The 904,274-nt window shown below is 63.7% G+C and carries 845 protein-coding genes, 11 tRNA genes, 3 rRNA genes, 2 other RNA genes, 4 pseudogenes and 2 riboswitches (1 of these 867 only partly in view); of the genes and pseudogenes, 474 read left to right on the forward strand and 391 right to left on the reverse strand.

Features of this window, described 5'->3' with window-relative positions; translation table 11 throughout:
- Positions 1–68: 68 nt before the first annotated feature.
- Positions 69–2,174, reverse strand: a complete 2,106-nt coding sequence (locus DK842_RS15015) for a TonB-dependent receptor domain-containing protein (protein WP_114062169.1) — start codon at positions 2,172–2,174, stop codon at positions 69–71.
- Positions 2,175–2,658: 484 nt separating this feature from the next.
- Here DK842_RS15015 and DK842_RS15020 point away from each other — a divergent pair, with 484 nt between their 5' ends.
- The 13 genes from DK842_RS15020 (at position 2,659) to DK842_RS15080 (ending at position 20,049) form a co-directional block, all read left to right on the forward strand.
- A complete protein-coding gene (locus DK842_RS15020) occupies positions 2,659–5,295 on the forward strand; it encodes a family 20 glycosylhydrolase (RefSeq protein ID WP_114063751.1) in 2,637 nt (878 codons plus the stop codon).
- A 492-nt stretch (positions 5,296–5,787) separates the two neighbouring features.
- Positions 5,788–6,519 (forward strand): substrate-binding periplasmic protein, encoded by a 732-nt coding sequence (locus tag DK842_RS15025; protein ID WP_168194893.1) that lies wholly within the window; start codon positions 5,788–5,790, stop codon positions 6,517–6,519.
- 874 nt (positions 6,520–7,393) lie between these two features.
- Positions 7,394–8,608 carry an aspartate aminotransferase family protein gene (locus tag DK842_RS15030; protein WP_114062171.1) on the forward strand — a complete coding sequence of 405 codons (1,215 nt, stop codon included), beginning with the start codon at positions 7,394–7,396 and terminating at the stop codon, positions 8,606–8,608.
- Positions 8,609–8,750: 142 nt separating this feature from the next.
- A complete protein-coding gene (aruF, locus tag DK842_RS15035; protein WP_114062172.1) occupies positions 8,751–9,770 on the forward strand; it encodes an arginine/ornithine succinyltransferase subunit alpha in 1,020 nt (339 codons plus the stop codon).
- 12 nt (positions 9,771–9,782) lie between these two features.
- The gene (gene astA / locus DK842_RS15040; RefSeq protein WP_114062173.1) at positions 9,783–10,826 is read left to right on the forward strand and encodes an arginine N-succinyltransferase; all 1,044 of its coding nucleotides are present in this window, start codon (positions 9,783–9,785) and stop codon (positions 10,824–10,826) included.
- Positions 10,826–12,286, forward strand: coding sequence for a succinylglutamate-semialdehyde dehydrogenase (gene astD / locus DK842_RS15045; protein ID WP_114062174.1), 1,461 nt, complete (start codon positions 10,826–10,828; stop codon positions 12,284–12,286). The genes astA and astD overlap by 1 nt, the downstream gene beginning before the upstream one ends.
- 11 nt (positions 12,287–12,297) lie before the next feature.
- Positions 12,298–13,644, forward strand: coding sequence for an N-succinylarginine dihydrolase (gene astB / locus DK842_RS15050; protein ID WP_114062175.1), 1,347 nt, complete (start codon positions 12,298–12,300; stop codon positions 13,642–13,644).
- A gap of 712 nt (positions 13,645–14,356) precedes the next feature.
- Entirely contained in the window at positions 14,357–15,286 is a 930-nt protein-coding gene (locus DK842_RS15055) for a branched-chain amino acid ABC transporter permease (protein ID WP_114062176.1), read from the forward strand.
- Positions 15,287–15,302: 16 nt separating this feature from the next.
- Positions 15,303–16,394 (forward strand): ABC transporter permease subunit, encoded by a 1,092-nt coding sequence (locus DK842_RS15060; protein ID WP_114062177.1) that lies wholly within the window; start codon positions 15,303–15,305, stop codon positions 16,392–16,394.
- A 2-nt stretch (positions 16,395–16,396) separates the two neighbouring features.
- The gene (locus DK842_RS15065) at positions 16,397–17,167 is read left to right on the forward strand and encodes an ABC transporter ATP-binding protein (protein ID WP_114062178.1); all 771 of its coding nucleotides are present in this window, start codon (positions 16,397–16,399) and stop codon (positions 17,165–17,167) included.
- Positions 17,164–17,874, forward strand: a complete 711-nt coding sequence (locus DK842_RS15070; protein WP_114062179.1) for an ABC transporter ATP-binding protein — start codon at positions 17,164–17,166, stop codon at positions 17,872–17,874. Before DK842_RS15065 ends, DK842_RS15070 begins: the two co-directional genes overlap by 4 nt.
- A gap of 555 nt (positions 17,875–18,429) precedes the next feature.
- A complete protein-coding gene (locus DK842_RS15075; protein ID WP_145964048.1) occupies positions 18,430–19,233 on the forward strand; it encodes a substrate-binding periplasmic protein in 804 nt (267 codons plus the stop codon).
- A gap of 57 nt (positions 19,234–19,290) precedes the next feature.
- Positions 19,291–20,049: a YdcF family protein gene (locus DK842_RS15080; protein ID WP_114062181.1), complete on the forward strand. Its 759-nt coding sequence runs from the start codon at positions 19,291–19,293 to the stop codon at positions 20,047–20,049.
- A gap of 66 nt (positions 20,050–20,115) precedes the next feature.
- On the opposite strand, the gene DK842_RS15085 is transcribed toward DK842_RS15080, so the two are convergent.
- The gene (locus tag DK842_RS15085) at positions 20,116–21,240 is read right to left on the reverse strand and encodes a multidrug effflux MFS transporter (RefSeq protein WP_114062182.1); all 1,125 of its coding nucleotides are present in this window, start codon (positions 21,238–21,240) and stop codon (positions 20,116–20,118) included.
- Between the two features lie 94 nt (positions 21,241–21,334).
- On the opposite strand from DK842_RS15085, the gene DK842_RS15090 reads away from it, so the two are divergent.
- A complete protein-coding gene (locus DK842_RS15090; RefSeq protein WP_114062183.1) occupies positions 21,335–22,123 on the forward strand; it encodes an AraC family transcriptional regulator in 789 nt (262 codons plus the stop codon).
- On the opposite strand, the gene DK842_RS15095 is transcribed toward DK842_RS15090, so the two are convergent.
- From DK842_RS15095 to pdxR, 6 genes are all read right to left on the reverse strand, one after another.
- Complete coding sequence (locus DK842_RS15095; protein WP_114062184.1) at positions 22,102–22,743, reverse strand: hypothetical protein; 642 nt, start codon at positions 22,741–22,743, stop codon at positions 22,102–22,104. The two genes, DK842_RS15090 and DK842_RS15095, sit on opposite strands and share 22 nt — an antisense overlap.
- Positions 22,744–22,794: 51 nt before the next feature.
- Positions 22,795–24,153 carry an alkaline phosphatase gene (locus tag DK842_RS15100; protein ID WP_232538493.1) on the reverse strand — a complete coding sequence of 453 codons (1,359 nt, stop codon included), beginning with the start codon at positions 24,151–24,153 and terminating at the stop codon, positions 22,795–22,797.
- Positions 24,154–24,167: 14 nt separating this feature from the next.
- Positions 24,168–25,625 carry an alkaline phosphatase gene (locus tag DK842_RS15105; RefSeq protein ID WP_114063752.1) on the reverse strand — a complete coding sequence of 486 codons (1,458 nt, stop codon included), beginning with the start codon at positions 25,623–25,625 and terminating at the stop codon, positions 24,168–24,170.
- Positions 25,626–25,725: 100 nt separating this feature from the next.
- A complete protein-coding gene (locus DK842_RS15110) occupies positions 25,726–26,865 on the reverse strand; it encodes an HD-GYP domain-containing protein (protein ID WP_168194894.1) in 1,140 nt (379 codons plus the stop codon).
- 73 nt (positions 26,866–26,938) lie between these two features.
- Positions 26,939–30,874, reverse strand: coding sequence for an ATP-dependent RNA helicase HrpA (gene hrpA, locus DK842_RS15115; RefSeq protein ID WP_114062187.1), 3,936 nt, complete (start codon positions 30,872–30,874; stop codon positions 26,939–26,941).
- Positions 30,875–30,941: 67 nt separating this feature from the next.
- Complete coding sequence (pdxR, locus tag DK842_RS15120; RefSeq protein ID WP_114062188.1) at positions 30,942–32,375, reverse strand: MocR-like pyridoxine biosynthesis transcription factor PdxR; 1,434 nt, start codon at positions 32,373–32,375, stop codon at positions 30,942–30,944.
- A 95-nt stretch (positions 32,376–32,470) separates the two neighbouring features.
- Between pdxR and DK842_RS15125 the strand changes: the two genes are divergently transcribed.
- Positions 32,471–33,319, forward strand: a complete 849-nt coding sequence (locus DK842_RS15125; RefSeq protein WP_198414554.1) for an isocitrate lyase/PEP mutase family protein — start codon at positions 32,471–32,473, stop codon at positions 33,317–33,319.
- 38 nt (positions 33,320–33,357) lie between these two features.
- Positions 33,358–33,822, forward strand: a complete 465-nt coding sequence (locus DK842_RS15130; RefSeq protein ID WP_114062190.1) for a carboxymuconolactone decarboxylase family protein — start codon at positions 33,358–33,360, stop codon at positions 33,820–33,822.
- A gap of 58 nt (positions 33,823–33,880) precedes the next feature.
- Here the strand turns inward: DK842_RS15130 and DK842_RS15135 are convergent, their stop codons facing one another.
- On the reverse strand, positions 33,881–34,540 hold the full coding sequence (locus DK842_RS15135; RefSeq protein ID WP_145964049.1) for a hypothetical protein: 660 nt from the start codon (positions 34,538–34,540) through the stop codon (positions 33,881–33,883).
- A gap of 169 nt (positions 34,541–34,709) precedes the next feature.
- On the opposite strand from DK842_RS15135, the gene DK842_RS15140 reads away from it, so the two are divergent.
- The 3 genes from DK842_RS15140 to DK842_RS15150 are packed head-to-tail and all read left to right on the forward strand — an operon-like array spanning position 34,710 to position 37,905.
- A complete protein-coding gene (locus DK842_RS15140; protein ID WP_114062192.1) occupies positions 34,710–36,143 on the forward strand; it encodes a sensor histidine kinase in 1,434 nt (477 codons plus the stop codon).
- Entirely contained in the window at positions 36,140–37,267 is a 1,128-nt protein-coding gene (locus tag DK842_RS15145; protein ID WP_114062193.1) for a histidine kinase dimerization/phosphoacceptor domain-containing protein, read from the forward strand. The genes DK842_RS15140 and DK842_RS15145 overlap by 4 nt, the downstream gene beginning before the upstream one ends.
- A complete protein-coding gene (locus DK842_RS15150; RefSeq protein WP_232538494.1) occupies positions 37,234–37,905 on the forward strand; it encodes a response regulator in 672 nt (223 codons plus the stop codon). Before DK842_RS15145 ends, DK842_RS15150 begins: the two co-directional genes overlap by 34 nt.
- A gap of 14 nt (positions 37,906–37,919) precedes the next feature.
- Here DK842_RS15150 and DK842_RS15155 read toward each other — a convergent pair whose 3' ends face one another.
- Positions 37,920–39,437, reverse strand: coding sequence for a methyl-accepting chemotaxis protein (locus DK842_RS15155; RefSeq protein ID WP_168194895.1), 1,518 nt, complete (start codon positions 39,435–39,437; stop codon positions 37,920–37,922).
- A gap of 127 nt (positions 39,438–39,564) precedes the next feature.
- On the reverse strand, positions 39,565–40,347 hold the full coding sequence (locus DK842_RS15160; RefSeq protein ID WP_232538495.1) for a DeoR/GlpR family DNA-binding transcription regulator: 783 nt from the start codon (positions 40,345–40,347) through the stop codon (positions 39,565–39,567).
- 154 nt (positions 40,348–40,501) lie between these two features.
- Here DK842_RS15160 and DK842_RS15165 point away from each other — a divergent pair, with 154 nt between their 5' ends.
- Positions 40,502–41,299 carry a Cof-type HAD-IIB family hydrolase gene (locus DK842_RS15165; RefSeq protein WP_114062194.1) on the forward strand — a complete coding sequence of 266 codons (798 nt, stop codon included), beginning with the start codon at positions 40,502–40,504 and terminating at the stop codon, positions 41,297–41,299.
- A gap of 60 nt (positions 41,300–41,359) precedes the next feature.
- Here DK842_RS15165 and pta read toward each other — a convergent pair whose 3' ends face one another.
- Positions 41,360–43,441 (reverse strand): phosphate acetyltransferase, encoded by a 2,082-nt coding sequence (pta, locus tag DK842_RS15170; RefSeq protein ID WP_114062195.1) that lies wholly within the window; start codon positions 43,439–43,441, stop codon positions 41,360–41,362.
- 19 nt (positions 43,442–43,460) lie between these two features.
- Entirely contained in the window at positions 43,461–44,654 is a 1,194-nt protein-coding gene (locus tag DK842_RS15175; protein ID WP_114063756.1) for an acetate kinase, read from the reverse strand.
- Between the two features lie 623 nt (positions 44,655–45,277).
- Between DK842_RS15175 and DK842_RS15180 the strand changes: the two genes are divergently transcribed.
- The 13 genes from DK842_RS15180 (at position 45,278) to DK842_RS15240 (ending at position 60,414) form a co-directional block, all read left to right on the forward strand.
- On the forward strand, positions 45,278–46,387 hold the full coding sequence (locus tag DK842_RS15180) for an aromatic ring-hydroxylating oxygenase subunit alpha (RefSeq protein ID WP_114062196.1): 1,110 nt from the start codon (positions 45,278–45,280) through the stop codon (positions 46,385–46,387).
- A 75-nt stretch (positions 46,388–46,462) separates the two neighbouring features.
- Entirely contained in the window at positions 46,463–46,987 is a 525-nt protein-coding gene (locus DK842_RS15185) for a hypothetical protein (RefSeq protein ID WP_114063757.1), read from the forward strand.
- Positions 46,972–47,826: a DMT family transporter gene (locus DK842_RS15190; RefSeq protein WP_114062197.1), complete on the forward strand. Its 855-nt coding sequence runs from the start codon at positions 46,972–46,974 to the stop codon at positions 47,824–47,826. Before DK842_RS15185 ends, DK842_RS15190 begins: the two co-directional genes overlap by 16 nt.
- Positions 47,827–47,958: 132 nt before the next feature.
- Positions 47,959–48,807 carry a DMT family transporter gene (locus DK842_RS15195; RefSeq protein ID WP_114062198.1) on the forward strand — a complete coding sequence of 283 codons (849 nt, stop codon included), beginning with the start codon at positions 47,959–47,961 and terminating at the stop codon, positions 48,805–48,807.
- Positions 48,808–48,842: 35 nt separating this feature from the next.
- Complete coding sequence (locus DK842_RS15200) at positions 48,843–49,385, forward strand: ClbS/DfsB family four-helix bundle protein (RefSeq protein ID WP_114062199.1); 543 nt, start codon at positions 48,843–48,845, stop codon at positions 49,383–49,385.
- Positions 49,382–49,738, forward strand: a complete 357-nt coding sequence (locus DK842_RS15205; protein ID WP_114062200.1) for a SpoIIAA family protein — start codon at positions 49,382–49,384, stop codon at positions 49,736–49,738. Before DK842_RS15200 ends, DK842_RS15205 begins: the two co-directional genes overlap by 4 nt.
- Positions 49,739–49,797: 59 nt before the next feature.
- On the forward strand, positions 49,798–52,110 hold the full coding sequence (locus tag DK842_RS15210) for a Tex family protein (protein WP_114062201.1): 2,313 nt from the start codon (positions 49,798–49,800) through the stop codon (positions 52,108–52,110).
- Between the two features lie 430 nt (positions 52,111–52,540).
- A 16S ribosomal RNA gene (locus DK842_RS15215) occupies positions 52,541–54,078 on the forward strand.
- 182 nt (positions 54,079–54,260) lie between these two features.
- A tRNA-Ile gene (locus DK842_RS15220) sits at positions 54,261–54,337 on the forward strand.
- 86 nt (positions 54,338–54,423) lie between these two features.
- Positions 54,424–54,499 (forward strand) — tRNA-Ala (locus DK842_RS15225).
- A gap of 255 nt (positions 54,500–54,754) precedes the next feature.
- Positions 54,755–57,644, forward strand: a 23S ribosomal RNA gene (locus DK842_RS15230).
- 125 nt (positions 57,645–57,769) lie between these two features.
- A 5S ribosomal RNA gene (gene rrf, locus DK842_RS15235) occupies positions 57,770–57,884 on the forward strand.
- The 16S, 23S and 5S rRNA genes sit together here with 2 tRNA genes alongside, the layout of an rRNA operon.
- Before the next feature lie 217 nt (positions 57,885–58,101).
- Complete coding sequence (locus DK842_RS15240) at positions 58,102–60,414, forward strand: ATP-binding protein (RefSeq protein ID WP_232538496.1); 2,313 nt, start codon at positions 58,102–58,104, stop codon at positions 60,412–60,414.
- Between the two features lie 3 nt (positions 60,415–60,417).
- Here the strand turns inward: DK842_RS15240 and DK842_RS15245 are convergent, their stop codons facing one another.
- The 4 genes from DK842_RS15245 to DK842_RS15260 form a co-directional block, all read right to left on the reverse strand.
- Entirely contained in the window at positions 60,418–61,425 is a 1,008-nt protein-coding gene (locus DK842_RS15245; protein WP_114062202.1) for a GlxA family transcriptional regulator, read from the reverse strand.
- Positions 61,426–61,556: 131 nt separating this feature from the next.
- Positions 61,557–62,273 carry an ABC transporter permease gene (locus DK842_RS15250; protein ID WP_232538497.1) on the reverse strand — a complete coding sequence of 239 codons (717 nt, stop codon included), beginning with the start codon at positions 62,271–62,273 and terminating at the stop codon, positions 61,557–61,559.
- An 11-nt stretch (positions 62,274–62,284) separates the two neighbouring features.
- Complete coding sequence (locus DK842_RS15255; protein WP_114062204.1) at positions 62,285–62,974, reverse strand: ABC transporter permease; 690 nt, start codon at positions 62,972–62,974, stop codon at positions 62,285–62,287.
- A gap of 83 nt (positions 62,975–63,057) precedes the next feature.
- Positions 63,058–63,822: an ABC transporter substrate-binding protein gene (locus DK842_RS15260; RefSeq protein WP_114062205.1), complete on the reverse strand. Its 765-nt coding sequence runs from the start codon at positions 63,820–63,822 to the stop codon at positions 63,058–63,060.
- A 477-nt stretch (positions 63,823–64,299) separates the two neighbouring features.
- On the opposite strand from DK842_RS15260, the gene DK842_RS15265 reads away from it, so the two are divergent.
- Positions 64,300–69,108: an NAD-glutamate dehydrogenase gene (locus DK842_RS15265; RefSeq protein ID WP_114062206.1), complete on the forward strand. Its 4,809-nt coding sequence runs from the start codon at positions 64,300–64,302 to the stop codon at positions 69,106–69,108.
- A 219-nt stretch (positions 69,109–69,327) separates the two neighbouring features.
- Positions 69,328–71,028, forward strand: coding sequence for a bifunctional metallophosphatase/5'-nucleotidase (locus tag DK842_RS15270; RefSeq protein WP_114062207.1), 1,701 nt, complete (start codon positions 69,328–69,330; stop codon positions 71,026–71,028).
- Positions 71,029–71,035: 7 nt separating this feature from the next.
- On the opposite strand, the gene DK842_RS15275 is transcribed toward DK842_RS15270, so the two are convergent.
- From DK842_RS15275 to coaBC, 3 genes are read right to left on the reverse strand one after another with little or no spacing between them, the layout of a single operon-like run.
- The gene (locus DK842_RS15275) at positions 71,036–72,106 is read right to left on the reverse strand and encodes a GGDEF domain-containing protein (RefSeq protein ID WP_114062208.1); all 1,071 of its coding nucleotides are present in this window, start codon (positions 72,104–72,106) and stop codon (positions 71,036–71,038) included.
- A gap of 46 nt (positions 72,107–72,152) precedes the next feature.
- Entirely contained in the window at positions 72,153–72,605 is a 453-nt protein-coding gene (gene dut / locus DK842_RS15280) for a dUTP diphosphatase (RefSeq protein ID WP_114062209.1), read from the reverse strand.
- Between the two features lie 52 nt (positions 72,606–72,657).
- Positions 72,658–73,839 (reverse strand): bifunctional phosphopantothenoylcysteine decarboxylase/phosphopantothenate--cysteine ligase CoaBC, encoded by a 1,182-nt coding sequence (gene coaBC, locus DK842_RS15285; protein ID WP_114062210.1) that lies wholly within the window; start codon positions 73,837–73,839, stop codon positions 72,658–72,660.
- A 162-nt stretch (positions 73,840–74,001) separates the two neighbouring features.
- Here coaBC and radC point away from each other — a divergent pair, with 162 nt between their 5' ends.
- The 7 genes from radC (at position 74,002) to DK842_RS15320 (ending at position 78,549) form a co-directional block, all read left to right on the forward strand.
- Positions 74,002–74,676 carry a RadC family protein gene (gene radC / locus DK842_RS15290; RefSeq protein ID WP_114062211.1) on the forward strand — a complete coding sequence of 225 codons (675 nt, stop codon included), beginning with the start codon at positions 74,002–74,004 and terminating at the stop codon, positions 74,674–74,676.
- A gap of 123 nt (positions 74,677–74,799) precedes the next feature.
- A complete protein-coding gene (locus DK842_RS15295; protein WP_114063759.1) occupies positions 74,800–75,051 on the forward strand; it encodes a hypothetical protein in 252 nt (83 codons plus the stop codon).
- A 153-nt stretch (positions 75,052–75,204) separates the two neighbouring features.
- A complete protein-coding gene (locus DK842_RS15300) occupies positions 75,205–75,579 on the forward strand; it encodes an oxidoreductase (RefSeq protein WP_114062212.1) in 375 nt (124 codons plus the stop codon).
- Between the two features lie 198 nt (positions 75,580–75,777).
- Positions 75,778–76,221: a DUF2844 domain-containing protein gene (locus DK842_RS15305; RefSeq protein WP_114062213.1), complete on the forward strand. Its 444-nt coding sequence runs from the start codon at positions 75,778–75,780 to the stop codon at positions 76,219–76,221.
- Positions 76,218–77,453, forward strand: a complete 1,236-nt coding sequence (locus DK842_RS15310; protein WP_114062214.1) for a DUF3443 domain-containing protein — start codon at positions 76,218–76,220, stop codon at positions 77,451–77,453. The genes DK842_RS15305 and DK842_RS15310 overlap by 4 nt, the downstream gene beginning before the upstream one ends.
- Before the next feature lie 209 nt (positions 77,454–77,662).
- On the forward strand, positions 77,663–77,950 hold the full coding sequence (locus DK842_RS15315) for a hypothetical protein (protein WP_145964050.1): 288 nt from the start codon (positions 77,663–77,665) through the stop codon (positions 77,948–77,950).
- A gap of 44 nt (positions 77,951–77,994) precedes the next feature.
- A complete protein-coding gene (locus DK842_RS15320) occupies positions 77,995–78,549 on the forward strand; it encodes a flavin reductase family protein (protein ID WP_114062216.1) in 555 nt (184 codons plus the stop codon).
- Positions 78,550–78,612: 63 nt separating this feature from the next.
- Here DK842_RS15320 and lolA read toward each other — a convergent pair whose 3' ends face one another.
- The 3 genes from lolA to DK842_RS15335 form a co-directional block, all read right to left on the reverse strand.
- Entirely contained in the window at positions 78,613–79,233 is a 621-nt protein-coding gene (gene lolA / locus DK842_RS15325; RefSeq protein ID WP_114062217.1) for an outer membrane lipoprotein chaperone LolA, read from the reverse strand.
- A 99-nt stretch (positions 79,234–79,332) separates the two neighbouring features.
- Positions 79,333–80,463, reverse strand: a complete 1,131-nt coding sequence (locus DK842_RS15330) for a hypothetical protein (protein ID WP_114062218.1) — start codon at positions 80,461–80,463, stop codon at positions 79,333–79,335.
- Positions 80,464–80,596: 133 nt separating this feature from the next.
- On the reverse strand, positions 80,597–82,189 hold the full coding sequence (locus tag DK842_RS15335) for an NAD+ synthase (RefSeq protein WP_114062219.1): 1,593 nt from the start codon (positions 82,187–82,189) through the stop codon (positions 80,597–80,599).
- Between the two features lie 68 nt (positions 82,190–82,257).
- Between DK842_RS15335 and DK842_RS15340 the strand changes: the two genes are divergently transcribed.
- From DK842_RS15340 to DK842_RS15350, 3 genes are all read left to right on the forward strand, one after another.
- On the forward strand, positions 82,258–83,385 hold the full coding sequence (locus DK842_RS15340) for a GNAT family N-acetyltransferase (RefSeq protein ID WP_114062220.1): 1,128 nt from the start codon (positions 82,258–82,260) through the stop codon (positions 83,383–83,385).
- 59 nt (positions 83,386–83,444) lie between these two features.
- A tRNA-Ser gene (locus DK842_RS15345) sits at positions 83,445–83,535 on the forward strand.
- Positions 83,536–83,586: 51 nt separating this feature from the next.
- A tRNA-Ser gene (locus DK842_RS15350) sits at positions 83,587–83,677 on the forward strand.
- Between the two features lie 103 nt (positions 83,678–83,780).
- On the opposite strand, the gene DK842_RS15355 is transcribed toward DK842_RS15350, so the two are convergent.
- Complete coding sequence (locus tag DK842_RS15355) at positions 83,781–83,984, reverse strand: hypothetical protein (protein ID WP_114062221.1); 204 nt, start codon at positions 83,982–83,984, stop codon at positions 83,781–83,783.
- Between the two features lie 24 nt (positions 83,985–84,008).
- A complete protein-coding gene (locus DK842_RS15360; RefSeq protein WP_114062222.1) occupies positions 84,009–84,260 on the reverse strand; it encodes a hypothetical protein in 252 nt (83 codons plus the stop codon).
- Positions 84,261–84,657: 397 nt separating this feature from the next.
- Between DK842_RS15360 and DK842_RS15365 the strand changes: the two genes are divergently transcribed.
- Both DK842_RS15365 and DK842_RS15370 read left to right on the forward strand, forming a co-directional pair.
- Positions 84,658–87,144, forward strand: a complete 2,487-nt coding sequence (locus tag DK842_RS15365) for a two-component system response regulator (protein ID WP_114062223.1) — start codon at positions 84,658–84,660, stop codon at positions 87,142–87,144.
- Positions 87,145–87,404: 260 nt separating this feature from the next.
- Positions 87,405–92,648 carry a PAS domain S-box protein gene (locus DK842_RS15370; RefSeq protein ID WP_145964051.1) on the forward strand — a complete coding sequence of 1,748 codons (5,244 nt, stop codon included), beginning with the start codon at positions 87,405–87,407 and terminating at the stop codon, positions 92,646–92,648.
- A 33-nt stretch (positions 92,649–92,681) separates the two neighbouring features.
- Here the strand turns inward: DK842_RS15370 and DK842_RS15375 are convergent, their stop codons facing one another.
- Positions 92,682–94,982, reverse strand: coding sequence for an FdhF/YdeP family oxidoreductase (locus tag DK842_RS15375; protein WP_114062225.1), 2,301 nt, complete (start codon positions 94,980–94,982; stop codon positions 92,682–92,684).
- Positions 94,983–95,237: 255 nt separating this feature from the next.
- Positions 95,238–95,519 (reverse strand): ArsR family transcriptional regulator, encoded by a 282-nt coding sequence (locus DK842_RS15380; protein ID WP_114062226.1) that lies wholly within the window; start codon positions 95,517–95,519, stop codon positions 95,238–95,240.
- A gap of 79 nt (positions 95,520–95,598) precedes the next feature.
- Between DK842_RS15380 and fdhD the strand changes: the two genes are divergently transcribed.
- Together fdhD and DK842_RS15390 are read left to right on the forward strand one after the other, a co-directional pair.
- A complete protein-coding gene (fdhD, locus tag DK842_RS15385; RefSeq protein ID WP_114062227.1) occupies positions 95,599–96,423 on the forward strand; it encodes a formate dehydrogenase accessory sulfurtransferase FdhD in 825 nt (274 codons plus the stop codon).
- A gap of 181 nt (positions 96,424–96,604) precedes the next feature.
- Positions 96,605–97,261 carry a methyltransferase domain-containing protein gene (locus DK842_RS15390; protein WP_114062228.1) on the forward strand — a complete coding sequence of 219 codons (657 nt, stop codon included), beginning with the start codon at positions 96,605–96,607 and terminating at the stop codon, positions 97,259–97,261.
- Between the two features lie 167 nt (positions 97,262–97,428).
- Here DK842_RS15390 and mobA read toward each other — a convergent pair whose 3' ends face one another.
- The 6 genes from mobA to DK842_RS15420 form a co-directional block, all read right to left on the reverse strand.
- A complete protein-coding gene (mobA, locus tag DK842_RS15395) occupies positions 97,429–98,034 on the reverse strand; it encodes a molybdenum cofactor guanylyltransferase MobA (protein WP_114062229.1) in 606 nt (201 codons plus the stop codon).
- A 74-nt stretch (positions 98,035–98,108) separates the two neighbouring features.
- A complete protein-coding gene (locus tag DK842_RS15400) occupies positions 98,109–101,159 on the reverse strand; it encodes an efflux RND transporter permease subunit (RefSeq protein ID WP_114062230.1) in 3,051 nt (1,016 codons plus the stop codon).
- Between the two features lie 9 nt (positions 101,160–101,168).
- Entirely contained in the window at positions 101,169–102,275 is a 1,107-nt protein-coding gene (locus DK842_RS15405) for an efflux RND transporter periplasmic adaptor subunit (RefSeq protein ID WP_114062231.1), read from the reverse strand.
- Positions 102,276–102,354: 79 nt separating this feature from the next.
- Complete coding sequence (locus DK842_RS15410) at positions 102,355–103,875, reverse strand: efflux transporter outer membrane subunit (RefSeq protein WP_114062232.1); 1,521 nt, start codon at positions 103,873–103,875, stop codon at positions 102,355–102,357.
- Between the two features lie 207 nt (positions 103,876–104,082).
- Positions 104,083–104,871, reverse strand: coding sequence for a glycine betaine ABC transporter substrate-binding protein (locus DK842_RS15415; RefSeq protein ID WP_114062233.1), 789 nt, complete (start codon positions 104,869–104,871; stop codon positions 104,083–104,085).
- A 55-nt stretch (positions 104,872–104,926) separates the two neighbouring features.
- Complete coding sequence (locus DK842_RS15420) at positions 104,927–105,940, reverse strand: zinc-binding alcohol dehydrogenase family protein (RefSeq protein WP_114062234.1); 1,014 nt, start codon at positions 105,938–105,940, stop codon at positions 104,927–104,929.
- A gap of 128 nt (positions 105,941–106,068) precedes the next feature.
- Here DK842_RS15420 and DK842_RS15425 point away from each other — a divergent pair, with 128 nt between their 5' ends.
- The 7 genes from DK842_RS15425 (at position 106,069) to panD (ending at position 111,718) form a co-directional block, all read left to right on the forward strand.
- On the forward strand, positions 106,069–107,007 hold the full coding sequence (locus DK842_RS15425; protein WP_114062235.1) for a LysR family transcriptional regulator: 939 nt from the start codon (positions 106,069–106,071) through the stop codon (positions 107,005–107,007).
- 115 nt (positions 107,008–107,122) lie between these two features.
- The gene (pcnB, locus tag DK842_RS15430) at positions 107,123–108,481 is read left to right on the forward strand and encodes a polynucleotide adenylyltransferase PcnB (protein WP_114062236.1); all 1,359 of its coding nucleotides are present in this window, start codon (positions 107,123–107,125) and stop codon (positions 108,479–108,481) included.
- Positions 108,478–108,990, forward strand: a complete 513-nt coding sequence (gene folK / locus DK842_RS15435) for a 2-amino-4-hydroxy-6-hydroxymethyldihydropteridine diphosphokinase (protein WP_114062237.1) — start codon at positions 108,478–108,480, stop codon at positions 108,988–108,990. The genes pcnB and folK overlap by 4 nt, the downstream gene beginning before the upstream one ends.
- On the forward strand, positions 108,987–109,622 hold the full coding sequence (locus DK842_RS15440) for a deoxynucleoside kinase (protein WP_114062238.1): 636 nt from the start codon (positions 108,987–108,989) through the stop codon (positions 109,620–109,622). The genes folK and DK842_RS15440 overlap by 4 nt, the downstream gene beginning before the upstream one ends.
- Before the next feature lie 49 nt (positions 109,623–109,671).
- Positions 109,672–110,460, forward strand: a complete 789-nt coding sequence (panB, locus tag DK842_RS15445) for a 3-methyl-2-oxobutanoate hydroxymethyltransferase (protein ID WP_114062239.1) — start codon at positions 109,672–109,674, stop codon at positions 110,458–110,460.
- A 19-nt stretch (positions 110,461–110,479) separates the two neighbouring features.
- On the forward strand, positions 110,480–111,313 hold the full coding sequence (panC, locus tag DK842_RS15450; protein WP_114062240.1) for a pantoate--beta-alanine ligase: 834 nt from the start codon (positions 110,480–110,482) through the stop codon (positions 111,311–111,313).
- Between the two features lie 24 nt (positions 111,314–111,337).
- A complete protein-coding gene (gene panD, locus DK842_RS15455; protein WP_043573938.1) occupies positions 111,338–111,718 on the forward strand; it encodes an aspartate 1-decarboxylase in 381 nt (126 codons plus the stop codon).
- A 59-nt stretch (positions 111,719–111,777) separates the two neighbouring features.
- Here the strand turns inward: panD and DK842_RS15460 are convergent, their stop codons facing one another.
- The gene (locus DK842_RS15460; protein ID WP_168194896.1) at positions 111,778–112,569 is read right to left on the reverse strand and encodes a substrate-binding periplasmic protein; all 792 of its coding nucleotides are present in this window, start codon (positions 112,567–112,569) and stop codon (positions 111,778–111,780) included.
- A gap of 152 nt (positions 112,570–112,721) precedes the next feature.
- Between DK842_RS15460 and DK842_RS15465 the strand changes: the two genes are divergently transcribed.
- On the forward strand, positions 112,722–113,129 hold the full coding sequence (locus DK842_RS15465) for a GFA family protein (protein WP_232538498.1): 408 nt from the start codon (positions 112,722–112,724) through the stop codon (positions 113,127–113,129).
- Here DK842_RS15465 and rraA read toward each other — a convergent pair.
- Both rraA and aceA read right to left on the reverse strand, forming a co-directional pair.
- Entirely contained in the window at positions 113,126–113,605 is a 480-nt protein-coding gene (gene rraA / locus DK842_RS15470) for a ribonuclease E activity regulator RraA (RefSeq protein ID WP_114062242.1), read from the reverse strand. The genes DK842_RS15465 and rraA overlap by 4 nt on opposite strands.
- Positions 113,606–113,700: 95 nt before the next feature.
- The gene (gene aceA / locus DK842_RS15475) at positions 113,701–114,999 is read right to left on the reverse strand and encodes an isocitrate lyase (protein ID WP_114062243.1); all 1,299 of its coding nucleotides are present in this window, start codon (positions 114,997–114,999) and stop codon (positions 113,701–113,703) included.
- 443 nt (positions 115,000–115,442) lie between these two features.
- Here aceA and grpE point away from each other — a divergent pair, with 443 nt between their 5' ends.
- The 4 genes from grpE (at position 115,443) to dnaJ (ending at position 120,394) form a co-directional block, all read left to right on the forward strand.
- On the forward strand, positions 115,443–115,988 hold the full coding sequence (grpE, locus tag DK842_RS15480; protein ID WP_114062244.1) for a nucleotide exchange factor GrpE: 546 nt from the start codon (positions 115,443–115,445) through the stop codon (positions 115,986–115,988).
- Positions 115,989–116,102: 114 nt separating this feature from the next.
- Positions 116,103–118,031 (forward strand): molecular chaperone DnaK, encoded by a 1,929-nt coding sequence (gene dnaK / locus DK842_RS15485; RefSeq protein WP_114062245.1) that lies wholly within the window; start codon positions 116,103–116,105, stop codon positions 118,029–118,031.
- A gap of 119 nt (positions 118,032–118,150) precedes the next feature.
- Positions 118,151–119,227 (forward strand): fatty acid desaturase family protein, encoded by a 1,077-nt coding sequence (locus DK842_RS15490; protein WP_114062246.1) that lies wholly within the window; start codon positions 118,151–118,153, stop codon positions 119,225–119,227.
- A gap of 45 nt (positions 119,228–119,272) precedes the next feature.
- Positions 119,273–120,394: a molecular chaperone DnaJ gene (gene dnaJ, locus DK842_RS15495; protein ID WP_114062247.1), complete on the forward strand. Its 1,122-nt coding sequence runs from the start codon at positions 119,273–119,275 to the stop codon at positions 120,392–120,394.
- Positions 120,395–120,515: 121 nt separating this feature from the next.
- Here the strand turns inward: dnaJ and DK842_RS15500 are convergent, their stop codons facing one another.
- Positions 120,516–121,601 carry a porin gene (locus DK842_RS15500; RefSeq protein ID WP_114062248.1) on the reverse strand — a complete coding sequence of 362 codons (1,086 nt, stop codon included), beginning with the start codon at positions 121,599–121,601 and terminating at the stop codon, positions 120,516–120,518.
- Positions 121,602–122,351: 750 nt separating this feature from the next.
- On the opposite strand from DK842_RS15500, the gene hemB reads away from it, so the two are divergent.
- The 4 genes from hemB to tdh all read left to right on the forward strand — a co-directional run bounded on the left by hemB (position 122,352) and on the right by tdh (position 126,041).
- Positions 122,352–123,359: a porphobilinogen synthase gene (gene hemB, locus DK842_RS15505; RefSeq protein WP_114062249.1), complete on the forward strand. Its 1,008-nt coding sequence runs from the start codon at positions 122,352–122,354 to the stop codon at positions 123,357–123,359.
- A 75-nt stretch (positions 123,360–123,434) separates the two neighbouring features.
- Entirely contained in the window at positions 123,435–123,632 is a 198-nt protein-coding gene (locus tag DK842_RS15510) for a hypothetical protein (RefSeq protein WP_114062250.1), read from the forward strand.
- A gap of 131 nt (positions 123,633–123,763) precedes the next feature.
- On the forward strand, positions 123,764–124,963 hold the full coding sequence (locus DK842_RS15515) for a glycine C-acetyltransferase (RefSeq protein WP_114062251.1): 1,200 nt from the start codon (positions 123,764–123,766) through the stop codon (positions 124,961–124,963).
- A gap of 52 nt (positions 124,964–125,015) precedes the next feature.
- The gene (tdh, locus tag DK842_RS15520) at positions 125,016–126,041 is read left to right on the forward strand and encodes an L-threonine 3-dehydrogenase (RefSeq protein ID WP_114062252.1); all 1,026 of its coding nucleotides are present in this window, start codon (positions 125,016–125,018) and stop codon (positions 126,039–126,041) included.
- A 52-nt stretch (positions 126,042–126,093) separates the two neighbouring features.
- On the opposite strand, the gene DK842_RS23930 is transcribed toward tdh, so the two are convergent.
- The gene (locus DK842_RS23930) at positions 126,094–127,623 is read right to left on the reverse strand and encodes a methyl-accepting chemotaxis protein (protein ID WP_232538499.1); all 1,530 of its coding nucleotides are present in this window, start codon (positions 127,621–127,623) and stop codon (positions 126,094–126,096) included.
- A gap of 171 nt (positions 127,624–127,794) precedes the next feature.
- Here DK842_RS23930 and hemG point away from each other — a divergent pair, with 171 nt between their 5' ends.
- The 9 genes from hemG to DK842_RS15570 all read left to right on the forward strand — a co-directional run bounded on the left by hemG (position 127,795) and on the right by DK842_RS15570 (position 136,682).
- Positions 127,795–129,102: a protoporphyrinogen oxidase gene (gene hemG / locus DK842_RS15530; protein ID WP_168191928.1), complete on the forward strand. Its 1,308-nt coding sequence runs from the start codon at positions 127,795–127,797 to the stop codon at positions 129,100–129,102.
- 57 nt (positions 129,103–129,159) lie between these two features.
- Positions 129,160–130,050, forward strand: a complete 891-nt coding sequence (gene glyQ, locus DK842_RS15535) for a glycine--tRNA ligase subunit alpha (RefSeq protein WP_114062254.1) — start codon at positions 129,160–129,162, stop codon at positions 130,048–130,050.
- Between the two features lie 61 nt (positions 130,051–130,111).
- Positions 130,112–130,540, forward strand: coding sequence for a surface-adhesin E family protein (locus DK842_RS15540; RefSeq protein ID WP_114063762.1), 429 nt, complete (start codon positions 130,112–130,114; stop codon positions 130,538–130,540).
- Positions 130,541–130,555: 15 nt separating this feature from the next.
- A complete protein-coding gene (glyS, locus tag DK842_RS15545; RefSeq protein WP_114062255.1) occupies positions 130,556–132,616 on the forward strand; it encodes a glycine--tRNA ligase subunit beta in 2,061 nt (686 codons plus the stop codon).
- Positions 132,617–132,709: 93 nt separating this feature from the next.
- Positions 132,710–133,249, forward strand: coding sequence for a D-glycero-beta-D-manno-heptose 1,7-bisphosphate 7-phosphatase (gene gmhB, locus DK842_RS15550; RefSeq protein ID WP_114062256.1), 540 nt, complete (start codon positions 132,710–132,712; stop codon positions 133,247–133,249).
- Positions 133,250–133,265: 16 nt separating this feature from the next.
- Positions 133,266–134,042, forward strand: coding sequence for a lysophospholipid acyltransferase family protein (locus DK842_RS15555; protein WP_114062257.1), 777 nt, complete (start codon positions 133,266–133,268; stop codon positions 134,040–134,042).
- A complete protein-coding gene (locus DK842_RS15560; RefSeq protein WP_114062258.1) occupies positions 134,002–134,712 on the forward strand; it encodes a M48 family metallopeptidase in 711 nt (236 codons plus the stop codon). The genes DK842_RS15555 and DK842_RS15560 overlap by 41 nt, the downstream gene beginning before the upstream one ends.
- 19 nt (positions 134,713–134,731) lie before the next feature.
- Entirely contained in the window at positions 134,732–135,121 is a 390-nt protein-coding gene (gene gloA / locus DK842_RS15565) for a lactoylglutathione lyase (protein WP_114062259.1), read from the forward strand.
- Between the two features lie 145 nt (positions 135,122–135,266).
- Positions 135,267–136,682 (forward strand): sodium:proton antiporter, encoded by a 1,416-nt coding sequence (locus tag DK842_RS15570; RefSeq protein WP_114062260.1) that lies wholly within the window; start codon positions 135,267–135,269, stop codon positions 136,680–136,682.
- A 72-nt stretch (positions 136,683–136,754) separates the two neighbouring features.
- Here the strand turns inward: DK842_RS15570 and DK842_RS15575 are convergent, their stop codons facing one another.
- From DK842_RS15575 to DK842_RS15590, 4 genes are all read right to left on the reverse strand, one after another.
- Positions 136,755–138,563: a carbon starvation CstA family protein gene (locus DK842_RS15575; protein WP_114062261.1), complete on the reverse strand. Its 1,809-nt coding sequence runs from the start codon at positions 138,561–138,563 to the stop codon at positions 136,755–136,757.
- A gap of 133 nt (positions 138,564–138,696) precedes the next feature.
- Positions 138,697–139,467, reverse strand: coding sequence for a type 2 periplasmic-binding domain-containing protein (locus DK842_RS15580; protein ID WP_145964053.1), 771 nt, complete (start codon positions 139,465–139,467; stop codon positions 138,697–138,699).
- A gap of 90 nt (positions 139,468–139,557) precedes the next feature.
- Complete coding sequence (gene btsR, locus DK842_RS15585; protein WP_114062263.1) at positions 139,558–140,277, reverse strand: two-component system response regulator BtsR; 720 nt, start codon at positions 140,275–140,277, stop codon at positions 139,558–139,560.
- Positions 140,271–141,971, reverse strand: coding sequence for a sensor histidine kinase (locus DK842_RS15590; RefSeq protein ID WP_114062264.1), 1,701 nt, complete (start codon positions 141,969–141,971; stop codon positions 140,271–140,273). The genes btsR and DK842_RS15590 overlap by 7 nt, the downstream gene beginning before the upstream one ends.
- A gap of 208 nt (positions 141,972–142,179) precedes the next feature.
- On the opposite strand from DK842_RS15590, the gene mpl reads away from it, so the two are divergent.
- Entirely contained in the window at positions 142,180–143,550 is a 1,371-nt protein-coding gene (mpl, locus tag DK842_RS15595) for a UDP-N-acetylmuramate:L-alanyl-gamma-D-glutamyl-meso-diaminopimelate ligase (protein WP_114062265.1), read from the forward strand.
- 9 nt (positions 143,551–143,559) lie between these two features.
- On the opposite strand, the gene DK842_RS15600 is transcribed toward mpl, so the two are convergent.
- A complete protein-coding gene (locus DK842_RS15600) occupies positions 143,560–144,495 on the reverse strand; it encodes a sensor domain-containing diguanylate cyclase (protein WP_114062266.1) in 936 nt (311 codons plus the stop codon).
- Positions 144,496–145,029: 534 nt separating this feature from the next.
- Between DK842_RS15600 and DK842_RS15605 the strand changes: the two genes are divergently transcribed.
- The 9 genes from DK842_RS15605 (at position 145,030) to DK842_RS15645 (ending at position 155,265) form a co-directional block, all read left to right on the forward strand.
- Complete coding sequence (locus tag DK842_RS15605; protein ID WP_114062267.1) at positions 145,030–146,349, forward strand: sodium-dependent transporter; 1,320 nt, start codon at positions 145,030–145,032, stop codon at positions 146,347–146,349.
- A gap of 77 nt (positions 146,350–146,426) precedes the next feature.
- Positions 146,427–147,137, forward strand: a complete 711-nt coding sequence (locus tag DK842_RS15610; protein ID WP_168191929.1) for a substrate-binding periplasmic protein — start codon at positions 146,427–146,429, stop codon at positions 147,135–147,137.
- 195 nt (positions 147,138–147,332) lie between these two features.
- Entirely contained in the window at positions 147,333–148,427 is a 1,095-nt protein-coding gene (locus DK842_RS15615) for a DUF1615 domain-containing protein (RefSeq protein ID WP_232538500.1), read from the forward strand.
- Positions 148,428–148,570: 143 nt separating this feature from the next.
- Positions 148,571–149,023 (forward strand): (2Fe-2S)-binding protein, encoded by a 453-nt coding sequence (locus DK842_RS15620; RefSeq protein WP_114062268.1) that lies wholly within the window; start codon positions 148,571–148,573, stop codon positions 149,021–149,023.
- An 11-nt stretch (positions 149,024–149,034) separates the two neighbouring features.
- Positions 149,035–151,206 carry a xanthine dehydrogenase family protein molybdopterin-binding subunit gene (locus DK842_RS15625; protein ID WP_114062269.1) on the forward strand — a complete coding sequence of 724 codons (2,172 nt, stop codon included), beginning with the start codon at positions 149,035–149,037 and terminating at the stop codon, positions 151,204–151,206.
- 12 nt (positions 151,207–151,218) lie between these two features.
- Positions 151,219–151,764, forward strand: coding sequence for a hypothetical protein (locus DK842_RS15630; RefSeq protein WP_114062270.1), 546 nt, complete (start codon positions 151,219–151,221; stop codon positions 151,762–151,764).
- An 8-nt stretch (positions 151,765–151,772) separates the two neighbouring features.
- A complete protein-coding gene (locus DK842_RS15635; RefSeq protein ID WP_168194897.1) occupies positions 151,773–152,765 on the forward strand; it encodes an XdhC family protein in 993 nt (330 codons plus the stop codon).
- Entirely contained in the window at positions 152,762–153,331 is a 570-nt protein-coding gene (locus DK842_RS15640) for a nucleotidyltransferase family protein (RefSeq protein WP_114062272.1), read from the forward strand. Before DK842_RS15635 ends, DK842_RS15640 begins: the two co-directional genes overlap by 4 nt.
- 80 nt (positions 153,332–153,411) lie before the next feature.
- Entirely contained in the window at positions 153,412–155,265 is a 1,854-nt protein-coding gene (locus DK842_RS15645; protein WP_168194898.1) for a methyl-accepting chemotaxis protein, read from the forward strand.
- Between the two features lie 3 nt (positions 155,266–155,268).
- Here the strand turns inward: DK842_RS15645 and DK842_RS15650 are convergent, their stop codons facing one another.
- The 7 genes from DK842_RS15650 to hcnA form a co-directional block, all read right to left on the reverse strand.
- Positions 155,269–156,273: an ABC transporter ATP-binding protein gene (locus DK842_RS15650; RefSeq protein WP_114062274.1), complete on the reverse strand. Its 1,005-nt coding sequence runs from the start codon at positions 156,271–156,273 to the stop codon at positions 155,269–155,271.
- A gap of 13 nt (positions 156,274–156,286) precedes the next feature.
- The gene (locus tag DK842_RS15655; protein WP_114062275.1) at positions 156,287–157,087 is read right to left on the reverse strand and encodes an ABC transporter permease; all 801 of its coding nucleotides are present in this window, start codon (positions 157,085–157,087) and stop codon (positions 156,287–156,289) included.
- Positions 157,084–157,995 (reverse strand): ABC transporter permease, encoded by a 912-nt coding sequence (locus DK842_RS15660; protein ID WP_114062276.1) that lies wholly within the window; start codon positions 157,993–157,995, stop codon positions 157,084–157,086. The genes DK842_RS15655 and DK842_RS15660 overlap by 4 nt, the downstream gene beginning before the upstream one ends.
- A 63-nt stretch (positions 157,996–158,058) precedes the next feature.
- A complete protein-coding gene (locus DK842_RS15665; protein ID WP_232538501.1) occupies positions 158,059–159,156 on the reverse strand; it encodes an ABC transporter substrate-binding protein in 1,098 nt (365 codons plus the stop codon).
- 184 nt (positions 159,157–159,340) lie between these two features.
- Complete coding sequence (hcnC, locus tag DK842_RS15670; RefSeq protein ID WP_114062278.1) at positions 159,341–160,600, reverse strand: cyanide-forming glycine dehydrogenase subunit HcnC; 1,260 nt, start codon at positions 160,598–160,600, stop codon at positions 159,341–159,343.
- Position 160,601: 1 nt separating this feature from the next.
- Positions 160,602–162,011 carry an FAD/NAD(P)-dependent oxidoreductase gene (locus DK842_RS15675; protein ID WP_114062279.1) on the reverse strand — a complete coding sequence of 470 codons (1,410 nt, stop codon included), beginning with the start codon at positions 162,009–162,011 and terminating at the stop codon, positions 160,602–160,604.
- The gene (gene hcnA, locus DK842_RS15680; RefSeq protein ID WP_114062280.1) at positions 162,008–162,319 is read right to left on the reverse strand and encodes a cyanide-forming glycine dehydrogenase subunit HcnA; all 312 of its coding nucleotides are present in this window, start codon (positions 162,317–162,319) and stop codon (positions 162,008–162,010) included. The genes DK842_RS15675 and hcnA overlap by 4 nt, the downstream gene beginning before the upstream one ends.
- A gap of 774 nt (positions 162,320–163,093) precedes the next feature.
- Here hcnA and DK842_RS15685 point away from each other — a divergent pair.
- Positions 163,094–164,089, forward strand: a complete 996-nt coding sequence (locus tag DK842_RS15685; RefSeq protein ID WP_114062281.1) for an asparaginase — start codon at positions 163,094–163,096, stop codon at positions 164,087–164,089.
- Between the two features lie 532 nt (positions 164,090–164,621).
- Here DK842_RS15685 and DK842_RS15690 read toward each other — a convergent pair.
- Genes DK842_RS15690 through DK842_RS15700 form a run of 3 tightly spaced genes read right to left on the reverse strand, consistent with a single transcriptional unit; the run spans position 164,622 to position 167,672 of the window.
- Positions 164,622–165,989, reverse strand: a complete 1,368-nt coding sequence (locus tag DK842_RS15690) for an efflux transporter outer membrane subunit (RefSeq protein WP_168194899.1) — start codon at positions 165,987–165,989, stop codon at positions 164,622–164,624.
- Positions 165,990–166,000: 11 nt separating this feature from the next.
- Entirely contained in the window at positions 166,001–167,152 is a 1,152-nt protein-coding gene (locus tag DK842_RS15695) for an HlyD family secretion protein (RefSeq protein WP_114062283.1), read from the reverse strand.
- The gene (locus DK842_RS15700; protein ID WP_198414558.1) at positions 167,145–167,672 is read right to left on the reverse strand and encodes a DUF3302 domain-containing protein; all 528 of its coding nucleotides are present in this window, start codon (positions 167,670–167,672) and stop codon (positions 167,145–167,147) included. Before DK842_RS15700 ends, DK842_RS15695 begins: the two co-directional genes overlap by 8 nt.
- A gap of 185 nt (positions 167,673–167,857) precedes the next feature.
- Between DK842_RS15700 and DK842_RS15705 the strand changes: the two genes are divergently transcribed.
- The 8 genes from DK842_RS15705 (at position 167,858) to DK842_RS15740 (ending at position 173,157) form a co-directional block, all read left to right on the forward strand.
- Positions 167,858–168,412 (forward strand): AAA family ATPase, encoded by a 555-nt coding sequence (locus DK842_RS15705; RefSeq protein WP_114062285.1) that lies wholly within the window; start codon positions 167,858–167,860, stop codon positions 168,410–168,412.
- 207 nt (positions 168,413–168,619) lie between these two features.
- Complete coding sequence (locus DK842_RS15710; RefSeq protein ID WP_114062286.1) at positions 168,620–168,835, forward strand: RNA-binding S4 domain-containing protein; 216 nt, start codon at positions 168,620–168,622, stop codon at positions 168,833–168,835.
- A gap of 1 nt (position 168,836) precedes the next feature.
- Complete coding sequence (locus DK842_RS15715; protein ID WP_114062287.1) at positions 168,837–169,025, forward strand: oxidoreductase-like domain-containing protein; 189 nt, start codon at positions 168,837–168,839, stop codon at positions 169,023–169,025.
- Positions 169,018–169,875, forward strand: coding sequence for a 3',5'-nucleoside bisphosphate phosphatase (locus tag DK842_RS15720; RefSeq protein WP_114062288.1), 858 nt, complete (start codon positions 169,018–169,020; stop codon positions 169,873–169,875). Before DK842_RS15715 ends, DK842_RS15720 begins: the two co-directional genes overlap by 8 nt.
- 18 nt (positions 169,876–169,893) lie before the next feature.
- A complete protein-coding gene (locus DK842_RS15725) occupies positions 169,894–170,517 on the forward strand; it encodes an L-threonylcarbamoyladenylate synthase (protein ID WP_114062289.1) in 624 nt (207 codons plus the stop codon).
- A gap of 25 nt (positions 170,518–170,542) precedes the next feature.
- Positions 170,543–171,184 carry a site-2 protease family protein gene (locus DK842_RS15730; RefSeq protein WP_114062290.1) on the forward strand — a complete coding sequence of 214 codons (642 nt, stop codon included), beginning with the start codon at positions 170,543–170,545 and terminating at the stop codon, positions 171,182–171,184.
- A gap of 61 nt (positions 171,185–171,245) precedes the next feature.
- Positions 171,246–171,887, forward strand: coding sequence for a site-2 protease family protein (locus DK842_RS15735; protein ID WP_114062291.1), 642 nt, complete (start codon positions 171,246–171,248; stop codon positions 171,885–171,887).
- A gap of 73 nt (positions 171,888–171,960) precedes the next feature.
- Positions 171,961–173,157, forward strand: coding sequence for a tryptophan--tRNA ligase (locus DK842_RS15740; protein WP_114063765.1), 1,197 nt, complete (start codon positions 171,961–171,963; stop codon positions 173,155–173,157).
- Between the two features lie 72 nt (positions 173,158–173,229).
- Here DK842_RS15740 and DK842_RS24265 read toward each other — a convergent pair whose 3' ends face one another.
- The 3 genes and pseudogenes from DK842_RS24265 to flgA form a co-directional block, all read right to left on the reverse strand.
- Complete coding sequence (locus DK842_RS24265; protein WP_406850483.1) at positions 173,230–173,778, reverse strand: methyl-accepting chemotaxis protein; 549 nt, start codon at positions 173,776–173,778, stop codon at positions 173,230–173,232.
- A 12-nt stretch (positions 173,779–173,790) separates the two neighbouring features.
- Positions 173,791–174,555: pseudogene (locus DK842_RS24270) on the reverse strand (PAS domain-containing protein); the annotation flags it as partial.
- A 149-nt stretch (positions 174,556–174,704) separates the two neighbouring features.
- Entirely contained in the window at positions 174,705–175,409 is a 705-nt protein-coding gene (gene flgA, locus DK842_RS15750; RefSeq protein ID WP_114062293.1) for a flagellar basal body P-ring formation chaperone FlgA, read from the reverse strand.
- 130 nt (positions 175,410–175,539) lie between these two features.
- Between flgA and flgB the strand changes: the two genes are divergently transcribed.
- The 13 genes from flgB to asnB all read left to right on the forward strand — a co-directional run bounded on the left by flgB (position 175,540) and on the right by asnB (position 187,272).
- Positions 175,540–175,893, forward strand: coding sequence for a flagellar basal body rod protein FlgB (flgB, locus tag DK842_RS15755; RefSeq protein ID WP_011135253.1), 354 nt, complete (start codon positions 175,540–175,542; stop codon positions 175,891–175,893).
- Between the two features lie 3 nt (positions 175,894–175,896).
- Positions 175,897–176,301, forward strand: coding sequence for a flagellar basal body rod protein FlgC (gene flgC, locus DK842_RS15760; protein ID WP_114062294.1), 405 nt, complete (start codon positions 175,897–175,899; stop codon positions 176,299–176,301).
- The gene (locus DK842_RS15765; protein ID WP_114062295.1) at positions 176,298–176,963 is read left to right on the forward strand and encodes a flagellar hook capping FlgD N-terminal domain-containing protein; all 666 of its coding nucleotides are present in this window, start codon (positions 176,298–176,300) and stop codon (positions 176,961–176,963) included. The genes flgC and DK842_RS15765 overlap by 4 nt, the downstream gene beginning before the upstream one ends.
- An 18-nt stretch (positions 176,964–176,981) precedes the next feature.
- A complete protein-coding gene (locus DK842_RS15770; protein WP_114062296.1) occupies positions 176,982–178,163 on the forward strand; it encodes a flagellar hook protein FlgE in 1,182 nt (393 codons plus the stop codon).
- 4 nt (positions 178,164–178,167) lie between these two features.
- Entirely contained in the window at positions 178,168–178,899 is a 732-nt protein-coding gene (locus DK842_RS15775) for a flagellar basal body rod protein FlgF (protein WP_114062297.1), read from the forward strand.
- A gap of 12 nt (positions 178,900–178,911) precedes the next feature.
- Complete coding sequence (gene flgG, locus DK842_RS15780) at positions 178,912–179,700, forward strand: flagellar basal-body rod protein FlgG (RefSeq protein ID WP_114062298.1); 789 nt, start codon at positions 178,912–178,914, stop codon at positions 179,698–179,700.
- Positions 179,697–180,350 carry a flagellar basal body L-ring protein FlgH gene (flgH, locus tag DK842_RS15785; protein ID WP_114062299.1) on the forward strand — a complete coding sequence of 218 codons (654 nt, stop codon included), beginning with the start codon at positions 179,697–179,699 and terminating at the stop codon, positions 180,348–180,350. The genes flgG and flgH overlap by 4 nt, the downstream gene beginning before the upstream one ends.
- An 8-nt stretch (positions 180,351–180,358) precedes the next feature.
- Positions 180,359–181,465, forward strand: a complete 1,107-nt coding sequence (locus DK842_RS15790) for a flagellar basal body P-ring protein FlgI (RefSeq protein WP_114062300.1) — start codon at positions 180,359–180,361, stop codon at positions 181,463–181,465.
- 9 nt (positions 181,466–181,474) lie between these two features.
- Positions 181,475–181,897, forward strand: coding sequence for a rod-binding protein (locus tag DK842_RS15795; RefSeq protein WP_114062301.1), 423 nt, complete (start codon positions 181,475–181,477; stop codon positions 181,895–181,897).
- Between the two features lie 12 nt (positions 181,898–181,909).
- On the forward strand, positions 181,910–183,277 hold the full coding sequence (flgK, locus tag DK842_RS15800) for a flagellar hook-associated protein FlgK (RefSeq protein ID WP_114062302.1): 1,368 nt from the start codon (positions 181,910–181,912) through the stop codon (positions 183,275–183,277).
- A gap of 8 nt (positions 183,278–183,285) precedes the next feature.
- Positions 183,286–184,194, forward strand: a complete 909-nt coding sequence (gene flgL / locus DK842_RS15805) for a flagellar hook-associated protein FlgL (RefSeq protein ID WP_114062303.1) — start codon at positions 183,286–183,288, stop codon at positions 184,192–184,194.
- Positions 184,195–184,197: 3 nt separating this feature from the next.
- The gene (locus DK842_RS15810) at positions 184,198–185,235 is read left to right on the forward strand and encodes a hypothetical protein (RefSeq protein WP_114062304.1); all 1,038 of its coding nucleotides are present in this window, start codon (positions 184,198–184,200) and stop codon (positions 185,233–185,235) included.
- Positions 185,236–185,421: 186 nt separating this feature from the next.
- Complete coding sequence (gene asnB, locus DK842_RS15815) at positions 185,422–187,272, forward strand: asparagine synthase (glutamine-hydrolyzing) (protein ID WP_114062305.1); 1,851 nt, start codon at positions 185,422–185,424, stop codon at positions 187,270–187,272.
- Between the two features lie 6 nt (positions 187,273–187,278).
- Here the strand turns inward: asnB and DK842_RS15820 are convergent, their stop codons facing one another.
- Positions 187,279–187,722 carry an Lrp/AsnC family transcriptional regulator gene (locus DK842_RS15820; protein WP_114062306.1) on the reverse strand — a complete coding sequence of 148 codons (444 nt, stop codon included), beginning with the start codon at positions 187,720–187,722 and terminating at the stop codon, positions 187,279–187,281.
- Between the two features lie 126 nt (positions 187,723–187,848).
- On the opposite strand from DK842_RS15820, the gene DK842_RS15825 reads away from it, so the two are divergent.
- The gene (locus DK842_RS15825; RefSeq protein ID WP_114062307.1) at positions 187,849–188,454 is read left to right on the forward strand and encodes a LysE/ArgO family amino acid transporter; all 606 of its coding nucleotides are present in this window, start codon (positions 187,849–187,851) and stop codon (positions 188,452–188,454) included.
- Between the two features lie 40 nt (positions 188,455–188,494).
- Here the strand turns inward: DK842_RS15825 and DK842_RS15830 are convergent, their stop codons facing one another.
- The 6 genes from DK842_RS15830 to ppk2 all read right to left on the reverse strand — a co-directional run bounded on the left by DK842_RS15830 (position 188,495) and on the right by ppk2 (position 194,900).
- Positions 188,495–190,576, reverse strand: a complete 2,082-nt coding sequence (locus DK842_RS15830) for a methyl-accepting chemotaxis protein (protein ID WP_114062308.1) — start codon at positions 190,574–190,576, stop codon at positions 188,495–188,497.
- Positions 190,577–190,749: 173 nt separating this feature from the next.
- Complete coding sequence (locus DK842_RS24275; protein WP_114062309.1) at positions 190,750–191,067, reverse strand: HepT-like ribonuclease domain-containing protein; 318 nt, start codon at positions 191,065–191,067, stop codon at positions 190,750–190,752.
- 41 nt (positions 191,068–191,108) lie between these two features.
- The gene (locus DK842_RS15840) at positions 191,109–191,387 is read right to left on the reverse strand and encodes a hypothetical protein (RefSeq protein ID WP_070981345.1); all 279 of its coding nucleotides are present in this window, start codon (positions 191,385–191,387) and stop codon (positions 191,109–191,111) included.
- A gap of 210 nt (positions 191,388–191,597) precedes the next feature.
- Positions 191,598–193,358: an ATP-binding response regulator gene (locus DK842_RS15845; RefSeq protein ID WP_114062310.1), complete on the reverse strand. Its 1,761-nt coding sequence runs from the start codon at positions 193,356–193,358 to the stop codon at positions 191,598–191,600.
- Positions 193,355–193,870, reverse strand: a complete 516-nt coding sequence (locus DK842_RS15850) for a molybdopterin-dependent oxidoreductase (RefSeq protein WP_114062311.1) — start codon at positions 193,868–193,870, stop codon at positions 193,355–193,357. Before DK842_RS15850 ends, DK842_RS15845 begins: the two co-directional genes overlap by 4 nt.
- Positions 193,871–194,042: 172 nt before the next feature.
- Positions 194,043–194,900: a polyphosphate kinase 2 gene (gene ppk2 / locus DK842_RS15855; RefSeq protein ID WP_232538684.1), complete on the reverse strand. Its 858-nt coding sequence runs from the start codon at positions 194,898–194,900 to the stop codon at positions 194,043–194,045.
- Positions 194,901–195,267: 367 nt separating this feature from the next.
- On the opposite strand from ppk2, the gene DK842_RS15860 reads away from it, so the two are divergent.
- Positions 195,268–196,935, forward strand: coding sequence for a SulP family inorganic anion transporter (locus DK842_RS15860; RefSeq protein ID WP_114062313.1), 1,668 nt, complete (start codon positions 195,268–195,270; stop codon positions 196,933–196,935).
- Positions 196,936–196,964: 29 nt separating this feature from the next.
- Here DK842_RS15860 and DK842_RS15865 read toward each other — a convergent pair whose 3' ends face one another.
- Both DK842_RS15865 and DK842_RS15870 read right to left on the reverse strand, forming a co-directional pair.
- Complete coding sequence (locus DK842_RS15865; protein ID WP_114074278.1) at positions 196,965–197,717, reverse strand: hypothetical protein; 753 nt, start codon at positions 197,715–197,717, stop codon at positions 196,965–196,967.
- 220 nt (positions 197,718–197,937) lie between these two features.
- Positions 197,938–198,864, reverse strand: coding sequence for a 2-hydroxyacid dehydrogenase (locus DK842_RS15870; protein ID WP_114062315.1), 927 nt, complete (start codon positions 198,862–198,864; stop codon positions 197,938–197,940).
- 186 nt (positions 198,865–199,050) lie between these two features.
- Between DK842_RS15870 and DK842_RS15875 the strand changes: the two genes are divergently transcribed.
- Positions 199,051–200,259 (forward strand): hypothetical protein, encoded by a 1,209-nt coding sequence (locus DK842_RS15875; RefSeq protein ID WP_145964054.1) that lies wholly within the window; start codon positions 199,051–199,053, stop codon positions 200,257–200,259.
- Between the two features lie 58 nt (positions 200,260–200,317).
- Positions 200,318–201,115: an EamA family transporter gene (locus tag DK842_RS15880; RefSeq protein ID WP_145964055.1), complete on the forward strand. Its 798-nt coding sequence runs from the start codon at positions 200,318–200,320 to the stop codon at positions 201,113–201,115.
- A gap of 96 nt (positions 201,116–201,211) precedes the next feature.
- Here DK842_RS15880 and DK842_RS15885 read toward each other — a convergent pair whose 3' ends face one another.
- The gene (locus tag DK842_RS15885) at positions 201,212–201,988 is read right to left on the reverse strand and encodes an HAD-IIB family hydrolase (protein ID WP_114062318.1); all 777 of its coding nucleotides are present in this window, start codon (positions 201,986–201,988) and stop codon (positions 201,212–201,214) included.
- Positions 201,989–202,117: 129 nt separating this feature from the next.
- On the opposite strand from DK842_RS15885, the gene DK842_RS15890 reads away from it, so the two are divergent.
- The gene (locus DK842_RS15890; protein WP_114062319.1) at positions 202,118–203,725 is read left to right on the forward strand and encodes a hypothetical protein; all 1,608 of its coding nucleotides are present in this window, start codon (positions 202,118–202,120) and stop codon (positions 203,723–203,725) included.
- 128 nt (positions 203,726–203,853) lie between these two features.
- Here DK842_RS15890 and DK842_RS15895 read toward each other — a convergent pair whose 3' ends face one another.
- The 3 genes from DK842_RS15895 to DK842_RS15905 are packed head-to-tail and all read right to left on the reverse strand — an operon-like array spanning position 203,854 to position 206,202.
- Complete coding sequence (locus DK842_RS15895) at positions 203,854–204,327, reverse strand: GNAT family N-acetyltransferase (protein ID WP_168194900.1); 474 nt, start codon at positions 204,325–204,327, stop codon at positions 203,854–203,856.
- Positions 204,328–204,368: 41 nt separating this feature from the next.
- Positions 204,369–204,830, reverse strand: coding sequence for a hypothetical protein (locus tag DK842_RS15900; protein ID WP_114062321.1), 462 nt, complete (start codon positions 204,828–204,830; stop codon positions 204,369–204,371).
- Positions 204,831–204,834: 4 nt separating this feature from the next.
- Positions 204,835–206,202, reverse strand: coding sequence for an HD-GYP domain-containing protein (locus tag DK842_RS15905; protein ID WP_114062322.1), 1,368 nt, complete (start codon positions 206,200–206,202; stop codon positions 204,835–204,837).
- A gap of 175 nt (positions 206,203–206,377) precedes the next feature.
- Between DK842_RS15905 and DK842_RS15910 the strand changes: the two genes are divergently transcribed.
- Positions 206,378–206,890, forward strand: a complete 513-nt coding sequence (locus tag DK842_RS15910; protein WP_114062323.1) for a GNAT family N-acetyltransferase — start codon at positions 206,378–206,380, stop codon at positions 206,888–206,890.
- A 2-nt stretch (positions 206,891–206,892) separates the two neighbouring features.
- Here DK842_RS15910 and DK842_RS15915 read toward each other — a convergent pair whose 3' ends face one another.
- From DK842_RS15915 to DK842_RS15925, 3 genes are all read right to left on the reverse strand, one after another.
- On the reverse strand, positions 206,893–207,657 hold the full coding sequence (locus DK842_RS15915) for an FRG domain-containing protein (protein ID WP_114062324.1): 765 nt from the start codon (positions 207,655–207,657) through the stop codon (positions 206,893–206,895).
- Positions 207,658–207,728: 71 nt separating this feature from the next.
- A complete protein-coding gene (locus tag DK842_RS15920) occupies positions 207,729–209,204 on the reverse strand; it encodes a protein adenylyltransferase SelO (RefSeq protein ID WP_114062325.1) in 1,476 nt (491 codons plus the stop codon).
- Positions 209,205–209,462: 258 nt separating this feature from the next.
- Positions 209,463–211,730 carry a YgiQ family radical SAM protein gene (locus DK842_RS15925; RefSeq protein WP_114062326.1) on the reverse strand — a complete coding sequence of 756 codons (2,268 nt, stop codon included), beginning with the start codon at positions 211,728–211,730 and terminating at the stop codon, positions 209,463–209,465.
- Positions 211,731–211,991: 261 nt separating this feature from the next.
- Here DK842_RS15925 and DK842_RS15930 point away from each other — a divergent pair, with 261 nt between their 5' ends.
- From DK842_RS15930 to DK842_RS15980, 11 genes are all read left to right on the forward strand, one after another.
- Positions 211,992–212,840 carry a Kdo hydroxylase family protein gene (locus tag DK842_RS15930; RefSeq protein WP_114062327.1) on the forward strand — a complete coding sequence of 283 codons (849 nt, stop codon included), beginning with the start codon at positions 211,992–211,994 and terminating at the stop codon, positions 212,838–212,840.
- 142 nt (positions 212,841–212,982) lie between these two features.
- Positions 212,983–213,702, forward strand: coding sequence for a GNAT family N-acetyltransferase (locus DK842_RS15935; RefSeq protein ID WP_114062328.1), 720 nt, complete (start codon positions 212,983–212,985; stop codon positions 213,700–213,702).
- Positions 213,689–214,303 (forward strand): class I SAM-dependent methyltransferase, encoded by a 615-nt coding sequence (locus tag DK842_RS15940; protein ID WP_232538502.1) that lies wholly within the window; start codon positions 213,689–213,691, stop codon positions 214,301–214,303. The genes DK842_RS15935 and DK842_RS15940 overlap by 14 nt, the downstream gene beginning before the upstream one ends.
- A 122-nt stretch (positions 214,304–214,425) precedes the next feature.
- Positions 214,426–216,108, forward strand: coding sequence for a glutamine--tRNA ligase/YqeY domain fusion protein (locus DK842_RS15945; RefSeq protein ID WP_114063766.1), 1,683 nt, complete (start codon positions 214,426–214,428; stop codon positions 216,106–216,108).
- A 105-nt stretch (positions 216,109–216,213) separates the two neighbouring features.
- Positions 216,214–217,860 (forward strand): bifunctional UDP-sugar hydrolase/5'-nucleotidase UshA, encoded by a 1,647-nt coding sequence (ushA, locus tag DK842_RS15950; protein ID WP_114062330.1) that lies wholly within the window; start codon positions 216,214–216,216, stop codon positions 217,858–217,860.
- A 267-nt stretch (positions 217,861–218,127) separates the two neighbouring features.
- Positions 218,128–219,345 (forward strand): 6-phosphofructokinase, encoded by a 1,218-nt coding sequence (locus tag DK842_RS15955; protein ID WP_114062331.1) that lies wholly within the window; start codon positions 218,128–218,130, stop codon positions 219,343–219,345.
- A 221-nt stretch (positions 219,346–219,566) separates the two neighbouring features.
- Entirely contained in the window at positions 219,567–221,651 is a 2,085-nt protein-coding gene (locus tag DK842_RS15960) for an acyltransferase family protein (RefSeq protein ID WP_168194901.1), read from the forward strand.
- Between the two features lie 92 nt (positions 221,652–221,743).
- A complete protein-coding gene (cysS, locus tag DK842_RS15965) occupies positions 221,744–223,117 on the forward strand; it encodes a cysteine--tRNA ligase (protein ID WP_114062333.1) in 1,374 nt (457 codons plus the stop codon).
- A gap of 108 nt (positions 223,118–223,225) precedes the next feature.
- Entirely contained in the window at positions 223,226–223,441 is a 216-nt protein-coding gene (rpmE, locus tag DK842_RS15970) for a 50S ribosomal protein L31 (RefSeq protein ID WP_114062334.1), read from the forward strand.
- Positions 223,442–223,532: 91 nt separating this feature from the next.
- On the forward strand, positions 223,533–224,468 hold the full coding sequence (locus tag DK842_RS15975; RefSeq protein WP_114062335.1) for a hypothetical protein: 936 nt from the start codon (positions 223,533–223,535) through the stop codon (positions 224,466–224,468).
- A gap of 6 nt (positions 224,469–224,474) precedes the next feature.
- Positions 224,475–226,133, forward strand: a complete 1,659-nt coding sequence (locus DK842_RS15980; RefSeq protein ID WP_114062336.1) for an ArnT family glycosyltransferase — start codon at positions 224,475–224,477, stop codon at positions 226,131–226,133.
- Positions 226,134–226,228: 95 nt separating this feature from the next.
- On the opposite strand, the gene DK842_RS15985 is transcribed toward DK842_RS15980, so the two are convergent.
- Entirely contained in the window at positions 226,229–227,119 is an 891-nt protein-coding gene (locus DK842_RS15985; protein WP_114062337.1) for a LysR family transcriptional regulator, read from the reverse strand.
- Between the two features lie 96 nt (positions 227,120–227,215).
- Here DK842_RS15985 and DK842_RS15990 point away from each other — a divergent pair, with 96 nt between their 5' ends.
- Positions 227,216–228,184, forward strand: coding sequence for an NAD-dependent epimerase/dehydratase family protein (locus DK842_RS15990; RefSeq protein WP_114062338.1), 969 nt, complete (start codon positions 227,216–227,218; stop codon positions 228,182–228,184).
- Between the two features lie 74 nt (positions 228,185–228,258).
- Here the strand turns inward: DK842_RS15990 and DK842_RS15995 are convergent, their stop codons facing one another.
- From DK842_RS15995 to DK842_RS16045, 12 genes are all read right to left on the reverse strand, one after another.
- Positions 228,259–229,380, reverse strand: coding sequence for an HDOD domain-containing protein (locus DK842_RS15995; protein WP_145964056.1), 1,122 nt, complete (start codon positions 229,378–229,380; stop codon positions 228,259–228,261).
- An 88-nt stretch (positions 229,381–229,468) separates the two neighbouring features.
- Positions 229,469–231,430, reverse strand: coding sequence for an acetoacetate--CoA ligase (locus DK842_RS16000; RefSeq protein WP_114062340.1), 1,962 nt, complete (start codon positions 231,428–231,430; stop codon positions 229,469–229,471).
- A 66-nt stretch (positions 231,431–231,496) separates the two neighbouring features.
- Positions 231,497–232,390, reverse strand: coding sequence for a hydroxymethylglutaryl-CoA lyase (locus DK842_RS16005; protein WP_114062341.1), 894 nt, complete (start codon positions 232,388–232,390; stop codon positions 231,497–231,499).
- 10 nt (positions 232,391–232,400) lie between these two features.
- Positions 232,401–232,910 carry a GyrI-like domain-containing protein gene (locus tag DK842_RS16010; protein WP_114062342.1) on the reverse strand — a complete coding sequence of 170 codons (510 nt, stop codon included), beginning with the start codon at positions 232,908–232,910 and terminating at the stop codon, positions 232,401–232,403.
- An 11-nt stretch (positions 232,911–232,921) separates the two neighbouring features.
- Positions 232,922–233,404, reverse strand: coding sequence for a tetratricopeptide repeat protein (locus DK842_RS16015; protein ID WP_114062343.1), 483 nt, complete (start codon positions 233,402–233,404; stop codon positions 232,922–232,924).
- A 34-nt stretch (positions 233,405–233,438) separates the two neighbouring features.
- Positions 233,439–235,394, reverse strand: a complete 1,956-nt coding sequence (locus DK842_RS16020; RefSeq protein ID WP_114062344.1) for an acetyl/propionyl/methylcrotonyl-CoA carboxylase subunit alpha — start codon at positions 235,392–235,394, stop codon at positions 233,439–233,441.
- Positions 235,384–235,515 carry a hypothetical protein gene (locus tag DK842_RS24120; protein WP_268877713.1) on the reverse strand — a complete coding sequence of 44 codons (132 nt, stop codon included), beginning with the start codon at positions 235,513–235,515 and terminating at the stop codon, positions 235,384–235,386. Before DK842_RS24120 ends, DK842_RS16020 begins: the two co-directional genes overlap by 11 nt.
- A 13-nt stretch (positions 235,516–235,528) precedes the next feature.
- The gene (locus DK842_RS16025; protein ID WP_114062345.1) at positions 235,529–236,317 is read right to left on the reverse strand and encodes an enoyl-CoA hydratase/isomerase family protein; all 789 of its coding nucleotides are present in this window, start codon (positions 236,315–236,317) and stop codon (positions 235,529–235,531) included.
- Positions 236,318–236,327: 10 nt separating this feature from the next.
- The gene (locus DK842_RS16030) at positions 236,328–237,926 is read right to left on the reverse strand and encodes a carboxyl transferase domain-containing protein (protein WP_114062346.1); all 1,599 of its coding nucleotides are present in this window, start codon (positions 237,924–237,926) and stop codon (positions 236,328–236,330) included.
- A gap of 13 nt (positions 237,927–237,939) precedes the next feature.
- Complete coding sequence (locus tag DK842_RS16035) at positions 237,940–238,284, reverse strand: nuclear transport factor 2 family protein (RefSeq protein WP_114062347.1); 345 nt, start codon at positions 238,282–238,284, stop codon at positions 237,940–237,942.
- Between the two features lie 103 nt (positions 238,285–238,387).
- On the reverse strand, positions 238,388–239,557 hold the full coding sequence (locus DK842_RS16040) for an isovaleryl-CoA dehydrogenase (RefSeq protein ID WP_114062348.1): 1,170 nt from the start codon (positions 239,555–239,557) through the stop codon (positions 238,388–238,390).
- Between the two features lie 119 nt (positions 239,558–239,676).
- The gene (locus tag DK842_RS16045) at positions 239,677–240,147 is read right to left on the reverse strand and encodes an NUDIX hydrolase (RefSeq protein ID WP_168194902.1); all 471 of its coding nucleotides are present in this window, start codon (positions 240,145–240,147) and stop codon (positions 239,677–239,679) included.
- A gap of 106 nt (positions 240,148–240,253) precedes the next feature.
- Here DK842_RS16045 and DK842_RS16050 point away from each other — a divergent pair, with 106 nt between their 5' ends.
- Entirely contained in the window at positions 240,254–240,697 is a 444-nt protein-coding gene (locus DK842_RS16050) for a YaiI/YqxD family protein (protein ID WP_114062350.1), read from the forward strand.
- Between the two features lie 406 nt (positions 240,698–241,103).
- Here DK842_RS16050 and DK842_RS16055 read toward each other — a convergent pair whose 3' ends face one another.
- Positions 241,104–242,327, reverse strand: a complete 1,224-nt coding sequence (locus tag DK842_RS16055; protein WP_114062351.1) for an L-lactate MFS transporter — start codon at positions 242,325–242,327, stop codon at positions 241,104–241,106.
- Between the two features lie 403 nt (positions 242,328–242,730).
- Between DK842_RS16055 and DK842_RS16060 the strand changes: the two genes are divergently transcribed.
- Together DK842_RS16060 and DK842_RS16065 are read left to right on the forward strand one after the other, a co-directional pair.
- Positions 242,731–244,008: a lipase family protein gene (locus DK842_RS16060; RefSeq protein WP_114062352.1), complete on the forward strand. Its 1,278-nt coding sequence runs from the start codon at positions 242,731–242,733 to the stop codon at positions 244,006–244,008.
- Between the two features lie 15 nt (positions 244,009–244,023).
- Positions 244,024–244,941: an ankyrin repeat domain-containing protein gene (locus DK842_RS16065; RefSeq protein ID WP_114062353.1), complete on the forward strand. Its 918-nt coding sequence runs from the start codon at positions 244,024–244,026 to the stop codon at positions 244,939–244,941.
- A 74-nt stretch (positions 244,942–245,015) separates the two neighbouring features.
- Here DK842_RS16065 and DK842_RS16070 read toward each other — a convergent pair whose 3' ends face one another.
- The 3 genes from DK842_RS16070 to DK842_RS16080 form a co-directional block, all read right to left on the reverse strand.
- Positions 245,016–245,756: a LytR/AlgR family response regulator transcription factor gene (locus tag DK842_RS16070; protein ID WP_114062354.1), complete on the reverse strand. Its 741-nt coding sequence runs from the start codon at positions 245,754–245,756 to the stop codon at positions 245,016–245,018.
- The gene (locus tag DK842_RS16075) at positions 245,753–247,423 is read right to left on the reverse strand and encodes a sensor histidine kinase (protein WP_114062355.1); all 1,671 of its coding nucleotides are present in this window, start codon (positions 247,421–247,423) and stop codon (positions 245,753–245,755) included. Before DK842_RS16075 ends, DK842_RS16070 begins: the two co-directional genes overlap by 4 nt.
- 148 nt (positions 247,424–247,571) lie before the next feature.
- Positions 247,572–248,114 (reverse strand): carboxymuconolactone decarboxylase family protein, encoded by a 543-nt coding sequence (locus DK842_RS16080; RefSeq protein WP_114062356.1) that lies wholly within the window; start codon positions 248,112–248,114, stop codon positions 247,572–247,574.
- Positions 248,115–248,231: 117 nt separating this feature from the next.
- Here DK842_RS16080 and DK842_RS16085 point away from each other — a divergent pair, with 117 nt between their 5' ends.
- A complete protein-coding gene (locus DK842_RS16085; RefSeq protein WP_114062357.1) occupies positions 248,232–249,131 on the forward strand; it encodes a LysR family transcriptional regulator in 900 nt (299 codons plus the stop codon).
- Here DK842_RS16085 and DK842_RS16090 read toward each other — a convergent pair.
- The 3 genes from DK842_RS16090 to DK842_RS16100 form a co-directional block, all read right to left on the reverse strand.
- Positions 249,121–251,106, reverse strand: coding sequence for a pyridoxamine 5'-phosphate oxidase family protein (locus tag DK842_RS16090; protein WP_114062358.1), 1,986 nt, complete (start codon positions 251,104–251,106; stop codon positions 249,121–249,123). The two genes, DK842_RS16085 and DK842_RS16090, sit on opposite strands and share 11 nt — an antisense overlap.
- Positions 251,107–251,120: 14 nt before the next feature.
- Positions 251,121–251,735, reverse strand: coding sequence for a glutathione S-transferase family protein (locus tag DK842_RS16095; RefSeq protein ID WP_114062359.1), 615 nt, complete (start codon positions 251,733–251,735; stop codon positions 251,121–251,123).
- Between the two features lie 114 nt (positions 251,736–251,849).
- A complete protein-coding gene (locus DK842_RS16100) occupies positions 251,850–252,362 on the reverse strand; it encodes a MarR family winged helix-turn-helix transcriptional regulator (RefSeq protein WP_114062360.1) in 513 nt (170 codons plus the stop codon).
- A gap of 112 nt (positions 252,363–252,474) precedes the next feature.
- Between DK842_RS16100 and DK842_RS16105 the strand changes: the two genes are divergently transcribed.
- Positions 252,475–253,353, forward strand: coding sequence for an EamA family transporter (locus DK842_RS16105; RefSeq protein WP_114062361.1), 879 nt, complete (start codon positions 252,475–252,477; stop codon positions 253,351–253,353).
- Positions 253,354–253,444: 91 nt separating this feature from the next.
- Here DK842_RS16105 and DK842_RS16110 read toward each other — a convergent pair whose 3' ends face one another.
- Together DK842_RS16110 and DK842_RS16115 are read right to left on the reverse strand one after the other, a co-directional pair.
- Positions 253,445–253,966: a GNAT family N-acetyltransferase gene (locus DK842_RS16110; protein WP_114063767.1), complete on the reverse strand. Its 522-nt coding sequence runs from the start codon at positions 253,964–253,966 to the stop codon at positions 253,445–253,447.
- Between the two features lie 66 nt (positions 253,967–254,032).
- Positions 254,033–254,425, reverse strand: a complete 393-nt coding sequence (locus DK842_RS16115) for a MerR family transcriptional regulator (protein WP_114062362.1) — start codon at positions 254,423–254,425, stop codon at positions 254,033–254,035.
- 113 nt (positions 254,426–254,538) lie between these two features.
- On the opposite strand from DK842_RS16115, the gene DK842_RS16120 reads away from it, so the two are divergent.
- The 3 genes from DK842_RS16120 to DK842_RS16130 all read left to right on the forward strand — a co-directional run bounded on the left by DK842_RS16120 (position 254,539) and on the right by DK842_RS16130 (position 258,126).
- On the forward strand, positions 254,539–256,227 hold the full coding sequence (locus DK842_RS16120) for an AMP-binding protein (protein WP_114062363.1): 1,689 nt from the start codon (positions 254,539–254,541) through the stop codon (positions 256,225–256,227).
- 93 nt (positions 256,228–256,320) lie between these two features.
- On the forward strand, positions 256,321–257,001 hold the full coding sequence (locus DK842_RS16125; protein WP_114062364.1) for a UPF0149 family protein: 681 nt from the start codon (positions 256,321–256,323) through the stop codon (positions 256,999–257,001).
- A gap of 150 nt (positions 257,002–257,151) precedes the next feature.
- Positions 257,152–258,126 (forward strand): alpha/beta hydrolase family esterase, encoded by a 975-nt coding sequence (locus DK842_RS16130; protein WP_114062365.1) that lies wholly within the window; start codon positions 257,152–257,154, stop codon positions 258,124–258,126.
- On the opposite strand, the gene DK842_RS16135 is transcribed toward DK842_RS16130, so the two are convergent.
- The 3 genes from DK842_RS16135 to DK842_RS16145 form a co-directional block, all read right to left on the reverse strand.
- Positions 258,123–258,641 (reverse strand): DUF5610 domain-containing protein, encoded by a 519-nt coding sequence (locus DK842_RS16135; RefSeq protein WP_114062366.1) that lies wholly within the window; start codon positions 258,639–258,641, stop codon positions 258,123–258,125. The genes DK842_RS16130 and DK842_RS16135 overlap by 4 nt on opposite strands.
- Positions 258,642–258,658: 17 nt before the next feature.
- Positions 258,659–259,297 (reverse strand): DUF5610 domain-containing protein, encoded by a 639-nt coding sequence (locus DK842_RS16140; RefSeq protein WP_114062367.1) that lies wholly within the window; start codon positions 259,295–259,297, stop codon positions 258,659–258,661.
- Positions 259,298–259,491: 194 nt separating this feature from the next.
- The gene (locus DK842_RS16145) at positions 259,492–261,276 is read right to left on the reverse strand and encodes an acyl-CoA dehydrogenase C-terminal domain-containing protein (protein WP_114062368.1); all 1,785 of its coding nucleotides are present in this window, start codon (positions 261,274–261,276) and stop codon (positions 259,492–259,494) included.
- Between the two features lie 186 nt (positions 261,277–261,462).
- Between DK842_RS16145 and DK842_RS16150 the strand changes: the two genes are divergently transcribed.
- From DK842_RS16150 to DK842_RS16175, 6 genes are all read left to right on the forward strand, one after another.
- Positions 261,463–262,020, forward strand: a complete 558-nt coding sequence (locus tag DK842_RS16150; protein ID WP_114062369.1) for a DUF2062 domain-containing protein — start codon at positions 261,463–261,465, stop codon at positions 262,018–262,020.
- Positions 262,007–262,564, forward strand: coding sequence for an NUDIX domain-containing protein (locus DK842_RS16155; RefSeq protein WP_114062370.1), 558 nt, complete (start codon positions 262,007–262,009; stop codon positions 262,562–262,564). The genes DK842_RS16150 and DK842_RS16155 overlap by 14 nt, the downstream gene beginning before the upstream one ends.
- Positions 262,551–262,868 (forward strand): PilZ domain-containing protein, encoded by a 318-nt coding sequence (locus tag DK842_RS16160; RefSeq protein WP_114062371.1) that lies wholly within the window; start codon positions 262,551–262,553, stop codon positions 262,866–262,868. Before DK842_RS16155 ends, DK842_RS16160 begins: the two co-directional genes overlap by 14 nt.
- Positions 262,869–263,167: 299 nt before the next feature.
- Positions 263,168–265,096: a PrkA family serine protein kinase gene (locus DK842_RS16165; RefSeq protein WP_114062372.1), complete on the forward strand. Its 1,929-nt coding sequence runs from the start codon at positions 263,168–263,170 to the stop codon at positions 265,094–265,096.
- A 154-nt stretch (positions 265,097–265,250) separates the two neighbouring features.
- Positions 265,251–266,531, forward strand: a complete 1,281-nt coding sequence (locus DK842_RS16170) for a YeaH/YhbH family protein (RefSeq protein WP_114062373.1) — start codon at positions 265,251–265,253, stop codon at positions 266,529–266,531.
- On the forward strand, positions 266,528–268,069 hold the full coding sequence (locus tag DK842_RS16175) for a SpoVR family protein (RefSeq protein ID WP_232538503.1): 1,542 nt from the start codon (positions 266,528–266,530) through the stop codon (positions 268,067–268,069). The genes DK842_RS16170 and DK842_RS16175 overlap by 4 nt, the downstream gene beginning before the upstream one ends.
- A gap of 112 nt (positions 268,070–268,181) precedes the next feature.
- Here the strand turns inward: DK842_RS16175 and DK842_RS16180 are convergent, their stop codons facing one another.
- From DK842_RS16180 to DK842_RS16200, 5 genes and pseudogenes are all read right to left on the reverse strand, one after another.
- Positions 268,182–268,649, reverse strand: a complete 468-nt coding sequence (locus DK842_RS16180; protein WP_114062375.1) for a hypothetical protein — start codon at positions 268,647–268,649, stop codon at positions 268,182–268,184.
- Positions 268,650–268,719: 70 nt separating this feature from the next.
- Positions 268,720–269,484 (reverse strand): annotated as a pseudogene (locus DK842_RS16185) (ATP-binding cassette domain-containing protein); the annotation flags it as partial.
- 28 nt (positions 269,485–269,512) lie between these two features.
- Positions 269,513–270,478: a FecCD family ABC transporter permease gene (locus DK842_RS16190; protein WP_114062377.1), complete on the reverse strand. Its 966-nt coding sequence runs from the start codon at positions 270,476–270,478 to the stop codon at positions 269,513–269,515.
- 36 nt (positions 270,479–270,514) lie between these two features.
- A complete protein-coding gene (dapB, locus tag DK842_RS16195; protein WP_114062378.1) occupies positions 270,515–271,321 on the reverse strand; it encodes a 4-hydroxy-tetrahydrodipicolinate reductase in 807 nt (268 codons plus the stop codon).
- A 2-nt stretch (positions 271,322–271,323) separates the two neighbouring features.
- Positions 271,324–271,701 (reverse strand): outer membrane protein assembly factor BamE, encoded by a 378-nt coding sequence (locus tag DK842_RS16200; protein WP_114062379.1) that lies wholly within the window; start codon positions 271,699–271,701, stop codon positions 271,324–271,326.
- A gap of 97 nt (positions 271,702–271,798) precedes the next feature.
- Here DK842_RS16200 and fur point away from each other — a divergent pair, with 97 nt between their 5' ends.
- From fur to DK842_RS16215, 3 genes are read left to right on the forward strand one after another with little or no spacing between them, the layout of a single operon-like run.
- Positions 271,799–272,230 (forward strand): ferric iron uptake transcriptional regulator, encoded by a 432-nt coding sequence (gene fur / locus DK842_RS16205; RefSeq protein ID WP_011135349.1) that lies wholly within the window; start codon positions 271,799–271,801, stop codon positions 272,228–272,230.
- The gene (gene aat / locus DK842_RS16210; protein WP_114062380.1) at positions 272,227–272,928 is read left to right on the forward strand and encodes a leucyl/phenylalanyl-tRNA--protein transferase; all 702 of its coding nucleotides are present in this window, start codon (positions 272,227–272,229) and stop codon (positions 272,926–272,928) included. The genes fur and aat overlap by 4 nt, the downstream gene beginning before the upstream one ends.
- Positions 272,915–273,646, forward strand: coding sequence for an arginyltransferase (locus tag DK842_RS16215; RefSeq protein ID WP_114062381.1), 732 nt, complete (start codon positions 272,915–272,917; stop codon positions 273,644–273,646). Before aat ends, DK842_RS16215 begins: the two co-directional genes overlap by 14 nt.
- Before the next feature lie 63 nt (positions 273,647–273,709).
- Here the strand turns inward: DK842_RS16215 and DK842_RS16220 are convergent, their stop codons facing one another.
- From DK842_RS16220 to DK842_RS16255, 8 genes are all read right to left on the reverse strand, one after another.
- Positions 273,710–274,171 carry an outer membrane lipoprotein gene (locus DK842_RS16220; protein WP_114062382.1) on the reverse strand — a complete coding sequence of 154 codons (462 nt, stop codon included), beginning with the start codon at positions 274,169–274,171 and terminating at the stop codon, positions 273,710–273,712.
- A 22-nt stretch (positions 274,172–274,193) separates the two neighbouring features.
- Positions 274,194–275,228 carry a quinone-dependent dihydroorotate dehydrogenase gene (locus tag DK842_RS16225; protein WP_114062383.1) on the reverse strand — a complete coding sequence of 345 codons (1,035 nt, stop codon included), beginning with the start codon at positions 275,226–275,228 and terminating at the stop codon, positions 274,194–274,196.
- Positions 275,229–275,300: 72 nt separating this feature from the next.
- A complete protein-coding gene (locus tag DK842_RS16230; RefSeq protein ID WP_114062384.1) occupies positions 275,301–275,891 on the reverse strand; it encodes a malonic semialdehyde reductase in 591 nt (196 codons plus the stop codon).
- Positions 275,888–276,721: a flagellar motor protein MotD gene (gene motD / locus DK842_RS16235; protein ID WP_114062385.1), complete on the reverse strand. Its 834-nt coding sequence runs from the start codon at positions 276,719–276,721 to the stop codon at positions 275,888–275,890. Before motD ends, DK842_RS16230 begins: the two co-directional genes overlap by 4 nt.
- Before the next feature lie 16 nt (positions 276,722–276,737).
- A complete protein-coding gene (locus tag DK842_RS16240) occupies positions 276,738–277,670 on the reverse strand; it encodes a S49 family peptidase (protein WP_114062386.1) in 933 nt (310 codons plus the stop codon).
- Between the two features lie 43 nt (positions 277,671–277,713).
- The gene (locus DK842_RS16245) at positions 277,714–278,073 is read right to left on the reverse strand and encodes a Rieske (2Fe-2S) protein (protein WP_114062387.1); all 360 of its coding nucleotides are present in this window, start codon (positions 278,071–278,073) and stop codon (positions 277,714–277,716) included.
- The gene (locus DK842_RS16250) at positions 278,049–278,705 is read right to left on the reverse strand and encodes an HAD family hydrolase (RefSeq protein WP_114062388.1); all 657 of its coding nucleotides are present in this window, start codon (positions 278,703–278,705) and stop codon (positions 278,049–278,051) included. Before DK842_RS16250 ends, DK842_RS16245 begins: the two co-directional genes overlap by 25 nt.
- On the reverse strand, positions 278,705–279,643 hold the full coding sequence (locus tag DK842_RS16255) for an RluA family pseudouridine synthase (RefSeq protein ID WP_114062389.1): 939 nt from the start codon (positions 279,641–279,643) through the stop codon (positions 278,705–278,707). The genes DK842_RS16250 and DK842_RS16255 overlap by 1 nt, the downstream gene beginning before the upstream one ends.
- A 525-nt stretch (positions 279,644–280,168) precedes the next feature.
- On the opposite strand from DK842_RS16255, the gene DK842_RS16265 reads away from it, so the two are divergent.
- Positions 280,169–283,030, forward strand: coding sequence for an Rne/Rng family ribonuclease (locus DK842_RS16265; protein WP_114062391.1), 2,862 nt, complete (start codon positions 280,169–280,171; stop codon positions 283,028–283,030).
- A gap of 95 nt (positions 283,031–283,125) precedes the next feature.
- Positions 283,126–283,201 (forward strand) — tRNA-Asn (locus DK842_RS16270).
- A gap of 6 nt (positions 283,202–283,207) precedes the next feature.
- Here the strand turns inward: DK842_RS16270 and DK842_RS16275 are convergent.
- Positions 283,208–284,134, reverse strand: a complete 927-nt coding sequence (locus tag DK842_RS16275; RefSeq protein ID WP_114062392.1) for a ferritin-like domain-containing protein — start codon at positions 284,132–284,134, stop codon at positions 283,208–283,210.
- 233 nt (positions 284,135–284,367) lie between these two features.
- Between DK842_RS16275 and DK842_RS16280 the strand changes: the two genes are divergently transcribed.
- The 3 genes from DK842_RS16280 (at position 284,368) to DK842_RS16290 (ending at position 287,715) form a co-directional block, all read left to right on the forward strand.
- Complete coding sequence (locus tag DK842_RS16280; protein ID WP_114062393.1) at positions 284,368–284,967, forward strand: phosphatase PAP2 family protein; 600 nt, start codon at positions 284,368–284,370, stop codon at positions 284,965–284,967.
- 137 nt (positions 284,968–285,104) lie between these two features.
- Positions 285,105–286,295 (forward strand): MFS transporter, encoded by a 1,191-nt coding sequence (locus tag DK842_RS16285; RefSeq protein ID WP_114062394.1) that lies wholly within the window; start codon positions 285,105–285,107, stop codon positions 286,293–286,295.
- A gap of 121 nt (positions 286,296–286,416) precedes the next feature.
- On the forward strand, positions 286,417–287,715 hold the full coding sequence (locus DK842_RS16290) for an L-cysteine desulfidase family protein (protein ID WP_114062395.1): 1,299 nt from the start codon (positions 286,417–286,419) through the stop codon (positions 287,713–287,715).
- 9 nt (positions 287,716–287,724) lie between these two features.
- On the opposite strand, the gene DK842_RS16295 is transcribed toward DK842_RS16290, so the two are convergent.
- The 5 genes from DK842_RS16295 to DK842_RS16315 form a co-directional block, all read right to left on the reverse strand.
- On the reverse strand, positions 287,725–288,729 hold the full coding sequence (locus tag DK842_RS16295; RefSeq protein WP_114062396.1) for a response regulator: 1,005 nt from the start codon (positions 288,727–288,729) through the stop codon (positions 287,725–287,727).
- 4 nt (positions 288,730–288,733) lie between these two features.
- Positions 288,734–292,165 (reverse strand): response regulator, encoded by a 3,432-nt coding sequence (locus DK842_RS16300; protein WP_114062397.1) that lies wholly within the window; start codon positions 292,163–292,165, stop codon positions 288,734–288,736.
- A 4-nt stretch (positions 292,166–292,169) separates the two neighbouring features.
- A complete protein-coding gene (locus DK842_RS16305) occupies positions 292,170–292,730 on the reverse strand; it encodes a YfiR family protein (RefSeq protein ID WP_168191939.1) in 561 nt (186 codons plus the stop codon).
- Positions 292,730–294,643: a TonB-dependent receptor plug domain-containing protein gene (locus tag DK842_RS16310; RefSeq protein ID WP_114062399.1), complete on the reverse strand. Its 1,914-nt coding sequence runs from the start codon at positions 294,641–294,643 to the stop codon at positions 292,730–292,732. Before DK842_RS16310 ends, DK842_RS16305 begins: the two co-directional genes overlap by 1 nt.
- Before the next feature lie 189 nt (positions 294,644–294,832).
- The gene (locus DK842_RS16315) at positions 294,833–295,639 is read right to left on the reverse strand and encodes an AraC family transcriptional regulator (RefSeq protein ID WP_232538504.1); all 807 of its coding nucleotides are present in this window, start codon (positions 295,637–295,639) and stop codon (positions 294,833–294,835) included.
- Positions 295,640–295,778: 139 nt separating this feature from the next.
- Here DK842_RS16315 and DK842_RS16320 point away from each other — a divergent pair, with 139 nt between their 5' ends.
- On the forward strand, positions 295,779–296,942 hold the full coding sequence (locus DK842_RS16320) for an FAD-dependent oxidoreductase (RefSeq protein ID WP_114062401.1): 1,164 nt from the start codon (positions 295,779–295,781) through the stop codon (positions 296,940–296,942).
- 12 nt (positions 296,943–296,954) lie between these two features.
- Here DK842_RS16320 and DK842_RS16325 read toward each other — a convergent pair whose 3' ends face one another.
- From DK842_RS16325 to DK842_RS16345, 5 genes are all read right to left on the reverse strand, one after another.
- Complete coding sequence (locus DK842_RS16325; protein ID WP_114062402.1) at positions 296,955–297,884, reverse strand: CysB family HTH-type transcriptional regulator; 930 nt, start codon at positions 297,882–297,884, stop codon at positions 296,955–296,957.
- The gene (locus DK842_RS16330) at positions 297,881–298,960 is read right to left on the reverse strand and encodes a sulfate/molybdate ABC transporter ATP-binding protein (RefSeq protein ID WP_114062403.1); all 1,080 of its coding nucleotides are present in this window, start codon (positions 298,958–298,960) and stop codon (positions 297,881–297,883) included. The genes DK842_RS16325 and DK842_RS16330 overlap by 4 nt, the downstream gene beginning before the upstream one ends.
- A 1-nt stretch (position 298,961) precedes the next feature.
- A complete protein-coding gene (gene cysW / locus DK842_RS16335; protein ID WP_114062404.1) occupies positions 298,962–299,840 on the reverse strand; it encodes a sulfate ABC transporter permease subunit CysW in 879 nt (292 codons plus the stop codon).
- On the reverse strand, positions 299,837–300,697 hold the full coding sequence (gene cysT / locus DK842_RS16340; protein WP_114062405.1) for a sulfate ABC transporter permease subunit CysT: 861 nt from the start codon (positions 300,695–300,697) through the stop codon (positions 299,837–299,839). Before cysT ends, cysW begins: the two co-directional genes overlap by 4 nt.
- Positions 300,698–301,247: 550 nt before the next feature.
- Complete coding sequence (locus DK842_RS16345) at positions 301,248–302,255, reverse strand: sulfate ABC transporter substrate-binding protein (protein ID WP_114062406.1); 1,008 nt, start codon at positions 302,253–302,255, stop codon at positions 301,248–301,250.
- A gap of 197 nt (positions 302,256–302,452) precedes the next feature.
- Here DK842_RS16345 and DK842_RS16350 point away from each other — a divergent pair, with 197 nt between their 5' ends.
- On the forward strand, positions 302,453–303,373 hold the full coding sequence (locus DK842_RS16350) for an EAL domain-containing protein (RefSeq protein WP_168194903.1): 921 nt from the start codon (positions 302,453–302,455) through the stop codon (positions 303,371–303,373).
- Between the two features lie 131 nt (positions 303,374–303,504).
- A complete protein-coding gene (locus DK842_RS16355; protein ID WP_114063768.1) occupies positions 303,505–303,915 on the forward strand; it encodes a GNAT family N-acetyltransferase in 411 nt (136 codons plus the stop codon).
- Positions 303,916–304,132: 217 nt separating this feature from the next.
- On the opposite strand, the gene DK842_RS16360 is transcribed toward DK842_RS16355, so the two are convergent.
- A complete protein-coding gene (locus DK842_RS16360) occupies positions 304,133–304,801 on the reverse strand; it encodes a TetR/AcrR family transcriptional regulator (RefSeq protein ID WP_114062408.1) in 669 nt (222 codons plus the stop codon).
- A gap of 95 nt (positions 304,802–304,896) precedes the next feature.
- On the opposite strand from DK842_RS16360, the gene DK842_RS16365 reads away from it, so the two are divergent.
- Positions 304,897–305,568 (forward strand): DAPG hydrolase family protein, encoded by a 672-nt coding sequence (locus tag DK842_RS16365; protein ID WP_114062409.1) that lies wholly within the window; start codon positions 304,897–304,899, stop codon positions 305,566–305,568.
- Positions 305,569–305,582: 14 nt separating this feature from the next.
- On the opposite strand, the gene DK842_RS16370 is transcribed toward DK842_RS16365, so the two are convergent.
- Genes DK842_RS16370 through phnG form a run of 8 tightly spaced genes read right to left on the reverse strand, consistent with a single transcriptional unit; the run spans position 305,583 to position 311,695 of the window.
- Positions 305,583–306,146, reverse strand: a complete 564-nt coding sequence (locus tag DK842_RS16370; protein ID WP_114062410.1) for a phosphonate degradation HD-domain oxygenase — start codon at positions 306,144–306,146, stop codon at positions 305,583–305,585.
- Entirely contained in the window at positions 306,146–307,282 is a 1,137-nt protein-coding gene (locus tag DK842_RS16375) for an alpha-D-ribose 1-methylphosphonate 5-triphosphate diphosphatase (RefSeq protein ID WP_114062411.1), read from the reverse strand. Before DK842_RS16375 ends, DK842_RS16370 begins: the two co-directional genes overlap by 1 nt.
- A complete protein-coding gene (phnL, locus tag DK842_RS16380; RefSeq protein WP_114062412.1) occupies positions 307,279–307,986 on the reverse strand; it encodes a phosphonate C-P lyase system protein PhnL in 708 nt (235 codons plus the stop codon). Before phnL ends, DK842_RS16375 begins: the two co-directional genes overlap by 4 nt.
- Before the next feature lie 4 nt (positions 307,987–307,990).
- Positions 307,991–308,764 carry a phosphonate C-P lyase system protein PhnK gene (gene phnK / locus DK842_RS16385; RefSeq protein ID WP_114062413.1) on the reverse strand — a complete coding sequence of 258 codons (774 nt, stop codon included), beginning with the start codon at positions 308,762–308,764 and terminating at the stop codon, positions 307,991–307,993.
- A complete protein-coding gene (locus DK842_RS16390; RefSeq protein ID WP_114062414.1) occupies positions 308,761–309,603 on the reverse strand; it encodes an alpha-D-ribose 1-methylphosphonate 5-phosphate C-P-lyase PhnJ in 843 nt (280 codons plus the stop codon). Before DK842_RS16390 ends, phnK begins: the two co-directional genes overlap by 4 nt.
- Complete coding sequence (locus tag DK842_RS16395; protein WP_114062415.1) at positions 309,596–310,684, reverse strand: carbon-phosphorus lyase complex subunit PhnI; 1,089 nt, start codon at positions 310,682–310,684, stop codon at positions 309,596–309,598. Before DK842_RS16395 ends, DK842_RS16390 begins: the two co-directional genes overlap by 8 nt.
- A gap of 1 nt (position 310,685) precedes the next feature.
- Entirely contained in the window at positions 310,686–311,258 is a 573-nt protein-coding gene (phnH, locus tag DK842_RS16400; RefSeq protein WP_168191942.1) for a phosphonate C-P lyase system protein PhnH, read from the reverse strand.
- Positions 311,259–311,260: 2 nt separating this feature from the next.
- Positions 311,261–311,695 carry a phosphonate C-P lyase system protein PhnG gene (phnG, locus tag DK842_RS16405; protein ID WP_114062417.1) on the reverse strand — a complete coding sequence of 145 codons (435 nt, stop codon included), beginning with the start codon at positions 311,693–311,695 and terminating at the stop codon, positions 311,261–311,263.
- A 655-nt stretch (positions 311,696–312,350) separates the two neighbouring features.
- Between phnG and phnF the strand changes: the two genes are divergently transcribed.
- The 4 genes from phnF (at position 312,351) to DK842_RS16425 (ending at position 315,237) form a co-directional block, all read left to right on the forward strand.
- Positions 312,351–313,073 carry a phosphonate metabolism transcriptional regulator PhnF gene (gene phnF / locus DK842_RS16410; protein WP_114062418.1) on the forward strand — a complete coding sequence of 241 codons (723 nt, stop codon included), beginning with the start codon at positions 312,351–312,353 and terminating at the stop codon, positions 313,071–313,073.
- Positions 313,070–313,768, forward strand: coding sequence for a DUF1045 domain-containing protein (locus tag DK842_RS16415; protein ID WP_114062419.1), 699 nt, complete (start codon positions 313,070–313,072; stop codon positions 313,766–313,768). Before phnF ends, DK842_RS16415 begins: the two co-directional genes overlap by 4 nt.
- Entirely contained in the window at positions 313,758–314,315 is a 558-nt protein-coding gene (phnN, locus tag DK842_RS16420) for a phosphonate metabolism protein/1,5-bisphosphokinase (PRPP-forming) PhnN (protein WP_114062420.1), read from the forward strand. The genes DK842_RS16415 and phnN overlap by 11 nt, the downstream gene beginning before the upstream one ends.
- A 379-nt stretch (positions 314,316–314,694) precedes the next feature.
- Positions 314,695–315,237, forward strand: a complete 543-nt coding sequence (locus tag DK842_RS16425; protein ID WP_114062421.1) for a beta/gamma crystallin-related protein — start codon at positions 314,695–314,697, stop codon at positions 315,235–315,237.
- Positions 315,238–315,348: 111 nt separating this feature from the next.
- Here the strand turns inward: DK842_RS16425 and DK842_RS16430 are convergent, their stop codons facing one another.
- The 6 genes from DK842_RS16430 to DK842_RS16455 all read right to left on the reverse strand — a co-directional run bounded on the left by DK842_RS16430 (position 315,349) and on the right by DK842_RS16455 (position 324,893).
- A complete protein-coding gene (locus tag DK842_RS16430) occupies positions 315,349–316,983 on the reverse strand; it encodes a methyl-accepting chemotaxis protein (RefSeq protein WP_114062422.1) in 1,635 nt (544 codons plus the stop codon).
- A gap of 94 nt (positions 316,984–317,077) precedes the next feature.
- On the reverse strand, positions 317,078–317,665 hold the full coding sequence (locus DK842_RS16435) for an SRPBCC family protein (protein WP_145964058.1): 588 nt from the start codon (positions 317,663–317,665) through the stop codon (positions 317,078–317,080).
- 303 nt (positions 317,666–317,968) lie between these two features.
- On the reverse strand, positions 317,969–319,024 hold the full coding sequence (locus DK842_RS16440) for an ATP-grasp domain-containing protein (protein WP_198414559.1): 1,056 nt from the start codon (positions 319,022–319,024) through the stop codon (positions 317,969–317,971).
- Positions 319,025–319,261: 237 nt separating this feature from the next.
- On the reverse strand, positions 319,262–320,878 hold the full coding sequence (locus DK842_RS16445) for a diguanylate cyclase domain-containing protein (RefSeq protein ID WP_114062425.1): 1,617 nt from the start codon (positions 320,876–320,878) through the stop codon (positions 319,262–319,264).
- Positions 320,879–320,880: 2 nt separating this feature from the next.
- On the reverse strand, positions 320,881–324,039 hold the full coding sequence (locus DK842_RS16450; RefSeq protein ID WP_114062426.1) for an ATP-binding protein: 3,159 nt from the start codon (positions 324,037–324,039) through the stop codon (positions 320,881–320,883).
- Between the two features lie 2 nt (positions 324,040–324,041).
- Entirely contained in the window at positions 324,042–324,893 is an 852-nt protein-coding gene (locus DK842_RS16455) for a phosphate/phosphite/phosphonate ABC transporter substrate-binding protein (protein ID WP_232538505.1), read from the reverse strand.
- Positions 324,894–325,120: 227 nt separating this feature from the next.
- Here DK842_RS16455 and DK842_RS16460 point away from each other — a divergent pair, with 227 nt between their 5' ends.
- The 7 genes from DK842_RS16460 to DK842_RS16490 all read left to right on the forward strand — a co-directional run bounded on the left by DK842_RS16460 (position 325,121) and on the right by DK842_RS16490 (position 335,182).
- Positions 325,121–326,143: a putative 2-aminoethylphosphonate ABC transporter substrate-binding protein gene (locus DK842_RS16460; RefSeq protein ID WP_114062427.1), complete on the forward strand. Its 1,023-nt coding sequence runs from the start codon at positions 325,121–325,123 to the stop codon at positions 326,141–326,143.
- Positions 326,144–326,202: 59 nt separating this feature from the next.
- Positions 326,203–327,303 carry a putative 2-aminoethylphosphonate ABC transporter ATP-binding protein gene (locus DK842_RS16465; protein WP_114062428.1) on the forward strand — a complete coding sequence of 367 codons (1,101 nt, stop codon included), beginning with the start codon at positions 326,203–326,205 and terminating at the stop codon, positions 327,301–327,303.
- Positions 327,297–328,991, forward strand: coding sequence for a putative 2-aminoethylphosphonate ABC transporter permease subunit (locus DK842_RS16470; protein WP_114062429.1), 1,695 nt, complete (start codon positions 327,297–327,299; stop codon positions 328,989–328,991). Before DK842_RS16465 ends, DK842_RS16470 begins: the two co-directional genes overlap by 7 nt.
- Positions 328,992–329,160: 169 nt before the next feature.
- Positions 329,161–330,033 carry a hypothetical protein gene (locus tag DK842_RS16475; protein ID WP_114062430.1) on the forward strand — a complete coding sequence of 291 codons (873 nt, stop codon included), beginning with the start codon at positions 329,161–329,163 and terminating at the stop codon, positions 330,031–330,033.
- 15 nt (positions 330,034–330,048) lie between these two features.
- Entirely contained in the window at positions 330,049–330,378 is a 330-nt protein-coding gene (locus tag DK842_RS16480; protein ID WP_114062431.1) for a hypothetical protein, read from the forward strand.
- A 202-nt stretch (positions 330,379–330,580) separates the two neighbouring features.
- A complete protein-coding gene (locus DK842_RS16485; protein ID WP_114074551.1) occupies positions 330,581–333,706 on the forward strand; it encodes a transglycosylase domain-containing protein in 3,126 nt (1,041 codons plus the stop codon).
- A 285-nt stretch (positions 333,707–333,991) separates the two neighbouring features.
- Positions 333,992–335,182, forward strand: coding sequence for an MFS transporter (locus tag DK842_RS16490; RefSeq protein WP_114062433.1), 1,191 nt, complete (start codon positions 333,992–333,994; stop codon positions 335,180–335,182).
- Between the two features lie 16 nt (positions 335,183–335,198).
- Here the strand turns inward: DK842_RS16490 and cynS are convergent, their stop codons facing one another.
- Both cynS and DK842_RS16500 read right to left on the reverse strand, forming a co-directional pair.
- Entirely contained in the window at positions 335,199–335,666 is a 468-nt protein-coding gene (cynS, locus tag DK842_RS16495) for a cyanase (protein ID WP_114062434.1), read from the reverse strand.
- Between the two features lie 56 nt (positions 335,667–335,722).
- The gene (locus DK842_RS16500) at positions 335,723–336,370 is read right to left on the reverse strand and encodes a carbonic anhydrase (protein WP_114062435.1); all 648 of its coding nucleotides are present in this window, start codon (positions 336,368–336,370) and stop codon (positions 335,723–335,725) included.
- A gap of 107 nt (positions 336,371–336,477) precedes the next feature.
- On the opposite strand from DK842_RS16500, the gene cynR reads away from it, so the two are divergent.
- Positions 336,478–337,365, forward strand: coding sequence for a transcriptional regulator CynR (cynR, locus tag DK842_RS16505; RefSeq protein ID WP_114062436.1), 888 nt, complete (start codon positions 336,478–336,480; stop codon positions 337,363–337,365).
- On the opposite strand, the gene DK842_RS16510 is transcribed toward cynR, so the two are convergent.
- The gene (locus DK842_RS16510) at positions 337,355–338,275 is read right to left on the reverse strand and encodes a LysR family transcriptional regulator (RefSeq protein ID WP_114062437.1); all 921 of its coding nucleotides are present in this window, start codon (positions 338,273–338,275) and stop codon (positions 337,355–337,357) included. The genes cynR and DK842_RS16510 overlap by 11 nt on opposite strands.
- A 169-nt stretch (positions 338,276–338,444) precedes the next feature.
- On the opposite strand from DK842_RS16510, the gene DK842_RS16515 reads away from it, so the two are divergent.
- Positions 338,445–339,659, forward strand: coding sequence for a M20 aminoacylase family protein (locus tag DK842_RS16515; protein ID WP_114062438.1), 1,215 nt, complete (start codon positions 338,445–338,447; stop codon positions 339,657–339,659).
- Positions 339,660–339,675: 16 nt separating this feature from the next.
- Positions 339,676–341,028 carry a DUF3100 domain-containing protein gene (locus DK842_RS16520; RefSeq protein ID WP_114062439.1) on the forward strand — a complete coding sequence of 451 codons (1,353 nt, stop codon included), beginning with the start codon at positions 339,676–339,678 and terminating at the stop codon, positions 341,026–341,028.
- 407 nt (positions 341,029–341,435) lie between these two features.
- Here DK842_RS16520 and DK842_RS16525 read toward each other — a convergent pair whose 3' ends face one another.
- Positions 341,436–341,825: a hypothetical protein gene (locus DK842_RS16525; protein WP_114062440.1), complete on the reverse strand. Its 390-nt coding sequence runs from the start codon at positions 341,823–341,825 to the stop codon at positions 341,436–341,438.
- A 99-nt stretch (positions 341,826–341,924) separates the two neighbouring features.
- Complete coding sequence (locus tag DK842_RS16530; RefSeq protein WP_232538506.1) at positions 341,925–342,728, reverse strand: AraC family transcriptional regulator; 804 nt, start codon at positions 342,726–342,728, stop codon at positions 341,925–341,927.
- 288 nt (positions 342,729–343,016) lie between these two features.
- Between DK842_RS16530 and DK842_RS16535 the strand changes: the two genes are divergently transcribed.
- The 5 genes from DK842_RS16535 to DK842_RS16555 all read left to right on the forward strand — a co-directional run bounded on the left by DK842_RS16535 (position 343,017) and on the right by DK842_RS16555 (position 349,050).
- Entirely contained in the window at positions 343,017–343,943 is a 927-nt protein-coding gene (locus tag DK842_RS16535) for a 4-hydroxyproline epimerase (RefSeq protein ID WP_114062441.1), read from the forward strand.
- 55 nt (positions 343,944–343,998) lie between these two features.
- Complete coding sequence (locus DK842_RS16540; protein ID WP_114062442.1) at positions 343,999–344,946, forward strand: dihydrodipicolinate synthase family protein; 948 nt, start codon at positions 343,999–344,001, stop codon at positions 344,944–344,946.
- 23 nt (positions 344,947–344,969) lie between these two features.
- Positions 344,970–346,541, forward strand: a complete 1,572-nt coding sequence (locus DK842_RS16545; protein WP_114062443.1) for an aldehyde dehydrogenase (NADP(+)) — start codon at positions 344,970–344,972, stop codon at positions 346,539–346,541.
- Positions 346,542–346,544: 3 nt separating this feature from the next.
- Positions 346,545–347,801 carry an NAD(P)/FAD-dependent oxidoreductase gene (locus DK842_RS16550; protein ID WP_114062444.1) on the forward strand — a complete coding sequence of 419 codons (1,257 nt, stop codon included), beginning with the start codon at positions 346,545–346,547 and terminating at the stop codon, positions 347,799–347,801.
- A gap of 100 nt (positions 347,802–347,901) precedes the next feature.
- Positions 347,902–349,050, forward strand: coding sequence for a branched-chain amino acid ABC transporter substrate-binding protein (locus tag DK842_RS16555; RefSeq protein ID WP_114062445.1), 1,149 nt, complete (start codon positions 347,902–347,904; stop codon positions 349,048–349,050).
- Positions 349,051–349,380: 330 nt separating this feature from the next.
- On the opposite strand, the gene DK842_RS23065 is transcribed toward DK842_RS16555, so the two are convergent.
- Positions 349,381–349,650: a hypothetical protein gene (locus tag DK842_RS23065; RefSeq protein WP_145964059.1), complete on the reverse strand. Its 270-nt coding sequence runs from the start codon at positions 349,648–349,650 to the stop codon at positions 349,381–349,383.
- 34 nt (positions 349,651–349,684) lie between these two features.
- Between DK842_RS23065 and DK842_RS16560 the strand changes: the two genes are divergently transcribed.
- From DK842_RS16560 to DK842_RS16565, 3 genes are all read left to right on the forward strand, one after another.
- Positions 349,685–350,617, forward strand: a complete 933-nt coding sequence (locus DK842_RS16560) for an IS5 family transposase (RefSeq protein WP_114062446.1) — start codon at positions 349,685–349,687, stop codon at positions 350,615–350,617.
- A gap of 223 nt (positions 350,618–350,840) precedes the next feature.
- Positions 350,841–351,077: a hypothetical protein gene (locus DK842_RS23070; protein WP_145964060.1), complete on the forward strand. Its 237-nt coding sequence runs from the start codon at positions 350,841–350,843 to the stop codon at positions 351,075–351,077.
- 423 nt (positions 351,078–351,500) lie between these two features.
- The gene (locus tag DK842_RS16565) at positions 351,501–352,274 is read left to right on the forward strand and encodes a hypothetical protein (RefSeq protein WP_114063771.1); all 774 of its coding nucleotides are present in this window, start codon (positions 351,501–351,503) and stop codon (positions 352,272–352,274) included.
- A 474-nt stretch (positions 352,275–352,748) separates the two neighbouring features.
- Here DK842_RS16565 and DK842_RS16570 read toward each other — a convergent pair whose 3' ends face one another.
- Positions 352,749–353,219, reverse strand: a complete 471-nt coding sequence (locus DK842_RS16570; protein WP_021475777.1) for a single-stranded DNA-binding protein — start codon at positions 353,217–353,219, stop codon at positions 352,749–352,751.
- Positions 353,220–353,578: 359 nt separating this feature from the next.
- Here DK842_RS16570 and DK842_RS16575 point away from each other — a divergent pair, with 359 nt between their 5' ends.
- Complete coding sequence (locus tag DK842_RS16575) at positions 353,579–354,247, forward strand: OmpA family protein (protein WP_114062447.1); 669 nt, start codon at positions 353,579–353,581, stop codon at positions 354,245–354,247.
- Between the two features lie 71 nt (positions 354,248–354,318).
- Here DK842_RS16575 and DK842_RS16580 read toward each other — a convergent pair whose 3' ends face one another.
- Complete coding sequence (locus DK842_RS16580) at positions 354,319–355,680, reverse strand: MFS transporter (protein ID WP_114062448.1); 1,362 nt, start codon at positions 355,678–355,680, stop codon at positions 354,319–354,321.
- A gap of 155 nt (positions 355,681–355,835) precedes the next feature.
- Here DK842_RS16580 and uvrA point away from each other — a divergent pair, with 155 nt between their 5' ends.
- The 4 genes from uvrA to DK842_RS16600 all read left to right on the forward strand — a co-directional run bounded on the left by uvrA (position 355,836) and on the right by DK842_RS16600 (position 360,061).
- A complete protein-coding gene (gene uvrA / locus DK842_RS16585; RefSeq protein ID WP_114062449.1) occupies positions 355,836–358,667 on the forward strand; it encodes an excinuclease ABC subunit UvrA in 2,832 nt (943 codons plus the stop codon).
- 61 nt (positions 358,668–358,728) lie between these two features.
- Positions 358,729–359,175, forward strand: a complete 447-nt coding sequence (locus DK842_RS16590) for a VOC family protein (RefSeq protein WP_114062450.1) — start codon at positions 358,729–358,731, stop codon at positions 359,173–359,175.
- Between the two features lie 55 nt (positions 359,176–359,230).
- Positions 359,231–359,542, forward strand: a complete 312-nt coding sequence (locus DK842_RS16595) for a thioredoxin family protein (protein ID WP_114062451.1) — start codon at positions 359,231–359,233, stop codon at positions 359,540–359,542.
- Between the two features lie 138 nt (positions 359,543–359,680).
- Positions 359,681–360,061 (forward strand): hypothetical protein, encoded by a 381-nt coding sequence (locus tag DK842_RS16600; protein ID WP_114062452.1) that lies wholly within the window; start codon positions 359,681–359,683, stop codon positions 360,059–360,061.
- An 87-nt stretch (positions 360,062–360,148) separates the two neighbouring features.
- On the opposite strand, the gene DK842_RS16605 is transcribed toward DK842_RS16600, so the two are convergent.
- The 3 genes from DK842_RS16605 to DK842_RS16615 form a co-directional block, all read right to left on the reverse strand.
- On the reverse strand, positions 360,149–361,468 hold the full coding sequence (locus DK842_RS16605; RefSeq protein WP_114062453.1) for a glycoside hydrolase family 19 protein: 1,320 nt from the start codon (positions 361,466–361,468) through the stop codon (positions 360,149–360,151).
- Between the two features lie 153 nt (positions 361,469–361,621).
- The gene (gene infA / locus DK842_RS16610) at positions 361,622–361,891 is read right to left on the reverse strand and encodes a translation initiation factor IF-1 (RefSeq protein WP_114062454.1); all 270 of its coding nucleotides are present in this window, start codon (positions 361,889–361,891) and stop codon (positions 361,622–361,624) included.
- A gap of 205 nt (positions 361,892–362,096) precedes the next feature.
- The gene (locus DK842_RS16615; RefSeq protein WP_114063772.1) at positions 362,097–363,560 is read right to left on the reverse strand and encodes an aminotransferase-like domain-containing protein; all 1,464 of its coding nucleotides are present in this window, start codon (positions 363,558–363,560) and stop codon (positions 362,097–362,099) included.
- A gap of 183 nt (positions 363,561–363,743) precedes the next feature.
- On the opposite strand from DK842_RS16615, the gene DK842_RS16620 reads away from it, so the two are divergent.
- The 10 genes from DK842_RS16620 (at position 363,744) to DK842_RS16665 (ending at position 373,053) form a co-directional block, all read left to right on the forward strand.
- Complete coding sequence (locus DK842_RS16620; protein ID WP_114062455.1) at positions 363,744–364,364, forward strand: LysE family translocator; 621 nt, start codon at positions 363,744–363,746, stop codon at positions 364,362–364,364.
- A gap of 98 nt (positions 364,365–364,462) precedes the next feature.
- Positions 364,463–365,017: an isochorismatase family protein gene (locus DK842_RS16625; protein WP_114062456.1), complete on the forward strand. Its 555-nt coding sequence runs from the start codon at positions 364,463–364,465 to the stop codon at positions 365,015–365,017.
- Positions 365,018–365,096: 79 nt separating this feature from the next.
- A complete protein-coding gene (locus DK842_RS16630) occupies positions 365,097–365,309 on the forward strand; it encodes a DUF1737 domain-containing protein (protein WP_114062457.1) in 213 nt (70 codons plus the stop codon).
- Complete coding sequence (locus DK842_RS16635; RefSeq protein WP_114062458.1) at positions 365,296–366,198, forward strand: EamA family transporter; 903 nt, start codon at positions 365,296–365,298, stop codon at positions 366,196–366,198. The genes DK842_RS16630 and DK842_RS16635 overlap by 14 nt, the downstream gene beginning before the upstream one ends.
- Positions 366,191–367,105, forward strand: coding sequence for a GlxA family transcriptional regulator (locus DK842_RS16640; protein ID WP_114062459.1), 915 nt, complete (start codon positions 366,191–366,193; stop codon positions 367,103–367,105). Before DK842_RS16635 ends, DK842_RS16640 begins: the two co-directional genes overlap by 8 nt.
- Before the next feature lie 113 nt (positions 367,106–367,218).
- The gene (locus DK842_RS16645; protein ID WP_232538507.1) at positions 367,219–367,929 is read left to right on the forward strand and encodes an LPP20 family lipoprotein; all 711 of its coding nucleotides are present in this window, start codon (positions 367,219–367,221) and stop codon (positions 367,927–367,929) included.
- Complete coding sequence (locus tag DK842_RS16650) at positions 367,929–369,212, forward strand: flagellar assembly protein T N-terminal domain-containing protein (RefSeq protein WP_114062460.1); 1,284 nt, start codon at positions 367,929–367,931, stop codon at positions 369,210–369,212. The genes DK842_RS16645 and DK842_RS16650 overlap by 1 nt, the downstream gene beginning before the upstream one ends.
- A 125-nt stretch (positions 369,213–369,337) precedes the next feature.
- On the forward strand, positions 369,338–370,330 hold the full coding sequence (locus tag DK842_RS16655) for an extracellular solute-binding protein (RefSeq protein ID WP_114062461.1): 993 nt from the start codon (positions 369,338–369,340) through the stop codon (positions 370,328–370,330).
- 73 nt (positions 370,331–370,403) lie between these two features.
- Positions 370,404–372,008, forward strand: coding sequence for an ABC transporter permease (locus DK842_RS16660; protein ID WP_114062462.1), 1,605 nt, complete (start codon positions 370,404–370,406; stop codon positions 372,006–372,008).
- Position 372,009: 1 nt separating this feature from the next.
- Positions 372,010–373,053, forward strand: a complete 1,044-nt coding sequence (locus DK842_RS16665; RefSeq protein WP_114062463.1) for an ABC transporter ATP-binding protein — start codon at positions 372,010–372,012, stop codon at positions 373,051–373,053.
- Between the two features lie 4 nt (positions 373,054–373,057).
- On the opposite strand, the gene DK842_RS16670 is transcribed toward DK842_RS16665, so the two are convergent.
- The 3 genes from DK842_RS16670 to DK842_RS16680 form a co-directional block, all read right to left on the reverse strand.
- Positions 373,058–373,525 carry a YbaK/EbsC family protein gene (locus DK842_RS16670; RefSeq protein WP_114062464.1) on the reverse strand — a complete coding sequence of 156 codons (468 nt, stop codon included), beginning with the start codon at positions 373,523–373,525 and terminating at the stop codon, positions 373,058–373,060.
- Positions 373,526–373,625: 100 nt separating this feature from the next.
- A complete protein-coding gene (locus tag DK842_RS24125; protein ID WP_114062465.1) occupies positions 373,626–374,753 on the reverse strand; it encodes a methyl-accepting chemotaxis protein in 1,128 nt (375 codons plus the stop codon).
- A gap of 137 nt (positions 374,754–374,890) precedes the next feature.
- Entirely contained in the window at positions 374,891–375,379 is a 489-nt protein-coding gene (locus DK842_RS16680; protein WP_114062466.1) for a winged helix-turn-helix transcriptional regulator, read from the reverse strand.
- 138 nt (positions 375,380–375,517) lie between these two features.
- Here DK842_RS16680 and DK842_RS16685 point away from each other — a divergent pair, with 138 nt between their 5' ends.
- Positions 375,518–376,825 carry a D-amino acid dehydrogenase gene (locus DK842_RS16685; RefSeq protein WP_114062467.1) on the forward strand — a complete coding sequence of 436 codons (1,308 nt, stop codon included), beginning with the start codon at positions 375,518–375,520 and terminating at the stop codon, positions 376,823–376,825.
- A 4-nt stretch (positions 376,826–376,829) separates the two neighbouring features.
- Positions 376,830–377,900: an alanine racemase gene (gene alr / locus DK842_RS16690; RefSeq protein ID WP_114062468.1), complete on the forward strand. Its 1,071-nt coding sequence runs from the start codon at positions 376,830–376,832 to the stop codon at positions 377,898–377,900.
- A gap of 70 nt (positions 377,901–377,970) precedes the next feature.
- Here the strand turns inward: alr and DK842_RS24130 are convergent, their stop codons facing one another.
- Entirely contained in the window at positions 377,971–379,290 is a 1,320-nt protein-coding gene (locus tag DK842_RS24130; protein WP_114062469.1) for a methyl-accepting chemotaxis protein, read from the reverse strand.
- 198 nt (positions 379,291–379,488) lie between these two features.
- Between DK842_RS24130 and DK842_RS16700 the strand changes: the two genes are divergently transcribed.
- From DK842_RS16700 to DK842_RS16710, 3 genes are all read left to right on the forward strand, one after another.
- Positions 379,489–381,168: a ShlB/FhaC/HecB family hemolysin secretion/activation protein gene (locus tag DK842_RS16700; RefSeq protein WP_168194904.1), complete on the forward strand. Its 1,680-nt coding sequence runs from the start codon at positions 379,489–379,491 to the stop codon at positions 381,166–381,168.
- A gap of 161 nt (positions 381,169–381,329) precedes the next feature.
- On the forward strand, positions 381,330–386,219 hold the full coding sequence (locus DK842_RS16705) for a hemagglutinin repeat-containing protein (protein ID WP_168194905.1): 4,890 nt from the start codon (positions 381,330–381,332) through the stop codon (positions 386,217–386,219).
- A 138-nt stretch (positions 386,220–386,357) separates the two neighbouring features.
- The gene (locus DK842_RS16710; RefSeq protein ID WP_168194906.1) at positions 386,358–386,708 is read left to right on the forward strand and encodes a response regulator; all 351 of its coding nucleotides are present in this window, start codon (positions 386,358–386,360) and stop codon (positions 386,706–386,708) included.
- 42 nt (positions 386,709–386,750) lie between these two features.
- Here DK842_RS16710 and DK842_RS16715 read toward each other — a convergent pair whose 3' ends face one another.
- Positions 386,751–387,590, reverse strand: a complete 840-nt coding sequence (locus DK842_RS16715; RefSeq protein ID WP_114062473.1) for a pirin family protein — start codon at positions 387,588–387,590, stop codon at positions 386,751–386,753.
- 102 nt (positions 387,591–387,692) lie between these two features.
- Between DK842_RS16715 and DK842_RS16720 the strand changes: the two genes are divergently transcribed.
- A complete protein-coding gene (locus DK842_RS16720) occupies positions 387,693–388,595 on the forward strand; it encodes a LysR family transcriptional regulator (protein WP_232538508.1) in 903 nt (300 codons plus the stop codon).
- On the opposite strand, the gene DK842_RS16725 is transcribed toward DK842_RS16720, so the two are convergent.
- From DK842_RS16725 to DK842_RS16750, 6 genes are all read right to left on the reverse strand, one after another.
- Positions 388,589–389,263: a GntR family transcriptional regulator gene (locus DK842_RS16725; RefSeq protein ID WP_114062474.1), complete on the reverse strand. Its 675-nt coding sequence runs from the start codon at positions 389,261–389,263 to the stop codon at positions 388,589–388,591. The genes DK842_RS16720 and DK842_RS16725 overlap by 7 nt on opposite strands.
- A gap of 168 nt (positions 389,264–389,431) precedes the next feature.
- Positions 389,432–389,507, reverse strand: a tRNA-His gene (locus DK842_RS16730).
- 28 nt (positions 389,508–389,535) lie between these two features.
- Positions 389,536–389,611, reverse strand: a tRNA-His gene (locus tag DK842_RS16735).
- Positions 389,612–389,656: 45 nt separating this feature from the next.
- Positions 389,657–389,732 (reverse strand) — tRNA-His (locus DK842_RS16740).
- Positions 389,733–389,760: 28 nt separating this feature from the next.
- Positions 389,761–389,837: transfer RNA gene (locus DK842_RS16745), tRNA-Arg, on the reverse strand.
- A 21-nt stretch (positions 389,838–389,858) separates the two neighbouring features.
- A tRNA-Pro gene (locus DK842_RS16750) sits at positions 389,859–389,935 on the reverse strand.
- A gap of 225 nt (positions 389,936–390,160) precedes the next feature.
- Here DK842_RS16750 and folD point away from each other — a divergent pair.
- From folD to DK842_RS16765, 3 genes are all read left to right on the forward strand, one after another.
- Positions 390,161–391,012: a bifunctional methylenetetrahydrofolate dehydrogenase/methenyltetrahydrofolate cyclohydrolase FolD gene (gene folD, locus DK842_RS16755; RefSeq protein ID WP_114062475.1), complete on the forward strand. Its 852-nt coding sequence runs from the start codon at positions 390,161–390,163 to the stop codon at positions 391,010–391,012.
- A 191-nt stretch (positions 391,013–391,203) separates the two neighbouring features.
- Positions 391,204–392,067, forward strand: coding sequence for a formyltetrahydrofolate deformylase (purU, locus tag DK842_RS16760; RefSeq protein ID WP_114062476.1), 864 nt, complete (start codon positions 391,204–391,206; stop codon positions 392,065–392,067).
- 7 nt (positions 392,068–392,074) lie between these two features.
- Complete coding sequence (locus DK842_RS16765; protein ID WP_114062477.1) at positions 392,075–392,662, forward strand: hypothetical protein; 588 nt, start codon at positions 392,075–392,077, stop codon at positions 392,660–392,662.
- A 76-nt stretch (positions 392,663–392,738) separates the two neighbouring features.
- Here DK842_RS16765 and DK842_RS16770 read toward each other — a convergent pair whose 3' ends face one another.
- The 5 genes from DK842_RS16770 to rlmD form a co-directional block, all read right to left on the reverse strand.
- Positions 392,739–393,209 carry an NUDIX hydrolase gene (locus tag DK842_RS16770; protein WP_114062478.1) on the reverse strand — a complete coding sequence of 157 codons (471 nt, stop codon included), beginning with the start codon at positions 393,207–393,209 and terminating at the stop codon, positions 392,739–392,741.
- A 155-nt stretch (positions 393,210–393,364) separates the two neighbouring features.
- Entirely contained in the window at positions 393,365–394,195 is an 831-nt protein-coding gene (locus DK842_RS16775) for an undecaprenyl-diphosphate phosphatase (RefSeq protein ID WP_114062479.1), read from the reverse strand.
- A 112-nt stretch (positions 394,196–394,307) separates the two neighbouring features.
- Positions 394,308–394,943: a YecA/YgfB family protein gene (locus DK842_RS16780; protein ID WP_114062480.1), complete on the reverse strand. Its 636-nt coding sequence runs from the start codon at positions 394,941–394,943 to the stop codon at positions 394,308–394,310.
- 105 nt (positions 394,944–395,048) lie between these two features.
- A complete protein-coding gene (locus DK842_RS16785) occupies positions 395,049–396,239 on the reverse strand; it encodes a NupC/NupG family nucleoside CNT transporter (RefSeq protein WP_114062481.1) in 1,191 nt (396 codons plus the stop codon).
- Between the two features lie 269 nt (positions 396,240–396,508).
- Entirely contained in the window at positions 396,509–398,053 is a 1,545-nt protein-coding gene (gene rlmD / locus DK842_RS16790; RefSeq protein ID WP_114062482.1) for a 23S rRNA (uracil(1939)-C(5))-methyltransferase RlmD, read from the reverse strand.
- Between the two features lie 139 nt (positions 398,054–398,192).
- On the opposite strand from rlmD, the gene DK842_RS16795 reads away from it, so the two are divergent.
- Complete coding sequence (locus tag DK842_RS16795) at positions 398,193–399,107, forward strand: L,D-transpeptidase (RefSeq protein WP_114062483.1); 915 nt, start codon at positions 398,193–398,195, stop codon at positions 399,105–399,107.
- 59 nt (positions 399,108–399,166) lie between these two features.
- On the opposite strand, the gene DK842_RS16800 is transcribed toward DK842_RS16795, so the two are convergent.
- Together DK842_RS16800 and DK842_RS16805 are read right to left on the reverse strand one after the other, a co-directional pair.
- A complete protein-coding gene (locus DK842_RS16800) occupies positions 399,167–400,444 on the reverse strand; it encodes an O-acetylhomoserine aminocarboxypropyltransferase/cysteine synthase family protein (RefSeq protein ID WP_114062484.1) in 1,278 nt (425 codons plus the stop codon).
- Positions 400,445–400,544: 100 nt separating this feature from the next.
- Positions 400,545–401,972 carry an aminotransferase-like domain-containing protein gene (locus DK842_RS16805; protein ID WP_114062485.1) on the reverse strand — a complete coding sequence of 476 codons (1,428 nt, stop codon included), beginning with the start codon at positions 401,970–401,972 and terminating at the stop codon, positions 400,545–400,547.
- Positions 401,973–402,194: 222 nt separating this feature from the next.
- Between DK842_RS16805 and DK842_RS16810 the strand changes: the two genes are divergently transcribed.
- Both DK842_RS16810 and gltX read left to right on the forward strand, forming a co-directional pair.
- A complete protein-coding gene (locus DK842_RS16810) occupies positions 402,195–402,818 on the forward strand; it encodes a LysE family translocator (RefSeq protein ID WP_114062486.1) in 624 nt (207 codons plus the stop codon).
- 87 nt (positions 402,819–402,905) lie between these two features.
- Positions 402,906–404,294, forward strand: a complete 1,389-nt coding sequence (gene gltX, locus DK842_RS16815) for a glutamate--tRNA ligase (protein WP_198414734.1) — start codon at positions 402,906–402,908, stop codon at positions 404,292–404,294.
- An 80-nt stretch (positions 404,295–404,374) separates the two neighbouring features.
- Here the strand turns inward: gltX and DK842_RS16820 are convergent, their stop codons facing one another.
- The 4 genes from DK842_RS16820 to crcB form a co-directional block, all read right to left on the reverse strand.
- Positions 404,375–405,148 carry an ABC transporter permease gene (locus DK842_RS16820; RefSeq protein WP_198414560.1) on the reverse strand — a complete coding sequence of 258 codons (774 nt, stop codon included), beginning with the start codon at positions 405,146–405,148 and terminating at the stop codon, positions 404,375–404,377.
- The gene (locus tag DK842_RS16825) at positions 405,145–405,924 is read right to left on the reverse strand and encodes an ABC transporter ATP-binding protein (protein WP_232538509.1); all 780 of its coding nucleotides are present in this window, start codon (positions 405,922–405,924) and stop codon (positions 405,145–405,147) included. Before DK842_RS16825 ends, DK842_RS16820 begins: the two co-directional genes overlap by 4 nt.
- The gene (locus tag DK842_RS16830; protein ID WP_114062490.1) at positions 405,924–406,961 is read right to left on the reverse strand and encodes an ABC transporter substrate-binding protein; all 1,038 of its coding nucleotides are present in this window, start codon (positions 406,959–406,961) and stop codon (positions 405,924–405,926) included. The genes DK842_RS16825 and DK842_RS16830 overlap by 1 nt, the downstream gene beginning before the upstream one ends.
- A 373-nt stretch (positions 406,962–407,334) precedes the next feature.
- Positions 407,335–407,715 (reverse strand): fluoride efflux transporter CrcB, encoded by a 381-nt coding sequence (gene crcB, locus DK842_RS16835; RefSeq protein ID WP_114062491.1) that lies wholly within the window; start codon positions 407,713–407,715, stop codon positions 407,335–407,337.
- Positions 407,716–408,094: 379 nt separating this feature from the next.
- Here crcB and DK842_RS16840 point away from each other — a divergent pair, with 379 nt between their 5' ends.
- The gene (locus DK842_RS16840; RefSeq protein WP_232538510.1) at positions 408,095–408,520 is read left to right on the forward strand and encodes an acyl-CoA thioesterase; all 426 of its coding nucleotides are present in this window, start codon (positions 408,095–408,097) and stop codon (positions 408,518–408,520) included.
- A 6-nt stretch (positions 408,521–408,526) separates the two neighbouring features.
- Here DK842_RS16840 and mnmC read toward each other — a convergent pair whose 3' ends face one another.
- Both mnmC and DK842_RS16850 read right to left on the reverse strand, forming a co-directional pair.
- Positions 408,527–410,509 carry a bifunctional tRNA (5-methylaminomethyl-2-thiouridine)(34)-methyltransferase MnmD/FAD-dependent 5-carboxymethylaminomethyl-2-thiouridine(34) oxidoreductase MnmC gene (gene mnmC, locus DK842_RS16845; protein ID WP_114062492.1) on the reverse strand — a complete coding sequence of 661 codons (1,983 nt, stop codon included), beginning with the start codon at positions 410,507–410,509 and terminating at the stop codon, positions 408,527–408,529.
- A gap of 112 nt (positions 410,510–410,621) precedes the next feature.
- Positions 410,622–411,095, reverse strand: coding sequence for a hypothetical protein (locus DK842_RS16850; protein WP_114063776.1), 474 nt, complete (start codon positions 411,093–411,095; stop codon positions 410,622–410,624).
- Between the two features lie 160 nt (positions 411,096–411,255).
- Here DK842_RS16850 and clpB point away from each other — a divergent pair, with 160 nt between their 5' ends.
- Positions 411,256–413,835 (forward strand): ATP-dependent chaperone ClpB, encoded by a 2,580-nt coding sequence (gene clpB, locus DK842_RS16855; protein WP_114062493.1) that lies wholly within the window; start codon positions 411,256–411,258, stop codon positions 413,833–413,835.
- Positions 413,836–413,916: 81 nt separating this feature from the next.
- Here the strand turns inward: clpB and DK842_RS16860 are convergent, their stop codons facing one another.
- Entirely contained in the window at positions 413,917–414,480 is a 564-nt protein-coding gene (locus tag DK842_RS16860) for a DNA-3-methyladenine glycosylase I (RefSeq protein ID WP_114062494.1), read from the reverse strand.
- 270 nt (positions 414,481–414,750) lie between these two features.
- On the opposite strand from DK842_RS16860, the gene DK842_RS16865 reads away from it, so the two are divergent.
- The 12 genes from DK842_RS16865 to argS all read left to right on the forward strand — a co-directional run bounded on the left by DK842_RS16865 (position 414,751) and on the right by argS (position 430,531).
- Positions 414,751–415,968 (forward strand): EAL domain-containing response regulator, encoded by a 1,218-nt coding sequence (locus DK842_RS16865; RefSeq protein ID WP_114062495.1) that lies wholly within the window; start codon positions 414,751–414,753, stop codon positions 415,966–415,968.
- Between the two features lie 9 nt (positions 415,969–415,977).
- On the forward strand, positions 415,978–416,712 hold the full coding sequence (locus tag DK842_RS16870) for a response regulator (RefSeq protein WP_198414561.1): 735 nt from the start codon (positions 415,978–415,980) through the stop codon (positions 416,710–416,712).
- Positions 416,713–416,715: 3 nt separating this feature from the next.
- Complete coding sequence (locus DK842_RS16875; RefSeq protein WP_114062496.1) at positions 416,716–420,624, forward strand: ATP-binding protein; 3,909 nt, start codon at positions 416,716–416,718, stop codon at positions 420,622–420,624.
- A 68-nt stretch (positions 420,625–420,692) separates the two neighbouring features.
- The gene (locus tag DK842_RS16880; protein ID WP_114062497.1) at positions 420,693–421,520 is read left to right on the forward strand and encodes a ferritin-like domain-containing protein; all 828 of its coding nucleotides are present in this window, start codon (positions 420,693–420,695) and stop codon (positions 421,518–421,520) included.
- A gap of 23 nt (positions 421,521–421,543) precedes the next feature.
- A complete protein-coding gene (locus DK842_RS16885) occupies positions 421,544–421,759 on the forward strand; it encodes a hypothetical protein (RefSeq protein WP_114062498.1) in 216 nt (71 codons plus the stop codon).
- 156 nt (positions 421,760–421,915) lie between these two features.
- A complete protein-coding gene (locus DK842_RS16890) occupies positions 421,916–422,335 on the forward strand; it encodes a hypothetical protein (RefSeq protein WP_114062499.1) in 420 nt (139 codons plus the stop codon).
- A 26-nt stretch (positions 422,336–422,361) separates the two neighbouring features.
- On the forward strand, positions 422,362–423,708 hold the full coding sequence (trhP, locus tag DK842_RS16895) for a prephenate-dependent tRNA uridine(34) hydroxylase TrhP (protein ID WP_114063778.1): 1,347 nt from the start codon (positions 422,362–422,364) through the stop codon (positions 423,706–423,708).
- Positions 423,709–424,374: 666 nt separating this feature from the next.
- Positions 424,375–425,475, forward strand: a complete 1,101-nt coding sequence (locus DK842_RS16900; RefSeq protein WP_114062500.1) for a polyamine ABC transporter substrate-binding protein — start codon at positions 424,375–424,377, stop codon at positions 425,473–425,475.
- Positions 425,476–425,656: 181 nt separating this feature from the next.
- The gene (locus DK842_RS16905; RefSeq protein WP_114062501.1) at positions 425,657–426,565 is read left to right on the forward strand and encodes an ABC transporter permease subunit; all 909 of its coding nucleotides are present in this window, start codon (positions 425,657–425,659) and stop codon (positions 426,563–426,565) included.
- Positions 426,562–427,401, forward strand: coding sequence for an ABC transporter permease subunit (locus tag DK842_RS16910; RefSeq protein WP_114062502.1), 840 nt, complete (start codon positions 426,562–426,564; stop codon positions 427,399–427,401). Before DK842_RS16905 ends, DK842_RS16910 begins: the two co-directional genes overlap by 4 nt.
- Before the next feature lie 221 nt (positions 427,402–427,622).
- A complete protein-coding gene (locus DK842_RS16915; protein WP_168194907.1) occupies positions 427,623–428,681 on the forward strand; it encodes an MBL fold metallo-hydrolase in 1,059 nt (352 codons plus the stop codon).
- A 131-nt stretch (positions 428,682–428,812) separates the two neighbouring features.
- On the forward strand, positions 428,813–430,531 hold the full coding sequence (argS, locus tag DK842_RS16920) for an arginine--tRNA ligase (RefSeq protein ID WP_114062504.1): 1,719 nt from the start codon (positions 428,813–428,815) through the stop codon (positions 430,529–430,531).
- A gap of 48 nt (positions 430,532–430,579) precedes the next feature.
- On the opposite strand, the gene DK842_RS16925 is transcribed toward argS, so the two are convergent.
- On the reverse strand, positions 430,580–431,230 hold the full coding sequence (locus DK842_RS16925) for a HugZ family pyridoxamine 5'-phosphate oxidase (protein WP_114062505.1): 651 nt from the start codon (positions 431,228–431,230) through the stop codon (positions 430,580–430,582).
- A 136-nt stretch (positions 431,231–431,366) separates the two neighbouring features.
- Positions 431,367–433,022, reverse strand: coding sequence for a S53 family peptidase (locus DK842_RS16930; protein WP_168194908.1), 1,656 nt, complete (start codon positions 433,020–433,022; stop codon positions 431,367–431,369).
- 386 nt (positions 433,023–433,408) lie between these two features.
- Here DK842_RS16930 and DK842_RS23465 point away from each other — a divergent pair, with 386 nt between their 5' ends.
- From DK842_RS23465 to DK842_RS16965, 8 genes are all read left to right on the forward strand, one after another.
- Positions 433,409–433,567, forward strand: coding sequence for a hypothetical protein (locus DK842_RS23465; RefSeq protein WP_168194909.1), 159 nt, complete (start codon positions 433,409–433,411; stop codon positions 433,565–433,567).
- Between the two features lie 183 nt (positions 433,568–433,750).
- The gene (locus DK842_RS16935; protein ID WP_114062507.1) at positions 433,751–436,327 is read left to right on the forward strand and encodes a TonB-dependent receptor; all 2,577 of its coding nucleotides are present in this window, start codon (positions 433,751–433,753) and stop codon (positions 436,325–436,327) included.
- Between the two features lie 149 nt (positions 436,328–436,476).
- Entirely contained in the window at positions 436,477–437,130 is a 654-nt protein-coding gene (locus DK842_RS16940) for an energy transducer TonB (protein WP_114062508.1), read from the forward strand.
- A gap of 36 nt (positions 437,131–437,166) precedes the next feature.
- Positions 437,167–437,913 carry a MotA/TolQ/ExbB proton channel family protein gene (locus DK842_RS16945; protein ID WP_114062509.1) on the forward strand — a complete coding sequence of 249 codons (747 nt, stop codon included), beginning with the start codon at positions 437,167–437,169 and terminating at the stop codon, positions 437,911–437,913.
- Positions 437,914–437,919: 6 nt separating this feature from the next.
- A complete protein-coding gene (locus tag DK842_RS16950) occupies positions 437,920–438,363 on the forward strand; it encodes an ExbD/TolR family protein (RefSeq protein ID WP_114062510.1) in 444 nt (147 codons plus the stop codon).
- 10 nt (positions 438,364–438,373) lie between these two features.
- Positions 438,374–438,796 (forward strand): ExbD/TolR family protein, encoded by a 423-nt coding sequence (locus DK842_RS16955; protein WP_114062511.1) that lies wholly within the window; start codon positions 438,374–438,376, stop codon positions 438,794–438,796.
- Positions 438,797–438,914: 118 nt separating this feature from the next.
- Positions 438,915–440,021 (forward strand): efflux RND transporter periplasmic adaptor subunit, encoded by a 1,107-nt coding sequence (locus DK842_RS16960; protein WP_232538511.1) that lies wholly within the window; start codon positions 438,915–438,917, stop codon positions 440,019–440,021.
- Positions 440,022–440,031: 10 nt separating this feature from the next.
- Positions 440,032–443,151, forward strand: a complete 3,120-nt coding sequence (locus tag DK842_RS16965; protein ID WP_114062513.1) for an efflux RND transporter permease subunit — start codon at positions 440,032–440,034, stop codon at positions 443,149–443,151.
- A gap of 43 nt (positions 443,152–443,194) precedes the next feature.
- On the opposite strand, the gene DK842_RS16970 is transcribed toward DK842_RS16965, so the two are convergent.
- Complete coding sequence (locus tag DK842_RS16970) at positions 443,195–443,557, reverse strand: hypothetical protein (protein WP_114062514.1); 363 nt, start codon at positions 443,555–443,557, stop codon at positions 443,195–443,197.
- A 259-nt stretch (positions 443,558–443,816) separates the two neighbouring features.
- On the opposite strand from DK842_RS16970, the gene DK842_RS16975 reads away from it, so the two are divergent.
- The 11 genes from DK842_RS16975 to DK842_RS17025 all read left to right on the forward strand — a co-directional run bounded on the left by DK842_RS16975 (position 443,817) and on the right by DK842_RS17025 (position 458,089).
- A complete protein-coding gene (locus DK842_RS16975) occupies positions 443,817–445,574 on the forward strand; it encodes an ABC transporter substrate-binding protein (protein ID WP_232538512.1) in 1,758 nt (585 codons plus the stop codon).
- A 20-nt stretch (positions 445,575–445,594) separates the two neighbouring features.
- On the forward strand, positions 445,595–446,533 hold the full coding sequence (locus DK842_RS16980) for an ABC transporter permease (protein ID WP_114062516.1): 939 nt from the start codon (positions 445,595–445,597) through the stop codon (positions 446,531–446,533).
- Positions 446,534–446,549: 16 nt separating this feature from the next.
- Positions 446,550–447,614: an ABC transporter permease gene (locus tag DK842_RS16985; protein WP_114062517.1), complete on the forward strand. Its 1,065-nt coding sequence runs from the start codon at positions 446,550–446,552 to the stop codon at positions 447,612–447,614.
- 21 nt (positions 447,615–447,635) lie between these two features.
- Positions 447,636–449,339: an ABC transporter ATP-binding protein gene (locus DK842_RS16990; RefSeq protein WP_114062518.1), complete on the forward strand. Its 1,704-nt coding sequence runs from the start codon at positions 447,636–447,638 to the stop codon at positions 449,337–449,339.
- 535 nt (positions 449,340–449,874) lie between these two features.
- Positions 449,875–452,481 carry a TonB-dependent receptor plug domain-containing protein gene (locus tag DK842_RS24135; protein ID WP_168191704.1) on the forward strand — a complete coding sequence of 869 codons (2,607 nt, stop codon included), beginning with the start codon at positions 449,875–449,877 and terminating at the stop codon, positions 452,479–452,481.
- Positions 452,482–452,668: 187 nt separating this feature from the next.
- A complete protein-coding gene (locus DK842_RS17000) occupies positions 452,669–453,322 on the forward strand; it encodes a hypothetical protein (RefSeq protein ID WP_114062519.1) in 654 nt (217 codons plus the stop codon).
- Between the two features lie 36 nt (positions 453,323–453,358).
- Entirely contained in the window at positions 453,359–454,105 is a 747-nt protein-coding gene (locus DK842_RS17005; protein ID WP_114062509.1) for a MotA/TolQ/ExbB proton channel family protein, read from the forward strand.
- A gap of 6 nt (positions 454,106–454,111) precedes the next feature.
- Entirely contained in the window at positions 454,112–454,555 is a 444-nt protein-coding gene (locus tag DK842_RS17010; RefSeq protein ID WP_114062510.1) for an ExbD/TolR family protein, read from the forward strand.
- Between the two features lie 10 nt (positions 454,556–454,565).
- Complete coding sequence (locus DK842_RS17015) at positions 454,566–454,988, forward strand: ExbD/TolR family protein (RefSeq protein ID WP_114062520.1); 423 nt, start codon at positions 454,566–454,568, stop codon at positions 454,986–454,988.
- A gap of 76 nt (positions 454,989–455,064) precedes the next feature.
- Positions 455,065–457,068, forward strand: coding sequence for a M13 family metallopeptidase (locus DK842_RS17020; RefSeq protein WP_114062521.1), 2,004 nt, complete (start codon positions 455,065–455,067; stop codon positions 457,066–457,068).
- Positions 457,069–457,351: 283 nt separating this feature from the next.
- Entirely contained in the window at positions 457,352–458,089 is a 738-nt protein-coding gene (locus tag DK842_RS17025) for an endonuclease (protein ID WP_232538513.1), read from the forward strand.
- 65 nt (positions 458,090–458,154) lie between these two features.
- Here the strand turns inward: DK842_RS17025 and DK842_RS17030 are convergent, their stop codons facing one another.
- The 3 genes and pseudogenes from DK842_RS17030 to dinG form a co-directional block, all read right to left on the reverse strand.
- Entirely contained in the window at positions 458,155–459,300 is a 1,146-nt protein-coding gene (locus tag DK842_RS17030; protein WP_114062522.1) for a porin, read from the reverse strand.
- Between the two features lie 204 nt (positions 459,301–459,504).
- Positions 459,505–459,792, reverse strand: a pseudogene (locus DK842_RS17035) (DUF3579 domain-containing protein); the annotation flags it as partial.
- A gap of 117 nt (positions 459,793–459,909) precedes the next feature.
- Positions 459,910–462,033: an ATP-dependent DNA helicase DinG gene (gene dinG, locus DK842_RS17040; RefSeq protein WP_114062524.1), complete on the reverse strand. Its 2,124-nt coding sequence runs from the start codon at positions 462,031–462,033 to the stop codon at positions 459,910–459,912.
- A 158-nt stretch (positions 462,034–462,191) separates the two neighbouring features.
- Here dinG and DK842_RS17045 point away from each other — a divergent pair, with 158 nt between their 5' ends.
- The 5 genes from DK842_RS17045 (at position 462,192) to DK842_RS17065 (ending at position 467,753) form a co-directional block, all read left to right on the forward strand.
- Positions 462,192–464,150, forward strand: a complete 1,959-nt coding sequence (locus tag DK842_RS17045; RefSeq protein WP_114062525.1) for an aminotransferase class I/II-fold pyridoxal phosphate-dependent enzyme — start codon at positions 462,192–462,194, stop codon at positions 464,148–464,150.
- Positions 464,151–464,352: 202 nt separating this feature from the next.
- Positions 464,353–465,276, forward strand: a complete 924-nt coding sequence (argF, locus tag DK842_RS17050) for an ornithine carbamoyltransferase (protein ID WP_114062526.1) — start codon at positions 464,353–464,355, stop codon at positions 465,274–465,276.
- A 47-nt stretch (positions 465,277–465,323) separates the two neighbouring features.
- The gene (locus DK842_RS17055) at positions 465,324–466,550 is read left to right on the forward strand and encodes an argininosuccinate synthase (protein WP_114062527.1); all 1,227 of its coding nucleotides are present in this window, start codon (positions 465,324–465,326) and stop codon (positions 466,548–466,550) included.
- A gap of 80 nt (positions 466,551–466,630) precedes the next feature.
- Complete coding sequence (locus DK842_RS17060; protein WP_114062528.1) at positions 466,631–467,533, forward strand: DMT family transporter; 903 nt, start codon at positions 466,631–466,633, stop codon at positions 467,531–467,533.
- Positions 467,534–467,549: 16 nt separating this feature from the next.
- The gene (locus DK842_RS17065; protein ID WP_114063781.1) at positions 467,550–467,753 is read left to right on the forward strand and encodes a DUF2788 domain-containing protein; all 204 of its coding nucleotides are present in this window, start codon (positions 467,550–467,552) and stop codon (positions 467,751–467,753) included.
- A 76-nt stretch (positions 467,754–467,829) separates the two neighbouring features.
- On the opposite strand, the gene DK842_RS17070 is transcribed toward DK842_RS17065, so the two are convergent.
- Complete coding sequence (locus tag DK842_RS17070) at positions 467,830–468,090, reverse strand: hypothetical protein (protein WP_114062529.1); 261 nt, start codon at positions 468,088–468,090, stop codon at positions 467,830–467,832.
- Positions 468,091–468,254: 164 nt separating this feature from the next.
- Between DK842_RS17070 and DK842_RS17075 the strand changes: the two genes are divergently transcribed.
- From DK842_RS17075 to DK842_RS17090, 4 genes are all read left to right on the forward strand, one after another.
- Positions 468,255–468,557, forward strand: a complete 303-nt coding sequence (locus DK842_RS17075) for a hypothetical protein (protein WP_145964062.1) — start codon at positions 468,255–468,257, stop codon at positions 468,555–468,557.
- 154 nt (positions 468,558–468,711) lie between these two features.
- Positions 468,712–469,302 (forward strand): Ntn hydrolase family protein, encoded by a 591-nt coding sequence (locus tag DK842_RS17080; protein WP_114062531.1) that lies wholly within the window; start codon positions 468,712–468,714, stop codon positions 469,300–469,302.
- Entirely contained in the window at positions 469,299–470,183 is an 885-nt protein-coding gene (hslO, locus tag DK842_RS17085; protein WP_114062532.1) for an Hsp33 family molecular chaperone HslO, read from the forward strand. The genes DK842_RS17080 and hslO overlap by 4 nt, the downstream gene beginning before the upstream one ends.
- Before the next feature lie 263 nt (positions 470,184–470,446).
- Complete coding sequence (locus DK842_RS17090; protein ID WP_232538686.1) at positions 470,447–473,068, forward strand: M9 family metallopeptidase N-terminal domain-containing protein; 2,622 nt, start codon at positions 470,447–470,449, stop codon at positions 473,066–473,068.
- 73 nt (positions 473,069–473,141) lie between these two features.
- Here the strand turns inward: DK842_RS17090 and DK842_RS17095 are convergent, their stop codons facing one another.
- Positions 473,142–474,215, reverse strand: a complete 1,074-nt coding sequence (locus DK842_RS17095; protein WP_114062534.1) for a hypothetical protein — start codon at positions 474,213–474,215, stop codon at positions 473,142–473,144.
- Between the two features lie 101 nt (positions 474,216–474,316).
- Between DK842_RS17095 and DK842_RS17100 the strand changes: the two genes are divergently transcribed.
- The 5 genes from DK842_RS17100 (at position 474,317) to DK842_RS24280 (ending at position 476,791) form a co-directional block, all read left to right on the forward strand.
- Positions 474,317–475,039 carry a GAF domain-containing protein gene (locus tag DK842_RS17100; protein ID WP_114063782.1) on the forward strand — a complete coding sequence of 241 codons (723 nt, stop codon included), beginning with the start codon at positions 474,317–474,319 and terminating at the stop codon, positions 475,037–475,039.
- 60 nt (positions 475,040–475,099) lie between these two features.
- A complete protein-coding gene (gene ribA, locus DK842_RS17105) occupies positions 475,100–475,717 on the forward strand; it encodes a GTP cyclohydrolase II (protein ID WP_114062535.1) in 618 nt (205 codons plus the stop codon).
- 69 nt (positions 475,718–475,786) lie between these two features.
- Positions 475,787–476,152: a transfer-messenger RNA gene (gene ssrA / locus DK842_RS17110) on the forward strand.
- A 256-nt stretch (positions 476,153–476,408) separates the two neighbouring features.
- Complete coding sequence (locus DK842_RS23705) at positions 476,409–476,642, forward strand: S24/S26 family peptidase (RefSeq protein ID WP_198414562.1); 234 nt, start codon at positions 476,409–476,411, stop codon at positions 476,640–476,642.
- Positions 476,642–476,791 carry a DUF4113 domain-containing protein gene (locus DK842_RS24280; protein ID WP_114062536.1) on the forward strand — a complete coding sequence of 50 codons (150 nt, stop codon included), beginning with the start codon at positions 476,642–476,644 and terminating at the stop codon, positions 476,789–476,791. Before DK842_RS23705 ends, DK842_RS24280 begins: the two co-directional genes overlap by 1 nt.
- Before the next feature lie 81 nt (positions 476,792–476,872).
- Here the strand turns inward: DK842_RS24280 and DK842_RS17125 are convergent, their stop codons facing one another.
- Together DK842_RS17125 and DK842_RS23075 are read right to left on the reverse strand one after the other, a co-directional pair.
- A complete protein-coding gene (locus DK842_RS17125; protein ID WP_114062537.1) occupies positions 476,873–477,667 on the reverse strand; it encodes a nitrilase-related carbon-nitrogen hydrolase in 795 nt (264 codons plus the stop codon).
- Positions 477,668–478,014: 347 nt separating this feature from the next.
- On the reverse strand, positions 478,015–478,332 hold the full coding sequence (locus tag DK842_RS23075) for a hypothetical protein (RefSeq protein ID WP_145964063.1): 318 nt from the start codon (positions 478,330–478,332) through the stop codon (positions 478,015–478,017).
- Positions 478,333–478,360: 28 nt separating this feature from the next.
- Here DK842_RS23075 and DK842_RS24140 point away from each other — a divergent pair, with 28 nt between their 5' ends.
- Positions 478,361–478,618: a type 2 periplasmic-binding domain-containing protein gene (locus DK842_RS24140; RefSeq protein ID WP_198414563.1), complete on the forward strand. Its 258-nt coding sequence runs from the start codon at positions 478,361–478,363 to the stop codon at positions 478,616–478,618.
- An 8-nt stretch (positions 478,619–478,626) separates the two neighbouring features.
- On the opposite strand, the gene DK842_RS24285 is transcribed toward DK842_RS24140, so the two are convergent.
- Together DK842_RS24285 and DK842_RS17145 are read right to left on the reverse strand one after the other, a co-directional pair.
- Complete coding sequence (locus tag DK842_RS24285; protein WP_114063783.1) at positions 478,627–478,899, reverse strand: DUF2459 domain-containing protein; 273 nt, start codon at positions 478,897–478,899, stop codon at positions 478,627–478,629.
- Positions 478,817–479,320 carry a TIGR02117 family protein gene (locus tag DK842_RS17145; RefSeq protein ID WP_114062540.1) on the reverse strand — a complete coding sequence of 168 codons (504 nt, stop codon included), beginning with the start codon at positions 479,318–479,320 and terminating at the stop codon, positions 478,817–478,819. The genes DK842_RS24285 and DK842_RS17145 overlap by 83 nt, the downstream gene beginning before the upstream one ends.
- Positions 479,321–479,767: 447 nt before the next feature.
- On the opposite strand from DK842_RS17145, the gene DK842_RS23470 reads away from it, so the two are divergent.
- Complete coding sequence (locus DK842_RS23470) at positions 479,768–480,181, forward strand: restriction endonuclease (protein ID WP_168194912.1); 414 nt, start codon at positions 479,768–479,770, stop codon at positions 480,179–480,181.
- A gap of 57 nt (positions 480,182–480,238) precedes the next feature.
- On the opposite strand, the gene DK842_RS17155 is transcribed toward DK842_RS23470, so the two are convergent.
- The 4 genes from DK842_RS17155 to DK842_RS17170 form a co-directional block, all read right to left on the reverse strand.
- Positions 480,239–480,853, reverse strand: coding sequence for a trimeric intracellular cation channel family protein (locus tag DK842_RS17155; protein WP_114062542.1), 615 nt, complete (start codon positions 480,851–480,853; stop codon positions 480,239–480,241).
- A 142-nt stretch (positions 480,854–480,995) separates the two neighbouring features.
- Positions 480,996–481,093, reverse strand: a riboswitch (glycine riboswitch).
- Between the two features lie 4 nt (positions 481,094–481,097).
- A riboswitch (glycine riboswitch) is annotated at positions 481,098–481,183 on the reverse strand.
- A 65-nt stretch (positions 481,184–481,248) separates the two neighbouring features.
- Positions 481,249–483,645 (reverse strand): DUF3141 domain-containing protein, encoded by a 2,397-nt coding sequence (locus DK842_RS17160; protein WP_232538514.1) that lies wholly within the window; start codon positions 483,643–483,645, stop codon positions 481,249–481,251.
- A 181-nt stretch (positions 483,646–483,826) separates the two neighbouring features.
- Positions 483,827–484,372 carry a GNAT family N-acetyltransferase gene (locus DK842_RS17165; protein WP_114062544.1) on the reverse strand — a complete coding sequence of 182 codons (546 nt, stop codon included), beginning with the start codon at positions 484,370–484,372 and terminating at the stop codon, positions 483,827–483,829.
- A gap of 41 nt (positions 484,373–484,413) precedes the next feature.
- A complete protein-coding gene (locus tag DK842_RS17170; RefSeq protein ID WP_114062545.1) occupies positions 484,414–485,355 on the reverse strand; it encodes a LysR substrate-binding domain-containing protein in 942 nt (313 codons plus the stop codon).
- Between the two features lie 107 nt (positions 485,356–485,462).
- Between DK842_RS17170 and DK842_RS17175 the strand changes: the two genes are divergently transcribed.
- Complete coding sequence (locus DK842_RS17175) at positions 485,463–486,071, forward strand: FMN-dependent NADH-azoreductase (protein WP_114062546.1); 609 nt, start codon at positions 485,463–485,465, stop codon at positions 486,069–486,071.
- Positions 486,072–486,124: 53 nt separating this feature from the next.
- On the opposite strand, the gene DK842_RS17180 is transcribed toward DK842_RS17175, so the two are convergent.
- The 6 genes from DK842_RS17180 to DK842_RS17205 all read right to left on the reverse strand — a co-directional run bounded on the left by DK842_RS17180 (position 486,125) and on the right by DK842_RS17205 (position 491,391).
- Positions 486,125–486,919, reverse strand: a complete 795-nt coding sequence (locus DK842_RS17180; RefSeq protein WP_114062547.1) for a substrate-binding periplasmic protein — start codon at positions 486,917–486,919, stop codon at positions 486,125–486,127.
- Between the two features lie 12 nt (positions 486,920–486,931).
- The gene (locus DK842_RS17185; RefSeq protein ID WP_232538515.1) at positions 486,932–487,729 is read right to left on the reverse strand and encodes a substrate-binding periplasmic protein; all 798 of its coding nucleotides are present in this window, start codon (positions 487,727–487,729) and stop codon (positions 486,932–486,934) included.
- A gap of 185 nt (positions 487,730–487,914) precedes the next feature.
- Entirely contained in the window at positions 487,915–488,757 is an 843-nt protein-coding gene (locus DK842_RS17190) for a substrate-binding periplasmic protein (RefSeq protein WP_114062549.1), read from the reverse strand.
- A 162-nt stretch (positions 488,758–488,919) separates the two neighbouring features.
- Positions 488,920–490,407, reverse strand: coding sequence for an aldehyde dehydrogenase (locus DK842_RS17195; RefSeq protein ID WP_114062550.1), 1,488 nt, complete (start codon positions 490,405–490,407; stop codon positions 488,920–488,922).
- A gap of 32 nt (positions 490,408–490,439) precedes the next feature.
- Positions 490,440–490,832 (reverse strand): VOC family protein, encoded by a 393-nt coding sequence (locus DK842_RS17200; protein WP_114062551.1) that lies wholly within the window; start codon positions 490,830–490,832, stop codon positions 490,440–490,442.
- Between the two features lie 13 nt (positions 490,833–490,845).
- Positions 490,846–491,391 (reverse strand): cupin domain-containing protein, encoded by a 546-nt coding sequence (locus tag DK842_RS17205; RefSeq protein WP_114062552.1) that lies wholly within the window; start codon positions 491,389–491,391, stop codon positions 490,846–490,848.
- Between the two features lie 213 nt (positions 491,392–491,604).
- Between DK842_RS17205 and ald the strand changes: the two genes are divergently transcribed.
- The 9 genes from ald (at position 491,605) to DK842_RS17250 (ending at position 501,387) form a co-directional block, all read left to right on the forward strand.
- Positions 491,605–492,729, forward strand: coding sequence for an alanine dehydrogenase (gene ald / locus DK842_RS17210; protein WP_114062553.1), 1,125 nt, complete (start codon positions 491,605–491,607; stop codon positions 492,727–492,729).
- Positions 492,730–492,746: 17 nt separating this feature from the next.
- Positions 492,747–493,502 (forward strand): gamma-glutamyl-gamma-aminobutyrate hydrolase family protein, encoded by a 756-nt coding sequence (locus tag DK842_RS17215; protein WP_114062554.1) that lies wholly within the window; start codon positions 492,747–492,749, stop codon positions 493,500–493,502.
- A gap of 111 nt (positions 493,503–493,613) precedes the next feature.
- Positions 493,614–494,948: a glutamine synthetase family protein gene (locus DK842_RS17220; RefSeq protein WP_114062555.1), complete on the forward strand. Its 1,335-nt coding sequence runs from the start codon at positions 493,614–493,616 to the stop codon at positions 494,946–494,948.
- A 124-nt stretch (positions 494,949–495,072) separates the two neighbouring features.
- Positions 495,073–496,452, forward strand: coding sequence for an aspartate aminotransferase family protein (locus DK842_RS17225; RefSeq protein WP_114062556.1), 1,380 nt, complete (start codon positions 495,073–495,075; stop codon positions 496,450–496,452).
- A gap of 171 nt (positions 496,453–496,623) precedes the next feature.
- Entirely contained in the window at positions 496,624–497,478 is an 855-nt protein-coding gene (gene motA, locus DK842_RS17230; RefSeq protein ID WP_114062557.1) for a flagellar motor stator protein MotA, read from the forward strand.
- An 18-nt stretch (positions 497,479–497,496) separates the two neighbouring features.
- A complete protein-coding gene (motB, locus tag DK842_RS17235; RefSeq protein ID WP_114062558.1) occupies positions 497,497–498,408 on the forward strand; it encodes a flagellar motor protein MotB in 912 nt (303 codons plus the stop codon).
- A gap of 10 nt (positions 498,409–498,418) precedes the next feature.
- Positions 498,419–499,159: a methyltransferase domain-containing protein gene (locus DK842_RS17240; RefSeq protein ID WP_114062559.1), complete on the forward strand. Its 741-nt coding sequence runs from the start codon at positions 498,419–498,421 to the stop codon at positions 499,157–499,159.
- Positions 499,146–500,465, forward strand: a complete 1,320-nt coding sequence (locus tag DK842_RS17245) for an HDOD domain-containing protein (protein WP_114062560.1) — start codon at positions 499,146–499,148, stop codon at positions 500,463–500,465. The genes DK842_RS17240 and DK842_RS17245 overlap by 14 nt, the downstream gene beginning before the upstream one ends.
- A gap of 109 nt (positions 500,466–500,574) precedes the next feature.
- Positions 500,575–501,387, forward strand: coding sequence for a TrmH family RNA methyltransferase (locus tag DK842_RS17250; protein WP_114063784.1), 813 nt, complete (start codon positions 500,575–500,577; stop codon positions 501,385–501,387).
- A 43-nt stretch (positions 501,388–501,430) separates the two neighbouring features.
- Here the strand turns inward: DK842_RS17250 and DK842_RS17255 are convergent, their stop codons facing one another.
- The 8 genes from DK842_RS17255 to DK842_RS17285 form a co-directional block, all read right to left on the reverse strand.
- Positions 501,431–502,540 carry a 2-methylaconitate cis-trans isomerase PrpF family protein gene (locus DK842_RS17255; protein ID WP_114063785.1) on the reverse strand — a complete coding sequence of 370 codons (1,110 nt, stop codon included), beginning with the start codon at positions 502,538–502,540 and terminating at the stop codon, positions 501,431–501,433.
- On the reverse strand, positions 502,540–503,763 hold the full coding sequence (locus DK842_RS17260; RefSeq protein ID WP_114062561.1) for a multifunctional CCA addition/repair protein: 1,224 nt from the start codon (positions 503,761–503,763) through the stop codon (positions 502,540–502,542). Before DK842_RS17260 ends, DK842_RS17255 begins: the two co-directional genes overlap by 1 nt.
- A gap of 1 nt (position 503,764) precedes the next feature.
- A complete protein-coding gene (locus DK842_RS17265) occupies positions 503,765–504,706 on the reverse strand; it encodes a complex I NDUFA9 subunit family protein (protein WP_114062562.1) in 942 nt (313 codons plus the stop codon).
- Between the two features lie 9 nt (positions 504,707–504,715).
- Positions 504,716–506,605, reverse strand: coding sequence for a lytic transglycosylase domain-containing protein (locus DK842_RS17270; RefSeq protein WP_114062563.1), 1,890 nt, complete (start codon positions 506,603–506,605; stop codon positions 504,716–504,718).
- Between the two features lies 1 nt (position 506,606).
- Positions 506,607–506,948: a hypothetical protein gene (locus tag DK842_RS23080; RefSeq protein ID WP_145964064.1), complete on the reverse strand. Its 342-nt coding sequence runs from the start codon at positions 506,946–506,948 to the stop codon at positions 506,607–506,609.
- 305 nt (positions 506,949–507,253) lie between these two features.
- Positions 507,254–508,651: an efflux transporter outer membrane subunit gene (locus DK842_RS17275; RefSeq protein ID WP_114062564.1), complete on the reverse strand. Its 1,398-nt coding sequence runs from the start codon at positions 508,649–508,651 to the stop codon at positions 507,254–507,256.
- On the reverse strand, positions 508,644–511,784 hold the full coding sequence (locus DK842_RS17280; RefSeq protein WP_114062565.1) for an efflux RND transporter permease subunit: 3,141 nt from the start codon (positions 511,782–511,784) through the stop codon (positions 508,644–508,646). Before DK842_RS17280 ends, DK842_RS17275 begins: the two co-directional genes overlap by 8 nt.
- A 6-nt stretch (positions 511,785–511,790) precedes the next feature.
- Positions 511,791–512,921, reverse strand: coding sequence for an efflux RND transporter periplasmic adaptor subunit (locus tag DK842_RS17285; protein WP_114062566.1), 1,131 nt, complete (start codon positions 512,919–512,921; stop codon positions 511,791–511,793).
- Positions 512,922–513,232: 311 nt separating this feature from the next.
- Between DK842_RS17285 and DK842_RS17290 the strand changes: the two genes are divergently transcribed.
- Entirely contained in the window at positions 513,233–514,150 is a 918-nt protein-coding gene (locus DK842_RS17290; protein ID WP_114062567.1) for a LysR substrate-binding domain-containing protein, read from the forward strand.
- On the opposite strand, the gene gloA2 is transcribed toward DK842_RS17290, so the two are convergent.
- Complete coding sequence (gene gloA2 / locus DK842_RS17295) at positions 514,138–514,527, reverse strand: SMU1112c/YaeR family gloxylase I-like metalloprotein (RefSeq protein WP_114062568.1); 390 nt, start codon at positions 514,525–514,527, stop codon at positions 514,138–514,140. The genes DK842_RS17290 and gloA2 overlap by 13 nt on opposite strands.
- A gap of 188 nt (positions 514,528–514,715) precedes the next feature.
- On the opposite strand from gloA2, the gene DK842_RS17300 reads away from it, so the two are divergent.
- Together DK842_RS17300 and DK842_RS17305 are read left to right on the forward strand one after the other, a co-directional pair.
- Entirely contained in the window at positions 514,716–515,447 is a 732-nt protein-coding gene (locus DK842_RS17300; protein ID WP_114062569.1) for a glutathione peroxidase, read from the forward strand.
- A gap of 150 nt (positions 515,448–515,597) precedes the next feature.
- Complete coding sequence (locus DK842_RS17305) at positions 515,598–516,986, forward strand: dihydrolipoyl dehydrogenase (protein WP_114062570.1); 1,389 nt, start codon at positions 515,598–515,600, stop codon at positions 516,984–516,986.
- 39 nt (positions 516,987–517,025) lie between these two features.
- On the opposite strand, the gene DK842_RS17310 is transcribed toward DK842_RS17305, so the two are convergent.
- The 5 genes from DK842_RS17310 to DK842_RS17330 form a co-directional block, all read right to left on the reverse strand.
- Positions 517,026–518,339 carry an MFS transporter gene (locus DK842_RS17310; RefSeq protein ID WP_114062571.1) on the reverse strand — a complete coding sequence of 438 codons (1,314 nt, stop codon included), beginning with the start codon at positions 518,337–518,339 and terminating at the stop codon, positions 517,026–517,028.
- A 74-nt stretch (positions 518,340–518,413) separates the two neighbouring features.
- Entirely contained in the window at positions 518,414–519,715 is a 1,302-nt protein-coding gene (locus tag DK842_RS17315) for a NupC/NupG family nucleoside CNT transporter (protein WP_114062572.1), read from the reverse strand.
- Between the two features lie 166 nt (positions 519,716–519,881).
- Positions 519,882–521,138, reverse strand: a complete 1,257-nt coding sequence (locus DK842_RS17320) for a methyl-accepting chemotaxis protein (protein ID WP_114062573.1) — start codon at positions 521,136–521,138, stop codon at positions 519,882–519,884.
- A 43-nt stretch (positions 521,139–521,181) separates the two neighbouring features.
- Positions 521,182–521,382 carry a cbb3-type cytochrome oxidase assembly protein CcoS gene (ccoS, locus tag DK842_RS17325; protein ID WP_114062574.1) on the reverse strand — a complete coding sequence of 67 codons (201 nt, stop codon included), beginning with the start codon at positions 521,380–521,382 and terminating at the stop codon, positions 521,182–521,184.
- Positions 521,382–523,808: a heavy metal translocating P-type ATPase gene (locus DK842_RS17330; protein ID WP_114062575.1), complete on the reverse strand. Its 2,427-nt coding sequence runs from the start codon at positions 523,806–523,808 to the stop codon at positions 521,382–521,384. Before DK842_RS17330 ends, ccoS begins: the two co-directional genes overlap by 1 nt.
- 147 nt (positions 523,809–523,955) lie before the next feature.
- Here DK842_RS17330 and DK842_RS17335 point away from each other — a divergent pair, with 147 nt between their 5' ends.
- Positions 523,956–524,954, forward strand: a complete 999-nt coding sequence (locus DK842_RS17335; protein WP_114062576.1) for an NAD(P)H-quinone oxidoreductase — start codon at positions 523,956–523,958, stop codon at positions 524,952–524,954.
- A 77-nt stretch (positions 524,955–525,031) separates the two neighbouring features.
- Here the strand turns inward: DK842_RS17335 and DK842_RS17340 are convergent, their stop codons facing one another.
- Both DK842_RS17340 and purL read right to left on the reverse strand, forming a co-directional pair.
- Complete coding sequence (locus tag DK842_RS17340) at positions 525,032–525,691, reverse strand: hypothetical protein (RefSeq protein WP_145964065.1); 660 nt, start codon at positions 525,689–525,691, stop codon at positions 525,032–525,034.
- Entirely contained in the window at positions 525,631–529,590 is a 3,960-nt protein-coding gene (gene purL, locus DK842_RS17345; RefSeq protein WP_114062578.1) for a phosphoribosylformylglycinamidine synthase, read from the reverse strand. The genes DK842_RS17340 and purL overlap by 61 nt, the downstream gene beginning before the upstream one ends.
- Before the next feature lie 146 nt (positions 529,591–529,736).
- Between purL and DK842_RS17350 the strand changes: the two genes are divergently transcribed.
- Positions 529,737–530,075, forward strand: a complete 339-nt coding sequence (locus tag DK842_RS17350) for a P-II family nitrogen regulator (protein ID WP_114062579.1) — start codon at positions 529,737–529,739, stop codon at positions 530,073–530,075.
- Positions 530,076–530,128: 53 nt separating this feature from the next.
- Here the strand turns inward: DK842_RS17350 and DK842_RS17355 are convergent, their stop codons facing one another.
- Complete coding sequence (locus tag DK842_RS17355; protein ID WP_114062580.1) at positions 530,129–530,764, reverse strand: LysE family translocator; 636 nt, start codon at positions 530,762–530,764, stop codon at positions 530,129–530,131.
- Positions 530,765–530,894: 130 nt separating this feature from the next.
- Between DK842_RS17355 and DK842_RS17360 the strand changes: the two genes are divergently transcribed.
- Positions 530,895–531,395, forward strand: coding sequence for a YajQ family cyclic di-GMP-binding protein (locus DK842_RS17360; RefSeq protein ID WP_011135595.1), 501 nt, complete (start codon positions 530,895–530,897; stop codon positions 531,393–531,395).
- A gap of 68 nt (positions 531,396–531,463) precedes the next feature.
- Here the strand turns inward: DK842_RS17360 and DK842_RS17365 are convergent, their stop codons facing one another.
- The 4 genes from DK842_RS17365 to DK842_RS17380 all read right to left on the reverse strand — a co-directional run bounded on the left by DK842_RS17365 (position 531,464) and on the right by DK842_RS17380 (position 534,752).
- Positions 531,464–532,378 (reverse strand): pyridoxal-phosphate dependent enzyme, encoded by a 915-nt coding sequence (locus DK842_RS17365; protein ID WP_114062581.1) that lies wholly within the window; start codon positions 532,376–532,378, stop codon positions 531,464–531,466.
- Between the two features lie 65 nt (positions 532,379–532,443).
- Positions 532,444–533,346: a 4-hydroxy-tetrahydrodipicolinate synthase gene (dapA, locus tag DK842_RS17370; RefSeq protein ID WP_114062582.1), complete on the reverse strand. Its 903-nt coding sequence runs from the start codon at positions 533,344–533,346 to the stop codon at positions 532,444–532,446.
- A gap of 77 nt (positions 533,347–533,423) precedes the next feature.
- The gene (locus DK842_RS17375; RefSeq protein ID WP_168191708.1) at positions 533,424–533,816 is read right to left on the reverse strand and encodes a lysozyme inhibitor LprI family protein; all 393 of its coding nucleotides are present in this window, start codon (positions 533,814–533,816) and stop codon (positions 533,424–533,426) included.
- Between the two features lie 78 nt (positions 533,817–533,894).
- Positions 533,895–534,752, reverse strand: coding sequence for a DMT family transporter (locus tag DK842_RS17380; RefSeq protein ID WP_114062584.1), 858 nt, complete (start codon positions 534,750–534,752; stop codon positions 533,895–533,897).
- A gap of 285 nt (positions 534,753–535,037) precedes the next feature.
- On the opposite strand from DK842_RS17380, the gene DK842_RS17385 reads away from it, so the two are divergent.
- On the forward strand, positions 535,038–536,114 hold the full coding sequence (locus DK842_RS17385; protein ID WP_114062585.1) for an NAD(P)-dependent alcohol dehydrogenase: 1,077 nt from the start codon (positions 535,038–535,040) through the stop codon (positions 536,112–536,114).
- 21 nt (positions 536,115–536,135) lie between these two features.
- Here DK842_RS17385 and DK842_RS17390 read toward each other — a convergent pair whose 3' ends face one another.
- The 6 genes from DK842_RS17390 to prpB all read right to left on the reverse strand — a co-directional run bounded on the left by DK842_RS17390 (position 536,136) and on the right by prpB (position 543,249).
- On the reverse strand, positions 536,136–536,576 hold the full coding sequence (locus tag DK842_RS17390; RefSeq protein WP_114062586.1) for a cupin domain-containing protein: 441 nt from the start codon (positions 536,574–536,576) through the stop codon (positions 536,136–536,138).
- A gap of 109 nt (positions 536,577–536,685) precedes the next feature.
- Positions 536,686–537,876, reverse strand: a complete 1,191-nt coding sequence (gene prpF / locus DK842_RS17395; protein WP_114062587.1) for a 2-methylaconitate cis-trans isomerase PrpF — start codon at positions 537,874–537,876, stop codon at positions 536,686–536,688.
- A 56-nt stretch (positions 537,877–537,932) separates the two neighbouring features.
- Positions 537,933–540,536: a Fe/S-dependent 2-methylisocitrate dehydratase AcnD gene (gene acnD / locus DK842_RS17400; RefSeq protein WP_114062588.1), complete on the reverse strand. Its 2,604-nt coding sequence runs from the start codon at positions 540,534–540,536 to the stop codon at positions 537,933–537,935.
- Between the two features lie 13 nt (positions 540,537–540,549).
- Positions 540,550–541,116, reverse strand: a complete 567-nt coding sequence (locus DK842_RS17405) for a putative glycolipid-binding domain-containing protein (protein WP_114062589.1) — start codon at positions 541,114–541,116, stop codon at positions 540,550–540,552.
- 56 nt (positions 541,117–541,172) lie between these two features.
- Positions 541,173–542,321, reverse strand: coding sequence for a bifunctional 2-methylcitrate synthase/citrate synthase (gene prpC, locus DK842_RS17410; RefSeq protein ID WP_114062590.1), 1,149 nt, complete (start codon positions 542,319–542,321; stop codon positions 541,173–541,175).
- A gap of 49 nt (positions 542,322–542,370) precedes the next feature.
- Positions 542,371–543,249: a methylisocitrate lyase gene (prpB, locus tag DK842_RS17415; protein WP_114062591.1), complete on the reverse strand. Its 879-nt coding sequence runs from the start codon at positions 543,247–543,249 to the stop codon at positions 542,371–542,373.
- A gap of 244 nt (positions 543,250–543,493) precedes the next feature.
- On the opposite strand from prpB, the gene rpoE reads away from it, so the two are divergent.
- From rpoE to DK842_RS17510, 19 genes are all read left to right on the forward strand, one after another.
- Positions 543,494–544,093 carry an RNA polymerase sigma factor RpoE gene (gene rpoE, locus DK842_RS17420; RefSeq protein WP_011135606.1) on the forward strand — a complete coding sequence of 200 codons (600 nt, stop codon included), beginning with the start codon at positions 543,494–543,496 and terminating at the stop codon, positions 544,091–544,093.
- Between the two features lie 2 nt (positions 544,094–544,095).
- Positions 544,096–544,578, forward strand: coding sequence for a sigma-E factor negative regulatory protein (locus DK842_RS17425; RefSeq protein WP_114062592.1), 483 nt, complete (start codon positions 544,096–544,098; stop codon positions 544,576–544,578).
- Positions 544,579–544,646: 68 nt separating this feature from the next.
- The gene (locus tag DK842_RS17430) at positions 544,647–545,543 is read left to right on the forward strand and encodes a MucB/RseB C-terminal domain-containing protein (protein WP_232538516.1); all 897 of its coding nucleotides are present in this window, start codon (positions 544,647–544,649) and stop codon (positions 545,541–545,543) included.
- A 244-nt stretch (positions 545,544–545,787) separates the two neighbouring features.
- Positions 545,788–547,203: a DegQ family serine endoprotease gene (locus tag DK842_RS17435; protein WP_114062594.1), complete on the forward strand. Its 1,416-nt coding sequence runs from the start codon at positions 545,788–545,790 to the stop codon at positions 547,201–547,203.
- Complete coding sequence (locus DK842_RS17440) at positions 547,200–547,439, forward strand: glutaredoxin family protein (protein WP_114062595.1); 240 nt, start codon at positions 547,200–547,202, stop codon at positions 547,437–547,439. The genes DK842_RS17435 and DK842_RS17440 overlap by 4 nt, the downstream gene beginning before the upstream one ends.
- Positions 547,440–547,593: 154 nt before the next feature.
- Positions 547,594–549,387, forward strand: coding sequence for a translation elongation factor 4 (lepA, locus tag DK842_RS17445; protein ID WP_076225499.1), 1,794 nt, complete (start codon positions 547,594–547,596; stop codon positions 549,385–549,387).
- A complete protein-coding gene (gene lepB, locus DK842_RS17450) occupies positions 549,388–550,359 on the forward strand; it encodes a signal peptidase I (RefSeq protein ID WP_076225498.1) in 972 nt (323 codons plus the stop codon).
- A gap of 40 nt (positions 550,360–550,399) precedes the next feature.
- Positions 550,400–550,759 carry a DUF4845 domain-containing protein gene (locus DK842_RS17455; protein ID WP_114062596.1) on the forward strand — a complete coding sequence of 120 codons (360 nt, stop codon included), beginning with the start codon at positions 550,400–550,402 and terminating at the stop codon, positions 550,757–550,759.
- Between the two features lie 7 nt (positions 550,760–550,766).
- Positions 550,767–551,477: a ribonuclease III gene (gene rnc, locus DK842_RS17460; RefSeq protein WP_181902530.1), complete on the forward strand. Its 711-nt coding sequence runs from the start codon at positions 550,767–550,769 to the stop codon at positions 551,475–551,477.
- Positions 551,474–552,364 (forward strand): GTPase Era, encoded by an 891-nt coding sequence (gene era, locus DK842_RS17465; RefSeq protein ID WP_114062598.1) that lies wholly within the window; start codon positions 551,474–551,476, stop codon positions 552,362–552,364. The genes rnc and era overlap by 4 nt, the downstream gene beginning before the upstream one ends.
- Positions 552,364–552,651 (forward strand): antibiotic biosynthesis monooxygenase family protein, encoded by a 288-nt coding sequence (locus DK842_RS17470; protein ID WP_114062599.1) that lies wholly within the window; start codon positions 552,364–552,366, stop codon positions 552,649–552,651. Before era ends, DK842_RS17470 begins: the two co-directional genes overlap by 1 nt.
- Positions 552,648–553,385 (forward strand): DNA repair protein RecO, encoded by a 738-nt coding sequence (recO, locus tag DK842_RS17475; protein ID WP_114062600.1) that lies wholly within the window; start codon positions 552,648–552,650, stop codon positions 553,383–553,385. Before DK842_RS17470 ends, recO begins: the two co-directional genes overlap by 4 nt.
- A 35-nt stretch (positions 553,386–553,420) precedes the next feature.
- Positions 553,421–554,152 carry a pyridoxine 5'-phosphate synthase gene (gene pdxJ / locus DK842_RS17480; RefSeq protein WP_114063786.1) on the forward strand — a complete coding sequence of 244 codons (732 nt, stop codon included), beginning with the start codon at positions 553,421–553,423 and terminating at the stop codon, positions 554,150–554,152.
- Positions 554,152–554,529: a holo-ACP synthase gene (gene acpS, locus DK842_RS17485; protein ID WP_114062601.1), complete on the forward strand. Its 378-nt coding sequence runs from the start codon at positions 554,152–554,154 to the stop codon at positions 554,527–554,529. Before pdxJ ends, acpS begins: the two co-directional genes overlap by 1 nt.
- 108 nt (positions 554,530–554,637) lie before the next feature.
- On the forward strand, positions 554,638–555,726 hold the full coding sequence (gene nagZ / locus DK842_RS17490; protein WP_168194913.1) for a beta-N-acetylhexosaminidase: 1,089 nt from the start codon (positions 554,638–554,640) through the stop codon (positions 555,724–555,726).
- Position 555,727: 1 nt separating this feature from the next.
- Positions 555,728–556,207 (forward strand): hypothetical protein, encoded by a 480-nt coding sequence (locus DK842_RS17495; protein ID WP_114062602.1) that lies wholly within the window; start codon positions 555,728–555,730, stop codon positions 556,205–556,207.
- 17 nt (positions 556,208–556,224) lie between these two features.
- Positions 556,225–556,533, forward strand: a complete 309-nt coding sequence (locus DK842_RS17500) for a hypothetical protein (RefSeq protein WP_114062603.1) — start codon at positions 556,225–556,227, stop codon at positions 556,531–556,533.
- Positions 556,534–556,591: 58 nt separating this feature from the next.
- Entirely contained in the window at positions 556,592–557,356 is a 765-nt protein-coding gene (locus tag DK842_RS17505; RefSeq protein ID WP_114062604.1) for a competence/damage-inducible protein A, read from the forward strand.
- 198 nt (positions 557,357–557,554) lie between these two features.
- The gene (locus DK842_RS17510; RefSeq protein WP_114062605.1) at positions 557,555–558,022 is read left to right on the forward strand and encodes a GNAT family N-acetyltransferase; all 468 of its coding nucleotides are present in this window, start codon (positions 557,555–557,557) and stop codon (positions 558,020–558,022) included.
- A 134-nt stretch (positions 558,023–558,156) separates the two neighbouring features.
- On the opposite strand, the gene DK842_RS17515 is transcribed toward DK842_RS17510, so the two are convergent.
- Complete coding sequence (locus tag DK842_RS17515; protein WP_114062606.1) at positions 558,157–558,522, reverse strand: hypothetical protein; 366 nt, start codon at positions 558,520–558,522, stop codon at positions 558,157–558,159.
- 422 nt (positions 558,523–558,944) lie between these two features.
- Between DK842_RS17515 and rsgA (DK842_RS17520) the strand changes: the two genes are divergently transcribed.
- Complete coding sequence (gene rsgA, locus DK842_RS17520; RefSeq protein WP_114062607.1) at positions 558,945–559,970, forward strand: ribosome small subunit-dependent GTPase A; 1,026 nt, start codon at positions 558,945–558,947, stop codon at positions 559,968–559,970.
- 95 nt (positions 559,971–560,065) lie between these two features.
- Here the strand turns inward: rsgA (DK842_RS17520) and DK842_RS17525 are convergent, their stop codons facing one another.
- The 7 genes from DK842_RS17525 to DK842_RS17555 form a co-directional block, all read right to left on the reverse strand.
- Positions 560,066–562,585, reverse strand: coding sequence for a S9 family peptidase (locus DK842_RS17525; RefSeq protein ID WP_114062608.1), 2,520 nt, complete (start codon positions 562,583–562,585; stop codon positions 560,066–560,068).
- Positions 562,586–562,745: 160 nt separating this feature from the next.
- Positions 562,746–563,636 carry a 3-hydroxyisobutyrate dehydrogenase gene (gene mmsB / locus DK842_RS17530; protein WP_114062609.1) on the reverse strand — a complete coding sequence of 297 codons (891 nt, stop codon included), beginning with the start codon at positions 563,634–563,636 and terminating at the stop codon, positions 562,746–562,748.
- A gap of 28 nt (positions 563,637–563,664) precedes the next feature.
- Positions 563,665–564,780: an enoyl-CoA hydratase/isomerase family protein gene (locus DK842_RS17535; RefSeq protein ID WP_114062610.1), complete on the reverse strand. Its 1,116-nt coding sequence runs from the start codon at positions 564,778–564,780 to the stop codon at positions 563,665–563,667.
- Positions 564,781–564,815: 35 nt separating this feature from the next.
- The gene (locus DK842_RS17540; RefSeq protein ID WP_114062611.1) at positions 564,816–565,598 is read right to left on the reverse strand and encodes an enoyl-CoA hydratase; all 783 of its coding nucleotides are present in this window, start codon (positions 565,596–565,598) and stop codon (positions 564,816–564,818) included.
- A gap of 82 nt (positions 565,599–565,680) precedes the next feature.
- Entirely contained in the window at positions 565,681–566,841 is a 1,161-nt protein-coding gene (locus DK842_RS17545; protein WP_114062612.1) for an acyl-CoA dehydrogenase family protein, read from the reverse strand.
- Positions 566,842–566,909: 68 nt separating this feature from the next.
- On the reverse strand, positions 566,910–568,412 hold the full coding sequence (locus DK842_RS17550) for a CoA-acylating methylmalonate-semialdehyde dehydrogenase (RefSeq protein ID WP_114062613.1): 1,503 nt from the start codon (positions 568,410–568,412) through the stop codon (positions 566,910–566,912).
- Between the two features lie 37 nt (positions 568,413–568,449).
- Positions 568,450–569,298, reverse strand: coding sequence for a 3-hydroxybutyryl-CoA dehydrogenase (locus DK842_RS17555; RefSeq protein ID WP_114062614.1), 849 nt, complete (start codon positions 569,296–569,298; stop codon positions 568,450–568,452).
- 135 nt (positions 569,299–569,433) lie between these two features.
- Here DK842_RS17555 and DK842_RS17560 point away from each other — a divergent pair, with 135 nt between their 5' ends.
- From DK842_RS17560 to DK842_RS17570, 3 genes are all read left to right on the forward strand, one after another.
- Positions 569,434–569,841 (forward strand): MerR family transcriptional regulator, encoded by a 408-nt coding sequence (locus tag DK842_RS17560; RefSeq protein ID WP_114062615.1) that lies wholly within the window; start codon positions 569,434–569,436, stop codon positions 569,839–569,841.
- Positions 569,841–571,025: an acetyl-CoA C-acyltransferase gene (locus DK842_RS17565; RefSeq protein WP_114062616.1), complete on the forward strand. Its 1,185-nt coding sequence runs from the start codon at positions 569,841–569,843 to the stop codon at positions 571,023–571,025. The genes DK842_RS17560 and DK842_RS17565 overlap by 1 nt, the downstream gene beginning before the upstream one ends.
- Positions 571,026–571,193: 168 nt before the next feature.
- Positions 571,194–573,155 (forward strand): helicase-related protein, encoded by a 1,962-nt coding sequence (locus DK842_RS17570; protein WP_114062617.1) that lies wholly within the window; start codon positions 571,194–571,196, stop codon positions 573,153–573,155.
- A gap of 79 nt (positions 573,156–573,234) precedes the next feature.
- On the opposite strand, the gene DK842_RS17575 is transcribed toward DK842_RS17570, so the two are convergent.
- The 6 genes from DK842_RS17575 to glnE all read right to left on the reverse strand — a co-directional run bounded on the left by DK842_RS17575 (position 573,235) and on the right by glnE (position 579,729).
- Positions 573,235–573,888, reverse strand: a complete 654-nt coding sequence (locus tag DK842_RS17575; RefSeq protein ID WP_145964066.1) for a hypothetical protein — start codon at positions 573,886–573,888, stop codon at positions 573,235–573,237.
- A gap of 72 nt (positions 573,889–573,960) precedes the next feature.
- Positions 573,961–574,551 carry a TetR/AcrR family transcriptional regulator gene (locus tag DK842_RS17580; RefSeq protein WP_114062619.1) on the reverse strand — a complete coding sequence of 197 codons (591 nt, stop codon included), beginning with the start codon at positions 574,549–574,551 and terminating at the stop codon, positions 573,961–573,963.
- Position 574,552: 1 nt separating this feature from the next.
- Complete coding sequence (gene waaF / locus DK842_RS17585; RefSeq protein ID WP_114062620.1) at positions 574,553–575,590, reverse strand: lipopolysaccharide heptosyltransferase II; 1,038 nt, start codon at positions 575,588–575,590, stop codon at positions 574,553–574,555.
- 121 nt (positions 575,591–575,711) lie between these two features.
- Entirely contained in the window at positions 575,712–575,912 is a 201-nt protein-coding gene (locus tag DK842_RS17590; RefSeq protein ID WP_114062621.1) for a zinc-finger domain-containing protein, read from the reverse strand.
- Positions 575,913–576,011: 99 nt separating this feature from the next.
- Entirely contained in the window at positions 576,012–576,935 is a 924-nt protein-coding gene (locus DK842_RS17595) for a branched-chain amino acid transaminase (RefSeq protein WP_114063788.1), read from the reverse strand.
- Positions 576,936–577,044: 109 nt separating this feature from the next.
- Positions 577,045–579,729 (reverse strand): bifunctional [glutamate--ammonia ligase]-adenylyl-L-tyrosine phosphorylase/[glutamate--ammonia-ligase] adenylyltransferase, encoded by a 2,685-nt coding sequence (gene glnE, locus DK842_RS17600; RefSeq protein WP_114062622.1) that lies wholly within the window; start codon positions 579,727–579,729, stop codon positions 577,045–577,047.
- A gap of 100 nt (positions 579,730–579,829) precedes the next feature.
- Here glnE and DK842_RS17605 point away from each other — a divergent pair, with 100 nt between their 5' ends.
- Genes DK842_RS17605 through tldD form a run of 3 tightly spaced genes read left to right on the forward strand, consistent with a single transcriptional unit; the run spans position 579,830 to position 585,928 of the window.
- On the forward strand, positions 579,830–583,669 hold the full coding sequence (locus DK842_RS17605; protein ID WP_145964067.1) for a YhdP family protein: 3,840 nt from the start codon (positions 579,830–579,832) through the stop codon (positions 583,667–583,669).
- Positions 583,666–584,475: a carbon-nitrogen hydrolase family protein gene (locus DK842_RS17610; RefSeq protein WP_114062624.1), complete on the forward strand. Its 810-nt coding sequence runs from the start codon at positions 583,666–583,668 to the stop codon at positions 584,473–584,475. The genes DK842_RS17605 and DK842_RS17610 overlap by 4 nt, the downstream gene beginning before the upstream one ends.
- A 10-nt stretch (positions 584,476–584,485) precedes the next feature.
- On the forward strand, positions 584,486–585,928 hold the full coding sequence (gene tldD, locus DK842_RS17615; RefSeq protein WP_114062625.1) for a metalloprotease TldD: 1,443 nt from the start codon (positions 584,486–584,488) through the stop codon (positions 585,926–585,928).
- Positions 585,929–585,973: 45 nt separating this feature from the next.
- Here the strand turns inward: tldD and DK842_RS17620 are convergent, their stop codons facing one another.
- The gene (locus DK842_RS17620) at positions 585,974–586,531 is read right to left on the reverse strand and encodes an ATP phosphoribosyltransferase regulatory subunit (RefSeq protein WP_114062626.1); all 558 of its coding nucleotides are present in this window, start codon (positions 586,529–586,531) and stop codon (positions 585,974–585,976) included.
- A 461-nt stretch (positions 586,532–586,992) separates the two neighbouring features.
- Here DK842_RS17620 and DK842_RS17625 point away from each other — a divergent pair, with 461 nt between their 5' ends.
- Entirely contained in the window at positions 586,993–587,508 is a 516-nt protein-coding gene (locus DK842_RS17625) for a hypothetical protein (protein WP_114062627.1), read from the forward strand.
- Positions 587,509–587,535: 27 nt separating this feature from the next.
- On the opposite strand, the gene DK842_RS17630 is transcribed toward DK842_RS17625, so the two are convergent.
- Complete coding sequence (locus tag DK842_RS17630) at positions 587,536–588,582, reverse strand: GlxA family transcriptional regulator (protein ID WP_114062628.1); 1,047 nt, start codon at positions 588,580–588,582, stop codon at positions 587,536–587,538.
- A gap of 286 nt (positions 588,583–588,868) precedes the next feature.
- Here DK842_RS17630 and DK842_RS17635 point away from each other — a divergent pair, with 286 nt between their 5' ends.
- The 10 genes from DK842_RS17635 to DK842_RS17680 all read left to right on the forward strand — a co-directional run bounded on the left by DK842_RS17635 (position 588,869) and on the right by DK842_RS17680 (position 596,948).
- Positions 588,869–590,047, forward strand: a complete 1,179-nt coding sequence (locus tag DK842_RS17635; protein WP_114062629.1) for a M20 aminoacylase family protein — start codon at positions 588,869–588,871, stop codon at positions 590,045–590,047.
- A 63-nt stretch (positions 590,048–590,110) separates the two neighbouring features.
- Positions 590,111–591,928, forward strand: coding sequence for a DUF1302 domain-containing protein (locus tag DK842_RS17640; protein WP_114062630.1), 1,818 nt, complete (start codon positions 590,111–590,113; stop codon positions 591,926–591,928).
- A gap of 182 nt (positions 591,929–592,110) precedes the next feature.
- Positions 592,111–592,767 carry an adenylyl-sulfate kinase gene (cysC, locus tag DK842_RS17645; RefSeq protein ID WP_114062631.1) on the forward strand — a complete coding sequence of 219 codons (657 nt, stop codon included), beginning with the start codon at positions 592,111–592,113 and terminating at the stop codon, positions 592,765–592,767.
- A complete protein-coding gene (locus DK842_RS17650) occupies positions 592,751–593,827 on the forward strand; it encodes a sulfotransferase family protein (protein ID WP_114062632.1) in 1,077 nt (358 codons plus the stop codon). The genes cysC and DK842_RS17650 overlap by 17 nt, the downstream gene beginning before the upstream one ends.
- A gap of 116 nt (positions 593,828–593,943) precedes the next feature.
- Complete coding sequence (locus DK842_RS17655; RefSeq protein WP_114062633.1) at positions 593,944–594,489, forward strand: GbsR/MarR family transcriptional regulator; 546 nt, start codon at positions 593,944–593,946, stop codon at positions 594,487–594,489.
- A complete protein-coding gene (locus DK842_RS17660) occupies positions 594,486–594,872 on the forward strand; it encodes a thiol-disulfide oxidoreductase DCC family protein (RefSeq protein ID WP_114062634.1) in 387 nt (128 codons plus the stop codon). Before DK842_RS17655 ends, DK842_RS17660 begins: the two co-directional genes overlap by 4 nt.
- A 54-nt stretch (positions 594,873–594,926) precedes the next feature.
- Complete coding sequence (locus tag DK842_RS17665; RefSeq protein WP_114062635.1) at positions 594,927–595,283, forward strand: hypothetical protein; 357 nt, start codon at positions 594,927–594,929, stop codon at positions 595,281–595,283.
- On the forward strand, positions 595,280–596,113 hold the full coding sequence (locus DK842_RS17670; RefSeq protein ID WP_328589930.1) for an NAD-dependent epimerase/dehydratase family protein: 834 nt from the start codon (positions 595,280–595,282) through the stop codon (positions 596,111–596,113). Before DK842_RS17665 ends, DK842_RS17670 begins: the two co-directional genes overlap by 4 nt.
- Complete coding sequence (locus tag DK842_RS17675; protein ID WP_114062637.1) at positions 596,110–596,478, forward strand: DoxX-like family protein; 369 nt, start codon at positions 596,110–596,112, stop codon at positions 596,476–596,478. The genes DK842_RS17670 and DK842_RS17675 overlap by 4 nt, the downstream gene beginning before the upstream one ends.
- Positions 596,475–596,948 carry a DUF2269 family protein gene (locus DK842_RS17680; protein WP_114062638.1) on the forward strand — a complete coding sequence of 158 codons (474 nt, stop codon included), beginning with the start codon at positions 596,475–596,477 and terminating at the stop codon, positions 596,946–596,948. The genes DK842_RS17675 and DK842_RS17680 overlap by 4 nt, the downstream gene beginning before the upstream one ends.
- Positions 596,949–597,036: 88 nt before the next feature.
- On the opposite strand, the gene DK842_RS24195 is transcribed toward DK842_RS17680, so the two are convergent.
- The 9 genes from DK842_RS24195 to DK842_RS17720 all read right to left on the reverse strand — a co-directional run bounded on the left by DK842_RS24195 (position 597,037) and on the right by DK842_RS17720 (position 604,619).
- Complete coding sequence (locus DK842_RS24195) at positions 597,037–597,354, reverse strand: hypothetical protein (RefSeq protein ID WP_168194914.1); 318 nt, start codon at positions 597,352–597,354, stop codon at positions 597,037–597,039.
- On the reverse strand, positions 597,347–598,909 hold the full coding sequence (locus DK842_RS24200; RefSeq protein ID WP_148667777.1) for a methyl-accepting chemotaxis protein: 1,563 nt from the start codon (positions 598,907–598,909) through the stop codon (positions 597,347–597,349). The genes DK842_RS24195 and DK842_RS24200 overlap by 8 nt, the downstream gene beginning before the upstream one ends.
- Before the next feature lie 219 nt (positions 598,910–599,128).
- Positions 599,129–600,031 (reverse strand): 50S ribosomal protein L3 N(5)-glutamine methyltransferase, encoded by a 903-nt coding sequence (prmB, locus tag DK842_RS17690; RefSeq protein WP_114062639.1) that lies wholly within the window; start codon positions 600,029–600,031, stop codon positions 599,129–599,131.
- A gap of 81 nt (positions 600,032–600,112) precedes the next feature.
- Entirely contained in the window at positions 600,113–601,489 is a 1,377-nt protein-coding gene (locus DK842_RS17695) for a phosphomannomutase/phosphoglucomutase (RefSeq protein WP_114062640.1), read from the reverse strand.
- Positions 601,490–601,546: 57 nt separating this feature from the next.
- Positions 601,547–602,575 carry an anthranilate phosphoribosyltransferase gene (gene trpD / locus DK842_RS17700; RefSeq protein ID WP_114062641.1) on the reverse strand — a complete coding sequence of 343 codons (1,029 nt, stop codon included), beginning with the start codon at positions 602,573–602,575 and terminating at the stop codon, positions 601,547–601,549.
- A 13-nt stretch (positions 602,576–602,588) separates the two neighbouring features.
- Entirely contained in the window at positions 602,589–602,975 is a 387-nt protein-coding gene (locus DK842_RS17705) for a lysozyme inhibitor LprI family protein (RefSeq protein ID WP_114062642.1), read from the reverse strand.
- Positions 602,975–603,544, reverse strand: coding sequence for an aminodeoxychorismate/anthranilate synthase component II (locus DK842_RS17710; RefSeq protein WP_114062643.1), 570 nt, complete (start codon positions 603,542–603,544; stop codon positions 602,975–602,977). The genes DK842_RS17705 and DK842_RS17710 overlap by 1 nt, the downstream gene beginning before the upstream one ends.
- A 65-nt stretch (positions 603,545–603,609) precedes the next feature.
- Positions 603,610–603,798 (reverse strand): helix-turn-helix transcriptional regulator, encoded by a 189-nt coding sequence (locus tag DK842_RS24290; RefSeq protein ID WP_198414565.1) that lies wholly within the window; start codon positions 603,796–603,798, stop codon positions 603,610–603,612.
- A 191-nt stretch (positions 603,799–603,989) separates the two neighbouring features.
- A complete protein-coding gene (locus DK842_RS17720) occupies positions 603,990–604,619 on the reverse strand; it encodes a deoxynucleotide monophosphate kinase family protein (protein WP_114062644.1) in 630 nt (209 codons plus the stop codon).
- Between the two features lie 41 nt (positions 604,620–604,660).
- Between DK842_RS17720 and DK842_RS17725 the strand changes: the two genes are divergently transcribed.
- Entirely contained in the window at positions 604,661–605,080 is a 420-nt protein-coding gene (locus tag DK842_RS17725; RefSeq protein ID WP_114062645.1) for a hypothetical protein, read from the forward strand.
- On the opposite strand, the gene DK842_RS17730 is transcribed toward DK842_RS17725, so the two are convergent.
- From DK842_RS17730 to DK842_RS17855, 26 genes are all read right to left on the reverse strand, one after another.
- The gene (locus tag DK842_RS17730) at positions 605,059–605,577 is read right to left on the reverse strand and encodes an ead/Ea22-like family protein (protein WP_114062646.1); all 519 of its coding nucleotides are present in this window, start codon (positions 605,575–605,577) and stop codon (positions 605,059–605,061) included. The two genes, DK842_RS17725 and DK842_RS17730, sit on opposite strands and share 22 nt — an antisense overlap.
- A complete protein-coding gene (locus DK842_RS17735) occupies positions 605,577–606,020 on the reverse strand; it encodes a hypothetical protein (RefSeq protein WP_114062647.1) in 444 nt (147 codons plus the stop codon). The genes DK842_RS17730 and DK842_RS17735 overlap by 1 nt, the downstream gene beginning before the upstream one ends.
- On the reverse strand, positions 606,020–606,991 hold the full coding sequence (locus tag DK842_RS17740) for a hypothetical protein (protein WP_114062648.1): 972 nt from the start codon (positions 606,989–606,991) through the stop codon (positions 606,020–606,022). The genes DK842_RS17735 and DK842_RS17740 overlap by 1 nt, the downstream gene beginning before the upstream one ends.
- Positions 606,988–607,305: a hypothetical protein gene (locus DK842_RS17745; protein WP_198414566.1), complete on the reverse strand. Its 318-nt coding sequence runs from the start codon at positions 607,303–607,305 to the stop codon at positions 606,988–606,990. The genes DK842_RS17740 and DK842_RS17745 overlap by 4 nt, the downstream gene beginning before the upstream one ends.
- A gap of 58 nt (positions 607,306–607,363) precedes the next feature.
- Positions 607,364–607,732: a hypothetical protein gene (locus DK842_RS17750; protein WP_114062649.1), complete on the reverse strand. Its 369-nt coding sequence runs from the start codon at positions 607,730–607,732 to the stop codon at positions 607,364–607,366.
- 4 nt (positions 607,733–607,736) lie between these two features.
- Positions 607,737–608,747, reverse strand: a complete 1,011-nt coding sequence (locus DK842_RS17755) for a hypothetical protein (protein WP_114062650.1) — start codon at positions 608,745–608,747, stop codon at positions 607,737–607,739.
- Positions 608,744–609,532, reverse strand: coding sequence for a hypothetical protein (locus DK842_RS17760; protein ID WP_114062651.1), 789 nt, complete (start codon positions 609,530–609,532; stop codon positions 608,744–608,746). The genes DK842_RS17755 and DK842_RS17760 overlap by 4 nt, the downstream gene beginning before the upstream one ends.
- A gap of 2 nt (positions 609,533–609,534) precedes the next feature.
- Positions 609,535–609,777 (reverse strand): hypothetical protein, encoded by a 243-nt coding sequence (locus tag DK842_RS17765; protein WP_114062652.1) that lies wholly within the window; start codon positions 609,775–609,777, stop codon positions 609,535–609,537.
- Positions 609,778–609,847: 70 nt separating this feature from the next.
- Positions 609,848–610,189 carry a hypothetical protein gene (locus DK842_RS17770; protein WP_114062653.1) on the reverse strand — a complete coding sequence of 114 codons (342 nt, stop codon included), beginning with the start codon at positions 610,187–610,189 and terminating at the stop codon, positions 609,848–609,850.
- A 2-nt stretch (positions 610,190–610,191) separates the two neighbouring features.
- Positions 610,192–610,701 (reverse strand): hypothetical protein, encoded by a 510-nt coding sequence (locus tag DK842_RS17775; RefSeq protein WP_145964069.1) that lies wholly within the window; start codon positions 610,699–610,701, stop codon positions 610,192–610,194.
- Between the two features lie 344 nt (positions 610,702–611,045).
- The gene (locus DK842_RS17785; RefSeq protein ID WP_114062655.1) at positions 611,046–611,525 is read right to left on the reverse strand and encodes a hypothetical protein; all 480 of its coding nucleotides are present in this window, start codon (positions 611,523–611,525) and stop codon (positions 611,046–611,048) included.
- On the reverse strand, positions 611,522–611,794 hold the full coding sequence (locus DK842_RS17790; RefSeq protein WP_114062656.1) for a hypothetical protein: 273 nt from the start codon (positions 611,792–611,794) through the stop codon (positions 611,522–611,524). Before DK842_RS17790 ends, DK842_RS17785 begins: the two co-directional genes overlap by 4 nt.
- Positions 611,795–611,866: 72 nt before the next feature.
- The gene (locus tag DK842_RS17795) at positions 611,867–612,361 is read right to left on the reverse strand and encodes a hypothetical protein (RefSeq protein ID WP_114062657.1); all 495 of its coding nucleotides are present in this window, start codon (positions 612,359–612,361) and stop codon (positions 611,867–611,869) included.
- Complete coding sequence (locus DK842_RS17800; RefSeq protein ID WP_114062658.1) at positions 612,358–612,684, reverse strand: hypothetical protein; 327 nt, start codon at positions 612,682–612,684, stop codon at positions 612,358–612,360. The genes DK842_RS17795 and DK842_RS17800 overlap by 4 nt, the downstream gene beginning before the upstream one ends.
- A complete protein-coding gene (locus DK842_RS17805) occupies positions 612,681–613,595 on the reverse strand; it encodes a recombination-associated protein RdgC (protein WP_114062659.1) in 915 nt (304 codons plus the stop codon). Before DK842_RS17805 ends, DK842_RS17800 begins: the two co-directional genes overlap by 4 nt.
- Positions 613,592–613,939: a helix-turn-helix domain-containing protein gene (locus tag DK842_RS17810; protein ID WP_198414567.1), complete on the reverse strand. Its 348-nt coding sequence runs from the start codon at positions 613,937–613,939 to the stop codon at positions 613,592–613,594. Before DK842_RS17810 ends, DK842_RS17805 begins: the two co-directional genes overlap by 4 nt.
- Positions 613,940–614,036: 97 nt before the next feature.
- Complete coding sequence (locus tag DK842_RS17815; protein ID WP_114062660.1) at positions 614,037–614,450, reverse strand: single-stranded DNA-binding protein; 414 nt, start codon at positions 614,448–614,450, stop codon at positions 614,037–614,039.
- Positions 614,451–614,457: 7 nt separating this feature from the next.
- On the reverse strand, positions 614,458–615,432 hold the full coding sequence (locus DK842_RS17820) for a coiled-coil domain-containing protein (protein ID WP_114062661.1): 975 nt from the start codon (positions 615,430–615,432) through the stop codon (positions 614,458–614,460).
- A gap of 1 nt (position 615,433) precedes the next feature.
- Positions 615,434–616,048 (reverse strand): lambda exonuclease family protein, encoded by a 615-nt coding sequence (locus DK842_RS17825; RefSeq protein WP_114062662.1) that lies wholly within the window; start codon positions 616,046–616,048, stop codon positions 615,434–615,436.
- 3 nt (positions 616,049–616,051) lie between these two features.
- Positions 616,052–616,825, reverse strand: a complete 774-nt coding sequence (gene bet / locus DK842_RS17830; protein WP_114062663.1) for a phage recombination protein Bet — start codon at positions 616,823–616,825, stop codon at positions 616,052–616,054.
- 46 nt (positions 616,826–616,871) lie between these two features.
- Positions 616,872–617,042, reverse strand: a complete 171-nt coding sequence (locus DK842_RS23475) for a hypothetical protein (RefSeq protein ID WP_168194915.1) — start codon at positions 617,040–617,042, stop codon at positions 616,872–616,874.
- Positions 617,039–617,332 (reverse strand): hypothetical protein, encoded by a 294-nt coding sequence (locus DK842_RS17835; RefSeq protein WP_114062664.1) that lies wholly within the window; start codon positions 617,330–617,332, stop codon positions 617,039–617,041. The genes DK842_RS23475 and DK842_RS17835 overlap by 4 nt, the downstream gene beginning before the upstream one ends.
- A gap of 91 nt (positions 617,333–617,423) precedes the next feature.
- Positions 617,424–617,672 carry a hypothetical protein gene (locus DK842_RS17840; protein WP_114062665.1) on the reverse strand — a complete coding sequence of 83 codons (249 nt, stop codon included), beginning with the start codon at positions 617,670–617,672 and terminating at the stop codon, positions 617,424–617,426.
- Positions 617,669–617,848 carry a hypothetical protein gene (locus DK842_RS17845; RefSeq protein ID WP_114062666.1) on the reverse strand — a complete coding sequence of 60 codons (180 nt, stop codon included), beginning with the start codon at positions 617,846–617,848 and terminating at the stop codon, positions 617,669–617,671. Before DK842_RS17845 ends, DK842_RS17840 begins: the two co-directional genes overlap by 4 nt.
- Before the next feature lie 24 nt (positions 617,849–617,872).
- The gene (locus DK842_RS23085; protein ID WP_145964070.1) at positions 617,873–618,397 is read right to left on the reverse strand and encodes a transcription elongation factor SPT4; all 525 of its coding nucleotides are present in this window, start codon (positions 618,395–618,397) and stop codon (positions 617,873–617,875) included.
- 327 nt (positions 618,398–618,724) lie between these two features.
- On the reverse strand, positions 618,725–618,904 hold the full coding sequence (locus DK842_RS17855) for a hypothetical protein (RefSeq protein WP_114062668.1): 180 nt from the start codon (positions 618,902–618,904) through the stop codon (positions 618,725–618,727).
- A gap of 979 nt (positions 618,905–619,883) precedes the next feature.
- On the opposite strand from DK842_RS17855, the gene DK842_RS17860 reads away from it, so the two are divergent.
- The 7 genes from DK842_RS17860 to DK842_RS17880 all read left to right on the forward strand — a co-directional run bounded on the left by DK842_RS17860 (position 619,884) and on the right by DK842_RS17880 (position 624,085).
- The gene (locus DK842_RS17860) at positions 619,884–620,327 is read left to right on the forward strand and encodes a hypothetical protein (protein ID WP_114062669.1); all 444 of its coding nucleotides are present in this window, start codon (positions 619,884–619,886) and stop codon (positions 620,325–620,327) included.
- 90 nt (positions 620,328–620,417) lie between these two features.
- On the forward strand, positions 620,418–620,612 hold the full coding sequence (locus DK842_RS17865) for a Sec-independent protein translocase family protein (RefSeq protein WP_081542574.1): 195 nt from the start codon (positions 620,418–620,420) through the stop codon (positions 620,610–620,612).
- 685 nt (positions 620,613–621,297) lie between these two features.
- Entirely contained in the window at positions 621,298–621,510 is a 213-nt protein-coding gene (locus DK842_RS17870; RefSeq protein WP_114062670.1) for a hypothetical protein, read from the forward strand.
- Positions 621,470–621,886 carry a hypothetical protein gene (locus DK842_RS23090; RefSeq protein WP_145964071.1) on the forward strand — a complete coding sequence of 139 codons (417 nt, stop codon included), beginning with the start codon at positions 621,470–621,472 and terminating at the stop codon, positions 621,884–621,886. The genes DK842_RS17870 and DK842_RS23090 overlap by 41 nt, the downstream gene beginning before the upstream one ends.
- A gap of 121 nt (positions 621,887–622,007) precedes the next feature.
- Positions 622,008–622,742, forward strand: a complete 735-nt coding sequence (locus DK842_RS23095) for a hypothetical protein (protein WP_145964072.1) — start codon at positions 622,008–622,010, stop codon at positions 622,740–622,742.
- A gap of 190 nt (positions 622,743–622,932) precedes the next feature.
- Positions 622,933–623,268: a helix-turn-helix domain-containing protein gene (locus tag DK842_RS17875; protein WP_114062671.1), complete on the forward strand. Its 336-nt coding sequence runs from the start codon at positions 622,933–622,935 to the stop codon at positions 623,266–623,268.
- A 64-nt stretch (positions 623,269–623,332) separates the two neighbouring features.
- On the forward strand, positions 623,333–624,085 hold the full coding sequence (locus tag DK842_RS17880; RefSeq protein ID WP_114062672.1) for an autoinducer binding domain-containing protein: 753 nt from the start codon (positions 623,333–623,335) through the stop codon (positions 624,083–624,085).
- A 396-nt stretch (positions 624,086–624,481) separates the two neighbouring features.
- Here the strand turns inward: DK842_RS17880 and DK842_RS17885 are convergent, their stop codons facing one another.
- Positions 624,482–624,844 carry a hypothetical protein gene (locus DK842_RS17885; RefSeq protein WP_114062673.1) on the reverse strand — a complete coding sequence of 121 codons (363 nt, stop codon included), beginning with the start codon at positions 624,842–624,844 and terminating at the stop codon, positions 624,482–624,484.
- A gap of 272 nt (positions 624,845–625,116) precedes the next feature.
- On the opposite strand from DK842_RS17885, the gene DK842_RS17890 reads away from it, so the two are divergent.
- Genes DK842_RS17890 through DK842_RS17900 form a run of 3 tightly spaced genes read left to right on the forward strand, consistent with a single transcriptional unit; the run spans position 625,117 to position 626,104 of the window.
- On the forward strand, positions 625,117–625,386 hold the full coding sequence (locus tag DK842_RS17890) for a phage regulatory CII family protein (protein WP_114062674.1): 270 nt from the start codon (positions 625,117–625,119) through the stop codon (positions 625,384–625,386).
- On the forward strand, positions 625,386–625,898 hold the full coding sequence (locus tag DK842_RS17895; protein WP_114062675.1) for a DNA N-6-adenine-methyltransferase: 513 nt from the start codon (positions 625,386–625,388) through the stop codon (positions 625,896–625,898). The genes DK842_RS17890 and DK842_RS17895 overlap by 1 nt, the downstream gene beginning before the upstream one ends.
- The gene (locus tag DK842_RS17900; RefSeq protein WP_114062676.1) at positions 625,898–626,104 is read left to right on the forward strand and encodes a hypothetical protein; all 207 of its coding nucleotides are present in this window, start codon (positions 625,898–625,900) and stop codon (positions 626,102–626,104) included. The genes DK842_RS17895 and DK842_RS17900 overlap by 1 nt, the downstream gene beginning before the upstream one ends.
- Positions 626,105–626,132: 28 nt before the next feature.
- Here the strand turns inward: DK842_RS17900 and DK842_RS23480 are convergent, their stop codons facing one another.
- Positions 626,133–626,273, reverse strand: a complete 141-nt coding sequence (locus tag DK842_RS23480) for a hypothetical protein (protein ID WP_168194916.1) — start codon at positions 626,271–626,273, stop codon at positions 626,133–626,135.
- 160 nt (positions 626,274–626,433) lie between these two features.
- Between DK842_RS23480 and DK842_RS17905 the strand changes: the two genes are divergently transcribed.
- The 9 genes from DK842_RS17905 (at position 626,434) to DK842_RS17945 (ending at position 631,792) form a co-directional block, all read left to right on the forward strand.
- Positions 626,434–627,216 (forward strand): hypothetical protein, encoded by a 783-nt coding sequence (locus tag DK842_RS17905; protein ID WP_114062677.1) that lies wholly within the window; start codon positions 626,434–626,436, stop codon positions 627,214–627,216.
- Complete coding sequence (locus DK842_RS17910) at positions 627,216–628,025, forward strand: ATP-binding protein (RefSeq protein ID WP_114062678.1); 810 nt, start codon at positions 627,216–627,218, stop codon at positions 628,023–628,025. The genes DK842_RS17905 and DK842_RS17910 overlap by 1 nt, the downstream gene beginning before the upstream one ends.
- Positions 628,022–628,459, forward strand: a complete 438-nt coding sequence (locus DK842_RS17915; RefSeq protein ID WP_198414568.1) for a recombination protein NinB — start codon at positions 628,022–628,024, stop codon at positions 628,457–628,459. The genes DK842_RS17910 and DK842_RS17915 overlap by 4 nt, the downstream gene beginning before the upstream one ends.
- A 94-nt stretch (positions 628,460–628,553) precedes the next feature.
- Entirely contained in the window at positions 628,554–628,940 is a 387-nt protein-coding gene (locus DK842_RS17920) for a nuclease domain-containing protein (protein ID WP_114062679.1), read from the forward strand.
- Positions 628,937–629,125, forward strand: coding sequence for a hypothetical protein (locus DK842_RS17925; protein ID WP_114062680.1), 189 nt, complete (start codon positions 628,937–628,939; stop codon positions 629,123–629,125). Before DK842_RS17920 ends, DK842_RS17925 begins: the two co-directional genes overlap by 4 nt.
- Positions 629,115–630,611 carry a transposase-like zinc-binding domain-containing protein gene (locus tag DK842_RS17930; protein ID WP_145964073.1) on the forward strand — a complete coding sequence of 499 codons (1,497 nt, stop codon included), beginning with the start codon at positions 629,115–629,117 and terminating at the stop codon, positions 630,609–630,611. Before DK842_RS17925 ends, DK842_RS17930 begins: the two co-directional genes overlap by 11 nt.
- Entirely contained in the window at positions 630,608–630,943 is a 336-nt protein-coding gene (locus DK842_RS17935) for a DUF7768 domain-containing protein (protein WP_114063792.1), read from the forward strand. Before DK842_RS17930 ends, DK842_RS17935 begins: the two co-directional genes overlap by 4 nt.
- Positions 630,940–631,284, forward strand: coding sequence for a DUF1064 domain-containing protein (locus tag DK842_RS17940; protein WP_114063791.1), 345 nt, complete (start codon positions 630,940–630,942; stop codon positions 631,282–631,284). The genes DK842_RS17935 and DK842_RS17940 overlap by 4 nt, the downstream gene beginning before the upstream one ends.
- Before the next feature lie 22 nt (positions 631,285–631,306).
- Entirely contained in the window at positions 631,307–631,792 is a 486-nt protein-coding gene (locus DK842_RS17945) for a hypothetical protein (protein WP_145964074.1), read from the forward strand.
- A gap of 146 nt (positions 631,793–631,938) precedes the next feature.
- On the opposite strand, the gene DK842_RS17950 is transcribed toward DK842_RS17945, so the two are convergent.
- The 3 genes from DK842_RS17950 to DK842_RS17965 all read right to left on the reverse strand — a co-directional run bounded on the left by DK842_RS17950 (position 631,939) and on the right by DK842_RS17965 (position 633,818).
- Positions 631,939–632,160, reverse strand: coding sequence for a sigma factor-like helix-turn-helix DNA-binding protein (locus DK842_RS17950; protein ID WP_168194917.1), 222 nt, complete (start codon positions 632,158–632,160; stop codon positions 631,939–631,941).
- Positions 632,161–633,048: 888 nt separating this feature from the next.
- Positions 633,049–633,483 carry a hypothetical protein gene (locus DK842_RS17960; RefSeq protein WP_114063793.1) on the reverse strand — a complete coding sequence of 145 codons (435 nt, stop codon included), beginning with the start codon at positions 633,481–633,483 and terminating at the stop codon, positions 633,049–633,051.
- Positions 633,484–633,521: 38 nt separating this feature from the next.
- Positions 633,522–633,818: a hypothetical protein gene (locus DK842_RS17965; RefSeq protein ID WP_114062685.1), complete on the reverse strand. Its 297-nt coding sequence runs from the start codon at positions 633,816–633,818 to the stop codon at positions 633,522–633,524.
- Positions 633,819–634,001: 183 nt separating this feature from the next.
- Between DK842_RS17965 and DK842_RS17970 the strand changes: the two genes are divergently transcribed.
- Both DK842_RS17970 and DK842_RS17975 read left to right on the forward strand, forming a co-directional pair.
- A complete protein-coding gene (locus DK842_RS17970; RefSeq protein ID WP_114062686.1) occupies positions 634,002–634,193 on the forward strand; it encodes a hypothetical protein in 192 nt (63 codons plus the stop codon).
- 2 nt (positions 634,194–634,195) lie between these two features.
- Positions 634,196–634,405, forward strand: a complete 210-nt coding sequence (locus DK842_RS17975; RefSeq protein WP_114062687.1) for a hypothetical protein — start codon at positions 634,196–634,198, stop codon at positions 634,403–634,405.
- Here DK842_RS17975 and DK842_RS17980 read toward each other — a convergent pair.
- The 4 genes from DK842_RS17980 to DK842_RS23720 all read right to left on the reverse strand — a co-directional run bounded on the left by DK842_RS17980 (position 634,391) and on the right by DK842_RS23720 (position 635,949).
- Positions 634,391–634,630, reverse strand: coding sequence for a hypothetical protein (locus DK842_RS17980; RefSeq protein ID WP_114062688.1), 240 nt, complete (start codon positions 634,628–634,630; stop codon positions 634,391–634,393). The two genes, DK842_RS17975 and DK842_RS17980, sit on opposite strands and share 15 nt — an antisense overlap.
- Positions 634,631–634,880: 250 nt before the next feature.
- The gene (locus DK842_RS17985) at positions 634,881–635,132 is read right to left on the reverse strand and encodes a hypothetical protein (RefSeq protein WP_114062689.1); all 252 of its coding nucleotides are present in this window, start codon (positions 635,130–635,132) and stop codon (positions 634,881–634,883) included.
- 9 nt (positions 635,133–635,141) lie between these two features.
- Positions 635,142–635,501 (reverse strand): hypothetical protein, encoded by a 360-nt coding sequence (locus DK842_RS17990; RefSeq protein ID WP_114062690.1) that lies wholly within the window; start codon positions 635,499–635,501, stop codon positions 635,142–635,144.
- Between the two features lie 7 nt (positions 635,502–635,508).
- Positions 635,509–635,949 (reverse strand): hypothetical protein, encoded by a 441-nt coding sequence (locus tag DK842_RS23720; protein ID WP_198414569.1) that lies wholly within the window; start codon positions 635,947–635,949, stop codon positions 635,509–635,511.
- Between the two features lie 190 nt (positions 635,950–636,139).
- Here DK842_RS23720 and DK842_RS18000 point away from each other — a divergent pair, with 190 nt between their 5' ends.
- From DK842_RS18000 to DK842_RS24335, 16 genes are all read left to right on the forward strand, one after another.
- Positions 636,140–636,571, forward strand: a complete 432-nt coding sequence (locus DK842_RS18000; protein ID WP_114062691.1) for an Ntn hydrolase family protein — start codon at positions 636,140–636,142, stop codon at positions 636,569–636,571.
- Between the two features lie 20 nt (positions 636,572–636,591).
- Positions 636,592–637,185, forward strand: coding sequence for an HGGxSTG domain-containing protein (locus DK842_RS18005; RefSeq protein ID WP_114062692.1), 594 nt, complete (start codon positions 636,592–636,594; stop codon positions 637,183–637,185).
- Positions 637,172–638,446, forward strand: a complete 1,275-nt coding sequence (locus DK842_RS18010) for a terminase large subunit domain-containing protein (RefSeq protein WP_114062693.1) — start codon at positions 637,172–637,174, stop codon at positions 638,444–638,446. The genes DK842_RS18005 and DK842_RS18010 overlap by 14 nt, the downstream gene beginning before the upstream one ends.
- Positions 638,447–638,487: 41 nt before the next feature.
- Entirely contained in the window at positions 638,488–639,864 is a 1,377-nt protein-coding gene (locus tag DK842_RS18015) for a DUF4055 domain-containing protein (protein ID WP_114062694.1), read from the forward strand.
- Entirely contained in the window at positions 639,864–640,937 is a 1,074-nt protein-coding gene (locus tag DK842_RS18020; protein WP_114062695.1) for a minor capsid protein, read from the forward strand. The genes DK842_RS18015 and DK842_RS18020 overlap by 1 nt, the downstream gene beginning before the upstream one ends.
- A gap of 29 nt (positions 640,938–640,966) precedes the next feature.
- Positions 640,967–641,548 carry a hypothetical protein gene (locus DK842_RS18025; RefSeq protein ID WP_145964076.1) on the forward strand — a complete coding sequence of 194 codons (582 nt, stop codon included), beginning with the start codon at positions 640,967–640,969 and terminating at the stop codon, positions 641,546–641,548.
- Between the two features lie 706 nt (positions 641,549–642,254).
- A complete protein-coding gene (locus DK842_RS18030) occupies positions 642,255–642,995 on the forward strand; it encodes a DUF6651 domain-containing protein (RefSeq protein ID WP_114062697.1) in 741 nt (246 codons plus the stop codon).
- A gap of 9 nt (positions 642,996–643,004) precedes the next feature.
- Positions 643,005–643,967, forward strand: coding sequence for a major capsid protein (locus DK842_RS18035; protein ID WP_114062698.1), 963 nt, complete (start codon positions 643,005–643,007; stop codon positions 643,965–643,967).
- Positions 643,968–644,000: 33 nt separating this feature from the next.
- The gene (locus DK842_RS18040) at positions 644,001–644,309 is read left to right on the forward strand and encodes a hypothetical protein (protein WP_114062699.1); all 309 of its coding nucleotides are present in this window, start codon (positions 644,001–644,003) and stop codon (positions 644,307–644,309) included.
- 18 nt (positions 644,310–644,327) lie between these two features.
- Positions 644,328–644,780: a DnaT-like ssDNA-binding protein gene (locus DK842_RS18045; protein WP_114062700.1), complete on the forward strand. Its 453-nt coding sequence runs from the start codon at positions 644,328–644,330 to the stop codon at positions 644,778–644,780.
- Entirely contained in the window at positions 644,780–645,136 is a 357-nt protein-coding gene (locus DK842_RS18050) for a hypothetical protein (RefSeq protein WP_114062701.1), read from the forward strand. Before DK842_RS18045 ends, DK842_RS18050 begins: the two co-directional genes overlap by 1 nt.
- Positions 645,136–645,516 (forward strand): HK97 gp10 family phage protein, encoded by a 381-nt coding sequence (locus DK842_RS23100; RefSeq protein ID WP_145964077.1) that lies wholly within the window; start codon positions 645,136–645,138, stop codon positions 645,514–645,516. The genes DK842_RS18050 and DK842_RS23100 overlap by 1 nt, the downstream gene beginning before the upstream one ends.
- Before the next feature lie 2 nt (positions 645,517–645,518).
- Complete coding sequence (locus DK842_RS18055; protein WP_168194918.1) at positions 645,519–645,908, forward strand: phage tail terminator-like protein; 390 nt, start codon at positions 645,519–645,521, stop codon at positions 645,906–645,908.
- Positions 645,909–645,946: 38 nt separating this feature from the next.
- Positions 645,947–646,360: a phage tail tube protein gene (locus tag DK842_RS18060; RefSeq protein ID WP_081542540.1), complete on the forward strand. Its 414-nt coding sequence runs from the start codon at positions 645,947–645,949 to the stop codon at positions 646,358–646,360.
- A gap of 9 nt (positions 646,361–646,369) precedes the next feature.
- Positions 646,370–646,837 carry a hypothetical protein gene (locus DK842_RS18065; RefSeq protein WP_114062703.1) on the forward strand — a complete coding sequence of 156 codons (468 nt, stop codon included), beginning with the start codon at positions 646,370–646,372 and terminating at the stop codon, positions 646,835–646,837.
- Between the two features lie 47 nt (positions 646,838–646,884).
- Complete coding sequence (locus DK842_RS24335) at positions 646,885–647,166, forward strand: phage tail assembly chaperone (RefSeq protein ID WP_456297828.1); 282 nt, start codon at positions 646,885–646,887, stop codon at positions 647,164–647,166.
- Between the two features lie 3 nt (positions 647,167–647,169).
- Here the strand turns inward: DK842_RS24335 and DK842_RS23105 are convergent, their stop codons facing one another.
- Positions 647,170–647,643 (reverse strand): hypothetical protein, encoded by a 474-nt coding sequence (locus DK842_RS23105; protein WP_145964078.1) that lies wholly within the window; start codon positions 647,641–647,643, stop codon positions 647,170–647,172.
- A 45-nt stretch (positions 647,644–647,688) separates the two neighbouring features.
- Complete coding sequence (locus DK842_RS18075) at positions 647,689–648,009, reverse strand: hypothetical protein (RefSeq protein WP_232538518.1); 321 nt, start codon at positions 648,007–648,009, stop codon at positions 647,689–647,691.
- A gap of 62 nt (positions 648,010–648,071) precedes the next feature.
- On the opposite strand from DK842_RS18075, the gene DK842_RS23485 reads away from it, so the two are divergent.
- From DK842_RS23485 to DK842_RS18130, 13 genes are all read left to right on the forward strand, one after another.
- The gene (locus tag DK842_RS23485; RefSeq protein ID WP_168194919.1) at positions 648,072–648,239 is read left to right on the forward strand and encodes a hypothetical protein; all 168 of its coding nucleotides are present in this window, start codon (positions 648,072–648,074) and stop codon (positions 648,237–648,239) included.
- A 180-nt stretch (positions 648,240–648,419) separates the two neighbouring features.
- Positions 648,420–648,737 (forward strand): hypothetical protein, encoded by a 318-nt coding sequence (locus tag DK842_RS23110; RefSeq protein ID WP_145964079.1) that lies wholly within the window; start codon positions 648,420–648,422, stop codon positions 648,735–648,737.
- Positions 648,738–648,801: 64 nt separating this feature from the next.
- A complete protein-coding gene (locus DK842_RS18080) occupies positions 648,802–652,515 on the forward strand; it encodes a tape measure protein (protein ID WP_114062705.1) in 3,714 nt (1,237 codons plus the stop codon).
- Positions 652,516–652,529: 14 nt separating this feature from the next.
- Complete coding sequence (locus DK842_RS18085; RefSeq protein WP_114062706.1) at positions 652,530–652,874, forward strand: phage tail protein; 345 nt, start codon at positions 652,530–652,532, stop codon at positions 652,872–652,874.
- Between the two features lies 1 nt (position 652,875).
- A complete protein-coding gene (locus DK842_RS18090) occupies positions 652,876–653,574 on the forward strand; it encodes a phage minor tail protein L (RefSeq protein WP_114062707.1) in 699 nt (232 codons plus the stop codon).
- A 57-nt stretch (positions 653,575–653,631) separates the two neighbouring features.
- Positions 653,632–654,315 carry a C40 family peptidase gene (locus tag DK842_RS18095; RefSeq protein WP_114062708.1) on the forward strand — a complete coding sequence of 228 codons (684 nt, stop codon included), beginning with the start codon at positions 653,632–653,634 and terminating at the stop codon, positions 654,313–654,315.
- Positions 654,308–654,940 carry a tail assembly protein gene (locus DK842_RS18100; RefSeq protein WP_114062709.1) on the forward strand — a complete coding sequence of 211 codons (633 nt, stop codon included), beginning with the start codon at positions 654,308–654,310 and terminating at the stop codon, positions 654,938–654,940. Before DK842_RS18095 ends, DK842_RS18100 begins: the two co-directional genes overlap by 8 nt.
- Positions 654,941–654,976: 36 nt before the next feature.
- Positions 654,977–658,636: a host specificity protein J gene (locus DK842_RS18105; protein WP_114062710.1), complete on the forward strand. Its 3,660-nt coding sequence runs from the start codon at positions 654,977–654,979 to the stop codon at positions 658,634–658,636.
- Between the two features lie 3 nt (positions 658,637–658,639).
- On the forward strand, positions 658,640–659,002 hold the full coding sequence (locus tag DK842_RS18110; RefSeq protein ID WP_114062711.1) for a hypothetical protein: 363 nt from the start codon (positions 658,640–658,642) through the stop codon (positions 659,000–659,002).
- The gene (locus tag DK842_RS18115) at positions 658,999–659,220 is read left to right on the forward strand and encodes a hypothetical protein (protein WP_114062712.1); all 222 of its coding nucleotides are present in this window, start codon (positions 658,999–659,001) and stop codon (positions 659,218–659,220) included. Before DK842_RS18110 ends, DK842_RS18115 begins: the two co-directional genes overlap by 4 nt.
- A complete protein-coding gene (locus DK842_RS18120; protein ID WP_114062713.1) occupies positions 659,220–659,885 on the forward strand; it encodes a hypothetical protein in 666 nt (221 codons plus the stop codon). Before DK842_RS18115 ends, DK842_RS18120 begins: the two co-directional genes overlap by 1 nt.
- Before the next feature lie 8 nt (positions 659,886–659,893).
- Positions 659,894–660,184 (forward strand): hypothetical protein, encoded by a 291-nt coding sequence (locus DK842_RS18125; protein ID WP_114062714.1) that lies wholly within the window; start codon positions 659,894–659,896, stop codon positions 660,182–660,184.
- 18 nt (positions 660,185–660,202) lie between these two features.
- Positions 660,203–660,481 carry a phage holin family protein gene (locus DK842_RS18130; RefSeq protein WP_114062715.1) on the forward strand — a complete coding sequence of 93 codons (279 nt, stop codon included), beginning with the start codon at positions 660,203–660,205 and terminating at the stop codon, positions 660,479–660,481.
- Here DK842_RS18130 and DK842_RS18135 read toward each other — a convergent pair.
- Positions 660,478–660,660, reverse strand: coding sequence for a hypothetical protein (locus DK842_RS18135; RefSeq protein WP_114062716.1), 183 nt, complete (start codon positions 660,658–660,660; stop codon positions 660,478–660,480). The two genes, DK842_RS18130 and DK842_RS18135, sit on opposite strands and share 4 nt — an antisense overlap.
- A 103-nt stretch (positions 660,661–660,763) precedes the next feature.
- Here DK842_RS18135 and DK842_RS18140 point away from each other — a divergent pair, with 103 nt between their 5' ends.
- The 4 genes from DK842_RS18140 to DK842_RS18155 all read left to right on the forward strand — a co-directional run bounded on the left by DK842_RS18140 (position 660,764) and on the right by DK842_RS18155 (position 662,768).
- Positions 660,764–661,204 (forward strand): lysozyme, encoded by a 441-nt coding sequence (locus DK842_RS18140; protein WP_114062717.1) that lies wholly within the window; start codon positions 660,764–660,766, stop codon positions 661,202–661,204.
- Positions 661,204–661,737: a hypothetical protein gene (locus tag DK842_RS18145; protein WP_198414570.1), complete on the forward strand. Its 534-nt coding sequence runs from the start codon at positions 661,204–661,206 to the stop codon at positions 661,735–661,737. The genes DK842_RS18140 and DK842_RS18145 overlap by 1 nt, the downstream gene beginning before the upstream one ends.
- A gap of 114 nt (positions 661,738–661,851) precedes the next feature.
- On the forward strand, positions 661,852–662,457 hold the full coding sequence (locus DK842_RS18150) for an SOS response-associated peptidase (RefSeq protein WP_232538519.1): 606 nt from the start codon (positions 661,852–661,854) through the stop codon (positions 662,455–662,457).
- A complete protein-coding gene (locus DK842_RS18155) occupies positions 662,457–662,768 on the forward strand; it encodes a hypothetical protein (protein ID WP_114062719.1) in 312 nt (103 codons plus the stop codon). Before DK842_RS18150 ends, DK842_RS18155 begins: the two co-directional genes overlap by 1 nt.
- Here DK842_RS18155 and DK842_RS18160 read toward each other — a convergent pair.
- The 9 genes from DK842_RS18160 to DK842_RS18200 all read right to left on the reverse strand — a co-directional run bounded on the left by DK842_RS18160 (position 662,765) and on the right by DK842_RS18200 (position 668,956).
- A complete protein-coding gene (locus DK842_RS18160; RefSeq protein WP_114062720.1) occupies positions 662,765–664,039 on the reverse strand; it encodes a Y-family DNA polymerase in 1,275 nt (424 codons plus the stop codon). The two genes, DK842_RS18155 and DK842_RS18160, sit on opposite strands and share 4 nt — an antisense overlap.
- Positions 664,036–664,464: a LexA family protein gene (locus DK842_RS18165; RefSeq protein WP_114062721.1), complete on the reverse strand. Its 429-nt coding sequence runs from the start codon at positions 664,462–664,464 to the stop codon at positions 664,036–664,038. Before DK842_RS18165 ends, DK842_RS18160 begins: the two co-directional genes overlap by 4 nt.
- 67 nt (positions 664,465–664,531) lie before the next feature.
- The gene (locus tag DK842_RS18170; RefSeq protein ID WP_114062722.1) at positions 664,532–665,062 is read right to left on the reverse strand and encodes a phospholipase D family nuclease; all 531 of its coding nucleotides are present in this window, start codon (positions 665,060–665,062) and stop codon (positions 664,532–664,534) included.
- Entirely contained in the window at positions 665,062–665,265 is a 204-nt protein-coding gene (locus tag DK842_RS18175; protein WP_114062723.1) for a hypothetical protein, read from the reverse strand. The genes DK842_RS18170 and DK842_RS18175 overlap by 1 nt, the downstream gene beginning before the upstream one ends.
- 85 nt (positions 665,266–665,350) lie before the next feature.
- On the reverse strand, positions 665,351–665,920 hold the full coding sequence (locus tag DK842_RS18180) for a hypothetical protein (RefSeq protein WP_114062724.1): 570 nt from the start codon (positions 665,918–665,920) through the stop codon (positions 665,351–665,353).
- 128 nt (positions 665,921–666,048) lie between these two features.
- On the reverse strand, positions 666,049–666,294 hold the full coding sequence (locus DK842_RS18185; protein WP_114062725.1) for a hypothetical protein: 246 nt from the start codon (positions 666,292–666,294) through the stop codon (positions 666,049–666,051).
- The gene (locus DK842_RS18190) at positions 666,291–666,908 is read right to left on the reverse strand and encodes an AAA family ATPase (RefSeq protein ID WP_114062726.1); all 618 of its coding nucleotides are present in this window, start codon (positions 666,906–666,908) and stop codon (positions 666,291–666,293) included. The genes DK842_RS18185 and DK842_RS18190 overlap by 4 nt, the downstream gene beginning before the upstream one ends.
- 45 nt (positions 666,909–666,953) lie before the next feature.
- On the reverse strand, positions 666,954–668,129 hold the full coding sequence (locus DK842_RS18195; RefSeq protein ID WP_114062727.1) for a tyrosine-type recombinase/integrase: 1,176 nt from the start codon (positions 668,127–668,129) through the stop codon (positions 666,954–666,956).
- A gap of 332 nt (positions 668,130–668,461) precedes the next feature.
- A complete protein-coding gene (locus DK842_RS18200; protein WP_114062728.1) occupies positions 668,462–668,956 on the reverse strand; it encodes an RrF2 family transcriptional regulator in 495 nt (164 codons plus the stop codon).
- A gap of 283 nt (positions 668,957–669,239) precedes the next feature.
- Here DK842_RS18200 and norV point away from each other — a divergent pair, with 283 nt between their 5' ends.
- Together norV and DK842_RS18210 are read left to right on the forward strand one after the other, a co-directional pair.
- Positions 669,240–670,628: an anaerobic nitric oxide reductase flavorubredoxin gene (norV, locus tag DK842_RS18205; protein WP_114062729.1), complete on the forward strand. Its 1,389-nt coding sequence runs from the start codon at positions 669,240–669,242 to the stop codon at positions 670,626–670,628.
- 10 nt (positions 670,629–670,638) lie between these two features.
- A complete protein-coding gene (locus DK842_RS18210) occupies positions 670,639–671,757 on the forward strand; it encodes an FAD-dependent oxidoreductase (RefSeq protein ID WP_114062730.1) in 1,119 nt (372 codons plus the stop codon).
- Positions 671,758–671,874: 117 nt separating this feature from the next.
- On the opposite strand, the gene trpE is transcribed toward DK842_RS18210, so the two are convergent.
- From trpE to rpe, 4 genes are all read right to left on the reverse strand, one after another.
- The gene (gene trpE / locus DK842_RS18215; protein ID WP_114062731.1) at positions 671,875–673,341 is read right to left on the reverse strand and encodes an anthranilate synthase component I; all 1,467 of its coding nucleotides are present in this window, start codon (positions 673,339–673,341) and stop codon (positions 671,875–671,877) included.
- Between the two features lie 129 nt (positions 673,342–673,470).
- A complete protein-coding gene (locus tag DK842_RS18220) occupies positions 673,471–674,139 on the reverse strand; it encodes a phosphoglycolate phosphatase (RefSeq protein ID WP_114062732.1) in 669 nt (222 codons plus the stop codon).
- Between the two features lie 57 nt (positions 674,140–674,196).
- Positions 674,197–674,949, reverse strand: coding sequence for an SDR family oxidoreductase (locus tag DK842_RS18225; RefSeq protein ID WP_114062733.1), 753 nt, complete (start codon positions 674,947–674,949; stop codon positions 674,197–674,199).
- Between the two features lie 42 nt (positions 674,950–674,991).
- Complete coding sequence (rpe, locus tag DK842_RS18230) at positions 674,992–675,675, reverse strand: ribulose-phosphate 3-epimerase (protein WP_114062734.1); 684 nt, start codon at positions 675,673–675,675, stop codon at positions 674,992–674,994.
- Between the two features lie 106 nt (positions 675,676–675,781).
- On the opposite strand from rpe, the gene apaG reads away from it, so the two are divergent.
- Positions 675,782–676,162: a Co2+/Mg2+ efflux protein ApaG gene (gene apaG / locus DK842_RS18235; protein WP_114062735.1), complete on the forward strand. Its 381-nt coding sequence runs from the start codon at positions 675,782–675,784 to the stop codon at positions 676,160–676,162.
- Between the two features lie 173 nt (positions 676,163–676,335).
- Positions 676,336–678,123: an ABCB family ABC transporter ATP-binding protein/permease gene (locus DK842_RS18240; RefSeq protein WP_114062736.1), complete on the forward strand. Its 1,788-nt coding sequence runs from the start codon at positions 676,336–676,338 to the stop codon at positions 678,121–678,123.
- Positions 678,124–678,133: 10 nt separating this feature from the next.
- On the opposite strand, the gene DK842_RS18245 is transcribed toward DK842_RS18240, so the two are convergent.
- On the reverse strand, positions 678,134–679,060 hold the full coding sequence (locus DK842_RS18245; RefSeq protein WP_114062737.1) for a DMT family transporter: 927 nt from the start codon (positions 679,058–679,060) through the stop codon (positions 678,134–678,136).
- Positions 679,061–679,454: 394 nt separating this feature from the next.
- Between DK842_RS18245 and DK842_RS18250 the strand changes: the two genes are divergently transcribed.
- Complete coding sequence (locus DK842_RS18250; RefSeq protein WP_145964080.1) at positions 679,455–680,132, forward strand: substrate-binding periplasmic protein; 678 nt, start codon at positions 679,455–679,457, stop codon at positions 680,130–680,132.
- A 37-nt stretch (positions 680,133–680,169) separates the two neighbouring features.
- On the opposite strand, the gene DK842_RS18255 is transcribed toward DK842_RS18250, so the two are convergent.
- The 8 genes from DK842_RS18255 to rluD form a co-directional block, all read right to left on the reverse strand.
- Positions 680,170–680,601, reverse strand: coding sequence for a VOC family protein (locus DK842_RS18255; RefSeq protein WP_232538520.1), 432 nt, complete (start codon positions 680,599–680,601; stop codon positions 680,170–680,172).
- Between the two features lie 20 nt (positions 680,602–680,621).
- Positions 680,622–681,026 carry a hypothetical protein gene (locus DK842_RS18260; protein ID WP_114062740.1) on the reverse strand — a complete coding sequence of 135 codons (405 nt, stop codon included), beginning with the start codon at positions 681,024–681,026 and terminating at the stop codon, positions 680,622–680,624.
- Positions 681,027–681,078: 52 nt separating this feature from the next.
- Positions 681,079–681,801, reverse strand: a complete 723-nt coding sequence (locus tag DK842_RS18265; protein WP_114062741.1) for a metallophosphoesterase — start codon at positions 681,799–681,801, stop codon at positions 681,079–681,081.
- A gap of 27 nt (positions 681,802–681,828) precedes the next feature.
- Positions 681,829–682,482 (reverse strand): HD domain-containing protein, encoded by a 654-nt coding sequence (locus tag DK842_RS18270; protein ID WP_114062742.1) that lies wholly within the window; start codon positions 682,480–682,482, stop codon positions 681,829–681,831.
- Between the two features lie 154 nt (positions 682,483–682,636).
- On the reverse strand, positions 682,637–683,485 hold the full coding sequence (locus DK842_RS18275) for a GNAT family N-acetyltransferase (protein WP_114062743.1): 849 nt from the start codon (positions 683,483–683,485) through the stop codon (positions 682,637–682,639).
- Complete coding sequence (locus DK842_RS18280) at positions 683,482–684,093, reverse strand: type 1 glutamine amidotransferase family protein (protein WP_114062744.1); 612 nt, start codon at positions 684,091–684,093, stop codon at positions 683,482–683,484. The genes DK842_RS18275 and DK842_RS18280 overlap by 4 nt, the downstream gene beginning before the upstream one ends.
- 112 nt (positions 684,094–684,205) lie before the next feature.
- A complete protein-coding gene (pgeF, locus tag DK842_RS18285) occupies positions 684,206–684,943 on the reverse strand; it encodes a peptidoglycan editing factor PgeF (RefSeq protein WP_114062745.1) in 738 nt (245 codons plus the stop codon).
- Positions 684,933–686,030, reverse strand: coding sequence for a 23S rRNA pseudouridine(1911/1915/1917) synthase RluD (gene rluD, locus DK842_RS18290; protein ID WP_114062746.1), 1,098 nt, complete (start codon positions 686,028–686,030; stop codon positions 684,933–684,935). Before rluD ends, pgeF begins: the two co-directional genes overlap by 11 nt.
- Here rluD and DK842_RS18295 point away from each other — a divergent pair.
- The gene (locus DK842_RS18295; RefSeq protein WP_114062747.1) at positions 686,029–686,823 is read left to right on the forward strand and encodes an outer membrane protein assembly factor BamD; all 795 of its coding nucleotides are present in this window, start codon (positions 686,029–686,031) and stop codon (positions 686,821–686,823) included. The genes rluD and DK842_RS18295 overlap by 2 nt on opposite strands.
- Positions 686,824–686,890: 67 nt before the next feature.
- Here the strand turns inward: DK842_RS18295 and DK842_RS18300 are convergent, their stop codons facing one another.
- A complete protein-coding gene (locus DK842_RS18300) occupies positions 686,891–687,982 on the reverse strand; it encodes an NAD(P)H-dependent flavin oxidoreductase (protein WP_332835409.1) in 1,092 nt (363 codons plus the stop codon).
- Positions 687,983–688,001: 19 nt separating this feature from the next.
- Between DK842_RS18300 and DK842_RS18305 the strand changes: the two genes are divergently transcribed.
- The 18 genes from DK842_RS18305 (at position 688,002) to DK842_RS18390 (ending at position 703,224) form a co-directional block, all read left to right on the forward strand.
- The gene (locus tag DK842_RS18305; RefSeq protein WP_114062749.1) at positions 688,002–688,193 is read left to right on the forward strand and encodes a hypothetical protein; all 192 of its coding nucleotides are present in this window, start codon (positions 688,002–688,004) and stop codon (positions 688,191–688,193) included.
- Positions 688,194–688,352: 159 nt separating this feature from the next.
- Positions 688,353–689,081 carry a 30S ribosomal protein S2 gene (gene rpsB / locus DK842_RS18310; protein WP_114062750.1) on the forward strand — a complete coding sequence of 243 codons (729 nt, stop codon included), beginning with the start codon at positions 688,353–688,355 and terminating at the stop codon, positions 689,079–689,081.
- A gap of 73 nt (positions 689,082–689,154) precedes the next feature.
- Positions 689,155–690,021 carry a translation elongation factor Ts gene (tsf, locus tag DK842_RS18315; RefSeq protein ID WP_104947082.1) on the forward strand — a complete coding sequence of 289 codons (867 nt, stop codon included), beginning with the start codon at positions 689,155–689,157 and terminating at the stop codon, positions 690,019–690,021.
- A 90-nt stretch (positions 690,022–690,111) separates the two neighbouring features.
- Positions 690,112–690,831, forward strand: coding sequence for a UMP kinase (pyrH, locus tag DK842_RS18320; protein WP_021477858.1), 720 nt, complete (start codon positions 690,112–690,114; stop codon positions 690,829–690,831).
- A 78-nt stretch (positions 690,832–690,909) separates the two neighbouring features.
- Positions 690,910–691,467: a ribosome recycling factor gene (gene frr / locus DK842_RS18325; RefSeq protein ID WP_114063795.1), complete on the forward strand. Its 558-nt coding sequence runs from the start codon at positions 690,910–690,912 to the stop codon at positions 691,465–691,467.
- Between the two features lie 34 nt (positions 691,468–691,501).
- The gene (locus tag DK842_RS18330; protein ID WP_114062751.1) at positions 691,502–692,233 is read left to right on the forward strand and encodes an isoprenyl transferase; all 732 of its coding nucleotides are present in this window, start codon (positions 691,502–691,504) and stop codon (positions 692,231–692,233) included.
- A gap of 4 nt (positions 692,234–692,237) precedes the next feature.
- Positions 692,238–693,044 carry a phosphatidate cytidylyltransferase gene (locus DK842_RS18335; protein WP_114062752.1) on the forward strand — a complete coding sequence of 269 codons (807 nt, stop codon included), beginning with the start codon at positions 692,238–692,240 and terminating at the stop codon, positions 693,042–693,044.
- A gap of 17 nt (positions 693,045–693,061) precedes the next feature.
- Positions 693,062–694,246: a 1-deoxy-D-xylulose-5-phosphate reductoisomerase gene (ispC, locus tag DK842_RS18340; RefSeq protein WP_114062753.1), complete on the forward strand. Its 1,185-nt coding sequence runs from the start codon at positions 693,062–693,064 to the stop codon at positions 694,244–694,246.
- The gene (gene rseP, locus DK842_RS18345; protein WP_114062754.1) at positions 694,240–695,583 is read left to right on the forward strand and encodes an RIP metalloprotease RseP; all 1,344 of its coding nucleotides are present in this window, start codon (positions 694,240–694,242) and stop codon (positions 695,581–695,583) included. The genes ispC and rseP overlap by 7 nt, the downstream gene beginning before the upstream one ends.
- Before the next feature lie 9 nt (positions 695,584–695,592).
- Positions 695,593–697,887 (forward strand): outer membrane protein assembly factor BamA, encoded by a 2,295-nt coding sequence (gene bamA / locus DK842_RS18350; protein WP_114062755.1) that lies wholly within the window; start codon positions 695,593–695,595, stop codon positions 697,885–697,887.
- Positions 697,888–697,904: 17 nt separating this feature from the next.
- Positions 697,905–698,390 carry an OmpH family outer membrane protein gene (locus DK842_RS18355; protein WP_114062756.1) on the forward strand — a complete coding sequence of 162 codons (486 nt, stop codon included), beginning with the start codon at positions 697,905–697,907 and terminating at the stop codon, positions 698,388–698,390.
- A gap of 49 nt (positions 698,391–698,439) precedes the next feature.
- Positions 698,440–699,486 (forward strand): UDP-3-O-(3-hydroxymyristoyl)glucosamine N-acyltransferase, encoded by a 1,047-nt coding sequence (gene lpxD, locus DK842_RS18360; protein ID WP_114063796.1) that lies wholly within the window; start codon positions 698,440–698,442, stop codon positions 699,484–699,486.
- The gene (fabZ, locus tag DK842_RS18365) at positions 699,479–699,931 is read left to right on the forward strand and encodes a 3-hydroxyacyl-ACP dehydratase FabZ (RefSeq protein ID WP_114062757.1); all 453 of its coding nucleotides are present in this window, start codon (positions 699,479–699,481) and stop codon (positions 699,929–699,931) included. Before lpxD ends, fabZ begins: the two co-directional genes overlap by 8 nt.
- A gap of 2 nt (positions 699,932–699,933) precedes the next feature.
- Positions 699,934–700,710 (forward strand): acyl-ACP--UDP-N-acetylglucosamine O-acyltransferase, encoded by a 777-nt coding sequence (lpxA, locus tag DK842_RS18370; protein WP_114062758.1) that lies wholly within the window; start codon positions 699,934–699,936, stop codon positions 700,708–700,710.
- 4 nt (positions 700,711–700,714) lie between these two features.
- Positions 700,715–701,887 carry a lipid-A-disaccharide synthase gene (lpxB, locus tag DK842_RS18375; RefSeq protein WP_114062759.1) on the forward strand — a complete coding sequence of 391 codons (1,173 nt, stop codon included), beginning with the start codon at positions 700,715–700,717 and terminating at the stop codon, positions 701,885–701,887.
- The gene (gene rnhB / locus DK842_RS18380) at positions 701,878–702,477 is read left to right on the forward strand and encodes a ribonuclease HII (RefSeq protein WP_114062760.1); all 600 of its coding nucleotides are present in this window, start codon (positions 701,878–701,880) and stop codon (positions 702,475–702,477) included. Before lpxB ends, rnhB begins: the two co-directional genes overlap by 10 nt.
- A gap of 1 nt (position 702,478) precedes the next feature.
- Positions 702,479–702,982 carry a DNA-deoxyinosine glycosylase gene (locus tag DK842_RS18385; protein WP_114062761.1) on the forward strand — a complete coding sequence of 168 codons (504 nt, stop codon included), beginning with the start codon at positions 702,479–702,481 and terminating at the stop codon, positions 702,980–702,982.
- Between the two features lie 26 nt (positions 702,983–703,008).
- Positions 703,009–703,224: a hypothetical protein gene (locus DK842_RS18390; protein WP_021477844.1), complete on the forward strand. Its 216-nt coding sequence runs from the start codon at positions 703,009–703,011 to the stop codon at positions 703,222–703,224.
- A gap of 73 nt (positions 703,225–703,297) precedes the next feature.
- On the opposite strand, the gene DK842_RS18395 is transcribed toward DK842_RS18390, so the two are convergent.
- From DK842_RS18395 to DK842_RS18410, 4 genes are all read right to left on the reverse strand, one after another.
- On the reverse strand, positions 703,298–705,502 hold the full coding sequence (locus tag DK842_RS18395; protein ID WP_114062762.1) for an ATP-binding protein: 2,205 nt from the start codon (positions 705,500–705,502) through the stop codon (positions 703,298–703,300).
- Between the two features lie 4 nt (positions 705,503–705,506).
- Positions 705,507–706,016 (reverse strand): molybdopterin-dependent oxidoreductase, encoded by a 510-nt coding sequence (locus tag DK842_RS18400; protein ID WP_114062763.1) that lies wholly within the window; start codon positions 706,014–706,016, stop codon positions 705,507–705,509.
- Between the two features lie 24 nt (positions 706,017–706,040).
- Positions 706,041–707,252 carry an EAL domain-containing response regulator gene (locus tag DK842_RS18405; protein ID WP_168194920.1) on the reverse strand — a complete coding sequence of 404 codons (1,212 nt, stop codon included), beginning with the start codon at positions 707,250–707,252 and terminating at the stop codon, positions 706,041–706,043.
- Between the two features lie 91 nt (positions 707,253–707,343).
- Positions 707,344–707,664 (reverse strand): hypothetical protein, encoded by a 321-nt coding sequence (locus DK842_RS18410; RefSeq protein ID WP_114062765.1) that lies wholly within the window; start codon positions 707,662–707,664, stop codon positions 707,344–707,346.
- Between the two features lie 341 nt (positions 707,665–708,005).
- Here DK842_RS18410 and DK842_RS18420 point away from each other — a divergent pair, with 341 nt between their 5' ends.
- The 6 genes from DK842_RS18420 to DK842_RS18445 all read left to right on the forward strand — a co-directional run bounded on the left by DK842_RS18420 (position 708,006) and on the right by DK842_RS18445 (position 719,802).
- The gene (locus tag DK842_RS18420; protein ID WP_114062767.1) at positions 708,006–709,607 is read left to right on the forward strand and encodes an NAD(P)/FAD-dependent oxidoreductase; all 1,602 of its coding nucleotides are present in this window, start codon (positions 708,006–708,008) and stop codon (positions 709,605–709,607) included.
- Between the two features lie 111 nt (positions 709,608–709,718).
- On the forward strand, positions 709,719–711,281 hold the full coding sequence (locus DK842_RS18425; RefSeq protein ID WP_114062768.1) for an alkaline phosphatase D family protein: 1,563 nt from the start codon (positions 709,719–709,721) through the stop codon (positions 711,279–711,281).
- 264 nt (positions 711,282–711,545) lie between these two features.
- Complete coding sequence (locus DK842_RS18430) at positions 711,546–712,859, forward strand: aerolysin family beta-barrel pore-forming toxin (protein ID WP_114062769.1); 1,314 nt, start codon at positions 711,546–711,548, stop codon at positions 712,857–712,859.
- A gap of 303 nt (positions 712,860–713,162) precedes the next feature.
- Positions 713,163–716,618, forward strand: a complete 3,456-nt coding sequence (locus tag DK842_RS18435; protein ID WP_114062770.1) for a GMC family oxidoreductase N-terminal domain-containing protein — start codon at positions 713,163–713,165, stop codon at positions 716,616–716,618.
- A gap of 75 nt (positions 716,619–716,693) precedes the next feature.
- Positions 716,694–718,580 (forward strand): c-type cytochrome, encoded by a 1,887-nt coding sequence (locus tag DK842_RS18440; RefSeq protein WP_114062771.1) that lies wholly within the window; start codon positions 716,694–716,696, stop codon positions 718,578–718,580.
- Positions 718,581–718,614: 34 nt separating this feature from the next.
- The gene (locus DK842_RS18445; RefSeq protein ID WP_114062772.1) at positions 718,615–719,802 is read left to right on the forward strand and encodes a metallophosphoesterase family protein; all 1,188 of its coding nucleotides are present in this window, start codon (positions 718,615–718,617) and stop codon (positions 719,800–719,802) included.
- A 130-nt stretch (positions 719,803–719,932) separates the two neighbouring features.
- On the opposite strand, the gene DK842_RS18450 is transcribed toward DK842_RS18445, so the two are convergent.
- The 4 genes from DK842_RS18450 to DK842_RS18465 all read right to left on the reverse strand — a co-directional run bounded on the left by DK842_RS18450 (position 719,933) and on the right by DK842_RS18465 (position 726,864).
- Positions 719,933–721,174, reverse strand: a complete 1,242-nt coding sequence (locus DK842_RS18450) for a hypothetical protein (RefSeq protein ID WP_145964081.1) — start codon at positions 721,172–721,174, stop codon at positions 719,933–719,935.
- A gap of 55 nt (positions 721,175–721,229) precedes the next feature.
- Positions 721,230–724,736, reverse strand: coding sequence for a pyruvate formate lyase family protein (locus DK842_RS18455; protein WP_114062774.1), 3,507 nt, complete (start codon positions 724,734–724,736; stop codon positions 721,230–721,232).
- Positions 724,737–724,800: 64 nt separating this feature from the next.
- Positions 724,801–726,246 (reverse strand): alkaline phosphatase family protein, encoded by a 1,446-nt coding sequence (locus DK842_RS18460; RefSeq protein ID WP_114062775.1) that lies wholly within the window; start codon positions 726,244–726,246, stop codon positions 724,801–724,803.
- A 291-nt stretch (positions 726,247–726,537) separates the two neighbouring features.
- Positions 726,538–726,864, reverse strand: a complete 327-nt coding sequence (locus DK842_RS18465) for a hypothetical protein (protein WP_114062776.1) — start codon at positions 726,862–726,864, stop codon at positions 726,538–726,540.
- Between the two features lie 273 nt (positions 726,865–727,137).
- Here DK842_RS18465 and DK842_RS18470 point away from each other — a divergent pair, with 273 nt between their 5' ends.
- The 8 genes from DK842_RS18470 (at position 727,138) to DK842_RS18505 (ending at position 739,178) form a co-directional block, all read left to right on the forward strand.
- On the forward strand, positions 727,138–728,640 hold the full coding sequence (locus tag DK842_RS18470; RefSeq protein ID WP_114062777.1) for an alanine/glycine:cation symporter family protein: 1,503 nt from the start codon (positions 727,138–727,140) through the stop codon (positions 728,638–728,640).
- 99 nt (positions 728,641–728,739) lie between these two features.
- Complete coding sequence (locus tag DK842_RS18475) at positions 728,740–729,330, forward strand: ANTAR domain-containing response regulator (protein ID WP_114063797.1); 591 nt, start codon at positions 728,740–728,742, stop codon at positions 729,328–729,330.
- A 9-nt stretch (positions 729,331–729,339) separates the two neighbouring features.
- Positions 729,340–730,464 (forward strand): CmpA/NrtA family ABC transporter substrate-binding protein, encoded by a 1,125-nt coding sequence (locus DK842_RS18480; RefSeq protein WP_114063798.1) that lies wholly within the window; start codon positions 729,340–729,342, stop codon positions 730,462–730,464.
- Positions 730,465–730,697: 233 nt separating this feature from the next.
- A complete protein-coding gene (locus DK842_RS18485) occupies positions 730,698–731,900 on the forward strand; it encodes a nitrate/nitrite transporter (RefSeq protein WP_114062778.1) in 1,203 nt (400 codons plus the stop codon).
- Positions 731,901–731,921: 21 nt separating this feature from the next.
- The gene (nirB, locus tag DK842_RS18490) at positions 731,922–734,378 is read left to right on the forward strand and encodes a nitrite reductase large subunit NirB (protein ID WP_232538521.1); all 2,457 of its coding nucleotides are present in this window, start codon (positions 731,922–731,924) and stop codon (positions 734,376–734,378) included.
- Positions 734,379–734,387: 9 nt separating this feature from the next.
- Positions 734,388–734,702 (forward strand): nitrite reductase small subunit NirD, encoded by a 315-nt coding sequence (nirD, locus tag DK842_RS18495; protein ID WP_114062779.1) that lies wholly within the window; start codon positions 734,388–734,390, stop codon positions 734,700–734,702.
- A gap of 15 nt (positions 734,703–734,717) precedes the next feature.
- Positions 734,718–737,426: a nitrate reductase gene (locus DK842_RS18500; protein ID WP_114062780.1), complete on the forward strand. Its 2,709-nt coding sequence runs from the start codon at positions 734,718–734,720 to the stop codon at positions 737,424–737,426.
- 141 nt (positions 737,427–737,567) lie between these two features.
- On the forward strand, positions 737,568–739,178 hold the full coding sequence (locus tag DK842_RS18505; protein WP_168194921.1) for an MAC/perforin domain-containing protein: 1,611 nt from the start codon (positions 737,568–737,570) through the stop codon (positions 739,176–739,178).
- A gap of 80 nt (positions 739,179–739,258) precedes the next feature.
- Here the strand turns inward: DK842_RS18505 and DK842_RS18510 are convergent, their stop codons facing one another.
- Positions 739,259–741,304 (reverse strand): TonB-dependent receptor, encoded by a 2,046-nt coding sequence (locus tag DK842_RS18510; protein WP_168194922.1) that lies wholly within the window; start codon positions 741,302–741,304, stop codon positions 739,259–739,261.
- A 249-nt stretch (positions 741,305–741,553) separates the two neighbouring features.
- Between DK842_RS18510 and fes the strand changes: the two genes are divergently transcribed.
- From fes to DK842_RS18530, 4 genes are all read left to right on the forward strand, one after another.
- On the forward strand, positions 741,554–742,873 hold the full coding sequence (gene fes, locus DK842_RS18515) for an enterochelin esterase (protein WP_232538522.1): 1,320 nt from the start codon (positions 741,554–741,556) through the stop codon (positions 742,871–742,873).
- Between the two features lie 70 nt (positions 742,874–742,943).
- Positions 742,944–743,156: an MbtH family protein gene (locus tag DK842_RS18520; protein ID WP_114062783.1), complete on the forward strand. Its 213-nt coding sequence runs from the start codon at positions 742,944–742,946 to the stop codon at positions 743,154–743,156.
- Between the two features lie 103 nt (positions 743,157–743,259).
- On the forward strand, positions 743,260–751,746 hold the full coding sequence (locus DK842_RS18525) for an amino acid adenylation domain-containing protein (protein ID WP_232538523.1): 8,487 nt from the start codon (positions 743,260–743,262) through the stop codon (positions 751,744–751,746).
- 634 nt (positions 751,747–752,380) lie between these two features.
- Positions 752,381–753,073, forward strand: a complete 693-nt coding sequence (locus DK842_RS18530) for a GPW/gp25 family protein (protein ID WP_114062784.1) — start codon at positions 752,381–752,383, stop codon at positions 753,071–753,073.
- A gap of 195 nt (positions 753,074–753,268) precedes the next feature.
- On the opposite strand, the gene DK842_RS18535 is transcribed toward DK842_RS18530, so the two are convergent.
- The 4 genes from DK842_RS18535 to fepD form a co-directional block, all read right to left on the reverse strand.
- A protein-coding gene (locus DK842_RS18535; RefSeq protein ID WP_114060661.1) for an IS5 family transposase occupies positions 753,269–754,071 on the reverse strand; the annotation gives its coding sequence in 2 pieces (ribosomal slippage) (positions 753,269–753,744 and positions 753,744–754,071; 804 coding nt in all).
- A gap of 206 nt (positions 754,072–754,277) precedes the next feature.
- Positions 754,278–755,117, reverse strand: coding sequence for an ABC transporter ATP-binding protein (locus DK842_RS18540; RefSeq protein ID WP_269779780.1), 840 nt, complete (start codon positions 755,115–755,117; stop codon positions 754,278–754,280).
- Positions 755,114–756,157, reverse strand: a complete 1,044-nt coding sequence (gene fepG / locus DK842_RS18545; protein ID WP_114062785.1) for an iron-enterobactin ABC transporter permease — start codon at positions 756,155–756,157, stop codon at positions 755,114–755,116. Before fepG ends, DK842_RS18540 begins: the two co-directional genes overlap by 4 nt.
- Positions 756,154–757,167 carry a Fe(3+)-siderophore ABC transporter permease gene (fepD, locus tag DK842_RS18550; RefSeq protein WP_114062786.1) on the reverse strand — a complete coding sequence of 338 codons (1,014 nt, stop codon included), beginning with the start codon at positions 757,165–757,167 and terminating at the stop codon, positions 756,154–756,156. The genes fepG and fepD overlap by 4 nt, the downstream gene beginning before the upstream one ends.
- Before the next feature lie 129 nt (positions 757,168–757,296).
- On the opposite strand from fepD, the gene entS reads away from it, so the two are divergent.
- Complete coding sequence (entS, locus tag DK842_RS18555; RefSeq protein WP_114062787.1) at positions 757,297–758,571, forward strand: enterobactin transporter EntS; 1,275 nt, start codon at positions 757,297–757,299, stop codon at positions 758,569–758,571.
- Between the two features lie 65 nt (positions 758,572–758,636).
- Here entS and DK842_RS18560 read toward each other — a convergent pair whose 3' ends face one another.
- A complete protein-coding gene (locus tag DK842_RS18560) occupies positions 758,637–759,236 on the reverse strand; it encodes a hypothetical protein (RefSeq protein ID WP_145964082.1) in 600 nt (199 codons plus the stop codon).
- A 384-nt stretch (positions 759,237–759,620) separates the two neighbouring features.
- A complete protein-coding gene (fepB, locus tag DK842_RS18565) occupies positions 759,621–760,622 on the reverse strand; it encodes a Fe2+-enterobactin ABC transporter substrate-binding protein (protein ID WP_232538524.1) in 1,002 nt (333 codons plus the stop codon).
- Positions 760,623–760,922: 300 nt separating this feature from the next.
- Between fepB and DK842_RS18570 the strand changes: the two genes are divergently transcribed.
- From DK842_RS18570 to DK842_RS18580, 3 genes are read left to right on the forward strand one after another with little or no spacing between them, the layout of a single operon-like run.
- Complete coding sequence (locus DK842_RS18570; protein ID WP_232538525.1) at positions 760,923–762,047, forward strand: efflux RND transporter periplasmic adaptor subunit; 1,125 nt, start codon at positions 760,923–760,925, stop codon at positions 762,045–762,047.
- Between the two features lie 3 nt (positions 762,048–762,050).
- Positions 762,051–765,179 (forward strand): efflux RND transporter permease subunit, encoded by a 3,129-nt coding sequence (locus DK842_RS18575; protein WP_114062789.1) that lies wholly within the window; start codon positions 762,051–762,053, stop codon positions 765,177–765,179.
- A complete protein-coding gene (locus tag DK842_RS18580) occupies positions 765,176–766,555 on the forward strand; it encodes an efflux transporter outer membrane subunit (protein ID WP_114062790.1) in 1,380 nt (459 codons plus the stop codon). Before DK842_RS18575 ends, DK842_RS18580 begins: the two co-directional genes overlap by 4 nt.
- Positions 766,556–766,558: 3 nt before the next feature.
- Here the strand turns inward: DK842_RS18580 and DK842_RS18585 are convergent, their stop codons facing one another.
- The 6 genes from DK842_RS18585 to DK842_RS18610 all read right to left on the reverse strand — a co-directional run bounded on the left by DK842_RS18585 (position 766,559) and on the right by DK842_RS18610 (position 770,700).
- Positions 766,559–766,804 (reverse strand): response regulator, encoded by a 246-nt coding sequence (locus tag DK842_RS18585; protein WP_114062791.1) that lies wholly within the window; start codon positions 766,802–766,804, stop codon positions 766,559–766,561.
- A 244-nt stretch (positions 766,805–767,048) separates the two neighbouring features.
- Positions 767,049–767,471 (reverse strand): hypothetical protein, encoded by a 423-nt coding sequence (locus tag DK842_RS23725; protein ID WP_198414572.1) that lies wholly within the window; start codon positions 767,469–767,471, stop codon positions 767,049–767,051.
- A gap of 154 nt (positions 767,472–767,625) precedes the next feature.
- Positions 767,626–768,081, reverse strand: a complete 456-nt coding sequence (locus tag DK842_RS18595; protein WP_114062792.1) for a VOC family protein — start codon at positions 768,079–768,081, stop codon at positions 767,626–767,628.
- 40 nt (positions 768,082–768,121) lie between these two features.
- Positions 768,122–768,775 carry an oxygen-insensitive NAD(P)H nitroreductase gene (gene nfsB / locus DK842_RS18600; RefSeq protein ID WP_114062793.1) on the reverse strand — a complete coding sequence of 218 codons (654 nt, stop codon included), beginning with the start codon at positions 768,773–768,775 and terminating at the stop codon, positions 768,122–768,124.
- A gap of 20 nt (positions 768,776–768,795) precedes the next feature.
- The gene (locus tag DK842_RS18605) at positions 768,796–769,908 is read right to left on the reverse strand and encodes an alkene reductase (RefSeq protein WP_114062794.1); all 1,113 of its coding nucleotides are present in this window, start codon (positions 769,906–769,908) and stop codon (positions 768,796–768,798) included.
- An 84-nt stretch (positions 769,909–769,992) separates the two neighbouring features.
- On the reverse strand, positions 769,993–770,700 hold the full coding sequence (locus tag DK842_RS18610) for an RBBP9/YdeN family alpha/beta hydrolase (protein ID WP_114062795.1): 708 nt from the start codon (positions 770,698–770,700) through the stop codon (positions 769,993–769,995).
- Positions 770,701–771,133: 433 nt separating this feature from the next.
- Between DK842_RS18610 and DK842_RS18615 the strand changes: the two genes are divergently transcribed.
- The 7 genes from DK842_RS18615 (at position 771,134) to DK842_RS18645 (ending at position 778,393) form a co-directional block, all read left to right on the forward strand.
- A complete protein-coding gene (locus DK842_RS18615; protein WP_168194923.1) occupies positions 771,134–772,000 on the forward strand; it encodes a helix-turn-helix transcriptional regulator in 867 nt (288 codons plus the stop codon).
- Positions 771,997–772,671 (forward strand): transaldolase family protein, encoded by a 675-nt coding sequence (locus tag DK842_RS18620; RefSeq protein WP_114062797.1) that lies wholly within the window; start codon positions 771,997–771,999, stop codon positions 772,669–772,671. Before DK842_RS18615 ends, DK842_RS18620 begins: the two co-directional genes overlap by 4 nt.
- A gap of 3 nt (positions 772,672–772,674) precedes the next feature.
- Positions 772,675–773,910 carry a sugar MFS transporter gene (locus DK842_RS18625; protein WP_232538526.1) on the forward strand — a complete coding sequence of 412 codons (1,236 nt, stop codon included), beginning with the start codon at positions 772,675–772,677 and terminating at the stop codon, positions 773,908–773,910.
- A gap of 732 nt (positions 773,911–774,642) precedes the next feature.
- Complete coding sequence (locus DK842_RS18630; RefSeq protein ID WP_114062798.1) at positions 774,643–775,854, forward strand: 8-amino-7-oxononanoate synthase family protein; 1,212 nt, start codon at positions 774,643–774,645, stop codon at positions 775,852–775,854.
- Positions 775,847–776,377: an MFS transporter gene (locus DK842_RS18635; RefSeq protein WP_198414574.1), complete on the forward strand. Its 531-nt coding sequence runs from the start codon at positions 775,847–775,849 to the stop codon at positions 776,375–776,377. The genes DK842_RS18630 and DK842_RS18635 overlap by 8 nt, the downstream gene beginning before the upstream one ends.
- 15 nt (positions 776,378–776,392) lie before the next feature.
- Positions 776,393–777,688, forward strand: a complete 1,296-nt coding sequence (locus DK842_RS24150) for a carboxyl transferase domain-containing protein (protein ID WP_114062799.1) — start codon at positions 776,393–776,395, stop codon at positions 777,686–777,688.
- Positions 777,689–778,168: 480 nt separating this feature from the next.
- Positions 778,169–778,393 carry a hypothetical protein gene (locus DK842_RS18645; RefSeq protein ID WP_114062800.1) on the forward strand — a complete coding sequence of 75 codons (225 nt, stop codon included), beginning with the start codon at positions 778,169–778,171 and terminating at the stop codon, positions 778,391–778,393.
- 40 nt (positions 778,394–778,433) lie between these two features.
- Here the strand turns inward: DK842_RS18645 and DK842_RS18650 are convergent, their stop codons facing one another.
- Positions 778,434–779,513, reverse strand: a complete 1,080-nt coding sequence (locus DK842_RS18650) for a PepSY-associated TM helix domain-containing protein (RefSeq protein ID WP_114063807.1) — start codon at positions 779,511–779,513, stop codon at positions 778,434–778,436.
- A gap of 109 nt (positions 779,514–779,622) precedes the next feature.
- Here DK842_RS18650 and DK842_RS18655 point away from each other — a divergent pair, with 109 nt between their 5' ends.
- Positions 779,623–781,689 carry a TonB-dependent siderophore receptor gene (locus DK842_RS18655; RefSeq protein WP_114062801.1) on the forward strand — a complete coding sequence of 689 codons (2,067 nt, stop codon included), beginning with the start codon at positions 779,623–779,625 and terminating at the stop codon, positions 781,687–781,689.
- A 213-nt stretch (positions 781,690–781,902) separates the two neighbouring features.
- A complete protein-coding gene (locus DK842_RS18660) occupies positions 781,903–782,607 on the forward strand; it encodes a zinc-ribbon domain-containing protein (protein ID WP_145964083.1) in 705 nt (234 codons plus the stop codon).
- 37 nt (positions 782,608–782,644) lie between these two features.
- Here DK842_RS18660 and DK842_RS18665 read toward each other — a convergent pair whose 3' ends face one another.
- Positions 782,645–783,715, reverse strand: a complete 1,071-nt coding sequence (locus tag DK842_RS18665) for an RNA methyltransferase (protein ID WP_114062803.1) — start codon at positions 783,713–783,715, stop codon at positions 782,645–782,647.
- A gap of 812 nt (positions 783,716–784,527) precedes the next feature.
- Here DK842_RS18665 and DK842_RS18670 point away from each other — a divergent pair.
- From DK842_RS18670 to DK842_RS18720, 12 genes are all read left to right on the forward strand, one after another.
- On the forward strand, positions 784,528–785,106 hold the full coding sequence (locus DK842_RS18670) for a sugar O-acetyltransferase (protein WP_114062804.1): 579 nt from the start codon (positions 784,528–784,530) through the stop codon (positions 785,104–785,106).
- 103 nt (positions 785,107–785,209) lie between these two features.
- Positions 785,210–786,346, forward strand: coding sequence for an aminotransferase class III-fold pyridoxal phosphate-dependent enzyme (locus DK842_RS18675; protein WP_232538527.1), 1,137 nt, complete (start codon positions 785,210–785,212; stop codon positions 786,344–786,346).
- Positions 786,324–788,090, forward strand: coding sequence for a 1-deoxy-D-xylulose-5-phosphate synthase N-terminal domain-containing protein (locus DK842_RS18680; RefSeq protein ID WP_232538528.1), 1,767 nt, complete (start codon positions 786,324–786,326; stop codon positions 788,088–788,090). The genes DK842_RS18675 and DK842_RS18680 overlap by 23 nt, the downstream gene beginning before the upstream one ends.
- Before the next feature lie 95 nt (positions 788,091–788,185).
- Positions 788,186–789,031: an SDR family NAD(P)-dependent oxidoreductase gene (locus DK842_RS18685; protein WP_114062806.1), complete on the forward strand. Its 846-nt coding sequence runs from the start codon at positions 788,186–788,188 to the stop codon at positions 789,029–789,031.
- The gene (locus DK842_RS18690; RefSeq protein ID WP_232538529.1) at positions 789,024–789,644 is read left to right on the forward strand and encodes a DUF1349 domain-containing protein; all 621 of its coding nucleotides are present in this window, start codon (positions 789,024–789,026) and stop codon (positions 789,642–789,644) included. The genes DK842_RS18685 and DK842_RS18690 overlap by 8 nt, the downstream gene beginning before the upstream one ends.
- Positions 789,645–789,648: 4 nt before the next feature.
- A complete protein-coding gene (locus DK842_RS18695; RefSeq protein ID WP_114062807.1) occupies positions 789,649–790,434 on the forward strand; it encodes an HAD family hydrolase in 786 nt (261 codons plus the stop codon).
- Between the two features lie 12 nt (positions 790,435–790,446).
- The gene (locus DK842_RS18700; RefSeq protein ID WP_114062808.1) at positions 790,447–791,478 is read left to right on the forward strand and encodes a methyltransferase; all 1,032 of its coding nucleotides are present in this window, start codon (positions 790,447–790,449) and stop codon (positions 791,476–791,478) included.
- A gap of 100 nt (positions 791,479–791,578) precedes the next feature.
- Positions 791,579–792,775: an MFS transporter gene (locus DK842_RS18705; protein WP_168191716.1), complete on the forward strand. Its 1,197-nt coding sequence runs from the start codon at positions 791,579–791,581 to the stop codon at positions 792,773–792,775.
- Between the two features lie 146 nt (positions 792,776–792,921).
- Positions 792,922–793,245 carry a hypothetical protein gene (locus tag DK842_RS23115; protein ID WP_145964084.1) on the forward strand — a complete coding sequence of 108 codons (324 nt, stop codon included), beginning with the start codon at positions 792,922–792,924 and terminating at the stop codon, positions 793,243–793,245.
- 119 nt (positions 793,246–793,364) lie between these two features.
- Positions 793,365–794,651 carry a CitMHS family transporter gene (locus DK842_RS18710; protein WP_114062810.1) on the forward strand — a complete coding sequence of 429 codons (1,287 nt, stop codon included), beginning with the start codon at positions 793,365–793,367 and terminating at the stop codon, positions 794,649–794,651.
- Between the two features lie 150 nt (positions 794,652–794,801).
- Positions 794,802–795,452 carry a carbonic anhydrase gene (locus tag DK842_RS18715; protein ID WP_114062811.1) on the forward strand — a complete coding sequence of 217 codons (651 nt, stop codon included), beginning with the start codon at positions 794,802–794,804 and terminating at the stop codon, positions 795,450–795,452.
- 40 nt (positions 795,453–795,492) lie between these two features.
- Positions 795,493–797,115 (forward strand): SulP family inorganic anion transporter, encoded by a 1,623-nt coding sequence (locus DK842_RS18720; RefSeq protein WP_114062812.1) that lies wholly within the window; start codon positions 795,493–795,495, stop codon positions 797,113–797,115.
- Positions 797,116–797,149: 34 nt separating this feature from the next.
- Here the strand turns inward: DK842_RS18720 and DK842_RS18725 are convergent, their stop codons facing one another.
- Positions 797,150–797,608, reverse strand: a complete 459-nt coding sequence (locus DK842_RS18725; protein ID WP_114063810.1) for a hypothetical protein — start codon at positions 797,606–797,608, stop codon at positions 797,150–797,152.
- Positions 797,609–797,762: 154 nt separating this feature from the next.
- On the opposite strand from DK842_RS18725, the gene DK842_RS18730 reads away from it, so the two are divergent.
- The gene (locus DK842_RS18730) at positions 797,763–798,227 is read left to right on the forward strand and encodes a MarR family winged helix-turn-helix transcriptional regulator (protein WP_114062813.1); all 465 of its coding nucleotides are present in this window, start codon (positions 797,763–797,765) and stop codon (positions 798,225–798,227) included.
- A 131-nt stretch (positions 798,228–798,358) separates the two neighbouring features.
- A complete protein-coding gene (locus DK842_RS18735) occupies positions 798,359–798,547 on the forward strand; it encodes a hypothetical protein (protein ID WP_145964085.1) in 189 nt (62 codons plus the stop codon).
- A 297-nt stretch (positions 798,548–798,844) separates the two neighbouring features.
- On the opposite strand, the gene DK842_RS18740 is transcribed toward DK842_RS18735, so the two are convergent.
- From DK842_RS18740 to DK842_RS18795, 14 genes are all read right to left on the reverse strand, one after another.
- On the reverse strand, positions 798,845–800,269 hold the full coding sequence (locus DK842_RS18740; RefSeq protein WP_114062815.1) for a hypothetical protein: 1,425 nt from the start codon (positions 800,267–800,269) through the stop codon (positions 798,845–798,847).
- Between the two features lie 534 nt (positions 800,270–800,803).
- Positions 800,804–801,472, reverse strand: coding sequence for a BRO-N domain-containing protein (locus tag DK842_RS18745; RefSeq protein ID WP_114062816.1), 669 nt, complete (start codon positions 801,470–801,472; stop codon positions 800,804–800,806).
- 528 nt (positions 801,473–802,000) lie between these two features.
- Positions 802,001–802,803, reverse strand: a protein-coding gene (locus tag DK842_RS18750) for an IS5 family transposase (RefSeq protein WP_114060661.1) whose coding sequence is annotated in 2 segments (ribosomal slippage) — positions 802,001–802,476 and positions 802,476–802,803 — 804 coding nt in all. Because the reading frame shifts where the segments join, the coding sequence is not laid out codon by codon here.
- 300 nt (positions 802,804–803,103) lie between these two features.
- The gene (locus DK842_RS23120) at positions 803,104–803,940 is read right to left on the reverse strand and encodes a hypothetical protein (protein ID WP_145964086.1); all 837 of its coding nucleotides are present in this window, start codon (positions 803,938–803,940) and stop codon (positions 803,104–803,106) included.
- A 735-nt stretch (positions 803,941–804,675) separates the two neighbouring features.
- A protein-coding gene (locus DK842_RS18755) for an IS5 family transposase (RefSeq protein ID WP_114062817.1) occupies positions 804,676–805,478 on the reverse strand; the annotation gives its coding sequence in 2 pieces (ribosomal slippage) (positions 804,676–805,151 and positions 805,151–805,478; 804 coding nt in all).
- Between the two features lie 228 nt (positions 805,479–805,706).
- Complete coding sequence (locus DK842_RS23125) at positions 805,707–806,150, reverse strand: hypothetical protein (protein ID WP_145964087.1); 444 nt, start codon at positions 806,148–806,150, stop codon at positions 805,707–805,709.
- Between the two features lie 3 nt (positions 806,151–806,153).
- The gene (locus tag DK842_RS18760; protein ID WP_114062818.1) at positions 806,154–807,305 is read right to left on the reverse strand and encodes an AAA family ATPase; all 1,152 of its coding nucleotides are present in this window, start codon (positions 807,303–807,305) and stop codon (positions 806,154–806,156) included.
- A 97-nt stretch (positions 807,306–807,402) separates the two neighbouring features.
- Entirely contained in the window at positions 807,403–808,485 is a 1,083-nt protein-coding gene (locus DK842_RS18765) for a ribonucleotide-diphosphate reductase subunit beta (protein WP_114062819.1), read from the reverse strand.
- Between the two features lie 48 nt (positions 808,486–808,533).
- Positions 808,534–808,749, reverse strand: a complete 216-nt coding sequence (locus tag DK842_RS18770) for a hypothetical protein (RefSeq protein ID WP_114062820.1) — start codon at positions 808,747–808,749, stop codon at positions 808,534–808,536.
- A gap of 16 nt (positions 808,750–808,765) precedes the next feature.
- Positions 808,766–809,161, reverse strand: a complete 396-nt coding sequence (locus DK842_RS18775; RefSeq protein WP_114062821.1) for a hypothetical protein — start codon at positions 809,159–809,161, stop codon at positions 808,766–808,768.
- 61 nt (positions 809,162–809,222) lie between these two features.
- Positions 809,223–809,648: a nuclear transport factor 2 family protein gene (locus tag DK842_RS18780; protein WP_114062822.1), complete on the reverse strand. Its 426-nt coding sequence runs from the start codon at positions 809,646–809,648 to the stop codon at positions 809,223–809,225.
- 215 nt (positions 809,649–809,863) lie between these two features.
- Positions 809,864–812,710: a ribonucleoside-diphosphate reductase subunit alpha gene (locus tag DK842_RS18785; protein ID WP_114062823.1), complete on the reverse strand. Its 2,847-nt coding sequence runs from the start codon at positions 812,708–812,710 to the stop codon at positions 809,864–809,866.
- A gap of 482 nt (positions 812,711–813,192) precedes the next feature.
- Entirely contained in the window at positions 813,193–813,618 is a 426-nt protein-coding gene (locus tag DK842_RS18790; protein ID WP_145964088.1) for a hypothetical protein, read from the reverse strand.
- A 204-nt stretch (positions 813,619–813,822) separates the two neighbouring features.
- Positions 813,823–814,284, reverse strand: a complete 462-nt coding sequence (locus DK842_RS18795) for an RICIN domain-containing protein (protein ID WP_114062825.1) — start codon at positions 814,282–814,284, stop codon at positions 813,823–813,825.
- A 970-nt stretch (positions 814,285–815,254) separates the two neighbouring features.
- On the opposite strand from DK842_RS18795, the gene DK842_RS18800 reads away from it, so the two are divergent.
- The 8 genes from DK842_RS18800 (at position 815,255) to serC (ending at position 823,646) form a co-directional block, all read left to right on the forward strand.
- Positions 815,255–816,016: an endonuclease/exonuclease/phosphatase family protein gene (locus DK842_RS18800; protein WP_114062826.1), complete on the forward strand. Its 762-nt coding sequence runs from the start codon at positions 815,255–815,257 to the stop codon at positions 816,014–816,016.
- Positions 816,017–816,313: 297 nt separating this feature from the next.
- Positions 816,314–817,051 (forward strand): methionine ABC transporter ATP-binding protein, encoded by a 738-nt coding sequence (locus DK842_RS18805; protein ID WP_114062827.1) that lies wholly within the window; start codon positions 816,314–816,316, stop codon positions 817,049–817,051.
- Positions 817,052–817,738 (forward strand): methionine ABC transporter permease, encoded by a 687-nt coding sequence (locus DK842_RS18810; protein ID WP_114062828.1) that lies wholly within the window; start codon positions 817,052–817,054, stop codon positions 817,736–817,738.
- Positions 817,739–817,762: 24 nt separating this feature from the next.
- Positions 817,763–818,572 carry a MetQ/NlpA family ABC transporter substrate-binding protein gene (locus DK842_RS18815; RefSeq protein WP_114062829.1) on the forward strand — a complete coding sequence of 270 codons (810 nt, stop codon included), beginning with the start codon at positions 817,763–817,765 and terminating at the stop codon, positions 818,570–818,572.
- Between the two features lie 244 nt (positions 818,573–818,816).
- A complete protein-coding gene (gyrA, locus tag DK842_RS18820) occupies positions 818,817–821,522 on the forward strand; it encodes a DNA gyrase subunit A (protein ID WP_114062830.1) in 2,706 nt (901 codons plus the stop codon).
- On the forward strand, positions 821,522–821,989 hold the full coding sequence (locus tag DK842_RS18825) for a PaaI family thioesterase (protein ID WP_114063811.1): 468 nt from the start codon (positions 821,522–821,524) through the stop codon (positions 821,987–821,989). The genes gyrA and DK842_RS18825 overlap by 1 nt, the downstream gene beginning before the upstream one ends.
- The gene (locus tag DK842_RS18830; protein ID WP_114062831.1) at positions 821,986–822,426 is read left to right on the forward strand and encodes a PaaI family thioesterase; all 441 of its coding nucleotides are present in this window, start codon (positions 821,986–821,988) and stop codon (positions 822,424–822,426) included. The genes DK842_RS18825 and DK842_RS18830 overlap by 4 nt, the downstream gene beginning before the upstream one ends.
- Positions 822,427–822,557: 131 nt before the next feature.
- Complete coding sequence (gene serC, locus DK842_RS18835; RefSeq protein ID WP_114062832.1) at positions 822,558–823,646, forward strand: 3-phosphoserine/phosphohydroxythreonine transaminase; 1,089 nt, start codon at positions 822,558–822,560, stop codon at positions 823,644–823,646.
- Positions 823,647–823,683: 37 nt separating this feature from the next.
- Here the strand turns inward: serC and DK842_RS18840 are convergent, their stop codons facing one another.
- The 4 genes from DK842_RS18840 to fliD all read right to left on the reverse strand — a co-directional run bounded on the left by DK842_RS18840 (position 823,684) and on the right by fliD (position 829,381).
- The gene (locus tag DK842_RS18840) at positions 823,684–824,085 is read right to left on the reverse strand and encodes a hypothetical protein (RefSeq protein WP_114062833.1); all 402 of its coding nucleotides are present in this window, start codon (positions 824,083–824,085) and stop codon (positions 823,684–823,686) included.
- 186 nt (positions 824,086–824,271) lie between these two features.
- Complete coding sequence (locus DK842_RS18845; RefSeq protein WP_114062834.1) at positions 824,272–826,719, reverse strand: alpha/beta hydrolase family protein; 2,448 nt, start codon at positions 826,717–826,719, stop codon at positions 824,272–824,274.
- A gap of 79 nt (positions 826,720–826,798) precedes the next feature.
- Positions 826,799–827,782, reverse strand: coding sequence for an LD-carboxypeptidase (locus tag DK842_RS18850; RefSeq protein WP_232538531.1), 984 nt, complete (start codon positions 827,780–827,782; stop codon positions 826,799–826,801).
- Between the two features lie 216 nt (positions 827,783–827,998).
- Complete coding sequence (fliD, locus tag DK842_RS18855; protein WP_114062836.1) at positions 827,999–829,381, reverse strand: flagellar filament capping protein FliD; 1,383 nt, start codon at positions 829,379–829,381, stop codon at positions 827,999–828,001.
- 337 nt (positions 829,382–829,718) lie between these two features.
- Between fliD and cysD the strand changes: the two genes are divergently transcribed.
- Entirely contained in the window at positions 829,719–830,645 is a 927-nt protein-coding gene (cysD, locus tag DK842_RS18860) for a sulfate adenylyltransferase subunit CysD (protein ID WP_114062837.1), read from the forward strand.
- Complete coding sequence (gene cysN, locus DK842_RS18865) at positions 830,645–832,081, forward strand: sulfate adenylyltransferase subunit CysN (RefSeq protein WP_114062838.1); 1,437 nt, start codon at positions 830,645–830,647, stop codon at positions 832,079–832,081. Before cysD ends, cysN begins: the two co-directional genes overlap by 1 nt.
- 5 nt (positions 832,082–832,086) lie before the next feature.
- On the opposite strand, the gene DK842_RS18870 is transcribed toward cysN, so the two are convergent.
- Complete coding sequence (locus DK842_RS18870) at positions 832,087–834,198, reverse strand: putative bifunctional diguanylate cyclase/phosphodiesterase (RefSeq protein WP_114062839.1); 2,112 nt, start codon at positions 834,196–834,198, stop codon at positions 832,087–832,089.
- A gap of 225 nt (positions 834,199–834,423) precedes the next feature.
- Between DK842_RS18870 and DK842_RS18875 the strand changes: the two genes are divergently transcribed.
- Genes DK842_RS18875 through DK842_RS18895 form a run of 5 tightly spaced genes read left to right on the forward strand, consistent with a single transcriptional unit; the run spans position 834,424 to position 840,375 of the window.
- Positions 834,424–835,461, forward strand: a complete 1,038-nt coding sequence (locus DK842_RS18875; RefSeq protein WP_114062840.1) for a PTS fructose transporter subunit IIC — start codon at positions 834,424–834,426, stop codon at positions 835,459–835,461.
- A 32-nt stretch (positions 835,462–835,493) separates the two neighbouring features.
- On the forward strand, positions 835,494–835,787 hold the full coding sequence (locus DK842_RS18880; RefSeq protein WP_114062841.1) for a PTS fructose transporter subunit IIB: 294 nt from the start codon (positions 835,494–835,496) through the stop codon (positions 835,785–835,787).
- Between the two features lie 45 nt (positions 835,788–835,832).
- On the forward strand, positions 835,833–838,325 hold the full coding sequence (gene ptsP / locus DK842_RS18885) for a phosphoenolpyruvate--protein phosphotransferase (protein ID WP_114062842.1): 2,493 nt from the start codon (positions 835,833–835,835) through the stop codon (positions 838,323–838,325).
- Entirely contained in the window at positions 838,322–839,518 is a 1,197-nt protein-coding gene (gene manA / locus DK842_RS18890) for a mannose-6-phosphate isomerase, class I (RefSeq protein ID WP_114062843.1), read from the forward strand. Before ptsP ends, manA begins: the two co-directional genes overlap by 4 nt.
- A 38-nt stretch (positions 839,519–839,556) precedes the next feature.
- Entirely contained in the window at positions 839,557–840,375 is an 819-nt protein-coding gene (locus tag DK842_RS18895; protein ID WP_114062844.1) for an AraC family transcriptional regulator, read from the forward strand.
- 37 nt (positions 840,376–840,412) lie between these two features.
- Here DK842_RS18895 and DK842_RS18900 read toward each other — a convergent pair whose 3' ends face one another.
- The 11 genes from DK842_RS18900 to DK842_RS18950 form a co-directional block, all read right to left on the reverse strand.
- Positions 840,413–840,934 carry an Lcl C-terminal domain-containing protein gene (locus DK842_RS18900; protein WP_168194924.1) on the reverse strand — a complete coding sequence of 174 codons (522 nt, stop codon included), beginning with the start codon at positions 840,932–840,934 and terminating at the stop codon, positions 840,413–840,415.
- Between the two features lie 37 nt (positions 840,935–840,971).
- Complete coding sequence (locus DK842_RS18905; protein ID WP_232538532.1) at positions 840,972–842,612, reverse strand: peptidoglycan D,D-transpeptidase FtsI family protein; 1,641 nt, start codon at positions 842,610–842,612, stop codon at positions 840,972–840,974.
- Positions 842,613–843,170: 558 nt separating this feature from the next.
- Positions 843,171–843,258, reverse strand: a tRNA-Ser gene (locus DK842_RS18910).
- A gap of 110 nt (positions 843,259–843,368) precedes the next feature.
- Positions 843,369–845,039, reverse strand: coding sequence for a DNA repair protein RecN (gene recN / locus DK842_RS18915; RefSeq protein ID WP_114062847.1), 1,671 nt, complete (start codon positions 845,037–845,039; stop codon positions 843,369–843,371).
- A gap of 19 nt (positions 845,040–845,058) precedes the next feature.
- A complete protein-coding gene (locus DK842_RS18920) occupies positions 845,059–845,934 on the reverse strand; it encodes an NAD kinase (protein WP_114062848.1) in 876 nt (291 codons plus the stop codon).
- Positions 845,935–845,943: 9 nt separating this feature from the next.
- Positions 845,944–846,621, reverse strand: coding sequence for a response regulator transcription factor (locus tag DK842_RS18925; RefSeq protein WP_232538533.1), 678 nt, complete (start codon positions 846,619–846,621; stop codon positions 845,944–845,946).
- Positions 846,618–848,774: an ATP-binding protein gene (locus DK842_RS18930; RefSeq protein WP_168194925.1), complete on the reverse strand. Its 2,157-nt coding sequence runs from the start codon at positions 848,772–848,774 to the stop codon at positions 846,618–846,620. Before DK842_RS18930 ends, DK842_RS18925 begins: the two co-directional genes overlap by 4 nt.
- 226 nt (positions 848,775–849,000) lie before the next feature.
- Entirely contained in the window at positions 849,001–849,531 is a 531-nt protein-coding gene (gene msrA, locus DK842_RS18935) for a peptide-methionine (S)-S-oxide reductase MsrA (RefSeq protein ID WP_114062851.1), read from the reverse strand.
- Positions 849,532–849,591: 60 nt separating this feature from the next.
- Positions 849,592–850,509 (reverse strand): histone deacetylase family protein, encoded by a 918-nt coding sequence (locus DK842_RS18940; protein WP_114062852.1) that lies wholly within the window; start codon positions 850,507–850,509, stop codon positions 849,592–849,594.
- An 8-nt stretch (positions 850,510–850,517) separates the two neighbouring features.
- Entirely contained in the window at positions 850,518–850,733 is a 216-nt protein-coding gene (locus tag DK842_RS18945) for a DUF1653 domain-containing protein (RefSeq protein ID WP_114062853.1), read from the reverse strand.
- 59 nt (positions 850,734–850,792) lie between these two features.
- Positions 850,793–851,248, reverse strand: coding sequence for a GNAT family N-acetyltransferase (locus DK842_RS18950; protein ID WP_114062854.1), 456 nt, complete (start codon positions 851,246–851,248; stop codon positions 850,793–850,795).
- A gap of 67 nt (positions 851,249–851,315) precedes the next feature.
- Here DK842_RS18950 and DK842_RS18955 point away from each other — a divergent pair, with 67 nt between their 5' ends.
- Complete coding sequence (locus DK842_RS18955; RefSeq protein WP_114062855.1) at positions 851,316–852,263, forward strand: tRNA dihydrouridine synthase; 948 nt, start codon at positions 851,316–851,318, stop codon at positions 852,261–852,263.
- 203 nt (positions 852,264–852,466) lie between these two features.
- Entirely contained in the window at positions 852,467–853,999 is a 1,533-nt protein-coding gene (locus DK842_RS18960) for a mechanosensitive ion channel family protein (RefSeq protein WP_114062856.1), read from the forward strand.
- Between the two features lie 241 nt (positions 854,000–854,240).
- On the opposite strand, the gene DK842_RS23490 is transcribed toward DK842_RS18960, so the two are convergent.
- The 3 genes from DK842_RS23490 to DK842_RS23740 are packed head-to-tail and all read right to left on the reverse strand — an operon-like array spanning position 854,241 to position 855,734.
- The gene (locus tag DK842_RS23490; protein WP_168191695.1) at positions 854,241–854,387 is read right to left on the reverse strand and encodes a hypothetical protein; all 147 of its coding nucleotides are present in this window, start codon (positions 854,385–854,387) and stop codon (positions 854,241–854,243) included.
- 16 nt (positions 854,388–854,403) lie between these two features.
- Positions 854,404–855,000, reverse strand: coding sequence for a LexA family protein (locus DK842_RS18965; RefSeq protein WP_114062857.1), 597 nt, complete (start codon positions 854,998–855,000; stop codon positions 854,404–854,406).
- 38 nt (positions 855,001–855,038) lie between these two features.
- The gene (locus DK842_RS23740) at positions 855,039–855,734 is read right to left on the reverse strand and encodes an ATP-binding cassette domain-containing protein (RefSeq protein WP_198414576.1); all 696 of its coding nucleotides are present in this window, start codon (positions 855,732–855,734) and stop codon (positions 855,039–855,041) included.
- Between DK842_RS23740 and DK842_RS23745 the strand changes: the two genes are divergently transcribed.
- Entirely contained in the window at positions 855,718–855,963 is a 246-nt protein-coding gene (locus tag DK842_RS23745; protein ID WP_198414577.1) for a hypothetical protein, read from the forward strand. The genes DK842_RS23740 and DK842_RS23745 overlap by 17 nt on opposite strands.
- A gap of 171 nt (positions 855,964–856,134) precedes the next feature.
- Here the strand turns inward: DK842_RS23745 and DK842_RS24295 are convergent.
- Positions 856,135–856,695: pseudogene (locus DK842_RS24295) on the reverse strand (ATP-binding cassette domain-containing protein); the annotation flags it as partial.
- A gap of 177 nt (positions 856,696–856,872) precedes the next feature.
- On the opposite strand from DK842_RS24295, the gene DK842_RS18975 reads away from it, so the two are divergent.
- Genes DK842_RS18975 through DK842_RS18985 form a run of 3 tightly spaced genes read left to right on the forward strand, consistent with a single transcriptional unit; the run spans position 856,873 to position 858,581 of the window.
- Positions 856,873–857,100: a ParD-like family protein gene (locus DK842_RS18975; protein ID WP_114062858.1), complete on the forward strand. Its 228-nt coding sequence runs from the start codon at positions 856,873–856,875 to the stop codon at positions 857,098–857,100.
- Positions 857,097–857,888 (forward strand): type I methionyl aminopeptidase, encoded by a 792-nt coding sequence (map, locus tag DK842_RS18980; RefSeq protein WP_114062859.1) that lies wholly within the window; start codon positions 857,097–857,099, stop codon positions 857,886–857,888. Before DK842_RS18975 ends, map begins: the two co-directional genes overlap by 4 nt.
- Positions 857,889–857,891: 3 nt before the next feature.
- Positions 857,892–858,581, forward strand: coding sequence for a helix-turn-helix transcriptional regulator (locus DK842_RS18985; protein WP_114062860.1), 690 nt, complete (start codon positions 857,892–857,894; stop codon positions 858,579–858,581).
- Here the strand turns inward: DK842_RS18985 and DK842_RS18990 are convergent.
- The 5 genes from DK842_RS18990 to DK842_RS19010 form a co-directional block, all read right to left on the reverse strand.
- Positions 858,578–859,150 (reverse strand): type 1 glutamine amidotransferase family protein, encoded by a 573-nt coding sequence (locus DK842_RS18990; RefSeq protein WP_114062861.1) that lies wholly within the window; start codon positions 859,148–859,150, stop codon positions 858,578–858,580. The two genes, DK842_RS18985 and DK842_RS18990, sit on opposite strands and share 4 nt — an antisense overlap.
- A gap of 137 nt (positions 859,151–859,287) precedes the next feature.
- Complete coding sequence (locus tag DK842_RS18995) at positions 859,288–859,854, reverse strand: GrpB family protein (RefSeq protein WP_114062862.1); 567 nt, start codon at positions 859,852–859,854, stop codon at positions 859,288–859,290.
- Positions 859,847–860,272: a GNAT family N-acetyltransferase gene (locus DK842_RS19000; RefSeq protein WP_114062863.1), complete on the reverse strand. Its 426-nt coding sequence runs from the start codon at positions 860,270–860,272 to the stop codon at positions 859,847–859,849. The genes DK842_RS18995 and DK842_RS19000 overlap by 8 nt, the downstream gene beginning before the upstream one ends.
- 63 nt (positions 860,273–860,335) lie before the next feature.
- Positions 860,336–860,704, reverse strand: coding sequence for a GNAT family N-acetyltransferase (locus DK842_RS19005; RefSeq protein WP_198414578.1), 369 nt, complete (start codon positions 860,702–860,704; stop codon positions 860,336–860,338).
- Positions 860,705–860,707: 3 nt separating this feature from the next.
- Positions 860,708–861,190: a GNAT family N-acetyltransferase gene (locus DK842_RS19010; RefSeq protein ID WP_145964089.1), complete on the reverse strand. Its 483-nt coding sequence runs from the start codon at positions 861,188–861,190 to the stop codon at positions 860,708–860,710.
- A 361-nt stretch (positions 861,191–861,551) separates the two neighbouring features.
- On the opposite strand from DK842_RS19010, the gene DK842_RS19015 reads away from it, so the two are divergent.
- Positions 861,552–861,920: a VOC family protein gene (locus DK842_RS19015; RefSeq protein ID WP_114062865.1), complete on the forward strand. Its 369-nt coding sequence runs from the start codon at positions 861,552–861,554 to the stop codon at positions 861,918–861,920.
- 39 nt (positions 861,921–861,959) lie between these two features.
- On the opposite strand, the gene DK842_RS19020 is transcribed toward DK842_RS19015, so the two are convergent.
- From DK842_RS19020 to DK842_RS19035, 4 genes are all read right to left on the reverse strand, one after another.
- A complete protein-coding gene (locus tag DK842_RS19020; RefSeq protein WP_114063813.1) occupies positions 861,960–862,514 on the reverse strand; it encodes a thymidine kinase in 555 nt (184 codons plus the stop codon).
- Positions 862,515–862,569: 55 nt separating this feature from the next.
- The gene (locus DK842_RS19025; RefSeq protein WP_114062866.1) at positions 862,570–863,259 is read right to left on the reverse strand and encodes a nitroreductase family protein; all 690 of its coding nucleotides are present in this window, start codon (positions 863,257–863,259) and stop codon (positions 862,570–862,572) included.
- Positions 863,260–863,573: 314 nt separating this feature from the next.
- Positions 863,574–864,422 carry a 23S rRNA (adenine(2030)-N(6))-methyltransferase RlmJ gene (locus DK842_RS19030; protein WP_114062867.1) on the reverse strand — a complete coding sequence of 283 codons (849 nt, stop codon included), beginning with the start codon at positions 864,420–864,422 and terminating at the stop codon, positions 863,574–863,576.
- Positions 864,423–864,434: 12 nt separating this feature from the next.
- Positions 864,435–865,184: a tRNA pseudouridine(65) synthase TruC gene (locus DK842_RS19035; RefSeq protein WP_114062868.1), complete on the reverse strand. Its 750-nt coding sequence runs from the start codon at positions 865,182–865,184 to the stop codon at positions 864,435–864,437.
- A 466-nt stretch (positions 865,185–865,650) separates the two neighbouring features.
- On the opposite strand from DK842_RS19035, the gene DK842_RS19040 reads away from it, so the two are divergent.
- From DK842_RS19040 to DK842_RS19070, 7 genes are all read left to right on the forward strand, one after another.
- A complete protein-coding gene (locus DK842_RS19040) occupies positions 865,651–866,655 on the forward strand; it encodes a BMP family lipoprotein (protein ID WP_168191720.1) in 1,005 nt (334 codons plus the stop codon).
- 111 nt (positions 866,656–866,766) lie between these two features.
- Positions 866,767–868,296: an ABC transporter ATP-binding protein gene (locus DK842_RS19045; RefSeq protein ID WP_114062869.1), complete on the forward strand. Its 1,530-nt coding sequence runs from the start codon at positions 866,767–866,769 to the stop codon at positions 868,294–868,296.
- Positions 868,293–869,384 carry an ABC transporter permease gene (locus tag DK842_RS19050; protein ID WP_168194926.1) on the forward strand — a complete coding sequence of 364 codons (1,092 nt, stop codon included), beginning with the start codon at positions 868,293–868,295 and terminating at the stop codon, positions 869,382–869,384. The genes DK842_RS19045 and DK842_RS19050 overlap by 4 nt, the downstream gene beginning before the upstream one ends.
- 1 nt (position 869,385) lies before the next feature.
- Entirely contained in the window at positions 869,386–870,351 is a 966-nt protein-coding gene (locus DK842_RS19055) for an ABC transporter permease (protein ID WP_114062870.1), read from the forward strand.
- 126 nt (positions 870,352–870,477) lie between these two features.
- A complete protein-coding gene (locus DK842_RS19060; protein WP_114062871.1) occupies positions 870,478–871,653 on the forward strand; it encodes a molybdopterin molybdotransferase MoeA in 1,176 nt (391 codons plus the stop codon).
- Entirely contained in the window at positions 871,650–871,988 is a 339-nt protein-coding gene (locus DK842_RS19065; protein WP_114062872.1) for a 2Fe-2S iron-sulfur cluster-binding protein, read from the forward strand. Before DK842_RS19060 ends, DK842_RS19065 begins: the two co-directional genes overlap by 4 nt.
- An 83-nt stretch (positions 871,989–872,071) precedes the next feature.
- A complete protein-coding gene (locus DK842_RS19070; RefSeq protein ID WP_145964090.1) occupies positions 872,072–872,413 on the forward strand; it encodes a hypothetical protein in 342 nt (113 codons plus the stop codon).
- 61 nt (positions 872,414–872,474) lie between these two features.
- Here DK842_RS19070 and DK842_RS19075 read toward each other — a convergent pair whose 3' ends face one another.
- Both DK842_RS19075 and DK842_RS19080 read right to left on the reverse strand, forming a co-directional pair.
- Positions 872,475–873,566, reverse strand: coding sequence for an AI-2E family transporter (locus tag DK842_RS19075; protein ID WP_114062874.1), 1,092 nt, complete (start codon positions 873,564–873,566; stop codon positions 872,475–872,477).
- Between the two features lie 64 nt (positions 873,567–873,630).
- On the reverse strand, positions 873,631–875,421 hold the full coding sequence (locus DK842_RS19080; RefSeq protein WP_114062875.1) for a protein-disulfide reductase DsbD: 1,791 nt from the start codon (positions 875,419–875,421) through the stop codon (positions 873,631–873,633).
- Between the two features lie 218 nt (positions 875,422–875,639).
- On the opposite strand from DK842_RS19080, the gene DK842_RS19085 reads away from it, so the two are divergent.
- From DK842_RS19085 to DK842_RS19125, 9 genes are all read left to right on the forward strand, one after another.
- Positions 875,640–876,443 carry an alpha/beta fold hydrolase gene (locus DK842_RS19085; protein WP_114062876.1) on the forward strand — a complete coding sequence of 268 codons (804 nt, stop codon included), beginning with the start codon at positions 875,640–875,642 and terminating at the stop codon, positions 876,441–876,443.
- A gap of 123 nt (positions 876,444–876,566) precedes the next feature.
- Positions 876,567–877,640, forward strand: a complete 1,074-nt coding sequence (gene pheA, locus DK842_RS19090) for a prephenate dehydratase (RefSeq protein WP_114062877.1) — start codon at positions 876,567–876,569, stop codon at positions 877,638–877,640.
- Positions 877,641–877,708: 68 nt separating this feature from the next.
- The gene (locus DK842_RS19095) at positions 877,709–878,290 is read left to right on the forward strand and encodes an LOG family protein (protein ID WP_114062878.1); all 582 of its coding nucleotides are present in this window, start codon (positions 877,709–877,711) and stop codon (positions 878,288–878,290) included.
- Between the two features lie 6 nt (positions 878,291–878,296).
- Positions 878,297–878,878 carry a hypothetical protein gene (locus tag DK842_RS19100; protein WP_198414579.1) on the forward strand — a complete coding sequence of 194 codons (582 nt, stop codon included), beginning with the start codon at positions 878,297–878,299 and terminating at the stop codon, positions 878,876–878,878.
- Between the two features lie 12 nt (positions 878,879–878,890).
- Positions 878,891–879,838, forward strand: a complete 948-nt coding sequence (locus tag DK842_RS19105; RefSeq protein WP_114062879.1) for a 3-deoxy-7-phosphoheptulonate synthase — start codon at positions 878,891–878,893, stop codon at positions 879,836–879,838.
- Positions 879,835–880,416 carry a uracil-DNA glycosylase family protein gene (locus DK842_RS19110; protein WP_114062880.1) on the forward strand — a complete coding sequence of 194 codons (582 nt, stop codon included), beginning with the start codon at positions 879,835–879,837 and terminating at the stop codon, positions 880,414–880,416. Before DK842_RS19105 ends, DK842_RS19110 begins: the two co-directional genes overlap by 4 nt.
- A gap of 103 nt (positions 880,417–880,519) precedes the next feature.
- Positions 880,520–881,788 carry a nitronate monooxygenase gene (locus tag DK842_RS19115; protein WP_114062881.1) on the forward strand — a complete coding sequence of 423 codons (1,269 nt, stop codon included), beginning with the start codon at positions 880,520–880,522 and terminating at the stop codon, positions 881,786–881,788.
- 286 nt (positions 881,789–882,074) lie between these two features.
- The gene (folE, locus tag DK842_RS19120; protein ID WP_114062882.1) at positions 882,075–882,770 is read left to right on the forward strand and encodes a GTP cyclohydrolase I; all 696 of its coding nucleotides are present in this window, start codon (positions 882,075–882,077) and stop codon (positions 882,768–882,770) included.
- A 71-nt stretch (positions 882,771–882,841) separates the two neighbouring features.
- The gene (locus tag DK842_RS19125) at positions 882,842–883,249 is read left to right on the forward strand and encodes an FKBP-type peptidyl-prolyl cis-trans isomerase (protein ID WP_114062883.1); all 408 of its coding nucleotides are present in this window, start codon (positions 882,842–882,844) and stop codon (positions 883,247–883,249) included.
- A gap of 63 nt (positions 883,250–883,312) precedes the next feature.
- Here the strand turns inward: DK842_RS19125 and DK842_RS19130 are convergent, their stop codons facing one another.
- The 5 genes from DK842_RS19130 to DK842_RS19150 form a co-directional block, all read right to left on the reverse strand.
- Positions 883,313–883,807 carry a GAF domain-containing protein gene (locus DK842_RS19130; protein WP_114062884.1) on the reverse strand — a complete coding sequence of 165 codons (495 nt, stop codon included), beginning with the start codon at positions 883,805–883,807 and terminating at the stop codon, positions 883,313–883,315.
- Positions 883,808–883,917: 110 nt separating this feature from the next.
- Complete coding sequence (gene phbB, locus DK842_RS19135) at positions 883,918–884,658, reverse strand: acetoacetyl-CoA reductase (RefSeq protein ID WP_114062885.1); 741 nt, start codon at positions 884,656–884,658, stop codon at positions 883,918–883,920.
- A 127-nt stretch (positions 884,659–884,785) separates the two neighbouring features.
- Positions 884,786–885,649 (reverse strand): ribosome small subunit-dependent GTPase A, encoded by an 864-nt coding sequence (rsgA, locus tag DK842_RS19140; RefSeq protein WP_114062886.1) that lies wholly within the window; start codon positions 885,647–885,649, stop codon positions 884,786–884,788.
- A complete protein-coding gene (locus tag DK842_RS19145) occupies positions 885,646–885,972 on the reverse strand; it encodes a 4a-hydroxytetrahydrobiopterin dehydratase (RefSeq protein WP_114062887.1) in 327 nt (108 codons plus the stop codon). The genes rsgA (DK842_RS19140) and DK842_RS19145 overlap by 4 nt, the downstream gene beginning before the upstream one ends.
- Positions 885,969–887,216: a M48 family metallopeptidase gene (locus DK842_RS19150; RefSeq protein ID WP_114063816.1), complete on the reverse strand. Its 1,248-nt coding sequence runs from the start codon at positions 887,214–887,216 to the stop codon at positions 885,969–885,971. The genes DK842_RS19145 and DK842_RS19150 overlap by 4 nt, the downstream gene beginning before the upstream one ends.
- A gap of 73 nt (positions 887,217–887,289) precedes the next feature.
- Between DK842_RS19150 and orn the strand changes: the two genes are divergently transcribed.
- The 4 genes from orn to DK842_RS19170 all read left to right on the forward strand — a co-directional run bounded on the left by orn (position 887,290) and on the right by DK842_RS19170 (position 890,799).
- A complete protein-coding gene (gene orn, locus DK842_RS19155) occupies positions 887,290–887,835 on the forward strand; it encodes an oligoribonuclease (protein ID WP_114062888.1) in 546 nt (181 codons plus the stop codon).
- Positions 887,836–887,905: 70 nt separating this feature from the next.
- The gene (pgi, locus tag DK842_RS19160) at positions 887,906–889,558 is read left to right on the forward strand and encodes a glucose-6-phosphate isomerase (protein ID WP_114062889.1); all 1,653 of its coding nucleotides are present in this window, start codon (positions 887,906–887,908) and stop codon (positions 889,556–889,558) included.
- Positions 889,548–890,048 (forward strand): CinA family protein, encoded by a 501-nt coding sequence (locus DK842_RS19165; RefSeq protein ID WP_114062890.1) that lies wholly within the window; start codon positions 889,548–889,550, stop codon positions 890,046–890,048. The genes pgi and DK842_RS19165 overlap by 11 nt, the downstream gene beginning before the upstream one ends.
- Positions 890,049–890,064: 16 nt before the next feature.
- Positions 890,065–890,799 (forward strand): sterol desaturase family protein, encoded by a 735-nt coding sequence (locus tag DK842_RS19170; RefSeq protein WP_114062891.1) that lies wholly within the window; start codon positions 890,065–890,067, stop codon positions 890,797–890,799.
- Positions 890,800–890,803: 4 nt separating this feature from the next.
- Here the strand turns inward: DK842_RS19170 and xerC are convergent, their stop codons facing one another.
- The 4 genes from xerC to DK842_RS19190 form a co-directional block, all read right to left on the reverse strand.
- Complete coding sequence (gene xerC / locus DK842_RS19175; protein WP_114062892.1) at positions 890,804–891,697, reverse strand: tyrosine recombinase XerC; 894 nt, start codon at positions 891,695–891,697, stop codon at positions 890,804–890,806.
- Position 891,698: 1 nt separating this feature from the next.
- Positions 891,699–892,550 carry an AAA family ATPase gene (locus DK842_RS19180; protein ID WP_114062893.1) on the reverse strand — a complete coding sequence of 284 codons (852 nt, stop codon included), beginning with the start codon at positions 892,548–892,550 and terminating at the stop codon, positions 891,699–891,701.
- Positions 892,551–892,615: 65 nt separating this feature from the next.
- Positions 892,616–893,029, reverse strand: a complete 414-nt coding sequence (locus tag DK842_RS19185; protein ID WP_114062894.1) for a TerB family tellurite resistance protein — start codon at positions 893,027–893,029, stop codon at positions 892,616–892,618.
- A gap of 17 nt (positions 893,030–893,046) precedes the next feature.
- Positions 893,047–893,475, reverse strand: a complete 429-nt coding sequence (locus DK842_RS19190) for a thioesterase family protein (protein WP_114062895.1) — start codon at positions 893,473–893,475, stop codon at positions 893,047–893,049.
- A 131-nt stretch (positions 893,476–893,606) separates the two neighbouring features.
- On the opposite strand from DK842_RS19190, the gene DK842_RS19195 reads away from it, so the two are divergent.
- Positions 893,607–894,056, forward strand: a complete 450-nt coding sequence (locus tag DK842_RS19195) for a universal stress protein (protein WP_114062896.1) — start codon at positions 893,607–893,609, stop codon at positions 894,054–894,056.
- 83 nt (positions 894,057–894,139) lie between these two features.
- Here the strand turns inward: DK842_RS19195 and DK842_RS19200 are convergent, their stop codons facing one another.
- Positions 894,140–894,463 (reverse strand): helix-turn-helix domain-containing protein, encoded by a 324-nt coding sequence (locus DK842_RS19200; protein ID WP_021476219.1) that lies wholly within the window; start codon positions 894,461–894,463, stop codon positions 894,140–894,142.
- Between the two features lie 266 nt (positions 894,464–894,729).
- An RNA gene (ffs, locus tag DK842_RS19205) (signal recognition particle sRNA small type) lies at positions 894,730–894,828 on the reverse strand.
- Positions 894,829–894,994: 166 nt separating this feature from the next.
- Between ffs and argE the strand changes: the two genes are divergently transcribed.
- Together argE and DK842_RS19215 are read left to right on the forward strand one after the other, a co-directional pair.
- Complete coding sequence (gene argE, locus DK842_RS19210; RefSeq protein ID WP_198414580.1) at positions 894,995–896,158, forward strand: acetylornithine deacetylase; 1,164 nt, start codon at positions 894,995–894,997, stop codon at positions 896,156–896,158.
- Positions 896,159–896,281: 123 nt separating this feature from the next.
- The gene (locus DK842_RS19215; protein WP_114062897.1) at positions 896,282–897,664 is read left to right on the forward strand and encodes a sodium-dependent transporter; all 1,383 of its coding nucleotides are present in this window, start codon (positions 896,282–896,284) and stop codon (positions 897,662–897,664) included.
- Positions 897,665–897,714: 50 nt separating this feature from the next.
- Here DK842_RS19215 and DK842_RS19220 read toward each other — a convergent pair whose 3' ends face one another.
- Positions 897,715–897,993 carry a hypothetical protein gene (locus DK842_RS19220; protein WP_114062898.1) on the reverse strand — a complete coding sequence of 93 codons (279 nt, stop codon included), beginning with the start codon at positions 897,991–897,993 and terminating at the stop codon, positions 897,715–897,717.
- 316 nt (positions 897,994–898,309) lie between these two features.
- On the opposite strand from DK842_RS19220, the gene DK842_RS19225 reads away from it, so the two are divergent.
- Positions 898,310–899,512 carry an amino acid aminotransferase gene (locus tag DK842_RS19225; protein WP_114062899.1) on the forward strand — a complete coding sequence of 401 codons (1,203 nt, stop codon included), beginning with the start codon at positions 898,310–898,312 and terminating at the stop codon, positions 899,510–899,512.
- Between the two features lie 350 nt (positions 899,513–899,862).
- The gene (locus DK842_RS19230) at positions 899,863–900,216 is read left to right on the forward strand and encodes a hypothetical protein (protein WP_114062900.1); all 354 of its coding nucleotides are present in this window, start codon (positions 899,863–899,865) and stop codon (positions 900,214–900,216) included.
- A gap of 78 nt (positions 900,217–900,294) precedes the next feature.
- Here the strand turns inward: DK842_RS19230 and DK842_RS19235 are convergent, their stop codons facing one another.
- The 3 genes from DK842_RS19235 to DK842_RS19245 form a co-directional block, all read right to left on the reverse strand.
- Positions 900,295–900,939, reverse strand: a complete 645-nt coding sequence (locus DK842_RS19235; protein WP_114062901.1) for a TetR/AcrR family transcriptional regulator — start codon at positions 900,937–900,939, stop codon at positions 900,295–900,297.
- 69 nt (positions 900,940–901,008) lie between these two features.
- Positions 901,009–901,854, reverse strand: coding sequence for a mechanosensitive ion channel domain-containing protein (locus DK842_RS19240; RefSeq protein WP_114062902.1), 846 nt, complete (start codon positions 901,852–901,854; stop codon positions 901,009–901,011).
- Positions 901,855–901,857: 3 nt separating this feature from the next.
- Positions 901,858–903,468 carry a peptide chain release factor 3 gene (locus DK842_RS19245; RefSeq protein WP_114062903.1) on the reverse strand — a complete coding sequence of 537 codons (1,611 nt, stop codon included), beginning with the start codon at positions 903,466–903,468 and terminating at the stop codon, positions 901,858–901,860.
- Between the two features lie 109 nt (positions 903,469–903,577).
- Here DK842_RS19245 and DK842_RS19250 point away from each other — a divergent pair, with 109 nt between their 5' ends.
- Positions 903,578–904,274: the start of a TonB-dependent receptor domain-containing protein gene (locus DK842_RS19250; protein WP_114062904.1), read on the forward strand. The gene runs 1,532 nt beyond the window's last position; only the first 697 of its 2,229 coding nucleotides appear in the window; its start codon is at positions 903,578–903,580; the stop codon falls past the right edge of the window.

The following is a 904,274-nucleotide window of genomic DNA, read 5'->3' on the forward strand; positions in this document are numbered from 1 at the left end:
ATGGGGTCCGGCAACTGCCTTGCGAGGCTTCCCGCCCGCTTTTTCGAAGCGGACGGGGAGCGCGGGGTTTAGAACTTGCCGGTCAGGGTCAGCCAATAGCGGCGGCCCTCATCGACCATCCAGTTGCCGTTGAGCGGACCCTTGCCGGTTTTATCTCGATTGCCAGGACGGTCGTCGATGGCGACTGTGCGGTCTCCGATGTTGTATACGGCAAAGTTAACGTCGAAGGTCTTGTTGATGTGGTAGGTGCCGCCCAGGTCCCAGGTGCTGGAACCGCCTCGGGTGCGTACGCCAAGGGCGCCGTTGCGGTATGCTGCGTAGTATTGTTTGCCCTCGAAATTCAGGCGGGTGTACAGGTCCAGTTTCTCTACCGGATTCCAAGCCAGCTTGACGTTGCCGGCGTGCTCGGGCGTCTTGTCCAGCGGCATGCCTTCCAGCGACTGGCCGGAGAAGGTGGTTTCCTTGCCGCCGTGGCGTTTGGATTTGGTGTAGGTGTAGTTGCCGGACAGAGTCCAGCGCGGCGCGAATGTCCAGCTGCTAGAGAACTCCAGACCATGGATGTTCACAGAGTCAACATTGTCGTAGACATACACTTCAGCCATCTGGCCTGCTTTGGTGACTAGCTGGCTTGTGGACTGGCCGGTGCCATAACTGACGACTTTATTTTTAAACTGGTTGTAAAAGAGCGTAGCGTTGGCTTGTAGGTCTCGATTGTTGTCGAAGTGCAGGCTGGCTTCGTAGGAGGTACTTTCCTCCGGCTTCAGTTTCCCATTGCCGCACAAAAGCCCGGCGCCTTTATTGGTGCTGATGCAATAGCCCTCAGTGCTTTGGCGTATGGTTGGCGCTTTAAAGCCCTTGCCAATGCCTCCTTTTAGCGTCCAATTCGTGTTCAGTTGATCTACCAGATACAGGCGTGGCGTGAAGTGGCTGCCAAATACGTTGTGATGGTCAAGTCGACCGCCGCCGGTCAGCTTCAGGCTGTCGGTGATGTCATAGGTGTCTTCGGCAAACAGCGCCCAAGTGTTGACGGTGACTTTGTTTGGGTTGGCGGGACCATTGAGACCGGGGATGTTGTCCTGCGCGCGCATATTGTCGCCAACCTGCTTGCCGATTTGAGTGCCGAGCTTCAGTGTGTGCCTGTCGAACAGGAAGGAGAGCTGACCATCCAGCGTGGTATTGGTCAGTTTCATGCCTTTGCCGTCATCGACATTGTTGGCGCTGTGGCTCGGTTTCTCGATTTCCTGATATAGCGCGACATTGGAACGGATGATGCCGTACTTGCCGTTATGGCTCAGGCTCCAGTGGTCTCGAGTGTCGAAATAGTCGTCCTTACTACCACTAGGTGCAACGCTTTTGCCAGGAGTGGTGGTTTTACGCAGCTCGTTATGGCCTGCCTCAAACGTGATTTCATGATCCTTGCTTGGAGTGAAGCTAAGTTTGGCATTGATGTCGCCGACGTGGGCGGCATCCTTCCCGCCATCTAAGCTTTTCGAGTAGTAAATATTGTCTTCGGCCTGATTGCTCAGCGCGCCGTACAGTTGCAGCGACAGCAGGTCTTTCACTAGCGGGCCGCCGACCCAGAAGCTGCTCTGGCCGGTATTGCCTTCAGCGGAATGCTCGGTGATGGTGCCGCCCAGCGTCATCGAACCGTGCCATTCCTTGGGCGACTTGCGGGTGATGATGTTGACCACGCCGCCCATCGCGTCGGAGCCGTATAGCGATGACATCGGGCCGCGGACCACTTCGATGCGCTCGATCGCCTCCATCGGCGGAATTTGGTATTGCTGGAAACCGCCGGTGCCGCGGCTGCGGGACTCGCGGGTGTTCTGCCGTCGGCCATCCACCAGAAGCAACGTGTATTCGCCGGGCATGCCGCGGATGGAAATGTCCTTGTCCCCCGGGCCGGAGCCGTTGATGCTGACGCCTTCCAGGTCCTGGATCGCGTCGGCCAGGTTGGTGAACGGCTTTTTCGCCAGTTCTTCGCGGGTGATCACCGAAATGCTGGCCGGGGCTTCCTTGATTTTCTGCTCGTAGCCGGTGGCGGTCACCACCACCGAGGGCAGCACGGTTTCTGCGGCGTGCGCGGCAGGCAGGTAAAGACCGCCTACGGCGGCGGACAGCATGGCCAGGCGGAAGGCCGGGCGGGCGAGGCGCGAGGAGCGTTGATTTTTCATCGTCTAGTCATACCCAGAGTGTTCATCACGGAACGCATATCCCTTGACGGCGGCGAGCTTGGTAAGCCGCTTCCGGTCGTGGCGCCGGATTGTGATTTGCGCAGTGAATGTCAATTGAGCGGACCATTATTACATCGACTTAATGCGAACACAAATAGGAATCGTTTTTATTGCTGGCGGACTTGAGATAGAGCAAGCGCGGGCCTGCGCCTGAGAGGCGCGCCGGCCGTATTCTGTCTCCCGCTTGGCTTTAAGTTTCAACAGCTTGCAACTATTCGTGTTTCGCTTCATGTCCCTGTTCTTTTTCCGCAAGCCTGTTGCGCAAAGTTTGCATTGCAGCAGTCCTAATAGTCAGTACCTCTTGCACACCACTTGAAATACCAATTAAATACCAATGCTGTCCGCATTGTCAGTTTCGGGCAGCGTCACCCCGCCGGAAGCGCGCTTCCGGCCCATGGTTTTGTGGATAGCGAGGGAGCGGATGATGAGAACGATGCGAATGCTGGGCGCGGCCGTGCTGGCGGCGCTGTCGGCAGCGGCGTGGTCGGCGCCGGATGCGGCGGAACTGGGGCGCGGCCTGGCGCTCAAGGTGGCGGTGGACAGCAATAAGGGAGCGGCTGCCGGCGCGCCATGCGCGGACCTGGGGGCGGACTGGGCGTCTTGCCTGAAGGGCCGGCTGATATTGGAAAACCACGGCGGCCAGGCGGTTCCGGCCGGCGGCGGCTGGAGCCTGTACCTGCACAGCATTCGCCGCATTCTGAAGCTGGATACGCCGCAGTTCGCCATTCGCCATCTCACCGGCGACCTCTACCAGATCACTCCGACCGCGGCATTCCAGGGATTGGCGCCGGGACAGAAGCTGGAATTGCCGCTGGTGGACGAATACTGGATTTTGCAGGACAGCGACGTTTTGCCGCGTCCCTACGTGGTGGTGGATGGCCAGTCGCCGGCCGTGCTGAGCCGCAATCAGGACGATGACGCCAGCTATCTGCTGCCGCTGCGGGGCGACGACTGGAAGAATCCGGCCGGCGAGCTGCGCCCGCTGGCGACGCCGGAGCAGCGCTACCAAACTTTCAGCCAGCGCGGCGAGCCGTTGTCGGCGGCGCAGGTGGCGAATCGCGTGATCCCTTCGGCGCTGCGGCAGACGCTTGGCGACGGCAAGCTGGAGGTGCGCGGGCTGGCGTTCAACCTGGCTGGCCTGAGTCCGGCGCAGCGGCAGGCGCTGTCGCAGCGGGCGACGCAGCTTGGCTTGCGCGGCGGCGGCGTGACGCTGGCGGGGCGGGTGGTCGGCGCCGGCTTGCCGGCCGACATCGCCGTGCCGGGCGGCTATCGGCTGAAAATCGCCGCCCGCGGCGTTGAGGTGGAAGGCTTTGACGCCGCCGGCGTGTTCTACGGCGCGCAGACCTTGCTGGGCTTGCTGCCGCTGAACGGCGGCCGGGTGAGCTGGATGACGGTGGAGGATGCGCCGCGCTATCCGCACCGCGGCTTCATGATAGATGTGGCGCGCAATGACAAGCAGCCCGCCACGGTGCGCCGTCTGATAGACCAGATGGCAGCCTACAAGCTCAACAAGCTGCACCTGCACCTGTCCGACGACGAAGGCTGGCGGCTGCAGATTCCGGGCCTGCCGGAGCTGACCGACATCGGCGCGCGCCGCTGCCACGATCTGGCGGAAACCCGCTGCCTGCTGCCGCAGCTGGGCTCCGGTCCGGCCAACCAGTCCGGCGGCGGTTACCTGAGCCGCGAACAGTATGTGGAACTGGTGCGTTACGCCCAGTCTCGTTTCATCGAGGTGATACCGGAGTTCGACATGCCGGCCCACGCCCGCGCGGCGGTGGTGGCCATGGAGGCGCGTTACCGTCGGCTGGCCGCGGCGGGCAAGCCGCAGGCGGCGGCCGAGTACCGCTTGCTCGATCCCCTGGATCAGTCCAACACCACGTCGGTGCAGTTTTATGACCGCCGCACCTATCTGAACCCTTGCGTGCCTGGCAGCGAACGCTTCCTGGCCAAGCTGGTGGCCGAAGTGGCCCAGATGCATCGCGAGGCCGGCCAGCCGCTGCAGACCTGGCACTTCGGCGGCGACGAAGCCAAGAACATCCTGTTGGGCGGCGGCTTCCAGGATTTGAAGGGGGCCGATCCGGGCAAGGGAAGGATAGACCTGGCCAAACAGGATAAACCCTGGGGCCGGTCGCCGGCTTGCCAGGTATTGATCGCCCAGGGCCGGATACAGAACGTGGACGAGTTGCCGCTGAAGTTCGCGCAAACCGCCAGTCGCATCGTCGCCGGCCAGGGCATCTCCACCATGGCGGCTTGGCAGGACGGCGTGCACGGCGCCGCAGGCGCATCCGATTTCGCTACCGCCCATACCCTGGTCACCGAATGGGACACGCTGTACTGGGGCGCGGCGCAGGCGGCCAGCGACTTCGCCAATAAGGGTTTCAAGACCGTGCTGGCATCGCCTGATTATCTGTATTTCGATTTTCCATATGAGTTGAATCCGCATGAGCGCGGCTATTACTGGGCCTCGCGCGACACCGACAGCTACAAGGTGTTCAGCTTCGCGCCGGACAATCTGCCGCAAAACGCCGAGGTGATGCCGGATCGCCAGGGCAAGCCCTTCTCCGTCACCAGCTCGGCCGCGCCGGCGCGCTTCGCCGGCATCCAGGGCCAGGCCTGGGGCGAGATCCAGCGCAACGATAGCCAGTTCGAATACATGGCCTATCCGCGGCTGTTGGCGCTGGCTGAACGGGCGTGGCACAAGGCGGCGTGGGAGCGGCCGTACAAGGCGGGAGAAACGTATCAGCTGGGCGTGACGCATCTGGTGGACAAGGCGGCGCTGAACGCCGACTGGCAGCGCTTCGCCGCGGTGCTGGGCTGGCGCGAGGCGGCGAAGCTGGAGAAGGCTGGCGTGGGTTACCGTCTGCCGATGCCGGCAGTGCTGGCTGGCGCCAACGGCGCGCGGGCGGCTGCCGAGTGGCCGGGCGCAAGGCTGCAGTACTCGCAGGATGGCCGCGGATGGCGCGATTACCATCCCGGCGAGCAAGTGCAGGCGCGCTACTGGCGCGGCCTGAGTCAGGACGGCCGCCGCGCGGGCAGGGCGGAGGCCTTGTCCGGGCAGTGAGGGGCATCGAATGCGGGCCTGATGTTTGCTCGCGTTTGAACGCTGTGGCATTCCGCGAGCGTAGGGTTTGAATGTTTGATGTGGTTGGCGAAGAGACGGCGGGCCTGCTGGCCCGCTGTTTTCATGGCGAGGCCTTGAATAACAGCTGACGCCGTTCCGCTTCGCGCCCGAGGCAAGGCGCGCCAACACGGTCAGCGCCAGCCGGGTGGCGAGTCGGCGCAATGCAGGATCAGATGTCTTGAAGTCTAAAAGCAGTAGCTTGGCTGGGCTGCGGAGCCCGCTCCGGCGCATGTCGCCGGTTATGCTTTTGCGCAGGCATCAGGGATGGCTCATCAGAGAGGCGGGGACATTGCCCAGGCCAGAGTTTGGACGTTTGTTCTACAGTAAATAAGCGAAAGCCAAGCGCTAAACAGGCAGGCTGGCACGTGCTGTTTCAATGCAAATATTATTGCGTGGTGCAATATGAAATCAATACCAATAGCGGTTTTTTGCATGATGCTCACCGGCATGGCTGCTGCGAAATCTTTCGTCATAGGCGTTGAGGAGATTGACTATTACCCGTTGCATCGTTGTGTCAATGGAAGATTTTCCGGGTATGGCAGGGATTTGCTTGATGCGTTTGCAAAGCAGTCTGGCTATTCATTTACTTACCTGCCGCTTCCGGTTTCAAGGTTGTTTCATACGTTCTTGAATGACAATTCGATTGATTTCAAATATCCAGACAATCCTCGCTGGCAAGTTGACCTGAAAAAAGGGAAAGACATCCTTTATAGTAGCCCTGTCATAAATGTCGTTGAAGGGTTGCTGGTGAGGCCGGAGAGTGTAGACCAACTCTCCGAGGCTTCCCTTAAGAGTATTGTGATCATGCGAGGATTTACGCCTTGGCCTTTTGATCAAGACATGCGGCAAAAAATTAATGATGGAACCATTCGAGTCTATCAGGAGGATTCGTTTGGAAGTGTCATCGCCTTGGGGATGACTGGGCACTACGATGCCATTTATGCTAGCTCGGTGGTAATCAATTACTACCTTGATGTGGTTGTTCGCAAGCCTGGCGCTCTGGTTTTTGATAAAAAGCTTCCCTTTGAAAGTAATGATTTTTTCCTCTCCACTATCCGGCAAGGCGGTGTGGTCAAGCAATTTAATGAATTTCTTGCCAAAAACCAGCCTTTGATCATGGCGCTCAAGAGAAAATACAGGCTAACTGACAAGGCGGCTCAGTAAGTCAAGGGCAGTGGGTTGGACTGAGCTTGCAAATCTCAATGTTAACAGTGGTATTCGAGATGGCGTTTCAAAGGGTATTCTTGGCAAGCATTGCGCGTCATCGAATTTTTTGTCATATTGAATTCCGGCGGGCTGGCATCTGTCTCATGCGCAGCAGCCACCGTGGCTGTAAATGGGGAGAGCCAAAATGATGAGCGCTATCAAGCCCGGTCCCAAGCCGAAGAAGGAAGATGGGACGGATGATCGCCGTCGGCATGTGGATCCGCCGAACGCACCCAAGCATCCGACACTGCCCATCCACCAACCAACAAAGAAGTCACCAAGCACGTGAAGTCGTAGTGTGGCGCCTGTGGCGACCAGGATAAAAAAGCCTTCCCAAAAATGGGGAGGTTTTTTTATGGGCGCAGAGCTTCGCCCCCCGTGGAGAATAAAGCCGCATCCTGCCTGCGAAAATCGTGGCGTGCTGTGCTGCGATCGGGTAGCCGCAATCCCGTTGTTGAGGCCTCCGTCTGGCAGGGGGGCGAGCTGGCGATGTTGGCGAAGGCGCGCGGCGTTTCCCACGGTGGGTTGCGCTCCGCGTCGATGTGGCGGCGGTTGCTTGGGGTGGCCGGTGAGGGGCGCCCAATGGCGGGATGTGGTTCCAATGCTTTTCCCATCCGCCAGCAGACAGGGGCGAGCGGGCTGGGCGGCATGGAATATGGATATTGCTGATTGTCGAACATGAAACCGTGTTTTGGCGGATGCTTTTTGTACGGCGGTGTCGCAAACAGGATAGTGACTTCTCGTCCGCTTCCTTTAGAATCGATTGAGCATGTAAAAACAGCCGCGCGGAAAAAGCGCTGGCGCACGACAGAACAAGGAAGGAAAACCATCAATGAGCAATTCGGTAACCCGCGCTGATTTCGACCAGGTCATGGTCCCCAACTACGGCCCGGCCGGCTTCATCCCGGTCCGCGGCGAAGGCTCCCGCGTTTGGGATCAGGACGGCCGCGAATTCGTCGACCTGGCCGGCGGCATCGCCGTCAACTCGCTGGGACACTGCCATCCGGAGCTGGTGGCCGCGCTGACCGAGCAGGCGAACAAACTGTGGCATGTGTCCAATGTGTTCACCAACGAGCCGGCGCTGAAGCTGGCCAGCCTGCTGGTGGAGAAGACCTTCGCCGAGCGCGTGTTCTTCTGCAACTCCGGCGCCGAGGCCAACGAGGCCGCGTTCAAGCTGGCGCGCAAATACGCTCATGACAACTTCGGCGCGGACAAGAACCAGATCCTGTCCTGCGTCAACTCCTTCCACGGCCGCACGCTGTTCACCGTCAGCGTCGGCGGCCAGCCCAAGTACACTGAAGGCTTTGGTCCGGTGCCGGGCGGCATCGATCATTTCGAGTTCAACGACATCGAATCGCTGAAGGCGGCCATCTCCGACAAGACCTGCGCGGTGGTGATCGAGCCCATTCAGGGCGAGAGCGGCGTGCTGCCGGCCGATCCGGCTTTCCTGCAAGCCGCGCGCGAGCTGTGCGACCAGCACAACGCCTTGCTGATCTTTGACGAAGTGCAAAGCGGCATGGGCCGCACCGGCGCGCTGTACGCCTACCAGCAATACGGCGTGACCCCGGACATCCTGTCGTCCGCCAAGGGCATCGGCGGCGGCTTCCCGATCGGCGCGATGCTGACCACCGAGAAAGTGGCCAAGAGCTTCGGCATCGGCAGCCACGGCTCCACTTACGGCGGCAATCCGCTGGCCTGTGCGGTGGCGCACAAGGTGGTGTCCATCGTCAGCTCTCCCGAAGTGCTCGCCGGCGTCGAGGCGCGCCACAACCGCCTGGCGGCCGGCCTGGAGGCGATCAACGCCAAGTACAAGGTGTTCAAGCTGGTGCGAGGCAAGGGCCTGCTGATCGGTTGCGTGCTGACCGACGAATACAACGGCCGCGCGCGCGAGTTCCTGAAGGCTGCCGAGAAGCAGCAACTGATGATTCTGGTGGCGGGCCTGAGCGTGCTGCGTTTGGCGCCGTCGCTGGTGATCAGCGATGCCGACATCGACGAGGGCCTGAAGCGCCTCGACGCCGCCATCGCCGATCTGCTGTCCGCCAAGTAAGCCAGGCAAGTCCGGCCGCGCGGGCTGTCCGCGCGGCTTCCAGAGATCCAGACTCAAACGCCACGACCCCGCTTCGGCAGGGCCGCGGCTGCGGCTGCGCCCGAATCCGGCGCGGCTTGCGCGAAACCAGGGAGGATGTCCCATGTTAACCGTGCGTCCCGTCCGCACTTCGGACTTGCCGGCGATCGAGCGGCTGGCCCAGGCCAGCGGCATCGGCGTCACCAGCCTGCCCAACAACCGCGAAAAGCTGTTCGAGCGCATCCAGCAATCGGCCAGCGCCTTCGAGCACGAGGCCACCGGCGACGCCGGCAGCGAATACTATATGTTCGTGCTGGAGCAGGGCGGCGCGGTGGTGGGCACCGCCTCCATCTGCGCGTCGGCGGGCTTCGACGAGCCTTTCTACAGCTACCGCAGCGAAACCGCCGTCCACGCGTCCCGCGCGTTGCGAGTCAACAACCGCATCCACGTGCTCAACATCTGCCATGACCTGACCGGCATGGCCCAGCTGTGCGGCTTCTACGTCGACAGCGGGCTGGAGGAGGCAGCGGCCGAGCTGATGTCCCGCGCCCGGCTGCTGTTCATCGCCAGCGAGCGGGAGCGCTTCGGCCGCCACATCATCGCCGAGATGCAGGGCGTGCACGACGACGCCGGCCAGTCGCCGTTCTGGAACGCCATCGGCCGCCGCTTCTTCAACCTGGATTTCTTGCAAGTGGAGCAGGCCTTCGTCAGCCACAGCAAAACCTTCATCGCCGAGCTGATGCCAAGCTACCCCATCTACGTGCCCTTGCTGCCGGATGAGGCGCAGCAGGCCATCGGCCAGATCCACCCGCATTTCGAGCGCGTGTGCCGGTTGTTGTGCAACGAGGGTTTCGAGGCCGACAACTATTTGGACATCTTCGACGGCGGCGCGGTGCTGACCGCGGAGATAGACCGCCTGAAGACAGTGGAGCATAGCCGGACTTATCCGGTGGAGATCCAGGCCGCGCTGCCGGCCCAGGCCAGCCTGCAGCTGGTGAGCAACCAGCGCCTGGCAGGCTTCGCCGCCACCGCCGCCCGCGTGGCCGTGGTGGACGGCGTCGCCTTCATCAATCCGGATGCGGCCAAGGCGCTGGGCGTGTCCAGCGGCGACGCGGTGCGCATCGCCGGTCCGCAGCAAGCGTAAGGAGAGCAGGCCATGATGTTTATCCGTCCCGTAGAGCACAAGGACCTGCCGGGCTTGATGGATCTGGCGAAGAGCGCCGCCAGCGGCGGCGTCGGCCTCACTTCGCTGCCCATCAACGAAGACCGGCTGCAGAAGCGCATCGCCCGCTCGGTGCTGTCCTTCGGCGGCGAGCTGGACCGCGCCGACCATGGCTACGTATTCGTGCTGGAAGATAGCGAAACCGGCAAGGTGGCCGGCATCTGCGCCATCGAAGCCGCCGTGGGCCTGAAGGAGCCCTGGTACAACTACCGCATCGGCACCATCGTCCACGCCTCGGAAGAGCTGGGCGTGTATTCGCGCCACGAGACGCTGTTCCTGTCCAACGATCACACCGGCTATTCCGAACTGTGCACGCTGTATCTGCATCCGGACTACCGCGTCAAGCGCAACGGCGGCCTGCTGTCCAAGAGCCGTTTCCTGTTCCTGGCGCAGTTTCCGCAGCTGTTCGGCAAGATGGTGGTGGCCGAGATGCGCGGCGTATCCGACGAGAACGGCCGCTCGCCGTTCTGGGAGGCGTTGGGCCGCCACTTCTTCTCCATCGACTTCGCCGAGGCCGACTATCTGACCGGCATCGGCCAGAAAGCCTTTGTCGCCGAACTGATGCCCAAGCATCCGGTATACGTGGACTTCCTGGAGCCGGAAGCGCAGGCGGTGATCGGCCTGACCCACGAGGCGACTCGACCGGCGGTGGCGATGCTGGAGTCGGAAGGCTTCCGCTACGAGGGCTATGTCGACATCTTCGACGCCGGCCCGACGGTGCAGGCTTACAGCGGCGACATCCGCGCGGTGAAGGAAAGCCAGCGCTTGCCGGCGCGCATCGTCGACCCGCTGCCCGATGGCGACAAAGAGTGCTATCTGGTGTGCAACGACGCGCTGGAAGGCTATCGCGCCGTCTTGGTGGAGTGCGCGGCGCCGCGCGGCGAATTCTGCCTGACGCCGGAACTGGCGCAGGCGCTCAAGGTAAAGGATGGCGATCACGTCCGCTGCGTGACGCTGACGCCGAAGGAGACAGTGTGATGAGCAGTCTGTTCATTGATGGCGCATGGCTGGCCGGGGAAGGCGAAGCCATGTCCAAGACCAATCCAGCCGACAACGCTCCGCTGTGGCTGGGCGGCGCGGCCAGCGCCGACCAGGTGGACGACGCGGTGCGGGCCGCCCGCGCGGCCTTCCCGGCCTGGGCCCGGATGGGCCTGGACGCGCGCGCCGCGGTGGCGCGCCGCTTCGGCGAGTTGCTGACCGAGCGCAAGGCCCAGCTGGCCCGCGTCATCGCCCAGGAAACCGGCAAGCCGCTGTGGGAAGCGACCACCGAAGTGACGACCATGGTCGGCAAGATCGACATCTCGCTGAAGGCGCTGGCCGAACGCGCCGGCGAGCGCGCCGCGGCGATGGGCGACGCTCAGGCGGTGCTGCGCCACAAGCCGCACGGCGTGGTGGCGGTGTTCGGCCCGTACAACTTCCCCGGCCACCTGCCCAACGGGCATATCGTGCCGGCGCTGCTGGCCGGCAACGCGGTGATCTTCAAACCATCCGAGCTGACGCCGTGGACGGCTGAGGAAACCGTCAAGCTGTGGGCCGAAGCCGGCTTGCCGGCCGGCGTGCTCGGCTTGCTGCAAGGCGCCAAGGAGACCGGCGTGGCCCTGGCCGGCCATGAGGGCATAGACGGCCTGTTTTTCACCGGCAGCTCCGCTACCGGCGCGCTGCTGCACAAGCAGTTTTCCGGCCGACCAGACAAGATTCTGGCGTTGGAAATGGGCGGCAATAACCCGCTGATCGTCGGGCCGGTGGCCGATGTGGACGGCGCCGTGCATCACGTGATCCAGTCCGCTTTCGTCTCCGCGGGCCAGCGCTGCACCTGCGCGCGCCGCCTGCTGGCGCCGCAAGGCGAGTGGGGCGACCGTTTCGTCGCCCGCCTGGTGGAGGTGGCCGGCAAGCTGCGCGTGGGCAAGTACGACGCCGAGCCGGCGCCGTTCCTGGGCGCGGTGATCTCCAATGGCGCGGCCGACGCGCTGCTCAAGGCGCAGGAGGCGTTGATCGCCGCCGGCGGCAAGCCGCTGCTGACGATGCGCCGCGTGGAAGAGGGCGCGGCGATGCTGACCCCGGGCATCGTCGACACCACGGCCGTCGTCCGCCCGGATGAGGAATTCTTCGGCCCACTGTTGCAGGTGATCCGCTACGCCGATTTCGACCAAGCCATCGCCATCGCCAACGACACCCGCTTCGGCCTGGCAGGCGGCGTGTTGTCGGACAGCCGCGAGCTGTATGACCGCTATTGGGTGGAATCGCGCGCCGGGGTGGTCAACTGGAACAAGCCTTTGACCGGCGCTTCCAGCGCCGCGCCGTTCGGCGGCATCGGCGCGTCCGGCAACCATCGCCCCAGCGCCTACTATGCGGCCGACTACTGCGCCTACCCGGTGGCCTCGCTGGAGTGCGACAGCCTGGCGCTGCCGGCGCAGCTGTCGCCCGGCATCGTGTTGTGAGGGGGGAGACGATGAACGCTTATGAAGTGAATTTCGACGGACTGGTGGGCCCGACGCACAACTACAGCGGCCTGTCATTCGGCAACGTCGCCTCCACCAGCAACGTCAGCGCGGCGTCCAACCCCAGGCTGGCGGCCAAGCAGGGCCTGCAGAAGATGAAGGCGCTGCATGATTTGGGCTTCAAGCAGGGCGTGCTGGCGCCGCAGGAGCGGCCGGACGCGGCGGCCTTGCGCCGGTTGGGATTCGGCGGCAGCGACGCCGAGGCGATCGCCCGCGCCGCCAAGGAGGCGCCCGCCATTCTGGCGGCGGCGACGTCGGCGTCCTGCATGTGGACCGCCAATGCGGCCACGGTCAGCCCGTCTGCCGACACCGCCGATGGCCGCGTGCATTTCACGCCGGCCAATCTGAACAACAAGTTCCATCGTTCGATCGAGCATCCCACCACACGCCGCGTGTTGCAGGCCATGTTCGCCGACGAGGCGCGCTTCGCGGTGCATGAGGCGCTGCCGGCGCAGATGCACTTCGGCGACGAGGGCGCGGCCAACCATACCCGCTTCTGCGCCGGCTACGGCCAGCCTGGCGTGGAATTCTTCGTATTCGGCGCGGCGGCTTTCGACGGCCGCTACCCCAAGCCAGCCAAGTTCCCGGCCAGGCAGACGCTGGAGGCCAGCCAGGCCGTGGCGCGGCTGCACGGCTTGACGGAAGCCGGCGTGGTCTACGCCCAGCAGGACCCGGACACCATCGATGCCGGCGTGTTCCACAATGACGTGATCTCGGTCGGCAACGGCGAGGTGCTGTTCCACCATCAGCAAGCCTTCCTGAATCAAGCGGCGGTGTTGGACGAGCTGGCGCGCAAGCTGGCCTCCCGCGGCGGCCGCTTCTCCGCCATCGAAGTGCCCCGCGCGGAGGTGACGGTGGAGGAGGCCGTCAAAACTTACCTTTTCAACAGCCAGCTGCTGACCAAGCCGAACGGCAAGATGCTGATCGTGGTGCCGGAGGAGTGCCGCAACAACGAGAGGGTGTGGAGCTATCTGCAAAAGCTTGTCGCCAGCGGCGGGCCGATAGACGAGGTCAAGGTGTTCGACCTGAAGCAGAGCATGCAGAACGGCGGCGGACCGGCTTGCTTGCGCTTGCGCGTGGACTTGACCGAGACCGAGCTGGCGGCGGCGAACCAGCGGGTATTGATGAGCGACGAGTTGTTCGCGGCGCTCAATGGTTGGGTAGACCGCCATTACCGCGACCGGCTGGCGCCGGCAGACCTGGCCGATCCGCAATTGTTGAACGAGTGTCGGGCCGCGCTGGACGAGCTGACGCGCATTTTGGGGCTGGGAATGGTGTATCCCTTCCAATTGGCTTAAGCGCGCGGCGATGGGTTGAGGCCGGCATAAGCCCGGCTGGCCTGCGCTTGTCCGTCATTTGCCGACTCCAAACCCGCCAGGCGCAGCCTGAGCGGGTTTTTTCATGCGGTCCGCGATTAGCGGCCGTTAACAAATTGGCTGCCCGCCATTCAAAACGCAGGGCTATGGTGAAAATTGGCATGGTTGTTGCATAAGTTGGCGGGTGTCGGCATGAAGTCGCAGCCGGCATGGAAATGGCCGCAAGAATTTTTCAATTGCGTGAGCGGCGTGGAAATTGGATAGCAATTGGTACTGTAGATTGTATGCAAATGAACGATGCTCATGCGTGTTTGTTCGCAATGAGCGCAAGCATGGCGCGGGAGCGGTTCGAATGTGAATAAAAAGAATGCCAATTATGACCGAAATGTAAAACCGGATGAAAAAGGGAAAGAGTTTTGCCAAGTATCGAAGATGGAAAAATTCGACATGAAGAAGTTGTGTGTTTTTCATTTAAAATCAAATGGATAGTTTGATTTAAATGCGGGTTCCGCCAGGGGTTTTTGAGATGGCTGTTCGCAATTGACAGTCGATTGGATACATGGTGATAATCGGTTCGCCTGTCGGACAGAAGCCAGTCAAATGGCCAGTCCCGGGCGGATAAAACAGGCAGCAGTCAATAAGAGGATGCATCCCGCAAAGCTGCCGGGTAGACAATCAGAGGAGATCTCCAAACGTGGACATTTTTCTGCAGCAAATCCTGAACGGCCTTGTTCTGGGAAGCATTTACGCGCTGATCGCGCTGGGCTACACCATGGTGTACGGGATCATGGGCCTGATCAACTTCGCCCACGGCGAAGTGGTGATGTTCGGCGCCATGGTCACCATCACCGTCATCACCACCCTGATGGGCATGGGCATCAACCTTCCGGGCCCGGCGCTGGTGCTGATCGGCCTGCTGGTGGCCATTCCCGCCTGCATGCTGCTCGGCTTCACCATCGAGCGCATCGCTTATCGTCCGTTGCGGGGCAAGCAGCGCCTGGCGCCGCTGATCACCGCCATCGGCTTATCCATCGTGTTGCAGCAGGTCGCCATCCTGATCTGGGGCCGCAATTACATTCCTTTCCCGCAGATTCTGGACCATGACGTGGTGACCATCTTCGGCGCCAGCATCACCAAGCTGCAGATCGTCATCATCGCGCTGTGCCTGGCGATCATGGCCGGGCTGTTGCTGATGGTGGAGAAGACCAAGCTGGGCCGCGCGATGCGCGCCACCAGCCAGAACCCGGCCGTAGCCGGCCTGATGGGGGTCAACGTCAACACCATCATCTCCGCCACCTTCGTCATCGGCTCCGGCCTGGGCGCCATCGCCGGCGTGATGGTGGCCACCAACTACGAGCAGGCCCACTACTACATGGGCTTCATGATCGGCCTGAAGGCGTTCACCGCCGCGGTGCTGGGCGGCATCGGCAACCTGGGCGGCGCGGTGGCCGGCGGCATCTTGCTGGGCATCATCGAAAGCCTGGGCGCCGGTTACATCGGCACGCTGACCGGCGGCTTCCTGGGCTCCAATTACCAGGACATCATCGCCTTCATGGTGCTGATCCTGGTGCTGATCTTCCGTCCGTCCGGCCTGCTGGGCGAAAAAATGGCCGACCGCGCCTGATCCGGGGGAGAGAGACATGGATCTGAACCATCTGAGCACCGGCAAGAAAATGGCGGTTTTCGCCGCCTGCGCCGTCCTTCTCGCCGTGCTGCCATTCCTGGTGGGCGGCACGCTGGGCAATTCCTGGGTGCGCATCATCGACTTCGCGCTGCTGTACGTGATGCTGGCGCTGGGCCTGAACATCGTGGTGGGCTTCGCCGGCCTGCTGGACCTGGGCTTCATCGCCTTCTACGCCATCGGCGCCTATGCCTACGCGCTGCTGAGCTCGCCGCACTTCGACATCCACTGGCTGTTCTTCTTCACCATCCCGCTGGGGGCGGTCCTCGCCTCGTTGGGCGGCGTGTTGCTGGGCACGCCGGTGCTGAAGCTGAAAGGCGACTATCTGGCCATCGTGACCCTGGGTTTCGGCGAAATCGTGCGCATCTTCATGAACAACCTGAACGCGCCGATCAACATCACCAATGGGCCGCAGGGCGTCAATCTGATCGATCCCATCCACATCGGCGGCGCGTCGCTGGGGCAGAGCATCGAACTGTTCGGCCTGAGCTTCCACAGCGTTTACCTGTATTACTACCTGTTCCTGGCATTGACTGTGGGCGTGGTGATCATGGCCTGGCGCCTGCAGCATTCCCGCATCGGCCGAGCCTGGGTGGCGCTGCGCGAGGACGACATCGCCGCCGCGGCCATGGGCATCAACATCCGCAACATCAAGCTGTTGGCCTTCGGCCTGGGCGCGCTGTCCGGCGGCGTGGCCGGCGGCCTGTTCGCTTCCTTCCAGGGCTTCGTGTCGCCGGAATCGTTCAGCCTGCTTGAGTCCATCATGATCCTGGCCATGATCGTGCTGGGCGGCATGGGCCATATCCCGGGCGTGATCCTGGGGGCCGTGGTGCTGACCATCGCGCCGGAAATCCTGCGCGATGTGATCGGACCGCTGCAGATGAAAACCTTCGGCCGGATGCTGATCGATCCGGAGAATGCCCGCATGCTGCTGTTCGGCCTGGCGATGGTGGTGATGATGCTGGTCCGTCCGGAGGGGATGTGGCCGTCCAAGCGTCGCAAGGCGGAATTCCGCCACGACCGTGAAGACGCAGCGGTGCAGAAAGGTTAATCATGGCTGAAGCTTTGCTGAAAATCGAAGGCATACACAAGCGATTCGGCGGCCTGCACGCGTTGAGCGATGTCGGCCTGACCATCAACAAGGGCGAGATCTACGGCCTGATCGGCCCCAACGGCGCCGGCAAGACCACGCTGTTCAACGTGCTGACCGGCCTTTACGTGCCGGACGAGGGCAAGTTCGAGTTCGACGGACACAATCTGTTCCAGCAGAAGCCGCACATCGTAGTGGCGGCCGGCATTGCCCGCACCTTCCAGAACATCCGCCTGTTCGCCGAGATGACGGCGCTGGAAAACGTGATGGTGGGCCGCCATATTCGCTCCAAGGCGGGGGCGCTGGGCGCGGTGCTGCGCGACAAGGGCACGATGGCGGAGGAGCGGTCGATCGAGGCCAAGGCCTGGGAGCTGCTGGAGTATGTGGGCATCGCCGACGTGGCGGAGGAGCGCGCGCGCAACCTGTCCTACGGCCACCAGCGCCGGCTGGAGATCGCCCGCGCGCTGGCCACCGAGCCCAAGCTGCTGGCGCTGGACGAGCCGGCGGCCGGCATGAACCCGCGCGAAACCGAAGAGTTGAAGGCCTTGATGAGCAAGATCCGCGACGGCGGCGTCACCGTGCTGCTGATCGAGCACGACGTCAAGCTGATGATGGGTCTGTGCGACCGCATCGCGGTGCTGGATTACGGCAAGAAAATCGCCGAAGGCGTGCCGGAAGACGTGCGCCGCAATCCGAAAGTGATCGAAGCCTATCTGGGAGCGGCCCACGCATGAGCATTCTGGAAGTCAAAAACCTGCAAGTGGCCTATGGCGGCATTCAGGCGGTAAAAGGGATCGATTTTCATATCGAGCAGGGCGAGCTGGTCACGCTGATCGGCGCCAACGGCGCCGGCAAGACCACCACGCTGAAGACGCTGGTGGGCATGGTCAAGAAATCCGGCGGCAGCATACAGTTCGACGGCAAGGATGCGGCGAGCATTCCTTCGCACGATTTCGTTCGCCACGGTCTCGCCATGGTGCCGGAAGGCCGCGGCGTGTTCGCCAAGCTGACGGTGGAGGAAAACCTGCAGATGGGCGCCTACTATCGCAATGACAAGGCGGCCATCCAGAGCGAGATCGAACACGTTTACGAACTGTTCCCGCGTCTGAAGGAGCGCCGCCTGCAGCTGGCCGGCACCCTGTCGGGCGGCGAGCAGCAGATGGTGGCGATGGGCCGGGCGATGCTGTCCAAGCCCAAGCTGCTGTTGCTGGACGAGCCGTCGATGGGCCTCGCGCCCATCATCGTGGAGAAGATCTTCGAGATCATTCAGATGGTGTCCAAGCAGGGCGTGACCATGCTGCTGGTGGAGCAGAACGCCAAGCTGGCGCTGGAAGTGTCGCAGCGGGGCTACGTGATGGAGAGCGGCCGCATTTCCATGAGCGGCGACGCCAAGGAGCTGCTCAACGACGAGCGCGTGCGCAACGCCTACCTGGGCGAATAAGCTCGGGATTGTCCTTGCCAACCCCCTGCCGGCTTCAAGCCGGCAGGGGGTTTTTGTCTGGGTTGCGCCGGCCTGCTTCAGCCGGACAGGCGCGCGCAAGTTCCAGGGTGTCGTTGCCGCCGCCAACAAGTGTGTCAGTCTGATCGGGCGGGCGAGCGTCTAGCTGGACGCGGCTGAGCGGCAACAGCAGGGCGTGGCCGGAAATCACGCGCTGGTTCTTGGCGCGCTAGTCAGCGGTGGCATTGGCGGGGTTTGGCATGGCATTAATATTGAAGTGTGATCCATTGTTTCTCATGCCGTGGCCATGCAAATCGAGCGGCGCGCCGCGCGCAGCCGCCGCGGACAATAGCGAAAGATGCCTTGCCGGCGCTTCGCATCTGGCCGGGAGCAGAAATGGATGCCGCGTGTTTGCTACTTTTGGGGGGCAGGCGGTTCGCCGCCACTGGACCAGAGTCGAAGCACTCCGGTTCGCCAGGGCGATGCCTCGAGTGATGTGGCGGCTCATGCGGCATGATCTGATTTGCCGAGCCGGCGCGTCGGGAACGAGGATGGAAGTTGAGCGGCACGGCCTTCGGCGCTACAGTCAAAAAATGGCAGCCTGCGGAGAAGGTCGCGATGATTCGTGGATTGTGGCTTCTGATGCTGGTTGCGACGACCAGCGTGGCGGCTAGCCTGCCGCCGCTTGTCCTGTTGACAGAGGACGACCCCCCTTTGACTTATTCCGCCAGCGGCAAGCCGGCGGGCATGGTGGTGGAGATCGTTCGCGAGATACAGCGTCGCGTCGGCAGCCGTGACGCGATCGAAGTGATGCCCTGGGCCCGGGCATACCGTCTGGCGCAGAGCAAGGCCGATACGGCGTTGTTCAATACCAACCGCATTCGAGAGCGGGAGGGCATGTTCAAGTGGGTAGGACCGGTGACGATGACCTCGGGCAGCCTTTTCGTGCGTCAGGACAGCCATGCCCGCGCGGACTCTCTGGACGAGGCCAAGCGCTTGAGCCAGATACTGGTGGTGCGGGATTGGTACCTGCAGCAAGTGTTGATCGACGAGGGGTTTTCTAATCTGGGCACCGTCGCGACGCCGAATCAGATGATAACGATGCTGATGCTGGGCCGGACCGAGGTCATCGCCAGCGAGAACACCACGCTGCCCATCCAGTTGCGACAACAGGGCTATCGTGGCAATGAAGTGCGCAAGCTGCTGACCTTCACGCATACCTACGGTTACATCGCTTTCTCGAAAATCACCTCAGACCAAGTGGTGCGAACCTGGCAGCGGGCGCTGGAGGATATGAAGAGAGACGGCAGCTTCGCGGCGATTTATCATCGCTGGCTGCCCGGCGAGCAGGTGCCGGATTAATCGGGGTGCCCTGGCGCAAACAGCGTATTGATGGGCGCATTTGCATAAAGGAAAGCGATGGCGAGTCTGACGGTTGTATCGCATGCGTTGCTGGGGGCACTGCTGTTGCCGCCGCTGCTCAATCTGCTGCCCATCGTCGCGGGCGCGGCGGTGATCCGCCGCTGGCCGCGCGCGGGAAGGCTGCTTCTGGCTTTCGGCGTGACATTGACGTATTTGTTGTCGATTCCGCAGACGGCGATATGGCTGGCGCAGGGCGTGGAGCGCTATCCGACGATACGGCCGGCGGACTTGAGTTCGGTGGACGCCATCGTGGTGCTGGGCGGAGGCAAGCGCCAGGCCAGCGAATACGAGGCCATCGTTCCAGGCGACGACACCCTGGCGCGGCTGCGCTACGGCGCTTATCTGGCGCGGCACAGCCACAAGCCGCTGCTGGTGACCGGCGGCGCGCCGCTGGGCGGCGTGCCGGAGGGCGAAGTCATGGCTCGAACCCTGCAGCAGGATTACGGCTTTACCGCGCGTTGGGTGGAAAGCCGCTCCAGCACTACGTTGGAAAACGCGCAGCTGTCCGCGCCCATGCTCAAGGCCGCCGGCGCGACCCGCATCGCGTTGGTCAGCCAGGGTTGGCACCTGGCCCGGGCGGTGCCGTTTTTCCAACGCCAGGGATTACAGGTGCTGCCGGCGCCGACCGGACTGATCCGCTACGAAGGCCCCGCTTTCATGCGATACGTGCCCAGCGGCGGCGCGATGCGCAATTGCCACGTGCTGCTGCGAGAGTACATCGGCCTGTTGTACTACCGCTTGCGGCCGGGCGCTTGAGCGCAGCTCAAACCGTGAGCCGACGCGAAAACGCCCCCGGCCGGCGTGGCGAGGGGCGTGGAATGCTCAGGCTTTGGCGCGGCACAGCAGCGCGGCGGCGGCGCAGACGCTCAGCGCGAGGCCGAGATTTTGCGCCAGACCGGCCAGGCCCAGCATCACGCTCAGCAGCAGATAGTAGCTGAGGCCGAACAAGGCGCCGGCGGCGCCGGCCTGTTCGCGGTAGTGGCGCAGCGCCTGGCTCAGCACATTGGGTATGGCGATGCCGAAGGCGACCACCACCCCGGTCACGGGCAGCAGTATCCAGGCCGAATCGCCAAGCAGCCAGGCGGCCAGGCTGGACAGCATGGCCAGCCGGCAGGCGGCCCGCACCAGTTGCGCCGGCTGCCACCCCCGTCCCAGCAGCCTGCGGTTCAGCAGGCTGCCGGTCAAAGAGGCCGCGGCCAGCGCGGCGCCGGACCAGCCGAACTGGCTTGGCGTCCACCCCTGGCGCTCGAACAGAAACGGCGCCAGGCTGTAATAGCTGAACAGCATGGTGTTGAACAGCGCCACCAGCATCGCGTCGCGCCACAGTCCGGCATCGCGCAACATTCGTTTGGCGAGCGGAGCCATATCGGGCCGGGCCGTGCCGATGGGGCGGGTTTCCGGCAGCCGCAGCGCCGCCAGCGCAAACAGCGCGAAGGCGAGGACAAGCAGGGCGGCGAACACGCCGCGATGACCGAAACGGCCGGCCAGCCAGCCGCCGCTGAACAGGCCCAGCACCGGGCTCAGCGCCAGCGCCGCGCCCAGCAGCGAGAATACGCGCGCCAGCCGGATCGAGTCGTAGCTGTCGCGCAGCATGGTCTGCACCACCACCGAGCCGGCCGCCGCGCCGAGCGCGGAAATCATCCGCGCCAGCAGCAGCGTTTCGAAATCGGGCGCGGCCAGCGCCAGCGCGGAGCCCGCGCCGTAGCAAGCCAGGCCCAGCAGCATCGCCGGGCGGCGGCCCAGCGCGTCGCTGAGCCAGCCCCACAGCGCGACGCCGGCGGCGAAGGCCAGGAAGTAGACGGACAGCGTCTGCGACGCGCGGGCATGGCTGACGCCGAAGGTCGCGGCGATGTCGGTCAGCGCCGGGCTGTAGATGGTTTCCACCAGTTGCGGAAACATGATCAGCGCCGTCAACAGCCACAGCGGCGCTCGAGTCATTGTGTTCATGGGTCTTTCCTCAAATCTTGAAGACCGACAGTCTAGTGGCGGCGGAAAAGTCTGATTACAATAATCAGGACTATATATGTAAAAAATCGGACAAATGGCCAAGATAGCGCCTGGACAGGCATTCCATGCCGACGCCTTCGACGCGCCGGTGATCGGCATCGCGGCCGACATGGGCGAGCACGACTCCGGCCGCCATTGCCATCGCCGGCATCAATTGCTGTTCGCAGCCGGCGGCTGCATCACCATCGAACTGGCGGACACGCTGTGTCTGTTGCCGCCAAGCCGAGCGGCCTGGATTCCGGCCGGCACCCTCCATCGCGCGTTGATGCGCGGCGTGGTCGCCTACCGTTCGCTGTATTTCCGCGCCGACTTGCCGTTTCCGGCCCCGCCGCTGCAGGTGTTCGAGGTCAATCCGCTGCTGCGCGAGGCGATAGAGCGGATGGCGTTCTGGCCATGGGAGATGGCGGAGGAGAGGCAGGCCAGCCTGCTGGCGGTGTTCGGCGAGGAGCTGCTGGCGGCGCGCGGAGAAAACTGGCGGCTGCCGTTTCCGACCGATCCGCGGCTGGCATCATGGCTGAACTCGCTGCGGCATGGCGGGTTGCCGCCCAGGTTGGGCCCGCTGGCGGACAAGGCAGGCGCGTGCGAGCGCACGCTGAGCCGGATTTTCGTCAAGGAAACCGGGATGAGCTACCAGGCCTGGCGGCAGCAATGGCGGTTATTGAAGGCGATGGAGCTGTTGGCGGAGGGGGCGAGCGCGGGCGAGGCGGCGCAGCGGCTGGAGTTCGCCAGCGACAGCGCCTTCATCGCTTTTTTCCGCCAGCATGCGGGCGAAACGCCGGCGCGCTACGCCAGGGACCGGGATCAGTCCAGCGTGTCCAGGTAGTCGCGCGCGGGCCAGGCCGCGCTGCGCCGCCAGGGCGGGACGGCGCCGGCAGGCAGCGCTTGCGGCGCTACGGTGATGGTTTCGCGCTGGCGGCCATCGACCGAACGCAAGGTCACTTGCAACGGCATCTGCCAGCGCTCGCTCCAGCGCAGCGTCTTGCCGGCCTTGCGGTAGATGGCGACGTCCGCGCTTTCATGCTTTTTGGCGAAGCCGCGCAGTTGCGAGGCATCGACCAACTGGCTGGCGCGCGCCCAGGAGCCGTCGAAGCCGGCGTCGTTCCATTCCCGCTTTTCCACCACGATTCTTTCCCGTTTGGCGGCGTGGACGAATTCCACTCGCAGTTCGCCCTTGGCATTGCGCCAGACATGGCGCGGCGCGGCGGCGAAGTCCAGGTGCTGGTGGCCGTCGTCGTCGTGGCGGTGCGGCGCGGCCGCGTTCAGCCGTTCGCGCCAGACATGGCCGTTCTGGCGCACCCATCGTTCGCTGTAGCGAACGGTTTTCTCGACGCCGTCGGCGCCCTGGCTGACGGTTTCGTAGCGGACGACGGCCTGCAGGTCGGGCGAAGCGGCTAGCGCCTGCTGGGCGACAAGAGCCAGCGCGGCGAGAGACAAGACTTTCATCGATATCTTCCAAAGCGAAGCGCGCGGCCGGTCGGCCGCGCGCGGGAGGGGTTACAGGCCGAGCGCGGATTTCACCAGGCCGAACACCTTGGTGTTGTCCATCACGCCCTTGAAGCCCTTGCTGCCGGCGCCGCCGGACATCAGCATCACATCGCCGCCGCCGTGGGTTTCGCTGGACAGGCGGATGCCGGTTTCCTGCTGGTAGTCGTCGGCGGTGGCGGTAGCCGAATCCACCGACACGCGGGTGGGCTTGCGGTTGGGGCCGTTGCCGAACACCAGCGTGGTGTAGACCGCGCCGTCGGCGTCCTTGGACGGCTGGCCATCCGCGTAGCCGCGGGAGATGTCGTGGATGGGGTTGCCGCGCTTGGAATAGCCATTGATGGTCATGGTGTGGTCGTGGTCGGCGGTAACGACCACGAGGGTATTGTTCAGATCCACCTTGGCCAATGCGGTCTTGATCGCGTCGTCGAAAGCGACGGCGTCCGCCAGCGCGCGCTTGGCGTTGGTGCCGTGCAGCGCGTGGTCGATGCGGCCGCCTTCCACCATCAGCACGTAGCCATTGCCGTTCTTGGCCAGCACGTCTATCGCCGCCGCGGTCATCTGCGCCAGGCTGGGCTGGTCCGCCTTGTTCTTGACGCGGTCCAGCTCGTATTCCAGGTGGTCCTTGCCGAAGATGCCCACCACGCGGCTAGCCGACTTGGCGTCGAAGGCGGCCAGGTCGGCGCCGGTCTGCAGCACCGGATAGCCCTTGGCGGCGAATTCCTGCAGCAAGTTGCGGCCGTCGCCGCGTTTGCCGCCGCTGGCCTTGGGCAGCAGGAATTTGCCGCCGCCGCCCATCAGCACGTCGAGGCCGTTGCCCAGCTTGGCGTTGTAGCCGGCGCCGCCGGGCACCGCCTGGGCGATGATGTCGGATTCGGCGTCGCGGTGGCAGACGTGGGCATAGGTGGCGGCCGGCGTGGCGTGGGTGACGCGGGTGGTGGTGACCGCGCCGATGGCCTTGCCCTTGGCCTTGGCCAGTTCCAGCAGCGTGGCGGCGGGCGAACCGTTATTGCTGCCGCAGTTGCCGGTGCCGTCGCTGTTGGGCTCGATGGCGCGGGTGTCGGACGACATCGAGATCACCTCGTTGTTCATCTTCACGCCGGTCATATAGGCCGACATCGACGGCGCGCTGTCGGTGGTCTGGGCGTCGTTGGAGAAGGTCTTGATGCGCGCGGTGCGGTCAAGCTTCTCCATAGCGAGCTTGCCGCTCTCGCCGTATTGGTAGATGCGGGCAGCGGTGACGGTGGCCGGCCCCATGCCGTCGCCGAGAAAGAAGATCACGTTCTTGGCCTCGCCGGCGGCGTGGGCGGGGATGGCGGGCAGCGCGGCCAGCACGGCGGCGGCCAGCAGGGTTTTCATCGCGGTTTGCATTTTATTGTTCTCCATCACAGGCCGGCGGCCTTCTTGACCAGTCCGAACACTTCTATGTTTTCCAGGAAGCCGTGGATGCTGTCGGCGCCCTGGCCGATGGCGCCGATGTAGACGTCGGTGCCGCCGTGGGTTTCGCCTCCGGCCGGCATCCGTATCGCCGCTTCCTGGTGATAGTTGTCGGCCGAGACCGCGTCGTCGGTCAGCGCGGCCGCCGCGTTGCGGTTGCCGGCGACGCGGTTTTCGCCGTTGCCGAAACCGATGATGGAATAGGGCATGCCGTCGGCATCGGTCAGGTTTTTGCCGCTGACGTAGTCCTTGGCCAAGCCCAGCACGCCCGGATTCCCCGGCGCCGTCTTGCCGGTGCGCTTGGCGTAGCCGTTCAGCACCAGGGTGTGGTCGTGGTCGGCGGTGACGACGATCAGCGTGTTCTTCAGACCGGGATCTTTCTGCTGCATCGCGCTTATCGCGGCCTGGATGGCCTGGTCGAAGGCCACGGTGTCCTGCAGCGCTTTCTTGGCAGTGGTTTCATGCAGAGCATGGTCGATGCGGCCGCCTTCCACCATCAGGAACATGCCTTGCTTGCCGCTGCGGTTCGTCAGCAGGTCGATGGCTTTGGCGGTCATCTCCGCCAGGCTGGGCTCCTTGTTCGAGTCGCGGTCCAGGTCGTAGCTCATGTGGCTGCTGGTGAACAGGCCGACGGCGCGTTGGGTCTTGGCCGGATCGATGGCGCTGAACGCGGTTTTGTCGGCGGCGTAGCCATAGCCCTTGGCCTTCAGCTCCGCCACCAGGTCGCGGCCGTCGGCGCGTTTGCCGCCGGCGGTTTTGGGCAAGAAGAACTGGCGGCCGCCGCCGAACACCACGTCCACGCCGTCCTGCAGCGATGCGTTGTACAGCGCGCCGCCCGGCACCAGTTGGGCGGCGATGTCGGCTTCGGCGTCGCGGTGGCAGACGTGGGCGTAGGTAGCGGCCGGCGTGGCATGGGTGACGCGGGTGGTGGTGACCACGCCGGTGGCCCAGTTCTTGGCCTTGGCCAGCTCGAGCAGCGTGGGGACGGATTTGCCGTTGCCTGCGCCGCAGTTTGACGTCAGGTCGGCGGTGGGGGCCTTGGCCTGGGTGTCGCTGGACATGGAGATGACTTCATTGTTCATCTTGACGCCGGTCATATAGGCCGACATCGACGGCGCGCTGTCGGTCACCTGGGCATCGTTGGAGAAGGTTTTGACGAAGCCGGACTCCGGCAGCGTGTCCATCGTCAATTCGCCGTCTTCGCCGACGGCGTAAATGCGGGCGGCGGTGGTGGTGGCGATGCCCATGCCGTCGCCGAGGAAAAAGATGACGTTCTTGGCGGAAGCCGCCGCGGGGGGCTGGCTTTCAGCGTTGTCTTGAGAGCGGGAGGACGTTCCGCCGCCGCTGCCGCAGGCGGCCAGGGCCAGCGCTGCCAGCAGGCCGGCGCCGAGGGTGAAAGTGCGCATCATGGAATACCTTGTTTTAGTAAAAATGCGCACAGATGATATTTATGGCGTATTTCTGCCCAAATACCGGAGTGTTAAGATTGGATGAAGCCGACGATGCTCAGCATTTCCACAGGTGTGCGAGGAAGGAAACGCGCACCTTGGCCTCGCGGGCGTGGCAGGGCGCCACCACCTTGTATGCGGGCTTGCTGGTGTCGCGTAGCAGCGGCTCGCCGTACGGGGGGCCGTCGGCGCGGCGTATCGCCGCCGTCAGCGGTTCGCTGGGCTTGGCGCCGGCGGAAATCACCACGCAGATTTCCTCGCTGGCGATGCGCACGAAGCTGCCAGGCGGATAGATGCCAAGTTCCTTGACCAGCATGGTGGTGAAGGATTGATCGAATTCGTTGTCCTTGCGCTGGAAGATCTGGCCCAGCGCGGTGGCCGGCAGCAGGGCGGCGCGATAACGGCGCGGCAGCAGTTTGGCGCAGGTGATGTCGGCGAGATGCAGCATGTGGGCCGGCGGCAGGATCTGTTCCTTGGGCAGGCCGAACGGGTAGCCGTTTCCGTGCCAGGACTCGTGGTGGGTTTGCACCAGCGTATGCCACAACTGGTTGTCCACGCCGGCTTCGCGCAGGATGGCCGAGCTCATGAGCGGGTGGTCAAGCACCGCTTGGCGCTGCTCGTCGTCAAGGCGGGCTGCCTGGCCGAACAGCTCGTTTTGCAATTCCACTTGCGCGATGTTCATCGTCAGCGCCGCGCAGATCAGCGTTTCGCGATGCTTCGGCGGCAATGCGATGTGCCGGGTGAGGATGGAAAGCAGCGCCGCGGTATGCAGCGAATGGGCGACGCTGTATTCGGAGAACGGCACCAGGAAGATGGAGGCGATCAGCGCGTCCGGGTGCTGCTCGGCCAATTGGATCAGCGTTTGGGCGATCTCCATCACCTTGTCTTCGACATTGCGGGTGACCATCGCGTGATGCAGCACGCTGCGCACCCGCTGCTGCAGGAAGGCGATGTCCTCGAACTGAGACTGCTTGTTGCTGTCGTTGAGGTTGGGCTTGTCCGCCGGCTTGGTCTCGGCCTTGGCTTCGGCGAAGCCCAGGCTGACCAGCTTTTGCTTCTGCTCCGGCGTCAGCACGTAATGGCCGCGTTTAAGCAACAGGAAGCCGCTCTTGGAATAGACGTCCACCGCCAATTCCTTGCCGATGGACACCATGGATGAGTAAACCTTGGTCTGTTTTTTGGTAGAGTCCACTGTCATGTCGAGGCCGGATGCGATGTGAAAATTTACAACATGATAATCCATTGTCATCGCAAGCTGGCGGTCGACGCATTTATCTCGGCAGCTCGCTCCAGACTTTCTGCAACCGCTTCACCGAAACCGGGTAAGGGGTCTTCAATTCCTGAGCGAAAAGACTGACTCGCAATTCTTCCAGCATCCAGCGGTAATCCAGCACCGCCTGGGCCGGTTCTCCCTGTTCTTGCTGCTCCGCCACCCGCTGTTCCCACTGTTGCCACAAGCCGCGGATCTCGGCGCCGCGCTGGCCGTCGCGCTGCGGGTTGGACGGCTGCTTGTCCATCCGCATGCTCATCGCCTTCATGTAGCGCGGCAGATGGGGCAACTGGCTCCACGGCGTGCTGTCCAGAAAGCCCTTGAAGACCAGCTTATCCATTTGTTGTTTTAGCTCATAACCCAGCTTGTGCTTCTGCATTTTGTTGCATAGCGGCACGTATTCGGCGGCGATTTGCTGCAGGTACTGCGCCACGGCCTGGATCACCGCCGGCAGGCGGGTGCGGGCGCGGTTCTTTTGGTCGTTGAAGGCTTTTTCATTGCGCGGCAGCGCGTCCTCGCCGATGAAGGCGCGGTCGCAGATGGCGGCGATGGCGTCGGCCAGCAAGTCGTCGGCATTGGCCACCGCGCGCAGCTGCAGCGCGATCTGCGTCATGCCGGGCAGGCCCTTGCCCAGCTGCTTCATCTGTTCCTTCAACTGCAGCTGCAGCAGACGGATCACGCCCTTGCGGTGATGCTTTTCCGCCACGTCCTGGGTGTCGAACAGGCGGATGGCGATGCGTTCTTCTTCCAGCGTCAGCGCCGGGTAGCCGGTCAGCTGCTGGCGGCCGCGGGCGAACTGTATGCTCTCCGGCAGCTCGCCGAAGTCCCAGGCCTTGACGTCGTCGCGCTCGAATTCGGCGCTGGTGTCGCGGAAGGTCAGCTGCGCCGCTTGGCCGAACTGCTTTTGCAGCGCGATCAAATCGCGGCCCATGCCGATTTCCTGCTTGCCGTCGTCTATCACGCGGAAGTTGAACAGCATGTGTTCCGGCAGTTCCTGCTGGTTGAACGCGTCGATGTCCACCTTGACGCCGCCGGTCTCGCGCAGGATGAAGCGCGCCAGTTGCGGCGCGATGGGCTGTTGCTGATCGGGATTGGCCAGCAGGAAGCGGGTGATGAAGTCCGGCACCGGCACGCAGCAGCGGCGGATCTGCTTGGGCAGGCCCTTGATCAGCTGCTGCAGCTTGTCGCGGATCATGCCCGGCACCAGCCATTCGAACGCCGCCGGCTGCAGGCGGTTCAGGATGGCCAGCGGCACATCGATGGTGACGCCGTCCAGCGGGTGTTTGGGTTCGAAGCGGTAGCGCAGCTTGAGCTTGCCGTCTTCCAGTTCCAGCCATTCCGGGAACTGGTTTTCGGTCACGTGCTGGGCGGCGTGGCGCATCAACTCTTCGCGGGTCAGGTGCAGCAGCTTGGGTTCGGCCTTTTCCGCCTCCTTGCGCCAGGCTTCGAAGCTGGCGGCGTCCACCACTTCCGCCGGCACGCGCTCGCTGTAGAAGGCGTACAACGCTTCCTCGTCCACCAGCACGTCCTGGCGGCGCGCCTTGTGCTCCAGTTGCTCCACCTCGCGGATCAACTGCTGGTTGCGTTGGAAGAAGGGTGCGTTGCTGACGTATTCCATATTCACCAGCGCGCCGCGGATGAACAGTTCACGCGCCTCTTCCGGCGCGATGCGACCGTAGCTGACGGCGCGGCGCGGGATCAGCGTCAGGCCGTACAGCGTGACGCGCTCGCTGGCCACCACTTCGCCGCGGCTCTTTTCCCAGTGCGGTTCGAAGTAGTGGTACTTCACCAGGTGCGGCGCCAGCTTCTCCACCCACTCCGGCTCGATCTTGGCCACGCAGCGGGCGTAGAGGCGGGTGGTTTCCACCAGTTCGGCCGCCACCAGCCACTTGGGCTTGGCCTTTTTCAGGCCGGAGCCGGGGAAGACATGGAAGGCCACGCCGCGCGCGCCCTGGTAGTCGTCGCCTTCCTGGTTCTTCATGCCGATATTGCCGATCAGGCCGGTCACCAGCGCCTTGTGCAGGTTCTCGTAGGCGACGGCGTCCACTTGCTGGCGCTTCTTGGCCGACATCTGCGCGTCCGGCTGTTCGGCGTCGGCATGGGCCTGGTCGCGGGTGATCAGGCCCAGCTCGCTGGCGATCTCGGCCAACTGCGCGTGCAGCTCGCGCCACTCGCGCATCCGCATATACGACAGGAAGTGGTCGTGGCAGGCGTTGACCAGCTGGCGGTTGGATTTCTTGTGCTTGAGCGCGTCGGCGAAGAAGTCCCACAGATGCAGGAAGGACAGGAAGTCCGACTTCTCGTCGTTGAAGCGCGCTTGGGCTTTCTCCGCCGCGTCGCGCGCCTCGAACGGCCGCTCGCGCGGGTCTTGTATGCTCAAGGCCGCTGCGATGATCAGCACCTCGCGCGCGCAGTGGTAGTCGCGGCCGGCCAACAGCAGGCGGCCCACTTTCGGGTCCACCGGGATGCGCGCCAGCTCCTTGCCCACCGGGGTGAGCTCGCCCAGCTCATTGACTGCGCCCAGCTCGGTCAGCACCTGGTAGCCATCGGCCACCAGGCGGCTGGACGGCGCTTCCAGGAAGGGGAATTCGTCCACCTTGCCCAGCCGCAGCGCGGCCATGCGTAGGATGACCGCCGCCAAGTTGGAGCGGACGATTTCCGGATCGGTGAAGGCCGGGCGGGCGTTGAAGTCGTCCTCGGCGTACAGGCGCACGCAGATGCCGGACTCGACGCGGCCGCAACGGCCGGCGCGCTGGCGGGCGGCCGCCTGCGACACCTTCTCCACCTGCAATTGCTCCACCTTGGCGCGCGGGCTGTAGCGGTTGATGCGCGCCAGGCCGGTGTCGATCACGTATTTGATGCCGGGCACCGTCAGCGAGGTTTCCGCCACATTGGTGGCCAGCACGATGCGGCGGCCGCCGGACGGCTTGAAGATCTTCTGCTGGTCCTCGTTGGACAGCCGGGCGAACAGCGGCAGGATCTCGTAGCCGCGGATGCCGGACTTGCGCAGCTTCTCCGCCGTCTCGCGGATTTCGCGCTCGCCGGGCAGGAAGACCAGCATGTCGCCGGGGCCCTGGCGCGACAACTCGTCCGCCGCGTCGACGATGGCGTCCTCCATCTCCATCTCGCGCTCATCCTCATCGCGCTGCTTCAGCGGGCGGTAGCGCACTTCCACCGGGTAGGTGCGGCCGGACACCTCGATCACCGGCGCGCCGTCGAAGTGCTTGGAGAAGCGGTCGGCGTCGATGGTGGCGGAGGTGATGATGATCTTCAGGTCCGGCCGGCGCGGCAGCAGCTGCTTCAGGTAGCCCAGCAGGAAGTCGATGTTCAGGCTGCGCTCGTGCGCCTCGTCGATGATGATGGTGTCGTACGCTTCCAGGTAACGGTCGGTCTGAGTCTCCGCCAGCATGATGCCGTCGGTCATAAGCTTGATCACCGATTTTTCCGACAGCTTGTCGGTGAAGCGCACCTTGAAGCCGACATGCTCGCCCAATTGAGAACCCAGCTCTTGCGCAATCCGCGTCGCCACCGAGCGCGCGGCCAGCCGGCGCGGCTGGGTGTGGCCGATCAGGCCGAACACGCCGCGGCCCAGCTCCAGGCAGATCTTGGGCAGCTGGGTGGTTTTGCCGGAGCCGGTCTCGCCGCAGATGATCACCACCTGGTGCTTGTCTATCGCCGTTTTGATGTCGGCCAGCTTCTGGTTGACCGGCAGCGCGTCGTCGAACTGGGGCTTGGGCAAGTGCGCGCGTCGCGCGTCGGCGCGGCTGCGCGAGCGTTCCACCTGGCCGGCGATGTCAGCCAGCAGCTTGTCGGCGGGCTGGTTCTTCTTCAGCCGGTCGGCGGCGTCGGCGAGCTTGCGGCGCAGGAGGTGGCGGTCGCGGATCAGGCAGGAGGACAGGGCGGATTTCAGGTCGGCGAGGATGGCGGCAGGTGTCATCGGCTAAAGAACGGAGGATTGCGTAAGCCGCGGATTATAACAGAGCGGACCTCAAACGCCGGGGCGCTTATTTCGGCAGCGGGGCGTCCAGCGCCTCCCGCAGCCGCCGCGCCAGCGCGGGCGCCTGCTCGGCCGGCACATTGGCGAAGCCCAGCAGCAGCGCCGGAGGATGGCCGCACTCCAGGCTGAAGGCGGACAGCGGCTGGCCCGCCAATCCGCAGGCGCTCAGGCGCGCCGCCGCCGCGCGGTCGTCTTCGCCGTCGGGCAGCCAGGCGGTCAGTTGCAGGCCGACCGCCTGGCCGTCCAGCCGCAGCCGCGCGCCGCATTCGGCTTGCAAGGCGGCGGCCAGCGCGGCGCGGCGCTGGGCGTAGAGCGCGCGCATCCGCTTGATGTGGCGAGCGAAGTGGCCCTGATCCAGGAAGTCGGCGGTTGTCGCCTGATCCAGGATGGACGGCGCGGGGGAGAGCAAATTGCAGGCTTCGGCGAAACGCGCCGCCACGTCGGGCGGCGCCACCAGATAGCCCAGGCGCAGCCCGGGAAACAGGGTTTTGCTGAAGCTGCCGATGTAGAGCGCCCGGCCGGAGCGGTCCAGGCTGCTGAGCGCGGGAAGCGGCGGGCCGTCGTAGCGGAATTCGCCGTCGTAGTCGTCTTCGACGATCCAGGCCTGCCGCCGCGCGGCCCAGTCCAGCAGTTCCAGCCGGCGCGGCAGCGATAGCGTGACCCCCAGCGGCGAATGGTGGGAGGGCGTGCAGTAGGCCATTCGCGCGTCGGGTTCGCGTCGGATGGCCTCATCCACGCGCAATCCATCCTGATCCACAGGCGCAGGCGCAAGCCTGGCGCCGGCCAGCCGCAGCGCGCCGCTGGCGCGGAAGTAGCCGGGGTCTTCCATCCAGACCGGGTCGCCGGGCCGCAGCAGCACGCGGGCTGCAAGGCCCAGCGCGCTCTGGAAGCCGCTGGTGATGAACACCTGGCTGGCGGTGCAATGGATGCCGCGGAACAAGGCCAGATGGCGGACGATGGCCTCGCGCAGCGGCGGATAGCCGGCCGGGTCCGGGTAGTTCAGCCCCGCCAGAGACAAGGCCCGGGCGCGGCGGCCGGCCAGCCGCGCCCACAGCTTGCGGGGGAAGGCGTCCAGCGCGGGCAGGCCAAGCTGGAAGGGCCTCGGCGGCGCGGGCTCGCTCGAATCCGTCGGGTTTGGCTTCGGAGCCGTTGCCGCGGGCGGCGGCGGGGCGGGGCGGCGCATCTCCAGCAAGGGATGGACCACGGTGCCGGCGGCGGCGCGGCTGAGCAGAAAACCTTCCGCCAGCAATTGGCCGTAGGCCTGGTCGACGGTGCCGCGCGAGATGCCTAGGGCGGCGGCCAGCACCCGCGTGGCCGGCAGGCGGGCACCCGGCGGCAGTTGGCCGGCCAGGATGGCCTCGCGGATGCGCAGATAGAGCTGGCGATGCAGCGGCGACGCGTGGCCGCGCAGCAATTCGAACTGGAAGGTGGCAGGAATCATGGCCTATGGGTTTTGACGGGTTTTGGCACTCACCATTGTGCCATGACGACAGTATCTTGTCGGGAAGCCAACATGCCGACCGACAAGGAATGACAATGAATCATCAAGACGCCGCATCCCGCGCCCGGGCGTTCCGCCGCCTGCATCAAGGCCAGCGGCCGCTGCTGCTGCCCAATGTCTGGGACGCCTTGAGCGCCCGCGTGTTCGAACAGGCCGGCTTTTCCGCCTTGGCCACCAGCAGCGCGGCGGTGGCGTGGTCGCTAGGCTATCGAGACGGCGGCGAACTGCCGCGCGAGGAGTTGCTGGCCGCCGTCGCCCGCATCGCCAGGGTGCTGAAGGCGCCGCTGAGCGTGGACCTCGAAGACGGTTTCGGCGATACGCCGGACAAGGTGGCGGAGACTGTCACGGCAGTGATCCGCGCCGGCGCGGCCGGCATTAATTTGGAGGATGGCCGCTGCGACGCCGCAGGCCGCTTCTCCCTGCGCGGCGCGGACGAGATGCGCGAACGCCTGCAGGCCGCCCGCGCCGCGGCGGACGCGCTGGACGTCCCCATCTTCATCAATGCCCGCAGCGATCTGTTCCTGCATGGCGAAGGCCCGGCTGACGCCCGTTTCGACGAGACGCTGGCGCGGGCGCGGCTGTATCTGGACAGCGGGGCCGACGGCGTCTTCCCCATCGGGCTGTCCGATCCCGCACTGCTGGCGAAGCTGTGCGCGGCGGTGCCGGCGCCGGTGAACGCTGCCGCGATGCCGGGCCTGCCCGGTCTGGCCGAGCTGTCGGCGTTGGGCGTGGCGCGGGTCAGCACCGCCATCGGCCCGGCGCTGGCAGCGATGCAGACGTTGCAGCAAGTCGCGCAAGCGCTGCGCGACGCGGGCGACCTGTCGGTCTTGAGCGCTCCGCTTTCCTATGCCGACGCCCAGGCGCTGTTCGCGCCGCGCGGCTGAGCCGAATCCTTTCAAGAATCTCATTAGGAGCATTGAATATGTCCCGTTTCATCGACTACCCGACGCTCGCGCCGCAAGGCTACCAGGCGCAAATGGCGCTGGAGCGCTACATCCGCGGCAGCGGCCTCGATCACGCGCTGCTGGAACTGGTGAAGACCCGCGTGTCGCAGCTGAACGGCTGCGCCTTCTGCATCGACATGCACACCAAGGACGCGCGCGCCGCCGGCGAAACCGAGCAGCGCTTGTACCTGCTTTCGGCCTGGCGCGAGGCGTCGTGCTACACCGAGCGCGAGCGCGCCGCGCTGGCCTGGGCCGAAGCGCTGACGCGGGTGGCATCGGGTCATCCGGAAGAGGCGCTGCGGACTGAGCTGGCGCGGCATTTCGACGACAAGGAAGCCGTCGATCTGACCTGGGCCATCGTCGCGATCAACGGCTGGAACCGCGTGTCCATCGGCTGCAACACGCCAGCGGGAGGGTATCAGCCGGGCCAATACGCGCTCTGAAGCCCGGCTGGCCGGAGTAAAGAGGCCTGCGCCATCGGCGGCGCAGGCCATTTCCGCGTCAGAACGCGTAGCTCAAGCCCACGCCCGCGCTGAGCCGGAACCGAGTGCCGCCCAGGTCGTGGTCCAGTTTCTGCCGCGCCGCGGCCAGGTCTGCCGCGGCGATGCCGCCGGCCGGATTCAGCGTGGCTTTGCCGCCGAAACGCAGTTGCGCCCCCAGATCGGCGGTGACGCGCCAGCGGGACGCTTCCGGCAGCGTGAAATCCCAGCCCGCGCCCAGATACGCGCCCAATTGCCGGTACTCTACCTTGCCGTTCAACGGACCCGCGGCCGATGCGGCGTAGGTGTTGCCGTTGAGAGTGTAGTTGCCCGCGCCGTCGGCCGAAAACGCCAAGTCGTCCCGGGGCTTGCCGGACAGCAGCAGCCCGCCGGTCAGGCGGAAGCCGCTGCCGCGCGCCGGACGCCAGTCCAGGCTCGCGGCCAGCCCGGGGTTGGCCTGTGATTTCAGCTGGTAGGGCGAGCCATCCAGGCTCTTGTCCTGCCGGTAGCGGAAGGTGTCGGCGATGCCGACGCGCAGGTCCAGAGCGTCGTTCAGCGCGTAGCCGACGCCCAGCTCGGCGCCGGTGCCTATCTTGCCGTAGCCGAAACTGTCCGCGGCGCGGGCGGCGGGAAGATGCAGCGACAGCAGGGCCAAGGCGGCCAGGGCGGAATGCCGTTTCATTTTGTCGTCCTTTCTCGGGTGGATGGCCGTGGGGCCGGATGCCGCATTGTCGGCGGGCCGGGGCGGCGCGCGCATGTGCCGGAAGATAGAGGCCGCGGACATGACTAACGGCACTGTCGGGCCGATCGGCGTGGCGGCATGCTTGGCCGGGTGAAGAAGGGAGGCCCGCATGCAGGATGGCTTGAGATGGGCGGCGCGCCCGCTGGCGCGCGCCGGCTGGGAAATAGGGAGGAATGCCGGCGGCATCGAGCCGGCCTTGTGCTACGCTGTCGGCTGCTGCGCGGTTCTGGCCGCGCTGGTTCCTTTCATGCGCCGGAATGCCGATTCGATGTCCGTCTTGCTCAATGCCGCCGCGCTCCGTCCCGGCCTGTTTCGCCGCGCCCTGCTGCTGGCTTGCTTGTTGATGTTGGCGGCCGGCGCGATCGACCTCGCGCAAGCGCCCGCGCCGCTGTTGAACGCCCAGGCCGATTCCTGGCTATGGCCGGCGCGGCTGGCGCGCGCCTTCTCAGGCAGTCTGACCTTGCCGGACGCGGCGGCGCTGGTGCTCGCGGGGTTGATCGCGCTGTTCATGCTGGCGCTTTGGCGCTGCCTGCGCGACGGGGGGCCGCCGGCGCGCTTGTGGCCGTGGCTGGCGGCGCAGATGCTGATCGCCGCGGCGCTGGAAACGTGGACCGAGCCCGGCCTCGGCTACCTGGTGGCGGCGGAGCTGGCTTTTCTGCTGCCGTGGCGCGCGGCGGCGGCGGGGGCCTTGCTGCAGGCCGCGCTGATCGATGCGGCGCTGCTGCCTTATCTGGCGCGGGTGGGAGACGGCCATCCGGCCTGCAATCTGCCCGGGGCCTTGCCGCCGCCGTTCTGGTCCATGGCGGCGCTGGATTGGCTGCAAGGGCTGGTGTTCCAGGCCTTCGCCTTTTGCGTCGGCTACGGCTGGGCCGAGGCGAGGCGCGGCAGTCGGCGGCAGGAAGCCGCCAACGCCGAGCTGCAGGCCACCCAGCTGTTGCTGACCGAGGCGGTGCGCGGCGCCGAGCGCGCCCGGATCGCCGATGGCCTGAGGCTGCTGGCGGCGGATCAGCTGGCGGGCTTGCAGCTGCAATTGCGCCTGGTCCGGGCGAAGCCGGGAGACGCGGCGGACGGCGACATCGAGGCCGCCAGCGAAGCGGCGCGGCTGCTGGACGAGGAGTTGCGCGCCGCCGGCCGGCCGGAAGCGGCCGGCCCGTTCGACTTGCCCGGCGCGCTGGCCACGCTGTGCCGCGGCATTCCGTCGCCGGCGGTCAGGCTGGACATCGCCGACGGGCTGCTCCTGGACGAGCCGGCGCTGGCCCATGCGGTTTTCCGTTGCGTGCAGGAGGCCTTGAGCAATGCCTTGCGCCATTCCGGCGCGGCGCGCGCCGCAGTGAGGCTGGAGCCGGCGCGCGGCGGCGTAGCGGTCACGGTCAGCGACAACGGCCGCGGGCTGGACGCCGCTGCGGCGGAACGGAGCGGCCATGGCCTGGCCGGCATGCGCGAGCGGGTGGAGGCAAGGGGCGGCACGCTGGACATCCTGTCGCCGCAGGCGGGCGGCTGCTGCCTGCGCGTCTGGCTGCCGCTGGCGGGAGGCGAGCGATGAGAGGGGACGCGCCGCCATCGCCGCTGGCATGGTTTCGAGCGGTCGCGCTGCTGTCCTGCCTGGCGCTGTGGCTGCGGCAAGCGCTGCCGCTGGCATGGCTGGGCCAGGGGGGCCTGTCCCATCTGCGCCAGCGCTTGCTGTTGCTGCTGGGGCCGACGGCGGAGCTGTGGCTGGCGCAGGCGGCCTACGGGCTGGGCTTCGCCGGGTTCGGCTGGATGTTGTGGCGCTGCGCCGCCGCGGGCGGGAAAGCGCCGCTGCCGGCGGCGAGGGCCGCCTTGCTGGCGGGCCAGGTCGCGCTGGCGCTGCTGATCGACGACAAGCTGTTGTACTTGACGGCGGCGGAGCTGGCGCTGCTGCTGCCCTGGCGGGCAGCCTGGACGGCGCTGGGCGCGCAACTGGCCTTGATGGCGCTGGCTTGCGCGTGGCAGGCGCAGCGCCTGGACGGGCGCGAGTTGACCTGCAATGTCAGCGGCTCCGAGGTTCAGGCGCCGACGCTGCAGCGGCAGCGGGGGCAGTTGTGGCTGGACGCGGCGCTGGGGGGCGGCTTTCAGTTGCTGACGTTCGGCGTGGGCTGCCTGGGCGCGGCCGAGCGGCGGCGGCGTGAGCGGCTGGAGGCCACCCACGCCAGCCTGCTGGCCGCGCGGCAATTGCTGGCCGGCGCCGCGGGCAATGGCGAACGCTTGCGCGTGGCGCGCGAGCTGCACGACGGCATGGGGCATCACCTTTCCGCTCTGAATCTGCAACTGGAGCTGATGCTGAGGCGCGGCGCGGGCGAGGCGGCGCCTCCGCTGCGGGAAGCGCGGCAGGCGGCGCGGCAACTGCTGGCCGAGGTGAGGTCCATGGTCGGCGCGGAGCGCAGCGGCCGGGCCGCGCCCTTGCAGGCCGCGCTGCGCCGCCTGTGCGAGGGGAGGCGGATAGCGGCCGACATCGCGCCGCTGGCGGCGTCGGACGAGCTGGCCTGGCGGGTGTTCGCGGCGGCGAGGGACGGATTGGACGCGCTGGGCGATCGCCCGGGCAGGCTGAGCCTGTTCGTCACGGAAGACGGCGGCGCGGCGCTGAGCCTGGGCCGTCTGGATGGAAAGGACGAGGGATGGACCAAGGTATTCCGGGAGGCCGGAGCGTGATCCGCGTCGGCGTGGTGGACGATCAGGCTCTGGTTCGCAGCGGCGTTCGCGGTCTGCTGGAATTGACCAGCGACATCCAGGTGATGCTGGAAGCCGCCGACGGCGCCGAGGCGCTGGAGCGGCTGACGGTGGCTCGGCCCGATGTGCTGTTGCTGGATGTGAGGATGCCCGGCATGTCGGGCATAGATGTGCTGCGCGCGTTGAACGGCAGGGAATGCCTGCCGCCCACCATCCTGTTGACCACCTTCGACGACGACGAGGCGCTGCTGGCCGGCATGCGCGCCGGCGCGCGTGGCTTTCTGTTGAAGGATATCTCGCTGGAGCGGCTGGCGGAGGCGATACGCCGGGTGGCGGCGGGGGAGACGCTGTTTCGTCCGGCGCTGACCGAGCGGGTGCTGGAGGGCGTGCGCGGCGGCGCGGCCGATTTCCCGGCGCTGGACTTGCCGGAGCGGCTGACCGGCAGAGAGCTCGAAGTGCTGGCGCTGATGGCCGGCGGCTTCAACAACCGCGAGATCGCCGACGCGCTGGGGCCGAGCGAGGGCACGATCAAAAATCACGTCTCCAGCATCCTGTCCAAGCTCGGCGTGCGCGACCGGGTGCGCGCGGTGCTGCGCGGGCTGGAGCTCGGTTGCATCTGAGCTCCCGTCCGGTTTCAGGCCCAGTGAGGCTCGCGCCTGTCCGCAGCATCTGTGAGCCGGCTGGAATGCTGCGGCTGGCTGACAGCCTGGTGCAGCTTGTCCATTTGCGCGTCCAGCCGGCGGATGGCTTCGGCGATGTTGCCGGTTTCGCCTGACAGGCTGCGCGTCGCCTCGCCGACGGCGACGATGTCGCCGGCGAACTGGGCGAAGCCCTGATTCTGGCTGGCCTCGGCTTGCGACACTTGCTGCAGCAGGCCGGCCAGTTCGCCGGCGCCGTCTATGATGCCGGACAGCTGGCGCTGAGCTTCCCGGGCATGCTCGCGGCCGGCGCGCATCTGCTGGTTGCCGTCGCGCATCGCCACCAGCGCCTCGTTGGTGCCGTCGACAATTACCCGGATCTTGCCTTCGATGTCCTGGGTGGCGTTCTGGGTGCGTTCGGCCAGTTTTCTCACCTCATCGGCCACCACCGCGAAGCCGCGGCCGGTTTCGCCGGCGCGGGCCGCTTCGATGGCGGCGTTCAGCGCCAGCAGGTTGGTCTGGTCGGCGATGTCGCGGATCATCTGCACGATGCCGCTGACCTCGGCGCTGCGCTGGCCCAGCGCTTCCAGCTTGCCGGCGGCGTGGCCTATCACTTCGCCGGCGCGGCCCAGCTGCGACACCGCCTGGTCCATCGCCTTGCCGCCTTCGCGCGCGGCCTCGCCCGAGTCCTGCGCCAGCTGGGTGGCGGAGGTGGATTGCTCGGCGTTTTGGCTGGTGACCACCGCCATCTGTTGGGCGATCACCACCATGTCGTCTGCTCGGCCGCGCTGGTCGGCCATGGTTTTGGCCATGCTGCCGGTGCTGGAGGCGATCTGGCGGCTGGCGCCGGAGGCGTCGCGGATCGAATGGCTGATTTGCTCCATCATCCGCGCCAGCGCCTCGCCGGCTTGCTCGGCTTCCCGGCGCGCGCCTTCCAGCTTCTCGAAGCTCTTGCTCTTGGCCTTGTCGAAGGCCAGCGCCAAGACCAGCACCACCAGCGACAGGCCGGCCAGCGACTTGGCCTGCAGCTTGGGCAGCTCTTCGCGGGGCAGCGGGCTCTTGGGCAGGGCATCGATGCCGGACAGCCACATCACGACGCCGACGGCGGCCAGCGACATCGCCAGCCAGAACATGCCGGAGCGGCGGGTGGCGATGAATACGGCGGTGAACGGGATGGCGGCGAACCACATCAGGCTGGTGGAAAGGATGCCGCCGTTGACGCACACCATCCAGCACACCATCGCGTACATGCAGCTGGTGATGAATTCGGCGGTGAAGCGCACCGCGCCGCTCAGCTTCAGCAGAAAGGGGCCGAACAGCAGGCCCAGTCCGCCCAGCGCGATGCCCTCGGCCATAGGGTAGTGGCCCAGCATCAGGTATTCGGCGGCGAACAAGGGCGCCATCAGGCCGGCCAGCAGGCCGACCCCTACCACAGTGCGCGCCCGTATCGTTTGTTCCGGGATTTGCCGGACGCCGTCCGGGATGAACCATTCGGTGATGGCCTGTATCGACATGGATTCCCCTCCAAGATTGTTCCGTTTGCTGAGCACGCTGATTTGTAATGGTTTTCTCGAGGCCGCGCGCCGTGCAGAACTTTAAAACAAATGTTTGATTGGAGGCAATATGCCGATGGGGTTGAGGCTAGCCGGCAACCAGCAGCGGCACGCCGCTGGCTGCCAAATGGGCGCGCCTGGCGGGATCAGCGTCCGGCTCCACGATCAGGGTGCCGATGTCGGACAGCGGCGCGACGATGAAGGGAGACGCGGTTTCCAGCTTTTCATTGGTGACCGCCAGCACGGTATGGCCGCATTGCTCCACCAGCTGGCGCTTGAACGAGGCTTCATCGGCCAGCACCGTGCCCACGCCCAGTTCACAGTCCACCGAGCAGGTGCCGAGAAAACAGATGTCCGGCCGCATGGTGTCCAGCATCCGGGTGGCGACGGTGCCCAGCGCGTCGCCGCTCTGGTGGTTGAGGCTGCCGCCCAGCACCAGCACTGACAGCTGCTTCTGGCCGAACAGCGCGGCGGCGATGGGGATGGAATTGGTGGCCACCGTCAGCGCCAGTTGTTCCGGCAAGGCGCGCGCGATTTCCAGATTGGTGGTGCCGCCGTCCAGGAACACGAATTGGCCGGGCCTGAGCAAGCGCACCGCGGCGGCGGCCAGCCTGGCCTTGCGCTCGGTGTTTTCGTGGCGGCGCTGCTGAAAGCCGTGGCGGTTGGGCGTCAGCGCGATGGCGCCGCCGTAGACGCGCTGGCAGGCGCCGTCCGCGGCCAGCTCGCGCAGGTCGCGGCGTATCGAGTCCTCGGATACGCCCAGGGTGGCGGCCAGCTCGCCGGCATAGACCCGGCCGTGCAGCCGCAGTTGCTGGCGTATGTATTGATGCCGGTCGGAGGGCTGGCTGGCGCCGCTGCGTTCTTTGCTCATGATGCGGATGGGAAAATAGTGTGCCGGAAGTCTTGCACGATCTGGCGCGTCAGGTCAAAAATCAGGCATGTTTTTCACTTATTCTTGCATGATTGTTTGCCTGTTTGTGCATGATCGTGCAAAATCAGGATAATGCACACATGGAGGTTCTGCTATGCGATTCATCGTTTCCGATCTGGACGGCACCTTGCTGGACAAGAACGCGCAATTGGCCGGCGAGACGCGCGAGGCGTTGCGGGAAGCGCTGCGCCGCGGCATGGGCATCGCCATCGCCACCGGTCGGCATGAGCGCCAGGTGCGGAAACTATGGCCGGAAGACCTGCCGCCGGTGCCGGTGATCAGCGCCAACGGGGCTCGCATCCACCTGGCGGATGGTTCGCTGCTGCATCAAAGCCGGCTGGCGCAGCCGCTGCTGGCCAGGCTGCTGCGGCCGGAACTGATCCGGGAAACCGAGCTGGGCGTCTACCGCGACGACTGCATCATGGCCTACCACAGCAAGCGCGAGTTCAGCCATTACACCGGCGAGGTCACGGAAATCGAGGATCTGGCGGGTTTTCAGGCCGACGACGTGTCCAAGGTGATCTTCTGCGGCACGCCGGAGCAACTGAAGGAAGTGGAGGCGGACATCGCGCGCGAGCTGGGCGACGAGGTGTCCATGACCTATTCCCACATCTGCTATCTGGAAGTGATGGCGCCGGGCGTGCACAAGGGCAGCGCGCTAGCCTTGCTGCTGGCGCATCTGGGCGTCGAGGCGCGGGAGTGCGCGGCCTTCGGCGACAATCTGAACGATGCCGAGATGCTGGCCTTGGCCGGCCTGCCGCACGTGATGGCCAACGCGCATCCGGAATTGAAGCGCCGCCTGCCGGACGCGCCGGTGATAGGTGATCATGACCAGGCAGGGGTGGCGAGGCAGCTGGCGCGGCTGCTGCAACGGGAAAACAGTTTGGCTTGATTGGACGCAAGCCATGAAAAACGGCCCGGAAGGGCCGTTTTTCATGGGGCGTGACGCCGCTTACCTGGCGGGAGTCTGCTCCGCCTGCAAGGCGGTCAGGGCGATGGTGTAGACGATGTCGTCCACCAGCGCGCCGCGCGACAGATCGTTGACCGGCTTGCGCAGGCCTTGCAGCATCGGGCCAACCGACACCACGTTGGCGGAGCGCTGCACCGCCTTGTAGGTGGTGTTGCCGGTGTTCAGGTCCGGGAACACGAACACGGTGGCGCGGCCGGCGACCTGGCTGTCCGGGGCCTTCTGGCGGCCGACGGATTCCACCGAGGCGGCGTCGTACTGCATCGGGCCGTCGATCAGCAGGTCCGGGCGCTTTTCCTGGGCGATGCGGGTGGCTTCGCGCACCTTCTCCACGTCGCTGCCGCTGCCGGAAGATCCGGTGGAGTAGGAAATCATCGCCACGCGCGGGGTGATGCCGAAGGCGACGGCGGAGTCGGCGGACTGGATGGCGATGTCGGCCAGCTGTTCCGCGGTCGGGTCAGGATTCACCGCGCAGTCGCCGTACACGTACACCTGTTCCGGCATCAGCATGAAGAACACCGAGGACACGATGCTGGAGCCCGGCGCGGTCTTGATCAGCTGCAGCGCCGGACGGATGGTGTTGGCGGTGGTGTGCACGGCGCCGGAAACCAGGCCGTCCACTTCGTTCATCGCCAGCATCATGGTGCCCAGCACCACGGTGTCTTCCAGCTGCGCCAGCGCCATCGGTTCGTTCAGGCCCTTGCCCTTGCGCAGCTCGACCATCGGCGCCACGTATTGGCCGCGGATTTCGTTCGGATCCAGAATCTCGACCGATTCCGGCAGCGTCACGCCTTGGGCTTCGGCCACTTGCAGGATTTCGGCGCGGTTGCCCAGCAGCACGCAGCGGGCGATGCCTTTTTCCTGGCAGATGGCGGCGGCCTGGATGGTGCGGGGCTCGTTGCCTTCCGGCAGCACGATGCGCTTGTTGGCCTTGCGGGCCTTCTCCATCAGCTGGAAGCGGAAGGCCGGCGGCGGCAGGCGGATTTCGCGCGGCTCGCCCACGCTTTGCTTCAGCGTGGAGACGTCCAGGAACTCGGCGACGTGGTCGATCACCTTGCCCATGCGTTCCAAGTCGTCGGACGGCACCTGGTGGCTCATCGCGTTCAGCGCGCTGGCGGTTTCCATCGAGTTCAGCTTGGTGGCCAGCACCGGCAGGCCGCCGGCGAAAGCCTGCTGGCACAGTTGCTGGATGCGCGGATCCGGCTCGGAGTCGCAGGTCAGCAGCAGGCCGGCCAGCGGCACGCCGTTCATGGCGGCCATCGAGGTGGCCATCACCACGTCCTCGCGCTCGCCCGGGGTGATGATCAGCGCGCCCGGCTTCAGCAGGTTGACGATATTGGGCGCGGTGCGGGCGGCCACCACCATGCTGCGCACGCGGCGGCTGGCTTGCTGGCCGGCATGCACCATGCTGGCGTTCAGGTGGCGGGCCACGTCCTGGGTGCGCGGCGCCAGCAATTCGGGCTGGTACGGAATCACGCCCAGCAGCGGCAGGCCGGCTTTCTTCAGGCTGCCGCTGTCCTGCACGTCGCGCGCCAACTGGGCGCGGTCGGCGCCCGGCAGCACGTGGTTCAGGATGTAGCCGGCGATGGATTGGTTGCCGAAGGCCTGGATGTTCATTTCCAGCTGCTCGGCCACTTCGGCCGCGCCCAGCTCCTTGACCGAGCTGACCAGGATGGTTTCAGCCTGCAGGTTGCGGGCGATCTTGGTGTTCAGATAGGTGGAGAACACCTGCTTCTGATCCGGCACCAGGCCTTCCACGATCACCACGTCCACATTTTGCGCGGCTTGCTGGTAGAGGCTGACCACCTCTTCCATCAGTTGGTCCACCTGGCCTTGCGACAGCAGGTGCTCGACGCGCTCCATGCTGATCGGTTGCGGCGGGTTCAGGCGGCAGATGGCCTGGGCGAAGTGGGTGGAGCGCTCGGCTTCGCCGTCGCGGGCATCCTGGGCGATGGGCTTGACGAAGCCCACGCGCAGGCCGGCCTGCTCCAGCGAGCGGATGGCGCCCAAGGTGACCGAGGTCAGGCCGGCGTTGAAGCCGGTGGGGGCGAGGAAAAAGGTTTGCATGATGCTGTCCTCGTCCCGATCAGTGCGCCAGGCCCGCCAGTTCGGCGGTGTCCATGGCGATCATCAGTTCTTCGTTGGTGTTGATCACCAGCGCCGGCACGGAGTCGGCGGTAGTGATGCGGCCGGCGTTGCCGCGGGTGCAGGCTTCGTTGGCGGCGGCATCGAGCTTCAGGCCCAGGAAGCCCAGTTGCTTGATGACTTCGCCGCGCAGGAAGGATGAGTTCTCGCCGATGCCGCCGGTGAACACCACGGCGTCCAGGCGGCCGGCGCCCACGGTCATGGAGGCCACGTACTTGGCCAGGCGGTAGGCGAACACTTCCAGCGCGCGTTTGGCGCCTTCGTGGCCCTTGGAGGCGGCCTCTTCCAGCTCGCGGCAGTCGTTGGACAGCTCGGACAGGCCCAGCAGGCCGGATTCCTTGTTCAGCATATTGGTGACGGCCTGGATGTCCATGTCGCGCTCGGCCGCCAGGTAGCTGAATACGCTGGGGTCGATGTCGCCGGAGCGGGTGCCCATCACCAGGCCTTCCAGCGGGGTCAGGCCCATGGAGGTGTCGGCGCACTTGCCGTCGCGGATGGCGGCGATGGACGCGCCGTTGCCCAGGTGGGCGATCACCAGGCAGGTTTCCTCAGCCGGCTTGCCCAGCATCTTGGCGGCTTCTTCGGCCACGAAGCGGTAGCTGGTGCCGTGCATGCCGTAGCGGCGCAGGCTGTTTTCGCGGTACAGCTTCATCGGCACGGCGTACAGGTACGCCTTTTCCGGCATGGTTTGATGGAAGGAGGTATCGAACACGGCCACCTGCGGCAGGCTCGGGAACTCCTTGATCGCGGTGCGCATGCCCAGGATGTGGGCCGGGTTGTGCAGCGGCGCCAGCTTGATGCAGCGTTCGATCTCGCTGATGGCGGCTTCGTCCAGCAGCGCGGATTGCTTGAAGTGCTCGCCGCCGTGAACCACGCGGTGGCCGATGGCCTTCACGGTATCCAGCAGCGACACTTGCTGCAGCTTCTCGATGATGGCGTGCATGGCGGCGGCGTGATCCGGAGCGGACAGCTGCGCGGTTTGCTTGCCGCCGTCGTGCTTGAAGGTGATGCAAGCGTCGGACAGGCCAAGCTTTTCCGCCAGGCCGGTCATGACTGCTTCGTGGCTGATGCTGTCGATCAGCGCGAATTTCAGGGAGGAACTGCCGCAATTGATGACGAGGATGCTGGAATTCATAGCTTTGAACATGTAATTTGAAAAAAAAGGACTAAATCAGTGAAAAAATCCACGGCGATGCGTTTGCAGCCAAATTGCTGCCAGTAAGCCGGGCCGGAGCGCGGGGCTTGCCGGGGCGGTTTCCTTGCCGTGTGGTAGCGCATGGCGGCCGGTTTGGCCAGCTTGTCGTTGCGCCCGGCCAGGCCGGGCGGAGACGAATGTGCTTGCCGTCAGATCAAAGCCTTACGCGCGGCGCTTGGACGTTGGTCCGAGGGGCGCGCGGCTGATTGGCGTGAGCGGGACATTCGGCTTGGCAACGAAGTCGAGGCTAGTATACCACTATAAATTAACGACTTCTAATGTTGCGCCGCAGTAAAAGTGGCAAGTCTTTGATTTTAATTAACCGCCATGCAGATTGTTTGTCTTGGGTGGGGGCAGGGCGCATATCGTCGAGCAAGTCCTTGTCTGGACGGAATTGTCACAAAGAATTAACGCTTGCCCCGGGGGTGGGGCGAGGGCATAATTCCGCCCTCGTGACGCAAGGTTCCCCCTTGTTTTGATTGATTGTTTTTGATAGTCCCGCAAACTCGTCCCGAGCGAGATTCGGCTGGTCTTATATCTTCTACCACGGAGGTGTGGGAATAATGTCTGATCTGGCTTCTGCTCAACTGCTTCAAGCATCCGCAGCCCAGTTACCCATCCATGTCTATTTCGATCCCGCGTTTTACGCCAGGGAACAGGAGCTGCTGTTCGCCGACGCGCCTCAGTACTATGGCCACGAGCTGATGACGCCCAATGCCGGCGATTATCACACGCTGGAATGGCTGGGCCATGGCAAGATGCTCAAGAACGTGGACGGCGAGATCAAGCTGATCTCCAATGTTTGCCGCCATCGCCAGGCGGTCATCTATAAAGGCCGCGGCAACGGCAACCACATCGTCTGCAATCTGCATGGCTGGACCTACGACGCTGGCGGCAAACTGGTGGGCGCGCCGCACTTCCCTGAGACGCCGTGCTTGAACCTGGGCCAGACCGAGCTGACGCGCTGGAACGGCCTGCTGTTCGACGCGCGCCGCAATGTGGCGGCGGACCTGGCCTTGCTGGGCGTGGCCAAGCACATGACCTTCGACGGTTACGCCTTCCACTCGACGCACAGCGCCGATTACGACTTCAACTGGAAAACCTTCATCGAAGTCTATTCTGAGGACTATCACGTCGACCCCTTCCATCCCGGTCTCGGCAATTTCGTCGATTGCGGCGATTTGAAATGGGAGTGGGGCGACAGCTACCACGTGCAGACCGTGGGCGTGAAGAACCGCCTGGCGCGCGCCGGGTCCAAGGTGTACGGCAAGTGGCACGAGGAAGTGCGCCGCCGCTATGAGGCGCAGCAACCCGAGTTCGGCGCCATCTGGCTGACCTACTACCCCAACATCATGGTGGAATGGTATCCGCACGTGCTGGTTGTCAGCGTGGTGATTCCGCGCGGCCCCGAGAAGTGCACGGTGATCACCGAGTTCTATTACCCGGAGGATGTGGTCTGGTTCGAGCCGGAGTTTGTCGAGGCCGAGCAGGCGGCCTATTTTGAGACCGCCAAGGAGGACGACGAGATCTGCATCCGCATGCACGAGGGCCGCAAGGCGCTATGGATGGCCGGCGTCAGCGAGGTGGGGCCGTACCAGTCGCCGACGGAAGAGGGCATGCTGCACTTCCACGAGTACTATCGCCGGATGATGGGCTCGGCATTGGCTGGCTGAATGGGCAAGTTGAATGCCATAATGCAGGGGCGCGGAGGATTCCGCGCCTTTTTTATTGACTCTTCGGCCAAGACCATGTCCGCAATTTCCCGCGTTCTGCTGCTGGGCGCGCTGCTGGCCAGCCCGCTGGCGCTGGCTGCCAATTATGTCGATCCCGCGAGCAAGGTGCGCTTCACCTTGCCCCCGGGATGGAAGGTGCGCGCCAGCGTGGTCGATCGGGTGAGGGTGCTGAAGGTGATCCCCCCCAAGGCGGACCAACGCGAGCGCGCCGCGATATCGGTGCAGATAGGGCTGCGCAAGCCGGGGCGAAACGATACCTTGCTCCGATTGGCGGCGATGTTCCGCCAGGAAGACGGAGACCGCGAGGCGGCAAATTTTGTCCGCGTCAATCAAAAGGCCGGCAGGCTGGTCACCGAGTACCGCGACGGCCGCTTCGTCTCCAACCGGCTGTGGATCGTGCGCCATAATCTGCACGTGATCCAGTTGCTGGACAAGAATCGGCTGCTGGAGGCGCGCTGCACCGCCAACGCGTCGGAGTTCAAGACTTACCGCCGGCAGATGGAAGCCATCTGCCTGTCCGCGCAATGGTCCCGGCGCTGAATCGCCTCGGCGCCGGCTGGATGGTTCTGGCCGCCGCCTGTTTCGCGTTGATGAGCGCCTGCGCCAAATTGGGCGCGGCGGATTTCAACTCGGTGGAGCTGCTGTTTTGGCGCACCAGCATCGGCGCGGTTTTGCTGGGCATGCCGATGATGCTGCGCGGCCATTCGCCGGCTACGCCGCATTGGCGCGCCCACATTCATCGCGGCTTTGTCGGCTACGCGTCGATGGCCGCGCTGTTTTACGCGCTGACCCGTTTGTCCCTGCCCACCGCGGTGACGCTGAATTACACCTCCTCGCTGTTTTTCTCGGCGCTGTGCATCGTCAAATTGAAAGACAGGCCGCGGCCGCATGTCTGGCTGGCTTTGTTGCTGGGCTTTGTCGGCGTGGTCTTGCTGCTGCGGCCCACATTCACTCCGCAGCAGTGGCTGCCGGGCCTGATTGGGCTGGTTTCCGGCATCAGCGCCGGCTTCGCGGTGTTTCAGGTGCGAGAGCTTGGGCAGATGGGCGAGCAACCCTGGCGGGTGGTGTTCTGGTTTTTCTGCCTATCCAGCTTGATAGGACTGATCTGGCTGCTGCTGGGGCCGGGTTTCTCCACTGTCACGCCCGCCAATATGTGGCCGCTGCTCGGCGTCGGCGTATTCGGCATGCTGGGGCAGTTGGCGATGACGCGCGCCTATAAGGATGGCCGGCGTTATCTGGTGGCGAGTTTCGCCTATCTGACCGTGGTGTTCTCCGCGTTGCTGGGCGTGGCGTTGTGGAATGATGCTTTGAGTTTCGCCAGTTTGCTGGCGATGGGGTTGATCGTGTCCGCCGGGGTGCTGGCGGCGAGGAATGGGTGAGCGCCGCTGACCAAACCCGGCGAAGCGTTTGAGGCAAGGCGCGCCGACGCAGGCGGTGCAAGCGTGCCGCCTGCTGGCGCAACGCAGCATCCGTGTGGGTGTTGGCGGCTTTAAGTAAGCGAAGGTGATGGGATGCGGTACAAGCAGTGGCGGCTCGGTTCGGGCTGGATGGTGGTGGCGGCGGTTTTCTTCTCGCTGATGGGATTATTTGTCAAATTGGGCGCCGAGCATTTTTCGTCCACCGAGCTGGTGTTCTGGCGCACCTTGATCGGCGTGCTCGCCTTGGGCGGCGCGGCCTTGTGGCGGCGGGAGCGCTTCGCCACGCCCCTGCTGCGCTATCACCTGCAGCGCGGCGTGATCGGTTATGCCTCGTTGCTGATGTCGTTTTACGCCATCGCCCACTTGCCGCTGGCGACAGCGTCCACGCTGACTTATACCTCGCCGATGTTTCTGGCGCTGCTGTCGGTGGTGTTGTTGAAGGAAAAGCTGCCGCGGCAGGCAATGGCGGGCCTGGGGCTGGGCTTTGTCGGCGTGGTGCTCCTGCTCAAGCCCACGCTGTCCGGCGATGCCTGGTTCGCTGGCCTGTTGGGGCTGGTTTCCGGCTTTCTGGCCGGCTGGTCCTATCTGCATGTGCGGGAGCTGGGACGGCAGGGCGAGGCCGAGTGGCGGGTGGTGTTTTATTTCGCGCTGATCTCCACCCTGGGCGGCCTGTTGCTGATGCTGCTAGACAGCTGGCGCCCGGTCACGCTGGAGAACGCCTGGCTGCTGCTGGGCGTGGGCGCCACCGCTACATTGGCGCAACTGGCGATGACCCGGGCTTACAAGGTGGGCCGCAAGCTGACCGCGGCCAATCTGTCCTATCTGACCGTGGTGTTTTCCTGCTTGCTGGGCGCGCTGGTGTGGGGCGATGCGTTGACGGCGGACTCGCTGCTGGCGATGGGTTTGATCATCGTCAGCGGCATGTTGGCGGGAAGGCGCTAGCATGATGCCATTGGTATCTAGTCGATGGTGGCGCCATGGCTGTTCCGCAAAACAAGGATGAATTGCTGACGGCGATGCGAGTCTCGTACGCCGCATTGAGCAAGGCGCTGGATCGCGTGGCTGGAGAAAATTTCTTCGAGCCATCGTTGGAAGGGCATGCCAAGGGAAGCCGCATGAGCGTGGCGGATCTGGTGTCCTACTTGATAGGTTGGAACACGCTGGTGCTGAAATGGCACGAGCGCGAGGCAGCGGGGCTGGCGATAGATTTCCCGGAGGCCGGCTATCGCTGGAACCAGCTTGGTTTGTTGGCGGGAAAGTTTTATCTTGATTACCGCGGACTGAGCGCGGCGCAATTGCGGGCGCTGCTGGAAGATCGCCATCAGGCGTTGATCCGTTTGGTGGAGAGTCTGTCGGATGACGATTTGTATGGCGCAAGCTGGTGCGGGAAATGGACCCGCGGCAGGATGATACAGTTCAATAGCGCGTCGCCGTATCGCAACGCCCGCGGCCGCATCGCGGCCTGGCTGCGGCGCGGCCTGGCGCCGATCAGTGCTCAAGAAAAAGGAGAAGGCGAATGATTTCGATCCGAGAACAGGATTACGGCCTGGATGTGGCCTTGTTCAATGAATTTACGCTGGCCGATTTCCAGTTGCTGGAGCAGGCGGTGCTCAAGCGGCTGGAGGAGCGCGAGAAACCGGACATGCTGCTGGACCTGTCCGAGCTGAAGGACTTCACGCTGGACATGGCCTTGGAAGAGGTCAAGTTCATGCGCGCGCATGAGGAAAAGATGGGCCGCGTGGCCATCGTCGTCGGCGACGTCTGGATCAAGCTGGCCACCCATATCGCGGGCCTGTTGTCGCATACCCATGTCCAGTATTTCGATCTGGTGGAAGAAGCCCAGGCCTGGCTGGCGCGGCCGGTCGCGGCTTGATTTTGCGGCGGATGGCGGTACAGTAGCGGTTTTTGTTCGACGCGAAAGAATAAAAACCGATGCTGAAGAGCCTTTCCAGCCGCCTGGCGGCTGAGCTTGCCGTCCGCGAATCCCAAGTGGCCGCCACCATCGAGCTGATCGACGGCGGCGCCACCGTTCCCTTCATCGCCCGTTACCGCAAGGAAGTCACCGGCGGTCTGGACGACACCCAGTTGCGAACGCTGGCCGAGCGCCTGGTGTATTTGCGCGAGATGGACGATCGCCGTGACAGCATCCTCAAGAGCATCGCCGAGCAAGGCAAGCTCACCCCCGAGCTGGAAGCCGCCATTTACGCCAGCGACAACAAGACCACGCTGGAAGACCTTTACCTCCCTTACAAGCCCAAGCGCCGGACCAAGGCGCAGATCGCCCGCGAAGCCGGCCTGGAGCCGCTGGCCGATAGCCTGCTGGCCGATCCGTCGCAAGATCCGAACGCGCTGGCCGAAACCTTCCTGAATGCAGAAGCCGGCATCGCCGATGCCAAGGCGGCATTGGATGGCGCGCGCGCCATCCTGATCGAGCGCTTCGCCGAAGACGCGGAGTTGCTGGGCCAATTGCGCGAAAAACTGTGGAGCGAAGGCGAATTGGCCGCCGCTGTGGTGGCGGGCAAGGAAACCGAAGGCGCCAAGTTCTCCGATTATTTCGACCACCGCGAACCTATCAAGGCCATTCCGTCGCACCGCGCGCTGGCGCTTTTGCGCGGCCGCAACGAGGGCGTGCTGACTGTCGCGCTGAAATACCAAGCGGACGAAACGCCGATCACCGAGCGCTCGGCCTATGAACAACTGATCGCCGCCCGTTTCGGCGTCAAGGACGCCGGCCGCGCTGCCGACAAATGGCTGCTGGACGGCGTGCGACTGTGCTGGCGCGCCAAGATTTTTCTGTCGTTGGAACTGGAGCTGGTGTCGCGCTTGAAGGACGCCGCCGACGCCGAAGCGATCAAAGTCTTCGCCGCCAACCTGCATGATCTGCTGCTGGCAGCGCCGGCCGGCCGCCGCGCGACGCTGGGCCTGGACCCGGGCCTGCGCACCGGCTGCAAAGTGGCCGTGGTCGACGATACCGGCAAGGTGCTGGACGCCACCGCCATCTACCCGCACGAGCCGCGCCGCGAATGGGACAAGTCCATCGCCATCCTCGGCGCGCTGTGCGTGCGCCACAAGGTGGACCTGATTTCCATCGGCAACGGCACCGCCAGCCGCGAAACCGACAAGCTGGCCCAGGACCTGATCAAGGCCTTCCCGCAATTGGGCATGACCAAGATCGTGGTGTCGGAAGCCGGCGCCTCGGTGTATTCGGCATCCGAACTGGCGGCCAAGGAATTCCCGGACATGGACGTGTCGCTGCGCGGCGCGGTGTCTATCGCCCGCCGGCTGCAAGATCCGCTGGCCGAACTGGTGAAGATCGATCCCAAGTCCATCGGCGTCGGCCAGTACCAGCACGATGTCAACCAGAGCCAGCTGGCGCGCGCGCTGGACGGCGTGGTGGAGGATTGTGTGAACGCGGTGGGCGTTGATGTCAACACCGCCTCGGTTCCGTTGCTGACCCGCATTTCCGGCCTCAACGCGACTTTGGCATCCAATATCGTGTCCTACCGCGACCAAAACGGTGCCTTCCGCACCCGCAAGGAACTGCTGAAAGTGCCGCGGCTTGGCGACAAGACCTTCGAGCAGGCGGCTGGCTTCCTGCGCATCGCGGGCGGCGACAACCCGTTGGATGCGTCATCGGTGCACCCGGAGGCTTATCCGGTGGTGGAGAAGATCGTGGTCAAGGCCGGCCGCGACGTGAAGACCCTGATCGGCGATTCTTCTTTCCTTAAGTCGGTGCGCGCCACCGATTACACCGACGAGCGCTTCGGCCTGCCGACAGTGATGGATATCTTGAAAGAACTCGACAAACCGGGCCGCGATCCGCGTCCGGAATTCAAGACCGCCACCTTCCAGGACGGCGTAGAGGACATCAAGCATCTGCAGCCGGGGATGGTGCTGGAGGGCGTAGTGACCAACGTCGCCAACTTCGGCGCCTTTGTCGACATCGGCGTGCACCAGGACGGCCTGGTCCACATCTCGGCGCTGTCCAACAAGTTCATCGACGATCCGCGCAAGGTGGTCAAAGCCGGCGACGTGGTCAAGGTCAAAGTGCTGGAAGTGGACGTGGCGCGCAAGCGCATTGCGTTGACCATGCGCCTGGATGACGAGGTCGGTTCCGGCAATAGCCGCGGCAACCGCAGCGACAGCCGTTCCGACAATCGTCCTCGCCAGTCTCGCGGCCAGCAATCGGCGCCGCAGGGCGATACCGCGATGGCTGCCGCCTTCGCCAAGCTGCGCAAGGGCTGATTTGTCTATATAGAAGTGTCTGGACAGGCCGGCGGCAACGCCGGCCTGTTTGTTTTTGAGCCTTTCGTCAGGTGGAGAGGCAGGGCGGGCGCGCCTGGTTGCGGGGCGCGTGAAATCCCCTCTTCTTTGCTTTTCTTGCAAATCAATGCCTTGCGTGGGCGGGTCGAAGAAAGTTCGTTTTTTCTCGCAAAAGGTGTTGACGGGTTCGGGGCCCGGGCGTATAGTTCGCCTCCTCAGCTGACGCAGCGAACGAAACAGCGGAAACGAAACGGTTCTCCGGTGTGACGAAAGCAGCGAAGGCACTGCTCTTTAACAGAACGAATAACCGATAGGTGTAAGTGCTTGGCGAAAGCCGACACTTGCACTGCAAGAGACAAGAGATACTTGTTTATTTCTTTGAACTTGCGTGCCAGAAAATTTGCTTGAGATTGAACTGAAGAGTTTGATCCTGGCTCAGATTGAACGCTGGCGGCATGCTTTACACATGCAAGTCGAACGGCAGCACGGGAGCTTGCTCCTGGTGGCGAGTGGCGAACGGGTGAGTAATGCATCGGAATGTACCGTGTAATGGGGGATAGCTCGGCGAAAGCCGGATTAATACCGCATACGCCCTGAGGGGGAAAGCGGGGGATCGAAAGACCTCGCGTTATACGAGCAGCCGATGTCTGATTAGCTAGTTGGTGGGGTAAGAGCCCACCAAGGCGACGATCAGTAGCGGGTCTGAGAGGATGATCCGCCACACTGGGACTGAGACACGGCCCAGACTCCTACGGGAGGCAGCAGTGGGGAATTTTGGACAATGGGCGCAAGCCTGATCCAGCCATGCCGCGTGTCTGAAGAAGGCCTTCGGGTTGTAAAGGACTTTTGTCAGGGAGGAAATCCCGCTGGTTAATACCTGGCGGGGATGACAGTACCTGAAGAATAAGCACCGGCTAACTACGTGCCAGCAGCCGCGGTAATACGTAGGGTGCAAGCGTTAATCGGAATTACTGGGCGTAAAGCGTGCGCAGGCGGTTGTGCAAGTCTGATGTGAAAGCCCCGGGCTCAACCTGGGAACGGCATTGGAGACTGCACGACTAGAGTGCGTCAGAGGGGGGTAGAATTCCACGTGTAGCAGTGAAATGCGTAGAGATGTGGAGGAATACCGATGGCGAAGGCAGCCCCCTGGGATGACACTGACGCTCATGCACGAAAGCGTGGGGAGCAAACAGGATTAGATACCCTGGTAGTCCACGCCCTAAACGATGTCAACTAGCTGTTGGGGGTTTGAATCCTTGGTAGCGTAGCTAACGCGTGAAGTTGACCGCCTGGGGAGTACGGCCGCAAGGTTAAAACTCAAAGGAATTGACGGGGACCCGCACAAGCGGTGGATGATGTGGATTAATTCGATGCAACGCGAAAAACCTTACCTGCTCTTGACATGTACGGAACTTGGTAGAGATATCTTGGTGCCCGAAAGGGAGCCGTAACACAGGTGCTGCATGGCTGTCGTCAGCTCGTGTCGTGAGATGTTGGGTTAAGTCCCGCAACGAGCGCAACCCTTGTCATTAGTTGCCATCATTAAGTTGGGCACTCTAATGAGACTGCCGGTGACAAACCGGAGGAAGGTGGGGATGACGTCAAGTCCTCATGGCCCTTATGAGCAGGGCTTCACACGTCATACAATGGTCGGTACAGAGGGTTGCCAAGCCGCGAGGTGGAGCTAATCTCAGAAAACCGATCGTAGTCCGGATCGCACTCTGCAACTCGAGTGCGTGAAGTCGGAATCGCTAGTAATCGCAGATCAGCATGCTGCGGTGAATACGTTCCCGGGTCTTGTACACACCGCCCGTCACACCATGGGAGTGAGTTTCACCAGAAGTGGGTAGGCTAACCGTAAGGAGGCCGCTTACCACGGTGGGATTCATGACTGGGGTGAAGTCGTAACAAGGTAGCCGTAGGGGAACCTGCGGCTGGATCACCTCCTTTCTAGAGAATGGCGATTGCCAAGTACTTACAGCCTATCGGTTATTCAAGTTAAGGGCATTTTCGATGAAAATCGGCGCAGCTCTGCGTTGAAAGCTTCCTCGTGTACTCGATGTACACGTCGTCAGCTTTCGCCTGGATCTGCTGGATTTTGATCGAAAAGGATGTGGTATCAAACGACTACTGGGTTTGTAGCTCAGCTGGTTAGAGCACTGTGTTGATAACGCAGGGGTCGTAGGTTCGAGTCCTACCAGACCCACCAGTATTTTTTGGGTCAGGCAAGGCGCGAAGGAGCGGCATGTGCTTATGCACATGAGCGACTGAGCAACGCAGCATCACCCAAAAAGAGGGGGATTAGCTCAGTTGGGAGAGCACCTGCTTTGCAAGCAGGGGGTCGTCGGTTCGATCCCGTCATCCTCCACCATCGCAAACAAAATCGAATTCGGAAGAGTTGGATTCTGTTTGCGTTGTATAAACGCCCGATCTTTAACAAACTGAAGAAGCCGAATATATAAAGACGGCAAGACAAACGACATGGAGTTAATTCTGCATGTTGAATGAATCGTCATCTTGGGTATTTGATTGTATCTAAGGCTGCGTCGCCATATCAAAAGGGGCGGTGCAGTCGTCGCACAAACACTCTCTGTTGTTGCGGTAATTTAGGTTACTGAAATGATAGGGTCAAGCGACTAAGTGCATCTGGTGGATGCCTTGGCGATCATAGGCGATGAAGGACGTGTAAGCCTGCGAAAAGCGCGGGGGAGCTGGCAATAGAGCTTTGATCCCGCGATGTCCGAATGGGGAAACCCCTCCGCAAGGAGATCCCTGACTGAATCCATAGGTCAGAGGAGGCGAACTCAGCGAACTGAAACATCTAAGTAGCTGAAGGAAAAGAAATCAACCGAGATTCCGTAAGTAGTGGCGAGCGAACGCGGAACAGCCTGACTGTGTTATGAGTTGCGTTAGTGGAAGGTTCATGGAAAGGACCGCCATAGTGGGTGATAGCCCCGTACACGAAAACGCATCGCAAGAACTAGGCAGTCGACAAGTAGGGCGGGACACGAGAAATCCTGTCTGAAGATGGGGGGACCATCCTCCAAGGCTAAATACTCATGATCGACCGATAGTGAACCAGTACCGTGAGGGAAAGGCGAAAAGAACCCCGGGAGGGGAGTGAAATAGAACCTGAAACCGGATGCATACAAACAGTGGGAGCGGACTTGTTCCGTGACTGCGTACCTTTTGTATAATGGGTCAGCGACTTACGTTCAGTAGCAAGCTTAACCGAATAGGGGAGGCGTAGGGAAACCGAGTCCGAATAGGGCGCTTTAGTTGCTGGGCGTAGACCCGAAACCGAGTGATCTATCCATGGCCAGGATGAAGGTGCGGTAACACGCACTGGAGGTCCGAACCCACTAGTGTTGCAAAACTAGGGGATGAGCTGTGGATAGGGGTGAAAGGCTAAACAAACTCGGAGATAGCTGGTTCTCCCCGAAAACTATTTAGGTAGTGCGTCAAGTATCACTTCCGGGGGTAAAGCACTGTTATGGCTAGGGGGTCATTGCGATTTACCAAACCATGGCAAACTCTGAATACCGGAAAGTGCGAGCTTGGCAGACAGACAGTGGGTGCTAACGTCCATTGTCAAGAGGGAAACAACCCAGACCGCCAGCTAAGGTCCCAAATGATCAGTTAAGTGGTAAACGAAGTGGGAAGGCCTAGACAGCCAGGATGTTGGCTTAGAAGCAGCCATCATTTAAAGAAAGCGTAATAGCTCACTGGTCGAGTCGTCCTGCGCGGAAGATGTAACGGGGCTCAAACTGATAACCGAAGCTGCGGATGCACAGTTTACTGTGCGTGGTAGGGGAGCGTTCTGTAGGTCTGTGAAGGTGTCTCGTAAGGGATGCTGGAGATATCAGAAGTGCGAATGCTGACATGAGTAGCGATAAAGCGGGTGAAAAGCCCGCTCGCCGAAAGCCCAAGGTTTCCTACGCAACGTTCATCGGCGTAGGGTGAGTCGGCCCCTAAGGCGAGGCTGAAAAGCGTAGTCGATGGGAAACGGGTTAAAATTCCCGTACTTTTGTGTAGTGCGATGTGGGGACGGAGAAGGTTAGGTCATCAGACTGTTGGAATAGTCTGTTTAAGCCGGTAGGCGTGAAGGGTAGGCAAATCCGCTCTTCTTTAACGCCGAGAAGTGATGACGAGGGTCTACGGACCTGAAGTGACTGATACCACGCTTCCAGGAAAAGCCACTAAGCTTCAGCTACACAAGAACCGTACCGCAAACCGACACAGGTGGGCAGGATGAGAATTCTAAGGCGCTTGAGAGAACTCAGGAGAAGGAACTCGGCAAATTGATACCGTAACTTCGGGAGAAGGTATGCCTGTTGAGGTGTAGTCCCTTGCGGATGAAGCTTTGACAGGTCGCAGAGAATCGGTGGCTGCGACTGTTTAACAAAAACACAGCACTGTGCCAACACGAAAGTGGACGTATACGGTGTGACGCCTGCCCGGTGCCGGAAGGTTAAGTGATGGGGTGCAAGCTCTTGATCGAAGCCCCGGTAAACGGCGGCCGTAACTATAACGGTCCTAAGGTAGCGAAATTCCTTGTCGGGTAAGTTCCGACCCGCACGAATGGCGTAACGATGGCCACACTGTCTCCTCCTGAGACTCAGCGAAGTTGAAGTGTTTGTGAAGATGCAATCTCCCCGCTGCTAGACGGAAAGACCCCGTGAACCTTTACTGTAGCTTTGCATTGGACTTTGAACAGACTTGTGTAGGATAGGTGGGAGGCTTTGAAGCCAGGACGCTAGTTCTGGTGGAGCCGTCCTTGAAATACCACCCTGGTGTGTTTGAGGTTCTAACCTTGGTCCGTGATCCGGATTGGGGACAGTGCATGGTAGGCAGTTTGACTGGGGCGGTCTCCTCCCAAAGTGTAACGGAGGAGTTCGAAGGTTACCTAGGTACGGTCGGAAATCGTGCTGATAGTGCAATGGCAAAAGGTAGCTTAACTGCGAGACCGACAAGTCGAGCAGGTGCGAAAGCAGGACATAGTGATCCGGTGGTTCTGAATGGAAGGGCCATCGCTCAACGGATAAAAGGTACTCCGGGGATAACAGGCTGATACCGCCCAAGAGTTCACATCGACGGCGGTGTTTGGCACCTCGATGTCGGCTCATCACATCCTGGGGCTGTAGCCGGTCCCAAGGGTATGGCTGTTCGCCATTTAAAGTGGTACGTGAGCTGGGTTCAAAACGTCGTGAGACAGTTTGGTCCCTATCTGCAGTGGGCGTTGGAAGTTTGACGGGGGCTGCTCCTAGTACGAGAGGACCGGAGTGGACGAACCTCTGGTGTACCGGTTGTGACGCCAGTCGCATTGCCGGGTAGCTAAGTTCGGAAGAGATAACCGCTGAAAGCATCTAAGCGGGAAACTTGCCTGAAGATGAGACTTCCCTGGAGGCTTGACCTCCCTGAAGAGTCGTTCGAGACCAGGACGTTGATAGGTCGGGTGTGGAAGCGCTGTGAGGCGTGAAGCTAACCGATACTAATTGCTCGTGAGGCTTGATCCTATCATTTGAGTGACTTAGAGAGCTAAGTGACGAAGATAGAGTGTGTGCGACACGATCAGATACCGAATATTCAGAATCAGAGAACATCTCTGGTTCAGGCTTCTTTCAGTTTGTGCCAGTTTATGTCTGGTGGCCATAGCGAGATGGTCCCACGCCTTCCCATCCCGAACAGGACCGTGAAACATCTTAGCGCCGATGATAGTGTGGCATTCGCCATGTGAAAGTAGGACACCGCCAGATGCCTCATACACAAGCCCAGCTCTATCGAGCTGGGCTTTGTGCTTTGCGGCCCCGGCTCAATGAGCCGGGGCTTCTGTATTGGCGCGTTCGTTTCTGCGCCAACCTTCCGATGTCGCCGGCCCTCTTCGCGGGTTTTCTTTGGGTGGAGATATCATCTAAACATTATTTTTAAGAAATTTAAATTAGTTTAATGCCATTGCAATGACTATCTAAGACTGTGAATTCTTGGAAAGTCTATTGTCTTGGTTTCATTGCAGAGGTGAGACATTTTTGCAAAAATGCGCGGCAGATATTTTATGCAGCACATATTATTCAAAATGTCGAATATACCCCTGGGACAGATGTCTTGAGCAAATTCAAGTGCGGCGAGTGGCTGCTGTTTGGCGCAGTTTGGTTCGCTTGCGTGCTTCTGGTCGCCATCCAGTGGGGCGTGGGTGAGTACCGCCGGCTGCAAGATGGGTTCGAGCTTGCCGCTCATCAGGCCTATGCCGGCGTGGCGCGCAGGCTGGATCAGAACGAGTCGGTGCTGTCCGCCATCGATGCCTTGCTGCTGTCTCGGGAGTCGTTCGATGCCGGGGCGGTGGGGGCGTTCTCACGCGAGATGCTGCCCCGCTATCAGCAGCTGTATGCTATTCAGTTCCTTCGCAATGTGACAACTGAAAACCGCTCGGCTTTTTTGGCGGAGATGGAGTTGCGTTTCGGGGAGACTTTCTATATCCGCGACTTCGACATGGCAGGAAAGCGGAGTTGGCAACCTGCTCCCGCACGGCCTCAGTCTTTGGTCGTTTCCATGATTGAGCCGGATCTCCCATCCTCCAGTCCCGTGTATGGCTACGATATGCTCGGCGATGGCTATTTCGCCCCAGTCCTGAAGCGGGCGCTGGCGAGCGGGCAAAGGGTCTCTTCACGCCCGTTCGAGTTGTACGATGGTGGCGGGCGAGCTTATATGCTGCTGCAGCCCTTGTATCGAGGAGTGGCAGGAGAAGTCGGCAGGAAGCGATTGTCGGGCATGGTGGCGCTAGTGGTCTTTTGTGATCGGCTATTGCAATTGCCGGCCGATGGAGGCTTGTCGGGCAGCCTTGACCTGGCGCTGCTATCCAGGGACGGAGAGCACGAGTTGCTATATGAGCGTGTCCACCGCGTGGGCGAGCATGATTGGTGGCCTGTGGTGACGCGTCTGGAAGTTCGTCTTCCGCTGAACAGCGAGGCGCAACCCTTCGTGCTGGGTGTGGGCCAGGACATCCGTATCAGCGATTTGGCCTTGTTTCCCTTGTTGCTGCGAGAGCTGATGTTGACGCTGTTGCTGGCGGCGGGAGGTTTGATTTACTCGCAGAGAATGGCCTTGCGCAGGCAGCGCAGCCTAGCCGACGAGGAATTGTTTCTGCAAAGCGAGCGAGCGTCAGTCACGTTGAACGCGATCCATGACGGGGTGGTGATTCTGCGGCAGGACCGCTGTATCGAAATGGCGAATCCTATGGCGCTCAGTCTGGTGGATATGCCCGCTGAGGAGGTGTTGGGCCAACCTTGTCACGAGGTGTTTCGCTTGCTGGGCGAGCTGGCGTCTGAATTTTCGGAGGATCCCATCAGCGAATGCTTCCGCACAGGCCTGCCTGTGGAGCTGTCGGAGCGAATGCAACTGACTACCGCGCGTGGCAAGGTGCATTTTGTCGAGGGCGGCGTTGCGCCGCTGTTGTCGCGAGATGGCGCACTGATCGGCGTGGTGTGCGCGCTGCGGGACATGGGGCCGTTGCGGCAGCGAACGGCGGAGGCGTTGGAGGCCAGCGAATCCCGGGTGAAGGAGCATCTGGAGAAGCTGTCGCATGTCGCCAGGCTGCATACGATGGGCGAGATGGCATCCGGCATCGCGCATGAATTGAATCAGCCGTTGACGGCGATTTCCAATTACTGCCAGGCTGCGATGCAGATGCTGGAAGGCGTGGACGAGACGCCGCCGCAAGTGCATTCCGCGTTGAAGCTGGCGGTGGCGCAGGCCGGGCGGGCGGGAGAGATCATCAAGCGGTTGCGCGCCCTTGTCAGCAAGCGGGCGATAGAGACGCGGCTGGTTGACGTCAACCAAGTGGTCGGCAATTGCATGTTCCTGGCGGAGTATGATCTGAAGGAGCGGGGCATCGAAGTGGTGCAGCTGCTGTCCGGCTATTCGATTCCGGTGATGGCTGACAGCATCCAGCTGGAGCAGGTGGTATTGAACCTGTTGTCCAATGCGATGGATGCGCTGAAGGACGAGCCGCCATTGAAGCGGCATGTGATCGTGCATACCAGGCGCGAAGGCAAGAAGGGGATATTGGAGGTGCGGGATACCGGCCGCGGCATCACGCCGGACCTGCTTGAGGTGCTGTTCCACCCCTTTTTCTCCACCAAACCGCATGGGATGGGGCTTGGCTTGTCCATCTGCCAGACCATAGTCGAACAATACGGGGGCCTGATTTCGGCGGAGAATATTCCGGCCAGCGGCGCTTGCTTCCGGATAGAGCTGCCGCTAGCGCTGCAGGCCGAGCGGCAGCTGATTTAACGCTTAGCGCGGAACCTCCGCCGAGCGGAGTTGGCTCCCGGGCTGGGCGCGCTGAGCGCGTTCTTCGCGCGGCGTGATATTGAAGTGGTTGCGGTAGGTGCTGGAGAAGTGCGGGCCGCTGGAGAAGCCGCAGGCCAGTCCGATCTGCACGATGGATTTGCTGGTTTGCTGCAGCAGCTGGCGGGCGCGGCCGAGACGCAGCTCCAGATAGTATTTGGACGGCACGGTGCCCAGGTATTGCTTGAACAGCCGCTCCAGCTGGCGTCGGGAGACGCCGACGTAGAAGGCGATGTCATCGGTGGACAGCGGTTCTTCGATATTGGCTTCCATCAGGCTGACCGCCTCGGTCAGCTTGGGTTGGCTGCCGCCGATGCGGGTGGCCAGCGGGATGCGCTGGCGCTCGTTGCCGGGGCGGATCCGCTCCATGCTGAATAGCTCGGACAACTGGGCGATGAATTCGTGGCCTTGCTGCTTGCCCACCAGGTCCAGCATGAAGTCAAAGGTGGCGGCGCCGCCGGCGCAGCTGAGATAGCGGCCTTCGCTCTCGTACAGATTGGATGTGACGATGACGTCGGCGAACTCCTCGGTCAGCCGCGCGATCTCGCGCCAGTGGATGGTGGCGCGCTGGCCGGCCAGCAGGCCGGCTCGGGCCAGCCAGTAACTGCCGCAGCCTATCCCGCCCAGCGTGATCTTGTCGGTGTTGCTGGCGGCGATGCCTTTGCTCAGCTCGTCCAGCGCGAAATCATTGCCGATCTCGTCGGCCAGTATCAGCAGGTAATCCAGCTTGGGCGCGTAGGACAGCGGCAGATCGACGCTCAGCTTGACGCCGTTGGACAGCTGCACCGGCGCGCCGTCCAGCGACAGCAGCAGGGTTTCGTACAGGCGTTTTTCCGCCAGTAGATTGGCATGCGTCAAGACCTCGGATGCGCTGGCGAAATCGGCCATCGAGGCGTGGGGCAGGAGCAGGAAGCCAAAGCGCAGCGCTTTGCCGGATTGGGGCGGATGACCCATGGTTTGGATGTCTGTGTCGGGTGGCAAAAATGCCGCCATGTCAGGAGGCCTGGCATGGCGGCGTTATCTTGCCCTGCATTGTACGATTTATTTCGGCGGGCTGGCATAAATTGTTGCCGCCCGACGCCGACTCAGGATTTTCGGGGCGCGAGGAAGGCCAGGTAGCGGCGTTCGGCGCGCTTCATCAGCCAGACCAGGGCGAAGGTCAGCGCCAGATAGATCAGCGCGGCGGTGAGGAAGGGTTCGAACGGCATGTAGCTTTCGCTGTAGATGCGGCGAGCCACGCCTGTCAGGTCCGCCAGCGTCACCAGGCCGGCGATGGCGGTGCTCTGCAGCATCATGATCACCTCGTTGCTGTATGCGGGCAGCGCGCGGCGCAGCGCCGACGGCAGCACGATGCGGCGCAACATCAGCCAGCGGCTCATGCCCACCGAGCGGGCGGCCTCGATCTCGCCCCAGTGGGTGGCGCGGATCTGGCCGGCGATGATCTCGGTGGTGTAGGCGGCGGTGTTCAGCGTGAAGGCCAGGATCGCGCAGATGTAAGCGCTTTGCAGGTAGTCCCAGGCCCAGCTGTCGCGAACCCAGTCGAACTGGGCGAGGCCGTAATAGATGATGAATAGCTGCACCAGAAGCGGCGTGCCGCGGAACACGTAGCCGAACAGCCAGACGGCGCCCGACAGCGCGCGGTTGCCGGATACGCGCGCCACCGCCAGCGGGACGGCCATGGCCAGGCCCAGCAGCAGGGACAGGCCCAGCAGCTCCAGCGTCAGGATCAGGCCGTCGGTGCTGGACAGCATCGGTCCGCCGTCGCGGGCGCCGAGAAATTCAGGCAGTCTTTCGCTAATCAATTGAAAGTCGATCACAATCCGCTCTCCTTGGTGCCCATCGAGTAGCGTTTCTCCAGCCAGTAGAGGAGCAGGTTGGATACGCCGGTGACGACGAGGAATAGCGCGCCGACGACGACGTAGACGTCGAATGGCTGTTGGGTGGCGGATTTGGCGGCGTCGGCGCGGTACATCACGTCATTGAGGCCGATCACCGACACCAGTGCCGTCGATTTGACCAGCACCAGCCAGTTGTTGGAAAAGCTGGGCAGCGCGTAGCGGACCATTTGCGGCAGCTGGATGCGGAAGAATACGCGCAGCGGCGACATGCCATAGGCGAGGCCGGCCTCCATCTGGCCCTTGTGGACGGCCATCATCGCGCCGCGGAAAGTTTCCGTCATGTAGGCGCCGAAGATGAAGCCCAGCGTGGCCACGCCAGCGATGAAGGGGTCGATGTCGGGGCTTTGCCAGCCCAGGAAATCGCAGATGTCGTTGAGCGCCATCTGGGCGCCGAAAAACAGCAGGAACATCCACACCAGGTCCGGAATGCCGCGGACCACGGTGGAATAGAATTCGGCCAGCATTGTCAGCGGGCGCGAATGGCTGGACTTGAACAGCGCGCCGACCAGGCCGAGCGCGACGGAAACGACCAGCGCGGTGCCGGCCAGTTTCAGGGTCAGCACACCGCCTTCAAGAATGCTGGGAAGGTAGCCTTGCAGAAGCATGAAGCCATCTCGGGAAAAGGGAATCGGCGACGCCGGCGCGAGAGGTGCGCGCCGGCGTCGTGTCGGGTGGGGTCAGTTCAGGCTCAGCCGCCGTAGATGTCGAAGCTGAAGTACTTGTCCTGCGCCTTTTTGTAACTGCCGTCCTTGCGGATTTGGTCGATGGCCTTGTTCAGACGCTCGACCAGCGCCTTGTTGCCCTTCTTGACGGCGATGCCGCAGCCCGGGCCGAAATACTTGACGTCGGAGTAGTTGGGGCCGACGAAGGCGTAGCCTTTTGCCTGGGCGGTTTTCAGGAATTCCTGTTCGCCCACGGCGCTGTCCACGAACACGGCGTCCACGCGGCCGGACTTCAGGTCGAGGAAAGATTCCGGCGACTTGGCATAGGGCACGATGGCGGCGCCGCTCTTGCCCCAGTAGTCTTTGGCGAACTTTTCCTGGGTGGAGGCGCGCAGCACGCCGATTTTCTTGCCCTTCAGGCTGGACTGGTCAACCTTGGTGCCGTCCTTGGCCACCATGCGGCTGGCGATGTTGTAGTACTTGTGGGAGAAGTCCACCGCCTTCTGGCGTTCCGGGGTGATCTGCATCGAGGAGATGATGGCGTCGAACTTGTTGGCGTTCAGCGCAGGGATCAGGCCATCCCAGTCTTGCGGGACGATCTGGCAGGTGACTTTCATCGCCGCGCACAGCGCGTTGGCGACATCGATGTCGAAGCCTTGCGGCTTGCCGTCGGCGCCTTGCTTGGAAAACGGCGGGTAGTTGAGATCCACGCCCACGCGCAGGGTTTCAGCCTGGGCGGACAGGGTGGCGAACAGAGCGAGGCTGGCGCTTGCGATCAGGGCTTTTTTCATGATGTTGCTTCTACTTCTCTCTCGTTGGCCGTCCGGCGCGATGCGCTGGCGGCCGGCTTGTAAACCCCGCACCGGAGGCAACGTTAATGTTCCGATCCGGGCCGTCTTGTGTTCTGAATTGACCAACGGTTTTTGCGATAGCCAACAATAAGCGCGGCGATTGGTCAATCCCCGCAAGCAAGTGCGCACATTCTACCTTACTTTTGCGAACAAATGGAAATATCATAAAAATCAATAGCTTAGATATTGATTCGTCTATGAACTACAATGCCTGCTGCCGCTGTCTTTGTGTAATTGTCCGTCGCTTTGCTGTAAGGTGTCGGCTGGGTTTTCCGGAGGCTTATGCGCCTGCGTTGTTGCCTATGGGATGGCGGTCGCGCGTTTTGTATAAGTCCATGTCGCATTAAGGAAATCCGGCCGGGGTGGCGCTATCTACAATGCCCCGACAACCTCCCTGCTCACAACAAGAGAAGCTAAATGTCGCTTACCAACAAGACCGAACTGGCCAGCCTGATCGCTGATATTCAGGCAGTGGCCGAGAGCAAGCTTTCTACCAAGGAGACCCCACGACTCGCCGCCTTCTTCCCGATCTACTTCGAAGAGACCGAACACGCCGACCTGCGGCAGTTCTCCTCGCTCGATCTGTTCGGCGCAGCGATGGCGCATTACGAGTTCGCCGGCAAACGCTCTGCCGGACAGGTCAAGTGCCGCATCTACAACCCCGATTTCGAACGCGACGGCTGGCAAAGCACCCACACCGTGATCGAAGTGGTGAACGACGACATGCCGTTCCTGATCGACTCGATCTCCATGCTGCTGTCGCGCTACAACCTGAACCTGCACCTTCTGGTGCATCCGGTGCTGGCGGTCGGCCGCGACAAGAGCGGCGCGCTGCAAGAGGTGAAGCGCACCGAGGACCGCAGCCTGCCGCTGGAATCCTTCATCCACGTGCAGATCGACCGCATCAGCGACGCTGCGCTGCTGGCCAAGCTGGAGGCCGAACTCAAGCGCGTGCTGGCCGACATCCGCCTGGTGGTAAGCGACGAGCCGAAAATGCGCGAAGTGCTGGCCGGCATCGGCAAGGACCTGGCCAAGCTGAAGGGGGAGCGCGCCGCCGAGGCCAAGGAGGCGGTGGCCTTCCTGGAGTGGATGGCCGATCGAAACTTCCTGTTCATGGGCTATTGCGATTACGATCTGGTGAAGCGCGACGGCAAGGACAGCCTGCGCATCGTCAAGGACGCCGGCCTGGGCATCCTGAAGGATCAGGGCGGCAAGGAATACTCCAACAGTTTCGAGCAGCTGCCGCAGGAGCTGCGCGAGCTGGCACACCTGCCGCAGCTGATCATCCTGAACAAGTCCCAGACCCGCTCCATCATCCATCGCCCGGCCTATGTCGACTTTGTCGGCATCAAGCGCTTTAACGACAAGGGCCAGGTCATCGGCGAGCGACGCTTCCTCGGCCTCTATACCGCCAGCGCCTACCAGGCTTCGCCCAAGGACGTGCCCATCCTGCGCCAGAAAGTGGCGTCGGTGGTGTCCGGCTGCGATTTCGTCGACGACAGTTACAAGGCCAAGACCCTGGGCTTCGTGTTGGAAAGCTACCCGCGCGACGAGCTGTTCGAGATTCCGGCCGAGGCGCTGGGGCCGATCGCCGAAGGCATCGTCAGCCTGCAGGAGCGCCCGCGCGTGCGCCTGTTCGTGCGCGCCGACCGTTACCACCGCTACGTCAGCAGCCTGGCCTACGTGCCGCGCGACAGCTTCAGCACCGAAGTGCGGCTGAAGATCGAAAAGGTGCTGATGAACGCCTTCAACGGCAATAGCGCCGAATTCAGCGTGCAGATCGGCGACGGCACCCTGGCTCGAGTGCACTACATCATCCGCACCAACGCTTCCAAACTGCCCGAATTCCACGTGGCCGACATTGAGGCCGAGATCGCCCGCCTGGTGCGCGGCTGGACCGAGGAGCTGCATCAGCAACTGGTGGAGGCCCATGGCGAAGAGCAGGGCAACGGCCTGTTCAACCGCTACAAGAACGGTTTCCCGGTGGCTTACCGCGAGGAATTCGCGGTGCGCAACGCGGTGCTGGACATCCAGCACCTGCAGGCGATCTGCGCCGAGCAGCCGCTGGCGATGAAGCTGTACCGCCCCTTCCACCGCGACGGCGCGTCGTTCAACCTCAAGCTGTTCCGCGAGAGCGAGCCGCTGGGCTTGTCCGCCAGCCTGCCGATTCTGGAAAACATGGGCGTCAAGGTTCGCGACGAGCATCCGTACTGCGTGAAGCGCGATGACGGCAGCCAGGTGTGGATCAGCGATTTCGGCCTCGACGTCGGCGGTTTCGGCGAGCAGATGGCGCAGGAGCAGGTGCAGCAGGACTTCCAGGAGCTGCTGGCCCAGGCGTTCGCCAAGCGCTGCGAGAACGACGGCTTCAATCGTCTGGCGCTGGTGGCCGGACTGGATTGGCGCGAGATTTCGCTGGTGCGCGCGCTGGCCAAGTACCTGCGCCAGGGCGGCCTGACTTTCAGCCAGGCCTATATCGAGCAGTGCGTGGCCAACTACCCGGCCATCACCCGCAGCCTGGTCGAACTGTTCTACGCGCGTCTCGATCCGGTGAGCTTCTCCGAGGAAAAGGCCGAGCTGCTGCTGGCCGCCGTGCGCGGCATGCTGGACGGCGTGGCCAACCTGGATGAAGACCGCATCCTGAACGGCTTCCTGGCCGTGATCCTGGCTACCCGCCGCACCAACTTCTGGCAGAAGGCGGAAGACGGCCACTTCAAGTCCTACATCTCGTTCAAGTTGGAATCCAACCTGATTCCGTTCCTGCCGCAGCCGCGGCCGATGTTCGAAATCTGGGTGTACAGCCCGCGCGTGGAAGGCGTGCACCTGCGCGGCTCCAAGGTCGCCCGGGGCGGCCTGCGCTGGTCCGACCGGATGGAGGACTTCCGCACCGAAGTGCTGGGCCTGGTCAAGGCGCAGATGGTGAAGAACTCGGTGATCGTGCCGATGGGTTCCAAGGGCGGCTTCGTCGGCAAGCAACTGCCGGCGCCTAGCGACCGCGAGGCCTTCCTGGCCGAGGGCATCGCCTGCTACAAGATCTTCATTTCCGCCTTGCTGGACGTCACCGACAATCTGGTGACCGGCGAGATCATTCCGCCCAAGGACGTGCGCCGCCTGGATCCGGATGATCCGTACCTGGTGGTGGCTGCCGACAAGGGCACGGCCACCTTCTCCGACATCGCCAACGGCATTTCCGAATCCTACGGCTTCTGGCTGGGCGACGCCTTCGCCTCCGGCGGCTCCGCCGGCTACGACCACAAGGGCATGGGCATCACCGCCCGCGGCGCCTGGGAGTCGGTGAAGCGCCACTTCCGCCATCTGGGCGTCAACACCCAGGAGCAGGATTTCAGCGTGATCGGCATCGGCGACATGGCCGGCGACGTGTTCGGCAACGGCATGCTGTTGTCCGAGCACATCTGCCTGAAAGCCGCGTTCAACCACCTGCATATCTTCCTGGACCCGACGCCGGACGCGAAGAAGAGCTTCGCCGAGCGCGCGCGCCTGTTCAATCTGCCGCGCTCCAGCTGGGCGGACTACAACCGCGAGCTGATCTCCAAGGGCGGCGGCATTTTCGAGCGCAGCGCCAAGTCCATCCCGTTGTCGCCGGAAGTGAAGGCGTGGCTGGAAACCAGCAAGGACAGCATGGCGCCGAACGAGCTGATCCATGAGATCCTCAAGGCCAAGATCGACCTGCTGTACAACGGCGGCATCGGCACCTACGTCAAGGCATCGACGCAGAGCCACGCCGACGCCCGCGACCGCGCCTGCGATCCGGTGCGCGTCAACGGCAACCAGCTGCAAGCCCGCGTGGTGGCCGAAGGCGGCAACCTGACATGCACCCAGCTGGGCCGCGTCGAGTTCGCGCTGGCTGGCGGCCGCATCGCCACCGACGCCATCGACAACTCCGCCGGCGTGGATTGCTCCGACCACGAGGTCAACATCAAGATCCTGCTGGGCGCGGTGATGCAGTCCGGCGACATGACCTTGAAGCAGCGCAACGAGTTGCTGGCCGAGATGACCGAGGAGGTGGGCCATCTGGTGCTGCGCAACAACGTGCTGCAGACCCAGGTGCTGGCGATCAAGCGCCTGGAAGCCGCCTCCATGCTGTCCACCCATGCGCGGATGATTTCGCATATGGAAAAGACCGGCGAGCTGAACCGCGAGATCGAGTACCTGCCGTCCGAAACCCAGATCAACGAGCGCCGTCTGGCCCGCCAGGGCCTGACCGTGCCGGAAATCGCGGTGTTGCTGGCCTACAGCAAGATTTCTCTGGATCAGGCCATCCTGGCCACCGACGTGCCGGACGACAAGGACTTCCTGCCGGTGCTGGTCAACTACTTCCCGAAACCGCTGCAGCAGCGCTTCGGCAAGCAGATGGAGCAGCACCAGCTGCGCCGCGAGATCATCGCCAACCAGTTGGCCAACCAGATCATCAACCGCATGGGCACCACCTTCGTGTTCCGCCTGCAGGAGGAGTCGCCGTTCTCCGCGGCCGACATCGCCCGCGCCTGGTGGATCGCCAACCGCGTGTTCGACGCGGAAAGCCTGTGGGGCCAGATTGAGGCGCTGGACAACAAGGTGCCGGCCGACCAGCAAATGCAGCTGATGGTGCTGGTGCGCACCTTGGTGGAGCGCGTGACCCGCTGGGTGCTGCGAAACAAGCGTCCGTTCGCCTCCGTCAACGCGGTGATCGAACAGTACGCGGCGAAGGTGCAGAGCCTGCTGGCCCAGCTGCCGAAGCTGATTCCGTCCGAGCAGTATCCGGCGGTGGCCGAGCTGGAGGCGCGCATCGCCCACGCCAATCTGCCGAAGGCGCTGACGCAGGTGCTGGCGCGTCTGGAGTTCGCCGTGCCGCTGATGGACATCATCGAGATCGGCGAGGGCAGCAAGCTCAAGCTGGAGCAATTGGCCGCCAACTACTTCCAGCTGGGCAGCGCGCTGCAGCTGGATTGGCTGCGCGACGCCATCACCGGCCTGCCGCGCGACAATCGCTGGCAGTCGCTGGCCCGCTCCGCGCTGCGCGACGATCTGTACCGCGTGCACCGCAAGCTGGCCAAGCAGGCGCTGCAGGATGGCGACGCCGCGGCCTTCGCCCAGCAGTGGCTGGAGAAGCAGCACGCCGCCGTCGAGGTGTGCGGCCAGATGTTCGCCGAGCTGCAATCGTTCAGCGCGCTGGATCTGGCGATGCTGTCCGCCGGCATGCGCGAGCTGAACAACCACCTGCTGGCTTGATGATGACGGCTTGAAATCTTTCCGTCTTTAGGCGGAATATCAGACGCCGCGAGGGTTCCTCGCGGCGTTTTTGTTTGTGAGTCGCCTGTTTTGATTTTAATTTTCCCAAGGCCGCCGCTTTGTAGCGGAAATGTCATCCAACTTGCGTATCTTGGCCGCTCCCGACGCCGTGGCGTGGCAGCGTGGGCGTCGGAGTCAAAATAAACAGGGAGCAAGTCTATGAAACGGATTCCGCTGGGCATGGTCCTGAGCGTCTCGCTGGCGCTGGGCGGCTGCATGTCCGACTCTTCTTCCGTGAGCGCGTCGCGCGGCGCGGGAAACAATGAGCAGCAGCCGGGCCAGGTGGCGGTCAAGGTGATCGCTTTCAATGATTTTCACGGCAATCTGGAGTCGCCGGGCACGCTGGCGATTCCCGATCCCAATGATCCGGGCAAGACCATCAAGACGCCGGCCGGCGGCGTGGATTATCTGGCGGCCTGGATCAAGCAGCTGCGCGCGCAGTCGCCCAACACGGTGGTGGTGTCGGCCGGCGACCTGATCGGAGCCAGCCCCTTGGTGTCGGGCTTGTTCCACGACGAGCCGACGATAGAGGCGATGAACCTGCTGGGTCTGGATATCAACGCGGTGGGCAACCACGAGTTCGACGACGGCCAGGACGAGCTGCTGCGGATGCAGAACGGCGGCTGCAAGCCGGGAGCGGGCGACACCACTTGCCAGTACGGCGGCAGCTTCGCCGGCGCCAAGTTCAAGTTTCTGGCGGCCAATGTGCAGAAGGCGGACGGCAGCACGCTGTTTCCGGCTTACGAGATCAAAAAGTACGGCAATATTCCGGTCGCCTTCATCGGCATGACGCTGAAGGGCACGCCCGACATCGTGTCGCCCACTGGCATCCAGGGGCTGAGCTTCAAAGACGAGGCCGACACCGTCAACGCGCTGATTCCCAAGCTGAAGGCGCAGGGCGTGGCCGCGGTGGTGGCGGTGGTGCACGAGGGCGGCTATCAAACCGGAAGCTACAACGAGTGCAAGGGCATTTCCGGCCCCATCGTCGACATCGTCAAGAAGCTGGACAAGGCGGTGGGGCTGGTGGTCACCGGCCATACCCACCAGGCCTACAACTGCCAGATCGATGGCCGCACCGTCACCAGCGCCAAGAATTACGGCCAGCTGTTCACCGAGATCAATTTCAAGCTGGACCCGGCGACCCGCGGCTTCGTGCCCGGCTCTATCCAGGCGGTCAATCGGCCGGTGACCCAGGGCATCGCGCCGCTGGCCAATATCGGCAGCCTGGTTCAGTTCTACCTGAACAAGGCCGCGCCCATCGCCAACCGACCGGTAGGCACGCTGGCCGGCGCCTTGACCCGAACCGCCAGCGCGGCGGGGGAGTCGACGCTGGGCGACGTGATCGCCGATTCGCAGCTGGAGGCCGGCAAGGCCCAGGGCGCGGTGGCCGCTTTCATGAACCCGGGCGGCATCCGCGCCGACCTGGCGCCCGACGCGGGCGGCAATGTCACCTACAAGCAGATCTACACGGTACAGCCGTTCGGCAACACCATGATGACGATGACGCTGACCGGCGAGCAGATCGACCGCCTGCTGGAGCAGCAATGGAGCAACCCGAGCCAGGCCAAGATCCTGCAGGTATCGTCCGGATTCAGCTACAACTGGAGCCAGTCGGCGCCGGCCGGCAGCAAGGTGGACATCAACAGCATCGCGATCAACGGCGTGAAGATCGATCCCAAAGCCAGCTACACGGTGCAGGTGAACAATTTCATCGCCGGCGGAGGCGACGGTTTCACCGTGTTGACCGAGGGCGTCAACCGGGTGGGCGGCAAAGTGGACGTGGACGTGCTGGAGAGTTATCTGGGCGCGCATCCGGGGCTGCCGGTGCCGACGGGGAGCCGCATCGTCCAACTGCCGTGAGCTTGAGTCAGAACAGGTCCACCTGACCGTCTACGCGCAGCGGTTCCAGCTTGTTTTCTGCCACCAGCCGCTCGTAGCTGCAAACCTGATTGCGACCGTTGGTCTTGGCGTAGTAGAGCGCCCGGTCGGCTTGCTCCACCAGCAGGCCGGGCAGCAGCATCGGGTTTACCAGGGTATAGCCTACGCTGATGGTCAGGCCCTTGATCTGGGGGAAGGGGAAGCGGGATACCGTGGCGCGGAAGCGGTCCAGCGCCATTTCGGTCTGCTCGATGTCGGAGCCTTGCAACAGCAGCGCGAACTCCTCCCCGCCGTAGCGGAACAAGCCGTCTTCTTCGCGGAAGCTTTGCTGCATCAGCTGCGCCATCAGCAGCAGCACTTCGTCGCCCACGATATGGCCGTACTGGTCGTTGACGTGCTTGAACATGTCGATGTCGAGCAGGGCCAGGATGTAGGGAGGAGGAGACGTTTGCTGCTGCAGCGAGGTGAGCAGGCTGTAGATGTATTGGTCGAATTTGCGGCGGTTGTTCAGCGCGGTGAGCATGTCCCGGTCCGCCTCCAGCAGCAGGCGCAGGAAATTCTCGTGTATCCGCGCCATCGCTTTCAGCATCGAGCGGTTGGTTTTGGCCTCGTTGCTGTGGTGGATGAAGAGCAGGGAGATGATGTTGCCCATGCAGCGCAAGGGCAGGCACAGGCCGCCGGGAATGCGGTGGATGCCGTCGCTCCGGTCCAGGCCGTCCAGCTGGTTCAGCAGGTTGTAGAGAAAAACCGGCGGCGGCAGCCAGCCATCGCAGGGCGTGGCCCGGATGGTGGGCTTGCCGTGGCCGGCGTGGGCTTCCAGCCGGCGCCGGATATAGGGCGCGTTGTTGATCCAGCGGCAGGCGAAAAGCTCGATCCGGTCGACATTCATCACCTCCACCAGCGTGGACAGCAGGCTGGACTCCAGCATTTCCTGCTCGCGCTGCGAAGTCAGTTCGACCAGATTATCCAGAATCAGAGTGCTCTCGTTCCGGTCCGGCGGCGGCGTCTGCATCATCATCGGTGGCTCCTGGCGCTGGCTGGCCAGGCTCGGCCTCGCCATGGCTTCTCCCGATTATAGGCAAGCGCCCGCCGGCAGCGGGCCCGTCTCAGCCGCGGCCGGTGCTGCCGAAGCCGCCGACGCCGCGGGCGGAGGCGTCGAAGTCGTCGACGATGTTGAAGCCCACCTGCACCACCGGCACGATCACCATCTGGGCGATGCGCTCCATCGGCTCCAGTTTGAACGGCTGCTGGCCGCGGTTCCATACCGAGACGAACATCTGGCCCTGATAGTCGGAATCGATCAAGCCCACCAGATTGCCCAGCACGATGCCGTGCTTGTGGCCCAAGCCGGAGCGGGGCAGCAGCATGGCTGCCAGGCCCGGATTCTTCAGGTGGATGGCGACGCCGGTCGGAACCAGCTGGGTTTCGCCCGGCAGGATGGTCATCGTTTCTTCGGTGGCGGCGCGCAGATCCAGGCCGGCCGAGCCGGAGGTGGCGTAGGCGGGCAGATTGTCGCGCAGACGCGCGTCCAGGATCTTGACGTCGATAACGGCTTGCATGGTGTTTCCTTGTGTCGCGTAGGCGGCCGCGGGGCCGCCGGATGGTGAATTGTCAGCGTTGGGTCAGCAGGGCGGCCAGGTGGCGGACGATGGCCGCGGCCACCTCGGCTTTGGGCATGGCGGGCAGCGGGTGTTCGCCCGCGTCGTCCAGCAGCACCACCTGGTTGTCGTCGGCGCCCATCGCCTGCTGGGCGAGGTTGGCCGCCAGCAGCGGCAGCTTCTTGCGTTTGCGCTTGGCTTCGGCGAATTCCAGCAGGTTCTGGCTTTCGGCGGCGAAGCCGACGCAGAACGGCGCGGCGGGCAGCGATGCCACTGTCGCCAGGATGTCCGGGTTTTCTTCCAGCGCGATGGTCGGGACCGACGCGCCTTTCTTGATTTTGTGCTCGCTGCGGTTCGTCACCCGGTAGTCGGCGACGGCGGCGACGGCGATGAACACGTCGCTGCGGCCCACTTCGGCCAGCACCGCCTGCTGCATCTCCTGCGCGCTTTGCACGTCTATGCGGCGCACGTTCATCGGCGCGTCCATGCCGGTGGGGCCGGAGACCAGCGTCACCTCCGCGCCGGCGTCGCGGCAGGCGCGCGCCAGCGCGTAACCCATCTTGCCGGAGCTGATGTTGGTGATGCCGCGCACCGTGTCGATGGCCTCATAGGTGGGCCCGGCCGTCAGCAGCACTTTCTTGCCGGCCAAGAGCTTGTCGGCGAAGAAACCGTGCAGCAGCTCGACGATCTCGTGCGGCTCCAGCATGCGGCCGTCGCCGGTCTCGCCGCAGGCCTGGAAGCCGTTGCCGGGACCGAACACGGTTACGCCGTCCGCTTCCAGCTGGGCGATGTTGCGCTGATTGGGCGGGTTTTGCCACATCTGCAGATTCATCGCCGGCGCCACGATCAGCGGGCAGGTCCGCGCGGCGGCCATGGTGGACAGCAGATCGTCGCAGGCGCCGTGCGCCAGCTTGAACAGCAGGTTGGCGGTGGCCGGCGCGATCAAAAACGCGTCGGCGCGCCGGGACAGCTCGATGTGGGCCATCGCGTTGCTGGGGCGCGGGTCCCACAGATCGGTGTAGACGGTGTGGCCGGTCAGCGCCTGGAAGGTGGCGGGCGCGATGAAGCGGGTGGCGGATTCAGTCATCACCACCTCCACCTCGTGGCCGGCCTTGATCAGCTGCCGAGCCAGTTCGGCGGATTTGTAGGCGGCAATGCCGCCGCTGATGCCGAGGAGAATGCGTTTGGCGGTCATCTCTATGGGTTCGAAAGCAACCGTAAACTGGCCATTCTAGCGGATTTGTCCTTTAGGGTGGCCACTAAGTCCGCAGTTTGTGCCAATGTTAATGTCATTGCCTGTTGCTATCTTGTTGGCCGGACCCCACAAACAATGCTATAGCCAGAAGGAGGATGCGCGATGTCTATCGCCAGTTGGCCGGAATCCGAGCGCCCGCGGGAGAAATTGTTGAGCCAGGGCGCGGCGACGCTGAACGACTCCGAGCTGCTGGCCATCTTCCTGCGCACCGGCATCAAGGGCGTCAACGCGGTGGAGCTGGCGCGACGGCTGTTGCAGGAATTCGGTTCCCTGTCGTCCCTGTTGTCCGCCACGCTGCCGGCGTTCAAGGCGACGCCGGGCTTGGGCGAGGCCAAGTATGCGCAACTGATGGCCTGCACCGAGCTGGCGCGCCGCGCGCTGTCCGAGCAACTGAAGCTGGGCGACGCGCTGTCCAGCCCGCAGCAGGTGCGCGATTATCTGCGGTTGAGCATAGGCAGGCGCGAGGTCGAAACATTTGTTGTGATATTTCTGTCGGCACAAAACCGGCTGATAGAAGTCGAAGAAGTATTCAGAGGAACCTTGACCGAGACCAGGGTGTATCCGCGCGAGGTGTTGCGCAGGGCGCTGCGGCACAACGCGGCGGCATTGATCGTCGCGCACAACCACCCCTCCGGCGTCAGCGAACCGTCCAGCGCCGACCGGGTGCTGACCGATACGCTCAAGCGGGCGCTGGAACTGGTCGATATCAGGTTACTTGACCATTTTGTCGTGACCGGCGGGCATGCGGAGTCGTTCGCCGAGCGTGGTTGGCTGTAGCGGTAGCGTGAGAACGCGGTTTCCGGTGCGGCGGCGGTTCGACAGTGCCGTCGCCGGTGACGGGGCCGCCAACAAGAAACTGTCTGCTTGACCTTGTCTCCACCGCATTTGAAGGAGGTCATCATGAACATCATGCGTTTGCTGAATGAGTCGGATTACATTCAGGTCAACAACCAGTTCGTCAAGCCGGACTTCCACGCGGTTTCCGAAGAGTTTTCCGACGATGATGACGTAGTGCTGGAGGCCACGCTGGATGGCCAGGAGCTAGTGTTGACTGTGGCGGACCTGACGGATGCCACGCCGTTGGCCGATGGCGGTTTCTGGCTGGAGGGACTGGGTTATCTTCGCTTTCTGTCCCAGCAGAATCTGCACTGACCTTCTCTCCATCGCATTTCAATGATGGCCCGGCGTCGCCGGGCCATTTCCATTTGGCGCGGTGGTTTGATTTGCCTCAATTCCAGTCAAGTTGCGATGTTTTAGAGTGGCGACAGTTATTTGTCAGTCATAAATGGAGCGCGCGGAGCGGATATGCGGAAATTCAGGATAGGCATGGTGGGAGTCGGAGAAACGGGCACGCCTTTGCTGAAGCAGTTGCTGGATGCGCCTTTTGTCGAGCTGGTCGGCGTGGCGGATCTGGATCTGCAGCTGCCTGGCGTGCTTCTGGCCAAGGAGCGCGGCGTGGCGGTGACCGACAACTTCATCGAGATCGCCGAGCAGGGCGATAGGGTCGACATCATCATCGACGTTACCGGCTCGCGCAAGGTGAGAGAGGATTTGCGCCGCTACATGCAGTTTTCCGGCAACACGCACACGGTGATCGTGCATGAAAGAGTGGCGCTTTTGATGTTGTCGCTGGGCGCGGGACGCTGGGTGGAAACGCGGCATGACGAGTTAAGCTACTGATTTTAAATGTGAGGCTGCCCGGGTTGCATGGGGAGGCCGAACGAGGGGATGCGGGAGGCCTTGGCCTCCCGCTTTTTTATTGTCGGATCGAGAGTTGGGGCGGCCAGTGTTCTTGTATGCTGAAGGAAGGCGCTCGTGAGGCTCGCCATCGCAGGAAGGCAGGAAGGTCTTCATGGCCATGCAAGAGGGAGGTAGTGTATGTTCAAGCCATTCAAGAGCGCTTGGGCGCTGGCGCTGATGCCAGGATTGGCCTGCGCGGCGCTCGGGCAGAAAATCGATCTGTCGCCATCCGCTCCAGTCGCAGGCCGGCAGATGACGGCGGCGCCAAACGGCGCGCCGTATCGCGTGGTGCAGGATCAGGATGCGGCGGGGCGCGTGATCCGGCAATACGTGGCGGCCGATGGCACGGTATTCGCCGTTGCCTGGAGCGGCGCCACCCTGCCGAACCTGCAGCAGTTGCTGGGCAGCTATTTCCAGGCGTATCGCCAGGCGCAGCAAGCCAATCGCCATGGCTTGAACGTGATGAGAGGGACCATAGGTGGCATGGTGGTGCAAACGCGTGGGCGCGTCGGCGATTTTGCCGGTTTCGCCTATGACGCTGCGCTGGTGCCGGCCGGGGTGAGTCCGGAGCAGTTGCCATGAGGAGCGGCGCGATAGTTGGAGCGCTGCTATGTGTCGCCTTGCTGCTGAGCGGCTGCGGCGGCGGGGGCGGAGGAGGGGGGAATCTTTCCGATGGCAGCAATAACGGCTCGACCAGCACTTCCGCCAACAGCGTGGCGATGACGGTGGACGCCGGGCCGGTGTCTTCCATTGTGGAATTGAATCTGCCCTATGTGTCGGTGACGGTGTGCGCGCCTGGCAGCGCCGGCAATTGCCAGACCATAGATCATGTGCTGGTGGATACCGGCTCCAGCGGCCTGCGCATATTGTCATCGGCGATGAGCGCCTCGCTGCGTTCCGCGCTGGGCAGCCAGCTGGTGGCCGGACGGCAGGTGGTGGAGTGCATGCAGTTCGCCGACGGCATCACTTGGGGGGCGGTCAGTCTTGCCGACGTCAAGATGGCGGGCAAGACGGCGAGCTCCCTGCCTGTCCAGGTGATTTCCGATCCGGTCTATACCACGATTCCGGCGGCCTGCTCCTCGTTGGGCAGCAACGAAGGCAGCCTGAGCGGGCTGGGCGCCAACGGCATCATAGGCGTGGGTCTCAATCTGCAGGATTGCGGCGACAGCTGCGCCACTAATTCAGCCAATTCGCTGTATTACCTCTGTGCTGGCGCTTCCAGCTGCGTGCAGGGGGCCGTGCCGACCGCGCAGCAGGTGGCCAATCCGGTGGGCGCGTTCAGCGGCGACAACAACGGCGTGTTGCTGCAATTGCCCAGCCTGGCGACGACGGGAGCGGCGACGGCGACGGGATCGCTGATCTTCGGCATCGGCACCCAGAGCAACAATGCGATTTCGTCCGCCGCGCAGGCGTTTCCGGTTTCATCCGACGGCTATACCATCAACACGCTGTACAAAGGGGCCAACTACCGGAGCTTCCTCGACAGCGGCTCGAATATCCTGTTTTTCCCAGACGCGGGCATCGCCACTTGCGCGCTGTATGGCGCGACTTGGTTCTGTCCGGCGTCGCAGCAAAATTTGAGCGCAGTGCTTTCCAGCGGCGCCAGCAACAGCACGGTCAACTTCAGCGTGATCAGCGCCCAGTACCTGGCGACCAATAACTATGCGGCGATACCCGGCATCGCCGCGCCCAGCGGCGGCGTGTTTTCCAGCTATTTCGACTGGGGACTGCCTTTCTTCTATGGCCGCAACGTGTACATCGGCTTCGCCGGCAGAAGCAACCCCAAGGGCAGCGGCGCGATGTATATTTTCTGAACTAGTTTGATCTTGCGGTGCAACAATCTCTGTTCTATAACGCAATCGTCATCACGATGACATCTCCTCTGTCTTTGTGCTTGAGGATCATGGCAAACAGGCCCGGCGCGTTCCGGGCCTTTTTTTGTTATATGGCCAGCACAAAATGTCAGTTAAGCTAGCATTCGTCTCATGCTACATTTGAATGTCATTTTTATTTCGGGATGATTGTGAACGCGGCTAAGAAATTGCGCCAGTTGCTGGAACAAAGCGAAGACCCGGAGCAAGTGGCGGTGTTGTTGCGGATGGCGGCGGGCTTGCAGCTCGGTCTGCCGTTTGATTTAAGGCGCTTGTGCGGTTTGGATTCGGCTTATTTCGAATTGGGCGTGTCGTTGTTGAAGGATTGGCGCGCCGACCACCATATCGCCTCCCGCAGCAAGCTGATCGAATCCATTCTGGCCAGGGACCGCGGTTTGCAGCAGCTGTTGTGCCATCTCGGCGCCGGGGCGCTGAACTGACGCTTGCTGCTAGAATGGTCGTTTTTAGCGCGACAGAGGCAATCATGCTGGCGGATGTGGAACTGGCCAAATCCTATCGTTTGTTGAATCACGGTCCGACGGTGCTGGTGAGCAGCGCGGCAGGCGGCAAGCGCAACGTGATGGCCGCGGCCTGGGCGATGCCGCTGGATTTCGATCCGCCCAAGGTGCTGGTGGTGGTGGACAAGTCCACTTGCACCCGCGAGCTGATCGAGGCCAGCGGCGAATTCGTGCTCAACATCCCGTGCCGCGCCCAGGCGGCTCAGGTGGTGCGAGCGGGCAGCGAGAGCGGCCATGGACGGGACAAGTTCGCTTCCTGCGGTCTTGAGCCTCTGCCGGCGCAGAAAGTGGGCGCGCCCAGGGTGGGCGGCTGCATCGCCTACCTCGAGTGCAAGGTGGTGCCGGAACCGCATAACCAGCGGCAGTACGATCTATTCATCGGGGAGGTCATCGCAGCCCAGGCCGACGACGAGGTCTATCGCGATGGCCGCTGGACTTTTTCCGACGCCGCCAAGCGCAGTCTGCACTATATTTCGGGCGGCGCATTTTTCGCCACCGGCGAGTCATTCCAGGCAGGTTGAGTCGCGCGGCCTGGGGGCAGGGCGCGGCCGTCGGTCTGAATTCTAGGCAGGCCCTGCGCCGAGTCAGTCGCCGCTTACCACGTCCACGCCCTTGGGCGGGGTGAAGGCGAAGCGGTTGGCCGGCAGCGCGGCGTTCTGTTGCTGCCGGCTGAAAACGATGCGGGTGTCGTTGCCGAAGCTGTCGGTCAGCTGCATTTCCGCCAGCGTATTGTTCTTGAAGCCCATGCGGATGGCGCTGAAGGTGTTGTCCTGCTTCTTGGGGCTGGCGGCCAGCCATTCCAGATCGCCTTGCTTGCCGGCTTCGTTGAGCTTGTAGCTGCGTTCGATTTCATTGTTGCCGGCCAAGAGGGCGGCCGGGCTGGAGCCCAGCGCCGCGCCTTGCGCCTTGCGCGTCACCTGGGCCAGGTCCTGGTCATAGATCCACAGCGTCTTGCCGTCGCCGACGATCAGTTGCGAATACGGTTTGGTGTATTCCCAGCGGAATTTTCCGGGGCGGGCGATTTCCAGCCGGCCGCTTGCCTCCTCGCGCTTGCCTTTGTTGGTCACGGTTTGGGTAAAGTCGGCGGTCAGCGTTTTGCTGCCGGAGACGAAAGCCTTGAGCTGGGCGACGGCGGAGGCTTGCGCCGGCGCGGCGAGGCAAACGGCGATGACGGCGGCGCCCAGCGCCGGGAATAACGGTTTCATGCGTGAAGGTCCTCGCGGAAAGCCCGGACGGGGATGAAAAGGATGGGACAGAAAAGCGGCGGCCCGGTTCTGCCCCCGGGCCTGGCAAAATGTCAGCGATTATTGCGCGCGACGAGCCTTGCGCTGCTTTTTCTTTTTGGATTTGATCTGAGGCTGAACGTACGGCTCGGCGGGCGCGGCAGCGGCAACTTCGTCCGAGGCCTCGTCGTGTTCGCCTGACACCAGCTTGTCCGCGCCTTTCAGCCATTTAGGCAGCTCCAGCTTGTCGTAGTCGACGATGTCGCTTTCGCCCAGTTGGTAAACGAATTGGGGCTTGCCGTAATGGCTGTAGCGGGTATGGACGTAGGCATCGCCATTGAATTCCGGCGTTTCGATGTGTATCTGCTGGCGCATGGCGAGCAAATCGCCGCCGCGGCTGACATAGATGTCGCTGACGGTGAGGTTTTTGCCGAAACTCGCCGGCGCCGCGCTGACGAAGCCCTGCACCAGCCTGATCATCGCCTCGGCGCTGAGTTTGTCATTCGGCTGCTTGGCTTGCTCACGCGCCACTTTGGCCAAGCCATCCAGCATCTGCAGGGTCAGTTTTTGTTCCTGTTCGTGGTTCAGCGTCATGCGCAACTTGTAGCGTGCCCCGACTTCGCCGGCGTAGGCGTCCAGCGGTTGGAAGCTGAATGCCTGCTTGTCCACGGCGGCATAGGCCTGATCGATGACCTGCGGCATTGCCTGGTACATTTCCTTTAGCGGCATCTTGGCGGCCATGTCGGCGGGCAGTTTGGCGCGGATGAACTTGCCGGACTGTTTGCGCAGCGAGGGCAGGAACAGGTCGACGGCGGAAGGGTCCACCAGCAGCGACATGTCTTGGGCGTGGAACTGCAGCGGCACCTTGACGCTGGCCAGCAGGTTGCGGCGTTCGAAGCGCAGCTCGGGTATGGCCTCCAGGCGGCCGGTGGGGGCGTCCAGCGCGCCGCTGACCTGGATGCGGATCGAGCGGCCGACTTGGTCTATGGTGTCGGCGATTTCGGGTTCGGCGAGCTTGGAATCTTTGCCGGAGAAGGCGAGTTTGTCGAAGCCGATCTGGGCGTCGAAGTTGTAGCTGGCGTTTTGCCAGTTTTGCACCATCACCTTGCGGGCGGCTTCGTCCGGCGTTTTTCCGGCCAGCGGCGTGGCGCAGCCTGCGAGCAGGGCGAGGGAAGAGAGGGCGGCGGCGGCCGCCAGTTTCATGCGGATCATCGGTATCAAGGTCCTGTGAATGTCCAAGGTGGGCGATCTTGGCGGATCGTCTGTCTATTCCGTGATTGTATCTCGATTGGAATGGTTATGCTCTTGACCTTTTGCGGCGGTCGAGAGGCCGCCCAAAATCGGTTCAGCTGAACTTGTTGGTGATCGGGTAGCGCCAGTCTTTGCCGAAGCCGCGCGGGGTGACGCGAGGACCCACCGGCGCCTGGCGGCGCTTGTATTCGTTGATCTTCAGCAGCCGCACCACGCGGTTCACGTCCGCCTCGGCGTAGCCGGCGGCGATGATGTCGGCGGCCGACTGGTTATCCTCGACGTAGCGCGCCATGATGGCGTCCAGAATTTCGTACGGTGGCAGACTGTCTTGATCCTTCTGGTCCGGACGCAGCTCGGCCGATGGCGGGCGGGTGATGATGCGTTCCGGAATCACGTCGGACACGGTGTTGCGCCAGCGGCACAGCTCGAACACCAGGGTCTTGGCCACGTCCTTCAGCACGGCGAAGCCGCCGGCCATGTCGCCGTACAGCGTGCAGTAGCCGGTGGTCATCTCGGACTTGTTGCCGGTGGTCAGCACCAGCTTGCCGCTCTTGTTGGACAGCGCCATCAGCAGGGTGCCGCGGATGCGGGCCTGCAGATTCTCCTCGGTGGTGTCCATTTCCAGGCCGGCGAACGACGGGGCGAGCCCAGCCATGAAGCTTTCGTACATCGGCCAGATTTCGATTTCGTCGTACTTCACGCCCAGGCGGGCGATCATGTCGCGGCTGTCGGTCACGGAAATGTCGGCGGTGTAACGCGAGGGCATCATCACCGCATGCACCTTGTCCGCGCCCAGCGCGTCCACCGCCACCGCCAGCGTCAGCGCGGAGTCGATGCCGCCGGACAGGCCCAAGAGCGCGCCGGGGAAGCCGTTCTTGCCGATGTAGTCGCGCACGCCGACCACCAGCGCGCGGTAGACGCTCTCCAGCGCGTCCGGCAGCGCGGCGCGCTTGCCGGGCAGGAAGTCGCCGTCGGCGTAGTCGACCAGCAGCAGCTCGTCGTCGTAGGCTGCTGCCTGGGCGACCACGTCGCCCGACTTGTTGAGCGCGAACGACGCGCCATCGAACACCAGCTCGTCCTGGCCGCCCACCATCTGGACATAGGCCATCGGCAGGCCGGTCTCCTCGACGCGGAAGCGCGCCATCTGCTGGCGGGTTTCAACCTTGTCGCGGTGGAAGGGGGAGGCGTTCAGCGCCACGATCAGCTCGGCGCCGGCGTCGGCGGTTTCCGCGGCCGGTTCCAGATGCCAGATGTCCTCGCAAATCAGCACGCCCACCTTGACGCCGTTCTGCTCGAACACCAGCGGCGCGGCGCCCGGGGTGAAGTAGCGGCACTCGTCGAACACCTCGTTATTGGGCAGCTGCATCTTGTGATACTGGCCCAGCCGGTGGCCGTCGCGCAGCACGGTGGCGGCGTTGAAGCGCTCGTTGCCTATCTTGGCCGGATGGCCGACGATCACGGTGATGTCGTCCAGTTGCTCGATCCTATCCAGGCCGCGCGCCACTTCTCGGTAAAAACTGTCGCGCAGCAGCAGGTCTTCCGGGCTATAGCCAGTCAGCGCCAGCTCCGGCGTCAGCAGGATGTCCGCGCCCTGGGCCATGGCCGCGTGGGCGAGATCGACGATTTTTTGGGCATTGCCGGCGATGTCGCCGACCACGGGGTTGAACTGGGCGAGTGCGATACGCATCTTGAGAGAGCACCGATGATTCTTGATCGTCCGATTTTACCTGAACAGGCTCTCAGAAAGGAAAAGCATTGCAGCTGCAACTGTATGACGGCGTGTCCGCCATCGAGCACCCTGCGTGGCCGGCCGGCGGGGGCGCGGGCGTGTTCGTCGGCCGCCAGTGGCTGGCGGCGCTGGAGGAAACCGGCTGCGTCGGCGGCGAGACGGGCTGGCGGCCGTTGCCGCTGGGGGTGGCGCGCGATGGGCGGACAGTGGGACTGGCGCCGGCCTATCTGAAACGGCACAACCGCGGCGAGTACGTGTTCGACTGGTCTTGGTCCGAGGCTTACGCCCGCGCCGGTCTGGACTATTACCCGAAACTGGTGGTGGCTTCGCCGTTCACCCCGGTGACCGGCAGCCGGCTGCTGGGCGGCGCGGAGGAGCAGGCGAAGTTGATCGCCGGGCTGCGGCAATTGGCGGACGATAACGGCCTGTCGTCGGCCCACGTGCTGTTTCCGACGGAGGACGAGGCGAGCCGGCTGCGGGAGGCGGGGTGGTTGCTGCGCGAGGGCGTGCAGTTTCACTGGCGCAATCGGGGCTATGGCGACTTCGAGGATTTCCTGTCCTCGCTGAGCCGCGACAAACGCAAGAAGATACGCCAGGAGCGGCGCAAGGTGGCGGATGCCGGCGTGACGGTGCGCGCGCTGGATGGCGGCGATATTGCCGGGGAGGATTGGGCGCTGTTCTACCGCTGCTACCGGCAGACCTATCTGGCGCACGGTTCATTGCCTTACCTGAGCCTGGACTTCTTCCGGCGGATAGGCGAAAGGCTGCCCGGGCATTGCGCGATGTTCATCGCCAGCAGGGAAGGGAGAGACATTGCCGCCAGCCTGTGCATCCGGGACGGCGACGCGCTGTATGGCCGCTACTGGGGCGCGCTGGAGGAAGTGCCTTGCCTGCACTTCGAGCTGTGCTACTACCAAGGGCTGGGGTATGCCATCCGTCAGGGGCTGGGGAGATTCGAGGGCGGCGCCCAGGGCGAGCACAAGCAAGCCCGCGGCTTCGAGCCGGAGCGGACGGTTTCCGCGCATTATATCGCCGATCCGCGGTTCCGTTCCGCCATCGCCGATTGGCTGCGGCGAGAGCGCGCCGGCGTGGTGGATTATGTCGATCAGTTATTTTCCCATTCGGCTTATAAAACACTTGCGCGGGATGAGTAGGGCTTATATACTGCGCAGCCTCTGTGAGCGAAACGCCCAGCGTATCGGTCCAGGGTTCTGGAGAGGTGGATGAGTGGTTTAAGTCGCACGCCTGGAAAGCGTGTTTAGGTTAATAGCCTAACGGGGGTTCGAATCCCCCCCTCTCCGCCAGAATTCATTACGGAATCGCCTGGCGGTTTCGGCAATTAGCAAGACACCTCCGGAGAGGTGGATGAGTGGTTTAAGTCGCACGCCTGGAAAGCGTGTTTAGGTTAATAGCCTAACGGGGGTTCGAATCCCCCCCTCTCCGCCAAATTGAAAAGCCTCGGCCTATGCCGGGGCTTTTCGCATTTCCGATTCATTTTCCATTCCCGCGTGAAACTGAGAGAAAAACGCGCACCTCTATTTCTGTCGTTTCAATCCGCCCGCGGGAAAAATCCGGTTTGCGGCATGGCGCCATTGCCGGCGACCTGAAGCGGGTGCGGCGAGATGGACTGGTGGTCCGCGGTATCGGGCATGGATGGATTGCCGGCATTGATCACCAGATAGATATGGCTGCGCTGGCGATCCAGCAGCACGCCGATGTCGCCGCAACTGATCGAATCGTCGCCTGGCTCCATGGTGTCCGGCGTGCGCGCTACGCTCTAGCCGCGCGGTTTCAACTCGCAGGACAGGTCGGCGGCATCATCTATCACGCCGACGTCGATTCGAGCCATGTCCAGCAATAGGCTCAGCGTGGCGGCGCACAAGCGGTAGCCCTCTTTGTGCCGGTGACTGACGATGCCGGAGGCCGCCAGCCTGGCGCGTCCAGGCAAGTGGGATCGCAGGCGTAATTGAGCAATGGCGGAATAGGGTTTCGGTCCATGGCGCAGCTCCTGGATGCTGGCCTTTTCCATGCGGGGCCATTCGGAGGGATAAAAAGCCCATATGCCGCTTTCAGGATGGGCGTGGAGCCGGGCGGTTCCTTGGGGGCAATGGAATGACGCGGCAGGCAGAATGGGCGGCAGCTTATTGAGGACTGCCGCGCATGTGTTCAAAGGCGCTTGCAATCAATTTTGTTTGCATCTGAATTAAATGCAGCCTAGTGCAAATACTTACCCTCGTTTTTCCGCGCCGCGCTGGGCGCGGTTTTCGCGGGCGCAGGCCTGGCGTAGGCGGCATTTCCCCTAAAAATGGCCTGATCGCCTCGCTACAATGGATGGCAGACAACGGCATATTTGAACAGCGTTCCGGCATGCCGGAGGCCGAGATGCGAAAAGCCTCGCTGCCGGACGGCAGTCACAAGGAAGCCAGATGTTCAACGATTTGCGGCGCGAGCAGGCGAGAATCTTGATCGTCGACGATGTGGCGAGCAATATCCACGTGATCCGGGAGGCTGTCCGCGATCTGGGAGAGGTGCGTTTCGCCACCAGCGGCAAGGCCGCGCTGGACATCATGCAGAAAAGCTCTCCCGATGTCATCTTGCTGGACATAGAGATGCCGGGCATGGATGGCTACGCGGTGTGCAAGGCGATCAAAGAGTCCCCGCGGCTGCGGGACATTCCGGTCATCTTCGTCACTTCGCATGACCAGCGAGAGCATGAGTTGCAGGCATTGAGCCTGGGGGGCGTCGACTTCCTCCATAAGCCGCTGAACGTGCCGGTGGCGCGCGCGCGCATCCAGACCCATCTGGCATTGCAGATGAAGACACGGCAGTTGGCGCTGGCCAAGAAAGACCTGGCCGACGTGCTGCAGCATCTGCCTGCTTTCGTCGCCCACTGGGGTGGAAACCTGTGCAATCAGTTTTGCAACGACGCCGTCGGCCACTGGTTCGGCATCGCCGCCGCCACCATGCGCGGGATGCATGTGCGCAAGGTGCTGGGCGAGGCCAATTACGCTGCCATCGAGGAGCATCTGAAGGATGTGCTGCGCGGCAACTGCCCATCGTTCGATCTGACTTTCATCAGGCGCGAGGGCAGTTTGCTGTACGGCCAGGTATCGCTGGTGTTCCGGCCGGATGAGAACGGGCGTCCCGGCTTCCTGATGCTGATCACCGACGTGACCGAGCGCAGGTGCGCGGAGCAGGCGCTGTATGACGAGAAGGAGCGTATCCGCATCACATTGAACTCGATAGGCGACGCGGTGATCGCCACCGACACCAACGGCAACATCACCTTTCTCAATCCAATCGCCGAGGATATGACCGGTTGGCTGTCCAGAGAGGCGGTGGGGGAGCCGGTGGAGCGAGTGATGCCGCTCCGGGAGAGCAACCAGGGGCATGGGATGTTCAATCCCATCCGTCTGGTGCTGTCCGAAAAGCGTACCGTGGGCATGGCGATGAACTGCGCGCTGCAGCGGCGGGACGGCCAGTTGCTGGAGGTGGAGGATTCCGCCGCGCCCATTCTGGATTACGCGGGCAACCTGACCGGGGCCATCATCGTGTTCCACGATGTCAGCGAGGCGCGGGCGATGGCGGTCAAGATGACCCATCTGGCCCATCACGACGCGCTGACGAATCTGCCCAACCGGATGCTGCTGCAGGACCGGACCCAGCAGGCTTTGCAGCAGGCGGTGCACAATGGCGAGCGGCTGGGGCTCTACATCATCGATCTGGACCACTTCAAGGTGATCAACGACTCGATGGGACACTCGGTGGGCGATTTGCTGCTGAAGCAGGTCGCGCGCCGGCTGATGGGCGTCGTGAGGCCTTGCGACACCGTCAGCCGGCAGGGCGGCGACGAATTCATCGTTCTGGTGCCGGATATGGGGGCCATCGAGCAGGCGGGCGTGCTGGCCGGCAAAATGCTCAAGTTGATTTCCGAACCCTACAAACTGGACGGAAACGTGTACGACTTGTCGGGCAGCATAGGCGTCAGCCTGTATCCGGACGACAGCGTCAACCAGGAAGAGTTGTACCGCCACGCCGACGCCGCGATGTACCGCGCGAAACAGGAAGGCCGCAACCGGTATCGCTTTTTCTCCGCCGAGATCGAAGAGGCGCTGCTGACGCGGCAGGCGCTGGAGCGACACATCCGGATGGGGGCGGAGCAGGGCGGGTTCCTGGTGTATTACCAGCCCAAGGTCGATGCGCGGGATAGCAGCGTGGTGGGTCTGGAGGCCTTGCTGCGCTGGCGCAATGACAAAGAGGAAATTGTCTCGCCATCCAGTTTCATTCCGCTGGCGGAGGAAACCGGCTTGATCGTGCCGCTTGGCCTGTTTGTATTGCGACAGGCCTGCCAGGACGGCAAGCGTTGGGGGGGGCTGGGGCATCGTTTGCGCATCGCGGTCAACGTGTCCGCGGTGCAAATGATGGGGTCCGATTTCTGCGATTCGGTACGAACCGTGCTGAAGGAAACCGGTTTTCCCGCCGAGCTGCTGGAACTGGAGATTACCGAGGGGGTGCTGGCCCAGGATGTGGAACGCACGATGAACGTGTTGGCGGATTTGAAAAGCCTTGGCGTTTCGATCGCCATCGACGACTTCGGAACCGGTTATTCCAGCCTGTCTTACTTGAAGCTGTTTCCCCTGGATGTGCTGAAGATAGACCAAAGTTTCGTGCATGACATGCTGGCGGACCGCCACAACGCCGCCATCGTCGCCGCTATCGTCAGCATGGCTCAGGGAATGGATCTGCGGCTGGTGGCTGAGGGCGTGGAAGAGGAGGGGCAGGCAAGTGAGCTGTTGAAGCTGGGCTGCCACATCATGCAGGGCTATCACTACGGCAAGCCTGCGCCGGCCGACGAGATAGACGCTTTGCTGAACATCGACCCCAGATTGGCCATCGCGGGGGAGGCGCAATAGAGGAACCCTCTGGCCGCGGCGAGGCATGGATGTCGGCATGCGATAACGATGGTCATGCAACATCGACCGGCACCGCCTCCAGCGCGCGGCGCGCGCCCATCCGGGCCGGGAGGCCGAGTTTGAAAGTCATGAAAGCCGCTAGCAAAAACCGGTAGGGCATCTGGGTTCGGAGGCGCCGACGCGGGCAGGACAAGCCGCACGGGAACAGGCACCATGCAGGCTCAGCGGTTTTGTCGGCGGCGCGAAACGGGGAGCCTGCCTTGAACGGACATTTCGATCTGTCTGTCTGGATGAAGAAGCCTTTCTTGCCCGCGCCGTTGGCGGCCTTGTCCTTGCTGCTGCTTGGCGCGGTGCTGAGCCTGGTGCTGGCGTGGGAGGTGGCATTTGACAATCGCCAGCGAGTGGATGCCGAGTTGCGGAGGGCGGGCAGGCAACTCGCGCAGAGTGTGGCGGCGAGGATCCAGCATTACCAGTTCGGCCTGAACGGCGCGCGCGGCGTCATCGTCAGCAATGGCGACGCTGGCATCAGCCGGGCGCGGTTTCGCGCGTATGGCTTGAGTCAGGACATCGCCACCGAGTTTCCCGGCTCGCTGGGCATAGGCTACATCAAGCGGGTTCGGGAGCGGGACGTCCCGGATTTCGAGCAGCGAGCCCGGCGAGATGGCGCGCCCGGCTTCACGGTTCATCAGTTGCGTCCGCACGCGGGGGAACGAGCGGTCATCCTGTACCTTGAGCCGGAAAGCGGCAATCGGCCAGCCATCGGTCTGGACATCGCTTCCGATGCCGCGCGCCGGCAGGCCGCGGAGGGCGCCATGCGTTCCGGGATGGCCAGGCTGACCGAGCCCATCGTACTGGTGCAGCATCCGGAAGAGCGGGCCCAGGCCTTTTTGTTGATGTTGCCGGTCTATCATGGCGGCTCGATGCCAGCCAGCGAGGCTGGGAGGGCGGAGGCTTGCTTTGGCTGGGTTTACGTTCCTGTCCGCTCGCGTGAAGCGTTCCGCGGGTTGCTGAATGATTTGCCCGGAGTCCATGTCGAGTTGACCGACGTTGGCGGGCCGGCGCCGGTTCCTTTTTTTCGGAGCGGGCCTGCCGTTAGCGGCAGGCCGGCGGCCAGCGTCGTGGCAAGCCAGAACCTGTTCGGCCGGGAATGGCGATTGCGGCTGGATGCTGGGCCGGGCTTTGTCGACAGCTTGCGGCTGCCCAGCGCCACGCTGGTGGCGCTGATCGGTTTGGGCGTCAGCGCGATGGCCAGTCTGCTGGTGTTGGTGATAGGCAGAAACCGGCAGCGGCGCCGAGAGCTGGCTGCGGCGCAGAGCCGGCTGGCCGCCATTGTCGAGGGATCGGTCGACGCCATCATCAGCAAGACGCTTAGCGGCGTGGTCACCAGCTGGAACTTCGGCGCGGAGAGGATTTTCGGCTATGAAGCCGACGAAGCCATAGGCAGGTCCTTGTCCGAACTGATCGTGCCTGAGGACAAGCGGCGGGAGGAAGCCGACATTCTGGAAAAGATCGCGAGAGGAGAGCGGATTTCCCATTTCGAGACCACGCGCCAGAGAAGGGATGGCGGCTTGTTCGCGGTGTCGGTGTCGATCTCTCCGGTATGGAGCGATGAGGGGCAGGTGGTCGGCGCCTCCAAGGTGGTGCGCGACATCAGCGAACAGCGTCGGGCGCAGGAAGAATTGAAGGCCTTGAACGACAGCCTGGAGCAACAGGTGGCCGGCCGCACCGCAGAGCTGGAAAAAGCGAGGCGCACGCTGCAGACGGTGCTGGACGCGGTGCCGTCGATGATCGGCTATTGGGACCGGCAGCAAGTCAACCGGGTCGCTAACCGAGCCTTCCACACATGGTTCGGCGTGGATCACGAGAAGCTGCCGGGGAAGCGTCTGCGAGAGTTGCTGGGCGAAGAGCTGTACCAGGCCAACCTGTCTCATGTCGAGGCGGTGTTCGGCGGCGAAGCGCAGACTTTCGTGCGTCAGATTCCCGGTCCGGACGGCGTGGTTCGCCATTCGTTGGTGCATTATTTGCCTGATGAGGTGGAAGGGGAAGTGGTCGGCTTCTACTCGATCGTGCATGACGTGTCGGAATTGGTGGAAAGCCGCGGTCAGCTGGATGCGGCGTTGAAGGAGAAGGAGCTGCTGCTGGCCACCATCAACCAGCAGTTGCTGTATTCGGTCACCGATGTCGACGGACGCATCCTGGAAGCCAACGATCTGTTTTGCCTGGCGCATGGCTATGGAAGGGATGAGCTGGTGGGCCTGGACCACCGTTGCCTGAATGCCGGCGTGCATCCGGTGTCGTTCTGGCAGTCGCTGTGGAACGCCATCGCTTCGGGCCGGGCCTGGCGCGGGGAGATTTGCAACCGGACCCGGGACGGCAGGCTGCGCTGGTTCGACACCGTGATCGTGCCGCATGTCGGCGACAGCGGCCGCATCGAGCGTTACGTCGCGCTGCGGATCGACATCACCGAGCGCCGGTTGGCGGACGCCGAACTGGCGCGGTTGCACCGATTGCTCACCAACGTGCTGCGCGCGGCTTCCGAGGTAGCCATCATTGCGACCGATGTCCATGGCGTCATCTCTCTGTTCAATAGCGGCGCCCAGCGGATGCTGGGGTACCAGGATGGCGAAATGGTAGGCCAGGCGACGCTGGCGCACTTCCATCTGCGCGACGAGCTGGAGACTAGGGGCGTCGAGCTCAGCGCCGAATACGAACGCCAGATAGAGGGTTTCCGCGCGCTGGTGCACGAGCCGGAAGCCAGCGGCGCCGAGACGCGGGACTGGACCTATGTCCGCAAGGATGGTTCGAAACTGCAGGTTTCCCTGACCGTGACGGCGATGCGGGACAGCGACGAGCTGGTCGTCGGCTATCTGGGCATCGCCACCGACATCACATCGCGCCTGAAGCAGCAGCGGGAATTGATGGCGACCCGGGATCAACTACAGATGGCGTCCGAGGTAGCCCGGCTGGGCGTATGGAGCTGGTCCCCCGCGGAGCGGCGGCTGAGCTGGAACCCGAGAATGTTCGAAATCTACGGCCAGCCGGGCGAGTTGGCGCAGCGGGGGCTGGAGTACCGCCACTGGCTGGAGCGGGTGCACCCCGACGACGCGGCGGGGGTGGAGGCGGAGCTGAGGGCGGTGACCGAGCACGGCGACCTGATGGATCAGGTGTTCCGCGTCGTGCATCCGGACGGCACGCTCCGTTACGTTCAGGCCAGCGCCCGACTGGAGTGCAGCGGCGAAAACGCGCGCGTCACCGGCATCAATCTGGACGTCACCGAGCAGCGGGCCTATGAGCAGAACCTGCTGGCCGCCAAGCAGCAGGCGGAGCAGGCCAGCGTGGTGAAGAGCCAATTCCTGGCCAATATGAGCCATGAGATCCGCACGCCGATGAACGCGGTGCTGGGGCTGCTGCAATTGCTGCTGCATACCCGGCTGGACGACCGCCAGCTCGATTACGTGGGCAAAACCCAGGCCGCGGCCAAGTCGCTGCTGGGCCTGCTCAACGATATTCTGGACTTCTCCAAGATGGAGGCAGGCAAGCTGCAACTGGAGCAGCACCCGTTCGATCTGGAAAGCCTGATGCGGGACCTGGCAGTGGTGCTGTCGGGCAATACCAGCGACAAGGATGTGGAAGTGCTGTTCCGCATGGACCCGACGCTGCCGTCCATGCTGCGTGGGGACCGGCTGCGGCTGCAGCAGATTTTGATCAACCTGGCCGGCAACGCGCTAAAGTTCACCACCCAGGGCCAGGTGGTGATCACGGTGAGCGAGCGCGGGCGCGAAGAGAGCGGCGTCTTGCTGCACTTCGAGGTCAGCGATACCGGGATAGGCATCGCGCCGGAACAGCTGGCGCGCATTTTCGAAGGCTTCACCCAGGCGGAAGCCTCCACCACCCGCCGCTTCGGCGGCACCGGGCTGGGGCTGGTGATCAGCAAGCGCCTGATCGAATTGATGGGCGGCCAGCTGCGGGTGGAGAGCCAGTTGGGCTGCGGCAGCCGCTTTTGGTTCGAGGTGCCGCTGGGCCTGGCCGGCGAAGGGGTGCTGGCGCAAACGCCGGCGGTGGTGCCTCGCCAGCTGGACATTCTGGTGGTGGACGACAATCCGCTGGCCGGCGAAATCCTGGTGGACACCATCGCCACGGTGGGGTGGCGCGCCGAATACGCCGATGGTGGCGATGAGGCGTTGGAAAAGGTGGGCGAGGCCAGCGCCGCCGGCCGGCGCTACGATGTGGTGCTGATGGACTGGCGCATGCCGGGGCTGGACGGCGTGGGCGTGGCCGAGATGCTCAGGCAGCAGCTGGCGCACGACAAGCCGCCGGTCATCATCATGGTCACCGCTTTCGGCCGCGAAGTGCTGGCCGAGGTGGCTGACGGACCAAACCCGCCGTTCAACGATTTCCTGACCAAGCCGATCACGCCGCAGCAATTGGTGGATGCCGTTACCCGTTCGGTGATAGGCGGCGGCCGCACGCGGCCGGCCCGGGCTCCCATCGCGTTAAAGCGCCTGCTAGGCCTGCGCGTGTTGCTGGTGGAGGATAACGCGCTCAACCGCCAGGTGGCGTCGGAATTGCTGCTGGACGAGGGCGCGCAGGTCAGCATGGCCGAAGGCGGCTTGTCCGGCGTCGACCAAGCGATAGCGGCGGACCCTCCGTTCGACATCGTGATCATGGATGTGCAGATGCCGGACATCGATGGACTGGAGGCGACGCGCCGCATCCGGGCGGATGAAAACTGCCGCGCGCTGCCCATTCTGGCGATGACGGCCAACGCTTCGCAGGCGGACCGCGCCGATTGCCTGGCGGCGGGAATGAGCGACCATGTCGGCAAGCCGATAGACATAGACGAACTGGTGCCCAAACTGCTGGAGCTGACCGGGCGCAAGCCGGCGCGTCAGGAGGGCGGGCAGCTCAAGCCGGCCCCGGAGGCGGACGACGACGATGCGCTGATCGAGCCTTTGTCGTCGCGACTGAGACGTTTCGGCGACAAGCGACGGGTTTATCGCACCGCCCTGTCCACATTCCGGCCGGAGTGCGAGGACTTGCTCGCCGCCATCGCTTTGCACCGACAGTTGGGCGCGGTGTCCGAGCAGGCTGCCGCGCTGCACACGCTGAAAGGCCTGGCCGCCACCATGGGGGCGCGGGCGTTGAGCAAGCTTGCCGCGCAGCTGGACAAGCGGGTGAGGGCGGGAGGAGAGGTGGCCGACGAGCAGGTCCGGCAATTGAGCGCGCTGTTGGACGAAAGCGTCGAGCAGTTGCAGGCCAATCTGCCGGATGAACTGGCGGAGCCTTCGCGTGGATTGTCGGTCCGCGACTGGCAGACGCAACTGTGGGATATTCTGGATTTGCTGGAGGACAGCAATCTGGCGGCGATCGATTTGGTGGACGAGCTGCTTGGCTGGGAGCTGGGCGAGCGGCAGGATTCGGTGCTGGAGGTGGCGTCCTGCGTGCAGCGGCTCCAGTTCGAACAGGCGATCTCCATCGTCAAGGGCTTGCTGACGGCGGCGTGAGAGCCGGTGGCGGCGCCGCCACCGGCATTCGTCTTAGGCCGCCGATCGGCGCAACAGGACCGGCACCGACTTCGAAGTCGGCGTGTTGGATATGTCGGCCACGCTGTCCAGCGGGATCAGCGGATTGGTTTCCGGGAAGTAGGCGCCCAGGCAGCCGGGCGGAATGTCGTACTCCACCAGCCGGAAGCCGTCGGCGCGCCGCTCCACGCCGTCATGCCAGACCGTGAAGATGTCCACCCGCTCGTCGGGCGCGAAGCCCAGCCGCGCCATGTCGTCTCGATGCATCAGCAGCACCCGCCGCTGGCCGTAGACGCCGCGGTAGCGGTCGTCCAGCGCGTAAATGGTGGTGTTGTACTGGTCGTGCGAGCGGGCCGTCATCAGCACCAGCAATTGGTCGCCGTGCAGCGCGCGGGCGCGGGCGATGGGCGTGTCCTTCTCCAGCGCGTTGACGATGAACTGCGCCTTGCCGCTTCGCGTCAGCCAGCGGCGCTCGCGCGAGGCCGGCGTCAGGTGGAAGCCGCCGGGTTTGGCGACGCGGGCGTTGAAGTCATGGAAGGCGTCGAACACTTTCGCGATTTCGTCGCGGATCCGCGCGTAATCGTCGACGAAGCTTAGCCAGTCCAGCTTGCCGCCGCCCAGCGTCGCATCGGCGATGCGGGCGACGATGTCGGTTTCCGAACGCAATTGGCCGGAGGCCGGCGGGTTGATGCCGTAAGACAGATGCACCATGCACATCGAGTCTTCCACCGTCACGCCCTGCGGGCCGGTTTGCTGGGCGTCGATCTCGGTGCGGCCCAGCGTCGGCAGGATGATCGCGTCCTTGCCGTGAACCAGATGGCTGCGATTGAGCTTGGTGGATATCTGCACCGTCAGCTCGCAGTTGCGCAGCGCCTCGAAAGTGCGCGGCGTGTCCGGCGTGGCCATCGCGAAATTGCCGCCCAGGCCGACGAACACCTTGACTCGGCCATCCAGCATCGCCCTGATGGTGTCCACCGCGTCCAGGCCGTGCTCCCGCGGCGGCTCGAAGCCGTAGACGTCGCGCAGCCGGTCCAGAAACGCCTGGCTGGGCTTGTCCTCGATGCCCATGGTGCGGTCGCCCTGCACGTTGGAATGGCCGCGCACCGGACACAGGCCGGCGCCGCGGCGGCCGATCTGGCCGCGCATCATCATCAGGTTGGACAACATCTGGATCGCCGCCACCGAGTCGCGGTGCTGGGTCAGGCCCATGCCCCAGGTCGCGATCGCCGCGCGGCTTCTCGCGTAGACACGGGACAGCGCGTCGATGTCATGGAACGGCACGCCGGAGGCCGCGACCAGGTCCGGCCAGCTTTCGGCGCGCAGATCGGCGGCGAAGGCATCGAAGCCGTGGCAGTGCTCGGCGAGGAAGTCGGCGTCCAGCACCCGCTCGCCGCCAGCTGCGACGGCTTCGTCGTCCAGCTCCAGCACCCGTTTTGCCAAGCCCTTGATCAGCGCGAAGTCGCCGCCCAGCGTCGGACGGATGAACAGCGAGCTGATCTCGGCGCCGCCGGTGACCAGGTCCAGCGGGTGCTGCGGGCTGGAGAAGCGGTCCAGGCCTTTTTCCTTCAGCGGATTGATCGACACGATGGTCGCGCCGCGCTTGGCGGCCGCGCGCAGCTCGTTCAGCATCCGCGGGTGGTTGGTGGCCGGGTTCTGGCCGAACACCATGATGGTGTCCGCATGCTCGAAGTCGTCCAGCACCACCGTCGCCTTGCCCATGCCCACGGTTTCCGGCAGCGCGCGGCTGGAGGATTCATGGCACAGATTGGAGCAGTCCGGGAAATTGTTGGTGCCGTACATGCGCACGAACAGCTGGAACAGGAAGGCGGTTTCATTGCTGGTGCGGCCGGAGGTGTAGAACGAGGCCTGGTCCGGGCGCGGCAGCGCCCGCAGATGATGGGCGATGCGCGCGAAAGCATCGTCCCAGGAGATCGGCAGGTAGCGGTCGCTGGCGGCGTCGTAGGCCAGCGGCTCGGTCAGCCGGCCGTGCTGCTCCAGTTCGTAATCGCTTTGCTCCAGCAACTGCGCGACGGTGCGTTCGGAGAAGAAATCGGCGCCGATGCGCTTGGAAGTGGCTTCGGCGGCCACCGCCTTGACGCCGTTCTCGCAGAACTCGAAGGTGGAGGTGTGCTCCCGGTCCGGCCAGGCGCAGCCGGGGCAGTCGAAGCCGTCCGGCTGGTTCTGGCGGAACAGCGTCTTGTAGCGGCTGCCGGGCACTTTTTCCTTCAGCAGCGTGACAGTGGTGCTTTTCAGCGAGTCCAGGCCGCCGGCGGGCTGGCGGTAAGGTTCGATGCGTTCCTTGCGGGAATGATCCATGAGGAGCTCCGGAGGCGATGTGCGGTAAAACTCGGACCGCCGGGCGGAATCGCGGGCGGAGCGGGCGGGAAACGTAAAGGATAAATCCGCCGGTCGGGGCGGCGTCAAGGTTTTATTGCGCCGGCATGGCCTTGCCGCGCGGCGAGGGGGATAATGCGGGTTTGGCGAGTTTCGCCTTGGCGCCGGCGACAGAGTCTCGCGGAGAGGCTGAGCCAAGGCGCGGCGACGCAGGATCCGGGGCTGGGGCGGCGGCGCTTACTCCGTCCGAGCGAACAGCTGTCGGCACAGGTCTTGTCCGGTTTCGGTGAGGCTGGCGTCGCCCAGTCCGGATTCGTCCAGCCGCAGGCAGGCCAGCTCCAGTTCGGCCAGCAGCGCCAGGCAGCGGCGCAGCGTGCTCATGCGCAGGCCGGATTGCTTGCACAGCCGGGGCAGCGACCACGCGCGGCCTCCCGCTTGATCGGCGCGCCATAGTTGAGCCAGCAGAGCGGCGACGGCGGGGTCGAGTTGTTCCAATGCGGGCGCGGCGTGGCGGGACATGGGTTTTTCCGAATGAATGGGCGACGCGTAGTGTAGCGCATGGCGGACCGACAGGCGGCGCCCCGAGAAGGTGACAGGCATGCAAGTGGAAGCGATCAGCGAAGAGGCCGGCGCGCGGCGGCTGGCGGTGAGGCGCCACCGGGACGGCGCGTCCGGCGACGCGGTGGACTGGGTAGCGGAGGAAACGCCGGTGGCGCTGGTGTTCAACGGCATCTCCCACGCGGTGATGATGGCGACGCCGCAGCATCTGGAGCAACTGGCGGTCGGTTTCGCGCTGAGCGAGGGCATCGTCGCGCGGCGCGAGGAGATTTTCGATGTCGAGGCCGGCTTCGTCTGCGGCGGCACTGAGGTGAGGCTGGAGATCGCCCAGTCCGCGTTTCTGGAGATGAAGAGGCGACGGCGCGCGCTGGCGGGCCGCACCGGCTGCGGCGTATGCGGCGTGGAAAGCCTGGCCATGCTGGACTTGGCCCCGGAGCCCATCCGGAAACCGGCCGAGCCGGCGACGCCCCGGGCGGCGGCGATCGCGCGCGCGGCGGCGGAGCTGCCCGGCCATCAGCGGCTGATGCAGGCCACCGGCTGCGCGCATGCGGCGGCCTGGTGCGGCCGCGACGGCGAGGTGAGGATGGCGTTCGAGGATGTGGGCCGGCATAACGCCCTGGACAAGCTGATAGGCTGGCTGTCGCTGGACGACATCTCGGTGGGCGACGGTTTCGTCTTCCTGTCCAGCCGCGCCAGCTATGAGCTGGTGCGCAAGGCGGCGCGGGTCAACATTCCCATGCTGGCCACCATTTCCGCGCCCACCGCGCTGGCGGTGGAGATCGCGCGCCGCGCCGGCGTGACGCTGGCTAGTTTTTGCCGACGGGATGGTTTTGTAGAATACACCGCGGACAATGCGCGGGCTTGATTGGATGGGCCTGTGGATTCCTGCCTCAACGGTAGAGGGGGGCATTCATGGACCCAGATAGCTTCGGGCGATCTTGGGAGCGCGCTGGCGACGAGGCTCCATCTTTGATGGATGATTCTAGCGCAGGGCGATTTTCTCCAAGGCTGAGTCTACTGTGCAACATTATTTTGGGACACCATCCATGCACTACAACGATGAAACAGTCGATACGTTTGATCGCGGTGCGGCGCGCTACGCTGAAAAATACGGCGACTTGCGGCTCTATGACGCTTATTTCGATGTGTTGTTGAGCGCCTTGCCCTGTGGACCGATCAAGTTTCTGGATCTCGCCAGCGGTCCCGGCGGCGTTGCCGCCTATGTGCGCAATCGTCGTCCTGATGCGATGATCGTTTGCGCGGACCGTTCTGCCGCGATGTTGTCCGAGGCGGCAAAGCGCGTATCCGGGGCTTTGATCGCTGAAGTGGATTGTCGGGATCTTGGCTCTATCGATGCGCGGTTTGATGGCGCAGCCTTCTTTTTTGGTCTTAGCTACCTCGATGATATGGATGCGGCTGTCGCCTTGCGGCAGGCACGTAAAAAACTCCTTGATGAGGGGGTGTTGCTGCTGGCATCCGTCACGGGGGACCCGGGTCTTTCTGGCGCGCAATCCAATCATGCAGGCGACCGTGTCTTCAATTTCTACAGAACGCCTGAGAGGGTAGTCGAAATGGTTTTGACTGCCGGTTTCGAGGTGCTGGAGTCTCATATCATTCCCAGTCCATCTAACGCCACTCATCCAAGCTCGGATCTGGTGCTTTTGGCGCGGCGGAGTCCGGGAATCGGGGCGGTTGACATGTGATGCGTCGGCCCCTTTACTGCCGATTCATCGTGCTTTCGCCCGGGCAGGGAATGACCATGTGGCGGCCGAAACGCCTAGATGCATCGCAAACGCAGCCCGGAGCCGCCATTCAGCAATTCAATAGCTAACGTAGATGTTCGTGGGATCTTGCCGAGTTGGATGAGATGTCAGGCTTGGCTCCGCCATTCCTCTTCCAGCCTGGCCAGGTCTTCCGGGGAGTTGAGATTGCTGAACGCGAGCGGCGCGTCGTCGAAGGCCACGGCCAGCGCGCCGTTGGCGGCCTGCCATTCGCGCACGCGGCGCCCGCCGCCTGCCAGATAGGCGCGCAAGGAGGGCAGCAGCGCGCGCGACAACGCCATGCAGACGGGCTGCGGCAGGCCGGCGCAATGCGCGACGCTGATCTGAGCCTCGCCCAGCCGCAGCGGCGCCATCAGCCGCGCGGCCAGGTTGTCCGGCAGCAAAGGCAGATCGCATGGCGCCGTAATCAGCCACTCGGTGTGGCAGGCGGCTAAACCGGCTTCCAGTCCCGCCAGCGGCCCGCCGCCGGCGTAGGCCGGATCGTCAGTCACCACTTCGCCCAGCGCGGCATATCGTTCCAGATTGCGGTTGGCGCTGATCAGCAGCGCGTCGGCCTGCGGCCGCAGCCGCGCCGCCGCCCGCTCGGCCAGCGCCACGCCGTTCAGTTCCAGCCAACCCTTGTCCACGCCGCCCATGCGCGAACTCTGGCCGCCGGCGAGCAGGAGGGCGGTGACGGCGGCGGAATGGGTTGGCATGGCGGCTCCTGTGGCGGCGGAAAACAAAACAGGCGGCCGGAGCCGCCTGTCGGATGATAGCGCAGGATGCGGGTTCAGTGCGGCTGGGCCGCTTCCGCCAGCGTCTTCTCCTCGCGGCGCGAGGCGATGAACATGTACATCGCCGGCACCACGAACAGCGTGAACAGCGTGCCGATGGACAGGCCGGTGAAGATCACCAGGCCCATCGCGTAGCGGCCGGCCGCGCCGGCGCCGGAGGCGATCACCAGCGGAATCACGCCGAACACCATGGCCGCGGTGGTCATCAGGATGGGGCGCAGCCGGATGGAGGCCGCCTGCTCGATCGCTTCCCGCTTGGACAGGCCGGTCTTGCGCAGCTCGTTGGCCACTTCCACGATCAGAATGCCGTGTTTGCTGATCAGGCCCATCAGCGTCACCAGGCCCACCTCGGTGTAGATGTTGAGCGAGGAGAAGCCGAGGAAGATGAAAATCATCGCGCCGAACAGCGCCAGCGGCACCGACACCAGGATCACTACTGGGTCGCGGAAGCTCTCGAACAGCGCCGACAGCGCCAGGAACACGATGATCACCGCGAACAGCATGGTCACCAGGAAGCCGCCGGACTCCTGCATGAACTGGCGCGATTGGCCGGCGTAGTCCACCGAGTAGCCGCTGGGCGCCACCTCCTGCACGATGTCGCGCAGCGTTTGCAGCACCTCGCCCTGGGACGCGCCGGCCACGCCGGAGATGGTCACCGAATTGAGTTGCTGGAAGCGGGTGATGGACTGCGGCACCACGTCGTATTTCAGCGTGGCGACGGTGCCCAGCGGGATCATGCCGTTGGCCGGCGTCTTGATGTAGTAATCCAGCAGTTGGGACGGATTGAGGCGGTCCACTTGCAGCACCTGCGGAATCACCTTGTAGGAGCGGCCGTCGATGGAGAAGTAGTTGACGTAGCCGCCGCCCAGCGCCGCGGTCATCGCGTTGCCCACGTCTTGCTGGGTCAGGCCCAGCGCGGTGATCTTGTCGCGGTCCACCACCAGCGAGGCTTGCGGCTTGTCGATCTTCAGGTCTGCGTCCAGGAAGTAGAACTTGCCGGAGGCGCGCGCCTTGTCCAGCACTTGCTGCGCCACCTGGTTCAGGTTTTCGAACGGCTCTGTGGTGTTGACCACGAACTGCACCGGCAGGCCGGAGGCGCCCGGCAGCGGGGGGAACTGGAAGGCCGCCACCCGCGCGCCGGCGATCTTGTTCCAGCGCGCCTGCAGGTCCATCTGGATCTGGTGCGCGCTGCGCGAGCGCTGGTCCCAGGGCTTGAACAGCACGCCGCCTATGCCGGCGTTGATGGTGGGCACACCGGTGATCTGGAACATCTGCGTGTATTCCGGCGTGTCCTTGGCCACCTGGAACACCTGGTTGGCGTAGGTCTGCATCTGCTCGGAGGTGGCCGTGGGCGCGCCCACCACCTGGGACAGCACGATGCCCTGGTCCTCTTCCGGCGCCAGCTCGGATTTGGACATCTTGAACATCACGGCCAGCAGCGCGATCAGGATGGCGCCCATCACGATCAGCACCGGCCAGGTGTGCAGCAGGCTGTGCAGCAGACGCTGGTAGCCGTGGCGCACGCGCTCGAAAGTCCGGTCGATGGCGTGGACGAAGGGGCTGTTGTCCATGTCGGCGTTGAAGAAGCGCGAACACATCATCGGCGACAAGGTCAGCGCCACCACGCCGGACACTGTCACCGCCGCCGCCAGCGTGAAGGCGAATTCGGTGAACAGCGCGCCGGTGAGGCCGCCCTGGAAGCCGATCGGCACGTACACCGCCACCAGCACCACCGTCATCGCCAGGATGGGGCCGCCCAGCTCGCGCGCGGCGATGATGGAGGCCTCGAACGGCGACTTGCCCTCGCGCATGTGCCGGTCGACGTTTTCCACCACGATGATGGCGTCGTCCACCACCAGGCCGATGGCCAGCACCAGCGCCAGCAGGGTCAGCAGGTTGATCGAGTAACCCAGCATCAGCATGATGAAGAAGGTGCCGACCAGCGACAGCGGCATCGCGATCACCGGCACCACCACCGCGCGGAAGCTGCCCAGGAACAGGAAGATCACCACGGTCACGATCACCAGCGCTTCCAGCAGGGTTTTCACCACCTCGTGGATGGAGGTGTTGATGAACTCGGTGGAGTCGTAGACGATCTGGCCGGTCAGCCCGGTGGGCAACTGCTGCTGGACGGCGGGGAAGGCCTTGCGCACCCGCGCCGCCACGTCGAGGATGTTGGCTTCCGGCGCCACCTTGATGCCGATGAACACCGAGCGCACGCCGCTGAAGGCGACGTTGAAGTCGTAGTTTTCCGAGCCCAGCGTCACCGTGGCCACGTCTTCCAGCCGCACGATGGAGTCGCCGCTGCGCTTGACCGCCAGCTGTTTGAATTCTGCCACCGTGTGCAGGTCGGTGCCGGCGGTCAGCGGGATAGTCACCATCTGGCCCTTGCTGGAGCCCAGCGCGGTCAGCGTGTTGTTGCTGGCCAGCGCGGCGCTGACGTCGGCGGCGGTGACGCCGTAGGCCGCCATCTTGGCCGAATCCAGCCAGGCGCGCAGCGCGAACTGGCGCGCGCCCAGGATTTCGGCGGTCTGCACGCCGGGCACCGAGTCCAGCTTGGGCTTGACCACCCGCACCAGGTAGTCGGTGACGTTGTTGGTGGGCAGCGTGTCGCTGTAGAAGCCCATGTACATCGCGTCGGTGGTCTGGCCGGTCTGCACCGTCAGCACCGGCTGCTGCGCTTGCGGCGGCAGCTGGTTCTTCACCGAGTTGACCTGGGTGGTGATCTCGGTCAGCGCGCGGTTGGCGTCGTAGTTCAGCCGCAGCGTGGCGGTGATGGTGGACACGCCGCTGGAACTGGTGGACGACAGGTAGTCGATGCCCTGGGCTTGGGCGATGGCGGACTCCAGCGGCTGGGTGATGAAGCCCGCTACCGTTTTGGCGTCCGCGCCGTAGTAAGCGGTGGAGATGGTCACCACCGCGTTCTGCGTCTGCGGATACTGGTTGATCGGCAGGCCGAACAGCGAGCGCAGGCCCAGCACCACGATCAGCAGGCTGACCGTGGTGGCCAGCACCGGCCGCTTGATGAAGATGTCGGTGAAATTCATGGCTCGGCCTCAGTGCTCTTGCGGCGTCGGGTTCGGATTGTCGGACGGCTGCACCGAATTGTTGACCGCGATCGGCGTGCCGGTCTTCAGTTTCAGCTGGCCGCTGGTCACCACTTCCTGGCCTTCCTTCAGGCCGCTGGTGATCGCCACCTGGTTGCCGCGGGTGTCGCCGGTGGTGACGAAGACCTGCTGCGCCTCGGGGCCGTTCTTGCCTGGTTTGACGATGAACACGGTGGAACCGTACGGGTTGTAGGTGACGGCAGTCTGCGGCAGCGTCAGGCGGCTTTGCCGGCTGCCGATGTCGACGGCGGCGTTGGCGAACATGCCGGGCATCAGCTGGCGCTTGGGATTGGCGATGGTGGCCTGCACCTGCACATTGCGGGTGGCAGGGTCCACTTTGGGGTTGATCGCGCTGATGCGGCCGCGGAAGGTCTGGTCGCCGAAGGCGTCGCTCTTCACGTTGACCGGCTGGCCCAGGCGGATCTGGGCGATCTGGCGTTGCGGCAGGAAGAAGTCGATGTAGACCGGGTCTATGGTCTGCAGGGTGACGATCTTCTCGCCGGCGTTCAGGTACTGGCCGGGATTGACGGCGGTGATGCCGACGCGGCCGGCGAACGGCGCGCGTATCGTCTTCTTGGCCACTAGCGCCTCCTGCTGCGCCACCTGGGCCTTCTTGCTCTTCAGATCGGCCTCGTCGGCGTCGACCTGGGCCTGGCTGACGCCCTGGACCGCCAGCTGCGCGCGGTCGCGCTTCAGCGTGGTGGCCGCCAGCTCGGCGGCGGCTTGCAGCGCGCGCAGCTGGGCGACGTCGGCGTCGGCGTTCAGCTGCACCAGCACCTCGCCGGCCTTGACGTCCTGGCCGGATTTGAAGTGCAGGCTGCGCGCCTGGCCGGCCACCTCGCTGCTGATGTCCACGCCGTGGACGGCGGACAGCGTGCCCACCGACCCCAGCTGCGGCTGCCATTCCTGCATTTTGGCGACGGCGGTGGACACCGTCTGCGGCCCCGGCTTGGGCGAGCTGGCGATCAGCTTCTGGATGTGGAGGAAAAAGCCCACGCCCAGCGCCAGCACCAGCAGCAGCACGCAGCCCAGCATGATCAACATTCGCTTGGTCATGATTTGTCTTCTCTATATGGCGATTCGAAATTGGCGCGCCCGCCGCGTGCGGCGGCGAACGATGTGTGTGTTCTGGGGGTCAGTTGGCCGCCGGTTGTTTCCACCAGCCGCCGCCCAGAGCCAGGAACAGCGCCGCGGTGTCGTTGTAGCGGGCGGCCTGGGCCTGGATCAGGCCGATGCGGGCCTGCTGGTAGCCGCGCTCGGCGTCCAGCAGCGCGAGATAGCTGATGCCGCCCAGCTTGTACTGCCGCGAGTGGACGTCCAGTGATTCTCGCGCCTGGGCCTCCGCTTCCGCCTGCGCCTTCAGCGCCTGGGCGTCCGAATCCACCGCCCGCAGGCTGTCGGCCACGTTCTGGAAGGCTTTCAGTACCGTGGCGCGGTATTGCGCCTCGGCCTGGCGGTAGGCGGCTTCGGCGGCGCGGCGCTTGGCGCTGAGCGCGCCGGCGTTGAACAGCGGCTGCAGCAGGCCGCCGGAGACGCCCCACAGCGTGTTGCCGACATCCATGCCGTTCATCACGGTGTGCTGGGTGCCGTAATTGCCGCTGAGCGTGATCTGCGGGTATTGGTTGGCGGCGGCCACGCCGACCTGGGCGCTGGCCTGGTGCAACAGCGCTTCGCTGGCGCGGATGTCCGGGCGCTGGCGGGCGAGGTCGGACGGCAGCGACACCGGCAGCTCGTCCGGCAGCTTCATCGACTCCAGCCGGAACTCCGGCAGTCCGCCTTCGCCGGGGAAACGCCCCGCCAGCGCCGCCAGCAGGTTGCGGGTCTGCGCCTGCGCCTTTTCCAATGGGGGGATCTGGGCGCGGGTCTGCGCCGCCAGCGTGCCCTGGCTCAGCGCCGCGGCGCGGGGCTGGGCGCCCAGCGCGACCTGCTTGTCGACGATGGCCAGCTGGGCCTCCTGCGCCTTCAGCAATTCGCGGGTGGCTTCCAGTTGGCCGCGCAGCGCCGCCTCCTGGACGGCGGCGGTCACCACGTTGGCGATCAGCGTCTGGTAGGCGGCCTCGGTCTGGAAGCGCTGGTAGTCCGCCGCCGCCATCAGGCCTTCCAGCTGGCGGCGGGAGCCGCCGAACACATCCAGGGTGTAGGACACGTTGATGGTGGCGTTGTAGACGTTGAATTCGCTGGGGCTGCCGCCGCTGAGGATGGCGCGCTGGCGGCCGCCGCCCAGCTGGGCGTTGACGCTGGGGAACAGCAGGTTGCCGGAGGCGGCGTTGTAGTTTTCCCGCGCCTGGGCAAGAGCCGCCTGGGCGGCTTCCAGCGTGGGATTGCGCTCCAGCGCCGCTCGGATCAGCTGGTCCAGCTCCGGCGAGCGGAACAGTGTCCACCATTGCTCGGGCAGGTCGCCGCCGGACACCAACCGCTGGCTGGCGCCGGCCGGGCCGGCCTTGGCCGCGGCGGTGGCGTCTGGCAATGGCGTTTCGGCGTAGCCGTGTTTGGCGGCGTCGGGCAGCGCGGGGGACTTGAAGTCCGGGCCCACCGCGCAGCCCGCCTGGATCAGGATCAGGGACAGCAGGGCGAGGCGCATGCGCGCGCGGGGAGAACGCCCGCCGCGGGCCATCGGCCGCGGCATGGCGGAAGAAGGATTGGATCTGGAATACACGGCGTGCTCCTGAATGTGCAGGAACGCCGCGCGGCCATCAGCCGGTATCGCGGCCTTCCCTGATTTCTTCCCTTGCGACGGCTCGCGTTGACGGTGCAAGGGAATGAACTTCGTATGCTCTATGGATTTTGCGCATATGTCTACTGGGTTGATGGTGTGGTTTTGTGAATGTCGTCTTGTTGAACATAATCGTCGCGCCGCGCGAGCTCACCCGGCTTGGGTTGCGGATGAAGACAGCCATTGCCTGGCCGCCTCGTCGGGCGACAAGCCCTGCTTGCAGATCAGGTGGTCGAGCCGGGTCATGGCTTGATTGCCCAGCCGCAACGCGCGCAAGTCGGCGATGGCCGCGGCGGAAAGACGGCGCAGCGCGTCCTTGCGGACGATGAGCGTCGCCTCGTCGCGGCCGCGCAGCAGGCCATCCGGATCGGCCAGTTCGCGGATGCGGTGGCGCCAGTGCAGATATTGTGGTTGCCACAGCGGCACCACCGCCCAGTCGCGGCGCGCGACGGCTTGTTCGAAGGCCGAGACGCAATCGTCCAGCGCGCCGTGGAGGAAGCGGTAGCCGGCCTCATGCAGCCGGTAGCGGTCCATGATCTCCAGCGAGAAGCGGCTGATGCCGGCGCCGGGATTGATGCCCTGTATGGTCTTGACCATGCGGGCCGCCACATCGGGCTTTGCCAGGTCAGCGATCTCGGCCACCGCATCGGCCGGCACGTAGTCCGGCACGCCCCACAGCGCGTAGGGCGCATACAACGCGGACATTTTTTCGATCTCGTCTTCGATGGGCGCGAGATAGCGGCCGTGGCTGCCGGGCAGCCAGGCGCTGCACAGCATGTCGCCCTGGCCGCTGGCCAGCAGTTCGAACGCGCGCTCGTGCGGCGCGCGCCATTGGCTGACGGCCACGCCATGTTTTTCCAGGACGGCGGCGATCACGGCGGCGCTGGCGGCGTGGAAGGACAGGTCTATCGTGACCAGCGTGATGTGGGGCGCGTTCATGCGGCTCCTGTCGGGAAAGGCCGCGAGGAGCGGCCGGGTTGAGCGTCGGGCGCGATCAGAAGCCGCTGAGCACGATCTTGCCGCGAGCGGCGTTGCTTTCCAGCAGGGCGTGGGCGCGCTTGAGGTTGGCGGCGCTGATCGCGCCGAAGCGTTCGGTGGCGGTGCTTGCCACGATGCCGGCGTCCACCAGCTTCGCCAGTTCGGTCAGCAGCCTGTGCTGTTCGATCCGGTCGTCGGTGGCGAACATCGAGCGGGTGTACATGAACTCCCAGTGCAGCGAGATGCTTTTCGTTTTCAACGGCCGCGCGTCCAGCGTCGCCGGGTCGTCGATCAGCGCGAGCTTGCCTTGCGGCGCCAGCGCGGCGACGATCTCGTCGAAATGCTGGTCGGTTTGGTTCAGGCTGGCCACGTATTCCACCTGCTCGATGCCTATCCGCTTCAGTTCCTGGCTCAAGGGCTGGTGGTGGTCGATCACGTGATGCGCGCCCAGTTCTTTGACCCAGGCCTGGGTTTCCGGCCGCGAGGCGGTGCCGATCACGGTGAGGCCGGTCAGGCGGCGGGCCAGCTGGACCAGGATGGAGCCGACGCCGCCGGCTGCGCCTACCACCAGCAGCCTCTTGCCGGATGGCTGGCTGTCGGCCAGAACTTGCAAGCGGTCGAACAGCAGTTCCCAAGCGGTGATGGCGGTCAGCGGCAGCGCGGCGGCGGTTTCGAAATCCAGGCTGTCCGGCATGCGGCCGACGATGTGCTCGTCCACCGCGTGCAGCTCGCTGTTGGCGCCGGGCCGGTGCAGCGCGCCGGCGTACCAGACGCGGTCGCCGGGGCGGAACAGCCTGGCCTTGTCGCCGACGGCGCGCACCACGCCGGCGACGTCCCAGCCCAGCACCTTGGCCTGGCCGGCTTCCGGCGCCATATGGGCGCGCACTTTCACATCGACCGGATTGACGGATATGGCCCGCACTTCCACCAACAGGTCATGCTCGCCGACTGCGGGGTCGGGCAACTGCACGTCCTGCAGCGCTTCGGGGTGGGAAATCGGCAGGCTCTGGTAATAGGCGACGGCTTTCATTTTGCTTTCCTCTGTTTCGCAAATGGGCGGCGGGAGGCCGCTTGCAGGATGCCTTGCATGGTATTGCTGTTTTGTTTTGAGAAAATCAGGCTAATATACAAATCAGTTTCAAAATTCATTTGATAAACATGGTCAGACCGGACGATTTGCAGATTTTCATCCGCGCGGCGGACAACGGCAGCCTGTCGGCCGCGGCGCGGCAACTGGACTTGAGTCCTGCGGTGGCCAGCGCCGGACTCAAGCGGCTGGAGGGCGAGCTGGGCGCGCAGCTGCTGGCGCGCTCTACCCGCAGCCTGAGGCTGACGCTGGCGGGGGAGCGCTATCTGGAGCACGCGCGGGCCGCGCTGGACGCGCTGCGCGCCGGCAGCCTGGCGCTGGAGCAGGATCGGCGCGAGTTGTCCGGCAGCATGTCGTTGTCCATGCCGTCCGATCTGGGGCGCAATCTGTTGCGGCCGTGGCTGGACGATTTTCTGCTGCAGCATCCCGGTTTGAGCTTGCAATTGCAGATCAGCGACCGCGTCGCCGACCTCTATCGCCAGCCGGTGGACGTGGCGCTGCGCTACGGCGTGCCGGAGGACTCCAGCCTGGTGGCGCTGCCGCTGGCGCCGGACAATCGCCGCGTGTTGTGCGCGTCGCCGGACTACCTGGCCCGCCATGGCGAGCCGCAAACGCCGCAGGCGCTGCGCGGGCACGCTTGCTTGCGGCTGGTGCTGGGCGAGGCGGTGCACGAACGCTGGAGTTTCGAGCGCGGCGGCGAGCGGCAGACGGTGGCGGTATCCGGCCGTTGGCTAAGCGACGACGGCGAGATCGTCAGGCGCTGGGCGGTGGCGGGGCTGGGCATCGCCTACAAGTCCAGGCTGGACGTGCTGGACGACTTGCGGGCGGGGCGGCTGCGCCCCCTGCTGACCGCTTGCCAGACGGAGCCGACGCCGCTGTGCCTGGTGACGCCGCACCGGCTGATGCTGTCGCCGGCGGTGGCGGCGCTGCGCGCGCATCTGCAACATTGCCTAGAACGGTATCTGGCGGAGCCGGCGGACGAGGCGGTCCGGCAGGGCGGTTCCGATTGAAACAAGTTTCCGGTGAGGAAAGGCGCGATGTGTATTTTCCGCAAGGATTCGGGCTATAATCGCGGCCTTGAATCCCTAACCTTGCGAATCCAGCATTCCAAGCCACAATTTCCACATGATCCGCAAGCTAATCCGTAAAGTCCTGGAATTGCCGATGGGCAAGCGCCGTGGCAGCAAGCCGCGCGTCTATCCGCTGCCGCAGCACGGCGTCCGCCGCGACCAGCTGAGCTCCGCCGCGCTGCGGGTGACCAACCGCCTGCAGGAAGCGGGCTACGCCGCCTACGTGGTGGGCGGCGCCGTGCGCGACCTGATGCTGGGCGTGTCGCCCAAGGATTTCGACGTGGCCACCAACGCCACGCCGGAGCAGGTGCATCATCTGTTCCGCCGCTCCCGCATCATCGGCCGCCGTTTCCGCATCGTCCACGTGATGATGGGCCCGGAAACCATAGAGGTGACCACCTTCCGCGGCGGCAGCGTGGACGACACCAATGAAACCGGCCGCATCATGGCCGACAACAGTTTCGGCAGCCAGGAAGAGGACGCGCACCGCCGCGACTTCACCGTCAACGCGTTGTTCTACGATCCGTCCGACGAAACCGTCATCGACTACCACCACGGGGTCAAGGACCTGCACGCCAAGAAACTGGTGATGATAGGCCAGCCCGCCCGCCGTTATCAGGAAGATCCGGTGCGCATGCTGCGCGCGGTGCGCCTGGCGGCCAAGCTGGGTTTCGAGATCGACGAAGACACCAAGAAGCCGATCCGCGCCCACGCCCATCTGTTGAAGAAGGAGCCGCCGGCCCGCTTGTTCGACGAGTTGCTCAAGCTCTTGATGTCCGGCCACGCTTACGCCTGCCTGAAAAAACTGCGCGAAGAAGGGTTGGCGCGCGGCGTCTTCCCGTTGCTGGACGCGGTGATGGACGACAAGGGCGGCGAAGACGCCTTCCTGAAGCTGAGCCTGGACAGCACCGACGCCCGCTTGCGCGCCGACAAGCCGATCTCCGTCGGCTTCCTGCTGGCCACGCTGCTGTGGCGGCAGGTGGACCAGGGCTGGCAACGCCGCCGCGAGGCCGGCGAAAAAAGCCTGCCGGCGCTGCTGGACGCCATATCCGATGTTGAGAATGAACAGGACAACGATTTCGCCATTCCGCGCCGCTTCAGCGTGACCATGCGCGAAATCTGGACGCTGCAAGCGCGTTTCGACAGCCGCACCGGCGGCCGGCCGTTCCGCTTCCTGGAGCAGCCGCGCTTCCGAGCCGCCTACGATTTCCTGGCGCTGCGCAGCGAGGCCGGCGACGTGCCGCGCGAGCTGGTGCGCTGGTGGGACGAATTCCAGCGCGGCGATGAAGGCGACCGCGAGCGTCTGGTTTCCGAGGCCAAGGACAGCGGGGCGGACGAGCCCGCCAAGAAGCGCCGGCGCAGGCGCAGCGGCGGCCGCCGCAAGCCGGAGGGCGCCGGGGAGAGCGCCGAGTGACGCTGGCCTACGTGGCTCTGGGCAGCAATCTGGAGCAGCCGCAACAGCAGGTCAGGGCCGCTCTCGCGGCCCTTGGCCATTTGGCCGGGACCGAGATGGTCCGCCATTCCTCGCTGTATCGCACCGCGCCGGTCGGCTACGCCGATCAACCCGATTTCATCAACGCGGTGGCGCTGCTGGACACCGCGCTGCCTCCCCATGGCTTGCTGGACGAGTTGTTGGCGCTGGAGCAACGCTTCGGCCGCCTGCGCAGCTTCCGCAACGCGCCAAGGGTACTAGATCTTGACTTGCTGTATTACGATGGCATCTTTCTGCAAGATTCGCGGCTGATCCTGCCCCATCCGCGGATGCATGAGCGCGCCTTCGTGATGGCGCCGCTGGCCGAAGTGGCCGGCGATGTGGAGCTGCCCGGCGTCGGCAAGGTCGCGGCACTGGCCGCGGGGCTGGCCGGCGACGGCATCCGGCGGCTGGGCGGGGACGATCAATCGAACGAACAGGAACGAGCATGAGTCAATTGCGATACGTGGTGGTGGAAGGGCCGATAGGCTCGGGCAAGTCCTCGCTGGCGCGCCGGCTGTCTGAATACTGGGATGTGCAGCTGAAGGCCGAGGACCCTGCCGCCAATCCCTTCCTGCCGCGGTTTTATCGCAATATGCCGGCCCACGCGCTGTCCACCCAGCTGAGCTTCCTGTTGCAGCGCGCCGACATCGCGCGCGAAATGCTGCAGGGCGAGTTGCAGGCGGCGCCGCTGGTGTCGGATTTCCTGTTCGAAAAGGACGAGCTGTTCGCCCGAATCAACCTGGATGAGCATGAGCTGGCGATTTACCAGCGGCTGGCGCGGCTGGCGTTGACCGAATATCCGGTGCCAGATCTGGTGATTTATCTGCAGGCGTCCGAGGACATCCTGCTGCAGCGGGTGGCGGCGCGGGCGATCGATTACGAGGTGAACTTCCCCGAGGGCTACCTCAAGCGCGTGCATGCCGGCTACAGCGAATTTTTCCACCAGTACGAGGCGGCGCCGTTGCTGATCGTCAACACCGACCATTTGAATCTGGTGGACGGCGACGAGGACTTCGAGTTATTGATCCGCTGCATCGCCGAGATGCGCGGCCAGCGCAGTTATTTCAACAAGAGCGTCTGACCGGGCATCGTCCCGCGCGGCGCCGTAGATGGAACGCGAGGAAGTCGAGATGAAAATAACCGTCAATACCCTGCACAAGCTGGCCGAGGAAGGCCGGAAGATCACCATGCTCACCTGCTACGACGCCAGCTTCGCCAGCCTGCTGGACGAGGCCGGCGTGGAAATCCTGCTGGTCGGCGATTCGCTGGGGCCGGTGATGCAGGGCGTGGACTCCACGCTGCCGGTCAGCGAAGAGGACATGCTCTACCACATCCGCTGCGTGGCCCGCGGCGCCAAGAACGCGCTGATCCTGGGCGACATGACTTTCGGCGCCTACCAGGAAAGCCCGCAGCAGGCCTTTGCCCATGCCGCGCGCCTGCTGCAGGCCGGCGCCCACATGGTGAAGCTGGAAGGCGGCGCCTACATGGCCGAGACCACCCGCTTCCTGGTGGAGCGCGGCATTCCGGTGTGCTCCCACATCGGCCTGACGCCGCAATACGTCAACATGTTCGGCGGCTACCGCGTGCAGGGCAGGGGCGAAGACGCGCAGCGCATCCTGAACGACGCCAAGGTCCTGGCCGAGGCCGGCGCCAGCCTGGTGCTGATGGAGTGCGTGCCGGCGCCGCTGGCCAAGGAGATCACCGAAACCGTCAAGGCGCCGACCATAGGCATCGGCGCGGGCGCGGACACGTCCGGCCAGGTGCTGGTGCTGCACGACATGCTGGGCGTGTATCCGGGTAAGAAGGCCAAGTTCGTCAAGAACTTCATGGAAGAGGCCGGCAGCATCCAGGGCGCTGTCCAGGCTTACATCAAGGCGGTGAAGGACAAGACCTTCCCGACCGAAGAGCACACTTACTAAGCCCGGAAGAGAACGAGAGATGGAAATCATCCGTACCGTGGCCGAGATGCGCGCCTGGCGCAAGCAGGCCGGCAAGCTGGCTTTCGTGCCTACCATGGGCAATCTGCACGAGGGGCACCTGAAGCTGGTGGCCGCCGCCCGCGAGCGCGCCGACAAAGTGGCGGTCAGCATCTTCGTCAACCGGCTGCAGTTCGGCCAGGGAGAGGACTTCGACGCCTATCCGCGCACTTTTGAGGCGGACTGCGACAAGCTGCGCGCCGCCGGCGTGGACGCGCTGTTTTTTCCGACCGAGCGCGAGTTGTACCCGCGCGTGAGGCAGGACTTCAACATCGAGCCGCCGCACATCCAGAACGAGCTGTGCGGCGCTTTCCGTCCCGGCCATTTCCGCGGCGTGGCCACGGTGGTGACCAAGCTGTTTAACATCGTGCAGCCGGACCTGGCCTGCTTCGGCAAGAAGGATTACCAGCAGCTGCACGTGATCCAGGCGATGCTCGCCGATCTCAATTCGCCGATCGAGATCGTGCCGGTGGACACCGGCCGCGCCGATGACGGCCTGGCGCTGTCGTCGCGCAATGGTTACCTCGCGATTGAAGAGCGCGCCGAGGCGCCGCGTCTATATCGCAACCTGAGCGCGATTCGCGATGGGCTGCTCGCCGGCAGCCAGGATTACGCGGGTCTGGAGCAGGCTGCGCGAGACGACCTGTCCGCCGCCGGCTGGACCGTGGATTATGTCGAGGTGCGACAGGCCGACACGCTGGAAATCGCCCATGCCGGCGAGAAGCGGCTGGTGGTGCTGGCCGCGGCGCGCCTGGGCAAGACCCGGTTGATCGACAATATCGAAGTGTTCCGTTAAACCGGGACGAGAGGGAAAGCTGTCATGCAACGCAATATGCTCAAGTCCAAGCTCCATCGCGTGACCACCACGCACGCGGAGCTGCATTACATCGGCTCTTGCGCCATCGATGAGAATCTGCTGGAAGCGGCGGACATCCTCGAGTACGAAGAAGTGCAGATCTGGAACGTCACCAACGGCGAGCGCTTCGCCACTTACGCAATCAAGGCGGAGCGCGGCTCCGGCGTGATTTCGGTGAATGGCTCGGCCGCGCGCCGCGCCGCGCCGGGCGACCTGCTGATCATCGCCTCCTTCGCTCAGTATGAAGACGCGGAGTTGAAGAACCATTCGCCCAAGCTGGTGTTCGTCGATGGCGACAATCGCCTGACCGAGGTGAAGGGCGCCACGCCGACGCAGCCGGCCTGATCCGTCCGCGCCGCCCATCGCCGCCGGCCGCCTTGATGGCTGCCGGCGGCGTTTCTTTGTCAGCGCTTCACGTATTTGGCCAGCAAGCGCGCCAGCTGGCCGGAGCGGCGCATGGTTTCGAGCTCGGCGTCCACCAGTTGGCGCAGCGCTTCGCCGCGCGGGTTTTTGCGGCTGAATATCATGTGAAAGGGATTGGCGTTGGCGCCGGGGAGCGGCAGCCGCCCGACAGCGGGATCATCGATCACATCCAGCGCGCCGATGCTGGCGAGGCCAGCCATCACCTCGACATCCTCGGCGAACAGATCCAGCCTGCCGGCCTTCATCATCTTCACCAGCTCCGGATAGCTGGCCGCGCGCGTCATCTTGTCCTTGTCCACGGCGGCGAGATTGGAGTAGGCGTAGCCCTTGATGCCGCCTAGCCGGTAGCGATTGAGGTCGGCCTGGCTGTCCAAGCGCAGCCCCTGCGGAAAGCGGCTCTTGGCATAGAACACGTAGTAATGGGTCTGGTAATAGGGCTGGGAGAACAGGAAGCGCCGTTCGCGGTCGGGATTCTTGCTGGCGCTGAGCGCCATCACGTAACTCTCGCCGGCTTCTATCGATCCCAGGCAGCGTTTCCACGGCGGGAGGTTTATCTGGAATGGAATCCCATGCTTGTTCAGAATGGCCGAAATCACTTCCACGGAGTAGCCGGCGATCTCCTGTGTGGGTTTGCCATCGACGCGGCGGTAGTAGGTGAATGGCGGCCATTCGTCGCCGTCGTCGCAGATGCGCACCAGGGATCGGTCTTGCTGCATCGCGGCATGGCTGGATAGGGAGAGGACGCATACGAAGGCGGCAAGCAGGCGGCGCATGGCGATCTCCCTGTCTGGATGCATTGATTTTATGTCCTGTTGTTTGCGTTTGCCCCAGTCCGCGGAGGTTTTTTTGCGCTTGCAGCATGGCTGAGGCATAGTGAAGCGAGAGCGCGGCTGGCGCCGCGCTTCCATTCCGCGAAGGAGGGCCGATGAGCGTAGGTCTGACCGGAGGTTGCTTGTGCGGCGCAGTGCGCTATCGATTGCGCGGCACGCCGTTCCACATTACCCATTGTCATTGCCGCAGCTGCCGACGCGCCAGCGGCGCCGCTTTCGTCACTTGGTTCACCGTACGCGTGCACGAGCTGGAGTGGCGGGGGGAGCGGCCGGTGCAGTACCACTCGTCGGCGGCGGTGTCGCGCGGCTTCTGTCCGCACTGCGGCTCCACGCTCACCTATTTTCACGAGTCGGATCCGGAGGAGATCGACGTCACCGCCGCTTCGTTGGACGCGCCGGAGGTATTGGCGCCCGAGCATCATTCCTGGTGGGAGCAGCGGCTGGAGTGGGGTACCGCCAGCGCGCAGGGCGCGCTGCCGGTGCATCAGCGCGGCGGGGGCTAGCCCAGTTCGCGCGTGGAGACGATCACGCCGTCTTCGTCGGCGTATAGCCACTGGCCGGGCTGGAGGTCGCAGCCGGCGATGCGCACGATCAGATTCTTCTGGCCGCTGTTCGACTTCACCGACTTGCGCGGATGCGCCGCCAGCGCCTTGACCCCCAGCGGCAGTTTGGCCAGCGCGGCGCTGTCGCGCACGCAGCCGTCCATCACCAGCCCGGCCCAGCCGTTTCTCACCGCGAGCTCGCCCAGTTGATCGCCTAGCAGCGCGCAGCGTCGCGAGCCGCCGCCATCCACCACCAGCACGCGTCCATTCCCATTCTCGCCCAGTGTTTCACGCACCAGGCTGTTGTCTTCGAACAACTTCAGCGTGGCGATGGGGCCGTGAAAGCGGATATTGCCGCCGAACGATTGAAAGATCGGCTCCAGAACTTGGATTTCCGCATCGAAGGCATCGCACAGATCGGTGGTGGCCAAGCTCATGTCGTTCTCCCGGATATGAAAATGCCGCCCACCGGCAAAGGTGGGCGGCATCGCCCGCGGGGTACGCGGGCTTTGGGTGCGCCGCTTGTGGCGGCTTAATGGAACTGTTCTTCCTCGGTGGAGCCGGTCAGCGCGGTGACGCTGGAGGCGCCGCCCTGGATCACGGTGGTCACGTCGTCGAAGTAGCCGGTGCCCACTTCTTGCTGGTGGGACACGAAGCTGTAGCCGCGGTCGCGGGCGGCGAACTCGGGCTCCTGCACCTTCTCGACGTAGGCGGACATGCCGCGCGCCACGTAGTCCTGCGCCAGGTCGTACATGTTGAACCACATGCTGTGGATGCCGGCCAGGGTGATGAACTGGTACTTGTAGCCCATCGCGCCCAGCTCGCGCTGGAACTTGGCGATGGTGGCGTCGTCCAGGTTCTTTCTCCAGTTGAACGACGGCGAGCAGTTGTAGGCCAGCAGCTTGCCCGGATGCTTGGCGTGCACGGCTTCGGCGAATTTGCGCGCGAATTCGAGATCCGGGGTGCCGGTTTCGCACCACACCAGGTCGGCGTAGTCGGCGTAGGCCACCGCGCGGCTGATGGCTTGCTCCAGGCCCTTCTTGGTCTTGTAGAAGCCTTCGGCGGTGCGCTCGCCGGTCAGGAAGGGCTCGTCGTTGGGGTCCACGTCGCTGGTCAGAAGGTCGGCCGCTTCGGCGTCGGTGCGGGCGATCACCAGCGTCGGCACGCCGTAGACGTCGGCCGCCAGGCGGGCGGCTATCAGCTTCTGGATCGCTTCCTGGGTCGGCACCAGCACCTTGCCGCCCATGTGGCCGCACTTCTTCACCGAGGCCAGCTGGTCTTCGAAGTGCACGCCTGCGGCGCCGGCGCGGATCATCGACTTCATCAGCTCATAGGCGTTCAGCACGCCGCCGAAGCCGGCTTCGGCGTCGGCGACGATGGGCGCGAAGTAGTCGACATAGCCCTTGTCGCCGGCTTCTACGCCCTTGGCGTGCTGGATTTCATCGGCGCGGGTGAAGGTGTTGTTGATGCGTTCCACCACCTTGGGCACCGAGTCCACCGGATACAAGGACTGATCCGGGTACATGGCCGAGTACTCGTTGTTGTCGGCGGCCACTTGCCAGCCGGACAGATAGATGGCCTTGACGCCTGCCTTCACCTGCTGCATCGCCTGGCCGCCGGTCAGCGCGCCCAGACAGTTGATGTAAGGCTCGTTGTTCACCAGTTGCCACAGTTTTTCCGCGCCGTGGCGGGCCAGGCTGTGCTCCACCTGCAGCGATCCGCGCAGGCGTTCGACGTCGGCGGCGCTGTAGCCACGCTTGATGCCTTTCCAGCGCGGGTTTTCGTCCCAGTCTTTCTGGATGGCTGCAATGCGTTGTTCGCGAGTCGTCATGTTGAAACCCTTCTCGAAACGTTTCTGTGCTCGCCGGCGTGGCCGGCGTCCTCGATAGCGGTACCACTGTTCCGGTGTTCCGGATTTTTGTCAAAACCGGGCTGGATCGGCCTGATTTATCTTGTCCGCGCGCGGCAGCGGTTTTTCGGCTGCGGCAGCGGTTTCTTCCTTGGTGTGCGGCCATTATAAGCACAAAAAATCCGAGATGTGTGCAGTGCAGCAAAGAAAAATTCCAGTGTTTTCATAAGCTAACAATCTGCTGCGTTAAACGAATATTTGCCGATATCAAAAGTGTAGTTTGCGAAAAAATGCCGGTAAAAATACGCACATTGACTATTTTTTGCTTGCGATGGAGATGTGCACTGAAGGGCTTGAAATCGCCGGGAAAGTCCCTACCTAGCATCTGGACATCAATTTAGCCGGTGCAATTCCGAGGAAACGTCATGCAAGAGAACCAAAATCAAACGGCCGAAGCCGTGGAAAACGAAATGACCGATACCGCCAGCGCGGCGCATACCGAGCTGGAGCAGACTCCCGAGCAGCACATCGCCGGGCTGGAAGCCGAAATCGCCGAACTGAACGACACCCTGCTGCGCGCCCGAGCCGAGCTGGAAAACCAGCGCCGCCGCGCGCAGGATGAGGTGGCCGCCGCGCACAAGTACGCGATCGGCAAGTTCGCGGCCGAGCTGGTGACGGTCAAGGATTACCTGGAAATGGCGCTGCTGGACCAGAGCGGCCAGATCGACGCGCTGAAGATGGGCGTGGACATGACGCTGAAACAGCTGGTGTCCGCCTTCGACAAGGCGCAGATCAAGGACATCGCGCCCAAGCTCGGCGACAAGCTGGATCCGCACCAGCACCAGGCCATGAGCGCGGAAGAGTCCGATGCCGAACCGAACACCGTGGTGCGCGTGATGCAGAAGGGTTATCTGCTGGCCGACCGCGTGCTGCGCCCGGCCATGGTGGTGGTATCCAAGGCCAAGGCATAAAAAAGGCGCTGGCCGGGCTCTTGAAAAGTTCGGCATAGCCAATATTTATTGAGACAACAGGCTCTGGCTATCAGAAATGGCCAGGCCGGAACGAATAGAGAAAAGGAATACATCATGGGTAAAATCATCGGTATCGACCTGGGCACCACCAACTCCTGCGTAGCGGTCGTAGAAGGCGGCAACCCGAAAGTCATCGAAAACGCCGAAGGCAACCGCACCACCCCGTCCATCATCGCCTACGTCGAAGACGGCGAAATCCTGGTGGGCGCGCCGGCCAAGCGCCAGGCCGTGACCAACCCGAAGAACACGATTTACGCCGCCAAGCGCCTGATCGGCCGCCGGTTTGAAGACAAGGAAGTGCAGAAGGATATCGATCTGATGCCTTTTGAAATCCTGAAGGCCAAGAACGGCGACGCCTGGGTGAAGGCGCGCGATCAGGAACTGGCTCCGCCGCAAATCTCCGCGGAAGTGCTGCGCAAGATGAAGAAGGCCGCCGAAGACTACCTGGGCGAAGAAGTGACCGAAGCCGTGATCACCGTGCCGGCCTACTTCAACGACAGCCAGCGCCAGGCCACCAAGGACGCCGGCCGCATCGCCGGCCTGGAAGTGAAGCGCATCATCAACGAGCCGACCGCGGCCGCGCTGGCCTTCGGCCTGGCCAAGCAGGAAGGCGACCGCAAGATCGCGGTATACGACCTGGGCGGCGGCACCTTCGACGTGTCCATCATTGAAATCGCCGACGTGGACGGCGAGCACCAGTTCGAAGTGCTGTCGACCAACGGCGACACCTTCCTGGGCGGCGAAGACTTCGACCAGCGCCTGATCGACTACATCGTCACCGAATTCAAGAAAGAGCAAGGCGTCGATCTGAAGCAGGACGTGATGGCGCTGCAACGCCTGAAAGAGGCCGCTGAAAAGGCCAAGATCGAGCTGTCCAGCGCCACCCAGACCGAAGTGAACCTGCCGTACATCACCATGGACGCCACCGGTCCGAAGCACTTGGCGATGAAGATCACCCGCGCCAAGTTCGAAAGCCTGGTGGATGACCTGATCGCCCGCTCCATCGAGCCGTGCCGCGTGGCGCTGAAGGACGCAGGCGTATCGCTGTCCGACATCACCGACGTGATCCTGGTCGGCGGCCAGAGCCGCATGCCCAAGGTGCAGGACGCGGTGAAGGAATTCTTCGGCAAGGAACCGCGCAAGGACGTGAACCCTGACGAAGCCGTGGCCGTCGGCGCCGCCATCCAGGGCTCCGTGCTGTCGGGCGACCGCAAGGACGTGCTGCTGCTGGACGTGACCCCGCTGTCGCTGGGCATCGAAACCCTGGGCGGCGTGATGACCAAGCTGATCCAGAAGAACACCACGATCCCGACCAAGGCGTCGCAGACTTTCTCCACTGCCGACGACAACCAGACCGCGGTGACCATCCACGTGCTGCAGGGCGAGCGCGAGAAGGCCGCCGCCAACAAATCGCTGGGCCAGTTCAATCTGGGCGACATCCCGCCGGCGCCGCGCGGCATTCCGCAGATCGAGGTCGAGTTCAACATCGACGCCAACGGCATCCTGCACGTGTCCGCCAAGGACAAGGCCACCGGCAAGCAAGCCAACATCACCATCCAGGCTTCCTCCGGCCTGTCCGAAGCCGAGATCGAGCGCATGGTAAAGGATGCCGAGGCCAACGCCGAGGAAGACAAGAAGCTGCATGAGCTGGTGACCGCGCGCAACCACGCCGAAGGCCTGATCCACAGCATCAAGAAATCGCTGGGCGAACATGGCGACAAGATCGGCGCAGACGAAAAGGCCAAGATCGAATCCGCGCTGAAGGAGGCCGAGGAAGTGGTGAAGGGCGAGGACAAGGAAGCCATCGAAGCCAAGGCCGAAGAACTGGCCAAGGCCAGCCAGAAGCTGGGCGAGATCATGTACGCCCAGGCCCAGGCGGAAGCCGGCGCCCAGGAAGGCGCCGAGCAGGCCGACGCCGGCAAGAAGGACGAAGGCAATGTGGTGGACGCCGAGTTCGAGGAAGTGAAGAAAGACAAGGCTTGATAGCCGCCTTGTTCTGATGGCGCCAGATGACCGGGCCAAGCCCACCGGGAGGTCCCGGGGCTTGTTCCGGTCATCGGCGTTTGGATGGCCGCCTGGCGGCCAGGTCTTCTGGAGAGTGAATGTCGTCCCGTATCACCTTTTCGGCTCGCGGGCCGTTTTTCGAAACGCTGAAGTCCCGGGTTGACGCCTATTTTCAGCAAACCGGGCAGCGCCACACCGGCAACCGGCTGTTGCATTTCAAAACCGTGTTCGCCTATGCGCTGGCAGGCTTCAGTTACGCGATGCTGGTATGGGGCGTCGAGCACTGGTGGTCGGCGCTATTGGCCGGATTCGGACTGGCGCAGGGCTTGGTGTTGATCGCTTTCAACGTGATGCACGACGGCGCGCATGGCAGTTATTCCCGCAAGCGCTGGGTGAACTGGCTGATGGGTTCCAGCATGGAGGTGCTGGGCGGCAGCCAGAGCATGTGGCAGCAGAAGCACAATGTGCTGCACCACACTTACACCAATGTGGACGGCAAGGACGACGACATCGCGCTGGGCAGCCTGATGCGCCTGTCGCCGGCCACGCCGTGGCGGCCCTGGCACCGGCTGCAGCACTGGTACGCGGTATTCCTGTATAGCCTGTTGACGCTGTTCTGGTTGCTGTTCAGCGACTGGCACAAGATGATACGCGGCAAAATCGGCGATACCCCGCTGCCCAGGCGCGCCTGGTGGGAGTGGCCGTATTTCGTGGCCACCAAGCTGTTGTATGTCGGCTATACGCTGGCGCTGCCGGCGATGTATCACCCGCTTTCGCATGTGCTGCTGGCCTTCCTCTGCGTGCATCTGCTGTTCGGCCTGACGCTGTCGGTGGTGTTCCAGCTGGCGCACACGGTGGAGGGGGCGGCGTTCCCGCTGCCTGGGGAGGACGGCAAAATGGCCGATGAATGGGCGGTGCACCAGTTGAAGACCACGGCCAATTTCGCCTGCGGCAATCGCCTGGTGACGTTTTACATGGGCGGGTTGAATTTCCAGGTGGAGCATCACCTGTTCCGCAAGACCAGCCATGTCCATTATCCGGCCTTGAGCCGGATCGTGGCGGAAGCCTGCCGCGAGCATGGCATGCCTTATCAGTCGTTCCGCTCGGTATCGGCGGCAATGAGGGCGCATTTCCGATTTTTGAAACAGATGGGTAGACAACCGGCCGCGCTGTGAGCGGGTCCCGTTCCTGCGGCAACCAGAATTTGAGAGTGACAGCAGATGTCCAAAAAAGACTACTACGACGTGCTGGGCGTCAACCGCGACGCCTCCGACGATGACATCAAGAAGGCTTACCGCAAGCTGGCGATGAAGTACCACCCGGACCGCAATCCGGACAGCAAGGAAGCCGAGGACAAGTTCAAGGAGGTGAAGGAAGCCTACGAGATTCTGTCCGACAGCCAGAAACGCGGCGCATACGACCAATTCGGCCACGCCGGCGTCGATCCGCAGGCAGGCGCCGGCGGCCAGGGTTTCGGCGGTTTCGGCGATTTCGCCGACATCTTCAGCGACATCTTCGGCGGCGGCCGCGGCGGCCAGGGCGGCGGGCGTTCCAATGTCTATCGCGGCGCGGATCTGCGTTACAACATGGAGATCTCGCTGGAGGAGGCGGCGCGCGGCTGCGAGAAGCAGATCCGCATTCCGTCGCACGAGTCATGCTCCACATGCAGCGGCACCGGCGCCAAGCCGGGCACCCAACCCAAGACCTGCTCCACCTGCGGCGGCCACGGCCAGGTACGGATGAGCCAGGGCTTCTTCTCGATCCAGCAGACTTGTCCGACTTGCCATGGCACGGGCAAGCAGATCACCGATCCCTGCACCAGCTGCCACGGCGCCGGCCAGAAGAAGACCACCAAGACGCTGAACGTGAAGATTCCGGCCGGCGTGGACGAGGGCGACCGCATCCGCTTGGGCGGCGAGGGCGAACCGGGCCAGAACGGCGGCCCGGCGGGCGACCTGTACGTGGTCACCCATATCAAGCAGCACGCGGTGTTCCAGCGCGACGGCATGGACTTGCACTGCGAGATGCCGATCTCCTTCTCCACCGCGGCATTGGGCGGCGAGGTGGAAATACCGACGCTGGACGGCATGGCCAAGGTGAAGATTTCGCCGGAAACCCAGAGCGGGCGCGTCTACCGTCTGCGCGGCAAGGGCGTGAAGGCAGTGCGCGGCAGCGAGTTCGGCGACCTGCATTGCCACGTGGTGGTGGAGACGCCGGTCAAGCTGACCGAGCGCCAGAAGGAGCTGCTGCGCGAGTTCGAGGCGATCAGCCAGGGCGATGTGGCCACTCATAACCCGCGCTCCAAGTCTTTCATGGACAAGCTGCGCGATTTCTTCGAATAAGCCGCGCGCCCTGCCGGATCCAACGCGCCAGCCAGCGGGCTGGCGTTTTTGTTTGGATGCCGCCAAGCAAAACAGCCGCCCATCAAGGCGGCTGTTGGCTGACTCCAGAAACCGGAGCGGCTTAGAAGTTGTGCTTGATCATGGCCCAGTAAATCGAGGATGTGTCCTTGGCGTGGCCATTGATGGTTTGCGCGTCGCGGTTTTCTTTCACCTGGCCGTAGCCGGCCTCCAGCAAGGTGCTCTTGCTGAGGGTGTAATCCAGGCCCAGCGCCCACTGCGAAGCGCCCAGCGTGTAGCGGGTGCCGTCCACCTTGGCGTTGTCGCGCTTGGAGTAGACGATGGAGGGCTTGAACTTGCCGATGGTGTAGGCGGCATTCAGGGCCCAGGCGGTGTTTTCCAGCTTGTTGACGCCGGTATTGATGACTGGGCTCAGGTTAGCGGTGCCGGGCAGCGCGCTTGCATTGCCGTAGAGAGTCACCCATTGGTAGGTTGCCGCCAGATACAGGCTGTCGCTGGTGTAACCGCCTTCGATGCGGTTGATGGTGCTGTTCTTGTTGGCGCCGGTATTCAGCTGGCTGCTGTAAACCCAGGCGCCGAAGAAGCCGGAGTTTTGGTAGCCGAGGCGCACGCCGTATTTTTCGCCTTGCTTCATTTGGCCGGCGGCGCGGCTTTCACCCGCGCCGTATTGAGCGGAGGCGTTGAAGCCGTAGAAATCGGGGGAGTCGTAGCGGATGCTGTTCTTGAAGCGGGAGTCGCCGTAGGCGCCGAACACATCAGTCGCTTCGTAGAGCGGGAAGCCTGCGCCCATGCTGTCGCGACGGGGCCCGTACAGGTTGTCGGTGGCTTCCGTGTCGCCGATCACGTCATTGATGTAGCCGACGCGCACGGTGCCGAAACCGCCTTCCAGTCCGACGAAGCTCTGACGGTTGGCCAAGGTGCCGGAGGCTGTCCCGGTGCCGCCCGCGCCATCGACGGTAAAGCCGGTTTCTACTTGCCAAATAGTTTTCAGGCCATTGCCCAGATCTTCTTTGCCGCGGAAGCCGATGCGGCTGCCGAAGTCGTCGACGCCGAAGGTCGAGCCGTAGTTGTTGTCGCTGTTCTTGGTGACGGAAACGCCGGCGCGCAGAGAGCCGTAGATATTGACATCGGCTTGCGCGAATGCCGGGATGGCCGCTGCGATGGCGGCGACGAGTGCGATTTTCTTCATTTTCTCTAAAACCCTTTGTTTCGATTTCTGCCCGAAGGCGCCTGCCAGCGGTGTTGTTTTTATTCCGCCGTACTAGGTTCGGCAGTGTGTCCGAGCGATGAGTTTTTCGTCAAGACATACTTCTTAACAGATAGGAACAAATTGCTGACATGACTATGTTGTAATTTTCTGCTGAACATCTATTCATTTTCATATTTTATTTTTTATCAAGTAGTTATTGTTAAAATTTGCTATTTTCTTCATTGTTAATGTTCCATGCCATGCCATTGGAATTATTTTAATATTGTAAATATTGATATCTTGTGTTGCATTTTGGCAATTTGCTGCAAATGCACATTTCATGACAAATGTTTTTTTCTCATGCAGAAAATAGCCGGATGAATGCTTGGCGGTCGACTTGACGCTGCGGGCGCGGGTTTGAGCGTGTGTTTGGCCATCGCCCAGTAGCCGCTGGCCGCGCTTTGACTCCCATCTGGCCTCCTGAGGGCAGTGCCGTCTTGTCGAGTTCTTCCGAGCGGGTTTCCTGAAGCGCAGGTTTGCGGCAGGCGGCCAGGGCTTTGCCGAGAAGCGGGCAGTCTCCTGAAAACGCCATTCATTTCATGTTTTGGGCATGGTGGGCCGGATCAGGCGATATCGGATCATGGTTGAGCAGGAGCGGCATCCATGCATGGGGCGGATGTGTCATGGCTGCTGCCGCATGCTCTGGATTGGGCGTACAATTGTCATTGTCTTTTTTAAGGGGCTGTCGTCATGATTTTTGCCAATCGCTATTTCCCGGTGACCCGCATGCGCAGAATGCGCAAGGCTGATTTCAGCCGCCGGTTGATGCGCGAGAACGTGCTGACCACCAACGACCTCATCTATCCGGTATTCGTGATGGAGGGCAGCAATCAGGTGGTGGACGTGCCGTCGATGCCGGGCGCGCCGCGCCTGACGCTGGACAAGCTGCTGCCGGTGGCCGAAGAGGCGCTGGAGCTGGGCATCCCGATGCTGTCGTTGTTTCCGGTGATCACCGGCAACAAGGACAATGAAGGCAGCGAGGCCTATAACCCGGACGGTTTGGTGCCGCGCGCGGTGCGCGAGCTGAAAAAACGCTTTCCGGAGCTGGGGGTGATGACCGACGGCGCGCTGGATCCATACACCATCCACGGCCAGGACGGCGTGATCGACGCCAACGGCTACGTGCTGAACGATGAAACCACCGAGATCCTGATCAAGCAGGGCCTGTGCCATGCCGAGGCCGGCGTCGACGTGTTCGGCCCGTCCGACATGATGGACGGCCGCATCGGCGCCATCCGCGAGGCGTTCGAAGAAGAGGGCTTCATCCACACCAAGATCCTGGCGTACTCCGCCAAGTATTCGTCCGGCTTCTACGGTCCGTTCCGCGACGCGCTGGGCTCGTCCGCCAACTTGGGCAAGGCCGACAAGAACAGCTACCAGATGGACCCGGCCAATATCGAAGAGGCGATCCAGGAAGTGGCGCAGGACCTGGAGGAGGGCGCCGACATGGTGATGATCAAGCCGGGCATGCCTTACCTGGACGTGATCCGCCGGGTCAAGGATACCTTCCATGTGCCCACCTTCGCCTATCAGGTGTCCGGCGAGTACGCGATGCTGAAGGCGGCGTTCCAGAACGGCTGGCTCAACGAAGAGAAGTGCATGATGGAAAGCCTGCTCGCCTTCAAGCGCGCCGGCGCCGACGGCATTCTCACCTATTTCGCGATGGACGCCGCCCGCCTGCTGCGCCAGCGCGGATAGGCGATAATATGAAGTGACGGACCGCACCCCTTGCCGCGAGCGCGGCAAGGGGTGTTCGTTTTGCGGAGACGAAGAATGGACGTGCTGCATTCCACCTGGTTCTGGCTGGCGGTGATCGCCGCGCCGGCCATCACCGCCGTTGGCGTGCTGGCCAGGCTGGCGCGGCGGGAGCCTCCCATCGAGCTGCCGCCAGGCGCGCGGCCGCTGCGTTGGGAGGGCGAGGACGAGCCGGAAATATGGCGGCAGGGTGACAGAGAGCCGCCAAAACGCTGACAACTGTCACTGCTAGCCCGCATGCGGCTGGGCTAGAATGGCGGCAGTTTTCGGCGCGCGTCCCAGAAGCGGCGCGCGATGCCCGCGGACGCGGCTTCGGTTCCCGCGTCCGGCCTATGCAAAGGACTGCCATGAATCACACTTATCTCGCTCACCTGCAAGCCACGCTGGCCCAGATCAAGGCCGACGGTTTCGAAAAACCGGAGCGCGTGATCGCCACGCCGCAAAGCGCCGATATCGCGCTGGCCGGCGGCGAGCATGTGCTGAACTTCTGCGCCAACAACTACCTGGGCCTGGCTGACGACAAGCGGCTGGTGCTGGCGGCCAAGGCCGGCATGGACCAGTATGGCTACGGCTGCGCCTCGGTGCGTTTCATCTGCGGCACCCAGTCTGTCCACAAGCAGCTGGAAAAATCGATCTCCGGTTTCCTCGGCGCCGACGACACCATCCTGTATTCCAGCTGTTTCGACGCCAACGGCGGCGTATTCGAAACCCTGCTGTCCGAAGAGGACGCGGTGATCTCGGACGAGCTGAACCACGCGTCCATCATCGACGGCGTGCGCCTGTCCAAGGCCAAGCGCTTCCGCTACAAGAACAACGACATGGCCGATCTGGAGGCGCAGCTGGTGGCCGCCGAAGCCGCCGGCGCCCGCTTCAAGCTGATCGTCACCGACGGCGTGTTCTCGATGGACGGCATCATCGCCGACCTGAAGGGCATCTGCGATCTGGCCGAACGCCACGACGCGCTGGTGATGGTGGACGATTCGCACGCGGTCGGCTTCATCGGCGAAACCGGCGCCGGCACGCCGGAATACTGCGGCGTGTCCGACCGCGTCGACATCTACACCGGCACGCTGGGCAAGGCGCTGGGCGGCGCCTCCGGCGGCTACGTCGCCGCGCACCAGCCCATCGTCGACTTGCTGCGCCAGCGCTCGCGCCCTTATCTGTTCTCCAATACGCTGGCCCCGGCCATCGCCGCCGCCAGCGTGGAAGTGCTGAACATCCTGAAGAGCGGCGAGGGCGCCGAGCTGCGCGCCAAGGTGCGCCGCAACGCCGAGCTGTTCCGAAAGGAAATGTCCGCCGCCGGCTTCACCCTGGTACCGGGCGAGCACCCGATCATCCCGGTGATGCTGGGCGATGCCCGCCTGGCCGGCGAAATGGCCGCCAAGCTGCTGGCCGAAGGCGTGTACGTGATCGGCTTCTCCTACCCGGTGGTGCCCAAGGGCAAGGCGCGCATCCGTACCCAGATGTCCGCCGCGCACAGCGAAGAGCAGGTGAAAAAAGCCGTGGCCGCGTTCATCAAGGTGGGCCGCGAGCTGGGCGTGATCTGATTTGACCGCATGACAAGCCGCGCGGGGTCCGCGCGGCCGCAAGGATAGAGACATGAAGGCGCTAGCCAAGCTGAAGGCCGCTCCCGGCCTGGAAATGACCGATGTTCCGCTGCCGGAAGTCGGCCACAACGATCTGTTGATCAAGATCGTCAAGACCGCGATCTGCGGCACCGACATCCATATCTGGAACTGGGACGAATGGTCGCAGAAGACCATCCCGGTGCCGATGCATGTCGGCCACGAGTACGTCGGCGTCGTCGCCGGCATGGGTTCGGAAGTGCAGGGCTTCCAGATCGGCCAGCGGGTGTCCGGCGAGGGCCACATCACCTGCGGACATTGCCGCAACTGCCGCGCCGGCCGCCGCCACCTGTGCCGCAACACCACCGGCGTGGGCGTCAACCGCGAAGGCGCGTTCGCCGAATACCTGGTGATTCCGGCCTTCAACGCCTTCCCGATCCCGGACGACATCTCCGACGATCTGGCCTCCATCTTCGACCCGTTCGGCAATGCCGTGCACACCGCGCTGAGCTTCAATCTGGTGGGCGAGGACGTATTGATCACCGGCGCCGGCCCGATCGGCATCATGGCGGTGGCCATCGCCAAGCACGTAGGCGCGCGCCACGTGGTCATCACCGACGTCAACGACTACCGGCTGGAGCTGGCGAAGAAGATGGGCGCCACCCGCGCCGTCAACGTCGCCAAGGAAGACCTGAAGGCGGTGATGCAGGAATTGCACATGACCGAAGGCTTCGACGTGGGGCTGGAAATGTCCGGCAACCCGCAGGCTTTCCGCCAGATGCTGGAAACGATGAACCACGGCGGCAAGGTGGCGCTGCTGGGCATCCCGCCGTCCAATACCGCCATCGACTGGAACCAGGTGATTTTCAAGGGTCTGGAAATCAAGGGCATTTACGGCCGCGAGATGTTCGAGACCTGGTACAAGATGGTGGCCTTGATCCAGTCCGGACTGGATATCCGCCCCATCATCACCCACCACTTCAAGGTGGACGAGTTCGAGCAGGGCTTCGCCGCCATGTTGTCCGGCCAGAGCGGCAAGGTGATCCTGGACTGGCGCTGAGCCGTCCGTTTTCTGTCGACAGCCCCGCAGGCGCGAGCTTGCGGGGCTATTTTCATTCCGGCGCGCCGGTTCCGGTGCGGAAAAAAGCCATCATGCGCCGCAGGTGGTCGGCCTGGGTGTTGAGTTGGTCGGAGGCGGCGGATAGCTGCTCCGAGGTGGAAGCGTTCATCTGGGTGGCCAGCGACAGGTGGCTGACCGCGGTATTGATCTGCTGCAGTCCTTCGCTTTGTTCCTGCGACGCCAGCGCGATTTCCTGCACCAGGTGCGCGGTGTTGCGGATGGCCGGCAGCATGTCGTTCAGCGCCGCTCCGGCCTGCTCCGCCGTCCGCACGCTGTCCTGGGCCAGCGAGCAGATGTCCCGGGCAGCTTGCTGGCTGTGCTCGGCCAGCTTGCGCACCTGGGCCGCCACCACGGTGAAGCCGCGGCCGTGGCTGCCGGCGTGGGCGGCTTCGATGGCGGCGTTCAGCGCCAGCAGATTGGTCTGGTAGGCGATATCGCCGATGACGTCGATGCGGCCGGCGATGTCGCGGATGGCGGCCACCGTGCGGTCGACCGCCTGGCTGCCGTCGCCGGCGCTGGCGGCGGATTGGCCGGCCATCGTGTCGGTGAGGTTGGCGTTTTCGGAATTCTGCGCCACGGTGGCGGCGATTTCTTCCACTGAGGCGCTGGTTTCTTCCAGGCTGGCCGCCTGTTGCGACGCGCTCTGGCTGAGCGCCTGCGCCGACGCGGCCACCTCGGACGAGGTGGCGTTCAACTGCTCGGCGTTGAGGCGCAGCTGCTCGATCACTTCGGTCAGCTTGTCCACCATCTGCCGCATCGCCGCCAGCACGCTGTGCTGGTCTCCGTCCCGCAGGCGGACGCTGACGGTCAGGTCGCCGCCGGCTACGCGACGGGCGATGGCGGCGACTTCGGCGGGCTCTCCGCCCACCTGGCGGAACAGGCCGCGGCCGATGTGGGCGATGGCCCCGGCCAGCAGCAGCAGGCTGACGCCGGCGATGGCGATGAACAGATCGCGGGTCTGGCGATAGGCGCCGCCGGCTTCGGCGATCTGTTCATCCAGCAGGCGTTCGAAGCCTTGCTGCATCGCATCGCTTTCACGCAGCAGGCGGTCAGTCATGTCGCGGTCGATGCCGCGCACCAGTTTGTCCACGGTTTGCCCTGCCTGAGGGTCCGTTTGGAGGAATGACGACAGCGCGGCGCGGTAGCGCTGGTTCAGTCTGCGATGCTCTTCTCTTGCCGCGTCTATCTTCCCGCTGGCTTGCCTGGCGTTTTTCATCGCGTCGGCGGCTTCGGCCAGCGAGCGGTCGACAATATCGCTTTCCTGATCAAAGGACGATAGGTAGCGCTGGTAGTCGCCGGGATCGTTGCCGCGCAGCAGGATGTCCTTCCAGTCCTGCACCTGTACTTTGAAATGCAGATTGGCCAACTGCATCGCATGATTGATCTTGCTGCCCCTGCTCACCTGCTCCAATTCGTCGCGGGTGCCCGTCGCCATGCTGTGGAGCTGGAAGAGGCCGGCGATGGCGAGGGCGAATAGAACGGCCAGATTGATCAGGGCCAGCAGCCAGAGGCGTTTTTTCATGCTGAGGGCTTGTCGCATAGGTGTTTCTTCGCATTGGAAAGCTTGCTCTCGGTATAGCCTGCTTGCGGTGTTTTCACGCGCGCGGCGGCGGTTGATCGCTGTCAATGAGCGCGCCGGCCGCATGCGGATAATCGTGATTGAACAAAATTGGCTTTGAAGATGGGAGCAATCATGATCGCGGTAATCGGCGCCGGCGTGTCCGGGCTATCCTGTGCTTGGTGGCTGCAGCGGCAGGGAGTGCCGGTGCGGGTGTATGAATCGGCCGGACGAGTGGGAGGCAAGGTGAGCACGCTGAAAGCGGAGGCGCTGTGCGAAATGGGGCCCAACACCCTGATGCTGGACGATGAGCTGCGGCAGTGGCTGGCCGAGCTGGGTTTGTCGCCGCTGTGGCCGGAGCAGGGGGCCGGGCTGCGCCACGTGCTGCAGCGCGGCCGCTACCGGCCGCTGCCGGCCGGCCCCTGGCAATTGATGGCGGGCGGTTTTCTCAGCTGGCCGGCCAAGTGGCAGCTATTGAAGGGTTTGCTGCGGCCGGGCAGCCCAGCCGAGGCCGAGGCCAGCCTGGCGGCATTCTGCCGCGGCCGCTTTGGCCAGGAGGTGCTGGACAAATTGCTGGAGCCGTTCGCCGGCGGAGTCTTCGCCGGCGATCCAGAGGAGTTGTCGCTGGCGGAGACCCTGCCCAAGCTGGCGCAGGCGGCCGGCCAGCCGGCGCCTTTGTGGCGGGGGCTGTGGCGGCAGCGCGGCGCGCGCGCGCGGATGTGCACGCTGCAGGGCGGCCTGCAGCAATTGCCGCAGCGGCTGGCGCAGGATCTGGACGTGAGGCTGGGCGCTCCGGTGACCGCGCTGCGTCGCGACGGCGCCGGTTGGCGGCTGCGGGCCGGCAGCGGCTGGGAGTGGGCGGACAAGGTGGTGTTGGCGCTGCCGGCGGGCGAGGCGGCGGAGCTGTTGCATCCGCTGGCGCCGGAGATGGCCGACGTATGCCGCCGCATCCCGTACGCGCCGCTGGCTGTGGTATCCACGCTGCTGGACGGCGATGCGGTAGAGCGGCCGCTGCCGGGCTACGGCGCGCTGCATCCTGGCGGGGAGGGAGCGTTGACGCTGGGGCATTTGACGGTCAGCAACATCTATCCGCACGTGTGTCCGGACGGCACGCGGCTGGTGACCAGCTTCATCGGCGGCCGCCGTCGGCGCGGGGTGCTGAACCAGAGCGACGACGCGCTGCTGGCAGGTCTGAACGAAGAGCTGGAGCGCCTGTTCGGCGCGCGCGGCAAGCCATTGGCGCAGCACCTGGTTCGCTGGCCGCAGGCGCTGCCGCAGGGCACCGCGCTGCAGCGCCGGCTGCGGCGGGCGGCCGAGCCCTGGAGCGGCAGGGGGCTATACCTGTGCGCCAACTGGTTGGACGGCGCATCGCTGCCGGACTGCCTTAGAAAGGGGCGCCGGCTGGCCCGCCAGCTGGCCGGGCGGGAGCCCGGCTTTGCGTGAGCGGCGTCAGGCGGTAGAATCGACCCTTGTTTCTTAATTTCGCCAACAGCAACCTTTATGCTTACCTTCCAGGAAATCATCCTCACGCTCCAGCATTACTGGAACCGCCAGGGCTGCGCGCTCTTGCAGCCGTACGACACCGAAGTGGGCGCCGGCACCTCCCATACCGCCACCTTCCTGCGCGCGCTGGGGCCTGAGCCCTGGAACGCCGCCTATGTGCAGCCGAGCCGCCGCCCCAAGGACGGCCGCTACGGCGAGAACCCGAACCGCCTGTTCCAGCACCACCAGTTCCAGGTGGTGCTGAAGCCGTCGCCGTCCAATATCCAGGAGTTGTACCTGGGCTCGCTGCAGGAGCTGGGACTGGACCCGACGGTGCAGGACATCCGCTTTGTGGAGGACAACTGGGAAAACCCGACGCTGGGCGCCTGGGGCCTGGGTTGGGAAGTGTGGCTGAACGGCATGGAGGTGACCCAGTTCACCTACTTCCAGCAAGTGGGCGGCCTGGACTGCAAGCCGGTGCTGGGCGAGATCACCTACGGTCTGGAGCGCCTGGCGATGTATCTGCAGGGCGTGGAAAACGTTTACGACCTGATCTGGACCCACTTGCCGGACGGCCAGCCGGTCACCTACGGCAATGTGTTCTATCAGAACGAAGTGGAGCAGTCGAAGTACGCGTTCGAGCACAGCAACGTCGAGTTGTTGTTCCGCCAGTTCAACGACTACGAAGCCGAAGCCAAGACGTTGCTGGAGGCCAGCCTGCCGCTGCCGGCCTACGAGATGATCCTGAAGGCGGGCCATACCTTCAATCTGCTGGACGCCCGCGGCTCCATTTCGGTGACCGAGCGCGCGGCCTACATCGGACGCATCCGCAATCTGTCGCGCGGCGTGGCGCAGGCGTATTACGACGCCCGCGAGGCGCTGGGCTTCCCGATGTGTCGCAAGGACTGACCTGTTTGCCTATGCTGTTAGGACCGGCGGCCGGGGCCGCCAGGCCTGACAGGGGATGGATATGAGAATCAAAGCCGCGCTCTGGCTGATGTTGGCGCTGCCGGCATGGGTCCAGCCCCAGCCCGCCGCAGACTGGGTGGTGTATCAGGACGGCGCCCAGCTGCAGTTGGCGATAGACGGCAACGCGTTGTGGCTGGGCAAGGACGGGCTGGTGCATTTCATCAACCAGGAACGCTTCGCCAAGCAGCGCTACGAGAAATCGTACCGGCTTCATTTTTATATCCGACGCACCACCGGTTACGCCGATTGCAAGCAGTACCAGTACGTGTTTGTCGGTTCCGAGTATTTCGACAAGAACAACAAGCACCTGTTTTCCACCATGTTCCCGGTGCCGCGCCATGCGTGGAAGTGGCAGCCGGTGAGCCAGGATTCGGTCGCCCACACCATGATGAAGGTGATTTGCGACGCGGCCGGATCCGCGAACCAATAATCGAAACCGAAGAGAATGAACGCCACCCTGTTGATAGAACTCCTGACCGAGGAGCTGCCGCCCAAGGCCCTGCCGCGTCTGGCCGCGAGTTTTGCCCAGACCATCGCCGAAGAATTGAAGAAGGCGCAATTCGCCGCCGCCGACGCCGAGGCGGTGGTGTATGCGTCGCCGCGCCGCCTGGCGGTGCAACTGCCCGGCGTGCTCGCCGTGCAACCCGACCAGCACGTCACCCGCCAGGGTCCGGCCGTGGCCGCCGGCATGAAGGACGGCCAGCCGACGCCGGCGCTGGCTGGCTTCGCCCGCTCCTGCGGCGTGGAGGTGTCCGCGCTGTCCATCGTCAACAACGGCAAGCAGGACGTCTACGCCTATTCCAGCGCCAAGGCCGGCGAAGCGTTGTCTACGGCGCTGGCCGATGTGGTGACGCTGGCGCTGAAGAAGCTGCCGGTGCCCAAGTTGATGCGCTGGGGCGACTCCGACGTGCAGTTCGTCCGTCCGGTGCACGGCCTGATCATGCTGCACGGCGACAAGGTGATTGACGGCGAGGTGCTGGGCCTGAAGAGCGGCAACGCCACCCGCGGCCACCGTTTCCTGTCGCAGGGCGAAGTGAGCATCGCCAACGCCGACGCCTACGCCCGCGCCATGCATGAGCAGGGCAAGGTGATCGCCAGCTTCGACGCGCGCCGCGAGCTGATCCGCCACAAGCTGGCCGAGGCCGCCGCCAAGCTCGGCGCCACCATCGCCGCGCCGGACGAGCTGTTCGATGAAGTGGCCGCGCTGGTGGAGTGGCCGGTGGTGCTGGAGGCCGGCTTCGAGGCCGAATTCCTGAATGTGCCGCAAGAGTGCCTGATCCTGACCATGCAGCAGAATCAGAAGTACTTCCCGCTATTGGACCAGAACGGCAAGTTGATGAACCGTTTCCTGCTGGTGTCCAATATCGCGCCGCAAGATCCGTCCTTCGTCGTCGGCGGCAACGAGCGCGTCTTGCGCGCCCGCCTGTCCGACGCCAAGTTCTTCTTCGAGCAGGACAAGAAGCATCGTCTGGACAGCCGGCTGCCGCGTCTGGCAAATGTGGTGTACCACAACAAGATCGGCAGCCAGCTGGAACGCGTCGAGCGTCTGCAAAGCATCGCCGGCGCCATCGCCCATTTGCTGGGCGCCGACGCCGCGCTGGCCGCCCGCGCCGCTTATCTCGCCAAGGCCGATCTGGTGACCGACATGGTCGGCGAGTTCCCGGAGCTGCAGGGCATCATGGGCATGTATTACGCCCAGCATGACGGCGAGCACGCCGAAGTGGCCGCCGCCATCGAGGGCCATTACCACCCGCGCTTCGCCGGCGACACGTTGCCGGAAGGCAAGATCGCCACCGCCGCGGCGCTGGCCGACAAGCTGGAAGCCATCGTCGGCATCTGGGGCATCGGCCTGATTCCGACCGGCGACAAGGACCCGTTCGCGCTGCGCCGCGCCGCGCTGGGCGTGGTGCGCATGGCGCTGGAGGCCGATCTGGACCTGAAGGCGCTGCTGGCTGCGGTGGCTGAGGCCTTCCCGGCCGGCAAGCTGTCCGCCAATGTCGCCGACGAGGTATTCGGCTTCATGATGGACCGCCTGAAGAACTATCTGGCAGCCGACTACAAGGGCGACGAGATCGACGCCGTGCTGGCGCTGCAGCCCAGCCGCATTCATGAAGTGCGCGCGGTGCTGGCCGCCGTGGCCGGCTTCAAGGCGTTGCCGGAAGCGGCTGCATTGGCCGCCGCCAACAAGCGCGTCAACAACATCCTGAAGAAGGCCGAGGGCGAAGTCGGCGTGGTGGACGCCGCGCTGCTGCAGGAAGCCGCCGAGCAGGCGCTGTACGCCGCGGTGCAGGAACTGGCCCCGGCGGTGGAGGCCAAGTTCGCCGCCCACGATTTCTCAGGCGCCCTGTCGCAGCTGGCCAGCCTGAAGGCGCCGGTGGACGCGTTCTTCGACGGCGTGATGGTGATGGCCGAAGACGCCAAGGTGCGGGCCAACCGCATCGCGCTGCTGGCCAGCCTGGCCGCGCTGTTCAATCGCGTGGCCGATATTTCGCTGCTGGCGGAATAAGCGGCGGGAAACATCGTACCTGGATGGGAGGCGGCCGCGGCGACGCGGCCGGCCTCCCGTTTTGACAAGAAGCCTGCGAGAAAGGATTATCGGGTGAAGCTAGTCATTCTCGACCGCGACGGCGTGATCAACGAGGATCGCGACGATTACGTGAAAAACAGCCTGGAGTGGGTGCCGCTGGAGCACAGCCTGGAGGCGATCGCCAACCTGACCCAGTCCGGCTGGCGCGTGGTGGTGGCCACCAACCAGTCCGGCATCGCCCGCGGCCTGTTCGACATGCACGCGCTGAACGCGATGCACGAGAAGATGCACCGGCTGGTGGGCCAGGCCGGCGGCCGCATCGACGCGGTGGTGTTCTGTCCGCACGGGCCGGACCATGGCTGCGAATGCCGCAAGCCGCTGCCGGGCATGGTGCTGGAGATCGCCGAGCGCTTCAACGTCAAGCTGGAGGGGTTGCCGATGATAGGCGACAGCCTGCGCGACCTGGAGTCCATCGCCGCCGTCGGCGGCCTGCCCATCCTGGTGAAGACCGGCAAAGGCGCCAAGACGCTGGCCAAGGGCGGCCTGCCGGAAAGCGCGCTGGTGTTCAACGACCTGTACGATGCCGCCGAGCATCTGATCAACCATCATTGAGGTAGAGACTGCAAGCATGATTGGTTTGTGGATACGCAATCTATTGTACTGGGTGGTGCTGATCGTCATCACGCCGGTGTTCTTTTTCCTGCTGATGCTGGCCGCGCCGTTGCCGCGCCGCCGCCGCCACGTGCTGGGCGTCAGCTGGGCGATGACGCTGTTCTGGATGCTGGAGCACGTGATCGGCCTGAAATACAAGGTGGTCGGACGGGAGAACATTCCGGCGGTGCCGTCGGTGATCGCGTCCAAGCACCAGTCCGGCTGGGAAACCCTGGCGCTGCAGAAGATCTTCCCGTGGCAGGTGTACGTGGCCAAGCGCGAGCTGACCTGGATCCCCATCTTCGGTTGGGGCCTTGTGTTGATGAATCCCATCATCATCAATCGCTCCGATCGCGCGCGCGCCAACCAGCGCCTGCTGGACCAGGGCCTGGAACGCAAGCGCCACGGCTTCTGGATCACCGTGTTCCCGGAAGGCACCCGCACCAAGCCTGGCGTGGGCGGCAAGTACAAGCTGGGCGCGGCGCGGATGGCCAAGCAGTTCGACATGCCGATGGTGCCGGTGGCGCACAACGCCGGCGAGTTCTGGCCGCGCAACGCCTTCCTGAAATATCCGGGCGAGATCACCGTGGTGGTCGGTCCCGCCATTTACCCCGGCGCGGATACGGGACCCGAAGCGATGACCGCCGAGGCCGAAGCCTGGATCGAGGCACGCCAGCGCGAAATCGGCGGCGTCGGCCCGTTCGCCCATCCCGATGAAAAACGACAGCGTCTGGCACCGCCTGCCTCTGCCTGACGGCGAGGCGCCGGTGTTGCTGACCCGGCGGCCCCGCCAGAGCATAGGCATCAAGGTGAGCGGCGGGGTGGTGGAACTGATCGCCGCGCCGGGTGTCAGTCAACAGCGCCTGCATCAGGTGCTGCGGCAGCGCTACGACTGGATCGTCGGCCATGTGCTGCGCCAGCGCAGCCAGCTGGCGGCGGGCGAGGACCTGAGTCGGCTGTGCGTGCTGGGCGAGCCGCTGGCCTTGCGGCTGATGGGCGGCGCGCGCAAAACGGCGCGCCGCGAGGGAGGCGAGCTGCTGGTGTCCGGCGTGGCCGCCGGCGATGCCGCCGGCCTGAAGGCCATATTGGCCACATTCCTGAAACGCGAGGCGGCTGCGCTGTTTCCCGGCCGCCTTTCCTCATTGGCGGCGAATTGTCGCCGCAAACCAAGCGGGTTGCAATTGTCGTCGGCGCGCACGCGCTGGGGCAGTTGCAGCGCCGACGGCCGAATCCGCCTCAATTGGAGGCTGATGCAGGCGCCGCTGGCGGTGGTCGATTACGTGATCGCCCACGAACTGGCCCACCTCGAACACATGAATCACTCGCCGGCGTTCTGGGCCGAGACCGAGCGTCTTTGCCCGGGCTGGCGAGATGCCCGCCGTTGGTTGCGACAGCACGGCGGCGGCCTGTTTGTCTTGGATTGATCTTTAAAAGGAAAACGCCATGAGAATGCTCCATACCATGCTGCGCGTCGGCAACCTCGAGCGCTCGATCGCCTTCTACCAGGAAGTGCTGGGCATGAAGCTGCTGCGCCGCAATGATTTCCCGGAGGGCCGCTTCACCCTGGCTTTCGTCGGTTACGGCGACGAAGCGGACCACACTGTGCTGGAGCTGACCCACAACTGGGATACCGAGTCCTACGACCTGGGCAACGGCTACGGCCACATCGCCATCGAGGTGGAGGACGCCTATGCCGCCTGTGACATGGCGCGCGCCCAAGGCGGCAAAGTCACCCGCGAAGCCGGCCCGATGAAGCACGGCATCACCGTGATCGCCTTTATCGAGGACCCGGACGGCTACAAGATCGAATTCATCCAGAAGGGCAGCCATTAAGCGGCTCCGATGAAAGGCGGGAGGGGCCGCCCAGGCGGACCGGCACCCGGAGCCGGTTCGCCTTCCGCAACAACAACCGGGACGTTCTGGCGGCCGACCGGCCGCATTCGGGATACCAGGGCATCTGCCCGCTCAGGAAGGACTGATGAATAAAAAACTGATCGCACTGGCGGGAGGGCTGCTGCTCCCCGCGCTCGCTTTTGCCGGCGACCTTGACGGCGCCGCCCTCGGCCTAAGCTGGGGCGTGCCGTTCGCCGGCATCCTGTTGTCCATCGCGCTGTTCCCGATGCTGGCGCCCGGCATCTGGCACCACCATTTCGGCAAGATCACCGCGGTGTGGACCGCGCTGTTCCTGCTGCCGTTCGCCGCCGCCTTCGGGTTGGGGCAAACCGGCGAGCTGGTTTTGCACGCGCTGTTCACCGAATACATACCGTTCATCGTGCTGCTGTTCGCGCTGTACACCGTGTCCGGCGGCATCCTGGTGTGGGGCTCGCTGCACGGCTCGCCCAAGCTGAACACCGGCATCCTGGCGATAGGCACGCTGCTGGCCTCGATCATGGGGACCACCGGCGCCGCCATGCTGCTGATCCGTCCGCTGCTGAAGGCCAATGAGGGCCGCAAGCGCAATGTGCACGTGGTGGTGTTCTTCATCTTCCTGGTGGCCAACGTCGGCGGCGGCCTGACGCCGCTGGGTGATCCGCCGTTGTTCCTGGGCTTTCTCAAGGGCGTGACTTTCGGCTGGACTTTCGAGCACATGCTGGCGCCGGTGGCGCTGCTGGCCGCGATGCTGCTGGTCATCTTTTACTTCCTGGACCGCCACCTGTACGCCAAGGAGGCGAAGGAGGGCACGCTGAAGCCGGTGGACACCAGCCGCGACAAGCCGCTCAAGCTCTACGGCAAGCGCAACTTCTGGCTGCTGGCCGGGGTGGTGGGCGCGGTGTTGATGTCCGGCTTTTGGAAGCCCGGCATCGAAATCCATCTGCCCGGCGCGCATCTGGAGCTGCAGAACCTGCTGCGCGACCTGACATTGGTGCTGCTGGCCTTCGCCTCGCTGTGGATCACGCCCAAGCAAGTGCGCGCCGGCAATGAATTCAACTGGCTGCCGATTCTGGAGGTGGGCAAGCTGTTCGCCGGTATTTTCATCACCATCGCGCCGGTGATCGCCATCTTGCGCGCGGGCGACCACGGCGCGCTGGCCAGCCTGGTGCAGGCGGTGTCCGGTCCCGACGGCAAGCCGCTGGACGGCATGTATTTCTGGATGACCGGCATTCTGTCTAGTTTCCTCGACAACGCGCCGACCTATCTAGTGTTCTTCAACCTGGCCTCCGGCGACGCCGCCGAGCTGATGGGGCCGCTGGCCAGCACCTTGCTCGCCATCTCCATGGGCGCGGTGTTCATGGGCGCGATGACTTATATCGGCAACGCGCCCAACTTCATGGTCAAGGCCATCGCCGAGCACCGCCACGTCAAGATGCCGGGCTTCTTCGGCTACATGATGTGGTCCGGCGCGGTGCTGCTGCCTTGCTTCGTGCTGCTGACGCTGGCGTTTTTTCATTTCTGAGTTCGATAGCGCTCGCCGTAAAGAAAAGCCCATCGCATCCGCGATGGGCTTTTTTGTCGGCGAGGAGAGGCGTCAGGCTTCGGCGGCGGCCGTCTTCAGGCCATTCCGCGGCTCGGGGCGTCCCAGCAGCGCCTTCCAGCGGCGGCAGGCCGAGATCAGGATCACCAGACCCAGCGCCAGCATCACGATGGAGATGCCGGCGTTGAACACGTTGTAGCCCTTGGCGGCAGGATTCAGGTAGACGTTCTTCACCATCCAGTAGCCGGCGTAATTGACCGTGACGTACAGATAGGCCAGCGGCACCAGGCAGGTCAGCATGTAGCCGCGGTTGTGCGACAGCCGCAGGATGATGGTGGCGCCGATGATCAGGCCGATGGAGGCCATCAACTGGTTGGACACGCCGAACAGCGCCCACACCGAATTGATGTCGCCGGAGTTCAGCAGGTAGCCCCACATCGCGCAGGCGATGATGGACGCGCCGATGGCGCCGGGCATCCAGTCGGTGCGCTTCAGCGGCGCCCACAGGTCGCCGACGAAGTCCTGGATCAGGTAGCGGGCGACGCGGGTGCCGGAGTCGATGGCGGTGAGGATGAATACGGCTTCGAACATCACCATGAACTGGAAGAAGTAGGACGCCAGATGGCTGAACCAGGGGATGCGGGTGAAGATGTCCGCCATGCCCACCGCCAGCGTCACCGCGCCGCCGGTGCGGCCGTACAGGTCCAGGCCGATGGCTTCGGACAGCTTGGGCAGATTGACCACATCCATGCCCAGAGTCTGGAACACGGCCGGTGCGGAGTTGATGGCGAAGTAGTCGGCCGGGTGCAGGGCGGTGGCGGCGATCAAGGCCATCACGCCCACCACGCATTCGGCCAGCATCGCGCCGAAGCCCACCGGCAGGATGTCGCTCCACTTGTCGATCTGTTTGGGCGTGGTGCCGGAGCCGATGAAGGCGTGGAAGCCGGAAATGGCGCCGCAGGCGATGGTGATGGAGATGAACGGCCATACAGGGCCGGACAGCACCGGACCGCCGCCATGGATGAACTGGGTCACCGCCGGAAACTGGATTTGCGGGTTGATGAACACCACGCCGGCTACCAGCAGGCCGAACACGCCGATTTTCATGAAGCTGGACAGGCAGGCGCGCGGGGTCAGCAGCATCCACACCGGCAGCGCGGTGGCGAAGAAGGCGTAGATGGGCAGCAGCAGCGACACGGTGGATGCCTTCAGCGATAGCCATTCGCCCAGCGCGGTGTGCTGGATGTAAGGGCCGGCGAACACGCAGGCCATGATGGCGGCGATACCGACGTAGCTGGCGTTCTTCATGCTGCCGGTCACGCGCTCCCACAGGCCCACGGCTATGGCGATGGGGATGGTCATGAACACGGCGAAGGCGCCCCACGGATTGCGCTCCAGCGCATGCACCACCACCATGGACAGGCCGGCCATGGTGATGGTGATGATGAACAGCATGGCGAGGCCGGTGCACCAGCCGGCCAGCGGGCCGAGCTCGGACTTGGCCACTTCGGACAGCGACTTGCCGTGGTGTTTCATCGATGCGAACAGCACCACGGTATCGTGTACCGCGCCGCCGATGACACAGCCTATCAGCAGCCAGATCATGCTGGGCAGGTAGCCGTACTGGGCGGCCAGCACCGGGCCCACCAGCGGGCCGGCGGCGGCGATGGCGGCGAAATGGCCGCCGAACGCCACCCACTTGCTGGTGGGCACGTAGTCCTTGCCGTCTTTCAGTTCATGAGAAGGGGTGACAGCGCTGTCGTCGACGCCCAGCACCTTGCGCGTGAAAAACACCCCGTACAGGCGGTAGCAGATGGCAAGAATGCATAGGGTGCCGATCACAAAGCTCAATGCGTGATCCATGATCGCGGCTCCAGTGAGATAGTGGTCTCACCTTACGCCTCAAAGGAGCGTGGCCGGCGCGCGAAGTCGGCGAGCGGCAGCCGGCGGCCGCGAGCGGCGGCGTGGCGGGGGCGAGCGGCGGCGGGCAGGGGCGCTACGGCTGCCAGTTCTGATAGGGCAGATGGACTCTGGCGTAGGCTTTCTGCAGTTCGCCGCTGGCGCGGGCGGCGCGTATCGCGCGGCTGAGCGCCTGGTTGACGAAGTCGCCGCGACGGTTGCAGGACATGAACAGCACATCCGGGTAGTCATCGAAATGCTCGCGGCGGATGCGGCTGAGCTGGTTCTTGCGCACCAGATAATCGGCCTCTTCCTGAGCCCACAGCACGGCGTCCACGCGGCCCAGATTCAGCTGCTTCAGCGACAGTTCCAGGTTGACCACGCTTTTGGTGGGGAAGCCCCAATTCACCGGCGGGGCCTCCACCACGTATTTGGCGAGATTGGCGACGCGCAGGATGTCCAGCTTGGCGAGCGGCTTGGCCTGGTTGGTGTAGAGCACGAAGGTGACTTTGCCCATCATTTCATGCGAAAACTGATAGGGCGTGGCGCTGTCGGCGTTGTCGCGGATTTTCATGATGGGGAAACGGAAGTCGGCGTCGCGGTCGTCGGTATCGAAGTAGACGCGTTTGACCGGCTTGATCTCGAAGCTGATCTTGCCTTCCGGGTAGTGGCGGGCGATGGTTTTCAGCAGGTCGGCGAAAGGGCCGGACGTATTGTTTTCCAGTACTTGCGGCAGGAATACGGCGATGCCGTGCAGGTCTGGCGCGTCAACCCGGGAGGCGGTTCCCTGCGAGATGGTGCCGTTGCAGGACCAAGCCTGGGCGGCGATCAGGGCCAGCGGCAGGCAAATCATTTTCGGCGGGTTCATGGCCATCCCCTTGCATCCATCCAGCTTGTTCCTCGCCTTGTCTGGAGCGGCGCTTGCTGATTTGGGTGTAGCACAGGGGAGGGCGGCGCGTCAGCAGGGAATGCCCAGCGCCTCTTTCAGCGGTTTGAGGAAGCGCCGGCTGACCGGCAGGCTGCGCCCGCCCAGGGTCACGATATCGGCCGCGCCGTTGTCGCCGAGCCGGATTTCGCGGATGGCGCGCAAATTGACCAAGTGCTGGCGATGGCAGCGAAACAGGCCGCTGCGCGCCTCGAAGGTGCGCAGCGTCAACTCGGTGAAGTGCTCGCGCCCATCGACGGCCTGCACGAACACGCCGCTGACGCGAGAGGAGACAAACTCCACCTCGACCAGCGGCAGCAGCGCGATGCGGTTGACGCCGTGGCAGGGCACCACTTCCAGCGGGGCCAGCGCCTGGGCGGGCAGCGGCTGCGGCGAAGCGTCGCGGCGCAGCCGCTCCAGCGTTTTGGCCAGGCGCTGCGGGTCCACCGGCTTGAGCAGGTAGTCGAAGGCGTGTTCCTCGAAGGCCTGGATGGCGTAGTCGTCGAAGGCGGTGACGAACACCACGCGCGGCATCTTGTCAGGGTCCAGCATGGCCAGCATTTCCAGGCCGCTGACGCGCGGCATCTGGATGTCCAGGAACACCACGTCCGGTTGCTGGCGGTGGATGAGGGAAATGGCTTCGATGGCGTTGCCGCATTCGCCGATGATGTCGAAGCCGGCGTGGCTGGCCAGTTGCTGGCGCAATTCGTCGCGGGCCAGCGGCTCGTCGTCCACCAGCAGGGTTTTCAGCATGAAGGTTCTCCATTGGCGGGGCAGGGCACGCTGAGCGTGACGCGGGTGTAGGACTCGGGCTCGCATTGCACCGACACGCCGTAGTCTTCGCCGTGGCGGGCGCGGATGCGGCGGTCCACCAGCGACATGCCCAGTCCGTCGCCGGGGCCGGATGGCGCGTAGAGGCCGGCGTTGTCCTCCACCGTCACCTGCAGCGCGCCGTCGCGGCATTGCGCGCCGATGCGGATGCGGCCGCTTTCCAGCAACTGCGAGGTGCCGTGCTTGATCGCGTTCTCGACGATGGGCTGCAGCGAGAACGCCGGCAGCCGCACCTGGCGCGCGGCCTCGTCCAGCGCGATCTCCACGTCCAGCCGGCCGGCGAAGCGGGCCTCCTCGATGCGCAGATAGGCGCTGACGTGTTCGATTTCCTCCTCCAGCGTCGCCACTTCGCTGGAGCGTTTCAGGTTCTTGCGGAAGAAAGTGGACAGGTATTGCACCAGCTGGCGGGCGTGTTCGGGATCGCGCCGGATCACCGCCGACAGCGTGTTCAGCGCGTTGAACAGAAAGTGCGGATTCACCTGGGCGTGCAGCAGCTTGATCTCGGTTTGCGCCAGCAGCTGCTTTTGTCTGTCGTACTGGCCTTGCAGAATCTGGCTGGACAGCAGCCGCGCGATGCCCTGGCCCAGCGTCAGGTTGATGCGGGAAAACAGCTTGTTGCGCGGCTCGTACAGCTTGATGGTGCCGATCACGCGTTCGTCCTCGCCGCGCAGCGGAATCACCAGCGAGGACGCCAGCCGGCAGCCGGGGTGGATGGAGCAGCGGTACGGCGTTTCGTTGCCGTCGGCGTAGACCACCTCGTTGCGCTCGATCGCGCGGTGGGTATGCGGCGAGGTGATGGGCGTGCCGGGCAGGTGGTGGTCCGATCCGATGCCGATGAAGGCCAGCAGCCGCTCGCGGTCGGTGATGGCCACCGCGCCCACGCCCAGCTCCTCGTACAGGATGCGCGCCACCGTCAGGCTGTTTTCCGGATCGAAGCCCTGGCGCAGCACGCCTTCGGCGCGGGCGGCGATCTGCAGCGCCTTGCCGGAGAAGGCGGTGGAGTATTTTTCCGCCAGCACCCGGCGGTCCAGCAGGATGCGCATGAACATCGCCGCGCCCAGCGTGTTGGCCACCATCATCGGCAGCGCGATGCTGGCCACCAGCTGCTGCGCCGCGTGGAAGGGGCGCACCAGCGCCAGCAGGATCAGCATCTGGCCCACCTCGGCGGCGCAGGCCACCGCCGCCACCGCCAGCGGGTCGAACAGCCGCGCGCGCTGGCCGCGCCGCACCAGCCACAGGTGGACCAGGCCGCCCAGCAAGCCCTCCATCATCGTCGACACCATGCAGGCGCCGGCGGTGATGCCGCCCAGCGAATAGCGGTGCAGGCCGCCGGTGAAGCCCACCGCCAGCCCTACCCAGGGGCCGCCCAGCATGCCGCCCAGCACCGCGCCGATGGCGCGGGTATTGGCGATGGAGTCCTGGATGTGGAGCCCGAAATAGGTGCCCATGATGCAAAACATCGAGAACACCAAGTAGCAGACCAGCTTGTGCGGCAGCTGCAGCGTGACCTGGGTCAACGGGATGAACAGCGGCGTCTTGGACAGCAGATAGGCGATCACCAGATAGACGCACATTTGCTGCAACAGCGACAGCACCAGGGTCAATTCGACGAGCATGGATGGCTGGTTTGGTTTGAATGCGGATAGTTTAGCGGGCGCGCCCTCGACGCGGCCTTGTCCTGGCGCAAGGGTGGACGGTTCCGCCAGGCGCGACGCGGCGATTCCCATCATGCGCGGGCCTGAGGCCGCCGCCCCGCGGCGTCGCCGGGCGGCCGGCTTTCCGGTATCCTTGCGGTTTCGTTGTTTTCAGCTGCGTTGAACCGATATGCACATCCACATCCTGGGTATTTGCGGTACCTTCATGGGCGGCATCGCCGCCATCGCCAAACAGGCCGGCCACAAGGTGACCGGCTGCGACGCCAACGTCTATCCGCCGATGAGCACCCAGCTGGAGGCGATGGGCATAGAACTGACCCAGGGCTTCGGCGCCGAGCAGACGGCGCTGAACCCGGACGTGTACGTGATCGGCAATGTGGTGACGCGCGGCAAGCCCTTGATGGAGGAAATCCTCAACCGCGGCCTGCCTTATATTTCCGGCCCGCAGTGGCTGGCGGAGAACGTGCTGCGCGATAAATGGGTGCTGGCGGTGGCCGGCACCCACGGCAAGACCACCACCAGCTCCATGCTGGCGTGGATACTGGAAGACGCCGGACTGGCGCCGGGCTTTTTGATCGGCGGCATTCCGGAGAATTTCGGCGTGTCGGCGCGGCTGCCGGGCAAACCGGCGCTGGACCCGGCCAGCGACAGCCCCTTCTTCGTGATCGAGGCCGACGAATACGACACCGCCTTCTTCGACAAGCGCTCCAAATTCGTCCACTACCGGCCGCGCACCGCCATTCTCAATAACCTGGAATTCGACCACGCCGACATCTTCGCCGACTTGGCCGCCATCGAAACCCAGTTCCACCATCTGGTGCGCACCATTCCCGGCAACGGCCGCATCGTCAGCAACGGCCGCGAAGCCAATCTGGACCGCGTGCTGGCGCGCGGCTGCTGGACGCCGGTGGAGCGTTTCGGCGCGGACGCGGGCTGGCAGCTGGGCGCGCTGCACGAGGACGGCGGTTTCGACGTGTTGCTGGAAGGCAAGCCGCAAGGCACCGTGCACTGGAGCCTGATGGGCGAGCACAACCGGCTGAACGCCGTGGCCGCCATCGCCGCCGCGCGCCACGCCGGCGTGGCGGTGAAGGATGCGATAGACGCGCTGTCCCGCTTCGCCAACGTCAAGCGCCGCATGGAAGTGAAGGGCGTGGCGAACGGCGTCACCGTCTACGACGACTTCGCCCACCACCCGACGGCCATCGCCACCACCCTGGAGGGCCTGCGCCGCAAGGTGGGATCGGCGCGCATCCTGGCGGTGCTGGAGCCGCGCTCCAACACCATGAAGCTGGGCACGATGAAGGACGCGCTGCCCGGCTCGCTGGCATTGGCCGACCAGGTGTTCTGCTCGGCCGCCGGCTTAGGCTGGAACCCGGCAGAGGCCTTGGAGTCCATGGGCGGCAAGGCGAAGACCTTCGACGATTTCGATGCGCTGGTGGAGGCCATCGTCGCCGAGGCCCGTTCGGGCGACCATGTGCTGGTGATGAGCAACGGCGGCTTCGGCGGCATCCACCAGAAGCTGCTGGACCGGCTGGCCTGAGGCGGGTTCTCAGGGCAGCTTGATGATGTAGTTGGCGCCGCCTTCGCGCGCCTTGGTCAGCGCCTCTTCCAGGCGCTCCAGCATCGGCATGGGGCTGGATTCTTCGCTGCGCAGCGAACTGATGCCGACACAGGCGGCGGCTTGATGCTCCGCGCCCTGATACAGGAAGGTGAGCTGGCGCAGCGATTTGATCAGCCGCCGGCCCATTTCATTGGCCCCGCCGATCGGGGTGTGCGGCAGCAGGATGACGAATGTGTTGGCGCTGCGGCGCGCCACCAGGTCGCTGTCGCGGCTGCTTTGCAGGCATAGGCTGCTCGCCAGCCGGATCAGGTGGTTGTAGGCGGAGCCGTCGTCCTCTTGCGGCACCATCTCCGGAATGTTGACCAGTTCCAGCGCCAGTCCGGACAGCGAGTTGCCGTAGCGCCGCGCGCGGCTGGTTTCGGCATGGGCGCTGGACATCAGCCTGTGCATGCCCACCACGCCGGTCAGTTTATCTTCGTCGTCGCTTTGTCCGCCTTCTTCTTTCAGCGTCTTGACGATGTTCAACGAGCGTTCCACCAATTGGCGCTCGAAATCCAGCAGCTGGCTCAGCACCTTGGTCTCGGTGCGGTCGGAAAAGCTGCAGACCAGCAGCGGGATCTGGTCCAGCAGGATGCGGCGGGCCGACAGCTGAACCTCGAACGTTCGACCGGCGCTGGTGCTCAGCTGCATGCCGCGGTTGTAGATCATGTTGTTGCCAGCCAGCTCGCGGCAGAGGTTGTAGGCTTCGTTCTTGTCGGGCAGGAAATCGTAGATCGAGCACTTGAGCAGGTCGCTTTGCGGGCAGGCTAGCAGGATGCAGGCCAGCTGGTTGGCGCAGTAGATGCGGCCGTTCTCGGGAGAGGCCAGCAGCAAGCTGCCCTGCACGGTGTCGATCAAAGGCTGGAACGCCTGCAATGTGACCATCTATCCGCCTCCCTGGCTGCCGAAGGTAATGACGCTGCTGGGGCACCTGGCTGAGGCGTCGCTGCACACTACGTTCTTCTACTTAGTTTATTCATAGACTGTGATGTTTTCACGTTGCTTGATAATGATTTTGACAGTCATGTTCAATGCGGAATGGGTAATTTTGGCCGAGTCCGCTTTTTTTGTTAGATATCAACCGCAATCGTGTTACATTTTGAAACGTATCGCCTGGATACCTAGCGAGGACCAGCAGACTTCACTACCCCGAAGCGCCGGTAGCCGCCGTCCAACAGACGGCTTCCTCTCCCCGTACGCCGCGCAGGCGACCGCAGCCCGATTAAAGAGGTGCGGCGCGCGCGGCGGACATCTTAGACTCCGCGGCCGGCAGCATCGGCGGGCGCGGGCGTTCGGCGATGCCGCGGCATCGCGCGGTTCCCGTTTACGTTTTCGGCTCCGTTCTGGCGGCGCCGGCCTGCGTGCGGGCGGCGCGCCGCGGCGCAAATAAAACCTATACACGACAAAGATTTACAGGACATGGCTAGATCTCAATGGGGCTCGCGCCTCGGTTTCATTCTCGCGGCAGCCGGCTCGGCCATCGGGCTGGGTGCCATTTGGAAATTCCCCTATGTCGCCGCTACCAATGGCGGCGGGGCGTTCTTGTTCATATACCTCGGCATCTGCCTGACGCTGGGCCTGGTGCTGATGCTGTCCGAAATGGCGCTGGGACGCGCCACGGGCGCCGGCGCGGTGGGCGCCTTCCGCAAGCTGGCCGGCGGCTTCTGGCCCATCATCGGCTACATGGGCGTGCTGGTGTGTTTCCTGATACTGTCCTTCTACAGCGTGGTGGGCGGCTGGACCATCGCCTATATCGTCAAGTCGCTGCAGGGCAGCATCATGACCTCCGATCCCAAGGCGCTGGGCGCGATATTCGGCGGCTTCATCAGCGATCCGGTGCAGCCGCTGCTGTACCATGGCGGCTTCGCGCTGCTGACGCTGGCGGTGGTGGTCGGCGGCGTGCAGAAGGGTATTGAAACCCTTTCCAAATTCCTGATGCCGGCGCTGTTCGTGCTGATGCTGGTGTTGATCGTCCGCGGCCTGACGCTGCCGGGCGCGCTGGAAGGCGTCAGCTACTTCGTGACGCCGGACTTCTCCAAGGTGAGCGCCGGCATGCTGGTGGACGCGCTGGGGCTGGCCTTCTTCTCGCTGTCGCTGGGCCTGGGCATCATGATCACCTATGGCTCCTACGTCGGTCGCGAATCCAAGCTGCTGGGCTCGGCGCTGTGGGTGATCCTGCTGACGGTGGCCACCTGCTTCCTGGCCGGCCTGATGGTGCTGCCGGCGGTGTTCGCCTTCGGCTTCGACCCGTCCGCCGGCCCCGGGCTTACCTTCATCACCATGCCGGCGGTGTTCGCCCACCTGCCGCTGGGCCAGCTGTTCGCGGTGATGTTCTTCTGCCTGCTGTTGCTGGCGGCGCTGACTTCGTCGGTGTCGCTGCTGGAGGTGGTGACCAGCTTCGCCATCGACGAAATGCGGATGTCGCGGCGCGGCGCGGCCATCCTGATGGCGGCCGGCACCTTCCTGCTGGGCATCCCGGCTTCGCTGTCGCTGGGCATCTGGGGAGATTTCCAGCTGGGCGGCATGAACTTCTTCGATCTGCTGGACTTTGTCACCTCCAAGCTGCTGATGCCCGCCGGCGAGCTGCTGCTGGCATTGTTTGTCGGCTGGAAGGCCTGGCCGGTGGTGCGCGACGAGCTGTCGACCGGACGCTCGCGCAAGGCGATGCAATGCATGCGCGGCTTCTGCATGGCGCTGGCGCCGGCGCTGATAGGCTGGATCATGGTGGTCAATATCTGATCGCCAGACTGAGAAACGGGGAGCGATCGCTCCCCGTTTTGCTATGGTTCAGACAGCACGACGCGGCGGGAGGAGTCATGGGACAACCACGATGGGCGGCGATGCTGCTGGGCATGGGGCTGGCCATGGGCGCTCGGGGCGAGGCGTTGACCGTCATGTTGCCCGCCATGCCGGGTCTGGCGGAGCCGCCCGCCGGCGGGCAGGAAGCGCATGGCGTCGTCGTCGATATCGTCCGTGAGATGGGCCGCCGCGCCAACATCAATTTCCGGATCGTGTTTTATCCGCAGGCGCGGAGCCGGCTCCTGGCGGAGCGACAGGCCGATGCCTGCTTTCCCGGCGCCCACTTGCCGGAGTTGAGCGATAAGTACAAATGGAGCGCGCCTGTCGGCCAGATGCGGATGGTGATGCTGGCCCGCGACGACGATGTTCGGGATGTGCGCGGACTGGAGCAGGCCAAGGCCTTGAGAGTGGGAGCGATGCGGGGCACCATGGTCGCCGCGCGCTTGAAGGAGATGGGCCTGGCGCTGGACGAAAGCGCCGACTCTCAAAGCGGGATGGAGAAGTTGAAGCTGGGCAGGCTGGATTTGTGGGCGATGCTGGACGTGGGCGTCGCCTCGCTGGCCGGGCGGCTTGCTATGCCCAAGCCCAGGGTGGCTTGGGTGATAGGCACGCTGGATGTGTCGTTGGCCTGCAATCTCAAAGTGGACGACTCGTTGCTGGCGCGTGTCGACAAGGCGATCGCCGAGATGCGCGCGGACGGTAGCATGGGCCGCTTCGACTTGCGCTGATCCCGGCGCATGCCAAGCGTAAAGGCTTTTGGGCTACACTGCCGTTTTTCCGTTTGCGAGATACCGTTGAAAGCTCGTTTCCCCCTGCTGGCAGGCTGCTTGCTGCTGGCGGCCTGCGCGACGCCGCCGCGACAGGCATCCGCCCCCGTCGCGGCCCCCGAGTCGATAGCCCCCGCCCCCGTGGCGGCAACGACGATGCCATCTCAGCCGGCGTCAGCGCCCGCGTCGGCGGCGTCCCGTCCGGTTGCCAAGCCGGTCCAGCCGCCGGCGGCGATCTCCGAAAGCCAGGGGCGCGCCTTGCTGGACCGGCTGCTGCCGCCCGGCATCCCGGACCGCAAGGGCTGGAGCAGCGACGTGATGGGCGCGTTCAGCCATCTGAAGATTCCGTACTCGCCGCAGTATTTCTGCGCGGTGCTGGCGGTGGCGGAGCAGGAGTCCGGCTTCAGTCCGGACCCGGTGGTGCCCGGGCTGTCCAGGATCGTCTGGGGCGAAATCGAGCAGCGCCGGCAGAAATACCTGATTCCGCAGTTCGTCGTCGATGCGGCGATGAGCAAGAAGTCGCCGGACGGCCGCACCTTCAAGCAGCGGGTGGACGCTTTGCGCACCAAGCGCGAGATGAACGCGCTGTACGAGGACATGGTGCGCGAGCTGCCGTTCGGCCAAACCATCTTCGAGCATAAAAATCCGATCCGCGATGGCGGGCCGATGCAGGTCAGCGTGGCTTTCGCCGAGACCCATGTCCGAGCCTGGCCGTATCCGTACAGCTATTCCAGCCTGCGCGACGAGGTGTTCGGCCGCCGCGGCAGCGTCTACTTCGGCACCGCCATCCTGCTGCAGTACCCGGCGCCGTACCCCGAGATGGTGTACCGCTTCGCCGACTACAACGCCGGCCGCTACGCCAGCCGCAACGCCGCCTTCCAGCAGGCGGTGGCGCGCCTATCCGGCCGCAAGCTGGCGCTGGACGGCGACATCATGCTCTACAGCGACAAGATGAACCGCGTGCTGTCCGGCGAAACCAGCGAGACCCAGCGCGCGCTGCAGTCCATCGCCGGCCGGCTGGGCATCAGCGACGCCGACATGATGCGCGACCTGCGGTTGGAGAAGCTGTCCGGCTTCGGCCAGAGTCCGCTGTACCAGAAGGTGTTCGCGCTGGCCGGCCCCAAGGCTCCGCGCGAGATCATTCCGCAGATCGTGCTGGTCAGCCCCAAGTTCACCCGCCAGCTCACCACCGAGTGGTTCGCCCGCCGGGTGGACGGACGCTACCAGCGCTGCCTGGCGCGCGGCGGCTGACCCGGCCGGACCGCCGCCTGCCGCCTTGTGCGGCGGACAAATGCGCCTATAGTGATTGCAGCGGCGCGCTGACGCCGCCACGCATCCGGACGGCGGCCATTTCCTGGCCGTCGTCTTCCGTTTCTCGGCGCGGGAGGCAAGGCATGAAGGTTTCCATCAACGGCAAGGCGGTGGAGCTAGGCTCCTCCCCTGACACTCCCCTGTTGTGGGCATTGCGCGACGAACTGGGGCTGACCGGAACCAAGTTCGGCTGCGGCGCGGCGCTGTGCGGCGCCTGTACGGTGCTGAAGAACGGCCTGCCCGTCCGTTCCTGCGTGACGCCGATCTCCACGCTGGCACCGGACGACAGCATCACCACGGTGGAAGGCAACGCCGACAAGGTGGCCCTGGCGGTCAAGCAAGCCTGGCACGAACTGGATGTGGTGCAGTGCGGTTACTGCCAGAGCGGCCAACTGCTGGCCGCCACCGCCCTGCTCAGCGCCAACCCCCATCCCAGCGATCAGGACATCGACCTGGCGATGAGCGGCAACCTGTGCCGCTGCGGCACCTACCCCCGCATCCGCGCGGCCATCCACGCCGCCGCCAAGCTGTTGTAAGGAGAACCGCGATGACCGCAAACGGTATGTCCCGCCGAGACTTCATCAAGGCGGGCGGCGTGGCGGGCGGCGCGCTGTGCCTGAGCTTCGTGCTGCCGGATGGCGGCAAGTTCGCCAGCGCCGCCGAAGCCAAGCCCGCCATTCCCGCGCCCAACGCCTTTGTCCGCATCGAACGCGATGGCGGCGTCACCATCGTCAGCAACAAGTCCGAGATGGGACAGGGCATCTACACCTCGCTGGCGATGCTGATCGCCGAGGAGCTGGAGTGCGACTGGAGCCGGGTGAAGGTGGTGTCGGCCCCGGTGGCCGCCATCTACGGCCACACCGTGTTTCATCTGCAGATCACCGGCGGCAGCACCAGCACGCTGTCCAGCTACGCGCAGTACCGCAAGATAGGCGCGGCGGCGCGCGACATGCTGATCGCCGCCGCCGCCAAGCGTTGGAAGGTGCCGGCTGGCCAGTGCCGGGCGGAGAACAGCCGGGTGGTCAACAACGCCAACGGCGTCAGCCTGAGCTACGGGGAGTTGACCGAGGCCGCGTCCAGGTTGCCGGTGCCGGACTCGGTGGAACTGAAGCCGCGCCACCGCTGGCAGCTTCTGGGCACCCGCGTGCATCGGGTGGACGGCGACGAGAAACTGGATGGCAGCGCGCAGTTTTCCATCGACGTGCGCCTGCCCGGCATGCTGACCGCGCTGGTCGCGCGCTGTCCCAGCTACGGCGGCAAGCCCAAGAGCTTCAAGGCCGACGCGGCCAAGGCGGTGCCGGGGGTCAAGGACGTGTTCGCGATCAGCAACGGCGTCGCCGTGGTGGCCGACGGCTTCTGGCCGGCCAAGAAGGCGCGAGACTTGCTGGAGGTGGAATGGGACCGCGGCGCCAACGCCGGGCTGGATTCGTCCCGGCTGCGAGACGACTACCGCGCGCTGGGGGCCAAGCCGGGCCAGTCCTACAAACAGTCCGGCGACGCGGAAGCGGCGCTGGCCGGCGCGGCGAAGCGGCTGGAAGCCTGGTATGAGCTGCCTTACCTGTCGCATTCGCCGATGGAGCCGCTCAACTGCGTGGTGTGGCTGAAGCCGGGCGGCTGCGAAATCTGGAGCGGCACCCAGTCGCAGACCATAGACGCCGGCATGGCTGCCGCGATGGCGGGGCTGAAGCCGGAGCAGGTCTCGCTGCATACCACGTTGCTGGGCGGCGGCTTCGGCCGGCGCGCGGTGCCGGCGGGCGCCGACTGGCTGAAGGAAGCGATGGAGGTGGCCAAGCGCCATGGCCAGGGCGCGCCGATCAAGCTGGTGTGGACCCGCGACGACGACCTGGCCGGCGCCTACTACCGGCCGATGTGGCTGGACCGGGTGCGCGGCGGCATCGGCAAGGACGGCAAGCCCGTGGCGTGGCTGCAGACCGGAGTGGGCCAATCCATCATCTCAGGCACGCCGTTCGCGCCGATGATGGTCAAGAACGGCATCGACGCGGTCTCGGTGGAGGGCACGGACGACATGCCCTATGCGCTGCCGGCGGTGGCGCTGGACCTGCACACCTCGCAGACGCCGTTGCCGGTATTGTGGTGGCGTTCGGTTGGCCATTCTCACAGCGCGTTCAGCAAAGAGTGTTTCATCGACGAGCTGGCGCGGCTGGCCCGACAGGACCCGGTCGCCTACCGGCTGGCGCTGCTGGGCAAGGCTCCGCGCGAGCAGGGCGTGCTGCGCGAGGCGGCCAAGATGGCCGGCTGGGGCCGCAAGCTGCCCAAGGGGCATGGCTTGGGCGCGGCGGTGCACAGCTCCTTCGGCTCCCATGTCGCTCAGGTGATGGAGGTGGCGGTCAAGGGCAAGGAGCTGAAGGTGGTCCATGTCTGGTGCGCGGTGGATTGCGGGGTGGTGGTCAATCCCGATCAGGTCGCGGCGCAAATGGAAGGGTCCGTGATGTTCGGGCTGTCGGCGGCGCTGTTCGGCGAGATCACCTTCAAGGACGGCGAGGTGGAGCAGAAGAATTTCGACGGTTATCCCATCGTCCGGATGTTCCAGGCGCCCAAGGTGGATGTTTCCATCATCGCCAGCGAGGAAGCGCCCGGCGGCACCGGCGAGCCGGCGGTGCCGCCGGCGGCGCCCGCGCTGGCCAACGCGCTTCACGCGGCAACCGGTACGCGCTTGCGGGCGTTGCCGCTCAGCCGCCATGGCTATCAGGTTGTGTGAGAGGGGGCCGGGATGAAAGCCTTGCTTGCAGTGTGCTGGACGCTGGCCGCCGCCTTGCCGGCGGCGCGCGCGGCCAATGACCCGGCGGCTTCGCGCCAGGCCTTCGGCGAAGCGGCCAGGGTGCTGCAGTCGCCGCGCTGCCTGAATTGCCATACCGTCACCGATTTTCCGCGCCAGGGAGACGACCGTCATCCGCACGCGCAGATGATCAAGCGAGGTCCGGCCGGCATGGGGCATCCGTCGCTGATGTGCCTGGCTTGCCACCAGGCGGCCAACTCCGCCGACGGCGCGGTGCCGGGCGCGCCCAATTGGCACCTGGCGCCCTTGAGCATGGGCTGGGAGGGACTGAGCGCGGGCCAGATGTGCCGCAAGCTGCTGGACAGGAGCCAGAACGGCAATCGCGGCGTGCCGGAACTGGTGGCCCACATGACGACAGATCCCCTGGTGCAATGGGCCTGGCATCCTGGCGGCAAGCGCGAGACGCCGCCGCTGTCGCAGCGCGATTTCCACGACGCGGTGAGGCGCTGGGCGGACGCCGGCGCCTATTGCCCGAAATGAGCTCGGCGATGCGAGGCAATGACGAGACGGTGCTGGCGCAGGCGCTGGTCTGGCTGCGCGCGGGCCATCGCGTCGCGCTGCTGACGGTGTTGGGCACCCATGGCGCCAGCCCCCGGCCGCCCGGCGCGCTGGCGGCGATTCGCGGCGATGGCGCGGTCTGCGGCTCGGTGTCCGGCGGCTGCGTGGAGGATGACCTGAGGCGGGAAATAGCCGAGGGCGGCGTGTTCGGTCCGGAACCCACCGCCTGGGTGCGCAGCTTCGGCGTCAGCGTGGAGGAGCGGCAGCGCTATCGGCTGCCCTGCGGCAACAGTCTGCGGGTGGCGGTGGAAACGATGCCGGACCCGGCGCAGCTGGAGGCGCTGCTGGCCGCGGTGCGGCAGCGCCGTTGCCTGTGGCGGCGGGTCGACTACCGGGACGGCGCGGCCTATCTTCTGAATGACGGGCCGGCGGGTGCCTTCGCCGAGGACGAGGCGGGTTTTGCCGCGCTGCACGGCCCGCGCTGGCGGCTGTTGATCATCGGCGGCGCCGAGCTGGGCCATTACCTGGCGCAAATCGCGCTGACGCTGGATTACGCGGTGACGGTGTGCGAGCCGCGCGAAGAGTACGCGGCGGAGTGGGCGCTGGACGGCGTCGCGCTGTCGGCCGAGATGCCGGACGACCTGGTGCTGGCTTTCGGCTGCGACGGCCGCACCGCGGTGGTGGCGGTGACCCATGATCCCAAGCTGGACGACCTGGCGCTGATGGAGGCGCTCAGGCTGCCTTGCCATTATGTCGGCGCGCTGGGCTCGGCCACCACCACCATGAAACGAAAGGCGAGGCTGGCCGAGCACTTCGGCCTGACGCCCGCCGAGCTGGACAGGCTGCACGGGCCGGTGGGGCTGGCGATAGGCTCGCGCACCCCGGCCGAAATCGCGGTCTCCATCGCCGCGGATCTGATTGCCTGCCGCAGCGCTTGCCATCGGGAGGGGGTTCATGAGGGGGAAAGGAGCTGCCGGGCATGATGGCCGGCGCCCTGCTGGCGGCGGGACAGGCTCGCCGCTTCGGCTCGGACAAGCGGCAGGCGCGCCTGCCGGACGGGCGTCCGCTGCTGGAGGCCAGCGTCGCCGCCTACATCGGCCGGCTGGAGCCGTTGGCGCTGGTGCTGCCTGCGGACGACGCCTACGGCCTGGCGCTGTGCCGGCGACTGGGGCTGCATCCGCTCGCCTGCGAGCTCAGTCGCGCCGGCATCGGCCACTCACTGGCTTGCGCCGCGGCCTGGGCGCTCGGACTGCCCGATTGCCAGGGCCTGGTGCTGGGGCTGGCCGACATGCCCGCGCTGCTGCCTCATACGGTCAGCCAGGTGGCGGCCGCGTTGGCGCACGGCCGCTTGGTGCTGCCGTGCTATCAAGGCCAGGGAGGTCATCCGCGCGGCCTGCCTGCCTCATCTTTGCCTGCCTTGCTCGATCTGGGCGGAGACGCCGGCGCGCGCGACATCCTGGACTGGAGCGGCGCGCTGAGGCTGGAACTGGACGATCCGGGCGTGTTGCTGGACATCGATATCCCGGAGGATCTGAAGCGGTTGGCGTGAATCGGTCAACTCGGTATTTATGCTTAGCGTCCGGGCTTTTCTATAGTGGGAAGTGTTCAGGCGCGGGATGGATGGGAAATATGCGAGTGCGCTTCAAGGTTGCCCACAAGTTGGTCTTGCTGATCGCGCCGTTGGTGTTGGCCCTGTTCTGCGTGGCGATAGGCTATGCGTGGCATCAGTGGCGGCTGTTGCAGACACTGGGCCGCGACCAGGTGTTGAGCGCCAATATCGAGATGGTGGGGGACTTGATCCAGCAGTTGCAGGCGGAGCGCGGGCTCAGTTACGGCTACCTGAACCGGCATCAGGCCTTGCCGGCAGAACTGACGCAAGCGCGCGCGACGGCGGACGAGGTCTTGCGCAAGATGCGCGGCCAGTCGGGCGCGGACATGTCGGACAGGCTGGAAGGGTATCTGGCGCACAGCGTGCCGACGCAGGATCAGCTGGCGCAGCTGCGCCGGGATGTCGATGTCCGCCATATTTCTCCAGCGCCAGCCTTCAACCGCTATGCGGACATGATCGAGCAGCTGTCGGGCATCATCACGCTGTTCAACGCGCAAACGCCCGAGGTGCAGGCCTTGCTGCTGCAATGGTCTGCGGTGAATTGCCAGAAGGAGTTCACCGGGCGCACCCGCGGGTTGGTGACCGGGGTGCTGACCGTAGGCAGTTTCAGCATCACCAACTTCCGGCTGGTCAGCGGCGTGGTGTCGCAGGAGGAACTGTGCCGTTCCCAGTATCGCCAGTACGGCGGAGACGAGGCGTTGCTGAAGGCCGCGATGGACCGAAGCCGGCAGTTCGAGTCGGCGCGGGACGCGGTGCTGGCGCGCGGCGCCGGCGCGATGCAGAGCGAGAAGCCGGACGACTGGTTCCGCACCGCCAGTCTGAGGATGACCGAGTTGTACCAACTGCAGCGCCAGCTGTTGTCGCAAATCCGCCAGCAGCTGGACGCGCAGGCCAGCCGCGCCCGCATGCAGGGGTATCTGGTCTTGCTGGGCTTGCTGCTGCTGATGTTGCCCATCGGGCTGGCGGCGCTGATCGGGCGCAACATCATCCATACGCTGGGGGCGGAGCCGGACGAGGTGGCGAAAGGCATGCGCGAGTTGTCTGCCGGCCGGCTGGATTTCTTTTTGCCGCTTCGGCGCGGCGACAGCCACAGCCTGGCCGCCCACATCCGACAGATGGGGGAGCGGCTGACCGGCGTGATCTTGCAGGTGAAGGAGGATGCCGACGCAGTGGCCAACGCCTCCACCGAGCTCAATTCCGCGTCCCAGGGGCTGTCGCAGGGCGCGGCGCGCACATCGTCCGATGTGGAGGAAAGCAGCAGCGCGATAGACGATATCGCCAGCCGCATGTTTCATATGGCCGGCGACGCCAACGACGCAGGCTGCATGGCCGACACCGCCAGCGGGCAGGCGGCGGAGGGCAATCGGGTGGTGCAGCAGACGATCGCGGCGATGCACCAGATCGCCAAGCGCACCGACATCATCGACGACATCGCCTACCAGACCAATTTGCTGGCCCTGAACGCGGCGATAGAGGCGGCGCGTGCCGGAGAACATGGGCGAGGGTTCGCGGTGGTGGCGGACGAGGTGCGCAAGCTGGCGATGCGCAGCCAGAGCGCGGCCAAGGAAATCGGCAAGGTGGCGATCAGCAGCGTGGAGCTGGCGGAGAGCGCCGGCCAGCAATTGAGCGACATCGTCGATTCCAGCCGCAAGACGCTGGAACTGGTGAAGGGCATTTCCAGCGAGGCGACGGTGCAGGCGCAGCGGGTGGGCAACATCAACCAGGCGATGCAGCGGCTGAACCAGTTGTCGCAGGACAACGCCGCCGCCAGCGAGCAGCTGTCGGCGGCGGCGCAGGAGGTGGCGATGCGCGCCGACAGCCTGCGCCAGCAAATGCACTACTTCCAGCAAGGGGAGCGCCCGCGCGCGGACTGACGTTCAGCGCACCTCGCGCAGAGTGTCGCGGTCGAAGCGCAGCCGCACCGGCGCGCCGGCCGGCAACAGGTCGGCCGCATGGCGGTTGAGCCGGTCCACTTGCAGCGTCGCGCCTTGCGCCTCCACCTGATAGCGGATGATGTTGCCCAGCAGCTGGTGCTGGCGGATCACCGCCGGCAGCGCGTCTTCCGATGCGTCGTCGTGGCCCAGCAGTTGCACCGACTCAGGCCGGATAGCCAGGTGGCCGTTGATTTCCAGACCCAGCAGGGCGCGGCTCTGCTGCGCGGTCAGCAGGTTGTAGTTGCCCATGAAACGGGCGACGAACTTGGTGGCCGGTTGGGTGTAGATGGTTTCGGCCGCGCCTTCCTGTTCCACCTTGCCCTGGTTCATCACGAAGATGCGGTCGGACAGAGTCAACGCCTCTTCCTGGTCGTGGGTGACGAAGACCGTGGTCAGGCCCAGGCGGCGCTGGATGTCGCGGATCTGCTCGCGCAGGTTTTTGCGGATGCGCGCGTCCAGCGCGGACAGGGGCTCGTCCAGCAGCAAGAGACGCGGCTCCACCACCAGCGCCCGGGCCAGGGCCACGCGTTGGCGCTGGCCGCCGGACAACTGGTGCGGGAAGTGTTTCTCGCGGCCGTTCAGCTCCACCAGGGCGATCACTTCCCCGACCTTGCGGCGGATTTCGTCGCCACCGCGCTTCTGCATTTTCAGGCCGAAGGCGATATTGTCGGCCACGTTCATGTTCGGGAACAGCGCGTAGCTCTGGAACACCATGCCGATGCCGCGTTTTTGCGGCGACTGGTGGGTGATGTCGTCGCCGGCCAGGCGGATGGCGCCGCCGCTGGGCGTTTCGAAGCCGGCGATCATGCGCAGCACGGTGGTCTTGCCGCAGCCGGACGGGCCGAGGAAGGTGACGAACTCGCCAGCCTCCACCTGCATATTGAAATCATGGACCACGGCCTGCTGGCCGAAGCGCTTGTTCAGATGGTCGAGTTGCAGAAATGCCATGTTGAATTCCGTTTCAATGTTCGTCGGCGCCGAAGGCGGCGCGGTTGCGGCTGACTACTTGCATCAGCCCCATCGCGGCCCAGGTGACCAGGAAGGCGATGACGGCGAGCGCGGCCGGCTCATAGGCGCGGTTGGCGCCGATCAGCTGCAAATAAGGTCCGAAGGCCGGGCGGGCCAGCAGGCTGGCCAGCGTGAACTCGCCGATGACGATGGCGAAGGTCAGGAAGGCGCCGGACAGGATGGCGGTTTTCAGATTCGGGAAGATCACCAGGCGCAGGATGTCGAACCAGCCGCTGCCCAGGCTTTGCGCCGCCTCGGTCAGCGAGCGCACGTCTATCGCCGACAGGCCGGTGTCCACCGAGCGGTACAGATAGGGCAGGGCCAGCGTCACGTAGCCGAACACCAGCAGCAGATCCGTGCCGCGCTCGCTGCCGGTGAAGGGCAGCCAGCCCGCGCTGCCGTACAGGCGCAGGTAGCCGAATACCAGCACGATGGCCGGGATCACCAGCGGCAGCAGGGTGATGAACTCGATCAGCGGACGCAGCCTGGGCAGCTTCAGCTGCACCCAGAAGGCGGTGGGGACGACCAGCACGATGCCGACGGCGATGGTCAGCAGCGCCAGCAGCGCGGAGTAGCCGAAGCTCGCCTGGAAGCCGGGGTCGGACAGCACCACCCTGTAGGCCTCGAGGCTGTAGCCTTCGCGCTTCATTTTCAGGCTGAACTCGAAGGTGGCGATCAGCGGCAGCAGGAAGTAGCCGCTGCCCAGCAGGATGGCGAGCCAGGCGCCCAGGCGCGATGTGGCTTTGGTTTTCATGCGGCCTCCTGGTGGCTGCGCTTGCGCAGCCAGATATAACCGGCGTTGGCGCTGCCGGTGATCAGCACCATGCCCAGCGCCAGCGCGTAGCCCAGGTTCTGGTCATGCAGCACGTCGCCGTGGATTTGCGCGTACAACAGGATGGTCACGATATTGAGCGAGCTGCCGGTCAGCGCGTAAGCGGTGGCCACGGCGCCGAAGGCGTTGGCGAACAGCAAGAGAGCCGCGCCGGCCAGGCTGGGCCACAATACCGGCAGCGCGATGTGGCGCCAGTAGGCGAAGCCGGAGCCGCCCAGGCTCTCGCAGGCTTCGCGCCATTCGTCCTTCAGGCCTTCCACGGCCGGTGCGATGATCAGCACCATCAATGGAATCTGGAAGTACAGATAGGTCAGGGTCAGGCCGGCGAAGCTGAGGATGGAAAAGCCGCCGGCGTACAGGTCGACATCCAGATACTTGCGCAGCAGCATGGTCACCAGGCCCATGCGGCCGAGCGTGGCCAGGAAGGCGAAGGCCAGCGGAATGCCGGCGAAGTTGGACGCGACGCCGGAGAAGGTGGTCAGGGTCGGCCGTATCCAGGCCGGCAAGCCGCCGCGGATGGCCGCCAGCGCCAGCAGCAGGCCCAGCGCGGTGCCCAGCGCGGCGGAGGCGGCGCTGATCTGCAGGCTGACCTTGTAGGCGCTGAGGATATTGTCGTCGAACAGGCGGATGATATTGGCCAGCGTGAAATGGCCTTGCGCGTCCTGGAAGGCCCCGGCCATCAGAAAGGCGGTAGGCAGGATCAGGAACAGTAGCGCGAACAGCAGGAAGGGCGCGACGCCCACCCATGACAGCAGCGAGGCGCGGGCGGCGCTTGGGGGGCTGGCTGTGCGGGAAGAGGGCGTCGGCATGGATTCTGAGGATGCGGACATCGGTATTTCTCTAGGTGAACGGGCCGCCAGCGGCGGCCCGGAGATGAGGCTAGGCGCAGTGTGTTACTTCACATTGCTGCCGACCACGCTGTCCCACTGCTTGGTGATGCCGGCCTTGTAGCTTTCCTGTTGCTCAATGCTCGGAAATACCGCCTTCTTGTAGGCGGCGGCATCCGGCAGCTTGTTCAGCAGCTCGGCCGGAATCTTCTTCTTGGTGGTCAGGTCATTGAAGCGGATCGGGTGGCAGTAGCCCTTCAGCCAGGCCACCTGGCCTTCGTCGGAGAACAGGTATTCCATCCACAGCTTGGCGGCGTTCGGGTGCGGCGCGTAGGCGCTGATGGCCTGGGCGTAGACGCCGGCCACCACGCCGGACTTCGGCACGATCACGTCGACCTTGGGGTTGCCCTTCAGGGTGTCGCGGTCGGCCAGCGCGTTGTAGTCCCAGCGCACAATGATGGGGGTGGTGCCTTGGGCCAGCGAGGCGGCCTTGCCGATCACCGGCACGAAGTTGCCGTTCTTGTTCAGTTGCGAGAAGAATTTCAGGCCGGCGTCGGCGGCCTTGCCCACATCGCCCTTGGCGTGGGACAGGCCGGCGGCGAATACGCCCTGGATGGCCTGGTTGGCGGCGCGCGGGTCGCCGGCCAGGGCCACCGCGTTCTTGTATTCCGGCTTCAAGAGGTCGGACCAGTCGGCCGGCGCCTTGCTGATCAGGTCGCGGTTGACCTGGAAGGTCAGCACGCCGTAGTAGTCGCCGTACCAGTAGCCGTCCTTGTCCTTGACGTTGTCGGGAATGCTTTTCCAGGCGGACACCTTGTACGGCTGCAGCAGGCCCTGGGCCTTGGCTTGCGGGCCGAAGGACAGGCCGACGTCGATCACGTCCGGCGCCTGCGGCCCCTTGTTGTTCTTGTTGGCCTTGATGGCTTCCAGCTCGTCGGCGGAGCCGGCGTCCGGGTTCAGCTCGTTCACCTTGATGCCGTACTTGGCCTTGAAGCCGGCGATCACGTTGCCGTAGCCGCACCAGTCATGCGGCAGGGCGATGGTGTTCAGTTCGCCTTCTTTCTTGGCGGCTTGGATCAGCGCGTCCAGATTGGCGGCGAAAGCGGCGTTGGCGATCAGTCCCAAGGCGCCGGCGACGGCGATGCATCCCAATTTTTGCTTCATCATTGCTCCCCATTTCGGCCTGTGGCCTATTGATTGAAAAACTGATGCGATGGTATGAGGGATTGATGACAAAACAACGTCATTAATATGACAAGACGGTTTCATTGGCGGATGCGGCTAGGGCGTCCAAAAAAAAAGCCGCCAGCCCGTGGGGCTTGGCGGCAATGAGAGGAACTCGGTTGGCTCAGGCGTGCAGCGCGAAATCCAGCGCCTTTTCAGTGCGGTTGGAGAAGCGGCTGGCCAGGAAGGGGGTGACGTCCAGCGGCAGCGGCTCGCCGCGCACCAGGCCGTTCAGCATCACGCCGGTGATGGCCGAGGTGAGGATGCCGGTGCGGAAATGGCCGCAAGCGTTCAGGTAGCCTTCTATGCCGTCCTCCGGCCCCAGTATCGGCAGTTCGTCCGGCGTGCCGGGACGCAGGCCGGCCCAGCAACGCTTGATGTTGATGTTGGCCAGCTCCGGCAGGCAGCGCACCGCGCCCTGCACCAAGCCATTGATTTCCGGATAGGTGATGGTGGTGTCGTAGCCCTTGTCCTCGGTGGTGCTGCCGATCAGGATTTCGCCGTTGTCCTTCTGCGCGATGTAGCAGTCGCTGGTGGTGATGCAGCCGCGCAAGAGCTTGGGCATTTTCTCCGATAGCACGATCTGCCCCTTGACCGGCTTGACCGGGATGGTGCGGTCGGTGGCCCAGCGGCACAGTTCGGCCGCCCAGGAGCCGCCGGCGTTGATCAGCGTATGGCAGGAGAAATCGCCGGCCTCGGCGGTGCGCACGCCGGTGACGCGGCTGCCCTGGCGGGTGACGCCGGTGACGTTGACGTTGAAGAATACGTCCACTCCGTTCTGCCGCGCCGCCTCGGTGTAGGCGTCGGTCAGGCGGAAGGGGCTGACCTGGTGGTCGCACAGGAATTCCAGCGCGCCCTGAGCCTCGCTGCTGACGAAGGGTTCGCTCTCGCGCAGCTGCGCGCGGTCCTGCCAGCGCACTTGGCTGGACAGATGGGGGATCTGCGCGGCGATGTGCTCGGCGTACAGCTGGTCTTCCTCGTCGTAAATGATGTACTTGAGTCCGGTTTCCTCGAACTTGAAATCCATGCCGTGGTTTTCCATCAGCTCCTGGTGCAGCGTCGGGTACAAGGCGTTGGAGGCCAGCGCGAAATCGAAGAAGCACTGCGGCAGGATGTGCGGCGTGCTGGCGTCCACCGCGACGGCGGCGCCGGCGGCTTCGCGCTTGCGCTTGGCCGAGGTCATGCGGAAGAAGATCACGCCGCAGCCCAGGCCCACCGATTCGCCTATCGCCCACAGGCCGCCGGCCGACGCCCGAGACGCGTTGCCGGGGCGCTTGCTGTCTATCAGCGCGATCTTCAGATCGCGGCGCTTGGACAACTGGTAGGCGCAGGAGGCGCCGATCACGCCGCCGCCGGCGATCACGATGTCGTATTGCTTGCTCATGTCAAATCTCTTCTTCAGTCTGTTGGGCGTCGATGGCGGAGAAGGCCGAGAACGGCAGCGGGTCCAGCGGGAAACGCGGGCGTATCCAGCCCACGTCGCGCTTGCCGGTATGCTCGCGCAGGCGGTCGCTGCAATAGCCGACGCACATCTTGCCCTGGCAGTCGCCCATGCTGACGCGGGTGCGCATTTTCAGGCTGATCAGGTCGTTGACGCCCTGTTCCAGCGCGGTGTCGATGTCCTGGCGCGTGGCGTGCTCGCAGCGGCAGATCACGGTGTCGCGCGCCGGCAGCGCCAGTTGGCCGCGGCCGCGGCGGGTGAAACTGTCGATGCCCTTGCGGAAGCGCAGGATGGAGGCCAACTCGTCCAGCAGGCGCTGGCGCTGGCTCAAGGCTTGCCGTTCGTCCAGCTTGCCCAGTTGCAGCAGCATGGACAGCGCGGCGATGCGGCCGCTGATCATTGCCGCTTCCCCGCCGCGCAGGCCGCCGATGTCGCCGGCCAAGTGGATGTTGTCGCGGCTGCTGCGCTGCCAGTCGTCGCTGGCCGGCTTCAGGAAGCCGTCGTCGGCGTAATGGTGCTCCAGGCCCATCTGTTGGGTCAGCTGGGTGCGGGGGATGAAGCCGTAGCCGACGGCCAGCGTCTGCGCCGGGAAGCGGCGGGTCCGCGTCAGGTCGGCGTTCCAGTCGGCGTCGTAAGGCGCCACGGTCACCTCGCTCAATTCCGCCTCGCCGTGCGCCTCGACCACGCCCCAGCCGTAGTGCAAGGGAATGCCGTGGCGCTTCAGGTAGGCGACCATGCTCAGGCCATCCAGGAACAGCTGCGGCTGGTTGAGCAGGGCGATGGCCTCCTTGGCCAGACGGCCGAAAGCGCTGGCCTCGTAGACGCCCGCCACCTCGGCGCCGGCGCGGTGCAGCTGGCAAGCGACCAGCGGCAACAGCGGCCCGGTTCCCACCAGCACGGTGCGGCCCAGCGGCTTGACCACGCCGCTCTTGATCTGCAGTTGCAGGCCGCCCAGCATGATCACGCCTGGCGTGGTCCAGCCCGGAAAGGGCACGCTGCGCTCATGGCAGCCGGCCGCCAGCAACAGCTGGGAGTAGGGGATGGGCGCGACCTGGTCATCCTGCGACAGCGCGAACAACTCGTTGTCGCTGCCTCCTACGATGCGAGTGTTCAGACGGATGTCGACGCGGGCGCGGTGCTGCTCGAATTCGCGATGCAGCGCCTGCATATTGTCGCGGTAGCGTTCGCCCAGGTAGTCGAGCACCACGCCTTCGCGCAGCGGACCGCGGTATACCACGCCGCCGACGCGGGAGGCTTCGTCCAGCAGCACGCATTCCACGCCGTGGCGGGCGAGCTCCATGGCGGCCGACATGCCGGCTGGGCCGCCGCCTACGATCACGGGCTTGGCGTTCATCGCAGGCCCTCCGAGTCGATGCGGTTGCTGGCGGTTTCCACCTTCATGCCGGGGCGGACCACGGTCTGGCAGGCGCGGCGTTTGTGGCGGCCGTCTATCTTGACCAGGCAGCAGTGGCATACGCCCATGCCGCAATAGGAGCCGGCGACCTGCTTGCTGTCATTGCGGCTCACCTGGCGCAGGCCGACGGCGCTGAGCACGCTGAGCACGGTTTCGCCGCTGGCGGCGGCAACCGGTTGGTCGTTGATGTGTATGGTCAGGGTCGGCCCCTGCAATGTCTGGATGTCGTGACTGCGATGTAAGGACATGGTGCACCTTGCTTGTTTTGACTGACGGGCAGTTTTTTTGCAGCGAAGCCGGAGCCCTGCCTTGGCTCTGGATCGCGATCGCGGCGTGGATTTTTCACGGAACGATCATTTACTTTTCAAAACAAAATGCAAATTGGCATGCCATTTGCAAATAAAGTTCGTTTTAGCATTATGAAACTTCCATTTGTTTAACTCATGTCAATTTTCGAATCTAAACTCTATAAAAATGACAAACAGCGAATCTGTCTGTTACTTTTTTGCCGACTGTATACATCCAGAATCAGCGCGCTTCATTCCCCTCCCCTCATGGATTTCTTTTCGGTCGGCATCGCCGCGCAAAATCGCCGTTTCTGTGACAGGCATTCGTTACCAGCGCTTGCCCAACTGGAGTCGGCGCGGGAAGAGGAGGACAAGCGGCAATCGGATTTGGAGGGAGCCTGATCGCAGAGGAGCGACGGCTGCGCCGTTTTGGCCTGGATATCAAGGAGATGAATGGTGAAAAGCGGAGATTGCCGGTGTCGTCCGGTTGACGCCGCGGCTGGCGGCGGGCGGGTCGCTTCCGCCAAGAGGCTGCTGCTGAGCGAGGCCCGGCAGGATGCCGTCCGCCGCGAGGGCGGTCCACCTGTGTTCGCTGCAGAGCGACATCGTCCTGCACATCGATGAGGCGCGGCGGTGTCAGACGTCTTGCGCGGACCCCGCCTGCCCCGCCGGCGTGTGACGCCGGATGAGGCTTGCGCTACCATCGTTCGCAGACCAAGTGCGATGGAGTATGCAATGAGCCGAATCCTGGTGCTCTACACCGGTGGTACCATAGGCATGGACCACACCCCCGAAGGCCTGGCTCCCGTGCCGGGCCTGCTGCCGCGCCTGCTGCAGCGTTTCGCCCGCCCGGGCCTAGAGTTCGACATCGTCGAATTCGAACAACTGATCGACTCTTCCGCGCTGACGCCGCGTCAGTGGAACCAGATCCTGGACGCGCTGGTTTCCCGCTATCAAGACTACGACGGTTTCGTCGTCATCCACGGCACCGACACCATGGCCTACACCGCCGGCGTGCTGGCGTTCGCGCTGCGCGGACTGGCCAAGCCGGTGGTGCTGACCGGCGCCCAGCTGCCGCTGGTGCATCCGCGCTCCGACGGCTGGAGCAATCTGGCCGACGCGCTGGAGGCGGCCTGCCAGCCCGACCTCAATGAAGTGGCCGTCGCTTTCGACCGCCTGCTGCTGCGCGGCAGCCGCGCCCGTAAGATGGACGTCGAACGCTTCGCCGGCTTCAACAGCCCCAACGCCGAGCCGCTGGCCGAGTTCGCCATCCACGCGCATTGGCGCAAGGAGCGCTGGCTGCAGCCGGACGGCGAGTGGCGGCCGTTGCGGATAAGCGAGGACCTGAAGCTGGCGGCCTTGATGTTGACGCCGGGCCACGGCAGCGCGCTGGCGGGGCAGATCTTGCGCGACGGCGGCTTGGATGGCGCCATTCTGCTCGCCTACGGCAGCGGCAACGCGCCGGCCGATCCCGCTCTGCTGCAGGGCATTGCCGCGATGGCGGCGCGGGGCGCGCCGGTGCTGACGTTGACCCAGGCGCCCAGCGGCGCGGTGGAGGTGGGCGCGTACGCCGCCAGCCAGCCGCTGGCCCGCGCCGGCGCGCTGCCGGGCGCGGACCTGACGCCTGAGGCGGCGCTGGCCAAGCTGCAGGCGCTGCTGTCGGCAGGCATGTCCGGCGATGAGCTGCGCAAGCAGCTGGTTCTGCCGCTGAGAGGCGAAATGACTGTGTGAGTTTCGCTTGCCGGAATCAGAGGGGGCTGCCTAAAAAACGGGCGGCCTTTTTTCATGCTTGCCGCTCAATGACTTGCATGGCTTGTCCACAACGCTTCCACACGGCTTTGCACCGCGGATGTGGGAAAATGCCGATTCCGACGGTGGATGGCTGCGGGGCGTGGATGGATGGTTTTTGCTTAAAAAATAGTCAGCGATGGGGCTGTCTTGGAAAATCAGCCACTTGCGGCGTTTGTCCACATCTCGCGCACAGCTTTGTATACCGAGGCGGGGGATGGCTGGCGCGCGTGGCGGCGCGAAATCGCCTAAAAAACAGGCGGCGTCGATTTTTCCTTTTCGTACAGGAGTTTGGCGGCGCTATCCACAGTCGCCCCACATGACTCTGCACCGACAGTGGGGAAAAAATGCGTGGATGCTTAAAAAATGGTCAGCTTCGCTAAAGGCTTGGCCATTCAAGGCGTTGGGCGCGTTGTCCACAGCCGGCTCACAGGGCTGTCCCCGGCAGGTGTTGGCAAGCGTCGCGGCGAAGCGCTCAGGTCGGGAAACGGCCGCCTAGCGCCAGGTGCAGCGCGACCCGATTATCCAGCCTCTGGCCGCGCAGGCGCAGCAAGCCGGCTTGCGCGGCGGCGAGATTCAACTCTTGCTGCAGCAATTGGTATTGGCTGATTTTGCCTATCCGTTTTTGTCGGCGGGCGTGGGCGACCGATCGCGCCAGCGCGTCGGTTTGCGTTTGCAGCGCCTGCTGTCGCAGGCGCAGCAGCCGCTCTCCGGCCAGCCCGTTCTCCACCTCGGTCAGCGCGTTCAGCGCGGCGCGGTTGTAAGCCGCCACCGTTTCGCGTTGCCTGGCGTCCTGGGCTTCCACCTGCGCCTGCAATTGACCGCCGGTGAAAATGGGGGCCAGCAGCTGGCCGGTGGCCGCCCATGCCGGATTGTCTATCCCGGACTTGAGCAGGACGGCGGTGTCGGCAAGGTAGGCGACGCCGCCGCTCAGCTTGAGAGATGGCAAGCGAGCTCGCTTGGCGGCCTCCGCGCCGTAGAAGGCGGCTTCGAAGCGTTGCCGCGCGGCGCGCAGGTCAGGGCGGCGGCTCAGCAGCTCCGAGGGGATGCCGGCCGGCAGCGTGTCGGACAGCGAAGGCCATCCCGCCGCGGCCAGCTGAGCCGCGGGGTAGCGCCCCAATAGCGCCTCCAACGCCCGCCGCGCTTGTTGCTGCGCCTGTTGGCCGGCTTGCAGCTGCTGGCGTTGCGCCTCCACGGCGGCTTGCTGCAGGGCGACGTCCTGATCGGTGTCCCGTCCCACGCTGCGGGCGTGTTCGACCAGGGTCAGCTGTTGCTGCGACAGGCTCAGCATGCGTTGCGATATTTCCACTTGCCTCGCGCTTTCCCCCAGAGCGATCCAGCCGCGGACCACGCCGGCGGCGATGGACTCCCTGGCGTAGGCCAGGTCGAGCGCCGATGCCTGCCAGCGGGCGCCGGCGGCGCTTCTCTCCGCGGCCAGGCGGCCCCATAGATCGATCTCCCAGGCCGCGACCAGGCCCGCGCCGGATGTGCCCATGCTGGAAGTGGGCAGGGTGGAGGTGCCGGCCTGGCCGCCGATGGCGACCGTGGGCAGCATGGCGCCGCCGGCGGCCTTCAGCGCGGCTTGCGCCTGCTCCATCCTGGCGGCGGACTGGCGCAGGTCGGCGTTGTAGCGCAGGGCCTCTGCTATCAGGGACCGCAGTTCGCCATCGATGGGAAAGCCAAGCAGGTCGGCGTCGAACTGGCCGGCGGCCTGGCCGGCGCGCCAGCTGTCCGGCAGCTGCGCGTTTTCCAATGCCAGCGCCCGGGTGTCCGGCGGCGGCACCGCGCAACCGATCAGCCACAGGCTGGCGGCCAGGGGCGGCAGGAGGCGCGCTTTGCTCATCGGCGTTCCCATCAGTGCAGCTTCAGCACAAGGTAGTTGAGCAGCGATTGGGCGCGGATCATCACCATGCGCAGCAGGTGCAGCGGCGCCAGCTTGTCGGTGTAGACGGCGCCGCCGCCGCGCGCGCCCATCGGGATGAAGATGGGGCCGCCGCCGTCTTGCCGCATCGGCAGCAGCCTGACGGCGTATTTCTGCGCCAGCGGCGGCGGGGCCATTTCAGGCGGCGCGTTCGGAACTTGGCCCGACTGCAGCAGCTGGCCCTGGCCATTGGCCCAGACGATGGACTCCACTTTGGCGTAGACTAATTTGCCGGGCAGCGTTTTGAACGCGATCTCGGCCTTGTCGCCGGGCTGCACGTAGCGCAGCTCGTTCTGATCGAAGAAGGCCAGGATGCGCTGCTCCTGCTCGACAAAGCTCAGGGCGGGGCGGAACGGCATGGAAACCAGGTAATTTCCCGGGCGCACCGCGACATTGACGGCGTAGCCGTCGGACGGCGCGAGGATGATGGTGGAGTCCAGGTCGTATTGCGCGGCGTCAAGCTGGGCTTTGATCTGGGCCACGCTGGCCAGGTCCGGGCCGACCTTGGCCTCCAGCCGGATTTGCGCTTTGGCCTGGCTGCTTTGCGCGGTGGCGAGCGAGGATTCGGCCTTCTTCACCTCGGCGCGGAAGTTTTCGACGTCGTACTGGTTGCCGGCCCCGGTCCTGGCCAGCGCCTGGGCCTCGCTCAGGCGCTTCTTCATCAGGTCCAGCTGCGCCTGCGCGGCGATGGCGCCGCTCTTGGCGCTGTCCAGATCCTGCCACAGCGTTTTGGCGGAGGCGGTGGCGTCAGCCAGCTTGGCTTTCAGCTCCCTGACCCGCAAGCGGTAGGGCGTGTCGTCGATTTCTAGCAGCACCTCGCCCTTCTTGACCGGGGCGTTGCCTTCCACCGCTACCCGGGTGACCGTGCCGGAGACGCGCGGCACGATTTCCGACACGTAGTTGATGGCGCGCACGTCGTTGGAGGAGGGGGTCACCACATTGATGGTGAAAATGATGCTGGCGGCCAGCGCCAGCGCGCCGGTGGCGGCGCCGACCTGGGTTTGGATGTTCCAAGGCAGCCACTTGAGCTTGATGAAAATCAGCCAGACCAGGAAGGCGTAGCCGCCGAGGATGATTTCAAGCATGGTCCTGCTCCCGGTCCCCGGCGGGCGCGGCGCTGGCGGCCTGTTTGGAGGCGATCAGCGCGCGCTTCTGCGACAGGCCGGCCAGCTTTTCCTTCAGCAGCATGATCTCGTCGTCGACGATGGCGAGATCCAGCGGCGTGTCCGCATGCCCGCCATCCGGCTTGAGAAAGAAGTCGTCATGTTTGTCGGTGCCGTAGGCGGCTTTGTAGGATGTGGGCTTGGTGAAGGCCCACAGCCAGGCAAGCGGCCACAGCAGGCCGCCGAAAGCCAGCGACAGCAGGCACAGCACCTGGATGGCGCGTTTCTGCGGATGGTGGTGCTTTTCCGCGAAGACTTCGGGCAAGACGTGCACTTTCCAGAACAGGTAGATGGCGGCCGCCGGCACCAGCAGCACGACGACCCACACCATCACGTCGGCGACTTTTTCCTCCATGCCGGCGGGCATGGCCAAGGCCGGTTGGGACAGCAGCGCGCCGCAGCAGGCGGCGAGCATGGCGGATGTGGGGCCAAGGACTCGCATGGGAGCCTCCCTTGCCAGGGCGCGTAGAAATGGCGCGCCGTGATTTTCATGGGTGTTATGGTCAAATCATAGATTGTTTGCATTCTCCGGCAACTTCCAGACGGCTTGGGCGGCGAAATCGTTGAAAATCAGGGAAGGCGCGGCCTGGCGGGGGTATAATGGCGGGCTTGTTCCGAGGATCGACAATGACGCAGCAGCAAGCCGGCCGGCCGATCCGGGTGGCGATAGTGGGGCCGGAATCCAGCGGCAAGAGCACGCTGGCGCGCGAGTGGGCCAGCCGCTTGCGCGGCCAGGGGCGCGCGGCGGTTTGGGTGGAGGAGTATTCTCGAGCCTATTACGCCGGCCGCGACTATGTTTCCACCATGGGCGACATCGAAGCCATCGCCGCCGGCCAGTTGCGGGCGGAGGCGCTCGCGGCGGAGGGCGGCGCCGGGATATTGCTGTGCGACACCACGGTGCTGACCTGCAAGATCTGGGCCGAGGTGGCGCATGGCGGCGCCTCGGCAACGCTGCAGGCGCTGTACCGGCCGCATGATTACGCGTTGACGGTGTTGGCGTGCCCGGACATCCCGTGGGAGCCGGACCCGCTGCGCAGCCATCCCACGCAGCGAGACTGGCTGCTGGAACTCAATCGGCGAGAGCTTGAGCGGCAGGGGATCGCGGCGCTGGAGGTGTCCGGCGCGCGCGAGGCGCGGCTGGCGCGGGCGATGGCGGCCCTGTCGCCGCTGCTGGCTGATTAAAAAATAATCAGCTCTGGAATGGCGTGGAGAAACAGCGGCTTGCCGCGCTTGTCCACAGCGCTTCCACAATATTGTACGCGACGGGGGTGGATAGTCCGACGCGGCTGCCTAAAAAACAGGCGGCAGGAAAAAACCGATACCGATTAATGGCTTGGCGGCCTTGTCCACAGTCCGCTCACAAGCCTGTCCAGAACGAGTGTGCAAAACATGAAGGAAACTTACCAACTCTCCGGCGAGTACATCGCGCTGTGCGACCTGCTCAAGGCTTGCAACGTCTGCCACTCCGGCGGCGCGGCCAAGCATTTCATCGCCGAGGGCAATGTGTCGGTGGACGGCCAGGTGGAGCTGCGCAAGACCTGCAAGATCCGCGCCGGCCAGCAGGTCAGCGGCGACGGCTTTTCGATCGCGGTCGAGGCGGCCTGACATGGAAAAACCCGCCGACGGCATGCCGGAGCCGCCGTTCGAGGTGGACGACGGCATGTGCTGCGGCAGCGGCTGCGAGCCGTGCATCCTGGACATCCACCAGCAGGAGCTGCGCGCCTACCGCGCGCGGCTGGCCGACTGGCAGGCGCGCCGGGCGCAGCGGCTGGCCGCGGGAGGCGACAATGGCTGACATCGATCTGCATTTTCATTCCCGCACCTCGGACGGCGCGCTGACGCCGACCGAGGTGATAGACCGCGCCGCCGCGCGCGCGCCCTCGCTGCTGGCGCTGACCGACCACGACTGCACCGCCGGCTTGGCGGAAGCGGCGGAGGCGGCTTCGCGCCACGGCATTCCCTTCCTCAACGGCGTGGAAGTGTCGGTAAGCTGGGGGCGCCATACCGTGCATATCGTCGGCCTGGGCATCGACCCGGCGGAGCCGGCGCTGGCCGCCGGATTGCGTTCGATACGCGACGGCCGGCTGGAGCGGGCGAGGCAAATGGGCGACTCGCTGGCCGCGGCCGGCATCGCCGGCTGCTTCGAAGGCGCGCTGCGCTGGTGCGACAATCCGGAAATGATCAGCCGCACCCATTTCGCCCGCCATCTGGTTGACAGCGGCGCGGTCAAGGATGTGCGCACCGTGTTCCGCAAGTTTCTGACGCCGGGCAAGCCGGGCTATGTCGCGCACGAGTGGGCCAGCCTGGCGGACGCGGTAGGCTGGATCGTCGGCGCCGGCGGCATGGCGGCGATCGCCCACCCCGGCCGCTACGACATGGGACGGACGCTGATCGAGCGGCTGATCCTGGATTTCAAGGAGGCCGGCGGGCAGGGCATCGAGGTGGCCAGCGGCAGCCACAGCCTGGACGACATGCACAAATTCGCGCTGCATGCCGACCGGCACGGACTGTACGCCAGCAGCGGCAGCGACTTCCACGCGCCGGGCGAGGGCGGCCGCGACGTCGGCCACACCGAGGACTTGCCGCCCATCTGCAAGCCGATCTGGCGCGAATTGGAAGCGCGCATCCTGCGGCCGGCAGGCTGACATAACAAGGACAATAACATGGCGCAATTCTTCATGATCCATCCCGACAATCCCCAGGCCAGGCTGATCCGCGAGGCGGTGAAGATCCTGCGCGAGGGCGGGGTGGTCGCTTATCCCACCGATTCCTGTTACGCGCTGGGCTGCATGCTGGGCGACAAGGACGCGATGGAGCGGATATTGGAGATCCGAGGGGTGGACCTGAAGCAGCGGCTGATGACGCTGGTGTGCCATGACCTGTCCGAGCTGGCCAACTACGCCAAGGTGGACAACAGCCAGTACCGGCTGCTGAAGAGCACTACCCCCGGCAGCTATACCTTCATCCTGCAGGCGACGCGCGAAGTGCCGCGCCGCACGCTGCATCCCAAACGCGCCACCATCGGCCTGCGGGTGCCGGACCACAAAGTGACGCTGGCCTTGTTGGAAGAGCTGGGCGAACCCATATTGTCCTGTACCCTGATGCTGCCCGGCGACGAGGAGCCCTTGTCCGATCCCTATGAGATCCGCGAGCGGCTGGAGCATCAGGTGGATGCCGTCATCGACGGCGGCTGGTGCGGCACCGAGCCGACCACCGTGGTGGACATGACCGACGGCGTGAATCTGGTGCGGGAAGGCAAGGGCGCGCTGGCTCCGTTCGGTTTTTGATTGATATTTTGTCTGTTAGGAAATCATGCAGGAACTCTCTTTGATCCAGACGCTGGCAGTATCGATACTGCCGGTGCTGTTCGCCATCACCATGCCCGCCGGCGCCCAGGCCTACATGGCCGACCGCTTGGGCGACCGCACCGCCTACATGACCGGGCGGCGCACCTTCAGCCCCTTCGCCCACATCGATCCCATCGGCTCCATCGTGCTGCCGATGATAGGCGTCGCGATGGGCGGCTTCATCATCGGCTGGCCCAAATCGCTGCAGCTGAATCCTGACGCGATGCGCAAGCCGCGCACCGCGCTGGCCAAGGTGGCGCTGGTCACCCCGCTGGCCAATCTGGCCATGGCGCTGCTTTGGGCCGGCGCGATCGCCGCCTCCGGCTACGCGCCGGACTATTTCCGCGAGCCGATGCAGTGGATGGGGCTGATCGGCATCAAGGTCAACGTGGCGCTGATGATCTTCACGCTGATTCCGCTGCCGCCGCTGCCGGGCGGCGTCATCCTGCAGTCGCTGCTGCCGTCGCGTGCGGCCTGGCAGTTTTCCAAGGTGGAGCCCTACAGTTTCTGGATTCTGCTGCTGTTGATGTTCAGCGGCGTGCTGGGCGGCTTGTTGATGCCGTTGCTCAAGCTGCTCAATATGTTGATCCTGAGCCTGGCGCTGTAGGATTTGCCAAAACCGCGCCGGGCTGTCATGTTCTAAACATGACGGCGAGCGGAGCGCGGAGATGTTCGATCTCGATCAGCTGGTGCGGCAGGCGACGATTTTCGCGTTGCCGGTGTTGTTGGCCATTACCTTGCACGAAGCGGCGCATGCCTACGCGGCGCGACGTTTCGGCGACGACACCGCCTTTCTGCAGGGACGGATGACGCTGAATCCTCTCAAGCACATCGACCCGATAGGCACGGTGCTGCTGCCCTTGCTCACCATCTGGCTGGGCAGCTTCGTGTTCGGCTGGGCCAAGCCGGTGCCGGTGAACTTCAACGCGCTGCGCAAGCCGCGCCAGCACATGCGCTGGGTGGCGGCCGCCGGGCCGCTGGCCAATCTGGCGATGATGGCGGGCTGGGCTGTCCTGCTGAAGCTGGGCTTGGGCATGGATGGCGCCTACCGCGATCCCTTGTTGCTGATGAGCCGGGCCGGCATCAGCATCAACATCTCGCTGATGCTGCTCAACCTGTTGCCGATACTGCCGCTGGACGGCGGCCGCATCCTCTATAGTCTGCTGCCGCCGGGCCTGGCCTGGCGCTACGCGCAGACCGAAAGCTGGGGCATGTGGCTGCTGCTCATCCTGGTGGCCAGCGGCTTGCTGGGCGTCATTCTGCAGCCCTTGTACGTCTTGATGTATCATCTGCTGGAATTGTTTTTCTAGAACCCTGAGCGGGTCTGGCCGCCGGATGGTGCCGGCGGCTTTTTATTTCCCGCGCAATCGTGAGCATAACAATATGTCCGCCAACCGCATTCTTTCCGGCATGCGCCCCACCGGCAGCCTGCATCTGGGCCATTACCACGGCGTGATCCGAAACTGGGTGGAGTTGCAACACAGTCATGAATGCTTCTTCATGGTGGCCGACTGGCACGCGCTGACCACCAATTTCGACGATGTGTCCATCATCGGCAAGTCCATCAACGAGATGGTGATCGACTGGCTGGCTTCCGGCGTCGATCCGGAAAAATCCACCGTTTTCGTCCAGTCCAAGGTGCCGCAGCATGCCGAATTGCACCTGGCGCTGTCGATGGTGACGCCGTTGGGCTGGCTGGAGCGGGTGCCGACCTACAAGGACCAGATGGAGAAGCTGAGCCACAAGGACCTGGCCACCTACGGCTTTCTCGGCTACCCGCTGCTGCAGGCTGCCGACATTCTGGTGTACAAGGCCGGGCTGGTGCCGGTGGGCGAGGACCAGGTGCCGCACATCGAGCTGACCCGCGAAGTAGCGCGCCGCTTCAACCACATGTTCGGCCGCGAGCCCAATTTCGAAGAATTGGCCCGCGCCGCGGTCAAGAAGATAGGCAAGGCCGGCAAGGATTTCGATCGCTTGCGCACCGCCTATCTGCAAAACGGCGACGGCGAAGCGCTGGCGAAGGCGCGCGACATCCTGGCCGCCAGCCAGAATCTGGGCGCGGCCGACCGCGAGCGGCTGCACGGCTGGCTGGAGAACAAGGGCAAGACCATCCTGCCCGAGTGCGAGGCCAAGCTGACCGCCGCCTCCAAGATGCCCGGCCTGGACGGCCAGAAGATGTCCAAGTCCTACGGCAACACCATCACCATGCGCGAAGCGCCGGAGACGGTGAGCAAGAAGATCCGCGGCATGCCGACCGATCCGGCCCGCGTGCGCCGCACCGATCCGGGCACGCCGTCCAAGTGCCCGGTGTGGCAGCTGCACGAGGTGTACAGCGACGGCGAGACCAAGGAGTGGGTGAAGGCGGGCTGTACCACCGCCGGCATCGGCTGTCTTGACTGCAAGCAGCCGGTGATCGACGCCGTGGTGCGCGAGCAGCAGCCGATGTTCGAGCGCGCGGAGAAATACCTGAGCAATCCGAAGCTGGTGTCCGAAATCCTCGCCGACGGCAATGCCCGCGCCGAGAAAGTGGCGCGCGAGACGATGGGCGACGTGCGCGCGGCGCTGGGTTTGGGCTACTGACAGTAGGCTGTCCAAGAGAGAAGGCCGGCCGCTGTTTCCAGCGCCCGGCCTTTTTTGCTTCTTGCTTGGGGCTCAGCTTTGTTGCAGCAGCTCCGACACTTCTTTCACCACCAGCACCACGTCGCGGGCGCCGCTGCGGATTTCCTGGATCGCGTCGCGGGCCTGGTCGGCCAGCTGCAAGCTGTTGCTGGCCAGCGTTTGCATCTGCTGCATCGCCTCGATCGCCGATATCGAATCGTCCTGTATGCTCTTGACGATGCCGGAAATCTCGCCGGTGGACTGGCTGGTGCGTTCGGCCAGTTTGCGCACCTCGTCGGCCACCACGGCGAAGCCCCGGCCCATCTCGCCGGCGCGCGCCGCTTCGATGGCGGCGTTCAGCGCCAGCAGATTGGTCTGGTCGGCGATGTCGCTGATGGTGCTGACGATGCTGCCAATTTGCTTGGAACTGTCGCCCAGCTTGGACAGAATGGAGGATGAGGTTTCCACGCTGCCGGCGACGCGATTGATCTCGGTGGTGGCCTGCTCCAGCACCGAGCTGCCCTGTATCGACAGCTGCTCGGTGTTTTCCGAGGCGTGCACCGCCGATTGCGCGTTTTCCGCCTGCTGGCGCAGGCGGCTCATCTGGTCGCTGATGTCGCTGGCGAACTTCACCACCCGCACGGGCTTGCCGTTGGGGTCCAGCACCGGGTTGTAGGTGGCTTGCAGCCAGACGGCCTCGCCGTTCTTGCGCATCCGCCGGAATTGGCCTTCCAGAAAGCGGCCTTGCCGCAGCTGCTGCCACAGCTGGCCGTATTCCGGACTTTGCGCGTAGCTGTCTTCGCACAGCATGCGGTGATGCCGTCCGGCGATCTCGCCCGGCAGATATCCGAAGACTTTCAGGAAGTTTTCGTTGGCGTCCAGGATGTTGCCGTCCAGATCGAATTCGATGCGCGCCATCGAGTGGTCTATCGCCTGGCGCAGCGCTCGGCTGTCTTCTTCGTCGCGGACTTGCTGGGTGATGTCGCTGGCGATCTTGACCACGCCGGTCACGCGGCCCTGTTCGTCGAGGATCGGAGAGTAACTGGCTTCCAGCCAGATGTCGGAGCCATCCTTGCGCAGCCGCAGAAAGCGGCCGGACTGGAACTCTCCCCGGCCCAGCTTCTGCCAGAAGTCGCGGTACGCGGGGCTGTTCGCATGGCTTTCCGGGCAGAACATCTGATGGTGTTTGCCCTGGATTTCTTCAGCCCGGTAGCCCATCGCGCGCAGGAAATTGTCGTTGGCGTGCAGGATGTCGCCGCTGGGGGAGAACTCGATCACCGCCATCGAGCGTTCGATGGCTTCCAGCTGGCTGCGGGCCTGGCGCAGCTGCCGCTTGGCTTGTTCCAGTTCGTCGGCGAGTTTGCGGTTGAAAAAGACCATGATGCATCTCCGGCGCTATCGGGTTGGGTGCGGGCTGTCTGTTTTGGGGCGGATTCTATTATGAAAACCTTACGTTGAAGGTTAATACATCGCAGGTATTTCTACGTAGTATTTTGTCGCGAACAGCAGCGCGGCCTTGCCGGGAGGCATCACTCCAGCGGGGTGACTTCGCCCTCGGCGCTGACGCGGGCGCGGAGGATCTTGCCGCTGGCAGGGCTGCGGACGCGTATGGTCTCTCCTTCGCGGCCGTTGGCCAGCGCCTCTCCGGCGTTGCTGACCTCGATGCCGTTCTGACGGATCGTGATATTGACGATGTCGCCGCGCTTCACCCATTGAGGCGGCTGCAGTTGCCGGCGCCGCAGCGCTTGATCTTGGCGAATCGCGCCTCGCGGTGCCAGGCCGATCGGCGGCGCGGAAGAGCCGAACAGGTCGGCGGAGTCGGTTACCGGGCGCCGGGCCCAGCTTATATCCTCGGCGGACAGCGCGGCGCCGGAGGGCAGGTCGCGCGCGGCCACCGCCACCCGGGCGCTGACGGCGGCGCGGACGATGAAGACGCCGCGCCAGCCGCTGGCCGGGCAGGCGATGTCGAAACGCATGCGGCTGAAGGCTCGGCTGTCGCTGGCCTCGGCCAGCCAGGGGGCGGCGCAGGCGGAGGGCAGGTCGCGAGGCGGCAGCGACTGCAGTTTGATGTCTGGCTGCTCGAGGCCGGCGTCGGCCAGTCGCTGGCGGATCAGTTTGTCGGCTTGCGCTTCCACCGCCTGCGGGGCGGAGGGGGCGGCGTGGGCGGCGGTCGAGGAGAGGCTGGCCAGCAGCCAAGCTGCGGCCGCATAACGGTTTTTGCTGAACATTGCCATTAGAAAGTGTTTGGTAATTGTTGCGTATACGGTGGCCAGTGCGCTTATTAGTATCGCTTTCCAATTGAATAGCTATTCCTAGCAAATAGCTTGAACATGGTAGTGAACTGATAGGGTCAAGGCAATGGGCATGCATCTGGACAAGGCCCTGAGCATCCATCCCGAGGCCTTGCGGCTGCGGGCGGATCGGACCCGGGTGCTGGCGTCGAACATCGCCAATGAGAACACCCCGGGTTATCAGGCGCGTGACATCGATTTCAAGGCGGCGCTGGCTTCGGCGGCCGCCGATTCGCCGTTGGCATTCGACGATGGCGGCGGCGACCTGCTTTACCGTCTTCCCAATCATCCTTCGCGGGACGGCAATACCGTCGAGCTCAGCGTCGAGCAGGCCGAGTTCTCCCAGAACGTTTCCGAATTCCAGACCAGCCTCACCTTCATCAACATGAAGCTGCATGGGCTGGCCAAAGTGATAGCGGGGCAATAAACCATGTCATTCCGCGACATCTCGCGCATCGCCGGTTCCGCCATGACTGCGCAGACGGTGCGACTCAATACCGTGGCCAGCAATATCGCCAACGCCGACACCTCGGCCGGCACCGAGCAGGCCGCCTACCGCGGCCGCAAGCCGGTGTTCAGCAGCCAGATGCAGGGCGAGGGCATGGGCGTGCAGGTGCTGGACGTGGTGCAGAACCAGGAGCCGGTGCGCAAGGCGCACGAGCCGGGCAATCCGCTGGCCGACGCCGATGGCAACGTTTTCTACAGCAATGTCAACGCGGTGGAAGAGATGACCGACATGCTGTCCGCGACCCGCGCCTTCCAAACCAATGTCGAGGTGCTGGCCAAAGTGAAAACCATGCAGCAAGACCTGCTGAAACTGGGAGATACCGCATGAGCGTGGAGCAATCGCAGGCGCGGCAGTTCAGCGCCGGCAATCAACAGGGCGGCGCGCAGAACGTGGCGAAGAACGGCGCCCAGCCAACCAACGACATGTTCATGACCTTGCTGCTGGCGCAAATCCGCAACCAGAGTCCGCTGGATCCGGCCGACCCCTCGCAGTTCGTCAGCCAGCTGGCGCAGATGAGCCAGATGCAGAGCACGCAGGAGATGCTCAAGCAATTCCAGAGCCAGGGCGCGATGATGCGCGAGCTGCAGGGCGTGGCGCTGGGCGCGCAGGTGGGCAAGCCGGTGCTGGTGCAGACCGACCGCATCCGCAGCGATGGCCAGGGCGAGTTGAACGGCCGCGTGACGCTGGCCGGCGAGGAGGGCAGCGTCGCGCTGACCCTGATCGACGACGCCGGCAAGCGCACCCGCATCGAGCTGGGCAAGCGCGCGGCGGGCGGCTCCGACTTCAAGATCAAGCTTGCCGACCATGGCCTGGCCGCCGGCAATTACCAGCTGGAACTGTCCACCGCGTCCGGCGATAAAGGCCTGTTCGAATTGAAGGCCGATGTCAGCGGCGTGCGCCTGCCGGTCAACGGCGGCGAGCCGGTGTTGAGTCTGGCCGGTCTCGGCGACTTCCCCGCCTCTTCCATATCCGCCCTGCTTTCCGCTTAAGACACCCCGGAGATAACCATGAGCTTCGAGATCGCCCTTTCCGGCATCAACGCCGTCAACAACCAGCTGGGCAGCGTCAGCGACAACATCGCCAACTCCGGCACCTACGGCTTCAAGTCCGGCCGGGTGACTTTCGCTTCTGCCTATGCGGGCAGCCAGGCGATGGGCGTCAACGCCAACCCCAACAGCCAGAACATCGGACGCAACGGCGGCCTGGTCAACACCGGCCGCGCGCTGGACGCCGCCATCGACGGCCGCGGCTTCTACGTGTCGCGCAGCCCCGCCGGCGCAGTGAGCTACAGCCGGGTGGGCATTTTCGATACCGACAAGGATGGTTATCTGATCGACGTCAACAAGGGGCGGGTGCAGGGCTATGCCCAATCCGAGGACGGGGCGCTGGGCGGCCTGGGCGACATCCAGATCCCGACCGGCAACATCCCGGCCAAACCCAGCGACCAGCTGAAGTACGCCGGCAACATGTCGGCAGGCTGGGCGGTGCAGACGGTGGCGTTCGACAAGGGCGTGTCGAAAAGCTTCAACCATTCCACGGTGTCCACCGTGTACGACTCCCTGGGCAACAAGCACAACCTGACCCAGTACTTCTGCAAGAGCGCCGACAGCACCATCACCGTCCACTACCAGCTGGACGACAAGATGCTGGCCGCCACCACCGATCTCAAGTTCGACACCGCCGGCAAGATGACGCAGCCCTCGGGTGCGGTGAGCCTGGACCTGGGCGCGCCGGCCGGCGCCGACGCGCTGAAAGTGTCGCTGGACTACAGCGGCACCACCCAGTTCGCCGGCGAGCCCAGCACCGTCCGCAACGCGGCCAACGGCTATCCGCCGGGCGCGCGCACCGGCGTCAGCCTGGGCGAGAACGGCGAAGTCATCGTCAGCTACAGCAACGATCAAAAGCAGGTGGTGGCGCGGCTGGCCATCGCCAACTTCGCCAATCAGGGCGCGCTGACCGCCACGTCGCAGACCAGCTGGCAGGAGTCTTCGGAGTCCGGTCCGGCGCTGTTGTCGCCGGCGGGCAGCAATATGGCCGGCAAGCTGGTTTCCAGCTCGCTGGAACAGTCAAACGTCGACGTCACCTCGGAGCTGGTGACCCTGATGACCGCGCAGCGCAACTACCAGGCCAACACCAAGGTGATCTCCACCGAGAATCAGGTGATGCAGGCGCTGATGCAGGCGGTGTAAGGCGATGGACAAGCTGATCTACACCGCGATGAGCGGAGCGGGGCGGATGCTGCGCGCGCAGCAGATCCACGCCAATAACCTGGCCAACGCCGAAACCGGGGGCTTTCGCGCCGATGTCGACACCGCCGTCAGCCAGGAAGTGCCCGGCTACGGCTACGACGCCCGCTTGCTGAGCCTGAACGCGGCCACCGCCTTGTCCGACCGTAACGGCGTGGTGGTGGAAACCGGCCGCGATCTGGACATCGCGTTGCAGGGCGATGGCTTCATCGCCGTGGCCGCGCCGGATGGCGGAGAGGCCTACACCCGCGCCGGCAACATGGTGGTGGGCGCCGACGGCGCGCTGAGCGTCAACGGCCACCCGGTGCTGGGCGACGGCGGCGCCATCCGTCTGCCCGAGGGTTTTCTCAAGGCGAGCGTGGCGCCGGATGGCACCCTTTCCGTGCTGAATCCGGATGACGCCGAGATGCAACCGGTGGACAAGCTGAAGCTGGTGAAGGCAGACGCGCGCGAAGTGGGCAAGCGGCCGGACGGCTTGATCGCCTCGCGCCAGGGCGGCCCGCTTCCCGCGGACGACAGCGTTCGCGTGCAGAGCGGCCATCTGGAGCGCAGCAATGTATCCGCGGTGGAGGAAATGGTGGCAACCATGACGCTCAACCGCAATTTCGAAATGCAGATGAAACTGTTCAACGCCGCCAGCGACATGAACGAGGCGGGCAACCGCCTGGTGCGCGGCTGATAGGGGAGCTCGATGAATCCGGCACTGTGGATCAGCAAAACCGGCATCCAGGCGCAGGACGCGCGCCTGACCGCCATCGCCAACAATCTGGCCAACGTCAACACCACCGGCTTCAAGCGCGACCGGATGATGTTCGAAGACCTGTTCTACCAGGTGGAAAAGCAACCTGGCAGCAAGGTGGACGACAACAACGCCTCGCCGTCCGGTGTGCAGATGGGCAACGGCACCCGCTTGGTGGGCAGCCAGAAGGTGTTCACCGAGGGCAACATCACCACCACCAATCAAAGCCTGGATCTGGCCATCATCGGCCAGGGCTTTTTCCAGGTGAAGATGGGCAACGGAGAAACCGGCTACACTCGCGCCGGCCAACTGAGCCTGAACAAGGATGGCGTGTTGGTGACCGCTCAGGGGCTGCCGCTGGAGCCGGAGATCCGCATTCCGGCGGAGGCTTCCAAGATAGCGATCAGCGAAACCGGCGAAGTGGCGGTGACGCGCGGCGACGGCGCCTCGCCGGAAACGGTGGACCGCATCCAGCTGGCCAACTTCATCAATCCGGCCGGTCTGCTGGCGCTGGGCGACAACCTGTTCCAGAAGACCGACGCCAGCGGCGAGGCCAGCGCCAACGCGCCCGGCAGCGGCGCATTGGGCAAGCTGAAGCAGGGCAGCCTGGAGGGCTCCAATGTGCAGGTGGTGGAAGAAATGGTGGATATGATCGCCGCGCAGCGCACTTACGAGATGAACACCAAGGTGCTGTCCGCCGCCGACAACATGCTGCAGCAACTGGGCCAGTCGGTGCGATGAGGAGAGTTCTTCCGCTCGCGCTCTGCGCGTTGTCTCTGGCCGGCTGCGCGCAGTTCCAGCCGCCGCCGGTCGAGCCGGACCCATTGCCGGACCTGGTGTGGCAGCAGAACGCGCAGCCGCAGGGTGGGGGCGTGTTCACGCCCGGCGGCGCGCTGTCGCTGACCTCGGACAACCGCGCTTACCGTCCGGGGGACATCCTGACCGTGGTGCTGGAGGAAACCACCCAGGCCAGCAAGCAGGCAGGCACCAGTTTCGGCAAGAAGTCGGGCGCCAAGGTGGCGCCGTCGCTGATCGGCAACACCACTTTCAACGCGCAGCTGGGCATCGACGCCAATCGCGACTTCAACGGTTCGTCCAGCTCCACTCAGCAGAACGCGCTGTCCGGCGCGCTGACCGTAGTGGTGCACAAGGTGCTGCCCAACGGCATGCTGCAGGTCAAGGGCGAGAAGCGGCTGACGCTGAACCAGGGCGAGGAGATGGTCCGCCTGGCCGGCTATGTGCGGGTGGAGGACATCGACACCGACAACCGCGTGTCCTCGCTGCGCATCGCCAACGCCCGCATCGGCTATTCCGGCAGCGGCGCGCTGGCCGACGCCAACAGCCCGGGCTGGCTGATGCGCTTCTTCACCAGTCCGCTGATGCCTTTCTAAGGTTTTTCATGAGATTCCAATCAATACGAAGCCTGATCGCCGCCGCCGCCCTGGCGGCGTCGTCGCTGCCGGCGCTGGCGCAGCCGCTGCGCCAGCTGGTCAATGTGGAAGGCATACGCGACAACCAGCTGATAGGCTACGGCATCGTGGTGGGCCTGGACGGCACCGGCGACAATTCCCAGGTGAAGTTCTCCGGCCAGTCCGTGGCCAACATGCTCAAGCAATTCGGCCTGAAGATGCCGGAAAAGACCGACACCCGGGTCAAGAACGTGGCCGCGGTGATGGTCAGCGCCAGCCTGCCGCCGGGTTACAGCCGGGGCCAGACCATAGACGTGACGGTGTCGTCGCTGGGCGACGCCAAGAGTCTGCGCGGCGGCACGCTGCTGCTGACCCAGCTGAAGGCGGCCAACGGCGAGATTTACGCGCTGGCGCAAGGCAGCGTGGTGATCGGCGGCCTGTCCGCCCAGGGCAAGAGCGGCTCCAGCGTCACCGTCAATACGCCGACGGCGGGCCGCATTCCCAACGGCGCGTCGATCGAGCGCGAGATTCCCAGTGATTTCGAGCAGGGCGACACCATCCGCCTGAGCCTGCGCCGTCCCAGCTTCGAGACCGCCACCAATGTGGTGCGCGCCATCAACCGCAGCTACGGCAAGATCGCCGGCACCCGCAACGCCACCACCATCGAGGTGAGGGCGCCGAATGATCCCACCGAACGCGTCGCCTTCGTCGCCCGGCTGGAAAAGCTGAACGTGGACGTGGGGGCGGAAATCCCGCGCGTGGTGTTCAATTCGCGCACCGGCACGGTGGTGATCAGCGAAGGCGTCACCGTGCGCCCGGCGGCGGTATCGCACGGCAGTCTGCGGGTGGTGATCTCGGAATCGTCCCAGGTCAGCCAGCCCGGCCCGTTCAGCAACGGCACCACCAAGGTGGTGCCCGATTCCCGGGTGCAGGTGGAGCAGGGCCAGGGCCGGATGTTCAAGTGGCCGGCCGGCGCCAGCCTGCGCGCCATCATCGATACGGTCAACCGCACCGGCGCCACGCCGGACGACGTGATGGCGATATTGCAGGCGCTGGACCAGGCCGGCGCGATAGACGGCGAATTGGTGGTGATTTAAGGAGGCGGCATGCTGAACAACGATTTGCAGAACTCGTCAGCCGGAGCGGGCGGCGACGCTCCGGTGGCGGCGGCCAGTCCGGAGTACCGCAAGAAGGCGGAAAAGGCGGCGGAAATGTTCGAAGCCCAGTTCGTGCGCGAGATGTTCAAGCAAATGCGCAAGACCACCCGGGAGGTGGCGGGCGAGGACAGCATTTTCGCCAACTCTGTGAACGCCGACATGCTGGATATCGCCGACGGCGCGCTGGCCGACCAGTTGGCCAGCCAGCGCACCTTCGGCATCGCCAAGGTCATTTTGGCGCAGCTGCTGCCGGGAAATGGGAATATTCCCGTTAAGGATGCGGACGCCGCCGTCGCCAGTCTGAAGCAGGGCCGGGATGCCGGCCAGGGCCTGGCGGCCTTCGCCCCGGCCATGTTTCCCCTCACCAAGTGATGACAGCCAATCATGCGCATGATCAATAACGCGCTGTCCGGCGCCCAGGCGGCGCAGGTCGCGCTGAATACCGCCAGCCAGAACATCGCCAATCTGCAGACGCCCGGCTATTCCCGCCAAGGCGTGGTGCTGGCCACCCAGGCGCCGGGCGCCGGCGATCCCACCAGCGCCGGCTATGGCGTCAACGTCAGCGCGGTGCGCCGCTTCAGCGACGATTACAAGAACTTGCTGCAATGGCAGGCCGGTTCCAATGTCGGGGCGATGTCGGCCTCGCGGCCGTATTTCAGCCAGCTGGAGCAGGTGATGGGCAGCAAGGGCAGCAGCCTGTCCGAGGGCTTCGACCAATTCTTCGCCGCGCTCAACGCCGCCAGCCTGGACTCCAACACCATGCGCGACCAGGTGATTCGTTCGGCGGGCGCGCTGGCGCAGCGCTTCAACAACCTGGACGGCGTGCTGAGCTCGCAGCTGGCCGCCATTTCCGAGCAGCGCAACGCCACGCTGACGCAAATCAACAGCGCTACGGCCAATCTGGCGACGCTGAATGAGAAGCTGATGTCGGCCAAGGCGCAGGGCATCAATACCTCCGGGCTGGAGGACGAGCGCGACCGCCAGATCGACGCGCTGTCCTCGCTGATCGAGGTGAGGGTGGTGGCGCAGCCGGACGGCAGCAAATCCGTATCCTTGAAGAACGGCCTGCCGCTGGTGGCCGGCGACAGCGCCGCCACCTTGAGCAGCGAGGCCCAGCCTGATGGCAGCCAGCAACTGAAGCTCGTTTTCGGCACCGAGAAATACGCGATGCCGGGCGGCGATCTTGGCGGCCAGCTGGGCGGCCTCAACCAGTTCGAGACCGAGAACCTGCGGCCAGTCCAGGCTCAGGTCCGCACCTTGGCCGGCGAACTGGCCACCCGGATCAACGACCAGTTGGCCAAGGGCTACGACATGAATGGCCAGCCGGGCAAGCCGCTGTTCGTCTACGACGCCGGCGCGGCGCACGGCTTGCTGCAAAGCACGGGCATCCTCTCCGCCGAGCTGGGTTTCTCCAGCGATCCGGCCAAGCCCGGCAACAACGACAACCTGCGCGAAGTGCTGAAGGTCAAGCAGCAAGCCTTCCCGCTGGCCGGCGTAGGCAATGTGACGCTGGGCGACGCCTACTCGCAGATGATCGGCCACCTCGCCATCTCCAGCCAGCAGAACAAGGCAGGCCTCGATACCGCCAATGTGATCCGCGCCGAGGCGGAAAAGAGCTGGCAGAGCACCTCGGGCGTGCAGCGCGACGAGGAGGCGGTCAATCTGATCGAATTCCAGAAGATGTACCAGGCCAACATGAAGGTGATCTCGGTGGCCAACCAGCTATTCGAAAGCACCCTGGCCATCCTGTAAGGACTAGCATGCGTATCTCCAGCAACCAGTATCAATCCGTCGTGCTGCTGGCCATGCAGAACAGCAGTTCCGGCATGTCCGAGCTTTTGCAGAAGATGTCCAGCAACCAGAGCATGTTGGCGGCCTCGGACAACCCCATCGCCAGCGTGCGCCTGCTGCGCCTGCAGCGCGAGGAGGCGTCTCTGGCGCAGTTCAAGGACAATATCGGCGCCCTCAAGTCGCAGCTGACCAAGAACGAAACGTTGCTGAGCGGCATCAGCGCCAATATGCGCGACGCGCGCGACATCCTGGTGGCGGCCGCCAACCAGCCGCCGAGCGACGATCTGAAAGCGATGGCTTCGCCGTTGGCCAGCCTGCGCGACAGCATCCTGTACGCGGCCAACACCAAGGACAGCGAAGGCCGCTACATGTTTTCCGGCAGCGCCGTCAATAGCGCCGCCATCGCCTATGACGCGAGCAAGCCGGCCGGCAGCCGCTACAGCTACAACGGCAACGGCGACCGCCAGCTGGTGACGGTGGGCGAGGGCGTGACCCAGGCGTCCAATGTCACGCTGGAGTCGATGGCGCCGCTGTTGAACCACCTGGACAAGGCGATAGAGACGCTGCAAAGCCCGACGCTGGACAGCAAGGACCCGGCGGTGGGCGCCGCCATCCGCGAGGTGATGAATGGCGTGGACACGGCCCTGGATCGCGTCGGCGGCACCATTTCCGAACTGGGCGGCGCCCAGAACGTGCTGAAGACGCTGGACGGCAACCACGAAAGCCTGAGCCTGGCCAACCAGCAGAGCATCATGGAGCTGGGCGATCTGGACTACGGCTCGGCCTTCATCAGCCTGAACAATTTCTCCATGGCGCTGCAGGCCAGCCAGAAAGCCTATGGCAAGGTAAGCCAGCTGACCTTGTTCGATGTGATTTAAGCCATGTCCACCACTTTCAGCGGCATCAATCAGACTAGCGGCGACAAGCGCTGGAGCAAGGACGGCGCGGCTGTCGCGCCTGCCAGCGCGCGCGCGTCGTCGCCGGCAAGCCGTCCCGCGCCGGAGAGCCCTAGGCCATCTGCCGGCGCCGCCAGCGGCTGGCGTTACAGCACGCAGCTCAACGAGCAACTGAGCGCCGCGCAATGCGCGCTGGGCTATGTCGACGATATGCTGCGGCAATTGGAAAGTTTCAAAAGCAGCCTCAGCCAGCAATTGGCCCAGCGCCGGCTGGACAGCGCGGACCTCAAGCAGCAGCAAGGAGAGCTGGCGCGGAGCTGGCAGCGTCGGCAAGCGGACAGCGCGGGCAGCCTGGACAGCCAGCTGCGTTTGTCGCTGGGGGCTCCCGCCAGGCAGAATTTCACCGCGCAGGGTCTGGATCTGGACAGCCTGACCGGCGGCCAGCCTGAGACTCTGGTGTTCGCCCTGGATGGCCAGGCCGCGCCCGCATCGGTGCGGGTCGGGGACGGCATCAGCCGCGAAGCGGCGCTGCGCAGGCTGAATCAGGCGCTGGGTCCGCTGGGCGTGCGCTGCGAACTGGACGACCGAGGCCGGCTGGGTTTCAGCTGCGGCGAGCAGCAATGGGACAAGCTGCGGAGCAGCCTGACCGTGCGCGGCGGCGGCGTGCGGTTTCCCGGCGGCATGCCCCAGCCTTTGCCGGTTCAGGCGGAGCCGCCGGCATTGGACGTTAGCCGGTGGCAACTGGACGATCACGCCCAGGTGCGGCAGGCGCTGCAAGGGGCGGTGCGTTCCATCGCCCAGCTGCAGCAAACCCGGGCGGCGATCGGCAACGCGATCGCCGAGGCTCGGCAATCCATCAGCCAACTGACCCGTACCGACGAGCAGAGCTGGGCTGACGGTTTCGTCAGCGATTTCAACGCCCGCCTCAATCAAACCGCCGACTTCAACCATCTGCAGCAACTGGTGCCGGCTGTGCTGGGCATCAGCCGCTACCGGGTGATCTCGCTGCTTTCGCTTCGTTGACGGAGAGGCGCTCGCATTGAAAAAGGCTGCCGAAAGGCAGCCTTTTTCACGCCGACGCATCGTTATAGGTCAGTATTCCATACTTATTGCCAGTTTCTGGTTTGCGCTGCCTCCCGCTTGAATGTCGATGCATTTTGCATGATTCGAGCCGGGTTTTCCGGCCGTCAACGAGAGGAGTGCCAAGCCATGTGCGGAATTGCAGGATGGGTGAGTTTCGAGCGCGATCTGCGGGAACAGCGCGCGATCGCGGAGGCGATGACGGAAACCATGGCCTTGCGCGGGCCGGACGCCGGGGGGCTTTGGCTGGACCAGCATGTCGCGCTGGGGCACAGGCGCTTGTCCATCATCGACCTGGAGGGCGGCAGCCAGCCCATGGCCGCCGAGCGCGACGGGCGGAGCGTAGCCTGCCTGGTCTACACCGGCGAGGTGTACAACTTTCGCGAGCTGCGGGCAGAGCTGCAGGGCCTGGGCCATGCCTTCCGCACCCGCAGCGACACCGAGGTGGTGCTGCATGCCTATCTGCAGTGGGGAGAGGCCATGGTGGACAGGCTGAACGGCATGTATGCGTTCGCCATCTGGGACACGCGAGAGGAACGGCTGCTGCTGGTGCGCGACCGCATGGGCGTGAAGCCGCTGTATTACTACCCGCTGCCGGATGGCGCGCTGTTCGGCTCCGAGCCCAAAGCCATCCTGGCGCATCCGCAAGCCAAGCGCCGCGTGACGGCAGACGGCCTGCGCGAAATGCTGGACCTGGTGAAGACGCCGGAAGCGGCCGTGTTCGCCGGCATGCATGAGGTGCGGCCGGGCCAGGCGGTGAGCGTGGACCGCCGAGGTCTGCGCAAACGCCGTTACTGGCAACTGGAGGCGCGCGAGCACGCGGACGATTTGCCCGCCACCATACGCAGGGTGCGCGAACTGCTGGACGACATCGTCGAACGCCAGATCGTCGCCGACGTGCCGCTGTGCTCGCTGTTGTCCGGGGGCCTGGATTCATCCGCCATCACCGCGCTGGCCGCGATCAGCATGCGGCGGCAGGGCAAGGGCGCGGTGCGTTCGTTCTCGGTGGACTTCGTCAAGCATGGAACGGATTTCGAGGCGGATTTCCTGCGCGGCTCGCCGGACGCGCCCTTCGTGCGCGACCTGGCGGCGCACGCCGGCACCGAGCATCGCGAGATCCTGCTGCAAAGCCGCGAGCTGGCCGATCCGGCGCTGCGCGCGGCAGTGCTGGGCGCGCAGGATCTGCCGCCGGCCTATTGGGGCGACATGCTGCCCTCGCTGTACAAGCTGTTCGAGGCGATCCGCGCCCAGTCCACCGTGGCCTTGTCCGGGGAGTCGGCGGACGAGCTGTTCGGCGGCTATCGCTGGTTCCACGACGACTCCGCCATCGCGGCCGACACCTTCCCCTGGCTGGCCGGGACCTCTGGATCGTTTTTCGACGGCCGGTCCCTGCTGGCGCCGGAGCTGCTGAACCGGCTGGACATGGCCGGCTTCCGTCGGGATAGCTACGCCCAGGCCTTGGCCGAGACGCCCAGGCTGGCTTCGGACACGCCCAAGGAAAGGCGCATGCGCGAGATCAGCCACATGCACCTGACGCGCTTGGTGCAGGCCTTGCTGGACCGCAAGGACAGGATGAGCATGGCGGTGGGGCTGGAGGTGCGGGTGCCGTTCTGCGACCACCGGCTGGTGGAGTACGTGTTCAACGCGCCGTGGAGCATGAAGCACTTCGACGGCCGCGAAAAGAGCCTGCTGCGCGCGGCCTGCCGCGACGCGCTGCCGGAGTCCATCCTTCAGCGCGTCAAGAGCCCGTATCCGGCGACGCAGGACCCTGCGTATGAAAAGGCCCTGCGCGAAGGGCTGATCCGGGTGCTGGACGATGCGCGTTCGCCGGCCTTGCCGCTGCTGGACAAGACGGCGGCGTGGAAGCTGTTGGATCGGCCCTTCGGCAAGACCAGCGCGCCTCCCGAGCGAGCCGGCCTGGAAATGGCGCTGGGCCTGGACGAGTGGCTGCGCCATCACCAGGCGGCGCTGGACTTGTAAGCGGGCTCAGCGGGGCGGCCGCACCGGTCGCCCTTGTATCGGGGTGGACAGGATGATGGCGGTTCGCGTTTCGCCAAGATCGTTCAACTGCGCCACCAGCATTTCCAAATGAGACACGTCGCGCGCCAGCAGCCGGAATACGTAGGAATCGACGCCGGTCACGTGATGGCACTCCATCACTTCCGGCATCGCCTCCAGCCTCGCGAGCAGAGTCTTCTTGTCCGGTTGCGGCACGGTGATGCCCACCAGGGCCGACAGCGCGTAGCCGGCGCGCAACGGCGCCACCCGCGCATGGTAGCCCTGGATCACGCCGGCCTCCTCCAGCCGCTTCACCCGCTCCGACGTCGCCGGCACCGACAGGCCCACGGTCTGAGCCAACTCGGTCAGCGACTGCCGGGCATTGGCCTGCAAGGCGGTCAAGATCGCCCAGGACTTGGCGTCAACTTCCATTCATAAGCTCTTTTCTCGATTTGCTCGTTTTTCTGAAGGTTAGCATGGCTGCCAGCCGAAAAAACGGCATGTCCCTGGCCGCGCGAGGCAGGCAGACTGTGATCATGGAAATCAGAGGGGGCAATCATGTTCTGGCAAGCGATGGGAATCGGTCTGGCGATAGCGGCGCCGGTGGGGCCGATAGGTTTGCTGTGCATCAGCCGGACTTTGCGCGGCGGGCCGCGGCTGGGTCTGGCCACGGGCTTGGGCGCGGCCAGCGCCGACGGTTTGTACGCGCTGGCAGGCGTGTGCGGCGGCAGCGCGCTATTGGCCTTCGCCGGCGTTTTGGCCAAGCCGCTGGCCTGGGCGGGCTGTTTGCTGCTGGCCTGGCTGGGGTGGAGCGCGCTGCGGGGCGCCGCCGCCGGCGATGTCCCGGCGGATGGGGAAGACCGCCTGGGCCGGGCGTATCTCGGCACGCTGGCGCTGACGCTGAGCAACCCGATGACCATCGCCTCCTTCGCCGCCGTGGCGGCGGGGTTGTCCGGCGGCGCGCCGCTCGCCGCGGCGGGGCAGGCTCAGGTGGTGCTGGGCGTGTTCTGCGGTTCCGCACTGTGGTGGCTGCTGCTGGCCTATGGCGGAGGCGCGCTGCTGTCGCGTCTCGGGGCGGGAGGCCGGAGAGGCGTCAATGCCGCTTGCGGCGCGCTGTTGCTGGCGCTGGCGGCGGCGCTGGCATGGAAGGCGGCTGTCGGCTGAGCAAACGCGGCCGGCCGCGGAGGCGCGGCCGGCGATCCGTTTACAGCTTGAAGTGGCCGACCAACTGCTCCAGGCCATTGGCCAGTTCGCGCAGCTGGCTCACCGCGGCGCTGACTTCCCGCACCACGACATTATTGCTTTGGGCCATGCTGCTGATGCGCTCCACGTTCTGCGCGATCTCCAGGCTGGCGCTGGACTGCTCGCGGGTGGCGTCGGCGATGTCGACGATGCTGGTCACCAGCTGTCCGTTGTAGTCCTGGACTTCGCGCATCGCCTGATTGGCTTCCGCCGCGATGCCGACGCTGACATCCACCTGCTGGCTGCTGTGGCGCACGTCGCTGACCGCTTGCCTGGTTTCGCTGTCTATCGCCTCCACGATGCGGGTGATCTGCACCGTGGCTTCCGCGGTGCGTCCGGCCAGATTGCGCACTTCATCGGCCACCACGGCGAAGCCGCGTCCCAGTTCGCCGGCGCGCGCAGCCTCGATGGCGGCGTTCAACGCCAGCAGGTTGGTCTGGTCGGCGATATCCTTGATCACGCCGACGATGGTGGTCACCTCGCTGGAGCGCTCGCCCAGCCCATTCATCCTCTCTGCCAGCGCGTGCATGCTGTCGGTCATGCGCTGAATCTCGCCGGTTACGCGGTTGACCTTGGCCACGCTCTGTTCGGTCAGCGTTCCGGTCTGGCGGGCGATGTCGCCGGCTTGCTGGGCGGTGCCGGCGATATGCTGCGCTCCGACTGTCACTTGCTCCACGCTGGCTGCGCTGGCGGTGGCGGCGTCCGACTGCTGCGCCGACGCGTCATGCACCTGGCCGGCGGAGTGGCTGAGCTGGACGGCGGCGGCGGATACCTGGCGGCTTTGGTCGCGCACGCGGACGAACATGTCGCGCAGGCTGTCCAGCAGACGGTTGAAAGCGTCGGCGGTGCGGCCTATCTCGTCGCGGTTGGCGATGTTTATCCGCACGGTCAGGTCGCCTCCGCCGCTGGCGAGCTGTTCCATGGTGTCGGCCAGCCGGTTCAGCGGGCGGGTCTGGCTGCGTATCGCCGCGGCGAGCAACAGCAGGATCAGCGCCAGCGCCACCAGGCCGATGGCGATGGCGCTGAGCATGGCCTTGCGCGCGTCCGCCGTGAGCGCGGTGGTGGGAATGCTGATGCCCAGCGACCAGAATTGCCCGGTTTCGCCTATCCGGATCGGATGGAAAAAGTGGGTGAAGCCGCCGCTCTCGTAGACGAAGTCCTCGCCCTTCTTGACATCGGCGAGGTGGGGGAACAGCGGGTCCTCCTTGGGCACGGGCTTGCCCAATTGCTCGGCTTGCGGGCTGACGACATAGAGTCCGCCTTCGGAGACGATGCGGATGAAGCCGGTTTCGTCAGGATGAATCTGGCCGAAGCGTTTTTGCAACTGGTCCAGCGCCACGTCGGTGGCGGATACGCCCAGCATTTTGCCGGCGGCGTCCTTGATCACGACGGCCAGCGAGCTTTCCAGCACCATTTTGCCTTGCACTTCATAGGGGAAGGGCTCGGTGATGGTGTCGCGGCCGCGCTGCTTGGGCACGTAGTAGAAATCGCCCCAGCCCGGCTTTTCGTAATCGGGCTGATAGGTCTCCGGATGCTCTTTGAACTTGGGGAAGTCCTTGATGCGGTCGGCCGACATCATGACATCCATCTGCGCCTTGCCCTGTGCGTTGCGGGTGATGTAGGGCTGGTAGCGGCCTGTGGGGTCGTGGCGCGGCCAGTCGAAGCGGAAGGCGTTATCGTCGCCATCTAATGCGTTGGGCTCCCATAGCATCCACAAGCCAATCGATTGCGGCGCATGGTCCAGCATTTCCAGGATGATGTTGTCGGTCTGCTTGCGGTCCGGCTTGCCGACGCGCTTGACGCCCATCACCGAGTCGGCGAGATGGCGCGGCAGCAGGAAACCCTGCGACAGCAGGTTTTCGGCATCCTTGGCATAGCTGACCGCCTGCTCGGAGGACAGTTGATAGCCGGTATCCAGCGCTGAAGTGTAATTGAGGCGGGCGATCAGCGCGATCATCGCCGCGAAAGCCAGGGAGATGGCGGCGGCGGCCACCAGCGTGATGCGGGTACTCAGGCGTCCCCATTTCGCGTGCGCTTGACTCATGACGGTTTCCTGCGTGGGTAGCGGGTATGGCTCAGGCAGACTAAGTAAAATTTCTTAGTTGAATTGAATATAACGGGTAGAGATCGATACAGGCAATGCGATTGTGCGTATGTCGATACGCAGGAATGGAGGCAATGCCGGGACCGGCGGAAAGCTTGAGCAGGGTAGCCGGGTCACAGATAAGGCCGCAACCGGGCCAAATCCTGGAGCAGGACGGGAGCGTTACCCCGGATGGTGTTCCATATCATGCGCTGGTCAAGCTGGCGATAATCGTGGACCAACTTGCACCTGAGCTTGTTGGCATGGCTGAACTGTCGAACAAGGCCGGGAGCATGCCGCGAAATCTGCGGGGTGGCCAAGCGCGCCAAGTCCTTGGCCGCCTCTCCCAGGATCACGAATGGGTAGCAGCAACTATCCCGCAGCATCCCATTCGCCAGATACGAGGCGAGGTTGGCGCCCTGGGTATATTGAAGGACGCGTCTGCAACGCATCCAGCATGTGCTGGCATCGTTCGGCCGGCGTGGGCATGCGGCTAGATTTCCTGGGCGATTTCCAGCAGTTGCCGGCGTTCCTGTCCGCTGAGTCCGTTCTCGCTGATCAGCTGCACGCTGACGCCCAGCTGCTGCGCCAGCCGCTCCTCCATCTCGAACATGTCGAAGTACGACGTGTCCGGCGCGGGGGAGATCAGCAACACCACTTCCGCGTCGCCGGCGCACACTTCCGGCACGTAGCGCAGATGATGCGGATGAAAGGGCTTGAGCGCGTGATTGATCAGGCTCTTGTGTTCGCGGATGAATTGAAGGTCATGCATGCGTTTCTCCCCGGATGAACGGGCGGATCCCGAATATCTGCATTAGGGGAATGCGGCTCGACTCAGTATGTGCCGCTTGAACGGGGTGAGCAAGATGTGATTGAAAATCAATGGTTTCAGGCGAGGTTTGCCGCAGCATCTTGTGGCCGTTCAGGCGGCGGAGAGGCAGGTCGTGTGTGGGGTTGCGGCAACAATGCCGGCCTCCTGGCTTCAGGCTGGCGCGCCGGCATCGCTGCGCGGCAGATGCATTTGCAAAAGTTGTTCCAGCTGGGAAAAGCTGAACGGCTTTTCCAGCTTGCCGGCGAGAAGCTCGCCGCGCGTGTCGCTGAATTCCTGGCGGAACGCGGTCATGCCGATGATGGGCGTACTCCGGTTAGGGCCGAAGCGACGCGCAGCCTCCGCCACTTCATAGCCGCTGGCCGAGCCGACCTGCAGGTCCAGCAGCAAGATGTCGAAGCGATGGCGAACCACTTGGGCGGCGGCCTCGTCGACAGTGGAGAAGCTGGCCACGCTGTAGCCGTTTTCCTGCAGCAGAGCGCTGTAGGACTCGCGTATCGGCTCATCGTCGTCCAGCAGCATGATGCGCCGCTGGCCGCTGCAGGCTGCTTCGAGGTCTTCCGGCAGCGTCGCTTCCTGAACCGGCAATCGGAGCGTGAAAACACTGCCTTGGCCTTCAAGGCTGTCCACCTCGATTTGCCCGCCGAACAGGGTGACCAGCTCGTGGACGATGGCAAGGCCCAGCCCGCTGCTTCCTGGACGACGGGTTTTGCCGCGGGTAAAGGGGCGGAATAGCTGAACCCGGATGTCTTCGGCTATGCCTACGCCGGTATCCGCCACCCGCATGAGCAGGCTGCGGGGCTCGTATTCCACTTCCAGACGAATCTGCCCATGATCGGTGTAGCGAATGGCATTGGACAGGAGATTCCAGACGATCTGGCGCAGGCGGTTGCCGTCCAGCCACAACAGCGGCATCGGCGAGACCGACACCTTGAGTCCCAGCCCCTTGGCTTCGGCGTTGCCGCGATGCACCGAGACCACGCAAGCGATCAGTTCCGCGATGTCGGTTGTCGAGGCCTCCAGCGCCAATTGGTGGTTTTTCAGCGCCGATATGTCCATGATGTCCCGTACTTGAGCGAGCAGGTAGGCGTTGCTCTGTTTGAGTCGGACCAGGTAGCCGTAGCCGGGGTTGTCCGGCGGAATGCTGTATTCCAGCAGCTCGGTGCAGGTTTGTATGCTTTGCAGCGGCGAACGGATCTCGTGGCTGATGGTGGCGAGGAAGGTATCGCGAGCCAGCTCGGTTTGCACCAGTGCGGCTCTGGCGGCTTGCTCTCGCTCCAGAATCTGTTGCTGTTGCTGCGAATGGCGGCGGATTTCCGCCAGGCGATGCAGCACGAACCAGAAGATGCCCAAGAATACCAGCCAGCTCATCAGGCCCAGCAGATACATGGTCTGGTGTCTTTCCACCATCCGCAGTTGCTGCACCACCATGCTGTTCTCCTCGTAGCGGGCCTGCACGCCGTAATCGGCCAGCAGAGGGCGCAGCATTTCCATTTCGCGCGACAGTTCCAGCGCGTCCTGCTGCGACCACTGGCGCGGCGGATGCTCGAAGATCCGGAGCAGTTGGGCTTTGACTTCGGGAAAGTCCTCGATCCGCTCCAGTTCGGCATTGGCTGCGGACGGCGCGATGAACAGCTGATATTTGCTGTAGGCGATGGCGTAGCTTCTGTCGGTTTCCTCGCGCGGGATCTGCCCGGCCCGATAACGCCAAGCATCCATTTCCAGGCGGTTGAACGACAGCTGCATCTGGGCCACCATCCAGTACAGGTCCGACGCCTTATTGGTGATGGGGCGTTTGATCACTGCGCCGTACAGCGTGCAGGAGATGATCACGGTCGCGGCCAGGGCCAAGGCCAGAAAAGCGCGCTCCAGGCCGCCCACGCTGCTGAATACCTGGCGGAGGTAGCGAGTCATTTGACCTCGATGCGGGTGACTTGCCAGGCAAGCTTGGCGATGAAGATGCCGCTGGTCTCCGAGGTGGACATGGATGGCAGAGGGTACATCACCCAGAACGGGCCGAAGGAGTTGAGTTGCAGCGGCTTGTTGTTCCAGGTGCGCGCCAGAATGGCGTCGTACTTGCTGAAGTCGCTGGCGGGAATGGTGACGTTGTAATTGTCCTCGCCGAGGAACTTGATCCTTGTGCCGCGCGCGCCCACCTTGGCCAGCAAGTCTCGCAACAGGGGGCCGCGGAACGTGCCCTTGGGCGTCCAGTCCGTCGCGGTGGTGATCTCACGCATCGGCAGCTTATCGAGCTCCGCCTCGCTGAAGACGTAGCTGCGTTTGGCGGGGTCGTTGAATCGGTCTATGTTGCCGCTGATGGTCAGCGTGGCGCCTGCGGCCTGGGCCGCTCCTGTCAGCGACAAACCGCCTGCCAGCAGCAGGACGGCTGCGCGGGCGCGTAGAGAGGGGCGAGCGGTTGGATTCATTTCTGCCTGCTGTTTATTGCCTGACTGGGGGCCGAGAAGGAGGCGATGCCGAAATTGGCCGCCAATTATGTATTTGATCTAGTTTGCCGCAAGGACCGCACGCCTGCCTTAGTTCGAAAGGACAGGTGTGGATAGTTTGCGGCCGCCCAATCGACGCATCCCGCGAGCGAGTTCAGAACTTGAGCGCGTTCTGTTCCTCGCCGGCGAGGAGGGAGGAGGGGTCGCCGACGATAAGCGGGTCCGGCGCGTGGGCGACCCGCAAATCCTTCCCCGGATAGTCAAGATGAGACAGGAAATGGCGGATGCAGTTGAGGCGCGCCCGTTTCTTGTCGTCGGATTTCACGACTGTCCATGGCGCGTCGCCGGTATGGGTGTGGAAGAACATCGCCTGTTTGGCCGAAGTGTAGCCATCCCATTTGTCCAGCGACTGTATGTCTATCGGCGACAGCTTCCAGTGCTTGAGCGGATCGTCGCGGCGCGAGATGAAGCGCCGCAGCTGCTCTTCCCGGCTGACGGAGAACCAGAACTTGAACAGGCGGATGCCGCTGTTGACCAGCATGCGCTCCAGTTGCGGCGTCTGGCGCATGAACTCCAGATATTCGTGCGGCGAGCAGAAGCCCATCACTCGTTCCACGCCGGCCCGGTTGTACCAGGAGCGGTCGAAGAACACGATCTCGCCGGCGCTGGGCAGGTGGGCGATGTAGCGCTGGAAATACCATTGGCCGCGCTCCAGGTCGGACGGCTTTTCCAGCGCCACCACGCGCGCGCCGCGCGGGTTCAGGTGTTCCATGTAGCGCTTGATGGTGCCGCCCTTGCCGGCGGCGTCGCGCCCTTCGAACAGGATGACGATTTTCTGCCCGGTTTCCTTGACCCAGTTCTGCACTTTCAATAGCTCGATCTGCAGCTCTTGCTTCAGCCGCTCGTACTCGGCTCGGCGCATCCGGGCGCGGTAGGGATAGTCGGTGGGGAGCTCCGCGCTGGCGCTGTCCTCGTCGCTGCCGTGCGGAGCCAGCGCCACCTGCAGCGCCATCGGCTGCTGGCTGGTCTGCTCGATGACCAGCACCGATTCGTCATGCGCGCGTTGGACATTGCGCTGGCGCGCGGACTGGCGGCGGGGTTTGGCCGGCGCCGCCGGGGCATCGATTTCCGCGGGCGCGGCGGGGAGGTCTTTATCTTGCGTCATGGCGACACGCTTCCATGATTATGACGTGGTTTTATCCTACGCCGACTGGGCTGGCGTGTCGATAGCGTGAGCCGGCGCCAGCATGCCGCCGGTTTGCGGCGGGTGTCGCCGCGGCGGCGAATCGCCATCGGGGCCGGCTTGTTCCTATGATTAGACAAATCGCATGTTTCGCGTTTCGGCCCGCCTGGCCGCACCCTGTCAATGAAAGCGCCACATGTCCGCGATTGTGTTTCGTCCCCGCCTGCTAGACACCTTGCGCGGCTACAACCGCGCCCTGCTGCGCGCCGACCTGATGGCCGGCGTCACCGTCGGCATTGTCGCCTTGCCGCTGGCCATGGCTTTCGCCATCGCCAGCGGCGTGCCGCCGCAGGCAGGCATTTTCACCTCAGTCATCGCCGGCGCGCTGGCGGCCATGCTGGGCGGCACCCGGTTGTGCGTCACCGGCCCCACTGGCGCCTTCATCGTCATCCTGTACGGCATTGTCAGCAAGTACGGCGTGGCCAATCTGCTGATCTGCACCTTCATGGCAGGGGCGATGCTGGTCCTGATGGGCGTGTTCCGGCTGGGACAGGTGATACGCTTCTTTCCGATGCCGCTGATCACCGGCTTCACCAACGGCATCGCGGTGCTGATTTTCCTCACTCAGCTCAAGGATTTTTTCGGTCTGCCCATCGTCAAGATGCCGTCCGGCTTCTTCGCGGTGATGGCGGCTTTGCGCGAGCACTTCGCCGGCCTGCACTGGCCCACCGCGCTCCTGTCGTCGGCGCTGCTGCTGCTGATTCTGCTGTGGCCCAAGCGGCTCAACCGCATCGTGCCGTCGCCGTTCGCGGCGCTGGTGCTGGCGACGCTGGCTGTCGTCCTGTTCGACCTGCCGGTGGCGACGCTGGGCAGCCGCTTCGGCGGCATCCCCCAAGGCCTGCCGTCGCCTTCGGGGCTGGACCTGAGTCCTGCCCACCTGTCCGACCTGCTGGCGCCGGCCTTTACCATCGCCTTGCTGGGAGCGGTGGAGTCCTTGCTGTGCGCGGTGGTGGTGGACAGCCTCACCGCCGACCGCCACGACGCCAACCAGGAGTTGATAGGCCAGGGCATCGCCAATATGGTGGTGCCGTTTTTCGGCGGGATTCCCGCCACCGGCGCGGTGGTGCGCTCGGTCACCAATATCGGCAACGGCGCGCGTACGCCGCTGGCGGCGATTTTCCACGCTGCGTTGCTGCTGCTGGTGCTGCTGCTGGCCGCGCCGCTGGCGTCCCATGTGCCGCTGGCTGCGCTGGCGGCCATCCTGGTGGCGGTGGCGCTGAAAATGGGCGATTGGGACATCCGCAAGGCGCGGCAGTTTCCGCCGCACGATACCTTGATTCTGGCCGTGACCTTCGCGCTGACGGTGATGTTCGACCTGACCGTGGCGGTGGAGATCGGGCTGTTGCTGGCGGCGGTGTTCTTCATTCGCAGCATGGCCAGCCATACTGGCATCCATAAGTTGTCGCCGGAGCATGCCCAGTTGTTCGAGCGCCACAGCATCGCCGGCAAGAGCGTGCCGGACGGCTGCGCCGCGTTTCGCGTCGAGGGCGCGCTGTTTTTCGGTGCGGCGGACAGCGTGGATGTCATCCAGAAGGAAGCGCCGCGCGCGCGCGCGGTGATTCTGCAGCTGCACCGGCTGGTGTTGCTCGATACCACCGGCCTGTTGGCGCTTGAGGCCTTGCGCTCGCGGCTGGCCGAACAGGGCAAGACGTTGATCCTGTGCGGCGCGGCTGACGAAGTGATGGACATGCTGGAGGGCTCGCGGCTGATGGCCAGACTGGGCGAGGATAATTTGCAGCCGGACTTGGTCAGCGCGCTGCGGCGCGCGGAGCGGGTGCTGACCGAGGGCGTGGTGTGGGCTTGAGCGCCCGCCGGAAGGCGGGCGCAGGCGGCTCAGCGCGCGCGCTTTTGCTTGCGCATTTTCAGCCAGCGCACCAGCGCGTGGCCGACGGCCAGCGGCGACAGCGGCACCAGGGCCAATAAGCCGTCTCCCTGGCGATAGCCGGGATTGACGCTGAGGAAGAAGCGGTCGGACGGCTTGGTGGAGTTTTGCCAGAACTGCTGATCGTCTTTGTTCTCGCGGGTGAGGATGCCCAGGTTGGCGATGAATGGCCGGTCCGGCGACACCGGGGTGATATTGAAGCTGGCGAACAGCTCGTAAGCTTTGGCCGCCAGAGGATGGCGCTCGTCCTGGCCGGGGGCGGGCCAGAAGTGGTGGGAGAAACGATGCAGCACCGCATAGCTGGACGGATGCAGCATCAAGCCGAAGAAATACAAGGGCCGCAGCGGATGCTGCAGCCAATGGAACATCACCTGGCGCATCAGGAAGGTGATGTTGCTGTTCTTGCCGCGGAACGCCTTGTACAGGCCGGACTGGGCGCGCAGCACGCTGCAAGTGCGGCCGCCGATCTGCCGGCGGAAGCGGTGCATGGTGCAATAGCCGACCAGGCGGCCATTTTCGTCCCGATGCAGCAGCAGGCTGCTGCGTTCTGCGGGCGGAGCCATGACCAGATTGGTGAAAGTGGCGAGATCCGTGCCGGCGAAGATGGCGTCGTGAACTTGAAACAGTTCCTCGGCCAACTGCGCCTTGGCTGAAGCGGACATCCTGGCGGGGTCCAGTTGAATCGATTGAGCGATGCGTGCCATTTTGCGCCTCTTTGTGCATTGCAGCAGAGAAATGGCGGCATCTTAGAAATTGGGTCGAATAGTCGCTACTGTACTTTATCACTATGCAATTGACATTTTATTTTAATCAATAAAATGCTTTTTTTATTCAACCCTTTACAAGACGAGAGATTGGCTCGCGAAAAGATCAACTGTTCTGTTCGGACAGGTAGCGGGCGGAGCTGAAGGGCAACCGCCGCCGTCAATAGCCTTGCGCGCGCTCCACCCGGCCTTCCGCTTGCAGGCCGGCGGCCAGCTTGCGCAGGTTGCCGACGATCTGCTCCACCGCCTGCTGCCGCAAGGTGATCGCGGCGACATGCGGGGTGATGGTGACGGAGGGATGGTGCCAAAGCGGGTGGCCATGCGGCAGCGGCTCTTCCGCGAACACGTCCAGCTGCGCGCAGCGGATATGGCCGTTGTTGAGCAGGGCCAGCAGGGCGTCCTGGTCCAGCAGGTCGCCGCGTCCGGCATTGATCAGCATGGAGCCGGGCTGCATCAGCGATAGCCTCGCGCCGTTCAGCAAGCCCTGGGTTTGCGGCGTGGAAGGCAGCACGCTGGCGATCACGTCGCTGGTCTCGAGCAGCTTTTCCAGGCCGGCTTCGCCATGCAGGCTGTGCACGTGGTGGATGTGCTTGGGACCGCGGCTCCAGCCGCTGACCGGGTAGCCGTCCCGCGCTAGCGCCTTGGCCACCGCCGAGCCGATCTCTCCCAGCCCCAGTATGCCGACGCGGACGTCTTCCGGCAGCCGGGGAGCCAGCATCCGCCACTGTCCCGTCGCCTGTTGCCGCCGATAGACGTCCATATTGCGCTGGTAGCCCAGCACGCCGTAGCGGATGTACTCGGTCATCTGGTTGGCCATGCCGCTGTCCAGCAGCCGATAGAGCGGCAGGTTCACCGGCAAATCCTGTCTCGACAGCAGCTTGTCCACGCCGGCACCCAGCGCGAACATCGCTTGGAGCCGCGGCAGGCGGGCGATGATGCCGTCGGGGAGTCCCCAGGCGATCAGATAACGCACTTCGTCGGGGGTGGCTTGCTCCAGGCTGACGAAGGCCTGCTCAGGCATGGCGGCCTGAAACAATTCTAGGTAGGCGGAAACTTCCTTGGGGCTGGGCGTGTGTACGAGGATCATGGCGGGACAGTTCGTTGGGTTTATGCCTTCAGTATACATCGGTGTCCGGTTGATAAAGCCTTGCGATATGCCTGAGTGCGAAGGCGGAGGAGCCCAGTTACCGTTGTAAGGGTAAACCGCAGACTATTGCGAGACGAATTTCATCTCCCTATACCGACGGCAGAATAGTGGATGGCGGAGGGCGGCATGGAACGTTTCGGAGTGGGCTGCGGCTTGATGGGGAGGCGCGTGGAGGCGGAATGCCGCAAAGGCGGCTGGCTGTTGGCCAGCGACGTGGAAGGGCCGCTGTTTCTGGGCGATTTCATCGCCGAGGCGCTGTCGTCGGCCTTGAAGCCAGAGGACGGAGGGACGGACGCCTTGCCGTCTTACGGCCAGATACTGTACGGAGAGGGCTATGCCGCGTTCAGCGCGGATACGACGCCGTTGCGCAGGCCGGAGGGGGGGCGCGGCCCACCGCCCGCCGGCGGCTACACGCTGGCGCAGGAGGGCACCGACACCATATTCGCGCTGCCGCTATTGCTGGCCGCCGGCGTCGATTACGGCCGGCTGGAAACGTTGGCGTTGAATTCGAGCGCCACGCCGGGCGCGCCGGCGATGGCCGAATCCTTGAGGGAAATGGATTGGCAGCTGGCCGGCATCACTACGGCGCCCGAGCGGCCGTACCGGACGCTGGCGGAACGCCAGGGCTGGTTGGAGAGCGGCTGGGTGCTGGGCTCGCCCTTTCCGCTGGACGACGCTGAAGCCTGCCTGCGCCGGATGGGATGTTGGGAAAGAGAGATGGCTCTGGTTCAGGCTTATCTGCGCGACGCTTACGCGCTGGTGGACGGTCATTCGGAAGTCTGGATGGATGGCGCGACGCGGCGGCGGCATGTTTCCGACGCCGGCCGAAGGGGGCTGCGAGCCCGCTTCCGGCGCTTTTATCGGGAAGAGCTGGGCATTTCCTATTCTCTGGGAGAGAGGCGGGCGCGGAGGCCGGCCACGATGCTGGGACGCATCGTGGAGGATTGCGCGATGGTCGGCGATCGCGCCAAGGCGGCATTGGCGCTGAGCCTGGCGCGGCGGACGGGTGGCCTGGAGCGGTTGGTGGCCATGGGCGACGGCGCCAACGACGCGGCCATGTTGCGCCGCGCGCGCTGGTCGATAGGCGTGAACGGGCCCGACGCGGCGCGCGCCGCCGTCATCGGCCTGGTCACCGACGACATGTGCTGCTTGCCGGTGTTGTTGCGGCTGATCGAGCGGAGCGGGGATGATGTCGATGCGGTGATTGGCCGGGCGCAGGCGGAGTTGCGCGGCGCGGCGCTGGTGCACCGCGGCGGAGCGGGATTGTCGGCGGAGTGGGCGGACAGGCATAGGATGATGAAGAGGAAGCTGCGTGGCGAGTTCGTCACCTATTGACTCCGCGGGCCCCCGCCGGGGCGGGTTAGCGCGCGGCCGCGCCTGGTCGGGCGCAGCGTTGGCTTTGGCATCGATGTGCTGCGCGCAGTTCGGCGCGGCCTTGTCTCTGCCAGCGGCCCAAGAGGTGGGGAGTTTGCGCGCCACCTCGCTCCGGCTGGTGTTCGCGGCTGCGCTTTTATTGGCGTGGCGGCGTCCGCCCCTGCTGCGCGCGCTGCGCGGCGAGCCATGGCTGGCGTGGCTGGGGCTGGCGATGGCCGGCATGTCGCTCGGCTTTTTCGCCGCGTTGCGGACATTGCCGCAAGGATTGGCGGTGGCGGTCACGCTGCTGGGTCCATTGGGGCTGGCCTGGAGGGACGATCGGAGCCGCTGGCCATGCCCGCTGATGGCTTTGGCCGGCATCCTGCTGCTAGCCAGGGGGGAGGGACGCTGGCTGATCGATGCGGCGGGGCTGGCCTGGGCGGTCTTGTCCGCCGCGTGTTGGGCCGTCTACATTGTTTTGCTGAGACGAGCGGGCAAGATTTGTCTGGGCGGAGACGCCGTCGCGCTGGCTTTGCCGGTGGCAGCGCTGGCGGCCATGCCCTGGATCTGGCTGGAGGGCGGCCCCAGGGCCGAAGCCGCCATGCTGGCGCAGCTGGCGGGCTTGTCGTTGTTGACGCCGATTCTGCCTTACCTGCTTGAACTGGAGGCCTTGCGCCGCATGCCGGCCGCTCCGTTCGGCGTGCTGATGAGCCTGGAGCCCGCGCTCGCGGTGTTGGCGGGCGCCTTGCTGTTGGGACAAACGGCGACGGCGGCGCAGCTGACCGGCGTGGCGCTGGTGGTGGCTGCCAGCTTGGGCGCGCTATCCCGCCCCGCTTGAGCGGCGCTGACGAAAACGGACCCTGCCTTGGCCTCCCTCCGGTGCGACGAGCGCCGCGCGGCGTCAGTTACGCTAGGCCGGCCGCCTTGCGTTCAATCAATGTCCAAGGCCGGCGTATTGCTCGCCTAGGCGGAGGATGGCCGAGATCAGCTCCCGCTCCACATGTTGGTCGCGGGCGATGCTCTCCTTGGCGTGGGGCCGCAGTTGAGGGTGGTCGCCCACCCGCACCGCATGTCTGGCGACGGCGAACATAGACAGGTCGTTGCTGTCGTTGCCGAAGCACACCATCTCGTCGGCGGCGATGCCGTGGCGGGCCAGCGCGCCCGCCTTGTCCACGCCGCCTGCGGTGATGTCCACGATCTGCTGGTCCGAGTGGTGATGGATGCGGATATCTTCCCGTCGTTCCAGCGCCCGCTTGAGCCCTTCGGGGTCTTCGCACTCGGTGACCAGAAGCTTGACTGCCCGGCTGATTTCGCCGCGCGCCACCGGGCGCGCCAGCCTGCCCGGGTCCACCATGCTCATGAAGGGATGGGCCGGGTCACCGTGGTAGTGGTAATGCCATTCCAGGTCGACCAGGCAGGAGGCGGCGTGGCGCTCTGCCAGCTCGAACAGCTGCGTCAGCGCTTCTTCGTCCAGCGGCGTCAAAGCGGTCAACTGGCGGCGGTGCCAGGTCACAGCGCCGTTGGCGCCGACGAACAGGCCGTCGTGGAAGCGTTCGTCCAATAGCGGCAGGATGTCGCGATACGGTCGGGCGGAGGCGAAACCGATGCGGTGCCCGCGCCGCTCCAGTCCGCAAAGCGCGTCCTGAATGGCGGGGCTGACGCTGCGGCCGTCGAAGCAGATGGTGCCGTCTATGTCGAAGATGAAGTGCATGATTTATTTTGGATTGTGCTGTTTTTTGGAAAAAGAAGGAATGGAGTTGCGATTTTTATTTTAATTTTAACTAAATATTGCACCGTTGCGGCCGATATGAAAAAGGGATGTCATTTGAGGGGAAAGGTCGTGAATGTGAATATCGGGCACGCCATCGCTTTTCGTCCGCAGCTTGGCGCCGCATCCGGCGCGGCGCGGGTGGCGGGGGCTGCGCCGGAGGATGGCGGCAAGGCGGAGCCGCTGCGCGATGTCAATGGCCGCATGGTGGGGACGCCGGAATCGCGCTATGGGATGAGCATGCGGACGCTGCAGCTGCTGAAGCAGTACGACGTGCGCAATATGTCCGGCAAGGACTTGGACGCGTTGGCCGAGGTGCTGGCCGAGAACGGCGAGATGGATGGCGATGTGGCCATGTCGATACGCGGTGATATCGAAGGCAACAGCTGGAAAGGCTCCGACGAGCGCAACGCGCTGGAGATCTTCGCCAAGCGCCGCGACGACACCATAGCCAGCGTCAAGGCGGGAGAAGCGTCGTTACGATTCGCCAACTATTCCATCAAGGGTTACGAGCGGACGCAGCAAGCGTTGGAGAAGCTGGCCGCCATCCATGACGCGCTGCAGAGCGAGGACGATGTCCGCGCCGCCGCCAACGGGAGCGCGGCGCAGGCCCGGGACCTGATGCATCTAGAGCGCTGGATGCGCTCCGCGGAACAGGCCGACGCCAAGGGCGAGCCGCTGGCTGTGGGCAAGGAGACCGCGGAGGCCATCAGCCGGACGATGCTGAGAGCCGGGGTGGAGCTGCCGCCGGCCGACGATCTTCAACATGGCGACTGGGCGCGCCAGGCGCTGCAAGCGTACCGAGGCTGGACGGCGCGTCATCCGAACGACAAGCTGGATATCGATCTGAAACCAGCCGAGGAAGAGGACAAGAAGGTTTTCAAAGAGAAGCCGCCCGCTCCGGCTGGCAAGGCCCAGGGCACGCAACTGTCGCTGCAGCCGCCGTCCAGCGCGGCCAAGCTGGCCAGGGAGATGCAGGACAAGCTGCAAACCGAAGCGCGATACGGCATTGGGATGCCGATGCTGCAGCTGATCAAGAGCACCGACATCAGCGGTTTGTCCATAGACCAGCTCAAGCAGTACAGCCAACTGCTGCGAGACAACGGCGTGCTCTCCCTGGACGATGTCGAGTCCCTGCTGCCCTTGACTCAGCGAGCGATGGCGGACCCGATGAACTACTACAAGCGGGACCTGAACTGGCTGACCAGCATGCAGCAGCAGGGGCGGACGCCTCAGTACTCGACGCCTGGCGGCATGGCGGACTTGTCCGATGTGGCGGGCAGGATGCGGAATGACCAGCAAGGGCAAGCGGTGCTGGAAAGGCTGCAGAACCTGCACCAGACATTGCAGGGCGACGACAAGGAGCAGACCGCGGCTGCGAACGGTTTGCAGCAGAGCGGGGACCTGGCGGCCTTTGATAACTGGGCGAGGGTGGAGAGCAAGGGCGCGCGCAACGCCGATAGCGCGGAGTTGGAGTTTCGCGGCAAGCAAGATGTGGAGGGCATTTTCCGGGTGCTGCAGCGGCTGGGCGTGGAGCTGACGCCGTTGGAGGGAGACAGCAGCCCCAGCCAGCGGCTGGAGCAGGCATGGAAGGATTATCAGCGTTGGCGCGACAGTCATCCGGGAGAGCGTCCAAGCATCGCGCTGCCGCCCAAGCGCGGCGTGGACGTATACGCCTGACCCACCCGCCGGGCCAAGAGTGGCTAACGAAAATCCTGATGCTGCGTTGCGCCGACTTGGCGTACGCCTTGTACTGTCTGCGTCGGCGCGCCTTGCCTCGGACGTAAAACTGAATTCTGTTAGCCGCTTTAAGCTTGCGACGTGGCCAGAAGCAGTTGCGGCCTGACGCGCTCCGGCTGGCCTTCTATTGGCGCGGAAACGACGCTTTGTCGCCGCGCGCCGAAGGATTGGTAAAAGCCCAACGCGTTGGGATCGGCGTCTATCGCGATATCCGTCTGCCCGGCGGCGCGGGCGATGTCCAGCGCCCGTCCCAGCAGCGCCTTGCCCAAGCCGCGGCCCATGCATTCCGGCAGCACCCACAGCGACGCCAGGCTCCAGGGCGAGGCGCAGGGGTCCAGCTGGACAAAGCCCACGACTCTGCCGCCGACTTCCGCGACGAAGGTGGGATGGCTGGCCAGCGTGTGCGACGGGGTCATCAAGTCATCGCGCCAGGCTTCCAGCTGGCGAATGGTATAAGCCCAGTGCGCCTTGGATTCGAACGCTACTCGGTTCATCTGCGTCAGATCGGCGAGGGTGGCTCTGCGTATCAGGTGTGGATGCATGTTGCTGCGTTCTGGCGGCGAAGGATCATAAGGCCATATTGTTAGCCGATTTTCATCGCCTCCGCCAGTTCGGCCAGGCAGGCGGCCTGCCATTCGAATTCCGGGGCAAAGGCTTCCCGCTCCATCGCCGCGCCGTAGCCGCCCTCTCCATACACCGCGGCATAGGCCGCGTATTCCGCCGCCTGCAGCGCTTGGCCGGCCAGCGCCTTGGCTGCCGCGTAGCTGGCCGAAACCGCGGCGTGGCCGCAGCCGTCCAGCGAATGGGAGCCGGGGTGCGAGTTGGCCAGCCGGGCGGCGGTTTCCGCCGCTTGCTGCAGCGCCGCGCGGTCTATTCCGCCGGCCAGATAGCGCTCCAGCGCGTCCAGGCCATGCCGCGCCTGCTCGTCTTCTAGCAAGCGCTCCACACGCCGGGCGCAGGCCAGGCCGAAATGAAGCCGTAGCGTTTCCCGCTCCGGCGAATCCAGATTGAGCGCGGCGGCGAGGCGCTCCAACGTGTCGTTCATGGGCTCAAGTCAGGCAGATGACGTCGCTTTCCAGCGCGTCTTCTTCGCGCAGCACCGCCTCCAGCGCGGCGAAGCAGGCGGGGTCCAGCGCGCTGCCCAGGCTGCGCCGCATGATGTCCAGCGTTTCCGGCACCGGGTTTTCCGGGTGATAGGGGCGGGCGGCGTGAATGGCATCGAAGATGTCGGCGGTGGTGATGACGCGGGTTTCCAGCGCGATCTCGCTGGCCGCGAGGCCGCGCGGATAGCCTTTGCCGTCCAGCCGCTCGTGGTGGGCGCCCGCCACCTTGGCCAGCTCGGCGAAGGACTCGATGCGGCCGAGTATGGTTTCGGTATGGACAGGATGGCGGCGTATCGCCGCCCATTCCGCGTCATCCAGCGGGCCGGGCTTGTCCAGTATGGTGTTGCTGACGCCCAGCTTGCCCACGTCGTGCAGCAGCGCGCCGCGCTTCAGCCAGCGCCTGCGTTGCGGATTCAGGCCCAGCTCTTCGCCGATGCGGTCGGCGTAGTGGCCGACCCGATGGCTGTGGCCGGCGGTGAACGGGCTCTTGGAGTCCACCACCTGGCCGAAGCCCTCGGCGATCTCGTCCATATAGTCCTCGTCCAGCGGCACCGCGCACTGGGCTGGCTCCAGCTCCAGCACCGCGCGCTCGATGTCGTCGGACTCCAGCCGCTGCCAGAACGCCGTGTCGCGGCCGGCGTCGCGGAAGGCGGCCACCAACTCCGGGTCGAACCAGCCGCCGCCGCGCTTCACCGCCTCGTCCAGCGCCGCGTGGCGGCCATGGGTGACGTGGAACACGTCTATCACCTGGGCCAGCAGCGCGATGCGCGCGTTCAGCGGGATGGCGTCGCGCTGCAGGCCCAGCGGGCGGCCGGAGCCGTCCCAGTGCTCGTCCAGGTACTGGATGCCGTTGGCCACGTTTTCGTTGAAGCGCAGCTGGCGGGCGATGTCCGCGCCGCGGTGGCAGCGGGTGTTGATCAGCTCGTCCGCCATTTCCTTGCCGCGGCGCAGCACGTTGACGATGGAGGCGGCGCGCTCGCGCCAGCCGGCGGCGTGGGTGCCGGTGTTGCTGAACACGAAGCCCAGCATCTGCGGCAGGCTGACGCCCACCTGCTTGAAGTCCTGCTTGAAGCTGCGGTCGTCGGTCAGGTAGAGCTCGCAGATGCGGGCGGCGTTGCTGCTGCAGCCCAGGTCTTTCAGCAGGATGGCGTAGTAGAGGTCCCACAGCTCCTGCGGCGCCAGGCCCAGCGCGCGGCCGATATGCATGCCTATCCAGCAGCTGCGGACGCAATGGCCTTCGGGCTGGCCTTCGGTGATGTCCAGCGCGTAGCTGAGTGCGCTGATCAGTTGCGACAGTTTCAGGGTGGCGGCCATGGGCGCTCCTTGCCGGAGGGCAGGTTGGCGATGTTTTGTTTATGCGCGGCGAAAGAAGTTTTCGCAATGACAGTTGGCGGCGCCAAGGGGGCGCTGGACAGGGCGGGAAGATTTGCGTGATCATGCTTTTGTCATTCATTGGCGGGCGTTGTTCACCCACGCTTCAGGAGCGCGCATGTCGGCAACTATCACTCTGGATTTTCTCGCGGAAGAAGATTTCTCCATCATCGCTGCATTGGGCGCCGAAATCTGGCGCAAGCACTTCATCGGCATGATCAGCCGAGAGCAGATCGACTACATGGTGTCCGGCCGCTACACGCCGGAAAAGCTCAGCCGCTATCTGGACGCGCCGGACCGCTGGTTTCGCCTGCTGCGGGCGGAGGGCCGGCCGGTAGGCTATTGCAGCTACGCGCTGGCCGAGCCTCCCGGCGAGATGAAACTGGAGCAGCTGTATCTATTGGAAGAACTGCGCGGCCAGGGCCTGGGCGGCCGGATGATGGACGAAGTGGAGGCCGCGGCCCGCGCGATGGACTGCGCCACGCTGATGTTGACCGTCAACCGCCACAACGCCGAGGCCATCGCTGTATACGAAAAACGCGGCTTCCGCGTGCGAGGGGAGGTGGCGGCCGATATCGGCAATGGATTTGTGATGGATGATTATGTGATGGCGAAAAAAATGATTGAATAATATTAGATATTTTCTTTTTGTATCATTTGGATGAGTTCAGTTTCATCGGATGGAGGTGAGAATTCCCATGTTATTTGTTTGGCTAGACCATCAAGGCCTGGAAAGATTGAGGCGGAATTTATTCCGCAGCGATTAATGTCTTCTCTAAGTACGCAGAATGCTTTTCCAGGGATAACTAGCTTGATGAGTCTTTCTTTATAGGCCTTATTCTTCTCTAGTGGAGTAAATTGATCTGATTTCCCAATTCGTTTGTGAATGGTGAACCAGCCAGATTGTGCAATGATACGTGTGGATGCATGTCTGGGGCGATAAATTAGTGTTTTATTGATTGAGAATGGGTTTGGTAGTGATTGGCTATCTGCATAGTCATTAGGTTCGTTGAAGAAAATCCAAATTGAACCATCCTGTCCGGATTTGGGTGGGTTTTCGATGGTAAACCAGAAGGCAACTAGTGCGTTGGTTGTCCAGTCTAGTAACCTAGTTGGTAGGCCATGGTGTTGTGCTAGTGCCAGCCAGTCCCAATCGCTGGTTACATCTCTTGGGGCGAGAGAAGATGCGCGGCGTTTAAACTCGGATAATATCTCGATCTCTGCTTGTGTCGATCTTAATGCGGGTCTGAGTGGAATGCGTGCTAATTTTGGTTCAAGTCTCCATGAGGAGTCAGCATGGCCACGAAATAAGACGTTTCGATGGCCTGTGCAATTTTCTTCAATAAATTGAAGGTAGTCTGGCAGGGAGTGGATCTTTTTTGTTCTGATATATTTCATTTCTTATAGTGAAATAGTTTATTTGTAGTTATGGGCTATGGCTCAGAGTTGATGTGGGTTTGAATTAATTTTTACGTCCCGCAAAACGTCCTGTACCCCTCGGCCAGTTCCGGCTCCGCCGGCAGCGCGTAGCGTTCCAGGCCCTCGCGCTCGGTGAACGGCTGGCGCAGCACTTCCAATAGCTTCAGCGCCGGCTTCATGTCGCCGCGTTCGCTGGCGGCGTCCAATGCTTCTTCCACCAGATGGTTGCGCGGGATGTAGAGCGGGCTTTCGCGGCGCATCGCGGCGGCGATGTCGGGCGGGCGGCGGGTGCGCGGCACGTGGCGGGCATGCCATTGCTTGAGCCATGGTGCCAGCGTGTCCGGCGATGGGAACAGGGACGTCAGCCGTTCGGGCTTGCCTTCCGCTTCGTCGGCCAGATAGCGCCAGGCCAGGGTGTGGTCGACGCCGTGGGCGGCCAGCAGCACCAGCCAGTCGTCGGCCAGCGCCTGATCGCCGTCGCGCTCGCCCTCCAGGCCCAGCTTGCGGCGCGCCTGCTCCAGCCAGCGGCGCTGATATTGTTCCTCGAAGCCTTCGACGATTTCGGTGGCGGCCGGCACGGCGGCGGCCGGATCTGCCGGGGAGATCAACGGCAGCAGGGTTTCGGCGAAGCGGGCCAGGTTCCATTGGGCGATGGCGGGCTGGTTGCCGTAAGAATAGCGGCCCTGATGGTCTATCGAGCTGAACACGGTGCCGGGGTAGTGGGCGTCCATGAAGGCGCAGGGGCCGTAGTCTATGGTTTCGCCGGACAGCGCCATGTTGTCGGTGTTCATCACGCCGTGGATGAAGCCGGCGTGCATCCAGCGGGCGATCAGCGCCGCCTGGCGCTCCGCCACGGCGGCCAGCAGCGCCAGGTGGCGGCCGTCCTGGCCGGCCAGCTCCGGATAGTGGCGGGCGATGGTGTAGTCGGCCAGCTTTTCCAGCATGCCGGTTTCGCCGCGGATGGCGAAGTACTGGAAGGTGCCGACGCGCAGATGGCTGGCCGCGACGCGGGCCAGCACCGCGCCGGGAAGGGGGCGCTCGCGATGAACGGACTCACCGGTGGCCGTCACCGCCAGCGCGCGGGTGGTGGGGATGCCCAGCGCCTGCATCGCCTCGCCGACGATCAACTCCCTCAGCATCGGACCGACGGCGGCCTTGCCGTCGCCGCGGCGCGAGAACGGCGTCTGGCCGCTGCCCTTGAGGGCGATGTCGCGCCGCTGGCCGTTGTTGTCCATGATTTCGCCCAAGAGCAGCGCGCGCCCGTCGCCCAGCGACGGCGACAGGCCGCCGAACTGGTGGCCGGCATAGGCCTGGGCGATCGGTTGCGCGCCTTCGGGGATGTCCGCGCCGGAGAACAGCCGCGCCAGTTCGTTCTCGTCGGCCTGGCTCGCGTCCAGTCCCAGTTCGTCGGCCAGCTCGGCGTTCCAATACAGCAGCTCCGGCGCCGGCGGCGTGTCCGGCCGCACCGGCGCCCAGGCGTCGGGCAGGTCGCGGGCGTAGCTGTGGTCGAAGGCGATGCGGATCATGGCGGTCTCGTGAGCGGAGGGGTGGAGTGAGGTTTGTCTGCCCCGTTCCCCAACCGCGCGCCCGGAGGCGAGCGGTTTGGCGATGGGGAGGGGGCGCCATTGCTGCGGCATTCAGTTTCGCGGCGGAGTGTTACCGTTTATGGCATGCCGTCGGCGATATTGTGCGCTTAGTCCGGATGGGATGCCAGCGCATTGTCATGAACGGAGGGCCGGAGCGAAAAACGCCGCGGTTTCGCGGCGTTTTCTGGCGGGGCGGCGTCAGCGGCTGCGGCCGGTCTTGCCGCCGGGTTTGGCCGGCGAGCGGCCTGCCTGGGGTTTGCCGGATGCCGGCCGGCCGCCCTGGCCGCGCGAGCCGACGGCTGCGGCCGGCTTGGCGCGCTGCCCCTGTTGCGGCTGGCGGGCGCCGGCGGGCTTGCCGCGGCTCATCGGCGCGCCCATCTTGTGGCGCACCGCGGCGGCCTTGTCGCCGGGCGGCGTCGGCGGGATCAGGCAGTGCTTGCTGTGGCCGATCAGGTCGCTGCGGCCCATCTGGATCAGCGCGTCGTGGAGGATCTGCCAGTTGTCCGGATGGTGGTAGCGCAGGAAAGCCTTGTGCAGCTTGCGGCGATAGCCGTCGCGCACCACGTCCACCTTTTCCGAGCTGCGCGACAGGCGCTTCAGCGGATTGCGGCGGGTGTGCCACATGGTGGTGGCCATCGCCATCGGCGTCGGCGTGAAGGTCTGCACCTGGTCCAGGCGGAAGTTGTTCTTCTTCAGCCACAGCGCCAGATTCATCATGTCCTCATCGCTGGTGCCTGGGTGGGCGGCGATGAAGTAGGGGATCAGGTACTGTTCCTTGCCGGCCTGGCGGCTGAAGCGCTCGAACAGCTCCTTGAACTTGTCGTAGGCGCCCATGCCCGGCTTCATCATCTTGGACAGCGGGCCGTCCTCGGTGTGCTCCGGGGCGATCTTCAGATAGCCGCCGACGTGGTGCTGCACCAGTTCCTTGATGTATTCGGGCGAGCGCACGGCCAGGTCGTAGCGCAGGCCGGACTGGATGTTGATCTTCTTCACGCCCGGCAGCGCGCGCGCCTTGCGGTACAGCTGGATCAGGTGGCTGTGGTCGGTGTTGAGGTTTTCGCAGATGTCCGGAAACACGCAGGACAGCTTTCTACAGGACGACTCGATCTTCGGGTCCTTGCAGCTCAAGCGGTACATGTTCGCGGTCGGGCCGCCCAGGTCGGAGATGTGGCCGGTGAAGCCCGGGGTTTTGTCGCGGATTTCCTCGATCTCGTGCAGGATGGATTCTTCCGAGCGGCTCTGGATGATGCGGCCTTCGTGCTCGGTGATCGAGCAGAAGGTGCAGCCGCCGAAACAGCCGCGCATGATGTTGACCGAGTACTTGATCATCTCCCAGGCCGGGATATGCGCGTCGCCGTAGGCCGGGTGCGGATTACGGGCGTAGGGCAGGCCGTAGACGAAGTCCATTTCCTCGGTGACCAGCGGAATCGGCGGCGGCGTCAGCCACACGTCGCGCTCGCCGTGCATCTGCACCAGCGCGCGGGCGTTGCCGGGATTGGATTCCAGGTGCAGCGTGCGGCTGGCGTGGGCGTACAGCACCGGGTCGTGGGCCACGGCTTCGTAGGCCGGGATGCGGATCACGGTCTTGGCGCGCTCGGCGCGGCGCTTGGCCAGGCGTTCCTCGCGCGATTCGATGCGTATCACCTGCGGCTTGGACGGATCGATGCCCTTGGTGGCTTCGGCCGCCTGCTCCGGGATTTCCTGATACGGGTTCAGGTGCGGGTCGACGCGGCCCGGCGTGTCCACCACGCTGGAGTCCATCTCCTGCCATTCGTCGTCCGGACGCCAGCCGTGCGGCACGATGAAGGCGGTGCCGCGGATGTCGCGCATCTCGGACAGCTTTTCGCCCTTGGCCGCGCGGTGGGCGATCTCCACCAGCGCGCGCTCGGCGTTGCCGTACAGCAGGATGTCGGCCTTGGAGTTGACCAGCACCGACGGGCGCACCTTGTCGCTCCAGTAGTCGAAGTGGGCGATGCGGCGCAAGCTGGCCTCGATGCTGCCTATCATCACGCCGACGCCGGGGTAGGCCTCGCGGCAGCGCTGGGCGTAGACGGTGACCGCGCGGTCCGGGCGTTTGTTGGGCTCGGCGTTCGGCGTGTAGGCGTCGTCGGAGCGCGCGCGGCGGTCGGCGGTGTAGCGGTTGATCATCGAATCCATATTGCCGGCGGTGACGCCGAAGAACAGGTTCGGCTTGCCCAGTTCGCGGAACGCGTCCGCGCTGTGCCAGTCCGGCTGGGCGATGATGCCGACGCGAAAGCCCTGCGCCTCCAGCAAACGGCCCACCAGCGCCATGCCGAAGCTCGGGTGGTCGATGTAGCAGTCCCCTGTGATCAGGATGATGTCGCAGGAGTCCCAACCCAGCTCGTCCATTTCGGCGCGGGTCATCGGCAGGAACGGGGCGGTGCCGAAACGGCTGGCCCAGTACTTGCGGTAGGAATCGATTGGTTTGGCTTGCGGAGTAGTCATGCGTTCACGTCGAATTCAGGCAGCCGGCCATTATGCCGCATTCTGGCAAAAAAATCAGCATAAACAACTGTTTATTCCCGCGAATCGCCCGGTTGGCGATAGGGGCTTTGCCTGGCGTGTTTTTCCAGCCAAATCAAGATGCTGGCTGGCCTGGCCTTTGGCGGGGCTGCCTCGGCCGGCGCTTTGGGTGTACCCTTGCCGGCCTGCGCGGCGCGGAGTGCGCGGCGGAACGAACATTACCGGGTGGTGGAGAGGGGCGAAATGGAGCGCATTGTCAACGTGGCGCAAGGGGCGAGCGGTTTGGTGGGCAAGCTGGAGGCGGGCTCGGTGCTGCATGTGCCGGACTTCGGGTTTTCGCTCAGCGCCGCGGAGCAGGCTTTGCTCAACCCCGCGATTGCCGATCCCAAGCGCAAGAACATCAGCCTTGAGCCGGGCAACGGCGCGCTGCACGGCGTATTGGGCGGCGACGATGCCCAGCGGGCGGTGCGGGCGCTGATTTCTCGCTATCAGCAGGCGGCGGCCGACCTGCTGGCCCGCGTGCTGCCGGAGTACCAGGGCAAGACTCGCGCCGCGCCCACCAGCCTGCGCCTGGTGCGGGTGGAGGACCGCAAGACATCGTGGCGCAAGGACGACAGCCGGTTGCACGTGGACGCCTTTCCGTCGCGGCCTACCTATGGCGAGCGCATTCTGCGCGTGTTCTGCAACATCAATCCGGCAGGCGAGCCGCGCGTATGGCGCGTCGGCGAGCCGTTCGAGGACATGGCTGAAAAGATGCTGCCGCGCGTGCCGCGGCAATGGCCCGGCTCGGCCGCGCTGCTGGCGGGGCTGAAGATCACCAAGCGCAAGCGCAGCGGCTACGACCACATCATGCTGCACCTGCACGACGCGATGAAGGCGGATCTGGAGTATCAGGAACGCTGTCCGCAGCAGACGGTGCCGTTCGCGCCGGGCGGCGCCTGGATCTGCTTCTCCGACCATGCCTCCCACGCGGTGATGTCCGGCCAGTTCATGCTGGAGCAGACGCTGTGGCTGCCGCTGGAGAGCATGGATGATCCGGCCAAGTCGCCGCTGCGGCAGCTGGAGCGTCTGACTGGAAGAGCGCTGGTGTAAAGCTGTGCCTGACCCAAAGGACTGGTTTCTTGGTTTGTCATTTGCGGCTTCTGTTGCAAAATGACGCCATTCTCGCTGGCTGCGCCTGGTTCGGCCGCCGGCGGGAGTCTCCATTGAAAATCAGACGAAATGGCTGCCCCGCATGAATTCTCCGCAAGTTTCCGCGCATTCCCTTTCCCCCGTCCTGCCGCTCCCGGACTGGCGTTCCGCCGGCAAGCCGCCCGTCGCGGCCATTCAGGGCGAAGTGGCGACGCTGTTGCCGCTGGACGCCCCCCGGCACGGCGCGGCGCTGTTCCGCCTGTTCGCCGGCGACGACGCGCATTGGGAACACCTGCCTTACGGTCCCTTCTCCGATGAGGACGCGTTCATGACCTGGCTGGCGCTGACGGTGGCGCCGGCGGATGTTTCGCTCTACGTCGTCTTCGCCAAGGGCCAGGACCAGCCGCTGGGCTTTCTGGGATTCAGGCAGACGGTGCAGGCGCATGGCGCGGTGGAGATCGGCCACGTCAATTTCTCGGTCGGGCTGAGGCGAACCCGCCTGGCGACCGAGGCGGTGTATCTGCTGTTGCGGACCGCGTTCCAGTTGGGCTATCGCCGTTGCGAGTGGCGCTGCGACTCGCGCAATGCCGCGTCCGAGTCCGCCGCCCGCCGTCTGGGCTTCCGGTTTGAAGGCACGTTGCGCCAGGCGATGGTGGTCAAGCGCCGCAACCGCGACACCCATGTGTTTTCCATGCTGGATAGCGAGTGGCATGTGCTGCGTTCGGCTTACGAAGCCTATCTGGCCGATGGCAATTTCAGCGCCGATGGACGTCAGCTGCGTCCGTTGAGCGATTTTCTGTCCGCCGCCAGTGAAATCGCCTGAGGTCATGCCGGCGGCGGTGGAAGCGCCGCGCGACCCCTGGCTGGAGCGCTGGCTGCCGCTGCTGCGCGAGGCGGGGAGGGCGGGGCCGGTGCTGGAGATAGGCTGCGGCGGCGGCGAGGACACCGAACGGCTGGCTGCGGCCGGCCTGGAGCTGGTGGCTTTTGATGTGTCCGCCGCCGCGGCGGCTATCGCCGCTAGCCGGGCGCCGGCCGCCCGCGTGCTCTGCCGGGACGCGCGCCAGCCGTTTCCGCTGGATGGCCGGCAAGCGGGAGCGGTGGTGGCCAGCCTGTCGCTGCACTACTTCCCCTGGGACGAAACCTTGGACATCGTGTCGCGCATCCGACAGTGCCTGGCGCCCGGCGGCAAGCTACTGTGCAGGCTCAACGCCACTGATGATCACCATTACGGCGCCAGCGGGCACCCCGAGATCGGGCCCGATTATTATCTGGTGGATGGCGCGCCCAAGCGTTTCTTCAACGAGCGAGCGGTGCGGGGCTTGTTCGCCGACGGCTGGCGGATGCTGTCGCTGGAGCATCATGTCACCGGCAAATACGGCCTGCCCAAGGCCTTGTGGGAAGCGGCGCTGGCGCGCGAGGCCTGAGCCCGCGGTTGGGGATTCGACGACACTGTTTCAAGCGGGCGCCAGGAATGCGCGCGCGCTCGAAACGCGCCGCCAAAATCGGTTACAATGGCCGATTCGCTATCCAGACCCACAGCCAGAACATGAGCACGGAAAACAACGCGCCGGTTGTCAACAACTTCATTCGCAGCATCATCGACGAGGATCTGGCCGCAGGCCGCCGCAGCTCGGTGGTGACCCGCTTCCCGCCGGAGCCGAACGGCTTCGCCCACATCGGCCACGCCAAGGCGATTTGCATCAACTTCGGCCTGGCCGAAGACTACAACGGCCAGTGCAATCTGCGCATGGACGATACCAATCCGGAGAAGGAGTCGGACGAGTTCGTCGAGGCGTTCAAGCAGGACATCAGCTGGCTGGGCTTCAAGTGGAATGGCGAGGTGCGCTACGCATCGGACTATTTCGACCGCCTGTACGGCTACGCCGTCGAACTGATCCAGGCCGGCAAGGCCTATGTGGACGACCTGTCCGCCGAGGAAATGCGCCAGTACCGCGGCAATCTGACGGAGCCGGGCAAGAACAGCCCCTACCGCGACCGCAGTCCGGAAGAGAACCTGGACCTGTTCACCCGGATGAAGAACGGCGAGTTCGCCGACGGCAGCAAGACGCTGCGCCTGAAGATCGACATGGCCTCCGGCAACATCAATCTGCGCGATCCGGCCATCTACCGCATCCGCCGCGTGCATCATCACCGCACCGGCGACAAGTGGTGCATCTACCCGATGTACGACTACACCCATTGCATTTCCGACGCCATCGAGGGCATCACCCATTCGCTGTGCTCGCTGGAGTTTGAAGACCACCGCCCGTTGTACGACTGGGTGCTGGACAACATCAGCATCGGCCACCATCCGCAGCAGATCGAGTTCTCGCGGCTGGAGCTGCTGTACGCGCTGACTTCCAAGCGCAAGCTGCAGGCGCTGGTCAACGACGGCTTCGTCACCGGCTGGGACGATCCGCGCATGCCCACCATCGCCGGCATGCGCCGCCGCGGCTACAGCCCGGCCGGCATCAAGCTGTTCGCCCAGCGCATCGGCGTGTCGAAGAGCGAAAACATCATCGACATGGCCATCCTGGAAGGCGCGGTGCGCGAGACGCTGGAAAACGACTCGCCGCGCGTGATGGCCGTGGTCAATCCGCTGAAAGTGACGCTGACCAACTACGATGCCGCCGTCACCGCCAGCCGCAGCGCGCCGTTCCATCCGCACCATCCGGAGTTCGGCGAGCGCGATGTGCCCATCGCCCGCGAAATCTGGATCGAGCGCGACGACTTCGCCGAAACGCCGCCGCCGAAGTGGCAGCGGCTGACCGCCGGCGGCGAAGTGCGGCTGCGCTACTCCTACGTGATCAAGTGCGACGAAGTGGTGAAGGACGCCGATGGCGAAATCGTCGAGCTGAAGTGCTCGATCGACCACGACACGCTGGGCAAGAACCCGGAAGGCCGCAAGGTCAAGGGCGTGATCCACTGGGTGTCGGCCGAGCACGCGATCCAGGCCGACGTGCGCTGGTACGACCGCCTGTTCACTGAGCAGCGTCCGGACGCGGTGCGCGGCGAAGACGGCGAATACGTCGACTTCCGCCAGTTCTTGAGCCAGGAATCGTTGAAGCTGGTGCCGGCCTATGTGGAAGCTTCGGTGTTGCAGGCGGAGCCGGAAACCCGCTTCCAGTTCGAGCGCCTGGGTTACTTCGTCACCGACCGCTACGAACACCGGCAGGGCGACAAGGCCGTGTTCAACCGCACCGTCGGTTTGAAGGACAGCTGGAAATAAGAGTTAGCCGTACCGCCGATGGCGAACCCCAGGGTTCGCCATTTTTGCGTGTGGAGCGGTTCCGCGCGCAAGCCGGCTTGGCAAGCCGGACAATAAGGAGAAAAAATGCACACCAAGCTCACATCCATCGCGCTATCCCTGTTGGCCGCCGGCCTGTTGTCCGCTTGCGCGACGCCGCCGGGCAAAGGTAATTACGATAGCGGCAAGACCTACAAGATCACCATCTTGCACACCAACGACCATCACGGCCGCTTCTGGCCCAATAGCGATGGCGAATACGGCCTCGCCGCCCAGAAAACGGTGGTGGACAAGGTGCGCGCCGAGGTGAAGGCCGAAGGCGGCTACACGCTGCTGCTGTCCGGCGGCGACGTCAACACCGGGGTGCCGGAGTCCGATCTGCAAAACGCCGAGCCGGATTTCCGCGGCATGGACCGCATCGGCTACGACGCGATGGCGGTGGGCAACCACGAGTTTGACAAGCCGGTGCCAGTGCTGATGCAGCAGCGCAAGTGGATCAGCTTCCCGATGCTGTCCGCCAACATCTACCAGGACGGCAAGCGGATGTTCGATCCCTACGCCATGTTCAACCTGGGCGGCGTCAAAGTGGCGGTGATGGGCCTGACCACCGACGACACCGCCAAGATGGTGAATCCGGCGCAGATCAAGGGCATTGAATTCAAGAGCCCGGTCGCCGAGGCCGCCACCCTGGTGCCGGAGCTTCGCCGGAAGGCCGACATCGTCATCGCCGCTACCCACATGGGCCATTACGCGGACGGCAATCACGGCGTCAACGCGCCGGGCGATGTGGAGATGGCGCGCGCGGTGAAGGGCCTGGACCTGATCGTCGGCGGCCATAGCCAGAACCCGGTGTGCATGAAGGCGGAGAACGTTCGCGACGACGCCTACGTGCCGGGCGCGGCTTGCGCGCCGGACCGCCAGAACGGCGCCTGGATCGTGCAGGCGCACGAATGGGGCAAGTATGTCGGCCGCGCCGATTTCGAATTCCGCAACGGCAATCTCAAGCTGGTGAAATACCAGCTGATTCCGGTCAACCTGAAAAAGACGGTGAAAACGGCCGACGGCAAGACCGAGAAAGCGCCGTACGCCGAGCTGATTCCAGAGGACAGCAAGCTGAGAAGCTTCCTCAAGGCTTATCAGGACAGGGGGCAGGCCGAGTTGGGCGTCAAGGTGGGCGAGTTGTCGGCCAAGCTGGAGGGCGACCGCTCCGTGGTGCGCGGCCAGCCCACCAATCTGGGCGTGTTCGTCGGCGAGGCGATGATGGCCAAGACCCAGGCCGATTTCGCGGTGATCAACTCCGGCGGCATCCGCGACTCGCTGCCGGCGGGCGTGGTCAGCTACAAGGATGTGCTCAAGGTGTTCCCCTTCGGCAGCACGCTGGCCTATGTCGACATGAGCGGGGCCGAGGCGCTGGATTACCTGAAGGCCGCGGCGCGGATGACGCCGGGGGCCGGGGCTTACGCCCAGTTCGCCGGCGTGAAGCTGCGCATCGTCGGCGGCGAGCTGCAGCAGGCGCTGGTAGGAGGCAAGCCCGTCGATCCGGCCAGGCGTTACCGCGTGGCGATCAACAGTTTCATGGCTGCGGGCGGCGACGGCTATCCCAAGATGGCTCAACATGCGGGTTACGTGAACACCGGCTTCGTCGACGCCGAGGTGCTGAAAGACTACGTGGCCAAGCATTCCCCGGTTAAGGCGGAGCGTTACGCGCCGGCAGAAGCGGTGCTGCGCCAGTAAGTCCAGGGCGAGGCAAGGAAAGGCCGCGTCGGCAGACGCGGCTTTTTTCATTTCCGAAGCTGGCGGATTATCTGGGGGAGGATGGTTGGCATGTAGTCTGGCAGCTACATTGTTTTGTGTTTGCCGACGGTCAAGGAAGCCCGTTTTGCCAGCCGCGGCCCGCTTGAGGCGGCTGTCGCGGCAATGGTATGGTGGTGGTGTTAGCAGCGTAGGCCAGCTGTCCAGCCCAGGCGCTGCCCAGACAGTCCACACTATCAGGTTGCGATCATGACCAAGCCAAGAGCCGTATATCTGCAATCCGGCGGACCCACCGCCGTTCTGAACGCCTCCGCCCAGGGCGCGATTGAAACCGCGCGCCGCCTGGGGCTTTCCCTTTATGCCGCTTACGATGGGCTGGCCGGCCTGCTCGATGGCCGGCTGTGCGATACCGACGCGGTATCCGATACCGCCATCGCCCAGCTCGCCTTCATGCCCGGCGGCAGCTTCGGCGTCAGCCGCCGCATGATAGGCACTTACGAGGAGGCGCCGGAAGACTGGCTGCGCCTGCGCGACGTGCTGGCCAAGCACGACATCCGCTATCTGCTGATCAACGGCGGCAACGGCTCGCTGGGCTGCGCCGAGCGGCTGGTGGATTTTGAAAAGCACACGGGCTACAAGCTGGGCGTGATCGGCATCCCCAAGACCATAGACAACGACCTGGTGGGTACCGACAACAGCCCCGGCTACGGCTCCTCCGCCAAGTTCCTGGCCAGCGCCATGCGCGAGGTGGGCCTGGACATGACCAGCATGGGCTGGGGCCGCGTCTTCATCATGGAAACCATGGGCCGCCATACCGGCTGGCTGGCCGCCGCCTGCGCCGCCTCCTCACGCAGCCCGCAGGAAGCGCCGCACCTGCTGCTGCTGCCGGAAGTGCCGTTCGATCAGGAACGCTTCCTGGCCGCGCTGGACGGCTGCCTGGCCAAGTACGGCCAGTGCGCGATCGCGGTGGCCGAGGGCATTACCGGCAAGGATGGCCGCTTCGTCGCCGAGGCGAAGAAGTCCGAAACCTACGGCCACGAGCAACTCGGCGGCGCCGGCCACTGGCTGGCCCAACTGATTCTGCGCGAGCGCGGCATCTCCGCCCATGTCGCCCAGGTGGACTATCTGCAGCGCGCCGGCGGCCACCTGGCGTCCGCCACCGATGTGCGCCAAGCCTATGTGATGGGCGAGAAGGCGGTGGAGTGGCTGCTGGCAGGCAAGACAGGCCTGATGGCTGGCATCCGGCGCTTGAACGACCATCCTTACTGTTGGAACGTGGACGAAGTGCCGCTGTCGGCGGTGGGCGACAAGGAAAAATCGCTGCCGCCGGAATTCATCGGCGAGGATGGCTTCAGCGTCACCCAGGCTTTCCTCGATTACGTGAAGCCGTTGATGGAAGGCGAACGCATCCCGCCGTTCAAGGATGGTTTGCCCGACTACCGACCCATCGCCTGGCCGCGCGTCTGATTGTGTTTGGGGAATGGCCGCCGCTTGCCGGCGGTTTTTCTTTGCCCGGCGCTGGTGCGCGCTGTCCGGGGGTGTGTAAAATGCCGGCTTCTCTGTTGGATTGAAAGCGCAACACGGGTTTGCGGCTGGGTCGGGGCGTTTTGCTGTCGCGTGCTTGGAATGGCGTCATGCGGGCGCGGCGGCGACGGGACCCTTCTTGCCGGTGCCTGGATGTCATCTCCATGTCTTTGAATATCACACCCAGTGTCGGCGCGGATAGTTATCGTCCCGACATAGACGGCCTGCGGGCCTTTGCCGTGCTCAGCGTCGTCGCGTTTCACATCGGGTTGCCGGGCTTGCCTGGCGGCTTTATCGGGGTCGACATCTTCTTTGTCATCTCCGGCTACCTGATCAGCGGCCTCCTGAAAAAGGAACTGGTCGAGCGGGGGCGGATAGATTTCAAGGCCTTTTACGCGCGCCGCATCCGGCGGTTGGCGCCGGCCCTGGTGCTGGTGGTGCTGGCCACTTTGCTCGCCGCCTATTTCGTCATGCTGCCAGACGACCAGAACAAGTTGGGCCGGGAGGTGCGCGGCGTCGCGCTGCTGTCGGCCAACCATCACTTTCTGCAGCACGCTTTCGACTACTTTGATTCCGATTCCGATCTGAAGCCGATGCTCCACATCTGGTCTCTGGCGGTGGAGGAGCAGTATTACCTGGTGTGGCCGCTGTTGATGTGGCTGGTGTTCCGCCGCTGGGGCAGCGGAAGCTCTGGCAGGGAGCGCCCGGTGCGCGGGCTGCTATCCCTGGTCTGGCTGCTGTCGTTCGGCCTGTGCCTGTGGCTGTCGCTGCATGACACGCCCAGAGCGTTTTACCTGATGCCGGCTCGCGCCTGGGAGTTTGCTTCCGGCGCGCTGCTGGCGATGGCGCCGCAGCGAGCGATGGGCCGCGGGCGGGCGGCGTCGCTGGCCGGGGCGGGCTTGCTGTTGCTGGCCGGCTCGGTTTTGTTCCTGAACGATAAGATGCTGTTCCCGGGGTGGATCGCCCTGCTGCCGGTGCTGGGTACGGTATTGCTGATCTGGGGCGGAGCGGCGAACCGGGACAATCCGGTCAGCAGGCTGATGTCCTGGCGGCCCTGGGTGGTGGTCGGCATTCTTTCTTACGGTTTTTACCTGTGGCATTGGCCTCTGTTGGTGCTCGGGCGCTATTGGGGATTGGGAGAGCGCGCGCTTGAGCGCGACTTCCTGCTGGGCGGCGTGCTGGCCTTGGGCCTGGCCTGGCTCAGCTATCGCTATGTCGAGCAGCCGTTGCGCCAGCGCCGCCTGCCCTGCCTGGGCGCGGTCAAGCCGACGCTGAAAACCGGCCTGTGGCTGACTCTGTCGATGTGGTTGCTGGGCACGGTGTCCATGTACGCGCCCAAGCATTTTCCGTGGCTGGGGCAGCAGGCCATTCTTCAGGCCAAGCATGACGCGATGTCGTTCAACGACGCGTGCAATATGCCGGGCGACGGCTTGCCGCTCCCGCCTCGAGCGGCCTGCATGATAGGGCAGCCGAATGCGCCTCTGCGCCTGCTGGCCTGGGGGGATTCCCATACCGACCACCTGATGCCGATGTATGAGCAGTTGGCCAAACAGCATGGCGTGTCCATTCTGAGGCGGGTCTACCATGGCTGCCCTCCGCTGCCGGATGTCACGCCGGTGGGCGAGGGCAAGATGCGGACCTGGTGCACCCGCTTCGCGCGCGCAGTGCGCGAGGAGTTGCCGGATTTGAAAGCCAAGGGCGTGACCGGGGTGTTGATGAACGCCCGCTGGATAGGCTACGCCGCGGAGGTGCTGCCTGGCAGGCCAGCGCAGACTGGGGTGGTGGAGGCGGGCCTGCAGGGCGTGCCGAAACTGCCGGGCAATATGATCGCCGGCGTGCCGCCGCTGGATCACGCCAGCTCGATGCGCGTGCTGGAAGCGGCGCTGGGCAGGCAGGCGGCTTATCTGCAATCGCTTGGCTTGAAGCTGGTGTTGGTATCGCCTGAGCCGGAGATGCGCTATTCCCCGGCAGAGTGCGTCGCGCGGAAGGGCGCGCAGGCTTGTAATGTGCCGCGCCAAAACGTGGAGTCGGAGCGCGCCGAAGTGGCGGCCATGCTGGGGCGCCTAACGGCTGCGCATGCGAATGTCCGCCTGTGGGACCCGATAAACCGCTTCTGCGACGCGGACACCTGCTACGCCAGCAAGAACGGCCTGATCCGCTACCAGGACCGCGATCATATCGGCGCCACCATGGCGCGCAGCTTGGGCGCGGATTTCGACGTCGATTTTCGTTGGGCTCTGGCACCGTGACGCGCCGGGCCCCGGTTGCGGTTTTCTGCACAGCCGGGAAGCCCACTCTGATACAATCCGAACTTTTGACTGTCCAACCATAGGTTTCAATCATGCTTAGCCTGTACAACACACTGACCCGCCAGAAGGAAGCGTTCAAACCCATCGAACCCGGCAAAGTGAGCATGTACGTCTGCGGCATGACCGTTTACGACCTCTGTCACATCGGCCACGCGCGCATGCTGGCCGCCTTCGACGTGATCTACCGCTGGCTGAAGACGTCGGGCTACGACGTGACCTATGTCCGCAACATCACCGACATCGAGGACAAGATCATCAAGCGCGCGCTGGAGCGCGGCATCACGCCGGATCAACTGGTGGAGGATACCATCGCCGACATGCGCCAGGACGCCGCCGCGCTGGGCCTGCTGCCGCCGACGCACGAGCCGCGCGCCACCCACCACGTGGGCGGCATGATAGCGCTGATCGAACAGCTGATCGCCAACGGCAAGGCCTATCCGGCCGCCAACGGCGACGTCTACTACGCGGTGCGCGAGTTCGAGGGCTACGGCAAGCTGTCCGGCCGCACGCTGGACAAGCTGCGCGCCGGCGAGCGGGTGGAAGTGGACCCGAACAAGCGCGATCCGCTGGATTTCGTGCTGTGGAAGGCCGCCAAGCCGGGCGAGCCGTCCTGGGACAGCCCGTGGGGCAAGGGCCGTCCGGGCTGGCATATCGAGTGCTCGGTGATGAGCTGCCACCATCTGGGCGAGCATTTCGACATCCACGGCGGCGGCGAGGACCTGCAGTTCCCGCACCATGAGAACGAAATCGCCCAGTCCGAGGGCGCGCACGGCCATCAGTATGTCAATTACTGGCTGCACAACGGCTTCATCAATGTCGACGGCGAGAAAATGTCCAAAAGCCTGGGCAACTTCTTCACCATCCGCGACGTGCTGCAGCACTTCGACGGCGAGGTGATCCGCTTCTTCATCGTGCGCAGCCACTACCGCAGCCCGGTGAACTACACCGACGGCATCCTCAACGACGCCAAGCACGGCCTGACCCGACTGTACACCGCCCTGCGCGGCATCGAGCTGCCGGCGTCCGCGGGCATCGATTGGAACAACGCTTACGCCGCCCGCTTCAAGGCGGCGATGGACGACGACTTCAATTCGTCCGAGGCGGTGGCGGTGCTGTTCGAGCTGGCCGGCGAAGTGAACAAGAGCCGCGACCCGCAGCTGGCCCGCCTGTTGAAGGATCTGGCCGGCGCGCTGGGCCTGCTGGAGCGCGATCCCGAGGCCTTCCTGAAGGGCGGCGCCGGCGAGGGAGAGTTGTCCGCCGAGCAAGTGGAAGGGCTGATCCAGGCGCGCAAGGACGCGCGCGCCGCCAAGAATTGGGCCGAGTCCGACCGCATCCGCGACGAGCTGACCGCCAAAGGCATCGTGCTGGAAGACGGCGCCGGCGGCACCATCTGGCGCCGCGCCTGACGCGGTTTGGCCGCCAGCGCTTGTCAACGGCGGCCAAACGGCGGATAATGCCGTGTTTCGTAAAGCAGTGCAGGCAAAACCCCTGCACCCGATTTGAAAGGTAGAGAGATGAAAACCGATATTCACCCGAACTACAAAGAACTGTCCGTCACCTGCTCCTGCGGTCAACAGTTCGTGACCAAGTCCACCATGTCCAAGGACGCCTTCTCCATCGAAGTGTGCTCCAGCTGCCACCCGTTCTACACCGGCAAGCAAAAGATCGTGGACACCGCCGGCCGCGTGGACAAGTTCAACCAGAAGTTCGGCAGCTTCTTCAAGCGCTAAGCGCTACGCCGGATTCCGGAAGAAAAAAAAGGCAGCTTTATGGCTGCCTTTTTTTGTTCTGCGGCGTAGGAAATTGCAATGCGAGATAAATATGGCCCTGCATATTGTTTACTTGTCACACGGCGGCAAGAAATACCACGATCAAACCCGATTTTCCATTCTGACGCTGCTGCACCTGCTGATCGCCGAGCGCCGAGATGACATCCAAGTCGCGGTTTACACCGACGATCCCGCCAGCGTGCCGCAGCATGAACTGATTAAGATTTTCCCCCTCACCGCGCAGCAGCTGCGCAGTTATCGCGGCCAATTCGACTACGTGCACCGCATCAAGCTGATGGTGATGCAATGGGCGAACGCCGAACTGGGCTCCGCGTTGATGTACGTGGATTGCGATACCCGTTGGTTGTCGCTGCCGCATTCGGTGTTCCAGGCGCTGGAGCAGGGCGGCGTTTGTTGCATGCATGTGAAGGAAGGCAGTTTGGGACCAGGCTTCTTCCCGGAATATCAAGCGGCTGTCCGCAAGCATGAGGCTCCATTGCGAAGTTTGGGTCTGGCTGATGGTTTGGCGCTGGAAATGTGGAATTCCGGCGTGATCGGCACGCCGGCCGGCGCGGATGCGTTCTACGCCAGCGCGTTGGCCATCAACGATTATCTGCTGCCGCGGATGCGCCCGCGGAATTGGACTGAGCAATTCGCGCTGTCACTGGTCGCCTGCAGCCAATACAGGATGCTGGCGCTGGGCGATGCCTTGCACCACTATTGGAATTACAGCTACGAAGCCCCCATTTATCTTCAGGAAGTGTTCTCGGCAATGGATGCCAGCTGGGATGTGGAGCGGCAAGCCCGTTATTGCGCCGAGCTGGAATGGGACGAGGCCAGGTTGAAGGCGATTCAGGCCGCGCCGGAACACAAGCATCGCCGTCGCAGCAATAAGTGGCGCGCGTCCATCGCCAAGCGCAAGATAGACCTGCGGGCTTGGCTGGCCCTGTTGACCGGTGGGCTGAGTCAACCCCCTCATCAAGTCTGATCCGACATGCTGACTTACTCCGCTCAGGCCAACGCATTGGCCAAGCCGACCGAAAAACCCTGGATGCTGTTGCTGCTGTGCTTCATCTGGCTGTGGCCCGGCATTCTGGGGCACGATCCCTGGAAGCCGGACGAGCCTTTCGTGTTGGCTGTCGCGCAGGGCATGCTGGACAGCGGCAACTGGCTGTTGCCCATGCTCAACGGCGCGCCTTATCTCGATAATGCGCCCTTGTATTACTGGTTGGCAGCCGGCTGCATCAAGCTGTTCTCGCCCTGGCTGCTGCCGGCGCATGACGCGGCCAGGCTGGCGACGCCGCTATTGATGTCGCTGTCGCTGTTGCTGGCTGGCATGGCCGGGCGCGACTTGATAGGCCGCCGCCATGGCCGCAGCGTGGTGATGATCCTGATCGGCTGCATCGGCCTGGTGGAGTCCGGGCATCAGCTGACGCCGAATGTCGCCGCCTTCGCCGGCCTGTCCGCCGCGTTCTATGCGCTGGCGCTGGCGCTGCGTTCGCCTGGCCTTGCCGGCGCGGTCCTGGGCGCGGCCAGCGTGGCCACCTTCCTGGGAGGCAGTCTGCTGGACCTGGCCCTGATCTGGCTGGTGGCGCTGATGTTGCCGGCGTTCAGCGGCTGGCGGCGCAAGAATTACGCGATCACCTTGTTGCTGGCCTTGCTGCTGGCGCTGCCAGCCATCTTGGTGTGGCCGATGCTGTTGCATAGGCTGTATCCGGCAGTGTACGCAGAGTGGTGGGGCGGCTATGCACTGGGCCAGACCAGCGGTTTCCATCATGTCCGGCTGTTCCATGATTTCGGCTATTACAGCCTCAACATCCTGTGGTTCGCCTTCCCGGCCTGGCCGCTGGCGCTGTGGACGCTGTATCGGAATCGCCAGCTGCAATCGGCCAGGTTGCAGCTGCCCTTGTTGTTCGGCTTGATGATGGCGGTGCTGCTCACGTTGTCCGACCGAACCAACATCACCGACGCGATGCCGCTGCTGTTGCCGCTGGCGGTGCTGGCCGCGGTGGAGCTGGACAATCTGCGGCGCGGCGCGGCCGCCTTCCTCAACTGGTTCGCGCTGATGACCTTTGGATTGTTCGGCCTGCTGGTATGGCTGGGCTGGGCGGCGATGAACTACGGCTGGCCGGAAGGGCTGGCCGGAAGGGCGCAGTATTTCAGCCCGTTCTACCAGCCGCACGTATCCTGGCCGCAGGCCGCCGGCGGCCTGATCGCCACGCTGGTATGGCTGTGGGCGCTGACCCGGCCCCATCTGCGCGGACGGCAGGCGATCACCAACTGGACGGCTGGGCTGACGTTGCTGTGGGGGCTGGGCATGTCGCTGTGGCTGCCTTGGTTCGATGCGGCGAAGAGCTACCGCCCAGTGGTGGAGAGCATGCTGCGCAAGTTGCCGGCCACCGCCACCTGCATCGCCACCGAAAACCGCAACAGCCTGGCCCAGATCAGTTGGCGCTACTACGCCGGCATCGACTTGCTCTCGTTCCCGGCGGGCGAGGCGCCGCCCTGCGAGTACTGGCTGGTGGTGCGCAACAGCGAGGAGGGCGTGGCAGAACCCGGCTGGCAGGTGTTGTGGACCGGCAACCGGCCGCGCGAGCAGAACATGACTTTCGCGCTGCTGCAGCGGCTGCCGCCGCCCAAAGCCGCCAAGTAGGGACGCTCATGGAAAGGGAGCCGCGCCGGACGCATGCCGGCGCGGCTCTTTTCATGGCGGGGCGGCGAAAGGCTTTCGGGCGGCAGGCTTTCCGGCTAGGCGCGCTCGATGTAGTCCAGCATGCCCGCCACCAGCGCGTCGAACGCCGTCTTGCAGGCGGGACTGTGCCGCAGGTCCTCGTGCATGGTGATCCAGGTGTCCAAACGCAGCGCGTAGCGATCAGGCAGAATGCGCCGCAAGCCATCCCGCCGCGCCAGGGGCAACTGGCAGAAGCCGATGCCGGCGCCGGCGCGCAACAGCGCGAGCTGGGCCAGATCGCTGTCGCTGCGCAAGGCAAAACGCTCGCGGTCCAAGCCGGGCATCCATTTGGCCGCTTCCCGTTGGAAGGCGCTGGGCTGGTCGAAGCCGATCAGGCTGTGTCGGCCCAGATCTTCAACTTCGAAAGGCTCGCCGCGCTCGGCCAAGTAGGCGGGGGCGGCGAACAGGCCGATCTCGATGTCGCCGATGGGGCGGGCGATCAATTGCGACTGTCGCGGACGCGTCATGCGCACAGCGATATCCGCCTCGCGTTGCAATAGGTCTTGCGCGCGGTTGCTTGGAACCAATTCTATCGTGATTCCCGGATGGCTGCGGCGCAGCGCCGCCAGCATGGGTGGCAGCACTTCCGCGCCGACTACTTCGCTGGCTGTGATTCGCACCACGCCGCTTGGATCGTTGCCTTGGCAGGACGCCATCCTCTCCAGCGCCGCCGCGTGGCTGGCCATGGCCTCCGCATGCGGGCGCAGCGTCTGCGCCGCGTTTGTCGGCAGCAGCCCGCCAGGAAAGCGGGTAAACAGAGAAATGCCCAGCGCGGCTTCCAGCGCGTCGATATGCCTGCCTAGCGTCGGCTGGGTCTGGCCCAGCGTCCGCGCCGCGGCGGACAGCGACCCCTCCCGCAGCACGGCGAGAAAGGAACGGTATAGTTGCCAGTCTATCGTGTTGTCCATGCATAAATGTATGGGTGATATGCCATTTTAGTCAATTCCGTATTGATGGACTCCGCCATAGCATGGCTGCACCGATACAAATCAAGGAGCAGAACCATGATCACAAGAGAAACGGCATTGGTGGTGGGCGCGGCAGGCGGCATAGGCGGAGAGGCGGCGCGCCAGTTGCGCGACGCGGGCTGGGAAGTGCGCGGTCTGGCGCGAGGGCTGGAGCAGCCGGTCCAGATTCGCGACGGCATCGTCTGGATACGAGGCGACGCGATGCGGCCGGACGATGTGGCCAAGGCGGCGGAGGGCTGCGCGGCCATCGTCCATGCGGTGAATCCGCCCGGCTACCGCAACTGGTCGGAACGGGTGCTGCCCATGCTGGACAACACCATCGCCGCGGCGAAGCGCGAGGGCGCCATCGCCGTGCTGCCTGGCACCGTGTACAACTACGGACCGGATGCGTTTCCCCTCATCAGAGAGGAGGCGCCACAGCGCCCGATGACTCGCAAGGGCGCGATACGGGTGGAAATGGAAGCCCGCCTCCGCGCTTATGCGGCCGACGGCGGCAAGGCGCTGATCGTGCGCGCCGGCGACTTCTTCGGCCCCAGAGCGGGCAATAACTGGTTTTCGCAAGGCCTGGTCAAACCCGGCAAGCCGATACGCCGCATCCAGAATCCGGCTGCGCCCGGCGTTGGGCATCAATGGGCTTATCTGCCGGATGTGGCGCGCAACATCGTCGCGTTGCTGGAGCGGCGCGAATCGCTAGAGCCATTCGCCTCTTTCCATTTGGGCGGTCATTGGGATGCGGACGGCGAGCAGATGGCGCAGGCCATCTGTCGCGCATTGCGACGGCACGGGGTGGACGCCAAGGTGAGCGCCTTTCCATGGCGGCTGATCCGGCTGATCTCGCCGTTCAACGCCACGCTGCGGGAAATGATGGAAATGCGCTACCTGTGGCGCCAGCCGGTGCGGATGGATAACGGCAAGCTGCTCGGCGTGCTGGGGCGAGAATGGGTGACGCCGCTGGACGAGGCGGTGGAAGCGACGTTGAAGGGCTTGGGTTGCTTGCCGGAGTGATTTTATTGGGGAGACTGGCGGCATTTCGCACAAAAAGGAATCATGGGAGCGGCGGATAAATGGGAGGCAGGCGTTTACTTCTCACTCAATCCTGCGAGAATATGAGTCTTCTGCTCATCGGAAATCGGCAAGACCGAAATCAGTTTCTCTTTGGCTACGCCCGGAATGTGCTGGGAGATATTGCCGATGTCGGATGGCAGCGCCGGATTGTCCGGGTTTTGCATCAAGTGACGGGCGCAGTCTATGGCGATCTGCGCGATATGGGTGCGGGGCCGATCTACGCCGCGGATCAACTGGCTGATCATTTGTGGCAATTGCCAGACATCGGCCAAGACCAGCGTCAATTGCCGGAAGGTGAATCCGGCGGAATTCAATTGGGCGAGGCCGGTTCGATTGGCTCGCCCGGATTCGAATTCCGCGATGGCTCCGGTCGGCAATTCCGGCGCGAAATGCCACAGCAGCAATTCGCCGGTTTCGGAAAGCAGGGTGGCCAGCGAGATTTCCTCCGGCGAGGCGTCGGAACGGAAATTGGACCAGGCGCGGGCGATGCTGGAGGCCAAGACCGCGGTGGAAACGGCGGCTTGCCAGCCCGGGTGGTCGACATGGACAACCGGGCTTCCCGCTATCAGCGAATACAATTCATCGCTGCCCAGCTGGAGTATGGTGGCGAGTTGGGTGGTGGTTTCCTTGCCCAGGCGCCGGGAGCGGTGCCTTTCGGCCTCTATCAGCAGCTTGACGGCCAGATAAGGGTCGTCATGCACGAATTCGGCTAGTTCTCTCGGCGAAAACTCCGGGGCGTCCTTGCCTTGCGACTTCAGCGACTGGAACATGTCCCGGGTCGCCAACAGAACAGGTATTTCCTTGTCTTTCAGGTAAGCCGCCCACTGTTCAACACCCCAGCTTTGCTGGTGCCGACTCAACATACTTGCTCCGCTCAGAAAACGCCGCTTGCCGTCTTTGCGAAGACGCTCAAACGATATTCGCGCGCGGTCCGCGGCGTGGAAGACCTTTGCCTCTTCGCTTAATAATAAGCCAGTTTTCCGTACTCGGCGATTAAAAACGGATGGCGGCCTCAATGGATATCCGATGCCAGGCCCAGGCTGGGGATGGGCGTCTGAATCCTCGCGGTATGGGAATGGCCAAGCGAGTCGCCTAAACGGATGCCGGGCGGCGTTTGCCCGCATGGTTTTCGGCAACGTGATTCTTTCCGCTATGGCCGGCTGGCGATTTCGGCGCGCGCCAATGAAAAACGAGGACGGCGGCCCTCGTTTTTCATGGATGGATTCATTCGCCCAATTCGCTCAGGTTCTCAAAAAGTTTCAGCGCTTCCGGATTGGCCAGCGCGCTGACATTGTTGACCGGGCGGCCGTGGATCACGTTTTTCACCGCCAGCTCCACGATCTTGCCGCTGACCGTGCGCGGGATGTCGGCCACCGCGATGATGCGCGCCGGCACGTGGCGGGGGCTGGCGCCGCTCTTGATCTGCGCCTTGATCCGATTGACCAGCTCTTCGTCCAGCGCCGCGTCCTCGCGCAGCTTGACGAACAGCACCACGCGCTCGTCGTCCTGCCAGGTCTGGCCGACGGCCAGGCTTTCCAGGATTTCCGGGAACGCTTCCACCTGGCGGTAGATCTCGGCGGTGCCGATGCGCACGCCGCCGGGGTTGAGCACCGCGTCGGAACGGCCGTAGATGATTACGCCGTCGTGCTCGGTGACTTCGGCGTAGTCGCCGTGGCACCAGATGTTGGGGAAGCGGCCGAAGTAGGCCTGGCGGTATTTCTCGCCGTCCGGATCGTTCCAGAAGCCTATCGGCATCGATGGGAACGGCTTCTTGCAGATCAACTCGCCTTTTTCGCGATACAGCGGGCGGCCCATCTCGTCGTAGATGTCCACCGCCATCCCAAGGCCGCGGCATTGCAGTTCGCCGCGGTACACCGGCAGCGTGGGCGCGCCCAGCGCGAAGCAGGACACGATGTCGGTGCCGCCGGAGATGGAGGCCAGGTTGAGGTCGGCCTTGATGTTCTCGTATACCCAGTCGTAGCTTTCCGCCACCAGAGGGGAACCCGTGGAGAACAGGCTGCGAAGCTTGGCCAGCTGCCAGTCGCGGGCGGGGACGATGGGGGTCTTTCTCAGGCTGTCGATGTATTTGGCCGAGGTGCCGAAGTGGGTGAAGCCGTGCTCGGCGGCGTAATCCCACAGCACGCGGCCTTCATCGGCGAACGGCGAGCCGTCGTACAGCATCAGCGCCGCGCCGGAGGCGAGGCCGCTTACCAGCCAGTTCCACATCATCCAGCCGCAGGTGGTGAAGTAGAACAGGTGGTCGCCGGCGTGGACGTCGGCGTGAAGCTGGTGTTCTTTCAGGTGCTGCAGCAGTGTGCCGCCGGCGCCGTGGACGATGCACTTGGGCTTGCCGGTGGTGCCGCTGGAGTACAGGATGTACAGCGGGTGGTTGAACGGCAGGCGGAGGTATTCCACCGGGCGCGCGTCGAAGCCGGCCAGGAACGCGTCCAGCGTCTGCGCGCGCGGCACGGCGGCGGCGAAGTCGGCGCCGTCGCCCAGATAGGGAACCACCACGAAGCGCTCCACGCTGGGGAGTTTTTCCGCCAGGTGGATCATCTTGGCGCGGATGTCCACCGCTTTGCCGTTGTACCAGTAGCCGTCGGGGCAGAACAGAATCCTGGGCTCGGTCTGGCCGAAACGGTCCAGCGCGCCATCGGTGCCGAAGTCGGGCGAGCCGCTGGTCCATACCGCGCCCAGGCTGCTGGCGGCCAGCATCGCCGCCAGCGCGGCCGGCATATTGGGCATGAAGCCGGCCACGCGATCGCCCGGCTGGATGCCGGCGGCGCGCATCGCCTGCTGCAGGCGGGAAACCAGCTGGTTCAACTCATGCCAGCTCAGCTTCTGCTCGATCTTGTCTTCGCCGCGGAACACCACGGCCAGGCTGTCGTCGTCCCGGCGCAGCAGGTTTTCCGCGAAATTGAGCCGCGCTTCGGGGAAGAAGCGGGCGGCCAGCATGTCGTCGCCGTTCTCCAACGCCACGCCGCCCTTGTCGCCGATCACGCCGCAATAGTCCCAGACCAGCGACCAGAAGCGGCCCGGGTCTTCCACGCTGGCGCGCCACAGGCGGTGGTAGTCGGGCAACTCCTTGCCGCAAACGGTTTCGGCCAGGCGGGCGAAGGCGGTGAGATGGCAGCCGGCCAGCCGCTCGGCGGACGGGCTCCAGATCGGGGTATTGCGTGCTTGCATGGTTTCTCCTGTGCGCGGCCCGCGGTATGGCTTTGGCTTGACGGGGCGGGCCGGCTGGTATGGTTTTCAGCTCTGGCGGCCGAGCGCGTGCGCCAGCTTGGAGGCGGGGGGCTTGCCCAGCGCGTCGGCGATGAACCAGGCGACGTCCACCAGTTTAGTGAGATCTATGCCGCTGTGGTAGCCCTCGCCGGCCAGCAGGTAGGCCACGTCTTCGGTGGCGACGTTGCCGGACGCGCCGCGCGCGTACGGGCAGCCGCCCAATCCGGCGACCGATGCATCGAACACGCGCAGCCCCGCATCAAGCGCCGCGCGGATGTTGGCGACGGCCATGCCGTAGGTGTCGTGGAAGTGTCCCGCCAGTTGCTTGGCCGGCAGCGCGTCCAGCACCGCGTCCAGCATTTCCCGCACCGACGCCGGCGTGCCCACGCCTATGGTGTCGCCCAGCGAGATTTCATAGCAGCCCATGTCGGCCAGCGCCCTGGCCACTTCGGCCACTTTGCCGGGCGCGATCTTGCCTTCGTAGGGGCAGCCGGCCACGCAGGACACATAGCCGCGCACCTTGACGCCGGCGTCCCGCGCGCGGCGGGCCACGCTCTCGAAGCGGCGCAGGCTTTCTGCGATGCTGGCGTTGATGTTTTTCTGGCTGAAGCTCTCGCTGGCCGCGCCGAACACGGCGATCTCGCGCGCGCCGGCCGCCAGCGCCGCGTCCAGCCCCCGGTCGTTGGGCACCAGCACCGGATAGGCGATGGGGCCGGAGGCGTCCAGCGCGGCCAGCACCTCGGCGCTGCCGGCCATTTGCGGCACCCACTTGGGCGAGACGAAGGCGCCGGCCTCGATAGCGGACAGGCCGGTTTCGGACAACCTGCGGATCAGCTCCAGCTTGATTTCCGCGCTCAGCGGCAGTTTCTCGTTTTGCAGCCCGTCGCGCGGACCGACTTCCACAATCTTGACGCTTTGCATGGCTTGGCTTTCAACGCTTGGGCTGAACGGGGATGTAAATGTCCATTTGCAGGCTGGGCTGGCCAGGGGCGCAGCGGCCGTCGTAGCGCTCGAAGGAGGCGCCGATGGCGTGCTCCCATTTGGCGGACGCGGGCAGCCACTGCCCGTAGATGTGCTGCCAGGTTGCGACGATGGCTTCGCCGAACCGGGCCGGATCGGCCGCCGGCGGCGTGGTGAACACCGCGTATTTGGCCGGCGGCAGGGCGCGGCGCTCGCTGTCGGCGGGCGGCTCGCCATCGGCCGGGCATTCCATGGCGATCAGGTAGCGGAAACTGCCGTCCGCCGGGTTGAAGTCGCAGGTGACGCCGTATTCCGGAGCGTGCGGCCTGCCCAGCGACTCCAGCAGCGGTTGTCGCAGCCGCTGGGCGTAATCGTTCCAGAAGGCCGGAATCTGGCGCAGGTTGTCGCCGTTTTCCAGCCGGGTATCGATGCCGTAGCCGGCCAGGGCCAGGCCGGGGTGATTGATGATGACGGGGTCCATGGCGGGTCTCGTTACCAGGTTCGGTCAAGGTCTTCCGCGTAAAAGCGGATGGCGCGGCGGTAGGCTCGGATGCCGTGATCGGCGCTGCCGTCCGCCAACAGGGTGAGCAAGCTTTGCGTGGCTTCCTTGTGCTGGCCGCGGTTGTACAGCGCCATCGCCAGAAAGGCGCGCAGCGCGTGGTGTTGCGGAAACAGCCCGCTTCCTTCGCGCAGCGCGGCTTCAGCCGCGTCGAAGCGGCCCAGCGCGCGGTGGCTGCTGCCCAGGCCCAGCCAGGCCTCGGCCGCCGCGTCGCCGCTCAGGCCCAACTCCAGCGCCTGCTGGTAGTGGGGGATGGCTTCGGCTTCCAGGCCCAGGCTGTCGTGGATGCAAGCGCAGAGATAATGCAGCTCGGCATGCTGCGGCTGTTGCCGCAGCAGTTCCAGCGTCTGCCGGCGCGCGGCTTCATGCTCGCCGCGCTGGCGCAGCTGTTGGATGGCTTCCAGGGCGATATGCATATCCTTGTCTTTGCTTGTTATTGAAATGACTTCGTCATTCTGCGGCAAAGTCTACCAGTTCGTCACCATCATTGACCTGCTCGCCGGCGGAGAAGTAGAAATCCTGCACCACGCCGTCGCCCGGCGCGGTGATGGTGTGCTCCATCTTCATCGCCTCCAGAATCAACAACGGCGAGCCTTTGGCCACCCATTTGCCTATCTTGGCCAAGAGCGCCACCACGCGGCCCGGCATCGGCGCCTTGAGGTGGGTTTCGCCGTGAACGCCCAGCTCGGTGTAGGCGTAGGGGTCCACCCATTCCACAGCCAGGCGTTCGCCGTTTTCGAACAGCACGCGCTGCGCGCCGTGGCGCGCCACCGCGGCCTTGATGGCCGCGCCATCCAGCACGGCATGCAGCTGGCAACCATTCAACTGCGCGCTGGCGGAGAACGATTGTCCCTCCACGGAAATGGCGAAGCCGTTGGTTTGGTGGCGCAGCGCCGCGCGGTATTCTTCCTCATCCTGGCGGAAGGCGAAGTGGCGCGTCTGCTCGCCGTTCAAGCGCCAGCCGGCGGCCGCCGGGTAGGGCGCTTGCTGCGCCAGCGCCTCGGCCAGCGCCAGCAGGGCCAGTTGTCGGGCCGTCGGCGCGGCCGGCGGCGGCAACAGTTCGTCGTGGTGGCGGGCGATCAGCCCGGTATCGACGTAGCCGCCGGCAAAGCTGTGATGGTTCACGATGCGGCGCAGGAATGACACATTACTGGACAGGCCGACGATCTGGTATTGCGCCAGCGCGGCGTCCATCTGCCTGAGCGCCGCTTCGCGGGTTTCGCCCCACACGATGAGCTTGGCGATCATCGGGTCGTAGAACGGCGAGATGGCGTCGCCTTGCTCCACCCCGGTGTCGATGCGCACATGGGCGGACTCTACAGGCGTCGCCAAGTGGAGCAAGGCGCCGGTGGAGGGCAGAAAGCCCTTGTCTGGATCTTCGGCGTAGATGCGGGCCTCGATGGCGTGGCCGCGAATGGCCAGTTGGTCTTGCTTCATCGGCAGCGCGCCGCCGGCGGCGACGGCCAGTTGCCAGGCCACCAGGTCCTGGCCGGTGATCATCTCGGTTACCGGGTGCTCCACCTGCAGCCGGGTGTTCATCTCCATGAAGTAGAACTTGCCCGTGTCCACGTCCATGATGAACTCGACCGTGCCGGCGCCGACATAGCCGACGGCGCGCGCGGCGGCGACGGCGGCTTCGCCCATCGCTTCGCGGGTGGCCTGCGGCAAGTGCGGGGCCGGCGCTTCTTCCAGCACTTTTTGATGGCGGCGCTGCACCGAGCAGTCGCGCTCGAACAGGTAGACGCAGCCGCCCAGTTTGTCGGCGAACACCTGAATCTCCACGTGGCGCGGGCGGGTCAGGTATTTCTCCACCAGCACCTTGTCGTCGCCGAAGCTGGCGCGGGCTTCACGCTGGCAGGAGGCGAGGGCGGCGGCGAAGTCGTCACTCTTTTCCACGATGCGCATGCCCTTGCCGCCGCCGCCGGCGCTGGCCTTGATCAATACCGGATAGCCGATGGCGTCGGCCTGGCTTTGCAGCAACGCCGGATTTTGATCATCGCCGTGGTAGCCGGGCACCAGCGGCACGCCGGCTTTTTCCATCAGCGCCTTGGCGGCGGATTTGCTGCCCATCGCGGCGATGGCGGAGGCCGGCGGGCCGATGAAGGCGATGCCGGCGGCCTCGCAGGCGGCGGCGAAGTCTTCATTCTCGGACAGGAAGCCGTAGCCGGGATGCACCGCCTGCGCGCCGCATTGTTGGGCGATGGCCAGGATCCGGTCGGCGCGCAGATAGGATTCGGCGGCCGGGGCCGGGCCGAGACGGTAGGCCTCGTCGGCCAGCTTGACGAAGCGGGCGTTCGCGTCGGCGTCGGAATAGACGGCGACGGTGGCGATGCCCAGGGCCTTGGCGGTTTGGATGACGCGGCAGGCGATTTCGCCGCGGTTGGCGATCAGGATCTTATTGAACATGGCGGTCTCCCGCGGCGAAACCGCCCCGGCGCTTGCGCGCCGGCAGGCGATTTTGCTGCGCAGCTGCGCAGCCCTGCGGCTGCTGGTCACCGCGGTTGGCGATCAGGATTTTATTGAACATGGCTTTGTCCGGGTTATTCCTGCCATTTCGGCGCGCGTTTTTCGAAGAATGAAGCCAGGCCTTCGCGCGCTTCGTCGCCGGCGCGGATGGACGCGATGCGCATGGCGGTGCGTTCGAGCAATTGGTCGTCCCAGGGCGAGCCTTCGCGCAGCTCCGCCAACAGCAGCTTGGCCTCGCGCAGCGCGCCGGGCGCGCCCTTGGCCAGCTCCTCGGCGACCTCGGCCACCCGCTCGTCCAGCAGCGCCTCGCTGACCAGTTCGTGTATCAGGCCCAGCTTCAGCGCGGTGCCGGCGGTGATGCGCTCGGCGGACAGGAAATAACGCCTGGCCTGGCGCCAGCCTATCGCGTCGGCGACATAGGGGCCGATGGTGGCCGGGATCAGGCCCAGCCGCACTTCGGTCAACGCGAACTTGGCGGCGTCGGTGGCGATGGCTACATCGCAGGCGGCCGCCAATCCGGTGCCGCCGGCCATGGCCGCGCCGTGGATGCGGGCGATCACCGGCTTGGCGCTGCGGTAGACGCTTTTCAGCATGGCGGCCAGCTTTTGCGCGTCGGCCAGGTTTTCCTCTTCCGTGTAGCCGGCGGCTCGGCGCATCCAGTCCAGGTCCGCGCCGGCGCAGAAGCTCTTGCCGCGGCCTGCCAGCACGATGACGCGGATGGATTCGTCACGGTTCAGTTGCCGCATCGCCTCGCTCAGTTCGGCGATCAACACTTCGTTCAACGCGTTGTGCAGCTCCGGCCGGTTCAGCCAGACGGTGGCGATCTTGCCGCTGTGTTCGATTTGCAGCGTGGTGTAGCTCATCATCCGCTCCTTACATCCGGAACACGCCGAAGCGGGTCTGTTCAATCGGCGCAGACAGCGCGGCCTCAATCGCCAGCGCCAGCACGTCGCGGGTCTGGGCCGGGTCGATCACGCCGTCGTCCCACAGCCGCGCGCTGGCGTAGTAGGGGTGGCCCTGTTCCTCGTACTGCTGGCGTACCGGCGCTTTCAGCGCTTCTTCCTGTTCCGGGGTGAAGGCGTCGCCCAGCTGTTCTTTTTTCACCTGGGCCAGCACGCCGGCGGCCTGCTCGCCGCCCATCACCGAGATGCGGCTGTTCGGCCACATCCACAGGAAGCGCGGCGAGTAGGCGCGGCCGCACATGCCGTAGTTGCCCGCGCCGAAGCTGCCGCCTATCAGCACGGTGAACTTGGGCACCTTGGCGCAGGCCACCGCCGTCACCAGTTTGGCGCCGTCCTTGGCGATGCCGCCGTTTTCGTATTTCTTGCCCACCATGAAGCCAGTGATGTTCTGCAGGAAGATCAGCGGAATGCCGCGTTGGCAGCACAGCTCGACGAAGTGCGCGCCTTTCAGCGCGGATTCGGAGAACAGGATGCCGTTGTTGGCCAGGATGCCGACGCGGTAGCCGTTGAGGCGGGCGAAGCCCGTGACTAAAGTCGTCCCGTAGTTTTGCTTGAATTCGTCGAAGTCGGAATCGTCCACCAGGCGGGCGATGATCTCGCGCACGTCGAACGGCTTTTTCGGATCGGCCGGGATCACGCCATAGATTTCCTCCGCGGCGTAGCGCGGCGGCTTGGGCTCGGCGCGGTCCAGCTCGCCCTGCTTTTTCCAGTTCAGGTCGGACACGATGCGGCGGGCGATGGACAGCGCGTGGGCATCGTTCTGGGCCAAGTGGTCGGCCACGCCGGAGATTTTGGCGTGCACGTCGCCGCCGCCCAGCTCCTCGGCGCTGACCACTTCGCCGGTGGCCGCGCGCACCAAGGGCGGGCCGCCCAGGAAGATGGTGCCCTGTTCCTTGACGATGACGGTTTCGTCGCTCATCGCCGGCACGTAGGCGCCGCCGGCGGTGCAGCTGCCCATCACCACGGCGATCTGCGGAATGCCCATGGCCGACAGATTGGCCTGGTTGTAGAAGATGCGGCCGAAGTGTTCCTTGTCCGGAAACACCTCGTCCTGCAGCGGCAGGAAGGCACCGCCGGAATCCACCAGGTAGACGCAGGGCAGGCGGTTGTCGCGGGCGATCTCCTGCGCGCGAAGATGCTTCTTCACCGTCATCGGGTAATAGGTGCCGCCCTTGACAGTGGCGTCGTTGGCGATGATCAGGCAGTCGATGCCGGAAACGCGGCCGATGCCGGCGATCATGCCCGCGCCGGGCGCGTCGCCGCCATACATGCCGTAGGCGGCCAGCTGGGACAGCTCCAGAAACGGCGCGCCGGGGTCCAGCAACAGGTCGATGCGCTCGCGCGGCAGCAGCTTGCCGCGCGCGGTGTGTTTGGCGCGGGCTTTCTCGCCGCCGCCCAGCGCCGCTTGGGCGACTTTCTGTTTCAGATCGTCCACCAGCGCGCGCATCTTGTCGGCGTTGGCGACGAAGTCCGCGGCGCGCGGCGACAGCTTGGATTCAAGAATAGGCATATGGTTTACCTTGTCATTCGGCGTCGACGAACCACACCGCGGCGATCAATCCATCGGCGTTGACGTCGTAGATGGCGACGGCGCGAAAGCGGTTTTCGCCGTCCAGCGTCACGTCTTCATGGTCGATGACGCGGCTGCCCTGCACGATGCGATGCAGCAGCGCGGCGTGCAGCTTGGGCAAGTTGAAGCGCTTGTTGGCGTAGTGGTCGGCCAGCGCGGCGCGGCCATGCAGGCTCAGCGTCATGGCCGGCAGGCGGTAAACCTTGACGTCCTCGGCGTAGCAGGCGGCGAAGGCTTCAAGGTTGCGGGCGTTGTAGGCGTCCAGCTGGGCCTGGACGATGTGTTCGGCGGCGGTCATGTTCGAGTTTCCTGAGCGTTGCCGGAAAGTAGTGGGAGGCGGCAGGAGAAAAGGCCTGAGGCAAGGCTGCGCAACGCGGCATCAGGCATTTTATCCGCCGCGCTCAGCGGGTTTCGGCCATCAGCTCGCGGCCTATCAGCCACCGGCGGATCTCGCTGGTGCCGGCGCCGATCTCGTACAGCTTGGCATCGCGCAGCAGACGGCCGGTGGCGTACTCATTGATGTAGCCGTTGCCGCCCAGGCACTGGATGGCGTCCAGCGCCAGCTGGGTGGCGTTCTCGGCCGCGTACAGAATGGCGCCGGCGGCGTCCTTGCGCGTCTGGCGGCCGGTCTCGCCGCGGTCCAGCGCCTGGCCCACAGCGTAGACATAGGCGCGGCTGGCGGACAGCTTGACGTACATGTCGGCCAGCTTGCCCTGCATCAGCTGGAAGTCGCCGATGGGCTGGCCGAACTGGCTGCGGTCGTTCAGGTAGGGCACCACGATGTCCAGGCTGGCTTGCATGATGCCCAAGGGGCCGGCCGCCAGCACCGAGCGCTCGTAATCCAGGCCGCTCATCAGCACTTTCACGCCGTTGCCTTCGCCGCCCAGCACGTTTTCTTCCGGCACGAAACAGTTGTCGAAGAAGATGGGGTAGGTGTTGGAGCCGCGCATGCCCAGCTTGTCCAGCTTGCTGCCGTGGCTGAAGCCGCCAAAGCTCTTCTCGACGATGAAGGCGGTGATGCCCTTGGGGCCGGCGTTGACGTCGGTTTTGGCGTACACCACCAGGGTGTCGGCGTCGCCGCCGTTGGTGATCCACATCTTGCTGCCGTTGAGCAGGTAGCCGCCGTCGGTCTTGTCGGCCTTCAGCTTCATGCTGACCACGTCGGAGCCGGCGTTGGGCTCGGACATCGCCAGCGCGCCGACGTGCTCGCCGGAGATCAGTTTGGGCAGGTATTTCGCGCGCTGCGCGTCGTTGCCATTCTTGTAGATCTGGTTGACGCACAGGTTGGAGTGCGCGCCGTACGACAGGCCCACCGAGGCGCTGGCGCGGCTGATTTCCTCCATCGCGATCATGTGGGCGAGGTAGCCCATGTCCACGCCGCCGTATTGCTCGCTGACGGTGATGCCGAGCAAGCCCAGCTCGCCGAACTTGCGCCACAGGTCGGCCGGGAACAGATTGTCCTGGTCGATGGAGGCGGCGCGCGGGGCGATCTCGCGTTCGGCGAAGTCGCGCACCGATTCGCGCAGGAGGTCGTAAGTCTCGCCGAAGGCGAAGCGCAGGCTGCTGTACATGGGTTCTCCTCGTTGGGCGTGCGGCGCGGCTGGCGGCGCCTGATGAGCACATCATCGCTTACGTTTACGTAAGCGTCAATATGTCGACATGATGGCCGCCGCAAAGGGCGGCCGGGCGCTTATTCGCGGTTGACTACGTGGCGCAGGCTGCGGTCTTCGCTGATCAGCATGTCTTTCATGGGCAGCGGCAGGATGCGCAGCTTGCTGAGCTGCTGGCGGCTGAACCAGTCGAATTCCAGACGCGAGCCGCCGTCTTCGATAATGAACGGCGCGGCGCGGTTAGGCAGCGCGGAGTCGGCGGCCAGATAGGTCTGGAAATACAGGCCCAGCTCATGGTTGCGCTGGCCATTGGCGGAGAAGAAGTTTTCAATAAGCATGACCATCTCGCCGCAACGCACGGCTTCGCCCAGCTCTTCAAGCATTTCCCGCTCAACCGTTTTGGGCGCTTCCTCGTCGGGGTCTACACGGCCGCCGGGCAAGGTCCAGAAGTCGTCGCGGATCAAACGGTGCAGCAAGACCTTACCCCCATGTTCGATGATGGCGGCGGCGCGCAGATTGAAGCGGGTGCCGGCTATGTCGACGTTGATCATGTTATATCTCTTTGGCATTTTTGGCGGGCGCGCAGCATAGCGGATTCTCATGTCATGGGCAAGGGCGGGTATCATGGCCTGCTATGTAAATGAAGAAAGAAATGCGATGACGATCTGGGTAGACGCCGACGCCTGTCCCAAGGTGATACGGGAAGTGTTGTTCCGCGCGGCACAGCGCACCGGCGTGGAGCTGGTGTTGGTCGCCAACCAGCTGCTGACGGTGCCGAAGGCGCCGAATATCCGCGCGCTGCAGGTGCCCAAGGGTTTCGACGTGGCCGACAACGAGATCGCCCGCCGCATCGAGCCAACAGACTTGTTGATCACCGGCGACATTCCGCTGGCGTCCGAGGCGCTGGCCAAGGGCGCGCAGGCGCTGAACTGGCGCGGCGACGCGTTTTCCAAGGAGACCATCGCCGCCCAGCTGACCATGCGGGACTTCATGGACAATCTGCGGGCCAGCGGCATCCAGACCGAAGGCCCGCCGCCGCTGAGCCAGGCGGACCGGCAGGCTTTCGCCCGGCAGTTGGACATTTGGCTGGCGCGAAAGTAGGGCGGAAGCCCGGCTTGAGCCGGGCGTTCCGCCATCCAATGCCGGTTGTGCGGACGATTTGGGCTCTGAGTCCGCCCGGCAGGCGGGTCAGGGGGCTGCGCGGCCAGCCCCCCGACACCCCCAGGCCGCCCCGACAGCGCGTCGAAACACCGTCTTCAAAGCCATTTCCAAGGAGCCGCCGGAACTAGCCGCGCGCTACCGTCGCGCGGCGTCGAACAACCGGCGTCTTAAAACCTCGGAAATGGCTTCGAAGCCGGCTAGCGCTGATGGGGATGGCGCACATCGGTTCGGTTTCACAGCATTTGTATAAGTTGTCGCCAAATTGATTGACCGTCAAAGCGGTATCCGCCATTCATGCAAAAGCCCCCGAATCCGGGGGCTTTGTCTTATTTGGAAGAGGAGAGGCTCAGGCCTTGCCCAGCTGCGGCTCGGCGTCGAAGTCTTCCCGCTTGGTCTGGGCCGCGCCCGGCTGGCGCATGGTCAGCGAGAACAGCAGGGCGACGATCAACAGCGCCAGGATCAGGTGGAAGGTGGCGAGGAAGCCGCCGAACAGCGAGGCGACGATGGAGCCGACGATGCTGCCGATGCCGAAGCCCAGGTAGATCACGCCGTAGTTCTTGGTCAGGTTGTTCAGGCCGAAGAAATCGCTGACCAGCGACGGGTAGACGGTGATGGTGCCGCCGAAACTGAAGGCGATGCAGGCGATGGCTGCGAAGAACAGGCCGGCGTTCAGCGGCGCGAACAGCAGGGTCAGCATGCCGGCCAGCGCGGCGATCTGGGCGAGGGTGATGACGCGGATGCGCGGCATCTTGTCTGACAGCACGCCCAGCACCAGGCGGCCGGACAGATTGGCCACGGCGATCACGGCCACGGCGTTGGCGGCGGTGGCGGCCGACAGGTGGACGAAGCTCTCGCCGATGTCCTTGGCCACGCCGATCACGTACAGGCCGCTCATGCACACGGTCAGGAACATCAGCGCCAGCATCCAGTATTGCGGCTGGCGCATCGCCTCGGCCAGGGTGTAGTCGCGGCTGCCGCCGGTTTGCGCGGTGTCGGACTGCTGCGGCGCGTCACTCATCAGCAGCGCGCCGGCCACCACCATGGCCATGGCGATCAGGCCCCACAGCTGGAAGGTGGCTTCCAGGCTGAAGCGCGACAGCAGCGCCAGGTTGATGAACTTGAAGCCCAGGCTGCCCAGCCCGTAAGCGCCGATGGCGCAGGCGGAGATCAGGCCCTTGCGCTCCGGGAACCACTTTACGCAGTTGGACAACGACATCAAATAACCGGCGCCGTCGGCGAAGCCCACCAGCAGGCCTGCGCACAGGTAGAGCATGATCAGGTTATTGGCTTGCGAGGTCAGGTAGAAGCCCAGGCCCAGCATCAGGCCGGAGGCGATGGCCACCTTGCGCACGCCGAAGCGTTCCTGCAGCTTGCCGGCCATCGATGACGCCACCGCCAGCGCCAGACTGAGCAGGCCGAAGGCGAAGGCCACCTGGCTGACCGGCTCGGAGAGCTTGTGGGACAACTGGGCGTTGAACAGGCTCCAGGTGTAGACGGAGCCCAGCGCGAACTGGGAGAGGACGGTGCCCGCGAGGGTGCGGTAGCGGATGGCGTTGGATGCGGCAGTCATGGCGCGCTCCTATCAAAGTCATTACTGTTGGCATGACTATAAGTCCATGCTTATGGATGCGGCGCGACCGTGGCATGAAATGCAGGCTGAGCGGAATGAAATGCAGATGGAGGAGAACCAGCTGCGTCCATGAAGAATGCCGGGTGCGAGTTTCAGGATGCATGTCCGTATGATTTTCATGTATTGTTATGATATAGTACATACCATAATAAACATTTATATGAATTTGACGGTGTCGGGAGGCGCATCGGCATCCGCCGGCAGGCATGGCGGATGTTTGCAACGGGATGGATGGATGGATGGATGGATGGCTGGCTGGCTGGCTGGGTGGGTGGGCTGCGCGCCGATGTGGCGGAGGATGCGGGACCGCAGGGCGCGGGTTAGTCCGCGGCAATGACACAGGATGAAAGGCAAGCAATATATGGAACGAAGGCCGGAAATCGCAGGAGGACATGCCGGGGCGGGGGAAAGCATGCCCCAGGTTCGGCAAGAGCGGGCGGATGAGGACGTGCTGAATGTGGATGACTGGAACAGTTTCCTGCAGCAAGCCAAGGCGGCGGAGGCCGCGCTACCCCTGGACAGTCGGCAGAAGCCGGCATTGCCGGCCCGAGAGGCGGATGCCGAGCGGCCGAACGAGGATGGCGACGGCAGAAAGGGCGTGCCCGCATACCGCCGGATCAACGAAAAGACGCAGGAGCTTGTCCGCCTGCTGGAGAACCCGGCGTCCAGGTTGCTGGTGGTTCAGCGGCTGGGCGGCGAGGACAAGTTGCAGCAGGTATTGGCGGCCTACAAGGACAATCTGAAAGCCGAGGACGTGTATCTGCACCGCAACGATGCGTCGCCGGATAATCAGAAGTCTATCTCGCTGATGGAGCAGGCGATGGCGGCCATGGGCATCCGCCGGGTGAGGGATGAGGAAATGCAGGCGGCGGGATTCAACCCCAAACGACTGGATGACCGGGAGGATAGCGGCATGAGCGCGGCGCTGTACCGGGATGAAAAAACGGGGAACTATACGCTGGCTTTCCGTGGCACGGAGCCGAACTGGAAGGATATCCGCACGGATATCGGAAATGCTGCTGGATTGTCAACCGATCAATATCGCCGTGCTTCAGAACTAGCGACGTCTTTAGGAGAAATCCAAGAATATAAGACTGGACTGTCTTTTACCGGCCACTCTTTGGGTGGTGGGTTGGCGACGATGGCCGCGGCCGTCACGAGGCTTCATGCAAGGACATTCAACCCAGCTGGTGTAGATTCTCTTGTGGCAGAAAAGCTTGGTGGTAGCTTGCAGAATATCGATCGGCGAGTAGATGGTTATTATCTGAAAGGCGAAGTATTGCATAGGGTTCAGAGCAGCGTGCTGGTGGACGCGGCGGCCAATGTCGCCTTCCTGCCGTTCACCCGTCACGTGCGGGGCCCGGGCGGCGTGCTGGACCGGGTGCCCAGCGCCAGCGGCAGGCAGATTGCGCTGAATGCCTGGCTGGAAGACAAACCGGTGGAAGGGATGATGGGGCGGCTGTATCATTCGTTTTCCCTGCACTCGAATCAGAATGTGCAGAACACCTTGTACCGGATGTTGCGCGGCGACGCCGATATCGACGGCAAGCCGGCGGCGCCATCGGCGCCTCAGGCGGCCAAAGAGATGCGAAAAGCCGACATGGCATTATTGACGCGCTGAGGAAACGGAGCGGCCATGGGAAACTGGCTCAGAATGTTTGGCAGATTATTATTGGGGGGAGTAGTCATGACGGGATTGAGTTCTGCAGCGGCGGCCTGGGGCAATGTCAGGTGCGCCGGCCGTTCCTTGTCCGAGGCCTACGCGAATCCGCAGGCGCTGGAGCTGGCGCGCGCGGCGGTGAAGGGCGATGCGGCGCGGATCCGCGAGCTGGTGGCGCAAGGCGCCGACGTCAACCACCAGGAGGAGGGGGCTGCACCGCTATTGATGTGGCCGATATGCGCCAACAATGTGGATGGATTCCACGCGCTGCTGGAGGTCGGTGCCAACCCGAATCTGTTAACGCGCGGACATGGCAAAGGTAGTGGAGTGGGGCTGGATTTGAAAGAGGATGGCAGCGAAGTCCGCACCGGCTTTACCACTATGACTCTAGCTGCTGCGACTGCTAATTCAGAATTTTTGAAGCTGGCGTTGCAGTATGGTGGCGATCCCAATTTCCCGACGGAGATAAGCGGTGCGCTTCCTGCGCCACCGTTGTTTAGTGCTGCTTACTATGGGCTTCTTGAAAATGTAAAAATATTGGTTGCTGGAGGGGCTGATATTAATCGACAAGATCGAATTGAGAAAACATTGACAGCGGCTAGTTTGGCGATTGCGGCTCAACGACGATATGATATTGCATATTGGATGTTGGACAATGGATTTGTCAATGACCTACAAGTGCTGGGTAGTTTTGCCGAGAGTTCATTTCCCAATGAAAAATGGCAGCCGTGGAAAGAAAAGTTGATCAATGCCTTGCGCGAGAAAGGTGTTCATTTTCCTGCTACATCGCGCTTGAAAGATGCGATTAAAAATCGCGTTATTCCAGATGGTGATGTTGAGGATTTGATCATGGGCCGAAAGGATTTCGCAGACTACCCGCTGCGATCTCATTAAGTTCGCTTAAAGTTTTGAAAAAATATCGCCCGCAATTAAATGAATTACGGGCGATATTTTTATTGAAAAGCGGATCAAAGGTGCATCAACTGCCTGAACGCCTTGATATTGCTGCGGCTGACCGGGATTTCCGCCTTCAGGTCGTACAGTTTGATGAGGTAGGTGCTGTTTTGCCACGGCGCGATTTCGCGGATCTTGTGGATGTTGACGCAGAAGGATCGGTGGCAGCGGAAGAAACTGTCGGCCGGCAGCCGCGACACGAATTCGCTGATGCTCATCGCCATCACGTAGCGGTCGCGCGCGGTGTAGACCAGGGTGACTTTCTCGTCGGCCTCGACATAGTAGATGTCGTCGCACGGGGTGACGATGATGCTGTCGCCCTTGGCCAGATTGACCGTGCGGCTGGCCGGCGCGGCGTCGGCTGCCGGGGCGGCGGGCGCGGAGGAGGGGGGCGGCTCCAGCGTCTCCAGCTTGTGCAGCACGTGGGCGATGCGGGTTTCGTTATACGGTTTGAGGATGTAGTCGAAGGCTTCCAGCTCGAAGGCGTCCACCGCGAATTCCTTGTAGGCGGTGACGAAGACGATGCGCGGCGGCCGCGCGGCTTTGTGCAGGTTTTTGGCCAGCAGCAGGCCGTCTATCGACGGGATGTTGATGTCCAGAAACACCACGTCCACCTCGTTTTCCTGCAAAAACTTGAACGCCTCCAGTCCATCCTCCACGCTGGCGGCGATCTCTATCCGGCTGTGTTCCCGGATCAGATAGGCCAGCTCCTCGCGCGCCAGGTATTCGTCTTCGACTATCAGCGCCTTCATCATGCCTTTTCCTCCAGCGGCAGCTCGAAACTCACTTCGGTGCCCGGCTCCAGCCGGGCGAGGCGCAGGCCCTCGCCGTACAAGAGCTTGATGCGTTCGTTGACGTTGGACAGGCCTATGCTGCGGCTCTCCACCTTGCCATTGGCGATGCCGTCCATCACTTCCTGGCTGATGCCGTAGCCGGTGTCGCGCACCGACACCCGGATGCGGTCGGCCAGTTTCTTCACCGCGATGCGCACTTCGCCAGGCTCCTTGCGCGGCTGGATGCCGTGCAGGATGGCGTTCTCCACCAGCGGCTGCAACAGCAGGCTGGGCACGCGGGCGTGGACTTCGTCGACATCGAACACGATCGACAGCTTGCTGCCGAAGCGGGCCTGCTCGATGGCGACATAGTCGCGGACCTGCTTCAGCTCCTCCTGGATGTCGATCAAGGTATCGCCCAGGGACAGGTTGTAGCGCAGATAGTCCGCCAGCTTGGCGATCAGTTGCCGCGCCTCGGACGGCTGGATGCGGATCAAGGAGGAGATCGCGTTGAGCGCGTTGAACAGGAAGTGCGGGTTGATCTTGCTTTGCAGCGCGGCGAACTCGGCCTTGCGCGCCATCTCCTGAAGTTGCTTGATGCGCGAGGCTTCCATCTGGGTGGAGATCAGCTGCGACAGGCCCAGCGCCAGTTCGCGCAGCGAGCCGGTGATGCCGCCGCTCTGGCGGAAGAAGATTTTCAGGGTGCCGGCGACGCGGCCGCTTTCGCGCAGCGGAATGATGATCACCGAGTGGAAATCCGCCACCCGGTATTGGCGCAAATCGTTCTCGATGATGATCTGGTCCTGCTCCACCGCGCGGCGGGTGATTTCGCCGATGGCGGAGTGGGCGGCCGGCTCGTAGTAATCCTTGCCCAGGCCGACGTAAGCCTGCACGTCGCGGGTGTCGGTGATGGCCACCGCGTCGGCGCCGATGTGGTTGCGGATCACGGTGCAGACTTCCACCAGCGCGTCGCGGTCCACGCTCTGGAAGTATGGCAGGGTGCGGTTGGCGATGGTCAGCGCCAGCTTGGCCTGGCGCGCCGCCAGCAGCTCCTTCTCGTCGTCCAGGTCCTGCACCAGCTTGATGATCAGGCCGATGCAGACGGTGCCGGTGATCATCGGGTAGGCGATGTGGCCGACGATGGCCTGGCCGATGGCGGGCTCGGTAAACCACAGGATCAGCGCCATGGTCAGGCTTTCGCAGGCGACGCCGGCGGCGATGCCGTACAGCCACAGCCGCTGGCGGCCGGCGCGGTAGTGGATGGCGGTGGCCAACAGGCCGGCGCAGATGCTGGAGAGCAGGCAGGGCAGCGAGGTATAGCCGTGGATATCTATCAGGTAGCGGTGCAGGCCGGAGACGATGCCGGCCGGGATGCCTACCCAGGGGCCGAACAATATGCCGCCGGCCAGGATGGCGATGGTGCGGACGTTGATCAGCGAGCCGTCCACCGGAATGCCGGTATAGGTGCTGAACACGGCGAACAGGCAGAACAGCAGCGACACGCCGGCCAGCTCGGCGGGCGTGTGCCGCTGCTGGCGCAGCAAGTCCTGGAACGGCCGGACGCGGGTGAGGAAGAACAGCGCCATCAGCATCAGCGCCGCGCGCTCGAACACCGCCAGCAGCAGCATGTTGGGATTGTTTTCTATCATCGGAGGCAAAGCCGCGGCGGCGGCTGGGGAAAACGGAACAGTTGCCGCTATTTTAAGGCATGGGGGCGGGCAGAGCAGCCGGGCGGGCGATAAAAGACCAAAGGCATGAAGAGGCCGGGAGCCCGACGGGCTCCCGGCGGCGGCGGGATTAGCCGCGGGCCTGGACCAGCGGGAAGTCCACCGCGGTGGCGGCGGCGTTGTTGACGTAGTTGGTCAGGATGTTCAGCGCCACCACCGTCACGATTTCCAGCGTTTCCGCCTCATCGAAGCCGGCGCCGCGCAGGGCGGCCAGTTCGGCGTCGGCCACGCGGCCGCGCTGTTCCGCCACCTTCAGCGCGAAGCGCAGCGCGGCGGCCTGTTTGGCGTCGGCGCTGGCGAAGTCTCGGGCGGCGGCGATTTCGTCATCGCCGAGCTTGGCCACGTGTTTGGCCAGATAGCTGTGGGCAGACAAGCAGTAGTCGCAGCCGTTGAATTCGGCCACCGCCAGCGCGATGCGCTCGCGCAGCGCGGCGCTCAGCTTGCCCTTGCCCAGCGCGCCGTTCAGCGACAGATAGCCTTCCAGCGCGGCAGGGCTGTGGGCCAGCAGCTTCATCAGATTGGGCACCATGCCCAGTTGTTGTTGCACGGCGGCCAGCAGCGGCTGGCTGGCGGCGGGGATGTGCTCGGCGGCGGGGATGGCGATGCGGTTCATGGCAAGACTCCTGGGTGGATGCGGAACGTTTCCGCGATGGGTGTACTTTGCCAAATTCTTTATTTTGGAAGAATATCTATTTTATAAAATGAATTATTTCAATATGGGGAATAATAGATGGACCGATTCCACCTGATGACCGTTTTCGTCGCCGTGGCGGAGGAAGAGGGTTTCGCCGGCGCGGCGCGCAGGCTCAAGCTGTCGCCGCCGGCGGTGACGCGCGCGGTGGCGGCTCTGGAGGAAAATCTGGGCGTGCGCCTGCTGAACCGCACCACGCGCTATGTCAGGGTGACGGAGGCCGGCGCGCGCTATCTGGACGACGCGCGCCGCATCCTGGCGGCGGTGGATGAGGCGGAAGAGGTGGCGGCCGGCGGCAACGCCGAGCCGCGCGGCCTGATCCAGCTGACCGCGCCGGTCTTGTTCGGCCGGCTGTACGTGATGCCCATCGTGCTGGATTTTTTGCGCCAGCACCCGTTGGTGGAGGTATCGGCGCAGCTGCGCGACAACGTGGTGAACCTGATGGAGGAAGGGTTGGACGCGGCGGTGCGCATCGGCCCTTTGCCGGATTCTTCGCTGCGCGCGGTCAAGGTGGGCGAGGTGAGGCGGCTGGTGTGCGCGGCGCCGGACTATTTGGCGCGGCATGGCGCGCCGCAAGCGCCGGAAGACTTGCTGAGCCACACCGTGATCGCGTCCACCGCCGCCTCGGCCTCGCTGGAGTGGAAGTTCGGCGCGGACGGCGAACGGCGGGTGCGGGTGAGGCCGCGGCTGACGGTCAGCGGCAACGACGTGGCGATAGACGCGGCGCAGGGCGGATTCGGCCTGATCCGGGTGATGTCCTACCAGGTGGCGGAGGCGTTGGCTGCGGGCAAGCTGGAGCGGGTGCTGACGGCTTACGAGAGTGCGCCGCTGCCAATACACATCGTCCACGCCGAAAGCCGCTACGGCTCGACGCGGATGCGCCGCTTCATCGATTTCCTGGCCGAGCGGCTGCGCGCCGATCCGCGGCTTACAGGTTGATTTCCAGCCTGTCCGCGCCGGCGGCCGGGTAGGCGCAGCACAGCAGAATCTCGCCGGGCTGGGTGCCGTATTCCGGCGCTTGCAGATAGGTGGCCTGGCCGGCCAGAAGCGCGGCGCGGCAGCTGCCGCAGGTGCCGCCGCGGCAGCTGAAATCCGGATTCAGGCCGCAGGATTCGGCCAATTCCAGCAGGCTCTGGCCGGGTTGCCATTCGGCGTTGACGGCGGAGGCGGCGAAGCGCACCGGCACCGCGCCGTCGGCCGGCGCCGGCAAGGCTTGGACTGGATGGCCGACGCGTCGCAGCCCGGCCGGACCAAAGGCTTCGGCATGGATGCGCGCGTCCTCCACGCCGGCATCGATCAACTGCTCGTACAGCGTTTGCATGAAGCCGGCCGGGCCGCACAGATAGACGTCTCCATCCAGGCTGAGACCGTAGCCGCGCAGCAGCTTGATGTCCAGGTGGCCGGCATGCTGGTAATCGATGCCCAGCCGGCGGCCGGTTTCCGGCTGGCTGACGATTTTCACCACCCGCAGCCTGCCGGCTGCCCGGACTTGCAAGGCCTCCAGCTCGGCGTCGAAGGCGCGTTCGGCCACATTGCGCGTGGCGTAGGCCAGCAGCGTGGGCGGCATGGCGGCCGGGTTTCCCGTCAACTGATGCAGGAAGGCCTGCATGGGCGTGATGCCGATGCCGCCGGCCAACAGCGCGATGGGGCGGTCGGCGCGCGCCAGGGTGAAATCGCCGCGCGGCGGCAGCGCCTCCACGATGTCGCCCGGCGCCAGCTGGTGCAGTCGGGCCGAGGCCTTGCCCTGGCGTTTGACGCTGATGCGGTAGCCGCCGGTTTGCGACAGCGTGTAGTTGCGCATGCGCGCGCCGTCCACGCCCATCACTTTCATGCTCAGGTGCTGGCCGGGAGAAAAGTCCGGCGGCGCGGAGCCATCGGCCGGTTCCAGATAGATGGATCTGACGGTGTCGCTTTCGTCTTCCACGCGGCTCACGCGCAGCGGCAGCCATCGCCGCTCCGGAGCGGCATGGGGCCAGGCGCCGGTGGCCAGGGCGAAGGGCGAGTATTCCCGCAAGGTCCAGCGCAGCGCCAGCGCGTTGCGGCGGCGCACCACGCGCTCCACGCGGAAGGTCCACAGCCGCTCCGCGCCATCGAAAACGGCGGCCGCCTCGGCATCCAGCACCTCGGCCTGGCCGGCCAGCTGCAGCGTGTCGCCGCTGGCGAAGTCGACGAATAGCAGGCCGGCGCGCGGATGCAGCAGCAAATTGCCCAGGGTGTTGAAATAGCCGTTGCCGGAAAAATCCGGGATGGTCAGCGTGTCGCCATCTATTTTGACGAAACCGGGTTTGCCGCCGCGGTGCGATACGTCGGCCTGCCAGCCACCGGCCTCGTCCCGGCAGGCGCTGGCGACGAAGAAGGTATCGGCTGCGGCGATGGCGGCGCGCGCGTCTTCGTCTAGCTCGCCCATCCACTCCACCGATCCCAAAATGCGAGGGGCGGGTCCGCGCGCGAACTCGAATTCGCGCTGCTGTATGTATTTGGGGCAGTTGCCGAAAGATTGCCTGACGGCGACGGCGCAGCCAGCATCATCCAGCTCGATTAACTCGCCGTTCATGCGGTTGCGGCGGCGCGTGTGCAGCTCGATGCCGAGCAGGGCCACCGCCGCGCCGGGGCGCAGGCAGTCGCGCAGCGGGTCGGCCGGGCTGGGCAGGGCGGCGATGCTCAGCGCGCGAGGCTCGGGCGAATCGACAAAGCCGGGCAGGCCTTCGACGATGCCCGCCCAAGGCCGCCCGGCCTCGTCCAGCGCCGCCATCGCCAGGAAAGGCAGCTGGCGGAAAAACTCGCGGTGCTGTTCCGGCATATGGTCGCGCACCACGCGCGGGCCGACCGCGGCCAGCGCGTCCAGGCTGCCGGCGCGGCGCTGCATTTCTTGCTCGCCGGCGTGCCAGGGCGAGGCGGGGCGGGTGTCTGACATGATGTTTTCCTGATTCAGCTTTGGGCGGCGGGCATGGCCACGAAGCCGGGAAGCGCTTCGACGCGGGCCAGCCAGGCGCGGACATGCGGATAGGGCTGCAGCGAGATGTCGCCTTCCGGCGCGCGGGCGGTGTAGCTGTACAGCGCGACGTCGGCGATGGTGGCGGCGGCGCCGGCCAGGAAGGGGCGCTCGGCCAGCTCCTCATCCATCACCTGCAGCAGCGCGCGGGCCCGGTTGGCGGCCAGCTCGTAATCCAGCGGCACGCCGCGCCATTTGTGCAGCCGCGCCTGAGCGGCGCCGAAGGCGAGCGGGCCGGCGGCGGCGGACAGCCAGCGCTGCACGCGCGCCTCGCCCAGCGGGTCGGCCGGCAGCCAGTCGCCATGCCCGTAGCGGCGCGCAAGATAGACCAGGATGGCGTTTGAATCCGGCACCACCGACTCGCCGTCCACCAATACCGGCACCTGGCCGAAGCGGTTCAGCTTGAGGAAGGCCGGCTGCTTTTGCTCGCCATCGGCCAGCTTCACCGGGACGGTTTCGTACTCCAGGCCCAGCAGCGACAGCATCAGCCGCGCGCGGTGGCTGTGGCCGGACAGCGGGAAGTCGTACAACTGGATGGCGGTGCGGGTCATGCGAGTCTCCTTGCGATGGCGTCTGGTTGGGAGCCTAGACTGTGCCTGACGGCGCGGCGGCCATGAATAGCCGCCGCGCGCAATGGATTATTTCGGCATATGGAATAAATCACGTCATGTCGACGGTTTTTCCAATGCGGCCAGCAATTCCGCCAGCCGTTTCTCCAAGGCGTCCAGGCTGCGGGCAGGGAGGGCGGACAGGATGGCGCGCTCGTTGGCGACATGGGCCTCCAGAGCGCGCTCCACCAGCGCGAAGCCTTCGCCGCTCAGGCGCACTAGCGTGCTGCGCGCGTCCAGGCTGCTGGCTTGCCGCTCAATCCAACCCTTGCCCTCCAGCACTTTAAGCCTATGGGTCATGGTGCCGGATGTCACCATCAGCGAGGAAAACAGTTCGGTCGGGGCCAGGCAGTAGGGCGCGCCGGCGCGGCGCAGCGTGGCCAGCACATCGAACTCCCAGCCGCTGAGGCCGTATTCGGCGAACACGCTGTCCAGCCGTTGCGACAGCAACGCCGCGCAGCGGCTGAGCCGGCCGATCACCCCCATCGGGCTGACGTCCAGATCCGGTCTTTCTCTTGCCCATTGCGCCAGGATGCAGTCCACCGCGTCGGCGGGCTTGTCGGTCGGCATGTGGAGTCCTTATCTTGAATTCAATATTTATTTGCCTTGAATTCAAGGTGAATGTTATCTTGATTTCAAGTTAATAGTGCTGCAATGATACGCGAAAGCGAAAGGACTGACCATGTCTGCGAATACGAGAACAGGCCACTGGAGGGATGTGCTGCTGACCGCGCTGACCCCAATGATCTGGGGCTCCACTTATATCGTCACCACCCAGCTGTTGCCGCCGGATCGGCCATTCACCGCCGCGCTGCTGCGGGTGCTGCCGGCAGGCCTGTTGCTGGTGCTGATGGGCGGCTGGCGGCCGCGTCCGGCAGAGTGGGGCAAGCTGTTGATGTTGTCGGCGCTGAATATCGGCGCGTTCCAGGCCTTGCTGTTCGTCGCCGCTTACCGCTTGCCGGGTGGGCTGGCAGCCGTGGTGGGAGCCTGCCAGCCTTTGATGGTGATGGCGCTCGCCTGGCGTTTGGACAGCCGCCAGCCGGCGGCGATGGCCTTATGGGGCAGCTTGGCCGGGGTGGCGGGGATGGCCGCGCTGCTGTTGTCGCCAGGCGCTGGTTGGGATGGTCTGGGCATGCTGGCGGCTTTCGGCGGCGCGGTATCCATGGCGTGCGGCACGTATCTGACCCGGCGCTGGAAGATATCGGCGCCGGTGACGGCGTTGACCGGCTGGCAGCTGACTCTGGGGGGGCTGATGCTGCTGCCTTTGGCGGCGGCGATAGATCCGCCGCTGCCCAGCCTGAGCGGAACGCAGATCGGCGGTTACGTCTATCTGGCGCTGTTCGGCGCGCTGTTGGCCTATTTGCTGTGGTTTCGCGGCATCGCGCGGCTGTCGCCGGTGGCGGTGTCGTCGCTGGGTCTGCTCAGCCCCTTGACCGCGGTGATCCTGGGTTGGGCGCTGCTCGGCCAGTCGCTGTCGCCCCAGGCGCTGCTGGGCATGGCTGTGGTGCTGGCCAGCGTGTTGGCGGTGCAGTGGGGCATGATGAGTGCCGCGCCAAAGTAGCCGCGCTCGCGCTTGGCCCTGCAGGCGACGCGGCGGGTATTTTCGGGGGCGCGCCTTGGCTCTGGCCTTCCGCGAGGGTCTTTAACGGCTCTCAGCGCGACTCGTGCGGGGTGAGCCGCGCCATCATCAAGACATCCAGGCAGCGGCCATCGATGGTGATGGCGCGGCGTTTGCGGCCTTCCAGCAGGAAACCGTGTTTTTCGTAGAGCTTGATCGCGTTCAGATTATCTTCATGCACGGTCAGCTCCAGGCGGCGGAAACCGCGCTGTTCCGCTAACCGCAGGGTGTTTTCCATCAGCCATCCGCCCAGTCCCATGCCGCGGTAGCGTGGGAGCAGGCCCATGCCCAGTGTGCCGCCGTGCTGATAAATGGGAAGACGATTGGGTGTGACGTCGCACCAGCCTACGACTTGCTCGCCATCGAGCAGCAACAGGTGCGGCGCTTGGCTGGCAAGCTGGCTGCGCGCATATTCCGCGGAGGCCGCTTGCGGGATTTCCAGAAAGGCCAGATAGCGGCGTTCTCTGGCCACGCTGTCGGTGACGCGCCAGAAATCCTCGGCGCGCTCCGCGCTGAGATGTTGCAGGGAAAATGCTGCCGTGTAGGGGCTGGGCATGTCGATGGCCTCCATGGAGGAGGACATTGTGCGGAATGTGAAATGCTATTGCAATATTGCTGCCGCTCAGGCTGCCGAGCTTTGGCTGCCGATCACGTTGCGGCAATGGCTTTCCAGCGCGCCGATCTCCTCCAGCACCGCGTCGATGTCGCGCCGCTGCGCTTCCAATTGGCGGCGACGCGCCAGCAGCAGGTCCAGCAGTTTTTGCGATTGGCTGGCTTCGTCGTGGGCCAGTTGGTACATGTCTATGATTTCGCGGATCTCCGCCAAGGACAAACCAATGCGCTTGCCGCGCAGGATCAGCCTCAGCCGGGCGCGATCGCGGCGGTTGAACAGGCGCTGGCGGCCGTCGCGCTGCGGCTCGATCAGTCCTTGTTCTTCGTAGAAGCGGATGGTGCGCAGGGTGACGTCGAATTCGCGCGCCAGGTCGGAGATGGTGAATAGTTCGGTTTGCGTCATACAGTTTCCTTCAGGCGCGATTGTAGCGTTTTTCCCACGCGTTTTGCTGAAAGCTTGATTTACGTTTACGTAATCGTCAATCTGTTCTTTCGCGCACAAACGGAGAAAAACGGATGCCGCAGGCCAGTTACGCTCAGGGCGCCAGCAGCCAGCCGCTGCTGGGACAGACGATAGGACGCTTTTTCGACGAGGCTTGCGCGCGCTATGGCGAGCGGCTGGCATTGCGGGTGCGGCATCAGGACATAAGTTGGAGCTATGCCGAGCTGCGGCGGCAGGTGGATCGGGTGGCTTGCGGCCTGCTGCGGCTGGGCCTGAAAGCGGGCGAGAGGGTGGGCATCTGGTCGCAGAATCGGGCGGAGTGGGTGCTGATGCAGTTCGCCGCGGCCAAGGCCGGGTTGGTGCTGGTCAACATCAACCCCGGCTACCGCCGCGCGGAGCTCGAGTACGCGCTGAACAAAGTAGGGTGCCGCGCGCTGGTGTTGTCGCCCAGCTTCAAGAGCAGCGATTACGTGGAGATGATCCGGGATCTGGCGCCGGAGCTGGATGTCTGTCGTCCGGGCGAATTGCGAGCGGCCAGGCTGCCGGATTTGCGCTGGATCGTGCGCATCGGCCAGCAAGCCTTGCCCGGCATGTCGGCGTTTTCCGAGCTGCTGGCGGAGCCGTCCCCGGACGAACTTGGGGCGTTGCTGGCGCTGGGCGAGACGCTGCAGTTCGACGAGGCGGTCAACATTCAGTTCACCTCCGGCACCACCGGCCATCCCAAGGGCGCCACGCTGTCACACCACAATATATTGAACAACGCCTGGTTTGTTGGGGCGGCGATGAAGCTGGGGCCGGACGACAGGCTGTGCATTCCGGTGCCGCTGTACCACTGCTTCGGCATGGTGATGGGCACGCTGTGCTGCCTGTGCCATGGCGCGGCGATGGTGTTCCCGGGCGAGGGCTTCGACGCGCTGGCGGTGCTGGAGACGGTGCAGGAGGAGCGCTGCACCGCGCTGCACGGCGTGCCGACCATGTTCATCGCCATGCTCGACCATCCTCGTTTCTCCGAGTTCGATCTAGCCAGCCTGCGCACCGGCATCATGGCCGGCAGCCCCTGCCCGGTGGAGGTGATGCGCAAGGTGATAGACAGGATGCGCATGGGCGAGGTGACCATCTGCTACGGCATGACGGAAACCAGCCCGGTCAGCTTGCAAAGCGCTACCGACACGCCGCTGGCGCAGCGCGTCGCTACCGTCGGCTTCGCTCATCCGCACGTGGAGGTGAAGATCATCGACGCCGAGGGCCGGGTGGCGCCGCGGGGACAGAGCGGCGAACTGTGCGCGCGCGGCTACTCCGTGATGCTGGGATATTGGGACGACGCGGAGATGACGCGCGCCGCCATCGACGCCGCCGGCTGGATGCATACCGGCGACCTGGCGGCGATGAACGAGGACGGCTCGGTCAACATCGTCGGCAGGGTCAAGGACATGGTGATACGCGGCGGCGAGAACGTGTATCCGCGCGAAGTGGAAGAATTCTTGTACCGCCACCCCAAGATCCAGGACGTGCAGGTGATAGGCGTGCCGGATGTCCGCTACGGCGAGGAACTGTGCGCCTGGGTCCGGCTGCGGGATGGAGAGACGGCGACTGAGGACGAAATCCGTTCTTTCTGCCAGGGGCAGATCGCCCATTACAAGGTCCCGCGCTACATCGAGTTCGTCGACAGCTTTCCGATGACCGTCACCGGCAAGGTGCAGAAGTATTTGATGCGGCGGCAGATGGCGGAAAAATTGGGCCTGGATGGCGACGGAACCGCCTGATCCCGGACAAGAACGGCGGGCAAAATGCGAGGCCGCCGCTCCGCTTTTGGCTTACAATGCCGCCAGACCAGATACATCCAGAGGAATGACACCATGACCGCAACCGTTTTCAACGATGCAGACCTGACCCGTCTCGAAACCCTGCTGACCCCGCTGTCGGCCAGCGGCAGCACCATGCGCCCGGACGAGGTGCAGGGTTTCTTCGCCGCCTTGGTCAGCGGTCCGGACGCGGTGGATGCCGACTTCTGGCTGCCGGAAGTGCTGGGCGACGCGCCGGCCTTCGAAAACCCGTCGGACGAATCCGAACTGAAGGCGCTGCTGCAGAAGCTTTTCGACAGCATCCGCGACACGCTGGCGGCCGGCGAAGAACTGGACCTGATCCTGTACGCGGAAGAGGACAGCGAAGAAGAGGGCGAGCCGGACTTCTGGCCGTGGTCCAACGCCTACCTGTACGCGCTGGATCTGGTCGATACCGACTGGTTCGAAGTGGCGGAGGAGGATGAGGGCTTCGAGACCCTGATGATGCCGATGCTGGTGCTGGGCGGCGCTTTCGAGGACGAGGAAGGCGGCGAGGACCTGCTGACCTTCACCGATGAAGAAGTGGATGGCTACAAGGCAGAGCTGGGCGGGGCGTTGGCCGCCGTCTATGGCTACTGGCGCGCCAAGGCGCAAGCCCCGACCACCATGCGCCGCGAAGGCGACAAAGTGGGCCGCAACGATATGTGCCCGTGCGGCAGCGGCAAGAAGTACAAGGCTTGCTGCGGCGCGAACTGACGATAGCCCGGCCCGTCGCCGGCATGTGTTTGGAAGAGCGGCCTTTGGGCCGCTCTTTTCATTTGCGGGACGCTGGACCGGATGGCGCTGGCCTGGCGGCCCGACGGATGATAGAACGAATCATCGGCGATCCGATGCGGGGAGGGCGGAATGGACTGGAAAGGCTGGTGTTGCGGTTGCGCGGCGGCATTGAACGCCCTCTCCGCCATGGCTGCGGAGGTCGAACCGGCTACGATTTCGCGTCCAGAGGGCGCGCGCAGCTACTTGCGGGTGACGCCTCAGCCCTTGCCGGCGGGCAAACGGCCTTTGGTGATCCTTCTGCATGGCCATGGCGGGTCGGCCCGACAGCTGCTGGGCTTGGGCACCGGAGCCGCGCCCTTGTCGGAGTGGATGGCCATTTCCGATCGGGAGGGCGTGCTGCTGGCGGCTCCGGATGGCGCGCGCGGCGCGGACGGCAAGCCTGGCTGGCGCGATTGCCGAGCCGACGCGGCGGGCAATCCCCAAACCGACGACGTCGGCTTGATCGCCGCCATCATCCGGCGCGAAGTGGCCGAGGGCGGCGCGGACCCGTACCGTGTCTACGCGATGGGCATGTCGAACGGCGGCATGATGGTTTTCCGGCTAGCCAGCGAGATGGGGGAGCAACTGGCGGCATTCTCCACGGTGGGCGCCGCGATGGCTCGCCATACTGGCTGCGCCGCGCCCAGCCGGCCGCTTTCCGCGCTGATCATCGCCGGCACCGCCGATCCGGTGGTGCCTTATGCCGGCGGTGAGGTCAGCCTGTTCGGCGTCAAGGCGAGGGGAGAGGTCATTGGGGTGGCGGACAGCGCCGCCTTCTGGCGGCGGCTGGACGGCCTGGCCGACATTCCGCATGCCAGCGTCCAGTTGGCGCATCGAATTCCCGGCGATCCGACCCGCGCCACGTTGACTCAATGGGGGGGAGACGGCGCCGCGCGGCGGGTGCAGTTGCTGACCATCAGCGGCGGCGGACATGTCGAGCCCAGCGCCGCGCATCGGGTAGGAGCGCTGTACACCCATGTGCTGGGTCATCAGAGCCACGACGCGGAGGCAGCGGAGCTCGCGTGGAAACTGTTTCAGAGCCAGCGAAGGCTCGATGTCCGCTAGCTGGTTTGCAGCCGTTCGCGAAACAACTGCTGGGAGAGCAGGAACAGGCCTTGCAGCTGTTCGGCGATGGTGACGCTATAGACGTTGAGTTGCAACAGCACTTGGCAGGTTTCCAGATAGCCGCGCTCCAGGCCTGTCAGCGCCAGTGGCGCGAAAGCTTGCCGCGCCTCGGTTTCAGTCTGTTCGGGCCGTCGTTGGCGATAGCGTTCCAGCAAGGCCTCCATTCCCAGCAGCAAGCGCTGGCTGTGGCTTTCGCCAGCCAGCGCGATTTCGGGCAGATGCGCCGGATCGACGTCCAGGACGGCCAGGCGGGCGATCTGGTCCATCGCGGCGCTGAACAGCAACTCAGCCGCCTGCTTGCCGTCGCTGAGGCCGATGTCGGCGCTGTCTTCGTCCTGGGACCGCTTGCCGTGCGAGCCGGAACGGTGAACGATGGCGAATGGCTCGTGGCTGCCGCTTGGCCGGGGCTGGACGCCTCGCACCGGCTGGACGGAGAGATCGTCATCCACAGTCATCGCCGCCTCCCGCTAGCTCAGCCGGCGCTGGCCTGGGGCGTGCCGGAGCCGGAGGAGGCATTGCTCTGCGCGCTGGAGGACAGGTTCTTGCTGAGGAAGTCGTCGAAACCCTTCAGCACCAGGTCGTAGGTTTTCTCCACGCCGCTTTGCACGTCGCCGTTGAACACCTTCAGACTCTTAAGGATGTCGGTCGCTTCTTTGTAGCCTTGCTCGAAGCCCTGGCGGATCAGATTGACGAAGTTTTTCGCCTGATCATCCGAGCCGAGTTCAGGGTGTTGCTGCTGGTAGAGCGCGAACATGCTGGTGGCGCCGTCCAGAATGCGCTTGGAGGTGGCCTCCGGCGAGTTGTCCTGATCCTGGCCATCCTGCTGGATGGAAATGCTCAGCTGGGTGCTGTTGATCTGCAGCGAGGCATTGCCTTGATCGCCGCCTTGGCCGCTGAAATCGCCGTTCAGCACTTGGGTGATATTGGTGATGGACGCTCGGAACAGCAGAGTTTGCGATTGTTTCCCGCTGCTGATCGAGACATCCAGCGATTGCACCAGCATGGCGTTCAACTGGTTGCGGGCGGTTTGCGGAGCGTACGTCGCCTGGTTGCTGTTTTTGGCGCTTGAGGCTGCGCTGGTCTGGTTGCTGTTCAAGGAAGGGATCGACATCACGGACTCCTGTCGGCGCGTCGTTCTTTGCGTCGGCGCACACATATTGATGGTTGCGGGAACAACTTCAGTATGCCCCGTTATCGGCCATGTCGCGGAAAACTTGGGGGCGAGGGGAGTAACTAAGTGATTTCGCTGATCAAAATGACACAGGCCGCGGCTGGGCGCGGCCTGTGTTGTTAGGGAGAGCGGATTCAGAAAGCGAAATGCGCTTCTTCCAATGCCATCAGTGGCTTGGCTCCGGTCTTGATGCTGGCCTTCAGCGCTTCGGCCTCCGGCAGCAGCTTGGCGTAGTAGAAGCGGGCGGTGGCGATCTTGGCGTGGTAGAACGCGTCGTCGCCGTGGCCCAGCCGGGCGTAGGATACCTCCGCCATCCGCGCCCACAGCCAGGCGTAGGTCAGGTGGCCGATCAGGCGCAGGTAGTCGGAGGCGGCCGCGCCGGCCTCATCCTTGTCCTGCAGGCTGGCCATGCCCACGCCCATGGTCAGTTCGCCCACTTCCTTCATCAGTTTGGACAGCGGATTGACGAATTCTCCCAATTGCGGATGTCCTTCGTGCTGCTGGCAGAACTTGTGGATCAGCTTGGTGAACTTGCGCAGCTTGGCGCCCTGGTCCAACAAGACCTTGCGGCCAAGCAAGTCGATCGCCTGGATGCCGTTGGTGCCTTCGTATATCTGGGAGATGCGCGCGTCGCGCACCAGTTGCTCCATGCCCCATTCGCGGATGTAGCCATGGCCGCCGAGCACCTGCACGCCGTGGTTGGCGGCGGCGAAGCCGTTGTCGGTCATGAAGGCCTTGGCCACCGGGGTCAGCAGCGCCACCAGATCGGCGGCGTCGGCGCGGACGGATGCGTCGGGATGCTTGTCCTCGATGTCCAGTTGCAGCGCCAGCAGGCCGGCCAGCGCGCGGCCGGCTTCGGTATAGGCCTTCTGCGTCAGCAACATGCGGCGCACGTCGGGGTGGACGATGATGGGGTCGGCTGCTTTGTCCGGGCACTTGGCGCCGTTCAGCGCGCGCATCTGCAGACGTTCGCGGGCGTAGGCCAGCGCGCCCTGGAACGAGGCCTCGCCCAGGCCCAGTCCCTGCATGCCGCAGCCCAGGCGGGCGGCGTTCATCATGGTGAACATGCAGGACAGGCCCTTGTTGGCTTCGCCGATCAGCCAGCCTTGCGCGCCGTCCAGATTGATCACCGCGGTGGCGTTGGCCTTGATGCCCATCTTGTGCTCCAGGCTACCGCAGGCGACGGCGTTTCGGCTGCCGTCGGCCAGGTATTTGGGCACGATGAACAGCGAGATGCCCTTCACGTCTTTGGGGGCGTCCGGCAAGCGGGCCAGTACCAGGTGGATGATGTTTTCCGACAGGTCGTGCTCGCCGGCGGAGATGAAGATCTTGGTGCCGCTGATACGGAAGCTGCCGTCACCCTGCGGTTCCGCCTTGGATTTGAGTAGGCCGAGGTCGGTGCCGCAGTGGGGCTCGGTCAGGCACATGGTGCCGGTCCAGCTGCCGTCCACCAATCTGGGCAAGTAAAACGCTTTCTGTTCTTCTGTGCCGTGGGCGTGGATGGCCGAGTAGGCGCCGTGGGACAGGCCGGGATACATCGACCAGGCGACGTTGGCCGAGCACTGCATTTCCATGATGGGAAAGCCGAGACTCTTGGGCAAGCCCTGGCCGCCGTAGGCCGGGTCGCAGTCCAGCGTGGGGAAGCCCAGCTCGCAATATTGCTTGTACGCTTCCTTGAAACCGGCTGGGGTGGTGACGGACTTGGTAGCGCTGTCGTAATGACAGCCTTCCTCATCGCCCTGGCGGTTGAGCGGCGCGAGTTCGGACTCGCAGAACTGGGCGGCCTGTTCCAGATAGGCGCTGAAGATATCCTGTGTCGCCTCTTCATAACCCGGCAACATGGGGATGATGTCCTGTACCTTGATCAGCTCGTTGAGAACGAAGTCAAAATCGCGCAGCGGGGCTTTGTAAGCAGGCATTCGGTTTCTCCAGTCGGTTGGCGGCCTGGTGCGTGCCAGGGCGATACGTTGTTATGATGGTCCTTGGTTGAGTCCAAGAATTCATTCAAACGCTTGTTTAAATTATTCCCGGGCTTTTGACAACTAAATCGCGCCTGTCGTTCCGCAACGTTGCGGTTTCACGACAGCGCGGCGGCATGAAATGGAATGACCTGGCTTAAACGCAAGATGCGCCGCTTTTCCGCGGCGCGGCACGACTGGTTCGCCCGTCCGGGCATGAGGCAGCTGGCCCCGTATCTGGATCGGCCGGCTTATTGGTCCTTCAACCGTCGCAAGGTGGCGATGGGGGTGGCGGTGGGCTTGTATTCGGGAGTCATGCCCGGCTTTACCCAAAAGGCCACCGCGCTGGTCCTGGCGCTCATGCTGCGAGTCAATCTTCCGGCGGCGATGGTGGTGTCGCTATACAGCAATCCATTGACCGTGCTGCCGCTTTACTACCTGGCCTATTGCTATGGAAGATGGTTACTGGGCTCGGATGCCGGGGCTACAATGACGGCGCCTCCGGGGCTTCTCGCGCTGGGTCCTGCCGCCTGGGCCCGGCAAACGCTGGGCTGGCTGATGGAGCTGGGCTGGCCGCTGCTGGTGGGCATGCCGGCGCTGGGCGTCACGTTGGGCGCGGCGGGATATCTGGCGACCCGGGTGCTGTGGCGTTGGGCGGTGGTCAGCGCGTGGAAAAACAGAAAGGCGAAGTGTGGATCTCATTGAAAAGCGGTTGGCGACGCAACTGGTCTATGAAGGCGGTTTCATCAAGGTGAACAAGGACAGGGTAGTCTTGCCGGACGGCAACGAATCGTCCCGCGAATACATTCTGCATCCCGGCGCGGTGGCGGTGCTGGCGGTCACGTCTGCAGGCGAACTGGTGCTGGAGCGGCAATACCGCTATCCGGCGGGCCGCGAATTCATTGAAATTCCGGCGGGGAAAATAGACCCGGACGAAGAGCCGGAGGCGACCGCCAAGAGAGAGTTGCTGGAGGAAACCGGTTATCAGGCAGACCGCTGGACATATCTGGGCACGGCTCATCCCTGCATCGGTTACTCCAACGAAAAAATCAGTTATTACCTCGCGCAAGATCTTATGCTTAGCGAAAGGCAGCTGGACGCGGGCGAATTTCTGGAGGTGCTGACCGTGCCCCTGGACACCGCGATGAATATGGCGCTGACCGGCGAGATCTGCGACAGCAAGTCCATCGTCGGCCTGCACTGGCTGAGCGCCTACCTGAGCGGGAGGATGCGGGGTGTCGAGATTTGACGCGTATTACGATCGGCGGCGGGGCCGCAGGGTCAGCATGGGGTGCAAGGCCCGCATCAAGTCGCTGTTGAGCGGGCAGACCTTTTACGGGGAGTGCGTGGATCTGTCCGTGGATGGCATGGCGCTTCGCTCGGCCTTTGTGCCGCAGTATGGCGAGCGTCTGAATGTGATCGTGCTGGTGCCTGGCGTAGGCGCCGCCTCAGGGAAGCCGTTCGAGGCGGAGGTGGAGGTCAAGCGCTGCAATGAAGTGCAGCGCGGTTTGATATATGAAATCGGCGTCCGAATCGTGCAGCGGAAAAGTTGAGAGTAAAGATATTTGGTCGGGTTTGCACTAAATTCGGTAGCCATTACAAGAATTTACTAAGCTTCATCAATTGTTACAAAAATCAGAATTCAAAAAAATCCATTGATTCAATAGCTTCCCTCGCACAATGTTCTCGACGCTGACTGAATCCGGTTCTTCATGGTTGCGCCTAATGGATTGGCGCTATGCTATACCCAAAAAAGAACCGGAGACACAGTTCAGCACTCTAATTCAGCAAGGGGAAAGGCCGATTGCGACTCGCAGCGCGCCCAGCCCCTGCTACCAGCCAGGAGAGAGTCATGCACCCGGATATCTTCAGTCACTACGCAGTGCGATACGACAAGACCCGCGAGGAGGAGTACACGATCCAGGAGTATCTGGAGCTGTGCAAGAAAGATCCGGGTGCCTATGCCACCGCGGCTGAGCGCATGCTGACCGCCATCGGCGAGCCGGAGCTGGTGGATACCCGCCACGACTCGCGCCTGTCCCGCATTTTCTCCAACAAAGTCATCAAGGTTTACCCGGCGTTCCGCGATTTTTACGGCACCGAGGAGGTGATCGAGCAGGTGGTTGCCTATTTCCGCCATGCGGCTCAAGGGCTGGAAGAGAAGAAACAAATCCTCTATCTGCTGGGGCCTGTGGGCGGCGGCAAGTCGTCCATCGCGGAGAAATTGAAGGAGTTGATGGAGCTGGTTCCGTTCTATTGCCTGAAGGGCAGCCCGGTCAACGAGTCTCCGCTGTCCTTGTTCAACTACGAGGAGGATGGCGCCATTCTGGAGGAGCAGTTCGGCATTCCGCGACGCTACTTGAAGTCCATTCCCAGCCCTTGGGCGGTGAAGCGGCTGCATGAATTCAATGGCGACATAGGCCAGTTCCGAGTGGTCAAGCGTTATCCGTCGGTGCTCAGGCAAGTGGCGGTGGCAAAGACCGAGCCGGGCGACGAAAACAATCAGGACATCAGTTCGCTGGTGGGCAAGGTGGACATTCGCAAGCTGGAAAAGTACGCGCAAGACGATCCGGACGCGTACAGCTATTCCGGCGGTCTGTGCCTGGCCAATCAGGGCCTGCTTGAGTTCGTGGAAATGTTCAAGGCTCCGATCAAGGTGTTGCACCCGCTGCTGACCGCCACCCAGGAAGGCAACTTCAAGGGCACCGAGGGTTTCGGCGCGATTCCCTTTGACGGCATCATCCTGGCCCACTCCAACGAGAGCGAGTGGAAGCAGTTTCGCAACAACAAGAACAACGAGGCCTTCCTCGACCGGATTTACATCGTCAAGGTGCCGTACTGCCTGCGCGTGGCCGAGGAAATCAAGATTTACGACAAGCTGATCCGCAACTCCTCGCTGGGCAAGGCCCCGTGCGCGCCGGGCACGCTGAAGATGATGGCTCAATTCGCGGTGCTGTCGCGGCTGAAGGAGCCAGAAAATTCCAGTTTGTACAGCAAGATGCAGGTGTACGACGGCGACAATCTGAAGGATACCGATCCCAAGGCTAAGTCGTTGCAGGAATACCGCGACTACGCAGGCGTCGACGAAGGCATGGCAGGACTGTCCACCCGCTTCGCCTACAAGATCCTGTCCAAGGTGTTCAATTTCGATCACAGCGAGGTTGCGGCCAACCCGGTGCATCTGCTGTACGTAATCGAGCAGCAGGTGGAGCGCGAGCAGTTCCCGGCGGAAACAGAACAGAAATACCTGACTTTCCTGAAGGAGTATCTGGCACCGAAATACGTTGAATTCATCGGCAAGGAAATCCAGACCGCTTATCTGGAAAGTTATTCCGAATATGGCCAGAACATTTTCGATCGTTACGTCACTTTCGCCGATTATTGGATCCAGGATCAGGAGTATCGCGATCAGGATACTGGCGAAATATTCGATCGCACTTCGTTGAATGCCGAGCTGGAAAAGATTGAGAAACCCGCGGGGATTTCCAATCCCAAGGATTTCCGCAACGAGATCGTCAACTTCGTGTTGCGGGCCCGGGCTAACAACGGCGGCAAGAATCCGACCTGGACCAGCTACGAGAAGCTGCGCACGGTGATAGAGAAGAAGATGTTCTCCAACACCGAAGAACTGCTGCCGGTGATCTCCTTCAACGCCAAGGCCAGCGCCGAGGATGCCAAGAAGCATGAAGACTTTGTCAACCGCATGGTGGAGAAGGGATATACCGCCAAGCAGGTGCGACTGCTGTGCGAATGGTATCTGCGAGTGCGCAAGTCCTCATAAGCCGCCGCGACCGGCCCGGCGCGGCAAGCCGGGCCGGAGGGCGGCGCCGGGCCCGGGAGGCTCGGCGACAAGGAGACACAACCGCGCGCGGCATCTGGCCGCGGGCTCCAGGACAGGAGCCCGTTGAGGTGTGCCGCGCGCCAGAGAGGTGGCTATGTCCCACATCATAGACAGACGCCTCAACGGCAAGAATAAGTCGGCGGTCAATCGCGAACGCTTTCTTCGCCGTTTCAAGGCGCAAATCAAGGAAGCCGTCTCCAAGGCGATCAAGGGACGGAGCATCACCGATATCGAAAGCGGGGAAAAGGTTTCCATTCCGGTGAAGGACATTTCCGAACCCAACTTCCATCACGGCAAGGGCGGGGTATGGGAGAACGTTCATCCCGGCAACGAGGAGTTCATCAAGGGCGACCGCATCCCCCGGCCTCAAGGGGGCGGGGGCGGGGGCGGCAGCAAGGCCAGCCAGGACGGAGAAGGCGAAGACGACTTCGTGTTCCAGCTGTCGCGCGAGGAGTTCATGAACGTGTTCTTCGACGATCTGGCTCTGCCTAACTTGGTCAAAACCCAGTTGATGGGAATCGAGGAACTGAAAACGGTGCGCGCGGGCTATACCAACGACGGCACGCCGACCAACATCAACATCGTGCGTTCGCTGCGCGGGGCGCTGGCCCGTCGGGTGGCGATGTCCGCGCCGACGCTCAGCAGCATCGACGAGGCCGAGGAAGAGCTCGACACGTTGATCGAGTCGGACGACGACAATGCGCGCGAAGTGCGGGAGAAGCGACAACGAATCCACCAGATGAAGGAGCGGCTGGCCAGCATTCCGTGGATAGACCCGTTCGACCTGCGCTACAACAATCGCGTCAAGCAGCCCAAGCCGACCAGCCAAGCGGTGATGTTCTGCATCATGGACGTGTCCGGCTCGATGGACGAGCAGAAGAAAGACATGGCCAAGCGATTCTTCATCCTGCTGTACATGTTTTTGCAGCGCAATTATGAAAAAATCGAGGTGGTGTTCATCCGCCACCATACCAGCGCGGTGGAGGTCAACGAGCAGGACTTCTTCCACTCTCGCGAAAGCGGCGGCACCGTGGTGTCGTCGGCCCTTAACCTGATGAGCGATATCGTCCGCAAGCGCTACGCCAGCAGCGAGTGGAACATCTATGCCGCCCAGGCGTCGGATGGCGACAACTGGGACAGCGATTCCGCCAACTGCGGCCGCATTCTGGAGGAGAGCCTGCTGCCGTATTGCCAGTATTTCGCCTACATCGAAATCACCGAGGGTGAGCCGCAGAACCTGTGGTACGAGTACCTGAAGGTCAAGGCTCAATGTCCGCAGTTCGCGATGCAGAAAATACGCTCCGCTTCGGATATCTATCCGGTTTTCCGCGAACTGTTCAAGCGCCAGCCGGCGAATGGGAGGGTGTCGGCATGAAACGGACGCGCAAGGGGGAGGGCATGGCGCCGATTTCCACCGGGTCGGAATGGACTTTCGATCTGATCGGCGAATACGACCGCGCCATCCGCGCGATCGCAGTAGACGAATTCAAACTGGACGTTTACCCCAACCAGTTGGAAATCATCACCGCCGAACAGATGATGGATGCCTACGCCTCGGTAGGCATGCCGGTCAATTACCACCACTGGAGCTATGGCAAGCATTTCGTTTCCACCGAGAAAAGCTACAAGCGCGGCCAGATGGGCCTGGCTTACGAAATCGTGATCAACTCCAATCCGTGCATCGCCTATTTGATGGAGGAAAACTCCATGATGATGCAGGCGTTGGTGATCGCCCACGCCGCCTATGGCCACAACAGCTTCTTCAAGGGCAACTACCTGTTCCGCTCCTGGACCGACGCTTCAGCCATCATCGATTATCTGGTGTTCGCCAAGAGCTACATCATGAAATGCGAGGAGCGCTACGGCATAGATGAAGTAGAGGAGCTGCTGGACTCCTGCCACGCGCTGATGAATTACGGGGTGGATCGCTACAAGCGTCCACAGAAGCTTTCCCTGGCCAAGGAGCAGGCCCGCCAGGAGGAGCGGGAGCAATACCTGCAGATGCAGGTGAACGATCTGTGGCGCACCATACCGAAGCGAGACAAGGATGGCGGCGACAAGCTTCCGCCGCGCTTCCCTGCTGAACCGCAGGAGAACATTCTCTACTTCATCGAGAAATCCGCGCCCTTGCTTGAGCCCTGGCAGCGAGAGGTGGTGCGGATCGTGCGCAAGGTGGCGCAGTATTTCTATCCGCAGCGGCAGACCCAGGTGATGAATGAGGGGTGGGCCACCTTCTGGCACTACACCATCATGAACCGCTTGTACGACAAGGGCCTGATCACCGACGGCTACATGCTGGAGTTTCTGCAAAGCCATACCAATGTTGTATCGCAGCCGCCGGTCACTGCGCGCTGGTACAGCGGCATCAATCCTTATGCGCTGGGATTTTCGATGTACCAGGACATCAAGCGCATTTGCGAGGAGCCCACCGACGAGGATCGCGCCTGGTTTCCGGACCTGGCGGGCAGCAATTGGCGCGAGTCGCTGGAATTCGCGATGCGGAATTTCAAGGATGAGAGCTTCATCTCGCAATACCTGTCGCCCAAGCTGATCCGAGATTTCCGTTTCTTCTCGATTTGCGACGATGATCGCGACGACAAGCTGGAGATTTCCAGCATTCACGACGAGGAAGGGTATCGAGACATCCGCGGCAAGCTGGCCGAGCAGTACAATCTGGGCTCGCGCGAACCCAATATCCAGGTGTGGTCGGTCAATATGCGCGGCGACCGCAGCCTGACGTTGCGCCACACCATGCACAACCGCCGGCCGTTGGAGGAGCAGAGCGCCCAGGAGGTGTTGAAGCACGTATGCCGGCTGTGGGGCTTCGACGTCAGGCTGGAGAGCGTAGATGGCAATGGAGAGGTGAAGCAGGTGTACGAGGTGCAGGCGATTCGGGAGCCTGAAACCGCTTGAGGCGCAGGCGTCTCAAGGAAAACGGACGACACGGGGTGTCGTCCGTTTTTTATTCGCGGCGCATTCTCGCCGTCGCGCCGCCTTTCTGCCGAGCGGGAGCTTTGAATTCAGCTCAGGCAGTGCCGGCAACCGGCGACAGCCGGCAATAGGAACGGTCTTCGAAGCTGCCGTTGGGCTCGCCCCAGGCGTGGGCATACAATAGCTGGCCATTGGCTTCGATGCGTAGGGTGACTTCCTGGCGGAAGTGCTCGGAGAGGCTGCGCGGACCGCTGGCGAAGACCACCTCGAGCACGCCATGGCCGCCTTCCGCCTGGCGTATCGCCGGGTGGGCCAGCACGTAGGGCAGCTCGTCCATCACCGGCCACAGGCAGAGGGTGCCGTCCGGCAGGTAGCCGAGCAGGGTGGTTTCCCGATGCAGGATCTCGCCGTCGGTGCCGCTGGCGGTGTAGTGCAGCAGCAGCGCGCGCTGGCCGGGCAGCGCCTGCCAGTGCAGGCAGCCGGTGAAGGTCTGGTCCTCGTGGTTGATGCCTTCGCCACAGAACTGGTTGGGAAGCGATTGCAGGGCGGCTAGCAGCGGCATGTCTACTCTCTTCCGATCACGGATGCGAGATAGTCAGGATCGCAGGTTTGCCCCGCGAATGCAATATGGATCAGGCTTTGGGCGAATGGGTGGCGGACAGGGGAACGAAGGCGCGCAATGATTGTTCGGGGTGGCTGAGCTCAGCCAGGCGAATGCCGTAAACCGTTTCCAGCCGGTCCAGCCGCATCATGTCGTCGACCACTCCGCAGCCGGCTGAGCGGCCATCATTCAGCAGCAGAACCCGGTCGCCATGACGCAAGGCCAAGTTGAGATCGTGCACCACGGCCAGGGCGCCGATGTTCAGCCGCCGGGCGAGCTCCCTGGTTCGGGCCATCAGGGTGTCCGCCATCGCGAAATCTTGCGCCGCGGTGGGCTCATCCAGCAGCAGATAGCGTTCAGGGCGGGGAGAAAGCAACAATTGGCAGAGCGCCCGAGCCAATTGCAGGCGCTGCCTCTGGCCGCCGGACAGCTCTGTCAGCCGCAGGGAGGCCAGTTCCTCCGCTTCGGTCAGGCGCAGCGCATCCGCGACGGTATTTCTGACGAGCGAGGGAGGGGATGCGGGGTAGAGATACGCGCCGGCGGCGACCAGCTCTTCGCCGCGCCAGCCGGCGGGCGTGACGGAGTGTTGCTCGACGACGGCGCGCCAGCCCGCAAGCTCGGCGCCGCGCATGGCGGCCAGCGGATGGCCGGAGAGGAGGATGTCGCCGGCATCGGCGCGCCACAGGCCGGACAGCAGTTTGAGCAAGGTGCTCTTGCCCGCGCCGTTGGGGCCCAGCACGATCAGCAGTTCGCCGGGACTGAGCGTCAAGGAGACGTTGTCCAGCAGCCGCCGGCCGCGCTTGCTCAGCGACAGTCTACGCGCCTCAAGCATGGCGCGGCCTTTGGCTGCGCAGCAGCCACAGGAAAAACGGCGCCCCCAGCAGGCTGGTGATCACGCCGACGGGCAACTCCGCCGGCGCCAGCAGCGATCGGGACAGCCAGTCGGCGCTAACGGTGAGCCAGGCGCCCAGCAGCGGGGACACGGCCAGCAGGCGGCGCGAGTCGCTGCCGACCAACTGGCGCGCCAGATGCGGCGCCATCAGGCCGACGAAGCCTATCATGCCGCAGCCGGACACCACCAAGCCTGCCGCCAGCGCGGCCAGCAGCACGATGCGCCATTCCTGTCCGCGCACGGAAAAGCCCAGGTAAAAGGCCGCGTCTTCTCCCAGCTGCAGCGCGTTCAGGAAACGCCAGTGGCGGAATAGCGCCAGCCAGATCAGCGGCGCGGCAAGCGCCAGCGTCAGCGCCAGCGGCCATTCCGCCCCGGCGAAACTGCCCATCAGCCAGAACGTGACCGCCCGCAGCGATCCGTCAGGCAACAAGGTGATCAGCAGGGTCAACAGGCTGCCGAGCAGGGTGCTGACGGCGAGTCCGCTAAGGATGAGCCGATTGCCGTCCTGATCTTCCCCCAGCAGCTTGATCAGCAACAAGGCGCCGAGCCCGCCGAAAAAGCCGGCGACGGCGACGCCGTACAGGCCGGCACCAAGGCTCAGCGCCAGCGCGGCGGCCAGCGCCGCGCCGCTGTTTATGCCGATGAGGCCTGGTTCCGCTAGCGGGTTGCGGAAGCGGGCCTGCACGGCGCAGCCGGCGCTGGAGAGCAGCGCGCCGGCGGAGGCGGCGGCAAGCAGTCGCGGCAGGCGAAGCTCTAGCAGCAGTTGCCACTCCAGTGGCGGTTGAGGGCTCAGCGATAGAAGGCTGGCGGTTTGCAGATGGCTGTGGTGCAGCAGGGAGGCGAGCGCCGTGAGTCCTAGCAGCGGGAGCAGAATGAGGAGGAGAGTGCGGACGCGCATCGGGAAAGGGGAAGGGCTGGGCCCTTCCCGTCTGGCTTAGCGCAGGCCAAGCACGTCCTGCATGTCGAACAGGCCGTGGGGTCGCATGGACAGCCAGCGCGCGGCGCGCACCGCGCCGTTGGCGAAGGTGGCGCGGCTGGACGCTTTGTGGCTGATTTCCACTCGCTCGCCCAACGCGGCGAACAGCGCGGTATGGTCGCCCACCACGTCGCCGCCGCGCACGGTGGCGAAGCCTATGGTTTGCGGGTCGCGCTCGCCGGTCACGCCCTCGCGGCCATAGACTGCGCATTGCTTCAGATCGCGGCCCAGCGCGTCGGCGATGACTTCGCCCATGCGCAGCGCGGTGCCGGACGGCGCGTCCACTTTGAAGCGGTGGTGGGCCTCGATGATTTCAATGTCGTAGCCTTCGTCCAGCACCCGCGCGGCCATGTCCAGCAGCTTGAAGGTCAGGTTGACGCCTACGCTGAAGTTGGCGGCGAATACGATGCCGATCTTGTCCGACGCCTCTCGGATGGCGGTTTTGCCGGCGTCGTCGAAGCCGGTGGTGCCGATCACCATGCGCACGCCGCGCTCCACGCAGGCCAGCATATGCTCCAGCGTGCCTTCCGGGCGGGTGAAGTCGATGACCGCGTCGGCGCCGTCAAGCGCGGAGATGAAGTCGGAGCTGATGGAAACGCCGCTGCCGCGGCCGCAGAACAGGCCCGCGTCCTGGCCGATAAAGCCAGAATCGGCGCGGTCGATCGCGGCGTGCAGCCGCACGCCCTCGGTATTCAGCACGGATTCGATCAGCGCGCGGCCCATGCGGCCCGACGCGCCGACGATGACGATATTCTGCGGGCGCATGGTCACTTGGCCTCTTGCGCAGGAGCGGAGGCGTCAAGCTGCTTGGCTGGCGGCGCGGCTTGGGCATTGCCCTCGACGCGGTCCAGAATGTCGCCGTTGAAGTAGACGGTCAGCAGCTTGTTGCTGGATGGATTCACCTTGCCGCCCTTGGCGTCGCTATACTTGTAGTCCCAGCGATTGGCGTGGAAGGGATCGGTGAGCAGCGGGGTGCCAAGCAAGAAGCGCACCTGGGAGCGCGTCATGCCGGGCTTGAGCTTGGCGACCGCGTCCTGGGTTACGTAATTGCCTTGCTGGACTTCCACGCGGTGGCTCCAGTCGAGCGGATTCATCGAACTGCAGCCGGCGACTGCGATGACGGCGGCGAAAATCAGGGCGCGCATGGTACTCCGATTGACTCAAACGTTTATGAGGCTGTAATTAGGCAAAGCCGTCAAAAGGCTTTATCATGATTCGAAAACCGACACACTTTATATCACGATGAGCAAAGCCAGTCACCTCAAAGATATCGGCCTGAAAGCCACCGGCCCGCGCCTGAAAATCCTCGATCTGTTCGAGCAGGGCGATGCCGGCCACATGTCCGCCGAAGACGTGTATCGCAAGCTGCTTGCGGAAAACATCGACATCGGTCTGGCCACCATTTATCGCGTGCTGACCCAATTCGAGCAGGCCGGCATCCTGGTGCGCCACCATTTCGAAACCGGCAAGGCGGTGTACGAGCTGAACCAGGGCGGCCACCATGACCACATGGTGTGTGTCAGCTGCGGCAAGGTGGTCGAGTTCTTCGATCCCGAGATCGAAGCGCTGCAGGATCGCATCGCCGAGCAGCATGGTTTCCGCATCGTCGAGCACGCGCTGTACATGTACGGCGAGTGTCCGGACTGCCTGGGCAAGAGCGGCCGACGCGGATGATTCCCTGGCTCGGTCCCGAGCCTGTCTTCCCGCCGGTGTCGCAGGCCCTCGGTCATCCCAACGGTTTGCTGGCCGCTGGCGGCGATTTGTCTTCACGGCGCATTCTCACTGCCTATTCCGAAGGCATTTTCCCCTGGTTTTCCGAAGGCGAGCCCATCCTGTGGTGGTCGCCGGCGCCGCGGATGGCGCTGCTGACCGATGAGGTCAAGATCAGCCGCTCGCTGGCCAAGGCTTTGCGCAATCTCGACTACGAAATCCGCGTGGACACCGCTTTTGAAGAGGTGATGCGCGCCTGTTCCCAGCCGCGCGACGGCCAGGATGGCACCTGGATCGTGCCGGAAATGGTGGCCGCCTATTGTCGATTGCATCAGCTGGGGTACGCGCACAGCTTCGAAACCTGGATGGATGGCGTTCTGGTTGGCGGCTTGTACGGCGTCTCCATCGGCCAGATGTTCTACGGCGAATCGATGTTTTCTCGCCGGCGCGACGCGTCCAAGCTGGCTTTTGTTCACATGGCCCGCCATCTGCGCGCCCAGGGTGTGGAAATGGTGGATTGCCAGATGTATACCGAGCACTTGGCAAGCCTGGGCGCGAGGTTGATAGCGCGCGATGTTTTTCTTGCTACTCTGAAAGAGAAGATCCGGCAGCCTCAGCCGGATCAGATGTGGGACTACCATTACCGCCATGAGTCATCGTGAAGCCGGCCAGGTCGCGGCCATCCATTTCTACGCCACGGCGCCGTATCCTTGCAGCTATCTGTCTGGACGGCAGGCGCGCTCCCAAGTGGCGATTCCGGCCGAAGCGATAGATAGCGGCGTTTACAGCCAGTTGGTCCGGTTGGGTTTCCGCCGCAGCGGACTCTATACCTATCGGCCTTACTGCGACGCTTGCCAAGCCTGCATTCCGGTGCGATTGCCGGTAGACCAGTTCCGGCCCAACCGTACCCAGCGGCGTGTATGGCGACGCGGAGCGGAAATGAGCGCGCGTTGGTTGCCTCTTGGTTTCGACGCCGAGCATTACGCCCTCTACCGGTGGTACCAGCAAAGCCGCCATGCGGGCGGCGGCATGTCGGACGACGATGCCCAGCAGTACTCTGAATTCATCCTGAAAAGCGGAGTGGATAGCCATCTCGCGGAATTCCGCCTCAATGGCGAGTTGAAGATGGTCAGCCTGGTGGACCGGCTGATGGATGGTCTGTCCGCTGTCTACACATTTTACGATCCCGAGGACACGCAAGCCAGTCTGGGGGTCTACAACGTGTTGTGGCAGGTGGAGCAGGCGCGCATGCTGGGGCTGAGCTATGTCTATCTGGGTTACTGGATCGCCGATTGCCGCAAGATGGCGTACAAGTCCGGCTACCGTCCGCTGCAGATGCTGTACGGCGGGAGATGGCAGGCCATGCAGGAACCGGATTGAGTTAAGCCGGCGCATGAAAAAACAGGCCCGATTGGGCCTGTTTCGTTATGGGCGGCGGGGCGCTCAGTAGGGAACGACGCGGTCGTTGCCGCCGCCGCTCAGCAGCTTGACGCGCTGATTGACCACGAAGGGGATGTCGGCTTCCTGAACGATGGAGACGGTGCGGCCGGAATCCAGCTTGACGGTGATTTCAAGCGCGTTTTTTGTCATTCCTCGTTGAGCGGCCTGGGCGCCGAAGCCGCCGGCCAGCGCGCCGACGATGCCGCCGGCGATTTGGCCCTTGCCGCCGCCGATGTTGCTGCCGGCCAGGCCGCCCAGCGCGGCGCCGCCCAGCGTCAGCAGTTCATTGTTCTGGCCTTCCATCTTCACATTCTGCACCGACAGAACGGTGCCGAACTGGACGGTCTGCGCTTGGCGCATCTGGCCCTTGGAGTAAACGGCTGCCGAATCGGACGTCGCGCAGCCGGTGAGCGCGCCTGCGCTCAGCAGGCCGATCAGGGTGATGCGGCTGAGGGAAGAAATCATTTTTCCTGCTCCATTCTTGACTTTAGTTGCGAGCTTGTAGATGTTGCGCCGCCGCCCGCGCGCATTCGCCGATCAGCTCCGGTCCGCGATAGATCAGGCCGCTGTACAGCTGCACCAGGCTGGCGCCGGCATCCAGTTTTTCCACGGCGTCGCTGCCGGAAAGGATGCCGCCAACTCCTATGATAGGCAGAGCGCCGCCAAGTTCCTTGTACAGTTTGCGTATGACTTCTGTGGAGCGGCTGCGCACCGGCGCGCCGGACAGGCCGCCGGCCTCGTTTCCCAGGGGATGGCCGGCGACTTCCCGGCGCGACAGCGTGGTGTTGGTGGCGATGATGCCGTCTATGCCGTTTCCGGTCAGCAGGCGGGCGATTTCGGCGATCTGTTCGTCGTCGAGATCCGGGGCGATCTTCACCGCCAGCGGCACGTAGCGGCCGTGCTTGTCGGCCAGGGCTTGTTGCCGCTGCTTCAGCGCGGCCAGCAGCTTGCCCAGCTCGTCGCCTTGCTGCAGTTGGCGCAGGTTCTTGGTGTTGGGCGAGGAGATGTTGACGGCGACGTAGCTGGCGGCGGCGTAAACCTGATCCAGGCAGGCCAGATAGTCATCCACGGCGTTCTCTATCGGCGTGATCGCGTTCTTGCCGATATTGATGCCCAGCACGCCCTTGAATTCGCAGTGGCGGACATGGTCCAGCAGCGCGGCTACGCCGAGATTGTTGAAGCCCATGCGGTTGATGATGGCTTCGTGTTCCGGCAGGCGGAACAGGCGCGGCTTGGGGTTGCCGTCCTGGGGACGGGGGGTGACGGTGCCGATCTCTATGAAGCCGAAACCCAGCGCCGCCAGCGCGTCGATGTGGGCGCCGTTCTTGTCCAGGCCGGCGGCGAGGCCCACCGGGTTGGGAAAGGTCAAGCCCATCGCCTGCACCGGCTGATGGATGGCGGGCGAGGCGGCCAGCGGAGTCAGATGCAGCCGATGCGCGCGGTCGAGCATCTTCAGCGTGTGCTCGTGGGCGGTTTCCGCGTCGAGTTTAAACAGCAGCGGGCGCAGCAGCGGGTACAGCATGGCATTCTCCGGGCAGACAAATGCCCGGCATTATAACCGGGCATCGCGATCAGGCCAGCGTCAATTGTCGGCTCAGAGAATCTGGCAGGCTTGCTCGAACGAGAAGCGGGGCGAGCGCGGGAACAGCTTGTCGGCCGCGCCGTAGCCCAGATTGATCAGGAAGTTGGACTTGAAGCGGCCATCCGGGAAGAAGGCGGCGTCCACGGCGGCGTTGTCGAAGCCGGACATCGGGCCGCAATCCAGGCCCAGCGAGCGGGCGGCCAGGATCAGGTAAGCGCCCTGCAGCGTGCCGTTGCGGAAGGCGGTGGTGTCGATCAGCGGCTGATTGCCTTCGAACCAGCTTTTGGCGTCGGCGTGGGGGAACAGCTGCGGGAGGTGCTCATAGAAGCGCGGATCGTGGGCGACGATCACGCATACCGGCGCGGCCATGGTCTTGTCGACGTTGCCTTCGGCCAGGCAGGGCTTCAACTTGGCCTTGGCCTCGGCGCTCTTGACGAAGACAAAGCGGGCCGGGGAACAGTTGGCGCTGGTGGGCGCCTGCTTCAGCAGATCGTGCAGTTGGCGCAGCAGCTCATCGCCTACCGGACGCGGTTGCCAGTGGCTGTGGGTGCGGGCGTTGAGGAACAGCTGTTCCAGCGTGGCGTGGGGGAGGGGGGTGCTCATGGTCTTACCTCGGTTGGGGTGGGGGTGTTGTGGCTGGGCGATGCGGCGACGGGGGCTGAGTTTTCGGCGGCCGGTTCGGCGAAAGTGTCGGCCTGCACGGAGATGGTGACGCGCCGGTTGCGGGCGCGGCCTTCCGCGGTGGCGTTGTCGGCGACCGCCAGGTTGGCGCCGTGGCCGACCGCTACCATGCGCTGGGGGTTGATGCCGTTTTCCTGGAACAGCCTCACCACGCCGCCGGCGCGGGCGGCGGACAGCTCCCAGTTGGAGGGGAAGACCGGCGTGCGGATGGGCACATCGTCGGTGAAGCCCTCCACCTTGATGGCGTTGTCCACGCCGGCCAGCAGCTTGGCCATATTGGACATCAGCGGCAGCGATTGCTGGTTGGGCACGGCTTGGCCGACGGCGAACAGTGCGCTGTCGCGGATGTCGATGTTGATGCCCTGATTGCTCTGGGTGATGGTCACCTCGCCGCTTTGCACCAGCGGGCTCAGCGCCTTGGCCAGGTTCTGCGTCAACTGGCCCAGCTTGGCGGCTTCCTCTGCCTTGCGGTTGCGGGAGGCGGTCTTGGCGATGGGCTTGGTCTGGGGAATCTCCACCATGGTGTTGGCGCCGCCGGTGGGCGGCGTGGTCTGCACCGTGATCGTGGTTCCGCTGCGGAAGGCGTCCATGATGGCGGAAGACATCACCCGGTATTTGCCCTCGTTCAGAGAGGAAATGGCGTACATCACCACGAAGAAGGCGAACAGCAGAGTGATGAAGTCGGCGTAGGAAACCAGCCAGCGCTCATGGTTCTCGTGCTCTTCTTCCTGCTTCCTGCGTCGCGACGCCATATCCGCCTCCGCGTGCTCAGAACAGCTTGGTGTCGAACAGCGACTTCACGCCGCCGGCGAATTGCACGCCGATGCGGCGCGCCACCCGGCTGGAGAAGTCGTCCTGCTGGGTGAAGTCCACGGTCTTGTCCGCCTTCACCACGTCGCGGGCCACCGAGGCCACAGTGCCGTAGCCGTCGGCCAGGCCCAGCGGAACGGCTTTTTCGCCCAGCCACACCATGCCGCTGAACAGTTGCGGGTCTTTCTTCAGCCGTTGGCCGCGGCCGGTTTCCACCGCCTGGATGAATTGCGCGTGGATATCGTCCAGCAGCAGCTGGCGGATGGCGTCATGCTTGGGGTTGACGGGGGAGAAGGGGTCGCCCATCGCCTTGTTTTCGCCGGCGGTCTTCAGCCGGCGGTCTATGCCCAGCTTTTCCATCGCGCCGGTGAAGCCGAAGCCATCGGACAGCACGCCGATGGAGCCGACGATGCTGGCTTTGTCAACATAGATCTTGTCCGCGGCGGCGGCGATGTAGTAACAGCCCGACGCGCAGACTTCGCTGACCACCACGTAGACCGGCACATTGGCGTGCAGCTTCTTCAGGCGCCGGATTTCATCGTAGACCATGCCGGACAGCACCGGGCTGCCGCCGGGGCTGTTGGCGTCTATGATCACGCCCTTGGTGCCGCTGTCGCGGAAAGCCTGGTCCAGCGCCTTGATCATCTTGTTGCCGGTGTCGCTCTCGCTGGTGATCGCGCCGTCCAGCTCGATCACCGCGGTGTGGCCGCCGCTCAGGCCGCCGGCTTTCTCTTCGCCGCGCATGAACAGGCTGGCGGCGATCAGGCCGATGATGGCCAGCCAGGCCAGGCGGAAGAAGATTTTCCATTGCCGGCTGCGGCGTTGTTCCGCCAGGGCGGCGGAGGCCAGTTTTTCCAGCAGTTGCCGTTCCCAGTTCTGGGTGTCGCTCATTTTCGATGTCTGCTCCGGGATAATCCCGTGAGTCTAGCAAAAATCAGGCGGGCATGACATTCAGCCAGACCTGGCCGTCGCGTTCGAACACGTCGAGCGCGGCCAGAAATTGGCCTCGGCAGGGTCCCCAGGTGCAGTAGCCGGTGTCGGGGCGATAGCGAGCGCCGTGCATGCTGCAGATCAGGTAGTGGCCAGAGAGGTCGAACAGATTGCCATCCTGCAGGTCCAGCTCCACCGGGATGTGGCGGCAGCGGTTCAGATAAGCGCGCGGCTGCCCCTGATAGCGCACCACGAAGGCGGGCAGGCGGCTGCCGTCCGCCTGTTCGATTTCAAAGCGGTGGCCGCGGCCGCCGTCGAGCAGGAGGCTGGAGGCGCAGATCAGCCTAGCCTGGGGAGCAGCCATGAGGACAGTTCGGGCAGGGAGTGGACGATGGAGCGCGGCTGGCAGCGGGTAAGCTCCGCGCAGTCGTGTGCGCCGTGGCTGATGCCGACGCCGTGGCAGCCGGCATGGCTGGCCATCAGCAGGTCGTGGCTGGTGTCGCCCACCATTACGGCGCGCTCGGCGGCCACGCCGAAGAAGTCGGTCAGTTGCAGCAGCATGTCCGGGTGCGGCTTGGAGTGGCATTCGTCGACGGTGCGGGTGGCGTCGAACAGCTCGGCTATGCCGGCGGCGGCCAGCGCGCGCTCCAAGCCGGCGCGGCTGCTGCCGGTGGCGATGGCGACGAAGACGCCCTTGGCGCGGATGGCGTCCAGCGTGCCGCGGGCGGCGTCGAACAGCGTGACGCGGTCCAGGTCGGCCTGGTAGTGGCGGCGGAAGGCGTCGACCAGCGCGGGCAGCTTGCCGGCGTGTTCGCCAGGGCAGAATTGCCCCATCGCCTCCGCCAGGCGCAGGCCGATCACGTGGCTGGCGGCCTCGCGGCCCGGAACGGGCAGCGCCAGTTCCCGGCAGGCCTGCTGAATGGCGTTCACGATGTGGGCGGTGGAATCCATCAGCGTGCCGTCCCAGTCGAATACTACCAGGTCGAATTCTCGCATCAGCGCGGCTCCAGAGTTTTCAGGAACTTCTGCAGCTCCGCCGGCAGCGGCGCCTCCAGCTTCAGCGGCGCGCCGGTCAGCGGATGCGGCAGGGTCAGGCTTTTCGCGTGCAGGAACATCCGTTTCAGGCCGCGGCGGGCCAGCTCTTTGTTGAGCGCGAAATCGCCGTACTTTTCGTCGCCGGCGATGGCGCAGCCGTTGGCCTGCATGTGCACCCGGATCTGGTGGGTGCGGCCGGTGCGAAGGTGCGCTTCCATCAGCGTGAATTCAGTGTAGCGCTGCTGGATGGCGAAGTTGGTGTGGGCGTACTGGCCGTCGTCGCCTTCAGCGATCTTCACCCGCCGTTCGCCGTCTGGCGTATGAAACTTGAAGAGTGGCAGCTTCACCTGCTTGACGTTTTCAGGCCACAGGCCGGCGGCCAGCGCCAGATAGCGCTTGTCCGGCACGTTGTCGCGCATCATGTCGTGCAGCTTGGTCAGCGCGGAGCGTTTCTTGGCCAGCATCAACAAGCCGGAGGTCTCGCGGTCCAGCCGGTGCACCAGTTCCAGGTAGCGCCAGTCCGGGTGGGCGCGGCGCAGTTGTTCGATCACGCCGAAGGATACGCCGCTGCCGCCATGCACGGCGACGCCGGCGGGCTTGTTGATCACCAGCAGCGCATCGTCCTCATAGACTACCGGGAAGGTGGCGGCGGGCACGTTTTTTTCCGCGCGCTCGGCGATGCGGATCGGCGGGATGCGCAGGGTGTCGCCCTCCGCCACGCGGTAGCTGGCGTCGACGCGGCCCTTGTTCACTCTGACCTCTCCGGAGCGCAGGATGCGGTAGATGTGGCTCTTGGGCACGCCCTTGAGCAGGCGCTGCAGATAATTGTCCAGCCGTTGGCCGGCGTCTTCCGCGCCCACTTCGAGGAAGGTTACGGAATCTTTGCGAATGTCTGTCATATTGCTTATACTTGTGGGGCTGTCCGCGGTGCGTGGCACCCCGTGCGGGCGGCAGTCGGAAAACCAAGATCACGGCTAGTTTCGCGTGATGCTGCCGCGGCAATCCGGAATGGCCGGCAGGAGCCAACTCCTGGCCTGATGCCATTCACAGCAGCCGCGGCCAAGGTTAACTCGCTCACCGAAAAGTAGCGATGGTAATGCATTTATACGCATAACGCACTCACGAGTATTCCCTCTCTCGATGCCAAGCCAGTCGGGAGATTTCGCAGCGAAGTTTGACCCGGCATGCCAGCCGTCCTGCAATGTTTGTCCCGCCGTGTCGGCGGGATCGGCGACAACGCCGATGCGCCGGTTGCGCACAGAATCGCGGGGCTGCATGTGACCCAAATCAGGAAGTCGGCTTTCATAGCAAACCTGTTTTTCTCGATCTTTACCTCGACACTTCTTTCGGAAAGCGCCCATCTTAGTCACTGGGCCGTCAAATACTGGCTGCGTCCTTGCGTGAGTGCTGCGCAAGGAATGTAAATGAAACGTATGTTGTTCAACGCGACGCAGGCTGAAGAGCTGCGCGTCGCCATCGTCGATGGGCAGAAGCTTGTCGACCTCGATATCGAGACCGTAGGCAAGGAGCAGCGCAAGGGCAACATCTACAAGGGCGTGATCACCCGCATCGAGCCCTCGCTGGAAGCCTGCTTTGTCGATTACGGCACCGAACGCCACGGCTTCTTGCCGTTCAAGGAGGTGTCACGCTCCTATTTCCAGGGCTATGAAGGCGGCCGTCCGCGCATTCAGGATGTGTTGCGCGAAGGCATGGAAGTGGTGGTGCAGGTGGAGAAGGACGAGCGCGGCAACAAGGGCGCGGCGCTGACCACCTACATCAGCCTGGCCGGCCGTTACCTGGTGCTGATGCCGAACAACCCGCGCGGCGGCGGCGTATCGCGCCGCATCGAGGGCGAAGAGCGCCAGGAACTGAAGGATCTGTTGGGCCAGCTGGAAGTGCCGCACGGCATGAGCCTGATCGCGCGCACCGCCGGCATCGGCCGCAATCTGGAAGAGCTGCAGTGGGACCTCGGCTACCTGATGCAGCTGTGGCGCGCCATCGAGGGCGCCGCCGGCGCGCAGTCCGCGCCGTTCCTGATCCTGCAGGAAGGCAGCCTGGTGATCCGCGCGATTCGCGACTATTTCCATCCGGACATCGGCGAAGTGCTGATCGACACCGAGGAAATCCACGATCAGGCCCGCCAGTTCATGAGCCATGTGATGCCGAACATGCTGTCGCGTGTGAAGGTGTACAAGGATCATGTGCCGCTGTTCTCCCGTTTCCAGATCGAACACCAGATCGAAACCGCCTTCTCGCGCAGTGTGCAGCTGCCGTCCGGCGGCGCCATCGTGATCGACCACACCGAAGCGCTGGTCTCCATCGACGTGAACTCGGCTCGCGCCACCAAGGGCGCCGACATCGAGGAAACCGCGGTCAAGACCAACCTGGAAGCGGCGGAAGAAATCGCCCGCCAGCTGCGCCTGCGCGACCTGGGCGGCCTGGTGGTGATCGACTTCATCGACATGGAGAACCCGAAGAACCAGCGCGACGTGGAAAACCGCCTGCGCGACGTTCTGAAGCACGACCGCGCCCGCGTGCAGATGGGCAAGCTTTCCCGCTTCGGCCTGCTGGAGCTGTCCCGCCAGCGTCTGCAGCCGTCTTTGGGCGAGACCAGCCACGAGCCATGTCCGCGTTGCCACGGCATCGGTTTCATCCGCGGCACCGAATCGTCGGCGCTGCACATCCTGCGCATCATTCAGGAAGAGGCGATGAAGGAAAATACCGGCGCGGTCCACGCGCAGGTGCCGGTGGATGTGGCCACCTTCCTGCTGAACGAGAAGCGCGCCGAGATCCACTCGATCGAAGAGCGTCTGGATGTCGACGTCGTGCTGATTCCGAACATCCACCTGGAAACCCCGCACTACAAGATCGTGCGCGTGCGCCACGACGATGTGGCCGAACTGGGCGAAGCGCCGAGCTACACCCGAGTCGAAGTGCAGGAGGAAGATGTGATCACCAACTTCGGCCAGGAAAAGCCGAAGGTGGAGCGTCAAGAGGCCGCAGTCAAGGGCATCACGCCGCAGCAGCCGGCGCCGAGCGTCAGCGCCGCGGCGGCTAAGCCGGCGGTCCAGACGGGCTTGTTCGCAGGCATCGCTTCCTGGTTCAAGGGTCTGTTCGCCGAGCCGGAGCAAGCGCCGGCCCAGGACGCCAAGAAGAAGCCGGCCCAATCCTCCTCCCGCGGCAACGAGCAGCGCGGCAATCGCCAGCGTCAGCAAGAGCGCCGCGCCGGCGGCCAGGCCCGCCGCGAGCACGAGCAGCGCCGCCATGTCCAGCAGGACGAGGTCAAGCCGCGCCGCCAGGACGAACGCAAGGACGGCGAGCGCGCCGAACGAAAGGAGGCGCCGAGCCGCGACCGCGAAGAGCGCAATGAGCAGCCGCGCGAGCCGCGCGGCAACCGCCGCCGCGAACGCGAGGCCCGCGAGCCGCGCGAGGCCAAGGAAGTTCGCGAGCAGGCGCCGCGCGAGGAGCGCGTAGTCGCTGACAAGCAGGACAAGCCGCAGCAGGAGCCGCGCCGTCGTCAGCAACCGCCGGCGGCAGCCACGCCGGTCGAGGCTGAAAAGCCGACGGTTCAGGACGAATGGCGAGCGGAAGGGCTGGAGGGCGAGCAGGCCGAGCAGCAGGAGCGCGGCGAACGCCGCCGCCGCCGCAGCCGCCGCGATCGCCGCCGCGATGCGCCGGACGCTCAACAGGAAGGCATCGCCGAGGCTTCCTCGGAGCCGGCAGCGGCAGCGGCCGCCGCCGTGGCGGTGGAGACTGCGGTGGAGGCGGCGGAGTCCAAGCCGCAGCTGGCCGATGTCGCGCCAGTCCAGGCGGAGGTCGTAGCCGAGGCGGTCGTGGAGGCGCCTGTTGCCGCGGTTGAGCCCATGAGGGAAGCGGAAGCTGTCGTCCCTGCGGCGGTCGAGCAGGAACAGGTTCCGGCGCAGGTTCAAGTTGCCGAAACGGAGCCGGTCGTCGCCGAGCTCGCGCCTCAAGCCGAGGCTGTGGTCGTGGCCGTGGCCGAGCCGGTCGAAGCGGTTGTCGAGGCAGTTGCGGTGCAAGCGCCGGCGGCCGAGGTTGAAGCCGAGGCGATCATAGTTCCGGTCGAGACCAAGCCTGCCGCCGAAGAGAGCAAGCAGCTGGATCTGGGCGGCCTGGTGATGGTGGCTACCAAGCCGGCATCCAATCAGGTTGAACCTGCCGCTGAACCGATGGTGCCGCATGGCCCGCGCCGCCGCGACGTGGCGGCAGCGGCGGTGGAGGCCGCAGCGCCGGCGCAACTGGTGCAGGTGGAAACCCGCAACGGTTGATCCGTGGGGAGAGAGGGATAGGGCGGGGAGCCCTTTCCCTGTTTCTTGGTGTTGACGCCGCGGGAAAATAGATTTATCATCGCTTTCTCTGATGTTCCCTGATAGCTCAGTTGGTAGAGCGACGGACTGTTAATCCGCAGGTCGCAGGTTCGAGCCCTGCTCGGGGAGCCAGGAATTTTAGAAAAGCCCGCATGTTCGCATGCGGGCTTTTTGCGTTGCCCTGAAGGCTTCAGGTTTTGGGCGGACAAAGCACAAGCCTAGAGGCGGGGAGTTGGATCCAGACACCGGCGAGAATGCCGCGGGGTTCATCAGGCCGGCGGCCAGCAGTCTGAGGTCGAACAGCGGCCCCTCTGCCTGCTCCAGCAGCAGGCGGCTGTCGCCGAGGACTGGTTCCAGCGCGCTCAGCATGCGGGCGTAGCAAGCCGCGAACCGGGTCAGCAATTTGCGCTCCGCGCTGGAGGCGGAATGGTGCAGGATGCTTGCGTTTGCGGGCATCGCCCACACGCCGTCATGATCGAAATCCCGGTCCTGCTGATGGCTGGCGAAGTCAGAGAGCTCATCGGCCAGAAGAGCGTCTCGTCCGCTAGGCCGCTCCAGCGCGGCCAGCGCCTGATTGCCGCTCGCGGCCAGGACGATGGCGGCGTCGCCGCTTTCCAGCCGGCGGCGCAGCGAGCGGTAAGGTCCGGGCGCGCCATCGGGGGGCGATAGATGCGGCAACAGCGTTTCGCGCAACAGTCTGGGCGCGAAGCGCTCTATGCCCAGCGGAGGAGCGTGCGCTGCGGACAGCGGCAGCGATTCGGGGTAGTCGGGCAGAAAGCCGCGATCCGTCAGGCATGGGCTCTCTCCGGCGGAGCGAAGCAGGCAGGCCGCCAGGCTCATGCGGCGGAATTGGGCCGCGACAGCCGCCTCCAGCAGCGCGGCCGCCGGACGATGGGCGCCAGGCTTCAGCGAGAAGCGGGCGGCGAGCAGGGGAGGAATCAAACCATGCTCCCGTCGCAGCGCTTGGCGCAAGGTGGCGCGGAACCCGTCGGCGCCGAGGATCTGGCGCGAGGGCGGGGCGGGCGCGCAATGCGGCTTGTCAAGGTAGGCGGGCGACTCACTCATGTCGGCATCTCCAGGTTCTCGGCGCCGATATCGACGCCAATCGGGATGGAAGCACGAGCAGGCATCCTGGCAGGCGCGGCGCTGTTCTTTGGGATGGCCGGCAAGCGTCGCTGGGAGGGCAATGCCGTCAGTATTTTTTGCGCAATGGGAACAAAAGGCGCCGGCATGGTTTTAATATGTCAGACCTATTGATAAGTTATCGCGCCTTGTCCGGCGCTCATGATTGCTAGCCGATGCCTCAAGTCGAACTCCTGAATCAAACGCTGTTTCTGTTGATCAACGCCACGCCGGAAACTCCCGCCCTTGCCCTCAAGCTGGCCACCTTCATCGCCCAGGATCTGCTGCGTCTGCTGCCACTGTGGTTGGCGGCGCTGTGGCTGTGGCGGCCCGAGCTGCGCGACAGCGCGCTGAAATCGGTGGCGCTGACAGGCGCGGCCTTGCTGGGAAATTGGCTGATCGGCCTGGCCTGGCCCCATCCTCGCCCATTCGCCATTCCGCTGGGCCATGTGTTCCTGGTCCATGACGCCACGCCTTCTTTTCCAAGCAATCACGGCACCATCTTCGCGATGATGGCGCTGTGCTGGCATTTCAGCCCGGCGCGCGGCTGGGGATGGCTGCTGGCCGCCGCCGGGGCGGCGGTGGCGTGGTCCCGCGTATTTCTCGGCGTGCATTTCCCGCTGGATATGCTGGGCGCGTTGCTGGTCGCCATCGGTTGGTTCGCGGTCTTGTCGCCGGCATGGAACAGGCTGGGGCGAAATTGGACCTCCGGCCTGGAGGCGTTGTATCGCCGATTGCTGGCGAGGCCCATCGCGGCAGGCTGGATACGCGGCTAGGCCTGCGGGACGCTCGGCGTTTTGCCGTCGAGGTTCGGCCGTTCTACACTCGATTGACGAGCCGTCGCGGACAGGATTTTGCGGCGGGAGCCTTTCGCCGCCCGTTTTGGGCGGCGTTCGCGCGAGTGGGGGATCGCATGCCGCCGTTTTCCGCTTCCGCCGCCATCCCGCGCGGCGTTTGGGTCCTGGGCGCGGTCAGCCTGCTGATGGATGTGTCATCCGAGCTTGCGCACTGTCTGTTGCCCTTGTTCCTGGTCGGCGCCTTGGCCGCGCCGGTCTGGCTGATCGGGGCGATTGAAGGCGTGGCCGAAGCCACGGCGCTGATCTGCAAAGTGTTTTCCGGTCCGCTAAGCGATTGGCTCGGGCGGCGCAAACCCTTGCTGATGCTGGGGTATGGCCTGGCGGCTCTGTCCAAGCCCCTGTTTCCACTAGCGTACTCCGCGTCAGCCGTATTGCTTGCCCGCGTTGTCGATCGCATCGGCAAAGGCGTGCGCGGCGCGCCGCGCGACGCCTTGATCGCCGACATCGCGCCGGCCGAAATACGCGGCGCGGCTTTCGGTTTGCGCCAGAGCATGGACACAGTGGGCGCAGTGTTGGGGCCTTTGTTCGCGATGGCGCTGCTGGCGTTGCATCGCGACGATATCCGCGGAGCATTGTGGTGGTCGCTGCCGCCGGCGGCGCTGGCGGTGGCGGCCATCGCGCTCTGGGTGCGGGAGCCGGCCGTGCGTGTGGAAGCGCGCGCGCGGCGGGCGGCATTCACGCGCGATGCCTTGTCCTGCTTCGAGCCGGCGTTCTGGAGCGCGCTGGCGTTGGGAGCGGTGTTCACGCTGGCGCGTTTCAGCGAGGCTTTTCTGGTGTTGCGCGCCGCGCAGCTTGGCCTGCCGCTGTCCTGGGGGCCGCTGACGATGGCGGCGATGTCGGCCAGCTATGCGCTCAGCGCCTATCCGCTTGGCCGCTTGTCAGATGGCTTCAGCCGTTCCCGCTTGCTGCGGATGTCGTTGCTGTTGCTGATCGCCGCCGACGTTTGCCTGGGGCGGGCGACCGGCGCGTTCTGGCTGTTGGCGGGCGCCGGCCTGTGGGGCCTGCATATGGGCTGCAGCCAGGGTTTGCTGTCGTCTCTGGTGGCCGAACGCGCGCCGGAGGGGCTGGCGGGAACGGCGTTTGGCCTGTTCAATCTGGCTTGCGGCGCGGCCGCCTTGCTGGCCAGCGCGCTGGCCGGCGCGCTGTGGCAAACCTGGGGCGCGGCGGCGACCTTTTACGGCGGCGCGGCGTTGGCTGCGCTGGCCTGGCTGTTGAGCGCGCGGATGCCGGCAGCTAGACAGTTTTGACCACGAGCGCTTGACTGTGCGCAGATTGCCTGTTTTTTAAGCGCACAAGCTGGCAAGTTGATGGTAAAGTAAATGTAAAGTTATTTGCTTATATCAATTTGTTATGTGTGGCGGAGTGAGCATGTCTGAACGTGAAGTTAGGTTGTGGCCGGAATTCGTCAAGGCCTTGAAGCAGGAAGTGGTGCCGGCCTTGGGCTGTACCGAACCGATCTCGCTGGCGCTGGCGTCCGCGCTGGCCACTCGCCATCTGGGCAAGACGCCGGAGCGCATCGACGCGCAGGTATCGGCCAACCTGATGAAGAACGGCATGGGCGTGACGGTGCCCGGCACCGGCACTGTGGGACTGCCCATCGCCGCGGCCGTCGGCGCGCTGGGCGGCGATCCGGACGCCAAGCTTGAAGTGCTGAAAAGCCTGACGGTGCAGCAGGTGGCCGAGGGCAAGCGCATGCTGGCCGACGGCAGGGTGAAGCTGGGCGTGGCCGCCGTGCCCAACATCCTGTACGCCGAGGCCTGCGTCCGCAGCGGCGACGACTATGTCCGCGTCGCCATCGCTGACGCGCATACCAACGTGGTGCTGATCGAGCGCAATGGCGAGACCTTGCTCAAGCGCGACGCCGCCGACGCCAAGCCGGTGGAAACTTACGAGTTGGGCGATGCCACCGCGCGCGACGTCTACGATTTCGCGATGCGCGCGCCATTGGAGATGATCGCCTTCATTCATGATGCGGCGGTGCTGAACAGCGCGTTGGCCGACGAGGGAATGAGCGGCAAGTACGGCCTGCATATCGGCGCCACGCTGCAGCGGCAGATCGAGGCGGGTCTGCTGTCGGAAGGCCTGTTGTCCCGGATCCTCACCCGCACCACCGCGGCATCCGACGCGCGCATGGGCGGCGCCAAGCTGCCGGCGATGAGCAATTCCGGCTCCGGCAACCAGGGCATCGCCGCCACCATGCCGGTGGTGGTGGTGGCGGAGCATGTCAAGGCGGACCGGGAAGCCCTGACCCGCGCGCTGGCGCTGTCGCACCTGATCGCCGTCTATATCCATACCCGCTTGCCCAAGCTGTCCGCGCTGTGCGCGGTGACCACCGCGTCGATGGGCGCGGCCGCCGGCATGGCGCAGCTGTTGAATGGCGGCTATCCGGCGGTCAGCATGGCGATCTCCAGCATGATAGGCGACTTGGCCGGCATGATTTGCGACGGCGCGTCCAACAGCTGCGCGATGAAGGTGTCCACCTCGGCCGGTTCCGGCTACAAGGCGGTGCTGATGGCGCTGGACGGCACCCGAGTCACCGGCAATGAGGGCATCGTCGCCAATGACGTGGACGTGTCCATCGCCAACCTGGGCCAACTGGCGACCCAGGGCATGGCGCAGACCGACACCCAGATTCTGCAGATCATGATGCACAAGCAGAAACCCTGATCCGCGCGCTCAGTGGATGATGGCGGCAGGCTGCTCGCTTTGCCGCCAATGGGTTTGAATCTGCAGGATTTCCGGCAGGATGGTCTTGAAATGGTCGACCAGCCGGGGTTCGAAGTGGTTGCCCCGGCCTTGCTCCAGCGCGTCCACCACTTGCTCTAGCGGCCACGGCTCCTTGTAGGGCCGTTTCATCGACAGCGAGTCGAACACATCAGCCACCGCGACGATGCGGGCGGCTTCCGGTATCGCGTCGCCGGCCAATCCGTCCGGGTAGCCGCCGCCGTCCCATTTCTCGTGATGGCGCAGCGCGATGACGGCGGCGAGCTGGAACAGCGGCGCATCGCTCTTGTTCAGGATTTCGTAGCCGATGCGGGTATGTTGCCGCATGACTTTCCATTCTTCGTTCGTCAGCGGGCCAGGCTTGCGCAGCACTGAGTCCGGAATGCCTATCTTGCCGGTGTCGTGCATCGGCGCCGCCAATTCCAGCAAATTGCACTGTTCGTCTTCCCAACCCACCTCCTTCGCCAGCGCCTTGGCGTAGGCGGCCATTCGCCAGATGTGGACGCCGGTGTCGGTGTCGTTGTAATGGCCGGCGGCGCCAAGCATGTGGATGGCGTCGCGGTGGCTCTTCATCAGCGAGGTGGCGCGCACCAGCGACAGGTGGTTGCGCACCCGGGCGCGGACGATGGCGGCCGACACCGGCTTGACGATGTAGTCGACGCAGCCGGCGGCGAAGCCTTCGGCTTCGTTGCCGGTTTCGTTCAGCCCGGTGATGAAGATGACGGAGATGCCCTCGGTATCGGGGTTGGCCTTCAGCCGGCGGCATACCGCGTAGCCGTCCAGATCCGGCATCTGCACGTCCAGCAGCAACAGCGCCGGTTTGTGTTTTTCCGCGGCGGCCAGCGCTTCCAGACCGCTCTTGGCGAAGATCAGCCGGTATTCGCCTTCCAGTATCTGCTTGAGCGCCAGCAGATTGGTGGATTCGTCGTCGACGATGAGGATGGAGGCAGTCGCCATGGGCTTATCCTTTCAGCGTCAGGCCGTAGCCGGCCGCCAGCTGGTGCAGCAGATTCTCGGCGATGCGGAAACTGAAGTCTTCTATCGCCTGCCGCATGCCTTGCAAGGATTCAACAGGGAGGATGAAGGTCAATTGAGCGAAGGCGGGTTCGATTTCCTCCAGGCTGTCGGAGTCCAGCGCTTGGAGCATCTGGCGCAGCAGCGGCAGCAGGTTGGCGGGGCGGATTTCATCTTGTCCGGCTTGGCGAATCGCGTCGTCCGTGCGGCCGCACAACTCTTCTATGCTCTTGCGCGCCACGTCCAGCGTGACCTGCAGTTGCAGCAGGATATCCTGAGGATCGTGCTGGTTCAGGAAAGCCAGCTCGATTTCCCCGGCCAGCCTGGCCACATCGGTCAGCGCCAGGTTGCCGGCGGCGCCCTTGATTTTGTGGGCCAGCGCGGCGGCGGCGGCATCGTCATGCTCCCTGTTCAGCTCGTTGAATTGCTGGATGCAGTCGCCGTATTTGGCTTCGAACTTGCTCAGCACGCGGTGAAACGACTCCTGGTCCAGCCAGATTTGCGACGCCTGGGTCAGGTCTATGCCGGGCAGTGTGCCGAAGGCGGCCGCGGGAGGCGGCGATGGCGCGGGCGGGACGTCGTCCTTGGCTCCGGCGAGCTGCTGGATGGTGCGGATCAGCACGCCGACGTCGAAAGGCTTGGCGACGAAGTCGTCCATGCCGGCGGCGCGGGCGGCGTCCTGCTCGGCCTTGAAGGCGCCGGCGGTCAGCGCCACCACAGGCAGGCCGGCGATGGACGGGATGGCGCGTATCGCCCGCGTCGCCTCGTAGCCGTCCATGCCGGGCATCTGCACGTCCATCAGCACAATGTCGACGCCGTCCGGGTGGGCTCGCAGCCACTCCACCGCGTCCTTGCCGTCCGAGGCGAGCTCCACGCTGGCGCCGGCGGTGTGCAGGATGCGCTGGGCGACCTCGCGGTTGATTTCGCTGTCGTCCACCACCAGCACCCGCACGCCGGGAATGGTGGGGCGGCCGATGGCGGGCACCGCCTGGCTTTGCTCCGGCGCGCGGCGATGCATGATCTCGGCCACCGCGTCGTACAGGTTGGAGCTGGTCACCGGCTTGCACAGCACCGCGTCGACCAGGCGGATGTCGGTTTGCTTGAGCAGCTCCTCGCGAGAGAAGGCGGTGACCATGATGATGATGGGCCAGTTTTTCTGATGCAGCAGCTCCCGGATCTTTTTTGTGGTATCCATGCCGTCCATGCCGGGCATGCGCCAATCCACCAGCACTAGGTCGTAGGCCTCGTCGCGCTCCAGCCGGCTCAGCACCTGGGCGACGGCCTTGTCGCCGGATTCCACGGTGGTGGTTTTCCAGCCTATCGATTCCGCAGTCTGGTTCAAGCTTTCGCGCGCCACTTCGCTGTCGTCCACCACCAGAATATCAAGCTCTGCGGTGGCCGGCAGCGCGTGGTCGGCCACGGGCGCATGCTCCAGCGGCAGCGTGAACCAGAACTCGCTGCCTTCGCCCGGGGTGCTGATCACGCCGATTTCGCCGCCCATGCGGCTGACCAGGTGGCGGCAGATGGTCAGGCCCAGACCGGTGCCGCCGAAGCGGCGGGTGGTGGAACTATCGGCCTGGGAGAAGGCGTTGAAGATCTGCGCCTGCTTCTCCGGCGGGATGCCGATGCCGGTGTCGCGCACAGAGAAACGCATCAGCGAGCGCTTGGGCTCGCGCGAAATCTCGTCCACCCGCACCTGCACGGAGCCGCGCTCGGTGAACTTGATCGCGTTGCCGGCCAGATTGATCAGCACCTGTTCCAGCCGCAGCGCGTCGCCCACCAAATGGCGGATCAGATGCGGCGCGGTGGCCACCGCCACTTCCAGGTCCTTGTTGCCGACATTGGTGCCCATGATGGTGGCCAGGTTGTTCAGCACCTCGTCCAGGGTGAACGGCGCGTGCTCTATCTCCAGCCGGTTGGCCTCTATCTTGGAGAAATCCAGAATGTCGTTGATGATGGATTGCAGCGAGCGGCCGGCGCCGCGTATCTTGCGCACCAGATCCAGCGAATCATGGTCCAGCGGCCCCTGCTCCAGCAGGTAGGCCAGTCCCAGCACAGCGTTCATCGGCGTGCGGATTTCATGGCTCATATTGGCCAGGAAGTCCGCCTTGGCGCGGTTGGCGGATTCCGCCTCTTCGGTGCGGGCCACCAGTTCGCCGTTGGCTTGCTCCAGCTGCGCGGTGCGCTCCTGCACTCTTTGCTCGAGCGCTTCGTTCAGCTGCATCACCTCTCGCTCTGCCGCGCGGCGGTCGTCGACGTCGCGCATCGCGCCCACCCATTCGCTGGCATGGCCGTCGTCGCTGGTCAGCGGCACCATGCGGATGATGACGACCCGGTAGCGGTCGTAGGCGGCATGCCACAGCCGCAGCTCCAGCTCGAAGGATTCGGGGCGATTGATCGCCAGCGACCAGGAGCGGTCCAGCGTAGGCTGGTCGTCCGGATGAAAGGCCTGGCGCCAGCCCACGCCCAGATACGCCTCTTTGTTCTGGCCGGTATAGGACTGCCAGGACGGCTGTTCATTGACGAAGCCGCCGCCCGGGCCGCAGTTGAGGATGACGGTGGACATGGCGCTGACCAGCGAGCGGTTGCGCAGCTCGCTCATCTGCAGCGATTTCTGGATGTCGCGGCGTTCGGATATCTCCCGCTCCAGATCGAGCTTGGACGCTTCCAGGTCGTCGGTGCGGCGGCCAATTTCGGCCAGCATGTCGTTGAACGCGTCCACCAGATAGCCGACCTCGTCGTCGGTGTATTTGTCCGCCCGCAGCGTGAAATTGCGCTCCTCCATCACTTGGCGCGCCACATCGGTCATGGAAAGCAGCGGCTTGGTGATCCACTGTTGCAAGCGAGAGGCGATGGCCAGCGCCAGCGCCATGCTGCCCAGCACCGCCGCGCACAGCACCAGGAAGTAGTCCCACATGCGCTGGGAGATATTGTTGCGGGCAACCAGATACACCCAGCCCAGCACTTCGTGGTTGGATACGATGCGCTTGGTCTGGTAGGCCAGTGCCCCATCCAGCCGCACGCCCTCAGCGTCCGGCATCGGCGGCACTGCCTTGGCATGCTCGCCGGGACGCTGGTAACGCGCGAATAGCGCGCCCTTGCTGGTATAGACGGCGGCTTCAAGAATGCTGGGCTCGGCGCCCAGCAAGGCCAGATTCTCGGTGGCGGCGCGGTTGTCGCCGAATTGCAGCGCGGCGACGATGCTGCGGCCCACGATGTCGGCCTGGGTCTGCAGGGCGTTGGCCAGCGTTTCCTTCGACTCCTGGGCCTCGTCGTACATCAGCGCGCCGCCCGCCAGCAGCAGCGCGCAGCAGTTGGCGACCAGAACCATCAACATCATCTTGCTGCGTATGCTGTGAAAACCCTCGAACAGCTTCATAAAGCTAGCCTCCCTCTACCCGCATCGCCACGCTCAGCAGACGGGAGCTCAGCTTCAGGTTGACGCGGCGGGCATTGGCCAGCGAAATCACGAAGCCGACGCGGTTATCTGTCTTGACGAAATTGATCACGCTGCCGGGCGGCATGTCGCCGGCCGCCTCGGTGATGGTGAGCACCGGTTTGTCGTCCAGTCCGCCGGCTATCCGATGGAAGGCGGATTGGGCCTGCTGGCTGACAAACAACATTTGCACGCCGTCCAGGTTGTCGCCGGGCTTGACCGTTCGGATCCTGAAGGCGTGCTGGTGATAACTGCGGCCGGCCAGCAGCTGGCCCAGCGTCTGGGCGAAACGGTCCGATCCCAATACGGCGATGACCAGCGGCGTGTCCGCCTGCGGAAACGACGCGGCCGGCCATTCCACGTAGTCGGTGAAGCGCAGCAGGTAGGCGGCTTTGACCGGATATTCGATGGAGGGGTCGTCGGCAGAGGCGAATAGCGGCGCGAACAGCAACGAGAACGCGATGAGCAAGCGTCGGAGCGCGGGGCGAAAGGAGAAGGCCGCGGCCATCAGAACGCCACTTTCAGCCGCATGGTGCCGGCGCGGCCGATTTCCACCGGGGCGGCGGAGGCGGAGCTGGCGTATTCGACGTGGCGGCGGTCGAACAGATTGTCCAGCGCCAGCGTCAGGGTGACGGCGCGGGTGGCCTGCCAGTTGTAGCTGGCATCGACCACGGTATAGCCATCCACTTTGACGCCGCTGCCGAAGGTTTGCAGCGCGCCGACGTGGCGCAGCGCGGCGCTCAATTGCCTGTGTTCGGAAATTTGCCAGCTTGGCCGCAGCGACCATTGCGCGCGCGGATCATTGCCGGGGGGCGATTGCGCGGTGCTGCCGGTGAAGGATTCGTGCATCAGCGCCAAGCCGGCGGCGAGCCGCCAGGCAGGATTGAAGCGATAGCTGGCCCAGCTTTCCAGACCCATCGTCCGGCCGTTGATGCTGTTGCCCAGCGTGTAACCGCCGGTTATCGGGTCTACGCTGCGCAGCTTGTCGTACAGGCTGTTGAACGCGGTGACGGAATAGCTGCCGCCGGCGCCGATTTGCGAGCGGTAGCCCAGTTCCAGCGTGCGCGCGATTTCGGATTGGAAGCCGCCGCTGACGATATGGTAGCCGGGGGCATCGATGTAGAAATTGTCGTCCAGCCGGGAGGGCACGCGCGCGGAGCGGGTCAAGGCCGCCCAGACCAACCGGTCGCCAGCGGGCTTCCAGCTCAGCCGCAGATTGGGCATGAACTCGAAGCCGGTGAAATTGTTGTGCTCCAGCCGCGCGCCGGCGATCAGCTTCCAGTCGCTGGAGAAGGGCTTCTCCCATTGCGCGAACAGATTGCCCCAGTGCAGCTTGGCGCGGGAGGGGAGAAAGGCGAGTTGCGTCGACAGATTGCTGACCTTGTCGTCGGCGTAGCGGTAGCCGCCGCCCCAGACCAGCTGCCGGCCGTCGCTCCAGGGCAGGGAGTGCTGCGCCTCCAGGTTGATGGTGTCCAAAACCTCGCCGAACACGCCGGGGTTCAGCCTTTCGGTATGGTCCAGATAGCCTTGCAGCTGCAGCGTCGCGCCGCCATCGCCAAGCGGCTGCTGCCAGCGGCCCAGCAGGTTGGCGCCGGAGTGGCGCTGGTCGGCGGGGCCCGCCTGATCCACCTTTTCCCGGTACAAGTCGCCCTGGACGGTGGCCGCGCGGCCGCCGCGGTTGAAATCGGCGCGAAAGCCAGCCTGGTCGCGTCTCCAGGCGTCCTGCGCCGATTGCCCGTTGACCAGGTCGGTGTGGGGGAAGTCCTGAGTCTTGGCGTAAACACGGAACGCGCTGTCTTCGCCCAGCTTGGCGCCGTAGCGGACGCCGCCGCCGCGCTCCCGGTTGCCGGCGTCGAGGCTGGCGAGGCCGCCTTGGGTATCGCCCGCTTTCTTGGTGATCACATTGATCGCGCCGTTGACCGCGTTGCCGCCCCACAGCGTGCTGGCGGGGCCGCTGATCACCTCGATGCGCTCCACGTCGTCCAGCGGCATGTCCTGGGCGTCCCAGAACACGCCGGAGTAAAGCGGGGTGTAGACCACGCGGCCGTCTATCAAGACTTGCAGCTTGTTGGAGGTGATGGAATTGAAGCCGCGCGAAGAAATGGCGTACTGGCTGGCGTTGATCTGGGCCACCTGCAGATTGGGCGCCAGCCGCAGCGCTTCCGGCAAGGTGGCGACCCCGGCGCGGCGGATGTCGTCGGCGGTGATGACGTAAACGGACGCCGGCGCATCCGACAACCGTTCGGAGGCGCGGGAAACCGAGGTGATCTGGAGATTGGCCAGTTGCTCCAGCGACATTCCTGCCAACTCGTTGAATCCCGGCTCATCGGCGCGGGCCGAGGCCGACGCCAGCAATCCTCCAGCCAGCACGAAAGACAGCGTCCGCCGGCGATATCCGGCGGCGGCATGGTATCCACGCATGACCCCGCTTCTCCTGTGACGCCCGCGGCGGGCGCATCGGGAAAACGCTCAGACTGGCGGCTTGCCTCTTTGGGGGCCAAGCCGCTGTCGGGCTTGGCGCTTTTCGCCAGCGCGTGTCCGCTCGACCGGCCGGACTGTTTACAGCATAGCAGTCCTTTCCGGAGTCACAGGATGAGTTGGGCGCGGCGTTCATTTCCGCGCGAGGGACAGGTATTGGGCGGGCGTGGCGCCCATGGCGCGCCGGAACATGGCGATGAAATTGCTCGGCGACGCGTAGCCCAGCGCATCGGACGCTTGGGCGACGGACATCCCCGCGGCCAGTTTCTCCATCGCCCAGATCAGTTGCGCCTGCTGGCGCCAGCGCGAGAAGCTCATGCCGGCATCGTCCCGCATCAGCCGGCGCAGGCTGCGGCCGGACAATGCGCCTATCCGGGCCCATTCCTCTATCGAGCGCTGGCCGGCGGGGTCGGCCAGAATCGCCTGGGCGATCCGTCGCAGGCGCGGATCGGAGGGCATGGGCAGATGCAGGTCTTCATGCCGCGCCTGGCGGATTTCATCGAGCGTCACCGCGGCGATGCGTTGCTGCTCCGGCGAGCGCGGCGCGGATGGCGGCCACGAGGCGGCCCGCCGCACCAACGCCTGCAGCAGCGGCGAGATGGCCAGCACGCAAGGACGGGGAGGCAAGCCGCCGCAGCAGCCAGGCAGCAAGTAGACGCTCCAGCCGCTGAGCGCGCCATTGATGCGGACGCGGTGCGGCGTGCCCGGCGGCAGATAGCCGGCGCGCTGGGGCGGCAGCAGCCATGATCCGTCCGGGGTCTCGACATGGATCAGTCCATTTTCCACGCACATCAGTTGGGCGCGCGCGTGCTGGTGCCAGCCGTATTCCCGGCTGCCCAGCCGGAATTCGCTGTTGGCTTCGTCTCGGCCGCCCAGCGCGATCAGGTCCGGGCCTGCCAGCCATTCGCTGTGGTCCATGGAGGAGGCGGTCGCTTTCATGATGGCCATTATTCACTATTTTTTGTCCATATGCCGTTATTGAGGCTTGGCCGGCTCATTGGACAATGATGGGCGCGGCTGGAGCGGCATCTGCCGTTTCAGAAGATTGCGCGATTCTCATCGATAGGGAGTGTGTGGAATGAGCCGAATCATTATCGTGGGCGCAGGCGTCGGCGGCTTGTGCCTGGCGCAGGGCTTGGCCAGGGCCGGCATCGCGTTCGAGGTGCTGGAAGCGGATGCCGGGCCATGGATAAGGGGGCAAGGCTATCGCTTGCGGATAGACGCCATGGGGCAACAGGCCTTGCGCGACTGCCTGCCGACAGGCAGCTTCGCCTTGTTTCAGGCCAGCTGCGCGGTGAGCGGCTCTGGGCGCTTCGTCGATGCGCAGTTGCGGCCGTTGCGGGAGCGCCGGCCGGACAGCTGGCGGGAAAACGCCGTCGAAGGAGAGCCGGATGGCGATATGAGCGCGGACCGGCAAGTGTTGCGCGATATCTTGAGCCATGGACTGGCGCCGCAGATCCGCTGGGGATGCCGGGCGACGCGCTGCGAGCGGGAAGGAGACGGCATTGCCGTCCATTGCGAGGATGGACGCGTTTTCCGCGGCGATCTCGCGGTGGCGGCCGATGGCCTGCGCTCGGCCTTGCGCCGGCAGTGGCTGCCGCAGGCGGAGCCGGAGTCGATCGGCGCGCTGAACATCTATGGCAAGGTCCCTCTGGCGGATGCCGGCGCGCTGGAGCCTGTCATGTTGGCGGGGCCGACCGTGGCGTTCGCCGATGGTTGCACCCTGGTGGTCGAGCCCATGCGGTTTCGCGCGGGGATGGCCGAACTGGCCGACCGGCACGCGCCGGGCTGCCGGCTCAGCGAGCCCGGGGACTATCTGTATTGGGCCTTGTTCGGGCGGACGGAACGCCTTGGCGGTCCATTGGGGCCGGATGGGGACGAGGAGGGTTTGCGCCAGCGGCTCCAGGCCGTGTGCAGAGACTGGCATCCCAGCTTGTCGGGCTTGCTGGCGCGCTCCGCGCCGGCTTCCATCCTGGGGCGGGAGGCGCGGATGGCGGCCGGCGTGCCGGTTTGGCGCGCGGGGAGGCTGACGGCGCTGGGCGACGCCATACATGCGATGAGCCCGGCCGGCGGGGTGGGCGCCAACACCGCCTTGGCCGACGCCGCCATGCTGGCGAGATGCTTGGCGGAGGATGGCGTCGAGCCGGCGGTGGCCCGCTACGAGGCGGGCATGCGGATGCGGGCCGAGCAGGCGCTGGCGCAGACGCGCGCCGGCACCGAGCGCCTGTTGCGGCTGGAGTGAGGCGAGGGCGGGCTATTCCTGCGTCGCCGGGCTCAGCGCCTGGCGCACGCTGGCTTCGCTCAGCGCCGGCGCGCACAGCTCCAGGAAACGGTAGGCGTAACTGCGCAGGTAATGGCCGCGGCGGATGGCGATGCGGCTGGTCTGGCGGCCGAACAGCGGCGGGCCTTCCACTACCTTGACGCCGGCGTCGCGGCGCGGGTCTACCGCCATCGAGGCGACGATGCCCACGCCCAGCTCCAGCTCGACATAGGTCTTGATCACGTCGGCGTCCAGCGCCGCCATCACGATGTCGGGCGCCAGGCCGGCCTCGGCGAAGGCGTCATCGATATTGGCGCGGCCGGTGAAGCCGTGGTGGTAGGTGACGATGGGGTGCTCGGCCAAGGCGTCCAGCGTCAGCGGCTCGCGGTGCAGCGGATGTTCGGGCGGGGCGATCACGCAGTGGTGCCAGCTGTAGTAGGGGAAGGAGACCAGATCGGCCACCTCCGCCACCGCCTCGGTGGCGATGCCGATGTCGGCCTCGCCCTCCAGCAGCAATTTGACCAGCTCGGCCGGGCTGGCCTGGTGCAACACCAGGTGCACGCGCGGGAAGGCGCGCTTGAACGCGGTCACCACCTGCGGCAGCGCGTAGCGCGCCTGGGTGTGGGTGGTGGCGATGGTCAGCTGGCCTTCGTCGCGCAGGCTGAACTGCTGGGCCAGCCGCTTGATGTTGCCGGCGTCCAGCAGCATGCGCTCGACGATGGTCAGCAGCTCCTTGCCGGGGTCGGTCAGGCCCAGGAAGCGCTTGCCCTTGCGGATGAACAGCTCCACGCCCAATTCGTCCTCCAGGTCTTTTATATGTTTGCTGACGCCGGACTGGGAGGTGAACAGCGCGTTGGCCACCTCGGTCAGGTTGAAGCCCTGGCGCACGGTTTCGCGGATGATGCGCAGTTGTTGGAAATTCATGCCCCGCCTCCTTGCGCGTCCGCGGCGAATACGCGGGCGGCGCGCGCGCGCAGCCGCACGTCCTGGCCGGCGGCCAGCGTTTCCAGCAGCGGCGCGTCGGCGGGCAGCTCGGCGTCGAAAGCCAGTCCGGCCAGCTCGCCGCGGCCTTCCAGCTCGATGCGGGACAGGCCGCCCAAGGTCAGTACCCGCAGCACCCGCGCGGGCAGGCCGGCGCCGTCCTGATCCGGCTCGATGGACAGGTCGTGTGGGCGGATGAAGGCCTCCACCGTCTGGCCGAGCGGCAGCTGGTGTTCGGCGTCCAGCATATGGCCGTCCACCGCGATGGCGCCGTCGCGGCTGACGCCGCGGATGCGGTTGGCGCTGCCCAGGAAACCGTAGACGAAGGCGCTGGCGGGGCGGGCGTAGACTTCGGCCGGCGAACCGATCTGTTCCACCTTGCCGTGGTTCATCAGCACTACCCGGTCCGCCACTTCCAGCGCTTCCTCCTGGTCGTGGGTGACGAAGATCGAGGTGATGTGCAGCTCGTCGTGTAGCTTGCGCAGCCAGCGGCGCAATTCCTTGCGAACCTTGGCGTCCAGCGCGCCGAAGGGTTCGTCCAGCAGCAACACGCGCGGCTCCACCGCCAGCGCGCGGGCCAGGGCGATGCGCTGGCGCTGTCCGCCGGACAACTGGGCCGGCAGGCGGTCGGCCAGCCAGTCCAGCTGCACCAGGTCCAGCAGCGCGTGCACCTTGCGCGCGATCTCGGCCTCGGACGGGCGCTCGCGGCGTGGCTTCATCCTGAGGCCGAAGGCGACGTTGTCGAACACGCTCATGTGGCGGAACAGCGCGTAGTGCTGGAACACGAAGCCCACCTGGCGCTCGCGCACGTGGGTGGCGGAGGCGTCCTGTCCGTCCAGCAGCACGCGGCCGGCGTCGGCCTGCTCCAGGCCGGCGATGATGCGCAGCAGCGTGGTTTTGCCGCAGCCGGACGGGCCCAGCAGCGCCACCAGCTCGCCGCCGGGGAAGTTCAGGCTGACGTCGTCCAGCGCGGCGAAGTCGCCGAAGGCCTTGCGGATGTTTTCTACTTGTATGCTCATCTCAGTTTTCCTTGACGCTGCGCCATTCCACCCAGCTCTTCAGCGCCAGCGTGACCAGGGCCAGCAAGGCCAGCAGGGACGCCACGGCGAAGGCCGCGGCGAAATTGTACTCGTTGTAGAGGATTTCCACGTGCAAAGGCAGGGTATTGGTCTCGCCTCGGATGTGGCCGGACACCACCGACACCGCGCCGAACTCGCCCATCGCCCGCGCGTTGCTGAGAATCACGCCGTACAGCAGCGCCCAGCGCACATTGGGCAGAGTGATGTGCCACAGCACCTGCCAGCCGCGCGCGCCCAGCACCACCGCGGCCTCTTCTTCCTCTCGGCCCTGGGCTTCCATCAGCGGGATCAGCTCGCGGGCGACAAAGGGCACGGTGACGAACAGCGTGGCCAGCACGATGCCGGGCACGGAGAAAATGATCTTGATCCCGTATTCCGCCAGCCATGGCCCCAGCCAGCCCTGCTGGCCGAACACCAGCACGAAGATCAGGCCGGCGACGACCGGCGACACCGAGAACGGCAGGTCGATCAGCGTGATCAGCAGCTGCTTGCCGCGGAAGTCGAAGCGGGTGACCGCCCAGGCGGCGGCGATGCCGAAGGCCAGGTTCAGCGGCACCGATACCGCCGCCGCCAGCAGCGTCAGCCTCACCGCCGCCAGCGCGTCGGGCTCGGCCAGCGCGGTCAGATAGGTGCGCCAGCCTTTGGCCAGCGCCTCGGCGAACACGACGATTAGCGGCAGGAGCAGGAATACGGCGAAGAAGCCCAGCGACAGCGTCAGGATGGTCCATTTGACGGCGCGCGACTCGCGGGTGGCGGCGCGGGATTCCAGCTGAGCGGTCTTGTCCGCCGCCGGGCGCGGATGGGTGAGGGCGGCGCTCATCGGGCGGCTCCCGCGCGGCCGTGGCGGCGCGCGCTCCAGAACTGCAGGCCGTTGATCGCCAGCAACAAGAGGAAGGACGCGGCCAGCATCACGCTGGCGATGGCGGCGGCGCCGGCGTAGTCGAACTGCTCCAGTTTGCTGATGATCATCAGCGGGGTGATTTCCGACACCATGGGCACATTGCCGGCGATGAAGATCACCGAGCCGTACTCGCCGACCGCGCGGGCGAAGGCCAGCGCGAAGCCGGTCAGCAGCGCCGGCTGCAGCGTGGGCAGGATCACGTGGCGGAAAATCTGCCAGCGGCGCGCGCCCAGGCTGGCGGCGGCTTCTTCCAGCTCCGACTCCAGATCTTCTAGCACCGGCTGCACGGTGCGCACCACGAAGGGCAAGCCGATGAACACCAGCGCCACCAGCACGCCCAACGGGCCGAAGGCCACCTTGACGCCCAGCGGCTCCAGGTATTGCCCCAGCCAGCCGTTGCCGGCGTACAGCGCGGTCAGCGCGATGCCGGCGACGGCGGTGGGCAGCGCGAAGGGCAAGTCCACCAGCGCGTCCACCAGGCGCTTGCCGGGAAAGCGGTAGCGCGCTAGCGACCAGGCCAGCAGCAGGCCGAACACCGTGTTGATGGCGGCGGCGGCCAGCGCCATGCCGAAGCTGAGCCGGTAGGACGCGAGCACATGGGGCGAGGCGGCGGCCTGCCAGAAGCTTTCCAGCGGCTGGCCGGCGGCGCGCAAGGCCACCGCGGCCAGCGGGATCAGCACCAGCAGCGATAGATAGCTGACGGTGAAGCCCAGCGATAGATTGAAGCCGGGCAGGACGCGCGGAGGGCGGGGCGGCGGAGCGAGTGTCGCGGACATCGTGGATTCCAATTCATATAATCGAATAAACGATATCTGTATGGACGTTATTCCAAAAATAAGCATTTCTTCGTTGCTTATTCGAAATTATGCAAAGTGGGCGAGGAATAAAAGAGAACCGCCCGCGGTGGGGCGGGCGGTCTGGGTGTTATGGAAACCCTGGTGTTTTTCACGATCTTTCTGGTTTTGAATCCGCTGCGCGGATGATGTTTGGTGTGGCCGGGGCTGCCTGGCTGGCAGGGAGGGGGTATTGGCGTGGCTGTCCCGCCTAAGCAGATATCCCGGCCACCCTCAAGCCTGGCCTTCGGCTTCCCGCCGGGCCCCGTCAGGCCCGAGGCGCGGCTGAGCGCTCTGCGTGCGAATCCATCACTGGGCGGGGCAAGACCTCGCACGTAGGGATTCGCTCCGCGATGCGCGCCAACGTCGCGGGGCTCGAACAAGCAGCCGCTTAAAACCTCGGGCCTGCCGCCCGGCGGCAGGCTATAAGGGTCCAGGGGCGCGTCGGGTACGTGCAAGTCCAAGAAGCTATCTGGCTAGCAAGAGCAGTGCCTCAGCGCGCCACGATCTGGTCGAACACCCCGCCGTCGGCGAAGTGGGTTTTCTGCGCCTTCTGCCAGCCGCCGAAGGTCTGGTCGATGGTGAACAGCTTCACCTTGCTGAATTGGCCGGCGTACTTGGCCGCCACCTTGGCGTCGCGCGGGCGGTAGTAGTGCTTGGCGGCCAGCTCCTGGCCTTCCGGGCTGTACAGGTAGTGCAGATAAGCCTCCGCCGTCTTGCGGGTGCCGCGCTTGTCTACGACCTTGTCCACCACGCTGACTGGCGGCTCGGCCAGGATGGAGACGGACGGGGTGACGATGTCGAACTTGTCGGGCCCCAGCTCCTTGGCGGCGAGGAAGGCTTCGTTTTCCCACGACAGCAGCACGTCGCCGATGCCGCGCTGGGTAAAGGTGATCAGCGAGCCGCGCGCGCCGGAGTCCAGCACCTTGACGTTGCCGTACAGCTTCTTGACGAAGTCCTTGGCCTTGGCGTCGTTGCCGCCGGGCTGCTTCAGCGCGTAGCCCCAGGCCGCGAGGTAGTTCCAGCGGGCGCCGCCGCCGGTTTTCGGGTTCGGCGTCACCACTTCCACGCCGGGCTTGGCCAGATCGTTCCAGTCCTTGATGCGCTTGGGATTGCCCTTGCGCACCAGAAACACGATGGTGGACGAGTAGGGCGACGCGTTGTGGGGCAGCCGCTGCTGCCAGTTGGGCGCGATGGACTTGGCCTGGCTGGAGATTTCGTCGATATCGTAGGCCAGCGCCAGCGTCACCACGTCGGCGTCCAGGCCGTCTATCACCGAGCGCGCCTGCTTGCCGGAGCCGCCGTGGGACTGCTTGACGGTGACGGTTTCGCCGGTCTTGGCCTTCCAGTATTTGGCGAAGGCGGCATTGTAGTCCTGGTAGAGCTCGCGCGTCGGGTCGTAGGAGACGTTGAGCAGGGCGACGTCGGCGAAGGCGGAGGCGCTGCCGGCGAGCAGCAGGGCGATGGCGAGGCGGTGCAACGGACGCATAGTGGTTCCCATGATGATTTCTTGAGTGACGGCAAACACTGTAGGCGGCGCGGCGGCGGCGCCGGAAGCAAGAAATTCAGCAAACGATATGCAAAGGATGGCAAAAGCCGCCATTTCGAGAATGTGGATAGGCTTATCGGCAAATCGTATATGACCTTGTCACGCCCGGAGCTATAGTGGCGCCAGTTTTCTCCAACCGGATGCCGCTCATGAAACGATTCAAGCCCGTCAAGGCGCTGCCCGCCGGTTTCGCTCCCGCGATGCTCGCCGCTTGCCAGCAGTTGCTGCGGCAAGAAGGCGTGCAGGCGAAGCTGCAATGGAACACGCAGGAGGTATTCGCCAATTTCGACGGCTGGTGGCTGTGCAGCGGCTTCATTCCGCAGGCTAGGGTGCGCGACGATCGTTGCCAGTTGTTGCAGTACGCGGCCCGCTTGCGCATCTATGGCCAGTTTGGCCAGGTCTTGCCCGCCAATTGGCTGTTCGCGATGAATTACGGCGAGACTAAGGCGGTGGCGTTGCTCAAGCTGATCCGCGTGCTGCACGTGCTCAACCATTTGGGGCGCAATGGCCGCCATCTGCCGCTGCGGATAGACGTCGACCCGCGCATCTGCCACGCCTACAGCGACCGCATCGTCGATTTCACCTCAAGGCTGCTGGAGGTGTTGGAGTTTCCGGCGCATCAGGCGCAGATGCTGCTGTTCCTGGACGAGCGGACCGCTGAGCTTGGGCTGTCGCTGCTGCGGCGCTACCGCCAGCACGGCCACAGGCTGGCGCTGGGCGATTTCGGCGCCGGCACCCAGGATTTGCTGCGCTTGTGGCGGCTGGAGCCGGACGGGCTGGCGCTGGCGCCGAGTTTCATGAGCCGCGCCATCATGTATCCGCGCGTGCGCGAACAGCTGCTGGCGCTGATGCCGCAACTGGCGGAGCAGGGTTTCGCATTGGCCGTCGAGGATATCGTCTGCGACAACATGCTGGCGGTGGCCAGGCGGATGCGAGCGGATTACTGTTCCGGTCCGCTGCTGTCGGAGCGGCTGAGAAGGCTGCCAGGGGATAAGGCGCGGGACGCGGCTGTCGGTGCTTGGAGCGTTGACAAAAAACCTGACCGGGAGCCGCGCCTTTTTATCGTATGACAGGGGATGCCGGCGTCGGCGCGCCTTGGCTCGGTCGCTGGCTGGGTTTTCTCCGCGGCGTCCAGTATCATGTCATTTCCATTGTCCAAATGATGGGACCGCGCCGCGCGCCTGTCTTCATCCGAGCCGCCATGTCCGAATACCAGCTGCTGCAACGCACTCCCGATATTGAAACCTACCGCCGCCTGCGGGCCGAATCCGGCCTGAGTCCCAAAACCGAAGAAGCCGCCAGGCGCGGTCTGGCAGGCACCCTGTTCGCCGCGCAAATTGTCCATGATGGGCAAACCGTGGGCATGGGCCGGGTGATAGGCGACGGCGGCTGTTTTTACCAAGTGGTGGACATCGCCGTGCTGCCGGCGCATCAGGGCCGGGGGCTGGGCAAGCGCATCATGGCGGCGATATGCGGCTATATCGATCGGGAAGCGCCGGCAAGCGCCTATGTCAGCCTGATCGCCGACGGCGACGCCAGGCATCTGTACGCCCAGTTCGGTTTCGAGCCGACCGCGCCGCGGTCGGAAGGCATGGCGCTGTTCAAGCGCTGATCCAGCCGTCTGCCGGCAGCATTGTTCGGGTAATTGGATGACGCCATTGCATCTGGTATTCGGTCCGCAAGGGGCCGGCCGATATTCGCCGCCTCCGCGTGATGGCGCGTAATGAATATCAAGGCGAAACTTTCGCTTTCAAGGTGACGCCGGCGATGTTCGAAGCGATGGCGGCCCCGTTCGAGCCGGCCGCGGCTGAGGCGCTGGCCTTGGCCGCCTAGCCCGCCGGCCGGATTCCCTCGCAGCACAGTCGGACCGCGGCCCGAATCCAGCCATGCAAGGGCGCGTCGACGCCCGGCGCGGCCAAGCCTAGCGCTCTTTGTCGCAATGGCTCGGCAATGGCCATGGCCAACAGCAGCTCGGCGCAGGTTTCCGGGTCGTCCACTTTCAGCAGGCCGAGGCGCTGGCGTTCGGCCAGCCAGCTTGCCAGCAGGCCCGCGCTGCGGCGGATGCCGTGCCGGGTATAGGATGCCAGCGCCTGCTCGCGGCCAGGGAAATCATTGCCCAGCAGCTTGAACATGCCTACAGCCTCCGCCGACAGCACCCGCTCGGCGATCGCCAGCAGCAAAGCCTCCAACGCCTGGGGGAGGTTTTCATCGTCTGCGAACGGCGTTTCCACCGCGCGGGCCAGCCCATCCGTCCAGCCATCCACGATGGCTTCCAAGAGTTGTTCCCGATTGTCCGCGAAACGATACACCGTCTTCTTGGCCACGCCGGCGCGCTTGGCCACCGCCTCCATGCTCAATGCTGGGAACCCCTCTTCCAGCAGCAGGCCGCTGGCGGCTTGCAGCACTTGGCCGCGCAAGGTTGCCTCCGGCACGGGGGGGCGGCCGCGCGCGCGCGCGGCGATGGTGGCGGATGAGGAAGAATCAGGCGGACTTGACATGGTTTCTCGTATTGCTTGAATATGGAAACGTATTTCGTTTCTTAAATTGCCGGCGCGTTAGCCGGCTGCGATGGCTTAACCGCGAGGAGTCTACCGTGAATGCTCAAGATCGGATATGCAACCATGACGAACTGCTGTCGCCGCGCCCCTTGCCGCTGGAAACCGGCATCCGCCGGCTGGATGACGGCCGGCTGCTGGTGGCGGTGAGAACCGAATTGCCGGGCTGCGCCGGCCGGATGGTCGAATGGTGGTTCAAGTTCTTCGAAACCACCCAGCACATCCGCTGGTGGCATCCGCACGACCATCACCGGATGCATGGCTGGGATAGCCGCTGGAAACGCGGCGAGTCTTTCATCGGCGCCAGCGTGCGCGCGGAAGAGTCGCTGGGCGATTTCCCGCCGGTGGCGGCGGCGCTGAAGTTTCACGAGCCGGCGGATTTCTTCTCGGCCGACGCGCTGGCGCAGGCGAGGCGCGAGCAGGCGGTGTCCGGACTTGTGTGCGCGCGCATCGCTTTCGGCGACGAGCCCAGGCTGGCGGCCGACGGCGACCCGCTGGACGGCGAAATGATCCACCTGGCGCGCGACAAGCCGCAGGGCGCGGTGCTGCGCAGCCGCTTCGTGCTGGGCGGCGAATCGCCGGTGCCGGACGAACTGGGCCTGGGCCTGATGCAGCATTGCTACAACGAGTTCAGCAGCCTGGCGCGTTTCCTGCCGTCGCTGTACTACGGCGAGCACGCCAACGGCGAGAAGGGGCCGCTGGCGTGGTGAGCGCGTAGCGGGGGCTACGCGCCAGGGCGCTGCTTGGCCAGGTGGCCGGCCATCAGCGGCCACACCCAGTCGGCCGCGTCCAGGCTCCAGCCGCCGTCCTTGGCCGCCTCGTCCAGCTTCCGCAGCGCCAGGATGTCGGCCAGGTCCGGCTGGCGCGAGAAGGCGTCAGCCTCGTCCGCGCGCATCGGCCCGCCCTGGTAGCCCAGCGTGGCGGCGCTGGCCGACGACAGCGCCGCCAGATACGCGGGGTCGACCGCGCACAAATAGCGTTTGGCTTCGACGTGCATGCCTACCAGCCGCGCCAGCCTAGGCGAGCAACCCAGTTGCAGCAGGTAGTCGCGCGCCCGCTTGTCGTGGGCCATCACGCCGTAGTCGCCCATGGCTGCCGCGCCGTCGTGCTCCAGCAGGTGGCCGACGTCGTGCAGGAAGGCTGCCAGCGTCAGTTCGTCGTCGCAGCCGGCGTCGAGCGCCAGCGTGGCGGCCTGGATCGCATGGTCGAACTGGGATACCGCCTCGCCGTAGCGGCGCGCGCCGTGTTCGCGGTACAACTGCCGCAGCGCGGCGATGGCGTCGCCCATCAGAATACCCTCACGCCCAGCTTCCACACGCTCCGCGCCAACGGCACATCGCCGGGCGCCGTCATGGCCACCAGATCGGCGCGCTGGCCGACGGCGATGTTTCCGCGGTCGGCGAGGCCCACCGCGCGCGCCGGATTCAGGCTGACGGCGGCGACGGCGCGCGGCAGGCTCCAGCCCGCCTGCGCGTGCAGCAGCCAGGCGCCGTGCAGCAGGCTGGCCGGCACGTAGTCGGAGGACAGGATGTCCAGCAAGTCATGGCGGGCCAGCTCCAACGCCGCCACATTGCCGGAGTGGGAGCCGCCGCGCACCACATTGGGCGCGCCCATCACCGTTTGCAGTCCATGCGCACGGGCGGCTTGGGCCGCTTCCAATGTGGTGGGAAATTCCGAGATCGCCACGCCGTCGCGCAGCGCTTCCGCGATGTGCGCCTCGTCGGTGTCGTCGTGGCTGGCCAGCGCGATGCCGCGCGTCCGGGCCATCTCCACCACCGCCTGCTTGTGGCGGCCGGCGAACTCAGCCTGCTTGGCCTTGCGCTCTTCCACGGCGGCGAGGAAGGTGTCTTGGTTCCAGCCTACTTTCTTCTTGCCGTAGTACTTCTTGTATTGCTCCAGGTCGCGGTACTGGCGCTGGCCCGGCGTGTGGTCCATCACCGACACCAGCTTCACCGCCGGATGGGCGATCAGCGGCTCCAGTTCGGCCAGCAGGCCCGGATAGGCCAGCTCGCAGCGCAGGTGGAACAAATGGTCGGCCCGCAGCGCGTCTTCGCGCATGCCCTGGTCTATCGCCTGGAAGGAACTGTGCAGGGTATCCAGCCGCACGCTTTCGCCTTCCAGATCGCCCACCGCCAGCGCGTCCAGCACAGTGGTGATGCCGGCGGCCACGCATTGGGCGTCATGGGTGATCACCGCCGGCAAAATCGGCCACAGCACGCCGTTGCGCGGCATCAGGTGTTTTTCCAGATTGTCGGTGTGGATTTCCACCAGTCCGGGCAGCAGCAGCGCGCCGGCCAGGTCTTCGCCTTCGGTCAGCGGCTGCTCGTGGATGGCGGCGATCCGGCCATTCTCGATTTCCAGCGCGCCGTTTTCGATCACGCGGTCGGACAGCACGATGCGGGCGTGGTTCAGAATCTGTTTCATGCTGCGATTTCCGTTTGTTGCGCCAGCGGTACCTGGAAGACGCGGCTGGCGATGGCGTCGCGGGTGGGGGCGTCGTGGAAAATGCCGATCAGCGCCGCGCCGCGCGTCAGCGCCTCGCACATCAGTTGTACCACCACGTCGCGGTTGGCGGCGTCGAGGGATGCTGTCGGCTCGTCCAGCAGCAGTATCGGCCGCGGCGCGATCATGCCGCGCGCGATGTTGACGCGCTGCTGCTCGCCGCCGGAAAAAGTCGCCGGCGGCAGGCTCCACAGTCGCTCGGCGATGTTCAGCCGCGCCAGCCATTCGCCGGCCGCCAGCCGCGCCTCGGCGTCGGCGGCGCCCCATTCGCGCAGCGGCTCGGCGACGATGTCCAGCGCCGACACCCGCGGGATGACGCGCAGAAACTGGCTGACATAACCCAGCGTGTGGCGGCGCACGGCGGCGATTTCATGCGGCAGCGCGCGGGCCATGTCGATCCATGCGCCTTGGTGCAACACGCCGATGCGGCCGCTTTCCACCAGGTAGTTGGCGTACAGCGCCTTCAACAGCGTGCTCTTGCCGGCGCCGGACGGGCCGGCCAGCGCCACGCATTCGCCGGCGGCCGCCTGCAGCGAAACATCGGTCAGCACCGGCAGCCGCAAGCCGCCCTGTTGGTGCAGGGTGAAGGTCTTGCTCAGGTTTTGCGCGTCGATCAATAGATTCATGATTTCAGGCCTGCAGGATGGAGGACACCAGCAACTGGCTGTACGGGTGTTGCGGGTCGTCGAGGATCTGGTCGGTCAGGCCGGCTTCCACCACGCGCCCCCTCTGCATTACCAGCGTGCGCTGCGCCAGCAGCCGCGCCACGCCCAGATCATGCGTCACCATGATGACGGCGATGCCGGCGTCGCGCACCAGGCGGCGGGTCAGGTCGAGGAAACGCGCCTGCACCGACACGTCCAGGCCGCCGGTGGGTTCGTCCATGAACACCAGCCGCGGCTGTGTCACCAGATTGCGGGCGATCTGCAGCCGCTGCTGCATGCCGCCGGAGAAGGCGGACGGCTTGTCGTCCAGCCGCGCGCGGTCTATCTCCACTTTTTCCAGCCAGTCGCCGGCGGTCTGCCGCAGCCGGCCGTAATGGCGTTGGCCCAGCGCCATCAGCCGCTCGCTGACGTTGGCGCCGGCGGAAACGCCCATGCGCAGGCCGTCGCGGGCGTGCTGGGTGACGAAGCCCCATTCGCTGCGCGCCAGCCGGCGCCGTTCGGCCTCCGGCAGGCAGGTGAGCTCATGCGCCGCGCCGTCGCGGTCGGCGAAGCGGACGCTGCCGGCGTCGGCGGCCAGGCGGCCGGCCAGGGTGGATAGCAGCGTCGATTTGCCGGAGCCGGATTCGCCGACGATGCACAGCACCTCGCCCGGATACAACTCGAAATGGACGTCGAAGCAGCCCTGGCCGTTGCCATAGTCCTTGCACAGCCCGCTCACGGTGAGGATGGGCGCCATCATGCTTGTCTCTCCCGCTGGCAGTAGTCGGTATCCGAGCAGACGAACATTCGGCTGCCGGCGTCGTCGGTGACGATTTCGTCCAGATAGCTCACGCGCGAACCGCACAGCGCGCAGCCTTGCTCCCAGGTTTGAGCCGTAAACGGATGGTCGTCGAAGGCCAGGCTTTCCACCTTGGTGTAGGGCGGGATCGCGTACAGCCGCTTTTCGCGGCCGGCGCCGAACAAGAGCAGCGCCGGGCTCCTGTCCAGCTTGGGATTGTCGAATTTCGGAATCGGCGACGGCGAAGCCAGGTAGCGGCCATTCACCATCACCGGGTAGTCGTAGCTGGTGGCGATGTGGCCGAAGCGGGCGATGTCCTCGTACAGCTTGACGTGCATCAGCCCGTATTCCTGGTGCGCGTGCAGCTTGCGCGTTTCCACCTCGCTGGCTTCCAGCGTGCGCAGCGGCTCAGGCTCCGGCACCTGAAAGATCATGATCTGGCCGGGTTTGAGCGGTGTTTCAGGAATGCGGTGACGGGTCTGGATCAGCGTCGCGTCGCGGGTGGCCGTGGTGCTGGCGACGCCGGCGACGCGGCCGAAGAAGCGGCGGATGTTGACGGCGTTGGTGGTGTCGTCCGCGCCCTGGTCTATCACCTTGAGCACGTCGTCGCGGCCGATCACGCTGGCCGTCACCTGGATGCCGCCGGTGCCCCAGCCGTAGGGCAGCGGCATTTCGCGGCTGCCGAACGGCACCTGGTAGCCGGGAATCGCCACCGCCTTCAGCAGGCCGCGGCGCAGCATGCGCTTGGTGTTCTCGTCGAGGAAGCCGAAGTTGTAGCGGTCGTCGCGGGCCTTAGTCATCGGTCTTCTCCTGGTCGGCGGCGGCGGCGCGCAGCTGGCGGATCAGCGCCAGCTCGGCCTGGAAGTCCACGTAATGCGGCAGTTTCAGGTGTTGAACGAAGCCGGAGGCCTCGACATTGTCGCTGTGGCATAGCGCGAACTCGGCTTGCTGCGCCGGCGCGTGGGCGGTTTCGCCCAGCTCCTCGGCGCGCAGGCTGCGGTCCACCAGCGCCATCGCCATCGCCTTGCGCTCCGCCTCGCCGAAGCTCAGGCCGTAACCGCGGGTGAACTGCGGCGGCGCGGTCTTGCTGCCGGCGAACTGGTTGATCATCTGGCATTCGGTCAGCGTGATCTCGCCGATGTCGATCTCGAAGCCCAGCTCTTCCGGGCAGATCGTCACGCTGACTTCGCCCATGCGGATCTCTCCGGCGAAAGGGTGGCTCTCGGCGTAGCCGCGTTGGGTGGAGTAGGCGAGGCCGAGCAGCCAGCCTTCGTCGCCGCGGGCCAGGTTTTGCAGCCGCGCGGGCCGGCCGGCCGGGAACATCAGCGGCTCGCGGGTCAGGTCCACCGGCTCCGGGTCGCCCTCGGGCGGCAGGTCGGCTTCGATCAAGCCCTCGCGGTCCAGCAGCTGCAGCACGCCAGGCAAGGCGTCCGGCAGCGGCGCGGCGGCCTGCTCCAGTTTGCTCTTTGGCGCGGCTTCCGTCAGGCCGAAGTCCAGCAGGCGCTGGGTGTAGTCGGCGGTGGGGCCGAGGATCTGGCCGCCCGGCACGTCCTTGAAGGTGCCGGACACGCGGCGGCGCACCCGCATCGCGGCGGTGTTGAGCGGCAGCGTCTGGCCGAAGCGCGGCAGCGTGGTGCGGAAGGCGCGCAACAGGAACACGGCCTCGATGCTGTCGCCGCTGGCCTGTTTCAGCGCCAGCGCGGCCAGCTCTTCGTCGTACAGCGAGCCTTCCTGCATCACGCGGGCCACGGAGAGGCGCAGCTGCTGTCGGATCTGATCGATGCTGAGCTCCGGCGCGGCCTCGTCGCCGCGGCGCGCGGCGGCCTGCAAATCCCAGGAGCGGGCGATGGCGGTTTCCCCGCCTTTCACGGCTACATACATCTCAACCCTCCCGGATGCGGACGCTGCGCGGCAGGCCGGCGATGTGGGTATCGGTAATCAGCACGGCGTCCACGCCCAGCGGGAAGCGGGTGTGATTGCGCTGCCATTCGCGCCAGAAGTTTTTGGGCAGGCCGGCGGCGCCGAAACGGCGCGGCGCGGCGAAGCCGGGGCCGCAGCCTTCCACCTGGTCCGCGCCGAAACCATCCACTTCGATCAACAGCGTGGCGGAACGGTCCGGATATTCGGCGCTGCCGGCTTTCAGGCTCATCAGGTCCGGCAGCGGCATGCCGGCGGCGATGACGATGAAGTCGGCGTCCTCAGGCAAATCAGCCAGCCGCATGCCGGTGTGGAAGCGCAGGCTGGCGATGGTTTCGTCCGGCAGTGCAGGCAGCCAGACGCGCGTGTCCTGGTCTGCCAAGGTGTATAGCAACGCGGCGGTGGAGGCTTTCAAGCCGAGCAGGGCCGGCGGCAATACCGGCAGCGCGCGCGGCGACAAGGGTTCGGCCATCGAGCTCAATACGGCGCGGAAAGTCTGTTGGGAATCGTCCACCGGATGGGCAAAAGCGCTGCGCATGGTCATTCCCCCCGCACCATGGTGAAGAATTCGACCTTGCTGGCGGCGGCTTCGCGAGAACGGGCGGCGCGGCGCTCGGCCAGCTCGCTTTCCAGCGGCACAATCCACGCCAGCATCAGCTCGCCGTGGCGGGCCGGGTCTTGCAGCAGCGCGTCGGCCTGGGCGATCAGCTCGGCGTGGCGGCCATCGCCGCCCCGCACCCAGCCGTGGCCGACATGGCCGTCGATCTCGCAACTGGCGCGGCTGACGCTGATTTCGCCCAGGTTGAAGCGCGCGCCGGCGCCGCCGCTGCGGCCTTGCAGCATCATCAGGCCGGTTTCGGCGCGGCGCAGCCAGCGCGGCTCGGCGGGCAGAGCCGGCGGCAGCAGAGCCAGCAGCCGTTCGATGGGGCTGTTGGCCAGCGCGGAAAGCCAGCGCTGTCGGGTGGAGGTGTCCATCGTGTGCCTCATGGTTCAAGAAAGATTCATATAAACGTATAGATGTATGCATGATAATGGCAGGCATCGAAGGACAAACAGCACGCGGCGATGAAGGTTTTGTGACGTTTTGAAGGCGGGCATGGATCTTTGGACTGTTTAGTGCGGGACGCTGTTTAGACCCGCTAACAAAACCTATATTTTGCGCAGTGGCGCACATGGAAGATCAGCGACTTACAAGCGACCGCCTGAGGTTTTGTTAGCCACTCTTAGGAAGGACTGTTAGGACTTCGGGGGCGGGTCATCCACCACGTTTCCGACGCGGCCAAGTCCCTTCAAGCCTGCCGTAGGGTGGCAGGCCCGAGGTTTTAAGCGGCTGCCTGTTTGAGTCCCGCGACGGTAGCGCGCATCGCTGAGCGAATCTCTACGTGCGAGGCCTCGCCTCGCTCAGCGAGAGATTCGCACGCAGAGAGTTCAGCCGCGCCTCGGGCCTGACGGGTCCCTGCGGGGAGCCGCAGGCCAGGCTTGCAGGGTGGCTTTTAGGGGTGGAGGGGATATTTGGCCAAGCAAATATCCCCTCCCTGCCCGCCGGGCAGCCCCGGCAATGAAAATCATCATCCGCGCAGCGGATTCAAAGCCATCAAGGCTGCGAACATGATAAAGACTGGGAGGTAGCATGATAGAGAGGGGCTCCGGCGTCGCCGTGTGGCGGCAGATCGAGGAGGCATTGGCGGCCGACATCGCCGGCGGCGCATTGCAGGCGGGCCAGCAACTGCCCACCGAGCTGCAGCTGGCGGACCGGTTCGGCGTCAACCGCCACACCATACGCCGCGCGGTGGCCACGCTGGTGGAGCGCGGCCTGCTGCGAGTGGAGCAGGGGCGCGGCACCTTTGTGCAGGACAATGCGATCGATTACGCCATCAGCAAGCGCACGCGCTTCACGCAGAACATGGCCAAGCAGAACCTCAGCTCGGACATCGACATCCTGAACAGCGACACCGTGCCGGCCAACGCCGAGCTGGCGGAATTGCTGCAGGTGGCCGCGGGCGACACGCTGTACCGCATCAAGACCCTGAGCAAGGTAGAGGGACGGGTGGTGGATTACGCGACCCTGTTCTTTCCCGCTTTCCGGTTCCCAGGCTTGCCGGAAGCTTATCTGAGGTATCGCTCGGTGACGCGCGCGCTGGCCGAGTGCGGCGTGGCCGATTACACCCGCCGCTTCACCCGCGTCACCGCCCGCTTGCCGGACGCGGAGACGGTCGATTATCTGGGCATTCCCAAGAACCGTCCGGTGCTGCATGTGAAATCGCTGAACGTCGACGCGGCCGGCGCGCCGGTGCAGTACGGCGTCACCTGCTTCAACGGTGACCTGGTGCAATTAGTGATGGAGCAGGAATGACGCGCTACGCCGTTTACTACGCCCCCCGGCCGGATAGCGATTTCTGGCGCGCCGGCTGTGAATGGCTGGGCATGGATGCCGTCAGCGGGGAGACGGCGGAACAACCTCCGCTGGATGGCATGGACGCGGAGACGCAAGCCGACCTGACCCGCGCAGCTGCCCGCTACGGCTGGCACGCCACCTTGAAGGCGCCGTTTGCGCTGCGGCCGGATGTCGATCAGGAAGCTTTGCTTGGTGGAACGGCTGCGCTGGCTCAGACATTCCGGCCCTTCGCCTTGCCGCTGCAAGTGGACTGGCTGGGCGATTTCCTGGCCTTGCGGCCACAGAGGGTATCGCCTGAGCTGGACGAACTGGCCGCCGCCTGCGTGGCGACATTGGCGCCGCTGGCGGATCGCGCCGCGCCGTTGAAGGCCAGGGCCGGTTTGAATGACAGGCAGCAGGCTTTGTACCGGCGCTGGGGCTATCCCTATGTGTTCGAGCAGTTTCGCTTTCACATGACGCTCAGCGACAGCCTGGCTCGCGGTTCGCAAATGGCCGATGCGCTGGAGCAGGGCGCGCGGACACACTTTACCGGACAATTGGGTGCGGTGGAGATCGCCGGCATCGCGCTGTTCCTTGAGCGCGAGCAGGACAGGCCGTTCCGCTATCTGGCCTACTGCGGTTTTGACGGCGAGGTGGCGCGCTATGAGCGTTGAACCGGGAACCTTGTGGTATGTGATCGGCCCGTCCGGCGCAGGCAAGGACAGCCTGCTGGCGTATGTCCGGCAGAGGCTGCCCGGCGGCGTGGTGTTCGCCCACCGCTACATCACACGGCCGGCCGGAGCCGGCGGCGAGAACCATGTGGCGCTGAGCGAGGAGGAGTTCGCCGCGCGCGAGGCCAGCGGCTGCTTCGCGCTTTGTTGGCGGCGTCATGGCCTGGCTTACGGCCTGGGCGTGGAGGTGGATTTTTGGTTGGCGCAAGGGCTGGATGTGGTGGTGAACGGCTCGCGTTCCAGCCTGCCGCTGGCGGCGCAGCATTTCCCCATGCTGAGGCCATTGTGGGTCACCGCCAGTCCTGAGATATTGGCGGCGCGGCTGAGGAGGCGCGGTCGGGAGGGCGAAGCGGCGATCGAGCGCCGGTTGGCGGAGGCGGCGTCTTTTGTGCCGTCTGCAGGCTGCGTGGTGCTGGTCAACGACGGCGAGTTGGCGCAGGCAGGCGATGCCTTGCTGGGTTGGTTGCAGGGAGAACGATGTATCGCTTAGCGCGGTTGGCAGAATTCAGTTTTACGTCCAAGGCAAGGCGCGCCGACGCAGACAGTACAAGGCGTACGCCAAGTCCGCGCAACGCAGCATCAGGATTTTTGTTAGCCACTCTTAGACCCGCTAACAAAACCTATATTTTGCGCAGTGGCGCACATGGAAGATCAGCGACTTACAAGCGACCGCCTGAGGTTTTGTTAGCCACTCTTAGTCCAAAAGTGGAAGAGAAACCAGTGTTTGTCTTCCTGTCTGAGCCAAAGTACGGTTTTACGGGTTCGGAGTAGCAGCTTCCCAGCGCTTCTCTACAGTGGTAGGGGCCGTCCGCGCCTCGGCGCGCATATTACCCATAAAGTCGACTCCTCTCTGAATAAGGAAACTGTTCATGGCTGAAATCATCCTGTACCAGAACTCGAATTTTGGTGGGCGCAGTGTCGATTTGACAAGCAACTCCGCCAATCTGGGGACCGATTACAACTTCAACGATCAGACCTCCTCGATTCGCGTTGTCAGCGGAACTTGGCTGTTGTACAAGGATGCCGGATTTGCCAGCACGTGCTGGATTCTGACGCCGGGGGAATATTCCAGCCCGGGCACCTGGGGCGGCAGCAACGATTCCATTTCTTCGTTACGCGCGTTGCCGGGCAACTATGGCGATCACTACGCCATCTTGTTCCGCGACAGCAATTATGGCGGCCAGATGGTGTCGTTTACCCAGTCCCAAGCCAATTTCAACGATATCGGCTTCAATGACGCGGCGTCCTCCGCGATCGTTCTGGGAGGCAGCTGGTCTTTGTATAAGGATGTCAATTTTTCGGGCCAGAGCTGGATCATCGCATCCAACAAAGGCCCTAACAACGATGGCCGCTACCCGAGTTATTCCGGTTTCTGGGCCAACGACAGCGTATCGTCGATCCAGCCCTTGTAAGGCGGGAGTCGCGGAGCGGGCTGAACCGCAATGAAACAGGGCGGCAACCTAAAGGTTGCCGCCCTGTTCCGTTTTCGCGGCGTCCGACATTCCCTGGCCGCCAGGGTTGGCTTAATTGTCCACCGCGAAGCGCCGCATCTGCGCCTGCAGCGCGGCGCTGACTTCCTGCAGCCTGCCGCTGTCGCGGCTGGCGTCCTGGCTGGCCCTGAGGCTTTCGTCGGCGCTGCGGGCGATGGCGGACACGCTGTCGGCGATGGCCTGGCTTTCCCGCACCTGTTCGGCGATGTCGGACGTCAGCCGGTCCAGCTCGCCCACGGTAGCGCCGGCGCCGAGTTTCAGTTCGGTCAACGGCGCCACGATTTCGCCTATCAATGCCACGCCGCGCGCCATCTCGCGCTGGCCTTGTTCGATGCGGCTCATCGCGTCCGAGGTTTGCGCGTCCATCGCGCTGATCACGTCGTTGATTTCGCGGGTGGCCTGGGCGGTGCGGGCGGCCAGGTTGCGCACCTCGTCCGCCACCACGGCGAAGCCCCGGCCCATCTCGCCGGCGCGGGCGGCTTCTATCGCCGCGTTCAGCGCCAGCATATTGGTTTGCTCGGCGATGTCGGTGACCGCTTCTATCATGTCGTGCATCGAGTTGGCGCGCTGGCGCAACGCGTCCACCGATTCGGCGCTGCCCCGGATCTGTCCGGCGATCAGGCCTATTTCGCGCGAGGCGGTCTCGATCAGCCGTTGGCCGCGGTCAGCCAGCTCGGCGGCGCTTCTGGCCTGCTGCTGGGCTTGGCCGGCTGTGGCGGCGGCGCGGTCAAGCTTGGCGGAAAAGGCGCCCACCACGCCGTTGATCTGGTGGATTTCCGCTTGTTGCCGCTCCACGCCGCCGGCCACCTCATCCGCGCTGCCGCGGGTGGAGGCGGCGGAGTCTGCCACCACGTCGGCGCTGGCGCGCAGTTCCCGCACCAACGCGGCCAGTTCGGCTTGCATCGTCTCCATCCGCCGCAGCATCTGCGCGGTTTCATCCCGGCCGGCGGCGCGGACCCGGTTGCGCAGATCGCCGCGCGCCATCGCGCCCAGCACCGCCACGCTGTGCTCCAGCGGCCCGGTGATGCTGCGGGTGACGCGCCAGGCCAGCAACAGGCCGGTCAGCACTGCTGCGGCGCTGCAGAAGAGCAGCAGGCCGCGCGTGGTCGCCATCAGCGCCAGCACGTCGGCCATTTCCTGATTCATGTGTTTTTGCTGGACGGCGGACAATTCGGCGGTGGCGGCCAGCAGCGCCTGCAGCGCAGGCCGGGTCTGGCCGCCGTATTGCTGGGCCAGCGCGGCGGGGTCGTTGGCCTCGACCAGGTCCACGGTGTCGGAAAAGGCCTTGGCGTAAGCGTTTCTCAGCTCGGCCAGCTTTTGCAGCGAACCCGCCTGTTCGGCGCTCCAGGGCAGGGTTTTCATCCGCAGCAGCGTGTCGCTGGCGCGTCGGTTGGCTTCATCCATCGCGGCGTACAGCGGTTCGCGCTGCGCTCGCTCCGGCGTGGAGATGATCTGCAACAGCAATAGCGCCGCGTTTTGCGAATGGCGGTCCAGATCGGCCGCCGCCTGCTGCTTGCTGGCGTCGTCGTTGACGATGGCCTGCGCCGACTGCTCGATGCGCGCGAGCCCGCTCCAGACGCTGGCGGAGATGGCGAGCAGGATGGCCAGCAGCGCGGCGAAGGACACGCTCAAGCGCGGGCCGACTTTGATCGTTTGCAATAGGCTCATGGGGCGTCTCGCGATGCGGAAAACCGTTGGTCGGGGCTGCGTGGGCGATATGTCAGCATAGCGCAGCGCTTCGCTAGGAGTCACAGCAAACAGATCACCTCTTTTTCAATCGTCGCCGGGAGCGTTTCTCCAGCCAGCAGCAGGCGGATGGCCGGGGCCAGCAGGTCCAAGGGGCTGTCCAGATGGGGGCCGCCATCCCCAGCTGTTCGAAACGCCGGGCATTGGCGCGAACGCCTTCCAGCATGTCTTTGTCCTGCCGCAGGATGACGGCGAACAGCCTGCGCAGCAGCCAGCGTTTGAGCCAGGCCGGCGCGCGTCCTTTCCGGGTGGTCACGCGGGCATGAATGCGCAAGGTGGCGTCGTCTTCCGGCGTCATCCAGGTGGTGACCAGCAAGGAGAGGCCATCTCTGCCGCGGTATTCGATTTCGGCGAGGCCAGACAGCCGGAAACGGCCGTAGCTTTCGCTGCGGTCGCTTTCCAGCAGGCGCGAGATCAGGCCGGATTGCCGCTTTTCGTCTTCGTAGCGCGCTTCCACGCCGCCCGGCAATGCCCGCACGGAGGCGCGCACCCGCTGGCGAGGCCCATCGCGCCGTATCCAGCCGGCGTGCACGAATTGGGTATGGAAGCCGTCCAGGAAGTTTTCCGCGGCCTCGGCCAATGTGCAGCGCGCGACTGCGCTCATCAGGAATGCGTCGACCATCCTGGATGGCGGCGGGGTCGGCGGGGGGCGCCATTTCGAGGCTTCCGTCGCAAACCCAGACTAGGCGGTGCCTGGCCTGGCAGGCCAGCGGGCGCAACAGCGGCCAGCTTCTGGCGGGAGGCTTGTCCAGGCCGGGAAAAGCGACGCAGCGCCCACGGCGAGCGGCATGCGGGGGCCGCCCATGTCCAGAAACCAGGGCGGTGGTGGAAACGTTGCCCACCAGACCCGCTGCGCGCGCGGCGCAGCGATGGGCGAGGCATGCGCCGTCGCCGGGGAGGCTCAGCTTCACCGCGCTTCGCCCATCGGGTCGCCATCCCACTCGATGTCGGCGGTGGCCGCGGCCAGCAATCCTCTCCGGCGCAGCAGCGCGCGGGAGGCGATTTCCAGCAGGGCGATGAGCTGCGCCGGCAACGGGCCGGGATCGCCTTTGCGCAACAGCACGTCCCGCGCGGCGGCAAAATCTTTCCAGAAGGCGCGGCTCAGTCCGCGGCGAGGCGCGGCAAACAGCAGCATCGCCAGTCCGACCATGCTTGGCCCGCCTGTCGGCGACAAGGGGGCGCATTCCGGCGCGTTTCCCAGCAAGGCGTCAATCAGTTGCAAAGGCTGATCCGAGAACAGATGCACGCCGCTGGTGGCGCGGGGATTGCACTCCAGCACCCGGCAGCAGCCATCCTGCGTCTCGATGAAGTCGAAGCCGACCTGGCCGTTATAGCCTGTGGCCGCGCCGAATTGTTCGACGAAGGCCCGGATGGGCGTGGGATCGGTCGGCTCAAACCAGATGTCCGAGCCTCGGCCCGCCCGATGGCGAGGGTGATAGCAGGCGTGGGCGGTCAGCCGGCCGTCGACAAGCAAGCTGTAGCTGCAATGCTCCTTGCCCGGTACATAGCGTTGGGCAACCCAGGGATGCGATGGGGTGGGATGGACGCGCTTCAGCTGTGCGGCCGATGGGCGCAGCAGCGCCCGGCTGGCGAAACGGGAATACACGGGTTTGAATACCCAGCCAGGCGCGGCATGGCTCATGCGCATCACCGCGGCCTGAGACTCCAGCAGCCGGGTCTCCGGCGCCGGCGCGGCCCAGCCGGCGCTCATCCGGGCGAATTGGTATTTATGATGCAGGCGATGCATCAGATCGAAGTCGGAGGTCAATACCCGGCATGGCAAACCGCCACGGCCGCAGGCGAGATAAAAGGCTTCCTCGCAGGTCGGCAGCACCAAGTCGATTTTGCGGTCGAGAATCAGGCCGCGCAGCGCATCCAGCCAACGCGCCGGATTGAGCCGAGGCTCCGGCAGGCGCGCGTAACGATGGGCTGAGCGGCTGGCGCGGGACACCGGCCAAGACAAAGAGTCGGCAATCGTGACTTGCCAGCCGGCGGCGTGAAAGCACCTGGCCCATTCCAGGCAGGCGGGCGCGCGGGCGCCCAGGATCAAAACATGACGTGCGGCGGCAGACCGCGTGTCGCAAGGTAAGGGCATGAAGAAGAGTGACGCGTTGTTTTTAGTTGTGATGGCGATATTCTAATGTAAATGCCCTTAACATGCCGGGGGCGTGTTGAAGGCATTGGGCGGTATGCGCGCGCATCACAGGCAAATGATGGCGCTGCCGCTGCATCCGCTTTTCTTCACCTGATACATCGCCTGGTCCGCCGCTTGCAGCAGATTGTCCGCGCTGCTGAGGCCGTCGCCGATGGCGATGCCTATGGAGACGCCGAGCTGGCAATCGTGGCCCGAGATCGGGAAGGGAGCGTTGAAGGCTTCCAGGCACTTTTGGGCGACGGTGCGCGCGACCTCTTCGGCGCTGTCGTCCAGATCGCCGATCAGCAGCACGAACTCATCGCCGCCTATCCGCGCCAAAGTGTCGGTCTGGCGGACGATGGCTGTCAGGCGCTGGGCCGCCTGCCACAGCACTTTGTCGCCGGCCTTGTGTCCCAGGGTGTCGTTGATGAGCTTGAAGCTGTCCAGGTCCATGAACAGCAGCGCCAGCCGGGTGCCGCGGCGTTGGCATTGCGCCAGCGCCACGTGCAGCCGGTCGGACAGCAGCAGCCGGTTGGGCAGGCCGGTCAGGGCATCGTGGTGGGCTATGCGGGCGAGCTCTGCCTGTTTCTCCTCCAGCTTGCGCAGCAGACGGTTGAAGGCGGCGATCAGGTAGCCGACTTCATCCTGGCTATGCACCGGCATCGGTTCCAGCGGCGTTTCGCCGCGGGTCATCCTGTCCGCGTGGCGAGCCGCCAGTGACAGCGGCCGCAGCACGATGTAGAGGCCGCCGCTGGCCAGCAGCGAAAATACGGCGAAAGCGAGCAGCGCGTGGCGCAGGGTGAAGCGCTTCACCCGGGAAACGGTGGCGAAAGCTTCGCGCCCAGGCAGGCGGGCCACCACGAACCAGCCAGTGCTGGGAACGGGTACGATGGCGCGGACTTCCTCGCCGCCCTGGCCGTCTTCGCCGATCGCGGCGCCGCGAAAACCCGCCATCGCGCGGTCATGCAGCGCATCCTGGCCCGGAGCGGGGACGGGCTGCAACGTCAGCTCGCTTTGCGAGGCGGCGATGATCTGGCGATCGCGCGGCGACACCAGCTGGAAGCTGTTGCGGTGGTCGCCGATCCTGGATTGCAGCAGCAGATCGAGAAACCCCGGCGCGGCGATGGCTGTGACGCCCACCAGCACGGCCTGCACATCGCCGCCCGCGCGGATGGGGGCGGACATCGGCAGCGCCGGCACGCCCGAGGCGCGGCCGACGTAGAAGCGGCCGCGCAGCGACTGCTGGATGTAGTCTCGGTCGCTGTAGTCCATTCCCATTCGATGGGGAACGGCGGGATAGTCGGCGATCGCGCGGCCGTCGGGGCGAACCACGAACAGTCCGATGGAGAAGAGCGGCTGATATTGGTAACGCTCCCTGAGCCAGGCGCGCAGCGCGTCGGGCTGGTCCAGCAGTTCGGGCGGCAGCGCGGCGGCTAGCCGCGATAGCAGCGCCTCGCGTTGATGGATCTTGTCGTCGATGTCGTGGGCGACGTAGCCGGCCAGCGCCAGTTGCTGTTCCGACGTGACCCGGCCCAGGTCTTCCCGTAGAAAGTTCCCCAGCATGTAATAGCGCGAGAGCACGCCGAAAAGCATGATGGCGAAAGCCAGCGCCAGCAGGCGGAGAATGATGCTGTTCCGCAATTTTCCGGGCGAGAGCGCGAGTTGGAACAGGCTGCGCCGCATGTTCAACTCGGACTCAGATGGCTGGCGGCGTCGCGTTGGGCCAGCCATTGCTCCAGTTCGCGGCAGCAGCCCTCCAGCAGCAACAGCAGGCGCGGGGCGCTATCCATCTGCGCTTCTTCCACGACTTGGGCCATCAGCGCCGCCATGGTGGAGATCAGCCCGGCTCCGATCCGGCTGGACGCTTCGCGCAGGTTGTCGGCGGCGGCCTGGAGCTGGCGCTGATTGTCGCCGGCGATGGCGGATCGCATCCTGGCGATGTCGTGGCGGGCGCTGACGACGAACTCGGACAGCAGGAGATTTTCCAATCGGACGTCGCCATCGCTGTGCGTGCGCAGGGCGGTTAGGTCTACCGGCGCGGCATGAAGATGGGAGGGGCGATCGCGGCTTCGCTCAACGACGGGGTGCAGCCGGCTCTCTAGCATGTCGGCCAGTTCGGACAGCGCCAGCGGCTTGAGCAGATAGCCGTCCATGCCCGCCTCCATCACCTTTTGCAATTCGTCCTCGCCCGAGTTGGCGGTGCAGGCGACGATGGGAATGCGCGGCCTGTGGCTGTTGCCCGCCTCATAGGAGCGAACCAGTCTGGCCAACTGGTAGCCATCCACATTGGGCATCTGGCAGTCGGTCAACAACAGCTGGTAGCGGCCATGCTGCCATTTTTCGAAGCCCTGGGCGCCGTCTTCCGCCGTGTCCACGCGATATCCCAGCTTTTCCAGCTGCAGCTTGGCCAGCTTGAGGTTGGTGGGGTTGTCCTCCACCAACAGCACGACGGGCGAGGCCTCGCCGGCCGCGGCCGTGGGCGGAGAGGCGGGAACGACGGGCTGGACCTCGGCCGGGTCTGCGATGTCCGCGGTCAGCAGCAAGGAGGCGCAGGTGCCGACGCCGATTTCGCTTTGCACCTCCACCGAGCCGCCCATCAGCTCCGCCAGGCGCCTGCTGATGCTGAGCCCCAGGCCGGCGCCGCCGAAGCGGCGCGCGGTGTCGGATTCTCCCTGGGTGAAGGGCTGGAACAGCTTGGCCAATTGTTCGCGGCCGATGCCGATGCCGGTGTCGGCGACGTCGAAGCGCAGCCGCTGGCGGCGGCCGTCGTCGGCCAGCACGGAGACGCTCAGCCGCACGTTGCCGGTGGCGGTGAATTTGACCGCGTTGCTGAGGAAGTTCTGCAGGATCTGACGCAGGCGCAGCGGGTCCAGCCGCAGCTCCGGCGCCAGCGCCGGGTCGGTTTCCAGCGATATCTGCAGGCCTTTGCGCTCGGCGCCGGACGCGTACAGGCTGTGCACCTGTTGCAGCAGCGGCCGCATCGGCGTGGCGGCGCGCACCACCTCCAGCCGGTTGGCCTCTATCTTGGTGAAGTCCAGGATGTCGTCTATCAGCCGCAGCAGCAGTTGAGCCGACTCGCGCGCGGTGGCCAGCGTGTCCTGCTGTTCGGCGTCCAGGCGGGTCATCTGCAGCAGCTCCAGCATGCCCAGCACGCCGTTCATCGGCGTGCGGATTTCGTGGCTGATGGTGGTGAGGAAGGCGGTCTTGGCCTGGTTGGCGGCATTGGCCTGGTCGCGGGCGTTGCGCAGTTCCCGCTCCGCGGCCTGGCGGACCGAGATGTCCCGCAGCGACATGTTGTAGCAGGCGCCGTCCATTTCCGGCATGCGCACGATGGCCATTTCCAGCGGAAACTCCTCGCCGTCGCCGCGCAGCGCGGCGACCTGGCGCAGGCCGTCCAGCGTATCGCCGTCGGCTTCAGCGTCGCCGAGGAAAATGGCCATCAGCGGGTCGTGGTCGGCGGGGGCGATCAGGTCTAACACCGACTGTCCCGCCAGCTGGCCGCTCTCACAGCCGAATATCCGCTCGGCCACCGCGTTGGCGGTGACGATGCCGCCGGTGGCGTCCAGCGTGGCGATGCCGTCGGCCGAGGTGTCGATCACCGAGGCCAGGTAGGCCTGCTGGTTGGCGAGGCGCTGATGGGCGCGCCGCAACTCCTGCTGGTCGCGGTGGGCCAGGATCAGTTGGCCCAGCGTGTTCATCAGCGTGGCGGGGATGGCCTCGCCGCAGGCCGGACGCTCGTCGGGATGCAGGAACAGCGTGAACGAGCCTATCACCCGGCTGGCGTGCAGGATGGGCAGGGTGAGGAAGTCGAAGTCGTTGCGGAACGCGCCGCGCACGCCTTGCTGCAAGTGCAGCAGCCGCTCCTGGATCTCCAGCGCGCAGATGCGGTGGATGTCGTCGCGGGGCAGCTCCACCGGCGGAGATTGCGGCGGCGTCAGCGGCCGCAGCGCGGGCTCGCCTTGTGGATCCCGCACCTCGCACAAAAAGCCGTGCTCGGCTTCGAATTGCAGCAGCAGGATGTCGCGGGCGTAGCCGAACAGCATGTCGGCCGGCAGTTGGCTGATGAACAGGCTTTGCAGGTAGTTGATCGCGTCCAGCAGCTTTTCGTTGCGGCGCAGGCTGGCGCCGGCCGCGGCGGCCTGCGCCAGCGCGTCCTGCATCCGCGCGTGATTCTCGGCCAGCCGCTCCGACATCTGGTTGAACATGCGGGCGGTTTGCGCCAGCTCGTCCCGTCCGCGCACCGGGATCTGGTAGCCGATTTCGCCGCCGGCCATCTTGCGCGACGCCTGCTGCAGCGCGTTGAGCTGCCGGGTCAGGTAAACGGCGAGGGCGATGGAAAACAGCGCGGAGAGCAGCAGCTCTGCCAGGGCGAGCAGCAGACCGTTCTGCCGCGCCTGCGCCATCAGTTGCTGGTGGGCGCCGGCGGAGTTGCCCAGTTCGACTTGGCCGTAGCGTATGCCTCCGATGGTGATGTCGTGCGTGGACGCGAATAGCCGGCCGCTCTCCAGCTTGCCTGGCGCGGCGGCGGGCGGCCGCGCGAGCGCCAGGGCCTGGGGATCCCCGGCTTCGGCCAGCACACGTCCTCGGCTGTCGCGTATCCGGGCGTAAACCACGCTGCGGGAAGCCACCATCTGCTGCGCCGAGCTGCGCAACGTGGCCAGGTCGGTGCTGAGAACGGCGTTTTGATTGGCCTGGGCGAACAGTTCGGCCGCGATTGCTCCGCGCTGGATCAGCGCGCGCTCGCTGGTGTCGCGCAGCAATTGAAGGCCGAAGTGGAGCAGCAGCCCCAGCATGAGCATTTCGATCACCGCGATGCCGAGTATGGTCTTGAGCCGGAACGACATGCTCAGCGCCCCGCAGGCGGTTGATAACGCAGCTTGAGCTTGCGGATGTCGTCCCAGTCGCTGTCCTTGGCCTCGGCCAGCGGCGTCAGCTGCACCTGCTGCAGCAGGCGTTCGCCATCCGGCTTGCCGGCCATCCCCGCCAGCGCCCGCTGCAGGCATTGTCGCTGCTGCGCCGGCAGGCGGGGATGGGCGGCGAAGGCGTGAGGCGTGTGCGGCGGGGTTTGCCACAGGATGCGCAGCTTGTCGCGCAGCGCCGGCTGCTGCTGTTGCCAGGTGCGGTTGATGCCGCCGCCGGCGGCGAACAGGCCTTGGGCGACGCCGAGATAGACCGAGTCATGGGAGCCGACGTAATGGATCTTGACGCGCACCCCCATGCTTTCCAGCTCGGCGCGCGGCAGCACGCTGGCGGCGAAGGCTTCAGGCGCAGGCAAGGCCAGGTCCTTGCCATCCAGCTGGCCGACTTCGGTCACGGGGCTGTCGCTGCGCACCACGATCAAACCGACCAGCTTGCGGCTTTTCTCCCGCGCCAGCGGCAGATAGCCCGGATTGTCATGGAATTCCACATAGTGCAGCGGGTTGAAATAGACCAAGTCGTAGCTGCCGGCGGCGACGCGGCGCTCGAAAGAGGGGATGTCGGGCGCGGTTTCGAATTTCAGCTCCAGCGAGCATTGCGCGCCCAGGTTTTGCAGCAGCGGCCCCCAGTTTTGCGCCAGGCTGAGCGCAGATTGCTGCGGCACCACGCCGAAGCTCAGCTGCGGCGCGGCGCCGGCGGGAAGGGAGAGCGCCATGGCGAGCGCGGCTGCGCTTGCCGGGAGCAGGCGCGGCCTGCGCGCCAGTCGGTTCTGCGGGTTCATATCCATCCGTCGTCGCCTGTGTCCTGCAATCACTATAGGTAAGAGCTGTCGCGACACGCGAGCCAAGCCGCTCTTCTCGTCGAGCGAAGAGGTCTAGCCGGGCAAAACAAGCTTCACTCCGAGGTCACCGCCCTGTCATGGATGGCCGCTATCGTTGCCGCAGTTTGTCTCAAGCCGTCCGCTATGCGGATGTTGTTGTCTATACGTCTAAACCGAGGAGCCTCGTCATGAAGAAGCAGATGGCTGTCGCAAGCGTTCTGGCCGTGTCCGGCTTGCTGTCCCCGCTGGCGCAGGCCAGCACCACCCTGACTGTGTACACCGCGCTGGAGGCGGACCAGCTCCGGGATTACAAGGCGGCGTTCGAGAGGGCGAACCCGGAGATAGACATCCGCTGGGTGCGCGAGTCCACCGGTGTGATCACCGCCAGGCTGCTGGCGGAGAAAAACCATCCCCAGGCCGATGCGGTGTGGGGACTGGCCGCCACCAGCCTGATGATCCTGGACCAGCAGGGCATGCTGCAGCCCTACGCGCCCAAGGGCGTGGAGAAGCTGAGCCCGCAGTTCGTCGACAAGGCCAAGCCGCCGAAATGGACCGGCATGGACGTATGGGCCGCCGCCATCTGTTTCAACACCGTGGAGGCGGCGAAAAAGAATCTGCCTAAGCCGGAGAGTTGGGCTGATTTGACCAAGCCTGTCTACAAGGGCCAGATCGCGATGCCGCACCCGGCCTCGTCCGGCACCGGCTATCTGGATGTGTCAGCCTGGCTGCAAACCATGGGCGAGAAAAAGGGCTGGGAATACATGGACAAGCTGCACGCCAATATGGCGCAGTACGTCCATTCCGGCTCCAAGCCCTGCAAGATGGCCGCCGCCGGCGAGTATTCGATCGGCATTTCCTTCGAATATCGCGGCGCGCAGCTGAAGGAGAAGGGCGCGCCGATCGACCTGATCTATCCGAAGGAAGGCTTGGGCTGGGATCTGGAAGCCACCGCCATCATCAAGGGCGCCAAGAACCTGGAAGCCGCGAGGAAGCTGGCCGACTTCTCGGTCAGCCTGCCGGCGATGAAGCTGTACGAGCAGAACTACGCGGTGCTGGCGATGCCGGGCGTGGCCAGGCAAAACCCCTTCATTCCGGTCGACTACTCGCAGCGGCTGTCCAAAAACAACTTCGGCTGGGCGGCCAAGAATCGCGACGCCATCTTGAAAGAGTGGTCGCGCCGCTATGAAAGCAAGGCCGCGCCGAAGGAGTAAACCTTTCCATGGCTGCCCGAACGGGGCGGCCTGTTTTCGTTTCAGGCACTGGAGTCCCGATGAAACCGGCCGATCACTTGTCCGGCTTGTCCGAACATTTGTCCGTCCATGGGTTGAGCCGCCGTTTCGGCGCGTTCACTGCCCTGGATCAGGCGTCCCTTTCCATCCGCAAGGGCGAGTTTGTCTGCCTGCTTGGCCCCTCTGGCTGCGGCAAGACCACGTTGCTGCGGCTGATCGCCGGGCTGGATCTGCCGGATGCCGGCACGATCCGCCTGTCCGGCCGCGACATCACCCGCGCGGCGCCGGCCAAGCGCGACTACGGCATCGTGTTCCAGAGTTACGCGCTGTTTCCCAATCTGACCGTGGCCGACAACATCGCCTACGGCCTGGCGCCGCGCCGGGACAAGGCCGGCCACGCCCGCCGCGTGCGCGAGCTGCTGGACATCGTCGGCTTGCCGGGCTCGGAAGGCAAATACCCGTCCCAGTTGTCGGGCGGCCAGCAGCAGCGGGTGGCGCTGGCGCGGGCCTTGGCCTCCTCGCCCGGCCTGCTGTTGCTGGACGAGCCGCTGTCGGCGCTGGACGCGCGGGTGCGCGTCAGGCTGCGCGACGAATTGAAGGGATTGCAGAAGCGTCTGGGCGTCACCACGCTGATGGTGACGCATGACCAAGAGGAGGCTTTGGCCATCGCCGACCGGGTGGCGGTGATGAACGCCGGCCGGATCGAGCAGGTCGGCGCGCCGGCCGAGATCTACCGCAGTCCGGCCAGCCGCTTCGTCGCCGAATTCGTCGGCGAGGCCAACTGGCTGCCGGCGGAGCGGCGCGGGGAACGGGAGGCGGCGGTGGGGCATTGCGTGTTCCAGTTGTCGCGGGATGCGCCGGCCGCGGGGCCGTTGACCTTGTTCATCCGGCCCGAGGACGTGATTATCAAGCCGCGTTGGGAGCCCGCGGCCAATACCTTTCTGGCCCGAGTGGAAGATGTCGCCTTCGGCGGCCCGATGACGCGCGTGCGGCTTCGGCCGGAGGGCATGCCCGGCCTGGCGCTGCGGGCCGAGGTGTGCCCGTCCATGCTCAACCGTCAGCCTCTGCTTCCGGGCGAGATCGTGCCGGTGGCGCTGCCGGCGGCGCAGTTGCGCGCTTATTCCGGGGAGGCGGCATGCTGAGCCTGGTCAAACGATGGAACCGTTGGGGGAGTCCGGACGGCGAGCGTCTGGCCGCCGCCGCGTTGTCCTGGGCCTTGCCGGCCGCGATGATTGTCGCGTTGGGATTGCCTCTGCTGTTCATTCTGGGCAAGGCTTTTCTTCGCCCGGAGGGCGGTTACGCGGGTCTCGCCAGCTTTGCCGAAGTGTTGGCCGCGCCCGGGTTGATGCGGGCGGCCGGCAACAGTTTCCTGCTGGCGCTTACGGTGACGGCGCTGGTGGTGCCCTCCGCGTTCGCCTTCGCCTGGGCGCTTTGCCGCAGCCGGGCATGGGGCAGGGGCGCGTTCCGCCAAGTCGCGCTGTCGCCGTTGCTGGCGCCGTCGCTGTTGCCGGCGATTTCCCTGGTTTATCTATTCGGCAACCAGGGTCTGCTGAAGTCCTGGTTGGGAGGCGGGTCCGTTTATGGTTTTTGGGGCATTGTCGCGGGTGAAGCGTTCTACACCTTTCCCCATGCGCTGATGTTGCTGTGCGCCGCCTTGTCCGCAGCCGACGCCCGCTTGTACGAGGCGGGCCGGGCGATGGGCGCCGGCGCGTGGCGCCGTTTCGCCACCATTACGCTGCCGGGCGCGCGCTATGGGCTGGCATCGTCGGCGCTGGTCGTGTTCATGCTGGCGATCACTGACTTCGGCGTGCCCAAGGTGGTGGGAGGCGACTGCGATGTGCTGGCGGTCGAGGTATTCAAGCAGGTGGTGGGGCAACAGAACTTTCCGCGCGGCGCGGTGATAGGCTTGATGTTGTTGCTGCCTGCCGTTTTCGCTTGTCTGGCGGAGAGGGCGATGTCCCGCCGCCAACGCGCGGCGCTGTCCGCCAGATCGTCTCCTTACGCGGCGGGGCCGTCGATGGCGCGGGACGCCGCCGCGTTCGCGTTGCTGGCGTTGCTCGGCGCGCTTTTGCTGGCGTTGCTGGGCGCTGGCGTGGCGGCTTCGTTCATCCGGTACTGGCCGTATGATTTGAGTCTGACGCTGGCGCATTATCGCTTCGATCAGGTGGATGGCGGGGGCTGGGACGCCTATTTCAACAGTTTGGCCATGGCGGCCTCGGTGGCTGTCATCGGCGCCGCGCTGGCTTTTTTGGGCGCCTATTGCTGTGAAAAGCTGCCGGCGGCGAAGCTGGCGCGGGCCGTCTTGTCCAGCTTCGCGATGCTGCCGATGGCGGTGCCGGGCCTGGTGCTGGGCCTGGGCTACGCTTTTTTCTTCAATCATCCGGACAATCCGCTCAATGTCTGGTACGGCGGGCTGGCGTTGATGACGGTCTGCACCATCGCGCACTTTTACACGACGGCCCACCTGACCATCGCTACCGCGCTCAAGCAGATGGACGGCGAGTTCGAGGCCGCCGCCGCCGCGATGAAAGTGCCGTTCTGGACCACGATGCGTCGGGTGACGCTGCCTGTCTGCCGGCCAGCCTTGCTGGATGTGTTCCGTTTCCTGTTCGTGTCGGCGATGACCACGCTGTCTGCTCTGGTGTTCATCGCCGGACCGGAGCGCAGCTTGGCGGCGCTGGCCATCGTGGCTATGGACGATGCCGGCGACACGGCCGCCGCCGCGGCGATGGCGACGCTGATCGCGTTCAGTTCCGCGCTGGCCTCCCTGGCCGTGTCTGTCGCGGAGTGGCGGCTGGCCGGGCGCGAACGGGCGTGGCGGCCGCGCTGAATGGTTCACGCCGGCCCCCGGCGCGCGTTGTATGGGCAAGCCCTAGGACGATTACTTAATCGGCTTGCAATGCCTTTGCCTTGATTCGATGGCGAACTATATCTGGGAGACATGTCAATCCGGCCCCGCCGCGCGGCGCGGGCCGCCATCGTTGATGAGGGCCCGCGCCATGTCTGTTTCTTCATCCTGCCTCCCCAGCGCGCTGGCGCTGTTCTTGTTGGCCGGTTGCGCCGGCAGCGTGGATGGCGGCAAGTTCTCCGCGCTTAGGGATGCGGCGTCGCAGGTCAACCGGGGCGGCCAGGCCAGCTTCGCGCAGCTGCGGCGCGAGGCCCGGGACAGCGCGGTGCTGAGCTATGCGGACCGCAAGGTGGGCGTTCAAGGCTTTCCCTTGGTGAATGCCCAGGGGGAAAGCTACGACCTGGCGGCTCCGCTGTCGCGGGTGGCGGCGTCGCTGGACGCGCTCGATTGCTACGCGCAGGCGCTGGCCAAACTGGCAGGAGGCGGCAAGACCGAGGACATCGACCACGCCTCGCAAAATCTGGCGGCCAGCCTGAGAGGACTGCAGGCGAGCGGCATGGATGCCAGGGCGGCCAACGGCGTGGCCATCGCGGTGGACGCGCTGGGGCAGGCCATGCTGGCGGCGCAGCGCCGCGAAGGTTTGCGCGGCGTGATGGATCGGGCGCAGCCGGGCCTGGATGCGCTGGCGCAAATGATAGAGCGTGTGGATGCAGACCTGAAGCTTTACCTGCTCAACATTCGCCTGCGCTATCTGAATCTGGTCAACCGAGATGGGGTGCGTCCTCCATACCACAGTTGGGAGCGTTACCGTTTCGACCAGGCGGTGGCCGAGCAGTTGGCGAGCTACGACAGGCTGGATCAGGCCCTGGCCGCCACCGACAAGGCCGTGCGCGACTTTCCCGAACTGCACCGCCAGTTGCGGGCAAGCCTAGATCAACCGGGCAGACCGGTGGACCGCCTGCACGATTTCATCGCCGAGGCTCGCCGTTTGCGAGCCTTGTACCGCGAGATGCCGGATAGCTGACCTGACGGAGGAGGGATGATGGATAGCCATGAATTGGCCGAGACGCTGACGGGATTGGCGTCGAGGCTGAATAATCTGATGGTGGACACCACCGGCTCGATCAGCCGCGAGTGCTCGGACCTGGAAGACACGTTGACGGGACAGGCGATGGCAGCCATCGCGCGCGATCTGGACCACACCACGTCGCAGTACCTGTCCGCGGTTAACGCCTTGAACGAGGCCGCGCTGGAAGCGGATGCGGCCGCGGCGTCTCTGGATCGCACCGCGCGCTCGATCGAGGCGGTCGCCAAGGTCGTGAAGCTGGCCGGACAGGCATCGATGCTGGCCGGGAAGGTGCTGGCCTGAGGCCGCCTCTCTAGTGGAGGACGGCAAGGGGAAAAGGGCGGGAATCGTGTTTGGAGTCGTCCAGGGCTTGTAAAGCCGCAAGGCTATCCGATAGTGAGATAAAGCCAGTCGGACGCGAGGCGGTGGCGCGCGGTCCGGATGGCGAACGGCGGCGACATTCTCCAGTTCCTGCAAGGGGGGCGGCCCTGTGGGCCGACTGATCATGATAGATACTTCGGAAGCCAAACTCGGATTGGGCAAGGGCAAACCGTTTTCTTCGATCTGGTGGGTGCTGGCGGGCCTGCTCATCGCCCTGCTGGGTTTGGGCGTCTCTTTGCTGCTGAATGAAATCCGCACCTCTCATTTCCAGTCCAGCTTCTTCGGGCGGGCGGGCCGGCATGCCACCTTCATGATGGAGGATGGGCCTAGCAAGACCATGCGCTTCCCGTCTCCCGGCGGTCCCTACGACCTGCGCATGGGATACACCGGGCTGCCAGGCTATCTGCAGCGGCTGCAGCAGCGCGGATTCGTGATCGACGCGCAGGCTAGGCAGTCGTCGGACCTGATCAAGCTGATGGATAGCGGCGTCACCGGTCCGATGCTTCCGCTGGGCCTGTTCCCGCCGTACCAGGAGAAAGACCAGGCCGGTTTGCTGGTGCGAGACGGCTTCGGCAAGGCCATCTATCAGTCTCAATATCCGCAGCGGGTGTACGAGAATTTCGACTCGCTGCCGCGCTTGCTGGTGTCGGCGCTGTTGTACATCGAAAACCACACGCTGCTGGAGGAGGGCAACGCCCAGCAGAACCCGGCCATCGAGTGGTCCCGCTTCGGCAAGGCGCTGGCAGACGAGAGCCTGCACCTGTTCCGTTCTGGCTACCATTCCGCCGGCGCCAGCACGCTGGCCACGCAAATCGAGAAGTTCCGGCACTCCCCAGGAGGGCGCACCGGCTCTCCCAAGGAAAAGCTGCGCCAGATGCTGTCGGCGTCGGTGCGGGCTTACCGCAACGGCGATGACACCACGTCATTTCGTCGGCAATTGGTGGTGCAATATCTGAACAATGTGCCGCTGGCCGCGCGCGCCGGCTTCGGCGAAATATCCGGCATGGGCGACGGCATGTGGGCCTGGTACGGCCGTTCCTTCGACGAGGTCAACCGCACGCTGGGCAACGAAAACCCGCCCTCGGTTGACGAACAGGCGATCGTGTTCAAGGAGGCGCTCAGCCTGATGATCTCGCAGCGCGGACCATCCGCCTATCTCAATGGCGACATGCGGGTGCTGGAGGATATGACCGACTCCTACCTGCGGCTGATGGCGCGGGACAAGGTGATCTCCCAGGAGTTATGCGACGCCGCGCTCAAGGTGTCGCTGCGGCAGCAGAAGGAGAAGGTTCTGCCTGTGGCCAAGTCGCTGGTGGAGCGCAAGGGCGCCAACGCGGTGCGGATCAAGCTGGCCGGCATGATGGGCATTCACCGGCTGTACGATCTGGACCATACCGATGTCTCCGTCAACAGCACGCTGGATTCCCAGTTGCAGCAGGCGGTCACCGATCATCTGATGAGGCTGCGGGGGCCGGATTACGCGAAGGCGGAGGGCTTGGGCGACAAATTCCTGCTGCAGCAGGGCTCGCCCGAGGGCGTCACTTACAGCTTCACGCTGATCGAGCGCACGCCGTTCGGCAACAAGGTCAGGGTGCAGGCCGATAATTTCGACCAGCCCTTCGACATCAACGAGGGGACCAAGCTGGATCTGGGCTCCACCTCCAAGCTGCGCACGCTGGTCACCTATCTGGAGGTGATCGCGGACCTGCATCAGCAGTATTCGGGCATGAGCAAGGAGGACTTGGGCAAGATCAAATCCGGCGAGCATGAGTCGGTGCTGCGGCGCTGGGCGATAGACTATCTGCGCCAGAACGACGACCGCAGCCTGCCCGCGATGCTGGCCGCCTCGCTGGAGCGCCAGTACAGCGCCAATCCCGGCGAGAGCTTTTTCACCGGCGGCGGCCGGCACACGTTCGAGAATTTCGACAAGAACGACAATGGCCGCACCCTGACCCTGCGCGAGGCGACTCAGCGCTCGGTGAATCTGGTCTACATCCGGGTGATGCGGGACATCGTCCGCTATTACATGTATCCGGCCGGCTACGACGACACGCTGATGGGCGACAAGGAGGACCCGCGCCGGCAAGAGTATCTGCAGCGCTTCGCCGACAAGGAAGGCAAAACCTTCATGGCCGGCTTCTATCACAAATACCATGGCAAGAGCGCGGAGCAGATAGACGCGCTGCTGGTGGAGAAGGCGAGGCGCAGCCCCAAGCGGCTGGCGGTGATTTTCCGCAGCCTGCGGCCCGCCGAGGACCAGGCGGCGATGGCGGCCTTCATCGCCAAGCACGCCAATCCGCCCGCCAAGCTCGAGCCCAAGACCGTGGCCAAGCTGTACGACGAACTGGGGCCGGATCGCTTCAACCTCGCCGACCGCGGCTACCTGGCCGGCGTGCATCCGCTGGAATTGTGGATGGCGGCCTATCTGCACGCCCATCCGGACGCCGGCTGGAGCGATATGGTGCAGGCCAGCGTGGAACAGCGCCAGGAGGTGTACCAATGGCTGTTCAGCAGCAAGCACAAAAGCGGGCAGGATAGCCGCATCCGCCAGATCCAGGAGGCGGACGCCTTCCGCAAGATACACGAGGACTGGAAGAAAATGGGCTATCCCTTCGACTCGCTGGTTCCGTCTTACGCCACCGCTCTGGGCGCATCGGCGGACCGGCCGGCCGCTCTGGCCGAGCTGATGGGCATTCTGTCCAACGACGGCGTGCGCTTGCCCACCGTCTACATCGACAAGGTGCGCTTCGCGGAGGGCACGCCGTATGAAACCTCCTTGTCGCAAGCGCCGGTGCGAGGGGTAAGGGTGTTGCCGCCCGAGATTCCGCAGTTGGTCAGGCAGGTGTTGTCCGAAGTGGTGGAAAAAGGCACCGCGCACCGGGTGGCAGGCGCGTTCGACCTCAAGAAAGGCGAGCATACGCTGATAGGCGGCAAGACCGGAACCGGCGACAACCGCTTCAAGACCTTCTCGCGCGGGGGGGGCTTGGCTTCGGCCCGAGTGGTCAGCCGCTCCGGCGCTTTCGTGTTCTATATCGGCGACCATTACTTCGGCACCATCGTCGCTTACGTAGCCGGACCCAAGGCGGCAGACTACAGATTCACCAGCGCTTTGCCGGTGCAGGTGCTGAAAGTGCTGGCGCCCACCTTGCTTCCCAGGCTGGATCTGGCGCCGCGTGACGCCGGCCAAGGCACCGGCCGGACGGCGGCAGGCGTCGCCGATGCGAGGGTGTCGTCAAATTCGCCGTTGTGACGGGTCCCCAGTCTGGACAGCAATGTGCGGGTTGTCGCAGCCGATGGGGCCCGCGCCTTTGCCCTTCGGGCCCAAAAGCAGGATGCGGGCCGTTCTGGAGGCGGACTTGCGTGAACGCGAGGTTGGTGGTAAGGTAGGCAAACTATTTTAGCCGTCAGATTCCGTCTGCGGTCGTAAGCGTTTACGTCAAGCAACGCACCCTAGCCACCTGGCCGTGGCGCGGTGCGTTTCGCCTGTTGAAGGCGGCATCCGCGCAGGCCTGGACTTGTGTGGAGATCGCCGTTCATGTCCGAAGTCCTGTCTTTTTCCCAAGCCTATCGCCGCCTGCTGGCGAAGACGGCCGCCTTGTTCTTGTCCTATCTCGCGGTGGCGATGTCGCTGCCGGTCAGTTCCATCTACGTGATCGATCAGTTGCATTACGGCAACGCGCTGGGCGGCCTGGCGGTCGGCATCACGTTCTTTTCCACCATCCTGACTCGCGGCCTTGCTGGCCGCCTGTGCGATCAGCAAGGCGGCAAGGCCTGCATGAGCCGCGGCCTCTATTTGTACGCCATCGCCGGCGTCGTTTGCCTGGCCTCGTCCTGGCTGGCTGGGCAGCCGTCGCTGGCGCTGGGCGTTCTGCTGGCCGGGCGCCTGCTGCTTGGCCTGGGCGAGAGCCTGGCCATCGTCGGCATGGCGGCGTGGAGCATTGGACTGATGGGACCGGCCCACTCCGGCAAGGTGATGTCGCTGGTGGGGATGGGCATGTACGGAGCCTTCGCCGCCGGCGGGCCGCTGGGCTTGCTGCTGTTCCAGTACGCCGGTTTCCAGACGCTGATGCTGGCTTGCGCGCTGTTGCCGTTGGCGGGTCTGTTGCTGATCCGCCGCTTTCCGGGGATTGAGCCCCATGCCGGCCGGCGCGAATCCTTTCTGCGGATACTGGGCCGCATCGGCAAGCCCGGCGCCGCGGTGTTCCTGCAGGGTGTGGGTTTCGCAGGCCTGGGCGCATTCTTCGCGCTGTACTTTTCCAGTCGTGGCTGGGCCTGGGGCAGTTTGGGCCTGACCGGCTTCGGCGTCGGTTTCGTGCTGGTGCGGGTGATGTGCGGCCATCTGCCGGACCGCGTCGGCGGCGCTCGCGTGGCATTGGCTTCACTGGCGATAGAGGCGGCCGGACAATGGCTGATCTGGAGCGCGGCCGCGCCGGGCGTTGCCTTGCTGGGCGCCGCGCTGACCGGCATCGGCTGCTCGATGGTGTTTCCGTCCATGGGCGTCGAGGTGGTCAAGCGGGTGCCGGCGCATCTGCGCGGCACCGCGCTGGGCGGCTTTGCCGCCTTTCAGGATCTGGCCTACGCCATGACCGGCCCGGTGGCCGGCCTGTTCGCCGATGGCTTCGGCTATGGCGCGGTGTTCCTGATCGGGTCCGTGTCCGCGGCATTGGGCATGGCCACCGTGGGCCTGATGCTGGCCGAACGCGCGCCGGCGCTTGAGGGGAGTTGAGGCGCGCGTTGTCGGGTCAGAATGGTTTGGTGGGCAGGTACTTGCCGTCCAGCGTGATCACTGCGCGGTGCCCGCCGTCCGGGTCATCCACCTTCTGGATGTCGAGCTTGAAATTGATCGCGCTGATCACGCCGTCGCCGAACTTCTCATGCACCAGCGATTTCAGCGTGGTGCCGTAGATCTGGACCATCTCGTAGAAGCGGTAGATGGTCGGGTCGGTCGGCACGCCGCCGGGAATGCTGCCGCGCAGCGGAATGGATTGCAGCTGCGCCGCGGCTTCGTCTCCCAGTTCCAGCCGATCCGCCACCAGCCTCGCGGCGGCCTCGGGCAGCGCGTGCTGGCCCAGCAACGCGGCGGTGGTATAGGCCAGGGACAGGCCGGTGTCCTGGTTCAGCGCTTCGAAGCTCATGCCCTTGCGCGCCTTGGCGGCGAGGATGGCGTCGGTCAGGGTTTGGCGGGCGTCTTGCCGGCAATGGCTTTGCATATCGGTATCTCCTTGGTTTGATGTCAGGCCGGATGGCCTGGATGGGGCGCGGCGACTCAGTCGCCGGCCAGGATGTCCGCCACCTGCGGACAGTCGCGCAGCGGCACGAAGCGGCGCCGCTGTTGATCCAGCGCCAGGATGTCGCCGCTGGCGATGTCGTATATCCAGCCGTGCAGGCGCAGTCGTTCTTGCTGCAGCGCCAGCGCCACCGAGGGATGGGTGCGCAGGTTGGCCAGCTGGGCGATGACGTTTTCCCTCACCATGTCCGCCACTTTGCCGTCCGCGTCGGCGTGCGGCCGGCCGGCGTGGATGGCCTTGGCGCAATCGGCGTGGCGCAGCCAGCCGGCGACGGCCGGCATGCCGCTCAGGTCCTTGTCGTGGGCGATGGCCGTCATCGCGCCGCAGTCGGAATGGCCGCAGACCACGATGTCCTCCACGCCCAGCGCGGCGACGGCGTATTCCACGCTGGCGGACACGCCGCCGGGCTCCTTGCCGTAGCCGGGCACGATGTTGCCGGCGTTGCGGATGACGAACAGCTCGCCCGGCTCGCGCTGGGTGAGGAGCTCAGGCACCACCCGGCTATCGGAGCAGGCGATGAACAGCGCGCGCGGCGCTTGCTGGCCGGCCAAGCGGCGGAACAGATCGGCGCGTTCGGGGTAGGCTTCGCGCTGGAATTTGAGGATGCCGGCGAGGATGTCCTGCATGGCGGTTCTCCGTGAGATGAAGCGATGGGCCGATGATGCGCCTGGCTTACAATTGGGTCCAAGACTGATAAATTATCCTTTCTATTGGTTTTTCTAATGGTTGCGGCATGCTGCTGAGACATATCCGTTATTTCCTGGCGGTGGCCGAACACCGCAATTTCACCCGCGCCGCCGAGGCGCTGTTCGTCTCCCAACCCACGCTGTCGCAACAGATCCGCCAGTTGGAGGAGGGACTGGGCGCGGAGCTGTTCGATCGCGGGGGCCGCCAGCTGCGCCTTACCGACGCCGGCGAGGCGTATCGGGAATACGCTCGCCGCGCGTTGCGCGAGCTGGAGGCCGGTCGCCGCGCGCTGCATGACGTGGCGTCGCTGCGAAGCGGCGAACTGCGGCTGGCGATGACGCCCACCTTCACCGCCTGGCTGGCCGGGCCGCTGCTGGCCGGCTTTCACGCGCGCCACCCGGGAATTGCGCTGAATGTGCGGGAGATGTCGCAAGAGGCGATGGAAGCTGGCTTGGCCGACGACGCGCTGGACATCGGCATCGCTTTCGCGCCGGCGCGGACGCTGGATGTGGAGGCGGAACCATGGCTGGAGGAAGAACTGGCGTTGGTGGCCGGCGAGGGGCACCCGGCGGCGCTGGCCGCGCGCGCGCTGTCGGCGGCGGATCTCGCCGCGCTGCCTCTGGCGTTGCTGAGCGCCGATTTCGTCACCCGCGGCCACATCGACGATTACTGCCTGCGCCATGGTGTCCGCCCGCGGGTGGCGATGGAGGTGAACAGCATAGGCGCGGCAGTGGAGATCATCCGCCATGGCGTCTTGGCCGGCATCTTGCCGTCCGCCGCGGCGTTCTGCCAGCCTGGTTTGCGGCGGCTGTCGCTGCTGCCGCCCTTGCCCTCCCGCCGCGCGGCGCTGCTGCTCAAGCGGGATGGTTATCGCAGCGCGGCGGCTCGCGCCTTCGCCGGTTTCGCGCGCGGTTTCGATCCGGCTACAGGTTGAGCGGAGCGTCGCGGAAGGCGGGCATCGAGCCCGCCAGCATTTCCAGCAGCCTGGAGGCGGCCGAGCTCAGCCTGCGGCCCTGGTGGGTGATCAGGTGCAGCTCTGCCTGCTGCAGATTGCGTTGCTCGATGGGGATGGCCAGCAATTGGCCGCTTTCCAGCTCGCGCCGCACCGAAAAGCGCGGCTGCACCGTCACCGCCTGGCCTGTCAGCGCGTATTCCACCATCACCCGGAAGGAGTTGGTGACGATGGCCGGTTCCAGCTGGCATTGCTCCGCTTTTTCCGCGTCGCGCAGAATCTGGCGCACGCCGAAGCTCACGTCCGGCAGCGCCAGCTTGTGCCGGGCCAGTTCGGCCAGGCTGATGGGGCGCGGCGCGCGCGCAAGCGGGTGATCCGGCGCGGCCACCGCGTACAGGGGTTGCACCGAGCTGCGGTGCACGCGCAGCAGCGGATTGGGCAAGGTATAAAACACCACGCCGACGTGGGCCCGATCTTCCAGCACCGCGCGGACGATGTCGTTGGTGCCCTGGATGTCGATGCCCACCGTGATCTGCGGATAGCGTTGCGAGAAGGGATGGATGGCGTCGATCAGATCGTTGATCACGCCGCCGCCGGTCACCACCGCCACATGGCCTCGGTGTATGCCCTTCAGTTCGCGCAAGGCGGTCAGCACCGCTTCTTGCTCGCTCAGCTGCTTGCGGTGGTAGTCCAGCAGCAGGTGGCCGGCCTCGGTGGGTTGGAAGCCGCGGCGGTGGCGTTCGAACAGAACGGTTCCCAATTCCTCTTCCAGCTGGCGGATCTGCCGGCTGACGGCAGACGCCGCGATATCCATCCTGTCCGCCGCCGCGCGCACGCCGCCCAGCCTGGCGGCTTCGAAGAAGTAGCGCACGCGCTGATCGTTGAACTCCATGTTTCATCCTGATTAGTTGTGTTGCCTTAAAGGCAACAAAGAAACCATTTTATGATGTTGGAGAATTGTTTGTCATTTGCTTAAAATCGCCGCTCATAATGACAAGGTATTTTCTCTGTGTGGTTATTCACGCCAACGCGATGATGCCGCGGAGAATCGGGAGAAGGGTATGCACGCAGACAGGCAAGGCCGGCTGGATGGATACGCGATGCTGTCCGCCGCCGCCGTCCAGGAAATGGCGTCGTGGCGGCAGGACTTGCACCGCCATCCGGAGACCGCGTTCGATGAACATCGCACCGCCGGCAAGATCGCAGGACTGCTGCGAAGCTTTGGCCTGGAAGTGGCCACCGGCATAGGCCGCACCGGCGTGGTGGGCACGCTGCGCGCGGGTGAAGGCAAGCGGGCGATAGGCTTGCGCGCCGACATGGACGCGCTGCATCTGCATGAGCAGGGCGATGTGCCCCATCGCTCTCGGCACGACGGCCGCATGCACGCCTGCGGCCACGACGGCCATTGCGCGATGCTGCTGGGCGCGGCCAAGCATCTGGCCGAGAGCCGGTCGTTCGACGGCGCCATCCAGTTCATTTTCCAACCGGCCGAGGAAAACGAGGGCGGCGGCCAGGAGATGATGGAAGACGGTCTGTTCGAACGCTTCCCGGTTGACGGCGTGTACGGCATGCACAACTGGCCGGGCCTGCCGCTGGGACAGATGGCCATGCATCCGGGGCCGATGATGATGGCTTTCGACCTGTTCGAAATCCGCTTGTGCGGCAAGGGCGGCCATGCGGCGATGCCCGAGCGCGTCCGCGACGTGGTGGTCGCGCAGGCGCAACTGGTCACCGCGCTGCAGAGCATCGTCAGCCGCAACGTCGATCCGCTCGACTGCGCGGTGCTGTCCGTCACCCAGGTGGAGGCGGGCTCCACCTGGAACATCATTCCCGAACAAGCCCTGTTGCGCGGCACCGTCCGCTATGTCAATCCCGCCGCGCAGGCGGTGATAGAAAGCCGCATGCGCGCGCTGGTGGACAGCATCTCGCTGGCGATGGGCGTGGAGGCGGAAATGGACTATTGGTACCGCTATCCCGCCACCATCAACGCCGAGGCCGAAACCAGCCTGGCCGCCGACGTCGCCGCGAGCCTGCTGGGTGTGGCAAATGTTCGCACCAATATGCGGCCGTCGATGGCGTCCGAGGACTTCGCCTTCATGCTGCAGGCGCGGCCAGGCTGCTACGCCTGGCTGGGCGTGGACGGGCCGGCGCCGGGAGCCGGGCTGCACAGTCCCCATTACGATTTCAACGATCAGGCGCTGGCGATAGGCGCGGCGTACTGGATCAAACTGGCGGAAACCGCGCTGGCCCCGGCGGCCAAGGCGGCAGAACAATAAAGAAGGAAGAGAGACGATGGCTCACGCGGGAGTAGGACAATTGCAGGGCGGCGGCGCTTCCGCCGCCACAAGCTTCAACCGCCTGGCGCACTTGGCGGCGATAGGCATCGTGATTGTCGCCGAACTGGTTTACGTGCAGAAATTCTCGGTGGGCAAGGGCAGCATCATTCTGCTGCCGCTGCTGTACGCCTTCGTGCTGGGCATGGCGTGCAATCCCAGCGTCAACCCGCTGGCCGGGCGCTGGGTGCGCCGCGACATCGGCGCCACGCTCAGCCAGGTGATCATCATCGCGGTGCTGCCGCTGGTGACCAAGCTGGCCACGCTGCTGGGGCCGCAGTTCGGCGCCATCGTCGCGGCCGGGCCGGTGCTGATCTTCCACGAGCTGGGCAATGTCGCCACCGCGCTGGTGGCGATGCCGGTGGCGGTGCTGTTGTTCCGCATGGGTCGAGAGGCTGTCGGCGCGACGTTTTCCATCGACCGCGAACCCAATATCGCCGTGATTTCCGAGCGCTACGGCCTGCGCAGCCCGGAGGGCATGGGCGCGCTCAGCGTCTACGCCATCGGCACCATGTTCGGCACCATCTTCTTCTCGCTGATCGTGCCCATCGTCCACTCCTGGAACTTGTTCAGCGACAAGGCGCTGGCCATCGCCTGCGGCGTGGGCAGCGGCAGCATGATGGCGGCCTGCGCCGGCACCCTGATCACCGCCTTGCCGGAACAAAAGGACACGCTGATGGCGCTGGCCGCGGCCAGCAATCTGCTGACCACCACGACCGGCGTGTTGTTCGGCATCTATGTGGCGCTGCCGTTCGCCAACAAGCTGTACGCGCTGCTGAGCCGGCTGCGCGCGCCCAGGCCGCAAGCCGCCATCCGGATGGACGCCGCCGACGCCGAGCTGCTGAAGTCGGAAGAGCCGGCGCTGGGGTTGGGCGGTTTTGTCGCCAACCTATTGATGGCGGGCGCCATCATCGTGCTCAGCCACCTGATCGGCCCCAAGAAGGAACTGGCCATGGTGTTGCCGGGCGTGGCGATGGTGCTGGGGATTTGCCTGGCCAGCTATCTGCTCAACCGTTGGCTGCCGTTGAAGATCCCCACGCTGATCTGGCTGTCCATCCTGGGCGTGCTGGCCAGCCTGCCGGGCCTGCCTGGCGGCGAATGGCGCAACCAATGCTTCAGCCAGGTGGACGTGCTGGCCTGCGCGACGCTGGTGCTGGCTTACGCAGGCCTGGCGGTGACCCGCCGCGAGGCCGCCATTTTCAAGCGCGACGGGCTGCGCCTGCTGGTGATCGCCATCCTGGTGTTCAGCGGCACCTTCCTAGGCTCGGCGCTGGTCAGCGATATACTTTTTACGCTGAAGTTGGGGCATTAATATTGTAGAAATTGGCAATAAAGTCAGATAGATTGCCAGATTTTATTGTATTTGCTTTGTAAAAAAACAAGCGAAACTTAATAAAAATTAAGTCAAGTTCGCTTGCTGACTGATGCTGATGTGCTAAATTGTCATTAATTGAATGATCGATTTGGCGACATTCAACCATCTACCCCCTTTGCGGCCGCCTTGCGCGGCCTTTTTTCTTTTCGCCACAGCGGCTAGCGCGCCGGCCCAGTTATCCAGCACCCGCTCCAAACCATACGCAAAGCCGGCATACACGCCCATGCCTGCCCGTTCGCCAAACACCTCAGGCGCTTTGCGCAACCGGGCAGGCGCTATGGGTTGGGCGCGGATGGGGCTGCCTGGGGTGGGGCTGTGGCGAGTTTTCGCCGCGGCTTGAGGGGTCAGCGCGGAGCCGGGGTCTCCCGGATGCAGGTGGTTTCCAGCAGCGTGGGCAACAGCTGGGCGGCGGCGTCGCGTCCCAGGGCGAATTGAACCTTGCCAGTGTTGATCACGGTCCGGACTACCGGAGCGCTGACGGGCACGTCGTTGATCACCACCACCATGCTTTGATTCAGGAAGTCGCCGGTGGCCTGCTGCAGGCGCGCCGCGGCTAGCTTGTTGAGCGTGGCGCTCAGGGAGAGGTTGTCGCGCTGGATGTTCAGGCTGCTTTCGGTGAAATCGCAGGCGGAATCCAGACGCAGGATGTTGCCGGTGATGACGGGCTTGGCCGGCGTTGCGGCCATGGCGGCGGTGGAGATCAGCAGCGCGGCGGCGGACAGGAGAAACTTCATCAAACGCTCCGTGTTCAGAAATGGGTCATCGCATTGTGACAGCGTTTGCTGCCGGAGGTTGCGTTTGGCGCCGGCTTGCTTCCTGGGGGCTGGGCTTGCTTATTCTCCGGCTGGGCCAAGCCTGAGGCCTCGCAGGCCCAGCTCCTGGCGGTATTGGCGCGGCGTCATGCCTGTCAGCGCCTTGAACTGGCGGCTGAAGGCGCTGTGATCGGTATAGCCGCAGCGCAGGGCGATGTCCGTGATGGCCATGTCCTGATGCAACAAGCGATGCGCATGCTCAAGCCTGGCCTTGAGTATCATTTGCCGCGGCGACAGGTGGAACACTTTCTTGCAGTAGCGCTCCAGCTGGGCGGTGGACAGGCCGGCGATGGCGGTGAGCTCCGCCATGGTGACCGGCTGGCTGAAGTGGCGGCGGATGAACTCGTCCACCGCGGCCAGGCGCGTGTAGGCCGGGTGGGTCTTGCTGGCCGCTTGCAGGTCCAGCGAGATGCCTATCAGGCCGATGATTTCGTCTTGCCGGTCGCGCAAGGGCCATTTGTAGGTCAGGCACCAGCCCGGCTCCCGGTTCTTGAACAGATGCAGTTCCAGCTGGCTTTCCAGCACCTGGCCGTCTTGCAGCACTTTGACGTCCTGCGCGGTGTAGACCAGTCCCAGCTGGGCGGGGAAGACTTCCGCGCTGGTCCTGCCTAGCAGCGGCTCCAGGCTTTTCAACCCGCAGCGCTGCGCCAGCGTCTGATTGGCGCTGAGATAGCGCGCCTGGCTGTCCTTGACGAAGATGGCCGCGTTGGGGATCAGGTCCAGCACCGGCATCAGCGGGGCGATGCCGATCAGCAGCTCGTCCATTGTCGCCGGGCGGATGCCGTTCCGCCAGCGGGCGATCCTTTCCACGGTTTCGTTCGTCACTCCTCCCGCCTTTCTAGACGCGCCAAGCGCCGCGCCGTTTTCGCGAATCCCTTCTCCTCCGGCCTGGCATCAGGCCTATCCCGTTCGCCAGACCCGCGGAAACGCGAACTATGCCGATTTCGTCATCGCCACTGATGATAGCCATCAAGATCGCGGGCGGCAACGCGGCCATGCTAGCGGGGTGGCATTGAACAGGGATGCGGCGCGGAGAGGCAATGGAATCAACGCGCTGCGAGACAACGGCGCGGGCGGCCGGGGACTGGACGGGTTTTCTGCATGGACAAGCGAATGAAACAGATAGAGATCATCGACTCCCACACCGGGGGCGAACCCACCCGGCTGGTGTTGAGCGGCTTCCCCGCGCTGCCGGGCGGCAGCATGGCGGACAAGCGCGACGCGCTGCGAGAGCGGCATGACCCATGGCGCCGCGCCTGCCTGCTGGAGCCGCGCGGCAATGATGTGCTGGTGGGCGCGCTGTATTGCGAGCCGGTTTCGCCCGACGCCGTCTGCGGCGTGATCTTCTTCAACAACACGGGCTACATCGGCATGTGCGGCCACGGCACCATAGGCCTGATCGCTTCCTTGCATTATCTGGGCTGGATAAGGCCCGGCCCGCACAAGATCGACACCCCGGTGGGGACGGTCGGCGCCGTCTTGCATGAAGACGGCTCGGTGACCTTGCGCAATGTGCCGGCTTACCGCTACCGCCGGCAGGCGGCGGTGGAGGTGCCCGGCCATGGAATGGTGATCGGCGACATTGCCTGGGGCGGCAACTGGTTTTTCCTGGTGGCCGAGCATGGCCTGAGCGTGCGCTTGGACAATGTCGAGGCGCTGAGCGCTTTTACCTGGGCCGTGCAGCAGGCGCTGGCAGCGCAGGGCGTCACCGGCGCCGACGGCGCGCGCATCGATCATGTGGAGTTGTTCGCCGACGACGAACACGCCGACAGTCGCAACTTCGTCATGTGCCCCGGCAAGGCCTACGACCGCTCCCCCTGCGGCACCGGCACCAGCGCCAAGCTGGCCTGCCTGGCCGCCGACGGCAAGCTGGCCGAAGGCGAAGAGTGGGTGCAGGCCGGCATCACCGGCAGCCGCTTCATCGGCCATTACCAGCGGGAAGGCGACTTCATCCGCCCCTACATCACCGGCCGCGCCCACATCACGGCGCGCGCCACATTGCTGATCGACGAGCAAGACCCCTTCGCGTGGGGCATCTGAGCCCGCGCCTCTCGTTACCTTTACCACCTGAATGAATGCCGCAAGGAGCAAAACTATGAGCGATAACATTTTCACCGGCTGCATCCCGGCCCTGATGACCCCGTGCACCGCCGATCGCCAGCCGGATTTCGACGCGCTGGTGGCCAAGGGCAAGGAACTGGTTTCCTTGGGCATGAGCGCGGTGGTGTACTGCGGCTCGATGGGCGACTGGCCGCTGCTGAGCGAGGCCCAGCGTCAGGAGGGCGTGGCGCGGCTGGCGGCCGCCGGGGTGCCGACCATCGTGGGCACCGGCGCCGTCAACACCCGCGAGGCGGTTTCCCACGCCGCCCACGCCGCCAGGGTGGGGGCGCATGGCTTGATGGTGATCCCGCGCGTGTTGTCGCGCGGCGCGTCGCCGGCCGCGCAAAAGGCGCATTTCTCGGCCATTCTGGCCGCCGCGCCCAAGCTGCCGGCGGTGATCTACAACAGCCCCTACTACGGCTTCGCCACCCGCGCCGACCTGTTCTTCGAGCTGCGCCGCGCCTATCCCAATCTGATCGGCTTCAAGGAGTTCGGCGGCGCCGCCGACCTGCGCTACGCCGCCGAGCATATCACTTCCCAGGATGACGAAGTCACGCTGATGGTGGGGGTGGACACCCAGGTGGTGCACGGCTTCGTCAATTGCAACGCCACCGGCGCCATCACCGGCATCGGCAACGCGCTGCCGCGCGAAGTGCTGCATCTGGTGGCGCTGGGCAAGGCCGCGGCCAGAGGCGACGCGGTTGCCCGCCGCCGAGCCGGCGAGCTGGAATCGGCGCTGGCCGTGTTGTCCTCCTTCGACGAGGGCTGCGACCTGGTGCTGTATTACAAGCACCTGATGGTGCTGAACGGCGACAAGGAATACGCGCTGCATTTCAACGAGAGCGACACGCTGAGCGCCGCCCAGCGCCGCTATGCCGAAACCCAGTACGCGTTGTTCCGCGAGTGGTACCGCCACTGGTCGGCCGAGCAGAACGTCGCCTGACGCTTAATCACACAGGAAACATGATGAATCTGACAGGCATGATGCTTATCGGCGGGCAGGCTGTTGCCGGCCGCCGCGAGAGGATACGGGCGATAGACCCGTCCACCGATCAGCCGCTGGAGCCGGGCTACCCCGGCGCGGACCGCGAACAGGTGGAGCAGGCCTGCGCCTTGGCCTGGGAGGCGTTTGACGCCTACCGCGAAACCGCGCTGGAAACGCGGGCGCGCTTTCTCGAAACCATCGCCGACGAGTTGGAAGCGTTGGGTGATGCGCTGATAGAACGCGCCATGGCCGAAACTGGCCTGCCGCGCGCCCGCTTGCAAGGGGAGCGCGGCCGCACCTGCGGCCAGCTGCGGCTGTTCGCCCGCACGCTGCGGGCCGGTGAGTGGCTGGACGCGCGGGTAGACCCGGCCATGCCGCAGCGCCAGCCGCTGCCGCGCGCCGATCTGCGCCAGCGCCAGGTGGCATTGGGGCCGGTGGCGGTGTTCGGCGCCAGCAATTTCCCCCTGGCCTTCTCGGTGGCCGGCGGCGACACCGCTTCCGCGCTGGCGGCCGGCTGCCCGGTCATCGTCAAGGCCCACAGCGCTCATCCCGGCGTCAGCGAGCTGGCGGGGCGGGCCATCGCACGGGCGGCGGAGAAATGCGGGCTGCCGGCCGGCGTGTTCGCGCTGCTGTTCGGCGACGGCCGCGAAGCGGGGCAGGCGCTGGTGGCCGATCCGCGCATCAAGGCGGTGGGCTTCACCGGCTCGCGCGGCGGCGGCCTGGCCTTGTGCCGGCTGGCGCAAAGCCGGCCGGAGCCAATTCCGGTGTTCGCGGAAATGAGCTCCACCAATCCGGTGTTTCTGCTGCCGGCTGCGCTGCGGGCGCGCGGTGAGGCGCTGGCGCAGGGCTTCATCGGCTCGCTGACGCTGGGCGCGGGGCAGTTCTGCACCAATCCCGGCTTGATCATCGCCGAGCAGGGCCCGGCGCTGGACGGTTTCATCGCCGCCGCGTCCGCGCTGCTGCGGCAGAGCCCGGCGCAGACCATGCTGACGCCCGGCATCTTCCGCGCTTACCAGGCCGGTGTGGACGCGCTGTCCGGCCATGCTCGCCTGGTGGCCGCCGGCTTGCCAGCCACCGGGCCGAACCAGTGCCAGGCCCAGCTGTGGCTGGCCGACGCGCGGGATTACCTGGCCAATCCGGTGTTGCGGGCCGAGGTGTTCGGCGCGGCCGCCCTGATCGTGCGATGCCGGGACGCGGGTGAATTCCGCCAACTTGCCGAGCAACTGGAAGGCCAGCTCACCGCCACGTTGCAGCTGGACGACGGCGATCTGGACCTGGCCCACGCGTTGCTGCCCACGCTGGAGCGCAAGGCCGGCCGCATTCTGGTCAACGGCTGGCCCACCGGCGTGGATGTGTGCGACGCCATGGTGCATGGCGGGCCGTACCCGGCCACCTCGGACGCGCGGGCCACCTCGGTGGGTACCGCGGCTATCCAGCGCTTCCTGCGGCCGGTGTGCTACCAGGACTTGCCGGACGCGCTGCTGCCGCAGGCATTGAAACACGCCAATCCGCTGGCGCTACGCCGCCTGCTGGACGGCGGGCGGGAGGGCTGAGCCATGGCGCCCGCTCTTGCGCCCGGCGCGGCTGTCATCGTGGTGGGCGCCGGCGTGGTCGGCATCGCCGCCGCCTTGCAGCTGCGCCTGGCCGGTTTCGAGGTGACGCTGCTGGACCGCGGCGAGCCGGCGATGGAAACCAGCTACGGCAATGCCGGCGCTTTCGCCGTCAGCGACGTGATTCCGCTGGCCGAGCCCGGCGTGCTGCGCAAGGTGCCCGGCTGGATGCTGGACCCGCTGGGGCCGCTGGCCCTGCGCTGGCGCTACCTGCCCACGCTGGCGCCCTGGCTGCTGCGCTTTCTGGCCGCCAGCCGGCCGCGCCGCGTGGCCGAGCTGACGCAGGCGCTGGCCGCGCTGCTGGGGCGGGTCAACGACGACTACGCCGCGCTGATAGCGCGGGCCGGCCTCGGCCATCTGTGGCGGCGGCACGGCAACCTGACGCTGTATCGCAGCCGGGAGGAGTTCGACGCCGCCGCGCCGGCTTGGGAGGCCAAGCGCCGCCATGGCGTGCGATGGCAGGCGCTGGACCGAGAGGCGCTGGTGGGAGAAGAGGGCGTTGTGGGCGAGGAATGGCGCTATGCGGTCAAGGTGCCGGCGTGGTCCCACGTGGACGACCCCTATGTCTTCAGCCGCGGCCTGTTCGACGCCTTTGTTCGCGAGGGCGGCCGCTTTGTGCGGGACGAGGCGCTGGCCACGGCGACGGAAGCCGGCCGCGTGGCCGGCGTGGAAACGGCCGGCGGCCGCCTGCGCGCCGACGCGGTTGTGATCGCCTGCGGCGTGTGGAGCGACCGCTTCGTCAAACAACATCAATACCGCGTGCCGCTGGAAAGCGAGCGCGGCTACCACGTCAACCTGCCCAAGGCCGGCGTGGCGCTGCGCCACTTCATCCAGTGCGCCAGCGAGAGCTTCGTCATCCTGCCGATGGTCAACGGCGGCCTGCGCCTGGCCGGCACGGTGGAGCTGGCGCATCGAGACGCGCCGCCGGACTGGCGCCGCGCCCACATCCTGCTGGACAAGGCCAGGCGCATCGTCGGCGATTTCTCAACCGAAGACATGACGGTGTGGATGGGCAACCGCCCGTCGCTGCCGGACACCCTGCCCATCATCGGCCCGGCGCCGCAGCCGGGGTTGTGGTTCGCCACCGGCCACGGCCATCTGGGCCTGACCCTGGCGGCCACCACCGGCGCGCTGCTGCGCGACATGTTGCAGGGGCGGCCTCCGGCGCTGGATATGCGGCCGTATCGGCTATCTCGTTTTTGACCCCGCCTCAGGCTGGCAGAGACCGGCCGCGGCGGGGGAGCGGTAGCAGGGCGGGCCGGGTGGCTTGCCCTGGTCAATGCAGCAATAAAGGAGACATTTCATGGCTTGGAACAAACTGTTTGCGGAAGTGAACTGGGTGGTGGCATTGGGCGGCATGATGGCGCCGTTCGCCATGGCGGCGGCCCATGCCGATACCGTGGTCAAGATAGGCTTCGCCTCGCCGATGTCCGGCCCGCAGGCCCACTATGGCAAGGACAATGAAAACGCCGCCAAGATGGCGGTGGACGATGTCAACGCCAAGGGCCTGGTGGTGGGCGGGCAGAAGATCCAGTTCGAGCTGGTGTCCGAGGACGACCAGGCCGATCCGCGCATCGGCACCCAGGCGGCGCAGCGGCTGGTGGACGCCGGGGTGAAGGCTGTCATCGGCCATTTCAACTCCGGTGTGTCCATCCCCGCCTCGCGCATTTACTTCGAAGCCGGCATCCCGCAATTGTCAGTGGCCACCAATCCGGCCTACACCCAGCAAGGCTACAAAACCACCTTCCGTCTGGTGGGCAGCGACAGCCAGATAGGCGGCGCGCTGGGGCAGTTCGCCGTCAAGACGATGAAGGCCAAGACCATCGTCGCCATCGACGACCGCACCGCCTACGGCCAGGGCATCGCCGACGAATTCGTCAAAGCGGTGGCGGCCAATGGCGGCAAGGTGACCCGCCGCGAATTCACCACCGACAAAGCCACCGACTTCACCGCCATCCTCACCTCGCTGAAGGCCGTCAATCCGGACGTGGTGTTTTACGGCGGCGCCGACGCCCAGGCCGCGCCCATGGTCAAGCAGATGAAACGGCTGGGCCTCAAGGCCAAGCTGATGGGCGGGGACATGCTCAACACCCCCACCTTCATCCAGCTGGCCGGCGCGGATGCGGCCGGCCATTACTCGGCGGTGGCCGGCGGCGTGCTGAACGCCCGTCCGGCAGGCAAAGAGTTCGAGCGCCGCTATAAAGCACGCTTCCATCAAGACGTGGTGCTGCTGGGGCCGCAGTTCTACGACGGCGTGATGCTGGTGGCCACGGCCATGAAGCAGGCGGGATCGGTGGAGCCGGCCAAATACCTGCCCAAGCTGGCCGCCATCCGCTACAGCGGCGTCACCGCCGACTTCGCCTTCGCGCCTAATGGCAATCTGTTGAAAGCGCCGGTCACGCTGTCCACGGTGAAAAACAACGCCTGGGCGGTGGAGACAGTGGTCCGCTGAGCGCGACGGTTTAAAACAATATTTCCCTGGCGTACTCCTCTGAGCCGGCTCTCTTGATTGGGGGCTGGCTTCTTTTTTATTTGGAGCGTTGGTTTGGCGTAGGAGGGGGGATGTCGCTGCAACTAATCGAGTCAGATTGGCTGCTTATCGGCCTTTACGGTCGTTCGCGCGGTCGGTTCGCTGAGTCTGCTCAGATACCAAAACCGGACATTCACCTATCTACGGGGAAATGTCCGGTTTTATATTTCGGCAACGGCCGGAATCGACCCAGAGCAGTCATTATGCTATGAACGGTTCGTTCAATGACTGTCGGTAAGCTTTAGTGGAACTTTATTGGGGTTTCTTATTTTTCCACCCGAGCACAGGGGCTTTGAACACACCACCGGTGGCTACTATGGCTTCCATTGCAGCCTGCGAGGGAAAATGCTCTGCATATTGACACCATTTTGTTGCCAGGACGTGCTCTTCCCACCATTTTTTTGGGTCATGCTGATTAACCTTGCTGTTGAAGACTGTTTTGAATTCGTAACCTTCTGAGCGAATAAGCCCGACTGCTTTGAGCAGTGCATTTTCATAGTTTTCAGCGGCTTTGTTGCACAAATCACCCTCCCTGTAGGCGGGGTAGAATGACGGCATGAGTAAGCCCGCCCCGCCCAAGTACAAGACCACTAACTGGAAGACCTACAATGCTGCGCTCAAGGCGCGTGGGTCGCTGATGATCTGGTTGGACCGTGACATGCGTTGGCATGCTTCTGCGCACGGCAAACGTGGACGGACACCGACCTTCAGCGATGCCGCCATTCAGTTCTGCCTGACGATCAAATGCCTGTTCAATCTTGCGCTCCGACAGGCCGTGGGTATGGTGCAAAGCCTGCTCAAACTGGAGGGGATGGACTGGCTGACGCCGGACTACAGCACCGTGTGCCGACGGCAAAAGCATTTGCAGGTGGCCATTTCTTGCCATCCAAGCACGACCGGGCTGCACCTGTTGATCGACAGCACCGGCATCAAGATGCTGGGTGAAGGCGAATGGAAAATGAAGAAACACGGCGCGGAGTACCGCCGTCAGTGGTGCAAGGTGCACTTGGGCATTGATGCGCAGACGCTGGAAATCCGGGCGATTGAAGTGACCGACAATACGGTGGGCGATGCGCCAATGTTGCCGGAGTTGCTGGACCAGATTCCCGCGGGGGAAAGGATTGCTGCAGTAGGTGGCGATGGTGCCTATGACACCAAAGGCTGCCATGAAGCGATTGCCAAGCGAAAAGCCGAGGCGTTGATTCCTACCCGAAAGAATGCCAAGCCGTGGAAGGAAAATCGGTTGGGCGCCCATGTCCGAAACGAGATACTGCGTGCTACCCGGCTCCTGGGGCGAGCGATCTGGAGGAAATGGAGCGGTTACCATCGCCGCAGCCTAGTGGAAACCAAGATGCGCTGTTTCAAGCGGCTGGGCGAGCGGGTGATGGCAAGGGACTTCGACCGTCAAGTCGCAGAGCTCCAAGTGCGAGCGGCGATCTTGAACCGCTTCACGCGGCTCGGGACGCCGATGACGGTGCGCATGCCATAAATCCGTCTGGGGAAAGGGGGCTCTGCATGCCGAAGCCTATTTATGCAACAAAGCCTCTGACCAACGTCAGCGGTCGTGCATATTTTTGCAAATGGCCGTTTCTGCTGTCATGTTGTACGCGTACAATCGGCCAGAAGCCGCCCTTCTGGCCTGTACCCGAAAACAGCCACTCCATCTGTTATATGGGCCTCAGTGTCGGTGTAAAAACTGTTAGCGATTTTTCATGACAAATCTTTCTATCGGCATGACTCTCCAAGTAATCGCAATAGATCAGTCCAAGATTGTTTGTGCCGATTGGCTGAACGAGCGTGGGCCATGTAAAGGCGATGTGGTTCTAGTTGAAAACGTTTCTGACATGGATGGAGAAAAAATAATTCGCTTACTTTGCGAGCCCCGGGTGGGCTTTCTTGAGTGGCGTATCGATGTTTGCGAATCAGGGCTTCAGTTTGAGGCGATTTGAGCCGTTTCCCGATGCATTAGGCCACTCCCTCCTGTCGCTGGATGCTGCGCGATAAAGCACTACACAGTGTCCTTTTCCTTTTAGGTTCCTGAACGTCCGCGTCTACAGGTCAGTAACAGCCGATTTAGGTTGCCTGCAGCCACTAGCTTTAGACTGCTCCCGGCCAGCAGCAGTCATTCCTAGGGTTTGTAAAGCTACCATTTGGATGGCGGCTTTACGAGGAGTCCTGCCGAACAACCTACTCGGGCAACTCGGCTGAAGCAGGCGTCCGTAGCCGACTACTAAACGGCGGCCTCCGTCCCGAAGCTGAAGTTTGCCGTACTTTCGCTCTTTGATAGAAGTATAATATTTTACGTTTTATCTCAGTACTTGCCCCGCATGAGAGTGCACTTTAATTTTTTTTGAAATTTTTTGGAGTTCACAGTGAGCATTGCTGACAGCCGTCAATTTATAAAATCAGTTAAATCAAAGCCAGAAAATTTCTTTCTTGTTCATTACTCATGCCAAAATCTTAATGATGAAAATGAAGCACTGTCACCTCGTATAACTTCTATTGCTATAAACCACTATGCCACAGGCCAATCAGTTAGCTTTTCGACACATTCGATTGCGGCAGAGTTGAAAATTCCACGTGATGAAGTGCTTCAAAGATTTGACGAAGTTGAATTTGAATTATTGAGCCAGTTCTACAAGTTTATCCGAGACCGCCGCGATAAATACTGGGTACACTGGAACATGCGAAATCTTACCTTTGGATTCGAGCATTTGGAGCATCGCTATCGCGTGCTGGGCGGAAAGGACGCATGTGTCATCGCTGTGGAGCAAAGATTGAATTTGAATGACCTGATAGCTGACCGTTATGGGGCGGACTATGCTAGGCATCCGAAAATGCTGTCACTAATGGAGAGAAATGGCGGTAGGCACCGAGATTTTCTCGAAGGGAAAGAGGAGGCTGAGGCCTTTTCGAACAAAGAATTTTTGCGTATGCATAATTCTACACTTTCGAAAATTGGGTTCTTTAGTTCCGCGATGCGCAAGCTGGTCAATGGCAAGCTGAATACTGTATCAAAAGGATATGGTGTAGCACTGGACAAGCTCTTTGAAAGCCGTGCAGCGAAAACGGTAGGACTATTTGCGACGTTCCTTACTATATGTGTGGGTCTTTGGCAGACAATTCTGTGGTTCAATGGAAAATAAATTATTTTCTGACCATTGAGTAGACTTCGCTTTCAAAGACAATAATTGAGAATGGCCGCTACCTGACCGATAGTAGTTTTTTATCGAATTGGCTGGCTTCTGCTTTGGCCGACGTGTTGTCGGTCAAAAATGGTGAGACGAGACCGCTCTACTCTGAAAGCGGCCATTGGGCCATCGATATTAGGAACGCCAGCTCAGGGTCGATTCCGGCCGTTGGCAAAAGATAAAACCGGACATTTGCCCAACAGATGGGTGAAAGTCCGGTTTTGGTATCTGAGCAGACTCTCTGAGTCCACCACGCCAACGACCGCAAAGGCCGAAGAACGGCCACAGTGACCCATCAGGGTGTGTCTATTGCTCTAGAGGTCATCCAGTGATCAGCTAGAATCGCTGTTAAGCCAGTCCGCCAGCAATGAAAAAGCCCGCGCTCATTAAGAGACGCGGGCTTTTGTCTGTGCAAGACAATACCGTGGATCAGAACGGAATGTCGTCGTCCATATCGTCCATGCGCGGAGCGGCTTTCGGCTCCTGGCGGCGCGGGGCGGCAGGGGCTTCCTGGCGCGGGGCCGGGGCGCTGTAGCCGTAACCGTCGTCCATGCCGCCACCCATGCCGCCGCCGGACGAGGCGCCCATTTCGCTGCGGCCGCCTTGCAGGCTCAGCTCGTTGACGCGCACGTCCGGGGAGACGCGCTTGTTGCCGTCCTTGTCCTGCCATTCGCGCAGGGTCAGTTGGCCGTACACGGTCACTTGTTGGCCTTTGGCCAGGTAGTTCTTCAGCGATTCACCGCGCTTGCCCCATACCTGGCAGCTGAACCAGTTGGTGCTCTTGCGCTCGCCGAAGCCGATGTCGCTGGCCACGCGGAACGACAGGACGGGTTCGCCGCTCGGGGTGTAGCGCAGTTCGGCGTCGGCGGCCAGGCGGCCGTCAAAGGTGATGCTGTTCATTCAATTCTCCGGATAAGTTCAAACTGCTCGGCCTGCGCCGCGCGGCCCTGGCGGCGCGTCTGGCGCGCCCTTGCGGCGGCGGTCCGGGGCGGGACGGCGTCGCCGACAGCCATCATACCGTGAAGGCGGGTTCGCTGGCTGCGCGCGTGTCCAAAGTCCAGCCGCCGCGCATGCGGCGGCGGCGGGGCAAGGGCAGGCCTGATGATTGGGCGGTATTATACACGGCTCTCGCCTTTTCTTTGGTCGATATAAGGTGCAAGCTGAAATGTCCGCCTGGGCCGGAGTTTTCGCCAGGGACAGGGAACCACCGCGGGTTGCGGCGGTCTGTTCGAGATTTGCATGAAAAGGATGGACGCATCATGAAGAACGCGATGATATCGATGTTGGTTGCCGCCAGCGTGGCGGGCCTTTCCGGCTGCGCCAACATGAGCGACACGCAGAAGGGCGTGGGCGGCGGCGCGGCGATCGGCGCCACGGTGGGCGCGGCGATCGGCGCGTTGACCGCGGGCGGCCACGGCGGCCGCAGCGCGGCTACTGGCGCGGCGATTGGCGGCTTGCTGGGCGCGGGCGGCGGCTATCTGTGGTCACAACACATGCAGAAGCAGAAGGAAGCGATGGAGCAGGCCACCAAGGGCACCGGCATCGGCGTGAGCCAGACTGCCGACAACCGGCTGAAGATCAACATCCCCAGCGACGCTTCGTTCGCCACCAACAGCTACGCCTTGCGTCCCAGCCTGAAGCCGGTGCTGGACAAGCTGGCGTCCACGCTGCAGCAGAATCCGGTGACCACGGTCAACATCATCGGCCACACCGACAACACCGGCAGCGACGCGATCAACAACCCGCTGTCGGTCAACCGCGCCAAGGCGACGCAAAGCTACATCGCGTCGCGCGGCGTGGACATCAACCGCATCGGCGTGGACGGCCGCGGCTCGCGCGAGCCGGTGGCGGACAACGGCACCGTGTCCGGCCGCGCGATGAACCGCCGCGTGGAGATCTTCGTGGCCGAACCGGCGCAGCAGAAGTAAGCGCCGGCGCGCGGCAAAGCAAAAGGGCGGCTCCCTGCGGGGCCGCCCTTGTCGCGTCCGGCGTCGCCGGCTCAGAACGTGGCGTCTATCAGCCGGCGCACTTCGGCTTCGTCCCATTGGCGCTGCGAAACCTTGAGATAGGCCACGCGGTCGGCCAGCACCACGGCGGCTTCGTGCACGCCGGCCACGCCGGCCAGCTCGCGCGACAGCGCCTCGGCGTCGCCCTGCCACGATTCGCCGATATGCAGCATCACCGAGCGCACCGCCTTGGGCGGCTGCATGCCCAGCGACCAGACCAGCCACGACAGCATCAGCAGGGTGGTGAAGCCGAACACGCCGGCCGGGCCGTAATGGCTGTACAGCCAGCCGCCTGCGGCCGCGCCCAGGAACAGGCCGAACGACTGTGAGGTGTTGTAGACGCCGATGGCGGTGCCCTTGGCGTCGGCTGGGGCGATCTTGGAGATCAGCGAGGGCAGGGTGGCTTCTAGGATGTTGAAGGCGATGAAGTACAGCGACAGCCAGGTGACGATCTGCCAGAAGCTGTCCAGCGCCAGCGCCATGCCCAACTGGGCGGCGGTCATCAGCGCGATGGCGCCGATGAAAACCGGTTTCAGCCTGGCTTTCTTCTCGCCGTAGATGATGGCCGGCACCATCAGGAGGAAGCCGATCACCGTCACCGGCAGATACACCTGCCAGTGCTGGGATTTGTCCAGATGGGCGGTTTTGATCAGCGCGAAGGGCACGGTGACGAACATGGCCATCTGCGCCGCATGCAGCGCGAAGATGCCGTAATTGAGGCGCAGTAGCTGGCCGTCTTTCAGCACCGCCGGGAGCCGTTTGGCGTTGGCCTCGGTGTCGGAGTGGAAGCGGGATTGCGCCGGGTCCGGGATGATCAGCCATACGCCCACCAGCGCGGCCAGCGACAGCAGGCCGGTGAGAGCGAAGATGCCGTTGACGCCGATGTATTTGGCCAGGATGGGCCCCAGCACCAGGCTGGCGGCGAAGGTGGTGCCGATGGACATGCCTATCATCGCCATCGCCTTGGTGCGGTTTTCTTCACGGGTGAGGTCGGCCAGCAGCGCGGTGATGGCGGCGGAGATGGCGCCGGAGCCCTGGATCACGCGGCCTATGGTCAGGGTGGCGATGTCGTGCGCGCCGGCGGCGACGAAGCTGCCGATGGCGAACAACAGCAGGCCGCCGTAAATCACCTTCTTGCGGCCGATGCGGTCGGACAGCATGCCCAGCGGCAGCTGCAGGATGGCCTGGGTCAGGCCGTAGCTGCCCAGCGCGATGCCGATCAGCGTGTGGTTGTCGGCGCCTTGCAGGGTTTTGGCGTAGATCGCGAACACGGGCAGGATCAGGAACATGCCCAGCATGCGCAGGGCGTAGATACCGGCCAGCCCCAGGCTGGCCCGCAATTCTGTTGCATTCATGCGGTGAGTGTTTTGTTTGTGCGTGTCTGGATTTAACGGCTCGACGGGCAATTGGATGACGCGTCGGTACGGTCTTTGCACGGACGAGTGGAGCCGTCCCGGCCAAGTCGGGTATATTAACAGGTTCCCTGACCGACGGTGAGTAACAGCTTCTTATGGACAGCATCCGAATCCGTGGCGCCCGCACCCACAATCTGAAGAACGTCAACCTGGATTTGCCGCGCAACCAGTTGATCGTGATTACCGGCCTGTCCGGCTCCGGCAAGTCCTCGCTGGCCTTCGACACCCTGTACGCAGAGGGGCAGCGCCGCTACGTGGAAAGCCTGTCGGCCTACGCGCGGCAGTTCCTGCAATTGATGGAAAAGCCGGACGTGGACCTGATCGAGGGCCTGTCGCCTGCCATTTCCATCGAGCAGAAGGCCACCAGCCATAACCCGCGCTCCACTGTCGGCACTGTCACCGAAATCCACGACTACCTGCGCCTGCTGTTCGCCCGCGTCGGCGACCCGCATTGCCCGGAGCACAACGTGCCGCTGTCCAGCCAGACCGTCAGCCAGATGGTGGACCATGTGCTGGCGCTGCCGGAAGATACGCGGATGATGATCCTGGCGCCGGTCATCGTCGGCCGCAAGGGCGAAAACCTGGACCTGTTCGACGACCTGCGCGCGCAGGGCTTCGTCCGCGTGCGGGTGGACGGCGAGGTGTACGAGCTGGACGCGGTGCCCAAGCTGGACAAGAACAAGAAGCATACCGTCGAGGTGGTGATAGACCGCTTGAAAGTGCGCGCGGACATGCAGCAGCGGCTGGCCGAGAGCTTCGAGACCGCGCTGCGCCACGCCGAGGGCCGCGCCATCGCCGTGGAAATGGATAGCGGCAAGGAGCACTGGTTCTCCGCCAAGTTCGCCTGCCCGGTATGCAGCTACAGCCTGCCGGAGCTGGAGCCGCGGCTGTTCTCGTTCAACAACCCGATGGGCGCCTGCCCCAAGTGCGACGGCCTGGGCGAGATCACCTTCTTCGACCCCAAGCGCGTGGTCGCGCACCCGGAGCTTTCCCTCGCTTCCGGCGCGATCAAGGGCTGGGACAAGCGCAACCAGTTCTACTACCAGATGCTGCTGGCGCTGGGCGAGCACTATGGTTTCTCGGTCAATGACCTGGCTTTCGACGACTTGCCGGAGAAGGTCAAGCACGTGGTGCTGCACGGCTCCGGCCGCGACAGCATAGAATTCAGCTATATGTCGGAGAAGGGCACCAAGTTCAGCCGCGCCCATCCGTTCGAGGGCATCATTCCCAATCTGGAGCGCCGCTACCGCGAAACCGACTCCATGGCGGTGCGCGAGGAGCTGGCCAAGTACCAGAACAACCAGGCCTGCCCGCATTGCAGCGGCTCCCGGCTGCGGCTGGAGGCGCGCCACGTGTTCATCGGCACGCGCACGCTGCATGAAATCAATCAACTGCCGCTGAAGGAAACGGCGGACTTCTTCGAGGGATTGGAATTCACCGGCCAGAAGCAGGCGGTGGCGGAGAAGATCGTCAAGGAAATCCGCGAGCGGGTGTCCTTCCTCAACAATGTGGGCCTGGATTACCTGAACCTGTCCCGCTCCGCCGACACCCTGTCCGGCGGCGAGGCGCAGCGCATCCGGCTGGCCAGCCAGATCGGCTCCGGCCTGACCGGCGTGATGTATGTGCTGGACGAGCCGTCCATCGGCCTGCACCAGCGCGACAACGACCGCCTGCTGGGCACGCTGAAGCGCCTGCGCGACCTAGGCAACAGCGTGATCGTGGTCGAGCATGACGAAGATGCGATCCGCGAGGCTGACTACCTGGTGGACATGGGCCCCGGCGCTGGCGAGCACGGCGGCGAAGTGCTGGTCGCCGGCACGCCGGCCGACGTGGCCGCTAGCGAGAACTCGGTCACCGGCGCCTTCCTGTCCGGCCGCCGCAAGATCGCGCTGCCGGGGGGCCGCCGCGAGCTGGGCGAAGAGCGCATGCTGCAGCTGATCGGCGCCACCGGCAACAACCTGAAGGACGTGACGCTGAACCTGCCGCTGGGCGGCCTGGTGTGCATCACCGGCGTGTCCGGCTCCGGCAAGTCCACGCTGATCAACGACACGCTGTACAAGATCGCCGCGCGCGATCTGAACGGCGCCAGCGAGGAGCCGTCCCCGTATCGCGAGATCAAGGGGCTGGACCAGCTGGACAAGGTGATCAACGTCGACCAGAGCCCGATCGGCCGCACGCCGCGGTCCAACCCGGCCACCTACACCGGCCTGTTCACGCCGATACGCGAGCTGTTCTCCGGCGTGCCGCTGGCGCGCGAGCGCGGCTACGGCCCGGGCCGCTTCTCGTTCAACGTCAAGGGCGGCCGCTGCGAGGCCTGCCAGGGCGACGGCGTGATCAAGGTGGAGATGCACTTCCTGCCGGACATCTACGTGCCCTGCGACGTCTGCCACGGCAAGCGCTACAACCGCGAGACGCTGGAAGTGCAGTACAAGGGCAAGAGCATCCAGGAAGTGCTGGAGATGACGGTGGAGCAGGCGCTGGAGTTCTTCGCCGTGGTGCCGCCGGTGGCGCGCAAGCTCAAAACCTTGATGGACGTGGGTCTGGGCTACATCCGCCTGGGCCAGAGCGCCACCACGCTGTCCGGCGGCGAGGCGCAGCGGGTGAAGCTGGGCCTGGAACTCTCCAAGCGCGACACCGGCCGAACGCTGTATATTCTGGACGAACCGACCACCGGCCTGCACTTCCACGACATAGACCTCTTGCTGCAGGTGCTGCACCGCCTGCGCGAGAGCGGCAACACCGTGGTGGTGATCGAGCACAATCTGGACGTGGTGAAAACCGCGGACTGGCTGATCGATCTGGGGCCGGAAGGCGGCGCCGGCGGCGGCCAGATCATCGCCAGCGGCACGCCGGAACAGGTGGCGGCCCATCCGGCCAGCCACACCGGCCGTTATCTGGCGCCGCTGCTGGCGCGGGACCAGGGCTGATAGACTCAAACGATGCGCCGGCCGAGGCCGGCGCCAGACACACCGCATACAAGAGGCAGGCATGCTGAGCTTAGGCAAGATCGATCACATTCATATCCGCGTCAAGGACGTGGCCGTCGCCCTGAAATGGTACCAGCGCGTGCTGGGCCTGGCTCCGGACGCGCGCTACAAGACCGACGGCGCGCACAACAACGCCATGTTGGCCAACGCCAGCGGCAATGTGCGGCTGGCCATCAGCGAAGACGCGGACGCCGCGCCTTCCGACGCGCAGGGGGCGGTGGCCTTCGTGGTGGGCGGGCAGGATTTTCTGGAGTGGATAGACCGCCTGGCGGTGGAGCGCGTTACCAACCGCGAAGGTCAGACCATCGCCCGCGATTCGGTGCATGATCACCGTTTCTTCTGCGCGCTGTCCTTCGTCGATCCGTTCGGCAATCCGTATGAGATCGTCAGCTACGATCACACCTGGCTGGTCGGCAAGCTGAAGCTGGGCGGCCAGTTGGCCGTTTGATCCGCATCGTTCAAGACACCCGCCGCGAGCGGGTGTTTTTTCATTGGAGCAGGCCATGACGCACTATCTGGTCGATAACCCTTCCCCGGAGGAGGTGGCGGCGCTGCCGGGGCTGACGCTGCTGGAGTTCGGCGTGGACTGGTGCCCGCATTGCCAGGGCGCGCAGCCGCTGCTGGCGCAATATCTGTCCGCGCATCCGCGGCTGCGCCATCTGGCGGTGGAGGACGGCAAGGGCAGGCGGCTGGGGCGCGTGTACGGCGTCAAGCTTTGGCCCAGCTTCATTCTGCTGCGCGACGGCGTCGAAGTGGGCCGCGCGGTTAGGCCGCAAAGCCTGGGCGATCTGGAGGCGCTACCGGCTGGCGCGTAAACGGTTTTGATGCCGGCTTTGCGCGGAAGGGCTCCGGTTTTAGCCGTTTTTTAAGCGCGACTGGATATCTTTCTTGTCCGCTCAGCCAGAGGGCGCCGCAATGGGCGGCGTCCGGCTTGGGCAATGTCGGAGATATCCATGTTTGAAAAAGGCAAGAGCTACAGCCGCGAGGAAATCCACGCCGTGGTCGGCGGCAACAAGCACTCCTACCTGCCGCGCAAGAAAGGCAAGGTGGTGGCCGCCTGCCTGCGGCCGGACCTGAATCCGGACGCGCCCCATATCATCCTGTGCAACTCCTGCCCGCCGGAGCGCGCGGCCGGCGAGCAGCTGGCGCGCCAGGGCGGCGCGATTCCGGTGTTTTTGAAGGAAGGCGCCGGCAGTTGGACATACCAGGGCCTGTTCCGCGTGGTGGGCAGCGACACGCATCCGGACGTTTGCGCCCCGCACGCCGCGCGCAGCGCGTGGACCCGCGGCCAGATCAAGCGGGTGCTGAGGCTGGAGAAGCAGGTTCAGTTTTGACTGAACGGCGACCGGGCTGATCCCAGGGCGCTTGAGCTCGTTGGCAGGCCGGCCTCTCTCTGGGATGCCGGCCTTCGCTTTGGGCGGCTACTTCAGCTTGACGCCCCAGTTGTCTTCCACGCAGCGCTGGTAGTTGCCGGCCTGCAGCGCGCTGTAGGGCGTCTGGTAGCTGACCAGCTGGCATTGGTAGTCGTGCTGCCATTGCCAATCTTTTTCCCAGTAGATGTTGTAAGAGGCGGAGCTGGCCGAGGTGAAGCGCTGCATATTGGCGCAGGACAACTGCTCGTTGCCGTAGTCCCAGCCCAGGTCGTGGGCGAACTGTTTGTAGTAGTCGATGCGGTTTTGCGCCGCCTGGCGCTCGGTGCCGCCGCCGCACTCCGCGTTGATGATCATGATGGTGGTGGCGAAGTTGTTGCCCGCGCCGGCGGCCTTGTCGGCGGCGTTGGGTATCCAGGTGCCGTCCAGCACGTGCAGCATCGAGGGCTTGGGCGGCTGCGGATAGACGAAGAAGAAGGTGGCGGAGGCCAGGTTGAGCCAGGTGCTGGCCACCAGGTCCGGGTTTTTCAACAGCACGGACTGGTCGCCGTTGTTCATCGCTTGGGAGAACGGGCCGTAGTTGTAGTTGTACGACAGCTGCTTGGCGCCGCGGCCGAAGTACTTCTTCCAGCTGCCGTCGGCGTTTTTGCCGCAGGTCCATACCTTGTTGAACACCGGGTCGTCGCATTCGGTGTTGTAGCCGCAGCCGGGGCCGGTTTCCGCGCAGCCCATCTCGCGCAGGTAGGCCAGGCCTTGCCGCCACTGCGGGATGGTGTCGCTGGCGTCGTGGTTGCCGGTTTCTTGGCCGAAGTGGGCGAACATGGTGGCCAGGCTGTGGCGGCAGATGGCGTCGGCGTCGCGGCCATCGTTATAGTCGTCGCAGACGGCGGGGAATTTGGCCACCGCCTGCAGGAAGCGGGCATAGGTGTAGCTGGCGTCGCGGCGGGCGAAGTAATAGTCCCATTTTGCCGCAGGCAACAGCCGTTCCACGCGGCGCACGTTGAGCGGATTGGCGGCGCGTCCAGGCGCGACTTGTTCCACTTGGTCGTTGGGGAGCGTGCGTATCGACGCCTTCACTTTGCGGAAGAAGTCGTTGTTGGTCAGCTCCGCCTCATGCTGCAAGGCTTGCTGAAGCGTGGGAATGGGGGGCGCGGCATCGTCAAGCGCGCGCAGGGCGCCGTCGACATGAGCGGTCCAGGAGCCTTTGGGATTGGCACCGGGCGTCTCGCCGCGGCTGGGCCACTTGGCTTGCCAGTCCCGGCCTTGCCACTGCGCGACCTGGCCCTTCTGGTAGGCGATGCCTGCCTGCCATGGCGCGGCCAGGGCGGGTAGGGATGACAAGAGCAGGACGATGAAGGCTGACAGTTTCATATCGGTTCCTCATGGTGGGCGCGCCGAACGACGCTTAATACCACTATGGAACCAATACGAAGTATGTCAAATGCAAATCGATGTGGCTAGTTCAATCCGCAGCGGAAATGCCGGCCGAGCCGGCCAAATTCCGCGCCAAGGTCCGAAGAGGCGTTAGCGGCGGTTGTTGGACGGGCGCGGGCGCGGAGCGGCGCCGGGGTTGGCGGTCGGGTGGCGGAAATTGATGCGGCCCTTGGTCAGGTCGTACGGGGACATTTCCACGGTCACGCGGTCGCCCAGCAGCACGCGGATGCGGTGCATCTTCATCTTGCCGGAGCCGTAGGCCAGGATTTCCATATTGTTGTCCAGTCGCACGCGAAAGCGGGACTCGGGCAGCATTTCGATGACGACGCCTTCCAGTTCAATCATGTCTTCCTTGGACATAGCGTTTCCTTTCTCAATACGTATTGAATGGCTCCGCGCGACGGTCAAGCGACTGCCGCGGCGAGGCATTTAAGCTTCAGTTCGGTGACCCGGCGGGATGGGCGCGTCAGTGGCCCAAGAGGCAAGGCTGAGCGTCTGGCCGCTCGCGGCCGGACGGTTGAAATTCAGAGGCAAACCCTATTGTACCGCCAAGCGGGGGGTTCGGTCAGCTGTTTTGTTCGCTAGGCCCATGCGGCGGGGCGGCTTGCTCGCAAGCCAGCTGTCCGACGCGCACCAGCGCGGCCAGATAGCGTTCGTCCAGCGGATAGCAGCAGGACAGCCGCATCGCGTTGCGGTAGCGCCCGCCAGGCGAACTGAGCGGGCCGGGGATCAGGCTGATTTTCTCCGCCATCGCGGCATGGAACAGCGCCACGCTGTCGCAGCCTTCCGGCAACTCCAGCCAGATCAGGAAGCCGCCCTGGGGCTGGGTGGCGCGGGTGCCGGCCGGGAAGCGGCGGGCGATCAGGCCGCGGACTTTTTCCACGTGGGCGGCGTAGCGGCGCTTCAGCGAGCGCAGGTGGTGGTCGTAGCCGCCTGACTCCAGGAAGGCGCCCAGCGTTTCGGCCAGCACCGCCGGCTGCGCCACGGACGATGCGAACTTCAGCTTGCGCAGCGTCGCGCCGAAGCGGCCGCCCTCCATCCAGCCGATGCGGAAATCCGGCGCCAGCGTCTTGGTGTAGCTGGCGCAGACGATGATCCAGCCGTCCTCGTCGAAAGCCTTGACCGCCGGCGCCAGCGTATCGGCGAATTGCAGTTCGGCGTACAACGCGTCCTCGATCAGCGGCACCTTGTGCCGGTTCACCAGACGGGCCAGCCGCTTTTTGTTCTCCAACGGCATGCAGCAACCCAGCGGATTGTGGACGTTGGGCATGGCCACCAGCGCCTGGATGCGCTTCTCCGCCAGCAGCACCTCCACCGCGTCTATCGACAGTCCGGTTTGCGGATCAGTGGGGATTTCCACCGCCTTCAGCCCCAGGCTGGCAAGCAGGGGCAGGAGGTTGAAGTAAGTGGGGGATTCCAGCCCCACCGCGTCGCCGTGGCGGGTGACGGCGCGCAGCGCCAGCTGCAGCGCTTCCATGCAGCCGTGGGTGAGGATGATGTTGTCCGGCTCCAGCGTCATGCCCAGGTCCATGCCGCGGCGGGCGATCTGGGTGCGCAGCCGCTCCGACCCGGGCGGCAGCGCGTAAGTGCTGACCATGCCGGGCTGGCGCCGCAGGATCTGCCCCATCAGCCGCGCCAGCTTGTTGCCGGGGTAGAAGTCGCCGCCGCGCGGGCAGGCCAGCGCCAGGTCGATGAAGCCCTCGCTCTGTTGCGCCTGCAGCACGGTGCCGATCAGGTCCAGCACCGCGTGCTTGGTGGGGGAGGCGGGGCCGCTTTCGGTGCCTGCCTGGCGCGCAGGCGACGGCAACCTGGCGCGAACGTAGTAGCCGGACTGCGGCCGCGCCTCGATCAGCCCCCGGTCTTCCAGCACGCGGTAGGCGCTGACCACGGTGTTCAGGCTGAGCTGGCGGCTGTGCGCGGCGCGGCGCACCGAAGGCAGCCGGGAGCCGGGCGGCAGCGTGCCGCGGCTGATGGCCAGCGACAGGTCGTCGGCCAATTGCTGGTACAGGGTGGCGGCGCTGTTCTGCATGATCAGAGGTCCGGGGCGGTAAGGCACAGCGCCCATCATAGAGGATGGTGACAGTTGCTGAAAAGATTAATCTGTAACCAGATCAATAATGGATTTGTGAATCTGTATCCATTGAAACAGTCCGCATAGCATATTGGGGAGGCAAGGGCCTGTCGCCGCTTGCCAGCATGCCGGAGAACCAAGATGCCTGAATTCGCTTTGCTGTCCTATATCGCCCTGATGTCGATCACGCCGGGGCCCAATAACCTGATGCTGGCTTCGTCCGGCGTCAATTTCGGTTTCCGCCGCACGGTGCCGCACATGCTGGGCATCAGCCTGGGCTGCGCGCTGCAGTCGTTCATCGTCGCCATGCTGCTGGCCCAGGCGCTGGGGTGGCTCGCGTCATGGCGCTTGCCGCTGGCGGTAGCCGGCTGCGTGTATCTGTTGTGGCTGTCGTGGAAGATCGCCCGCGCCGGCCAGCCGGAGGCGCGCGAACAGGCGCGTCCGCTGGGCTTTGTCGGCGCGGCGCTGTTTCAATGGCTGAATCCCAAGGCCTGGGTGATGGTGTTGAACGCTTCCATTCTGTTCATGCCGACGGGGGAGGCCGGCCGCTGGCTGGCGGCGTCGCTGCTGGCTCTGGCTTTCGCCGTGGTCAACCTGCCTTGCATCAGCGTGTGGGCCTGGGGCGGCGATAAGCTGCGCCGCTGGCTGGCCGCGCCTTCGGCCTTGCTGGCCTACAACCTGGCCATGGGAGGCTTGATGGCCGTCACCGCCTTGTGGCTGTTGTACGACGAGCTGGCGCCGGCGCTTGCCCTGTCGGCATGATGTCCGTTTTTGACCTGTCCTTGTCCGGCCGCGGCCTTAAGCCCGGCTCTCCGGCGGCTTAATATGGCGTCCATATCAACACCGCCGGGAGAGGCGAAATGAAAAAGACCGCATTGCTGGTGATCGACGTTCAGGAGTCCTTCCGCCATCGTCCGTTCTGGACGGAAGAAGAGCTGCCGGCCTACCGCGAGGCGCAGCAAAGGCTGATCGCCGGCGCCCAGGCGCGCGGCGTGCCAGTGGTCAACATCCTGCATGAGGCTGGCGCGGAGGGGCCCTTCTCCGCCGGCTCCGGGCTGGTCAAGCCGCTGGCATGGCTGGACCACCAGCCGGCGGCCACCTTCGTCAAGCATGTGCACAACGCGCTGACCGATTCCGGCCTGCAAAGCTGGCTGATCAAGCAGGGGATTCAGAAGCTGGCGATTTCCGGCATCCGCACCGAGCAGTGCTGCGAAACCACCACCCGGGTGGCGTCGGACCTGGGTTATGAGGTGGATTTCGTCACCGAGGCGACGCTGACTTTTCCGATGACCCATGCCGGCAGCGACGTCACCTACAGCGCCGCCGATATCCGGGCCCGCACCGAGCTGGTGCTGGCCGGGCGCTTCGCCGCCATCGTCACGGTGGACGAGGCGCTGGCCCGGATGGAAGGCTGAGCCGGCGAGTCGAGCCGCGCTTGCGGCTCGGCATGTCCATGGAATAGAGTGGCGCGAACAGTCATAACAAGGTGAAAGCATGTCCGCAGATACGAGCAATACTCCTCCGAACGGCTTGCCTGCCTATCGGCTGCTGACCGGGCCTGACGATTCGGCCTTCTGCAAACGGGTCAGCGAGGCGCTGGAACTGGGCTATCGGCTGTACGGCTCGCCAGCGGCTACTTTCAACGGCGAGCGCGTGATCGTCGCGCAGGCGGTGGTGTGGCCGGGAGCGAGCGATGCCGCTGGCTGACGTGGCGCAGGCGCTGGCCATCGTGCTGGCCTGGGGCGTGAACTTCGTGGTGATCAAGTGGGGCGTGGCCGGCGTGCCGCCGTTGCTGCTGGGCGCGCTGCGCTTCATGCTGGTGGCGCTGCCGGCGGTGTTCATCGTCAAGCGGCCGGCCTTGCCCTGGCGCTATCTGGCGCTGTATGGGTTGACGGTGGGGGTGGGGCAGTTCGGCTGCCTGTTCACCGCGATCAAGCTGGGCATGCCGGCGGGGCTCGCCTCGGTGGTGCTGCAGTCGCAGGCGTTCTTCACCTTGCTGCTGGCGCGCGCGTTTCTCGGCGAGCGCTGGCAGGCCAGCCAGTTGGCGGGCGTGGCCTTGGCGCTGGGCGGCCTGGCGCTGATCGGCATGGGCAAGGGCGGCGACATGAGCGCGCTGGGTTTTGGCCTCACCATCGCCGCGGCCACCAGTTGGGCGGCGTCCAATATCGTGGTGCGGGCCATCGGCCGCGCTGGCTGCAAGGTGGAGCCGCTGGGACTGGTGGTGTGGTCCAGCCTGGTGCCGCCGCTTCCTTTCCTGCTGCTGTCCTGGCGGCTGGAGGGGGGCGACGCGATGCTGGCGGCGCTGCGCGGCTTGGATGTGCAATCATTGTTCGCCGTCGCCTACCTTGCCTTTATCGCCTCCATGTTCGGTTACGGCTTGTGGAGCCGGCTGCTGGCCCGCCACGCGGCGGCCAAGGTGGCGCCGTTTTCCTTGCTGGTGCCGGTGGTGGGGTTGTTGGCCTCGCACTGGCTGCTTGGCGAGAGCCTGACGCCGGCGCAGCTGGCAGGCAGCGGATTGCTTATGGCGGGCCTGCTGGCCGCGGTGTTCGGCGGCCGGCTGTTGGCGATGGCGTCGGGGAGGGCCAGCCGTGCGTGACATCTATTTCGTGCTGTCTCCCAGCCTGCTGTTGCTGGATCTGGCCGGCCCGGCCGACGCTTTCCGCCTGGCCGGGCAATTGGGCGGCGAGTTCCGCCTGCATTACGTGGGCGCGTCGGCCGAAGTGGGCACTTCGCTGGGATTGCCGTTGGGCGGGCTGGCGCCCTTGCCCGACGCGTTGCCCGAAGGGGCGGTGGTGGTCGCCACCGGCGCCACCCGCTCGATAGACGCCTACGCCACGCCGGAAGCCCGCCGCATCGTGCGCTGGCTGGCCGGACAGCGCGGCGGGGCGGGGCTGCGCTGGGTCGGCATCTGTTCCGGCAGCCTGCTGTTGGCGGAGGCCGGCTTGTTCGACGGGCGCGCTTGCACCAGCCATCACACGTTGTTGGGCCGGCTGCGCGAGCTGGCGCCGGCGGCGAGGGTGCAGGAGAACCGGGTATTCGTTTCCGACGGGCCATGCCACAGCAGCGCCGGCATCACCGCCGGCATCGATCTGGCGCTGCATCTGATAGCGGAGCTGGCCGATCCCGCCGTTGCCCGCGAGGTGGCGCGCCACATGGTGGTGTATTTCCGACGCTCGCCGCAGGACCCGGAACTGTCGCCTTGGCTGGCCTGGCGCAATCATTTGCATCCGGCGCTGCACAAGGCGCAGGACCTGATCTGCGCCGACCCGGTGCGCGATTGGCCGCTGGACGAGTTGGCCGGTAAAGTTCACGTCAGCGCCCGCCACCTGTCCCGTCTGTTCCGCGACCAGGCGGGCATTTCCGCGCATGACTACCACCGGGCGTTGCGCCTGGCCTTGGCCGATCAATGGCGGTCTGCGGGATTGAGCAAGGAAAAGGCGGCGTTGTCCGCCGGTTTTTCCTCGGCCAGGCAGATGAGCCGCGCCTCCGCCGCGCATGATTGAAGGGCGGCGCATGCCGTGCGTTTCTCAAGTTTCATCAGTTATTGCCGATGTTTCAGGTTGACGAGCTCCGGGAATGGTTCATACCATTCCATCAACACCTATCGGTAATAGCCATGAATACAGTACGCCGCATGCCTCGCCTCGCCTTACTCGCCCTCGCCGCCGGGCTGACCGCCTGCGCCGCGCCCGCTCCGCAAAACCACGCGATGAACGCGCCGATGAAGGAAAGCGGCATGGTGCCGTCTGGCGTCGGCTATGTAGGGAGCGGCGACGAGGCGAGCGGCGGCGAAGAAGTGAAAGTGGTGGTCAAGGAGGTCAGCCCCTTCCAGCCCATCATCGTCCGCGTCACCGGCTCCGGCGCGGCGCCGTACACCAATAGCCTGACGCCGTCGCAGCGCAAGCTGCTGGCGATGCGAGCCGCCAGGCTGGACGCTTTCCGCGGGATAGCGGAACAAGTGCAGGGCATGAAGCTGGTCGGCAACAGCTCGGTGTCCAACATGATCGCCAACAGCGATAGCTTCCGCACCTATGTGGACGCCTATCTGCGCGGGGTCACCATCGTCTCCACCACGATGAAGCCGGACGGCACCAGCGAGGCGGTGGCCGAAATCACGCTGGATCAGGAGTTCTACCGCCAGTTTCGCCATTCCCTGGAAAAGACCGGCAGCGTGATGCAGTCATCCAGGGAAACCGGCACCGCCGGCGCGCTCTGTCCGGAAGGCAATTGCGGCGCGACCAAGGTGGTGCCGCCGCCCGCGGCCGCGCCGGCGACGATGACCGTGACGCCGGCCCGCTACAGCAGCAATTTCTATGTGAACCAGTGATGAAGCGATACGCTATCCATCTTGCCGCCCTTGTGGCGGCATTTGTTTTGCCGGCCCCGTCCCGGGCGGAAGTCCTGACCGCGGAAGGCGTCGCGCCGCTGGACAACGGCCCGGTGGCGGCGAGAGAAATGGCGATACAGGATGCCTTGAAGCTGATCTCCATCCGCCAGGGCGCGCGCATCGAATCTACGCAGATCATGGAGAGCGGCGGCCAGGGCGAGTCCGGCACGCTCACCGCCGCCGCGCCGGTGCGGGGCGCGGTCAAGGTGCTGAACGAGTACGCGCAGGGCAAGCTCTATCACGTCAAGGTGGCGGTGGATGTCGACCAGGCGGCGATGCGGGAGGCGGCGCCGGAGCGCCGCGAGGCATCCTGCCCGATGCCGGTGGGGCGCTCGCTGCGGCGCAAGCTGGTGACCACCTATTTCGACGTCGCGCGTCCGGCGGAGGCGTCGGACATGCCTGATCTGGCGACGGCGCTGCCTACCGAGTTGTCGCGCCGGCTGTCGCGCAACGGCATGCTGATGGTCAAGGACGCCAATGCCGTGTCGGTGCTGGCCGACAATCGCGTGGCCGAGCCTGATGCCGGCTGGCAGGCCGCCAGCCAGCTGGGCCAGCGCGAGAACGCGCAGTTCGTGGTGTCGGGGCGGGTGTTGTCTACCTCGGTGACCGGCAAGGGCGTGCGGCCCTCGTTTTTCGAATCCAACAACACCAGCCAGCAGGGCGTGTTCTACAACGGGCCTTTCGCCGGCATGTTCGGAAACGGCGTCAAATACGTGCCCACCCGGCGCCAGTTCGATCTTGAATTCTGGGTCTATGACGGCCTGACCGGCTCGTTGATCGCGCGCGAGCGCGTCAACGGGGAGGCCAGCGGCGGCCAGGTGCAGCCGACGCCGCCGCAGCCGTTCGCCTCGGCGGCCTTCTGGCAGAGCGATTACGGGCGCGTGGTGAACCAGGCGCTGGACCGCGCGACCCGCCGCATCGACGACATCATTTCCTGCATCCCGTTCTCCGCCCGGGTGGTGAGGCTCGATGGCAAGCGCGTTTACATCAATGCCGGCCTGCTGGACGGCATGGCGGTGGGGGACAAGCTGCTGCTGTACAAGCGCTCGTCCGGCCAGCCGCTGCGCGACCTGATTTCCGGCCGCGAGCTGGGCATGGCGGAATCGCTGAACGGCGACGTGGCCCTGGTCCAGGTGCAGCCGAATTTCTCGATAGGCGTGGTGCAGGGCGGGGCCCGGCCGCCGGCCGAGGGCGATTATGTCCGCTTCGGGACGGCGCATTGAGCGCGGGCGGTTTCTTCCGAAAGTTCCGTTGTTTGCAATTTATTTTTGTATTGATAAGTATTATCACTTGATGTTACGGTGCGCCCCTGCACTTCGCGTTTCATTCATCGAACAGGGGACACACCTTGAAACAGCAAATGATGTTGGCCGCCGCGCTGGCGGCCGCCGCCGGTTCTGCCATGGCGGAAGACGTCGTGGTCTACAGCGCGCGCGGCGAACAATTGGTCAAGCCCATCGTAGAGGCTTACAAGAAGGAAACCGGCGTCAACGTCAAGCTGGTGTCCGACAAGGAAGGCCCGCTGATGGAGCGCCTGCGCGCCGAGGGCCGCAATTCGCCGGCCGACCTGCTGCTGACGGTGGACGCCGGCAATTTGTGGCAGGCCGAGCGCATGGGCCTGCTGAAAGCGGTCAAGTCGCCGGTGTTGGACGCCAACATCCCGGCCCACCTGCGCGATCCGGCCAACCAGTGGTACGGCCTGTCCATCCGCGCCCGCACCATCTTCTACAACACCCAGAGAGTGAAGCCGGCCCAGCTGTCCAGTTATGCCGACCTGGCGGACGCCAAGTGGAAGGGCAAGCTGTGCCTGCGCACCTCGAAGAAGGTGTACAACCAATCGCTGGTGGCGATGATGCTGGCGGAAATGGGCCCGGTGAAGGCCGAGCAAGTGGTCAAGGGGTGGGTGAACAATCTGGCGGTCGCCGAATTCCCGGACGACACCAAGATGCTGGAGGCCATCGCCGCCGGCCAGTGCGAGGTGGGCATCGCCAACACCTATTACTACGGCCGCCTGATGGAAAAATCGCCCAAGCTGCCGGTGGGCATCTTCTGGGCCGATCAGGCCGGCAAGGGCACCCACGTCAACATCTCCGGCGCCGGCGTGACCCGCCACGCCAAGAATGAAAAGGGCGCGCTGAAATTCCTGGAGTGGCTGAGCTCGGAGAAGGCGCAGAACATGTTCGCCGACGTCAACATGGAATTCCCGGTCAATCCCAAGGTGAAGCCTGACGCGCGCGTCGCCGCCTGGGGCGACTTCAAGCACAACTACATCAACGTTTCCAACGCCGGCTCCCGCCAGGCGGAGGCGGTCAAGCTGATGGACCGCGCCGGCTACAAGTAAGCCGTCGAGACATGTTTCAAACCGGGCCTGCCGTCGCTGCGACTGCGGGCCCGCCGCCGTTGGACCGCATCGAATGCCGTTTTCCTTCACCCGCTGGCGCGCCCTGGCCGCCGCCGCCAGCCTGCTTACCCTGATCCCGTTGGCGGTGATCGCCATGGGGCTGCTGGCGCCGGACGCCGTGGTGTGGCGCCACCTGGCCGAGCACGCCTTGCCTGAACTGCTGCGCAACACGGTCATCCTGTTGCTGGGCGTGGGGGCGGGCGTGCTGCTGCTGGGCGTGCCGCTGGCCTGGCTGACCGCAGTGCATGATTTCCCGGGCCGGCGCGTCTTTTCCTGGGCGCTGATGCTGCCGCTGGCCATGCCGGCGTATGTGATGGCGTTTTCCCAGTTGGGGCTGTTCGACTTCACCGGCCCGTTGCAGACCTGGTTGCGCGAAACCTGGGGCAGCTCGGCCTGGGTGCCCAATATCCGTTCCACGCCCGGCGTGGTGATGGTGTTGTCGCTGGCCTTCTATCCCTATGTCTACCTGCTGGCCCGCAACGCCTTCGCCGGCATGGGGCGGCGCGCGCTGGAGGCGGGGCAGTCGCTGGGCCTGTCGCCGCTGGCGGGCTTTTTCAGAGTGGCCTTGCCCATGGCCAGGCCCTGGATCGTGGGCGGGCTCAGCCTGGCGCTGATGGAGACGCTGGCCGACTTCGGCACTGTCGCCATCTTCAATTTCGACGCTTTCACTTCCGCCATCTACAAGGCGTGGTTCAGCCTGTTTTCGCTGCCGGCCGCCAAGCAGCTGGCATCGTTGCTGGTGCTGTTGGTGTTCGCCCTGCTGTGGCTGGAGCAGCGCGCCCGCGGCCAGCGCGGCTATGGCCAGGCGGGCAGGGCGGCGCCGTTGCCGCGCGCGCGGCTGGCCGGCGCGCGAGGCTGGCTGGCTTGCGCCTTCTGCGCGCTGACGCTGTTTTTGGCTTTCGCGCTGCCTTTCGGCCAGATTCTGATCTGGGCGGCCGAGCACGTCGCCAGCGATCTGGACGCCGACCTGCTCGACTATCTGAAAAATTCCCTGCTGCTGGCGGCGATGGCGGCCTTGCTGGTGCCGGCCATCGCGCTGCTGCTGGTTTTCGCCGTCCGGCGCGATCCGGGCAGCCGGATGTGGGCGCGGCTGGCCACGCTGGGCTACGCGGTGCCGGGCACCGTGCTGGCGGTGGGCGTGTTCGCGCCGGTGGCGGCGCTGGACAACTTCCTGCTGGAACGCTTCGCCGGCTGGCTGCCGGAAGGCGGCTCGGCCGTGTTCAAGGGCACGTTGTTGGTGCTGATGCTGGCCTACGCTTCCCGCTTCCTGGCGGTGGCCCATTCGGCGCTCGACGCGGCGATGCAGCGGATCAGCCGCAGCCAGGAGGAGGCGGCGCAAAGCCTGGGCGTTTGCGGCGCGCGCCTGTTGGGCCGGCTTTACCTGCCGCTGCTGCGAGGCGGCGCGTTCACCGCGATGCTGATGGTGTTCGTCGACGTGATGAAGGAAATGCCGATCACGCTGATGACGCGACCCTTCGGCTGGGACACCCTGGCGGTGCGCATTTTCAATCTGACCAGCGAGGGCGAATGGCAGCGCGCGGCGTTGCCGTCGGTGGCTATCGTGCTGGCCGGCCTGCTGCCGGTATTGCTGCTGTCGCGGCAGAAGCCTGGAGTGTGAGATGGACAAGACGCTTGAATTCGATTCGGTCAGCCTGGCTTACGGCGGGCGGCCGGTGCTGGACGGGATGAGCTTCGCGCTGGAGGCGGGAGAGATCGCTTGCCTGCTGGGCAGCTCCGGCTGCGGCAAGACCACGGCGCTGCGCTGCATCGCCGGTTTCGAGACGCCGGCGGAGGGCAATATCCGGCTGGAGGGGGAAATGGTGAGCGGCGGCCTGGCCGAGGTGGCGGCTCATCGCCGCCGCGTGGGCATGGTGTTTCAGGATCATGCGCTGTTTCCCCATCTGACCGTGGCCGGCAACGTGGCTTTCGGCCTGTCCGCGCTGGGGCGCGGCGAGCGCAAGGCCAGAGTGGAGGAGACGCTGCGGCTGGTGGGGCTGGCCGAGGAGGCGGCGCGGTATCCGCACCAGCTGTCCGGCGGCCAGCAGCAGCGAGTGGCGTTGGCGCGCGCGCTGGCGCCCCGGCCCCGGCTGTTGTTGCTGGACGAGCCCTTTTCCAATCTGGACGCGGAGCTGCGCGAGCGGCTGGCGCGCGAGGTGAGGGCGATCTTGAAATCGCAGGGCATCGCCGCCTTGATGGTCACCCACGATCAGCATGAGGCCTTCGCCATCGCCGACAAGGTGGGCGTGCTGCACCAGGGCCGGCTGCAGCAGTGGGACACGCCGGACGCGCTCTACCATGGCCCGGTCAACCGCTATGTGGCGGGCTTCATCGGCCAGGGCGTGTTTCTGCCGGGACGGGTGAGCGGGCGGGCGGTGGCGCTGGAGACCGGCGAACTGCGTAGCGAGGGCGAGCTGCGCTTCGGCGACGGCGCCGAAGTGGAGGTGTTGCTGCGGCCGGACGCGGTGCGGCCGGAGCCGGGCAGCCCGCTGCGCGCGCGGGTGGTGGACAAGGTGTTGCGCGGCACGGTCTGCCACTATTCGCTGGAACTGCTTTCCGGCCGCCGCTTGCTGGCGGAGCTGGGCCATGAGGAGGCGCTGGCGGTGGGCGAGACGGTGGGCATCCGGCTGCAGCCGCGCAAGCTGCTGGCTTTCGCCAGGGATTGAATCCTCAGGCGAAAGCCTGGCAAACGTCCACCCACTGGCCGGCGGTGATTTCTCCCAGCCGCTCCGGGCTGATGCGCACCGCGCTGTGCACCGCGCCGGCGGCGGGCAGCACTTCGTCGTAGGCCTGCATCGACACGTCCAGATAGATGGGCAGCTCGCTGGCCAGGCCGAACGGGCAGACTCCGCCCACCGGATGGCCGGTGATGGCCTCCACTTCGTCCGGCGGCAGCATCTTGCCTTTGCCGAAGGCATCCTTGAATTTGCGGTTGTCGATGCGGGCGTCGCCGCGTGCGACCAGTATCACGTCGCGGCCGTCGTTCAGGCGGAAGGCCAGCGTCTTGGCGATGCGGCCGGGTTCCACGCCGTGAGCGGCGGCGGCTTCGGCGACGGTGGCGGTGCTGACGTCCAGCTCGATGATGGCGATGTCCGCTTGGCGGGCGGCGAAGAAGGCTTTGACCGATTCCAGGCTCATGAATGGCTCTCGTCGGGAATGATGGGTGGCCCATTATTCCCGATGCGAACCAACGACGCCAGGCTGTCGGGGCCGAGGCCTGAGCCTGGGCCGGCAGGCGTTAAGGCTGGCTCACGATTTCGGCCAGCTTGTCGGCGATGTCCTGCGAGGTGGCGGCCTGCTCCTCGGCGGCATTGGCGATCTGCACCACGAAATCGCGCATATTGTTGATTTCGCCGACGATGGTGGCCAGCGCCTGCTCTGCGCGCTGGAAATCGCTCTCAGTGGCGTCCACCTGTTGCCGGCCTTGTTCGATCGCATCCACGTTTTGCTTCACCTCGCGCTGGATGTCGCGGATCATGTCGCCGATTTCCTGGGTGGCCTTGGTGGTGCGTTCGGCCAGCTTGCGCACTTCGTCCGCCACCACGGCGAAGCCGCGGCCCATCTCGCCGGCGCGGGCGGCCTCGATCGCCGCGTTCAGGGCCAGCAGGTTGGTCTGGTCGGCGATGTCCTTGATCACGCCGATGATCTGGCCGATGGTTTCCGAGCGCTGGCCCAGCGATTCCAGGCTGTCGGCGGTATTGCGCACCATGCCGCCCACGTTCTTCATGCCGCCGCTGGTTTCGGTGACGATGCCGGCGCCCTTGCGGCCCTCGGTCAGCATCAGTTCGGCGGATTCCGATGCCGACGCGGTTTGCACCGCCACGTTCTGTATCGTGGCGCTCATCGCCTGCATGTTCTCGGACAATTCATTGACCCGCGCCTCCAGGAATTCGCGGCGGCGGTTGGCCTCTTCCTGGATCTTGCGCGCCTTTTCCTCGGCGGAGACGTCCTGGAAGCTGGCCATGAAGCAGCACAGCTTGTTGGGGTCGCGCGCGTCCCAGATCGGGAATATCTTGGTGCGGAAGACGATCTCGCCGACGGGAATGGTGGCGATGTGCTCCTGAATCCGCTTGTGGGCGAGGTCGTCCAGGATGCGGCGGATGCGGTCGGGGTCGGGGTGGAATTGATGGATGGTGTGCGCGTGGGCGTTGGCCACGTCGGCGCCGTTGCGCAAGCGCTGGTTCAGCGTCGAGCGGTGGCGGGCCAGCGTGTCGCGCGCGGTCTTGTTCATGTAGAAGATGGTGTTGTCGTGGCTGGTGTCGCACAGCAGGATCAGGTTGTCGGAATGATCCAGCATGCTTTCCAGGCGATGGACGGTCTGCTGCAGTTCGGCCGAGCGGTCGGCCTTGTTGGCGAATCCAAACATGTTCTTTCCCCAATGCCTTCATATCGTTTGTGTTTTGACCACATTTGCGGTTTGGTACAGGGGAGGGGCAATTGCAAGCGCTTATGTCCATGGAAAGCGGCGCGGCCTCGCTTCGCCAATCCGTCATGCGCCGAGCCTTAATCGCCTAGCGGCAGCAGCAGGGTCTCCTTCACTTCCTCCATCACCACGTAGCTTTTGGATTCCTTGGCGGACGGCAACTGCAGCAGGATGTCGCCCAGCAGCTTGCGGTACATCGACATGTCGGCGATGCGGGCTTTGATCAGGTAGTCGAAGTCGCCGGACACCAAGTGGCATTCCAGGATTTCCGGGATGCTCATGATCTCGCGGCGGAAGGCGTCGAAAATGTTGCCGGACTTGGCTTCCAGCTTGATCTCGACGAACACCAGCAGCGAGCCGCCCAGCGCGTGCGGATTGAGGCGGGCGTAATAGCCGTCGATGATGCCGTCGCGTTCCATCCGCCGGACCCGTTCGGTGCAGGGCGTGGTGGACAGGCCCACTTTCTCCGCCAGCTCCGTCATCGAGATGCGGCCGTTTTTCTGCAGGATGCGCAGGATCTTGCGGTCCATTTTGTCCAGCGTCTTGGCAGGGATGGAAATAGACTTCATGTTTTCACTGTTTATGCGAGAAAGATTTGAGAATGATCATTTGATTCTCGTCAATTTCAGTGAAAAAAACCAGATAGCAATGAATATACTAGCGGAATTCACTATTGGTAGTGGCAAGACTACAAACGGAGACAAGCAATGAAGGTAATCGTGCTGGGCGGCGGCGTTCTGGGCGTATCCACCGCGTGGTATCTGGCCAAGGCGGGCTGTCAGGTGACGGTGCTGGAGCGCCAGGAAGGCGTGGCGCTGGAAACCAGTTTCGGCAACGCCGGCCAGATTTCACCCGGCTACTCCGCGCCTTGGGCCGCGCCCGGCATTCCGCTGAAGGGGCTGAAGTGGATGTTCCAGCGCCACGCGCCGCTGGCCATCCGCCCGGACGGCAGCCTGTACCAGCTGCAGTGGATCGCCAAGATGCTGGCCAACTGCAACGAGAAAGCCTACGCGGTCAACAAGAGCCGCATGATGAGGCTGGCCGAGTACAGCCGCGACAAGATCAAGGAGCTGCGCGCCGAGACCGGCCTGCAGTACGAAGGCCGCCAGGGCGGCACGCTGCAGCTGTTGCGCAGCCAGGCCCAGGTGGAAGGCATGGCCAAGGATATCGCTGTGCTGCGCGAATGCGGGGTGGATTTCAACGTGCTGGACCCGGACGGCTGCGCCCGCGTGGAGCCGGCGCTGGCAGCGGTCAAGCACAAGCTGGCCGGCGGCCTGCAGCTGCCCAATGACGAAACCGGCGACTGCAACCTGTTCACCAGCCGGCTGGCCGAACTGGCCCGAGCCAAGGGCGTGGCGTTCCGCTTCGGCGCGACCGTGGACGACATCGAGAACGACGGCAAGCGCATCACCGGCATCCGCGTCGGCGACGAACTGCTGCGCGCCGACCATTATGTGGTGGCGATGGGCAGCTACTCCCGCGACATGGTGAAGGAGCTGGGCATCGACATCCCGGTGTACCCGGTCAAGGGCTACTCGCTGACCGTGCCGATCACCAATCCGGCCGGCGCGCCGACCTCCACCATCCTGGACGAAACCTACAAGGTGGCGATCACCCGTTTCGACGACCGCATCCGCGTCGGCGGCATGGCCGAGCTGTCCGGCTACAACCTGGAGCTGAATCCGCGCCGCCGCGAGACGCTGGAAATGGTAGTGGGCGATTTGTATCCGAACGGCGGAGACATTCCGGCGGCCAGCTTCTGGACCGGCCTGCGGCCGATGACGCCGGACGGCACGCCCATCATCGGCGGCACCCGCTTCTCCAATCTGTCGCTGAACACCGGCCACGGCACGCTGGGCTGGACCATGTGCGCCGGCTCCGGCAAGGTGTTGGCCGACATGATCACCGGCGCCAAGCCGGAAATCAGCGTCGACGGCTTGTCCATGCAGCGTTACGCCAAACAGGGCGAGACCCTGGTGGTGCCAGTGATCCGCCCGGCCGTCCAAGGGGCTTGAAGCCATGCGCCCGTTGACCGCGACGATACGGCTGGACCATCTGCGGCATAACTACCAGCAAGCGCGCGCCGCCCATGGCGACAAAACGCTGGCGGTGCTGAAGGCCAACGCTTACGGCCACGGCGCGGTTCGCTGCGCGCAGGCGCTGGCGGACATCGCCGACGGTTTCGCCGTCGCTTGCCTGGAGGAGGCGCAGGAGCTGCGCGCCGCCGGCATCGCCAATCCCATCCTGTTGCTGGAGGGCGTGTTCGAGGCGGGGGAGCTGCAGGCGGTGGACGCGCTGGATCTATGGATGGCGGTGGCCAGCGAAGAGCAACTGGCCATGGTGGAGGTGGCTGCGCCCGCCAAGCCGTTCAATATTTGGCTGATGCTGGATTCCGGCATGCACCGCGAGGGTTTTCTGCCGCAGGACTATCAAGCGGCCTGGCGCCGGCTGGAGGCCAGCGGCAAGGCGGGCAAGATCACCAAGATGACCCACTTCGCCCGCGCCGACGAGCCGGACGTGCCGATGACGTTCTCCCAGCTCGAGATGTTCGACGCCGCCATGCGCGGCTTGCCGGCGGGGGAGGAGTCCGTGGCCAATTCGGCCGGCATCCTGTGTCATCCGCGCGCGCAGCGCAACTGGGGCCGCGTCGGCATCGCCCTCTATGGCGTGACGCCGCTGCCGGCGGGCGTCGGGCAAGACGCCGATCTGCGCCCGGTGATGCGCTTCGCCAGCAAGGTGTTCGGCGTGCGCGAGCTCGGCATTGGCGAGCCGATAGGCTATGGCGACAACTTCGTCACCCATAGGCCGACCCGGGTCGGCCTGGTGGCCTGCGGCTATGCCGACGGCTACCCGCGGCGCGCTTCCAGCGGCAGCCCGGTACGGGTCGACGGCGCGCGTTCGCGGCTGATAGGCCGGGTATCGATGGACATGTTGACCGTGGATTTGACCGATCTGCCGGATGCCGGCATCGGCAGCGAGGTGGAGCTGTGGGGAGACGCCGTGTCGGTCAACGAGGTGGCGGCGGAGGCCGGCACCATTGGCTACGAGGCGCTGTGCAACGTCAAGCGCGCGCGCTTCGTTTACGTCTGAGCCGGCTCCCGGTCAAATGTTCAAAGCCCGGCGGGCCGCGCCGGGCTTTTTCGCGCTTGGCGCGGCGGGATCAGCCGCGCTGCACCACCAGCCGCTCCACGCGCTGGGTGGCGTCGCGGGTGCGCTCGGCCAGTTTGCGCACCTCGTCCGCCACCACGGCGAAGCCGCGGCCGGTTTCGCCGGCGCGGGCGGCCTCGATGGCGGCGTTCAGGGCCAGCAGGTTGGTCTGGTCGGCGATGGACTGGATGGTGCTGACGATGGTGGCGATCTCGGACAGGCTTTTTTCCAGTTGTTGGCGCTGCAGGCTTTCGCTGCTCAGCGCCTCCGAACGTTTTTCCGCGTCGATGTCGATCAGCGCGCCCACCACCCGCTGCGGCGTGCCGTCCGGCGCGCGCCGGGTCTGGCCGCGGGCATGGAACCACCGATATTCGCCGTTCTTGCATTGCAGCCGGTATTCCAGATCATAGGGCGTTTGGCCGCTGTGGTCGGTCAGGTGGGCGGAGAAGGCGGCCAGCGCCTGCGGCTTGTCCTCCGGGTGCAGCCGGCTGGCCCAGCTGTCCAGCACATTGGGGAAATCCTGTTCGCTGTCGAAGCCGAGCAAGCGGCGGAACTGGGGAGACCACCAGAAGGCGTGGTCGCCGCTGACTGGATTCTTGGGGTCGACCTCCATATCCCACAAACCCTCGGCCAGCATTTCGCTGCTCAGCTCGAAACGGGTCATCGTCCGATCCAGCTGCTGCTGCTGTTTCCGATGGGCGGTGATGTCGGCCAGCGAGCCCGCCGCCCGCAGCGGCACCCCCTTGCCGTCTCGAAGCGTCGCGCCTCGGGCGCGGAACCAGCGATAGTCGCCGTTCTTGCATTGCAGCCGGTATTCGATGTCGTAGGGCGTCGTGCCGCTGCGGTCGTTCAGGTGGGCGGCAAAGGCGTCCAGCACCCTTTGCTTGTCGTCCGGGTGCAGCCGCCCGGCCCAGCTGCCGAGCACGTCCGGAAATTCGCGCTTGTCGTGGAAGCCCAGCAGCGCGCGGAATGTCTGCGACCACCAGAACTCATTGGAGGGGTTGACCGGATCGCCGGCCACCACAGACATGTCCCACAGCCCCTCGCTGGCTGCGTGGTTGACCAGGTCGAAGCGGGTGTTCAGCAGCTCAAGCTGTCGCTCCGCCTGGCGCAGCTGCTCCTGCAACTGCTGCAACCGGCCGTCGGCTTGCTCGCGTTCGCGATCCGCCTGGCTGACCTGGCGATCGCGCTGCTCCCACACTTGGGACAGCTTGTCGCCCAGCGCCCGCCAGCGGTCGCTGCCGTGGATTTGCCAGCTGGCGGACTCGCCGCGCAGCACGGCTTCCGCCGCGTCTTCCAGTTGGTTGATCATCTTGTTGCCGGCGAACCACATGGCGGGGCTCCCTGGAGGAAGGTCAGGCTTCAAGCATAGTTGCGCCATATGGTCATGAAATATGTATAAATACGGACGTGGGGACTGGTGAATAATCCGCGCGGCCGCCTGGCCCATTTATGGTTTAATGGGCGGCTTTTATTTGTCATCCCATCATCTTGAATCGCCGCGATGCCTGTCCGCGGCAGGAATGCCGCCGTGAGCAAATCCCTTTCCTTCGCCATCGCCGCCAGCCTGGCGTGCTGCCAGGCGGCGCAAGCCGCGCCGTTGCCGGCAGAACTTCCCAGCGATGGTTCCGACGCGCGGCGCTTGCTGCAGGACAGCGAGCGCCGTTTCGACCAGCTGATCCAGCAGCAGCGCATGCGGCAGCTGAACAGCGGCGGCAGCAATCTGGAGGCGGAGCCGGCGCCGCAACTGGATGAAGGGCGGTGCCTGCCGGTCAGCGGGGTGAGGCTCGCCGGCATCAGCCTGTTGTCGCGCGAGGATGTCGAGGCGCTGGGCCTGCCGCGCGGCGAATGCCTGGATACGGCGGAGCTGAACCGGTTCAGCCGCGCGTTGACCGCGCTTTATCTGCGGCACGGTTTCATCGCCGCGCGCGTGGGCGCCTCTGGACCCGATGCGGCCGGGGTGCTGACGTTGCGGGTGCGGGAGGGGCGAGTGGCGGCGATACGCGGCGACGAGGGCGCGCCCAGGCCCGGCAATCTGTTTCCCGGCATGCTGGGCAAGCCGTTGAACGTGCATGATCTGGATCAGGGGCTGGACCAGGCCAATCGCTTGCGCTCCAACAAGGTGACGGTGGACGTGGAGCCGGGGGCGTCGGCGGGGGAGTCGGTGTTGAGGCTGCGCAATCAACCGTCCGCCCGGCTGTCGGGCGCGCTGACGCTGGACAACGCCGGCCGCGACACCACCGGCCGGATGCAGGCCGGCGCCAGCCTGAGTTGGGACAATCCATTCGGCTGGAGCGATTTGCTCAATCTGTCGGCGCAGGCGACGACGCAAAGGCAGGAAATCCGCCACAGCCGCAGCGAGTCGCTGTTCTACTCGCTGCCCTACGGCTACTGGACGTTCAGCGCCTTCGCGAGCCATGCCGATTACCTGATTCCCAGCACCTTGGCGTCAGGGCTGACGGCGCAGCTGTCCGGCACCACTCAGCAGCACGGCCTGCGGCTGGACCGGGTGTTGTCGCGGGACCAGGGCCATGTGTTGACCATGGACGCGCAGCTGACGCAGAAACGGGTGCGCAATTTTTTCCAGGATGCCAAGTTCAGCAACAGCAGTCCCAATCTGACCGTGCTGGAGCTGGGCGTGTCGCAGTTGTGGGTGCAGCCGGGGGGACTATTGCAACTGGATGGCAGCATGCAGCGCGGCGTGGGCTGGCTGGGCGCGGACGAGCCGGATCGCGCGCATCCCGGCGCGCCGGACCCGCGTTTTTCCAAACTGAGGCTGGGACTGAACTGGTACCGGGGCTTGGCGCTGCCGGGAGGACCTTACCAGCTGCAGCTGAGCGGGTCCGGGCAGGCCAGCCGCGACGAGCTGCCCGGCGTGGAGCGGCTGGACATCGCCGATTCCAGCGCGGTGCGCGGTTTTCGCAATAACGCCTTGGTGTCCGAAACCGGCTGGTACTGGCGAAATACACTGTCCCGACATTTCCAGGCGGGCGGCTGGAGCCTGACGCCGAGAGTGGGGGTGGATGGCGGCAGGGTGTTGCAGCGCGACGCCGCCGAAACCTGGCAAGACATTGCCGGCGTTTCGGCCGGAATGGCTTTGGCGAGGGGCGGGCTGAGCCTGGATTTGGATTACAGCCGGCCGCTGCGCAAGCCGCAGGGCTGGGCGGCGGAGGGGCATATCTTGTTCGCGCGGCTCAACTGGCAATGGTGAGCGGGCTGTGTTGTAAATGAAACGGAAAAAATATTCACATCATTGTAAAGAAGTATTTCAATTGAATTGATTTAAAAAAACACATAGATTGCAAATCAAACACTTGTTTCATCGAGCGGACCTCATGCGGGTCCGTTTCTTGTCTTGGTATCGAGGGGATGATGATGAAAAAAATAAAGTTTGATTTGTCCGCAACCGGCAGGGTCGCAGCCGCGCTGACCTTGGCTTTCGTGCTTGCCGACAACGGCATGGCCGCCGGCATCGTGGCGGGCGGCGCCAGCCAGCCGCAAGTCGGCACCGCCGCCAATGGCGCGCAGGTGATCAATATCGTCGCGCCCACTGCGGCCGGCGTGTCGCACAACCAGTATCAGGACTTCAACGTCGGCAAGCCCGGCGCGGTATTCAACAACTCGCTGCAAGGCGGCAACTCCCAGCTCGCCGGCCAGCTTGCCGGCAACGCGCTGCTGGGCGGCAATCAAGCCAGCGTGATCCTGAACGAGGTGGTCAGCCGCAATCCGTCCTTGCTGCTGGGCAGGCAGGAGGTATTCGGCAAGGCCGCCGACTACGTGCTGGCCAACCCCAACGGCATCACGTGCAACGGCTGCGGCTTCATCAATATCCCTCGGGCTTCGCTGTTGGTCGGCACCGCCAATCTGCAGGACGGCGCCATCGCCTCGCTGCAGGCGGCCAATAACGGCAACGCCCTCAGCCTCTCCGGGGCCGGCGCGTCCGGCGTCAATGTGCTGGATCTGATCGCGCCGCGGCTGGATATCCGCGGCAGCGTCGCCGCGGCCGACGCCATCCGCGTCCGCGCCGGCTTCAATACCGTCGACTACGCCAGCGGCCAGGTGACAGCCACCGCCAAAACGCCGGAAGGCGTGGGCAAGCTGGACAGCTATTTCCTGGGCGCGATGCAGGCGGGCCGCATCAATATCGTCAGTACCGACGCCGGCGCCGGCGTCAATGTGGGCGGCAATCTGTCCGGCGGCGACGAGCTGTCGGTCAGCTCGGCCGGCGCGCTGGCGGTGCAGGCCGCCCAGCTGAAGGGCAAGCAGTTGGCGCTGAACGGCGCCAGCGTGGATATTTCCGGCCGCGTGGACAGCGAAACCGGCCAGGACAGCAAGCACGACGAAAGCTGGTTCATCTGGAAGACCGGCGAGAGCAACAGCGCGTCCAGCAAGACCGACGCCAGTGTCAAGCGCGCGTCGCTGCAGGGCGACAGCGTCACGGTCAGTGCCGCGGGCGGCGCTCACGTCGGCGCGGCCGACATCCAGGGCCAGGACGTGAAGTTGTCCGGCACCAGCGTCAATCTGGATGGCCAACTGGCCGAAAGCAGCGCCCAGAGCAGCGATCATGCCTGGAAGAATTCCTGGTCCTTCAATCAGGACAAGAGCAGCGCCAGCCAGCAGCAATCGGTGGCTCGCATCAAGGCCGGCCATGACGTGGAAATCGCCGCGGCCGGCACCGATATCGCCATCGCCGGCGCCAGCGTGCAGGCCGGCAACAACGTCAAGCTGTCGGCGGCGGGCGGGGTCAAGCTGTCGGCGTTGACCGAAACCGACACCAGCAGCGATGTCGGCAACCGCAAGAACGATGGCGCCGCGCTGGAAACCGGCAGTTGGAACAACAGCAGCAGCCAACAGCGGCTGGTGCAGGCGCAATTGCGCGCCGGCAACGCGCTGGGCGTGACGGCCGGCGGCGACATCGACGCGCAGGCCGCAGCGCTGCAAGCCGGCGGCGACGCCATCCTGTCTTCGCAGGCCAAGATCAAGCTGGCCGCGCAGACCAGCGCCAACAGCCGCAGCACGCAGAACGGCAAGACCTATTGGGGCGGCATCGGCGGCGGCGGCAACCAGAACAACAGCAGCAGCGCCGCCGTCAACACCGGCAGCGCGGTCAGCGCCGGCGGCAAGCTGTTCATCAACGGCGACGCCGGCATCGCCATCAACGGCAGCCAGGCGAAGGGCGCGCAGGGCGCGTACGCCAAGACCCAGTCCGGCGGCGTCGTCATCGACAGCGTGCTGGATCTGAGCCAGACCCGCACCGACCAGCGCACCGGCACCGCGTTCAACATCACCAGCAGCTCCAGCAAGGGCAGCACCAGCAAGCAGGACGCGGTGGCCTCGTCGCTGAAGTCCGACGCCGACCTGCAACTGATCTCCGCCGGCGACGTGGCGGTGACCGGCAGCCTGGTCAAGGTCGCCCAGGCGCTGAACATCCAGGCGGTGGGCGACATCAAGATAGCCAGCCAGGCGGTGGAGACTCGCAATCAGTCTCAGGACACCCAGCTGGCGCTGCGCGGCGTCGGCGCCGAAACCGGCGACCAGCAATACCGCGGCGGCGTGCGCATCGAGCACACCGCCAGCAGCCAGCGGCTGGACAAGACCGACCAGGCCGGCTCGCTGCTGTCCGGCGGCAGCGTCAAGCTGGCGGCGGGCAACGATCTGGCAGTCAACGGTTCCAAGCTTGAGGCCAATGGCGGCGACGCCAGCTTGTCCGGCCAGAACGTCAGCCTGACCGCGGCGCAGAACAGTAGCCATAGCGATAAGGCCAGCACCGTCACCGGCGGCGGATTGTATCTGACCGGAGGCCTGGACAAGACCGGCGCCGGGCTGGAGTTCGGCCAGAACAGCAGCCGCGCGGTGAGCGACGGCAGCGCGGCCCAGGTCAGCGAAGTGAAAGTGGGCGGCAAGCTGGACATCGTCGCCGGCAACGGCATGGGCCAGTTGCAGAACCAGGGCGCGCAGATTCAGGCGGGCGGCGCGGTGAGCATCGCCGCCGGCGATATCCATAACCAGGCTGCCGTCAATCAGCAATCCACGCAGCAGACCTCCAGCCATTGGGGCGCGGATGTCGGCGTCAACGTCGACTACAGCGGCATCACCCGCCCCATCGTCAAGGCCGGCGGCAGCGTGGCCAAGGGCGACGTGGCCGGCGCGGCGGGCCAGGCCAGCCAGCTGGGCGCCGCCAACTTGGGCGTCGATGTCAGCGCCACTGGCGGCAGCGCCCAGTCTCAAAGCCAGAGCAGCGTCGCGGTGGGCTCCAGCATCGCCGGCTCGTCGGTCAGCGTGACCGCGGGCGGCGCGCTGAAGGATCAGGCTACCCAGTACCAGGCCACCCAAGGCCAGGTGAGCATCAGCGCTGATAGCCACCAGATGACTGCGGCGGTCAATACCCAGAGCCAGAGCAGCCAGGCTAGCGAAGGCGGCGCCAGCGTGCGCGTCTACACCACCACCGGTGAGGACGTGAACGTCAAGGGCAGCGGCCAAGGCAGCTACAGCAGCGGCCAGAGCGCGGCGAGCCAGGCGGTCACGGGCTCCATCCAGTCCGCCGGCGGCGTCCACATCCAGGTGAACAACGACGCCAGCTATCAGGGCGCGGCGATCAACGGCGGCAGCGGCCAGGTAGGCATCCAGGCCGGCGGCAAGCTGGCGTTGACCCAGGCGAACAACACCAGCAGCAGCCAGCAGCGCGAGGTGAAGGTCGACGCGGGCCTGGGCATCAGCACCAGCCCGATCGACGGCGGCAACAAGATGGGCGGCAGCGGCAAGCTGGGCGTGGACAGTTCGCAAAGCCAGAGCGCTTCCAGCGCGGCGGCGACCGGCAGCGTGCAAGCGGCCGGCGGCATCGCGCTGAGTTCTGGCAACGGCCTGACCGTGCAAGGCGGCAGCCTGCAGAGCGGCGGCGACGTCAAGCTGCAGTCCGACGGCAAGGTGAGCCTGCAGGCCGCCACTGGCAGCGACAGCAAGACCGGCAGCGGCTGGGGCTTCAACGTCAACGCCGGCGGCAGCCAGAGCGATGGCAAGGACGCGGCGAGCAAGGGCTTCAACGTTGGCGGCGGCGCGCAGCTGTCCAGCCAGAGCGAGACCTCCTCCAGCCAGGCCGGGACCCAGGTGAAAGCCGGCGGCCAGCTGACCGTCGCTTCCGGCGCCATGGGCAAGGACGCGATCTCGCTGCAGGGCAGCCAGCTGTCCGGTCAGGCGGTGAAGCTCGACGCCGAAAACGGCGGCATCAGCCTGCAGTCGGCGCAGAACGCCAGCCAGAAGAATGACTGGAGCGCCAACGCCAACCTGGGCGGCGGCAATACCGCCAAGACCGCCAAGGAAAACGGGGAGGCCAAGGCCGACGGCGTGAGCAACACCTATCAGGTGGGCGGGGGCTTCGGCGTCAAGGTGGATCAGCAGGACAAGCTGGCCAATGCCAACGCCACGGTCAGCGGCGGCCAGGTTGACATCCATGCGGACGGCCAGCTGTCGTTGTCCGGCGCCAACATCCATGGCGACAAGGTGGGCGGCAGCGTGGGCGGCAATGTCGTGGCGGAGAGCCGCCAGGACCGGGACAACAGCACTTCGGTGAATGTCGGTCTGAAGGTGGATCGCTCCAACGGCAAGAACCCCAGCCTGGTCGATCAAGCGGCGGCCGCGGCCGGACCGTTGTCCGGCCAAGTGAAGGACAAGGTGGCCGGCGCGGTGAACAAAGCTGCCGATAAGGTTGAGGATGCGTACAACAGCGCGGCTTTCGCCAACGGCAAGGACAGCACCAATCCGGTGAGCTTCACCAAAGACGCGGAGGGCGGCAGCGTCAAGCTGCCGGAGCAGCCGATCAGCGGCGAGGCCAAGTCCGGCATGGTGGACGGCGCGCTGCGCAAGGGCGGCCAAACCCTGAAGGACAAATTGCTCAACCCGCAGGACAAGGGTACCCAGGTGTCCGGCGTGATCGATGTCAGCGTCAAGCGCGACGACGGCGTGGGCTCGGTCAGCGGCATTCGCGGCGACGGCGGCGTGGACTTGGCGGTGGGCGGCAAGGTTCAGTTGAACGGCGGCCAGGTTTCGTCCGGCGGGCAGGTGAGCCTGGGCGACGCCAAGGTGGAAACGAGCAATATCCAAACCAGCGGTTACACCGGCGCCGGCGGCGTCAAGCTGGACGGCACGCCGGCGGCCATCGTGCAGCAGGCGGTCAAGGATGTGACCTCCGGCAAGGCGCCGCTGATCCATGTCGAGCACGGCAGCCAGAGCCAGACCGTGGCGGGCGAGGTCAGGTCCGGCAGCTGAGCGGCCGGCGGGCCGGAACGGAGGTCTTGAGTCCGTTCTGGCTTGAACTACTCTTGAAAGACAACGGCGACGCCGCCCGGCGCCGCCGTTGTTTTGTCATCGGGGGTAGGGCAGGTGCAGTCCGGCAAGATTCTTTTGGTGGAAGACCATTCTCTCAATCTGGTTCTGTTGGAGCAGATGCTGGAATGGCTGGGGCTGGAGGCTGACGTGGCGGAGGACGGCGAGCGGGCGGTGGAAATGGCCTGCGGCGGCGTTTACCGCCTAGTGTTGATGGACATCCAGCTGCCGGGCATGGACGGGGTGGAGGCGGCGCGGCAGATACGGGGCCGCGCCAGCATCATTCAGCCCGTGATCGTGGCGATGACGGCCAGCGCCTATCTGGAAGAGCGCCGCCGCTGTCTGGAGGCCGGCATGGAGGATGTGCTGATCAAGCCTTTCAAGCTGGTGGATATCAAGCGGGTGATCGACGCTTATCTCGAACCAGACTGAGGCTGGCGGTTTGCCGCCGGCCCCATCGCAGGCAAGATTGGCTCAGAAGCGGCCTTCGCTGTAGTCGGACATGGCGGTTTCGATTTCCTCCCTGTTGTTCATCACGAATGGCCCCCATTGCGCGATAGGCTCGTTCAACGGCTTGGCCGCCAGCAGCAGCAGCCGGCTTTCTTCGCCGCCATTCTCCAGAAACACGCCGTCGCCGGCATCGCCCAGCACCGCCATCTGCCGCGCCTTGATCGGCGCGCCGGCCAGGCTCAGGCTGCCCTGGTAGGGGTAGGCGAAGGCGTGGTGGCCGGCAGGCAGCGGCAGCCACAGGCTGGCGCCGGGCGCGAGCGCGATGTCCAGGTACAGCGGCTCGGTGGCGGGCCGCTCCACTGGTCCGCGCCGTTCGCCCAGCCGGCCGGCCAGCAGTTTGAGAACGTTGCCGCTTTCATCCCGCCATTGCGGTATCGCGTCGGCCTGGATGTCGCGGTAGCCGGGCGCGGTCATCTTGTCCTTGGCCGGCAGGTTGATCCACAGCTGGAAACCGTGCATCAAGCCATCCTGTTGCTCGGGGATTTCCGAGTGGACGATGCCGCGGCCGGCGGTCATCCATTGCATGCCGCCCGGACCGAGCAGGCCCTCGTTGCCGGCGTTGTCGCGGTGGCGCATGCGGCCGTCCAGCATATAGGTCACGGTTTCGAAGCCGCGATGGGGGTGGCTGGGGAAACCGGCGATGTAGTCGTCCGGATTGTCGGAGCGGAATTCATCCAGCATCAGGAACGGGTCCAGCCGGCGCTGCTGCGGCTGGTTCAATACCCGCAACAGGCGCACGCCGGCGCCGTCCGACACTTCGCGGCCGTTGACGATTTGCTCCACTGCTCGGCTGACCTTGCTCATCTCGTTCTCCTCCCTAGGATGCATGCCGTCATTCTTGCAGTGAAAAATCAGATAAAAAAGCGCAAAATTCAGCTGATATTTATCTAAAAAATGGATGAATTGATGGTGAAAACAACATTGGAGCAATGGCAGGTTTTGCAGGCCATCGTGGAGGCTGGCGGTTTCGCCCAGGCGGCGGAAAAGCTGCACCGCAGCCAGTCGGCGGTCAGTTACGCGGTGGCCAGGCTGCAGGAGCAGCTGGGCGTGGCCCTGCTGCGGCAGGAGGGGAGGAGGATGCGGCTGACGGCGGAGGGCGAGGTGCTGCTGCGCGAGGCGGAGGAGCTGCTGCGCCACGCCGATAGGCTGGAGCGGCGCGCGGGCAGCCTTGCGCGGGGCTGGGAGCCGGAGTTGACGGTGGCGCTGGACAGCCTGTTGCCGGCCGAGGTGGTGCTGGCGGCCTGCGGCGATTTCGCGGATCACTGCCATGGGACGCGGCTGCAGCTGCACGAGGTGGTGATGTCGGGCGCCGACGACGCGCTGTACCAAGGCAAAGCCGCGCTGGCGGTGGCCAGCCGCGTGCCGCAGGGTTTTCTGGGCGATTGGCTGCTCGACGCGGAGTTCATCGCCTGCGCCGCGCCTGGGCACCGCCTGCACGCGTCGAATGGAGAACTGGACGGCGAGCGGCTGAAGGGGGAGGTGCAAGTGGTGTTGCGCGATTCCGGCATCCGTCAGCCGCGGGACGAGGGCTGGCTGGGCGCGCATCAACGCTGGACGGTGTCGCAGCCGGAAACGGGCATCGCGATGGTGGAGGCGGGACTGGCCTTCGGCTGGCTGGCGCGCCACCGCATCCGGCGGCAGCTGGCCGATGGCAGTTTGAAGCCGCTGCCGCTGAAGAGCGGCGCGGTGCGCAGGGCCTCGCTGTACCTGGTGCAGGCGGAGCCTTCATCCGCCGGCCCGGCCTGCCTGTATCTGGCCGACGCGTTGAGAGGAGCCGCCGCCGAGTGGCGGAGCGGCTGCGCTCAGTGATTGGCCTGCTGGCCCTTCAGGTAGCTTTCCAGCGCGTGGCCGGCTGACAGGATGTGGAAGCGCAGGAATTCCGCCGCCTCGTCCGCCTTGCCCTGGCGGCACAGCTCCAGCAGACGGGTGTGCTCCTCGTGGGCGCGCTCCATGGTGCGGGTGAACAGAATCTGCATCCGGGTGTAGCGGTCGGTCTTGTTGTGCAGCTGCTCGATCAGCGCCAGCGTGTTCGGGCGCTTGGCGGCGCGGTACAGCGCCAGGTGAAAGCGGGAGTTGATTTCGCCCCAGTGGCGCACGTCGTTGTTGTTGAGAGCCACCTCGAATTCCCGCAGCGTCTGCTGCGCGGCCTCGTGGTCGGCCGCGCTCTGACAGGGAATGGCCGCCTTCAGCAGCGAGCACTCTAGCATCGCCCGCACTTCCAGCAATTCCAGTATGTCTTCCAGCGACAGCTTGGACACCAGGGCGCCCTTGTGGTCGATGATCTGGATCAGGCCCTCGGCCTCCAGCTGCCGCAGCGCCTCGCGCACCGGCACCCGGCTGACGCCGTATTCGTTGGACAGCGCTTCTTGGCGCAATTGTTGGCCATCGGCGAACTCGCCGGACAGGATGCGTCGGCGCAGGGATTCGGTGACGGCGCTGGTAAGCGTTTGGCGCTTGATCGGCTGCAGGGTGGTCATGGTGGCTGTGCTTATCTGTCAGTCAATCGGATACATGCAAATGTATTCGATTATACGGAGCTTCACTGTACTGGCAAGCGGCAAAACTGAACATTTTCGTCGCCAATCTGTAAGAGCCTGCGCCGAAAAAAATAAAGCCCGACGCTGAGGTCGGGCTTTGCTGTTTCTTGGGGTGGATGATGGGACTCGAACCCACGACAACCGGAATCACAATCCGGGACTCTACCAACTGAGCTACATCCACCGCAGACGACGCGATGGTCTTGAAACCTTGGGGTGGATGATGGGACTCGAACCCACGACAACCGGAATCACAATCCGGGACTCTACCAACTGAGCTACATCCACCGCCGAAACAGTGTGACCGCGGCGAAGCCGCAATCATGCAAATTGTGGGGTGGATAATGGGACTCGAACCCACGACAACCGGAATCACAATCCGGGACTCTACCAACTGAGCTATATCCACCACTGTTTTTCGCCGCCGCCTTCGCGACTGGCGCGCCCGACAGGAATCGAACCTGTAACCCCCGGCTTAGAAGGCCGGTGCTCTATCCGGTTGAGCTACGGGCGCTCTATCGGGCAATCTGTTTTCTGGTCGGGGCGGCGGGATTCGAACTCGCGACCCCCTGATCCCAAATCAGGTGCGCTACCAGGCTGCGCTACGCCCCGAACAGAGACCGCAACTATACGGAGGAGGCATGGGGCTGTCAACGGCTTTGTGCAAATATTTTGGCTGTTTCCCAGGGTGGTTTTAAGCGTCCAGAATGGGGTGGATGTTTTTTCTTTATTTATCTTGATCTTAAGAAAAATAATCCGCCGCGCGCCCTTACTGCACTGCGCAATTAGTGCGAGAATAGCGGCCGTTATTTATCTGCATCAATATGGGAATCAGGCATGTCGGCACAATTGATCGATGGCAAGGCGGTAGCGGAGAAACTGCTGGAGAAGGTGCGCGCGGGCGTGGAGGCGCGTTTGGCGCAAGGCAAGCGCGCGCCGGCGCTGGCCGTGATCCTGGTCGGCGACAATCCGGCTTCCGCGGTGTACGTGGGCAGCAAGAAAAAAGGCTGCGAAAAAGCGGGCATCCGTTCCGTGGCTTACGATCTGCCGGCGAGCACCAGCCAGCAGCAGCTGCTGGAAATCATCGACGGCCTGAATGCCGACGCCGGGGTGGACGGCATTCTGGTGCAATTGCCGCTGCCGGCGCAGATCGATCCGCAGGCGGTGATCGAGCGCATTGATCCGAAAAAGGACGTGGACGGCTTCCATCCGTATAATGTGGGCCGCCTGGCGATCAAGATGCCGCTGCTGCGCCCGTGCACTCCGCGCGGCGTGATGACGTTGCTGGAAGAGTACGGCATCGATCCCAAGGGCAAGAAGGTGGTGATCGTCGGCGCGTCCAATATCGTCGGCCGCCCGCAGGCGCTGGAAATGCTGCTGGCGCGCGCCACGGTGACGGTTTGCCATAGCGCCACGCAAAACCTGGCGGACGAAGTGGCCGGCGCGGACATCGTGGTGGCTGCGGTGGGCATTCCCAACTTCGTCAAGGGCGAGTGGGTGAAGCCGGGCGCGGTGGTGATCGATGTCGGCATCAATCGCCTGGAAACCGGCAAGCTGTGCGGCGACGTGGAGTTCGACGCCGCGCGCGAGCGCGCCGGCTTCATCACTCCGGTGCCGGGCGGCGTGGGGCCGATGACGGTGGCGACGCTGTTGCAGAACACGCTGGATTCCGCCAATCTGAACGCCTGAGCCTGGATCGCCGCTCGCGCGGCGATCGCACGCCAAGCTCGCCACAGCGGCCGCGCGCCGGGCTGTGGCGATTTTGTTTTCGTATGCGCCGGCTTGCCCGCGTGATGACGCGTTCGAATGTGCAGACAGCCGCGCGCGGCTGTTTTAGTATCAGATTTAGTATCAAGTAAAACTAATTTACGGATTTACCGATGAGTCACGAAAAACACTCGGCCACGCTGTTGATCAGCGCGCCGGACAAGAAGGGCCTGGTAGCGGCCATCGCCAATTTCCTGATGACCTACAACGCCAACATCATGCACGCGGACCAGCATCAGGACACCAGCGAAAACCTGTTCCTGATGCGGGTGCAGTGGGATCTGGACGGCTTCACGCTGCCGATGGACAGCTTTGCCGCCGCGTTCCAGCCCATCGCCGACGAGCACGGCATGAACTGGAAAGTGTCGTTGTCGGCGCGCAAGCCGCGGATGGCCATTTTCGTGTCCCAATACGAGCATTGCCTGGTGGACCTGATGCACCGCTGGCGCATCGGCGAGCTGGATTGCGACATTCCGCTGGTGATCTCCAATCATGAAACCTGCCGCCGCCTGGTGGAGTTCAACGGCATTCCTTTCCATGTGATCAAGGTCACCAAGGACAACAAGGCCGAAGCCGAGGCCGAGCAGTTCCGCCTGCTGGAAGAGGCTGGAGTGGATTTCATCGTGCTGGCCCGTTACATGCAGATCCTGTCCAGCGAGTTCGTCACTCGCTATCCGGACCGCGTGATCAACATCCACCACAGCTTCCTGCCGGCTTTCGACGGCGCCAAGCCCTATCATCGCGCCTTCGCCCGCGGCGTGAAGCTGATCGGCGCGACCAGCCACTACGTGACCGAAGACCTGGACGAAGGTCCGATCATCGAGCAGGAGGTCACCCGCATCTCGCACCGCGATACGGTGGAAGACCTGGTGGAGAAGGGCCGCGATCTGGAGAAGGTGGTGTTGTCGCGCGCCGTGCGCTGGCATCTTGACAATCGTGTGCTGTCCTACAGCAACAAGACCGTGGTTTTCGACTGAGGACGCCATGCGCCTGTTGATAGACGATGCGATCGATTTGCTGCGGCTGCGGGTCAAGCCGCTGGCCGCCTACCAGTACCCATGGTGGCAGACGGCGCTGTTCCTGACGCTGATGGGGGCGGTTTCCAGCGGCGATACCGCCGAGCTGGGCGACAATATCGCCGGCCGCGTCGCCTTCATGGTGTTGTTCACCTGGCTGCAGACCCTGCTGTTCGCCCGTTTCATGGCGGTGTGGCTGAGGTGGAGCAAGGGCGAGCTGGCCGGATCGCTGTTCGGCCTGGTGGTGGCGGCGAACGGTCTGCAGCTGATTTCACCGCTGACCAGTTGGCTGCCTGCGGATGTGGCCCGGGTGGCCGATCTGATGCTGTCGCTGGCGGGCTTGGTGGTGCTGATCAACGCGCTGGCCAAGGTTTCGCAGGTGTCGGTGTTGCGCACGCTGCTCGGCGCGCTGCTGTTCGCGCCGTTGTCGCTGGTGCTGCTGGCGGCGGCGCTGTCGTTCGCCAAGACGGCGGGATGGGTGGAGCTGCCGCCGGACATGGTGGAGATGATGCGGCAGGGCGCTGCCAGCGCGCCTGCGGCGGCGGTGAAGCCGTAGGCAAGCCGGCGTTTTGCGTCAGCCAAGAAAAAGGACACGCGCGCGCGTGTCCTTTTTGTTTTGGGGCACGGGGGCCTCAATCCACTTTGGCGATGTAGCGGGCCAGGCCCAGCAGGGCGCGCAGCGCCTCGCCTTTGGCGGTTTCCTCGTTGCGCAGCCTGGCGTAACGGCGCAGGATGGCGCGGCCTTCGACGAACAAGTCCATGTCGGTATCCGGCGACGACACCAGCGCGATGCGCTCGATCTCGTTCTGCGGCTTGGGCTGTCCCTGAGCGATGCACAGGTAGACCTTGTGGGCGTTGAACGGGGTGATGTGGTCGAACAGGTACAGCATGGAGTTGATGCGCAGGCCGGTTTCCTCGCGAATTTCGCGGATCAGCGCCTGGGAGCGCAGTTCGCCGCGATTGGCCTTGCCGCCGGGCAGGTTGTAGCGTCCGCCGCGGGCGGCCGTCACCAGCACGCCGTCTGGCATCTCGATGATGGCGGTTGCGCGCCTGGCCAGATCGCTGGGCAGGCGCTCGTTCTTACGGTCTTCCAATACGCTCATTCTTCCAAAAAATCATTATCTGACGAGGTCTGACGCCTCGGGGCCAGCATTCCAAATGCAGATGGCGCCCTTAGTCGAGCGCCGTCTGTACTTCAATAAGTAGAATTACTGGTTACATGCCATTTTATATCAAGGGCTAGGCAAGTCCAACGCATTTACGCGAGCTTGATCAACAAACCGACAACGCCCATCAGCAGGCAGTAAAAACCGAAGGGCCTCAGCGATTCGATCTCGGTTTTTCTGAAGTAGCGCATCAGAAACCAGGTGCTGGCATAGGCGCACAATCCGGCCACGGCGCCACAGGCCAGCAACAGCGCCCATTGTTGCGAACCGTTGCCGTGATGGGCCAGCTTGGGGATTTCCAGCAGGCCGGCGGCGGTGATGATGGGGGTGGCCAGCAGGAAGGAAAAGCGGGCGGAGGAGGCGTAGTCCAAACCATGCGCCAGGCCAGCCACCAGCGTGGCGCCGGAGCGCGAAAAGCCCGGCAGCAGCGCCAACGCCTGTCCGGCGCCGATCTTGAACGCGCCGGCGAAGCTCAGCTCGGACAGCTCATGCGAGGCGGTCTTCTTCTTCAGCCGGTCGCCCAGCAGCAGCAGGAGGCCGTTCAGCGCGAGAAAGATCAGTACGGCGGTGGTGCTGGCGAACAGCGCGCGCAGCTGTTTTTCCAGCAACAGGCCCAGCAGGCCGGCTGGGATGGTGCCGGCGATCACCAGCCACATCAAGCGCGCCTCCGGGGTGTTGGCGCGGCCGCCGGCCTTCAGCCAGCCGCCGGTCAGCTTTATCCAGTCGCGGCGGAAATACAGCAGCAGCGCGGCGGCGGTGCCCAGATGCAGCATCACCATGAAGGGCAAAAAATCGGGGTGGGAGCGGTTGATCGACCAGTGCAGCCAGTCGGGTATCAGCACGCCGTGGCCCAGGCTGCTGATGGGAAACAGTTCGCTGACGCCCTGGATGACGGCGAACAGCAAGGCTTCGGTCGCGTTCATGGCTTCCCCTTGGATAGGACGCGGAAGAAACGGGCGGCGGGCGCGCCGCGCCCGTTTTGGAAGAATGACCGCTTCTTAACGCGCAAGCCAGCTGTCCGGTTTACCGGATCGTTCAGTGCGGGCGGCGCGGCTCTTCCCGCTCCCGCTCCAGCTCCTGCTCTTCCTGCTCCAGTTGACGGCGGATGGCGGCGAAGAAGTCGTGGATGCCGTGGACCGACGGCGACAGCGCGGACAGCAGCTCTTCGCGCAGCGCCGGGTCGATGCCGTCGGCCAAGGGGCGCATCTCCGGATCGGGGTGGCGCTCGAAAGCCAGCAGCATGATGGGCTCCAGCAAGGGGGCCTCGTCCGGCGCGTCGAACAGCAGGCTCCAGTCGTCGTTCAGCAGCTCCATGCCGGCGGAAAACCCCTCGGCCCAGTCATTGCCTGTGGCGAGGCCGTCGGCGCCGGCTTCCAGCCAGGGTTGGAATTCGCCGTGCTTCAGCGCTTCGGCGATGTCCTGCCAATGGCCGCGCAGCAACGCGACGAACTGCTCCAGCGATTTTTCGCTGGGGAAGGCGGCCTCGTCGTCGAAGGCGTCGCCCAGGATCAGCGGCAGGCACTCGGCGGGGCGAATGGCTTCCGGACCGGCCAGCAATGCGGCGAAAAAGCCATCCAGCTTTTCCAGGCTCATGCAGCCGTGGGCGGCGAAACGGGCGAGGATGGAGGATAGGCGTTGGTAATCTTGCTCGCTGAGCGGCTTGTGCGACATGGCGAATCTCGAGTAGGTCAGGCGGCCATTATGCGGCCGCGCGGGATAAAACAAAACCGCCCGCGGGGCGCGGGCGGTCGGGATGGGCGGCGTTTGGCTGGCAGCTTAGTAGGTAGCCAGCACCAGGCCGGCGATCAGCGCGGACAGGATGCTCACCAGCGAGGAGCCGTAGACCAGTTTCAGGCCGAAGCGGGACACCATGTTGCCGCGCTCCTCGTCCAGGCCCTTCACCGCGCCGGCGATGATGCCGATCGAGCTGAAGTTGGCGAAGGACACCAGGAAGATGGACAGCACGCCGCGGGTGTAGTCGGACAGGTGGGCGGCCTGGTTCTTCAGTTCCAGCATGGCGACGAATTCGTTGGTCACCAGCTTGGTGGCCATGATGCTGCTGGCGGTCAGCGCCTCGTGCGCCGGCACGCCCATCAGCCAGGCGAACGGCCAGAACACGTAGCCCAGCATGGTCTGGAAGTTGATGCCGAAGATGGCGGTGAAGATGAAGTTGACGCAGGCGATCAGCGCGATGAAGCCCACCAGCATGGCGGCCACGATCACGGCGATCTTGAAGCCGGTCAGGATGTACTCGCCCAGCATTTCGAAGAAAGACACGCGGTGCGCGTCGCTGCTGATCAGCTCGTCCTCGCCCAGCGCACTGTCGTAGGGGTTGATCAGCGACAGCACGACGAAGGTGCTGAACAGATTGAGCACCAGCGCGGTCACCACGAAGCGCGGCTCGATCATCTGCATGTAGGAGCCGACGATGGACATCGACACGGTGGACATCGCGGTGGCGGCCAGCGTGTACATGCGCTTCTCGTCGAAGGTGTGGATGATGTTCTTGTAGGCGATGAAGTTCTCGGACTGTCCCACCATCATCGAGCTGATGGCGTTGAAGGACTCGATCTTGCCCATGCCGCTGATCTTGGACAGCACGAAGCCGATCGCGCGGATCACCACCGGCAGCACGCGGATGTGCTGCAGGATGCCGATCAGCACCGAGATGAACACGATGGGCATCAGCACGTTGAGGAAGAAGCTGAACTCGTCTTTGTTCTGGATGCCGCCGAAGGCGAACTTGGTGCCTTCTCCGGCGAAGTCCATCAGCTTGGTGAAGACGCTGGAGATGCTGCCGACGATGGCGAGGCCGTAGCTGGTGTTGAGGAGGAAGAACGCCAGGGCGATCTCGATGACCAGCAGCTGGATCACGGAGCGGATCTTGATGTTCTTGCGGTCGCGGGCGACCAACTGGGTGAGGGCCAGCACCACGATCAGGCCGATGATGAATTGAACGATATGCATGATGAATGTCGCTTTGTGGGTTTCCCCCTGCCGGGGCAGGTATCGAGCATGGTTCCGGTCCCGCCTGATGCCGCGGGCCGTGCGCCGGTTTTTATAAAAATGCGGTCAGCGCCGCGCCGGGAGGCATGCGCTTGGAGCGAATGCCATCGGCGTGAGCACAATGCGCTGAAGCGAAGAATAATACTTGTCTTTAGATCAAACAATCTGTCTTTATATAAAGATAAACGGTCCGCCCCGGCGAAATCGCCGAAACGGACCGTTCTTGATGTCTATTGATCCGCAGCGGTTTCCTCGGCGTCGCGGCGCGCCTTCTCGGCGAAATAATGCGCGCGGCGGGCTTCCTTGGCCGCGGCTTTCTCCGCCAGCTCGGCGGCTTTCTTCGCTTTTTCCGCGTTTTCCTCCGCCAGGCGCGCCGCCTTGGCGGCCTCGCGTTCGGCGGCTTCGATCGCCTCGATCTCCTCGACTTCCTTGCGCGACTTGCATGGGCTGGTCTTTTCGAACCAGGCCACGGACTCGACGTGCGCGGTGTGCGGGAACATATTGATGATGCCGGCCGCCTTCAGCGTGTAACCCTTGGTGTTGACCAGGATGCCGGCGTCGCGCGCCAGCGTGGCCGGGTTACAGGACACGTAGACGATGCGCTTGGGCGCGGTGTCTTCGGTGATGGCTTTCAGCAGCTGCACCGCGCCGTCGCGCGGCGGGTCCACCAGCATCTTGTCGAACTGGCCGAGGGCCGCGAACGATTCCTCGGTCACTTCGAACAGGTTGGCCATCTCGTACGTCACGCGGTCCTGCAGCTGGTTGTGGGTGGCGTTCTCCACCGCGCGCCTCACCAGCGGCTGGCTGCCTTCCATGCCATGCACCACGGCGCCGGAGCGGGCGATGGGCAGGGTGAAGTTGCCGATGCCGCAGAACATGTCGGCGATGCGCTCGCCCGGCTGCGGGTCCAGGAACTTCAGCGCGCGGGCCACCATCACCGCGTTGATCTGCGGGTTCACCTGGGTGAATTCGGTGGGGTAGTAGGGCATTTCCACCGCGTACTCGGGCATGCTGTAGGTCAGCTTGGGCGCGTCCAGCGGGTAGATCGGATAGCAGGTGTCCGGGCCCTTGGGCTGCAGCCAGATCTGCAGCGGGCGCTCCGTCGAGCCGTGCTGGTCGGAGAAGGCCTTCAGGACGGCGAAGTCGGCATCGGTGATGGCGTCCATGTTGCGGAATACCAGGATGTCGATCTTGTCGCCGACCGCCACTTCCACCTGCGGCATGCGCTGGCTGATGGACAGCGTGGCGATCATCGCGCGCAGCGGCATGATCAGGTCGGAGATGTGCTTGGGCAGGATGTGGCACTCGCGCATCTCGGCGATGTAGCTGGAGCTTTTTTCATGGAAGCCCACCAGCACGCCGCCCTTCTTGGCCACCATGCGGGCGGACAGGCGGGCGCGGTGGCGATAGTGCCAGGCCGGACCCGCGATGGGGGTGAGCACGCGTTCCGCCTTGACCTTGCCGATGCGCTTGAGGTTGTCTTCCAGCACGCGCTGCTTGATCGCCACCTGGGCGGTGAACTCCACATGCTGCATCGAACAGCCGCCGCAGACGCCGAAGTGCGGGCAGCGGGGATCGGCGCGCATGAAGCTTTCCTTCAGCACTTGGCTGGTGTTGGCGTTTTCGTAGCTGGGTTTCTTGCGGTAGCTGCTGTAGACAACTTTCTCGTACGGCAGGGCGCCATCGATGAAGATGGTCTTGCCGTCAACGTGGGCGACCCCCCGGCCTTCGTGGTCCAGCGACTCGACCAGGGCGATAGTCTGTTGGTGCGTCATCGTCTTGCTTGCAAAATCAATCGGTAAAACGCGGATTTTCTCAAAAACCGGGGATTCTTGCTGGTTTTTTTACGATCCCGGAATTCCTGGCCTTTCTGTTAGAATTCGGATTATGAGTCATGGTTACAGAAGGTGCGGTATGTTGAAGCGGTTATCGGTGCTGGCGCTGGGATGGTGGCTGGCGGTTCCCGGCTATGCTGCGGTGATGCCGGCGCCGGACGTTTCGGTCAATCCGATCGGCCGGCATCTGGTGTTGAATCTGCCGCAGGCCAGGCTGTTCTTGTATCAGGACGGCAAGCTGGCGCGGATTTTTCCGGTGGCGGTGGGCAAGATGCTGACCCAGACGCCGACCGGCAGCTTCGACATCACCGGCATTTATCGGGCGCCAAGCTGGCATGTGCCCAAGTCCATCCAGGAGGAAATGCGGCGCAACGGCAAGGAGGTGCAGACCGTGGTGCCGCCGGGGCCCAACAATCCGCTGGGCCCGGTCTTCGTCCGCTTCGGCGAGAGTAGCCTGGGCTTGGGCTTCCACGGCACCAACGCGCCTTCGTCGGTGCCGGGTTTCCGCAGCCATGGCTGCGTGAGAATGCGCAACAACGACGCGTTGGAGCTGGCCGGCACGGTTAGCCGAGGCGACGCGGTCACCGTCGCTTATCAGACCATCATCTTGAGCGAGGACGAGGCCGGCCAGTTGTGGCTGACGGTCTACCGCAACCATTACCGGCAAAGCGATCCTTCCTTGCCCTACCTGGCGGATACCTTGCTTGCCTGGCAGCGGCAGCATCAGGTGGCGCTGTTCGGCCAGCGGGTGGACGACGCGCTGAAACAGCGCAAGGGCGAACCGGTGTGCCTGAGCTGCAAGAGCGGCAAGGCGGCGGTCAGCGGCGGCCTGAACCCCTTGCCGTGGTTGTCGAAAATGACGCCTTCGGTGCCGGTGCCGGTGCCGCCCCCGGCCCCCGCGGCCAGCCAGCCGCAGAACGAGCGCGAGCCGGCATCGCCATTGCCTTCGGCGCGAGCCGGCCAGCGGCCCAAGGCGGCAGCCAGGGCGGGTTGAGCGGGAAGAGCAAAGGGCCGCCGCGGCGGCCCTTCGCCATGCCTGTAGGCAAGGCTCGCCTATTGCGCCGCAGCCTTCAGCGCCTGGCCGATATCGGCCAGGATGTCGTCGATGTGCTCGATGCCGATCGACAGCCGCACCAGCTCAGGCCGCACGCCGGCCTGCAACTGTTCCTCCGGCGACAGCTGGCGGTGGGTGGTGGTGGCCGGGTGGCAGGCGAGCGATTTGGCGTCGCCGATATTCACCAGCCGCGTCACCAGCTGCAGCGCGTCGATGAAGCGGCCGCCGGCTGCGGCGCCGCCCTTGATGCCGAAGGATAGGATGCCGGAGGCGCGGCCGCCAAGGTAGCGGTCGGCCAGGGGCTTGCTGGGGTGGTCCGGCAGGGCGGCGTATTCCACCCATTCCACCGCCGGGCTTTCCTTCAGGAAGCGCGCCGCTTTCAAGGCGTTGTCGCAGATGCGGTCCATCCGCAGCGCCAGCGTCTCTATGCCCTGCAGGATCAGAAAGGCGTTGAACGGCGACAGCGCCGCGCCCATATTGCGCAGCGGCACCACCCGGGCGCGGGCGATGTAGGCGGCCTCGCCCAGCGCTTCCACGTAGTTGACGCCGTGGTAGCTGACGTCCGGCTCGTTCAGCCGCTTGAAGCGCGCCTGGTGTTGTCCCCATGGAAACTTGCCGGAATCGACGATGGCGCCGCCTATGCTGTTGCCGTGGCCGCCCAGGTATTTGGTCAGGCTGTGGACCACGATGTCGGCGCCATGCTCGAACGGCCGGCACAGATAGGGCGAAGGCACGGTGTTGTCGACGATCAGCGGCAGGCCGTGTTTGTGCGCTTCTTCTGCGAAGGCGGCGAAGTCCACCACATTGCCCAGCGGGTTGCCGATCGACTCGCAGAACACGGCTTTGGTGCGCGCGTCCACCAGCGAGGCGATCGCCGCCGGGTTCTTGTAATCGACGAAGCGGACTTCGATGCCCAACTGCGGGAAGGTGTGGGCGAACAGGTTGTAGGTGCCGCCGTACAGCGTGCGGGTGGCGATGATGTTGTCGCCGGATTCGGCGATGGTCTGGATCGAATAGCTGACCGCCGCCATGCCGGACGCCACCGCCAGCGCGCCGATGCCGCCCTCAAGCGCCGCTATCCGCTTTTCCAGCACGTCGGTGGTGGGGTTCATGATGCGGGTGTAGATATTGCCCTGCACCTTGAGGTCGAACAGGTCGGCGCCGTGCTGGGTGCTGTCGAAGGCGTAGCTGGTGGTCTGGTACAGCGGCACCGCCACCGCCTTGGTGGTCGGGTCCGGGCTGTAGCCGGCATGGACGGCTAGGGTTTCCAGTTTCATCGAGCGGCTCCTGTCAGGCGTTTGTCATGGCTGTTCACCTTATCGCCGGCCTGATCGAATCGCAAGAACATAAAAATCATACTGAATATGATTGTCCGTTCTAATGAACCTGGGACAGCTCTTCCGCCAGTTCGCCCACCCGGGCCAAGGCGCGCTGGTAGGCTTCGTTCCACGGGTAGCAGCAGGACAGCCGCAGGCAGTTGCGGTAACGGTCCTTGGCCGAATACATGGCGCCGGGGCCGATGGTGATCCGTTCCGCCAGCGCGGCCTGGAACAGCCGCATGGCGTCGGCGTGGCTGGGCAGTTCCACCCACAGCAGGCAGCCGCCAGAGGGCAGGGTGGCGCGGGTGCCGGCGGGGAAATGCTGCGCCACCGCGCCGCGCAGCTTTTCCATCTGGCTGATGAAGTGGCGCCGCAGCAGCCGCAGGTGGTGGTCGTAGCCGCCGTTTTCCAGGTATTCGGCCAGCGTTTCCTCCAAGAGCGCCGGCTGGCCCAGGCTGCTGGAAAACTTCAGCCTCCGCACCTGGCTGAGGAAGCGGCCCGGCGCGATCCAGCCGATGCGAAAGCCCGGCGCCAGCGTCTTGCTGTAGCCGGAGCACAGCAGCACCCAGCCGTCGCGGTCGTAAGCCTTGACCGCGTCCGGCGTGGCGTGGCCGTAAAACAGCTCGGCATGAGGCGCGTCCTCGATCAGCGGCACCTGGTAGTCGTTGACCAGTTTGGCCAGTCTTTGCTTGGCTTCCGGCGGCATGGTGCTGCCCAGCGGGTTGTGCACGGTGGGCATGGCGACGACGGCGTTGAGCCGTTTTTCCGACAGCAGCAGCTCCAGCGCGTCCAGCGCCAGGCCGCTAGTGGGGTGGGTGGGGATCTCGATCACCGTGAGGCCCAGATCCTTCAGCAGCGGCAGCAGCGCGAAATAGGTGGGCGATTCCACGCCCACGGTATCGCCCGGTTTGCAGGTGGCGCGCAGCGCCAGTTGCAGCGCTTCGGTGCAACCGTTGCTGATCACCAAGTCGTCGGCCGCCAGCACGCAGCCCCAGCTGACCGCGCGCTGGGCGATCTGCCGCCGCAGCCGCTCCGAGCCTGGCGGGAAAGGGTAGTCGGTGGTCAGTTCCGGATGCTGGCGCAGCAGCCGGCCCATGATGTGCTTGAAGCGGGTGGTGGGGTAGAAGTCGCTGCCCCGCGGGCTGGCCAGCGACAGGTCGATGAAGTCGGCCTGGTTTTGCGCGCCCACCACCGCCTCGATCAGGTCCACCACTTCTCCGGTATGGTGGGCAGCGCTTTGGCGGCGCATCCGCGGCAGCGGCAGGGTGGCGGCCGATTTGACGTAGAAGCCGGACTGCGGCCGCGCCTCGATCAGGCCGCGGTCTTCCAGCGTGCGGTAGGTCAGCAGGATGGTGGAGGGGCTGACCTTGTGCATCTCGCAGGCCTTGCGTACCGAGGGCAGGCGCTCGCCGGGGCGAACGGTGCCGTTCTGGATCAAGGTTGTCCATTCGTTGACCAGTTGCTGATACAGCGGTTCGCCGCTCATGCGGGCCTCCTTGGCGAGGTGGTGAGTACAGAAAATCCGGCGGGCGGCACAGTTTTGCCTGAAACCAACCATAACAGTTGCTGATTGATCAAACTGTTATGGTCTCAATTCTATTTTTCTGAATCTGTAATTGTCTAGTCCAAACGCCTATCATGACCGCCTTGAGTCGGGGCATGCCCCGTGTGGCCCGGCGGCACGCCGGTTGCGGTTTCAGGAGTGGTCATGAATCTGGTTGCGCTCGTTACATATCTGCTGGTGATGTCCATCACCCCCGGTCCCAACAATCTGGTGCTGGCCTCTGCCAGCGTCAATTTCGGCTTCTCCCGCACTTTGCCCATGTTGCTGGGCATGGCGCTGGGCCTATCGTTGCAGCTTGGCGCGCTGACCCTGTTCCTGGGCGCGGTGATGTCGCTGATGGCGTCGCTGCAGCTCTACCTTGCCATCGCCGGCTGCGGCTATTTGTTGTGGCTGTCCTGGAACCTGGCTCGAGCCGGCAAGGCGGGCGGCGGCGCGGCGGCGCGGCCGATGGGCTTTTTCGGCGGGCTGATGTTCAACTGGCTGAACCCCAAGGTATGGCTGATGGGCTTCAATCTGGTGATGGTGTTCCTGCCGACGCAGATGGACCCCTGGCGCGCGGCCATCGTGTTCGCGCTGGCAGCGTTCTTCACCAGTCTGCCTTGCGTGATCGTCTGGGCCGGCTCCGGCGTCGCCATCGGCCGCTTTCTGGACTCTCCGCTGCGTTTGCGCGCTTTCAACTGCAGCATGGCCGCCATGCTGGCGGCGACCGCCATCTGGCTGCTGGCGGAGATGATGCCGGCCCATTCGCTGGGCGCGCTGATGGCGTAAGGCTGTTTTTTCCAAGCCCGCGTTTGCGGGCTTTTTTATTGGCGGCGTACAATAGCCGCTTTCCCGATTTTCCGCAGAGTCCTACTCATCATGATCCGTACCCGTTTCGCCCCCAGTCCCACCGGCTATCTCCATATCGGCGGCGTGCGCACCGCGCTGTTTTCCTGGGCGTACGCCCGCAAGAACAACGGCGTGTTCGTGCTGCGCATCGAAGACACCGACCTGGAGCGCTCCACGCCGGAGTCTGTGAAGGCGATCCTGGACGGCATGCACTGGGTGGGCCTGGATTACGACGAAGGCCCGATCTACCAGACGCAGCGTTTCGACCGCTACAAGGAAGTGATCCGGCAACTGCTGGCCTCCGGCCACGCCTACCATTGCTATTGCAGCAAGGAAGAGCTGGAGGCGATGCGCGCCGAGCAGGAAGCCCGCGGCGACAAGCCGCGCTACGACCGCCGCTGGCGTCCGGAAGCCGGCAAGACGCTGCCGGCCATGCCGGAAGGCGTGCAGCCGGTGGTGCGCTTCAAGACTCCGCTGGACGGCGTCGTCGCTTGGGACGACGCGGTCAAGGGCCGCATCGAGATTTCCAATGAAGAACTGGACGACCTGATCATCGCCCGTCCGGACGGCAGCCCCACCTATAACTTCTGCGTGGTGGTGGACGACTGGGACATGCAGATCACCCACGTGATCCGCGGCGACGACCACGTCAACAACACCCCGCGCCAGATCAACATCCTGAAGGCGCTGAACGCGCCGCTGCCGGTGTACGGCCACCTGCCGATGATCCTGAATGAAGACGGCCAGAAGATGTCCAAGCGCCGCGACGCGGTCAGCGTGGTGGACTACGCCGACAAGGGCATTCTGCCGGAGGCGCTGCTGAACTACCTGGCGCGTCTGGGCTGGGGCCACGGCGACGACGAATTCTTCTCCATGGAGCAGTTCGTCGAATGGTTCAGCCTGGAGGCGGTGAGTCCGTCGGCCAGCCGCTTCAACCATGAAAAATTCATGTGGCTGAACGCGCAGCACATCAAGGCGGCCGACAACGCGCGCCTGGCCGAGCTGATCGCGCCGCGCCTGGCCGCCGCCCAGGTCGATATGGCTAGCGGCCCGGCCATAGTCGACGTGCTGGCGCTGGTGAAGGAGCGCGTGCAGGATCTGAACGCGCTGGCGCTGGAAGTGGATTACTTCTACAAGAAGCGCGAGCCGGCCGCCGCCGACGTGGAAAAGCACCTGGCCGGCGACGCCGTGGCGCGGATGGGCCGTTTCGCCGATCGTCTGGCCGCGCTGGAGGCCTGGACCGCCGAGTCCATCCATGAGCTGTTCAAGCCCTTCTGCGCCGACGAGGGCATCAAGATGGGCCAGCTGGGCATGCCGCTGCGCGTGCTGGTGTGCGGCACCACGCAGACGCCGTCGGTGGACGCCGTGCTGGCCTTGATCGGCAAGGACGAAGTGTTGCGCCGCATCCGCGGCTGATCGACCGCTCTTTCAATGAGAACGCCCCGCGGTTTGCGGGGCGTTTTGTTTGGGCTGCCGTCTGCTCCGGGATTTGCCGCTCAGGCCCCGGCCTTGGCGGAAGGATGCCAGTGCAACACGCGGCGCTCCGCCCTGCCAACCAGCCAGTCCAGTCCCAGCGCGCAACCGGTCAGCACCACGATGCCGGCGATGACGGCATTGATGTCGAATGCGCCTTCCGCCTGCAGGATCAGATAACCCATCCCTTGCGCCGAGCCAAGATACTCTCCCACCACGGCGCCGACGAATGCCATGCCGACGGCGTTGTGCATGCTGGAAAACAGCCAGCCCGCGGCAGACGGCAAGTAGACATGCCGCATCAGTTGCCGGCGGCTGGCGCCCAGCATGCGGGTGTTGGCCAGCAGCCGAGGATCGACTTCGCGCACGCCCTGATAGACATTGAAGAACACCACGAAAAACACCAGCGTGAAGCCCAGCGCCACTTTCGACGCCATGCCCAGTCCGAACCAGACTGCGAAAATCGGCGCGAGCACCACGCGCGGCATCGCGTTGGCCGCTTTGATGTAGGGGTCGAGCAGCAGGGCGGACAATGGCGAAAGCGCCAGCCACAAGCCCATGCCGGCGCCGGCGACGGAACCGATCAGCAAGGCCAGAAAGGTCTCCAGCAGGGTCACGCCCAGGTGGGCGAATACGCTGCCGCTGGCGAACCAGTCGTATAGCTGCTGGGCGACCTTGGCGGGTTCGCCAAAGAAAAAGGGCGGCAGTATCTCGCTCGCGGTCAGCCACCACCACGCGGCCAGCACGCTGATGAACAGCCCGGCCCTCAGGCCCAGCAGGGCGGTTGTCTGTTTCATAGGCATGCACTTACCGGCCTGGCCTGTTGTTTCAACACTTGCCAGAGCGCCGCGTGATAATCCATGAACTGAGGCTCCTGCAGCATGTTTTCCACATTGCGGGGATGGGGCAAGCGGATGGCGAGGTTTTCCACCACCCGGCAGGACGGGCCCGCCGACAGCACCGCCACCCGGTCCGCCAGCGCGATGGCTTCCTGCAGATCATGGGTGATCAGCAGCACGGAGCGGCTTCGATTCTGCATCAGGCGCACCAGTTCGGCGCCCATTTCCTGCCTGAGCTGCGCGTCCAGCGCCGAAAACGGCTCGTCCAGCAGCAGAATGGGCGGCTCGGTGATCAGCATCTGGGCGAGCGCCGCCCGTTTTTTCATTCCGCCGGACAATTGCGCGGGGTGGCGGTCGGCATCGGCCGCCAGCCCTACGGTTTGCAGCCAGTGCCGCGCCCGGCGCTGGGCTTCCTCTTTCTTCACGCCGCGCAATGCCAGGCCCAACGCCACGTTGTCGAGCACGGATTTCCACGGCAGCAGGGTGTCGACTTGCTGCATGTAGCCGGCGTCACGGTTCAGGCCGGCCAATGGCCGGCCGTTGACCGTTACCTGTCCCGAGTCCGGCGTCTGCAGGCCGGCGGCGAGGTTCAACAGCGTGGACTTGCCGCAGCCGGACGGCCCGACCAGCGCCAGAAACTCGCCTGGCATCAGCTGCAGGTCGAATCGTTCGACGACGGGCCGGCCCGGAAGATAGCCAGCCGTCACTTTTTCAAATGCCAGCGCCGGCTGCATCACGGCTTCGCGATCTGTTTGGCCGCCTTCAGCGCGAAACGATTGTCGTAGCTATGTTCCGGCTGCACTCGCCTCAATGCCGGATTGCTGGCGAGCAGGGACTGGTAGACATTCCGCGCCGCTTCGGCCGTCATCACCCCGTCCGCGGTGTAGGAAGGCATGCTCTTGACCAGCGCTTGCTGATAAATGGCGGGGTTCTTGCCGTAAAAGGAAGGAGGAACGGCGGCGACGATCTGTTGCGGGGTCGCCTGCTTCAGCCAGGCTAACGCGCGCACCATCGCATTGGCCACCGCCTGCGCGGTTTTCGGATTTTTCTGGATGAAATCGGTCTTGGCGTAAATCGATCCCGCGGCATAGCTGCCGCCGTAGACCGCTTTGGTGTCGCTAAGCTTTCGGGTGTCGACCACCGCGACGCCGGTGCCGTTCCTCTCCAGCACGCTGAGGCTGGGATCCACGCTGACCAGCGCGTCGATCTGGCCGCTTTCCAGCGCGGCGATGGCGGTGGCGCCGGTGCCCACCCCGATCGCCGAGACGGCGTCCGGCTTGAGATTCGCCTTGGCCAGCAAGGCGTTCAGAAATAGATGCGTGCCGGAGCCCGGCGCGCTGACGCCCACTTTCAGGCCTTTCAGATCGGCTGGCGATCGCCAGGAAGCCGCTTTGTCGCGCGGCACCATCAGGGCCAGTCCCGGTATTTCGCCTTGGGTCACGATGGATTGGATCGGCTGGCCTTTGGCCTGCATCTGCAACACGTGTTCAAACGAACCCGACACCAGATCGGCGCTGCCGCCTACCAAGGCTTGCAAGGCTTTGGCCCCGCCGGGGAAGTCGACGATCTTGACGTTCAGGCCCTCGTCGCGGAAATAGCCCCGCCGCTCGGCGATCGCGAATGGGAGGTAATACAGCACCCCGATGCCGCCCACCGCCATGGTGATGTCCCGTTTTTCCAATGCCGGGGCCGGCGCGGAGAAAGACAAAGGGGTAGCCAGCAGGCTGGCGAAACCCAGCCATAAAATCGTGCGACGCGAATGACGATTCATATTCCGCTTTTCCTGTAGGGGGAATCGAGCTGACTTTGACTTTTCGCGAAAGTTTCATGGTTCGGCGCTGCGGGCGCGTCACAGGCGCTGGCCAAGGAGGCGGGACGCGCTGGGCCGCATCCGGGCTGGTGTTTCGATGGTTGCATGCTGAGTGCCTGGCTGCAGCTTGGTGGCGGCGCGGGCCAGCAGCAGGGCGGGCTTGGCGCTTAGTGCCGGCTTCGGTGAGGGCGGCATGCCGCTGGGCTTGGTTTTCCTTCGCGAAGGGTTTGCTGGAGTTCGGAACATGGAAAGCGGACTGTTTGCTTGACCTGGCGCTGAAGAGGCAGCGTTTGAAATCATGGCCGCTTGTGGCGGTCCATCGTCTCTTCGAGCGTTAGCGTCGAAGCCAATGCCAACTGGCGATGCCGGCCATGGTCATCAACAACGATCCGCTGACATGGACGGCGATGGCGGAGAATGCCGGCTGCAACTGGCCCTGGCGCAGCAGGTCCACGACTTCGGCCGAGAATGTGGAGAAGGTGGTCAGTCCGCCGCAAAAGCCGGTGATGATCAGCAGCCGCCACATTGGCGACAGCGAGGGCATGTCGGCGAAAAAGGCCACGGCCAGTCCGATGATGTAGCCGCCTATCAAGTTGGCGGCCAATGTGCCGGGCGGCAGCGAGGGAAGCAGGCTGTTCAGGCGCAGGCCCAGAAACCAGCGCAGCACGGCGCCGCAGGATGCGCCGACGGCGATGGCGAGTATGGATTTCCACATGGGAGAGCTTGCAAGCGGTCAATGGCGGCCATTGTGCACCGCCGGCGAGTTTCCGGCTAGCGGGGCCGGCGCAGAGGGGGTAAAAAAAAGAGCCCCAGTGGGGCTCTGAATTGCACCTTCGCTCAGGTGATCGAGACATGGTCGGGACCCTGCTTCGATCGCGTCCCGCTCGTGTTCTCCTGGGTGGAGCCCGCGAACCAGACAGGCACATTATCCAGATCGGACCCGCCGGGCAGTAGCATGATTGTTGAGCGCTTGTGTGACGGGATGTAATCAAAACCGTCTTGGCTTAACACTTTCGCAAAAGAATCGGTAGATAAGGCTGACGGCATGATTTTGCCGTTATCATGGCGATTTGCCTGACGATTGGGAGCCAACCTTGACGACGCCGTTGCCGGTGCTGGATACGCGTTCCATCAGCATGCGCTGGGGAGACATGGACGCGGTGGGACATCTGAACAATACCTATTATTTCCGCTATCTGGAGCAGATCCGCATCGAGTGGCTGCAGGCGCTGGGGTTCGGCATCGAGCCTGACGGCATCGGCCCTGTGCTGGCCAGCACCAGTTGCGTCTATCGCAAGCAACTGACCTATCCCGCCTTGCTGGACATCACCATCGAACTGGAAAAGCTGGGGCGCAGCAGCTTGAAGCTGCGCCACCATTTTTACCGGCGGGACGATCCCGGCGTGGTTTACGCCAGTGCCGAGGTGCTGCTGGTGTGGGTGGATTACCAGGCGGAGAAATCGGTGCCGATTCCCGAGGCGATCCGAGAGGCGATAGCGCGTTCCGTGGAGACGGCCTGAGTCTGCTTAGGGCGCGTCTGGGTCCACTTTGCGGCGAATCAGGTCGCGCAACAGGAAGCGGGACGGATGGACGGCCCGCATCAGGTCGGCCGGCAATGGAGCGGGCTCTCCCTCCAGCAGCGATGCCAGGATTTCCCCTGACAGCGGCGCGGTGATCAGTCCGCGCGAGCCATGGGCGGCGTTGACGTATAGGCCATCCGCCCAGGGGCAGGCCGTTGCGGGCCGCAAGGTAGCGTCCCGCGCCAGTTCTCGGTAGGCGGCGAAGAAATCGCGCGCGGCCACCGCCGGGCCGATCAGCGGCAGATAGTCAGGGCTGGTGCAGCGGAAGGCGGCGCGCCCGCCCAGCTGTTCCGGCGCGTCTTCGGTCAGGCTGGCGCGCAGGTCCGGCGCCAGCGCGGCCAGCATGGCCAGATTTTCCGCGTGCTCGTCGTCGCGGACGGCGAGATCGTCGGCGTCGAATTTGAACGTCGCGCCCAGGCAGTGGCGGCCGCCGCGGGCGGGGGAGAGGTAGCCCTCGCCGCACAGCACCGCGCGCAGGCGAAGGCTTTCCTCGCTGGCGGCGATGCTGGTGATCTGTCCGCGTATTTTCTTCAGTGGCAGGTGGCGGGTGCTGTCGAATTGCGCGGTCTCCGCGGCGCCGGCCAGCACCACCGCGGAGGCGGTCGCCAATGGTCCGCTCTCATCGCTGACTGTCCAGCTGCGCTGCGCTGGGTTGTAGTCCAATTCCAGCGCGGTATGGCCGGTTTTGACCAGGATATTCGGATGGTCGGCCAGTTTCTCCACCAGCGCTGGCGGATGCGCCCAGCCGCCTTGAGGGAAGTGCAGGCCACCAGTCGGCAGCGGCGTGCCGGCCAGTTCGCTGGCGCTTTCCCGGTCCAGTAGACGCATCACGGTTTCCGGCAGCCTCAGCGCGTCCAGCGCCCGTTGTTTCTCCGCTTCCTTCTCGTTGTGAGCCAGTTGCAGCACGCCGCATGCCTGCCAGTCGTCGCCCTCGGGCAGCAAGCCGCGCAGCGCGCGCAGGCTGTAGGCGTAGCCGGACAGCACCAGCCGGGTCAGCGGCGTCAGGTGCGGCGACAGCTTGGCGTAGAGCACGCCCTGAGGGTTGCCTGAGGCTGCGCCGGCCAAGCCCGGCATGCGTTCGACGATAGTCACCTGCCAGCCCCTCAGGGCCAGGCTGCGCGCGCTTGCCGCGCCGGCCAGCCCGCCGCCGATGACGACGGCGCTGCGTTCGCGCCAGCGCGGCTCCGGGCGGGCGAACCAAGGCGCTTGCCAGTCCGGCGCGGGCGGCGTGGCGATCCAGCCGTGGCTGATGTGGCGCTTTTTGCCGTGGCCAGGCGCTTTTTTGACTTCGAATCCGGACGCCGCCAGGCCGCGGCGCACCTCTCCGGCGCTGGTGAACGTCGCGAAGCTGGCTCCGGGGGCGGATAGGCGCGCCATCCGGTCGAATAGGGCTTGCTGCCACATGCCGGGATTCTTGGCGGGCGCGAAACCATCCAGAAACCAGGCGTCGACGCGGGCGTCCAGTTGCGGCAGCGTCTCCAGCACGTCGCCTATCATCAGCGTCAGCGTCACTCTGCCGTCGGCCAATACGAAGCGGTGCCAGCCTGGCGTCAGTACGTCGTACTGCGCCAGCAATTGGCCGGAGAGGTCGGCGAGCTCCGGCCACAAGGCCAGCGCCTGGGCCAGATCGACCGGGGTCAGCGGGTATTTTTCGGCGCTGACGAAATGCAGCCGCGCGCCGGCCGGCGCGCGCGCATCGAAGCACTGCCAAGCGCACAGGAAATTCAAGCCGGTGCCGAAACCGGTTTCCGCGATGGTGAAGCCATCATGAGGCAGCAGCGCGGCGAAGCGCTCTGCCAGTTGATTGTGGCGCAGGAAGACGTGGCGGGTTTCCTCCAGGCCGGACGCGCGCGAGAAATAGACGTCGCCGAAAACGGCGGACATGGGTTGGCCGTCTTGCCAGGACAGTTGGGCGTGGGAGTGGGTCATCGATATCAGGCGCCGCCGCCCGACGCGGGCGGCGGAAAGGAATTCGGATGGCGGTATTGTCTCACGCCCGCCTCCGGCGTTCCAGGCATGCGCCCGGGCCATGCGCGGGCGGTTAGAAGGTCCATCGCAGATTGAAGGTGGTGACCGAAGTCTTGGGGTGGTGGCTCCCTACGTTGACTCTGGGCAGATAGCCTACTTCGAGCGCGAACGATTTCGTGCCCAGGCTGAGGGTGGGCAGCGCGGCCGGGCCGTTGTGGCCGGAACCGTGCAGGTAGCCGGCCTGCAGGCCGATGCCGGCGATGACAGGTCCGAACATCTCCCACTCCCGCCTCCAGCCCAGCGTGGCGTAGTTGGCGTTTTTGCGGAATGAGTCCCGGTAGGCGCCGGCGCGGGCGAACCAGCGGCCGCGATCCTGATCGCCGGAAAACGCCCACTCGGCGCCTGCGCCGGGATTGTCCTGATTGAGATTGCAAGTGGAGCAGCCATGGTGGACGGAGGCGCCGAACAGCAGCAAGGAAAAATCGTCGGCTTGGGCGCGGCAGGCGAGAAGGGTCAAGCCGACAACGAGCAAGGCGTTGCGTTTCATGGACATCCCCCTTGTTTTGACAATGGATTTAAAATCGACAGCTATTTATGCCATGTTGTGATTTGAGCGTAGTCAATCGCCGGCGTTTGACAACTCTTGAAATGGCCGCGTCCCTCCCCAAAATGGAAGTCATCGACAGATTTTCCGGGGAGCCGACAACATGCGATTCGACAAGCTGACCACCAAGTTCCAGCAAGCGCTGGGGGATGCCCAGAGCTTGGCCGTGGCGGGCGACAACGCTTACATCGAGCCGCAGCATCTGCTGCTGGCGATGATGGACGACGCAGAGGCCGGCGTCGGAGGCCTGCTGGCGCGCGCCGGCGTCAATGTGCCGGCCTTGAAGGCCAGCCTGAAGCTGGCCATCGAGCGCCTGCCGCGCGTGCAGGGCCATGGCGGCGAGATCACCGTGTCGCGCGATCTGGCCAATCTGCTCAACGTCACCGACAAGATCGCGATGAAGCTGGGCGACGAATTCATCGCCAGCGAGCTATTCCTGTCCGCCTTGTCCCAGGACAAGGGCGAGACCGGCCGCCTGCTGAAAGAGCACGGCGGCAACCACGCCTCCATCCAGGCGGCGATAGACGCGGTGCGCGGCGGCGAGAACGTCAACAGCGCCGATGCCGAAGATCAGCGCGAAGCCTTGAAGAAATACACGATGGACCTGACCGAGCGCGCGCGGCAGGGCAAGCTCGATCCGGTGATAGGCCGCGACGATGAAATCCGCCGCGCCATCCAGGTGCTGCAGCGCCGCACCAAGAACAATCCGGTGCTGATCGGCGAGCCGGGCGTGGGCAAAACCGCCATCGTCGAAGGCCTGGCGCAGCGCATCGTCAACGGCGAAGTGCCGGAAAGCCTGAAGGGCAAGCGCCTGTTGGTGCTGGACCTGGCGGCCCTGATCGCCGGCGCCAAATATCGAGGAGAGTTCGAGGAGCGGCTGAAAGCGGTATTGAATGATCTGTCCAAGGACGACGGCCGCACCCTGATCTTCATCGACGAAATCCATACCCTGGTCGGCGCCGGCAAAGCCGATGGCGCGATGGACGCCGGCAATATGCTGAAACCGGCGCTGGCGCGCGGCGAATTGCACTGCATCGGCGCCACCACGCTGGACGAATACCGCAAGTACATCGAGAAGGATGCCGCGCTGGAGCGCCGCTTCCAAAAGGTGCTGGTGGGCGAGCCGTCGGTAGAAGACACCATCGCCATCCTGCGCGGCCTGCAGGAAAAGTACGAGATTCACCATGGCGTGGACATCACCGATCCAGCCATCGTCGCCGCCGCCGAGCTTTCCCAGCGCTACATCACCGACCGCTTTCTGCCGGACAAGGCCATCGACCTGATCGACGAGGCCGCCAGCCGCATCAAGATGGAGCTGGACTCCAAGCCCGAAGCGATGGACAAGCTGGACCGCCGGCTGATCCAGCTGAAGATCGAGCGCGAGGCTGTGAACAAGGAAAGCGACGAGGCTTCTCAAAAGCGGTTGAAGCTGATTGAGGACGAGATCGCCGAACTGTCGCGCGAATACGCCGACCTGGAGGAAATCTGGAAAGCGGAAAAAGCCGCGCAACAGGGTTCGCAGAGCATCAAGGAGGAAATCGACCGCCTCAAGGTGGATATGGAGGAGCTCAAGCGCAAGGGCGACTGGCAGAAGCTGGCCGAACTGCAATACGGCAAACTGCCGCAGCTGGAGGCCAGGCTGAAAGAGGCCGAGGCCGCCGGCGGCCAGGACGAGGCCAAGCCCAATCGTTTGCTGCGCACCCAGGTGGGCGCCGAGGAGATCGCCGAGGTGATCAGCCGCGCCACCGGCATCCCGGTGTCCAAGATGTTGACGGGCGAGCGCGAAAAGCTGCTGAAAATGGAGGACGTGCTGCATCAGCGCGTGGTGGGGCAGGACGAGGCGGTGACCGCGGTCGCGGACGCCATCCGCCGTTCGCGCTCCGGCCTGGCCGACCCGAACAAGCCCTACGGTTCCTTTCTGTTCCTGGGGCCGACCGGCGTCGGCAAGACCGAGCTGTGCAAGACCTTGGCCAGCTTCCTGTTCGACAGCGAGGACCACCTGATCCGCATCGACATGTCCGAGTATATGGAGAAGCATTCGGTGGCGCGGCTGATCGGCGCGCCTCCGGGCTATGTCGGCTACGAGGAAGGCGGCTATTTGACCGAGCAGGTGCGCCGCAAGCCGTACAGCGTGATCTTGCTGGACGAGGTGGAGAAGGCGCATCCGGACGTGTTCAACGTGCTGTTGCAAGTGCTGGACGACGGCCGGCTGACCGACGGCCAGGGCCGCACCGTGGACTTCAAGAACACGGTGATCGTGATGACGTCCAATATCGGCAGCCAGCAGATCCAGGCGATGGCTACTGACGATTACCAGGTGATCAAGCTTGCCGTGATGGCCGAGGTGAAGACGCAGTTCCGTCCGGAGTTCATCAACCGCATCGACGAAGTGGTGGTGTTCCACGGACTGGACGAGAAACACATCCAGTCCATCGCCCGCATCCAGTTGAAGAGCCTGGAGAGCCGGCTGGCCAAGCTGGACCTGAACCTGCAGATCAGCGATGAAGCGCTGGCGTTGCTGTCCGAGGCCGGTTTCGATCCGGTATACGGCGCGCGTCCGCTGAAGCGCGCGATCCAGGCCGAACTGGAAAATCCGCTGGCCAAGGCCATTCTGGCCGGAAAGTATCCGCCCAAGTCGACGGTGATGGTGGAGGCGCGCAACGAGCAGTTGGCGTTCGACTGAGTCGGCCGCCGCCGGGAGTCAAAGAAACGGCCGCTTCGTTTGACGCGGCCGTTTTTCATGTACAGGCCAGAGACGCCAAGCTTAGCCGGCAGGATGCAGGTAACAATCCGGCAAGTGGTCGTTGACCACGCCGCAGGCCTGCAGATAGGCATAGATGACCGTGCTGCCGACGAAATTCATGCCCGCCTTCTTCAATTCCTTGCTGATGCGGTCGGACAGTTCGGTGCTGGCGGGCACGCGCTCGTCATCGCGCTGGCGCACGATGGGCTGGCCATCCACATGCGCCCACAGCCAGTCGGCGAAGCTGCCGTGTTCACGCTGCATCCTCATAAACACCTTGGCGTTGCGGATGGCGCTGTGGATTTTCAGCCGGTTGCGCACGATGCCGGGGTTCTGCATCAAGCGCTCGGCGTCGTTGTCGCTCATGGCCGCCACCTTGGCCGGGTCAAAGTTGTGGAAGGCCGCGCGGTAGCCTTCGCGTTTTCTCAATATGGTGATCCAGGACAGGCCGGCCTGGGCGCCCTCCAGCACCAGCATCTCGAACAATTTGCGGTCGTCCCGTTCCGGGCGGCCCCATTCCGTGTCGTGGTAGTCGACATAGAGCGGATCATCTCCGCACCATGGGCAGCGTGGCGCATCAGTCATGCAATGATTTCTCCAGGTTTTTCGGGCGGAGCGAGTTCTCGGGCAGGGTTTCGGCCGCTCCGAGGCCTTCGTGTCGGCACGGTCTTGTGCTGCCATATTTGTCAGCCTATACATGGTATTACGCAATGCCTGCTTACGCGAATGTCTTAGCGAGATGATGGCGCGGGCATCGCGTATCCATTTGGTTTTCCGCAGCTCTCACTCTCCCGGGCGATTACGGCCATCCCGCCCAGGGTCGACCTCGCCGCGCATGGAAAGGGGCAATCTGGCATGGAGCTGAAACCCAAGCGTTTCCTGGTTCTGGACGATCAGCTGGTTTTGCGCAAGCTGATTTCGCGCCAAGCCAGCTTCTTCAGCCGCTTCGCGGTGGACATTGACGAGTTCAGCGATCCGGCAGAAGCGCTGCGCAGCATTGCCGAGGGCGGCTACCATCTGATCATCACGGATATCGGCATGCCGGGCATGAATGGCATCGACTTCATCAAGAATGTCGCCAGACTGGGCTACCGCTCGGCCTTGCTCATCATCTCCGGCTATGACGGAAAAACGCTGCAGACCATAGCCGACATGTCGGCCAATCTGGGCATCGCCTGTGCCCGCTTCCTGTCCAAACCCTATTCGGCGGAGGCCTTCGTCGCCTCGCTCAACGGCATCTTCAACGAAATGGAGCGGCGCGCCGCGCCCGCGGCGAGCGATGTCGAGTCGTTGCTGGCGGAGTTGAGCGCCGAGAGCTTTCGTTTGGAGTTCGCGCCTGTCCGAGCGCTGTCCAGCCGCAAGCTGGTCGCCTTTTCATTGACGGCGCTGCTGCTGCGGGATGGCGGGCGGCTGCCGCTGGAAAAATTGTTGGAATTGTTGTCAGGAAGGCGAGGCGCGTCCCCTGCCGCGCTGGAGATGCTGGTGGAGCGGGTGGCCCGTCTGTTGCAGGATACGCGTTCTGCTTGCGGGGCGGAGGAGTGTCGGGTGGATATCCGCATCGACGAGGCTTGCCTGTCCGCCGACAATGTGTTCGATCATTGCTTCGTCGCGCTGCAGCAGTATCAGGTATCGCCTGCCAGTCTCGGCTTCGAACTCGCAGATGGGCTCAATCGCCGTTCGGATGGATTGTGCTTCGAGAATATCGCCAAGATCAAGTATCTGGGTTTCCGTCTGCTGGCAGGCGGCTTTGGCCAGGGCTCGTTGACGGTCAGCAATCTCTTTCGCCTGCCGTTCGACCAGGTGAGCGTTCCGATGGAGACGTTGCAGTGGATGCGCGCGTTGAGGGGGGAGGAGCCAGCGGCTTTCCAGATGCTGCGGTCCTTCGGATTGGGACAGGCTGAGGTGTGCGCCACCGAGCTTGACGACGATGACGCCGTTTCGGTCGCGCGGGCCATGGGCTGTACGCAAGGCCGAGGCGATGCGGTGTCGTTGGTGGTGCCGGAGGAGGAGTTGCTGCAGGAGATCGCCGCCGTGCCGAATGGCAGCCCAGCTTCAAGCGAAACCCCTGTGTAAGGAGATGCGATGATTTCGGTCGACCTGGCCCGCCTGCGCATCATGATAGTCGACGACCAGACGCTGGTCAGAACGCTGATTTCGCAGGCTTTGCAGAGCATGGGCATCAAGCAGGAGCATATTTTCCAGGCGGCGGACGGCACGGCGGCCATGCGGCTGCTGGATATCCGCATGGTGGACATCGTGTTGTGCGATGTGCAGATGCAGCCGATGAACGGTATGGATCTGCTCAAGGAGCTGCGCTGCGGCCATACCGCCAACGTGTCCAATCTGCCCTTCGTCTTCTTGTCCGGCCACGCGGACCGGACCAATGTGGTGCTGGCCAGCCAGCTGCATGCCGACGGCTTTGTGGTGAAGCCGCCCAAGCCGGCGGATGTGGAAAAGGCGATACAGGTGGCGATGAGCCGCGAGCGCCCGGAGATTGATCCGTTCAGCTATTACAACGTGGCCACAGGCACCGAGTACGACAAGAAGGTATTCGGCCGGTTGTTCGAAACCCGGTCGCCAGTCAGCCAGGAAGAGCCTGAGGAGCGCTGTCTGACGCTGGACAAGATCAAACCCGGCTCGCTGCTGACCCGGGACCTGCGCAGCAGAGCGGGGCATCTGCTTTTGCCGCGGGGCGCCACCATCTCCGCCAACCAGCTTACCGTGCTGCGGGATTACAGCGAACGCTACGGCGTCGCGCACATCTATGTGTCGGAAGGCGACGAGGTGGCCGCAAACCCTTCGGTGGCGAGGCACTAAGCCATGCAGCTGGGCGGACGCAGCCGCAGCCAGGCGATGTCGATAGGGCGAAGCGTGCTCGCTATCGTGTTTCTGCTGGGCGCCGCCCAGGCAGGGGTGATGGTGCTGTTGCAGTTGTCGGCCTGGAGAGCCTATCAGCAGTCCGAGCTATTGGTGCATTTGAATCAGGATGTGGTCCAACTGAGCGGTTTTTCCGATCTGCAATTGCGGGAAAGCGGGATGCTGATGTCCGGCCTGCTGACGGGAGCGTCAACGTCCGATGAGCTGGCGCGACAGGCTCGGCAGGTGGATGAGCGCTTCCTTACGCTGGTTACCGCCTGGCATGGCCATGAGGACGCCAGAACCGCGGAGCGCATCGCCAAGCTGCGGGAACTGGTTCGCCAGTACCAACAGCTGCGGATTGACGCCAGGCAGGCGATGCAGTCGGGAGGCGGTACGAACGAGGCGCTGCTGCGCCGCCTGTATGAGCAGACCCGGGATGTGCAAGGACAAATCCAGTTGCTGCTGGATGCCGCCGTCGCCGACATGGCCTCGGGCGGCGACTCCCGAGTGGGAAACCTGGCCTGGCTGAGGCAGGATGCCGTGGCGCTGGACTATTGGTTCCGTTCTGGCGCGCAGGCGCTGGTGGTGCGTGCGGGGCTCAAGCATAGGCTGGACCGCCGGGCGGAGGAGGAGCTGGCGCGAGGCGTGGGGGCCGGCATGCTGATGCTGAAGCGGCTGCAGTCTCGGCTGGACAGCATTGGCGACGCGGGCCTGTCGAGCCAACTACCCGACATCGCCATGCAGGGAAATCGCCTGCAGCTGTTGACGCAGATACAACTGGAGCAAATGGATGGGCGGCTGCAGTTCAGCCAGGCGACGGACTATCGGCAAAACCAGCGGCAACTGGAGGTTGTGCTGGAGCGAGCCCAGGCGTTGATTGCCGCCAAGGCGGAGCAGAGGTTGCGGGAGAACCGTTCCCACTATCTTGGCATCTTGTTGCGAGAGGGCGTGTTCGGGCTGGCCATGCTAGCCTTGCTGGCTTTCCTGTCTTATGTGGTGGTGCGCAAGGTGCTCAAGCCGCTGGACTTCCTGCAGCGGATGCTGGATGTATCCGGCGATGCGATGCTGGTGGTTGACCAGAATGGCGTGATCGACATGGCCAACGAGGGCGCCGGGCGCATGTTCGGATATCCGATGAGCGCCTTGGTGGGCATGCCGGCGCGGCAGCTGTTCGTGGTGGACGACGAGTTGCTGTCGGTGCTGGCCGCGCTGGAGGTGCAAACCGGGCGCTCCATGCCGGTGGAGGGCATGGGCAGCGGCGGCGAGCGCTTCCACGCGATGCTGAGCGTGGGGCGATTCCAGGAGGACGCGAACCGGCCGCTGGACATCCTCATCGTGCGCGACGAGCACAAGCGGCGCTTGGCGGAAAGCTCGCTGGAGCGAAGCGTGGCCCTGCTGTCGGTGATTTCGGAAATCGAGGCCATGTTGCTGTCCCGGGCGGAGCGCGGAGCGGTGTTCCAGAGGCTGCACAACACTTTTCTCGATTTCACCAGCTCGGAGCAATGCCTGCTGGTCGCATGGGCGGTGAGCGAGGAGGGAGAAGAGGGCCTGGTGCCCCAGGCCGGCTCCTGGCCTGATTTCCTTCCCTTGCCGCAGCAGCTGTCGCAAGCGGAAATGCCGCTGGCGGCGCTATTCCGCAGCTTGACGGCGCAGCCGTCCTGGGTCTCGCTGCCGGTGATGCTGGGCGGCGAGGCGGCGGCCGGCGTGTGCCTGCTGCGGCCCACGCTGTCGCAACTGGGCATCAGCATCCTGCCCTTGCTGGGCGCTTACGCCAACATCCTGGGTTTCTATGCGGAAGAGGATCGGCGCAAACTGTCCGAGGCGCAGTTGCGCGCGGTGCTGCAGGAAGAGGAGGCGGTGTATTCGGCGTCGCCTGTGGGCCTATTGCGCTTGAACGAGCACTTCCAGATCACCCGCGCCAACCTCACCGCAGAAAGCATATTCGATGTCGGCGACGAATACGGCCTGTCCGGCATGCACTTGATGGAGCTGCTGGCGTCGGAGCATGGCTGGTACGAACTGGCCGAACAGATGTCCAAGATGCAGCAGGACAACGCGCGCATCCACTGCGAGCTGGAGTGCCTGACCGGCACTGGCAGGCCGATCTGGGTGTTGTTCGAGGGGCAGCTGCTGTTCCCGGACGCCAGCGAGTCGGTGATCATCCTGGCCTGCCTCGACATCACCGAGCGCAAGATGGCCGAGTTCGAATTGCGGATGGCGCGCGACCAGGCCAACGCGGCCAACCGCGCCAAGAGCGCCTTCCTGGCCACCATGAGCCACGAAATCCGCACGCCGATGAACGGCGTGCTGGGCATGCTGGAGCTGCTGGCGATGACCAAGCTGGATGCCGAGCAGCAGGATACCGTGGGCACGATACAGGACTCGGCCAACACGCTGCTGCGGCTGATAGACGACATCCTGGACTTCTCGAAGATCGAGGCGGATCGTCTGGAAATCGTGCCTACCCGCACCGCGATCCGGCCGTTCATGGACAGCGTGCGCAGCCTTTACCACGAAAACGCCAGCAAGAAGGGCCTGGAACTGTCGCTGACGCTGGATGGGAAGCTGGCGCCTACCTTGATCATCGACCCGTTGAGGGTCCGTCAGATTCTGCAGAACTTCATCAGCAACGCCATTAAGTTCACCTCTAGCGGCCGGGTGGACATCCGAGTCAAGGTGATGGACACGGTAGCCAATTACCAGGTGCTGTCCTTCGAAGTGGAAGACACCGGCATCGGCATGTCGCAGGAGCAATTGAGCAAGCTGTTCCAGCCCTTCACTCAGGCGGATTCGGAAACCACCCGCCGCTTTGGCGGCACTGGCCTGGGCCTGGCCATCTGCCGCCGCTTGGCCGGGCTGATGGGCGGGCACGTGGAGATGGAGAGCGAGCAGGGCAAGGGCAGCTGCGCACGCCTGCTGATGGAGGTGGAGTGGCTGGCCGAACAGGTGGAGCCGGTGATGCTGCCAGAGCAGAGGGTGCCGCTGGAGTCCGTCGCGACGGGCATGCCCGCCGGCAGCGCCGGCGGCGCGGGCAGCGGATTGTTTCCCATCCTGTTCGCGGAGGACAACCCTACCAACCGCAAGCTGACGCTGAAGCAGCTGGAAAAGCTGGGTTACCCTGCGGACTGGGCCGAGGATGGCGACCGCGCCTTCAGCAAATGGCTGTCCGGGCGCTACTCGCTGATACTTACCGACTGCCACATGCCCGGCATTGACGGCTATCAGCTGGCGCGGCTGGTGCGGGCGCATGAGGAGTCGCATCCGGAACGCGGCCGCATCCCCATCGTCGCTTGCACAGCCAACGCGGCCAAGGAAGAGGTGGACAAGACGAGGGACGCGGGCATGGATGACTTTCTGACCAAGCCCCTGTCCATCCTGGCGCTGGAAGCGACGTTGAGAAAGTGGATGGGGGCGATGGCGGGCGAACCTTCCATCGAGCGGGACATGGCGCCGGAGCCTAGCGGGGATGCCGCGTCTGCGCCGGAGCAAGAGGCGGCGAAGCAAGATGGCGTCGAGGGCGGAGAGTCTCCGATAGACCGCAGCGTGCTGGAGGTGTACAGCAATGGCGACCTGAGCGTGGAGCTGGAAATCTTGAGGGAATTCCAGACCGGCAACAGCGAGGATGTGGCCGAGCTGCGGGCGGCGATGGAGGCGGAGGACGCCGAGCGGATTGGTTTTTCCGCGCACCGGATCAAGGGCGCCAGCCGCATGGTGGGCGCCAATGGCATGGGAGACGCCGCCGAGACGGTGGAAAAGGCCGGCAAAGCGCATGATCTGGACCTCGCCAAGCGGAAAATGGTCTTTTTCGAAGAGCAACTGAAAGTCTTCGAGGGATGGCTGGCGAGCCAGGGCGAGACCGTTGAGGAGTAGCGGCGCAGCCCCACGTCCGCAGCGGACGCGCTTGGCCTGTAGCCCCCGCAAGCTTAAAATCCGCTCTCATGAGCCAAGCACAATCGCTGTATCCCCTGATCGAGCGCGCGCTGCTGTGTCCGGTGGTTGAGGACAAAATGGCATGGACGGAAAGCCTGTTCCGCGATTGGCGGACGGGCAGGCTGGCCAGGCGGGACGCGCCGCCGGCCTATGCCTTGCCCGAGCCGGGGCGCCCGGAACGGCCGGAGCTGGTCCACCCCGCGCGCGTGCCCAAGCGCAGTCTGTCCACCCGCCATGGCCACGGAGCCCTGTTGCATGCGATCGTTCATATCGAATTCAACGCAGTCAATCTGGCGCTGGATGCCGCCTGGCGTTTCCGTCAACTGCCGGACGCTTTCGTCGACGATTGGCTGAAGGTGGCCGCAGAGGAGGCAGGCCATTTTCGTCTGCTGCAGGGCAGGCTGAGCGAGCTGGGTTTCGCTTATGGCGATTTCCCGGCCCATGACGGCCTGTGGGCGATGTGCCGCAAGACTGATCACGACGCGATGGTCCGCATGGCGCTGGTGCCGCGCGTGCTGGAGGCACGCGGCTTGGACGTCACGCCGGGCATCCAGCGGCGTCTGGCGGGAATCGGCGATCACGCCAGCGTCGCGGCGCTGGACATCATCCTGCGCGACGAAGTGGGCCACGTGCTGATAGGCAATCGCTGGTTCATCACGCTGTGCCGCGAAAGGGGCCTGGAACCGCAGGCCACTTTCCGCGGTCTGCTAGAGGAGCACGGGATGCGGCAGCATCCCGGCGAATACAATCTCTCCGCCCGCGCCGCTGCCGGTTTTTTCGCCGACGAACTGGAGGCATTGTCCCGGATGGCTGATTTCGTGGCCGGCGGACGTTGATTTTCAAGAGGAAACGGAAGTTCATGATCAAACTGATTCAACGCCTGCGCGACAACCGCAGACTGGCCGTCGCCACTCTGGCGCTGTCGACGCTGATTTTCATGCTGTCGTCCGCGCTGTGGCGCGCAGGGACGACGGAAAGCGCGCTGGCGGCCTTGCTGTGCCCGCTTTTGCTGTTGCTTGCGCTGGGTGGGCAACTCGGCGCCTTGTGGGCGCTGTTGCAAAAACCGCGCAAGTAAAACGGCTTTTAAAACATGAGCTTAAAGATTCGTCAAGAATCAATCCGGGCTTGACGCTGTCCTTGCAGCCGCGCATAATCGCGGCCGGATAGAACTCAAACAGGCTCCGCTATGGTGTGGAGCCTGTCGTTTTTTGCACTGCGGAGTGTCTGCAACATGGAGCACCAGGTATTCCTGCGTCAGCTGGAAACCAATGCGCTGCCTGCATCGGATTTCAATCATCAAGCCCACCTGTACGCGGCCTGGGGCTATCGCCGGGAATACCCGGCGCCCGAGGCGGCCGCGCGCTGCGCGCACGCGCTGTCGCGGTTCGCGATGGCGAACGGCGCGGCGACAAAGTACAACCATACGCTGACGATGGCCCTGCTCGCCATCGCCTATAGCCGCGTCGCGTCCAAGCCCGAGCTGATCGAGGACTGGCCTGCTTTCCTCGACAGCTGCGGCGATCTGGTCCGGGACGCCCGCGGCGTGCTGGAGCAATACTATTCCGCGGAGCGACTCCTGACCGACTCCGCGCGCAAGGCCTTCGTCAAGCCGGACAAGGAGCCGCTGCCGGTTTCCTGTCTGCTCAACTGAACACATCGAGAATTTCTCAAGCAATGATCAAAGCACCCGAACTCTTGCTGCCGGCCGGCACGCTGGACAAGATGCGCGCCGCCTATGATTTTGGCGCCGACGCCGTCTATGCCGGCCAGCCGCGCTACAGCCTGCGCGCCCGCAACAACGACTTCAAGCTGGAAGAGCTGAAACAGGGCATAGACGAGGCCCACGCGCGCGGCAAACTGTTCTTCGTCGCCAGCAACATCCTGCCGCACAACAGCAAGATCAAGACCTATATGGCCGACATGGAGCCGGTGATCGCGATGAAGCCGGACGCGCTGATCATGGCCGATCCGGGCCTGATCATGATGGTGCGCGAAAAATGGCCGGAAGTGCCGATCCACCTGTCGGTGCAGGCGAATACCGTCAATTACATGGGCGTCAAGTTCTGGCAAAAGCTGGGCGTGTCGCGCATCATCCTGTCGCGCGAGCTGAGCCTGGACGAGATCGCCGAGATCCGCCAGGAGTGCCCGGACATGGAGCTGGAAGTGTTCGTGCACGGCGCCTTGTGCATCGCCTATTCCGGCCGTTGCCTGCTGTCCGGCTACTTCAACCATCGCGATCCGAATCAAGGCACCTGTACCAATGCCTGCCGCTGGGATTACAAGGTGCACGACACCGAGGGCGACGCCGCCGGCGACGTGCAGGTGATCCAGTTCGACTTCAACAAGGCGATGGAAGAGGCCAACCAGAACTTCTCGTCCTGCGGCAGTCAGCAGCGCCATCCGCTGGCCGACAAGACCTATCTGATCGAGGAGGGCAGCCGTCCGGGCGAGCTGATGCCCATCATCGAGGACGAGCACGGCACCTACATCATGAACTCCAAGGACCTGCGCGCCGTCGAGCAGGTGGAGAAGCTGGTCAAGATCGGGGTGGATTCGCTGAAGATCGAGGGCCGCACCAAGAGCCTGTATTACGTGGCGCGCGCCGCCCAGGTATACCGCAAGGCCATTGACGACGCCGTTGCCGGCCGACCGTTCGATCTTGGCTTGCTGGCTGATCTAGACGGCTTGGCCAACCGCGGCTACACGCCCGGATTCCTGGAGCGCCATCAAAGCCAGGATTACCAGAACTACCTGACCGGCCACTCGAAAGCCAAGCAGAGCCAGTACGTGGGCGACGTGATCGAGGTGGATGGCGAAGGCTGGGCGCTGATCGAGGTGAAGAATCGTTTCGCTGTCGGCGACAAGCTGGAAATCATCCATCCGTCCGGCAACCGCGTGATCGAACTAGCCGAGATGATCCGCAACGGCGAGGCGGTGCAGGTCGCTCCGGGCAACGGGATGCAGGTCCGCGTCCCCGGTTTCGCCGGTTACGATGACAAGGCCCTGGTCACGCGCTTGTTTTGATTCTCCGCACGCGCCGTGCCGGAAAGGCCGCCTTTGGCGGCCTTTTTGTTTGGCAGCGCGAATCTGCGCCCGCGCGGCAGGCATGTTGCGCGTTTCCCACGCCTTGGCCGCGTGAATAAATCGGATAATTTTTCATGCCATTGTTATTTGCCTTGAATTGGCGAGGTTCGTGGCGCGGGTGGGAGGCGATGGCGCGTTCCGCGGGGCGTTCCGGAAAGCGCAGCGTGGCGCCGACTGCGGGATCCGCGTCATGCCCTGCTTGCGTGTTTCAAGGAATGTGGTTAAAAAGTGATGACATAAATATGAGTGCGTTAATTTAATTAAACGCATCGGCAGTATGGAGATCCCGAGAGGAAACGATGATGTCAGCCGCATGTCGCTGTCCGGCAGGTTTCGCATTCTTCAGACTTCCCGCCCGCGTTTTCGCGAAGGCGCCGCGCGCCGGCCCGCCTTGCCATTCCTTCCCGCGCCGTTGAATCCAATTCGCTTATCGTTTTACATGCCGTAACGCCAAGAGCACTTGCGGCGATGGCCGCAGAGTATATGTTGGCAGTACGCCGGGGCGCGCATGCGCCGGATCGGCGACAGCATGGAATGCAGTGACTCGAGCCCCGCGGGCAGGAAGCGGAGGCGTTTATGGTTGTGCTACTTTTTAGGAAGCCTGTCATGAAGAAGAAACTGGTTCGCAAAGCGCTGTGCTCCCTGTTGCTATTGCTGCCGGCCACCGGCGCGCTGGCCGCGGGCAAGGTCTTGAACGTCTACAACTGGTCCGACTACATCGCCAAGAGCACCATTCCGGGATTCGAGAAGCAATCCGGAGTCAAGGTGAAATACGATGTCTACGACAGCGACGATACCCTGCAGGCCAAGATGCTGACCGGGCATTCGGGTTACGATATCGTGGTGCCGACCTCCAATTTCATGGCCAAGCAGATCGAAGCCGGCATCTATCAGAAGCTGGATAAGTCAAAGCTGCCGAACCTGGCTAATCTGGACAAGACGCTGATGGCCAAGATCGCGGACGCCGATCCCGGCAACGCGCACGGCGTGCCATGGGCTTACGGCACGGATGGTTTCGGCTACAACCTGACCAAGGTCAAGGCTGCGCTGGGCGACAAGGCTCCGTTGGAGAGCTGGGAGATGCTGTTCAATCCGCAATACCTGTCCAAGCTGAAAGGCTGCGGGGTCTCGGTGCTGGATCAGCCCAGCGACGTATTCGCGGCGGCGCTGCATTACCTGGGCAAGGATCCGAACAGCAAGAACCCGGCGGACTATCAAGCGGCCTTCAACATGATGAAGAAGATCCGTCCCTACATCACCCAGTTCAATTCTTCCGGCTATATCAATGACCTGGCCAATGGCGATATCTGCTTCGCCTATGGGTTCTCTGGCGATGTCCATATCGCCAAGCGCAGGGCCGCGGAAGCTAAGAGGCCCTACCAGATCGCCTATGTCCTGCCCAAGGGCGGCGCGCCGGTCTGGTTCGATGTGATGGTGATTCCCAAGGATGCGCCGCACCCTGAGGAGGCGCATAAATGGATCAATTACGTCAGTCTTCCCGAGGTGAATGCCGAAATCACCAATACGGTGTTCTATCCCACTGTCAATGTCGCGGCGCGCAAGTACGTGAAGCCGGAAATCGCCAATGATCCCACGGTGTACCCGCCGGAGTCGGTCATGAAAAGCTTGTTCCTGCTCAAGCCCTTGCCGCCGGAAATCATGCGCGTGCAAAACCGTTTGTGGACCCAGTTGAAGACGGGCCACTAAGCCCGAATCCGGCCGGACGATCCTGTCCGGCCGCCTATTCCCAAGAACAGTCCGTCGCCTGTTTTCACAGCCGGCAGGACGTCTGCAGGACATCGGCCGCCATCCAGGCGGATTAGGGTATCGGCGGCGCGTCGCCGATGGGGAAGCAACGCTTTGACGCCTGGCGCGTCGTGGTGCCGCCATGAAACTACCGGATCTGAAACGCTGTCTGCCTACGGGCCGTGGGGCCGTGATCGGCGTGCCCTTCCTGTTCCTGTTCGTATTCTTCCTGCTGCCTTTCCTGCTGGTGGTGGGCATCAGTTTTTCCCAGCAGCAGTTGGGGATTCCGCCTTACACGCCGCTTGCCAAACTTGAAAACGGCGTGCTCAGCATCGCGCTGAATCTGGGCCATTACCAGTTCATGCTCAGCGATGATCTATATTTCGCCACGTATCTCAGTTCGGTGAAGATGGCCTTTGTCTCCACCGTATTCTGCCTGTTGATCGGCTATCCAATGGCCTATTACATCGCCAGGGCCGGGGAAGCGGCGCGCAACACGCTGATGATGATGGTGATGCTGCCGTTCTGGACATCCTATCTGATTCGCGTCTATGCCTGGATCGGCATCCTGAAGAACGACGGCTTCCTCAACCAGTTCCTGTTGTGGCTCGGGGTGATCGACAGTCCGCTGCACCTGTACCACACCAACTGGGGCGTCTACATCGGCATGGTGTTTTCCTATCTGCCATTCATGATCATGCCCTTGTACGCGCACCTGGTGAAAATGGATCTGACACTGCTGGAGGCGGCCTACGATCTGGGAGCCAGGCCGTGGCGCGCGTTCTGGCAGGTGACCTTGCCCCTGTCCAAGAACGGCATCATCGCTGGCAGTCTGTTGGTGTTCATACCCGCGGTGGGCGAGTACGTGATCCCGGAGCTGTTGGGCGGCGCCGACACCTTGATGATAGGCCGGGTGATGTGGGACGAATTCTTCAACAATATGGATTGGCCGATGGCGGCTACCGTCACCTGCTGCATGGTGCTGCTGCTGTTGGTCCCGATGGCGCTGTTCCAGCACTATCAGGTCAAGAACATGGAGGAGGCGAAATGATCAAGCCGAGCAAACCCTTGTCCTTCCTGGTATTGGGCTTGGGCTACGCTTTCCTGTACCTGCCCATCGCGCTGCTGGTGGTTTACTCCTTCAACGAATCCAAGCTGGTGACGGTGTGGTCCGGCTTCTCCACAAAGTGGTACGTGGCGCTGCTGGATGATGACGAGCTGATCAGCGCCGCCTGGCTCAGTCTGAAGATCGCGCTGATGACGGCGACGGCATCGGTGGTGATGGGCACCTGGGCCGGTTTCGTGCTGGGCCGTTGCGGCCGCTTCCGCCTGTTCACGCTGTTCACCGGCATGGTCAACGCGCCGCTGGTGATTCCCGAGGTGATTCAGGGCATCTCGCTGCTGCTCTTGTTCGTGGCGATGGAGCAAAGCTTCGGCTGGCCGGAGGGACGGGGCGTGTTCACCATCTGGATCGGCCACGTGATGCTGTGCGTGTCCTACGTCACCATCGTGGTGCAGTCGCGGGTGAGGGAGCTCAATCTGTCGCTGGAGGAGGCGGCGATGGATCTGGGCGCAAGGCCGCTGAAGGTGTTCTTCGTGATCACGCTGCCCTTGATCTCGCAGGCGCTGGTGTCAGGCTGGCTGCTGTCGTTCACGCTGTCGCTGGACGATCTGGTGCTGACCGCCTTCCTGTCCGGGCCAGGCTCCACCACGCTGCCGCTGGTGATCTTTTCCCGGGTGCGGCTGGGCCTGAGTCCGGAGATGAACGCGTTGGCCACGCTGGTGATCGTCGCGGTGTCTGTGGGGGTCGTCGCCGCGAATATCTATGCTCGGGCGTTGTCGCGCCGACGGGAGAGGGAGGCCAGGCTGGCTTATGCCAATGGGTGAAAGCATGGGGCTCGGCAGGCAGCAGTCGCGCGGCGCAAGGCGATGAGGCGTTCTGCCGGTTCGATGACGGCCGTTTGAGAAGCGATCATGCGTGGCGCGCGCCCGCCGTTTGCATATTCGGCATGCCGGCGGGTGGCGAGCGGCGGTTGGGGAGCCGCCGCTTCTTAATTTGGACGTTTTGCGTCAGAATGCCGGGGTCATTGGTTTTTGCGTCCATCCCCATGTCGTTGAATCTGCTGCGCTGGCCCTCGCCGCGCTACCGCCGCGATCCAAGCCGCGTTCACCACGGCGAGACCGGCTACCGCAATCTTTATCCATTCAAGCAGCCTAGGCTCATCGATCTGCTGCGCTGGAACTGGGAGCGCCGGCGCTTGAAAGTGGAGCACCGCTTGCAGGACATCCGCCGGGTCGAGCCAGACGTCGCCGCTCTGGCCGCCAACCGCGGGCGTCCGTCCTATACCTGGATCGGCCATGCCAGCGGGTTGATCCAGCTGGCCGGGATGAATCTGCTGCTGGACCCGGTATGGTCGCAGCGGGCATCGCCAATGCAGTGGGCCGGGCCGAAGCGGCTGTCGCCGCCGGCCATCGCGTTGGACGATTTGCCGCATATCGATGCGGTCATGGTGACGCACAACCATTACGACCATCTGGATTTCCTTACCTTGCAAAGACTGGCGCGGCAGAGCGGCGGATCGCCGCTGTTCGTGGTGCCGCTGGGCGTGGGGCGGACGCTGGCGCGCGCCGGCGCGCCGGCTGACCGCATCGTGGAGCTGGATTGGTGGCAGCGCCATCGACACGGCGAGGTGGAGATGACGCTGACGCCGGCGCAGCATTGGAGCAAGCGCTGGGCTTTGGGAGACCGCAATCGCGCGCTGTGGGGCGGCTTCGCGGCTAAGGGCGGCGGCGCGCAACTTTGGTATCCGGGCGATACCGGGTATCATCCCGAGCTTTTCGCGCGGATCGCCGAGCATCTGGGCAAGGTCGACGTCGCCCTGTTGCCGATAGGCGCGTATCGGCCGCGCTGGTTTCTGCAGGCGCAGCACATCGATCCCGCCGAGGCCGTGGAAATCTACCGTATTTTGCGCCCCCGGCGCGCGTTGGCGGTGCATTGGGGGACCTTCGTGCTGACCGACGAGCCGTTGCACCAGCCGCCGCTGGATCTGGCCGATGCGCTGAGCCGGCATGGCATCGCCCCGGCCGACTTCAGCGTGCCGGCGATCGGGGAGACATTGTGGCTGGATGCCGGTGCCGGCGGCGAACGCGGTGATGGATCAAACTAAGGCAGATTGGCGCGGCTTGAGTCGGGATCAAGCATTGCCCGCTCAAGCGGGGGCGCATACAATCAAACATCAATGATTTTTCAGAAGCGAAGGCAAATTTTCGTTTTCGCGGCAATTCGTGGGGCTATCCAATGACTATTCATCAGTTGATCAACGAGCGGGTACAGGCGGCGCTGGCAGCGGCGGGCGCACCTGACGCGCCCGCCGTGGTCCAGCCGGCTTCCAAGCCGGAATTCGGCGACTACCAGGCCAACGGCGTGATGGGCGCCGCCAAAGCCCTGAAAACCAACCCGCGCGCGCTGGCCGAAAAGGTCGTCGCCGCGCTGGATCTTGCCGGCATCGCCGACAAGGTGGAAATCGCCGGACCGGGTTTCATCAATATTCATCTAGCCCCTGAATATCTGGCCCGACGAAGCGAAGCCGCCCTGAAAGACGACAAGCTGGGCATCGCGCCGGTCAAGCCGCTGCGCGTGATGGTGGAATATTCCTCGCCGAATCTGGCCAAGGAAATGCACGTCGGCCACCTTCGCTCGTCCATCATCGGCGACGCCTTGGCGCGCGTGATGGAATACGTCGGCCACGACGTGGTGCGCGCCAACCACGTGGGCGACTGGGGCACCCAGTTCGGCATGCTGGTGGCTTATCTGGTGGAAACCAGCCACGCCGGCGACGCCGATCTGCAGCTGTCCGACCTGGAAACCTTCTACCGCAACGCCAAGATCCGTTTCGACGAGAGCGAGGACTTCGCCAACCGCGCCCGCGACTACGTGGTGAAGCTGCAAGGCGGCGACGAGGAGGTGCTGAAGCTGTGGCGCCGCTTCGTCGACGTGTCGCTGAAGCACTGCGAGGACGTGTACGAAAAGCTGAACGTTGGTTTGAAACGCGAACACGTGCGCGGCGAATCGTCGTACAACGACGACCTGCCGGTGATCGTGCGCGAGTTGCGCGCGGCCGGCCTGCTGACCGAGAGCGACGGCGCCCAGGTCGTGTTCTTGGAGGAGTTCCGCACCCAGGAAGACCAGCCGATGGGGGTGATCGTCCAAAAGAAGGACGGCGGCTTCATCTATACCACCACCGACATCGGCGCGGTGCGCTACCGCCATCGCGAACTGAAGCTGGACCGCGTGATTTACGTGGTGGACGCGCGCCAGAGCCAGCACTTCGCCCAGATGTTCACCATCTGCCGCAAGGCCGGCTTCGCGCCGGAAGGCATGTCGCTGGAGCATGTCGGTTTCGGCGTGATGATGGGCGATGACGGCAAGCCGTTCAAGACCCGCTCCGGCGGCACGGTCAAGCTGATCGAACTGCTGCACGAGGCCGAAGAGCGCGCTTACGCGCTGGTGTCCGAGAAGAATCCGGATCTGCCGGAAGCGCAGAAGCATGAAATCGCCAACGCGGTGGGCATCGGCGCGGTGAAATACGCCGACCTGTCCAAGAACCGCATGAGCGATTACATCTTCAACTGGGACACCATGCTGGCCTTCGAGGGCAATACCGCGCCGTACCTGCAATACGCGTACACCCGCGTGCAGAGCGTGTTCCGCAAGGCGGAAGACTACGACGCGAGCGCCAAGATCGTGATCACGGAGCCGGCCGAGAAGCAACTGGCCGCCGCGCTGGCGCAGTTCGAAGACACGCTGAACGCCGTGGTGGAGGGCTGCTACCCGCATTATCTGTCGCAGTATCTGTACCACATCGCCACGTTGTTCTCGCGCTTCTACGAAGCCTGCCCGATCCTGAAGAGCGAGGGCGAAGTCCGCGCCAGCCGCCTGCAATTGGCCGCGCTGACCGCGCGGACACTGCGCACCGGCCTGGACCTGCTGGGCATCAAGGTGCTGGAGTCGATGTAAGCCCGACGGGGCCCGACGCGAAAACCCTGCCGTTGCCGGCGGGGTTTTTTATTTTCTGTCCCGGGATGGCGTCAACTGCAGCAAGCGTTCGCGGAGCGCCGCCGCCTCGGTTGTCGGCTCGCTCCAGTCCGTTCGGCGGTAATCTCCCTTTTCCATCCAGTCCGCGCCGAAGCCGTCGCACCCCAGCAAGCGTATCGATGGCGGCAGCGCCGACTGCGCGTCCCGCAGCAGTCTGGCTTCCGTGTCCAGATTCAGAATGGGCAGCGAATCCCATGCGTTGCCATCCAGCCAGCCCATTGTGCCCAGGCCGGCTATCAGCCGCGCGCGCTTGGGGTGCAGCCGGAAGAACAGGAAATCCAGCATCAGCCAATCCTCCGCCTCAGGCAGGTAGCGGAGCAGGCGGCGCCGCAGCGCATCGGGAGCGTCGATGCGCTCGGCGTCGGCCAGCAGCGTCATGCGGCTTGCCGATTGGGCGGCATCGGCGCCGGGCGTCAGCAGGGACAGGCTGACGCGCCCATCGGTCAGCAGATTCTTGCTGTGTTCGGCAAGCGTACTGGCGACGAAAATCGGCCGGTGTCGTTCGTCGCAGACAAATTGGATGGCGGTGGCGTAGGGATAGCCCGGGCATGGCTGCGACTGGGTGGCGAGGGCCGCGTGGCGGCACTGATGCAGCAAGCGGATGGCGAGATCGGGTTTCACGGCGTGTCCTGATATCGGTGCGTGCCGTCATTTTATGCCGCGCCGCGCGATGGGCAAGCGGCTTTCCACAAGCGGCGGCGCGGGGATGAAAAAGCCCCGGCGCGAGCCGGGGCCTTCATCGACAAGACGGCCTGAATCAGAAGCCGCTGTGGCTGTTGATGAAGCTGTTCAGATTGGCCACGTTCAGGCTGCCCCAGCCGGTGGTGTAGTCCCAGCCGGAGGTGGCCTTGTAAGCGCCGTTGCTGCCGGAGGTGACGTCGTGGTACAGCGACGGGTTGGCCTTGAAGTACTGATAGATGGCCGGATTCGGCGAGACCAGGCTGTTGCCGTGGGCGGACTGGATGCGGGCCCAGAAGCCGGTGAACAACGGGGCGGCCAGGCTGGTGCCGCCGATCTGCTGGGTTTGGCCGCTGACCAGAACCAATGCGCCGCTGTTCGGATCGGCGTCGAAGGAGACATCCGGCACGCCGCGCTGGGTCTTGGAGGTGGTCAGCACGCCGGCGGCGGTTTGCCACGACGGCGCCTTCTCGGTGGAGCTGACGCCGCCGCCCGTGCCGTTCCACACGGTTTCCGACGAGTACTTGGTGGCGCCGCTGGTGTTCACCGTGGTGCCGCCGACTGCGATCACGTACGGGGAAACCGCCGGATAGCTTTGGCGCGCGGTGCGGCCGCCGCACTCGTAAGAGCCGGAATCGCCGGTGGACACCGAGAAGGTTTGGCCCTGCGCCACCGCGGTCTGGAAGATCTGGTCATCGGAGGCGGTCATGCCGTCGCTTTGGGCCGAGGTTTCGCATTCGCCCAGCGAGACGTTGATCACCTTGGCGGTGTTGTCGCTGACCGCGGAGTTGAAGGCGGCGGTGATGTCGGCGTTGGTCATCGAGGTGGCGACGTAGAAGTTCATCTGCTGAACTTGGCCGCCGGCCGCGGCCAGGATGTCCTGGCTGTCCAGGTTCCATTCGCCCACGCCGTCGGTATCGTTGCCTTGATCGCCGGCATAGATGGTGTTGGTGCTGACATCCGGGTAGCCGGCGCCGTCGGTGAAGTCCTGCAGGTCGGACAGCGTTTGGCTGATGTCGCCTTCGGCGATGATGCCGACGGTGGTGTTGCTGGCAGGCGGCAGGCTGCTGGCGTTGTAGATCAGCGGGAAGTCGGTGGGGTTGTGGCCAATGACGCTGGCGGTCTTGGCCGAGCCCATGGTCTTCATGGCGGCCTTTTGCATCATGGTGTGGAAGGTGCTGACGTTCTGCAGGCCGTGCACGGCCAGCACGATGCCGCCCAGCGATTGCGGCACCTGGGCGGCGGTCACGTTGGCGAAGGCGGCGCGGCCATTGTTGTTGACATGGTGCATGGTCACGTTGAACGCGGTCTTGGCAGTGGCGGCGCTGCCGTCCGCGGTGATCAGCATGCGGTTGGACGCCACCTTGATGTTGCGGAAGCCGCTCTTTTGCAGATGAGCCACGACTTTCTGCGCTTGGGCCTGGGTCGGGGCGTACTGGGCCATGAACTCGGCGTGGCTCAGCGTTTTGTGGCTGGTGCCGGCCATCAGGCTGCCGGTCAGCGCGTCTAGTTGCGCCTTGTTGCGGACTTTCAGCATCACGGCGACGTGCACCGATTGGCCTGCGGCGACTTCGCCAGCGCTTTGCACTGCGGCGATCGATGCGTTCGCCGCGTTCGTCGCCGTGGCGATCGGATGCGCCTGGGTCGCGGTATTGACCCAGGCTTCGCCGGCTTGGGCGCCGATGGCGAATGCTCCGGCGACGATCAGTGCGATGGCGTGTTGTTTTGCAAACATGCAATTTCTCCTCTTGCGGTTTAAGTGCAGGAGCCGGCGGTATGCCTTTTCCTGATAATGGCCGGGTTTGTTTTGCGAATTGTGTTCGTCCCCTTGGCCTGTAATTGCCCTCAGTTCCCTTTAGGCATGTCGTAATTGCATACGACTATTTCGCAATAGTGCACGGCAAAACAAAATGCCAAATGAATTTAATATATATTCACACTTGTGCATTTAATTTAATCAAAAATACAAACAAATAGTTACTTTGAAAGGCAATGGCATCACCACGATGACATTGTTGAGCATTTGCACTATTTGTTTGATTTTTTACTGGGATAATTCCTCATGTCTGGCATGAGCTTTTATGTTTATCCAATTCAGCAGGTTGGCGAGGAAAGTTGTGAATGATGAAACAAAAAAATGGATTTACTGCGGGAATGCAACAAAATCATCATCATGATTCGGCCTTGAAAAGTATTTATTACTTTTTCTTTGTGACGGTTGATGACGCGGGCTTTGCGACGTCATTGGAATTATTGGGCATGACGCAATTTTTTTTATGACAATTTGTGACCAAGCTGAATGAATTTGTTTGCTCTCTTTTTGAATCGCTTGGCAAAAGTAAATGGCTGTTGACGTTAGTCATTACAAACTTTCACACTCGAATCGCCTTCAATCGGCACGACAAATAGATAAGATCGCTCGCCCACGAGGCGGCGCCGTACTTCTACAAGGGATTTGGAGAAATGATGAATCACAAGAGAAAAACGCTGGCGATAGCGCTGTCTCTGATGGGCGGCATCGGCTACGCGCAGATGGCTCATGCGGACGACACGGATAGCAGCGCTTTGCAGCGCGTGGATGTGATTGGCTCCCACATCAAGCGTTTGAAGAGTGAGAAGGCCACCGAAGTCACCACGGTCAAAGTGGAGGATTTGACCAAGCAGGGCCTGAGCACGGTCGAGCAAGTCGTCAACGCGCTGGCGGCCAATCAGTCCAACATCGGCGCAACTTCCAGCGTGGGAGCCTCCACCGGTGGTGCGGCGTTCGCCAATCTGCGCGGCTTGGGCCGCCAGTACACCTTGGTGTTACTGGATGGGCGTCGCGTTTCGCTGCATCCTTTCGATGGTTATGCCGCCGACCTGAATGCCATTCCGCTTACCGCAATCGAGCGCGTCGACGTTCTGCCGGACGGCGCGACTGCGATTTACGGCAGCGACGCCATTGGCGGCGTAATCAACTTCATCACCAAGAAAACCAGCCAAGGCCTTAGCTTGGGCGGCGATTTTCTGACGCCGCAGCGATCCGGGGGCAACGAGAAGAACCTTAACATCTCGTATGGTTATGGCAATCTGGGCAAGGATGGCTTCAACATCTATGCCGACGCTTCGTATCATAAAACCGATAAGATCATGGCCAGCCAGCGCGATTTTGCTTCCGCGATCACTGCTGCCTCCAAGCCAAGTTCGAATAGCTATCCGGGAAACTATGATGTCGATCTGAGAGATCAACCGATCTCTCCGTCCTCCGCTTACCCGAACTGTCCCGCGCCGACGGTGGCCAAGGGGGGCGTGTGCAAGACCTACCCCAGCACCATGATCGGCATTCAGCCGGAAGTGGAAACGTGGTCTGGCTTCGCCAAGGCGACCATGAGGCTGGGCGAGAATCACGACCTGTCGATCAGCTACAACATCACTCGCAATAAAAACATGACCATCGCCGCGCCGACTCCCACCGGCGGCGACGTGATGCTGCCAAGCGGCACGCAGGGCATCGTTACGCCCACGGGCGGGGCGACGCTGACGCCGTTCCTTCGCACCATGCCTTTGGGCAACCGTCTCACTCAGGCGGTGAATGTCCAACAGAAACTGCAATTTAATCTGGAAGGCCAGCTGGCAGGCTGGGATTACAGAACAGGCGCAGGTTATGCCCAAACCTATGCCACGGAGGAGCTGGTTAGCGGTTTCACAGGCATTAATGAAGTGAAAAACGCGTATCTGAACAATCAGATCAGTCTGGTCACCGGTTTGGCGACCGATCCCAATGTATGGAATCAGATCGGAATCCGCGGCCATCTGGACGATGGCACCTATAACATCGCCAGCGCCGACTTCAGCATGAGCAAGGAAGTGATGGCTTTGCCGGCGGGTCCTCTGGCAGTCGCCTTCGGCGGCGAAGCTCGCCACGAGTACTTGGAGCACAATTTTAATTATTCGATCTCCAAGGATGCGCTTGGCCCCGGCATGCTGCAGTCACTGAACACCAAAGGCAGTCGTAGCGTGTCGGCGTTGTTCGCCGAGGCGGATATTCCCATCATCAAGCATCTGGATGGGAAAGTCGCGGCGCGGTTCGACCACTATAACGACGTCGGCAACTCTTTCAGCCCGCAGTTCTCGCTGCGCTATGAGCTGTCGCCGCAAGTTCTGTTGAGGACTTCCGCTAGCACGGGCTTCCGGGCGCCGGCTTTGCTGGACATGTATCAGCCCAACCAGAGCCAGCTAACCGGCGATTACTACATCGATCCTTTGAGTTGCCCGTCGATGGCGGACAGCTGTCCGTCTCAGCAGCGCTATATCAAAGTGGGCGGCAATACCAAGCTGCAGCCGGAAAAGTCGTCCTCCTTGTCTATGGGCATTGTGCTGGAGCCGGTGAAGAACATCACTGCCAGCGCCGACTTGTGGTGGGTGATGGTCAAACATCAGGTCAACACTTTGTCCGAGGCCGTGCTGTTTGATGGCAGCCACAATTCCCTGTTGTATTACGACGCGAGCAATGGCGGCAATCTGACCGGCACCGCCATCACGCAGAATATGGGGAATACCAGTTCGTCCGGTGTCGACCTCGACTTCCGTTGGGCATTCCCCAAAACCGCGATCGGCGATTTCAGCGCAGAACTGTCCGGCACCTATCTGGCGAAGAGCGTGTACCAGTTGGAAGAAGGCGGCAACTATTACACCAATTTGGGCCAATACGTCGCCACGCAAACCCAGCCGACTTTCCGCTGGCAGCATAATCTGACTCTGAATTGGCATCGCGGCTCGTGGAGCGGATTGTTGTCGCAGAATTACAAGTCCGGTTACACCGATCAGAATTCCGGCGCGTTCGCCTCCACCAATCATATGGTCAAACCGTATTCCACATGGAATATGTCCGGAAGCTACGAGCTGAACAAGCATCTGACCCTGACCGCCGGCGTGCGCAATCTGTTTGATCAACTGCCGCCGTGGAGCAATCAGCAGTATCTGTTCCAGGGCAACTACGATGCGCGCTTCGCAGATCAGGTGGGCCGCGCATATTTCGCCAAGTTCAACTACAAGATGTAAGCCGCGAGGCATGCGACCCGGACGCCGAAAGGCGTCTGGGGGCAACTACGAATTGCGAGGCATCCCTTACAAGCGTTCACTACGTGTCACGGGATAAGGGCGGCGAGTTCCTATCCAGTCCGCGAGCGCATGCAGGAAAGGCAGTGGCCATGAACAGCATCTCTATCAAACGCAGCAACGGAACCTTCAGCCGGCGCTCGGCCGGCCTGGCTGGAGTTGTCATATTTCATGCCCTATTGATCTACGCGCTGGTGACGGGCCTGGCCCAGGGGGTGGTCAAGGTGATCCAGCAGAAGGTGGAAGTGTCGGTGATCAGCGAGCCGCCGCCGCCCCCACCGCCGCCGCCGCCGAAGATCGAGAAGGTGGTGCAGCAGCCGGCGACGCCGAAGCCGCAGGCCTACGTGCCGCCGGTGGTGAATCCGCCGCCGGTCGTCCAGTCGGCCAACGCGATCCAGTCAGTGACCTCCGATCCCGCCCCGCAACCTGCGCCGACGCCGGCGCCGGTGGCGGAAGCGCCGAAAGGCCCGGTTTCGGCCAAAGGCAATTGCAGCGGCAGCGCGGTTCCCGACTACCCGGCCAAGGCGCTGGAAGATGAAGTCCAGGGCGTCGTCAGCGTGGTCTTCACCGTCGGCGCGGATGGCAAGTTCAACGGATTCAGCAACGTGGGCTTCGACGGCGGCATTCCGCCGCGCTATCGCAGCAGTTTCAAGTCGGCGATCTCCGCCGCCCTGCAGGGATATACCTGCCGCGGCAGCACATCGTTGACGCAGGAATTCAGCTTCAAACTCGACTCTGGCTCCTAAGACCAGGGCATCTCAAGACACAAAGGAGCAAATACCATGACCAAGATCACTCGCGCACTGCTGGGCCAAGTCCTGGGCGCCGCCGGCCTGCTGACCGCACTGCCGGCGCTGGCGGCGGAAACCGTCAGCACCTCCAACCCGTACGGCATCGACGCCCTGTGGTCGCAAGGCGACTTCGTGGCCAAGGGCACGCTGATCATTCTGCTGATCATGTCGGCCTCCACCTGGTACGTCGGCATCGTCAAGCTGCTGGAGCAACGCCGCCTGATCAAGCAGGGGCAAGAACTGCTGGGCCACCACGGCGCCGGGCTGCAGAAAGCCGCCAGCGAGCTGGCCGACGAAGGCATGTACAGCGCGGTGGCGCAAGCCGGCATCGAAGCCGCCGCCGAACACAAGGGCGAACTGGCCAACCGCGTGGACCTGAACACCTGGGTGGCGATGGCGATAGAAGACGCGGTGGACTCCGCCAGCCACCACATGCAGAACGGCCTGTCGGTGATCGCCACCGTCGGCTCCACCGCGCCGTTCGTCGGCCTGTTCGGCACCGTCTGGGGCATCTACCACGCGCTGGTGAAGATCGGCACCTCCGGCCAGGCCTCCATCGACAAGGTGGCCGGCCCGGTGGGCGAAGCGCTGATCATGACCGCCATCGGCCTGGCCGTCGCGGTGCCGGCGGTGCTGGGCTACAACTGGCTGGTTCGCCGCAACAAGCTGGTGCTGGACAACGTGCGGGTGGTGTCCGGCCGGCTGCACGCCAGCCTGCTGAACACCCCGAGCCGGTAAGCCGCCATGGCCCGATACAAGCGAATTGGCCACGGCAAGGGCGACGAGGACCAGGTGCTGTCGGCGATCAACACCACGCCGCTGGTGGACGTGATGCTGGTGCTGCTGATCATCTTCCTGATCACGGTGCCGGTGGTGACGCAGACAGTGAAGATGACGCTGCCGAAAGAGCAGAACATCCCGACGCAGACCAAGCCGGAGAACGTGGTGCTGGGGGTGGGGCCGGACAGCCGCATCTACTGGAACATGTCGCCGGTGAAAGACCAGCGGGAGCTGCTGGACCGGCTGGTGGCGGTGGCGAAGAAAGATCCGCAGCCGGAAGTGCACATCCGGGGCGACGCGGCGGCGAAATACGCGCCGGTCGGCCGCATCGTGCTGGCGGTGCAGCAGGCGGGGATCGTGAAGATCGCGTTCATCACGGAGCCGCCGGCGCCCGGGGGCGGAGACTAGGAGAAGAGACATGGCGATGAATGTGGGGTCGTCGGGCGAAGACGACCTGATGATGGAAATCAACACCACGCCGCTGATCGACGTGATGTTGGTGATGCTGATCATGCTGATCATCACGATTCCGATCCAGACGCACGCGGTGAAGCTGGACATGCCGCAGAACACGCCGTCCAAGCCGTTGGCGAAGCCGGTGGTGGTGCAGATCGACATCGCGCCGGACAACGGGGTGTTGTGGAATGGGGAGCGTTTGGCGAACCGGGAGGCGCTGGAGGCGAAGCTGTCGGCGGCGGGGAAGGCGGAGCCGCAGCCGGAGCTGCACATCAAGCCGAACAAGGACGCGACGTACGCGCCGGTGGCGATGGTGCTGGCGGAGTCGCAGCGCTTGGGTTTGACGAAGCTGGGCATCGTCGGCTCGGAACAGTTCCTGCAATGACATTAAAATAAATTACCGGATGTGGCATGATGTCGGACAGGCGGCCAAACGGCCGCCTGTTCCGTGATCGACAACAAGACCGGATGACGCCGCGATGGCCACATCGGAAAACACACACATGAATATACGTCTTTGCCTGTCCGCCCTGTTTCTTCTATCGCTAGCCGCCTGCGGCAAGGGCGGCGCCGAGCATGCGTCCGCCTCCGGCAAAAACGCGTCGGCGCCGGCGGCGCGCCGTTTGTCCGGCGCCGATGTGGTGCGGGCCGAGGTGAAGCCGCTCGCCGCCGCCATTCCGTTCACCGGCTCGCTGAACGCCTTGACCAGCAGCGCGGTGGCGTCCGAGGTGGACGCCAATGTCCGCGAAGTGCGGGTGCGCGAAGGGGAAACGGTGCGCCGCGGGCAGCTGCTGGCGGTGCTGGACGCCGAGTCGCTGGGCCAGTCGGTGGCGGAGCAGAACGCCCAGCTGGACAATTCCAAGGCGCGGCTGAAGCTGGCCAAGGTCAAACTGGACAAGCAGAGGGAGCTCTTGGGCAAGGGCTTCATCTCCCAGGTGGCGTTCGACGAACTGGAGAGCGACTACCGGGTGAGGGAGGGCGAATTGCGCGCTCAAGCCGCCCAGTTGGCGCGGGCGCAACGTTCGCTGGCCGACGCGAGGGTGAAGTCGCCGATAGACGGCGTGGTCTACGAACGCAAGATCAATCCCGGCGAGGTGGCCAGCCGCAATATGAAGCTGTTCTCGGTGGCGGACCTGGCGGTGCTGGAAATCGCCGCCACCGTGCCGTCGCGCCTGGTCGCCCAAGCGAAGGTGGGCATGGCGGCCACCTTCAGCGTGGATGGGCGAGACGGGCGGGAGCGCGGCGAAGTGGTGCGCATCAATCCGGTGGCCATACCCGGCACCCGCAGCTTCACGCTGTTCATCCGGGTGAAGAATCCGGACGGGCATCTGAAAGTGGGCCAGTTCGCCAAGGGCGGCGTGGTGGTGCGAGAGGTGAAAGACAAACCGGTGGTGCCCATTTCCGCGGTGCGCGACATCGATGGCGCGCCCTGGGTGTTGGTGGTGGAGCAGGGCAGGCTGGCCAAGCGGCCGGTGACGGTGGCGCTGCGCGCGGAGAACGAGCGGCTGGCGGCGATCGACGGCCTGGCCGCCGGCGCCAGCGTGATCGTCGGCGAACTGCTGGGCAGCAAGGCGGGCGATGCCGTCAGCCTGCCGGCCGGCCTGGGTTGAGGAGCGCGCCATGTGGCTGACCCGCGTGAGCGTGCGCAATCCGTATTTCGCCGCGGTATTGATGATGACGCTGATGGTGCTGGGGCTGTTCTCCTGGCAGAAACTGGCCGTGGAGGAGATGCCCGACGTCCGGCTGCCGATGGCGGTGGTGGAGACGCACTACGCCGGCGCGTCGCCGGAGGTGGTGGAGAGCGAGGTGAGCAAGCCGCTGGAGGAGGCGCTCAATACCGTCAGCGGCATCAAGGAAATCCGCTCCTACTCGTCAGAAGGCAGCTCCTTCGTGGTGGCGGAGTTCGAGCTGTCGGTCGATCCCATCGTCGCAGTGCAGAATGTGCGCGACAAGGTGGCGTCGGTGCAAGGCGCTTTCCGCCGCGAGATCGGCACGCCGTCGGTGTCCCAGGTCGATCCCAATGACAAGCCGATGCTGTCGCTGTCGCTGACCTCCAGCCAGACCCGCCCGCGCGAGCTGAGCAGCTGGGTGGAAAACGTGCTGAAGAAGCGGCTGCAGATGGTGGAGGGCGTCGGCGACGTCAGCCTGATCGGTTCGGTAAAACGCGAAATTCGCATCGACATCGATCCGGTGCGGCTGGAGGGCTCAGGTCTGTCGCTGGCCGACGTGGCCGACGCGATCAAGGCCGCCAACCAGGACTTCCCGGCGGGGAACGTCTCCACCGCGCACAAGGAGTGGGCGATCCGGGTGTCCGGCAAGCTCAAGTCCGCCGACGATTTCGCCGCGCTGGCGGTGGGCTACCGCAACGGCACGCCGATCCGGCTGGACGACATCGCCGCGGTGTCGGACACCGAGGCGGAGCAGGACAGCGTATCGCTGGTCAACGGCCAGCCAGGGCTGGGCGTGGACATCAAGGCCGCGCGCGGCGCCAATGAGGTGGCGGTGGCCGAGGGCGTCAAGAAACTGCTGGCCGAGCTGAAGCCGCAGATGCCGGCAGGCACCGAGCTGCGCTATACCTACGACTCCGCGGAGGACGTGAAGAAAGCGCTGAGCAGCGTGGAGTCCATGCTGCTGGAGGGCGCGGGGCTGACCATTCTGATTGTGTTCCTGTTCCTGGGCAGCTGGCGCAGCACGGTGATCACCGGACTGACGCTGCCGGTGGCGCTGGTGGGCACGCTGTTCGCGATGCAGTTGATGGGCTTCACGCTGAACATGCTGACGCTGCTGGCGTTGTCGCTGTCCATCGGCCTGTTGATAGACGATGCCATCGTGGTGCGCGAAAACATCGTCCGCCACGCGGCGTTGGGCAAGAGCCATTACCAGGCGTCGCTGGACGGCACCAACGAGATCGGCCTGGCGGTATTGGCCACCACGCTGACCGTGGTGGCGGTGTTTCTGCCGGTGGGTTTCATGAGCGGTATCATCGGCCGTTTTTTCCATCAATTCGGCCTCACCGTCGCGGTGGCGGTGTTGATTTCCATGTTCGTCAGCTTCTCGCTGGACCCGATGCTGTCGTCGATCTGGCATGATCCGCACCATCACGGCGACCGCCACCGCGGCCCGCTAGGGAGAATGCTGGATTGGTTCGAAACCTCGCTTGACCGCCTGTCCGAACGTTACGCGGCGGTGATCCGCTGGGTGCTGGGCCACCGCAAGACCACGCTGGCGCTGGCCTTGGGCATGACCGCGGCCAGCTTCATGCTGGTGCCCAAGATAGGCGGCGAGTTCGTGCCAGTGCGCGATAGCGGCAAGATCAACGTGGTGTATCAGACCGCGCCGGGCTCTTCGCTGGAATACACGACGCTGAAGGGACGGGAGCTCTCAGAGGCGCTGTCCGGCATCAAGGAAATCCAGACAGTTTCGCTGAACGTGGGCGGCGGCAATTTCGGCGCCGGCAAGAACGATGGCTCGCTGACGCTGGACATCGGCGACAAGCGCTCGCGCCAGCGCAGCCTGGACCAAGTGATCGCCGACGCCCGCAAGCGCGTGCAGCCGGTGGCCGGCGTGCTGATCAAGGCTGTGGCCAACGACGAGCAGCAGGGCAAGCCCATCTTCATCGGCTTGCGCGGCTCCAACCTGGCCGAGCTGGACGCGGTGTCGCGCGACATCATGGGCCGCATCGGCAAGGTGAAAGGCGTGCGCGACGTGGAGTCCAACCTGACCGAGGGCGATCCGTCGCTGAGCCTGACGCTGAAGCGGGACGCGGCGCTGAGCCTGGGCGTCGATCTCAACCGCGTCGGCAACCTGTTGTCCATGCTGTTGGCCGGCAACGTGGTCACCACCTGGGAGGCGCCGGACGGAGAAAACTACGATGTGCGCATCCGGGTGCCGAAGGACGAGCGCCGGCAGGAGCTGCTGGATCAGTTGAAGGTGGCCGGCAACCGAGACGAAAACGGCGCGGCGCAGATGGTGCCGCTGTCGACGCTGATCGAAACGCGGCAGGGCGTCAGCCCGCGCCAGATCAAGCGCACCAACATGATGCGGGAGATCAGCATCATGGCCAACGTCGAAGGCCGCGATGTGGGTTCGGCGATGGCGGACATCGACAAGCTGCTGGACGGCGTGCAATTGCCGCAGGGCGTGCAGCGCATGCACCGCGGCCAGCAGAAGGACATGGCGGAAACGGTGAGCAACGCGCTGCGCGCGCTGGGACTTGGCGTGATCTTCATCTACCTGATCCTGGCGGCGCAATTCCGCAGCTTCACCATGCCGGTGACCATCATGGTGGCGCTGCCGCTGGCCTTCGGCGGGGTGTTCGTCGCGCTGTTCCTATGGGGCTCCACCCTCAATATGTTCTCCATCATCGGCATCATCATGTTGATGGGCTTGGTGGCCAAGAACGGCATTCTGCTGGTGGACTTCGTCAATCGCGCCCGCCAGGAGGGAATGGCGCGCGAAGACGCCATCGCCGAGGCGGGCAGGGTGCGGCTGCGCCCCATCATGATGACCAGCTTGGCGATGATCTTCGGCATGCTGCCGCTGGCGCTGGGCACCGGCGACGGCTCGGAAACCAACCGGCCGATGGCGCACGCCATCATCGGCGGCTTGGCCACCTCCACCCTGCTGACCTTGTTGGTGGTGCCGGTGGTGTACACCTATCTGGACAGCCTGCGGACGCGCATCCGGCGGCTATTGGGCGGGCGCCGCGCGCTGAGGCTGAACGAGGCGGGAGGCAAATGAAACAGGGGCCGGCAAACGCCGGCTCCTGTCGCGTGAACCTGGGCTATTTGCGGGGCGGCGCGACGCAGTCGTTGCCGTCGAAGCTGATCGACTGGATGGTGTGGTCGCGCGGGTCGACGACGAAGTTCGTGGTGCAGCTGTAGTAGGTGGAGCCGCCGCCGCTGATGCCCCAAGGATGATAGAAGCCGTTGCTCTGTATCGGCATTTCCTGGCTGTAGGCGTTGCGGTAGGTGTAGAGCAACTTGCCATTGGGCATGGTCATCTGCCCGGTGGGCGTGCCCCAGGCGGCCAACAGTTCGTTGGCGTCGCGGCCCTGCCAGGCGTAGACCTTCTGCGCATAGCCTTGCGAGGTGGCGCAACCGGCCAGCAGCAAGGCGGCGAGCGCGAGCGTGGCGGCGTGTTTCATGATGCTCTCCTTCTTAGGCGCAGGCGCAAAGGGGAAGGCGCGCCAATATCGAGTTGCGGTTTATTTAACGATGATGTCATCTTTGGGGGGTGTCAATCGTTAAGGTGTGAGCGGCGCGGGCTTTATGTTAACGAGCTTGTGTCCACCGCATCCGCGCCTGGAGAAACGCGGATGCGATAGAAAATCGACCATTTCCATATGGACTGGTTCCGATGAGAAAAACAGAGGAGAAACGACTATGTGCCTGAAAAAGCCTTTGATGGCGGCACTGATGGTCTGGGGGAGCCTGGCGCCGCTGCATGCGGCGGCCGCGGAGAAGGTGCTGCATGTGGCGTTCAACGCGCCGGAAACCGGCTTCGACCCGGCCAAGATTTCCGACATCTATTCGTCCGCGGTGATCGAGCACATTTACGACCCCTTGCTCACTTTCGATTACCTGGCTCGGCCGGTGAAGGTCGTTCCCAATGTGACCACGTCCATGCCGGCAGTCAGCGCCGATGGCCTGACTTACACCTTCCATTTGAAGAAGGGCATCTATTTCGCGCCGGACCCGGCGTTCAAGGGCAAGAAGCGCGAGCTGACCGCCGCCGACTATGTCTACTCGATCAAGCGCCTGTCCGATCCGACTGTGGCTTCGCCGCTGAGCGACACCTTCACCGACAAGCTGGTGGGCTTGGCCGATCTGGCCAGGAAGGCCGGCAAGGGCAAGTTGGATTACGACACGCCGATAGAGGGCGTCAAAACACTCGACCGCTATACGCTGCAGCTGAAATTCAAGCAGCCCTTTCCGTCCCTGCCTTATCTGTTGGCGGGCAGCTGGGTGGAAGGTCAGGCGCGCGAAGTGATCGACGCCTATGGCGACAATTCCAACGCCCATCCCGTGGGCACCGGTCCGTACAAGCTGGCGCTGTGGCAGCCTGGCAACCGCATCGTGTTGACGCGCAATCCCAATTTCCGGCGTGAAACCTTCCGCTACCCGAGCGATGGCGACGCGGAAGACCGCAAGCTCGCCAGCCAGATGAATGGCAAGGCCTATCCGCAGATCGACCGCATCGAGGTTTCCATTATCCAGGAAGAGCAGCCGATGTGGCTGGCCTTCAAGAGCGGCGAACTGGATTTGGCCGGCATCCCGCAACCCTTGATACGCCAGGTGTTGCGCATGGACCCCAAGAATCCGTGGCGGGCCGAGCTGAAGCCCGAGCTGAGGGACAAAGGCGTGCAACTGAGCCGCGGATTGGGCGAGGAGGTCACCTTTTACGCGTTCAACATGAAAGACTCCGTCGTCGGCGGGCTGAGCAAGGACAAGATCGCGCTGCGCCGCGCGATCTCCATGGCCTTCGACACCAACGAGACGATACGCGACATCCGCCGCAACCAGGCGGTGCAGGTGCAGTACATCGTGCCGCCCAACGTGGCTGGCCATAATCCCAATTTCCGTGCCGCCTATCCTTACAACCCACCATTGGCCAACGCGCTGCTGGATCAGTTCGGCTACAAGGTCGGCTCCGATGGCTATCGTCATCAGCCGAATGGCAAGCCCTTCGCCATCGACTTCCTGACTGGCCCCACCGCCATCGACAAGCAGTGGAACGAGTATTGGCAGAAAGCCTTCGACCGCATCAAGGTGAAGGTGAATTTCCGGGTGATGCAGTGGAATGAGCAGGTGAAGGCGCAGCGCGACTGCAAGTTCGGCATGAACGGCGGCGCCTGGAGCGCGGATTATCCCGACGGCGACAACTTCACCCAGCTGTTGTACGGCGGCAATATCGGCAACTCCAACAACGCCTGCTACCAGTCCGCCCGCTACGACAAACTGTACGAGCAGTCCCGCCTGTTGCCCAACGGGCCGGAGCGCGATCGGCTCTACGATCAGATGAACAAGATCGTGGCCGGCGACACGCCGTGGATGTTCAGCGACATCCGTTTCACCAACGCGCTGGCGCAGCCATGGGTGAGGGGGTTCAAGCACCACCCCAATTTCAATGCCATCTGGCGCTTCCTGGACGTAGAAAAATAAGCGGGAAGAGGAGAACCAACATGTCCGCATTCATCATCCGCCGGCTGCTGCAAATGATCCCGACGCTATTCGGGGTGATGCTGCTGGTCTTCACGCTGTTTTCGCTGGTGGGCGGCGACCCGTCGCTGGTGCTGGCCGGCAAGCACTTTTCGGCCGAGGTGCTGGCCAATATCCGCGCCCAGCTCGGCCTGGACAAGAGCCTGCCCGAGCAGTTTCTGTTGTTTGTCCGTCAGGTGCTGACGCTGGATTTCGGCACGTCCTGGTCCACGCAACAGCCGGTGTCAGATGTCATCGGCAACCGCATCGGCCCTTCGCTGACGCTGACCGGCGCCATGCTGGCGGTCGACTTGCTGCTCGCCATCCCCTTGGCGGCGTTGGTCGCTTATTTTCGCGGCGGCCTCACCGATCACATTGTCACCATCGTCTGCACGGTGGCGATGTCGATCAGCGCGCTGATCTATATCATCGCCGGCCAGTTCTATCTCGGCTTCAAGCTGGGCTGGTTCCCGGTGCGAGGTTGGGGCGATTCGTTCTGGGTGAACCTGTTCGTCTATGTGCCGCTGCCGCTGTTGCTGGGGTTGATGGTGTCGCTGGGTCCGGACATCCGCTTTTACCGTAGCTTCTTTGTCGAGGAGTTGGGCCAGGACTACGTGCGCACCGCGCGCGCCAAGGGATTGTCCGAGCGCCAGATCATGTTGAAACACGTGCTGCGCAACGCGCTGATCCCGGTGGTGACCAGCGTGATGATGTCCTTGCCCTACCTGCTGCTGGGCGCGCTGGTGCTGGAGAGCTTTTTCGGCATCCCGGGCATGGGCAACGAGGTGGTGCAGGCGGTCAACAAGAGCGACTTCCCGGTGATCAAGGCCATCACCATCTACATCGCCATCGCCACCATGGTGTTCAACCTGCTGGGCGACCTGGTCTACAAGTGGATCGATCCGCGGGTTCAGTTGAACTGAGCGGGGGAGAACAAAGATGACGACTATGCAAAATAATGCCGGCGTCGCGCCGGCAAGCCCCTCCCGCGGCCTATGGGGGCTGGGTTGGCGACGGCTGAGGCGTAACAAGGTGGGTTTCGTCTCCTTGTGGATCGTGGCCGTTTACCTGCTGATTTCCGTCGGCGGCTGGTTCAATCTGGTAGGCGCGCGCTGGGCGGACGAGGTGGGCGTACCATACGCGCCGCCCAGCTGGGTCAAGGAGTCGCCGGACGATGTATTGCCGCCGGCGCCGGCGGAGCAGGCTGCGGCCGCTTCATCGGACCTCGTGTCGTTGAGCCGCGCCGAAGACCCGATAGGCAAGGAATTGACCGAAGCGGAGAAGCATGTCGGCGAATACGCCGACCACACGCCGCCGCGGCTGGAGAGGCTGCCGTTCGGCGGCGACCTGCAGGGCCGAGACGTGATCCAGAAAACGCTGAAGGGCACCGCCACGTCCATCTTCGTCGGCGTGTTCGGCGCGGTGTTTTCTCTGCTGATAGGCTGCGTCTTGGGCGCGGTGTCCGGCTATTTCGGCGGCAAGACAGACGACTTCCTCAACTGGTTCTACAGTGTATTCACCTCGGTGCCGGACATGCTGCTGCTGCTGTCCTTCGCCGCGGTGTCCGGCCGCGGCATCACCACCATCGTCACGGTGATGGCGCTGACCAGTTGGACCGGCACCTACCGGCTGGTGCGCGCCGAGTATCTGAAGCTGAAAGGCCGCGAGTACGTGCAGGCGGCGGACGCCATCGGCGCCGGCAGCGGACGCAAGATGTTCGTCCACATCCTGCCCAACATCTCCCACTTGCTGTTGGTGCAGTTTTCCCTGCTGACGGTGGCGCTGATCAAGTACGAGGCCATCCTGTCCTTTCTGGGGTTCGGCGTCGGCGTGCGAGAGGTGAGCCTGGGCTCGATGCTGGCCGAAGCGCCGACCGAGCTGATCCAGGGCTATTGGTGGCAGATGCTGGCGGTGACCATCGCCATGTCGGTGCTGGTGACGGCGTTCAGCCTGCTGGTGGATGCCCTGCGCGACGCGCTGGATCCGCGCGCAGCGGCCAAGTGAGCGGGATGAGGAGAAATCAATATGAGCGATGACAAAAAACTGCTCTCGGTCCGCAACCTGCGGGTGCGTTTCCGCCAGGAAGACGGCGGCCGCTTCGAGGCCTTGAAGGGCGTCAGTTTCGACATCCCGGCCCACCGCACGGTGGCGCTGGTGGGCGAGTCCGGCTCCGGCAAATCGGTGACGTCGATGGCCATCATGCAGCTGCTGCCGCCGCAGTCGAGCGAGATCGACCCGGCGTCGGAGCTGCGTTTCGACGGCCGCGACCTGCTGGCGTTGAGCGCGTCCGAGCTGCGCCGGCTGCGCGGCAAGGACATCGCGATGATCTTCCAGGAGCCGATGAGCTCGCTGAACCCGGTGTTCACGGTGGGCGAGCAGATCGTGGAGACGCTGACGCTGCACGGCGGGCTGAGCCGCTCCGCGGCGTGGAAGCGCGCGGTGGCGCTGCTGGCCGAGGTGGGCCTGCCGGAGCCGGAGAAGCGGGTGAAGGCTTATCCGCACGAGCTGTCCGGCGGCCAGCAGCAACGGGTGATGATCGCCATCGCCATCGCCTGCGAACCCAAGCTGCTGATCGCCGACGAGCCGACTACCGCGCTCGATGTCACGATTCAGAAGCAGATCCTGCAGCTGATCGCCGACCTGCAGAAGAAACACGGCATGTCGGTGCTGTTCATCACCCACGACCTGGGCGTGGTGGGCGAGTTCGCCGACGAAGTGATCGTGATGCGCCACGGCGAAATCCGCGAGCAGGGCACGGTGAAGCAGATCTTCGAAAACCCGCAGGACGCCTACACCAAGGCGCTGCTGTCGTGCCGCCCGCACCTGGATCGCCGCCCGGCCCGGCTGGCGGTGATCGACGACTTCCTGAAGCCGGAGCCGTACGCGGAGCCGCCGCACCGCGAGCGCGGCTACGCGGCGGGCGACGAGATCGTGCTGGACGTGCAGGGCCTGTGCAAGAGCTTCGACATCCGCGAAGGGCTGTTCGGCAAGCGGCAGTTCCACGCGGTGAAGGATGTGTCGTTCCAGCTGGCCAAGGGCAAGACCCTGGGCATCGTCGGCGAGTCCGGCTCCGGCAAGACCACGGTGGGCCTGACGCTGGTGCGGCTGCACCAGGCGACGGCGGGCCGCGCGCTGTTCCACGGCCAGGACCTGATCGGCATGAGCGCCAAGGCGTTCCACGCCTACAAGAAGCGGATCCAGATCATCTTCCAGAACCCGTACGCGTCCTTGAATCCGCGCTTCACGGTCGAGCAGATCCTGACCGAGCCGATGCAGCTGCACGGCATCGGCCAGGACGCCGGCCAACGCCGCCGGCTGGCGCAAGATCTGCTGGACAAGGTGGGGCTGCCGGCCGGGGCGCTGGCCAAGTACCCGCACGAGTTCTCCGGCGGCCAGCGGCAGCGGATCGCGATCGCGCGCTGCCTGACGTTGAAGCCGGAAGTGCTGATCTGCGACGAGTCGGTGTCGGCGCTGGACGTGTCGGTGCAGGCGCAGGTGCTGAACCTGCTGCAGGACCTGCAGGACGAATTCAAGCTGTCCTATCTGTTTATTTCGCACGATCTGGCGGTGGTGAAGCACATCTCGGACCAGGTGCTGGTGATGAACAAGGGGCAGGTGGTGGAGCAGGCGGATGCGGACGTGATCTACCGCGAGCCGAAAGACGGGTACACCAAGAAGCTGCTGGGGGCGATTCCGCAGGGGTGGAGCCCGGCGCTGGCGCCGGCCTGAGGCGCGCGGCGGGGTATCGAGACCAACCGGCCCGAGAGGGCCGGTTTTTTTCATGCGGATTCCGGCTCTGCTTCGGCGAGCAAGGATGGACAGGATTTTGCATGACAGACATGAGATTTTTTCAATTTATTAGAAGAGGCAAATTTTGATTATTGTTTGTTTGATCCGATAATTTGTGTAAATGCAACAATAATTTCAAAAAAACGACATTGTCAGATAGCTTTGCGACGGCGTTGTTCCATGCATTCCAACCGTCTGTCGAGATAGGCGTCTAGGCTTTGATAGACATAGGTTTTCATAAATATACATCAGTCATTTTTTGGCGGCGCGGGGTGAAAAGTTGCGCCGCCGCAGGGCGATGAATGTCGATATCTGTACTTAGTGACGGATTGTTACTGATGTTGACGGTTTGCGTGGACTCTTCCCACACTCGATTCCATGGTCATTTCATGTCTTTGGCATGGCCAGCGAAGCGCCACGCCGGCCCTAGAACCGGCGCGCGAGACACGGATAAAGAGCAAAGGAGAGTTTCGTGATGAGAAAGAAGCAGTTGGTCATGGCATTGGCCATGGCGGGAGTGGGCGCCCATGCGCCTTTCGCATGGGCCGCGGATGGCGCGGGATCGACCGAGCTGGATCGCGTGGAGGTGACCGGTTCCAACATCAAGCGCAGCATCAAGCAAGAAAAGGCGCTGCCGGTGACGATAGTGCGAACCGAGGAAATGACCAAGCAAGGTTTCACCACGGTGGAGCAAGTGGTCAACTCGCTGGCTAGCAACCAGTCCAGCCTGGTCGGCGCATCGTCGGTGCAATCGGTCAGCGGGGGGGCTTCCTATGCGGGGCTGAGGGGGTTTGATCCGCAGTACACCTTGGTGTTGCTGGATGGCCGGCGGGTGGCCAATCAGGCCATTTCAGGCGTCGCCACTGATCTGAACGCTATTCCCCTGTCGGCCATTGACCGGATCGAAGTGCTGCGGGACGGCGCGTCGGCCTTGTACGGCAGCGATGCCATCGGCGGCGTGATGAACTTCATCACCAAGAAAAGCTATCAGGGGCTGACGATCTCCGGCGATGTGCTGGCGACGCAGCACAAAGGCGGCGACTCCGCCAACATCAGCTTGCTGGGCGGCGTGGGAGATCTCGCCAAGGATGGTTGGAACGCTTACGGGGTGCTGTCTTACCAGAAAAGCAAGGCGATCAAGACCGTGGATCGCGATTTCGCCACCAAGAATCAATCGCTGAGCGGCATCGCCTATCCGGCCAACTTCCTGTACCAGTCCGCGGGCAATCCAGGGGACGGCAATGTCTACAACGCCTCCATGCCTGGATGCCGGCCGCCCTACACCACGCCTAGGGATGCGACCAGCTGCGGCGAGAAGACCTGGCTGTTCATGGATCTGACGCCGGAAGTGGAGCAACTCACCGCCAATGGCAAAATCAGCAAGCAATTTGGCGATCACATGCTGACGGCGCAGTATCTGGGCGCGCGCAACATCAGCACCACCCGCATCGGACCGACGCCGATGCAGTCCATCGCCACGCTGACTGCGGGCATCAATAAGTATTTCCCCACTGTATTGCCTGACGGCACGCCAGTGACGCCGGGCGCCAAGGCGGTGCTGAATCTGCGCAGCGATCCTCTTGGCCCGCGAACCACCAAGAGCACATCGGACACGCATCGCGTGGCCGTCAATCTGGAGGGGTTGCTCGGAGATTGGGACTATCGCACCGGCGCCGCTTACTCCTCGAATAAAACGACGATCAACTACCAAAGCGGCTATGTGAACGGCGACAAGATCGAGCAGGCATTGCTGAACGATCAGATCAATCCTTTCGGCGATTCGCCCGCCGGCGCGTGGGAAAGCGTCGAACTGAAGGGGGATGGCTGGATATCCAAATACGAGACGGCGCTGGCGGATTTCAAGGCCAGCAAGGAGTTGTTCGCATTGCCGGCGGGCAATTTGGCGGCAGCGTTCGGCGGCGAGCTGCGTCATGAAAAGCTGGATAGCCAGATTCAGGATCTGGCCCAGTACGCGGTGGGTTCCGGCATCGCCGACTCCAAGTCTACCAAGGGCAGCCGCAACATCTCCGCGCTGTATCTGGAAGCGGACGTGCCGGTCATCAAGGGCCTGGATGTGCAATTGGCCGCTCGTTATGACAAGTACAGCGATTTTGGCAAAGCCTTCAATCCCAAGGTGGCGTTCAAGTATCAGCCGTCCGCGCAGGTGCTGTTCCGGGGTTCGGCCAGCCGGGGCTTCCGCGCGCCGTCGCTGTTCGATGTCTTCCAGCCGGATGCCAAAACCTATACCAATGGCAATACTCTGAATGATCCGGTGTTGTGCCCGAACGGCACGCCGGCCAATGGCGGCGACAAGACCGATTGCAGCACCACCTTTTTCGCCAAACAGGGCGGCAACCGCAATCTGGAACCGGAGCGCGCCAGCTCGCTCACTTTCGGCGTCGTCATCGAACCGATTAAGGAAATCACGGCCAGCGTCGACTTCTGGTGGACCACCATCAACAAGGTGATAGGCGTGCTGGACAATGATCTGATCTTCAATGACCCGGTCAAGTATGCCGACCGCTTCGTGCGGGTAGACCCGAACAACCCATATTCCAAACTCGATTATGTCTCCACGCCTACCGAGAATCTGGGCAACCTGAGCGCCGCGGGGTTGGATGCTTCCTTCTCCTGGCGTTTGCCCAAGAGCCGGCTGGGCAACTTCACCATCAATCTGGATGGCACTTATACCTCCAAGTTTGTCCAGCAGGTGGAGGCCGGCGGCATCTATTATTCGCGCCTGAGCCAATGGAACAATGGCCTGCAGCCGGTGGTGCGCTGGAAGCATACGCTGGGGCTGAACTGGTCGATGGGCAACTGGAGCGCGCTGCTGGCCCAGAACTATGTTTCCGGTTACACCGACTACAAGGCGACCAGCAACGTCAAGCCGTATTCGAACTGGAATCTGTCGTCTACCTATCAATGGCAGAAAAAGCTCAGTGTGACGGCGGGCGTGAAGAACCTGTTCGATCAGGAACCTCCTTTCAGCAACCAGAACAAATTCTTCCAAAAAGGATTCGACCCCATTCTGGCGGATCCGGTCGGTCGCGCTTACTTCTTGAAAGCGTCATACAAACTCTGATTCAGGCTATTGTATTTAGCCTACAGCTATAGCATTCTGTCATGACAGTGCATGTTTTATGCATTGAGAATGCTTCGGCGGGGCGGAGACTCCGCCCCGCCGGCGCGACAGGTGGATGAGTTTTCCAAGATCGGAGCAACCGGCATGCGAGAGCTCATCGGTTCTATTGAAGGAATGGGTAATCCATATGACAAGTATCACAGCCAAGGGAACAGGGGGGCCACCGCCGCGGCGACGATTCGCCGGCCTGGCGGGTGTCGTTCTGTTCCACGCCGCGCTGATCTACGCGCTGGTGACGGGCCTGGCCCAGGGGGTGGTCAAGGTGATTCAGCAGAAGGTGGAAGTATCGGTGATCAGCGAGCCGCCGCCGCCCCCACCGCCGCCGCCGAAGATCGAGAAGGTGGTGCAGCAGCCGGCGACGCCGAAGCCGCAGGCCTACGTGCCGCCGGTGGTGAATCCGCCGCCGGTCGTCCAGTCGGCCAACGCGATCCAGTCAGTGACCTCCGATCCCGCCCCGCAACCTGCGCCGACGCCGGCGCCGGTGGCGGAAGCGCCGAAAGGCCCGGTTTCGGCCAAAGGCAATTGCAGCGGCAGCGCGGTTCCCGACTACCCGGCCAAGGCGCTGGAAGATGAAGTCCAGGGCGTCGTCAGCGTGGTCTTCACCGTCGGCGCGGATGGCAAGTTCAACGGATTCAGCAACGTGGGCTTCGACGGCGGCATTCCGCCGCGCTATCGCAGCAGTTTCAAGTCGGCGATCTCCGCCGCCCTGCAGGGATATACCTGCCGCGGCAGCACATCGTTGACGCAGGAATTCAGCTTCAAACTCGACTCTGGCTCCTAAGACCAGGGCATCTCAAGACACAAAGGAGCAAATACCATGACCAAGATCACTCGCGCACTGCTGGGCCAAGTCCTGGGCGCCGCCGGCCTGCTGACCGCACTGCCGGCGCTGGCGGCGGAAACCGTCAGCACCTCCAACCCGTACGGCATCGACGCCCTGTGGTCGCAAGGCGACTTCGTGGCCAAGGGCACGCTGATCATTCTGCTGATCATGTCGGCCTCCACCTGGTACGTCGGCATCGTCAAGCTGCTGGAGCAACGCCGCCTGATCAAGCAGGGGCAAGAACTGCTGGGCCACCACGGCGCCGGGCTGCAGAAAGCCGCCAGCGAGCTGGCCGACGAAGGCATGTACAGCGCGGTGGCGCAAGCCGGCATCGAAGCCGCCGCGGAACACAAGGGCGAACTGGCCAACCGCGTGGACCTGAACACCTGGGTGGCGATGGCGATAGAAGACGCGGTGGACTCCGCCAGCCACCACATGCAGAACGGCCTGTCGGTGATCGCCACCGTCGGCTCCACCGCGCCGTTCGTCGGCCTGTTCGGCACCGTCTGGGGCATCTACCACGCGCTGGTGAAGATCGGCACCTCCGGGCAGGCCTCCATCGACAAGGTGGCCGGCCCGGTGGGCGAAGCGCTGATCATGACCGCCATCGGCCTGGCCGTCGCGGTGCCGGCGGTGCTGGGCTACAACTGGCTGGTTCGCCGCAACAAGCTGGTGCTGGACAACGTGCGGGTGGTGTCCGGCCGGCTGCACGCCAGCCTGCTGAACACCCCGAGCCGGTAAGCCGCCATGGCCCGATACAAGCGAATTGGCCACGGCAAGGGCGACGAGGACCAGGTGCTGTCGGCGATCAACACCACGCCGCTGGTGGACGTGATGCTGGTGCTGCTGATCATCTTCCTGATCACGGTGCCGGTGGTGACGCAGACAGTGAAGATGACGCTGCCGAAAGAGCAGAACATCCCGACGCAGACCAAGCCGGAGAACGTGGTGCTGGGGGTGGGGCCGGACAGCCGCATCTACTGGAACATGTCGCCGGTGAAAGACCAGCGGGAGCTGCTGGACCGGCTGGTGGCGGTGGCGAAGAAAGATCCGCAGCCGGAAGTGCACATCCGGGGCGACGCGGCGGCGAAATACGCGCCGGTCGGCCGCATCGTGCTGGCGGTGCAGCAGGCGGGGATCGTGAAGATCGCGTTCATCACGGAGCCGCCGGCGCCCGGGGGCGGAGACTAGGAGAAGAGACATGGCGATGAATGTGGGGTCGTCGGGCGAAGACGACCTGATGATGGAAATCAACACCACGCCGCTGATCGACGTGATGTTGGTGATGCTGATCATGCTGATCATCACGATTCCGATCCAGACGCACGCGGTGAAGCTGGACATGCCGCAGAACACGCCGTCCAAGCCGTTGGCGAAGCCGGTGGTGGTGCAGATCGACATCGCGCCGGACAACGGGGTGTTGTGGAATGGGGAGCGTTTGGCGAACCGGGAGGCGCTGGAGGCGAAGCTGTCGGCGGCGGGGAAGGCGGAGCCGCAGCCGGAGCTGCACATCAAGCCGAACAAGGACGCGACGTACGCGCCGGTGGCGATGGTGCTGGCGGAGTCGCAGCGCTTGGGTTTGACGAAGCTGGGCATCGTCGGCTCGGAACAGTTTGTCCAGTAAGATGGTCTAGATGATTGGATGGGAAAGGCAGCCTGGGCTGCCTTTCTTTTCTTGGTATTCGCATGGAGTGGTGGCAATGAAAATGAAGGCGATGGCGCTGGCGTTGTTGTACGCGGGCCAGGTGTGGGCGCATGGGGTATCCGGCATCGATGCGGCCAACTTCGATGGCAAGGTTCGGCCGCAGGACGATATTTATCTGGCGGTGAACGGCAAGTGGCAGGCGACGCATGAGATTCCCGCCAGCGAATCGTGGAGCGGCGCCTTCAAGGATTTGCGCGATCTGAGCGAGGCGCGCAGCCGCGAGCTGATCGAGCAGGCATCTACGGGCAAGGAAGAGAATGGCAATGCGCGGAAAATCGGCGCCTTGTACGCGAGCTTCATGGATGAGGCGGCGGCGGACAAAAAGGGTTTGCAGCCGATTGAGCGCGATTTGCAGGCGATTACCATATTGTCCAGCCGGAATGAGCTGTTGAAGCTGATCGGCGGCTGGCAATCCGGCAACGTCAAGCTGCCGCTAGCCTTGTACGTGGGGATAGACGCCCGCAACGCTACCGCGTATCTGCCGGACCTGTACCAGAGCGGCCTGCTGATGCCGGACCGCGACTATTATCTGGGCAAAGATGCCCGCTTTTCCAAGGCCAGGGCCGAATACCAGACATATCTGACCCGCCTGTTCCGGCTGGCGGGCTACGCGCAGCCCGAGAAGCGGGCGAAACGGGTGGTTGCCCTGGAAACCAAGCTGGCGCAACTGCAGCGCACCCGCGTGGAAAATCGCGACCCGCAGAAAACCTACAACAAGATGACGCCGGCCCAACTGGCCAAGCTGGCGCCCAAGTTGGACTGGCATGGCTTTTTGTCTGCTGCAAGGATGGGGGGCGTGCAGGAGCTCAACGTAAGCCAACCCGAATACGTGGCGGGGTTGGCCAAGCTGTTGGGCAAGGAGCCCTTGCTTGCGTGGCAGGATTACCTGGTTGCCCATGCGCTGGATGGCTATGCGCCCTACTTGAACAAGGCGCTGGTCGAGGCGCGGTTTGATTTTCATGGCAAGGCTTTGTCCGGCGCGAAGGAGCAACGGCCTCGTTGGAAGCGCGGCGTGCAACTGGTGGAGTCCTCTGCGGGCGAAGCCTTGGGGCAATTGTATGTGGCCAAGTACTTCCCGCCAGAGAACAAGCGCAAGATGGAAGAACTGGTTGGCAATCTGATGAAGGCATACCGCCAGAGCATAGACGGCTTGAGCTGGATGGGGCCGGAAACCAAGAAGGCCGCCCAGGTCAAGCTGTCCAAGTACATGCTGAAAATAGGCTATCCCGATCATTGGCGCGACTACTCCGGCCTGGAGGTCAAGCCGGATGATCTGGTGGGCAATGTCAAACGCGCCAACCTGTTCGATTACCAATGGCAGCTGTCGCATTTGGGCAAGCCGGTGGACCGGACGGAGTGGGGGATGACGCCGCAGACGGTGAATGCCTATTACAACCCTTCCCAAAACGAGATCGTGTTCCCCGCGGCCATCCTGCAGCCGCCGTTCTTCAATATCGCGGCCGACGACGCTGTCAATTACGGAGGCATAGGCGCGGTGATAGGCCATGAGATCAGCCATGGCTTCGACGACCAGGGCAGCCAGTTCGACGCCGACGGCAATCTGCGCGACTGGTGGACGAGCGATGACAAAGCGCGTTTCCGTCAACTGACCAGCAAGCTGGTGGCGCAGTACGATGCGTATGAGCCGCTGCCGGGCAAGCACATCAACGGCAAGCTGACGCTGGGCGAGAACATCGCCGACAACTCCGGCCTGCAAATCGCCTACAAGGCTTATCTGCTGTCTTTGGACGGCAAGCCGGCTCCGGTGATCGATGGCATGAACGGGGATCAGCGCTTCTTCTATGGTTTTGCCCAGGTATGGCGCAGCAAGACCCGGGATGAAGCCTTGCTGGCGAGACTGGTGTCCGATCCCCATTCGCCGGACGAGTTTCGGGCGATAGGCGCCGCCTCCAACAGCGACGCATTTCAGAAGGCTTTCGATGTGAAGCCGGGGGACAGGATGTTCAAGCCGGAGGATAGCCGCATTCGCATTTGGTGATAGAGGCCAGAGGCGAGACGGGGTAAGCGCGGGCGCGCGATGGATGCGGTCCGCGTTTTTTTATCCATGTCGCTCCTGAGTGGAAGCTGGCTGGTTGGCGCGATGCGCGGGGGCAGGGTATTAGGTAAATTGTATTGATGCGTCTGGTTTGTGTGAATACACTTCGCGGATGCAGAAAATCACCCTATTCATGTGTGTCGCGATGCTCGCAGCTTGCGATGCGCATCAGGTTAGTCAAATCAATCAAATTGCCCGCTCTTCGGAGGTGAAGCAGTTGGCGGCGTTGGGCGAGTCCATACTGGCGTCGACCTCGTCCCAGCCGTCCGGAGTCGCGCCCTCCGCTGTGAAGGCTGAGCCTCTGGTCAGCGGGGGCAAAGAAGTGGGACACCGGGATTTCGCCGCGGCCAAGCGCGTTTTGCCGAAGGTGTACTCCGGAATGGAAGTGGATTTTTATTGCGGTTGCCGCTACCAGGGCAAGTCGGTGGATTGGGCATCCTGCGGCTATGAGCCGCGCAAATCGGAATCCCGGGCGAGCCGCATCGAATGGGAGCACGTAGTGCCAGCCTGGGCGCTGGGCCATCAGCGGCAGTGCTGGCAGCAAGGCGGCCGCAAGGCTTGCGGGGATCAGGATCCGTTGTTTCAGATGGCGGAAGGGGATCTGAACAACTTGGTGCCTGCGGTAGGTGAGGTCAATGGCGACAGGGCCAATTTCGCTTACGGCGCATGGGAGATCCATCCGCGGCCCATATACGGCCAGTGCCGCTCCATCGTCGATTTCAAGACGAAGCGCTTCCAGCCCCGGGAGGAGGTGAGAGGCGCAGCGGCGCGGATCACCTTGTACATGCATGCGCGCTATGGCCTGAGAATGAGCCAGCAGGATCGGCAGCTGATGTGCGCCTGGGCGCGGCAACATCCAGTGGATGAGTGGGAGCTGCGGCGCAACAAGCGCATCATTCAATGGCAAGGCGAGGGCAATTTCCTGGTGTCGCAGCCGGAAGAGTTGAATCGGGTCTGCGGCTAATAGGCATAGGTAAATAGAAAACGCCACGGCATGCCGTGGCGTTTGGTTTGCTAGGCGTGTTTGGCTTAGAAGGAAACCTTCATGCCGAAACCGAAGGCTTGCGGATCGTTGCCGGCAGTCAGCTTGGCTGCTGCGGTGCCAAGACCACTATCGTAAGCGGGGTTGTTTGCGAAGTTGGCGTTCTGCTTCGCATTGTTGGTGATCTTGGTGTAGTAAGCCAGCAACTGGGTGTTCTTGGACAGATTGTAGGTGCCGCCAAGAATCCATTGTTTGGCTTTGAAGTCATTCCCATCGATGCCGGCGCCAACATTTTTCAGTCGGCCCAGCTGGCCGTAAGCCAGTTTGAGGGAGGCTGCGCCGAAGTCTTGGCCCAGCGCGATCAGCCAGTCATCCTGTTTCAGTTGGCCGCCGCCGATCTGGTCAAAAGAGCCCCACTCATAGCTGCCGCCGATATAGGTGCCAGTGTCGAATTTGTAGCTGGCGCCAAGGCTATAGAAGGAAATATTCGTGCCAGAGTTGACTGCCGAGGTCGTGGTGTTCGCTGCTACGCCTTTGTCGTATTGCTTGTCCCAGCCAGTGGCCAGATTAAGGCCGCCCAAAGTGTAACCCAGGCCTAAAGAAATGCGCTTGGCGTCGGTGCCATTGGCGCGACTCTCGTCCACGCCCCAGGAGGCACCGAACTTAAAGCCCGCCCAGTTGGGGGAGAAGTAGTGGATGGAGTTGGCGAGACGGGCTTCGCCGCGGCTGTTGACCGAGCTGGCGCCGAAGTTGTCGGCAGTGGTGTTGATCATGACGTCGGTGGCTAGGCCGCTGTTGCCGCTACCTGCGAATACTTTGTAGGCGGAGTCGTTTTGGCCAAGCAGCACTTTGCCGAAGTCGCCGTTGTCGATGCCGATGAAGGAGTTGCGAGTTGCGAAGGTGGCAGTCTGGGCTTTGTCGTTGGTGCCGCCTTGTTCGAAGTTGCGCAGGCTGCTTTCTACTTGCCAGATGGCTTTGGTGCCGCCGCCAATGTCTTCCCACCCCTTAAAGCCGATGCGGGAATTGTAATCTACGGCGCGAGTACGGGAACTGTACTCGGAGGTGCCGCTGCCCGTGGCCTTGGTAGACTCGATGCCACCGCTCAAGAAGCCATAAATGGTCACGTCGGCGTGCGCGGCGACAGGGACGATGAAAAGCGATGCAACGATGGCTGCCAGATTCTTCTTCTGCATGATGAAGCTCCAAGTCAAGTCTGTGGTTCTGTTATGAAGCAGCGAAGAGACCATGTTCGGTTTTGACAACGTTAGGCACGGTTGCTTCACGACTTTGTCTTAGTTTAGCCACAGAATATGACGGGAGTGTTGCGAAGACTGGCAAAAAGAGTGGCGCCGACGCTACGCCTGTTGCGGTTATGCCGAAAACTTGTTCGGGTAGACTTCGTCTATGAGTGTCCGACAATCGACCACTCTCAGGTCATTGTCTTTTGCAAAGTCCATCAGAAACTGGAAGATTTGCGGGTAGATTTTTTCCAGTTTCTTGTCCACGGCCACGCAGCGAATGCCTTCCAGCAACATGGGGCGGACAAAGGCGTGGTAGGACAATTTCTGGTTGGTGTCGAAGGAGGCTAGGATGCCGGCCAGGCGCTCGGCCCAGTCGCTGGGGCGGAAAGTGCGGCCCTCGGAGGTGAGGCCCTGTATCACTATTTCGTACGGATTGCAGATCATGGCGGTGGAACCAGTGTGTTTGCTTTTGGTGTAGCCTGTTTTGTTGTCCGTGCTAAGACGTTTTTTGTAGGCCGGCGACTTTTACTTATGCGAAAGTTTCGTGATCATACCTGAAAATCATATGCGCTTGAATGGCGGCAGAGAGGCCAGCAGCTTTTTGCCGTAGCTTTGTCGCGTCAAGCGGTTATCCAGTATGGTTACCCGGCCGTAGTCGCGTTCGGTTCTGATCAGGCGGCCCACCGCCTGCACCAGCTTGATCGACGCTTCCGGCACCGTTAGTTCGATGAATGGGTTGCCGCCGCGCTTTTCTATCCAGCGCGACAACGTCTTGCCCACCGGATCGTCCGGCATGGCGAACGGCAACTTGGCGATGATCACGTGCACGCAGCTCTCGCCGGGCAGGTCCAGGCCCTCCGAAAACGAATCCAGGCCGAAAATCACGCTGGCTTCCTGGTCCTTGAGGCGTTGATGGTGAGTGTCCAACAAGGTTCGCTTGGGGATGTCGCCCTGGATCAGCAGGCGATCGCGAACATCTGCGGGCAGGCCGGCAGCCACGTCTTGCATTTGCTTGCGCGAAGAGAACAGCACCAGCGTTCCGACCGCTTCTTTCAGGTCGATCAGTTTGGGCAGCCACTCCACGATTTCGCGGGTATGGCCGCCCGGATCTTTGGGGCTGGCCAGCAGCGGAGGCAGGTAGAGTTCTCCCTGTTCGTCGAAATTGAACGGCGACTCCAGCGCCATGCAGCTGACTTTGGGCAGCCATTTCAGGCCGGTTTGCGACAGCAGCAATTCAAAATCGCCGAGCGAGCGCAGCGTGGCCGATGTCAGGATGGCGCCGGCGGCGCGGCGCCACAGCGTGGCGGCCAGGTTGGCGGCGGCGCTGACTGGAGAGGCGGAGAACAGATAGTCGCCCTTGCCTTCGGCGCGGCGGGTGATCCATTTGGCGATGGGCGGCGCGTTTTCCGGCGTTTCGGTATCGAACAGGTCCCATACCGCCATCAGTTGTTCGGCGCGGCCGATCAGGAAGCCCAGTTCGGTGGCGGTCTTGTCCAGATCCCCGTCTCCGCTCTTGTCCTTGCGCGCCTCGGACAGCGCGTTGCCCATGTCGTCCAGTTGCTTGGACAGCGCGCGGGCGGAGATCGCCATATTCGCGGTGGAGGCTTTCAGCCGCTCGGGCAGGATGCCGTCCTCGATCAGCCAGGATGGCTCGAGATTGTCGCTGCTGGCGGCCAGCGCTTCTTCGCTGCCCAGCAGCCATTGCCATTCGGTCAGCGTTTCCACGCAGGCGGCGGCGGAGTCGATCGCGCTGCTGGCGAGCTCGGCCTTGCCGGTGTGCGCTTCGGCATGCACCACCACCGCGCCCACCTTGTCCAGCCAGCCCAGCGCCTGTCCCAGCGAATGCTCGGCGGCGAACTGGTTGATCGCTTTTTTGGCCAGGTGGTGGGCCTCGTCTATGCAGTAGAAGCTTTCCTCGGGCGAGGGCAGGATCACGCCGCCGCCCATCGAGACGTCGGCCAGCATCAGGTCGTGGTTGGCGACCACCACATCCACGTTTTCCAAGGTGTCGCGCGCCAGATAGAACGGACATTCCACGCGATTGGGGCAGGCGGTTTTCAGACAGCCGTGGCGGTCGTTGGTGACGCGCGCCCACAGACCGTCCTCGACCACAGTTTCCCAACTGTCGCGGTCGCCGTTCCATTTTCGGTAATGGAAGGCATCCGCCATTGCGCTCAGCGCGTCCAGTTCGGCCTGCTCTGGCTTGTGGTCCCACAGCGCCATCATCGGGTCCGGTTGCAACAGGCTTTGCTGCGCGTGCTGGGCGGTGAGGCCGTACAGGCGGTATGGGCAGAGATAGCGGCCGCGGCCCTTGGCCAGCGCGAAGGTCAGCGGCAGGCCGCTGTTTTCCACCACGAAGGGCAGGTCGCGGTTGACCAGCTGTTCCTGCAGCGCCACGGTGGCGCTGGTGACCACCAGCTTTTTGCCGCGCGCGCGCGCCATCACGCCGCCAGCCAGCAAATAGGCCAGGCTCTTGCCGACGCCGGTGGGGCCTTCGATCACCGTGATGCTTTCGCCTTCGCGCTCCGGCCAGTCGTCGCCGTCCTTTTCCTGCGCGCGCGACAAGGCATTGGCGATTTCAGCCAGCATGCGGCGTTGCGAGGCGCGCGGGCGAAAGCCCGGCAGGCGGTCGGAAATGGCGCGGTAATGGTCGCGGATTGCGTCTTTTTCGGCATCGGTCAGCATGGCCGGGATTGTACCGCATGCGACCGTTGTGCGCCTGCATAATGACGGCGGACGCCAGATGTGGATAGGATAGGCGGCAAACTAAAAAACAGAACAGCGCGTACGTCCGGACAGACGCTAAAAACAAGTGCGCGGCAAACACAACAGGAGAAACCGTCATGAAACCCGTTAGCCGCGTAGTCGTGGTCAGCGACGATGTGACATGGCAGGCCGAGGTGCTGGCCGGCCTGGGGGCCGCCGCGGTGCGGCTGGAGAATCCGTTCGGGCTGACTTTCGTCACCGCCAACACCACGGCCGAGACGATGGAGCTGATAGGCCGGGACGGCGAGGCGCAGGTCGTGCTGGTGGATCGGCAGCTGAAAGGCACCGCAAATGGAGAGGCCGCCGCCCAATTGGCCAACCGCATCAGCGATTTCCGCCCGGAGATTTCGCTTTACGTCTTCCTGCGCGACGACGACGAGCGGGCGCTGGTGGAGGAGTTGGCCAGTCATGCGGTGGACGGCTATTTCTACCGCGATGAGGCCGATTTCAACGGCTGGTTCCGCATTCTGTCGGCGGAGCTGGCGGAGAAGTCGGCGACGCCGTTCTACGACAAGCTCAAACAGTATGTGCGGATGGCCAAGGATTCCTGGCACACGCCAGGCCATTCCGGCGGCGATTCGCTGAAGGGCAGTCCGTGGGTAGGCGATTTCCATGACTTCGTCGGCGAGCATCTGCTGCGCGCCGATTTGTCGGTGTCGGTGCCGATGCTGGATTCGCTGCTGCACCCGACCGGCGTCATCTCGGAGTCGCAGATGCTGGCGGCCAAGGCCTTCGGCGCGCGCAAGACTTACTTCGCCACCAACGGCACCTCCACTTCCAACAAGGTGATTTTCCAGACCTTGCTGGCGCCTGGGGACAAGCTGCTGCTGGATCGCAACTGCCACAAGTCCGTGCACCATGGCGTGATTCTGTCCGGCGCGCGGCCGGTGTATCTGGATTCATCCATCAATCGCCAGCATGGCATTTTCGGCCCGGTGCCCAAGGCCACCATCTTCCAGGCGATTGACGACAATCCGGACGCGCGGGTGCTGATTCTCACCTCATGCACCTATGATGGCTTGCGCTATGACCTCAAGCCCATCATCGAGGCGGCGCATGAGCGAGGCATCAAGGTGATCGTGGATGAGGCCTGGTACGGCTTCGCTCGCTTCCATCCGGCATTTCGGCCGACGGCGCTGGAGTCCGGCGCCGACTACGTCACCCAAAGCACGCACAAGGTGCTGTCGGCGTTCTCGCAGGCCAGCATGATCCACGTCAACGACCCGCGCTTCGACGAGCATCTGTTCCGCGAAAACTTCAATATGCACGCGTCCACCAGCCCGCAATACAGCCTGATCGCCAGCCTGGACGTGGCGCGCAAGCAGGCGGTGATGGAAGGCTACCGCTTGCTGGACCGCACCTTGAAGCTGGCGCAGGAGTTGCGCGAGAAGATCAATTCCACCGGCGCTTTTCGCGTGCTGGAACTGGATGATCTGCTGCCGGATGAGGTGAAGGAGGACGGCATCCGGTTGGACCCGACCAAGCTGACGGTGGACTTCAGCGGTTCCGGCTTCACCGCGGACGAACTGCAGCAAGCGCTGTTCGAGCGTTACAACATTCAGGTGGAGAAGTCCACGTTCAACACCATCACCTTGCTGCTGACCATCGGCACCACGCGCAGCAAGCTGTCCCGGCTATACGACGCGATGCTGCGCCTGGCTAAGGAAAACCGGCCGCCGCGAGCGTTGGGGCGGATGCCGGAAATTCCTCGCTTCACCCGCCTGGCATGTCTGCCGCGCGACGCCTTTTACGAAGCTGGCGAGCGCTTGCCGTTGCTTGACGACGACGGCAGGCCGAATCCGGCTTTGAGCGGACGGGTGTGCTGCGATCAGATCGTGCCGTACCCGCCGGGCATTCCGGTGCTGGTGCCGGGACAGGTGGTGGAGGACACCATCCTGGCGTATCTGGCGCGGCTGCAGAAAACCCAGAAGAGCATAGAAATGCACGGTTTGGCCGAAGATGGCGGCGAATTCTACTTGCGCGTGCTGAAGCCGCAGGAGCTGGCAGACTTGCCGGGGCGCGGTTTGTTCAATTGAATGCTTGTCAGGCAGGGGGATTTCCGATAAATATAACAAATGTCGCATTTCTATAAGTCATGATTTTGTCCTTTTAAGGGGCGGTGAGGGAATGCGGCATTGTTAAAGTGACTTGAGACCAGCGTGTAGTAATGTGCCGTTGCGCATGAAACCACCTCTTGGTGTGGCACGCGCAGCGGCTTCTTTTTTTGATTGGAGCATCATGACGTCAGTAAGGCATTACCTGCAATTCAGCGACCTCACTCCCGATGAGTATCACCATCTCTTCGAGCGAAGCCAGGTCCTGAAGCGACGACAAAGCGCCGGAGCGTTGCATCGGCCGCTGGTCGGCAAGGTGATGTCCATGGTGTTCGAAAAGAATTCCACCCGCACCCGCGTTTCTTTCGAGGCCGGCATGGCCCAGCTGGGCGGCCACGCTATGTTCCTGGACACCAAGAGTTCGCAGATCGGCCGCGGGGAGCCCATCGAGGACACCGCGCGCGTGCTGTCCCGAATGAGCGACATCATCATGATCCGCACCTTCGAGCAGAGCCTGGTCGAGCGGCTCGCCGCGCATTCCCGCGCGCCGGTGATCAACGGGCTGACCAATGAATACCATCCGTGCCAAATCCTGGCCGATATCTTCACCTATGTGGAGCGGCATGGTTCGATCAAGGGCAAGACGGTAGCCTGGGTGGGGGATGGCAACAACGTTTGCCGCACCTGGCTGCAGGCGGCGGCGGTGCTCGGTTTCAAGTTGAAGGTGGCGTCGCCGCTGGGCTACGAGTTGAAGCCTTTGGATGGCCGCCACTATGGTTCCGACGTGCTGGAAATGACCCAGGACCCGGCGCGCGCCGTTCACGGCGCCGACATCGTCACCACCGACGTGTTCACCAGCATGGGTTTCGAGGCCGAGCAGGCCGCGCGGCGCGAGGCCTTCGACGGCTATCAGGTGACGACCGAACTGATGAAGCATGCCAAGCCGGATGCGCTGTTCATGCACTGTCTGCCCGCCCATCGGGGCGAAGAGGTGGCGGCCGAGGTGATAGACGGCCCGCAGAGCGTGGTGTGGGACGAGGCGGAAAACCGCATGCATGTGCAAAAAGCCCTGATCGAATATCTGTTGCTGGGGCATCGCGAGGATTGAATCCCGCCCGGCGATCGATAAACAAACAATGAGTGGAAAGAGAAGCAATGTCTGACATCAAGAAAGTGGTTTTGGCGTATTCCGGCGGCCTGGATACCTCGGTGATTCTAAAGTGGCTGCAGGACCTATACCAGTGCGAGGTGGTGACCTTCACCGCCGACATCGGCCAGGGCGAGGAGGTGGAGCCGGCGCGCCAGAAGGCTGTGTCGCTGGGCATCAAGCCGGAGAACATCTTCATCGAAGACCTGCGCGAAGAGTTCGTCCGCGACTACGTGTTCCCGATGTTTCGCGCCAACACCATCTACGAAGGCGAATACCTGCTGGGCACCTCCATCGCCCGGCCGCTGATCGCCAAGCGCCAGATCGAGATCGCCAACCAGGTGGGCGCGGATGCGGTATCGCACGGCGCCACCGGCAAGGGCAACGATCAGGTGCGTTTCGAACTGGGTTATTACGCGCTGAAGCCGGATGTGAAAGTGATCGCGCCGTGGCGCGAATGGGACCTGCTGTCCCGCGAGAAGCTGCTGGCCTACGCCGAAACCCACGGCATCGACATCAGCAAGAAGAAGAACGGCGGCAGTCCGTACTCGATGGACGCCAATCTGCTGCATATCTCTTATGAAGGCACGGTGCTGGAAGACCCGGCGCAGGAGCCGGAAGAAGACATGTGGCTGTGGAGCGTGAGCCCGGAGAACGCGCCGGACCAGGCAGAGTATGTCGAGCTGGAATACAGCAAAGGCGACATCGTGGCGGTCAACGGCCAGGCGCTGAGCCCGGCAGGCGTGCTGACCGAGCTGAACCGCCTTGGCAACAAGCACGGCATCGGCCGCTTGGATATCGTCGAGAACCGTTACGTGGGCATGAAGTCGCGCGGCTGCTACGAAACTCCGGGCGGCACCATCATGCTGAAGGCGCACCGCGCCATCGAGTCCATCACTCTGGACCGCGAAGTGGCCCATCTGAAGGACGAGCTGATGCCGAAGTACGCGCAGCTGATCTACACCGGCTACTGGTGGAGCCCGGAGCGCGCCATGCTGCAGCAGATGATAGACGCTTCGCAGGCGACGGTGAACGGCTGGGTGCGGCTGAAACTGTACAAGGGCAATGTGGTCGTCGTCGGCCGCGAATCCCAAACCGACTCGCTGTTCGACCCGACCATCGCCACCTTCGACGAAGACGGCGGCGCGTACAATCACGCCGACGCGGCCGGCTTCATCCGGCTGAACGCGCTGCGGATGCGCATCGCCGCCAATGCGCGGAGCAAACGCGGCTGATACAACTGTCAATACCATTGACATGGCGGCCGCAAGGCCGCCATTTTTCGTTCTTTAAGCAGGCAAGGGGAGGTTCGCGCATGCGGGCGAACAGTTGGATTCCATGGATGTTCGTGGCCTTGTGGAGCACCGGTTTCACCGGGGCCAAGCTTGGTTTGCCGTATTGCGGGCCGTTCACCTTTCTGGCGATTCGGATGGCGCTGGCCTTGCTGTGCTTCGCGGCATTGCTGGTTTTTTTGCGTCCCGCCTGGCCGCCGCTCGCGCTTGCGCGGCGGCAGTGGGTGAGCGGCGGCATGCTGCACGGCGGTTATCTGGGTTGCCTGTTCGCGGCGATCAAGCTTGGCGTGCCGGCAGGCTTGGCGGCGTTGGTCATGGGCATGCAGCCCTTGTTGACCGCGTTGATTTCCTGGCGTCTGGGGGAAAAGCGTTTCAGCGCTGTCCAGTGGCTGGGCATGGTCCTGGGCCTGGCGGGCACGGCGATGGTGATAACCGGCAGCAAGGGCGTGGCGCTGGCCGGCGGAGCTGGCGTGGCTTTCGTCGCCGCAGGCCTGTTGTTGATCACTGGCGGCACGCTGTATCAGAAGTACCGAGGCGGCGGCGCGCATCCGGTCGCGGGCGCGTTTCACCAGTATTTGTCCGCCTTTGCCGTGACGGGGGCGTTGGCGCTGTTGTTTGAGCGCGGCGAGGCGGTGGTCTGGAGCGAGAGCTTCATTTTCGCGCTGGCCTGGAGCGTGCTGATGTTGTCGGTGTTGGCCGTATTGCTGTTGATGAGAATGTTGCGCGACGGCGATGTCAGTAGGGTGGCGGCCTATCTTTATCTGGTGCCGGGCTTGACCGCGATTCAGGCCTGGTGGCTGTTCGATGAGCGCTTGAGCCTGTCTGCGATGGGGGGTATCGTACTGGCTGCCGTCGGCGTGGCGCTAGTGCTGCGCGGCGGCAATTTTCGCTTACCGGGGCGCGGGGTCGGCAGTGGGCGCGCCTGAAACGAGGATGGGACACGTGTCGGAAGAACAATTCACCAATATTTCGCTGGTCGTCTGCCTGACTGGCCTGATCGTTTTCATGGGTTTCATCATTTGGGACCTGGGCAAGAAGTCAAAGGCGGGCAAAACGGGCATGATCGTGCTGTTTCTGGTGTTGGGTTTCGGCGTGACGGGCTTCATTTTCAAGAACATCCTGGTGGAATTCTTGTTGAGCAAGTGACGGGCTGCGATTGCCGAGGCGAAGGCCGGAGTTGAAAAACCAAGCCCCGCGCGATGCGGGGCTTGGTTTTGGGAGATCAGGCGATCTTGGCTTGCCGCGGGGGATCGCTTCTGGCGCGGAGGGCTTCCTGCTGGTCTATGCGCACCACCTGCATCATCGCGAGGTCTTTCATGCGACGGCGCAAGGGATGAGTGTCGGCGGGCGCCTCCGCTACCGCTTCGGCTTCATCCGCCGAGGCTTGTAGCTTGTCCTGAATTTGTTGCTTCTCGAACTCGGTCAGGGGGCGCTGCAGGATGGCCTCCAACGGCTCATCCAGTTCATAGTTGCTGTCGAGCATGGCACTCACCTCTTGAGAAGGGGTCTCCGCCTTTGGCCTGGCCGGGGGCGGGCTGAACATCGTCCTTACATCATATGAGTGTTGGCCGTGTTTGTTTATAAGTAGTAACCGCTAGTTTTCTTGGAAATGTCCGGAAGAACAGTGGCTTAGTTTGGCATCCATTGGTGCAGAAGAGCTGGGGCAACTACCGACTGATGCGCTGGACGGGGCTGGCGGTGATGGACGCCGCCTGTAACTCCGGTCCGTGCTCCGTGCTGATGCGTCGCCGCTTGTGCGCCAACACCCAAGGTTGCGATCCGGCCCGCTGGTTTGGCGGGCTGGAGCGGACCAGCGGCCAGTCCAGGCGCCGGCAGATGGGCTGCGGCCAGTCGTTTGCCGATATGACCAATGCCCATGTGCGCAATGTGATGGTGGTGAGGCGGGGCAGGTACCGGCCGTATTTCGGCGAATGGGCTGGTTCTCTTTGAGGCGAGCGCGCGGTGTCCGGTGGGCGCCGCGTTTTTGCTGGAACGCATGGCGGGCGCTTGATGGTATACTTGCCGGTTTCGTTTTGGCCGGGATTGCAAAATGCCGGCTGCGATCCCATCTTGAACGGATCGCTTTCAAAGACAAGGTAGCCGCATGACAACCATCGTGGCCGTGCGCAAGGGCGACCAGATCGCCATCGCCGCTGACAGCCAGACCACTTTCGGCGACGACCAGAAGCTGCTGGCGCCGTACGACTGTTTCCACAACAAGATTTTCCGCCACGGCGACAGCTATCTGGCGGTGTCCGGCTCCGCCGCGCACGATCTTGTGCTCCAGGCTGCGCTGAAGGAGCTGAAAAAGAAGGATCTGAGCAGCCGCCAGGGCATCTTCGACACCTTCCGCAAACTTCACCCCAAGCTGAAGGACGCGTTCTACATGCGTCCGGAGGAGGATGAGGAAGACCCGTACGAGTCCAGCCAGATGATGGTGGTGATCGCCAACGCCCACGGCGTTTTCGGTGTTTATCCAATGCGCGAGATCTACGAATTCTCCCGCATCTGGGCGATCGGCTCGGGCCGCAAGTTCGCGATGGGGGCGATGCACGCGGTCTACGATCAGAATCTGACGGCCCGGGAGATCGCCGAGATCGGTGTGCGCGCCGGCTGCGAGTTCGACGTCAGCTCTTCGCTGCCGATGACTGTTTATACCGTTGAAGCGGCCGCCGCGGCGGCCAAGGAAGCATGAACATGAACCATCACGACACACTGCAACGATTCCTGTTCGACGGCGCGCCGGTGCGCGGCGCGCTGGTGCGCCTGGATGGCGCCTGGCAGCAGGTGCTGGCGCGGCGAGCTTATCCGCAGGCGCTGAAGGCCGTGCTGGGCGAGATGATGGCCGCGTCGGTGCTGATGGCGGCCAATTTGAAGTTCGACGGCTCGCTGATCCTGCAGATCCACGGCACCGGCGCGCTGAAGCTGGCCGTGGTCGAGTGCAACAGCGACCGCACGGTGCGCGCCACGGCCAAGTGGGACGGCGACCTGGACGGCAAGCCGCTGAAGGCGCTATTGGGCGAAGGCGGCAAATTCGTGCTGACGCTGGAGCCGCGCCAGGACAAGAACCAGACCTGGCAGGGCATCGTGGCGCTGGAGGGGGATACCGTGGGCCAGATGCTGGAAAACTACATGTTGCGCTCCGAGCAGCTGGACACCGCGCTGGTGTTGGCCAGCGGCGACGCCGCGGCGGCCGGCATGCTGTTGCAGCGCCTGCCGGATGGCCATGGTGAAGCGGAAGGCTGGAACCGCATCGTGACGCTGGGGCGCACGCTGAAATCGGAAGAGCTGCTGGAACTGGGCGCCGAGGACATCCTGCATCGCCTGTTCCATGAGGAACAGGTGAGAGTGTTCGAGCAGGAGGCCGTCAGCTTCAACTGCAATTGCTCGCGAGAGCGCGTCAGCAATATGCTGACCATGCTGGGCGGCCAGGAAGTGGGCGATGTGCTGCTGGAGCAGGGCAGCGTGGAGATCGTCTGCGACTATTGCAACCAGCGCTACGTGTTCGACGAGGAAGACGCCAACCAGCTGTTCGACTACGACGTGGTGGCGGCGGCGCGCGAAGCGCGTCATTGATGACCGCAATTTCCGTTCAAAAAAGCCGCTTATGCGGCTTTTTTTGTACTTTCTTAAGCTGAAAATGAGCGTGAAAATTAACTGGTCTGTTTTGTTGTTTAAGATCACGAACTGACCTTAAACACAATATTCAATATTCGTCATATCCATTATGCTTCGCGACGCTCGATTGTATAAACGAGCGTCATTTGAACAAGCCATTGGATGACTGAATGAATACAACAACATTACCGCGTCGGTATCGGGCGTGGGGACTTCCCGTGATGGTATCGCTGGCGCTGTCCGCATGCCTGACCACGACCGGCGGCGGCCAGGGCGCGTCGTCGCAGCCGGCGCCGCAGGCCAATCAGCCCAGCGCGCGCTATTCTTCCCATTCTCCGGCGTTGTCGGAAAAGCCGGACTATCCGCACGGATTGCCGCCCGCCGCTCCGGATAACGGCGTCGCGCAGCCGCCCGCCAAGCCGCAGGGCCAGCAAGGCCAGGCCGCGCGCAAGGCGATCCAGCCCAAGCTGGCCGCGCCCAGCTATGCCGACTGCGACGAGGCCAAGCTCGGCCAGTTAAGCGGCCAGGCGCTGGTGCGCTACGTGGCCAGCGTGGACGGGACTTGCATGAACCGCCTGTTCCAGGCGGACAACTTCAGCTACCGCGTGGTGTCTCCGGCCAATATGCAGCTGGTGGCGGCCGAGGCGCGCGCGCGCGCCGCCGCGTGGGATGGCCAGAGCGCCAACGGCTTGTGGCCGCTGGCGGTGTTCCTGAAAGCCGGTTACTTCCTGCAATACAGCCACGCCAAGGAAGTGGGCGATTACGGCCCGGCGGTCGATAGGCCGGTGATGCAGGTGGTGGAGGCGATGGCAGCCAATCCGGCGCTGTGGAATGTCAAGGCGATAGACAGCAGCGGCGACCACGACGCCTGGTATCGCGAGCGCGACGCGCGACAGAGCGTGGCGGAGACCCTGATCCTGGCGGATTCGGTGCGCAAGGCCGACTACGCCTTGCCGCTGCTGGCCAGTTTCTTCAGCCGCTACAACGCGGCGGCGAAGGACAATTGGGCGCGTTTCGCGCTGCATCCGATGCAAACCCTGCTGTTCAATATGCATTACCAGCCTGAGTTCGCCCAGAAGGTGGAGAAGGGCCAGCTTGACGGTCTGGCGGCCAGCCTGGCGGGGCTGACCCGCGCCGGCCAGCCGGCTTTCGCCGACGAGCAGATGTTCCTCAATACCCTGCGTGAAACCGGCCGCTTCATGCAATACCCGCGCACCGCGCCGCAGGCAGAGGCCGCCGTCGCCTTGCATCTGAAAGGCGAGAAGTTCGGCGCCGCTTGGGCGGAGGCCGTGTACGCGCTGAAGAAGCTGGGCAAGGTGCCATGCGACCGCTACGGTATCTGCCAGGCTGAGCAGGAGCTGCGCGTCAATTTGTTCCCCAACCGCTGGAGCTTCGACAACGGCAAGCTGGTGTTCGAAACCCCGCTGAGCCTGGCCGAGGTGGAGCCGCTGTATTACGCGATGAAGCAGGTGCAGACCCAGCTGTTCCGCGTGGCCGGCACCAAGGAGGCGGTGACGGGCGACAGCAACGAGAAGCTGAAGATGGTGATCTACGGCACCAAGACCGCCTACCAACGCTTCCAGGGCCTGCTCAACGAGCTGTCCACCGACAACGGCGGCATCTACATCGAGAAGGATGGCACCTTCTACACCTACCAGCGCGAAGTGCCGCGCGAAAGCTATCTGACCCTGGAAGAACTGGTGCGCCACGAGTATGTGCATTATCTGTCCGGCCGCTACATTCAGCCGGGCATGTGGGGCACGTCCGAGTTCTATCGCGACGACCGCCGCATGCCGTGGTATGACGAAGGCTTCGCCGAGTTCATGGCCTGGAGCACCTCGCGCGACGGCATCAAGGTGCGCGGCCACGTGGTGGACGTGGTGGCGAACGGCTGGCCCAACAGCTTCCTGGAGCCGTCCCGCATCATGCGCTCCAGCTATAGCGACGGCTGGGATTTCTACAGCCACTCCGCGCTGTGGTTCTACTACCTGAACCAGCAACAGCCGGGCAAGATCGCCGACATCCTGGCCTCGCTGCGCGCCGACGACGTCAAGCGTTTCGACGCCTTGGTGAGCGGCATGGGCGGCGACGCCGCGCTGGTGTCCGGCTTCCGCCAGTACGTGGACCAGCAGGTGCAGCTGGCCAAGTCCGGCCAGCTGGGCGATACCTCGACCGAAGAGGGCGTGGACTGGGTGGCGCAGGATAAATGGCAGTCCGGCGACGCCGCCGCGGTGGAGGCGGCGCTGCGCCGCTCGCTGCCGGTGGCTTGCCAAGTATGGGCCGACGGCCAAACCAGCGCGCTGCGCCGCTTCGAGTGCAACGGCGCCTTGCCGCTGTCCGCCAGCGACAACACCCGCGCCCGCCAAGAGCTGGACAAGCTGCTGGACGGCGCGCTGCAAGGCCTGGTGAAAACTTCCGGCATCAATAACCTGATGGCGACCAACTGCTCGGCTACGGACTACGACTTCAAGCGCAAAACCGCAACCTTGCGTTGCGAAGGTCCGCTGGGTCCGGCCGGCAGCGGCAAGCCGCAACCGCCGCAAACCGGCGAGCTGGGTCTGGCCAAGCTGAGCTATGGCGGCCCGGCGCGTTGCCTGCGCGGCCAGCTGCAGGGCGTGGGCGGGGTGGAGCGCTATCAATTGGCGCAGGCGCCGCAACTGGGCCGCGCCGCGGTATCCGACTGGGGCACTTTCACCTACCGCCGCGATGCCGATCAAGCTGGCGTGGCCGACAAGATGACCATCCGCCTCAGCAAGGGCTCGCAGAGCCGCGACGTGGTAGTGGAGCTGAACGCGACGCCGCGCGACATGCCTGAAGAGCAGTGCTGGTCTCTGGCTGGCTAATGACGCTTGCCGGCAGGAAAATCAGAAAAGCCGGGTTCGCCCGGCTTTTTTTGCGCCGCAGCGAGGAGGGCGCTTACAGCGGCTGCACGGCAATGGAGCCGGGCTTTTCCAGCCACGCCAGAAAAGCGTCGCCCAGGCGCTGGCTTTCCGCGCTGGCGGCTTTCCAGTGCCGGCGGCGCAATTCGTCGCGCCCCTGGTAGCGGCGGAAATCCTTGCGGTCCGGCAGCCGTTGGCCGGGCAGGGCGGCCAGGTATTCGCGGGACGGCGCCAGCAGCACGGTGTTGGCGTGATGGGCGACGGATGGCTTGCGCCATGGCAGCGTCTTGTCGAACCAGCCGGGCACGATGCGGTCGGTGAAGTGCGGATACAGCGCGATGTCGTCGCCGTGGGCGAAGGGGAAGTCGATATGGTAGTCGGTGAGCCCGCCGTCGCGGTAGACCGCCTTGGGCGCGCCCGGCAGCTGCACGCCGTGCAGCACGCCAGGTATCGCCACCGTGCCCATCAGTGCCTGTTCCAGGTTATCCGCGTTAAGAGGATAAAGCCGGGTGGGAATGGCGTCTTCCGGCCGGAAGCGCAGCGAACTGCGAGGGTCGTGGCAGATCACCCGGCTGAAGCTGTGGCGTAGCAAGGGGCGCGAGACGGCGTTCAGCGCCGCCGCCAGCGCCAGGCCGGAAAACAAGGCGGAACGGGCTTCGCGGTTGGTCAGGCCGCGCGATTGCACCAGCAGCAGGCTGAGCCGGTAATGCGGATGCGCGAGAATGTTTTCCAGTCCATCCGGGCCGAGGATGTCGCGCAGCATTTGCCGCGTTTGCGCGGTGATCTGGGCGACGGTGGCTCCGGGGTGGTAATGCTCGGCCGTGTAGCGTTCGGCCAGGCGGGACAGCGCTGCGGCCGGGTCCGGCTGCATCGCGCAGGCGAAGCGCCAGCCGCCTATCGACGCGCCCACCAGTTCGCGTTCGCGCGGGGCTCCAGCCAGCCAGCCGAACACCGCCTGGTCCAGCCCGGTCATGCCTACTGCTTTAGGGCCGCCCGCCGCGCCGGGCAATGTGGCCACCTGGAAGGGGCTCAGCCCCTGCTGCAGCAATCGGCGCGCGCCGGCGCCGGCCTTGATGGTGAGAACGGGTTGGCGGATATGAATGGCGGTCATTACGATATAAAGTGGCGAAATGGCGAAGCGTGGTCGGGTTTGATATCCTGTTGCGTTTCGAATTCAGCGCGCTCAGGCGCGCCGCCGTTCAGGAGTTCCCCATGATACCCGCAAGCCAGCTGACCGACTATCTGCGAGAGCAGGCCTTGAAACTCGACATCACCGAACTGCAGATCGCGGTGATGACGCTGCAGGCCGTCATCGCCGTGGCGAAGCCGGCGCCCAGCCGCGACCTGTACCGCTACAAGGTGCCCAAACTGGGCGAGGGCGGCAGCTGCTCGCTGTACGACGAGCTGGACGAAACCCCGTACGACCTGCGCGTGGCGCTGGGCGTGGAAACGCCGGAAACCACCGCCGGGCTGGTCAACCTGAACGCCTTGCTGGACTCGGTCAACGCCAAGATCGGCGCCGACTGGATCGGCATCTACCGCAAGATCGGCATCGGCAAGAACGCGGTGCTGGTCAAGCTGGCCTACAAGGGCGTGGAAAGCCGCGCCGAGTTTCCGTTGACGGAAGCGTTCGCCGAGTTCAGCAACAACAGCCGCGTGGGCCTTACCGGCTGGGGAGTGGTGGTGGACGACATCGCGCAATGGCGTGCCGAGGGCGGGGGTTATTACGAGTGCGATCCCAAGGTGAAAAGCGAGATCTGCCTGCCGGTGCTGAACCGCGACGACAACGTGCTGGGCATCATCGACGCCGAGTCGTTCACCGCCGGCCACTTCACGCCGGAGCGGCAGGTATGGCTGGCCGCGCTGGCCATCGTGCTGCCGCAGATACTCGTCAATCTGCCGCCGCTTGAAAACGGGGAAAGTCTCCCCAACTAAGCATCACCACAGGCCGCCGCGCGGCCTTTTCGCATTGCATTCCTCAGCGTTGGAGAAGTCATGTCGCCGCACCCGCAATCCGCTCCCGAACCTATCATCCAGTACATCGCCAGCTGCAAGCTGCCCACGCCGTGGGGCGAGTTCGCCATGCATGGCTTCGAGGAAGAGAGCGGCCAGGAGCATGTGGCGCTGACGCTGGGCGAGGTGGGCGATGGCCAGCCGGTGCTGGCGCGGCTGCATTCGGAATGCCTGACCGGCGACGCGCTGTTCTCCTTGCGGTGCGACTGCGGCTTCCAACTGGAAGCGGCGATGGAAGCCATCAGCAAGGCTGGCCGCGGCGCGCTGCTGTATCTGCGCCAGGAAGGCCGCGGCATCGGCCTGATCAACAAGATCCGCGCCTACAAGCTGCAGGATGGCGGCGCCGATACGGTGGAGGCCAACGAGCGGCTGGGTTTCCCGGCAGACATGCGCGATTTCCGCATCGCCCGCCACATGCTGGACCACCTGGGAATCAGCAGCGTCAAGGTGATGACCAACAACCCCCGCAAGCTGGCCACGCTGGAAGCGGCCGGCATCAAGGTGGTGGAGCGCGTGCCGCTGCAAGTGGGCCGCAATCCGTACAACGACCGCTATCTTGACACCAAGGCCGCCAAGCTGGGGCATATGCTGTTCAAGTAAGCTGGAGTCGGCGAGCATGCGGGCGCTCGCCAAGCGATGATAGTTGTAATATAATGAACATTCTTATCTGGGGGCGACCTGGTTTCGACGGGGGTTGCGAAGCAGATGGGGGCATACCGGGATTTCAGTCACCCCGTAAAACGCTGAATTTATATAGTCGCAAACGACGAAACTTACGCTCTGGCAGCCTAACGGCCGGCCAGACACTACAACGGTTCGCAGATGGGCCGGGGGCGTCAAAACCCTGTAGTGTCACTCTACATCTGCTAGTGCTGTTCCGGGTTACTTGGTTCAGTGCGAAATAATAGGTAACTCGCCAAAGTCCAGCCTGTCCGTCGGCGTGGCAGCGGTTAAATCCCAAATGACACGACTAAGTATGTAGAACTCACTGTAGAGGACTTTCGGACGCGGGTTCGATTCCCGCCGCCTCCACCACAAATTCTTAGCAAAATCAATTGCTTACAAAAACAGCCCTGCTTCTGCGGGGCTTTTTTTTGGGCTAGTTGGGGGGGGCTTGGTCAGCTTTTTGGTCTGCTTTTTCCTTCTCGCCAAAACCAATTTGTCATTTTCCTGCCGCTTGTCGAATGATTGTTGCCCGACGGCGCGTCTATCGCGTAATTTGAAAATGCACAAATTCAAATTGCTATCGGTATGACTTCAACTTCTTGCTTGACCCCTCGAGAGGGGGGCATTGCCGTTCGTTCTGGCCCCGGTTCGTGCCGGGTTTCCGTCGCCCGCCGACGACTATCTCGACGACAGCATCAATCTGCATGAGTACCTGGCGGCATTGGCCGAATTACGTGAGATCTATCGGTGCGGCTACCTGTACCACAACGCCGGCATCCTGCTGCAGGAAATCGGCCCGCGTGCCGTGGCGCAGGCGGACCTATTCGCCGCCCCGCTGATCCGCGCCGGCGCCAGCTAATGGGGGCGCTGGACGCAATCAATCGGGAATTTGGCCGCGGGACGGTGCGGCTGGAGTCAGAGGACATGGCTCAGCGCTGGCAAATGCGCCAGGATGTGCGGTCGCCGCGCGGCATGGCGCGGCTAGATGGATTGCTCATCGTTAGGTAACAATTGCAATCACGGAGCAATAGGCTACTTCCCCTCCATCCCTGTGGTTTGTGGGGGATTTTTCTTATGGGCGATAGATATTTATCTTAAGTGCGGACCAGATAAAGCATAACGGCTTGCTTCATCCATCAGGTCATCGCACATAGGATTCGACTTGAGAACGTGCGAGTTGGGATCGATCAGCGAAACGCCAAGCGACGCCTCCTCGGTCGCGGATGTCCAAACCTCTCCCATTGGGCCGATAATTTGGCTTTCGCCTCTGAATCTTTCCTCTTTGCCAGCATACATCTCATTGCCGCTGCGATTGGCGCAAATTAGAGGAGTGGCATTCTCCATCGCACGAATGCGCGCAAGATGTGTCGTCCACGGTCCGCCGTAGTTGGCTGGGCAACAGAGTAACTGCGCGCCCTGGCGAACAAGTAAACGCGCGGCTTCTGGCATCCAGAGATCAAAACAGGTCAATACGCCAAAATGGCAGTTCCCGTCATCGAAACACTGCAATGAATCGCCAGGAGAAAAAAGCGGCTTCTCCAAGCGAGACAAGTGGCACTTACGTTGCTTCCCAAGCCATCGTCCTCGCGATACGATAATCGCCGTGTTGTATATGCGATCACCATCACGCTCGGCGATGCCGGCAATGAATGTCGCATCCTTTTCCGCGGATAGTTGCAAAAGAAATTGCGCGCTCGGCCCATCGGATGCCGATTCAGCATGACGTGACAAGGCTTCACGTGAATCGTGGAAATAGCCGATATTAAAAAGTTCTGGCATGACCATGAGATCAAAATGCGTCGAACCTACAAGATCGCGAACCTTTCCAAAATTTGCGGCGGGATCTCCAAATGAAACGGGATATTGCAGAAAAGCTGCGATCATGGGCTAAAATCCATATTGACTATTTTGAATGGTGCATTGCCTATCTTCACCCGTCCGGCGCAGAAAGATGCCATGTTTTTCATGTGGATGAGCAAATGGTGTGCTCTATCCATACCTATTGAGTGACAAAATAAAAACCAATAAGTTCTTCGCTGTAACCCGTCGCGGGTGATGATTGGTGCCGCCCAAAGGCTTCCTGTTCCTCGAAGCCAACGCGCTGGCATATCTGCTGCGCAGTGGGCGAGGTAAAACTCAAAAGCATATCAATGGCATATGTCCTGCATCAAAACCCCACCAATCCCCCGCATTGAGTTTTCATGGATTTGGAGAGCTACCATGCGCGGTAATTAAGGCTGATCGCAAACATTGGGATTCCGGCGAAACTCGCGACTTGCGTACTCATGGGCAGACATGTTGTCTGGCAGGGCCAGTATATCTGCCCAAGCGTTAATCTCGCCGACTTCGGGTGCGACCCTATCTTCCTTCACCATCTGCGCGGCGTAGCCATGGGCCAGATGATGCAGCTTGATGCTGATTTCGTAGTGCTTGCGCCGCCACTTATCAGTAAGTTCGCGATACAGCTTCTGCTGGGCCTCACTTTGTGCATCGCGTTGATGTGCGATGGCTTGAACCGCACAATAGCTACTAAGTGCGTATGTCTGCACATATGACAGCGCCTCTCTCGGCGTAGTGGTGGGCTGGGGTGCGGCCCCCGCGGGCGAGGGACCGTGGTTCGAGCGCTTTTACTTCAGCCCGCGGGCGGCGGTGGCGGGCCTTGGGGTGGCGATAGGCCCTTGGCGCCTAGTCCGGGATGATGTCGACAATGGCTTGCTGGCCGCGCCATTGGGCTTTGTCGAGGATGGCGCGCGCTACGCGCTGTTGTCGCCGGAGCCGTTCAGGCGAGACGGTCTGGCCGCGGATCTGCTGGCGTGGCTGCAGGAGATGTCTTGAAGACTTCCCTATTTTTTCAGCTGCCAGAACAAGGGTTGGACGAATGGAGACCATAGCGCGGTACGCACTCCCATTTCGGCCAGCGCGTCGCGCGTCCACTGGTTGCAGGTGACGATGGGGTTATAGCGGCCATGGGCGGTGTAGAAGGCGTCGTTGTCGTAATAGTGGTAGCCCTTTTCTTGCAGGGCTTGGCCTTGGTCATCGAATGGCGCGCTGCGGCGGATGGATGAAGGCCACCAGTTTTTCGTACTGCTCCGGGCTGACCAGCACCCGCTTGGTATCCTTGCCCTCCTTGGGCTGGGGCAGGTACTCCACGTGCAGCACGCTCTGGTCGAAGGCCAAGGCCGATAGCGCCTTGCCCGCGCTGAGGTCTTTCCAACTCTGGATGGTCAGAAAAAACACCTTGCTGCCCCAGCTGATGGAAATGTACGGCGAGTGGGCGTAGCGCTCCGGTTTGGACAGTTGTCGAGGGGAAAAGGCGGTTGTCCAATCCGCCTGGGCGGTTTTCACTGGCATGACCAGGCTGGTGTGGACGCCGTTGCTGTCCAGATAGATGGGAATGCCAGCCTCGGGTTGTGCCCACTCGCGGTTGCTAGGCAATAGGCCCAGCGCCAGCGCGGCGAGCAGATAGCAGAGCGGCAGGGTGGGGATCAGCAGCAGTGAGCGAAGGACGAGTCGGAATATGGTGGTTGGCGTTCGCATGGGGGGGCGTGGATGGTTGATAGTTGGGATCTGGGCCGACTGTCTACATCGAATGACGTTTAGTTGTCAAATCATGCAAAAATCTTACGACTGGATTTGGGAATGAAATGCCGACTGTTTGGATATTGAAAGGCTATTTGTTTATATTGATTGCTGATTTTGATATGATTATGCTATTTGCGAAATATTATGCGAATCATAAGAAAAATCAGCGGACGCGCATTCCGCAGTCGTTCGCTTCATCTCCCCTGGCATACGCTGCTGTCGCTGGCGGCTTTGAGTTGGTTTGCCGGCAGGCAATACCTGCCTGTGGCTGCTGTTTCGGATATTCCTTCCGCTTTGGGGCTGTCGTTGCGATATGGCTTGCCCGGCGCGCTCGCGTCATGTTCGGTCATGGGGTTGGCGCGGCGGTTTCGACAGCGCGGCCGCGCTTCTGGCGAGCCCTCGTTGCGCAGACTGGCGGAGTTGTCCTGGCAGGATTTCGAGGCTCTGGTGGGCGTCATGTTCCGTCGCCAGGGCTATCGGGTGGAGGCGCGCGCGGGGAGCGGCGCGGATGGCGGCGTGGACCTGGAGCTGTTTCTGGGCGATGAGTGCCACTTGGTGCAGTGCAAGCGCTGGAATGCCCAGAAAGTGGGCGTGGCAGTGGTGAGAGAATTGTATGGAGTGATGCAGTCCCGCGGCGTGGAGCGTGGTTTCGTGGTGTGTAGCGGGGAGTTCACCGCGGTCGCCAAGGCGTTCGCGGCGGGCAAGGGCATCGTGTTGCTGCCGGGCAAGGCGGTGCTCGCCCGCCTGCGGGAGCAGGAGGCGGGCGGGGAGGCGCGCGGCTGCCCGTCTTGCGGCTGCGAGATAGCCAGGCGTTGACTGGCGGCATGGGAAGCGCCCCGCGAGACGGAGCGTTTCTCGTCTTGGGGCGGGCTGTCAGTGGTGATCGTGGCGGTAGGAGAACACTGGCAGCTGCCATTCGCGCCACAGCGCGGTCAGACGCAGGGCCAGGCCGAAGGCGAAGCTGGCGACCACGTTCCAGTCGTGCTGCAGGCCCAGGCGGTTCAGGCCCAGGTAGAGGATGGCCACCAGCAGCGACACGCTGGCGTACAGCTCGCGGCGGAACACGATGGGCACCCTGTTGCACAGCACGTCGCGCAGGATGCCGCCGGCGATGCCGGTGATCATGCCGGCCATCACGATGATGACCGGATGGTAGCCCATGCCCAGCGCCACGTCGCAACCGATGATGGTGAACGCCACCAGGCCCAGCGCGTCCAGTATCAGGAACAAGCGGTTCAGGTGGCGCATGTAGCGCGCGATCAGCACCGCGGCCAGGCCGCCGGCCACCACCAGCAGCACGTATTCCGGATGCTGGGTCCAGCCTATCGGGTAACGGCCGAGCACGATGTCGCGCACGGTTCCGCCGCCCAGCGCGGTGAGAAAGGCGATGACGGCTACGCCGAAAATGTCCATGTGGCGGCGGCCGGCCGCCAGCGCGCCGGTCATCGCTTCCGCGGTGATGGCGATCAGGTAGATCAAGGTCAGCATGATGAAATCTTGTGAGTGCGAAGCAAGAAAACGCCTGCGGTGGCGGGCGGACAGCGTGCGGGAATGAGGCGCGGATGGTGCGCGCGGCAATGCGGATGGATGGACAAGGCAAACTCCTGGACGGTTTCCGGGTTGGGTAACAGCCTCTCCCCTTGTCCTTTTACCTGAGAGTTGCGCGGCCTGCGGCCGCTTGCCCCTTCGGTGGGCCGCGCAGGGCGGCCTCTCTCCAATCGGCTTGAATCTATACTGCGCTGCGGTACGGGTGCCTGAGCGATTATGGGAGCTTGCGTCTTCGGCGGGGGCGCGGCCCCTCTCTCCCGCAGGAGTGGAATATTAGCTTTTGCTATTGGAATAGTCAATGCAGGAACCAGGCGCGCCCGGTTCCTGCGCATGACTCAGGCCTTGCCTTGCTTGTTGCCGACGTCCGCCAGCGTCGAAGCGCCCGGCGCCTGGCCATTGGCCTTCGCCGGCGCTTTACGGGCGGAGGCGGGCTTGGCCTTGGCTGCCGCGGGTTTGGCGCTCGAACGCGGGGACTTGGATGGCTGGTCCGGTTTGGCCGCCGGGGCTTTCGCCATCGCCGGTTTTTTGGCCGGGGCTGAGCGTTTGGCGGCAGGCTGGGCCGGCTTTTCCTCGGCCGCCGGTTTGGCTGGCGCGGCGGGCAGCGCGGAGCGTGAGGCCGCGTCGGCATCCAGTTCCAGCACCTTGGCCACTTCGTCCAGCCGCGCCTGATGTTCGGCTGGGATGGGGCCGTTCAGCGCGAGCAGGTCGCGCGCCAATAGCCAGGCCTGATGGCGGGGACGGGCGTCAGGCAGCAGCCGGGCCAGCCCGCGCAGCGCGCGCGGCGCATCCAACCGCACCAGGGCCACTTGGTGGCGCACGATGTCCTTCAGTTGCATCAGTGTCAGTGGGTATTCGTGGCGCACGTCGCGCATCACGCGGCGGATGGCGTTGAACGGCCGCTCGTCCACCACGCCTATGCCTATGCTGACATACAGCATCAGCCGCACGAAGCCGTCGGCCAGCGTGCCGTGCTCGAAGCTGGGGTCCAAGGCCTCGCGCTTGAGGCGCGCCAATTCGCGGGTTTCCCAGGTCAGCGATTGGCTGCGCGGTTCTCCCGCCGGCGGCACGCCGACCAGCGTCGCCAGCTGCGGCGATTCGTAGATGGCGCGGAACAGCTGCTCTTGCGCGGCGTCGCGGGAGTCGCGGTAGCGATCCAGCGATTGCCCGATCCAGCCGGATACGCGCTCCTGCCATTGCCACAGCGGATTGTCCTCGCTTACCGGGCGGCGCTGTTCGCGGACCTGGGCCGCCAGGCCAGGCAGCCACCACAGCCAGGGATTGCGCGGCGAAATCAGCGCGCGCTCGAAGCGGGCCGGATGCAGCTCGCGCAGCAGGCGGGCGCTGGCCTCGTTGCTGGCGGCGCGCAGCGCGGGCGAGACGAAGCGGTCGTAGACGCCCTGGTTGATTTCGGATACGCGCTTGACCACTTCGAACGCCCGCTCGTCTTCGCGGCCGTCATCCAGCGCCAGGATGTCCGATACGTCGCGCGCCTCGAAGCGGATGATGTAGCGGCCTTCGATGTACTCCTGGCCGGGCGCGTCGGGAGCGATATCCTCGATCACCGCCTCGTAGAGGCCGGGCGCCAGCACGTCGATCAGGTCCAGCGCGCTGGCGAATTCGCTGTGCTCCTTGTTGGCCACCCCGGCGGACACGAAGATGCCCAGATGGCCCACCTTGTTGTGCAGGCAGTAGACGATGGTTTGCTCGTTGTTGCGGATGTCCTCCACATTGTCGTAGAGGTCGGCGATCCAGTTCAGCGCTTGCTGCGGCGGGGTGATGTTGTCGCCCCAGGAGGCGAACACCATGATGGGCGAGCGGATGTTGCGCATGTCCACCCGCATTTTGCCATCGTGGCTGGCGATCTTGCCCTGCACCAGCTCGTTGCCGACGAACAGCTTCTGGCTGATCCACTCCATTTCCGCCTTGTTCAGCAGGTAATGGCCGCCCCACCAGCGCTCGAAGTCGAGATAGCGTTTGGGTTCGGTGTCCACTTTGGCGTAAAGGTTGTAGGCCTTCTTCCACAGCGTGTTGGCCGGGTCCAGTTTTTCGAAGTTTTCCACCAGGTGGGCGCCGTCGAAATGGCCGTTGCCCAGGTCTCCGGCCAGCGAGGCGGTCCAGGTGCCGCCGGTCAGGCCGCCGGCGTAGCGCATCGGGTTCTTGCCGCGCACGCCCGCCCAGTAGGACAGCGGCGAGCCGGCGAGCAGGATGGGGCCGACCAGTTCCGGCGCGACCGAGGCCAGCATGGCCAGCGCCCAGCCGCCCTGGCAGTTGCCGATGACGAAAGGCTTGCCGTCGCTGTCCGGGTGCAGCTCATTGACGCGCTTGAGGAAGTGGCCCTCGGCCTTGGCCACGCTCTCAATGGTTTGGCCCGGCACAGGCTGGGGGAAAAACATCACGAAATAGCAGGGATGGCCTTGCTGCAGCGCGATGCCGATTTCACTGTCCATCTTGAAGCCGCCGATGCCGGGACCATGGCCGGCGCGCGGGTCTATCACCACAAAGGGGCGTTTGGCCGGGTCGGTGGCGGGGCAGCCGGCTGGCGGCTGGATGGCGGCCAGCGCGTAGTTGGCGGGATCGGGCAGATCGCGGCCGTCCATGATGATGGCGTAATCGAATACCAGCACCGGCGGCTTGCCGCTTTCGCAGTGCTGCAGATAGGTGGCGCCGCGCTGGTACAGCGTGTCCCAGTACAGGATGCCGCGCTGGCAGGCGTCCAGCCAGTAATCAAACAACGGTTGAGGGAACGGGAGCTTCCCGCCTTGAACTGCAGCAGTTGACCACATTGCAACCCCTTGTTCTTGAACGGTAGGTAAGGATGGCCGGCCGATGCGGGCCATGGCCGACACTGTACTCGTTATTTGCTGCGACGCAACAAATGCAGATGGTCTGGGGCCAATGTGTGGCGCGCAGCCATCAGCTTGTTGCGCTGCAATCCTTGTTTCGAGTCGTCGGGAGCGGCAGAGTTTCCAGCGACTTGACCATGACCACGCTTTGATAGGCTTTGTCCGGCCATTGCAGCGGCGCTTCCACGGCGTAGCCGCGGCGCTGGTAGCGGCGCACCAGGTGGGCGGCGTCGCGCGCGGTGTCCAGGCGGATGGCGGCGCAGCTCTGGGCGCGGGCCCAATCTTCCGCCGCCTGCATCAGCCATTCGCCCAGACCCAGGCCCTGGCATCGCGGGGCGACAGCCAGTTGCACCAGCACGGCGGTATCCGGCTGGCGGAATTGCGGACAGTGGGAGGTGAGCAGGGGGCGGTGCACCGTGACGGTGCCTGCCAGCTCGTCTTGGTGCCAGGCCAGCAGGCAGTGGCCGCCGCGGATGCGGCGGCGAGTGACTTCAGGACTCTGGTCCACGGCGGTGTAGCGCAGGCCCATGGCGGCCAATTGGGCGTAGGCTTGGTGCAACAGTTCGGTGAGTCGCTCGATGGAGTCGGTTTCGCGCAGCGGGCGCAGGGTGAACATGGCATCGCTTTCATGGGGACGAGCCCCATGCCAAGCAATGGCTATGCCAAAGGGGGGGCGTGGCGTTCCCAGTCGCCGGCCATTTCCTCGTTGATCAATTCCTCGGCGATGAAGTCGAGGAAAGCGCGCACCGCCGGCGAAAGCCCGCGGCGGGTGGGAAAGGCCGCGTGCAGAATGCCCCATGGGAAGTCGTATTGCGGCAGGATGCGCCTAAGCCGCCCATCCGCCAGCGCCTGATGGCAGACATTGGTGGGCAGCGCCGCCACCCCGATGCCGGCGATGGCCGCCTCCAGCAGCACGATCATGTCGTCGGTCATCAACCGCGGCGCGTCCAGATGCACGGTGTAGCTTTGGCCGACATTGTCCAGCAGCACCCATTGGCCGCGGCCGTCCGGACGGCTCATGGCCAGCGCGGGAAGCGAGGCCAGTTTTTCCGGAAACGCCGGCTCGCCATGGCGCGCCAGGAAATCCGGGCTGGCCACCAGAATCACCCGGCTCTTGCCCAGGCGCCTTACCACCAGGCTGGCGCTGTCCTCTATCACATTGCGCACTCTCAGCGCTACGTCCACGCCTTCTTCTATCAAGTCCACCCTGCGGTTGGTGGAGTCCAGCGAAACGCGCACTTGCGGATGGCGGGCGAGGAAGCGCGGCAGCGCGGCGCTGATCATGGTCTTGCACAAGAGTTCGGGGCAGCTGACGCGGATCAGGCCGCGCGGCTCCGCGCTGACGTGCAGCACCGCCTCGTCCGCCGCTTCGGCCTCAGCCAGCATCGCTTGGCAATGCTGGTAGTACTGGCTGCCGATTTCGGTCAACGACAGGCGGCGGGTGGTTCTTTGCAATAGGCGCACGCCCAGGCGGCTTTCCAGCTCCGCCACGCGGCGGGACAGCTTGGACTTGGGAATGCCCAGCACGCGGCCGGCGGCCATGAAGCCGCCATGCTCAACCACTTTGGCGAAATACAGCAGATCGTTGAGGTCCTGCATTATTGTCTCACTGGTAGAACAATGTTTTCGAATTTAGCAGTCTAGTCCTGATTGTTCCGGATATCTATCATCCACTCATCGCAATCGAACCCCGAAGGACCCAAACCATGAAACTGCTTCACCTCGACTCCAGCATCCTGGCTGACAACTCCGTCACCCGCGAACTGTCCGCCGTCGTCGCCGACACCCTGCGTCAGCGCCATGGCAATGTGGAAACCAGCTACCGCGACCTCGCCGCCAATCCGATCGCCCACTTGTCCGGCGAAATCGTCGGCGCGCGCTTCGCGCCGGAAGCGGACTGGACCGCTACCCAGCGCAGCGAGTCCGCGCTGAGCGACGAGCTGATCGAAGAGTTTCTGGCCGCCGACGTGCTGGTGATCGGCGCGCCGATGTACAACTTCTCCATTCCGACGCAACTGCGCAGCTGGATCGACCGCGTATTCGCAGCCGGCCGCACCTTCAAATACACCGAGACCGGCCCGGTGGGCCTGGTGCCGAACAAGAAGGTTGTGCTGGTGTCCGCCCGCGGCGGCGTGCACAGCGGCGAGCAGGGCAGCCTGATGGACTTCCAGGAAGACTATCTGGTGAAAGTGCTGGGCTTCCTGGGCGTCAGCAATGTGGAAATCATCCGCGCGGAGGCCGTCAACATGGGCCCGGACAAGCGCGCCACCTCCATTCACATGGCCAAGGAAGCCATCGCCAAGCTGGCGCTGTAAGCGGCGGACAGGCGAAAGCCCGGTTCGGCTGAACCGGGCTTTTCGCGCTTCGCTTACTCCAGCGGCAGCTTCAGCACTTGATCCACGCTGGGTTCGCTCAGGTAGCGGCGCAGGATCGCGCGCAGCGAGCCGTCGCGGTACATCTTGTGCAGTTCCTGATGCCACAGTTCCGCGGCGGGGCGGTCGAAGCGAGCCTTGCTCAGTGCGATGGAGCCGGCGATGGTTTCCACGTCGGGGAAGAAATCGCGGACCACGACGATGCGCTCGGCGCGATGAGCCTGCAGCCAGGGATCGTAGCTGATGGGGTGGGCGAAGATGGCGTCGACCAGGCCGTTGGTGAGCATGCGGTAGAGGTCATCCTCGCTTTCGGCGATCACCAGCTTGCGTTGCTGGATCAGGTCGGCCAGCAGCCGGTCTTGCGCCGGGCTGTGCCGAAAGCCGCGGATCGCGCCCCAGCGCAAATTGGGCGTTTGAAGCAGCTGCTCCAGCGTGGCGGCCTGCTTGGCGCGGGACATCAGCACCATGTTTTTGCTGTGATTGTATGGATACAGCCATAGATAGCGCTGACGGTCCGGCGTGATCAGCGTCGAGGCCCCGATGTCGGCGGCACCCAGCTCCAGCAGTTTCAGCGCGCGGATGCGCGGGTAATCGGCTTCGGCGCGGATCGGGCAGTCCAGCCGCTTGGCCAGCTCATGGAGCAGTTCCACGTCGTAGCCGCGGCCTTGGTGGTAGGCGACGCCGAAGTCGTAGTACGCGAGAGTGAGCGGCCCTTGCGGGCAGGCCGGATTGGGGGCGCCCTGCGCGCAAAAGCCGGGGAGCAGAAGCAGGCAGCTTGCCAGCCATTTCATGATGCTGTCCGTTCACTCTATCGGCGCTTGCGTCATCTGCTTGGCCGCGTTGTCGCTGAGAAAGCGGCGCATGATGTCGTACAAACGGCCTTCCTGATGCATTTTCAGCAGTTCCTGATGCCATTTTTCCGCCGCTTCGCGGCTGAAGCGCGCCTTGCTCAGCGCCAGGCCGCTGGCGAGCAGGTCGGTCTGCGGGTACAAGTCCAATACCGTGATCTGGCCGGCGTTGGGCAGCTCGCGCAGCCAGCGGCCATAGCTGAACGGCTGGGCGAAGGCGGCGTTGACGACGCCGCTGCCCAGCATTTTGTACAGATCGTCCTCGTCGGACGCGATCACCACCTTGTGGCGCGCATTCAGCTCTTCCAGCATCTTGTCCTGGTCCGGACTGTGGTGGTAGCCGCGCACCATGCCCCAACGCAATTCGGCATCGCCCAGTATCGCCGGCAGGGTTCTGCCCTGGATGGCGGGGCTCAGCAATATCATGTTCTTGGTGTGGTTGTAAGGGTAAATCCACGCGTACTTCAGCCTGTCTGGCGTGGCTAGGGTGGAGGCGCTGACGTCGATCTGGCCGACCTCCAGCATTTTCAGCGCGCGGGCGCGGGGCATCTCGGTTTCGCTGGCGATGGGGCAGGCCAGGCGGCGGGCGAGTTCGCGCACCAGATCGACATCGTATCCTTTGCCGTCGCGGTATGCGGCGCCGAATTTGAAATACCCCACTTTGAGCGGGCCGGAAGGGCAGGCGGGATTGGCCGCGGCCCCGCTGGTGGCGGAAAACAGCAAGACAAGCAAACATGGAATGTGTCGCCGCATTTTCTGTATCGCCTCCATATTGCCGCCCGGCTTTCATATTCCACGGCGTTCGCTGTCCGAAAATCCACACAAGAAACCGCAAGATTCCAGATTTCCGATAGGCTGCGGCTCTTGATGGCGCCATTCGACGAGCATGGCTGCCTTCATCATGGCCGCAGCTTTGCGCTTGCGTGATTTCTCCATGGTCAGGGCACTGGCGAGCGCAGCAGGTAGTCTGCGGTTTCCTCGCTCAGAAAGCGGCGGAAAATCTCATGCAAGCTTCCATCTCGTGACATTTTTTTCAGTTCGGCGTGCCACAGCTCGGCTGCGGATTCCGGGAACCGTTTTTTGCTGAGCGCCACCCCGCCAGCGGTGGCTTCGACATCGGGAAACAGATCCAGCACGACGACCTGCTTGCGAATGCTGGGCTCCCTTAGCCAGTCGTCATAACTGGTCGGGTGCGCGAGCGCGCCGGTGATGACGCCTGTCGCCAGCATTTTGTACAAATCATTCTCATCGATGGCCTGCACGATTTTGTTTCGCGTGGCGAGCTCTGCCAGCAGTTGGTCTTGCATCGGACTGAATTTCCAGCCGCGGATCACGCCCCAACGAAGCTTGGGGTCGTTCGGCAAGGATGCCAGGGAGCGGGCCTGCACTTCCGTGCGCAGCAGGACCATGCTCTTGCTGTGCTTGTAAGTGTAGATCCAGGCGTATTGGAGACGCTCCGGCGTCGGGGTGGCGGAAGTGGCGATGTCGATTTCGCCGACTTGCAGCATCTTGAGAGTGCGAACCCACGGAAAGACGGTTTCGCTGGCGATGGGGCAACGCAGGCGGCGGGCCAGCTCCCTTACCAGGTCCACGTCATAGCCCCGACCGTCGCGGTAGGCCAGGCCGTATTCGTAAAATCCCACTTTCAGCGGCCCGGAGGGGCAGGCGGGATTGCTTTCCGCCGCATGGGCAAAGGATAGGAGCCATAACAGGCCGGCAACGGCAAGTCGGTAGATTCGCTGCATGCTAATGCGCCACCTGGAAGTCTTGATTTCAATCATAGCCGGGTTGTCGGCGGCTGCTACCCCGGCGGGTGGAGGCAAGGATGCTTGCCGCGTCGGCGCGGCGGTTTGGGGCGGGGAAGGAGATGGGCGGCATTGGCGCTTCGCGATGCGGCGCGGCCGAGGCGGCCGGCCAGGACTGAGCCCGGCCGGCGCGAAGGGTTACAGCTTGATCAGCGTGCTTTTCAGCTCGGTGTATTTTTCCAGCGCGTGCAGAGACTTGTCGCGGCCGTTGCCGGATTGCTTGTAGCCGCCGAAGGGGAAGTTCATGTCGCCGCCTTCGTCGTAGCAATTGACCCACACGGTGCCGGCGCGCAGGCGGCGCGCCACCTGGTGGGCGGTGCTGACGTTGGAGGTCCATACCGCCGCGCCCAGGCCGTAGGCGGTGTCGTTGGCGATGCGCACGGCGTCGTCCAGCTCGCTGAAGGTGATCACCGACAGCACCGGGCCGAAGATTTCCTCGCGGCAGATGGTCAGGTCTTCGCTCGGGCAGTCGAAGGCGGTGGGTTCGATGAACAGGCCCTTGTCGGTGTGCACGGCCTTGCCGCCCAGCAGCAGGTTGGCGCCTTCGCTCAGGCCTTTGTCGATGTAGTTCAGCACTTTGCGGTACTGGATTTCGTCGACGATGGCGCCCATGCCGGTGGCCGGGTCGAGCGGATCGCCGGGGAAGAAGCCGGCGGCGGCCTTCTTGAACTCTTCGAGGAAGCGTTCCTTGACGTCTTTGTGCACCAGCACGCGCGAGCCGGCGGTGCAGACCTCGCCCATGTTGTAGAAGATGCCGACGGCCGCGGCGCTCGCGGCGCGGGGGATGTCCGGGCAGTCCGCCAGGATGATGTTGGGCGACTTGCCGCCCAGCTCCAGCCACGCGCGCTTCAGATTGGACTGGGCGGCGTAGCCGGCTATCAGCTTGCCGACGGCGGTGGAGCCGGTGAAGGCGACGCAGTCCACGTCCATGTGCAGCGCCAGCAGGCGGCCGACGTCGCCGGCGCCCGGCAGCACCTGGAAGATGCCGTCCGGGATGCCGGCCTGCTTGGCCAGCGCGGCGACGCGGATCGCGGTCAGCGGCGACTTTTCCGACGGCTTGACGATGACGGCGTTGCCGGCGGCCAACGCCGGGCCGAACTTCCAGCTGGCCATCATGATGGGGAAATTCCACGGCACCACGGCAGCCACCACGCCTACCGGCTCGCGTGTCACCAGGCCCACCAGCTTGGGATCGACCGGCGCCACTTCGCCGCCTACCTTGTCGATCGCCTCGGCGAACCATTCCACGCAATAGGCGGCGTTGGGGAGGTCGACGGCGGTGGTGTCGCCGATGGGTTTGCCCACGTCCAGCGTTTCCAGCAGCGCCAGCTCGTCGGCATGCTCGTTGATCAGCGCGCCGAAGCGCTTGAGCGTGGCGGCGCGCTTCGCCGGCGCGAGTCCGGACCAGACGCCGGACTCGAACGCGCGGCGGGCGGCCTTGACCGCCGCCTCCACATCGGCTTCGCCGCAATGGGCGACCTCGGCCAGCTTGGCGCCGTTGGCGGGGTTGACACAATCGAAGCGCTTGCCTTCGGCGGCGTCTCGATATTCGCCGTTGATGAAGGCGCGACCTTCAATTTTCAGTTCTGCTGCAAATTGCTTCCATTCGGCGTGACTGCGGGCCATGCTGCTCTCCTCGTCGAGTGATGTTGTTGCGTTCAGGCTGAAACGGGACTGCAAATTTCAATCAGCGCGCCGTCGGGCGCGCGCAGGTAGGATACCGTTTGCCCCCAAGGCTTCCGCTTGGGCGCGGACAGTTCGGCCGCGCCGTGGGCCAGCGCTTTCGCGTGGGCGGCGGCCACGTCGTCGGCGATCAGGCCGATTTCCATGCCCAGCGGCCGGGCGGACTCGCTGGCGCGGACATGGCCGTCGGGCAGGTTGCCGGCGGCCAGTTCGTGCTGGGCGAAGGACAGCGTGGTTTCTCCGGTATCCAGCTCGCCGTAGGCGCCGGATTCGTGCAGGAATTTGCGCTTGAAGCCGAAGGCGGCTTCGAAAAAGCGCAGCGAGGCCGGCACATCCGGGACGTAAATGATGGTGTAGGCCAGCTTCAAAATGTCTTCCCTTTTAAAAGGTGGGCGGCGAGCTGGCGCTCACCATTTCACAGATGTCGTCGCCGACGTTGCGGAAGCGGTGAGGCAGCTTGCTGTCGAAGTAGTAGGCGTCGCCCGGCCCCAGCACGCGGCTTTCATTGCCCACCGTCACTTCTATGCTGCCGCGTATCACCACGCCGCCTTCCTGGCCCTCGTGCACCAGCATGTCCGGGCCGGTGTCGGCGCCGGGCAGGTAGCGTTCGCGCAGGATGGCGATGTCGCGCTTGTCGTGGGCGGTGCCCACCAGCATCAAGTTGATGTCTTCGTTGCCGAGGTTGGGCAGCTCGTCCGCCTGGTAGAACACTCGGGGCTGCGCCGGCTCGGCGTCGAAAGTGAAGAATTCTGCCAGGGTTATCGGCAGCCCTTCCAGTACCTTCTTGAGGGAACTGACCGAAGGGCTTACCCGGTTTTGCTCAATCAGCGAGATGGTGCCGTTGGTGACGCCCGCGCGTTTGGCCAGCTCTCTTTGCGACAAGCCGAACCGTGTCCTGACCATTCTCAAGCGTGCGCCGACATCCATTCTTCCTGCTCCATCAATATGTTAATAATTTTAGACAACTGCGGCATTGTAGCGCGTGTAGAGGTAAATTTGCTTGCTGCGTCGCAAAATCGAATATCTTTGCAAGGGTGAGGTTTTATAGTCAGAATCAAGTTGAAAGGGCAAGCGCGATGTGAATTTTCTTAAACGGCGCTTGCCAGTCAGCGCAGCACGGATAACCAGTTGGAGGCGACTATGTTGATCGGCGTTCCGAAGGAAATCAAAAACCATGAGTACCGCGTGGGTCTGACCCCGTCCGGTGCCCGCGAGCTGGTGGCGCACGGGCACAAGGTACTGGTGCAGACCCACGCGGGTCTCGCGATTGGCTTCACCGACGAGCAGTACATCCAGGCGGGCGCGTCCATCGCCTCCAATGCCGACGAGGTGTTCGAGCGCGCCGAGATGATCGTCAAGGTCAAGGAGCCGCAGCCGGTGGAGTGCCGGATGCTGCGTCCGGGCCAAATCCTCTTCACATACCTGCACCTGGCGCCGGACCCGGAGCAGACCAAGCTGCTGATCGAGTCCGACGCCATCGCCATCGCCTACGAAACCGTCACCGACGAGCGCGGCGGCCTGCCGCTGTTGGCGCCGATGTCCGAAGTGGCAGGCCGCATGGCGATCCAAGCCGGCGCGCACGCGCTGGAAAAGGCGCAGGGCGGCCGCGGCGTGTTGCTGGGCGGCGTGCCCGGCGTGGCCCCGGCCAAGGTGGTGGTGATCGGCGGCGGCGTGGTGGGGTTGAATGCCGCGCGGATGGCGATGGGCGCCGGCGCCGACGTCGCTATTCTCGACAAATCCCTGAGCCGGCTCAAAGAGATCGACATGGTGTTCGGCGGCCGCATCAAGACCTTGATGTCCAACGGCGCCAACATCGACGACAGCATCCGCGACGCCGATCTGGTGATCGGCGCGGTGCTGATTCCCGGCGCGGCCGCGCCCAAGCTGGTGACGCGCGCGATGCTGAAGACGATGAAGCCGGGCGCGGTGCTGGTGGACGTGGCGATAGACCAGGGCGGTTGTTTCGAAACCAGTCGCGCCACCACGCATCAGGACCCGATCTATACCGTGGACGGCATCGTCCATTACTGCGTGGCCAACATGCCGGGCGGCGTCGCCCGCACCTCCACCCAGGCGCTGACCAACGCCACCTTGCCATACACGCTGGAACTGGCCAACAAGGGCTGGCGCCAGGCGCTGCTGGACAACGCCCATCTGCGCAACGGCCTCAATGTCTGCCGCGGACGGGTCACCTACCAGGCGGTGGCGCAGGATCTTGGCCACGCTTACATCGACCCGATAGAGGCCATCAAGGCCGCAAGCTGATAGGAGCGCAGCAAGCCATGTCGCAAGCAATGATAGGCATCCCGTGTGATCTGAAAATGATCGGCCTGCTGCCGTTCCACGCGGCGGGCGACAAGTACATCGCCGCGGCGGCCGGCGGCGCGGGCGGCCTGCCGGTGTTGATCCCGTCGCTGGGCGACGACGCGCTGTTGCGCGCCACGCTGGCGACGCTGGACGGCGTGTTGCTGCCGGGCTCGCCATCCAATGTGGAGCCGCATCACTATGGCGGGCCGGCCAGCCGCCAGGGCACGCTGCATGATCCGAGGCGTGACGCCACGACCCTGCCGCTGATCCGCCTGGCGCTGGAGGAGGGGGTGCCGCTGCTGGGCATCTGCCGAGGCTTCCAGGAGATCAACGTCGCGCTGGGCGGCGAATTGCACCAGCATGTGCAGGAAGAGCCGGGCCTGCGCGATCACCGCGAGGCGGAAGGCGACGACATCGCCGCGATGTACGCGCCGGCGCACCGGGTGGACTTCGTCGAAGGCGGCTTGCTGGCCGAGTGGTCCGGCGCGCGGGAGGCGATGGTCAATTCCTTGCATCAGCAGGGCATCAAGCGGCTGGCGCCCAGTCTGATCGCCGAGGCGCATGCCGAGGATGGCCTGGTGGAGGCTTACCGGGTCCGCAATTCCAAGGGTTTCGCCTTTGCCGTGCAATGGCATCCGGAATGGCTGTACTGGGACAATCCGCTGTCGCTTGCCATTTTCCACGCTTTCGGCGAGGCCTGCCGGGCCAGGAGGGAAAGCCGCAAGGGATGAATCCCATGCGCGCCGGACGAGGAACCCGGCGCGAGTCTCGATGACTCATAAAGTAGCACCTCCCGATCCAGAGCCGCTGCCAGCGGCCGGGGAGACCATAGAGGAAGCGTTATGAATCACCAGATCAACGAGTGGTTGCGAGAGCACCGCATCACCGAAGTGGAATGCATCGTGCCGGACATGACCGGCATCGCGCGCGGCAAGATCGTGCCCAAGGACAAGTTCGTTTCCGATCCGGAAATGCGCCTGCCCGAGGCGGTGCTGATCCAGACCGTGACCGGCGACTATCCCGACGACAGCTTGCTGGACCTGACCGACCCCGACATGGTGCTGGAGCCCGATCCGAACACGCTGCGCTACGTGCCGTGGGCGGTGGACCCTACCGCGCAGCTGATCTATGACTGCTGCCGCGCCGACGGCAGCCCGGTGGACGTGGCGCCGCGCAACGTGCTCAAGCGCGTGCTGGGCCTGTTCGACGAAATGGGCCTGGAGCCGGTGCTGGCGCCGGAGATGGAGTTCTACCTGCTGTCGCCCAATCCCGATCCCGACATCCCGCTGGCCGCGCCGATCGGCCGCACCGGCAGGGCGGAATTCGGCCGCCGCTCATACTCGATCGACGCGGTCAACGAGTTCGATCCATTGTTCGAGGACATCTACGATTACTGTCACGCGCAGAATCTGGAAGTGGACACGCTGATCCACGAGATCGGCACCGCGCAGATGGAGATCAACTTCCTGCACGGCAACCCGCTGGACCTGGCCGACCAGGTGTTCCTGTTCAAGCGCACCGTGCGCGAGGCCGCGTTTCGCCACAATATGTACGCCACTTTCATGGCTAAACCGATGGAGAACGAACCGGGCAGCGCCATGCACATCCACCAGAGCGTGGTGGACAAGAATACCGGCCGCAACGTGTTCACCAACGAAGACGGCAGCCCGTCCGACATCTTCTTCCATTTCATCGCCGGCCTGCAGAAATACATTCCGCAGACCATGCCGCTGTTCGCTCCCTACGTGAACTCATTCCGTCGTTTGTCTCGCTACACCGCGGCGCCGACCAATGTCGAATGGGGTTACGACAACCGCACCGTCGGCTTGCGCATCCCGCATTCGTCTCCGGCCGCGCGCCGCATCGAAAACCGGGTGCCGGGCGTGGACGTCAATCCTTACATCGCCATTGCCGCCACCCTGGCTTGCGGCTATCTGGGCATGGTCAACAAGCTGCAACCTACCGAGCCCAGGCAGACCGACGCCTACGAACTGCCTTACCAGTTTCCCAACAGCTCGGAGGAGTCGCTGCTGCAGCTGGCGGGCTGCCATGAGATCGCCGAGGTGTTGGGGCCGCGCTTCGTCAAGATGTACGTGGCGATGAAGGAGAAGGAGTTTTCCGAGTATTTCCGCGTGATCAGCCCGTGGGAGCGCAAGTTCCTGCTGCTGCACGTGTGATGCGCGGAGATTCGGCTCGCGGTTAGAATCGCGGAACAGACAGGACAAACGAATAGAACGACGCCGCAGGCGCAGAAGGGGTGGGCAAGGGCCCGCCTCGCCGGAGAAAACGGGAAGGATTGTTATGCAGAAGCAACGTACGACCAGCCAATGGCGCGAACTGGATGCCGCCCATCACCTGCATCCATTCACGGATACCGCATCGCTGAACCAGGCGGGCGCGCGCGTGATGACGCGCGGAGAGGGCGTCTACCTGTGGGATTCGGACGGCAACAAGATCATCGACGGCATGGCCGGCCTGTGGTGCGTCAACGTTGGCTACGGCCGCAAGGATTTCGCCGATGTCGCGCGCCGGCAGATGGAGGAACTGCCGTTCTACAACACCTTCTTCAAGACGACTCACCCGGCGGTGGTGGAGTTGTCCAGCCTGCTGGCCGAAGTGACGCCGGCCGGTTTCGACCGCGTGTTCTACACCAACTCCGGCTCCGAATCGGTGGACACCATGATCCGCATGGTGCGCCGCTACTGGGACGTGCAGGGCAAGCCGGAGAAGAAGACGCTGATCGGCCGCTGGAACGGCTATCACGGCTCCACCATCGGCGGCGCCAGCCTGGGCGGCATGAAATACATGCACGAGCAGGGCGACTTGCCGATTCCGGGCATGGCCCACATCGAGCAGCCGTGGTGGTACAAGCACGGCAAGGATATGACGCCTGACGAGTTCGGCCTGGTGGCCGCGCGCTGGCTGGAAGAGAAGATTCTGGAAATCGGCCCGGACAAGGTGGCGGCTTTCGTCGGCGAGCCCATCCAGGGCGCAGGCGGCGTCATCATTCCGCCCGCCAGCTACTGGCCGGAAATCGAACGCATCTGCCGCAAATACGATGTACTGATCGTGGCGGACGAAGTGATCTGCGGTTTCGGGCGCACCGGCGAGTGGTTCGGCTTCCAGCAGTTAGGCTTCCAGCCGGACATCTTCACCACGGCGAAGGGCCTGTCTTCGGGATATTTGCCGATCGGCGCGGTATTCGTCGGCAAGCGAGTGGCCGAAGGCCTGATTGCCGGCGGCGACTTCAACCACGGCTTCACCTACTCCGGCCACCCTGTCTGCGCAGCCGTCGCCCATGCCAACGTGGCGGCGCTGCGCGACGAGGGCATCGTGCAGCGGGTGAAGGACGACATCGGCCCCTATATGCAAAAACGCTGGCGAGAGACCTTCAGCCAGTTCGAGCATGTGGACGACGTGCGCGGCGTCGGCATGATCCAGGCATTCACACTCGTGAAAAACAAGAGCAAGCGCGAGTTGTTCGCGGATTTCGGCGAGATCGGCACCTTGTGCCGCGACATCTTCTTCCGCAACAACCTGATCATGCGCGCCTGCGGCGACCACATCGTGTCCGCCCCTCCTCTGGTGATGACGCGGGCTGAAGTGGACGCCATGCTGGCTGTGGCCGCGCGTTGTCTGGAGGAGTTTGAACAGACGCTGAAGGCGCGCGGATTGGCTTAGCGCGGGCTATGCTGGTGTGGGGTGCGCCTTGCCCCTCCTTTTTTGCAGGGAATGAAGCGGGTTGATACAATTCCACCCGCTTTTTCTATTATTTCTATAATGAATTGCAAAAAGGCATGCTGTAATACAAGTAGCGGCATGGGGCAATAAAACAAATACAGGACTTGGCGCATGTTCGTCGCAATAGGGTATCTCATCATCCTGGGCTCGGTGCTTGGGGGCTTCGTTGCCGCGGGGGGGCATGTCGCTGCCCTGATGCAACCGCTGGAGGTCGTGATGATCGCCGGCGCGGCCATCGGCGCCTTCATCGTCGCCAACGGCGGCGCGCCGTTGAAGGCTACCACCAAGGCCTTGCCCACGGTGTTCAAGGGAAGTCCCTATGGCAAGGGCTTTTACATGGACCTGTTTTCCTTGCTGTTCGAGGTGCTGACCAAGGTGCGCAAGGAAGGCCTGATGTCGATCGAGGCCGATGTCGAAAATCCGGAATCCAGTCCTATCTTTTCCAAGTATCCGACAGTCACGCATGACCACCACGTCGTCGAGTTCATTTGCGATTATTTGCGTTTGATGGTGGGCGGCAACCTCAATGCCTTCGAGATCGAGAACCTGATGGACGTCGAAATCGAAACGCATCACCATGAGGGCGAAGTACCGGTGTCCGCAGTAAAGGGCCTGGCCGATGGTCTGCCGGCATTCGGTATCGTGGCGGCCGTGATGGGGGTGGTGCACACCATGGAGTCCGTCGGCGCGCCGCCATCCGAGCTGGGCATGCTGATCGCCCACGCCTTGGTGGGCACCTTTCTCGGTATTTTGCTGGCGTATGGCTTCGTCGGCCCGCTCGGCACCATTCTGGAGCACAAGCTGGGAGAGGGCACCCGCGTCTACCAGACCATCAAAGTGACGCTGCTGGCCAGCCTGAACGGCTACGCGCCGCAGGTGGCGGTGGAGTTCGGCCGCAAGGCGCTGACCTCGATCGACCGCCCGTCGTTCAAGGAGCTGGAAGACCACGTCAAGCAGAAGAAATAAGCGGGGCAAGGAACTGGAATGGCAGACGAATCGCAACGACCCATAGTCGTCAAGAAAATCAAGAAAGGCGGGCACGGCCATCACGGCGGCGCTTGGAAAATCGCCTACGCCGACTTCGTGACCGCCATGATGGCGTTTTTCCTGCTGATGTGGCTGTTGGGCTCCGCATCGCAGGGCACCTTGAACGGCATCGCCGAATACTTCAAAACGCCGTTGAAAGTGGCGCTTTCGGGCGGCGCAGGCGCTGGCGACGCCACCTCGGTGATCAAGGGAGGCGGCAACGATATCACCAAGCAGACCGGACAGGTCAATAAGGCAGGCGCCAAGCAGGAAGAAATCATGCAGAAGCAGAAGGAGCAGGCTCGCCTGAACCAGCTGCAGCAGAAAATCCAGCAAACCATAGACCAGAGCGATCTGTTCAAGCAGTACAAGAACCAGTTGAAGCTGGAGATGACGCCGGAAGGGCTGAAGATCCAGATCGTCGACGAGCAGAACCGGCCGATGTTCGATTCCGGCAGCTCGCGCATGCTGCCGCATACCCGGGTGCTGCTGCAGCAGCTGGCGTCGGAACTGAACCAACTGCCCAACAAGATCAGCATTTCGGGCCATACCGACGCCAAGCCGTTCGGCAGCGGCCAGGGCGGCTACAGCAATTGGGAGCTGTCCGCAGACCGGGCCAATACCGCCCGCCGCGAATTGATCGCTGGCGGTCTCGGAGAGAACAAGATTCTTCGAGTGGTGGGGCTGGCGTCGGCGAATCCTCTGGTCAAGAGCGATGTGTTCAGTCCCGAAAACCGCCGCATCACTATCGTGGTGCTGAACAAGGATACCGAATCCGCCATCCTCAACGACGGTTTCAAGCCGCAAATGAATCAGGACGTGATCGGCGGGCCGCAAGACGGCGCGGCGCAGCAGTCGGGAGCGCCTTGAGGACGCGGGGATGAGTTGGCTGCGCCATCCGCTGCTACAACTTTTCGCTTGCGTCGGGGCCTGGATTTTCATCGCGCCGGCTCAGCATTTGCTGCCGTGGGCGACGTTGCAGGCGATGCTGGCGGGGCTGTTCGCGATCATGTTGAGGATGCCCGGCTGGCAGCGGTTGGTTCACGGGCTGTTCATCCCGGGCGTGGCGCTGGCGAGCCAGGCTGGCATTGCGCCAGGCTGGTACTTGGCGGCGCTGTTGCTGACGCTGGCGCTGGGCAAGAATGCTCTGGTCGAACGCGTGCCCCTGTATCGCTCTGCGCCCAGGGTGGCGGAAAGCCTGGGGCGGTTGCTGGATGACGGCGCAACTGTGCTGGAAGCCGGTTGCGGCGATGGACGTCTGGCGCTGCAATTAGCCCAGCGCAGGCCGGATGTAAGCGTGATTGCCCTGGAGAGCGCGGTCGGCAGCTGTTTGTTGGCGAAATGGCGGTGGCTGCGGGCAGGACGACCTTCGCAGTTGGCGATTGCCTGCCGCAATTTCTGGAAAGAGGATTGGGGGGGATATGACGCGATTTACGTGTTCCTGTCGCCGGAACCCATGCCGCGCATCTGGCGCAAGTTCGTTGCCGAGGGCCGGCCCGGCAGTCTGCTCATCAGCAATACCTTTGCCGTTCCGGACGTGGCGCCGGACGAAAGCATACCGTTAGAAGGCCCCCTGCAAAAAGAACTATTGATCTGGCGCCACCCCCATGGATCTCGATAACTGGACCAAGACCATCGCCGAGCGGCGGTGGCCGATTCTCCCCGACACGTTGAGCGAGCTGCGCGACGCCTGCGCTCGCCACAGCGATCTGATCAACTTCACCGATCTGGCCAATCTTTGTTTGTCCGATCCCTTCTTGCTGCTTGACTTGTTTCGGGTGGTTGGCAATTCGCGCGCGCTGCAGCGCAATGAAAGTATCCCGGCAGTAGAGCAGACGCTGCTGCTGATGGGCCTGGAGGCGGTTGTCACGCGTTTCAACCGCGTGGAGGCGCTGGAGATCTGCGATGGAAAGCTGGACGCGGACGTCTACGAGGCAGTGGGCGACTGGATGGCGCGCAGCCGGGTGGCGGCTCTGATCGTCAAGGAATGGCTGTCCATCATGGGCGACGTGAAGGTGGAGGATTGCTTCGTCTCCGCGCTGCTCTACAACATGCCGGCCTGCATCTACATGTTGCAGCGAAACCAGTTGCCTGACAGACCATTGCTGCAGGAGATGTCCGAAGCCTTCAGCGCCGACTATGGACAAATCTTGCAAGCCTTCGTCAAGCACATGCCCTTGCCGGTCGGGTTCAATACATTGCTGGGTCCGGGCGCGCCCAACAAGCGCCGGCAATTGCTGAAGCTGGCCATCGCCACCGCCAACTCGTTGGATCATGGAGTAGAGCGCAGCACTTGGCTGGTGGGGGTGGACACCGCGGCGAAGATGATCAACTGCATGCCGGAAATGGCCTACAACGCGGTGGTGCATGCGGTGCTCAACGTGGCGAAGCGTCCGCATGTGGTTGGCTATACTTTTCCGGCGCGGTCCTTGCTGTTGCTGCCCAGCAACGGCAAAGGGCCGGAGATGAAAAAGGCCGCGGCATTGTCCGGCGAAGATCAGCTGGCGAACGCGATTCGGGAGTCCATCCGTTTCCTGGCCAACGATCTCAAGTTCGAGCGGGTGCTGTATTTCCATTACGAGCATGACCAGCATGCGTTGAAGCTGCGATACCAGGTGGGCGTGGATGCGGATAGCCCGTTGCGCAGGTTGCAGGTGGAGCTGGAGCCCGGCAGCTTTTTCGGCGTATTCACCAGCAAGCCGCAGAGTTTTCATGCCCCTGCCGACGTTAGGCAGCAACTGAGCCGCCGCTACGAAGACGAGTTTTTCCAGCATGTCGGCGATTATGAATTCGCGCTGATGACCCTGTTCGGCGGCCATAGGCTCAGCGGCGTGTTCTATGTCGACAATGCCAGAACCGGGCGCGTGATCGACGACTCCACTTATCATCGATTCAAGGATTTGGTCACGCGTCTGGCTCAGCATTGATCGCGATCGTTCGCCGCCGCGCGGCGATTTATGTTTGCCGCGCTGATGCAAGATGGCGACGGGGCGGGTAAACTTTGCCCCTTTGTTTTCCGCGCCGGACAGAGCCGACATGCCCTACATTGCCAAGACCATCACCTCTCCCCACAACGACGAAGTCAAGGCGCTGGCCAGGCTGGTCCAGTACAGCCGCGACCGCCGCAAAGAGGGCGTGATGGTGCTGGAGGGCATTCATCTGGCCGACGCCTGCCTGTTGGCCGGCGGCGCATTGCCACGCGTTTATCTGAACGAGGCCGCGGCGGGCAAGGAGGAGGTTGGGGATTTGCTGGCGCGCCTTCCGGATGGCTGCGTGGTCGCGACGCTGCCCGAGTCCGTGATGGCCAAGGTCACGGGTTTGGCCAGCGCCGGCGAATTGCTGGCCTTGAGCCCCCGGCCGCAGCCCGACACTCCGCCGGCGCAGGCGCCGCGCGTATTGTTGGAGGATATCCAGGACCCGGGCAATCTGGGCACCATTCTTCGCAGCGCCGCGGCTGCGGGCGTTTACGACGTTTTCCTCTCCAAGGGCTGCGTGGACGTGTTTTCTCCCAAGGTGCTGCGCGCGGGAATGGGCGCGCATTTCGCCTTGCGCATCCATGAGCATGCGGACTTGACGGCGGAGCTGGGGCATTTTTCCGGCCGCAAGCTGGTCACGCATCTGGAGGGCTCCAGTTCGCTGTATGGCCATGATCTCAGCGGTGCGGTCGCCTTCGTGTTCGGCAATGAGGGGGCCGGGGTCAGCGCGCGCCTGCTGGCGCAGGCCGACGCGCGCATCCGCATCCCGATGCCGGGCCATGCGGAATCTTTGAACGTGGCGATGGCTGCGACGGTTTGTCTGTTCGAACGGGTGAGGCAATTGGAAACCATCGCCGGCAGCGGGCAGGGCTGAGCGGGCGTACTCGTTTCCGGCCTGGGATTCGGGGTTTAGCCGACTACTCCTCCGGAATGTAGACGTCTCCCCGCATCAAGGGCCGGGCAGTTCGGGTCATGATCACTTCGTCCACTTTCCAGCCTAGCGGATCCAGGCCCAGCACCGCCTCCAGCGTCAGGGTGCCGCTAGGATGGCTGAAGGTGAGCGGCGTGCCGCGCACCGGTTTGCCGGCCAGCTCCGCTGGCAGCGTGCCTTCTGCCGCGCAGGCGCAGGCCAGCGCGATGGCATCGGTGCCGGGGTAAGCCGGATGCAGCCGGCCCATCGACAGCGCGCGGGCATGCAACGCGCAGGCGGGATCGTCGTCGTCTGACAAGAAGCTGATCTTGGGCGTGGCGGGATACTCGCGGCCGGCGGCGAAGAAGTCAGGGGCCAGGCCCATCGCCACCGTGGCGGCCGCTCTCGCCATTTCAAGCCGGCGCAGGATCGTGGGGTCGATGTCGGCGGCGGACTCTCGGCCTTTCAGGCCGAAGTCGCGGGCGCGGACGAACAAAGTGGGATTGCCGGCGTCTATCAGGGTGGCGTCCACCTGGCTGCCGTCAGGCAGCTTCAGCTTATCCAGCAGGCAGCCGGTGGGGAACATCTCGCTGCAGTCGCCGGCGGGGTCAAGGTAGCGCAGCCGGATCGGCGCGCCGGGGAAGGCGACGCCGTCGATGCGGAAATCCCCTTGCCATACGGCCTGTCCTTTGAAGATTTCCAGTTCGGCCAGGATGCGCTTGCCGACATTGGCCTGCCAGATGGCGATGGTGGCGACGCCGTCCTCCGGTCGCGCCAGCTTTTCCATCACGGCGAACAACGGCACGGCGGCGGCCAAGTTGCCGCAGTTGCCGGACCAGTCTATCCGCGCCTCCTTAGTGAATACGTGGCCGAACAGCGCGTCTACATCGCAGTCGTCGCGGCGGGAGGGGCTGACGATCACCACTTTGCTGGAGTTGGCGGAACCGCTGCCGAGGCCGTCGGTCTGGCGGCCGTAGGGATCGGGGCTGCCTATTGCGCGCAGCAGCAATGGATGCCATTGCTCGGTATCGTCCGGCAGCGCGTCGGCGCGGATGAACAAGCCCTTGCTGGTGCCGCCGCGCATCAGCGTGGCGGGCAGGCGGTAGCCGTCTTCCATCAGTCCTCCTTCCATTCCCCCTTGCATCTGGCGATGACGGCGATCCGCGCGGCGTCTATCGTGGCGGGGATCGCGGCTTTGTCGGCGCAGCCTGCGGCTATGGCGCCGGCATCAATTTGCAGGGTAGCAGCCAGCATGGTTTCGAGATAGTCTTTTTGCGGATACGGCGCGTTCTCGAAGTTGAGCCGGCCGCGGGCATCAGCCAGGCAAGCCTCCAGCATTTGCAGGAAACGTTCTGGCCGCCGCAACGCGTCGCAATCCTTGAATACCCGCAGCATGGTGTCCGGCCGCAACTCCAGCGCGCGATGCACCTTGGTGTGGTGGACCATGGTGATGTGGGCAAGGTCGCGGCAGTCGCTGGGCACCCGGAGGCGGCGGCAGAGCTCGGACAGAGGCGCGATGCCGCCTTCCTCGTGGCCGATATGGCGCGGCAGCACGTCGGCCGGCGTCAGCGCCTTGCCCAGATCGTGGATCAGCGCGGCGAAGCGCACCGCCAGCGGCTGGCCGGCTGCCGCGGCGTAGTCCAGCACCCGCATCACATGGTCGCCGCAATCCACTTCCGGGTGGTAGTCGGAACGCTGCGGCACGCCGAACAGCGCGTCGACTTCGGGCAGGATGCGGGCTAGTGCGCCGCATTGGCGCAACGTCAGCAGCATGCGCGACGGCTTGTCTTCCATCAGTCCCTTGGCCAATTCCTGCCATACTCGCTCCGCCACCAGCGCGTCCGCCTCGCCGTTGTCCACCATCTGGCGCATCAGCGCCATGGTTTCTGGCGCGACGGCGAAGTCGAAGCGAGCGGCGAAGCGCGCCAGGCGCAGGATGCGGACGGGGTCTTCGGCGAACGCCTCGCTCACATGGCGCAGGATGCCGGCTTTCAAGTCGGCCTGGCCGTCGTATGGGTCGATCAGGCTGCCGTCGGCGGCTTCGGCGATGGCGTTGATGGTGAGGTCGCGCCGGGCAAGGTCCTGTTCCAGCGTGACGTCGCTGTCGGTGTGGAACACGAAACCATGGTAGCCCTTGGCCACTTTGCGTTCGGTGCGGGCCAGCGCGTACTCTTCCTGGGTTTCAGGATGCAGGAACACGGGAAAGTCCTTGCCCACCGGCCGGTAGCCCAGAGCCAGCATGTCGTCCGGCGATGCGCCTACGACCACCCAGTCGCGGTCTTTCACGGGAAGTTTCAGCAGGCGGTCGCGGACCGCTCCGCCGACGATGTAGATGTCCATGTCAGCGCGCCGCCTTCGCGCGATGGCGGGACGCGGCGGCGTTGCGGTCGCGGCCAGCCAGCCAGTCGGGCGCCAGCGCCGACAGTGCGGCGGGGGCGAAGCCGAGCAGATCAGAGGGGAAGGGCTGATCGCTGACGTTGTCCCAACGCAGCGAGCGCACGTTGTCGCGGCTCATCAGCGTCGGCCCGGGCAGCGATTCCATCAACGCGGCCTGCAGCATGGCGAGGCTGTCGGGCAGGCCGAACACAGGCCGGGAATGACCGCTGGCGCGGCCGGCCAGCCTGGCCAGTTCGGCCAGGGTGTAGGTTTCCGGGCCGGCCAGATCCATTCTCTTGCCTACGGTCTTTCTCCGAGCCAAACATTCGCAGACGGCGCGCGCGACGTCATCCACCCATATCGGAGCCATGCGGCAATCCGCGCCGGCCAACGGCAGTGCAGGCAGCAGTTTTTGCAGCCCTGCAAACATGTTGAGGAAGGCGTCATCGCGGCCGAACACTACAGACGGCCGCAATATGCTCCAGTCCAGGCCGGCGCGTTCCACCGCCAGCTCGCCCAAGGCCTTGGTCTGTTGGTAGTCGCTGGGCGCGTCCTGGGCGGCGCCCAGCGCGCTGATGTGGACCAGCCGTCTCACGCCTTGCCGCGCGCAGGCGGCGACGATTTTTTGCGGAAGCTCCGCATGCGCCTTTTCGAACTGGGCGCGGCTGCCGTGCAGGATGCCGACCATGCTGATCACCGCGTCGTGGCCGGCCACCAGGCTGGCCAGCCGCTCTGGATCGTGGATGTCGGCGCGGACCAGCTCGGCGGACGGCAACACGCGGAATTCCGGCAGGTCCAGGCGGCGGCTGGCGACGGTGACGCGGTAGCCGCGGCTGGCCAGCTGCGCGGCGAGGTGGCGGCCGATGAAGCCGCTGCCGCCTATCAGGCAAATCTTCCGTGCGGTCATGTCGGCTCCTCAGCGGGCTGGGACCACGCCCATGCGGTTTTTCAGCGAGATATTGGCGTGGCCGAAGGTGCTGGAGTAATAGGCGGCGTTGGCCATCACCTTTTGCACGTAGTCGCGCGTTTCGCTGAAGGGTATGGTTTCGGCGTAAATGGTGCCGTCCAGCGGACGGTCGGCCTGCCAGTTGCGGGCGCGGCCCGGGCCGGCGTTGTAGGCGGCGGTGGCCATCACAGCGTTGCCGGACAGATTGTCCAGTACGTAGCGCAGATACCAGGTGCCCAGCTGGACATTGGTGTCGATGTCGTTGACGGCGAAGTGGGTGAGGCCGATTTTCTTGGCCGCCCACTTGGCGGTGGCCGGCATCAGTTGCATCAGGCCGGAGGCGCCCACCCCGGAGCGCGCCATGGTGATGAAACGGCTTTCCTGGCGGATAAGGCCGTAAACCCAGGCGTCGTCTATGTCCAGCTGGCGCGCGTATTTCTGCGTGACTTCGCGGTAGGGCGTCAGGTAGCGCAGCGAGAAATCATGTTCCTCCTTGGTGCGCTCCGCGCTGTAGATGGCCATGTCGTAGAAATTTTCCTTGCGGGCGATCTCTGCGGCCGCCAGCAGCTGCATGTCGTTGCGGCCGCGCATTGCCCAACGCCACTCGCGCTGCGCATCGGTGCGGAATTCCGGCTTGGTGTAGATCTCCGCGACGTTCAGCAGCGCCAGCGAGCGGCGGATCGCCGGATCGGCCTTCATGCGCGAGACATCGTCGCTGTTGGGGCCGGTCTTGTTGGCGGAGGCTGACAGGCTATTGCCCAGTTCTTCCAGCGACAGCAGCGCGTAATAATTGTGGCCGACGCTGGCCTGGCTGAACAGAGGCGCTGCCTCGGCGGATCTGCCCAGCTGCTTCAGCGAGCGCGCCTGCCAGTAGCGCCAGGCCGGCTTGGCGGACACCGCGGCGGGCATGCGGCGAATGATGCCATCCAACTGCGTCCATTGTTCGAGGCGCAATGCGGAACGGGCCCACCATTCCCATTGGTCGGAGGTGAGCTGGCGCGGGTCGGCCTTGTCGAACCATTGCAGCGCCTGGCCCGCCAGATGTTTGCGCGCGGATAGCAGCGCGAGCTGGCCCCAGCCGAAACCGGCGCGGTCTGGGCTGATTTCCTTTTCCATCCGCAGCAGCATGGAGGCGGCGCCGTCCAGGTCGGCCTTGCCTTTGCGCACGGCCTCGTAAAGCATGGCTTCCTGACCGCCCGCTGTGGCGGCGCTGGCGATGGAGGGTTTGCTGAGCGCGGCGTTGTCCAGCGGCAGCTGGGTGTCGCTGGCCAGTTGCCGCGCCTGTGTCAGGAAGTTGCCGGCCAGCAGCAAGCGGGCGCGCCGCCACAGCCAGTCCTGGCTCAGCGCGCCGCGCGCGTAGGCCATGTCTATCAAGCGGCTGCAGCCGTCCGGAGCGGGCTTGCCCTCCAGGAAACGGTCCAGATCGTCCAGTTTCTGGCCTTGGCGCAACTGCAGCAGCTGGCCATAGCAGGTGGACTCCTCGTCTCGGCCTTCCGCCGGCAGCTTTTTCCACTCCTGGGCGAAGGTGGTCCAGTCCTCGCGCTGGCCCAGCTTTTTCACCCATTCGTTGCGTATTCTTTCCGTCATCAGGCTTTCCGGAACGCGGGTGAGAAAACGTTGCACCTGAGCGTCGTCATTGCGATCCAGCGCCTTCCAGGCCAGCCAGTAGTCTGGGTAGTCTTTCAGAGGGTAGTTGTCCGGCAACTTGTCGCCCAGATTGGCCAGCTTGGCCAGATCGTTGGCGCGAAAAGCGTCGCGTGCGGCGACAAGGGTATCGTCCGGGCCGGCGAGGGCGGATTGGGCTGCGGAGAGCGCAATCGCCAGGGAGGTCAGGCGTGCGGTGGTGATCGAGGCTTTCATGTTAGGGTATGCGTCTTTGTTCTTCAAAACCCGCGCTTAGCCGGGTTCTGCAGGTTGTGAGGCTTGGGGCTCGATTGCCAGCCATCTTCGCGCTGAGCAGCGGAAATGGTCTCAATCGCAGCCGCCTGGATTTCGCGCAACGAAAATCCAAAGCGGCTGTTAATAAATTGGCGCTGTCATTTTGAATGATCTGTGACAGCTTTTTGGCCATCACGCATTCTTTATCGATACCTCGTAATTTAAAGCATTTCAGGGTTGGCAGCCAGATAAAAGGCTGCAGCGGCGAGGGAGAAGCCCGGTTTGCCTGAGCCTTGCGAGAAGGCAGGCAAACGGACTTATCCATTGGCGCGCCGTTTCGGTTTCCGGACGGCTGGCGCATGAAGGCGCGCGCATGGCCTCAATGGCCTGTTCCCATGAAGAGCATGGCCGCCTTGGGCGTGTCTTCGCCTGGGCGGCCGGTGGCCGCAAGCCTGTTTTCGCTGGAGAAGGGGAGGGATAAACCTTCCTCCCTGTAAAGATTAAAGGCGTGAGAATTGTCTTGGCGGCCCCAAGCCGGTTTTGGATGAGGGTGGATATTCAATTTTGGATATTTGCCATGGAATGAATCACGGAGAAATCCCGCGCCGCGTTCCGCTCATGTCGCCGCGCTCAGCCGTGTTCCTCCCACCCCCCGCCCAGCGCCTTGTAGACGCCGATGGTGGCGTTCAGCTTGTCCAGCTTGGCGTTGATCAGGTTCAGCTCGGCCTGGAAGCTGTTGCGCTGCGCGTCCAGCACGTCCAGATAGCTGGCGTAGCCGTTGTCGTAGCGCAGGCCGGCCAGCTTCAGCGTCCGGTTCAGCGCGGTGACCTGGGTGGTTTGCGCCTGCAGGATGTCGCGGGCGGCGCCGTTGGCGGCCAGCGAGTCCAGTGCGTCCTTGAACGCCGACTGCACCGTCTTCTGGTACTGCGCCAGCGCCTGCTTCTGGCCGGCCGTCGCGGCGTCCACGTTGTAGCCGGTGGCGCCGAAGTTGAAGATGGGGGCCGCCAGGTTGCCGGCGAAGCTCCAGGTGCGGGTGGGGCCGGTGAACAGGCTGTCCAGCGACAGGCTCTGCGACCCCAGCGCGCCGGTCAGGCTGATGCTGGGGAAGTAGGCGGCCTTGGCCACGCCGATGCGGGCGTTGGCGGCGATCAGCTGCTGTTCGCTGGAGGCCACGTCCGGCCGGCGCTCCAGCAGGCTGGACGGCAGGTCGGCCGGCATGTCGGGCGGGCTGGCCAGGCTGTTGATGTCCTTGCCGCGGACCAGTCCGCCTTCCGCCAATTGCTTGGGGCTGTGGCCCAGCAGCACGCCGAGCGCGGTTTCGGTCTGTTCCAGCGAGCGGGCGATCTGCGGCACGGAGGCGCGGGCCGACGCGGCTTCCACCTCGGCCTGGCGCTGGTCCAGCTCGGAGATCAGGCCGCCGTGAAAACGCTTGGTCTGCAGCTTCAGCGACTCCTCGCGGCTTTGCAGCGTGCGCTTGGCGATGTCCAGCTGGGCATCCAGCGCCCGCATCTGGAAGTAGGTTTGCGCCACCTGGGCCGACAGCCCCAGCTGGGCGGCGTCGCGGTCGTAGCGGCTGGCCTGGTAGCCGGCGCGCGCGGCCTCGTTGCCGCGGCGCAGCTTGCCCCACAGGTCCAGCTCCCACGACGCGGCGAGGTTGGCCGAGCGGGCGTCGCTGATCAGCGGCGAGGCCGGGTTGGCCAGTTCGCGGGAGCTGCGGCCGCGCTGGTAGCCGGCGTTGGCGTTCAGGGCCGGCAGCAGCGCCGCGCGGGCGATGCCGGCCTGGGCGGCGGCCTGTTCGACGCGGGCGGCGGCGGCCTGCAGATCGAGGTTGCCCTTGACGGCTTCTTCGATCAGCTGGTTCAGCGTCGGGTCGTCGAATCGTTTCCACCAGTCGGCGTCCACCGCCGGCGCCTGGGCGCCGGCCTGGGCCGCCGGCAGCTCGACCTTGGGCCGGCTGTAGTCGGGGCCCACCGCGCAAGCGGACAGCGCCAGCGCGACGGCGACGGGGATCAGGGCGCGCTTAAGCATCTGCGTTTCCTCCGGCCTCGGCGTTTGGCTGAGGCTTGTTCTGTTTGCCGAGCTTCATGATCAGGATGAAGAACAGCGGGATGAAGAAGGTGGCGATGAAGGTGGCGGCCAGCATGCCGCCGATGACCGGCAGTCCCAGGGAATGCCGGCTGGCCGCCCCCGCGCCGGAAGACGCGACGAGGGGGACGCAGCCCAGGATGAAGGCGAGCGAGGTCATCACGATGGGGCGGAAGCGCAGGCGGGCGGCCTGCAGCGCGGCCTCCATCAGGTCCATGCCTTCTTCCAGCTTCTGCACCGCGAACTCGACGATCAGAATCGCGTTCTTGGCCGACAGGCCGATCAGCGTCACTAGCCCGATCTGGAAATAGACATCGTTGCTTTTGCCGGCCACGAAGGCAGCCAGCAGCGCGCCGAACAGCGCGAACGGCACGGATGTCACCACGGCCAACGGCAACGTCCAGCGCTCATACTGCGCCGCCAGGATCAGGAACACCATCAGGATGCCCAGGGCGAAGGCCAGGCTGCCGCTGTTGCCGGCTTGTTTCTCCTGAAAGGCGCTGCCGCTCCAGGCCAGCGTGAAGCTCTTGCCCAGCGTTTGCTCCGCCGTTTCCTCCAGCGCGGCGATGGCCTGGCCGGAGCTGACGCCGGGCGCGGGCTGGGCCAGGATTTTGGCTGCGCCGAAAATGTTGAAGCGATCGACCAGTTCCGGACCGAAGCTCGGCTTCACCGTGACCAGGCTGGTGAGCGGGATCATGCTGCCGTCTTCCGAGCGCACATGGACATCGCCGATATCATCCGGGCGGGCCCGGAAGTCGGCTTCCGATTGAAGCTGGACTTTGTAAGTGCGGCCGAACTGGTTGAAGTCGTTCACATACAGCTGGCCGAAGGTGGCCGACATCGCGTCGAACACTTCGTCGACGCGCACGCCCAGCGCCTTGGCCTTTTCGCGGTCCAGGTCCAGGAATTTTTGCGGCACGTCGGCGCGCAGGGTGGTGGACACGGATGCGAACTCCGGACGTTTTCTGGCTGCCTCCAGCAGGCGGTTGGTGGCCTCGCCGAGCTTGCCCGGCCCGGCCCCGTCGCGGTCCTGCAGGTAGGCTTCCAGTCCGCCGGTAGCGGACATGCCGATGATGGGGGCCGGCGTGAAGGCGCGCATCCTGGCCGACTGCACCGAATCGCCTTGGCGGTTGGCCCAGGCGGCCACGCTGGCGGAGCCGTGCGCCTGGCCTTGGCGCTGCTCCCACGGCTTCAGGGTGACGAAGCTGGTGGCGCTGTTCGGCAGCTTGGCGCCGGACAGGATGTCAAAGCCGTTGAAAGTGGTGACGTTGGCGATGTCCGGGTGCTTCAGCAGGATTTGGTCGAAATCCTGGGTGACGCGTATGGTGCGGGTCAGGGACGCGGCGTCCGGCAGCGCGGCGCTGACGTACATATTGCCCATGTCCTCGTCCGGCACCAGCGATCCCGGCACGGCGCGGAACAGCAGGAAGGTGGCCGCCAGCAGCGCGGCGAACAGCGCCAGGGCGAGCGCGGCCCTGCGATTGATGAAATCCACGCCGCCCGCGTACCGGGCGGTGGCGCGTTCGAACAGCCGGTTGAACCAGACGAAGAAGCGCGCCGGCTCGTGATGTCCGGGCTTGAGCAGCAGCGCGCACAAGGCGGGCGTCAGCGTCAGCGCCACGATGCCGGACAGGATGACCGATATCGAAATGGTGACGGCGAACTGGCGGTACATCACGCCGGTCATGCCGTCGATGAAGGCCACCGGCAGAAACACCGCGCACAAGACCAGCACAATGGCCACCACCGGGCCCGACACTTCGCGCATCGCCCGGATGGCGGCTTCCTTGGCGCTGCAGCCGGTCTCGCGCAGGATGCGCTCCACGTTTTCCAGCACCACGATGGCGTCGTCCACCACGATGCCGATGGCCAGCACCATGCCGAACAGCGTCAGCAAATTGATGGAGAAGCCGAACAGCTGCATGCCGGCGAAGGTGCCTATCAGGGACACCGGCACGGCGATGCAGGGAATCAGCGTGGCGCGGAAACTCTGCAGGAACAGGTAGACGATGGCGAAGACCAGCACCGTGGCCTCCAACAGCGTGGAGACGACCTTGTCGATGGAGACCTTGATGAAGTCGGTGGTGTCGTAGGGAATGGCGTAGTCCACGCCGGAGGGGAAGCGTTTTTTCAGTTCCGCCATTTTGTCGCGCACGGCCTGGGCCACCTGCAGCGCGTTGGCGTTGGGTTGCAGGTAAGTGACGATGCCGACAGTCGGCTTGCCGTTGCGGGCGCCCACCACTTCGTAGTCGTTGCCCCCCATCTCGACCCGCGCCACGTCCTTGAGGCGGATTTTGGCGCCGTCAGGCTCGGAGCGCACGATGATGTCGCCGAACTCCTCCGGCGTGGCCAGCCGTCCCTTGGCATTGACGGTATAAGTGAAGCCGATTTCCCGGCCGGCGGGCTGCGCGCCTATCTTGCCGGCGGCGAATTGCGCGTTCTGCTCGCGCACCGCCTGGACCACGTCGGCAGGCGTCAGCCGCAATTGCGCCAGCCGGTCCGGCCGCAGCCAGATCCGCATCGCGTAGTCCGTGCCGCCCAGCATGGAGACATCGCCCATGCCGGGGATGCGCTTGAGCTCGTCCATGATGTTGAGCAGCGAATAATTGGCCAGGTAATTGCGGTCGTATAGCCCGTTTGGCGAATTGACCGATATCACGCTCAGCACCGCGGTGGAACGCTTGCGCACGGTCACGCCCTGGCGCTGCACCTCTTCCGGCAGCGTTTTCAGGGCGGCCTGCACGCGGTTGTTGACGTCGATGGTGGCTTGGTCGGGGTCGGCGCCGACCTTGAAGTAGACGTTCAGCGCCAATTTGCCGGTGGAGGATGAGTTGGACTGGACATACAGCATGTTTTCCACGCCGTTGATCTGCTGCTCCAGCGGCGCGGCCACCGTTTCGGCTATCACCTCCGGCGTGGCGCCGGGATAGCTGGCGTTGACCGACACCACCGCCGGCACGATCTGCGGATATTGCTCGATCGGCAGCGCGCGCATCGAGGCGAGCCCGGCCAGGCAAAGGATGATGGAGATCACGCTGGCGAAAATGGGACGATTGATGAAGAACTGGGAAAACATCGCGGCTTATTTCCTTTTCTCGGCGGCGACGGCTTGCACCTTCTCGCCGGGCTGGGCCTTCATCAGGCCGTCCACGATCAATTTGTCGCCGGCGGCCAGGCCGGACTCCACGACGCGCTCCGAACCGAGCTGGGCGCCCAGCGTCACCGGCCTCGATTGAACGCGGCTGTCCTTGTCGACCAGCAGGACCAGGTTTTCGGTTTGGGACTGAATGATGGCCGTCTCCGGCACGGTGATGACGTTGTCGCGGGTGCCGAGGTCCAGCAGCACGCGGACGAACTGGCCCGGCAGCAGCTTGCCTTCTGGGTTGGAGAAGATCGCGCGCCGGCTGATGGTGCCGGTGCGAGGGTCGACGCGGTTGTCGTGGAAATTCAGCTCGCCGCTCAGCGGGTATTCGCTGCCGTCGGCCAGACGGATGCGCACGCGAGTCTTTTGTTTGGGCGCGCGGATGCTGCCGTCGGCGAGGCCTCGCTCGAAATTGAGCTGATCTTGCTCGGAGACGGCGAAGTTGACGTAAAGCGGATCGAGCTGCGTGATGGTGGTCAGCGGCGTGTCGCCGTCGGTGCGGATCAGGCTGCCTTCCGACAGCGCCTGCTTGCTGGTCATGCCGGCGATGGGGGCGTCCACCCGCGTATAGCCCAGATTCAGCTTGGCTTCTTTGACTTTCGCGTCCGCGGACTGCTTGACGGCGCGCGCGGCGCGATACGCGGCCAGGGCATTGTCGTAATCCATGCGCGAGACGGCGTTTTCCTTGAACAGCGGCTCGATGCGATTCCGGTCCGCCATCGCCTTGTCCAGCGCGGCCTGGCTTTCCGCCTGGGCGCCGAGCGCCTGTTCCAGCACGGCCTGATACGGGGCGGGGTCGATCTTGAAAAGCGTCTGGCCCTTTTCGACTGCCTGGCCTTCCACGTAGGCGCGTTTCAATAATATGCCGCCCACGCGGGCGCGGACTTGCACGTCGCGGTAGCCGGCGGTTTCGCCAACCAGCTCCATGCGCAGCGGCACATCGTGGGCGCGCAGCGTTTGCACGGTGACGGCGGGGGGCGTGGAAGGCGCGGCCTGATGCGTGGGCGCGCATGCGGCCAGCAGCGGCAGGAGCCAGCAAAGCCAGCGAGGATGAAGCATTGGGTGGTGCATGAAGGGGACTCCTGATGGCTCGGCTGTCCGGGATCGGCGGCCGAGTCGTGGCGGGTGTTGTCGATGCGGGAGGCGCGCGCGTTCCGGCTTTGCCTGGCTAGCGCGGCGGAGGCGAGGCGCGGGGCCGTTCGGGTTCTTCGAGTGTCGGCGCTGATTGTGAAAAATATTGAATCATTAATTTTCTTTAATATTTAATGTTTGATTAATAAATCAGGATTTATTGGCGATAATCCCTTGATTTGGAATTTTATTTTCTACATCGGGTCAAAAAAAGCGGAAATGATAGAAGCTGAATTTCAAGGAATTTGAACATGAAGATTTCGCTTGAAACGCTGGCGGCGCTGGACGCCGTGGCTCGCCACGGCAGTTTTTCCGCGGCGGCGGAGGCATTGCACAAAGTGCCGTCCGCGCTGACCTACACCATGCAGAAACTGGAGCAGCAGCTTGGCGTGGCGGTGTTCGACCGCAGCGGCTATCGCGCGAAGCTGACGCAAATGGGAGAAGTGCTGCTGCGCGACGGGCGCAAGCTGTTGCATGCGGCGGAGAGCCTGGAGCGAAGGCTGTCGTTGCGGGTGGAGGGCTGGGAAGACGAGCTGCGCATCGCGCTGGGCGGGCTGACGGCGATCGATCCGTTGATTCCGCTGATCCAGGCGTTCGATGGGCTTGGAACCGGCACGCGGCTGAGCTTTTCGCGCGAGATATTCAATGGAACCTGGGACGCGCTGCTGGATGAGCGCGTCGATTTGCTGATCGGCGCGCCGATGCACGCGGTGCCGGATGGCTGCGCTTATCGAGAAATGGGCCGGATGGACATGTTGCTGCTGATGGCGCCTAGCCATCCTCTGGCTGGCGAGCCCGAGCCGCTGAGCCGCGAGCAGTTGCGGCGGCACCGCCTGATTTCCATCGGCGATACCGCGCGCAATATGCGCGGCAGGGCGGCGGGAATGGAGGAGGGGCAGGAGCTGATGCTGGTATACAGCAACTCGGCCAAGTTAAGCCTGACGCTAGCCGGGCTGGGCATATGCTACATGCCCAGGGAGAGGGTGAGGGATCATCTGGAGGCGGGAACGCTGGTGGCGCGGCAGGTGGAGTCGCCGCGTCTGATGCCGGCTTCCTGCTTCGCCTGGCGGCATCGAGAGGGCAAGGCCTTGCAATGGTTCATCGAACATCTGGAGCCTTGGGCCGCGCGTCATGGCGCGCGCCAGGAACGGGACGGCTACGCCGGCTGATAGAACTCGATCGGCAAGCCGTCCGGGTCGGCGCAGAAAAAGAAACGCGCGCCGGTGTATTCATCCACTCTCAGCGCTTCCGTTTCCACGCCAAGTCCGCGCAAATGCGCCCGCATCGCCGCCGCGTCGCCGCATGCCAGCGCCAGGTGGCGCAAGCCGCAGGCTTCCGGCCGGGTGCGGCGGGGGGGCGGGGAGGGGAAGCTGAACAGTTCGATCTGGCCGCCGCCGGGCAGCGCCAGGTCCAGCTTCCAGGATTGTCTTTCCTCGCGCCAGTTCTCGGCGATCACCTCCAGATTCAGGACGCGGCAGTAGAAGTCGCGCGAGCGCGCGTAGTCGGAGGCGATGATGGCGACGTGGTGCAGGCCGGTGATATGCATGGCTGTCGAGGCAGGGGAGCGGATGCCGCCATTTTAGCGCCGGGGAGGCGAGGCGGGAATCTGCGGCCATGGGCATTGAAAAAGACAATCAAAAGTCTTGTGACAATCAATTAGACGAATTTTGCCGTGGCTATCAGAATGCATCCATCGATAGCTAACAACCGCAGTCAACCCTCAAGGAGATAGCCATGCTGCAAAATCGTGAAGGCCAACGCGTACCCAACGTCACTTTCCGCACTCGCGAAAACAATGAGTGGAAGGATGTCACCACCGCCGAACTGTTCGACGGCAAGACCGTCGCTGTGTTCTCGCTGCCGGGCGCGTTCACCCCGACCTGCTCGTCCACCCACTTGCCGCGCTTCAACGAGCTGGCGCCGGCCTTCTTCGCCAACGGCGTCGACGCCATCCTGTGCGTGTCGGTCAACGATACCTTCGTGATGAACGAGTGGGCCAAGGATCAGGAAGCCGGCAATCTGGTGATGATTCCGGACGGCAACGGCGACTTCACCGCAGGCATGGGCATGCTGGTGGACAAGCAGGACCTGGGCTTCGGCAAGCGCAGCTGGCGCTACTCGATGCTGGTGAAGAACGGCGTGGTGGACAAGATGTTCATCGAGCCGCAGGAGCCGGGCGATCCGTTCAAGGTGTCCGATGCCGACACGCTGCTGAACTACATCAACCCGAACGCCAAGAAGCCCGACCAAGTCGTCGTCTTCACCAAGGTGGGCTGCCCGCACTGCGCGCGCGCCAAGGCCATCCTCTCCGAAAACGGCTACGACTTCGTCGAAGTGCCGCTGGACAACAAGATCCGCGGCAAGGCGCTGGGCGCCGTGTCCGGAGCGATGACCGCCCCGCAGGTGTTCATCAACGGCCAGTTGATCGGCTCCGCCGACGAAGTGGAAAAGCGTTTCGCCAAGTAAACCCTGACGTTCGACTCCGGCGGCTTCGGGCCCTGACGCCGCCGGATTTCTTGGGCCGGTACTCCTGCCGGCCGTTTTTTTCCAGCCGGGATGCGGGACGGCATGCGCAGCGTGCCGCGCCGCATCCCCGCCAGATAGAGGATAAGAACCATGAAAACCATCCGCATCGACGTAGCCGTCATCGGCGCCGGCACCGCCGGCCTCGCCGCCTACCGCGCCGCCAAGGCCGGCGGCGCTTCCGCCCTGATCATCGAGGGCGGCCCTTACGGCACCACCTGCGCCCGAGTCGGTTGCATGCCGTCCAAGCTGCTGATCGCCGCCGCCGAGGCCGTCCACCACGCGAACCATACCGAACTGTTCGGCGTGCACGTCGATGGCGAGGTTCGCGTCGACGGCCGCGAGGTGATGGCCCGCGTCAAGAGCGAGCGCGACCGTTTCGTCGGCTTCGTGGTGCGCGGCGTGGATGGCATCCCGGCTGAGGATAAACTGCCCGGTTATGCCCGCTTCGTCGACAACACCACGCTGCAAGTGGACGACCACACCATCGTCCAGGCCAAGCGGGTGGTGATCGCCACCGGTTCGTCGCCGGCGATTCCGGCCCCGTTCAAGGTCTTCGGCGACCGGCTGATCGTCAACGACGACGTGTTCGACTGGGACACGCTGCCGCGGAGCGTGGCGGTATTCGGCCCCGGCGTGATCGGCCTGGAGTTGGGCCAGGCGCTGTCCCGGCTGGACGTGCGGGTGCGCGTGTTCGGCGCGGGTGGCGGCGTGGGGCCGCTGAGCGATCCGGCGGTGCGCGATTACGCCCGCCAGGCATTGGCCGGGCAGTTCTACCTGGATCCGGACGCCAAGGTGCTGGAAATGGCCAACGATGGCGACGCCGCGCGCATTCGCTATTTGAATCTGGACGGCGCGGAAGTGGAGGAGCGTTTCGACTACGTGCTGGCCGCCACCGGCCGCGCGCCCAATGTCCGCGGGCTGGGGCTGGAGAATACCAGCCTGAAGCTGGATGCCCGCGGCGTGCCGTTGTTCGACGCCAAGACGCTGCAGTGCGGGGATTCCCCGGTGTTCATCGCCGGCGACGCCAACAATATTCTGCCGCTGCTGCATGAGGCGGCCGACGAGGGCAAGACGGCCGGCGCCAACGCCGCCGCCTATCCGGCGGTATCGGCTGGGCTGCGCCGCTCCACCATCGCGGTGGTGTTCTCCGATCCGCAGATGATGATGGTGGGCAGCCGTTTCGCCGATTTGCAGATCGGAAGCTTCGTCACCGGCGAGGTCAGCTTCGAGGATCAGGGGCGCAGCCGGGTGATGGGTATCAACACCGGCCTGCTGCACGTGTACGCCGACAAGGCGACCGGCCGCTTCCTGGGCGCGGAGATGATAGGGCCGCGCGCCGAGAATCTGGCCCACCTGCTGGCCTGGAGCCATCAGCAGAATCTGACCGTCGGGCAGATGCTGGACATGCCGTTCTACCATCCGGTGATAGAGGAAGGCTTGCGCACCGCGCTGCGCGATGCGGCGGCCAGACTGGCTTGATGTGCTGCGAAATGAAAAACGGGGCTTCGGCCCCGTTTTTCATTCGCCTTTCCGCAAGGCGCGGACCCAGCTGAAGCGCTCGCGCCAGATCACCGGCGCGCGCCAGGCCAGGTGGGCAGTGGCCAGGATGTTGAGCAGCGCCACCGCCAGCAGCAGCATCGAAATGCTGTCGTACCATTTCAGCATCAGCGCGCTGCCGATGGCGGCGGCCACCATGTAGAAGCCGTTGATGATGTTGTTGGCCGCGACTGCCTGCGAGCGGAAGGCGTCCGGGCTGCCGGTCTGCAGCCAGGTGTACAGCGGCACCGTGAAAAAGCCGCCGAAGAAGCCCAGCAGCGAAACGTCCGCGATGGCGCGCCAGCTGCCGGCTTTCGCCAGGAACGCCGTCAGCGTGGACAGCGGGCCATGGTAGGACGGCATCGCGCCCAGCGCCAGGTCGCCGCCGAACACCGTCATGCCGGCGCTGCCCATCAATACGATGCCCAGTTGCAGCTGGCCGCGGGACAGCTTGGCGCAGACGATGGAGCCGACGCCGATGCCGATGGAGAACAAGGCCAAAAGCAGGGTGTAGACGTCGGCGTCGCCGCCCAGATGCAGGCGGGTGAAGGTGGGCAGCTGGGTGGTGTAGACCGCGCCCATCAGCCAGAACCAGGAAATGCCGAGTATCGAGCAGCGCACGTCGTGGATGCGCCAGGCCTCGCGTATCAGCCGCACCGAGTCGCCGAGGAAATTCCACGACAGCTTCAGGTGCGGCGCGCCGGGCGCGACCGAAGGCATGGTGGCGCTGCTGAAGTAGCCGAGGATGGCGACCAAGAGCAGCGCGCCGACGATCAGCAGTGCGCCGCTGTGGGTGAGCAGGCTGCCGCTGAGCTGGCCCAGCAGGATGGCGAGGAAGGTGCCCATCTCGATCAATCCGGTGCCGCCCACCAGCTCATGCTCTTTCAGGTATTGCGGCAGCACCGAGTATTTCAGCGGGCCGAAAAAGGCCGAGTGCACGCCCATCAGGAACAGCGCGGACAGCAGGATGGCGGCGGACTTCAGCAGGAAGCCGGCGCCGGCCACCAGCATGATGGCGATCTCGGCCAGCTTGATCATCCGCGCGATGCGCGCCTTGTCGTAGCGCTCGGTCAGCTTGCCGGCGCTGGCGGAAAACAGGAAGAAGGGGAGGATGAAGATGCCGGCGGCCAGATTGACCAGCTGCTGCGGCGGCATGCCCATCATTTCCAGACCGTGAAAGCTGATCCGCACCACAATGGCGGTTTTCAGCATATTGTCGTTGAAGGCGCCCAGGAACTGGGTGCCGAACAAGGGCAGGAAACGCCGGCTGGCGAAGAAGGAAAAGTCAGCTTTCACGATGGCCGATCAATAGAAAAAGGCGGGAACCGCATGCTAACGGATTCCCGCCCGGCTGTCAGTCGCGGCCTGGATCAGAACAGCGACAGCCACAGGCCGCTGGCGGTGGCGGTCATGAAGCCAGTGAGGATGGACGCCGCCAGCGCGCGCATGCCGATATGGGCCAGCTCCTGCTGGCGTTCCGGCGCCAGCGCGCCGATGCCGGCCACGCAGATGCCCACCGACGACAGGTTGGAGAAACTGGCCAGCGCGAAGGTGGAGATCATCACCGTTTGCGGGGACAGCGTGCCGGCGGCCTTCATCTTGGCCAGGTCCATGTAGGCGATGAACTCGTTGAGGACGATCTTCTGGCCCAGCAGGCTGCCGACGCCCAGCGTTTCGTTCCAGCCGATGCCCATCAGGAAGGCGAACACGCGGAATACCTGGCCCACCAGGTATTGCAGCGTCAGGCCGTCGAACATGCCGTGGGTGGACGCCTGGATGGCGGCGTTGACGCCCAGCAACTCGCCCAGGCCGTCTTTCACCAGGAAGTTGGCCAGCGCGATCAGCGCCACGATGGCCAGCAGGATGGTGGCGACGGCGGCGGCCATCTTCATGCCGTCCAGCGCGCCGGTCACCACCGCGCTGACGAAATTGCCCTCGCTCTTTTCCTTGGACGACTGCAGCTTGGTGCTGGACAGCGCCTCGGGCGTGGTTTCCGGGAACATGATCTTGCAGAACACCACCGCGCCGGCCGCGTTCATGCAGGAGGCGGTCAGCAGATAGGTGGCGAAGCGCGCCTGCTCTGCCGTGTCCGATCCGCCGAGGAAGGCGACGTAGGCCGCCAGCACGCCGCCGGACAGCGTGGACATGCCGGCGATCATGATGCAGGCCAGCTCGGAGCGGGTCATGTGGCGGATGTAGGGGCGGACCAGCAGCGGGGCTTCGGTCTGGCCGAGGAAGATGTTGGCGGCGGCCACCACGCTTTCCGGGCCGGAGATGCCCATGCTGCGTTTCATCGCCCAGGCCAGGCCGGCGACCACGCGCTGCAGGATGCCGAAATGGTAGAGCAGGGCGCTGAAGGCGGAGAAGAAGATGATCACCGGCAGCACGGTGAAGGCGAACAGAAAGCCCAGTTTGCCGCTGGGTTTGGCCAGATCGCCGAAGATGAATCCCGCGCCGTCGCCGGCGAAGCTCAGCACCTTGGCGAAGCCGGAGCCGAAGGCGGAGAAGCCGTGATGGACGGCGGGCACGTAGTTGATCAGCAAGAACAGGCCGTTCTGGATGGCGAGGCCGATCAGTACGGCGCGCCAGTTGATGGCCTGACGCTGGCTGGAAAATGCATAGGCCGCGCCCAGCAGCAACAGCATGCCGGCGATAGCTTGGATGGAGTTCACGGATGCCCTTCAGGAGGAAAACAGCGGGAAGAGGACGGCGCGCGGCAGCCCCTGCCCGAACGCAGACTGCTGGCGAGCGGCTAGGCTGCGGACTGGAAAAAAAAGAGGTTGATTTTATAAGCAATCTCTAATTTGTCAAATTTTCTTTGCCGGATAAGCGTTCCGCTTAGAAAAGCTCGATATCGCCGCTGGCGTCGGAGCCTTTGATGGCGGCGAGCTCAAGTTCTTGGGTGCGGGCTATGTTGCGGCGGCGGTCGTTGTCCATCGCGTCGCCGGTCCGAAAATCAGCCAGGTTCTCTTTCAACTTGGCGGCCAGTTTGCGCAGGTCTTCCGGCGAGACCGACAGAATGCGGCCGGAATCCAGCGCATCCTGATTCAGCTGGATCAGGATGTCGCCCGAAGTTTTGGATGCTTGCACTGTGGCATGCTGTTCGGTGACGGCCGTGGCGATGCCTTGCGAAGCATGGTTGATTTCGCTCATCGCGCTGGTGATCTTGTCCAGTTGCTCGCGCGAACGGCCGGCCTCGGCTGCGGCGGCATCCGCCCGGGCGTTGGAAGCCTGCATGGAGTCGGAGACTTTGGCGGTGTTTTGCTGCACCTGCTGCATGATGGCCTGAATGTCGCGGGTGGCCTGCTGCGTGTTTTGCGCCAGCTTGCGCACCTCGTCGGCCACGACGGCGAAGCCGCGCCCCATTTCGCCGGCCCGCGCGGCCTCGATCGCCGCATTCAGCGCCAGCAGATTGGTCTGGTCGGCGATGTCTTTGATGTTGTCGAGGATGTTGCCGATCTGGCTGGAGGCATCCAGCAAGGCGGTTACCTCGCGCATCGAGCGGTCGAGCAGTTTGGCGACCTCGGTGACGCCGTTTATCACAGCCAGCGTCGCTTCGCGGTTTTCTTGCATGTCTTGATGCGCATGGGCGATGGCGGCGGATATTTCCCCCAGGCCATCCTGCAGCACCTGAGTTTGCGCCATCATGGTGTTGATCGCCTCTAGCAGCACCTTGCCGTGATTGGCTTGCAGCAGGCTTTTTTGCAACATGGTGCTGTAGGTGTCGGTCAACTCCTGCGCCATCGGCATCAAGCGGACCGACGCGCCGGCGACGTTGTGGAAGGAGGCATTGGCGCGCGCCAGCAGCTGATTGAGCTTGGCGACCGTGGGATGGAGGGGGTGCTGCGCCGACAGCGGCGGCAGCGACCGGCTCAGGTCGACCGGCACGCCCATCATGTCATCGAGGGCGGACTCCAGCAGGCGCAAGGGGCGAAGCAGGAAAAGCTGGCGCAGCCACTGGTGGCAGAGCAGGGCCGCGACGCCGGAGACGCAGCCGCTGAGGAACACAAGCCGGCCAGATGGTTCCGCCGTTGCGAAAAACAGCGGCAGTAGCAAGCATGCCGGCAGGGACAGCAGGAATAGACGCAGTTGCATAGCCAATAGCTAAGTAATTTCACTTAGCTAAGTTATAGCTGCTTTAGTCCGGCGAATGTTCCTTTGTGTGGGAGGAAGGGCTTTCTTCCGCCTCTCCGTTCGGATTGTCATCATCCATCAAGATGCGATAGGCGGGGCCTTGCATGTCGTCGAATTGGCCGGAGCGGGTGGCCCACCAGAAAATGGCGCCGATCACGAAGACCAGCACCAGGCTGAGGGGGATGAGCAGGTAGAGGCTTTCCATCAGGGTTTCCGTTTGACGAGACGCAGCGCGTTGCCGACCACCAGCAGCGAGCTCAGGGCCATGCCCAGGCTGGCCAGCCAGGGCGTGACGTGGCCCAGCATCGCCAGCGGCAGCGCGACGACATTATACCCGGCCGCCCAGATCAGGTTTTGCCGGATCACAGCCAGCGCGCGCCGGCTGATCCGCTGCGCGTCGCCGATCAGGCCCAGCCGGTCGCCCATCAGCACCATGTCGCCGCTGGCGCGGGCGACGTCGGTGCCGCCGCCCATGGCGATGGAGACGTCGGCGCGCGCCAGCACCGGCGCGTCGTTGACGCCGTCGCCCACCATCAGCACCCGTCGGCCCTTGGCCTGCAGCGCGGCGACGTAGGCGAGCTTGTCCTCCGGCGTCGCGCGCGAGCGCCACTGCTTGATGCCGAGCCTGGCGGCAAGGCCGGCCACCGGGCCTTCGCCGTCGCCGCTGAGCAGGTGGACGGCCAGGCCGCGGCGGGACAACTCCGCCACCAGCGCCGCCGCGTCGTCGCGGCAGGCGTCGCCGATGGCGAAGCGGGCCTGCACGCCGCCGGCGTCGGCCAGCAGCACCTGGCTGCAATCCGGCTGCCATTCGGCGTCTTCGTCCGCCTCGCGTCCCAGCCAGGCCGCGATGAAGGGCGCCGAGCCCAAGCGCCATTCGCGGCCGTCGACGATGCCGGCCACGCCGCCGCCAGGATGGTTGCGCAGCTCGCCGGTTTGCGGCTTGTCCGCCGGCGCGGCGGCCAGGATGGCCTGGGCCAGCGGGTGCTCGGAACCTTGCTCCAGCGCGGCGGCGATGGCCAGCGCGGCTTGAGCGTCCAGCGGGCCGCGCGTCTCCAGCAGCCGCATCTGGCCGTGGGTGAGGGTGCCGGTCTTGTCGAACACCGCGTCGTCGGCCTTGGCCAGCGTTTCCAGCGCATGGCCGCGGGTGGTCAGCACGCCCAGCGAGGCCAGCCGGCCGCTGGCGGCGGTGAGCGCCGCAGGCGTGGCCAGCGACAGCGCGCAGGGGCAGGAGATCACCAGCACCGCCACCATGATCCACAGCGCGCGGTCCGGGTCGATGAAATGCCAGGCCAGATAGCTGCCGGCGGCGGCCAGCAGCAGCAGCGCGACGAACCCGCTGGCGAAGCGGTCCGCCAGCACGGCCAGCCGGGGTTTTTCGGCCAGCGCCTGGTCCAACAGCCGCACGATGCCGGCCAGCCGGGTGGATTGGCCCGCCTGTTCCACGCGCAGCACCAGCGGGCTGGCGGCGTTGACGCTGCCGGCGATCACCGCGTCGCCCGGCGCTTTGGCGATGGGGCGGCTCTCTCCGGTGAGCAGCGATTCATTGCTAGAGCTGTGGCCGTCCAGCACCACGCCGTCCGCCGGAATGGTTTCGCCGGGCTTGACCAGGATCACGTCGCCGGGGTTCAGGCCAGCCACCGTCGCCTCGCGGCTGTCCCGGCTTTGCGGCCAGCCGTCCAGCCGGTGGGCGAAGGCCGGCACCAGCTTGACCAGGCTTTCGCTGGCGGCGCCGGCCTTGCGGCGGGCGATGCTTTCCAGGTAGCGGCCGCCCAAGAGCAGGAACACGAACATCGATACCGAATCGAAATAGATGCCGTGCTCCACCTTGTGGATCAGCGCCCAGAAGCTGGCGATGAAGGCGGTGAGGATGCCGATGCTGACCGGCGTGTCCATGCCGACTCGGCCGGTTTTCAGGTCGCGCCAGGTATTGCGGTAGAAGGGCAGCGCAGAGTACAGCAGCACCGGCAGCGTCAGGATGAAGCTGGACCAGTGCAACAGCCACAGGAAGTCGGGCGCGATGTCGCCGTCCGGCGCCAGGTAGACCGGCACCGCGTACATCATCACCTGCATCATCGACAGGCCGGCCACCCACAGCCGGGTCAGCGCCTGCTTGCGCTCCTTCTGCTGCAGTTTTTCCTGGCGGTCGGCATCGTAGGGGTGGGCGCGGTAGCCTATCGCCGCCACCGCTTCCAGGATGGCGGACAACTGCACGCGGCCGTTGTCCCAGCGCACGCGGGCGCGCTGGGTGCTGTAGTTGATGTCCACGCCCAATACGCCGGGCAAGCGGCGGATGTGCTGCTCGTTCAGCCAGATGCAGGCGGCGCAGGTGATGCCTTCCAGCATCAGCGAGGCCTCGCGGACGTTTGCATTCTCGACGCGGACGAAGCTGCGCTGCAGCTCTTCGCTGTCGTACAGTTTGATCTGCTCCAGCACCGCCTGGGGGAGAGCCTCGGCGCGCGCCGCGCCCTCGGTGCGGTGCTTGTAGTAGTCGGACAATCCGGACTCTATGATGGTGGCCGCCACGGCCTGGCAGCCGGCGCAGCAGGCGGGCTCTTCGCGCTGGCGGTAGCGGATGGGGAAGCTGGCGCCGGGGGGCACCGGCAAACCGCAATGGAAACAGTTCTCGCTCATGACGTAGGATTGTAATCAAAGCCGGCGCGCAATGCTTGATCCAGCGCATGGCGCGACGGTTCTGGGCGGATTATCCAGCGCCGCACTTGAGAATAAGGGCGACCGTCCGCATTTGCGGAAGATCAAACGAGAGGAGATGTCATAAGCATGGAAAAGATGTTGGCAGTTGTGCAGAAAGCGCCGGGCGGCGCCGAGACGATGGAAATGGGTGAGTGGGACAAGCCACAGGCGGCGTCTGGAAAGCTGTTGGTGCGCGTGATGGCGGCGGGCGTCAACCGCGCCGATCTGATGCAGCGAGAAGGACGCTATCCCCCGCCGCCGGGCGCCAGCCCGCTGATGGGGCTTGAGGTGTCGGGAGTGGTGGAGGCCGTTGTCGGCGATTCCGCCTTCCAGCCCGGCGACGCAGTGTTCGGCCTGGTGGAGGGGGGCGGCTACGCGGAATACGTTTTGATGGACGAAGCATTGGCGATAGCCAAGCCGGATGGTTTGTCCTGGGTGGAGGCGGCCAGCCTGCCGGAGGCCTGGATGACCGCCTGGTTCAACCTGGTGGTGAAGGCCGGCCTCAAGGGCGGCCAGCGCGCTTTGATCCACGCCGGCGCCAGCGGCGTCGGCGTGGCCGCGATCCAGTTGGCGCGGTTTTTGGGCGCGGAAGCCTTCGCCAGCGCCGGAAGCGCGGAGAAGCTGGCTTTTTGCCGGGAGCTGGGCGCGAGCCAGACGTTCAATTACCACGAGACGCCGGCCTTTGGCGAGCGGGTCAGGGAATGGGGCGGCGCCGACGCGGTGCTGGACCCGGTGGGCGCCAGCCATCTGGCGGAAAACCTGCAGGCTTTGAATCCGGACGGCAAGCTGGTGAATATCGGCCTAATGGGCGGTTTGAAGGCGGAACTGGACTTCGGCCGTCTGCTGATGAAACGCATCAGCCTGATCGGCTCCACGCTGCGGCCGCAGCCTCTGGCGGTGAAATCCGAACTCGCGGGCGCGCTGCGCGATCTGATCCTCCCCGCGTTGCTGGAGGGCAAGGTGCGGGCGGTGGTGGACAGCAGCTTTCCATGGACCCAGGTGCAGGACGCTCATCGCTACATGGCGGACAACCGCAATCTCGGCAAGGTGGTCTTGACCTTGTTTCCGATGACGGCAGCCGCGTGACGGGGCATTGACGACTGTTTGAATGAATAAACGGAAGCCACAGGCCTCCGTTTATTCATTGCTATTGCCGGCGAGGATCAGTTCGCAGAAGGTTTGTCGCCAGAAGATGTGTATTCCACATCGCTGACGATGTCTTGTTCGTCGAGAGAGACGATCAGTAATTTGCTGTACATCTTCATATTGAAAACCGTGCCTGTTACATGAGAGTAGGCGTAAATCATGCCTTTGCCGGTTTTGCTCTTGATGATCGGATAGATGGCTTGGCCGCTAGGCTGTCCCAGCATGGCGATAACTTCGGCTTTTGTGGTTTTCCCTTTTTGGAGCGCGCTGATCTTTGCATCGTCAAATTCGGAGGCGTCTTCCGCAAAAGAGCTATTGAATTCCTGCCCGACGAGCACGTCTTTGAAGGTGGAGAAAACCATGGAGCGGGCTGGCGTGACGCTCGGGTAGCGAGCCGTTCCCGCCGTGCTGGCATATACATAGCGATTTAATTGCAGCGTCTGTTCGTTTTTCAACGATTCGCCGCGCTGCTGAGGCGCGCCCATTACCATGATATTCACAAACAATGCCGATATGTGTCGCCCATCCGAGATGGAGAGCCATTCAGGGGCGAATGCGGCATAAAAAAACGGAAGCCCGAAAGCTTCCGTTTTTGTCGCTGCGGTCTGCTGCGGGATCAGCCCACCCAGCGGCGGGCAGACGCGAACATCCGGTACCAGCCGCCGTTTTCGCCCCACTCGGCCGGGTGCCAGCTGTTCTGCACGGTGCGGAACACGCGCTCCGGGTGCGGCATCATGATGGTGAAGCGTCCGTCCTGCGTGGTGACGCCGGTGACGCCCGCCGGCGAGCCGTTGGGGTTCAGCGGATAGGTTTCCGTGGCCCGGCCGTCGAAGTCGATATAGCGCAGCGCGGTCAACGCCTGATCCTGCGCGCCCGGCGCGAATACCGCGCGGCCTTCGCCGTGGCTCACCACCACCGGCAGGCGGCTGCCCGCCATGTCGGACAGGAAGATGGACGGCGAGGACGTGACTTCCACCATCGCGAAGCGCGCCTCGAACTGTTCCGACGCGTTACGGTGGAACTTCGGCCAGTGCTCGGCGCCCGGGATGATGGACGACAGGTTGGACATCATCTGGCAGCCGTTGCACACGCCCAGCGCGAAGGTGTCGCCGCGTCCGAAGAAAGCCTCGAACTGTTCGCGGGCGCGCGGGTTGAACAGAATGCTCTTGGCCCAGCCTTCGCCGGCGCCCAGCACGTCGCCGTAGCTGAAGCCGCCGCAGGCCGCCAGTCCCTTGAAGTCGGCCAGTTGCACGCGGCCGGCGATGATGTCGCTCATGTGCACGTCCACCGTCTCGAAGCCGGCGCGGTCGAACGCCGCCGCCATCTCGATCTGGCCGTTGACGCCCTGTTCGCGCAGGATGGCCATGCGCGGGCGCTTGCCGGTGCCGATGTAGGGCAGCGCCGGGTCGCCGTGCACGTCGAAGGACAGCTGGGCGAACAGGCCGCGCGGCTTGGCGTGGCTGCGCAGCAGCTGCTCGCTGTCGGCGCAGGCCGGGTTGTCGCGCAGGCGCTGCATGCGGGCGCTGGTTTCGGACCAGGCGCAGAACAGCTCGCTGCGGCTTTCGCTGAACAGGTCCTTGCCCTTGTGCTTGATCACCAGGCGGTCATGGCTGTTGGGGCGGCCGATGACGAACAGTTCGCGGCCGATGCCGGCCTTCATGAAGCGGGAAATCACTTCCGGCGTGTCGGCCTTCTTCACCTGCAGCACCGCGCCCAGTTCTTCGTTGAACAGCACGCGCATGATGCGGCCATGGGCGGCGGCGTCCACGCCGCTGGGCACGAAGTCGTCGATGATGCGCTGGGTGTTCTGGCGCTCGATCACCAGCTCCTGCAGATCGATGCTGGCGCCGACGTGGCCGGCGAACATCATTTCTGCCAGCGAGGCGAACAGGCCGCCATCGGAGCGGTCATGGTAGGCCAGCAGCATGTCGTCGCGCAGCAGCGACTGCATCACGCCGAAGAAGGCGGACAGCTGCATCGGGCTTTCCACGTCCGGCGAGCGGCCGCGCATGTCTTTCCACACCTGGCCCAGGATGGAGCCGCCCAGGCGGCAGCGGCCGTAGCCCAGGTCGATCAGGATCAGATCGCTGTCCTTGACGTCCTTCAGGTCCGGGGTGACGGTCTTGCGCACGTCGTCCACCGGCGAGAACGCGGAGATCACCAGCGACAGCGGCGCGGTCACGCTCTTCTGCTCGCCGTTTTCCTGCCACACCGTCTTCATCGACAGCGAGTCCTTGCCCACCGGGATGCTGACGCCCAGGCTCTGGCTCAGTTCCGACACGGCCTGCACGGTGCGGTACAGATTGGCGTCCTCGCCCGGATGGCCGGCCGGCGCCATCCAGTTGGCGGATAGCTTGACATTGCCCAGATGGCCGACGAAGGCGGCGGCGATATTGGTCAGCGCCTCGCCGATGGCCATGCGGCCGGAGGCCGGGCCGTTGAACAGCGCGGCCGGCGTGCGTTCGCCCATCGCCATCGCTTCGCCGCGGTAGGTATTGAAGCCCATGGTGGTGACGGCCACGTCGGCCACCGGCACCTGCCAGCGGCCCACCATCTGATCGCGCGCGGTCATGCCGCCCACGGTGCGGTCACCGATGGTGATCAGGAAGGACTTGTCGGCCACAGTGGGGTGGCGCAGCACGCGGTAGGCGGATTCGCGCAGCGGGTACTTGGACGCGTCCAGCGTCTTGAGCTCGGGCTCCTGCGACGCCACGTCGCGGGTCATGCGCGGCGGCTTGCCCAGCAGCACTTCCAGCGGCATGTCCACCGGCTTGTTGTCGAAGTGGTCGTCGCGCACTTGCAGGTGGCCGTCGTCGGTGGCCACGCCCATCACCGCGAACGGGCAGCGCTCGCGTTCGCAGATGGCGCTGAAGCGGTCCAGATCCTCGGGCAGCACGGCCATCACGTAGCGTTCCTGCGCTTCGTTGGACCAGATCTGCATCGGGGTCATGCCTTTTTCTTCCAGATGCACCTTGCGCAGGTGGAAGATCGCGCCGCGGCCGGCATCGTTGACCAGTTCCGGGAAGGCGTTGGAGAGGCCGCCGGCGCCGACGTCGTGAATGGAGACGATGGGGTTGGCTTCGCCCAGTTGCCAGCAGCGGTCGATCACTTCCTGGCAGCGGCGCTCGATTTCCGGATTGCCGCGCTGCACCGAGTCGAAGTCCAGGTTTTCGCTGTTGGCGCCGGTGTCCATAGACGACGCCGCGCCGCCGCCCAGGCCGATCAGCAGGCCGGGGCCGCCCAGCTGGATCAGCAGCGCGCCTTCCGGGATTTCATTCTTGTGGATCTGCTGCTGCTGGATGTTGCCCAGGCCGCCGGCCAGCATGATGGGCTTGTGGTAGCCGCGCATCTCGCCGTTGAACTCTTCCTCGAAGGCGCGGAAGTAGCCGGCCAGATTGGGGCGGCCGAATTCATTGTTGAACGCCGCGCCGCCTATCGGGCCTTCCAGCATGATCTGCAGCGCCGAGGCGATGCGGCCCGGCTTGCCGTATTCCGGCTGGCCGTCGCGGTAGGCTTCCCACGGCTGCTTGAAGCCGGGAATGTTGAGGTTGGATACGGTGAAACCGGTCAGGCCGGCCTTGGGGCGCGAGCCGCGGCCGGTGGCGCCTTCGTCGCGGATTTCGCCGCCGTTGCCGGTGGACGCACCGGGGAAGGGCGAGATCGCGGTCGGGTGATTGTGGGTTTCCACCTTCATCAAGATGTCGGTGGGCTCGCTGTTGAATGCGTACTGGTTGCTGCCCGGCTGCGGGTAGAAGCGTTCGATGAAGGCGCCCTCGATCACCGAGGCGTTGTCCTTGTACGCCACCAGCGTGCCCTGCGGATTGGCCTCGTGGGTGTCGCGGATCATGCGGAACAGTGATTTGCCCTGTTCTACGCCGTCGATGATGAACTGGGCGTTGAAGATCTTGTGGCGGCAATGTTCGGAGTTGGCCTGGGCGAACATCATCAGCTCCACGTCGCTGGGGTTGCGGCCCAGCTTGATGAAGTTCTCCACCAGGTATTCCACCTCGTCGTCCGACAGCGCGAGGCCGAGCTGGGCGTTAGCCGCCTCCAGCGCCGCGCGGCCGCCGGCGAGGACGTCCACGCTGGTCATCGGCTGCGGGTCGAAATGGGTGAACAGCTTTTCCGCATCGTCCAGCGAGGACAGCACGGTTTCCGTCATCCTATCGTGCAAGAGGCCCGCCAGGGTGTGGCGAGCCTCTTCACTTAAAGATTTTGCGGCGGACTTGATTCGGAAGGCGGTGCCGCGCTCGATTCTGCGGATGTTTGGCAAGCCGCAGTGCCGGGCGATGTCGGTGGCTTTGGAGGCCCAGGGCGACAAGGTGCCGATGCGCGGCGCGACCAGGAACAGTTCGCCTTCAGGCTCGGCGCTCAGCGGCGGTTCGCCGTAGCTGAGCAACTGGCCCAGCACGCCGACTTCCTCCAGCGAGAGTTCGCCGTCGCTCTCCGCAAAATGCCAGTGCTCGGCAGTCAGGACGATATCCTTCAGACCGGCATCGGCCGCTGCCGCCTGCAGTTTTTCGAGACGAAACGGTGACAGGGCAACGCCACCGCGCAGCTTGGTAATGTAAGACATTAGACACCCGCGACAAGTACCAGGAAAGGGCGTCATAATACAGCAAAACATCGCCGCATTTAAGGCGTAGCCGGACAATCCGGCCCCGGCGCGGCATTTTTTGCATTTTATCATCATGTCATTGGATTTATCCGGGAGCGTTGCGCATGAAAAAGGTCGAAGCCATCATCAAGCCGTTCAAGTTGGACGAGGTGCGCGAGGCCTTGTCGGAGATCGGCATCAACGGCCTGACCGTGTCCGAGGTCAAGGGTTTCGGCCGCCAGAAAGGCCACACGGAACTGTACCGCGGCGCCGAGTACGTGGTGGATTTCCTGCCCAAGGTGAAGATAGAGGTGGTGTTGCCGGACGATCTGGTGGAGCGCGCGATCGAGACCATCGTCGAAACCGCTCGCACCGGAAAGATTGGCGACGGCAAGATTTTCGTGATGCCGGTGGAGCAGGTGGTGCGCATCCGTACCGGAGAGACCAACGAGCAGGCGATCTGATCCGCCAGGGATGGATGGCGAAAGGCGGCCTTGGGGCCGCCTTTTTTGCGCGCTCAGCGCGCCAGGATCAGGCGCAGCCCCAGGCCGATGAAGACGGTTCCCGCCATGCGGTCCAGCCACTGGCTGGCCCTGCTGCTCTTGGCCAGCCATTGGCCGACGTGGCCGGAGAAATAACCGAGCGCGCCGAAGATCAACGCCCCCTGCAGGGTGAACAGCGCGCCGAGGATGGCGGTCTGCAGGCCGACCGGGCCTTGGGCCGGATGGACGAACTGGGGCAGGAAGGCGAGGAAGAACAGCACCACCTTGGGATTGATCGCGTTGGCGATCAGGCCACGGCGGAAGGTGGCGGCCAAGGAGCTCTGCGGGCCGCTGGCCTGGACATGGGCGTCGAAGCTGGCGCCGGGGCTGCGGATCGCACCCCAGCCCAGGTAGACCAGATAGGCGCCGCCGGCGATCTTGAGCGCGGCGAAGGCGAGCGGCGAGGCGGCGATCAGCGCGCTGACGCCCAGCGCGGCCAGCAGGGTGTGGTTCAGGCAGCCCAGCGCGCAGCCCAGGCCGAAGGCCATGCCCTGGCGGCGGCCCCGGGAGATGCCCTGGCTCAGCACCATCAGGTTGTCGGGGCCGGGAGTGACGGTGATCAACATGGCGGCGGCAAGAAAGGCGGCCAGTTGCGGCAGGGTGGCGAGCATGGCGAATTTCCGGGATTTGTTTGACTGTCGTCGATAAAACCATTTCCGAAAGGCCTTGGCAATGGCATGACGGGTGACAAGCGGCAACGCCGCTACTAGAATGCGGCAGGTTATTAGCGAGGATTGTTTTATGCCGTCTTTTGATGTCGTTTCCGAAGTAAACAAGGTGGAAGTGCGCAACGCGCTGGACCAGGCCAACAAGGAAGTGTCCACCCGTTACGATTTCAAGGGCAGCGACGCCCGCATCGAATTCAACGACAAGGAAGTGACGCTGTTCGCCGATACCGAGTTCCAGCTGGACCAGGTCAACGACATCCTGGTGAACAAGTTGTCCAAGCGCAGCGTGGATGTGCGCAGCCTGGACTACGGCAAGCTGGAAAAAGTCTCCGGCAACAAGGTGAAGAAAGTGTTGAAGATCAAGGAAGGCCTGGACAGCGACCTGGCGAAAAAGATCGTCAAGCTGCTGAAGGATTCCAAGATGAAGGTGCAGGCCAGCATCCAGGGCGAAGCGGTGCGCGTGTCCGGCGCCAAGCGCGACGTGTTGCAGGAAGCCATCGCGCTGTTGAAGGCAGAAATCGCCTCCGATCTGGAAAACGGCGCGCCTTTGCAGTTCAACAATTTCCGCGATTGAGCCTGGCTTCGGCGGATATCGAATGACGAACACCCCGCGTTGCGGGGTGTTTTATTTTCAGCCGCGGCTCAGCGCCCGGCCCAGGCGCGAATCTGCTCCAGCGTGGCGGTGGCGCCGCCGCAGACGATGGCGAGTATCTTGTCGAAATCGGCTAATTCGGGCGCGCGTTGGTAGAGCGGCGCCAACGCGGCGCCGCAGGCGGGCTCCACCAGCACTCGATGGTCGGCCAGAAAGCGCTCGCATGCGTCCAGCGCGTCGAGGTCCGTCGTCAGCAGGCTGCGCACCGGGTGTTCGCGCGCGCAGCGCAGCGCCTGTTCGCACACCCGCTTGGCGCCCAGCGTGGCGGCGATGCTGTCTATGCGCGCCAGCGCAACCGTTTGTCCTGCGTCGACGGCCGCGCGGAAGGACGCCGCGCCTTCCGTCTCCACCGCCAGCAGCGGCACATCGTTCCAGCCGTGGCGGCGCAGCCCCTCCGTCACGCCGCTGAGCAAGCCGCCGCCGCCGACGGACAGCACGATGGCGTCGGGCTTGCAGCCCGCGCCGGCCAGCTCGTCTACCAGCGTGGCGTGGCCTTGCCATACCAGCGGGTCGTCGAAGGGGTGCAAGAAGGCGTCGCCGGGGCCGAGCAGCGTCAGGGCGAACTGGTTGGTCTCCTGCCAGGAGTCGCCATGCACCAGCACCTCCGCGCCTTCCTGGCGCAGCAGCTCCTTGGCGCGTTCGGTGGCGGTTTCCGGCACGGCCACCGTCACAGCCACGCCCAGGCGGCGGCCAGCGTAGGCGACGGCCAGTCCCGCGTTGCCGCCGGAGGAGGAAATGAAGCGCTTCGCGCCGCGGCGATGATGCTCGACGCAGGCGAGCCCTATGCCGCGAATCTTGAAGGAGCCGGAGGGTTGGACCGCCTCCAGCTTGAGCCAGACGGAGCGGCCGGCCAGCATGCTCAGCGGCCTGGATTCCAGCAAAGGCGTTTCAATGTGCAGCGACACGGCGTCTCCTTCTCGGGCGCGGGGCGAGTGAATGCCGCGGTCGGCGGCGCTCGAATGGATGGTGACTAGCGTTGCCGGGACCGCCAGTTTTGCAAATCGCGCCATACTTCGGCCGCGCGAGCCTCCACGCCGGCAGGCGCGCGCGGCAGCGGCAGCCGGCATTCGCCGACGGCCAGTCCCTGGCTGCGCAGCATCGCCTTCACCGACATCGAATACACCGAGTCGTCGGTATTGGCGTAAGCGTAGGAGGCTTGCAGCGCGGCGTTGATTTCGCGGGCGCGGCGCGTGTCGCCGTTTTCGAACGCGGCGATCATCGCGGCGAACTCCGGTCCGGTCCAGTGGGTGGAGGTGCCGACTACGCCGACGGCGCCCACCGCCAGCAGCGGCAGGGTCAGCGCGTCGTCGCCGGAGTACAGCTCGAAGTGTTCGCCCGCCTCGGCTACCAGCCGCGCGGCGGCGGCGGGATCGCAGGTGGCGTCCTTGAAGGCGACAATGTTGTCCACCTCGCGGAACAGCCGCAGCAGCACCTCGTGGGCGATGCGGCGGCCGGTTCGGCCGGGCACGTCGTAGATCATCACCGGCAGGCGGGTAGCGGCGGCCAGGGCGCGGAAGTGCGCCTCGATGCCGGCCTGAGGCGGGCGGTTGTAATACGGAGAGACCAGAAACGCTCCGGCCGCGCCCGCGTCGGCGGCTTTGGCCGTCATTTCCAGCGCGTGGCGGGTGTCGTTGCTGCCGGCGCCGGCCAGCACCGGGATGGCCACCGCTTCGCTGACGGCGCGGATCAGGTCGAAGCGCTCGGCGTCGGAGAGCGTCGGCGCTTCGCCGGTGGTGGCGGCCAGCACCAGCGCGTCGCTGCCGTTGTCGGCCAGATGGCGCGCCAGATCGCGAGCCATGTCCAGGTTCAGCCGGCCGTCGTCGTCGAATGGCGTCACCATCGCGGTCAGGACCTTGCCCCAGTGTTTTGCCATGTCAGCCCCTTTTTATTTTTGCGTGAAGATAAGGCGGGATGATACTCCCAGGCCAGGGGCGCGGAAACCCGCGCGGCTTACCAGAGCTTGGGCTCCAGCTCCTTGATGCGTTGCTCGGTCCGCTCGATCTTGCAGCCGAGGAAGACGGCGTTGCGTATGGTGCCGCCGGCATAGATCTGATACTTGGCGCCGCAGTCCGCGTCGCGGAAGGCGATCCACTTGCGCTGCGCCTGCACCAGCATCGCGGAAGGTTTCTCTTTGGCTGCCGGCTTGTCCCGGGCTTCGTCGGCGCGCAGCTTTTGCAGCAGCTCGCGGTAGCGGTCGTTGAGCAATCTGTCTTTGCCATCGAACTGCTTTTGCATGCACTCGTTGATTTCTATCGTATTGCTGGCTTCTTTGCAGGGATCGTCTTCGGCCAGGGCGGCGTGGCTGGCGAACAGCGCCAAGAGCGCGAGGAGGCAGGGCTTCATCGAAAACTCCATATGGGGAACAGTTTGCGATTATAGCCCTGCGAGCGATGAGAGGCGTGTCCTTCGGGGCAGTCGGGCTCAGGCGCGCAGCGAACCCAGCCGCAGCCGTTCGGCGGGCAGCGTGCCCAGCGCCGCGCCGGCGACGATCATGGCGATGGCCAGCGCGGCGCTGCCGTTGAGGGTGGCTTGGCCGGAGGCCACCAACATCAGGGTGGATAGCAGCGGGGTGGCGTTGCCCAGCGCGCCGATCTGGCGCGCGTCGCCCAGTCGTATGGCCCGGTTCCAGCACAGGAAGGCCGCGCCCATCGGCAGCAAGCCCAGCACGGCGATCATCAGCCATTGGATGGCCGATGGATGGGCGGCGGGTTCGGTGGCGAAGTGCAGGCCCAGCGCCAGCAGGCCGGACACGAAGCAATAGCCGCCGACGGCGTTGTCGGAGCTGGCGGGCAGGCGGCGGGTGACCAGGCTATAGGTCGCCCATACCACGGCGGCTCCCAAGGCCATCAGATAGCCGGGCAGCGCGGACAGCGACAGCGACAGCTTGCCGCCGGTGACGATCAGCGCCGCGCCGGCGAAGCCGATCAGGCTGCCGAGGATGTGGTTGGCACTCAGGCGGGTGCCGGGCAGCAGCAGGGGCGACAGCAGCACCATCAACAGCGGCCAGATATAGCTGAGCACGGTGGCGTCCATCACCGGCGCCAGCCGGTAGGCGTTGAACAGGAAAAAGTAGAAGCCGAAGATGCCGTAAACCCCATTGGCGAAATTCTTCGGCGGCACTTTCCATTCGCTTATGCGGCGCATGGTCAGCAGGCTGCCCAGCATCAGGCCGACGCCGGCGACGAAGAAGGGCGGCAGGGTATGGGTGAGGGCGCTGAGTGTGGCGACGGAGGCCCACATGGCGATCGCGGCGAGCGCGTACAGCATCGCTTGATTCATTGATGTCTCTCGTATTTGTTTTATGTGGAGATATTTTAAGTGGAACGGTGAAGTGTAAACCAGTTGTTACATCAAATGGCGTTGTTTTCGGCGCTTGCGGCGGCGCGCAGGCATGGCCGCAGGGCAACAAGGCGTTTGACCCAGATCATGCGTCCATACTTTGGACCGATCGGGCAGTTGTCCGCGACGCGATCTTGCGGCCTAGTGAAGGATCTGTTTCGTTTCCATCCCGGGGCCGGCCGCGGCTTACGGCCGGGCAGGCTCCGCCACGACAGGAGGCAGGCCATGAGCAATATGAAGGCAGCGGTATTTGTCGCGCCCGGCAAGATCGAGCTGCGGGAGAAGCCGATTCCGGCGGTAGGGCCGGGCGACGCGCTGGTGAGGATCACCACCACCACCATCTGCGGCACCGACGTGCACATTCTCAAGGGCGAGTATCCGGTGGCGTCCGGCCTGACCATAGGCCACGAGCCGGTGGGTGTGATCGAGAAGCTGGGCGCGGACGTCAAGGGGTATCGCGAGGGGCAGCGGGTGATCGCCGGCGCCATCTGTCCCAGCTTCACCTCCTACGGCTGCCAGGATGGCTATCCGTCGCAGGATGGCGGCTGCGAATGCCACGGCTACAAACCGATGGGCGGCTGGCGTTTCGGCAACACCATAGACGGCACCCAGGCCGAGTACGTGCTGGTGCCGGATGCCCAGGCCAATCTGGCGCCGATTCCGGACGGGCTCAGCGACGAGCAGGTGCTGATGTGTCCGGACATCATGTCCACCGGCTTTGCCGGCGCCGAGGCGGCCAACATCAAGATCGGCGACGTGGTGGCGGTGTTCGCCCAGGGGCCGATAGGCTTGTGCGCGGTGGCGGGCGCGCGCTTGCGCGGCGCGTCGTGCATCATCGCGGTGGACGGCATAGACGACAGGCTGGCGATTTCGCGGCGGCTGGGCGCCGACGTGACGCTGAATTTCCGCCAGGTGGACGTGGTCTCGGAAATCCTGAAGTTGACCGGCGGACGCGGCGTCGACTCCGCCATCGAGGCGCTGGGTACCCAGAGCACGTTCGAATCCGCGCTGCGGATATTGAAGCCGGGCGGCACGCTGTCCAGCCTGGGCGTGTATTCCACCGATCTGAAGATCCCGCTGGATGCGTTCAATGCCGGCCTGGGCGACAAGAAGATCGTGTCTTCGCTGTGCCCGGGCGGCAAGGAGAGGATGCGGCGGCTGATGAATGTGCTGGAGAGCGACCGGCTGGATCTGTCGCCGCTGGTCACCCACCGTTACAAGCTGGATCAGATCGTCGAGGCCTACGACCTGTTCTCGCACCAGCGCGACGGCGTGCTGAAGGTGGCGATCAAACCGTTCTAGCCGCCTAGCCATGGAGCAGGATCAGCTTGCCTGGTCCGGCTCCAGCAGCTCCACGCCATCGTTTTCGGATAGCGTCAGGTAGACGGCGGATTGCAGCGCCTCCACCGCGTGCGGGACTTGGGCATCGATGAACAGATGATCGCCCTTGTTCAGCACATGGTCGCCCACCTTGAGCCGGCCGGCGGTGACGAAAACCTGCTCCGTGCCAGGATGCTGGTGCAGCGGCAGCTTCGCGCCCTTGGCCAGCTTCAGCAATGCGGAGCCGCCTCCGTTCGGGTTGCGGCGCAGCCAGGTGAAGTCCACGCCTGGATAGGGCGTGGGGCTCCAGTGCCAATCGGTGGAGGCGGTCAGTATCGGGGCGGGGGTGTTCATGGCGGCGGGTTCCGTTTGCTGTTCGATCGGGCCTGCGCGGATGGCGATGATTTTGGGATGCTCGTCGATGTCGCGCCGGCTGATTGTCATTATCCCATGAAATCTTGCAAGAAACTGCCGGCAATATCGCCATCTCGATGCGAAAACGGGAATGCTTTCCGCATTCCCGCGATTGTCCCGCAATTGCCCGACGGTTCGTTTAAAACGCGTCGCCAGGCACCCGCACCCAGCCTTCCATCAGCACCCGGGCGCTGCGGCTCATGATGGCCTTGGTGACAATCCATTCCCCGCGCTCTTCGCGGGCTTGCGCGCCCACCCGCAGCGTGCCGGACGGGTGGCCGAAGCGCACCGCCTGGCGTTTTCCGCCGCCGGCGGCCAGGTTGACCAGCGTGCCGGGGATGGCCGCGGCAGTGCCGATGGCCACAGCCGCGGTGCCCATCATCGCGTGGTGCAGCTTGCCCATGGACATGGCGCGCGCCAGCACGTCGATGTCGGATGTTTTCACCGGCTTGCCGCTGGAGGCGACATAGTCGGCCGGCGGCGCGACGAAGGCGATCTTGGGCGTGTGCTGGCGGCTGGCGATCTGGTCAAGATTCTGGATCAGGCCCATTTTCAGCGCGCCGTAAGCGCGTATGGTTTCGAAGCGCGCCAGCGCCGCGGCGTCGGCGTTGATGGCGTCCTGCAGCTCCGTTCCGGTGTAGCCGATGTCGGCGGCGTTGACGAAGATGGTGGGGATGCCGGCATTGATCAGCGTGGCCGGGAAGGCGCCGACGCCGGGCACCTCCAGCGTGTCCACCAGATTGCCGGTGGGGAACATCGCGCCGCCGTCGCCGTCTCCCTCGTCGGCAGGGTCCAGGAATTCCAGCTGCACTTCGGCGGCGGGGAAGGTGACGCCGTCCAGCTCGAAGTCGCCCGTTTCCTGCACTTGGCCGCGGGTGATGGGCACGTGGGCGATGATGGTCTTGCCGATATTGGCCTGCCAGATGCGAACGGTGCAGATGCCGTTATCCGGCACGCGCGCCGGGTCGATCAGGCCGCCGGCAATGGCGAACGGGCCGACGGCGGCGGACAGGTTGCCGCAGTTGCCGGTCCAGTCGACGAAGGCCTGGTCGATGCTGACTTGGCCAAACAGGTAGTCGATATCATGGCCAGATTGAGTGGATTTGCCCACGATGACGGTTTTGCTGGTGCTGGACGTGGCGCCGCCCATGCCGTCTATCTGTTTGCCGTACGGGTCCGGGCTACCGATGACGCGCAGCAGCAGCGCGTCTCGCGCCTCGCCGGGCTGGCGGGCGGCTTGCGGCAAGTCCTGCAGCCGGAAAAAAACGCCCTTGCTGGTGCCGCCGCGCATATAAGTGGCGGGAATGCGAATCTGAGCCGGGTGAGTCATGCTTGCCATCCTGTTTTGTGTGGCGCGGCCGATATGAATCGGCCGCTGTGTGTGAGTCAGGCTTGCGCCGCGGCCAGGAAATCCTGCGCGAAGCGCTGCAAGACGCCGCCGGCCTCGTAGATCGACACCTCCTCGGCGGTATCCAGCCTACAGGTCACGGGCGCCTGAACGGTTTCGCCGCCGCGGCGGTGGATCACCAGGGTCAGGTCGGCGCGCGGTTCGCGCTGGCCGATCACGTCGTAGGTTTCGGTGCCGTCTAGCTGCAAGGTCTTGCGGCTGAAGCCGGGCTTGAATTCCAGCGGCAGCACGCCCATGCCGATCAGATTGGTGCGGTGGATGCGCTCGAAGCCTTCGGCGACGATGGCCTCGACGCCGGCCAGGCGCACGCCCTTGGCTGCCCAGTCGCGCGAGCTGCCCTGGCCGTAGTCGGCGCCGGCGACGATGATCAGCGGCTGCTTGCGGTCCATATAGGTTTCGATGGCTTCCCACATCCGCATCACCTTGCCTTCCGGCTCCACTCGCGCCAGCGAGCCCTTCTTCACCTCGCCGTCCACCACGGCCATCTCGTTGACCAGCTGTGGGTTGGCGAAGGTGGCGCGCTGCGCGGTCAGGTGGTCGCCGCGGTGGGTGGCGTAGGAGTTGAAGTCTTCCTCCGGCAAGCCCATCTTGGCCAGGTATTCGCCGGCGGCTGAGCTGGCCAGGATGGCGTTGGACGGCGACAAGTGGTCGGTGGTGATGTTGTCCGGCAGTAGCGCCAGCGGCCGCAAGCCCTTGAGCGTGCGCTCGCCGGCCAGGGCGCCTTCCCAGTACGGCGGGCGGCGGATATAGGTGGACTGCGGCCGCCAGGCGTATAGCGGGCTGGCTTTGGCGGCGCTGTCGCGGCGGATGGCGAACATCGGCTCGTAGACCTGGCGGAACTGTTCGGGTTTCACCGCCTGCTTCAGCACGGCGTCGATTTCTTCATCGGACGGCCAGATGTCTTGCAGGCGGATTTCCTTGCCGTCGACGACTGCCAGCGCGTCTTTTTCGATGTCGAAGCGCATGGTGCCGGCGATGGCGTAGGCGATCACCAGCGGCGGCGAGGCCAGGAAAGCCTGCTTGGCGTAGGGGTGGATGCGGCCGTCGAAGTTGCGGTTGCCGGACAGCACCGCCGTGGCGTACAGGTCGCGGTCCACGATCTCTTGCTGGATTTTCGGGTCCAGCGCGCCGGACATGCCGTTGCAGGTGGTGCATGCGAAGGCGACGATGCCGAAGCCCAGCCGCTCCAGCTCGGACAGCAGGCCGGCCTCCTTCAGATACAGCTCCACTGCCTTGGAGCCGGGCGCCAGCGAAGATTTCACCCAAGGCTTGCGGCTGAGGCCCAGCTTGTTGGCGTTGCGCGCCAACAGGCCGGCCGCGATCACGTTGCGCGGGTTGGAGGTATTGGTGCAGCTGGTGATGGCGGCGATGATGACCGCGCCGTCCGGCAGCAGGCCTTGCGCTTCCTGCGCGCGGGCTTCGGCGAGGTTGGCGGCGATGCCGCGCTCGGCCAATGCCGATACCGGCAGCCGCTTGTGCGGGTTGGATGGGCCGGCCAGATTGCGGGTAACGGTGGACAGGTCGAACTTGAGCGCGCGCTCGTATTCGGCCGTTTCCAAGCTGTCCGCCCACAGGCCGGAGGTCTTGGCGTAAGTTTCCACCAGCTTGACCTGTTCGTCGCTGCGGCCGGTCAGCTTCAGGTAATCGATAGTCTGCTGGTCGATGAAGAACAGCGCGGCGGTGGCGCCGTATTCCGGGGCCATATTGGAGATGGTGGCGCGATCGCCCAGGGTCAGCGCCGCGGCGCCTTCGCCGTAGAACTCCAGATAGGCGCCGACAACCTTCTGCTGGCGCAGGAATTCGGTCAACGCCAACACCACGTCAGTGGCGGTGATGCCGGCGGCAGGCCTGCCGGAGAGCTCCACGCCGACGATGTCCGGCAGCCGCATCCACGAGGCGCGGCCCAGCATCACGTTTTCCGCCTCAAGGCCGCCCACGCCGACGGCGATTACGCCCAGCGCGTCCACGTGCGGCGTGTGGCTGTCGGTGCCGACGCAGGTGTCGGGATAGGCCACGCCCTTGTCGTTGTGGATCACCGGCGACATCTTCTCCAGATTGATCTGGTGCATGATGCCGTTGCCGGCCGGGATCACGTCGACGTTATCGAAGGCGGACTGGGTCCATTCGATGAAGTGGAAACGGTCCTCGTTGCGCCGGTCTTCGATGGCGCGGTTTTTCTCGAAAGCCTGCGGGTCGAAGCCGCCGCACTCCACCGCCAGCGAATGGTCTACGATCAACTGCACCGGCACCACCGGATTGACCTGGGAGGGGTCGCCGCCTTGGTCGGCGATGGCGTCGCGCAGGCCGGCAAGGTCCACCAGCGCGGTCTGGCCCAGGATGTCATGGCACACCACGCGCGCCGGGAACCAGGGGAAGTCGCGCTCGCGCTTGCGGTAAACGATCTGCTCTAGGCATTCGCTCAGGGTGGCCGGCTCGCAGCGGCGGACCAGATTTTCGGCGTGGATGCGAGCGGTGTAGGACAGTTTGTCCCAGGCGTCGGGCTGGATGGCGTTGACGGCGGCGCGGGCGTCGAAATAGTCTAGCCCGGTGCCGGGCAGGGCGGTGCGGTATTGGCGGTTCATGTCTGTCTTTCGCTCAGTCGCGGCCGCGCTGGGGCAGCCGTTGCAGAAAGTCACTGTAATGCAGGGTGAAGCCTTGCTCGTCGACGACGATGTCGGCGGCGAAGCCCGGGGATTCGTAGCGGTAGCAGGGCATGCCGTCATGGTCCGGCAGGCGGGTGTAGCGCTGCGGGCAGATGGTCGGCTCCAGGCTGGGCAGGCGCACGAACAACATGTGCAGTTCGACGCTGTCGCCGACGCCCAACTTCAGTCGGCGGATGGGGAAAGCATTGGTCAGGCCGCAGGCCTGCAAGTCCAGCTCCTGGCAAGCGTCCCAAGCCGGTTGGGGTTGGCCGTTGACCAGCCAGCGCCCGCTTTCGGTGTGCTGCAACGTCAGTTGCCTGGGTTCGGGGGCGGAGACATCGATCTGGGCATGGCTGAGCCTGCCATGGTGGTCCAGCTGCATCCGGTAGCGCAGGCTGGCGCCGGTGCCGGCGTGCAGCAGGCTGCCGCTGGCGGTGAGGGCAAGATCGGCGCCGGTGTCGATTTGGACCTGTTCCAGTCCCGGACTGTCCAGGCGCTGCCAGAACAAGGTTTGCTTCATTGACTACTCCGGTAGTGCGGACGCGGCCGGTTGGCCGCGTCGTCTGCTTCAGTGGCTTAGCGCTGTTCCAGCGGCACGTAGGCCTGATCTTCCGGCCCGATGTAGTTGGCAGACGGGCGGATAATCTTGCCGTCCTGGCGTTGCTCGATCACGTGGGCGCTCCAGCCGCTGGTGCGCGAGATCACGAACAGCGGCGTGAACATGGCGGTGGGCACGCCCATGGCGTGGTAGCTGACGGCGGAGAACCAGTCCAGATTGGGGAACATTTTCTTGATGTCCCACATCACGGTTTCCAGGCGTTCGGCGATGTCGAACATCTTCATGTCCTTGTTGCTCTTGGACAGTTCGCGCGCCACTTCCTTGATCACCTTGTTGCGGGGGTCGGAAATGGTGTACACCGGGTGGCCGAAGCCGATCACCACTTCCTTGCGCTCCACGCGGGCGCGGATGTCGGCTTCGGCCTCGTCCGGGCTCTCGTAGCGCTGCTGGATCTCGAACGCCACTTCGTTGGCGCCGCCGTGCTTGGGGCCGCGCAGCGCGCCGATGGCGCCGGTGATGGCGCTGTGCATGTCGGAGCCGGTGCCGGCGATGACGCGGGCGGCGAAGGTGGAGGCGTTGAATTCGTGCTCGGCGTACAGGTTCAATGAGGTGTGCATCGCGCGCACCCATTGGGCCGATGGCTTGACGCCGTGCAGCAGGTGCAGGAAATGGCCGCCGATGCTGTCGTCGTCGGTTTCGACGTCGATGCGCTTGCCGTTATGGCTGTAGTGGTACCAGTAGAGCAGGATGGAGCCGAAGGAGGCCATCAGGCGGTCGGCGATGTCTCGCGCGCCGGCCAGGTTGTGATCGTCCTTTTCCGGCAGCGCGCAGCCCAGGGCGGATGCGCCGCTGCGCATCACGTCCATCGGGTGGGCGCCGGCCGGCAGCGCTTCCAGCACCGCTTTTACCGAAGCCGGCAGGCCGCGCAGGGACTTCAGTTTTTTCTTGTAGCCGGCCAACTCGGCCTGGTTCGGCAGCTTGCCGTGCACCAGCAGATAGGCCACTTCTTCGAACTCGGCCTTGTCGGCCAGATCCAGGATGTCGTAGCCGCGATAGTGCAGGTCGTTGCCGCTGCGGCCCACAGTGCACAGCGCGGTATTGCCGGCGGCGACGCCGGACAGGGCCACGGATTTTTTCGGTTTGCCGGTCAGAACCACTTCAGTCATGCAATTTCTCCTTTGTCAGACTTGGGGCGATGCCGCCGCTCTTGAATTGTTATTGCTTGCCTGCGGCGAACAGCTGGTCCAGTTTCTTTTCGTATTCGTGGTAGCCCAGGTGGTCGTAAAGCTCCATCCGGGTCTGCATCTTGTCCAGCACCGCTTGCTGGGTGCCGTCGCGGCGGATCGCGCCGTACACTTCCAGCGCGGCCTGGCTCATGGCGCGGAAGGCGGACAGCGGATACAGCACCAGGCTCACGCCGTGGGCGGCCAGCTCTTCGGCGGTGTAGAGCGGGGTGGCGCCGAATTCGGTGATGTTGGCCAGCACCGGCACCTTCACGGCCTCGGCGAAGCGCTGGTACATGGCCAGATCGGTCATCGCCTCCGGGAAGATCATGTCAGCGCCGGCTTCCACGCAGGCGATGGCGCGCTCGATGGCGGCGTCCAGACCCTCCACGGCCAGCGCGTCGGTGCGTGCCATGATGACGAAGCCGGCGTCGCGGCGGGCGTCGGTGGCGGCCTTGATGCGGTCCACCATTTCATCCTGGGTGACGATGGCTTTGTTAGGGCGGTGGCCGCAACGCTTCTGCTGAACCTGATCCTCGATGTGGACGGCGGCGACGCCGGCCTTCTCCAGGCTGCGCACGGCGCGGGCGATGTTGAAGGCGCCGCCCCAGCCGGTGTCGATGTCCACCAACAGCGGCAGGTCGGTGTTGTCGGTGATGCGGCGCGCGTCGATCAGAACGTCTTCCAGCGTGGTAATGCCGAGGTCGGGGACGCCGCAGGAGGATGCCGCCACGCCGCCGCCGGACAGGTACAGGGCCTTGAAACCAGAGTGTTCGGCCAAACGTGCTGCGTAGGCGTTGATCGCCCCAACCACTTGCAACGGTTTTTCGGCGGCCACGGCCTGGCGGAAACGTTGCCCGGGAGTGTTCATGGAGTGCTCCTGATGGTGGGATTTGTTAATTGCTCGTCATTCAAGCAAGTGCTTGGTTGGAGTGTAAGGGCTCTGGAAAAGCCTGGCAATAGTTGATAATCGGATGTTCAAGTTTTCCGCTGGGAGTGATATGTTTCGCATCGTCCTCGCCGGCGGGAACTCGGCGTAAAACCCGTGGTCTAGATCAAGGTCCACGTAACGACCACATAGAACAGTGGGCAAACCAGGGAGCATAACAACGACTATGAGTGATCGGGACATCGATCAACAGTTGGTGGAGCGTGCCCAGCGAGGTGAAAAAAGAGCTTTCGATCTGCTTGTTGCAAAGTATCAGCGACGTCTCGCCAGGCTGTTGTCGCGGTTCATTCGCGACGGTTCGGACATCGAGGATGTGACGCAGGAGGCATTTATCAAGGCGTATCGCGCCCTGCCGTCATTTCGCGGTGAAAGCGCGTTTTACACATGGCTGTACAGGATCGGCATCAATACCGCCAAGAATTTTCTCAGCGCCAACGGGCGACGCCCGGTGGTCAACAGCGAGATAGAGGACGAGGACGGCGAGAGTTTCGACATGGCGTCGCAAATTCCCGACCTGAACACGCCCGAAACCGAGCTGATGAACAAGGAAATTCTGGCGACGGTCAATGCCGCCGTGGAGGCCTTGCCGGAGGAGTTGCGCACCGCCATTTCCCTGCGGGAGATGGAGGGCCTGTCCTACGACGAGATCGCCAGGGTGATGGATTGCCCGATTGGTACCGTGCGTTCGCGGATTTTCCGCGCGCGAGAAGCAATCGCTGCTGAGCTCAGGCCTCTGCTGGATACGGCCAAAAACAGAAGGTGGTAAGTATGAAAGAATCGATATCCGCACTGATGGATGGCGAACTGGACGGGTCAGGGGCCGATAAGGCCATTTCCGCCATCGCCGGGGACAAGGACTTGGATGCTGCCTGGGAACAGTATCATCTGATCGGCGATGCGATGCGCGCCAATCGCCTGGTTTCGCTGGATGTGCGAAGCAGGGTGGCGGCGCGTCTGGCGGATGAGCCGACGGTCCTGGCGCCGAGACGCTGGATGCGTCCGCGCAAGGCGCGCACCGCGGGCGCGGTGGCGTTGGCCGCAAGCGTCAGTTTCGCCGCCGTAGTGGGATGGCAGCAGCTGTCCCATCGCAACGCTCCCGCGTCGGTCGTCGCTGACCGCGGCGTGCCGGTGCAAGTGGCCAAGCCGGTGCAGGCCATGGATCAGGACGATCCCTATGTGCTGGCTCACCAGGAAGTGACCGCTGACCAAAGCGTGATGCGCGTGTCCTATGGAAACGGAGCTCGCCACTGATGCGTGTTGTTCCTCTGATTGGTGTGTTGATGTTGGGGGCCGCGTGCGCGGTCCATGCGGAGGATGACATGCAGTTGTTGCGCAATGTCGGCAACGCCGGCAGGCAGCAGCCTCTGGATGGCACTTATCTGCATCAGATGAATGGCACGCTGGAAACCTTTCGCATCGTACGCCAGGGACAGGGCGACAATGTGCGCGAGAAGCGCACGTCGCTGGATGGCCCGACGCGGGAGGTTGTTCGCAAGGGGCGGGAGCTGACTTGCTTCGCGCCTGACAAGCGCGCCTTGATGGCGTGCAAGATCAGCGCGATGCGTTTGTTCCCGGCCTTGTTGCCCGACGACCTGGAGGATGTCAACCGCTCCTACGTGCTCAAGCGCACCGGTTATGACCGCGTGGCGCAGCGCGACTGCCAATGGCTGGACCTGCAGCCGCGGGATGCGACGCGCTACACCATGCGAATGTGCATCGATCCCTCCACTTATCTGCCTCTGAAAGTCATGACGCTGTCGCCGCGCGGCGACGCGGTCGAGCAGTTCACTTTTACCGAAGTGCAGCTGAGTGGCATCAAGGATAAGCGGGCTTATGTCTCCAAGCTGTCCAAGCGTTTCCTGTTGCGTTCCGGCGCGTCGGGCGGGGCGGCGGAGGCCGCCTCGCAGCAGGGTGAGTTGTCGGGTTTGCCGCAGGGGTTCCGCGTGTTGCGCTCTGTGCAGCGGGTGCTGCCTGGCATGGGCGGCAAGCCGGTGAGGCATGTGGTGTTGTCCGACGGGCTGGTGATGCTGTCGGTGTTCGTGGAGCCGCCGCCTCCCGAGCACGCTCGTCTGGAGCGGGTGGGCAACCTGCATGGCGCCATCAATATGGCGACCAGCTATCAGGGCGATACGCAGTTGACCGCGGTGGGCGACATGCCGCAGACCGCGATGATGGCCTTGCTCAAGGGCTTGCGCGTCAACGGAAAGGGCGACTGAGTCCATGGCCTTGGCGCGTGAGGCGTCAGGTGTTTTGCGCGCGTGCTCGGCATGCTCGCAAGTTGTACGGGCTGGCCACTGCCGCGGAGATTTAGCGACGGTGGCCAGTTTTTCGTGGCGTGTCCGAAAGGCGCGCCGCATGGGAGCGTGAGGGGCGGGGCAAAACGTCGCTTCCCGATTCGATAGTTGCAAAGCCGGCGTTTGCCGGCGCATTCAATCCACAACATACCAAGATGGAGCGCACATGTCGGTCAAAAAACTGATAGTTTCCGCAATGCTGGCGGCATCTGTTCTGGCGGCCCACGTGCCGGCGGCCGCGGCGATGACGGAGTTGCCGGACTTCAGCAGCATTGTCGATAGCGAGGGGAAGGCGGTGGTGAACATCAGCACCACCTCCACGGTCAAGGAGATGGTGTCCGGCGTGCCGGATGGCATGGAGGGAGATCCGTTCTTCGAATTCTTCCGTCGTTTCGCGCCGCCGCAGCAGCGCGAACATCAGGAAAGTTCGTTGGGCTCGGGCTTCATCATTTCGCCGGACGGGTACTTGCTGACCAATGCCCACGTGGTTGCCCGCGCGGACAAGATTACGGTCAAATTCAACGACAAGCGAGAATTCCAGGCGCGGGTCATCGGTTCCGACGCGCGCTCGGATGTGGCATTGCTTAAGATCGACGCCACTAATCTGCCTGTGGTGCGCCTGGGCGATCCCAAGAATCTAAAAGTGGGACAGTGGGTGCTGGCCATCGGCTCGCCGTTCGGCTTCGAGAATACCGCCACTTCCGGCATTGTGTCCGGCAAGAACCGCATGTTGCCGGATGAGAGTTCGGTGCAGTTCATTCAAACCGACGCGGCTGTGAATCCGGGCAACTCCGGCGGGCCGCTATTCAATCTGAAGGGCGAAGTGGTGGGCATCAACTCCCAGATATACAGCCGTTCCGGCGGCTTCATGGGCATTTCCTTCGCTATTCCCATCGACACCGCGATGAATGTGGCCGAACAGCTGAAAACCAAGGGCAAGGTGACGCGCAGCCGCATCGGCGTGGTGGTGCAAGAGCTGAGCAAGGAGCTTGCCGCGTCCTTCGGCCTGGCCAAGCCCAGCGGCGTGCTGATCAACGCGCTCGACCCCAAGGGGCCGGCGCAGAGGGCGGGCTTGAAGGCGGGCGATATCGTGCTGCGCATCAATGGCCAGCCGGTGGAGAATGGCGGCGACATGCAGCGTCTGATCAGCGACATGCCGCCGGGCAAGGCTATCGCGCTGGATGTCTGGCGCAGCCGCGCGCAAGCGCGCGTCAGCGTGGTGCCGGAGGAGCTGAAAGAGGAAGACCCTCGCATCGCCAAGCGCGAGTACCGCAAGCCGGACGCGGAGAGCGAGCAGAGCCTGGCCCAGATCGGCCTGCGGCTGCAGGAACTGAATCCGTTGCAGCTCAGGCAGGCTGGCGTCGACTATGGCCTCTTGGTTCGTGCGGCCAACGGCGTGGCGATGCGCGCCGGCATTCAGCCGGGCGACATCATTGTCGGCATCGGCGGCGACGCGCTGAAGAGCTTCGCGCAATTGAAAGGCGCTTTCGCCCAGGCCAAGAAGGGCAGCGCCGTCGCGCTGCAGGTGATGCGCCAGGGCGTGACGATGTTCGTGCCGTTGACCCCGGATGAGTCCAAGTGAAGCTGACGCTGTACTTCCGCGAGTATTGCAGCCTGTGCCACCAGATGCTGGCGGAGCTCTCGCCTTGGCGCGAGCGCCACGGCTTCGAGCTGGAGGTGGTGGATGTGGACGCCGATCCTGCGCTGGAGGCCCGCTTCAACGAGCTGGTGCCGGTGTTGATGGATGGAGAGGCGGAAATCTGCCACTGGCATCTGGATGCTGCGAAGTTGGCTGCACACTTGGGCGAAATCGGCTAAAATCCGCGCCAGTGTGAGTTAAACTGGGGGCGCGCGCGCCCCCGCTTGCTGATCGGCTTCCGGCTGCCGTCGGACCCGAAGCGGGTCCCCCGGAAGGGCTATCCGTCAGCAGCCCCGGGCACGCTTGCGTGCCCTTATCTTTTGCTGGAAACCGATGAAGAACATCCGAAATTTTTCGATCATTGCCCACATCGACCACGGTAAGTCCACCCTGGCCGATCGTTTCATCCAGTTTTGCGGCGGCCTCGAGCTGCGCGAAATGAGCGCCCAGGTGCTGGACTCGATGGATATCGAGAAGGAGCGCGGCATCACGATCAAGGCGCAGACCGCTGCGCTGCAGTACAAGGCCCGCGATGGCCAGATATACCATCTGAACCTGATCGACACTCCGGGGCACGTGGACTTCAGCTACGAAGTGTCGCGCTCGCTGTCCGCCTGCGAGGGCGCGCTGTTGGTGGTGGATGCGTCGCAAGGCGTGGAAGCCCAGACCGTGGCCAACTGCTACACCGCCATCGACCTGGGCGTGGAAGTGGTGCCGGTGCTGAACAAGATCGACCTGCCGGCCGCTGATCCGGAACGCATCTCGCAAGAGATCGAAGACATCATCGGCATCGAGGCCATCGAAGCGGTGCGCGCCTCGGCCAAGTCCGGCATCGGCATCGAGGACATCCTGGAAGAGGTGGTCAACAAGATTCCGCCGCCGAAGGGCGATCCGGACGGCCCGCTGAAGGCGCTGATCGTCGACTCCTGGTTCGACAACTACGTCGGCGTGGTGATGCTGGTGCGCGTGATCGACGGCTCGCTGAAGCCGAAGGACAAGATCAAGTTCATGGCCACCGGCGCCGAGCATCTGTGCGAGCAGGTGGGCGTGTTCACGCCCAAATCGGTGCAGCGTCAAAGCTTGAACGCGGGCGAAGTGGGGTTCATCATCGCCGGCATCAAGGAGCTGAAATCCGCCAAGGTGGGCGATACCATCACGCTGGTGTCCAAGCCGGCGGCCGAGGCGCTGCCCGGCTTCAAGGATGTGCAGTCGCAGGTGTTCGCCGGCTTGTACCCGGTGGAAAGCCACGATTACGAAGCGCTGCGCGACGCGCTGGAAAAACTGCAGCTGAACGACGCCTCGCTGAAATACGAGCCGGAAGTGTCGCAGGCGCTGGGCTTCGGCTTCCGCTGCGGCTTCCTGGGCCTTCTGCACCTGGAAATCGTGCAGGAGCGTCTGGAGCGCGAATTCGACATGGACCTGATCACCACCGCGCCGACGGTGAACTATGAAGTGGTGATGAGGGACGGCACGGTGGAAGTGGTGTCCAATCCGTCGCGGATGCCGGAAGCCGGCAAGTACGACGAGCTGCGCGAGCCCATCATCACCTCCACCATTCTGGTGCCGCAGGATTACGTCGGCTCGGTGATGACGCTGTGCAACCAGAAGCGCGGCGTGCAGCGCAATATGCAGTACATGGGCCGCCAAGTGATGCTGACCTACGATCTGCCGATGAACGAAGTGGTGATGGACTTTTTCGACAAGCTGAAGTCCACCAGCCGCGGCTACGCCTCGCTGGACTACGAGTTCAAGGAATTCCAGAGCGCCGATCTGGTCAAGCTGGATGTGCTGGTCAACGGCGAGAAGGTCGACGCCTTGAGCCTGATCGTGCACCGCGCGTCCAGCATCTACCGCGGCCGCGAACTGGTGTCCAAAATGCGCGAGCTGATTCCGCGCCAGATGTTCGACATCGCGGTGCAGGCGGCCATCGGCGGCCACATCATCGCCCGCGAGACGGTGAAGGCGCTGCGCAAGAACGTGCTGGCCAAGTGCTACGGCGGCGACATCACGCGCAAAAAGAAGCTGCTGGAAAAACAAAAGGCGGGCAAGAAGCGGATGAAGCAAGTCGGCAACGTGGAAATTCCGCAAGAAGCCTTCCTCGCCATTCTTCAAGTAGGGGACAAATAAGTGGGTGCAAACTTGTTCTGGGTGTTCGTGGCCGCGGTCGTGGTCGGCGGGTTGCTGATTCTGCTTGGCGGCAAGAAGCAGGAAGGCGCCAAGGACTGGCCGCAGTCGGTGCAGTGGGGGTATCTGGCGCTGGTGATCGGCGGCTTCGGCCTCTTGTCCGATTACATGAGCTTCACCGCGGTGATGCTGGTGTTCGTGGCGATCACCGGCGTGGTGTGGGCGCTGGACAAGTGGCTGCTGGCCAAAAAGCGCGCAGCCGTAGGCGCCGAGACCGGCCATTTCGTCGATTATTCTCGCGGCTTCTTCCCGGTGATCCTGGTGGTGTTCGTGCTGCGCTCCTTCTTGGTGGAACCCTTCCAGATCCCGTCCAGCTCGATGCGGCCGGGCCTGGTAGTGGGCGATTTCATTCTGGTCAACAAGTTTGCCTATGGCGTTCGCGTGCCGGTGGCCAATAATGTATTGATTCCGGTAGGCAAGGTGCAGCATGGCGATGTGGTGGTGTTCAACTATCCGCCCAATCCCAAGATCAACTACATCAAGCGCGTGATCGGTTTGCCGGGCGATACCGTCGAGTACCGCAACAAGCGCCTGACCATCAACGGCAAGCCGTTGACCGACGTGGCGGACGGCACGTACGACTATATCGAGCAGGGCCTGGCGCAGATCACCGCGCAGCGTTTCCGCGAGGGGCATGGCGGCAAGGATTACCAGGTGCTGAACAATGTCGAAGCGCCGGTGCTGGCGCTGAGCCAGGTGCAGGACTTCCCCTATCGAGACAATTGCCGCTACGATGACAATGGCTTTGTTTGCAAGGTGCCGCAGGGCCATTACTTCATGATGGGCGATAACCGCGACAACAGCTCCGACGGCCGTTACTGGGGCTTCGTCGACGACAGGCTGATGGTGGGCAAGGCCTTCATGATCTGGATGAATTTCTCCAACCTGTCCCGAATCGGCACCAAGATACAGTAACGACAAACAGGCCACGAACGGCCATGACCGGGAGACGCGCATGAAAAAGCAAAAAGGCTTGTCGGTAGTCGCGGTTTTATTGGTACTGGCCTTCGTAGGCTTTTGTCTGATGCTGGTGTTCAAGGTGGTGCCGGTTTATTCCGAATACGGCGACGTGCGCAATGCGTTGAAGGCGCTGTCTGCGGAAACCAACGTCGGCGAGCAGACGCTCCGGCGCGACTTCGACAGCAAGGCCAATGTCGCAGGCATCGTCTCCGTCAAGGGCGAGAACCTGTTCGTGGTGGCCGGCAACGGCAGCAATTACCTGCGCGCCCAGTATCAGCGCGAAGTGCCTTTGTTCGGCAATGTCAGCCTGCTTTTCCATTTCGATACCCAGGCGGGTCAACCGCCTGCGCAATAACCATACCGTGACCCAGATAGACAACCGTTTCCGGCGCCTGTCCCAGGCGCTGGATTATTCATTTCAAAAGCCGGAGCTGTTGCGCCAGGCGCTGACGCACCGCAGCTACAGCAGCGCCAACAACGAGCGCTTCGAGTTCGTCGGCGACAGCATCCTCAATTACACTGTGGCGCGCATGCTGTTCGACCAGTTTCCGCAACTGAGCGAGGGCGAGCTGTCGCGACTGCGCGCCAACCTGGTCAACCAGAACACGCTGGCGGAGATCGCCCATGAGCTGAAGCTGGGCGACTACCTCTATTTGGGCGAGGGCGAGCTCAAGAGCGGCGGCTTCAATCGGCCATCCATCCTGGCCGACGCGCTGGAGGCGACCTTCGCCGCCGTCAGCTTCGACGCCGATTTCGCCGCCGCCGAGCAGGTGGTGCGCCGCCAGTACAGCCAGCGCGTCGCCAACATCGACACCACGCGCCAGGCCAAGGACGCCAAGACCCGCTTGCAGGAAGCGCTGCAGGCGCGCAAGCTGGCCTTGCCGAAGTACCGCATCCAGTCGCAGAGCGGCGAAGCGCATGAACAATGGTTCAAGGTGGAGTGCGATCTGGGCGAGCTGGCCCTGATCTCCACCGGCGAAGGCGGCAGCCGCCGCGCCGCCGAGCAGCAGGCCGCCGAGGCGGCGCTGACCCTGCTGGAACAGAAACTCGCAGCAAGCAAGAAAAGATCATGACCGATACTCCATTCCATTGCGGCTTCGTCGCCATCGTCGGCCGTCCCAACGTGGGCAAGTCCACGCTGATGAACCACCTGATCGGCCAGAAGATCAGCATCACCTCCAAAAAATCGCAGACCACGCGCCATCGCGTCACCGGCATCCATACCGAAGACACGGCGCAGTTCGTCTTCGTCGACACTCCCGGATTCCAGACCTACCACAAGGGCGCGCTCAACGAGGCGCTCAACAAGAGCGTCAAGGACTCGCTGGGCAGCGTGGACTGCGTGTTGTTCCTGCTGGAGGCGATGCGTTTTACCGCCGCCGACCGCGAGGTGATGGCGTTGTTGCCGAAAAAGACCCCGGTCATCCTGGTGGTGAACAAGCTGGACAAGGCCAAGGACAAGCTGACGCTGCAGGCCTTCATCAATGAGGTGACCGCCGAGTTCGAATTCGCCGGCGTGGAAGTGGTCAGCGCCAAGCATGGCCAGCGCCTGGCCGAGCTGCTGGATCAGGTGCGACCGCATCTGCCGGAATCCATGCCGCTGTATCCGGAAGACATGATCACCGACAAGAACGAGCGCTTCCTGGCGGCCGAGATCGTGCGCGAAAAGCTGTTCCGCTATCTGGGCGAAGAGCTGCCGTACGAGATGAACGTGGAAGTGGAAATGTTTGAGATGGATGGCGCGCTGCGCCGCATCCACATCGCGGTGCTGGTGGACAAGGAACATCAGAAGCCCATCGTGATCGGCCGGGCCGGCGAGAAATTGAAGAAAATCTCCACCGAGGCCCGCCTCGACATGGAAAAACTGTTCGACGGCAAGGTATTCCTGCAAGTGTGGGTGAAGGTGAAGTCCGGCTGGGCCGACGACGTCCGTTTCCTGCGAGAGTTCGGTCTGGACTGATGACGGTATTGGACAGGCCGCCGACGCAGGCTTGCTGGGCGGCGAATCTTTCCGGAGAGGGCGCGGCGGCGGAGCTGTCGCGCTGCGCGCTGCGTCTGGCGGAAAGCCAGCCCGGCTGTCTGGGCGTGACCGTGGGGGACCGGGTCACGTATTGGGACAGCGTGGAGGCGATCGCGGCCTGGCGCTCGCGGGTGGAGTTGCTGGCGCGGCAGCGCCTGGGGCGCGGTGGCGATGAGGCCGTTTCCATCCAGGTCAGCCGGCGCCTGCCAGAGAGCGCGCCGGCATGAGCCAGCCGGGACGGGTGGACAAGCAGCCTGCTTACATTCTGCATACCCAGCCATACCGGGAAACCAGCTTGCTGCTGGAAGTGCTGACCCGCGATCATGGCCGTTTCAGCCTGGTGGCGCGCAGCGCGCGCCGTCCGCGTTCGGATCTGCGCGGCGTGCTGCTGCCGTTTCAGCCGCTGACTGTGTCCTGGTTCGGCAAGAGCGAGCTGCGGACGCTGCATTCGGCCGATTGGGATGGCGGCGTGCGGGCGTTGTCGGGCATGCCGCTGGTTTGCGGATTCTACTTGAATGAATTGATGATGAAGCTCACGGCGCGGGACGATCCCGAACCGCGGGCTTTTTCCGTTTATGACCACGCGGTGCGCGAGCTGTCGCGCGGCGTGCCTTTGTCCGCCGCCTTGCGCCGCTATGAGTTGAAGCTGTCGCAGGTGCTGGGCTATGCGCCGGCGCTGAACCGGGATGGGCGGGGCGACGCTATCGACCCGCAGCGGCATTATCTGTGCCGAGACGCAGCGCAGCCGGAGCCGGACGACTATCCGGACCAGATGTTGAACGGCCGGGCGACCCGCATGACCGGCGAGGCGCTGCTGGCCATCCATGAAGATGATTTCAGCCTGCCGGCCACGCGCGGGCAGGCGCGGCAGCTGAGCCGGGTGTGGTTGTCCGCGCTATTGGGCGACGAGCCTTTGGCTTCGCGCCAATTATTGCAGGCCATCCAGTCCCTGTCGGATTGATGGCGAATGAGAAAATGGAAATGAAGGGGAAGAACATGATTCTGTTGGGCGTAAACATCGATCACGTCGCCACGCTGCGCCAGGCGCGCGGCACCCGTTATCCCAGTCCGGTGGAGGCTGCGCTGGTGGCGGAGTCCAGCGGCGCCGACCTGATCACCCTGCACCTGCGCGAAGACCGCCGCCACATCCAGGACGCCGACGTGAAGGCGATGCGCCCGGTGCTGAAGACCCGGATGAACCTGGAAATGGCGATGACGCCGGAAATGCTGGCGCATGCGCTGGAAGTCGCGCCGGAAGACGTGTGCCTGGTGCCGGAAAAGCGCGAGGAGGTCACCACCGAGGGCGGCCTGAACGTGCGCGGCCACTACGCCGACGTCAGCCACTACACCGCCAAGCTGATCGAAGCCGGCATCCGCGTGTCCATCTTCATCGATCCCGACCGCGAACAGATCCAGAAGGCGTTTGATGCCGGCGCGCGCGTGATCGAGCTGCACACCGGCGCTTACGCCGACGCGCCGCACGCTCAGGAGAGAGACGCCGAGCTGGTCCGCATCCGCGACGCCGCCGAATTCGGCGCCAGCCTCGGCATGGTGGTCAACGCCGGCCACGGTCTCAACTACCATAATGTCAAGCCCATCGCGGCCATCCCGCAGATCGCCGAGCTGAACATCGGCCACGCCATCGTCGCCCATGCGCTGTTCGTCGGCTTCCCGCAGGCGGTGCGCGAGATGAAGGCGTTGATGGTGGCAGGCCGCCAGGGGCTGTGATGATTCGCGGCATCGGCACCGACCTGGTCGAAATCGAGCGGATGGCTGAGCTCGTCCAGCGTTGGGGCGCCAAGGCCGGACGCCGCATTTTGACGGCGGCGGAGCAGGGCGAGTTAGAGGCGCATGCCGATCCCGCCCGTTTTCTCGCCAAGCGTTTCGCGGCCAAGGAAGCGTTCGCCAAGGCATTGGGCACCGGCGTGGTCGCGCCGGCGCTGTTGACGGCGATAGGCGTCGGCCATGATGAACTCGGCAAGCCATTGCTGGTCTTGTCGGATGAGCTGGCCGCTTTTGCCGCCGCGCGCGGCGTAAGCCGCATGCATGTTTCCATCAGCGACGAGCGCGGCCACGCCTTGGCCTTCGTCGTGCTTGAATCGTAGTACGGAGGCCCGCGGCCAGCCTTGGCAGGCGTCGCGGGGCAAAGAAGGGCGCTTCGCCATTTCTCCATGCCGGCATTGTCGCCGGCCACCATGGTCGAGGATGACACCATGACCCAAACGACTTTGAATATCCCGCGCGGGCCGGTGATGGTTGACATCGCTGGCTTCTCGCTGACCGAGCCGGAACGCGCGCGGCTGTCGCATCCGCTGGTGGGCGGCATTATTCTGTTCCGCCGCAATTTCCAGAACATCGAGCAACTGCGCGCCTTGACCGCCGACATCCGCGCCTTGCGCTCGCCGCATCTGCTGATCGCCGTCGATCATGAGGGCGGGCGCGTGCAGCGCTTCCTGGACGGCTTCACCCGCCTGCCGCCGATGAAGGTGCTGGGCGACGCCTGGGACGCGGACCGCGAGCAAGCGCGGAAGCTGGCCGAAACCGTGGGCTATGTGCTGGCGGCCGAGTTGTCCGCCTGCGGCGTCGATCTGTCCTTCACCCCGGTGCTGGACCTTGACTGGGAGCGCTGCGCCGTGATCGGCAACCGCGCTTTCCATCGCGATCCGGAGGCGGTGGCGGAACTGGCCGAGGCGCTGCAGCAGGGTTTGGGCCGCGGCGGCATGATGAGCTGCGGCAAGCATTACCCCGGCCACGGCTATGTGGAAGGCGACAGCCACCACCTGATGCCGCGGGACGACCGCAGCCTGGCTCAGATCGAACGCGACGATCTGGTGCCGTTCGCGCGGCTGGCCGACGCCGGCATGGGCGCGGTAATGCCGGCCCATGTGCTGTACCCGGCGGTGGACAGCCAGCCGGCGGGCTTCTCCAAGATCTGGCTGACCGACATCCTGCGCGGCAAGATCGGATTCGACGGCGTGATCTTCTCCGACGCGCTGGACATGGCCGGCGCGGCCGGCGCGGGCACTTATGTGCAGCGCGCCGACGCGGCGCTGGCGGCCGGTTGCGACATGGTGCTGGTCTGCAACCAGCCGGCAGAGGCTGACACGATGCTGGCCGCGCTGACGCCGCCCCAGCAGCCCAAATTGGCCGAGCGCCTGGAGCGCATGGCGGGCAAGAGCCGCGCCGAGGATTGGCAGCGGCTGATCGCCGCGCCGGACTTCGCCGCCGCCCAGGCCGTGGTGAAGCAATTGGCGATGCCCAAGGACGCGCTGACCGGCCCGCAGGTAGGCGAGGCGCCCTAAGATGCTGCCCGCCAGCTTGCGCGAGCTGGACGCCATCCGCGACGAATGCCGGATGATGGTGAATGGACGGGCTGCGCTGTCGGCCGGCGCCTCCGCCTTGCCCGCGCCCGGCATCGATGTGGCTGCCGACGTCGCCATCCTGCTGCAGCTGATCCCGGCGATCAATCAGCGCTTCGGCGTGGCGCCGGAGCAGATCGCCGGCTACGACGCGGCGCGCAAGCAGATGCTGTATCAGCTGATCCGCCGCGCCGGCGGCGCGCTGTTGGGGCTGGAAGTCACCCGGACGCTGTTGGCCGCTGTCGCCAAGCGCGCAGCCGGCCGCTGGGCCGGCAAGCAGGCGCTGAAGCTGGTGCCGGTATTGGGTTGGGCGGCCAACGCCGCCATCGGCTTCGCCGCCATGCGCTATGTCGGCAACAGCCATATCGACGATTGTTACGCCGTCTGCCGGCGCATGCTGGAACAGGGCGGCGTTAAGCAGTGAATTGCCACTATTTTGAAATGAAAGAAATTGACTGGAAGAAAGTCTTAGCTCAGCTCTTCGCGGCCACCGTGAATCAGCAGACTCTGGAAGAGGCGTCGGCGTTGATGATTTCCGTTAGCAAGGCAGATCTGGAATATCACGAGGAATGCCTCTCGGTATTTGTTCAAGCTTTGAGGGCGAGCGAAACTGACGCCGACTTTGTGATCTCATGCATCAATAAGAGCGGGTACTGGGTTGGTTCTGCTCAGGAGGCCAAGGATTTGTTACAGGAGTTCCGTAGCATTTATATCCGTGAATTCTGGAAAGCAACGGGGAGCACGGCATAGGGTATCAACAACAAGGGCGAGTTAGCTCGCCCTTGTTGTACCAAACAGGAGCAAAAGCATGCAAGTCGGCGCATTGATCATCGGCGACGAACTGCTGTCCGGCAAGCGGCAGGACAAGCATATGCAGGCCTTGATCCGCATCCTGGCCGCGCGCGGCATGAAGCTGGCCTGGGCCGAATATTTGGGAGACGATCCCGCCCGCATCGAAGCGGCCTTGCGCCGCGCTTTCGCCGGCGGCGATCTGGTGTTCAGCTTCGGCGGCATCGGCGCCACCCCGGACGACCATACCCGCGCTTGCGCCGCCCGCGCGCTGGGCGTGCCGCTGGCGCTGCATCCGGAGGCCAAAGCCTTGCTGGAGGCGCGCTTCGGGCCCGACGCGTATCCGCACCGCATCCAGATGGGCCAGTTTCCTCAAGGCGCCGCCATCATTCCCAATCCGGTCAACCAGATCGCCGGCTTCTCCTGCGGCAGCGTCCATTTCCTGCCGGGTTTTCCCAGCATGGCCTGGCCGATGGCGGAGTGGACGCTGGATACTCATTGCCGCCATCTGTTCAGCGATGAGCCCGATATCGAGGAAAGCTGCATCGCCGTCAATGCCCGCGAAGGAGACTTGATCGGCCTGATGCAGGACTTCACCTGCCGCTATCCTGCGCTCAAGCTGTCCAGCCTCCCCAATTTCGGCAACGAGGCGATTCCGCAGATGCATATCGAGTTTGGCTTTTCCGGTTTGCCGGCCTTGGTGGAGATTGCCATCGCCGAATGGGTGAAGGCGTTGCAAGGGCTGGGGTATGAAGTGAGGGTGAAAGCCTCGGTCATGAAATAGCGCGCGCAGCGTCCGTCTGGGTTTTCCTGCCGATAGGGGGGCTTCAGGGTTGGAAACCCTCCGCTGAGCCATGGGATAGCGTCGCGGTTTTCCTTCGGCCGATCAAGCCGGCATCCCATATTCGGCGTTAAGGGCTGAACTCTTTCCGCCGCCGCCAGGTCGGAATGAAACCCCTATCGTTCTTTAAAGAGAAAAGACATGAGTGCCATCACTTATCGCGCCGCCCATCCTGATGATGTGGCCATCTGCATCGTCATTCGCGGGCAAACCCGCGAGAATGCCATTTCAGAAACCAGTCTGAATGAATTGGGCATCACGCGTGACAGCTGGGCGCAAAGCGTGCGGGCCGGGACGTTGCCCGGCGTCGTGGCCGAGGCGGAAGGCAGCATCGTCGGATATTGTTTCGGCGATTCGCATAGCGGCGAGGTTGTGGTCTTGGCCCTGCTGCCGGATTTTGAAGGCATTGGCGTGGGCAGGGCCCTATTGACGCGGGTAATGGCCATCTTGCGCGATGCCGGCCATCGGCGGCTGTTTCTGGGCTGCAACAGTGATCCGCAGGTGCGCTCTCATGGTTTTTATCGCCGCTTGGGGTGGGTGTCAACCGGCGAGGTCGACCAGTACGGGGATGAAATGCTGGAGTTTGTGTTCCCGGCTGTCGGAGCTTGAGCGCCCTGTCGAGCAGTTTCGCATGCGTTAGCGACGTGGGAGCGGGCGAAGGTCATGACGGCGCCTGGCTGTAGCGCGAATGAAAACAGGCTGGCGATTTGCCGGCCTGTTTCTTGGAGGCGGCGCCGGCAGAATCAGCGGGCCGGCGTGCAGTTGGGTCCTTCCCATTTGCCGTCGCTGTTGAGGGTGACGCCCGGGTCCTGCATCCGGCAGTCCGGCAGTTTGGGCTTGATCTCTGCCGGAATCACGATGACGGTGGCGGCCGGCGCGACAGGTTGCTGGGCGGCCGGATGCGACATGTTCTGCATGTTCGCCCGCATGTCCTGATCGCGCTTGTCAGCCTGCTTCATCATGCAGTTGGCGTAGGTGTCGGTGCCGGGCTTGAAGCCGTAGCCAGAGCAAGCGCGCTGGTCCATCGCGCGGATTTCTTCGGGGCTGGCGCAGGCGGCGAGGATGGGCGCGCCTATGGCGGCGGCGATCAGCAGCGGGACGAGTTTCATCGTTTCATTTCTCCATGCGGTTGCGGCGGGCAGCGCGGGTTTGCTTGCGCTCATCTCCTATCTATAGAACCGGGAAGATTTTTTCCAAGCCTTGGCCGCGCGCGTCGCTTGCGCCCTTTGTTTTCAATTGGCATAATCCGGCTTCTCTTCCCATTTGCGTAAAGGAGAATCCAATGAGCCGCGATATTCAATTTCAAGGGCGTGCCGGCTGAACCGTTGCCCCGGTTGTTTCATTTTCTGACAGTGACTTCGTTGTAAGCGGCGCCGCTCGGCGGCCGTTCCCCGGCATGTTCCCTTCCACCGCGTCCACGCGGTGACCAAGCCTGTTTGTCAGGCGCGTTTCCCCTATTCATTTCCGAATGCTTGATCGAGCCCAAGTTGCGTCTGGCGCGATCGGCTTGCGAGCGTTCGCGGGAGTTTCCATGTTGAATTTCGATTTTCCGCGTCTGGCCGCCATCGGCCTTACGCCGGCATTGCTGCAACAAGCGCTGGCCCAGGCGGGCGACGGCGATCTGCAACTGGCGCGCGTATGCCGCGTGCAGCGCGACTGCGCGTGGGTACATGACGGCGAGGACGAGCATCTGGCCCATGCCTTGCCCGGCATCCACGCCGAACTGGCGGTGGGCGACTGGGCGCTGTGCCAGCCGCGGGAGCATGAGCCCTGGCGCCTGCTGGAGCGGCTGGAGCCCTTCAACCAACTGGTCCGCGTCAATGACGAAGGCGCGCGCCAGGCCTACGCCAGCAACGTCGACACCGCCCTGTTGGTGATGGGGCTGGACGGTGATTACAACCCGCGGCGGCTGGAGCGCTATCTGGGTTTGGCCGCGGCGGCGGGCGTGGCGCCGGTGGTGGCGCTGAGCAAGGCCGATTTGTGTCCGGACGCGGAAGCCAGGCTGGCCGAGCTGGAGCAACGGCTGCGGCCGCTGCCGCCCATCCTGTTGCTGAACGGCACCGATCCGGCGTGCCGCGAGGTGTTGCGGCCCTGGCTGGGGATGGGGCAGACGCTGGTGCTGCTGGGCTCGTCCGGCGCGGGCAAGTCCACGCTCAGCAACACGCTGCTGGGGGAGGAGACGCAGGCGGTGGGCGGGGTGAGGGCGGATGACAGCCGCGGCCGCCATACCACCACCGCGCGGACCTTGCTGAAGTGCCCCGACGGCGCCTGCATCATCGATACGCCCGGCGTGCGCACCCTGCAGGCGCCGCCCGACGCGGGCGCGCTGGCGGGCAGTTTCGCCGACATCGAGGCGCTGGCCGGCCGCTGCCAGTTCCGCGACTGCCGCCATCGCGAGGAGCCGGGCTGCGCGGTGAGGGCTGGCGTGGATGGCGACCGGCTGCGCAATTACCACAAACTGCGGCGCGAGATGGAGCGCCACGAGCAGACCGCGCTGCAGCGCCAGCAGCAGCGGCGGGAGTGGAAGGTCCGAAACAAGGCAGCGCGGCGGGGCTAGAGGGGGGGCGGGGCCGGCCGCCGTGCCTGCTGCCGCGAACGGCGAAAGCGAAAACGCCCCGCGCGCGGGGCGTTCGATCCGGCCTCGCTGGACGTTCACGGCTGGGCCGGCGCCGCTGGGCCTTGCGCGCTCTTCAGCACGCGCGGCGGCGCGTTTTTCACGTATTTGTCGAACCAGTTGAGCATTTCATAAACCAGCTGCTCGTTCGATTCGCGCGCGGCGTACCAGTGCGGTTCGTGCGGCAGCATTACCAGGCGGGCGGTGCCGCCGTTGCCGCGCACCGCCTCGTAGAACTTGGCGGCTTGCAGCGGCGTGGTGCCGGGGTTGGCGTCGTCCGCGCCGTGCATGATCAGGATCGGCGTTTTCAGCCTGTCGGCGTAGAAGAAGGTGGATGCCTTGCGGTAGACGTCCGGCGCTTCCCATACCGAGCGGCGCTCGTTCTGGAAGCCGAACGGCGTCAGCGTCTTGTTGTAGGAGCCGCTGGTGGCCGCGCCGGCCCGGAACAGATTGGTATGCGCCAGCAGATTGGCCGTCATCAGCGCGCCATGGCTGTGTCCGGTGACGCCGATGCGCTCGGGGTCTGCTACGCCCAGCCTCACCGCTTCGTCCACCGCGGCCTGGGCATTCATCTTGAGCTGATCCAGGTAGCTGTCGTAAGCGGCTTTGGGGTCGCCGACGATGGGGAACGATGCCTGGTCGATGATGGCGTAGCCGGCTAGCAGCAGGTATTTGTATTGGTAGAGGCGGGTGAAGGTCTGCTGCGAGCCGCTGATCTGGCCGGCGCTGGCGGCGTCGGCATAATCCAGCGGATAGGCGTTGAGTATGGCGGGGACGCGGGCGCCTTCCTGGTAGCCCGGCGGCGTGTAGAGGGTGAACGACAGCTCCATGCCGTCGGCGCGTTTGTACTTGACCAGCCGCTTCTTGATCTGGCGCAGCTCGGGCGTCGGATCGACGATATGGGTGACGGCGGTTTCGGTGGAGGCGAAGGCGGCCTCCCCCTTGGCGGCGGCGATGGGTTGCCGCAACGCGCGCAGGTAGACATTGGGCGCGGCGACGGGGGACTGGCGCCAGGTGAGGAAGCTGTCGCCGCCGGTCAGCGCCACCGGACGCTCCAGCGCGTCCTTGCCGCTGCGGAACAGCCGCTCGGTTTGCAGCGTTTTCAGATTCAGCCGGTCGAGGAAAGGACGGTTGCCATCCGGCGACGCGCCGGCGCCGGTCAGATAGATGGAGTCGCCATCCTGGCGCAGCACGCGGGCGCCGTTGGCCAGCGTGCGCTGGGCGGGGGCGCCGGGGTTCGCGTATTTGTCGTCGTAGGACAGGTCCCACAGCAGCCGCGGCGCTTGCGCCGGATTGTCGAAATTGACGATGCGGGTCTGGCGCCAGTGGCGGTTCTGATCGTATTCGCTGACCAGCGCCACATCGCGCCGCTCGCTCCAGTCTATGCCGCCGAAGCGCTGAGCGGTGCGCAGGAGTTCTGTCGGCTGGGCGGTGAACGGCGCTTTCAGCATCATCACCTTGTCGCGCGCCGGCGCGGCGGTTTTCCAGTCGCCGCCGTCCAGCGCCTCGGCCCAGATCAGCGTGGCGGGCTCATTGGCGCGCCAGGAAAATTCGCGCGGGCCCAAGGGTTCGCCATGCACCGGCACGCGGTCGGCCAGCGGCAGCGAGGCGATGGCGCGGATGGCGACGCGGCCCGGCTTGGAAACGTCCCAAACCTGCACCTCATGCGGGAAGCGCTCGTAGGTGGTGACGTAGGAGTAGGGTTTGGCGATGGAGGACACCAGAACATGCCTGCCGTCCGGCGCGGGCTGCAGCGCGTCGTAGAGGGCGGGCTTGCCGATGGGCGTCAGCTTGCCGCTTTGCGCGTCCACCAGCGTCAGTTGCGATGCGCCGTAGTAGTCGAACAGCGCCTCATCGTGCGGGTTGTTCAGCGTGTCGCGCGTTTCGTAGGTGCTGCTCTCGCCCTGGACGCCGTCGGTTTCTTGCACGCTGGGGCCGTCAGGGCCGACGGATTTGGCCGGAGCGGGCCCTTGCGCGGTCGGCACGGCCTTGACCAGCAGCGTCTTCTGGTCGGGCATCCATTGCAGCTCGTCGTTCAGCATCGGGTTGAGACGGATGCCGGGGATTTTGCGGATTTTGCCGCTGGCGGCATCGCCTATCCATAGCTCCACCGCGTCCTTGGCGGCATTGGCGAAAGCGAAGCGCTTGCCGTCGGCGGACCAGGCCGGCGCGTCGGGGCAGGAGGCGGCCGGCAGCGAAACCGGCGTTTCCTGGCCGCCGGGTATCTTCACCAGCTTGAAGCTTTCCGCGCACGGGGGGATGCCGTAGCCGCCCGGGGTGTCGTGCTTGGCCCGATTGGCCGGTTCCACGCGGGTGCCGGCCAGTTTCAGATAGGGTGCCGCCACGCGGGCGATGGAGGGGTATTCCTGCCAGCCCACCAGCAGCATGGCGTCTCGGGTGGGGTTGATGCTGGGCATGGGTAGCGACGGCGCGCGCATTACCTTGAGAATGTTGGCGGGCGGTTGCTGGTAGCCGGCGGCGAAGGCTGGCGTCAACGGCAGCGAGGCGATGGCCAGGGCTGCCAGCGACGTGCGCGCGGTAGGGGATGGCGTGGACATGGTTTTCCTTATTGTTCGAGCCGGCGCGCGGACATCCGGCAGCGGGCAGGCGGGCGTTCTATGGATGCGAAACGGGAGGCGGCGATGCCGTCCTCCCGTTGGGTGACGCGGATAATCAATGTATCACATGTCATAAGGCGGCGGCGCGCCGCATGGCGCATCAGTCAAGATGGTGAAAATGCCGGACGATGCTGGAAAAGTCCAGCTTGCCGTTGCCTTGCTGCACATGCTCTTCATACAGATTGCGCGCCAGCGCGCCCAGCGGATTGGCGGCGTGGCTTTGCATCGCGGTTTCCTCGGCCAGGCCCAGGTCTTTCAGCATCAATTCGGACATGAAGCCGCCGGCGTAGCCGCGGCTGGCCGGCGCGTTTTCCATCACGCCGGGCCAGGGGTTGTACAGTTCCGTCGCCCAGTTGCGGCCGGAACTCTTGCTGATGATCTCGGACAGCACTTTCGGGTCCAGGCCGTTTTTCACGCCCAGCGCCAGCGCCTCGGCGGTGCCGGCCATCAGGATGCCCAGCAGCATGTTGTTGCAGATCTTGGCGGTTTGCCCCGCGCCAGGGCCGCCGGCATGGAAAATGTTCTTGCCCATCGCCTCCAGCATGGGGCGGGCGCGGGCCAGGTCTTGCGCCGCGCCGCCGACGATGAAGGTGAGGGTCCCGGCGGCCGCGCCGGCGGTCCCGCCGGATACCGGCGCGTCCAGCATGGCGATGCCCTGCATTTGGGCCGCTTCCGCCACTTTGCGCGCGGTGCCGGCGTCTATGGTGCTGCAGTCGATCACCAGCGCGCCTCTGGCCAGCTTGGCGAACAGGCCTTCGTCGCCCAGATACAGGCCGGCCACATGCTTGCCGGCTGGCAGCATGGAAATCACCACGCTGGCCTCTTTGACCGCATCGGCGGCGTTTGTGGCCGCGCGGCCGCCGGCGGAAGCGAGTTTGGCCAGCGCATCGGCGGACAGGTCGAACGCGCTGACCTGGAAACCCTTGTTCAACAGATTGACGGCCATCGGACCGCCCATATTGCCCAGGCCGATGAAGGCGATGTTTTCCATGCTGTTCTCCTCTGTATGCTTGTCGCTGTTATTTCAGGGCGGCCAAGGGATGATCGCCGTCGCGCCATGGCGATTCGAAATGTCCGTCCACCCAGGCCTGGTCTATGTCCTGCAGCTGGCGGCTCCAGCGCGGCTTGCGGTCCTTGTCCACCAGCAGCGCGCGCACGCCTTCGGGGAAGTCGGAGCGGGCGCAGAAGTTCACCGATAGCGCCAGTTCCATGCGCAGCGCCTCGGCCAGCGACATATGCTTGGAGCGGTTCAGAATCTCCCAGCTGACAGCCGCCGAGGTGGGGCAGCCGTGGCGGAAGTTTTTAGCCGCGTCGGCCAGCCAAGGGTCTTCGAACGCGGTTTCCGTCAGCGCGGCGCTGACGGCGGCCAGGTCGCCCTTGTTCATCAGCCTGTGCACGGCCAACAGGTTGCGCTCGACGTTGGATTGCGGGAGCGCATCGCCCAGCTGGCCTTCCAACTGATTGAGCAAGGCGCTGACCAAGGCTGGGCGCGCGTGGGCCTCGCCCCAACTGGCCGCCTGCAAGGCGTCCAGCAGCGCCGGGTAGGCGTCGGCGGCCAGCACGTGGTCGGCTAGGTTGGCGATCAAGGCATCGTGCGCGTTCAAGGGCGCGCCGGTCAGCGCCAGGAACAAGCCCAGGTGGGCCGGCATCCGCTGCAGGAACCAGCTGCCGCCGACGTCCGGATACAGGCCGATGGTGATTTCCGGCATGGCGATGCGGGTGGCCGGCGTGGCCACGCGGTGGCTGGCGCCCGCCATCAGGCCCAGGCCGCCGCCCATGACGATGCCGCCGCCCCAGACGATCAGCGGTTTTTTATAGCGGTGGATGCGGTAGTCGAGCGTGTATTCTTCGGCGAAGAAGGCGACCGCGTGCGGGTTGGGGTAGTGGGGCTCGTCTATCAGCTTGCCGCGCAGGCCGCGCACGTCGCCGCCGGCGCAAAAGGCGCGCTCGCCGGCGCCGCGCAGCACCACGGCGACGATGCCAGCGTCGCGCTCCCAGATGGTGAGCCGCGCGTCCAAGAGCCGGATCATGTCCAGCGTCAGCGCGTTCAGCGATTTCTCGGCGTTGAGGGTGGCGATGGCGATGCGATGGCCGTCGCCGGTAGTCAGTTCGTCAAACAGCACCACGTCATCCATGGTTTGACCTCGTTCAGTGTTGGCGGGCTGGGGAGTCAGGCGTTCTTCCAGTTCGGCGCGCGCTTTTCCAGGAAGGCGCGGGTGCCTTCGCCCTGGTCGTGGGTGTCGAACAGCTTGATGAAGGCCTCGCGTTCCTTGATCAGGTTCCAGGACGGCGGCTGCAGGCGGGCGGCTTGCACCAACTGTTTGCATACGCCCACCGACGACGGCGACTGCTTGGCCACGCCTTCGGCCAACTGGATGGCGGTTGCCAACGCCTCGCCCTTGGCCACCACCTGCTCGACCAGGCCGATGCGCTCGGCAGTGGCGGCGTTGATGCGCTCGCCGCACAGAATCATGCGCTTGGCCCAGCCTTCGCCCACCAGCCAAGGCAGGTTCTGGGTGCCGCCGGCGCAGGGCAAGAGGCCGACGCCGGCTTCCGGCAGCGCCATCTGCGCCTGTTCCTCGGCGATGCGGATGTCGCAGGCCAGCGCGCATTCCAGGCCGCCGCCCATGGCGTAGCCGTTGACGGCGGCGATGCTGACGCCGCGAAAAGCTGACAGTGCCTCAAAGGCTTCGCCGAACAGCATGGTCATCTCGGTGGCCACCTTCTTGTCGCCATCGGCGAACAGGTTTAGGTCCGCGCCGGCGGAGAAGAACTTCTCGCCTTGGCCGGTGATGACCAGCGCGTAGATGTCGCGGTCGGCGTTGAGGTCGGCCACCAGCTGTTTCAGCGCGGTCAGGCTGGCGCGGTTCCAGGTGTTGGCCGGCGGATTGTCTATGGTCACCACGGCGGTATGGCCGCGTTTTTCCACGTTCAGGTGGGCGTAGCTGTTCATATCAATGCCTTTATGAATTCTATTTCGAAGCGGCTGAGGCAAGCCGACGCAACGCCGCCTCAGGGATGCTGCCGGCGCTGGCTCAGCGCAGCGTTTCCAGCGCGCCGTCCTGCAGCAGCTTGCGGCCGACTATCAGGCGCATCACTTCGTTGGTGCCTTCCAGAATCTGGTGCACGCGCAGGTCGCGCACATGGCGTTCCAGCGGGAAGTCCTGCAGGTAGCCGTAGCCGCCGAACAGCTGCAGCGCGTTGTTGGCGATATTGAAGCTCAGATCGGTGGCCAGACGCTTTGCCATCGCGCAATAGGCGGTGGCGTCGGGGCTGGCGTTGTCCAGTTTCCAGGCGGCCAGGCGCACCATCTGCCGGGCGGCCACCAGCTCGGTCAGCATGTCGGCCAGGCGGAACTGCACGGTTTGCAGCTCGGCGAGCGGATGGCCGAACTGCTGGCGCTCCTGCACATAGCGCTGCGCGGCGTTCAGCGCGGCCTGGGCGGTGCCGACGGCGCAGGTGGCGATGTTGATGCGGCCGCCGTCCAGGCCCTTCATGGCGAAGGCGAAGCCCTGGCCTTCCTCGCCCAGGCGGTTGGCCACCGGAATTTCGACGTTGTCGAAGGTGATGGCGCGGGTGGGCTGGCTGTTCCAGCCCATCTTCTTTTCCTTCTTGCCGTAGCTGACGCCGGGCGCGTCGGCCGGCACCACGAAGGCGGAAATGCCCTTGGGGCCAGGGCCGCCGGTGCGGGCCATCACCACCAGCACCTGGGTGCTGCCGGCGCCGGAGATGAACATCTTGCCGCCGTTCAGCAGGTAGACTTCGCCCTTTTTCTCGGCGCGGGTCTTCAGCGAGGCGGCGTCGGAGCCGGCGCCCGGCTCGGTCAGACAGTAGCTGCCCAGTACTTCGCCGCTCACCATTTTCGGCACCCATTGTTCGGCCAGCTGCTTGCCGCCGAAGCTGGCGATCATCCAGCTGACCATATTGTGGATGGTCAGGTAGGCGGCGGTGGAGGTGCAGCCGGCGGCCAGCTCCTCGAACACGATAGCGGAATCCAGCCGCGACAGGCCCAGGCCGCCGTAGGCTTCCGGCGTGTACAGGCCCAGAAAGCCCATGTCGCCGCTCTGGCGGATCACGTCCAGCGGGAAGATGGACTCGGCGTCCCATTCGGCCGCGCGCGGCGCCAGCGCGCTCTCTGCGAAATCGCGGGCGCTTTGCTGGAAGGCGAGCTGGTCTTCGGTCAGATCGAAATTCATTTCAGTACTCCTGTGCGGGCTTGTCTGGCGGATCGCCGCGCTGGCGGGGCATCCGCTCGGCGCGGCAATCAGCGCAGCGAGATGGTGGTGTGGACCTTGCCCATGCTCGCCTCGTCGTCGAACCAGCGGCTGGTGACGGTCTTGGTCTGGGTGTAGAAGGCCACCACCTGCTTGCCGTAGGGACCCAAGTCGCCCAGCTTGGACGCGCGGCTGCCGGTGAAGCTGAACAGCGGCACCGGCACCGGGATCGGCACGTTGATGCCCACCTGGCCGACGTCGATGTCTTCCTGGAACTTGCGCGCCGCCGCGCCGCTCTGGGTGAAGATGGCGGTGCCGTTGCCGTTGGGGTTGGCGTTGATGATGGCGATGGCTTCGTCCAGCGTGTCGGCGGCCACCAGGCACAGCACCGGGCCGAACACTTCCTGGTCGTAGATGGCCATGCCCGGCTTCACGCCGGAGAAGATGGTGGGGCCGACGAAGTTGCCGTGCTCGAAGCCGGCGACGGTCGCGCCGCGGCCATCCAGCTCCAGCGTGGCGCCTTGCTCCACGCCCTTGGCGATCAGGCCTTCCACCCGGTCGCGCGCGGCGCGGGAGATCAGCGGGCCCAGGTCCAGATTGTCCTTGCCGGCGCCCACTTTCAAGCCTTTGGCCTTGGCCGCCAGATCGGGAATCCAGCTTTGCGCCTCGCCCACCAGCACCGCCACGGTCAAGGCCATGCAGCGCTGGCCGGCCGCGCCGAAGGCCGCGCCGGTCAGTTGGTTCAGCGCCTGCTCTTTATTGGCGTCCGGCAGCACGATGGCGTGGTTCTTGGCGCCCATCATGCACTGGGCGCGCTTGCCGCTGAGGGTGGCGCGCTGGTAGACATGGGTGCCCACCTTGGTGGAGCCGACGAAGGACACCGCCTTGATGTCGGGATGGTCGCAGATGGCGTTGACCACGTCGGCCGCGCCGTGCACCACGTTCAGCACGCCTTTGGGGATGCCGGCCTGCAAGGCCAGCTCCACCAGCCGCATCGTCACCATCGGGTCTTGCTCGGACGGCTTCAGCACGAAGGTGTTGCCGGTGGCGATGGCCATCGGGAACATCCACAGCGGAATCATGGCCGGGAAGTTGAAGGGGGTGATGCCGGCGCACACGCCCAGCGGCTGTTGAACGGTGTAGGTATCCACGCCGCCGGCCACGTTTTCCGCGTACTCGCCCAACTGCAGCGTGCCGATATTGGCCGCGTGCTCCACCACTTCCAGGCCGCGGAACACGTCGCCTTCGGCGTCGGCCAGGGTTTTGCCCTGTTCGGCGGTGAGGATGGCGGCCAGCTCCTTCATGTTTTCGCGGATCAACTGCTGGTATTTCAGGAAGATGCGGGCGCGGGCGCCGATAGGCGTTTTTTTCCAGGTCTTGAACGCTTCCTTGGCGGCGGCCACGGCGGCGTTGACCTCGTCGGCAGTGGCCAGCGGCACGCGCGCCAGCACTTCCTGGGTGGCCGGATTGACGATGTCGCGCCATTCCGTGGTTTGGGAATCGACGAATTCGCCGCCTATCAACAGCTTGACCTTGGGTACCGACTGGCTCATGGCACTGCCTCCTCTATTTTTGGGCTGATGGCGCTGCTCAGTTGTAGCTGTAGAAACCCTTGCCGCTCTTGCGGCCCAGGTGTCCTGCCTGCACCAATTGAACCAGCAGCGGGCAGGCGCGGTATTTACTGTCGCGGAATTCGCGATGCAGGATGTCCATGATCGACAGGCAGGTGTCCAGGCCGATCAGGTCGGCCAGAGCCAGCGGGCCGATCGGGTGGTTCATGCCCAGCTTCATCACCGTGTCGATGTCTTCGGCGGTGGCCAGGTTTTCGAACAGCGCGAAGGCGGCCTCGTTGATCATCGGCATCAGGATGCGGTTGGAGACGAAGCCGGCGCCGTCCTTCACCGTCACCGGAGTCTTGCCGACGGCCTGGGAGAGATGGAACACCGTGTTGTAGGCCTCGTCGCCGGTCTGCAGCGCGCGGATGATTTCCACCAGCTGCATCACCGGCACCGGGTTCATGAAGTGCATGCCCACCACCCGTTCTGGATGGCTGACCCAGCTGGCGATGCGGGTGAGGGAGATGGACGAGGTATTGGAGGCCAACACGCATTTTTCGCCGACGGCGGCATCCAGCTCGCGGAAAATCTTTTCCTTGACCTCGGCGTTCTCGGTGGCGGCTTCCACCACCACGTCGCAAGCGGCGAGATCGGCCAGCAGGGTGGTGGCGCGGATGTGGGCGACAATGCCGGGAATGTTGGCCTCGGCGATCAGCTCTTTTTTGGCCATCCGCTGCAGGCTGATGTTGATATTGGCCATGCCTTTGACCAGCGCCGCGTCGTTGACGTCGGCTAGCACCACGTCGAAGCCGCTCATCGCGAAAACCTGGGCGATGCCGTTGCCCATCGTGCCGGCGCCCACCACGCCGATTTTCTGGCTCATTTGTTTCTCCTGGACTGTTTGCTCTACTTTCGATCACGATAACTTGACGTTTACGTCAACGTCAACAGACAATGCGATAAAAGCGGGCGACTGTGGCGCGCGTGGCCGCCGCCGGAAATAGAGAGGGACAAACGCATGGGCGAACAGGTTTTCAACATCACAGAACTCGCGCAGGAATTCGACATCACCACCCGCGCCATCCGCTTCTACGAGGACCAGGGCCTGCTGGAGCCGGAGCGGGCGGGACAGCGCCGCATCTACAACCGGCGCGACCGCGTGCGGCTGATGCTGATTCTGCGCGGCAAGCGCATCGGCCTCTCGCTGCAGGAGATACGCGAGCTGTTCGCGTTGTACGACGCGGCGCGCGACGACGCGCCGCAATTGCAGGAGTTCATCCGCATCCTGGCGCGCAAGGAGCAGCAGCTCTTGGCGCAGATGGAGGACATCAAGGTGGTGCTGACCGAAATCGGCCAGTTGCGCGGCCAGTGCGAAAAATCGCTGGGCAAGCGCGCCAACGGCCACAACCAAGCAAAGGAGCTGTGATGCAGCAACAGGAAATCGTGATCGTGGGCATGGCCCGCACCGCCATGGGCGGCTTCCAGGGCGCGTTGGCCGGCTTGACCGCCAGCCAGTTGGGCGCGGCAGCCATCCGCGCGGCGGTGGAGCGCGCCGGCGTGGCCGCCGGCGACGTGGACGAGGTGATCATGGGTTGCGTGCTGCCGGCTGGCCAAGGCCAGGCGCCGGCGCGCCAGGCGGCGCTGGGCGGCGGCTTGCCGCAGGCCACGCCGTGCACCACCATCAACAAGATGTGCGGCTCCGGCATGAAGGCCATCATGATGGCGCATGACCAGTTGCTGGCCGGCAACGGCGATGTGCTGCTGGCCGGCGGCATGGAGAGCATGAGCAACGCGCCCTACCTGATGACGAAGGCGCGCGGCGGCCTGCGCCTGGGACACGGCGAGATCAAGGATCACATGTTCCTCGACGGCCTGGAGGATGCGTACCAGAAGGGCACGCTGATGGGCGTGTTTGCCGAGCAGTGCGCCGAGAAGTACGGCTTCAGCCGCCAGGACCAGGACGAATTCGCCATCGCCTCGCTGACCCGCGCGCAGCGGGCGATCCAGGGCGGCTTGTTCAAGGATGAAATCGCGGCGGTGACGGTGCCGGGCCGCGGCGGCGCTACCGTGGTGGATACCGACGAGCAGCCGCTGAAGGCCAATCTGGACAAGATTCCGACGCTGAAGCCGGCGTTCAAGAAGGACGGCACCGTGACGCCGGCCAACTCCAGCTCCATTTCCGACGGCGCCGCCGCGCTGGTGTTGATGACGGCGGCCGAAGCGGCTAAGCGCGGCCTGAAGCCCATCGCCCGCGTGGTGGGCCACAGCAGCTACGCCCATGAGCCGGGCTGGTTCACCACCGCCCCGGTGCACGCCATCGAGAAGCTGCTGGCCAAGACCGGCTGGAAGGCCGGCGAGGTGGACCTGTACGAGATCAACGAAGCCTTCGCGGTGGTGACGATGGCGGCGATGCACGACCTGAAGCTGCCGCATGACAAGGTGAATGTGCACGGCGGCGCTTGCGCGCTGGGCCACCCGATCGGCGCGTCCGGCGCCCGCATCGTGATCTCGCTGCTGTCGGCGCTGAAGCAGCGCGGCGGCAAGCGCGGCGTGGCCAGCCTGTGCATCGGCGGCGGAGAAGCCACCGCGCTGGCGGTCGAGCTGATCTAAGCGCTTCCCTCGCTGGCAATCGGGCCGCCGGGCATTCTCGCGGCCCGATTGTTTTGCGGCTTGCCTTGTCGTCGGCGATGGCGGATTTTGATAGAGTCGCACCATGCTGGCGCGTCGCCGCCGGCTGCTTTATCATCGCCCGCCTTTAGTGCCACAACGAAAGCCGCCATGAACGATAGCCTTGAAGCATTGCCGCCCGAAATCCAGCTGGACGATTACCTGGCCGAGCATAACGCCACCATCGTCACCACCGAGGGCAGCCATGCGGTATCGGTGCATGGCGAACTGGAGCTGGATGGCCATCGCATTCCTTACCACCTGGTGCCGGACGAGGGCTTCCTCGGCAAGAGCGGCAAATGGCGCAAGCTGTCGCCGGAAGACAGGCTGGCGCTGGTCAAGGAACGCTGGAACGAGGCCGCGCGCCTGAAGCTGGAGGCCTTGCTGGCGGCTTGCGCGCGCGAGGTGTTCGCGGTGGACGGCATCGACCCGCTGCGCGCGCTCAGCGCCTTCATGGCCAAGTACGAGCGCGCCAAAGTGCGCTGCACCATCGCGCTGGACCGGGTGGCCGCCGCCCGCGGCCGGCAGACCGCCGACAAGGCCGCCGCCAAGACCCGCGACGCGGTCAACTTGTCGCGCTACCCGGAATCCTTCGCCACCGCCTACGCGATGCAGCGCCACTTCATCGCGGTGCTGGGGCCGACCAACTCCGGCAAGACCCACGCGGCGATGGAGCACCTGCAAAAGGCCAAGAGCGGCGTTTATCTCGCGCCCTTGCGTTTGCTGGCGCTGGAGAACTACACCCGTCTGCAGGAGGCCGGCGTGGCGGTCAGCCTGATCACCGGCGAGCAGCGCAAGCTGCATCCGGACGCTACCCACGTCGCCAGCACGGTGGAAATGCTGAATCCCGAGCGGCAGGTGGAAGTAGCGGTGATCGACGAAATCCAGCTCTTGGACGACCCGGACCGCGGCGCGGCTTGGACTGCCGCCGTGTGCGGCGTGCCGGCGCAGACCATCTATCTGGTGGGCGCGCCGGAATCGCGGGAGGCGATAGAATCGCTGGTGGCGCGCGTGGGCGGCACGCTGGAAGTGCGCACGCTGGAGCGCAAGACTGCGCTGCAGATGGACAAGGCGCCGCTGCTGTCTCTGAAGAATCTGAAACCGGGGGACGTGCTGATCGCCTTCTCGCGGCGCGAAGTGCTGAACTGGCGCGACAAGGTGATCGAGCAGGGGCTGAGCGTGTCGGCCATCTACGGCAATCTGTCGCCGGAAGTGCGCCAGGCGCAGGCCGAGCGCTTCGTCGCCGGCGAAACCCAGGTGGTGGTGGCCACCGACGCCATCGGCATGGGGCTGAACACCCCGGCGCGGCGCATCATCTTCACTACCGCCAGCAAATGGGATGGCTACGCGGAGGGCATCATCGCCGCGCCGCTGGCCAAGCAGATCGCAGGCCGGGCCGGGCGCTTCGGCAAGCATGAAACCGGCTTTGTGGCTGGTTTCGACGGCCTCACCCACAAGACCATAGGCGCTTTGCTGCGCCAAAAAGCCGAACCGTTGCCCAATAACGGCTTCTTCGTCGCGCCCAGCCTCAAGTATCTGGAAGCCATCTCGCAGGCGACCGGCGAGGCCAAGCTCAAGGCTTTGCTGGGCCTGTTCGCCAAGCACATCAATGTGCACGACGAATTCTTCCTGCCGGCGAATCTGTCCGATCAGATGGAAAAGGCCGCGTGGCTGGATGCGCTGCCCTTGAGCCTGGCCGACCGTTATACCTTCAGCCTGTGTCCGATATCCACCAAGATTCCGATGCTGGAAAACGCGCTGCATGATTGGGCCGAACAGCATGCCCGCCGCAAGGCCGCGCCGCTGTTGCGCATGATGGGCACCGGCGGCCGCAACGAACTGCAGTACCTGGAAGACAGTTGCAAGCTGTACGCGGCCTATGCCTGGTTAGGGTATCGCCTGCCGGAAACCTTCCCGGATGGCGAAATGGCGCAACTCTTGATGCAGAGCACTTCGGAGCGCATCGACTCGCTGTTGCAGGTGCAAAATGCGCAGAAGCGCAAGGGCAAGCGCGGGGACGCGCCGCCGCGGCGCAAGCCGAAAGCGGGATCGGAGCGCCGCCGCAGCCGTTGATGCCGGAGGCGGCGGGCGTTTGGCCCTTGGTAGAAAACAAAAGCCCGCCTGAGCGGGGCTTTTGTTTTGTTGGGAGCGCTCAGGCAGTCGTGGAGATATTGGTGCTGGATACGCTGGGCTGCAGCAAGGACTGATTGGCCTGATATTGAGATACCGCCAACTGGCCGCTGCTGTTGCGGCGCTGGGCCTGCTCGACGCCCTGTGTGGCCTGCCTGGCGGGCGCGGTTGCGGTTTGGGCCGGAGTCGGCGCGGGAGCGGGCGCTTGAGCCGGCTGCTGCAGGGCGTTGGCTCCGGCTTGGCTTGTCTTTTGCGCGGCGGGAGCGGCCTGGGCGCTGACGCTGTTGTTGACGGCGCCGGCGGCTGCGTTGTTGGCTTCAGCGGGCGTCTGGTTGCCGTTGACTGCGGGAGCGGCGGCCGCGGCTGTCTCGGGCCGCGGAGCGGTCGCCAGCGCAGCCGCGGTGTTTTGCGCGGCAGGCGTCGGCGTAGGGGCAGCCGGCTGCGCGTTTTGCCGCGAGGCCTGTTGCGCCTGGTTGTTGGTCAACTGCTGCTGCAGCTGCTGTTCGACGCGGGCGGCGTCCGGGTTTTGGCGGACGGCGGCCTGGGTCTGAGGCGCGCTGGTGGCCTGCTGGGTGGCGGAGTGGCCGTTTTCCAGAGATGAGTGGACCTGCCGGGTGTTTAGCCCGGCATAAAGCGGTTGCGCGGCGGTATAGCCAACGCTCGCGATATTTGCCATGGCCATAGTCCCAATGTTCCTATATCGCTGATATTAGAACATTTTTTTGTTTTTGGTAAGTTTTATTCCTGTCTACTCGAACAGTACCAACTGCAACATGCGCTCGGCCATCTCATCCACGCCCAACTCGCCGTCTCGGCGATACCATTGCACGGTCCAGTGCAGGCTGCCGAGCAGCGTTCTTCTCAGCAGGCGGGTGTCTTGCTTGATCATGCCGGCTGCCGCGGCATCGTCCAACACCTGTTGCCACAGCGCTTCGTACCGGTCCCGCAACACCACCAGCGCGGGTTTGGCGGCGGCCGATACGCTGCGCCACTCGTACAGCATCACCTCCAGCGCTGCCTGATTGTCGCCCAGCAGGGAGTTCAGGTGGACGCGGAACAGCGCGGCCAGTTTGTCGCGCGGGGCGGCGGCTTGCGCCAGGGCGGCGGCTAATTGCTCGGTGGTGCTGGCGATGCCCAACGCCATCACCGCGACCAGGATCTCTTCTTTGGTGCGGAAGTGGTAGAACAGGCTGCCGGACTGCATGCCTACCGCGTTGCCCAGGTCGCGCACCGTGGTGCGCTCGTAGCCTTGGTCGCGGAATAGCGAGGCGGCGGCGCGGATCAGCTCCATGCGCCGGCTGTTTTCTTCTGGGGGGCGGGTGGGTTCCACTGCGCTCATGTCAGTCCTGTGTGATGGGGACGAGGGTGGGAAGCAGGCGTTGCGCGGCTTGCCACGCCATGTCCGGCTGCATTTTTTCCAGGCAGTCGGTATGGCCGTAGGGGCAGTTGCGCTCGAAACAGGGGCTGCAGTCCAGATTCAACGATACGATTTCGGCGCGTTTCGACAGCGGGGGCGTAAAGTCCGGGCTGGAGGAGCCATACAGCGCCACCAGCGGCTTGTCCAACGCGGCGGCGACGTGCATCAGGCCTGAGTCGTTGCACACCGCGAGCTTAGCCAAGCCCATCAGGTCGATCGCCTCGTCCAGTCCAGTGGCGCCGCAAAGATTGACCGCCGCGCCTTCCGCCAGGCGGGCGATGTCGTCGCCTATCGGCTTATCTTTGGACGAACCGAACAGCCATACCGAGTAGCCGGCGTTCCGGAAGCGCTGGGCCAGCGCCGCGAAGTGGCGGGCGGGCCAGCGTTTGGCCGGGCCGTATTCGGCGCCGGGACAGAAAGCGACGATGGGACGGGAAAGGTCCAGCCCCAGCTTGGCTGCCGCCTGGCGCTGCACCGCCGGCGTGGCGCTCAGTTGCGGGTTTGGAATAGGGCGCGGCAAGGGCTGGCCGCGGTCTTCCGCCAGCGCGCAGAAGCGCTCCACCATCATCGGCAGTTCTTGCTCGTCCAGTTCGCGGGCGTCGTTGAGCAGGCCGTAGCGCGATTCGCCGAGAAAGCCGGTGCGCAGCGGGATGCCGGCGAACAGCGGAATCAACGCCGATTTCAGCGAGTTGGGCAGCACTATCACCTGATCGAAGCGCTCGCGCGCCAGATGGCGGGCCACCTTCCAGCGTTCGACCAGACGCAGCGCGCCGTGGCCGAAGGGGTTGAGGTGGGATTGGGCCACTTCCGGCATCCGCGCCAGCAGCGGCAGGGTCCAGGCCGGCGCGAACACATGCAGCTCCAGTCCGGGGTGGCGCTGGTGCAGGCGACGGTACAGCGGCTGGGCCATCACGCTGTCACCGACCCAGGAGGGGCCGATGACCAGGATTTTCTTCTTCATGCGGTATTTCCGGTTCCAAACCCAAGCCGCCTGTCTGGTTCAGCGCGGCTTGGGTTTGGCGGCGGCAAGCAAAAAGGTGTGGCCCTGGCCACACCCTTTGCCCTCGAGGCCGGCGGCGGTCTCAGTGATGGTGGCCGGCCGGGCCGACCAGCTTGTACTTGGTGCCGCAGTAGGGACAGAGGGCTTCGCCGGTCTTGTGCACCGGCAGGTAGACGCGCGGATGCGAGTTCCATGCCTTCATGTCCGGCATCGGGCAGTGCAGCGGCAGGTCGTGCTGGGTGACTTCGATATAGCGTTCGGTATTTTCTTTCTGTTCTGCCATGGTCATTCCTTGTTGCGGCAAGCGGGTGTCCGAAATGCATGTGCCAGCAGGCCGGCGGGAACCGGTCGCTGCTGGCGCGCAGTGCGGATATTACCCGTTTTATTTCACGTATGTGAGCCAGTGTTCGTGTTCGGCGTCCAGGCCCTTGACGATGTTGAAGTAGCGCTTCTGGATCTCGGCTGTGATCGGGCCGCGGCTGCCGGCGCCGATCGGGCGGCGGTCCAGCTCGCGGATCGGGGTCACTTCGGCGGCGGTGCCGGTGAAGAAGGCTTCGTCGGCGCTGTAGACTTCGTCGCGAGTGATGCGCTTTTCGATCAGTTGCAGGCCCATTTCCTGGGCGATCTGCACCACGGTGTCGCGGGTGATGCCTTCCAGCGCGCTGGTCAGGTCCGGAGTATAAAGCTTGCCCTTGCGGACGATGAAGATGTTTTCGCCGGAGCCTTCGGCGACGAAGCCGTCCACGTCCAGCAGCAGCGCTTCGTCATAACCGTCCGCCGTGGCTTCGTTGTTGGCCAGGATGGAGTTCATGTAGTTGCCGTTGGCCTTGGCCTTGCACATGGTGATGTTGACATGGTGGCGGGTGAAGGAGCTGGTCTTCACGCGGATGCCTTTTTCCAGGCCCTCCTCGCCCAGGTAGGCGCCCCACGGCCAGGCGGCCACGATCACCTGCACATCGTTCTTCATCGGCGCCACGCCCAGCTTGCCGGAGCCGTAAAAGGCCATTGGGCGGAAGTAGCAGGATTTCAGGCCATTGGCTTTGACCACGTCCAGATGGGCCTGATTGATCTGCTCCGGGCTGAACGGCAGCGCCATGCCCAGGATCTTGGCGGAGCGGAACAGGCGTTCGGTATGGTCTTGCAGGCGGAAGATGGCCGGGCCTTTCGGGGTTTCATAGGCGCGCACGCCTTCGAACACGCCCATGCCGTAGTGCAGGGTGTGGGTCAGCACGTGGGTGGTGGCGTCGCGCCAGTCCACCAGTTTGCCGTCATACCAGATATATCCGTCGCGATCAGCCATCGACATCTCGGTCATCTCCTGTGTTGTGCTTGGTGTGGCGGCGGGTCGCCTGGGGCGCCCGCGCCGTGTTGATGGACCAGTGTATACCGTGGCCCGCGGCTTTGTGAACCCGCGCTCAGGAAAAATCGAGCGCTTGCTCGAAAACCTGTCCCCACAGTTCGCGGCCTCGCGCGTAGGCGTTCAGCAGCGACTGGTCGACGTCCACGGTTTTCCTGTCGTTGAGCCGCGCCGCGTGTTGCAGGCGGCGGTAATGCCGGTAGGCTGCGCGGGCGTCTTCGGCCAACTGCCGGTCTATCAGGCCGGCTTCGGCCGCCACCGCCAGCAGCGCGATGTTGCCGGTGTTGCCGGTGAAGGCGGGCAAGCGATGGGCATGGGCCAAGATCAGATATTGAACGATGAACTCGATGTCGATGATGCCGCCGCGGGCATTCTTCACGTCGCCCTCGTGCGCGGGGTGGCTGTCCAGCATCCGCTGCCGCATCGCCAGCACCTCGCCGCGCAGCTTGGCCGGATCGCGTTCCAGCGTGAGGATGGCGTGGCGTTCGGCCTCGAATTGCGCGCCGATGCCGGCATCGCCGGCGACGAAGCGGGCGCGGGTCAGCGCCTGGTGTTCCCATGCCCAGGCCTGGCTTTCCTGGTATTGGCGGAAGGCGGAAACGGAGCTGACCAAGAGGCCGCTGGCGCCGTTGGGCCGCAGCCGCAGGTCGATGTCGTACAGCACGCCGGCAGCGGTGGCGCTGGTCAGCCAGGTGGACAGCTTGCGCGCCAGTCGCGAGTACAGCTCTGGCGCGTCCGGGTGCTCGTCATCGTAAAGGAAGATGATGTCGAGGTCCGACGCGTAGCCCAGCTCCTTGCCGCCCAGTTTGCCGTAGCCTATCACCGCGAAGCGCGGGGTTTCGCAGTGGCGGGACGGAATATCCCGCCAGGCGTGGCGGACGGCGGCGGCCAGCACAAGATCGGCCAGCCGCGACAGTTCGTCGGACAGCGCCTCCAGCGTCCACATGCCGGCCAGGTCCTGTGCCACCAGGCGGAAGGTTTGCGCGTGCTGGAAGTGGCGCAAGGCATCCATCTTGGCTTCGACGTCGCCGTCGGCCTGGGCCAGTTGCGCTTCCAGCTGGGAGGCGAGCGCGGGCCAGTCTGGGGGGGCGTACAGCACTCGCGCGTCCAGCAATTCATCCAGCAGGATGGGGTGGCGGTTGAGATAGGCGGATACCCAGGCGCTGGACGAATACAGCGAGGCCAGCCGCTGCAGCGTCTGCGGGTATTCGGTGAGCAGCGCCAGGTAGGAGGCGCGCCGGCTGATCGTTTCCATCAGGACGATGATACGGGCCAGCGTGTCGTCTGCATTGGAGAAGCGCGCGGCCACTTCTATCAGGGCCGGCATCAGCGCGTCCAGCTTCTTGCGGCCGGCCTGCGGCATCTGCAGATAGCGCTGGCTTTGGGCGAGGCTGGTGAGCTGGCGCGAGACGGCTTGCGGGTCGGCGTAGCCCAGTTCGGCCAGCTTGGCTTCGGGACTCTGTTCGGCCACATCCAGCCAGAGTTCGGCCAACGGGTGGCTGGCGCTGTCCTCGCTGGGCAGGATGAACACTTGTTCGAAATGGCGGCTGACCTTGCGTCGCGTCTCGTCCAGGGCGTCGAGGAAGGCCGGCCAGTCCGGGTAGCCCATGCTGGCGGCGATCTTCTGCCGCGTGTCCGGCGCTTCCGGCAGGGTCTGGGTTTGCTGATCGTCCAGATACTGCAGCCTGTGCTCCAGATTGCGCAGGAAGGCGTAGGCTGATTGCAGCTCTTCCACGGCGGCCGGCTCCAGCAGCCGCAGCGCGGCCAGCCTGTCCAGCGTGGCGCGGGTGCCGCGCAGCTGCAGCGTGCGGTCGCGGCCGCCGCGGATCAACTGGAACACCTGGGCGATGAACTCAGCCTCGCGGATGCCGCCGGGTCCCAGCTTGATGTTGTCGGCCATGTCGCGCCGGGCCACTTCGCGGCGGATCTGCGCGTGCAGTTCGCGCATCGCGCCGTAGGCGTTGTAGTCCAGATACTTGCGATAGACGAAGGGGCGGACCAGCTGAGCCAGTCCGTCGGCGTCGCCGGTGAGGGCCTTGGCCTTGATCCAGGCATAGCGCTCCCATTCCCGGCCTTGGGAGAGCAGGTAGTTTTCCAGCGCGGCGAAGCTCATCACCAGCGGGCCGGAGTCGCCGTAAGGGCGCAGCCGCATGTCGACGCGGAATACCTGGCCGTCGGCGGTGGCGTCGTTGAGCAGGGCGATCAGCCGTTTGCCGAGCTGGGTGAAGTACTCGTGGTTGCTGGTTTTGCGCGCGCCGTCGGTTTCGCCGCCCTCCGGGTAGATGAAGATCAGATCGATGTCCGAGCTGGCGTTGAGCTCGCCGCCGCCCAGCTTGCCCATGCCGATGACGATCAACTGCTGAGGCTCGCCGCTGTCTTCGCCTATCGGCTGGCCGTACTGCGCCAGCGAGGCGGCGGCGCAGGCCAGGGATTGGCGGATGGCGAATTCCGCCAGCTGGCTGACCGTGGACACCACCTCGTCCAGCGCGGCCATCCCTTCCAGATCGCGGCAGATCAACCGCGCCATCACCGCCTGGCGCAGGCGGCGCAGCGCCGGGGCCAGCGTCTCAGGCGCGGCCAGTTCTGGCCAGTCGGCGAAGGCCTGCATATCCTCAAGGGTGAACGGCTGGCCCAGGCGCCGCTCCAGCCGTTCTCGTTCTTCGGGCCGCGCGGCCAGGAGCCGCGACAGATATTGGGAAAACTCGCAACTGCGGGCAATGGCAGCGCTCGGGTTTGCTGGCATAATAGCTCCGGACGGCTTGGCGCGGCATACCGCGCCGGGGGCGGCTGCGGCCGGTTTCGCGCCGTGTTTTTCCTAACGCCATTGTAACGGTTTGCCATTGTTGAAAAAGCCCTCGTCGCCGTTGTCCCATATCCACGTCCTGCGCGTGCTCAAGCGCAGCCTGCTGGTGATGGCCGTATCGCTGTTCACGGCCAGCGCGCTGGTGTTCGCCGCGTTTTCCGCCTTCACCTTCTGGCTGCTGCCCAATCTCGATCAATATCGGCCCCGGCTGGAGCAGAGCCTGTCCGGCGCGCTGGGACACCGGGTCAGCATCGGCCGTCTCAGCGGACGTTGGCTGGATGTGGCCCCCCAATTCGAGCTGTCCGGCGTCTCCATCGCCAATCCGGTATCCGGCCAGGCGCTGACGCTCAGCCGGGTCACGGTGCAGCCTTCGTGGACCTCGCTATGGGCCTGGGAGCCGCGCCTGGCGGTGCGGGTGGACGGACCGTCCGTTGAGCTGCGCCGCAGCGCGGCCGGAATCATCTATCTGAATGGCTTCGATCTCACCAGCGCGCCTTCCGGCGACAACGCGCTGGGCAATTGGCTGCTGCGGCAGCCCTCCCTGGAAATCCTGAACGCCAGGCTGAGCTGGCAGGACGAGAGGCTGGGCCTGCCCAGGCTGGATCTGCAGCGCGGGCAATTGACGCTGGAGCGACAGCTGCTGGGCCACCGCTTGCAATTGTCCGGCGTGCCGGCGGCCTCGTTGGGCAAGGGCTTCCAGTTGGGCGCGAACTGGCGCGGCGATGACATCAACGGCTGGCAGCAGTGGTCGGGCTCGGTCAAGGTGGCGCTCAACGGCGCCCGGGCGGACATTTGGTCGCGCTATATGCGGGAGCTGGGCGTGCTGCATAGAGGAGAGGGCGACGGCACGCTGGAGATATCGTTCTCGGACGGCAGCGTCAGCAGCCTGCAAGCCGATGTCAGCGTCCGCGACGCCGCCTACACGCCGCCCAGTTCACGCGAGCTGGCGCTGCCGCAGTTGCAAGGCAAGCTGCAACTGGACCGGCAATTCAACGGCAGTTACAAAATAGCGGCCAGCGACCTGACTCTGGCCAGCGCCACCGGGCTCGCTTTCGACAAGTCGTCGATCAAGGGGCAGTGGCGGCCGGGCGCCAAGGGCGGCGGAGAGTTGACGCTGGACAATGTCAACGTGGGCCATCTCACGCCTTTCATCCATGCGCTGGGCGTGGACGCCAATCCCCTGTTCGCGCGCTTCTCCCCCAGCGGCGCGCTGCACGAGGTGACGGTGGCCTGGCAGGGGCCTGTCGAAGCGCCGACCAGCTTCAAGGCGAAAAGCCGTTTCGAAGCGTTGGGATGGCAACCGTTCGGCGACCTGCCCGGCGTGTCCGGGGTGTCCGGGCGCATCGAGTTCAGCGAAGCCGGTGGCCGGCTGGCGCTGGATACCGGCAAGGCTGAAGTCAATTATCCGGCGGTATTCGCCCAGGCTCTGCCTTTCGACCGTCTGTCCGCCGATGTGGAGTGGTCGCAACGGGATGGAAAACTGGGCATCGATTTTCATAAAGTGGCCTTCGCCAACGCGGACTTGAGCGGCGAATTGCATGGCGGCTATCGCCATGCCGGAAGCGGGTCCGGCAGCGTGGACCTGAGCGCTTCGGTGGCGCAGCTGAAGGCGGCGAGAGTGGCGGCTTACCTGCCGCGTCATGTCGGCGAGCACACCGCCGGCTGGCTGAGGCAGGGTTTGCAGGATGGCATCGCCCGCAATGTGAAAATGAAGCTGGCCGGCGATCTGGATCAGTTTCCCTTCGCCGGCGGCAAAGGCGGCGAATTCCTGGTGGAGGCCGACATCGAGAAGGCCAGGCTGCTGTTCCAGCCCGGCTGGCCGACGATAGACGACATCGACGCCAAGCTTCGCTTCCGCAATGAGGGCATGCAGGTGCTGGCGCAAAAGGCGAGCACCGCGGGCGTGCCCTTGCGCGACGTGTCGGTAGGCATAGACGAGCTGGGGGCCGACGTGCCCTGGCTGAAGATAGACGGCCGGGTGGACGACAGGCTGGATCGCATGCTGGCCTACACGGCCAAGAGCCCGGTGGACGGTTGGCTGGGCGGCTTCACCGGCCGCGCGCGCGCCACCGGGGCGGCTGCCTTGCAGTTGAAGCTGGAGGTGCCGCTGTCCGGCAATGAGAATGTGAAGGTGCGCGGCGATCTGGATTTTCATGGCAACCAGCTGAAATTGGGCGGCTTGCCGTTGCCCGAACTGAACGCGGTGCAGGGGCGCCTGACTTTCACCGAGCGCGGAGTGGACAGCAAGGGATTGCAGTTGAAAGCTTTCGGCGGGCCTTTCCGTCTGGCCGCGCGCACCGGGGCCGACAAGCGCATGCGATTCGAGGTGGCCGGGGAGGCGGACGGCAAGGCCGTCTTGCGGCAATACCTGCCGCCGCTGGCGGCGCTGGCCGGAGGGCATGCCCGTTTCGAAGGGCAGTTCGCGGTGCGCGACGGTCTGGAGAGTTTGGCGTTGACGTCCAGCCTGAAGGGATTGTCGCTGGATGCGCCCAAGCCTTTCGGCAAGGCCGCGGACGATTCGATGCCGCTGCAGCTGCAATTGAAGCCCGCGCCGGCGCGCTTCCCCGGCGCGATGCGGCTGGAGTTTCAGCTGGCCGAACAGATGGCCGGGCAGTTGCGGCTGGGACCGGACGGGGAGTTGCAGGCCGGCGCGTTGGGCATAGGCCGCCGCGCGGGGGAATTGCCGGCGAATGGCCTGGCGTTGAGGCTGCAGTTGCCGCGCATCGATCTGGATGAGTGGCTGCCATGGAGCGCTCGGTTAAATGGAGGCATGGCGCAGCCGCAAAGCGGAATGCCGCTGCTGATAGACATCGACACGCCGGAACTGTCGGCCGCCGGCTTCACGCTGCATCAGGTAAGCGCCAAGATGGCGAACCGCGGCTCGGGCGGGCAGTGGGGCGCGCAATTGCGCTCGCGCGAGGCCGCGGGGGAATTGGATTATTTGGCGGAAGGCGCCGGCCAGCTGCATGCCAACCTGAGCAGGTTGGCCTTGAATTGGCCGCTGCGGGCGGAGGGGAGTTCGACGCCGTCCGCTTTGAAACAGCAACTGCCGGCGATGAAAGTGCATATCGGCGAGTTGTTGTTGCGGAACCGCAGCATCGGCCAGCTGGACATGATGGCGCGCCGCGACGGCAGCGTCTGGCGGATGGACCCGTTGAAACTGGTCGCGCCGGAGGGCACGCTTGCCGGCAGCATGCTGGTGGACGAGAAGGGCGAGGGGCAGGTGGATAGCCATTTCACGTTGGATGTGAGCAATGCGGGCAAGCTGATGGCTCGTTTCGGCCAGGGGGATGTGTTCCGCAACGGCCAGGGGCGCTTGTCCGGCCAACTGAGCTGGCCCGGCGGATTGAGCGATCTGGACGCGGCCCATTTGTCAGGCCAGATGGAGCTGGATTTCAAGAGCGGCCGCTTCGCCAAGGTGGACCCGGGCGCGGCGCGGCTGTTGGGCGCGCTCAGCCTGCAGTCTTTGCCGCGGCGCATTCGTCTGGATTTCACCGACGTCTTCAGCGACGGCTTCGCCTTTGATACCCTGCAAGGCAAGGCCAGCGTGAATGACGGCGTATTCAGGTCGGACAAGGTGGAAATGAAGAGTCCGTCGGCCGAAGTCAACATCGCCGGCAGCGTGGATCTGGCCAAGGAAACCCAGGCGCTGAAAGTGAAAGTGGTGCCCCATGTGGCGGAAAGCGTGGCGCTGGCCGCCGGCGCCGCGCTGCTCAATCCCGTGGTGGGCATCGCCACGCTCGCGGCGCAGAAGGTGCTGCAGGATCCCGTGGGCAAGATATTGTCGCTGGAATACGAAGTGAGCGGATCGTTGAAGGACCCGCAGGTGAAGCGGGTGAATGTCGGCGATCCGGTCAGGATCAAGGGGAGAAAACCATGAAGCAGAAGTTCATTGCCGCATCGGTGCAAATGGTGTCAGGTTGCGGCGTGGAGGCCAATCTGGCCAAGGCTGACCAGCTATTGGCTGAAGCCTCGGCGCGGGGCGCGAGCCTGGCCGTGCTGCCCGAGTACTTTTGCCTGATGGGGGCGAAGGAAACCGACAAGGTCGCCGTGCGCGAGGCCTACGGCGACGGCCCCATCCAGCAGGCGCTGGCTGGGATGGCGCGACGCCATGGGCTTTGGCTGCTGGGCGGCACCGTGCCGCTGGCGTGCGAGGAGCCAGGCAAGGTGCTCAACAGCAGCCTGCTCTACAATCCGCAGGGAGAAGTGGCGGCGCGCTATGACAAGATCCACCTGTTTGGCTTTACCGGGCAGGGAGAAAGCTATTGCGAATCCAACACCATCCAGGCGGGCGTGACGCCGACCAAGGCGGACACGCCGCTGGCCGACATCGCTTTCGGCATCTGCTACGACCTGCGTTTCCCCGAGTTGTTCAGGATGCTGGCTCCGTTCGATCTGTTGATCCTGCCGGCGGCGTTCACCGCCACCACAGGCGAAGCGCACTGGGAGCCGTTGCTGCGAGCCCGGGCGATAGAAAATCAGTGTTACCTGATCGCCTCCGCTCAGGGCGGCAGGCATGAAAACGGCCGCCAGACCCATGGCCACTCGATGATCATCGATCCCTGGGGGCGCATCCTCGCCGAACTGCCCGGCGGCGAGGGCGTGATCACCGCCGAGATCGACCCCGAATTGACGCACTCGGTGCGCGACCGCCTGCCGGCGCTGGCGCACCGGGTCATACGCTGAAAGAGCCACCATGCAAGACGCCTTCACCACAGCTGACGAGCTGCTGCTCAAACCCTACGGCCTGGACGAGGCCGCGCTGGAGCGCACCTTGTCCCATATGCGCCATCACGCCATCGATTACGCCGATCTCTACTTCCAGTACACGCGCAACGAGGGCTGGCACCTGGAGGAGGGCATCGTCAAATCCGGCAGCTTCAGCATCGACCAGGGCGTGGGCGTGCGCGCCGTCGCCGGCGACAAGACCGCCTTCGCCTATTCCGACGCCATCAATCAGGACGCGCTGACCCGCGCGGCCGAGGCGGTGCGCGCCATCGGCAACGCCGGCGGCGACGGCAGCGCCGGCGCGGTGGAGAAGTGCAAGCCGCAGTCTTTGTACCCGTCCATCGACCCCTGTCACAGCCTGGAGGCTGCCGCCAAGGTGGCGCTGCTGGAAAAAGTGGAGAAGCTGGCCAAGGCGATCGACCCGCGCGTGATCCAGGTGATGGCCGGGCTCGCCATGGAGTACGACGTGGTCTATGTGGCACGCCATGATGGCGTGCGGGCAGCCGATGTGCGGCCGCTGGTGCGGATGTCGGTGTCGGTGATCGCCGAGCAGAACGGCCGGCGCGAGCAGGGCGCGGCCGGAGGCGGCGGCCGATTTGATCTGGCTTATTTCGATGACGCGGTGGTGGAGCGCTACGTGCGGGAGGCGGTCAAGCAGGCGCTGGTGAACCTGGACTCCCGCCCGGCGCCGGCGGGTCAGATGACCGTGGTGCTGGGTCCGGGCTGGCCTGGCGTGCTGCTGCACGAGGCAATCGGCCACGGGCTGGAAGGCGACTTCAACCGCAAGGGCACTTCGGCGTTTTCCGGCAAACTGGGGCAGCGAGTGGCCGCGCCGGGGGTGACCGTGGTGGATGACGGCGTGATGGGCGGCCGACGCGGCGCGCTGGCGATAGACGACGAGGGCAACGCCACCCAGAGAACGGTGCTGATCGAAGACGGCATCCTCAAGGGCTATATGCAGGACGCGATGAATTCGCGCTTGATGCAGGTGGCGCCCACGGGCAACGGCCGCCGCGAGTCCTATGCCAGCATCCCGATGCCTCGCATGACGAATACCTATATGTTGGCGGGGCAGCGCGATCCGCAGGAAATCATCGCCTCGGTCAAGGATGGCCTGTACGCGGTGAATTTCGGCGGCGGCCAGGTGGACATCACCAGCGGCAAGTTCGTGTTCTCGGCGTCGGAGGCCTGGCGCATCGAGAACGGCAAGCTGACCTACCCGGTCAAGGGAGCCACGCTGATAGGCAGCGGCCCCGAGGTGTTGAACTACGTGTCCATGATGGGCAATGACCTGGCGCTTGACCAGGGCGTGGGCGTATGCGGCAAGGAGGGGCAGAGCGTGCCGGTGGGCGTGGGCCAGCCCACGCTGCGCATAGACGGCGGCCTGACCGTGGGCGGCACCGGCGGCTGATCATCCTTTTTAAGGCCGGGCATGGGCCCGGCCTTTTTCATGCCGTCAAGGTTGTATGCCTTGCGCTTCCAGCGCCAGCGCCAGCCTTTCCAGTCCGATGCCGAAGCCGGCGCCTTCCTGGTAGGCGCCGCCGCCGACTACCTGTTTCTGCGCGCCCAATTCCGGCACGCGCATTTCAAAGCCTGCTCCACCCAGATAGTAGCTGAGGCCGCGCTTGGCCGCGCCATCCAGCTCGTAACGCAGGCCCAGGTTGTCCAGAAAGCCGCGGCACAGCGTCAGGCTGCGCTCAAACGCCGCGCTTGGATCCGGCCCCAGGCTTTCAAAACCAAGTTGGGTGAATTCCCGATAGCGGCCGGCTTGCGGCCGCTCGTAGCGGTAACAGCGCGCGATGTAGAAGAATCCCGCCTCGCGCCTGCCGTTCAAAAACTCCCGGCTTCTTTCCTGGAGCAGCGCGGTGGCTTCCGGTATCAGGCAGCAGGCGCGGCCCTTGCGGTCGGGGAAAGCCCACATTTGCTCCAATATTTCGCTGCCGCCGGCCTTGGCGACGAAAGTATCCTGGCTCCATAGGGCGGGCAGGATGGCCTCTTCCGCGCCAGCGTCAATGAAGCCAGCTCCGGAAGCGGTTTTCCAGCCGGCGTTGGAGGGCGGCCTCGCGGCCTTGGACGATGCGGGTGCCTCGGATCATGGTCATGATGCTTGCCTTTCAGAATTCGCGCGGAGCGCGCGGCAAAGAAAAAGGCGCCTTGCGGCGCCTGTCTGGGGTGGTGGCTGGCTGGAACGCGGCTAGCCGCCGTATTCCAAATCCGCGCACGTCACGCCGGCGCCTCTGGGCTGGCCGTGATGGTGATGGTGGCGGAGTTGGAAGAGTTTCATGTCTTCAGCATGCCGTTTGTCTAGCCCGGATGTCAAGCCGCGCGCCGCTCCTCTGCTTAGAGCCAGGCTGGAGCAGGGGGATATTGGCTAGCTGATCCTGATCAAGGGTGTTGATGCTTTTGGCATTTTACTTTGTCGCGGCGGCCTGCAGCAGCAGGGCGCGTTTCAACTAAACAAGACGAGATTACGCGATGAACAAGATGCACAACATGATTCTGGCAGCTAGCGCGTGCGCGTTGGCATTGGGCATGTCTTCGGCCGCGGGAGCGGCTACCATTACGCCGCCGGGCGCTGGCGGGGCGGCCATTCCATTCTCGGCGGTGGGGCCGGCCGTGGTCAGCAAGTCAGGCATAGACGTCGATTGCACCGCGGTGTTCAGCGGCACCGTGGACGGCGCGGGCCATGTCCTGATCACCAGCGCCGCATTCAAGGGCATCCCGGTCTGCCGCATGATCAAGGCCAGCGCCACTGCCACCGCCCCGTGGGTGGGAAGGGTGACCGCGGTCAATCAACTGGTGATCGACCAAGTGATGGTCAATGTCAATACACCCATCTTGGGTGGGCAGTGCGGCCCCAGCCTTGTGAACGGGCGGATCGCCGATAGCGGCAGCGAAACCACCATCGAGCTGTCCGCCGCGCCGTTGGCCGGCGGCTGTGCGATCTCGGCCACGTTGGCGACCACGCCATATATGCACGTGACGCCTTGATCCCCCGCTGGAAGCGTCTGGCGCCTGTCAGGCGCCAGAGCCTGCTTCTGCTTGCGGAATCGCGTCATGGGCGCGCCAGCGCTGGCGCGATGCCCGCAGCGCGAAGGTTCGACGGTAGGCGGTGGGCGTCAGGCCGGTCTGGCGGCGGAACAGGCGGCGGAAGGCGCTAGGATCATCGTAACCGCATTGTTCCATGATGCCGGCCAGATCCAGCGTGGTGACCTCCAGCAACAGCTTGGCGCGCTCCACCCGCAACTGGTGCAGGTAGTCCAGCGGCGTCATGTCCGCCACTTCGCGGAAATGGCGCAGCAGGGTGCGGCTGCTGACGGCGGAGGCGGCGGCTACCTGATTCAGGCTGTAGGGGGCGGCGACATGCTGTTCCAGCCAGCGTCGCGCCTTGAACACCACGCTGTCGCGGGTAGGCGTGCTCAGCGCCGGCAGCGTCTGCGCTGATTGTTCGAATCGCGCCGGCAGGTACAACAGGCCATTGGTACAGCGCTGCGCCAATTCGTCTCCGGCAAAATGGCGGACTAGCTCCAGCAGCAGTTCGGTGGCGGAAGCGGGCGCGCCGCTGCAGAAAATGAGCTGATCATGGGTGACTGGCCGGTCCATCAGCAGATGCACCTGCGGATGGCTGCTGGAGAACCAGCCGGCGATCATCCAGGTGATGGTGGCATTGCGGCCGTTCAGAATCCCGGCCCGAGCCAACAACGCGGCGCCGTTGTAATTGGTGGCGATGACGTCGCCGGAGGCGTGCCGTCGCGCGATCAGCCGCAGGGCCTTGTCTGATTGATCCAGCAATTGCTTGAGCTGCGGCACGCTGTCCATGTCCAGACCCGGCACCAGCAGCGCGAAAAGCGCATCGGGAGGCCGCTCTGGCGAGGGGGGCAGCCAGATCGGCAAGGGCAGTTCCTGTCCGTCTTCGTTCAACAGCCGCCAGCTGAACGGCGGTGTTTTGCTGCGAGGGTGGCGCAGATGCCACAGTTTGTTGGCCGCATGCAGCACATCAACGGCTGAAAACAGTGTCCCGGCTAGGCAGCTCGGCAGGTAAAGCAGGTCTATGCAGGCGTTCATATCGGTCAGCCTTGGCGATATCCGCTTTAACCTTGGCGAAACCAGCGCGTAAAATCAAGTTCAAACGCATGTCATTTTTGCCTTGCTATGCCATATGCCTTTTGGGCGTCTTGATATTTGTCAAGTCCGACTGATCGCATGCCTGGCGATATCAGCTCGGCGATTGGCGATTCTCCCTCATTTTCGTCGCATCCGTCCTCCATAGACTGGAATCAAAGCGGTGTTCCGCGGGCTTAATGCCTTGCTCGACGCCGTTCTTCCCACCGCATGGAAACGGAGCCTACGCATGTCCAATCTGCCAGGGGTCATTCCCGCCATCAAGCAACATGAGGAGCAGTTCATCGCCATCCGCCACAGCATCCACGCCCACCCCGAACTGGGCTTCGAGGAAGTGGCCACCGGCAAGCTGGTGGCCGAATCGTTGCGGGCCTGGGGTTATGAGGTGGCCGCGGGTGTAGGAGGCACCGGCGTGGTTGGGCAGCTGCGTTGCGGCTCTGGCAGCCGCCGGCTGGGCATCCGCGCCGACATGGACGCACTGCCGATACATGAGGAAACCGGCCTGCCGTACGCCAGCAAGCAACCCGGCAAGATGCACGCCTGCGGGCATGACGGCCATACCGCCATCCTGTTGGCCGCAGCGCGCCATCTGGCCGAAACCCGCGATTTCGACGGCACGCTGAACCTGATTTTCCAGCCGGCGGAAGAGGGACAGGGCGGCGCCGCGCGGATGATGGCAGATGGCTTGTTCGAGCGCTTTCCCTGCGACGCGGTATTCGCATTGCACAACGGCCCCACGCTGCCGGTGGGCAGCTTCATCGTGCAGCCCGGCGTGCTGGCGGCATCGGCAGACATCGTCTCCATCAAGCTGATTGGCAAGGGAGGGCATGGGGGCATGCCGCATACCTGCGTCGATCCCATCGTGGCGATGGCATCCATCATCCTGTCGCTGCAGACCATCGTGTCGCGCAATCTGCCGCCTGACCAGCCGGCAGTGGTTTCCATTGGTTCGGTCCAGGCTGGCAGCGCCAGCAATGTGATTCCCGACTGCGCGCGGCTGGAGCTGACAGTGCGCACCTATAACCCGGCGATCCAGCAACAGATCGAGAGCCGGCTGAGGGATATGGTGAGCCTGCAGGCGCAAAGCTTCGGCGTGGCGGCGGAGGTCGAGTGGAAACCGGTGACCCGGGTGCTGGTCAACGCCCCGGAGGAAACGCGCATCGCGCGCGAGGTGGCCGAATCCATGGTCGGGCCGCAGGCCATCTTGCCGCTGCCGGCTGGGGCGATGGGCGGAGACGATTTTTCCTGGATGCTGGAACAGGTGCCGGGATGCTACGTGGTGCTGGGAAACGGGGTAGGCAGCAAGGGAGGCTGCATGATCCACAATCCCGGCTACGACTTCAATGACGAAATTCTGAGCCTGGGCGCCAGCTACTGGGCGAATCTGGCTGAAAAGTATCTGCGTTAGCGGCATGGCGTTGCGCCGCGGGGGGCGGCGCAGCGACGACGACAATGAAGAGGAGATGGTCAGATGAAGCGAATCCGTGGATGCGAGCCCCTGCTGTTCATGTTGTTGGCCGGCGCGGGACATGCCGGAGAAATCACGGTCAGCACGCTGCCTTCCGGATTGGGGGAGGGAAGGCAATTCGATCTGGGATCGTGGAAGTTGGAGGCGAAGGGCGCGATGGCGATCGGCAATGTGTATAGGACCGAGAACCCCAACGATATGCTCACCGGCCACGCCAACGCGATGGATACGCAGAACGACGGCGATCTCAATTACCGGCGCGGAGATCTGGTGTCCGAGGCTTGGCAGGGCTATGCGCAGGGCGACTTGCGCCGCGGTGACGGCGGAATGTTCGTCAGCGCCAAGGCTTGGTATGACTACGCCATGATCCACCGCGCGGTGCCGCACGGCCACGCGCCCAACGGATATGCGCCTGGCGCGCCCTTGAATGACAGCCAATTCACCTTGCTGGGCCGCTTCAGCGGCGTGGCGCTGAGCGACGCCTATGCGTATGGCCATTATCTGCTGGGGGATGGGGCCCTGACGCTGCGGCTAGGGCAACAAATCATTCCCTGGATCACTCCCACCACGATACTGGGCGGCATTCAGCAAGTGAACGCGATGGATTTCAACGCCCTGGGCCGTTCCGGCACGGTTCCGGAAATGGTAAACATTCCAACCCCGGCTTTCTACGCCAAGCTTCAGGCGACGCCGAAACTGGCAGTGGATGGCTACTACCAGTTCAAGTTCGCGCCTAATGCCTATCCCGCCTGCGGAGCGTTTTACTCGGGCAGCGACTACGCCCAGCCCGGCTGCAACGCGCTGACGCTGAATGGCACCTTGCTCAGCAAGCTGGCGCGGCGGGCCATTGTCACCACCGACCAGCAATCGCTTGCCAACCCGCTAGATCATATCCAACGCGCGGCGGACGATAAGCCGTATGGCGGCGAATTCGGCTTCAGCCTCAGTTATCTGTTCGAAAATATTGGTCAAGTGGGCCTGTTCTATTCCGATCAGACCAGCATGATGAGTTTCAACCAGATGGTTCGCACCGGTCCCGGCGTATTTCTGCCCGCTGCTGCCAATCAGGGCAAGGTGGCCCCCACCGGGATCGCAGGCCAATTCCGGCGCGCTTACCCGGACCACATCCATATGTACGGCGTCAATTTCCGAACTCGCTTGCCGGATGGCACGGGGATTTACAGCGAGCTCACCTATCGTCCCAATCAGCCAGTGGCCTGGAACGGCGCCGACTTTCTCTACGGGGTGTTGGCCGGAACGGGGCCGTTGGGCTATCTAGCGACGACCCCGGCGGGCTACGTGGCGCGTGGCTACGATACCTTTGGCAGCAGCCAGTTCAACCTGGGGGCGTCCAAGGCGCTGGGACGGCTGTTGGGCGGCGAAGCCAGGCTATCGGCCGAAGCCAGCCTCAAGCATCTGTCCGGCCTGCCCGATGCCTATGTGATGCGCTACGGCAGGGTAGGCTTCGGGCAGGCGCCATCCATCTCGTCGCCTTCCTGTAGCGGGGATGCATTGAACTGCGCGCGGGATGGTTTCGTCACCGCCAACGCCTGGGGGTGGCGAGCCAAGTTCGAGGAGCATTATTACGGCGCGCTGCCGGGTTTGGATCTGATGCCTTCGCTGGCTCTAGGCTACGACGTGAAAGGTTATTCCCACGACGGCCAGTTCATGCAGGGACGACGCAGCGCGTTGTGGCGGCTGCAGGGGGAGTATCGCAAGCGCTACCAGTTCGAGCTGCTGTATCTGAAAACGGCGGGCGGAGATTACAACACTTTGCAGGACCGAAGCCTGTCGATGATCAGCGCCGGTATCAAGTTTTAGCTAGCGAAGCGGTATCAGTCCAATGGAATGGAATGCCTGTTTAGAATATGCATTTTTTGATCCGTGCAAATACTAGGTCAGGACTTTGTCCTGGGTTGCGGCTTCCCTTTGGCGCTATGAACAAAGTATCTGGCGTGTGGTTCCCGTTGTGGAACGGGCGCTATCATCGAAGGAGGCGGCTCATGGCGGGCGTATCCGTTCAGGCGGGGATACCCGCCAATGTTTTTCGCACCGGCGGCCGAGTCCGGCTGGCGGACAGGCGACGCCTGTTCGGCCATGCCGCGATGACCATCTGGCTGACCGGGCTCAGCGGTGCGGGCAAGTCCACCATCGCCTACGAGCTGGAGGCGAGGCTGGTGAACAATGGTTTTTCCGCTGTGGTGCTGGATGGAGACAATCTGCGCCATGGCATCAATCGCAACCTGGGTTTCACCGAAGCGGACAGGAGGGAGAACCTGCGCAGGGCGGCCGAGGTGGCCAGGCTGATGAATGATGCCGGGCTGATCGTGATCTGCTCCTGCATTTCCCCGCTGCGCAGCGACCGCGAGATGGCGCGGGAAATCGTCGGCGAGAGGCATTTCGCCGAGGTTTTCGTCAGCACGCCGCTGGCAGTGTGCGAGCAGCGCGATTGCAAGGGCCTGTACGCGAAGGCTCGTTCGGGGCAAATCGCGAATTTCACCGGGGTTTCCTCTCCATATGAGGCTCCGGAGCAGGCTGGGCTGGCGCTGGATACCAGCGCGCAAAGTGTGGATGAGTGTGTGGACAGCTTGTTCGGCCTAGTGCTGCACTGTTGCAGTCCCGCGGCGATGGAGGGAGTCGGCGATGAGTACCATATCTGATACGGGGCGGCCCTTGCCGGTATTGATGATCCCGCTTCGGCGTTGTGGCAGCCATGCGCTCAGGCTGAGGCTGAATTTCAATCCAGATTTCTACTCGCCGTATCCGCTGCACATCGTTGATTTCATGCCCTTGCTGCCGTTGTATGGGGATTTGTCTGACGACCGCAATTATTTCCAGCTGGTGGTGGATGTAGTGGGTTTGCAGGCCGCCAGCATGGTGAAGTGGCCGGACATGGTATTCGATCCGGTTGAAATTTTCGAGGCTTTGGCCGGCCAGCCCCGCAGCGCGCACCGGATCGCCTGGGAGCTGCTGTTGCGAGCGGGGGAGCGCCATCAGGCGCGGGTGGTGATGGACAAGTCGCTGGATAACGTCCATTACGCAGAAGAGCTGCTAAGCCTGTTTCCCGACATGCGTTTTCTCAACGTTGTGCGGGACCCACGCGCCCAGGTCGCATCGATCAACCGGGCTATCATCCACGATTTCGACACCGTCCTGAACGCGCAGACCTGGCTGGTCGCCTACCAGGCTGCGGACAAGCTGCTGGCTGCCCATCCCGACCGCGTGTTGACCATACGTTACGAGGATTTCCTGACCGATCAGCAGATGGCGTTGCGGCAGGTCTGCGATTTCTTCGGAATTGCCTTCATGCCCCAGATGCTGGACATTCGCAGCTCGACCGAGGCGGCCCAGATCGCGCAGCGCTCCGCGCTGTGGTCATCCAATCATTTTCCCCCCATCATCGCGCACGCGGACAAGTTCAAGCAGCAATTGTCGATGCGCGAGATTGAAATCATAGAAACCGCCTGCCGGCCTTATATGGAGCGTTATGGCTATACGCTGCTGACCGAGGCAGGGTTGCCGCTGACCGACGAGATGGTGGCGGGGGCTGAGGCCTGCTCACGGCAGGCGCGACAGCAGGCTTGGGACGAGTTGAAAATCCACAATTACCGCGATTACATGCTCAGACAGTGCCGGGCGGACTATCTGGCAGGTTTGCGGCAGCGTTTGCTGCGCGAGCCTCTGCAGGAGCGTCAGCGGCATAGCGAGATGACGGATTAGCGCGCAGTCTGTTCCCAGACATCGACTTCTGGCTTGCGAGTTGTCAGGTTCTGGTTGGCCTTTGCTTTTTAATTTCTCTATTGACAGAAATTTCGGAAATAACTATTGTGTCGAGTATGGAACTGACACCTGTAAGCCAACGATTCGTACTGCATTGGGGCGAAATGGGCACCCGCTGGGGTGTCAACCGCACCGTGGCCCAGATACACGCGCTGTTGTTCATCACCGGCCGAGCGATGTGCGCCGAGGAGTTGGCGGAAACACTGAACGTTGCCCGATCCAACGTCAGCAACAGCCTGAAGGAGCTGCAAGGCTGGAAGTTGATCCGCAACGTCCACGTACTGGGCGATAGGCGCGACCACTTTGAAACTTCAGGCGATGTGTGGGAGTTGTTCCGCATCATCGTCGCGGAGCGGCAGCGGCGCGAGATCGAGCCGACGCTGGACGTGCTGCGCGAGTGCATGGAGAGTCCGGACTTCAAGCTGGAAAGCCCGTTGGCGCAGCAGCGCATACGCAATACCTGGCAGTTCATGGATACCTTGACCGCGTGGACGCGGGAAATGTTGCGCTTGTCCACCGCCACGCTGAGCAAGGTGTTGAAAATGGGCGCGGGCATCCAGAAGTTGCTGGGCCGGGGAGGTAAATCGGGAGAGAGCGAATGAATGGCAAGTACCGGATTTTCTACGATGGGGACAGCGCTTTGTGCGCGAGGGAAATGCAGTGGATGCGCAAGTTGGATCACACGGCGCGTCTGGAGTTGATCGACATCCGCCGGCAGCCGGAAAGGCTGGAGCAAGCGGGCCTGGTTCCAGAGGCCGCGCTGGCGCGCATCCATGCCTGCGATGAATCGGGACGGCTGCGCACGGGAGTGGATGCGCTGTTGGGCATGTATGCGCGTTGCGGTTTGTCCCGCTTGGTGGCCATTTTGTCCTGGCCGCCGGTGAAAGGATTGCTGAAGGCGACATATCCCTGGTTCGCGCGCAGCAGGCGGTGTTGGCCGGCGTGCCTGTTGCCGCGGGCGGGAAGAGATTTTTTTAGCCAATAAATTCTGTTTTGACAGAAATTTCAGAATAAGGAGATTGCTGTGGGAGGGTATGTTTTGATCATGGTTCTGATGCCGGTTTTGTGCAGCTTGTTGTGTTGGTGGCTGTTGGCGGAGCCGCTGCGGCAGGTGGCGCGAGCGTTGTGCGAGCGAGGCGAAGGCGCATCGTTCTGGAGTCGGACGTTCCTGTTGCTGGTGCTGGCCACGCCGTTGCTGACGGTATTGTTGTCGGCGCCGAATGAGGCTTCTTCTTCTCTGTGGCTGGATATTCGCGAGGTGTTGAAGTGGTCATTGATAGGCGTGGTGGCTCAGTTGCTGGTCTTGGTGCGGCTGGTGTGGCGCCAGGTGGCGTTCAACCGGTCCAGCCATGGCAAGCCGCTGCCGGCGGCCGCTCAGGAAGGAGGGGCGCAATGAGAGTGCTGTTGTTGGGAGCCCGCGGCTTCATCGGGCAACGGGTCGCCTCCAGACTGCGGTGCCGAGGATATCAGTTGTTGACACCTGCCCGAGCAGAGTTGGACCTGGCGCGGCCCGAACGCGGTTGGGCGGACTGGGTGGACGGCGTGACCGCGATCGTCAATATGGCGGGGGCGCTGCGGGAAGGGCGAGAGGGAGAACTGGAGGCCGTGCATCATTTCGGTCCGGCGAGTCTGGCAGGTTTGGCGAAGAGCCGGAGGGCGCGTCGCTGGGTGCAATTGTCGGCGCTGGGCGCATCGGAAGAGGCTGACACCTTGTTTTTGGCCAGCAAGGGGAGAGGAGACGCGGCGTTGCTCGCCAGCGGTTTGGATGTCGCCGTCGCCCGTCCTTCGCTGGTATATGGCGCGGACGGCGCCAGCAGCCGCCTGCTGCGGGCTTTGTCCCGGCTGCCGCTCTGGCCTTTGCCAGATGGCGGAGCGCAGCGAGTGCGCCCGGTGGCCGCGGATGATGCGGTTGAAGGCTTGTGCAAACTGGTTGAGAGCGACGTTTGCGGCACGGTGGATTTCGTTGGACAGGAGGAAGCCTCCCTGGCCGACTATCTGCGGCAGCTGCGCCGCATGCAGGGCATCCGCACGGCGGCGAAGGTGTGGGCCATGCCAGGCTATCTGGCCGATGGCCTGGCCGCATGCGGCGCGTGCGTGCCGGGCAGCCTGTTCGATCGGGACAGCCTGCGCATGTTGCGCCAGGGCTCGACAGCGGACGCGACGGACTTCGCGGCGCTGCTGGAGCGCAATCCCTTGTCGTTCCGCCAATTCGGAGCGATGGCGTGAGGGCGACACGCAGAACCGTCGAGTGGTCGCTAGCCGCGCTATGGCTGTGGAGCGGGCTGCAACCGCCGCTGACGGCCTGGGACGAGTCGATCGCCATGTTGGCGCGGTTGGAGCTGCCGCATGCCGCGCAGGCGCCGCTGTTTCTGCTGTCTTGCGCGATGGATTTGGGGTTCGCCGCATGGATAGTCTGGCGGCCCACCGCTCTGACCTGGAGGCTGCAGGCATGGGCGGTACTGTTTTACAGCGTTGTGGTGGCGGTGGCTTTGCCTGAAAACTGGCTGCATCCGTTCGCGCCGCTAATGAAAAACCTGCCCATTCTGGCGATGCTGCTGTGGCTGGGCGCCAACCGGGAGGCAAAACCATGAATGCTTATCTGATCGTCAAGACGCTGCATATCTTGTCCGCCACGTTGATGGTGGGTACCGGGCTTGGCTCCGCTTTTTACATGTTCTTCGCCAACCGCGGCGGCAAGGTGCCGGCGCAGGCCGAGGTGGCGCGGCTGGTGGTGCGGGCGGATTGGTGGTTCACCACGCCGGCGGTGATTTTCCAGCCCTTGTCCGGCTTGTGGCTGGCCCATCAGGCCGGGTGGCCGTTGACCCAGTCCTGGATTGCCTGGGCACTGGGCTTGTTTTTATTCTCCGGCGCGTGTTGGTTGCCGGTGGTGTGGCTGCAAATCCGGATGGCGGGCATGGCCCGCGACGCGGCGGAAGCGGGGCAGGCACTGCCCGCGCGCTACTGGCGCTTTGCTAGGATCTGGGAGTGCCTGGGCTACCCGGCCTTCTGTGCGATGCTGGCGGTGTATTTTCTGATGGTGTTGAAGCCGGACTGGTCATGACTCCAAAAACGAAAGCTTGGCCAGCAGCGTATGGCTGCCGGCCCATTCTTTTAGCCGATATTCGCGTCCTAATCCCCTTGCTTGCCTATCAGGAGCCACTGCGGAGTGGATAGGCATGGTTGGAGGTCGCGCTGGGTTCCGGATTTCGCCGGTAGATGTTGTCCAGCGAGAGGGCTGCGGTTTGGTTTCCGCGCTTATTGGGCATTGCAGAGGCATCGCCCAGATCGAACTTCCCCACAATATTGTTCATGCGCAAGGCTTGCTCTTCCAGTAGCTTGGCGGCCGCCGCCGCTTCTTCCACCAAGGCTGCGTTCTGTTGGGTGGCGCCATCCATTTGCGTGACTGCGCTGGTGACTTGCTCAATGCCTCGCGATTGCTCGACGCTGGCTAGGCTGATTTCAGACATGATGCTTTCTACTCGCCGGATGCTGGCAACCACTTGTTCCATGGTTTGCCCTGTCTGAATTCACTTGTAGGGCGCCTTTTTCCACCTTCTGCACACTGGAAGAGATCAATTCCTTGATTTCTTTGGCGGCATTGGCGCATCTCTGGGCCAGATTGCGTACTTCGGCGGCCACTACGGCGAAGCCTCTGCCTTGTTCGCCGGCACGGGCGGCTTCGACTGCTGCATTCAGGGCAAGAATATTGGTTTGGAAGGCGATGCCGTCGATCACGCTGATGATTTCGGAAATACGCCGCGAAGAGTCGCTGATTTCCGCCATGATCGATACCGAGGACTTAACCGCTTCTCCTCCTTCGGTAGCCACGGAAGATGCCTCGACGGCCAGCTTGCTGGCTTCTCTGGCGCTTTCAGTGTTCTGGCGTATGGTACTGGTCAGCTCTTCCATGCTGCTGGCGGTTTCTTCTAGGTTGGATGCTTGCATTTCCGTTCGCTGGCTCAGGTCGTGGTTGCCCAATGCGATTTCGCTGGATGCGGCTGCGATCGTATCGCTGCTTTGGCGAATGGTTCTGATGATGTCGAGCATGGTTTCCACTAGCGAGTTGACTCCAGAACAAAGCACCTCAATCGCGCCGCTCTTGCCATCCATCGGGATGCGCTTGGTCAGGTCGCCATCCTTGGCGCAAGCCACCACGCCTTGCGTCTGCTCCACTGCCAGTTTCATGGCGTTAGCCAGCATTACCTGCTCAGTGATGTCTGTCGCATACTTTACTACCTTGATCACCCGGCCATTCATGTCAAAGATAGGGTTGTACGACGCCTGAATCCAGACTTCCCTCCCGTTTTTGCCAAGGCGCTTGAATTGGCCTTCTTTATGTTCCCCGCGCGCCAGCGCCGCCCAGAACTGCTGGTATTCGCCGCTTTGCGCGTAACTGGGCTCGACAAACATTCTGTGATGCTGCCCGCGCAGCTCCTCGGCGCTGTATCCCATGGCCTGCAGGAAGTTGGAATTGGCTTCGCGTATGGAGCCGTCGAGGTTGAACTCAATGACGGCCATGGCTTTGCCGATGGCGGCGAGCTGGCCTTTGAAATCGGCGTTGCGCGACTTTTGCTGGGTGATGTCGGTGGCGTATTTCACCACTTTGAAAGGTTTGCCGGCTTTGTCGAGGATGGGATTGTAGGATGCCTCGATCCATACCTCGCGACCGCCTTTTCCGATGCGTTTGAACTGTCCGCCGACATGCTCGCCCTTGGCCAGACGTTGCCAAAACTGGCGATATTCGGCGCTTTGGGCGTAACGGGTTTCCACGAACATGCGGTGATGCTGGCCGCGGATTTCGTCGAGGCTGTAGCCCATGGTCTGCAGGAAGTTGGCGTTGGCGTCGCGGATCATGCCGTTCAGGTCGAATTCGATGACGGCCATGGATTTGTTGATCGCCTCCACTTGCGAGACGGCTTCGTGCGCGCGCGCGACGAAATCGTCCTGCGGAGCCTGTTTTTGACGGCTAGGGATCGAATTGTTTCGGCGGGCCATTGAGAGAATTCGTTGCGCGATACCCATTGCAAACCCCTATCTCGGTCGATCGGAACAGGACTTCAACCCTTCGACTTATAGTGCAGGCAGGTGGGATAGGCTAGTAATCTCCAATAGATAAATAGGCCCACTTCGCCGTACGGCGTCGTGGAATTCCGTGCTTTCGGCTAGTTGCGATATTTGGGATGCGGCTGAGGGGATGAAGAAAGCCGCCAACTCTTTTGCGTTGGCGGCTTTGCGGTTGGATCAGATGGCGGCGTTGACGATGTCTTCGCGGGTCAGCAGGAAGACGAAGCCATCGCCGCTTTGTGTTTCCATCCACATGAAAGGAAGGGTGGGGAAGCACTCTTCCAGCATGTCGCGGTTGTGGCCGATTTCCACCAGCAGCACGCCGCGCTCGTTGAGGAATTCCGGCGCCCGGCGCAGGATTTCGCGGGTGGCGTCCAGGCCGTCCTCGCCGGAGCCAAGGGCAATTTCCGGCTCGTGCAGGTATTCCTGCGGCAATTCATCCACCGACTCGGCGTCGACATAGGGTGGGTTGGAGATGATGAGGTCGTATTTTTCCTCGATGCCTTCGAACATGTCGGTGTGGATCAGGTGGACCCGATCCTGCAGGCCGTAGTGCTCGACGTTGATTGCCGCCACTTCCAATGCGTCCAGCGAGATGTCGACGGCGTCGACTTCGGCGTCCGGGTAGTGGCTGGCCAGCTGAATGGCCAGGCAGCCGGAGCCGGTGCACAGGTCCAGCGCGCGGTGCACCAGTTCCGGATGTTCGATCCATGGCGTCAGCGGCTCGCCCAGCAGCTCATAGATGAAGGAACGCGGCACCAGCACGCGCTCGTCGACGTAGAAGTTGAACTCGCCCTGCCAGGCTTCGTTGGTCAGGTAGGCGACTGGCACCTTGTCTTCGGCGCGGCGGCGGATCAGCTCCACCACGGTTTCCACTTCTTCAGGCAACAGTTTGGCGTCCAGGTAAGGCTCCAGCTTGTCGATGGGCAATTGCAGCGCCGACAGAATCAGATAGGCGGCTTCATCATGGGCGTTGCTGGTGCCGTGGCCGTAGGTGAGCTCGGCCTCATTGAAGCGGGAGACGGCGAAGCGCAGCAGATCGCGCGCGGTGGTGAAATGGCTGGCGGCCAATGGGTACATGGGTTTCCTTTCAATGCAGCGGGGACATGGATCCCCCATGTCCCCTTTGGCGGCGGCCGCCTCAAGGCGGCCCGCGCCGTATCAGAACGGCAGCTTGGCGTCGGTGGCAGTGGCCAGCACGCGGCGGAAGTCGCCCTTGATGCGCTCCAGCGCCTCTTCCGTATCGGCCTCGAAGCGCAACACGATCACCGGCGTGGTGTTGGAGGCGCGCGCCAGGCCGAAGCCATCCTTGTATTCGACGCGCAAGCCGTCCAGCGTGTTGATCTCCTCGGCGCCGTCGAACGTGGCCGATTCCTGCAGACGGGAGATCAGCGCGTGATTTTCGCCCTCTTTGGCCATCTTCAGGTTCAGCTCGGGCGTGGAGACGGCGTTGGGCAGCGCGTTCAACAGTTCGCTCGGGTCTTCGACGCGGGACAGCACTTCCAGCAGGCGGGCGCCGGTGTAGATGCCGTCGTCGAAGCCGTACCAGCGCTCCTTGAAGAACACGTGGCCGCTCATCTCGCCGGCCAGCAGGGCGCCGGTTTCCTTGATCTTGGCCTTGATGAAGCTGTGGCCGGTGCGCGCCATCACCGGCACGCCGCCGTTTTTCTTGATCCAGGGCTTCAGCAGGCGGGTGGACTTGACGTCGAAGATCACCTTGGCCTTGGGGTTGCGGTCCAGCACGTCTGCCGCGTACAGCATCAGCTGGCGATCCGGCCAGATGATGTTGCCGTCCTTGGTGACCACGCCCAGACGGTCGCCGTCGCCGTCGAAGGCCAGACCGATTTCGGCGTCGGTCTTTTGCAGCGCCTCGATCAGGTCTTTCAGGTTTTCCGGCTTGGCCGGGTCCGGGTGGTGGTTGGGGAAGTTGCCATCCACGTCGCAGAACAGCTCGCGAACCTTGCAGCCCAGGCGGCGGTAGAGCAGAGGGCCGAAGGCGCCGGCCACGCCGTTGCCGCTGTCCACCACGATGTTCAGCGGGCGCTCCAGCTTGATGTCGGAGGTGATGCGTTCGAAATAGGCCTCGGCGATGTCATGGGTGTCGTAGCCGCCTTCGCCTTCCGCCAGATCGCCGTCGACGATGCGTTGATAGAGTTTCTGGATGTCGTCGCCGGCCAGGGTGTCGCCGGCCAGCATCATTTTGAAACCGTTGTAATCCGGCGGGTTGTGGCTGCCGGTCACCATCACGCCGGACAGCGTGCCCAATTGGTGGGCGGCAAAGTACAGCATCGGGGTGGCGACGCGGCCGACGTCGATCACGTCCAGGCCGGCGGCGCGGATGCCCTCAGCCAGCGCTTCGCTGAGTTCGGGGCCGGACAGGCGGCCATCGCGGCCGATTACGATGGCTTTGACTTTGCGGGCGCGGGCTTCGGAGCCGACGGCCTGGCCGATCTGCCGCGCCACCGCCGCTGTCAGGGTTTTGCCGACGATGCCGCGAATGTCATATGCCTTGAAAATGTCTTTGGATATTTTGTTCATGATGGTTCAGACGCGATATGAGGTTTGGGGGCGGAGGTGCTTCGCCCCGCTGGGAATTCAGGCGCCGAGCTTCTGGCTCAAGGCGATCAGTTGCTGCAGTTTCAGCTTGGCCTTGCCGCTGTCCAAGGCCTCGCGCGCCATGGTAACACCGTCAGCCAGGCTTGGGGCGATGTCGGCGGTGTAAATCGCCGCGCCGGCGTTGAACAGCACGATGTCGCGGGCGGGGCCGCTCTCGCCGTCCAGCACGGACAGCAGGCGGTCCCTGGATTGTTCCGCGGTGGTGGCGCGCAGCGCTTTCAGCTCGCATTCCGCGAGCCCGAACTCGCCCGGCTCCAGTTCGTATTCCAGTATCTCGCCGTTCTTGAGCTCCGCCACCATGCTGGAGCCGGATAGTGTCAATTCGTCCAGGCCGTCGCTGCCATGGACGATCATCACGTGCTTGCTGCCCAGTTGCTTGAGCACGCGCGACTGGATGCCCACAAGGTCGGGGTGGAACACGCCCATCAGCTGGTTGTCGGCGCCGGCCGGGTTGGTCAGCGGGCCCAGGATGTTGAAGATGGTGCGCGCGCCCAGCTCCTTGCGTATCGGCGCCACGTGCTTCATCGCGCTGTGGTGGTTGGGCGCGAACATGAAGCCCAGGCCGATTTCGTCCAGGCATTGCCCCACCTGCTCCGGCGCCAGCTGCAGATTGACGCCGAGCCGCTCCAGCACGTCGGCGCTGCCGGAGCTGGACGACACCGAGCGGCCGCCGTGCTTGGCCACGCGCGCGCCCGCCGCCGCGGCGACAAAGGAGGCGGTGGTGGAGATGTTGAAGGTGTGCGATTTGTCGCCGCCGGTGCCGCAGGTATCGACCAGATGGCGGCGATCGGCCACTGGCACGTGGGTGGCGAATTCGCGCATCACGGTGGCGGCGGCGGCGATTTCCGATACCGATTCCACCTTGACCCGCAAGCCGATCAGGATGGCGGCGGTCTGGGCCTGAGTCAGTTCGCCGCGCATGATCTGGCGCATCAGCGCCAGCATTTCTTCGTAAAACAGTTCGTTGCCGTCGATCAGGCGGTTCAATGCCGCTTGCGGGGAGATCATGGTGGGTTCCTAATCAGCTGTGGCGGGCCAGATCGGCCAGCCTTTGCGTGTCGAGGTCGATTTCGCAGGCCAGGCGCGCGCGTCCGCCGCCGTTGCCGCTGGCGTAGCTGGCCTCCACCCAGCCGCAGTGTTGGCGGCGGTAGTCGCGGTAGGCTTCGCCGGCGCGGCGCAGATCGCGCGCGGCGTGGAAGCGCATGTCGGTGGCGGCGTCCAGCTTGCGCATCGCGGCCAGCGCCTTGTCTTCCTGCGCGGCGAGCATGCGGCTGGCTTCAGCCTGCTTTTGCTGCAGGCAGGCGGCGACGGCGGGGGTGTCGGCCTGGCTGCGTTCGCAGTCCTCCAGCGCGCCGGCCCAAGCGGGGGATGCCAGCATCGCGCCGGCCAGAAAGGCAGCCAGCCGCATCAGGCGAATTCCCGCAGGAAGTTGTCCAGCATGCGGTGGCCATGCTCGGTGAGGATGGATTCCGGGTGGAACTGCACGCCTTCGATGGGCAGTGTCTTGTGCCGCACGCCCATGATTTCGCCGTCGTCAGTCCAGGCGGTGACTTCCAGGCAGTCCGGCAGCGTTTCACGCTCGATCACCAGCGAGTGATAGCGGGTGCAGGTGACCGGATTGGGCAGTCCATGGAACATGCCCTTGTCCAGGTGGCTGACCGGCGACACCTTGCCGTGCATCAATTGCTTGGCGTGGACGACCTTGCCGCTGAAGGCCTGGCCGATGCTCTGGTGGCCCAGGCATACGCCCATGATGGGCAGCTTGCCGGCGAAATGCAGGATGGCGGGCACCGACACGCCGGCCTCGTTGGGCGTGCAGGGGCCGGGGGAGATCACCAGATATTTGGGCTTCAGTTCTTCGATCTGCTGCAGTGAGACTTCATCGTTGCGGAACACCTTCACGTCCTGGCCCAGTTCGCCGAAGTACTGCACCAGGTTGTAGGTGAAGGAGTCGTAGTTGTCGATCATAAGCAACATAAGTCGGCTAACCCTTTGATTTTAATGGTTGCTGCCCGAGGTGTGACCGTTTGTTACTCACAATGTTACTCACTATTGCCGGCGATGGCTCTCCCTCGCCACTCAGTGAATACTTCCTCTGGCCAACGCGATGCTGAGCCAATCTTTATTGGTGCGGGAAATTCGTTCAGCTTGATCTTACGGTAAATCGTGGCAGGGTGGAAACCCGTTAGCCTTCTGATGTCCTTCATCGTGTAGAGCTGTCCAGTGGACATGGCCGGTTCCTTTCAATTCAGTTCATGAGATGACGACATCCGCGGCCAATGAGCAGGGCTGAACGACTGGCCCTTGCTGTGCCGCTCGGGATGGTGGGTGGAGGGCAGGGCGCGCATGCTTGCCGGCACGGCCTGCGGAAACAACAAGGCCGCCAACGTGGGCGACCTTTTCGTGGTCGGGGCGTTCTGTTTCATGCGAGAGCCCCGATGGTCAGGTCGATGACTTCGAGCAGCGCCTCTACGTCGCTGTCGTTGTCGATGGTCAGGTCGCGCGGGTGGCGCGGCAGGGCTATTTCTGTCGTGTGCTCCGCCGACGCCTCGTAGCCCGGCCGGTCGACGTGCCAAACCCAGCCGCCTAGCTGCCGGATCAGATCGGCCTCGGCGGTCGGAATCGGCGCGCTGGCGGCGTAGCGCAGGCCGGACACGACGACCGGCGCCGTTGACGCTTCTATCCGTTCGCGCACCGCGCAGATGAAATAATCCCAGCCGGCCGTCGCGCGCCGGTAGTCGCCCCATTGCTGCTGGAGCCAGCGCGGTGAGCGCGGAACGCGGCGGTCATCTGATTCTGTCCCGAAATCCCGCAAATTCAACCAGTGAAGGAAGCCCGCATCGCTGCACAGGATAAGCGCGAGATAGACACTAGGCTCGTCTTTCATGTTCTGATTTTCGAAGTCATGATCATGGTCGGGGAATGCGGCGGACAGCTCCTCCCGGATCTTGTCCGCGAATCCGATCTTCACGAAGCCGTGCGCGGCGATCAGGTGGTCTGCGATGGTGTCTTTGCCCGATTTCTTCGGGCCGGCGAGGCCGATTAGTTGCATGTGGTTCTCCTGCGAAAGCACGTTAGATTAGAGCCTGCGATATGATGAGCGTTTATTCTGCGGAGCGCGCCGTGACAAAGACAAAGTATCTCTCTCTTGTTGCTGCATATTTCAAGGGGGAGTTTGCCCGGCTGCTGGCGGCGAGAGATGCTGAATTGCTGGGGGAGCTGAAGGAAATGCGAAGCCCCGTTCGAGACGACCAGGGGAGGCTTGTGTTCGATTTCCGGTTTGATCAGCTCTACTTTCTGCTGGCGCGCAGAACCGATATCGGAGATGAAGAACTTCCGAGTGCGCTTGGAAACGGCAAGGATGTGAGAGATTTTTGCCGCCTAATTTCCCGTCCATGGCCAATGAAGGAGTTAGAGCTGCACGGGCTTTCAATAAAGCCGGTTCAGCTGGCGCGCTCCACAGGTGGCACCCTATACCGTATTCATTCAATTCACCCACAGCTGGGTGGCTGATACCGCTCCATCGCAGCGTCGATGGCGGCGTCTACCTCCTCCCTGTCGGTCGCGCGCTCGTGGAATACGGGTATTTCTCTATCCGTCCCACAAATTTCAAGCACAACGCCCCGATCAGTGAAGCATTCCCCGATGTAGGCATCTTGAGTCAGCCACCGATACCGCGCTGCGACACGCTCCAGCTCGGCGATGCGTGCGGCCTGGGCGTCGATGTGGCCGAGCAGCGCCAGGACGGCGGCCGGGTTGGCGGCGGCGATGTACGCGGCATTAGCGACCGACTCTGCCTGGAAATTGCTATTTCCCTCCAGCAGCACCTTGGGGCCAATGTCTGTGTCGATTACCACCTGTGAGCCGTAAACCGTAATCTCGTGCAGTCCATCAGGCTTGCTGCCTCCCGTGCGCCACGGCCCCGGCGTCGCAGCCTCGGCCGCCGCGCGCAGGGCGGCGAGTTGGTCAGGTGTCATCTTTGTTGCTTCCTTAAGGTAGAACTCGTCCATTACTCGGCCCCTTTCCGCGCGGCGGTTTTGCGGCAACTCGCCACTTCTCTACGGCGCAATGCCATCTCTTTGTTGACGTTGATCCCGCCGAAGCCGTCCCCAGGGAAAATCGCCGTGTGGCAATGTGGGCAGGCCGGCACCATCGTCCGAGAGCGCCACGCCTTTTCCACCTTCCTGGCGGCTGTCAAAGAAACGCCTTCTTGCTGCTCCTTCTTCAGCTGCTCGCGTGCACTGCTCAACTTGTTCATTTCTTGGTTGTACCGTTCCACGATTGTGGTGAGCGCCCAATATGCGGAAACCTGGACGCCGCAATCGGAGCACTTCACCACGTCCCCGCGGTCATCCAATTCCAGCCGGTGATGCTTGCAGCCGTCTTCTTTGGTCCAGCGCAATTCTTGTGTTCGGCGAAGCGTCCACTCGCCGATCTGAATGACCTCTCCCATCACTCGCCCCCTTCCTTCGGCTGAGGCGTGGAGGCGAGCGTCGCATCACACTCCGGGCAAAATGTAAGTCCGCATGCTTCGGCTTCATCGCACTGTTTGCACCCGGGGGTTTTGCCGTACACCTCCTCCGGCGCGGGCTGATCTGCCGAGGATTCCTCGGCGGTTGCCGGCGCGGCTTGAAGCATTTCCCGAAGCGCCTGCTTCTGCACCTCGGCGTTTTCCAGCGCCCTGCCAGCGTCGAACCGGCCGCCGACCAGTGCCCAGCTGCTGGCGAAGACTTGAGCCTGCTCCATCACCTTGTTGATCCACTCTTCCGGCGCCGCCGACGTGGTTTGCAGACGGGTGTCAGTCAGTTCGTAATCAACGAAGCGGTCTAAGAGGGCGGCCATGTTCTCTTGATGGTCCCGGATGGGAATCTGCTTGGTCTTGCCCAGCACCACGCCCCAGCAGACGTTTTCAACCTCTTCAGGCCAGCCCTCGGAAGCGAGCGCGCGCCACTCGTCAATGCTGTTTTCCGTTGCCGCGATGGCTTCGACCGCGGTGTTGAACCGTTCAAACCCGGTGTCGTCGTCGTAGGCAAAGAACTGGCCCTGCTTCTCTCCCTCCGGCGCGAAGGGGAGCAGTTCGACCGGATCGAACGGCAGCGGCTCGCCGTTCATCAGCGCGCTGGCCAGGTCCAGCACCTTCGCCGGCGCGTTGTAGCTTCCGAGGATCTGGTAAAGCGCGGCCGCGGCGCGCTGGCGGTCCGGCTGCGTGCCGGGCTCATCGTGCTGTAGGGCGAACCCTTCCAGGTAGCTTTCGCAGTTGCACTCGACGACGTTGGATTCCGGCGCGTCCGGCGTGCACTGGCAGTACTCGGCGTCGAGCTTGTCGATCAGGTGGTTTTCCAGCTCGTCGACCAGCTCGGTGTGGGTCATGGATACGCTGCGGCGCTCGCCGCTGTCGGCGTGGACGAAATCGAAGCGGATCATTGGGCACCCCCGGCCTTGATGGCTGGCCAAGTGTTGCCGAGCGGCGCGTCCGCGCTGCAGACGGAGCCGACGCCCTCCTGTTGATCGGCCGTTGCCTGGCGGTGCGCCAGCTGGGCGACGATGTCGTCGGCCAGCTGCGGATAACGCTCGCGGCAGCTGTCGGCGTAGGCCAGCGCCGCCGGGACGGCGTGTTCGTCGTAGGCGAGGTCCATCACCAGGTAATCGGCGCCGGCGCGATCGCCGCCAGGCTGGTCGCGGCCGTCAGCGCGGGAGACGTGGAATTTCGGGTACAGGCCGGTGGTGCTTTGGTCCATGGGGTTCCCTTTCTGGTTGGTGTTTACGATGCGCACAGGGCAGGCTTGCCCTGTGCGTTCAGCCGGCGATGCGGCTGGTGCTTTGCTCGTAGATCTCGCGAGCGCAAGCGGTGATCTGCTCGACGTCATTCCCACTCAGCGCCAGATTCAGGCGCTCAAATACCTCATTTCCGGTCCTGTCCTCGGGGATTAAACCGCGCTCGCGGGCTTGCTCCAGCAAGGCGTCGTCGCTGGCCTCGCTCAGCAATTCTTCGTGCTCCTCTTCGTCAAGATCGACATACAGCTCGACGGGCTCCTCGCTGAAGGAAAAGGACATCGGGGTGTTCAGCAGCGAGAGATCCAGATTCCGGCGCTTGAACTCGGCTGACAGGTCGCTATCGGACAGGACTTCGAACAACTCGCCTTTGGTGATGGTGATGTCGGGCATGGTCTCAGCCTTCCTCGTTGATCCGGGCGCGGATCGCGCTGTATTTCTCGGTGTGGCCGCAGGGGTTTTCCCAGCCGTTGACGTTCAGCCGGCGGCTGCCGTCATAGCAGAGGGTTTCGAACGGTTCGCCGCGCGGGGCACCGCAGTACATGCAACGCCAGGGCAGGGTTAGCGTCAGGCGATAAAAGCCCTGATGCTCCTCGCAGCCGGGGATTGTGACGGTGCGGGTGTCGGTGCCGATGATGCCGGCCGCGTGGGCGGCGTTGACTGAGGCAATCGCCGCGCCAGTGTCGGGTATCAGTTCCAGGTGGTGCATGGTGGTTTCCTTGTCGGGTGCCGGCGCGGCGGCGAGCATGCGCCCCCATACCTCGCGCTTTGCCCATTCCTCGTGGAGGTTTATTTCTCCAGCACCAGACCAGCAGGACTTGCGGATCATTTCCTCTGTCGGTTTGATCGGGACGAGCTGCCATCCATCCGGCACCGCTTGAACCTGTAAGGATTCCTTACCAGTTGCCGGCGCGGGCTGCGGGTGGGTGTAGAGCGTTTCCGCATCGCACATCGGAGGACGCACATCATGGCGCGTGTAGGTTTCCTTGCCATCGATTGTTTCGCCGGTGGCAACCAAATACACCGCCTCGCCGCTCTGTTCAACGTTTGCCCCAATTCGATACGTTTTTTCAAACAGACTTCTTCCAATTGGGTATTCTTCCCCTTCTACACCACGCATGATCAAATCGTCAGACTGCAACGGAGTTATGCCTTCGCGCGTACTGACATGCGTTTCACCTTTTCGTTGTTGGCGTACATGCACAGTCACTGGCAACTTGACACAAGGCACCCATTCAGAGCCGATATCAGTCAAGTTGGCGATCTGCCCCTGCATCACCGCCTCGCCGCTCTGCTCGGCAGCGCGCACGCCGGCGATCAGCGCAGCGATGGCCTCGATCTGCTGCTCGATGTTGCCGCTGGCCAGAGCCTCGTCTACTGCATCGGCCAACTGTGTCAGGTTACTCATGACTGCTCCTTTGCGGCGGCGATGGCGGTGTATGCATCACGCAGGTATGACAATCGTTCGAACTTGCCACCTGGTTCCAAATCACTCCACGGCGCGATATCTCCGTTTTGGTGCAGACCGGCCACGCCATCGCTTCCTTCAATCAATCCGTCGATATCCTCGAGCAGTCCAGACAGCGCCGCCAGCAGTTGGTCGCGCTGAGCCTCTGCCCTGTCCGCGCGCGCCGTCTCGCTCTGCTGCATGGCCTTGGCCGCCTTGAGCGCGAGGGCCTGAGCGTCGTAGTCTTGCTGCATCTGGTCGCGCTTGGCTCTGGCTTCGTCGCGCTGGAGCTCCAGCTCATCGACTTCGCCGGCCAGTTTGGAGATCAGGTTCACCACGTCATCAACCGACTTGGCGTACACCTCCTGCCCCATGCCATCCTCGCCAGGAACCACATCAACAAGGATGTTAGCCACGCTGCGCATGGCGTCAGGCACGGCTGGCGGCTGGGTGGCGTGGGCGTCAACGATTTGGGAAAGCTGCTCCTCGCTTAGCACAGCGTATCCACCAGAAATACGCACGTACTCCACCGACTTCGCCAGCGCCATCAGCACATCACGCGCCACCGGCTCACCGCTCTGCTCGGTGGCCGGCGACTGCATCTGTTGCCATGCCAGCGCGGCGCGCCAGCCCCATTGGGCAATCTCGCTCGGCTCTTTGCAGTGAGCGATTATGTGTTGATGTATGCCTAGTTCCTGCCAGGCATTCTCGAACGCGGCGTCCGCCAGTTGGGTCAGGGTTTGCATGGTCACTCCTCACTTCCATGTATCCGCTCAAATGCTGCTTGCGGATCGTTTGAGGCCAGTTCGGCCAGTTCAGGCGCGAGAGCATTCATTGCGTCCCAGGCCCAAGCGCGGTGTTTATGCGGGCAGTCGCTGAAATACTGGATGCTGACCAGCTCCTTCAGGCATGCGTGCAGCCGTTCGTCAGTGATAGGCGGCATTTCGGCGCGCGGGACGTACTCGACGCCATCAATCAAAACGGTCGGCATACTCTCTCCTCGCCCTGGTCGGGCAGTTTGGCCGGCTGATCAGGCAGCCAGCTGTCGTAGGGGCAGTCGTTCATGCGGCCTCCTGTTGCTGTTTCAGCGCGCGCGAGCAGTTGGCATCGTGCCACGCCTGGGCGTTCTGGCTGTTCAGCTCGTCCTCATCTGGGATCAGGCCGGGGTCGGACAGGGTGTTCTCGATCCACTCCATCGCGGCGGCCGCGCCTTGGCCGTGCTTCCACTCGATCCACGCGGACTGCATCGTGGTGATGTTGTCGTGAAGTAGCCACTGCTGTTGCTGGGCGGCCAGCTTCGCGCCGGCTACGAGGGCAGTGATTGCAATGGACATGCACTCTAGGCTGACGTTGGAGCGGGCGGCCTCCTCTACTGCTTCGGCCAATTTGATCAGAGGGTTCATGGTCAAAACTCCGTCGAGGCGAACAGCTGGGGGAGCGTCTCGTCGGCGTCGACCAGCTGCTGCAGGCGCTGGCGGAATGTGATGGTCGGGCCGTTGTGGTTGTCGTCAACGTGAAACTGCAGGGAGTCCAGCTGCTGTGCGCTCAGCTCCTGGACGTTCTCGAAATCCTCCGGCATGGCTATTTCGCCGTAGAACTGGATCGCGTCCTCTTTGCTGCGAGCCGCTACCCAATCGCAGTCGTTCATTTCGAAAATACGGATGCCGTTGATGTGGTTCGGGGTCATGCTGGTTTCCTCGCTCATGTCGATGGTGCCGGCCGCGTGGGCCGCGTTGACTGCTGCCAGCGCCGCGCCGGTGTCAGCAGGCTGGCGCTTGTGCTGGCATTCGCCGTCATGACCGCAGAACTTCATGCCGGTGATGATTTGCGAGCAGATGGCACGCGGATGCGGCATGCCGTGGACTGCGCAAGTCGGCCGCTGGTCGGGTATCAGTTCCAGGTGGTGCGGGTTCATGCTGCCTCCCATTTCAGTTTGGTTTGCATTGGGTGTTGGTCGATGCGTGGCCTGGACGGGCAATCCCATGACCCTCCGCCAGCCACGCAGCACGCCAGCCCAGCGGATGCCAGGCCACGCTTGCGGCCTCGATGCCGCTGCATACAGAGCCGAAGCGGATCATGATGAGGTCCCCTTGCAATACGCGCAGCGCCACACGCCCCCGGCCCCGCTGGGTGTTGCCACATACGCGCCGCCGGCCAGAGGACGGCGCTTGTCGCAGCGACTGCATATCCGATACAGGCTCATGCGTGCCTCCATGAAAAAAGGCCCGCGTGGGCCTTGTTTGGTACTGCTGGCGCGCGTTACGCCGCTTTGCCATTCGTGGACTCGATCAAATCCGCTGCCGCGGTCAGTACCGTCAGCAACTCGCCCCGCGTAAGCGCCGGGATGATCTGCCGTAGCGAATTGAGCGAGGCTCGGAAGGCCTCCAGCTCATCGGCCGTCGCCACGAACCGGCCGCGTTTCGAATACCGCTCAGCCAGTTTGGCGTAGGCAGCCGCCGCGATCTCGCTTTCCTGCTTGTACTGCCAGCCGACGAGTGGAGTAAGTTCGACGCCTCTCGTTCGCAGCAGCTCGCCTGCCATGCACAAGGTCACATTCATTTCGTTGAGCCGAAGGAAGCCGTCCGTCGACAGTTCTCCGCGCATCAGCGCTTCGAGGTCGCGTGTAGGCTCATCGAGAATGTCGGTATCGTTTGAAGGGGTGTTGATGCACTTGCCCAGCACCAGCTTCATGCGGGTGAAGCTGGCGGGGCGGTGCTTGCGTTTGCATTGCTTTCTCATGCGGCCCTCCGACTTTCTGCCTCCAGCTTCCAGGCATCGCGCGCCTTAGCCAACTCGGCGTTGCGCAGCTCCAGCTCCGTGACCTTGGCTGCCAGCTCCGCACAATCGCCGGCGAACTGGCGCGCGGCCCGGTTCTGCGTTTGAAGCTGTTCCTCTTGGATGGTGATGGTGGATTGCAGCATCTTGATTCGGCCGTCCGATTGCTCCAGGCGATCAGCTAGGACGGCAATTATCAGCTGCAGGCGCGCGATGGCGATTTCGTAATTCATATTCATCTCCTGGCGCGCTTGCGCCAAAAACGAAGCCCGCCGGGTGGGCGGGCTGTCATGGGGTGGGGTGGGTCATGCGAGGCCGCCGCCGTGCCCAGAGTGGCCGCCGATGGCGATCTTCCCGTACCCGGCCAAGACGGGCGGCTCTTGGCTGGGCGCGGGCTCGGCCTTTTCGGCAGCGATGGCCGCAACAGCGTCCGGCAGATGGGTCAGGCGCTCATATCGGCTGCCAGCCTCCAGCTCACTCCACGGTGCAACATCGCCATTGAGGTGTAAGCCGGCCACGCCGTCGCTCTCGCTCATCAAGCCTTGGATGTCATCGACCAAGCCGGACAGCGCCGCCAGAAGCTGGTCACGCTGATGCGCCACCGTCGAATGTCGGGTGGCTGGCACAAGTCCATGCGACACTTCGGCGTCGGAATAGCCCGCGCAGGCATTCACGCAGGCCCGCGCCCGAATGTAGTCATCCCAGGACAGCCGGGCGATCGCAGCGCTTTCAGGGTGCGGCGTGGCCGGCTCGCAAACTTCGGTGAACGGCGGCCAGGGTTCTTTGCTGTGTGCCATCATGCTGCACGCCCAAATTTGCATTGCTGCTGAATGGATTCTTCGAGGTCTCGAACGCGCTGCGCCTGGGTGGAAATCAGTGCCGCATATGCCTTCTTGACGCCAAGTAGGATCATTTCACGGCCGCGCACCAGGGTTGATGCATAGCCGTTCCTCGATTCAATGCGAGCGATCGCAAGGCTTCTGGAGCTGTTACCAACTTGGATGCTGATTTGATTCTGATGGCCGGAAAGAGAAAGAAGAGAGGCCTCTTCCTTCAGCTTTTTCAGTTCATCCCTTGCCGCATCCAGCTCCTTCAGTAAGCCGCAAATGTCAGCGGTATTCATGCAGCCTCCTTGTGCTGTTGGCTATCCTCCAGGCCGCCCAGCGCATCCACCAGATCGACGATCAGCTCGCCAATCGTGGACGCCATCAGCAGCGCCGTCGCTTCGAACAGGCTTGCGCGGTCGTCGCCGGCCTGGCTGGCTTCGTCTTGCAGGACATCCAGCCACTTGATGCCCTTGATCTGCATCGTGTCGGTCAGCTGGAAGCGGATCTTCTCGTTCCAGATCAGGCCCAGCTTGACCACCTGCTTGCCGGTGGCGATGTGCTGGCGAATCTCGTCGCTGGTCAGGTCGATGCGGCTGACGCGGACCTCGGCGCCGTTCTCGCCGCCGTCCTTCAGCACCGCATCGGCGTCCAGCTCGAAGCCGCCAGGCGCTTCGCCGGCGGCAAGCCAGTCCGTCATCGCGGTATGCGGCGCGATCAGGGTGCGCGGCAGCGCGGCCGGGAACGGTGGCAGCGCCTCGCGCAGCTTGGAGACCAGCGCCTCGGCGCGCGGAGCGCTACCGGTGTCGGCGATCAGCCAGCCGCCGGCAATGAGCGCCGGCACGCGGGACGGCTTCACGAAGGCGCGCGGCAGCAAGTCGTCGGTCACTTGGTCCTTCAGCGCCAGCTTCTCCTTGCGGCCGACCTTGCGCAGTTCCTTGGCTTCGATCTCAGCCACCTTGGTGTCGACGGCCTTGCGGATCACTGCCGGCGGCAGCACCTTGTCCTCTCGCATCAGGCTCACAAGCATGTGCCCGCGGGTCACGAAAACCGGCTCTTCGAGGTGGGCGGCAGGCGGAACCCACCCCTCGCTGAACCAGTCGAGGCCGGCGCAAGGCTGAAACGGGCGCTTGGACAGTGCCTCGCTCAGGCTGATAGCGTCCGGCGTATCGGTGAGCCGGAACAGAGTTGCGTTGTTGAACCAGGTCATGCGGCCTCCTTCAGTCCATTAACCAGCAAAGAAGTATTCGCGGCCTCGGCTGCAATGCCGGCCGCGGCGGCCGAGAGCTTGCGCATGTGCTCGGCGGTCTTGAGCAGGGCGGAAACATCCAGCTCACCGGCCAGCAGCGCGCGGATGACCTGGGCGTTCTCGGCTGTGATCTTGGACAGGTCGATGCCGTGGACGTGGACCACGTTCATTAGGGTCTGGACCGGCTTGGGGATGTTGCGCTCGTTTTCGTACCGGCTGCCGCCGGATTGGGTGACGCCGAGGACGCCCCAGAACTGCTGCTGGTTGAGGCCGGTGCTGCGGCGGATGTCGCGGGGGTTTTGCATGATGGCTCCAGAATTGATGAAGCCCGCGCGAGGCGGGCTTGCTTGATCATGGCGGCGCGTATCCACATGCGCCGGCGGTGGGCTGTTACTGGCATTGCTAGAAGGGAATCCCGTCCTCGTCAAAGTCGTCTATGGGCGGTTGCGATTGTTGTTCGCGGCGGCGGGGCGGCGGGGCCTCACGCGATGGCTGCTCGGTGCCTTCCTGTCGGCCGCCTTGCAGGCTCAGTTCGTTGACGCGCACATCCGGGGACAAGCGCTTGTTGCCGTCCTTGTCCTGCCATTCCCGTAGCAACAGCTGGCCGTACACGGTCACTTGCTGGCCCTTGGCCAGGTAGTTCTTCAGCGATTCGCCGCGCTTGCCCCATATCTGGCAGCTGAACCAATTGGTGGACTTGCGGTCGCCGTAGCCGATGTCGCTGGCCACGCGAAAGGTGAGGATCGGCTCGCCGGCCGGCGTGTAGCGAAGCTCGGCGTCGGCGGCCAGGCGGCCGTCAAAGGTGATGCTGTTCATGGCGTCCTCAATATTGGATGGCGACGTGGCGCACTTGTTTTTTGACGATGGCGCAGACCACTGCCTTGGCTTGGTCTTCGGTCAGCCCGGTGGCCATCAGGTCGTCCAGCGCCTCGCGGTTCACCTTGGCGCGGTGGGCGGTATCTGCTGCGCGCCGGCGTTCTTCTGCGGCCTTGGCTTCGGCCTCTTGCTCTTGCCGGCGCCGCTCGGCCGTGGCGGCTTCTTCGGCAGCCTTGATGCGATCCTCTTCAGCCTTGATCGCTGCCAGCCTGGCGCGCTCCTCGGCCTCGGCCTTCTCGCGGACGGCGCGGGCCTCGGCATCCTTGGCGCGCTGCTCGGCGGCCAGGCGCTCTTGCTTGGCGCGCTCGGCGGCGAGCTTGGCTTCCAGTTCGCGTCGCATGGCCGCTTGGCGGTCGGCTTCTGCCTTCTCCTCGGCTTCGCGTCGCGCCTTCTCTTCGGCCTGCCGGGCAATCTCGGCCTCGCGCTCTCGCTGGGCGCGCAGGTCAGCTTGGCGCTTTTCCTCTGCGACCCGGTCAAACTCGCGATTCATCAGCAGGGCGATTTCGTGGTCAGTTTCGACCTTGAGGGCGAGGGCCGCGGCTTCTTCGGCGGCCTTCTTCTCAACCGCGAGGCGCTCTTGCTCGGCTTCCCAATCGGTCAAGGGTTGGCGGACTTCATCTTTTAGCCGGTCAAGAAAGTCACGCATGTGCTTGCGGCTTTCATCAATCTGTTTCGGCAGTTCCTTCAACTCGGCTACGCGCTCTTTGGCGAGGTCGTCCAGGTAGGTTTTGGCCTTGGCCACGTTGTAGGCAACGCTGGCAATGCTCTTGCGGCTGGTCGCCGTGGACAGATCCGGCGCGATGCTCATAGCCTTGGTGCGGATCTGCTCCAATATCCCATCTAGGGTGGGGCGATGTAGAAAAACCTCCTGAACGGAGGCCTTTTCGATGACTACGAGGTCTTTGATATCTTCGGCTGCCATGTCATGCCGCCTTCCCGTGGGTCAGCTCTTGGATGGTGCCTTCCAGCTCCGACAAGAAGGCATTGACCTCGCCCAGCATTTCAGCGATGAAGTCATCATCGCGGGTGATCCGTTTGCAGAAATAGGCCATGTCTTCAGGCAGCCTGTCGTCGTAGCTGATGAAGTCACACCACTGGCGGCCAGTGCAGGCCATTTGCGCCTGCATCTGGATGAAATACTCTTTCCTCGGCTTTCCGGAGCGAAGCGTCTCTATATGCGTCCAGGTGTTGGGGCATTTGATTTCGATGAGGCCGTCCAGGCCGACAAGTCCGTCCGGCGATGCGCCAAAGTCCGGGATGTCGGGATGGATGACAAGGCCTGTTTCAGCGACTATTTCGCCGGTTTCCAGCATGTAAATGGCACGGGCTTTTGGTTCGATGTCTACGCCGCGCTGCATTGCTGCAGTGGTGAACCGTTCTTCCATCTTGCCGGTCAGACGCTGGCAGATCAGTTCCGCCATGTAGTTTTGACGGCTGGCCGCCGGGCCGGATTTGGTCCGTGCCATGATGTCGGATACTCGGGAGCCGGTGACTTTGCCCAGGCGGGCCGCAAACCATTCTTCGCTACGCTGTTCCATGTCTTACTCCGCAAAAGGGATTTCTTCGGGTTCATCTTGGGGCGAAGCGGCCATCGCGCTTGCTTCAGCCGCGATGGTGCCCAGCCGTTGCATTTCGTCGGTTCCGATAACAGCCCGATCTGCCTTGGCAAGTCCTTGCAGGTGCGCACGCAGCGCATCAACGTTCCCAGTATTCGCAATTGCCTCGGCGGCACGGATTAGCTCGCCGCGGCGCGGGTTTTCGGCCTCGCCTTCAAAAACTCGGCCGGTTGCCGCTGGCGTAACGTCACGCTCAGCGATTCGTTCCGCCTCGTCCTGGTCGTAAATTCCAGCGAAGCCGAATGCGAGGCGGGCGCATTGAATCATGGCCTTGTGGCGCAGCATGCGCTTAGGGTGCGACTTCCATGGACCGACGCCCTCGCGTTTGCACTCGTCCATGAACTCAGTAACAGAGGTGGGCCGGCTCCGGTCCTTGCGGTAAATTTTGCAGGTGCAGCTTTCGGCATCCTGCTCAAACTCCATCCCGTCGAAGTTCTTGTCGCCGTTGATGATGCGGCTCCAGCCATCCACGCCGACGACCGGGACGATTCCGTTATTGCGATCCGGGAAGGCGTAGATTTCCTTGGTCCAGGGGTTTAGGCCGTATTGGTTGGCGACGATCAGCAGCGCGGTCATCTGCGCATCCGTTACAGGGCCTTTGAAGGCTGTCTGCTTGAGCGTGGCCATCAGCTCAGTGCCATCGCCAAGGTTGAAGCGGCTGGCCAGCTGGCCGGTCAGTGTGGTCAGTGCGGCGCTCATGGAAATCCTTTCTGCCCGAGACTCTGCCGGACATAAGAAAGCCCGCTTACGCAGGCTTGTGGATTGCGAACAGGATGTCTTCGACGACGTGGCGCTCGCGCTGCTTTTGGGCTGCGCGCCGGGCATGCTGAGGCGTATCTTTCAGCGACCCGCCTTGCTGGATCATCCGAGACTTCAGAGCGTTGTGCATGCGGTCCAGGGGGATGGTTCGGCTCATGCGGCCTTCCGCATCATGTCTTGCGCGTAGCTGTCGGCCGCAGCGTCCAGCATCTGGATGGTTTTGCGACGAGCGGGGCAATCCGGCATGGAGTAGACCAGCGCCAGCACCTGTGAGGCCATCGCCATGGTGGCCTCGTTGCGGTTGGCCACGTCCGACCAGTCGATACCGTCCGCAGTGTACTGCTCGCGCATCAGCTCGAACTGGTGATCAGCAGCAGCGGCGAGCGTTTCGCCGTGAATGTGGTGTGCAATAGCGCCTTGAACAGGGCAGAAAAGACGAGCGTTCATTTCAGTTGCTCCAGGGCCTGAGCCAAAGTGACTGCGGCGAAGAAGATGGATGTGGCGATGAAGCCGCCGATGGCGTACTTGATCCGCGCCTTCATAGCCGCGACATCCCGGTAGGGAGGTAATCCGGCAGCATGGTGCCTGCGCGATCAAGCGCCTCGCCCTTGCTGCGAGCCAGGACGATCAGGTTGTCTACGCGGCGGCGGGTTCGCGGGAACTGGAAGTTCATGCGGTAGCCGGTAAGCGAGTGGATTGCGTAGCTGCCGGAGTTGGCCGCCTGCAGCGCGCGGCAGTTGACGTTGATCTGCGCGGCAGCCGGCGCAGGGATGGCGTTGGCGATCATGCTGCTTCCTTTCGCTGAAGGGTGGCGCGCGGCTTATAGTTGGCAGCGTTGATTCGCTCCTGGCTGGCGGCGCGGATGATGGCGGAATGCCTGTTTGATGCCTGCACACCCTCAATGCGGAGGGTGGCGCCATTGGTCTTGGCGCGCGGCACGAATTCGACGGTGAAGGTGTGCATGGCGGTTTCCTTGGAAATGGGGTGCTAGTCGGTGTAAGCGATGAACTTGAATCTGCCGTTGCCGAAGTGCTGGAATCTGCCTCCGAACGTCCCATTTACCAGTTTGCGGACTTCATCCGCCGTAGTGCCTGGCGGATAACAACCTTCCTTGATCATTGAGGCGTTGGTATGTGGCTTGCTGTGCCAGTCGATTTTGCTGGTATCCAGAGGCCTGGGCGTCCATGTGCGATATACGCCTGTTTCCTTGTCGACGTTGACCACGAAGTCGTTGAACACCTCGTCGTCCGCTGCCTCCCATCCACAAACAGGGCAATACTCACGAGGTGTAGTGCAGTAATGGCAAGGAGGGGAAATGTGGCAGCTGCAGTTCTCGCGCGGATGTTCTTCAATCACGCCTTGGCAGCCCATGCGCTTGCACGTCTCGCCCTCAAGTTGTCCGTACTCTTCGGCCATAACGGTCTCCAGAAAAAAGAAACCCGGCGCGAGGCCGGGCAAGTGAAGGAGAAACAAGGAGAAGCCTGCGAATCGCAGGGGTGGGGCGACTGGCATGATCCATCATCCAGCCGGGGAGGGCTTGGCCCTCGGCCCCACCGCTGAAATCAGCGGTCCTACCGGCATCAGACTACCCGCGAAGGCTGCCGGCGCTGTTGCACGGGCCTACGGTGATCTGTGGCCCACCCATCTGCGCATATCGGTTGGGGTGCGCAACCGGAAGTTCTCCCGCCGAAGCGGCCCCGGCACAGTGCGGGGTGTCTACTCACTGCATCGCTGAACGTCTTGCGGCTCCTGCCCGGGTGGCGCCCGGTAAGCGCGGCCAGCGCTACACTTGCTCGCACAAGGCGTTCAGCAATGCAGCCGGCTGTCGCCGGCGGCGGCTTAGGCGGCCTTCAGCTGCTTCGGGCGGCAGGATGTCACCTTGTCGCTGCCGTCTTCCTGCACTTTGATGAAGTCGCCCTTGGCGCCCTTGGTGATGTCGATGATCTTGCCTTTACCTTCGCGGCCGTGGATGGTGGTGAAGCTGACCGACTGGCCCTTCGTGAAACCCTGTTCGCTCATGCGATGTCCTTTCGTGTTGAGGCATTGACCTACACGGATGGCGGCTTGAGCCTGGCTTCCTGTGAGACTAACCGCGCAATCCCTATGCGCTCTCCCACCAGACGAAACCGCCATGCGTGTAGGTGGCCGCTTGCGGCGGCCAGTCGTCTGGAAAGGTTCGGCACCAGCCGCCGCTGTCGTTCGTGGACATTTAGGGCCCGTCTTGAACGACAGAGAAGTCATCCAGGCCTATCTTGTTGGCGCCCGTTTAACGACCGGGCCAGTCTCTCAAGCCGTTAAGGCCGCTCTCGCCTTTTTGCTGCTGAGCGTTCTCTCACGCCGTCACGAATCTTTCGACCATCGTCGCGCCGCTATCGGCAATGCGGTGTGCCGTTGCATGTATAAGGCTGGTTGAGTGCGTTCTGCCGTTCGCCACTCGGCTAGTGATCCGGTGCGCCGCAGCGCCATCCGTGGTCCGGTACTCGCCTACCACATCCACCCGTTCGCTTCCTTTGCTCGGTCGCTGGTCGTGGTCTCCAGTGCTGCAAAACTTCATTCCCCCGTTACTCGCCACGGTGGGCTTGGCGTCTCGCTGCTGCCGAGGGTGGTTCTCACGCTCGACTAACTTTCTCTGCGCCTGCGATGGCGCTGTCCCCTCTACCACGTCAGCAAGTTGATACCGGAGGGCTGTACCTTTAGGAGCGCTCACGCGCTTGCACCGGGCCATTTGGCTCCCCGCACTCACTGGCCATTGCTGGCACCGATTCGGCATTGCTGCCGGAGGGCGGTCTGTTGCTTCGTGCTGTTAAGGATCGGTGCACAGTATTGCTGTGCTGATGGGGTAACAATAACCTCATGGGTTACTTTAATCAAGATGTTTTCAGTTACCTGATGGGTTATGTGTTGCTTTTCTCATACGGAGCGACGAAGAGGTAGGAGTGGGGCAGGGTGAGCTGGGTGTAAAATGCCAACGTCAAGTGATGGGTGGAGTTTATTCTCTATGAGGAATATTCTTGTTGTTACCATGTTGAGCGCACTTATTTCTGGATGTGCAGCTGACCAACCGGTTATGCTCGCGCCGGATGGCAAGCCGAAATGGACCTACAGCTCCATAAGCGCAAAAGAAATTAGTAATCGAATAGTCGCGAAATGCTTGGCAGCCAAGATGAGAATTGAGTCTGCCGATGAGCAACTAATCAGCTGCTCTATACCGCCAAATTTTTACAACAAGCTGGCTATCGCCCAAGAGGTATCCACTCCGTATAAGGAGGCCAAGTCCGTTGTGACCGACTTTAAACTCCATGAGTCCGGCAGCGGAATTTTGGGGACGGCTTCTCAAAGAGTCGTTCTGATAGGGCCAAGTGGCGAGGTGTTTGAAGTGGAAATGAGGGACGGCAAGCTACAAGAAGGCCTCCAACGTGTTCTGCAGGACGTGGGGCGCTGAAGGCCATCAACGCGTACGAGCTGCCGGTGAACTGAGGCAGGTGGCAGTAGGCCTGGCGATGAGGCGAAAAAATCACAGGAGGGAAGGGTAATGATGGGTTCTTTCTCTATTTGGCATTGGCTGATGTTCCTTGTGATGCTGGTCATCTTTCAGGTGCCTGCATGGTTGATCGTCCGGAAAGCTGGCTTCCCTGGCGTGTTGAGCATTGTCATGTGGGTTCCGGTACTCAACCTGCTGGCCTTGTGGGTGTTCGCGATGGTGCCTTGGCCTGCAACTCGAAAATAGTGCCGATCTACGCAGCTGACATTGAAAAGGGAATGCGAAGACACGCTATAGCAAGCGCGTAGGAGACGGCGTCACCGCCCACTACAACTCCGCCGAGGAGCTGCAGAGGGCCGATGATCGCGCGTTCGAATCAAGGGTGCGCGGCTTTGGGCTGCTGGTCGGCCTTGTCGGCGGTGGGTGGCTGACCTGGTCGGCGATCATGTCGCATGGCGGCGCCGAGTGGCCGAAGTTCCTGCGCCTGCTGTTCACCCTGGTCGGGGCCGCGGTGAGCTATACTTCCTGAGCATGTACATCGTGTTCGCGATGTTTGTCGCTGTGGTCGGCTGGGTGATCTGGGGTGGGATGAAGTGGCTGTGGAGTGCGGTCTAGGAGGTGACGGCCGTCACACTGGCTGACTATGGACGTTCACGTAGTATGCATTCGTGGAACTTGATGCATTGCACAAAGTCGTACACTTGCAAGCTTGCGGATGTGTAGCTTTCACACTATACGTGTTGGTAAACGTGCAAAGTTAACGTTTAAACGTTTACTATCGTTGAACATGCAACGTAGAATCTAGCGCTTACCGTGCCGCAAAGGCACAACGCGCCCTGACGCGTGACGATCTTTAGACAAACGGAAAGCTCCAACAGGCAAGTGATGTTGGAGCCTTTTTGTTTGTAAGACAATGAAAGGAAGGTGTGCAATGACTAAGCACTTGAGAAACGTTCTCGAAGGCTTTGCTCAGGCCCTTCAGGTATACCCCAGCAGGGACTACGTACAGCCAAAGACAAACGGATTCGCCCAAGACCAAGCGGCATTGCGTGGCGATGCAGTCAAGATCGTCCGTGGTGTAAAACAAAATGCGGACAAAATCTATGTCAAGCAAGGTAACGCAGGCGCGGGCACAAAACGGTGATCTTTCCGTAGCCGTCCAGCACCATGAAACTGACAGCCCACTACTCCCGGTAGATCAGCTTGAACGTCTCAATCAGATAGACCCAAACCTTGTAAGGTGGGTTGTTGATCAGACACAGGCTGAGGCGGAGCATCGGCGCCGCGAGCACTCCAAGACCAATATATTCATTTTTATTGAAAGAATGGGTGGTCTTATCGGTGCAGCGGTCATCGGTCTGTCAGGCATGCTGGGTGGTTCATATGTTTCCCTTCATGGTCAGCCTTGGGCTGGTGCTTCAATTGCAGGTGTAACAATTGGCACCCTCGCGGTGGCTTTCATTACTGGACGGAAGCCGAAATCAGTGGCTCCGCCACCGGGCAGCAACTCTAAAAAATAGCCGGCCACAGCTGAGATCCGCGAGACGGTCTCCTGTCACTTCGACCAGAGAAATGACAAACGCAAGTTAATGACCTTGGAATGTATGCATAATATGTTGATCAACTTTCCGACAACACATTATGACAACCAACGTTTTCGACCGAGGCCCCGTTATCTTAGCAACAGACTCCAGGTGGTCCGCTAGGCTGCCAGGAAACAAAGGAATTTGTTATGTAGACGACACCGGATTCGACAAGCTCTTCGTTGATCGGAATGGGGGATTTGCCTGCAATTTTGCCGGTAGCGCTATTCTCATCGATCAGTGGAAGAACTGGCTCGCAAGCGACATGTCAACAGCGCCGCCTGACGTGTACTACAACGGGATTAGTATTTCAATTTGTCTTGTTGAGCGGGATGGGCAGTTGTCAATCGTAGAAAATCAGGACATTAACCATGAAGATGGGTCGAAGTTCGCTGGGTCTGGTGCATTGAATGCATACGAGTGTTGGAAAATGAACAAATCTGCAACTAAAGCCGTTGAATCGGCCAAAGTTCTAGACCCATGTAGTGGAGGGAACGTAAAATCGGCGGATTTGCCTTCCGGCAGGCACAACGTCGAAAACGTTGCCAATCTTGAAGATGTTGTAGAAAGCCTTGTAAAGAAAGGGTTTGTTATGTATATCGCCAACCCACAACCTATCGAATTCGAAAAAGCTGCAGCCAACGATGCCGATGTGGCAAATCTCAAGGGTGCATTGGCCTCTGGAGCCGCCCAGATCTCCGCTCCGTACGATGCCATGTATCAAGATTGGAGTCCCGAGCAAAAAGCAAGGCTGAAGTCAGCACTGGATGGGCTCAAGGCTCGTCACAGGTAGTTTTGCATTGACCAGCATATCGGTATCAGGCAACACTCATACTAGGCGCTAGGCTGAGCCCACTCGTTCAGATAAAAACACTTGGCGCCCGCAGATCAGCCCGCACACGCGGGCTTTTTTGCGTTCGATTTTGACGTAATGCCATCTTTGAATGGTGCCATGACATCTCTGCCGTAATCGACAATGCGGCATGAATGTAAGAGGTGATCGAATCAGGGCCGAGCGCATGCGCCGCGGCTGGCGCCAAGAAGATCTTGGCCGGCGGGCCGGTTGCAGTCGGTCGATAGTTGCCGACCTGGAAAATGGGCGCAATCACGAGTCTACCAAGCTGCCGGGCATCGCCAAGGCGCTGGGGGTTTCGCTGACGTGGCTGGAGACGGGGAAGGGGCGCAAGACGCCCCTGGCGAGCACGGAGGCCCCTTACGTCTCCGCAGACTCGCTGGAGGATGTAGCTGAGCAGATGCTGAGCAAAGGGCCAGACGAGGTCTGGCGTTTGGTGCAGCTGCTGCTGACCACCGCACGCTGAGAAATCGGCGGCGCGGTTTTCTGCGTCGTTGAAATGTCCTACCTTGAATAGACGAGGAGGGCTTATGACGACAGCTATCGACCAGCTGCCGGAAGTGGCGGCGATATCCAACAACAGAATCAATGCAGCCATCTGCGCCGCGGCAGCGCTGCGCAGCATGCTTGTGCGCGCCAGAACGCGCGATGATCTGGATGCTGCTCTGGCGTTGATCTGCACCATTGCAGGCGGCGCACCAACGCTGCTGGCGACGTTCTACGGAACCAAGGTACCGTCGCTGTACATCAACCACGGCTGGTCCGAGGAATGGCTGCGGCGGTATGTGGAGCAGGGCTATGGAAAGATAGATCCAGTTGCGCGCGCGACTGCTGGTGAGCCGGCTGTTTGGTCGGAAAAGTTGTACGCCCCAGGGCTGACCCAGGCGCAGAGAAAGTTTGTCGCGGACAGTTCGCGGTATGGACTGACGCATGGCCTGACCTACATCGCAGACAAGGGTGGCGGTGTTCGTTATGTGCTCTCAATCGTCGGTCGGCATGTCGAAGCGGACCGTGCGCTGCGTGATCTGCTCGAAATGCTGCTCCCCGATCTGGCCGAAGTCGCGCATAGAGTTTTTGCCTCAAACGCGCGGATTGCGAAAACTAGCAAGATTCAACAAACTGTTATCGATCTGTATTGTAAGCAAGGCTTTAAAAGGGCTGAGGTTGCATCAGCTTTAGGCAAGAGTGTCTTCACCGTTGATTATCACATCGGCAGGCTTATGGACACATACGAGGCGGCCACTGTAGAGCAACTGATGTACAAGATCGGCGCATGCGAATAATGCATAGATTTTAAACTGATTGTTTGTAAATACGTATTTTTACTATGTACAGTTTTTCTTACGATTTCTCGTAATGACCTGACAGATGTCAGGTGGGACAATATGGCCACAAAACAAGAAGATGTCAGTAATGACATATGACAGACGGCTACGATTGAGCACCTGAAACGGAGTTAGGAATGCAGAGCAATTGCAATACCGCTCATGCGCCATGCGTGCATGCAGCAAACTGTCATCATCACAGAGCTGGTTTCGACGCGCGCGGGCCGGTAGTCGCCGAGGTGGCGCTCAGGCGCTATACGGACGGCACGCTAGAGTTCGTGCGGTACGGGGATGTGAGTAGTCTAGATTTGACCCAGGCCAGGTTTGCGGCCTAGAGGGTAGAGTGGGGCGACATCAGTCGCCCTTTTTGTTTTCCTGCTCCATGAAGGCCTTGCGGAGCAGTTCGAACGCGTAGGCTTCGCCCTTTTCGCGCAGGAGCTTCACGAGCTCTTCTTCAGACTGCGCGGTAATCACGACCTGCTCCGGCGCCGGCGCATGTTCACTGTCGTGGCTCCTGTCCATCCAGCCGTATTCCTGGCCGAGTGCATCTTCAAGCCGCCTGGCGACACCTCCGCCAATGCGTTTCTTACCGGCCTTGATCCGACTGATGTAGTTCGGCTCAACCTTAATCAACTTAGCAAGGCGCGCCGTCTCCCCCCTCTTTTCCAAAAAGGGCAGAAGGTTATTGAGTCGGATCTGGAAGATATCAATGCTCATGCCCGAATGGTAGTCATAGCTTACCCATGGGGGTAGACGCCTAAAAGGTTCATTTATTGCATTGATGCTTGCATTATGGTAACCCACAGGGTTATCCTTTCGTCGGTATGGCTCTGATGTGGAGATGGCCTAGTTGTCAAAGAACTCCCGCGTCGCGCTCCAAGGTGGCAGCCGGTCGAGACGCTGCAGCGGGTCTGGCTTGGTGCTGAGTGAAGTATGGCAAAGCGCTAAACCTTTGAAAATGATCACTTTTCAAGGAATTGTTGCGAACCATGTTTTCCGAGATCGATGTGGTTATCTACCAAGTCGTTGCCGACTGGAAGGAAAGGACCGGATTGAAACTGAGGCACTTGGCTGAAGAGCTGGGCATCAACCCCAACTCACTGAGGCGGAAGGTCAATCGGGACAAAGTTTCGCACTGTCCGGCGCGATTTTCTGTTGCGGAGCGCGCCAGGCTGTTCGAGGTCACTGGTGACAAGCGCCTGGTCCCATACCTGCCTCACGCTGCCGCCAACGGCTATGCGTTCGCGGAGGCCGCCTGATGGCGGATCTGAGCGAGCAGGTGCACTTCAGCAGTAAGACGGACGAGTGGCCGACGCCGCAGGAGCTGTTCGACCAGCTGCACGCGGAGTTTGGGTTCACGCTGGACGTCTGCGCCACGGCGGAGAACGCCAAGTGCGAGCGGTTTTTCACGCGGGAACAGGATGGGCTCGCTCAGGACTGGAGCCAGGACGTCGTCTGGATGAATCCGCCGTTCGGCCACCAAATCAAGCTGTGGATGGCCAAGGCGTACCGATCAAGCATCGACGGCGCGCTGGTGGTCTGCCTGGTGCCGGCGCGGACGGATACCCGCTGGTTCCACCGCCACGCGCTGAAAGCCGCGGAGATCCGCGCGCTGGACAAGCGGCTGCGGTTCGATGGGGCAAAGGCTAAGGCGCCGTTCCCGGCCGTGCTGGTGGTCTACAAGCCAGGCGAGAACGGGCAGTGCAAGTTGAGCGCGTACAAGGTGCCGGGCGCCGGCGGCCGGGCGCACGAGATCAAGGGAGGGGAGTGATGAGCGTCGAACAGTTGCAGCAGCAGATCAGTGCGCTGAATGGCGTAGTGGCTGGGCTGCGGGCGGACCTGGGGGCGATGCAGCAGCAGCTTTGCGAACTGATCGCGCAGCTGCCGCAAGCGATCAAGGCCGCGATAGCGAACGAACTCAGGCCGGGCGGAGTGCTTTATCGAGCCAAGCGTGGTGACGACACGCCTCGCGGATAGCCATCTCCATGAGGACGCCGTAGCTCGACTACACCGCCATGTGGATGGGGATTTCTACATCAATGGTGACCACCGATCCGAGCTCGTCGTTATCGGCAGGAATCATTAACTCCACTGCGGCATATCCGTTCGAGTGGTCGTATCTGATTTTGTTGATATAGGTCTTCATACAGCCCCTGCATGCAAATGGGATTTAAGCATATCAGAGGCTGCGCTTCGCAGTCATGCAGGAAAAGAAAAACCCACCGTCAACGGCCTGGCCGGGCCTCGGGTGGGTTCAACTGAATTGGAGAAATTATGGCAACGAATACCGAAGGAGGCAAGCGGAAATGAGCGCCAAAAACTTGCCTTGGCTGCGTCTCTATACCGAGATGGTGGACGACGAAAAACTGCGACTGCTGGCATTCGAGGATCGCTGGCACTACGTCGCACTCTTGTGCCTGAAGGGCTCCGGTTTGCTCGATGACGCATGCTCTGCTGACCTGAAGCAGCGCCGCGTTGCGGTAAAGTTGGGTCTGTCCGTGCGCGAGGTCGAAGAGGTGGCGCGCCGCCTTGCAGAGGTTGAGTTAATTGACCGCGACACGCTCCAGCCCCTTGGCTGGGAGGGCCGGCAATTCCCCTCCGACAAATCCACCGATCGGGTGAAAGCCTTCCGCGAGAGACAGAAAAAACAGGCTGAAACAGGTGATGAAACGGATGAAACGGGCGCGAAACGTTTCAGTAACGGCCTAGATTTAGATTCAGATTTAGATTCAGATACAGAGTTAGAGAAAGACAAAAGCAATACGCCGCCGGCTGACGCCAGCGACGCCAAATCCAAGACCATCACTGCCAGAGACCTGAAAGCAAAGGGAGTTCATCCCCAGCACGCCGCCGACTTCCTGGCTGTCCGCAAAGCCCAGCGCGCTCCGCTGACCGTCACGGCCCTTGAGAACATCGAGCGCGAGGCCGCCAAGGCGAAGCTGACGCTGGCCCAGGCCATCCAGATTGTCGCAGAGCGAGGCTGGCGAGGCTTCAAGGCCGAATGGCTGCAGCGCGACCCTGACCGCACGCCGCCGGCGCCGCGCATCAACCAAACCCCCAAAGACTACGGCAAGAGCGGGAGGCTGTGATGGACGAGCTCAAACCCATTGGCGCACTGCTGGCCGAAATCGTGCCGGCCACTCCGCGGGAGCGCGCAGAAACCTGCGAGCGGCACGGCCAGTTCACCGCACGCAATCCGATAGGCCGCGTCTGGACGCGCTGCCCAACCTGCGCTCAGGAGGCGAAAGACCTGGCCGACGCTGAGCAGCAGGCCCGTGAGAAGGCCCAGGCTGCCGAGCGCCAGCGCGCTGGCTGGCTGACCCTGTGCGGAAACTCGGGCATCCCGCTGCGGTTCCAGGATCGCACCCTGCAGAACTACCGCGCAGCGAATGACGGCCAGCGCATAGCCCTGGAGTTTGCCAAAGCCTATGCCGCTGAGTTTGAGCATGGCCATTCTGGCCGCTGCGCGATCTTCCTTGGCGAGTTTGGGACCGGCAAAACGCACCTGGCCTGCGGCATTGCACTTCGCATCATGCATCGCCACCAGTGCACGGCGGTTTTCACGACGCTGGACGAAATGGCGCGGCGCATCCGCGAGGCCAAGAGTTTCGACGCGGCCATGTCGGAGAGCAAGACGATCCGCCTCTACACAGACCCGGACCTGCTGATTATCGACGAAGTCGGCGTGCAGTCGGGCACCGATACCGAAGCTCGCTCACTGTTCGCCGTTGTGAATGGCCGCTACGAGGCGCGCCGTCCGACTATCTTCCTGAGCAACCTGGATCGCGATGGCGTGGCCGCCAGCATCGGGCCGCGGCTGTACAGTCGGCTGCGCGAGGATGGGTGCGAGGTGTTGGTCTTCGATTGGGATGATTACCGCGCAATGGAGGCCGCATGAGCCGGGAAACGCTCACCATCCAGACCGGCGCCGAGCTCCGGCCGCTCATGGCCCGCGCATATCAGCTGGCGTGCCAGATGCTGAATGAGGCTTCCGACGGCAGGGGCCTGAAGGTAACGATCCAGACCGCCAGTCGGCGCAACCTGAGCCAGAACGCTGCCATGTGGGCCGCGCTGACGGACATCAGCGAGCAACTGGACTGGTATGGCAACAAGCTGACGGCGGAGGAATGGAAAGACCTGCTGACCGCCAGTCTGCGCCGGACCAAGGTGGTGCCGAACATCGACGGCAGCGGGTTCGCGATCCTCGGGCAGCGCACCAGCGACATGAGCGTCCGGGAGATGGGTGAGCTGCTGGAGTTAATCCATGCGTTCGGCGCGGAGAAGGGTGTGAAATTCGGGCTGGGCGCAGCGTATGGGAGGAAGGCGGCATGACAGAGCATCAGCAAGCGGTGGCCGTAGTGCTGCTGACTGCGGCCATAACCCTGGCCGGCGCCTGGGCGCTGGGCCTCGTACACGGGAGAGGGCTATGAGCACTGCAACCCCATCAAAAGTTGTGCCGCGCCCCGGCTCCACGCCCGGCACTGGCCGGCGCGACACTGGGCGCATCGCCAGCAAGGCCATCCGCGACAGCGCCGCGGGCGAGGCCTGCACCCTGCAGATCGCCGGTATCTGCAACGGCCGCACCGACACCACGGTCCTGTGCCATCTGCCGGACGAAAGCCACGGCATGGCGCGCAAGGCTGACGATGTTTCCAGCTGCTACGGCTGCAGCGCCTGCCATGACGCCATCGACGGCCGCGCACCGCACGCCTGGCAGCCGGGCGAGAAGGATTTCTATATGCGCCGCGGGATGGTGCGTACCTGGCGCCGGCTGATGGCCAAGGGATTGATCGTGATAAAGGGGGCTGCATGAGGTGGGAGCGGCAGGGCGAATGCCTGGCATGCGGCGACTGGCGGATTTTCCGCTACGCCCTGGCCGATCCGCCGTTTTACGAGCTGTGGCGCTGGCCGCAGTACCTGGGCCAATACAAGACCTCGGACGGGGCGAAAGCAGAAGCAGCAAGGCTGATGGACGAAAGGGAAATGAATGAAGCTTAATTGCCCGAATTGCAACGACGCCGGCCCGCATGGTGTTCACTCCGCGGCGGCGCAGCGCTACATGTGCAAGGCTTGTGGCCGGACGTTCCGCGCCCGCGCCGCCCAGGCGGCGACTGTGGCCAAGCCGGCGGACGGCAACAAATTCGTCGTCACCTGCGCCGTGTCGGGCTCGCCGGTTCACGCCTCGTTCCTGAAGTCGCTGCAGCAATATTGCCGCGAGAACGGCGCGAGGCTGATCGTCGTGCCGGTGGCATACCGCAACCCGACCAGCAACCTCGAAAAACCTCATGAGTGGTTTGCGCCGGAGCTGGCCCGGTACATGACCGCCGACCGGCTGGAGCTATGCCCCGGCGTCCTGCTGCTGGCCGATGTGCCGACCCAGCCGACCGCGGTTCGCCCGTTGTCCGGCCTGCACACGATGAGCGGCGAAAGTCACGGCATCTTCGCTCACCCCAAGATCGCGCTGGAAAGCGTGCCGGTTGCCATCGGCCGCGCCGCCAAGCTGGTGATGACCACCGGCGCCGTCACCGAACCGGTCTACAGCAAGAGCAAAGCCGGCAAGAAGGGCGAGTTCCACCAAGTGCAGGGCGCCGTTGTGGTGGAGTGGGACGGCCGCACCGCCCATTTCCGCCACCTGAACGCCGCCAAAGACGGCTCGTTCTGTGACCTAGACAAGAAATACAGCGCCAGCAATGCCAAGCGGGCCAGCCATCGCGCCAAGGTGCTGGCCCTGGGCGACCTGCACGGCGATCGACACGACCGGCAGGTGATGGAGGCGACTGTTTTCGGCCCGGACAGCATCGTCAGCGTGCTGCGGCCAGAAACCATCGTCCTGCATGACGTCCTGGATTTCCAAAGCGCCGGCCACCACAACGACTATTTCGACCGATTCCGCCTGCGTCGCGCCGGCAACGATGATGTCTATGGCGAGCTGTGCACCACAGCGGATCTGCTGGGCCGTATCGCCGCCACTGGCGCCCAGGTGGTGCTGGCGGCGTCCAACCACAACGAACACATCTACCGCTGGCTCGAAAACCACCAGAACGCCCAGGACGTGCAAAACGCCATCGTGTACCACGAAACCAAGCTGGCCATGCTCAACGCCATGGCGGCCGGGGGCGAGCTTGACCCGCTGGAATACTGGGTCCGCAAGCTGCTGCCCGACAGCAGCAACATCCGATTCCTGCGGCGCAATGAGTCGTTCATGGTCGATGGCGTGGAATACGGCCAGCACGGCGACAAGGGCATCAACGGCGCGCGCGGCAGCCTGCACGGTATGACCAAGGCCGGCGCCAAGCTGGTGATTGGCCATTCGCACACGCCGGGCATCGCCGACGGCGTCTATCAGGTCGGCACGTCCTCGCTGCTGCAGATGGGGTACAACACCGGGCTGTCTGGCTGGCGGCACACGCATTGCGTCCAGTACACATCGGGCAAGCGCAGCCTGCTGCATGTGGTCAATGGGAAGTGGAGGGCGGCGGCGTGAGGCTAGTCATTGTTGAATCACCATATGCGGGCGACGTCGAGCGCAATCTGCGCTACCTGAGCGAGGCCATGCGAGATTGCCTCCTGCGCGGCGAAGCTCCGTTCGCGAGTCATGCGCTATACGCGCAAGCCGGCGTGCTGGATGACGCGAAACTGGACGAAAGGAGACTTGGTATCGAGGCTGGTCTCGCATGGGGTCGGCTGGCTGATAAAACCGTCGTGTATGCCGACCTCGGCATATCAAGCGGCATGGTGTACGGAATTGACCGCGCTGCGCAGGAGGGGCGACCGGTTGAATATCGGAGTCTTCCAGGATGGAGGGCTGCAGCGTGAGGCAGAGCATCCAAGCCCTGGGCCGGCTGAAGACCGGCGCAATGAACAAGACCGAGGCGGCATATGCCCAGCACCTGGAGGCGCAGAAGGTCGCCGGGCGGGTGGCCTGGTTCAAGTTCGAGGGGCTGAAGTTCCGGCTGGCGGATAGTACGTTTTACACGCCGGATTTCGCGGTGATGTTGGCCAGCGGAGAGATGGAGGCGCATGAGGTCAAGGGCTTCTGGCAAGACGACGCGCGCGCCAAGATCAAGATCGCAGCGGACATGTACCCGTTCAAGTTTGTGGCAATCAAAGCCCGCTCCAAGAAAGATGGCGGCGGCTGGGCGGTGGAAGAATTTTGAGGCAAGGGGCAGTGCAATGGTGATGAACGAACTGGAAAACGACGACAAGCTGAAGGCGATAATCGCGCTGGAGCAGTGGGGGAAGTGGCAGCGCCAGGGAAACGGCAAGGACCGCTCGCCAGGGCTGGAAGGCAAGTTCCGCACGAACCGTTGCCCGGCCTGTTTCGAGGACGACAACCCGTGCGAGGCCTGCCGATATCTCAAGGGCGCCAGCGAGGTGCTGGACCTGCGCCTGGTGCTGGCTGTGGAGCGCGCCATCAGCTACGGCACGATGCGGGGGTCGATGGGTGGCGGCCGGGCCAGGGTGACGAATGGCTGCAGCGTGAACGAGCGCGACATCCTGCTGAACCACTACCGCGGCAAGGTCGACGCCGCCGGCACGTTCAAGCTGCCTGATCTCCGATTCAAGCGCGACCGGTTGGGCATGCACGCCGCACGGTACGACGCAATTGTGGCGAAGCTGACACAAGAGGTCTGGAATCGCGCCAAGCGAAATATGAGAACTTGACGTGTAATATGAGACGATATAACATCACATTTACAACTTGATTGACCGTCGAACGGTTTGAGATGCCACTCTTGCGGGTGGTTTGTCACGTCCGGCGGAAATGAATAAGCCCCACGGTTTCGCCGCGGGGCTTTTGTTTTGGTTGGCTAGTCGTTCTGGGGCAACTTTAGTTTTGCCCAAAGGAGTTGAACGCGCTTTCGTGCCAGCGCTTCGCTGATTTCAAGATGACTGGCGATCATCGAGTAAGGAAAATCATCAATGAAGCGTAACTTAAACAGCTCTGCATCTTTTTTGCTCAGCCTGTCGAGGCGCCCCTTCAGTGCATCCAAATAAAGGGGGGCAAGGCCGTCATTATCTTGGTCGCTCATGCTTCCCACCATTCGAAGAAATTTCAAAAATACAGCCAGGCCATCGCCGCCGACACCGTAACCACCAGTAGCGGCTAAACCTGGCAACACGGACGCCGGCCCTCCCGCGTGAGCGCCCCGCAAAACCGGCACCTATTCTGTCATAGCCTCGCTGGTCCGCTTTTTTGATAGCCTCCAGGCCTCGCGATTGCGTAGTTTGTATTGCAGGTGGGCTGCCGGGTCGGCATGTAGACGTTCGCGCCATGCCTGCTTGACTCTGCGGTTGTACGAGACGTAGGCCGGGCATGTCCGATACAACTCGCGCATCTCCGCCGCGCGGCGCCGGTTGTAGTCTGGATCGCGTAGTAGTCGGCGGTGATAGTCCTCTAGCCACAACCGCCGGTCATGAGCGGCTTGGCAGGTTTCGCTGCAGCAGAGGCGAGCGTGAACCCAAACGAATGGAGAGTGGCAGACTATGCAAACACGGGTGTGTCGGCATGTGGCGCACTCGTACGCCGCGTCGCGGCGCCCAGCGTTGCTCTTGCAATAGGGCAGCCGCCACTGCTGGATGTCCTCGAAACGCCCGCAGTCGCATTGGCATCGCCACATGTACCCCTTGTAGAGCTTATGCAGGCGGACGATAACGGTCAGCCGGCCGAAGCGACGGCCGGACAGGTCAATCGGCGGCGGCATCAGAGCATGCTAGGAGGGGTAAAAGTGCCTCATACGCAGCCCGGACGCGAGACACTGCTCGGGACACTGCCGCCGGCCCGGTTAGGCCGACAGCCGCAGCCGCCTCGCGCATATTCACCCCGCCGAGGATCGCCAGGCGCGCGGCCTCGGCGGCCTTGCCGGACAGTCCGAGAACGTCCGGGCCGGCGATGATGTCGAATTGAGCAGGGGTCATGACTACCCTCGGCCTGGCGCGTGGCTAAACGATTGGCCGGCATCATCCTCAGCCATGGCCTCGGAAATCAGATCATCGGCCACAGCATCACGTGCGCCGCCGTTTTTCAGGTGGGCCTGATACCACGCGACAATGAGCGCTGCCACATTGTCCTCTGGACCATTGCGCAACACCTCAACAGGCATACGACTGGCTACGCATACCCGCTCGATTGTCGGCCAATCGAAACTGACGTGACCATCACTATCGCGCGCTAGGCGCAGATCGGAGAAATCGACGTTGTCGGGGATGGCCACTCTGGCCAATTGCTGTTGCATATGCGCCTCCGCTGCCTGAGACAGCCAGTCAGATAGTTTCATGCCAGCCGCGCGGCTGGCCCAGACCCAGCGGCTCTTAGCGGCCCTGGGGACAAACAGGTGGATGGGTATCTCGTCCATGATGTGAAAAACCCCGGCTGGACCGGGGCTCCCTTGTTTTAGGCGTTGTGCCATTCGCCTCGATCCCAGACATCATTCGCGATTGCCTTGATCTCTTCGAGCATCGAGTCCTCGCGCTCGTAGTCATCGATATCGAGGCCTTCCACGCGGGCCTTGCTGCCGCCGTTTTCAATCACGACATCGATGTATTTTACTTCAGGGTATGCGGCCGCCAGGCGCTCTTGCACCTCAACGCGGTAGTTCTCGACAGCCGGGTCTTGTTCTGCGCCAGCGCCAAACGAGCCTTGGCCAATGTTGTCGGTGCCGATGATGTAGGTGATGGTGATGTTTTTCATGATGTTGCTCCTAGTCAGGAATCGGGGAGCCGCCCCGGCGGCGGACTGCGTTGCTTGCCGTCCATGAGTTCAATATAGGCTTGTTGATAAAAATGGTCAACAAGAAAATGCAGAATAATTACCCATTGTGGTTTTTACCTAACGCCCCGCACTCCGCGGGGCTTTTTCATTCCCGAGGCCCGCATGCGGCTACACCACACAACCATCGTCTACGAGGCTGCGCCCTGGGGCCGTGGCGCTGAGCTGGTGCTGATCACCGGCACGCGCTGTCGAGTTGTCGCACACCGCGGCCACGAAATCACAGTGCGGCTCTACAGCAACAACCAGATCGTCACATTCACCCGGCGCGCGCTCGCCAACATGATCGAGAGATAGCCATGACCCAGCCCATCACCGCCCGCGTTCAGTTCGACGGTGTGGCCGCAGAGGAGCGGATCAACGCCCTGGTGGCCGAGTACGCCGGCCAGTCGATCAGCCCGCACCGGATGGAGGCGATCCGGCGGCGCGCTGTGGCCATTGCGACGGAGTGCATGGACGTAGAGATCGTGCCGACGGGCCAGGCCGAGATGTCGTCAGCGCATCAGTGACATAGCGCCGAGTAGCAGGGCGATGGTCCCAGCGACCTGCCCGGCGATCCGGCAATACCGCTTGCGCTCTCGCCGCGACATGCCCGTGTAGAGCGTCAGATAGAGATTGGTGGCAACGGCAGCCAGGACCGTCACGGCGCCGGCGAGTAGGAGTACTACCAGGAATCCATGCAACTGTGCGATGGCCTGCTTGATCGGGGACAGGAAATCAATCTGCGTGGGCATGGTTGACTAGCTGCCGCGCGGGTCTGGGGCAGGGCATCTGCCATCGCGGACGAAATAACCCCTCTCGGCGCATTTGATGGCTGCCGCATCTGCTGCAGCATTGGTCAGTAGTATGCCGGCCACAGTCGGCAGCCCTACCAGCAGCGCAACGATATAGATAGCACGGAGCGGCATCCCGATCTCCAATCATGTCAATGGTATGGATTGTATCAGGATGCTGCCAGGTGGTGCGGGATTAACCCCATGCGCATTACAGCTGTTGCGCGGCCTCGATGGCAGCAATCAGGCACTCCAGCGCAAACTGCTCGCAGTAGCTCAGCCGGACATCCTGTGGTGCGCCATTGACGATGCGCCGGCCCGCGACTATGTACCTGATTCGACGGTCGGTTACGCCCAGGCGATCAGCAATCCATTTCTGAGATTTGCCGGTGCTGGTGATGCGCTCGATGAGTTGCAGGGCGTATTCGTGCGCTGGGTTGTAGTTTGCTGCGTTCGGGGTCACTAAATAGTCCTAGTCTAATGTGTCGTTGATGGACTCGATCCAGCCATCCGGGGCCGAGATAATGGGCCGCCTCCGGCGGACGACCGCAACTGTTGCAACCGGCGCGCGCCGGCAGGTTTGGTCAAACAGGGCGGGGCATTTGGCCAGCAGGCCGTCAAACAGTCGGGTGTTGTCCTGCAGTGGCAGATATTGGCGGTAGCGCGCCCATAGGGTAATGACAGCCTGCTCAACGCCATCATGATCGATCCCGTTGGCGGGGTGGTGGATCACCAGCCGGCGCCCGCATGGTGAATAATTATAACGCGGCTGGATGATCGTCGCCCCGCCGCCGTGGCTGGCGTGGTGGATCAGGATGTTGTTCGGTTTCATGACGGCCTCACACGCTGGCGCGCAGGTAGTTGGCGATGGTAACCAGGGCGTCGCGGCCCATGTCGCGGGAGTGGAACTTGCCGTCAGCGGCATCAAACCACAGTTTGGAGGTGCCGCAGATATCGCGCAACATGCGGCGTGCCTCGCAGTTGCTGATGGATTGGCCGTTGATGCTGGCGCTGCTGATGTTGCCGGTTTTGTAGTAGCTCACGCGCAGGCCGGTTGCGGCGCAGAACAGCTCCTCCAGGTCGTTGAAGTACACGCGACGCATGTCGGCCTTCTCCCAGAGCTTGCCGCCCAGCTTAACCAGCGCCTCAACAGACATTTTCGCAGCTGCCCAGGCCATGCGCAGGGACTCGCTTATGTACTCGACTGCGCGGCCTCCGAAATTGGCGGCGGCTGCGCGAGCGGTCTTCCAGGCTTCGATCATGATTTGCTTGGTGTTCATGGCGGTTCTCCGGGGTTCGCCTTCTCGATGTGAGCGGCTTATGAGTTCACTATATAGGATCAATGTTCCTAATTCAATGTGGAAAACACGCAATTCAACGGAATAATGTTCCGTTTTGCATTTGCGCAACAGCCGCAACACAAAATCGCCTCAGCAATGGGGCGTTTCTGTTTTTGGGCTGGGGGAAATCATGACCACCATCGCATTCGACGGCAAGACCATGGCTGCGGACGGCCGCTCCACGGCGGACAACATCATCATCACCGACGAAGCGGTGAAACTGCATCGCATCGAAACCAACCGCTGGAGCCAGCGTCCGGCGATTGTCGGGATCAGCGGCGAGGCCACGGCGGGAAGTGCAGTGCTGTCCTGGCTGAGAGGAGAAGGCCATCCTGACGCATCCCGCGACTGGTGCGCTCTGATCTGGGATGGAGAGACAGCGCGCACCGTGACGGCCGATTGCCTGACGCCGGAAATCTGGCCTGGTCCGATTGCCATCGGCTCGGGCAAGCTCCCTGCGCTGGCTGCCATGCGAGCCGGCGTCGATGCGCCCCGAGCCGTGGAGGTGGCGATCACCATGGATGTGCACAGCGGCGGGATGGTTAGCTCGATATCACTGTAACAGACACAACGAGGTGAACCATGGCCCACTGCGGAGCCAAAACCCGCAGCGGGAAACCGTGCGCGGGCGCTGCAATGAAAAACGGTCGCTGCAGGATGCATGGCGGCAGGTCAACCGGTCCGGTCGGACACAAAAACCACGTCACGCCAGGCAGCATCTACAGCAAATACATGACACCGGAGGAGCAGGCTGAGGCCGCTGCGCTGGAGCTGGGCAGCGTGGATGAGGAGCTGCGGCTCACTCGCATCCGCCTGGCGCGTGCGCTGAAACAGGAGCAGGAGCGTGCCGACACGCTGGAGCTGGAGAGCGAGAAGATTGAGCCGGCGTTTTTCGAGGGCGCAAAAGAGGGTGCAACCCGGACAACGACGACAAGCAAGGTCCGCGACTACACGTCGCTGATAGACAGGCTGACCGGGCGCATCGAGTCGCTGGAAAAGACCCGCGCCGAGCTGATGCGCGCCGCCGGCCGGGATCTGGACGACGATATCAAGCGGCTGGAGATCGAGAAACGGCGCAAGGAGCTGGCAGACCCGAACGACGAAGCGCCGACGCCGGTTCAGATCGTGGTAGAGGTGAAGGACGCCAGAAAGCGCAGCGACGATGCCGAGCCTTAATGTTCCACAATCGCAATTTCTGGCGATGCCCAACAAATTCCGCGCCTACGTTGCCGGCTTCGGCTCGGGCAAGACTTGGGTTGGATGCGGCGGCCTGATGCAGCACTTCTGGGAATATCCCCGGATAAACGCCGGGTATTTCGCGCCGACCTACCCGCAGATCCGCGACATCTTCTACCCGACTGTCGAGGAAGTGGCATTCGACTGGGGCTTGCGCGTCGAGATCAACGAGTCGAACAAGGAAGTTCACGTTTACGAGGGACACAAGTTCCGCGGCACGACCATCTGCAGGTCGATGGAGAAGCCGGAAACAATCGTTGGCTTCAAGATCGGCAAGGCGCTCTGCGACGAGTTGGACGTGATGAAGGCCGAGAAGGCGCGGGCGGCGTGGCGCAAGATCATCGCCCGGATGCGCTACAAGGTGGACAACCTCAAGAACGGCGTGGACGTGACGACGACGCCCGAGGGCTTCAAGTTCGTCTACGAACAGTTCGTGAAGCAGGTGGCGGAAAAGCCTGAGCTAGCCACGCTATACGGGCTGATTCAGGCCTCGACATTCGATAACGAGGCCAATCTGCCCGACGACTACATCCCGTCGCTGATTCAGTCCTACCCGCCGCAGCTGATTCTGGCTTACCTCAAGGGCCAGTTCTGCAACCTGACCAGCGGCAGCGTCTACCCGTGTTTCGACCGGCGGCTGAACCACTCCGACGCCGAGATGATGGTCGGCGAGCCACTTCACATCGGCATGGACTTCAACGTCCTGAAAATGGCCGCAGTCGTCTATGTCATCCGCGACGGCTGCCCTATCGCGGTAGATGAGCTGGTGGACGTGCGGGATACGCCGGAGATGGCGCGCATGATCAGCGAGCGCTGGAGGCGCACCGGCCACGCCATCACGATCTACCCAGACGCCAGCGGCCAGAACACGAGCAGCAAGAGCGCCAGTGAGTCCGACCTGTCGATACTGCGGCAGGCCGGATTCGCCCTGAGCGTTACCGGATCGAATCCGCTGGTGAAAGACCGCGTCCTGTCGACGAACGCCATGCTGCTGAACGCGGAGGGTGCGCGGCGGATGAAGGTCAACACCCGCCGCTGCCCGAAATTCACGGAGGGGCTGGAGCAGCAGGCCTATGGCCCGAACGGCGAGCCGGACAAGTCCAGCGGCGTCGATCACGTCAACGACGCCGGGACTTATCCCATTGTCAGGCTGTGGCCGATCGCTAAGCGCACTGCCACCCAATCCAAACTCAACATGTAGCCCGCCGTCGAGCGGGCTTTTTACTACCCGCAGGAGGCAGCATGTCCGACGTCAGCACCCAATCGCCGGCCATCAAGGCTATGGCCGAGGACTGGCCGATCATCGACGCGCTGATGGGCGGCACGAAAGCCATGCGCGCCGCCGGCGAGAAATTCATGCCGCGCTGGCCTCTGGAGGACAGGCAGGAGTACGACTCGCGCCTGAAAACCGCCACGCTCTACCCGGCGCTGTCGGAGACCGTGGAGCAGATGATTGGCCGCGTTTTCGGCGACCAGATCAGCCGCAAGGACGTGCCGAAGCGGATCGAGGAAGAGGTACTGCTGAATGTGGATCGAGAGGGCCGCAGCCTCGACGTGTTCGCCGCCGCCTGGTTCGGCGAGGCGCTGCAGCGCGGCGTGTCCTACCTGCTGGTTAACTACCCTCGCGTCGAGGGCGCCCGCACGATGGCGGACGAGAAAGCCGCCGGCGCGCGCCCGTACTGGTGCCACATCTCGCCCAAATCTGTCCTGGGCTGGAAAACCGACAAGTCAGGCGGTAGCGAACGCCTGGTCCAGTTCCGCTACCTCGAGCAGATCGAGGAACCAGACGGCGAGTTCGGGGTGAAGGCCGTCAAACAAATCGTGGTGCTGGAGCCTGGCCGCTGTCGGCTGTACCGAGAGACGGATGCCGGCTGGTCTCAGCACGACGAGTTCGAGATGACCGCCGGCAGCGGGCCGCTGAAGGATATCCCGTTGATCCCGTTGTACGCCAAGCGTACGGGCTTCTTGACCGGCAAGCCACCGCTGCTGGAGCTGGCGCACCTGAACGTCAAGCACTGGCTGTCGCAGTCCGATCAGGACACGATCCTGCACACGGCGCGCGTTCCGATCCTGGCGCGCATTGGCGCGGAGCCGCAGTACGACCAAGAGGGCCGCAAGCGCGACGACATGCAGATCGGTAAGAGCCTGATCGACCTGCCGCTGAACGGCGACATGAAGTACGTCGAGCATACCGGCGCGGCCATCACCGCCGGCAAGGAGTCGCTGGCCGACCTAGAGGAGCAGATGAAAGTTGCCGGCGCCAAGTTGCTCACCCGCTCGGTGCTGGCGATGACCGACAGCCAGGCGCGCGGGGAGTCGCTGAAGGAAATCAGCCAGCTGCGAGCCATGGCAAACGCGCTGGAGGACTCGATAGCCAAGGCGCTCGACTACACCGCCATGTGGATGGGCCTGGGCGACAATGGCGGCGAGGTGGAGATCAGCGGCAACATTGACGCCGATTTTGACCCGTCCGCATCCATGGATGTGCTGGTCAAGATGGGGCTTTCTCCGGAAACGATGTTCAGCGAGGCCAAGCGCCGCGGGCTGATTTCCGAGTCGCTGACCTGGGCGGATGAGCTGGAGCGCCGCGCCGGCCAGCCGCCGCTGGGGGCGATGTAATGGCGACGGCCAATGAGCTGCAGCTGCTGCAGTTGATCGCGCATCAGATCGACCTGGGCCGCTACAGCTCGCACGTCGTCCGCAAGATCATGGCGCTGCTCAACCGGGCGGATGCTGACTTGTTCGCCCGGCTGCAACTGGCGTTGGCCGATCTGGACGCGGACACGTTCACAGTCCAGCGGCTGGACGCGATATTGCGCTCAGTCCGCCAGCTCAATCGCGCGGCCTACGAGCAGGCGCGGATCACGCTGGAGGGTGAGCTGTCCGGGCTGGTGGCGTCCGAGGTGGAGTGGCAGCACGATCTGTTCCGTGGCCTGCTGCCGGTACAGGTCAGCGTCGCCAGCGTCGCGCCGGAGACGGCCTACGCTGCAGCAATGGCCAGGCCAATGCAAGGCCGCCTACTGCGCGAGTGGTTCGACGGTCTGGAGGAAGGTAAAGCGGCTCGACTGCGCGACGCGCTGCGGATGGGGTTTCTTGAGGGCGAACCAGTCGCCAAGATCGTCCAGCGCATCCGCGGTACTCGTGCGATGGGCTACGCGGATGGACTTATCGAGACCGACCGACGCGCGGCGGAGGCCATCGCGCGCACCGCGATCAACCACTACGCAAACTTCAGCCGGCAGCATGTGGCCAACGCCAATGCCGACCTGATCGCCGGCGTGAAGTGGGTTTCGACGCTGGACATGCGGACGTCGAGCATTTGCCGCAGCCGCGATGGCAAGGTGTACCCGGTCAACTCGGGCCCGCGCCCGCCGGCACACATCAACTGCAGGTCTGCGGTAGTGTTCGTCCTGAAATCGTGGCGTGAGCTGGGCATCGACATGGACGAGCTGCCGGAGTCCACGCGCGCCAGTCTCAACGGGCAAGTACCGGAGGGTTTGAGCTACAGCGATTGGCTCCGCCAGCAGCCGGTGGTGACGCAAGACGAAGTGCTGGGGAAGGCCAAGGGGCAACTCTACCGTGACGGCGGCCTGAGTCTGGATCGATTCACGGACGCCAGCGGCCACGAGTACACGCTCGACGAGCTCAGAAAGCGCAACAAAGCGGCATTCGAGGCGGCTGGGTTGGTATAATTGGGGAGTGAGTACTGCGGGGGCCAAAGATGAAGTATCCCGATTTTCGCGGTGTAATTCCTAGAGCAAGAAGCAACCACACCAAATCGCCGTTGGACTATGAGCCGGACGATATCAAAAAAGTCGAGAGGCTTGGTGTTGCCTATTTTCTAGATACACAGATCCTGCCGCAGGATATCCAAGGGGCGAGCCGTGAGGCGTTGGTCAATATTGGCTTCCGATTCGGCCGGGCTGACGATGTATTTATCCAGTGCCAATTACCAACCGGCTGGGACAAGGTTCAGCTTGGCGAATCAAGGCATATCGGTTTGCGAGACCGACAAGGCCGTCTCCGGGCCGCTATCTTCTACAAATTGACTCCCTACGAGAAGCGCGCCAGCATGAAAATGCTAACCAGATTTTCTGTGCAGCCATGCAGACAAGGCGCTTCTGGTCGAGTGTTGTCTGTTGCGGTTATGGATGGTGACAACCCCATTCTCGAAATTGGGGGGTGGGAAGAGCCCGACTATGAGCGATCCGAGGCACTGGAGGCTCGTGGTGTGGCATGGCTGGATGAACACCATCCAGACTGGCGAGACCCATTTGCGTATTGGGACTGCAATGACAAGTAACCCCCCCAGCAGTGTCGCCGAATTTTTTGCCGCTGACGCCGCGCGCCAGATAGCCGAGAACTCGCCATCCGATCCGCGGCGTCGGCCGCTTTGCGACGACTACTGTCCGGCCTGTTCAGGCTCGACATGGTTCTACGCCCAGCAAGGACCGGCCAGTCGAGGCGTGAAAGGCACGGCACGAGTGAAGGTGTGCGTGGCCTGCTTGGCCAACGGCAAGATGACGACCTACTGAGTTGATTTACAGCTTGGGCTGGAAAGCCCGAGTGAATGGTAATAAAATGCCATGTAAATTTTATGGCGAGAGCATCAATGTCAAACCACACTGTCGCAAAACATGTTTCAAAGAGGATATTGAAGTTCACATATCCAATTATAGTATTGCTGCTTTTAAGTCGACTGATCTTCAGGGTCAGCTCTTTTTCCCAAGAGGAGTTAATTGATCAGGGAATTAGATTAACTTTTAACTTGTTATTCTGGGCTGTTTTTATTTTTGGCCTGACCTACATTGTCAATCGAGCCATCTTGGCTACGAAGAAAACCAAGCAAGGCTAACTACGTTTAGACACTGAACCAAGAACCCGCCACATGGCGGGTTTTCTGCTTTCTGGCCCCGGCAACCGCCGGGGTTTTTCATTTCTGCCGCTGAACGGATGTGACGCGGTGCTCTTGGCTGGAAAGCTACAACTCACAGGATGGAAATCCACGCATGAAACTGAAACTCGACGAGAACGGCAACGTTGTGCTGGCCGATGGCAAACCGGTCTACATCCACGACGACGGGAAGGAAATCCCGTTCGACGCGGGGGCGGCGATGCAGAAAATCGCCCAGCTGAACGGCGAGGCCAAATCGCATCGCGAGGCGCGCGAGGCTGCCGAGGTGCTGGCCAAGAAGTTCGAAGGCATCGAAGACCCGGCGGCAGCGCTGAAGGCGCTCCAGACCATCAAGAACCTGGACGACAAGAAGCTGATCGATGCCGGCGAAGCGGAGAAGGTCAAGGCCGAACTGGCCGCGGCCTACGAAGGCCGCCTCAAGGGCAAGGACGAGGAGCTGAGCAAGCTGCAAGGCCAGCTCCACACCGAGCTGATCGGCGGATCTTTCTCCCGCTCCAAGACCATCGCCGAGAAGCTGGCCATTCCGGCCGACATCGCGCAGTCCTTCTTCGGCCAGCGCTTCAAGGTCGAGGACGGCAAGGTCGTCGCCTACGACTCCAACGGCAGCAAGCTGTACAGCCGAGTCAAGCCGGGAGAGTTGGCCGGGTTCGATGAGGCGCTGGAAACGCTGATCGACAGCTATCCGCACAAGGACAGCATCTTGAAAAGCTCCGGCTCGTCCGGTAGTGGATCGGGCGGCAATACCGGCGGCGGCGGCTCCAGCAGCGCCAAGAGTCTGGCCGACTGCAAAACCGACGCCGAGCGCGTCGCGTACCTCCAAGCAAACACAAAATAAGGACACAACATGGCATTTGACCTGCAGGTTTTCAACAAGCAGACCTACCTGACCATCACCGAGACGGTGGCCAACGAGGTCAACAAGTTCAACGAAGCGTCCCAAGGCACCATCGTGCTGCAGAACGCGCCGGCCTCCGGTGATTTCGACATCACCGCCAGCTTCAAGGCCATTTCCGGCTTGGTGCGTCGCCGGAACGTCTACAGCAACGCATCGGTGGAGTCCAAACGTCTGCAACAGCTGCTGAACGCCTCGGTGAAGGTCGCCGCCGGCACGCCGCCGATCGACTACGAGCCGGCCCAATACCAGTGGGTACTGCAGAACCCCGAGCTCGCCGCGCTGAAGATCGGCGAGCAGCTGGCCAAGGCCCGCGTGGCTGACATGCTGGATACCGGCATCCGCGGCGCCGTGGCGGCGCTGTCGGGTAATGCGGCCGTCTCGACCGGCGACGGCACCGAAGATCCTTCGTTCCGCCTGCTCAACAAGGCGTCGTTCAAGTTTGGCGATCGCTCCAGCGCCATCCTGGCGTGGGTGCTGCATTCGTCCACGCTGAGCAAGCTGTACGACAACGCGCTGGCCAACACCGAGCGTCTGTTCTCCTACGACGGCGTGAACGTTCTGCGCGACCCGTTCGGCCGCCTGTTCGTGGTGACCGACTCGGAAGCGCTGGTCGTGCCGGGCGCTGCCAACGCCGATCCGAAGTTCCGTACGCTCGGCCTGGTTGGCAACGGCGTCGTGGTCAGCGGCAACGACGACTTCAACAGCGTCATCGTGCCGAAGGTTGGCACCGAGAACATCGGCGCGACCTATCAGGCCGAGTGGTCCTACAACCTGGGCATCGCCGGCTACACCTGGGACATGGCTAACGGCGGCAAGTCGCCGACCAATACCGCCATCGGCACCGGTTCGAACTGGGACCAGACCGCCACCAGCCACAAGGACACCGCGGGTGTCATCTTGACCACCAAGTAACCGCGAGGGGCTTTGGCCCCTCTGGGAGTTCACATGAGCAAGAAAATCCTCTGGTTCATCGCCGGCCCGGCGACGAAGGAGCAGCGTGAGATTGCCGCGAAAGAGCGGGTGATCATCCGCGACTCCTTGGCCTACTGGCCGGGCGATGCCATCGAGCTGTGCGATGCCGTCGTTGGCGAAGTGCCGGCGGCCTATGCAGAGCGCTTTGAGGTGCTGGAGACGGAGAATGATGCCAAGCCTGCTAGGGGCAAGAAGAAAGGTTCCGCAAATGAGGCTGCTGATCAAGCTGCTGGAAACGATGCCGCGGCTGAGCCCGCCGACGCCGTGGGCAAGGGCGCGTAACCGGGCCGGGAGGAGAGGATGGCGCTAATCGTAGAGAACGGCATGGGACAACCGGACGCGCAGAGCTACATCTCCGTGACCGAGGCCGACGATTACCACGCCGCCATGGGCAACGCCCGCTGGTCGGGTGACGAGGCGGCCAAGTCGGCGGCGCTCCGGCGCGCGGCGCAATATCTCGACGCGCGCTACCAGTTTGCTGGCTGGCGTCAGTCGTCGGCGCAGGCGCTGGAGTGGCCGCGGCAACCGTTTGGTGTGCCGAAGGCGCTCAAAGATGCACAGGCTGAGCTGGCGTTGCGGGCGCTGAGCGGCGAGCTGTTCGCCGATTCGGATGGCCGCGTGCTGGTTTCCAAAACCATAGGGCCGATCAAGAAGGAATACGCTCAGGCCGGCGGAAGCCGCTTCCCGGTCGTTGACGCGCTGCTTCGGCCTCTGCTGGCCGGCGGTGGGCAAGTTCGGCTCAGGAGGGGGTGATGACTGAGGCTGAAGAGATCGCCGCGGATCTGCGCGAAGAAGGCCAGGACGTGAAGATCGAGCGCCGCGTCGCTGGCGGATACGACCCGGAGCAGGGCGGCGAAGCCGAGACCGTGGAGACCGATACCGTACCAGGGGCGGAGTTGGAGTTTGATCTACAGTCCTCCGGCCAGCTCTTCGCCGCAGGCCTGGTGAAGGCCGGCGACAAGCGCATGCTGCTCTCTGTCCCCAAATTCCCGCCAGAGCCAGGGCAGTTCATCACGCTGGCGCGCGGCCGTCGCTACCGAATCGAGGGCGTGAAAGAAGTTGGCCCCAGCGGTGTCCCAATCCTCTATGACCTGCACGTGAGGCGCTGATGGGGCAGTTCTCCGTAGACCTGACCCGCATCGTAGCCAAGGCCAAGGGCAACATGGACATGGTGGCGCGCAAGATCGTGTTCGAGGCTTTCAACAAGGTGGTGCTGAAATCGCCTGTCGATACGGGAGCATTTCGCAACAGTTGGACGGTTGGTTTCGGCGCGCTGCCGGCGGCCTTGCCGCGCACGCCTACGCAATCCGGTATCGACGCCCATGCTGACGTGGCGCGCGTGCTGGCCACCAAGATTGCCGGCGTGAACGCTTGGCTGGTGAACCCGATGCCATACGCGGTCAAGTTGGAGTACGGCTGGTCCAAGCAGGCGCCGGCGGGCATGGTGCGCCTGACGTTGGCCGAAATCTCATCGCACTATGGGAGGTAATTGTGTCTCTGACCACAATTCGTGCGGCGTTCGAAAGGCGTCTTGCCGATTGGGCGAAGGGCCAGGCTCTGCCCGTGGCATGGGAGAACATCGAGTTCACGCCGCCGATGGATGGCCTCTACCTGCGCGCTTTCCTACTACCGGCAGAGGGCGAGACGGTGAACCTGGAGTACGGCACATGCGAAATTGGGCTGTACCAGATCAATGTCTGCGCCCCACAAGGGAAGGGGCCGCGGCAAGCTGAGAAGCTGGCTGAGGCCTTGCAGTCTCTGTATCCACCCGGCGATGTGCTGGCCGGCGCGCGCTTAGTTCGCCAGCCAGCCATTGGCCCGCCGATACCGGACGGCGTGAGCCGGATCGTCCCTGTCACCATTCGATATTCCACCATTTAGCCCGCCTCGCGCGGGCATCATCATTTTGAGGAGGCGACATGCCATCCAATGCAATTTCCGCGCAAGGCTCCAAGCTGAGCATCGAGAGCGCAGGCGACAAGCCTAGCTTTGTCCAGATCAAGGAAATCCAGTCTTACAGTGGTTTCGATGGCAAGGCGTCTGAATTGGACGTCACCACGTTGGATTCCACTGCGAAAGAGAAGCGCAAGGGCCTGAAGGACAATGGCGGCTTCCAGTTCGAACTGAACCGGGTTCTGGATGACCCGGGCCAACTGCTGCTCGACGCGGCCCAGAACGAAGATCAACCGCGGCGCTTCAAGCTTGAGCTGCCCAACGGCAAATCGGCCACCTTCTCCGCGCTGGTCATGTCCTTCGACCTGAAGGGCGGTGTGGATGCGGTTCTGAAGGGCTCGGCCACGTTGAGCATTTCCGGCGCAGTGACCTGGGCGTAAGGGGAAAGCATGGCTCTTGATGTACTGGACGATAACCTGATCGTCGGCGACAAAATCCACTGGTTCGACCTGAAGCACTACGTCACCGGCGCGCTGACTGGTGCGCGGCTGGGCGTCATGTCGGACGAAGCGGAAATCGTGAAGGCGCTGCGTCGCAAGATGCACGACAACGACGTGAAGCGCTTCGCCGAGGCCAAAGCCGCCGGAAAGGATGCTCCGGAGCCGCTGGCTTATGATGAGCGCGAGGCGCTGCTGCTGGACTTGGCCGTGGCGCGATTGGCTGGCTGGGAGGGGCTGGTGCGTGGCGGCGAGCCTCTGCCATTCTCCGCCAGCGAGGCGCGCGCGCTGCTGCAAAAGGCGGCCTGGATTCGGGATGCCATCCTCGCTGAGAGCGGAGAGCTCGCAAATTTCATCAAGCCGCTGCCGACGCCGTCCGAGCCTACGCCGGGCGAGAGTTCCGGCTCGACAAGCGGCTGAAGGATGGCGAGTCGCTGAGGCGCCGCGGCCACGGCAACCCGCTGCAGCTGTCCCCGGAGGTCTCCTACCTGTGGGGCTGGTTCTGCGAGTTGTCCGCCGGGCGGCAGTCGTCCGGCTACGGCCCGCAGCCGCTGAGCTACGGTGACATTGGCGCGTGGGAGAGGCTTCTCGCGCGCCGGCCCCGCGTTTGGGAGGTGATGCTGCTCAAGCAGTTGGACCTCGACTATCTGGAGGTCCAAGCCATGGATGATGGCGCGCTGTTGGCTGAGCAGATGCAGGATGATGAGGCGCGGTCGCGGGCGATTATGGCGTTGCTGGTTGGTGGGTAAGGATTATTTATTACTTTTCTTGTTGTCTATTATTTCTTGTTCATTGATGATCGGCAACGATATTGCAGTTACTATTTTGTTGCCTGCTGATTCAATTTGATTTCGCAAATGACTCATAAGTGGGTAATCATCGCCTTTGTAGTTTGCAAGCTGACGTTTTGAAATAAAAGCCGACAAAAATGCTACGCGTGCGTCGGGTTCAAGATACAGGCAATTGTTATTCCACCACTCGTCGCATTCTTTAACTATGGAGTATGCTTGTTCATCATTAGGGGTGGAATTCATTCGTCTCCACAACCCATATGCTTCCTGATGGGCTTGTAGCCTAGCATCAAAAGCCGCGGTTTTTAATTGATTATTTACTTTGTGCTTTTCAAGGGCTCGGCTAACAAAAAAACCACCGGCAAAGACAAGTGCATTTACTAGGGAGGTTATCGAGGTTTGGATGATGGATGCAATTTGTGGGCTGATTTCCATTGTTTAGTACTAGGTTGTCTGTGAAATTGGCATTTTAGGTATGCACTATTGGCTTGCCAAGTGCTCCCTGTACTCCTTCACCATCTCCTTCGTCACATCCTTCTCGTAGCAGATTGGGGCCTCGCCACCCGGCCGGCTGTACGCGCTGCGGCGCCCGCATGAGCTGCCGTTACGTGCCGTGTTGTACGGACACGGGCAGTTGCCGTAGTAGGACTCGATGGATTCTTTGATGATGGCGCGCTTGATTTGCTGGTCGGACATCGGCTTAGCGTTGGCCACGCCGGCGGCAAGCAAGAGGGCGGAGAGGGCGAGGGTGATTGGCTTGAGCATGGTGTTGACCTGTTGGGCGTGATTCCCAAGCTTCATGCTGGAGCCATCTAGTTGTCAATGTCATAATGGCCGCTCCTTGACCCAACTGGACCATCAAAATGAAGAAAGCTCTCCTGCTCATTGCCGCCCTGGCGCTTTCCGTTCCTGCCGTCTCCTTCGCAGGAAAGCATGGCGGCGGCCACTACGCCAGCGGCAAAGGCTCCTCGCACAAGGGTGGCCACTACAAGAACAAGGCAACGAACGACCACTACCGCAAGCGCCACTGAGGCAAGCGCTGGTGAATGTGAAAAGCCCCGCAATTGCGGGGACTTGTCATTTCCATAACAGAAATGCCGCGGGTCAAGCTGGCCGGATAGATTTGCCTTGGTTGCGCGTAGATGTCCGCGTCATGATCGCGCGTCCTCGCAAACGCTACCCTCCCATCTTCAACAGGTTAGGAGGCTTATATGCTCCGTGTAATAGTGGTGTTTTTATCTATGACCTTGCTTGTCTCTTGCTCCGATCCTGTGACAGATGCAAAAAGTGCAATTTCTAAGCTCGCCCTTGATGGAGATAGTGTACAAGTCCGAGATGCAAATATTTTCAAGAAGAATGGCGTCGCTACGGTCACAGTTTGCGGTGAGTTCAATGCAAGTAATGTCTATGGCGGGAAAGTAGGATGGAAGCGCTTCATCGCATCCTGCCTCAATAAGAATTGCTCAGTAGATACGGAAGAATCTATTGGCAATGCAATAGAGGTGCAGTGGAAGCTCCACTGCCGATAAAAATCTAGAATGCATCATGAAGTAACGAATCCGCTTTAGGCGGATTTTTTATTGGAGCTCCAACATGGACGTGGCAACTCTTGTACTGCATGCTGACGCGACCGGCCTGCGGGATGGCGAGCGCGCGCTCGACAGCTTTCAGCGCAAAGGCGAACAAGCGGAACGCTCCATCCTCAGATTTGCTGATTCGGCAACGCGTGGGTTTTCTCAGGCCAGATCCGCCGCCCTCTCCATGGTGGCCGCTTACGCCAGCATCAACTCCGCAACGGAACTTATTCGACTGGCTGATGCGTGGACAATGATTTCGGCACGCCTGGAGGTTGTGACCGGCTCCACGCAGCGCGCCATCGAAGCGCAGCGCGAGCTGTTCGACATGTCGCAGCGAACACAGACCAATTTCCAGTCGAACGCTGCACTCTTTGCTCGGACCAGCCAAGCAATGTCGGACATGGGCAAGAGTTACGCGGACACAGTCAAGTTGACGCAGGCAGTTGGACAAGGCTTGGTGATTGGTGGCGCGGGGACGCAGGAGTCATCATCCGTAATGCTGCAGCTATCCCAGGCCCTGGGATCGGGTGTTCTGCAGGGAGATGAGTTCCGTTCGCTGATGGAAAATGCGCCATACCTGATGCAGAAACTGGCGGACGCAATCGGCGTGCCGAAGGGGGAACTGAAGAAGCTATCCAGCGAAGGGAAGCTGACTTCCGAGGTAATTGCCAATGCGCTGCTGACTGCGTCGGATAAAATTGCGAAGGATGCTGAGAAGATACCGCAGACAGCTTCTCGTGGCATGCAATACCTGACCAACTCATTTGGAAAGTTCATCGACGATGCTAACCGATCAAGCGGTGCCTCGGCTGCGCTTGGGAATGCCGCAAAGCAACTAGCCGACAACCTTGACGGGGTAGTGACAGCTGCTGAACTTGTGGCCACGGCTGTAGGTGTGAAGTACGCATCCGGGGCCGCAGCAGCGGCTCAGGCAAGTGTTGAGCGCTTCATGGCATCGATACAGGCCGCAAAGGGCGATGCCGAAGCCAGCCAGGCTGCACTGAGGCGCGCTCAAGCGGAGAAAACTGCAGCGATGTTCCAGCTTGACTCTGCGCGCGCAAGCAAGGAAAGGGCTGCTGCTGCATTGGCTTCTGCTGCCACGGATCGAGAGCGCATTGCGTTGATGGCGTCAGTGACTGCTGGCGAGGCTCGGCAGGCTGAGCAGTCCGGCGCCATTGCCGCGGCCAAGGCTAGACTGGCTGCTGCGGAGCAGGCGGCGACAGCTGCAACGTTGGAGCACTCCGCAGCAGAGGCCGCGCGACAGGGGGAGCTGATCAAGACTACAGCATCCTTTGACCGACTAGCCAGAGCTGAAGCTGCGGTCGCCGCGACAGGAGCAGAGGTGGTTGCGGCAAGCCGGTCATTAGTGGTTGAACAACAGCGTGTTGCGGACTCGAATGGCCGGGCTGCTGCTATGGCAAACGCATTGACGATGGCTGACGAGAGGCTGGCAAAGGCTGAGGCAACAGTTGCTGAAGCGGCCACAGTACAGACGGCGGCTGTTGCGCGAGCAGGCGAGGTGTCTGCGGCGGCGACCGCAGCTGCGAACAACCTTGCAGCTGCTCAAGCAAGGTCGAGCATTGTTGCGAGGGGGTTTGGAACAGCAATCGGCGCTCTCGGTGGTCCTGTGGGATTGGCCATTATGGGTTTTGCCCTCCTCGCGACTCAGGTTGACCTGTTTTCCAGTGCTGCGGAAAGGGCTGCTGAAAAAGGTGTAAACGCGATAAATAAGATTCGCGCGGCATTTGCAGAAGGGAATGTAGTCGAGGCCAAAAAACCTCGGGATGAACTCTTTCTGGATTCAGATCAGGCTGACAAGAGGGTAGCAGACCTTGAGGCAAGGCTTGCTTCTTTGAGAGCTCGCGGAGGATTTGGAGGCGGACCACGAGCTGCGCAGATGGGGCAGGATGGCGCCTCCATCTCTGAACTTGAAGAAATGATCGTCCAGGCGAGAAGAAATGCGGCCGCAATTCGAGGTCAAGCAATCAAAGCTGACGCCGCATACAGAGAGGCTAAAGCTGAGAGAGAGCGGATTGACGATCAAAGCGACCCAACCGTCCTGGCCAGATCGGTTACGGGGAAATACCTGTCGGACCTGAAGAATGCAAGTGCTGCGCGGCGGATGGCCTCAGAGATTGATGCGGAGAACAAGGCCTATGCCGAAGCCCTAAAGGGCGCTGCGTCAGCAGAGGAAAAGGCAAGGCTACTGGCTATCCATGAAGAGAACATGGCCGCCATCCGCGACCGGTTTTCGCGCAAGAGCCGCGGCAAGGGCGCGGGAGGGCTATCGCGCGGCGAGAGTGGCATCGCGGGACTGGAGGCTGATATCCGCAGTCTTTCGCAGATGATCGACCAGTACAGCCAGCTGGGTAGCGCCGCGCAGAAGCTGACGGAGGGCGAGAAGCAACTGAATAAGCTGCGAGCGCAGCGCGTAGAGCTCGCCAACAAACCGAATGCCGGTCTGACGGAAAAGGGTCTCGCAGACCGAGGCAAGGAACTGGCCGACCTCGACAAGCAGATCCAGCTGGCACAAAAGAAAGTCAGCCTGGAGAAGTCAGTCCGCGGATTGGAAAACTTCTACTCCGACATGGAGAAGTCGCAATCCGGCATCCGTGCGGCAGATGCATACCTAAAGCGGCTGGATCAGATCGGCATCAAGGTAGACAAGCTGACCGAGGCCGAGAAAGACCTGCTCGACTTGCGCGCTGAGCGTGAGACGTTACAGGCGGCGCCGGCGCCAGCGGACAAGGATGAGTCGAAAGCTAGGCAGCAGCGACTGGCTGCCCTGGACGATCAGATCAATCAGAAGCAAAGGCTGGTCGGACTGGAGTCGGATGGCCGCCGAGGTCTTGCTGCCCGGAAGTACACCGACGAAATCCAGCGTCAGATTGCGGTTATGGGGCTGGGTTCGGCTGCGCGCGAGCGTTACCTGTTTTCCTTGCAGTTGGAGGAGAACCAGATTGCTTCCACCTCGGCGGAGTATCAGCAGCTAATGGCGTTGTACGATGAGCACGTCGCCAGGAGCCGTGATTTCGTGATTGGTTGGGATGCGGCTATGGCCGATTACCTCGATTCCACATCCAACAACGCCAAGGCCGCTGGTGCCGTTTTCAACGCAATGACTTCCAGTATGGAGGCTGGGCTCATTCAGTTTTTCGAAACCGGCAAGCTGGGCTGGAAGGAGTTCACGGTCAGTGTGCTGCGCGAGATCAACAAGATCATGGCGGCGAAGGCGGCAGCCGGACTTTTGAGTTCTGTCGGAGGATGGCTTTCTTCTGGGACGGGGGGCTGGATGGGGGCCGCCGCCGGCATGATAGGAGGCGGTGCAACACAAATCGCCGCCCCTATTGTTGATGGCACCCTCGGGCCGGGCCGAGCATTCGGTGGCCCCGTCTACCCGAATACCTTGCACCCGGTGAACGAGCGCGGCATGCCTGAGTTGCTGATGTATGGAGGGAGCCAGTTCTTGATGATGCCGGGACAGGGCGGACACGTGACGCCGCTGATGCCGGCGACGGGCGGAGGTGGCCGGCCGGCAGATGGTGGCGTGAGGATCGAGCAAACCAACATCTTCAATGGCGACAAACAAGAAAGCCAAGGGAGCGGCGCGGCATCGTTTGAGAGGATGATGGCCGGCTTGGTTCAGCCCATGCGCGCTGTTGCTAAACAAGTGATTCAGGCCGAGATGCGCCCCGGTGGGGATATCTACAGGGGGCTGGGGCGAGGTTAATAGAAGGATATTTAATGGCAGAAACATTCACCTGGCGGCCGGCATTTGGCGCTAGCGCGAGCATCCATCCAGCGGTGACAACTTCGCGCTTCGGAGATGGCTACGCACAGCGCGTTCCGAGCGGGATCAATACCATGCCAGTGAAGCTCTCACTTTCCTTCAACAACCTATCAAGGGAATCTGCGAATGCCCTTGAGTCGTTTTTAGTCCGGCACGGCGGCGTGCGCTGGTTCTGGTATTCGCACGCCGGCCAACCGGTGGCCAAGTTTATCTGTGGAGAATGGCAGCGGATCAATCAGGACAGAGATGCGGACACGATCACGTGCACCTTCGAGCAGGTATTTGATATAGGCAGCTGAGATGCAAATCGAAAAGGACGTGCAAAGCTTCACCCTTGATCCGAGGGTGGAGCTTTTTCAATTGGCCCCGCCGACCGGCACTCAGTATCCGGCACAGTACTTCACGCCGGCCGGCACGGACGCCAATACCAACCCGATCAGCTTCATGGGACAAGAGTACCAACCATGGGCGATCCAGGCTGAGGGCTTCGAGAAGACGGTACAGGGCGGCGCGCCGCGACCGACGTTGTCTATCGCCAATGCGGTGATGGGCGCCAATGGCCCTATCTACGGCATCTTCACTCAGCTGGTTCGACAGTTCAAGGGCCTGACCGGTTGGAAGGTAACGCGCATGGTCACCTACGCCAAGTTTCTGGACGGCGGCTCGCTGGCGGGCTCGCCCGAGTTCCACCAGCAAGAAATCTGGTTCGTTAACCGGCGCACGCAGGATGACGGCACGGTATTGCAGTTCGAGCTTGTGAGCGCACTGGACCTTGAAGGCAAGACCGTGCCGAACACCATGGCAAGCATCTACTGCCCTGCTCAAACGCAGTATCGGAGCGCCGCCTGCGGTTACGCCGGCGTCGCCATGTTCGACGCTGATGGCAAGCCAACTTCCGACCCGAACAAGGATGCATGCGGGAAGCGCTATAGCGACTGCCAGTGCCGAGGAAACCAGACCAACTATCCCGGCATGCTTGGCCTGCGACGATACGGCTGATGCCAGCCGCCAATCTACCCAACCCGCTTCGGCGGGTTTTTCATTTCGGACCTGCCAATGATCAACGAAATGCTACGCCTCGCTGAACTGGCCCACCCGCAAGAGGCCTGCGGCGTGCTGCTAGACTCCGGGCGCATCTACCCGTGCCGGAACATTGCCGGCAACCCGCACGCGCAGTTTGAACTTGATCCGGTGGACTATGCTGCCGCTGAGCAATTGGGCCGAGTCGTTGGCATCTGGCACAGCCACCCCGATGACACGGCGGAGCCGTCGCTTGTGGATCGGGTAATGTGCGAGAGAACAGGGCTGCCTTGGCACATCGTGAGTTGGCCGAACGGCGAGCACACGTTGACCGAGCCCAGCGGCTGGCAGGCTCCCTACGAAGGGCGGCCGTTCTGCTGGGGGATGTTCGACTGCTTCAGCCTGGCACAGGACTGGCATCGGCGCGAGACCGGCATCCTGCTGCCGCGCGCCGCAGCGCGTGAGGACTTCTGGCGACACGGCGAGAATCCTTTTGCAGCCTGGCTGGCTTCGGCGCCGGCCGACGTCGTGACCGACGATATCCAGCGCGGCGACCTGATTTTCATGATGTGCGAGGCTGACGTGATCAACCACGTTGCCGTCTATGTCGGCGACAGCCGAATCCTTCATCAGCTCTACAACCAGCCCAGCCAGATCAGCATCTATGGAGGCTGGTGGCAGCGCTGCGCAGTTACCGTCGTAAGGCCGCGCCATGGGTGAAAAAAGAACGGTGCGGCTTGGAGGCGGGCTGGGTGAGATGTACGTGAAGGAGTTTGCTGCACATGTTGAAAGCGTGGCCGAGGCAATCCGCATGCTCGATGCTAATTGGCCTGGCTTCATTCAGCACTTGCGAGAAAGCGATCCGGAGAAGGTGGTCTACCGCGTCACCGTGGCCGGCCGGGACGTCGAAGAAGACGAGATCGTGCTGGTGAGCAAGGGCGACATCCTCATCATGCCGGTGATCGGCGGGGCGAAAGGCGGTGTTAGAGCCCTGGTTGGCGCGGCGCTTGTTGCCTTTGCTGTCGTCGGCTCTATCTCCATGCCATGGGCGTCCCCATTCCTGAGCGAGGGCGTTGCCAGCGTAATGATGAATGTCGGCGTTGGCCTCATGGTTGGGGCAGCAGTTGAGCTGTTGACGCCGATTCCTCGACAGCCGGACTGGCAAGCGAGGGAAGGCAAGCCGAACTACTGGTTCAACGGCGCGCAGCAAACAAGCGCCCAAGGGCTTCCAATCCCTATCGGTGCCGGAACGGTGCTGATAGGCGGCACGGTAATTTCGGCAGGCATCAGCGTCGAGGACATCGGCACTGGCTCGCTTCCAAGTAATCCACCAGTTCTAATCTAGCCCGCGCATGCGGGCTTTCTTGTTTATGGAGCTTCCATGTCTGCACGAGAAAGCATTTTCGGCGCCAAGGGCGGCGGCGGGGAGCAGCGCACACCGGTAGAGTCGCCGGATTCGGCACAGTCGATCAGCTATGGTCGGATGATGGTCTTGCTGGGCCACGGGGAGGCTGGAGGGCCGGCGGATTTCGCTAACCCGCTGAAGAGCATTTATCTGGACGATACGCCGATCCAGAACGCAGACGGGTCGTTCAACTTCCAGAACATGCAGGTCGCGTTCCGCACCGGGACGCAAACACAGACCGCCATCCAGGGTTTTCCGTCGATTGAAACCGAGATCGGTGTCGGCCTGGAGGTAAAGACATCCAATCCGATCACTCAAACGGTGGCGGATATCAATGCTACCGCGGTCAGGGTGACGGTATCCCTGCCTGGCGGCCTGCGGTCTACTGACCCGAAGACGGGCGATACCGGCGGAGCGACCGTTCAATACGCCATTGATCTGGCGCCGGCAAATGGCAAATTCACCCAAGCAGCCGAAGTAACAATTTCGGCAAAGGTTTCTGCGAACTATCAGCGCAGCACACGTGTTCCGCTTGTTGGCAATGGACCTTGGCTTCTTCGAGTACGTCGCCTCACGCCGGATAGCAATTCGCAATACTTGGTCAACCAGACTGCGTTCACGTCTTTTACTAGCATCATCGACGCGCAGTTGCGGTATCCGAACATGGCCATCTTGGCCTTGAAGTTTGACGCACGACAGTTTAGTCGGATGCCGACGGTGTCTGCGCACTGGCAGCAACTCAAATGCCAAGTGCCAAACAATTACGATCCGATTGCGCGCACATATACCGGGCCGTGGAATGGCGGGTTCAAGCCCGCGGTAACTAGCAATCCTGTTTGGTTTCTTTGGACATACTGCACGGACAGCCGGTTTGGCATCAACATTCCGGCCGGTAGCATGGACAAGTGGGGGATGTATGCCGTCGCGCAGTGGTGCGACCAACTGGTTCCTGATGGGTATGGTGGCTTTGAGCCGCGCTTCCAGTTTCACAACTTCCAACAAGATGTTCAGGACGCCTGGAAAGTCGTTTCAGACATCGTTTCATCGTTCTGCGGCCAGGCCTACTGGTCAGCTGGCGGCATCCGCATCACTGCGGACATGCCGGGCAAGGCGATGGTAAAGCACTTTAATGCCACCAATGTTATTGACGGCAAATTCACCTACTCGTCCACACCTAAAAACGGTCGCTTCACCGCTGCATCGGTGTCGTGGCTGGACCCGGCTGACCGCTACCGGCGCGCCATGGAGTATGTCGAACACGGCTCGGGCATGCTGACTTATGGCCTGCAACAGACCTCAGCGGTATCGATGGGGGCGGTGACGCGCGGCCAGGCGCGGCGGTGCGGTCGATACATCTTGGAGACTGCGCAGAGGTGTACGGAAATGGTCACGTTAAGGGCGGCGGCCTATGCGGCCGACCTGCTGCCGGGCGACCTGTTCTCGACATCGGATTTCCACGTGGCTGGTGCCAGAATGGGCGGGCGTGTTGTCGCCGTGTCTGGTACGTCCGTCCAGCTCGATGCACCTGTCACCTTGCAGTCTGGCGTGAGCTACACCCTTGAGGTGACGGGGCCGGATGGGGTTCCAGTGAGGCGCGGTGTGACAGGTGGTGCCGGAACGCGGGACATGCTAAGCATCGTCACATCGTTCCCGGCTCAGCCAACTCCAGGGGCTACTTGGATTCTTATTGCCACCAACTTGCAGCCGGATCAATGGACATGCGTGTCCATCAAGTCGGTAGACAACGGCGAGTTTGAGGTTGTCGGTTTGCAGTACGATCCGAATAAGTGGAATGCAATTGAAACTGGACTCCGTTTCGATCCCGCGCCAAATAGTAGCCTCCCCGACCCCGGCGTGATGCCGGCAGTGTTGAATGTTCAGCTGCAAGAACTGCCTTATCTCTCGCTGGACGGGGGGAGGCGAGTGAAGTTGCTGATTGATTGGCCGGCCGTGGTGCATCCATATTTGCGCAGCTATCGGGTTGCGTATCGGCAGGATGGCGGGAACTGGATTCAGCTAGCCGACCAGATCAGCAATCATGCCGAGCTGGATGATGTAACGCCAGGGACGTATGAGGTTCGGGTCTCTACGGTTTCTGTTACGGGCGTTGCAGGCAACCCGACGACGAGCAGCCAGACAACGAAGGGCCAGGTTTTGCCGCCACCGGCGCCGACGCTGACTGCGGTTGGCGGGGCGATGAAGATCGATCTTACGTGGTCCTATCCTGCGGGACGGCCCGATATCGCCAGGGCCGAGCTTTTCTACAGCGCGACCGCGGGCGATCCGAACCCGTCAAAGCTTGCTGACCTGGCTTACCCGACCTCTACGTTCAGTTGGCAGGGCCTGCAGCTTGGCGTGACTTATTACTTCTGGCTGCGCGTGTACGACACGTGGGGGAACGCCAGTGGATTTGCTCAGGCCCAGGCGCAAACGGTCAAAGATCCCAGTGTTTTGTTGGATCAACTTAAAAACAGCCTCACGTCGGAGCAGCTGCAGGAGTCGCTTCGCACGCCCATCGAGCAGGCCATAAACGTCCAGGGCAGTGTCAACTCGCTGATCCAGGCGCAAATGGAGCAGATGCTGACCGCAGACGAGATCCGGAGCACTCAGGGCAACCACTACGCGTTCGCCAAACGGCAGCTATCGACGCTGGGCGACAGCCTGCGGCAGGAGGCGAACGAGCGGCTGCTGCTGGCCGCTCGGGTGGATGCAGCCGCCGCCGGCATCATCGAGGAGTCCACGGCGCGCGCCGCGGCTGACTCGGCGCTGACGGAGCGGGTCGGGACGATGCAAACCACGGTCGGGGGCCATACCGCCAGCCTGCAGGAGATCAGCCGGACGGTGGATGGCGTGGTGGCCGAGAAAATCATCAAGCTGAATTCGGCCGGGAAAATCGCCGGCATCGGCTTGCGAACTGATCCGAACGGCAGCGCTGTGGATTTTCTATGCGACAGGCTGGTGGTGTCGCAGCCGGACGGCAACGGCTCGCGCCAGGTGTTCATCTTGTCGTCAATCAACGGTCGCCCGGCGCTGGGCCTGGCTGGCGACCTGATTGCCGACGGATCGCTAGTCGGTCGCCGCGTGCTGGTAGACGGCTCGGTGGACGCTGCTCAAATCAACACGCGGGGGCTGACGATCAGGGACCAGGCCGGCAATGTCGTGGTGGATATGTCTGGCATGGGCGCCGCGTACATCAAGGGGCAACTGACAGTCGATCAGATCGATACTCGGGGCATGACTATCCGAGATCAATTTGGCAGCGCCATCGTTAACATGTACGGGATGGATGCGTCGTACATCCGCAATCTGCAGGTGGATACATTGCAGATCAAGGGGGAGGCGGTCAGCAAGAACGATACCCGGACCGTAACGATGAATGGCTGGCAGGGGAGGGGTTGGAATTACTCATTCCCGTTTTATTGCAGCGACCGTGGCACTTTGCTTGTGTTCGGCGATTCGCCATTCCCATCCATCACATTGAGCGCCCGCGGGAGGCAAACGCCAATTGGAAATGCTAGCGGAAATATTGTTCTTGATGTCTCCGCCGGTGAGACCGTGACAGTAGGCGTTGACAGCCCAGGTGGTTACAACGCAAATGGCCAGATTCGCTATGGAGCAGTTTTGTTTAGGAGGTAGTGAGTGGAGAAAATCAGCATCATCGAGTACGACGACACCGGCCGCATTCTGCAGACGGGCGTCGCATCGCTCGAAAACGTCGAGGTGGAGTACGCCATCGGCAAACTGCTGTTGCAGGGCGAGGCGGACCCGTTGACGCAGTACATCCGTGGTGACGGGGTGGTCGAGGCGCGACCGCCGAACCCCGCGCGACTGGACGGAATGATGCTGCGCGACCTGCCGGCGCCGTGTCTGCTCGTGGTAGATGGCACGCCCTACAGCTGCGACGACGCTGAGTGCGAGCTGTCGTTCTCGCTGCCCGGGCTGCATCACATCCAGGTCGAGGCCTGGCCGATGCAGTCCGCAACGTTCGAGGTGGTGACATGAGACTCCATCATTGCGGGGACCACCGCGCCGCCCGCGCGGCGCAGTACCCGCCCCTGGGCGACCAGTGGGACGTACTGTGGCGCTGGGTGTCCAGCCTGCCGCCGGAGCTGCTCAACGACGAGATGCGACAGATGCTGGATCGCATTCAGGCAATCAAGACAAATTTCCCGAAGCCCCGCCCGATACCATCCGGTGGGGCTGATCAATTGGAGATGTGATGGCAGACGACACCGCCGGCCTGATGGCCAAACTGCAGGAGATGATGCGCATCTGGTACGTCTCAGCGCGCAGCTATTGGGGGGTATTTGACGAGACATCCGACACGGCGACAATCATTGCGGAGGATGGCAGCACTAAACAGGTGCCGAGTTGGAGAGGGTTGATCAACATGCTATCGGCCGCGGTCTCAACCGGGACCTCTCAGACCATCACGGCGGAGAAGACGATGACCGCATCGCTGATTTCCTCCCTGCCGGGCGGAACGTGGGCGTGGTGGTCTACTGTGCGTTCCCCCGCGCTCCAACTCAACTGTCCTGACGACTCGAAATCCTATCTGCTGTGGCGCGCCAGTAAGCCAGGCCGTCGCCATCTGGCGGGGGTGGATGTCCACTCGGGCGGCAGTGACGCCGGCGTGGTCCACGTGTCGTTGCACATGGATGGGCAGGTCAACACGCATCTGTGGCGCGGGGGGGATTATCTGGCCAAGGGCTCGATTTCTGCCGGAGGCATCATTTCCGCGGGGGCGTTTACGAGGGCGTCGCTGCCTGCCGCGAGCTCGTGTCCTGGTGGGATCGCGTTTGTTACGGACGCGCCCGGCGGCGCAACACACGCGTTCAGCAACGGCCAACAATGGCGGATCTACGCCAGCCCAACTGCGATTTAGGAGTGGCCATGGAGAGGCTGTTGATACTGTTGGTAATTGTTCAGCAACTGTTGGATATCGCCAGCACGTGGTATGCCCTGTGTACTGGAGTCGGCCACGAGGCCAACAGCTGGCTTGCCAGGGTGATGGGCCGCATCGGCGTGCTGCCAGCGCTGCTGCTGACTAAGTTGGCGCTGCTGGCTGTGTGCTGGTGGCTGCGGCCGCCGTGGCCGGCATACGCCATCCTCGCGGCGATTTACACCGCGGTGCTGATCAACAACGCAAGAGCAATCCACCAGGGCCGGCAAAACCGGCCCTGATTTATTTGGGGAAGAGATATGCAAGAGCATGAAAAAGGCGTGCTGGCTCTGCTGGTGGTTGGTGCATTGATCGGGCTGGGCAAGCTTCTGGTAAGTCAGGAATCCATCACGGTTCGCCTGGCCGTCGGCCGCGCCATCCTCGGCGGAGCCACATCGACGGTGGCCGGGGTCGCGTTGATGCAGTTCCCGAACCTGCCACTGCCGGCGCTCGTCGGTATCGGCTCCGGTTTGGGCATTCTTGGCGCACAGTACTTGGAGGTTTGGCTCCGGCGCCGGGCGGATACGCTGGCGCGCTAATACGACAACTGCTGGTCTATCCGCTGCGCAATGCATTTCGCCGGCAGGGTTACATCCGGAGAGTCCGCGCGCCGCTCGCACACTGCGGTGTCTGCGCTGCTCTCAACCCATCCTGCCAGCAGGTAGAGGCAGACGGCCAACACCATCCCGTACAGCATGACTGGCAGCGCGCGGTCCATGGCATTCCCCGACTGTGACGATGTCTCGTTTTATGACGCTGGCCGCCGGCCGGCAACTGACCCTTCGGCCCGCCTCGCGCGGGCCGTTTCCATTGGAGATGCAATGAAAACCAACGCCTCGGGCATCCGCCTGATCAAGCAATTCGAGGGGCTGCGCCTGGCCGCCTACCAGGATATGGTGGGGGTCTGGACCATAGGCTACGGCCATACCGGTCCGGATGTGAAGGCCGGCCTGATCATCACCCAGCAACAGGCGGACAAGCTGCTGGCGGCCGATCTGGAAAAATTCGAAACCGGCGTCGGTCAACTGGTGGCCGTGCCGCTGAACGCCAACCAGTTCGCCGCGCTGGTCAGCTTCAGCTACAACCTGGGCCTGGGCAATCTGCGCAGCTCCACGCTGCTGCGCTTGCTGAACCAGGGCGACTTCGCCGGCGCCGCCGCGCAGTTCTCGCGCTGGAACCGGGCGGGCGGCCAGGTGGTGGCCGGGCTGGCGCGCCGCCGTCAGGCTGAGCAGGCACTGTTCAATTCACTGGAGGGGCTGTGATGGACTGGAAACAAATCGTGGGCACGGTGGCCCCGTGGATCGGGACCGCGCTCGGCGGCCCGCTGGGCGGCATGGCCGTCAGCGCGGTGGCGGACGCGATCGGTCTGCCGGAGAAAACCGAGGAGGCGGTCAAACAGGCTCTGGCCGGCGTGACGCCGGAGCAGATGCTGGCCGTCAAACAGGCTGACCAGCAATTCGCGGCGAAAATGCAGGAACTTGGGTTCCAGAACCAGCGGGATCTGGAGGCGATTGCCGCCGGCGACCGGGCCAGCGCACGAGAACGCGAGATCAAAACCGGCGACATCACGCCGCGGCTGCTGGCGGCCGTCGTCGTCGCCGGTTTTTTCGGCATCATGGCGCTGATGATTTTCCAGGAACTGCCGCCCAACGGCCGGGACTCGCTGCTGGTGCTGGTCGGAGCGCTGGGCGCGGCGTTCGGCTCCATCATCCAGTATTACTACGGCAGCTCGGCCGGCAGTGCCGAGAAGGCGCGCACGATCGACGCCATGAAGCGCGGGTCTGGCGCACAGTAAGAAAGCGGCGCGGCCGGGTGTTACAGCAGCGGGCCGCGCCATCGTAGTTCGCAGGAGTAGAAATGCTATGCTTAAAGCATGTGCGTAAATTTCACCCCGCCCACGGTACAGCAGATGCGCCAGCACTTTGGCTATGAGGTCGAAGACGGCCTCTGGAAGCCTGATTGCTGGCAGGGCTATGCTGCACCGATCATCACCCGCAATGGGCTGGAGCTGGCGACCTATGGTTTCGTGCCAAAGCGCCATCTGCCGCCTGGCGTGCGCATTACCACCATGAACGCACGCGCTGAGACGATTGGGGAGAAACCCACGTACAAGGCCGCGTGGCGCAAATGTCAGTTGTGCCTGGTGCCGATGCAGGCCTTCTTCGAGCCCTGCTACGAGACCGGCAAGGCAGTGCGGACGCGGATCGGTCGGGCCAATGGCGAGCCCTTCGCCGTCGCCGGAATGTGGCGGGAGTGGAAAGAGCCAGAAGGCTCGGCCAGCTACGCATTTACGCAGATCACCATCAATGCCGATGAGCATCCGCTGATGAGGCGCATGCACAAGCCCGGCGATGAAAAGCGCTCGCTGGTCATCGTGCCGCCAGACCACTATCAGGAGTGGCTGGCGTGCCAGGAGCCAGAGCTTGCACGGGCATTCCTGGCAGAATTTCCGCCAGAGCTGATGATGGCGACCCCCGACCCATTGAAGAAATCCGCTAGCGGCAAGGAGGCGTAATGGGACGAATCGCGTGTCTTGTGATTTATCTTTTCAATTATTTTGATGTGCGTTCCGGCTCTGATGAGGAGCGGGAATACAAAAGATGCAGACTGGGGATGTGGTTCGGATTGTTCTTGGCAATTACCCTGTGGTTCGTGGCTATTTCATACCTTCCTGCCTGGGGTAATCCACTTGATGCGGCTACGTTTGGCGAGCGAACCGCATCCGTGGTGTTTGCTGGACTGGCATTCGCGTTCAGCGTTCTTAGTTTGTGGTCCGCGTGGAGGCTGTGGCGGGAGGAAGTGTTGCGTCACAGCGGCCGAGATTAGCCAACTGTCAGCAGCTCATCTAGCCGTGTCGTATACCGTGGCGACCTCACATCCTGGCGCATCTGCCAACGCTGGGTCATGTCCTCGGACGCCAGCCGTACCGTGCCGCGGCCGAATTGTCGCGTGATCGTGTCCATGGTTTGCATCAACCGTTGGCGTCGTGGATCTGGTGGTGCTGCGAACAGGTCCGACTGCACGACTCCGCGCGGGCCGATTTCCATCAGAACGATGCCGGCCTTGTGGTACAGGTAGCCGCGCCGGTAGATGACACGCAGGCCGGCAAGCGCCGCGCGCGTGATCTCGATTGTGTCATCTGAGGCCTGGACCAGCGGCATCACGATGTATGGCCGATACTGCGCCACGTCGCTGAATGGGCTGGTGCGGATGCCGACGCCGACCATGCGCGCGGTCGAGCCCTGGGCGCGCAGCTTCTCGGCGGCGCGCGCTGCGTGGTGAGAGATGGACGCGATCAAGGTGTTCAGGTCGCGCACCTTCTTTGAAAACGACCTCGATGCAATGATCTGCTGCTTGCTGGGCGTCACGTCTTCCAGTGCAAGGCAACTGACGCCGTTCAGCTCCTGCACCGTCCGCTCCACGACCACGCTGAACTGCCGCTTGATGCGCCGCGGGTCGGCCCGCTTGAGGTCCAGCGCGCTGAACACACCCATCGCCTGTAGCTGCTCGGATAGCCGGCGCCCAATCCCCCACACATCCCCCACCTCAATCTGCGCCATCATCTGGTCGGCCTCGGCCTGCGTCACAAAGTCCCACTCGAACACGCCGGCCCATTTCGGCTGTTTCTTTGCGATCCGGTTCGCCAGCTTGGCCAGGGTCTTCGACGGTCCCATGCCGACGCACGTCGGGATGCCGACCCGGCGCAGCACAGCCTCGCGCATCCGGTGTCCATGGCTGTCCAGATCCGGCATGCCGGTCATATCGAGGAAGCATTCGTCGATGCTGTAGACCTCTTGATCGGCGGCGAACTCCGAAAGCACCCGCATCATGCGTCGGCTCATGTCGCCGTACAGCGCGTAGTTCGAGCTGAACACCGCCACGCCATGTTCGCGGCAGACATCCGCGATCTCGAAGAAGGGCCCGAACATGCGCAGCCCTGGCAGCGCCTTTGCCTCGGTGCTGGCTGCCACCACGCAGCCGTCGTTGTTGCTCAGGACGACGATAGGCTTACCGATCAGGTCTGGCCGGAACACGCGCTCGCAGCTGGCGTACATGCTGTTGCCGTCCACGAGGGCGAACAGGGTCTTGGCGCTCATTGCCTGAACTTCTTCACTGCGCCGGTCACGACACCCCATACAAGCAGCTCTTGGCCAGAATGCAGGGTAATCGGCGCGTAGGCGGGGTTCTCCGGCATCAGCGCGCAGGAGCCGCCGCGGCTGTGCAGTCGCTTCACGGTGAACTCGCCATCGACCACGGCGACCACGATGTCGCCATGAGCGGGCGCCAGGCCCTTGTCCACGACCAGCAGGTCGCCGTTGTCGATGCCGGCGCCGATCATTGAGTCGCCACGCACGCGAACAATGAACGTCGCCGGCGGGTCGGTCACGAGATAGTCGTGCAGGTTGATGTTGTCGTCGAGGTAGTCGTCGGCGGGCGACGGAAACCCGGCGCGAACGGGCGAGAGAACCAGCGGCAGCGGCTGACCGCCTGGCGTCGGCGTCAGATGCGGAGTAGGGGGCATGGTGGTGCAATATTGAATATGTACAAATTCAAATTACACCACAGGTGAGGGAATATCAAAACGGATTTCAGTATGCCTTAGGCAAGGGCGTGGCCTCTCCCCACAGTCGCGCCCACTCGGCCGAGTACCGGCTCGCAAGAGGCTTCACGTTGCGCAGCAGGAGCACGTTCTCGGCGTTTCGGTTGGCCGCCGCCGCGCTGTAGTTGAAGCTGCCCGTCTCCACGTGCTGGCCGTCGATCACCATGAATTTGTGGTGGAAGATGGCGTAGTTGCCATTCAGGCGCACCGGCACACCCTGATTCGCTAGGAACTGCGCGGCGCTGTAGCCTTTGCGGTTACTCTTCTCGTCGGCGACGACCTGCACCTTCACGCCGCGCTTATGTGCGTTCAGCAGCGACTCGGCGATGGGTTTGCTGGTGAATGAGTAGGCGGCGACCAGGATCGACGACTTAGCATTGTCGATGCCCTGCAGGACAAGCGCCAAGCCGCCACCATTGGGCGAGAACCCGACCTCATAGTCGGCGCCGGCTGGCAGCGGTGCGGCAAAAGAAAACGGCGCTACAAGAGCGCCGGCGATTAGTAGTGCGGATAGTTTCATCAATTGGGCCTGTGTAGTTGGTAGCCATGCTGTCGCCGGCGGCGGTCAATGTCCTTGAGCCGCGCCGTGCTGAATGGTTCCGTCGTCATGCCGCCGTGCCGGCTCCCGCGACCGCCCCAGGCGCGCACGATCACCGGCCTGTCGAACAGATCCAGCTGGATGGCGATAGCGTAGTAGCGGTCGGGGGATAGGTAGAGGCGCATGGCGGATTGCTCCTTGATTTGCAATCAGCATGGCAATTATGCGGGGATTACGCAAATTTACATCGAATAATGCGCAGATTATGTGTCAATTGGGCGACGGGGAGGCGAGTAGGGCGGCAATCTTCCGCACCTTGCCCCGGAAGTCTTCCTTGCCAGCCTCTGGCATGTATTCCCACGGGTAATCAAAATCAGCAGCGAGCTTTCTGGCTGCACCCTCAATGATGCTTTCTGGCACGGCCTGAACCTGTAAGGATTCCTTACCAGTTGCCGGCGCGGCGGTGAGCATGCGAGCCGCTCGCATTGCGAAACCCTGCAGAGCTGTAGGTGCGCAAATGCCCTGCGGCGAGTACAACGCGAGTTCTTTAAGCAGAGAGCGCCATTCTTCCGGCATTGCCGGCATGGGCTGAGGTTGGCGGTACACCGGGGTCGCGAAATCCTCAAAGGGAAGCCCATATATCTGCGCCCATCGCGGAGCTTGCCTGTCATCCTCTTGGCGCAGGCGCTCCATGTGGCGTGGCCGCATATAGCCCACCACTTCGCCGCTCTGCTCGGCGGCAGCCTTCAGCGTGGCCTGGCACAGCCGGCGCATGTCCTTGCGCTCGTCCGCGTCCAGCGACCATTCCATGCTGTCTATGATTGCGTCGATGTCGATCATTGGTTTCTCCGTTCCGGTGAGCATTTGCTCATCTGAGCAAATGGATAAATGAGCAAGTGAGCAAGTGAGCAAGGGGGCAAGGGGGCAAGGGGGCAAGGGGGCAAGGGGGCAAGGGGGCAAATGAGCATTTACCCCTCGTTGTAACGGCGCAGCGGCGGTAGGCCGCGCTCTTCAAGCACGCGATTGAAGCCCTCCGTACCGAGGTCTTGCAGGCTGGACGGCCGTTCCGCCTTGGCGAGGTCTGAAAGCCGGCGGTGATCGTCGGGATGGACTTTGATCTTGATGCACACATAGACCGGCAGCGGCCTTTCTTCTTTGGCCGGCGCTTCCGCCTCGCCGGCGCCCAAGAAATCCTTCAGGCTGGTCTTGCTCATCGCGTCTTCTCCTTGATCCACTGCCACAGCGCGCGAATCTCGGCCGCAGCCTTGCCGCGCGGGTCAAACTCCGTCACCGACTGGCCGGTAGCGATGGCGCGCGAGAAGGCGATGCGCTCGCCAATCTCCACCGGCGCCACCTCGCCGAAGTCGGTCAGCGCCTGGCGCGCGTCGGCGACCTCCGGCACGCGAGAAGGGCAGGCGGACAGAACGAACAGCGGCTGCTTGCCGGCGGCCGTGACAATTTTCACGGCATTTCCTACCGCGGCCAGGTCGAAAGCTGTCGGACGAACGGGAATCAAGATGATGTCGGCGACGCGTGCGATGGCAGCCGCATCGGGGGAGGAGTGCGGCGGCCCGTCGATGATGGCCAGGCTGAAACCTCTGCCACTACCGGCCTTGAGTGCGGCTTGCAGCTGCGATGGCGGCGTCTTGAGAACGACCGGGGAATCTGCAGCACGCCTTTCCGCCCAGCACGAAGCAGAGGCCTGCGCATCATCTCGGTCGAAGATGATGACTGAGGTGGAATCCTCTGCGGCGGCGACGCCCAGGTGAACGGCCAAGGTGGACTTACCCGAGCCGCCTTTTTGCGAGAATGTGGCGATGGTTTTCACGTTTTCTCCAGGCATGAAAAAACCCGCCGAAGCGGGTTGGGTTGGTTAGGATTCAGACCGTCGTCGGTCAAGGTAATCGGCATAGTCCTGCATCATCTTTCGGCGTTTATCCAAGTGCTTGGCATGGTTGTAGGCGGCCTTCACCTTGTTGCGCTCCATGTGGGCAAGCTGGATCTCGATCACGCGTTCGTCGTAGCCAAGCTCGTGCAGCATGGTTGATGCCGTTGATCTGAAGCCGTGGCCGGAGATGATGTTCTTGAAGCCTATGCTGGCTATGACGGTGTTGATCGTTGTGGGGCTGATACCGTCGGCAGGATTGCGGGCGTTGGGGAAAATCTTATTCCTGTTGCCGCTGATGAGCTTCATCTTCTCCAGAATGGCCAGCGCTTGCGCGGAGAGGGGGACGATATGGTCCGTGGACATCTTCATCTTCTCGCCAGGAATGCGCCAGAGTCTGTTTTTCCAATCGATATCGCACCATTCGGCAGAGCGGATTTCGGCTGTTCTGACGAAAGTCAGCAGCATGAGCTGGGCCGCCGGCTGCGCGATTCCGTAGCCCTTGTAGGCATCCAGCGCCTTTAGAAAATTCGGGATAGAGTCCACCGCAAGCGGAGGATGATGGCGAACGACAACCCGCTTCACTAGCTGGCCCAGCGGCGCCGTTGGGTCGCTGGCACAGCGAAGCGTAGTCACTCCGTAGCGAAAGACTGCGCCTGACCACTGGCGAAGATTCCTCGCAACAGCCACTGCGCCTCGATCAATGACCGGCTGGATGACAGAGAGCATGATGGCCGGGGTAATTTCTGAAATGGGAAGATCGCCAATCTTGGGGAAGGCGTTCAACCTGAGCGTCTTCTCCACCTGAGATCTATACCCATCCGTCCAGTGAGCTTGTGCTGAAATCCATTCATTTGCCACCTGGCTAAACGATGTGCCGGTCGAGGCGATCTGATTCGCTTTCTCGATCCTCTTGGCCATATTGGGGTTGATTCCACGCTCTACCAGCGCGCGAGCATCCTCAAGCAGCCTCCTTGCCTCGGCCAAGCCAACGGCCGGGTATTCCCCAATCGTGAACATGCTTGGCTTTCCGTCGAAACGGAAGCGATAGCGCCAAAACTTCTGGCCGGAGGGGCGCACCTCCAGGGCCAGACCCTTTGCATCAGCGATTCGGTAGACTTTGTCAGTTGGCTTTGCCTGCCTGGCCTTGGTGTCGGAGAGCATTGTGAGTAACGGGATTGGGATTTGTCGTTACTCACAATCTTACTCACAATTCATCGCGATGTGATGAGAATTGTGGCGATTGGGTGCGACAACTAGAGACTGGAGAATGCTTGAGAAATGCAGCTGTCGCGCTACTATGCGACAGCCAGCGATGGCACTATTGATTATCGATCATCAATAGCATGATTGGCTTAATTCCTTGATTTTGCTGGATTCGTAGTATTGGCCGGCTATTTGATACCCCCATTGGTGCCCCCGGTTTTATTGGCTGGCGATGGGCATGGCACAGAGGTTGGGTTGCCAACACTATACCCCATAGTCTCCCGACACCGTCACCCCCGGCCACGGTTTTCATGAGCCGCTCCGCGCCGAGTTTTGGTTGGCGAGGGCAGGATGGGAACGCCGAGAAATTCGACGAGCGGTTGGGGTGATGCTGTCAGATCCGCCAGAGTGTGGCGCGACAGCTCGGCGTAGAACGCCTCCTGAGCGGCCCGCAGGATGGCGCGCAACTGGCAGGCGGGAGCGATCCGGCAGGACGCGTTGTCCGGGTCGAAGCATTCCACCAGCGCGTTGTCTGTTTCGGCGATTCTCGCCAGGCGGCCCAGGTCCACCTGTTCCGGTTTCGGCCGTAGGCGCATGCCGCCCCCCTTGCCGCGCACTGTTTCCAGATAGCCTTGCTGACCCAGGAAGAACACAACCTTGGTCAGATGGCTGGCGGAGATGCCGTAGGCGGCGGAGATTTCTGAGATGGTGGCGAGTCGTCCGCCGGTCAAGGCGCAATACATCAGGACGCGTAGGCAGTAGTCGGTAAAGGTGTTCAGCCGCACGTGGGTGCTCCAGGAATAGAACCAGACGCCAAGCAGACATTCTAGCGCGATGAGGCGCGGCGGTGGCGGGAGGTGCGGGGCAAGGCGCGGTAGCGTTCGATGGATCTGGCTTTCTTGATTTGCCTCAAGCGCATCAATCGCAGCAATGAAGATGTATTTTCAATGAATGTTTTAAGAGATAACATTCATTTTGTCTGAATCTTATGGCCGCATACGCCGCGGCAGCCGTCTGCGTGGGGCAGGGCGGGCGGCGCGGCCGTCAATGCGCTTGGAGCGTCGCGAAATGGCACTCATCGTCAAGAACAACATCAGCTGGGTAGGCAAGCAGGACTGGGAACTGCGAGAGTTCCACGGCAGCGAGTACAGCACGCACCGTGGTTCCAGCTACAACAGCTATCTTATCCGAGAAGAGAAGACAGTACTGATAGATACCGTATGGACGCCGTATGCCGAAGAGTTCGTCGCCAATCTGGAACGGGAGGTCGAGCTGGGAGCCATCGACTACATCATCGCCAACCATGGCGAGGCCGATCATAGCGGCGCCTTGCCCGCGCTGATGTCGCGCATTCCGGACACGCCCATCTATTGCACCGAGAACGGCGTGAAGTCGCTGCGCGGCCATTACCACCAGGACTGGAATTTCCAGGTGGTCAAGACCGGAGACAGCCTGGATCTCGGCAACGGCAAAAAACTGGTATTCGTGGAGATGCCGATGTTGCACTGGCCGGACAGCATGGCCACCTATCTGACTGGCGACGCGGTGCTGTTCAGCAATGACGCTTTCGGCCAGCACTATGCCAGCGCGCGGATGTTCAACGACCAATGCGACCAGGCGGAGCTGCAGGAGGAGTGCATCAAGTACTACGCCAACATCCTGACGCCGTTCAGCCCGCTGGTGACCCGGAAGATCCAGGAAGTGCTGGCGTTGAACCTGCCGATAGACATGATCGCCACCAGTCACGGCATTATCTGGCGGGACAATCCCAGCCAGATCGTCGAGCAATATCTGCGCTGGGCCGACGATTACCAGGAGAACCAGATCACGCTGCTTTACGACACCATGTGGAACGGCACCCGAATGTTGGCTGAAGCCATCGCCGAAGGCATGCGCCGGGCCGACCCCGCGGTGGCGATCAAGCTATTCAATCTGGCCAATACGGACAAGAACGACGTGCTGACCCATGTCTTCCGCTCCAAGGCTATCCTGGTGGGCAGCCCCACCGTCAATAACGTGATGCTGCCGCGGGTGGCGGCGCTGCTGGAGGAAATGACCGGCCTGCGCTTCCGCAACAAGGCGGCCGCCGCCTTCGGCACGCATGGCTGGAGCGGCGGAGCGGTGGACCGGATCGCCGAACGGCTGGCGGGTGCGGGATTCCGCGTGTTGAACCAGGGCATTGCCGCCGAGTGGCGGCCGACCATCGACGCGCTGTCCGGAGCGGCCGCTTTCGGCGAGGCCTTCATCGCTCAATTGTCAGGCGCGGCAGACGCGCAAGGCGAGGCGGCCTGCGGATGCTCCGGCATGATGCGCTGCAAGACTTGCTCCTGGATTTATGATCCGGCCAAGGGCGAGTCCAGCCAGGGCGTGGCGCCCGGCACCGTCTGGTCGGACGTGCCGGACAGTTTTCTGTGCCCGGAGTGCTTCATGGGCAAGCATGATTTCGTTCCGGCTTGAGGAGGCGATGATGAGAAAGCCTTTGGTCATCATCGGCAGCGGCCATGCGGGCTACAGCCTGGCTCGCGCTTTTCGGCAGCGGGATGCGCGGACTCCCGTCATCGTGCTGAGCCGCGACGGCGGCGAGCTGTATCCCAAGCCCCAGCTCAGCCATGGTTTCAGCCGCAGCCTGAGCGCCGAGGCGCTGACGCAGGCCGACGCGCCGGGCATGGCTTCGGAGTGGAAGCTCATGGTCCGCCCCCGTACCCGGGTGGAAGATATCGATTTCGGCAGCCGGATCGTGATCGCAGGCGGCGCGCGCATTCCCTACGGCGATCTGGTGCTGGCGGTGGGGGCCGAGCCCTTCGTGCCGCCGATGCAGGGGGACGCGGCGAGCGAGGTGCTGACGCTGAACGATCTGGATCAGTATCGGCGCTATCGCGAGCGGCTGGATCGCGGCGATCGCGTGGTGGTGATAGGCGGCGGCTTGATCGGCGCCGAATTGGCGCATGATCTGTCCGAGGGCAAGCGGGTGACGCTGGTGGACGTGGGCGACCGCCTGCTGGAGCGGCTGGTGCCGGAGGTTGTCAGCCTTGGATTGCAAGACCGGCTGCCCGGTGTGGCGTGGCGTTTCGGCAACCGTGTGGAGCGCATCGATAGGGTGGGCGCAGCGTATCGCGTCGAACTGGCCGACGGCGAGGCGCTGGAGGCCGACGCGGTGGTTTGCGCGGCCGGGCTGCGGCCACGGCTGGAACTGGCCGCCGGTCTGGAGACGGGGAGAGGCATCTTGGTGGACGCCTGCCTGCGGACCTCGCAGCCGCATGTCTTCGCGCTGGGCGACTGCGCGGAAATCGATGGCAGGGTGCTGCCTTTCCTGCAGCCGATCTCGCTGTCGGCCCAGGCGTTGGCTCGCACGCTAGCCGGCGAGCTAACGCCGGTGCGTTTCGGCAGGATGCCGGTGGCGGTGAAAACGCCGCGTTATCCGATACAGCTGGCCGGCGCGACTCACGGCGAGGATCTGGCCTGGACGCTGGATGAAAACAGCGACGGCCTCATCGCCAGGTCCTGGCGCGATGGGCGGCTGGCGGGGTTCGTCGCTGCTGGCGGCCGCAACGGGATGGCGCTGCTGTCCGAGCTGGAGGACGACTGACGGCGATGCCGGCGCAGGCGGCCTTCCTGCTGTTGACGCGGCCCTTGTCCTGGCGGGTGGGCAGGGATTTGTGGGATTGAAAAAAGCCGGCTTGAGCCGGCTTTTTTCATGGAGGGTTCAGGCGTCCAGCCCGTCGCGCACCATCTGCGCGGCGCGCAGCACCGCGCGGGCTTTGTTCTGGGTTTCCTGCCATTCCGATTGCGGCACCGAGTCGGCCACCACGCCGGCGCCGGATTGCACGTAGAGCATGCCGTTCTTCAGCACCGCGGTGCGGATGGCGATGGCGAGGTCCATGTCGCCGTTGAAGCCCAGATAGCCCACCGCGCCGCCGTAGACGCCGCGTTTGGTGGGCTCGAACTCATCGATGATCTGCATCGCCCGCACCTTGGGCGCGCCGGACAGCGTGCCGGCAGGGAAAGTGGCCTTGAGCACGTCGATGTTGCTGATCTTGCGGTCCACCTGGCCTTCCACGTTGGAGACGATGTGCATCACGTGGGAATAGCGTTCGATCGACATATTGTCGGTGATCTTCACGGTGCCGATGTCGGCGACGCGGCCGACGTCGTTGCGGCCCAGGTCCATCAGCATCACGTGCTCGGCGATTTCCTTGGGATCGGCCAGCAATTCCGCAGCCAGGGCCTCGTCGTGCTCGCGGCTGTGGCCGCGCGGGCGGGTGCCGGCGATCGGACGCACGGTCACGGTTTCGCCTTCGCGGCGCACCAGGATCTCCGGCGACGCGCCCACCACGTGGAAATCGTCGAAATGGTAGAAGAACATGTACGGCGACGGGTTGAGGTTGCGCAGCGCGCGGTACAGCGCGATGGGCGAGCCGTGGTAGGGCTGCTGCATGCGCTGGGCCAGCACCACCTGCATGATGTCGCCGTCGTGGATGTAGCGCTGACAGGACGCCACCGCTTGCTTGAACGCGTCCTCGCCGTACTCTGACACCGCCTCGCCCTCATGGGGCTGGGGCAGCGACAGCGGGATGGCCAGCGGCTCGCGCAGCTTGGCGCGCAACTGGCCCAGGCGGGCCTTGGCCTTGTGCAGCGCGTTGGGCACGGCCGGATCGGCGTAAACCACCAGGTAGAGCTTGCCTGACAAATTGTCGACTACGGCGATTTCTTCGGACAGCATCAGCAGGATGTCAGGCGTGCCCACTGGGTCAGGCTTTTGGACGTCTGCCAGGCGACGCTCGACGTAGCGTATGGTGTCGTAGCCGAAGTAGCCGACCAGGCCGCCGGAGTAGCGCGGCAGGCCGGGCAGCTGGGGGATGCGGAAGCGTTGCTGGAAGGCTTCGATGAAGGCCAGCGGGTCGCCGTCGTGGCGCTCTATCACCTTGTCGCCGCACTCCACCTGCACCCGCTGGCCAATGACCCGCAGGCGGGTGTCCGCCGGCAGGCCGATGATGGAGTAGCGGCCATGGCGCTCGCCGCCCACTACGGACTCAAGCAAATAGCTGTACGGCTGGTTGGCGAGCTTCAGGTAGATGGACAACGGGCTGTCCAGATCGGCCAGCAGTTCCTGGGTGACGGGGATGCGGTTGTAGCCGGCGGCGGCCAGTTGGTCAAACTCTTGCGCTTGCATGCGGTTCTTCCTGTGTCTTGTCAGTGTGGGCGGAGTCGTGCGGGGCGTGGACCGGGCGACGCCATCGCCAGCTGGCGGGGCAGGGAAGAAAGGCCATGGGCGTTTGAGTTCCTTCAGGGTTGATGAGACTCAGTCATTCTTCATCAAATCGTAGAGCTCGGCAATACTGTTTACCGTCAGGTCCGCGCCCAGCGCGGCTGCGTCGGCGTAGCCGTAGCCGACCGCGATGGCCGCGCTGCCGGCGGCGCGGGCGGCGGCCACGTCGTTGGCGGAGTCGCCGACCATGGCAAGCTCATTGGGTTCGATGCCCAGCACTTGGCAGCAGTGCAAGAGCGGCAGGGCGGATGGCTTCTTTTGCGGCAGGGTGTCGCCGCCGATGATCAGGCTGAAGTGGTCGCGCAGCTCAAGCTGCTCGGCTAGCGGCACCGCCAGGCGCTCGGACTTGTTGGTGATCATGACCAGCGGCAGCTTGAGCGCGCGCAACAGGGAGAGGCCGTCCCGCACGCCGGGATAGACGGTGGTCAGGTCGGCCAGATGCTCGCGGTAATGCTGGACGAAGAAGCGGTAGCCGCGCTCCCACTGCGCGTCGTCGGCCTCGGCGTGGCGTTCGTCGGTGATGGCGCGGTGCACCAGGCTGGCGATGCCGTCGCCGACGTGGCTCTTGATGCGTTCGGGCTCTAGCGGCGGCAGGCTGAGATGCGCGCGCATCGCGTTGGCGGCGTCGGCCAGGTCGGGGATGGAGTCTACCAGGGTGCCGTCCAGGTCGAAGGCGACGGCTTTGATGTGTTTGAGATTCATGTGTCGGCTTTGCGGCCGCGGCCGGCGGGCCGCGGCGAAGTGGGTGATGCGGAGTGTCTAGAGCTCGCGGATGTCGACGACTTGGGTCTGGCCGAAGGCCGGCGAAACCAGATAGTCGACGATCTTGCGCGCGGCATCGCTAGGGCTGCTCAGCGCGCCGTCGGCCTTCAGCGCGTCGAAGCGGGCCTTCTGCGGGAATTGGCCCTCGTCGCTGGCGCGGATATTGCGCTGCATGTCGGTGTCCACCACGCCCGGATACAGCGCGACGATCTGCGCTGGATTGGGCTTGCCTTCCTGCTCCACGGCCACGCTGCGGCTGAAGTGGTCCAGCGCGGCCTTGGTGGCGCAGTACACGCTCCAGCCCGGATAGGCCTTGGCTGCGGCGCCGGACGAGATGTTCAGGACGCGGCGGCGCGCCGGCAGGTGGCCAGTGGCGGACAGCAGCGCGTCGGTGGCCAGCAGCGGCGCGGTGACGTTGACGGCGACGGCTTTGACCACTTCGCCGGCCGGGTAATGGCCGGCCTGGGCGATGGGCGCCACCACGCCGGCATTGTTGATCAGCGTGATCGTCGCGCACTCCGGCAGCGGCAGCTGTTGCAGCGCGGTGTGGATGGACGCCGAAGCCTGGCTGGCGTCTGACAGGTCGGCGTTGACGGCCAGCAGACGCTCCGGGTGGCGGGCGGCCAGGCCTTCCAGCGCGGGGCCGGGGCTGCGGGCGATGCCAACGACGAAGTAGCCGTCGCCCAGCAGGGCTTCGCAGATGGCGAAGCCCAGGCCGCGCGAGGCGCCGGTGACGATGAATGCATGCATTGCGGTGGGTTCCTTGGTGTGCGTGGCGGCGCGGCCGCGCCGTCAGGCGTTGACGCGCGCCAGTTCCGCGCGCATCGCTTCAATGACGGTCTTGTAGTCTTTCTGGCCGTAGATGGCGGAGCCGGCCACGAAAGTGTCGGCGCCGGCGGCGGCCACCTGGGCGATATTGTCCACCTTGACGCCGCCGTCCACCTCCAGCCAGATCTCGCCGCCGCGCTTGGCGGTGTATTCGTCGATGCGCAGGCGGACCTGCTTGATCTTCTCCAGCGCATGCGGGATGAAGGATTGTCCGCCAAAGCCCGGGTTGACCGACATGATCAGGATCATGTCCAGCTTGTCCATCACATGGTCCAGATAGGTGAGCGGCGTGGCGGGGTTGAGTACCAGGCCGGCTTTACAGCCGGCATCCTTGATCAGGCCCAGGGTGCGGTCGATGTGTTCCGAACCCTCCGGATGGAAGGTGATGATGTCGGCGCCGGCCTTGGCGAAGGAGGCGGCCAGCGCGTCCACGGGCTTCACCATCAGGTGCACGTCGATGGGCGCGCTGCTGTGCGGGCGGATGGCCTCGCAGAACATCGGCCCCATGGTCAGATTGGGGACGTAGTGATTGTCCATCACGTCGAAGTGGATGATGTCGGCGCCGGCGGCGATGACATCTTTGACTTCCTGGCCCAGGCGGGCGAAATCGGCGGACAGAATGCTGGGGGCGATACGGAAAGTGCGCATGGCGATTGCTCTGACATCGATAAACGAGGAATGCCCGCCATTCTACCGCGCCAAAAGCGGTTTGGCCGGATAAAATGAAAACCAAGATCAATCAGGAGAAGCCGAAATGGCCGATAAACTCTACCAGATGGAGGTGATGGCGGAGCCGCAATACGTGGCCGAGCAGTCCAGCGTCGCCAACGACGTCTACGTGTTCGCCTATCGGGTCCGCATCACCAATACCGGCAGCGAGCCGGCGCAGCTGGTCAGCCGCCACTGGATCATCACCGACGCCAACCAGCAAGTGCAGGAAGTGCGCGGCATGGGGGTGGTGGGCGAGCAGCCGCATCTGGACCCGGGCCAGGTGTTCGAATACTCCAGCGCCGCCCATATCTGCACGCCTTACGGCAGCATGAAGGGGGCTTATCAGATGGTGGCGGACGACGGCCGCCGTTTTGAGGCGTCCATTCCGGAAATGACGCTGGTGGCGCCGCGGGTGCTGCACTAGTCCCGTTTACAGGACGGGTCCTGGTCTTCCCGCGGCCAGGTCCACCAGACGATGAAAGTGGCGAGCCCTCCGGCTCCCAACGCTTCCGCTAACAGTATCCACATGATGCCCGTCCCTTTGCGAGTGAGGCTGACTTCACTTTGGGACAGGTTCCAGCCACAGGCAAATCCTTTATGCGCATCACCCATAGCGGCCCGGCGCCCGCCGGTCGCCACGATTGGCAAACCATCCAAACCCTGCTGCCCTATCTGTGGGCGTTCAAATGGCGGGTGATCCTGGCCCTGTCCTGCATGGTGTTGGCCAAGGTGGCGGCGGTGACGGTGCCCTTGTATCTGAAGGACATCGTCGACCAGCTGTCGGTTCCGGCCACGCTGCTGGCCATTCCGGTGCTGGCGCTGACCGGCTACGGGGTGGCGAGGCTGCTGTCCGGCGTATTGGGCGAGCTGCGCGACGCCGTGTTCGCCCGCGTGATCCAGGGCGCGGTGCGCAGCGTGGCGCGCAATGTGTTCCGCCACCTGTTCAAGCTGTCGCTGCGCTTCCATTTGGAGCGCCACACGGGCGGCATGAGCCGCGATATCGAGCGCGGCACCAAGGGCATAGGCTTCCTGCTGAATTTCACCGTGTTCAACATACTGCCCACCTTGCTGGAAATCGGCATGGTGGCGGCCATCCTGCTGCATCGCTATTCGTGGGAGTTCGCGGTGGTGACGCTGGGCACCATAGGACTTTACATCGGCTTCACGCTGCTGGTGACCGAGTGGCGCACCGTCTACCGCCGCACCATGAACGATCTGGACTCCAAGGCCAACTCCAAGGCGATAGACGCGCTGCTCAATTACGAAACGGTCAAGTACTTCAACAACGAGGAGTACGAATCCAAACGCTACGACCGCAATCTGGAGGCCTGGGAGGCGTCGGCGATCAAGAATCAGGTTTCTCTGTCGCTGCTGAACGCCGGCCAGGCCTCCATCATCGCTGTCGGCGTCACGCTGGTTATGGTATTGGCGGCGCGCGATGTGGTGGCGCATCGGATGACCGTGGGCGACGTGGTGCTGGTGGCCACCTTCATCACCCAGCTGTACGCGCCGTTGAATTTCCTGGGTTTCGTCTACCGCGAGATCAAGCATTCGCTGGCTGACATCGAACGGATGTTCAAGCTGCTGGGCGTCAATCTGGAGGTGGCGGACGCGCCGGACGCGAAGACGCTGGACACCCGCAGCGCGGCGATACGCTTCGAGCGAGTCGGCTTCGCCTACGAGCCCAAGCGGCAGATCCTGCATGAAGTGGACTTCGCCATCCCCGCTGGCCAGACGCTGGCGGTGGTCGGCGCCAGCGGCGCCGGCAAGTCCACGCTGTCGCGGCTGATGTTCCGCTTTTACGACGCCACGTCCGGCGCGGTGAGGATCAACGGCGAGGACATCCGCGCGCTGACTCAGGATTCGCTGCGCGCCCATATCGGCATCGTGCCGCAGGACACGGTGCTGTTCAATGACACCGTCTATTACAACATCGCTTACGGCAAGCCGGGCGCGACGCGCGAGGAGGTGATCGAGGCGGCGCGCTCTGCCCATATCCACGATTTCGTCAGCAGCCTGCCGGACGGCTACGACACCATGGTGGGCGAGCGCGGCCTGAAATTGTCCGGCGGCGAGAAGCAGCGCGTGGCCATCGCCCGCACCATTCTGAAAAATCCGCCGATCCTGATCTTCGACGAGGCCACCAGCGCGCTGGATTCCCGCACCGAAAAGGCCATCCAGCACGAGCTGGTAGCCATCTCCGCCAACCGCACCACGCTGATCATCGCCCATCGTCTGTCCACCATTGTGGACGCCGACCGCATCCTGGTGCTGGACGCGGGGCGGGTAGTGGAGCACGGCAGCCACCGCGACCTGTTGGAGCTGGACGGCCGTTACGCCGAGATGTGGCGGCTGCAGCAGGAGAGCGAGGCGGTGGCGGAGTAAGCGCCGGCGTTTAGCGGCTGGCCTTGGCCTGCGCGTGCGGCGCGCTTTGGCCGTGTTTGGCCAACGAGCAGAGCGCGATGCCGCAGGCGATCAGCATGGCGCTGACCAGGTGGAAGGCGTGGGTAGGTTCCCGCAGGAAGACTATGCTGAGTATGCCGCCGCTGAGCGGAATCAGGTGGGAGTAGATTTCGCCGCGGGTGGAGCCTATGGCGAGAATGCCCTTGTTCCACAGCAGGTAGGATAGCCAGGAAGGGAAAATGACCAGATAAGCCACGCCTGCGAGCAGGCCGTATTGCAGATGGCCGCTCGCGGCGATGGGCGCATTTCCTTGCAAGCTGAAAAGCAGGGCGGGCAACAAGGCGATGGCTCCGATGGCGGCGCTGACGGCGACAAAGGCATTGCCCTTGATCTCCTTGGGTTTGATGCGCAAGAAGGCGCAATACAGCGCCCAGCTGACGGCGGAGCCCATGGTCCAGAGATCGCCGCGGTTAAGCGATGCCAGCGCGTCGGCGCGGGTGAAGTCGCCCTGCAGGATGAGATAGGCCACGCCGATGGAGCTGAGCGCGACGCCCCAGATGTTTTGCTGGGCGATCCGTTCTTTGAAGAATATCTTGTTGATGATCAGAACCAGCGCCGGCGTGGTGGAGAGATAAATGGCCGCGTTCAGCGAAGACGTATATTGCAGGCCGATATAGAGCGTGATGGGAAACAACACCTGTCCGCACAGGGCGAGAAACACCACCGTGCTCATTGATTTTTTCATCGCCGGCCATTGCAAGGCCACTTGGCGGCGATACAGCAGCATCAGCAGCGCGGCGGTCAAAATCCAGCGCGCGGCGGACAAGAGTATGGGATCGATGCTTTCCACCAGAATATGGCCTATCACGTAGTTGCCCCCCCAAAAGCAGGCGGCCAGAATCAGGCATAGGTATGGCATATTTATTCCGTTTCGATTTGTTGCGCGCCTTCAGCGTAACAAGCTATTGCGCATGGATTGATTGATTTCGAGCAACAATCCCCTTTTGCACTCATGCGTCATTCATTCTGTTCGGCTGGATTTTCTGATTTATCCTTTGCCAGGACTGGTTATCGGCTAATCGCTTGGGGAAGTATTTTCGGCTGCAAAAAGTGTTGCAAACGCGTAGGTCTTGCATTTTCAGGGCATATTCCGCAGTTGGATGGGAAGCTGCGGCGGTAATGGAAATGGCTGCTATTCGTAAAGCACTGCAACATGAAACTAGAAATGGGAGCGTGCGGTGAGCCGGTATGCGTTGCTGTCGTTTTTTGTCTTTGTCTTTGGATTCTCGCATGCCGAAGATAAAAGGCTGACCATGTGTTACGACAAATACCCGCCCTATGCGATAGGCGAGTTTGGCGAATCTTCCACCAGCGGCATCAAGGTGAAATTGCTGCAGGAGATAGGCAAGCAATTAGGCGTGTTGGTGGCGGTCAGGATATTGCCTTGGAAGCGCTGTTTGAGCGAAGCGAAGGAGGGCGCGGTCGACGGCATCCTGCCGCTCTACAAGACTCCGGAGCGGGAGCAATTCATGGCGTTTTCGCTGCCGGTCATGCGCCAATATAATTGCTTCCTGTATAGAAAAAGCGCTTTCCCGGGGCGGATTGACTGGACCGATTATCAAAGCCTGAAAAGCCACCATCTGGGAATGGAAATCGGCTCGGTGGTGGACAAGGAGATGGAGGCGATATTCGAGTCCGTCCGTCCGATAGAGCGGGCCGCGGATTCGATCACCCTGATGAAGATGATGGACTCCGGCCGGATCGATCTGGCGACAGTGGACTCGAATGTCGGGAAGTATCTGGTCAGCCAGCAGGGGATGGGCGACACGATCGGCGTCAGCGATGTGCCGATCGGGAGGCTGTCTTATGCCGCGTTTGGCTTTTCGCGGGCGGCGGGGGCGGACAAGTGGGCCGCCGAGTTCAATCGAATCATCGAGAAAATGCGGAAAAGCGGCCGGCTGGAGAAGCTGGACAGCCCGGGGGGCCAATAGCGGCGCGCGAGCTGCCGGCGGTCGCTTGGCCGCGGAATCAGACCGGGCTGGCCGCGTTTTGCAATACGGTGCGGTAGCCGTCGTGATCGACGAAGGTGGCTCCATGCGCTTCCCAGTAGGGATTGACGGACGGCGCCTGGGCGAAGCCGGCGGCGCGCATGCAGGCGCAGGCGGCCTCCCATTCGGCGCGGTCCGGCAGATAGAGCACCAGCAGGTCTTCCGTGCTGGGCGTGGGGTGGACCGGATGCTGGTGGCTGAGGGTGAATTCCAGATGGAAGCCGGCGCCCGGCAGGCCAAGCATCACGCCGTCAAAGCCGTCGTGGTCCTTGAAATGGCCTAGCGGACGCAGATTCAGGCCTTCGCAATACAGCGCCTTGCTCAGGTTGAGGTTGCTGACCGGGCGGGCGATGCGCAGATGGGGGATGTGCTTGTACATGGCGGCGAGGACGGTGGGTTGTCTTGTCTTCACTATGTCATGCAAAACCGCGATCAGCCAGTTTTTCCGGCCTTGACCCGCTTCATGTCCTCAATGACGCGCGCACCCTGATCCAGCGCGGCGCCCAGGGCGGGGGCCTGCGGCAATCCGGCGAAGGCCAGCTCGGGATCGAGAGCGGCGAGAGCCCGGCGCGCGCTGGCGCAGACGTCGGCCGCAGCGGTGAAGTCGGCCGGCCCCATCACCTTGCCGTTGCGGATGCGGCGAAAGTAGGCACGGGTGGAGTTCAGGTATTGGGACGCGGCTTCGTTGCCGTCCAGCCGGCCTTCGGCGGCCAGCTCCTCCAGCAGTCCGGTCAGCAGGCGGCAAGCCTGCTCGGCTTGCAGGTAGCGCTGTTCTTGCGCGCGGCGCTCCTGTTGGCCGGGTTTGGGGGCTGCGGTTTTCTTCTTGCGCTCGGCCATGGCGTTTCCTTGTTCTGTGGAGCGCGATTCTAACGGCGAGGAGCCGGCGCGTCTAATGCAGCTGAAAGCGGGCCAGGCATTCGAAACTGGCGGGCAGCGAGACTTCGACGAAGTCGTGGAGGCAAAACAGGGTGAGCCTGCCGCCGTACACGGCGCCGGTGTCCAGATGCATCACGTTGTCGTACAACACCGCGTGGGGCTGGGGCGTGTGGCCAACCAGCATCAAGTCAACGCCGGCGACGGTCCCGCCTCCGCCGTTCAGCGCGCGGTCGCGCGCCCACAGCAGCACGTCGTAGTCTCGCTCGCTGGGATTGTCCGCCTCCAGTTTGGCGGCCAGCGTGGTCCAGTCGTTGTCCGGGCAGTCGGCGTGGACCACGCCTATCTTGCCGCCCTCGACGTCGATTTCCAGCGCCAGCGGCAAGTGGGAAAGGGCGGCGAGACAGGCGTCGCGCTCGGCTGGCCCAAGATCGGCCAGCCAGCGGCCGCCGTTGCGCAGATGGCGCTCCTGGTCTGCCTGCGGATTGCGCATCGCGTCCAGCGCCATCTGCTCGTGATTGCCGCGCACGGCGTGGAACCAGGGCTGCGCCAGCCACTCGCCGGCCATATGGCTGTCCGGGCCGCGATCCACCAGATCGCCGACCGACAGCAGCCGGTCGCGGGCGGGATCGAAGGCGATGATCTTGAGCAGGCGGCTCAACTGGGAGAAGCAGCCGTGGATGTCGCCGACCACCCAGTCCCGGCCTTGCGTGTTGCGCGGCAGCTTCTTGATCATCATCGCGGCAAGCTCTCCGTCCGTTTCGGCTTAGCGGGCCATCCAGTCTCGGCAGAATTCATCGCGGAAACGCAGCAGCCATTCCAGCTTGCGTTCCGCCATTATCCGTCCGGCCTCGGTCTGCATCATGCCGGGCAATTTGGCTAGCTTGACGTCGATATGGTCTATTGCCCATGCCTGATCGTCCGGACCTCGATGTTCCGCCAGGGGGTCCAGCGGGTGGGCGAGCGCCCGGCCCATGCGGCCCGACACGTAGAACATGCGTGCCAGTCCCACCGGGCCCAGCGCGTCCATCCGGTCGGCGTCCTGGACGATCTTGGCCTCCAGCGTGCGCGGAGGGATGGCGGCGGAGTAGCTATGGGCCTCGATGGCATGGGCGAGATTGTCCAGCTGCGCGCCGCCCAGTCCGCTGCCGGCCAGTAGTTCGCGCGCGCGTTCGGCTGACCAGCGCGAGGCTTGCTGGCGTTGCGGATGGTTCTTGGGAAGATTGACCAGGTCGTGCAAATAGCTGCCGGCCATGACGACGACGGGATCGGCTTCCGGGTAATGCGCCAGCAGTTTGCGGGCTACGGCCCAAACGCGGTGGAGGTGGCTGAGGTCGTGCGCGCCGTCATTGTCGGGTGGCTGGCTTTCCAGCACGGCGATCAGCTTTTGCTGCCATTCGGCTTGTTGTTGCGGGGTCATGCTCTGCGGGTCCTGATGAATGCGCCGCGCCGGCCGTGCCGACGGGAGCGCAGTTGTCCGGCGCCGTCCGCGTGGGGGCGGCAAGAGGGGAATGGCGCGCCATCCCTCTCTGTATTTTATCATCGGCGGCGGGGAATGCCGGGCTTGGCGAGTCTCAGCTCGGGTTGGGCTTGATCATTTCCCATTGCGACAAGCGATACCTTGCCTGGTGGCGCAGAAGCAGGGAAATGAGGGCCAGATCGCGGCGGTCTGCGTTGTTGAAGCCCAGCCGTCCGTCCGGGGAGAGCTTCTGGGCAGCGGAGAGCAATTGGCTGGCTATGCCTTGCCGGCGGGCGGGCGGCGTCACTTGGAGCTCCGCCACTTCGCCATTTGCGGACATCAGCAGCGAGCCCAGCATGGCGCCATCTTGATCTACGGTCAGCCAGCGCAACTCAGGCGCGACGCGCAGCAGGGACTCGCGGCGGTTGGGCACGGCCGGCGGGTAGGCCAGATTGTCCGGCGCTGGCCAGTCCGCGGGATCGAAGCCTGCGCGGACATGGATCGGCCAGGGGCGGCGAGGCCGGATTTCGGCCTGGATCTGGAAGCAGTCCAGCTGCCGCAGCGGAACGAAACCCAGCGCGGCGTAAGCCTGCAGCGCCCGCTGGTTGCCCTCTATCACTTCCAGCCTTTGGCGGCGGATGCCGCGGGCGGACAGGAGCCGGCCGACCATGCCGGCCATGTCGGTCAGCGCGCGGCGGCGGCGGGCGCGGGGGGCGATGCCTGCCGCAATGCAGTAGCCTTCGGTTTCGCCATCGATCGAGGGTGCGGCGGATAGCCAGAAGCCTGCCAGCTCGCCATCCAGCCACGCGCCCGCGCTCAGTTCCGGCGCCCACCCCCGCCGCTGCAGCATGGCGCGCAGCTGTGCCGGACTGGGCTGCGCCGGCACCACGTAGTCGCTGAAAGCTTCCAGAAAGCAGGCGTGGATATCGTCCGGGGCCAGGTTGGCGAGGGAGGCGATCTTCATCCCGCGACGGGCTCCGGCGCGGTGGCGATGATGGAGAGGTTTTTTTCGACGAAAGCGGCTTCCTCGCCGACTGGCGCGACATAGGACAGGATTTCCCGCGCGCGGTCCTCGCCGGCCAGGCGCAGCAGCGTCCAAGCGGCCAGGTACTGCGAAGCCATGCAGCCGCCGGCGGTGGCGATGTTGCCGACGGCGCGGAAGGCGCGGGGAGCGACCTCGACGCCACGCTCTTCCAGGATGGGCCGCGTCAGGGCATCGGTACAGGCGATGCCGTCGGACAGCAGCCCCAATTTGTGCAGCACCAGCGCGCCTGAGCATTGAGCCCCGATCAGTTGCCGGGCGGGATCCAGCCGCAGCTGGCTCATGATGACGTCGTCTTCAATCCAGTCGCGAGTGCGCCAGCCGCTGCCAATCAGCACCGCGTCGGCGCGGTAGGCGTAAGACAGGTCTTCCTGTCGCTGCAGGCGGGTGCCGCTGCGGGATTGCACGACGGGGACGGGCGAACAGATGCGAACGCTCCAGCCGTGCGGGACCATGCGGCCGAGTACGCCGGCGGCGATCAGTGAGTCGAGTTCATTGAAGCTGTCCAGCGTGACGATGGCGATGTCCATGAACGGTATCCGTGTGCGAACAAACGGATATGATGTTCGAGTGGCGGCGCGCGGTCAATCGCATCGGAAGGGAGCGGCTGGCCAGCCCGCGGGAGGGCGGGACTGGGGATGGTCAGTCTTCCAGCCAGATCAGCGAGGCCATGCGGCCGGTGACGCCGTCGCGGCGGTAGGAGAAGAAGCGGCCGCGGTCTATCACGGTGCAGAAGTCGCCGCCGTAGACGCGCGCGACGCCCAGCTTTTCCAGCCGCAGCCTGGCCAGGGCATAGATGTCGGTCAGGTATTTGCCGTCGCCGATGTCGACGAAGGCTGCGGCGGCGGCCGGATCTTTGGCCAGGAAGGCCTGGCGGACTTCGGCGCCGACTTCGAAGGCGTCGGGGCCGATGGCCGGGCCCAGCCAGGCCATCAGCCGCGCTGGCGGCTCGCTCATCGCGGCGACGGCGGCTTCGATCACGCCGCCGCACAGTCCGCGCCAGCCGGCGTGGGCGGCGGCCACCGCGCGGCCTTGCTCGTCGCACAGCAGCACCGGCAGGCAGTCGGCGGTCATGACCGCGCAGACGACGCCCGGCTCGCGGGCGAAGCTGGCGTCGGCATCGGGCGCGGCGTCGCCGACGGTTGCCGCGTCGACCACAACGATGCCGTGCACCTGGTTGAGCCATGCCGGCTCGGCGGGCAGCTCGTCTCGCAGCCGCGCGCGGTTGACCGCCACGGCCTCCGGATCGTCGCCGACATGCGCGCCCAGGTTCAGGCTGGCGTAGGGCGGCTGGCTGGCGCCGCCGTTGCGCGTGGTCGCCAGCGTGCGGACCCGGGCGGGGGCGGGCCAGTCGGCCTCGATCCAGTCCTTATCGGGCATAGATCACCTCGACGTCGCCGTCATCATCGTCGTCATCGTCCCAATCTTCGTCATCCTCGCCATCGCCATGGGCGAAGGTTTCGTCGTCCGCCGCCGCGCCGTCGCCGCGCAGCAGGCCCAGCAGGGCGCGGAAGTCGTCCGGCAGCGGCGCTTTCCAGCTGCGTTCTTCGCCGGAGGCGGGATGAATCAGCGCCAGCGCGAAAGCGTGTAGCGCCTGGCGGCCCAGCGCCCTGACGCCGGCGGCGATGTCTTCATCCATCTTGTGGCGCGGATTGCCATACACCGGGTCGCCGGCCAACGGATGTCCGGCTTCGCGCATGTGGACGCGAATCTGGTGGGTGCGGCCGGTTTCCAGCTTGCACTCGATGTGCGAGTGGCTGGCGAAGCGTTCCAGTACGCGGATATGGGTGATGGCCGGCTTGCCGCCGAACTTCAGCACAGCCATTTTCAGGCGGTTGTTCGCGTCGCGGCCGATATTGGCGTCTATGGTGCCGTCAAAGGGCACCACGCCGTCGGCGATGGCGCGGTAGACGCGCTTGACGGTGCGCGCCTGCATCTGGCGCACCAGCTCGGTTTGCGCCGGCACGGTCTTGGCCACCACCATCAGGCCGGAGGTGTCCTTGTCCAGCCGGTGGACGATGCCGGCGCGTGGTACGTTGGCCAGCGCCGGGCAGTGGTGCAGCAGGCCGTTGAGCAAGGTGCCGCTCCAGTTGCCGGCGGCGGGGTGCACCACCAGGCCGGCAGGCTTGTTGATCACCAGGATGTGGTCGTCCTCGAACACGATGGACAGATCCATCGGCTCCGGCTGGAAGGCCATTTCTTCATTGGTGAGCTGCAGCGTGACTTCCAGCTTCTCGCCGCCCAGCATCTTGGTCTTGGGCGCGACCGCCTGGCCGTCCACCTTCACCAGCCCGTCTTTGACCCATTGAGTCAGCCGGCTGCGTGAGTAATCGGGCAGCAGCTTGGCCAGCGCGGCGTCAAGCCGTTCGCCGCATAGCGAAAGCGGCACCTCAAGAAGTTGCGTGGTGGATACCTCGTTTTCCGAGATGTCGCTATAATCGTCCGGGTCAATGTAAGGATCAGTCATGAAAAGATACGTTGTTGCAGCTATGTTGGTGATGGTGGGGCTTGCCGGGTGTGCAACCACGGAAACCTACGACGAAACGCGCGGTTGGACCGTGGAGAAGCTCTATTCGGAAGCCCACGATGAGTTGAACAGCGGGAATTATACCCGCGCAGTCAAGCTGTATGAAACGCTGGAAGCGCGTTTCCCCTACGGCCGCTACGCGCAGCAGGCCCAAATGGACCTGGCCTATACCCATTACAAGGACGGCGAGCCCGAGTTGGCCATCGCTTCCGCCGATCGCTTCATCAAGCTGCATCCCACGCATCCCAACCTTGATTACATCTATTATCTGAAGGGTTTGGTGTATTACAACGATGATTCGGGCCTGCTCGCCAAATGGGCCGGCCAGGACATGAGCGAGCGGGATCCGCGCGCCGCGCGCGAGGCCTTCGCCGCCTTCCGCGAGCTGACAACCCGCTTCCCCAATAGCACTTACGCCCCGGACGCCAAGGCGAAGATGATTCGCCTGGTGGACGCGCTGGGCGGCAACGAGATGCACGTGGCGCGCTACTACATGAAGCGCGGCGCCTATCTGGCCGCGGCGAACCGAGCCCAGGGCGTGGTCAAGGATTATGCCAACACCAAGTACCCGGAAGAGGCGCTGGCCATCATGGTGGCGGCTTACGACAAGCTGCAGTTGCCGCAGCTGCGCGACGACGCCCACCGGGTGCTGGCGCTGAACTACCCGCAGAGCCAGTATCTGAACAAGCCGTGGATGGTCGAAGAGATGCCGTGGTGGAAACTATGGAAGTAAGCCGTCCTGCAAGGTGAGCGCAAGCAGCCCGTCGAATTGCGGCGGGCTGTTTTGTTGTTTTTGGAAATTAAAGGCTGGCGATGCGCGCCCGGCAGGCCTGGGCGTCGGCCATGACCCGGGCGAACAACTCAGCGACGCTGGGCACGTCGTCTATCAGTCCTTGAGCCTGGCCGATCAATTGCACGCCTTTTTCATGGTTTCCCTCCTGTATCGCCAGGCGGATGGATTCGGTGGCGGCGCCGAACAGCGCAAGCTGGCGCAGCGCTTGCGGCTGGCTGAGCATGCCGCCTATCGCCACTTTCATCACCGGCATGCCCATGCGCCGCGCCATTTGGCTGGCGCGGAAAGCTGCTGGCAGCAGGCCCAGCGGCTTGCGGCAGGCGCGGCGGGAGGCGGGGGTGTCCATCATCCGGCACCACAGTCCGTCGAAATTTTTCGAGTAAAGCGTGTCCGCCGCGCCGCGCTGCAGCACCATCTCTTTGGTGGCGGCGTGCACCGGGCTTTCGCGCGTCATCGCCAGGCGCGAGCCCATGGCCACCGCGTCGGCGCCCAGCGCCAGGGCGGCGATCAGGCCGGCGCCGTCGGCGAAGCCGCCCGCCGCGACAATGGGCAGCGCGCTTGCGCGGCGGATGGCGGGGGTCAGCACCAGCGAGGTGACGCTGCCGCCGTGGGCCGCAGCTTCGTGGCCGGTGACCAGCAAGGCGTCCGCGCCGCATTTTTCGGCTGATTTGGCGTGCTTTTCCGTCACCACGGTGGCCAGCACCTTGCCGCCATAGGCGTGCGCGGCTTTGGCTATCCAGTCGCCTTTGCCGAGCGAGTAATTGATCACCGGCGCCCGCTCCTTCAGCGCGACTTGGGCGTTGTCGGCGGCGCCGGGCATCATCAGCGTGCAGCCGATGCCGAACGGCTTGTCGGTCAGTTCGCGGATGCGGCGGATGGCGGAGCGGGTCTGTTCGGCGTTCAGCGGGCCGGTGGCGAGTATGCCCAGGCCGCCGGCATTGCTGACCGCGGCGACCAGTTCCGGCGTGGCGATGTAGCTCATGCCGGGACAGAGCAAGGGGTGCTGGATGCCGAATAGGCGGGTAATGGCGGTTTGCATGGCGCTTGGGGTGGGCTGGTTGGGAAGTTCGCTGTATTGTTGATGTATTTGTCCTGAAATTCAAACGAATGTTTAATTTATGGCGTTGATCATCGTGTTGATGGGCTGGCTGTACGCGGTGCTGATGCTGGCCGTGGGCCAGCGCAGCGTGGCGGCTGGCGCGGCGGTGTTTTTCTTTCTGGGCGCGCTGCCGGTCTGGTTTGTCGCGTGGGTGGTACGCAATCGGCTGCGCAGGCGCCGCCAGGCGCTGGAAGACGAGGGAAAGGCTTGAGTTGCGGCGTTCTACGATGCTAGAATCTCGTGTTCCCTGCCGTCGTGGCGGGGAATTTCAATCCAAACTACGCACATCCGCGCCAAAGGGTGCCTGAGCGGCCTGTTCGCTTCGGGTTGTCTGCGCGGATGGAGGCTTAACCCTTTTAGGAGTTTTTGCATGTCCACCAACGTTACCATGCGTCAAATGCTTGAGGCCGGCGTTCATTTCGGCCACCAAACCCGTTTCTGGAACCCGAAGATGGCTCAGTACATCTTTGGCAGCCGCAACAAGATCCACATCATCAACCTGGAAAAGACTCTGCCGCTGTTCATCAGCGCCCAGGATTATGTGCGTCGTCTGGCCGCCAACAAGGGTACCGTAATGTTTGTTGGTACCAAGCGTCAGGCGCGTGAGATCGTCCGTGAAGAAGCTGCCCGCGCTGGCATGCCGTTTGTTGATCACCGCTGGCTCGGCGGCATGCTGACCAACTACAAGACCGTGAAGCAGTCCATCAAGCGTCTTGAAGAGAAGCGTGCCATCCTGGAAGGCGCTGACACCGGTTACAACAAGAAAGAGCTGTTGGACCTGCAACGCGAAGTTGACAAGCTGGAACGCTCGCTGGGCGGTATCAAGGATATGAAGGGCCTGCCGGACGCCATCTTCGTTATCGATACTGGCTACCAGAAGGGCACCATTGTCGAAGCCAAGAAACTGGGTATCCCGGTGATCGGCGTTGTTGATACCAACAACTCCCCGGACGGCATCGATTACGTGGTTCCGGGCAACGACGACTCCTCCCGCGCCATCCGCCTGTACGCTCGCGGCATCGCCGATGCGGTACTGGAAGGTCGTGCGCACTCTCTGCAAGAGATCGTCGCCGCTGCTGAAACGGCCCAGGCCGAATAAGCGGAAAAGGGGCGAAAGCCCCTTTTTTTGGACCCGAACATTCACGTAATCTAAATCATTCAGGAGTAGCAAGATGGCGGAAATCACCGCAAAAATGGTTTCGGATCTGCGCGTGGCCACCGGCCTCGGCATGATGGAGTGCAAGAAGGCGCTGGTTGAAGCTGATGGCGACGCGGCCAAGGCTGAAGAAATTCTGCGCATCAAGTCCGGCAACAAGGCTTCCAAGATGGCTGGCCGCTTGGCCGCCGAAGGCATCATCGGCTCCCACGTGGAAGCCGGCGTTGGCGCCCTGGTTGAAGTGAACTGCGAAACCGACTTCGTCGCCAAGGATCCGACCTTCCTGGCTCTGGCCGCCGCCGCCGCCAAGGCCGCCGTCATCGCCAATCCGGCCGATGTCGAAGCGCTGTCCGCAGTGGAAGTCGACGGCGTGTCCGTGGAAGACATCCGCAAGGCTGCCATCGCCAAGCTGGGCGAGAACATGACCATCCGTCGCTTCGTTCGCTACCAGACCGAAGGCGCGATCGCCACCTACCTGCACGGTGCCAAGATCGGCGTGATCGTCGACTATGCCGGCGCCGAGCAAGTGGGCAAGGATGTAGCCATGCACATCGCCGCTTCCAAGCCGATCTGCGTGTCCAAGGACCAGGTTTCTTCCGAAACCCTGGATCAAGAGCGCAAGATCTACAGCGCGCAGGCTGCCGAGTCCGGCAAGCCGGCCGACATCGTCGCCAAGATGGTAGAAGGCCGCATCAACAAGTTCCTGGCTGAGGTGACCCTGCTGGGCCAGCCTTTCGTCAAGAACCCGGATGTGACCGTCGAGAAGCTGCTGGCCGAGCAAAAAGCCTCGGTCAAGGCATTCGCCATGTTCGTTGTGGGCGAAGGCATCGAGAAGAAAGTAGTAGACTACGCAGCTGAAGTGGCTGCGGCTGCCAAGCTGTAAGTTTCGACTTACCGCTTTACCAACGGCACCCTGCCTGCAGGGTGCCGTTTTGCAAATTGAACACATCATAACCGCCAATCCGAGGACATCATGAGCCAAGTTCCCGCCTATAAACGCATCCTGTTGAAACTTTCCGGCGAAGCCCTGATGGGGGATGACAGCTATGGCATCAACCGCTCGACCATCGAGCAGATCGTGGGTCAGATCAAGGAGGTGGTGGGCCTGGGCGTTGAAGTGGGCATCGTGATCGGCGGCGGCAACATCTTCCGCGGCGTCGCGCCGGCTGCGGCGGGCATGGATCGGGCCACCGCCGACTACATGGGCATGATGGCTACCGTGATGAACGCGCTGGCGCTGAAGGACGCGATGACCAAGGCGGGCCTGATCGCCCGCGTGCAGTCGGCGCTGACCATGCAGCAGATCGCTGAGCCCTATGTGCGCGGCAAGGCCATGCAGTACCTGGAGGAGGGCAAGGTGGTGATCTTCGCCGCCGGCACCGGCAACCCCTTCTTCACCACCGATACCGCCGCGGCGCTGCGCGGCATGGAAATGAACGTCGACATCATGCTGAAGGCTACCAAGGTGGATGGCGTGTACACCGACGATCCGAAAAAGAATCCTGACGCAGTGCGTTACCAGAGCGTGACGTTCGACGAAGCCATCTCTCGCAATCTGAAAGTGATGGACGCCACCGCCTTCGCGTTGTGCCGCGACCAGCATCTGAACATCAAGGTGTTCAGCATCTTCAAGAACGGCGCGCTGCGCCGCGTCGTGCTTGGCGAAGACGAAGGCACGCTGGTACACTGCTGAGTTTGAAAATTGCTGAGGGCGAAAACGGCAATGACGGCCGTTTTCGCCTTGTCATTTGAAGTATTCCGGGAGTGCGACATGATTAACGAGATCAAAAAATCCGCCGAACAAAAAATGCAGAAATCGCTGGAAGCGTTCAAGAACGACCTGGCCAAGGTTCGTACCGGACGCGCCCACACTGGCATTCTGGATCATGTCATGGTCGACTATTACGGCAGCGACGTGCCGGTCAATCAAGTGGCCAACGTCACCCTGATCGATGCCCGCACCATCGGCGTTCAGCCGTGGGAAAAGCCGATGCTGGCCAAGATTGAAAAGGCCATCCGCGATTCCGACCTGGGCTTGAATCCGGCCTCCATGGGCGAGATCATCCGCGTGCCGATGCCGATGCTGACCGAAGAGCGCCGCAAGGATCTGATCAAAGTGGTGCGCGGCGAGGCCGAGGGCGCCCGCGTGGCCGTGCGCAACATCCGTCGCGATTCCAACACCGAATTCAAGAATCTGTTGAAGGACAAGGCCATCACCGAGGACGACGAGCGCCGCGGACAGGATGAGATTCAGAAGCTGACCGACAAGTACACCGCCGAAATCGACAAGATGCTGGCCGCCAAAGAAACCGATCTGCTTGCGGTATAAGGGGCGGACTTTGTTTTCCGGTTCTTTGAATCCGATGCCGGAGGGGAGCGAGCCGCCCCGGCATGTGGCCATCATCATGGATGGCAACGGCCGCTGGGCCAAGAAGCGTTTCCTGCCGCGCGTGGCCGGCCACAAACGCGGCCTGGACGCCGTTCGCGAGGTGGTGAAGGCCTGCAAGGACATGGGCGTCGGCTACCTGACCCTGTTCGCGTTCTCTACCGAGAACTGGCGTCGTCCGCAGGAGGAAGTGACCTTCCTGATGGACTTGTTCCTGCGCGCGCTCGAGCACGAAGTGGCCAAGCTCCACAACAACAATATCCGCTTGAAGGTGTTGGGCTCGCGCGAGCGCTTCAGCGCCGAGCTGTCCGAGCGCATCGCCCGGGCCGAGGCCAAGACCGCAGACAATGACGGGCTGGTGCTGACCATCGCGGCGGACTATGGCGGCCGCTGGGACATCGTTCATGCGGTGAACAAGCTGATCGCCAGCGGCGAGAGAGAAATCACCGAGGCCATGCTGGGCGAGCACCTGGGCATGGAGTGGGCGCCGGAGCCTGATCTGTTCATTCGCACCGGCGGCGAGCAGCGCATCAGCAATTTCTTGCTGTGGCAGCTGGCGTATTCCGAGCTGTATTTCACCGATCTGCTGTGGCCCGATTTCGATCGCGCGGCGCTGGAGCAGGCGATAACCTCCTATTGGCAGCGTGAGCGCCGCTTTGGCCGCACCAGCGAGCAATTGCCCGAGCACCTGCGCCGAGACAAGCCCTGACTTCATGCTGATAACGCGAATTCTGACCGCGCTCGTACTTTTGCCGCTGATGCTGGCGGCGCTGTTTCTGTTTCCCGCCGCCGCTTGGGCGGGTTTTTCCTGGTTGATCGTGATTCTGGCCTTGTGGGAATACACCCGCATGGTCAGAATGCCCTTGCCGCAGCAGGCGTGCTATCTTGCGCTGTCTTCGCTGCTGGCCGCGGCCGCCTGGTTCGGTCATTGGCGGATGCAAGGTTTTGAGCACGCGGCCGTGCTGGCCTTGTGGCTGCTGCTGGTGCCGGCTTGGCTGGCCAAGCGCTGGGCGATTCCGTCCGGCGCGCCTGCCTGGCTATTGGGCTGGGTGCTGATGCTGCCGGCCTGGTTCGCTTTCCTGGAATGGCGTCCCAATGCTTCTGCGCATGACGCGCTGGCCCTGCTGGCCGTGATGGGATTGGTGTGGGTGGCCGACATCGCTGCCTACTTCTCCGGCAAGGCCTTCGGACGCCGCAAGCTGGCGCCGGCCATCAGTCCGGGCAAGAGCTGGGAGGGCGTTTACGGCGCGGTGGTGTGCGTGGCCTTGTACGTGGCGCTGGTCGACCATTTCGGCTGGCTGGACATCAAGTTGCCGCTGTGGGGGCTGTTGTTGCTGGCCTTGCCGCTGACCGCGGTGAGTGTGTGCGGCGATTTGCTGGAGTCCTGGTTCAAGCGTTCGGCCGGGGTCAAGGATAGCAGCCGGCTGTTGCCGGGCCATGGCGGCGTCTACGACCGAATAGACAGCCTGATCGCCGTGCTGGCGGTCAGCAACGCCCTGCGCGCGCTGGGCGGCATGTAATTCTGGAAAATATTGCCATGACCAAACCTCAGGGTATTGCCGTACTGGGGGCGACCGGCAGCGTGGGCTGCAATACGCTGGACGTGATCGCCCGTCATCCCGAGCGCTATCGCGTGGTGGCGCTGAGCGCTCATCGCCAGCTCGACAAGCTGTTCGAGTTGGCGCTCCGTTTTCATCCCGAATATCTGGCAGTGCCCGACGCCGACGCGGCGGCCAGCTTGCGCGCCCGGCTGGCGGACGCCGGCCTTCGCGCCGAGGTGATGCATGGGCCCGGCGCCTTGGCGCAGATCGCCGCGTTGCCCGAGGTGGATGCGGTGATGGCTGCCATCGTCGGCGCGGCGGGGCTGCCGTCCGCCCTGGCCGCCGCGCGCGCCGGCAAACGCATTTTGCTGGCAAACAAGGAGTCGCTGGTCGTCGCCGGACGTTTGTTCATGGACGCGGTGCGCGCCAGCGGTTCGGCATTGCTGCCGGTGGATAGCGAGCACAGCGCGATCTTCCAGTCGCTGCCTGCCGGTTACGCTGGCGACGCGGCCGCCGCCGGCGTGCGCAAAATCATTCTCACCGCATCCGGCGGCCCTTTCCGCAGCCGCGCGGCGGCTGAGCTGGCCCATGTCACGCCGGACGACGCTTGCCGCCATCCCAACTGGAGCATGGGGCGCAAGATTTCGGTCGATTCCGCCACCCTGATGAACAAGGGGCTGGAGGTGATCGAGGCGCGCTGGCTGTTCAATGTCCAGCCTGGCCAGATCGACGTGGTGGTGCATCCGCAAAGCGTGATTCACTCCATGGTGCAATACCGCGACGGATCGGTGATGGCCCAGCTGGGTTCGCCCGACATGCGCACGCCGATCGCCTGCGCGCTGGCCTGGCCGGAACGGATAGACGCGGGCGTCGCGCCGCTGGATTTTTTCTCCATGGGCGACCTGACCTTCGAAAAGCCCGATCTGGAACGTTTTCCTTGTTTGAAGCTGGCTTTCGACGCGCTGGAGGCCGGGGGCGACGCGCCGGCGGTGCTGAACGCGGCCAATGAGGTGGCGGTGGCCGCGTTCCTCGCCGGCAAGCTGCGCTTTGTCGATATTCCGCGCGTGGTCGAGGCCACGCTGGCAGGCGTGTCGTGCGCCGCTAGCGATGATCTCGATGGCTTGCTGAGTCGCGACGGGGAGGCCAGGCGCTTCGCCGAGGGCAAGGTGGCCGCATGTTGACGCTGCTGGCTTTTCTGGCCGCCATCGGCCTGTTGGTGACATTCCATGAATTGGGCCACTACTGGGTGGCCAAGCTGTGCGGCGTGCGGGTGCTGCGTTTTTCCATAGGCTTCGGCTCGCCGTTGCTGCGGTTTCGCCCCAAGGAAACGGAGTGGGTGGTCTGTCCGATTCCGCTGGGTGGCTATGTGAAGATGCTGGATGAGCGCGAGGGATTTGTCGATCCCGCCGAGCGCTCGCGCGCCTTCAACAACCAGCATGTGCTCAAGCGCATGGCCATCGTCGTGGCCGGCCCGTTGGCCAACCTGCTGCTGGCGGTGTTCCTGTACTGGGGCGTGATCGCCCAGGGCGTGCCGCAGCTGCGTCCGCTGGTGGGCACCGTCATTGAGCAGACGCCGGCCGCGGCCGCCGGCTTCAAGGAAGGCGACCGCATCCTGAGCGTGGCGGGCGACAAAGTGGCTAGCTGGCAGGATGTGCGCCTCTCCATCGTCGAGGCGGCGATGTCCGCTCCGCGGGTGGCGATGGAGGTGCAAGATGCGTCCGGCGCCAGAAAGCAGCGGACGATCGATGCGGGCCCTTTCGGCGAAAAGGCGCAGCAGGCGCTGCAACAGGGCGATCCCGGCCTGTCGCCCGCGCGTTTCTTGCTGGAAGTGGGCGCGTTGGAGGAGAAGGGCGTCGCGGCCAAGGCGGGACTCAAGGTGGGCGACAAGCTGCAGGCTGTGAATGGGGTAATGCTGCGAAGCTGGGAAGAGTGGGTGCACCTGGTGCGCAATAGTCCTGGCAAGGATTTGACCTTGCGCGTGGAGCGCGAAGGCAAGTCTCTGGACATCAAGCTGCGGCCGCAGGCCGTGACCCAGAACGACGAAGTGGTCGGCCGCATAGGCGTGGGGCCGGTGCCCGATCGCGCCTGGAGCGGCAAGCTGGCCTTCACGCAGCATTACAACGCGATCGGCGCTTTCGCCGCGGCGTGGGCCAAAACCGGCGAGACTGCCTGGATGAGCGTCAAGTTCCTCGGCAATATGCTGATAGGCCGAGCCTCCCTGAACAACCTGTCGGGGCCGCTGACCATCGCCAATGTGGCGGGGCAGACCGCGCGCGAGGGTTTGACGCCGTATCTGGAATTCCTGGCCTTGATCAGTGTCAGCATAGGGGTGCTGAATCTGCTTCCCATACCGGTTCTGGATGGGGGCCACTTAATGTATTATGTCGCGGAGCTGGTCAGAGGTAAGCCCGTCAGCGAGCGGGCGCAATTGCTCGGACAAAAGATTGGTTTCATATTGCTGGCGTCTTTGATGGCTTTTGCCATGCTGAACGATTTCAGCCGCCTATTTGGGGGTTAATACACACCTATGAAATTGAAGCGACTCGCAGTAGCCGCAATGGGCCTGACCATGGCCTCGGTTGCCATGGCTGCAGATCCGTTTGTGATCAAGGATATTCGCGTTGAAGGCCTGCAGCGTACCGAGCCGGGCACGGTCTTCAACTACCTGCCGGTCAAGGTGGGCGACACATTCACCGACGCCAAGGGCAAGGAGGCGATCAAGGCCTTGTTCGGCACCGGCTTCTTCAACGACGTGCGGGTGGAAAGCCGCGGCGCCACGCTGATCGTCACCGTGGCCGAGCGCCCGGTGATCACCCAGCTCAACATCAACGGCGCCAAGGAATTCAGCAAGGATCAGCTGAAAAAGGCGCTGAAGGACAACGGCTTCGCCGAGTCGCTGATCTTCGACCAAGCGCTGCTCGACGGCGCGGTCCAGGAGTTGAAGCGCCAGTATTACAGCCGCGGCAAGTATTCGGTTGAGATCACGCCCGCCGTCACCAAGCTGGAACGCAACCGCGTGGCGGTGACGCTGGACATCAACGAAGGCGTGACCGCGCGCATCAAGGAAATCCGCATCGTCGGCGCCAGCGCGTTCTCGCAGTCCAAGCTGCTGGACGAATTCAGCCTGACCACCGGCGGCTGGATGTCCTGGATCACCAAGGACGACCAGTACTCCAAGCAGAAGTTGACCGGCGATCTGGAAAAGCTGAAGGCTTTCTACCAGAACCAGGGCTATATGGAGTTCGGCATCGACTCTTCCCAGGTGTCGATCAGCGCCGACAAGAAGGACATGTTCCTGATCATCAACGTGCACGAGGGCAAGAAGTACACGGTGTCCGACGTGCGCCTGGCCGGCGACCTGAAGGTGCCGGAGGCGGAGTTGCGCCAATTGCTGCAGGTGAAGCGCGGCGATACCTTCAACAACGAGAAGGTGACCGAGTCGGTGAAGGCGCTGAGCGACCGGCTGGGCAACGAGGGCTACGCCTTCGCCAACGTCAACGTGCTGCCGGACATCGACCGGGAGAAGCAGACCGCCGCCTTCACTTTCTTCGTCGATCCGGGCCGCAAGACCTATGTCCGCCGCGTCAACGTGGCCGGCAACAGCAAAACCCGAGACGAAGTGATCCGCCGCGAGCTGCGCCAATTGGAGGGCGCGCCGTACAACGCCGCCAACGTCAAGCGCAGCAAGGAGCGGTTGGAGTTGCTGGGCTATTTCGAGGACGTCAACGTCGAGACCCCGGCGGTGACCGACGCGCCGGACCAGGTGGACATGAACATCAGCCTGAAGGAACGCTCCACCGGCAGCATCTCGGGCAGCCTGGGCTATGTGCAGGGCGAGGGCCTGGTGCTGGGCGCCAACATCTCACAGAGCAATATCTTCGGCTCCGGCAAGTACATGTCGCTGGGCATGTCCACCGGCAAGGTAAACAAGAACTACTCGCTGTCGTTCACGGATCCCTACTTCACGCCGGACGGCGTCAGCCTGGGTTACGACCTGTACAATCGCGTCTACAACCCGGACGCCACCTCGATCTCCGCCTACAAGACCAGCACCACTGGCGCCGACGTGCGATTCGGCGTGCCGATCACCGAGTACGACCGAATCAACTTCACGCTGGGCGCAGAGCAGACCAGCATCACCACTTACGACAACAGTCCTCAGCAGTACAAGGACTTCGTCAACAAGTACGGCAGCAAGAACAACACCGTGCTGGGCACCGTGGGCTGGGGCCGCGATACCCGCGACAGCGCGCTGTGGCCGACGCGCGGCGCCAGCATCCGCGTCAACGCCGACTTCGGCCTGCCGGGCGGCACCTTGCAGTACTACAGCCTGACGCATCAGCAGACCTGGTTCTTCCCGCTGTCCAAGGACTTCACGCTGATGCTGAACGGCGAGTTGGGCTATGCTGACGGCTATGGCAAGACCAAGGAGCTGCCGTTCTTCAAGAACTTCTACCTGGGCGGCTTGGGCTCGGTTCGCGGTTACGATAGCAGCAGCATCGGTCCGCGCGACTCCAGCGACAACTATATCGGCGGCAACCGCAAAGCGGTGGCCAACGCCGAAATCTTGTTCCCTTTCCCGGGAATGAAGGACAACAAGTCGCTGCGCGCCAGCCTGTTCTTCGACGCCGGCACACTGTGGAACACCAACTGGAAGGATACGCCGAGCTCCGCCAGCGACGGTCTCCGTTACTCGGCGGGTCTGGCGCTGACCTGGCTGTCGCCGATGGGCCCGATGAAATTCAGTATCGCCAATCCGCTGAAGAAAGAGACCGGCGACAAGCTGCAGCGCTTCCAGTTCCAGCTGGGCGCCGCGTTCTAACCTTACGGGATGAGATCATGAAAGCATGGAAATGGTGGCTGGCGGCGTTGAGCGTGGCGGCGCTGCCCGCGCACGCCGCCGACTTCAAGCTGGGCTTCGTCAACATCGAGCGCATCTATCGCGAGGCGGGCGCGTCCATCGCCATCTACAAGAAGCTGGACAAGGAGTTCGCCGGCCGCCGCGACGAATTGAAGAAGATGGAGACGCGGGCCAAGGATTTGGAGTCCCAGTTGGCCAAGAACAGCCTGTCGCCGGATGATCGCAAGCGATTCGAGCGCGAGTACGCGAGCCTGGATCGCGATTATCGCGCCAAGTCGCGAGAGCTGGCCGAGGACTACAACCAGCGCCGCAACGAGGAGTTCGCCGGCGTGACCGAGCGGGCCAACCGCATGGTCAAGGACATCGCCCAGCGCGAGAACTATGATCTGATTCTGCAAGATGCGGTGTACATCAATCCCAAGTTCGATCTGACGCCGCAAGTGCTGAAAGAGCTGGACAAGTAATCGTCAACCGTTACCGGAGTAAGCCGACCCCGGGTCGGCTTTGTTTTTGATGTCCTACACACTCGCATACATTGTTGAGCAACTGGGCGGCGAGCTGCGCGGCCCGGATCTCGCCGTCGCCAGGCTGGCTCCGCTGGAAAGCGCGGCGGCTGCCGAGATCGCCTTCGTCGCCAGCGCCAAGTTCCGTCGCCAGATGCTGGCAAGCTCGGCTGGCGCGCTGATCGTCACCGAGGCGCTGGCGGCCGAGTTGCCGGAGCGATCGTTGATCGTGGCCGCCGATCCCTATCTCTATTTCGCGCGGCTGGCCACCTTGTTCCATCCGCCGAAAGCGCCGCGCGCCGGCATCCATCCCAGCGCGGCGGTGGGCGAGGGCTGCAGCATCGCGGCCAGCAGCGAGATCGCGGCCAACGCCACCATCGGCGACAACGTCGTCATCGGCGAGCGTTGCCGCATCCTGCCCGGCGTGGTGGTGGGCGACGGCTGCCGGATCGGCGACGACGTCACGCTTTACCCCAACGTCACCGTCTACCATGGCTGCGTGATCGGCAACCGCGTCGGCGTGCACTCCGGCAGCGTGATCGGCGGCGATGGCTTCGGCCTGGCCTGGGACAAGGACCATTGGTTCAAGATTCCGCAAACCGGCCGCGTGGTGTTGGAGGATGACGTCGAGATCGGCGCCAACACCACGGTGGACCGCGGCGCGCTGGTTGACACCGTGATCCGCAAGGGCGCCAAGATAGACAATCTGGTGCAGATTGCCCATAACGTGGAAATCGGCGAGCATACCGCCATTGCCGGCTGCGTCGGCATCGCCGGCAGCACCAAGATAGGCGCGCGCTGCACCGTGGGCGGCGCGGCGATGTTCGTCGGCCACATCGAAGTGGCGGACCGCACTCATATCGGCGGCGGCACCCTGGTGTCGAAATCGATCAAGGAGGCCGGCACTTACGCGTCCTCCTACCCATTGCAAAGCATGAAGGACTGGCTGTCCAACGCTGTCCACGTGCGCCATCTGGATGATTTCGCCAAGCGCGTGAAGCAGCTTGAGCGGGAACTGGAAACACTGAAAAAATCGAAGGAAGAACCTCATGAGTGAACACGCTGTCTCGATCGATGTCCGCGAGATCATGCGCTGCCTGCCGCATCGTTATCCGTTCCTGCTGGTTGACCGCGTCACCGAGCTGGAGCCCAATGTGCGCATAAAGGCGCTGAAGAACGTCACCATCAACGAGCCGTTCTTCGTCGGCCATTTTGAGCAATATCCGGTGATGCCGGGCGTGCTGATCATCGAGGCGCTGGCCCAGGCCGCAGGCATCCTGGCGATCAAGAGCCAGGGCGAGCGTTCGGAGAACGAGCTGTACTTCTTTGTCGGCATCGACAATGCCCGCTTCAAGCGCCAGGTGGTGCCGGGCGACCAACTGGTGTTCGAAGTGTCGCAGATGACCGTCAAGCGCGGCATCGGCAAGTACGCCGCCCGCGCGCTGGTGGACGGCCAGGTGGCCTGCGAGGCCGAAATCATGTGCGCCCGCCGCGAGGTGTGAACATGGCCATCCATCCGACCGCAATCGTAGACCCGAAGGCGCGGATCGCCGACGACGTCGAAATCGGCGCGTATTCCATCATCGGCCCGAACGTCAGCATCGGCGCCGGCAGCTGGGTGGGCCCGCACGTGGTGATCGAAGGCCATACCAGCATCGGCAAAAACAACCGCATCTTTCAGTTCTGCTCGCTGGGCGCGATTCCGCAGGACCTGAAGTACGCCGGCGAGCCGACGCGGCTGGAAATCGGCGACAACAACACCATCCGCGAATTTTGCACCTTCAATACCGGCACGGTGCAGGACGGCGGCGTCACTCGCATCGGCAGCGACAACTGGATCATGGCCTATGTGCACATCGCGCATGATTGCCAGGTCGGCAACCACATCATCTTGGCCAATAACGCCACTTTGGCTGGCCATGTCCGTCTCGGCGACTGGGTGTTCCTGGGCGGCTTCACCAGCGTGCATCAGTTCGTCATCGTCGGCGAGCACGCGATGACGGCGTTCGCCAGCGCCGTGGCGCAGGACATTCCGGCCTACGTGACGGCGCACGGCAACCGCGCGGTGCCGTCCGGCATCAACGCCGAAGGGATGAAGCGCCGCGGATTCACGCCCGAGCAGATTCGGCGCGTGCGCAACGCTTACAAAACCCTGTACCGCCAGGGTTTGAGTTACGACGAAGCCAAGGCCGCCATTCTGGCCGAGGCCGGCGAAGGCCATGCCGAGCTGGAGCCGTTCGTGCGTTTCTTTGATCAATCGGCGCGAGGCATCATCCGCTGAGCTTATGGGCGATCAACTGTTCAAGCGCAAGGGGGCCTTGAAGGTTGCCATGGTGGCTGGAGAGGCTTCCGGCGACCTGCTGGCCGCCCATCTGATGGACGCGCTGCGCGCGCACCGCAGCGATATCGAATTCGCCGGCATCGGCGGCCCGCGGATGGAGGCCAGGGGCTTCCGCAGCATGGTGCCGCAGGAGAAGCTGGCGGTGCGCGGCTATTCCGAGGTGCTGAAAAGCCTGCCCGAGTTGCTGAAGATCCGCCGCCAATTGCGCGAGCAGCTGTTGGCGGAGCGGCCGGATGTATTCATAGGCGTGGATGCGCCCGATTTCAATCTGGGCCTGGAGGCCGGGCTGAAGAAGGGCGGCATTCCCACCGTGCACTACGTCAGCCCGTCGATCTGGGCCTGGCGGCCGGAGCGCATCCAGAAGATAGGCCGCGCGGCCAACCATGTGCTGTGCCTGTTTCCGATGGAGCCGCCGCTGTATCGCCAGGCCGGGGTGCCGGTGACCTATGTCGGCCATCCTTTGGCCAGCGAGATTCCGCTGGAGCCTGACCGGGAGGCGATGCGCGACCAGCTGGGATTGCCGCAGAACGTGCCGGTGTTCACGCTGATGCCGGGCAGCCGCCAGAGCGAGCTGGAGTACATGGCACCGATCTATCTGGACACGGCGCGCCTGCTGCTGAGGCAGTATCCGGACGCTCAATTCCTGGTGCCGCTGGCTACCCGCGCCACCATGGATCAGTTCGAGCTGATGCTGTACCGCTGCAAGGCGCGCGACCTGCCTATCCGTAGGCTGTTCGGCCATGCGCAAATGGCGACTATCGCCAGCGACGTGGTGCTGGTCACCAGCGGCACGGCGACGCTGGAGGTGGCGCTGACCAAGCGGCCGATGGTGATCAGCTACAAGCTGTCCGCCTTCACCTATCGGCTGGTCAAGCGCAAGATCCGGCTGCCGTACGTCGGCTTGCCCAATATCCTGTGCGGCCGATTCGTGGTGCCGGAGCTGCTGCAGAAGCAAGCCACGCCGCAGAAGCTGGCGGAAGAGATGCAGCGTTTGTTCACAGACGCGAATGCCCGCGCCGACATGAACAAGGCCTTCACCGAGCTGCACTTGTCGCTGCGGCAGGACACGGCCAATCGCGCGGCGCGCGCGGTGCTGGAAGTGGCGCGATGCCATTAGGCCGACGGCATGTCGCCGGGGTGGACGAGGCGGGCCGGGGGCCGTTGGCCGGCGTCGTGTTCGCCGCGGCGGTCATCCTTGACCCCGACAAGCCCATCGCGGGCTTGGCCGACTCCAAGGTGCTGAGCGAGGCCAAGCGCGACGCGCTGGCTGAGTTGATCAAGCGCGACGCGCTGGCCTGGTGCATCGCCAGCGCCAGCGTCGACGAAATCGACAAGCTCAACATTCTGCACGCCACCATGCTGGCCATGACGCGGGCGGTGGAGGGTTTGCCGACGCGTCCAGATCTGGCGCAGATAGACGGCAACCGCGTGCCCAAGCACTTACCGGTGCCGGGGGAGGCCATCGTCAAGGGCGACGCCAAGGTGGCGGCCATCTCCGCAGCGTCCATCCTGGCCAAGACCGCGCGCGACGCGGAGCTGGTGGCGCTGGACGCGCTGCATCCGCAGTACGGTTTCGCCCGCCACAAGGGCTATCCTACCGCCGAGCACCTGGCCGCCATCGAAGCTCACGGCGTGTTGCCGGCGCACCGCAAGACCTTCGGCCCGGTCAAGGCCTGGCTGGCCAGCCATCAGGGAAGCCTGTTCTGACATGGCGGAGCAAGACGGCAAGCGCTGTTTCCCGCCGGTGGCGGATGGCCGGACCCGGCTGTTGATCCTGGGATCGCTGCCTGGCGACGCGTCGTTGGCCGCCGGCCAGTATTACGCTCACCCGCGCAATCAGTTCTGGCGTCTGCTGGGCGAGTTGTTGGGCAAGGATTTGCCCCCGTTGCCTTATGAGGCGCGCCTGGCAGCTTTGCGCGAGTCCGGCGTGGGCCTGTGGGACGTTGTGGCGCAGGCGAGCCGCAAGGGCAGCCTGGACGCCGACTTGCGCGATATCCGGCATAACGATTTGAGCGACTTCGCCGCCAGCCTGCCGTCGTTGCGGGCGGTGGCTTTCAACGGCGCGGCAGCCGCCAGGGCGGAAACGCAGCTGGCTGGTCTGGACCTTGCCGTTGCGCGTTTGCCTTCGTCCAGTCCGGCGCATACGTTGGCTTACGAGGCAAAACTTGCGGTCTGGCGCCAATTGGAACGATATTTAGACTTGTCAGCGTAATTTCGCACCCAGCCGGAGGGTTGCCGATGAACCGTTATTGCATCTGGTTTGTCACCACGGACGACAGCGTGATGCGTCGCGCGGAAGTCGCCATCAATGGCGTGATCCACAGCCATCAGGTGCTGGAGGAGATCGAAGGGCAATTGGCGGGGGAGTGCGGTTTGAGCCAGGTGATGATAGTCGACTGGAAGCGCTTCGAAACGCCTGAACAGGACGGCGGCCGGCTGGTTCGGGTGGCCTGATGTCCGGACGGATGCCCGACCTTGGCCGCGTCTTCGGCCGGACGTCCAGCATGCAGCCTGTCCTGGGCCGCCGCTAATCCACTTCGCAGCGCAGATGTCCTTGCGCGACGCAGGCCTGCCTGGTGGCGTGAAATTGGGCGATCACCTGAGCGATCTGCTGGGCCGGCGCGCAACTGGACTGCACCGCTTGCTGCTCCAGCTCCAGGCAGCGCCGGGCCAAGCTGGCGAACCCCAGCGTCACCGCGCCTCCCTTCAAGCCGTGGGCCAGATGGAACAAACTTTCCCTGTCAGGCTGCTGCTGATTGGATTGCAGCTGACGGATAGACTCCTGATGGCCGGCGAAGTATTGCTCCACCAATTGGCGGTATTGCGCCTCCGACAGCAATTCGATGAAGTCCGATATGGTCCGCGCGTCAAGCGCGGGCTCTTCTCTGGCCTGAGGCGCGGCGCTGGCTTCCGGCGGGTACAACTTTTGCAGGACAGCCAGCAATTGGTCGCGGCCCAGGGGTTTTGTCAGGAAATCATCCAGCCCTTGGCTCAGCATTTGCTGGCGCGTTTCGGGAAAGGCGTCCGCCGTCAACGCGATGATGGGCATCTTGGGCGTCTGCGCTTCGGCGCGCAGCCGGCGCGCGGTTTCCGCGCCATCCATGCCGGGCATGTGCAAATCCATCAGCACCAGATCGAATGGTTGTCCGGCGGCCAGGCTCAATGCCTCGAGTCCATCGGAGGCCAGCGTGGGCTGTTGATTCAAACGCTCAAGCAGGGCTTGCAGATACTTGCGATTCACTGCGTTGTCGTCCACCACCAGGATGCGCAGCGGCCGGCCCAGCGCGGCGTGGTAGGCGGCGGGTTCGATCGTTTCCGGCGGCGCCTCGGGGGCGGGGATGACCCGCAGCGGCAAGGTCAGCTGAAAACAGCTGCCTTGTCCCGGCACGCTGTTGACCGAAATGCCGCCGCCCATCAGCAGGGCCAGGCTTTGCGAGATTTCCAGCCCCAACCCGCTGCCTCCGAACTGGCGGGCGGTGGAACCGTCTCCCTGAGAGAAGCGCTTGAATAGTTTGGCGATGGTGGCTTGGTCCATGCCAATGCCGGTGTCTGTCACCACCAGCAAGAGCTGGGCGGTGCCGGGGAGCTCTCCCGGTGACGAAGAGGCGTGGATGGTGACGCCGCCATGTTCTGTGAATTTGACGGCGTTGCTCAGCAAGTTGAGCAAAATCTGCCGCAGCCGGGTGGGGTCCAGTTCCACCCACTCAGGGATCGCCGAGGCCATCTCCAGGCTCAGCATCAGTCCCTTTGCCTGAGCCTGGGCGCTCATCAGATTGGAAATCTGCCGCAGCAGGTAGGCCAGGTTGCAGGTGACGGGGGCGAGCTCCAGCTTGCCGGACTCAAGCTTGCTGGCGTCCAGCACGTCGTTCAGCAACAGCAGCAAGTGACGCGCGGATTCCTCCGCTGTGCGAATGTAATTGGCCTGGCTGGCGCTGGGATGGCTGTCCGCCAGCAGCGCCAGCATGCCCAGCACGCCGTTTAGCGGGGTCCGGATTTCATGGCTCATATTGGCGAGAAAGGCGCTTTTGGCGAGACTGCCTGCTTCTGCCTGGCGACGAGCCTCCTCCAGGCTGCCGGTCAGGGTTTCCAGCGCCAGCCTGCGCTTGTCCAACTGGCGGAGCTGCCGGATAACCGTGAAGCCGAAGCCGAAGATCAGCACCCATTCGAAAGCCATCAGCCAGTTGCTGACGGCGATGTATTGCTGCATGGTGCGGTTGCGATTGTCCACCTGCTGGGCGCCTGCTTGGTTGGCCTGCAGCGACAAGTCGTGCAGGCCGCCGGCCAGCGAGGCCGCTATCCTCTCCAGCCTGCCCAACCGCGCGGGGTCGTGGGCAGAGGCGTTGGCGCTGAAATAGGCGTCGCCCTGGCGAATGAAGGCATCCAGCCGACTTTGCATCGCCAGATACAGGGGTTGGTCCTGCAGCAGAGTGCGATATTCGCCGCCGCGGATGATGCCGATGCGGCTGACGAAAATGTCGTAGCGCTGCTGTAGCTGGTCCGGCGTGATTTGTTGATGCTGGGCCTCGTGCAGCGCGCTTTGCAGATGCAGATTCTCCGCCTCCAGCTGGAAATAGGCCCAGATGATGTTGTCGTCCTGGTACAGCACGGCGCTGGTCAATACTTGCGACTGGCGATGCTGAATGTAGGCGACGCCGGCGAACACGCAAACCAGAGTGGCGCCAATGGCGACCAGCATGCGCCAAGAGGTGGATTGGCCTTTTGCCTGGGTCATGGCCTCACTCCACCTGCAGCGATTTCAACTGCCAGGCCGAGCGACTATAGAACACTTCGGAGCGCAGCGCCGGCTGGCTGTCGTAGGGGTAAACGATGAACAGCGGTCCTTTGTCCCGCACGGACATCGGTTTGCCGTTGAGCAGCCAAGCCAGCACCACTTGGTAGCGAGCGGCATCCTCCAGCGGGATGTCGGTCTTGTAATCGTTGAGGGCAATGGCGCGCAGCGTGCGGCCTTTGGCGCCGACCAGCGTCAGCACATCCTGCAGGTAAGGGCCGGTGAAACGGCTGACTCCTGGCAGCCAGGGGGTGCGGGTGGCGATGGTGTGCTGGGGCAGCCGCGAGAGCATGGCCATGTCGAACGCCGCGTCGTTGCCTTGGTTCTTATTGCTGATCTGCCCGCTGATGGTCAGCACCACCTTGCCGGCTGGTTTTGCCAACAATGGGCTCTCGGCCTGGCTTGGGCAGGCGGCGAAGAGCAGCAACAGCGATAAGGCTCGGATGAGGGAGGGCATGGCGGATTCCTGTGCTTGGCATCGTCAACGGCTATCGGAAAGGTCGGCGGGGGCTGGCTGGCGGAAAGCGCCGCGGTGCTTCAACAGCCAACGACGGAAACTCTCGGCGTCTATCGGTGGCGAAATGAAAGAGCCCTGGGCGATTTCCACGCCCAGCTCTTGGCACAGCCTCCATTCCGAATCGGTGGCCACGCCTTCGGCGACGACATCCAGGGCAAGCTGGCGGCCCAGTTCGGCGCTGGCGCGGACAATGGAGAGATTGGTGGGGTTGCGGGCGGCATCGATGACGAAACCCTTGTCTATTTTCAACTCGGTAAAGGGAATGCGCGAAAGCCGATCCATGCTGGCGAAGCCTGTGCCGAAATCGTCTATCGCCAGCCTGGAGCCTTTCAGCCGCAAGCGGGTCAGCAGCTCCAGCGCTCGGGTGGGATTGGCCATCAGGCCCGTTTCCGTTACTTCCACGGTCAGGCGGCTGAACGGGAAGCCGCTGTTGTTGAGAATGCGTTCGAATTGGGAAACCAGGGCGATGTCATTCAGCGACTCGACAGAGAGATTGATCGACATGAAAAGCGGCTTTTCGCTGGGAAGCCGGTCCATGGTGGCAGCCGCCTGGCGCAACAGCTGCAAGGTCAACTCGGTGATCAGGCTGGACTGCTCCGCCAACTGGATGAATTGTTGCGGGCCGATCAAACCCAGCCTGGGGTGTTGCCAGCGAGCCAGAATCTCCACGGATCGGATTTCGCCGCTGTCCACTGCGACCTGAGGTTGGAAGAAGGGGCGGATTTCTCCCTTGTCTAGCCCGGAGCGCAGTTCGTCTTCGCTGGGCAGGGACATGGCGCTCGGCAGTTGCTGCGCCTCGGGCGGAGGCTGGTCGATCAGGCGTTGCAGCATCAGATGGTTGATGGGCTTGGGCAGCACGCCTGCCAGCCACAGGTCGTACATGCGGGCAAGCTCAGCCACTGATTCCAGCACCCGTTCGTCGAAGCCGCTCGAGATCAGCAGCTTGCCGCGGAATGCGCGCTCGCCCAGATGGCGGACAAACTCGATGCCGTCCATGCGCGGCATGTCGAGGTCGCAGAAGATCACATCGAATAGCCGGTCGCCGGCATCCAGTTGAATCAGCGCGTCCAGCCCATCGCAGGCGACCACCACGCCCTCATAGCCAAGTCGTTGCAACACCATCACGAGAAACTGCTGCGATACGGCATCGTCGTCTACGACCAGTATCTGGTGCATCGCTTCTCCCATGGCGGCGCGCGCCATACGGTGTGGATGCTGCAATTATAGTGTCGGCCTGTTTGGCGGGGGCGCGGGACTGGGCTGGCGATCAGTTGGCCTGGCCGATTTCCAGCAGGTTGATCTTGCCGTTGGCGTCCAGGTGGAACTTGAAGTAGGTGTTGAAGTCGCCCCAGCGGTCGCTATGGAAGCCTCCATAAATGTCCAGTCCCTGATTTTCCACCCGGTCTATGCTGGTGAAGCGCTCGTGGCCTATCGCATGCTCGCTGAATTTGAGGAAGTTGGCGGGCAAGCCGTCGTCGGTCATGGTCGCTTCCGGATGGAACTGAGCCATCCAGGCGTCGTGGTCGCCATCCTGAAGCGCCTCAATCGCCAGCCTCACCGCCGGCTGGGTGAGCATTTCCAGATTCATGAAATTTCTCCTTGGCGCGAAAGCTTCCCGCCGGTTGGCGCCGGATGACGGGCCAAGACTGCTCGGCGATGTCTTTCCGGCTTTGCGGCTGGCGGCGACGGGAACGGTCCCGGTGACGTTGCATGGCATGCGGCCAGGCCTGGCGCGCAGGCTGATGTCCATTGCCCTGCTGGCGGAGGGCGGGCGCGGAGAGCAGCCATGCCTGTGGCGGGAACCACAGTACGCTATAGCCAAAGCGAGGGGCGATTGCAAAGAGGAGTTTGACCCTGATCGTGCCGGGAGCGCGGTTTGCCGCTACAATGTCGGCCTTGTTGAATAGACACCAACCGTACTGGATTTTTATGTTGCGCATTTCCGAACTGAAGTTGCCCTTGGACCATACGCCGGAGGAGCTGGCGTCCGCCATTTCCGATTTTTTGAAAGTGCCAGCGGCCGACGTTCGAAGCTTTACTGTGTTCAAACGCAGCTACGACGCGCGCAAGGGCGTGATGAGCCTGGTTTACATCATCGATGTCGATGTGGCCAATGAAGACAAGCTGTTCGCCCGCTTCAAGGGCGATCGCCGGGTAGCGTCCACTCCGGATACCAACTACTACTATGTCGCCCAGGCGCCGGAAAATCTCAAATCCCGGCCCGTTGTCGTCGGCTTCGGCCCCTGCGGCATTTTCGCCGCGCTGATCCTGGCCCAGATGGGCTTCAAGCCCATCGTGCTGGAGCGCGGCAAGGAAGTGCGCCAGCGCACCAAGGACACCTGGGGCCTGTGGCGCAAGAGCGAGCTCAATACCGAGTCCAATGTGCAATACGGCGAGGGCGGCGCCGGCACCTTCTCCGACGGCAAACTGTACAGCCAGATCAAGGACCCGCGCCATTTGGGCCGCAAGGTGCTGACCGAGTTCGTCAAGGCCGGCGCGCCGGAGGAAATCCTTTACCTGGCCCGTCCGCACATCGGCACTTTCCGCCTGGTTTCCATGGTGGAGAACATGCGCGCCGAAATCATCGAGCTGGGCGGCGAAATCCGTTTCGAGCAGCGCGTGGACGACCTGATCCTGGACGGCGATCGCGTGCGCGGCGTCAAGCTGGCGGATGGCGGCGAAGTGCTGAGCGACCACGTGGTGCTGGCGCTCGGCCACAGCGCGCGCGACACCTTCCAGATGCTGGAGAGGCGCGGCGTCTACATGGAAGCCAAACCGTTTTCGGTAGGCGTCCGCATCGAGCATCCGCAATCGCTGATCGACCAGGCGCGCTGGGGCAAGTACGCCGGCCATCCGCTATTGGGCGCGGCGGACTACAAGCTGGTGCACCACGCCGGCAACGGCCGCGCGGTGTACAGCTTCTGCATGTGCCCGGGCGGCACCGTGGTGGCGGCCACTTCGGAAGAGAAGCGCGTGGTCACCAACGGCATGAGCCAGTATTCGCGTAATGAGCGCAACGCCAACTCCGGCTTCGTGGTCAGCATCTCGCCGGAAGTCGACTATCCGGGCGGCCCGCTGGCCGGCCTGGACTTCCAGCGAGAGCTGGAAAGCAAGGCGTATGAATTGGGCGGCGGCGGTTACTTCGCCCCGGCCCAGTTGCTGGGCGATTTCATGGCCGGCAAGGCGTCCACCCAGCTGGGCAGCGTGGAACCGTCTTACAAGCCGGGCGTGACCATGACCGATCTCGCGCGCATCCTGCCGGATTTCTGCGTGGAGGCGATGCGCGAGGCGATACCGCACTTCGCCCGCCAGATCCGCGGCTACGATCTGCACGACGCGGTGCTGACCGGCCTGGAAACCCGCACCAGTTCGCCGCTGCGCATCACCCGCGGCGACGATGGCCAGAGCCTGAACATCAAGGGCCTGTTCCCGGCGGGTGAGGGCGCGGGCTACGCCGGCGGCATTCTGTCGGCGGGTGTGGACGGCATCAAGGTGGCGGAGGCGGTGGCCAAGGCGATGTTGGCAGGCTAAAGCCTCCGGCCCGCGCGGTTTTCATCGAGAACGCCGCGCAATCTTCATCCTCGCGTCAAACGATTGGCATCTTGCTTGGGCAAGATGCCTTTTTTCGTTTGGGAGAGGCGAATGGACCGCAGGAATTTTCTCAAGGCAGCCGTAGCCGGCGGCGGAGCGCTGTTGGGCGGCGGGGGCATTGCCGGCCCGTCCTTGATCGTGCCGGACCGTCAGAGGCCGCAAGTGGCATCCGGCATCCAGATCGGCGATGTGGGCGCTGACAAGGCGATTATCTGGGCGCGCGCCGACCGCACGGCGCGCATGCTGGTGGAGTGGGATGTCAGCGAGCGCTTCGCCGATCCTCGCAAGCTGCGCGGGCCGTGGGCCACCGAGGCCACCGATTTCACCACCCGCATCGATCTGAGCGGCTTGCCGGCCGGCGAGCAGCTGTTCGTCCGCGTGCGCTACGAGGACGCCGCTTCGCCGCGGGCGCTGTCCGAGTCGCTGCTGGGCCGTTTCCGCACGGCACCGCGGCAGCCGCGCGACTTGCGCTTCGTCTGGTCCGGCGACACCGCCGGCCAGGGCTTCGGCATCAATCCGGATTGGGGCGGCATGCGCATCTATGAAACCATGCGCCGGCAGCAGCCGGATTTCTTCGTCCACTGCGGCGACACCATCTACGCCGACGGTCCGATGGCCGCCGAAATGACGGTGGAAGAAGGGAAAATATGGCGCAACCTGATCACGCCGGAAGTGAGCAAGGTGGCGGAGACGCTGGACGAATACCGCGGCCGCTATCGCTACAACCTGCTGGATGACAATGTGCGGCGGTTCGCCGCCGAAGTGCCGCAGATCTGGCAATGGGACGACCACGAGGTGGTCAATAACTGGTCGGGCAGCAAGAATCTGGCCGACGACGCCCGCTACCTTGAGAAGAGCATAGGCGTGCTGCAGGCCCGCGCGACGCGCGCTTTCATGGAGTACGCGCCGCTGCGCCATTACGGCGATCGCGACAGCGAGCGGGTATACCGCCGGCTGCCGCAGGGGCCGCTGCTGGACGTGTTCGTGGTGGACATGCGCAGTTATCGCGACCCCAACGGCGCCAATTTGCAAGCGGAGGGCGAGCCGGGCGGCAGCTTCATGGGGCGGGAGCAGCTGCAATGGCTGCTGGAGGGGCTGAAGTCGTCGCGCGCGGTGTGGAAGGCGGTGATGGCGGACATGCCGCTGGCGCTGCTGGTGGGAGACGGCAAGAACGCCGACGGCGGCCCGCGTTGGGAGGCGATGGCCAACGGCGATCCCGGGCAGCCGCGCGGGCGCGAGCTGGAGCTGGCTTGGCTGTTGCGGGAGATCAAGCGCCAGGGCATCCGCAACGTGGTCTGGTTCACCGCCGATGTCCATTACACCGCGGCTCACCATTATCACCCGGAACGGGCGGCGTTCGCCGATTTCAATCCGTTCTGGGAGTTTGTGTCCGGCCCGCTCAATGCGGGAACGTTCGGGCCGAATGCGCTGGATATGACCTTCGGCCCCAGAGTCGTGTATCAGAAAGCGCCGCCTGCGCAGAATGTCTCGCCGCTGGCGGGGCTGCAGTTTTTCGGCCAGGTGGATATTGATGCGCGCACGCGAGAAATGGTGGTCCGATTGAAGGATGCGGCTGGTGGAATCTTGTTTGTCCAGGCGCTGAGGCCTGATTGAAATCGATGTGATTCGGGCATTTATTTCTCATGACGACAATGCGTGATTTGGTGATTTTATATTTCAATAGGGTATTCTGCGTATTTACAAAATTATTGTTAACAGTTATTGCAATTAATGAATGAGCGGGAGTAGGATTTTTGAACCGCATGGCGTGATCCGTTCGGTTAATCAACAAGATAGGGTATGGAAGCATATTGCATCGCAATATATTTCATTGCGCCTTTAAAGGTATCGGCTTGATTTTCATGGAAGGGTAAGATTATGCAACTGACCAGATTGGTGCTGTCCGTAGCAGTGGCGTCCGCTTTCTTTCACCCGCCGGTTATGGCTGCGGATACGGTGCCGCAGTATAGCGATGTACTGTTCTCCGACATGTCGCCGGATAATGAGTCGACTATCCAGAAGATAGTCACATCCAGCAGTTTCTTTCAGCCATGGGCGAATCTCGCGCACTTCATGGGTTATGGTTGGGTGGGCGGCAATACCAACCAGAACACGTTGGTAGGCAAGGAGTTTGAATATCGCCGCATCGACACCATGCTGGACAATCTGTCGATGCCGGATAATAAATACCGCTACATGATGAACGCCAGGTACGACCCTAACGGACCAGGCGGCTATTGGGCGGACAAGCGATTCCGCATCGCCTTCTCCAATATCCAGTGGATGATGGAGCCGGACGACATGAAGCTGGACGCCCCGCAGTTGTATAACAAAAAGCCGATCAAAGTCGTGACCGTGCTGCTGGAGAACTATGGCAATGAAACCGACACCGGCGTGGCAAACCTGAAGTACGACTCCACCGTCAGTTGGTCGAAGGCGGACAAGATCGCCGTGAGCGGCAAGGTGACTGTCACCAACAAGTGGAGCGCCGGCCTGCCGCTGATCGGCGGCGCGGAGTCGTCGGTTGCGGTGGAGATCGCCTCTGGCGCGGACTGGACCACAACCAACGGCACCAGCACCACCACGTCGCAGACGGCGGAGTACCGCGCGGTGCTGCCAGCCAAGAGCAAGCGGCTGATCACCCTGACCTTGTTCGAACAGAAAGCGAACATTCCCTACAGTTCCCGAATGTTCATGACCTACGACGCCGAGCTGTACAACTTCTTGCGCTACAGCGACAACGCGCTCAACGGGCATCCTTCCAACCGACCGTTCTATCTGGCCAAGTTTGGGGGCAAGGACGGTTTGAACGGCGCGCAGGACCTGCTGTCGCAATATCTGAACCCCGCCACGTCCAAGTGGGATTGGCCGTGGGCAGTGAATCAATACAGCAAGAGCACGATAGAAAACACGATAGGGGCCATCTCCAAGCGCAAGTTCAAGCAGCAATTCACCGGCGTGTTCACCGCGGTGGATTCCACCGGTTATACCATCAGCGCAGGTCCGGTGGAGCCGCTGGAGGCCAAGTCGGCGGCATTGAGCGCCCCGAGCGCGCGCAGCGCCACCGCGCAGGTGGGGCTGCAGTACAGGGTATTGGGAGATCTGAACGATGTCTCCGGCAAGGTGAAGAATCTGCGCTTCAGCTTTGGCAAGGGGCAAGCGAAACCTTCCGCAGCGACGCCGTTCCGTTGATTGAGTCCGCTATGTGAGCAAGCATGTCCGGGCATTTTGGGATGCCCGGACATTTTTGATATTCGCAGGCACTCAATCGGCTTGCGGGGTTTCCCGTCTCCGAGAAAGGCAAGCCATAAAAGCGTAATCACGCCATTGACACCGGCATGGTTCTGGCCTAGATAAAATCATGTCGTCACAATGACAATACAGCCGGCTGCATTGGTGATCAGCCGGCATCCGCGACCGCGCATGGCTCCATGCGCCGCGCCTTCTGCAATGGTATTCGTGGCCTGACTGTTCGTCCTTTCCAGGAGCAAGTCAATGGTGCGAATCGCGTCTCCCATTTCCGAAATCAAGGAGCATTACGAAATTGTGGTGATCGGCTCCGGCTACGGCGGCGGCATCGCCGCGTCGAGGATGGCGCGCGCCGGCCGCTCGGTCTGTTTGCTGGAGCGCGGCAAGGAAATCATTCCCGGCGAATATCCGGACACGCTGGCGGAGGCGACCGAGGAATTCCAGGTCCACCATCCCGATGGCCACCTGGGCTCCCGCACCGGCCTGTACGATCTTCACGTCAACGCGCAGCAGAATGTGATCGTCGGCTGCGGCCTGGGCGGCACCTCGCTGATCAACGCCAACGTCTCGCTGCAGCCGGAGCCGCAGGTGTTCGAGGACCCGCGCTGGCCGGAGGGCGTGCGCGATCATGTGGACACGCTGCTGAAGGAGGGCTACGCGCGGGCGCAGCAGATGCTGAAGCCCACGCCGTATCCGGACAGCGCGCCCACATTGCCCAAGCTGCAGGCCAACCAGAAGTCCGGCGAACGCATCCAGGCCAAGCATGCCTTCTACCGGCCGCCGATCAACGTCACTTTCGAAAAGCTGCCGAACGATCTCAACCACGTCGGCGTCGAACAGAAACCCTGTAATTATTGCGGCGACTGCGTGTCCGGCTGCAACAACCATGCCAAGAACACCACGCTGATGAACTATCTGCCGGACGCCTGCAACCACGGCGCGGAGATATTCTGCCAGGCGTCGGTGCGCTACCTGGAACGGGACGGCGACGGCTGGATCGTCCATTTCCAGTACGTCGGGACCGGGAGGGAGAAATTCGACGCGCCGACGTTGTTCGTCAAGGCGGACATCGTCATCCTGTCCGCCGGCACGCTGGGCTCCACCGAAATCCTGCTGCGCTCCCGCGCCGAGGGCCTGTCGCTGTCCGACCAACTGGGCATGCACATGAGCGGCAACGGCGACATCCTCGGCTTCGGCTACAACAACGGCGACAAGATCAACGGCATCGGTTTCGGCACGCACTCGGCCAAGGAGATCGGCCCGGTCGGCCCCTGTATCACCTCCATCATCGACATGCGCGACGAGAGCGGCTGGCGCCGGCGCATGGTGATAGAGGAGGGCTCCATTCCCGGCGCCATCGGCGGCATGATGGTGCCGGCGATGGCCGCGGCGTCGGCCGAGCTGGGCCAGCCTTCGGAAAGCGGCGCGCTGGCCAAGATCAAGTACGCGGCCAGGGAAGTGGAAAGCGCGCTGCGCGGCCCCTATCACGGCGCGATGAACCGGCTGCAGACCTATCTGATCATGAGCCACGACAACGGCGCCGGCCGGATGGTCTTGGATGATCACGACCAGTTGAGGCTGGACTGGCCGGACGTGGGCGAGCAGCCCAACTTCAAGATCGGCAACGACAGGCTGCAGGAGGCCACCCGGGCTTTGGGCGGCATCTATGTGCGCAACCCGATCTGGACCGATCTGTTCAAGCACAGCCTGATCACCGTGCACCCGCTGGGCGGCTGCGTGATGGGCGAGGACGCCGGCCAGGGCGTGGTCAACCACAAGGGCCAGGCGTTCAGCGGAACGAGCGGGCGCGATGTCTATCCCGGCTTGTACGTGACCGACGGCTCGGTGATTCCCACCTCGCTGGCGGTGAACCCGCTGTTCACCATCTCGGCGGTCAGCGAGCGGGCGATGGCGCTGCTGGCCGCGGACCGCGGCTGGACGATCGACTACACGCTGCCGTCGGCGCCCAGCCGGCTCCAGCCGCAGTCGGACAAGCCGGGCATCGAATTCACCGAGACGATGAAGGGCTTCTTCTCCACCGCCCACCGCCAGCCGGCGGGCACCGATCTGGCCGCGTACGAGGCGGCGGCCCAGGCCGGCCGGGACGCCGGTTCGGCCATGGGCTTCACCGTCACGGTGGCGTCCGACGATCTGGACCGGCTGATTTCCGACCCTAGCCATCCGGCCACCATTGTCGGCACGCTGAATGCGCCGGCCTTGTCGGCGCTGCCGCTGACGGTCAGCCATGGCGTGTTCAACCTGTTCGAGGAGTATCCGCAGCAGGTGGGCGAGCGCCACATGAATTACAAGATGCGCTTGAGCGCCGAGGATGGGGCCGAGTACTTCTTCAGCGCATTCAAGTCGGTGCCCAGCGATCATGGCCCGCTCAAGATCTGGGCTGATACCAGCACCTTGTACGTGACGGTGTACCGGGGCGTGGACGACGGCGGCGAGGTGGTCGGCAGCGGCGTGCTGCACATCGAGCCGGCCGACTTCGCCCGGCAGATGACCACGATGAAGGTGCTCAACGTCTCCAGCGAGGCCGAGCGGTTGAAGCAGCTGGCCCGTTTCGGCGAGTATTTCGCCGGCGTGCTGTGGGAGAGCTACGGCGGCGTGCTGGCGCCGAATGTCTACTTCAATCCGGACGCGCCGCCGCGCAAGAAGCGCCCGCTCAACGTCGGCGCGCCGGAGGTGGCGTTCTTCCCGACCGACGACGGCGTCAACTTGCGGCTCACCCGCTACAACGGCGGCGGCAAGGGGCCGGTGATGCTGGTGCATGGTCTGGGCGTGGGGTCGAACATCTTCTCCACCGACACCATCTCCACCAATCTGCTGGAGTACCTGTACCAGCACGGCTACGACGTGTGGCTGCTGGACTTCCGCGTCAGCATCCTGCTGGAAGCCAGCAAGCAGCAGTGGGACGGCGACCAGGTGGCGCGTTACGACTATCCGGCGGCGATCCGGACGATACGGGCAGCCACCGGCGCGGCCGATGTGCAGTGCGTGGTGCATTGCTACGGCGCCACTACTTTCTTCATGTCCATGCTGGCCGGGCTGGAGGGGGTGAGATCGGTGGTGTGCTCGCAGATCGCCGCCGACATCGTGGTGCCGGCCGCCACCCAGGTGAAGACCGGCCTGCATCTGCCGACGGTGCTGGACAAGCTTGGCGTGCAATCGCTGACCGCCTATACCGCGTCCGACTCCAACTGGTTCGAGAAACTGTACGACACCGCGCTGAAGGGCTATGCGCTGGCGGAGGCGCAGGGCTATTGCAACAACCCGGTCTGCCACCGCATCACCTTCATGTACGCGCCGCTGTACCGTCACGAAACCCTGAACGAGACCTTGCACGACAATCTGCAGGAGCTGTTCGGCATCGCCAATATGCGGACGATGGAGCATCTGGCGCGTATGTGCCGCGAGGGGAGGCTGGTGGCGTTCGACGGCGCGGACATCTACATGCCGCACTTCGACCGGCTGCGGCTGCCCATCCTGTTCATCAGCGGCGGGCAGAACGAGTGCTACCTGCCGGAAAGCACCGAGCGCACGTACGACAAGCTGGTGGAGCGTTTCGGGCCGGAGCGCTACAGCCGGCTGGTGGTGCCGGGCTACGGCCATATCGACTGCATGTTCGGCAAGAACGCGGCGGCCGATGTCTACCCGGCCATCGTCGCCCACCTGGACAAGACCGCAGGCGGCTGAGGCGACAACGCCGGGGCCGCGGTCCGGTCCCGGCCGGTCCCGGCCATTCGACGCCGTCTTCACAAGGACATCTTCATGGACAAGACTCGTTGCGCGGAATGTGGCTTGCGCTGGTTCCAGCGCTTCATCTGGATCGGCATCGCCATCAATATGGTGTTCGCCATCCCGGCGCTGTTCTGGCCGGACTTCCTGAACAGCAGCTTCGGCCTGCCCAGCCAGGCGGTGTACCCGTGGCTGCAGAACGCCGGCATGCTGTTGGTGGCGGTCAGCCTGTTTTACGCGCCGGCCGGCGTCAACGCCGCGCGCTATCCGGTGTATTCCTGGCTGTGCGTGCTGTCCCGGCTGATCGCGGTGGCGTTTTGGATCTACCTGATCCAGACCTCAGGCTATCCGGACGCCTTCAAGCCCTTGCTGTACGCCGACGCCGCGATGTTCGCGATCCTGGGCGCGCTGCTGTATGCCGGCCTGCCGGCGGAGCAAAGGCCTTGGCCGTTGATCCGCGCCGGCCTGCGCGGCTTGTGGCGTTGCCTGGCCAAGTGTTTTTCCGGCGCCCGCCGCAAGATCGCCATCGTTGTCGTGCTGGTGTTGGCCTTCATCGGCTACGAGGCCTGGGCCAATCTGTTGCGCGAAGTGCCGCAGCCGCCGCTGGCGTCCGACGTGGACCACTTCAAGTACGCGGCGATAGGCCTGGGGCCGGACGCGCGCATTCCCTTGTACGTGTTTTCGGTGCTGCCGCAGGTGTGCGCGCAGCGCATGCCCAAGCTGGGCACTGGCTGGCAGGCCTTCGGCTTCGTCTACGAGGGCGGGCATGATCTGCCGATCGGCCTGGCCAAGCGGCAGATAGGCTATCCGTCGGTGGAGCCTAATTGCGCGTTGTGCCATACCGGCCAGTACCGCAAGAGCGCCGACGACGTGCCGATGCCGGTGCCCACCGCGCCGGCGGCGTTGTTGAATCTGGAGTCGTTCCAGTGGTTCTTGTACGACTGCGCCGGCGATCCAGACTTCAGCGCCAAAGTGATGAGCGCCATCGACCAGCGCTACGACCTGGGCGTGGTGGAAAAGCTGTTCTACCGCTTCCTGATCGTGCCGGCCACGCAAAAGGCCTTTCTCAAGCAGAAGCAGCAGTACGCCTGGCAGAAGCTGAGGCCGGTGCAGGGACCGGGCCGCACCGATACCTTCAATCCCACCAAGATGGCGGTGTTCGGCTTCCCGGACGACTCCACCATCGGCACTGTCGATCTGCCGCAGATCTGGAACCAGAAACCGCGGGAGTCGCTGTACCTGCACTGGGACGGCAACAACAACGACATCAAGGAGCGCAACTACGCGGCGGCGATGGCGGTGGGCGCGACGCCGCAGTCGGTGCTGCCGGCCGAGTTCAAGCGCGTGACCGACTGGCTGTTGATACATCCTTCGCCCAAGTGGCCGTTCGGCGGCCTGGACCAGGTGCGCGCGCATCGCGGCCAGGCGCTGTGGGAGAAGAATTGCGCCAGCTGCCACGATTTCGGCAAGACCGACACCGGGCAGGTGACGGTAGGCCTGGATGAACTGGGCACCGATCCCTACCGCGTCAACTCCTTCACCGTCGGCCTAGTGGACAAATTCCACGAGTTCAAGAAGCCGCCGTTCGATTTCGGCGCCTACCGCAAGACGCAGAGCTACAGCAACACGCCGACCGACGGCATCTGGTTGCGCGCGCCTTACCTGCACAATGGCTCGGTGCCGACATTGTGGGATCTGCTGCAGAGGCCGGACAAGCGGCCCAAGGCCTTTTATCGCGGCTCCAGCGTGTTCGACACCCGCAATGTCGGCTTCAGCACCGCCGGTCCGGAGACCAAGGGCGGCGGCTATTTCAAGTTCGACACCCGTTTGCCGGGCAACCACAACACCGGCCACGAGTACGGAACCGATCTGCCCGACAGCGAGAAGTGGGACCTGATCGAGTACATGAAAACCTTGTGAGCCGGAATGGCCGGAGAGCGAGCGGAGGCGGAACATGAGCATGTTCGACGATTGGCGCAAGCGGGTAGAGGATGACCTCGCCGGCGCGCAGCAGGCGCTGGAGCAGAAGCAGCAGCTGTTCGAGCGGCTAAAGCAGGTGCATCAACAGGCGCTGGACCTGATAGACAGCGGCTCCACCGCGCCGGTGGACATTCCCTGGGAGTTCGCCCATGGCCTGTCCATCCTGGAGGGCGTGGTCGAGGGCCGGCATTTGCCGTCCACCGAGGCGGAACTGCCCACGCGGGTGATGGACGACGGCACCTTGCTGGGCTGCCGCAAATGGGAACTGCTGGACCCATTGTGGGGCGAGGCGCTGGTGGAGTGGTTTGAGCACTTGCTGAGCCGCGCGCCATGGGCCGGCAAGCCGAACCATGTGGCGATGCCGGACAAGGTCAGCCTCAACATCGCCGGCGATTGGGGCACGGGCGACTACATCGCCGCCAAGGTGGCCAAGGCGATGAGCGCGTTGCCGGCCGACTACTCCGTGCATCTGGGGGATGTCTACTACGCCGGCTCCGGCCCTGACGAGCTGCGCGACTTCGCCGCCTGGCCGGCTGGCGCGCACGGGCAGTTCACGCTCAACTCAAACCACGAGATGTACAACGGCGCGTTCGGCTACTTCAAGGAGTTGGGCCTGCGCTTTCCGCTGCAGCAGGGCACCAGTTACTTCAGCCTGTACAACCACAACTGGCTGATACTGGGATTGGACACCGCCTATTGGTCGGAAAAGTTCAATCTTTACATGGACGGCGCGTTGGGCGACGCGCAAACCGCTTGGCTGAAAGCCGTGGCGGCCGGTTGGCAAGGCAGGATCATGCTGCTGTCCCATCATCAGGGCTATTCGATAGACGGCGGCGCCAAAACCCCGCTTTACGACGAAGTGACGGCCGCGCTGGGGCGAGAGCCGGACTACTGGTACTGGGGGCATTTGCACAATGTGATCTGCTACGCGCCGCAAGGCGGCATGCGCGGGCGCTGCGTGGGCCACGGCGCGATTCCCTACGGCCCGGCCAAGGTTCTCCAGGGCAAACCGCAGGTGGCGTGGTCGGAGGACCGTTCGGCGGACGACAGCCAATACCCGGAGCGGGTGCTGAATGGCTTCGTGCGACTGGAGCTGAACGGCGATTCGATCACGGAAATCTTCTACGACGAAAACGGCGGCAAGCGTTGGACGCCATCCTGACGGCCGGCCAGGCAAGGTCGCCCGCGGCGCGCGCAATGGAGGAATGAACGGGAAGGCACTCGCCGGCTACCCGGCAAAGACAAAGGCTGCTTTTCGTGAGGCAGCCTTTGTCATGGTTTGGCCGGCGCGCTTATTGAGGAAAGGCCGGGCAGGTGCTGGGCAGCGCGGCGGTGGAGATGCCCTCGCAACTGTTGCGGAAGGTCAGCGCGCCGTCGCGGTCGGTGGACAGTTCCCAGACCGTATCGTAGTCCTCATAGCTCCAGGCGGGAATGCGGGCGGCGGCTTTGGGGTCCTGGTAGACCACGCCGAATAGGTATTTGACCGCTTTTTCGATGTGGGCGTGCTCCCAGCCCACCAGGATGGCCGAACCCGCGGCGGGGCGTTTGAAATAGGGCGAGTCGCGGTCGAACAGCGCCATCGCCAGGTCCGCCGCATCTTCCCACTGGAACGGCGCCAACGTCAGCGGCAGCCGGTACTGGATGGCGAAAGGCGCGACCGTCAGCGAGGGCCGGATGTAGGAGCAAGCCGCGCCGCAGTCGATGATGTTGCCGGGATCGGAGGTGTACACGTAATCCGGCTTGCGGCCGATCTTGTCCAGCAGGATGCGGTTGGCGCCCAGCGCCCGCCACTGCCCCTGGCAGACGTAGTTGCCGTTTTCGAAACTCCCGCCTGGGTGCGCCTCCACGTGCCTGACCAGCAAGGCGGTTTGCGAAGTGTAGGGTCGCAGCGTGGCGGGCGGCTTCGCCTTGATCGTGACCGGCGTTTGCGGACAGGCCGAGCGCGGAGGGAGGGCGATGTCGGGGTAGGCGGACACCTTGGCGATCTGGTCGGGATAGGCGGATAGCTTTAATGCGCCGGCCTGGCCTGAGGCCACCAGGTAGCTGCGGCCGTCCGCGGGCGGCACGGCGCCGGTCAAGGCCTTGGCTACGGTTGTCCGCAAGGGTTCTGGCATCGCCATCACGTAGATGCCGCGCGGCTGGGTGGCCTGCAGCTGCTGGACGAAATAGGCCGGGGAGTTGTAATCCGACGGGCCGCCGGCATTCAGCCGGACCACTTTCACCGGCTGGTAATTGAGGAGCGCGTAGGGCTGTATGCTCTCCAGCGGCGTCATGTCCGCGCCGTCAGCGGACAGGGTCAGCGCATAGACCTGCTTGAGCTGGCCCAGCTTGCCGGCGGTCAGGCTGGTGAGCAGCTGGCCGAAGCGCAGCGAGTGGTTCAGACCGGCAGGCGTCAGGTTGTTGTCCGCGCCGCGCTCGAAGGCGGGGACCAGCACGAAGTTCCAGTCGTTGGCGTTCAGGGGGGGCTGGGCGGCGCGCGCCGCGAAGCCGGCCATCAGGCCGCACAAGGCCAGCATCAAGCATCGCATTCTCATGGCAAAGCTCCTGGAAAGCATGGGGCGCCGCGGACGGACCGCGGCGCGAAGGGGATCAGGGGGTGAAGAACTGCCGCCGTTGGTGCTGCTCCTGGTGCATGGGGAACATCACCGAGTAGAACTCGGTCCAGCCGCCCATCCTGACCCGGACCAGGTTGTAGCGCTCCGGATCTTGTCCGGCCGCCTGGTAAGTGGCGGGGTCGGCGCAGGTGAGCGTGACCAGGTTGGAACCGGTTTCGCCTTGCGCGTAAGCGCGGACGAAGCGTTTGAGCGCGTCCAGCGGAAAGTCCTCCGCGATGTTCATGTCCACCGGCGACGCGTTGGACAGCCCGTACTCGATGGCGTCTACCCGCCAGCTGCGCAGCGCCTGGTTCATGTTGCGGAAAGCCGGAGCGGGGGGCAGGTCTTGCGGGGCGGGCGCCGGAGACAGGTCGGAGGCGATGGGCATGCCATTGCGGCGGCCGTCCGCGCTGGCGCCGAAGGACAAGCCGTCGCCGACGTAGCCCTCGAACGTGCCGATGCCCGGCGTGACGACGAATTCGAACGCGCCGTAGTTCTGGGCGATGCCGTCCAGTGCGGGCTTCAGCGCGGGGTGGGGATGGCGGATGGCGTCCACGCACAAGCCCACCAGGTTTTCCATCAACCAGGCGCCCAGCGCGTCCACCTCGGGATGGCCGCTGCCCCACTTGGGCAGCGCCAGCGCGGCGTCCCTCCACTCCTGGTACTTGAGCGCGCGGGCGGCGGCGTCAGCGGGACCCATCAACTGGTTCTGATAGGGCTCGATCAGCGCGTAGCCCCAGTCGTTGACCAGGCAGTCCACCAGCTCGGGCAATGTGGCGATGGCGCTGTCGCGGTCGTAAACCAATTTCTTGATCGCGTACAGAGAGTCGATGGTGTTCGACACTCCCACGCACAGCGGCGCGATCATGTGGAAGCGCGCGCCGGCGTCGGTGAGGTCGCGCCCGGATTCGATGCAGCCGTCTATCAGCGTGGACAGCATCGGACTGGGGCAGATGCCGGCCAGGTTGCCGTAATTGCCCAGGATGACGTTGTAGGTCTGGAGCACCAGCCACTCCAGTTGGCTGAGGAACTGCCGCTGCAGCGCTTCGAAACTATCCAGCGCGGACGCGGGCGGCGAGCGGAAGGTTTGCTTCAGCCCGCGCAGGTAGACAGGCCCGGCTTCGCCGTAGGCCGCCCCCTGGTTCAGCGCCTGCTCCAGCGCCGACAGCGGCGCGACATTGGCGAAGGCGAACTCGGTGGCGCCCGCCAGCATGGGCTCGTAGCAGCCGTCCGCCGCGTAGTCGCGCGCCCAGCGCAGGCTGACTTGAGAGCCGGAGCGGCGCAGCGCTTCGCACAGCCTGTCGTCCTGATAGAGGATGGGATGGGCGCCGCCCGCCAGCAGCGATGCCGCCGCCGCGTCCAGCGCCTCCTGCGGCATGTCCTTGTAGACGCGCAGCGACAGGGTGGGCGCGTTGACCGGGATGCGCCGAGCCGCCTTCAGGCACAGCAGGGTGACCGGGTTGACGCCGCCAGTCGGCTCCGCGTCGTCGTTGGCCACGTAGCCGCCCACGGTGATTTGCTGCACCCACTGGTTGATGCCGCCGCCTTGCGGGAAGTTGCCGCCCAGGCCGCAGACCGCGGTGGTGCCGTAGTTGACATAATCGGTGATGTCGGCGCGATTGACGAAGGCGTTTTCGCCTATCTTCAGCCACAGGCAGTCGATGATTTCCTGGGCGCGGGCCTCGTCGACGGGGTGGTCGCGCAGCAGCGGCCAGAGAATCTGGTCCAGCCGGCCCAGCGAGGTCAGCTCGCCCAGCAGGTGCAGACAGCAATGGAAGGAGTAGATCAGCTGGACGCCGTCATGGAAGCTGGCCGGCTTGTCCGTCGCCAGCCGGAGCAGCCTTTGCGCGATCTCTCGCATATTGGCGGCGTCGTCCGGATGGCCGGCGCGCTCGGCCGCCCGCTCGGCCAGCGCGGCCCAGTTGCGCAGGTAGGCTTGCGCGCCTTCCAGCGACCAGATCGCCGATTGATAGAAGTCCGCCTGCTTGGCGGACAGGCCCGGCAGGGACTGGCGCGCGCGAAGGTCGTCCAGCAAGCCGCCCAGGCCTTGCTCCACCAGCTTCTGGTAGTCCGGCACCACGTGGCCCATCGCCGACCATTCGTTCAGCTCCGCCTTTAGCCAGGCGGAAACCGTTTCCTCCTCGCTCAGATAGGGCACCACCTCCTTGCCGCGGCCCAGCGTGAAGTCCGGAATCACGCCCACCAGCAATTCCTTGGGATGGATGCGCAGCAACTGGCCCTGCCGGGCCGGCTCGGAATCGGGCGAGGACAGCAGCTCGGCCAGCGTTTTCCGGTTTGCCAAACCCTTGCGCAGCTGGGCCGGCGCGGTCAGCACGGGCACCTCTCCAGGGGCTGCCAGCGCGGACAGATGGGGCAGCCTGGGGAAGGGGCGGCGACGCAGCCAGCCGTCGTTCCAGTGGGAGAAGGCGCGCCCCAGCAGCGACAACAGCCGCGGCGATGGCGGGTCGCCCGGCAGGTAGCGGCCATCCGCCATTTGGTGCAGATAGTCCTGGGCGTTGTAGAACATGTAGCCGTTGGCGCTGCGGACCTGCCAATGAGGATCCTCTTCGGCGGCCATGCGGCCATCGGCGGCGGAAACGCCCAGTTCGGCGGCCGCAGGCACGTACCAGTAGCCGCCGGATACGCCTTGGACCAGGTCCATCAGCCGGTCTATCGGACGCTCCGGCATTTCGCCCATCAGCCGGTGCAGGATTTTCTCGAAGCGCGGCTGCTGGTTGCAGAAGGCGACGAACATCAATCCCTGTTCGCGGGCGGGGTGGCCGGCCTGTTCGCCGAAAGGCAGCGCCTGACGCAGCAGCTTCCGGTTGTCGCCGTCCTCGTCGAGGAAGTGGGCGCGGTGGATGTGGGCATCGCCGGGCCCTTGCGGCAGCACAGCGCCGGCGGGATTGCGGCCCAGCATCGCGTCTTCGGCGTCAGGCGCCAGCGCCGCGATGGCCTTCCAATCAAACAGGAATTTCTGGGTGAAACCGAAGGCCGCGCCGCGATAGGGGCCGTCCAGCAGGATGTCTTCGGCCATGCTGACCGGGTCGGACGGGTTGGTGATGCCGTCCAGGTAGCGGCCGCCTATCACCCGGCCATCCGCGCGTTTGCCAACGGCCAGGATTTCCACCCGGCTGGCCAGCGCTTCCAGCTTCGCGCGGAAGTCCGCGAGCAGCCGTTCCGCGATGGCGATATCGGGCGTTTTCAGAAACAGGAACACGTCGCCGCCGCTGTCGCGAAGCTTGGGAGAGTGGTCGAGCACGCGGCGGCTGACCGGGATCTCCCGGTTTTCCCAGCGCCCCCACAGTTCCGGCGAGAAGGCGGCGACGAGGCCGCTGGGCTGCGGAGCCTGGTCCGCCGCCTGGGCCAGCTCGCGGACCAGCGCCAGCACGGCGTCGCGGGAGGCGGCGTCCTGCTGCCTCAGATACAGCGTGGCGGTCTGGCCGAACAGCGCGCGCATGGGCAGGCCGCGCTGCGCGCCCTTGATGATGTCGATGAACATGTCGTGCTCCTCCGGAGGGAAGGAAAAAGGCGCGGCCAGGATGCCGCGCCCGTCGGTAAAGCGCCTAGCCGCGGCCCCTGTCGCGGCGTTGGCCGCTCCATTGCTGGTAGCGTCGCCAGATGTAGCGGTGGTAGTCGGAGCTGGTGTCCAGCTGCGGCATCGCGTGATGGCTGCCGCCGTTGTCATCCGCCACCGGCTGGCGGGACAGCATGGAGGCTTGCAGCCGCTGCAGATGGGTGGCCCGGTCGGGGAAGGGGCTGCCGCCGGGAGAGGTCGGCGCGGCGACGCCCAGCAGCGGATCGTCGGCGCGCGGCGCGGCGAGGGTCAGCGCGCCGCCGATGTCGCGTGCGGCGGCGTCGCGGGCTGTCAGCGGCTTGATCTGCGGCCAGCGCGTCTGCAAGGTCTTCAGCGTCGAGGTGTGGTCAAGCGGGGTGTCGCCCGCGGGCAGGCGGAACACGGTGCCGGCCTGGATCCGGGGCGAAACCAGCACGGTGGGCACGCGCGGTCCGAAGCGGTTGAAGGCGAAGCCGAATTCGCCGATGGAAGCGTCGGGCGCGCAGGCGGTCCAGGGCGGCGCCACGTGGTCGTAACAGCCGCCGTGCTCGTCGTAGGTGATGATGAGCAGCGTTTGGTTCCAGGCGTCGGCGTTGGAGCGGACCGCGTAGTAGACGTCGCGTATCAGCCGTTCGCCGGCGGATACGTCGGAAACCGGATGCTGGTCGTTCTGTTCCGGACCGGACCAACAGGGTTCCAGAAAGGTGAAGGCCGGCAGCTTGCCGGCGCGGGCGTCGTCGACGAAGTTGCTGAACAGGCCGAAATGGGATTCATCGGCGTCGGTGGTGTCCGGGAAGTTGTGGCGCGTCAAGGGCGGCGCGTTGTAGCCGTAGATGCGCCAGTCCAGTCCCGCGTCGCTCATCCGGCCGAAGATGCTGGGACAGGTGAACGAATGGCTGTGGTCGTCCATATGGCCTTGCGAGGTGGCGGCCAGCGCGAAGGCGCGGTTGGGCATGGTTTCGGTGGGCACGGAGCCGAACCATTGGTCGCATACCGCATAGCCGCGCGCCAGGGCGGACAGGATGGGCAGCGTTTCCGGCGAGTAGCAGCCCATGATCCAGTTCGCTTGGGCGCCTGGGATGATTTCGTCGGGCCGCTCCCGGCTTTCCCAGCCCAGCGTATAGGCGAAATCCTTGGCGAACCCGGTGTTGGCGGCTTGCGGCGGCTCGCTTGGCGCGTTGATGGAGCCGAACAGCTGGGAGTTGGTGGCCTTGTAGCCTTCGCCGGGGTCGGCGCCGGGCATGTAGTAGGCATGCGGCGTATCCGGACGGATGCGGAATACCGGCGCCTCGTTGCCATTGGCGTCCATATTGTATTCGCTGCCGCTCAGGCCGTCGAAAGGCTGGCCGTCTCGCGGAGGGGTGTCGGCGTATAGATAGCCCAGCATATGGTCGAACGAGCGGTTTTCCAGCATCAGTACCACGACGTGCTCAATGGCGCCGAGTTGATTGGGCATGGCGGCGTTCCTTTCAGCGTTGCGTTGCGGGAATGGCTTGCCTGGGCGATGTTGGCGCGGATGAGACGGGCGTGCTGTGGCGCAGGGAACCGGATGAGGCAGTCGCTTGAGGCGAAGCGCTTCCTTCTTCGCTTGCGGCTACGTAGAATTTCATATGGGTTTAATTGGCTATTTGAATTGCCAATATCATTTATGGCGTGTGCCTTGAGTGATAGACCATGCGGAATGGGGGGACAAGAACGGAGAAGGCGAGGGAGAGGGCGCGGCGGCGCGCCCTGAGGGCGGAGCGGGTCAGGCGGGGTCTAGCGCGCAGACTTTGCCCGTGCCGGCGAAACCGCCGTACAGCTTCATTTGGTCAGGCGTTTTGCGGGAGATGTAAAAGCTGTCGGGCAGCGACTTGCCAGCCAACGGCTTCGGCCAGGTCAACAGTCCCTTCTCATCCATATAGCCCTGGAAGCGCTCGTCGCCGCGCGCGATTTCCACTGTCTGCGTGCGGCGGTCGAAACGGAACAGTATCTGGTCCTCGCAGTGGTAGCTGGCCTGGATGCGCTGCGGCGGCTGGCAGGCGCACAGCGCGAGGGCAAGCAGGCAAGCGGACAGGCGGGCGGGTGAGAGCATGGCGGGACTTTCGTGCGAAACGGTGCGGAAGGGGCACACTATACCACGGCTCGCGCTTCGGCCCGGCGAGCGGGCATGGCCGGCGTTTTCCCAGTCCTGGCGCGGGTTTGCGCGGGCGCTTGATATGTGACTATTGCATATTTACTTTATTTTACAGTTAACCGGCTGGCAAATTTCCAGTTATGCCCATTATCTTGCGGGTTCGGTCAGACAATCGGCGGCAGGAATAAAACAACAAGCCGATTGCGCCTCTTCGCTGACAAAGGAGAACCCATGGAGGAGTTGGTCAACGCCATCAATGGCGTGGTTTGGAGTCCGGCGCTGATTTATCTGTGCCTGGGCGTGGGACTGTATTTTTCGCTGCGCACTCGCTTTCTGCAGATGCGGCATTTCAAGGAAATGCTGCGCTTGATGTTCAACCGCGAGAGCAGCAGCGCCGGCGTGTCGTCGTTCCAGGCGCTGGCGATGACGCTGGCGGGGCGGGTGGGGACCGGCAATATCGCCGGCGTGGCCACCGCCATCACCTTCGGCGGGCCGGGCGCGATGTTCTGGATGTGGCTGGTGGCCTTCCTCGGCGCCAGCTCCGCCTTCGTCGAGTCCACGTTGGGCCAGGTGTACAAGGAGAAGATAGACGGCCAGTACCGCGGCGGTCCGGCTTTCTACATCGAGAAGGGCTTGGGCATGAAGTGGTATGCCTGGCTGTTCGCGCTGACCACCGTGGTGGCCACCGGCGTGATGCTGCCCGGCATCCAGGCCAATTCCATCGCCAATTCGATGCAGTCGGCCTTCGGCATCGCGCCCACGGTGACGGCCGCCGTGCTGGCCATCATGCTGGGCTTCATCATTTTCGGCGGCGTCAAGCGCATCGCGGTGTTCGCGGGGGCGGTGGTGCCTTTCATGGCGCTGGGCTACATCATCGTGGCCTGCGTGGTGATCGCGCTCAACATCGAGCAGCTGCCGGGCGTGGTGGCGCTGATCTTCAAGAGCGCCTTCGGTTTTGAGGCGGGCATGGGCGCGGTGCTGGGCTTCGCCATCCAGTGGGGCGTCAAGCGCGGGATCTATTCCAACGAAGCCGGCCAGGGCACCGGCCCGCACGCGTCCAGCGCGGCGGCGGTCAGCCACCCGGCCAAGCAGGGCCTGGTGCAAGCGTTCTCGGTGTACATCGACACCCTGTTCGTCTGTTCCGCCACCGCCTTCATGCTGTTGATCACCGGCCAGTACAATGTGCAGGGGCCGGACGGCGCGGCGCTGTACACCGGCATCGCCGGCGTGGCCGCCGGTCCTGGCTATGTGCAGACCGCGATGGAGAGCATCATGCCTGGCTTCGGCTCGATATTCGTCGCGCTGGCGCTGTTCTTCTTCGCCTTCACCACCATCATCGCGTACTACTACATCGCCGAAACCAACGTCGCCTTCATCAACCGCAAGATGAAGCGCCCCTGGCTGGTGTTCGTTTTGAAGGTGGGTTTGATGGCGGCCACCGTCTACGGCACGGTGAAGACGGCGGACCTGGCCTGGGGCCTGGGCGACATCGGCGTCGGCCTGATGGCCTGGCTCAACATCATCGCCATCATCATGATGCAAAAGCCGGCCCTGGCCTGCCTGCGCGATTACGAGTCGCAGAAAGCGCAAGGGCTGGACCCGGTGTTCCACCCGGAAAAGCTGGGCATCGTCAATGCCGCCTACTGGACGGGCCGCCGCGCCGAGGACAATCTGGCGGCTGAGCATTCCCCGCCGCGGCCGGAAGGCAAGCCTGCTTCGGCCAAATCCGGCTAAGCCAGCCATATTCCTGCCAAAACGCCCGCTCCGCGGGCGTTTTTCATTTCGGGCATGGCGCTTGCTTGGCTGGTCGCGATCCATCAAGCGGATGTCGCCATGCCACCTTCCGACACTTTGCGGCTGCTGCTGGTCAACGACACCGACCGGCCGATGCGGCAACTGGGCGACGCCTTCTCCAGCGCCGGCTACCTGGTCGTTGCCCAGGCGGACGGCGCGGCCGAGCTACTGCGGCTGGCGGAGTCATCGAGGCCGGACATCATCATCGTCGATACCGAATCTCCCACCAGAGACACGCTGGAGCAACTGGCGCTGATGGATCAGTCCGCTCCGAGGCCGGTGGTGATGTTCGCCGAGCATGGCGGCATGCCCGCCATCCAGGCCGCGCTGCGCGCCGGCGTCACCGCTTATATCGTCGATCACGTCGCGCCGTCGCGGCTGGCGCCCATCATCGACACCGCGCGGGTCCAGTTCGAGGAGGACGCCCGGTTGAAACGCAAGCTGGCGGATGCGGAACGGCAATTGGCGGAGCGCAAGCTGATCGAGCGCGCCAAGGGCATCCTGATGCGACGCCGCCAGATCAGCGAGGAGGAAGCTTACGCGCTGCTGCGCGGCCAGGCGATGAAGTCCGGCATGCGGCTGGCCGAGCTGTCCCGTCAACTGATCCACTCCAGCGAGCTGCTGGGCTGAGAGGCCATGATGCGAACCGATATCCGTTTCGAAGACAAACGCCTGGCGCGGGTCCGCGTCGGCTTTCTGCCGCTGACCGATTGCGCGCCGCTGGCCGTGGCTTGCCATTTGGGCCTGGATCGTCTGAATGGCCTGTTGTTGGAGCCCGTGCGGCAACCGTCATGGAGCGCGCTGCGCGACAGGCTGCAGGCGGGGCAGCTGGAGGCCGCCCACGCGTTGTACGGCATGGCCTGCGGCATGCAGCTGGGGCTGGGCGGGCCGCAGTGCGACATGGCGTTGCTGCTGACGCTGAACCGAAACGGACAGGGCATCAGCCTGAGCCCGGCGTTGGCGGATGCCTGGAAGAGCGGAGAAAGCCTGGCCGGCATTGCCCATCGGCTCGGCCGTCCGCTGCGGCTGGCGCACACCTTTCCCACCGGCACCCATGCGATGTGGCTGTATTACTGGCTGGCGGCGCAGGGCCTGCACCCGCTGCGCGATGTCCGCTGCGTGGTGATTCCGCCGCCGCAGATGGGCGCGGCGATGCGGGAGCGGGTGCTGGACGGCTTTTGCGCCGGCGAGCCCTGGCATGCGGTGAATGAGGAACAAGGGTGCTCCCGACTGGTGGCGGACAGCGCGTCCATCTGGCCGGATCATCCGGAAAAAGCGCTGTTGTGCCGCGGCGAACTGGCGGAGCGGCAGCCTCAGCTTGCCGGCGCGTTGATCGAAACGCTGTTGCTGGCCTGCCACTGGCTGGATCAGGCGGAAAACCAGGAGCAAGCGGCGGCCTGGCTGGCCGGAGAAGACTGGCTGGGGGTGCCTGCGCGGCTGATCCTGCGCCACTGGCAGGCGCATCCATTGCAGGCCGCGCCGCTGCGTTTTTTCGACGATGGCAGGGTCAATCCGCCGCGGCCGGCGGATGCCCTGTGGTTTGCGCGGCAATTTCGGCGCTGGGGTTTGTGGCAGGGCGATGGGGAGGTTGAGATCGCGCAGGCATTGTGCCGGACCGATCTGTATCGTCAGGCGGCCGAGCGTTGCGGAGTGGCCGAGCTGGATGGGCATGGCTATGCCAGCCGCTTGATGGACGGCCAGGCCTGGCCGCCGGCCGGGCTGGCCATGCCCAAAAGCGGTGCGGATTCAGCGTTTGCGCACTGATGCGGTGCAGCATTTGAGCCCGTTTGGGCGGAAAATCAGTTTTCTCAGTTGGCACGAGGTTTGCGTAGCTTGGGCAGGCTGGCGCAATGGCGCGCCGGCAGACATGTAGGCAAGCGCCAACGTAGGTGATTGCCCTTAGGGACAACGGCGTCCTCTCCTGTTTTGATACGGGAGAGGACGCCGTTTTGTTTTGACGATCTGCATGCGAATTATTTCGCGTGCCGGGAGCGATCATGGACCGTACCTTCTGGCAGGCCGGGCACCGGCCCACCCTGATTTCCGCCTTTCTGTACTTCGATCTGAGCTTCATGGTGTGGTATCTGCTGGGGCCGCTGCAGGTGCCCATCGCCGCCGCGCTGCAGCTATCCGCCCAGCAGCGAGGCTTCGTTGTGGCCACGCCCATCCTGGCCGGCGCGCTGCTGCGGCCGCTGATGGGCCTGCTGGTGGACCGCATCGGCGCCAAGCGGGCCGGCCTGCTGGGGCAGGTTGTGGTGGTCGCCGCGCTGTTCGGCGCGTGGGCGCTGGACGTGTCCAGCCTGGCGGGACTGCTGTCGCTTGGCGCGCTGCTGGGGGTGGCCGGGGCCTCTTTCGCCGCCGCTCTGCCGCTGGCCTCGCGCTGGTATCCGCCGCGCCACCAGGGCACGGCGATGGGCATTGCCGGAGCAGGCAATTCCGGCACCGTGCTGGCGGCGCTGTTCGCGCCGGCGCTGGCCGCTGCCTACGGCTGGCAGAACGTGTTCGGCCTGGCGTGCCTGCCGCTGCTGCTGGCGCTGCTGGTTTATGCCTTTTGCGCGCGGGAGGCGCCTTCCGCGCCGCCGCCCAAGCGGGTCGCCGACTATCTGGCGGTGCTGCGGGAGCGGGACGCCTGGTGCTTCATGTTTTTTTACGCGATGACTTTCGGCGGATTCTCCGGCTTCGCCAGCGCCTTACCCGGCTATTTTCACGACCAGTTCGGTTTCGACGCCAAAACCGCCGGCCTTTACACCGCCGCCTGCGTGTTCGCCGGCTCGGCGATGCGGCCCTTGGGCGGCATGCTGGCCGATAGGCTAGGCGGCACCCGCTCTCTGTCGGGGGTATACCTGGCCTGCGCGTTGCTGATAGGCGCGGCCGCGCAGAACGCCGGCGGCCCGGCCTGGGCGCTGTGGCTGTTCGTCGCCGCCATGTTGTGCCTGGGCGCGGGCAACGGCGCGGTGTTCCAGCTGGTACCGCTGCGCTTCGGCCGCGAGCTGGGGGTGATGACCGGGTTGGTGGGCATGGCCGGCGGCATCGGCGGCTTCGCGCTGGCGGCCGGCCTGGGCGTGGTCAAGCAGGCGAGCGGCGGCTACGGGCCGGGCCTGTGGCTGTTCGCCGTGCTGAGCTTGCTGGCCTGGCTGGGGCTGGCCGGCGTGCAGCGGCAATGGCGCAACGATTGGGCGGCCGCCGCCGCCCGGGTGTGAACAGGCTGCAAGGAGATCGATATGGACATGGCCGAGCTGAAAAAACAGGCCAGGCAAAAGCTGGTGGTGGTGGGCAACGGCATGGCCGGCATGCGCGCGCTGGAGGAACTGCTGTCGCTGGCGCCGGCGCTGTACGACATCACGGTGTTCGGGGCCGAGCCCCATCCCAACTACAACCGCATTCTGCTGTCGCCGGTGCTGGCCGGCGAACAGGCGTTCGAGGACATCATCCTCAATCCGCTTGACTGGTACGCGGAGCATGGCATCACGCTGCATATGGACAAGCGGGTGAGCGCGATAGATCGCGCGCGGCGCGAAGTCACGGCCGAGGACGGCACCGTCGCCGGCTACGACCGGCTGCTGCTGGCCACGGGCTCGTCGCCGGTGATGCTGCCGATACCGGGCAGGGAGCTGGCAGGCGTGATCGGCTACCGCGACATCGCCGACACCGAGTACATGATTGCCGCGGCGGCCCAGGGCGGACAGGCGCTGGTGATTGGCGGCGGCCTGCTGGGGCTGGAGGCGGCCAACGGGCTCAGGCTGCGCGGCATGGAGGTGACGGTGGCGCATCTGGCCGACTGGCTGTTGGAGCGCCAGCTGGACCGCCAGGCCGGCGAGCTGCTGCGCCGGGCGCTGGAGGCGCGCGGCATCCGTTTCCTGCTGGGGCGGCAAACCGCCGCGCTGCTGGACGACGGCCGGGGGCGGGTGCGGGCGGCCCGCTTCAGCGACGGCGAGGAGGTTCCGGCCGGGCTGGTGGTGATGGCGGTGGGCATCCGCCCCAACGCCGCGCTGGCCGAGGCCGCCGGCCTGCATTGCAGCCGCGGCGTGGCGGTGGACGACACCTTGCAGACTTCGGACCCGCGCATCTACGCCGTCGGCGAGTGCGCCAGCCACCGCGGCGTGGCTTATGGGCTGGTGGCGCCGCTGTTCGAGCAGGCCAAGGTATGCGCCAACCATCTGGCGCGGCTGGGCATCGCCCGTTATCAGGGCTCGGTATCGTCCACCAAGCTGAAGGTGACCGGCATCGACCTGTTCTCCGCCGGCGACTTCATGGGCGGCGACGGCTGCGACGAGATCGTGCTCTCCGATCTGGCCGGCGGCGTCTACAAGAAGTTGGTGTTGCGCGGCGACAAGCTGGCCGGCGTCTGCCTGTACGGCGACACCAGCGACGGCGCCTGGTATTTCAAGCTGCTGCGCGAGGGCCGCGGCGTGGCCGACCTGCGCGACACGCTGATGTTCGGCGAATCCGCCATCGGCGATGTCGGCGTGCAAGGCCAGAGCCGCGCCGCCGCGATGAAGGACGAAGACGAAGTCTGCGGCTGCAACGGCGTGTGCAAGGGGACCATCGTCAAGGCGATCCAGGACCAGGGCCTGTTCACGCTGGACGAAGTGAAGAAGCACACCAAGGCGGCCAGTTCCTGCGGCTCCTGCTCCGGCCTGGTGGAGCAGATCCTGATGAGCGTGGTGGGCTCCAGCTTCCAGGAAACGCCCAAGACCAAGGCGGTGTGCGGCTGCACCGGCCACAGCCACGCCGAGCTGCGCAAGGCGATACGCGATCACCATCTGCTGACCCATGCCGAAGTGTTCCACTTTCTGGAGTGGCGCACGCCCAACGGCTGCGCCAGCTGCAGGCCGGCGATCAACTACTACCTGCTGTCCACCTGGCCGCACGAGGCGGCGGACGATCCGCAGAGCCGCTTCATCAACGAGCGGGCGCACGCCAACATCCAGAAAGACGGCACCTTCTCGGTGATTCCGCAGATGAAGGGCGGCGTGACCACCGCCGACGAGCTGCGCCGCATCGCCGATGTCGCCGACAAATACCGGGTGAAGATGCTCAAGGTCACCGGCGGCCAGCGCATCGATTTGTTGGGAATCAAGAAAGAAGACCTAGTCGATGTCTGGCGGGATCTGGGCATGAAGTCCGGCCACGGCTACGGCAAGTCCATCCGCACGGTGAAGACCTGCGTCGGCAGCGAGTTCTGCCGCTTCGGCACCCAGAACAGCACCCAGATGGGGATAGACCTGGAAACCATGCTGGCCAATATGTGGAGCCCGCACAAGGTCAAGCTGGCGGTATCCGGCTGCCCGCGCAACTGCGCCGAGGCCGGCATCAAGGACGTGGGCGTGATCGCGGTGGAGTCGGGCTGGGAATTGTATGTGGGCGGCAACGGCGGCATCAAGACCGAGGTGGCGCAATTCCTGTGCAAAGTGAGGACGGCGGAAGAGGTGAAGGAATACAGCGGCGCCTTTCTGCAGCTGTACCGCGAGGAGGCCTATTACCTGGACCGCACCGTCCATTACATCGCCCGCGTCGGCCTGGACTACATCAAGGCCCGCGTGGTGGACGACGCCGACAACCGCCGCGCGCTGCATCAGCGGCTGCTGTTTTCCTTGCAGGGCCTGCCCGACCCGTGGGCGGCGCGAGTTGCCGGCGCGCAGAAACGCGAGTTCATTCCCATCGCGGTGGAAGCCTAGGAGAGCGGCATGAATCGAGAAAACTGGGTGAAAGTGTGCGCGCTGGACGATATTCCGGCGCAAGGCAGCCGCGTGTTGGCGCGGGAGGGCGGCGACATCGCGCTGTTCCGCACCCACGACGATCAGGTGTTCGCGCTGTTGGACCGCTGCCCGCACAAGGGCGGCCCGCTCAGCCAGGGCATGGTGCACGGCCGCGCGGTGGCCTGTCCGCTGCACGGCTGGAGCATAGACTTGGCCAGCGGGGAGGCGCAGGCGCCGGACCACGGCTGCGCGCGCCGCTTTTCCGCCCGGCTGGAAAACGGCGCGGTGTGGCTGGCCCTGTAGCGGGGAGGGGGAGCGATGGCCAAGACGGAAACCCGGTCCACCTGCTGCTATTGCGGCGTCGGCTGCGGCGTGTTGATAGAAAGCGAGAATGGCCGCATCACCGGCGTGCGAGGCGATCCGGACCATCCGGCCAATTACGGCCGGCTATGCAGCAAGGGCCTCCATCTGGCGGCCAGCGCCGCCAGCGACAGCGGCCGCGCCTTGTTTCCCGAGATGCGGATGGACAGAGGGACGGCGCGCCGGCGCGTCGGCTGGGCCCCGGCGCTGGATGCGGCGGCAGACCGTTTCGCCGACATCATCCGCCGCCATGGCCCGGACGCGGTGGCGTTTTACGCGTCCGGTCAGCTGTTGACCGAGGATTACTATCTGTTCAACAAGCTGGCCAAGGGCGTGGCTGGCACCAACAATATCGACACCAATTCCCGGCTATGCATGTCCAGCGCCGTCACCGCCTACAAGATGGCCTTCGGCGCGGACGGCCCGCCCACCTGTTACCAAGACCTGGAATCCGCCGGCTGCGTGCTGTTCGCCGGCAGCAATATGGCCTACGCCCACCCGGTGCTGTTCCGCCGGCTGGAAGACGCCCGGCGGGATTGGCCCGACGCGCGCTGGATCGTCGTCGACCCGCGCCGCACCGACACCGCGGCGATGGCCGATTTGCACCTGCAGATCCAGCCCGGCACCGACGTGGCGCTGTTCCACGGCATGCTGCACCACCTGGTTTGGGAAGGGCTGATCGACGAGAGCTACATCGCCGCCCATGCCGAGGGCTTCGACGCGCTCAAGCGCATGGTCCGCGACTACACGCCCAAAATGGCGGCGGAGATTTGCGGCGTGCGCGCCGAGGACATCGTCACCGCCGCCGAATGGTTCGGCCGCAGCCCGGCCAGCCTGTCGCTGTACTGCATGGGCCTGAACCAGTCCAGCCAGGGCACGGCCAAGAACCTGGCGCTGATCAATCTGCACTTGGCGACGGGGCAGATCGGCCGGCCGGGCGCCGGGCCGTTTTCGCTGACCGGCCAGCCCAACGCGATGGGCGGGCGCGAGGTGGGCGGCATGGCCACCATGCTGGCCGCGCACCGCGACATCGCCAATCCCGAGCACCGGCGCGAAGTGGCCGCGCACTGGGGCGTGCCGGAGAACAGGCTGTCGCCGCGCCCTGGCCTGCCGGCGGTGGAAATGTTCGAGGCGCTGGCAAAGGGCGACATCAAGGCGGTATGGATCGTCTGCACCAACCCGGCGCATTCGATGCCGGACCTGCCGCGCGTGCGCGAGGCTTTGGGCCGGGCGGAGCTGGTGGTGGTGCAGGACGCCTTTGCCAATACCGACACCGCCGCCTTCGCCGACATCCTGCTGCCGGCAGCCAGCTGGGGCGAGAAAGAGGGCACGGTCACCAATTCAGAACGCCGCGTCAGCCGGGTGCGGGCGGCTGCCCAGCCGCCGGGCGAGGCGCGGGCGGACGGCTGGATCGCAGCCGAGTTTGGCCGGCGGCTGGCGGCGCGGCTGCACCCGGGCGAGGCCGACCATTTCGCCTACGTCCATGCCGGCCAAGTGTTCGACGAGCACCGCGCGCTGACCGTGGGCCGCGATCTGGACATGGGCGGCCTGGATTACGCGCTGTTGGATGAAAAGGGCCCGCAGCAGTGGCCGCTGCCGGCCGGCCAGGCAGCGGGCCAGGCGCGGCGCTACGAGGACGGCGTGTTCGCCACCGACAGCGGCCGCGCGCGTTTTCACGCCATCGACTACCAACCGCCTGCGGACAAGATATCGGCCCATTATCCGTTCAGGCTGATCAGCGGCCGCCTGCGCGACCAGTGGCACGGCATGAGCCGCACCGGGCGCGTGCCCGGCCTGTTCGCCCATAGCCCGGAACCGGAGCTGCGCATGCACCCTGAGGACGCCGAGCGGCGGAATTTGCGCGATGGCGACCTGGTGCGCGTCGCCAGCAAGCGCGGCCACCTGGCATTGCCGCTGAAAACCGACGCCGATCTGGCTCGGGGCTGCGTGTTCATCGCCATGCACTGGTGCCGGCAATTCCTCAACAGCGGCGGCGGCAACGAAGTGGCCGCCTCGGCGGTGGACGGCCTGTCGTTCCAGCCAGAGCTGAAGCACGCGGCGGTGAAAGTGGAAAAAGCCGAACTGCCATGGCGGGTGCTGGCCGCGCTGCGCCATCCGGATTTGCCGGCCTTACAGGCGAGGCTGGCGCCCTTGTTGGGAGAGATGGCCTATGCGGCTGTTTCATTGGCGGCGCCGGACGCGCTGCTGCTGCGCGCCGCCGACGCGTCGCCCCGGCCGGAATGGCTGGCCCGGCTGCTGGCCGAGCTGGCGCTGACGCCTGGCCCGGATACGCTGGAGTACCGGGACGAACGGCGCGGCGTGCTCAAGCGGGTCGCCTGGCGCGGCGACAGCCTGCGGGGCTTGGTCTTCGCCGGCGGCGGCCACACCGAGCGCGAGGCGGGCGAGCGGCTGTTGCAATGGTTGCTGGGTGGCGAGCCATGGCCAGGTGCCAAGCTGGCGGCCTTCGCGCCGCGGCAAGGGCCGGAGAGGAAGCAGGATCGCCTGGTGTGCCAGTGCAAGCAGGTGGGCGAGGCGGCGATACGCGCGGAGTTGGAGCGGGGGCTAAGCTTGACGGCGCTGAAGGCGGAACTGGGTTGCGGCACGGTTTGCGGCTCTTGCGGGCCGGAATTGGCAAGGCTGGCCGCGGACTGCGGCCAATTGGCCTGAGGCCGGCTTCGGTTTTGATTGAGACGAGTTCCGTAGTTTTACTGACAGGAGGGCCAGCGGCGGCAGGGAGGCGGAGGCGCTATATATCCGATGGCGTTTCAAAAAATGCCATTCGATTATAACGCAACGAAAGGACTTTCCATGGCATCCGCAGCAAATGCAGGACAGCTTGGCAACCTCCCCGGCGTCACCTCCATGGGCATGGGTTATGACGTGAACGGACTGTACGCCAGCCCGGAAAGCCTGCTTGGCCAGCCCTTGTTCGATTTCGGCAGCGAGCTGGACACCATCGAGATCGAAAACCGCAGCTACACCTTCCCGCGCGTGATGCACGTCCATACCTATTTCCATTCCGACTTCAAGCAGGATGTCAGCAAGGAAATCGAAGAATATCGGGAAAAAATGGGCCAGCACGTGGGCGTCTCCGGCCGCTACAAGCTGTTCAGCGCTTCGCTGAATGTGGACTTCACCACCACCGACCAGCAACTGACCGAAATCACCTACAGCGCCACCCGCGAATCCCATGTGCTGTGGTACATCAGCCTGCCGGGCGCGGCTTCGCTGCGCGCCATGCTGCGCCGCGATTTCCGCGACGACCTGAACAATCCCAATATGCCGGCCATGGAGCTGTTCAGGCGCTACGGCCCGTATTACGTGTCCGAGGCCGCGGTGGGCGGCCGGCTGGACTACAGCGCGGCGAGCAAAACCTTGAAGATGGAGAGCAGCGAATCGTTGTCCACCACTGCCGAAATGTCCTACAAGGCGCTGGTGGGCGAGATCAAGATCGAGCACGGCTCGGAAATGGAGAAGCAGGTCAACAGTTTCCGCAGCAACTCCACCATCCGCCTCACCGCCACCGGCGGCAAGCCGGGCATGACCGACCGCATCCTGCATGGCCCGGATTCTCAGCTGGCGTTCTCGCAATGGGCGGAATCGTTGCTCGACTACGCGACGCTGATGGACTTTTCCACCGAAAGCCTGCAGCCGATCTGGGCGCTGGCAGACAAGCCCGAGCGCCGCGCCGAGCTGGAGGATGCCTTCCCCGAGTTCATGAAGCAGTCGCAGCAGTCCATCCCCAAGGTGGACAAGGTGCTGCTGATGGACGCGCGGCCGCCGATGGTGAAGGCCGGGGAGGACAGCGGCTCCGGCGCGTCGGAAGATCTGGCGGTGTTCAATCCCAGCACCTCCAACGGCTACAAGATGGTGGGCCAGTTCGGCCAGCGCAACCACGCCAGCGTGGCGGATGGCCATGCGCCCATTTTCAAGGATCTGTTCGATCTGGGCGTGCTGAAAGCGCCGGTGGGCTGGCAGCGGGTGTGGGACGACGCCGGCTCCGGCAAGTCCAAGGACTACGCGTGCTGGCGCGCCATTCCGCCGCAGGGCTACCGGACGCTGGGCGATGTGATGATGCTGGCCACCAGCGGTTATAACCCGCCCAATCTGCCGGACTATGTCTGCGTGCATCAAAGCCTGTGCGCGGACGTGCAGACGCTGCAAAACCGAGTGTGGTGGGATAAGGGCACCGGCGCGCGCAAGGATGTCAGCCTGTGGCAGCCGGGCGCGGGGGGCGCGGTGGCGTCGTCTTGCTTCGTCGGCGTGCCGAATTACAACAACCCGCCCAATGCCGGCGACATCGAGCGCCTGCGCGGCAGCGTCGCATGCGTGAAGACCAGCGCGATCGCGTCCACGCAGGAGATGAAGACCGTGCTCAGCCAGCATCAGGGCATGGAAGCGTTGATGGCCAAGCTGTGATCCAGGCCTGACCGGGCAAAAACAAGGCTGCCATCCGGCAGCCTTGTTTTATCTCACAGTCTGCGCCAGGCGGGACGCGATCAGTTGAAGCGGTAGTCCACCGTCACGCCCACCGTGCGCGGCGCGCCTATCACTCCCAGGTTGTTGCCGCGGGCGGGGATCTGGGCGTAGAGCACGCCTTGGTTGGTCAGGTTGTTCACATAGGCGCGCACCCCCCAGCGGGCGTCTTCGTAACCGGTGTTCAGATTGACCACGGTGTAGTCGCCGGCGGCTCGGCTCGGATCATTGGTGATGTCGGAGTAGTAGGCTCCGACGCGGTTGAGGCTGCCGCCAATATAGAAGTTGCGCGGCAGGCGCTGCTTGAAGCCCAGGTTGACGGTCAGGTGGGGAGCATAGTTGAACTGTTTGCCCTGGATGCCGGGGTTGGCGGCGTCGGCGCCGGTCACCTTGGTGTCCAGCAGGCCGATGCCGGCGCTGAGGGTCAGCTTGGGGGTGACGCGGGCTTTGCCTTCCAGCTCCAGGCCATAGCTTTTCCCCTTGGGAATATTGGTGAAGCGCGAACCCAGGATGGCCTGATAGCCGGTGTATTGGTTGAAGAAGGCGTTGGCGTTGAGGCTGACGCGCTCATCCAGGAAGGAGGAGCGGCTGCTCAACTCATAGGCGGTGACTTCTTCCTTGTTGAAGGTGTAGTACTTGTTGTCGTTGTCCAGCCCGGAGCCGCCGGCGTTGTAGCCCTTGCGCGCGGACAGGCCCAGCGTGGTGGTGGGGCTGTGCTTGTAGCTCAGACCGGCCTTGGGCAGGAACAGGGTCTCGCCAAGGTCGTAGCTGGCTTGGGCTTCGTAGCTCTGTCCGGGCCCCAGGGTGGTGTTGCGGCGCTGCGTCTCGCGTTCCGCGCGGCCGCCCAGGTTCAGGCTCCATTTGTCGCTTAGCGCCAGCGTGGCTTCTCCATAAATAGCTTCGGTCTTGAGCCTGTCTTTGGCCGCCACGCGCGGCGAGGCGTTCATGTCCTGATCGCGGCCGTAATAGTAGACGCCGAGCAAGCCGCTCAGCTTGCCGTTCTGAGGCGCGTAGGCCAGGCGGGCCTCGGCGGTGTTGCTCTTCTCGTCCAGCCTCATGCTGAAGGCGGGCGTGTCGGAATCCTTGAACGCGCTGACGTTGTCGGCGTGGCCCAGCAGCAGGTGGGCGCTCCAGGCGTCGTTGATCTGGTATTGCAGATCGGCGCTGACGGTATTGTTGAACGAGTCCTGATAACGGGCTTCGGTCGACAGGCGATGATACTGGTAGTCGAAGTAGTTGCCGTCGACATAGTTCAGGTATTCGCCTTTGTTCTTGCGATGGGACACCGTCAGCTTGGCGGTGAGGCCGGGAAGGGCGCTGGGCTTCCACAGCAATTTGCCGCGGTAGCTGCTGTGCCGCACCTCGGACGCGTCCCACGGCATGGCGCCGGGGTAATCCACATAGCTGTGGCCGTTGAGGCCCTCGGCGGCGATGCGGAAAGCGAGTTCGTCGGTGATGGGGCCGGAGATCATGCCGGCCAGCGTCATTTTTCCGTCCTTGTCCTCGAAGCCCGCGCGCAGCGCGCCTTCCCAATCGAAGGTCGGGTTCTTGGTATTGACCACGATGGCGCCGGCCATGGTGTTGCGGCCTTGGGTGGTGGACTGCGGGCCGCGCAGCACTTCTATCTGTTCCACGTCCCACGGGCTGGCGTCGACATAGCGCTGGCCGTTCCAGCTTTCCGACAGGCCGTCCACAGTGGTGCTGACGCGGGGGCGGGAGCCGGAAACCAGGGTGTTGTAGCCAGTGCCCGGGCCGGTGCCTTCCACGCCGCGGATATTGACGATGCCGGCGCCGTTGGCGGTGGCGTTGGGGGTGGCGGCCACCGCGTCGTAGATGGACTTGGTTTCGCCTTTGTCCGCGTCGCGAAGCACGGTGACGGCTGTGGTGGTGTCCTGCAGCGAGCGGTTGATCTTCTCGCCGGTGACGGTCACCGTGGGCAGCGCGGCCTCTTTGGCGTCAGCGTCGGCGGCGCGCGCGGCGGGGGAGAGCGTCATGCCGCCCAGGCAGGCCAGCGCCAGCAGGGTGGCTTGGGCCAAGACATTGCGCTGGCGATGCGGGATTTTTTCCATCGTTCCATATTCCTCATTGTGATTGTTGTCAGCGTGACAGGTGGTGTTCTGCGGCGTCGTCTGGCTGGCGAGGAATCGTTGGCTGGCTACTGCGGCGGACGGAACGCGCGGGCGAAAGCCCACGAAGATCATTGCGATCAATTGATGCGAATGATAATATTTATCATTATCATTATGCAATCGATAAAGCGGAACGCGGAGCCTTGCGGGGCGCGGACAGTCCCGCATCTTGGATCAATGGAGCGAAATGTGGAACCAAATCAACTGGCTGTGCGGAGTGCGGCCTGGCTGCAACACCCGGAAGCGGGCGAGCCGCAATGGTGGGACCGACTGGCCGCCGCGGGCGCGCCGCTGCGCGAGCGGCTGCCGGATGGGCGCGTATGCGTGACTTTCCTGTGGCGAGACCCGGCCGGCGGCGCCTCTGAGTCCAAGCTTGTTCGTGTCTACGCCGACGTCAACTCTGTCACCGATCACCACAGCCCGCAGCCGCAATCGTTGTCCCGCCTGGGCGATACCGATGTCTGGTGGTGGCAGGCGGTGTTGCCGGCGGACTGGCGAGGCAGTTACGCCTATATCCCGGTCGCGGCCGGGCAGACGCCTCCCGTTCCCGGCGGCGATGTCCGCGAAAGCCGGCTGCGCCATCGCGAATGGTGGCTGAGCATCATGGCCCAGGCCGTCGCCGATCCGCTCAACCCCGCCGCCGGCTATCGCAGCAGCTGGGGCGCGGCGCTGTCGCCGCTGCATCTGCCGGACGCGCCGGATCAGTCCGCCTGGCAGGCATGGGACAGCGAAGGGCGAGGCGCCGATCCGCGGCGCTTAACCGAAATCCGCTGGGACAGCGCGCGGCTGGGCAAGGCGCGCCGGGTGTGGATTTACCATGCCGGCGACGTGCCGGCCGGACGTTGGGCGGAGCGTCCACTCGCCGTGCTGCTGGATGGCCAGCATTGGGCGCAGCGCCTGCCGGTGTTCGCCGCGCTGGACGAGGACACCCGCCGCGGCCGTTTGCCGCCCGCGGTGTATTTGCTGATCGACAGCATCGACGGCAAGCACCGCGAGGAAGACCTGCCCTGCAATGCCGAATTCTGGCTGGCGCTGCAGGCAGAGTTGCTGCCGCAGGCGGCGTTGATCGCGCCCTTCAGCGACAAAGCAGACCGCACTGTGGTGGCCGGGCAGAGCTATGGCGGCCTGGCGGCGATGTTCGCCGGCCTCCATTGGCCGGATCGTTTCGGCTGCGTGCTCAGCCAGTCCGGCTCGTTCTGGTGGCCGCATGTCGAGCTGCATGAGAGGGCGCGCGCGGCGAGCGGCCGCCGTCTGCCGGGCAGCAAGGGCTGGCTGACCGAACGGCTGGAGGCCGGCGAGACGCCGTCCGGGAAGCTGCGCGTGTTCCAGGAGGTGGGCAGCCGCGAGGAGGTGATGGTGGACGTCAACGACAGCCAGCGCGCGGCGCTGGAGCGCGCCGGGCACGACGTGCATTACCAGGTATTCGAGGGCGGGCATGACTGGCTGTGCTGGCGCGGCGGCTTGTTGCAAGGGTTGGGCTGTCTGTGGCGGCCCTGGGTCGCCCCTTAAAACAAACCAGAATCGTCCGCCGCCGGGCGCATCCCGCGGCAGGCCGGCTCGCCTTGCTGGAGTGTTCGCCATGAGCGCGGAGCAAACCAATCCTTTCGATGACGAAAGCCTTTCCTTTCTCGTCCTGGTAAACCGCCAGGACCAACACAGCCTGTGGCCGGCGACGCTGCCGCCGCCAGCCGGCTGGAACGTGGCGCGGGGACCTGACAGCCGCGCCGCGTGCGTTGCTTATCTCGACGCCAACTGGACCGACATCCGCCCGCGATCGCTGCGCAGCGGTTAAGGCCGCCGTTTCCTCATCTTCGCATCGTCCCGCCCATGCCGCAGGCCTGGGCGCGGCCGGCTGCGCGCCGGCCGTTCCGATTACCCGCATCCGGGGAAGCATCGTGTTGACCATTGAAACCAAATCCTCCGCCGTCGAGCGCGAGCTGCCGCTGTTCGGCTCGCAACTGGGCATCTGGCTAGCGGACCAGATCGCCGAACAGAAAAACACCTACACCGTCGCCCACTGCGTCGAACTGGACGGCGCGATAGACGCCGAGCGGCTGCGGCAGTCCATCCGTTTGGGCCTGGCCGAGGCCGACACCGTCGTCGCCCAATATCAGGAAACGCCGGACGGCCCGGCGCAGCGTCTGCGGCAAGGGCTGAGCGCCAAGGATCTGCCCCTTCCCGAAATCCATGACCTGAGCGCCGAGGCCGATCCGGAAGAGAAGGCCCGCCAATGGATGCGCGAAGACTTGTCCGCGGACCTGCCGGCCGACGGCGAGCGGCCGCTGTATCTGCACCGCCTGTTCAAGCTGGCTGGCGGCGCGGGCGAGCGCTGGTTCTGGTATCAGCGTTACCACCATGTTTGCGTCGACGGCTACAGTTTCGCTGCGCTGACCCGCCGCATCGCCGACATCTATCAAGCCTTGAGCCGCGGCGAAGCGCCGTCGCCGTCCCCATTCGTTTCTTTCGCCGATGTCGCGGCCGAGCGCGACGCCTACCTGGCCAGCCCGCGCCGCGAGGAAGACCGCGCCTTCTGGCGCGATTACGCCGCCGCGCTGCCGTCTCCATCCACCTTGTCCGCGCGCGACGCGCTGGCCGGAGACGGCGCGGCCAATGTCGACGTGCTGCGCCGGCGTTTTGAAATCGCCGGGGGAGCGGCTACGCCGCAGGCCATGGCGGCCGTTTTCGCCTACCTGGCCAGGATGAGCGGCAAGAGCCGGGTGGCGATGGGCGTGCCCTTCATGCGGCGCATGGGGTCGGCGGCGCTGCGGGCCGTGGGCCCGGTGGTCAACGTGCTGCCGGTGGCGCTGGACATCGACGATGGCGACGACCTGGCTACGCTTGCGCGGCGGCTGGCCGACGAGTTGAAACAGGTGCGCCGCCATGAGCGCTACGATGCCGAGCAGATCCAGCGCGACAGCGGCATGGTCGGCTCCAACCGCGCCTTGTACGGCGCGACGCTGAACCTGAAGATCTACGATCAGTCGCTGCGGCTGGGGGAGGTGGCGGGCGTCGCGCTGCCGCTGGCGGTGGGGCCGATAGATGACATCGAGTTCGGCCTCTGGCAGCAGGGCGAAACCCTGGTGGTGGAGCTGAGCGCCAATCCGGCGCGCTATGACGCGGCGGAGCTGGAATGGCACGCCTGGCGGCTGCGCGGCTTCATCGCCGCCTTGGCCGGCGGCGCGACGGTGGGCGACGCGCCCCTGCACAGCGGGGCGGAGCGAATGGCGCTGGACGAATGGTCGCGCGGTCCGCGCATCAGCGCGCCGGAGGGCGTGCGCACCGCGCTGGACGTGTTTCTGCAAAGCGCCACGCAATATGAGAACGATACCGCGCTGGTGTGCGGCGACGAGCGGCTGAGTTATGGCGAGCTGTCGGCCCGCGTCGCGCAACTGGGGCGCGAGCTGCTGGCGCGCGGCATCGGCGATGGCAGCGTGGTCGGCGTCGCCGTGCCGCGCAGCGTCGACACCGTGGTGGCGATACTGGGCACGCTGGCGGCCGGCGCCGCCTTCCTGCCGCTGGATCTGGACTATCCGCCCGAGCGGCTGGCGATGATGTGCGAGGACGCCGCGCCGGCCTTGCTGCTGACCCGTTCCGACGTCCGCGGCCGCTTGCCGGACCTGCCGGCGCTGTGCCTGGACGACGAGGCGGTCCGCGCGCGGCTGGCCGCCCGCGCCGCCCGGCCGCTGGACGACGCGGAACGACTGCGTCCGCTGGAGGGTAGCCGTCTCGCCTACATGATCTACACCTCCGGCTCCACCGGGAAGCCGAAGGGCGTGATGATCGCCCACGCCAGCTTCCTCAACCTGCTGTTGAGCCAGCAGAGCGGCTTGTTCGGCGACTTCATCCGCGGGCGCGGCCGCCGCGTGCGTACCATGCAGACCGCCTCGCTGTCCTTCGACGGCGCGCTGGAGCAGCTGTTCTGGCTCTTCATGGGCCAGGAAGTGCATCTGTGCGACGAGGAGTTGCGCCGCGATGCGCAGCAGCTGGTGGAACTGGTGCGCCGCGAGCGCATAGACGAGATGGACGTGCCGCCGTCGCTGTTGCGGCAGATGTTGGACTGCGGCCTGATGGACGACGGCCACTGGCAGCCTGGCATGGCGCTGGTGGGGGGCGAAGCGGTGCCGCCGGCGCTGTGGAAGGAGATGCGCGGCTACAAACAGCTGCATTTCCATAATTTCTACGGCCCGACCGAATACACGATCTCCGCGCTGGGCGCGCCGGGCAGCATCGCCGAAGAGCCGGTGGTGGGGCGGCCGGTGGCCAATACCCGCGCGCTGGTGCTGGATGCCGCGCTGCGTCCGGTGGCCATGGGCGTGGCCGGCGAGCTGTACCTGGCCGGCGCCGGCCTGGGCCTCGGCTATCTGAACCGCCCGTCGTTGACCGCGGCCCGCTTCGTCGCCAGCCCCTTCGGCGACGGCGAGTTGATGTACCGCACCGGCGACCTGGTGCGCTGGAACGCCCACGGCCAGATGGACTTCATCGGCCGCGTCGACCACCAGGTCAAGGTGCGCGGCTTCCGCATCGAGATGGGCGAGGTCGAGCACGCGCTGGCCAGCCTGCCAGGAGTGAACGCCGCCGTGGTGCTGGCCGAGGCAGTGGGCGGCAGCCACCGGCTGATCGCCTATTGCACGATGGCTGACGCCGGCCGCCATCAGGAGGAGGGCCTGTCCGCCGCCTTGCTGGCGCAAGTGGCCGAGACGCTGCCGGACTACATGGTGCCGTCGGCGCTGGCGGTGCTGCCGGAATGGCCGGTCAACATCAACGGCAAGATAGATCGCAAGGCGCTGCCGGCGATCCGGCCGCACAACGCCGCCGCAGGACGGGAGCCGGCCAACGACGCCGAGCGCCTGCTGTGCGCGGCGGTGGCCCGGGTGCTGAACCTGGAGCAGGCCGGCCCCGACGACGACTTCTTCCAACTGGGCGGCGACAGCATCTCGGCGATGAGCCTGGGCACCGAGCTGCGCCGCGCCGGCTTCCTGCTGCGCCCGCGCGACGTGTTCGCCAAGCGCACGCCGGGCGGCATGGCGGCGGCGCTGCAACCGCTGTCGGCTGCTAATCCGGCAGCCGACGACGCGGCAGGGCCCTTGGGCAAGCTGCCCATCGTCAGTTGGTTCGCCGAGCAATACGGCATGGCCAGCCGCTTCGTCCAGGGCGTGTGGCTGAAGGCGCCGGCGGCGCTGGCCGCCGAACACCTGGCCGCCGGCTTGTTGGCCTTGCAGCGCGCCCACCCGGCATTGCGCAGCCGCGCTGTCGACGGCCAACTGCATCTGGACGCCGCGCCGTCCGCATTGGACGCGCGGGTGCTGATCGAGGCCGCGCCGGGGGCGACGCCGGACAGCCTGTTTGAAACCGCCTGCGCGCGGTTGAACCCGACGGACGGCCTGCTGTTGCAGGCGGTCTTGCGGGATGGCGAGGACGGCAAGCGCGTGCTGCTGGCCATCCACCACCTGGCGGTGGACGGCGTGTCGTGGCGCGCGTTGCTGCCCGAGCTGCAGTCCGCCTGCGAGGCGGCGATGGCCGGAGAGACTGTCCAGCTGCCGCGCGAGGACTTCGGCCTGCGCGAATGGGCGAAGACGCTGGCGGCCCAGGTTCCGGCGCGCCGCGGCGAGCTGGCGATGTGGCGCGGCATGCTGGCCGGAAAAGCCAGCGCATTGAGCGCCAAGGCGCTGGACCCGGCCCGCGACCGCCACGACGCGGCCCGCCACCGCCGGGCGCTGCTCGGCGAGGCTGCCAGCGCGACCCTGCTGCAAAAGCTGCCGAACGCCTGCCGCGCGACGGTCGAGGAAATCCTGCTGGCGTCGCTGCTGCTGGCTTGCCGCGGCGAATTCGACGCGCCGCGCTTGCGCGTCGGCCTGGAGTCGCATGGCCGCCACGCAGTCGGCGACGGCATCGACCTGGGCCGCACCGTGGGCTGGCTGACCGCCGAGTACCCGGCGCTGTTCGACCTGTCGGCGCAGCCGGCCGGCGATACGGCGGCCTTGGCGGCGCTGCGCGCGGTCAAGCGCGTGATGCGGGCGATCCCGGATCATGGCCTGGGCTACGGCGTGCTGCGCCATCTGGACGACGAGCACGGCCCGGCGCTGGGCGCGCTGGAAGCGCAAAACCGTCCGGCGCTGCTGTTCAACTACCTGGGCCGTTTCCAGGCGGGCGACGGCGAATGGACGCCGCTGGCTGTCGGCGGCCGCTTCGCCGACGCCTTCGCCGTCGACATCGATCCGGCCTTGCCGCTGCAATACGGGCTGGAGGCCAATGTGTTCGTCGACGAGACCGGCGCCGCGCCGCGGGTGGCGGTCAACTGGACTTGGGCCGACGCGCTGTATGGCGCCGACGCCATAGAACGCCTGGGACAGCGGATGGACGGCGCGATCGCCGCGCTGGCGCATCTCGCCGAACGCGATCCGCTGGCCGCGGCCGATACGCTGGTGGCAGCCGAGACGCTGGGCGCCGGCGGCGCGCCGCTGTCCGACGCCGAGTTGGCGGCGCTGACAGAGCGCCACGGTAGTCTGGCCGCCGCCTTGCCGGTGTTGCCGCTGCAGCAGGGCCTGCTGTTCCACGCCCAGCTGGGCGAGGCGGCCGGCAAGTACAACTCCATCACCCGCGTCACCTTCGAAGGACCGCTGGACAGCGACAGGCTGCGGGCGTCCTTGGCGGCGGTATTGCGCCGCCACCCGCAGCTGGCCGCCGGCTTCGACAGCGAGGCTCAGGCCGAGCCGCTGCAACTGCTGCCGTTGGCGCTGCCGGAATGGCCGTGGCGCGAGCTGGAGCTGGCCGCGTCGGCCGACGAGGCCGAGGCGCTGCAGGCGCTGGAGCGCGAGGAGCTGGACCGCGACTTTACGGTCGGCGGCCCCGGCGACAGCCCGCTGCTGCAGGCCACGCTGACGCGCCACGGCGGCCAAGCCACGCTGTTTCTGACCGCGCACCATTTGGTTGTCGATGGCTGGTCTACGCCCATCCTGCTGCGCGATTTGCTGGCCGCCTATGGCGACGGGCCGGACACGCTGCCTTCCATCCGCGTCGACTACCCCAGCGTGGTCCGCGCGCTGGCGGCGCGCGATCTGACGCCGGCGCGCCAGCTGTGGCTGCAGACGCTGGACGGCGTCAAGCCCACGCTGCTGTTCGGCCAGCAGACGGCCGCGCCGGAAGTGCGGGAATTCGAGCTGGTGCTGCCGCAAGCGCTGGAAGACGCGCTGACCGAGCGCTGCCGCGAACGCGGCCTGACCCTGAACACCGGGATGCAGGGCATGTGGGGCGCGCTGCTATCGGTGCTGACCGGCCGCAACGACGTGGTGTTCGGCTCGCCGGTGTCGGGCCGTTTCAGCCCGGTGGACGGCGTGGACGAGCATATCGGCCTGTTCAGCAACACCATTCCGGTGCGGGTGGCGCTGCGGCCGGACGCGCCGCTGTGGGAACAGCTGGCCGATTTGCAGGCGCGGCAGATCCGTCTGCTGGAGCACGACGGGCTGGGCCTTGCCGAAATCCAGCGCCTGGCCGGTGCGGCCACCTTGTTCGACACGTTGCTGGTGGTCGAGAACTACCCGGATCAGGACATGCAGTCGCGCGACTACCACGGCGCGCGCATCGCCGCGCTGCGCAACCGCGGTCATACCCATTATCCGCTGACGGTGCTGGCGTTGCCGGGAGACCGGCTGCGCCTGCTGATCGAGTACCGCAATCTGGTGAAAGCGCCGCAGCGGCTGGCCGAACGGATGCTGGCGCTGCTCGAGCATCTGGCTTTCTGGCCCGAGCTGCCGTGGTCGGCCTTCGACCCGCTGACCGGCGCCGAACGCGAGCTGATCGACAAGGTCAACGCCACCGCCGTAGCGATCCCCGAAGCCACGCTGCCGTCTCTGCTGGCGGCCCAGGCGGCCAGGACGCCGGACGCGCCGGCGCTGCTGGACGAAGCGCATGCGCTCAGCTATGCCGAAACCCGCGCCCAGGTAGCGCATCTGGCCGGGAGGCTGCGCGCGGCCGGCGTCAAGCCGGGCGACATCGTCGCCGTGGCGCTGCCGCGCTCGGTGCACCTGAGTCTGGCGCTGATGGCGGCGCAGGAGGCCGGCGCCGCCTATCTGCCGCTGGACACCGGTTACCCGGACGAGCGGCTGGCCTATATGGTGGCCGACGCCAAGCCGGCGCTGATCGTCACTTGCGCCGAACTGGCGCCGCGCTTCGCCGGCATGGGCACGCTGCTGCTGCAGGACGCGCTGGCGACTGATCCGCAGGCCTTCGACGCGCCGGCGCTGACGCCGGACCACGCCGCCTATCTGTTGTACACCTCCGGCTCCACCGGACGGCCCAAGGGCGTGCTGGTTTCGCACCGCGCCATCGTCAACCGCCTGCTGTGGATGCAGCACGAGTACAGCCTGGGCGCGGACGACGTGGTGCTGCAGAAAACGCCTTGCAGCTTCGACGTGTCGGTGTGGGAATTCTTCTGGCCGCTGATCGTCGGCGCGCGGCTGTTCATGGCGCCGCCGGACGCCCACCGCGACCCGGAAGCGCTGCTGGAGCTGATCGCCGCGCGCGGCGTCACCACCTTGCACTTCGTCCCGTCTATGCTGGCGGCGCTGCTGGCCCACATGCAGGGCGACGCCGCGGCGCGTTCTGCCCAAGCGGCCGGCTTGCGCCGGGTGTTCTGCAGCGGCGAGGCGCTGTCGCGCGAGCTGGCTGACGGCTACGCCGGCCTGATAGGCGCGCCCTTGCACAATCTGTACGGCCCGACCGAGGCGGCGGTGGACGTCAGCTACCAGCCGGCGGCCAAGCCGGCACCGGAATCGGCCAGCGTACCCATCGGCCTGCCGGTGTGGAACACTGCGCTGCGGATACTGGACGCCGCGCTGCGGCCGGTGCCGGTCGGGGCGCCGGGCGAGCTCTATCTGTGCGGCGCGCAGCTGGCCCACGGCTATCTGGGCCGGCCGGATCTGACTGCGGCCCGCTTCGTCGCCGATCCGTACGCCGACGGCGAGCGGATGTACCGCACTGGCGACATCGCGCGCTGGCTGCCGGACGGCGCCGTCGAGTATCTGGGCCGCAGCGACGATCAGCTGAAGATACGCGGCCAGCGCATCGAGCTGGGCGAGATCGAGGCGGCGCTGCTGGCGCTGCCGGGCGTCGCCCGCGCCGTGGTCCACGCCCGCGCGCTGGGCGGCCAGGCGGCCCACGCTGCCGGCGCCGACAACCGCCAGCTGGTCGGCTATGTGATCGCGTCCGATCCGGACAACCCGCCCGAGGCCGACGCGCTGCGCGCGATGCTGGCCAGGGTCCTGCCGGCGCACATGGTGCCGGTGGCCGTGATGCGCCTGGCGGACTTCCCGCTCAGCGCCAACGGCAAGCTGGACCGCAAGGCGCTGCCGGAGCCGTCTTCGACGGCGGCGGCCCAAGGCCGCGAGCCGCGCCCGGGTTTGGAGAGCCGGATCGCCGCTTTGTTCGCCGAGATCCTGGAATCCGACGCGGTGCGCGCCGATGACGATTTCTTCGCGCTGGGCGGCCACTCGTTGCTGGCGATGCGGCTGGCGGCGACGCTGCGCCGCGAGCTGAAGCTGCCGGTGTCGGTCGGCCAGATCATGAGCTCGCCGACGGTGGCCAAGCTGGCGACGGTATTGTCCGACGCTGGCCTGGCGTCTGACCCGGCGCTGGCCGGCTTCGGCGAGGTACTGCCGCTGCGCGCCGGCAAGGGGCGGCCGCTGTTCTGCATCCACCCGGCTTCCGGCTTCGCCTGGCAGTACAGCAGCCTGTCGCGCCATCTGCGCCCCGGCCTCGCGCTGGTGGGCCTGCAATCGCCGCGCCCGGACGGCGCCATCGCCCGCTGCGCCGACATGGACGAAGTGTGCGACCGCCATCTGGCCAATCTGCGCCGTATCCAGCCGCAAGGCCCGTATCACCTGATCGGCTATTCGCTGGGCGGCACGGTGGCGCAGGCGTTGGCGGCCAGGCTGCGGCAGCAGGGCGAGGAGGTCGCCTTCCTGGGCCTGCTCGACACCTATCCGCCGGAGGGCCAGGACTGGAACGGCCCGACCGAGGACGAGGCCAAGGCCGAGGTGGCGCGCGAGCAGGAGCAGTTCATGTCCGCCACCGAGGACGCCGCCGACGCCTTCATGCTGCGGGAAAAGACCGAGATGTTCGGCCACATCGTGGCCAACTACCAGGACGCGGTGCGTCTGCTGTCGCAGGCACGCACGCCGCGCTACGACGGCGAGGCCACGCTGTTCGTCGCCCGCCGCACTCTGCCCGAAGGCATGGACGTGCGGGAAACCTGGCGGCCGCACTTGGCCGGCCTCTCCGTGCATGAGCTGGATTGCGCGCATGAGGACATCGTGTCGCCGCAGTCGCTGGAAACCTTGGGGCCGTTGCTGGATGGCATTTTGAAGGGGGTGGATAGCTTGGGGTGATGGATTCCGGCAGAACGAAGGCCCCGCGAGGGGCCATTTTTTGTTGCGGCTTGTTAAGACCCGCTAACAAAACCTATATTTTGCGCAGTGGCGCACATGGAAGATCAGCGACTTACAAGCGACCGCCTGAGGTTTTGTTAGCCACTCTAAGTTGCTTACTCTATGGCATTTGTCTATTGCAATGATTTTGCTTATGGTTTCATCTAGGAGGCTTTATCTATGGGTAAAAATAACCGTGATGAATTCAACGAAAAGACAAAGCGAGCACTTGCCTTGCGAGCGAATTATAAGTGCTCTTTCCCTGGTTGTGATGTTCCAACATCAGGACCAAGCGATGAGTCTCCTGACTCAGTAACTATTATTGGGGTTGCTGCGCACATCCATGCGGCTTCACCCGGTGGCCGTCGCTATCATGCATCCATGACAGCCGAGCAACGGAAAGACATTTCGAACGGGATATGGCTTTGTGCTAATCACAGTATAGAAATTGATCGAGACGAGGTGCGCTACCCGGCTGAAGCTCTCAGAGAAATGAAAGCATCTCATGAGCATAGAGTGTCAGCACTGCTCAGTGGTGCTTCGTCAATTGGCGTGCATTGCGACCTCTTAGCAATAGGGCCAGGAGTAGTCGGTCTTGGTGAGATCATTGGCACTCTCCGGTCGAGAGTGGTATTTGCGTCTGGAGCATTTTTTGATAGGTGATGTAGCGGCGCTGATTAGTTTTGGTGAGCATTTTGATCAGGCAGATTCTTATGATCGATTTGTTTTGGTGAATGCATTGGGTGATGGCCGTCAGCTGGCAGCGCCACCTGCATGGAAAAAATCCGGTAGCGGTTATGAGATTAACTTACAAGTTTTTGACAGTTTTCCGCGTATCAATGCGAATCAACTAGGTATGGATCTCGCGCTAAATGAGAAGCATGATTCATTTGTTGATGAAAAAGGTGGAATTGCTACTGTGTCTGGTCTTGATGCGCTTCCGCAAAAGATTCAACTTTGTTTGTCGACGCTTCGCGGAGAGATGCTGTATCACCGAACCTTTGGCTCGCGTCTTAAAGAATATTTTGATGACTTTGTTGGGTCGATATGGCTTGAGCGTTTGTTTAAGCTGGAGGTGATTAGACTGGCGTGTATTCCGTATAAATCCATGGGTGTGCCTGGCATGTATACGCCTTTTCAAAGCGTGCGCCAGGTTAGGAATGTCAAGATATTAGAAGAACGAAATGATCACTGGCTCCCGATAATTTTTGATTTGGAAGTTGAAGGAGTGGGAATGTGGTCGCAGGAAATTCTAATATTTGTTCCGTTTGGTGGGCGTTCATACTAAATAAATGGTACTCTGATTTTTAAAGAGCTGGGGTGTTTGATGGACTCGAAGGGGGAAAGAAAATGGCCCAGACAGGGGATAATGCCGTTCATTTATTTAAGGATTTTCGGGCGACTTTTCTGGCCTTGGAGCACAGGAATCTACAAAAAAGCACCGCTTCCATACACGGAGACGGTGCTTTTCTCTTAAGACCCGCTAACAAAACCTGTCGACAAATCGCAGACATATCAATGAGAAAGCCAGCTTGAGCAAGGCGTAATGCGTATCCAGCCGCCGTTCGAAGCGGATGCGCAACTTGCCGAAGCCAGCTAGCCAAGAATGGGTACGTTCTACCACCCAGCGGTGGCGACCTAGTCTCTCGCTGCTTTCCACCCCGCGCCGAGCAATTCGCACCAAGATTCCGCGTCGGCTCAGGTGTGCACGACAACGGCGGTAGTCATAGCCTTTGTCAGCATGCAGCTTGTAAGGCTTTTGTCTGGGCCGTCCTGGCAAGCCAGGAACGGCAGGAATCGCATCGACCAAAGTTTCGAAGACCATGGAGTCGTGCCGATTGGCGCCGGTAATGCTCAGCGCCAATGGCAAACCTCGGCGATCTACGATGATGTGCCGTTTGCTGCCGCATTTACCTCGATCGGTGGGGTTGGGGCCGGTCTCTTGGCCCCCCGGGGGCTGGCAACGCTAGCCCCATCAATGCTGGCCCGGCTCCAATCAATTTGATCGTGTTGGCGCAGTTGTATCAGCAGAGCCAGGTGTAGGCGGTCCCAAATGCCTTGCGCTTGCCAATCCCGCAGCCTTCGCCAGCAGGTCATCCCGCTGCCAAAACCGAGTTCCTGCGGGAGGTCCTCCCAAGGAATGCCGGTAGTGAGAACAAACAAGATGCCGTTGAGGGCAGCAAAATCATCCAGCCGCGGCCTCCCACCCCGGCGGGAACGCGGCGGCGGGGAGAGTAGCGGCTGCAATGACTTCCAAAGCTTCTGGCTGATGACTTTTCGTTGCATCTTTGCCAGGTGAGGGCATACGCATCTGGCATCAAGAGGTTTTGTTAGCGGCTCTTAAGAGTGGCTAACAAAACCTCAGGCGGTCGCTTGTAAGTCGCTGATCTTCCATGTGCGCCACTGCGCAAAATATAGGTTTTGTTAGCGGGTCTAAGTGAACGGCATTAACCGACAAGGGCCATTTCTCATGCAGGCGCAGCAAGACGAAATCAGCGCGGAATCACCATCGGCGTATGGCTGACCGGGTCTTCGATGATCAGGCAGGGCAGGCCGAACACCTGTTCGATCAGCTCGGCGCTGACGATACGCGACGGCGCGCCTTCGGCGACGATGCGGCCGTCCTTCATTGCGATCAAGTGGGTGGCGTAGCGGCAGGCGTGGTTGATGTCGTGCAGCACCGCCACCAGCGTGCGGCCGCCGTCGCGGTTGAGAGTGCGGAACAGCTCCAGCAGCTCGATCTGGTGGGCGATGTCCAGATAGGTGGTGGGTTCGTCCAGCAGCAGCAGCGGCGTCTGCTGGGCCAGGGCCATCGCCACCCAGGCGCGCTGGCGCTGGCCGCCTGACAGCTCGTCTACCAGCCGGTCGGCCAGCTCGGCGGTGCCGGTTGCTTTTAGCGCTTCATTGACCGCGTTTTCGTCTTCGCGGCTCCATTGCCGCAGCAGGCTCTGGTGAGGATAGCGGCCGCGCGCCACCAGATCGGCCACGGTGATGCCGTCCGGCGCGACGGCGCTTTGCGGCAACAGGCCCAATTGGCGGGCCACCGCCTTGGCCGGCTGGCTGTGGATGTCGCGGCCGTCCAGCCTCACCTGGCCGTCCAGCGGCTTTAGCAGGCGGCTGAGGCTGCGCAGCAATGTCGATTTGCCGCATCCGTTGGGGCCGATGACCACGGTGAAGGCGCCATCGGGTATGCGCAGGTTCAGCCGCTCGCAGATCACGCGCTGGCGGTAGCCCAAGCGCAGGCCGTCGCCGGACAGCCGCGGCAGGTCCAGGGCGGCCGGCGCGGGGGCGGCGGCGAGGGGGAGGGCTTGTTTCAGCGTGAGCGTGCTCATGGTTTCGCGCCTTGGCTTTGGCGCAGCAGCAGCCACAGCAAATACAGGCCGCCGATGCAGATGGTGACGACGCCAACCGGCAGCTGGCGCGGGTAGAACAGGTGCTGGGCGGCGTAATCGGCCGCCAGCAGCAGCAGCGCGCCGGTCCAGGCGGCGGTGAGCGGGCTGGTGGCGCGCGCGCGCTGCAGCCGCTGGGCGATCTGCGGCGCCGCCAGCGCGATGAAGGCGATGGGGCCGGCCGCCGCGGTGGCGGAGGCGATCAGCGCCACGCCCAGGCCCATCAGCGTCAGCCGGGCGCGCTCGGCGGGCACGCCCAGCGCGTTGGCGCAGTCGTCGCCCATTTCCAAGAGCCGCATCCGCGGCTTCAAGACCAGCGCCGCCAGCATCGCCAGCAGGCAGAACAGCGCCGAGGGCAAGCCTTTGCTCCAGGTCATGCCGTTCAGCGTGCCGGCGCCCCAGATGGCGGCGCTCATCGCCGCTTCCAGGCTGGCGTTGATCAGCAGCCAGCTGTTGAGCGCGCTCAGCATGGCGCTGACGGCGATGCCGATGATGATCAGCCGCATGCCTTGCGCGCCGCGCTTCCAGGCCAGCAGGTAGACCAGCGCGGCGGAGGCCAGGCCGCCGGCCAGCGCGCCGCCGGCGATCTGGAAATGGCTGCCGCCTATGGTGGTGATCACCAGCAGCGCGCCGGTGTAAGCGCCGGTGTTGAAGCCCACCACATCCGGGCTGCCCAAGGGATTGCGCAGCAGGGATTGGAAAATGGCGCCGCTCATGCCCAGCGCCGCGCCGATGACCAGCGCCATCGCCACCCGCGGCAGCCGCCATTGCTGGACCACGGCCACGTTCAGCCGGCTGCCCTGGCCCTGCAGTGCGGCCCACACTTGCTCAACGCTCAGATGCAGGGCGCCTGCGCGCAGGCTCAGCAGCGCCAACACGGCGCAGGCGGCCATCATCAGCAGCGCCGGCCATAGCCGGCCGGGGTGGATGCGGAGGTTGAAGCGGCCGTCGGGGCGGCCCAGCCGCAGCGCCGTCGTTTTCATGCGCGGCCTCCGCCGTGGCCGCGCGCCAGCCAGATCAGCGCTGGCGCGCCGATGAAGGCGGTGACGATGGAGACGCGCAGCTCGCCCGGCGTCAGCAGCCGGCCGGCGATGTCCGAGGCCAGCAGCAGTATCGGGGCCAGCAGCGCGGTGAAGGGCAGGCTCCAGCGCAGGTCCACGCCGCCAAGCCGGCGGGCGACGTGGGGAATCATCAGGCCGACGAAGCCTATCGGCCCGGCGGCGGCGGTGCTGGCGCCGCACAGCAGGGTGACGGCGGCCACGGCGCCGGCCTGGGTCAACAGCGGACGGCCGCCCAGGCTGACCGCCAGGTCGCTGCCCAGGCTCATGGCGTTCAGCGGGCGGGCCAGCAGCAGCGCGAGCGCGCCGCCGGCCAGGATGGCGGGCGCGGCCAGGGAGACGGCGGCCATGTCGCGCACGTCCAGCGTGCCGGCGTTCCAGTAGCGCAGCCGGTTGAAGGCGATGGGGTCGAGCAGGGTGATGGCGGCGGACAGGCCCATCAGCACCGCGCCGACGGCCACGCCGGCCAGCACGATGCGCAGCGGATCGGCGCGGCGGCCGCGCGCGCCCACGGCGTAGACCAGCAGCGTGGCGAGGAAGGCGCCCGTCGCCGCGCAGGCCATGTAGCCGCCTTGGCTGTCCACGGCGAGGAAGGCGACGCCCAGCACCATCGCGAAGCTGGCGCCGGCGTTGACGCCGAGTATGCCGGGGTCGGCCAGCGGATTGCGGGTCAGCGCCTGGATCAGCGCGCCGGACAAGCCCAGCGCCGCGCCGGCCAGCAGGCCCAGCAGCGTGCGCGGCAGCCGTCCCTGCAGCACGATCACGCTGTCCGGCCCGTTGGCGCGTCCCAGCAGGCTATCCCATACCAGGCCGAGCGGGATGGACTTGGCGCCCAAGGCCAGGCTCAGCGCGGAAACGGCCGCCAGCAGCGCCAGGCTGGCCAGCAGCAGCAGCGCGGCGCGGCGCTGGCGGGACGAGGTAGGGCTAATCGCCATAATGAAAATGATTCCTAATAACAATTGTCGATGTTACCATGCCTGTCACATGAAGCGACAGGCCTTTGCCGCGGCCTGTCATCAGCGGTGGCGCGCGCGCCACTTCCGTTGAACCATTGCATTGAAAACATGAAAAAATCGCCTATCTTCGTCGACTTCAGCCTGCTCAGGCTCAATCCGCATTTTCGCTCCATCTTCATCGCCCGGATGATCTCGGTGTTCGCCTTCGGCATCCTGATGGTGGCGGTGCCGGTGCAGATCCACCAGCTCACCGGCTCCACGCTGCAGGTGGGCGCGGCGATGGCGCTGGACGGCATCGGCATGTTCGCCGGCCTGATGTGCGGCGGCGTGCTGGCCGACCGCATGGACCGCCGCCGGCTGATCCTGCTGGGCCGGACTTCTTGCGGCCTAGGCTTCCTGGCGCTGGCCTTGAACGGCTTCATGACCAACCCGTCGGTGACGGCGCTGTACGTGGTGTCCACCTGGGACGGTTTCTTCAGCGGCATCGGCATCACTTCGTTGATGGCGTCGATTCCGGTCATCGTCGGCCGCGAGAATCTGCCCGCCGCCGGCGCGCTGAGCATGCTGACGGTGCGCTTCGGCGCGGTGCTGTCGCCGCTCCTGGGCGGTTTGATCATCACCGCCGCCGGGGTCAACTGGAACTACCTGCTGGCCGGCATCGGCACCTTGGCCACGCTGATCCCGCTGACCCGCCTGCCGTCGCTGAAGCCGCAAAACGCCGAGCCCTCGCACCCGCTGCGGTCCTTGATGGAAGGCTTCGAGTTCCTGTGGCAGAACAAGGTGGTCGGCGCGGTGGTGGCGGTGGGCACGCTGCAGACGCTGCTGAGCGCGGTGCGGGTGCTGTACCCGTCGCTGGCCGAGGATGGCTACGGCGGCGGCGCGTTCGAAGTGGGCCTGATGTATTCGGCGGTGCCGCTGGGCGCGATGCTGGGCGCTTTCACCAGCGGCTGGGTGGGCGGGTTGAGCCGTCCCGGCGCGATGATGCTGGCTTGCGTGACCGCGTCGTCGCTGGCCATCGCCTCCCTGGGCGCTTTCACCCACCTGGCTTACGGGCTGGCGGCGCTGGTGGTGCTGGGCTATCTGGGGTCCATCGCCTCGCTGCTGCAGTTCACGCTGGTGCAGGGCCAGACGCCGGACCACCTGCTGGGCCGCGTCAACAGCCTGTGGAACGCGCAGGACGTGGTGGGCGACAGCCTGGGCGCGCTGGGCCTTGGCGCGCTGGCGCGGGCGCTGGCGCCGCTGATGGCGGTGGCCTGGTTCGGCGCCGGCGCGGCCGCGGCGGGTTTGCTCATGTGCGCGGGCTTCGGCTCCTTGCGCCGCCTTTCCGGCGGCAAGCCGGAGCAGGCCGAAGGCGAGCCGGTGGAGCAGGCGGCGGGGTCTTGAGCCTGAGGCTGCGGCCATGAAAAAAGCGGACGGCAGTCCGCTTTTTTCATGTGGCGCGTCCGATGCTAATGCGCCTGCCCGGCATTGGCGGATTTTTGCACCAGGAACGGCGTGATGGTATTGATGACGCCATCCAGCTGCAGCGACTCTCCGGCAAAATACTGGGTGCCACGCAGTTTTTTGACCTGCCTGTCGCTTATCTTGACGCTGGGCTTGTCGCCCGCCATCGCGCTGCTCAGCATGGCCATGTTTTTCAGGAGCCTGTTGTCTGCCTGGGCCAGGTCCATTCTGAGCAGAAACATCCCGTCGACGGCCAGACCGCATTCGATCTTGATCTTGTCCAGCGGGATGTTTTTTTCTAAAAATGGCGTCAGCATGGTGTGGCCGACGTATTGCAGGCTGTCGCCGGTGAGGGCGTTGGCCGGCAACGTTTTTGCGCGGTCGAAATGATAGCGGAAAAGCGAGTCCTTATTGTCCTCCGAGCTTTGTGGCAGGCTGAATTCCCAGCCGTCCTGGCCATGCTTCACCGCAAGCACCGATTCCGGCGCGCTGCGGCCGATCGCGCTCTGAAAGATCCCGGCCAAGTCGTCAAGACAGGCTGGTTCGTCAGCGAAAGAAAAAGGGGAGAGCAGGCAGAGGCAGAAGAGGACGGTGGTTTTTTTCATGATGGCAGCTGAGGTTTGTGCCGGTGTCGACCCGGCAAGTTTTCGATGGCGCTTGCAATCCCCGAGTGGCGGAAGTCATGCGGCGCGCACGGCTAAAGCTCTAGAAGCTATCCGCGAATCAGGCTATTCGCAATAATCGCCGCTCACAAAAAAGCTGATCCCGCGTTGCGCCTCCTCGCCGCACAGTGGGTACTGTCTGCGTCGGCACGCCTTGACTCGAGTGCTCTACCCGGTTTGGTCGGCGGCTTTAAGAATGCCCAGCCCGCTTGTTTGGTCGGCGGCTGTGATCGCGCTGTGCAACGGGGCTCAAGTGCTGTGCTGCGACTTCGCCGGACTGGCGCCATCCCCGTTGATTCCGCAGGGATGGCTTGAGCGGCCGACTGGCTAAGCAAACTGCTTGCGCAGCCGCGCCAGCAGATTGCGCGCGCTGTAGTAGTCCAGGCGGAAGGTGTCCAGGCCTGCGGCGTACACCTGCCTGGCCTTCACTGCCGGATTGCCGGCCAGGAAGGGATTGGCCAGCACCTGAGGCACCTGGTCCTGGTCGGCGTTGAACAGGATCATCGATTTGCCTTGCAGGCCGTCGGCGAACTTCTCGCCTGTCAACTGGATGATGTCGTGACGCACACCCATGCTGGTATTTCCTTTGACGCGGTCCGGCGCGGTGGCCAACTCAAAGCCCAGCGACTGCAGCAGCTTGCCCTGCGCCGATTGCGGCGTCCACAGATTGGCGCCGGAGCCGTCTTCGTAATAAACCAGCGCCGCCGTCGGCTGCGGCGGCAGCTTCAGCGCGGACTTCAGTTTCGCCGCCTCGGCGTCGAAATCGGCGATGGCGGCGCGGGCGTCGGCTTCGCGTCCGGTGGCGCGGCCCAGCAGCGTGGCCAGTTCCTGCCAGCTCTTGTCGTCGTAATTCACCACCAGGGTCGGGGCCATCTGGCTCAGCTGTTCGTACAGCTTCAGCGCGGAGTCGCCGCCGGTGCCGGCCATCACGATCAGGTCCGGCTGGGCGGCGATGATGGCCTCGGCGTTGGGCTCGCCCTGGTACAGCGGCGTCACGCCGCGTTGCTTGGCCACCGCGCTCCACTGGGTGAAGAAGCCCTGGTCGTCCGTCACCTTGGAGTGGGCGGCGCTGGCGCCGCTGGCGACCACCGGCGCGTGGATGGCCAGCAGGGTGCCGGTCAGCGTCACGCTGGTGGAGACGATGCGCTCGGGCATCTTGTCCAGCGTCACCTTGCCCTTGGGCGTGTCCAGCGTGCGCGGCCAGCCGGCCGGGGGGGCGACCGCGCCGTCGGATTGGGCGGGGACGTCGCAGGCGGTGAGCAGGGCGGCGAGGCCGGCTGCGGCGGCCAGGCGCAGCGCGCCGCGGCGCGTGGCGTGGGAAAGCGGCATGGCGTGTTTCCTTTGCATTCGATAGCGTTCTGCGATTTTATTGCAAGTGATAAGTATTATCATTAACATTGTCGCCCATGCCAAGATTCCCGTCTCAATTCCGGGAATCCGCCTGCAAGCTCATGCGAGCGGCGGACGAGCGGCGGGCGCTTTGCCCGTGCCCGGCCGCTGCTTGGATACTGGACTCGATTGAGCCCGGAACGAGAGCCGCCAAGCCCGCTTTTCGATGACGGCATGCGTCCGCGCGCGCATCTGATGGGGCTGAGGGTTCCCGCTTTCGCGGCCGGAATGCACTGGAACATGCGGATATTGACGGTTGTTGCGATGGCGGCGGGCTTGGCCGGCTGCGGGGGGAAGGAGCCAGGGCCGGAGGCGGGCAAGCCGCCCGAGGTGGGCGTGGTGAAGCTGGAGGTGAAGGACGTGGCGGTAAAGGCCGAATTGGCCGGCCGCACCGTCGCCTACCGCAGCGCCGAAGTCAGGCCGCAGGTCAACGGCATCGTGCTGAAACGGCATTTCTCCGAAGGCAGCCTGGTCAAGGCCGGCGACCTGCTTTACCAGATCGACCCGGCCGGCTACCAGGCGGCCTTGCAGCAGGCGGAGGCGACGCTGGCGTCCGCCCGCGCCGCGTTGGGCAGCCTGAAGGGACGCGCCGAACGCTATGCCGAATTGGCCAAGATAGACGGGGTCAGCCGCCAGGAGCGCGAGGAGGCGGACGCCGACTACCGCAAGGGCCTGGCCGCGGCGAAGGCCGGCGAGGCGGCGGTGGCCGCCGCGAGAGTGGATGTGTCGCGCACCCGCGTGCTGGCGCCGATTTCCGGCCGCATAGGCCGCTCGGCTGTCAGCGAGGGCGCGCTGGTCACTTCGGGCCAGAGCGCGACTCTGGCCACCATCCAGCAGCTGGACCCGATGTACGTGGACATCGTCCAGTCCAGCCAGGATTTGCTGGCATTCAAGCGCAGGCAGGCAGACGGCGAGCTTGAACCGGCCGGCGCCACCGCCAGGCTCAAGCTGGAGGACGGCGCGCCGTACCGGCATGCCGGCAAGCTGCGCTTCACCGAATTGAACGTCGATCGCGTGTCCGGCGCGGTGACCTTGCGCGCGGAATTCCCCAATCCGGAAGGCCTGCTGCTGCCCGGCATGTATGTGCGCGCCGAGCTGGAGCAGGGCGTGCGCCGCCAGGCGGTGCTGGCGCCGCAGCAAGGCGTGGCGCGCGACGACAAAGGCCGCGCCACCGCGCTGGTGCTGGGTTCCGGCAACAAGGTGGAGCAGCGGGTATTGACGACGGAAGGCACTCATGGCGCTTACTGGCTGGTGACCACAGGATTGAAAGCCGGCGACAGGCTGATCGTCGACGGCCTGCAGCGCGCCCGCCCGGGCGAGGCGGCGACGCCGGTGGCCTTGCCGGCCCTGGCCGGGAGGAGCTGAGCGATGCTGGCGCGTTTCTTCATAGGCCGCCCGGTGTTCGCCTGGGTGCTGGCCATCGTCATCATGCTGGCCGGCCTGTTCGCCTTGCGCGCGCTGCCGGTGTCGCAGTATCCGGACATCGCTCCGCCGACGGTGATGGTCAGCGCCAGCTACCCCGGCGCGTCCGCCCAGGTGGTGGAGACCAGCGTGATCCAGGTGCTGGAGCAAGAGCTGAAGGGCCTGGACAATCTGATGTATTTCAGCTCCACCAGCTCCTCGTCCGGCCAGGCCGAGATCATGCTCACCTTCCGCCAGGGCGCCAACGCCGACACCGCCCAGGTGCAGGTGCAGAACAAGGTCAGCCAGATGCTGGCGCGGCTGCCGCAGCAAGTGCAGCAGAACGGCCTGTCGGTGCAGAAGATGCAGGGCGACTTCCTGCTGATCGCCTCCTTTTATGATGTCAGCGGCCAGCGCAGCGACACCGACATCGCCGACTGGCTGGCCAGCAATGTGCAAGACCCGCTGAGCCGGGTGGGCGGCGTCGGCTCGGTGCGGGCCTTCGGCGCGCCGTACGCGATGCGCGTGTGGCTGGACCCGCACAAGCTCAACAGCTACGGCCTGATTCCCTCCGACGTCAGCGCCGCCATCTCCAAGCAGAACACCGAGGTCTCGGTCGGCGAACTGGGCGCCTTGCCGTCGCCGCCGGGCCAGCAGCTGAACGCGATGGTCACCGCCTGGTCGCGCTTGTCCACGCCTGAGCAGTTCCGAGACATTGTCGTCAAGGCGCTGCCGGACGGCGGCGCGGTGCGGCTGGGCGACGTGGCGCGGGTGGAACTGGGGCAGGAGGATTACAGCAGCAGTTCGCGGCTGAACGGCCACCCGGCCTCGGGCCTGGCGGTGATGCTGGCGCCGGGCGCCAACGCGCTGGCCACCGCCGAGGCAGTGAAGGCGCGCGTCGCCGAGCTGGAGCGCAACTTTCCGCCGGGCATCCGCGTCGCCTATCCGGAGGACACCACCCACTTCGTCAGGCTGTCGATACGCGCGGTGATGGCGACGCTGCTGGAGGCGGTGGCGCTGGTGGTGCTGGTGATGTACGTGTTCCTGCGCAACTGGCGCGCGACGCTGATTCCGGCGCTGACGGTGCCGGTGGTGCTGCTGGGCACGTTCGGCGTGCTGGCGGCGGCCGGCTTCGGCATCAATACGCTGACCTTGTTCGGCATGGTGCTGGCCATCGGCCTGTTGGTCGACGACGCCATCGTGGTGGTGGAGAACGTCGAGCGGGTGATGAGCGAGGAGGGGCTGGACGCGCGCGCGGCCACCGTCCGTTCGATGGGCGAGATCGGCGGCGCGCTGGTCGGCATCGGCCTGGTGCTGGGGGCTGTGTTCCTGCCGATGGCCTTCTTCGGCGGCTCGGTCGGCGTCATCTACCGCCAATTCTCGATCACCATCGTCGCGGCGATGGCCTTGTCGGTGCTGACCGCGCTGACCCTGACGCCAGCCCTGTGCGCGACGCTGCTGCGGCCGCATGCGCCGTCCGAACGCGGCCCGCTGGCTGCGTTCGAGCGCCGCTTCCAGCGTTTGCAATCGGACTATGCCGGCCGCTGGCTGCCGGCTTGGCTGCGTCGCCCGCTGCGCGGCGGCTTGGTCTACTTGGCGCTGGTGGCGGCGCTGGCCGCGCTGTACCCGCGGTTGCCCACTGCCTTCATCCCGGACGAGGACCAGGGCACGGTGATGGCGCAGTTCACGCTGCCCACCGGGGCCACCCATCAGCGCGCCGACAAGGTGGCGCGCGCGGTGGAGCAGCATTTCCTGGAAACCGAGAAGGCCAATGTCGAATCGGTGTACATGTTGTCCGGCTTCAGCTTCGGCGGTTCCGGCCAGAACGCCGGCATGGCCTTCGTCGCGTTGAAGGACTGGTCGCAGCGGCGCGGCCAAGAGAACAGCGCCCAGGCGATAGCCGACCGCGCCACCGCCGCGCTGGCCGCGCAGCGGGACGCCGAGGTGTTCGGCATGGTGCTGCCGCCCATCGGTGGCTTGGGGCAGACCAATGGCTTCGAATTTTGGCTGCAGGACGCGTCGGGCCAGGGCCGCGAGCATCTGGCCAAGGCGCGCGACCAGCTGCTGAAGGCGGCCCAGGGAGGTGACAGGCTCAGCGCGGTGCGCTCCGGCGCCGCCGACGACAAGCCGCAATTGCGGCTGGATGTCGACCAAAGCAAGGCCGCCGCGCTGGGGCTGGACCCGGCCAATGTCGCCGACACGCTGGGCGCGGCCTGGGGCGGGCGCTACATCAACGACTTCATCGACCGCGGCCGGGTGAAGAAGGTGATGATGCAGGCCGACGCGCCTTACCGTTCCAAGCCCGAGGATCTGGGCTTGTGGTTCGTCCGCGGCGCGGACGGCGCGATGACGCCGTTTTCCGCCTTCGCCCGCGCGCGCTGGGAATACGGGCCGGCGCAGCTGAACCGCTACAACGGCCTGCCGGCGCTGCCCTTGTCGGGCTCGGCCGCCGCCGGCGTCAGTTCCGGCGAGGCGATGAAGGCGGTGGAGGCGATAGCCGGCAAGCTGCCGGGCACGCAGTACGAGTGGAGCGGGCTGTCTTATCAGGATCGGCTGTCCAGCGGCCAGACGCCGCTGCTGTACGCGGTGTCGATATTGTTCGTCTTCCTGTGCCTGGCGGCGCTGTACGAAAGCTGGCTGGTGCCGTGCGCCGCGATGACGGCGATTCCGCTGGGCGTGCTGGGCGCGGTGCTGGCGGTGATGGCGCGCGGCCTGTCCAACGACATCTATTTCCAGGTGGGTCTGCTGACGACGATAGGCCTATCGGCCAAGAACGCCATCCTGATCATCGAGTTCGCCGAGGCGGCGATCCGGCGCGGCGCGGCTCCGCTGGAGGCGGCGCTGGCCGCCGCCCGCCAGCGGCTGCGGCCGATATTGATGACCTCGCTGGCTTTCGGCGTCGGCGTCGCGCCGCTGGTCTGGGCCGGCGGGCCGGGAGCCGGCAGCCAGAACGCGATCGGCGCGGCGGTGCTGGGCGGCGTGATGTCGGCCACGCTGCTGACGCTGTTTTTCGTGCCGCTGGCGCATCTGCTGATACGCGGCCTGGCGGGGCAAGTCGCGCAGCGGCGTTTGAAATTGGCGGAGGCGAGGCCATGAAACGCGTTTTCTGCTTATGGATAGGCGCGGCTTTGGCAGGCTGCGCGTCGCCGCAGCCGGATTACCAACGGCCCGCCGCGCCGGTGCCGGCGCATTGGCCGGCGGCGGACGCGGAAAGCGGGCAGGCCGATGTGGCCTGGCGGCGTTTCTTCGTCGACGAGGGCCTGCGCGCAACCATCGCCCAGGCGCTGGCCAATAACCGCGACTTGCGCGCGGCTGTCGCCAATGTCCAGGCGGCGCGGGCGCAGTACCGGATGCAGGACGCGGCGCGGCTGCCGACCGCGCAGCTGCAGGGCAACGCCAACCGCCAGCTCACCCGGAGCGGCGATCCATCGCTGGCGGCGGACAGCCGCGGCGTCAGCGCCGGCCTGGGCGTCAGCGCGTTCGAGCTGGACCTGTTCGGCCGCGTGAAGAGCCTGAGCGACGCGCAGTGGCGGCGCTATCTGGCCAGCGAAGCCGGCGCGCAGGCGGCGAGGGTCAGCCTGATCGCGGAAACCGCCAATGCTTATTTGACCTTGGCCGCAGACCGCAGCCAGCTGGCCGCGGCGCGGGCGACGCAGCAAAGCGCCGAACGCTCGCTCGCCCTGACGCGCGAGCGGCTGCGCCTGGGCGCGGCTTCGGCGCTGGACGTCAGCGCGATGAATACCGTGGCGCAGCAGGCGCGGGCCGATGTCGCCCGTTACCAGGGGCTGGCGGAACGGGACCGGCTGGCGTTGCAATTGCTGGTCGGCGCGGCGCTTGACGAGGCGAGGCTGCCGGCCGCGCTGGAGGACAGGCCCTACACGCTGGCGGCGCTACCGGTGGCCGCGCCGGCCGATGCCCTGCTGCGCCGGCCGGACGTCCGCCAGGCGGAAAATCTGCTGCGGGCCGCCCATGCCGACGTGGCCGCCGCGCGGGCGGGCCTGTGGCCCAAGTTTGGGCTTAGCGCCAGCACCGGTCTCAGCGGCGTGACGCTGGCCGGTCTGCTGAACGCGCCTGCGCGGGCCTTGAGCCTGGCGCTGGACGCCAGCTTGCCGGCGCTTGACGGCGGCGCGGCGAAGGCTGGAGTCGATCAGGCGGAGGCGCAGCGCCTGGCGGCGCTGGCCGCTTACGAGAAAGCCCTGCAGAGCGGGTTTCGCGAAGTGGCCGACGCCTTGAGCCAGCGCCGGGCGCTGGCGGAGGAAAAACAGGCGCGGCAGGCGACGCTCGCCAGCGCGGAAACCTCGCTGCGGCTGGCGGAAGCGCGTTATCGGCAGGGCTTGGACGGCTATCTGAGCCTGCTGGAGGCGCAGCGCACCGCGCAGTCCGCTCGCCAGCAGTGGATCAGCGCCAGCCTGGCGGAGGCGGAAAACATGGCGGCGCTGTATCGCGCGCTGGGCGGCGGGCTGGAGGGCTGAGCGCTATTGCTTGGCGGCACCGCAACGCTTGTAGACCCGTCCCGGGCGGCCGATGCGGCCGTAAGAAATCTGGGCGCGCAGGAAGCGCACTTCGACGCAGTATTCCAGGTAGCGGCGGGCGGTGGTTTGGCTGATGCCTATGGTGCGCGCCACGCTTTCCGTGGTGTGCAGGTCCGCGCCGCGGACGAAAGCGTCCTTGATGCGCTGCCGCGCCAGCTCCTCTCTCGCGGGCGCGGTAGCACTTGCCAATCAGCAGGCCGCAGATGGAGTCCAGCGCCTGCTGATGGATTTCCGAGTGCGAGCGTGCCAGCTTGAGCGCCTCGTCGTAGGCTGATGTGCAGCAGGCCGGACAGGGGGGAGATCCCGTTCAGGTGCTCGTGGCGGATCACGCGCAGGTTGTCGGCGTAACGCTTGACCTGGCTGAGCCGCAGGCTGAGCGAGCTGATGTCGTCCTTGCGGCGGAAGCGGATCCCCCAGCCCTGCGGCTGGCCGTCTATGTGTATGCCCACCCGGCGGCAGGCCGCCGAACAGTCAGATCTCGTCGGTAACGTCGGGGGAGTCCGCCTCCAGCGCGAGGAAAGGACCGTCCGGCGCGATGCGGCCCAGGTTCTGGCCCGCCAGCTGATGCTGGGGTTGGCCAAGCTCCAGCATCGCGCGCGGCGCGGTTGATCGCGGTCAGCCGGCGGCGGGTGTCCACGGAGATCACGCCTTCGTAGATGGATTCGAACACCGCGTCCTGTTGCCGCACCAGGCGGGCGATGTCCAGCGGCTCCAGGTTGAACATCTGCCTCTTGATGCGGTGGGCGAACAGCCAGGCGCAGCAAAACAGGATGAACGGGATGCCCAGCAGCATCGCGAAGAAGGGCATGAACTGGGCGCGGGCGCGGTGCTCGATATGGGATTGGAAACAACCCACCGACAGCCGGCCTATCTGGGGGCTCCGGCGGACGGATTGGACAAAGACGCCGCGCTGCTGCAGGCGCTGCTGGCGCGCGGCGGGGCGGCAGCGCGGACCTGCCCAGCGTCGCCTATTTCCTGGCGCGCTTTCCCGAGCCGACGCCGCCTGCGTTTCAGGGCGAGACGGCTAGCGGCGGCAGCGCCGGTCCGGCCATGCGGTTGTCCGGCGAATAGGGGAAGATCACCTCTATCGTCACGTCGTCCGGGTCCTGCAGGAACAACTGGTGCTCGCCGATTTCCGGCACCACCCGCTCGTAAAACGGCTGGCCCAGCGACAGCAGCCGCATCTGCATGTCGACCAGGTTCTGGCCGCGCAGCGCGATGTGGTCGAGGCGGCCGGAGCCGGCGCGCGCGTCGCGCCCGCCCAGATAGGCTTGCAGCTCGGCGTCGTCTTCGCGGGCCGCCACCAGGTGCAGCACCGGGGCGGCGCCGGCGTACAGCCACTTCCCGGGAAAGCGGAAGCCGGGCCGCGGCCCATCGGCCAGGCCCAGCGCGCGCTGGTAGAAAGCCGCGCTCGCGTCCAGGTCGGCGGCGCGTATCGTGAAGTGGTCGATGCGCTGGATGTTCATCGCGTTCTCTCCTCCGCGGCCGCCTGGCCGCGCGACAAGGTCACAAACGGGTGATGACGGTTTCCGCCGGCAAGCGCGACTTGGGCAGCCTGGCGTTGAAGTCCTGCTCCGAGCGTTTTCCCAGCGCCACGATCACCGAGGCGACCAATCCCTGCTCGCGCAGGCCCAGCTCCTCGCCCAGCACGCGCGCGTCGAAGCCCTCGATCGGGCAGGCGTCGATTTCCAGCGTCGCCGCGCCCAGCAGCAGCGTGCCCACGGCCAGATAAACCTGTTTTTCCATCCAATGCTGGGCGTCGCGCAATTCGAAACGGTGCATGTTGACGAAATGGGAGCGGCCTTTGTGCTGTCCGGCGCGGGCTTCGTCATTGGCGAAGCGGCCGTCGCGTTGCTCTTGAGCCAGCAGGGTTTGCAGATAGCCGTCGTCCATCGCGGCCCGGGCGCAGAATACCACCACGTGGGAGGCGTGGCGTATCTTGGCTTCGTTGAAGGCGTAGCCGCCGGCCGCGGCCTTGGCGACGCGGGCCTTGCCTTCTTCGCTGCCGGCGATGAAGAAGTGCCAGGGCTGGGAGTTGGTGGATGAGGGGCTGTGGCGCAGCAGGGTTTCGATCTGTCCCACCTGCTCCTGGCTCAGCTTGAAGCCGGGATCGAAAGCCTTGGTGGTGTAGCGGGTTTGCGCGTAGTGGGCGATGTTCATGGTGCGTCCTCGGATGCGGGTCAGCAGGCGGCTTCCGTCGCCTGATAATGGGGGTAGTCGTCGTAGCCGCGTCCGTAGCCGCCGAACAGCGCGGACGGGTCGAAATCGGCCAGCGGCCAGCCATGGGCCAGGCGCGCGGGCAAGTCGGGATTGGCGATGAATGGCCGGCCGAAAGCGATCATGTCGGCGAGGCCGCTGGCCAGCAGCCTCTCGCCGCGGGCCTGGTCGTAACGGCCGGCCACGATGATGGCGCGGCTAAAGCGGGCGCGCAGCGCGCGGCGGAAGTCGTCGTCCACTTGGGGCGCATCGTCCCAGTCCGCCTCGGAAAGATGCAGGTAGGCGATGCCCAGCGCGTCCAGCCGGCCGGCGGCCTCCAGTATCGCCGGAACGATCTCCGGGCAATGCATGCCTCGCGCGGTGATGTAGGGCGCCAGCCGCACGCCGACGCGCTCCGCGCCGATTTCGTCCGCCACCGCGGAGGATGCCTCCATCAGGAAGCGCAACCGGTTTTCCAAGCTGCCGCCGTAAGCGTCGGTTCTGAGGTTGGACGTGCTGCGCAGGAACTGGTCGATCAGGTAGCCGTTGGCGGCATGGATTTCCACGCCGTCGAAGCCGGCGGCCATCGCGTTGCGCGCCGCCTGGCGGTAGTCGTCGACGATGCCGGCGATTTCAGCGGTTTCCAGCGCGCGCGGCGTCGGGCAGTCCGCCATGCGGCCCGCGCCTTTTTCGTCCGCCACCCACACCTGGGCGTCGGGCGCGATGGCGGACGGCGCCACCGGAGCCGCGCCGTCGTGGAACACCGGGTGGGACATCCTGCCCACGTGCCACAGCTGCAGCACCATGCGGCCGCCGGCCTGGCGGACGGCATTGGTGACTTGGCGCCAGCCATCTATCTGCGCCGGGCTGTAAATGCCGGGGGTGAAGCTGTAGCCCTGTCCCTGGCGCGAGATCTGGGTGGCTTCGGAAATGATCAGGCCGGCGCTGGCGCGCTGGGCGTAATAGCGCGCCATCATCGCATTGGGGATGTCGCCGGGCTGGTCGGTGCGGCAGCGGGTCATCGGCGCCATTGCGATGCGGCTGGGCAGCCGCAGCGCGCCGGTTTGCAGCGGCGAGAACAGATTGGGTGCGGGCATATCGTTCAACCTCGGGTTCGACGCCTTCTCGATGGGGAGGCGATTCGGTGAGGAAATGATCCTTTGCAAATGCGACGAGAAAAACTAGCTGAAAGTGGAATCACTTGATTGATTTTTTTGAAAATTGTAGCCGGGAGCGGCGATCCAGTCCGGCAGCAGCGCCAGGCCATGCGGCCTGGGGCCGCTGCCGGACTCTGCGTTGATATGGCCGATTTCGCCGGCGTCCGCCAGCCGGCATCGCCATTGTCTGGCCCAGTGGGTTGCGTGGTCGAAGCGCAACGACGGGTCGTCGCGGCTGGCCACCAGCAGCGCTGGCTTGGCCAGCATCAGCGCCGCGGGCTTGCCGCCGCGCGCCGGTTCGCGGCGGATGGGCGCGGTCCAGCGGTCGAAATCCGGCTCGCGCCACTGCCGCATGGCGACGCGCCGCCGCTGAGGAAAGCGACGCTGCCAATGGGACTGCCAGTGCTGTCCATCGCTGTCGTTCAGGCCAGGCGCCAGAATGAAATCGAGATCGCGGGCGGCCTGCGCCAGCCGCTGTTCTATCCGATCGCGTTCGCTGTCATGCATGGCGGGGAGGAAGACGGGAAAAGCCGCCATTATCGGCCGCCGGATGGCGGGCGGCAATGGCGGCCGGGGGAGGGCTTGTTTCAGCCAGGCATTGAGGATGCGCCGCGCCAGCGACACGTTGATGGCGCCGTTGATGCGGTTGGCGATCTGGGCGAAAGGCATCAGCTCCATGCGCTCGGCCGAAGTCAGGATGGCCACGTCGCCGGTGCCGCCTTGGTCGCGCATGGGGCTTTATAACAAGGGTTCGCCGTGTTGTTTATGCTCTTTAATTTCGTTGCTGGCTTATCAGGGGCTTGGCGCGGCTATGCGTTAAAAGCTTGAACGGGATCATATTTTCAGCTTGAGGGGCTGCTGGGTCACATGGCGTTGGACGGGGATGTCATTGAGAGCCCGCCAGCGAGCAGGCGGCGAATGACTTTGCGAAGGCTGGAGATCGATTTGGAAATGTGAACGGTAGGCAGGTGCGATGAATTGGGATTGTCTGATCATTGGCCCTGTCGATTTTTAAAGTTATTCGGGTGGGATGCGCGCATGGATTTGGTGTTATGATTATCCATTCTTAAAAGTCGGCTCATTTAATTTTGTAGTTATATTGACTGTTTATGTGCTGATTGTTTTTGCGGAAAATTCTTGGCCTGTCGGCTGGCGCGGGGCGGCGATGACGAGCATCAATTTCCAGAGCGATAGGTTTTACGCGACCAATGCGTCATTCACGGCCACCGATGCGGTGATTGAATTCACCCGGCCTTTGCGCAGCCTGAAAATCGCTTATTTCACCTTTGACAGGCATTTCGCCGACGGCTCGCGCATCGCGCTCACCAATTCGCCGGAATGGATTCAGCATTACTGGCGGCAGGAAATGTTCCAACTGGCGGTGTTTGAAAAAGACGCGGACAACTTCACCGACGGTTATGTGTTCTGGAACTGGCTGAATCGGGAACCCATTTATTCCGCCGCGGCGTTGTTCGGCATAGACAACGGCGTGACGCTGATTGAGCGCGGCGACGAATATTGCGATTTCTTCCATTTCGGCTCGGTGTACGACAACAGCGTCAACAATGATTATCTAAGCGGCAAAATGGCGCATCTGCACCAGTTCGTCTCGCTGTTCAAGTACAAGCTGCACGACGTGATCGAATCCGCCTGCGGCGACCGCATCTATCTGCCTGAATCGGCCAGAGGCAAGCTGATCCTGGACAGCGAGATCAATCACGAGATGCTGGTTTCCGACTTCCACAGCCTGATGGACCGCCGCGACGTGTCTCGCATCTACTTGGGCGACGCCGACCGCAACGCCTATCTGACCAAGAAGGAGGTGGCGCTGATGCGGGAATTGGTGGGCGGCGCCTCCTGCGCCGAGGCGGCCATCTCGCTGGACATCACCAGCGACGCGGTCAACAAGCACATCAAGAACATCAAGGAGCGGCTCAACTGCCGATCGCTGTGCCAGCTGGGCTTTGTGATCGGGAAGCTGAGCGCGCGCAATATCTACCCTTTTTCAGTGGCAAGTGGTGCGAACAAATGAAGATATGGCTGGACACGATAGACATTGACGCCATCCGCAAGGCTCAGGCCATGGGCGTGCTGGCCGGCGTGACGACCAATCCGTCGATACTGGCCACCGCCAATCGCGAGGTGGAGGCGGTGCTGGGAGAAATCCTGGACGCGCAGGCCGGCCCGCTGGCGGCGCAGGTGGTCAGCCGCGAACTGGACGGCATGCTGGCGCAGGCGCGGCGCCTCGCCGCCATCAGCCCCAGGATGGTGGTCAAGATTCCGGCGGTGGGAGAGGGGTACCGCGCGATGTCCATTCTGGAGCGCGAAGGCATCGCCACGCTGGCGACCACGATTTTCGAAACCCGGCAGCTGGCGCTGGCCGCGCTGGCCGGCGCCAGCTACGCCGCGCCTTACGTGAACCGGATCGAACTCTCCACCGGCAATGCCTTCGAGGTGGTGGAAAGCTCGCAGCGGCTGCTGGACGCCTATGGCTACCGGACCGCCATTCTGGCCGCGGCCATCAAGACGGTGGACCAGTTCCTGCGCTGCGCGCGGATTGGCGTGGCCGCGGTCACGCTGCCGGTCAATGTGTTCCAGCAGCTTTACGCGTCCAGCGAGGATATCGAGCAGAGCCTGCGCAAGTTCGACGCCGCCTGGCAAAGCAACGGGCTGACGCGCGACGCCGCTTTGTTCCAGGAGTGAGGCATGGAAAACCAGATGCTCCGCGATGACGCGCTGTTGAAGAAAACCATCATCTTGGTGACCTGCACCTTCTTCCTGTGGGGCATGTCCTATGGCCTGCTGGATGTGCTGAACAAGCACTTCCAGCAGTCGATGCGGCTGTCCAAGGCCGACTCCGGCTGGCTGCAGATCGCCTATTTCCTGGCATATTTCGTCATTGCCATCCCGGCGGCGCTATTCAACGAGCGATTCGGCTACAAACGCGGGCTGATCGCGGGGCTCGCCTTCTTCGCCACCGGCGCGCTGCTGTTCATTCCGTCTCTGTTGAACGCGAGTTTCCTGGCTTTCGTGCTGTCGCTGTTCGTGTTGGCCTGCGGCTCCGGTTTCTTGGAAACCACCGCCAATCCTTACATCTCGCTGCTGGGCGACGAAAACCGCTCGGAGCGGCGGCTGAACATGGCCCAGGCCTTCTGCGGTCTGGGCACCGTGGTGGGGCCGCTGATAGGCGGAGCGTTCTTCTTCAAGCTGGGCAACCCGGCCGGCGCGGACGCCGGGCACGACATGGTGATGCAGGTGTATGTGTGGATCGCCGCCTTCGTGGTGGCGCTGGCGGCGGTCATCGCCAGGACGCCGATGCCGGATGTGGGCCATTATTCGCTAGAGGAGAGCGGCGGCGGGCTGCCGCTGGCCCGCAACGGGCGTTTCGCCTTCGGCGCGCTGGCGCAGTTCCTGTATGTGGCGGCGCAAGTGGGCATCGGCGCCTTCTTCATCAATTACGCGATGGAGAGCGGCATCAACCTGAGCGCGCAATCGGCCGCCTGGCTGTTGTCGCTGGCGATGATGCTGTTCATGGCAGGCCGCTTCGTGGGCGCTTTCGCCATAGGCCGCCTGTCGGCGGGGCGGTTGCTGATGCTGTTCGCCTTCGCCAACATCCTGCTGTCGTCAGTGGTGGTGGCGATGGGCGGCGCGATCGCTGTGGGCGCGCTGACGCTGATGTTCTTCTTCATGTCCATCATGTTCCCCACCATCTTCTCGCTGGCGATCAAGGGCCTGGGGCGCCAGACCAAGCGCGGCAGCTCCATCCTGGCGATGTCGGTGAGCGGCGGCGCGCTGTACCCCTATCTGATGGGGTATGTTTCCGATCATTACGGCACACAGCAGGCGTATGCGATTCCGCTGGCCAGTTTCGTGGCGATCTTCCTGTACAGCGTGTATCTGGAGCGGGAACGCGCGGCGAGGCCGGCGCTTCATTCCGTTTAAGATAGGGCGGACGCCCTGGCGATTGAGGGCCGGCATTCGCCGGCCTGGTTTCGTTTCCTCAGGATCCCATCCTCATCTGTCGGCGCCGAAAATGGACTGCCGCGGGAGGCAGCTTGCCGCGCTCCGACGCCTGGTGTTTCTGATCGGCCAGCCTGCTCCAGCGGCTGCCTTCCTTCCACATCAATCCACTTGTGGCCATGCGCCTCAGCCGCTTGAGGCGGGCTCGCCGCGCGCCATGCGCTTGAATATCCTGCGGGCAATCCCGGGTTGCCGAAACCAGCGGCATGGCTTCATCGGCATTCCACTTCCCATCATGCCGCCCGCGGCTTTTTCTCCATGAGGGCGCGGCTAGAGACGGCGCTTCGCCAAACTCGGCCAATCGATGCCTCTGCGCGCTTGAGGCGCGCCGTGGCGGCAACGGCTCGCGCGGCAAACCCGTCCGGGTGTTTCTGGATACGTTGATTTTCCCCTGCTGGCGGCGGTTCCGGGATGCGTCGCTGCTTGTGCCGCTGATGGTTTCCCCCCCCTGTCGCCTGACGCGTGATGGGGGCGCAGCCGTGCGATGGCCGTTTTCGGCGAAGGCGGCGGCCTCAACTAAGTTATGACAAAAATCATACACCCGCTTTAACTCACAATGCCGATTCGAGGCGGCAGCCTTTCGCAGTCACCGCAGAGAACGGCGGCGCGTGAGGCGCAAATCGTTTTAATCAACACAAGACGGGGCTATACACGATGCATCAGTACACCAATATCAAAAAAGCCATCCAGCTCAGCAACAGCTTCTGGGATGTCACCACGGCTGCCGGCATGGCCAATATCGCTACCCGCAACCTGGGCGACGGCCGCCACGAGTCGGTGGCCAGCGGCCGGCAGTTCACCAATATGTCGTCCTACTCCTACCTGGGGCTGGACTCTCACCCGGCCATCCTGCGCGCCGCGGCGGACGCGGTGATGAACACCGGCTCGCTCAATACCTCCATCTCGCGCATCCGGGTGCAGTTCGACATCCTGCAGCAGGCGGAGGAGGCGCTGGCCAGCCTGGTGGCCGCGGAGACGCTGACAGTGCCTTCCTGCGCGGCCGCGGCAGCCGCCGCGCTGCCCTTGCTGGCTTCCGGCGCGCTGACCGGCGACGTGGCGCCCTTGATGGTGTTCGACAAGAACGCCCACTTCTGCCTGAACATGATGAAGCCGATCTGCGCCGACGAGACCGAGATCCAGACCATACGCCACAACGACCTGAACGCGCTGGAAGACCTGTGCAAGACGCGTCCGCGCGTCGCCTACGTCGCCGACGGCGTCTACAGCACCGGCGGCATGGCGCCGGTGAGGGAGTTGCTGGCGCTGCAGGACAAATACGGCCTGTTCCTGTTTTTCGACGAGGCGCACGGCCTGTCCACGCTGGGCCATCTGGGCCGCGGCCTGGTGTTGGAGGAAATGGGCGAGATCAACGACCGAACGCTGATCGTCACCTCGCTGAACAAGGGCTTCGGCGCTTCCGGCGGCGCCATTTTCCTGGGCCCGCGCGGCGACGCCGAGCGCCGCAAGCTGGCCACCCGTTTCGGCGGCCCTGTGACCTGGTCGCAGCGCATCAACACCGCAGGGCTGGGCGCCATCATCGAGTCGGTTGCCGTGCACAAGTCCGCCGAGCTGCCGGCGCTGCAGCAAAAGCTGCAGGACAATATCCGCCTGTTCGACCAGCACGTGGAATCGGAAAACAGCGGCGACATGCTGCCTATCCGCTTCGTCTCCATCGGCTCGGAAGAACGCACCATCCTCTACGCCAAGAGCCTGCTGGAAGACGGCTATTACACCTCGCCCATCTTCTTCCCGGTGATCGCCAAGGGCCGCGCCGGCCTGCGCATCATGATCCGCGCCAATATGACAGTGGCGGAGATCGAGCGCTTCGGCGCTTGCCTGAAGCAGCTGCGAGCCAGCCATGAGTAAAGCGTCCGCGCAGACCGCCGCCGCTCCGCGGGAGGCCGCGCGGCCGGCGGCGCGGGTGATGGTGTTGTGCTGCCTGATCGTGTTCATGGCGCAGATGGCCACCACCGTTTACCTGCCGTCGCTGCCGGCGGTGATGCGGGAGTTGGCGATGAGCCAGAGCATGGTGGAAATGTCCATCTCCGGCTTCGTCGTCGGCGCCGCGCTGCCGGTGCTGTTCTGGGGCTCGGCCGCGGACCGCTGGGGCCGCCGCGGACCGCTGCTGTTCGTCGGCCTGTATTGCCTGACCATTTTCGGCCAGGCGGTGCTGTTCCCCAACAGCATGGCCACCGCCGTCAGCGACGCCAAGGACCACGGCGCCCACGCGATGGCCTTGTGCGGCTTCCTGCAGCAAGGCCTGGCCGGCATCGCCGCCACCGCCTCGGTGCTGCTGCACCACAATGGCGCTTGGACGCTGGCGGTGGCCGCGCTCGGCCTGATCACCCTTATGCAAGTTTTGTTCCAGGCGCGCTTGCGCGCGGCCTGACGCAAGGAATCGGATATGTCTCGAATCGAATCGCGCCTCCCGGCCAGTGGCGAGGCCTATGAGCGCAATATGGCGGCCTACGGCCTGCTGCGCGGGCAGATCGCCGCCGCTCGCGACGCCGCCTTGCTGGGCGGCGGCGCCGAGGCCCGCGCCAAGCAGGCGGCCAAGGGCAAGCTGTCTCCGCGCGAGCGGTTGTCGTTGCTGCTGGACCCCGGCACGCCCTTTCTGGAGATAGGCCAGTTGGCCGGCCATGAGGTTTACGATCACGCGGTGCCCTGCGCCGGCATCGTCACCGGCATCGGCATCGTCGCCGGACACGCGGTGGCGGTGTTCGCCAACGATGCCTCGGTCAAGGGCGGCACTTACTACCCGCTGACCTTGCGCAAGCATCTGCGCACCCAGGACATCGCCCGCGAACTGGGCTTGCCCTGCCTGTACCTGGTGGATTCCGGCGGCGTCTATCTGCCGCTGCAGGAGGAAATCTTCCCGGACGAGCACCATTTCGGGCGCATCTTCCGCAATATCGCCGAAATGTCGGCGCTGGGGCTGCCGCAGATTTCTGCCGTGCTTGGCTCTTGCACCGCAGGCGGCGCCTACATCCCGGCGATGAGCGACGAAACCATCATCGTGCGCGGCAACGGCTCCATCTTCCTTGGCGGGCCGCAGCTGGTGCGCGCGGCCACCGGGGTGATCGTCGATGCCGAAACGCTGGGAGGGGCCGACATCCACACCCGCGACAGCGGCGTGGCCGAATCCGCCTCGCCCTGGCAGGGCGGCGTCGGGGCCTATGACCGCGCCGCGCTGGATCCGGACGCGCCGCTCGGCAGGGCGGCCTACCGCGGCGGCGCCGAGCGCTGGCAGGCCCGGCTGCTCGAGCGCGACGCCGAGCGGACCCTGGCGCAGGTGGACGGGCGACGCCATGTCGTCTCCCTGGCCGGAGCCGGCGAACGCTGGCGCGGAGAGGTGGATGGTTGGCGCTGGTACGCGCTGCTGCGCGGCGACGATGTCGAGCTTAGCGTCGGCGGCCAGCGCGTCGCCCTGCGCGCCGAGCTGGCGGAACAGGCCGAACAGGAGGCGGGCGGCGGCCTGCAGGTGCGCACGCCCATGCCCGGCACCGTGGTGGCCTTGCCGCTGGCGGCGGGCAGCCGGGTGGAAGCCCAGCAGGTAGTCGCCATCGTGGAGGCGATGAAGATGGAAAATCGCCTGTATGCCCCCCGCGCCGGCATCATCGCCGAGCTGCACTGCCAGGTCGGCGACATCGTCAACGCCGACGCGTTGCTGGTCAGCCTGGGCGCGGACGAGGCCGAATAGGCCGCCTGATCCGGCAAGGCGACGGCCCGTTCCGCAGCGTGGCGGGACGGGCTTTCTTCCGCTGCGGCTCATGATCTGTCCAGGCTGCAGGTTGCTTGGGTAGACGGCTTCCAGATTGGAGCTTGTCTTTATGGCCGCGCGGGTAGCGTGCGGAATCCCCTGGGTCCCGGAGAGCGGGGAGGTCTGGAGCCTCGAGGGAGATTAGCCATTTCGGCGTACGGTGCTTCGCCGTGGTCAGGCTTTTGGTACAGGAAAAAGGAAAACTACAGAAATCTGTACTTATTCGGCGGCGGGCCATGAGATATCTTGACGCCGTGAGATTGACGGCGGCGCATGCCAGACCGCTGGAGCGAATGGAAATGGCTGGCCTGCCTTGGCAGTTTCGACCGAGCCTTGAAAATTAGAACGCCAGGGTTTCCATGCGCCGCATGCGTCTTCACATGTTTTGTCTCAGAGAATAGCCCACCAGGAGCAAAATCAATGAACCAGAATAATCTTGTCAAGGAAATAGCGGATGACGATTATGCGCTGGATGTGATCCAGGGCGACCAGGTGCTGGTGACCAGTCCGGTCATCGTCGGCGAAAAAGGGTCGGAATGGGAAGGATCGCTGGTATTCACCAAGGAGTACCTGCGCTCGCTGTTGCAACTGGGGTTGAAACACCGGCTGCTGAATCCCGACGATATCCGTTCCACTCGCATGTGATGGACGCTTCGCCGCCATCCTGTCGCCAGCCGGCAGCCAATCAAGAGGCCGGCGCCGACTTGCGCCCGCCCCGCTGTTTGCGCTTGCGCGCCGCCCACTGATACGACCCGCTGCCCGCCAGAAAGGCCAGCGCCGCGCCGGCCAATGCCAGCAGCGCGCGCAGCGCGTCGCCGCCCAGGCTGCCGGTGTGCAGGCCGTATATCCAGCTGGTCAGTCTGATGGCGGGCGGGGCCCGGTCCACCGGCGTGACTCGCAGCAGCGCGCCGCTGTACGGATCCACCTCCACCTGGCTGCGTCCGTTGGGATGCAGCTCCCCCGGCAGCTTCCAGCGCAGCAGCAGCGGACGGTCCGGCTTGGCTTCGTAGCGGATGTCCACCAGCCGCGCGCCGGGCATGGCCGCCGCCGCGCGCGCCACCAGCGCGTCCAGCGGCTGGCGTCCGCCTTGCGCCGGCAGGCGCGCCCGCGTCTTGGCGGGCGCGTGGTAGCCGTACAGGCGATTGATCGCGTTGTTGATCGGTTTGTTGAAAGCCTGATAGGCGCCGGTCAGTCCTGCGGAGAGCAAGAGCAGGCTGGCCAGCGCGCCGCTCAGCCGGTGCAGGTCCGACATCAACAGGCGCGCGCCCTTGTTCCGACGTAGTTGGAAAGCGCGGCGCCAGGCTTTGGGCCACCAGTAGACCAAGCCGGAGACGGCCAGTATGGCCAGAAGCAGCCCGCATGCGCCGGCGAGAGCTTCCCCGGCCTCTCCCAGCAGCAGTTTCTCGTGCAACGCCAATAAGAAGTCAAACGTCGATTCGCCGCTGCGCGCGTCGCTGGCGATTCGGCCGCTGGCTGGGTCCAGCCACAGCCTGCGTTCATCGCCGGGTCGGCGCAGCCTGGCCAGGACGGGGTCGCCGCGCTCGCCGAAGCGCAGGCTGAAACTGGCGCCGGGGTAACGCGCGAGCACTGCGTCGGCCAGCGCCTGATAGGCGACAGGATGGCGGGAGGCAGGGGGGCGCGCGCCGCTCAGGGTTTCCAGTTCGGGCCGGAATACCAACAGGCTGCCGCTGATTGCGATCAACAGCAGGAATAGGCCGGCACCCAGGCCAAGATAGCGGTGCGACAGGATCAGATAGCGTTTCACGGAGTGTCCATCGGTGCGCGCGCCTGAAGGCGGCATGTAAATGCATTGCAACAAAACTTGATACTAATGATAATTATCATCATTATCAATTAATAATCGATCATCCGTGATGAACAAGAACCGAATCCTGATCCCCGCACTGCTGGCGCCGTGGTTGGCCGCGGGGGCGCACGCGGAAGACGTTGCCCAGCTGCAAACCGTGACCGTGAGTGCCGATGCTGCCGGCGCCGGTTATCAATCCCGGCAGACCAGCATCGCCGGACAGGCACGCGCGTCGCTGGATACGCCGCAGTCGGCGCAAAGCGTGGGCGGACAAGTGCTGCGCGATCAACAGGCGCGTTCGCTGGGCGACGCGGTGCGCAATGTCAGCGGCGTGGTGGAAAGCAATACCCTGGCCGGCATCCAGGACAGTTTCACCCGCCGAGGATTCGGCAGCCGCGGCGATGGCGGCGTGCTGCGCGACGGCGTGCGTTCCTCGTTGCTCAACAATTTCGGCCCCACCTCGGAATCGGTGGAGGTGCTGAAGGGTCCGGCTTCGCTGCTGTACGGGATCCAGGAACCGGGCGGCGTGATCAATGTGATCAGCAAGAAGCCGCAATTTGCCGAGGAGGGAAGCGTCACGCTGCGCGGCGGCAGTTTTGGCGGCGGCGCGGCGGGCTTCGATCTGACCGGACCATTGAGCGACCGCTTCGCCTACCGCCTGATCGGCGATCTGGAGGAAGCCGGCTACTGGCGCGATTTCGGCAAGATCCGGCGCCAGCTGATCGCCCCTTCGCTGGCTTGGGAGGATGGCGCGAACCGGATCTTGCTGGCTTACGAATACCTGGATTTCCAGACCCCTTACGACCGCGGCGCGATTTTCGTCAACGGCCAACCCTTGAACATTCCGCGCGAAAGGCGGTTGGACGAGGCGTGGAACGCGGCGCAGGGCACTTCGCAGTCGCTCGGCGTCAGCCATAGCCGCCAGCTTGGCGAGGACTGGCAATGGGAGAGCCGCGTCGGCTGGAACCAGCTCCGCTACAGCGATCGGCAGGCTCGGCCCAGCCGCTACAACGCCCAGACCGGCGAGCTGAAGCGTCGCGCCGACGGCAATGCCAACGACAACAGCGTGCTGCTGTTCACCAGCCGCTTGCGGGGAAAGATGGAGCTGTTCGGCCAGACGCACGAGCCGACGTTGGGCGTGGAGTGGGAGAAGCGGCGCGAGCTGCGCGGCGATACTTACCGCGGCAAGGAGACGGGCGGCTTCAATGTCTACGATCCGGTTCACGGCAGGCTGCCGTATCCCAGCCAGCTCAGCGCGGCGCAAAGCGACAACCGCAGCGATATCGACAGCCAGGCCTTGCTGTTGCAGGACAACTGGACGCTGTCGCCGCGCTGGATCGCCAACCTGGGCGCGCGCTATCAGCATTACCGACAGGAAGACGGCGCAGGCCGTCCCTATCAGCCGACCCAGCGCGGCGGCGGCAGTTTGCTGCTGCCGCAGGCGGGGCTGGTTTACAAGCTTGCGCCCCAGTTGTCGCTGTATGGCGGCTACAGCGAGTCGTTCAAGCCCAATCCCGGCAGCGACGGCCAAAGCTTCGCGCCGGAAAAAGGAACGTCGCGCGAGGCGGGCGTCAAGCTGGAGCGCGGCGGCTTATCTGCCAGCCTAGCGGTTTACCATATCGAAAAGAGCAATGTGGTGGTGGCGGAGAATAACGTCAGCCGCGCCATCGGCAAGGCGCGCTCGCAGGGCGCGGAACTGGATGTCAGCGGCCAGCTGACCCGCCGGCTGTCCGGCATCGCCAACTTCGCCTACACCGATGCCAAGATAACCGAAGACGCATCGGCCAATGTGGGAAAGCGGCTTTTGAACGTGCCGCGCCGCAGCGGCGCCGTCTCGCTGGCCTATGATTTCGGCGCAGACGGCCAGGGCCATCGCTGGCGCGCGGGCGGCGGCGCGCGTTATGTGGGAGCGCGCCCCGGCGACAACGCCAACAGTTTCGAGCTGCCGGCCTACACGGCGGCGGATGCCTTCGTCGGCTGGCAAGGCAAGTTGGGCCGCAATCGGCTGGAGTTGCGGCTGAACGTCAAAAACCTATTCGATAAAACCTATTACGCGTCGTCCAGCGGCAATGCGCTTCAGGTGAAGGTGGGCGAGCCCAGGGAGGTGGCGCTGCAGTCCCGGTTGTTGTTCTGAGTTGCCGCGGGGGATCGCGCCGCGCGGCGCGATCTGGTCCTTGGTACAGGAATGATGGGGAATCGGTACACGGATGCTTGTTGGCAACATGGGGAGTTCATACAATGCACGCTCTTTTGTCCCAATTATTTGGCATTGGCATCTCCATCCGTGTAATGAATGCGCATGCCAGGGGCCCGAAACGCCATAACAAGAATCCAGTAAGAACACCCCATGAAACGTTGTGCCCATTTTGATGAGCTGCCGCCGGCTGTGAAAGCCGCCATCGAAGCCTGGAAACCCTGCGAAGACATCAGCCGCCAATCTCCGGACCGCATCGCCTGCCTGCAGGGGCTGCGTGAAATCGCCGCCGCCTGGGGCGGGGCTTGCGGCGCGGACCGCTACCAGAACATGCATGTCCATATGCCGTTCCGCTGCGCCAATGGCCACGACTTCGAGTCGACGCCCACCACCATCCTCTCCGGCCAATTCTGTCCGAGCTGCCACGACCGCAAGGGACGGATGGCGGCGGAGATCGAGGCCTTCGTCGCCGCCAAGGGCTGGCGCAGCCTTTCGGAATACAAGCACAGCAGCACTCGCATGCTCTGGCGCTGCGAGCATGGCCACGAATGGCGGGTGAGGTGGGAGACGGTGCGCTCCGGCCACGGCTGTCCGCATTGCTATCGCCTGCGGCGCTGCCACTCGCTGGAGGATATGCAGGCGCTGGCGCGCGAGCGCGGCGGAGAGTGCTTGTCCGAGCGTTACATCAACATCCGCACGCCCATGCTCTGGCAATGCGAAAAAGGCCACGTCTGGAGCATTCCGGCATCCAGCGTGCTGACCGGACGCTGGTGCGCGGCTTGCTGGGCGCTGCGGCGCATCACCAGCGTCAGGAACCGGACCCGTCGCCGCTACGAGGCGGACGGACCCAGGGGGTGAAGAGAGGGGCGGAAATCCGCCCCTTTTGCATGTTCTGCTATATCGGTTCTCCGGTTCCGCCGGTCGCGGCCAGCCCGCGCCGCCGCAGCCGGCTGACATCGATGGTGCCGGCGGCCCGCGCGCGCAATTGGCCGCAGCCGCCATCCACGTCCTGGCCGGCGGAGTCCCGCACCTTGGTCAACACGCCGTTGTCGTGCAGATAGCGCTTGAAGGTTTCGACGCGCTCGGGCGACGGGCGCTGGTAGCTGTCCCCCTCCACGCTGTTGTAGGGAATGATGTTGAGCACGCCGTACTTGCCCTTCAACAGCCGAACGGCTGCGTCCATTTCCTCCCGGCTGTCGTTGACGCCGGCCAGCAGCGTCCATTGATACTGGATGGGGTAGCCGACGCGGCGGGCGTAATCTTCGCCCAGCGCCACCAGCTCGTCGGGCGCGAGGCGCGGCGCGCGCGGCAGCAGTTGCGCGCGCAGGTCGGCGCGGGTGGTGTGCAGGGATAGGGCCAGCGCCGGCTTGACCTCCAACTGCGGCAGGCGCTCGAACACGCGCGGGTCCCCCACCGTGGAAAACACTAGGTTCTTGTGGCCGATGTTGCCGTCGGTGCCCAGCCACTGAATGGCGTCCAGCACATTGTCCAGATTGTGGGCCGGCTCGCCCATGCCCATGAACACCACTTTCTTCACCGGTCGGATGCGGCGGGCCAGCGCCACCTGGGCGGCGATCTCCGCGCTGCCCAATTGTCGCAACAAACCGCTTTTGCCGGTCATGCAGAAGGTGCAGCCCACCGCGCAGCCCACCTGGCTGGACACGCACAGCCCATCGCGCGGCAACAGCACGCTTTCCACCATTTGGCCGTCGCCCAGCGCCACCAGCAGCCTCAAGGAGCCATCCTCAGCCTCATGCCGCGAGTGAATGCGCGCGAGGCCCTCCATTCGGGCGGCGATGGGCGGCAGGCCGTTGCGGACCGATAGCGGGAAATAGTCTTCGCTTTTCTGGTGGCGGGTGCCGGCGTCCAGCGGCTGGCCCCTTAGCCAGGCGCGATTGATGCGGCCGATATGGCAGGGGAGCGCGCCGATGCCGGCGAGAGCTTGATGGAAATCCTGAATACGCATGCTTCTGACTATTGGTTATGTAGGCTGCTTTGCCTGGGTGGAGCGAGGAAGGCGAGGGCGTAGGGTAACGCAAGCCATGTGCCTTTGGGAGAGAGATGCGCGATCCGGCCATTTTCATGAATTGTAAAGGCCAAGTCCCCCTGCGCGGGAGTTGTTCGATGTCAAGCCCGCAATCCGTATCGCGTGCACTGCAAATTGAATGCTCGATGCGGCATCCATTATGGTCGGGATGGTTTATTCACATGGTTCCAATCATTGCGGAATTTCATGCGTGTCTTCAGTTTTACTCAAGCTTTTCGGGGTTTGATTGATTGAGGGAAATATTTTGCCCGCGCCTATTTTGTCTTTTGCTGGCGCAGGATGGAGTAAATGGTCAATGTAATTGTCTTTTAATTATGGCAATTTTGTGTTCGCGACGAGGGGCTGTATTGATTGTTTTTTACTAAATCTGATTGTTGAGATGATTTTTTTTTGGATGAATGTTTCTGTTTTATTATTTGAGCTTGCATTTTAAATTTTTGGTTTTGGTTTTTAAGGATTGTTTGAATGCTCTTATTTGAGATTGTGAAAATAAATCCGATTTTTGTACATATTTATCATTAAGTTCTGTATTTTGACCTTGTTGATTATTTCATACGTTTGTTTGGAGTAGCTTGGTTCCCAAGTTTACCTGTCCTATTTGCCTGGTTTTGGCATGTAAAAAATCGGATTGACGATGGTTTCGCCTTGATTCTACGCTCTGCGCCATTCTTGCTTTGTAAAGGTGCTTAATTTCATTGATGTGAGCCAATGCGTGATTTCATTGCGCGCTGATGCTGCATGTGAATGGATTGAGCCAAGTCTGCGCTAGGGGGTGGGGTGTGGGGGATGTGATGGTTTTTAATGCGGCCGAACCTGGCTTGATCGAAAGAAGGCGCATTGCCAGGGACTTGTGCCATTCGATAAGCATTGCTTCGGGGGAGCGCGATGAGTTGTACCAAGCGCTATTTGGAAAAGTTGGGCAGGGGTTCGAGCTGTGGGGCACGGTATTTTGCGAGTTTGGCTGGAATATCAAAATAGGAAGTCAGGTATTTATCAACACCAATGGCGTATTCCTGGATGCATTTGATATCGATATAGGCAATCACGTCTTCATCGGGCCCAGTGTGGGAATTTATACCTCTAATCATGACCAGAATCCCCAGCGCAGGCGGGAGTATGTGGAATCCGGCGCGCCAGTGGTGATCGAAGATGATGTTTGGATTGGTGGCGGGGCCATTCTTTTGCCGGGAGTCAAAGTCGGCAAGGGTTCCATTGTCGGCGCGGGCGCTGTAGTCGCGCGATCGGTTCCGGCGTACAGCAAGGTTTTGGGCGCACGCTCTCAGGTTTATCCTCTTAATATGGAAGGTTGACATGTATCTTTATCAGTCTCGATTGAAAGACCAAATCATCCATTCGGTCAAAGATGTTCATGTGCATGCTGAGCAGGGAGTGTATGCGGATGCCATTTCCGGCATGTTCAATGTTCCATTCGGATATTCGTGCGACGCCATCAAACAACGCATTTCGCAGACGCTGAATGATTTGCCCTTCCATCCCAAAGACCACTTTTATTCCCAGGAGTGGTTTGAAGCGTCGGCCATGCTGCTGGGGCGGGCGAAGATGGACGATGGCGCGTTGCTTTACGTGAACAGCGGCTCCGAGGCGATAGAGTCCTCCATCGCCATGGCTCTGGAGTATCACCAGCGCAAGGGCAATCCCGGGAAGCGAAAGGTGATATGCCGCAAGCACTCCTATCATGGCGCCACGCTGGGGGCGCACAGCATAACCGGCCGCAATGATTTCCAGGAACTGAGAAACAGCGGCTATGACACGATACGCATACACCCGCCGTTTGCCGTGACCCATCAAGGCAAGCCGCTGGAACCGCACAGCGCGTCCGACGTGGAAAACATCATTCTGCAAAGCGGTCCGGAGCAGATAGCCTGCATCATTTTCGAACCGGTCAATCATTTGAAGGGCATGCGGCAGAGCGGCGGCGAGTATCTGGCGGGCATCCGGGAGCTGTGTGATCGCTACGATATCGTGATGATCACCGATGAAATCGTCACCGGCGCTTCTCGCACAGGCGATTTCCTCAATACGCATCGTTTCGGTGTGACCCCCGACATCGTGGCGCTGGGCAAAGGCATCAGCGGCGGTTATTACCCCGCTTCGGCCATGGCGACGTCCGCCAAGATCGCTTCGGTCTTCGAAAAGCGAGGGCCCTGGATTCCCTATTCGTACTCCCACACTTATGCCAGCAACCCGGTGTCGATCGCGTCCATCCATGCATCGCTGCAGGTATTGGAGCAGGTGGAGTCATCCGGCCAGCTGAGCCGCTTGATCGGCAAGGCGGCGGGGTTGACTCGCGAGCTGGCATCCAACGAACGCATCGCCAGGATCGAGGCCAGCGGACTGTTGATCGGCCTGACGTTGGATGAGCGCCTGGGCGCGGCGGCGGGGAAAAAGCTTGAGCAGCTGTGTTTCGAACGCAAGCTGATCATCCGCGGCGAGGAGAACTGGGCATGCCTGGCTCCCGCTTACGTGATGTCGGAAGACACGCTGACGGAAGCGTTCGAGGTGCTGAATGAATCGATCGACCATCTATAGGCCCGGCATGGAGAGCCTGTCGGCGCAATTGCTTGGCATCGAGGCTTGCCTGAGCGGACGCCGCGCCTTTCTGGACAGCGCCGAGCAGGCTCGGGCGCAGCGGGAAATCGAGGCCGGCCTGGCGCTGGCTGAGACGTGCGACAGCATCAATGCGCTGGCTGTCGCCATCGCAGGCCGCTTCGAGCCCTTCTATCGAAACGCGGGCGAATGCTTGGAACGCATTCACGAAATCGCCGGCTATGGCACGCTGGCGTCTTGCCTGTCGTCCTTGGACATCGCCGAAGCGCTTTTCGACACCGGGCTTTGCGACGCGTCCGGTGTGGCGTCGGCGAACCTGGTGATAGGCCGGGGCCATATCGCCCCCTTGTTTTACGCTTGCCGGCACCTGAGGCGGGGGATGCCGCTCGCGTTTCTCGCCGCGGTGCACGACAGGGTGCCATCCGTGGTCAACAAGGCGTATGGCTTCGCCTACGGCATGCGCCATAGCCTGGGCGAGGGCGTTGGCATCGCGCTCGGCAGGGCTCAGACCCATCGCGATCAGCGCGTGGTGTGCGTCGCCGGCGACGGGGAGCTGAACGAAGGCGTGTCCTACGAGGCCATACGGCTGATTGGCGAACTGGAAACGCGCAACCTGACGCTGATCGTAGACAGCAACGGAAAGGGCATCGACCCTTTGCCGGGCAAGCTCAGGCCAGCCTATCTGGCCGCCTATTTCGACCGGGTGCACGAGGTGGACGGCCACGACGCGGCTGCGATAGGCGAGCGCATGCGCGACGCGGAGCGCGAGGGGGTTTCCGCCGCCATCGTCTGCCATACCCGGAAGGGTTCCCATTCGTTCAAGCGAGAGGGCGCGAAGCCTGCCGCCTCGGCTGCTGTCGCTGCTTCCAAGGCCAGCTGCTGCAGCCTGACGGGGAATTTGATCGAGGAGGTTCGGGACGGCGCGCCGGCGCATATCTTCACGGCGGACCTCGCCGCGCGTTTTGGGCTCCAGCCATCTCACGGCTACTGCAATCTTGGCCTTGCCGAGTCTGCGTTGCTGACCGCCGCCATGGGCTGCCCGGAAGACGAGCTCAAATTCGTTTTGACCGACGATAAATATTATCTGAATGCGGTCGATGTCCTGCATTCGGCCTTGATCGGCAGCCGCAACCTGCATGTAGTCGCCGCGCGCAAGAACGGCGTATGGGGTGGTCCCACCTATGTTTCCACCATCTTCGGCTTGCTTGAGGACACAGTGTACGAGCTGACGGACCCCAGAGATTTGGAGGCTTGCATCAGACGGCGCCGGGCATCGGGGAGCAATGGCCTGTATTTATTGCACGATCAGCCTATGGAGCGGGTGCTGTCGCTGCGGGAAACGTATCGCAGGCTGTCCGACGAACTGTACGCGCATCAGCTGGAGCATGCCGCGGGCACGGTGGTCCTGTCTTCGGAGTCGATGGCTTACGAGGCCTTCCAGGCGGTGGACGGCAAGCGCTGCGCGCATATCCGGACTCTGTCCACGCGGCCCGACCTAGAGCGCGTGCGCAAGCTGCTGTGCGCCGCGGAGGAGGTTGTGGTGGTGGAGCACAATGGCTCCCGCTCCAATTTGGCGGAGTACGTCGAGGCCACGCTGCTCATCAGGGTCAAGAAAATCTATAGCGACGCCTATGAATGGCCTCGGATAGAGACTTTCCAGGCTGCGGCCGCGCCGCGCAAGCTCGAGGCTTTGCTGACCGAGCCTTCTTGCGCGCTGGCGGGATAGCCGCCGCGCCGCGACCGTCCTTTTCCCATTTTATTGTTTTTCCGAATCCCGAACGGGCTTCGGCAACCCCTGTATTGCCCAAGGAGTGAGAAGTCATGACGCAGGAAAACGCAAAACACGGCAAGTTGGCAGGCAAGACCATGATCGTGGCCGGCGGCGCCAGAGGCATAGGCGCCGCCATCGTCGAGGCGCTGGCCCGGCGGCAGGTCAAGGTTTGCATCTTCGATACCGACCGCGCGCCGACAGCCACGAATCATTATCAGAGCCGGGACATCAGCGGCTATCAGGCCGCTTGCCAGCTGGCCGAGACGTTGACGGCACAAGGCTTGTCGGTCAAGGCCATGGCGGTGGACGCCACGGCTGAGGCGCAGGTGACGGAGGCCGTTGGCAACGTGGCCTACGCGGCGGAAGATTTTTACGGACTGGTGAACGCCATCGGCAGCAGCCACGTGGCCAATGCGGTGGACTCGTCGCTGAGCGAGTTTGAGGCCATTCTGCAGACCAACTTGACCGCTCCCTATCTGACCTCCCGCGAGGCGGGGCGCGCGTTGATCCGGCAAGGCAAGGGCGGCGCCATCCTGAACATCAGCTCCATCGCAGCGAAGGCCGCCTTCCCCGGCATTTCCGCATATTGCGCGGCCAAGGCCGGCCTGCAGGGTTTTTCCGGCTCGCTGGCGCTGGAGCTGGCGCCCCACAACATCCGAGTCAACTGCGTGTGCCCTGGCATCGTCAAGACCAATATGTGGAAGTACCTGGAAAATCAGCTGATGGCGCCGGAGGAGAACCTGGCGCAATTGTGGGCGAGGATGGAAGGCTTGATACCGCTGGGACGCACCCAGACCGCGGAGAACATCGCGCGCTTCTGCGTGGCGATACTCGAAAACGAGGACATCACCGCCCAGTCGCTGTCGGTGGACGGCGGGATGAATCTGCATGGCTGACGACCCGCTAGGGGGCGAGATGGCGCGGCATCCGGCGACGGCGCCGCGCATCTGCGGCCAATCATTCGAGGCCCGGCGCTGCGCGAGCCTCCAGTACCGCGACGGCGCGCTGTCTTTAGGCAGCGAGCCCGGCGGCGACGGCTTCAATATCCCAGGGCTGCACCAGGCCGACAGGCTGGGGACGGCGCTTGCGCCGATGGCGGGGCCATTCACCCTGGCCGCCGATGTCAGCGTGGCCAGCCAAGGCAAGTTCGACGCCGCCGGATTGTTCATCGAGGCGGCCGGCCACAGGCTGAAATTCGGGGTGGAGGAATACGGCGCGGGCAAGAAGCTGGTATCCGTCCATTCCGCTCCTTACAGCGACGAGGCCAATGGCATCGATGTCGGCGACGCCCCGATCAGGCTGTTTGTGACGCGCAGCGCGAATGTCTTTTCCTGCTATTCAAGGGCAAGCGATGGCAGGATCGCTTTTCATCGGGCGTTCTACGTGGAGGCTTGCCCGGATGAGGTGAAGCTCGGCTTCTGCGTGCAGTCGCCGTTTTCGGAAGGGGCGGTGGGGCGTTTCGTCGACATCTCGATTTCGGACACGGGCATGGAGCCTATCAGGGAGTAAGAGGATGAAGCACCAAGAGCGCTGGCTGATCGTTTCCGATTTCGACGAAACCTTCATGCCAGCGATGCAATCCCGCGAGCCGGACGCCGGCATCGAAAGGCTGCAAAACCGGTTGGCCGAGCTCAAACGCAGCCATCAGCTACTGTTCGGCTGGGCCACCGGCAACAGCCGGCGCGCGGTGATGGAGAAGATGCGCCGCTATCCCGACTTCCCATGGGATTTCGCCTTGACCAGCCTGGGCACGGAGTTGTACTGGCGACGGCCGGACGGCGTGGCGGAGGACGAGGAGTGGCCTAGCGGGGCCGGCGCGGCGTTCGAGCCGAGGATGGCGATGCTGGTCGAGCTGTTCGAGCGGCACGGCCTGGCTTTGCAGGCTCAGCCCGACGCCTTCCAGCAGAAACGCATCCGCGGTTATTACCTGCCGGCAGATGGCCGGGAGCGCGAATCGATCGAGCGGATTCATCGTCTTTGCGCGCAAGCGGGGCTGGCGGCCTCCATCACCTATGCCAGCCCGGCGGCGGGCGATCCCGAAGGCGTTTACGACGTGGCGATCTTGCCGCCAGGTTGCGGCAAGAAGCAGGGCGTGGACTTCATCGCCGGGCTGCGCGAGGTGGACCCCCGCCGAGTGATCGTGTTCGGCGACAGCTGCAACGACATCGAAATGCTGCGCGGCTACGAGCACGGCTACCTGGTGGGGAATGCCCTGGATGAAGCCAGACGGGCATTTGGCCGGGTGGTGAAGGGGATTTACTGCCACGGCATCGTTGATGGCTTGGAACAACATTTCTGACAAGGGTCCTTCATGGAAATCGAAAGCGCGGCGCGGCAGGCGCGCCATAGCGACAAGCAGATATTCGACATATATTTCGGTTTTCTTCATAGCTATGCCTTGCTGTTCGCCGATGAGGTCCGGCTGTTCGAACTGCTGCGCCGCGAGGCATTGACTCTGGATCAAATCTCGGCGGCGACGTCGCTGCCGCCTCGTTCGGCCCAGGCGTTGGCTTCCCTGTGCGCGAGCCTGGGCCTGCTGGAAAAGCGGGGAGAGACGTTTACGCTCGCTTCCCTGGCGGAAGCCTTTCTCACCCGCGAGGCGGAAACGTCTTTTTGCGGGGTGCTGGCCTCGGCGAGAAGCCAGGCGGCGGCTTTCTCCTACGACTTCTTCAAGGCTTCGTTGCTAAAGGGCGAGTCGCAGCTGTTCGGCGGGACGGATCTATTCGACAACAACGCCCAGGATGCGGAGCACTGCGAAATCTTCACCCGCGCGATGCACAGCAAGAGCAAGGGACCGGCCCGGGCCTGGGTGGAGAAGATAGACCTGTCGAACCATGCCTGCCTGCTGGACGTGGGCGGCGGCTCCGGGGTGCACGCGCTCAGCGCGCTGGCGCGTTGGCCGCAGCTGCGGGCCGTGGTGTTCGACCTGCCCCCGGTATGCGCGGTCGCCGACACCTTCATTGAGCAATACCGGATGCAGGAGAGGGCGCGGACTTGCGGCGGGAATATCTGGGAAACCGCCTATCCGGCCGCCGACGCGCATTTCTACAGCGACATCTTTCATGACTGGCCGCTGGAGAAATGCCTGTTCCTGGCACGGAAGAGTTTTTCCGCTTTGCCGAGCGGCGGCCGCATCCTGTTGCACGAGATGCTGTTCAACGCGCAAAAAACGGGGCCGGGCAATGTCGCGGCATACAACGCCAACATGCTGCTCTGGACCCAGGGCCAGCAGCTGTCTGCGCCGGAAGCGACGGGTTTGCTGCAGGCCGCGGGCTTCGCCGACATCGCGACGCGTTCGACGGGGTATGGAGACTGGAGCCTGGTGACGGGCGTCAAGCCCTAGGGCGATGCGGGGAGGGCGCCTGCCTGGCGGCTCTCCCGGCGCAAGAATGTCTCCGCGGACACGCTCCGCCTTCCATTGGGCCTTGTTGAGAAGCCGATACATGATTCCAATCCGCTATCGCATTTTGTGCATCTACTCCGCCATGCTGGCGATGACGCAATTCCAGTGGATGCGTTTCGCCCCCATTACCGACCTGGTGGCGTCCGGTTACGGCATTAGCTACGGCCAGGTGGGCGCGTTGTCGCTGGCTGTCACCGCGCTGGCCTTGCCCTTGGCCTTGCCCGGCGGCGGCATGGTGGACCGGTTGTCGGTACGCGCCTGCTTGAGGATGACTGCCGCCGCCATGCTGTTGGCGGCGTTTATCCGCGTGGCGCGGCCGCAGTACGCGTTTTTGCTGGCTGGCCAACTGCTGTTCGGCTTTGTCCAGCCTTTGACCATGTCTTTGCTGGTGAAGCTGATGCTGGTCTGGTTTTCGCCCAGCGAGCGCGACAGAGTGTCTGCCTTGTCCAGCATGGTCATTTTCCTGGGAATCGGCGCCGCTTTCGTGCTGGTACCGTTAACGGAGCCGGGACATGTGGCCGGTTCTTTGTGGCTGGATGTCGTTTTGTTCGGAGCGATAGCCATCCTGACCTTCGCGTATGTGCCGCGCGACCACTTGCCTGCCGGCCTGGATGCCGGGCATGAGCCGATTGGCCGCGCCTTGTGGACAGATAGTCTGGCTCTCATCCGCACGCCGTCCTTCATGGCGGTGTTGCTGATGATTTTTCTGACCAATGGCTATTTTTCCGCCATCACCACCTGGCTGGAGCCGATTCTGGCACGTCGAGGCGTGGATGCGCAGACATCGGGACTGGTGGTGGTTTTCATGCTGGCTGGCGGAATGGCGGGCGCGGCGCTGATCATGGCCTTGATTCGAGCCGGAGCCGCTGCCGGGCGCGTGCTTTCGGGTGCCGCGCTGGCTGCCGGATTGGGCACGTTGTGCCTGTTTTACAGCGGCTGGTTTCCATTGCTGGCGTTTGCCGGGCTGATCATCGGAGCGGCGTTGCTATCGCCGCTGCCTTTGCTGTTGGGGAGGGTAGCCTGCATCGCTGGCCGGCGGCGCTCCGGCATGGCGACCGCTATTTTCTGGCTGGTGGGCAATATCGGCGCGACGCTGATGATAGCGGCTCTGGGCGGCGCGGCGGATGATGGCAACTGGCAAAACGCCGCCGTGTTGTTGTGTCTGCTGTTGCTGGCGCAGATCGCGACTTCCCTGTTGGGGTTTCGGCCGATGCCGGCAGGTCCCGAACGGGCGTGATCGTTTCGCCAGCGCGTCCGGGCGTGCCGGCATGATAGATGTGTTGTTGAAAAAACACGCCCATTGCCATTTCTTTGGCATTTTTGATCCGGAAAGGCGGGGCGGGCACGGGGGCGAAGGCTAGCGGCGAGGCGGGATAAATGCCAATGGATTTTCGAGGGGCGCGTTTCGACAGCGGCATCTTTGTTTACAAAAGCAGCTGTCGCAGCGCATGCGTCTCCGCGGAATGGCCGCTTGGCGGAGGCATTGTCGGCGCGCGCGTTTACATGAAGGAAAAAATCCTCCGCATGGCGCGGCGGGCTGAGGCGTATTCCATTTTTTCGATCCGGTTTTCGCCTGGAAAAGATGAAGCCGGCTCGGCGCGGCGCATGGGTGGACAGCGCGGAGAAGAGGGCGGTAACTTGGCGTTTCTCGTTCGAGAGCCGTTGGCAAACCCTGTCCAGGCGTTTTGCCCGCGGCTCTCTTTTTGAATGGGGGCCGGGGGCCGCAAATTCATCGCTTACAACACCTGAGTCACAGCATTTCTCCAAGACGGCGAAGTTGGGATCCAAATCAGGGGCGGCGCCCGGATTCCGCACTGGAGAAATAGATGCTTACCTTTGCAGGACTTGCCATCATCGTCACCGTGGTATCGCTGCTGATACTGCGCAAACTCGCCCCCGTGGTCTGTCTCACCCTGGTTCCCTTTCTAGGCGCTTTGCTGGCGGGCTTCGGCTTTGCCGACATCGGCAAGTTTTACGGCAGCGGGCTCAGTTCCGTGGTCCAGGTCGCCACCATGTTCATCTTCGCCATCACCTTTTTCGGCGTGATGCAGGACACCGGCGTGTTTCGGCCCATCGTGAACGGCATGGTGCGGGTGTCGGGCGGCAACGCCGTGACGGTGGCGGTGTGCACGGCGGTGGTGGGCATGCTGGCCCACCTGGACGGCGTGGGCGCCACCACTTTCTTGTTGACCGTGCCCACGCTGCTGCCGCTGTACCGCCGGCTGGGCATGAACCCTTATCTGATGATGCTGTTGCTGGCGCTGGGCGCTGGCATTCTCAACATGATGCCGTGGGCCGGACCGCTGGGCCGCGCCGCGGCGGTGACGGACCTGGACCCGGCCAAGCTGTGGCAGCCGCTGATACCGCTGCAACTGATAGGCGCGGCGCTGCTGGTGGCGCTGGCTTTCGGACTGGGAATGCTGGAGGCCAGGCGTTTGCGCGGGCAAGCGGCAGTTGCGCCGGAGACGGCGGACGAGGATGACGGCGCCGGTTTGCCCAAGCGTTTCTTCGTCAACGCCGCGCTGTTCTTGGCGGTGATCGGCACGCTGGTTTCCGGCATTCTGCCTTCCGGCTACGTGTTCATGATAGGCCTGGGCGTGGCGCTGGTGATCAACTACCCCGATGTGGACGATCAACTGGCGCGCATCCGCGAGCATGCGCCCAACGCGCTGCTGATGGGCGCCATCATTCTGGGCGCAGGCACCTTCCTGGGGGTATTGAACGGCAGCGGCATGCTCAAGGCGATAGCCGGCGACCTGGTGCATGTGCTGCCGGAGGGCGCCGCGCCGCATCTGCATTTGATCCTGGGCGTGTTCGGCCTGCCGCTGGACCTGGTGCTGAGCACGGACGCCTATTACTTCGCCTTGCTGCCGGTCATTCTGGAAATCGTGTCCGGCTACGGCGTGGAAGCGCCGGCGGCCATCTACGCGCTGATGATAGGCAATGTGATAGGCACTTTCGTCAGTCCGTTCTCGCCTGCGCTGTGGCTGGGCCTGGGCCTGGCCGGGCTGGACATGGGGCGGCACATCCGCCATTCGCTGCTGACCATGTGGCTGTTTTCGCTGGCGCTGATGGGCGTGGGTTTCGGCCTGGGTTTGATGGCGCCGGCCTAGCCGCTGGGAGCTTTCGGCCGGGCTTGGTTCCCGGCCGCAGGCTGCTATACCTAATGAACTTGCCTGGATAGTCCTTGTTGCTTCATTTCCCGCGGCCCGCCAGGGTTGCCGGCGCGAACGCGAGGGAGGCGGTTCGACGGGAGACGCGACATGAGGAAGGTGAGCAGCCTGATGCTGGGCAACGAGATGTTCCAGCAAAGCTATTTCAAGAAGCACGAAGAGCAATTGCAGGACCTGGTGGAGAACGGGCAGCACCCCAAGGCGCTGTACATCGGCTGCGCGGATTCGCGGGTGGTCCCGTCGCTGTTCACCAATACCCCGCCCGGGCAGCTGTTCGTGCTGCGCAATGTCGGCAACTTCGTGGCGCCGTACAAGCCGGACGAGGACTACCATGCCACCGCCGCCGGCATCGAATACGCGGTGAACGCGCTGAATGTTTCGGAAATCATCATCTGCGGGCACACCCATTGCGGGGCCATCGCCGCCTTGTACAACCCGATAGACGCCAAGAAATTCATTCACACCCGCAAGTGGCTGACGCTTGGCTTCCAGGCCAAGGACATCGCGCTGAAGACGCTGGGCGAAGGGGCGGACAAGAATCAGCTGTATTCGCTGACGGAAAAGTTGTCCGTGGTGTCGCAAATCCAGAACCTGCTGACCTACCCCTACGTGAAGGAAAAGGTGGACCAGGGCGCGCTGCACCTGCACGGCTGGATGTACGACATCGAAACCGGCGCGCTGGAATATTACGATCCGGACGCGCGGGAGTTCGTGTCGCTGAAGGGCAAGGCCGCGCGGTGACCACGCGCGCGGCCCATGGTTTTGGAGCTTTCGACACCGGATGAATGCGAATAAAGGCATGACCGGCGATGTGTTCGGCGGCTTGACGGCCGCCATCGTCGCCTTGCCGCTGGCGCTGGCCTTCGGCGTGCAGTCGGGGCTGGGCGCGGTGGCCGGGCTTTACGGCGCCATCGTGCTGGGCATCGTGGCAGCCCTGTTGGGCGGGACCCCCACCCAGATCAGCGGCCCTACCGGACCGATGACGGTGGTGGCGGCGGCCATCGTCTCCGCCGAAGCGGCTTACTTCGGCTCGCTGGAGGCGGCCATGCCGGCCATTGTGATGACCTTTGTGCTGGCCGGCCTGTTCCAGGCGCTGATGGGGCTGGCGCGGTTGGGACAGTACATCAAGTACATGCCCTACCCGGTGATTTCCGGCTTCATGAGCGGGATCGGCGTCATCATCATCGCCTTGCAGATTTTCCCTCTGCTGGGACAGGCCTCGCCTAAAACGACGGTGGACATTTTGCTGGCGCTGCCGGCGGCTCTGGGGCGCGTCAACGGGCAGTCGCTGGGGCTGGCGCTGGGCGTCGTCGCCACCATCTACCTGTTTCCCAAAGTCACCCGGGCGGTGCCCTCCACCCTGGTGGCGCTGCTTGGCTTCACGATGCTGTCGGCGGCGCTGGGGCTGGATGTGCCCACCATCGGCCATATTCCCCAAGGGCTGCCATCCTTCCATCTGAGCGCGCTGCTCGATATGAAGTGGCACGATCCGGGCATCATCATCTTCACCGCGCTGACGCTGGCCAGCCTGGGCGCGATAGACTCGCTGCTCACCTCCGTGGTGTCGGACAATATGACGCGCACCCAGCACCACTCCAACAAGGAGCTGATAGGCCAGGGCATAGGCAATGCCCTGGCCGGGCTGGTGGGCGGCATTCCCGGCGCGGGCGCCACCATCCGCACCGTGGTCAATATCCAATCCGGCGGCCGCAGCCGCCTGTCCGGGGCGACGCATGGCCTGGTCTTGCTGATCATCCTGTTCGGCGCCAGCGCCTATGCCGGCAAGATTCCGCTGGCGGTGCTGGCCGGCATACTGGTGACGGTGGGCGTGGGCATCATCGACTACCGCAGCCTGCGCGACATCAAGCACATTCCCAGGGCCGACATGGCCATCATGCTGAGCGTGATGTTGCTGACCGTATTCGTGGACCTGCTGCAGGCGGTGGGCATAGGCATGGTGATGGCCGCGCTGTGGTTCATGAAGCAAATGGGCGATCTGGCGGAGGAAAACGCCAAAGGGCATGTGCTGATCCACGAGGACCAAGCCGCGCTGCCGGACGAGCGCCCCTTGCTGGAGGCCATGGGGGGCAGGGTTTACATCCAGCATTTTGACGGCCCCATCTTTTTTGGCTTCACCTTTGGCTTCAACAAGATCATCCGCGAGCTGCCGGAAGTCCAGATGGTGGTTTTCAGGATGGAGAACGTGCCCTATATGGATCAGAGCGGCCTGTACGCGTTTGAGGACGCGGTGACCGAGCTGAAGAGCAAGGGCATAGATGTGGTGTTTTGCGGATTGCAGCCGCAGCCGCAAGGCATGTTCGAAAAAGTGAAGATCATCCCGAACCTGGTGGCGGACGACAAAATCTTCACAACCTTCCAGCAGATAGCGGCGCGCGGCGGCTAAGGCGGCATGCCCGGCGGCGCCGGGCTTCCCGCGCTCAGGCCGCCTGCGGGCGGACGCGCAGCTTGCCGGCCAGCCGCAAGCCATCGCGGAAATTTTTCCCCATCATCGTCAACTGCGCCAATCCCACCGCCAGCTCCAGCGCCTGGACCGCATAGAAAACCGCGTCGAATGCGCCTGCCTGCGCGCGAAGGTTCAGAAACAGCGCGGCGGGAATCATGATCAGCAAGCCGTTCATGGCGATGAACGGCATCCGCTTCTTTTTGCCTTCCACTAGCTTGCCTTTTCGGCTCTTGGCCAGCATGGCGCCGCTGGCGCCCGTCAGCGCCATGGCCGCCGCCAAGGCTGGCACGCCGGCATAGGCGATGGCGTGTTTGACGGCCGCAATCGCGGCATGGTCCAGAAACAGCTCCGAAACGACGGTGGCGCTCCAAAAAACGGCGATGGCCAGGGTGGCGGCGGTGGCGGCCACGGCGTGGAGAATGGCTTTGTTCATGCTTGAATCCTTGCTGCGAATGAAACGGAACGGCTGCGCCAGCCGGCGGCGGGAGCAGACAACGCGCGCCGCATCGGCTAACATGGCTCATGTTTTCATATTGACATCATGATGTCAAAAAGACATTGAGTTGCCTATTTGCGGAGTGCGGGAAATGCAACAGCGAAACGAAAGAACGGCGGCGGGCGAGGCGCTGTCGGATGTGGTGCTGGATTTGTTCAGGGTAAACAACGGCTTGCTGGCGCAGGGAGATAGATTGGTGGCGCCGTTGGGCCTCACCAGCGCCCGCTGGCAGGTGCTGGGCACGATAGTGGCGGCGGAGCGCCCGCAGCCGGTGGCCTGGCTGGCGCGAGACATGGGAGGCAACCGCCAGAATGTGCAGCGCATCGTCAATGATCTGGCCAAGGAAGGCTGGGTGGCATTCGCCGACAATCCCCACCATCGCCGCGCCTCGCTGATTGTGCTGACCGATCTGGGCCGGGAGGCCTACAACGCCGCGATGAAGCTGCAAGCGCCGTGGATCAACCGGCTGGCCGAGGGCATGGGCCTGGAGGACATTGCCGCGCTGCGGCGGGTGCTGTCCATATTGCAGGCGCGGTTGGCGGAAGATGCGGGTTGAGCCGTTCGTTCCGTCAGCTTTTGCCGATTCCGCGCCATAGACGCAGGGCGTAACTGAGAGGCAGAGATGAATATCCATAGGACGGACTGGGCGAGATGCGGAAAATAAAGCTGAGCGAAGGAAAAATATTCTTGATCTTGGCGGTGCTCTATTGGGCGTTTGCCATGGTCTGGTGTTGGCGCGCGACGGATGGAGAGTGTCTGTATTTCATCATTTTCCTGCAGATGGCCGCGATGTATTTCTTGCCGGCCATGGGCGCGCTGTGGATGGCGATTTCCGCCGTTTCCTGGCTGCTTGCCCGTATGCCAGAGGGCCGGTAGAGGGGCGTCGCCTGCCAGGCGATGCGCTGTCAGACAGCGTGTAGTGCTCAAACGTCATGTCAGCCTGCGGCCTTGGTGATTGGCTCCCTCCCATGTCGAGGCAGGGGGCTGGACGATGCACCGCCTTTTTGGGGTTTGTAACAGGCGCGAGGCATTGTTTTTTCATTCCCTTTTGACAAGGCGGTTCGAAGGCTTGGATATGTTGCCAACGCTAGAGCGGGCGTCCATGCGCAAGGCCCGCTTCGGCAGACCTTGCGCATGGACGAAAAGGCTAGGGACGACAACGCCCCGGCTGTGTCAGATCGTTTTATAGGTGAGCGCCGCGCCGACGATCAAACCTTGGTTGATCTGGATGCTTTCCAGCGTCGCGCCTATCGTGATGTTTTCGAAAGAGAAGGTTTTGTTGCTGATTTCCTTCGATTGCCAGTCCTTAGGCGTGCGGGAGCCGATTTTCTCCATCGCTTCGTACAAGATGGCATACCAAGTGGCGGCCAGAATGGCCTCGATCAGCGCGGCAAGCAGCAAGTAGGGGTTGACCGAAGCAAAGGCTGCCGCCACTGTCGCGGAGATGAGGGCTTCCACGGTGAGCGGGCCGGGTGCGCCGGGATTGAATGTGACGATTTCGCCGTTGGAACTCCAGGTGGTCGAAATGGTTTGAGTGCCATCGCTGTTTTCTGTCAGCGCAACGGCCATGTCGTATTCGTAGGTGCCGGTGTAGGCGCCGCTGATGGTGAGGATGAGATCCAGATCGGGGCCGGGCAGCGTAGTCTGCGTTTTGAACAACCAGCCAAACTGGCTCATGATATTCCACGGGGAAGGACCGTTTGGATTGGGGCTGGCCGTTACGGTCAGCACGGACGGGCTGCCGGAGCTGACATTGTAGCTGAGTGTTACCTTGTCGCTGATGGCGGTTGGACCTTCTTGTGCGACCACGGACCACAGGGCTTCGTCGGCGATGGCCATGATGGTGTTGACGCCATCGGCTTGCGTGAATGTGCCGTACGAGATCAGGGTATCCTGCCAATCGCCGGTGGGCGGCGTGGCGCCGGAAATCGTGCTGAGCGCCGCCAGTTGCGCATCAGTGCTTGAGTTGTAATTCAGCGTGATGAACTGCGTATAAATCGGCATGAGCGCGGCCTTGGTGGCTGGCGAGAGTTTGCCGTTGCTATCGCTGCTTTGCGTATGGGTGCCGAGAAAAATAGGGGAGTCATTGCCAAAGCCGGCAATGGCGGTTTGCAAGGAGGCGACCAGCGCGTTGTAAACCGTGTCAGTAGCGGTTGATGGGATGCAGCTAAATGGATAAATGTAGTTGTCGCTGACGGAGATGTCCGGCGCGGCAAGCGTGAGCGTGCTGTCTGTCAGGTAGAGATATTCATCCCAGGTGTCCGGCGTGGCGCTGGATGGCGATAGTTGCACGGAAACGGTATCCAGATCGACGACCAGGCCAAACGTGCCGCTGAATGTCACCGTGCTGCCATTGGTGGACTGCGCGTTTCCGGAAAAGGGAACCGTGACAAATAAGGCGTTTTCCTGGCTTGAATCAATGGAAGCCGCGCTTTGCGATGGCTTGAAGGTAATGGAGACGGGAATGCCTTCGTAGTTGCCGCTCCAGGTATTGCTATGTCCGGAGGCGCTCCATTTTCTTGCCAGCGCGGTTTTAATGATGGGAAGAAGCGAATTGTTGATCGCCGTGCCATAGCTCCAGCCTGCCAAACAAGTCATATCATCTCCTGGTTGCATGAGTCCGTACGATTTGCCGGGATTGGCGTGCCGCCATCAAAAGCAAGCGGACAACATGCGGTCATGCCGCAGTCCGCATACTTCAAACATTGATTCTAGCCAGCGGTTGGGTTGGGTTAGCTGAACAAAATGACAGTGATGTCTTATGGAGGCTGGATGCGTCTATCCTGCGCTGCGCCTTGCGGGTAGGTCTATTGGCCTGAACGCCAATAGACCGCGCCACAGACGCGTGAAATAGCGGGAATGCCGCCCTGGGCGGATTTCAACACGCTGGGTTGCCGGCTTCGCATTTGCGCCGTTTGCGAAGCGATCAATCAAGCGCGGCTGACATGGAGGCCTTGCGCTGGCTTGGCTATCAGCCGGCGGCGAAGGGGCCGCCGGCGGGGAGAGGCGCTGGAAACAGAACCGCGCAGGCGCTATGGTCTTGGGTGGAGGCGTCTTGCAGACAAGGGCTGGTAGGGCGCATCCCCCCGTGAGGGCGAAGCGCCGCCATATTGGCTGTATTCGGAAGCAGCCTCACCCCGCCAGCTTGCCCATCCGCTCAGCTAGCCGCAGATGGCAAGCCGCGGCCAGCTTGACCAGCTCCGGGCTGGTGACGGGCATCTTGCCGGGTTCGGCAATCAGCTCCGCCATGCCTTCCAGCGTGGAGACGCTGCTGTTCAGGCCGATCAGCCTGCCGTGCGGCCAGCGCTGCTTGTTATTGGGCGCATAGTCCAGCGCCACCACCCAGCGCGAATGCTGCCAAGTGCCTGGCTCGCGCAGCACGGCCTCCATCACCGCGCGGCTGACCTGCTGCGCCGCCTCCGCGGCGAGGGCCAGCGCCAGATGCAAGGTGTCCGCCGTATTGGCCGCGCCGGCCTCCTGCAGCAAGGCTGGGCGGGTTGCTTCCAGCCACCAGCGCCGCAACCGCCGCGCGCCGGGCTTCTTGATGCGGCGGAACACCTCGTCCAGCTCGCCTTCGGACAGGCACAACACCGGCTCCGCCTCATCCGCCAGCCGCAAGGGCCGCCCCAGCGGCTCGCCCAAGGCCTTCAGCAAATCCTCCACCTCCAGCTTCATGGACGCCGCCACCTCCGCGGCCACCAGCCAGAACCCCTCAGGCCGCCGCACCACCCTCATGGCCAAACCCTTGGCGAAATCCAGCCGCAGCGGCGCATTTACCTGCTGATCGATAGCTGCATTCATGGCCGGGCCTCCCCAAGCAAACGCGCAAACTGCGCTGCTAAAAACGCAAGCCGATATGCGGCGCGCAGGCGCAACGATGCACGCGACAAATGGCGGGGAGGGCGAATAAGGGGAGGGGAAAGAGAAACGACAGTACGAACATCCATAGCGATGTCTCCAAACGGCTTTGCCCGACCAAGCATTGCGAGCGCAAGGGCGCAAGTGGGATGCAATGCAAGGGCGTGTTGAACAACCACGGCTTTCGGGCGTGGGCCACCGCTAACGGAGGTGTGTTGAGCACCATCTGGCGATTTTACGCGTAGCAGGCTGGGGCAGGGCTTTCACTGTCCAGACCGAATGGGCAGGTTTCGCAGTTGACTATGCACTGAACTAAAAAAAGCCCGCAATCGCGGGCTTTTCAGCTAATCCGCCAGTTGCTCGCGGTAGTCTTCCAAGATGGCCTGGGCATCTTTATCGGCTTTGTACTTGGCATCGACTTTCTTGAACTGGCGCTTGGCGATATCGCAGTAGCGATTCGCCTTAGACCCGCTAACAAAACCTGTCGACAAATCGCAGACATATCAATGAGAAAGCCAGCTTGAGCAAGGCGTAATGCGTATCCAGCCGCCGTTCGAAGCGGATGCGCAACTTGCCGAAGCCAGCTAGCCAAGAATGGGTACGTTCTACCACCCAGCGGTGGCGACCTAGTCTCTCGCTGCTTTCCACCCCGCGCCGAGCAATTCGCACCAAGATTCCGCGTCGGCTCAGGTGTGCACGACAACGGCGGTAGTCATAGCCTTTGTCAGCATGCAGCTTGTAAGGCTTTTGTCTGGGCCGTCCTGGCAAGCCAGGAACGGCAGGAATCGCATCGACCAAAGTTTCGAAGACCATGGAGTCGTGCCGATTGGCGCCGGTAATGCTCAGCGCCAATGGCAAACCTCGGCGATCTACGATGATGTGCCGTTTGCTGCCGCATTTACCTCGATCGGTGGGGTTGGGGCCGGTCTCTTGGCCCCCCGGGGGCTGGCAACGCTAGCCCCATCAATGCTGGCCCGGCTCCAATCAATTTGATCGTGTTGGCGCAGTTGTATCAGCAGAGCCAGGTGTAGGCGGTCCCAAATGCCTTGCGCTTGCCAATCCCGCAGCCTTCGCCAGCAGGTCATCCCGCTGCCAAAACCGAGTTCCTGCGGGAGGTCCTCCCAAGGAATGCCGGTAGTGAGAACAAACAAGATGCCGTTGAGGGCAGCAAAATCATCCAGCCGCGGCCTCCCACCCCGGCGGGAACGCGGCGGCGGAGAGAGTAGCGGCTGCAATGACTTCCAGAGCTTCTGGCTGATGACTTTTCGTTGCATCTTCGCCAGGTGAGGGCATACGCATCTGGCATCAAGAGGTTTTGTTAGCGGCTCTTATTGACCAGCTGTTTCTGTTCCTTGGGGGAACCCGGTCCGCCGATCTCTCCCAAGAAGTGATCGCACAAGTCTGCTGTCTCGACGAATTTTTCTACATCCTGGTTGCTGGCAGTTCCGGCAATGACAGGGAATGTGACAAAGCATGCTAGCGAGAATAAAGCGTATTTCATCATCTTGTGCGTTGTTTTTATAGGAAAAATCGTTGATTTTACGGGTCTGCTTCCTATGTGGTCCGCTATGCAGTTATGGCACTGTGTAATTTTCACACGTGGGTAGTTCTTTATTGGGGATGTAGACTCCAGTTGCAAGATCAAAGCTGAAAATGCGACGGAAAGTGCATTCTGGGTCTACCACTTTTACTAGGTCTTTCTTTTTCAGTGGAAGGCTAGCCAAGGAGTCGGTAAGTCGAGAGACAGGTCCGGGAAAACTGGTGGCGTGGGTTTGGAAAATCAACTTTGGAAATCCGGCATCTACCCGCTTATCTAGGTGGAATTGGCTTTTGAATTCATATTCGTCATGACAGGCGCCGCGACGCTGTTTGTAATCCCGCTCAGAAAAACAGGCCCGTATAAGAGCGCTGCCGTATGTGGATACTGTCAATGTTTCCCGAATGTTCATTTCATTATTTTTGGGATATAAATGGAACAGGTGAAGGATGCTGGAGTTGGCACCTCCGCCGGAATACATGGTATGTGAGTCCTCTTCAATGCCAATCATCATGCCCTGGGTAGTGTCGGCCAAATACAGCATGCGAGGCCAAAGGGTCAGCGTTGTGTTCATGAGTTCAGATGTCAGCTCTTTTAGTTCAAAGCTGACATTGCTCTCTTTTCCATGAATCTGGGTGATTTTTAGAATGGGAAGTGAGCTGTCTTTTTGATAGATCAGTTCGCTACAAAATTCTTTATCTGATGTACAGCCTTGAACGGATGCTTCAGGAGAGCCTTGCGGGGCTACGCTCATGTTCTTTAGTTTATTTCCGGCTTTGTCCACATCCGATAAGGTGTCTTTTGTGGCAGCCAGAAGCGGAGTGAACGACTGTGCAAGCATCAGCAAGGTGAGAGCCGTATTTTTCAATTTCATCAACTTGGATCCAGTGAATGGTAAGGCATCTAAACAAAGCGGCTTCACCTTGTTATTGTCAAGTATGAAGATTGGAATCGAACCAGTTAGCAGATAACCCCTTCAGTGCAAGCCTGGTTTCGAACCAGATTCGTGATAAGCTGTCGGCGCTTCGACGCGCGGAGACGGTAGCGCCTACTGCTGGGTGAGTCAAAGATTCGCATGCATGTAGCTCTGGCAGCTCTCAGAGGCTGGTTTGAAAGATGGGGTTTCACAGCGCTGTAAGAGCAGCCTGGGGTCAGGGGGATTGGCCGAGCAATCGTCTTGCCCGTTTGCCGGGCGGAACTGGCATGTCAAATATCATCTGCGAAGCGGATTTAGACCCGCTAACAAAACCTATATTTTGCACAGTGGCGCACATGGAAGATCAGCGACTTACAAGCGACCGCCTGAGGTTTTGTTAGCCACTCTTAAGAGCTGGAGAACAATATATATTGTTTGTGCTATGGCCCTTCTTCATTTCCCTTTGTTGAGAAATAATAGCCGACCACACTGCCTAAAATGGTAGTGCAGAAAGTTAGCACTTCATGAAAGTATTCGTTACGGAATATGCCAAAAAACATTATTAGAACAGTGGAGATGAATACCAATATTAATGAAAGAACAGGCTTTGTTCTATGGTTAAGCCGATAAGTCATCGTGTCTGTTTTACCTAACCCTCCGCATGTGCCACAGGCAAGACCGTAGTAAGACCCGCTAACAAAACCTGTCGACAAATCGCAGACATATCAATGAGAAAGCCAGCTTGAGCAAGGCGTAATGCGTATCCAGCCGCCGCTCGAAGCGGATGCGCAATTTCCCGAAGCCAGCTAGCCAAGAATGGGTACGTTCTACCACCCAGCGGTGGCGACCTAGTCTCTCGCTGCTTTCCACCCCGCGCCGCGCGATTCGCACCAAGATTCCGCGTTGGCTCAGGTGTGCACGGCAACGGCGGTAGTCATAGCCTTTGTCAGCATGCAGCTTGTAAGGCTTTTGTCTGGGCCGTCCTGGCAACCCAGGAACGGCAGGAATCGCATCGACCAAAGTTTCGAAGACCATGGAGTCGTGCCGATTGGCGCCGGTAATGCTCAGCGCCAATGGCAAACCTCGGCGATCTACGATGATGTGCCGTTTGCTGCCGCATTTACCTCGATCGGTGGGGTTGGGGCCGGTCTCTTGGCCCCCCGGGGGCTGGCAACGCTAGCCCCATCAATGCTGGCCCGGCTCCAATCAATTTGATCGTGTTGGCGCAGTTGTATCAGCAGAGCCAGGTGTAGGCGGTCCCAAATGCCTTGCGCTTGCCAATCCCGCAGCCTTCGCCAGCAGGTCATCCCGCTGCCAAAACCGAGTTCCTGCGGGAGGTCCTCCCAAGGAATGCCGGTAGTGAGAACAAACAAGATGCCGTTGAGGGCAGCAAAATCATCCAACCGCGGCCTCCCACCCCGGTGGGAACGCGGCGGCGGGGAGAGTAGCGGCTGCAATGACTTCCAAAGCTTCTGGCTGATGACTTTTCGTTGCATCTTCGCCAGGTGAGGGCATAAGCATCTGGCATCAAGAGGTTTTGTTAGCGGGTCTTAGCCCGTTTATCCAAGCTATTTTTATTGCATGTTCGGCGGAGCGCTCCGAAAGGGTCGGGGCTTCCACCCTACGCGGTAGGTGCAGTAGGGCAGAGACTTCGCAGAGGCGTTCCGCCTCGATGTATAACGAACGATATCCGGTGTACGCGGTGGAGTGCACGTTAATGATAATTATATTATTTTAAAAGTCTTACCTTCAATTTTTATTCCCTCTGCCTGGACTTTTAGATATGATTTATCCATTGGGTTGTAGCTAGAATTTTTAGTTAGTATCCAATGCCAAGAGATAATGTTCACTCCTGCCCATTTGGCATTGGAATTTAATTGTTGAATAGCAGCTCTCTTTTTTTCAATAATAAGCTGTGGCTGACCACCACCAGTTGGGTGTATTTCAATGGCGTGAACGCCATCTTTCAAAGAATTTGAAATTTCAACCAAGTAGTCCCATCTATTTTGTTGATGGTAGCCTTTGGTTTTCATGAATTCATCAAGATCAATGCTGTAGATGATTTTTGCTGGGTTTTTTTCTTCTATTGATCTCTTGTCTTTTATTGCCTTCATTCCAATTTTTATTGCCGCGTCAAATTCAGGGCACATGGTATTTTTCAGAGTCATTTGTTATTCACACCTGTTGTTTATTTTGTACAGAGCGTCCCCGATATTTTTTGTATATGAAGCAAGTCCACCCCATGTGTTCTCATGAGTGCTCACGGCAAATGGATCAAGAGATGTAATGTCATGGCTCTTTACGCGACCATCGCTTCCGAAATCAAAATTATATATCTTGATTTTGGATTTTTTTAAAGTGTCTATGCAATCTTGCATTGCAATCGGTATGCGAAGTGCATTGCAGTAGTCGGCTGAAGTCGCACAACTCAGCTTAAGTTGAGATATTCCCCATGCAAAATCAAGGAAAATTGAGCTATGAGTTGTAAGTATAACTTTATATCCGCGATGAATTAATTCAACAATCAGGACAAGAAAGGATTCAATGGCTTTTGAATGCAACCCCATTTCTGGTTCTTCAATTATTATTGTGCAAATGTCTTCATGTTTCTTTACTTTTCCAGCCGGCATTAGGTCATAAAGTGAAAGAAGTAACGGTGTAAATTCTCGTTGGCCGGCTGTCCAGTTCATAAACGGGATTCCTGATCCGTCTGGGATTTTTAACTCTAATCTTTTCCTTTGGGAGTGTTTAGATAGATTCAATGTTGAGTCATGGTAAACAGCTTGATTAATGATTTCTCTGACAGATGATTTTAGTCTATTTTGTCTTGGGAAAATTACATCAGTTTCTGAAGTGTTCATGCTCGTAAGCTGGTTGTACAGATCTTCAGATGAGCGACGAGCTACATATGGGGTGTCCATGGCATGCTGCTGAAACAACTTTGGCCACCCATCTACCATTAGTAGCCCTCTATGTGCTGGTATAACTCTAATTTTATGTTTTTTTGCAAAAACTTTTTTTTCAGGTAATGCTAGTGGACTTGCATCTTCCCCATTAAAAATAATATTCACATCTTCTGTTACGCTTCTTTCATAACCTTCGCCGAAGTAAAGAGAGTAAAATTCGCTATTTTTTTCAAAATAATACCCATACTTCTTTAGATCTGAGCATACGGCATTTCTATCGGCCAGCAGTTTAACCCATTGCATTGCAAGGCTTTTTCCAGATGCTTGCGGCCCAACAATAACTGTTAAATCACCGAAGCTGATATTTATTTCTTTTATATGGGCAAAATTCGCTATTTTGATTGATTTGGCAGGCATGATAGCAGTTTTGGTGTATTTTAAAATTTAGAAATAAAAAAGGCACACTTAATTAGTGTGCCTTTTACATAAATATCTGTCAACGTTTTATGTCAAATCAATCCCAGCTCAACGCCCCGCCAGTCTGATACTCGGTGACGCGGGTCTCGAAGAAGTTCTTCTCCTTCTTCAAGTCGATCATCTCGCTCATCCACGGGAAGGGATTGTTCACGCCCGGGAACAGCGGGTCCAGGCCAATCTGCTGCATGCGGCGGTTGGCGATGAAGCGCAGGTATTCCTTGAACATGCTGGCGTTCAGGCCCAGCACGCCGCGCGGCATGGTGTCTTCGGCGTAGGCGTATTCCAGCTCCACGGCTTGCTTGAACAGCTCCACGATCTCGGCCTTGAAGCTGTCGGTCCACAGCAGCGGGTTTTCCAGCTTGATGGTGTTGATCAGGTCGATGCCGAAGTTGCAGTGCATGGACTCGTCGCGCAGGATGTACTGGTACTGCTCGGCGGCGCCGGTCATCTTGTTCTGGCGGCCCAGAGCCAGGATCTGCACGAAGCCGACGTAGAAGAACAGGCCTTCCATGATGCAGGCGAACACGATCAGGGATTTGAGCAGCTTCTGGTCGTTTTCGACGGTGCCGGTTTTGAATTCCGGGTTGCACAGCACGTCGATGAACGGGATCAGGAATTCGTCCTTGTCGCGGATGGACTTCACTTCGTGATAGGCGTTGAACACTTCGCCTTCGTCCAGGCCCAGGCTTTCCACGATGTACTGGTAGGCGTGGGTGTGGATGGCTTCGTCAAAGGCCTGGCGCAGCAGGAACTGGCGGCATTCCGGGCTGGTGATCTGGCGGTAGGTGCCCAGCACGATGTTGTTGGCGGCCAGGGAGTCGGCGGTGACGAAGAAGCCCAGGTTGCGCTTCACGACGCGCATTTCGTCTTCGGTCAGCTGGCCGGTTTTCCATTGTTCGATGTCGCGCTGCATGTTCACTTCCTGCGGCATCCAGTGGTTGGCGCACTGCGCCAGGTACTTTTCCCAAGCCCATTTGTGCTTGAACGGTACCAGCTGGTTGACGTCGGTTGTGCCGTTGATCACCTTCTTGTCCACCACGTTTACGCGGCCGCTGCCATGGGCGTCCATGGAGGAGGGGGCGGCGGACGGGGCGGGGACGGCGTCTTCGAAATTCAGCATGGGTGCTCCTGATTCTTGGTTTTGCCGCGCCGGAGCGCGGCGGTTTGCTTATGCGGTTTTTACGGCTTTTTCCGGTTGCGGCGCCTGCATGGCCTGAGCGGGCTGCAGCTGGCTTTGCCGGGTGATTTCTATGCTGCCCGGCGCGGCCGGGGCGTTGTCCGGCGGCGCGGCCTGCACGCGGAGGGCGTGGGCGCCGGCGTCGGCCAGCAGCGGCTTGCGGCCGCTCACGCTTCTGCGCAGCAGGTAATAGGCGGTGGTGCTCATGGCGTCTCCCGCGGTTTTAGAAGCGCAATTGCTGGGCCAGTTGGCGGATCAGCCGGCGTTCACAGGCTTCTTCCTGGTCCATCTGCTCCTGCTGCCGCCGCCGTTGGGCGCGCAAGGCCTGCAGCTGGCGATACTGGCGGTTGGCGTCGGTCAGGTCTTCTTTCAGCGTCTCGATTTCCTGCTGCAGCTCTTCCGGCTGGCAGTACACCACCAGGGTGTCGCCCTCTATCCAGGCCTTGCGCCACAGCTGGGCGCGCGGCAGGCGGCGGGCTTCGTTGAAGAAGTCTTTCCACTCGTTTGGCGGCGCGGCGTTCAGTTGCAGATACATGTTGAACAGCAGGAATTGCTTGTCCGGGTTGTGCGATTTTTCTTCGCAGAAGCCGGTAATGCCGATGTTTTCAAATGTCTGCATCTGATCCTCCGTGCGCTGCCTGTTGCCTTGCCGGCGGGCGAGCCCGTCGACGCCTTGCGTGCTAGCCGGTGACGGCTTGCGGCGGTTGCGATGGCGGGGCCATCGCTTGCTGCTCCGGCGCGGTGTCGTATTGCACCAGGCCGTAGATTTTCCATTCGCCATTCACCTTTTTCAGGTGGTAGCCGGTGCGGTAGCGCCACGGCGGCTGGCCGTGGCGCGCCACGGTCCAGGCCACGGCGGCGCAGGCGGCGTCTTCGCCCAGCGGCAGCACGCTCTCCAGTTGGAGGCTGGCCTCGGCGAAGCCCTGGGCGCGATACCATTCCAGCAGGGCCGAGGTGGTGGCGCGCAGCGAGAGGGCGTCGGTCCAGCAGGCCAGGTCGCCGTGGTGGATGGCGGTGAAGGGCACGGTGAAGCGCGACATCACGGCATCCACGTCCAGCTGCGAATAGCTTTGCCGGTATTGCTCGAAAAATGCTTCCAGGCTCATGGCGGGGCTTTCGTCTCGTCTTTGCGTCGGGGCGCGGCATTTTTCCAGCCCGCCGCAATCAGAGCGGGGCCGGGGCTTGCATCCCGAAACCGCCTGAAGGCCAAGCGGCTTGAGGATGGGGAGGCTTGCGCCTCCCAGTCTGGCTTAACCTCGCGAGAGGTTTTGCCATTCGGCGGAACGCCCCTTGCGGGGTGTTCCGCCCTACGAAATCCGCCTTACTGGCAGGATTCGCAATCGGGGTTGTCGATGCTGCAGAACTTGGCGTCGGTGGCCGGGGTGTTGTCCACCGCGGCTGTCGGCGCGGTTTGCGCCTGGCTGGACACGGCGTTCAGCTCGCCGCCGCGGCCGGTGGACTTCTCGGCGCTGGTGGCGGCCAGGGTGCGCAGGTAGTAGGTGGTCTTCAGACCGCGCAGCCAGGCGTGCTTGTACAGCTCGTCCAGTTTCTTGCCGGAAGCGCCGGCCATGTACAGGTTCAGCGACTGCGCCTGGTCGATCCACTTCTGGCGGCGGGAAGCCGCTTCCACCAGCCATTTCGGGTCCACTTCGAAAGCGGTGGCGTAGATGGCTTTCAGTTCGGCCGGCACGCGGTCGATCTGGCCCAGGCTGCCGTCGAAGTATTTCAGGTCGGCCACCATCACTTCGTCCCACAGGCCGGCGGCTTTCAGATCGCGCACCAGGTATTCGTTGGTGACGGTGAATTCGCCGGACAGGTTGGATTTGACGAACAGGTTCTGGTAGGTCGGCTCGATGGATGCGGACACGCCGATGATGTTGGCGATGGTCGCGGTCGGGGCGATGGCCAGGCAGTTGCTGTTGCGCATGCCGTGCTGCTTGATGCGGTCGCGCAGCTTGTTCCAGTCCATGCGTTCGGTGCGGTCCACTTCCAGGTAGCCGCCGCGCTCGGCCGCCAGCAGGTTGATGCTGTCGTGCGGCAGCACGCCGCGGTCCCACAGGCTGCCGCTGTACGACGGGTAGCGGCCGCGCTCTTCGGCCAGCTCGGTGGAGGCCAGGTAGGCGAAGTAAGCCACCATTTCCATGGATTCGTCGGCGAATTCCACGGCGGCGTTGGAGCCGTACGGCACGCGCTTGATGTGCAGGCAGTCCTGGAAGCCCATCACGCCCATGCCTACCGGGCGGTGCTTCAGGTTGGAGTTGCGCGCCTTCTTCACCGGGTAGAAGTTGATGTCGATCACGTTGTCCAGCATGCGTAGCGCGGTGCGGATGGTGCGCTGCAGCTTGTCGGCGTCCATGCTGCCGTCAGCCTTCAGGTGCGCGGACAGATTCACGGAACCCAGGTTGCAGACGGCGATTTCGTCGTCATTGGTGTTCAGCGTGATCTCGGTGCACAGGTTGGAGCTGTGAACCACGCCCATGTGCTGCTGCGGGCTGCGGATGTTGCACGGGTCCTTGAAGGTGACCCACGGGTGGCCGGTTTCGAACAGCATGGTCAGCATCTTGCGCCACAGGCTCAGGGCCGGGATGCGCTTGTGCACCTTCAGCTCGCCGCGGGCGGCCTTGGCTTCGTAGGCGGTGTAGGCCTTTTCGAATGCCTGGCCGTACAGGTCGTGCAGGTCCGGGGTTTCGGACGGGGAGAACAGGCTCCAGTCGCCGCCTTCCATCACGCGCTTCATGAACAGGTCCGGAATCCAGTTGGCGGTGTTCATGTCGTGGGTGCGGCGGCGGTCGTCGCCGGTGTTCTTGCGCAGCTCGAGGAATTCCTCGATGTCGGCGTGCCAGGTTTCCAGGTAGGCGCAGACGGCGCCCTTGCGCTTGCCGCCCTGGTTCACCGCCACGGCGGTGTCGTTCACCACTTTCAGGAACGGCACCACGCCTTGCGATTTGCCGTTGGTGCCCTTGATGTGCGAGCCCATGGCGCGCACCGGGGTCCAGTCGTTGCCCAGGCCGCCGGCGAACTTGGACAGCAGCGCGTTTTCCTTGATGCCTTCGTAGATGCCGTCCAGGTCATCGGCGATGGTGGTCAGGTAGCAGCTGGACAGCTGGCTGCGGCGGGTGCCGGAGTTGAACAGCGTCGGGGTGGACGACATGAAGTCGAAGCTGGACAGCACGTTGTAGAACTCGATGGCGCGGTCTTCGCGGTTCACTTCGTTCAGCGCCAGGCCCATGGCGACGCGCATGTAGAAAGCCTGCGGCATTTCGATGCGGGCGCCGTCCACGTGCAGGAAGTAGCGATCGTACAGGGTTTGCAGGCCCAGGTAGCCGAATTGCAGGTCGCGTTCGGCGTCCAGCGCCGCGCCCAGCTTTTTCAGGTCGTATTCGGCCAGCTTTTCGTCCAGCAGCTCGGCGGCGATGCCCTTTTTGATGTAGTCGGCGAAGTAGGGCGCGTATTGCTTGCCCATTTCGTCCTGGCTCACGGCTTCGCCCAGGATTTCCAGACGGATGTTGCCCATCAGCAGGCGGGCGGTCACGTAATCGTAGGCCGGGTCTTGCTCGATCATGGAGCGGGCGGCCAGGATGGCGGACTTGCCCACTTCTTCTTCCGGCACGCCATCGTAGATGTTCTTCAGGGTCTCGGCCAGGATGGCGTCCACGTCGATGCCGGCCAGGTTCTTGCTGGCGGCTTCGATGTTGGCGCGCAGGCGGGCCACGTCCAGCGGCAGCTTGCGGCCGTCCTTGCGCAGCACGTTGATCTGCACGCTGGTCAGCGCTTCGCCGCGGGCGGCGCGCTCTTGCGAGCGCTGTTCGCGGTACAGCACGTAGGCGCGGGCCACGTCGTGCTCGCCGAATCGCATCAGCGACAGCTCAACCTGATCCTGGATGTCTTCGATATGGATGGCGCCGCCTTCCGGCTTGCGGCGCATCAGCGCGTTGACCACCTGTTCGGTCAGTTGGGCCACCTTGTCGCGAATGCTGGCGGAGGTGGCGCCTTGATGCCCCATCACGGCCAGGAAGGCCTTGGTCATGGCGATGGAGATCTTGACGGGTTCGAACGGCACCACCGCGCCATTGCGTCGGATGGTCTTGTACAGGCTGAAATCGGCTTGCGGCGCTGCTGCGCGGCCGAGTTCCGCGGCGGTTTGCCCTTCAAAGGTGGTCAGTTGCATGTATCCCTCGATAAAGAGAAGTTTACGTCCGGCCGCGCTGCTTTCTTGAAGGGCAGGTCGGCTTGTGGACAATTCTGTTGAAAAGCTGTGTGCGGGCTGTGGGTAAACACAATATATACCGTCAGCACCGTCAAATCTGCCCAAATTCTAGTGGTCGGGGTGACGTAGTTCAAGTCTTGACTTTGGCTGGAAATCTGGCAGCGCAAGCGGAAAGCCGCGCCGTTATTGGCTTTGCGGGAATGGAAAATTTTTGGCGGGCGAAATGGCGACGGGATGCGGCTGTCAGAAAATGGCTTGAAACGCCGCATACGCTAGCAGCGGTTGCCCGTGATTGAATAGGCACTAGATGTTGTAGACATGCACTGTTGCGTGGCTGCTACGACCCTGACGTGAAAATGGCCGGCGGGGCGGCGGGGAGCGGAAATGCCCCGCGAGGGCGAGGCGGCTGGCGAACGCGGCGGCGCGCCGCCGCGAGCGGCGCATTACTGCTGCAGCTTGGTGGGGACGGATGCCCAGACCACGCCTTCCTCCGGGTTGCTGTACTGGGTTTTCAGCGCCGCGCCGTTCAGACTGACGGCGAAGGACTGAGGGCCGCCCCAGTTGATGCCGGTGCCCACCAGCGTGTACTGGCCCGGCGCCAGGTACACGTTGTAGGTGCCGGACAGCGGCGTGTCCACGCCGTCCAGGCTCAGCGGTCCGGTGTACTGGCCTTGTTTGAGATTGATGGTGACGTTGACCGGATTGCTGTTGCCGCTCTTGATGTCGGCGATCTGGTAGCTGTTGCCCCAGACGTAAGCGGTGAGGATGACTTGGTTGTCGCTGGCGGTAATGTGGATGGTGTTGGCCATCGGGCTCTCCTGAAACGGCGTGGAGCGGCGGACAGGCCGCCGCTCCAGGGTGTCGTGCATCCGCGCCGGGCATTCCGCGCATGGAAGCGAATGGCGTCGCCGGCCATGAAAATGTGTCCGCCGCTGCTGGTTTTCAGCGGGGCAACAGGCGGCGTGCTACGCAAACGGGTTCGTGTTTCGGCGCGTCGGGTAACGCAGGTTTCCTGCGCGTGCTGGATGTGCCCGCCACGGTTCGCGGGACGCGAGGGGTGCGGGCGGTCGATATTATTTTGCTCCAGCGGCCTCTTCCTCGGCTACGGTCTTGAACAGCGCCACCTCCACCACCTGGAATTCCCAGTGCTGATTCGAGCCATTGTGGTCGGTCCACAGGATGATGGGGTTGCCCAGCTCCACGACTGCGCCCTGGTTGTCCACCACCATGCCGTTGCCGCTGTTGATGATGGTTTGCGGCTTCTTCACCCAGTCCCAGGTTTGGCTCTTCTTGCCGAACTGGTAGTTGGTGACGGTCAGCTGGGTGCCTTGCGACTGGGGCGTGGCGTCCAGCACCAGCTGTTCCGACGAGGCCAGCCGGATGAGGCCGGTGAAGGTGTCGAGCGTCCAGCGGGTGCGGGTGGTGCCGCCCCTTTCATACTTGGCCAGCACGACTTTGCCGCCATTGGTGTCGTCGATAACGCCGATGCAGTAGCGGTTGTCTTGAGTGGAACGGATGACGTAACGCTGTTCCATGACTTACTCCTTGACTTGTGAGCATATGCCCATAGCAAGGATAGTTAACTGTTCGCTTTTATCTATCTGAAGAAATGCTTAAGTTTTAATGCTTATCTTTGAATTGGCAGACTGGGCGGCGGAAGGGCATCCGCATGCCGATCGAAGGGGAGAGATCAGCAGGGGCTGGAGCGCCGAGCCACTCTCGGGGCTGAGGCGGCCATGGTCTCCCCGCTGGCGCGGATGGGGTCTCAGAGCGCGCCTTGGCGCTGTCCATGGATTTCGCACGCCGTGCCGCCGACACCGGTGGACGCTTGCAAAAGCTCGGCGGTTAATTGAACGCTGGTTGTTTTTTATTCTAAAGCCATTGAATGGGTCGTGATCTTCAGGCGCCATTCCGCCGTTGATGGGCGGGCGGATCTTAGCGATTTCATGGGACCAGATGACTGGATTCCGCACGGGGCCGGTTAGGATGGGATCTGCTGAACGGAATGCGGGATCGTCAAAACGTTCGATCCAATGATTGGACCACTCGTTGTAAATGATACGTTGAAGCCTAGAAATGTAAGGGCCGCGGCCGGCGAGGGCGAGAAGGAGTGGAGGTAAGTGCGGCATACCTTCTCGAAGCCCTTCAAGCCAGTGAGCGAGCTCGTTTGCCGACGAGAGAGAGGTCAGTTGCTCATGGATGGCTAGCAGCGTGTATGCCGACCATGGGGGGCGCCTCGGCCAGAAGCTGCCGAACACGAACCTGCATGCGAACTCCCCGATCCCAATGCATCTGTTTCTCTTCATTTTAGTTTAAGCAAGTACATTTGCAGATGGGGGCTACAGTTAGATACAGAAGCTTGGCGCGGGGTGGCGAGCAATGCGATCATTTATGCTAAATAATTTCCGAAATTGATGCGTAAGCGCTTGATTTTTAAGGGTTGGAAATTGCCATTTTTATTAATGTTTTATTTGATAACTTGAAACGTAAGTCGTTGATATTCATATGAAAAGTATCACGATATGCACTTATAACATCCACAAGGGCATGTCCCCGCTGAACCGGCATGTGCGGGTGGGCGGGATGGCCGAGGCTTTGGCTGAGCTGTCGCCGGACATGCTGTTTCTGCAGGAGGTGCAGGGCAAAAATCTGGAGCGGGCTTTGCGCCATCAGATCTGGCCCGCTCAGCCGCAGCACCACTATTTGGCGGGACGGCTGGCGCATCGCGCGGTGTACGGGCTGAATGCCAGTTATGGCCATGGTCACCATGGCAATGCCTTGCTGACGCGGTTTCACGTTCGAGAGTGGTGCAATCGCGATATTTCGGTCAATCGTTTCGAAAGCAGGGGCGTGCTGCAATGCCTGTTGCAGCCGGATGGCTGGCCACAGCCGGTGGTGGCGCTGTGCGGCCATTTCAATTTGCTGGCCTTCGATCGGCGCAGGCAATACCGCGGCTTGGCCGATTATGTGCGGCAGGGCATAGCGGACCATCTGCCTTTGATCCTGGCCGGGGACTTCAACGACTGGCGCTGCGAGGCCAGCGCGTTGCTGCGGCAGGAGCTGGGCTTGGAGGAGGCGTTCCTGACGCTGCATGGACGCCATGCGCAAAGCTTTCCGGCGCGGATGCCGATGCTGGCGTTGGACCGCATCTACGTGCGCGGCTTGAAGGTGGAGTCGGCCAGGGTGCTAGGCGGCCGGCCATGGTCCGGCTTGTCTGACCATTTGCCGCTGTGCGCGGAGATCCGGCCGTTGTGGCGGTGGCCATAACCAGGAGGAATATAAAAATTTCCTGGAATTATATTGCAAAGAATTTTTCGCAATAACGAGACGATTGCTTATATTTTTTCAAAAGGGTGTTGACGCTAAGCGAAAAAAGATGTTCAATCTCAATCAAATTTATCGCCGATTTGAACACAGCTTGCGGGCGTAAAACAGCTAAAGCGTGGGTAGACAGACCCAGCAACATCTGAATCTGTCTGCATAAGTCTCCCGGATAGTCCGAAGATTTCCACAGCAAAGCCCGCCGCAGCAAACGGCGGGCTTTGTGCTTTGGGAGTGTTTGGAATGATTCATCTGCAAAATGTCCGCAAACGGTTCCGCCGCCCGGAAGGCGGTTGGTTCGACGCCGTGGCGGAGACCTCGTTGACCATCAAGGCTGGGGAAGTCTTCGGCCTGATCGGCTTCTCCGGCGCTGGCAAATCCACCTTGCTGCGCCTGATCAACCTGCTGGAGCGCCCGGACGACGGCGCCGTGATCGTGGACGGCCAGGATTTGACCAGCCTGTCTCCCAAGGCGCTGCGCGCAGCCCGTCAAAACATCGGCATGGTGTTCCAGCAGTTCAATCTGCTGGCCAACCGCACCGTCGCCGGCAATGTCGCCTTCCCGCTGGAGATCGCCGGCTGGAGCAAGGCCGATATCGAGAAGCGCGTGGCCGAGTGCCTGGCCGTGGTCGGCCTGGAAGACCGCGCCAACCATTATCCGGCCCAGCTGTCCGGCGGCCAGAAGCAGCGCGTCGGCATCGCCCGCGCCCTGGCTCCGCGTCCGCACGTGATCCTGGCCGACGAGCCCACCTCGGCGCTAGACCCGAAAACCACCCAATCCATCCTGGACTGCCTGCAGGACATCAACGCCCGCTTCGGCGTCACCGTGGTGATCGTCACCCATGAAATGAACGTGGTGCGCAGCATCTGCCATCGCGCCGCCGTGCTGGATCAAGGGCGCGTAGTGGAGGTGGTGGATGTGAACAATCGCGAAGTGGAGGCTGATTCGGATCTGGCCCGCTCGTTGCTGGAGGCCGCGTAAATGGATGCCGCAACCCTGAACGAAGCGCTGCAGAATCTGCAATCGATGGCCCCGGAAATCTGGCAGGCCTTGCTGGAAACCTGCGTGATGCTGGGCGTGGGACTGAGCGCTGCCGTGCTGCTAGGCGGGCCGCTGGGGGTGATCCTGTACCTGTCCCAGCCTGGCCAGATGTTCGCCAACCGCGCCGTCAACGGCGTATTGAGCTGGCTGGTGAACCTGGTGCGCTCCTTCCCCTTCATCATTCTGATGGTGGTGCTGATTCCGCTGACCCGCGCGCTGGTGGGCAGCACCATCGGCCCGGTAGCCGCGTCGGTGCCGCTGTCCTTCGCCGCCATTCCGTACTTCGCCCGCCTGGTGGAGCAGACGCTGCGCGAGATTCCGCGCGGCGTGGTGGAGGCCGCCGAGGCGATGGGCGCCAGTCCGGCCCAGATCATTTTCAAGGTGCTGGTGAACGAGGCCCGTTCCGGCCTGATCTCCAGCCTCACCATCCTGACCATCAGCTTCCTCAGCTACACCGCGGTGGCGGGCGTGGTGGGCGGCGGCGGCATCGGCGATCTGGCCATCCGCTACGGCTACTACCGCTTCCAGACCGACGTGATGGTGGCCATGGTGCTGCTGCTGGTGGCGCTGGTGCAAATCATCCAGCTGCTGGGCAACCGTCTGGCGGCGAAACTCGACAAGCGCTGATTTCAAAATCTAAAGGAGAGAATAATGCGTAGATTCGTGATCAAGGCAGTTGCCGCATCCGTCGTAGGCCTGGCCCTGGCCGGCCAGGTTCTGGCCGCCGACCCGGCCAAGAAGCAGATCGTCATCGGCACCACCGTCGGCGACTTCGGCGACATGGTCAAGCAATCGATCAAGCCCCAGCTGGAAAAGCAGGGCTACACCGTGAAGCTGGTGGAATTCACAGACTATGTCCGCCCCAATCTGGCGCTGCAGGAAGGCTCGCTGGACGTGAACGTGTTCCAGCACAAGCCCTACCTCGACAACTTCGCCAAAGAGCACAAGCTGTCGCTGAAAGAGGCGTTCCAGGTGCCGACCGCGCCGCTGGGCATCTACCCGGGCAAGCTGAAGTCGCTGAAGGACGTGAAGCCGGGCGCGACCATCGCCGCGCCGAACGATCCGTCCAACTTCGCCCGCGCGCTGGTGATGCTGAATGATCTGGGCTGGGTGAAGCTGAAGCCGGGCATCAATCCGCTGACCGCTTCCGAGCGCGACATCGCCGTCAACCTCAAGAAAGTGAAGATCGTGCCGCTGGAGGCTGCCCAACTGCCGCGCTCCCGCAGCGATGTCGACTTCGCCGTGATCAACGGCAACTACGCCACCAGCTCCGGCATCAAGCTGACCGAGGCTGTATATCAAGAGAAGAGCTACGCCTATGTTAACTGGGGAGTGGTGCGCGCGGCCGACGCCGCCAAGCCTTGGGCGAAAGACGTGATCGCCGCCTACAACTCCCCGGCGTTCAAGGCCTACACCAAGCAGAAGTTCGCCGGCTACAAGCTGCCGCAGGGCTGGAACTGAGTTTTTCTTGTAACACTCCTGGCTACAAGACTTGACGGAGGGCTTCGGCCCTCCTTTTTTCATGCCCGCCGCGCAGCGCCGCCATGCGGTCGAACGCTGGCCGCGCAGGCATTTGCCCGGCCTTTCGTGGTAGAATGGAAAGATTGTCACATCCGTCGGCGGGCGGCGTCGCAAGCGCGAAATCGGGTTTCCGATGCGCCAGGCGGCGGCGGCCGCCGGATCATCCTTACGAATCAAGATACTTATGACCGATAACCTGTTCGCCAAGGAAACGCTTCCCATCAGCCTCGAAGAGGAGATGCGCCGCTCTTACCTGGATTACGCGATGAGCGTGATCGTGGGCCGGGCGCTGCCAGACGTGCGCGATGGCCTGAAGCCGGTGCACCGCCGGGTGCTGTACGCCATGCACGAGCTATCCAATGACTGGAACCGCGCGTACAAGAAGTCGGCCCGTATCGTTGGCGACGTGATCGGTAAATACCACCCGCACGGCGACACCGCCGTGTACGACACCATCGTGCGGCTGGCGCAGGACTTTTCCTTGCGCTACCCGTTGGTGGACGGCCAGGGCAACTTCGGCTCGGTGGACGGCGACAACGCCGCCGCCATGCGTTACACCGAAATCCGCATGGCGCGCATCGCGCACGAGCTCTTGGCCGACATCGAAAAAGAAACCGTCGACTTCGGCCCCAACTACGACGGCTCCGAGCATGAGCCGCTGATCCTGCCGGCCAAGATCCCGAACCTGCTGATCAACGGCTCGTCCGGCATCGCCGTGGGCATGGCCACCAACATCCCGCCGCACAATCTGAACGAAGTGGTGGACGCCTGCCTGGCGCTGCTGGCCAATAGCGATCTCACCATCGACGAGCTGATCGACATCATCCCGGCGCCGGACTTCCCGACCGCCGGCATCATCTACGGCACCGCCGGCGTCAAGGAAGGCTACCGCACCGGCCGCGGCCGCGTGATCATGCGCGCGCGCACCCATACCGAACCTATCGGCAAGGGCGACCGCGAAGCGATCATCGTCGACGAGATTCCGTACCAGGTGAACAAGGCCCGCCTGCTGGAGCGCATCAGCGAGCTGGTGCGCGACAAGCAGATCGAGGGCATCTCCGACCTGCGCGACGAGTCGGACAAGTCCGGCATGCGCGTAGTGATCGAGCTCAAGCGCGGCGAAATGCCGGAAGTGGTGCTCAACCACCTGTACAAGCTGACCCAGCTGCAGGACAGCTTCGGCATGAACATGGTGGCGCTGGTGGACGGCCAGCCGCGCCTGTTGAACCTGAAGCAGATCCTGGAAGAATTCCTGCGCCACCGCCGCGAGGTGGTGACCCGCCGCACCATCTTCGAACTGAAGAAGGCGCGCGAACGCGGCCACGTGCTGGAAGGCCTGGCCGTGGCGCTGTCCAACGTGGACGAGATCATCGCGCTGATCAAGGCGTCCGACGCGCCGCCGCAAGCCAAGGCCGCGCTGATGGCCCGCGCCTGGCGCTCGTCGCTGGTGGAGGACATGCTGTCCCGCGTGGAAGGCGACAAGGCTCGCCCGGAGAATATCGATCCGTCCTTCGGCATGAAGGACGATGGCTACCATCTGTCCGACACCCAGGCCCAGGCCATCCTGGACATGCGCCTGCAGCGCCTGACCGGCCTGGAGCAGGACAAGATCGTCGGCGAATACCGCGAGATCATGGATGTGATCCTGGACCTGCTGGACATCCTGGCCAAGCCGGAGCGCATCAGCCAGATCATCAGCGAAGAACTGACCGCCATCCGCGCGCAGTTCGGCGACGCGCGCCGCTCGGAAATCGAGCCTTACGGCGGCGACATCAATATCGAAGACCTGATCACCCCGCAGGACATGGTGGTGACCATCTCGCACACCGGCTACATCAAGGCGCAGCCGATCGACGACTACAGCGCCCAGCGCCGCGGCGGCCGCGGCAAGCAGGCGGCGGCCACCAAGGACGACGATTTCATCGAAACGCTGTTCGTGGCCAATACCCACGACTACGTGCTGTGCTTCTCCAGCCGCGGCCGCTGCTACTGGCGCAAGGTGTACGACCTGCCTCAGGGCGGCCGCCAGAGCCGCGGCAAGCCGATGGTCAACGTGCTGCCGCTGGAAGAGGGCGAGAAGATCAACGCGCTGCTGCCGGTCAGCGAGTTCCGCGACGATCAGTACGTGTTCATGGCCACCGCCGACGGCACGGTGAAGAAGACGCCGCTGCGCGCCTTCTCCAAGCCGCGCGCGGCCGGCATCATCGCCATCAATCTGGACGAAGGCAATTACCTGGTCGGCGTGGCGCTGACCTGCGGTAAGAGCGTGGCGGGCCAGGGCGAGGACGAAGATGAAACGGTGTCCGAAGACGACGCCATCATCGAAGGCGAACTGATCGACGACGCGCAGTCCATCGAAGGCGACCAGGTGATGCTGTTCTCTGACGCCGGCAAGTCGGTGCGCTTCAGCGAGAGCCAAGTGCGCCCGATGGGCCGCACCTCGCGCGGCGTGCGCGGCATGAAGCTGGGCGAAGGCCAGAAGCTGATCTCGCTGCTGGTGACCAACTCCGAAGAGCAGATGGTGCTGACCGCCAGCGACGGCGGCTACGGCAAGCGCACTTGCGTCGGCGACTTCCGTCTGACCAGCCGCGGCACCCAGGGCGTGATCGCCATGGATCTGACCGACAAGACCGGCTTCAAGCTGGTGGCGGCCAGCTTGGTGGAGGAAACCGACGACATCATGCTGATCACCACCGGCGGCGTGCTGATCCGCACCAAGGTGGCGGAAGTGCGCGAAACCGGCCGCTCGGCCCAGGGCGTGCGCCTGATCAACCTGGACGACGGCGAGAAGCTGATCGGCCTGGAGATCGTGGCCGAGTCCGAAGCCGAGTGCGCGGAAGGCGAAGGCGAGGCGGATTGTGGCGCCGCGCCGGAGCAGGGCGAGGCCTGATGATTCCGACCCCCGCCAATGCCCGGGTGCTGGAGGCGATGAGCGAGCTCTTCGTCTCCTTTCCCCACTGCGCGACGCTGGGCTTCGAATACGTCGGCACCGACGGCCGCAAGCCCACGCTGAAGCTGGCTTGGCGCGAGGATCTGGTGGGCAACCCGGCCACCGGCATCCTCCACGGCGGGGTGATCACCTCGCTGGTGGATACCTGCAGCGCCATCGCCGTCACCGCCAACTTGCCTGAGATCGAAACCATCGCCACGCTGGACTTGCGCATCGACTACCTGAAGTCCGCCACGCCGGGCAAGGCCATCTACTGCCGCGCCGAATGCTATCGCCTGGCCAGCCAGATCGCCTTCACCCGCGCGGTGTGCTATCACGACGATCCGGCGGACCCGATCGCCCACGGCGTGGCCACCTTCATGCGAGAGTCCAGCCGCACGCCGATGCTGCAGGAGGGCGGGCAATGAGCGAGTTCATGCAACGCTTCGCCGAGCAGCGCGACCGCAAGGCCTATGCCGAGATCGTGGACGCGCTGCCCTACGTCAAGCTGATGGGGACCGTCATGAGCGAGGACGAGCGGGGCGAGTTGCGTTTCGAGCTGCCTTTCCTTCCGCGCAATGTCGGCAACACCGCGCTGCCGGCGCTGCATGGCGGCCTGATCGGCGGCTTCATGGAAAGCGCGGCGATGATACATTTGATGTGGAGCCGCGAGTCGCTGGAGGCGCCCAAGATCGTCGACTTCTCGCTGGACTATTTGCGTCCCGGCCGGCCGCAGACGCTGTTCGCTCAGTGCGAGATCACCAAGCAGGGCAAGCGGGTGGCGCACGTGCTGATCGAAGCCTGGCAGGACGACCGCGCCAAGCCGGTGGCGGTGGCCCGAGCCCATTTTCTGCTCAGCAATTGAACGGCTCCATGCCTGATCGAGACCAAACCGGCGTATCCTTGCATAGGACGCCGGTTTTTTATTGACTCATCCATTGCCATTCGCGGCTGCGCCGCCATTTGAACAACGACAAGACAAGAGGACGAAGAACCATGGCCAAGGTGTACAACTTTTCCGCCGGCCCCGCCGTGTTGCCCCACGCGGTGCTGGCCGAGGCGCAGAGCGAGCTGCTGGACTGGCACGGCTCCGGCATGAGCGTGATGGAAATGAGCCATCGCGGCAAGGAGTTCATGGAAATCATCCATGACGCCGAGCATGATCTGCGCCAGCTGATGGACATTCCGGCCGGGTACAAAGTGCTGTTCTTGCAAGGCGGCGCGTCGCTGCAGTTCGCGATGGTTCCGCTGAATCTGTTGGGCGACAAGGAGAACGTGGACATCGTCAACACCGGCCACTGGTCCAAGCTGGCGATCAAGGAGGCCAGGCGCTACGCCAAGGTCAACGTGGCGGCCAGCAGCGAAGACCGCAACTTCTCCTACATTCCGGAGGAGGCTGCCTGGCAGCGCGACCCTAATGCCGCCTACCTGCACTACACCTCCAACGAAACCATAGGCGGCCTGCAGTTTCCCTATGTGCCGGCCGAACAGCACGGCGTGCCCTTGGTCTGCGACATGTCGTCCGACTTCCTGTCGCGGGAGGTGGACGTCAGCCGCTTCGGCATGATCTATGCCGGCGCGCAGAAGAACATCGGCCCGTCCGGCCTGACCGTGCTGATCATTCGCGAGGAACTGCTGGGCAAAGCGCGGGCCGACATCCCCACCATGCTGAACTATCAGGTCCATGCCGACGCCGACTCGATGTACAACACGCCCGGCACCTATCCGATCTACATCGCCGGCCTCGTGTTCAAATGGCTGAAAGAGCAGGGCGGCGTGAAGGGCATAGCTACCCGCAATGAGGAAAAGGCCGGTTTGCTGTACCACGTGATAGATAGCAGCGGCGGCTTCTACTCGACTCACATCGAACAGCCGTTCCGTTCGAAGATGAATGTGGTGTTCAAGTTGAAGGACGAGTCGCTGGACGAGATCTTCCTGCTGGAGGCGCGCAAGAACGGCCTGGCGCAGCTGAAGGGCCACCGCGCGGTGGGCGGCATGCGCGCGTCGATCTACAACGCGATGCCGATAGAGGGCGTCAAGTCGCTGGTCAACTTCATGCAGGACTTCGCGCGGCAATACGGCTGATCCGGCGCCGGGGCGGCCTGGCGGGCGCGATGAGGCCTCATTTGGACGCCTCCGCCAGGCTGCGCTCGAACTCGGCATTGGCCTTGAGCGCCAGCCGGATGCCGCGGCTGATGTTGCCGTCCCCCAGCGCCAACGCCGCTGCGATGCTGGCCGCGTCGAGATAGACGTTATGGCGGGCGCCGCCTTGCATTTTCTGCGGCGCGCCGGCATTGGAGGCAAGGCCAAGCTCCATTTTCACCCGTCTTTGATCCAGCTGGCGCAGCATGCCGGAGTTGACCATGCTGTAGACGCCGGTGCTGCGTTTCCTCACCAGCGCGCCGCTGCGTCCGGCCACGGTGATGACGCCCACCACTTCATAGCCTGGCAGGTCATCCAGCTGGTACAGCCTGGGTCTGCCCGGCTGCTCGATGTGAATGCGGTGGCCTCTGTCGTCGCGCATGAGATGTCCCAATCTAGCCGGCGCTGCGCTTGGAATGGGATTTGCAGGCCGTCATATTCCATTTTGTACACACAGAATCAAATCGCAAGTTCTAATGTGTGTATAGCGACGGCGCCGCGGTCGGCCACGGAAAACGCAAAGCCCGGCCGATGCCGGGCTCGGGAGCAAGCAGGAGGGAGGATTTCCTTACGGCTTGGTCGCCTGGGGCCCTCGCGGTCTGGCGTGCTTCACATACTGTTCCAGCCAGCGGTCTTCTTCCCACAGCATATGCAGGATGGATTCGTGAGCGCGGTAACCGTGGCTTTCCGCCGGCAGCATCGCCAGCCGCGCGGTGCCGCCCAGGCCTTGCAGCGCCTGGTACAGCCGCTCGCTCTGGATCGGGAAGGTGCCGGGATTATTGTCGGCCTCGCCATGGATCAGCAGCAGCGGATCCTTGATTTGTTCGGCGTAATTGAACGGCGACATGGCTTGGTACACCTCCTTGGCTTGCCAGAAGTTGCGTTCCTCAGACTGAAAGCCGAATGGCGTCAACGAGCGGTTGTACGCGCCGGATCGGGCGATGCCGGCGCGGAACAGCCGGGTGTGCGCCAGCAGGTTGGCTGTCATGAAGGCGCCGTAAGAGTGGCCGCCGATGGCGATACGGTCGCGGTCGGCCACCCCCAGCCTCGCGACCTCGTCCACCGCCGCCTGCGCGTCCATCTTCAGTTGCGGCAGATAGCTGTCGTTGGGTTCCTGTTTGCCCGCGCCGATGATAGGCATGGAAGGGTCGTCCAGCACCGCGTAGCCGCGCGCCAGGAATGGCTCCGGTCCCCAATAGCCCACTCGGTTGAATCGATAGGGCGAGTCAGTGACCTGGCTGGCGGCAGCCGCGCTCTTGAACTCGGCGGGGTAGGCCCACATCAGCATTGGCAGCGGCCCGTCGCGATTGGCGTTGTAGCCTGGGGGCAGATAGAGGGTGGCGGTCAGATCTATGCCATCCGCCCGCTTGTAGCGCAGTTGGCGCTTCTGCACGCCCTTGAGCTGAGGCGTGGGATGGGGGAGGAAGGTGAGCTGCCGCGGGCTGCCGGCCTCGCCCAGCGTTTTCAGGTAGAGATTGGGCGGCGTTTCGGTTTGCTCGCGGCTGAGCAACGCCTGCTTGCCGCTATCCAGTACGGCCAGCGGGGTTTCGAACCAGGGCGCTTGCGAGCGCCAGAGGCGAGTGGCCCGGTTGCTGGCGAGGTCCAGCATGTCGATGAAGGGGCGGTCGCCTTCGGGACCGGCGCCGTCGCCCAGCAGATAGAGGCTTTCGCCGCCGGGGCCGGTTTGCAGCAGCGGCTGGCCGTTGGCGGCGCTGATCATCGCGGGCGAGCCAGGATCGGCGTAGCGGTCTTCCGAGCTGCGCTGGCTCAGCAGCCGCGGCGCTTGCCCGGCTTCGGCCGGATGGACGCGCCATACCTTCAATTGCCGGGTTTTCCACCAGTACTCGGTCACCAGCGCGAGGTCGCCTCGGCCCCACTGGATATCGGCGAAGCGGCTGGCCAGCTCCTGCAGCTTGAACGGCGGCTGCTTGAACGGCGCGGACTGGAGGAACAGCGCGTCACGGATTCTGGCCTCGACCGAGGGGTCCCCTCCATCCTGCGCTTCTGCCCAGAACAGCGTGGCTGGCGCGTCGCCGCGCCATTCCACCTCTCGCGGACCGGTTTCCACCGCGTCGTTGCCGGACGGCATGCGCTCAAGCAAAGGGCGCTGGGTCACCAGGTGCACGCTGTCCCCTTGAAGGTTCAATACTTCGATACGCCTGGGGAAGCGGCTGATCGGGACCAGCGTGGAATAGGGGCGTTGCAGTCGAGTCGCCAGCAGGTAGCGGCGGTCGGGAGAAGGCTGGACTGAGAGGTATTTGTCCGGCTTGCCTATCATTCTCGCCTTGCCGGCAAGGCTTACCTGAGCCAGCTGGCTGCTCAACTGGTAGTCCAGCAGGTCTGCGTCGTAAGGCGTTTGCAGCAGGTCGGGATAGGTGCGGGTCTGGGACAGCGAGCCGCCCAGACTTTGCTGGATGTTGGGCCCGGCCGGCGTGGAAGGCTTTTTCGGCGCGGTGCCTTGCGAGGGGGGGCGCAACTTGACCAATAACTGGCCGTCGCCCATCCAGGCGAAGCCGCGGCCAGTGGTCGCGTTCAACTGGAAGCCGCCCAGCCGGCGAGCGTGGGCACTGTTCGTGTCCAGCAGCCACAACTCCACGCCGCGCGGGCCCCACAGGCTGAAGGCGACATGCTTGCCATCCGGAGACCAGGCGCTGTCTGCGATGCGCGGGCGAGCGGGTAGTCCGGCCACGGCGCGGATTTTGCCGCTGGCAACATCCAGCAGAGACAAGTCGTTGCCAAAGTCGAAGCGGCTGCTTGCGCGCATGTCCGGATTCAGCCGCAGGCCGGCTAGGCGCAACTCCGGCTGGGCGACATCGACGATGCCCGGCAGGCCCGGCCGATGCGTTTGCAGGATCGCGTCGCGACGAGGGCTAAGCGACTGCGAGGGGGGACGCGGCGCGTCCACCAGCGCCGCAAGTTCCGGCGGCGGCGTCTGGTAGCCGTCGGCCATCGAAGCGGGCGGGCATAGCAATCCGGCCAGCAGCAGGCCGGTCAGGGTGTTCTGGCTGTGAGTCATGCGCTCTCCAGGGATATTCTTGTCAAGACGAGGACAGTCAAACAGCTATAGTTCGACCGCCGGTCAATCGTCTGGCATTTTAGACGGCATGTTCGGCCATCAGCGCCGGAATTTGCACGCCGGAGACATCCACAGTGGGGTAGTCGAGGAACTGCAGCGTCACGCCGTCGCCATCGCCCTGGAAGCGGGCGGGAAAACCCAGCGGCATGGTGGTCTTGTTGGCGATGTGGCCGAAAGGCAGCCCGGTGAAGACCGGCACACCGCTGATGCGACGCAACTCCGCCACCACCGCATCGAAATTGTAGTGCGGGTCGTAGACGTCGACATGGCGCTGCATGGAGAAGTCGCCCAGGAAGATGGCTTTCTGCTTGCTCAGGACGCCGGCAAGGTAGAGCTGCTGCAGCATGCGCTCTACTCGGTACGGCTGTTCGCCCACATCCTCCAGGAACAGCAGGCCGCCCTTGATGTCGGGCAGATAAGGCGTGCCCGCCAGGCTGGAGATCACGCTGAGATTGCCGCCCCAGAATATGCCCTCGCCGCGGGCTTGCGGCTGCGCCCCGGCTATGCGCAGGCTGCGTTGCGGCGTGGAGATGCCGGCGATGAATTCGTTGATGGCATAGCCACTGGGCGAGGCGCTGCCGAAGTCGCCCAGCATGGGGCCGGCGAAGCTGCCTGCGCCTGTCTGGGCCAGCAGCGCCAGCTGGATCGCGCAGAAGTCGCTGTAGCCTATCAGCAGCGAGCGGGATTCCTTCAGGCGGGCGCCCAGCCTGGCCAGGTCCAGTTTGGGCAGCAGCCGCATCGCGCCGTAGCCGCCGCGCGCGGCCATGATCAGCTGCGGCCATTGCGGCTGATCCAGCAGTTTGTGCAGATCGGACAGGCGCTCGGCATCGGTGCCGGCGAAGCGCTGGTAGACGCGGTCAAGGGAATGCTGGTTTTCCAGCGCGAAGCCGGCATGCGTCAACCTGGGCAAAGCCGATTGGCGCTGCTTGGCTGGCACGATGCCTGAGCAGGCGGTCAGGTACAGGCGCAGCGGATTGGGAGAGGACAGAGCGCTGGAGGACATGGACGTACATCCTTGCAAGATGCCGGCGCCGGTGCCGAGGGCGAGCAACTGCAGCAGTTGGCGGCGGTTTGGATTGATGTTGGAAGTCATGGGGTTCGGACGGATTGGCGGAGCGTGAGTTCCACGGGGCGCTGGCGCGGCGTGGCTGGCGAGAGTATACGCGAAAAGAAAAGGCGGTCTCCATGACGGAGCCGCCTGCGGGAGGCCTGGCAAGGATCAGGCTATCAAGTTGGCCATGCTGGCGGATGCTTGTTCCATTTGCGCCAGCACGCTGTTGAGGTTGGAGTATTCGGTCAGCAGGTTGGATTGCTCGGTATCCAGCTGGTTTTGCAGTCGCTGTTGAAGCTGTTGTTCAGTGTTGATCTTGCTGTTCAGGTTGGCTTGGTTCGATGTGACCAGTCCGTTTGGTCCCAGCAGAGAGTTGATCGTGCTGTTGAACACATTGGCCACGCCGGTGTTCTGCGCGTTGCCGAACAGATTGGCCACCGCGGACGGGTTGGCGGTGAGCGCCGAATTGAACGCGGCGGAGTCCAAGGTCAACGTGCCATCCGCTTTTTGCGTGATGCCCACTTGCGCCAGATAAGCGTAGGACGAACTCGGGTCTGCGCCCGTCACGGGGGAGCCCAGAATGCCCGCCATTTGCTCTTGCAGCGAGGTCAGGTCGCCGCTGATGTCGATGTTCGATGGCGTGCTGCCTACCGTGCTGTGGCTCCGCGTGGCGGAAGCCGTGGTGCTGATCACTTGATTGTAGGCATTGATGAAGCTTTGCAGCGTATTGGTGATGTTGGTGGTGCTTTGCGCCATATTGATGGTGACTTGGCCCGCTTTTTCCAGATTGATGGTGGCGCCGGTCACCACATCGCTTACGCTGTTGCTGCTGGAAGAAACGTTGACGCCATTCACCGTCATCAGCGCATTTTGCGCGTCGGCGGACTCGCTGGCCGCGGTGGCGCTTTGTTTCAGGCCCGCCAGCGTATTGCCGGAGGTGCCGCTGCTGTCGGAGCCGCCCGCGGTGATGCTGAAGGCGTTGCTGGGACCCGCCTGGGCGGAGTTCAGCACCAGCGAATAGGTATTGTTGTATTGCACGATGGACGCGTTGATGCCTATGCCGGCGCTATTGATGCTGCTGGCGATGGACGACAAGGAGGCGTTGCTGTCCAGTTGCACGGTGGAACTGGTGCCGCCGACGCTGAAGGTCAGCGAACTGGGCGCGCCGGCGATGGCGGCGTTCTGGTCGGTAATGGACGTGCCATCCGGGTTCTGGTCGAATACCAGTTGCCGCGACTTGGCCAATTGCGACACGTTCAGCACATAGGTCCCGGCAGTGCCGCCGGATGAAGTGGCGACGCTGGCTATGGTGCTGTCCGACGAAGTGGCGCTGAATTGCTGCAGAAAGGAGCCGGACTGCAACGTGGCGGTGGCGGTTTGCAGCGCGGATAGCGCGGAGCTGACCTGGCCGATCACGCTCAGTTCCGATTGATAGGTGGAAGAGCGTTGCTTGCTTTGGGACATCGGCTGGGAGTCGGCCTGGATCAGTTGGCTGACGATGCTTTGCACGTCGAGCGGGCCAGCGTTTGCTGTGATGGATGCGGATGACATGACGTCGGCTCCCTGAGGCGCGCCTGTTCTGCAGTCAGGCGGGCATGTTGCTGTTAGGGCTGTTCAATAGTCATCACGGTTGCGGTCTGGCGCCGCATGGCAGTGGCCGGTCGTGCCGGCGGGTTCTTGCCTCATGCTTTTATCGGCGTAGCCGATGAAAACTTTAATGCCCGCCTGCGTTGATCTTACATCCTCATCGCGGCAGGGGGCGCGAAATTCATATTCCCTCTTTGAAGTTTTTAAGATTTGCTAAGTTTATATGGATATATCCAATCGGTTTTGAATCTGCGCGAACATTTCCGGTAGATTGGCTGCAACCAAAGAACAGGCTGCGAGCATGGATATCGATCAAGCAAGGCTGACTCACCTCCAGCAACTGGAGGCAGAGTCCATCCACATCATCCGCGAGGTGGCGGCGGAGTTTGAAAACCCGGTGATGTTGTACTCCATCGGCAAAGACTCGGCGGTGATGCTGCACTTGGCGAAGAAGGCGTTCTATCCGGGCAAGCCCCCGTTTCCGCTGATGCATGTGGACACCACCTGGAAGTTTCAGGACATGATCGCTCTTCGGGACCGGCAGGCAGAGGAAAATGGCTGGGATTTGATCGTCCACGTCAATCAGGATGGCGTGGATGCCGGCGTCAATCCCTTTACCGCGGGCAGCGCCAAGCATACCGACGTGATGAAGACCGAAGGGCTGAAGCAGGCGCTGAACAAGCACAAGTTCGACGCGGCCTTCGGCGGCGCGCGCCGCGATGAGGAAAAGAGCCGGGCCAAGGAGCGCGTTTATTCCTTCCGCGACAAGAACCACCGCTGGGACCCCAAAAACCAGCGACCCGAGCTGTGGAACATCTACAACGGCAAGATAGACAAGGGCGAGAGCATACGCGTGTTCCCGCTATCCAATTGGACCGAGCTGGACATCTGGCAATACATCTATCTGGAAGAAATAGAAATCGTGCCGCTGTACTTCGCCGCCGAGCGCCCGGTGGTGGAGCGCGACGGCATGCTGATCATGATCGACGACGAGCGCATTCTGGAATACCTGACGCCGGAGGAGAAGGCCCGCATCGAAACCCGCAAGGTGCGTTTCCGCACGCTGGGCTGTTATCCGCTGACCGGCGCGGTGGAGTCTGATGCCGCCACCCTGCCGGAAATCATCCAGGAAATGCTGTTGACCAAGACTTCGGAGCGGCAGGGCCGGCTGATCGACCACGACAGCGCGGGGTCGATGGAAAAGAAGAAAATGGAAGGGTATTTCTGATGTCTCACCAATCCGAATTGATCGCCGGGAATATCCTGGAATACCTGGACCAGCATGAGAACAAAGACATGCTGCGCTTCATCACATGCGGCAGCGTGGACGACGGCAAGTCCACGCTGATCGGCCGGCTGCTGCATGACTCCAAGCTGATTTTCGAGGACCAGCTGGCGGCGATCGAGCGCGATTCGAAAAAGTACAACACCACCGACCAGGACATCGACCTGGCGTTGCTGGTGGATGGTCTGCAAGCCGAGCGCGAACAGGGCATCACCATCGACGTCGCATATCGCTACTTCAGCACCGACAAGCGCAAGTTCATCATCGCCGATTGTCCGGGGCACGAGCAGTACACCCGCAACATGGCCACCGGCGCGTCCACCAGCAATCTGGCCATCATTTTGATCGACGCGCGGCGCGGCGTGCAGACGCAGACCCGCCGCCACAGCTACATCGTCAGCCTGCTGGGCATCCGCCACGTCATCGTCGCGGTCAACAAGATGGACCTGGTGGACTACAGCGAGGATGTGTTCAACCGCATCCGCGACGAATACCTGACTTTCGCCGAGCACCTGGACATTCCGGACATCCATTTCGTGCCGATCTCCGCGTTGCGCGGCGACAACGTGGTCAGCCGCACCGAGTCCGCGCCGTGGTATCAGGGCGCCACGTTGATGCATCTGCTGGAAAGCATACAGATCAGCCACGACGCCGCCCTGGAAGCGTTCCGGCTGCCGGTGCAGTATGTGAATCGCCCCAATCTGGATTTCCGCGGCTTTTGCGGCACCATCGCCAGCGGCGCCGTCCACCCGGGCGACGCCGTGGTGGCGCTGCCGTCCGGCAAGCAAAGCCGAGTCAAGGAGATCGTCACTTTCGACGGCAGCCTCAGCCGCGCCTCCACCGGCCAGGCGGTGACGTTGACGCTGGAAGACGAAATCGACATCTCGCGCGGCGACATGCTGGTGCGGGCGGACGAGGCGCGGCCGAGCGTGTCGCACAGCTTCGACGCCCACCTGGTGGCGATGGGCGACGCGCCGCTGCGTCCGGGCAAGGAGTACGGCTTCAAGCTGGCCGGCAAGTACGTGACAGGCCGCATCGAATCGGTTCTGCACCGCACCGACGTCAATACTTTGCAGAACAGCGCAGCCAATGCGCTGGCATTGAACGAGATCGGCTTATGCCGGATATCGCTGAACAGCCCAGCGGTGTTCGACGCGTACCGGGAGTGCCGCGACAGCGGCAGCCTGATTCTGATCGACCGGCTCAGCAACGGCACCGTGGCCGCCGGCATGATCAGCGCCCGCAATGACGATTCGGGTTCGCTTGAATTGTCGCCTTGGGGGCGGTTTGAGCAAGAACTGGATCTGTTGCTGCAGCGGCATTTCCCGCAGATGACGCGAGGAGAGCTGGCTCGCAAGCTGCTGGACGGCGAGCGCTGAGGCGCTCAGGGCGCGGCCGGGCTTCGGTCGCGCCATTCTTCGGCGAAACATCCCGGCGCCAGCGGCTTGCCGTACAGATAGCCCTGGATGGTTCCGCAACCGGCCTGGCGCAGCCAGTCCGCCTGAGCGGGTTCTTCCACGCCTTCCGCTACAGCTTCCAGGCCCAGGCTGGCGGCTAGCGACAAGATGGTGCTGACGATAGCGTCTCCGCCGCGGCCAATGCCCAAGACGAAGGAGCGGTCTATCTTCAGCACTTGCACCGGCAGTTTGGCCAGATAGGCGAGCGATGAGTAGCCGGTGCCGAAATCATCTATCGCCAGGCGGATGCCCAGCCGGCGCAAGGCGCTGAGCGCCGCCGCCGCGTCGTCTGCCTGCATGATCACGCTTTCGGTGATTTCGAGCTCCAATTGTTCTGGGGGCAGCTCCCAGCGTTCCAACAGCGCCGCGATGCGCGGCAGGAAATCATCCCGTTCCAACTGCTTGACGGACAAGTTGACGGCGAGCGAGGGCAGGGCGAAGCCTTCGCGCCGCCACTGCGCCAGCTGCCCGCAGCATTTTTCCAACACCCGCTCTCCAAGCGGGATGATCAGGCCGGACTCCTCCGCCGCGGGGATGAAGCGGGAAGGCGGAATCATCCCGCGCTCCGGATCGTTCCAGCGCGCCAGCGCCTCGGCGCCGACCAGGCGGCCCGATGCGGCATCCACCTTGGCCTGGAAATGGACCTCTATCCCGTCGTTTTCCAGCGCCAGCCTCAGCCGGCGCTCCAGATCGACGCGTTCTTCGGCCTCGGCCGACATCTGCGGCGTGTAGAACTGAAAGCGATTGCGGCCGGCGCTCTTGGCGCGGTACATGGCGATGTCGGCGTGACGCAGCAAGGCGTCGACGTCGGCGCCGTCGCTGGCGAAGCTGATGCCTATGCTGGCGGATAGGTGCAAGTCGTTGCCGCCGATGGCGAATGGCTGCTGAAACAAACTCAGCAGCTTGGCGGCCACCTCAGCGGCCCTGTCTTTGCTCTCCAGCCGCTCCAGCACGCAGATGAACTCATCGCCGCCCAGCCGGGCCAGCATGTCCTCGGCGCGCATCTGGCGCGCCAGCCGTTGCGCCGCCGAGACCAGCAGCAGGTCGCCGGTGTGGTGCCCCAGCGTGTCGTTCACGTCTTTGAAGCGGTCCAGATCGATGAACAGCAGCGCCAGGCTGTCCGGCGGCAGGTCGGGCTTGGCCAGCGCGGCGTCCAGGCGTTGCTGAAACCGCAGCCGGTTGGGCAGGCCGGTGAGCGGGTCGTGGTGTGCGAGATGGTCCAGCCGCTCCTCGGCGCGGCGCCGCTCCTGGATTTCTCCTTCCAGCTTGGCGTTGGCGTCGGCGAGTTCGCGGGTGCGTTCGTCCACGCGCTGGTCCAGCTCACGGTTGGCGGCGGACAGCGCGGCGCCTTGCCGGTCTATGATGCGGCCGGCCAGCCTCACCACCAGCATCTGGGCGAGGAACAGCACGGCCATCAGCCCGCAGATAGCCAGCGTCACCCAGCGCATCTCGCGCTCGCTGTCTGCGACGAAGGGCGTGGCGTCCAGATAGATCTCCAGCACGCCCTCTATTTTCCCGGCCGGATCATGCACCGGCACGTAGGTGGAAATGATGTCGCGATCGGTCAGCTTGCGCTCGAAGGCATCGATGCTGTTGTTGTGGGCGAGTTCGCTGGCGGGCGCGCCGGCGGCGGCCGAGCGGAAACCCTCGTCGTCGTTCTCGTCCTCTCCTATCTGGTTGGCGTCGGTGGAGAACAGCGTGACGCCGTTGAGCGCGTACATCTTCACCCGGATCACGTCGGTGTCGCGCATCAGCCGGATCACCGCTTCGCGCAGCCGCGGCTGGCCGGCGATCCGCCGCAATTTGCGCGGGTCGCGCGCCAGCGGCAGCAGCGGGCGGAAATCCGCCCACAGCGAGTTTTCGAAAATCTGCACCAGAGAGGCCGCGCGGCTTTTCTCCAGCTTCAGCAATTGCTCGCCGGAGTAGTGCCGCAGGGCGCTGGCCATCAGCGCCGTCGCGCCCGCCATCAACAACAGCGAGAGCAGAAAGAAGTAGGGCACCAGCCGAAAGGGCCGGCCGTGGAGGTGCGGGCTGTGCATGGCGCGCGCTTTTTCAGATGAGGATGCTAATCAGTTTAGAACCCGGCGCGCGGATTCCGAGGCGTGCTTGAGCCGGAAGAGCGGGATTTCTCGCGTCGATTTGCGAAAACTCGCGCGGCGATGGGCGAGGATGTCACAAAAATCCAATCGGGGCTGATCTCGCCACTATGTCGGGCTCGGGCGGCTGGGGTAGCCTTTCTTCATCCTAAAACGGAGGAGAAAACAATGCAGGCCCGTCTGGAACAATGGAAGCAGTACCTGCTGACCGGGGTGTCCCATGTGATTCCTTTCATCGCCAGCGGCGGCATCCTGATCGCGCTGGCCATCTCGCTGGCGCCGATGACAGGCAAGGGGCCGGATTTCAGCCACGCTCCCATGCTCAAGCTGATCCTGGACATCGGCGCCAGCGCCTTTGCCTTGCTGCTGCCGGTTTTGGCCGGCTACATCGCGTATGCCCGCTCCGGCAAGCCGGCGCTGGTGGCCGGCATGGTGGGCGGCCAGATCGCCCATACCGTCAACGCCGGCTTTTTAGGCGCATTGATCGCGGGCTTGTTGGCCGGCTGGGTGGTGGAGCTGCTGAAAAAAATGCCGGTGGGCAAGGCGCTGAAACCGTTGATGCCGATTCTGATCATTCCCATCCTGTCCTCGCTGGCGATCGGCGCGCTGATGTTCGAGGTGCTGGGCGTGCCCATCGCCGATCTGATGGTGGCGATGGGCGCCTGGCTCAAGTCCATGGGCGGCGCCAATGCGATGGCGTTGGGCGCCTTGCTGGGCGCGATGGTGGCGTTCGACATGGGCGGCCCGGTCAACAAGGTGGCCTTCTTCTTCGGCGCCAGCATGATCGCGGAAGGCCAGTACCAGGTGATGGGCGCGGTGGCCGCCGCGGTCTGCATTCCGCCGCTGGGCCTGGGGCTCGCCACCAAGCTGCGCAAGTCGCTGTGGAGCGAACAGGAGCGCGAGGCAGGCTCCGCCGCATTGGGCATGGGCATGATAGGCATCACCGAGGGGGCCATTCCTTTCGCCGCCGCCGATCCGTTGCGGGTGATCCCCACCATTGTCGCCGGCTCGGCGCTGGGCGGCATGCTTGCGATGCTGGGCGGGGTGGGCGACCACGCGCCGCACGGCGGCCCCATTGTGCTGCCGGTGATAGACAACCGCTGGATGTTCGGCGTGGCCATCCTGGCGGGCGTGCTGCTGGTGGCGGTCGCCATCAACTTGCTCAAGGCGCGCGCCGGCGAGGCCGAGTCAGCCCCCGCGGCCTGAGCCTGGACACTTTCTCTACAAGGAAATCGATCATGAAAATCGTCGCCATCACCGCTTGCCCTACCGGCATCGCCCACACCTATATGGCCGCAGAAAAGCTGGAAAGCACGGGCCGCCAGCTGGGGCACGACGTCAAGGTGGAAACCCAGGGCGCCATAGGCATAGAAAACGAGTTGTCCGGCCGCGACATTCAGGCCGCGGACGTGGTGCTGTTGGCGGTGGACATCGCCATCGAAGGCGAGGAGCGTTTCGAAGACAAGAGGGTGGTGCGGGTGCCCATCCAGAACGTGCTCAAAGACGCCAACGCGGTTTTCGCGCTCCTGTGAACCCGGCCGGCCCGAACAGGGTCGGCGCAACGAGAAAGCAGTCGTATGTTACACAGCCTGACCCTGGTATGCCCGCTGCCAAACGGCATCCATGCCCGCCCGGCCAGCCGCATCGCCGAGTTCTGCGCCGGATTCGGCGCCGCCATCCGCTGGCGCAATCAGCGCAACGGCCAGATGGCCGACGCCAAAAGCGTGCTCAGCCTGATAGGCGGGGATATCTTGTTCAACGACGTCGTCGACATCGAGATCGACGGCGCGGAATCGGAGCGCGTGGCCGCCGAACTCAGCCGCTTCCTGAAGCAAACCTTGCCGCATTGCGACGAGCCGCTGGCCGCCGCGCCGGCTGCCTGCCGCGCCTTGCCTCGCGGCCTGGCCGAGCTGGCGCCGTCGCCATGCTTCGGCCAGCCCGCCGGACAGGGCGTGGCGATAGGCGAAATTTGCGTTCATCGCGCTTATCGGATGCCGGAGCCGGAGACGCTGCCCGCCTCGCGCGGATTGGACCGGGAGCTGGCCGAGCTGGGCTTGGCGATGGCCGGCTTGGGCGAGCGGCTGCTGGGCGAGGCCGCGCGGCTGGACGGAGAGGCCGCCGCCGTGTCGCGCGCCCATTTGTCCCTGCTGCGGGATTCCGACTTCCGCGCCAGACTGGAGGAGGCGGTGGCGGCTGGCGCTAGCGCGGCGAGCGCGGTGGCGGCAGCGGTCGCGCATTACCGCGCTCAACTGGCCAGGTCTGCCAGCGAATACCTGCGCGAGCGCGAGATGGATATCCGCGACGTGGGCCGGCGCTTGCTGGACATCCTGGCGCCGGGCCTGGAGCCAGGCGCGGCCGAGCTGCCTGCCGCCGCGCTGCTGTGGGCGGAGGACCTCGCCCCCAGCGAGCTGCTGGCGCTGGATCGCAGCCGGGTAAAGGGCCTGTTGCTGGCGCGCGGCGGCTTGACCTCCCACACCATCATTCTGGCGCGCGCGTTTTCCTTGCCGGTGCTGACGGGCGTGCAGCATGGCGCCATCGCGGCCGGCATCGGCGAAACAGCGGTGCTGGACGCCAGCCTGGGCGCCTTGTTCCTGTCGCCCAGCCCTGAGGTGCGGGACTACTATCTGGACGAGGAGGCGTTGCTGGCGTGCCAGCGCCAGCGGCTGGCGCGGGCTTGCGGCGGCGCGTCCGTCAGCGCCGATGGCCAGAGGCTGGAGCTGGCGGTGAACATCGCCTCCGCCGCCGAGGCGCAGCTGGGCTTCGCTCAAGGCGCGGACGGGATTGGGCTGTTCCGTACGGAAATGCTGTTCATGGATGCCGACGAGCCGCCGAGCGAGGATGCGCAATTCCAATGCTACGCCGAGGTGGTGAGGCTGGCGGCCGGCCGGCCGGTGATCATCCGCACCTTCGATATCGGCGGCGACAAGCCGGCGCGCTGCATGTCCATGCCGCAGGAGCGCAACCCCTTTCTGGGCTATCGCGCCATCCGCATGTACCCGGATCAGGAGGCTGCGTTCCGCAGCCAGCTGCGGGCCATCTTGCGCGCCGGCGAATTCGGGCCGGTCAAGGTGATGATCCCGATGATCGCGACGTTGGCGGAGTTGCGCTGGGCCAGGCGGTTGCTGGAAGAAGAGCGCGCCGCGCTGGGCGTGGCGGAGCCGGTTCCGCTCGGCATCATGCTGGAGGTGCCGTCGGTGCTGTTCCAGCTGGAGGCTTTTTGCCGCGAGGTGGATTTTTTCAGCGTGGGCAGCAACGATCTGACTCAGTATCTGTTTGCCGCTGACCGCGACAACGATAGGGTGGGGCAGTTGTACGACAGTCTGCATCCGGCTTTTCTGGCGGCCTTGAGCCAGGCGGCGGCAACCATTCATCGCCACGGGCGCTGGATAGGCTTGTGCGGCGAGGCCGCCGCCGCGCCGCACGCGCTGCCTTTGTTCCTGGGCATGGGGTTGGACGAATTGAGCATGAGCGCGCCCTCGTTGCAGGCGTGCCGGCGGCGGTTGCGCGAGCTGGACGCCGGACGCTGCCGCGAATTGTTGGCGCGGGCGCTGCAATGCGCGGATGGCGCCGAGGTGAGGGCGTTGGTGGAGAACGGCGCCGCGCGTCCCGCGTTGCCGATGCTGACGGAGGACTGCCTGCTGCCGGATGTCGGCTGGCGCAGCAAGGCGGCGGTGATCAAGGGCATGGTGGATCGGTTGTGGCTGCTGGAGCGCTGCGATGACCGCTATGGCATGGAGGAAGACTTGTGGCTGCGCGAACAGGCTTACTCCACCGGGCTGGGCTACGGTTTCGCCATCCCGCACGCCAAGTCCGAACATGTGCTGCATCCCACCTTGTGTCTGGCCCGGCTGGCGCAGCCGGTGGACTGGGGCGCCAGCGACGGCCTGCCGGTGGACATGGTGCTGTTGCTGGCTTTCAACGCCGCGGACGCCGGCGCCGCGCACCTGAAGTTCTTCTCGCGCCTGGCCCGGCTGGTGATGCATGATGATTTTCGCCAGGCGTTGCGCGGCGAGCGCGATCCCGAGCGGCTTCAGGCGCTGTTGCGGGACAGGCTGGAGGGCGCGGCATGAGCGCGTTTCCCTTGCATGGGCTGGCGCAGCATTACGCCTGGGGCGGGAAGCGCTTCATTCCCCGCATGCTGGGTCTGGACAATGCCGAGAGGCTGCGCTTCGCCGAGTGGTGGCTGGGCGCGCACGAAGAGGCGCCGTCGGTGATCGCCACCCCGCAAGGGCCGCAGCCGCTGCATTACGCCATCTCCCATCAGCCGCGAGCCTTCCTGGGCGACGCGGTGATCCGCCGCCATGGTTGCCGGCTGCCTTTTCTGATGAAGGTGCTCGATGTGGACGCGCCCTTGTCTATCCAGGTGCATCCTGACGAAGCGCAGGCGAAAGCGGGCTTCGCCCGCGACAACGCCGCCGGGCTGGCGCTGGACGATGTCCGCCGCCATTATCGTGATCCTTATCCCAAACCGGAAATGATGGTGGCGTTGTCGCCGTTTTGGCTGTTGCATGGCTTGCGGCCGGACGGCGACATCGACGCGTTGCTTGCGCGGCAGCCGGAGTGGCGGTGCTTGCGGGAACGGCTGGCGAAAGAGGGCGGCGCGGCCTTGCATCGCCATCTGCTGCGGTTGCCGCAGGCAGAGATCGCCGGCTTGCTGCGGCCGCTGTGGCGCAGGCTGGCGGCTGGCGGGGATGCCGGGCCGGCCGATCCGGATCATTGGGTCAAGCGGCTGCCCGGCGCGCGGGCCGAAGACCGCGGGGTGTTTGGCTGCTACCTGCTTAATCTGGTGGGGCTGAGGCCGGGCGAGGCCATCTTCCAGCCGGCGCGGCTGCCGCATGCCTATCTGCATGGCCGCAACATCGAATTGATGGCCAATTCCGACAATGTGCTGCGGGCGGGGCTCACAGACAAGCCAGTGGATGTGGAGGCGCTGCTGGCGGTGATGGACGACGCGCCGGTCGAGCCCGAGGTGCTGGCCGCGCCGGCCGGCTGCGGCTTGCGGGCGTATCCGCGCTGCGGAGGCGACTACTTCGCGCTGGATCAGTTGCTGCTAGGCGAAGGGGAGGGCGACGCATGGCGCAGCGGCGGGCCGGAGCTCTTGCTGGTGGTGGACGGCAGCTTGCGCCTGCGCTGCGGAGAAGGAGAGCTGACGCTGGAGCAGGGGCACAGCGCCTTGCTGCAGCCGGGCATGGCGTGCGAGGCGACAGCAGGTCGGCTGGCGCTGGCTTACCGGGCGTTTTGCCCGCTGGCTGCGGGATGTTAATGTGGCGGATTATTCGTGTCGATAATGGATGACAACGTATGACGCCGCGCATGTCCTTCCGTCTGAGCTGGCCCGCCGAGCTCAAGCGGCTATGCCATGCGCCGGCGGGCCGACACATGCCGGCCGGCGCCTACCAGGTTCATTTCCCGAGGCTGGAGCTGGTGCTGTCCAATCGCTACCACTACAGCCATGAGGGCTGCGAGAACGCCAGCCTGTCGGCGCAGGAGGCGCTGTTCATTCCGGCCGAGCACTGGACGCTGCCCAACTGGTGCGCCAACGGCGAAGTGCTGCATGTCCTGTTCGATTACGCCCGCATCGGCTTCAGCCTGGTGCGTTCCGGGCCGCAGGGGGTGATCAGCACGCACAAGGAAAGCATGGTGCTGGCCCAGCGCGGCAGCCTGAACGGCATGCTGGACGTGCTGGGCGGCTTGTGCCGCGACGGGGCCGGGCCGGAGGTGCTGCGGCTGCAAGGCCAGGCGCTGCTGGCTTTGCTGCTGTCGTTGTACGACGAGGCGCGCGACAGCCAATGGCAGCAAGGCGGCAACCAGTTCCGCGCCATCTGCCTGTACATCAGCGAACATCTGTACGCGCCGCTGACCCGCGAAGACGTGGCGCTGCGCTTCGGCATTTCCACTACCCATCTGTCGCGGTTGTTTCGCCAGCACTTGGGGCACGGTTTCTGCGAATTTCTGGCCCATTCCCGGCTAGACCTGGCCAAAACGCTGCTGCGCCAGGGGCAGTTGCCGCTCAGCGGCGTCGCCGCCCGTTGCGGCTATGTCGACGTCAGCTACTTCCATCGCGTTTTCAAGCAGCGCTTCGCGATGACGCCGTGCGCGTATCGACGCGAGTTCGCCTGATGCGGCTCGCGGTTGAACAGCGTCCGAAGCGGCGCTTTCAGCGGATCGGGCCTTTCACCAGCCGGACGCCAAGCCTGGCAAGCTCGGTGCTGCCATCCGCCTCGCCTGTCAGAAAATCAATGTTGTAGATCAGCGGCGGGATCTCTGCTATCGGGGTGTCGCTCCAGTACTTGGCGCTGTTATCGTAAAGCTCGGCCACGTCCGGGAAAATGTTTCGATTGATCGCCGGGTTTTGGCAGCGCCGCTCCACGATGCCGGCCAACTCCTCAATCGCCGGCACTCTCCAGCCATGGCCGAGCGCTGCCGAGTGACGCCGGGCCTCTTGGTGGCGGAGCAGACGGATTTCGCCGAAGCACCGTTTGCCATCCCAGCGCTGTCCCACGCTGCAGCGCAGCCAGACCAAGCCGGTGCGCTTGTCGCGAACCTCTTCCCCATCGACGGTGAAGCGCGAGGATGGCGTGGAGGCGCGCCGGGAGGTGTCGCAATCTCCTCCGAATGCATGGATGGGCAGCCAGGCAAGCAGTGAGCAGGCTGCCGGGAAAAGAATGCTTTTTTTCATGAAGCGTTTCGCGCCAGGCGGGAAGTATGTTCGCATGCTAGATGTCTGCGGGAATATCCTGCGGCATCGGCGGCAGGATAGGTTGTCCGGGAGCGTCCGGCTGAATATTGAGGAGGCGAAGCGCGTCGCCGGCGACGCGCGAGAAGATGGGGGCCGCCACCGCTCCGCCATAGTATTGGCCGGCGCTTGGCTCATCCACCGTTACCGCGACGATGATGCGGGGACTCTTGCCGGGCGCGAATCCGATGAAGGAGGCGCGGTGCTTGTCCGCCACGTAGCGTCCATCGGCCAGCTTGCGCGCCGTGCCGGGCTTGCCGCCCATGCTGTATCCCGGCACCCGAGCCGCCGCGGCGCCGCCTCCCGCTTGGCTGTTGGCGACCAGAAGATCGCGCATGAGCGCGGCGGTGCGCTCGCTGACGACTCTTCGGGATGGCGCTTCCATGGTTTGCGGATAGAGCGATACGGGCAGCAGCAGCCCGCCGTTGGCGAATACGGTGAAGGCCCGGGCCAATTGAAGAAGGCTGCCGGAAACGCCATAGCCGAATGACATCGTCGCCTGGTCTATCTGGCGCCATGTTTTCCAGTCCCGCAACGTGCCGCTTGACTCCCCTGGGAAGCCTGTTCCGGGTTTTCGTCCGAATCCCAAATCGTTGTAAAAGCGCCAGAAACGCTCGGGCGTGGACATCAAGGCCAGCTTGCTGGTGCCGACATTGGACGATTTTTGCATGATGCCCAACATATCGAGGCTGGCGCGCGGCGCCACGTCTCGCACCGTGGCGGGGCCGATTTTGTAGCTTCGCGTATCCAGCATGGTGTGCAAGGTGGCGTGGCCGTCCTCCAGCGCCAGGGCCATGGCGAATGGTTTCATCACGGATCCCGCCTCAAAGGCGTCGACGATTCCCCGGTTGCGCATGTCCTCCGGCGCTGCGGATTGGCGGTTGTTGGGATTGAAGGCGGGATAGTTGGCCGCCGCCAGCAGCTCGCCGTTTTTCGCGTCCAGTACGATTACGCTTCCTGATCTGGCTTTGTGAGCTTGCACCGCTGACGAGATGGCTTTGTGCGCTTGGTACTGGATGCGCGCATCGAGGGCTAGTTCGACTGTTTTTCCATGCGTCGGCGGTATTGCGCGCGAAGCGTCCGCGATGATTTGGCCGCGCAAGTCTTTCAAAACCTGCCGCGATCCGTTTCTGCCGGTAAGTTGGCCATCTTGCGACAGCTCAATTCCCTCTTGTCCTTTGCCTTCCGAGCCGGTCAAGCCGATCACGTGGGCGGTGGATTCTCCTGAAGGGTAAAAGCGCATGAACTCAGTTTCGGCAAAGATGCCCGGTATGCGCATGTCCAATATGTCCTGAGCGGTGCGCGGGTCCAGCCTTCGTTTCAAGTAGACGAATTCGCGGCCGCTGGCGATAAGTTTGCGATTGAGCGCTTCCGGGGAGACATCCAGCAATTCGGCCAAGTTCCGCAATTGAGAAATGCCTAGCGGCTGCATGATTTCAGGGTTGGCCCAAAGGCTTTTGACGGGGCTGCTGGAGGCAAGCAACTGGCCATTGCGATCCACAATCCGGCCTCGGCTGGCCTCCAATGTCAGTGCGCGCAGAAAGCGGATATCGCCCTGTTTCTGGAGGAAATCCTGCTGAAACAACTGCAGGAAGGCGGCGCGGATCGGCAGCGCCAGCAAGCATAGGCAGAGCAGTCCTGTGACGATGCGGGTTCGGATAGGGGACATTTTCGTCCCGACTGGGTGTGGGTGCAGCTGGCGATGTCGAACGGGCATGGGAGGCGCCTATTCCTGAATGAGGGAGCGGGTGCCAGGATGCTATGGATGCCAGGCCAAGGTGTAAACGCGGCTTGCCGTAACGGATGTAACGGCCTTGGTTGTGCTCGAAGGGGGCAAAACGCCGATTGTGGCTATCGGTTTTTGTGATGCTGGAGGGCTTCGTTAGCTTTTATGCATGAAGGGTTGGCAGTGTGTGCGTGAGCTGTTTTAAATGGAGAAAAAAATGATCGTTTTGGCTGCGAAGCAATAAGCCCGCCATTGAAGTTGAGCCCACTTGTGATAAATCCTGAGCAAGATGCGAATAAAAATTTTTCTAGTTATGCTTGCATTATATAGCCCAAAATATTCATGATAAATACTTGGGGCAGTATTCTTATGGGACTGATACTCTTGATTTCAAGGATGTCACAGGTAGTGAAAAAATAAGGCCCGAACAAATTGTTCGGGCCTTATTTTTTTTGGCGGAGGCTGTGGGATTCGAACCCACGGACGGTTGCCCGTCGGCAGTTTTCAAGACTGCTGGTTTAAACCACTCACCCAAACCTCCAGATTCAGGGCTTCGGTATCGCCATATGAGCGTGCTGAATCGCAACGTCTCTAAATCTGCTTGATACCTGAATGAGAGGCGGCAATTCTAACGGGAATCGCTTCGTTTGGCTAGAGGGTTGCGGCGTTTGAAGCCAACATTTCCGCGGCGTGTTCGCGCGTGGTTTGGGTAAGCTCGACGCCGCCCAGCATGCGGGCGATTTCCAACACCCGCTGTTCTGCGTCCAGCGGCGCGATATTGCTGAGCACCTGGCCCTTGCGCTCGCGCTTGCTGACTTGCCAATGATGCTTGCCGCAGGATGCCACCTGGGGCAGGTGAGTGATGCACAGCACTTGATAGCGTTGGCCCAGGTCGCGCAGCATGTGGCCGATCACCTCGGCCACGCGGCCGCCTATGCCCACGTCCACTTCGTCGAAGATCAGCGTGGGCACGCTGGCCACCTGGCTGATCACCACCTGCATCGCCAGGCTGATGCGGGATAGCTCGCCGCCGGAGGCTACCTTGGCCAGCGGTCGCAGGCTGGTGCCGGCATTGGCGGCCACCAGGTATTCGATCGACTCCATGCCGTGCGCGCCGGGTTCGGCCAGCGCGGACAGTTCGATGGCGAAGCGGGCGCCGCCCATCGCCAGCCGGCCCATTTCGCCGGAGATGCGTTCCGACAGCTCGCTGGCGGCCTGGCGGCGCTTGCCGGAAAGGGCTTCCGCCAGCGCGCGGTAGCGAGCCAGGCAGGCGGCCTCGGCCACGCTCAGCGCTTCGACATCCACGCTGGCCTCCAGCGCGGCCAGTTGCTGCTGCCAGTCGGCCAGCTTGTCGGCCAAGTCGGCGGGCTGCACTCGGTATTTGCGCGCCGAACTCATCAGCAAGTCCAGCCGGCGCTCCATTTCCACCAGTTGGTTCGCGTCCTGATCGATGTCGCTGGCGTAGTCGCGCAGGCTGTACACCACCTCGCGCAGCTCGGCGTCTACCGAATCCAGCAGTGACAGGGTATCGGTCAGGCGAGGGTCCAGATTGGACAGTTTGGACAAGCGGCTCTGCACGTGGGCGAGTTGGGTCAGGCAACTGTCGTCGTTTTCTGACAGGACATCCACCGCTTGCCGCGCGCTCTGCACCAGTTCCGCGGCATTGGCCAGCCGGGTGTGGCTTTGGCTCAGCGTGGCCCACTCGTCGGGCAATAGATTGAGCTCGGCCAGTTCGCCGATCTGCCAGGTCAGGCGTTCGCGTTCCACTTCGGATTCGCGCGACATCCGTTCAGCATCCTGGCGCGCCTGGCGCGCCGCTTGCCACTCCTGCCAGGCCTTGTTGGCGTCGCGGGCCAGCGTGGCTGAGCCTGCATAGGCGTCCAGCAACTGGCGCTGGGTTTCACTCTTCATCAAAGACTGGTGGGCATGTTGGCCGTGGATGTCCACCAGGAACTCGCCCAACAGTTTCAACTGGGCCAGCGTGGCGGCCTGGCCGTTGACGAAGCTCTTGGAGCGGCCGCCTCGGTCTATCAGGCGGCGCAGAAGCAGTACGCCTTCGTCGCCGGATAATTCGTTATCGGCCAGCCAGGCGTCGATTTCAGGGCGGCGCTCGATGGCGAATTCGGCAGTGAGCTCGGCGCGCTCTGCGCCTTCGCGCACCTGAGCGCCGTCGGCGCGGTCGCCCAGCAGTAATCCCAGCGCGTCCAGCATGATGGATTTGCCGGCGCCGGTTTCGCCGGTGAGCACGGTGAAGCCGTCGGAAAAGTCCAGCGCGATGCTGTCGACGATGACGAAATCTTTGACGGTCAGCGAAAGAAGCATGGTGTGTGGTCTGCTCCGGTTAAATCAGGCGCTCGCCCCAGTGCAGCTTGTGGCGCAGCATGTCGTAATAGTTGTAGCCTTCCGGGTGCAGGATGCGCAGCGGGTTGCGGTAGCGGCGGATCAGCACCCGGTCCATTTCCATCAGGTCGCAGTGAAGCTGGCCGTCGAAATGCACGCGCGCGTCGAGGCCGCGAGTGAGCATGAACTCAACCTCGCAGGAGTCGTTGACGGCAATTGGCCGGTTGGACAGCGACTGCGGGCAAATCGGCACCAGCGCGATGGCTTGCAGCGTGGGGTGCAGGATGGGTCCCCCGGAGGCCAGCGAGTAGGCGGTGGAGCCGGTGGGGGTGGATACGATCAGGCCGTCAGAGCGCTGGCTGTAGACGAACTGGTTGTCGATGAAGACTTCGAATTCAATCATCGATCCCACTGCGCCTCGGCTGAACACCACGTCGTTGAAGGCCAGCGCGCTGGCGACTTCGGCGTCTTCGCGGACCACGGCGGCCTGAAGAAGGATGCGGTCTTCCGGAACGAACTTGCCTTGCAATATGGCGTCCACCGAGTCCAGCATTTCATGCAGGGGGATGTCGGTCATGAAACCCAGCCGGCCCTGATTGATGCCGACCAGGGGTACGCGGTACGGCGCCAGCAGCCGGGCGATGGAGAGCATAGTGCCGTCTCCGCCCAGCACGATGCACAGGTCGGCCAGCTTGCCCATGTCGTTGCGATCGATCAGCGCATGTCCGCAGGCTTCCTCAGGGGTGATGCTTTCCTTGTCGATCAGCACCGTGGCGCCGCCAGCTGCCAAGTGGTCGGCGAGTTCAAGCAGGGCTGGGGTGATGCCAGGCTTGCTGTGGCGCGCCACCAGGCAGATGTGTTTGAACAGTCTTTCCATGCGGCGATTCTACTGGTTTGGCGGGAATTCGTTGAGCAAAATCTCTTCGTCGGCCCGCTGTTTTTTGCCGGTGGCCTCCAGCGCTTTCAGGTAAAAGCGAACCAGGTCAGCCAGCGAATCCACGCCAAGCTTGCTGAAAAGGTTGGCGCGGTGCACTTCGATGGTGCGCGGCGACAGGTCCAGCTCGCGTGCGATCTCCTTGCTGGACAAGCCGTCGGCGACCAGCTCCAATACCTCGCGCTCGCGGCCGCTGATGCGGGATAGCTGGCTCATCACTTCCTGGGTTTCTTCTTCCTTCTGATGCTGCTGGATGCTGATGCGGATGCCTCTCTTCAGGCTGGCGATCAACCTGTTCTGGTCTATCGGCTTGGTCAGGAAGTCGATGGCGCCGGTCTGGAACGCGCGTCGGCATTGCTCGATGTCGCCGTGGCCGGTGATGAACACGATGGGGATGTGGATGTCGCGCTCCGCCAGTTGTTCTTGCAGCGCCAAACCGGTGATTTGCGGCATGCGGATATCCAGCACCAGGCAGCAGATCTGGTTGCCCTGGTAGCCGTCCAGAAATTCCATCGCGTTGGGGAACGTGACGGTTTTCATGCCCTGGGCGGTGATCAGCATGGCCAGGGAATCCAGTACGGCAGGGTCATCGTCGACGATGAATACGGTTGGGGTCGTGTTTTGCATCATGCTTCCACTCCGGATGGTACGGCCATGTCGCGAGGGGCGCATGGCAGGTCAATGACGAACTCCGCTCCCGAGCCGGGCTTGTTGCCGGCCATCAACTTTCCGCCGAAGGCTTCGACCGCAGTCTGGCAGATGGCCAGGCCCAAGCCCATGCCGTTGGGTTTGGTGCTGAAAAACGGGTCGAAGATCCGGTCCAGTTTGTCCGGCGGAATGCCGCTGCCATTGTCGCTGATGATGAGCTGCACGCGCTCGCCCTGCCGGCGGGTGGTGAGATTGAGGCGACCCCAGGGACGAGTTTGCTCCATGGCCTCCACTGCGTTGCGCGCCAAGTTCAGCACCACCTGTTCCAACTGGATAGTGTCAGCGTATACCAACGGCAACTCCGGCGCGAAGTTTTGCTCGATGTGAATGTCGTGATCGTGCAATTCATAATCCAGCAAAGACAAAGCGTTATGAACAGCTTGATTCAACTGTACCGGCGCCAGTTGCTGGTTCTTCTGGGTGACGAACTCGCGCAGCCTGCGGATGATGCGGCCGGCGCGGTCGGCCTGGGTGACTGACGAGGTCAGCGCGCGCCGCAACATCGCCATATCCAACTCGTCCTCGTCCAGCAGGCTGAGCCCAGCCTGGCAGTAGCTCATGATGGCAGACAGCGGCTGGTTGATCTCATGGGCGATGCCGGAGGCCATCTCGCCCATGGTGTTGATCCGGGCGACCCGGGCCAACTCCATTTCATGCTGGCGCAACCGGCTTTCGCTGGCCTCCAGCGCCGCCAGCATGCGGCGGCGGATGGGCGCGGTGTCGCGGAAAGTGAGCACCGTGCCGATCAACTGGCCGTTGCGGCCTAGCAACGGCGACACCGCCCCTTCGACCAGCAACCTTTCTCCGCTGGGGCGTTTCAGATAGCAGTTTTGAGCCAGGTAAGCCACTTGCAGGGTGGCTGAGGCTTGTTCGATTGGATCCTGGACGGGTTGGCGAGAGAACTCGTAATGCAACGGCGCCACCTGTTTCAGGCGGCGTTGCAGCAGTTGCGCGGCCGGCAGGCCCAGCAGCGTTTCCGCGGCGGGGTTCACGTACTGGATCACCTGGCTGGTATCAATGCTGATCACTGCCTCGCTGATGCCGCGCAGCGCCACGCTGGCGTATTCGCGTTCGCGGAAGATGTCGTCCTGAATTTGTTCTCGCGCCAGATGGTTGTACTCCAGCAGCGCCAGCACCACCCAGAGCAGGTAGGCAGGCAGCATGGCGATCAATAAATTGATTGCGGTTTCCGACAGGGTGGTGCGCTCCAGCCGGAGTTGGCGGCTGAGCCGCATATCGTAGGGCAGGGAAGCGACATCGAGGCTGGCTCGATAACTGAGTCGAGGCAGCAGCCAATCCAGCGCCAGCGCCGAGGCGGCGTCCGCTTGTTTCTGCAGCTGCAGAGCGCCGGGGTCGTTGGCGTTGTCGCGGCGAAGCAACTGCAGAGTGTAGCGTCCTTGCAGCGACGGCGGCAGCGCAAGCAAGGGGCGCAGGCAAAGGACCTGCATGACTACGCCGGCGGCTTGCTCGATGCGCACCATGGGCACCGGGGAGGGAGGGGTGGACCGGTATACGGTTTGAAACAAGGCCAGCCCCCACTCGCCATTGCGAAGCACCAGGGTGGGGGAGGCCGATTGCATTTGCCCCAGCGCGCGGTTCACCGAACCCGACAGCACCGAATCGTCGAGCAGATCCAGTCCCATTTCGCGCCAGTCAGGCGACGCGAGGCCCGGCTCGGCCATGCTGAGGGGCAAGTAGCGCGGGCGCGAGGGCGCCGTACGCCAGGCGGCGGGGTCGCGCCAAGTATTGAGCTGGTCGTGCAGATAGTCCCGTATCGCATAAGACTTGCCAAGGATGAGGGATTGCTCGTTTTCGAAGCGCGTTCGATCGCTTTGCTCCACTAGCGGCTGGTAGCCGATGAAATACAGCTGGGGCTGGGTTCGGGTGGCGGCCTGCGCCAGCTCCCTTATGCGCGCTCGTCGGCCCGCAGCGCCGCCGGCGACGAGATCGCCCACCTCGTCTTGTAATGATTCGCTGTTCTTTAAACGATTGTTGACGTTCTGCTGCAACAGTTCGATCGTCTGTCGAAATTCCTGTCGTTGCTGGCGGATGTCCAGCAGCAATGTGTGCGCCATCAGCAGGCTGAATGCGCACAAGAGGCATGACATGCTCAGCCATTTGCTGCGGGAGGAGGCTTGCCGCAACAGGTGCAGATGTGTGTGGAGGGAACTGAGCGGGGATTTGTGAGGCACTTCGACATCGGACATGCTTCAGGCTTTGGTGGGTGCGAGGTTGGGATGCGTGCCGCTTTTAAGGTGGCGGGGCGCGCCATTATACCGGGCGCGCCCTGTTTATGCCCTGTTAGTTTTGCAGCAGATGAGAAAATCTGCGCCGCATTTTTGTCAGCTTGGGTGAAATCACGGCCTGGCAATAACTTTGCTGAGGATTCTGAGCGTAATAGTTTTGGTGGTGGGTTTCGGCTGGATGGAAGCGCGCGGCCGGCTCCAGCCGAGTGACGATGGGCGCGTCGAACACCTGTTCGCGGCTCAGCTCGGCGATGGTTTGTTCTGCTATTTGGCGCTGATTGTCGTCGAGATGGAAGATGACCGATGCGTACTGGGACCCCACGTCGTGCCCTTGCCGGTTCAGCGTGGTGGGATCATGCACCGTGAAGAACACCTGCAGAAGGGTGGCGTAGGCGATTTTTGCCGGGTCATAGCGGACCTCCACCACTTCCACATGGCCCGAATTTCCAGAGCAAACCTGGCGATAGTCAGGATTGTCGATGTGACCGCCGCAATAACCGGAAACCACGGCCTCCACGCCGGCAAGTTGGGAGAACGCCGCGTCCAGACACCAGAAGCAGCCTCCGCCGAGAATCGCTTTTTCCATGATGACTCCTATTTCGATGATGGGCCGCTAGCGGAGAGCCTGGCGGCTCTCTCGACACGCTCAGCGGCATGCGGGGTTGGTCGGAATGGCGCCGAAAATCTCACAAGCCAGTCTGACGGTTTCCACCTGTATTGTCACTGTGTCCGTAATCGGCACCGCGTAGCCTCCTGCCATGCAAACCACCAGCGCCGCGTCTTGGCCTCGGCAAGCCTCCATCACCATGCGGTCGCGTCGCGCCAGCCCCTGGCGGCTCAGGGCAAGCCGTCCTAGCCTGTCGCCATGGAAAGGATCCGCGCCGGCCAGGTAATACACCAAGTCCGGCCGGGCGCGGGCGAACAGTTCCGGCAATGCGCCTTGCAATGCATCCAGATAGGCGTCATCCCCTGTTCCGTCAGGCAGATCGATGTCCCAGTCGCTATCGGTCCGGTCAAATGGGTAGTTGCGCGCGCCATGGATGGAAAAGGTGAAGATGCGCGGCTCTCCGGCGGCGATGGCTGCGGTGCCGTCGCCTTGATGGACGTCCAGATCGACAACCAGCACGCTGCGGGCGCGAGCTTCCGTCAGCATCAGCATGGCGGCGACGGCCACATCGTTGAACACGCAGAATCCGCTGCCGCGGGCGGCTGCGGCATGATGGGTGCCGCCGGCCAGATTGACGCCGCAGTCCTCCAGCAACGCAGCGCGACTGGCCGCAATCGTGGCGCCGACGGATCGGCAGCTGCGCTCCGCCAGCTCCGGCGACCACGGCAGGCCGATTTCGCGTTGCGCGCGGCTATCAAGGGAACCACTCAGCACCGCGTCGACATAGGCGGGGCTGTGAGCGTGGAGCAGCTCGTGGCGGGTGGCGGCCGGGGCGGTTTCCATCCATTCCGGCGCGAATGTCGCCACTCGCTCGGCGAGCAGGCGGTATTTTTCCGCAGGGAAACGATGGCCAGGCGGCAAAGGCAGGGGGAAAGCGTCGGTGCGGTAGATGCGCATCGCGCAGGCTACAGCGCTTTTAGCAGGCTGAAGCGGGGCACCATGCGGCCTTCGTGCTCCACCATTTCTTCGAACATCGCCGCTGGACGGGCCCACAGGCCGTATTCCCCGTACAACGCGCGGTACATCACGAGCGGCTCGCGGGTTTCCGAATGGGAAGCGGTGCCGAGCACTTGATAAAGCTGGCGATTGCGAAAGTGCTGGTAAATCCCGGGCTGAGTCATGGCGAGCCTCCTGCGGCGATGCGAGTGGGGGGCGAGCATGCCGCAGCCGGACCGCAGCGTCAAGAATGCGCGCTGTTCCAGTAATAGACGCGGAAGTCCCGATCCAGCGTGAAGCCCAGACTCTGGTACAGCTGTTGCGCGCCCAGATTGTCATGCGCGGTTTGCAGCATGATCTCGCCACCGCCCAGGTCGTTGGCGTACTGCTGGCAACGTCGTATCAGCGATTGGCCGACGCCTTGGCGGCGAGCTTCGGCCGCGACGTAAAGGTCGTGCAGCACCCAGCAGGGCTGCAGCGATAATGAGGAAAAACCGGTGTACATCAGGGCGAAGCCTCGCGGCGCGTCGCCTTCGCTGGCCAGAAAGGCAACTGCCTGGCGGCGGCGCAGCCTTTCGCTCAAGTAGGCCTGACAGGATTCCTGGGACTGGCTGACGCCGTAGAAGTCAAGGTAGGCGGTGAACAGCGCCAGCCATTCCGTCACCGATTCAGGGGTGGCGATGCTGAGTTGAATGCCCATTTGCAATCTCCATGCTGCGTTGCGCGGCGCTGGGTTACAATAACGCCCTTTTTCAGCAGGTTAGACAATGAAGCTGGTGCTTGCCCCGATGGAGGGCCTGGTTGACGATGTGATGCGCGAGGTGTTGACCCGCGTGGGCGGCATCGATCTGTGCGTGACCGAGTTCGTGCGCGTTACCTCGGCGCTGCTGCCGACGCGCACTTTCATGCGCTTGGCGCCAGAACTCGGCAACCAGGGCAATACTTCCACAGGCGTGCCGGTGCGGGTGCAACTGCTGGGCTCGGACGCCGTCTGTCTGGCAGAAAACGGCGCCAAGGCTGCCAGCTTGGGCGCGCCGGGCGTGGACTTGAATTTCGGCTGCCCCGCTCCCACCGTCAACCGTCATCGCGGCGGCGCGGTGTTGCTCAACGAGCCCGAGTTGCTGCATCAGATCGTGGCCGCGGTGCGGCGCGCGGTGCCGGCCGCGGTTCCGGTGACCGCCAAGATGCGGCTGGGCTACGAGGACAAGAGCAAGGCGCTGGAATGCGCGCAGGCGATAGCGCGCGGCGGGGCGGACGAGTTGACCGTGCATGGCCGCACCAAGGTGGAGGGCTACAAGCCGCCGGCTCACTGGGACTGGATCGCCCGCATCCGGGAGGGCGTGGATATCCCGGTGACGGCGAATGGAGAAGTCTGGACCCTGGCAGACTATCGGGCGATCCGCGAGGAAAGCGGTTGCGACTCGGTGATGATAGGGCGCGGGTTGGTCGCCTGTCCCGACCTGGCTTTGCGGATTGCCAACGGCGGGGCGGAGCAGCCGATTGCCTGGGAGGCTATGATCCCGTGGGTGAGGGAGTTCTTCCTGCTATGCCGAAACAAATCGGGCGAGGAGCGCTATCCGGTGGCCCGGCTCAAGCAATGGCTGGGCTTGCTCAAGAGAACCTGGCCGGAAGCCGAACGTTTGTTTGAAACAATCAGGCGCGAGCAAGATGTTGTAAATATTGAAAATATTCTCTCGTCTACGCAAGATAAGTAAATATACTCATATCGCAATGCAAAAACACTTGCTAAGATCACTATGCGTTCTGCTTTGGTAAAGCAGTGCGCTGTAACATCTGCCGGCCTGCCTGGCTGCAGATCTTACACTTCCCCGATACCTTGCACCCCTCCCTCACGGGAGGGATTTTTTTTATCCGCGTTCATGAACTAATAATTAGAAAAAATCATGGCGGAACAAGCATGGACACTCCTCCCGCGGTAAGTTGGCTGGAAAAGCTGATTCCCGCTGTCTGGTATGGCTCTTTGACGGTTTTTGTCGCCATGACCGCGGCGCTCTCCATTCTCCTGTACATCACGCATCCTGACGGGCGAAAACGCACAGTCCGCACACTGCTTGTCGCGCTGGCGGCGTTGCTGGTGGTCAATATCAGCAACCAGACCGAGCTTGGGCAATGGACGCGGCAGGTGGCCGTCATCGTGCTGGGGTTGGCATTGATCCGCCTGTGGGCGATGCTGCTGTTCAGGCTGCTGTTGCCGGTGCTGCGCGTGCATCCGCCCAAAATACTGGAAGAGATCCTGGTGGTGCTGGGGTTTGTCGGCTGGGGACTGGTATTGCTGCGGCTGGCGGGGCTGGACCTCAGTCACATCGTCACCACATCGGCCGTCATCACCGCAGTGTTGGCGTTTTCCATGCAGGATACGCTGGGGAACATTTTGGCCGGGCTATCTCTGCAGGTGGATAATTCCGTCGACATCGGCGATTGGATAAAAAGCGGCGACCTGGTGGGACGGGTGGTGGAAATCAATTGGCGCGCCACCACGCTGGAGACGCGCAATTGGGAAACGGTGGTGATTCCCAACAGCGTGCTGATGAAAAACCACTTCGCCATTCTCGGCAAGCGGCATGGTTGTCCGCTGCAGTGGCGCAGATGGGTCTGGTTCAACATCAATTGGGATACTTTGCCCACCCAGATCATCGGGGTGGTGGAAACCTCGCTGCGCGAGGCTCAGCTGCCGGGCGTGGCGGCTGCGCCGGCGCCCAACTGCATCTTGATGGGGTTCGAGAATGGCTATACCCGCTACGCGGTCCGTTACTGGCTGACGGACCTGGCGGCTGACGATCACACCGATTCCATCGTGCGCACGCATATCGACGCGGCTTTTCGGCGGCATAATTTGCGCATGGCTTCGCCCTATTACAACGTGCTGACCATCAAGGAGAACGAGAAGTACATCGAGGCAAGGATGAAGCGCCACCTGGAGGAGCGCGTGCTGGCGCTGCGCAAGGTGGAGCTGCTGTCGGTGCTGAACGACGAAGAAATGATGGTGTTGGCGGATCAGCTGAAATTCACGCCTTTCGTCACCGGGGACATCATCATGCACCAGGGGTCGGTCGCGCATTGGCTTTACATCATGCTGTCGGGCGAGGTGGAAGTGTGGCTGACGTTGGCGGATGGCGGCCGCAAGCTGGTTGATGTGTTGAAGGCAGGCAGTTTTTTCGGGGAAATGGGTTTGATGACAGGGGAGTCTAGAACCAATACGGTGATCGCCCGCAGCAATGTCGAGTGCCTGAGACTCGACAAGGATGCCTTTCAGGCGATTCTGGTGTCGCGCAAGGAACTGGCGGAAACGATTTCCACCATCTTGGCGGAGCGGCTGGAAGAGCGCCGCAACCGCGAGCCTGACGCCATGCAGGACGCAGATGGCGGCATGCCGAAGCGAGCCGAGTTGGTGGATCGCATCCGCAGTTTCTTTGGCTTGAACAAGCACTGAAAGCCGCTAGCACTACGCTCCTTGAGTTAAGCCTTCTTGCGCGAAGCGCTATGGCGAAGTTCGGATCGACGTGCCTTGGCCCTGTCTTCATGAGGCGTCATCAGCGCGGAAGGGCGAGACCGGCGCATCATGACTTCAGGCTCAACGCGGATTGCGGCTGGCGGGATGGGGGCCGGTTGGCGGTATTCCACAGCCGGACCGATTGGCATTGGCTGCAAGCGCAACCAGATTGGTCCAGGGCTCAGACAAACTGGACTGGCACGTAGAAATCACGACCGGTGCGGCTGACCAGCACTTGCGGCTGGCCTTCTATCATCGCGCGGTAGGGGCGCGGCAGGCGTTTCCAATCGTTGAACTTCATCTTGATGCAATCGTTCAGCATTCCCATGGCAATCTCCTTCGCGCTAGTCCACTTTGTGGATGACATTGGTCACCACGCCCCAGATATGAAACGATGCGTCTTCCGGAACGGCAATCGGCTGATAGGCCGGGTTATCCGGCAGCAGGCGTATGCCGGCAGGGCCGCGCTCCAGCCGTTTCACGGTCAGCTCTCCGTTCAGCGCCGCCACCACTACCTTGCCGTTGCGCGGCTCGCGGCCCCGCTCCACCAGCAACAGGTCGCCGTCGTGTATGCCGGCGCCCTGCATCGAGTCGCCTTTGACCCGAACCATGAAGGTATCGCCCGGGCGGCTGACCAAATGCGTATTCAGGTCTATGTCGGCTTCTTTCAAGTCGTCCGCGGCCACCGGCGAGCCTGCCGGCACGCTGCCGGCGAACAGCGGCAGCGACAGCTCGCTCAACTGCGCGCCCAGGGTGCGGAAGTCGAAGGCTTGCGCGCAGTTGGCGGTGCGCCAACTGCGGTAGTCGTCCAGCCATTGCTGCAAAATGGGCTTCAGCGGCTCCGGCACCCGCAGCGCGACGGTCTTGTCGCCGCCGAAGACGGATTTGCGGCCGGCGCCGGAACGTTTGCCGCCGCGCTGCTTGGTTTGATCGGTATCCATGATTTGATTCTGTACAATTTCAAATTGAATTGCAAGAATTACCGTTCCCCGCTTGCGAGCATGTCGGCGGGAAGCCTGTCCGATAAGCGATGAGGGCTGTCGGTTTTCAGCCACAGCCAGCGGTGCGGCTGAAGCCTGGCCAGAAAATCCATGTCGTGGGAAACCGCAAGCAAAGCGCCGCGGTATTGTGACAGCATCGCCAATAGGGCTTCGCGGCTGTCTAGGTCCAGATGATTGTCAGGCTCGTCCAGCAATAGCATTTGCGGCGCAGGCGCGGCATAAAGCTGCGCGGCCAGCGCCACGCGCATGGCTTCGCCGCCGCTGAGTCCGGCGCTCGGGAGGCTGGACTGTCGCGCGCTCAGGCCTAGCTGGGCCAGGCGGGTTCGCGCGTCTGCCTCGCTTAGAGTGGGGTTGAGGGTCTGCAGCCACTGGCACGGCGTGAGCCGCGGCAGGGCGCGGCCCGCGTGCTGGTCCAGCCAGCCAATGGCGACGTGTCGGCGCAGGCGGCCGGATGCCGGCGGCAACTGCCCCGCGATCACGCGCAGCAGCGTCGACTTGCCGCAGCCGTTCGGGCCGACGATGGCCAGCCGCTCGGGCCCCTCCAGCCGCAGATCGATAGGCGCGGCTGCGCCGCGGGGCAGCCGCAGCGCCTCCAGTTCCAGCGCCGACTTGGCCGCTGGCAACTCGCAAGCCAGCGATCTGAGCAGAGGCGGCGCGTTGTCGCCAGCTCTCATCTGCGCTTCCAGCAGGCTGGCCCGCTGCCTTTCCCCGGCCTGCCGCTGGCAGCAGCATCTTTCCCTGGCTGTGCTGATTGCGGTCTTTTTGCGCGCCGATGAGCAGTTTGCTCTGGTTGCTCTGATCCGCTTGCTTCTCTCCTCGGCTGGCGCGCTTTTGCTGACGTTCGCGTTCTTGTTGCTGTTGCCGTTTCAGCTGCTTGCCGGCATGGCGTTGCGTCTGCAATAGCGATAGGGCCCGTTCCCGCATCTTGCCGCGCTCGTCCAGATAGGCGGCGTAGCCGCAACCGTAGCTGCGCAGGCCTTGTGTCGACAACTCGGCAATATCGTCCATCCTGCCCAGCAGGGCGGCATCATGGCTGATCAAGACCAGACCGCCAGGCCACTCTCCAAGGCGGTCGCGCAGTCGCGCGCGCCACGGCAGGTCCAGATGATTGCTGGGCTCGTCCAGGATCAACCAGTCGGCGTCGGAGCGCAGCGCCGCGAGCAGGGCGACGCGCTGGCGCTCGCCGCCGCTGAGCGCCGCGCTGGGAGTATCCGGACTCATTCCGTTCAGGCCGGCGTCGGACAGCAATTGTTGGAACGAGGATTCGCAATCCCAGCGATCATGAAGCAATTGGTAGTCGCGCTCATCCAGAGAGCCGTCGCGGACGCGCCGGAGCGCCGCCAGCGTTTCCGCCATTCCCGCCAGATGCGCGGCGGTGGGGTGGGCGTCGGGATCGATCTCTTGCGGCAGGCGATGGATGCCGCCCTCGCGCTGCACGCGTCCGGCATGCGGGGCGAGCTCGCCCGCCAACAGCTGTCCCAGCAGCGATTTGCCGCAGCCGTTGCGGCCGACTAGGCCGGTGCGATGAAAGGGGAAGACGTGGCTCAGGGCCGGAAAGGGCTGGCTGCCGTCCGGCAGCGCGTATCGCAGCTGTGGTATCTGCAGCAAGGGCATGCGGATGCTCCATGTTGGCATGGCTTGGGGTCCGAGGGGACAGTCAAGGCCGTGCGCGGCACGGCGGCATCAATGGCGCATGGGAGGAGGGCTCCTGAGTGGATGCGGCATGTTAGCCGACATGCTTGCATGGTTGCAATGCCGAATCTGGAATAATAGTATACGTTCCATATATTAAACGCTTATTGGAGGCGAGCCGTGGGCATCGTCAAGATTTCCGAGCAGATGCACGACAATCTGCGCACCGCCAGCGAGGCGCTGAGCCGTTCCATCAACGCCCAGGCGGAACATTGGCTGCGCATAGGCATGCTGGCCGAGTTGCATCCGGACCTGCGTTACAGCGAGATTTGCCAATTGCTGTTGCGCGCGAGCCAGGAAGGCGCGAGCTTGGATCTGCAGCGACAGGCGGCGGAGGCGGCGCGATGAGCAAAGCGGTGATCAAATCCCCGGCCGAGGTGGCCAAGGCGCGCGAAGCGGGCAAGCTGGTGGCGGAATTGCTGGCGATGATAGGCGAGCATGTGAAGCCCGGCGTCAGCACCGAAGAGCTGGACGCGCGCTGCCACGAATACATCGTCAAGGTGCAGAAGGCCAAACCGGCCAATGTGGGCTACTACGGCTATCCCAAGACCATCTGCGCCTCGGTCAATCAGGTGGTGTGCCATGGCATTCCGTCGCCCAAGCACATCCTGAGAGACGGCGACATCGTCAATATCGACGTGGCGGTGATCAAGAACGGCTGGCATGGGGACAGCAGCCGGATGTTTTTCGTTGGCGAGCCGGCTCCGGAAGCGAGGCGGCTGGTGGACATTTGCTACGACGCCACCATCGCCGGCATCCGCGCGGTGCGGCCCGGCGCGTCGCTGGGCGATGTCGGCCACGCCATTCAGACCATCGCCGAAGGGGCGGGCTTCAGCGTGGTGCGCGAATACTGCGGCCACGGCATAGGCAAGGTCTACCATGAGGAGCCGGAAGTCTTGCATTACGGCCGCCCTGGCATAGGCATGAAGCTGAAGCCCGGCATGGTGTTCACCATCGAGCCGATGATCAACGCCGGCAGAGCCGGCACCCGCCAGCTGGGCGACGGCTGGACGGTGGTGACGCAGGACGGGTCCTGGTCGGCGCAGTGGGAGCATATGGTGGCGGTGACTGATCATGGCTTCGAAGTGCTGACGCCGTGGCCGGACGGCCTGGGCGATTACCCGGCGATAGCCTGAGCCATGGCGCGTTCGGAACGACTGCTGGACCTGTTGCAGCTGTTGCGCCGCTACCGGCTGCCGGTGACGGCGCAGACGCTGGCGGACGAGCTGGGCGTCAGCGTGCGGACTGTCTACCGCGACATCGCCAGCCTGCAGCTGCAGGGCGCGGACATTGCCGGCGAGCCGGGCATGGGCTACCAGTTGCGGCCCGGCTTCCTGCTGCCGCCGCTGATGTTCGCCGATGAGGAAATAGAAGCGCTGGTGTTGGGCATGCGTTGGGTGGAGAAACGCGCCGACTCCAGGCTGGCGCGCGCCGCAGGCAACGCCCTGGCCAAGGTGGCGGCGGTATTGCCGGACGATTTGCGCCGGAGGCTGGAGGACGAAACGCTGCTGGTGGGGCCGGCGGACGGGCCGGGCATCGCGGTGGACATGGCCGCGCTGCGCGACGCCATTCGTTTGCAGCGCAAGCTGGTTTTGTCGTATCGGGACGTCAACGGCGGGGACAGCCGGCGTGTAGTCTGGCCTTTCGCGCTGGGTTTTTTCGAGAAGGTGCAGGTGCTGGCCGCCTGGTGCGAACTGCGGCAGGATTTCCGCCACTTCCGTTGCGACCGAATACTGAGATGCGAAAGCGCGGATGAGCGCTACCCGCGCCGCCGCCAGGTTTTGCTGAAGGAATGGCGGCAGCGACTGGGCATCGCCGGTCCGGCTTAGGCCTGTTCGCGGTGCTCGGCGGCGTGCTGCGCTAGATAGGCGTCGAGATCCGCGCCGCCCAGGTCAAGCGCCGCGAGTATCCGCGCCATGAAGCTGACTGGGGCGGTGCCGGGGGCTGTGATCACGCCGCCATCGCTGATCGCCCAAGGCGTATCCTGATAGCGGGCGGTGCCCGCGTAGCCTGGCAGGTCCAGGCTGTCCGCCGAATTGGACGTGTGGCGAACCTCATTCAACACGCCGGCTTGCGCAAGCGCCCGTGTGCCGTCGCAGATGCCGGCCACCACCGCGCCATGCGCACGCGCGGCGGCGACAATGGGCGCGACGTTTGGCGCTTGCTCGGTTCGCCATATGGTTCCGCCGCTCACTATCAGCGCATCCAGCCCATTCAGTTCAATATCTTCCAAAGCCAGGTGCGGCGTCACCATCAGCCCGCTTGAGGACGTGACCGGTTGGCCGCCGGGCGTGGCGAAGCGCACGTCGCAGCCGTAGTAGACGCGGAGCGAAGAGTTGACCAGGGCGGTTTCCCAGTCGGAAAAATTCTCGGTGAGGAGGGTGACGGCGCGCTTCATTGGATTTCCTTGCATGCGATGGATTGAACGCCCGGATCTGGTTCCGGGTCATGCAAGGTAAGCCCCCGCGCTGTCAGTTTCTGTCAGTAGTCCTTCCGGCGCTTTGATGCCCCGAACAGGCGGCTGCGCCGACATATTCAAACGGCGCGCGGTTGCCAGCTGGTCAGTTCCGCCCATTGCTCGGCCGCGAGATAGATCAGGTCCACCGCGGGGTCTTTCACGTCCGGGTAGCTGTCCGGATCGGCCAGGCCTGCCGCCAAGCGCCGTTTCAGCTCGCCGTAAGCCGCAGCGCTTGCCGGATGGGCGCGCAGATAGTCGCGGAACAGCAGGGCGTAGCGCTGATTGGCCGCGCCCACCCGCCGCACATGGATGTGGACGCGGCGTTCGCCCTCCTGTTCGCGGAAGAAGAACTTGCGCCATTGCTCGCCGACATCGTCGAATCCGGGCGGCAAGTGGTCGCGGTTGAATGGCTTAAGGGCGAAACCGGCATCGCTCAGGCTTTGGGACACGCTCTCATCCAGTTCCGCCACCGTGATCTGAATGTCGATCACATCCTTTGCCGCCAAACCGGGCACCGAGGTGGAGCCGATGTGATCGATGCGCAGGGCCTGGCTTCCCAGCGCGGCGTCCAGCCTCGCAGCGACGGCTTCGAACTCGTCCGCCCAGCGGGCTTGATGCGCGATGATGGTCACCGTTTCAGTCATGCTTGAGCAATTCAGAGAAGTGATGGGCGACGATGTCCATATTCCGGTTCAGGTAGAAACGGTGGGCGCGGTGGCGCTGCACGCCGGAGTCCAGGTGGATTTCGCCGCAGCCTTCGGCCATGGCCAGCTGGCGCAGCCAGGCCATCATCGCCGCGCCGTGGCCGCGTGAACGTATGGTTTCATCGGTGGCGAGGTCGTCGATATACAAGCTCTTGCCGGCGATCAGCGTGCGTTGAAGGCGGAAGCCGGCCACGCAGGCGATGGCATCTCCATCCCGCAGATAAGCCAGTTGATAGCCTTCGGCCATTTGGGCGCGCACGGTTGCGACGAAAGCGTTAGCCTGCAGATGCGGCCGCAGTTGCCGCATCACGGCGAAGCAATGCTCTATGTCCTGATCTTGCCGGGCGAGTTGGATCATCGTTTCTTCCTATCAGATATGGCTGTACATCCAAAAATCGCGCGAGGGGCCGCGCACTTTGCGCTAGCTGCGCAGCAAACCTTCGCGCTGAAAGCCGACGCGTTCCAGCACGCGGATGGAGCGCGCGTTTTCCGGCAATACGGTGGCCTGGATGCGGGCCAGACCGATGTGGCAGTGTCCCCATTGCAGCAAGCAGGCGCAGGCGGCCGTGGCGATGCCGCTGCCCCAGCCGGAGCCTTGCCGGCGCTTCCAGTCATCGGTCAGCTGGCCGGCGTAGCCCCAGTCCTCTGCGCGGATTTCCTGAATCACGATATGGGTATGCTCGGGTTTCTTGCCCAGATGGCGAACCAGTGAATCGGTGATGTCCTTCACCTGCGCGGCTTTTTGTTCGCGGGTGGCGCCAGCCGTGATTTGAACATTGACGTCGGGCATGGTTCAGCCTTTCTGATGTAAATCTATCGCGTAGAAATATTCGGTGGAGCCATCTTTGTTCACGCCGGTCAACTCGCCTATCTTGCGCCAACCAAGGCTGGTGAAGATTTTCTGGCTGGCGACGCACCAGTCCTCGGTAGAGGAAAGCAGCATGCGGCCGCGGGCGGTCTGTTGAATCGCTTCTATCAATTTTCTGCCCAGGCCTCGTCGGCGCGCGGCGGGCGCGACATAGAGGTATGTCAGCAGCGGCTGGCCCAGCAGGCCGACGGGCTGAAAGCTGACATAGGCGACGGGCTCTCCCTTGCGCTCCGCCACCATGCAGCAGGCATCGGCAATTTCCTGCTGTCGGCAGCCGCCCATCTCATCGAAGCGCGCGATCGACGCAAGATCATTTTCATTGGCGAGGCGGATTTTGGCGGTTTGGCCGCAATCGGAAGATTGGGCAGGCATGGCCACTGCGGGAGCCAAGCCGTTTTCCTTGAGCATGTTTTTCGTCTCTTGATGGCTGTCGCCACTGGATTGCAAGGGTCTTTGCTTTTCTTTCGGCGGGCCAGTCGACACCGGCAAAAGTCACTCTTGGGTCCCCGTCCCGTATTTGCTCTTCGCGGCTTGTCTCAGCATGGCGGGGGATGGGCGCATCCCGTTGGAAACCAGAGACGCCAGCTTGCCGCGGCGGGTGGAAAGCAATGGGCGGGGAAGAGTTGCGCGGAGTTGGAATGGCAAATGAATTGCCATGCGAATACTCTCATGTTTTAGAGTTGGATGCTACTGACAGAAATTGACAGTTAAAAAGCGTAGCATGACTGCATGCCGAGACGAGCTCGGCGCTCACTCAAGGAGAACAGTCATGCGATACCCCGATATGGTGATTTTGTACGTGGACCAGCCTTCCCGCAGCGCGGATTTTTACGCCCGATTATTCGACTTGCAGCCTCTGGAGCTGTCTCCCACCTTCGCCATGCTGAAATTCGCGTCCGGCATGCGGTTGGGGCTATGGTCGCGCCATACGGCGGAGCCCGCCGTCGAAATGACCGGCGGCGGCGGAGAGCTGGCGGTGCTGCTTGAGAATTTCGACGCGCTGGAGGCGTGCTATGCCCGCTGGCAGGCCTTGGGGCTGCCCATTCTGCAGGAGATGGCCGATATGGATTTCGGCCGCACTTTCGTGGCGCAGGACCCGGACGGCCACAGGCTGCGCGCTTACGTCGTGACAGAGTGACGCCGGGCCGCGGCGAAGGGCCGGCGAGGAGACGGGGGCTCAGTCTTGGTGGAAACAGCGGCCGCATACGGCGCGGTAACGCGCCTCGCCGCCGATTTCCACTTGCGGGCCTTCCTTCACCCGTTTGCCGGCGCCGTCGATGCGGATATGCATCGTCGCTTTGCGGCCGCAGAGGCAGATGGTCTTGATTTCTTCCACATCGTCGGCCAGCGACAGCAGCCAGGCCGAGCCAGGGAAGGGATGGCCCTGAAAGTCGGTGCGCAGGCCGAAGCAGATCACCGGAATGTTGCGGGAGTGGGCGAGGCGGTGCAGCTGCTGCGCCTGCTCCGGCGTCATGAACTGGGCTTCGTCGATCAGGACGCAGGCGGTGTCGCCGTACTCATGCGCCAGGAAATCGAAACCGGCGTCGAAGGTGTTGGATTCGCGCTGGATGTTGAGGCGGGAGGTGATCATGCCCACGCCGTAGCGGTCGTCGATGGCGCTGGTGTACAACGCCACCTTCTTGTCCATCGATTCGTAGTTGTTGGCGATCTGCAGCAGCTGGGTGCTCTTGCCGCTGTTCATCGCGGCGTATCGGAAAAACAGTTTGGCCATGGTGCTGGGCGCGGAGGACGTTGCCGGGGCGCGCAGCATACCACGGCCGGCGGGCTCAGTAGAAGCTGGCGATCTCCTCCAGCGGTTTCTTGCCGATATTGGGCACCATGCAATCGCTCGCCGGATAGCCGGCCACTAGCAGGATATAGGGTTTCTCGTGGGCGGGGCGCGCCAGCAGCTGGTTGAGGAAGTTCATCGGGCTGGGCGTGTGGGTGAGGGTGGCGAGGCCGGCGTGGTGCAGCGCGGCGATCAGGAAACCGGCGGCGATCGATACCGACTCGGGCACATAGTAGTTCTTGAGCTCGCTGCCGTCGTCCAGCACCGTTTTTTTCTGGCCGAAGATGGCGATCAGATACGGCGCGGTTTCCAGGAAGGGCTTGTCTGCATCGGTGCCCAGCGGCGCCAGCGCGTCCTTCCACTCTTGCGGCGCGCGGTGTGTATAGAATTCGCGCTCCTCGGCTTCCGCGCCTTGCCGTATCTTCCGTTTCAGCTCGGGGTCGCTGACGACGGCGAAATGCCAGGGCTGGTGGTTGGCGCCGGAGGGCGCGGTGCCGGCGGCGCGCAGCGCGTTTTCTATCACTTCGCGGGGAACGGGCTGGCTGGTGAATTCGCGCACGGTCCTGCGGCGGCGGATGTCGGCGTAGAAGGCTCGGGAGCGTTCCACCATTTCCGCTTCCGGATAGCGTTGGTAGGTGCTGAGCGGGACGAAGGCCGGCTGGCCCTGGTTGAACGGCAATCTGCTCATGACGGCTCCTTTGGGTGGGCGTAGCGTTGTCGGGGCATCGGACTGATGGCTTGAGAGCTTATGCGGTTTCCCATGCCGCCGCCGGGTCTGCGAACGAGTGATTTCCTCGCTTTCGCGGCATAGCATGGCATCGGCTTTCGGTTAAATGCAATCGGCATTATGCATTTGAAAAGTCGTTCGTCATGTAGTTTTATTTCAAATAAAGATACTTTATATGGAGCTATGCGCGTTGCGCGATGCAGGCAGGCATGCGCCGGCGATGAACGTAAAAAAAGCGCCCGGGGAGGGCGCTTGGCGTGGCACGGCGGAAAGCTTTACAGATCGCCGCCGGTTTCCAGAATGAAACTGGCCTTGGCGTCCAAGCCCAAATGCCGGACCAGGTAGGGCAGCGTTTCGTTCAGGGTTTGCGGCAGGGTCCACGGCGCGTTGAGGATGAACATGCCGCTGCCGTGCATGCCGAAACCGTCCGCCGACGGGCCTTGCACGTGCAGTTCCGCCCGCAGCCAGCTCTTGGCCGGCAGCTTCTTCAACTCGGGAATCATCTCTTTCATTTCCGCGCGCTGCAGGCAGGGGTACCACACCGCGTAAACGCCGGTGGCGAAGCGTTTCAGGCCTTCTTTCAAGCCGGTGACCACGTTGTGGTAGTCGCGCTTGTCTTCGTAAGGCGGATCAATCAGCACCAGCGCGCGGCGCGGCGGCGGCGGCAGCACGGCCTTGATGCCGTCGAAGCCGTTGGCCTGCTGGATCTGCACCCGGCGGCCGCTGCCGGAAAAGTTCTCCTGCAGGATCTGGGCGTCGCTGGGATGCAATTCGAACAGGCGCAGCTTGTCGCTTTCCGGCATCACGTCGGCGGCGCACCACGGCGAACCGGGGTAGAACTTCAGCTCGCCGTCCGGGTTCATGCGCTTGACCACGTCCACGTAGTTGCGTACGGCTTCGGGCAGATCGTCGCGCTGCCACAGGCGGGCGATGCCGGTTTCAAACTCGGCGTTCTTGGTGGCGTAGCCTTCGGTCAGCGAATAGGCGCCGGCGCCGGCGTGAGTGTCGATATACCAGTAGGGCTTGTCTTTCTGGCCCAGGTAATTCAGCAGCTCGATCTCGATCAGATGCTTGAGCACATCGGCGTGGTTGCCGGCGTGGAAAGCGTGGCGATAGCTGAGCATTGTTCTTGTCTTTCAGATGGTTAATTCGATGCCGGCGGCGCGCGCGGCGTCGGCCCAGTCCAAGCGCGCCAGCAACGCGGTGAAGTTCCGCTCCAGCGGGCAGGCAAGCCGCAGCGGCTCACCGTTGGCCGGGTGGGTCAGCCGCATTTCCACGCAGGCCAGCAGCATGCGGCGGCAGTCCAGCTCGTCGGCGAACATCCGGTTATGGCGGCCTTTGCCGTAGGTGGAGTCGCCAATGATGGGATGGGCGATGTGCTTCAGGTGGCGGCGCAACTGGTGGCGGCGGCCGGTCAGCGGCGCGAGCTCCAGCAAGCTGTAGCGGCTGGAGGGGTATCGTTCCACCATGATGGGCAGCTCGACGCGCGCCAGGGTCCGGTAATCGGTGACGGCCGGTTGCGGCGCGGTTTCCACCTTCTCGCCTATCCATTCCAGGTCGTCCGGGCGGCGGCTGAGCGGGTGGTCGATATGCCCGGCGTCGTCGGCATGGCCGCGGACGACGGCCAGGTAGCGCTTCTCCACCTGCTGGCGCTCGAATTGCCAGGACAATTCGCGGCCGACATCCTTTTCCAGCGCGAACAGCAGCGCGCCCGATGTGCCTTTGTCCAGCCGATGGACAGGGTAGACCCGTCGGCCGATCTGGTCGCGCAGCATCTGGATGGCGAAGCGGGTTTCGTGGCGGTCCAGCTCGGTGCGGTGCACCAGCAGATTGGACGGCTTGTGGATGGCGATCAGCAGATCGTCCCGATACAGTATTTGCAGCATGGAGACAAAGGTTTTGAGCAGGGCGGAATTGTAGGGCTTGCACGCTGCTTTGGATATAGCCTTTATGTTTTGTGTTGGGTCAATCCTATTGAAGATCGTCATGGCGGGCGCGCGATGTCGAATGCGTAATCCAGCGCTGGCGTGGCTTCCGGGCAAATCAATATTTTTAAGTAAAGAAATGTTTGTGACACGGTATTTCAAAGTAGAGAAGAAATGGTTTACAGCCCCGTGAACGCTCATTACAATTCGCCGCGCTCAGAAGAACGACATGGTGGTGTCCGTAGCCGGCTTTCGCGCATTGCGCAAGAGGGGCACGGGCGGCTTTGCCACAGCCAGGGTTGTAGTTCTCCGGTTACATGCCGGTTGCAAGTTTGGTTGCCTCCATTCACGTCCAAGCACTGTTGCACTCGCCGCGTCTGCCTGGGGCCAAGGCGCGTAGACCAACTCACAGTCAAGAGTTATAGAGATGACCATCCAACTGAAACGTATCAGCTTCGCTGTCGCCGCAGCGGTTCTGTCCGCCGCCGCGTGCGCCAAAGACTTCACTCCCGCCGTGATCTACGACTCGGCCGGCAAGTTCGACAAGAGCTTCAGCGAAGCCGCCTACAACGGCGCCGAACGTTTCAAGAAAGACTTCAAGCTCAACTACCGCGAAGGCCAGATTTCTTCCGACGCGCAGAAAGAACAGCTGCTGCGCAAGATGGCCAGCCGCGATACCGACATCGTGGTCGCCGTCGGCTTCAACTTCTCCCAGGCCGTGGAAACCGTGGCCAAGGAATATCCGAAGGTCAAGTTCACGCTGATCGACGCCGTGGCCAAGGGCCCGAACGTGCAGAGCATCGTGTTCAAGGAACAGGAGGGCTCCTTCCTGGTGGGCATGGCCGCCGCGCTGAAATCCAAGACCGGCAAGGTGGGTTATATCGGCGGCATGGACATCCCGATGATCCGCGCCTTCGGCTGCGGCTACGCCCAGGGCGCCAAGCACGCCAACAAGAACGTGGCCGTGCTGCAGAACATGACCGGCACCACCCCGCAGGCCTTCAATGACCCGGCGCGCGGCACCGAGCTGGCCAAGAGCCAGTTCGACCGCGGCGCGGACGTGATCTTCGTCGCCGCCGGCGGCACCGGCCTGGGCGTGCTGCAAGCGGCCAAGAACGCCGGCAAGTTCTCCATCGGCGTGGACAGCAACCAGAATCACCTGTTCCCGGGTTCGGTGCTGACCTCCATGGTTAAAAAAGTGGACGTGGCCGTCTACAACACCTTCAAGGACGCCAAGGACGGCTCCTGGAAGTCCGGCGTGCGCGTGCTGGGCCTGAAGGAACAAGCTGTGGATTGGGCGCTGGACAAGTACAACCGTTCGCTGATCACTCCTGACATGGAGAAGAAGATCAACGAAGCCAAGGCCGAGATCATCAGCGGCAAGATCAAGGTGGTCGACTATCGCGCCAACAACAGCTGCCCGGCGCAATAAGCCAGGCGGTGAATTCCCCGAAGGGGACGACAGCCGCGGTGATTCATCATCGCGGCTGTTTGTTCATGCCGGCGGGGAAGCAAGAATCGAAGAATCGGGAACATATCAAGCATGACCGAGTTTGCCATTGAACTGACAGGCATCAATAAGAGCTTTGGCGCCGTCAAGGCCAACCGCGACGTGACGATGAGCGTGCCGAAGGGAAGCATCCACGGCATCATCGGCGAGAACGGCGCCGGCAAGTCCACGCTGATGAGCATTCTGTACGGCTATTACCAGGCCGACAGCGGCACCATCCGCGTGAACGGCGAGGATGTCCGCATCCGCAACAGCCAGGAAGCCATCCGACTGGGAATCGGCATGGTCCACCAGCACTTCATGCTGGTGGAAACCTTCACTGTGCTGGAAAACATCGTGCTGGGCGCCGAAGGCGGTCGGCTGCTCAAGGGCGGCATGGACCAGGCCCGCGAGCATTTGAAGGAACTGAACAAGAACTACTCGCTGGAAGTGGACCCGGACGCGCGGGTCGGCGACCTGGGCGTAGGCTTGCAGCAGCGGGTGGAAATCCTGAAGGCGCTGTATCGCGGCGCCGACGTGCTGATCCTGGACGAACCCACCGCGGTGCTGACCCCGCAAGAGGCCGACCACCTGTTCCACATCCTGCGTTCGCTGAAGGCGCAGGGCAAGACAGTGATTCTGATCACCCACAAACTGCGCGAGGTGATGGATATCACCGACAACGTCAGCGTGATGCGCGCCGGCACCGTGGTGGACAACGTGCGCACTTGCGACGTGGACAAGGAAAAGCTGGCTGACCTGATGGTGGGCCGCAAAGTGTCGTTGAAGGTGGACAAGGCCGAGTGCCAGGCCGGCGCCGCCGTGCTGGACGTCAAGGGCCTGACCCTGATCGACGAGCGCCAGGTCAAGCTGCTGGACAACTTGAACCTCCAGGTCAAGGCTGGGGAGATCGTCGGCATCGCTGGCGTGTCCGGCAACGGCCAATCCGAATTGCTGGAAGTGCTGGCCGGCATGCGCGATCCGAGCGCCGGCGCCGTCGTCTACAAGGGCGAGGACCTGCTCAAGCTGAAATGCCGGGCCAAGCCGCGCGCCGCCGTTTATCGCCAGCGCGGCATCGGCCATATCCCGGAAGACCGTTCGCGCGAGGGCCTGGTCAAGGCGTTCTCCACCTTCGAGAACGCCATCCTCGGCTACCACGACGACAAGTCGCTGAGCCGCGGTCCGCTGTACTCCCGCAAGAAGCTGGTGGAGCGTACCCGCGACTTCATCGCCCAGTTCGACATCCGCCCGGGCAACCCGTTGCTGCGGGTGGGCCTCTTGTCCGGCGGCAACCAGCAGAAAGTGGTGTTGGCGCGCGAAATCCATGCCAATCCGGACCTGCTGTTGATCGGCCAGCCGACGCGCGGCGTCGACATCGGCGCGATCGAATTCATCCACAAGCGGCTGATCGAGCTGCGGGACGAAGGCAGGGCCATCTTGCTGGTCTCGGTGGAACTTGAGGAAATTCTGGCGCTGGCGGACCGCATCCTGGTGATGGCCGGCGGCCAGATCACCGGCGAAGTGGCGGCGAAGAACGCCGACACCATTTCCCTCGGCTTGCTCATGGGGGGGCACAAGCATTGAAATTCGGACAACCATCCACGCTGCCGCGCTGGGCGCAGCTGACCATCCTGCCGGCGCTGAATCTGCTGGCCGCGCTTCTGGTGACCGGCCTGGTCACCTGGATGATAGGCGAGGACCCATGGGAGTGCCTTAAGCTGCTGATCAGCGGCGCCTTCGGCTACGGCGAGGGCATAGGCTACACGCTGTTCTACACCACCAGCTACATCTTCGCCGGCCTGGCGGTGGCCACCGCCTTCCATGCCGGGCTGTTCAACATCGGCGGCGAAGGCCAGGCCTATCTGGCCGGCCTGGGCGTCACGCTGGTGATGCTGGGCTTCGACCACACCCTGCCGCCCTATGTGCTGATTCCGTTGGCCATGCTGGCGGCGATGGGCTTCGGCGCGGCCTGGGCTTACATCCCGGCCTATCTGCAGGCCAAGCGCGGCAGCCATATCGTGGTGACCACGATCATGTTCAACTTCATCGCCTACTCGTTGATGTTGTACCTGATCAGCCACCAACTGATCGAAGCCGGCTCGCAGAACCCGACCACCCGCCTGTTCGCCGAAAACGGCTGGATTCCGCAAGTCCACGAGGTATTCACTTCGCTGCCCAGTTCGCCGCTGAACCTGTCCTTCGTGTTCGCGCTGCTGGCCGCAGGCCTGTTCTACCTGATCGTCTGGCACAGCCGCTGGGGCTTCACGCTGCGCACTGTCGGCACCAACGAACACGCCGCCGGCTATGCAGGCATGAGCGTCAGCCGCGTGATCATCGTCGCCATGTGCGTGTCCGGCGCGCTGGCGGGGCTGGCCTCGGTCAACGACCTGTTGGGCTCCTCGCACCGCATGAACGTGCTGTTCACCAACGGCGTCGGCTTCGTCGGCATCGCCGTGGCGCTGATGGGCCGCAACCACCCGGTGGGCATCGTCCTGTCCGCGCTGCTGTTCGGCGCGCTGACTCAGGGCGGCTCTGACCTGTCGTTCGAAAAGCCGATGATCACCCGCGAGATGATCCTGTTCATCCAGGGCCTGATCATCCTGTTCTGCGGCGCGCTGGAAAACCTGTTCGAGCCGTTCATCGCCGGCCTGTTCAAGCGCAAGGACAAGTAATATGGAAATGTTTTTCAGCCTCCTCGATTCCACCGTGCGCGTGGCCACGCCGCTGGTGCTGGCCGCGCTGGCCGGCATGTTCTCCGAGCGCTCCGGCGTGGTGGACATCAGCCTGGAAGGCAAGATGCTGGCGGCGGCCTTCGCCTCCGCCGCCGCCGCCTATGTCACCCACAATCCATGGATCGGCCTGTTGGCCGGCATGATGGCCGCGGTGTCGCTGGCCATGGTGCACGCCTTCGTCTCCGTGACTTACAACGGCAACCAGCTGATTTCCGGCATGGCGATCAACACCATCGCCTCCGGCATCACGCCGGTGCTGGCGCTGGCATGGTTCCAGCAGGGCGGCAACACGCCGCAACTGCCGGACGAGGGCCGCTTCCACGAGATCGCGCTGCCGTTCGCCGATGCGTTGCGCGACGTGCCGGTAGTCGGCCTGGTGTACAGCAAGCTGATTTCCGGCCACAGCATTCTGGTCTACATCACGGCCTTCATCGTGATTCCGCTGGTGGCCTGGGTGTTGTACCGGACGCGTTTCGGCCTGCGCCTGCGCGCGGTGGGCGAGAACCCGCACGCGGCCGACACCGCCGGCATCTCCGTGGCCCGCGTGCGCTACACGGCGCTGTTCTGGGGCGGCATGCTCTGCGGCATGGCCGGCACCTATCTGTCCGTCTACCAGACCGGCAGCTTCATCAAGGAAATGACCGCGGGCAAGGGTTTCCTGGCGCTGGCCGCGCTGATTTTCGGCAAATGGCGTCCGGTGCCGGCGGTGATCGGCTGCCTGCTGTTCGCCTTCGCCGACGCGATCCAGATCCGCCTGGAAGGCGTGGCCTTGCCTGTGGTGGGCCAGATCCCGTCGCAGGCGATCGCGGTCATCCCCTATGTGCTGACCGTGCTGCTGCTGGCCGGCTTCGTCGGCCGCGCCCTGGCGCCGAAGGCGATCGGCGTGCCTTTCGTCAAGTCGCGCTGATACGCTTTCCGTTTCATGCCAAGCCCGCCCGCTCAACGCCGGCGGGCTTTTTGCATGGGCGCGCGTGCTATGATGGGGGCTTGTGACGGATGGGTTCGGCCCATCGCAAAACAGGACTGAAATCGCATGCTGAGCTATCAACAGGCGCGGGACTGGCTGCTGGAGCGCGCCAAGCCGCTGAACACCCATCAAGAACTGCCGCTGATGCAAGCGCTGGGCCGCGTGCTGGCCGCGCCGGTGGTCGCCGGCGTGGACGTGCCGCCGCACGACAACAGCGCCATGGACGGCTACGCGCTGCGCTGCGCCGATCTGGCACCGGCGATGGCGGTGTCGCAGCGCGTGCCTGCCGGCAGCGTGCCGACGCCGTTAGAGGCGGGCACCGCGGCGCGCATTTTCACCGGGGCGCCGATTCCGCCGGGAGCGGACGCGGTGATCATGCAGGAGCAGGCGGAAGTGGATGGCGAAGGCCGCGTGGCGTTCAGCGCGCCGCCGAGAGTCGGTCAGAATATCCGCCGCCGCGGAGAAGACATCGCCAAGGGACAATGCATCCTGGAGGCGGGAAAAGTCTTGACCGCCGCCGACCTGGGCCTGGCCGCGTCGATCGGCCTGGCCAGGCTGCCTGTGCTGCCCAAGCTGCGGGTGGCGGCCTTCTTCACCGGCGACGAGCTGGTGGAGCCGGGCCTGCCGCTGGGCGAGGGGCAGATCTACAACTCCAACCGCTATTGGCTGCTGCTGGCCTTGCAGCAATTGGGCTGCGAAGTGGTGGATCTGGGCCATGTCGGCGACGCGCTGGCGCCTACCCGGCAGTTGCTGCGCGACGCGGCGGCGGTGGCCGACGTGGTGATCACCTGCGGCGGCGTGTCGGTCGGCGAGGAGGACCACGTCAAGGCCGCGGTGGAAGCCGAGGGCGAGCTGACGCTGTGGAAAGTGGCGATCAAGCCGGGCAAGCCGCTGGCCTACGGCAAACTGGGCGAGGCCGATTTCATCGGCTTGCCGGGCAACCCGGTGTCCGGCTACGTGACGCTGCAGACGCTGATCAAGCCCTTCCTGTTGAAACGCATGGGCCTGGAGGTGCCGCCGCCGGAGGCGCAGCGGCTGCCGGCGGCCTTCGCCTGGGACAAGCCGGACATGCGCCGCAGCGAGTTTCTGCGGGTGCGCAAAGTCGGCGGGGAGTTGCAGCTGTATCCACAGCAGGGCTCCGGCGTGCTGATGTCCTGCGCCTGGGCGGATGGCCTGGTCTGGCTGCAACCGGGGCAGCTGGTGGCGCCGGGCGACGAACTGGCTTACCTGGAGCTGACGTGAGCCGGATACGTTTCGTCAGCGAGGACGGAACCTTGCTGAGCGAATCGGAAGCCATGGCGGGAGATAATTTATTGGATATCGCCCGCCTTGCCGACGTGCCGCTGCATTGGCGCTGCGGCCAGGGCACTTGCGGCACCTGCAAGGTCAGGATCGCCGGCATGGCTTCGCCGCAGCGGCTGGGCGGCAAGGAGCGCAATGTCTTGCTGCGCGCGGGGGCGATCAGCGCCGAGCTGGCCGCCCGGCCGGAGTGGCACGAATCCGAGCCTTGGCGGCTGGCTTGTCATCTGGCGGTGGAGGACGGCGTGGATTGGCGCGTGCTGTGTCCCGCTTTTTAGCCGAACTGGCGAAAAGGATGGGGCATGTGGCGGATAGGGAGGGCTAGCATGAAGCTGTTTCCTGCAACCCATGGAGCGGCATCATGAAGAGATTGTTGATCTGTTGTGGAGCGGCGCTTGCCCTGTCCTGCGGTTCTGCGTCGGCGGCGAAGTGGACGCTGGGGCCGCAAACTGATTACGTATGCCTGAGCGGGGGCACGGTGAAGCAGATCCAGTATTGCCACAACTGCGCGGCGGCATTGGGCAATCAGGCGAAAGTGCGCTGGACTTTCAAGGAAATGTGCGACGGCAAAGAGGCTGGCAAGCGGGAGGTGCGCGGGGAGTTGGCCTGCAGCGGCAACTACGGCAACGAGACGCAACAGAACCAGAAAATCCGCGCCAACGCCGAATCCAAGCTGCCGCCGGCTACCACGCCCTGCCCATAGGGCAGGGAGGTCGACGACAAGGGGTGCAAGACGAGCGCCCCCTTGTCGTTCCCGTCGGGGCTCAGTTTTGCTCGCCCTCGCAAGCCAATTCTTCATTGTCTTCGCGCTGCAGCCAGTGGCGGAGCATGGTCAGGCTGACAGCAAGCAGCGTGGGCCCGATGAACAGGCCGATCACGCCCCAGGCGATCAAGCCGCCGATCACGCCGAGAAAGATCACTGACAAGGGCATTTGAGCGCCCTGGCTGATCAATAGCGGCTTCAGGATGTTGTCTATGGTGTTGATCAGCAGGAAGCCCCAGACCAGCAGGAACACGCCCAGCCCGGTGTGGCCGGTATAGAACACCCAGCCTGCGGCCGGCAGCCAGACTACCAGCGTCGGCATCTGCGCCACCGCGACGATGAAGCACAAAAAGCCCAGCACCAGCGCGCCGGGCACGCCGGCGATCAACAAGCCGATCACGCACAGAATGGTCTGCGCCAGCGCGGTGCCGACCACGCCGGTGGTGACGCTGCGTATGGTGCGGGCGATCACCTCCGGCAACTCGCCCGCGGTCTCGCCGCCCAGTTTGACCACGATGCGCTCCACCAGGTCCCATAGCTTGTCGCCATTGATCAGCAGCAAGCCGGCCACCACGATGGCGAGCACGATCTCCAGCAGGCTGATGCTCAGATTGGCGCCGCCGGACAGCAGCCACAGCGCTGTCTGGTTCACCGCCGGACGGATTTTCTCGAAGAGACCGGGCAGATCCGCCTGGGTGCTTTGCCACAGTTTTTGCAGGCTGTCGCCGACCAGCGGCAGATTGGCCAACCAGGCTGGCGCGCTAGGCAGGCTCAGGCCGGCGAGATCATGCCCCAGGCTGTTCAGGTGCGGCAAGGTGTCGGCCAGGGTCAGCGCCATCAGTCCGATGGGAATGGCCAGCGCGGCGCCCAGTGCCAGCACGATGAGCAGGGCCGCCAGCTTGTGGCGTCCGCGCAGCCGCTCGCGCAGCCGCCCGTACAACGGCCACGCCGAGATGGCGATGATGGCGGCCCAGGTCAGCGCGCCGAGGAAGGGTTGCAGCACTTTCAGGCAGGAGACCACCAGCAGCGCCAGAATGGCGACGCGGAAGACGCTGAGAATGCTGAGATTGGGAAATCCGTTGACGACGGGCATGGATGCTTCCGTTGAAGGTGGGCGGAACGGCGGCCGGCGCGGCAAGCGCCGGCCGGATACGGCGCTAGTTTGCCACCTTCGCCAGTTCGCGGGCAAATGCGTCGGCGGGCATGTAGCCCACCACGCGATTGGCCTCTCTGGACTGGCTGTCGAACAGAATGATGCCCGGCGGGCCGAATAGTCCGAAACGCTTGAGCAGCGCCTGGTGTTCTGCATTGTTGGCGGTGACGTCGGCGCGCAGCAGCATGAAGCGTCCCATGTCGGCGGCGACTTGCTGTTGCGGGAAAACATCGGCCTCCATTTCCTTGCAAGCCACGCACCAGTCGGCGTAGAAGTCCAGAAGCAACGGCTTGCCGGCCGCCTTGGCCTCGGCAAGCTTGGCGTCGAGCTCGGCGCCGGAGGCGATGGGCTGGAAATGCGGTTGCGCCGCGCCCTCGGCGCTGCTGGCTGCGATCAGCTTCAAGGGGTAGCGAGGATTGTCGGCGCCGGACAAGAGGCCGACCAGCTGCGCGCCGCCCAGCAGGAACAGCAGCAGCCCCAGCGCTTTGCCCAGCCGCGCGCTGGCCTTGCTGCCGCTTTGCAGGCTGTCGAACGCGCCCAGGAACACCGCCGCGCCGATCAGAAGCGCCGCCCACAGCAACATGACCAGCGCGCCAGGCAGGAATGGCGAGGCCAGCCAGATGGCCAGGCCCAGCATGACGACGCCGAACGCCGACTTCACCGCCTTCATCCAGTTGCCGGCGCGCGGCAGCACTTGGCCGCCGAAGGTCCCGATGGCGATCAGCGGCAAGCCCAGGCCCATGGCCATCGCGTACAGCGCCGCGCCGCCCAGGAGCGCGTCGCCGGTGCTGCCGATGTAGCCCAGCGCCAAGGCCAGCGGCGGCGCCACGCAAGGGCCGATGATCAAAGCCGACAGCGCGCCCATCAGGAACACGGTAACGGCTTTGCCGCCGGACAGGCGGTTGGAGGTGTCGGCCAGCCGGGATTGCAGGCTGTTGGGCAACTGGATGGTGAACAGGTCGAACATCGACAGCGCGAACACCACCATCAGCGCGCTGGCGGTCAGCACCACCGCGGGCTGCTGCAGCCATACGGTCAGCAGCGAGCCGGTGAGGCCGGCCACCACGCCTACCGCAGTGTAAGTCAGCGCCAAGCCTTGCACGTAGATCAAGGACAGCAAAAAGCCGCGGCCACGGCTGAGGGTTGCGCCTTGGCCGGCAATCAGCGATGAAACGATGGGCAGCAGCGGGTACATGCAGGCGGTGAACGCCATGCCCAGCCCCGCCAGCAAGAAGGTGCCCAGTGTGGCCAGCCAACCCCTGGCGGCCAACTCGCTGTTACCGGCCGACGCTTTTCCCGGCGAGTCGCCTCCCGTCCAGGCGCTGAGCTTGTTGCCCGCGCCGCCGGCCTCGCCCACTTTCAGCTTGTGGGTGTAGGGCGGGTAGCAGACGCCAGCCTCGGCGCAGCCTTGCAGCTTGACGTTCAATTGGAAATCAGCTGGCGCGCCGGCGGCCAGCGGGATGGTGATCAGCTGTTTGCCGTGGTAAATCTGCTGCTTGCCGAAGTAGGGGTCGTTTTTTTCCTGGGCCGCGGGCATGGCCGGCTTGCCGGCCAGATCGGCGGGAGTGGTGCTGATGCTGATGCGGTCGCGGTACAGGTAGTAGCCCGGGGCGACTTCCAGCGTCAGTTGCAGTTGATCGCCGCTGCGGCTGACCTGGGCGGCGAAGGCCTGCTCCGGCGGGAGCAAGTCTTCCTGATTCACCGCGTGGGCGGGCAGCGCGAATCCCAGGCAGGCGATCACGGCCGCCAGCCAGAGACAGGCTGATCGATAAAGGGAGTGGGGGTATGCTTGCACGTGCAGACTCTTCTTTGCGGTTGGCGATGGAGATGTGACGATGTAAATGGTTTGCGGTTCCGTTTTTATGACGCGTGATGCAATATGCATCAAATCGAGCGAGCCGGCAAACGCCCATCTGTTGCGTGGAATCCGGCAGCGGCTAGTATAGCCGGACGAGCCGCGCGCAGGCAGCGGGCGGCTTATGAAAAATAAGAACGAGGTTATCAAGAGGAGCTATGCGAGAAGCCATACATTTCGCCCATGCCAACAGTTTCCCGGCATCGGTGTACCGCAAGATGCTGGACAAGCTGGCCGAGCGCCGCGACGTGGGCTATCTGGACACGATAGGCCATGACCCGGGTTTTCCGATCACCGACTGCTGGCCTCACCTGGTGGACGAGAGCATCCGCTTCATCGAAGCGCGCTACGCCGGGCCGGTGGTCGGCGTAGGGCATTCGCTGGGCGGCTTTCTGATGTTCTACGCGGCGTTGAAGCGCCCCGATCTGTTTCGCGCCATCATCATCCTGGATTCGCCGCTGATGGGGCCTTCCCGCTCGCTGGGGATTTGGCTGGCCAAGCGCTTCGGCTTCATCCAAAGAGTCACCCCTGGCGGCAATACGCTGCAGCGGCGGGACAATTGGGCGTCGGTGGAGATGGCGCATGATTATTTTGCCCGCAAGCCCAAATTCGCGCGCTTCGATCCGGACTGCCTGGCCGACTACGCGATGCACGGCACGCAAGACGACGGCAGCGGCGGCCGCAGGCTGAAGTTCCGCCCGCAGGTGGAGCACGACATCTACGCGACCCTGCCGCACGACTTTCCCCGCCACCGCGGGCGGTTGAACGTGCCGGCGGCCTTGCTGGCGGGCTCCGGCTCCGATGTGCTGAGCGACCGCGACCTGCGCTTCATGCGCAAGCATTTTTCCGTGATGGTGGACAAGCAGCCCGGCAGCCATCTGTTTCCGCTGGAGAAGCCGCTGGAGACGGCGGCGCGCATCGAGCAATTGCTGGAGCAGCTGGAACGCGGCGGTTGGCGTTGACCATCTGCAAGGCTCAACAATTGATTCGGATGAGTAGCACAGCGCTTGCGGGGGACGGCCATCTCGCGGAAACTAAGGGCATCGATCCCACAGCCAATTTGTCATCGAGAGAGCCTGAAACCAGTGTCTGAAGAACGTCTCAAGCAACACCGCAACGCCATCGACGCCATCGACGTCGAAGTCCTCAAGCTGTTGAACCAGCGCGCCAGCCACGCCCGCGAGATCGGAGAGATCAAGGGCGGCGGGGTGATCTATCGCCCGGAGCGCGAAGCCCAGGTGCTGCGCCGCCTGAAGGATCTGAACCCCGGTCCGCTGCCCAGCGAGTCCGTGGCGCGGCTGTTCCGCGAAGTGATGTCGGAATGCCTGGCGCTGGAAAAGCCGCTGTCCATCGCTTATCTGGGACCGGAGGGCACGTTCAGCCAACTGGCTACGGTCAAGCATTTCGGCCATGCCGCCCGCACCGTGGCCTGTAGCTCGATTGACGAGGCGTTCCGGCTGGTGGAGTCGCGCTCGCTGGATTACGTGGTCGCGCCGGTGGAGAATTCCACCGAGGGCGCGGTGGGGCGCACGCTGGATCTGATGGTGAGCTCCCCGCTGAAAATCTGCGGCGAAGTGGTGCTGCGCATCCATCACCATCTGCTGCGCAAGACGGAAGGCATGGACGGCATACGCCGGGTGTACGCCCACGCCCAGGCGCTGGCCCAGTGCCATGAATGGCTGAACAAGAACCTGCCGGCCGACGTGGAGCGCGTGTCGGTGGCCAGCAACGCCGAGGCCGCGCGCCTGGCGGCAGAGGATGAAACCGCCGCCGCGATCGCCGGGCAGGCCGCCGCCGAGCGCTATGCATTGATGAAGCTGGCGGAAAACGTGGAAGACGAACCCAACAACACCACGCGCTTCCTGGTGCTGGGCCTGCAGGATGTCGGCGCCAGCGGCCAGGACAAGACCTCCATCGTAGTGTCGGCGCCCAATCGTCCCGGCGCGGTCCATCAATTGCTGGAGCCTGTCGCGGCCAACGGCGTGTCGATGAGCAAGTTCGAGTCGCGTCCTTCCCGCGCCGGGCTGTGGGACTATGTGTTCTTCATCGACCTGGAAGGACACCGGCTGGACGACAATGTGCAGAGGGCGCTGGCCGGACTGGGCGAGCGCACCTCCTTCGTCAAGGTGCTGGGCTCCTATCCGATGGCTGTATTGTGAGCGACGGGAAATGAGCCGGGGCCGGATGATTCCGGCCCTTGTTTTTTTGCGAGAAACGGAAATAGAAAATGAAATCGATTTGCCTGTTCTGTGGTTCCAACAAGGGCAGCAAGCCCGAATACGAAGAGGCTGCGCGCGCGTTTGGCCGAGAGTTGGCCGAGCGCGGCATTACCCTGGTATACGGCGCCGGCAAGGTGGGGCTGATGGGCGTGGCAGCCGACGCGGCCTTGCAGGCCGGCGGCAAGGTGATAGGCGTGATTCCCGAGTTCCTGAAGGCCAAGGAAGTGGCCCACCTGGGGCTGACTGAACTGCACGTCACGGAAACCATGCATCAGCGCAAGGCCATGATGGCGCAGCTGTCCGACGGCTTCATCGCGCTGCCGGGCGGCTTCGGCACTTTCGACGAACTATTCGAGATTCTGACCTGGGCGCAGCTGTCGGTGCACAACAAGCCCGTGGGCGTGCTGGATGCCGGCGGGTTTTACCAACCGCTGCGCGCGCTGGTGGAGCATGCCGTGGGGGAGGGCTTCGTGCCGCAAGGCAATATGGATTTGTTCCGCATCGAACAAGACTTGCCGAGCCTGCTTGAGTGGATGGCGCAGTACCAGCCTCGCCATGTGGCCAAGTGGCTGGATCTGGCGCGGACCTAAGCCGCTATGGCGCGCAACGCCAAGCTGTCCGCATGGCAGAGGCTGCGCCGGGCGGCCAGCTGGCCTCTGGCGCTGCTGCTGGCCGCCGTCATTCTGTTCGAAGAGTACGCCTGGGACGAACTGGCGGCTGCCCTGGCCAGGCTGGGCCGTTGGGCCCCCTTCGCCGCGCTGGAGCGCTGGGTGGCGGGACGGCCGCCCAAGGCCGCGCTGGCGCTATTTCTGGCGCCGGCATTAGGCTTGTTGCCGGTCAAGCTGGCCGCGCTGTTCTTGATTGAGCAGGGACATGCCGTGCTCGGATTGGGAGTGATACTGGCGGCCAAGCTGGGCGGTACGGCGCTGGTCGCGTGGCTATTCGCTCTCACTAGGCCGGCGCTGATGTCGGTGCCGTGGTTCGCGCGCTGGCATCAGCGCTTCGCCAGGCTGCGAATCTGGGTGTTCGACCGGCTGCGCAGCTCCCTGCCCTGGCGGTGGGCGAGATTGGCGAAGCTGAGGGCGCGCAGGCTGCTTGCCAAACCGTCGCCGTTCCGGCGACTGGCCCGCCGGCTGGCCAGCCGCTGGCGGAGCGTATCCGGACGAAATGAACACTAAGGAGGAGAAGGAATGATCGTCGTCATGAGCGCGCGCGCGGACGAAACGGAAATCAAGGCCGTGATCGCGCGCATTGAGGATGGCGGGCTGGAGGCCCACGTGTCGCGCGGCATGGAGCGCACGGTGATCGGCGCGGTCGGCGAGGAGCGCGGGCTGGAAGCTGGCGTTTTCGAAGCGATGAATGGCGTGGAGCGCGCGCTGCGCGTGGTCGGCGATTTTCGCATCGTCTCGCGCGAGACGCAGCCTGTCGACGCGCCGGTGAGGATCGGGCGGACGGTATTCGGCGCCAGCGGCGTCGCATGGCTGGGCGGCTGCGCGCAGGATTGGAGCGAGAACGCCCTGCGCGTCGCGGCGCAGGCTGTGCGCGCCGCGGGGGGCGGCCTGCTGTACGCCGGCGGGGGGCGCGGCCATGCCAGCCCATACCATTACCGGGCGCTTGGCGTGGCGGAACTGGAGCGCTTGCAGGAAATCGCCGCAGAGGTAGGGCTGGGCGTCGTCGCCGAACTGCGGGATGTCCGGCTGCTAGACGCGCATCTCGAGGCTCAAACCGAGGCCTTGCTGTTGCCTCCGCAAGCGCTATCCAATGCGGAATTGCTGCGCGAAGTGGGCCGCGTCAACAAAGCCGTCATCTTGCAGCGCGACAATCGCCTGACGTTGGATGAGTGGCTGGCGGCGGCCGAGCACGTGGCGCTGGGCGGCAATCATCAAATCGTGCTGTGTGAGTGCGGCAGACATGACGACGCAGCCGGGCTGGATGTGGGCGAGTTGGCGGCTTTGCGCCGCCGCACCTACTTGCCGGTTATCGTCGCGCCGCAGCAGGCGGTAGGGGCGACTGCTGCGCTGATGCTGGCAAGGGCGGCGTTGATGGCGGGCGCCTGCGGCCTGATGCTGGATTGCCTGGGCTGGGCGAAAGCGGAAGCAGCCAGTTGGCGCGGGGTTCTGTCCGGAACGGTGGGATGACGATACTGCCTGGGCTGCTGCGGGATATTGCATCGTGCCGCGAGTGCGAGGCGTATTTGCCGCGAGGCCCCAGGCCGGTGATCCGCGCGTCGGCCGGTTCGCGAATCCTGATCGCAGGCCAGGCTCCAGGGCGGAAGGTGCATGAAAGCGGCGTGCCCTGGGACGACGCTAGCGGCAAAAGGCTGCGGGAATGGCTGGGCGTGGACGCGTCGAGCTTTTACGATGCGGGCAATTTCGCCATTGTGCCCATGGGTTTTTGCTACCCGGGCACGGGAGCAAACGGCGACTTGCCGCCCAGGCCGGAATGCAGCCGCTTGTGGCATCCGCGCTTATTGTCGTTGCTGGAAAATGTGAAGTTGGTGCTGGCGGTGGGCGGCTACGCCCAGGCGTACCATCTGCCGGAGCGAAAGCGGACCTTGACTGAAACGGTGGCGGCGTGGAGGGAGTACTTGCCGATGGCGATGCCCTTGCCGCACCCCAGCCCCAGAAACCAGATGTGGCTGGCGCGGAATCCGTGGTTCGCAGCGGAATTGCTGCCTGAATTGAAAAAGCGTGTGGCAGGAGCATTGGCGAAGTAAGCGATAGAGGTTTGCTTGTGAATGAGCAAAAACTCTAAAAATGTGGATTTCCATCGTTTCACGGGCGATAATTCGCCCCAGCTCTATGGAGAGACCCGTCACGATGAAGTGTGTTGATGATTTTCGCCTGCAACTTGGCAAGCACGAACTGGTGCCTATCGTAATCGGCGGCATGGGGGTGGACATTTCCACCGCCCAGCTGGCGTTGGAGGCTGCCCGGCTGGGCGGCGTAGGCCATATTTCCGATGCAATGGTGCCCACAGTGGCGGACCGCCGTTTCAATACCAAGTTCGTCAAGAACAAGTTGGCCCAGTACAAGTTCAATGTCGAAAACCAGGATAAGTCGGTTGTCCGTTTCGATCTGGGCATGCTGGAAGAGGCCACCCGTTTGCATGTAGGCAACGCCATGCAGCAGAAGCGCGGTGGTGGCTTGGTGTTCATCAACTGCATGGAAAAGCTGACCATGAACGCGCCCAAGGAAACCTTGCGGGTGCGGATGCGCGCGGCGCTGGATGCCGGCATCGACGGCATCACCTTGGCGGCGGGCCTGCACCTGGGCTCGTTTTCCCTGATCGAAGACCACCCGCGGTTTCATGACGCCAAGCTTGGCATCATCGTGTCATCGCTGCGCGCGCTGCAGCTGTTTCTGAAGAAGAATGGCCGCAGCGGCCGCATGCCGGACTACGTTGTGGTGGAGGGGCCGCTCGCCGGCGGCCATCTTGGTTTCGGCATGGATTGGGCCGAATACGATCTGGCATCCATCTTCACCGAGATTCGCGATTGGCTGAAAGCCGAACAGCTGGACATCCCGCTGATTCCGGCTGGCGGCATTTTCACCGGCGGCGATGCCGCAACATATCTTGAGGCGGGCGCCGGCGCGGTGCAGGTGGCCACCCGCTTCACGGTGACCCGTGAATGCGGCTTGCCGGAAAAGGTGCAGCAGGAGTATTTCAAAGCCAGCGAGGCGGACATCGAGGTCAACCAGCTCTCTCCTACCGGTTACCCGATGCGGATGATCAAGAGCTGCCCGGCCATCGGCGACAGCATCCGGCCGAATTGCGAGGCTTACGGCTATCTGCTGGACGCCAAAGGCGGCTGCTCCTACATCGACGCCTATCACAAGGCGCATGCGGAAAATCCTGGCCAGCGACGGGTGCCGGTCTGGGAAAAGACCTGCTTGTGCACGCATATGCGCAATTTCGATTGCTGGACATGCGGGCATTACACCTACAGATTGAAGGACACCACGCACTTGCGTTCCGATGGCAGTTATCAGCTGCTCAGCGCCGAGCACGTGTTTCATGACTACCAGCACAGCAAGGGCCAGAGCATAGCCTTGCCGCGCAAAGAGGAGTGTCTGCTCGCGGGTTGATTTCCATTGCGAGCAGCACGCACCGGCAGCCTGAGGCCATTGAGCCCAGGCTGCCTTTTTTTGTAACCAGGATTTTGCAATCTCGGGTTGCCACCGCTTTCTTATTTATATAGCATTGAAGGCTTGGCTGTTGCATTGATGCCGGGTGTGCCGCTCGTTTGCGCGCCGCTTACCGCTGCTCTACCATTCTGCGATAGGCTGAATCGGCGGACTGCCGAGGCCGCATTGCACAAGTTGCTGTATATTTCGAAATGATTTCCATTTTCTTGCGAACAAGTAACAAACAATGAGCAAAATCGACACCGACAAGCAGGAAACCGCATCGCAACGCATTCGCTACCGGCTGCAAAGCGCCGGCGCGCGCTTCCACGCCAACGACAATATCTCGGCCTACATCCGGGAGGGGGAGCTGGATGAGCTGCAGAAAGAGGTGGAGGCCAAACTGCGCGGCGTGCTGGAAAGCCTGGTGATCGATACTTCGAATGACCACAATACTCAAGATACCGCCAAGCGGGTGGCCAAAATGTTCGTGCGGGAAGTGTTCCGCGGCCGCTATGTCGACATGCCGCCCAGCACCGAATTCCCCAATGTCGAACGGCTGAACGAGCTGATGATCATCGGTCCGATCACTGTGCGCAGCGCCTGCTCGCATCATCTATGCCCCATCATCGGCCGAGTATGGGTGGGGGTGCTGCCTAATGAGGACTCGAATCTGATTGGCTTGTCCAAATATGCGCGGCTGATCGACTGGGTAATGACCCGTCCGCAAATTCAGGAGGAGGCGGTTTCTCAGATCGCCGATCTGCTGATGCGGAAGTTGCAGCCGGATGGTTTGGCCATCGTGATGGAGGCGGACCACTTCTGCATGCACTGGCGCGGCGTGAAGGACAGCAACAGCAAGATGACCAATAGCGTGATGCGCGGGGCTTTCCTGAACAATCCGGATCTGCGCAAGGAGTTTCTGTCGCTGATGCATAAGTGATCTTCATCTCAATTATTCCCGGCTCAAGACCAACCAGCGGCGCTGCGCCGCGCTCATGAATGGAAGAGGCTATGTTTTCGTATCGCATGATGATTTCCCTGGCGTTGGCAGCATGCCCGACAGCGGCACTGGCCGCGCCCGCGGCGCAGACCTTGCCGTCCGGGGTCAAGATTGAATGGCTGGTCGCCGGCAAGGGCGCCAAGCCGGCGGCCAGCGATACCGTGAAGGTCAACTATCGTGGCACCTTCAAAGATGGAAAGGAGTTTGACAGCTCCGCCAAGAACGGCGGACCGATCAGCTTTCCGCTCAATCGCGTGATTCCATGCTGGACTCAAGGCGTGAGCGCTCTGGCCGTGGGCAGCAAGGCCAAGCTGTATTGCCCGGCCAGCACCGCCTATGGCAGCCGCGGGGTGCCGGGCGTGATTCCGCCGGACACGCCGTTGTATTTCGAAGTGGAGCTGTTGTCCATCCAGAAATAGGCTCGCAGCCAGACATCAAAACAGGCCCGACCATCCGGGCCTGTTTTTTTGCGCGGTTCTTGGTCAGGCTGCGGGGGCGAACAATGCCGCCAGCGGCGCGACGATGCGTTCCAGGTAGTCGGCATCGACCTGGTCGAAGCTGGCCAGATCGGCGGAATCGATGTCAAGCACGGCGGCCACCTTGCCGCCGGCATCCCGGATGGGAACCACCACCTCTGAACGGGCGCTGGAGGAGCAGGCGATATGGCCGGGAAAGGCGTCGACATCCGTCACCAGCAGCGTCTGGTTTTGCGCCCAGGCGCTGCCGCAGACGCCGCGGCCATGCGGAATCCGGGTGCAGGCTATCGGGCCCTGGAAAGGCCCTAGCACCAACTGTTCGCCCTTTACCAAATAGAATCCGGTCCACAGCCAGTTGAAGGTCATGGCCAATGCGGAAGACAGATTTGCCAGCGCGGCGATGAGGTCGGTTTCACCCGCTATCAGCGCGTGGGCTTGCGGCAGCAGGGCTTGGTACTTCTCCTCCTTGCTGCCGGCTTCGATTATCAGATTTTCTGCCATGAGGTATTGCTTGGTCGAGTCTGAGAAGCAGCCAGCATACACAGGAGCGGCGGAAAATAAAACGCCGCCCGGAAGGGCGGCGCGCATGGTGTTGCGGAGCCAGTTGGGAATTACATCATGTGCTGACCGCCATTCATGGCGATATTGCTGCCGGTGAGGAAGCCGGCGTTGTCGGAGCAGAGGAAGGTTACCAGCGCGGCGATTTCCTCAGGTTTGCCTAGGCGGCCGACCGGAATTTGAGCGACGATCTTGTTGCGCACGTCTTCGGGTACGGCCATCACCATCTCGGTGGCGATATAGCCCGGCGAAATGGTGTTGACCGTCACGCCTTTCTTCGCCACTTCCTGCGCCAGGGCCATGGTGAAGCCATGCATGCCGGCCTTGGCCGCGGAGTAGTTGGTCTGGCCGAACTGGCCTTTCTGGCCGTTGATCGACGAGATGTTGATGATGCGGCCGAAACCGTGCTCCAGCATGCCGTCCAGCACCGGCTTGGTCATGTTGAACACGGAGTCGAGATTGGTGCGGATCACTGCATCCCAGTCATCCTTGCTTTGCTTGCGGAAGCTGGCGTCGCGGGTGATGCCGGCGTTGTTGACCAGAATGCTGACCTGACCGATGTCCTTGGCGATGCGGGCGATCACCTCCTGGCAGGCTGCAAAGTCGGTGACGTCGCACTGGAAGCTGTGGATGTCATTGAAGCCAAGGCCTTTCATGTCGGCGTGCCAGGCGGTTTCGCGCCCAGGTTTGCTGTAAGTGGTCACCACGACATGTCCTGCTTCGGCCAAGGCCTTGCAGATGGCGGTTCCGATACCGCCCATGCCGCCGGTCACTAGCGCAATCTTCTTAGTCATGATGCTGGCTCCTCTGTCGGGTTTGAAATCTATCTTTGTTGGGTAATGCTCACTTCCTTTTGTTACAGAATATGCAGGCTGCCATTAAAAGTAAATAAATAGCATGTGCTATCGTATTTACAATACTTTAGTTCAGCTCTCTGGTCAGCCGTTGCAGCAAATCCAGCCTATGCTTGGAAATTTCGCCTTGTTCTGTGGCATTGATGATCGCACAGTTCGGTTCGACGCAATGCGAACAGTTATGGAACCGACACTGGCCGATATGACGGCGCATCTCCGGAAAATAGCGAGTTAAATCCTGTGATTTCAGGTGTTTCAAGCCAAATTCCTGCAGGCCCGGGGAGTCTATCAGATGACTGTCCTCGTCCAGATGGTATAGGGTGGCATGGGTAGTGGTATGGCGGCCGGAATCCAGCGCTTCCGAGATGTCGCCGATGCGAGCGTTGGCATCCGGCAGCAAAGCGTTGGTCAGCGTGGATTTTCCCATGCCGGACTGACCGACCAGCACGCTGGTATGGCCGCTGAGCAAGGGTTTCAGCGGTGAAAAATCTTGTTTGGCCGACAATGTGACAAGCTGATAGCCAAGATTTACATAGAGTTGCAATTTTTCCAGCAATGCGGCGGTTTCCGGCAGGTCGCTTTTATTGACCACGATGACCGGGTCGATGTCGCCGGCTTCCGCTGCGATAAGGCAGCGCCCCAGCAGTTCCTCGCTGGGAGAGGGCACGGCGGCGATCACGAACAGGATGCGGGTGACGTTGGCGGCGATGACCTTGGTTTTCCAGTCGTCCTGGCGATAGAGCAAGCTGCGACGTTCGTGCGAGCGCTCGATTACAGCCTGTTCGCGGTTCTGAATCAGGATGTCGACGATGTCGCCGCAGGCGTAGTCGACACGTTTGCCGCGGGTGGTGCAATCGAAAATCTGGCCATCCGCTTCCACGATGAAGCGCCGCCCGTGGCTGCGGATGATTTGTCCGGTACAGGCTGTCATGGGCGGCGCAACAGAGCTTCGGTTTTGGCCGCGCAGATGAAGTCGTTCAGGGTCAGACCCCCGGCATCGTGGGTGCTGAAATGCACCACCGCGCGGTTGTAATGCACGGACATGTCCGGATGATGGTCTTCCTGGTGGGCGATCCAGGCCAGCGCGTTCACGAATGCCATGGTTTCGTGATAGTTGGCGAAGCGGAAGGTCTTGCCCAGTTCGATGCCGTCGATTTGCCAATCCGGCAGCGTGGACAGCAACTGTTTGACGGTGTTGTCGGCCAGCGGACTCTGGCCGTGTTGGGGCGTGCAGGACAGCTCCAGCAGATTCATGCTTGATTTCCTTTCAGGTGTTGGATGCGCAGCGCGGCGGGCGGGTGCGAATCGTAGAAGGCGGAGTGGATCGGATCTGGCGTCAAAGTTGCTCCGTTGTCTCGGAACAGCTTGACCAGCGCGCAGATCAAATCGTCCGCCCGGGTTTGTTCGGAGGCGAAATCATCGGCTTCGTATTCATGCTTGCGCGACGAGCGGCTGGAGAGCGGCGTCAGAGGGAAAGTGAACGCAGGAGTTGCCAGCACGAACAGCAGCAGGGCCATCGCCGTGCCGGGCGTAGCGACGCCTAGCCCGGCGTAAAACCAGGGGGCGTGCAGGAGTTGGCCAAGCAGGGCAAGGAAAAGCAGGGACAGCGAAAAAGCCACCGCTATGCGTTTGGAAATGTGGTGGCGTTTGTAGTGGCCGAGCTCGTGCGCCAGCACCGCCTCGATTTCGTCGTGGCTCAGTTTTTCCAGCAGCGTGTCGTAGAACACAATCCGTTTGCCAGCGCCGAATCCGGTGAAGTAGGCGTTGCTGTGGCTAGAGCGGCGCGAGCCGTCCATCACGTAGATGCCGTTGCTGCGAAAGCCGGTTCGACTGAGCAGGGCATCTATCCGCGCCTTGAGCGCTTCATCTTGCAGAGGCCAAAACTTGTTGTACAGCGGCGCGATCAATATCGGGAACAGCACCAATCCCAGCAGTTGCACCGCGCACAGCACCAGCCATACCCATAGCCACCATGACGGTCCCGCGATATTCATCAGCCACAACACGATGGCCAGCACGGGAAGGCCGATGGCGATCGACAGGCCGATGCCCTTCAGTTGATCCAGCAGATACAGGCCCGGCGTCATTTTGTTGAAGCCGAAACGGACTTCGATCCCGAATGTGCCATACAGAGAAAATGGCAGTGAGATCAGGCTGCTGATCATGGCGAACAGAACGATCAGCGCCATGCCCGAAAGCAGCGGATTGGCGAACCATTGCATGCTGAGGATAGCAAGCCATTGCAGTCCGCCGCCGAAAGTGAAGGCCGCGATCAGGGCGGTGTCCACCCAGGCGGACAGCAGGCCCAACCGGGTTTTGGCGATGGTGTAGTCGGCGGCATGCCGGTGTTGTTCCAGCGTGATGCTGTCGCGAAAGGCGTCAGGCACCCGATCGCGGCGCTGGGCGATATGGCGGATGTGGCGCCAGCCTAACCATAACTTCAGGCATAGCGTCAACGACAGCGCTGCGGCGAACAGCAGGGAGAAAGCCTCGGTCATGAGCATCCGTTTGGAGTTTGCCGACGACGCGGCAATGAAGGAAAATGGCAGGGTTTTCTAAAGATTGACTAGTATGGCACAAGATACCAATAACCTCATCTGGCTCGACATGGAGATGACGGGACTGAATCCGGATCAGGACCGCATCATCGAGGTGGCGATGATCGTCACTGATAGCAATCTTAACGTGGTGGCCGAGTCCCCGGTGCTGGTCATTCACCAGCCGGACGCCACGCTGGACGCCATGGACGACTGGAATAAAAACACCCATGGCAAGAGCGGCCTGATCGAAAAAGTGAAGAACTCCGCGATCAGCGAAGCCGAGGCGGAGCAAGTGCTGCTGGACTTCATGATGCAATATGTCCCAGAGCGAGCCACGCCGATGTGCGGCAACACCATTCACCAAGATCGTCGATTCATGGCGCGCTGGATGCCGCGTCTGGAAGCTTACTTCCATTATCGCAATCTGGACGTATCCACGCTGAAGGAGCTGTGCAAGCGCTGGCGGCCGGAAATCGCCAAAGGCGTAGTCAAGCGCGGCAAGCATGAAGCGCTGGCGGACATTCTGGAGTCGATTGAGGAAATGCGCTATTACCGCGAACACTTTTTGAAGGTGTAAGCATCTTCGCGCGGGGGCCGGCCGACGCGCCGGCTTTTTTACATGCATCGATATTCCATTGGCAGATACCATGGCCGCACACCGCCACATCGACATCAACTCCACTCAGATCTGGGCCAAGCTGCACCAGCATCAGCGCGCGACCCGCCACATGCACATGCGGGAGCTGTTCGCGCTGGACCCTCATCGTTTTCAGCGCTTCTCGCTGGAGCTGGACGGACTGCTGCTCGATTATTCGAAAAACCGCGTGACCGAGCGCACGCTAGAGCTGTTGTTCGAGCTGGCGCAGAAGGCGGATCTCCGGGGGTGGATGGATAGAATGCGGCGCGGCGAGCGCATCAACGTCAGCGAGGACAGGGCTGTGCTGCATACTGCGTTGCGCCTGCCGAAAGGGACGTCGCTGCGGGTGGATGGGCGGGATGTGGCGGCGGATGTACACAAGGTGCTGTCCAGACTCAAGGATTTCAGCGAGCAAGTGAGGGACGGCCGCTGGAAAGGTTTCTCGGGGCAGCGAATCCGCAATGTGGTCAACCTGGGCATAGGCGGCTCCGATCTGGGGCCGCTGGTGGCGACCGACGCGTTGGCGGCCTACGCGCATCCAGAGCTGAGCGTGCACTTTGTTTCCAATGTGGATGGACAGCATCTGGCGCGCACGCTGGGCAAGCTGGATCCGGCGACGACGCTGTTCATCGTCGCCTCCAAATCCTTTACCACGCCGGAGACCTTGCTTAACGCCCAGGCCGCGCGCGAATGGTTTCTGCGGAAGGGACGCGAGGGTGACATCGCCAGGCATTTCGTCGCGGTGTCCACCAACGATGCCGCGGTGAGCGCCTTTGGCATCGATACCCGCCACATGTTCGGCTTTTGGGACTGGGTGGGCGGCCGTTACTCGGTGTGGTCGGCAATCGGCTTGTCGGTGATGCTGGCCATAGGCTACGACAACTTCCGCGCCTTCCTCGACGGCGGCCATGCGATGGATCGCCACTTTTTCGAAGCCCCGTTCGAGGCCAATATGCCGGTGCTGCTGGCATTGATAGGCATCTGGTACAACACATTCTACCGGGCGCATACTCATGCCATCATGCCTTACGATCATGGGCTCAGGCGTTTGCCGGCCCATATCCAGCAGTTGGACATGGAGTCCAACGGCAAGCGGGTGGGGCGGTTGGGCGAAGCGCTGGATTTCGACACCGGGCCTGTGATCTGGGGCGAGGAGGGCGCCAACAGCCAGCACGCGTTTTTCCAGTTGCTGCATCAGGGCACCCGCTTGGTGCCGTGCGACTTCATTCTTCCGTTGAACAGCCACTATCCGCTGGGCAATCAGCATGATGTATTGGTCGCCAATTGCCTGGCGCAGACGGAGGCGCTGATGCGCGGCAAAAACGAGGCGGAGGCGATCCAGGAACTGGGCCATCTCTCCGGCGAGCAGCTGGACATGTTGCTGCCGCAGAAACTATTTCCCGGCAATCAGCCGTCCAACACGCTGGCGCTGGACAAAGTGACGCCGTACAGCATGGGCATGCTGATGGCCCTGTACGAACACAAGGTGTTCGTACAGGGTGTGATTTGGGGCATCAACTCCTTCGACCAGTGGGGCGTGGAGTATGGCAAGCAGCTGGCCAAACGCATTCTGCCGGAGTTGTCCGGCGGCACCGGCGCGCTGGCTCACGACAGCTCCACCAATGGCCTGATACAACACTACAGGGAACGTCATGGCAAATAGCAGACAACTGGCGGCCGATTTGGGAAAGGCCTTGCAGGCTCGAGGCGAAAGCGTCGCCACTGCGGAATCCTGCACCGGCGGCATGATCGCGGCGGCCATCACCGATGTCGCAGGCAGCTCGGGCTGGTTCAGCCACGGCGTTGTCAGTTACGGCAATCAGGCAAAACAACAGCTGCTGGGCGTGCAGGCGACGTCGCTGATGGACCATGGCGCCGTTAGCGAGCGCGTGGTGCGCGAAATGGCAGCCGGCGCGCAGGGCTTGGCCGGGGCGGACTGGGCCGTGGCGGTATCAGGCATCGCCGGTCCGGATGGCGGCTCGCCGGAGAAGCCGGTGGGGTTGGTTTGGCTGGCCATCGCCCACCCGGGCGGACAGACCGAGGCCTGGAGCCGGCAATTCGGCGGCAATCGGCAGTCCGTGCGCGAGCAAACTGTGGCGGAGGCGCTGACTCGGCTGATCGAGCGCGTGCTCGGCCATGCCGCGCAAGTGTGACCCGGAGGGGGATTCAATGGAGTTGTACGCCTTCCCCGCGCTGGCGATTCTGTTTGTGGGCATGTTTACCCGCGAAGTCATCGCGCCGGCGTCGAAAAACCGCTGCGACCGCCGTTGGCTGCTGCTGGCCAGCCTGCTGGGCGCGAGCACCGTCATGGTCACGCTGGCGCTGGGTTATCTATTCGCAGTCCAGATTGAGCGCGCGGCGGTGATTTCAGCCGCCCGCGATTGGCCGGATGCGGCCGTAGGCGCGGCCAGCTTTTTGCTGACCAGTTTCGTTTTCTACTGGTGGCATCGGGCGACCCACGCGTCGGACCTGCTGTGGCGCCTGTTTCATCAATTGCACCACAGTCCCAGGAGAGTGGAGGCGTTGACGGCATTTTACGCCCATCCGCTGGATGCGGCGGCGGCGGTGCTGATCAGCGCCTTCTCCAGCTACTTGGCACTGGGCGCATCGCCGGTCGCTGCGGCTTGGGCCTTGTTCTTCACCAGCGGTTTCGATTTGTTCCTGCATGGGGATGTGAGGACGCCGCGTTGGTTGGGCTATTTCATCCAGCGGCCCGAAATGCATACCGTTCACCATGCCCGCGGCCATCATGCGCAGAATTACGGCTTGCCGATATGGGACTGGCTGTTCGGCACCTGGAGCAATCCAGAGCATAGAGCCGAGCGGCTTGGGTTCGATGACGAAAAGGCCGACGATATCCATGCGATGCTGCTATGTCGGGACGTGCACAAGAGCGGTGGCTGATGCGTCACTCGGCCTCGTCGTCGGGTTTCGCGTCCTTGCGCGCGCGCGGGTGCGCGCCGTCGTAAACCTTGGCAAGGTGCTGGAAGTCCAGTGCGGTGTAAATCTGGGTGCTGGACAGGTTGGCATGGCCCAACAGCTCCTGCACCGCGCGCAAGTCTCCTGATGATTGCAGCAGGTGAGAGGCGAAGGAGTGCCGGAGCATGTGGGGGTGGACGTGCTGGCTGGCCCCGGTTTTGATCGCCCAGTCCCGTAAACGTTTTTCCACTTGGCGCCCCCCCAGGCGCCGGCCGTGCCGCCCCAGAAACAAAGCGTTTTCCGACGAAGGCGCCACGCGCAGGCGAAGCCAGTCGCGCAGGCGAGCCATCGCCTCGGCGCCGATGGGCGCCAGCCTCTCTTTGCTTCCCTTGCCGCGGATGCGCAACAAGTTATCGGAAAAGTCGATATCGTCCAGATTGAGAGACACGGCTTCGGATAGCCGCAGCCCGCAACTATAGATCAACTCGTAAATCGCGCGGTCGCGAGCATCCAGCTCGCTGTCGCCGTCTATCCGATCCAGCAGCGCCGCCGCGCCGTCTACAGGCAGGGCCTTGGGCAGCAGCTTGTCTCGCTTGGGCGCGCGCAGTCCGCTTGAAGGATCGTCCTCCCGCAGCGCGTTGCGCTGCAGCCAGCGGTAGAGCTGCCGCCAGGAAGACAGCCTCCTGGCCAGGCTGCGGCTGTTCTGGCCTTGCGCGTGCAGCTTGGCCAGCGCTTTGCGCAAATCTGTCGACGTCGCTTGGCGCGGAGGTTTTCCCAGCAGCGCCGCCAATCGCTCGATGTCGGCGCGATAGGCGGCGAGCGTGTGCGGGCTTCGGCCGGAGACTGCGAGATGATCCAGGAAGAGGCGAAGCGAATCGTCCATCTCAGTTCCGGCGCAGCCGCGCCATCTGCATCAGGCGCTCGAATAATTGCAGATCCTGCTCGTTCTTGAGCAGGGCGCCGGCAAGCGGCGGCGGCGCGTTGCGCTCGTGGAGGCTGGCCAGCTCTTCCGCGCCTACGTTTTCGCCTGATAGCAGCTTCAACCAGTCCAGCAGCTCCGAGGTGGTGGGTTTTTTCTTCAGGCCGGGCAGCTCCCGGATCGAGAAGAACACTTCCAGCGCCTGGCGAACCAGCTGTTGCTGGATGTCCGGAAAGTGGACATCGATGATGCTTTGCATCGTTTCCGCGTCGGGAAAACGAATGTAGTGGAAGAAGCAACGACGCAGGAAAGCGTCCGGCAATTCCTTTTCGTTGTTGGAAGTGATGATGATGATGGGGCGCTGTCTGGCGCGCACGAACTGCTGGGTTTCGTGGACGAAGAATTCCATTTGATCCAGTTCGCGCAGCAGATCGTTGGGAAACTCTATGTCAGCCTTGTCGATTTCGTCTATCAGCAGCACTGGCGCGGAATCCGCCTCGAAAGCCTGCCACAACTTGCCTTTCACGATGTAGTTGGCGATATCGTGAACTTTGGCGTCGCCCAGCTGCGAGTCGCGCAGACGAGAGACGGCGTCGTATTCGTACAGGCCGTGCTGGGCCTTGGTTGTGGACTTGATCGGCCAGACGATCAGCTCGCGCCCCAGGCTGGCGGCGACCTCCTCGGCCAGCATGGTCTTGCCGGTGCCGGGCTCGCCCTTGATCAGCAGCGGTCGGCGCAGGGTAATGGAGGCATTGACGGCCAGCATCAAGTCCTCGGTGGCGATATAGCGTTCAGTGCCAGTAAAGCGAGTGTTCATTATTTATATAGTCTGGATGGCGTGAATGGGGGGGGCGAAGCGGCCGATCAGACGGCCGCGCGGGCTTAACGGGCGAATTCCCTTTCCAGGTCTTCCAGCGTGATGTCCCAGCTTTTCATCATGTAGCTGAGCAGGGCCATTTCGCTGTCGCTGATCGTCCCGTCGGCTTTGCTGATGTCCATCGCCAGCACGCAGGCGAGGATGCGCTTGCGGCGGTCGCTGACTTCGGCCAGTAGATTGTCTATGCGTTCGCGCTCCAGCAGCTTGATGGAGCCATCGTCGGAGGCCTCGTCCGAGATGTCGTCGCAGAAGTCGCGCAACACTTGGGCGAATTGTTTGCGTGGCAGGCTGATCAGGTGATAGACGTGCAGTTTTTCCAGAAGCTCCAGTTCGCGGGGGTCCATATTGCCATCCGCGATCATGAACATGGAGAGCAGCCTGGCAATCGCCTCCGGGCTGTTTGGCGAATAGTTTCTCATGGCGCGATTCCTTCTTGCTATTGACAGAGCCTGGCCGAAAACGATTCCGGCATGCGGGCGGTTTGGCGCGCGTGATAATCGAAGAACACGATGCCCGTTTTCAATCTTGCCACTTCTTTGCCGCCGTTGTCATCGGTCACTTGATAAATGAAATCCAAGCCTTTGTCGTGGATGTTGGCAATGCCGATTCGAATCCTCAACACGTCGCCATGAAAGGCCTCCGCGCTATAGCGAATGGCCGCGTCGGAGACGACGATGCCCACTCCGTCGATATTCAACTCATCGACATAACCCCATTCCCGGAGCAGGCGCAACCTGGCCTCCTGGGCCATTCTCAACAGAGCATCGTTGGCGAGATGATTCGCGTAATTGATGTCCCCGATGCGGATTTCCAGTCGGGCTTCGTAGAGGATGCGACCGGGCGCTTCTATTTGGATTCTGGCCATGTCGTATACTGAGTCGTGGGGAATGATGATGCGACCTTTATGTCAAAGCTACCTAAGCTGTGTCAAATTCGGATGCGGCTGGCTTTGATAGACTGGAGGCGCAAGCCAAAACCATAGAGGAGCTGAACGTCATGTATCAAAAGATATTCGTACCGGTCGATGATAGCGACACTTCCAACATGGCATTGGACGAAGCGTGCAAGCTGGCGAAGGCTTTCGGCTCGACTCTCAGGCTTGCGCATGTGGTGGATCTGGCGCAGTTCGGCTGGGGCGGAACCGAGTTCCTGGACGCCACCGAGTTGCAGAAATCCATCAAGCAGGCGGGGGAGCAAGTGTTGAGCCAGGCGGGCGAAAGGGCTCGGGCGCTTAGCGTGACGCCTGAATGCAAGATACTGGAGAGCTGGGGCGACAAGATCGCCGCCGTATTGTCGGATGAGGCCAATGCCTGGGGCGCGGACCTGATCGTGATGGGGACGCATGGGCTGGGAGGCTTGATGCATTTGCTGATGGGCAGTGTCGCCGAGGGCGTGCTGAAGGTGGCGGACATGCCGGTGCTGCTGGTGCGCAATCCGGGAGACTGATGAGGCGGGCTGCCCATTGAGGGCTGCTGAAATGAAAAAAGCCAGCCAAGGGATGCCAAGGCTGGCTTTTCTTGTGGCTGGAATCAGCTGGCCGCCGCTTCGGCGCCGCCCTCCTGAGCCTCGATCTTGGTACGCACGGCCTTGCGCAGGCTCTTGTACAGATCAGGGTGGGTTTCCTTCAGGTACTCCACGATTTCGAAGTCTTCGCGGCGCACCTTGGACAGGTCGATCTGCTCGACATGCACCAGGCGCAACAGTTCACGCACAGGCTTCGGCATGTTGCGGCCGCTTTCGTAGCGGGAGCCGCCGGACTGGGTAACACCGATTCGGCTCCAGAACTCTTGCTGGTTCAGGCCAAGCTTGCGGCGGATTTCCCGGGGATTCGGGATCTTTTCAAACAGTTTCATGAGTGTTCCTCTCGTATCTGAAACAAATGGTTCTAGTATTTTTTTAGGACTTCGCCCTGCCCATTAAAAATAGCAAAAAAAACCCAACAGGAATATTTTTGATGCAGGGAATTTAGTGAAGTTCCATGAATTTGAAAATTCAGTTTTGCTAATGTTAGCGGATTCTTATCGTTAGGGACAATGTTGACAGCATGCTCGACTGTGCATAAGCGAAAAAGTGTCGCAAATTTGCAATTGTCCTAGCGGAATGCATATAGAAGGGGAGGGGTGGCGAGCCCGACCCCCGGCACTTGCACTAAATAACTGTGGCTGCTTCCTTCCGGACCTGACCAGGTTCGCTACCGTGCAATGCGGGGAGGCCCGCCATAGAGAGGAAGAATTCTATCCAAGCCTTTGCTATTTGACAAGCATTTTTACAAGTTTTTTGCCAGGGCAGAACTTGGAGGGGAGGCGGCATGGCGAATGGCTATTGCCTGCCGCGGAGAGGCGGTGCAGACTCGAAAGCTGACCTCTCCCGATATGCCAAGCGCCATGACTGCCACGACCGTTGATTTGCTTGCCGAGTTGATTCGCTTCGACACTACCAGCCGCCATTCCAATTTGAAGCTGATTGCCTGGGTGCAGGACTATCTTTCCCGTTTTGGCCTGAGTTGCCGCTTGACTTACAACGAAGATGGCAGCAAGGCCAACTTGTTTTGCCGCATCGGCCGCGAAGATCTTGCCATGATTGTGTTGTCGGGGCATAGCGATGTCGTGCCGGTGGGTGGCCAGGACTGGACCTATCCGCCATTCGAACTGACCGATGGCGACGATGGCAGACTGTATGGCCGCGGCAGCGCAGACATGAAGGGCTTCATCGCCTGCGTACTGGCCAAGGTGCCCGACTTTGTCGAGTTGGCCAAGTCGGACAGCTTGAAGCAGGCCATTGGCATCGCCCTGTCTTACGATGAGGAAGTGGGGTGCCTGGGCGCGGGAAGGCTGATAGAGGACTTGGTCTCGCAAGGCGCCAGGGTGGCGGGGTGCCTGGTAGGGGAGCCGACATCAATGAAGCCGGTGATCGCGCACAAGGGCATCGCTCATTATCGTTGCCGAATCAGGGGGAGGGCCGCTCACTCTTCGCTGACGCCGCTGGGCGTCAATGCCATTGAGTACGCGGCGAAGTTGATCACGCATATTCGGAAGCTAGCCGATGCCGAAGCCTCTTTCGGTCACCGCCAGCCTTTGTATGACGTGCCCTTCACTACCATGCAAACTGGTTTGATCACAGGGGGCGTGGCGTGCAACATTGTTCCGGCCGATTGTGAATTCATGTTCGAATGCCGCTGGCTGCCGGGAGACGATCCCCAGAGGCTGGTCGCGTCGGTGACGGATTACGCGGCCAGTTTGCTGGTCGAGATGCGCGCGGTGGCGGATGAGGCCGCGATCGATATCGAACGCGTGGTGCATAGCCCCGCATTCGAGGCTGAGCCGGACTCGGATATCAGTCGCTATGTGAGCTGTCTTTGCCATTGCGAAGGGCGGGGCGTCGCCTACACTACGGAAGCGGGCTTGTTCAGCGAAGCCGGCATGCCTTGCGTGGTGCTGGGTCCGGGATCGATAGAGCAGGCGCATCGACCGGATGAATTCATAGAAATTGCCCAGTTGCAGGCTTGCCATGATTGGCTTGGGCTATTGACTAACAACTTAATCAAATAACTGTCAGAAATGCTTTGCATCCATAAGCGATAGGCGGCAAAATCCTGCCCCTAGCAACGAAGGTCAATTGAGCCCGCCCGGAGACCTCCGCGCGGGCTCGCTTTATTGGGATTCAGAAAAACAATGAGTCAGAACAAGTCGGAAACGGGTGGAGAGCCTAAGGCGCGGGATGGTTTCACCTCCAGCTTTGGCGTGTTGGCGGCGACGCTGGGTTCTGCGGTAGGGCTGGGCAATATCTGGAAGTTTCCCTACCTGACCGGCACCAATGGCGGTGCCGGTTTCCTGGTGGTGTACGTAATGGCCACGCTGGTGGTTGGCCTGCCGGTGATGATTTCGGAAATCATGCTGGGCCGCAAAGCCAAGCGCGATGCGGTGACATCGCTGGTCAAGCTGGCGCCGACGGGGCAGCCTTGGTGGCTGGTGGGCGCTTTCGGCGTTCTCGCCGCCTTCCTGATCATGGCTTTTTATTCTGAAGTGGCCGCATGGGTCTTCGCCTACATCTTCAAGGCGATAGGGGGCGATATCCTGTCGCGCGATCCCAAGGTGACATCGGACGCGTTCAACGCCCTGATTTCCGACCCTGTGCAGTCGCTATTGTGGCAATGGCTGGTCTTGGCGCTGATTGGCGGCATTCTGTTGCTGGGGGTGTCCAAGGGAATTGAAGCGGTAACCAAGAAGCTGATGCCGCTGCTGTTCGTGCTGCTGGTGGTGATAGGCGCGCGCAGCTTGATGCTGCCCGGCGCCGGCGAAGGCCTGGCCTTCCTGTTCGCGCCTGACTTTTCCAAGATCAGCGCCGCAGTGGTGTTGACCGCGATGGGGCTGGCCTTCTTCAAACTGTCCATCGGCATGGGAACCATGATCACTTACGGCAGCTACTTCCGCGATGATCAGAATATTCCCGCCACCGCGTTCCGCGTGATGTGTGCCGACCTGTTCGTCTCCCTGCTGGCTGGCATCGCGATTTTCTCGGCGGTGTTTGCCTTTGGTTTTCAGCCGGCGGCCGGCCCTTCGCTGTTGTTCATCACCATTCCCGCCGTATTCGCCAGCATGCCGCTGGGGCATGCTTTCATGGTGGTGTTCTTTGTTTTGACCGCCATTGCGGCTACCGGAGCCATGCTGTCCATTCTCGAAGTGCCGGTATCGGTGTTGAGCGAGCGATTCAGCATCAGCAGGGTAAAGGCGACCGTGATCAATTTGCTGTTGTTGGCGCTGGTAGGCGCGGGGTGCGCGTTGTCCAACAGCCTGACAGCCGATTTCAAGGTTTTCGGCATGACGCTGTTCGATCTATTCGACTTCGTCACGTCCAATGTATTGATGCCGCTGGGAGGGATCTGCCTGTGCCTGTTCACTGCATGGGTGTGGGGCTACGACCGGTTCCGCGACGCTTTGAGCAACGGCGAAAAGTTGAACAACGAGCGCGTGTTGAAGCCGTTGTTCTTCGTGCTTCGCTTCGTATCGCCGCTGCTGATCCTTTATGTGATGCTCAAGGGGCTGAAGGTCATCTGAAACAATGAAAGGGCCGGACAATTCGTCCGGCCTTTTTTGCATGCCGCCGTTCAGGGCAGCGGCGCGTCTTCGTCAGGCGCTATCGCAGGGGGCGGAGTGAAGCCATTGATTTCCCTGGCGGTCTTCTCCAGCAGCAGCACGATGGAAGTATTGAGCGCGCCAAACGCCCAACTGGCTAGAAAGAACAGCGAGTAGGCGCTGAGTTTGTCGGAAAATAGGGCATTGCCATGCAGCTTCAGTTCGGCAGGGTCAAAGATCGAAAAGAAAACGGCGGTCGCGATCATGGCGATCATGAAGGACGGCCAGAAAAGCAGAATTCCCTTTTTCATGCATGCCTCCGTTTTGAACGACCAACAAAATGACATCTCGCCTGTGCGAGGGGCGGTTTGACTGCAGTTTTTTGCTGGCGGCTCTGCAAGATGTGCCGTCGGCACAAAATCGCCCGATCAGGCGCGCATGTTTCTGATTAAGCCACATCTTAGGATTTGTCGATAACTGTCCGCAATGTCCTGCCTGTGAGGTCAGGGGATACATGTTAAACTATGTTCGACAGCGAACAGCCTTCATTCGGAAGGCAACAAGCAATATCAGTATTTTTTGATCGGCCGTCCGGCCGGTGCATTTGTAAAGCTAATGGAGCCTGGTATGACCTCTTCGATCTTCGCCGGCGTGGAGCTGGCGCCGCGCGACCCCATTCTCGGTCTCAATGAAGCGTTCAACGCCGATACCCGTAGCATCAAGGTGAATCTTGGCGTAGGCGTGTATTCCGACGACAATGGCAAGATACCCCTGCTGGCCGCGGTGCAAGCGGCCGAGAAGGCTCGGCTGGAGGCGCTGCCGGCGCGTGGCTACCAACCCATCGAAGGCCCCGCGGCATATGATGTCGCTGTGCAGAAGCTGCTGTTCGGAGAAGGCAGCGACCTGTTGGCAGCAAGCCGCGTGGTGACCGCTCAGGCGCTGGGTGGGACAGGCGCCCTCAAGATCGGCGCGGACTTCCTGAAGCGGCTGAATCCCGCCGCCAAGGTTTACATCAGCGATCCGTCCTGGGAGAACCATCGCGCGCTGTTCGAGTCTGCTGGCTTTGAAGTGGGGAACTACCCTTACTACCATGCTTCCAGCCGCGGTGTGGACTTCGCTGCGATGAAATCTTTCCTGGCTTCGCTGAGCGCGGGCTCCATCATCGTGCTGCACGCTTGCTGCCACAATCCGACTGGCGCGGACATCTCAGCCGCTCAGTGGGAAGAGGTGGTGTCGGTCTGCCGCGAGCGAGGCCTGGTGCCGTTCCTGGATATGGCTTATCAGGGATTCGCCGACGGCATTGATGCCGACGCGCTGGCGGTGCGCCTGTTCGCTGACTCCGGCTTGCAGTTTTTTGTCGCCAGCTCCTTTTCCAAGAGCTTCTCGCTGTATGGCGAGCGCGTTGGCGCGCTGTCCATCGTCACTGCAACCAAGGATGAATCGGCTCGCGTGCTGTCTCAGCTGAAGCGCGTGATCCGCACCAATTACTCCAATCCGCCGATCCACGGCGCCGCCATTGTCGCCGCCGTGCTGTCCAGCCCGACGCTGCGTCAGCAATGGGAAGACGAGTTGGCCGGCATGCGCGATCGCATCCGCGGCATGCGGACGGCCTTGCTGGACGCGATCAAGGCGCAAGGCGCGGAGACGGACTTTTCCTTTATCACTGCTCAGCGCGGCATGTTCTCCTACACGGGCCTGAGCGCCGCGCAGGTGGATCGCCTGCGCGAGGAGTTCGGCATCTACGCCGTATCCACTGGCCGGATCTGTTTGGCGGCGCTCAACAGCAAGAACGTCGAATACGTCGCAAACGCCATCGCCAAGGTTGTGTAAACGGGCGAATGGGCCTTCATGCGAAACAGCCGCTCCGGCATGAACGGAGCGGCTGTTTTATATGAGAAAAACTCATTTCATGTTGCGTTGGCAAAATAGCATTCAACGGAATGCTAAATTTATTCATCATTTTCCGCTTGCGTCTGTGATGGGCGCGCCACCCAGGCTGTGTCCAAAAGTACAGGTTTTCTCTGTGCGACGTGTTTTTTCCCATTTGCGGCATTGCTCGACCCGTCAAACATCCTCATGATGGTGGCAGACATCAATGAATGTCCGATCGCGAACCATTCAAATGGGCGATGACAATAATCCAATAATTCGTTTGAGGGGAAACCCTCGGGGTAGATGCCATGACAGCGACTTTTCCTGAAGTGCTGGTTCCGCAGGCCATTTCTGCGGGCGCTTTCGACGCGGATGATGCTGATGTCCGCAACAACTTGGGCCTGCTTGGCCTGCTCGACGTGCATTCCCGCGATGGCCGCTATCACCTGGCCGCGTCGCTGGAGCCGGTAGGGACAGACCTTCAACCCACGCAATGGACCTTGGAAGTGGAAATGGAGGTTTGCGCCGATGGCAAAACCGTGCATTGCAAACTTGGCCAGTTGACCTATGCGGGCAACACGCCGGGCAGCCATCTGCGCAAGATGCTTTCCAGCGGCGAACTGCTGTCCTACCTGACCCAGAGCATCGCCGAAGCTGCCTGATAGCCGGTTCGCGGCGATAACGAACAAGGCCACTGCATCGCGCAGTGGCCTTTCTGTTTGGGCGCTGGCAGTTCAGGCTCAGGCGGCGTGGCGCTCGTAAAGGGAGTGGAAGGCGTGCCGATACTCCAGCTGCACATAGGGCTTGAGCAGCGCCAGCACCTGCAGTACGCCTCGGTGGCCTGACTCTTCGGTGATCGGCGCGCGTGGACGAGAAGTCTGCTCGAAGGCGAACCAGAACTTCACCACCAGCCAGATATTGACGCTGACCGCCTCAATGTCTTCCTCATCCATTTTCAGCAGCCCCAGGCGGATGAACTCGCGGAAGTGTTCGCCCAGGATGTTCTTCAGTTCAGTGTTCACGAACTGATGGTACTCGGACTGCATTTGCGGATTACGCGCCAGGAGGCCCGGCAGATCGTAGAACATGAAGCGGAATTGCCACATCGCCAAGAAGGCGGTGTCCAGATAATTGACTAGATCGTCCACCGTCATTTTTCGATCTTCCGGCACGGCCAAGCGCTGGTTGATGAACTCGCGGTACATCAGGAATATCTGATAGACGATTTCTTCTTTATTGCGGAAGTGGTAGTAGAGATTGCCCGGGCTGATGCCCAGATGCGCGGCGATGTGATTGGTGGTGATGCTGCGCTCGCCTTGCTCATTGAACAGCTTCAGGCTTTCTTGAATGATGCGGTCGTAGGTTTTGATTCTGGTTTTACTCATGTAGCACCGGCTGGTAGTGACTTCGCATAGCGCAATTGTATACGATGTTTGGAGTTCTTGCTCTATTTCTTACGCTTTGATGATGGGGTAGCAGTCCGACATGAATTTATGCAGGATGGCTTGCTCGATACGTTGCCTTTCCCTGGCCGGAATCGCGATGCGCAGGATCAACTGATAGCGTTTTTCGTCTACCGGCTGGATGGAAATGCGCGGTTCCACAGAAGGGATGTCCACCAAATAGCGCTTGGCCATGTCCTCCATGTGGCGGCGCGCCACTTCCACGTGCGGATCGCATACGCTTTCCGCGGCCTCCATCAGTAAGCGCTCGCCCAGCGTTGGCGGCACTTCGTAGGCGAGTGGCACATTGATGATGTGCATCACATACTCGCCCATGTAGTTCTCTCGAATCACCGGCGTGGACAGCAAGAGGCTGTTGGGGAAGGTGAGGGCGCGCCCCGTCATCTGGTGGGAGCTGTGATTGGGGCCGATTTCCATCACGGTGGTGGACAAAAGTCCGATGTCCACCACCCGCCCGCGCACGGTTCCGAGCTCGATATGATCGCCCAGTCCGTAGCTGTTGGACATCTGCCTGACCACGCCGCCGGACAGGCACATGATCAGCTCCTTGGTGGCCAGGATCAGCGCGGCGGCGAACGCCAGCATGGATACCGCCAGCGTCTGCAGCTCGTTGGCCCAGATGAAGCCGATGCCGGCGAGGCCCGCCACGAACAGGCCGTTGCGGGTATTGATCGACCAGCGGCGCCTTTCCTCGACCGGTACGCTGCTGCTGGCGGCCAGCAGCCTGTCCACCACGATGCGTATGATCAGCAAGGTGAGGATCAGCAGCAGCGAGCGAACGATCTCGTGGGAGTAGTTCTCTCGCAAAAACGCGACCAGGTCGAGCAAGGTGTGCATGGTTTAATCGTTCAGTTTCACCGCGTGCTCGCGGGTTTCGTGGAAGACGATGTCGGGCCAGCGCTCCTGGGTCAGCTGCAGATTGACGCGGTTGGGCGCCAGATAGGCCAGATTGCCGCCGGCATCGGTCGCGATGTTCATCTGCAGCGTCTTGACGAATTCGTCCAGTTTCTTGCGGTCGTCGCAGCTGAACCAGCGGGCGGACCAGATGCTGGCCGATTCGAAGATGGCGTCGACGCCGTATTCGGCGGCCAGGCGGCTGGCCACCACTTCGAACTGCAGAACGCCCACGGCGCCCAGGATCAGGTCGCCGCCGCTGTGCGGCTTGAATACCTGCACCGCGCCTTCTTCGCCCAGCTGCTGCAGGCCTTTTTGCAGCTGTTTCAGCTTCAGCGGGTTTTTGATGCGCACGGAGCGGAACAGTTCCGGCGCGAAGAAGGGAATGCCGGTGAAAGACAGGTCCTCGCCCTCGGAGAAGCTGTCGCCGATCTGGATGTTGCCGTGATTGGGGATGCCGATGATGTCGCCCGCGAAGGCTTCTTCCACGATTTCGCGGTCGTGGGACATGAAGGTGACCACGCTGGAAGCGGCGATGTCGCGGTTAAGGCGCAGATGCTTCATCTTCATGCCGCGCTCGAACTGGCCGGAGCAGACGCGCAGGAAAGCGATGCGGTCGCGGTGCTTCGGATCCATATTGGCCTGGATCTTGAATACGAAGCCGGAGAACTTGGCCTCCTTCGGGTCCACGCTGCGCACGGTGGCGTCGCGCTCCTGCGGCGCCGGAGCCCAGTCGATCAGCGCGTTCAGAATTTCGCGCACGCCGAAGTTGTTGATGGCGGAGCCGAAGAACACCGGGGTCAGTTCGCCGGCCAGGAATTCTTCCAGGCTCCACTCATTGGACGCGCCTTTGACCAGCTCGATCTCCATCCGCAGCTGTTCCATTTCCAGCGGGAACAGCTCGTCCAGGCGCGGGTTGTCTATGCCCTGGATCACTTCGATATCGGAGACCAGCTTTTCCGTGCCGGCCTCAAACAGGATCACCGCGTCGCTCAGCAGGCTGTATACGCCGCGGAAGGTCTTGCCCATGCCGATCGGCCAGGTGATCGGCGAGCAGCGGATCTTCAGCACGTTTTCCACTTCGTCCAGCAGTTCCAGACTGTCGCGCACTTCGCGGTCGCACTTGTTCATGAAGGTGACGATGGGCGTGTTTCGCAGGCGGCAGACATTCAATAGCTTGATGGTCTGCTCTTCTACGCCCTTGGCGGCGTCGATCACCATCAGCGCGCTGTCCACGGCGGTCAGCACGCGGTAGGTGTCCTCGGAGAAGTCCTGGTGGCCCGGGGTGTCCAGCAGATTGACGGTGTGATCGCGGTAGTCGAATTGCATCACCGAGGAGGCGACGGAAATGCCGCGTTGCTTTTCGATTTCCATCCAGTCCGAGGTGGCGAACTTGCCGCCTTTCTTGCCTTTCACCGTGCCGGCCATCTGGATGGCGCCGGAGAACAGCAGCAGCTTTTCCGTTAGCGTGGTTTTACCGGCGTCAGGGTGGGAAATGATGGCAAAGGTGCGGCGATGCGAGACTTCTTCGGCAATGCGGGCGAGATCGGCGGACATGGGTGCTTGCTTGGAATTCAATAAAACCGAGCATTTTACCGGAGTTGAGAAGATCGGGAAATTCCATGTTACAATTGATAATGATTATCAATAATAAAATAATTCCGTGATGCCAAAAGAAGTCCATTTGCGTCGAGATTCGGCGGCTACGCTGCCGTTCCGGCTGACAGCCCTATGCTTATGCCTAAGCGCCAACGCTTCCCTGGCCGCTGAAGACGCTCTGCTGCCGCCGCTCAAAGTCCGGGCGACCCAGCTGCAAAAACAGCTTGGGGTCGATAAGCTGGAGTCCGAGGAAATCTCCAGGCCTCAAGCCCGCTCGCTGGCCGAAGTGCTTGACGTCCTGCCTGGGGTCAATGCGGGCGGTTCGCCCAGGCCTGGCGGGCAGGTAATCAATGTCTGGGGCTATCGCAGCGTGGAGCAGGTTCAAGTCCAGCTGGACGGCGCCAGTCAGACCTTCTCCAAATATCAGCAAGGCACCAGCTTCATCGAACCGGAACTGCTGGGGAGGGTGGAAGTGATCAAGGGCGCCCAGTCCGCTTTGTACGGCAATGGCGGCTTCGGCGCCGTGATCCGGGCGGAAACCAAATCGGTGGACGAGCTGCTGTTGCCCGGCGAGTCAGCGGGCGGCTTCGCCAAGTTCGGCTACCAGAGCAATGGCGGTCAATTCTCCAAGACGGCGGCGGCGTATGCCGGCGGCAGCGAGCATATGGCCGATATCCTGGCTTATGTGTCAGAGTCGCGGGCGGGCGATGGGAAAACCGGCGGCGGGGAAACCTATCTGTTTTCCGGCGGAGAGCAAAGGGCTG

This window comes from Chromobacterium phragmitis, from assembly GCF_003325475.1.
Lineage (GTDB): Bacteria > Pseudomonadota > Gammaproteobacteria > Burkholderiales > Chromobacteriaceae > Chromobacterium > Chromobacterium phragmitis.

Coding starts and splice junctions, on each gene's coding strand:
- DK842_RS15015 (WP_114062169.1), bottom strand. CDS start 2,174: ATGAAAAATCAACGCTCCTCGCGCCTCGCCCGCCCGGCCTTCCGCCTG.
- DK842_RS15020 (WP_114063751.1), top strand. CDS start 2,659: ATGAGAACGATGCGAATGCTGGGCGCGGCCGTGCTGGCGGCGCTGTCG.
- DK842_RS15025 (WP_168194893.1), top strand. CDS start 5,788: ATGATGCTCACCGGCATGGCTGCTGCGAAATCTTTCGTCATAGGCGTT.
- DK842_RS15030 (WP_114062171.1), top strand. CDS start 7,394: ATGAGCAATTCGGTAACCCGCGCTGATTTCGACCAGGTCATGGTCCCC.
- aruF (WP_114062172.1), top strand. CDS start 8,751: ATGTTAACCGTGCGTCCCGTCCGCACTTCGGACTTGCCGGCGATCGAG.
- astA (WP_114062173.1), top strand. CDS start 9,783: ATGATGTTTATCCGTCCCGTAGAGCACAAGGACCTGCCGGGCTTGATG.
- astD (WP_114062174.1), top strand. CDS start 10,826: ATGAGCAGTCTGTTCATTGATGGCGCATGGCTGGCCGGGGAAGGCGAA.
- astB (WP_114062175.1), top strand. CDS start 12,298: ATGAACGCTTATGAAGTGAATTTCGACGGACTGGTGGGCCCGACGCAC.
- DK842_RS15060 (WP_114062177.1), top strand. CDS start 15,303: ATGGATCTGAACCATCTGAGCACCGGCAAGAAAATGGCGGTTTTCGCC.
- DK842_RS15065 (WP_114062178.1), top strand. CDS start 16,397: ATGGCTGAAGCTTTGCTGAAAATCGAAGGCATACACAAGCGATTCGGC.
- DK842_RS15070 (WP_114062179.1), top strand. CDS start 17,164: ATGAGCATTCTGGAAGTCAAAAACCTGCAAGTGGCCTATGGCGGCATT.
- DK842_RS15080 (WP_114062181.1), top strand. CDS start 19,291: ATGGCGAGTCTGACGGTTGTATCGCATGCGTTGCTGGGGGCACTGCTG.
- DK842_RS15085 (WP_114062182.1), bottom strand. CDS start 21,240: ATGAACACAATGACTCGAGCGCCGCTGTGGCTGTTGACGGCGCTGATC.
- DK842_RS15090 (WP_114062183.1), top strand. CDS start 21,335: ATGGCCAAGATAGCGCCTGGACAGGCATTCCATGCCGACGCCTTCGAC.
- DK842_RS15095 (WP_114062184.1), bottom strand. CDS start 22,743: ATGAAAGTCTTGTCTCTCGCCGCGCTGGCTCTTGTCGCCCAGCAGGCG.
- DK842_RS15100 (WP_232538493.1), bottom strand. CDS start 24,153: ATGCAAACCGCGATGAAAACCCTGCTGGCCGCCGCCGTGCTGGCCGCG.
- DK842_RS15105 (WP_114063752.1), bottom strand. CDS start 25,625: ATGCGCACTTTCACCCTCGGCGCCGGCCTGCTGGCAGCGCTGGCCCTG.
- DK842_RS15110 (WP_168194894.1), bottom strand. CDS start 26,865: ATGACAGTGGACTCTACCAAAAAACAGACCAAGGTTTACTCATCCATG.
- hrpA (WP_114062187.1), bottom strand. CDS start 30,874: ATGACACCTGCCGCCATCCTCGCCGACCTGAAATCCGCCCTGTCCTCC.
- pdxR (WP_114062188.1), bottom strand. CDS start 32,375: ATGATTCCTGCCACCTTCCAGTTCGAATTGCTGCGCGGCCACGCGTCG.
- DK842_RS15125 (WP_198414554.1), top strand. CDS start 32,471: ATGAATCATCAAGACGCCGCATCCCGCGCCCGGGCGTTCCGCCGCCTG.
- DK842_RS15130 (WP_114062190.1), top strand. CDS start 33,358: ATGTCCCGTTTCATCGACTACCCGACGCTCGCGCCGCAAGGCTACCAG.
- DK842_RS15135 (WP_145964049.1), bottom strand. CDS start 34,540: ATGAAACGGCATTCCGCCCTGGCCGCCTTGGCCCTGCTGTCGCTGCAT.
- DK842_RS15140 (WP_114062192.1), top strand. CDS start 34,710: ATGCAGGATGGCTTGAGATGGGCGGCGCGCCCGCTGGCGCGCGCCGGC.
- DK842_RS15145 (WP_114062193.1), top strand. CDS start 36,140: ATGAGAGGGGACGCGCCGCCATCGCCGCTGGCATGGTTTCGAGCGGTC.
- DK842_RS15150 (WP_232538494.1), top strand. CDS start 37,234: ATGGACCAAGGTATTCCGGGAGGCCGGAGCGTGATCCGCGTCGGCGTG.
- DK842_RS15155 (WP_168194895.1), bottom strand. CDS start 39,437: ATGTCGATACAGGCCATCACCGAATGGTTCATCCCGGACGGCGTCCGG.
- DK842_RS15160 (WP_232538495.1), bottom strand. CDS start 40,347: ATGAGCAAAGAACGCAGCGGCGCCAGCCAGCCCTCCGACCGGCATCAA.
- DK842_RS15165 (WP_114062194.1), top strand. CDS start 40,502: ATGCGATTCATCGTTTCCGATCTGGACGGCACCTTGCTGGACAAGAAC.
- pta (WP_114062195.1), bottom strand. CDS start 43,441: ATGCAAACCTTTTTCCTCGCCCCCACCGGCTTCAACGCCGGCCTGACC.
- DK842_RS15175 (WP_114063756.1), bottom strand. CDS start 44,654: ATGAATTCCAGCATCCTCGTCATCAATTGCGGCAGTTCCTCCCTGAAA.
- DK842_RS15180 (WP_114062196.1), top strand. CDS start 45,278: ATGTCTGATCTGGCTTCTGCTCAACTGCTTCAAGCATCCGCAGCCCAG.
- DK842_RS15185 (WP_114063757.1), top strand. CDS start 46,463: ATGTCCGCAATTTCCCGCGTTCTGCTGCTGGGCGCGCTGCTGGCCAGC.
- DK842_RS15190 (WP_114062197.1), top strand. CDS start 46,972: ATGGTCCCGGCGCTGAATCGCCTCGGCGCCGGCTGGATGGTTCTGGCC.
- DK842_RS15195 (WP_114062198.1), top strand. CDS start 47,959: ATGCGGTACAAGCAGTGGCGGCTCGGTTCGGGCTGGATGGTGGTGGCG.
- DK842_RS15200 (WP_114062199.1), top strand. CDS start 48,843: ATGGCTGTTCCGCAAAACAAGGATGAATTGCTGACGGCGATGCGAGTC.
- DK842_RS15205 (WP_114062200.1), top strand. CDS start 49,382: ATGATTTCGATCCGAGAACAGGATTACGGCCTGGATGTGGCCTTGTTC.
- DK842_RS15210 (WP_114062201.1), top strand. CDS start 49,798: ATGCTGAAGAGCCTTTCCAGCCGCCTGGCGGCTGAGCTTGCCGTCCGC.
- DK842_RS15245 (WP_114062202.1), bottom strand. CDS start 61,425: ATGGGTCATCCGCCCCAATCCGGCAAAGCGCTGCGCTTTGGCTTCCTG.
- DK842_RS15255 (WP_114062204.1), bottom strand. CDS start 62,974: ATGCTTCTGCAAGGCTACCTTCCCAGCATTCTTGAAGGCGGTGTGCTG.
- DK842_RS15260 (WP_114062205.1), bottom strand. CDS start 63,822: ATGAAAAAAGCCCTGATCGCAAGCGCCAGCCTCGCTCTGTTCGCCACC.
- DK842_RS15265 (WP_114062206.1), top strand. CDS start 64,300: ATGTCGCTTACCAACAAGACCGAACTGGCCAGCCTGATCGCTGATATT.
- DK842_RS15270 (WP_114062207.1), top strand. CDS start 69,328: ATGAAACGGATTCCGCTGGGCATGGTCCTGAGCGTCTCGCTGGCGCTG.
- DK842_RS15275 (WP_114062208.1), bottom strand. CDS start 72,106: ATGGCGAGGCCGAGCCTGGCCAGCCAGCGCCAGGAGCCACCGATGATG.
- dut (WP_114062209.1), bottom strand. CDS start 72,605: ATGCAAGCCGTTATCGACGTCAAGATCCTGGACGCGCGTCTGCGCGAC.
- coaBC (WP_114062210.1), bottom strand. CDS start 73,839: ATGACCGCCAAACGCATTCTCCTCGGCATCAGCGGCGGCATTGCCGCC.
- radC (WP_114062211.1), top strand. CDS start 74,002: ATGTCTATCGCCAGTTGGCCGGAATCCGAGCGCCCGCGGGAGAAATTG.
- DK842_RS15295 (WP_114063759.1), top strand. CDS start 74,800: ATGAACATCATGCGTTTGCTGAATGAGTCGGATTACATTCAGGTCAAC.
- DK842_RS15300 (WP_114062212.1), top strand. CDS start 75,205: ATGCGGAAATTCAGGATAGGCATGGTGGGAGTCGGAGAAACGGGCACG.
- DK842_RS15305 (WP_114062213.1), top strand. CDS start 75,778: ATGTTCAAGCCATTCAAGAGCGCTTGGGCGCTGGCGCTGATGCCAGGA.
- DK842_RS15310 (WP_114062214.1), top strand. CDS start 76,218: ATGAGGAGCGGCGCGATAGTTGGAGCGCTGCTATGTGTCGCCTTGCTG.
- DK842_RS15320 (WP_114062216.1), top strand. CDS start 77,995: ATGCTGGCGGATGTGGAACTGGCCAAATCCTATCGTTTGTTGAATCAC.
- lolA (WP_114062217.1), bottom strand. CDS start 79,233: ATGAAACCGTTATTCCCGGCGCTGGGCGCCGCCGTCATCGCCGTTTGC.
- DK842_RS15330 (WP_114062218.1), bottom strand. CDS start 80,463: ATGATCCGCATGAAACTGGCGGCCGCCGCCGCCCTCTCTTCCCTCGCC.
- DK842_RS15335 (WP_114062219.1), bottom strand. CDS start 82,189: ATGCGTATCGCACTCGCCCAGTTCAACCCCGTGGTCGGCGACATCGCC.
- DK842_RS15355 (WP_114062221.1), bottom strand. CDS start 83,984: ATGGAGCCAGGCGACGATTCGATCAGTTGCGGCGACATCGGCGTGCTG.
- DK842_RS15360 (WP_114062222.1), bottom strand. CDS start 84,260: ATGGAAAAGGCCAGCATCCAGGAGCTGCGCCATGGACCGAAACCCTAT.
- DK842_RS15365 (WP_114062223.1), top strand. CDS start 84,658: ATGTTCAACGATTTGCGGCGCGAGCAGGCGAGAATCTTGATCGTCGAC.
- DK842_RS15375 (WP_114062225.1), bottom strand. CDS start 94,982: ATGGATCATTCCCGCAAGGAACGCATCGAACCTTACCGCCAGCCCGCC.
- DK842_RS15380 (WP_114062226.1), bottom strand. CDS start 95,519: ATGTCCCGCCACGCCGCGCCCGCATTGGAACAACTCGACCCCGCCGTC.
- fdhD (WP_114062227.1), top strand. CDS start 95,599: ATGCAAGTGGAAGCGATCAGCGAAGAGGCCGGCGCGCGGCGGCTGGCG.
- DK842_RS15390 (WP_114062228.1), top strand. CDS start 96,605: ATGCACTACAACGATGAAACAGTCGATACGTTTGATCGCGGTGCGGCG.
- mobA (WP_114062229.1), bottom strand. CDS start 98,034: ATGCCAACCCATTCCGCCGCCGTCACCGCCCTCCTGCTCGCCGGCGGC.
- DK842_RS15400 (WP_114062230.1), bottom strand. CDS start 101,159: ATGAATTTCACCGACATCTTCATCAAGCGGCCGGTGCTGGCCACCACG.
- DK842_RS15405 (WP_114062231.1), bottom strand. CDS start 102,275: ATGACCAAGCGAATGTTGATCATGCTGGGCTGCGTGCTGCTGCTGGTG.
- DK842_RS15415 (WP_114062233.1), bottom strand. CDS start 104,871: ATGAACGCGCCCCACATCACGCTGGTCACGATAGACCTGTCCTTCCAC.
- DK842_RS15420 (WP_114062234.1), bottom strand. CDS start 105,940: ATGAAAGCCGTCGCCTATTACCAGAGCCTGCCGATTTCCCACCCCGAA.
- DK842_RS15425 (WP_114062235.1), top strand. CDS start 106,069: ATGGTCAGACCGGACGATTTGCAGATTTTCATCCGCGCGGCGGACAAC.
- pcnB (WP_114062236.1), top strand. CDS start 107,123: ATGATCCGCAAGCTAATCCGTAAAGTCCTGGAATTGCCGATGGGCAAG.
- DK842_RS15440 (WP_114062238.1), top strand. CDS start 108,987: ATGAGTCAATTGCGATACGTGGTGGTGGAAGGGCCGATAGGCTCGGGC.
- panB (WP_114062239.1), top strand. CDS start 109,672: ATGAAAATAACCGTCAATACCCTGCACAAGCTGGCCGAGGAAGGCCGG.
- panC (WP_114062240.1), top strand. CDS start 110,480: ATGGAAATCATCCGTACCGTGGCCGAGATGCGCGCCTGGCGCAAGCAG.
- panD (WP_043573938.1), top strand. CDS start 111,338: ATGCAACGCAATATGCTCAAGTCCAAGCTCCATCGCGTGACCACCACG.
- DK842_RS15460 (WP_168194896.1), bottom strand. CDS start 112,569: ATGCGCCGCCTGCTTGCCGCCTTCGTATGCGTCCTCTCCCTATCCAGC.
- DK842_RS15465 (WP_232538498.1), top strand. CDS start 112,722: ATGAGCGTAGGTCTGACCGGAGGTTGCTTGTGCGGCGCAGTGCGCTAT.
- rraA (WP_114062242.1), bottom strand. CDS start 113,605: ATGAGCTTGGCCACCACCGATCTGTGCGATGCCTTCGATGCGGAAATC.
- aceA (WP_114062243.1), bottom strand. CDS start 114,999: ATGACGACTCGCGAACAACGCATTGCAGCCATCCAGAAAGACTGGGAC.
- grpE (WP_114062244.1), top strand. CDS start 115,443: ATGCAAGAGAACCAAAATCAAACGGCCGAAGCCGTGGAAAACGAAATG.
- dnaK (WP_114062245.1), top strand. CDS start 116,103: ATGGGTAAAATCATCGGTATCGACCTGGGCACCACCAACTCCTGCGTA.
- DK842_RS15490 (WP_114062246.1), top strand. CDS start 118,151: ATGTCGTCCCGTATCACCTTTTCGGCTCGCGGGCCGTTTTTCGAAACG.
- dnaJ (WP_114062247.1), top strand. CDS start 119,273: ATGTCCAAAAAAGACTACTACGACGTGCTGGGCGTCAACCGCGACGCC.
- DK842_RS15500 (WP_114062248.1), bottom strand. CDS start 121,601: ATGAAGAAAATCGCACTCGTCGCCGCCATCGCAGCGGCCATCCCGGCA.
- hemB (WP_114062249.1), top strand. CDS start 122,352: ATGATTTTTGCCAATCGCTATTTCCCGGTGACCCGCATGCGCAGAATG.
- DK842_RS15510 (WP_114062250.1), top strand. CDS start 123,435: ATGGACGTGCTGCATTCCACCTGGTTCTGGCTGGCGGTGATCGCCGCG.
- DK842_RS15515 (WP_114062251.1), top strand. CDS start 123,764: ATGAATCACACTTATCTCGCTCACCTGCAAGCCACGCTGGCCCAGATC.
- tdh (WP_114062252.1), top strand. CDS start 125,016: ATGAAGGCGCTAGCCAAGCTGAAGGCCGCTCCCGGCCTGGAAATGACC.
- DK842_RS23930 (WP_232538499.1), bottom strand. CDS start 127,623: ATGAAAAAACGCCTCTGGCTGCTGGCCCTGATCAATCTGGCCGTTCTA.
- hemG (WP_168191928.1), top strand. CDS start 127,795: ATGATCGCGGTAATCGGCGCCGGCGTGTCCGGGCTATCCTGTGCTTGG.
- glyQ (WP_114062254.1), top strand. CDS start 129,160: ATGCTTACCTTCCAGGAAATCATCCTCACGCTCCAGCATTACTGGAAC.
- DK842_RS15540 (WP_114063762.1), top strand. CDS start 130,112: ATGAGAATCAAAGCCGCGCTCTGGCTGATGTTGGCGCTGCCGGCATGG.
- glyS (WP_114062255.1), top strand. CDS start 130,556: ATGAACGCCACCCTGTTGATAGAACTCCTGACCGAGGAGCTGCCGCCC.
- DK842_RS15555 (WP_114062257.1), top strand. CDS start 133,266: ATGATTGGTTTGTGGATACGCAATCTATTGTACTGGGTGGTGCTGATC.
- DK842_RS15560 (WP_114062258.1), top strand. CDS start 134,002: ATGAAAAACGACAGCGTCTGGCACCGCCTGCCTCTGCCTGACGGCGAG.
- gloA (WP_114062259.1), top strand. CDS start 134,732: ATGAGAATGCTCCATACCATGCTGCGCGTCGGCAACCTCGAGCGCTCG.
- DK842_RS15570 (WP_114062260.1), top strand. CDS start 135,267: ATGAATAAAAAACTGATCGCACTGGCGGGAGGGCTGCTGCTCCCCGCG.
- DK842_RS15575 (WP_114062261.1), bottom strand. CDS start 138,563: ATGGATCACGCATTGAGCTTTGTGATCGGCACCCTATGCATTCTTGCC.
- DK842_RS15580 (WP_145964053.1), bottom strand. CDS start 139,467: ATGAACCCGCCGAAAATGATTTGCCTGCCGCTGGCCCTGATCGCCGCC.
- btsR (WP_114062263.1), bottom strand. CDS start 140,277: ATGCTGAAAACCCTGCTGGTGGACGACGAGCCGCTGGCCCGCGACGAA.
- DK842_RS15590 (WP_114062264.1), bottom strand. CDS start 141,971: ATGCTCGTCGAATTGACCCTGGTGCTGTCGCTGTTGCAGCAAATGTGC.
- mpl (WP_114062265.1), top strand. CDS start 142,180: ATGCACATCCACATCCTGGGTATTTGCGGTACCTTCATGGGCGGCATC.
- DK842_RS15600 (WP_114062266.1), bottom strand. CDS start 144,495: ATGGTCACATTGCAGGCGTTCCAGCCTTTGATCGACACCGTGCAGGGC.
- DK842_RS15605 (WP_114062267.1), top strand. CDS start 145,030: ATGGCTAGATCTCAATGGGGCTCGCGCCTCGGTTTCATTCTCGCGGCA.
- DK842_RS15610 (WP_168191929.1), top strand. CDS start 146,427: ATGGGACAACCACGATGGGCGGCGATGCTGCTGGGCATGGGGCTGGCC.
- DK842_RS15615 (WP_232538500.1), top strand. CDS start 147,333: ATGCCATCTCAGCCGGCGTCAGCGCCCGCGTCGGCGGCGTCCCGTCCG.
- DK842_RS15620 (WP_114062268.1), top strand. CDS start 148,571: ATGAAGGTTTCCATCAACGGCAAGGCGGTGGAGCTAGGCTCCTCCCCT.
- DK842_RS15625 (WP_114062269.1), top strand. CDS start 149,035: ATGACCGCAAACGGTATGTCCCGCCGAGACTTCATCAAGGCGGGCGGC.
- DK842_RS15630 (WP_114062270.1), top strand. CDS start 151,219: ATGAAAGCCTTGCTTGCAGTGTGCTGGACGCTGGCCGCCGCCTTGCCG.
- DK842_RS15635 (WP_168194897.1), top strand. CDS start 151,773: ATGCGAGGCAATGACGAGACGGTGCTGGCGCAGGCGCTGGTCTGGCTG.
- DK842_RS15640 (WP_114062272.1), top strand. CDS start 152,762: ATGATGGCCGGCGCCCTGCTGGCGGCGGGACAGGCTCGCCGCTTCGGC.
- DK842_RS15645 (WP_168194898.1), top strand. CDS start 153,412: ATGCGAGTGCGCTTCAAGGTTGCCCACAAGTTGGTCTTGCTGATCGCG.
- DK842_RS15650 (WP_114062274.1), bottom strand. CDS start 156,273: ATGGCATTTCTGCAACTCGACCATCTGAACAAGCGCTTCGGCCAGCAG.
- DK842_RS15655 (WP_114062275.1), bottom strand. CDS start 157,087: ATGAAAACCAAAGCCACATCGCGCCTGGGCGCCTGGCTCGCCATCCTG.
- DK842_RS15660 (WP_114062276.1), bottom strand. CDS start 157,995: ATGTCCGCATCCTCAGAATCCATGCCGACGCCCTCTTCCCGCACAGCC.
- DK842_RS15665 (WP_232538501.1), bottom strand. CDS start 159,156: ATGAAGCAAAAATTGGGATGCATCGCCGTCGCCGGCGCCTTGGGACTG.
- hcnC (WP_114062278.1), bottom strand. CDS start 160,600: ATGAGCAAGCAATACGACATCGTGATCGCCGGCGGCGGCGTGATCGGC.
- DK842_RS15675 (WP_114062279.1), bottom strand. CDS start 162,011: ATGAACGCCAAGCCCGTGATCGTAGGCGGCGGCCCAGCCGGCATGTCG.
- hcnA (WP_114062280.1), bottom strand. CDS start 162,319: ATGTCCTTACATCGCAGTCACGACATCCAGACATTGCAGGGGCCGACC.
- DK842_RS15685 (WP_114062281.1), top strand. CDS start 163,094: ATGAGCCGAATCCTGGTGCTCTACACCGGTGGTACCATAGGCATGGAC.
- DK842_RS15690 (WP_168194899.1), bottom strand. CDS start 165,989: ATGAGCAAAGCGCGCCTCCTGCCGCCCCTGGCCGCCAGCCTGTGGCTG.
- DK842_RS15695 (WP_114062283.1), bottom strand. CDS start 167,152: ATGCTTGAAATCATCCTCGGCGGCTACGCCTTCCTGGTCTGGCTGATT.
- DK842_RS15700 (WP_198414558.1), bottom strand. CDS start 167,672: ATGCGAGTCCTTGGCCCCACATCCGCCATGCTCGCCGCCTGCTGCGGC.
- DK842_RS15705 (WP_114062285.1), top strand. CDS start 167,858: ATGACGCAGCAGCAAGCCGGCCGGCCGATCCGGGTGGCGATAGTGGGG.
- DK842_RS15710 (WP_114062286.1), top strand. CDS start 168,620: ATGAAGGAAACTTACCAACTCTCCGGCGAGTACATCGCGCTGTGCGAC.
- DK842_RS15715 (WP_114062287.1), top strand. CDS start 168,837: ATGGAAAAACCCGCCGACGGCATGCCGGAGCCGCCGTTCGAGGTGGAC.
- DK842_RS15720 (WP_114062288.1), top strand. CDS start 169,018: ATGGCTGACATCGATCTGCATTTTCATTCCCGCACCTCGGACGGCGCG.
- DK842_RS15725 (WP_114062289.1), top strand. CDS start 169,894: ATGGCGCAATTCTTCATGATCCATCCCGACAATCCCCAGGCCAGGCTG.
- DK842_RS15730 (WP_114062290.1), top strand. CDS start 170,543: ATGCAGGAACTCTCTTTGATCCAGACGCTGGCAGTATCGATACTGCCG.
- DK842_RS15735 (WP_114062291.1), top strand. CDS start 171,246: ATGTTCGATCTCGATCAGCTGGTGCGGCAGGCGACGATTTTCGCGTTG.
- DK842_RS15740 (WP_114063765.1), top strand. CDS start 171,961: ATGTCCGCCAACCGCATTCTTTCCGGCATGCGCCCCACCGGCAGCCTG.
- DK842_RS24265 (WP_406850483.1), bottom strand. CDS start 173,778: ATGAGCCGCCTGCGCCAGCAGGCGGAAAACGCGCAATCGGCGGTGCAC.
- flgA (WP_114062293.1), bottom strand. CDS start 175,409: ATGGCAATGTTCAGCAAAAACCGTTATGCGGCCGCAGCTTGGCTGCTG.
- flgB (WP_011135253.1), top strand. CDS start 175,540: ATGCATCTGGACAAGGCCCTGAGCATCCATCCCGAGGCCTTGCGGCTG.
- flgC (WP_114062294.1), top strand. CDS start 175,897: ATGTCATTCCGCGACATCTCGCGCATCGCCGGTTCCGCCATGACTGCG.
- DK842_RS15765 (WP_114062295.1), top strand. CDS start 176,298: ATGAGCGTGGAGCAATCGCAGGCGCGGCAGTTCAGCGCCGGCAATCAA.
- DK842_RS15770 (WP_114062296.1), top strand. CDS start 176,982: ATGAGCTTCGAGATCGCCCTTTCCGGCATCAACGCCGTCAACAACCAG.
- DK842_RS15775 (WP_114062297.1), top strand. CDS start 178,168: ATGGACAAGCTGATCTACACCGCGATGAGCGGAGCGGGGCGGATGCTG.
- flgG (WP_114062298.1), top strand. CDS start 178,912: ATGAATCCGGCACTGTGGATCAGCAAAACCGGCATCCAGGCGCAGGAC.
- flgH (WP_114062299.1), top strand. CDS start 179,697: ATGAGGAGAGTTCTTCCGCTCGCGCTCTGCGCGTTGTCTCTGGCCGGC.
- DK842_RS15790 (WP_114062300.1), top strand. CDS start 180,359: ATGAGATTCCAATCAATACGAAGCCTGATCGCCGCCGCCGCCCTGGCG.
- DK842_RS15795 (WP_114062301.1), top strand. CDS start 181,475: ATGCTGAACAACGATTTGCAGAACTCGTCAGCCGGAGCGGGCGGCGAC.
- flgK (WP_114062302.1), top strand. CDS start 181,910: ATGCGCATGATCAATAACGCGCTGTCCGGCGCCCAGGCGGCGCAGGTC.
- flgL (WP_114062303.1), top strand. CDS start 183,286: ATGCGTATCTCCAGCAACCAGTATCAATCCGTCGTGCTGCTGGCCATG.
- DK842_RS15810 (WP_114062304.1), top strand. CDS start 184,198: ATGTCCACCACTTTCAGCGGCATCAATCAGACTAGCGGCGACAAGCGC.
- asnB (WP_114062305.1), top strand. CDS start 185,422: ATGTGCGGAATTGCAGGATGGGTGAGTTTCGAGCGCGATCTGCGGGAA.
- DK842_RS15820 (WP_114062306.1), bottom strand. CDS start 187,722: ATGGAAGTTGACGCCAAGTCCTGGGCGATCTTGACCGCCTTGCAGGCC.
- DK842_RS15825 (WP_114062307.1), top strand. CDS start 187,849: ATGTTCTGGCAAGCGATGGGAATCGGTCTGGCGATAGCGGCGCCGGTG.
- DK842_RS15830 (WP_114062308.1), bottom strand. CDS start 190,576: ATGAGTCAAGCGCACGCGAAATGGGGACGCCTGAGTACCCGCATCACG.
- DK842_RS24275 (WP_114062309.1), bottom strand. CDS start 191,067: ATGCGTTGCAGACGCGTCCTTCAATATACCCAGGGCGCCAACCTCGCC.
- DK842_RS15840 (WP_070981345.1), bottom strand. CDS start 191,387: ATGCATGACCTTCAATTCATCCGCGAACACAAGAGCCTGATCAATCAC.
- DK842_RS15845 (WP_114062310.1), bottom strand. CDS start 193,358: ATGACTCGCTACCTCCGCCAGGTATTCAGCAGCGTGGGCGGCCTGGAG.
- DK842_RS15850 (WP_114062311.1), bottom strand. CDS start 193,870: ATGAATCCAACCGCTCGCCCCTCTCTACGCGCCCGCGCAGCCGTCCTG.
- ppk2 (WP_232538684.1), bottom strand. CDS start 194,900: ATGGCGCTGCAGGTGGCGCTGGCTCCGCACGGCAGCGACGAGGACAGC.
- DK842_RS15860 (WP_114062313.1), top strand. CDS start 195,268: ATGTCCGCGATTGTGTTTCGTCCCCGCCTGCTAGACACCTTGCGCGGC.
- DK842_RS15865 (WP_114074278.1), bottom strand. CDS start 197,717: ATGGCACGCATCGCTCAATCGATTCAACTGGACCCCGCCAGGATGTCC.
- DK842_RS15870 (WP_114062315.1), bottom strand. CDS start 198,864: ATGATCCTCGTACACACGCCCAGCCCCAAGGAAGTTTCCGCCTACCTA.
- DK842_RS15875 (WP_145964054.1), top strand. CDS start 199,051: ATGGAACGTTTCGGAGTGGGCTGCGGCTTGATGGGGAGGCGCGTGGAG.
- DK842_RS15885 (WP_114062318.1), bottom strand. CDS start 201,988: ATGCACTTCATCTTCGACATAGACGGCACCATCTGCTTCGACGGCCGC.
- DK842_RS15895 (WP_168194900.1), bottom strand. CDS start 204,327: ATGCATCCACACCTGATACGCAGAGCCACCCTCGCCGATCTGACGCAG.
- DK842_RS15900 (WP_114062321.1), bottom strand. CDS start 204,830: ATGAACGACACGTTGGAGCGCCTCGCCGCCGCGCTCAATCTGGATTCG.
- DK842_RS15905 (WP_114062322.1), bottom strand. CDS start 206,202: ATGGCCGCCACCCTGAAACTGTCGCAACTGATCAGCGCACTCAGCTAC.
- DK842_RS15910 (WP_114062323.1), top strand. CDS start 206,378: ATGTCGGCAACTATCACTCTGGATTTTCTCGCGGAAGAAGATTTCTCC.
- DK842_RS15915 (WP_114062324.1), bottom strand. CDS start 207,657: ATGAAATATATCAGAACAAAAAAGATCCACTCCCTGCCAGACTACCTT.
- DK842_RS15920 (WP_114062325.1), bottom strand. CDS start 209,204: ATGATCCGCATCGCCTTCGACCACAGCTACGCCCGCGACCTGCCCGAC.
- DK842_RS15925 (WP_114062326.1), bottom strand. CDS start 211,730: ATGACTACTCCGCAAGCCAAACCAATCGATTCCTACCGCAAGTACTGG.
- DK842_RS15930 (WP_114062327.1), top strand. CDS start 211,992: ATGGAGCGCATTGTCAACGTGGCGCAAGGGGCGAGCGGTTTGGTGGGC.
- DK842_RS15935 (WP_114062328.1), top strand. CDS start 212,983: ATGAATTCTCCGCAAGTTTCCGCGCATTCCCTTTCCCCCGTCCTGCCG.
- DK842_RS15945 (WP_114063766.1), top strand. CDS start 214,426: ATGAGCACGGAAAACAACGCGCCGGTTGTCAACAACTTCATTCGCAGC.
- ushA (WP_114062330.1), top strand. CDS start 216,214: ATGCACACCAAGCTCACATCCATCGCGCTATCCCTGTTGGCCGCCGGC.
- DK842_RS15955 (WP_114062331.1), top strand. CDS start 218,128: ATGACCAAGCCAAGAGCCGTATATCTGCAATCCGGCGGACCCACCGCC.
- DK842_RS15960 (WP_168194901.1), top strand. CDS start 219,567: ATGTCTTTGAATATCACACCCAGTGTCGGCGCGGATAGTTATCGTCCC.
- cysS (WP_114062333.1), top strand. CDS start 221,744: ATGCTTAGCCTGTACAACACACTGACCCGCCAGAAGGAAGCGTTCAAA.
- rpmE (WP_114062334.1), top strand. CDS start 223,226: ATGAAAACCGATATTCACCCGAACTACAAAGAACTGTCCGTCACCTGC.
- DK842_RS15975 (WP_114062335.1), top strand. CDS start 223,533: ATGGCCCTGCATATTGTTTACTTGTCACACGGCGGCAAGAAATACCAC.
- DK842_RS15980 (WP_114062336.1), top strand. CDS start 224,475: ATGCTGACTTACTCCGCTCAGGCCAACGCATTGGCCAAGCCGACCGAA.
- DK842_RS15985 (WP_114062337.1), bottom strand. CDS start 227,119: ATGGACAACACGATAGACTGGCAACTATACCGTTCCTTTCTCGCCGTG.
- DK842_RS15990 (WP_114062338.1), top strand. CDS start 227,216: ATGATCACAAGAGAAACGGCATTGGTGGTGGGCGCGGCAGGCGGCATA.
- DK842_RS16000 (WP_114062340.1), bottom strand. CDS start 231,430: ATGCAAGCACGCAATACCCCGATCTGGAGCCCGTCCGCCGAGCGGCTG.
- DK842_RS16005 (WP_114062341.1), bottom strand. CDS start 232,390: ATGCAAAGCGTCAAGATTGTGGAAGTCGGTCCGCGCGACGGGCTGCAA.
- DK842_RS16010 (WP_114062342.1), bottom strand. CDS start 232,910: ATGGACCCCGTCATCATCAATCACCCCGGCCTGGCCCTGGCCGGCTAC.
- DK842_RS16015 (WP_114062343.1), bottom strand. CDS start 233,404: ATGCATATCGCCCTGGAAGCCATCCAACAGCTGCGCCAGCGCGGCGAG.
- DK842_RS16020 (WP_114062344.1), bottom strand. CDS start 235,394: ATGTTCAATAAGATCCTGATCGCCAACCGCGGCGAAATCGCCTGCCGC.
- DK842_RS24120 (WP_268877713.1), bottom strand. CDS start 235,515: ATGTTCAATAAAATCCTGATCGCCAACCGCGGTGACCAGCAGCCGCAG.
- DK842_RS16025 (WP_114062345.1), bottom strand. CDS start 236,317: ATGAGCTACACCACGCTGCAAATCGAACACAGCGGCAAGATCGCCACC.
- DK842_RS16030 (WP_114062346.1), bottom strand. CDS start 237,926: ATGCCTATTCTTGAATCCAAGCTGTCGCCGCGCGCCGCGGACTTCGTC.
- DK842_RS16035 (WP_114062347.1), bottom strand. CDS start 238,284: ATGACCGCCGCCGAACACATCGTCCAGGCCCAGCTGGACGCCTACAAC.
- DK842_RS16040 (WP_114062348.1), bottom strand. CDS start 239,557: ATGTACAGCAGCCTGCGCTTCGCCTTCGGCGAGACTTACGACCTCCTG.
- DK842_RS16045 (WP_168194902.1), bottom strand. CDS start 240,147: ATGATCAACGTCGACATAGCCGGCACCCGCTTCAATCTGCGCGCCGCC.
- DK842_RS16050 (WP_114062350.1), top strand. CDS start 240,254: ATGACGATCTGGGTAGACGCCGACGCCTGTCCCAAGGTGATACGGGAA.
- DK842_RS16055 (WP_114062351.1), bottom strand. CDS start 242,327: ATGACTGCCGCATCCAACGCCATCCGCTACCGCACCCTCGCGGGCACC.
- DK842_RS16060 (WP_114062352.1), top strand. CDS start 242,731: ATGAAAGGCAAGCAATATATGGAACGAAGGCCGGAAATCGCAGGAGGA.
- DK842_RS16065 (WP_114062353.1), top strand. CDS start 244,024: ATGGGAAACTGGCTCAGAATGTTTGGCAGATTATTATTGGGGGGAGTA.
- DK842_RS16070 (WP_114062354.1), bottom strand. CDS start 245,756: ATGATGAAGGCGCTGATAGTCGAAGACGAATACCTGGCGCGCGAGGAG.
- DK842_RS16075 (WP_114062355.1), bottom strand. CDS start 247,423: ATGATAGAAAACAATCCCAACATGCTGCTGCTGGCGGTGTTCGAGCGC.
- DK842_RS16080 (WP_114062356.1), bottom strand. CDS start 248,114: ATGAACCGCATCGCCATCCCCGCCGCCGAGCACATCCCCGCCGCCAGC.
- DK842_RS16085 (WP_114062357.1), top strand. CDS start 248,232: ATGGACCGATTCCACCTGATGACCGTTTTCGTCGCCGTGGCGGAGGAA.
- DK842_RS16090 (WP_114062358.1), bottom strand. CDS start 251,106: ATGTCAGACACCCGCCCCGCCTCGCCCTGGCACGCCGGCGAGCAAGAA.
- DK842_RS16095 (WP_114062359.1), bottom strand. CDS start 251,735: ATGACCCGCACCGCCATCCAGTTGTACGACTTCCCGCTGTCCGGCCAC.
- DK842_RS16100 (WP_114062360.1), bottom strand. CDS start 252,362: ATGCCGACCGACAAGCCCGCCGACGCGGTGGACTGCATCCTGGCGCAA.
- DK842_RS16105 (WP_114062361.1), top strand. CDS start 252,475: ATGTCTGCGAATACGAGAACAGGCCACTGGAGGGATGTGCTGCTGACC.
- DK842_RS16110 (WP_114063767.1), bottom strand. CDS start 253,966: ATGCCCAGCCCCTACACGGCAGCATTTTCCCTGCAACATCTCAGCGCG.
- DK842_RS16115 (WP_114062362.1), bottom strand. CDS start 254,425: ATGACGCAAACCGAACTATTCACCATCTCCGACCTGGCGCGCGAATTC.
- DK842_RS16120 (WP_114062363.1), top strand. CDS start 254,539: ATGCCGCAGGCCAGTTACGCTCAGGGCGCCAGCAGCCAGCCGCTGCTG.
- DK842_RS16125 (WP_114062364.1), top strand. CDS start 256,321: ATGACCGCAACCGTTTTCAACGATGCAGACCTGACCCGTCTCGAAACC.
- DK842_RS16130 (WP_114062365.1), top strand. CDS start 257,152: ATGGACTGGAAAGGCTGGTGTTGCGGTTGCGCGGCGGCATTGAACGCC.
- DK842_RS16135 (WP_114062366.1), bottom strand. CDS start 258,641: ATGACTGTGGATGACGATCTCTCCGTCCAGCCGGTGCGAGGCGTCCAG.
- DK842_RS16140 (WP_114062367.1), bottom strand. CDS start 259,297: ATGTCGATCCCTTCCTTGAACAGCAACCAGACCAGCGCAGCCTCAAGC.
- DK842_RS16145 (WP_114062368.1), bottom strand. CDS start 261,276: ATGCCTGCTTACAAAGCCCCGCTGCGCGATTTTGACTTCGTTCTCAAC.
- DK842_RS16150 (WP_114062369.1), top strand. CDS start 261,463: ATGACCTGGCTTAAACGCAAGATGCGCCGCTTTTCCGCGGCGCGGCAC.
- DK842_RS16165 (WP_114062372.1), top strand. CDS start 263,168: ATGCACCCGGATATCTTCAGTCACTACGCAGTGCGATACGACAAGACC.
- DK842_RS16170 (WP_114062373.1), top strand. CDS start 265,251: ATGTCCCACATCATAGACAGACGCCTCAACGGCAAGAATAAGTCGGCG.
- DK842_RS16175 (WP_232538503.1), top strand. CDS start 266,528: ATGAAACGGACGCGCAAGGGGGAGGGCATGGCGCCGATTTCCACCGGG.
- DK842_RS16180 (WP_114062375.1), bottom strand. CDS start 268,649: ATGCCGCTGCTAGCCGCCCTGCAATCGCTTCCCAACCAGTTCTGTGGC.
- DK842_RS16190 (WP_114062377.1), bottom strand. CDS start 270,478: ATGCGCGTCCGCACTCTCCTCCTCATTCTGCTCCCGCTGCTAGGACTC.
- dapB (WP_114062378.1), bottom strand. CDS start 271,321: ATGCGCCCGCAGAATATCGTCATCGTCGGCGCGTCGGGCCGCATGGGC.
- DK842_RS16200 (WP_114062379.1), bottom strand. CDS start 271,701: ATGCGCGCCCTGATTTTCGCCGCCGTCATCGCAGTCGCCGGCTGCAGT.
- fur (WP_011135349.1), top strand. CDS start 271,799: ATGAGCAAAGCCAGTCACCTCAAAGATATCGGCCTGAAAGCCACCGGC.
- aat (WP_114062380.1), top strand. CDS start 272,227: ATGATTCCCTGGCTCGGTCCCGAGCCTGTCTTCCCGCCGGTGTCGCAG.
- DK842_RS16215 (WP_114062381.1), top strand. CDS start 272,915: ATGAGTCATCGTGAAGCCGGCCAGGTCGCGGCCATCCATTTCTACGCC.
- DK842_RS16220 (WP_114062382.1), bottom strand. CDS start 274,171: ATGATTTCTTCCCTCAGCCGCATCACCCTGATCGGCCTGCTGAGCGCA.
- DK842_RS16225 (WP_114062383.1), bottom strand. CDS start 275,228: ATGCTGTACCCGCTGCTGCGCCCGCTGCTGTTTAAACTCGACGCGGAA.
- DK842_RS16230 (WP_114062384.1), bottom strand. CDS start 275,891: ATGAGCACCCCCCTCCCCCACGCCACGCTGGAACAGCTGTTCCTCAAC.
- motD (WP_114062385.1), bottom strand. CDS start 276,721: ATGGCGTCGCGACGCAGGAAGCAGGAAGAAGAGCACGAGAACCATGAG.
- DK842_RS16240 (WP_114062386.1), bottom strand. CDS start 277,670: ATGAGCGACACCCAGAACTGGGAACGGCAACTGCTGGAAAAACTGGCC.
- DK842_RS16245 (WP_114062387.1), bottom strand. CDS start 278,073: ATGGCTGCTCCCCAGGCTAGGCTGATCTGCGCCTCCAGCCTCCTGCTC.
- DK842_RS16250 (WP_114062388.1), bottom strand. CDS start 278,705: ATGCGAGAATTCGACCTGGTAGTATTCGACTGGGACGGCACGCTGATG.
- DK842_RS16255 (WP_114062389.1), bottom strand. CDS start 279,643: ATGACAGACATTCGCAAAGATTCCGTAACCTTCCTCGAAGTGGGCGCG.
- DK842_RS16265 (WP_114062391.1), top strand. CDS start 280,169: ATGAAACGTATGTTGTTCAACGCGACGCAGGCTGAAGAGCTGCGCGTC.
- DK842_RS16275 (WP_114062392.1), bottom strand. CDS start 284,134: ATGAGTGAGTCGCCCGCCTACCTTGACAAGCCGCATTGCGCGCCCGCC.
- DK842_RS16280 (WP_114062393.1), top strand. CDS start 284,368: ATGCCTCAAGTCGAACTCCTGAATCAAACGCTGTTTCTGTTGATCAAC.
- DK842_RS16285 (WP_114062394.1), top strand. CDS start 285,105: ATGCCGCCGTTTTCCGCTTCCGCCGCCATCCCGCGCGGCGTTTGGGTC.
- DK842_RS16290 (WP_114062395.1), top strand. CDS start 286,417: ATGTCTGAACGTGAAGTTAGGTTGTGGCCGGAATTCGTCAAGGCCTTG.
- DK842_RS16295 (WP_114062396.1), bottom strand. CDS start 288,729: ATGGCGACTGCCTCCATCCTCATCGTCGACGACGAATCCACCAATCTG.
- DK842_RS16300 (WP_114062397.1), bottom strand. CDS start 292,165: ATGAAGCTGTTCGAGGGTTTTCACAGCATACGCAGCAAGATGATGTTG.
- DK842_RS16305 (WP_168191939.1), bottom strand. CDS start 292,730: ATGGCCGCGGCCTTCTCCTTTCGCCCCGCGCTCCGACGCTTGCTCATC.
- DK842_RS16310 (WP_114062399.1), bottom strand. CDS start 294,643: ATGCGTGGATACCATGCCGCCGCCGGATATCGCCGGCGGACGCTGTCT.
- DK842_RS16315 (WP_232538504.1), bottom strand. CDS start 295,639: ATGAAAGCGACCGCCTCCTCCATGGACCACAGCGAATGGCTGGCAGGC.
- DK842_RS16320 (WP_114062401.1), top strand. CDS start 295,779: ATGAGCCGAATCATTATCGTGGGCGCAGGCGTCGGCGGCTTGTGCCTG.
- DK842_RS16325 (WP_114062402.1), bottom strand. CDS start 297,884: ATGAATTTCCAACAACTGCGCATCATCCGCGAAACCGTGCGCCAGGGC.
- DK842_RS16330 (WP_114062403.1), bottom strand. CDS start 298,960: ATGAGCATACAAGTAGAAAACATCCGCAAGGCCTTCGGCGACTTCGCC.
- cysW (WP_114062404.1), bottom strand. CDS start 299,840: ATGAGCGCCGCCCTCACCCATCCGCGCCCGGCGGCGGACAAGACCGCT.
- cysT (WP_114062405.1), bottom strand. CDS start 300,697: ATGTCCGCGACACTCGCTCCGCCGCCCCGCCCTCCGCGCGTCCTGCCC.
- DK842_RS16345 (WP_114062406.1), bottom strand. CDS start 302,255: ATGGGAACCACTATGCGTCCGTTGCACCGCCTCGCCATCGCCCTGCTG.
- DK842_RS16350 (WP_168194903.1), top strand. CDS start 302,453: ATGAAACGATTCAAGCCCGTCAAGGCGCTGCCCGCCGGTTTCGCTCCC.
- DK842_RS16355 (WP_114063768.1), top strand. CDS start 303,505: ATGTCCGAATACCAGCTGCTGCAACGCACTCCCGATATTGAAACCTAC.
- DK842_RS16360 (WP_114062408.1), bottom strand. CDS start 304,801: ATGTCAAGTCCGCCTGATTCTTCCTCATCCGCCACCATCGCCGCGCGC.
- DK842_RS16370 (WP_114062410.1), bottom strand. CDS start 306,146: ATGGGCGACGCCATCGCCGCGCTGCGGCAGTTGTACCGCGAACACGGC.
- DK842_RS16375 (WP_114062411.1), bottom strand. CDS start 307,282: ATGAAACAGATTCTGAACCACGCCCGCATCGTGCTGTCCGACCGCGTG.
- phnL (WP_114062412.1), bottom strand. CDS start 307,986: ATGAATCTATTGATCGACGCGCAAAACCTGAGCAAGACCTTCACCCTG.
- phnK (WP_114062413.1), bottom strand. CDS start 308,764: ATGATGGCGCCCATCCTCACCGTGAGCGGGCTGTGCAAGGACTATGGC.
- DK842_RS16390 (WP_114062414.1), bottom strand. CDS start 309,603: ATGACTAAGGCCCGCGACGACCGCTACAACTTCGGCTTCCTCGACGAG.
- DK842_RS16395 (WP_114062415.1), bottom strand. CDS start 310,684: ATGTATGTAGCCGTGAAAGGCGGGGAAACCGCCATCGCCCGCTCCTGG.
- phnH (WP_168191942.1), bottom strand. CDS start 311,258: ATGCGCAGCGCTTTTGCCCATCCGGTGGACGATTCCCAACAGACTTTC.
- phnG (WP_114062417.1), bottom strand. CDS start 311,695: ATGGACACCTCCACCCGACAGCGCTGGCTTTCCGCGCTGGCCAACAGC.
- phnF (WP_114062418.1), top strand. CDS start 312,351: ATGATAGAGAGGGGCTCCGGCGTCGCCGTGTGGCGGCAGATCGAGGAG.
- DK842_RS16415 (WP_114062419.1), top strand. CDS start 313,070: ATGACGCGCTACGCCGTTTACTACGCCCCCCGGCCGGATAGCGATTTC.
- phnN (WP_114062420.1), top strand. CDS start 313,758: ATGAGCGTTGAACCGGGAACCTTGTGGTATGTGATCGGCCCGTCCGGC.
- DK842_RS16425 (WP_114062421.1), top strand. CDS start 314,695: ATGGCTGAAATCATCCTGTACCAGAACTCGAATTTTGGTGGGCGCAGT.
- DK842_RS16430 (WP_114062422.1), bottom strand. CDS start 316,983: ATGAGCCTATTGCAAACGATCAAAGTCGGCCCGCGCTTGAGCGTGTCC.
- DK842_RS16435 (WP_145964058.1), bottom strand. CDS start 317,665: ATGAGCGCAGTCGCGCGCTGCACATTGGCCGAGGCCGCGGAAAACTTC.
- DK842_RS16445 (WP_114062425.1), bottom strand. CDS start 320,878: ATGCGGCGCAGCCTGTTCCAACTCGCGCTCTCGCCCGGAAAATTGCGG.
- DK842_RS16450 (WP_114062426.1), bottom strand. CDS start 324,039: ATGTCGTTCCGGCTCAAGACCATACTCGGCATCGCGGTGATCGAAATG.
- DK842_RS16455 (WP_232538505.1), bottom strand. CDS start 324,893: ATGAACCCGCAGAACCGACTGGCGCGCAGGCCGCGCCTGCTCCCGGCA.
- DK842_RS16460 (WP_114062427.1), top strand. CDS start 325,121: ATGAAGAAGCAGATGGCTGTCGCAAGCGTTCTGGCCGTGTCCGGCTTG.
- DK842_RS16465 (WP_114062428.1), top strand. CDS start 326,203: ATGAAACCGGCCGATCACTTGTCCGGCTTGTCCGAACATTTGTCCGTC.
- DK842_RS16470 (WP_114062429.1), top strand. CDS start 327,297: ATGCTGAGCCTGGTCAAACGATGGAACCGTTGGGGGAGTCCGGACGGC.
- DK842_RS16475 (WP_114062430.1), top strand. CDS start 329,161: ATGTCTGTTTCTTCATCCTGCCTCCCCAGCGCGCTGGCGCTGTTCTTG.
- DK842_RS16480 (WP_114062431.1), top strand. CDS start 330,049: ATGATGGATAGCCATGAATTGGCCGAGACGCTGACGGGATTGGCGTCG.
- DK842_RS16485 (WP_114074551.1), top strand. CDS start 330,581: ATGATAGATACTTCGGAAGCCAAACTCGGATTGGGCAAGGGCAAACCG.
- DK842_RS16490 (WP_114062433.1), top strand. CDS start 333,992: ATGTCCGAAGTCCTGTCTTTTTCCCAAGCCTATCGCCGCCTGCTGGCG.
- cynS (WP_114062434.1), bottom strand. CDS start 335,666: ATGCAAAGCCATTGCCGGCAAGACGCCCGCCAAACCCTGACCGACGCC.
- DK842_RS16500 (WP_114062435.1), bottom strand. CDS start 336,370: ATGCAGGACATCCTCGCCGGCATCCTCAAATTCCAGCGCGAAGCCTAC.
- cynR (WP_114062436.1), top strand. CDS start 336,478: ATGCTGCTGAGACATATCCGTTATTTCCTGGCGGTGGCCGAACACCGC.
- DK842_RS16510 (WP_114062437.1), bottom strand. CDS start 338,275: ATGGAGTTCAACGATCAGCGCGTGCGCTACTTCTTCGAAGCCGCCAGG.
- DK842_RS16515 (WP_114062438.1), top strand. CDS start 338,445: ATGCACGCAGACAGGCAAGGCCGGCTGGATGGATACGCGATGCTGTCC.
- DK842_RS16520 (WP_114062439.1), top strand. CDS start 339,676: ATGGCTCACGCGGGAGTAGGACAATTGCAGGGCGGCGGCGCTTCCGCC.
- DK842_RS16525 (WP_114062440.1), bottom strand. CDS start 341,825: ATGAAGTTTCTCCTGTCCGCCGCCGCGCTGCTGATCTCCACCGCCGCC.
- DK842_RS16535 (WP_114062441.1), top strand. CDS start 343,017: ATGAAACAGATAGAGATCATCGACTCCCACACCGGGGGCGAACCCACC.
- DK842_RS16540 (WP_114062442.1), top strand. CDS start 343,999: ATGAGCGATAACATTTTCACCGGCTGCATCCCGGCCCTGATGACCCCG.
- DK842_RS16545 (WP_114062443.1), top strand. CDS start 344,970: ATGAATCTGACAGGCATGATGCTTATCGGCGGGCAGGCTGTTGCCGGC.
- DK842_RS16550 (WP_114062444.1), top strand. CDS start 346,545: ATGGCGCCCGCTCTTGCGCCCGGCGCGGCTGTCATCGTGGTGGGCGCC.
- DK842_RS16555 (WP_114062445.1), top strand. CDS start 347,902: ATGGCTTGGAACAAACTGTTTGCGGAAGTGAACTGGGTGGTGGCATTG.
- DK842_RS16560 (WP_114062446.1), top strand. CDS start 349,685: ATGAGTAAGCCCGCCCCGCCCAAGTACAAGACCACTAACTGGAAGACC.
- DK842_RS23070 (WP_145964060.1), top strand. CDS start 350,841: ATGACAAATCTTTCTATCGGCATGACTCTCCAAGTAATCGCAATAGAT.
- DK842_RS16570 (WP_021475777.1), bottom strand. CDS start 353,219: ATGAACAGCATCACCTTTGACGGCCGCCTGGCCGCCGACGCCGAACTG.
- DK842_RS16575 (WP_114062447.1), top strand. CDS start 353,579: ATGAAGAACGCGATGATATCGATGTTGGTTGCCGCCAGCGTGGCGGGC.
- DK842_RS16580 (WP_114062448.1), bottom strand. CDS start 355,680: ATGAATGCAACAGAATTGCGGGCCAGCCTGGGGCTGGCCGGTATCTAC.
- uvrA (WP_114062449.1), top strand. CDS start 355,836: ATGGACAGCATCCGAATCCGTGGCGCCCGCACCCACAATCTGAAGAAC.
- DK842_RS16590 (WP_114062450.1), top strand. CDS start 358,729: ATGCTGAGCTTAGGCAAGATCGATCACATTCATATCCGCGTCAAGGAC.
- DK842_RS16595 (WP_114062451.1), top strand. CDS start 359,231: ATGACGCACTATCTGGTCGATAACCCTTCCCCGGAGGAGGTGGCGGCG.
- DK842_RS16600 (WP_114062452.1), top strand. CDS start 359,681: ATGTTTGAAAAAGGCAAGAGCTACAGCCGCGAGGAAATCCACGCCGTG.
- DK842_RS16605 (WP_114062453.1), bottom strand. CDS start 361,468: ATGAAACTGTCAGCCTTCATCGTCCTGCTCTTGTCATCCCTACCCGCC.
- infA (WP_114062454.1), bottom strand. CDS start 361,891: ATGTCCAAGGAAGACATGATTGAACTGGAAGGCGTCGTCATCGAAATG.
- DK842_RS16615 (WP_114063772.1), bottom strand. CDS start 363,560: ATGCAGAACAGCGCCGCCACCCTGTACCAGCAATTGGCCGACGACCTG.
- DK842_RS16620 (WP_114062455.1), top strand. CDS start 363,744: ATGCCTGAATTCGCTTTGCTGTCCTATATCGCCCTGATGTCGATCACG.
- DK842_RS16625 (WP_114062456.1), top strand. CDS start 364,463: ATGAAAAAGACCGCATTGCTGGTGATCGACGTTCAGGAGTCCTTCCGC.
- DK842_RS16630 (WP_114062457.1), top strand. CDS start 365,097: ATGTCCGCAGATACGAGCAATACTCCTCCGAACGGCTTGCCTGCCTAT.
- DK842_RS16635 (WP_114062458.1), top strand. CDS start 365,296: ATGCCGCTGGCTGACGTGGCGCAGGCGCTGGCCATCGTGCTGGCCTGG.
- DK842_RS16645 (WP_232538507.1), top strand. CDS start 367,219: ATGAATACAGTACGCCGCATGCCTCGCCTCGCCTTACTCGCCCTCGCC.
- DK842_RS16650 (WP_114062460.1), top strand. CDS start 367,929: ATGAAGCGATACGCTATCCATCTTGCCGCCCTTGTGGCGGCATTTGTT.
- DK842_RS16660 (WP_114062462.1), top strand. CDS start 370,404: ATGCCGTTTTCCTTCACCCGCTGGCGCGCCCTGGCCGCCGCCGCCAGC.
- DK842_RS16665 (WP_114062463.1), top strand. CDS start 372,010: ATGGACAAGACGCTTGAATTCGATTCGGTCAGCCTGGCTTACGGCGGG.
- DK842_RS16670 (WP_114062464.1), bottom strand. CDS start 373,525: ATGAGCCTGGAATCGGTCAAAGCCTTCTTCGCCGCCCGCCAAGCGGAC.
- DK842_RS24125 (WP_114062465.1), bottom strand. CDS start 374,753: ATGTTTGGATTCGCCAACAAGGCCGACCGCTCGGCCGAACTGCAGCAG.
- DK842_RS16680 (WP_114062466.1), bottom strand. CDS start 375,379: ATGAAGTCTATTTCCATCCCTGCCAAGACGCTGGACAAAATGGACCGC.
- DK842_RS16685 (WP_114062467.1), top strand. CDS start 375,518: ATGAAGGTAATCGTGCTGGGCGGCGGCGTTCTGGGCGTATCCACCGCG.
- alr (WP_114062468.1), top strand. CDS start 376,830: ATGCGCCCGTTGACCGCGACGATACGGCTGGACCATCTGCGGCATAAC.
- DK842_RS24130 (WP_114062469.1), bottom strand. CDS start 379,290: ATGTGGTTCGCCGGCAACAAGATGATCAACCAACTGGAAGACGCGGCG.
- DK842_RS16705 (WP_168194905.1), top strand. CDS start 381,330: ATGATGAAAAAAATAAAGTTTGATTTGTCCGCAACCGGCAGGGTCGCA.
- DK842_RS16715 (WP_114062473.1), bottom strand. CDS start 387,590: ATGAGCAAGGTCAGCCGAGCAGTGGAGCAAATCGTCAACGGCCGCGAA.
- DK842_RS16720 (WP_232538508.1), top strand. CDS start 387,693: ATGGTGAAAACAACATTGGAGCAATGGCAGGTTTTGCAGGCCATCGTG.
- DK842_RS16725 (WP_114062474.1), bottom strand. CDS start 389,263: ATGACCACCCTGCAGCCGATCAAGCGCCAAACGCTTACCAGCGCCGTC.
- folD (WP_114062475.1), top strand. CDS start 390,161: ATGTCGGCACAATTGATCGATGGCAAGGCGGTAGCGGAGAAACTGCTG.
- purU (WP_114062476.1), top strand. CDS start 391,204: ATGAGTCACGAAAAACACTCGGCCACGCTGTTGATCAGCGCGCCGGAC.
- DK842_RS16765 (WP_114062477.1), top strand. CDS start 392,075: ATGCGCCTGTTGATAGACGATGCGATCGATTTGCTGCGGCTGCGGGTC.
- DK842_RS16770 (WP_114062478.1), bottom strand. CDS start 393,209: ATGAGCGTATTGGAAGACCGTAAGAACGAGCGCCTGCCCAGCGATCTG.
- DK842_RS16775 (WP_114062479.1), bottom strand. CDS start 394,195: ATGAACGCGACCGAAGCCTTGCTGTTCGCCGTCATCCAGGGCGTCAGC.
- DK842_RS16780 (WP_114062480.1), bottom strand. CDS start 394,943: ATGTCGCACAAGCCGCTCAGCGAGCAAGATTACCAACGCCTATCCTCC.
- DK842_RS16785 (WP_114062481.1), bottom strand. CDS start 396,239: ATGCATATCGTTCAATTCATCATCGGCCTGATCGTGGTGCTGGCCCTC.
- rlmD (WP_114062482.1), bottom strand. CDS start 398,053: ATGACGCACCAACAGACTATCGCCCTGGTCGAGTCGCTGGACCACGAA.
- DK842_RS16795 (WP_114062483.1), top strand. CDS start 398,193: ATGTTGAAGCGGTTATCGGTGCTGGCGCTGGGATGGTGGCTGGCGGTT.
- DK842_RS16800 (WP_114062484.1), bottom strand. CDS start 400,444: ATGAAACTGGAAACCCTAGCCGTCCATGCCGGCTACAGCCCGGACCCG.
- DK842_RS16805 (WP_114062485.1), bottom strand. CDS start 401,972: ATGAGCGGCGAACCGCTGTATCAGCAACTGGTCAACGAATGGACAACC.
- DK842_RS16810 (WP_114062486.1), top strand. CDS start 402,195: ATGAATCTGGTTGCGCTCGTTACATATCTGCTGGTGATGTCCATCACC.
- DK842_RS16820 (WP_198414560.1), bottom strand. CDS start 405,148: ATGAAACAGACAACCGCCCTGCTGGGCCTGAGGGCCGGGCTGTTCATC.
- DK842_RS16825 (WP_232538509.1), bottom strand. CDS start 405,924: ATGCAGCCGGCGCTGGCATTTGAAAAAGTGACGGCTGGCTATCTTCCG.
- DK842_RS16830 (WP_114062490.1), bottom strand. CDS start 406,961: ATGAATCGTCATTCGCGTCGCACGATTTTATGGCTGGGTTTCGCCAGC.
- crcB (WP_114062491.1), bottom strand. CDS start 407,715: ATGTGGAAATCCATACTCGCCATCGCCGTCGGCGCATCCTGCGGCGCC.
- mnmC (WP_114062492.1), bottom strand. CDS start 410,509: ATGACCCACTCCCACGCCCAACTGTCCTGGCAAGACGGCCAACCCATG.
- DK842_RS16850 (WP_114063776.1), bottom strand. CDS start 411,095: ATGAAACGCAACGCCTTGCTCGTTGTCGGCTTGACCCTTCTCGCCTGC.
- clpB (WP_114062493.1), top strand. CDS start 411,256: ATGCGATTCGACAAGCTGACCACCAAGTTCCAGCAAGCGCTGGGGGAT.
- DK842_RS16860 (WP_114062494.1), bottom strand. CDS start 414,480: ATGACTGATGCGCCACGCTGCCCATGGTGCGGAGATGATCCGCTCTAT.
- DK842_RS16865 (WP_114062495.1), top strand. CDS start 414,751: ATGGAGCTGAAACCCAAGCGTTTCCTGGTTCTGGACGATCAGCTGGTT.
- DK842_RS16870 (WP_198414561.1), top strand. CDS start 415,978: ATGATTTCGGTCGACCTGGCCCGCCTGCGCATCATGATAGTCGACGAC.
- DK842_RS16875 (WP_114062496.1), top strand. CDS start 416,716: ATGCAGCTGGGCGGACGCAGCCGCAGCCAGGCGATGTCGATAGGGCGA.
- DK842_RS16880 (WP_114062497.1), top strand. CDS start 420,693: ATGAGCCAAGCACAATCGCTGTATCCCCTGATCGAGCGCGCGCTGCTG.
- DK842_RS16885 (WP_114062498.1), top strand. CDS start 421,544: ATGATCAAACTGATTCAACGCCTGCGCGACAACCGCAGACTGGCCGTC.
- DK842_RS16890 (WP_114062499.1), top strand. CDS start 421,916: ATGGAGCACCAGGTATTCCTGCGTCAGCTGGAAACCAATGCGCTGCCT.
- DK842_RS16900 (WP_114062500.1), top strand. CDS start 424,375: ATGAAGAAGAAACTGGTTCGCAAAGCGCTGTGCTCCCTGTTGCTATTG.
- DK842_RS16905 (WP_114062501.1), top strand. CDS start 425,657: ATGAAACTACCGGATCTGAAACGCTGTCTGCCTACGGGCCGTGGGGCC.
- DK842_RS16910 (WP_114062502.1), top strand. CDS start 426,562: ATGATCAAGCCGAGCAAACCCTTGTCCTTCCTGGTATTGGGCTTGGGC.
- DK842_RS16915 (WP_168194907.1), top strand. CDS start 427,623: ATGTCGTTGAATCTGCTGCGCTGGCCCTCGCCGCGCTACCGCCGCGAT.
- argS (WP_114062504.1), top strand. CDS start 428,813: ATGACTATTCATCAGTTGATCAACGAGCGGGTACAGGCGGCGCTGGCA.
- DK842_RS16930 (WP_168194908.1), bottom strand. CDS start 433,022: ATGTTTGCAAAACAACACGCCATCGCACTGATCGTCGCCGGAGCATTC.
- DK842_RS23465 (WP_168194909.1), top strand. CDS start 433,409: ATGATGAAACAAAAAAATGGATTTACTGCGGGAATGCAACAAAATCAT.
- DK842_RS16935 (WP_114062507.1), top strand. CDS start 433,751: ATGATGAATCACAAGAGAAAAACGCTGGCGATAGCGCTGTCTCTGATG.
- DK842_RS16940 (WP_114062508.1), top strand. CDS start 436,477: ATGAACAGCATCTCTATCAAACGCAGCAACGGAACCTTCAGCCGGCGC.
- DK842_RS16945 (WP_114062509.1), top strand. CDS start 437,167: ATGACCAAGATCACTCGCGCACTGCTGGGCCAAGTCCTGGGCGCCGCC.
- DK842_RS16950 (WP_114062510.1), top strand. CDS start 437,920: ATGGCCCGATACAAGCGAATTGGCCACGGCAAGGGCGACGAGGACCAG.
- DK842_RS16955 (WP_114062511.1), top strand. CDS start 438,374: ATGGCGATGAATGTGGGGTCGTCGGGCGAAGACGACCTGATGATGGAA.
- DK842_RS16960 (WP_232538511.1), top strand. CDS start 438,915: ATGAATATACGTCTTTGCCTGTCCGCCCTGTTTCTTCTATCGCTAGCC.
- DK842_RS16965 (WP_114062513.1), top strand. CDS start 440,032: ATGTGGCTGACCCGCGTGAGCGTGCGCAATCCGTATTTCGCCGCGGTA.
- DK842_RS16970 (WP_114062514.1), bottom strand. CDS start 443,557: ATGAAACACGCCGCCACGCTCGCGCTCGCCGCCTTGCTGCTGGCCGGT.
- DK842_RS16975 (WP_232538512.1), top strand. CDS start 443,817: ATGGCGGCACTGATGGTCTGGGGGAGCCTGGCGCCGCTGCATGCGGCG.
- DK842_RS16980 (WP_114062516.1), top strand. CDS start 445,595: ATGTCCGCATTCATCATCCGCCGGCTGCTGCAAATGATCCCGACGCTA.
- DK842_RS16985 (WP_114062517.1), top strand. CDS start 446,550: ATGACGACTATGCAAAATAATGCCGGCGTCGCGCCGGCAAGCCCCTCC.
- DK842_RS16990 (WP_114062518.1), top strand. CDS start 447,636: ATGAGCGATGACAAAAAACTGCTCTCGGTCCGCAACCTGCGGGTGCGT.
- DK842_RS24135 (WP_168191704.1), top strand. CDS start 449,875: ATGAGAAAGAAGCAGTTGGTCATGGCATTGGCCATGGCGGGAGTGGGC.
- DK842_RS17000 (WP_114062519.1), top strand. CDS start 452,669: ATGACAAGTATCACAGCCAAGGGAACAGGGGGGCCACCGCCGCGGCGA.
- DK842_RS17005 (WP_114062509.1), top strand. CDS start 453,359: ATGACCAAGATCACTCGCGCACTGCTGGGCCAAGTCCTGGGCGCCGCC.
- DK842_RS17010 (WP_114062510.1), top strand. CDS start 454,112: ATGGCCCGATACAAGCGAATTGGCCACGGCAAGGGCGACGAGGACCAG.
- DK842_RS17015 (WP_114062520.1), top strand. CDS start 454,566: ATGGCGATGAATGTGGGGTCGTCGGGCGAAGACGACCTGATGATGGAA.
- DK842_RS17020 (WP_114062521.1), top strand. CDS start 455,065: ATGAAAATGAAGGCGATGGCGCTGGCGTTGTTGTACGCGGGCCAGGTG.
- DK842_RS17030 (WP_114062522.1), bottom strand. CDS start 459,300: ATGCAGAAGAAGAATCTGGCAGCCATCGTTGCATCGCTTTTCATCGTC.
- dinG (WP_114062524.1), bottom strand. CDS start 462,033: ATGCTGACCGATGCCGAAAAAGACGCAATCCGCGACCATTACCGCGCC.
- DK842_RS17045 (WP_114062525.1), top strand. CDS start 462,192: ATGAAACCCGTTAGCCGCGTAGTCGTGGTCAGCGACGATGTGACATGG.
- argF (WP_114062526.1), top strand. CDS start 464,353: ATGACGTCAGTAAGGCATTACCTGCAATTCAGCGACCTCACTCCCGAT.
- DK842_RS17055 (WP_114062527.1), top strand. CDS start 465,324: ATGTCTGACATCAAGAAAGTGGTTTTGGCGTATTCCGGCGGCCTGGAT.
- DK842_RS17060 (WP_114062528.1), top strand. CDS start 466,631: ATGCGGGCGAACAGTTGGATTCCATGGATGTTCGTGGCCTTGTGGAGC.
- DK842_RS17070 (WP_114062529.1), bottom strand. CDS start 468,090: ATGCTCGACAGCAACTATGAACTGGATGAGCCGTTGGAGGCCATCCTG.
- DK842_RS17080 (WP_114062531.1), top strand. CDS start 468,712: ATGACAACCATCGTGGCCGTGCGCAAGGGCGACCAGATCGCCATCGCC.
- hslO (WP_114062532.1), top strand. CDS start 469,299: ATGAACATGAACCATCACGACACACTGCAACGATTCCTGTTCGACGGC.
- DK842_RS17090 (WP_232538686.1), top strand. CDS start 470,447: ATGGTATCGCTGGCGCTGTCCGCATGCCTGACCACGACCGGCGGCGGC.
- DK842_RS17095 (WP_114062534.1), bottom strand. CDS start 474,215: ATGACCGCCATTCATATCCGCCAACCCGTTCTCACCATCAAGGCCGGC.
- DK842_RS17100 (WP_114063782.1), top strand. CDS start 474,317: ATGATACCCGCAAGCCAGCTGACCGACTATCTGCGAGAGCAGGCCTTG.
- ribA (WP_114062535.1), top strand. CDS start 475,100: ATGTCGCCGCACCCGCAATCCGCTCCCGAACCTATCATCCAGTACATC.
- DK842_RS24280 (WP_114062536.1), top strand. CDS start 476,642: ATGGGGGCGCTGGACGCAATCAATCGGGAATTTGGCCGCGGGACGGTG.
- DK842_RS17125 (WP_114062537.1), bottom strand. CDS start 477,667: ATGATCGCAGCTTTTCTGCAATATCCCGTTTCATTTGGAGATCCCGCC.
- DK842_RS17145 (WP_114062540.1), bottom strand. CDS start 479,320: ATGCGAACGCCAACCACCATATTCCGACTCGTCCTTCGCTCACTGCTG.
- DK842_RS17155 (WP_114062542.1), bottom strand. CDS start 480,853: ATGCTGACCTTGATCTACCTGATCGCCATCACCGCGGAAGCGATGACC.
- DK842_RS17165 (WP_114062544.1), bottom strand. CDS start 484,372: ATGTTCACCCTGCGCCCGCTGCGCGAAACCGACTCCATCGAGCGACTC.
- DK842_RS17170 (WP_114062545.1), bottom strand. CDS start 485,355: ATGCAGGACCTCAACGATCTGCTGTATTTCGCCAAAGTGGTTGAGCAT.
- DK842_RS17175 (WP_114062546.1), top strand. CDS start 485,463: ATGAAACTGCTTCACCTCGACTCCAGCATCCTGGCTGACAACTCCGTC.
- DK842_RS17180 (WP_114062547.1), bottom strand. CDS start 486,919: ATGAAATGGCTGGCAAGCTGCCTGCTTCTGCTCCCCGGCTTTTGCGCG.
- DK842_RS17185 (WP_232538515.1), bottom strand. CDS start 487,729: ATGCGGCGACACATTCCATGTTTGCTTGTCTTGCTGTTTTCCGCCACC.
- DK842_RS17190 (WP_114062549.1), bottom strand. CDS start 488,757: ATGATTGAAATCAAGACTTCCAGGTGGCGCATTAGCATGCAGCGAATC.
- DK842_RS17195 (WP_114062550.1), bottom strand. CDS start 490,407: ATGGCCCGCAGTCACGCCGAATGGAAGCAATTTGCAGCAGAACTGAAA.
- DK842_RS17205 (WP_114062552.1), bottom strand. CDS start 491,391: ATGGATGTCGGCGCACGCTTGAGAATGGTCAGGACACGGTTCGGCTTG.
- ald (WP_114062553.1), top strand. CDS start 491,605: ATGTTGATCGGCGTTCCGAAGGAAATCAAAAACCATGAGTACCGCGTG.
- DK842_RS17215 (WP_114062554.1), top strand. CDS start 492,747: ATGTCGCAAGCAATGATAGGCATCCCGTGTGATCTGAAAATGATCGGC.
- DK842_RS17220 (WP_114062555.1), top strand. CDS start 493,614: ATGAATCACCAGATCAACGAGTGGTTGCGAGAGCACCGCATCACCGAA.
- DK842_RS17225 (WP_114062556.1), top strand. CDS start 495,073: ATGCAGAAGCAACGTACGACCAGCCAATGGCGCGAACTGGATGCCGCC.
- motA (WP_114062557.1), top strand. CDS start 496,624: ATGTTCGTCGCAATAGGGTATCTCATCATCCTGGGCTCGGTGCTTGGG.
- motB (WP_114062558.1), top strand. CDS start 497,497: ATGGCAGACGAATCGCAACGACCCATAGTCGTCAAGAAAATCAAGAAA.
- DK842_RS17240 (WP_114062559.1), top strand. CDS start 498,419: ATGAGTTGGCTGCGCCATCCGCTGCTACAACTTTTCGCTTGCGTCGGG.
- DK842_RS17245 (WP_114062560.1), top strand. CDS start 499,146: ATGGATCTCGATAACTGGACCAAGACCATCGCCGAGCGGCGGTGGCCG.
- DK842_RS17250 (WP_114063784.1), top strand. CDS start 500,575: ATGCCCTACATTGCCAAGACCATCACCTCTCCCCACAACGACGAAGTC.
- DK842_RS17255 (WP_114063785.1), bottom strand. CDS start 502,540: ATGGAAGACGGCTACCGCCTGCCCGCCACGCTGATGCGCGGCGGCACC.
- DK842_RS17260 (WP_114062561.1), bottom strand. CDS start 503,763: ATGGACATCTACATCGTCGGCGGAGCGGTCCGCGACCGCCTGCTGAAA.
- DK842_RS17265 (WP_114062562.1), bottom strand. CDS start 504,706: ATGACCGCACGGAAGATTTGCCTGATAGGCGGCAGCGGCTTCATCGGC.
- DK842_RS17270 (WP_114062563.1), bottom strand. CDS start 506,605: ATGAAAGCCTCGATCACCACCGCACGCCTGACCTCCCTGGCGATTGCG.
- DK842_RS23080 (WP_145964064.1), bottom strand. CDS start 506,948: ATGGATAAGTCCGTTTGCCTGCCTTCTCGCAAGGCTCAGGCAAACCGG.
- DK842_RS17275 (WP_114062564.1), bottom strand. CDS start 508,651: ATGCTTAAGCGCGCCCTGATCCCCGTCGCCGTCGCGCTGGCGCTGTCC.
- DK842_RS17280 (WP_114062565.1), bottom strand. CDS start 511,784: ATGTTTTCCCAGTTCTTCATCAATCGTCCCATTTTCGCCAGCGTGATC.
- DK842_RS17285 (WP_114062566.1), bottom strand. CDS start 512,921: ATGCACCACCCAATGCTTCATCCTCGCTGGCTTTGCTGGCTCCTGCCG.
- DK842_RS17290 (WP_114062567.1), top strand. CDS start 513,233: ATGAAGATTTCGCTTGAAACGCTGGCGGCGCTGGACGCCGTGGCTCGC.
- gloA2 (WP_114062568.1), bottom strand. CDS start 514,527: ATGCATATCACCGGCCTGCACCACGTCGCCATCATCGCCTCCGACTAC.
- DK842_RS17300 (WP_114062569.1), top strand. CDS start 514,716: ATGCTGCAAAATCGTGAAGGCCAACGCGTACCCAACGTCACTTTCCGC.
- DK842_RS17305 (WP_114062570.1), top strand. CDS start 515,598: ATGAAAACCATCCGCATCGACGTAGCCGTCATCGGCGCCGGCACCGCC.
- DK842_RS17320 (WP_114062573.1), bottom strand. CDS start 521,138: ATGCAACTGCGTCTATTCCTGCTGTCCCTGCCGGCATGCTTGCTACTG.
- ccoS (WP_114062574.1), bottom strand. CDS start 521,382: ATGGAAAGCCTCTACCTGCTCATCCCCCTCAGCCTGGTGCTGGTCTTC.
- DK842_RS17330 (WP_114062575.1), bottom strand. CDS start 523,808: ATGAGCGAGAACTGTTTCCATTGCGGTTTGCCGGTGCCCCCCGGCGCC.
- DK842_RS17335 (WP_114062576.1), top strand. CDS start 523,956: ATGGAAAAGATGTTGGCAGTTGTGCAGAAAGCGCCGGGCGGCGCCGAG.
- purL (WP_114062578.1), bottom strand. CDS start 529,590: ATGTCTTACATTACCAAGCTGCGCGGTGGCGTTGCCCTGTCACCGTTT.
- DK842_RS17350 (WP_114062579.1), top strand. CDS start 529,737: ATGAAAAAGGTCGAAGCCATCATCAAGCCGTTCAAGTTGGACGAGGTG.
- DK842_RS17355 (WP_114062580.1), bottom strand. CDS start 530,764: ATGCTCGCCACCCTGCCGCAACTGGCCGCCTTTCTTGCCGCCGCCATG.
- DK842_RS17360 (WP_011135595.1), top strand. CDS start 530,895: ATGCCGTCTTTTGATGTCGTTTCCGAAGTAAACAAGGTGGAAGTGCGC.
- dapA (WP_114062582.1), bottom strand. CDS start 533,346: ATGGCAAAACACTGGGGCAAGGTCCTGACCGCGATGGTGACGCCATTC.
- DK842_RS17375 (WP_168191708.1), bottom strand. CDS start 533,816: ATGAAGCCCTGCCTCCTCGCGCTCTTGGCGCTGTTCGCCAGCCACGCC.
- DK842_RS17380 (WP_114062584.1), bottom strand. CDS start 534,752: ATGAATCAAGCGATGCTGTACGCGCTCGCCGCGATCGCCATGTGGGCC.
- DK842_RS17385 (WP_114062585.1), top strand. CDS start 535,038: ATGAGCAATATGAAGGCAGCGGTATTTGTCGCGCCCGGCAAGATCGAG.
- DK842_RS17390 (WP_114062586.1), bottom strand. CDS start 536,576: ATGACAATCAGCCGGCGCGACATCGACGAGCATCCCAAAATCATCGCC.
- prpF (WP_114062587.1), bottom strand. CDS start 537,876: ATGACTCACCCGGCTCAGATTCGCATTCCCGCCACTTATATGCGCGGC.
- acnD (WP_114062588.1), bottom strand. CDS start 540,536: ATGAACCGCCAATACCGCACCGCCCTGCCCGGCACCGGGCTAGACTAT.
- DK842_RS17405 (WP_114062589.1), bottom strand. CDS start 541,116: ATGAAGCAAACCTTGTTCTGGCAGCGCCTGGACAGTCCGGGACTGGAA.
- prpC (WP_114062590.1), bottom strand. CDS start 542,321: ATGACTGAAGTGGTTCTGACCGGCAAACCGAAAAAATCCGTGGCCCTG.
- prpB (WP_114062591.1), bottom strand. CDS start 543,249: ATGAACACTCCCGGGCAACGTTTCCGCCAGGCCGTGGCCGCCGAAAAA.
- rpoE (WP_011135606.1), top strand. CDS start 543,494: ATGAGTGATCGGGACATCGATCAACAGTTGGTGGAGCGTGCCCAGCGA.
- DK842_RS17425 (WP_114062592.1), top strand. CDS start 544,096: ATGAAAGAATCGATATCCGCACTGATGGATGGCGAACTGGACGGGTCA.
- DK842_RS17430 (WP_232538516.1), top strand. CDS start 544,647: ATGCAGTTGTTGCGCAATGTCGGCAACGCCGGCAGGCAGCAGCCTCTG.
- DK842_RS17435 (WP_114062594.1), top strand. CDS start 545,788: ATGTCGGTCAAAAAACTGATAGTTTCCGCAATGCTGGCGGCATCTGTT.
- lepA (WP_076225499.1), top strand. CDS start 547,594: ATGAAGAACATCCGAAATTTTTCGATCATTGCCCACATCGACCACGGT.
- DK842_RS17455 (WP_114062596.1), top strand. CDS start 550,400: ATGAAAAAGCAAAAAGGCTTGTCGGTAGTCGCGGTTTTATTGGTACTG.
- era (WP_114062598.1), top strand. CDS start 551,474: ATGACCGATACTCCATTCCATTGCGGCTTCGTCGCCATCGTCGGCCGT.
- DK842_RS17470 (WP_114062599.1), top strand. CDS start 552,364: ATGACGGTATTGGACAGGCCGCCGACGCAGGCTTGCTGGGCGGCGAAT.
- recO (WP_114062600.1), top strand. CDS start 552,648: ATGAGCCAGCCGGGACGGGTGGACAAGCAGCCTGCTTACATTCTGCAT.
- pdxJ (WP_114063786.1), top strand. CDS start 553,421: ATGATTCTGTTGGGCGTAAACATCGATCACGTCGCCACGCTGCGCCAG.
- acpS (WP_114062601.1), top strand. CDS start 554,152: ATGATTCGCGGCATCGGCACCGACCTGGTCGAAATCGAGCGGATGGCT.
- nagZ (WP_168194913.1), top strand. CDS start 554,638: ATGACCCAAACGACTTTGAATATCCCGCGCGGGCCGGTGATGGTTGAC.
- DK842_RS17495 (WP_114062602.1), top strand. CDS start 555,728: ATGCTGCCCGCCAGCTTGCGCGAGCTGGACGCCATCCGCGACGAATGC.
- DK842_RS17500 (WP_114062603.1), top strand. CDS start 556,225: ATGAAAGAAATTGACTGGAAGAAAGTCTTAGCTCAGCTCTTCGCGGCC.
- DK842_RS17505 (WP_114062604.1), top strand. CDS start 556,592: ATGCAAGTCGGCGCATTGATCATCGGCGACGAACTGCTGTCCGGCAAG.
- DK842_RS17510 (WP_114062605.1), top strand. CDS start 557,555: ATGAGTGCCATCACTTATCGCGCCGCCCATCCTGATGATGTGGCCATC.
- DK842_RS17515 (WP_114062606.1), bottom strand. CDS start 558,522: ATGAAACTCGTCCCGCTGCTGATCGCCGCCGCCATAGGCGCGCCCATC.
- rsgA (WP_114062607.1), top strand. CDS start 558,945: ATGTTGAATTTCGATTTTCCGCGTCTGGCCGCCATCGGCCTTACGCCG.
- DK842_RS17525 (WP_114062608.1), bottom strand. CDS start 562,585: ATGTCCACGCCATCCCCTACCGCGCGCACGTCGCTGGCAGCCCTGGCC.
- mmsB (WP_114062609.1), bottom strand. CDS start 563,636: ATGGAAAACATCGCCTTCATCGGCCTGGGCAATATGGGCGGTCCGATG.
- DK842_RS17535 (WP_114062610.1), bottom strand. CDS start 564,780: ATGGATGACGTGGTGCTGTTTGACGAACTGACTACCGGCGACGGCCAT.
- DK842_RS17540 (WP_114062611.1), bottom strand. CDS start 565,598: ATGAACAGCTACGCCCACCTGAACGTGGAAAAACGCGGCCATACCGCC.
- DK842_RS17545 (WP_114062612.1), bottom strand. CDS start 566,841: ATGAATTTCGATCTGACCGAAGACCAGCTCGCCTTCCAGCAAAGCGCC.
- DK842_RS17550 (WP_114062613.1), bottom strand. CDS start 568,412: ATGAGCCAGTCGGTACCCAAGGTCAAGCTGTTGATAGGCGGCGAATTC.
- DK842_RS17555 (WP_114062614.1), bottom strand. CDS start 569,298: ATGAGCCAGAAAATCGGCGTGGTGGGCGCCGGCACGATGGGCAACGGC.
- DK842_RS17560 (WP_114062615.1), top strand. CDS start 569,434: ATGGGCGAACAGGTTTTCAACATCACAGAACTCGCGCAGGAATTCGAC.
- DK842_RS17565 (WP_114062616.1), top strand. CDS start 569,841: ATGCAGCAACAGGAAATCGTGATCGTGGGCATGGCCCGCACCGCCATG.
- DK842_RS17570 (WP_114062617.1), top strand. CDS start 571,194: ATGAACGATAGCCTTGAAGCATTGCCGCCCGAAATCCAGCTGGACGAT.
- DK842_RS17575 (WP_145964066.1), bottom strand. CDS start 573,888: ATGGCAAATATCGCGAGCGTTGGCTATACCGCCGCGCAACCGCTTTAT.
- DK842_RS17580 (WP_114062619.1), bottom strand. CDS start 574,551: ATGAGCGCAGTGGAACCCACCCGCCCCCCAGAAGAAAACAGCCGGCGC.
- waaF (WP_114062620.1), bottom strand. CDS start 575,590: ATGAAGAAGAAAATCCTGGTCATCGGCCCCTCCTGGGTCGGTGACAGC.
- DK842_RS17590 (WP_114062621.1), bottom strand. CDS start 575,912: ATGGCAGAACAGAAAGAAAATACCGAACGCTATATCGAAGTCACCCAG.
- DK842_RS17595 (WP_114063788.1), bottom strand. CDS start 576,935: ATGTCGATGGCTGATCGCGACGGATATATCTGGTATGACGGCAAACTG.
- glnE (WP_114062622.1), bottom strand. CDS start 579,729: ATGCCAGCAAACCCGAGCGCTGCCATTGCCCGCAGTTGCGAGTTTTCC.
- DK842_RS17610 (WP_114062624.1), top strand. CDS start 583,666: ATGAAGCAGAAGTTCATTGCCGCATCGGTGCAAATGGTGTCAGGTTGC.
- tldD (WP_114062625.1), top strand. CDS start 584,486: ATGCAAGACGCCTTCACCACAGCTGACGAGCTGCTGCTCAAACCCTAC.
- DK842_RS17625 (WP_114062627.1), top strand. CDS start 586,993: ATGAACAAGATGCACAACATGATTCTGGCAGCTAGCGCGTGCGCGTTG.
- DK842_RS17630 (WP_114062628.1), bottom strand. CDS start 588,582: ATGAACGCCTGCATAGACCTGCTTTACCTGCCGAGCTGCCTAGCCGGG.
- DK842_RS17635 (WP_114062629.1), top strand. CDS start 588,869: ATGTCCAATCTGCCAGGGGTCATTCCCGCCATCAAGCAACATGAGGAG.
- DK842_RS17640 (WP_114062630.1), top strand. CDS start 590,111: ATGAAGCGAATCCGTGGATGCGAGCCCCTGCTGTTCATGTTGTTGGCC.
- cysC (WP_114062631.1), top strand. CDS start 592,111: ATGGCGGGCGTATCCGTTCAGGCGGGGATACCCGCCAATGTTTTTCGC.
- DK842_RS17650 (WP_114062632.1), top strand. CDS start 592,751: ATGAGTACCATATCTGATACGGGGCGGCCCTTGCCGGTATTGATGATC.
- DK842_RS17655 (WP_114062633.1), top strand. CDS start 593,944: ATGGAACTGACACCTGTAAGCCAACGATTCGTACTGCATTGGGGCGAA.
- DK842_RS17660 (WP_114062634.1), top strand. CDS start 594,486: ATGAATGGCAAGTACCGGATTTTCTACGATGGGGACAGCGCTTTGTGC.
- DK842_RS17670 (WP_328589930.1), top strand. CDS start 595,280: ATGAGAGTGCTGTTGTTGGGAGCCCGCGGCTTCATCGGGCAACGGGTC.
- DK842_RS17680 (WP_114062638.1), top strand. CDS start 596,475: ATGAATGCTTATCTGATCGTCAAGACGCTGCATATCTTGTCCGCCACG.
- DK842_RS24195 (WP_168194914.1), bottom strand. CDS start 597,354: ATGTCTGAAATCAGCCTAGCCAGCGTCGAGCAATCGCGAGGCATTGAG.
- DK842_RS24200 (WP_148667777.1), bottom strand. CDS start 598,909: ATGGGTATCGCGCAACGAATTCTCTCAATGGCCCGCCGAAACAATTCG.
- prmB (WP_114062639.1), bottom strand. CDS start 600,031: ATGTACCCATTGGCCGCCAGCCATTTCACCACCGCGCGCGATCTGCTG.
- DK842_RS17695 (WP_114062640.1), bottom strand. CDS start 601,489: ATGAACAAAATATCCAAAGACATTTTCAAGGCATATGACATTCGCGGC.
- trpD (WP_114062641.1), bottom strand. CDS start 602,575: ATGATCTCCCCGCAAGCGGCATTGAACCGCCTGATCGACGGCAACGAA.
- DK842_RS17705 (WP_114062642.1), bottom strand. CDS start 602,975: ATGCGGCTGGCTGCCTTTCTGGCCGGCGCGATGCTGGCATCCCCCGCT.
- DK842_RS17710 (WP_114062643.1), bottom strand. CDS start 603,544: ATGTTGCTTATGATCGACAACTACGACTCCTTCACCTACAACCTGGTG.
- DK842_RS24290 (WP_198414565.1), bottom strand. CDS start 603,798: ATGTCCACTGGACAGCTCTACACGATGAAGGACATCAGAAGGCTAACG.
- DK842_RS17720 (WP_114062644.1), bottom strand. CDS start 604,619: ATGCAACTAATCGGCCTCGCCGGCCCGAAGAAATCGGGCAAAGACACC.
- DK842_RS17725 (WP_114062645.1), top strand. CDS start 604,661: ATGATGAGCGTTTATTCTGCGGAGCGCGCCGTGACAAAGACAAAGTAT.
- DK842_RS17730 (WP_114062646.1), bottom strand. CDS start 605,577: ATGGACGAGTTCTACCTTAAGGAAGCAACAAAGATGACACCTGACCAA.
- DK842_RS17735 (WP_114062647.1), bottom strand. CDS start 606,020: ATGGGAGAGGTCATTCAGATCGGCGAGTGGACGCTTCGCCGAACACAA.
- DK842_RS17740 (WP_114062648.1), bottom strand. CDS start 606,991: ATGATCCGCTTCGATTTCGTCCACGCCGACAGCGGCGAGCGCCGCAGC.
- DK842_RS17745 (WP_198414566.1), bottom strand. CDS start 607,305: ATGGACCAAAGCACCACCGGCCTGTACCCGAAATTCCACGTCTCCCGC.
- DK842_RS17750 (WP_114062649.1), bottom strand. CDS start 607,732: ATGCCCGACATCACCATCACCAAAGGCGAGTTGTTCGAAGTCCTGTCC.
- DK842_RS17755 (WP_114062650.1), bottom strand. CDS start 608,747: ATGAGTAACCTGACACAGTTGGCCGATGCAGTAGACGAGGCTCTGGCC.
- DK842_RS17760 (WP_114062651.1), bottom strand. CDS start 609,532: ATGCAAACCCTGACCCAACTGGCGGACGCCGCGTTCGAGAATGCCTGG.
- DK842_RS17765 (WP_114062652.1), bottom strand. CDS start 609,777: ATGCCGACCGTTTTGATTGATGGCGTCGAGTACGTCCCGCGCGCCGAA.
- DK842_RS17770 (WP_114062653.1), bottom strand. CDS start 610,189: ATGAACCCTCTGATCAAATTGGCCGAAGCAGTAGAGGAGGCCGCCCGC.
- DK842_RS17775 (WP_145964069.1), bottom strand. CDS start 610,701: ATGAACCCGCACCACCTGGAACTGATACCCGACCAGCGGCCGACTTGC.
- DK842_RS17785 (WP_114062655.1), bottom strand. CDS start 611,525: ATGAGAAAGCAATGCAAACGCAAGCACCGCCCCGCCAGCTTCACCCGC.
- DK842_RS17790 (WP_114062656.1), bottom strand. CDS start 611,794: ATGAATTACGAAATCGCCATCGCGCGCCTGCAGCTGATAATTGCCGTC.
- DK842_RS17795 (WP_114062657.1), bottom strand. CDS start 612,361: ATGATGGCACACAGCAAAGAACCCTGGCCGCCGTTCACCGAAGTTTGC.
- DK842_RS17800 (WP_114062658.1), bottom strand. CDS start 612,684: ATGAATACCGCTGACATTTGCGGCTTACTGAAGGAGCTGGATGCGGCA.
- DK842_RS17805 (WP_114062659.1), bottom strand. CDS start 613,595: ATGACCTGGTTCAACAACGCAACTCTGTTCCGGCTCACCGATACGCCG.
- DK842_RS17810 (WP_198414567.1), bottom strand. CDS start 613,939: ATGCAAAACCCCCGCGACATCCGCCGCAGCACCGGCCTCAACCAGCAG.
- DK842_RS17815 (WP_114062660.1), bottom strand. CDS start 614,450: ATGAACAGCATCACCTTTGACGGCCGCCTGGCCGCCGACGCCGAGCTT.
- DK842_RS17820 (WP_114062661.1), bottom strand. CDS start 615,432: ATGGCAGCCGAAGATATCAAAGACCTCGTAGTCATCGAAAAGGCCTCC.
- DK842_RS17825 (WP_114062662.1), bottom strand. CDS start 616,048: ATGGAACAGCGTAGCGAAGAATGGTTTGCGGCCCGCCTGGGCAAAGTC.
- bet (WP_114062663.1), bottom strand. CDS start 616,825: ATGAGCGCCGCACTGACCACACTGACCGGCCAGCTGGCCAGCCGCTTC.
- DK842_RS23475 (WP_168194915.1), bottom strand. CDS start 617,042: ATGAGCCGAACCATCCCCCTGGACCGCATGCACAACGCTCTGAAGTCT.
- DK842_RS17835 (WP_114062664.1), bottom strand. CDS start 617,332: ATGAACGCTCGTCTTTTCTGCCCTGTTCAAGGCGCTATTGCACACCAC.
- DK842_RS17840 (WP_114062665.1), bottom strand. CDS start 617,672: ATGATCGCCAACGCCATCCCTGCGCCGGCTGCCGCGCAGATCAACGTC.
- DK842_RS17845 (WP_114062666.1), bottom strand. CDS start 617,848: ATGCACACCTTCACCGTCGAATTCGTGCCGCGCGCCAAGACCAATGGC.
- DK842_RS23085 (WP_145964070.1), bottom strand. CDS start 618,397: ATGCCAGTCGCCCCACCCCTGCGATTCGCAGGCTTCTCCTTGTTTCTC.
- DK842_RS17855 (WP_114062668.1), bottom strand. CDS start 618,904: ATGAGCGAACAGGGTTTCACGAAGGGCCAGTCGGTCAGCTTCACCACC.
- DK842_RS17860 (WP_114062669.1), top strand. CDS start 619,884: ATGAGGAATATTCTTGTTGTTACCATGTTGAGCGCACTTATTTCTGGA.
- DK842_RS17865 (WP_081542574.1), top strand. CDS start 620,418: ATGATGGGTTCTTTCTCTATTTGGCATTGGCTGATGTTCCTTGTGATG.
- DK842_RS17870 (WP_114062670.1), top strand. CDS start 621,298: ATGACTAAGCACTTGAGAAACGTTCTCGAAGGCTTTGCTCAGGCCCTT.
- DK842_RS23090 (WP_145964071.1), top strand. CDS start 621,470: ATGTCAAGCAAGGTAACGCAGGCGCGGGCACAAAACGGTGATCTTTCC.
- DK842_RS23095 (WP_145964072.1), top strand. CDS start 622,008: ATGACAACCAACGTTTTCGACCGAGGCCCCGTTATCTTAGCAACAGAC.
- DK842_RS17875 (WP_114062671.1), top strand. CDS start 622,933: ATGAATGTAAGAGGTGATCGAATCAGGGCCGAGCGCATGCGCCGCGGC.
- DK842_RS17880 (WP_114062672.1), top strand. CDS start 623,333: ATGACGACAGCTATCGACCAGCTGCCGGAAGTGGCGGCGATATCCAAC.
- DK842_RS17885 (WP_114062673.1), bottom strand. CDS start 624,844: ATGAGCATTGATATCTTCCAGATCCGACTCAATAACCTTCTGCCCTTT.
- DK842_RS17890 (WP_114062674.1), top strand. CDS start 625,117: ATGTTTTCCGAGATCGATGTGGTTATCTACCAAGTCGTTGCCGACTGG.
- DK842_RS17895 (WP_114062675.1), top strand. CDS start 625,386: ATGGCGGATCTGAGCGAGCAGGTGCACTTCAGCAGTAAGACGGACGAG.
- DK842_RS17900 (WP_114062676.1), top strand. CDS start 625,898: ATGAGCGTCGAACAGTTGCAGCAGCAGATCAGTGCGCTGAATGGCGTA.
- DK842_RS23480 (WP_168194916.1), bottom strand. CDS start 626,273: ATGAAGACCTATATCAACAAAATCAGATACGACCACTCGAACGGATAT.
- DK842_RS17905 (WP_114062677.1), top strand. CDS start 626,434: ATGAGCGCCAAAAACTTGCCTTGGCTGCGTCTCTATACCGAGATGGTG.
- DK842_RS17910 (WP_114062678.1), top strand. CDS start 627,216: ATGGACGAGCTCAAACCCATTGGCGCACTGCTGGCCGAAATCGTGCCG.
- DK842_RS17915 (WP_198414568.1), top strand. CDS start 628,022: ATGAGCCGGGAAACGCTCACCATCCAGACCGGCGCCGAGCTCCGGCCG.
- DK842_RS17920 (WP_114062679.1), top strand. CDS start 628,554: ATGAGCACTGCAACCCCATCAAAAGTTGTGCCGCGCCCCGGCTCCACG.
- DK842_RS17925 (WP_114062680.1), top strand. CDS start 628,937: ATGAGGTGGGAGCGGCAGGGCGAATGCCTGGCATGCGGCGACTGGCGG.
- DK842_RS17930 (WP_145964073.1), top strand. CDS start 629,115: ATGAAGCTTAATTGCCCGAATTGCAACGACGCCGGCCCGCATGGTGTT.
- DK842_RS17945 (WP_145964074.1), top strand. CDS start 631,307: ATGAACGAACTGGAAAACGACGACAAGCTGAAGGCGATAATCGCGCTG.
- DK842_RS17950 (WP_168194917.1), bottom strand. CDS start 632,160: ATGAGCGACCAAGATAATGACGGCCTTGCCCCCCTTTATTTGGATGCA.
- DK842_RS17960 (WP_114063793.1), bottom strand. CDS start 633,483: ATGGACGAGATACCCATCCACCTGTTTGTCCCCAGGGCCGCTAAGAGC.
- DK842_RS17965 (WP_114062685.1), bottom strand. CDS start 633,818: ATGAAAAACATCACCATCACCTACATCATCGGCACCGACAACATTGGC.
- DK842_RS17970 (WP_114062686.1), top strand. CDS start 634,002: ATGCGGCTACACCACACAACCATCGTCTACGAGGCTGCGCCCTGGGGC.
- DK842_RS17975 (WP_114062687.1), top strand. CDS start 634,196: ATGACCCAGCCCATCACCGCCCGCGTTCAGTTCGACGGTGTGGCCGCA.
- DK842_RS17980 (WP_114062688.1), bottom strand. CDS start 634,630: ATGCCCACGCAGATTGATTTCCTGTCCCCGATCAAGCAGGCCATCGCA.
- DK842_RS17990 (WP_114062690.1), bottom strand. CDS start 635,501: ATGAAACCGAACAACATCCTGATCCACCACGCCAGCCACGGCGGCGGG.
- DK842_RS23720 (WP_198414569.1), bottom strand. CDS start 635,949: ATGAACACCAAGCAAATCATGATCGAAGCCTGGAAGACCGCTCGCGCA.
- DK842_RS18000 (WP_114062691.1), top strand. CDS start 636,140: ATGACCACCATCGCATTCGACGGCAAGACCATGGCTGCGGACGGCCGC.
- DK842_RS18005 (WP_114062692.1), top strand. CDS start 636,592: ATGGCCCACTGCGGAGCCAAAACCCGCAGCGGGAAACCGTGCGCGGGC.
- DK842_RS18010 (WP_114062693.1), top strand. CDS start 637,172: ATGCCGAGCCTTAATGTTCCACAATCGCAATTTCTGGCGATGCCCAAC.
- DK842_RS18015 (WP_114062694.1), top strand. CDS start 638,488: ATGTCCGACGTCAGCACCCAATCGCCGGCCATCAAGGCTATGGCCGAG.
- DK842_RS18020 (WP_114062695.1), top strand. CDS start 639,864: ATGGCGACGGCCAATGAGCTGCAGCTGCTGCAGTTGATCGCGCATCAG.
- DK842_RS18025 (WP_145964076.1), top strand. CDS start 640,967: ATGAAGTATCCCGATTTTCGCGGTGTAATTCCTAGAGCAAGAAGCAAC.
- DK842_RS18030 (WP_114062697.1), top strand. CDS start 642,255: ATGAAACTGAAACTCGACGAGAACGGCAACGTTGTGCTGGCCGATGGC.
- DK842_RS18035 (WP_114062698.1), top strand. CDS start 643,005: ATGGCATTTGACCTGCAGGTTTTCAACAAGCAGACCTACCTGACCATC.
- DK842_RS18040 (WP_114062699.1), top strand. CDS start 644,001: ATGAGCAAGAAAATCCTCTGGTTCATCGCCGGCCCGGCGACGAAGGAG.
- DK842_RS18045 (WP_114062700.1), top strand. CDS start 644,328: ATGGCGCTAATCGTAGAGAACGGCATGGGACAACCGGACGCGCAGAGC.
- DK842_RS18050 (WP_114062701.1), top strand. CDS start 644,780: ATGACTGAGGCTGAAGAGATCGCCGCGGATCTGCGCGAAGAAGGCCAG.
- DK842_RS23100 (WP_145964077.1), top strand. CDS start 645,136: ATGGGGCAGTTCTCCGTAGACCTGACCCGCATCGTAGCCAAGGCCAAG.
- DK842_RS18060 (WP_081542540.1), top strand. CDS start 645,947: ATGCCATCCAATGCAATTTCCGCGCAAGGCTCCAAGCTGAGCATCGAG.
- DK842_RS18065 (WP_114062703.1), top strand. CDS start 646,370: ATGGCTCTTGATGTACTGGACGATAACCTGATCGTCGGCGACAAAATC.
- DK842_RS23105 (WP_145964078.1), bottom strand. CDS start 647,643: ATGGAAATCAGCCCACAAATTGCATCCATCATCCAAACCTCGATAACC.
- DK842_RS18075 (WP_232538518.1), bottom strand. CDS start 648,009: ATGAAGCTTGGGAATCACGCCCAACAGGTCAACACCATGCTCAAGCCA.
- DK842_RS23485 (WP_168194919.1), top strand. CDS start 648,072: ATGAAGAAAGCTCTCCTGCTCATTGCCGCCCTGGCGCTTTCCGTTCCT.
- DK842_RS23110 (WP_145964079.1), top strand. CDS start 648,420: ATGCTCCGTGTAATAGTGGTGTTTTTATCTATGACCTTGCTTGTCTCT.
- DK842_RS18080 (WP_114062705.1), top strand. CDS start 648,802: ATGGACGTGGCAACTCTTGTACTGCATGCTGACGCGACCGGCCTGCGG.
- DK842_RS18085 (WP_114062706.1), top strand. CDS start 652,530: ATGGCAGAAACATTCACCTGGCGGCCGGCATTTGGCGCTAGCGCGAGC.
- DK842_RS18090 (WP_114062707.1), top strand. CDS start 652,876: ATGCAAATCGAAAAGGACGTGCAAAGCTTCACCCTTGATCCGAGGGTG.
- DK842_RS18095 (WP_114062708.1), top strand. CDS start 653,632: ATGATCAACGAAATGCTACGCCTCGCTGAACTGGCCCACCCGCAAGAG.
- DK842_RS18100 (WP_114062709.1), top strand. CDS start 654,308: ATGGGTGAAAAAAGAACGGTGCGGCTTGGAGGCGGGCTGGGTGAGATG.
- DK842_RS18105 (WP_114062710.1), top strand. CDS start 654,977: ATGTCTGCACGAGAAAGCATTTTCGGCGCCAAGGGCGGCGGCGGGGAG.
- DK842_RS18115 (WP_114062712.1), top strand. CDS start 658,999: ATGAGACTCCATCATTGCGGGGACCACCGCGCCGCCCGCGCGGCGCAG.
- DK842_RS18120 (WP_114062713.1), top strand. CDS start 659,220: ATGGCAGACGACACCGCCGGCCTGATGGCCAAACTGCAGGAGATGATG.
- DK842_RS18125 (WP_114062714.1), top strand. CDS start 659,894: ATGGAGAGGCTGTTGATACTGTTGGTAATTGTTCAGCAACTGTTGGAT.
- DK842_RS18130 (WP_114062715.1), top strand. CDS start 660,203: ATGCAAGAGCATGAAAAAGGCGTGCTGGCTCTGCTGGTGGTTGGTGCA.
- DK842_RS18135 (WP_114062716.1), bottom strand. CDS start 660,660: ATGGACCGCGCGCTGCCAGTCATGCTGTACGGGATGGTGTTGGCCGTC.
- DK842_RS18140 (WP_114062717.1), top strand. CDS start 660,764: ATGAAAACCAACGCCTCGGGCATCCGCCTGATCAAGCAATTCGAGGGG.
- DK842_RS18145 (WP_198414570.1), top strand. CDS start 661,204: ATGGACTGGAAACAAATCGTGGGCACGGTGGCCCCGTGGATCGGGACC.
- DK842_RS18150 (WP_232538519.1), top strand. CDS start 661,852: ATGCGCCAGCACTTTGGCTATGAGGTCGAAGACGGCCTCTGGAAGCCT.
- DK842_RS18155 (WP_114062719.1), top strand. CDS start 662,457: ATGGGACGAATCGCGTGTCTTGTGATTTATCTTTTCAATTATTTTGAT.
- DK842_RS18160 (WP_114062720.1), bottom strand. CDS start 664,039: ATGAGCGCCAAGACCCTGTTCGCCCTCGTGGACGGCAACAGCATGTAC.
- DK842_RS18165 (WP_114062721.1), bottom strand. CDS start 664,464: ATGCCCCCTACTCCGCATCTGACGCCGACGCCAGGCGGTCAGCCGCTG.
- DK842_RS18170 (WP_114062722.1), bottom strand. CDS start 665,062: ATGAAACTATCCGCACTACTAATCGCCGGCGCTCTTGTAGCGCCGTTT.
- DK842_RS18175 (WP_114062723.1), bottom strand. CDS start 665,265: ATGCGCCTCTACCTATCCCCCGACCGCTACTACGCTATCGCCATCCAG.
- DK842_RS18180 (WP_114062724.1), bottom strand. CDS start 665,920: ATGATCGACATCGACGCAATCATAGACAGCATGGAATGGTCGCTGGAC.
- DK842_RS18185 (WP_114062725.1), bottom strand. CDS start 666,294: ATGAGCAAGACCAGCCTGAAGGATTTCTTGGGCGCCGGCGAGGCGGAA.
- DK842_RS18195 (WP_114062727.1), bottom strand. CDS start 668,129: ATGCTCTCCGACACCAAGGCCAGGCAGGCAAAGCCAACTGACAAAGTC.
- norV (WP_114062729.1), top strand. CDS start 669,240: ATGGCACTCATCGTCAAGAACAACATCAGCTGGGTAGGCAAGCAGGAC.
- DK842_RS18210 (WP_114062730.1), top strand. CDS start 670,639: ATGAGAAAGCCTTTGGTCATCATCGGCAGCGGCCATGCGGGCTACAGC.
- trpE (WP_114062731.1), bottom strand. CDS start 673,341: ATGCAAGCGCAAGAGTTTGACCAACTGGCCGCCGCCGGCTACAACCGC.
- DK842_RS18220 (WP_114062732.1), bottom strand. CDS start 674,139: ATGAATCTCAAACACATCAAAGCCGTCGCCTTCGACCTGGACGGCACC.
- DK842_RS18225 (WP_114062733.1), bottom strand. CDS start 674,949: ATGCATGCATTCATCGTCACCGGCGCCTCGCGCGGCCTGGGCTTCGCC.
- rpe (WP_114062734.1), bottom strand. CDS start 675,675: ATGCGCACTTTCCGTATCGCCCCCAGCATTCTGTCCGCCGATTTCGCC.
- apaG (WP_114062735.1), top strand. CDS start 675,782: ATGGCCGATAAACTCTACCAGATGGAGGTGATGGCGGAGCCGCAATAC.
- DK842_RS18240 (WP_114062736.1), top strand. CDS start 676,336: ATGCGCATCACCCATAGCGGCCCGGCGCCCGCCGGTCGCCACGATTGG.
- DK842_RS18245 (WP_114062737.1), bottom strand. CDS start 679,060: ATGCCATACCTATGCCTGATTCTGGCCGCCTGCTTTTGGGGGGGCAAC.
- DK842_RS18250 (WP_145964080.1), top strand. CDS start 679,455: ATGTGTTACGACAAATACCCGCCCTATGCGATAGGCGAGTTTGGCGAA.
- DK842_RS18260 (WP_114062740.1), bottom strand. CDS start 681,026: ATGGCCGAGCGCAAGAAGAAAACCGCAGCCCCCAAACCCGGCCAACAG.
- DK842_RS18265 (WP_114062741.1), bottom strand. CDS start 681,801: ATGATGATCAAGAAGCTGCCGCGCAACACGCAAGGCCGGGACTGGGTG.
- DK842_RS18270 (WP_114062742.1), bottom strand. CDS start 682,482: ATGACCCCGCAACAACAAGCCGAATGGCAGCAAAAGCTGATCGCCGTG.
- DK842_RS18275 (WP_114062743.1), bottom strand. CDS start 683,485: ATGAAGATCGCCTCCCTCGCCAACCTGGCCCCGGACGATATCCACGCC.
- DK842_RS18280 (WP_114062744.1), bottom strand. CDS start 684,093: ATGGACATCGCCATCGTCACGCTGGACAGCTTCAATGAACTCGACTCA.
- pgeF (WP_114062745.1), bottom strand. CDS start 684,943: ATGCCCGATAAGGACTGGATCGAGGCCGACTGGCCCGCCCCCGCCCGG.
- DK842_RS18295 (WP_114062747.1), top strand. CDS start 686,029: ATGAAAAGATACGTTGTTGCAGCTATGTTGGTGATGGTGGGGCTTGCC.
- rluD (WP_114062746.1), bottom strand. CDS start 686,030: ATGACTGATCCTTACATTGACCCGGACGATTATAGCGACATCTCGGAA.
- DK842_RS18305 (WP_114062749.1), top strand. CDS start 688,002: ATGGCGTTGATCATCGTGTTGATGGGCTGGCTGTACGCGGTGCTGATG.
- rpsB (WP_114062750.1), top strand. CDS start 688,353: ATGTCCACCAACGTTACCATGCGTCAAATGCTTGAGGCCGGCGTTCAT.
- tsf (WP_104947082.1), top strand. CDS start 689,155: ATGGCGGAAATCACCGCAAAAATGGTTTCGGATCTGCGCGTGGCCACC.
- pyrH (WP_021477858.1), top strand. CDS start 690,112: ATGAGCCAAGTTCCCGCCTATAAACGCATCCTGTTGAAACTTTCCGGC.
- frr (WP_114063795.1), top strand. CDS start 690,910: ATGATTAACGAGATCAAAAAATCCGCCGAACAAAAAATGCAGAAATCG.
- DK842_RS18330 (WP_114062751.1), top strand. CDS start 691,502: ATGCCGGAGGGGAGCGAGCCGCCCCGGCATGTGGCCATCATCATGGAT.
- DK842_RS18335 (WP_114062752.1), top strand. CDS start 692,238: ATGCTGATAACGCGAATTCTGACCGCGCTCGTACTTTTGCCGCTGATG.
- ispC (WP_114062753.1), top strand. CDS start 693,062: ATGACCAAACCTCAGGGTATTGCCGTACTGGGGGCGACCGGCAGCGTG.
- rseP (WP_114062754.1), top strand. CDS start 694,240: ATGTTGACGCTGCTGGCTTTTCTGGCCGCCATCGGCCTGTTGGTGACA.
- bamA (WP_114062755.1), top strand. CDS start 695,593: ATGAAATTGAAGCGACTCGCAGTAGCCGCAATGGGCCTGACCATGGCC.
- DK842_RS18355 (WP_114062756.1), top strand. CDS start 697,905: ATGAAAGCATGGAAATGGTGGCTGGCGGCGTTGAGCGTGGCGGCGCTG.
- lpxD (WP_114063796.1), top strand. CDS start 698,440: ATGTCCTACACACTCGCATACATTGTTGAGCAACTGGGCGGCGAGCTG.
- fabZ (WP_114062757.1), top strand. CDS start 699,479: ATGAGTGAACACGCTGTCTCGATCGATGTCCGCGAGATCATGCGCTGC.
- lpxA (WP_114062758.1), top strand. CDS start 699,934: ATGGCCATCCATCCGACCGCAATCGTAGACCCGAAGGCGCGGATCGCC.
- lpxB (WP_114062759.1), top strand. CDS start 700,715: ATGGGCGATCAACTGTTCAAGCGCAAGGGGGCCTTGAAGGTTGCCATG.
- rnhB (WP_114062760.1), top strand. CDS start 701,878: ATGCCATTAGGCCGACGGCATGTCGCCGGGGTGGACGAGGCGGGCCGG.
- DK842_RS18385 (WP_114062761.1), top strand. CDS start 702,479: ATGGCGGAGCAAGACGGCAAGCGCTGTTTCCCGCCGGTGGCGGATGGC.
- DK842_RS18390 (WP_021477844.1), top strand. CDS start 703,009: ATGAACCGTTATTGCATCTGGTTTGTCACCACGGACGACAGCGTGATG.
- DK842_RS18395 (WP_114062762.1), bottom strand. CDS start 705,502: ATGACCCAGGCAAAAGGCCAATCCACCTCTTGGCGCATGCTGGTCGCC.
- DK842_RS18400 (WP_114062763.1), bottom strand. CDS start 706,016: ATGCCCTCCCTCATCCGAGCCTTATCGCTGTTGCTGCTCTTCGCCGCC.
- DK842_RS18405 (WP_168194920.1), bottom strand. CDS start 707,252: ATGCACCAGATACTGGTCGTAGACGACGATGCCGTATCGCAGCAGTTT.
- DK842_RS18410 (WP_114062765.1), bottom strand. CDS start 707,664: ATGAATCTGGAAATGCTCACCCAGCCGGCGGTGAGGCTGGCGATTGAG.
- DK842_RS18420 (WP_114062767.1), top strand. CDS start 708,006: ATGTTGCGCATTTCCGAACTGAAGTTGCCCTTGGACCATACGCCGGAG.
- DK842_RS18425 (WP_114062768.1), top strand. CDS start 709,719: ATGGACCGCAGGAATTTTCTCAAGGCAGCCGTAGCCGGCGGCGGAGCG.
- DK842_RS18430 (WP_114062769.1), top strand. CDS start 711,546: ATGCAACTGACCAGATTGGTGCTGTCCGTAGCAGTGGCGTCCGCTTTC.
- DK842_RS18435 (WP_114062770.1), top strand. CDS start 713,163: ATGGTGCGAATCGCGTCTCCCATTTCCGAAATCAAGGAGCATTACGAA.
- DK842_RS18440 (WP_114062771.1), top strand. CDS start 716,694: ATGGACAAGACTCGTTGCGCGGAATGTGGCTTGCGCTGGTTCCAGCGC.
- DK842_RS18445 (WP_114062772.1), top strand. CDS start 718,615: ATGAGCATGTTCGACGATTGGCGCAAGCGGGTAGAGGATGACCTCGCC.
- DK842_RS18450 (WP_145964081.1), bottom strand. CDS start 721,174: ATGAGAATGCGATGCTTGATGCTGGCCTTGTGCGGCCTGATGGCCGGC.
- DK842_RS18455 (WP_114062774.1), bottom strand. CDS start 724,736: ATGTTCATCGACATCATCAAGGGCGCGCAGCGCGGCCTGCCCATGCGC.
- DK842_RS18460 (WP_114062775.1), bottom strand. CDS start 726,246: ATGCCCAATCAACTCGGCGCCATTGAGCACGTCGTGGTACTGATGCTG.
- DK842_RS18465 (WP_114062776.1), bottom strand. CDS start 726,864: ATGCTCTCACCCGCCCGCCTGTCCGCTTGCCTGCTTGCCCTCGCGCTG.
- DK842_RS18470 (WP_114062777.1), top strand. CDS start 727,138: ATGGAGGAGTTGGTCAACGCCATCAATGGCGTGGTTTGGAGTCCGGCG.
- DK842_RS18475 (WP_114063797.1), top strand. CDS start 728,740: ATGCCACCTTCCGACACTTTGCGGCTGCTGCTGGTCAACGACACCGAC.
- DK842_RS18480 (WP_114063798.1), top strand. CDS start 729,340: ATGCGAACCGATATCCGTTTCGAAGACAAACGCCTGGCGCGGGTCCGC.
- DK842_RS18485 (WP_114062778.1), top strand. CDS start 730,698: ATGGACCGTACCTTCTGGCAGGCCGGGCACCGGCCCACCCTGATTTCC.
- nirB (WP_232538521.1), top strand. CDS start 731,922: ATGGACATGGCCGAGCTGAAAAAACAGGCCAGGCAAAAGCTGGTGGTG.
- nirD (WP_114062779.1), top strand. CDS start 734,388: ATGAATCGAGAAAACTGGGTGAAAGTGTGCGCGCTGGACGATATTCCG.
- DK842_RS18500 (WP_114062780.1), top strand. CDS start 734,718: ATGGCCAAGACGGAAACCCGGTCCACCTGCTGCTATTGCGGCGTCGGC.
- DK842_RS18505 (WP_168194921.1), top strand. CDS start 737,568: ATGGCATCCGCAGCAAATGCAGGACAGCTTGGCAACCTCCCCGGCGTC.
- DK842_RS18510 (WP_168194922.1), bottom strand. CDS start 741,304: ATGGAAAAAATCCCGCATCGCCAGCGCAATGTCTTGGCCCAAGCCACC.
- DK842_RS18520 (WP_114062783.1), top strand. CDS start 742,944: ATGAGCGCGGAGCAAACCAATCCTTTCGATGACGAAAGCCTTTCCTTT.
- DK842_RS18540 (WP_269779780.1), bottom strand. CDS start 755,117: ATGAGCACGCTCACGCTGAAACAAGCCCTCCCCCTCGCCGCCGCCCCC.
- fepG (WP_114062785.1), bottom strand. CDS start 756,157: ATGAAAACGACGGCGCTGCGGCTGGGCCGCCCCGACGGCCGCTTCAAC.
- fepD (WP_114062786.1), bottom strand. CDS start 757,167: ATGGCGATTAGCCCTACCTCGTCCCGCCAGCGCCGCGCCGCGCTGCTG.
- entS (WP_114062787.1), top strand. CDS start 757,297: ATGAAAAAATCGCCTATCTTCGTCGACTTCAGCCTGCTCAGGCTCAAT.
- DK842_RS18560 (WP_145964082.1), bottom strand. CDS start 759,236: ATGAAAAAAACCACCGTCCTCTTCTGCCTCTGCCTGCTCTCCCCTTTT.
- fepB (WP_232538524.1), bottom strand. CDS start 760,622: ATGCCGCTTTCCCACGCCACGCGCCGCGGCGCGCTGCGCCTGGCCGCC.
- DK842_RS18570 (WP_232538525.1), top strand. CDS start 760,923: ATGCGGATATTGACGGTTGTTGCGATGGCGGCGGGCTTGGCCGGCTGC.
- DK842_RS18575 (WP_114062789.1), top strand. CDS start 762,051: ATGCTGGCGCGTTTCTTCATAGGCCGCCCGGTGTTCGCCTGGGTGCTG.
- DK842_RS18580 (WP_114062790.1), top strand. CDS start 765,176: ATGAAACGCGTTTTCTGCTTATGGATAGGCGCGGCTTTGGCAGGCTGC.
- DK842_RS18595 (WP_114062792.1), bottom strand. CDS start 768,081: ATGAACATCCAGCGCATCGACCACTTCACGATACGCGCCGCCGACCTG.
- nfsB (WP_114062793.1), bottom strand. CDS start 768,775: ATGAACATCGCCCACTACGCGCAAACCCGCTACACCACCAAGGCTTTC.
- DK842_RS18605 (WP_114062794.1), bottom strand. CDS start 769,908: ATGCCCGCACCCAATCTGTTCTCGCCGCTGCAAACCGGCGCGCTGCGG.
- DK842_RS18610 (WP_114062795.1), bottom strand. CDS start 770,700: ATGCGCGACCAAGGCGGCACCGGCGACGTGGCCATCCTGACTTCGGCC.
- DK842_RS18615 (WP_168194923.1), top strand. CDS start 771,134: ATGACGAGCATCAATTTCCAGAGCGATAGGTTTTACGCGACCAATGCG.
- DK842_RS18620 (WP_114062797.1), top strand. CDS start 771,997: ATGAAGATATGGCTGGACACGATAGACATTGACGCCATCCGCAAGGCT.
- DK842_RS18625 (WP_232538526.1), top strand. CDS start 772,675: ATGGAAAACCAGATGCTCCGCGATGACGCGCTGTTGAAGAAAACCATC.
- DK842_RS18630 (WP_114062798.1), top strand. CDS start 774,643: ATGCATCAGTACACCAATATCAAAAAAGCCATCCAGCTCAGCAACAGC.
- DK842_RS18635 (WP_198414574.1), top strand. CDS start 775,847: ATGAGTAAAGCGTCCGCGCAGACCGCCGCCGCTCCGCGGGAGGCCGCG.
- DK842_RS24150 (WP_114062799.1), top strand. CDS start 776,393: ATGTCTCGAATCGAATCGCGCCTCCCGGCCAGTGGCGAGGCCTATGAG.
- DK842_RS18645 (WP_114062800.1), top strand. CDS start 778,169: ATGAACCAGAATAATCTTGTCAAGGAAATAGCGGATGACGATTATGCG.
- DK842_RS18655 (WP_114062801.1), top strand. CDS start 779,623: ATGAACAAGAACCGAATCCTGATCCCCGCACTGCTGGCGCCGTGGTTG.
- DK842_RS18660 (WP_145964083.1), top strand. CDS start 781,903: ATGAAACGTTGTGCCCATTTTGATGAGCTGCCGCCGGCTGTGAAAGCC.
- DK842_RS18665 (WP_114062803.1), bottom strand. CDS start 783,715: ATGCGTATTCAGGATTTCCATCAAGCTCTCGCCGGCATCGGCGCGCTC.
- DK842_RS18670 (WP_114062804.1), top strand. CDS start 784,528: ATGCTGCATGTGAATGGATTGAGCCAAGTCTGCGCTAGGGGGTGGGGT.
- DK842_RS18675 (WP_232538527.1), top strand. CDS start 785,210: ATGTTCAATGTTCCATTCGGATATTCGTGCGACGCCATCAAACAACGC.
- DK842_RS18680 (WP_232538528.1), top strand. CDS start 786,324: ATGAATCGATCGACCATCTATAGGCCCGGCATGGAGAGCCTGTCGGCG.
- DK842_RS18685 (WP_114062806.1), top strand. CDS start 788,186: ATGACGCAGGAAAACGCAAAACACGGCAAGTTGGCAGGCAAGACCATG.
- DK842_RS18690 (WP_232538529.1), top strand. CDS start 789,024: ATGGCTGACGACCCGCTAGGGGGCGAGATGGCGCGGCATCCGGCGACG.
- DK842_RS18695 (WP_114062807.1), top strand. CDS start 789,649: ATGAAGCACCAAGAGCGCTGGCTGATCGTTTCCGATTTCGACGAAACC.
- DK842_RS18700 (WP_114062808.1), top strand. CDS start 790,447: ATGGAAATCGAAAGCGCGGCGCGGCAGGCGCGCCATAGCGACAAGCAG.
- DK842_RS18705 (WP_168191716.1), top strand. CDS start 791,579: ATGATTCCAATCCGCTATCGCATTTTGTGCATCTACTCCGCCATGCTG.
- DK842_RS23115 (WP_145964084.1), top strand. CDS start 792,922: ATGGATTTTCGAGGGGCGCGTTTCGACAGCGGCATCTTTGTTTACAAA.
- DK842_RS18710 (WP_114062810.1), top strand. CDS start 793,365: ATGCTTACCTTTGCAGGACTTGCCATCATCGTCACCGTGGTATCGCTG.
- DK842_RS18715 (WP_114062811.1), top strand. CDS start 794,802: ATGAGGAAGGTGAGCAGCCTGATGCTGGGCAACGAGATGTTCCAGCAA.
- DK842_RS18720 (WP_114062812.1), top strand. CDS start 795,493: ATGAATGCGAATAAAGGCATGACCGGCGATGTGTTCGGCGGCTTGACG.
- DK842_RS18725 (WP_114063810.1), bottom strand. CDS start 797,608: ATGAACAAAGCCATTCTCCACGCCGTGGCCGCCACCGCCGCCACCCTG.
- DK842_RS18730 (WP_114062813.1), top strand. CDS start 797,763: ATGCAACAGCGAAACGAAAGAACGGCGGCGGGCGAGGCGCTGTCGGAT.
- DK842_RS18740 (WP_114062815.1), bottom strand. CDS start 800,269: ATGACTTGTTTGGCAGGCTGGAGCTATGGCACGGCGATCAACAATTCG.
- DK842_RS18745 (WP_114062816.1), bottom strand. CDS start 801,472: ATGAATGCAGCTATCGATCAGCAGGTAAATGCGCCGCTGCGGCTGGAT.
- DK842_RS23120 (WP_145964086.1), bottom strand. CDS start 803,940: ATGAAATTGAAAAATACGGCTCTCACCTTGCTGATGCTTGCACAGTCG.
- DK842_RS23125 (WP_145964087.1), bottom strand. CDS start 806,150: ATGACTCTGAAAAATACCATGTGCCCTGAATTTGACGCGGCAATAAAA.
- DK842_RS18760 (WP_114062818.1), bottom strand. CDS start 807,305: ATGCCTGCCAAATCAATCAAAATAGCGAATTTTGCCCATATAAAAGAA.
- DK842_RS18765 (WP_114062819.1), bottom strand. CDS start 808,485: ATGCTGAATTTCGAAGACGCCGTCCCCGCCCCGTCCGCCGCCCCCTCC.
- DK842_RS18770 (WP_114062820.1), bottom strand. CDS start 808,749: ATGAGCACCACCGCCTATTACCTGCTGCGCAGAAGCGTGAGCGGCCGC.
- DK842_RS18775 (WP_114062821.1), bottom strand. CDS start 809,161: ATGCAGACATTTGAAAACATCGGCATTACCGGCTTCTGCGAAGAAAAA.
- DK842_RS18780 (WP_114062822.1), bottom strand. CDS start 809,648: ATGAGCCTGGAAGCATTTTTCGAGCAATACCGGCAAAGCTATTCGCAG.
- DK842_RS18785 (WP_114062823.1), bottom strand. CDS start 812,710: ATGCAACTGACCACCTTTGAAGGGCAAACCGCCGCGGAACTCGGCCGC.
- DK842_RS18790 (WP_145964088.1), bottom strand. CDS start 813,618: ATGCACGACACCCTGGAGCGGCGGCCTGTCCGCCGCTCCACGCCGTTT.
- DK842_RS18795 (WP_114062825.1), bottom strand. CDS start 814,284: ATGGAACAGCGTTACGTCATCCGTTCCACTCAAGACAACCGCTACTGC.
- DK842_RS18800 (WP_114062826.1), top strand. CDS start 815,255: ATGAAAAGTATCACGATATGCACTTATAACATCCACAAGGGCATGTCC.
- DK842_RS18805 (WP_114062827.1), top strand. CDS start 816,314: ATGATTCATCTGCAAAATGTCCGCAAACGGTTCCGCCGCCCGGAAGGC.
- DK842_RS18810 (WP_114062828.1), top strand. CDS start 817,052: ATGGATGCCGCAACCCTGAACGAAGCGCTGCAGAATCTGCAATCGATG.
- DK842_RS18815 (WP_114062829.1), top strand. CDS start 817,763: ATGCGTAGATTCGTGATCAAGGCAGTTGCCGCATCCGTCGTAGGCCTG.
- gyrA (WP_114062830.1), top strand. CDS start 818,817: ATGACCGATAACCTGTTCGCCAAGGAAACGCTTCCCATCAGCCTCGAA.
- DK842_RS18825 (WP_114063811.1), top strand. CDS start 821,522: ATGATTCCGACCCCCGCCAATGCCCGGGTGCTGGAGGCGATGAGCGAG.
- DK842_RS18830 (WP_114062831.1), top strand. CDS start 821,986: ATGAGCGAGTTCATGCAACGCTTCGCCGAGCAGCGCGACCGCAAGGCC.
- serC (WP_114062832.1), top strand. CDS start 822,558: ATGGCCAAGGTGTACAACTTTTCCGCCGGCCCCGCCGTGTTGCCCCAC.
- DK842_RS18840 (WP_114062833.1), bottom strand. CDS start 824,085: ATGCGCGACGACAGAGGCCACCGCATTCACATCGAGCAGCCGGGCAGA.
- DK842_RS18845 (WP_114062834.1), bottom strand. CDS start 826,719: ATGACTCACAGCCAGAACACCCTGACCGGCCTGCTGCTGGCCGGATTG.
- DK842_RS18850 (WP_232538531.1), bottom strand. CDS start 827,782: ATGTCCTCCAGCGCTCTGTCCTCTCCCAATCCGCTGCGCCTGTACCTG.
- fliD (WP_114062836.1), bottom strand. CDS start 829,381: ATGTCATCCGCATCCATCACAGCAAACGCTGGCCCGCTCGACGTGCAA.
- cysD (WP_114062837.1), top strand. CDS start 829,719: ATGGATATCGATCAAGCAAGGCTGACTCACCTCCAGCAACTGGAGGCA.
- cysN (WP_114062838.1), top strand. CDS start 830,645: ATGTCTCACCAATCCGAATTGATCGCCGGGAATATCCTGGAATACCTG.
- DK842_RS18870 (WP_114062839.1), bottom strand. CDS start 834,198: ATGCACAGCCCGCACCTCCACGGCCGGCCCTTTCGGCTGGTGCCCTAC.
- DK842_RS18875 (WP_114062840.1), top strand. CDS start 834,424: ATGCAGGCCCGTCTGGAACAATGGAAGCAGTACCTGCTGACCGGGGTG.
- DK842_RS18880 (WP_114062841.1), top strand. CDS start 835,494: ATGAAAATCGTCGCCATCACCGCTTGCCCTACCGGCATCGCCCACACC.
- ptsP (WP_114062842.1), top strand. CDS start 835,833: ATGTTACACAGCCTGACCCTGGTATGCCCGCTGCCAAACGGCATCCAT.
- manA (WP_114062843.1), top strand. CDS start 838,322: ATGAGCGCGTTTCCCTTGCATGGGCTGGCGCAGCATTACGCCTGGGGC.
- DK842_RS18895 (WP_114062844.1), top strand. CDS start 839,557: ATGACGCCGCGCATGTCCTTCCGTCTGAGCTGGCCCGCCGAGCTCAAG.
- DK842_RS18900 (WP_168194924.1), bottom strand. CDS start 840,934: ATGAAAAAAAGCATTCTTTTCCCGGCAGCCTGCTCACTGCTTGCCTGG.
- recN (WP_114062847.1), bottom strand. CDS start 845,039: ATGCTTCTTTCGCTGACCGTCAAAGATTTCGTCATCGTCGACAGCATC.
- DK842_RS18920 (WP_114062848.1), bottom strand. CDS start 845,934: ATGGAAAGACTGTTCAAACACATCTGCCTGGTGGCGCGCCACAGCAAG.
- DK842_RS18925 (WP_232538533.1), bottom strand. CDS start 846,621: ATGATGCAAAACACGACCCCAACCGTATTCATCGTCGACGATGACCCT.
- DK842_RS18930 (WP_168194925.1), bottom strand. CDS start 848,774: ATGGCGCACACATTGCTGCTGGACATCCGCCAGCAACGACAGGAATTT.
- msrA (WP_114062851.1), bottom strand. CDS start 849,531: ATGGAAAAAGCGATTCTCGGCGGAGGCTGCTTCTGGTGTCTGGACGCG.
- DK842_RS18940 (WP_114062852.1), bottom strand. CDS start 850,509: ATGCGCATCTACCGCACCGACGCTTTCCCCCTGCCTTTGCCGCCTGGC.
- DK842_RS18945 (WP_114062853.1), bottom strand. CDS start 850,733: ATGACTCAGCCCGGGATTTACCAGCACTTTCGCAATCGCCAGCTTTAT.
- DK842_RS18950 (WP_114062854.1), bottom strand. CDS start 851,248: ATGGGCATTCAACTCAGCATCGCCACCCCTGAATCGGTGACGGAATGG.
- DK842_RS18955 (WP_114062855.1), top strand. CDS start 851,316: ATGAAGCTGGTGCTTGCCCCGATGGAGGGCCTGGTTGACGATGTGATG.
- DK842_RS18960 (WP_114062856.1), top strand. CDS start 852,467: ATGGACACTCCTCCCGCGGTAAGTTGGCTGGAAAAGCTGATTCCCGCT.
- DK842_RS23490 (WP_168191695.1), bottom strand. CDS start 854,387: ATGGGAATGCTGAACGATTGCATCAAGATGAAGTTCAACGATTGGAAA.
- DK842_RS18965 (WP_114062857.1), bottom strand. CDS start 855,000: ATGGATACCGATCAAACCAAGCAGCGCGGCGGCAAACGTTCCGGCGCC.
- DK842_RS23740 (WP_198414576.1), bottom strand. CDS start 855,734: ATGAGAGCTGGCGACAACGCGCCGCCTCTGCTCAGATCGCTGGCTTGC.
- map (WP_114062859.1), top strand. CDS start 857,097: ATGAGCAAAGCGGTGATCAAATCCCCGGCCGAGGTGGCCAAGGCGCGC.
- DK842_RS18985 (WP_114062860.1), top strand. CDS start 857,892: ATGGCGCGTTCGGAACGACTGCTGGACCTGTTGCAGCTGTTGCGCCGC.
- DK842_RS18990 (WP_114062861.1), bottom strand. CDS start 859,150: ATGAAGCGCGCCGTCACCCTCCTCACCGAGAATTTTTCCGACTGGGAA.
- DK842_RS18995 (WP_114062862.1), bottom strand. CDS start 859,854: ATGACTGAAACGGTGACCATCATCGCGCATCAAGCCCGCTGGGCGGAC.
- DK842_RS19000 (WP_114062863.1), bottom strand. CDS start 860,272: ATGATCCAACTCGCCCGGCAAGATCAGGACATAGAGCATTGCTTCGCC.
- DK842_RS19005 (WP_198414578.1), bottom strand. CDS start 860,704: ATGCCCGACGTCAATGTTCAAATCACGGCTGGCGCCACCCGCGAACAA.
- DK842_RS19010 (WP_145964089.1), bottom strand. CDS start 861,190: ATGCTCAAGGAAAACGGCTTGGCTCCCGCAGTGGCCATGCCTGCCCAA.
- DK842_RS19015 (WP_114062865.1), top strand. CDS start 861,552: ATGCGATACCCCGATATGGTGATTTTGTACGTGGACCAGCCTTCCCGC.
- DK842_RS19020 (WP_114063813.1), bottom strand. CDS start 862,514: ATGGCCAAACTGTTTTTCCGATACGCCGCGATGAACAGCGGCAAGAGC.
- DK842_RS19025 (WP_114062866.1), bottom strand. CDS start 863,259: ATGAGCAGATTGCCGTTCAACCAGGGCCAGCCGGCCTTCGTCCCGCTC.
- DK842_RS19030 (WP_114062867.1), bottom strand. CDS start 864,422: ATGCTCAGCTATCGCCACGCTTTCCACGCCGGCAACCACGCCGATGTG.
- DK842_RS19035 (WP_114062868.1), bottom strand. CDS start 865,184: ATGCTGCAAATACTGTATCGGGACGATCTGCTGATCGCCATCCACAAG.
- DK842_RS19040 (WP_168191720.1), top strand. CDS start 865,651: ATGACCATCCAACTGAAACGTATCAGCTTCGCTGTCGCCGCAGCGGTT.
- DK842_RS19045 (WP_114062869.1), top strand. CDS start 866,767: ATGACCGAGTTTGCCATTGAACTGACAGGCATCAATAAGAGCTTTGGC.
- DK842_RS19055 (WP_114062870.1), top strand. CDS start 869,386: ATGGAAATGTTTTTCAGCCTCCTCGATTCCACCGTGCGCGTGGCCACG.
- DK842_RS19060 (WP_114062871.1), top strand. CDS start 870,478: ATGCTGAGCTATCAACAGGCGCGGGACTGGCTGCTGGAGCGCGCCAAG.
- DK842_RS19070 (WP_145964090.1), top strand. CDS start 872,072: ATGAAGAGATTGTTGATCTGTTGTGGAGCGGCGCTTGCCCTGTCCTGC.
- DK842_RS19075 (WP_114062874.1), bottom strand. CDS start 873,566: ATGCCCGTCGTCAACGGATTTCCCAATCTCAGCATTCTCAGCGTCTTC.
- DK842_RS19085 (WP_114062876.1), top strand. CDS start 875,640: ATGCGAGAAGCCATACATTTCGCCCATGCCAACAGTTTCCCGGCATCG.
- DK842_RS19095 (WP_114062878.1), top strand. CDS start 877,709: ATGAAATCGATTTGCCTGTTCTGTGGTTCCAACAAGGGCAGCAAGCCC.
- DK842_RS19100 (WP_198414579.1), top strand. CDS start 878,297: ATGGCGCGCAACGCCAAGCTGTCCGCATGGCAGAGGCTGCGCCGGGCG.
- DK842_RS19105 (WP_114062879.1), top strand. CDS start 878,891: ATGATCGTCGTCATGAGCGCGCGCGCGGACGAAACGGAAATCAAGGCC.
- DK842_RS19110 (WP_114062880.1), top strand. CDS start 879,835: ATGACGATACTGCCTGGGCTGCTGCGGGATATTGCATCGTGCCGCGAG.
- DK842_RS19115 (WP_114062881.1), top strand. CDS start 880,520: ATGAAGTGTGTTGATGATTTTCGCCTGCAACTTGGCAAGCACGAACTG.
- folE (WP_114062882.1), top strand. CDS start 882,075: ATGAGCAAAATCGACACCGACAAGCAGGAAACCGCATCGCAACGCATT.
- DK842_RS19125 (WP_114062883.1), top strand. CDS start 882,842: ATGTTTTCGTATCGCATGATGATTTCCCTGGCGTTGGCAGCATGCCCG.
- DK842_RS19130 (WP_114062884.1), bottom strand. CDS start 883,807: ATGGCAGAAAATCTGATAATCGAAGCCGGCAGCAAGGAGGAGAAGTAC.
- phbB (WP_114062885.1), bottom strand. CDS start 884,658: ATGACTAAGAAGATTGCGCTAGTGACCGGCGGCATGGGCGGTATCGGA.
- rsgA (WP_114062886.1), bottom strand. CDS start 885,649: ATGACAGCCTGTACCGGACAAATCATCCGCAGCCACGGGCGGCGCTTC.
- DK842_RS19145 (WP_114062887.1), bottom strand. CDS start 885,972: ATGAATCTGCTGGAGCTGTCCTGCACGCCCCAACACGGCCAGAGTCCG.
- DK842_RS19150 (WP_114063816.1), bottom strand. CDS start 887,216: ATGACCGAGGCTTTCTCCCTGCTGTTCGCCGCAGCGCTGTCGTTGACG.
- orn (WP_114062888.1), top strand. CDS start 887,290: ATGGCACAAGATACCAATAACCTCATCTGGCTCGACATGGAGATGACG.
- pgi (WP_114062889.1), top strand. CDS start 887,906: ATGGCCGCACACCGCCACATCGACATCAACTCCACTCAGATCTGGGCC.
- DK842_RS19165 (WP_114062890.1), top strand. CDS start 889,548: ATGGCAAATAGCAGACAACTGGCGGCCGATTTGGGAAAGGCCTTGCAG.
- DK842_RS19170 (WP_114062891.1), top strand. CDS start 890,065: ATGGAGTTGTACGCCTTCCCCGCGCTGGCGATTCTGTTTGTGGGCATG.
- xerC (WP_114062892.1), bottom strand. CDS start 891,697: ATGGACGATTCGCTTCGCCTCTTCCTGGATCATCTCGCAGTCTCCGGC.
- DK842_RS19180 (WP_114062893.1), bottom strand. CDS start 892,550: ATGAACACTCGCTTTACTGGCACTGAACGCTATATCGCCACCGAGGAC.
- DK842_RS19185 (WP_114062894.1), bottom strand. CDS start 893,029: ATGAGAAACTATTCGCCAAACAGCCCGGAGGCGATTGCCAGGCTGCTC.
- DK842_RS19190 (WP_114062895.1), bottom strand. CDS start 893,475: ATGGCCAGAATCCAAATAGAAGCGCCCGGTCGCATCCTCTACGAAGCC.
- DK842_RS19195 (WP_114062896.1), top strand. CDS start 893,607: ATGTATCAAAAGATATTCGTACCGGTCGATGATAGCGACACTTCCAAC.
- DK842_RS19200 (WP_021476219.1), bottom strand. CDS start 894,463: ATGAAACTGTTTGAAAAGATCCCGAATCCCCGGGAAATCCGCCGCAAG.
- argE (WP_198414580.1), top strand. CDS start 894,995: ATGACTGCCACGACCGTTGATTTGCTTGCCGAGTTGATTCGCTTCGAC.
- DK842_RS19215 (WP_114062897.1), top strand. CDS start 896,282: ATGAGTCAGAACAAGTCGGAAACGGGTGGAGAGCCTAAGGCGCGGGAT.
- DK842_RS19220 (WP_114062898.1), bottom strand. CDS start 897,993: ATGAAAAAGGGAATTCTGCTTTTCTGGCCGTCCTTCATGATCGCCATG.
- DK842_RS19225 (WP_114062899.1), top strand. CDS start 898,310: ATGACCTCTTCGATCTTCGCCGGCGTGGAGCTGGCGCCGCGCGACCCC.
- DK842_RS19230 (WP_114062900.1), top strand. CDS start 899,863: ATGACAGCGACTTTTCCTGAAGTGCTGGTTCCGCAGGCCATTTCTGCG.
- DK842_RS19235 (WP_114062901.1), bottom strand. CDS start 900,939: ATGAGTAAAACCAGAATCAAAACCTACGACCGCATCATTCAAGAAAGC.
- DK842_RS19240 (WP_114062902.1), bottom strand. CDS start 901,854: ATGCACACCTTGCTCGACCTGGTCGCGTTTTTGCGAGAGAACTACTCC.
- DK842_RS19245 (WP_114062903.1), bottom strand. CDS start 903,468: ATGTCCGCCGATCTCGCCCGCATTGCCGAAGAAGTCTCGCATCGCCGC.